Here is a 922746-nt window from a genome sequence, read left to right as displayed (position 1 = left end):
GCGGTGCTGGTGTTGGGCGTGGGGTACATGCTGGTGGCCCGGCGCTGGTTGGCCAATGACGACGGTGATAAAACGCGTGAAACCTGGCAACGCCGTACCTTCCGCGATCTGATCCGTGACTATAAGCTGACCGGTCGTGCCCGCCGCTTGGCACTGCGCAGCGGCTCGCCGCTGGTCGGTCACTCGCTGGACGAGCTGCACCTGCGCGCCCGCTACGGCGCTAACGTGGTGGGGATTGAACGCTGGAAACGTTTCCGGCGGGTGATGGTCAGCGCATCCGGCAGCACCGAGCTGCGCGAAGGGGATGTGCTGCTGCTCGACATGTCGGACAGTCAGGTCGATCTGCGTGAGTTCTGCAGCGAGCAGCAGTTGGAGCCGATGGTCCTGCGCGGCGACTATTTCTCTGAACAGTCACGTAACGTCGGCATGGCGGAAGTGTCGTTGATCCCCGATTCAACTCTGTTGGGCAAAAGCCTGCGCGAGTCTGCCTTCCGCAGCCGCTACGATCTGAACGTGGTTGGTATTCGTCGCAATGGCGAAACCCTGGCAGGCAAGCTGGTGGATGAGCCCCTGGCGTTGGGTGATATTCTGTTGGTGATCGGCGACTGGAAGGCGATCCGCCAGTTGCAGGCGAAAACCCATGATTTTATCGTGCTCAATCTGCCGGCCGAGGTTGATGAAGTGGCACCGGCCATTACCCAGGCACCGCACGCACTGTTCTGCCTGGCGCTGATGGTCGCGATGATGCTGACCGATGAAATCCCCAACCCGATCGCCGCGCTGATTGCCTGTCTGCTGATGGGCAAGTTCCGCTGCATCGACATGGAAAGCGCCTATAAGTCGATTCACTGGCCGAGCATTATTTTGATTGTCGGTATGATGCCGTTTGCCCAGGCGCTGCAAAAAACCGGCGGGGTCGATTTGATCGTGCGTGGTTTAATGGACGTGGCGGGGGATGCCGGACCGCGGGTGATGCTGGTGTGCCTGTTTGCCCTCTGCGCCACTATCGGCCTGTTTATCTCCAACACCGCCACCGCGGTGCTGATGGCGCCGATCGCCATTGCGGCCGCGCGTGAAATGGGCGTTTCGCCTTACCCCTTTGCGATGATTATCGCCATCGCCGCTTCGGCCGCATTTATGACGCCGGTTTCTTCACCGGTAAACACGCTGGTGCTGGGGCCGGGAAACTATAAGTTCGGTGATTTTATCCGCATGGGCGTGCCGTTCACGCTGTTGGTGATGGTGGTTAGCGTGATTATCGTGCCCTGGCTGTATGCATTCTAATAAACGGCGCAGCGTGCTGCGCCATGAGAATTACAGGGAGGAGTCCAGGCTGATTTCATCCAGCGACAGGCTGAAGCTGGGGATAAACACGTTCATGAAATAATCCATCTCCGGGCTGCTACGCTGCTGCAGGGTTTTTTCCAGTCGTGCTTTCGCCAGCTTGAATTCGTTATTGCCGGCAGACAACTCTTCCAGACATTTCAGGTAGGCGCACAGCGCATCGGCCTGTTTCACCACCAACTTTTCGTCTTCGGTGTAATAGTGTTCGTCGAGGATCGAGCGGAAATCGTTGCGTAATTCCGCCGGGATCATATCCAGCAGCTTCTGCTGGGCGATCTTTTCGATCTTCTTATACTCGTGGGCGATCTGCGGATTGTAGTATTTGATCGGCGTTGGCATGTCGCCGGTGATCACTTCGCTGGCATCGTGGTACATCGCCAGCAGGGCGACGCGATCGGCGCTCAGGTTGCCATTGAATTTTCGGTTTTTGATCACCGCCAGGGCGTGGGCAACAAATGCCACCTGCAGGCTGTGTTCGGAAACGTTCTCGGTGCGAACATTGCGCATCAGCGGCCAGCGGTTAATCAGTTTCAAACGGGACAGATGGGCAAAAAAGTGGCTCTGGCTCATGGTGCTCTCTTTTACAACGGCAAGTGAGGGTTCCATTGTGAGCAGTGGCAGCAGGTTATGCAAATATCCTTCATGCTTCACGCTGCCTCTTTGTTGGCTGCCTTCGCTCACCCCGGTCACATAGCTATCTATGCTCCCGGGGATGTGCTCAGTTGCCGCCTTGATGCAACGCGAAGCATTTCGGTTATTACGAGAGCGTGCTTAATTTTTACTGACGGTAGCCTTCCAGGAAGCGGCCCAGTTTGCCCACTGCCATTTCCAGTTCATCCACCCGTGGCAGAGTCACGATGCGCACGTGGTCCGGATACGGCCAGTTGAACGCGCTACCCTGTACCAGCAGCACTTTTTCCTGCAGCAACAGGTCCAGCACCAATTTCTGGTCATCGCGAATATTAAAGCGTTTAGCGTCGATGCGCGGGAACATATACAGCGCCCCCTGAGGTTTCACGCAGGAAACGCCCGGGATTTGGTTCAACAGTTCCCAAGTCCGGTTGCGTTGTTCATACAGACGCCCGCCCGGTTGAATAAATTCGTTGATGCTCTGGTAGCCACCCAGTGCGGTTTGGATTGCGTGCTGCATCGGCACGTTGGCACACAGTCGCATGGACGCCAGCATTTCCAGCCCTTCGATATATCCCTTGGCGTGCTTCTTCGGCCCGTTCAACACCATCCAGCCCTGGCGGAAACCCGCCACGCGGTAGGTTTTTGACAGTCCGTTAAAGGTCACGGTCAGCAGGTCCGGCGCCAGCGCAGCGATCGAATGGTGCTCGGCTTCGTCATACAGAATTTTGTCGTAGATTTCATCGGAGAAGATGATCAGGTTGTGCTGACGGGCGATCTCAACAATCTGCTCCAGCAGTGCCTTGCTGTAGACCGCACCGGTCGGGTTGTTTGGGTTGATGATCACGATGCCACGGGTGCGTGGGGTGATCTTGCTGATGATGTCGTCCAGATCCGGGAACCAGCCGGCTTCTTCATCACACAGGTAATGCACGGCTTTGCCGCCGGACAGCGAAACAGCCGCGGTCCACAGCGGGTAATCCGGTGCCGGTACCAGCATTTCGTCGCCGCTGTTGAGCAGCGCCTGCATGGATTGCACAATCAGCTCGGAAACCCCATTACCGATGTAGATATCCTCAACGGTCACGTCACGTATGTTGCGCGCCTGATAGTGCTGCATGATCGCTTTACGCGCCGAGAAGAGCCCTTTGGAATCGGAATAGCCTTGCGCCGTGGGCAGATTGCGGATCACGTCGACCAGGATTTCATCAGGGGCGTCAAAACCAAACGGGGCAGGGTTGCCGATGTTCAGTTTGAGGACTTTATGGCCTTCTTCTTCAAGACGTTTAGCTTCTTTGAGCACCGGGCCGCGAATGTCATAACAGACGTTGTCCAGTTTGCTGGATTTCTCAATGGGGGACATAGAAAGTTGAGCCTTTTGCTGGGATAGGGGCGTTCCTACCGTGGAACACCGCAACCTGCTCAATGTACTCCTGGCGCAGATGCTTTTGAAGGGTTGTGCACGCCTTTGGTGCAAACGAAGGGCTCAACGGGGGATTTCAGGGATGATGAACAATGCCAAAGTGGTTTGTTGGTATTTAATTCCAGTATTTGTTGTCTTATTGGTTTTTTATTCTGTGGTGATGAGACCAGGTAGAGATAATGGCCCCATGTTATTGATGCAATGCTGACAGAACCGTACTCACTGTTAAGCCACATCGGGGATTTAGCGGAGATAAACTGTAAAGAAATGATAATGCCAGAGTAGTCTGATAGTCGCTTGTCCAGGCTCACTCCAAACTGAATCATAAGAAAATTCACATTAGCGCTATTTTAGTTTCTCTGTTAAGCCGCGTTTAAGTAGTTATTCCTTAGTTATTCACGGGGTAAATGTTACTGATTGAATTTATTAAAATCATTAAAAAATGTACCGGCTGTTACAAGAGGATCGTCTTACTCTTTTACGTATGAGAATACGCTGAGGCCAGTCTGGCTGCGGAGGTTGTGCAGCACAATTGGTGTGGTAATCCCGCTATCTGAATGAGTAAAATATTTTGTTCGGTAAAAATGAAACACTTGCACCACTTATAACGTCAGACGTTGTATAAGCATTCTCGATAGATCACATTTTAAAAGGCGATAGAGGTAACGAAATAAAAGTAATTTTTTTGCCCTCCACTAATGAGTGGGGTACTGTCATGTCTGGCATCGTCCCTTTTAAACGATGTCTTAGAAACACACCAGGGTAGTTTGTAAATTAGAATTTAAAAAGTGAAGAAAACACTATGACAACTGCAAATCGTCCGATACTCAATCTCGACCTCGATCTGCTAAGAACCTTTGTAGCTGTTGCTGATTTGAATACTTTTGCGGCGGCGGCAGTCGCCGTTTGTCGTACTCAATCAGCCGTCAGCCAACAAATGCAGCGGTTAGAGCAACTGGTTGGCAAAGAGTTGTTTGCCCGTCACGGGCGCAATAAATTACTGACTGAACACGGTATTCAGCTTCTCGGCTACGCCAGAAAAATTCTGCGCTTTAACGACGAAGCCTGTACCTCTCTGATGTACAACAATATTAAAGGTGTTCTGACTATTGGCGCTTCTGATGATACCGCCGATACCATCCTGCCTTTCCTGCTTAACCGCGTCACTTCTGTGTATCCAAAACTGGCGATTGATGTGCGGGTGAAACCCAGCTCGTTCATGATCGAGATGTTGGAAAACGGTGAAGTTGATCTGGCGATTACCACGATGGCTACCGAAGATCGCCCGCACATTGTGCTGCGTACTTCGCCAACCCTGTGGTATTGCGCGGCGGATTACCATTTTCAGGCCGGTGAACCGATCCCGTTGGTGGTGATGGACGAACCCAGTCCGTTCCGCGCGATGGCGATTCAACACCTGGATGACGCCGGGATCCCATGGCGCATTGCCTATGTGGCCTCGACGCTGTCTGCCGTTCGTGCAGCCTGCAAGGCTGGGTTAGGCATCACCGTTCGGCCAATTGAAATGATGAGCCCGGACCTGCGGGTGCTCGGCGCAGCGGAAGGCTTGCCGACGCTGCCGGACACGCAATACAGCTTGTGCAAGGACCTGCAGTGCGGCAACGAGCTGGCGATGGCCATTTTCAGTGCCATGCAGAACGGTAACGACAACTACAGCTTCAATGGACCGAGTGCCTCGTTGCAGGATGACACCTGCCTGGTTGACGATGAGGAATAACGCCAAAACGCGTTAAATCCGGTCATAAAACCTCTGCTTCGGCGGAGGTTTTTTTTGCTCTGAATTCAGTGAAAATTTAATTTATGAGGGGTTCGTTTTATTTTCATAGCGAAGTGGTTATTTGTTTGGCTAAAGCGTTGCCGATGAGAACGGTTATCAGACGAAGAAATAGCCTTTCGGTTATTTTTTGAACGAATAATTATAAAGGTAAAGGCCTGGAATCAATATGGTTATTTTGGTAGTTTGTGCCGGGATTATTTGACCGGCGTAATTGACAAAATTTATTAAAGGGCCACACTTTTTTTGAGGGTTTATGCTAAAAACGTGTCCTGGATCAAAAAAATACCCCTAGGTAGTGAGTGGAAGAACAGGAGATTCCTGAGACAATGGTATAGTAAAACTGAAATGAGCATGTTGGTTTATATCTATCTGTTTCTACACGTCAATTAACTGACACGATTTAGCCTAAGCCAGGCGCATCAAATGTTAATTAAATGATATGTATGTAAACTAGTGTGTAGATACTTTTGTCAAAGTTGACAAAAGGTTATAGAAAGGAGTAAAAAGCCCACAGTAAAACGCTGGCTAACTTGCTGTAATAGCAGTTTGTTTGTGTGGTTTATTTATCCTTCCCTTAAATCGATGTGGTGCACTAACTGCCAGAAACAAGAGCAGAGCGATCGACGCCACTTTTGATGAGTAAGCATAGAGTATGTCAACAACCACTGAAGTTATCGCTCATCACTGGGCGTTCGCCGTATTTTTTGTCGTGGCAATCGGGCTTTGCTGTTTAATGCTTATGGGTGCGTTCTTCCTGGGTGGGAGAGCCCGTGCGCGCGCCAAACATACCCCGTTTGAATCAGGCATCGACTCGGTCGGTACGGCGCGCATGCGTCTGTCCGCCAAGTTCTACCTGGTCGCCATGTTCTTCGTTATTTTCGATGTTGAAGCCTTGTACCTGTACGCCTGGTCGGTCTCCATACGTGAGAGCGGGTGGGTAGGCTTTATCGAAGCCGCCATTTTCATTTTGGTGTTATTGGCTGGGCTGGTTTATCTGGTGCGTATTGGCGCATTGGATTGGACTCCGGTGCGCTCCCGGCGCCAGAGCAAGCCAGGCACAATCAAAAACGCCACTAACAGTCATCCGCAGTAGTCGGTTAAAAACGAGGCATTAAGATGGACTATACGCTCACCCGCATAGACCCGAACGGTGAGAACGACCGTTACCCCCTGCAAAAACAGGAGATCGTTGCCGATCCCCTGGACCAACAGGTTCACCGCACGGTTTACATGGGTAAACTCGAACATGCATTGCATGACATGGTGAACTGGGGGCGTAAAAACTCTATTTGGCCGTATAACTTCGGCCTTTCGTGCTGTTACGTGGAGATGGTGACGTCGTTTACCGCCGTTCACGACGTGGCGCGTTTTGGTGCTGAAGTTCTGCGTGCATCACCGCGTCAGGCTGACCTGATGGTGGTGGCCGGTACCTGCTTTACCAAGATGGCCCCGGTTATTCAACGTCTGTACGAACAGATGCTGGAACCAAAATGGGTGATCTCCATGGGTGCCTGTGCCAACTCCGGCGGCATGTACGATATCTATTCCGTGGTACAGGGCGTGGACAAGTTCCTGCCGGTCGACGTGTACATTCCTGGCTGTCCACCGCGCCCGGAAGCTTACATGCAGGCACTGATGCTGTTGCAGGAATCTATTGGCAAAGAACGCCGCCCTCTGTCCTGGGTTGTCGGCGATCAGGGTGTTTACCGCGCCAACATGCAGTCTGAAAGAGAGCGTAAACACGGCGAGCGTATCGCGGTGACCAACCTTCGGACGCCTGACGAGATTTAAGACGTTCATTTAACGTCCATCTTAGTGCGCTATTGGTTAACACAGCGAAAAGTGAACTTGCGGCGAAATAACCCTTCAGTGTGGTGAAAAAAATTATGACAGATTCAACGACGCACGACGCATTGCCGGCCTGGCAAACCAGAGATCACCTTGACGATCCGGTGATTGGCGAACTGCGCAACCGTTTTGGGCCGGAAGCCTTTACTGTTCAGCCTACCCGTACCGGAATACCCGTGGTATGGGTCAAAGCCGATCAGTTACTGGAAGTAATGACGTTTTTGAGAAAGCAGCCGAAGCCTTATGTCATGCTGTTCGATCTGCATGGCATGGACGAGCGTCTTCGTACCCACCGCGACGGCCTGCCTGCTGCGGATTTTTCTGTTTTCTATCATCTGATTTCTATCGAACGCAACCGCGACATCATGCTGAAAGTGGCGCTGTCTGAAAAAGACCTGCACGTGCCCACAGCGACCAAGGTATTCCCTAATGCCAACTGGTATGAGCGTGAAACCTGGGAAATGTTCGGTATTACCTTCGACGGCCACCCGCACCTGACGCGCATCATGATGCCGCAAACCTGGGAAGGCCACCCGTTGCGTAAAGATTACCCGGCGCGTGCCACCGAATTCGATCCCTTTGTGTTGACCAAACAGAAAGAAGATCTGGAAATGGAAGCGCTGACTTTCAAACCGGAAGACTGGGGCATGAAGCGCGGCACCGAGAACGAGGACTTCATGTTCCTTAACCTCGGCCCGAACCACCCGTCTGCGCACGGTGCATTCCGTATCATTCTGCAGTTGGATGGCGAAGATATTGTCGACTGCGTACCGGATATCGGTTACCACCACCGTGGCGCCGAGAAGATGGGCGAGCGTCAGTCCTGGCACAGCTACATTCCGTACACCGACCGTATCGAGTACCTCGGCGGCTGCGTGAACGAAATGCCTTACGTGCTGGCAGTTGAGAAACTGGCAGGCATCAAGGTGCCGGATCGCGTTGATACCATCCGCGTGATGCTGTCCGAACTGTTCCGTATCAACAGCCACCTGCTGTACATCAGTACCTTCATTCAGGACGTCGGCGCCATGACCCCGGTGTTCTTCGCCTTTACCGACCGTCAGAAAATCTACGATCTGGTTGAAGCGATCACCGGTTTCCGTATGCACCCGGCCTGGTTCCGTATTGGCGGTGTTGCACACGACCTGCCGCGCGGATGGGATCGTCTGCTGCGCGAGTTCCTTGAGTGGATGCCAAAACGTCTGGATTCTTACGTCAAGGCCGCACTGAAGAACAGCATCCTGAAGGGCCGTTCCGTTGGCGTGGCATCCTACAATGCGAAAGAAGCGTTGGAGTGGGGCGTCACTGGCGCGGGTCTGCGTGCCACCGGTATCGAGTTCGATGTGCGCAAATGGCGTCCGTATTCCGGCTATGAGAATTTCGATTTCGAAGTTCCGGTCGGTGACGGTAACAGCGACTGCTACACCCGTGTGATGCTGAAGGTGGAAGAGTTGCGCCAGAGCCTGCGCATTCTCGAACAGTGCCTGAACAACATGCCGGAAGGCCCGTTCAAGGCCGATCACCCGCTGACCACGCCGCCGCCGAAAGAGCGCACGCTGCAGCACATTGAAACGCTGATCACCCACTTCCTGCAGGTTTCCTGGGGCCCGGTGATGCCAGCCAACGAATCATTCCAGATGATTGAAGCCACTAAAGGGATCAACAGCTACTACCTGACCAGCGACGGCAGCACCATGAGCTACCGCACCCGGGTACGTACGCCAAGCTTTGCGCACCTGCAGCAAATCCCAGCGGTAATCCGTGGCAGCCTGGTCTCCGACCTGATCGTCTATCTGGGTAGTATCGATTTTGTAATGTCAGATGTGGACCGCTAACTATGCATGATCAAAAAGACAATCACGCGAATAACCCCGCGCTTGAACCTATCAATGCGGCCGCTCCTCAGAGCGGCGTTGATGCATTTGAGCTGAGTGCGGAAGAACGTGATGCGATCGAGCACGAAAAGCACCATTACGAGGACCCACGCGCCGCCTCTATCGAAGCACTGAAAATTGTGCAGAAGCAGCGTGGCTGGGTTCCGGATGGGGCGATTTATGCCATCGCGGAGCTGCTGGGCATTCCTGCCAGTGACGTAGAAGGCGTGGCCACGTTCTACAGCCAGATTTTCCGTCAGCCAGTAGGACGTCACGTGATCCGTTATTGTGACAGCGTTGTTTGTCACATCACCGGTTACCAGGGCATTCAGGCCGCCATTGAGAAGAAGCTGAGCATCAAACCGGGTCAAACCACCTTTGATGGCCGTTTCACTCTGCTGCCAACCTGCTGCCTGGGCAACTGCGATAAAGGGCCGACCATGATGATTGATGAGGACACTCACAGTCAGCTGAAGCCTGAAGATATCGAGACGCTACTGGAGCAGTATCAATGATTAAAGACATTGTGCGCACTCCCGAAATGCACCCGCTGACCTGGCGGCTGCGCGATGACAAACAGCCGGTCTGGCTGGATGAATACCGCAGCAAGAACGGCTATGCCGGTGCCGAAAAGGCCATCAAGGGCATGGCTCCGGACGAGATCGTCACCCTGGTGAAAGACGCCGGGTTGAAAGGTCGCGGCGGTGCGGGCTTCTCCACCGGTTTGAAGTGGAGCCTGATGCCGAAAGACGAATCCATGAACATCCGTTACCTGCTGTGTAACGCCGATGAAATGGAGCCGGGCACCTATAAAGACCGCTTGCTGATGGAGCAACTGCCGCACCTGTTGGTGGAAGGCATGCTGATCTCGGCGTTCGCGCTGAAGGCCTATCGCGGCTACATCTTCCTGCGTGGTGAGTACATCGAAGCTGCGGTGCATTTGCGCCGGGCGATCGCTGAAGCCACCGAAGCCGGTTATTTGGGCAAGAACATCATGGGCAGCGGCTTCGACTTCGAGCTGATTGTTCATACCGGCGCCGGTCGCTACATCTGTGGCGAAGAAACCGCACTGATCAACTCGCTGGAAGGCCGTCGTGCCAACCCGCGTTCCAAGCCACCTTTCCCGGCGTCCTCCGGTGTCTGGGGCAAACCGACCTGCGTCAATAACGTAGAAACCCTGTGCAACGTTCCGGCGATCCTTGAAAGCGGCGTTGACTGGTACAAGGGGATCTCCGCCGGCAAGAGTAACGACGCCGGTACCAAACTGATGGGCTTCTCCGGCCGGGTGAAAAACCCAGGCGTTTGGGAGCTGCCGTTTGGCACCACCGCACGTGAAATTCTGGAAGATTACGCCGGTGGCATGCGTGACGGTCTGCGTTTCAAAGCCTGGCAGCCAGGCGGCGCGGGCACCGACTTCCTGACCGCCGATCACCTCGATCTGCCGATGGACTTCGAGAGCATCGGTAAAGCCGGCAGCCGTCTCGGTACCGCGCTGGCGATGGCCGTAGACCACGAGATTGGCATGGTTCCGCTGGTGCGTAACCTGGAAGAATTTTTCTCTCGCGAGTCCTGCGGCTGGTGTACGCCATGCCGTGACGGTCTGCCGTGGAGCGTGAAGATCCTGCGTGCGCTGGAGAATGGCGAAGGGCAGCCGGGGGATATCGAAACCCTTGAGCAGCTGTGCCGTTCTCTCGGCCCGGGCAAAACCTTCTGCGCCCATGCGCCAGGTGCCGTAGAGCCACTGCAAAGCGCGATTAAATATTTCCGTGAAGAGTTCGAAGCGGGCATTGCCGTGAAGCACTTCAGTAACGCGCATGCGATTGGCGGTATTCAGCCGAACAATCTGCTGAAGCAACGCTGGTAAGCCGACTCGCCCCGACGACACGGCCAGAATTTTTGATTAACGCCTGCCGCAAGGCAGGCCACTTGGAAGCATGCTGACTATGGCTACGATTCATGTAGACGGCAAAGAATACGACGTAGATGGGGCCGACAACCTGCTGCAGGCTTGTCTCTCCCTCGGGCTCGATATTCCTTACTTTTGCTGGCATCCGGCGCTGGGAAGCGTCGGCGCTTGCCGCCAATGTGCGGTAAAGCAATACCAAAACGCGGAAGATACGCGTGGCCGTTTGGTGATGTCTTGTATGACACCGGCATCCGATGGAACCTTTATTTCCATCGACGATGGCGAAGCCAAACAGTTCCGTGAAAGCGTGGTTGAGTGGTTGATGACCAACCACCCGCACGACTGTCCGGTATGTGAAGAAGGCGGTAACTGTCACCTGCAGGATATGACAGTAATGACCGGCCACAGCTTCCGTAAATACCGCTTCAGTAAGCGTACTCACAACAACCAGGAGCTGGGGCCGTTTATCTCGCATGAGATGAACCGCTGTATCGCCTGTTACCGTTGTGTGCGCTACTACAAGGATTATGCGGACGGCACCGACTTCGGTGTGTACGGCGCGCACGATAACGTCTACTTCGGTCGTACCGAGAGCGGCACGCTGGAAAGCGAGTTCTCCGGCAACCTGGTGGAAGTGTGCCCGACCGGCGTGTTCACCGATAAAACCCACTCCGAGCGCTATAACCGTAAGTGGGACATGCAGTTTGCGCCAAGCATCTGCCAGCAGTGCAGCATCGGCTGTAACACCAGCCCAGGCGAACGCTATGGTGAACTGCGTCGTATCGAAAACCGTTATAACGGCAGCGTGAACCACTACTTCCTGTGTGACCGCGGCCGCTTCGGTTATGGCTACGTGAACCAGAAAGATCGTCCGCGTCAGCCACAACAACTGCGTGGCAACGACTGGATCACCCTGAACGCCGAGCAGGCGATGCAGGGCGCTGCGGATATTCTGCGTCAGGCGAAGAAAACCATCGGCATTGGCTCACCACGCGCCAGTCTGGAAAGTAACTTCGCACTGCGTGATTTGGTGGGTGCCGAGAACTTCTACACCGGTATCTCGCAGGCCGAGCAGGGCCGTCTGGACCTGATGCTGAACGTGCTGCAAAACAGCGGTGTTCACACCCCTGCGCTGCGCGAAATCGAAGGTTACGACGCGGTGCTGGTGCTGGGTGAAGATTTGACCCAGACCGGCGCACGTATTGCCCTGTCGGTACGTCAGGCGGTGAAGGGCAAGGCTCGCGCCATGGCTGCGGCCCAACGCGTTGCCGACTGGCAGATTGCTGCGGTGCAGAACATCGGCCAGCACGCCAAACACCCGCTGTTCGTTACCAACGTGGATAACACCCGTCTGGACGACATCGCGGCATGGAACTACCGTGCACCGGTGGATGAGCAGGCGCGTTTCGGCTTCGCTATCGCTCATGCGCTGGATAACGCGGCACCGGCGGTCAACGATTTGGCTGACGGCCTGAACAAGAAAGTCGACATCATCGTGCAGGCGCTGACCGACGCGCGTAAACCGCTGATCGTTACCGGCAGCAACGCCGGCAGCGAAGCCATCATCGAAGCGGCGGCCAACATCGCCAAGGCGCTGAAGGATCGCGGTTCTGACGTCGGCATCACCTTTGTCGCCAGCGCTGCCAACAGCATCGGTTTGTCGATGATCGGCGGCGGTTCGCTCGATCAGGCACTGACCCTGCTGGAAAGCGGCGAAGCCGACACGGCCATCGTGATGGAAAACGATCTCTACCGGCATGCGCCGGCGGCGAAAGTGGACGCTGCGCTGGCCAAGGTCAGCAACCTGATCGTGGTCGATCACCAGCGTACCGCCATCATGGACAAGGCTAACCTGATCCTGTCGGCGGCCAGCTTCGCCGAAAGCGACGGTACTCTGGTCAACCAGGAAGGCCGCGCACAGCGTTTCTTCCAGGTTTACGATCCGGCGTACTACGACGACGCGAAGAAAGACGTTTACACCGTGATGCTGGAAAGCTGGCGTTGGATGCACTCGCTGCATTCCACCTATACCAGCCGCCACGTGGACTGGACTCAGCTCGACCATGTGATCGAAGCCTGTGTCACCGCGTTGCCGCAGTTGCAGGGTATTGTCGACGCCGCACCGGACGCGAGTTTCCGTATCCGCGGCCAGAAACTGGCACGTTCTCCGATCCGCTCCAGTGGCCGTACGGCGATGCGCGCCAATATCAGCGTGCACGAACCGCGTCAGCCGCAGGATAAAGACACCATGTTCGCCTTCTCAATGGAAGGGAACAACAGCCCGTTTGCCGATCGTCAGCAGATCCCGTTCGCCTGGGCACCAGGTTGGAACTCACCGCAAGCCTGGAACAAATTCCAGGCCGAAGTGGGTGGCAAGCTGCGTCATGGCGATCCGGGCGTGCGCTTGATCGAAGCGGGGGAGGGCAAGCTGGGTTACTTCACCAACGTGCCTGCCGCCTTTGGTCAACAGCAAGGCTGGCGTGTCGCGCCGTATTACCACCTGTTCGGCAGTGATGAAATGTCACAGCGTTCCGGGGTGATTCAGCAGCGCATGCCGGATGCCTATGTGATGGTCAACCCGACCGACGCTGCTGCGCTTGGCGTCAATGCCGGTGCGCTGGTGGAGTTCAGCTGTGCGGGCCAGACCTTGCGTCTGCCGGTGCGTCTGAGTGAAACCCTGACCCAGGGCCAGGTGGGCTTACCGCTCGGCTTGCCAGGGATCTCGCCGGTACTGGTGGGTGCAACGGTTGAAAATCTGCGGGAGGCAACACGATGAGCTGGTTTACCCCTGAGGTGATCGACATTCTGATCTCCATTCTTAAAGCGGTAGTGATCCTGCTGGTCGTAGTCACCTGTGGGGCATTCATGAGCTTCGGCGAACGCCGTTTGCTCGGCTTGTTCCAGAACCGTTATGGACCGAACCGTGTCGGCTGGGGTGGCTCACTGCAGCTGGTCGCCGACATGATCAAAATGTTCTTCAAGGAAGACTGGGTACCGAAATTCTCCGACCGGGTGATCTTTACCCTGGCGCCGATGATCGCCTTTACTTCCCTGTTGCTGGCATTTGCCATCGTCCCGGTCAGTCCGACCTGGGCGGTGTCCGACCTCAACATCGGTATTTTGTTCTTCCTGATGATGGCCGGCCTGGCGGTTTACGCCGTGCTGTTTGCCGGCTGGTCGAGCAACAACAAATACTCGCTGTTGGGGGCGATGCGTGCTTCTGCGCAAACCCTGAGCTACGAAGTGTTCATCGGCCTGTCGTTGATGGGTGTGGTGGCGCAGGCGGACTCCTTCAACATGCAGGCGATTGTTGAATCTCAGGCGCACATGTGGAACGTCATCCCGCAATTCTTTGGTTTCATTACCTTTGCGATTGCCGGCGTGGCGGTGTGTCACCGTCACCCGTTTGACCAACCGGAAGCCGAGCAGGAACTGGCTGACGGTTACCACATTGAATATTCCGGCATGAAGTTCGGTCTGTTCTTCGTGGGTGAATACATAGGTATCGTCACCGTTTCTGCCCTGATTGTGACGTTGTTCTTCGGTGGCTGGCAGGGTCCTTTCCTACCGCCATTCATCTGGTTCGCGCTGAAAACGGCTTTCTTCATGATGATGTTCATTCTGATTCGTGCTGCTCTGCCACGCCCGCGCTATGACCAGGTGATGTCCTTCGGCTGGAAAGTCTGTCTGCCGTTGACGCTACTGAACCTGCTGGCGACTGCCGCAGTCATTTTGTACAACGCTCAATAAGGGGTGAATAAACCATGACATTGAAAGAGTTATTGGTTGGTTTCGGCACCCAGGTGCGCAGTATTTGGATGATAGGCCTGCACGCCTTCGCCAAACGCGAAACCCAGATGTATCCGGAAGAACCGGTTTACCTGCCGCCGCGCTACCGTGGCCGCATCGTGCTGACGCGCGATCCGGACGGCGAAGAGCGCTGTGTGGCTTGTAACCTGTGTGCGGTTGCCTGCCCGGTGGGCTGTATCTCGCTGCAAAAAGCAGAACAGAAAGACGGCCGTTGGTACCCGGAGTTCTTCCGCATCAACTTCTCGCGCTGCATTTTCTGCGGCCTGTGCGAAGAAGCTTGCCCAACTACCGCGATCCAGCTGACGCCGGATTTCGAAATGGGTGAGTTCAAGCGTCAGGATCTGGTGTACGAAAAAGAAGATCTGTTGATCTCGGGGCCGGGTAAATATCCGGAATATAACTTCTACCGGATGGCCGGTATGGCGATTGACGGCAAAGCCAAGGGCGAAGCCGAAAACGAAGCCAAACCGATCGACGTCAAAGGTCTGTTGCCTTAAGGAGCCAGCAAGCATGGAAATTGCCTTTTATCTGGCAGGTTTTATTGCGGTGATCTCGACAATTCGCGTGATCTCGCATACCAATCCTGTGCATGCGTTGCTGTATCTGATCGTTTCGTTACTGGCGATCTCTGCAGTCTTTTTCTCACTCGGCGCGTACTTCGCCGCGGCATTGGAAATCATCGTCTACGCCGGCGCCATCATGGTGTTGTTCGTGTTCGTGGTGATGATGCTGAACCTCGGCAACGCGGTGCAGCAGCAAGAGCGCGATTGGCTGAAGCCGTCGGTGTGGATCGGCCCTGGCATCTTGTCGCTGGCGCTGTTGGCGGTGCTGATTGTCGCTATCCGCAGCGTGTCCGATCAGGGTATCAGCGGTGAGATGGTTGACGCTAAAGCGGTGGGGATCAGCCTGTTTGGTCCTTACGTTCTGGCGGTTGAGCTGGCTTCAATGCTGCTGTTGGCAGGTCTGGTTGTTGCCTTCCACATTGGCCGTGAGCACAAACCGGGTGAGGTGTTGAGCAACGCCCCGGCCAGTAGCGAAATGGCGAGAAGAAAATCGGAGGAGCAAGCATGATCCCTCTTCAACATGGCCTGATCCTGGCGGCGATCCTGTTCGTCCTGGGTCTGACCGGGTTGCTGGTCCGTCGCAATCTGCTGTTTATGCTGATCAGTCTGGAAGTGATGATCAACGCCGCAGCATTGGCGTTTATCGTTGCGGGCAGCTACTGGGGCCAACCGGACGGGCAGGTGATGTATATCCTGGCGATCAGCCTGGCAGCCGCCGAGGCCAGTATTGGTCTGGCATTGCTGCTGCAGCTTTACCGTCGTCGTCATACCCTGAATATTGATACTGTCAGTGAGATGCGCGGATGAACCTATTATATTTAACTATTCTGCTACCGCTGATCGGGTTCCTGCTGTTGGCCTTTTCCCGTGGCCGCTGGTCTGAGAACACCTCGGCAACCGTCGGCGTAGGCTCTATCGGCCTGGCTGCTCTGGTCACGGTCTATGTGGGGATGGATTTCTTCGCCCAGAAAGCCACTGGCGTGCAGCTGTTTGAGCAAAGCCTGTGGAACTGGATGAGCGTCGGTAACTTCAACATTGGCGTGACTCTGACGCTGGATGGCCTGTCGTTGACCATGCTGTCAGTGGTGACCGGCGTGGGCTTCTTCATCCACATGTTCGCTTCCTGGTACATGCGCGGTGAAGAGGGCTACTCACGCTTCTTCGCTTACACCAACCTGTTTATCGCCAGCATGGTGATATTGGTACTGGCAGACAACCTGTTGCTGCTGTACCTGGGTTGGGAAGGCGTGGGCCTGTGCAGCTATCTGTTGATCGGCTTCTATTACAAGGATCCGGCCAACGGTGCGGCAGCGATGAAAGCCTTCATCGTAACTCGCGTTGGTGATGTGTTCCTGGCGTTTGCGCTGTTCATTCTCTACAACGAGCTGGGCACGCTGAACATCCGCGAACTGATGATCCTGGCACCGCAAAAACTGGCGATCGGCGATACCGCGATCACCTGGGCTACCCTGATGTTGCTGGGTGGTGCGGTCGGTAAATCGGCGCAGTTGCCGTTGCAGACCTGGCTGGCAGATGCGATGGCGGGTCCAACCCCGGTTTCCGCACTGATCCATGCGGCGACCATGGTGACCGCGGGCGTTTATCTGATTGCCCGTACTCACGGCCTGTTCCTGATGGCGCCGGAAGTGTTGCATCTGGTGGGGATTATCGGGGCGGTGACCCTGGTGCTGGCCGGCTTTGCTGCGCTGGTGCAGACCGATATCAAACGCGTACTTGCCTACTCCACCATGAGCCAGATTGGCTACATGTTCCTGGCGTTGGGCGTGCAGGCGTGGGATGCGGCTATCTTCCACCTGATGACCCATGCGTTCTTCAAGGCGCTGCTGTTCCTGTCCTCCGGTTCGGTGATCCTGGCCTGCCATCACGAGCAGAACATCTTCAAGATGGGTGGCTTGCGCAAGAGCATTCCACTGGTTTACGTCTGCTTCCTGGTGGGTGGCGCTGCGCTGTCGGCCTTGCCGCTGATCACCGCAGGCTTCTTCAGTAAGGATGAGATCCTGGCCGGTGCGATGGCTAACGGTCACATCAACCTGATGATTGCCGGTCTGATCGGTGCGTTCATGACCTCGCTGTACACCTTCCGTATGATTTTCATCGTGTTCCATGGCGAAGAGAAAATCAAAGCGCATGCCGGTAAAGGCATCACTCACCACCTGCCGCTGTTGGTTCTGCTGGTGCTGTCCACCTTCGTTGGCGCGATGATCGTTCCGCCACTGCAGGGCGTACTGCCAGACACCACCGAGCTGGCGCACGGTAGCGTACTGCAACTGGAGATCACCTCCGGCGTAGTGGCTATTGTCGGCATCCTGTTGGCGGCGGCACTGTGGCTGGGCAAACGTAGCCTGGTGACCCGCATTGCCAAGAGCGCACCGGGACGTTTCTTCTCGACCTGGTGGTTCCATGCCTGGGGCTTCGACTGGCTGTACGACAAAGTGTTCGTCAAGCCGTACCTGGGTATTGCGAAGTTGCTGCAGCGTGATCCGCTGAACTCGATGATGAATCTGCCGGCCATCTTCTCCCGCTGGGGGAACCGAGGTCTGACAGTGAGCGAGAACGGTCAGGTGCGTTGGTATATAGCGTCTATGGGTGTGGGTGCAGTGGTCGTATTGGCTCTGTTGATTCTGGTTTAATTGAATAATTTAAACAGACGCATTTTTCGGGCGTAGCGCCCTGCAGGGCAGGCGCTACGTACAAAGTTTGAAATTATTCGTATAAGGGACACAAAACGCCATGCTATTACCTTGGCTAATTCTTATCCCCTTTATTGGCGGTCTGCTGTGCTGGCAGTTTGAGCGCTTCGGTACTAAGGTGCCGCGCTGGATTGCGTTGATCGCAATGGGGCTGACATTGGCGCTTTCTCTGTATCTGTGGATGCAGGGTGGCTACACATTGACTACGCCGAAAGGCATTCCGCAGTGGCAGTCTGAATTCCTGCTGCCGTGGATCCCACGCTTTGGCATTTCCATCCACCTGGCGCTGGATGGCCTGTCACTGCTGATGGTGGTGCTGACCGGCCTGCTGGGCGTGCTGGCGATCCTCTGTTCCTGGCGTGAAATCCAGAAATACCAGGGCTTCTTCCACCTGAACCTGCTGTGGATCCTGGGTGGGGTAATCGGCGTGTTCCTCGCCATCGACATGTTCCTGTTCTTCTTCTTCTGGGAAATGATGTTGGTGCCGATGTACTTCCTGATTGCGCTCTGGGGTCACAAGGCGTCGGACGGGAAAACCCGCATCACTGCGGCCACCAAGTTCTTCATCTATACCCAGGCCAGCGGTCTGGTGATGCTGATTGCGATTATGGGCCTGGTGTTCGTGCACTATAACGCGACCGGCGTGTGGACCTTCGATTACGAAGACCTGCTGCAGACGCCAATGTCGCACAACGTGCAATACCTGTTGATGCTGGGCTTCTTCATTGCCTTCGCGGTGAAAATGCCGGTGGTACCGCTGCACGGCTGGTTGCCTGATGCGCATAGCCAGGCCCCTACCGCAGGTTCTGTGGACTTGGCGGGGATCTTGCTGAAGACCGCGGCCTACGGCATGTTGCGTTTCAGCCTGCCGCTGTTCCCGGAAGCGTCGCACGAGTTTGCACCTATCGCCATGTGGCTGGGTGTGATCGGTATCTTCTACGGCGCCTGGATGGCGTTTGCGCAGACCGACATCAAGCGTCTGATTGCTTACACCTCGGTTTCCCATATGGGCTTCGTGCTGATCGCCATCTACACCGGCAGCCAACTGGCTTACCAGGGCGCGGTGATCCAGATGATTGCGCACGGCCTGTCTGCGGCCGGTATGTTCATCATCTGTGGCCAGCTGTACGAACGTCTGCATACCCGTGACATGCGTGAAATGGGCGGCCTGTGGGGACGTATCAAATACATCCCTGCGCTGTCGCTGTTCTTCGCAGTGGCGACGCTGGGGATGCCGGGTACCGGTAACTTCGTCGGTGAATTCATGATCCTGTTCGGCAGCTACCAGGTTGTGCCGGTGATCACCGTGATTTCTACCTTCGGTCTGGTGTTTGCTTCGGTTTACTCGTTGATCATGATGCAGCGCGCCTATTACGGCAAAGCCAAATCTGACCAACCGTTGCCGGGCATGACCGCGCGTGAGCTGTTTATCGTTCTGTTGCTGGTGGTATTGCTGGTTCTGCTCGGGGTTTACCCGCAGCCGATTCTGGATACTTCCAATGCGGCGATGAGCAACGTGCAACACTGGTTTGGTTCGTCAGTTTCAGCAATTTCAACAACAAGGCCGTAATTCGCCATGACAATAACTCCTCAACAACTGATCGCATTGTTACCACTGTTGATCGTCGGATTGACGGTGGTGGTTGTGATGCTAGGCATTGCGTGGCGACGCGACCACTTTATCAACGCCACCCTGACCGTGATCGGTCTCAACCTGGCGCTGCTTTCACTGTACTTTGTTGGCCAGGTAGGCCCAATGGACGTCACCCCGCTGATGCGGGTAGACGGCTACTCGATGTTCTATACCGGGCTGGTGATACTGGCGAGTCTGGCGACCTGTACCTTTGCCTATCCTTGGCTGGTCGGTTACCCGGACAACCGCGAAGAGTTCTATCTGCTGGTGCTGATTGCGACCATGGGTGGCATTCTGCTGGCGAGCGCCAACCATCTGGCGTCGCTGTTCCTCGGTATTGAACTGATCTCGCTGCCGCTGTTTGGCCTGGTGGGCTATGCCTACCGCCAGAAGCGTCCGCTGGAAGCGGCTATCAAGTACATGTTGCTGTCTGCTGCCGCGTCGTCATTCCTGCTGTTCGGTATGGCGCTGCTGTATGCGGAGTCCGGTGACCTGTCACTGGCCGGCCTGGGCAAAAGCATGCAAGAAAACATGATGCACCAGCCGCTGATCCTGGCGGGTATGGGCATGATGATTGTTGGTCTGGGCTTCAAGCTGTCGTTGGTACCCTTCCAACTGTGGACGCCGGATGTGTATCAGGGTGCGCCTGCGCCGGTTTCAACCTTCCTGGCGACCGCCAGCAAGATTGCGATCTTTGCCGTAGTGATGCGTTTGTTCCTGTATGCACCGGCTGCCGACAACGAAGCGCTGCGCATGGTGCTGTCAATCATTGCCGTCTGCTCAATTTTGTTCGGCAACCTGATGGCCATCAGCCAGACCAACATCAAGCGTCTGCTGGGTTACTCGTCGATCGCCCACCTGGGTTATCTGCTGGTGGCGTTGATTGCGGTGCAAACCCATCAGCTGTCGCTGGAAACTGCCGGGGTTTACCTGGCCGGTTACCTGTTCAGCAGCCTGGGCGCGTTCGGCGTGGTCAGCCTGATGTCCAGCCCGTACCGTGGCCCGGACGCCGACTCACTGTTCTCCTACCGTGGTCTGTTCTGGCATAAGCCAATTCTGTCCGCGGTCATGACGGTGATGATGCTGTCACTGGCCGGTATCCCGATGACCCTGGGCTTTATCGGTAAGTTCTTTGTTATCGCGATGGGCGTCAGTGCTCACCTGTGGTGGTTGACCGGCGCAGTGGTGCTGGGCAGCGCCATCGGTTTGTACTACTACCTGCGTGTAACCGTCAGCCTGTTCCTCAGTGCGCCGGAAGCGCTGCAGCGCGATACCCCGAACAACTGGGCGTTGACCGCAGGCGGTGTGGTAGTGCTGATCTCCGCCGCGTTGGTGCTGCTGTTGGGTGTTTATCCACAGCCACTGATTACGCTGGTGCAGATGGCACAGCCGATGTTCTGATTGGCAGCAAGGCAGTAAAAAAGGGCGCCATTTGGCGCCCTTTTTTTGAGTTTGATGAAGATGAAATCGTCATTGAAGCCGAGATACCCGGGCCTAGCGCACCGAGGGGCGCTCCGGCGGGCAAGCCGCTACGACCCCTTCGGCACGCTCTCCCTAATAACGGGCTTTGTCAGCAGTCTGAGGTCGCTTCGGCAACCTTTTTTTATGAGGCGGGAGATCAGCCGGGATTGTTTTGAAACGAGGCTTCCAGTGCCTGCACGACGGCACGTACCCGCGCGGCACGCTGCAGATCGGGATGCAGCACCAGCCAGATATCGACCCAGTCTTTATTCTCCGGGAAGATGCGCACCAGATCCGGGTCTTTATCCGCCAGGAAGGAGGACAGCAGCCCAATCCCCAAGCCGTTACGGGTCGCCGAGCGTAGCAGTAACTGTGAATTACACTGCAGAACCACGTTGGGATCGATCAGCGCTTCGCCACAAAAGTCGTTCCAGTGACGGGGTACCAGTTCACGCGGGAACATCAGCAGATCGTGACCGCGCAGATGGTCACCCTTGGTCGGCAGGCCGTGTTTGTCGAGGTAGTCCTGCGTCGCGTACAAGCCCATTTCGATGGTCGCCATGCGTTTGATAATCAACTCATCGGATTCGGGCCGTGCGCCGCGGATCGCCAGATCTGCCCCACGGTAGGAAATATCAGAGATATTCACCGCCGTCAGCATAGTGACGGTGATTAGCGGGTGTTGCTCCCGCAGTGCTTTCAGCGCCGGGATGACAAAGGCCTCGGCCATGGTATCGGTGGTGGCGATGCGCACATTGCCGCACAGGCTGTCGTCGCCGCTGGTGGCTTTACGGCCAATCGCCTGCACGGCGTTTTCCATATTCATGACGTCCGCCAGCATTTCCTCGCCCAGGGGGCTGAGGGAAAATGATTTCGGCGTGCGGATAAACAGCTTGGAGCCGAGGCTCTCTTCAAAAGCGGTAATGCGCCGTCCGACGGTGGCCTGGTCGACGTGTAGTTCATTGGCGGCCTTTCGTAAAGTGCCGCAGCGTGCTACTGCCAGGAAGAAGCGTGCGTCATCCCAATTCATCATGCCATTTCCTTTGTACAGGCTTATCGGCCTTGTCGATGTTCATTCTTGCGCAACCGTACTGGCTCTGGTTTAGGCTGCAAATGGAGCCCACGTATCATAATTATTTATTATGTTTCAGGATATGAATAAATGCATCAACGTGAAGCAGTTTTGCATCTTTATTTTTACCCGACAATCTTTATGCTTATCAACGTTTATGCTGTGATCTGGCGCACATTTCGTGCCAGTGTTACCCTAAACGCATAAACAGATGCGTATGAGAGCCTGTCTCTGTTGGCTAACAGCCTGGTGGGATCGACTCTGAATCAGGTTGGCCTACCACGACTGGACATTAAAAATGGAGTCTCACGCAGAGAAGTTATACACCCCCGTTGCACTGGCAACTGCGGACGGTGTCAGGGTTATTGCAACGCCCGGCGCGAAAGCGGCAGAGCAAAGTAACGCTGATGTGATTATCCAGAGTCTTGAAGCACGCGGCATTCAGCACATCTTCCTGGTACCCGGCAAGCTGGTGTACCCACTGATTAAATCCATTGAACATTCAGCCATTACCGGCATCGTCGGTGCTCATGAAACCGCCTGCGGTTTTATGGCCGATGGCTACGCCCGTGCTAATCGCAAATTTGGCGTCTGCCTGGGTATCTCCGGCCCCGGCACCATGAATTTCCTGCCGGCAATGGCCGCGGCACAGGCCGATAAAATCCCGGTGCTGTATCTGGCCGGCGGGATCGCCACTTATCATGAAGCGCAGGGCGCTTTCCAGGACGGCAGCAATAGCGGCATCGATGAGCTGACTATCGTCAAACCGCTGCTTTCCGCCGCCATAGAAGTGAAAAATAACCTTACGTTGCAGCACGAGCTGCGGCGCAGTTTGTCCTGCCTGAACACCCAGCGTAAAGGCCGTGCTTATTTAAGCGTGCCGGTTGATATGCAAAAGAAAGGGGTGGCCGGCAATTATGAAGCCAGCCCGCAGCGTACGCCGCAGTGCCGCGAAGCAGCGATCGACCAGCAGGCGCTGGAGCAGGTCGTGGACGATTATCTGCTGCGCGGGCTGAACGTTGCCTGCCTGGTGGGAAACCGCATGAATAACCCGCTGGATGCCGCACTGTTGTTGCGCCTGGCGGAGAAATACCGTTTGCCGGTCGCCACTACGCTGTCCGGCAAGGGCGCTTTTCCCGAAGGACACGAACTGGCGCTGGGGCTGTATGGCTTCGCCGGTCACACCCGGGCGGTGGAAACCATCAATGGCGACGAAGTCGATGTGCTGCTGGTGCTGGGCTGCGATCTCAGCCAGCGCGACAGCCTGAACTGGAACCCGCGGCTGCATGGCACCAAAACGCTGGTGGTAATTGATGAAGATTTTGACAAGGTCAGTTCGCATTATCAGCCGGACATGCAGATTTTCTCCAGCCTGACCGGCACGCTGCACCACCTGTTGGATGCAGTCAGCGATGAAGATGCGCATTTGGTCGGTATCAAAAGCTTGCGCAATGGCTGGCTCGAACAGGTGCGTTCACTGCCGCTGGAGCAACAAAGGCCCGATTTACAGGCGCGTCTTGCCCTGGGTGAAGCCAATATGTACCCCGGCGATGCCATCAAACGCATTCGCAGCCGCATGAATCAGGACACTAACGTGGTGGTCGACTCCGGTGCGCACCGGATCTTTATGGCACATCATTGGCTGGCCAGCGGGCGTGGTGATTATCATACCTCAAGTTCCCTGGCACCGATGGGTTGGGCGATTTGTGCCGGTATCGGCATCAAGCTGGCGGCGCCGCACCGTGATTGTGTGGTGGTCACCGGCGACGGTTGTATGCTGATGCACGGCATGGAGATCCAGACTGCGGCTCGTTATCAGGTCAAAATGATCTTTGTGGTGATGAATAACTGCGCCCATGGTGCGATGCACATAGATACCTTGCAGAACCGTGGTGTCTCGGCGGACTATACGGCGCTGCCGAATCACGACTGGAAGGCCTTCGCCAACAGTCTGGGGGTTTCTTCTGCCAAAGCAGCCACGCTGGAAGAACTGGATGAGGCGTTAGCCGCTGCGGCTGAGCACGAAGGACCGTTCCTGATAGAAGTGTTGGTAGGTAATCATGTGGCGCCTAATCGATACTATGCCGAGAGCATCGTAGAATACGAGCAGCGTATCAAAGGCTTGTAAGGACGTAGCCCACAAACTGCGGGAGCCGTCATTATTGCTTTTGTATCACGCCATTCTATTTTGTTCACAGTAGTCATGGAGCGATAACAATGTATAAACTGGCACTTCTGGCATTAATGATGACATTTCAGGGCTATGCCCAGGCCGCTGACGATCACGGCGAAGGCATTACCAAAGAAACCCTGCTGAAAACCGAGACCTCGTGGGAAGGTTCGCCGTACCAGCATTATCCGGCCGGCGCCCCGCAAATCACCATGTTGAAGGTCACGGTGGAGCCGAACAAGGTGCTCGCCTGGCATACCCATCCGTGCATTAGCGCGGTGTATATGACCGGTGGCAGCGTCTCACTGACGGTAAAGAAAACCGGCGTGAAGCACACCTTTAAGCAGGGCGACTCCTTTACCGACACGGTAGATATCGTGCATCAGGGCGTTTCCGGCGATAAAGGTGCCGAGATGCTGGTATTCTTTGCTTGCGCCGATAACAAGCCCTTGACGGTGAAAGCCGCCGAATAATATCCCCGGCATCTTTCAAGCTACAGCGTTGTCGATTGCGTTACCTGTAGGGGGCGAATACATTCGCCCCGTTTTATTTTATTGCCCATTGGGGGCGGTATACCGAGGGAATCATGGTTGCTTTGTGGATGGTTGTCGCCAGCGGGTTCTTTGCGCTGATGGGGGCCAGCATCAAACTGGCTTCGGCCAAAGTCGGCTTTTTCGACATCATTTTTTACCGCTCGGTGATTAACGTGCTGATCGTCGCTGCGTTAATTCAGGTTAAAAACCTCGGCTTTCGCACCCGGCACCTGGGTCTGCATATGAAGCGCGCCGCCATCGGTAATGTGGCGATGTACTGCGGTTTCTATTCGCTGATCCACCTGCCGATCGCCACCGCCACCACGCTGGGCTACACCAACCCGATTTTCCAGTCGGCGATCGCCTTTGTGACGTCGAAAGGGCAGTTGACCGGCAAGCTGCTGTTCTCGGTGCTGCTGGGCTTTATCGGCATTGTGGTCCTGCTGCGCCCTGATACGCCGAACGGTGAGTATGCCGCTACGCTGATTGGCCTGTTGTCTGGCTTGTTGACCGCGCTGGCCTATTTTAACGTCGGCAAACTGGTACGCAGCGGTGAACCGGAACTGCGGGTGGTATTTTACTTCTCGCTGGTGGGCACCCTGGTGGGTGGCGTGATGACGACGGTTGTGGGCTTCACCACGCTGGATAGCGCCATGATGCTGTGCGTTGGTGCCATCGGCGTTTTTGGCAGCCTGGGGCAGATCACCATGACCCGTGCCTATGGCAGCGGCAACGCGGTGATCGTCAGTATTCTGTCCTACAGCACCATCATTTTCTCCACGCTGCTCGGCTATCTGCTGTTTGGCGAGACGCTGTCTTATATTGCCGCGGGTGGTATGGCGCTGATTATACTTTCCGGCGCGCTGGCTATTTTAAAACGCGCGCCGGCGAAGGTCGCCAAGGCCGAAGCGGTGTAGTTTTGCATGCAACAGAATGCATTAATGAATCACTATGATGCATTCTTGGCTATTTTGACGGTTATACCCGAAAGGTATGATGAACGCGTCTCCTGATGAGTTTGGTTTTCAGGGTTTAGTGTTTATCCAGATTATTTCGGGAGAGAAGAATGTCTGAAGGTGTGGCTGTTGATGAAGCGGCTAAAGCGAATTCGGGCACGTCGCATTTTGCCATCCTGCTGTTTTTAGCCCTGGCCTTAATGTCTGCATTGCTCAACAGCAGTGCGCCGACGCCGCTTTATCCGCTTTATCAACATGAGTTGGCGTTAAGCTCGGTCAGCCTGACGGTCATTTATGGTGCCTATGCCGCCGGTGTGCTGATCTCGCTGTTCGGCGTGGGCAACATGGCCGGTAAGGTGAAAGACCTGCGCAGCATGATAGTACCGGCTTTGCTGGTGGTGCTGGCCGGGGCCTTGTTGTTCTCGATGGCCGATTCGTTTTTGATGATGTTTATGGCACGTTTGCTGGCCGGGATCGGCACCGGGGCGTTGACCGGAGCGGCCAACATTGCATTGGTGCGTTTTGGGCCGAAAGACGGCGGGAAAAATGCGGCGCTGATTGCCACGCTGTCATTCACCACCGGCCTGGCACTGGGACCGATTTTCAGCGGTGTGGCGCTGCAAACCGGGTTCCATACCACCTCGCTGCCGTTCATTATCATTATGGCGGTGGCCGCCGTGGCCGCGCTGGGCGTGATGCTGAAATGGCCGGTTGAAGCCGTTGCCGTGCCGTTAAGCGGGGCGCAGGGGAGTGATGCCGCAGCAGAGAAAAGTTCGTTGGCTGACGGCCTGCGCGCTACCGGCGGCAAGTTCTACCTGTGTGCCGGCGCACTGTTTATCTGTTGGGCGGTGGCCGCCAGTATTCTGGCGATCGGTCCGAGCGTGTCGGAAAAGCTGTTGGGTATGCATAGCCGCGGCGTTTACGGCTATGTGATTGCGGTTTACCTGGTGATTGCCGGTATCAGCCAGATCCTGAGTCGCCGCGTTAATGCGCGCCACTCGCTGATGTTTGGTTGTCTGGCGCAGGCGTTGTCGGTGGTGGTGTTTGCCGAAGCCATTCAGATCAACTCGTTGGGTCTGGCCAGTGCCGGCATGGTGATTGCCGGTTATGCCTACGGGGCTATTTTTGTCGGCAGTGCCACGCTGGTGAACCTGATTTCACCGAAGGCCAGCCATGCCAGACTGATTTCACTGTTTTACGTTATTGCTTATATCGCCAACTGGGTCCCGATCCTGTTGGGGGTAGTGATCGACCATGCCAGCCTGCATCTGGCGGTCAATCTGTTATTTATGGTCAGTGCCGTGGTGTGCTTAATTTTGAGCTTCATGGTGACCCGTGCGGGCTTCCCGCGCTGAGATACCCGTCGTCTTCCAAGCTGGATGTCTGATTGACTGAAAGTTGAAGTTGGTAGGGTATAAGTCTCTAGTCGCTGCGCAATGTGGCGATCCGATTTCCCTGGTGTTGTTGTGTGTCATTTCCAGCGTGCTTGCCACGCTGGTTTTTTTTGTGACAAATTCCACAACTCTGTAATTACCATGTTTCTCATTACATGTTTTATGTGAATTTCATCACATAATATTGCCGATTTTCGAGTAAACTGCGCGCTTTCTCTGCTGCGGGTCGGTTTATGAACGTTATTTTTGCCATTGCTGTGACGACCGGGATCCTGTCCGGCGTGTGGGGCTGGGTGGCGGTTAGCCTGGGGCTGATCAGCTGGGCCGGTTTCCTGGGCTGTACGGCCTATTTTGCTTGCCCACAGGGCGGGCTGAAAGGGTTGTTGATCAGCACGCTAACCTGTTGCAGCGGGATCTTTTGGGCGATGGTGATCATTCACGGCAGCGAATTGGCGCCCGCCTGGAGCATGCTCGGCTACCTGTTAACCGGTGCGGTGGCCTTCCTGATGTGCATTCAGGCCAGGCAGCAGTGGTTGGGGTTTGTACCCGGCACCTTTATTGGCGCCTGCGCCACCTTCGCCGGTGGCGGTGACTGGCCGCTGGTCACCCTGTCCTTGCTGGTGGGGTTGGTATTCGGCTACGCGATGAAAAACAGCGGCCTGTGGCTGGCGGCGCGCAAAGATAAACCTAAACAGACAACGGCTGTTACCGAGCATGTTAACCGCTGATTTAAATGGTGCCGCCGAGTGAAATGCGGTAGTGCAGGTCAACGCGCTCAATGCAGGGCACCCCTTTGATGCGTTTCAGCAAAATCTCTGTAGCGACCTTGCCCATATCAAATCTTGGGGTGATCACGCTGGCGATCCCCGGCGTGGTAGCCTTACCGATATCCAGACCGTGAAAACCTGACAGGGCGATATCCTGCGGGACCTTCAGCCCGAGCCGCAGACACGCCTGCAATACGCCCACCGCCAGATCGTCATTGGTGCACAAGATAGCATCCAAATCGGGGTAGAGCTGTCGCGCCATCGCCAGCATGTCGGAGCCGACCGAGACCGATGACACCCGATGCGGCGTGATTTGCCGCGGCATCAACCCCTGCTTCTCCATCGCCCGGCAATAGCCCTGGAAACGTTTGGTGTCGCGTGCGTCGGACATGGCGCCAAAGTAAACCACCTGACGTTTACCGCTGACGAGCAGCGCTTCGGTCATGTCAAAACCCGCCTGATAGTTATCGAACCCCACGGCGATCCGTCCTTCAGGTCCTTCAAGATCCATGACCTGCGCCACCGGGATTTTTGCCGCCGCCAGATATTTTTCCGCCCGCAGAGTGTGCTCTGAATCGGTGAGGATCAACCCGGCGATCGGGTAGGCCAGCAGCTGGATAATGTGCTCTTCTTCCCGCTGACGACTGTAGTCATAGTTCACCACCAGGGTTTGATAGCCGTGCTCCAGCGTGATGGATTCGATACCGGCCAGCAGATCGGCAAAAATCTGGTTGTTGAAGGAGGGGATCAACACGCCAATACGCGGTTTTTGAGTTGAGCGCGCCTCATCGCTGTCGGTGAAGTTAACTTCTTTCATCACCTGGGCAATTTTCGCGGCGGTTTCGGCCGCCACCTTTTCCGGCGTACGCAGATAGCGGCTGACGGTCATTTTGGTCACACCGGCGAGCAGTGCAATGTCCTGCAGCGTGACGCGTTGGTTCTTCATTCAGGGGCCTTAACAGGGTGGAGCGGAAAGATGGCTAATTCTGCCATGTTAACAAATCGATCTGGTGATAACAATCGACGCCGTAAAGTATAAACTTCATGTTTTTCAATTAAATATGGTAATTCCCTGCCCCGGGTGAATGCGCGGCTTCACGTTAAAGGTAACAGCTTTTAGTAACACTGTTTTAAGTGATCTTTATCACGTTTTTACCGACGACGATCCGCTGAGATAGGCGTCAGTCCTATCCAAATGCTATTGCCGGGGAACGTTATGAACACCTTATTTTCACTGGATAACAAAAAAATACTGATTACCGGCGCTTCTCGAGGCATTGGTTTTCTGCTGGCTCGTGGGCTGGCGCAGTATGGCGCCCATATTCTGGTCAATGCCACCACTCAGGAAAACGCCCAGCGTGCGGTTGAAACACTGCGCCGTGAAGGGTTCCGCGCCGATGCGGCGGCTTTCGACGTCACCGACTCACAGGCTATTCATGCCGCGATAGAAAAAATCGAGGCGGAAAGCGGCGGGATTGATGTGTTGATCAACAACGCCGGTATTCAGCGCCGTCATCCGTTTACCGAATTTCCGGAAAAAGACTGGGACGACATTATCGCCGTCAACCAGAAGGCGGTATTTATGGTGTCACAAGCCGTAGCGCGCCATATGGTGCAGCGCCAAAGCGGCAAAATTATCAATATCGGCTCGATGCAGAGCGAACTGGGCCGCGACACCATCACGCCGTATGCCGCCTCCAAAGGTGCGGTAAAAATGTTGACGCGTGGCATGTGCGTGGAGCTGGCACGCTACAACATTCAGGTCAATGGTATCGCACCGGGCTATTTCAAAACCGAGATGACCCAGGCGCTGGCGGATAACCCGGAGTTTACCGCCTGGTTGACCAAGCGTACCCCGGCCGCCCGCTGGGGCGATCCGCAGGAGCTGATCGGTGCGGCGGTGTTCCTGTCGTCCAAAGCCTCGGATTTTGTTAATGGTCATCTGCTGTTTGTCGATGGCGGCATGTCCGCTGCGGTCTAGCCGCCTGCTCAAGGGAAAATCATGATGAAAATTCAAACCCAATCCTGCGTGGTAAACGGCAAATATGACGTGGCGGTGGTGGAGCAGGAAGTGGATTATCAGGGGATCGGTACGCTGGTGAAAATCACCCGTGGCGGCATCTGCGGTTCCGACCTGCATTATTACCAGGAAGGCAAAGTCGGCAGTTTTCAGGTGCGGCAGCCGATGGTGCTCGGCCATGAGGTGATCGGTGAAGTGGTGGCCAGTGATACCGCGCGGCTGCCAGTGGGGCAGAAGGTGGCGTTAAACCCCAGTAAACCCTGTGGACAGTGCAAGTATTGCCTGGCGAGTCAGCAAAACCAATGTACCCAAATGCGTTTCTTCGGCAGCGCGATGTATTTCCCGCATGTTGACGGCGCCTTTACTCAGTACAAGGTGGTCGATAGCGCCCAGTGCATTGCCTTCGATGCCGATCGCGATGAAAAGGTGATGGTGTTTGCCGAACCCCTGGCGGTGGTGATCCACGCGGCGAAACAGCCGGGTGAGGTTAAAGGGAAAAGGGTGTTTGTTTCCGGCGTTGGCCCGATTGGCTGCTTGTTGGTAGCGGCACTGAAGGCGCTGGGCGCCGACGAAATTGTCTGTGCCGATCTCAGCCCGCGTTGCCTGGATATTGCCCAGAAAATGGGGGCGACCCGTTGTCTGCATGCCGACAATGACGATTTTAGCCCCTACCAGCAGGAAAAGGGGGCCTTTGATATCGCTTTTGAAGTTTCCGGCCACCCACTGTCGTTGCAGCGTTGTCTGGAAGTCACCCGTGCCAAAGGTACGGTAGTGCAGGTAGGCATGGGCGGCAGTTTCCCTGACTTCCCACTGATGTTGCTGATCGCCAAGGAGTTGACTCTGCTGGGATCGTTTCGTTTTGTTGAAGAGTTTGATTTGGCGGTGGCCTGGTTGGCCGAGGGGACCGTCAATCCGTTGCCGCTACTGTCTGCCGAGTTTGATAATCAGCAACTGGCACAGGCGTTGACCTTTGCCGGTGACAAGAGTCAGGCGGCCAAGGTACAGCTGGTGTTCTGATTTTAGCCGATAGTCTGATGGCGAAGAGCGGTGATCCTTGTCTATAGTTAAGGGCCGTTTCATTTTTTATCACGGAGAACTTAACATGGCGAGAAATACGGATGCGGATCAAACCACGCTCGATGACGATCTGAGAATGCTGAGCGACACGCTGGAAGAAGTGTTGAAGTACTCCGGCGATCGTGCCGATCAGGCCTATATTGACATCAAGGCTCATGCCGAAGAGGCGTTGAGCGAGGTCAAATCACGGCTGGCTGACTCTACCGAGTCCTACTATGCACGGGCCAAGGATGCGGTTTGCCGCACCGACGGTTACGTGCGTGAAAACCCATGGCACAGCGTGGGCATCGGCGCGACGGTCGGTCTGGTACTGGGCTTGCTGCTGGCGCGTAAATAACGCCTGTCAGAAGGTGGGCGCGGCAACCGCCGCGCCCTGACATTTACTGCCCCAGCGTGACCTCCACCTGATGGACTTTCCCATCGTCCAGCAGTGTGATCACGGCCTCCGGCTGTTTTTCACCGTCGACAGTCACCTGCGCATCTCCCTGTCCCTGGCGGACAATCAACTGATACTCGCTGCCTCCTTCCCGATAGTTAACCGTCACCTGCGGCCAGTCGGCTGGCAGACGGGTGTTGACGGTCAGCCGATCGCCATGGCGTTTCAGCCCCAGCAGAGACTCGAGGATCAGCCGGTACATCCAGCCGGCCGAACCGGTATACCAACTCCAGCCGCCACGGCCAACATGCGGTGCCACCGCGTAAATATCGGCGGTGACCACGTAAGGTTCGACCTTGTAGCGCTCGGCGGCGGTGCTGTCCAGGCTATGGTTGATCGGGTTGATCAGCGCCATCAATTCCCAGGCGCGTTCAATATTGCCCATCTCGGCGAAGGCCATCACCGCCCATACGGCGCCATGGGTATACTGACCGCCATTTTCCCGCACGCCGGGCAGATAGCCGCGAATATAGCCAGGATTAGGGCCATTGCCGTCAAACGGCGGCGTCAGCAATTTGATCAGACCGGCCTGATCGTCGACCAGATGTTTGTCCAGTGACTGCATGGCCTGCAGGCTGCGCGGCTGATCGCCGGCCCCGGACAGCACTGACCAGCTCTGGGCGATGGCATCGATACGGCACTCGGCCGACTGATGAGATCCCAGCGGTTCCCCACTGTCAAAATAGCCCCGGCGATACCATTCGCCGTCCCAGGCGTGGTCGCGCAGATTATCGCGCAGGGTGGCGGCCTGTTGACGACACTGCGTGGCCAGGTCGGCGTCGTTACGGCGTTGTGCCAGTTCACCGTAGCGCTGCAGAATATGGAACAGGAAGAAACCGAGCCACACGCTCTCACCGCGGCCCTCCAGGCCCACCATATTCATGCCATCGTTCCAGTCACCGGCGCCCATCAGCGGCAGACCGTGTTCACCGAAGGTCAAGCCGTGTTTCAACGCTCGCACGCCGTGCTGGTACAGGGTTTCCTGCGTTGCACTCAGGGCCGGCTGTTCGTAGGAAGATTCCTCGCCCGGCGCCAGCTTGCGTGCCTCCAGATAACCTACCTGTTCGTCCAGAATGCTTTGATCGTCGGTGGCGTCCAGATAGTGACAAATCGCCAGCGGTAGCCACAGATAGTCATCTGAACAGCGCGTGCGCACCCCATTACCCTGTGGCGGGTGCCACCAGTGCTGCACGTCGCCTTCGACAAACTGACGTGAGGCGCACAGCAGGATCTGTTCTCGCAGGCGCTCAGGGGCGGCGTGGGTCAATGCCAGCGTATCCTGAAGCTGATCGCGGAAGCCAAAGGCACCGCCGGATTGGTAGTAACCGCTGCGCGCCTGAATTCGGCAGGACAGGGTCTGGTACAGCAGCCAGCCGTTGGCCAGCAGATCGACGGCCGGCTGCGGCGTGCCGATCTGCACCTTGTTGAGAATGCCGTCCCAATGCGCGGCGACCTGCTGCAGTTCATCTTGCAGGCTGTCTTCCCGCAGGTAATTTTGCAGCAGCGCCTGGGCCTCATCGGCGTTTTGCCCCAAGCCGAGGGCGAATACAAAGCTGCGCTGATCGCCGTCGATCAGACTGATGGCCGACTGCACGGCGCCACAGGGATCCATGGCTGCGCCGACCTTGCCAGACAGCCGCCGCAGCTTCAGCACCGCCGGATTGGTTAGCGAACCATTGCGGCCAATGAATTCACGCCGATCGCCGCTGATCGAACAGTGCACACCGGTCACGCCAAAGAAAGCCGTGCGTTCCGATCCGCTGCTGCCGTAGTGGTTGGTGGCCAGGATCCCGCAGCCGCTCTCGAGCGTTGCCGCCTGGGTGACGATGTGCATGGCGGATTTTTGCCGCAGATCGCCGAGGATAAACTCCACATAGCCCGTGGCAGACAGCTTGCGCGTGCGCCCGGAAGTGTTGGTCAGCGTCAGCAGGAACAGTTTGACCGGTGCCTCTTTGGCCACCAGCACGGTGAGCTGGCTGTCGATACCGTTTTCGCGGTGATCAAACACGCTGTAGCCAAAACCGTGGCGGGTCAGATAGTGACCGCGGCCGCGGGCGGGCAACGGTGTGGGCGACCAGAAATGCCCATTCTCTTCATCACGCAGATAGAAGGCTTCCCCGCTGCGGTCACAGATCGGATCGTTATCCCACGGCGTCAGGCGGTATTCATGGGCGTTTTCGTACCAGGTGTATGCCTGACCACTTTCCGAGATCACCGAGCCGAACATCGGGTTGGCGATCACGTTTGACCAGGGCGCGGGGGTGATCTTGCTTTCATTCATCGCAATCACATATTCACGGCCATCCTCCGAGAAGCCGCCGAGACCGTTATAGAACTGCAGTGCGTCAATGGCGGGCAACTGCGGTGAATGCAGGTTGCGCGGCAGATTGTCCACCGTGGCCAGTTTCGACGAGGCGGTCACTGGCGACAGCGGTTGCTGCAGAATTTGCGGCAGTTGCAGGCGTTGATTGAGCTGTTCGGTCAGTCCACCGCGTCGATCGTCGAGATAAATCCGCGCCACGCTGAGCAGCAGGCGGTGATCATCCGGTGACATATGTTCGCTGGTGCGCACGAAGATGCCGCCGGGCTTGTCGGTCTGGGTAGATTCCATCCCGGCGGCGATCAGGCTCATGATCTGATTTTGCAGCTCCTGGCGGTAGCCGCCGACGTCTTCGTTGAGGATCACCAGATCCACCTGCAGCCCTTTCAGACGCCAGTAGTTGTGCGCCTGGATCAGCTGCTGCACCAGCTCGATATTTTCACCGTCGGTGACGGTCAGCAGCACAATAGGCAGATCGCCGGAGATCGAATGTCCCCACAGCCCTGACTGGCCACGGCGGTTTTGGATAATCTCGTTGCTGGCAGCGCGCATTTCCTGCGCCGGGAACACCACCGCGCTGGCCAGGCGATTGAACAGGTTGGCGTCTTCCTCGTTGGCATTCAATTGGCGCAGTACCACCTGGCTGTGTGACCAGGCCAGTTCAAACACGCGGTCCGCCAGATGACGGTCGCGGTATTTTTCCAGCATCGCCAGGCTGCTGACTCGGTCTTCACAGACGCCATAGAAAATATCCAGCGTCAGCGGCACGTTCGGTTCCAACACCACGCGCTGGCGAATAGCGATGATCGGGTCAATCACCGGACCGGCGCTGTTGCTCAGCGGCGTATTTTGATACAGCGCCTGGGGGTTGGCCGGGGTACGGCCACGGCCGATAAATTTGGCACGGTCGGTTTCAAACGACGTTTGGCTGCTGCGGCCCTGTACCGTCATCATATGCAGCAACCACGGGCATTTCTCTTGCGGTTCGCGTGGGCGGCGGTGGCACAAAATAGCGTCCTGATCCGCCAGCAGCTCGGTTTGTACAAACAGGTTGCTGAAGGCCGGGTGAGCCAGATCGTTGCCGGCCGGCGCCAGCACCACTTCCGCATAGCTGGTGACTTCGATAGTCCGCGGCTGTTTACCACGGTTGATCAGCGTCACCCGGCGTAGCTCGATATCATCCTCCGGTGACACCACGATCTGCGTTTTGACCGACAACGCGCCCTGCTGGCGCTGGAACTCGGCGCCGGCATCGTTGAATACGGCGCTGTACCCCTTGGCAGCACCGCCGATCGGCTGCCAGGTATTACTCCATACCTCGCCGGTTTGCGGATCGCGCAGGTAGCAGAAAGCGCCCCAGTTATCGCAGGTGGCATCTTCACGCCAGCGGGTCAGCGCCAGGTTCTGCCAGCGGCTGTAGCTGCCACCCGCCTGGGTCAGCATCAGGTGATAATTGACGTTGGACAGCAACTGCACTTCCGGGATCGGCGAGTCCACCCGGTTGAATTCGCGTGCGGCGAAACTGGCCGGGGTAATGGTGCCCTCATGGGTTTCGAAGTGGCGGCGGGTGCTGTACAGCTCAACCGCATCCGGCACCCGTTCCTGCAGCAGCAGGCGTGTCGACTGGAATGCCGGATAGTCTGCAAAGCGCGCCACCATCGGCGCATCCAGCAGCAGGTGCGACAGGGCCAGGAAGCTCATGCCCTGATGGTGCGCCATATAAGAACGGATAATTACGTACAACTGACCGCGGCTGAGGCGGGCAGTGGTGTAATCCAGCGCCTCGTAGAAACCATAGCGGCCTTTGGCGCCGTTTTGTTCCAACGTGACCAGGTTATTGCAGGCGGCGTGCGGATCAACAATCAACGCCATCAGCGTGGCGTAAGGTGCGACCACCATATCGTCACCCAGCCCGCGTCTCAGGCCCAGTCCGGGCACGCCAAAGGCATGATACTGGTAGTTCTGATCGGCATCGAAGCCAAAGTAGCCGGATTCGGAAATGCCCCAGGGCACGCCGCGTTCCTTGCCCCAGGCAATCTGCCGTTCCACCGCCGCCCGGCACATTTGCACCAGCAGCGAATCAGGGTAGGCGGGCATCACCAACTGCGGCATCAGGTATTCAAACATCGAACCGCTCCACGACATCAGCGCCGGTTCACGGTCGATCACGGTGAACAAGCGGCCAAGCGCAAACCAACTGCGTTGCGGTACCTGGTTAGTGGCGATAGCGACGTAGTTGGTCAGGCGGATCTCCGATGCCAGCAGATCGTATTTACTGCTGTCCATGCGGTTTTGATCGCAGTTAAAGCCGACGGTCAGTAAATGGGTCGATTCGTCATACAGGAAGTGGAAGTCCATCTGCGCCATTTTTTCCAGCCGCTGCTGCAGGCTGTACAACTGGGTCAGTCGTTCCTGCGCCAGGGCGCTGGCTGCCTCGAGTTGGCTTTGCTGCTCCGGCGACAGCTTCAAGGTTCCCGGTGGGTTAGCCAGCCAGTGCAGGCTGGGCACCTGTTCCAGTTCTGACAGACCGTCGCTCAGCCAGTCGCACCACTGCGCCCATTCCGCACAGAGCTCATTGAGCTGTTGATGCAGTGCACCGGCCCAGCGTTGGGTTTCCTCATCGTGATTCAGTGCCGGCTCTTGCAGCCCGTTGCTGTAATTGCGCATGGCATTCAGCTCCGCCAGCAGGGCGGCGGGGTGGCTGTGGTGCGCTCGCTCCCAGTGATTACGCAGCTTCGACAGGTTTTTCGGCGCAGCGTCGCCCCAATGTTGCTCCAGCAGTTGCAAACTGTCGCCCAGCCCGGCCAGCATCTGTTGCGGGTCAATGACCGGTTGGTGAGCCAGGGCCGGCAAGCCGGCGCTGAGGGTCAACAGGTGACCGGCCAGGTTGCCGCTGTCGACGCTGGAGATATAACGCGGGGTCAGAGGCTCCAGCGTGCGAGTGTCGTACCAGTTGTACAGGTGGCCGCGATAGTGTTCCATGCGGTCGAGGGTATTGAGCGTCAGCTCGATACGCCGCAGTGCCTCACTGAGCGTCAGATAACCAAAGTCATAGGCAGTGAGGTTCGCCAGCAGCGACAGCCCGATATTGGTCGGTGAAGTGCGGTGCGCGACGACCGGTTCGGGTATTTCCTGATAGTTATCCGGCGGCAGCCAGTTTTCCTGTTGATTGACGAAGGTATTGAAGAAGTCCCAGGTCTGGCGGCTGGTATGGCGCAGGAAGCGCCGCTGTTCATCGTTAATGGCGGTTTTACTGCGCTGGGGTTCGTGGCTGAGATAGCACAGCAGCAACGGCGCCAGCATCCACAGGGCGGCCAGCGGCAGAGTGATAAACAGCGCCATCGGGTTATGCATCAGGGTGAAGAACAGCAGCACCAGGCCGGTCACCGGATTGATCCACATCGCGCGGTAGAAGTTTTTCAGCGTGACCTGCTGGCGGGCTTTGGATTGATCGTAACTGGTCCACTCCTGCAGGTTGCGTTGAGTGATCAGCAATCGCCAGAGGGTGACGGCAATCGCTTTCAGGCTGTACAGCGTTTCATGCGGCAGCGTGGCCAGCCGTAATCCAACCTGCGACAGTCGGCGCAGTGAGCCTTTCAGCGCCAACAACAGGTGCTGCAGGAACGGCCTGCGAGGCGGTTTGTGCACGATGTCCTGCACCAGCGCCAACAGGGTCGGCAGCAGCAGAATAATGGCGAACACCGCCAGCCAGTAACGGGTATTCGGCAGCCAGACGAAGCCGCAAAACAACAGCAATAGCAGGCTGGGTGCCGTCAGGCTGCGACGCAGGTTATCGAACAGCTTCCAGCGCGACAGGGTGCTCAGCGGGTTGGCGGTACGGCTGCCGTCTGCGGTTTTCACCCGTGGCAGTAGCCAGTTGAGCAGTTGCCAGTCACCGCGGATCCAGCGCGAACGCCGCGCCACGTCTACCAGATAATTACTGGGATACTGTTCATACAGCAGCACGTCACTCAGCAGGCCGGAGCGGGCATAACACCCCTCTAGCAGGTCGTGGCTCAGCACCAGATTCGGCGGACAGGTTCCCTTCAGACTGTGTGAGAACACGTCTACGTCGTAAATCCCCTTACCGATAAACGAGCCTTCGCCAAACAAATCCTGATAGATATCCGAGGCCATCAGCGTATAGGGATCGTTACCCGGCGTACTGCTGCACAGCGCGGCATAACGGCCCTGACCATAGCTTGGGATCTCCTCGGCCATGCGTGGCTGCAGGATGGCATAACCTTCCACCACCCGTTGCTGACGCGCGTCATACTGGGGCTGATTGAGTGGATGGGCCATGGCGGCAATCAATTGGTGGGCGCTTTCGCGCGGCAAGACGGTATCGCTGTCCAGGGTGATGACGTATTTGACGTTTTTCAGCACTTCCAGCCCGTCGCCAATCTGGGTGCAGAAGGCGTTGCCACGGTTGCGCAGCCAGTCGTTCAGCGCATTCAGTTTGCCGCGTTTACGCTCCAGTCCCATCCACACGCCCTGTTTTTCGTTCCATTCACGGTTGCGGTGAAACAGGAAAAAATGGCTGGGTCCTTCACAAGGATAGCGCCCGTTCAACGCCTCCATCTGTTGGCTGGCATAGGCCAGCAGTTCGGCATCGTCCGCGTGCTGTTGTTGCGGGGCATCGTTGAAGTCGGTAAGCAGGGCAAAGTGCAGATGTTTCATCGCGTTGCCCAGATAACAGACTTCAAGAGCATTGATCAGCTTATCGACGTCGCTTTTACTGTCAATCAGCGTCGGTATCACCACCAGGCTACGGAACTCGGCCGGAATGCCGCAGGAGAAATCGAGCCTCGGCAGCGGTTGTGGGGTACGGCTGCGGGTAGTGACCTCGCTGAGCAGGTTGAGCACGAATTGGCTGATGACGATCGCCATGGGGAAAAACAACAGCGCCAGCCCCCAGCTGATGCCGGTGCTGTAAGCGTGGCGCAGCAGCTCGGCGCAGCAGGCGGTGGTGATCAGACTCAGGCTGCCGAGCCAGGAAAGCAGCGGCGCCTGACTCAACGCATGGCGCAGGCGGGTAATACGGCCGAGGCGCACATCAAGTTGTTGCTCCAGCTCCGGGCGACCATCATCAATCAGGTAATAGCCGATGTGGTTGCAACGTGGATCGCTGGAGGGAATTTCAGCCGCAATGCGTGCCATATTCAGCACATGCTGGGCGACCTGCACCTCATTGTGCGGGCAATGCCGCGCCAGCATTTCAATCACGTGGCGGTAGTTGTCGCGGGTGGTGAAGTGCATCAACGGGTAAACCCCGGCCGGATCCTGGCGCAGAGTTTGTTCCACCTGGCTCATGGTTTCGACAAATTCAGCCCAGTCCATTTCGCTCAGTTGGCGCAGCCCGGAAATACTGTTGCTAACCGACAGCTGGCTGACCGCCAATTGCTGGTTAAAGCGGTGGATCAATTCGTCGGAGGTCAGGCCGACTTCCGCCAGGCGCTGCTCCACCCAAGTGAGCGGCAACGCCAGCATGGTGCCGTGACCCTGCAGGCGGCGAACCAGCTCGGCGACGAAGGCACTGGTGCGCGGGGGATTGGATCGCGCCATGTCGGCAATCACCACGATCAGATTGGCCGGATCGTTTTCCGCCGATTCCAGCATTTTAGTCACCCAGCTGTCGGCCAGATTGCGCTCCTGCTGCGCCTGGGCCACCTCAACGCTGACGCGCCGCAGGTTTTCGATCAACGCCAGGCGCAGCATGCCAGGCAGCGCCCAAAGTTCCCCCAATGTCAGATTGGCTTCTTTTTGATAGGCGGCGATATAGCGCGTGAGGCTCTCGGCATCCCAGCGGCCGTCGCCGTGTGCAATGGCTTCCGAAGCGACGTCATAGATGCGTGGACAGTTATGCGGTGCACTTAATTGCGGCAGGCCGCGCCCGAAGGTTTTCGGCAGATGATGGCGCACGACGCGGATTTGTTCTTCGATCAGATAGTAGTTATCCAGCAGCCATTCGCCGGCGGGGGTCATGCTGGCTTTCTTGCCATTGCTGAGTTGATGGCAGCTTTCCGCCAGGATGCGCTCGTTATCATCCAGTCGTTTCAGCAAGTAGTAGGGAGTCTTACGCGTCGCCAGCTTGTGGGAGCGCGCCAGACGTTGGCCATAGCGCTCCATTTGATCGACAGAAAACAGCTCGGCCTTGATCGTTCCGCCGCTAGGCTCGGGTTCGCCCTTGCTGCGCCGGGCGGGTAAAGATTTTACTTTCGGTGTTCTGCGTTGTTTTTTTAACCAATTTATTAGTATTTCTTTCACACAAAAGCTCCTTACATCTGACCCAAAGGGCAGCCGGTGAAACCGCTGGGAGATCGTGAATATCCTGTTTTTAGCGCCGGGCAGATTTGGCGTGGGTTCGCAGCAGGCAGGAACATGCCTTCTCAGTATAGCTGCATAATGGCATGTTGGCCGTTTTTTGAACTAATTGTTTAATTTTAATAAACAATTAAAGGCCGCTGACGTTGATCCCCAACGCTATTTTTCCGCCGTCCTGCCTTGATTTGCCGTATAATTCCTTACATTAAGCTTGGTTATTGAGGTGGTCGTGGAACAACTTTCGGGATTGCTGAGGCGGTTACGCCAGCAGCTTGAACAACCTTTTTCAGCTGTGGGTGGTTTCCGGCAGCTTTCACTTCCCGTACCGGCACCGTTAGCCGACCATTTGCTGGAGTGGCTGGCGGCGCAAGCGGCATTCCCGCAATTTTATTGGCGTCATCGCGATGGGCATGAGGAGGCGGCAGTCTGCGGCGCAGTGTGTCAGTTTAGCCAGCCACGGCAGGCACAGGCATTTCTCAGGGAGCATGAGGGAGCGCGGGTATGGGGGCTGAATGCTTTTGACGGTGTGGCCCATTTATTTTTGCCACGGCTGGAAATTCTGAGCCGTGACGGTGAAACACAATTAACTCTGAATCTGTTTTCTGCCAGCTCGCTGCGTGAAGATGCGGCGTTAGCCGGCCACGGGCTGGAGCAGCTCTCGTTGGCAAGGCCCATCACGCCATTAAAGGCGCAGGTGACCCAGGTGCAGCATCAACCGGATTTTGCCGGGTGGGAAATCATGCTGCACGACGCACTGCAAGCGATAGGTCGGCAACGGATGGAGAAGGTGGTGTTAGCGCGCAGTACGTTACTGACGCTGGATTGCCCGCTGTCTGCACCGGCGATGATGGACGCCAGCCGCCGGGTGAACCACCGCTGCTACCACTTTATGCTGCGCTTTGATGCAGATTGCGCCTTTCTCGGCTCCAGTCCGGAAAGGCTGTATCTGCGCAACGGTCGCCATCTGCAGACGGAGGCGCTGGCGGGCACCGTGGCCAATCACCCCGATCGACAGCAGGCTCAGACGCTGGCGCAGTGGTTATTGCAGGATGGCAAAAACCAGCATGAGAATCTGCTGGTGGTGGATGACATCTGCCAACGTCTGCAAGGGGGAGCCGATGCGGTGGATGTGTTGCCGCCGGAGGTGGTGCGCTTGCGTAAGGTGCAGCATCTGCGGCGTCGCATTGAAGGCCGGCTCAACCAGGGTGACGATGCCGATTGCCTGCAGCGCTTGCAGCCCACGGCGGCGGTTGCCGGGCTCCCACGCCAGGCGGCCCGCGAGTTTATCCTGCAACACGAACCTTTCGACCGTGGCTGGTACGCCGGATCTGCCGGTTACCTGTCTTCTTCCCGCAGTGAGTTTTGTGTGTCCCTGCGCTGCGCGCAGCTCGATGACCAGGGATTGTGGCTGTATGCCGGTGCGGGCATCGTGGCCGGCTCTGACGCCGCCGCAGAGTGGCAGGAAATTGAAAACAAGGCCGCCGGGTTGCTGAGCTTGCTGCAACCCTAAGCCTGGCCTGAATTTCCCTGCTGTTGTTCTGGATTCATTGAGAGAATGGCGCGGTGAGTGTAAACTGTTTGTGATTTTTATGTTTATTTTTTGTTCAAAATCAATTGATTGTCTATCATAAAGTCACCGGGATATACGGCGTTTTTGCGCTGGCGCAAAAGTCGTAAAGATAACTACTCATATAATGCAGAACATCATTTTTGGCACACCGCCGATTGGCGGGGCCAGCGGACGATTCTGTTAACCGACTTGTGAGCGAATTATGTCGACAAGTGTTTTTAATCGCCGGTGGGCGGCGTTGCTGTTGGAAGCGCTGGCCCGCCATGGAGTGCGACATGTCTGTATCGCTCCGGGGTCACGCTCTACACCGTTGACGCTGGCGGCGGCGGCTAACAAGTCTTTTATCTGCCATACCCATTTTGATGAACGCGGGCTGGGCCATTTGGCGCTTGGCCTGGCGAAGGCGTCGCGGGAGCCGGTGGCGGTGATCGTCACTTCCGGTACTGCGGCAGCCAACCTTTACCCTTCCCTGATCGAAGCCGGGCTGACCGGTGAACGGCTGGTGTTTCTCACCGCCGATCGGCCACCTGAACTGATCAACTGCGGCGCCAACCAGGCGATCCGCCAAAATGGTCTGTATGCCAGCCACCCGGCGCTGAGTATTGACCTGCCGCGCCCGACGACCGACATTCCTGCCCGTTGGCTGGTGTCCACCGTCGACAGCGCGATGGCACGCCTGCAGCACGGCGCTTTGCACATTAATTGCCCGTTTGCCGAACCGCTGTACGGCGGTGATGAGCAACAGTATGCCGACTGGTCGGCGACGCTCGGCGACTGGTGGCAAGGCAGCCAGCCCTGGCTGCGGGAAATGGATCCCCACCAGGTGCTCAAGCAGCCGGACTGGTTCTTCTGGCGGCAAAAGCGTGGCGTGGTAGTGGCGGGGCGCATGAGCGCGGAAGAGGGCGAGCAACTGGCCCAATGGGCCGAACTGCTCGGTTGGCTGCTGATTGGCGACGTGCTGTCTCAGACTGGGCAGCCGCTGCCCTGCGCCGATTTATGGCTGGCTCAGCCGCAGGCGCAAAAGCTGCTGGATGATGCGCAGTTGGTGGTGCAGTTCGGCAGCAGCCTGACTGGCAAACGCCTGTTGCAGTGGCAGGAGCAGTGTCGTCCGCAAGAGTATTGGCTGATCGACGATTTACCGGGGCGGCTCGATCCGGCGCAGCATCGTGGACGTCGCATTCGTGCCAGCGTGGCGCAGTGGCTTGAACTGCACCCGGCGCAGCGGCGTTCTCCCTGGGCCGATGAGTTGACTCGGTTGGCGGACAACGCGCTGGATACCGTCGCCGGCCATTTGGTTAACCGCTTTGGTGAGGCACAGTTAGCCCACCGACTGCCGGAGTTACTGCCGGTAAACGGCCAACTGTTCCTCGGCAATAGCCTGATCGTGCGGCTGATCGATGCGCTGACCCGCTTGCCGGCCGGTTACCCGGTATTCAGCAATCGCGGGGCCAGCGGTATCGACGGCCTGATCTCCACGGCGGCTGGCGTACAGCGGGCAACCGCCAAACCGACGCTGGCAGTAGTGGGGGATCTCTCTGCGTTGTATGACCTGAACGCGCTGGCGCTGCTGCGCCAATGTTCTGCGCCGACGGTGCTGATCGTGGTGAATAACAACGGCGGCCAGATTTTCTCACTGTTGCCGACGCCGGAAGAAGATCGGCAGCGGTTTTACTGCATGCCGCAGGACGTAGAATTCAGCCATGCGGCGGCGATGTTCCAGCTGGCTTACGCCTGCCCGGAAAACTGGGGGCAACTGCTGCAGGCGGTGGAACAGGGCTGGCGCCATAGCGGTGCCACGCTGATTGAGCTGCAGGTGCCGCCGAGTGATGGTGCGCAGACGCTGCAGCATCTGGTGCAACAGATGGCGGAGCAATGATGCTGGCAACCAAAGTATTGCAACAGGGCGAGGCCGATCGCCCATGGCTGATCTGGCTGCACGGCCTGTTGGGCAATAATAATGAATGGCGAGTGATCGCTTCACGCTGTCCGGAATGGCCGTCGCTGGCGATCGACTTGCCCGGCCACGGGGATTCCGTTGCGGTAGTCTGCACCAGCTTTGACGATATCAGCGCGCAGATCAGCGCCACTCTGCAAATGCACGGCATCGAACGCTATTGGCTGGTGGGCTATTCGCTGGGCGGACGTATCGCCATGTATCACGCCTGCCACGGTGAAACCCGTGGCTTGCAGGGTGTCATTATTGAAGGGGGGAACCCAGGGCTGGCCGATGTCGCGCAGCGCGAGCAGCGGTTGGCGCATGATGCCGCCTGGGCCGAACGTTTTCGCCGTGAGCCACTCGCCGAGGTGCTGGCAGACTGGTATCAACAGCCGGTGTTCGCCAATCTCAGTGCGGTGCACCGTGAGGCGCTGATCGACGCCCGCTCTGACAATGCCGGCGCGGCCGTGGCAGACATGCTGGAAGCCACTTCGCTGGGCAGACAGCCCGCTCTGGCGCCACTGCTGCAACAACTGCCGGTCCCGCTGGTGGTGCTGTGTGGTGGTGACGATCACAAATTTCAACAGCTGGCGCGCGATGCCGGGCTGCCGTTACGCATCGTGCCGCAGGCCGGGCATAACTCGCACCTGGCCAATCCGCAAGATTTCGCCGCCGAGCTGCGCACTTTTCTCGTTAACCCTGGTTAAAGGAACAGAACATGCTCTATCCGAATGAAGAACAACTGTACGCCGCCATCGACTGGCAGGATTGCTCCGGTGATTTCGAAGATATCCTGTATCACAAGTCCAGCGACGGCATTGCCAAAATCACCATCAACCGTCCGCAGGTGCGCAATGCGTTCCGGCCGCATACGGTAAAAGAGATGATCGAAGCGTTGTCCAATGCCCGTTATGACGACGGGATCGGCACCATTATCCTTACCGGTGCCGGCGACAAGGCATTTTGCTCCGGTGGCGATCAGAAAGTACGCGGCGACTACGGCGGCTATCAGGACGACAGCGGTGTACATCATCTGAACGTGCTCGACTTCCAGCGTCAAATCCGCACCTGCCCGAAACCGATTGTGGCGATGGTCGCCGGCTATTCGATCGGCGGTGGCCACGTGTTGCATATGATGTGTGACCTGACCATTGCGGCGGACAACGCCATTTTCGGCCAGACCGGCCCGAAAGTCGGTTCTTTCGACGGCGGTTGGGGCGCTTCTTACATGGCGCGTATCGTCGGCCAGAAGAAAGCCCGCGAGATCTGGTTCCTGTGCCGTCAATATGACGCAGCCGCAGCACTGGACATGGGCCTGGTCAATACCGTGGTGCCACTGGCGGAGCTGGAAAAAGAAACCGTGCGCTGGTGCCGTGAAATGCTGCAGAACAGCCCGATGGCGCTGCGCTGCCTGAAAGCGGCCCTGAACGCCGACTGCGACGGTCAGGCCGGTCTGCAGGAATTGGCGGGTAACGCCACCATGCTGTTCTACATGACTGACGAAGGCCAGGAAGGGCGCAACGCGTTTAACGAAAAGCGCCAGCCTGACTTCAGCAAATTCAAGCGTAATCCGTAATGAACACGGCTAGACGTAACGCGGCCGTTTACCGTTACAGCCTGCTGATGGACGCTGGCGTAGTGCTGCGCAACCAGCGGCTGAAAACCCGCGATGGCTTGCTGATCCATCTGCAGCAGGGTGAACAGGAGGGCTGGGGTGAGATCGCGCCACTGCCGGAGTTCAGTCAGGAAACGCTGGCGCAGGCCGAACAGGCCGCACTGAGCTGGCTACAAAGCTGGCAAGGCGGGGCATTACCGGCAGAAAGCCCGTTAGCTTCGGTGGCGTTCGGCATCAGCTGTGCATTGGCCGAGCTGGAGCAGCGGCTGCCGCTGCAGGCCGATTACCGCAAGGCGCCGCTGTGTACCGGTGACCCCGATGAGCTGTTCGAAGTATTGACCGCCTTGCCGGGGGAAAAGGTCGCCAAGGTGAAGGTCGGGCTGTATGAAGCGGTGCGCGACGGCATGATCGTCAACGTGCTGTTGGAAGCACTGCCGGATCTCCGACTGCGGCTGGACGCCAACCGCAGCTGGACGCGGGCCAAGGCCGATGGTTTCGCTAAATACGTCAACCCGGCGCTGCGTGACCGCATTGCTTTCCTTGAAGAACCTTGTAAAACCCGTGATGAATCGCGGGATTTCGCTCAGGCGACCGGCATTGCCATTGCCTGGGACGAAAGCGTGCGCGAGGCCGATTTTGTGGTGCAGGCGGAACCGGGCGTGGCAGCGATAGTGATTAAGCCGACGTTGGTCGGTAGCCTGACCCGTTGTCGCGCGTTGGTGGAGCAGGCCCATGCGGTGGGGTTGACGGCGGTGATCAGTTCCAGCATTGAATCCAGCCTGGGGCTGACGCAGTTGGCGCGCATCGCGCACTGGCTGACACCGGCCACCGTGCCTGGACTCGACACGTTGGATCTGATGCAGGCACAACTGCTGCGGCGCTGGCCGGACAGCAAGCTGCCGCTACTGGATCAGCAAGCGCTGGAGTGTTTATGGCGCAGTTAAATGACTGGCCATGGCGATATTGGGCGCAACGGCGTCCGCAGGCGACGGCACTGATTGTCGGTCATCAGCCGGTGAGCTGGCTGGTGTTACGGCGTCAGGTGGATAAGCTGGCGGCGGATTTTCAGTACCAGGGGGTCGAGCTCGGTTGCGGCGTTGCGCTGTGTGGCAAGAACAGTTATCCGCTGTTGTTGGCCTATCTGGCGCTGTTGCAGTGTGGTGCACGACTGCTGCCGCTGAATCCGGCGCTGCCTGCTACCCTGCTGGCGACGCTGTTGCCCGAGCTGGATATCGATTTTGCCTTCAGCCCAGACGCGTTGCCGACCTTGCCGGCCAGCGTTATCCGCTTAAATCCTCCTTCTACCGAACCCCGTTGGCTGAATCCGCCGCGCTGGGATCCCCAACGGTTGGCCACGCTGACCCTGACCTCCGGCTCCAGCGGCAGACCGAAAGCGGCCGCACACAGTTTTGCCGGGCATCTCGCCAGCGCCGAAGGCGTGTTGCAGCTGATGGAGTTTCAACCTCGGGATCGTTGGCTGCTGTCGTTACCCTTGTTTCACGTGTCCGGGCAGGGCATTGTCTGGCGCTGGCTGAAGGCGGGTGCCACGCTGGTGGTGCGCGATATGCACCCGCTGGCGGATGCTTTGGCGGGCTGTACCCATGCCTCGCTGGTGCCGACTCAGCTTTGGCGTCTGCTGGCGCAACCGCTGGCAGGGCTGACGCTGAAAAAAGTGCTGCTGGGGGGCGCGATGATCCCGGTTGCGCTGACCGAACAGGCGGAGGCCGCGGGTATCCGCTGCTGGTGCGGTTATGGGCTGACCGAACTGGCTTCCACTGTGTGTGCCAAGCGCGCCGATGCACGGCCGGGTGTCGGCCTGCCGTTGGCCGGTCGGGAAATTAAGCTGGTGGATGAAGAAGTGTGGATCCGTGCGCAGAGTCTGGCGTTGGGATACTGGCGGCAGGGTGCGTTGCAGCCGCTCGTTGATCCGCAAGGCTGGTTCCATACCCGCGATCGCGGCGTTTTGGAGCAGGGTGAGCTGCGGATTATCGGTCGGCTGGACAACCTGTTTTTCAGCGGTGGAGAAGGCATTCAGCCGGAGGATATTGAGCGTGTGTTGGCAGCTCATCCGCAGATTTTACAAGTGGTAGTGGTTCCGGTGAACGATGCCGAGTTTGGTCAACGCCCGGTGGCGGTTATCGACAGTGAGCAGCCTCTTTCGCTGGAAGAACTGCTGGCCTGGTCGCAAGATCGGCTGGTGAACTTCCAGCGACCAATGGCGCTGTTGCCGATGCCAAATGCGTTGAAAGCCGGCGGTATCAAGATCTCGCGCCGTCAGTTGCAGCAATGGGTGGCGGAGCAGATCTCCATCGAATAGGCAGCATGGATCGAAACGTTATTTTCTGGCAGTGAGATAAAAAGGGAAAGCGGGGCCGACTGTTTCTGGCACCGCTTTTTTTCGGCCAAAACCGTCGCTCAGCGGTCGTGTTGCGCAGCGCTTTCCATCGGTGTGCAGGGTTCTGTCGCCGGATTTTTCGTCAGGACAATCAGCAACAGCACCATCGAATTCAGGGCAATCACGATCTTCCAGGCCAACCAGAAATCCAGTCGGTCGGCTATCAGGCTCAATCCCAGACTTAACACCGTGGACAGGCAAATGAACAGCACTTCGTTGAAGGCGAGGATGCGTGCCAGTTCTTTGCTTTCTGCCTGGGTCATGATCAGTGTGTTTCTTCTCACCCGAATATGGGAATGACAGAAGGCGATCACAAAAAGACAGATATAAACGGCGGGGAGACTTTTGAAAAACAAGGGTAAAAGCAGTCCGATAATAAAACCGCTGCCGAAAATAACATACACGGATTTTAAGGTTGGCACCCAAGATTGTGTATTTAGCATACTGCCTATAATGGCACCCAGCCCATAGGGGACGACGAGAATAGCATATGCGCTGACGGGGGCCCCTATATGAGTAAATAGAGCCGGATATAATGCGTTCAAGAACACGACGCAAATGTAGGGGAATAATGAGAGCAGTTCAATAATTCGTTTTTTGTCACCGAGGAAAAATACATAGCCATTATGGTACATCGTCAGTTTTTTAGGTTCTGGTGTTGTTGACGCATCCACCTCATTGATAATGTCTCGGGGGATATAGCGGTTGATAACTAATGAAAGAGAGAAACAGATCAGGGCAATCAAACAAACGTTTTGAATGGATTTATCCTGCAAGATCAAAAATGCAATTCCGCCGGAAAGAAAAGTTATCCCTTGCCTGACCATTTCCAACAACCTGTTGGCGTGGTACAGCTTATGTTCAGGCAAGACCTTTTTCATGTAGGTGGAACGGATCACTTGGTCAGATGCACGTATCAGCGTAAACACCGCTGTGGATAACAAAATGACGATAAATGAAAGTAATGAGTCGTGCGTGGCTGGATTTATTATCAAAAAAACCAGCGCATTGAAGGCCCCCGCGACGTAAATAATATTGAGCATTTTTTTACATGTTGTTTTGTCTGTCAGGTGACCGATGTAGGGCAGGGCAAAAAAGGTGATGATATACCCTGACGACAGAACGACAGAAACCAGCAAGCTGGAATTGAACGTGCTCTCTATAAACCAGGCAATGGCAGTGAAGAATACTGCCATCGAAACGCCGGATGTGAATGCGGAGAGCAGAATGGGAAACATATCTTATATACCAAAGTAGTCGACTCGTTGACGAGGGATGTAGTTGCCTTCTTTTGAATAATACTCTTCTATTTCAAGACACTGAAGATCAATGGCATGTTTTATGTCATGTATGGCATTCAAAATGAAAGAGGTTTTTTCCAGGTCCCCGAGGCTAACCAGATGGCTATGTTCGTCGAGCAGGCGTGAATGGCCCAATTCGTAGTCGATTTGTGAATGTTGGAAGAATGGCTCAAGGGTACCTGGTTCAAGGTCATAGTGCTGCGTGATGTCCTCAATGGCTTTTGTGACTTCTGCCTGGTCAAAGTCATGAGACTCGATGACCTTGGCAATAAGGAATACGGTACTGGGGTGGGTTCTGAACAACGCGCTTATCATGCTGATTAAATTAAGCGTTGAGACCAAAGGAACCGAGCTTTCCACTTCGGCCTGTTTCATTCCCAGTTTCAGTAATGTCGACAATATAAAAGATTCATGCCCTGTTTCTTGCTGTTTGTATTCTGTTAAAACCATTTTTAGCTCGGGATTGTCTGTGTTATCAATCGCAGCGTTAATGATGGATGGGAAGGCCTTTATATAATGGTAAGTTTCCATGAAAAAACCGATAAGGACGTTTCGGTTGGTGTCGCCATACAGAAATTTATTAAATAAATGCGTTTCTTCGACCTGCTCCGCCCACATCTCACAGGCTTGGATAGCTTTGCCAAGAAAATCTTCATTAGCCGATTTTGTCTCGTTCCTAACCATGCCTATTTCGTTAAGAGAAGCGACCATCTCCTCGATACGCTGAATGGGGATATCTGTTTTACTTGAAATTTCAGCTACGGTGTTATGACCGGTGCAATAGCTGCGTATTTTATAAAAATCCCGGGCATCTTCCTTTTCCACTTCGTAAAGCCCTGCGGTAAAACGCAGATAGTATTCGTCATCTTCATTAGTGGTCCACAGGTTGTGAACGAATTTCGGAGAAGTCTGGTAGTTTTTATCCATGGCATTTTCCTTTTATTCTGAAGGCAGGGCCGGTGCTTATGACTGGCCCTGCTTATTATGATCACCGGTTAGCCGCAGGTTGCGCCGCCCAGCTTCTTCGTGGATTTTTTGCTGATTTTTTTCAGTTTCATCACATTGATCCTTTTGTAGGGTTGGTATGCCTGACATCAGGCACCAGCATATTTCTCAGAAGTCAGTCGGAAGGGCAAAGGGAATGTGTTTTTTTGTACGAATCATTAGATGTTTATCACAATTCAACTAACGAGGTTACTTTTCGTACTTTTTAGCCTTGCGTAATTGCATGCCGATATCTATGCGCAGAGAGGTGGGAAGAACAATGAATCCCGCACCATACCTGGGTTTTTCCGCTGTTCTCAAGTGTTTATGGTGTTTGGTTTGGCCAGGTGCTCGTTTTCGGCGCAGGGTAGATGGTTATAAAATACATTCAGAATGGTAATGGATGTCATTTGATGTAAAAGGTTTCAAAATCGGACGCCGAGTCTGATTTCAACGCCTTTATTTTCCGGTAAAAAAAGCACCGACGAGATAATCAATCGGTGCTTTATACCTATAGCGGCTTTCCCATTCAGCGAGCTTGCGTGCATGGTATTAGCCGCAGGGGCAGTTTGTCTTCAGGACAGGTTTATTTCAGACCCAAAGCCTTGGCCACGCCGGCACCGTAATTCGGGTGCACTTTGCTAAACAGATCAACCTGACGGCGCTGAATTTGTTCCGGCACCTGCGACAGCTCACCGGCGATGCGGGTGAACATGCGCTGATGCTCTTCGGCACTCAACAGGTTGAACAGCGCGCGTGGCTGGCTGTAGTAATCATCGTCTTCACGGTGATTCCAGTGGTCGGCTGCGCCTTCGATGCTCAACGGCGGTTCGCTAAAGTCCGGTTGCTCCTGGAACAGACCGAAGCTGTTCGGCTCGTAGGTTGCTCCGTTGCCGCTGTTGCCATCCACGCGCATTGCACCGTCACGGTGATAGTTGTGGAATGGGCATTTTGGACTGTTAACCGGGATTTGATGGTGGTTTACGCCCAGACGGTAACGCTGTGCATCTCCGTAAGAGAACAGGCGCCCCTGCAGCATTTTATCCGGAGAGAAACTGACGCCAGGGACCACGTTGGCTGGGTTCACCGCCATCTGTTCAACTTCGGAGAAGTAGTTTTCCGGGTTGCGATGCAGTTCGAAGAAACCCACGTCGATCAATGGGTAATCACCGTGTGGCCATACCTTGGTCAGGTCGAACGGGTTGTATGGAGTTTGGGAGGCTTCGTGTTCTGGCATAATCTGGATTTGCAGTTTCCAACGCGGGAAATCACCCCGTTCGATGGCCTCATACAGATCGCGCTGTGAGCTTTCACGATCCTTGGCGATGATCGCTTCCGCTTCATCGTCCATCAGGTTCTCAATGCCCTGCTCGCAACGGAAGTGGAATTTCACCCAGAAGCGCTCGTTGTTGGCGTTGATAAAGCTGAAGGTATGGCTACCGAAGCCGTGCATATGACGGTAGGATTTCGGAATGCCACGGTCGCTGAAGTCAATGGTCAACTGGTGCAGGCTTTCCGGTGACAGCGAGAAGAAATCCCACTTGTAGGTTGGATTACGCAGATTGGTGCGTGGATCGCGTTTGACCACGTGGTTAAGATCCGGGAATTTCAGTGGATCGCGCAGATAGAATACCGGTGTATCGTTACCTACCAGATCCCAGTTGCCTTCCTCGGTGTAAAACTTCATGGCGAAGCCACGAATGTCACGCTCGGCATCTGCGGCACCACGCTCACCGGCGACGGTGGAGAAGCGGATGAACATGTCAGTTTGCTTGCCGATTTCAGAAAAGATTTTTGCGCGGGTGTACTGGCTAATATCGTGAGTCACGGTGAAAGTGCCGTAGGCGCCGGAGCCTTTGGCGTGCATACGGCGCTCGGGGATCACTTCACGATCGAAATGGGCCAGTTTTTCCAGGAACCACACGTCCTGTAACAGCATCGGGCCGCGTTTGCCTGCGGTGATCACGTTATTATTATCGACAACCGGGGCGCCGGCTGCGGTAGTCAGTCCTTTCTTGCTCATCACTTGCTCCTTAAACTTAGTGCAATCGAGTGAAAACTCGGGCGAATTAAGCGTTCATCATCATAATTCAGCAGGGAATGGTTACCCTGACTTGGGTCAATGCCACTACTAGTTGTAGCCCTATTGAACGCTCGCGGCAAATAGGTCTGAGTTATCGTTGCCATTGCCTCGGGGGAGATGCGCTTTGCTTGCAAAACTTTACATTTGTTTGATTAATTAAGGATTTATCCCTTAAGGACTGGTTGTGCTTTGGTATAGACTTGTGACGGTATTATTACGGGTTAACTCATATCATTCGCAATGGATGAAGCAGCAAGAGGGATAGATGATGAAAAAGACTTTGGTGGCCTGCGCAGCAAGCATGCTGTTCGTGACCGGTGCGGCGAGCGCTCTCAGCCTGTCGGGTGAAGCCGGGCAGCACTACACCAACCTTGGCTTTGGCCAAGACACCGGGACCACCGGGTTGGGGCTAACTGGCAACTGGGCGCGTAGCGATCATAACGGCAACGTTGGCAGTCTCGGGTTGAATTTTGGCCTGCCGCTTGGGCCGCTGACCGCCACTGTGGGCGGCAAGGCACTGTATCTGAGTCCGAAAGACGGCGATAACGGTGGCGCATTGGCATTGGGCGGCGGCCTGGACTGGGCTATCAGCCGTTACTTCAGCCTGCATGGCGAAGGCTATTTTGCTCCGGATTCACTGACCAGCGGTGTGAAGGCGTATAACGAAGCCAGCGGCGGCCTGCGCTGGAATATATTCCGTCCGCTCAGCGTAGATGTAGGTTATCGCTACATTAAGATGGAAGGGAAAGACGGGCATCGTGACAACACCCTGGCCGATGGCCCCTATGTGGGTGTCGGTCTGAGCTTCTGATACCAACAACAAAGGGGCCAATCGGCCCCTTTGTTTTATTGACCAATCTATTACCCTACTGCAGGCAGGATGCCGCTGGCGATGCCCAACTGAATGGCAATCACCGTTATCCCGCAGACAAACACCAATGCCAATGCCGGTGTGCCACCCCAGACGCGGTATTTTGCCTGATGCTGCTGACGGGTTTTCCACACCAGTAGTGACGGTAATAACAGCGCCAGCACCGCCAGCGCGATGGCAGCAAAGCCCAGAGCCAACACAAAGCCACGTGGATAGAACAGGGCGAAAGCCAACGGCGGCAAGAAGGTAATGGCCCCGGTCTGCAGACGACCCCGCACGTTATCCTGGCGCTTAAACAGGTCAGCCAGGAAATCAAACAGCCCGAGCGCTACGCCGAGGAATGAAGTGGCCAGCGCCAGATCGGCAAACAGATGCACCGCCAGTTCGACGTGTGGGGATGCCACGACGTCACGTACTGCCTGCAACAGGCCGTTCAGACCGGCTTGCTGCGCCAAAATGCCCACGAAAGTGGTGGAGCTGATGCTGCCGAGCGTCGCCAACTGCCAGAAGATATAGGCCACCAGCGGAATGGCACTGCCGATAATGAATACCCAGCGCAGCTTGCGGATATTGCCGCCCATGTAGTTAACAATGCTGGGCACGCTGCCGTGGAAGCCAAACGAAGTGAAGATCACCGGGATGGCCGACAGCGCCAGTCCCTGTTCCAGCGGCAGGGTCATCAGGTTGGTTTGATGGATATTGGGTAACATCAGGCCCAGCATGACGATCAGGAACACCACTTTGGCACTGAACAGGATACGGTTAAACAAGTCGACCGAATGGGTGCCGATGCAGACGACGCCGCCTGCTACCAGAGTAAACAACAACACGCCGAGCGTGGTGGGGAAATCCTGTGAGGTCCATTGACTGATACTGGCCGCCAGCAATTCGCCGGCGCCGCTGATATAAGCGGCGGTCAGGGCATACATCAGGAACATCATGCTGAAACTGGTAAGCCATTGGCCCCCGCCGCCAAGGTAGCGTTTTGCCAGCGTGCCGAGGCCGGTACCGGCCTGCTCATGCTGATAAACCTCAACCAGCAGCAGCGCGGTATAACACATCAACAACCACAGTCCGACCAACAGACCCAGCGTGACGCCAAAGCCGACACCGGCAGCCGCCAGTGGCATCGCCAACATCCCTGCGCCAATGGTGGTTCCTGCCACGATAAAAACACTGCCAAGCGTGCGATTTTTCACGTTTTTCTCTACCAGCCAAAGATTTTGTAAAATTATAGGTAACCCATGCTATGTGCGGCAGGATAGTGGATGGATTATTTTGTGTCAAACAGGCGTTACGGAGGATGTTAACTTATATTTACACCTGATGGGCCGCGTGATATCGCAAAAAAGTGCCTTCGACAGAAATTATCCGCTGATGCTTAGTGAAAACTTATTTACGGGCTTCTATAGTGGAATGATCAGAAAATGTGGGAGAGATCAATGTTAAGGGTGGAGATGCTCAGCACCGGTGATGAGGTGCTGCATGGGCAAATTATAGATACCAACGCCGCCTGGCTGGCAGACTATCTGTTCCAGCAGGGTATGCCGATGAGCGGGCGCGAAACGGTGGGGGACAGTCTCTCCTCTTTGATCGAAACATTACAGGAGCGCAGTCACATCGCCGATGTGCTGATCGTTAACGGGGGCCTGGGGCCGACCAGTGACGATCTCAGCGCGCTGGCGGCGGCCACCGCTTGTGGCGTTGAGCTGGTTGAACATGCTGAATGGATGGCGCGTATTGAGGCTTATTTTGCCGAGCGTGGGCGGCCGATGGCGGCTTCAAACCGTAAACAGGCGCTGATCCCGGCTAACGCCGAGATGCTCGATAACCCGGTCGGTACCGCCTGTGGCTTCGCCTTGAAGCTGAACCGATGCACGATGTTTTTCACCCCTGGTGTGCCTTCTGAATTCAAAGTGATGGTCGAGCAGCAAATCGTACCGCGTCTGCGTGAGCGCTTTACCTTACCGGCACCCCCGCTGTGCCTGCGTTTAACCACCTTTGGCACCTCGGAGAGCGATCTGGCCGCCGCGCTGGATGGCATGCCGCTGCCGGCAGACGTGGTAATGGGCTACCGCTCTTCCAGCCCGATCATTGAACTGAAGTTAACCGGCCCGGTGACCCAGCGAGCAGCGATGGAGCAGGCATGGGAACGAGTGCGTCAGGTGGCGGGGGATAACACCCTGTTTGAGGGGACTGTTGGCCTGCCGGCAGTATTGACGCAACGCTTGAATCAGCAGGGGTTGAAGTTGGCGTTGAGCGAACAGTTTAGCGCCGGCTTGATCAATCTGCAGTTACAGAGCGAGGGCGCGCCGCTGGCCGGTGGTGAGCTGCTGCCGGCGCACTGTGTGGAAACGCTGGAAACCACGTTGGTCCGCGCTCGTTCGCTGGCAGAACTGACCGGGGCACAGCTGGCGCTGGCGGTCAGTGCCATGAGCGGCGACCAGGTGAGCGTGGTGTTGCATACGCCAAAAGGCGGTATCGGGCAGACAGTGCGTTACCAGGCATCGCGTCATGGTTTGCGTCTGCGGCAGGAGTCGGTGGCAATGTTAGCGCTGGACATGTTGCGGCGCTGGCTAAACGGCGGGCCAGTGTGCGGGAAAAACGGCTGGTTGGAAATCGTCGAGATTATTGAGTAGAGAATGCTTGATGGCAGTGATATATCCCTTATTAATCATAATATTATAAGGGGTTATCGAGTTTGGAATAGGCTGCTACAATCGCTGCGGGTGCTTGAGACTGTTCGTCTTGGGCATTGTGTGGCAAGGCGGATAGAAGAAAGCCCCAAACTGACTCTCAATCAGATTGGGGCTGCCCTAACGCCTAGACACCGTTATGGTAGCCCCTTCACAGCAAGGAGGCAAGCCATGTATAAAAAGCATGCGCTATACGCGTTAACTGTTGTATGTATTACGGTTTTGGTATTTATCTGGATGATTAAAGATCGCTTTTGCGGATTGGAAATCTACCAGAAAGATATCACTATCCTGATGACGTTAACCTGTATGTGAAGCGGTAATCATAGGGCGGGGGAAACCCCGCCTTCTGGTCTCCAGGCGCGGTTTCCGGCACCCAACTTTTTACAGTTCCAGTTCGATATCGGTCAGTGGCATACAGCAACAAGGCAGGATCTCGCCGTCGTTGATAAACGCCAGCGGCTGCTGGTGATAAACCACTTCGCCTTTTACCAGCTTCAGGCGGCAGGCGCCGCAATAGCCGGAACGGCACTGGTATTCCACTTCAACGTCGTGCAATTCCAGCACGTCGAGCAGGCAGCCTTCACTTTTTGGGCAGGATAGCTGCGTACCTGTGGCACGCAGCGTCACGATTGATGATGCCATCGCTTAGAGTTCGAAGTCGCTCAGGTCGTCGGCATGCACTTCCGAGTCGATCTGGCCGACCAGGTAGGAGCTGACTTCCACTTCCTGCGGGGCAACCTGCACGTTATCAGACACTAACCAGGCGTTGATCCATGGGATCGGGTTAGAGCGGGTTGCGAACGGCAGGCCAAGACCGACCGCCTGCATGCGGATGTTGGTGATGTATTCCACATACTGGCACAGGATGTCTTTGTTCAGGCCGATCATCGAGCCGTCACGGAACAGGTATTCTGCCCACTCTTTTTCTTGCTCGGCCGCCAGCACGAACAGGTCATAGCATTGCTGCTGACACTCAACGGCAATTTCCGCCATCTCTGGGTCATCTGCGCCGGAGCGCATCAGGTTCAGCATATGCTGGGTACCGGTCAGGTGCAGCGCTTCGTCACGGGCGATCAGCTTGATGATTTTGGCATTGCCTTCCATCAATTCACGTTCCGCGAAGGCAAACGAACAGGCGAAGCTGACGTAGAAGCGGATGGCTTCCAGTGCGTTAACGCTCATCAGGCACAGATAGAGCTGTTTCTTCAGTGCGCGCAGGGTCACGGTCACTGTTTTACCGTTGACCTGATGCGTACCTTCACCCAGCAGATGATAGTAACCCGTCATTGCGATCAGATCGTCGTAGTAGCCGGAGATATCTTTCGCGCGCTTGAGGATCTCTTCGTTGGTGACGATGTCATCAAACACCACCGCCGGATCGTTAACGATGTTACGGATGATGTGGGTGTAAGAACGCGAGTGAATCGTCTCGGAGAAGGACCAGGTTTCTATCCAGGTTTCCAGCTCCGGGATCGAGATCAGCGGCAGCAGGGCGACGTTCGGGCTACGGCCCTGGATCGAATCCAGCAGCGTTTGATATTTCAGGTTGCTGATGAAAATGTGTTTTTCATGTTCCGGCAGCGCCTGATAGTCGATACGGTCGCGTGAAACGTCCACTTCTTCCGGACGCCAGAAGAAGGACAGTTGCTTCTCAATCAGTTTTTCGAAAATTTCATGTTTTTGCTGATCGAAACGCGCAACGTTAACCGACTGACCGAAAAACATCGGCTCCAGCAACTGGTTATTTTTGTTCTGAGAAAATGTGGTGTAAGCCATAAGCCTGAATCCATCGTAACGTGGCTAAATGAAGGGGCCGGAAGAGTTCCGGCCCGCTGTGTCAAACTTTAGATCTTGCAGGCGCCGCTTTCGCAGTCATCATCGCCGCCTTTGGCCGGCAACAAATCTTCCTGAATATCATCGGCACCGTCGCGGGTGTTCTGATAGTACAGCGTCTTGACACCGAACTTGTAGGTGGTGAGCAGGTCTTTCAACAGCTGCTTCATTGGCACCTTGCCGCCCGGGAAACGGGTTGGGTCATAGTTGGTGTTGGCCGAGATCGACTGGTCGATAAACTTCTGCATCAGACCGACCAGTTGCAGATAGCCGTCGTTGTTCGGCATTTCCCACAGCAGTTCGTAGTCGTTTTTCAGACGCTCATATTCTGGTACCACCTGGCGCAGAATACCGTCTTTAGACGCTTTGATACTGATGTGACCGCGTGGCGGCTCAATGCCGTTAGTGGCGTTGGAAATCTGCGAAGAGGTTTCCGAAGGCATCAGCGCCGACAGGGTAGAGTTGCGCAGACCGGTTTCCTTGATCTCTTTACGCAGGCTTTCCCAGTCGTAGTGCAGTGGCTCCTGGCAGATGACATCCAGATCTTTCTTGTAGGTGTCGATCGGCAGGATGCCCTGTGAATACGTGGTTTCATTGAACCATGGGCAGGCGCCTTGTTCCTGAGCCAGACGGTTCGAGGCCTTCAGCAGGTAGTACTGGATGGCTTCGAAAGTCTTGTGGGTCAGCGCGTTAGCGCTGCCGTCGGAGTAGCGTACGCCGTTCTTCGCCAGGTAGTAAGCGTAGTTGATCACGCCGATACCCAGGGTGCGACGACCCATAGCGCCACGGTGAGCGGCTTTGATTGGGTAGTCCTGGTAATCCAGCAGGGCATCCAGAGCACGTACTGCCAGGGTAGCCAGCTCTTCCAGATCGTCCAGGCTTTCGATGGCGCCCAGGTTAAAGGCGGACAGCGTACACAGGGCGATTTCGCCGTTTTCGTCGTTGACGTCATCCAGCGGCTTGGTCGGCAGGGCGATTTCCAGGCACAGGTTGGACTGGCGTACCGGCGCGATCTGCGGATCAAACGGGCTGTGGGTGTTGCAGTGGTCAACGTTCTGGATGTAGATACGGCCGGTAGAAGCGCGTTCCTGCATCATCAGTGAGAACAGTTCAACCGCTTTCACTCGTTTCTGGCGGATGCTGCTGTCTTGTTCGTACTGGGTGTACAGACGTTCGAATTCGTCCTGATTGGCGAAGAACGCGTCATACAGCCCCGGCACGTCAGACGGGCTGAACAGAGTGATGTCCTGGCCCTTGATCAGGCGCTGGTACATCAGGCGGTTCAACTGCACGCCGTAATCCATGTGGCGCACGCGGTTGCCTTCAACGCCACGGTTGTTCTTCAGCACCAACAGGCTTTCAACTTCCAGATGCCACATCGGGTAGAACAGCGTAGCTGCACCACCACGCACACCGCCCTGAGAACAGGACTTCACTGCGGTCTGGAAATGTTTGTAGAACGGGATACAGCCGGTATGGAAGGCTTCACCACCGCGGATCGGGCTGCCCAGCGCACGAATGCGGCCGGCATTGATACCGATACCGGCGCGTTGCGAAACGTATTTCACAATGGCGCTGGAAGTGGCGTTGATGGAATCCAGGCTGTCGCCGCACTCGATCAGCACGCAAGAGCTGAACTGGCGGGTTGGGGTGCGCACGCCGGACATGATTGGCGTAGGCAGTGAAATCTTGAAGGTGGAGATCGCGTCGTAGAAACGTTTAACGTAGTCCAGACGGGTATCACGCGGATAGTTGGAGAACAGGCACGCGGCCACCAGGATATACAGGAACTGTGCGCTCTCGTAGATCTCGCCGCTAACGCGGTTCTGCACCAGATACTTCCCTTCCAGCTGCTTAACGGCTGCGTAGGAGAAGTTCATATCACGCCAGTGATCGATAAAGGAGTCCATCTGCTCGAACTCTTCAGTGCTGTAGTCTTCCAGCAGATGCTTATCGTACTTGCCCATCTCTACCATGCGCGTTACGTGAGCGAGCAGCTTCGGTGGCTCGAATTGGTCGTAAGCTTTTTTACGCAGGTGGAAGATGGCCAGGCGTGCTGCCAGATACTGATAGTCCGGCGCGTCGCGCGAGATCAGGTCGGCTGCCGCTTTGATAATGGTTTCATGAATATCAGCAGTTTTGATGCCGTCATAAAACTGAATATGAGAACGCAACTCTACTTGAGAAACCGAGACGTTGTTTAACCCTTCCGCGGCCCAGTCGATGACACGGTGGATTTTGTCGAGGTTGATGCGCTCTTTACGGCCATCGCGTTTAGTTACAAGCAGACTTTGGTTCATGTGGTGTTTTACCTGTCCGTATGGTGCCCCTAAGCAGAAGTGTAGTAGCTCTGCTCAGTATGTAAACACTATATATAGGGGTTGTATGTCGGTGAGGTAACAAGATAGTGAGAAAACAGGGCGTTTGCAAGTGAACAAAAGTGGCCTAATTTGTGGATAACTTGGGGGTGAAATGTGACTTGTCTTTCGCAGTGCGCGCTGTGACTGGCGCGACAAGCTTGTCAATAAGCGGGATAAGAATTTCCTTAGAATCAGAAAAACGTGATCGTTTGCCGCTTTATTAAACGTTAGAAAAAAACGGCATATTGATCTGATTTAATATTCTTAAAAACTGTTTACAACGGTGATTTTGATCGAAAGCGGAAAAATCAGGTATTTATCTTAATGTTATCGGCGCACCGGAACAGACAAGCCAGTCCCGGCGCGCTTTGGAAGGCTCAGCCTTCGTGCTGAGTATGTACCATATAGTTCACATCAACGTTGCGGCCAAGCTTGAAATGGTCGGTGATTGGGTTGTAATGCAGGCCAATCATATGCTTTTCGCGCAACGGCGTGCCGTCAACCCAGCCGATCAACTCAGAAGGGCGGATGAACTTCTTATGGTCATGGGTGCCCTGTGGCACCATCTTCAGAATATATTCCGCACCGACCACCGCCATCAGCCAGGCTTTGGTGTTGCGGTTAATGGTGGAGAAAAACACGTGGCCACCCGGTTTGACCAGGTGAGCGCAGGCGCGTACCACCGAAGCCGGATCGGGAACGTGCTCCAGCATTTCCATGCAGGTCACTACGTCATAGCGTTGTGGGTTGGCCTGCGCATGGCTCTCCACCGTTTCCTGTATGTAGTTTACATTCACGCCGCTTTCCAGTGCGTGCAGCCGGGCAACCTGCAGCGGCTCGGCGCCCATGTCCAGCCCGGTGACCTGTGCGCCTTCTCGCGCCATGCTTTCCGCCAAAATGCCGCCGCCGCAGCCCACGTCGAGGACGGTTTTGTCAAAAATGCCGCCGGCGCGCTGCAGGATGTAGTTCAGACGCAGCGGGTTGATACGGTGCAGAGGCTTGAATTCACCTTCCAAATCCCACCAGCGTGAGGCCACGGCCTCGAACTTGGCGATTTCATGATGGTCTACGTTTTGCGCTTGGCTGGATGATTCTGCATTCATGGGCGTATTTGGCTCCTGGTTCTCGTTGCGCGGATTATACATGTTCCGGCGCAGCACCGTCTGCGTCGATGCATTTTTACTGCACATATATGCATAATTTAAGTTAAACAGCGGCGGTTATTTTCCCGTAAAGCGTGCTTTGTGATATAGTTTTACACCTTTGCCACTATGGCAGCGGGCAGATGAATCATTAGTAGAGGGATAGCAGCTCCATGAGCGACCTTGCCAGAGAAATCACACCGGTAAACATCGAAGACGAGTTGAAAAACTCGTATCTGGACTACGCGATGTCCGTAATTGTCGGACGTGCGCTGCCAGATGTTCGTGATGGACTGAAGCCGGTGCACCGTCGCGTTTTGTTCGCGATGAGTGTATTGGGTAACGACTGGAATAAACCATACAAAAAATCGGCCCGTGTCGTCGGGGACGTAATCGGTAAATATCACCCACACGGTGACAGCGCGGTTTACGACACCATCGTGCGTATGGCTCAACCGTTTTCGCTGCGCTATATGCTGGTGGACGGTCAGGGTAACTTCGGTTCTGTCGATGGCGACTCCGCCGCGGCGATGCGTTATACCGAAGTGCGCATGTCCAAAATTGCTCACGAACTGCTGGCGGATCTGGAAAAAGAAACCGTCGACTTTGTGCCTAACTATGATGGCACCGAGCAGATCCCAGCCGTCATGCCAACCAAGATCCCGAACCTGCTGGTTAACGGCTCGTCGGGCATCGCCGTGGGCATGGCCACCAACATTCCGCCGCATAACCTGTCAGAGGTTGTCAACGGCTGCCTGGCTTATATCGATGATGAAAACATCAGCATCGAAGGCCTGATGGAGCACATCCCGGGGCCGGACTTCCCGACTGCGGCGATCATCAACGGCCGCCGCGGCATCGAAGAAGCCTACCGCACCGGGCGCGGCAAAATCTATTTGCGCGCACGCGCCGAAGTAGAAGCCGATGCCAAAACCGGTCGCGAGACCATCATTGTTCACGAGATCCCGTATCAGGTGAACAAGGCGCGTCTGATTGAGAAGATCGCCGAACTGGTCAAAGAAAAACGCGTGGAAGGTATCAGCGCGCTGCGTGATGAGTCCGACAAAGACGGCATGCGTATCGTGGTTGAAATCAAGCGCGACGCGGTCGGTGAAGTGGTACTGAACAATCTGTACTCGCTGACGCAACTGCAGGTCACCTTCGGTATCAACATGGTGGCATTGCATCAGGGTCAGCCAAAACTGCTGAACCTGAAAGACATTCTGAAGGCGTTTGTCCGCCACCGCCGCGAAGTGGTGACTCGTCGTACCATCTTCGAACTGCGTAAAGCCCGCGATCGTGCCCATATCCTGGAAGCGTTGGCTATCGCCCTGGCGAACATCGATCCGATCATCGAAATGATCCGCCGTGCGCCAACCCCTGCGGAAGCGAAAGCCGCCCTGGTGGCTCAGGCGTGGGATCTGGGTAATGTGGCCTCCATGCTGGAACGCGCTGGTGATAATGCCGCTCGTCCTGAGTGGCTGGAACCGGAGTTCGGCATCCGTGACGGTAAATACCATCTGACCGAGCAGCAAGCTCAGGCGATTCTGGATCTGCGTCTGCAGAAACTGACCGGCCTGGAGCATGAAAAGCTGCTGGACGAATATAAAGAGCTGCTGACGGCGATTGCCGAGCTGATCTTTATTCTGGAAAACCCAGACCGTCTGATGGAAGTGATCCGCGAAGAGCTGGTGGCAGTCAAAGAACTGTACAACGACGGCCGCCGCACCGAGATCACCGCCAATACTTCAGATATTAATATCGAAGACCTGATCAACCAGGAAGACGTGGTCGTTACGCTGTCGCACCAGGGCTATGTGAAGTATCAGCCTCTGACTGACTATGAAGCGCAACGCCGCGGCGGTAAAGGCAAGTCGGCAGCACGTATTAAAGAAGAAGACTTTATCGATCGTCTGTTGGTGGCTAACACCCACGATACGATCCTGTGCTTCTCCAGCCGTGGCCGCCTGTACTGGATGAAGGTGTACCAACTGCCTGAAGCCAGCCGTGGCGCGCGTGGTCGTCCAATCGTCAACTTGTTGCCGCTGGAAGCCAATGAGCGTATCACCGCTATTCTGCCAGTGCGTGAGTATGAAGAAGGGCGTCACGTGTTTATGGCTACCGCCAGCGGCACCGTGAAGAAAACCGCGTTGACCGATTTCAGCCGCCCACGCAGCGCCGGCATCATCGCCGTTAACCTCAATGAGGGTGACGAGCTGATTGGTGTTGACCTGACCGACGGCAGCAATGAAGTCATGCTGTTCTCCGCCAACGGTAAAGTGGTGCGCTTCCCGGAAACGCAGGTGCGTTCAATGGGCCGTACTGCTACCGGCGTGCGCGGTATCAATCTGGGTGAAGGCGACAGCGTTATTTCCCTGATTGTGCCACGTGGTGAAGGCGATATTCTGACCGTCACCCAGAACGGCTACGGTAAACGTACTGCGGTTACCGAGTATCCGACCAAGTCACGCGCCACCCAAGGGGTTATCTCCATTAAGGTGAGCGAGCGTAATGGTCAGGTAGTGGGTGCGGTTCAGGTGGATACCACCGATCAGATCATGATGATCACCGATGCCGGTACGCTGGTGCGTACCCGCGTATCGGAAGTCAGCGTGGTCGGGCGTAATACCCAGGGTGTTACGCTGATCCGTACTGCGGAAGACGAGAACGTCGTCGGTCTGCAGCGCGTTGCCGAACCGGTGGAAGATGAAGAGCTGGACAGCCTCGAACCGGGTGCGGAAGTAGCAGAAGAAGACGCTGCACCGCTGGACGAAGGCGATGATGATTCTGAAGCGTCAGATGACGTGGAAGATGACAACGCCTAAGTGGTAGGGGCTGGCTTGCCGCCCCTGTCGCACTGAGGTTAAAAGGGCCTGGCAGCGATGCTAGGCCCTTTTTCAGTTATATGGTTTAATTGCCGGACCCAAGTCAGAGATCCCGGCTCTGATATGAACGCGCTGGTCGCCACTCACTTTTGTATGGTATCCGATTGAAATATTTAGCTTCTTTTCGCACCACGTTAAAGATATCCCGCTATTTGTTCCGGGTGCTGGCGATAATGCTGTGGTCGTTGGGGGCGTTGCTCACCACCTTCTATATCCTGAATATCCTGCACCAGAAAGAGTCTGACATTCGACAGGACTACAATCTGAATTTCGATCAGGCGCAGGGCTATATCCGCCATTCGGCCGATATAATGCGTGATATCAAATATATGGCGGAAAACCGCCTCAACGGCTCAGTCAGTAGCCTGGACATGTTCAGCGGTATTTTCCCCGGCAAGAACACTCCACTGGAGTTTGTACCACTGTATTCAGAGTCCAACTGTTCACTTAATACCACTTATCGCAGCTCGCTCAATTCACTGAGCGGACTGATTCAGTATTGGAAAGAGAATTTCGTTGCGGCCTACGATCTCAACCGGGTGTTTTTCATCGACGGTGACACTTTATGCATGGCGGAGTTTGGTGGCAGCAGCAGCGGTGTGGCCAACCGAGCCGACGCGCTGAAAACCCTGCATGAGCGCATCCTCAAATACCGTAATGCCAAGAACCAGGACAAAGACAATAATCTGTACTGGATCAGCCCAAGCCAGCAGCGGCCGGATGTCGGTTATCTGTATGTGCTGACGCCTATCTATATTGGTAACAAGCTTGAGGCGCTGCTGGGTATTGAGCAGACCATTCGTCTGGAAGACTTTGTCACCGCAGGCAGCTTGCCGACCGGTGTAACCCTGCTGGATGAGAATAACCAACCGATATTGCGGCTGGTGGATGGCGAGCGCGATGCGCAGGCCCCCGGCAGCTATCCGGACGATCCGGCTTACTTTGGCTATGTAGATAACTACCGCGACCTGATCATGAAGAAGGCGCTGCCGCCGTCATCGCTCAGTATTGTTTATGCCGTGCCGGTGCAGACGGTGGTTGAACGCTTCAGGATGTTAATCCTCAATGCAGTACTGCTGAATCTGCTGTCCGCCATCGTGCTGTTCAGCCTGGCCTGGCTGTTTGAGCGAAAAATGTTCCTGCCGGCGGAAGACAACGCTTTCCGGCTGGAGGAGCATGAGCAGTTCAACCGTAAGATTGTCGCCTCGGCACCTGTGGGCATTTGTATTCTGCGCATCAGTGACGGTACCAACATTCTGAGTAATGAGCTGGCACACAACTATATCAACCTGCTGACTCACGAAGACCGTGACCGCATTACACGCATCATCTGCGAACAGCAGGTGAATTTTGTCGATGTGATGACCAGTAATAACAATAATCTGCAAATCAGCTTTGTTCATTCCCGTTACCGCAACGAGGATGTGGCGATCTGCGTGCTGGTGGACGTTAGCGCACGTGTGAAAATGGAAGAGTCGCTACAGGAGATGGCGGCGGCGGCAGAGCAGGCCAGTCAATCCAAATCGATGTTCCTGGCGACCGTCAGCCACGAGTTGCGTACGCCGCTGTACGGCATCATCGGCAACCTCGATTTATTGCAGACCAAGGCGTTGCCGCAGGGCGTTGATCGACTGGTCAATGCGATGAACAACTCGTCCGGGCTGTTGTTGAAGATCATCAGCGACATCCTGGACTTCTCGAAAATTGAATCCGAGCAGTTGAAGATTGAACCGCGTGAGTTCTCCTGCCTGGAGGTGATCACCCACATCGCCGGCAACTATTTGCCGCTGGTGGTGAAGAAACGGTTGGGGTTGTACTGTTTTATCGAGCAGAACGTGCCGGAGCGCATTTCCGGCGATCCGGTGCGTTTGCAGCAGGTACTGTCGAACTTGTTGAACAACGCGATTAAGTTTACCGATACTGGCTGCATCATTCTGCAAGTCTGTACGCGTGGTAGCTATCTGGAATTCAGCGTTCGCGATACCGGGGTCGGCATTCCGGAGAAAGAAATCACCCGTCTGTTCGATCCGTTCTTCCAGGTCGGTAGTGGTGTGCAACGCCATTTCCAGGGCACCGGGCTGGGGTTGGCGATTTGCGAAAAGCTGATCAACATGATGGATGGCGACATTGCCGTTGAATCCGAGCCGGGATTAGGCAGTCTGTTCACCATTCGCATTCCGCTGTTTAACGCCCAGTTCCCGATCCCGCAGCCCAGCGATACCTGGCAAGGTAAAACTCTGTGGCTGGATATCCGCAACCAGCGGTTGGAAAGTTACCTGATGGAGATCCTTGGTGGTTATGGAGCTACGGTACTGCGTCACCAGGGGCAGGATACCGCCGCAGGGGATGTGATGCTCAGCGATCACCCACTGATGGTCAACACGCCACTGCTGGCACAGATCCAGTTCACTACCGAGCATATTGGCCCGTCGCAGGAAACCCGGCCGGGCTATTGGATGCACAGTACCTCGACGCCGCGTGAAACCCTGACGCTGCTCAACCGTTTGTTTGGTACCCGTGATGAAAGCGGCAATAGCCTGATGCAATTGCCGGTACCGGCCAAGGCCAGCAGGGTAGACAACGGGGATATTCATTTGCTGGTGGTGGATGACCACCCGATTAACCGCCGGTTGCTGTCCGACCAGCTTGGCTCACTGGGCTATCAGGTGGTGACCGCCAATGATGGGGTAGATGCACTCGACGTACTGAATCGCAATACTGTCGATATCGTGCTGACCGACGTCAACATGCCCAACATGGATGGCTATCTTTTGACCCAGCGTTTGCGCCAGTTGCACTTTACCGCTCCGGTGATCGGCGTGACGGCGAATGCCCTGGCGGAGCAGAAGCAGCGCTGTATTGAGGCGGGGATGGATAACTGCCTGTCGAAACCGGTGACGCTGGAAACGCTGGAGCAGACTTTGGGGTATTACAGCCAGCAGGTGCGTCGTACGCGGGCTGAGTCAGAAGACGTCTGAAAGCAAAAGGGCGCAGCAAAATGCCGCGCCCTCTGTTAACTACCGGGATTTTAGTCTTTGTCCAGCGGTGCCATGCTGACAGAGGAGAGGTAGTTGAGCAGCGCAATATCGTTCTCAACACCCAACTTCATCATCGCCGATTTCTTTTGGCTACTGATGGTTTTGATGCTGCGATTGAGTTTCTTGGCGATCTCGGTCACCAGGAAACCTTCGGCGAACAGGCGCAGTACTTCGCTCTCTTTCGGTGACAGACGCTTATCACCGTAACCGCTGGCGCTGATCCTCTCCAACAGTTTGGAGACGCTTTCCGGCGTGAACTTCTTGCCTTTCTGCAATGCGGCCAGCGCTTTCGGCAGGTCGGTCGGCGCACCCTGTTTCAGCACGATGCCTTCGATATCCAGATCCAGCACGGCGCTAAGAATAGCCGGGTTGTTGTTCATGGTCAGAACGATGATCGACAACTGCGGATAATGGCGTTTGATGTATTTGATCAGCGTAATGCCGTCGCCATACTTATCACCCGGCATCGAAAGGTCGGTGATCAGGACGTTCGCGTCCAGTTTGGACAGATTGTTGATCAGTGCTGTTGAGTCTTCAAACTCCCCAACGACATTCACCCATTCAATTTGCTCAAGTGACTTCCGGATGCCAAACAGTACGATAGGATGGTCATCAGCAATAATTACGTTCAGGTTATTCATGTTGTTGGCTACCTTGCTGCAGCAGTCTACTGACGAAAAAATCAATCTGACTGATGTTATTCTCGATCTTGAGCGCATCACCGTCTGCGATGTGCTGTTCTAACGATTCACACAGTTGCTTGCCGGGAAGCAGATTTAACATGGCAAACACGCCTTTCAGGCGGTGTGCTGTCTGTGACAGAGCATTGAAATCACTGCTGCCCGCCTCAGTATACAGTTTTTTGACATCGTCGGGTACTGTATCAATAAATAGGCCATAGTAATCACTTGATTTCAATTGTTTTTCATAGAGTTGGATGTCATCGGCGGTCAGTGAAAGCGCGCTTTCCTGCTGTTCCAACGCGGCCATTTGCTGCTCAATCAGCATCAGCACGGCGTCTATCATCGCACCACTCAGGTTATAGTTTACCCGAATATACCGTTTTTCAAGCTGCTGCCATCCGGCTTCATCGCTGGTCAGCAACAGGGTGTAATCGTCTGCTCTTTGCGGGTTATCGGTCAGCAATACGTCGTAGTCGCGATTAATCTGGCGTTCGTCGGCAACGATGCAGCTTGCACCGTAGGCGTGCAACAGATGGGTGACGATGCCACGCACTTCTTCAGAAGTGATGTCCAACAATGCGGTCACACCGTCGAGCAGCTTTTCCTGCGCTTCCGTCTCTTTTTTCTCCATTTCCATCGGCACGCGGATGGTGTAGCGGGTGCCGATATCAATCTTGCTGCGGATATCCAACTGGCCATTGAGCTTTTTGCACAGTTGATTACACAGGAAGAAGGTGAGGCCGGAGCCGTGATTAAAACGATCCACCAGCGTCTGGCTAAGGAACGGATAGTTCAGGTTGCTGATCTCTTCGTTGGAAATGCCCGATCCGGTGTCATTGATATGGAACACCAGGCGATCGGGATGCTCGGGCTCATGATCGATCACCAGCGAAATCTTGCCGCAGGCGGTAGTGATAATGGCGTAATGCACCAGCAGTGAGATCACCTTGCGCAGTGCATTGGCATCCCCGATATATTGCTGTTCGACATCAAGATGGAAATGATTGAACAACGACAGACCTTTTTGATTGATGGATGGCAGGGCTTCCTGCAGTAATTCATCTATCAGGGCCGATGGGCTAAAGGGGTGACGCGAAGGCTGCCAGTCCTGGGTTTCCAGCCGGGTGAGCAGGGTGATGTTTTCAATCAGCCCCAGCACCGTCGACGATTGTACCGTCAGTTGCTTCAATAGCGCTTGTTGCTGTTCTTCATCCGCTTGCGTACGCAGGCGATCGGCCAGATCGTGCATCTGGCGCACCGGCTGGTTCAGCTCAATGCCCAGGTTATGCAGCATCAGTTTGCGTGCCTGGACATTTTTATCGTACTCGCGCTGCGCCTGCTGCAACCGCTTGTTAACCATCACTTCCTTGTCCTGATCGTTGAGCAGGAACAGGTAGGTTTCCGGCGACAGTTGGCTGCGGAAAATGCGGATCTCATACACTTCATTGTTGACCGTAGCCTGAATAACGCCGTGATGCTGTTCGGCCATATGGGCGATTTTTTGCAGGCTTAAATGTGGCAACAGGTGTTGGGCGATCTTGTTACTGGCGATCACCGTATTGCTGGCGAAGTTGTACACCAGCAGGCCGGAAGGCAGGCTGGCGATGATTTCCTGATTCAGTGCGCGTTCGGCTTCAAGTTCAACCGCCATATTCTCGCTCGGGCGGATATATTGGCGACGGATAAAGTAAATACCCACCAACGACAGCGCCAACAGCAACAGATTGATGGCGATCAGCCAGATATTGTTCCGCAGCAGGTCGATCGCCAGGCTGATAGCGGAGACGCGGTAAACCACTTTCAGCGGCGAATTAGGCAGGGGAGCGCTGAACTCCACCCAACTGCCGCTCATCGCTATGCCGGTGCTGGTCGCCGTATCCAACGGCAAGGTTCCGTCATCCATGCTGCTATCGTCAGGCAACAGCATGAAGTTGGCGCGCGCCATATTGATGGGGATGATGTCGTTAATCGGCAGGTCGAAGGCGATCACCGTGGCCAAATGACCCGGCTGGTTAAAAGTGGTGCGGATTGAAAACGAATAGGTGTTCTGGAAGCGTTGTTTGCGCAACGCGGAAAAACTTTCACGCTCGTCGAGCATATTGGCTTGTTGCAGCATTTCGGCCCGACGATCCTCTGCCGAGGTTGTCAGATAGCTTTCCTTGAAGCGTGAGGCCAGTTCTTTCAGCGGCTGGGTGGTGATCAGACTCAGGCTGTTATCTTGCCCGTTAAGGTAATACATGGCGTAATTTTCAGTCTTGGCCCCCCAACGGGTGTCCAGATAGTCTGAAATATTGGCGATCATCGCCAGAGTGCTTTCTTCATGACTGCCAAAAATAACCGCGTCGGTCTTTTTATGCGGCTTCTCCAGGTAATAAACGTCCGGGCGCAGCCGGGTTTCCTGCAGGCTGGGATCGACATTCAATGACGGCGCATTACCGAATTTGTCGTAGATCTGATAAGTGATGTAGCGGTAGTTGTCGATACGCTTTTGCAGGCCGTTGGCGATGCTGTTCAGCGCATATTTCTTTTCTGCCAGCCAGGCGTTGGTGTAGTTGTAGCCATACAAGCCGATGGCTATCGTCAGCAGTACGGAAAATAACAGGAAGCAGCGGGTAATATTGCTTGAGCTGATGGTCAGTTGTTTATTTTGCATAGTTGACTGCGCATTCCTGAATCAACGGGTTATGGCCCGGGCACTGGCGGTGACTGCCAGGAGTAATACTGCAACGCAGGCAAAGGCCGCCGTCAGGCTGGAGAACTGGGCGATAAAGCCGATCAGTGCTGGTCCGGCGAGAATGCCGGCATAGCCCACGGTGGTCACTGAGGCGATAGCCAGATTGGCCGGCATATCATGTTGGTTGCCCGCCGCACTGAACAGGATTGGCACCACGTTGGAAGCCCCCAGGCCCACCAGCATAAACCCAATCAGTGAAACCATGGCGTTGTTGAACACAATGGCCAGGCTCAGGCCAATGGCCGCACACAGGCTACCCAGCAGCAATACCTTATATCTGCCCAGCCGGTTCACTACCCAATCGCCGTTCAACCTGCCGATAGTCATGGTGATGGAGAACAACGCATAGCCTAATCCTGCCTGGCTATGGTCAACCCCACGCAGGGTGGTGAGGAACAGGGCGCTCCAGTCGAGCATCGAGCCTTCCGCCAGGAACATAATGAAGCACAGGATACCGATAAACATCACCCAGCCACGAGGCAGCACGAACATCGGCCCGCCTTCTTCACCGCCGCTTTCGCGCAATAAATTGCGACTGGCCAGCATCAGCAGCGCGGCAATGGTCAATACGGTGACCCAGGTTGCCAGCAAGGGTGACAGTCCCAGCCACAGCATCAGGCTGACGCCGCCGGCACCGGCGATACCGCCGACGCTGAAGAAACCATGGAAACCGGACATCATTGCCTTGCCGCTGGCGCGCTCGACTACCACCGCCTGCACATTCATTGCCACGTCGATCATGCCGATCGCCGCACCAAACAGCAGCAGGGCCAACGCCATACCGGTGGTGGTGTTCATCAGAACCAGCAGGGGTAAATCAATACACAGCGCCAGGCCAGCGAGCAGGATCACCGGTCGACAGCCCAACCTGCCGGTCAGGAAGCCGGTTAACGGCATCGCTAACATCGAACCTGCGCCAATGCACAACAGCAGCAGACCCAGCGAGCCATCGTCTATGCCGATACGTGCTTTGGCAAACGGCACCAAGGGTGCCCAGGCGGCCATACCAAAGCCGGCGACAAAGAAAGCCAACCGAGTTGCAATCTGGGCCGGGACGCCGGGTTTTTGCTGTTCATTACACAAGGTGGATGTCATGTGGGCATCAGGATCTATTGTGGAAATGCGGGCTGAAAGTTATGGAGTGTTTTTATCACAATCCGCGATCCGGGTCGAAAGGATTCGCGCTGTCATCGGCCTTTGCGCCTGCTCGTCGCTCCAGCCACAAGGCAATGACTTGCACAATGTACCGCTTTTGTTGCTCATCCAGCGCTTGCCCCTGGGGAATGTCATGCCACTTGGCCAGACAGCCCCGGCAACAGGTGGCGGTGGCATGCTGAGCGACAAATACCGGATGGCCACGCATCGGGGTTTGCTTACCGTCATTTTTCGGGAAAGGGGCCGCCAGCCGTTGCTCGATAAAATCTCGTGCGTGGCTGAGGATCAGCGGCAACCCTTTGGTATCAAAGTAAAGTTGGTCTTTGGGGTTCAGGCGGAACCTGGCGCGGAAAGGGGAGCTTTGCAGCCGACGCCATAACGCTTCGGGTTGAAATAGCATGGGTCATCTCTTCGGGATATTTTGCACAGGCTATCAAAATAGGCAGGATGAGCCAATGTTGCTTCCCCAAACCGAATGCCGACTTAAGCTGAAGGTGTTTTAGCAATAAAACGCTCTCCTAATTAATGCGATTAATTCATAGCCTAAATCAGGCTAATAAATTAGCGATTAGTGCGAAAGTTAATTAGGGGGATAATATCTATAGGTGATTATTTTTTGGCAAAAAGTGCGGATAAAGATGAAATGTGAAGAAAATGTAAAATAATAAAAAACCGGCCAGAAGCCGGTCGAAATGTACAAAAATTATCTTACAGATAATGAAGGTAATAATGAAAATAATGATGATAGCGGGATTATTATAACGTCAGAGATATGAGATGTTTTTGGCACAATGTGCTTATCAGTGGTGAGTTTTGTATATCAGTCTGTTTTTTCTTAAAGTTTTGTATAACTAACTGATTTTATATCTATAAATGTATTTTTTGGCATTGTGTGCCTTATTTTGTTTGTCTGTAATGTTTTGTGGAAGTTCGCGCAAATTTACATTTGGAAACCTTTATTAATCACAATGAAACACTATCGGATACTTGGTATCATTTTCTTTCTGGATTAATATAACCCTTGTTACCAGAATGGTAATGCACAGTCGTGCTAATAATGCTCAAAAGGGCAGTGGCCATAGTTCGACATAATTAACGAGGATAATAACGATGAAACTTCGAGTACTTTCACTGATAGTACCCGCTCTGCTGGTTGCAGGCACTGCAGGCGCGGCGGAAATCTACAACAAAGACGGTAATAAACTGGATTTGTTCGGTAAAATCGATGGTCTTCACTATTTCTCCGACGATAAAGGCTCCGATGGCGACCAGTCTTATATGCGTTTTGGCCTGCGTGGCGAAACACAAATCAGCGACCAACTGACCGGTTATGGTGAGTGGGAATATCAGGCAAACCTCAACCGCGCAGAAAGTGAAGACAACAATAACTTCACCCGTGTTGGCTTTGCCGGTCTGAAATTCGGCGATTACGGCTCATTGGATTACGGCCGTAACTACGGCGTGCTGTACGACATCGGCGCCTGGACCGACGTACTGCCAGAGTTCGGTGGCGATACCTACGGTGCGGACAACTTCATGTTCCAGCGTACCAATGGCGTGCTGACTTACCGTAACTCAGACTTCTTTGGTCTGGTTGACGGTCTGAACTTTGCTCTGCAATACCAGGGTAAAAACGACAGCGCTACCGAATCCAACAATGGTCGTGACGTGTTGGCACAGAACGGTGACGGTTATGGTATGTCCGCGTCTTACGATCTGGGCTACGGCATCAGCGCTGCAGCGGCGTACTTCTCTTCCGACCGCACCAACGATCAAAATGGCAATAACAACCCTGGCATTCTGGGCCGTGGTGACAAGGCTGAGGCCTACAGCGGCGGTCTGAAATATGATGCCAATAACGTCTACCTGGCAGCGATGTATACCCAGTCTTACAACGCAACCCGCTTCGGTAGCAGCAACAGCAGCACTTACGGTTACGCTAATAAAGCGCAGAACGTTGAAATTGTTGCTCAGTACCAGTTCGACTTCGGTCTGCGCCCATCCGTGGCTTACCTGCAGTCTAAAGGCAAAGACATCGATCGCGGTTACGGCGATCAGGATCTGATGAAGTATGTTGATGTGGGCGCGACTTACTACTTCAACAAAAATATGTCTACCTACGTTGATTACAAAATCAACCTGATGGACGAAAACGACTTCACCAAATCTGCCGGTATCAACACCGACGACGTGGTTGCCGTGGGCCTGGTTTACCAGTTCTAAGCAACAGAGTGTGGATATGATCACGCGGCCTTCGGGCCGCGTTTTTTTTGCCTGCGGTTTGGCACAAATTGGAATTTTAGCGGCACGGATTGCTATTTCGATGTGCCGGGGTTTACCTAAACTTCTGCCATATAGATAAGTCAGGGGGCTAATATGGAACTCAAGATAGATCGAGTGGTTGAAACGGTGCTGTACGTCAAAGATATCGAGCGTGCCGCGGTTTTCTATCAGCAGGTATTAAAGCTTTCAGCGATGGTGGCCAACGAGCGTTTTCGCGCCTATGACGTGGGCCAACAAAGCGTGCTGCTGTTGTTCATTGAAGGCGACTCGGTGAAAGGCGCGCATTACCCGGAAGGGTACATCCCTCCACATGACGGCAGTGGGCCACTGCATATTGGCCTGGCAGTAGCGAAAGAACAATTACCGCAATGGGAACAACACCTGACGGCACATGGCGTAGCGATAGAAGGGCGCATGAGTTGGGAACAGGGTGGAGAGAGTATTTATTTCCGCGATCCCGATGATCATCTGCTGGAGCTGGTCACACCGGGGATCTGGGCTAATTACTGATGGTTCCAGGCGGTGGCCAAGGCGTTCAGCATTTCGTTCAGGAGCAGTAGTGCGTTCTGTGCCTGCTGCTCAATTTGCACCTTGACGATCGCTCCGTCGATCAACATCGCCAGCATCTCTGCCTGTTGTTCCTGTTCAGGACCGGCGGGCAGGTAGCGGGCAAGCACTTCTGCCATCTGCGCCTTATGTCGGCGGGCTATGATTAGGCTTTCCGGTAGCATGTCCGCCAGTTCCACCGCTGTATTGATAAACGCGCAACCACGGTAGTGGGGATCGCTGAACCACTCTTCGAGACAAGGCACCAACGCGAGCATCACATCTCCTGACCGCGCGACATGCTGCTCCAGCGACAGACTGAACCAGCTCAGCCACTGATCGTGACGGTAGGCCAGAAACGCTTCAATCAGTTCATTTTTACTGGGGAAGTGACGATAAAACGTCACCTTGGCCACGCCTGACTCGCTGATGATGCGATCGATACCGGTCGCGCGTACCCCATCGCGGTAAAACAAATCATGGGCAGTCAGCAGGATACGCTGACGCGGCGGCAGAGCGCTGGGAGTAGCAGGCATCGAAATATCTCCTGAAATATTGGCTTGAATGATTGTAGACAACTCTGTCTACATGCGCTAGCTTAATCGTGTAGACAAACCTGTCTACTTGATTATAACCCGCAGAGGTGAGCTATGAGCATTAAACCCCCGCTACCGCCGTTTACCCGTGAATCGGCCATCGAGAAAGTCCGTCTGGCGGAAGATGCCTGGAACAGCCGCGATCCTGAACGAGTCTCACAGGTCTATTCTGTGGATACTCACTGGCGTAACCGGGCGGAGTTTGTTGATGGCCGTGAGGCCGTCTGCGCGTTCTTACAGCGTAAGTGGGCAAAAGAGCTGGAGTATCGGCTGATTAAGGAGCTCTGGGCGTTTGATGGGGCGCGTATCGCGGTGCGTTTTGCCTACGAATGGCGTGATGACTCCGGCAACTGGTACCGTAGTTTTGGCAACGAGAATTGGGAGTTTAATCCGGACGGTCAGATGATTAATCGACACGCCTGCATCAACGATATGCCAATCCGCGAACAGGATCGTCGGTTCCACTGGCCGCTTGGCCGTCGTCCGGATGAGATTGCGGCACTGAGCGAATTCGGTTTCTGACCGGCGTTACTGATAATAGGGCCGCAGTTGTGTATGAAGCGTGGAGATAAGCCGTTTTTTCCACTCCAATTCCCCCTGTCTATAGTGCGAAAACAGATGACCAATAGCCAGATTGTCCAGAATAGGCAGGGTGAACAGCCCTTGTTTATCCGGCTGCGCGCTGAACCATGGCTGCGGAACTACCGCCATCAGCTGAGCTGCTCGCAGCACCGGCGGTAGCTGGGCATAGTCAGCGCAGCTGAGTTGGATCCTGCGCTGCAACCCCTGGCGCTCCAACTGGCGATCCAGTTCATTTTCCGCCTGAGGCCAGGGATGACAGTAATAGTGTGCGTAGTCTGCCAATTCGCTGAAGGCCAGCCCACTCTTGTGCTGCAACACAGGCTGCAAAGGCGGCCCAAATACCGCCACCAGCCGGGTGCTGCCAATGAGTTCATAACACAGTGCGCTGGTGCGCTGTTGATGATCGCCGACTGCGATCACCATATCGATACTGCCTTCCAACAGTTCATTGCGCCATGAGCGTCGCTCAAAGTTTTGGCAGCGGATATCCGCGTTGACGAGAGTGCTTTTCTGCGCCAACAGTGGCAGTAAAATTGGATGCAGCGCCGGTGGTGCAACCAGGGTGAAGTTCCGTGGCACATCCTGCACATGACCGAACAATTCGCCGTCCAGTGAAGAGAACAGCGGCGCCAGTTTTTCTTTAAGTGACAGGGCAAAAAGTGTAGGTACCTGGCGATGTCCCTCGCGGCGAAATAAAGGTTCATCCAGCACTTCACGCAGGCGAGCCAACGCATGGCTGACGGCTGAGGTGCTGATGCCCAACTTGTCCGCCGTTTTCTGACTGGATCCGGTACAGGTCAACAGATAGAGCACTTTCAGCAGGTTCATGTCCATTTGCAGGATATTCATTAATGGCCTTTTGAATTGAATACCTTTCAATATTGGTCTGAGTATACTTCAGCCCCATTTACCCCGATAGAAGTGGATCATGAAAAAGAATGTTGGCTATCTGACGGCCATGACTCTTGCCTTGTGTTTCAGCGCTCAGGCGCAGCTTAACCCAGCCCAACCCTTGTCCAGTGCGCCACCGTATTCATTGTTTGAGCAATGGGCGCAGCCGGTGGCACCCTTCCAGATGTTTCCACATGTTTATTATGTCGGTACCCGCAACCTTTCGTCGGTGTTGCTGAGTACGCCAGAAGGTTTGATTCTGATCGATGCTGCGTTGGATGCCAGCGCTCCGACGATAAGAGCACACATTGAGGCTTTGGGTTTCAACATTAAGGATCTGCGCTATATCATTAATAGCCATGCGCGTCTCGATCAGGCGGGTGGTATCGCGCGAATGAAGGCCTGGAGCGGAGCAAAAGTGGTCGCCAGCGCTGCCAATGCAAAGCAGTTGGCACTGGGGGGCAAACAGGATTTCGCGCTGGGAGATGCGTTGAGCTTCCCACCGGTGAAGGCCGATATTATCGTCGGAGAGGGGGACAGCGTTACCCTGGGAGGTCTGAGATTAACGGCATTGATGACGCCGGGCCATTTACCGGGAGCGACCTCATGGCTGACCACTCTGCATCAGGGCGGGCGAAGTTACCGGCTGGTTTATGCCGACAGCCTGGCTACGCCGGATTATTACCTGATCAATAACAAAAACTATCCCAGCCTGGTAGCGGATATCCGCGGCAGTTTCCTCAGCCTCGCGCAGCAGCAAGCAGATATTTTTATTGCCAATAAGGGAACGCGCTTCGATCTGGAAAATAAAATGTTACGACTGCAAGCGGGTGATCTGGACGCGTTTGTCGATCGTCAGGGGTTGCAGCAATACGTACAACAGTCACAACAGACATTTGAGGCGCAGTTAAAACAGCAACAAAATAAAATGTGAATTACGTTGGCCTGTCCACCGTGGACTGGTGAGGATATTGGCGCGAACCGCACCTATCGACAAAGTGAAATTTGTAGAAAAGCCTTCTCTCTTCTAGACTTAGAGGACAATAAACGTACTCTAAGAGGACAAACCATGACGAATAAGCTGGTTTTAGCCATTTGCACTGCAGCGACTTTCACCCTTCTCGCCGGTTGTACGGCTTATGACAGGGCCGCCAGTTACGTAGCGGAACCCGTGGTCAGTGACGTAAAAGTGGGAATGACCAAACAGCAGGTACGGGCGATTGCCGGACCACCGTCTACCACAGCTACCCTGGTTCATGCGCAGGGTACCTGCGACACCTATGCGGTGGCGCCACGTGACGGGAAAGTTCAAACCTATTTTGTCAGCTATAGCGACACCGGTCATGTGATGAACAAAGGTTATCAGACTTGTTCAGACTACGACTCACAACCTAAATAACCCCGTATTACTGTTCAATCCAGCCCCGCTTTAGCGGGGTTTTTCATTTTTTAACCGCTAGTGGCATGAAGTTTAACCAAACGCACTTTTTCCTGCATTTTTTATCATGAAACGATAGACATTTCATAACGGTAGCGCTAATATCTGCGCCCATTGGAAGGATGGCCGAGTGGTTTAAGGCAACGGTCTTGAAAACCGTCGAGTGTAACAGCTCCCAGAGTTCGAATCTCTGTCCTTCCGCCAAATTTAGCCGGCTTAGCTCAGTAGGTAGAGCAACTGACTTGTAATCAGTAGGTCACCAGTTCGACTCCGGTAGCCGGCACCATATAAGTTGTACAGACGTTTAACCCCGTCTACGAACCCCAGTAATCGTAATGATTGCTGGGGTTTTTCGTTTTCCGCCCGCGCCGACCGGGTCTTAAAAGGGCATTGTCAGGCGCAAGATGTTAATCTGCATAAATTGCAACCGGAGGTAGTTATGGGCAGCGGCTTCGAAGATTCAAAAGCCTTGTATATCGGCATATGTACGGTGATAGGCGATGCGGTTCTAGTGTTAATTAATGAAGAGCGCGCCACGGAAAAGGCCGATATCATTGATGTGTTAAAAATGGCGATCACCAGGGATGGCAGGGATGTCAGTCTGGATGAGGCACGAATATTGGCCGTCGAATGGCTGGAGCGATAAGCGCCAAAAGCCGTTGTTACTTGACCTGTTGGATATAGAAAAACCTGCCGAAAAGCAGGTTTTCTAAGTTTGTTGGTATGAGCTGACTCTGCAAACCTTTCGCAAGTCTAAATGTGAAGAGGAGCAGAGGTTTTCACGAAAACTGACAGTTTGTTGAAAGACAGTTAGCCATGAATGAGATATAACCGGATAGCAAAAAGATAAGGAGCTTTGGATGCGAAGGGTGTTATTTCTTTTGGTTATTTTGACCCTGTCAGGGTGTTCGGGCTCTTTGGGCTCCATATTGGGCGTGATCCCGCAGAGTTCCGACGTTTGCCCTCAGGGGAAAAACTCGATCACGGGTGAATGCCGAGTTTAAGAGATAAAAAAACCAACCGCAACGGGTTGGTTTTAATGGCGTTTATTTTAAGTATGATAGGGTTTGAACCTCCCATTCCCCACGTCGCTGTGTGTCATTTGGCTCTGTGGATCGATCCCCTGATTGTCGAGTAGGTGCGCTGTTAACTCGTGGACTTCGTGAAACGTTGGGTGTTCTTCTATGGTCAGATTTCCACGGCACCCCAGTTTATCCCTAAGATCTGAGAATGAATGGCTCGGATAAGTCTGGCACCTCCTGGGTGAGGGGGCGATTTCGTTGAGCGTTCGACACTCCTTTTTGGGGGGCGCTGTACTACATAGGGACTGGCGACATTGCCATAAATCATACCTTTTATACAGGTAGGTTTTTACTAGTAAGTACTTCAGCTCTTAATGAAATAAAAGCATCTAACACTTCAGGTACTGTCAGGTTAGAGACGTCCTCGTTTGGCGCTTCGAGTACGCGCGCCGGCACCTTCCACGGACTCCAGAAGAAGGCATCACTATTGCCGAATAGGGCAACAACTGGGCGTTCGACACCAGCAGCTACGTGTAGTGCACCACCATCGCTTGTTATAATTTGATCACAAAGTGACATTCCCGCCATAAGATCACGAACACTTTTCGTTTCAAACGGGAGTAATGGAAAGTCTTTACATTGCCTTACTATATATTTAGCTTTGTCATCGTCGCCAGGATGCGTGGGATTATCACTTGCACCTGGAGACCAAAATAATATAATTTTACACGGCTCTCTCTCTGATAAACTATGCGCAAGTGCAATAAATTTTTCAGCAGGCCAGCGCTGCTTTTCCTTTCTTGAGCTTATCTGTAAGCCATAAATGGGTACTCCAGTTCCTTCACCCAATTTAGCTTCTGCCTTTATAATTTCAGATTTTTTCAAGTAGAGTTCAAGTTTGCCTGGAGCCTCATCATACCCTAGTGGTTTGGCTAATTGACTTAGCTCTTCAACTATATGTCTATGTCCATGCGTATATGGCACCTTATCGGTGACAGCATTGGGAGCATCTTCGCCTATTGCAATAATGCGTTTTGCACGAGATAGCCTGGCCCATTGCAAAGGGCGCTTATCCCAGTTACCGGCCACAATGGCAACATCGTAGCGCTCGCGCCAAATATTAAAAGAAGTCTTTACGCGCAGTAATATTGCGAAAACTTTAGCTTTAAGTGATTTTTCATGGTGTAGTTTCGTATAAAGATAAATTTTATTGAGATGCGGATTTTCGTCTATCACCTGACTGTTATACGTATTTACTAAAATATCAATTTTATGGTCTCTGCCTAGCAGAGCAATAAGGGGTGTCGTAAGAATTAAGTCACCAATGTTTTCACGTCTAATAATTAGTATTTTCATCACATCCCTATATATTTAATACTACGGCATATTGATTGTATGTTTTTTAAAAGGCGGATGCTAACTATTTCATATTAAGCTAATCAAGTTATCCTTACATAGGTTATGTAATCCATGACCCTTGGTGTCTCTATAGGCTACGAGGATAAACTGCAAAAAAAGGTTCAGATGGACGTTGCTACGGGGCAGGTTTTAATCGGGCATTTCACCATTATTTTACCATGGTAAAACTGCAGGTATAAAAAAACCAACCTCAATGGGTTGGTTTTTATGGGTATTTTTTGGTCGGCATGAGAGGATTTGAACCTCCGACCCCCGACACCCCATGACGGTGCGCTACCAAGCTGCGCTACATGCCGATGCTATAGAAAATTATACTACCCTTTCCCAATCTCAAATCAAGAGTACGCCAACTGACTGATTGTATTTTAAGCAATTAGTTGGCGATAAAACGTTTCACATCGGTCAACACCTGCAGCAGCAGAGCGAGCTGTGGCTTCTCGTCTTTGATCTCTTTGTCGTTCTTGTCATACGCACGGTAGTTACCGCTGCTGTCCAGCACCAGGGTTTGCGTTGGCGTGGTGATCACCAACAGACTGTTATCACCGGTAGCGACCCAGTTGTTTCTGCGCTGGGCGGTAAACAGGTCTTCACCCTGTGAATAGTCATTAGGGCTGGTTTTCACGTGCAGCAAACGCTGCATCAGCGTGCGCATCACGTCGTTATGACCGGTCAGTTTATTGATGGTCTGCGCCGGGGTTCCCGGCCAATGGATAACCAACGGCACCTGCAACTGTTGCTGGTTAAAACTGGTACCTGCGCCCCAGTAGCCTTTGCCGGAGTCATTAAATTCCACACCGTGTTCAGCGGTAATCACCACCACGGTTTTATCCAGAACACCACGCTCTTTCAGCGTGCTAAGCACCTGAGCAATTTGCGCATCCACATCCTGCGCACCTGCGCGGTAGCGCTGAATAAAGTCGGCCGGGGCCAGCGTTTTCCCATTGGCAGCCGATTCAGCGCCACGGAAATTAATATAAGAGAACCATGGGCGGTTACTGTTTTGGTCGGCCAGCCAACGTTGCCATTGTTGCGTGGTCGCCGTGTCATTTTGCTGTATTGGCGCCGGCAGCGTGAAGTCGGTCAACAGCGCCTGGCGATAAAGGCTGGCGTTAAAGCCGTCTGACGAGAACAAACCAAACTGATAGCCTTGGGCGCTGAGTGCACTGACCAGAGCAGAAGGTTTGCGCGCGGCAAGAATGCTGTCCAGATAGGTCGGTGAAATACCGTAGAACAGGCCAAACAAGCCGGTATCTGCATGATTGCCGGAACTGTAGTGATCGCTGAAACGGACATTTTCCTGCGCGAAGCGGGTCAGGGCAGGCATATCCTGTTTCATATCCTGCTCACGTACGCCGTCCACCACGATCATCAGCAGGTTATAGCCACTACCTTTGTCGCTGTAGCTCAGATCGTTCAGCGGATATTCCACCGCAACGGCTTCCGGATTCCCTTGCTGCACCAGTCGGCGTTCATATTCCTGCGAATCAAGCAGGCCATGTTTCTCAAGGAATTTACGCGCGGTCATTGGGTATGACAGCGGCAGGTTGGCCCGTTGCATGGTGATCGGGCGGTAGAAATTGGCGTCGGCCCAGATATAAATCAGGTGCGAGGCGAAAAAGGCGCTGATAAACAGCGCGGCCAGCGGTTTACCGAACCTTTGACGGTTCAGACTGCGCAGCTTTTGCCAGCTCCAGGTGCCAAACAGCATCTCCACCAGGAAGATAACCGGCACGCAGATAAACATCAGCTGCCAGTCGCGCGCCAGCTCACTTTGATCCGGGTTGACCACCAGTTCCCACACCACCGGATTAAGGTGAAGGTGGAAGTGGGTGAACACTTCGCTGTCTACCAGCAACAGTGTCAGTCCCGCAGTGGCCAGCGCGGCAGAAATAAATCGCAGCAGCCGCTGCGACATCACCACAAAGGTGAGCGGGAAGATCACCAGCAGATAGCCGGCGAAAACGATAAAGCTGAAATGCCCCAGTAAGCTGACCAGGGCATAAACCCGGCCCAACAAGGAAGAGGGCCAGTCGGTGACAAACAGGTAGCGGCTGCCCAGCCCGAGGGCAAGCAGGATATTGAATAAGGCGAACCAGTGCCCCCAGCTAATCATCTGGGAGACTTTTTCACGATAACGCTGACGGTTTGTCACCATAATTAATTATTAATGCGCTTTATCTTCACGAATAGAAGCTTGCAGAGCTTCTGCAAACGATCTTGCCAATGTTTTCCGCTGCGCGGGAGCAACACTGGTGTTGATCAGATTAGTTACCATGTTACCCAGCACCATCAGAGAGAGATCGGTGGGAGTATGGTGTTTTTCCAGAACATTAACCAGCTCAGAGAGCAGCTGTTCAACGTGTTCGTCACTGTAACGGGATGATTGTGGCATAAAAATTGCGCTCAACGCCTGACAAAGTCCCATATCTTACCGTATAGGACAGTGATTTTCCGCTCTTTTATCTATTCCCTTTGTCTTTCAAACCCTAGCGTCGCGGGTTGTGCGAGCGGCCCCCGTCTCTGGCTCGGGTTGGCTACCGGCCCGCTGCCTGAATTCCATGGGATATTCCAGCTATTTATGGCCTGTATGGGTGCCGGAAATTTATCGATGGCTGGTGATGTGATCGCTGCTTAAAAGTTGCAGCACGGTAGCCTTCAGTGTTTGAATACGCGCCTAAAGAACAGGAGGATTTACCATGAGTCTGGATATCGACCAGATCGCTCTGCACCAGTTGGTCAAACGCGACGAACAAACGCTGGACGTGGTGCTGCGCGATTCTCTGCTGCCAACCAATGCGGCGGTGGAAGAGATGATGGAAGAGCTGCATCGTGTCTACAGTGCCAAGAGCAAGGCTTACGGCCTGTTCAATGAAGGCAGTGAACTGGCGGACGCGTTGCGTACCTGCCGCAAGGAAGATAAGGACTTTTTGGCCTTCAGCCGTGCGGCGACCGGTCGCCTGCGCGATGAGTTGGCCAAGTATCCGTTTGCCGAAGGTGGTGTGGTGCTGTTTGGCCAATACCGTTACCTGGCGGTGGAGTATTTACTGATTGCGGTTCTGAACAGCCGCAACAGTTCGCGCGTTAACGAAGAGCTGGATATCAATACCACTCATTATCTGGACATCAACCACGCCGATATCGTGGCGCGCATCGATCTGACCGAGTGGGAAACCAATCCGGAGTCGACCCGTTACCTGACCTTCCTGAAAGGGCGAGTGGGTCGCAAGGTGTCCGATTTCTTCATGGACTTCCTGGCGGCGGCCGAAGGGCTGGACACCAAGGCGCAGAACCGGGGCTTGCTGCAGGCGGTTGACGATTATTGTGCCGATGCACAGCTGGACAAAAATGAGCGTCAGTCGGTACGTCAGCAGGTTTACAGCTACTGCAATGAACAGCTGCAGGCTGGCGAAGAGATTGAGCTGCAGGAATTGTCGAAAGAGATTGCACCGGTGGGCGAGAAAGATTTTCTGCAGTTCTCCAGCGAGCAGGGTTATCAACTGGAAGACAGCTTCCCGGCCGATCGCGGTACGCTGCGTCAGTTGACCAAGTTTGCCGGCAGCGGTGGCGGTATCAGCATGAACTTTGATGCCATGCTGTTGGGGGAGCGAATTTTCTGGGATGCGGCTACCGATACGCTAACCATCAGAGGCACGCCACCGAACCTGCGCGATCAGCTACAACGCCGCCAGAATAGCGGTAATAAGTAATTTCGCCGGATCGCAGACAATAAAAAACGCCGCAATTGCGGCGTTTTCTACTTCGGCGTCCCGAAAGGTTCGATTTCGTTGCGATTAAACGCGACGGAAGTCGATGTGAGCCAGTTTCGGCTTGAACGGGTGACGCTGTACAGCCTGAACTTTCACTTTGGTTTCTTTACCGTCGATAACCAGAGTTACTGCTTCGCTGTAGAATTCTGGTTTGATTTCCATGTTCTTAACAGAATCATGGTCCAGTTCGATGGAAACTGGAGCTTCTTCGCCACCGTAAACGATAGCTGGGAATTTGTTGGCAATACGCAGGCGGCGGCTCGCACCCTTACCCTGGTCTTTACGTACTTCTACATTGATAGTGAACATTGTTTTTTCTCTAAAAAGAAAATTTACCCTGCTACAGGCGACCCAGTAGCAAGTTCGATTTACCCGTCGTCTTCCAGGCCACAGCTTGAAATTCATAGGGTATAACCTGCTTTAGCACCGGGCGAACCCAGGCAAAGCGGGCGGCAGTTTAACGGAAAGCCGTCCGCAGGGCAATGGAAACCTACCCGATTTGCAGGCTGACAGGATCAATACAGCTCATTGGCTCGGCGGAAGCGGCCTTGATAATCGAACACTTTTTCCCGTACCTGCCAGAATTGTCCGCGCTTGCGTGCCACCACAAAATCCGGATGGCGCAGCAGCGTTTGCTGGGCCAACACGTCGGCGGCGGTTTGCCAGGCAAACGGCACCCCGGGTGCACGCTGATGCGGGCGCAGGAACAGCATTTCGAAGGCTTTGCGCTGCGCCGGCGTTTGCAGTCGAAAACGTTCGCTGGTGCTGGTGCCGTCTTCGTCGAAATAGGTGGCTTTCAGCCACTCGCCTTTATCATCGCGGCCAGTTTGCAGCTCCATACCGCCACAACGCAGTACCAGAGCGTCTTTCAGTTTCAGTGCGGCCTTCAGCATATCGTCAGGGTCGACCAGCACTTCCTGACATTGGTGGCAGCGACGGGCGGCAATATCATTTTCCGCGCCGCAGTGCGGGCAAATTTTGAAGCGGAAACGGTAGTCGCATTGCTCGCGATGGCCTTCATCGTCCTCCAGCCAGCCCTGACAACGGCGACCGTAGTGTTCGATGATATCGCCGCTCTCGGTGCACTTGCCCCAGAACAAATTGGCGAAGCCGCAGCCGGGGCAGAACACCTGTACCGGCTGGCTGTCGCTGTGTGGCTTGCTGACCCCGACCTCGGGCGTAAACAGGTCGTGCGGGTTACCGGCGTAGTCGAGGATCAGACAATCCTCTTTGCCGGGGGCCAGCCGCAGCCCACGGCCGACGATTTGCTGATACAGGCTGACGGATTCGGTTGGCCGCAGAATGGCGATCAGATCGACATGCGGCGCATCAAAACCGGTGGTCAACACCGCCACGTTGACCAGGTAACGCAATTGCTGTTGTTTGAATGCCTCAATCAGCGCATCGCGCTCGGCTGCGGGCGTTTCGGCGCTGACCAGCGCGGCTTCACCGGAAGGCAGCAGGCCATGGATCTCACGCGCATGTTCAACGGTGGAGGCGAAAATCATCACCCCCTTACGCGTTTCGGCATATTCGACGATTTGGCTGATGATATGCGGTGTAATACGATTTTGCTGTTTCAGCTCACGGTTCAGGTCCACTTCACTGAACAGGCCGTTGCTTCTGGCCTCCAGTCGGCTGAAATCATACTGTACTATCGGCATATCCAGCCGTTCCGGTGGCACCAGATAACCGTTTTTGATCATATAGCGCAATGGCAGTTCATAAATGCAGTCGCGAAACAGGCTATTGGCATCACCGCGGGTAAAGCCGTGATAGTGATACTGATAAATCCAGCCTTTGCCCAGCCGATAGGGCGTGGCGGTCAGGCCCAGCAGCCGCAGCTGTGGATTGGTTTTTTGCAGATGCTGAATAATCTGTTGGTACTGGCTGTCGTCATCGTCACTGATGCGGTGGCATTCGTCGATAATCAACAGGGAAAAAGCCCCGTCAAACAGCGGCAGATTGCGTGCTACGGACTGCACGCTACCGAACACCACCTTGCCTGCGCTGTCTTTCTGCTGCAGTCCAGCGGCAAATATATCGGCTTCCAGTCCGTAGGCGCGGTATTTGGCATGGTTCTGCGCCACCAGTTCTTTCACATGGGCCAGTACCAATACCCGGCCGCGCGCACGTTTCGCCAGTTCGGCGATCACCAGGCTTTTTCCGGCTCCGGTCGGCAGTACGATCAGCGCCGGTTGCGGGTGCTGACGGAAATGTTTGATGGTGGCTTCGACCGCTTCCAGTTGGTAAGGGCGTAGAGTAAAGGCCATAAATTAACGCCGTGGGTTGAGAAGGGCCGTCGGGAACAGGTTTTGTAACCTCTGATCCCACCAAAACAGTGACATTTTACTCCCATGACGGCTAAAAAATTTCTATTATTATGCCTTCTGAGCACTCGCGGTGCGAGAAGCATGGAAATTACCTCTGTCAGGGGGCCGTTTCCATCGCTATACTTGTGTGACAGTAATCGCTGTATCCCCCTCTTCGAACCTGCTCTGTTGCACCTGGTGCAACGGCGGGTGTCATATTTTAGCAATACGATCAATGCGATCATAACAACGACAGGCAAAGCAGATTCAATGCGACTGGACAAGTTTTTATCTCAGCAGTTAGGTGTTAGCCGTGCGCTGGTAGCGCGCGAACTTCGGGCAAAACGCGTCACCGTGGACGGTGAAGTGGTGAAGAGCGGGGCACTGAAACTGACTCCGGAGCAGGAGGTGGCGTTCGACGGCAACCCGCTGCAGCGCCAAAATGGCCCGCGCTATTTTATGCTCAACAAACCGCAGGGTTACGTTTGCTCCACGGACGATCCCGATCATCCGACGGTGCTGTATTTCCTCGATGAGCCGGTGGCCTACAAGCTGCACGCTGCCGGTCGCCTGGATATCGATACTACCGGTCTGGTGTTGATGACCGACGACGGCCAATGGTCGCACCGTATCACCTCACCGAAACATCACTGTGAGAAAACCTATCTGGTGACGCTGGAGCATCCGCTGGCGGAAGATACCGCACAGCAATTTGCCGAAGGCGTGCAGTTGCATAACGAAAAAGATCTGACCCGGCCTGCGCAACTGGAACAAATTGAAGACAAGCTGGTGCGTCTGACCATCAGTGAAGGGCGTTATCACCAGGTGAAACGCATGTTTGCAGCGGTCGGCAACCGGGTTCTCGAGCTGCATCGTGAACGTATCGGCGCCATCGTGATGGATGAGGATCTGGCAGAGGGCGAATACCGTCCGCTGACCGAAGAAGAAATCGCCAGCGTCGGTGCTCCGCACCTGCAAGATTAATTCAATACTAGATTACGGCTGATGAAGGAGTCGTCGAACGTGTTACAGAACCGGTCATCTCACCTCGGTTTGATTTTTATTCTGGGCCTGCTGTCCATGCTGATGCCGCTGGCTATCGACATGTACCTGCCCAGTATGCCGGTGATTGCCAAACAGTTCGGCGTCGGGGCGGGCAGCGTACAGATGACGCTCAGCGCCTATATGCTCGGCTTTGCCCTAGGGCAGTTGTTCTACGGGCCAATGTCGGACAGTATTGGCCGCAAGCCGGTGATCCTGTGGGGAACGCTGATCTTCGCGATTGCCGGTGGTGCCTGCGCCATGGCGCAGTCGATCGATCAACTGATCAACCTGCGTTTCCTGCATGGGCTGTCGGCGGCGGCGGCCAGCGTAGTGATTAACGCCCTGATGCGCGATATGTTCACCAAGGACGAGTTCTCGCGCATGATGTCGTTTGTCATCCTGGTGATGACCATTGCGCCGTTACTGGCGCCGATGATCGGTGGCGCGCTGTTGTTGTGGTTCAGTTGGCATGCGATTTTCTGGACCATGGGGGCCGCGGCGCTGATCGGTTCGTTGCTGGTGGCGTTCTTTATTAAAGAGACGCTGCCCAAAGAGCGGCGGCAAAAATTCCATCTGCGTACCACGCTGGGTAACTTCGCCTCATTGTTCCGCCATAAGCGCGTGCTGAGCTACATGCTGGCCAGCGCCTTCTCCTTTGCCGGTATGTTCTCGTTCCTCAGTGCCGGCCCGTTCGTGTATATCGAACTGAATCATGTTTCACCGCAGCACTTTGGCTACTATTTTGCGCTGAATATTGTCTTCCTGTTCCTGACGACGCTGGTCAACAGCCGCAATGTCCGGCGGCTGGGCGCGATCAAGATGTTCCGTTTGGGGCTGTTTGTTCAGTTGGCCATGGGGCTGTGGTTGCTGGCGGTGAGCGCTATTGGCCTGGGGTTCTGGGCATTGGTGATTGGCGTGGCGGTGTATCTGGGCTGTATTGCCATGATTTCATCTAACGCCATGGCGGTGATCCTGGACGATTTTCCGCATATGGCGGGCACGGCGTCTTCACTGGCCGGTACCTTGCGTTTCAGTATCGGTGCATTGGTGGGGGCGATACTGGCAATGGCACCCGGCAAGAGTGCCTGGCCGATGGTCTCCTCGATGGCGCTGTGCAGCATCGTTGCGGTGCTGTTCTATCTGTATGCCAGCCGGCCGCGGCATAAAGCGTCGCCTGATACCCCGTAGTTTCTCCTTTCTGACTCAGGCTCAATCTGGTGTTGGGCCTGAGTGAAATCAGCCTTCTGTCACTCCCTTCTGAAATTCAGGCGCAATAAAAAATTCGTTGCTAAATATAAGCGCGCTAAGCGATGGTTTGTCGTGCTGCCTGTGTGCTTTTTGTTAAAAAAAATGCTCTGCCTGCGCCGGGCTGCAACCGGTCTTTCCCCGATAGGTTTGACCTGGAAACGTTGCGCAATTTAACTTAGTGATAATGATAATCAATGAGTTAACGCGTTATCACTGGCTGTTGAACAACCTTAAATGTTTCCTCAATGTAAAATTATGCGGAGCAATAAGTAACCGTATTGCAAGAAAAAAGAGTTGAGATCGCGGCGGGAAAGGGTTACATATAACGAAAAAATGCGAGCTGAGTCGCAAAATGCCGTGAAATGACCCCCAATGGGAGTCACTAAAACAGCAGGACATCGGCAAGCGCAGGGAACTAGTTAACCGCTTGTGACATATTTTACATTTAAATAACATTCATGAGCGGCAGAGTCAGGCGTCAACGGCTATAACTTAGTTACCCTGTCAGGTAAAAAGTGTTTCATTTTTCAAACTAGGGATTTCATGTGGAAAGTATCCAACTTTCGGTAGTTCATCGCTTGCCGCAAAGTTATCGTTGGCTATCAGGTTTTACCGGCGTCAAGGTTGAACCGATTCCGCTCAGCGGAATAGACGAAGATAACAACCTGATGGGGCTGAAACTGCTCAGCCATGAGGGCGCGGACGCCTGGCAGGTGATGCAGCAGCTTAAGCTGTCTTTGCAGGAGATTCAGGTCGACTGCGCCATCGTAGAGTGGGAAGGGGAACCTTGCCTGTTTGTGCATCGCGGCGATGAAAGCGCCACCATGTGCCGGTTAAAAAACGTAGGTGCCGCCATTGCCGAGCAGATGAGTGCTCAATACCCTTTCTAGCTCCCGTCGCTAATCCGCCAGCTGTAACAGCTGCTGCGTATAAGCGGCGGTCGGTGAGTTAAAGATCGTCTGGCAGTCGCCTTGCTCCACCACTTCCCCCTGTCGTAACACAATCACCTGATGGCACAGTGAACGCACCACCTGTAGGTCGTGGCTGATAAACAGATAGGCCAGCCGGTGGCGTTGTTGCAGCGATTTCAGCAACGTCAGGATTTGCGCCTGTACTGATTTATCCAGCGATGAGGTCGGCTCATCGAGGATCAACAACTGCGGTTGTAAAATCAGCGCCCGTGCGATGGCGATGCGTTGGCGTTGGCCGCCGGAAAACTCGGTGGGGTAACGGTAGCGCAGGGCGGGATCCAATCCTACCTCCTGCAATGTTTCAATCACCCGCTGCTCTCGTTGTGCGGCGCTCAGTTTCTGGTGCACTTCCAGCCCTTCGGCGATGATTTGCAGCACATTCAGCCGTGGATTCAGCGCGGAGAAAGGATCCTGGAACACAATCTGCATCTGGCTGCGGTACGGCAACATTTGCTTCATGCTGAACTGGTGCAACGGCTGGCCTTTAAACCACATTGAGCCGTTGGCATTAAGCAAACGCAGTAACGCCAACCCGGTGGTGCTCTTACCCGATCCTGACTCGCCCACCAGCCCGACGCTTTCCCCGGCCTTCAGTTCAAAGCTCAAATCTTTCAGCGCATAATGTTGGTCCACCGTGCGGCGCAGTAAACCACGCCTGATCGGGAAACTGACCTGGAGGTTTTCCACTTTCAGTAACGGGGTGGCATCCGCCGGCAGCGGCAGCGGGTCACCCAGGTTCTCTGCCGCCAGTAATTGTTGGGTATAGGGGTGTTGTGGCTGGCTAAACAGGCGGGCTCGGTTGTTTTGCTCAACGCATTGACCCTGGCGCATGACCGCCACGTTGTCCGCCAGACGGCGCACAATATTCAGGTTATGGGTGATAAACAGCAGTCCCATGCCCATTTCTTGCTTCAACTCTTTCAGCAACAACAGAATTTGCGCCTGAATGGTCACATCGAGCGCAGTGGTGGGCTCATCGGCAATCAGCAGCTTAGGCTGGGTTAACACCGCCATGGCGATCATCACCCGCTGGCGCTCGCCGCCGGAAAGTTGATGCGGGTAGTCTTTCAGGCGGCCTTTGGCGTTACGGATACCAACCCGATCCAGACATTGAATTATCTCACCGCGTGCAACATCGCGCCGCATACCGCGATGCAGCACCAACACTTCCGCCAGCTGTTTCTCAATGCTGTGCAATGGATTGAGCGACACCATCGGCTCCTGGAAAATCATCGAAATCTGGTTGCCGCGCACCTTGCGTAGTTCGGCCTCCGGGGCGTGCAGCAACGAATGGCCGTTGAACTGGATATCACCGCCGGTATAGACCACCGGTGGCGAAGGCAGCAGGCGCAGCACCGACAGCGCGGTGACGCTTTTGCCCGAGCCGGACTCCCCGACCAGTGCCAGCGTTTCTGCCTTTTCTATCTGTAGCGAAATGCCGTTGACCACCTGATTCAGTTGGTCACCCTGGCGGAAAGCGACGCCGAGATCCTGAATTGAAAGCAAAGGAGTGCTAGCCATATCAATGCGCCTTGCTGGGGTCAAAAGCGTCGCGTACCGCTTCGCCAATAAAAATGAGTAAAGACAGCAACACGGCCAACACCAGGAACGCGGTGATGCCGAGCCACGGCGCCTGCAGGTTGTTTTTACCCTGCAGCAACAGCTCCCCGAGCGACGGAGAACCGATCGGCAGGCCAAAGCCCAGGAAGTCGAGTGAGGTCAGGGTGGTGATGGAGCCGCACAGAATAAACGGCAAAAAGGTCAGCATCGCCACCATCGCATTGGGCAGCATATGCCGGTACATAATGACCCGGTCCTGCACCCCCATGGCGCGCGCGGCGCGGATGTAGTCATAGTTACGGGTGCGCAGAAACTCGGCGCGTACCACGCCCACCAGGCTCATCCAGCCAAACAAAATGGTGATACCAAGCAGCCACCAGAAATTGGGTTGTACGATGCTCGACAGCATAATAATCAAAAACAGCGTCGGCATGCCTGACCACACTTCAATCAAGCGCTGGCCCCACAGATCCACGCGGCCGCCGTAGTAACCTTGTATCGCACCGACACAGACGCCAATCACGCTGGAAAACAGCGTCAATGCCAGCCCGAACAGCATCGAAATACGAAAGCCATACAGCACGCGGGCCAGTACGTCGCTGCCGTTACCGTCGGTACCTAACAGATTTTTGCGCGAAGGGGCTGAGGGGAAGGGCACCTCGGTGGCGAAGTTGATGGTGTCGTAACTGAAGCGAATCGGTGGCCAAACTGCCCAGCCGTGGCTATCGATCTGTTTTTTGACGAACGGATCCTGGAAGTCGGTGACGGTATTGAGCTCACCGCCGAAGGTGGTTTCGCTGTAGTCGATAATGAACGGCAGGTACAAGCGACCCTCGTAGCGCACCAGCAGCGGCCTGTCATTGGCGATCAGATTGGCTCCCAGGCTGAGGATAAACAGCACCAGAAAAATCCACAGCGACCAATAGCCACGGCGGTTGCTGCGAAAGCGAGCCCAGCGTGCCTGATTGATCGGGCTTAAGCGGCTCATTGGCGGGCCTCGAAATCAATGCGAGGATCGACCAGGGTATAGGTGATATCGCTGAGGATATTCAACAGCAGGCCAATCAGGGTGAAGATATACAGCGTGCCGAACATCACCGGGTAATCGCGCTGGAGGGTCGCGTCATAGCCCAGCAGCCCCAGACCGTTAAGCGAGAACATCACTTCGATCAGCAATGAGCCGGTGAAAAACATGCTGACAAAGGTCGCCGGGAAACCGGCGATCACCAACAGCATGGCGTTGCGGAACACGTGGCGGTAAAGGATCTTGCTCTCGTCCAGCCCTTTGGCGCGCGCGGTGACCACGTATTGTTTGCGGATCTCATCAAGGAATGAGTTTTTGGTCAGCATGGTCAGGGTAGCGAAGCCGCCAATCACCGTTGCCAACACCGGCAGCGTGATATGCCACAGGTAATCGGTGATCTTGCCATACCACGGCAGGGTATCGAAATTGCTGGAAACCAGACCGCGCAGCGGGAACCAGTCAAGGTAGCTGCCACCGGCGAACAGCACGATCATCAGAATAGCGAACAGGAAGGCCGGGATGGCATAGCCGATGATAATCAGGGTGCTGCTCCAGGTATCGAAGGCGCTGCCGTTATGCACCGCTTTGCGGATCCCCAGCGGGATCGACACCAGATAGATAATCAGCGTGCTCCACAGCCCCAGGGTGATCGACACCGGCAGGCTATGGCCAACCAACTGCATTACGGATGCACCACGAAACAGGCTGTCACCGAAGTCGAGGCGCATGTAATTCCACAGCATGGTGAAATAGCGTTCGTGCAGCGGTTTGTCGAAGCCATAGCGTTTGGTGATCTCAGCGATCACTTCCGGATCCAGCCCGCGTGAGCCGCGGTATTGGCCATCCGTCGCACTGCCGACACCGATATGCGCATGTCCCAAACCTTCACCGGCACCGCCGCCACCAAAGCCGCTGCTCTGGCCCATTTCGATAGTGGCAATCGCCTGATCGACCGGGCCGCCGGGGGCGATCTGCACGATAAAAAAGTTAATGGTGATGATCGCCCACAGGGTGGGAATGATCAGCAACAGCCTGCGAATCAAATAAGCCGTCATCGCTGACCCCTTACTGTTGTTGAGCCGGCAAACGCGCCGCCTTGTTGACGTCAAACCACCAGTTATCGAAACCAATCACGTAGGCCGGGCGGATCGACGGCGTGGAGAATTTGTCCCAGTAGGCATAGCGGTCGTGGTTGGAATACCACATTGGCAGCATATACCGGTTCCAGGTCAATACCCGATCCAGCGCGCGGCCCAGCGGCAGCAAGGCTTTCTCGTCGCCCTGATGCGCGGCGATCTGTCTGACCAGGCTATCGACTGCAGGATCGCTGACGCCCGATCGGTTATAGCTGGAATTAATGTATTCGGAATCCCAGAGTATTTTCAGATCGGGGCTAGGGAATGGCACCGCCATATAAACCGTCGGCATCATATCGAAATCACCGTCGCGCATGCGCTTGGTGAATTGGGATATGTCGATTTCACGGATCTGCATATCGATGCCCAGTCGTTTCAGGTTGTGCTGGAATGGCAATACGTACTGGAAATTGCTGCCACTCAGCAACAATAATTCAAAGCTAAACGGCTGACCGGTTTTGCTGTTGACCAACTGTTGGTTTTTCACTTCCCAGCCGGCCTGTTTCAGCAACTGAGTGGCTTTTAACAGATTTTGGCGATCGTTGCCGCTGCCATCAGAGGAAGGGGGTTGATAGATACTGGTAAACACCTCTGCCGGCACCTTGCCCTTCAGCGGTCCCAGTAGCGCCAGTTCGGCCGCATCCGGATAGCCGCTGGCGGCATACTGAGTATTCTGGAAGTAGCTGTTGGTGCGCTGATAGGCGTTGTAATACAGCGCCTTATTCATCCAGTCGAAGTCAAAGGCCAGCGTGAGCGCTTCCCGCACCCGAGGGTCGGCGAACAGAGGGCGTCTCATATTGAAGGCCATCCAGCGGGTGTTCTGCGCCGACTGGTTGGTTTCGTCCTGCTTGATGATGTAATTGCGGGCGAAATTGCCGCCCTGATACTGGGTCGCCCAACTTTTTGGCGAACCTTCGATGCGGAAGTCATAGGCACCGGCCTTGAAGGCCTCCAGCGCAACTTTGTCATCCAGATAATAGTCGTAGCGGATACTGTCGAAGTTAAAGCGGCCGCGGTTGACCGGCAGATTGGCGGCCCAGTAATCGCGAACGCGCTGATAGGTAATGTATTGACCGAGCCGGTAACTGGCGACCTTATAAGGACCGCTGCTGAGTGGCGGGGTGTTCAGCGGCTCGCTCAGTTTGTGATCTTTCCAGAAGCTCTGCGGCAAAATAGGCAGGCCGAACAACCCCAACAACTTATCTTTATCCGGCTGCGGGAATTCAATACGCACCGTCAGACGTGAGATAGCCTTGACCGTAACGCCTTTATACAGCACGCGAAACTGCGGTACGCCTTCGGTCATAAATTTGTTAAAGGTGAAGGCGACATCGGCAGCGGTGATCGGTGAGCCATCGTGGAAGCGGGCGCGGGCGTTAATATCCAGCTCCACCCAGCGCATATCGGCCGGGAAGCGAGCAGATTCGGCAATCAGTGGGTAGTAGCTGCCGATCTCATCGTCTGAGGTGGTAAACAGGGTGTCATACAGCGCGTCGGTTCGCTCGCCGGGTACGCCACGTTGCGCATAGCGGTTAAAGTTATCATAGGTGCCAATCGCCGCCAGTCGTACGTCACCGCCTTTCGGTGCCGCCGGGTTGACGTAGTCATAATGGCTGAAGTCGGAGGCATATTTCGGCTCACCGAGCTGGGCGAAAGCATAGCTTTCATTGAGGGTTTCGGCCTGCAGGCCAAAACTCAGTGCTGAGAGCACCAGGGCAGCAAAAACGCGCACGGACATCTTGACGGTAAGCTCCTGCTGTAAAGTCGATGAAATCTGGGGCAGCATAACATTTTCTGCCGTGCCTAAGGGTAAAGAAGTTAAAAAATTCAGTCCTTTAGCACCTGATGGTCCATGACCGTATGGGCGTTACAGAAGGCCACGAAGTTATCGATGCTCAGCGGCTTGCTAAAGTAATACCCCTGCATAAAGTTAACGTCCTGTTCCTTCAGGAAGTGCAGCTGTTCGGCGGTTTCCACCCCTTCGGCCACGGTTTGCATTTTCAGTTTCTTGGCCAGGGAAATCACCGCGTCCAGCACCGGGGCAGTGACCGTATCCCGACCGATGGAGTTGACGAAGCCGCGGTCTATTTTCAGATAGTCCATGCTAAAGCGTTCCAGATAAATCAACGCACTGTGGCCGGTGCCAAAATCATCGATGGCGATTTCAATGCCTTGTTGATGCAGCCAGTCGAACTCGGTCAACGCGTTGCCTTCCTCCACCATGCCACGCTCGGTAATTTCAAACACCAGTGTGAAGTAGTCCCCCGGCAATTGCGCCAGCAGTTCGTACACGTCGTGGTGGAAAGAGGGGGCATTGAGGTGGGAAGGGGAGATGTTCAGGCCGAGCTTGGCCCCCTGCGGCAATGCCGTCGCCAGCTTGGGCGCGTCTTCGGCAATCAGGCGGAACAGGTGTCGTGTCAGCGGTACAATCAGCCCTTCGTTCTCGGCATAGGGAATGAAAAGGTCCGGCGGAATACGTCCTTCGATGGGGTGCTGCCAGCGGATCAGTGCTTCCAGCCCGCCGATGGTGCCGGAACGGGTATGAAACACCGGCTGATATTCGATAAAGAACTCGTTGCGTTTGATTCCGCGCATCATTGCCCGCTCCGGGCTTTGGCGCAGCAACAGCATGTAGTAGCACAGCACGCCGATCATCAAAGACAGCACCAGGCTGCCCAGCAGCGTCAGGCGGATGTCGTTGGGCGTCAGTTTTTGGTTATAAAACAGAATGGTCATCGGCGTGCCGGCGATGGAGATGCGATCGGCCTTTTCGTCCGGCAACTGGTTCAGCGGCATCAGGTTTGGACTGAAACTGGTCAGGGCGCGATCGCCCAGAATAATGGCAACGCCATGGGACCGAACGGTGCTGGTGCCGAACATCTGTTGGGGCATCAGGCCAATATCCAGGGTGGCCAGTATGCCGGTGTCTTCTTTACCTGGCTGACGCAACCAAACGGCAACCGCCGGTTTTCCAGGGACCAGTGGGGTACCCTGCTGCAGTTTGAGATCCAGCCGTTGCTGTTGGTCAATTTCCGGGTAGATGTTTTTTAACGCCAGCATCATGTTACCGGTAGCGGAAGAGCAATAGGCAAAGCCGTTTTTCACTAACATAAAGGTGCGCACACCGGAATGGAAGGCTGCCTGGTAGGTAAGTTCTGGCTGGCTGGTTGCGCAGGGGCGTTCGGTTAACGGCATCAATTGGTGCATGACTGCCGTGAGGCTGTTAAAGGTCTCGAGGGTGAGTTTCTGCGTCCGTTGTTCTAGCGCACGTTGATATTCTGTGCGCTGGTGGCTAATCAAAGAAAGCGTAATAGCCATAAACAGGATAAAAAATACCAGAGCCACGATACCGCTTTTAGCCAGGCTGCGTCGTCTGTGCGAGACGTGGCGTGCAAATGCCCTTTTCAAGCCCATAAACCTGCCCCCTGAGCACGGCGTATCAATTTGTTTTTGTTATAGAGTGACTGTCTAATATATCGCAATGACGGTGTTGCAGCCATTATTCATCGTTTATCCCACGGTGATAATAGTTTAAACCCTGCATTATCGCTGTTATTCCCATTTGACGATAATAGGTGAGTTTTTCATCGTTGGCGTCGTTTCCCAGCAATAATCTTGCGAAATATAAACGGGGATGTCGAAAACATCGCAAATAGATAATGGGGGGGCTTAGTGGGGGGAACTCCGCGCAAAAAAAACGCTGCCCGTAGGCAGCGTTCTATCGCTCGTTTGGTCTTCAGGACAATCAGGTTTTGCTCCGTCAGCTGCTGGTAAGCACCCGGCGGGCTTCGCGATAACGTTTATTCCAATAGTTATCGCTCAGTTTCGAAATCATCACGCCGCTGCTGGTAGAGGCATGAACGAATTGATCGTTACCTAAATAGATGCCGACATGGCGTCCGGTAGAGCCGGCGCGGAACAGCACCAGATCGCCAGGACGCAGTTTGGTGCGCAAGATTTTCTTGCCCATGTCTTCCTGTTCATAGGTAGAACGAGGTAAGTCCATGCCAAACTGTTCACGGAAAGTACGCTGTACAAACGCTGAGCAATCAATGCCGCGCTTGGTTTCACCGCCTAAACGGTAGCGAACGCCTTTCCAGTCTGCATACTGATCCATAATTTTTGACTTAACGTCAACGTTACGGACCATTGCTTCGAATTCATCCTGAGAGGCTTGCAGTAAAAGACCATCTTTGTCATTAACTGCACGCATCTCAGTTTGTGCGTTATTCAAGTTCGAAGTGTGTGTCGTGCTGCACGCGGAGAGCATTACCGCTGCGGCAATTGCAGGTACTACCCGCAAAAAATATCTCAGAAACGGTTGAGATTTGACCATTGTTATTGTTTTCCCTTGAAGTCCTTAACGACGTCAGTCGCTACCTGAAAAATGCCAAACGGAACGAGACTAATCTGCACCTGCTTTATCGACAATCAGATACCGCCGAAAACGTGCTGGAACGCACACTTTTAGTGGATTTGATGCTGAGTCGAGTTAAACCAGGCACAAACGCATCCGAGATTACCGTAACGAATTGGGGATTGCGAGCCTTTTTCCGCCCTTTTATATATGAATTTGTGATGTAACATAATGTAAATCATCATATAAAAAACGCTGATTGTCCGTTGTGTTGATTTTGCGTGAAATTAGGTGACAGAAGCGTTAACGCGGTGATGTGGAAATAAACAGGAAGCGGCGGGGAAATTATCAGGAGGCTGGCGGCCTCCTGCGGGTCATAACGGTGGGTTATGGTTGTGTTGGGCGGTGCTTACCGGGCAGCATACGATTCAGGCGCAGGATCAACACATCGCTGAGTGGGGTCATCAGGCACCAACTGGCCCCCACCAACACCACCGACAGCGAACCGACGGCGATATCCGTAAACCAGTGAGCGCCAATCATTACGCGTGGTAATGAAAACACCACCGTGATCAGCAGCGCGACGGCAAAGGCGCGGCGGTTAAAGTAGCGCAGCATAAAGCAGGAGAAAATCATCAGCATCATGCCGTGGTCGCCAGGGAAGCTGTCGCTGGAGGCATCTTTGGTGGGAATGCCGGTCAGTTCACTGACGCGATTAACATTATCAAAACTCAGCGACGGGCTGGGGTGCTTGACCGGTAACAGATGACCCAGTTGATTCAACACCACGGCGGTCAGCAGCATAACAACGCCGGTGACCAGCAAACGGCGACGGCCGGCGGCATCCTGTTGCAGATAAAAGCACAGGTACAGCAACCCCATGGCAATCAGCGAAATTACATCAAACGCACGGTTATTGGTAATGGCCACCAAATGCAGAAAAGCGGGGTCGGTCGCCAGATGACGATTAAAAAAGAAGAAAATCGACGAGTCCAGGGTAAACCAATAGCCGTGGTTGGCTGGCAGGAACCAGGACAAAAACAGCGCAATGCCCAGTATATTGAAGAAAATGATGAAGGGTAAATTGCGGCGAGTCATGGCATAACCTGTTGTAAGTCTAAAATGAAAAGGGTGCTAACGGTAAAGATCTCAACTTAAACGAATGTTAAACAGTTTGGATTGCAGCGCGTTCCAGTCCGCATTCTCGTTGTGAATCAGTTCAATTCGGCTGTCCAGTGGTGCGACCGGGCGCGTTTCGATACTGAGATCCTGTCCCTGACGGTTGATCAAAAGGGTGCCTTCAGCAATACGCACTACGCCTTTGGCCCGTTCGACCGGTGCCAGCCGTATCCACTCCATGATACCAACGGTATCGAACACGGTATCGGCATCAAAGATCCAGCCGCAGCTGGTAAATCCCTGGCCCTGATTGAGCGCTCTTCGCCAGCGTGAGTTTTCCGGCAGTCGCAATGCAGCCAAGCCCTGCGTTTTACTGTGGCTATGATGATGCTGCGCATCCGGTAATTCTGTGCGATTCGTGCGAGGAAGGTCGAGCAGGGCGACATCCGCCTGACCCTGTTGGATGTGATAAAGCGGTCGCTGCCGGGGATCCTGTTCCGCCCACTGCTGCAGGGCCAGCAGATCTTGTGGCTGATAAGTGTCGCTCTTGCTGGCCAGAATAATGTCGGCGGCCGCCAGTTGATCGCGGAAGTTTTCGTTTTCGCGGTAACGCGGTTCGCTGAGCTGGCGTGCGTCCAACAGGCACAGGGTCGCTTGCAAGTCGATCCAACCGGCATAGCTGTCCTGCGTCAGCAACGACAAGATCTGTTTGGGATGCCCCAGGCCGGTGGGTTCGATCAACAGTCGGTCGGGTTTACTCTGTTGCAGCAGCATATTCAGCCCGACCTGCATTGGCAGTCCGTTGACGCAGCACATGCAACCGCCAGGGATCTCTTTGAGTACCGCGCCGCTGTCTGCCAGCAGTGCGCCATCGATGCCAATTTCACCGAACTCATTCACCAGCACCGCCCAGCGTTCATGCTCTGGCTTGTTAGCCAGCAAATGACGGATGGTGGTGGTTTTACCGCTGCCAAGGAAACCGGTGATCAGGTTAGTTTTAGTCATGGATTATTCCTGATGTAATAGTAGTGGTTGATCAATAAATAAGCAGTGCAACTCTGTCTGAGCGAATGAGGTTGCTTTACCAGCGCCAGATCACAAATTTGGCAGGTTAAGATGCGATATTTAACCGGCTAAATCCACGATAAATTGTCGGAAAATTCTTAGGTAAAACCATGGATTAGCCATGGATACCGTTTGTTATTAGCTTGTTTTTTCTTTGTTAATTGCCCGATTACCCCACAAATAATTCCTCTGACCTTGCGATTATTCTTAAGAAGATCCTCTATGGTTAAATTGGCTTAACAAAAAATGAGGTTGCCATGAATGTCTTCCGGTTATTTTTGATCGCAGGAATATTGTTTTCATGGACGGCAGCAAGTCATGCAGGAACCACTGGCGGGGTTATTCGTTTTGTCGGTTCTATTGTGGAAAGTCCCTGCACGGTGAACATCGCCGATTCAACGGCCAAGACACAATGTTACCGCAATGGGCAGCACTATCAAGGCCAACAGACACTGTCTAAATTTGATGCTACGCGCAAAGAGCTTCCACTGAATTTAGGGTCGACCGAGATGAAGTGGGTGGATCAGCAGAAAAACCTTGCAGTAATGACGGTAGTTTATCGTTAAGTCGTTCGGCCATGACGGACAGTTTATCCGGCATGGCCATTTCCCCGTCGCCTTTCAAGTTACAGCGTTATTACCTGCACTCGCTCACCCCAGTTACTTACTCAAGTAAGCGCCTGGGGATGAGCGAGCTTGGCGCCTGGCTGTAATTTGAAATTCATAGGGGATATATTTTATCTTTTACGTCATTGCCAGCGCTACGCCAGTTGAGTCGACACCCAGTTTTGTACCGTTTGTCGCGCTCCACGATCGCGCAGTGACAGATAGGCGCGCGTAACCGCCGCTACAAACTCCTCATTAACCGCCAACTGCTCACCAAAAACCGCCTTCAACCCCAGCAGGGCTTTTACTCGCTGTTCATCGTCCGGCGTTGCCGCCACCGTCTGCTGCAGCGTTGCCAGCAGCGGATCGCGAATATCGATAGCCTGTCCGGCGTCATCCACGCCGCCGACATAGCGCATCCAGGCTGCCACGCCCAGTGCCAGACCGGCGTAGCTGCCGCCATGTTGCAGATGCCAACGGACCGAGTCCAGCATGCGCTGCGGTAATTTCTGCGTCCCGTCCATGGCGATTTGCCAGGTACGGTGTTGCAGCGCCGGATTGCTGTAGCGTTCGATCAGTTGCGCGGCATAAGCGGCCAGGTCGATGCCGCTGACGCTGAGCGTCGGTGCCTGTTCGGCCAGCATCAGGTGGAGCGCGGCATGGCGATAAGACTCATCGGCCATACAGTCGTTGATATATTGATATCCCCCCAGATACCCGAGATAGGCCAGGAAAGAATGGCTGCCGTTCAGCATGCGCAACTTCATCTGTTCAAAAGGCAGCACGTCATTCACCAACTGTGCACCAGCCCGTTCCCAGGCCGGACGACCCGCGACAAAATTATCCTCTACCACCCATTGAATAAAGGGTTCGCAGGCGATGGCACATTCATCACGCACACCGCCCAGTGCGACGGCCACTTCATCCAGCGTTTCCGGTGTGGCGGCCGGAACAATGCGGTCGACCATGGTGCTGGGGAAGCTGACCTGCTGGGCTATCCAGTCGGCCAGCGCCCCGTCGCGGGCCTGTGCCAAACCGATGATGGCGTTACGCAGCACATGGCCGTTCTCCGGAATGTTATCGCAAGAGAGCAGGGTAAAGGCGGGCAGACCACGCTCCAGGCGCAGACGCAGTGCTTCGACCAAAATACCGGGTACGGTGGTGGGTTGGCCGGGATTCGCCAGATCGGCGCGGATCCCTTGGTGTTGCAGATCCAGTTTTCCGCTGCCTGGTTCGATGCAGTAGCCTTTTTCGGTGATGGTCATTGAGACGATCGCTACCTGAGGCTCTGCCAGTTTTTCCAGTACCGCATCGATCCCTTCCAGTTTGCGGTGCACGCTTTCATGTACAGCACCGATCACGATCGCCTGATTACCCGCCGCACCTTTCTCCAGCACGCTATAAAGATGGTCTTGCTGACGCAGCGTCTGGAACAGAGGATCGCCACCAAACAGGCTGATCTCACAAATCCCCCAGTCACCTCCCTGGCGGTTCAATACCCGGTCGGTCAGCAAAGCCTGATGGGCGCGGTGAAAAGCGCCAAACCCAATGTGCACCATACGGCTTTGCAGCGCGCTGCGGTCATAGTGGGGTTGCAGGACGGCGTCGGGAAGCGGTGAGTTGGCGATAGTCTTCATGCATGGCTCCTAAGCTGAATGAAAGGTACTGGCCGTTAACTTTCCAAAAGTTATCAGACCAGTTTTGCGAGCAAAAAACGGCACGGCGTTTACCCTTTTTCGCACGGGGTCTCTGCCGCCAGTGTAAGGCCGTATGGGCGCTAATAACATTGCTCAGCTCAAAATAAGCCAGAACCGTGAAGTGGATCAACCAATCAGGGTTTCGCTTTTGACAGTCAGGTGCGAAAGAGTAAGGTGAAAGATAACTGATATCTAATTCAATTTGGTATAACAAGATTGCCAAAACTGTGCGATCTTTATCCCCTCCATAATACTGGGCGATTCTTACAAGGATAAAAAATGGAACAAACATGGCGTTGGTATGGGCCGAACGATCCTGTCTCTCTTGACGATGTGCGCCAGGCGGGTGCTACCGGCGTGGTTACTGCATTGCACCATATCCCGAATGGCGAAGTGTGGCCGATCGAAGAGATCAAGGCCCGCCAGGCGCTATTGGCAGAAAAGGGGTTGGTGTGGTCGGTAGTGGAAAGCATTCCGGTGCATGAGGAAATCAAAACCCACAGCGGCAATTATCAGCAGCATATCGCCCATTATCAGCAATCGCTGCGTAACCTCGCGGCCTGCGGCATCGACACCGTGTGCTACAACTTTATGCCAATCCTCGACTGGACGCGTACCGATCTGGAGTATTTGCTTCCGGACGGATCAAAAGCGTTACGTTTCGATCAGATTGCCTTTGCGGCTTTTGATTTGCATATTCTGCAACGCGCGGGGGCAGAGCAAGATTACACGCAGGAAGAGCGGCAGCAGGCCGCCGAGCGTTTTGCTGCCATGAGCGCTGCAGAGGTTGCCAAATTGACCGGCAACATCATTGCCGGGCTGCCGGGGGCGGAAGAGGGCTATACGCTCGACCAGTTCCGTGCCCGTCTGGCCGAGTACGATGCCATCGACAAGGCGCAACTGCGTGAAAATATGGCGGTGTTCCTGCGCGCCATTGTGCCGGTAGCGGAGGAAGTTGGTGTGCGGCTGGCGGTGCATCCGGACGATCCACCGCGGCCGATCCTGGGCCTGCCTCGCATTGTCTCGACCATCGAGGATATGCAGTGGTTCAAGCAGACGGTCGACAGCCTTCATAACGGCTTTACTATGTGTACCGGTTCCTATGGGGTGCGTGCGGATAACGATCTGGTGCGGATGATTGAAACCTTCGGCGATCGGATCCATTTCACCCACCTGCGCGCCACCTGCCGTGAAGAAAACCCGAAAAGTTTCCATGAGGGCGCGCATCTGCAAGGCGACGTTGACATGGTGGCGGTGATTGAGGCGATCCTCTGCGAGGAGCAGCGGCGTCATCAGGCGGGCGATACCCGGCCGATACCGATGCGTCCCGATCATGGGCATCAGATGCTGGATGATTTGAAGAAAAAAACCAACCCGGGCTACTCGGCGATTGGTCGTTTGAAAGGGCTGGCAGAGCTGCGCGGGGTTGAACTGGCGCTCAAACGCCGCTTCTTCCCTGAATTGCCATCGTAAATATTTTCAGACGACGGGCAGTGTCAAATATTAGGGAGAGCGTGCCGAAGGGGTCGTAGCAGCTTTAGCTGCCGGAGCGCCCCTCGGTGCGCTAGGCCCGGGTATCTAGGACTAACGAACCACTTTGTTATAAAACACAGGGGCCATAATCGGCCCCTGAATTTCAACTAGTCAGCACGGCTCATATAGCGGCGTTCGGCAATATGAATGCGGATTTTGTCACCAGGGCTAAGATATTCCGGCACCTGAATGGTCAGGCCGGTCGCCATGGTGGCCGGCTTGTTGCGGGCACTGGCGGAGGCACCTTTGATGCCCGGCGCGGTGTCGACAATTTCCATATCCACGGTCTGTGGCAGTTCCAGCGCCAGCACCTGGCCGTCCAGTGTCAGCACCTGCATGCCCGGCAGACCGGCTTCAGGGATGAACAGCAGTTCGTCTTCGATCTGGTCTTTCTTGAAAATGTAAGGGGTGTAATCCTCATCATCCATAAACACGTATTCTTCACCGTCGATGTAAGAGAAGTTCACCTTACGGCGGGACAGGCTAATGGTGTCCAGAATATCGTCGCCCTTGAAGCGCTCTTCTACCTTCAGCCCGGTACGGACGTCAGAGAAGCGCATTTTGTACAAGGTGCTGGCACCACGTGCGCTTGGGCTCTGCACATCGATGTCTTTTACCAGCAGCAGTTTGCCGTTGTAGCTGATCGCCATGCCACGCTTAATTTCGTTAGCCTTTGCCATATAAAATAACCTGCAATAAAGAGTTTTTGGGAAGTTGCGACAAGTTACTCGCGCCGATGATTTCAGGCAAGCAGATCGAGCAAAAACAGGGGCAGAAAAGGGATGGCGGGCGCCATCCCCTGGGGTATTACTTGAAGACCGGCAACAGACCGAGCAATGCCAGCACGTGTGCGACGGCGTTGATCACCCCGAACAGAATGATAAACAGGATCATACCCCGGCCGCCGGGTGCGCGATACTGCGCTTCGGCAAAGCGACGACGACTGGCGCGTGCCATCATTGCCGGCACGATCACCGCCCAAACGGTGGCCGCCAGCCCGGCGAAACCGATGGCATACAGGAAGCCGTTCGGGAACAGCAGGGCGGCGATGGTCGGCGGTGCAAAGGTCACCAGCGCGGTCTTACTGCGCCCGGCGGTGTCATCGCTGAATTTGAAAAAGTCTGCCAGATAATCGAACAGGCCCAGCGAGACCCCGAGGAACGAACTGGCCAGTGCCATATAAGAGAAGGCGCTCAGGAGCTGGCCAACGGTCTGGCTGCTGGACACGTTGCCCATCTGCTTAAGCAGGCTGCCGATGTTGCCGCCTTCGGCAATCACCTGGCGAAAGGCGTCACGGGCGATGTTGCCCTGAATCACATACTGCCACAGGATGTAGATCGCCAGCGCCAGCAACGTGCCGTACACCAGGCTGCGCACCACGGCCCTGCTGTCTTTGTGGTAATACTTCACCAGTCCCGGCACGTTGCCGTGATAGCCGAATGAAGTCAGCAGATAAGGCAGTGCCGCCAGGGCATAAGGCAGATAGCTGGCCTGGTCGTCACCGCGGTTGAACAGCACCGCCGGTTGTACATGAGTGAACATATCGCCCACCGACATCACAAAGGTGATCACCATACCGCCAATCAGGATAGTGCTCAGACGATCGACGGCACGGGTGGACAGCCAGACGATAAACGCCACCACGATGGCAAACACCAGCCCGGCAGTGGTTTGCCCAACGCCAACAATACCCTCCAGCGTGTGGGCGATGATCGAGCCACCGGCGGAAATATAAGCGTAGGTCAGGATATACAGTACAAAGGCGATGGAAATGCCATTAATGGCGTTCCAGCCTTTACCCAGCAGATCCTTGACGATGGTGTGGAAACTGGCCCCGCTTGGGTAATGCATTGCGGCTTCGAGGATCATCAGCCCAGAGATCAGCATGCAGGCCCAGGTATAAATCAATAGCGCGACCGAGCCGCTGAACCACACGCCAGAAGTGACAATAGGGATGGAGAACATGCCGGCGCCGACGGCGGTGCCTGCAATGATCATCGCGCCGCCAAGGACCGAAGGGCGGGAAAGCTTCTGGATGGTGTCCGCGGACATTTTTTGCTCCTGAGTGGCCGGGTTGGCCGTGAGTTCTTTTGTACTAGCTCAATGGTACAGGTGCGGTTGGCGCATGTAAAGCCGTGAATGCGCTTGTTTCATGCATTAATCGGTGTGAATGGGGCGATTTGCGGCGTGTTTTTGCCCGACATGAGTGCAACCCATTAGCGGTGAAATGGGGGCGATGTAAAGATTGTTGGGCAAACCCGGATTATGCTGGCGGCGGATGAGCGCTACTGATATTGTCGCGCTTCAATTCCGCCAGCCCACCGGGAGACTTGCTGATGGACTGTCGTGCCGACTGTGGCGCCTGTTGTATTGCGCCTTCAATATCCAGCCCGATCCCCGGCATGCCCAATGGCAAGCCCGCCAATACCCGCTGTATTCATCTGAGCGAGCAACTGCGTTGCGGTCTGTTCCATTCACCGCTGCGGCCCAGGGTCTGCGGCAGCCTGCAGGCCAGCCGCGAAATGTGCCACGACCACCGTGACGACGCGTTGATTTATCTGATCAAACTGGAAGCGGATACCGCGCCCTAAGCGTCTTTGAGTTTCCACAGGCACAGCACTGCGCCGACAACCATCGCCAGCGCGGAATAAAACACCGCGTGATAGCTCCAGACCTCCGCCACCACACCGGCGATGGAACCGGCAAAAATCCAGCCGACACGCGTCGTATTGGTAAACAGGGTGGTGGCCGCGCCGGCCTGTCCAGGCATCAAATCCTGAAAATAAAGCATGCCAATCCCCGCCAGCACGCCGATAAACGCCGCATTAAGCAGTTGCAGGGCGATCAGTGGCCAGGTGCCGGTGATAAACAATAACCCGAAGTAAAAAAGCAGGCCTGCCACCACCGCCCAACGCATTAAAAAGCGTTTGCCGAAACGTTTCGCCACCATGCCGGCAATCAGCATAGTCGGTATTTCCAGCCCGGCCGCCGTGCCCATCAAGATCCCGGCCAGCCTTTCCGGCAGTTGCAGCTCATGCACCATATACAGCGGCATATTGATCAGATACATGCTGTTGGCGGTCCACATAAAGGTGCAGGCCATAAACAGCAGCAGCGTATCACGACGGTTCTGTCGTGGTGCTTCCAGCGTGGTACTGGCGGCCACCGGCATTTTGCGCATCGACGGCAGCATTTTCCACACCAGCACGCCACACAGGATAAACGCCGCGGCGGCGGCCAGGTACATCACCTTAAAACCGAATCCCAGTGCCAGCGCGAAGGCGATAGGCGGCCCGATCACCCAGGCAAGGGAAACCTGCGCCCGCAGGATCGAACTGAACATGACTGCTTCGCGACCGGTGCGATCGGCGTGCTCGCGCGCCAGGGCGAACATCTGTGGGTTAGCGGTAGAGCCGAAACTGGTCAGCACCACACCAACGGCCAACAACAGGTAATAATTGCGGTTCCAGGCGAACAGCACACAACCCAATGCGCCCAACATGCAGCAGAGGAAAATCAGCGTCTTGCGGTCACCCTTTTGATCTGAGCGGCGGGCGAGAAACTGGCTGACCAAAATGCCGATCACCGCGCTGCCGGTGAAAAACAGCCCAACCATGGAGGGGCGCACATTGACTTGCGTCGCCAGGAACAGGCTCAGCGTGGGGGTCTGTAGCGCCCCGGCAATGCCAGTGAGGAACGCCACCACTAAAAAGGCCAGCGATGTGAGGTCGGGCGAGCGTCGCGTTACCGCAGTTGAAGTAGGCATAGAGGTCAGGAAATAGCCGAAAATGAGGGGTTCGCGCGCATCATACGCCCATTTATTTTAAATAAAAAGAAAGAAACAGAAACCGGTTTCACCCTGCTTAATAGGGAAATTATTTCCCTGCGCAGGGACAAAAAAAGGGGCGATATTATCATCGCCCCTGATGCTTTTGGATCTGCCGTTACGCGCCGGCCGGCACGTCGTGCGCAGTGTTTTTCAACACTTCACCCTGATACTTCTCGATCTGCAACTGGGCCATCTGCCCACAGTTCCCCTGAGCCAGGCTGGAGGAGCCGACGTCGAAGGTCAGGCAGTTGACGTTGCCGTTTTTGCACAACGAGCCCGGCTGTGACGGATCGGCCGGATCGAACCAGGCCCCTTCGCTGATACGAACCACACCAGGGCGTACGTCTTCACTGACTACCGCGCCCACCAGGATCTGGCCGCGATCGTTAAAAGCACGGACCAGATCACCGCTGGCGATGCCGCGTGACTTGGCGTCTTCCGGATGGATCACAATCGCTTCCCGATCGGCTACCGCATACTTTTTACGCAGCGGCGTGTTGTCGAGCTGCGAATGCAGGCGGTTGATCGGGTGCGCGGTGTTCAGCGACAGCGGATATTTAACCGCTTCCGGCCCACGATACCATTCATGCGGCGGCATCCAGGTCGGAATACCCGGGCAGTCCAGGTATTTCATTTTGGCGATAGCGTCGGAATGGATCTCGATTTTGCCGGACGGCGTCCCCAAAGGATTGAGCAGCGGGTTTTCGCGGTAGTCGGCGAAACGCACCCATTGGGTGTTGGCCTCGGGCACCGGGAAGCGCACATAGTTATTGGATGCCCAGAACATGTCGAACGGCGGCAGGGCCACCCGGGCACCGCGCGCCTGGGTTTTCATGTCATCGTACATGCCTTTCAACCACTGAGTTTCATCTTTGCCTTCGGTAAAGGCATCCTGCACACCCAGTTTGGCCGCCATCGCCGCGAAGATATCGAAATCGCTGCGCGACTCGTGCTGTGGCTCCACGCACTGATGCATTGGGAACACGTACAGTTGCGAGTAGTCGCCGCCCATTTCCAGATCGTTGCGTTCATAGCTGGTAGTGGCCGGTAACACGATATCGGCGTGTTTGGCGGTAGCGGTCCAGTAAGGTTCGTTCACCACGATGGTGTCCGGCCGCTGCCAGGCCTTGACCAGATTGTTGGTGTCCTGGTGCTGGTGGAAGGTGTTACCCCCGGCCACATACACCATTTTAACCTCGGGATAGGTGACCTGCGCGCCATTGAAGTTAATGGTCTTGCCTGGGTTGGACAGGCATTCGGCGATACGTGCCACCGGGATCGGTGCCGGTGAGTTTTTCGGCGCATTACCGGCAGAAATACCGGAAACAATGCCGCCTTTCGCCGTCGGACTGCCGCCGGAAGAGTAGTGATAGCTGAAGCCAAAGCCGCCGCCCGGCAGGCCAATTTGGCCGAGCATCGCCGCGACGGTGACCAACAACCAGTGCTGCTGTTCACCATGATGCTGGCGCTGAATGCCCCAACCGCCCATGATCATGGTGCGATTTTTCGCCATATCGCGCGCCAGTTGGCGCAATACATCGGCATCGACGCCGCAAACGTCGGCGGCCCATTCGGCGGTTTTCGGCGTGCCATCGGTTTCACCCAGCAAGTAAGCCTGGAATTTGTCGAAGCCGGCGGTGTAGGTTTTCAGGAAGTCCGGGTTATGCAGCTTTTCGGTCAGCAGCGTGTGGGCGATGCCGATCAACATGGCGCCATCGGTATAAGGACGTGGGGCGATCCACTGCGCATCGATAAATTTGGCGCTGTCGTTGTGTACCGGATCGATGCTGATAACGCGGGTGCCTTTCTTCTTCAGCGCTTCAAAGCCCGTCTGGCCGTAGTGGTCCGGCACGTTCCAACTGTTTTTCAACGTGATCATCGGGTTACAACCCCACAACACCACCAGTTGGCTGTTTTCAATCACGTTTGGCCAGGCGGTTTGCTGTTCGTAAACCTCCATGGAGCCGACCACGTGTGACATGATCACCTGCGCGGCGCCGGTAGAGTAGTCACCGGCATAACCGAGGAAGCCACCGGTCAGGTTCATCAGGCGTTGCAGCAGCGTGCGGCTGTTGTGCAGCATGCCGACGCTCTTCCAGCCATAGGAACCGGCATAGATTGACTGCGGGCCGTGATCTTTTTGCAGACGGGTGATTTCACCGCAGACCAGTTCAATCGCCTTGTCCCAGCTGACGCGCACCCATTCGTCGCGGCCGCGCAGTTCGGTATGGCTACCCGGGCCACCTTCCAGCCAGCTTTTACGCACCATCGGATACTTGATGCGGTTTTCAGCATGCACCTGGTAGGGTGCCATGGTGATCAGTTCGTTCGGGTAAGGATCGTCTTTGACCGGCTGCACGCCAATCATTTTGCCGTCCTGCACTATGGCTTCAAACGCACCCCAGTGCGCACCGGTCAGAATGCCTTTCTGCGCCTGACGCAATGCTACAAATTGCGGCAGCGCCTGGCTGATGGCCTGCGCCAGCGCCGACTTGGGCCACAGGCCTGCCAGCAACGGGGCGGCGGCCAGCGCGGTGGCGCCGGTCAGGAAGCGGCGGCGGCTCATTTTTAACGCTTGTTGTTGATATTTGCTCATTTCGCTTCTCCCTTAAAGCTTGGCTGGTGCGGCTGGCTGCATGTCACTGGCGTGTTTCTGCACGTATTGTGTCAGAACGCGCAGTTGTTCCTGCGTCAGCGAGGTGCGTGGAGCCATACCTTTAATCACGCCGATCCACTGGTTGGCGTTGAAGCGATCGAGGGCGGTCAGACCGTGGCAACCTGTGCAGTTGGCCGACATCATATCCGCGGTGTAGCGCCAGATTTTTTGCTGATCGTCGATCAATTGTTTACGCGGTAGCCAGACTTGCAGGGAAACCTGATGCCACACCAGCCCGGTGTCGCTATCGGTCATGGTGGTGCCGGTTTTCAGCAGTTTGCGGGCGTCTTCACCCAGCAATACGCTGAGGATACGCTTGCCCTGCGCGGCGTAGAACACTTCACTGACGCCGTCTTGCTGCCAGCCGGTGACGCTGGCCAGCACCTTGTCGCCTTCCTGCGTCACCACCTGAACTTCGGTGGATGGCATCAGGTTGCCGGCATTGTGGCTGTCGTCCGGTTTCAGGAAGAAGGGTTCAGTGGCAATGGTGTACAGCGTAGTGGCGGTCGGTGAGGTTTCGGCTGCGGCCTTCGCCAGTTCGGCGGCACCGGCCTGAGCTGCACCGCTCATGTCTGGCAGGATATGCGCCACCCCTTTATGGCAATCGATACAGGTTTCACCCTGTTTGATGGCCACCGGATGCTGGATACGCGCTTCAGGCCGCTGGGCGGTGATGTCCATGGCGTCAAAGCTGTGGCATGAGCGGCAGGTGGCGGAATCGCTTTCTTTCAACGTTTTCCATACCGACTGTGCCATCGCCAGCTTATGCGCCTCGTATTTCTCTGGTGTATCGATGGTGCCCACCATCTCGCCATAAATGTCTTTTACCGCGCGGATCTTGGTCCACAGGTAATCAAGCGGTTCGTGCGGAACGTGGCAGTCGGCGCATTCAGCGCGAATACCCTTGGTATTTTGGAAGTGAATGCTGCCCTGATATTCGGCCAGCGGTTGTTGCATGGTATGACAGGACACACAGAAGGCGGTGTCGCTGGTTTTGTGGAATACCGTGGCGGTACCCGCCAATAATGCTGCTCCGAGGATAATCCCCAGCAGCAAAAGCCACAGCCATCCCCAGCGGTGCTTTTTTATCAAGCCAGTGAATTTATTGGTCATATTGAACCCGCTTATAATTATGAAATACCAAGGAAAACCTTGCCAAAAAAATGGCCGGCCGAGTGCCGACACACCTGAAGAAGTATAGGTATAATTAGCAATGACATCTAATACTATAGGGTTATTTTTAGCAGGAAAAAGGTCATTCGAGGGATTTTCCAGCGTTATATTCTGGGTTATATAACGCATTTTTTATGAGGTTTTATCAGTCTATGAGCAAGATCACGGACAGAGTGGAAAAATCATGATTGAAAACAGCTACTTTGTGGGCAGGTAGTTCTGGCCCGTCAGCCAAAGATGAATGGCATTGCGGCTGGCTTCGAAATGGGGCTCCGGTAACTTGTTCGGCGAGCACCAGCGCCACTCGGCACATTTTTCCGGCTCTTTCAGTTCGGGATCACCACCGGGATGCTGGGTCAGCAAACATACGGACAGGGTATGTTTTCCCTCGGCGCGCCAGGTTTGCAGATTATTGCTGATGCCGATAAAAGTGGGCGGGGCGATGATCAGCCCGGTTTCTTCGGCAATCTCACGTTGTGCACATTGTTCAATGGTTTCACCAGCATCCAGGTGCCCTCCGGGGATCGACCAAAAGGGCGCGTGTTGGCCGCAGCGTTTCCCCAGCAATATTTCCCCTTGGGCATTTACGATGATTACCCCTACGCCAGCCACTACAGTCATGCTTTTCTCCGTCAGCAAAGTTTCAGCACAGTATGTCATTTTACCCTCGTGACAGGTAACCCTTCAGGAAAAGTGTGCGTAAGGTCAAAAATCTAGCACATCAATATTGAGAAAACTTGCTTTCGGTCAGTGCTACTTACACACTCCTTGAAACGTTTCAGCGTTATGGGCGCGATGATTCCGTACCGATAACGCTCCTTTTTCCCAATGAAGCTGAAACGATTCAATTCAGCAGGAGAGGAGAATCATGTTCCAGTTGTCACAGCAAGATATTCACCTGGGCGCGGCTGCCGGCAGCAAGCAGGAAGCCATCCAACAGGTTGCCGCCGCACTGACCGAGGCCGGCTGCGTCAGTGCCGCCTACGTGGACGGCATGCTGCAGCGCGAGCTGCAAACCCCCACTTACCTGGGTAACGGCATCGCCATCCCGCATGGCACCACCGATACCCGCGATCTGGTGCTGAACACCGGCGTGCAGGTATTTCAGTTTCCACAGGGCATTGAGTGGGGCGAAGGCCAAACCGCCTTTGTGGTGATTGGCATTGCCGCCCGTTCCGACGAACACCTGGCGCTGTTGCGCCAGCTGACACACGTACTGAGCGACGACAGCGTGGCCGAACAGTTGGCGAAAACCACCTCGGCTGAAGAGCTGCGCAGCCTGTTGATGGGCGAAAAGCTGACGGCGGAATTCCAGTTTGACGCTTCCCTGATTGCGCTCGATGTGGCCGCTGACAGCCTGATGACGCTGCAGGCGCTGAATGCCGGTCGTTTGCAGAAGATCGGTGCGGTCAACGCCCAGTTCGTCAGCGACGTCATTACCCGCAAGCCGCTGAATCTGGGGCAGGGCATTTGGCTGAGTGACAGCACCGAAGGCAATCTGACCAGCGCAGCCACCCTGAGCCGCCCGGTGCAGGCGTTTGACGAAGACGGCGAGAAAGTTGCGCTGCTGTTGACGCTGTCGGTGGCTGACCAACAACCGCTGGCGGTGCTGAACTACCTGAGTGACCTGCTGTTGGCGAATAAAGCTGAACGCTTGCTGAACGCCGATGCCGTCACCGTGTTGGCATTGCTGACCAGTGAGGTCGAAGAAGAAAATACCACCCTGAGTGCCGAATACGTGATCCGTAACGAACACGGTCTGCATGCCCGTCCGGGCACGGCACTGGTTAACGTCATCAAGCAGTTCAGCAGTGAAATTACCGTCACTAACCTGGATGGCAGTGGCAAACCGGCCAACGGACGCAGCCTGATGAAGGTCGTGGCGTTGGGCGTGAAGAAAGGACATCACCTGCGCTTTACCGCCAAAGGTGAAGATGCTGAAACGGCGCTGAAGGCGATCGGAACGGCAATTAACGAAGGACTGGGCGAGGGCGCAGCATGAGCAGAAGAGTAGCAACAATTACCCTGAATCCGGCTTACGATCTGGTGGGCTTTTGCCCGGAGATCGAGCGCGGTGAAGTGAATCTGGTTAAAACTGCCGGCCTGCACGCCGCCGGAAAAGGCATTAACGTCGCCAAGGTGCTGAAAGACTTGGGCATTGATGTGACAGTCGGCGGCTTCCTCGGCAAAGACAACCAGGACGGCTTCCAACTGCTGTTCAGCGATCTGGGCATTGCCAACCGCTTCCAGGTGGTGCCGGGCCGTACCCGCATTAACGTCAAATTGACGGAAAAAGACGGCGAAGTGACCGATTTCAACTTCTCCGGCTTTGAGGTCACCGGCCAGGATTGGGAACGTTTCGTGACCGACTCCCTGAGCTGGCTCGGTCAGTTTGACATGGTGGCCGTGAGCGGCAGTCTGCCGGCCGGGGTTGATCCCGATGCCTTTACCGACTGGATGGTTCGTCTGCGCGCCCAGTGCCCATGCATTATTTTCGACAGCAGCCGTGAAGCCCTGGTTGCCGGCCTGAAAGCCGCGCCGTGGCTGGTGAAACCGAACCGCCGTGAGCTGGAAATCTGGGCCGGTCGCCCGTTGCCACAGCTGGCAGACGTGGTTGAGGCCGCCCATGCGCTGCGCGATCAGGGCATTGCCCACGTAGTGATTTCTCTCGGCGCAGAAGGCGCGCTGTGGGTCAACGCTTCCGGCGCCTGGATCGCCAAACCCCCGGCCTGCGAAGTGGTCAGCACCGTCGGTGCCGGTGACTCGATGGTGGGTGGGCTGATCTATGGCCTGCTGATGCGTGAATCCAGTGAACATACTTTGCGTTTGGCCACCGCCGTGGCTGCACTGGCCGTCAGCCAGAGCAACGTTGGCGTGACCGACCGTCCACAGTTGGCCGCGATGATGGCGCGTGTCGATCTGAAACCTTTTAATCAATAGCAGGAGGCAGAATGAAAACACTGCTGATGATAGACAGTTCGCTGGGGCAGGCGCGTGGTCACCTGGCGAAACGTATGCTCGGTGCTGCTGCAGCAAAAACCGGCCTGACGCTGGTTGAGTCGCTGGCTGAGGCTGAACTGGTGGTGGTCGCAGGGCAATCTGCGCCTGCTGACGCCGCGCTGAACGGCAAACGGGTTTATGTGGGTGATGTGGAACACGCGGTGCGTGAACCTGAAGCCTTCCTGACGCAGGCTATCGCCGAGGCAAAAGCCTGGCAGGCACCGGCAGCGGCTGAGCCGGTCAAAGCGGCCGGTCAAAAACGCATTGTGGCGATCACCGCTTGCCCAACCGGCGTGGCGCATACCTTTATGGCGGCAGAGGCCATTGAGAGCGAAGCCAAAAAACGCGGCTGGTGGGTGAAGGTTGAAACCCGTGGTTCTGTAGGCGCAGGCAATACCATTACGCCAGAAGAAGTGGCGGCGGCCGATCTGGTGATTGTGGCGGCTGACATCGAAGTGGATCTGGAGAAATTTGCCGGCAAGCCGATGTACCGTACTTCGACCGGTTTGGCGCTGAAGAAAACCGCGCAGGAACTGGACAAGGCACAGGCCGAAGCCGAGATTTTCCTGCCGCAGAAAAGCGGTACTCCGGCCGCAGCCGGCAAGAAGAAAGAGAGTGCCGGGCCATATCGCCACCTGCTGACCGGCGTGTCCTACATGCTGCCGATGGTGGTGGCGGGCGGTCTGTGTATCGCACTGTCGTTCGTGTTCGGTATCAAGGCATTTGAAGTTAAAGGCACGCTGGCGGCTGCGCTGATGCAAATCGGCGGGGGATCGGCCTTTGCGCTGATGGTGCCGGTACTGGCCGGTTTTATCGCGTTCTCGATTGCTGACCGTCCGGGCCTGACGCCAGGGTTGATCGGCGGCATGCTGGCCGTGAGCACCGAAGCCGGTTTCCTCGGCGGTATCATTGCCGGTTTCCTGGCGGGTTATGTCGCCAGATTTATCAGCACCAAACTGCGTTTGCCGCAGAGTATGGAAGCGCTGAAGCCGATCCTGATCATTCCGCTGGTGGCCAGCCTGATCGTCGGTTTGATCATGATTTTCATCGTCGGTACGCCGGTGGCGAAAATCATGGAAGGCCTGACCCATTGGCTGCAGTCCCTGGGTACCGCTAACGCAGTGCTGCTGGGGGCGATCCTCGGTGCCATGATGTGTACCGATATGGGCGGCCCGGTCAACAAGGCGGCCTATGCCTTTGGCGTGGCGTTGCTGAGTTCTTCGGTGTATGCGCCGATGGCGGCGATTATGGCTGCCGGTATGGTGCCACCGCTGGCGATGGGGTTGGCTACGCTGCTGGCGCGTCGCAAGTTCGACAAGTCACAGCAGGAAGGGGGCAAAGCTGCGCTGGTGTTAGGCCTGTGCTTTATCTCTGAAGGGGCGATCCCGTTTGCTGCCCGTGACCCGATGCGCGTGTTGCCTTGCTGCATCGCCGGTGGTGCATTGACCGGTGCGCTGTCCATGGCGTTTGGTGCCAAGCTGATGGCACCACACGGCGGGCTGTTTGTGCTGTTGATCCCTGGTGCTATCACCCCAGTGTTGCTGTATCTGGTGGCGATTATCGCCGGTACGCTGTTGGCGGGGGTGTCTTACGCGGTGCTGAAACGTGCTGACGTCCCGGCGGCTAGCGTGGCTTAACCTTTACGCGGGCAATAAAAACCACCTCAAGGGACCCTATGGGTCCCTTGTCTATTCCTGCATCTTAAGATTGTTTTAATGGTCTCGCGTGACTACAATGTGACTACAAATGTAGGGGGTAATGATGGAAACTTATGTACGTGCTCGCATCGACACTGATCTTAAAGATGCCGCAACCGCTGTTTTGAAAGATTGCGGACTGACGGTCAGTGCAGCCTTTAGAATATTTCTGAGTGAAGTCGTTGCAACCAAGGCTATGCCAATAGAAATAAAGGCCCATACGCCTAACGCACGCCTTCGTGCGGCCATTGAAGAAGCTGATGCTCTAGCGGCAGGAAAGCCGGACCACTTTAATAGTGTTGAATCCATGATGGAGAGCCTAAAAGTTGGTAAAAAAACCACTATCGAAAGCCAAGACCAAGGCGAAAGCAGCGAGGGCGGCGCGTCCAGCGGGGATTAGGCCGCGAAAATTGGACTACACATCCCGTTTTGACAAAGATTGGGCCCGCTACGATAAAGCCGGCCGACATGACATGTCACTCATCCAAACCGTCAGTGCCCTATTGGTCGCGCGGCAAATGATACCAGCAGAATATCTTGATCATCCCTTGACGGGAGAGTGGTCCGATAACAGGGAAATGCACCTGGGAGGGGATTTTCTACTGGTCTATAAAATTTATGAGGAGAAGGATCTCATCATGCTGGTAGCTTTGGGCACGCATGCTGAATTATTCAAATGAACCACTCCGTTAGCAGGACGCGCTAGAGTCACCCCCACTCAGTCATCCTATTGCTCACCGGGGAGGGTGACCCACACACAACTACTGCTGAGCTTTCAGCCAGGCGATCTCTTCCGCCCAGATATCCGGGTTCACCGTTTCCAGGATCAGCGGGATATTGTCGAAACGCGCGTCGCGCATGATATAGCTGAACACCGTTTTACCGATGTTTCCCTCACCCAGGCTGTGGTGCCGATCGACGCGGCTGTTGAATGCGCTCTTGGCGTCATTCAGGTGCATACCGCGCAGATAGTTGAAGCCCACCACCTCACCCAGCTCTTTAAAGGTCTGTTCGCAGGTTTCCTCGGTACGCAGGTCGTAACCGGCGGCAAAGGCGTGGCAGGTATCGATACAGACGCCGACGCGGCTTTTATCTTCCACGCCGTCGATGATCGCTGCCAAATGTTCAAACTTAAAGCCCAGATTACTGCCCTGACCGGCGGTGTTTTCGATCACTGCCGTCACGCCGGTGGTTTTATCCAGCACCAGGTTGATGGATTCGGCGATACGCGCCAGGCATTTGTCTTCGTCAATTTGCAGCAGATGGCTGCCAGGGTGGAAGTTCAGCAGCGTCAGCCCCAGTTGCTCGCAGCGTTGCATTTCATCAAGAAAGGCTTCACGGGATTTTTCCAATGCCTCGGTCACCGGGTGGCCGAGATTAATCAGGTAGCTGTCGTGCGGCAGGATCTGCCCAGGGCCGTAACCGTATTGCGCACAGGCGCTTTTAAACTTATCAATCACGTCAGCAGGCAGCGGGGCGGCCTTCCATTGACGCTGATTTTTAGTGAACAGGGCGAATGCGGTCGCCTCTAATTCGTGCGCGCGGATCACTGCTTGATCCACGCCGCCTGACGCGCTGACATGTGCACCGACAAACTTCATTTTCATTCTCCTGTGTAATCGGCGTCATTATGGCATTGATAGCGGAAGGATTGAATGGCTGGAAAAGTTCAGGCCCGCGATGGCGGGCCTGAGGTCGGAAAACAACGGCGGAGATAATCAGAGGAAATGTTGCACCAGCAGGTTAATCACAGTACCGCCAACAATCAGCCAGATGAACAACAGGGTGGCCAGCAGAATCGGTTTGATCCCTGCCTGACGCACTGCGCTGATGTGGGTGGTTAGCCCCAGCGCCGCCATCGCCATCGCCAGCATCCAGGTATCGGCGGTAATCAGGTGTTTCACCAGTGTCGCCGGGATCAGGTCGAATGAGTTCAGCCCGGCTACGGCGATAAACAGCACGGCGAACCAGGGAATGGTGATGGCGGATTTTTCTGCCTTCTCCCCAGTGTTTTCGGTGCTACGGCTGCGGCTGATAAACCCGGAGAGCACGACCAGGAAGGGTGCCAGCATCATCACGCGGATCATTTTGGAGATCACCGCGGCATTTTCGGCATCCGGCCCGATGGCATGCCCGGCGGCGACGACCTGTGCCACTTCGTGGATGGTCGAACCGGTAAAGATACCGAAAGTTTCCTGATTAAACGGCAGCCACTGGAATTGCTCATTCAGATGGTACAGCCATGGGTAGGCGAAGATCGCCAGTGTGCCGAACACCACCACGGTGCTGACTGCGACGGCCACTTTATTGGCATCGGCTTTCAATACCGGCTCGGTCGCCATGACCGCGGCCGCACCGCAGATGCTGCTGCCGGCACCGATCAGCATGGTGGTGTGACTGTCGAGGCCAAACACCCTTTTGCCCAACCAGCAGGCCAGCAGGAAAGTGGTGGTTAGCGTCAAGGCATCAATGATGATGCCGGTAGTGCCCACGTCGGCAATTTGCTGGAACGTCAGACGGAAGCCGTAAAGGATAATACCGAGACGCAGCAGGCGCTGTTTGGCAAATTGAACGCCGCCATGGCAGCTTGGTTGCAACCAGGGATACAGCGTATTGCCCACCACAATGCCGAGTAAAATCGCCAGCGTCAGCGCCCCTAATCCCAATCCGGCTACCCAGGGAATATCACCGACCCATACCGCCAACGCGGTGATGGCACCGGTCAACAACAGCCCGGGGACCAGGTGAGGTATACCGAACAGGGGGAATTGTCGGGTTGGGAAATTGTGTGTGGTATTGGTCGCCATAAGTCAGCCCTTTTATTCAAAATCTTGAGCACAGACTACGTTCTGGCAGCATAAAAGAGAAATTGATTATATGGTTATAACCTATCTGAATAAGTGGTTAGTCGACCTGGCTGGCTTTCATGCTGATTTCTGCAAACGTGGTACCATTAATGTTATTCACCCTGTGCGTTGTTGCCGGTCAGCAGCGCAGATTTTGCATTAATTTCAGTGACTTTTTTCGATGTCACCTTTGATCAATACCGAGACGCTATGCATATCACCTTACGTCAATTGGAAGTTTTTACCGAAGTGCTTAAAAGCGGTTCGACCACGCAGGCCTCGGTGGTTCTGGCGTTATCACAATCGGCGGTCAGCGCAGCGCTGGCCGATCTGGAAGGGCAGTTGGGCGTGCAGTTATTCGATCGCGTGGGGAAGCGTCTGGTCATTAATGAGCACGGCCGGTTGCTGTATCCGAAGGCCCTGGCGCTTCTGGAGCAGGCGGGCGAGATTGAACAGCTGTTCCGCCATGACGGCGGTGCGTTGCGCATCGGTGCCAGCAGCACCATCGGCAACTATATGCTGCCGGAGATGATCGCCCATTATCGGCATGATTTCCCCGCTTCACCGTTGGAATTGAACGTCGGCAACAGCCAGGACGTGATTGGCGCGGTTGCGGACTTCCGGGTCGATCTGGGGTTGATTGAAGGCCCTTGCCATATGCCGGAACTGATCACTCTGCCGTGGCTGGAAGATGAGTTGGTGGTGTTTGCCGCGCCGGACAACCCGCTGGCCGGGCAGCCGCTGACTCTGGAGATGCTGGCTACCGCTCCCTGGATCCTGCGTGAAGGCGGCTCGGGTACGCGCGAGGTGCTGCATCACCTGCTGCTGGCGCACTTGCCGCACTTCCAGTTGGTGATGGAACTGGGCAACTCGGAAGCGATCAAGCACGCGGTACGCCACGGCATGGGGATCAGCTGTCTGTCGCGGCGGGTGATCGGCGAACAGTTGGACAGCGGGGTGCTGGTGGCACTGAATGTGCCGTTGCCGCCTCTGATGCGGACCCTTTATCTGATCCATCACCGGCAAAAGCATCTCTCCAACGCGCTGCAGCGTTTCCTCGGCTACTGCGGGTTTCAGCCCCAATGACGTCTCTGTCAGGAGAAACAAAGCATAAAAATCTGCTCCCTGTCACATTAATGACAGTAAGTAAGGTATTGTGGCCCGTTGCTAATAATTAGCCCTGAATTATGAAGCTATCTTATATCAGTGCAATGTTACTAGTTCGCCGGTGGGTATTTGTTACAATCCGCCCTCATTTTTTTTGACCAGCAGATAGGGTAAGAATGGCTCAGCAGGATATAAAAACATCGGGGCAACCAGCACCCGGATTGCGCCGCGAGCTGAAAGCTCGGCACTTAACCATGATTGCTATTGGTGGCTCTATTGGCACCGGTCTGTTTGTCGCCTCTGGCGCTACGGTTTCTCAGGCCGGTCCGGGCGGGGCACTGCTGTCCTACGCGCTGATCGGGTTGATGGTTTACTTCCTGATGACCAGTCTGGGCGAATTGGCAGCTTTTATGCCGGTCTCCGGCTCGTTCTCTACCTACGGTGCCAAATACGTAGAAGAAGGCTTTGGTTTCGCGCTGGGCTGGAACTATTGGTACAACTGGGCGGTGACCATCGCCGTTGACCTGGTGGCTTCACAGCTGGTGATGACCTACTGGTTCCCGGACGCGCCAGGCTGGATCTGGAGCGCACTGTTCCTTTGCCTGATGTTCCTGTTGAACTACATTTCGGTTAAAGGTTTCGGTGAAGCGGAATACTGGTTCTCGCTGATCAAAGTGACCACCGTCATTATCTTTATCGGTATCGGTGTGCTGATGATCTTCGGCATCCTCAAAGGGGGGGAGCACGCAGGCTGGCAGAACTGGACCATAGGCGACGCGCCGTTTGCCGGAGGGTTCTCGGCAATGATAGGCGTGGCGATGATAGTGGGCTTCTCGTTCCAGGGCACCGAGCTTATCGGTATCGCGGCCGGTGAGTCGGAAAACCCGGGCAAAAACATCCCGCGCGCGGTGCGTCAGGTGTTCTGGCGTATCCTGCTGTTCTATATCTTTGCCATCCTGATTATCAGCTTGATCATTCCTTATACCGATCCGAGCCTGCTGCGTAACGATGTGAAAGACATCAGCGTCAGCCCGTTCACGCTGGTGTTCCAGCACGCCGGTCTGCTGTCGGCGGCGGCGGTGATGAATGCGGTGATCCTGACGGCAGTATTGTCCGCCGGTAACTCCGGGATGTACGCTTCCACCCGCATGCTGTTTACTCTGGCATCGGAAGGTAAAGCGCCACGTATCTTTGCCAAACTGTCGAAGGGCGGGGTGCCACGCAACGCGTTGTACGCCACTACCGTGGTGGCGGGTCTGTGCTTCCTGAGCTCGATGTTCGGCAACCAGTCGGTTTATCTGTGGCTGCTGAATACTTCAGGCATGACCGGCTTTATCGCCTGGTTAGGGATTGCCATCAGCCATTACCGTTTCCGTCGTGGCTATATGATCCAGGGGCGCGATCTCAACGATCTGCCGTACCGTTCCGGCTTCTTCCCGCTGGGGCCGATCTTTGCCTTTGTCCTGTGCCTGGTTATCACGCTGGGACAGAACTATCAGGCGTTCCTGCAAGACCGGATCGACTGGTACGGTGTGACGGCCACCTATATCGGTCTGCCGCTGTTCCTGATTATCTGGTTCGGCTACAAGCTGACGCGCGGCACCCGTGTCGTGAAGTACAGCGAAATGGAATTCCCGAAAATGGACGTGAACTAACTCCGATCTTTAGCCTGTGAATTTCAAGCTGCAGCCGATCGCCTGGCTGCAGCTTGAAACGCCGTGCTACTCCTTTCTGTTGACCACCAGCGCTTGCTGCGCCGCCGCCATCAGGCTTTCAACCGTTTGATAATCCTGCGTTAACGCCAGTACACCGCTATTCAACTGCAGCGTCACCTCACCGAATGCACCAAAGTCGTATGGCACCTCCAACGGGGGAACGATACGCGCCAAAAACTCCCCTTCGGAACCGTAAGGCAGGCCGTGCACCAGGATCAGAAACTGACCACCGCTATAGCGACAGACAAAATCACTGGGGCGAACCAGCATTTTCAGGCGCTCGCCAATGGTGCGTAACACATCATCGCCGATCAGCACGCCGTGGCTTTGGTACAGCGCTGCCAGTGGGGTGAATTCGATCATAAACAGATGAGAAAGTGGGTGGATGGTGGGCGAGGGGCTACAAATTTCCTGCATCACCGCTTCGCCGCCAGCCCGGTTGAGGAAGCCGGTCAAATGATCGCGCTGGGCCGCTTGCTGTTTTTCTGCGGTCAGCGTGACCTGCTGTGCCACCTGACGATGGTAAAACGCGATCAATCCATGGGCCAGCAGCAACCACAGCGGAATGATATCCGCCAGTAAAAACAGATTTTGCACGCGTGACAACGGCGCGGCCAGCAGATAGGGCAGCGTCAGCAGCATCACCTCCAGCAAGGCAAAGCGCGGTGCGGCGGCGTGGCGCTGTATCAGCCAGAACGCCAGCGCGGTAATCAACAGGCCGGCGAACAGGATCAGAACCATGCGACCAGACAGCATCGCCAGCAGGGCAATGGCTCCCACCAGGGCGCACCAGAGCAGCACCGTTACCAGCATGGCGGTTGGCCTGCGGGGGGGACTGACGCGCGCCAGCCACCAGCGCACGCCGGTCAGCAGGACCAGCAACACCAGCAGTGCTGCGCCAATGGTCATATGGCTCAGCCAGGCATAAGCCAACAGCAGCAGCGCCACCCCGGCGGCATTCAGCCAGGGGGTGACTGGCGAAGGCACCAGGGTCAGCCGCATCTGGCGTTGGAATTGGGCGTCATCAGCCTGCTGCGGGCTTTGTACCAGCCAGTGCAGCAAGGCGGGCTTTTTAGGCGTTAAGGTTTGGGTTCGACTTCTCAATGCAGCCTCTTTCATCGGGGCCCTGCCAACAGGCCAAAATATCCGGTCTGGCGCGGTGAGCACGCCATTTACCGGTCTGGTTTTGGATTCTATGTGGTTTCGTTGCAATTTGTCACAGCCGGACGGAGTGAGGTGAAACTTTCGGATTTATTAACCTTGTCCGCTAACCACGGCTTGTCAGACCTGTTTGGTTAATCACCTTATAAAATAAAGCGTTACATATTCACATGGCGGGTAATAGCTATTGATATGATTGATAAGTATTATCGTTTGCTTTATTGTTACCGGCTGCTTATCAGGTTCAAGCGGCCGTCTGGCACACCGCTATGGTCATCGTCGTAACAGGTATCCGAAATAATGAGCGTATCCACCGATCCTCTGTCTGACGCCAAGGGGCAACCCGACGTCAACGTTATGGGGCGTTATCACCATATTCTCCGCCACCGTTTATTGATGATGGGGGTGTTGGCATTGGCGATTTTGGGGTCGCTGCTGCTGGATTTTACCCTGGGGCCCTCAGGTCTTTCGTTGTCCTCGCTGTGGCAAACGCTGATTGATCCTGCGACGGCCGATGCCGGAACGCGGGTGATCGTCTGGGATATCCGCCTGCCCTATGCCTTGATGGCGGTGGTGGTGGGCTTTGCGCTTGGCCTGGCCGGTGCCGAAATGCAGACCATCCTGAATAACCCGCTGGCCAGCCCCTTTACCCTGGGGGTGTCTTCTGCTGCGGCTTTCGGCGCGGCGCTGGCCATCGTGTTGGGGATTGGCGTACCGGGCATTCCCGACCAGTGGTTTATTTCCGCCAATGCGTTTGTTTTCGCCCTGTTCGCCGCGCTGATGCTGGACGGTATTACGCGCTGGACGCGGGTTGCCACCTCCGGGGTGGTGCTGTTTGGCATTGCGCTGGTGTTCACCTTTAACGCGCTGGTTTCCATGATGCAGTTTATTGCCAGCGAAGACACGCTGCAGGGACTGGTGTTCTGGACCATGGGCAGCCTGGCGCGCGCCTCATGGGACAAGCTGGGTATCCTGCTCGGAGTATTCGCCGTGCTGCTGCCGTTGTCGATGATGAGCTCATGGAAACTGACCGCGCTGCGTCTGGGTGAAGATCGGGCGGTGAGCTTTGGTATCGACGTGCGTCGTCTGCGTCTGACTACCTTGCTGCGTATCAGTATTCTTTCCGCATTAGCGGTGGCGTTTGTCGGGCCTATCGGTTTTATCGGCCTGGTGGCGCCGCATATCGCCCGAATGATTTTCGGTGAAGATCACCGTTTCTATCTGCCGGCCAGTGCGCTGATTGGTGCGCTGGTGTTGTCGATGGCTTCCGTAGTGTCGAAAAACCTGATCCCGGGGATCATCATCCCGGTGGGTATCGTCACCTCGCTGGTGGGCGTGCCGTTCTTCCTGAGTATTATTCTGCGTCATCGGGGGAATGTATGAGTCAGGGATTACGCATTGAGCATTTTTCTGCCGGTTATCCGAAGCGTCAGGTGATCAGCAATCTGGCGGTCCCGATGTTATCTCGCGGTCAAATCACCGTGCTGTTGGGGCCGAACGGCAGTGGAAAGTCGACGCTGCTGCGTTCATTGGCGGGGTTAAACCCGGCGCAGGGGCAACTGTGGCTGGATGATACCGATTTAATGCAGATGCCTTTTGCCCGCCGGGCTGAAAAGGTGGTGTATCTGCCGCAATCGTTGCCTGCCGGGGTGCATCTGCACGTGCTGGAGTCGATCATTGTGGCGCAACGCGCTTCAGGCGGCCGCAGCAACGCCGGCAGCGAGGCCGAGGTGATGGCGCTGCTCGAGCAGCTTGGCATCGCCCATTTGGCGCTGAGCTATCTTGATCAGCTCTCCGGTGGGCAGAAACAGTTGGTCGGGTTGGCACAGTCGCTGATCCGCCAGCCCTCGCTGTTGTTGCTGGATGAGCCGCTGAGCGCGCTCGATCTCAACTACCAGTTCCACGTGATGGATCTGGTGCGTAAAGAGACGCGTAAACGCAATATCATCACGGTGGTAGTGGTGCATGACATCAATATTGCCCTGCGTCATGGTGACCACGTACTGATGCTGCAGAATGGCGAATTGATTGCCGACGGTGCGCCGGAAGAGGTGATTACGCCGCAGAGTCTGGCACGGGTGTATGGCGTACGCGGGCGGATTGAGCGTTGTTCGCAAGGGACACCGCAGGTGTTGATCGACGGCCTGGTGAACCAGCCGGTGGTTTGATATCAGGAAGGCCCGGTGATCGCCGGGCCTTTTACTATTACTTCTTGTTCAGCGCGTCGGCGACGCGTTCGACGATATGCTGACTGGTGATAATACCGCCAGACAGATAGACCTCAGCCGCCGGTAAATAAACCACCTGACCTTTCTTCACCGCCACGGTGTTTTTCAGTGCGGTAGTGGTGAGTATCTTCTGCGGAGCAACCGCATTCGGACGGCCGGTTGCCGCATCGCGATCGATGATAAACAGCCAGTCCGGGTTCAGTTTAGCCACCTGCTCAGGCGACAGCTTGTTGCCGCGAACATCGGGGTTTTCGCTCTGTAACGCCGAAGGGAATCCGAGCGCATCGTAGGTAAAGCTGAAACGGCTCTTAGGCGCATAAACGCTGATTTTCCCGCCAGAGAACAACACCACCAGGCCACGCCCGGCTTTTGCCACTTGCGGTTTGACCGCTGCAATTTCAGCGTCCAGTTTGTCGACCGCGGCCTGTGCCTGCGGCTGTTTATCGAACAACTCACCCAACTGCAGCGTCCGTTGCTTCAGGCTGCCCAGTTGATCTTGCGGATCAATCGCCATATTCAACGTTGGCGCGATACCACTCAGTTCGCTATAGGCCTTGGAAGAGCGACCGGCGATCAGGATAAGATCCGGTTTGGCTGCGCGCAGCGTGGCCATGTCCGGTTCAAACAGGGTACCGGCGTTGAGGTATTTGGCATCCTGATACTGCTTCAGGCTATCCGGCAGCATGGTGCGGTTGCCCGGCAGTGCCAGCGGCTCGACGCCCAGCAGTTGCAGGGTTTCCAGCGAAGCGTAGTCCAGCACCACCACGCGTTGCGGGTGTTTTTTCACTTCTGTGTTGCCGCTAAGATGTTGAAAGTTGACCGTTGCCGGGGCCGCAGTGTGGGGCTGACTGTTGCAGCCTGCCAGCGCCATACAGGCCAGCAGGGCGATAACCATGGGGGAACGACGTAATGTCATTAAGGCTTCCTCGGGTGGGAGAGTGACAAAAAGGGCGCGCAGTTTGAAGTGCGCGCCCGGTGTGGCATCAGAAGTTGTAAGTCATGCCGACGGTGTAGCGGCGACCATCCAGTACGGTGTTGTAGTGATCGTAATCCACGGTTTTGTCGAGGATGTTGTAGACCCCACCGGTAACCTGCAGGTTTTTATTGGCCTTATAGCTCAGACCGGCGTCGACAAAGGTGTAAGACGGCGTGCTCTTGGCCATTGAGGTACGGCTTAAATAATCTGAAGTCTTGCTGCGGAAGTTCACGCGTGACCACAGGCTGACGTCTTGTGTGGCCTGCCAATCCAGCACGCTGTTAACCATATGTTTCGGCATCTGGTTCAGCGGCTTGCCCTGGAAATCTCCGCTTTTCTGTTCGGACGAGGTATAGGTGTAGTTGGTGGTCCACTCCCAGTCCTTGGTGATTTCCCAGCCGAAGGTGGCCTCTACGCCGCGCATATTGGCTTTATCAACGTTAGTGCGGTCACTGATAAAGTAGTAAGGCGTATTGCCGATCATGCATTGTGCGTCGCCATCACCGCTGTCACAGCGACGGACTTCGGTGATCTTGTCTTTGAAGTCGGTGTTGAACAGGGTTACGCCGGCGTTCAGGCCCTGTTGGTTATCCCACATCACGCCGATCTCTTCGCTCAGGCTTTTCTCTGGCTGCAGATCCGGGTTGCCGATAATGATTGAGGTGCGCCCACCACCGGTGATTTGCCCCCAGTTGGCAGAGGATTGGCGCAGGTCTGGTGACCGGTAGCCGGCGGAAACGCCGCCTTTCAGGGTAAATTGCTCGGTCAGGTGCCAGACGCCGTACATGCGCGGTGTCCAGTGGTTGCCGTAGTTCTGGTCCTGATCCATACGGATGCCGCTGGTCAGGCTGAAGTCGTTGGTCATCGCCCATTCGTCTTCGGCAAACAGCGCCCAGCTCCAACGGGTCAGCTTATTCAAGTCATCTGCCGCTGCCAACTGATTGCCTTCGTCACTCAATTTTTCGTAACGGTATTGACCACCCAGGCTCAGCATATGGGCGCCGAGATCAAACTGGGTTTGGGTATTGAGGATGGTGTTATACATCTTCATGTTGCGGCCCGGGTTATTGTTTTCTTCGTGCTGAATGTAACTGGTGGTGTTGCCGAAGTCGTAATAACCGTTATGCGTTAGTGCATAGTTGGTGCGGGCGTAAAGGCTGTCACTGGCGGTGTTTGACGTACATTTGTTATTGCGGCAGTTTTCGGCCGCCATGGATTGACCCGGCGTGCTGTTACGGTCCTGCAGCGAGCGGCCAACTTCAAAATCGAATTCGTTTTTATCATCCGGTGTCAGGCTAAACACCGCGGTGCCGCTGCGCATGCGCTGTTCGTTAAAACCGTTGAGGATTTGGTCCTCGGCACGACGCGACAGCAGACCGTTGACCCGCAGGCCCAACAGGCCTTCAATCAGCGGGCCGGAGGCGTAGGCGTTGGTCTGGAAAATATCGCCGGAGTCACTGCGTTCCTGGAAGGTGGCGTCGCCGTGCAGAGAGCCTTTCCATTCGGTTCTGGAGGTCTTGCGGGTGATCACGTTGATCACGCCGCCCATGGCGTCGGAACCATACAGCGATGACATAGGGCCACGTACTACTTCGATGCGTTCGATGGCTTCCAGCGGTGGCAACCAACCCTGTTCGATGCCGGAGTTATCGCTGTTCGGGCGAGTGCCACGCGTGTCCACGCGTTTGCCATCTACCAGAATCAGGGTGTATTTGGAGGACATGCCGCGGATGCTGATATCGCTGCTGCTGGCCCCGCCGGTGACTACCACGCCCGGCACGTCTTTTAATGCGTCGGTGACGTCGCGATAGGCTTTGTCTTCAATCTGCTGGCGTGGGATCACCGAGATAGAGGCTGCGGAATCCTGGATCCGTTGCTGGAAACCGGAGGCGGTCACCACCATGGTGTCCTGTGCATCATCTTGTGGTGCGGCGAACACGCCGGCGCTGCCGAGTGAGGCAATAATCAGTGCGGTAAGCTGGTTATAACGTGGCTTTTCCATGAGGCAAACCTTTCCTGGTCTGATGTAAATCGACAAAGTGTCGTTTTAACGATTTGAATAATAAGTAGAAGCGACCTCCATCGTAGTGGAGATCGTCATTCCGTCAGTATTTCGTCAGGCCATTGTAAGGATTTCAAATAAAATGTAAACGCAAATGATAATTCGTATCATTTGTATACTTATAAAAGGAAAGGGGATATGACGAAGAAATTGATGAATGGCAGGAAAAAACCGGCGCAGCAGGGCGTGCGCCGGGGAGATCAGCGTTTCTGGATGTAGGTGATAGCCAGCGCCAGGGCCAGCACCAGGCCTTTGATAATGTCCATCGCGTAGTAGGGGACGGAGAGCATCACCAGGCCGTTTTGCAGCACGCCGAGGATCACCGCGCCGACCAGCGTGCCAAGCGCGTTAGGTTTGCCGGAGCCGGCCAACGAAAAACCAATGTAGGCGGCGGCAACCGCATCCATCAGATAACCGCTGCCGGCATTCACCTGCGAAGAACCAATACGTGACGCCAGCAGTATGCCGCCAAGCGAGGCCAGCAGGGCAGAAATGACATAAGCCGCAACCCTGTAACGTACGGTGCGGATACCCGAAAGGCGTGCCGCCTCCGGGTTACCGCCGATGGCATACATACGACGGCCATGCTTGGTCAGCGACAGGAACAGCTGCACCACAACAGTGACTGCCAGCATAATCAGCACGATCACCGGTACCTGGCCCAGTGACGAGAAGATCTCCGGGATCAGGCCTTCCGCTATATCGCCGTTCGGCAGCAGCATATTTTGGGTGATGGATCCGCCGTAGCTGTAGGTCATCGCCACGCCCTGGATCACAAACAGGCTGGCCAGCGTCGCCAGCATATCGGGGATTTTCAGCACCACGATCAGGAAAGCGTTAAACAGCCCGACCAGCGTGCAAATCAGCAATGTCAGTACAATCGCGCCGGTGGTCCCGAAGCCGTACCAAACAAACAGCGAAACCACCAGGGCGTTAGCCAGCGAGGCGGTGGAACCGACGGAAAGGTCGAAACCGCCGACCGACAGCGAAATGGAGACCCCGATGGCGATCACCGTGACGATGGCAATTGAGCGTAAAATATTGATGATGTTATTGGGATCGAGGAAGTTGTCCGACGCGAGTCCGAACAGGGCGATCAGCGCGACAACGGTGAGTAACATCCCCCATTTGTAGAGAAACTCAAACAGCTGATGGCGCCAGGGTTGCGCATTCTGCAGGGATAATTCTTTACTCACGCTGGGGTTCCTCCGGTGGAATACAGTAATAGGGTTTCTTCATCAATCTCGGCGGCGTTAAGCTCCGCCACTACTCGGCCATCCCACAGCACGCAGATGCGATCGCATAAACCGACCAGTTCGGAGAACTCGCCGGAAGCATAGATAATGCCTTTACCGTCGCGTGCCAGGCCGTCGATCAGGGTGAACAGCTCCTGTTTGGCCTTGATATCCACGCCCTTGGTCGGCTCATCGAAAATCAGTACTTTGGCGTCGCCGCGTAACCATTTGCCAATGGCGACTTTTTGCTGGTTGCCGCCCGACAGCCTGGCCAGCCGCTGTTGCGGGCCAGAGGCACGGATATTCAGGCGCTGCATGATATCCCGCGCCCAGCGCAGTTCCTGACGGCGGCTGAACAGGCTCCAGCGTGAGAAGCTTTCGTCGGCGCTGACGCTCAGGTTCATCGGGATGGCTTCATCAATAAAAATGCCTTCTTTGCGCCGTTCTTCCGGCACCAGCGCCAGCCCTTGTTCAACGCTGAGGTGCGGCGCACGCGGGGCCCAGGGCTTGCCCAGCAGTTCGCCCCGTTCAACCCGGGCTGCTGAGGCACCAAACAGCGCCTTGCACAGCTCGGTTTTGCCTGCACCGGCCAGCCCGGCAATACCGAGGATTTCCCCCTGATGCAGCCTTAGCGTGACGTCACGCAACTTGTGGCGATCGTTCAGACCTTCCACCTGCAACAGTGGACGGGCACCGTGCGGTGGGCGCGGCGGCGGGAAGATGTCGTCCAACTGATGGCCGAGCATTTTTTCGACAATCTGTTCGCCGCTCAGCCCCTGCATGGCGTCTTCGCTGACGTGGCGGCCATCGCGCAGTACCGTCAGGCGGTCGCAGATTTCGCTCAGCTCATGAATGCGGTGGGAAATAAACACCACGCCGATGCCTTCGGACTTAAGACGGCGCACCACGCGGAACAGACGTTCACTTTCAGCGCGATCAAGCGGGGCGGTGGGTTCATCGAGCACCAGGAAGCGGCAACGGTGGGACAGCGCACGGGCCAGCAGCACCTGCTGTTTTTCCGCCAATGTGCAGTCCGCCAATCGTTGACGAAGGTTAATGGTCAAATCCAGCTGGGTCAGTAACTGTGCCGCCTGGCGATACAGTTGCGCCCAGTTCAGCAGATGGCCCGGCTGGTTCAGCCAGTCGAGCATGATATTTTCCGCCACCGACAGCGTGGGGATCAGCGCCACATCCACTTCCTGCTGCACCACGTGGATCCCGTGCTGACGCGCCTGCAGCGGCGAATGAATATCCACTTTTTGGCCGTCGATAAAGATCTCACCACGGTAATGGTTGTGCGCGCCGGAAAGTATTGCCATCAGCGTGGATTTTCCTGCGCCATTAGCGCCGACCAGCGCATGGGTAGAGCCGCCCTGCAGGGTGAAGTCAACGTTTTGCAGGGCGTTGAAGCCGGCAAAGGCGATCGAGATATTGCGCATCTCGAGGCGTGAGGGCGTAGGGATTGGCATAGTGTGATTAAAAGACGTTTAGGTGTTTAGATGGCTAAAGTAAGTCTTTTGTAACACAGATTGCGATTTCCGCAACAAACTAAATGGCATAACTGAGATCAAAAAAATCTGGTCGGGCAGGCACTAGAACCCCAGCCGGTCACGCAACGCATAGTAGGCCGCGCCGAGGGCGGTGAAGGGGACGCGCAACTGGCGGCCACCCAAAAAAGGCAGGTGCGGCAATTTGGCGAAGGCGTCAAAGCGTTCGGCATCGCCGCGCAGCACTTCGGCGATCAGCTTGCCCGCCAAATGCGTGCTGGTCACGCCATGACCGCTGTCGCCCTGCATGTAATAGACGTTATTCTCCAGCCGACCAAACTGCGGCATGCGTGACAGCGTCAGCAGGAAGTTGCCACTCCAGCGGTAATCAATCCGCACCCGTTTCAGTTGCGGGAAAGTCTTCAATAGCTTGGGCAGGATTAACGCGTCGATATCGGCAGGGTCGCGGGCGCCATACACCACGCCACCGCCATACAGCAGGCGGTTGTCGGCGGTCAGGCGAAAGTAATCCAGCAGGTAATTGCAGTCTTCGACACAGAAATTATTGGGCAGCAGCGACAGCGCCATGTCACTGGACAATCGCTCGGTGGCGAGAATTTGTGAGCCGCAGGGCATGCTTAAGCGGCTAAGGCGGGGTTCGAGTTGCTCACCGAGGTAGGCGTTGCCGGCAATAATCACAAAGTTGGCGCTGACCAACCCCTGGGCAGTGTGCACCCTGACCGTTTCACCGTAGTCAATGCGCGTGGCGGCAGATTGTTCGAACAGTCGCCCGCCGTGACGGCGTACCGCCTCGACTTCACCCAGCGCCAGATTGAGTGGATGCAGATGGCCGCCGTTGCGATCCAACAGCCCGCCGACGTAACGCTCGCTGGCAATCTCACGGCGAATAGCCTGCTGATCCAGCCATTCCAATTGGTGATTGCCATAGCGCTGCCAGCGGACCTGTTGCTGCTGCAGCTCATGACGTTGTTTTGGATTCAGAGCGGCGAAGATGCCGCCGGGACGGTAGTCGCAGGCGATGGCGTATTGATCGATGCGCCGGCGGATAATCTCCGCCCCTTCGAACATCATGCTGCCCAGCATCGCTGCGGTATCCGCGCCATAGCGCGCTTCGATCACATCGATATCACGACTGTAGGAGTTGACTACCTGACCCCCGTTGCGACCGCTGGCGCCCCAGCCGATGCGGGCGGCTTCCAGCAGTACCACATCGTAACCGGCCTCAACCAAATGCAACGCCGACGACAGGCCGGTAAAGCCGCCGCCAATAATGCAGACGTCGCAGCGGACCGGCCCGTTCAGCGCCGGACAGGGCGCGAACGGGTTGGCGGTAGCGGCATAATAACTGGCGACATGTTCCTGCATAACGCCTCCGCCCCTAGGGGTCAGAAGGTGGTGGGGGTATGTGCGCTGACGATGCGGCAGACGCGCGCCGAGGTATTGCTGAAACTGTGGGGAATGCCGGTGTTAATCGCATAGCTCTGGCCGGCGCTCAGGCAGTGGGTCTGGCCGTTGATGGTCAGCATGATCTCGCCTTCCAGCAGGGTGCCAATCTCCTCGCCCTGGTGCTTGATCTTCTCTCCGGTGGTGGTGCCGGGTTGATAGGTTTCCAGCATCATTGCCAGATTGCGCGTTGGGTTGCCGTTGTGCACCAGCTTCATCGACACGCCCTGGCTGCCGATCTCGATCAGATCTTCGGCCTCGATCACCACTTTGGGTTCATTGGCGGTCTCAGGCTCGGCAAAGAATGCCGACAGCGACAGCCCGTAAACCTTCAGCAACTTTTGCAGCGTACTGATGGCCGGACTGACCTTGTCCTGCTCGATAGTGCTGATTGCGCTGTGGGTTAACCCGGACAGTTCGGCGACCCGGCGCTGCGACAAACCCAATTGCAGACGGATCTGTGACAGGCGCTTGCCTGGTGCCAAGCTGACTTCGCTCATAGCGGTACTTCCTTCTGGTAGGGACGACAGGCAGAAATGAATATCGGTGTCAGGTGCCTGTCTGAGTGAGTTCGACACAGCATGATATCGGTAGTTGTGACCGATATGGAAAATATATTGCCCATGACCACCCCCATTCTGGCGGACGAAATTCTGTACACAAAAAGGCAGTTAACGCCTTTTCGGTCAATATTTTATCAATTTAGCAGTCGGTGGCGAATAATCAAACAGGATTGTAACATTTGCAAACCATTTGTGTTAAGGCTATGTTTCATATTATGGATGTTATTTTGAGCGCCCATTCTGGCGCAGTCTACAGAGAAATCAGACCATGTGTTGAACCTATCGGCAGGCGAACGCAAGCGCGTTCTCAGAGCATAATGGCGGGTGATGTATGCAAACCAATATCGCAGCAGTTGAAAATTTTGCACAGCATAATGAAGAGAGGCGAAGTAGCGCGTTCCAACGTGAGGTTGCTCACTATTTGGAACGCCATCCCTCAACGCAGTATATCGATATCCTTCTCACTGACCTGAATGGTTCCTTCCGCGGTAAACGTATTCCCGTCTCCGGACTGAAAAAATTGGAAAAAGGCTGTTACTTCCCCGCCTCGGTATTCGCTATGGATATTTTGGGCAACGTGGTGGAAGAGGCAGGCCTGGGCCAGGAACTGGGTGAGCCGGACCGCGTTTGTCTGCCGGTGCTCGGTTCGCTGACGCCGTCAGCGGCGGACCCGGATAATATCGGTCAGGTATTGCTGACCATGCTGGATGAAGATGGCACTCCCTTTGACGTTGAACCCCGTAATGTCCTGAATCGAGTGTGGCAGGCGTTGCGCCAGCGCGGCATGTTCCCGGTGGTAGCGGTAGAGTTGGAGTTCTATCTCATTGATCGACAGCGAGACTCAGAGGGGTATTTGCAGCCACCCTGTGCGCCCGGTACCCAGGAGCGCAATATGCAGAGCCAGGTTTACTCGCTGGATAACCTGAATCATTTCGCCGAGGTGTTAAACGACATCGACAGCCTGGCGCAGATGCAGGGCTTGCCGGCGGACGGCGCAGTAGCGGAGGCCTCACCCGGCCAGTTCGAGGTGAACCTGAAGCATACCGATAACGTGCTGCTGGCCTGTGACCATGCGCTGGGGCTGAAACGTCTGGTGCGAATGGTGGCGGAAAACCATCACTTGCACGCCACCTTTATGGCTAAACCTTATGAAGAATACGCCGGTAGCGGCATGCACGTGCATATCAGCATGCTCGACGGCAACGGTAACAACCTGTTCGCGCAAGCGGACGGCGAAGACTCGACGTTGCTGCATCGTGCGCTGGCCGGGATGATCACCTTAATGCCGGCCTCCATGGCGCTGCTGGCACCCAATATTAACGCCTTCCGTCGTTTTCAGCCGGGCATGTATGTGCCTACCCAGGCATCCTGGGGACACAACAACCGCACCGTTGCGCTGCGTATTCCCTGCGGCGAGCAGGAGAATCATCGGGTGGAATACCGCGTTGCGGGCGCCGATGCCAATCCTTATCTGGTGGTGGCGGCGATACTGTCAGGTATTCTTTACGGGCTGGACAACGAACTGCCATTACCTGAGCCGGTGACCGGCAACGGGCTGGAGCAGGAAGGGCTGCCGTTCCCGATCCGCCAAAGCGATGCGCTGTATGAATTTGAGCATCAGCACGAACTGACGCAGTATCTCGGCGAACGTTTCGCGCATGTTTATCACGCCTGCAAAATGGATGAACTGATGCAGTTCGAGCGGCTGGTGACGGAAACCGAGATCGACTGGATGTTGAAAAATGCCTGAGGGGGCGTAAACTGAGCGTCATTAAGTTGATCGGTGAAAGTGAAGATAGCGGATTAATTCACCCGTAAGGGCGCTTTTCCGAACGATCGCGAAAAGAATTTGTTTAACAGGCCTTCCTGATCTTGTCATCAGGAGGGTTTCTGGTGCAAAATATCCCTAATGCAGATAGCCGACGTTTTAACGCGTCGGTTATTTTTTTTGCATTTGTGTTCTACAAACTGTGCGTTTCATACACCAAGCGAGGCCGGACACCGATCCGGATAGATAAATAGTTTCGTGCGCGATCAAATAAAACTTTATGGTCGTGACTCATGAGGATAAGAAAGATGGGGCAATTTTTCACTTTAGCACCGGTGCCCGCCGGTTTCCGCTGCGGTCGCAGCGATTATGGAGCAGCCAAGGCCGCCTTGACTCGTTATCCAGCTTCCAATCCCCTTCTTTTTGAATTCAGTCGCAAGTTGCGAAGTTTCCCCGCAACCTTAAGTCTTGGCGTGTCTACGCTCCGCAAGGCTGAAGGTAAGGGGGGGCTGCGTCATGTCCGATAACATCATCAGCGCCGCTCCGGCTCAACGCGCACAGCTGCGTAAAACCCTGACTTTAGTTCCGGTAGTGATGATGGGGCTGGCTTATCTGCAGCCAATGACCATCTTCGATACCTTTGGCATCGTATCCGGCCTGACCGATGGCCACGTCGCCACTGCGTACGCCTTTGCTCTGCTGGCGGTACTGTTTACCGCACTGAGCTACGGCAAACTGGTACGGAAATTCCCGTCCGCCGGTTCTGCCTATACCTATGCCCAGAAGGCCATCAGCCCGCACGTCGGCTTTATGGTGGGCTGGTCCTCACTGCTGGACTACCTGTTCATGCCGATGATCAACATTCTGTTGGCCAAAATTTACCTGGAAGCCATCTTCCCGGGTGTGCCTTCGTGGATCTTCGTGGCGGCACTGGTCGCGCTGATGACAGTGTTCAACCTGCGCGGCATCAAGCTGGTGGCGAACCTGAACTCCATTATCGTGGTGGTGCAGGTAGCGATCATGATCGTGTTCCTGTTCCTGGTGGTGAATGGCATTTCGCATGGTGAAGGTGCCGGTACGCTGATCAGCAGCCGTCCGTTCTGGTCTGAAGGTGCGCATGTGGTGCCGATGATTACCGGTGCGACCATTCTGTGCTTCTCGTTCCTCGGTTTTGATGGCATCAGTTCGCTGTCTGAAGAAACCAAAGACGCGGAGAACGTGATCCCGAAAGCCATCTTCCTGACGGCGTTGATCGGCGGCGTTATCTTTATCGTGGTGTCTTACTTTGTACAGTTGTACTTCCCGGACATTTCACGCTTTAAAGATCCTGACGCGTCTCAGCCGGAAATCATGCTGTACGTGGCCGGCAAGTTCTTCCAGTCGGTGATCCTGGTGTTCTCTTGTGTGACCGTACTGGCTTCCGGCATGGCATCGCACGCCGGTGTTTCGCGCCTGATGTATGTGATGGGTCGTGACGGCGTATTCCCGGAGCGTTTCTTCGGTTATGTGCACCCGAAATGGCGTACCCCGGCACTGAACGTGCTGTTGGTTGGCGTGATTGCGTTGTCTGCGGTGTCGTTTGATCTGGTGACGGCAACGGCGTTGATTAACTTCGGTGCGCTGGTGGCGTTCACCTTCGTGAACCTGTCGGTGATCTCGCAGTTCTATATTCGCGACAAGCTGAACCGTACCGTTAAAGACACCTTTAACTACCTGATCCTGCCAATTATGGGCGCGCTGACCGTGGGTGCACTGTGGCTGAATCTGGAAGCCAGCTCAATGACGCTGGGCCTGGTGTGGGCGGCAATTGGCCTGATTTACCTGGCCTTTGTGACCCGCAGCTTCCGCCTGCCGGTACCACAGGCTAGCGAAGACCTGGCCTAAGTCTTAACAGGTATGTGCATTAAAAAGGGCGCCTCGGCGCCCTTGATTGATGGCAAACACCCGAAAAACGTGGTTTTCGGATGTTTGGGGTAAATCGTAAGACAGAATTCTTTGTTTTTATTAGTAATAAATCTATTACTTTAGTCACCGGGAACTTTGTCAGCAGTTTTAGGGCGCTTCGGCGCCCTTTGTTGTTTTTGTCAGCCGACCAATTCTTTGCCGTACTCAAACAGCGCTTTCAATAGCGCGGTCTTTTCCTGATCGCCTTCATGCAGGTTATACAGCGACTCCAGTTGCAGGACATAGCTCTGCACCCGTTCGGCGCTCAGGGCTTCCTGACGATGCTGTAACCAGCGGCGTTGTTCGGCGTCATCCAGCGTATTGGGGTAGTTGCGGGCACGGAAACGGAACAGCAACTCCTTCATGCGGCTATCGCTGAAGGTCAGATCCAGCGCCGGCAGGTTCTGCGGTTTGGTCTGCTGAATAATCTTCATCGCCGCCTTGTCGGCATCGCTGAAGAAACCGTCGTACAGCCGCGCATCGACATCATCAGACCCCTTGAAAGGCTCGGCTTCGGCGAACAGCGCGACGACTTTTTCACGCACTTGCGGATGCTGGCGCAACAACTGCAGGTTTTGCAGGCAGGCCTGACGATCGATACCCAGCCGCTCGGCGTTTTCCGGCAGCAGGGTTTTGGCCGGTGCCAGCACCGGACATTTATTGATATGCACCAGTTTGATTGGGACTGGCGACTGTCCGGGGGCCAGATCGTCGCGGCGGGTATACAGCCGTTCACGCAGCTCGTCGGCGCTCAGCGTCAGCAGCGGCGTCATATCGCCGGCCAGATCGCACATGATCACCGCGTTCTTGTTATCCGGGTGCCAGGACAGCGGCGAGACCCAACTGGTGTTGCCGCGTGCGGCCCCGAACATGCCTGAAACGTGCACCAGAGGTGTCATTTCTGCAATGTCGATCAGGGCGTTCAGCTTATGCTTGTTGCGGTGCTGCAGCAGGAAATCAAACAGCCGTGGCTGCGCCTGTTTAACCAGTTTGGCCATGGCGATGGTGGCGTAGACGTCCGACATGGCGTCATGGGCATGCTCATGTTCGATGCCGTTGGCGCGAGTCAGGTGCTCCAGACGGAAGCTGGGGAAGCCGTCTTCGTTCTCCGGCCAGACGATGCCGTCCGGGCGCAGTGCATAACAGGCTCGCATAACGTCGAGTAAATCCCAGCGTGAGTTGCCGTTCTGCCAGCTGTAGGCATAAGGATCATAGAAGCTGCGGTAGAAAATATTGCGGCTGACTTCGTCATCGAAGCGGATATTGTTGTAACCCAGAATACAGGTGCCGGGCACGCTGAACGCCTGGTGGATCTGACGCGCAAAGTCGGCTTCGTTGACGCCTTTGGCCAGCGCCAGTTGCGGCGTGATACCAGTGATCATCACCGCTTCAGGATCGGGAAGGTAGTCATCGGCCGGGGTGCAGTAGATGACCAACGGCTCTTCGATAATATTGAAATCCGCATCGGTACGCACACCGGCAAACTGCGCCGGGCGGTCCAGCGATGGGCTAATACCGAAGGTTTCGTAGTCGTGAATGTAGAATGTGGCCGGTGCCTTGCTGCTCAAAATCGCATCTCTCACGTGGCGTAGGGAATATGCCTCTATTGTAACGGCGAGATGTACGAGTCGTTAGTGTTAATCACCGAAATGCGCGGCATTACGCACTGCGGTAGTAGTTCAGGCGCAGATGAAAGTAGGGCCGTAGCTCATCGGGTACCTGTTGTTCGGCGTTGGCGGCGTCATTGACGGTAATGCCATAGCGTTCGTTATAAATGACGCTGAGGGCCAGTAAATCGACTTCAACTTTTTCACGTTCTGCTTGCGGTAAGCTATCCAGCTTTCGACCCATATTATTCTCCCTGTGAATCATAGGGCATCATAGGATCCTTGGCCGCGCTTGTCCCTACCCCATTCTGGGGGGAGTCTCAAGAAGTCGGCGACTTTGCCTGGAGAGCGTGGCTTGGCGCGGCAGTACCATGATTATGCTGAACATATCGGGCGGCAAAATCCTGCTGGCTTTGCAGATTAGCGCGCTCGAAGGCCTCATGGGCCGAGAAAACACTGCCGATCACCGCCAGCCAGAAAACGCTGCACAGGACCAGGATGCCCAGCCAGACTTTTTGGTTATAGCTCATAAATACTCCTGATGAGTAAAGGTAATAACATTCACCAGGGAATTAAATCAGAGTTAATATCAATGCAATGTCAACGGACCGGTTTATTTCGGTTTGTTTTTTATTAATGTGTTACCAAATACCGCTGCGATGTTTCAAGATATTCCTTAAGATAATATTAAGAAAAGATAAATAGGTGCCACTGAGTTTTATTTAATATCCGTTTAATTACTTCCCCCTACAATCAGCAGCATTCAATACCAATGTGGACACCTATTATGAAAACTCTGCTGTTGACCGGCGCTACCGGCTTCCTCGGTGGTGCAGTGCTCGAGAAATTATTGAAAGAAAATCAGGCGATTAACTATCTTCTGTTGGTGCGAGCTGACAATGCACAGCAGGGGCTGGAACGTATTCGCCAGAATATGGAAAAGTTTAATATTGATGCCGATTTATTCTCGAAGATCACGATAGAAAATATATTGTTGGGCGACTTAAGTGAGCCAGCTGACTTTTTAGCGGACACACGAATTAACAATGTAACGCACGTTATCAATTGTGCCGCCGTTGCGTCATTTGGCAATAACCCACTTATTTGGAAGGTTAATGTTGAGGGCACACTGGCCTTTGCCAAAAGAATGGCGCAGGTCTCTGGATTAAAACGTTTCCTGCACGTGGGCACCGCCATGTCTTGTGCGCCGGAACCGGGTTCACTGGTAGCGGAAAGCGGCGAGTTTGAAGCAACCGCCGAGCATCTGGTGGAATACACCCGTTCCAAATCGACTATCGAACAGCTGATGCGTCAGCACTGCCCGCAGCTGCCACTGGTGATTGCCCGTCCATCGATTGTGGTGGGGCATACTCGCCTGGGCTGTCAGCCTTCCAGCAGCATTTTCTGGGTGTTCAGCATGGCGCTGATGCTGCGTAAGTTTATGTGTTCGCTGCAGGATAATATCGACGTGATCCCGGTCGACTACTGTGCCGATGCGATGGTGATGCTGCTAAACAGCGAAACGCTGGAGAATGACGTTTATCATATCTCCGCCGGTGAAGAGAGCAGCGTCAGCTTTGCAGATATTGACCGTGCGATTGCCGCCGCGCTGGAAAAACCGCCGCTAGGCGATCATTACGCGCAGGTCAGTTACGAAGCGCTGTTGAAAATGCGCAAACAGCTGAAGGATATTTTCGGGCCTTGTAACGAGCGACTGATGCTGAAGGCGATGCGCCTGTATGGATCTTTCGCCATGCTTAACGTGCGTTTCAGCAATGACAAAATCCTTAAGCTGGGCATGCCGAAGCCGCCGCGCTTTACCGACTATATCGACTGTTGCGTGCAGTCCACCCAGGGATTATCGATCCAGCAGCAGATGGTGGTCGATTTTAAATAACAGCAAGGCGCCAACCCACGGCGCCCGGCTGATTACCAGGACGACGACGACCAGAAAACGCGGCCCAGCACCACCAGTTGGTCTTTGCGCTGCGGATAACTCAGGTGTTCGTCCTGGTATTCTTCCCGGTTCAGGGAGCGAATAGTGACACCGCCGTCGGGCTGTTCGATCAACACTTTTACCCGCAGCAGATTACCGTGCCGAATGGCGTAGGTTTTGCCTTCGCGAATGCGGATGTCATCGGTATTAATCCCCACCACATCGCCGTCTTGCAGACGCGGTTCCATGCTGGAGCCGGAAATGCGGATGATGCGCGCGGCATTCACCGCCACCCCCATCTTGTGCAGATAGTAGCGACGGAAGATCAGCGAAAACTCTTCACGATCGACGATTTCATAACAGCCGTCGCCGGCAGAAAAATTGATATCCAGCAGCGGGATTTCCACAAACTCTTCCTTGTCCTGTTCGGTGTCTTCCCATACCACCGGCTTCAGGCGGGCTGGTTGAAAGTCCGACTCTGCCGCCACGTTATCAAACGGGCGCACCAACTCTTTTTCATGGAAAACGTCAAACCAGCCCTTGGGCAGATTCAGTTTAGCCTCGATCCGTCTGGCGAGATTATCACCCAGGTTACGGGAGGACTTTTCACCGCTGATTTGGCTCAGCGTAGGCGAAGAGGACTCAACCAGCACCGCAAATTCGTTCTGGTTAACACCCTGGCGGGCGTAGCTGGCCATCAGCTCGCGCAAATTATTGCGTCTTATTTCTTTGGTTTCCATTGTCGGATGATCGCACTCTTTAGCAAAAAGGTAAATATTGCTTTCACTAAATATTTCTTGCTTTAACTTTAGCAATTAGCTAAACATTAACGGGTGGACAAGGTCCACGAAGGCATTGTAGGGTCGCTGCATGGTGCGACCGCTTGAGCGGGAAGGATCCTGCAATGACTGTGGTACGCAAGTTTAACTAACAAGGAATCTACTATGTTCAGTATGGATTACAACAGCTACCGCTCGGTAGCCAGCTTTGGTCACCGGGTGCGCTTTCTGGTGCTGCATTACACGGCGCAAAACTTCGCCGATTCCGTGCAGTCACTGACCGGCAAGTCGGTCAGCGCCCATTACCTGGTGCCGGATCCGCAAGATCAAAGCTATCAGGCGGCCGGTTTCAGCGGCGTGCGCATTTTTAATCTGGTTGATGAAGTGGAACGGGCCTGGCATGCCGGTGCCAGTCAGTGGGGCACTCGCAATAATCTCAACGATACGTCGATTGGCATCGAGATCGTCAATCTGGCCAGCGGCGATGGCGAAGACATTACCTTCCCGCCGTTTAATCCGCAGCAGATCGCGGCGGTCAGCCAACTGGCACAGAACATCCTGCAGCGCTATCCGGATATCACGCCGGTCAACGTAGTAGCGCATTCCGATATTGCCCCGGGCCGCAAGAGCGATCCCGGCCCGCAGTTCCCCTGGCATCAGCTGTATCTGGCCGGTATCGGCGCCTGGTATGACGAAGCCGTGCAGCAGCGTCACCAGCATGAGTATCAGTGCCATGGTGTACCGGCGCAGCCAGATTTGCTGGCGCTGTTTGCTAAATACGGTTACGACACCTCGGCAGCGACCGATGCCGAAGGCTATCGTCAACTGGTGCGCGCCTTCCAGCTGCATTTCCGTCAACGGCAGTACGACGGGGTGATGGATGTGGAAACCGCCGCCATTTTACGCGCGCTGGTGGATAAATATGCCGCTTAACGCCTGACTGCGGATAGGGGACGCCTTATCTGCCTTTTCTCTGCCTGCCTTCCTCCGCTAAACTAATGTTCTTTCTCGCCATCGATAACGGGATGCATTGTGCGCCTCGACAGAAAAATATCGTCGTTTGAACATCTGACTTATCGCCATTACCGCATTGTGCACGGCGTGCGCATTGGGCTGGCATTTATCCTGACCTTCCTGCTGATCCGCCTGCTTGAAGTGCCGGAAGGCACCTGGCCGCTGATTACCCTGGTGGTGGTGATGGGGCCGATCTCGTTCTGGGGCAACGTGTTGCAAAGGGCGTTGCAGCGTATCGCCGGCACGGTGTTTGGTGCCGCCTCGGGTCTGATCGCGCTGTATCTTGAGCTGTATTCACTCCCCTTAATGCTGGCGTGGTGCGGGGTGGTGATGTTTTTCTGCGGCTACCTGACGCTCGGTAAACGGCCCTATATGGCGCTGTTGGTGGGTATTACGCTGGCGGTGGTCTGTGGCGCGGGGGCCGGTGATATGCACACCGCGCTGTGGCGCAGCGGCGACGTGATATTTGGCTCACTGCTGGCGCTGTTGTTCACCAGCATTTACCCACAGCGCGCCTACATCTTGTGGCGCATGCAGATGGCGGATTGCCTGCAAAGTGCGGGCAAGATCTACGGCGCTTATCTGTCCCCGAACATGATCGAACGGCCGCGCCTGGAGCCACAGCTGAAAGATTTGCTGAATCAGGTGGTTAAATTACGTGGCCTGATTGTCCCCAGCAGCAAAGAAACCCATATTCCCAAAGCGGTGTTTGAAGCAGTGCAAACGCTGAGCCGCAATCTGGTGTGTACGCTGGAGCTGTTGGCCGATGCCTACTGGGCCTCGCGCGAAACCCACTTTATTATGCTGAATGCCAAAACCCTGCGCAGTGCGCAACTGCTGACGCTACGCTCGCTGGAAGCGCTGGCAGAGACAATGCATAACGGCCCGCAGGCACAGCAGGCTGTGGTGGCGGGGGAGCTGAGTGAAGTCGCCGCCGAGCTGAAAACCCTGATGCAGGAGGCCAGCGTCAACCTGCACGGCGAAGCACCGATCTACGGCTATGTCTGGCTGAGCATGGAGCTGACGCAGCAGTTGGAAGAACTGGGTGACTTGCTCAAGGTGTGTACCGCCGGCGAGCGCGAATAGGGGGCCAGATCATGAAGCAGGCGCTTCGGGTTTTTGTCGCGGCGCTAAAGTGAGTAAGATAGGGCGATGAGTGTTGTGTCTGAGCGCCACAAACCTGTATCTTGGTCTCATTGTGGCCGTAAGCAAATGAATCTGTGTATTACTAAAGCAAGGGTATGAAGATGGATAATGCAAATAAGCCGAGTTTCCAGGACGTTCTGGAGTTTGTGCGTATGTTCCGACGTAAAAATAAGCTGCAGCGTGAAATTGTCGACAACGAGAAGAAAGTCCGCGACAACCAGAAGCGTGTGCTGTTGCTCGATAACCTGAGTGAGTACATCAAGCCGGGCATGAGCATTGAAGATGTTCAGGGTATCATTGCCAACATGCGCAGCGACTATGAAGATCGCGTTGATGACTACATCATCAAAAATGCCGATCTGTCTAAAGAACGTCGCGAACTGTCCAAAAAGCTGAAGGCTATGGGCGAAGTGAAGTAACCGTTTTTATTGGGCCAGGCACTCGCCTGGCCCTTTTAATCAGTCCCTCAGTTATTCCCCTTTACCGTACATATCAAAATCGAAGTATTTATCGTTCACCTTCTTATAGGTGCCGTTGGCGATAATGGCTTTCAGCGCCGCGTTGAAGGCATCAAGTAATGTACTGTCCTCTTTACGCACGCCAATACCATCGCCAATGCCAAAATATTTGCTGTCGTTCAGTTCCGCACCGGTAAAGGCGAAGTCCTTGCCGCCGGGCGTTTTGAAGAATTCGCTGGCGCTGACGCTGGCCAGCAGCGAAGCATCCAACCGGCCGTTGGCCAGATCCTCATTCACTTCCTGTTGGCTCTGATAGGCAACGACGTTGACACCGGCCGGACGCCACAGTGCGTTCGCATAAGCTTCCTGGCTGGAGCCTTGCTGCACGCCAATCGACTTGCCTTTTAACGCAGCCGCCGTGGGCTGCAGATCGCTGCCTTTGCGTGCCACCAGCCGCGCCGGGGCGTTAGACACCTTGCTCGAGAAGGCGATCTGCTTTTCGCGCTGCGGCGTAATGGTCATTGAGGAGGCGATAGCGTCAAACTTTTTTGCCTGCAACCCCGGGATCATCCCGTCCCAACTGCTCTCGACCCACACGCATTTTGCCTGCATTTCATCGCACAGCGCCTGAGCGATATCCACACCGAACCCGGTCAGGGCTCCTTGCGCAGTTTTGTATTCCAGCGGCGGGAAGGTGGGATCGATGCCCAACTTAATCACCTTGCCGCTAAACTCACCGCCAAGGGCCGAAAAACTTAACGCTAACGGCAACAATAAAACCAAACCCATCGTTTTTTTCATGTCATTTTCCTTAGCGGAGTGGATTAAATAATGCATTAAGCCAGGAAGCGTTCAACCAGCTTGACCCAATAAGTGGCGCCCATCGGCAAACACTCGTCGTTAAAATCGTAACCGGCGTTATGCAGCGAATTCCCGGGCGTGCTTTCCCCGTTGCCAATCGAGATATAACTGCCGGGGCATTTCTCCAGCATAAAAGCGAAGTCTTCACTGGCGGTAATCGGGCGCAGGTTGGCGATAACCCGGCTTTCACCGGCCCATTCCAGCGCGACCGAACGTGCCAACTCAGTTTCCGCCGCGTGGTTTACCAACACTGGATAACCCTGTTGGTAATCAATCTCTGCCCGGGCACCAAAACTGACGGCCTGTGCTTCCACCAGTGCCGTAATACGGTCTTCCAGCCGTTGACGGACATCGGCATTCAGCGCGCGCACGCTCAGCGTCATGGTGGCGGTCGAGGGGATGACATTGCTTGCAAGACCGGCCTGGATCGCGCCCACGGTCACAATCGCCGTTTCCTGCGGATCGATATTTCTGGATACGATGGTCTGCAGGCTCATCACGATGGCGGCGCAGGCCACCACCGGATCAACGGTATGCTGCGGCACCGCGCCGTGGCCGCCGTGGCCATGCAGAACGATGTTGACGGTATCGGCCGAGCACATGAAAGGACCGCTGGCAAAGCCCAGTTGGCCGACCGGGAAGCCGGGCACGTTATGCATAGCGAAAACGGCATCGCAGGGAAAGCGTTCGAACAACCCGCCTTCCATCATCACTCGGGCACCGCCGCCGCCTTCTTCCGCCGGTTGAAAAATCAGGTGCAAAGTACCGGTAAAGTCAGACCGCTGCGCCAGATAACGCGCCGCCGCCAGCAGCATGGTGGTGTGGCCATCATGACCGCAGGCGTGCATCACGCCGCTGTGGGTGCTGGCATAGGGCAATTCGCTGGTTTCTTCAATCGGCAACGCGTCCATATCGGCGCGCAAGCCAAGTGATTTCCCCACGCCGCGTTGTAGCGTGGCGACAACCCCGGTTTGTCCTATATGGCGCGTGACCTGATAACCCCATTCGGACAGCAGTTTTGCCACCAAATCGCTGGTGGCGAATTCGTTAAATCCCAATTCGGGATGAGCATGAATATGGCGACGAATGGCGACCATTTCGTGCTGAGCAGCGGCTATTTCAGGTAAAACCAGCGAATGAGTCATCAGGGTTTCCAACGGGAGTATTCGGTTCCCGATGCGTTCAATAACCGGGAACAAGGTACTTCGGAGACTAACAAACAACCTTTTGCCCGGGGAGCCGTCGTTCGGTTATGCTGACAACCTTTGATTGTCAGGGGGCGTGATGAAACTACATCAATTACAGGCCTTGGTCGCCAGTGCCGACGGTGGCAGCATCCGCGCCGCCGCACGACAACTGGGGCTTTCACAGGCGGCGGTCACGCGCGCCCTGCGCGAGCTGGAACAGCAGCAAGAATTGCCATTACTGATCCGCACCCCGGCTGGACTGGGCTTTACGCCTTACGGGAAAACGCTGCTGGCGCACGCCCGGTTGGTGCTGAACCAACTGGAACAGGCCAGCAATGAAATGGCAGGCCTGCGCGGGTTGGCGCAAGAGCAGGTGAAGGTGGCTATCACGCCCTGGCTGATGCTGACGGTGTTACCGACGGCGGTGGTGGCCTTTCGCAAAAAGATGCCCAGCGTGAAACTGGAGCTGTTTGAAAGCCTGATGGCCAACGCACAATCCCAACTGCGAGAGGGCACGATGGATTTCGCCATCACGCCGCTTCCGGCCTCGATGGCACCGCAGGAATTTCATTGCGAGCCGTTGCTGGATTATGAAACAGCGGTGATGGTGCGGCACGGGCATCCGTTGGGCCAAAGCACCTCAATCCACCAGTTGCTTGAGCAGGACTGGGTGCTGAATTACACCCCAGACAATTATGACGAATTAATCCATCAACTGTTCAGCCGACACGGCGCTCAACTCGATCCGAACCGCATTATTCATGCGCATTCCCTTGGTATGCTGCAGGCAATGGTGGAGTCGGCAGACATGTGCACCTGGTGCCCGGCACCGTTGCTCGGATTACCGCAGTTTGCCGGACGGCTGCAACCGCTGGCGCTACAGGAAGGCTGTGACCTGGCGCGGCTGAATATCGTCACCCGGCGCAACAGCATTCTTAGCACCGCCGCCCATGCGTTGATTGATAACCTGATCCGCACCCTGCGCCAGCATGCCCGCTCCGCGCGGCTCGAGGATCGACTGATTTATGATCGGGTGAGGTTGTTGATTTAGGGGAGGGTAGTTTGGAGTTGTTGGGGTTGGGGGCATTTTGGTTATTCTGGGGACGTCCTGACCGTTGGTTTTGTGCCAAAAGCGGACATTCGGACATTCGACCGTTTAGAAATTAGGTTAACTGGTTTACTTCGTAAACTGCTCAATGGCATTTGCAAGCACTTTGGCCTACCCCGACTATTTGCGGATCGGGCCTGATTCGTGAGTAACAATTACGGCGATAATCACTTGATCGATAATCGTGTCGAATGACCGTTCCTCGATTTTGCAAATCATCGCATAATCTTAGTTCTTCGAAGCAAACCGGCCAATGCCAAGGTATCACGATGAATAAAGCTGTTACTGCAGCCGAACTTTTCCGGCAGATTAGAGAGTCTGAGGGGGCGGGTTACCTCGACCGTACCCATCAACGAAGTTTCTCGTTCAATGTTTTCCAAATGAATGCGTTGGAACTTATTGAGGCAGTTGAAAGAGTCAAGGACCCTGACCAGGGCATACTCTTGATGATGGAGAAGAACCGTGAGGCTGGACTCCAGGCTCATCGCGAACTCAACCGCCATGTTCACAACTTCGTTTCATCCTCCTTGACCCTTGTGGAGCATACACGGGTATTCATGAGGAAGCATTACACGGGTACTAAACTTTTCGAGACCTACGAAATGCAAGTGATCGCGACTTTCGCTAAATCACCTGTAGCTCAATTTGTCCAAGGCCTTCGCAACTACATGCTTCATAAAGGGCTGCCAAATTCCAGAATGTTTATGAAATTCAATACTAATCCAGGCGCAGCGGATGGTTCCGGTACGATGGAAACTGGTGTGCAATATGACACTGCTTCACTTTTGGATTGGAAAGACTGGAAACCTGTAGCTCGCATCTACCTCGAGCAGGCCGGAGAACATCTAGATGTTCATGAATTTACAGTAGAGTATCTAACGCTCGTCAACCAATTCCATGAGTGGTTGGACGCTACCCTCGCAATGCACCATCATTCAGACCTCCAAGAACTCAACAAGCTTCAAGTTCAACTCGAGGATATTAACCTAACAAAAGAACCAATTGCGCCAACAAAGCCGTCTGACTCTCTCACTATCGAACCGTTTAGATTTATGCCAGTTCATGCTGCTGAACTTGATCAGATTTCCCTTGAACTTATGGGGAAGATTCAAGAGCTTCATTTCAAGCAGACAACTCAGGAATTTCCGTCTGAAATGCCAGTAACTCCCATTACGGATAGAGAGCTGATTGGGCCCATTACATTTTGGGGGCAGGAAATGAACGGAGGCGCAGCTCTCATGTTCCTTCAATATGATGGCAAGCCATATGGATTTGTGGAGGAGGATTACAAATTCTTAGATAGCTTAATAGATGCTGTTATGAAAGCAACTTGGGCTCGTATTAGTTTAAGCCGTAAGTTTGTTGAAACAGCTTTCTTTGATTGGGTAAGACAACAATTTCCGGCTACCCAGTCCTCATTCTCAGAGGGCTTGGGCGATGCGGCTCGAGAAAAGGTCACGAATGTTGAAGTCTGGGCCCCAATCGCTAACATGGAAGTCGAAAAGGGATTCGACTTTGGCCCGATTCGCATCGAATCGATCACCGCTGCTGCAATAGATAGTTTACGCAGCAGAGCACCATTATCCCAGTCAGGACAAGAGCAGGAGGTTGGTCAATACTTCGAAAAGTTCAGGAAGGATTTTCAAGGGTATGCTGTAGCAATTGTGTCCATTGAAGCCGAGGCAAAATTTGCTGTAGAACGAGCTTTTCAGATTGCCCAAGATGCTGTGGGGCTGCTGACCTTCTTCTCTCCAGCGGCCCCTAGATCATACCTTTTCAGCCCGGTAGCTCTCGCAGGTACAGAGTATATTCCGACATCGAAACTAATTGTAATGCATGAAGGTGGCTATAGTCACAATGAATGCATTTTGCCGAAGCAGATGGGATATTGGCGTCTATCCGCACAGCAAATTTCGGCACTCAATACCGATCTGTTGGAAGCCGCAGGATCACTCGTACTGTCAGAGGGGTTGAGCGAATTCGCCTTAGCAGTACGAACAAGCATCCTAGTCTACAGTAAAGGGGCAACTTTATTAGCACCGAAGGAGCGCTTGCGGAGTTGCTTATCTGCTCTTGAATCTATTTTACTCAGACATGACATGGAACCACGAGCGCATAGTATCGCTAATCGGATGAGCATCATACTGTCCCACAAAGGAGTTGATGGTGAAGAAATTAAGAAGACCATCCAGCAAATCTACTGGTTGCTGGAGCAGCCACAACTGACAGAGCAGGGACATAGAGAAAGCGAATTGATCGCGACATTCACAACCTATGCTTACAATGTTCTACACATGGCACTTGGTAACGTCCAAACCTTCCGTTCGAAAGTTCAGTTTGTGATCGAAGTTGATAGGATGGGTATATCTCGTCAGTAGTTTCCCATACTGGTGTAACTATCCTACTGTTGTAGTCAATTAAAACTGGCCACCACTTTAAAGCTTTTCCAGTACCGGTTTACCGATTCGTTTGGCGGTAGTCCGTCGTTAATTTGTTCGTTCTGAGAGTTCTGTATTACTCGACAATGTAGTCGGTGATAGTATTAGAGGCTGGATCGCCATGGGTTTAACAGAGACCTTAAGACCATTCATGGACTGGCTACTCATTGTCAGGAAAATTCAGTTCGAACATTACAAAACTGCTGTCAACTTCCGCCTCTCGCTCCTAACAGACGGAGCAGTCCTTCCACCTGACCTCCTCGTACCACAAGCGGTCATTCAAAGGTTCTGAAAAAACGCTAATGTCGTGGCTAGATTAAATTGAATTTTTCACGGTGGCATAAATATTGACTATATTATTTGTTTGTAACATAGTGAATAAAAATATCCAGTTTGACTAATCATCATACAACGATGTATTAGTCCTCAGGAGGAAACATGAAAGAAGATTGGCCAGTATGTGGGAGAACTGTATTTTTGTCTGGTGGCCCGATTGCTACCATTGAACCACAAAGTGATGTGGTTGCGATTTGGCCAAAAACCAAAGACGGAAAAATTGTGGAAATTAAAATTGATACTTATGGAAATCTACTCTCTACACTTAGCAAATATAACTTAACAATTATTGGCGTTGAATTCACTACTCATTATAGTGAGTATATAGGTGAATCGCCAAAAGAATTCCGAGGTTATACCTCCCAAGGTAAAGGATGGCCTAATTGGGAGGCATTTCAACAGTGGAGTGGTATAGCTCTGTCATCATTCCATAATAAAAATGGATTCAGCTATGATCTGTCAAATAGAATAGCATTTCAACTTAAGGCCATTAATAATCGACTGAAAAGCTTAGCTTTGTCATATCAAAATCAGCTCAATGCATTGGTTCTGAAAGATAGTTTTAAATGTGGTCAGCGTTTTCAAGACGGATATACAGACATGGTATATCAAGAGTTTCACTCTTTTTTATTTGATGCGGGAATTCTTCGAGACAATTTATGTGAATATGTATATAATTTTTCTAATAACGGTTCTCGTAAAAAAGATGGGGAAGAGATCACAACTGCAGGTGGTCTATTAAAGAAGGTATTGAGTAAATTGAATAATCATACAAATCTGGAATGTTACTTAAAAGATGAAATGAATAAAGGGGGCTGGTTATTTGAATTGGGACATTATCGAGACTTAGTTATGCATTCTGCACCAATAAATATAGCCAGCCACCGCTTATATGCAATTCATGAGCCAATTTCCATGCCAGATAATAAAGTTCTTCTTTCAGTCCGTTTTCCCTTACCTGCAAATCCTGACAAGCTTTATAGTGAGCGTTGCAAGAAGGATGATTTTAATAAATATATAGAACAGTTTGAAGAGTTATCTCGAATCTCTAAAGAAGATCGAGGGGAATATGATTGTTTAGAATATGCACTTAAAGTGTTTGGGTTACTTTCTAAGTTATCTCTAGAAGTAGCAAAAGAGTCGCCATTTAGAACGATGCAGCAAATATATATTCGAACAGATGGCGGAACAATCTCTAGGTGTGAGTACGTAAAGTAATTTCCGCTTCTCGCAAAGCGGACCCAGTGCACTTGCTGATGCTCTGCGTGCAAGAAGCTGATCGTAGTAATAGCGGATGTAAACGTCGGTAGAATAATTACAGAGAAACATTTTCTAACGCCGCTACATCCAGTAAGGTCACTAGTACTCGAATGAAACCCCTGCCATAGCTTTTAAGAACCGGCAAAGGTCATGCCCTGCATCATCAATCGTATGAAAAGCAACGGAGTCTACACATCCGGATTCACGTTCATTAAGACAGGTAATGAATGGCGGTGTAGGATCTTGTCCTGTAAGACTTCTGAATCTGACAGCATTAACACGCCAACGATACATTGCCCTATAACGTTGCACACCCCTGATACCGGTGCGGGTATTTTTCGTCGCTTTAACAGAAATTAGCTAATGAGTTACCTATTACGTGAGATTGTGGGGATAATTGCATATTTCTGAAACAACCGATCAGAACAATTCATAGCAGGCTGTTGAATGGCCGAAAGAATCGCTACTACTTTGTAGCCGTAATTGATGACCACAGGCACGTCCGCTTTTCGCTCGTAGCCGATATAGTTCCACTTGGAGGGCGAGACGGAGCTGTGGAGGACATCAAAACATCAATATATTGTTATAAGAAAGGAATAGCACAGTCTATTAAAACTGGGCGAAAAGCCGATGAACTGTAAGTCAGGCTTCCAGACTCCGCTCTTCTATAACACTTGGCCATAGTACCAACGTTCGCCTGTAAACCATTCATCAGGATCGTCACCGCCATAGTATTTAAGCGAGATCCCCAGTTCCTGTATATTCTCTGGCAGAGTTAATCCCCATTCTTCAGCAAGGCTACGCCCCTTAATGACTGATGAAGCTCCATTTTCAGAAGTGCTCTCGCATATGAACCCCTGATAGTACTCTTCAGAATGGTAAAGACAGACTTCGCTGGTAAACATATCCGGGAGGCAGATAACAGAAGTAATTCGCGGGCTGTAACCCGAATCAGCTGTTGCAAGTATTAAATTAGAACATGCGTCAATTAACGCTTGCGCGCAGGCTGCCTTGGTTTTCTGGGTACTGTGTTTTCCTTCAACAAGATTGACATCTACAGGAATTTTGTAGTTCCAGTAGCGCTGGTCTTCTGGAAAATCTACGCGGATTGGATCATGGAAGGTTTCCGCCCAACGGTTAAGCGCTTTCAAGCGGCGGGGGATGTTTCTTATTTTAGTACGGTAATCTCTGTTTAGACGTCTACTCATATATTTTAAGCTTCCCTATCTGTTCAAACAGTCCTGACTAAAATCATAATTTAGAACTGTGCTGTCCCTCATTGATAGCTTAAATATTACCAGTAATGACATCGTTGTCACTTGGCAACCGTCACAGATTGGAACGCTGACATGTCCACCCCTGGCTCCTAACCACCAAAACAAAAGCAAAAAGCCCGCTCAGGTTTCCCTGAGCGGGCTTCTCTAATATGGCTCCTCTGACTGGACTCGAACCAGTGACATACGGATTAACAGTCCGCCGTTCTACCGACTGAACTACAGAGGAATCGTTTGAACGGGGCGAATAATAGCGGGGTGGTGCGGGTTTGTCAAAGCACTAAACTGTGAGAAAAGTGCGTTTGCTGATGGAATGAGCATGTTGCGTTGTTTTTCGGCACTCATCCTGTTTATCCCTGTTGTTTAACACCACAAAATCCCCGGCTTCAGGGTTGCACCTGCCATTGCACGTTTCTGGTGCGAAGGGGGAGAGGGTTGTTGGCGAACTGCAGAATAATTTTGCGGAGTGTTTGCCACCTGATCCCCCCCACAGCGCCTCCTGACGGCAGTGAGCCCCCTCGTTTTGCCTCTGATATGTAGGATGAATGAACAGAAAATATGTATTGGCCGTCACAATGGCTGGATTTTTGCTTAGCTAAATTCGGGTAATGCGACTGCGCTCTCGCGCAAATTATTTTCCCCGTCTACACATAAAGTGACTGGTCCACGCCCCTGGGCGTTTCGCTATACCCGTCATACTTGAAGCCGTATCGGTGTTGGTTGCGAACACCCACCCCAGTCACTTACTTGAGTAAGCATCCTGGGGATGGATGTTCTTGCCGCATTGATACAGCTCCAATTATTTAGGGTCTAAAAACAGTGCTGAGGAATACAACAATGTCATCGAAATTAATTAAAAGTCCGCTCGCTGCTCTGCTTATCGGTTGTTTAGGTTCAGCTTTTTATGCTCAGGCCGATATCGTTATCGGCGTCGCCGGGCCGTTCTCTGGGCCGAATGCGACCTATGGCGATCAGTACTGGCGTGGTGCCTCGCAGGCGGCAGCGGATATCAACGCCGCCGGTGGGATTAAAGGGGAAAAAATCAAACTGGTGCAGGGGGATGACGCCTGCGAACCCAAACAGGCGGTCTCGGTCGCCAACCGGTTAGTGGATCAGGACAAGGTCTCGGCGGTGGTCGGGCACTTCTGCTCCTCCTCCACCATGCCGGCCTCCGAGGTGTATGACGAAGCCGGGATTATCGCCATCACTCCCGGCTCCACCAACCCGCAAATTACCGAACGCGGCATGACCAACATGTTCCGCATGTGCGGCCGCGATGATCAGCAAGGGGTGATCGCCACCAACTACATGCTCAATACCCTGAAAGCCAAACGCATCGCGGTGATCCACGACAAAGACACCTACGGGCAGGGGCTGGCAGATGCCGCCAGGGCAGAGATGAACAAGCGTGGCGTGAAGGAAGTGCTGTATGAAGGGCTGTCACGCGGTGAAAAAGACTTTAACGCGCTGGTGACCAAGATCGCCTCGGTCAAACCTGACGTGGTCTATTTCGGTGGCTGTCATCCAGAAGCCGGGCCATTGGTGCGTCAGATGCGTGAGCAGGGCGTGACCGCCAAGTTCTTCTCCGGCGACTGCATCGTGACCGAAGAGCTGGTGACCGCTGCCGGTGGGCCGCAGTACACCAACGGCGTGCTGATGACCTTCGGCAACGATCCGCGCCAAATTCCGGAAGGTAAAGCGGTGATCGCCAAGTTCCGCGCCAGCGGTTTTGAGCCGGAAGGCTACACCCTCTACTCCTACGCTTCGATTCAGGCGATCGCCGCAGCCTTCAGCGCTACCGGCGGCAAAGACAGCGCCAAGGCCAGCGAATGGCTGAAATCGCATGATGTGGATACCGTGATGGGCAAAAAGGCCTGGGACAAGAAAGGCGACCTGAAGGTATCGGATTACGTGGTCTATCAATGGGACGATAAAGGAAAATATCACCAACTCTAATCCATCTTCGGCGTCTTTCAAGCTGGCTGCAACTTGAAATCCATTGAGGATTAACCCATAAGCGGATCCGCGTGTTCGGCGGGTCCGCGCCGATACTTCCCTTGGGCCGCGTCTGCACTAGCTTGCGGTCCCACCAGGCGAGACTGCTCATTATGGATGTTTTCTTTCTGCAACAGATGATCAACGGCCTGACGCTCGGCGCGGTTTACGGCCTGATCGCCATCGGCTACACCATGGTTTACGGCATTATCGGCATGATTAACTTCGCCCACGGCGAGGTGTACATGATCTCCGCCTACCTGTGCGCTATCGGGTTGGCGCTGCTGTCGTTCTTCGGCCTGCAATCCTTCCCGTTGCTGATCCTCGGTACGCTGGTGTTCACCATCGTGGTCACCGGCGTGTATGGCTGGGTGATCGAACGTATCGCCTACAAACCCTTGCGTAACTCCACGCGTCTGGCACCGCTGATCTCCGCCATCGGCATGTCGCTTATTTTGCAAAACTACGCGCAAATCAGCCAGGGGCCTCGCCAGCAAGGGATCCCGACGTTGCTGGATGGCGTGTTCCGCCTCAACTTTGACGGCGGGGTGATCCAAATCACCTACACCAAGGTGTTTATCCTGGTCGCCTCACTGCTGGGCATGGCCATCCTCACCTACATCATTCAGCGCACCCGTCTGGGGCGCATCTGCCGCGCCACCCAGCAGGACCGCAAGATGGCGTCCATTCTGGGCATCAACACCGACCGGGTGATCTCCCTGGTGTTCGTGATTGGTGCCGCGATGGCCGGGCTGGCAGGGGTGTTGATCACCATGAACTACGGCACCTTTGATTTCTACGTCGGCTTTATCATCGGTATCAAGGCCTTTACCGCTGCGGTGCTGGGGGGCATTGGTTCGCTACCCGGCGCGATGTTGGGCGGGCTGCTGTTGGGTGTAGCGGAGGCGCAGTTTGCCGGCATGGTGAACTCGGATTACAAAGACGTATTCTCCTTCGGTTTGCTGGTGGTGATCCTGATTTTCCGTCCTCAGGGCCTGCTCGGTCGGCCAATGGTCGCTAAGGTTTGAGGGGAAAACTATGTCGCAATCTGTAGCTCACCCAGGGCTGAACGTTAAACGCAGCCTGCTGGATGCGGTGCTGGCCGGGTTGATCGCCCTGATCGTCTTCGGGCCGATCGTCGGTATCGTCCTTAACGGATACAGTTTTAACTTTGAACCGCGCCGCCTGGCGTGGATTATCGCCGCGGTGATGGCCGGGCGGTTGTTGCTGAGCCTGTTCCTGCAAACCGCGCCGGGGCGCAAACTGTTGACGCGTTTTGACGGCGGCAATGACGGGGTATATGTCCGGCCGATAGGGGCCAAAACCAGCCTGCGTTGGATTATTCCGTTAATGGCGGTGATCGCGCTGCTGTTTCCGTTTGTCGCCACCAAATATCTGCTGACGGTAGCGATACTGGGGCTGATTTACGTGTTGCTTGGGCTGGGGCTGAACATTGTTGTCGGGCTGGCCGGGCTGCTGGATCTCGGTTATGTGGCGTTCTACGCCATTGGCGCTTATGGCCTGGCGCTGGGTTACCAGTATCTCGGGCTGGGGTTCTGGGCGATGTTGCCGCTGGGCGCGCTGATGGCGGCGCTGGCCGGTGCGCTGCTGGGGTTCCCGGTATTACGCATGCACGGCGACTATCTGGCGATCGTCACGCTGGGGTTCGGCGAGATTATCCGCCTGGTGCTGAACAACTGGATGTCACTGACCGGCGGTCCCAACGGGGTCTCGGTGCCTGCGCCGACGATTTTTGGCCTGGAGTTTGGCCGACGGGCCAAGGACGGTGGGGTGCCGATCCACGAGTTTCTCGGTATCGCCTACAACCCCAACCTGAAGTTTATCTTTATCTATGCGGTGCTGTTTCTGGTGGTGCTGTTGGTGTTGTACATCAAGCACCGGCTGACGCGCATGCCAATCGGCCGCGCCTGGGAGGCCTTGCGCGAGGATGAAATCGCCTGTCGCTCACTCGGGCTGAACCACGTTCTGGTGAAGCTGTCGGCCTTTATGATGGGCGCGTCCACCGCCGGGCTGGCCGGGGTGTTTTTCGCCACTTATCAGGGTTTTGTTAACCCCACCTCGTTCACCTTCTTTGAGTCGGCGCTGATCCTGGCGATAGTGGTACTGGGCGGCATGGGCTCGACCATCGGCGTGGTGCTGGCGGCGTTTGTACTCACGGTGGCCCCGGAGCTGTTGCGCAGCTTCGCCGAGTACCGCGTGCTGTTGTTCGGCGTGCTGATGGTGGCGATGATGATCTGGCGGCCGCGCGGCCTGGTGCGCATCAGTCGAACCAGTTTTGCGACCCGCAAGGGGGTGGAGCCATGAGCGACGCTATCCTGCAGGTTGAGCATCTGATGATGCATTTTGGCGGCATCAAGGCGCTGAACGACGTCAATCTGGCGGTAGAACGCGGTTCCATCACCGCACTGATCGGCCCCAACGGGGCCGGTAAAACCACGGTATTCAACTGCCTGACCGGTTTTTATCGTGCTACCGGCGGCGCGATCCTGCTCAACACCCACAAGCGGCCGACCGACGTGATCCAGGTGCTGGGGCAGAAATTCCACGCCGGTGACTGGGTTAACCCGAAACGGCTGGGCTCGCGTGTTTACTACAAAATGTTTGGCGGCACCCACCTGGTCAACCGCGCCGGGCTGGCACGCACCTTCCAGAACATCCGCCTGTTCCGCGAAATGTCGGTGGTGGAGAATCTGCTGGTGGCGCAGCACATGCTAAGCAACCGCAACCTGATCGCCGGCGTGCTCAATACCCCGGCCTACCGCCGGGCGGAAAGTCAGGCACTGGATCGCGCCTTTTACTGGCTGGAAGTGGTGGAACTGGTGGATTGCGCCAACCGGCTGGCGGGGGAGATGTCCTACGGCCAGCAGCGGCGGCTGGAGATCGCCCGGGCGATGTGCACCACGCCGGAGATGATCTGCCTCGACGAACCCGCCGCCGGGCTGAACCCGGTGGAAACGGCAACGCTGAGCCGCATTATCCGTTTTCTGCGTCAGCATCACGGCATCACGGTACTGCTGATAGAACACGATATGGGCATGGTGATGGAGATCTCCGATCGGGTGATTGTGCTCGATCACGGCGATGTGATCGCCGAAGGCACACCGAAAGAAATTCAGCATAACGATACGGTGATCGCCGCTTACCTTGGCGCGGATGAAGAGGAGCTGGCGGGATGAGCAATGTGATGTTGGAGTTTCGCAACGTAGACGTGTTTTACGGCCCGATCCAGGCGTTGCAGCAGGTTTCGCTACAGGTAAATGAAGGGGAGACGGTGGCGCTGATTGGTGCCAACGGCGCGGGCAAGTCGACGCTGCTGATGTCGATCTTCGGCCAGCCGCGCATCAGCGGTGGGCAGATCCTGTTTCGCGGCGAGGACATCAGCCAGCGTTCCACCCATTACGTTGCCAGCAGCGGCATCGCCCAGGCACCTGAAGGGCGGCGCATTTTCCCGGACATGAGCGTGGAGGAAAACCTGCTGATGGGCACCATTACCATCGGCAATCGCTACGTGGATGAGGACTTATTGCGCATGTTCGAGCTGTTCCCACGCCTGAAGGAGCGGCGTAACCAGCGGGCGATGACCATGTCCGGCGGTGAGCAGCAGATGCTGGCGATTGCCCGGGCGCTGATGAGTCGGCCCAAGCTGCTGTTGCTGGACGAACCGAGCCTGGGGCTGGCGCCGATCATCGTTAAACAGATCTTCAGCATTTTGCGGGAGCTGACCCGTGGCGGCATGACGTTGTTTCTGGTGGAGCAGAATGCCAACCACGCGCTCAAACTGTCCGATCGCGGCTATGTGATGGTCAACGGCCAAATCCGCCTGACCGGCAGCGGTGCGGAGCTGTTGAACGATCAGGAGGTGAGGAAAGCCTATCTGGGCGGTGCCTAGAACTGGCGCTGGATCCAGCGCACGTTCAGCCGTACCAGTGCAACGATGCCGTTGGATAACATCCGCAGCCCGGTGGGTAAATCGCGGCGGCGGATATCCAGCAGCAGCACGGTGCGCACCTGGTCGCTGTCGTTCCACACCTCATGTTCGAAGGTATCGTCCCACAGCATAAATTCCCCCTCATTGAGCCGGTATTCTTGCCCGTCGACTTTCAACACGGCGGCGGGCAGACCGTCGGCGCGTTTGGGCATCGCCAGCACCAGATAACCGCGCAGAATGCCCCGGAACGGGCCACGGTGCGCCGGCACCTGCTTGCCGGGCGCAAGGAAGGACAATGAGGCTGAAAGCACATCCGGAGAGGAAGCGATCAGGCTGGCCAATAACGGGCAGCGGGCAAGGTTACGGGGAATCGGCTGACCATAGGCCTGCATAATAAACATGCGCCAGTCACGCGCATCATTGGCGGAGATCGACGCCTGTTCGCTCATGATCTCGTGAAATCGAGGGATATTGCGCAGATCCTGCGCCAGGGTCAGTGCCTCGTCACGGATCTGCGGCCACTGGGCGGTAAAACGTTGTGCGTCGGGGAACAGACGCGCGCTGTCGAGCACCGGCGCACCGCTGATGCGGCGATCGTAAATGCGGCGTAATGCCAATACCGACCAATCATAGAGAGCTGACATATGACCTCAATAAGCCTGACCCGAGTTCTCGCCGTCTGTTGATATCATTATTGTTTAATATGCGACTGCCGGACGATTAATTCACCGTTATACAAGCGTTGACCACCCGGCTCAAAAGCCTGCGTCAGGCAATGAATACCATCGGCAATCAGCGACTGCATCGGTTGACGATAGGTGGTCAGCTGATAACTGGGGGAGGCAGCCAGCTCAATGTCATCAAACCCCACCACGGCAATCGGCGCACAGCCCGGCGTGGCGCGTATGGCGTCGATAACGCCTACCGCCAGAATATCGTTTTCACAAAAAATCGCTTCAACCCGTTGTTCCGCCGGGGTGGCGGCCAGGTAGGCCGAGAAAGCCTCCATGCCGCAAAGGCGTTGATAATGCGGGGCCTGCAGCAGCACGCTGACATCGCGTTGTTTTTCCGCCAGTGCGGCACGGAAACCGTCGAGACGGCGTAACCGGGTGGATTCACTCACCGGGCCCGCCAGATAGCCCATGCGCTGATAGTTCTGCGTCAGCAATAGTTCGCCAATTTCGTGCCCGGCCTGATAGCCGTTGGTGGCCAACACCTGGATATACGGGCTGTCGCTATAGCGATACAGCACCACCAGTGGAATATGGTGAATATCCTGTGCCAGCGTAATCAACCGATCGTTAAGCAGGGTACCGAGAAACAGCAGGCCATCTACCTGCATTTGATCGGCCAACGTCAGCACCGATTCATAGTCGTTTTCCGAGGTGATATTCAGCAGCAGAGCCATATAACCCCGGCTTTGCAACTGCCGGGTGACCTCGTCCAGCAGCGTAAAAATATGCGGATTCTTCAGTTCGTCCGCCACCAGTCCGATGATGCGGGTGCTCTTTTTCGACAGGCTGCGCGCCAGCAGATTAGGGCGGTAACCCAATTCACGCGCTGCGGTCTGAACGCGCAGCAGTGCATGGGGCGAGATCGACGCGCCATCGGTAAAAGCACGCGATACCGTCCATTTAGACACGCCGGCGCGGGCAGCCACATCACTGGCCGTCGCCTTGCGTGTAGAGGGCGCGGGGGGAGCGCCGGGTTTCTTCGCCATCATCTTTGCTCGTGATGAAAAAACGGTATGGGTTCAACAGATTAGCACAGCCTTGTCGGATGCGGGAGTTGCTGCCGCCTGCGGTGGGATCCACCGAGCAAACAGGGCATATTGTTCCCTCTCCCAAAGGAGAGGGGGCACCTACAGAGCAGTGTATTCATCACTTTGCTTGGGTGACTGGTATTAAGACACCTTCGATCGTTTTATCAGCAAATTGTGATCCTGAGCGGCAGATTTATCATGGCGCATTTGACTTATTTTTGACCATCTCCAATAGTCCATCGCAAGTGGCATTTGTTTCGCGGTCAAGTTGTCACTCAATTTTGCACCCGGGTGCATTTAAAATTTGCACCCGGGTGCAATACGACGAAAGCAGCGCAATCTTAGGCTTCGGGAGCAACTATGTTGAATGGTGAAAGAAAAACGGCACGTCCTCTGCGTTGGGCGATGGTCGGCGGCGGGCGCTTGGGGCAGGTGGGTTACAAGCACCGCTGCGGCGCATTGCGGGATAACACTGCTTTTGCGCTGGTGGCCGGGGCGTTTGATATTGTCCCGGAGCGTGGCCGCGAGTTCGGCGTCAATCTGGGGGTCGATGCCGAGCGTTGCTATGCGGATTACCGCACGCTGTTTGCTCAAGAGATTCAGCGAGAGGACGGTATTGAAGTGGTGTCCGTGGCCACGCCAAACGGTACCCATTACGAAATTACCCGCGCGGCGCTGCTGGCCGGGCTGCACGTGATTTGTGAGAAACCGCTGTTTTTTACCCGCCAGGAGGCTTATGAAATCAAGGCGCTGGCGGCAGAAAAAAACCGCATTGTCGGCGTGACCTACGGTTTCTCCGGCCATCCGTTGCTGTTGCAGATGCGCGCGATGATCGCCAACGGGCAGATCGGTGAAGTGCGCATGGTGGATCTGCAATACACCCACGGTTTTAATGCCACCGACGAAGTCGATCGCCTTAGCGAAGCGCAGAAATGGCGCATTGACCCCAAGATTTCCGGGCCCAGCTTTGTACTGGGGGATATTTCCACCCACACCTATTACCTGTCGCAACTGGTGATGCCGCAGATGCAGATCAGCGAACTGTTGTGCGATCGGCAGAGCTTTATTCCCTCGCGTGCCCCGCTGGAAGACAACGCGTTGGTGATGATGCGCTATGCCAACGGCGCGGTAGGGCGGATGTGGGCCTCGTCGGTCAATGCCGGCGCCATGAGCAGCCAGCGCATCCGTATCGTCGGCTCGAAAGCCAGCCTGGAATGGAGCGATATCAACCCCAGCGAGCTGCGTTACGAGGTACAGGGGCAACCGAACCAGACGCTGTATCGCGGCATGCCCTATCTGGACGAAACCTGTAACGCCTGGGAACGGCTGGGGGCGCTGCATACCGAGGGGCTGACCGAGTCCTGGGCCAACATCTACCTGAAATTCGCCCTGGCTATTGATGCCACAAACCGGGGCGATCGACAGGCGCTGGCGCAGCTGGTGTATCCGGACATCGATGCCGGGATCGACGGGGTGCGCTGGATTGAAAACTGCGTGCGTTCAGCCGATCAGGGTGCGCGCTGGGTGGCCTTTGAATAACCTTTTTGTTTGCGGAGATATGACATGAAGCTTTCCTTCTGTACCGACAGTTTGGGCCACCTGCCGTTTGAAGCCATGCTGGATCGGTTGGGCGAACTGGGGGTGTTTGGCGTGGAGATGACCACCGGCGGCTGGTCTTCGGCACCGCATCTGGACACCGTTGCGCTGTTGCAGGACGCCGGCAAGCGCCGTCGGTTGCTGGCGGCACTGGAGAGCCGCGGCATGAAGATTGCCGCGCTGAACGTTTCCGGTAATCCATTGGAGCCGGGAGTGTTGGGCGAAAAGCACCGCCACGATACCGATAACACGCTGGCGCTGGCTGCCAGTCTGGGGGTAAAAAAAATCGTCATGATGAGCGGATTACCCCCTGCGGCCCCCGGCGACAGCATCCCTAACTGGATCACCTATACCGTCAGTTGGCCGCCGACGCTGAAGAACTGCCTGGACTACCAGTGGAACGAAGTGGCGATCCCGTATTGGCAGCGGCTGGTGGATAAGGCGCAGGCGTTCGGCATCGAAAAGTTCGCGCTGGAAAACTTCAGTTCGATGCTGGTGTGGAACCCGGACACGCTGTTCAGGCTGCGTGACGCGGTCGGGCCGATGGTCGGGCTGAACCTTGATCCCAGCCACCTGATTTGGATGGGGGCCGATCCGATAGCAGTAGCGCGCCGCCTCGGGGACGCTATCCATCACGTGCATGGCAAGGATGTGCGGTTGGAAAGGGGAATAGTGGCGGTTAATGGACTGCTGGAAACCCGACCGGTGGAGCAGGTGGCGGAGCGTGCCTGGAATTATGTGGCGGTCGGCTGCGGCCAGGATTTACAGTGGTGGAAGGAGTTTTTCTCGGTGGTACGCATGATGGGCTATAACGACTGGGTATCGCTGGAAATGGAGGATCTGACCATGTCAGTCGATGCCGGTATCAATACTTCGGTGGAGGCATTACAGCGCTGTATCAGTCAGTAAACGGCATCCGCTTGCATCGATGGCCTGTCAGGGGACAGGCCATTAAACGGCAAAAGACTGTCGAAAAAAACAGCCCAATAAAAGTGTGACGCATATCGCATTTACCACACCGATTGGTTAAAATATCGCTACTTCCTGCACCTGCCCGGATCCCGTTTAACATGGAACAAACCCAGGTCTCTCGCTCAACCGCCTGGTTGCGCGTGGTCATTCTTGCCGTGTCGGCCTTTATCTTCAATACCACCGAATTTATTCCGGTGGGGTTGCTGAGTGATATTGCCCAAAGCTTCTCGATGCAGACCGAGCAGGTGGGGTTGATCATCACCATTTATGCCTGGATCGTCGCCGCCAGTTCGCTGGTGTGCATGTTGCTGACCAGCCGGATTGAGCGGCGAAAACTGCTGATCGGGGTATTTATCCTGTTTATCGCCAGCCATGTGCTGACCGCCGTGGCGTGGAATTTCACCACGCTGGTTATCTCGCGTGCCGGTGTGGCGCTGGCCCATGCGGTATTCTGGTCGATCACCGCCTCGCTGGCGATCCGGGTCGCCCCGGCGGGCAAGAAGGCGCAGGCATTGAGCCTGTTGGCGGGGGGAACCGCGTTGGCGATGGTACTCGGCTTGCCGCTGGGCCGAATCGTGGGCCAAATCCTCGGTTGGCGCATGACCTTTATCGGCATCGCCGTCTGCGCTACGTTGGCGTTGGTGCTGCTGTGGCGCTTGCTGCCGGTGCTGAAAAGCGAACATTCCGGCTCCCTGGCCAGCGTGCCTATGCTGTTCAAGCGCCCGGCGCTGGTCAGCCTGTATATGCTGACCATTATTGTGGTGACGGCGAATTTCACCGCCTACAGCTATATCGAACCCTTTATTCAGACCGTGGCCGGGCTGTCGGAAAACTTCACCACCCTGATGCTGTTGCTGTTTGGTGCCGCCGGTATCATCGGCAGCCTGTTGTTCAGTCGCTTCAGCGAACGTTTCCCGTCGGGCTTTTTCATCGGCGCTATCGCCTTATTGATGCTGAGTCTGCTGCTGCTGTTACCGGCCTCCGGCGATGAAAATCACCTGACGGTGTTGTTTGCGGTATGGGGCATGGCGATCATGGCGATTGGCTTGTCGATGCAGGCCAAGGTATTGAATCTGGCGCCGGACGCGACCGACGTGGCGATGTCGATCTATTCCGGGTTGTACAACTTCGGCATCGGCGCTGGTGCACTGCTGGGCAATCAGGTCAGCCAGTATCTGGGCATGGGTAACATCGGCTTTGTCGGCGCCCCGCTGGCGTTGATCGCCCTTGGCTGGTGCCTGCTGAATTTTTACCGCAGCGAACGCCTGCAACAGCACCACAGCCGCTAACTCCCTTCGTCCTGATAGCAAGCCGCGGCTTGCTATCAGGCACCGGCCCACAGGCTAAATTTTCTCTCAGCAAAACAGATTGCTGCAGTTTTTTATGCTTAATTATTTTTCGTAGCCTGCTAATTAAATATTTAACTCCGACACCGAGCCTATAGCATAGAAAATTATTGATTATGTTATGGCGGGGTTAATGGTGAGTGATTCTTTGGTTGCAGGAAGCGAGGCGGTGGCCCGGTCACCGATCCATGAACGGGATTTGTCGGCAAGAATTGACGCACTGCCCACCTCTGCCGGTCTGTGGCGGTTTATCGCTTTGCTGGCGTTGGGCGGTTTTTTTGAGCTTTATGACCTGTTTCAGACCGGTTATATCAGCACCGGTTTAATCGCCGAGGGGATATTCCATACCGGGGCGCAAGGCGTGTTCGGCGTCTCTGACCAGGCGGCGTTTGCCTCCGCAACTTTCCTTGGCCTGTTTATCGGTGCCAGCCTGCTTAGCCCTTATGCCGATCGTTTTGGCCGCCGCACCACCTTTATGTTTGCTCTGGCCTGGTATGGCGTGTTTTCGCTGTGCCTGGCTTTTCAGCATCAGGCAGAGTGGGTGATCTTCCTGCGTTTTCTGGTCGGCGTTGGGCTGGGGATTGAGTTGGTAACCATTGATACCTATCTGACCGAGTGGGTGCCTGCGCATCTCCGTACCCGGGCTTTCGCCTTTTCCTTTTTCATTCAGTTTCTTTCCGTGCCGACGGTGGCGCTGATGTCGTGGTGGCTGGTGCCGCAGACCATTTTGGGCCTGAGTGGCTGGCGTTATGTGGTGATCGCCGGTGCCGTGGCTTCACTGGTGATTTGGTTGGTGCGTAAAGGCTTGCCGGAATCCCCGCGTTGGCTGGCACAACAGCGACGTTATCCGGAGGTCCGGCAGGTGATGCTGGCAATGGAACGCCGCTGCGGTGTCACTCACAGCACGGAGTTCCCGCTGCGCGACGCCGGGCTACAGAGCGAAGCACCAACGCAGGGCAGCTTTAAAGATATCTGGTCGCCGCGTTACCGGGGCCGTACCCTGATGCTGGTGGTGATGAATTTCTTCCAGGCGATCGGTTTCTTTGGTTTTGGCAACTGGTTACCGGCCTTGCTGGCTGGAAAGGGCGCTTCGGTCACCCACAGCCTGCTGTACGCCTTCTTTATTACCCTGGCTTATCCGTTGGGGTCGCTGTTGTGTAGCCGCTATGCCGACAAGATGGAAAACAAATGGCAGATCGTCCTTTCCTGTCTGGTCACGGTGATTTTCGGCTCATTGTTTGCCATGCAGAATAATCCCCTGTGGCTGATTCTGTGCGGGTTCTTCATCACCTGGTCCAATGCCTGGCTGACCTACAGTTACCATTCCTACCAGTCAGAAGTGTTCCCGACTTACATCCGTGCCCGCGCGGTCGGATTCTGTTATTCATTCAGCCGACTGTCGACGGTATTCAGCAGCCTGATTATCGGCATGATCCTGCAATACGGCGGCTCGGTGGGGGTGATTGCATTTATCGTTGCCAGCATGCTGATTGTGATGGTGGTGATCGGGGTGTTTGGCCCCAAAACCCGTGGTATTGACCTGGAAAATATCTGACGCAAGCACCCGGCGTTGTGCCCTGAAGCCAGGCCGGGATCTTCAGCAAAAAAACTCGCGATCATCCGAAAATAATTCCGTTATCACCGTTTCCCCTCCTGCCTTACTGTTAACCCGGAAGACCTACCTCTACCACCACCGGGAGTTAACCTATGAGCACTCTGACCACCCAAGATGGCACCCGTATTTTCTATAAAGACTGGGGCCGCGGGCAGCCGATTCTGTTTTCTCACGGTTGGCCGCTATCCGCGGATGCCTGGGATAATCAAATGCTGTTCTTCGGCCAAAGCGGTTACCGCGTTATCGCGCACGATCGCCGCAGTCATGGCCGCTCCGACCAAACCTGGGACGGCAATACCATGGACCGCTATGCGGACGATTTGGCGGAGTTGATTGAAGCGCTGGATCTGCGGGATCTGATCCTGGTGGGGCACTCCACCGGGGGCGGCGAAGTGGCGCACTATATTGGCCGTCACGGCAGCGCACGGGTGGCGAAGGTGGTGCTGGTGGGCGCGGTGCCGCCGTTGATGCTGCAAAGCCCGGCTAATCCTGAAGGGTTGCCGATGTCGGCATTCGACGGTATCCGCAGCGGAACGGCAGAAAATCGTTCCCAATTCTTCAAGGATCTGGCGGTGCCTTTCTACGGCTATAACCGCCACGGCGTGAAGGCCAATACCGGGCTGACGGACAGTTTCTGGCTGATGGGCATGCAGGGTGGAGTGAAGGGGTTGTATGACTGCGTGCGTGAGTTTTCCGAGGTCGATTACACCGCGGATCTGCTGGCCATCGACAAGCCGACGCTGATTGTGCACGGCGACGACGACCAGATTGTGCCGATCGCCGCATCCGCGTTGAAAGCCGCTAAGCTTATTCGGCAGGTTGAATTGAAAGTCTATCCGGGCGCTTCGCACGGGCTGGCGCAAACAGACCCTGAACAGTTTAATGCCGATCTGCTGGCGTTTATCCAGTCTTGACCCCTGTCCCCCGGACGGGGGGCTTTGTCTGTGAACCGGAGTCGACCATGAGCACTGCCGCTTTTATCTGCTCGCTGGCTGTTGCTGGTGGCGTTGTACGATCTAAAGGAGCAAAAGATGGCCGAACCGGCTGAGAATAAGGCAGCACCCGGCGGTTTCGCGCCGCTGAAAATCCCGGTATTCGCGGTGTTGTGGGGGGCCACGGTGCTGGGCAACGTCGGCAGCTTTATGCGTGATGTCGCCAGTTCCTGGCTGGTGACGGATTTGTCCTCTAACCCGTCGGCGGTGGCACTGATGCAGACCGCCGCCACGCTGCCGGTGTTCCTGTTGGCGATCCCCGCAGGGGTGTTGTCAGACATTCTCGATCGTCGCCGCTTTCTTATTTTTGTCCAGATCCTGCTGGCCAGCGTCAGCGGCACTTTATTACTGCTGTCGCAAAGCGGTGCGCTGACCGTTGAGTATTTGCTGGCGCTGACCTTTATCGGCGGCATCGGCGGGGCGCTGATGGGGCCGACCTGGCAATCCATTGTGCCGGAGCTGGTACCGCGCGCCGATCTCAGAAATGCGGTGGCGCTGAACTCGTTGGGGATCAATATCGCCCGAGCCATCGGCCCGGCGGCCGGGGGGTTGCTGCTGGCGAGCTTTGGTGCCGGTGCGGCCTACGGTGCCGACGTACTGAGTTATGTGTTCGTGGTTGCCGCCTTGCTGTGGTGGCGCAGGCCGAAGGTGGAGGACAACGGGCTTTCCGAACATTTCTTTGGCGCTTTCCGTGCCGGTATTCGCTATGCCCGTGCCAGCCGTGAGCTGCACGTGGTGCTATTGCGGGCGGCGGTGTTCTTTGTGTTCTCCAGTTCGGTCTGGGCGCTGTTGCCCCTCGTTGCGCGGCAGATGCTGGGTGGCACCGCCGGTTTCTACGGCATCCTGCTGGGTGCGGTGGGGGCCGGTGCAATAATCGGCGCGGTGTTATTACCCCGGCTGCGTCAGCGGTTGAACGCCGATGGCCTGGTGCTGGTGGCTGCGGTGATCACCGCCGTGGTGATGGCGTTGCTGTCGTTGGCGCCGCCGCAGTGGCTGGCAGTCTTGCTGCTGTTGGCTCTGGGTGGCGGTTGGATTATCGCACTGACCTCCCTGAACGGCGCAGCGCAGGGCGTGTTGCCAAACTGGGTGCGCGGACGCGGGCTGGCGATTTATCTGATGGTGTTTAATGGCGCGATGGCTGCCGGGAGCCTGCTGTGGGGGTTGATTGCCCAGGAGATTGGTGTGGCCGCCACGCTATTGGCGGGCGGTGTGGGTCTATTGGTGATTTCGCTGGTGTTCCACCGTATTCGCCTGCCTGAGGGCGAGGCCGATCTGCAGCCGTCCAACCATTGGCCGGAGCCCTTGCTCAATACCCCGGTTGAAAACGATCGCGGGCCGGTGATGATCCAGGTGGAGTACCGGGTGCGACCGGAAGATCGTCCGCAGTTTCTGCGCACGCTGCAACGGCTCTCGCGGGTACGCCGCCGTGATGGTGCCTATGCCTGGGGGCTGACCGAACATACCGCCGATCCGCAGTGCGTGATGGAGTGGTTTATGGTGGAGTCCTGGGCCGAACACCTGCGCCAGCACCAGCGGGTCTCGCATGCCGATGCCGACCTGCAGCAGGAGGCGCTGCAGTTCCATATCGGCCCGGAGAAACCGGTGGTACACCACTTCCTGTCGCTTGACCTGCGGCACCTGGAGCGGCAAGTGACCGGAGAGTAAAAATAAAAAGCCCGCCTAAGTTGTCTTAAGCGGGCTGCGTTACTGCTGTTCTGACTTAGGCCAGGTCGAAACGATCGAGGTTCATCACCTTATTCCAGGCGGCGACAAAGTCGTGGACAAAACTCGCCTGGGCGTCTGAGCTGCCATAGACTTCCGCCAGCGCACGCAGTTGGGAATGTGAGCCGAAGATCAGATCGGCGCGGGTCGCCGTCCACTTGAGCGCGCCGGTTTGGCTGTCGCGGCCTTCGAACACACCGTCCTCGTCTGCCGCTTTCCAGGTCGTGGCCCCATCAAGCAGATTGACGAAGAAGTCATTGCTCAGTGCCTGCGGCCGTTGGGTCAGCACGCCATGCTGGCTCTGACCGACGTTGGCGTTTAACACCCGCAACCCGCCTACCAGCACCGTCATTTCCGGCGCCGTCAGCGTCAGCAGCTGCGCTTTGTCGACCAGCAAGGCTTCGGCCGGAATGCTGAACTGGCGCTTCAGGTAGTTACGGAAACCATCGGCAACCGGCTCCATCGCTTCGAAGGAGTCGATGTCGGTTTGTTCCTGCGTAGCATCCATGCGGCCCGGCGCGAAGGGCACGCTCACCGGATGCCCGGCGTTGATTGCTGCCTGTTCGACGGCTGCGGCACCGGCCAGCACGATCACATCCGCCAGCGAGACGCGTTTGTTGCCCGACTGCGCACTGTTGAACGCCTGCTGGATCCCTTCCAGCTTGGCCAGCGTTTGCGCCAGTTGAGCCGGTTGGTTGATTGCCCAGTCTTTCTGTGGTGCCAGACGAATGCGCGCACCGTTGGCACCGCCGCGTTTGTCGGAGCCGCGGAAGGTGGAGGCTGAAGCCCAGGCGGTGGACACCAGCACCGAGAGCGGCAGGCCGGAGGCCAGGATACGGGTTTTGAGATCGGCGATATCCTGATCGTTAATCAACTGATGATCGATGGCCGGGATCGGATCCTGCCAAATCAGCTCTTCGGCCGGCACTTCCGGGCCGAGATAGCGGGCGCGTGGCCCCATATCGCGGTGGGTCAGCTTGTACCAGGCGCGGGCGAAAGCGTCGGCGAGCTGGTCAGGATGTTCATAGAAGCGACGAGAGATCTGCTCGTATGCCGGGTCAAAGCGCAGCGACAGATCGGTGGTTAACATGGTTGGGCGCTGTTTTTTCGCCGGATCGAACGCATCGGGAATGGTCTCGCCCACGTCTTTGGCTACCCACTGGTGAGCGCCAGCCGGGCTCTGCGTCAGTTCCCACTCGTATTCGAACAGGTGCTTGAAGAAGTCGTGGTTCCACTGGGTCGGGGTGGTGGTCCAGGTTACTTCCAGGCCGCTGGTGATGGCGTCCTTACCTTTACCGGTGCCGAAGCTGCTCTGCCAACCGAGGCCCTGCAATTCGAGGCCAGCAGTTTCCGGATCGTCACCAACATGTGAGGCCGGGCCTGCGCCGTGGGTTTTGCCGAAGGTGTGGCCACCGGCGATCAGCGCTACGGTTTCTTCATCGTTCATCGCCATCCGCGCGAAGGTCTCACGGATGTCACGGGCTGCAGCGACCGGATCCGGGTTGCCGTCCGGGCCTTCCGGGTTAACGTAGATCAGGCCCATTTGAACCGCCGCCAGCGGATCTTCTAGGTCACGATCGCCCGAATAGCGACTGTTCTGACCGCCGCTCAGCTCCAGCCAGATTTTTTCCGATCCCCAATAGACGTCATCCGGCTCCCAGGTATCGGCACGGCCACCGGCATAGCCGAAGGTTTTAAAGCCCATGGATTCGAGCGCGACGTTACCGGTCAGGACAATCAGGTCAGCCCAGGAAATTTTGCGGCCGTATTTCTGTTTGATTGGCCACAGCAGACGACGGGCCTTATCGAGGCTGACGTTATCGGGCCAGCTGTTGAGCGGGGCAAAACGTTGCTGGCCTTCACCTGCGCCGCCACGGCCATCGCCGATGCGGTAGGTACCGGCGCTGTGCCAGGCCATACGGATAAACAGGCCGCCATAGTGGCCAAAGTCTGCCGGCCACCATTCCTGTGAGTCGGTCATCAGGGCGTGCAGATCCTGTTTAACGGCGGCCAGATCGAGGCTGTTAAAGGCTTTGGCATAATCGAAATCGGAGTCCATCGGGTCGGAAAGGGAGGAGTGCTGGTGCAGCGGTTTCAGGCTAAGTTGGTTGGGCCACCAGTCCTGATTCGAAGGGCCGCGGCGTGGAGTGTTCGGCTTGCCGCCGCCCGAAAATGGGCATTTGCTTTCAGTTGTCATGATGCGCTCTCTGCTTCTGTAGGTTCGCTCGCCAGGCCCTGTCTGCCTGTACCTGGGGAGCCGTTAACTTGACATCGCGGGCTAATGCTCGCGTCGGGTGTTGCGCTAATGGTTTATCTAATCAACTGATTTTCAATAATAAGATATGAGTTTTTCGCCAACCGCGGATGAGGCTCGCACTGACACTCATGACTAAGCTTAGTCAGTGGAAGCCGATAGATAAAATAGGAATGGTTGAATGTTGTAATAGTCTGTGGCTATTGAGTTAGGGTCGATTGATAGGAGGTTGCCGACTGGTTCGCCTTTGTCAGCAAACTCACTGCCGTGATCAGACTAAATACTCCTGATGACTCTTTTTTGCCGTTCTCTGCGTCTCTTTTATGTAGTCAATAAAAGCGCGTAATGGGCCAGACATATATTGGCGATTAGGGTAGTAGAGTTGCAGGCAGGGGCGTTCGGGGAGCCAGTCGTCCAGGACCTGGACCAGCCTGCCGCTTGTCAGATGTTCTTTCACCTGTTCGTAATACAGATAACCCAGCCCAGCTCCGCCCAGAACAGCCTCGAGCGCTGAATCCATATCGTCCAGCATGATATTGCCGATTGGTGCCACTTCAAGTTTTTCCGAAGCGTTTTCAAATTCCCAGAGATACGGGCGGCCACTCGGGAAACGAAAAACAACGCTTTGGTGATTAACCAGCTCGCACGGATGCGTCGGTGCGGGATGATGCCTGAGATAATCCGCTGTGGCGGCTACCACCAGTTTGATTTTCGGCCCAATGGGGACGGTAATCATGTCTTTTTCGACTTTGTTATTCAGGCGGATCCCGGCATCAAACTCCTGTTGGACAATATCCACCAGTTTGTCATCGGTGGTGATCTCAACTTTTATGTCCGGATATTTGCGGCTAAACCCTGTTATGGTCGGCAGCAGAAAGAGACGCGAGGCCAGGCGTGAAGTATTGATTTTCAGGGTGCCCATCGGGGCATCGCGAAAGCAGTTCATCTCGTCGAGTATGGTATTGAACTCATCAAAGACCGGGCGTAGTCGTGCAAAAAGGGTTAGCCCCGCCTCGGTGAGTGCCACGCTGCGAGTGGTGCGATTAAATAGTCGGACTTTTAATCTCTGCTCCAGCTGTTTGACGGAATGACTCATGGCGGAGGGGGATAGTCCCAATTCATCACCCGCCGCCCGAAAGCTTTTGTAGCGTGCGACGGCAATAAACGAAGCAAAGTCTGAAAAGTTCGGCTGCATTAGTGAATTTCCCTCAATAACCCATCTCAAATACTACGTTTTACAGAACTATCGTGCAGCCGTAAAGTAATGATTCCTCCACGGAATGTTAAGGTAATTTCATGAAATTAAATAATATTTACTTTATCTGGGCTCACCCTCGGTCCAATTCTTTAACCGCGCAGGTGGTGAAAGAGATGCAGAGCGAGGCGGTGCGTCATGGCTACAACGTTTCCAGCCTTGATCTCTATCGCAGCGATTTTGACCCGATACTCAGGGTGGAGGATGAGCCGGACTGGGATAATCCGCAAAAAATCTATTCGGAGGAAGTACATCGACTTTTCGATGAGCTGGGGGACAAGGACACATTGGTTCTGGTGTTCCCGGTTTGGTGGTACTCCTTCCCGGCAATACTCAAGGGTTACCTGGAACGCGTCTGGAACTATGGTCTGGCCTACGGCGACGAAAATAGACTGAAGGATAAAAAAATTCGCTGGCTGGCTTTGGTGGGTGGTTCTCAGTCAGGATTCATTAAGTACGGTTGGGAAAAGAACATGACCGATTACATTAATGGCGGCATGGCATATCTGGGCGTGGAGGATGCAAGGATCGATTTTCTCTATAACACCATCGGAGTAGAGGAGGGGATTACCGACGGCGAGGCCCATTACCATAAACTGTTCGCCGAGGCGCGTGAGGTTATAAGTTCTCTGAGAGAAACCAGTGAAGCATAAGCAGTAACGCCTGGCTAAAATACAAAAAGCAGACTTCCGGGGAAGTCTGCTTTTCTAATTTGGCGAGCTTATTTAGCTGCGAGTTCTCTACGGATGATTTCCGCGCCTGCGCTTAAAGCATTGAGCTTACCGGTGGCTACCTGACGAGCCAAGGGGGCCATGCCACAGTTGGTCGAAGGATAGAGCTTGTCGGCATCAACAAACTGCAGCGCCTTGCGTAACGTATTGGCGACTTCCTCTGGAGTCTCTATGGTGTTGGTTGCCACGTCAATGGCGCCTACCATCACTTTTTTACCGCGGATCAGTTCAAGCAAGTCCATTGGAACATGCGAGTTATGGCATTCCAGTGAGATGATATCGATATTAGAGGTCTGCAGTTTGGGAAAAGCTTCTTCATATTGACGCCATTCTGACCCCAGAGTCTTTTTCCAATCGGTATTGGCTTTGATGCCATACCCGTAGCAGATATGCACCGCCGTTTCACATTTAAGCCCTTCAATGGCTCGTTCTAAAGCGGCGATGCCCCAATCATTCACTTCATCAAAAAAGACATTAAATGCGGGTTCATCAAACTGGATAATATCGACGCCGGCCGCCTCTAACTCTCGGGCTTCCTGGTTGAGAATTTTAGCGAATTCCCAGGCCAGTTTTTCGCGGCTTTTATAGTGGCTATCGTAAAGCGTATCTATCATGGTCATCGGGCCTGGCAGGGCCCATTTAATCGGCTGCTTGGTGAGCTGACGTAAAAATCGGGCGTCTTCAACAAACACCGGTTTTTGACGAGTCACTGCACCGACGACCGTTGGTACACTGGCATCATAGCGATTACGAATTCTAACCGTCTGCCGTTTTTCAAAATCAACGCCGCTCAGGTGCTCAATAAAGGTAGTGACAAAGTGTTGGCGCGTTTGTTCGCCATCACTGACAATATCAATGCCTGCTCGGAGTTGATCTTCCAGGGACAAGCGCAAGGCATCCTGTTTACCCTCAATCAGTTCCTCATCCTGCAATTTCCAGGGGGACCAAAGTGTCTCAGGTTGTGCCAGCCAGGAAGGCTTGGGTAAGCTGCCGGCAGTCGAAGTTGGTAATAATATTTTCATAATGGATGACCTTTTATTTTTGGTTAATCAAAGCGCGCAGTGAGCAGACCATTGCTCAAAAATAGTCTTATAGGGTTTGATAAAGTGTTCTTCAGTAAATTTCCCCTGCTCAATAGCCAACTGGCTACGCTCTTCACGGTCATAAACAATTTTTGTTAATGAATGATCCTGGTGATTCAGGGCCGGCTGATAGTATTGTCCGGCTGCAGAGTTTGCATTGTAAATCTCAGGGCGATAAATCTTTTGGAAAGTCTCCATCGTGCTGATGGTGCTGATAAGTTCAAGATCGGTGTAATCACTGAGTAAATCACCAGAAAAATAAAAGGCCAAAGGCGCAACACTATTTTTCGGCATAAAATAGCGAACCTGCAAGCCCATTTTGCTGAAGTATTGTTCAGTCAAAGAGGAATCGTTTTGCTGGTATTCAATGCCCAATACAGGATGCTCATTTCCAGTCCGATAATAGGTGTCTTTACTGGATACGCTTAAACATATAACCGGTAATTTGTTAAAGTTATCTTTGTACTCATTTGAGTTGACGAAATATTTAAATATATTCCCGTGCAAGTTACCAAAGTCATCTGGAATGCTAAATTCGGGTTGGTTATTATTGTGTTCTGACAGCAACACACTAAAGTCATAATCCCGCACGTAAGAAGAGAAGTTATTTCCTACAATGCCCTCAGTGCGCTTGTTGGTTTTCTTGTCAATAATGTTGGTTTTCAATATTTCAATCACTGGGAAGCTATTGCCCTTGTCTTTAATATTCATCTCAACAGAAATGATTTCAAGTTCGACAGCATAGCGATCGCCTTTGGGGTTATCCCAATGCGCCAGGGTATTGAAACGGTTGTCAATCATCACCAGAGTGTTGCGCAAGTTCTCCTGGCGGTTCTTCCCTCTGGCCAAATTGGCAAAGTTGGTGGTAATACGCGTATTTTCTGAAGGGTTATAGTTTTCATCGAAACTACTGCTCTTAACCGTAAATGTAAAATTTTTATTCATCGCGTTCTTGCCCCCTGAGTTCTGGTATGAAAACTGAATCTAACTTTTTTGATTCTCAAGAAACTACTGGGTTTCTCATTCGTCAGTCTTCATGTTGTCAATAAGTTAACATTGCATAATTTATGCCAGAGCCATTGGATGAGTGAAAGCGACTTAATTTCATTACCACATGAGCCATATTCATGATCTGGGGTGCGGAGGGGGGGAGGTGCCGATAGTGGGGGCAGTGACGGGTCAAAAAGCTTCGAGAAACGCCCCCTACAAACGCCTTTGATGTTTATCGCTTCAACCCGGCCCCTCGCTTCCTGCCGCCAGCAAAGGAACCAGGATGTCGCTAATAGGGGTAGGAATACCTTGTGAATGGCCATAACGCTGCACGACGCCGTTGCGTATTTCCCATTCCAGCGGGCGATTGGTCTGGCGATCGGCGAGAATGGAGGTACCCAAGTCCGCAGGCGCACGATGAAAACCGTCAACGATCTCCTGGGGAACGTTATCGCTAAGTACCGCACCTTCGGCACGTGCGACAGCCAGACATTCATGCAGATAAGCCAGTGCCAGTTTCGTGATATCCCCGCGTGAGAACATTCCCGCACGGCGGTTTGCAAGAACCATCAGGCCCGCGACCGCATTCTGCAATAGTTTGCGCCAGGCGATCGAGAGGAAATCGGATGACAGCTCAACGCTGCAGCGGGTACCGCTGAGCGCATCAACGATCCGTTTTACCTGTGGCACATCCGGGAGTGTCAAACGCGGTTTAGCCCGCAGGCGGACAGAGGAGTCTGGTTCGCGCTGTGCCGGGAACCATACGACTGAAGGCAGTACCGTTGCTCCATTAACATAGGGTTCCAACAGAGTTTTCTGTTCGACACCGTTTTGCAGCGCACACACGACAGTGTTTTCATCGCATAACGCGGCAAGCCAATTGGCGCTCTCAGCCACCTGGGTCGTTTTTACCGCCACAAAGACCAGATCGAAGGGGTGAGTATTGGTCGGTGGCTTGCTCAATACCGGACCAGGAACCACCACTTCCCCTTCATCGTGACGCAGAATTAATTGTGGGTGCGCGGTGCGTCCGCAAAGCAGTGGCGTGCGGCCAACTTCATGCAGTGCAGCAGCGATAGTGGTACCAATCGCACCGGGACCAATCAGAGCAATAGTAGGGGAGTCAGGCATTTCAAGTCCTCCAGTGATCGTCAATCCATCAACAGCGTGCCGGTAACACTCACCGTGCGCGCCAGTATTTTGCTCAACGTGTGTATTTCACCGAGAAACAGATAACCCAGGACTGCGGCAAACAGCAAGCTGATTTCGTGTCGCACCGATACGGCACTTGATCGCCTCTGGTAGCCCACAGGAGAGCCTCACAGAGTCGTTGCTTTGGGATGTGTTGAAAATAGAGGGAAAAAATTGCTTAAAGCCAGGATACGAGCATGTTTTTGCCTGGCATGCGCGATATCTGGAAAAGCAAAAAGCCCGCTCAGGTTTCCCTGAGCGGGCCTCTCTGATATGGCTCCCTGACTGGGATCGCCGTTGCCAGTATCTGGCTAATAAGTAAGCTAAAGCTGAGTTCCCTTTCTGTCAAGCCCTCCAGAATGACCACCAAAAGTTGCTTGTTACTTAAAGCGGGTTTAAACACTTCGCTTCATGTATTAATCGTTCTACGCTGTTCTCTGCAAAGGAAGGGGAGCCAGAACGAGCATCAAAAAGTCGGCTCAAAGCGAGATTGTATTCAAAGAGCTTTAACAATCTGCTCTGTGCCAGGAGCGGGGTGCAGGTCAGGAGCAAAGCTGACAGTCAGGCAGATTTTGAGATTACGCGAGGGACCAAGTTAATCAGTCCTGCCATCGCAACACTAAATTATAGTCAAGAAACGCTTTAGGTTGCCGAAATATACATTTAGAGTTATTCCTGAAAATAAACAAAATGGATTGATCCGTATGAAGAAACTCTTACTTCTTGTTCCGCTGGTGTTTACTGCGCCGGTACAGGCTTCTGAAGTCACGGTAGGTCAGGTTTGCAAGGCTGCTTCTGCTGCGATGTTTGGCCGTGACCATAAGATCATGCAGTTGGATAAAGTCGAATCAGGTATTGCCTACGTACATTATATCCGACAAAACGATGGCACCCGTTGGGCAATCAAGTGCAAACTTATAGGTGATCAAGTTATGTGGGCATCTGACAATCCTGACAGTACCGGTCGCTGGCGGGATGATCCTGCAGATAGTACGGTCAAATATGCTATTGATGGTAAAAAAATCATTATTACCGAGCTCTACAGCGACGGTTCCAGTACCACTAACTCTTATCCATTGAAGCAACTAAAGTGACTATGACCTGCTCTCCGTTGATTAAGACACCTCAATGTTAGTCATGTAGTTGTTGGCGTTGCGAACTTCCGCTCCTCGCTCGTAGCAGCCATACACCAAAACAAAAGCAAAAAGCCCGCTCAGGTTTCCCTGAGCGGGCTTCTCTAATATGGCTCCTCTGACTGGACTCGAACCAGTGACATACGGATTAACAGTCCGCCGTTCTACCGACTGAACTACAGAGGAATCGTTTGAACGGCCGGAATCATAACGGGGTGTTGGCAGCATGTCAAAGGTGGATTACGCATTCTGTGACTGTTTGCTTACAGAATGCGCAACCCGTTGAGCTTTTGGCAGATTTATCCTGGTTCCGTGCGTTTTAGACGCAGTTGATAGTGGTAATGGCTATGGCTGAGCAGGTAGTCCTGATTAACGCTCGGGCTCCAGGAGTCGTCGCCACCCACTCCCATATGGAAGCCGTCCAGGTTGAGCCAGGTACCGGCTTCCGGTTGCAGCAGGTGCTGGTGGCTGCAATCCATCAACTGGCGCAGGCCGTAGCGGCTGAGCGAGAAGTGGAACAGCCCGTCGATGTGCCAGTCACCGTACTGCAGGCTGCGGGTCTCACAGCGCAGACCATTCTCGCCGGGGAAGATGTACGGCGTGTGCAGCTCTTCCAGGGGGAGTTGCCAGCGTCCGAATTGCGCGGCAAGGCGACGGTCAGGGTAGTTCTCATGCGGGCCCAGGCCCAACCATTGTGCCTGTGGATGAATTTCTGCCAGTTGGCAGCTCAGACCGATACGTGCCGGTGGCGGCAGGCTGGCGGCGATGTCTACATCAACGCTGATACTGACCGCGCCCTGGTTGTCGAACAGCCACTGTTTACGGCTGCGTAGCAGCGTTTGCCCATCGGCCCCGAACAGGTGTTCACTTACCACACGCACGCCATCGCTTAGCAAGTCGGCCTGTAACTGCGTGCAGCGTGCTTCCAGCCGGTACATGCCCGCCAGCTTCCAGCGCTCGACCCAGGCGTTGGGATCGATGCGTTCGACTTCACTGATGCCGATGTCGTTATCCAGCGGTGCGCGGATAAAATTATCACGCAGTGGCGTCAGCATCTGAGGGTGTTCGTGGTGCCACCACTGGGCTAAACAGCCGTCGTCGCGCGTAAACTGCCAGCGTTGATTACCATGGATGATGTCGATCCTTTGGTCATCTTGGCTTAGCTGTGGGGGCGAGCCTGCCGTTGGTGGCGGCGCCAGATGCAGCGTGCGGGGCACCAGCCATTGATCCCAGGCGCAGCGATGGTTGGCCTCGGACCAGTCAGTGGCCTGCGGTTGAACCACTTCGACATTCAGCCACAGTTCGCCGGGTTGATGGAGCATCGGCAAGCGCTCGAGCAGTTGGACGCTGGCGCTACCCTGTGGTTTCAGGGTGAGATCGACGCTGCCGCTGGCGCGCTCAATACCATCCAGCTCCAGCCGCCAGTTCAGGCGTTCGTTGTCGGTAGCGCGGAACAGATACTCGCTGCTGACGGTCAGCGTCAGCGTGTCGGCATCGAAGGTAAACTGGAAAAACTGCTGTGCACGCTGCGCTTCAAACAGCGCGGGATGCGGAGTGCGATCGGGGAATACCAGCCCATTAAGGCAGAATTGCCGATCGTTCGGTGTGTCGCCAAAGTCGCCACCGTAAGCCCAGTGTTCGTCGCCGTTCTCATCACGGCGGGTCAGTGCCTGATCGACCCAGTCCCAGACGAAGCCACCCTGCAGGCGCGGATGCTGACGGAAGGCCTGCCAGTAGCGGTCAAAGCCACCGAAGCTGTTGCCCATCGCGTGGGCGTATTCACACAGGATCAGCGGGCGATGTTCATCCGGCAGGCCGATCCATTTTTTGACTGACCACTTGGGCACGGCAGGGAATGGCTGATCCTGATCCACTCGCGCATACATCGGGCAGATAATATCGGTAGCGGCGCTGTTGGCACCGCCGCCTTCGTATTGCACCGGGCGAGTGGGATCCTGACTTTTCACCCAGCGATACAGCGCGTCGTGGTTGCAGCCGTGACCAGACTCGTTACCCAGCGACCAGATAATAATGCAGGGATGGTTGCGATCGCGCTGCACCATGCGGGTTACGCGTTCGCTCATTGCCGGCAACCACAGCGGATCGTCAGACAACCGGTTCATCGGCTGCATGCCGTGGGTTTCAATATTGGCTTCATCCACCACATACAGCCCGTAGCGATCGCATAGCCGGTACCACAATGGATGGTTTGGGTAGTGCGAGCAGCGCACCGCGTTGAAGTTGTGCTGCTTCATCAGCAGGATGTCATGGCGCATTGTGGCTTCGTCCATCACCTGGCCGTGCTGCGGATGATGTTCGTGACGGTTAGTGCCGCGGATCAGCAGCGGCTGGCCGTTAAGCTTCAACAGCCCATGGCTGATTTCCACCTGACGGAAGCCAACGTCATAGGCTTCCACCTCAATAATTTCCCCTTCCGGCGACAGCAGGGCCAGCGTTGCGCGGTACAACGTGGGCGTTTCCGCGCTCCACAGTGCTGGTTGCTCCACCGGCAGGCGCAGGGTGGTGCGATCCTCATAGGCACCGCGTTCGTCGATAATCTCGCTGCCGAACGCCTGGTTTTTTTCCCCCACCAACTGCCCATCATGCCATAGCTGCAACTGTACCCGGTGCTGGGCGGCCCGGTTGATGTGTACTTCTGCCACCAGTTCGCCACGGCGGAAACTGTCATACAGCGGGGTGGTAATGCGGATATCGCTCAGGTGCGTGGTGGGTTTATGCAGCAGGCTGACGTCGCGGAAAATACCGCTCATGCGCCACATATCCTGATCTTCCAGATAGCTGCCATCGCACCAGCGCAGCACCATCACCGCCAACCGGTTTTCACCGGCCTGCAACCATGGGCTGAGATCAAACTCGGCAGGCAGGCGGCTGTCCTGTGAATAACCGACCCAGTGGCCGTTGCACCACAGATAAAACGCCGAGTTAACGCCGTCAAAGATAATGCGCGTCTGGCCTTCAGCCAGCCAGGCGGGATCGACAGTAAACTGTCGCGAATAGCAGCCGGTCGGGTTCTGTTCCGGCACCCGCGGCGGATCGACCGGGATCGGGTAGCGGACGTTGGTGTAGATTGGCGCGTCATAACCGGCAAGTTGCCAGTTAGACGGCACCGCCAGGGTATCGGCGTCGGCCAGGTCCTGCTGCAACCAACCGTCGGGGACCGCCTGCGGGCTGCCGAAATAGCTGAACTGCCAGTCGCCGTTCAGAAGTTGCCGACTACCGCTGCTCTCATCGTCACGCGCAGCATTCAGGCTGCGCCAGCTCGAGAAAGGCGGATGTGCAGCCAGCCGTTGATAATGGGTACAGGCCGGATTTTGCCAGTCCCGGCGGGCGAGAAGGTCTTTCAGGGAAGGAAGGGGCAGGCTACTCATCAGCGATCGTCCTGTCGGCGGATTATAGAGGCATCATGCCGAATAAGATGCTGAGGATAGTGATAAAAGTAAAGCGGTTACATTCAAGCTTGCAGGGGCGATCAAATAACCGCTTATTCTGGCAGGTTGGGGCGGTAAATCCGCTGCGGGCGGCCCACTTTGCCGTAAATGATTTCTGCACGCAGCTGCTGGGCGGCGGTGCAAAACTCCAGATAACGGCGTGCGGTGGTGCGGCTTAGCCCCATTTTTTGCGCAACGCTTTCAGCGGTGTGGCTGGCCGAAGGCAGTTCAAACAAGGCACGGATTTTCACCAGTGTCAGTTCATCGATGCCTGCCGGCAAGCTCGCCTGCTGTTCACCGCGTGCGTAGGTGTTGAACATCTGATCAATGCGGTGCTGACTAAGCCGCGCTTTGTCTTTCAACGCCTGCCGCCGCTGGCTAAAGCGCAGCAGCGTGTGGGACAGACGATCGTAGGCCAGCGGTTTGATCAGGTAATCGAAGACCCCATAACGCAGCGCTTCGGCCACGGTATCCATATCGCTGGCGGCGGTGATAAACACGATGCCACCGGCATAACCGCTCAGGGTCAGTTCACGCAGCAGCTCAATGCCCTGACCGTCGGGCAGGAAGTTGTCCAGCAGGATCAGATCCGGTTTGAAGCGCTCGCTCATCATGCGCGCCTGCGCCAGGTTGCCGGCCAACCAGATTTGCCGGCAACCGCCGTTCTGCCGGATAAATTCCGCATGCATCTCCGCCAGCGGTGTTTCATCTTCGACAATCAGTATGTTCAACCATTCCATAGGGCATTTTCCAGTTGCAATGAATATGCTACGTAAATGTAATTTAATTGCGCCATCAATTAAAGATTATCTCAATAATAAACACCATAAAAATAATTAAGTAAATAAAGAACATTAAATAACTTATTAACCGGGAGGGGTTTGTGAAATAGGTCAATAATTCGCTACTTTTTTCTGCCTACTATTGTTTTATTAAATGTGCCTGATGGTTTTAACGGTTTTATCTTTATGGTTTTTAAGGTTTTAATTATTCCTAAAGATGTTAATTGATGTTTATTTTCTGTTTAATTTGTTATTTATTAGTTAACCCAGAGAGTGTGCCATGTTGGGCGATGCCGTATTTGACCGAGTGAAAAGATCAGATCATAAAAATATAGCGCAGATTAATGCCTTTCTGCGGAGTAACGACCTGAATATTGATACTACGGTTGAAATATTTATTACCGTGACGCAAAACGATGAATTGGTCGCCTGCGGCGGCATTGCAGACAATATTATCAAATGCGTCGCTATCAGCCCACAAATGCGTGGCGAAGGGTTGGCACTGCGGCTGGCGACCGAACTGGTCAATCTGGCTTATGAACGCCACCACACCCAGCTATTTATCTACACCAAAATCCAAAATGAAGCGTTGTTCCGCCAGTGCGGTTTTTATCCGATAGCCCAGGTACCGGGCATTGTGGTGCTGATGGAAAACAGCCCGTGCCGCCTGAAGCGCTATGCCGCCCAGTTGGCGGGCCAGCGACAGCCGGGCCACACCATTGGCAGCATCGTGATGAATGCCAACCCCTTTACCCGCGGTCACCAATATCTGGTGCGCCAGGCGGCAGAAAAGTGCGACTGGCTGCACCTGTTTTTGGTCAAGGAAAACACCTCGCGTTTCAGCTATGAAGACCGGCGGCGGCTGGTACTGGCGGGCACCACGGATATCCCTAACCTGACGGTGCATGAAGGTTCGCAATACGTCATTTCCCGCGCCACTTTCCCTTGTTACTTCATTAAAGATCAGGGTATTGCCGACGACTGTTACACCGAAATCGATCTCAAGATCTTTCGTCAGTATCTGGCCCCCGCGCTGGGCATCACCCATCGTTTTGTCGGCAACGAGCCGTTCTGCGCGGTCACCGCGAAATACAACCGCGATATGCGTTACTGGCTGGAAACCCCGGCGTTACCCAGCCCGCCGATCGCGCTGGTAGAAATTGAGCGTTTGCAATATCAGGGCACGGCGATCTCGGCCTCCTGGGTACGCAAGCTGTTGGCGGCAGGCGATTTTCACGCCGCCGCGCCGCTGGTACCGCCAGACACCCTGTATTACCTGCAAGATTTGCAAACGCAGCGCCGGGCCAAACCGGCAGTCACCCCCTTTGAATCCGCACAATCAGGTGAAAGATGAAAATTATCCGAGAAGCAATGGCCGGCACGCTGGAGTCCAGCGATGTCATGGTGCGCATCGCGCCCGCTGAGGGGCCGGAACACGATCTGCTGATCGCCAGCAGCGTGGAAAAACAGTTCGGCGAAGCCATCCGCCAGACGCTGCTGCAGGTGCTGCAACACTACCAGGTGGAGCCGGTGCAGGTGATGGTGGACGACAAAGGCGCGCTCGACTGCGTACTACGGGCCCGGCTGGAAACCGCGCTGATGCGTGCCAGCGACAATGGCCAACTGCCATGGGGAGCGCCTAATGAAAACGCTGAATAAACACCGCCTGCGCCGCAGCATGCTGTTCGTGCCCGGCGCCAATGCGGCGATGGTGAGCAATGCCTTTATCTATCAGGCCGATGCGCTGATGTTTGATCTGGAAGACTCGGTGATCCTGCGCGAAAAAGACGCGGCGCGGCGGCTGGTCTATCACGCGTTGCAACATCCGCTGTATCAGGAAGTGGAAACCATTGTGCGGGTTAACGCGCTGGATTCCGCTTACGGCCTGGCAGATTTGCAGGCGGTAGTGCGTGGTGGGGCCGACATTGTGCGCCTGCCGAAAACTGACAGCGCGCAGGACGTGGTGGATATGGATCGCGAAATTGCCGCCATCGAAGCCGACTGCGGCCGCCCGGTCGGTAGCACCGGCCTGCTGGCGGCGATTGAGTCGGCGGCGGGCATCACTCAGGCGGTGGCTATCGCCCATGCTTCGCCACGGTTGATCGGTATTGCACTGGGGGCGGAAGACTATGTGCGCAACCTGCGTACCGAACGTTCCCCCGAGGGCATCGAGCTGCTGTTTGCGCGCTGCTCACTGTTGCAGGCGGCGCGGGCCGCCGGCATTCAGGCGTTCGATACGGTCTATTCCGACGCCAATAACGAAGTCGGTTTCCTGCAGGAAGCGGCGCTGATCAAACAGCTCGGTTTCGACGGCAAATCCCTGATTAACCCCCGGCAGATCGAACTGCTGCACAACCTGTATGCGCCAACCGCCAAAGAGGTGACCCATGCCCAGCGGGTGGTGGATGCCGCCGCAGCGGCGGAGCAGGAAGGGCGCGGCGTGGTGTCGCTCAACGGCAAGATGGTCGACAGCCCGGTGATTGAGCGCGCACGGCTGGTGTTGCAGCGCGCAGCGCTTTCCGGCATCCGCGAAGCCTCGGTTCAGCATGGAGAGGAAGCATAATGAAACGTCAACAACGACTGATGACCCTGAACAACCTGGCGGATTTGCGCTGCTATCAGGACTCTTCCAAGGCTAACCAGCAGGCGCGTAAACCCCGCGATATCAAACGCTGCGACACGCTGGAACAGGCGGTGCGCCGCAGCGGATTGCAGGACGGCATGACCATTTCTTTCCACCATGCGTTTCGCGGCGGCGATCTGGCGCTGAATCAGGTGATGGAAACGCTGGCGGCGATGGGGTTCCGCAACCTGACGCTGGCCTCCAGCTCGCTGAGCGAATGCCATGCGCCGTTGGTTGGCCATATTCGCAACGGGGTGGTAAGCCGGATTTATACCTCCGGTGTGCGCGGCCCGCTGGCGGACGCCATCTCACGCGGCCTGCTGGCCGAACCGGTGCAGATCCACTCCCACGGTGGTCGGGTCAACCTGATCGAATCCGGTGAACTGGCGATTGACGTCGCCTTCCTTGGGGTACCGGCCTGTGATGAATTCGGCAATGCCAACGGCTACAGCGGCGAAGCCTGCTGCGGCTCGCTGGGTTACGCCAAAGTGGATGCCGACGCGGCGGGCACCGTGGTGTTGCTGACCGAGGCGATTGTGCCTTATCCGCATCATCCGGCCAGCCTGGCACAGGATCGGGTGGATCTGATCGTTCAACTGGCACGGGTGGGCGACGCCGACAAGATTGGTGCCGACGCCACGCGTATGACCTCCAACCCGCGTGAACTGCTGATTGCCCGTCGGGCCGCCGAAGTGATCGCCGGTTCCGGCTACTTTACCGAAGGTTTCTCGCTGCAGACCGGCACCGGCGGCGCCTCACTGGCGGTGACGCGTTTTCTGGAAGACAAGATGCGCGCACGCGGTATTCGCGCCGGTTTCGCACTCGGTGGCATCACTTCGACCATGGTGGATTTGCATGAAAAAGGGCTGATCACCCGGCTGCTGGACGTGCAAAGTTTTGACCGCGCGGCGGCGATGTCGCTGGCGCGCAACCCTAACCACATTGAGATCAGCGCCAACCAGTACGCCAATTTCAGTTCGAAGGGTGCCTCGGTCGATAGGCTTGACGTGGTGGTGCTGAGCGCGTTGGAAATCGACACCGGATTCAACGTTAACGTGCTGACCGGCTCCGACGGCCTGCTGCGCGGTGCCTCTGGCGGCCACTGTGATACCGCTGCGGCCGCGCGGCTGGCGATCATCGTGGCACCGCTGGTGCGTGGGCGCATCCCAACGCTGGTCGAGCAAGTGACCACCTGTGTCACGCCCGGCTCCAGCATCGACATTCTGGTTACCGATCATGGTATTGCCGTTAACCCGGCGCGGCCAGAGTTGGCGCAGCGGCTGAAAGAGGCCGGTTTGCCGGTGGTCGGCATCGACTGGCTGCGCCAGCGGGCGCTGCTGCTGACCGGTGAACCGGAGCCGATCGTCTTTACCGACAAGGTAGTGGCGGTCGTGCGCTATCGCGACGGTTCGGTGATCGACGTGGTGCATCAGGTGGCGGAGTAATCCTATGGCTAGCGTCCTTCCTGAACTGGCCGCCAACCGCGCAGTCAGCCTGCCGGAACTGCTCACCAGCCGCGAATGTCGTCAGGCCCGCCAGCAGGCGTGGTTGGCGCAGCATCAGTCTACCTTGCTGGTGCTGACGCTGGTGGTGCCCGGTGGGGTAAAAGACAGCGCGCTGACGCGCAATATCTTCAACCTGGGTTGGCAGGCGCTGCAACAGCTGTGGGGCGAGCAGGGCTGGCACTGCCTGCAGGCCGAAACGCTGGCGCTGTCCACCGGCTGCGAAGGTTTTGTGGCGCTACAGGCCGATGCCCAGCGGGTGAAAGACTGCGCCATGCAGTTGGAAGTGCAGCAGCCGATTGGCCGACTGTGGGATATCGACGTGCTGGACTCACAGGGGCGCATTTTGTCGCGCCGCGATCTGGGGCTGGCGGAACGTCGCTGTCTGCTGTGCAGCCAACCGGCCAAACTCTGCGCCCGTCAACGGCAGCACAGCAGTGAACAGCTGCTGCAGGAAATGGAAAGGATGCTCAATGATGCACTCGCTACCCGCTGATCCCGTCCGTTATGCCCGCCAAACGCAAGTCGGGGACTTCGCCCATGCCGCCTACCGGGCGCTGCTGGTGGAAGTGAATCTGACCCCCAAACCGGGCCTGGTGGATCGTCATAACAACGGCGCACACCGGGATATGAACCTCGGTCATTTTTACCGCAGCGCCCGTGCCATTGGCATCTGGCTGCCGCGCTTTATCCGCCAGGGCCGTGACGATGCTTTCCGCCCGGCAGCCGAGCAGTTATTGCGGCTGCGCCCGTTGGGGCTGGCCTGCGAAAACCACATGTTCCAGGCCACGGGCGGCGTCAACACCCACAAAGGCAGCGTGTTTTCACTCGGTCTGCTGTGTGCCGCCTTCGGCCGTTGTGATCAGCAGCAACGCCATATCGACGCCAAAACCTTGTGCGCCGAAGTGGCGACGATGTGTGACGGGCTGGTGGCGCGCGAGCTGCAACAGCACAACGCGCTACAGACTGCCGGTCAGCGGCTGTTTGCCGGGCATGGCCTGAGTGGCGCGCGCGGCGAGGCCGAATCCGGCTTCGAACGGGTGATTAACGGCGCTTTGCCGCTGTACCGACAACGGCTGAACGCCGGTTGTGATGAACAGACCGCGCTGATGGACAGCCTGCTGTGGCTGATGGCCCACAACGATGACACCAACGTCGCTTCGCGCGGCGGCATCGATGGCCTGCACTGGCTTCAGCAGCGTGCCGCCGGGCTGTTGGCTCAAGGTGGCGCACAGGGCGAGCAGGGCATACAGCGCCTGCGGCAGTTTGACGCCGACTGCATCATGCGCAACCTCAGCCCCGGCGGCAGCGCCGACCTGTTAATCGTTACCTGGCTACTGGCGCAGTTACCGAACTAAAAACAATATCCCGTCTCTGGAGAAACTTATGTCCGAAACCAAGGAAAAAATCTGGAAAGCGCTGACGCCGTTGCTGGTGCTGGCTATCCTGTTATGGATACCCACGCCGGACGGCATGCCGCCGCAGGCCTGGCGTTACTTTGCCATTTTTGTGGCGATGATTGTCGGCATGATCCTGGAGCCGATCCCGGCGACGGCGATCAGCTTTATCGCCGTGACCCTCAGCGTGCTGAGTGCCAACTGGGTGCTGTTTGGTGCGCAGGAGCTGGCAGAACCGGGCTTTAAGGCCGGTAAAGAGGCATTGAAATGGGGGCTGGCGGGGTTCTCCAGCACCACCGTCTGGCTGGTGTTCGGGGCATTCATCTTCGCGCTCGGCTACGAAGCGACCGGGCTGGGGCGACGTATTGCGTTGTTCCTGGTGAAGTTTATGGGTAAGCGTACCCTGACGCTCGGCTATGCGGTGGTGATCATCGACATTCTGCTGGCGCCCTTTACCCCGTCCAATACCGCCCGTACCGGCGGTACCGTGTTCCCGGTGGTGAAAAATCTGCCGCCGCTGTTTGACTCTTTCCCCAATGATCCCTCGTCGCGCCGTATCGGCGGCTACCTGATGTGGATGATGGTGGTGGGGACCAGCATCAGCTCCTCGATGTTCGTCACCGGTGCCGCGCCGAACGTGCTGGGGATCGAGTTCGTCAGCAAGATTGCCGGGGTGCACATCAGTTGGATGCAGTGGTTCCTGGCCTTCCTGCCGGTCGGGCTGCTGCTGTTGATTATCGCGCCGTTGATCTCCTATTACCTGTACAAACCGGGCGTGACCCACAGCAGCGAAGTGGCGACCTGGGCCAATACCGCGCTGGCCGAAATGGGCAAGCTGACGCGCAAGGAATACACGCTGATTGGCCTGGTGCTGCTCAGCCTGTGCCTGTGGGTGTTTGGCGGTAAGCTGTTGGATGCCACCACGGTTTGCCTGCTGGCGGTATCCTTGATGTTGGCGCTGCACGTGGTGTCGTGGAAGGAGATCACCAAATATTCCAGCGCCTGGAATACGCTGGTTAATCTGGCGACGCTGGTAGTGATGGCCAACGGCCTGACCCGCTCCGGCTTTATCGACTGGTTCGCCCAGACCATGAGCACCCACCTGGACGGTTTTTCACCGAATATGACGGTGGTGGCGCTGGTGCTGGTGTTCTACTTTGCCCACTACCTGTTCGCCAGCCTGTCGGCACACACGGCCACCATGCTGCCGGTGATCCTGGCGGTGGGTAAAGGGCTGCCGGGGGTGCCGATGGAGCAACTGTCGATGCTGCTGGTGCTGTCGATCGGCATCATGGGCGTGCTGACGCCGTACGCTACCGGCCCTGGGGTGATCATCTACGGCTGCGGCTATGTGAAGTCGAAAGATTACTGGCGCATGGGCGGTATTCTCGGCGTGGTGTATATCGCCGCGCTGCTGTTGATCGGCTGGCCAATCATGCGTTTGTGGCTGTAGTTTTTTGAGTTAACGGCGGTCATCTGCGGATGGCCGCTGGGCAGACCTTTCCTTGTGATACTCATCACACACTTTCCCCGTTAACCTCTCCATCATAGCGAAGCAAAAGCTAACACATTAAAAATAATCATTTTCCTGGAGCCTCTGCGGATGAAAAGAAAAGCCTTATTGCTGTGCTTGCCGTTATTAATGACCGGGACTGCCCTGGCGGAAACCAACGACTATCAATTGGATCAGGTGCTGGTGATGAGTCGCCATAACCTGCGTGCGCCACTGGCCAATAACGGCAGCGTGCTGGCACAGTCCACACCTAAAGCCTGGCCGGCCTGGGACACGCCGGGTGGCCTGTTGACTACCAAGGGCGGGGTGCTGGAAGTGTATATGGGCCACTATTTCAATGCGTGGCTGAAGCAAACCGGAGTACTGCCGCAGGAAGGCTGCCCAACGGCCGGCAGCGTTTACGTTTATGCCAACAGCCTGCAGCGCACGGTAGCGACCGCGCAGTTCTTTACCAACGGCGCGTTCCCTGGCTGTGATATCAGCGTGCATCACCAGGACAAAATGGGGGAGATGGATCCGACCTTCAACCCGATCATCACCGACAACAGCGACGCTTTCAATCAACAGGCGCTGGGGGCGATGAACAAGGAACTGGCCTCGCTGAAGCTGGATGCGGCCTATAAACAACTCGCGAAAATCATCGATTATAAAGATTCCAGCAGCTGTAAAACCGACAAGCACTGCGATCTGACCAAAGAGGCCAGCAAAATGAGTGCGGTACCGGGCAAAGAGCCGGGTGTCGCGGGTCCGCTGCGGGTGGGCAACTCGCTGGTGGATGCCTTCATGCTGCAATATTACGAAGGCTTCCCGATGAAGGACGTGGCCTGGGGCAAAATCACCACGCCGCAGCAGTGGAAACAGTTGGCGCAGTTGAAAGACGGCTATCAGGATTCGTTGTTCACCTCGCCGGTGGTAGCGCAGAACGTGGCCAAGCCGCTGCTGACCTACATCAACGGCGCACTGATTGGTGAACGCAAACCGGACTCACCGAAAGTGACGGTGCTGGTGGGCCACGATTCCAACATCGCTTCTCTGCTGTCGGCGATGGAGTTCCAACCGTACCAACTGCCGCATCAATATGAGAAAACGCCGATTGGCGGCAAGCTGGTGTTCCAGCGCTGGCACGACAAGAAAAACGATCGCGACCTGCTGAAGATTGAGTATGTGTATCAATCCACCGACCAGTTGCGTAATGCCAGCCCGCTGACGCTGAAAACCCCGCCACAGCGCGTAACGTTGGCGCTGAAAGGTTGCCCGGTAGATAAACAGGGTTACTGCGCCTGGAGCGACTTCGAAAAAACCATGAAAGGCATTCTGTAATCTTGCCGTTCCTCTCCCTCAATGGCGGGGGAGAGGAATAATCATTGTTGCCCATGGATTCGGCGTCTAAAATTAGCGCCTACACACCCAACATGGACGACAAGTGTTCTCTTCTTTTATCCCCAGAATTGAATGGCTGAACCTGGATGATTACCCGGGGCAGATCGCGCGTTGCCACTTTTCTTTGGCCCATTATCAGGACAGCTGTTTTGACGAAATCGGCATGACACTGCCCGATCATCTGGCGCGGGCGGTGCCAAAGCGGCGGGCGGAGTATCTGGCCGGACGTTACCTGGCACGAGAGTTACTGGCGTCGCTGGGGTTTGCCGACTTCACCTTATTACCTGGCGAGGACCGTGCGCCACAGTGGCCGCCGGGCATTGCCGGTGCGCTCAGTCATAATGCGGATACTGCGCTTTGCGCCGTACATCGGGAAACGGGGTTGGGTGGCGTGGGGCTGGACGTTGAAACGCTGATCCCTGCCGCACGGGCGGAGGAGTTGTGGCGCGCTATCGTCAGCGAGGCGGAGTGTGAGCAACTGCGCGCACAGCCACAGGCATTTAACCCACTGTTGACGCTGGTGTTCTCCGCCAAAGAAAGCTTGTTCAAGGCCTTGTACCCACAGGTGCGCAGCTATTTTGATTTTCTTGATGCGCACCTGGTGGCACTTGATCCGCAACAACAGACCTTTGAATTGGAATTGCTCAAACAGCTCACGCCGCATTGCCATGCCGGCCGACGTTTTAGCGGGCGCTACTGGCATGAAAGTGACGACGTCACTACATTTATTTGTTTGTAATCAATGTAATAAATGCGTTGCACTGTCACGTAGTTGATTTTATCCGTTGCCGACGCAATAGATGACCAGCACCTTCTGACACCAACAACAGCACTGCCAGCCAAATTGGAATATAGGTCAGCCATTCCTCCCGGCCGATGCTCTCGCCGAGCAACAGCGCCACGATCACCAGCAGCACCGGCTCCACGTAGCTCAGTAAACCGAACAGGCTGAACGGCAACAGGCGACTGGCCAGGATATAACACACCAGCGCAGCGGCGCTGATCACCCCCAACAGCGGAATTTGCCAATACAGCGTCGGGCTGACGCTCAGCGCGGCCAGCGGCCCGTTCCCCCCGAAGGCAAACCAGGCGGCGACCGGCAGCATCAGCGTCAGTTCACACCACAATCCGCCGAGATTATCGGTGCCGAAACGTCGGCGCAGAATAAAGTAAACCGGATAGCCCAGCGCCACCACCAGCGTGGTCCAGGAGACGCCGCCCACCTGATACAGTTCATTGCCAACGCCGATGATCGCGCAGGCAACCGCCAATTTTTGCAGCAAAGAAAGCCTGTCGCGGAAGATCAAACGACCCGCCAGCACCATGGTCAGTGGCAACAGGAAATAGCCGAGTGATACTTCCAGCGCTTTACCGTGCAAGGGTGCCCACAGGAACAACCAGAGTTGAACCCCCAGCAGCGCCGAACTCAGCGGCAGAAACAGCAGGCGGCGCGGCCGTTGTTTTATCCAACACAGCGTTTCGCTGACTTTGCGCCAGTCGGCGGAAATCACCATAAACAGGGTCAAAAATGGCACGGTCAGTAGCGTGCGCCAGCCAAACACTTGCTCGCCGTCGAGCGGGGTCAGGGTGGAGGTGTAGTAATACATCACGCCGAACAATATCGAGGCGATGACGGAAAGGGCTATTCCTTTAATCACGGACTGTCCTGAAAAGTGATTGATTTTATTGCCGTCTACTCTAGTGAAGTTTGGTGCCGACAACAATGTCGCGCATCACACTGGACAATCGGCGTCGGCAGGTTAAAATAAATACTGTGTATTAATACAGATGTTTTGTGATGACCCTCGATCTTTTTGAAGACGCCGTACCGCCGCCGTGGCGGGAGCAGATTGCCCCAGGGGCGGTGGTGATGCACGGTTTTGTGCGCGATCACGGCCCGGAGTTGCTGGCCGCGGTGAATGGGGTGATCGCCCAGGTGCCCTGGCGGCACATGACCACGCCGGGTGGCCACGTGATGTCGGTGGCGATGAGTTGGTGTGGCAATGGCTGGAGCAGTGACAGCCGGGGCTACCGTTACTCCGAACGCGACTCGCGCAGTGGCAAACACTGGCCGCCGATCCCGGCGATTCTGATGGCGCTGGCGGATGAAGCGGCGCAGCAAGCGGGCTTTGCCCCTTTCGTGCCGGACTCCTGCCTGATGAACCGTTACGATCCGGGCAGCAAGCTGTCGTTGCATCAGGATAAAGACGAGCATGATTTCGGCTCGCCGATCGTTTCGGTCTCACTGGGGTTACCGGCGGTGTTCCAGTTCGGTGGCATGCAGCGCAGTGACCGCGCCCAACGCATTCCGCTGGCACACGGTGACGTGGTGGTGTGGGGTGGCCCGTCGCGGCTGTGCTTCCACGGTATTATGCCGATCAAAGAGGGCTACCATTCGCTCGTGGGCCCACATCGGATCAATATCACCCTACGCAAGGCGCTTTAGCTGTGGCTCTTTCGCCAGACAGGCGACCAGATAGTCGATAAACACCCGCAGTTTGGGCGGCAGATGCTGGTTAGGGCCATACAGCAGCCACAGGCCGCCGTGATAACTGCTGAGAAAGTCCCATTCCGGCAGCACCTGCACCACTTCACCGCTGTCCAGCGCCTGCCGGGCCGTAAAATACGGCAGGCTGCCAATGCCAATGTGCTGTTTCAGCGCATCCAGCCGCACGCCAGTGTGGTTGGCGGCATAGCGCCCGTGCACATTCACCGTGACCGTTTTACCGGCGCGACGGAATTTCCAACGGGCGTCGTTGGGCGTTTCTCCCAGATAAATACAGCTATGCTGAGTTAAATCCTGCGGATGCTGCGGCGTGCCGTGCTGTGCCAGATAACCGGGGGTGGCGCACAGCAGGTGTTCGATGGTCATCAGCTGGCGGCCGATCAAGCCGGGAGAAGGGCGTTCGGTAATGCGCAGCGCCAGATCGACCCTATCGTCAATCAAATCCATATAGCGGTCTTCCAACCGCAGGCGAACATCTACCTTGGGATAACGGCGTAGAAACTCTGGCATATGCGGGTGCAACACAAAGCGGCCGACGGCTTTGGGCACGCTGACGCTGACCAGCCCCTCCGGTTCTACCGCTCCCCGGCCGCTGAACGCCATCACCGAGTGCGCGGCGTCCAGCATGCTGCGACAGCGCAGAAACACCTCTTCACCTTGTTCACTCATGCGCAGCTTGCGGGTGGTACGGTGCAGCAGTTGCAACGCCAACGCCTGTTCGAGTTTGGCCACGCTACGGCTGGCGGCAGAAGGGGAAGTGCCCAGCCGACGGGCAGCGGCGGAAAAACTGCCGCTTTCCACCACCTGAACAAACACGGCCATTTCGGCCAGCAGTGAATGAGAGATATTTGTGCTCACAGCGCAAAGGTCCATTGTAAAGTTGACGGATTATGCTTTGATTATGGCATGAATATAATGGGGCCACTAACCAGGAGAAAAACCATGACCGAACGACTCTATTTTTACAGCGACGATTTACAGGCTGAAGCGCAGGTGCTGGCCTGTACCCCGGTTGAAGACGGCGGATACGCGATAACACTGAACGCCACGCTGTTTCATCCTCAGGGCGGCGGACAACCGGCAGATGGCGGCAGGCTGGGTGCTATTCCGGTGCAGCGTGTGGCACAACAGGGGGATCAGGTGCTGCATTTTACCGCCGACCCCGTGCCTCTTGGCCCGGTCAGCGTGCAGGTTGAGGGCGAGCAGCGTCGGTTACATACCCGCTGGCACTCCGCCGGGCATCTGATTGGCTGGCTGGGTGAAACGCGCGGCTGGCAACCGGTCAAGGCGCATCACTGGCCGGGTGAAGGGCGCATTACCTTTGCACCGGGTGCAGAACCCCAAACCCTGGATCAGGATTTTCTGGACGCGGAGTTGGCGCGGCTGATCGCGGCGGATTTACCGCGCAGGCAGGTAGAGGTCGAGGGTATGCGTCAGGTGGGGTTCGGCGAGCTGCCTGCCTATGGCTGCGGCGGCACCCATGTCCTCTCACTGGGTGAGTTGGGGGCGGTAAATATCACCGCGCTCAAGATGAAAAAAGGGCAGTTGATCGTGCAGTATGAGCTGGGCTGAGTGCTTTCAGCCCGGCTCGGCAGGGGATCAGAATTTGATCTGCACCTTGGAAGACAATGTTTTGTCACCGGCTGCGATCAGTGCGTTTTCGATGGCTTCCGGTGGATATTCACCGCTGAGCAGTGGCAGTGGATCGATACGGCCGTCCTGTAGCCATTTAACGGCGGTGGCAAATTCGTCGACAAAACGGAATGAACCTACCCAACGGATTTCCTTCACCAGCATCGGCATAACCGGATAGTCAACGTTAGAGGCTCCCATGCCCACCTGCACCACGGTACCGGCAGGGCGGGCCAGCGTCACGGTGGATGCGATGGCCGCCGGGCTGCCGGAGGCCTCAAACACCACGTCGAAATAGCCTTTATTGCTCTGATAAACAGTAGCGCTGCCTTCCTCCAGCGGGTTAAAGGTGTTGGTCGCGCCCATTTGTCGCGCCAGCTCCAGGCAGCGTTCACTGACGTCGGAAGCCACCAGTTCGGCGGCACCGGCACTGCGGGCGGCGGCCAGGATCAAACAGCCAATAGGGCCGGCACCGATCACCAGCACACGTTTGCCCACTAGCGTGCCCGCGACATTGACGGCATGAATGGCAACCGCCAGCGGTTCGGCAAAGGCCATGATCTGTGGGGATACGTCATCGCGATAGGGAATGCATTGTTGTTCTGTGGCTACCACGTATTCGGAAAATCCGCCGTCAACGTGCGGATTAAACTGCGCACTGCCCATAAAACGCATAGTGGCGCAGAGGTTCTGTTTGCCTGCCAGGCAGTATTCGCAATGATTACAGGGTTGTGACGGATTGATGGCCACCTTCTGTCCCACCCGAAATGCCGAACCGACCGGCACCTGGCTAAGGGTGCCGACGAATTCATGCCCGACGACTATCGGGTGTTTGAGGATCGACATGCCGGCACGGCCGTGCTGGTAATAATGGATATCCGAGCCACAGATACCGCCGCGTTCGACCTTCACCAGTACGTCATTCTCATCGTATTCCAGCTCGCGTTGCTCAACGCGCACATCTTTTTCACCGTAGGCGAAGCAGGCTTTACAGCTTAGGATCCGTTTGCTCATTATTTTGCCTCAAGTTTGTGGAGATCCGCGTTGGAGCGCGGTGCTAAAGGTTGATCGGATTTCGGGGGTACGATCACTTCAATCTTGCCGACCAGGAAGGTGTAGGCCAACAGACCCATCAGGGCTACGGCGGCGATATACCACATTGCATAGTGGAAGTTATTGGTGCGTTGCAGAATGACGCCAATGACTATTGGACTGATGATGCCGGAAAGGTTGCCGCAGATATTCAGGCAGCCGCCCATAGTGCCGATAAAATTACGTGGGATCACATCGCTCCAGACCACCCAACCCAGATTGGAAAAGGCGTTGGCGAAAAAGGCGATGGACAAGATGGCGATGGCGATCACCGGTTGATCTTCGAAAAAATTGACCAGGCAGATAATCATGGTCAGACACAGGCCGGACATCACCGGCAGTTTGCGGGCAAAGGTGCGGGATTTGCCCTTTTTCAGCAGCAAATCACTCAGCGTACCGCCACACAGTACGCCTGCCATCGCCATCAGATAGGGGAATGAAGCACCCAGCCCGGCTTTGGCGATCGGTAAGTGCAGACCTTTCTCCAGGTAAACAATAAACCAGGTCAGGAAGAAATAGAGTGTGGATGAGCAAGCGAACTGGGCGATGAACAGGCCCCAGACGGTGCGATTCTTCAGGAAAAAGGCGATATCGCGCCAGCGCACTTTTTCACTGACGCAGGCCTGGTTTTTTGAACCATAGCCACCGCCTTCACGAATGTAATCCAACTCCTGTTGGTTGGTTTTACTGCTGTGTTGCGGATCGCGATATTTAACTAACCAGTAAATGCCAAACAGGATGCCAACGCCGCCGGACAGGTAGAATGACATCTCCCAACCGTAATCCGCCACCACAAAGGACAACGCCGGGGTTAACAGTGCCAGCCCGATATATTGTGCGCTGGAATAAATCGCCGTGGCGCGTGCCCGCTCGTGGTCGGGGAACCAACTGGCGATGATCTTGGTGTTGGAGGGGAAGGAGGGGGCTTCGGCAATACCAATCAGCGCCCGACAGGCCAGCAGCATTAAGAATGATGCTGTTGCAGTGGCGAACAAATGATGCGAGGCGAAGCCCATCAGGAAAGTAAAGACGCTCCACAGAATAATGGCGCTGCCGTAAAGTATCCGTGAGCCAATGCGATCCAGTACGTAACCAACCGGGATCTGGCTGGCGGCGTAGAACCAGGTAAACATGGAAAACAGTAAACCCAGTTGGGTGGCGCTGAGATCGAACTCAGACTGAATTTTACTGCCGGCGACGGACAGGTTGGCCCGGTCCATATAATTTATAGCCGTCACAATAAACAACAGCGACAGAATAAAGAATCGCGATTTTGTTGCTTTCATAGTGTTGTCCTGGTCAGGGTGTTTATTTTTATAAATTTTGGCTACAGAGATGCCCCCGTAACAGTCATATGCCACGGGTAAGTAAACAGATTTAAAGCGGGTCAGGGTTACAGTACGGCCAACCAACCGCCATCGACGTAAATAATTTGTCCATTCACGTAGTTGGAAGCATTGGACGCGAGGTACACGGCGGTGCCGATCAGCTCTTCTGGTTTACCCCAGCGTTTAGAGGGATTGCTGGCTTTCACCCAGGCATCGAACTCGGGGTTATCAACCAGCGCGGCATTCATATCGGTCAATATATAACCCGGACCGATGGCGTTGGACTGAATATTAAACTCGGCCCACTCGGCGGCCATTGAACAGGTGAGCATCTTGATGCCACCTTTGGCGGCGGTATAAGGCGCAACCGTGGCGCGGGCGGCTTGGCTGGTCAGCGAACCGATGTTAATGATTTTCCCCCCTTTACCGCGGGCGATCATCCGCCTGGCGGCGGCTCGACCAACGATAAATGCGCTGGTCAGGTTGGTATCGAGCACCCGCTGCCACTGTTCCAACTCCAGGTTGAGCAGGGGGCTACGGTACTGAATACCGGCATTGTTGATCACAATATCAACCTCAACCCGTTCCTCGTCGAGCTGATTGAATACCGCCTCTATGGCTTGTTCATCGGTAACGTCAAAGGCGAAACCGCGCGCCTGCAGACCTTGAGATTGCAGTCGCTCGACCGCGGCCTGTACCGTTGCAGGTTGCGTACCGTTTAAAATGACGCTGGCTCCGGCCGCAGCCAACCCCTCAGCGTAGGAAAAACCTAATCCGCGAGAAGAACCGGTGACCAGCGCCGTTTTCCCCGTTAAATCGAACAGAGCAGACATATCAACCTCTTACTGTTGGTTATAGGATCCTGATTCGGCATGTACCGCTATTGGCATCGTGTTAAGCTTAGTGCTGCTCAACATGTATGACATCATTCATATAAACGTTGCGTTAAGCCTTGGCAGAAATCAATTCTGTTAAATGGTTTTTGAAGCGCGGATCACAAAAGAAAAATTCAACATTAAATAATTGTAATGTAAAACAATTGGTTGAGTTTGTTTTCATGACGCGGCGCACATAATTTTTGAACGACGCTTTAGCCCATGCACTATCGATGATATAAATCTAACCACACCTTGTAGGACAACTGATGAGTTAGCGGCAAAGGAGTTTACAGTGGGTAATCTAAGAATCACCGGCGTGAAAACTATTCTCACCGCGCCAGGCGGTATCGATCTGGCTGTAGTGAAGGTCGAGACGAACCAACCGGGCCTATATGGCCTGGGGTGCGCGACCTTCACTCAACGCATTCATGCGGTGAAAACGGCCATCGACGACTATATGGCACCGTTTCTAATCGGTAAGGATCCATCGCGCATCGAGGATATCTGGCAGTCTGCCTGCGTAAGCGGCTACTGGCGCAGCGGTCCGATCATGAACAATGCCCTGTCCGGTGTGGACATGGCGCTGTGGGACATCAAAGGGAAAGTCGCCGGTCTGCCCGTTTATGAACTCTTGGGCGGCCAATGCCGCGACGGTATTCCGCTGTATTGCCACACCGACGGTAGCGATGAGTTTGAGGTAGAGGACAACATCCGCGCACGTATGGAGGAGGGCTATCAATACGTGCGTTGCCAGATGGGGATGTACGGTGGGGCGGGCACGGACGATCTGAAATTGATCGCCACCCAATTGGCTCGGGCAAAAAACATTCAGCCTAAACGTTCCCCGCGCGGCAATACACCGGGCATTTATTTTGATCCCGATGCCTATGTGAGAAGCGTGCCACGTCTGTTCGAACACTTGCGTAATAAGCTGGGCTTCGGCATTGAGTTTATTCATGATGTACATGAGCGTGTTACGCCGATCGCCGCCGTTCAACTGGCCAAAACGCTGGAGCCATACCAATTGTTTTATCTCGAAGATCCGGTGGCGCCGGAAAATATAGACTGGTTGAAAATGCTGCGTCAGCAATCCTCCACGCCGATTTCAATGGGGGAGTTGTTCACCAACATCAATGACTGGAAGCCACTGATTACTAATAACCTGATCGATTATATCCGTTGTCACGTCAGCACCATTGGCGGTATTACCCCGGCGAAAAAATTGGCGACGCTGAGTGAAATCCATGGTGTGCGTACCGCGTGGCACGGGCCGGGCGACATTTCTCCAGTCGGCGTCGCCGCCAACCTGCACCTGGATATGAGCGTGACCAATTTTGGTATTCAGGAATACACGCCGATGAATGACGCCTTGCGTGAAGTGTTTAGCGGCTGTCCGGAAATTGAGCGGGGTTATGCCTACCTGAGCGTTCGCCCAGGGTTAGGTATAGATATCGATGAGCAAAAAGCGGCGCAGTACCCGTGTATCGGCGGTATCCCGTCCTGGACTCTGGCACGTACGCCGGACGGCACGGCGTCACGGCCTTAACCTCACCTGTGGACGCATTCAATTGCGCCCTTTGAAAGTGCATCACTCGGTGTCCGGTGTGGCCTGTTTGAGTTTTTCGATGGCGGTGACGTTGTCCGCCATCGCCTCGTTGAGTACTGCAACGGCGGTAGAAGAGTCGCGGTTTTTAATCGCCATAAACACCTTGATGTGTGCCTCGACGCTTTCCAAAGAAATCCCCAATGCCCGGTTCAGTTCTTCCAGGTAGTAGTAATAGGTGTCTTTGATTGAGTTCATCACGTTGTAGAACACCTTGTTCTGTGACGCTTTGGCTATGGCCAGGTGAAACTCAAAATCGGCCTGAGAGTACTTTTTGTAATCGTCTTTGTTGATCAGCATGCGGTTCAGGGCTTGTTCCAGCGCGGTAATGTCCTCGGGCGTGGCGTTTAATACCGCCAGCTCCATACATTTGAACTCCACCGTTTGGCGGAACACCATCATGTCGTGAAACTCTTCACGGCTGAGGTGCATGATCGGTTGCTGTTCATTGAACAGGCTCTGTGGATTGAGGTGTTGGGCGACAAAACTGCCTTTGCCCTGATGGGTCACCACGATGCCCAGATCGCGCAGACGCTGCACCGCGCTGCGAATGCTGACCCGGCTGACGTTGAAAGAGGTGGTCAGTTCCGCTTCTGAGGGGAGTTTGCTGCCAGGCGGCCAACTGCCGTCCAACAGTTTTTCCTTTATTTGCTCATAGACCGCGTTGACCACGTTGTGTTTTTGGATTGATTGAAGACTCATGATATCCATCGCATAAGTTGTCCTACAACATGCCTGTGGTATAGCACGCCATGCCGCAGGTGTGAAGCTGTTCGCCACATTTTTGCGTGGCTGACACCAGGTCGGGAGAATAAATTTATTTTGTGATCGTCATTTCAATTCGAAGCACTGGCCATTGAATACGACCGAAATGTGATTCATTTTTAATCTTGAGTGATGTCATACAAGTTAAGGTATGACATCAGATGTTTTAAAGGGGCACCAACAAGCGCGGTCATTAGGTATAAACCGGCATCCATTAAAATTCCTGGGGAAAACGAATATGAGCATCAATTTACCCACCAAGCTGGCACCGATCCGCTGGCGAAAGCTTATTCCGCTGGCTTTCATTACCTATAGCCTGGCCTACCTGGATCGTGCCAATTACGGATTTGGAGCGGCCGCAGGGCTGGCGCACGATCTCAATATTACGCCGGGTATGTCTTCACTCTTGGGGGCGCTATTTTTCCTCGGTTATTTCTTTTTCCAAGTGCCGGGAGGAATTTACGCCGAGAAACGCAGTGCCAAGGGGCTGATTTTTTGGAGCCTGGTGTTGTGGGGCATTTTGGCCACCGCTACCGGTTTGGTCAGCAATGTGGCAATGTTGGCGGCGATCCGCTTCCTGCTTGGGGTGGCGGAAAGCGTCGTGATGCCGGCGATGCTGGTGTTCCTCAGCCATTGGTTTACCAAGCAGGAACGCTCGAAAGCCAATACTTTCCTGTTTCTTGGCAACCCGATTACCGTGCTGTGGATGTCGATACTGTCCGGTTATCTGGTGGACGCCTTTGGCTGGCGTGGCATGTTTATCATTGAAGGGGTGCCGGCCATTATCTGGGCGGCAATCTGGTGGGTGATCTTTGTCGATCGGCCAAAAGATGCCACCTGGCTCAGTGAGCAGGAGAAAGCTGCTCTTGAGGCCGCCCTCGCCGCTGAACAGACCGGTATGCAACCGATTAAAAATTACGGCGAGGCCTTTCGGTCACGCAAGGTATTGGCACTGTCGTTTATTCATTTCTTCTGGAATATCGGTATGTACGGTTTCATTATGTGGCTGCCGTCGATCTTGAAAACCGCTTCCGGCATGGGGATTGTCGCTACCGGCTGGTTGTCTGCTGCACCTTATTTGTTGGCGGTGCCGCTGATGCTTGGTGCATCCTATTTCTCTGATAAGTATCAACAGCGCAAGCTGGTGGTGCTGTTGTTTCTGGGATTGGGGGCGGTTTGCTTCTGCGCGTCTTTCACACTGGGTGCTAACCATTTTTGGTTGTCCTACGTCTTGCTGGTGATTGCCGGCGGAGCTATGTATACGCCTTATGGCCCGTTCTTTGCGGCGATCCCGGAGCTATTGCCACGCAACGTGATGGCGGGGGCGATGGCATTTATCGTGAGTTTTGGCGCACTGGGGTCATTTGTGGGGGCCTGGATTGTCGGCTATCTCAACGGTATTACGCAGGGGCCGCAGGCTTCCTATATCTTTATGGGCACTTCGCTGGTCATCGCGGTGGTACTGACGGCACTGACCCGTTTCTCTAACACACCACAACGAGTTGTGACCCCTGGCGTCGCAGCCTGCCGATAAGCTATGCCGGACAGGTTATTTTGCCGGTCCGGCCTGCCGCAGCATGGTGCAGAAAGCACACTGGCATCCGGCCTGCGGCAAGGCGGCGCAGGTGCCGACATTGACCGTTTGCGCATCCAGCGCATGAAAGCCGTAGAACCTATTCTCGATATTATTTTCCGCTGCGCGCGTCTGTTCAGGCTGGGGTTCTGGCACCCTGGATTGAAACGCGGCGGCGCGTCCGGCCAACAGGCCAAGGAACAACAGCGAGAGCTGAATTTTCATTTTGGTCTTCCTGATTTAATTTCTGATACGTTATAACAAAACATCCTTTCTGCCAACCACCGATGCCTTGTGCATTTTCCGCCATTGGTTAGCGAAATTAGTTCGTTCAACTCCCCGCTGATTTGGTTTGTTATCTAACCCATAACATTCCGAAATAAAGAAGGCGTGGCATACGATGTTTAATTTCTCTTTCAATAGATTAACCCGCGGGATAACGGTGGCATTGGGCCTGGCGGCGGTGATGAACCCGGCGCTGGCCTCGGTGCAGGGCGGCACGCTGGTCTACCTGGAACAGCAGGCGCACACCAACCTTTATCCGCCTTCCGGCGGCTTCTATCCCAATGGCGGCATCCTCAATCAAATCACTGACAAACTGACCTACCAGAACCCGCAAACGCTGGAGATTGAGCCGTGGATCGCCGAATCCTGGAACAGCAACGCTGACAAAACCGAATACACCTTCAAGCTGCGGCCGGGTGTGACCTTCTCCGACGGCACTCCGCTGGATGCTAACGCGGTGGCAAAAAACTTCGATACCTATGGCCTGGGCAATAAAGAGAAACGCCTGCCGGTGTCTGAAGTCATCAATAACTACGACCACAGCGAAGTGATCGACCCGTTAACCGTCAAATTTTACTTCAAGCATTCGTCGCCAGGTTTCCTGCAGGGTACCGCCACGATTGGCTCGGGATTGGTTTCGCTCAGCACCCTGAACCGCAACTATGACCAACTCGGCGATGCGCACCATATCATCGGATCCGGCCCGTTTGTGGTCAGCGCCGAGACGCTGGGGCGTGAGGTCAGTCTTAGCGTTCGCAAAGATTACCACTGGGGGCCGGCCAGGCTGGCTCAACAAGGGCGCGCCAATCTGGACGCGATCAAGGTAATTGTTACCGGTGAGGACAGTGTGCGCATTGGTGCGTTGCAAGCCGGGCAGGCGGACTTTATTCGCCAGATCCAGGCCTACGACGAGAAGCAGACTCAGGATCAGGGGTTCACAATCTACGCGGCCCCAACGCGTGGCGTTAATGACAGCATCGCCTTCCGACCGGATAACCCGCTGGTAAGCGATCTGCGCGTGCGTCAGGCGCTACTGCATGCCACCGACAGCAAGCAGATCGTCGATACGCTGTTCTCGGTTAACTACCCACAGGCCAAATCGGTGATTGCCTCTTCCGCCGCCGGTTTTGTCGACTTGTCCGCCAAGCTGAAGTTCGATCCGCAACTGGCCAACCGCCTGTTGGATGAGGCGGGCTGGAAAAAGGGCAGCGACGGCCTGCGTGAGAAAGACGGTAAAAAACTGCTGCTGAATGTCTACGAATCGCTGCCGCAACCGCAGAACAAGGCGGTGCTGCAACTGGTTTCGCAGCAGTGGGGCAAGGTCGGTGCGCGCTTGAATATTCTGGCCGGTGACGCCGGCAGCCGGGTAGCAGATAACCTCGACCCGCAGAAAACCCCGGCGGCGGTGGTGGAGGTGGGGCGGGCCGATCCGGACGTGATTAAAAGCCAGTTCTACCCGACCAACCGCGATGCGCTGTTGCAGCAAGGTGGCTCCGGTAAAAACAGTCAGTTCAGCGACGACAAGCTGAACACGCTACTGCTGGGCATTGCCTCTGAGGTGGATGCGCAAAAACGCCTGCAGATTGCCGGCGAGGCACAAAATTACCTGCTCGATCAGGCCTATGTGATCCCATTCTTTGAGGAGCCGCAGGTGTTTGCCGGCGCGCCTTATCTGAAAGGGGTGAGTTTCGAAGCCGTGGGTCGCCCGAGTTTCTACGGCGCCTGGTTAGAGAAACATTAAGGAGATCATGATGAGCCGATATCTGGCGCGGCGTATCGCACAGGCGCTACTGGTGCTGTGGGCGACCTTTAGCCTGTCGTTTCTCCTGCTGCAGGTGCTGCCGGGTGATGCGATCCTGATTAAGTTCCAGAATCCGGACATGGGACTCAGTCCGGCGCAGATCGCCGATATGCGTGCCGCCTATGGTGCCGATGTGTCGCTGTGGCAGCAGTATCTGCATGCGCTGGGTAACGTGCTGCGGGGGGATCTGGGCTACTCCATTCAGGCCGGGGTACCGGTCACCGAACTGTTGGCCACCAACCTGCCCGCTACGCTGCAACTGGCGGTGCTGGGCTTTACGCTGGCGCTGCTGTTGGCGCTGGCGATTGCCTTTATCTCCAATCTGACCGGTTTTGGCTGGCTGAGATCGGCGCTGCAATCGCTGCCGTCACTGTTCGTTTCGGTGCCAACCTTCTGGCTGGGTATTGTGTTGATTCAGGTGTTTTCGTTCCAACTCAAGCTGATCCCGGTGATCAATCCGGGTGAGTGGCAAGGGCTTATCCTGCCGATTGTGACCCTGGCGGTGCCGATCTCCGCCCCGCTGGCGCAGATCCTGATCCGCAGCATTGACCAGGTGCAGACCCAGCCGTTTGTCGCCGTGGCACGCGCCAAAGGTGCCAGCCGTAGCGGGGTGCTGTGGCGGCATGTGGCGCGCAACGCCATGCTGCCGGCGCTGACCATCGCCGGCATTCTGCTTGGCGAACTGATTGCCGGTGCGCTGATCACCGAAACCGTGTTTGGCCGCAGCGGGCTGGGACAACTGACCCTGCAGGCGGTGCTGAATCAGGACGTGGCGGTACTGCAGGCGATTGTGGTGATCTCCGCCGCCGCTTTCGTCACCCTCAATCTGCTGGTGGATCTGCTGTTCCCGCTGTTGGATCCACGACTGAAAACCCACACAGGAGTCGCCGTATGAGCAGTATCTCCTATGAAAAAGCGGTCGTACCGGAGCGAGATCTGGGCGGCCTGGAAAGTGAAGGAACCTTACCGACCAGCCGTCCACGCCGTCGTCGCGTGCCGTTGACCTTGCTGCTGGCCTGGGCGGTGATCGCCATTGCGGTGCTGTGGGCGCTGGCGCCCCAGTTATTCACTGCCTACAGCGGCACCGAAGGTATCGCCGGTGCGCAGCGGCTGGCGCCGGGCGGCGAACACTGGCTGGGCACCGATCAACTGGGGCGTGACCTGTATGCGCGCATTGTCTATGGTGCTTCGCAGACGCTGTCCGCAGCGCTGGTGGCAGTCGCGTTGGGTTTATTGTTGGGCACCGCGCTGGGGCTGATTGCCGGTGCGGTCGGGGGCATCGCGGACGAAGCGGTGATGCGTTTTGTCGACGTCTTGCTGTCTATTCCCGGCCTGCTGCTGTCGCTGAGCATCATTATTTTACTGGGGTTTGGTACGGTTAACGCCGCCATCGCCGTCGGGATTACTTCGGTCGCCAACTTTGCCCGCCTGGCGCGCGCAGAAGTAGTGCGGGTGCGGCACAGTGATTACGTTGAAGCGGCCTATGGCAGCGGTGGTACCTTCTGGGCGGTGCTGTGGCGGCACATCCTGCCGAACTCGCTGACTTCGGTGATCGCCTTCTCGGCATTGCAGTTTGGCAGCGCTATTTTGGCGATCGCCACCCTGAGCTTCCTGGGTTATGGCACCCCGCCACCGACGCCGGAGTGGGGGCTACTGATCGCCGAAGGGCGCAACTACATTTCCACCGCCTGGTGGCTGACGACCTTCCCAGGGCTGGCGGTGGTGGCGGTGGTGCTGGCGGCCAATCGCATCAGCCGTGCATTGGGGAGAACGCAGCCATGAGTATTCAGACGGCATTACAACGGGCGGCGGCCACGCCGGTGCTGGAGCTGGAGCAGGTGTCGATTGCCTATCAGGGCGCAACCGGCAGCCAGCGGGTGGTGCATCAGGTGTCGTTCGCCATTCAGCCGGGGGAAGTGGTGGCGTTGGTCGGCGAGTCCGGTTCGGGCAAAACCACTACCGCGCAGGCAATCATTGGCCTGCTGACGGAAAATGGCCGTCTGGAGCAGGGCGCTATCCGTCTCAACGGCACCGATATCAGCCATTGGTCGTCACGACGTCTGGATGCGGTGCGGGGCGCACAAATCAGTCTGATCCCACAGGATCCGTCCAGCTCGCTCAACCCGGTGAAAACGATCGGCGAACAGGTAGCGGAAATCCTCAATATTCACCGTCGCCTGCCGCGCAAACAGGTGCAGCAGCGGGTGGTGGCGTTACTGACCCGGGTTGGTCTGACCCACCCGGAGCTGCGGGCGCGTCAGTATCCGCATGAACTTTCCGGCGGCATGAAACAGCGGGTGTTGATCGCCATCGCTATCGCGCTGCAACCGGCGCTGATTATCGCCGATGAGCCAACCAGCGCGCTGGATGTCACGGTGCAAAAGCGCATTCTCGATCTGATCGACGAACTGCGGCAGGAGTTTGGTACCGCGGTGCTGCTGGTGACTCACGATCTGGCGGTGGCGGCGGAGCGTGCCGACCGGCTGCTGGTGTTTCGCCATGGTCGGGTTCAGGAGCAGGGTGTGACCGCCGAAGTGCTGCGTGCCCCCACCAGCGATTATACCCGCCGACTGTTTGCCGACGTGCCATCGCTGACCCGTGCGGCGCTGTCGCAACCCAGCAACAGTACGCAAGAGCTGGCGATCCAGGTTAATGGGTTGGTGAAAGATTTCCGCCTGGCCGGTGTGGGGGGCAAAACTTACCGTGCGTTGGATCAGGTGTCGTTTAGCGTGCCGCGTGGCACCACCCATGCGCTGGTAGGGGAATCCGGCTCCGGCAAAACCACGCTGGCACGCTGCCTGCTCGGTTTTCAACGGCCGGACGCCGGGCAAATCATTATCGACGGCGTTGACTTCACCCAGTTGAAGGGCGAAGCGCTGCGGCAGTTCCGTCGCCGCGTTCAGTTGGTGTACCAGAACCCGTTCGGCTCGCTCGATCCGTCGCAGACGCTGTATCAGGTGATTGAAGAGCCGTTGCTGAACTTTGAACCGCTGGGCAAAGCCGAGCGTTATCGACGGGTACGAGAATTGTTTGAACGGGTGGCGCTGCCGGACGAGTTGCTGAGCCGCAAGCCGCGCGAACTGTCTGGTGGCCAACGCCAACGGGTGGCGATTGCCCGGGCGCTGGTGTTGCAGCCACGGGTACTGGTGCTGGACGAAGCGACCTCGGCATTGGATGTCACGGTACAGGCGCAGATCCTGCGGCTGTTGCAGGATTTGCAGCAGGAACTGGGGCTGACCTATTTGTTTATCTCACACGATCTGGCCAGGGTACGGCAGATTTCACACAGCGTTTCGGTGTTGCACCGAGGGGTACAGGTGGACAGTGGCGCGACCGGTGAGCTGTTCGCCATGCCGGGCAGTGATTACACCCGTCAGTTGATTGAGGCCATTCCCGGCCGTCAGTTTTATGCCGAACAGCCCAAGATTAAGGATGCGATTAATGAGCAGTAAAAGACTGGGTTTTTTCACCCGCCTGCTGGATCAGGGCAGTGCACAACAGCGTTACCGGCTGGCAACCGAGCAAATCGTGCATGCCGAACGGGTCGGCTTTGATAGCGCCTGGGTGGCGCAGCACCATTTTCATGAGGATGAGGGCGGCTTGCCTTCTCCCCTGGTGTTCCTGGCTCAGGTGGCGGCACGAACTTGCCATATCCGGCTGGGCACCGGGGTGATCACGCTGCCGATGGAGTCAGCCATTCGGGTGGCGGAGGATACCGCGGTGCTGGATCTGCTGTCTGACGGCAGGCTGGAGGTGGGGATTGCCGCCGGTGGCACGCCGTCATCGTTCAGCGCCTTCGGTTTTGATGCTCAGCAGCGCCACGCGGTGTTTGCTGACAACTTCAACACGCTGCTGCGCGCCTGGCGTGGTGAGGCCTTGGGCGGTGAGGATAACCGTTTGTACCCGGCCGCGCCGCAGTTGGCGGAGCGGGTTTGGCAGGCGACCTTTTCGGTGGAAGGTGGTGAACGCGCCGGACGTGCCGGTGACGGCTTAATGCTGTCGCGTACCCAACCGCGCTCGGCGGATGCGCCGGATTTGCCGCTGGACGAATTGCAGAACCCGATTATCGACGCCTATCTGGCGGCGCTGCCGCCCGGCATCGCACCGCGCATTATGGGGTCGCGCACCGCTCTGGTGACCGATAATAGCCAACAGGCGCGGGACTTTGCCGCGCAAGGGTTGGGCCGTGGGCTCGAACGCCTGCGCGCCAGTGGCCATCGGCCGACGGATGAATCGCTCGATGGGCTGATCCGGGCCTTTGACGTGCATCTCGGTACCCCGGATCAGGTGATCGCCTCGTTGCAGAAAGACAGCGCGCTGGCGCGGGTCACCGACCTGGCGTTCCAGGTGCATTCCATTGATCCACCGCACGCCCACATTCTGCGTTCTATTGAGTTGATCGCCCGCCACGTTGCCCCGGAACTGGGCTGGCAACGTCGCACTCCCGCTTCCATCTCCCACGAACATCACGCTGAGGAAAAGGTATGACTGCAACATTGAATAATGACGACCTGCTGGCCGTGCTGGCAGAGATCGCACCCGGTTCCGCATTGGCACAGGCCAGAGTGACACGGCAGGCGGCGACAGACGCGATTCAGGCCAGCTACCTTGCGCTGTTTGCTCCCGCCGATGCCGGCGATTTTCCTGTAGCGCAGCGGTTGCAAGTCGCCCAGCGCATCAGCGAATGGCATGCGGATAGATCACTGGCGGCCCATTATTATGCGGCGTTGCTGCAACAACAGGGCGGCGCAGAGGATAGCCCGCGTTTGCAGGCGGCGCTGGATCATGCCGAACGGTTGGCGTTCAAACCCGCCAGCGCCGATGCCCAGCATTTGCAGGCATTGCAGCAGGCCGGTTGGTCACTGGACGCTATCGTCACCCTGTCGCAACTGATCGCGTTTGTCAGTTTCCAAAGCCGTCTGTTAACTGGCTATCGGCTGCTTGGCGGTCAGCCGGTTGAGGAGGGCAGCAGCGGCTCACCGGTCAGAGCCGGCAGTTGGCGCACCGAGTCCGTCACCCTGAGTGGCCGCCATGCGCCGCCGGTGTTTACCCGTCAGGAACTGGGTTGGGAGCCGTGGATCGCCGCCAAGCCGCTGGCGGAGTTTGATGCATCGGGTCAGGCGCTGTTGACGCGCTTCGGGCATAGCGACTCGGATTATTTCCGCCTGCTGGCACGTAACCATCCGGTGCTGGAGCAGCGAACGCTGGCGGATCGGGCCATTTTCTATACGCAAGGCGGGCTGGAACGTAAGGATCGCGAACTGGCGGCCACGGTGGCCAGCAAGGTGAATGGCTGCATCTATTGCGCTTCGGTGCATGCGCGCAAGGCGGCACAGTTGTCCAAACAGACGGATGAGGTGCAGCGTCTGCTGGAGGTGGCTCCAGGGGGCGTGTTGAGTGAGGGGCAAGGGGAGCCGTGGCGGGCACAGATAGATTTTGCTGCGGCGTTATCCGCCACGCCGCCGCAGGTTAACGCCGAACATCTGGCAGTGCTGCGCGAGCAGGGGCTGGATGAGCTGGCGCTGCTGGATCTGGTGCAGTCGACGGCGTTCTTTGCCTGGGCAAACCGGCTGATGCTGACTTTGGGTGAACCCTTCGACGATTAATAAGTCTTCCGCCAATAACCGCCGTGTAAAACGGGGCGAAAGTTTTCGCCCCTATGCAATTCAAGATAATAATTACCTTTTAAGGCAGGTTTTTAACGTTATTAACAAATAGACATATCTCTTGTCGTTAATATAACGAATAACTCAAATTGCATAAATTGCTCGCCGTCATGAATGCTCCGATACTCATCCCATCAATGGATTTAATTTAGATCAGACAAACCTTTGTTGGCGTGGATGCATTTTTGATGGGAAATTGGCTCGATGGGAAGTTTTTTTAAGCAGATATACCGTTATTCACATTCCCGCCCTTATCGGCATAATGAAAACCTCTGGCCTTACGTGAAAATTGAACGTGCGGAGAGTGGCGAGATTGTCGAGTTTCATTATAAAAGCCAGATGATTCCTATAGTGAAACTTTCAGCGTTAAAAAACCGCTTTCAGGGGCCGATATTGCTGACGGCCACCGGGCCATCGGTGAGTTCTGTTTGCTTTAGCGATATTCCTGAAATGCCGGCCGTCGGGGTCAATGGGGCCTATTTCTTAAGCCAACAGGTGAGCTTTCGTTTTTACGTCATTGTCGATATGGGATTTATTGATCAACGGCCGGATATTATAGAAGTCATTGTTCTGACAGAGGATTTAATCCTGTTTACGACGGTCCACGGCGTGGCGAAAATCATTGACCGTTTCACGCTGGCAGGCGTGAAGTGCCAGTTTGCCGTCATCGAAGATGCGGCTTTCAAAATTTACAGCCCAAAAATAAATCCTCCGGCATTGTGGGAACATTACCGCCATGACAGTAACGTCTATTTCTCTGCTGTCTGTAAATCCATCGCTTTTAGTCATGATATTCGGCATGGAATTTTTGATGCCGGCACGGTGGTTTATTGGGTGTTTCAGATCATCGCCTTCCTGGGGTTTAAACAGCTCTTTATTGTCGGGCTGGATATGAACAATTTCCATTTGCCACGCTTCTATGAAACGCCAGAAAACAAACTGCCGACATTTTTACCCGAAAAGGTCGAGGATATGATCATCCCGGCTTTTAGCCATGCCGCTGAAAGAATGAAAATCAACAATATCGCCGTAAAGAATTTTTCATTGGCGAGCGCCATAGATACCCGTATTTTTGAAAAGGTTGATTGCAGTGATTTTTTCAAAAAAAACTGATGTAACCACAGCGATCGCTGTTTACGTCTTCCTGGTGTTCTGCTTCTTTAGCGCCATTTTTTGCGGCCATACCCGGGTGAATAATCTATTCCATATCTCGGCATTTTTTTTCCTGCTGACGCTGCTCACCCGGCCGGAATTTCGTCAGACCTGGTTTGGCAGACGTGCTGCGGTCACCGGAATAGCCTTGGCGGCGTATTTTCTGGCGTACTACTCCGCCAGTAATTTCTGGGGAGGCACGCCGGGAGATGCGCTGTCTGCCCTGACGCATAGCGCTTATATCCTGATTTATTTGGGTCTGTTGGTCAGCGTGCTGGATAGCCCCCGGCGCAATCTCTTGCTCTGCTGCGTGATCGCCGGTATCTCGTTGTTATGCCTGTATCTGGCATGGAGTGATTACCAAGAAATTTATACCCTCAGAGAAACCTCTGACGCCAATCCCGGCCCGCGTAATGTGATCGATCTTGCCGGTTATGCCGCTTTGGGCATTATTTTAAGCCTGATGGTTTTTCGTGATACCCAACAAAAAAAGGTCCTGCTGACGATCCCACTACTTTTTGCCTTTATGGTACTGACACAAAGCCGTGGGCCTCTGATTGCCTTAGTGGCGGCGCTGGTGTTAACCACGCATTACCGGGCGCTGAATAAAAAATTGGCGATGTTGATTATGGCAATGATCATATTTACCGCAGGCATGGTGCTATGGTCGTCCATCGGGGAAATGCTGATTACGCGCTTTGCCGAGTTGTATCAGCAGAGCTTCGTGCGGATGAGCATTTGGCGGCACAGCCTGGCGTTGATAGAACAGGCGCCGTTTTTCGGCTATGGATTTGATAAAGAACTGACTTTTACCAATTATACCGGCGAGTTTATTCATACCACTCACAGCCTGTATCTGGGGGCGTTGCTCAAAGGCGGGTTGGTTGGTTTTTGTTTGTTCGCTGGGTTACTGGCGTTTGGCGCGCAGCTTGCCGCGCGTCACCTCAGGGCCGGGCGGCGGCTGGAGGCGGCTTTATACCTGTTTATGCTGATCTTCTACTGCTCGCAGGGCATGTTTGTCATCGCCAACCCGGCCGAGTTCTGGTACCTGTTCTGGTTCCCATTGGCGATGGTTTTTGCCCAGCCGACCCAAAGGGTTCGTTAGTCAGCCTGCGAGCGCGTGAATGCCAGCGCGCTCGTCACTTTTTCAAACACCTCATTTTCGGTGATGATGCTGAGCGGTTGGCGGCGTTGAGCCGTGGTGAGCTTTTGCGCATCCACCGATACGTTCATCACCTGATGCAGTTCGCTATTTTGATAGGGGCCGGTGTGCTGCGGATTGGCCGTGACAAACAGGCTGATGGTCGGTGTTTTCAGGGCGATGGCCAGATGTAATGGGCCGGTATCGCCGGTTACCAGCACCTGCATGTTTGACATTACCGCCAGCAGTTGCGGCAGGGTGGTTTTGCCAATATGGCTGACCACGCGTCGCTGTTCGTCCGCCGTTAGCCCCGCCATAAATTCCTTTTCGATAGCCAGCTCTTTCGGGGAGCCGATTAATTCGATTTGGTGGTGTGGCGACTGTGCCAGCAACAGTTTCGCCAGGCGAATAAACTGGCCGACGGGCCAGCAGCGCAGCGTTTCAGAGGCGCCCATTTGAAAACCGATTGGGATTTTATCCGCGGTTTTATTAACCGGCGAAAATTCAACGGGAATAAACATCTCGGTGTTGTCGGTTTTACACCCCAGTTGCGCCACCAGATCCAGCTTGCGCTGAATTAAATGCCCGCCGGTACTCTGGCTTACGCCGCTCAGCCAGGTTTCCATGCCGGTGGCTTTATTGCCGTAGACGTCTTTGAAAAGATACTGGCAACCGGCCGTGATGGCGACAATCACATCGTAGGGGGATTTGGAGTGCAGGATGACGGCCAGTTGCGGCTTATGCTTACGCAACTGGTGAATGATACTGAGCATGTCTTTGGCTTTATGATCCCAATAAATAACAGCATTAAAGTAACGGCTGGTCGCGACCAACTGTTTATTCTTATGGCTGGAAATCAGGGTGATATTCGCCATGGGGTAACGTTCACGCACCGCGCGAATGGCCGGCGTGTTAAACATCAGGTCACCGAGGGCGGTGGTGGAAAAAATAACGATGCGTTCAAAAGTCAGCTCCGGTGTAAAACTGGCCTTTTCTTTGAAGTTGCCGCCCAACCGGGTGTACACCTGCAGACAGGCGTTGGCCGCCGTTATTTTCCACTGTTTTGACATCTTGTTTCGCTTCGAGTTAATGAGTGCGCCAGTCTGGCATCTGCATCATATGATGTTTGTCCTGGTGGGCCAATGGTCGGCAATAGTTTGCTACATATGCTTGCGTAACCTTGATAAAGGGGCAGCAGACCGCCCCTGTGTTGAGTCAATCTTGCCAAACCTGTGTGCTGCGCGGCGTATCCATCCGGTAATCCGAATAGTGGCGAGTGAAAATCTCGCGCCCCAAGTCGCGGGCGGCCTGTAGTGGATTGCGCGGATCGCGGCTGACTTCGCCCCGGTTGTTGCCCGCCCCCTGGACCATCCCGATGAATTCGCAATGCGAGTAGCGGCTGAATTCCTGAATTTGATGCACGATCCCCATTGCCCCGCCGGGGTAAGTTTCTTCCGAGGCCACCGTCAGCCCGATGCGTTTGCCGCTCATACGCTGATGCACCTGTTCCGCATCCGGATAGGCGTTGGAGTAATAGCTGAAAGAGCGGTCGAAAAAGGCTTTGGTTTGTGCCGACATGCCGTACCAGTAAAGCGGGGTGCAAAATACCACCCCATCCGCCGGCAAAAAGTGATCCAGAAACAGTTCGCCATAGCGATCGGCAGGCGGCTCGGCATGGCGCCCATCCACCAGAAAACCACTGATGTAGTCATCGAGAAAATGCAGGCTGGCTTCGGTCCCGGCTTCGGCGGCACCCGCCATGACGGCTTGTGCCAGGGTGGCACTGTTGCCGTCGCGGCGTGGGCTGCCCACCAGGACGATAAGGCGTTTGGGTTGTTGAGATGAGTTCATGTCACTCTCCGTTTGCTGAGTAGGGGAATACGGTTGTCAATTTACGTTGAGTGCAGCGCAAGCGACAAATGACGGTTACTCTGTCAGGATGAGATAAATTCATCTGTATGGGTCTTGTTCATGTTTGCCTCGCTTCCCGTAACTGCATTGCGAACTTTCGAATCCGCTGCCCGTCTGTGCAGTTTCAAACAGGCGGCGCAGGAGCTGGCGGTTACGCCGACGGCGGTATCACATCAGATCAAGGCGCTTGAGCAGCGGTTGGGTTTTGCCTTGTTCGAACGGCTGCCGCGTGGCGTTAGATTGACGCAGAAGGGCGAGCGTTTGTTTGCAGGGGTTCACACTGCGCTGCTTGATGTCGCCACCACGCTGGATGCTTTGCGACCGGTGCCCAGCGCCGGATCATTGAGTGTTTCTGTCACCCATTCTTTTGCGGCCTTATGGCTGGTGCCGCGCCTGGGACGTTTTTATCAGGCCTATCCGCATTATCTGGTACGGCTGGAGGCCTGCGGCGAGGTGATTGATCTGCAACAGGACGCCAGCGTGGACATTGCCATTCGCTACAGCAGCGCAAGCTACCCGCAACTGCATCAGGCGGCGCGGCTGGAGGAGAGCTTTGGTGTCTACGGTGCCCCGGATTTGTGTGCAATGGAGCAACCCGCGCCCACGCTGATCACCGTTCATTGGCATGACTCCACCCTGTATGAAACCGGCTGGCGTGAGTGGTGCCAGGCTGCGGGAGTCGACTGGTGGCAGCAGCATGCCGCATTGCGGGCTTATGACGAAGAGCATTACGCGCTGCAGGCGGCAGTAGCCGGGCAGGGGCTGGTGCTGGCCAGCTCGGTAATGGTGTCCGAGCTGGTGCGTAACGGTTTGCTGGCATCTTATCGACCGGACATTTGCGTGCCGGGTGCGGCTTATACTGCGCTGTGCGTGCCTGGCCGCGAACGGCACCCGCCGGTGCGGGCGTTTCTGGACTGGCTGCAACAGGAGGTTCGGCGCTGAGTCAGGGCACAAAATAAAAGTTTTTCTGGCGTGAGACATGGGAATATCAGATAACTTTGTTATCCATTCCCATGAGAGAGATGTCCATGAGCCAGCCAAGAGTTTCTGATTACCCGATTGATGCGCAGTTTATTGAACGTTGGTCGCCGCGCGCGCTGGCCAATGATGCTATCGACGATGAGACCCTGCTGAGCTTCTTTGAAGCGGCGCGTTGGTCACCTTCGGCCTATAACATTCAGCCATGGCGTTTTGCCTACAGCAAACACGGCTCGGCCAGTTGGGACAGCTATCTGGATTTCCTGATTGAGTTCAACCGCGGTTGGGCGCAGCACGCTTCGGCGCTGGTGGTGGTGATCTCCAAAACCACCAGTCTGAACGGTGAGAAGGAAGTCAGTAACCCGAGTCATGCCTTTGATGCCGGTGCCGCCTGGGCCAACCTGGCGCTGCAGGCGCATCTGAAAGGTTGGTTGACCCACTGCATGGGCGGTGTTCACCATGACAAAATCAAGGCTGCGTTGAACCTGCCGGACAACTATCAGGTGCACGGCATGGTGGCGATCGGCAAAGCGGGCGACAAATCCCTGCTGCCGGAGTTCTTGCAGCAAAAAGAGATCCCTTCAGGGCGCTTACCTCTGGAGCAGACGGTGGTAGAAGGGCTGAACTTTACCCTGTAATTATCCTGGTCTAAATGTTCATCCGCCCGCAGGGTTTTCGCTCTGCGGGTTTTTTTATGCGCTCAGGTAACCAGGTAAAACTTTGTGAGTATGTCCATGCACGTAATGATCGTTATATAATATTTTATATATCGATTAATGATAGAGGAGGTGCCATGAACAATCACTTCGGTAAGGGGCTGATGGCCGGTTTAGCCACGCAGGACGTCAGGCCTGCTTCGGAGCTTACCCGGTTCTGCTGTGACTACAAACGTGGCTTTGTACTGGGTTATGCTCACCATTTGGCCCAAAGCCTGGGTGATGAAAACCAGGCGGCATTCGAAGCCGGGTTGCTGTGTCGGGCGTACAGTCTCAATGGGGAAGTGATGAGCGAATTCTTTTCTGGCGGTGCCAATCGCCTGGCCGAAAAGTTCTTCTGCGCAGGATATAACCGCGATCGACAAAACTAGGCGCTGCCATCATATGGCCTGACGGGCTCAGGCCTTATTCATCACCACCACCAGATAAATGCAGGTTTCGGCGCTCTCATTTTTGAACACGCAGTCCGTGGGAGGCCCGAGTTCCAGGCAATCGCCCTCGGCCATTTCATGGCGGGTTTCACCCTCCTGAAATACCAGCGAGCCGGACAACACCCAGATTAATTGCCGCATAAAGGCATAGGCCGAAGCCGGCATGGGGATGGCGGCACCGGCGGGCAGTTCAATGCGCACCAGATCAAGCGGGATGTCTGACTGCGGTGACACATGGCGACGTACATAGCCGCTGTCGGGATCGACCCACAGCGGTTGGTCCTGGCGGCGCATCAACCGACCTTCCTGCGTTTCCGCCCGGGCGATCAGTTTGGACATGCTCAGGCCAAACGCGCCGGAAAGCCTGCCCAGCAACATCGCCGTTGGGCTGCTGTCACCACGTTCGATTTTGTGCACCATCGCCCGCGAAACGCCAGCCCGTTCCGCCAGATCGGACAACGACCAATGGCGTGCTTCACGTTCGATGCGGATCCTCGCACCGATGCGCTGATTTAGGTTGTCTAATTTATTATTCATATCGTAGTATGATAGTAGACGGTCAACCAAGAGGTCAACATGCTTATCCGTAACGCGACTATAACCGATAGCGCAGGCATTGCTGCTATCTATAACGACGCGGTGCTTAATACCACCGCGATCTGGAATGAACTTAGTGTCGACGAGGCAAACCGTGCCGCGTGGATGGCGGAGCGGCAAGCGGCAGGCTATCCGGTGCTGGTGGCGAGCAATGAGGCAGGCGAGGTGATGGGTTACGCCTCGTTTGGCGATTGGCGGGCATGGGACGGTTACCGTCACACGGTGGAGCATTCGGTTTATGTTCGGCAAGACAGCCGTGGCGGCGGGGTGGGGAAAACGCTGCTGATTGCGCTGATTGAACACGCCAGGGCGATGGGCAAACACGTGATGGTGGCGGGCATTGAGTCCGGCAACCAGGCTTCTGTACAGCTGCATATCAATCTGGGTTTCGAAATGGTCGGTCGGATGAGTGAAGTGGGGGCCAAGTTCGGCAAATGGCTGGATTTGACCTTCCTGCAGTTAAAACTAGACGACAGCAACGCACCGCCAGCCCGCCAATGACGTTGCAAAGAACGGAACCTCTATGAATATCATGCTATTGCTGCTGGTGGCGGCCGGGGTCAGCCTGGTTATCCAGAATCTGTTGATGGTGCGTATCACCGAAAGCGTTTCGACGGTGCTGATTACGTTGGTGATCAACTCCAGCGTTGGTCTGGTGTTGCTGATGGGGCTGCTGTTCGCCAAAAATGGTGTCAGCGCCCTGGCAGAGGTAACGGGCACCCTCCGGCCGTGGATGTTATTGCCCGGCCTGCTGGGTTCGTTCTTTGTCTTCTCCGGCATTCTGGGGTACCAGAAACTGGGGGCGGCAACCACCATTGCGGTACTGGTAGCCAGCCAACTGGTGGCGGGCTTGATGGCCGATATTTACAAGGCCGGCCCGGAGGCACTGCGCGAAAATCTGCCGGCACTGCTGGGCGGTATATTGTTGGTGATTGGCGCTTTTCTGGTGGCCAGAAGAAGTTTTTGAGCGCTAAAAAGCCCGCTCAGGTTTCTCTGAACGGGCTGGTCTGCATTTTAATCGATCAGAATGACAGGGTCATGCCGGCGTAGTAAGCGCGACCGGGCTCGTTATAGGTCGATGCCCCTTCGTTTTCACGATATAGCTGTTTATCAAACAAATTACTGATGCCCGCATTCAGGCGCAGATTCTTGGCCAGATCATAATTCACGCCAATGGCTGCTACCGAGTAAGCTCCGACTTCATTGGTCGCCAGCGAGCCCACTTCATTGCGGATTTCGGCATACTCACGCGGTTTTTGCCGGCCGTAAAAAGTCCAGGTGAGGTTGGTGGAAAGCTTATCGGTTACCTGATAATCCAGCATGGTATTGACGGTGTATTTAGGGATCACCGAAAGCGGGTTACCGGTGTCCTTGTTCTCTGATGTGACCATGTAAGTGGCATTGGTGCGCCAGCTAAACCGGTCTTTGACCACCGGGATCACCAGGCTGCCTTCAAGACCTTCTACCACCGCTTTACCGCCGTTTTCCCAGCGCAAAATGTTGTAGCCGTTAGAGGCATAGCCCATCAGATCGGTGCCTGAGACGATCTTGTTTTTATAATCGTTACGGAAATAAGTGATGCCGGCGTTGAACCCCTCATAGGCAAACTCCAGACCGATCTCTTTGTTAATGCTGACCTCAGGATCCAAATCGTTGTTACCCATCAGGTAGCAGCTTCCCAAGGAAATATTGTTCGGGCAGCCGTTACCCCGGGTGGAGAGCAGATAACCTTCGCTGGATTGGTACAGGTTGGGGGCTTTAAACACCCGTGCTATCCCGGCTTTCAGTTTGAAATAGTCACCCAGTTCCTGCGAAGCATTCAGGCTCGGGCTCCAGTTACTGCCGAATTTACTGTGATAATCAAAACGCAGGCCAGGGATCAACAGCGCTCCCGGTACGGCCTCGATATTATCTTCAAAATAGAGGGCACTTAGGTCGGCGCTGTTTTTGGCGCTGCGATTGCTGGGATCGCCGGAGATATCACCAATGGTGATGCCGCTGGCGTCGGTGACCTGCATCGAAGCCGGGTCGTTGAGCTGTTCGCGGTTCCACTCTGCGCCGAGCGTCATGGTTTGTTCCAACCACAGATCTAGCGGCAGTGTCACCTCACCTGTGGTTCTGACATTTTGCAGTCGGCTGGTGTTGTATTGGTCGCTATTAATCATCCCTTCAACACGCCCGGTAGAGCCTTCCTGAAGGCGGGTATTATTGGTTTTTTCGTAGTAGACGCCGACGCGTGACTGGCCCCAGTCCCAGATACCGTTATGGGTAACACCATAAGTCTGGCGATAGAGGCGGTTGGTTTCCTGTCCGTAAAGTGATGACACCAGGTCATTCGGGCTGAGGTTACCGTTGCTGTACTGGGTATCGCCGGCATAGATATTGCCCTGACGGCTGTAACCCAACTCAAAGTCGACGATTTGCGTGGGGGTCATTTTCCAGGAGAACAGGGCGTTGATATCTTTATTACGCACCCCTTCGTTGCCTGCGGCATAGGAGCCGTTTTGTGCCGTGTTGATATCAGCGGCATCGGCGTCGGTCTTATTGAAATTTCCGTACAGCCGCATGGTGAGCGCATCACCGGCCAGCGGGCCGCTGAGGCTAAAGTTAGTGCGTTTGGTCGCCCCTTCTTTGTCATTTTCAGGCTGGTTGGTAAACAGCGATAAGCTGCCGTGCCAGTCTTTGGTAGGGCGCTTGGTGATGATATTTATCACGCCGCCCGCCGCACCTGAGCCATAACGCGCCGCGGCAGGGCCACGCAGAACTTCAATGCGCTCAACCATTTCTGCCGGTACCCAGTTGGTATCGCCCCGGGTATCTCTCTCGCCGCGCCAGCTGTAACGAACTGAGTTGCGTGAGGTCGTGGGCACGCCGTCGATCAGGATCAGCGTATTCTCAGGTCCCATGCCACGAATATCGATCTGACGGTTGTTGCCGCGGCTGCCGCTGGCACTGTTGCCGGTCAGATTCACGCCGGGCATTTTGCGAATGATGTCAGATAGATCGTTGACCGGCGGATCCTTGGCGATATCCTCGGCGGTTATGATGGATACGCCAGGCTGTTGTTTTAATTGTTCTTCTGCCGGTGCCAAAACGACCATTTCTTCACTTTCACCCGCCAGGTCATCGGCGGCATAGCCGTTTGCGCTAATTAACCCTGCCAACAGGATCGCGCCCGGTCTCAATTTGAAAAATTGTGTGTAAGTCATGCATCTTGTCCCTGAAAGTGTGTGCAAATGTTTTTGAATGATTATGGTAACGATAATCATTTACATTCACTGTAAGGAAAGTGCAAATTCACAATATCTCCACATTTTTACGTCATGTGGGTAAGGCATTAATGTGATTGATAATATTAAGTTTCAACTGGGACTGGGGGCGATAGTGACCCGGATATGGCACTCAGGTGAGTGGACTACTTAGGAAAACGCGGCGGCGACATTGCGTAATTCCGGCAATATGCCTAAGTTTTTTTCCTGCACCAGGTCCTGGTAAATTTTAAGGATCACCGCTTTTACCACATCAGAACTTCGAGTCAGGCTCTGCTGTTCCATTATGCTGTTTAATTCTTCCAGCTGCTTTTTACTGACTTTCATCGACAGGCGTTTCGACGATTTGGCCTTCGCCAGTTCACTGCCCAACAGCGTTTTCAGTTCTTGCTGCTGATAGCGGCCGGTGGTTAGCGCATGGAGATAGTAAAGGATCAGTATCTTATGAAAATCTTCGTCCAGCGAAGCATCTATTTTCTGCGTGGCAACGTTGAGAATATCGAGATAGTGCGCCGGAACTCTGACTTCCAGCGCTGACTTTGTTTGTTCAAACTCGCTTTTAACACGTGGCGTAGACTGGGCGGGAATACTGACTACCGCATCACACTGGTTGCAGACGGCAGCCAGAATGTTCTTTACCGTGCCGCGACGATCGCTGAACTCCACATCGCGTAAACGATAAGTCGCCATTGATTTTCCGCAGTGCTGACACAGAACGGTGCGCGTATCGCCTTCTTTGACAATTCTCATTGTGAGCCCCTTGCTGAAGACAGCATATAGCGAGTTGTTTTACGTCCCTGAACCCCATACCACCTCCTTATTTTGTACGCTGCTCATCGTACAGTCAAGCTGTCTGAAGAATTTCATGATAGACAAGTCTATTGGGGGAGGTGGCTGGGAAGCCAAGTGATATGGGGGGAGGGCCGGGGCAAAAGATGAAAAGGCGAGATGTCTCGCAGACTAATGTAACGGGCTTGGGTTTTCAGATGGAGCTCAAGCGTCCAGACGGGTAATAGCCTACGCAACTAACGGCATTCGCCAGGCGGCCCTGCTTCACAGGGCCCGCCTTATGACAGCCCTAAACCAATTCGGCCAAGGATGCTGGGTTAAATCCACTCAACGCGGTGAAGTCGCCATTCTCCACCTTGGTTACCCAATCTTGATCACTCAGCAGGGCACGGCCAACGGCGATCAGATCAAACTCTTCACGCTCCATGCGCTCAATGAGTCGATCCAGGCTCGCTGGCGCCGATCCTTTTCCGGAGAAAGCATGAGTAACATCATTATCCAGACCAACCGAACCCACGCTTATTGTCGCAGCCCCGGTTACTTTTTTCGCCCAACCCGCGCAGTTAAGGCCGTTTTCGCCGTCAATCTCCGGGAACTCAGGCTCCCAGAAGCGACGTTGCGAACAGTGCAGCACATCAACACCCGCCTCAACCAAGGGTAATAACCAGTCTTCCATAACAGCGGGTGTTTCGGCAATGCGTACCCCGTAGTCCTGCTGTTTCCATTGGCTTACGCGCATGATGATAGGGAATTCAGGGCCGACCGCATGACGAACGGCCGTCACGATCTCACTGGCAAAGCGTGAACGCTCCCTGATCGTTGGTCCACCGTAGCGATCGGTGCGCAGATTGGTCCCAGACCAAAAGAACTGATCGACCAGATATCCATGGGCACCATGGATTTCGACCGTGTCGAATCCCAAACGCTTGGCATCTGCCGCCGCTTTTGCGAACGCTGAGACGGTATCAGCGATATCCTCTTCACTCATCGCAACGCCGCGTGGATCTCCGGGTGCATCAAAGCCGGAGGGACTCTCGACCGGTGCATCAGGTTCCCAGCCGTTGATGTAACGTGCTGCACCGGTATGCCAGATCTGCGGTGCCATGCGACCCCCCGCATGGTGAACGGCATCAATGATGTTTTTCCAACCTGCCAGTGCCGCTTGCCCATGGAAAAAAGGAATGCCGGAATCGTTACGTGACGCAGGGCGATCAACGACGGTGCCCTCTGACAGGATCAGACCGACTCCCCCTTCGGCCCGGCGCTGGTAGTAGGCAGCATTATTTTCACCAGGGATACCGTCCGGTGCAAAAAGCCGCGTCATGGGGGCCATCACGATCCGGTTTTTAAGCTGAAGAGAACGGACGGAAAAAGGACTGAATAAAATACTGGATTTATTTTGTGACATACAAATCGACTCCATTGCGTTAGGAGTCCTATTAGGTATATTTTATATACCTGCTGTCAATTAGGCACCTTGAGTAGCCCAGGTATACCAAAGGAAACCTCGTATGCTGACTTTACACCCACAATGCTTTTCGGCGGATTGCCCCAGTCGGGCATTGTTTGATCAAATTGCAGACAAGTGGTCAATGATGGTTTTGGTCGCGCTTGATGACGAACCTCAGCGTTTTAACGCCCTCAGGCGCCGACTCGAGGGCGTGACTCAGAAAGCCCTGACGCAATGTCTGCGGCGGCTGGAACGCAATGGTCTGGTATTGCGACAGGTTATCTCGTTCTCGCCTGTGGCGGTGCAATACGAAATCACGCAACTGGGTCGGACCTTGCTGCAACCGTTTCGTGCACTACACCTGTGGACGCTCGATAAATTGCCTGAAGTCGAAGCTGCCAGATTGCAGTTTGATCAGGCTGCTGAGGTGAAATGAGAAGAGGGGGGAGTCTGCCCGTCGTGGGGCTGTTTCCAAAGCGATCTGACAGTTTTCTCAGTGCCAGAAGCGGACGTTTTGGGTTGAGACGTCGTGAAGATATGGTTGTATACGCACATCTGGATACGGCTCCTCTTAGAGGATTAAGTGCGACAAAAGACTAACTACCTGATGAGTCGCAGTCCTCTCGCAACGACATTGTTGAACTCTTCACAATGGGCATGCTCCGGTTCTGTACAGCGGGCAGCATGCTTCAACCCCTTGCTTAAAAGTTGCAACCTACGAATTGTGCCGTCAATTTCCTTGGCACGATGATAAAGAAGCTCACGGTCGATTACTGTCCGACCTTCCGTATTGAACATCACTGCCATTTCACCCAGAGTAAATCCGGCAGCCTGCCCCAGTACTATCAGCTGCAGTTTATTCAGCACACTTTTGTGATACTGCCTTCTCAGGCCGTTACGGCCAACAGGTTTGATTAGTCCTTTCGTCTCGTAAAACCGTAACGTTGATGGCAGAACGCCGGAAAGATTAGCCACTTCTCTTATATCCAGTTCTTCCATCATTGACTTAAACCTGACTTTAAGTTGCACACTGGTGGCCAGCTTAACATTTTCTAAAAATAAGGACGAAAAAATTGGATATGGTTACTGTTTTTCAAGCGGTCATTACAGGTATCTATGCAACACTAGTTATGGATTTATGGTCACTCTTCCAGAAGCACATCATTAACGTACCACCTTTGAATTATGCACTGGTTGGGCGCTGGGTTTTATGGATGCCCAGAGGAAAACTCCGACATAAAACGATAGTTTCAACATCATCTGTGCGTAAAGAATTTTTAGTTGGGTGGGTGTTTCATTATTTGACCGGGATACTGTTTGCCTTTATACCCTTTGTCCTGGAGGGGCCAACCTGGATCAGTGAACCTTCTTTCACGACGGCTCTGCTTGCAGGACTGTTAACTTTAGTTGCGCCCTTCCTGATCCTGCAGCCCGCCTTTGGTTTTGGCATAGCTGCTTCCCGTACGCCCCGCCCATGGTTGGCTCGGCTGTTGAGTGTGCTAACACATCTGGCGTATGGGTTAGGACTTTATATCGCAGTTCTTGTTATAAAATCTTGAAGGTAAAGCTGTTGAGACAGACCCTGCAATTGGCGTTCTTGTGTTAGTTATGTATTACGGAATGTTTTTCGCCACTCTCTGGGGCTGACACCGAATTTTTCCCGAAACTGCAGCCTGAACGTTGCAGCAGACTGAAAGCCCGCTTTCTCAGCGACCTGTTCTACAGGAAGATCCAGGTTCTCCAGCAACTCCTGACTCTTATGCAACCGTGCTGCTGTAATCCACTCAACGACGGACATACCGGTCGCTTTCGTGAAATGTCGCGTCAGCGTCCTGCGGCTCATTGAGGCGTATTCGGCCAGAGAATTAATATCGTGCGGCTCCTGAAGGTTCTGTAGCAGGTAATCAAGCACTATGTTAATTCTACAGTCGGCGGTCTTTTGCGTGACGTGATGATTAATATACTGCGCCTGACCACCTTCACGGTGGGGAGGCGTGACCATCCTGCGGGCAATGCTATTAGCCGCCAGACTGCCAAAATGTTGACGAATAATATACAGACAGCAATCCATCGCCGCAGCCGTTCCCGCCGATGTAGTCAGTCCATTGTCATCAACATAGAGTTCATTAAGATTTAAATGAACGGATGGAAACAGCTGCCGAAAATCATCCTCATATTCCCAGTGAGTTGCTGCCATATGCCCATCCAGCAAGCCTGCATAAGCCAATACGAAAGTGCCCAAGCACAATCCCACTATCTGGACTCCCGCTTCGCGGGCTTTGACCAGAGCGTCAAGCAGAGGGCGGGATGGTCGTTTCCGCACATCTCCCCAGAAGGGCACAATGACGATATCAACCTGCGTTAGCACCTCCAGACCATGATCGGCCTGTATTGCCGTTCCTTCCTCAGACCAGACAGTGGTTTACAGCTTCCATGTGGGTGGCAACAATTTGGGCTTCAGGCAATACAAAGTGTGCCTTCAAAATATCCTCTTTACCAAAGATGATTGAGCCATAGCCCAGAACATGAGCCCAACCGGTATTCATAATCAACACACCCGGCATATATTTGCGCATGTTTTGTTCAATGGCCTTCACCCAGATAGAGTCACCAACAAGATATAAGGTTTTTTCTGCTGGATGACGGAACACAACGCCACTGGCATCGCCAAGAATTTCGGCCATCTGCGGGTTGGCATAGGCTTCATCTGAACCGTGCTGGCATGCTGTCTTAATCAGTTCAATATCTTCAAAGCGGCTGGTTTCGCTAAGAATAACCAGATTAGTAAAACCCTGAGCACACAGCTGTGCTTTATCGTTCTCATTCTGGACGTAAATCAACTTATCTTTCGGCACAATATCTGCAGCGGCCAGATCCCAGTGATCCGGGTGCGTATGGGTAATTATAATTGCATCCACATCAAGCAGTGAGCTTATATCCAGAGGCAATTCCACCATAGGATTACGAATTTCTGAGCGAGCCGTTCCCTCAAAACCATCCCATGCATCTTTATCAGAAAGCATGGGATCGATAAGGAACTTCTTACCTGCATATTCGAGGATCTGGGTCGCATTACGGATCTGAGTAATTTTCATTTTGTGTTCTCCCGAACGCTATTTAACTTGGTAAGAGCCACGGCAACCATGGCCCGATAACAAATTGTAGTGATTATCGGGCAACCCTACTATGTCCTAAAGGCCAAGTTTCGTGCATATCGGGTCAAGATACTGCCAGTGAGGTCAGCAGCATAAGCCAAATCTTTTATGTCCGCTGTTCGCTCATCACAGACCAGTAGGTCACTTCTGTTTGACCACTTTGTGCCAGCCGTGGACGTAGCTGACATCAATGGTGAGCAGGCCAATTAGAAAAGATATGGTAGATTTAAAAGCTAAAAATAAATCAGGGGTAGCTGATGTTTCACATTTCAGAAGTTGATAAGGGCGACCTTGAGTTAGGGTGCCTAATCGGTGAGCTTGATGCCTTTCAGAGCGAACTTTATCCCGCAGAAAGTAATCACTGCCTCAACCTTTCAACGGTCAGCAATGAACAGCTCCGGTGTGTCATCGCACGCGATGAGAAGGGTACTCCTGCAGGATGTGGAGCCTTGGTCTTTCAGGGCGAGGGTTCAGCTGAGATTAAGCGGGTTTACATTCGCCCGGAATTTCGGGGCCTGAAGCTTGGAGAGCAGATTGTTAGCGCAATTGAGAGTATTGCTTCAGTAAACAGCTACCGCCTTTTGCGTCTTGAAACAGGGGTTTACCAGCAACCTGCCATAGCACTGTATCGCAGATGCGGGTATGAGATTTGTGAGGCCTTTCCCCCTTATGCTGCAGACCCATTAAGTGTCTTTATGTGCAAAGAAATATAAACTAAATCCCTCTGCGCCTTGCTAAAGAGTTCTGCATGCTGACCGGAATAAATCACATCACCCTTGCAGTGAGTAACGTAGCAAACAGTCTGAATTTTTATGTTGAGACGCTTGGGTTCACACCTAAAGCCAAATGGGCTCATGGAGCTTATCTTTCGCTGGGTGAGCTCTGGCTGTGTCTTTCAGTGGATAAAGTCTCTGTTGGTGATGACTACACGCATTATGCATTCAGTATTCCTACCGAAGAATTCGATGTGTTTGTTGAACGGTTGAGAGCGTCTGGTGTTACAGAATGGAAAACTAACAAGAGCGAGGGAAAGTCCGTCTACTTTTTAGACCCCGATGGCCACAGGCTTGAGATCCATGATGGAGACCTTGAGAGCCGCATCCGTGCTTGCCGCACTCAGCCATATGAAGGAATGGAGTTCTTCTGAATGTTCATCAATGTCTGTTTATAAGTGCTCTCGATTAGGTTCGCGCTGACGTGCCAAGCGGCTCCAACGAACGAAGAGGGGGGCAGCTATTCATACGAAGGAAATAAGATGTTTTTGCCAGATGCAAGCTATACAAAAAACCTATATCAATCGTCATTTCAAGCATGAGTCGTCAGCTGTTTGTTTCTCTGGATGGGCCCAAAGGAGCCGGTAAAACCACACTGTTGGAGGCCATGACGAAAGTACTAAGGGCAGACAACAAGAAGGTGGTCCGACTTTGCGAGAAAAAAAGCGATCCCTACAGGGGGGAAACAATGGCCCTCGTTAACCAGCTCGCCAGAAATCCCACCCTGGATTTGGAATTGGAGGTTTGTGAGCGCCTTGCAGATAGCCGTGCCTGGATTTCCCAGCAAGTGCTGACTAAACAGCCACCGGACAGTATTATCTTGATGGATCGTTGGTACCCGTCGGACGCCGCGTTTCGCCGGATGGTGCCATTTGCAGAGATTTTACAGCTTAACATGGAACGAAACGTGCGAACGCCAGATCTGCATGTCGGGGTGGTTACTGCGCCTGATATTTCATGGGCGAGGGCTGCGGCCCGATCGCGTGGGCTAAGTAGTACGGTGATTTATAAGCTGGAAGAACAAGTCGCTTGTACCAAGGCGTTCGAGCGAGAAATTGCCAATCACGGCTGGGTTTTATGCCGTAATGAAGGAACCATCGAAGACGCAACGATGCAGGTGATCACTGAGATCTACAGAGTGCTTGGATGCCCATAGGCACCGGTTTTGCGGGCAGAGTTTGACCTGCCATAGCCTGTGGCTGAATTCCAGAATCCGGTTTAATCGGATGAAATCCGCTGTCTGCCACAAAAGGCAGCGCTTCCAACGGGTTCTGACTCAAAGGGTGCCCCTGCTCTTGCTTAAGGCAGTTAATTTGACATCTTTGCTAATCTGGATCCTCATATTATCTACAGAATCTTTAATCGACATGCAGAATGCCTTTATTTTTCAGAAAGACCGGCACAATAGGGATTGACTCCTTCCCGGTTGTCATTGCTGCCGTTTGTTCTATATACTCCTGAAAGTGCGGCGTCTCTCTGTGCCGTTGATAATCAACCGCACTGGCGTAAATTTCATAGAAGTACCAGCGGTTTTCATTATTTACCTCGATTGCGGCATACATGGCCAGCACACCATTTTCAAGCCTCAATGACTCAGCCATTTCCGTCAAGACGATTTTTTTGAACGCTTGCTGGTACTCGGGTTTTACATCGACAATCACCAGGTTATTTATCGTTGTTGCGTTTTGTACGATTCTCTTATCGCCGATAAATTGTGGTATGACATCAATTTTTCGTTTATGGCTTATAATTTCAGGAGCATGATAAATAAATTCCTTGTACTGCTCTGAATTTAAATGTTGATTGTGCTCTGATTTGTTTTTATATATTTCAATCATATATGCATGGCTGAGATCATCCTTGCGTTTGAGTGAGTACATTGCCAGTGTGCCGCTTTCATTCGCAACAGATTTGGAAATATTGTTTCTGGCTATTTCATCATATTGTTGGTCTTTCCCTGTTTTGATGCCAAGTTCAAAAATGTTCATAACGGTTTTATCCAGTAAGATCGAACTGTTTGCAAATGCGGGGCTACCTATCATCAGACAGAGTGTCATGGTTACGATGTTTTTCATAAAATACCTTTTTCTATTATTTTGTTATAGAGTAATCGGTTGTTGATTACATCTTCAGACGCTCAATAAGCTGGCGCTGATATTGAGGTAACTTATCGCTACTGGCTCCCTGGAAGACAAGCGGAGGGAGGTAAGTCATACCGGCATGGAGGGCGCTGGCTTTCATAGGCAGGAAGACATCGGCAAGCGTAACACCAATTCTACCTTCATTTCCGTAAGTTGATGCTCCTCCAGAGGCAGTGCTGATAGCTTTGCAGACCGGTACCGTAAACATAAAAAATAACGTAATGAATTTTGCAAACTTGCCTGGTTCAATCCAGTTCATTCCCTTCTCCTTTAACTTTCTGGGTGAAATAAACGACTCGAACTGGTGATATTTCTATGGTTTATCTCATTCATGCTCAGGTAAACCTTCAACGATATAGGTACGAGAATTCCCTGAACGATGACGTATTGGTATGAGGTTCTGATACTCTGGAGAGTTGTACCAATCCTGAGCGCGTTTCAAACTGTCAAATTTAATAATTACCAGCCTTCCTTGTGCGCCAAACCCTTCCTTAATGTCAGGCTCGCCTCCACGAACGATAAAACGTCCACCGTAGGGACTGAAAGTAGATTCAACCTGAGCACTATAGGGCTTGATCGCTTCTCGATCGGTAGACTGAAATTCTGCAACATAGTAGGCAGGTGTCACTGCCAGCGCAGATGAAATCCCGCTAAATACTACAAGGCAAGCCAGTATCATTTTTTTCACTATATATCCTCCTGCCTTATTACGAAATGCCATTAAGGCACTTTTACCCAGTTGCATATATTGCATCGTATTTCCACCCCTTAAATATGTCCAGACAGAAGGCATACTCGCTAAGCATTGCAATGTTTTCCCCTCACCGAGTGATAATTAATAATCGGCACCGCTCCTTTACAGGGCCAGTTTTAATTCCCGGGACGATTTTTTCAAAAGCGCTATCAATCTGGATGCATGTTCCTTGGCCATTATTCTTTGTTGCGCTATTTTATTTTCATCCCTGTCTGCGTAACTAATGCCACAGGTATACACAGGTTTTTGCAAATCCAGACTGCAAAGTTTGGCGGTGGTTTTAAACTGGGTAAGGTAATCATCAACGTCATGGTCAAATAATCCATTCGATGAATAGAGAGACTGTGGTGCACCGGTAGTAAATGAAAGAATAAGTTTTTTACCGCCAAGTTTGGCCGTTGAACCGTGTGCGAATCCGTGAACAAAAACCTCATCCAGCCATAGCTTCATTATTCCTGGAAGTGAATACCAGGAGAAGGGGAATTGCCAGACGATCACGTCAGCTTTCAGCAGGCTCTCCTGCTCTTCGTTAACATTAATTTTGTAGTCAGGATAGAGCCAGTCCAGACGGCGAATTTCAGCCTCTGGTAGCGCCGAGGCAACCTCGTTGAGGATAGTTGCGTTACCAATTGACTCGCTCAGATTTGGATGACCGGAAATAATTAGAATATTTTTCATTTTTAATTAATTAAGGTTAAGTGTTTAACAGGTGTCCAGTATAGAGCGGCCGTATTTTGTTTTTTAGGGTATTAATAGCTCAATGACTTTTAGCTAAAAGCTAATAATTAACCCTGATGGCGCAATGCTCGTGCAGGGCCGTTTTCATCAAGATCTTAATCCGAGCAATTGCTCAGCATTGCGGAAGGCTATCGCTTCTTTATCCTCTTCTGAAACGGGCAAACTTTGGATAAATGCCTTCACGCCATCCAGCGTCTGGTAGGGATAATCGACAGAGAAAAGGATCCGCTCGGCCCCCATCAACGCATGGATAAATTGAAAATAGGGCAACGTCAGCATGCCGGATGGCGTCACATAAACCTGTTCTTGAAAGGTCTGGGTAATGGTGCGTCGTAATCCCGTAGCGGCCTGTGGGATGCTGTCATCCAAACGCTGTAACCAGAATGGCAGCATCTCTCCCCAGTGACCGCTGATGACCTGCAGATTTGGATATTTATCAAAAGCGCCAGACAGGATTAACCGAAGCAGGTGAATGCCCGCTTCGTGATGCCAGCCCCAGCCAAACATCGATAGCCTGGCGGTGACTTCATCACTGAAGCCGCAGTAATAAGCCTGTTGCACACTGCTAACGGGAAGTCCGGGGTGAAGATAAAGCGGGACGCCCAGAGTGTTGAAGCGGGCCAGCAGTCCGTCGAAATCCGGATGGTCGAGAAAATTGTCTGATGGCCTGCCATTCAGTAGAGCGCCTTTAAAGCCTAACGTTTTAACCGCTCGTTCAAGTTCTTTCTCTGCCGCATCGGGCTGAGTCCATGGAAGTGTGGCGAATGCAGCAAAGCGGTCTGGATGTTCGTTAACCGCAGTAGCGAGACGATCGTTAGCCACGCGGTTTAAATCTACCACCTCAGCGGCTGGAGCCAGGTGCGGAAATCCTCCCACCGAAAGAACCTGCATGGTGATACCGGCCTTGTCCATATCGTCCAGCCGCCCACTGCCGATGTCTGTGCCTTTAATGTTAATCCGATCATTTTGTTCAATTTGGGGTCGACTTCGGTCCAGATGATTGCCATCAGTAACCGTCTTTCCCCAGTCGCTCAGAAAGGGAGCCTGTGCAAGTGCTGCGGGCATGGATGCCATACCCAGCGCTTTATCCAGAGTATGTTCTTCAAGGCAAATAATTTTCATCGCTTGCTCCTGTTCACGGCTTATTTGGACGGCGTAAAGCCGACAGGTAAAGGTGCAACCTGACGACCTTCTCCGAGCCGCTCGCTAGACCATAGGTTTTTCCCATGCCCCGCGTGTATCCACACCTGCTTCTTGAGCAAGGCGTTCCAGCGTTACCATTTCCTCAGCGTTAAGCTGAATTTCCACTGCGCCGGCAGCGTCCAGGACATGATGAACCTTGGTCGCACCTATGATCGGCAGGGTGCCCTTGGCTATTGCCCATGCGATGGCAACTTGTGCCACGCTGGCGTTTCTGGCATTCCCCATCGTCTTCATCGCCGTCGTTAATTTTTCCAACTGCGGTAAAACGTTGTTATAAGTTTCAGCACGCCCGCTGCCAGCGGGCATAGGATTTTGCGAGTTATAACGACCACTCAGCGCACCTTGCTCCAGCACCATATAGGCAAAAAAGGTGATATTGTTTTTGTGGCAATAGTCGAGGATCCCGGCATCTTCCGAGGTTCGGTAGAGCAGGCTGTAGTGATTTTGAACGGCACTCACAGAGAAACCGGCCGGTTTCAAGATCGCATTTGCACGCTTTATTTGCTCCAGGCTGTGATTGGATACCCCAACCTGTTTAACCCTGCCGTTCTGCAAAAGCGGAATAAGATCTGGCGTCCATTTTTCCACGTCGGAAGGATTATGGATCCAGTAGATATCAATTTCTTCCACACCCAGACGGCCGAGACTTTCCTCAAGCATGTCACTTACGGGCATAGCTGACTGCTTGTCGGCTATTTGTGGCGTAAACTTAGTCGATAAGATTATCTCTTCACGCGGATACTGGCTGATTAACTTACCCAACGCTGTTTCGGAACTTCCCATTCCGTAGACGGCGGCGGTATCCCACAGATAAAGCCCTTTATCCATGGCATTGCTGAAGACCTGTTCCATCTGCTGGTCGGAAAGGTGGTTTCCGAATACGGTATCTCCACCCGCAAATCCCACTCCCCAGGACCAGGTTCCTAAGGCTATTTTGGGTAATTTTTTCATTATATCCTCCTGAAAAAAGGGCCGGAGGAAGCACTCACCGGCCGGCCAGAATGAGGTTTAACCCGCGATGACAAAATGTAGTGTCCGCCGTCAAACTACCTGGCGCAGCGCGTTTACCAGCGCTATGCCAACGCCGTGTGCTGAAGTTGGGTTCTGACCGGTGATCAAACGGCCATCTGTCACCACGTTTTCAGACCAGTTGGGCGCTTCATGATGAAGTGCACCATGTTCTCGCAGGGCGGTTTCCAACAAAAAGGGAACCACAGTTGTTCCCTGAACTTCGTCTTCCTCTTTATTAGTGAAGGCAGCCAGATTTTTGCCGTTCACGAGGTATGCACCGTTGCTGAGTTTTGCGTCAACCAGCGCTGCAGGGCCATGGCATACCGCTGACACGATCCCACGGTTTTCGTACACTTCCCGGATGATGCGTTGTGCATCCAGGTTATCTCGGAAGTCCCACATAGTGCCGTGCCCGCCAGCAAAGAAGACGGCGGAATAATCGACACCGTTCAGCTCAGATAATGGCGGCGTGGTGGCGAGGCGATGCTGGAAATCAGTCTCGTTCCAGAACCAGGCATTAACGGGATCGCTGAGATCGAAACCGTCAACCGGCGGCTGGCCCCCGCGAACGCTGGCGATGACTGTTTCTAACCCAGCCTCCTCAAGTACCTTCAGAGGGTGGGTGAGTTCGGCCATATAGAAGCCAGTGGGGACACCTGAGGCTCCTTTGATAGGATGGCTGGTGACGACGCACAGTACGGGTTTATGATCTGATTTCATTTAATTGTTTCCTCTGAATGACTCTTGAACTCTTCAGCAAAGAGGTTTTCCCAGTTGGTAAATGAATCTAGAGGAATACACTCAAAGGCAAGCAGCCCGGCTTTTGCCAGCGGGAAGTCAGCCATCACCGTGCGGGCAGTTTCAACAGAGTCACACTCTAGAAAAATCGCTACGCCCGGTCGATCCTGACGAAAATAGATATCCCGAATAACGCCGGATTTATATAAACCCCAGGCATGTAATGCTTCTGAATTTAGATGGGGAGCGTATTTTTCCAGCGTGGCGTCGGAAGTGGGAATATCCAGACACAAAATTCGCATTTCAGTCTCCTGTATTTCACTACTCGTTGGGAACAGACAAGAAGTATAAGCACGAGATTTAGATAAGATTAGGTCATCCTTGACTCAAGGATTTTTAGCCTGTAGTTAATAATCAACAGGCCATTGCTTAAGGATGATGTAATGAATAACGTGATTTACAACCAGCTACGCATCTTTCAGAGCATTGCCCGCGAAGGCAGTATCACTGCTGCCGCCAGAAAGCTCGAGATTACTCCTCCCTCCGTCAGCAAGGCGCTTAAGCAGCTTGAGCAACATATCGGTCACCCGCTTTTTGTGCGTACAACACGGCGTATTGAACTGACGGATGCCGGGCAACAGCTGTTGGAACAGACTACAGCGGCGGTGGACTCGCTTGAAAAATCGCTGGAAAATATCCGCGATCAGAGCCAGGAGCCATCAGGCCTGGTCAGAATTACGCTTTCTCGTTTTGCTTACCTGCTTATACTCAAACCGGTTATGGCGGCCTTTTGTCAGCAATTTCCAGGCGTTCAACTTGAAATTTCTGTCTACGACGGCACAGTTAAAATTATTGATGACCGTTTCGATCTGGGGATCCGCTTTGGCGATATTCTGGAGGGCGGCGTGGTGGCCCGCCAGTTGATGAAGCCGTTTCGGGAAGGGTTGTATGCGTCATCGTCCTATCTTAAGGAATTCGGTACCCCAACGATGCCCGCCGAGCTCTATCAGCACAACCTTATCGGTTATCGATTCATCACCAATAACCGCATTCTTCCACTGATTCTGGATCACAATGGGGAACAGCTGACTGTTGAAATGCCTGGCCAGTTAATTAGCAACGATATTGACGTTATGGCCGATGGAATACGTAGCGGACTGGGTATCGGAAGATTGTTTGAACCCATTCACAGCTTACAGCCGGATAAAGAGCAATTTATTCCCGTGATGGATAAATACTGGAAAACATACCCACCCGTTTATCTCTACTATCCTAAAAACGCGGGCAAGACTAAAAGAGTGAAGACATTGATTGATTTTCTAATCAAAAGAACCGCAGCTTAAAATGAAGATCGCTCACGAAAGTTTCAAACGTGAGCGACGATTTTTCGCTCAGCTTTTATCAAACTGACTATCTGTAAAGGGGTCTGCTCGCTCTCCCATAATGTCTATGCGTGCAAGTCCCGCATTGAATTCGCGAAGTTCATTACTGGTAAAAACGACATGAGCCGCACCTGCATTTTCTATAAGGTGTGGATATTGCGTAGTCCCTGGAATCGGCACTATCCACGGTCTTTGCGCCAGCGTCCATGCCAGAGCGAGTTGTGCGCTGGTCGTGTTTTTTTGCGTCGCCCAATCCTGAACATACTGCAAGAGAGGGCGATTAAAGACCATTGCCTCCGGGGTAAAACGAGGTAGATTATGGCGACGATCGGTTTTATCAAAACGCTGACGGGAATTAACTGCTCCGGCAAAGTAACTCCGTCCTACCGGACAGTAGGGGACGAAACCTATACCCAGCTCTTCAAGTACCGGAAAGATTTTGGTTTCAGATTCACGCCACCACATGGCGTATTCACTCTGAACTGCTGTAAGAGGGAGAACCGCGTGGGCCCGACGTATGGTGCTTGCACTTGCCTCAGAGAGGCCCCAATGTAAAACTTTCCCCTCTTTGATGAGTGCCATGACCGTTTCGGCGACCTCTTCAACGGGTATTTTGGGATCAGGCCGATGCTGATACAGCAAATCGATACGGTCTGTTTTTAAGCGTTTCAAAGACCCTTCCACGGCCCGACGCAGGTGACCTGGTTCGCTATTAAGAGCGGTTGGATGATTTTCCTCAACGCCAAATCCAAATTTTGTGGCAATGACAACGTTGTCGCGTATGGATTTCAGCGCCTCACCTGCATATTCCTCGCTAAGGTAGGGGCCATACACTTCCGCCGTATCAAAAAAGGTCACACCATTGTCTGCCGCAGCCCGTATTAGTGACACCATGGCTTGGCGGTCTCGCGGGCCCCCGCCGTAATATCCCACCATCGGCAGGCATCCCATTCCAATCGACGACACTTCCAGGGAACCGAGTTTTCGCCGGGGCAGCCGCCGTTCGGAATGGATATCTTGCTGTCCGACAGAATTCAAAGACGGTGAAGCTTGGGCAAACGCTCGATTGATAGTCGACATTGATACTATTGCCATACCCGTCATAAGTCCTGTTCCAATAAACTTACGACGGCTTAAGGAATGTAGATTTTCTGTGGATGTTTTATTTTCAGAATTATTTGGCATTGAGCTTTTCCCCATTCTTAAGTATCTCTATTAATTCGCGTCAAACGAGTCCTGCCTTTTGCTAATACACGCCTACCATGCATAGGCTTCGGGAGCCTCACCTCCGGGCCCGGGCCAGATTTTATCAATACAGCGCAAGGTATCTTCGGAGAGAGTAATTTCAACAGCACGTAAAGCCAGGGTAAGTTGTTCCCGTGTCCTTGGGCCGATAAGAGGCGCGGTAACTGAAGGATTGTGCAGCAGCCAGGCTAAAGCCACATCTGCCGGCTTTTCACCCAAGTCCAGGCAAAGTGTTTCCCATTTCTGCAATGCTTCAAAATGGTGAGTGATATTATTCTTCATTTCTGGCGTGGCTCGACGCCCGGTTCTGGCCTTTTCTAGCACTCCACCCAGCAAACCACCACTCAATGGGCTCCATGGGATAAGACCCATACCGTAATGGCGTAGAGCAGGAATCACTTCCAGTTCAATCGCGCGCTGGGCGAGATTGTAAATACTCTGCTCAGATGACAGTCCCAGCAGATGGCGTGACGCTGAAGCGGACTGAGCGCAGGCGATATGCCACCCGGCAAAGTTACTGCTACCTACGTAAGTAATTTTTCCTTCGCGGATCAGCTGTTCCATCGCCTGCCATATCTCATCCCACGGTGTCGCTCTGTCTACGTGATGCATTTGATAGATATCAATGTGATCGGTTTTGAGACGTTTCAGACTCGCGTCACAGGCGCGACGAATATGATATGCCGATAAATACTTATCATTCGGCCCGGTTGCCATTGGTTGATAAACTTTGGAAGCGAGTACAATTTTGTCTCTGTTGCCGCTTCTGGACAGCCACCGACCAATGATCTCTTCCGATAAGCCGTTTCCCGAAGTAATGTCAGGAGACTGCGGGCAACCATATACATCCGCCGTATCTATAAAATTGATGCCAGCATCTAATGCAGCATCCATAATGTTATGACTTGTTTTTTCATCGGTCATGTCACCGAAATTCATGGTGCCGAGACAAAGTCGACTGACCTTTAAGCCTGTGCGGCCAAGATGGGTGTATTGCATGTCATTATCCTGTTTACAGATGAGAAGTTCAGTCAGAATTAAAAATTGAAAAGATAATGTTTGCCTTCCGTGGCAGCGGCTTAATTTGAGCGGGTTATAGAAAGGGTTGGCTGCTCCCCGGGCAGCGGCGGCACAATGCCATCAACAGGATGTGGCATGTAGAGCGCTTCGAGTGCCACTATTTCGTCAAATGAAAGCGTAAAATCGAGCGCGTCAATTGCTGTTGCAAGATGCTCCGCTTTTGTCGCGCCAACGATAGGTGCCGTTACCGTCGATTTTGAAAGCAGCCATGCCAAGGCAACATGAGCGCGCGGTACGTTCCGTTCGGCCGCGATGCGCGCGACGACTTCGACAACCTTACGATCCAGTTCAGCGGTGTTTTGATACATTTTGAGCGCATACGCATCATTCTGCGTTCGCGGGGTGGTTTCGCTCCAGTCACGTGTCAACCTGCCGCGCGCCATTGGACTCCATGGGATCACACCAACACCCTGATCTTCACACAAGGGGAGCATTTCCCGCTCTTCTTCCCGATACAGGAGGTTGTATTGCGGTTGCATGGAGATAAATTTCGTCCAGCCGTTACGGTCAGCGATGTGCTGCATTTTAGCGAAGCGCCAGGCTTCCATTGATGAAGCACCCAGATAGCGAACCTTTCCTGCTTTCACCAAATCATGCAGTGTCTCCATGGTTTCTTCCACTGGGGTGCCAGGGTCGAAGCGATGAATCTGATAAAGATCCACATAATCCATACCTAACCGGTTCAGGCTATCGTCGATGGACTGAAGCAGAGCTTTACGGGAAAGAAAGCCGGTGTTTGGTGAGTTTCTCCATGGGAAAAATGCTTTCGTAGCAACGACAATCTCGTCACGGCGGGCCATCTCTCTCAATGCCGTACCCACAATTTCTTCTGAGCTACCGCCGGAGTAAATATTGGCTGTGTCAAAAAAATTTATACCGGCTTCAAGTGCCTGGCGAATCAGAGGCCGCGAAACCTTTTCATCCAGAGACCAGGGTTGAGGAAGACGCTCTGGTTCACCATAACTCATGCAACCGAGGCAAAGTCGTGACACTTTCAACCCACTTCGGCCAAGATTCACATATTGCATATTCCTCTCCTTACAACCTGGCTGTAGGTCGCGAACCTAAAAAATGAAAGCGCTATCAGCCCAATGATTTATTAGAGGTAAGGTTAAGGCAGCGGTAGCGACTGAACCAGTAGCCGCCGTCGAATGGAGCAGTGAGCTTTTTACATAAATGGGTCTAATCCGCTAAAGACCCAGGGGTTTTAACTCTTTCACCAGGTCAATTAACAAACGAAGACCGGTAGGAAGCTGATGTCGGCTGGAATAATAGATATGAAATCCTGGCCCGAGAGAGGCCCATTCAGTAAGAACCAGGCGCAATCGCTCTTCTTTAAGGTATTGAGAGATGAGAGGTTCAGGGCAATACATCAGACCCAATCCGCCGAGTACAGCCACTAAACCCGTTTCAGCTTGGTCGATGGTAAGCAGAGGTGGAACTTTTATCGTAATTTCTTCCTCTCCTCGCTCAAATTCCCACTGGTAGATTCTGTTATCGCCGAGCCGGTTGCTGATACAACGATGATTCATTAAGTCGTTAGGATGTTGAGGTGTTCCAAATCGGTTGAGATAACCCGGAGATGCGGCCACAACCCAACGAATATCGGCTGAAAGACGTTGTGCGATCATATCTTCCGGTACAGTCCCACCATAACGAATTCCTGCATCGAACCGTTCTTCAGTGACATCAACAATACGATTAGTCGCTGCGATATCCAGCTCAATATTGGGATAACGTTCAAAAAAAACAGGCAGGACGGGCCCAAGTAATAACGTCGCGGCTTCGACTGCAACATTGAGCCTTATCCTTCCTGCTGGAGCATCGCGATAAAAGTTTAATTGTTCCAGTGCAGAGTCAATAGTTTCTAATGGCAAACATATTGTGGTGGCAAGACTTTCCCCAGCAGCCGTCAGGGTAACGCTTTTGGTTGTCCGGTTCAGAAGCCGGACACCCAATCGTGCCTCAAATCCCTTCAGGGCGTGGCTCAGCGTGGAAGCACTAACGCCAAGCTCAATAGCCGCTTTGGTAAAACTGTGATGTCGTGCAATGGCCAAAAAATAGATCAGGTCTGCCATGTCGGCACGATTTAAATTCATACAGCCTCTGGGTCTAAAGAGAGATACGCAAGATTTTTTATGATGGCTCCTCCAGGGACTGCATGCAATCACGATATTAACTTCTACCACTCGATAATAAATATCGATGTTGTTCATCCCCTATATCATTACAGCCTGTAATGAGACACTGAGCGCCAGCCCATGGAATATTAGAAACGGTACAAGATCCTGATGATTACGTTGTCTCAGCTTCGCGCTCTTGGTGGTCTTCCAGCAAAAACCAAAAGCAAAAAGCCCGCTCAGGTTTCCCTGAGCGGGCTTCTCTAATTTGGCTCCTCTGACTGGACTCGAACCAGTGACATACGGATTAACAGTCCGCCGTTCTACCGACTGAACTACAGAGGAATCGTTTGAACGGGGCGAATAATAACGGGGTGGCCTGGGCTTGTAAAGCCTGAAAACGCCTTGTCGTTTCGTTTGCTGCAAGATTATTCAACCTGCTGCTTTTTATGGCTTTTATTGCTGCACTGCTGCGCAGTGGTTCAGCTCCTGCCACTGGGTCGCGTCAGCATGCCTTATGCTGGTGCAAGCTTGGGCTATTCTCGCAGGTTGTGGAGAGCGCCATTAAATCGGCCACTATCATTTTTTCTTATTTTTCCGTCGATTAGTTCAGGCTTTCTCTTATTCCGTCGCTCTGGCCCGGATCTTGCTGCTGTTTAGCGATACGCAGTTAAGTGGCACGACGGAGGCAATATGAATTTCAGACGTCTTAAGTATTTCGTGAAAATCGTCGATATCGGTAGCCTGACGCAGGCAGCAGAAGTGTTGCATATCGCTCAACCGGCGCTCAGCCAACAATTGGCCACGCTGGAAGGCGAGCTGAAACAGCAATTGTTGATCCGCACCAAGCGCGGCGTAATGCCAACCGAGGCCGGTAATATTCTATATGCCCATGCCCAGACTATTCTGCGCCAGTGCGAACAGGCGCAAAGCGCGGTCAATAGCGCCGGGCAGGCAATGAGCGGCCATGTGTCGGTCGGGTTGGCGCCGGGGAGCCTGGCGTCGCAGTTGGCTTTGCCGCTGTTGCAGGCGGTGCGCGATCAGCATCCGGGGATTTTGCTCAGCCTGAATGAAAACATCGGTTCGACGCTGGCCGGGCAGGTCGCCAACCAGAATTTGGATATGGCGGTGATCTACGGCGCTAAAATGCCTGCTGGTTTGCAGGCCACGGCGTTAATGCGGGAAGATCTTTATCTGGTGGCGACGCGTGCGGTACCGAATCCCGGCAACAGCGTTGAACTGCTGGACGTTGCGCGACTGAATCTGTTCCTGCCGCGTGAGGGGGACGTAGTACGTAGCCAGGTAGATGAAGCCATGGCGGTGCGTAAGCTGGCCGCTAACGTGATTGGTGAAATTGAATCCCCCGGCACGTTGAGTGCGGCCATCGCCAGCGGCCTGGGCGCCACTATTTTGCCAGAGTCGGTGGCCCGCGCGATGATTGGCCCGGCCAAGGCATGGATGGCGCGGATCAATGTTCCGTCATTGAGCGTGCCGCTTTCGCTGTGCATTTCCGGCCAGCAATCCCTGTCGGCCCCGGCGCTGGTGGTGAAAGAGATCCTGCTGTCGATCGCCGCCAGCCGCAGTCAGGAAAAACGCGTGCTGGCGCTGGTGCAGTAAATCAGGACAGACTTTCCCGCTTAATCTTGCCGATGGCGGGGATGACCTGTACTGGCCCGGAAGTCGGGGGGCCAGGATTTTCTTCGGGAAGTGACAGTGCCAGTGAGAAACCGAAGGTATTGACGCCATCGACGCTGCGGACGAATGCTTCGCCATGGTGCATTAACGCGATAGCACGAACGATGGACAACCCCAGACCGTGGTGCATATCGCTGCGCACGCGCGAAGAATCAACGCGATAGAAGCGTTCAAATAACCGCGTCAGATGCTCCGGGGCGATGGCCTCTCCCTGATTGGCAACCGCCACCACGGCAAACCCGCGTTGTTCTTGTAAACGTACCGACACCGCGCTGCCTGTCGCCGCATGCCGCGCGCTGTTTTCCAACAGATTGGCCAGCGCACGATGAAACAGCCGCCGATCGACCTGCGCCCGTACCTCCCCGGAAATCTCAATAACCAAATCCTTTTCCATAAACGAGGGTTCGACATATTCGGCGGTTTTCAGTGACTCCTCGCGCAGTGACACCTCACTCAATTGGGTGGCGTATTGGCCCGCCTGCGCGTGAGATAAAAACAGCATGTCGTTGACGATAGAAGTCATGCGATCCAGTTCTTCCAGGTTCGATTGCAGCAGTTCCTCCAGTTCATGCACGCCACGTTCCCGCGCCAATCCCAACTGAGTTTGGCCGATCAAATTGGTGAGCGGAGTGCGTAATTCATGCGCCACGTCGGCGTTAAAGCTCTCCAGTTGCCGCCACGCGATTTCTTGCCTTGCCAGCACGCCATTGAAGGATTCTGCCAGATTGCGCAATTCGGCGGGCAACGCGGCGCTGTCCAGCCGTTGGCCGCTGGTGCCGGGCACCAGACTGTGTGCTTGTTCACTGAGATTAAGCACCGGGCGCATGCCGATGCGTGAGATGGCGTAACCCAGCATGGCCGCCAGCCCAATCCCCAGCAGTGAAATGACCACCAGCGCCCGGGTAAACTCGTTCAAGGTGCCCATGTAGGGGGTGGAATCAATGGCCACCACATAGCGTACTTCAGGGCGATCCCCCAACGGCGGCAGGGTAGCGATCAACATATACAGCGGACAGCCGCCCTGCGGATCCGGCGCGGTAGCGAAACCGTCCGGCAGTTTTGACCAGTGGGTGCCTGCCGGTGGGGGGCCGCCGATACGGTAGCGAGGATCGTTACTGATCACCCAGTATTTCACCTGGTTGCCTTCGCTGTTGGACAGAGTATTGAGCTTTTGCTGCACCATCGGCCAATCGCGCGCGGTGCCTTTGGCTTCGATAAATGGCGAGATCAGCGAATGGCGAAAATGCAGTTCGTTGTGCATCTGGTTTTGCAGTGAGGCCAGCAGCGAGCTGCGCAGAAACAGTGCCAGCACCAGCATGAGCAGCGCCATAGTCAGCGCAAACATTAAGGCCATGCGGCTGGAAATAGAAACTTTCATTAAGGGGTGATCCGTGGGGCATCATGGCGCAGCGGGCGATTTTCCAACACATAGCCCATGCCGCGCACCGTGTGCAGTAGCTTTTGCGGATAAGGGGCGTCAATTTTGGCGCGCAGCCGCTTAATCGCCACTTCAACCACGTTGGCATCGCTGTCGAAATTCATGTCCCACACCTGTTCGGCGATCATCATTTTGGAGAGGATCTCCCCTTGATGGCGGGCCAGCAGGCTGAGCAGGGCGAATTCTTTGGCAGTCAGATCGATGCGGTCTCCGTCGCGAGTCACCCTACGCGCCAGCAAATCCACATGCAGATCGTCGATCTGTAATTGGGTCACATCAATGCCGTCGCTGGTACGGCGACGCAACAGCGCCTGAATGCGGGCGACCAGTTCGATCAGCGAGAAGGGCTTGGGCAGATAATCATCCGCTCCGTGGCGCAGGCCCTTGACGCGTTCGTCTACCGAACCGCGAGCAGACAGCATCAGCACCGGCGTTTGTTTGCTGGCTCGCAGGCCTTCCAGCACCGCGTAACCGTCCTTGCCCGGCAGCATTACGTCCAGGATCACCGCGTCATAATCCTGCTGCACCGCCAGGTGCAAGCCTTCAATCCCGTCCCCAGCGACGTCCAGGGTATAGCCCAGTTCGCTTAGCGCGCGGTTAACGTAGGACGAAGTCTTTTCCTCGTCCTCAACCAACAGTAATCGCATGGCCACTCCCGTCATGGTTGCCTGGGGTTTAATTAATCATGAAACCTGCAGCCATACCACAAGGCATCACGTTCTGTGATGAGTTTATGACAGCCATAGGGTCGTCAAGCTGACGGCTGGCTGACATTTCTGTCAGTTAAGGACGCGGCTGGGGGAAAAACCGGTTAACTGACATGAATGTTATCTGGCGGTCACGTTGAGGTCAGTTCCCCGCTCGTACAGTAACCTTTGGCTGCCGGGTGGTGTGCCGCAAAACTCCAGACCCAATACGCAAAAGGAAACGCATTCATGAGCCTCAAAATCGCCTCTCTTGCTGTCGGCGTGGTGGTCATCGCGACCTCGCTTTCCCTGTGGTTGGTGGTGGCTGCCAGGGAGGCACCGCCTGCGGCCCCTCCGCCGCCGCCGCGAGTCGGGGTGGTGACGCTGAAAAGCGAACCGATCGCATTGACCAGCGAACTGCCGGGCCGTATCGCGGCTTTCCGCAATGCCGAGGTGCGGCCGCAGGTGGGGGGGATTGTGCAAAAACGCCTGTTTACCGAAGGGGAAGAGGTCAAGGCGCAGCAGCCGCTTTACCAGATTGACGCCGCACTGTTTCAGGCGGAATACAATCGCAGCAATGCTGCGCTGGCACGGGTACGGGCGCAGTTGCGTACCGCCGAATTATTGATCCAACGTTATCGCCCCCTCGCGAATAGCCGCGCCATCAGCCGTCAGGTATATGACGACGCGGTAGCCGCTCATCAACAGGCGGTGGCAGATGTACAGGCGGCTGAGGCACAGTTGGAAACGGCGCGCATCAATTTGGTTTATACCCGGGTATTGTCGCCCATCGACGGCATTATTGGGCGTTCGTTGGTCACCGAAGGGGCTCTGGTGACGGCGCAGCAGGCCGCGGCGGTGGCGGCAGTACAGCAGATCGACCCGATTTATGTGGATGTTACCCAGTCCAGCGCCCAGTTGCTGCGGCTGAGAAGTGCGCTGGACAGTGGTGCAGTCGCCCAGGCCGAGGGCCCGCAGTCCGCTGCGGTCAGCCTGACGCTGGAAGATGGCTCACGCTACGCCCACAGCGGCAAACTGCAATTCTCAGAGATTACGGTAGACCGCTCCACTGGATCGGTAGTCCTGCGGGCGGTGTTTCCCAACCCGGAGCGCAAGCTACTGCCGGGCATGTTTGTGCGGGCGCGGCTAATCGAGGGTATGGCGGCACAGGGAGGGGTGCTGGTGCCACAACGCGGGATTACCCGCAACCCGCGTGGTGAGGCAACCGCGCTGGTGGTGAATGCCGCAGACAAGGTTGAACTGCGTGAGCTGACCACCGAACGGGCGTTGGGGGACAGTTGGCTGGTTTCGGCCGGACTGTCGCCGGGCGAGCGGGTGATTGTTGAGGGCGTGCAATTGGTTCGGCCCGGGGTGCAGGTGAATGCGGTGGAATGGGAACCGGCCACCACAACGGCGCAACGAGACAGCACGCGCAAGGAGCCGGCTCATGGCTAAATTCTTTATCGATCGGCCGGTGTTCGCCTGGGTGCTGGCGATCATCATGATGTTGTGTGGCCTGTTGTCGATTGCCAATTTGCCGGTGGCCCAGTACCCGAGTATCGCGCCGCCCACCGTCAGCATTCAGGTCAGTTACCCCGGCGCGTCGGCGAAGACGGTGCAGGATACGGTGGTGCAGGTGATCGAACAGCAAATGAACGGTCTCGATAACCTGCAATATATTTCCTCTGAAAGTAATTCCGACGGCAGCATGAGCATAGCGCTGACCTTTGCCCAAGGCACCGACGCCGATACCGCTCAGGTTCAGGTGCAAAACAAGCTGGCGCTGGCGCAACCGCTGTTGCCGCTGGAGGTACAACAGCAGGGGATCCGCGTCACCAAGTCTACCGCCAACTTTATGATGGTGCTGGCGTTTGTCTCAACGGACGGCAGTATGACCCGTCAGGATCTGGCGGATTACGTCGCCTCCTATGTGCAGGACCCGATCAGCCGGACCAATGGCGTGGGGGATTTCCAACTGTTTGGCGCGCCTTATGCGATGCGCATTTGGCTGGATCCCGCAGCCCTGGTGAACTACAGCCTTACGGTCACCGACGTCAGCAACGCAATCCAGGAGCAGAATGTTGAGGTTTCATCCGGCCAATTGGGCGGACAACCGGCGCTGCCCGGGCAGGAACTTAATGCCACCGTGATTGGGCCTTCACGTTTACAAACGCCGGAAGAGTTTGGCCAAATCCTGCTGAAAACCGATCCGGACGGTTCGCGGGTGCGTTTGGCCGACGTGGCGCGCATCGAACTGGGGGCGCAGAACTATTCCATCGACAGTTATTACAACGGCGACGCCGCGGTGGGGCTGGGGGTTCGGTTGGCAACCGGTGCCAATGCGTTGGAAACCGCCCAGGCGGTGCGCGCCACGCTGGCGGAGTTGAAACCCTTCTTCCCGCCGGGGATGGAGGCCGTCGATGCCTATGACACCATTCCCTTTATCAGCCTGTCGATCGAAAACGTGGTGCGCACGCTGATAGAGGCAGTGGTGCTGGTGTTTGCGGTGATGTACCTGTTCCTGCAGAACTTCCGGGCCACGCTGATCCCGACGCTGGCGGTACCGGTGGTGCTGCTGGGTACCTTCGGCGTACTGGCGGCTTTCGGGTATTCAATCAATACCCTGACCATGTTCGGCATGGTGCTGGCGATCGGCCTGCTGGTCGATGACGCCATTGTGGTGGTGGAAAACGTCGAGCGATTGATGCATGAGGAGGGATTGTCGCCGAAGCAGGCGACCCGAAAATCGATGAGCCAGATCACTGGCGCACTGGTGGGGATTGCCATGGTGCTGTCGGCGGTGTTTGTGCCAATGGCGTTTTTTGGCGGTTCAACGGGCGTGATCTACCGTCAATTCTCGATAACCATTGTCTCTTCTATGGTGCTGTCGGTGATCGTGGCGGTGGTATTTACCCCTGCGCTGTGCGCCACGCTGCTCAAACCGGTTAAACCGGCGGATCACGCAGCGAGAAAAGGTTTTTTCGGTTGGTTCAACCGCCGCGTTGAGTGGGCCAATCACAGCTATGCGGCTTCAGTGATGCGTGGGTTAAGTCGCCCACGTCGGTTGATGCTGATTTATCTGGTGATTGCTATCGCCACCGGCTGGCTGTTTACCCGCATCCCCACCTCGTTCCTGCCCCAGGAGGATCAGGGCGTGCTGTTTGCTCAGGTGCAGGCGCCGGCCGGTGCCAGCGCGGAACGTACACAAACCATGCTACGTGGTGCCTCCGACTACCTGTTAGAGATGGAGAAGGACAGTGTGCGATCGGTGTTTGCCATCTCTGGTTTTAACTTTGGGGGGCGCGGACAGAACGTCGGCACACTGTTTATTCGCCTGCACGACTGGGATCAGCGACCGGACGCATCGCAGAAGGCCGAAGCGGTTGCGGCCCGTTTGAATGCCATGTTCGCGCGCGACTTCCGCGATACCCGCACCTTTGTGGTTTCACCGCCGGCAGTGCGTGAATTGGGCAATGTAGCGGGCTTTAACTTTCAACTGATGGATCGCGGCGGCATTGGGCATCAGCGGTTGCTGGCAGCGCGCGATAGCTTCCTGACGGCTGCCCGACAAAGCCCGGTGCTGAACAACGTTCGCGCCAACGGTCTGGAGGATGCGCCACAGTATGAACTGTTGATCGACCGGGAAAAGGCGCGGGCACTCAGCGTACCGATCTCTGAGGTTAACCGTACCTTGTCACTGGCCTGGGGGTCGGGCTATGTGAATGACTTTATCGATCGTGGCCGGGTGAAAAGGGTTTACGTACAGGGCGATGCTTCGTCACGCATGCTGCCACAGGACCTGGAACAGTGGTTTGTGCGTAACGACAACGGCGATATGGTGCCGTTCTCCGCCTTTGCCAGCGCCGAATGGACCTATGGCGCGCAGAAACTCAATCGTTATAACGGTGCACCGTCGTTTAACCTGCAGGGTGAACCGGCGGCGGGGTTTAGCTCTGGTGACGCCATGGCGGAAATGGAACGGATTGCCGCCACGATGCCACCTGGCGTGGGCTACGACTGGACCGGGTTATCGTTTGAAGAGCGGCTTTCCGGCGCACAGGCCCCGGCGTTGTATGCCATTTCGCTGTTGGTAGTGTTCCTGTGTCTGGCGGCGCTGTATGAAAGCTGGAGCATCCCCAGTGCGGTGATGCTGGTGGTGCCGCTTGGGGTGATCGGTGCCGTGGCGGCCACGCTGTTACGGGGCCTGGCCAACGACGTGTATTTCCAGGTGGGCTTACTGACCACCGTTGGGCTGGCGGCCAAAAATGCCATTCTGATCGTGGAGTTCGCCAAGGCGCATTTTGAGGCTGGGGCCAGCCCGGAGCAGGCAGCGGTACAGGCCGCCAGGCAACGGTTACGACCGATCCTGATGACTTCGCTGGCATTTATCCTTGGTGTGGTACCACTGGTGATTGCCAGTGGTGCCGGCTCGGGCAGCCAGAATGCCATTGGCACCGGGGTGATTGGCGGCATGCTGACCAGCACCTTCCTGGCGATCTTCTTCGTGCCGGCGTTCTTCGTCATCATGCTGCGGTTGTTCCGGGTGAAACGTGCTAGTGAACGACGTCAGCAAGAGGAAGAAGCCGAACTCAGCGCCCCGGCACCGGGAGAGCCGTCATGATGAAATCTGTGGGCATGATGCTGGCAGCCGCCACTTTGGCGGGGTGTTCGCTAACGCCAGAGTACCAACGGCCCACCGCGCCGGTTGCATCACAGTATCCAGCCTATGGCACGGTGCAAACCGCAAGTGCGGTGACTGCGGATAGCGGTTGGCGTGAGTTTTACCGCGATCCGTTGCTGCAAACTCTGCTCGCACAGGCATTGGCCAATAATCGCGATTTGCGTATTGCGGCGCTGAACGTGGAGGCCGTTCGCGCTCGTTATCGTATTCAACGGGCAGATTCTCTGCCCACACTGGCGGCACAGGGGGATGCTGCGGTGCAGCGCACGCCGGGCGATCTGGCCGCTGGGGGGCAATCCGCTATCGGTCGCAGCTATCAGGTTGGCGGGGTCATGGCATGGGAACTGGATCTGTTTGGTCGTCTGCGCAGCCTTAATCAGCAGGCGCTGGAATTGTATCTGGCGCAGGATGAAACGCGGACGGCGGCACAACTGGCCTTGATCGCCGAAACCGCCAACGCGTATCTGGCGTTGCGTGCCGATAGCGAACTCCTGGCGCTGGCGCAGGAGACGCTGAACTCACAGCAGGCGGCCTATGAGCTGGTAGATCAAAGCTTCCGGCTCGGCGTGGCGACCGAACTGGATCACAGTCAGGCAGAGATCGGGGTGCGAACGGCGCAGCGCGATTTGGCACGATATCGGCGGCAGGTCCGACAGGACAATAATGCCCTGACGTTATTGGTCGGGCAGCCTTTGGCGCCAAACGTTTCCGCGCAGTTGGTACAGGTAAACAGCTTGCCAGACGGCCTGTTGCCTGAGGCGATCCCGGCGGGTTTACCGGCAGAGTTACTGACCCGGCGCCCCGATATTCGTGCGGCGGAGCATCAACTGCGCGCTGCCAATGCCAATATTGGCGCGGCACGAGCGGCATTCTTTCCGGCTATCAGCCTGACCGGTTTCGGCGGCACGGCCAGCGCGGGTCTGGACGGGTTATTCTCCGCCGGTTCCGGTGCCTGGAGTTTTACGCCGCAAATCTCACTGCCGATCTTCTCTGGAGGAGCTTTACGTGCCGGGCTGGACCTGAGCGAGGTGCAAAAGCGTATTGAAGTCGCGCGTTATGAGCAGGTGATACAGCAAGGATTCCGTGAAACGGCGGATGCTCTGGCCGGTCGCGACACGCTGGATGAGCAGATCCTGGCACAGACGCAGTTGGTGGCGGCAAACCAGCGTGCTTACAGCCTGTCGCAGCAGCGTTTTCAACAGGGCGTAGATAACTACCTTAACGTGCTGGATTCCCAACGCTCGTTGTATGCGGCGCAACAGGTATTGGTAGAGACGCGTTTGGCGCGGTTGACCAATCTGGTCGATCTTTACCGTGCGCTGGGTGGCGGCTGGCGGGAGTAACGGTCACTGGGGCTTCAGGCGCGATTTACACCGGCCTGAAGCGGTAACAGATTAACTGAGCTGGTAACGACTGTCTGGCTGCGCGGCGGCCGGCAAGTCTGTTTCATCATTCATTTCACGCAGGTTGATCTCAATCGTATTGCACATGGCATTGAGCGGCAGATCGTTGGCTGCAGTACCAAAAGGATCTTCCAGTTCTTCCGCCAGCGAGTCCAGTGAGATGAAGGTATAGGAGATAAATACCGATACCAGCGGCGTCATATAGTGCAGATCCGGCACCAGCGCGAAGGGCAGCAGGGTGCAGAACAGATAAACCGTACGGTGAACGATCAGGCTGTAGGCGAAGGGGATCGGCGTATTGGCGATGCGTTCGCAGCCGCCGAGGATCTCCGACAGTCGGTTTAGATTCTGATCGATGCTATGAAACAGCACGTCCGACAACTGGGCCGATTGCCGCTTCTCACCCAACCATTGACCCATCATCAGTAGCAGCCGGTTACAGGGTGACGCGCTGCTTTCAATCGCCCGCAGGTCGGCATTAGGTAGCAGGCGCTGTAGGTCTGCGCTGATATCAGTGCCACGCAGCTGATGTTTCAGGCAGTAGCTAAACGCCATCAGCAGGGCGGCAAACTCATGTGTCGCCTGGTCCTGCTGCGGCAGCAGGCTTTTAATCTGGCGCAGCAGCGAACGCTGGACGATCAACAGGCTGCCCCACAGCAACCGCGCCTCGGTGAAGCGCGCATAACTGACGCTGTTACGAAAGCCGAGAAAGATAGCGATCGCCACGCCCAACAAGCTGAAGGGGGCCAGGGTCAGCTTGACGCCCAGGTGTTCGTACCATTGGAAACAGAGCACCGCGACCAGCGACATTGCCACGTTAAGGCTGAGGCGGAACAAAATTTTGGAGAGCACCGAGCCGTGCCAGACGAAAAGCCGTCTGAACCAGTGTTGCTGAGGTCTGACAATCATAGGTGTGGGGCTGACTGGGGAATAGAAGCCGCAGTTGTAACAGATTTGCGGCCCGTTCATCAACGGTCTGAGCGCTAAAAGTTAAAAGTCTCCCAGCAGACGGAATGCTGTCCCGTTAATTTCCGGGAGGCGAAAAGTAAGCTACATCCGTGCCGATCTCAGTCTCCATCCGTCATAACCCTCAGATTTTTATTTCGTTTACATTACATTTTCTGATGGTGCTTAAGCTAAGGTAATAGCGTGGGCGCGGGATGCTCCCGGCGAGCGGGGGAAGGCGACCATGGGTCAGACTGTCTGCTCGGCATCAACATAGGAGAAGATAAATCTGTTTAGTAAAGTGAGGCTATGGTGAAGCAACGTAAATATTTAACCCGCAATGAGATTGAAAAAATCTTACGCGCCACGGCACAGGGGCGTCATCCGCAACGGGATGCCTGTCTGTTAAAAATGTGTTTTATTCACGGGTTTCGGGTCAGTGAATTGGTTCGTCTGACATTGTCGGACATTAATCTGGAGGCCGGCATCGTTTATGTCAGGCGGTTGAAAAACGGGTTTTCCACTACCCATCCCTTAACACCGGAGGAGTTGCCTTATTTGCATGCCTGGCTGGCACACAGATTTACGCTGGACGACCGCTCTGCGCCCTGGCTATTTTTGTCGCAAAAGGGCGGTCCGCTTTGTCGGCAGGCGGTGTACAGCTTGCTCAAGCGACTCGGCCGATTGGCCGGCGTGGATGTGACCGCTCATCCGCATATGTTGCGCCATGCCTGCGGGTTTGCGCTGGCCGATTTGGGGGCGGATACACGCCTGATTCAGGATTATCTTGGCCACCGTAATATCAACCATACGGTGCTCTATACCGCCAGCAATTCGCAGCGTTTCAATGAAATTTGGACACGAAATGGGGCGAGAAACTTAAGGGCAAGAGTCAAAGCGGAATAATCGGAATTGGTTATTAATCAGTAGGTTAATTCAATAAAAATGTGTCATTTTGTATCAAAGTGTCGCCATATTAAGAATGCCCCCCCATTTTGTCAAGCCTTGTCAGTGGATTGTTGTATCACATTGATAAACAAAGATTATTTTTTCAACCTCCTCGTGTGTGTCATCTCCGTAGCTTATTTTCTACCACCTAATTTCTGCTTGAGTAACGCTTAGAACTCTTCTTTGGGTATATTTCTAGAGTTATATTCTTTTTGGTTTGCTTTTTTAAGAATAAAAATCAAATTAATTATTAATTTACAGTCATTAAAACTTAATGTGTCACTTTGATACAAAATGGAACATTGCCTGGATGGCGTGGCCGTTTTTTATCGGGGTGAATTTGGTGGCGGCGGAGGGATGCCCGTCTGCCGGAATTTATCACCAACTTTATTCCCGGTTCGTTGGGAACCGGAATCGAAAATCACGTCTTTTAAGGGATTACAAAGCATGAACATGAACAAAAATCTGATTGCGGCAGTACTGGCTACCATGGCGATGGGCTCAATGGTTTCCACGGCTAATGCGGCCAACCAGGGCAGCGGCTCCGTGACCTTTACTGGGTCAATCATCAACGCACCATGCTCGATTGCGCCGGACTCCGTTGACCAAACCGTCAATCTGGGCAGTGTGGCCAACAAGGCACTGAAGGACGGCGGCAAATCCAGCCCACAATCTTTCAACATCAAGCTGCAGGACTGCGACATTACCGGTCTGACCAATAACACCGTCACCGCCACCCCGTCTAAAATCAATGCCAACAATCTGGGCCTGACTGGCACCGCCAGCGGCGCGGCCATTGTGCTGACCCAGGGCGGCACCGACATTAAACTCGGTGAGCCTACCACCGCCACTAAAGTGGGTGACGGCAATAATACTCTGACGTTTGCCGCCTTCTTGCAGGGTGAATCCACTACCACCGCCGCCAGTGGGGGGACTCCAGCCAAAACCACCTATTCCCCGATTGTCCCGGGTGATTTCAAGTCTGTTGCCAACTTCACGCTGGCCTATCAGTAAGCCTCGCACGGGCGCTATTGCGCCCGTCCCTTTCTGTCGCCAGCCCGATTGAAGTGAGGTTGCCTCATGTTCCGCTTTAGGTCTTCATGCTTCACGCCTTGCCTGTGGGCTATTTGCGGGTTTTCCGTTGCGGCCTCTGCCCATCAGGGGCAGGGGTTAGTCAATATGCAGGGCTCGATTGTTGACGTGCCCTGTGCCATTGCCGTCAGCAGCCGTGACCAGAGCATCGATCTGGCGGTGCTGCCGGTCGGTCAAATCATGCGCGACGGCCAGGGGCCGGTCAGCCCCTTCAGCATTCAACTGGTCAACTGTTCGTTACAACAGATGCGCCCCGGCCGTGCCGACTGGACGCAATTCCGCGTGACCTTTGCCGGTGAGGTGACCGACAGCGCCTTATTCGGCATATCCGGTCATAGCCAGGGTGTGGGGATACAAATTACCGATGCCGCCGGCAACGTGGCGCAATCTGGCGTGCCAATGCCGCCCGGCGCACTGGTACCTGGGGATACGCGACTGGACTACAGCCTGCGGCTGGTGGGTACGCATCAGATACTGCGCGCGGGGGCTTATCGCACCACGGTGCGGTTCAAAATGGATTATTACTGATGAAGGAACATGCCGTGTTGTTGCTTTCCCCACGGGCAAAATGGATATTGCGCCCCCTGGCGGTGTGGATGGGTCTGATGTTGGGCCATGCCGGGCAGGTGCTGGCAGCCGACAGCATTGAATTCAACACCGACGTACTGGACGTCAAAGACAGAACCGCCATTGATCTGAGTGAGTTTTCACGCGTTGGTTACATGATGCCGGGCAAGTATGCGCTGGTGTTACGGGTCAACAAACAGGAACTGCCGGAGCAGCAGATCACCTTTTTGGCCCCCCCGGACGATGCCAAGGGCAGCGTCCCCTGCCTGACACCGGCCATGGTGGATCAACTGGGGCTGAAAGCCTCGGTGCAGCGCAATCTGGCCTGGTGGAACCAGGGGCAATGTCTGGCGCTCGACTCGTTGAAGGGCATGCAGACGAGGGCCGACCTGGGGTCCGGTTCGCTGTATCTGAATGTGCCACAGGCCTACCTGGAGTACACCGACGAGAACTGGGATCCGCCGTCGCGCTGGGATCAGGGTATCGCTGGCATGCTGTTTGACTATAACGTCAACGCGCAAACTGTCCGCCAAAGCCAGGGGCAAAACAATCAGTCGCTGAGCGGCAATGGCACCACCGGGGCCAATCTTGGGGCCTGGCGCTTTCGTGCCGACTGGCAGGCGCAGTATGACCATACCACCGGCCAGAACAGCAGCTCACAGCAGCGCTGGGACTGGAGCCGTTATTACCTGTACCGCGCGATTGCGGCGCTGCGCGCCAAGCTGACGTTCGGTGAGGACTACCTCAACTCCAGCATTTTCGACAGCTTCCGCTACACCGGCGCCAGCTTGGTTTCGGACGACAACATGTTGCCACCCAACCTGCGCGGCTATGCGCCGGAAGTGACCGGGGTGGCGAAAACCAACGCCAAGGTGACGGTCAGCCAGCAAGGACGAGTGCTGTATGAAACTCAGGTACCGGCGGGGCCGTTTCGCATTCAGGATTTGAACTCCGCCACCATGGGCAAACTGGATGTACGCATTCAGGAACAGGACGGCAGCGAACGCACTTTTCAGGTGGACACGGCGGACGTGCCTTACCTGACGCGCCCGGGTCTGGTGCGTTACAAGATGATGGCCGGCAAACCGTCCAATCTCCGGCACAACAGCGAAGGCCAGGTGTTCAGCGGCGGCGAATTCTCCTGGGGGGTCAGCAACGGCTGGTCACTGTTCGGCGGTGGGCTGCTTTCCGCCGGCTATAAAGCGCTGGCATTGGGGGTAGGTCGTGATCTGCTGGCCTTTGGTGCGTTATCGCTGGACGCCACGCAGTCACGCGCCGAGTTGCCGGGCAAGGGGACGCCGTCCGGCACCTCCTGGCGACTGAACTACTCCAAGCGTTTTGACGAGTATGACAGCCAGGTGACCTTCGCCGGCTACCGCTTCTCCGAACGCAATTATATGAGCATGTCGCAATACCTGGACGCGCGTTACCACGGCGGCAATTACAGCAACAGCAAGCAGATGTATACCGTCTCGCTGAACAAGCAGTTCCGAACGCTGGGGCTGAGTGCATTCCTGACTGCCAGCCATCAAACCTATTGGGATAGACCTGCCAACAACAACTATAACCTGTCGCTGTCGCGCTATTTCGACATTGGCTCGTTCAAGAACATCAGCCTGAGCCTGTCGGCCTACCGCACGGTGTTCAACAACAGCCACGACGACGGGGTTTACCTGGGGGTCAGCGTGCCCTGGGGCAGAACCGGGACCATGAGCTACAACAACCAGACCACACGGGCCGGCAGCACCAATACCCTCGGCTATTACGATCGCATCGACGACAACAATACCTACCGCCTGACTGGCGGCGTGGGTAACGGTGGGCGCGGTACGGCCAGTGGCTACTTCACCCATGACGGCGATCTTGCTGAAGTGACCGCCAATGCCAGTTATCAGGGTAGCCAGTACAGCTCGCTCGGTTTGTCCTTGCAAGGCGGTGCGACAGTGACGCCAAAAGGGGCCGCATTGCACCGGGTCAATACGCTAGGGGGCACCCGTATGATGGTCGACACCGCCGGTGTTAGCGGTGTACCGGTACAGGGATACGGTGGTACCTCGAACACCAACATGTTTGGCAAGGCGGTGGTCAGCGACATCAACAGTTATTACCGCAACAGCGTGTCGGTGGACGTCAACAAGCTGCCGGATAACGTCGACGCCAACCAGTCGGTGGTGCAAGGCACCCTGACCGAAGGGGCGATCGGCTACCGCAAGTTCAGCGTAGTCGCAGGGGAGAAAGCCATGGCGGTGATCAAACTGGCCGACGGCAGCGCGCCGCCGTTTGGCGCCATCGTGGTCAATGACCACCTCTATCAGACCGGCATCGTCAATGACGAAGGCAGCGTATGGCTGACCGGGCTGAATCCGGGGGAAGGGATGGACGTGCGTTGGAACGGCCAGACCCAGTGTCGGGTGCATTTACCCAGCCCACTGCCGGCATCGGCCCTGTTACTGCCGTGCCAGACGGTGTCAGGCACGGCGGCGCCTAAGGCCGCAGAGACACCCGCTCTGACGCCGGTTGAATCATAACCCGACCCCTGAAAGCCAATAATAGTGAGTGAAAGAGATGAAATTAAAGACTTCCCTGGCGGTAACTGCCGTCTTATTGACCGGTGTATTGAGCATGCAGCAGGCGGTTGCCGCCATCGCGTTGGATCGTACCCGCGTCATCTTTAACGGTGACCAGAAATCCATCAGCCTGAGCATCAGTAATCAGAACAAGGAATTACCCTATCTGGCACAGGGCTGGATAGAGAATGCCGAAGGCAACAAAGTGACCTCGCCATTAATAGTGTTGCCACCACTGCAGCGCGTCGAACCGGGGGCGAAAAGCCAGGTAAAAATTCAGGCCAGCCCGGAGGTGGCAAGCCTGCCGCAGGATCGGGAGAGCCTGTTTTACTTCAACCTGCGCGAAATTCCACCCAAGAGCAGCAAGCCGAACACTCTGCAGATCGCGTTGCAGACGCGCATCAAACTGTTTTACCGCCCGGCGACGCTGGTGACGCGAGATGCCAAGGCCTGGCAGGAAAAGCTGACGTTGACGCGGGTGGGGGATCAGTATCAGGTCAACAACCCGACGCCGTACTTCATCACGCTGGCGAGTGCCTCGGCCAGCCTGGGTGGCAAAGACATCCCGGGCGTTAACCCGGTGATGATCGCCCCCAAGGCTAACGTGATGTTGGGCGGATCGGCGGCAGCGCTGGGGTCTGCCCCGGTGCTGACCTACATCAACGACTACGGCGGCCGCCCGAAGCTGGTATTTGGCTGTAACGGTGCCACCTGCAGCGTGCGCAGCAGCAAGGCCGGCTAAGCGCGGCACGGAATGCGGCAATCAACAAGGAGAAGTGTATGAACAGGATTGATCGAACCCCGCCCGCCTGGGTTGCCGCGCTGGTGTTGATGAGCACGGCGATATCGGCACAGGCCGCGCCGGACAACTGGGGGGTAGAGGGTGCTCACGGTGAGTTACATATCAGCGGTGCGCTGGCGGCCGGGGCCTGCCGACTGGATATGACGTCGTTGTTTCAGCAGGTGGAGATGGGGGTGATCCCGACCGCGACCCTGCTGCGCCCGGGCGACCAGGGCGAGCCGGTGGCAGTGCAATTGCAACTGCGGGACTGCCTGCCGGTCGGCGGGCGGCAGCGCGATGACCGCATCGGCAGCCTGACCTGGGACAGTATTCAGCCGGTGGTGTCGGTGTCTTTTGCCGCTCGCATGGACGATGACAACCCGGACCTGGTGCAGGCACGCGGTGCGTCGGGGCTGGGCCTGCGGCTGCTGGACAGCCAAAAGCGCGATGTGCGGCTGGGGTCACGCGGCGCCCCGCAATTTCTGACGCCGTATAACGACCAGTTGACCTATTACGTGGTACCTGAGCGTACCCGGGCGGCGTTGGCACCGGGGGCGTTTCGCGCCAGCGTCGATTTTCGGCTGAACTATGACTGAGGGGCAAATGATGCAAAACACCCTTAGGCGGCGGGGCCCGCAGACAATGCAGGTGTTGGCGTTGGCGTCATTACTGCTGTCCGGAACTGCGCTGGCCAAAATGGATGATTCGACGGTGAATGTGAAGATCAGTGGCACGGTAGTGGCAAAAGGCAGTTGCACCTTTATTGGCACCCGGCCTATCGCAGTCGAGTTTGGCGATGTGTTTATCAAAGACATCAAGGACGGCGCCTACAAACAAAGCCTGCCCTACACCCTGGATTGCCATGGCGATCCGGAAGGTAAAAGCATCCAAATGAAGCTGACGGGCACTGCCGCGGACTTTGACGGCACGCTGCTGAAAACCGATGCCAAGGGCCTGGGGCTTCGCCTACAGAAAGATGGCAAAACCCTGACGTTGAACCAATGGATCGATATTGATCCCGCTGCACCGCCGAAGTTTGATGCGGTATTAGTGAAAGGGAAGGATGCCAGCTTTCAAAATGGTCAGGCGTTCAACGGGGCAGCGACCTTAATTGTCGGTTTTAACTGAGGGCAGTGAGATGAACCAACACAGAGGGCTGTCGGCGGTGATGCTGATGATGGCGCTGAGCTTTCAGACAGCCGCCGCTCCAACTGGCGACCAGATCGACGTGACCTTCCACGGGGTGTTGAAACAGCGCCCTTGTCACATCAATGGCGATCGGGATATCGAGGTGCATTTTGGCAACGTGGGTGTCAACAAGGTGGATGGCAGTCGCTATCTGCAAAAGGTGAGTTACAGCCTGAGCTGTGACGATCCGGACGACAGCGCCGCAATGACCCTGGTGGTTAAAGGTATAGCAACCAGTTTTGATCAGGCGGCGGTGAGCACCAGCGCCAATGGTTTGGGGATCCGTATTTTGCAGGATGGCAAACCCTTTACCCTCAACAGCCGGATGAAGATTGATGATAAAAGTCCACCCAAGCTGGAGGTGGTACCGGTCAAGGATCCCAGCGTCACGCTGGTTGAAAGCCCGTTTACGGCCACCGCAACCCTGCTGGCGGAGTATGAATGATGCAACGACAACACAGAACTCACCCGCTGTCGGCGCTGTTGTTGACGCTGTTAATGGCGGCGGGCGTGCAGGCGGCAACCACCGATAACCTGCGCTTTGATGGCACTTTGGTAGCCGACCCGTGCGAGCTGGACCCGAAAACCACCGATATCTCGCTGGATTTTGGCACGGTGATCGACAAGTACCTGTACCTCAACACCCGCACCCACAGCAAGCCGATCACCATCCGGCTATTGGGCTGTGATTTGTCGCTGGGCAAGACGGTGTCGCTGACCTTCAAGGGCACCGAGTCGCTGGTATTGCCGGGCTTGCTGGCGGTGAACACCGGGGGGGCGGGCGGTATTGCCATCGGCATGGAGCTGGCGGACGGCACGCCGCTGCCGATCAATAAGGCCACGCCGTTAATGGCGTTAACCCAAGACACCACCACGCTAACGCTGATGAACTATGTGCAGGGTGAGCCCACGGCGATAAAGGACCACAAGATTGTGACCGGGGACTTTACTGCGGTAGCCACCTTTGCGCTGGATTACCCGTGATGGCGGAGTTTGGGTGTTCGGAACGAGCGGGTCCGATAACAATAATGAGTATCACTACTGGGTGGCTAGTTTTTGGGTTCTAAGGGGCCCCACAGACAGTGCCGCCGGATAAGGATAAATGATGGGGATACAAAATATAAGTCTCATTGCATCGATACGTATAGGTGCATTGTTGGTTGGGATTATGGGGATGTGTTACGGCAATCTGGCCTGGGGTTTTTGGGGCCCTGTCAGGTGTGCCAGTTCGGGTTCGGCGACATGGTGCGTAGATCAGAATGGCCCCAATGGCCCCTTTTGGCGGCGAACTGATGGAAAAGCTGGTCCGCTGGGGATGAGTTTTACAACTGCGAGCGCTACGCCCCCTGTGGGGTATACCCCAGCAGGTGTAACCACGATAAATGGGGTATTTCGTGGATGCCAAGGCAAGCAATCCACAACGGCATTTTGTCCCAACGGAGAGGAGGGGGTTGGGATCGCATCGATTGGTGCCGCCATAAAGTGTACTGCCGGGGAACCATGGAGCGATTGTATTTCACGGTCGACATCTGGTCAGCCGATATTTGACGTGGCATTCCTGCCAGGAATGCAATCTGTTTGTCTGGTCTATAAGGATCAACTGGGGAGGCTATGGGCATTGACATACTCGGATGGTTCTAAGTGTGGAACCGGGAAAACCGTGCCGACCACCCCAGATAACTGCACGGTAACTACGACCGACAACTGGAATATCCCCTTTGGCAGCGTGGAGCGTAGCGAAATTCCCACCACTGGCGGAACCGAACAAATCAAAGCACTGACCCTGGCCTGCACCGGTACTAGCGCCCATGACTTCAACGTCAAATTAAATATGACTGCGACCTCTTGGTCGACGTCGCAGTTGGCCACCAGCAACCCCGACCTGGGGGTACAGGTCACCGTGGGCGGAACCGCGGCCAAGCTGGGGGAGTCGTTCGCCATGAAGGTCACAGGGTCGGGCAGCACAACCCTCGGCTTCTCGGTGCTGCGTAACCCGGCGAGCAAAGCGTTGGATATCGCCACCGGTGACTTTAGCGCCTCGGGAACGTTGGTGGTGTCCGAGCTATAACCCGCGTCAAAGCCAGAATGACTCGCCGCAGGCCAGACCTGCGGCGAACAGGGAAGCCGTTAATCATGGAGCAAGATCATGGAGTTCAGCTATCGACCCACCGTCGTTGACGGTTCGGCACCCGATGCCATTACGCAGGTGGTGATTTATTCGCGCGACTGTTTTTGGCAGCAGGGGTTGCAGGCACTGAGCCTGCCGTTGCTGCCCGCTGATGCACCACCGGTCGTGGTTTCTACGCTGGCGGGAGTGGTACACGCGGTTAAACAGAGCAAGTTGCCGGTGCTGGTGATTTACGCCTATTCGTATGGCGTAGCTTCATTACAGGGGGCGCTGTCGATCCTTAAACAGGTGGCCGATCTGTCACCGTTTTGCCGACAAGTGGTAATGACCGATGAGCTGCAGCCGCTGTTTGCGGCGATGACTCAGCGCATCCCCAGCCTGACGGTGCTGGACGCACATATGGCGCGCGAGCTTTTGCGGCAGGTGCTGTCATCGCTGCTGGAGCCTTCGCTAGCGAGGGCGGTTTATCTGCCGCCGTTACCCAAAGCCGATATTGATCTTAGCTTTCGTCAGCGGGGGGTATTGCGCCTGTTGCGCCAGGGCGTGAAGCAGCAGGACATCGCCCGGCGGCTGCAAATCCATGAAAAAACGGTCAGCGGCCACAAGGTGGATGTCTTTAAGCGCCTGCATATCCGTGGCGGGCGGGAAATGATGTTGCTGTTTTCGTTGATGGATGAGTTTTTCCGCCTGACCCTGGTCGGGTACCCGTTACCGTCATGTTGTTTACCGCCGCCAGTGCATAGTGTCGCTTATTTCGATGCTGGGTGGCAAAAAGCAGAACGTTAATTATCGAGAATTTACAAGGGCTTTAACCAGAATATGAATGCTTACTTTAGGTCCGGCGCCTTGCGTCGCAGTGTGATGATGGGAATGGTCGGCAGTTTTCTTCTTCTTGGCGGTTGTACCACCTCGCCGGAGTCACGACTGCGCCCGCAGGACGCACCCAACATAGCGGCGGTACCGATGAAAGTCACCGCGACTGCCACTAACCCCAATGCCACACCGGAAGCGCCACCGGTCATGGAGAAAGACAGCAAGGTCACGCAGTGCAATAACGAACTGGCCGCGCTGAAAACGGTTAATGCGGCGCAGTATGCTCGTTATCGCAGCGAAATGGACCATCTGGTGGCCAGCGGTCGGCGCTATATGGAGGTCAAAACGGGTATCAGTAACGACATCAACGACATCATGACGCCACGTTACCAATACGGTATGGCCAGACTGTGTTGGGGAATTCGTAATGCGTTGTCGCAATCGCTGATGGCGCAGGCGGATATCCCGCAGGGGCGTGGGCAATGATCAAGACGTGGTCAGTAACGGCCTGCACCTTGTTGGCGGTTCCGCTGTGCTTCGCCGGTACGGCGACGGCGGCTTACACCCCACCGGAACCCCTGTCTTCGGTCGATGCGCTGGTGCGTCCGCAGCAGGATAACGGCTATGGGCTGGGCGCGTTGATTGAGTCACAACAAAAAGGGCGAGGTGAAAAGGAGCGGGGTACAGCACCGGTGTCAGTTTCAGCCGCCGCGGCGGCTGCGCGCCAGGCGCAGTCCGCCCGCCGCCAGAGCAGCGCGTTGCAGGCGGAAATTGCCGGTCTCAAGGAGCAACTGGCGGCAGGCAGCCGGGATGATCAGCAGTTGGCGAGCAGTGAAGCGGCCCGTGCCACGCTGGCCGCCGATAAAACCGCCCTGCAACAGCAGCTAGAGAGCCAATTGGCCAAGGAACGCTCGGTGGCCGGACATCTTGCGACTGCCAGAGAAGCACTCAAAGAACGTGACAGCCAGTTGCGGGTACAACAGCGGCAACTGGAAGCGCTGCAGTCCCAATTGACCCTGCGTGGAGATAACCAAAAACAGCTTACCGCTCGCACGGCCGAGCTGGCGGTGTCGCAATCTGCGCTGGCCGCGTTACGCGCCAAACCTGCCGGGCCGCAGGCCAATCTGACCACCACCAGCGGCAAGCAGGATTATGTGGTGGGGCAAAGCATTGCCGCCAACCTGCGTGAGCGATTGCAGAGTTACACCAGTGCCGGTTTGACGTTGGATCAACAGGGTGTGCTGGCCGGTATCAGCGACGGCCTGAAGGGCAGTATGCAGATGAAAAAAGCGGATATGGATGCCGTTTATCTCCAGTTCGCGACCCGGTTGCAGCAGCAGGTGAGCAAGCAGGTCAGTGACGGTGAGGCGCTGATCGCCAAGAAAAGCCGGGGACGCACGCCGGTGAAACAGGTGGATGGCATTACCTATTTTGTGGTGAAAAAGGGCAAGACGATTACCGATCCGGATGCGCCGGTAATGCTGTCGTTGACCGAAGCCATCGCCGATGGGCGCACGGTCAGTCAGTTACCGCAGTTGGTATTAACGGTCACTGATGAAATGCCGGCGGTGGTGCGCGAAGCCCTGCCATTGCTCGGTGAGGGGAGTGAAGTACAAGCCTATGCGCTAGCCAAATCGGTCTATGGCTCGCTGCCGTTGCCGCGTGGGGTAGAGGCGTTCACCGTGCTGAGTTACGATCTGAAAGGATTAACCCCGCCACGTCCGGCCAAGAAATGACCGGCAGTTGCAGCGGGGCTACCCGTCAGCGGAAAGGTGGCTCGTTAAAGGTACGCAGCTTGCGGGAGTGCAAACGATCGCCTTCTGCACGCAGCAGATCGATCGCGCAGATACCGATCTGCAGGTGCTCCGAGATTGCGCCTTCATAGAAGCGGTTGGCCTGGCCGGGCAGTTTGATTTCGCCGTGCAGCGGCTTGTCGGACACGCACAGCAACGTGCCGTAAGGCACCCGGAACCGATAACCCTGAGCGGCGATGGTGGCACTTTCCATGTCTACCGCCACGGCGCGGCTGAGGTTAAAGCGCAGTGCCGAAGCCGAGTAACGCAGCTCCCAGTTGCGGTCGTCGGTGGTGACCACGGTGCCGGTACGCAGGCGTTGTTTGACCTCTTCGCCCGGCATGCCGCTGACCATTTTGGTGGCGTCATACAGCGCGCGCTGTACTTCGGCAATGCTGGGGATTGGGATGTCCGGTGGCAGTACCGAATCCAGCACGTGATCGTCGCGCAGGTAGGCGTGGGCCAGCACATAGTCGCCAATCGACTGGCTTTCACGCAGGCCGCCACAGTGGCCAATCATCAGCCAGGCGCTGGGGCGCAATACCGCCAGATGGTCGCAGATGGTTTTGGCGTTAGACGGACCGACACCGATATTGATCAGGGTAATGCCCTGGCCGGTACGGGAAATCAGGTGGTAGGCCGGCATCTGGTGATTCTTCCAGGCCAGATCGGACACGGCCTGGTCCGGCGCGGTGGTTTCCGGCGTGATATAGATGCCACCGGCGCTGGACAACGCAATATAAGGGCTGGCCGGATCGGCTATCTCGGCGCAGGCCCAGCGGACAAACTCATCCACGTAGCGGGTGTAGTTGGTGAACAGCACGAACGGCTGGAAATGCTCCACCGGGGTGCCGGTGTAGTGCCGCAACCGCGCCAGTGAAAAATCGGCCCGCAATGCGTCGAAGTGTGAAAGCGGGAAAGTGCTGGTGGCGTTGAACAGACCGTCAGCGGTTTCGTCACCAATTTGCGCCAATTCGGTGGTAGGGAAATGCTGCGCCAGACTGGCACTCATCGAACGATCCAGCATCAGATTGGAACCGTCGATCACGTATGGGAAGGGGATTTCCTGTTGTGATGGCCGCACTTCAATATGTGCATCATATTCCCCCGCCAACAGGGTCAATTGTTCGGTCAGATAGTGCCGAAACAGCTGTGGTCGGGTAATGGTGGTGGTGTAGCAGCCGGTATGGGTGAAGCGGCCGAAGGCGCGGGTCTTGGTCTGACCGGTCGATTTGCCATCCCAACTGACTCGCAGTTCAGGGTAAACAAACAGCCCTGCGGCGCGGGTCTGCGCGTCGGGTAGCCCGCCGTGACTGATAAAATCCCCAACCGCCTGGCGCAGCGCTTCAACCGAGGCTTCATACAGCGCTTCCAGTTGTTCAATCGCCTGAGCGGGGGTGAGGCCGGTGCCGGATAGCTGACTGCTCATACTCTCTCCTGGGTTCTCCCGGCTCTGCGGCGGGAGGCATGCGGATGCCGATATCAATTCACAGCAACAGGTTAGCTGAAGATGGGCGCAAAAGCTTTGCAGAAATAGAACCGGAGGAAAGAAAACGCAGCGTTCAAATCTGCGCCCGGTAGATTTGCTGTTGGGGGCGAATAAATTCGCCCCCAACAAGGAGATGATCAGGAAGCGGGGGCGGTCTGTTCGACCTTCAGCGAGACCAGGCCAATACCCAGTTTTTTTGGTATAAAGCCCCCGCTGGCACCTTCCTGCGGCTCGGTCGGTGCCGGTGGCGTGATGCTGATGTTCTGCGCGCCGCCGGGGTTGTCGAAACGCAGGGTCACGGTGCTGTCCTGCTCAGTGAGCGTCACAAACTGCTCCTGATCCCCAACGCGTACCGAGATCGGCTCACCGACATTTTTGCCGTAAGCGCGTGCGCGCAGCACCAGATCGAAGGCGGATGGCAGTGGGTCAACGTAGTCAATGTTCACCGTCGGAGCCAGATTGGCGTCTGACCAGCGGCCCCAATCCTCGACGCTGGAAACGCCGGTGATGGCCTTCACCTGTTCCGGCATCCCCGGCAGCATAAAGGCGATGGCATCCGCGTGATATTTAACCGCGCTGTCGTCCACTTTCAGCCGCTTGACGGCCTGTTGGTAAGCGGCAACGCTGTCCGCTTCTGGCGCAGTAAAGTTGACCTTGCCGCGATAACTGCCCGCTTTGGCCTGCACAATCTGCGGTGGGGCGGCCAGATTGCCGGAGGCGACGCAGGTTTCGGTGCTTAGCGCCAGCTCCGGTGCCCACACCCGACCGATTTCATAGCACTTGTCGACCCAGACAAATTTTTCACCTGCTCCCAGACCGGCCAGCTGTTTCTTCAGCGGCGTGGACAGGTAGACGTTAAACATTGGCTCAATTTTGTTGTCCGTCACCTTCAGGATAAACGGCACCTTAAAGGTGATGCCAGAGAAGGTAAAACGGCTGCCCTGGTCGTCCAGACTAAAGTTGCTAATGCTGTTCGGGAAGCCCCATTGCTTCACCACCGCCGGTTTCCAGGCGTTGATCTTTTCATCAATATTCAGGAACACGGTGGCCAGCGTTGGGCTGGACAGGCTGCTGCGGCCGAGGCCGATGTAGTTATCGCCGCCCATCACATCCAGCACCGTGGCACCGTTGTCCAGCGTGCTGCGCTTTTCGTTATGCAGCGCGGTCTGCGGGTGGGTGCCATCAATGATAAAGAACAGGTTGCGGCGTTTCTGTTTGGTCAGAATGTCATAGGCGGTGTTGTTCATCGCCAGATGATCTGAGGACACCACGATGACGGTGTTTTTGAAGTAGTCGGACGCTTTGATTTTGTCGATCAGCGCCGCAATGTGCTGCTGGCTGCAGGCCACCGCGCTCAGCGAACGGTTTTCCTTGTTCTGCCAACTGAATGATTTTTTGCTGCAACTGGCGGAGATGAAACCGTCCGGGTGGTGGGTGTCGACGGTCAGTGCAAACAGCGAGAACTTTTTATCCTGTTTCGACAGCTCGACAAACTTGTCGAACACCAGATCCAGCACGGTATCGTCGTACCAGCCCCAGTCATTTTTGTAGCTTGGGTCGCTGACCTGCCCGCGCAATTCCTTGAAGCCGTAGGCATGGTCAAAACCGTGCGATTTCAGGAAGGTGTCCTTACCGGCAAAGGCCAGTTCGGCACCCTGATAGAAGTAGTTGTCGTAACCGGCGGATTTCAGCACGTCACCCAGGCAGACGTTTTCCGGATAAAAGGTGGACACCGCGCTGGAGGCGTTGCCATCAAAGGGGGCAAACAGCGGAATACCGCACTGTGAAGACACCATTCCGGCAATGGTATAGCCGGTGCCCGGCAACTGCTGGGTGTTGCTGAAGTCGATGCTGTTTTCACGGTGCTGATTCAGTTCATCGGCCAGGCCGGGGAAAACATCCTCATCCAGGTAGGTTCTTTCCAGGCTTTCGGCATAGATATACACCAGGTTCGGTGCTTTGCCCTGCACGCTCTTCTTCGGGGCTTTGTAGTAGGTATCAAAGTCGGCGGTGTCACCGCTAATCTGGCTTCTGACCAGCAGGGAAATATCCTGAAAGGCCGGGGTGGTGCCGACGGAAAACAGCGCCAGCAGCACGGCGATCACGCTATATACCACGCTGCTGCTTTTTGCCTTGCGCCGCACCAGGCTCCAGGTCAGCACGGCGAAGATCAGTGCCAATACCGCCAACAGCCCAATAAACGGCAGCAGGTATTTGCCGACGCCGGCGCCCTTCAGACTGCTGGTGAGGGTGTAGAGCACCGCATCGGTAATGCCGTCGCCGGTAAAGTAGTTACTGGCGATCAGCACCACGTTGAGGATCAGGTAGCTGCCCAGCAGCGTCAGCAGAGCGGCCAGCCACCAGCGGTTGGCGGCGGCCCGGGTCCGGTAGATGAGAATTGAGGCTAAGAAAAGTGCAAACGAAATTAATGCTGAAACCATCCACCGTACCCTGTCTGATTAAAAAGAAAATCTTAACTGCCCTGAGAAACGCGGCTGAACCGCGCACAGCGCGAAAGAGGAAGGGTATAGCGCATTGACTGCGACAGGGTCAATGCGTGTTTGCAGCGGCCCGGTGCGGCGGGGGGCGATTGGTCATTTTTGTGACAATACTGTGACACCAGTCACGTCTCCAGGGGGAGCCACGCTTAAATGTTGCTCAGCCGATATTGGGCTATAACATTAATGGGACGCGTTGAAGAGGCGCAGTGACTCATTATTAAGGAGATAACCATGGACCCTATTCCCGCAGCCGTACTTGCTGACTTGGCCCCACAGGGTGTCCTGCGCGCGGCGATCAATCTTGGCAATCCGGTTTTGGCGCAGACGGGGCCGGATGGCGAACCGCAGGGCGTGTCCGTGGTTTTAGCCAGCGCATTGGCGCATGAACTGGGCGTGGCATTGGAGTTGGTGACTTACGACGCGGCGGGCAAGGTTTTCGCCGCGTTGGCAACCTCGGCCTGGGATGTGGCCTTTATGGCTATCGAGCCGGTGCGGGCGGAACAAATCGCTTTCAGTGCGCCTTATGTGATCATTGAAGGCACTTATTTGCTGGCACAGGCGTCACCCTGGCAGCAGGTGGCCGAGTTGGATCGGCCTGAGGTGCGCATCGCGGTGGGCAAGGGCGCGGCCTATGACCTGTATTTGTCGCGCACCTTAAAGCATGCGCAGTTGGTGCGAGCAGAGACCTCCGCCGAGGCGATAACCCTGTTTCTGGAGCAGGGCCTGGATGCCGCAGCAGGTGTACGTCAACCCTTGCTGGCCGCCGCAGCGGCAAATCCGGCTTTCCGGGTGTTGGCCGGGCACTTCACCGCGATCCACCAGGCGATGGCAGTGCCGCGAGAAAAAACAGCCGGGGCGGCCTATGTGCGCGAATTTGTGGAGCGGTGCAAGGCGAACGGACTGGTGCAGCAGGCCCTGCAGCGCAGCGGCCAGGGGGATGTGACCCTGGCCCCCTCTGCCTGAGTCCAGTTAGTGGTAGGGGCGCTGCATGCCGCGCCCTTAGTGCAGCTCCACCGCATACTGCTCTACCGGGGTGATTTTCTTGATCAGCTTATTGTCGAACAGGAATTGTTCGTAGGCCTGATAGCGCGCTTTATCCAGCCTGGCCGGATCGCGGGCGAACAATGGCAGGCTGGCTTGCCAGGCCTGTTTGTTTAGCTCGGTATTCAGTTCCGGGTGGGCCTTGGCGAACGCCAGCCAGCTTTCCTGCGGGTGGGCCTGCAGGTAGTCGTTGCCTTTTTTCAGTGCCACGAGGAATTTTTTGATTTTCGGCTCGGTCACCGCGTCGCGATTGGCGACAATAATCAGCTCGTCGTAAGCCGGAACCCCGTAGTCTTCCACGTTAAACACCACCGGATCCTTGCCCTGCAGCTTGAGTTCCAGCGCTTCAATATTGCGATAACCGCCAATCACCGCATCAACCTGGCCTGCCATCAGGGCGCTGGTCAGTTGGAAATTAACGTTGATCAACTTGCCGTCGTCAGGCTTGAGGTGTTCATGTTTGAACATGGTTGCCAACGTGGCCTGTTCGATACCGCTGACCGAGTAGCCGATTTTTTTGCCCTTAAGACCCGCCGGGGTGGTGATATTTTTATCCAGCGTAATCACGGTATTCAGCGGTGAATTAATCAGGGTGCCTACGCGCACCAGCGGCAGGCCCTGATCGGCGAAGAAATGCAGCTGTGGCTGATAGGTGATCGCCAGATCGGCCTGTTTTGCCGCCACCAGCCGCGGTGGCAGCGCCGGATCGGAAGGCGGCACGATCTTGACGTCCAGCCCTTCGGCCTTGAAGGCACCAATCTGCTCGGCCACCATAATCGGCGCGTGGTCAGGGTTGATATACCAGTCGAGCACCAGCGTCAGTTTTTCAGCGGCAGTGGCTTGCCCGGCCAGCGTGGCGCTAAGCATCAGGCCGCACAGGGTATTTTTAATCATGGTGGATCCCTTATTTTCAGTCATGTTCCGGCGCCCAGTTGATCAGGCGCAGCAGCAGCGCGTCCACCGTCACCCAAAGCAAGACGGTCATCAGCACCAGAATAAACAACGCGGCGAAACAGACGTCGGTCTGCATGCGCGCGTTGGCGTTAAGCATCACGTAACCCAGCCCCTCCGCCGAGCCCACCCATTCGCCGATAATCGCGCCAATCGGGGCGACGGCAGCGGCCATCCGCAGCCCGGAACCAAAGGCCGGCAGTGCCGCCATTAGCCGCACGTGCCGCAGTTGGGCCCAGGGGGCGGCGCGCAGGGTGCGGGCCAGATCGAGATAATCGTTATTGACCCGGCGCAGCCCATCGAAGAAGGCCGAGGTGACCGGGAAGAAGATCACCAGCACCGCCATCACCACCTTGGCGCTCATGCCAAAGCCAAACCACAGCACCAGCAGAGGGGCCAGCGCAAACACCGGTATCGCCTGGCTGGTCAGCACCAGGGGCATCAGCCAGCGTTGTAGCCGTGGGGAATAAATCATGCACAGCGCCAGCACGGCACCGAGTAACACCCCGGCCAGCAGGCCGCAGGCGATCTCGGCGGCGGTGATCAGCGTGTGATAAGCGAGGTAGGCCCGGTCATTCCATAGCGCCTGCGCTACCGCAGAGGGAGACGGCAGCAAAAAGGCGGGAATATCACCCAAAGTGACCAGCCCCCACAGCAGTAACAGGCCGGTAAACACCGTCAGGCTGCGGCGCATCCGTGACAGGCGGCTTTCTACCTGCGGCGTCATCTGGCGGCCCTCACCAGTTGCAGCAGTAACTCGCTCTGGCTTTTCAGCAGTTGAGGATCGTCCGGTGCGCGCGGCGGCAGGCCTTCGATAATATGGCTATCGTCGATACCGGCGGAGTGGCGGGACAGCACCAGCAGGCGATGACTAAGGCGGCAGGCCTCCATCGGGTCATGAGTAATCAGCAACACGGTATGCTGCGCCAGCAGGTCGGCGGCCAGCGTCTGGATCATGGCGCGGGTTATGGTGTCCAGCGCCGAAAAGGGTTCATCCATCAGCACAATCGGCTGGCGTTCATATAGGGTACGGGCGATGGCGGCGCGCTGGCGCATGCCACCGGACAGCGCGGCAGGCAGAGCGTTGCCATAACCGCTCAGCCCCACGCGTTCCAGCAGGTGCTCCGCCCAGGGGCGATCGGCCTTTTCACCGCGTAGCCGCGCGCCGAGGCTAATGTTCTGGTCAATGGTCAGCCACGGATAGAGCAAATCTTTTTGCCCCATGTAGGCGATGCGCCCGGCAATCGGCTGGCCATCGCTGCCGATGACCGTACCGGAGGTGGGTTTCGCCAGCCCGGCAATAATCTTCAACAGGCTGGTTTTCCCCGCACCGCTGGCACCGAGCAGGGCGACAAAGCTGCCGCCTGCGATATCAAAACTAAGCCGGTCGAAAATCACCTGCTGACCAAAGCGCAGGGTTAAATCCCGCACCTGAATACCCGGCCGGCCGCCATCGTGTTGCGCATTGCCTATACTCATTGGGCATTCAGCCCCATTTGCCAGAAGGCGGATTCCAGCCGGGTGGCGGTGGTGAAAATCACCGACAGCTCGGCCAGGCGGCTCTCAGCCCCACGCTGGCGGCCAACGTTTTCCAGCAGGTCGAGTGCGGCCTGCACCCCGGCCAGATAGGCCGGATCGCCATAGTTGCGGATCCACGAGGCATAAGGATTAGCTTCCATCACCGTGGCGGGGTCGTTGAGCAGGCGCAGGCCAATCTCGGCATAGCCGGCGACACAGGGCAGCAGGGCCGCCAGCAGATCCAGAGCATCACCGGCGTGGCCGATATCGAGCACATAGCGGGTGTAGTTGAGGGTTTCCGCTGCCTCGGGTTCGGCGGCAATCTGCGGCTCGCTCAGCCCCCAGTCGGCGCAGTAGGCCAGATGCAAAGGCAGTTCGGCGACAATCGCATTGAGCGAGGCGGTGGCTGCGCGCATCTCCGGCAGGGTGCGCAGCTTGCTGACCAGCAGCGCGTAGGCGCGGGCAAAGTGGATCAGAAACAGATAATCCTGGGTCAGGTAGCGACGGAAAGCGGGTTCCGGCAAGGTACCGGCAGCCAGTTGCTGAATAAAGGGATGAGCGACATAGTCCTGCCAGTGGCTACCGGCCTGTTGGCGTAGCCGTCCGTAAAGACCGTCGTCGAATTGGGGGGTAAACATGGGACCTCCAAAAATTAAGTGGAGATCCGGGCGTGCTGAGGTAAGAACGGGCAATAACTGATGGTGTTATTGCCGACCCGTCCCTTCGCTGGCATGACCCAGATCAGGTTCAAAGGGTTCGGCTTACGCCATCTCAGCCCTTTACAGGACACCCCTCGGAGGAGCCTGTTATACGATATTTACTTTTTGATTACAATGCCCGTGCGGTGGCCATGGGCACCCGGCATTAAGGTTTTTCCTAGCCGAAAACGGTTCGTTTAGTGCGGTCCAATACAATTTTTCTGGCTTGCAGGGGGGCATGTTTGTCACTGTATTCCGGTCATAATTCACTCTAAGGACACTACCCATGAAGAAAATTGGATTTCTCTCTTTTGGTCACTGGACGCCTTCGTCGCAGTCGGGCACCCGCTCGGCTGGCGATGCACTGTTGCAATCCATCGATCTTGCCGTCGCGGCAGAAGAGCTGGGGGCGGACGGGGCCTATTTCCGCGTACACCACTTCGCGCGCCAACTTGGTTCGCCATTTCCGCTGTTGGCCGCCATCGGTGCCAAAACCCAGCGCATTGAGATCGGCACCGGCGTGATCGACATGCGTTATGAAAACCCGCTGTATATGGTGGAAGACGCCGGCGCCGCCGACCTGATTTCAGGCGGGCGCTTGCAGCTTGGCATCAGTCGCGGCTCTCCCGAGCAGGTGATTGATGGCTGGCGTTACTTTGGCTATACCCCGGCCGAAGGCGAGACCGAAGCCGATATGGCGCGCCGCCACACCGAAGTGCTGCTTGATGCGTTGCGTGGCGAAGGGTTCGCCGAACCTAGCCCGCAGCCGATGTTCCCGAATCCACCGGGCTTGCTGCGGGTGGAGCCTTTCTCCGCCGGACTGCGGGATCGCATCTGGTGGGGCGCCAGCTCAGACGCTACGGCCGTTTGGGCGGCGAAGTTGGGGATGAACCTGCAAAGCTCAACGCTGAAAAACGACGAAACCGGCGAACCGTTCCACGTGCAGCAAGCGAAGCAGATCCGCGCGTATCGCGAAGCCTGGAAGGTCGCCGGGCATAAACGGGAACCCCGCGTGTCGGTCAGCCGCAGCATCTTTGCGTTGATGGACCAGCGGGATCGCAACTATTTTGGCAATAGCGGGCAAGACGGCGATCAGGTGGGGTATATCGGCGATCAGACCCGGGCGATATTCGGCCGCAGCTATGCCGCCGAGCCGGAGCTGTTGATCAAACAACTGGCGCAGGACGAAGCAATTGCCGAGGCGGACACCTTGCTGCTGACCGTGCCAAACCAGCTGGGTGTTGATTATAACGCCCATGTGATTGAGTCGATCCTGACCCATATCGCCCCTGCGCTGGACTGGCGCTAATTAGGTCATAGCCAAAAGCCCGCCTGAGGTTTCTGCGGCGGGCTTGACTTATTTTGCTCAATTTGTATTTTAACGACATGCATACATTTCTGATTATCGTCCCTGAAGGGGGCATGTTGTTTGAGTCGGCGGGGATCGCCGACATCCTGATGCAAGCCAACCGCTTGAGGCCTGATGACGCGCCGCTCTACCAGATAGCGATAGTCACTACCCAGTCTCACCGCGTGGTGCATGGGTCCTCCGGCTTGAACCTATTGGCCGACCATCGCCTTTGCGATCTGGATCCAGAACAAGCGCGTGACACCATCATCGTCACCGGCAAAGGGGCGACCGAGGAAGAAAGTGCTTTTGTGGTGGATTGGCTACGTCGTGCCGCACCCAAAGCGCGCCGAATTGCCTCCGTTTGTGGCGGGGCCTTGTTGCTTGCTGAAGCCGGCTTGCTGGATGGCCGTCGTGCCACCACGCACTGGCGGTTGCTGGACACCTTGCAATCTCGTTTCCCCAAAGTGCTGGTCGAAAATGGGCCGATCTATGTGCAGGACGGCAGTGTCTGGACCTCCGGCGGCGTCAGCTCCGGGTTCGATCTGACGCTGGCGCTGGTGGAAGACGATTACGGTTTTACTCAGGCCCGCGAAGTGGCGCAGGACCTGGTGATGTTTTTGCGTCGGCCCGGCGGGCAGGCGCAGTTCAGCCGTTACCCGTTAAATCAGGCTAAAACCCCCGGCCCAATCCGCGATCTCCAGTGCTGGATCCTGGAAAATCTGGCGGAAGATCTTTCCGTCGAGAAACTGGCCGAACGGGTTGCCATGAGCCCACGCAACTTTACCCGCGTGTTCACGCGTGAGGCCGGTATTCCTCCGGCCAAATTTGTCGAAGAAGGGCGTTTGCACAGCGCCCGACAGCGTCTGGAACAGAGCTCGGCAGGCATTGAGCAAATTGCCCTCACCAGCGGTTTCGGCAATAGCCTCAATCTGCGGCGTGTCTTCGAACGGCATTTGCAGCTGACCCCGACAGAGTACCGCGAACGTTTTCATGCACGTACTTTGGCCTAAATTGATCTGTAAACGTCATTTACGACACACATCCCTCAGGCTTAAATTGGCAGCAGAGCCAATAACGAAGGAGTAGATCATGGTCAAAGTAGGCATTAATGGATTCGGCAGGATCGGCAGGAATGTTTTGCGTGCGGCATTAGGTCGCGATGACTTTGAAGTCGTGGCGATTAACGATTTGACCGACAGCAAAACCCTGGCGCACCTGCTCAAATACGATTCGCTTTCGGGCACTCTGGCCGCCCGGGTTGAAGCCGGTGAAAACCAGTTGCTGCTCGATGGTCGTCCGATTCATGTATTCTCCGAAAGAGATCCGGCCGCCATCCCATGGAGCAGCGTGGGTGTCGAGGTGGTGATTGAGGCGACGGGTTTCTTTACCGACAAAGCCAAGGCTGAAGTGCACATCACGAAAGGCGGAGCCAAGCGAGTCATTATCTCGGCACCGGCCAAGGGCGACGACATTACCCTGGTACTGGGCGTTAACCACCAGCAATACGATCCGGCCAAACATTTTGTCGTCAGCAACGGCAGTTGCACCACTAACGGTCTGGCTCCCGCCGCTCAGGTATTGCACCAGGCTTTCGGCATTGAATACGGCCTGATGAATACCACCCATGCCTATACCAACAGTCAGGCATTGCATGACCAACCGGAAAAAGACTTGCGCGGTGCCCGCGCCGCAGCAGAGTCGATTGTGCCTTACTCCAGCGGCGCGGCCAAAGCGCTCGGCAAGGTGATCCCGGAGCTGGAAGGCCGTTTGACCGGTTACTCGCTGCGGGTGCCGGTACCGGTGGTGTCTATCGTTGACCTGACGGTCACGCTGAAACGTGAGGTGACGGTGGAAGAGATCAACGCCGCTTTCCGCCAGGCAGCCGAATCCGGCCCTCTCAAGGATATTCTTGGCTACAGCGATGAGCCGTTGGTGTCGAGCGACTACAGAGGCGATCCACGCTCTTCCGTGATTGATGGGCTTTCCACGCTGGTCATTGGCGGCAAGCTGGTCAAGATCCTGGCCTGGTATGACAACGAGTGGGGCTTCTCTAACCGGCTGGTGGATCTGGCGGTACTGATGGATAAACGCGGGTTGTAGACGAGTAGGGGCGCTGCCATGCTGCCCCCTATAGCATAATCAATGGGTTAAATCGGGTCGAACATGTTCGACCCTTACTGGTTTAGTCCTTAAACAGATTGGCTAGCAGTCTGAATTACAGCTGCGCGATGCGCATTAAATCTTGTTTGGCCCCAGGCGCGACCGCCAGCACCGGCCCGCCGTGCAGCAAATGTTCCCCCTCGGTATTAAACTCATGGGTCCAGCCGCCGGCTTCGTTGACCAGGCAGTATCCCGCCAGACAATCCCAGGCATGCATATAAGGTTCGTAATAACCCACCAATCGTCCTGCGGCCACCCAGGCCAGCATCATGGCGCCGGAGCCGTTACGGAAGAAATTGCCACCGGCCGCGGTGATCTGGGCGGCGATCTCGCCAACGCGTTCCGGTGTCACATAGCTGTTGGCACCAAAGCCGGTGACGTGGTTTTGCATGGTGCGCTGTGGATCCACCTGCAGCGTTTTACCGTTGAGGGTGGCACCCGCGCCGCGCGCCGCGACAAAACACTCCTGCTGGCAGGGGGCGACGATCACCCCGATCACCGGCTCTCCCTGATGGATCACCGCAATCGACACGCACCAGTTCGGCATACCGTTCACAAAGGGACTGGTGCCGTCGATCGGGTCTACCACCCAGGTGTAGCCAGAATCACCAGGCTGCAGGCCAAATTCTTCTCCCAGAAAGCCGTCGTCCGGGAACTGGCGGGCTATCTGCTCGCGGATCAGCAGTTCAACTTCGCGGTCGGCGATCGATACCACATCTTGCGCATCGCGTTTGGTTTCAATCACCAGGCTTTCGCGGCGGTTAAAATAGTCCAGCGCTTTGTCGCCCGCTGCTCGTGCCGCCTGTTCGGCCAGCGTCAAACGCTGGGAAATGGGCTCATTCATCTTTGCTCCTTAAGGTATTGAGGTTCACTGGGCAATCAGCGCCAGTCCCTGAGATTTGAAATCAATGGCCACGCGGGTGGTCGGTGTCAGTTGGCGTTCCATCTGCACATCGACAATAAACAGCGCGCCGAGATCGGTTTTCACTTCATATTCGATATGGTCCCCCAACCAGGCGCTGTGGGTCACTTCACCGTTTAATGCGCCGCTCTGCTCGGGCTGTAAGGTAATAAACTGTGGCCGCACCGAAAGCTGCGCAGCACCGGGACGCGCTTTGGCACCCGGTACACGATACTGACGGCTGCCGAGGGTGATCAGCGCTTCGCCGTTGTCTACCCGCTCAATGTCGCAGGGCAGGATGTTAGCCTCACCCATAAAGTCGGCAATAAACACTGAAGCCGGCGAGTGATATAGCTCCTGAGGCGCACCCTGTTGAGCAATATGCCCTTCTTTCATGACGATAATCTTATCGGAGACCGCCAGCGCCTCTTCCTGATCGTGAGTGACATACACCGCGGTGAAGCCGAGGCGCTGTTGCAAATCGCGGATCTCGGTGCGCACTCGGCGACGCAGCCGTTCGTCAAGGTTGGATAAGGGCTCATCGAGCAGCAACACCTGAGGTTCCAGGACCAGTGCGCGCGACACGGCGATGCGCTGCTGCTGGCCGCCTGACAGTTCGGCGGGCAGGCGTTGGCCCATATTTTCCAGACCCACCAGTTTTAACCCTTCGCGCGCCCGATCCTGCGCCTCTTTACGTGACAGCCCGCTGGCCAGCAGGCCGTACATGACGTTGTCCAGCGCGTTCATATGCGGGAACAGCGCGTAGGACTGGAACACCATGGCGACGTCGCGCTCATTGGCCGGCAGATGGGTGACGTCTTTGCCGCCAATCAGAATACGCCCCGAGGTCGGGTGCTCCAGACCGGCCAGCAGGCGCAGGGTGGTGGTTTTGCCACAGCCCGAAGGGCCGAGCAGCGTCACCAGCGTACCGGGTTCGACGGTGAGCGAAAGGCCGGGCAGGGCGGTGAAGTCGGCAAACTGTTTGGTGACGTTTTCAAACACCACCGAGCCGGAACGAATGGCGGTCATAGGGCATTCTCCTGATGTAAGGCCGCGGGTGGCGTCACCGGCGGAGTGGCAGTGATGGCGCGGCGCAGGCGACGTTCGCCAACCAGCAGCTGGAAGGTGAGGATCACCGCCAGCATCACCACGATAAGCACCGAGGAGTAGGCGATAGCCACGCCGTATTCCCCGTTTTCGACCAGCCCCACGATGTAGGAAGTGGCCATGTTGTATTGAGCGCTGACCAGGAAGATCACCGCACTGATCGAGGTAATGGCCCGCACGAAGGCATACACTAGTGCTGCGCTGATGGCGGGTTTCAGCAGCGGCAGGATCACTTTGCGCAGGGTGCGGAAACTGCTGGCGCGCAGCGTCAGCGAGGCTTCATCCAGGCTGCGATCCAGTTGGCTCATGGCGGCGATCCCACCGCGTACGCCGACCGGCATATTACGGAACACAAAGCAGGCCACCAGGATCAGCGCAGTACCGGTGATTTCCAATGGCGGCAGGTTATAAGCCATGATGTAGCTGACGCCGATCACCGTGCCGGGGATGGCAAAGCTGAGCATCAACATAAACTCAAAGGTCTGACGACCGGCAAACTTCTGCCGCACGATCAGCCAGGCGGTGAGCAGGCCAACGATGGCGGTAAGCGGCGCGGCGATCAGCGCGATCTCCAGGGTGGTCCAGAACGAGTTCCAGGCGACGCCGGTCCAGGCTATCTGGCCGTTGTTCCACTGGAAACCGAAGGCGCGGGCGTAATGCCCCAGCGTCAGGCTGTTATCCAACCCCCATGACTGGACAAAGCCGCCGATCAGGATCATGCCGTAGACCACCAGCGTGAACAGACCCCAGGGGATCACCAACGCGTACACGCCATAACGCAAGCCGCGTGGCAGCCCGCAGTGCGTGCCGGAGTCCCCTTTGCCGGTGACGGTGGCGAAGTTTTTCCCTGCCAGCCACAGGCGCTGCAAAATAAAGGCGCTGAGGGTAAAGCACAGCAGGATAATGGCCAGCACGGCGGCGCGGCTTGGATCGTTCTGCGCCCCGACCACCGAGAAGAAGATCTCGGTCGACAGCACGCCGTGACTGCCCCCCAGCACCATCGGATTACCGAAGTCCGCCATGCTTTCGATAAAGCTGATCAGAAAGGCGTTGGCCAGGCCGGGTGCCATCAGCGGCAGTGAAACATAGCGGAAAGTGCGCCAGCGGTTAGCGCGCAACGTCTGTGAGGCTTCTTCCAGCGAGGGACTCACCCCTTCCACCACGCCAATCAGCACCAGGAAGGCAATCGGGGTGAAGGAGAGCACCTGAGCAATCCAGATGCCGGTCAGGCCGTATAACCAACGGCCGGGCTCGATGCCAAACAGGCTGGCGAGCAGTTCGGTGACCACCCCGGCGCGGCCAAACAGCAGCATCAGCGCCAGGCCAATCACAAACGGCGGCGTGATGATCGGCAGTATGGTCAGCAGGCGCAGCCCTTTTTTGAACGGCAGCGGCGTGCGGGTGGCGGCCAGCGCAAAAGCCAGACCGAGCAGCGTAGAGCCGCTGGCGGTCATCAGTGCCAGGGTCAGGGTGCGCCAGGCGGTACCGCAACTGCCACCCTTCAGGCAGCCGAGGCTCCAGATGGCCGGATCCTGCATATTGGCGATCAGCCCGTCGGGCTTAAACGACCCATCCACATCCTGTACCGATGAGACAAACATGCTCAGCACCGGATAAAGCACGAAGGTGGTCACCAGCGCGACCAGCAGCACAATGGCGGCCACCACAAAGGCATCCCCCTTCAGCACGCCGCGTTCGGCTAGCGCAAAAGAGAGCAGCAGCAAAAAGGTGGTGATCAGCAAAATGGCACCGGCGCCAAAGGCGGGTTGGCCGTCGTTGAGCGCGCCAAACAGCTGTTCGCTCCACTGCCAGTTCCAGCCGCTGTAGCCAATGGCATGGCCTTCAAACAGCAAAAACAGGATGCCGATGACGCTGGCCCCCATCAGCAATTGCGAACGCAGGCGACTCACCGGCAACAGACGAGCCGGTGCGCAAACCAGTAGCATCAGCAGAGCAATCAGCAGCCAGGGCCGTTGAAAGGTGATTACTTGCCACAGCGCAGGCGCGCTTGCCTGATCCTGCCACAGCGTACCGAGCCAGCCAAAGTCGAAGAACCCGGCTTCCTGGCTGTACCAGGGCAGCAATAACACGGCCAGTGCGCCCAGCACGAGGGCCCCGTCAAGGCGGCGGTTTTGAGCATTCATCGTAACCTCGAGAGTTCATATTTCCGTTACCGCGCTTTGTACAGGCGAGGGTTGCCTCGCCCGGTTTATCGCAGAGCGCGTCGCATACGGGAGGAAAAGGGCGTGAATTATTGGGCGCTGGCGCCGATCTCTTTATCCCAGCGGCTGAGCAGTGCCTTGCGTTTTTCTGTCGCGCCGTAGGTTTTAAAGTCGTAATCGATCAGTTTGATGTTCTCGAAGCGTGGCGCATATTCGGAAATCGCCGCGTTGCGATTGGACGGCAACTGGAAGGATTTGGCGTCTTTCATGTGTGACTGGGCATCGGCACTGAGCGCCCAGTCGTACCACACCTTGGCCTGGTTGAGGTTGCGTGCGCCTTTAACGATCGACATCGAGCCAATTTCAAAGCCGGTGCCTTCGCAAGGGGCGACTGCCTTGATCGGGAAGCCATCGACCTGCATCGCGACGGCATCATGCATAAACACGATACCGACGGTGGTTTCACCGCGAGCAGCCGCTTTCACCGGCGCGGAGCCGGATTTGGTGTACTGTGAAATATTGGCGTTGAGCTTTTTCAGGTAGTCGAAGGCCGGCTCTTCACCCATGATTTGCACCAGTGTGGCGAGGGTGTTGTAAGCGGTGCCGGACGAGTTCGGGTTGGCCATCTGGATCTCGCCTTTGTAGGCCGGATCCAGCAGGTCACTCCAGCAGGCCGGAACCTTGAGTTTTTTCTCTGCCAGCAACTTGGTGTTGTACCCCCAGCCCAGCGCCCCAGCGTAGACACCGACGGTGCGGTAGCCGGCACTTTCTGCCTGTTTACGCGCCCAGTCGTGTTGTTGATCAAGCAACGGGGATTTATAGGGCTGGGTTAAGCCTTCGTCGGCGGCCTGCATATGCGGGTCGCCAGTGCCGGCCCACCAAATATCGGTGCGTGGGTTACGGGCTTCGGTACGAATACGTGCATAGGCTTCCCCGGCGGAGAGGCGCACCATACTGACTTTGATATCCGGGTGTTGTTTCTCAAACAGATTGGTCATTTGCTCGCAGACCACGACGTCGGCGGAGCAGATCATATTCAGTTTCCCGGCTGCGTGAGCAGGCAGGGCAGAGAGTGCAGAGCCGGCGGCGATGACCGCCATCAGAGTAACGCGATGCATGGTGTTCTCCTTGGTTGTGTAGGGTGGCGATACGTTGTCGCCTATTCTTTTTGCACGTGTGTGCAAATAACTAGAGGATATAAATTGCGCTGTCAATCGCGCAGTGAAACAATTCAACCTACTCGTCACAAAAATGAAACATTTTGACCGGCAAAAATTTGCACAGCTTTGCAAAATGCGGCAAACTTTTCTCAGAATGCGAAACGGATGGATGTGAAGATGGCGATGGACAAGGCGATGATCAGTGCGAAAGACGTAGCGGAGTTGGCCGGGGTTTCCCGCTCGGCGGTTTCGCGGACTTATACGCCCGGTGCCAGCGTGTCGGCGGCCACCCGCGAAAGGGTGATGCGGGCGGCTGAAGAGCTGGGTTATCACGTGAATCACTTGGCGCGGGGATTGGTGCGTAACCGCAGCGGCATTGTCTGCCTGATCGTTTCGGAACTGGCGACCCCCTATCGGGCCAGCCTGGTCCGCTTGCTGACCCAGCATTTGCAGGATGCGGGCAAGATCGCCATGTTGATTAACACCGATCGCTCTGATGACAGCGTCTCCCAGGCGTTGCAGCAGGCGATCAACTTCCGTGCCGATGCTTCCTTTGTGCTTTCCGGCATGCCGGACAGCGCCATTGCCCGCCTGTGCCATAAACACGGCCAGCGGCTGGTGCTGATCAACCGTAATGACACCTTGCCCGGCTCACTCAGTATCCGGCTGGATAACGAAGAGGCGGCCGGCAGGGTGGTGATGGCGTTTGCCCGAGCGGGCTGCCAACGCATCGCTTTTGCCAACTCATTGGCCGGGACGCCCAGCCTGATGGCGCGTGAACGCGGTTTTCTGCAGGCGGCGGAAGCGGCGGGGCTGCAGGTAAGCGTCGAGCGCTTTGGCACGACGTCGTATGAGAGCGGTCAGATCCTGGCGCACCGGCTGTTGACCCGTCGCGAGCGCCCCGATGCGGTGTTCTGCGTCACGGATTTATTGGCCTGCGGCTTTATGGACGAGGCGCGCCACCGCTTTGGGCTGCGTATTCCAGAAGATCTTTGCGTGGCGGGCTACGACGATATTCCCCAGGCGGCCTGGTCCTCTTACAACCTCACCACCTTTACCCAGCCGGTGGCGTTATTTGCTCAGGATTCGGTTGCCTGGCTGATGGCGGAAGAGAAGAAAGAGGAGAGCATGATGCCGACGTTGGGCCACGAGATGCCGGGTGAAACCCGGCTGTACCATGCCGATTTTGTCTGGCGCGAAACTATACGGAGAGGATGACCCATAGCAAAAGACCCGCCTAAGTTTCCTTAAGCGGGTCTTTCGAATTTGGCTCCTCTGACTGGACTCGAACCAGTGACATACGGATTAACAGTCCGCCGTTCTACCGACTGAACTACAGAGGAATTGTCTGAACGGGGCGCATCATATCCAGCCACCCAGAATGTGTCAACGCTAAAGTTGCCGATTCGGTGCGACTGCTCAGCATATGAGCAATGCGGGTCGGCTTATGGCAATTCTACGCCATCTTCGGCCTGCAACCGCTGCAAGCGTGCCAGCGGATCCTGTTTATAGAAGCGGCAGAAATGCTGGTACAGCAGTGGGAAACGGTTGGCCAGCAGCTCGGGCGCACTGAAAAAATACTCCGACAGTACCGCAAAACATTCGGCCGGATCGGTGGCGGCGTAGGCGTCCATGCTGGCGGCCTCTTCGCCGACCATGTCGATCTCATCCTGCAGGTTTTCCATCGCGGCATGCAGGTCATGTTCCCAGGCAGCGATATCGCGCAGCGGAATCGGTGGGATGCCGGTGGCGCTGCCGCCGTTGCGCATATCCAGCTTGTGCACCGCTTCGTGGATCACCAGGTTAAAGCCGGAGAGATCAAAAGAGTCCTGCACATCCTGCCAGTTAAGCACGATAGGCCCCTGTTCCCAGCTTTGACCGGACTGCACCACCGGCCCGGAGTGAACCAGGCCGAAGTCGTCCTGCCATTCGTCTTCCACCACGAACGGCGTAGGGTAGAGCAGGATCTCATTGAAGCCGTCGAGGCACTCGGCCCCCAGTTCCAGCACCGGCAAAGCGAACAGCAGGGCAATACGTGCCTGCATTTGTGAGGTCAGCACCAGCCCCTGCAAGGGGACAATGCGTTTTAGTTGTAAAATTTGCCCGGCAACGGCAATCAGCCGCTGTTGTTCCTGCTCATCCAGTGGAGAGAGCAGGGGAATAGCCAGCGCGTCTTGCCACTGGGCAAGCGTTTCCGCCTGCGGTTGATGCGTTTTCCACGGCCATTTAATCATCGCATTGCTCGTTAAGTCGTCACTTGAACATTCGGCAGGAGGCTAACCCTGTAAAAATGCCGCAAAAAGGGGCATGATAGCAAGCACTTGAAGGAGAGATGCCGGAGCGGCTGAACGGACCAGTCTCGAAAACTGGAGTAGGGGCAACTCTACCGGGGGTTCAAATCCCCCTCTCTCCGCCATTATTCAAGCACTTAGCTAAAATTCTTTCAACGATCCCCGTCACACATAATTTACTCACGCATAGTCAGACTCATGGTTAGTTTTTTACATAACTCTATTCATTGGTTAAGTATCCATCGAATGGGGTGTCCCTGTCATAGTCTCCTCACCTGTATCATCGATATCGATTATTTATTTTTGTTGTTTGGGCTCCAGGCAAAAATATCTCAGTAGTGGTCGTTTAACACTAATGCGACTATACGGTTGTTCATGTTTTTCGAGTGAATTAAAAAACAACTTAATTGAGAGGATAAATATATGGCTGATACTATTCTTGACTATGTTACGCCAGAAATGTTTGGTGCGGTGGGTGACGGTATTGCAGATGATACTGCTGCCTGGCAAACAGCAGTATCTAAGGAAGTTGACATTCATGCAAACTCACAAGCTAGATATTTAATTACATCGCCCATTAAACTTCCGTACATGAATGGATATCAATTGATCGAGGGCAACAATTGCACATTGATTACACTTGGAAATTATAGTCCTTTTGGTCAGCTTAATGGAAATGGTACGACTCAGGTTGTTACAATAAGAAAGAATTTTCAAAATATTTTTGCTATTGGTGGAGTGAATAAAAATACCGCGTGGGATAATGCGTCCTCTGCGGTTTTTTTGTCATTCTCATATGGGTATGCGAAAAATATAAATGCCATTGGTTTTTGCAATGCATTACGGGCATACGGGCATACATGGGCCGAAAATATCTTTGGCGATGACTTACGTAACGCACTATGGAGCGCTTACGCTCCTGGTTACAATTCGATATCGAATTCTCGCTGTGGCTGGTGTTCTGGGGATGGCATCATCATAAAAGGTGAGCATACATATGTTGATAACATCCATTTTGAATATGCTGGTTGTATCAGTCTGGAGAATGAAGACGGTACGACTGCAAATCGAGGTGTAGTGATCTCTTCTGGAGCAGATCTTAACCCTGCACAATATGTATCTATTAGTAATATAACTTGTCAATATTTTGGTGCTGGTGCTATAAACCTCAATGCAAAAAACCTTTCAATAGGCGGCGTAATGAGTTTTGGCAGTATTTACGAGGAGAACTTTCTTGCGAGTAAGTCTACTTCGGCAATCTGGTTAAGCGTTAGCGACAGTGATATTGGTGATATTAAACTTGGGAATGTATATGCAGGGGTTGGCGTTAACGCTAGAACAAATAATACAAGAATCGGGACCATAGATATAAAATCAAAAATGCCAGTGGCTGGGGCTATTTTGTTAAGTATTACTGATTCGATAGACTCTAAAATTGTAGGGCTTGAGATTGAAGGGGTTATTTTTCATGGTCAAAGTACATTAAATGATGATATCTATCTGAATAGTGAAGGTGTTCGTATTGGCCGAATATTTGTCAATTCATTAGCTAATCAACAGGGCGGGAATTCAGTTAATTTCGCCAAAGCATGCCGGGTTGATAGCCTGTATTTGCAAGCAACGACATCTTCTTCAAAAAATAACATCTGTTATTTTTCTGCACCAGCGTCTGTAGGTACTTTGGAGATAATTCGAGTTTACGGTTCGGCCATAGTTGTCGCTTCTGACATAGTTCCTGATATCGGTAATGTTTACATCAGGAATAAACAAGGTATAGCTGCACCAATAAAAATAATTGGCTCGGGAAATCAAACTCATTATTGGGGAAATGTATATATTCTTGGCGTTTCCATAGCTCGGCCTACGGTGGCGGGAACATTGGTGATGCAAGGATATTCAGGGCCTTCATGGCGACTCAATGATACTGAAATTGCAGGGGCGACGTCTTTTCCTGAAAAAAAATTAACCGTGTTGAATAATTAATCAATAGCTCCGTTCTTTGGTTGGTAACCTGTTTAGAGCGGGGCATATTGAGCACTTATTTTCAGCTCGAGTAGCTACAGCTAACCACTGTTAAGTAGCCAGTACATTGCCGTGGTGCCATAAAACGTTTCCTATAACACCAAATTATCGAGAAAGAAATTATATCTTTGAAATCAAAGGTTCAAGTGATATTTAATAAGCATGCTAATTAGTATGGAAATAAACCGGAGGAAGAAATGTTGGCGCATTTATTTTTACGATAATTTTATTGATATAGGTTTTCTATGCATTGTAAAAAAATAAAATAATCAATTTATTGTGTTAGTAATACTCAATTGAGGTTTAATGTTGCTTATTAAATCGATGAACGAGCGCTAAAGATACCATCAACAATAAAATAGGTGGGGCAAGGGTCGTTAATTGAACGTTGAGAGAAAACAGCAATCCAAGGTTAAGAATTATCTGGTATATGATATACGTAAGCAGCCCAACAATGACACCAATGGCTAACCGGCTACCCAACCCTGGCGCACGGGGAATACTGAAGGTGAATGGGATGGCTAATAAAATCATGGCCAGGACTAAAATTGGGCGGCCCAGTTTTTGCCATAAAGCGATCTGATATTCATTACTGGGTTGCTCCGAATTTTGCAGATAATGAATGTACTGCTTCAGTTGTTTGCTAGAGAAGCTATCAACAGGCATGGTCAGGCCTTTCAGGTTCATCCCGGCAAATAGAGATTGCCAGGGTAAATCATCATAGGTTTGTACGACTTCTTTCTTGTTTTTCCATTGTTTTTGCATGACTTGATGCAAGGTCCACAGTCCGTTATTGGCGGTGGTAGCCTTTTCAGCGTAAACGTAGGATTCAAGGGTGAGGTCGGGTTGGTAGCGAAATATCTCAATCCCGACGGGTTGGTTTTGCTTATCCAGGGATTTTACGGTAACAAATTCATTTCCACTTCTGGCCCACAAGGCATTGCCGGAGTCAGCGCCGTTATTGGTTTTAGCCAGGGCGGTGTCTTTAAGTTCCTGGGCCTGTTGCTGCATCGGTGAGGCTACCCACTCATCGAGAGCGCCTAATGACAGATTGATAAAAAGGCCGGCATAAAGAGTCACCAAAGCAATTCTGAAAATTGAAAAGCCAGCGGTACGCATCGCCGTTAATTCAAGCGTTTTTGACAGTTGTCCAAGTCCAACGATGCCACCCAGCAAGGCGATAAACGGGCCGAGATCAACGAGGCTTCTGGGTAATGTCATTAACACAACTAACAGAGCCTGAGTCCAGTGGTATCCATTGGGAGTGACGTCTTCTAGCTCGTTGATCAGATTAAAGGTGGTAAATAATGGAATTAACAATCCGGCAGCGGCTGCAAATCCGATAAAGAGATTACGGATCAAATAACGACTGAAGATGTTCATCGAAATGGTTTCCGTAGCAGTGAGAAATCACGCGAAATTAGAATTAACAGGCCAATGGACATTAATAGCGGGACTAACCAGACACCTGGAGTAATGGGAAGAGTCCCGTTAGCCACCAACGTACGGCAGATATTCCCACCATAAAAAATAGCGGTAAATAAGAGCGTGAGGGGGAGCAGTGTTGTATAGCGACCCTGGCGAGGTTTTATGCGGCTTAATGGAATCGCCAATAACACCATCAGTAGGGTGCTGATACCACGACTTTCCCGCCATTGTAATTCCGCCCTGTCCGCAGGGACAGTGGAGCGTGATAACGCAGCCAATGATGCTGATTTCCGCTTGACTTCTATGTTTTCAATAAAAGGTTTAAGCGATATCTTTAAATTATTATAATTCTGCATGTTATCATCTGTGCCTTGGCGATCTAACACATAGGCGGTTCCGGATTTTAGCATCACGGAGGGGCTTGAAGGTGAAGGATCTATAACTTCAACCGAATGAGCCCGATATAAACTGGTGTTGTTGGTCGAGCGTGAATAAATCAATGCGTCTGTAAGATGATTTGACGTTGGGTCAATACGAGAGGCGAGGATCATTCTGCCGCTGCCATTAACGTTAAACTTATTCGCCTGCAGATGACTCACGTCCAGCACGGATTGTGACTGTTGTTCCAACTGATAAATATTGGCGTAAGCCCAGGGTCTGCCGTACAGAGAAAGAAGTGTTACTAACAGGGCCAGAGGAATGGCAAGAACCAACACCGCTTTGTATAGCCGCCACGGGCTGGCGCCAGAGGCGTGAATGGCGGTTATTTCAGAATCGCTGTAGAGCTGGCCCAGCGCAACCGCGACGGCAACATAAAGGCCTACTGGTAGAAGCATCTCCAATGCAATCAATATCTTATAACAGACAACATCAAATACGATTTGCAGAGCCAATGTCCCATTGGCAGCTTCTGTGAGATACCGTTGGGCTGAGTAGCTGGCAAACATAAAGATGAGAAAACCCACGATGATCATCACTAATCGGCGGATTTCAACCATGATATAGCGCTCAATCAAAGCCATAAGCTAGTTATATCCCTTAATATCAAACGCATGTTTGCTGAGAAAAGGCCCGCTTCCAGCACGTTTTTCTTCATGATTTATCATCGGCAATCAGCTTTCGCAGCAGGGCGATCACCTGATTAACCTCATCCGGGGTCAGAGCTCCATCTTTTGCCCATTGGACGCGTCCTGCTTTATCCAGTACCACAATTGTTGAACTTTCTTCTGGCAGCTTCCAGGCGTTATGGACCAGCCCATTACTATCGACAATGAATTGTGCCCAGGGATAATGCCTTTTGTTTTTCTCAATTTTACTGCGCACGAAGAAGCCCGAGCCCGGAATTGCATCGTCAGTATTGACGATAGTGGTCGGCTGAAAACGGTCGTTCGGAAAATTTGCTTCCTTGACGGCGGTAATCAGCATCGAGTTTTTCTTCTTGGCAGAGGTGCGGCCGGCGATGCACTGAATGACGCGAACTTTTCCTGTCAGTTCTGAACTACCCCATTTCTTATAGCGAAAATTGTCATTTTCAAGCAGTAACTCTCCGCGATCGGCTATGACTACCGGTGCGACAGGTTCACCCTGAACAAAATTATGCGCTGATGTGACCAGTGGGAACAGCAGCAGCGAAATTGTCAGTAATCTACGTAACGTCATGCAAATAACCATAATGTATAAAAATTTTGGCTGCAGAGGAGGGCGGTAATCTCCCGTTGCGGCTAAACTTGCATAGGATATCGCTCGAGAAGTAACTCCAGACGTTGGCGAATATCGACATCCAGCATCGTTGGCTCATCATAGGATTTCCCCCCGGCCAGTTTATCCGCCACCATCACATCATGCCGATCTCCCATTAACCCATTAATAGCGGCCAAAAATCTGGAAATCTGACGGGCTTCCCGGTTGCTGGGATCTATAGATCTCAGCGTGTCGTAAAATGAGACTTGTTGGCTAATAATTTTCCGCACATCGTGGAACTGCTTTCCAGTGAGCTGTGGATCAGCAATTAGCCTCTGAAGTTCGCGCATTTGCTCCTGGCGATATGCAATAAAATTGCTCTCGGTTTCTAAGTGAATATGACGCAAAGCGTAATTCACCAGCGACCAAATCGGCTTGCTGAGGAGGATCCGGAGAATATTACCGTAGAGTTTAAGGTTCTCTTTATTGCCGTTGCGAAAAGCATCCTGAAAATGCCCAAGAACTACGGTTGTTAAGTGAAAGAGGTGACTGGAGTTATGCTTTTTGCTGTAAAGCCGCTGAGCAAAGCGTAAATGCTTATAACGCGCACGAATATACTTATAGCGCATACGCGTTGCCGCAGATAATTCTACATCTTTAAGAAAATCATTGACTAAGCGTAATAGCTCCTGTCGGGTGAAACCGTCCTGCCAAAACTGCAGACACAAGGCATAATTATCCTGAATGCTCTCATAGGAACATTGCAAGTCAATATGCTGAGGTAAATGAATATCCGCCTCAACGATGTCATCTGTCTCTACCGCAGTAAACAGTAATTGGATCGTTTCTGTTGAGAATTTTTTCCTGTTGCTGCTATTAGTCATTGATTACTCTCTCTGGATACATTGAATCCCAGTAAATAGCGATTACGGTAAGCACTTATAGTCGGAATTAGCGTCAACAAAACGTCTAGACATTGGCCTGCCAAATAAGCGAATGCCGCGCCTTGCACACCAAAGATATGAGACATGACGATTAAGAGCCCAATGTATGAGACTGCGGCGATGGTTTGCACTATCAAGAAAGCCCGCTGTTTACCTGCCATAAACAATAGGGACTCCTGAGGAAATCCCAGCATGGACACGATAATGGCACCCAGCATGATTTGGATTAAATCATAGGCTTGCAAGTACTGGTAACCGAAAACAACTGAAATTAATGGCTTACCAACGACGATCACCAGAAGGGCCACGGCGAAGCCAATACCCCCGGCTAACAATGCCGATCGGAGGCCCAGTAGCCAGGGTTTTGTCGTGCGAGGATCCAGGCGCATGATCTCAGGATAGAAGCTCTTTTCCAGCAACTTGGCCGGGGTGCCTGTGGCATCAAAGAAGGTCATTGCAATTTTGAACAACCCAGCCGCTGCCGGACCCAAAACGACGCCAACTAAAACGGTACTGCACGAGTTACGCGTAGCCCAAATCGTATGTGCAAAATTGGTTGTCCATACGAAATTCCAGGCTCCCTCTATGCGGCGTGCGGTCTTAAATAGCCGTGGTTTCAGCGCATTATGAATATCCCTGCGGCGTAATTCACGCGCGGCAAACCACCAAAACAGGGTTCCTCCGATTAAGTTGGAGGCATACCATGTGATGATAAAACCCGGGAATCCCAGGTCAAAATAATAAGACAGGACACTTCCGATCGCCTGCAAAAAGGGTTTTATAGCCTGCTGAACGGCAATCAGATCGAAGCGGTCAAACGCCCGTAAAATCCCCGTAGGGGTTGACGACGTCATGGACGGGATTAATGTGCAGTAAAGAATGGCGAGCCAAAAACTTTCCTCATCCAAGCCTAAGGCGTGAGAGAGGAAGGGGAGTAATAACATACCGCCAAGCACGGCAATGGTTCCGCTCGCGATATCCAGACCGAATGAAAATGAAATGACGTCACGAAAGCGTTGAATGTTTTGGCGTTCTAATGCGGGAGTGCCAAATTGAACAACGAATTGCCATGTCTGAAACTTGATAAAATCACTGATCGCTTTTGTATAAGCCTGAATGATTACAAGTACACCAAACATTTCGGGCGACATGCCTTTACCGGCACAAGAAAGCGCAAGTAACCCAAGCAATGCACTAGCCACACTGCCGGAGCCTAAATAGGCGGCGTTACGTAAGATGGAGCGAAAAGCACCATCGGAAAACCAATGCTTCATAGTCAAACCAGCCATACTAACCACATGTACCCACTCTGACTTGAGAATGAGTAATATTGTTGGGATCCCGGCATATAAGAGTGATTTCGCTAGCCGAGAGTGGAATGGGTACGCGATGGAAGCATTGAAACTGAAGTTATCGCATTCAGTGCTTTTTCCAGTACTTCATCGTAGGGGGCTTTGGCATCCAACTCGATAATTCTGGAGCCATTATACTGTAGCCGAACCATGGCTGAAATTTTGTCCTTCAGTTCTTCATAACTGTGGTCGGGCTTACGTGAAAAGGCGGTATCGACATCAATATCAAGACGAATGATAAGTTCGGGGCGGCATAAGGCCATCCGCTGATACAGTCGTCGTTCACGAGCCGCTAAACGAGTCATTAGCCAGCCCTTTGCGCGCTCCACACCAATGCCCGGTCCGTCATAGTAAAAACCGGAAATTTCTGCCTGTGGAAAACGATCGCTGATCACCAATACCCCACTCTGTGCCAGACGCTGTACTTTGCGTAAATTGGCCGCGCGCCACAATGAAAAACCGTACATAATCAATGCCGCCCAGAGTGCCGGTGGTTTATTGCTCATGCGCTGAGTCTTGTCAGATTTGGCGGCCAGGCGCCGTTCAAGCCATACGCCAATGAAAGGCAGGCGCTTAATTTTATCGCCATCCTCCCCGGAGATAAGCCCTAAATAACGACGCTGGGTTGTCCGGTATTTTTGCAGATTTTTGACCAAATCGGCGGTAAGCGTGGACTTTCCAGTGCCGTCGCTGCCTACCACCGCAATAAGGCCGGTAATGCATGCAGATGAGGGATCTTTTTGTGTATTTGATTTATTTTTTTGCATTTTTTTCAGCATGAAAAGGTCATCAAAAGACTAAACCTCTGACGTCGTCAGTGAGGTTCGAATTGCACGCAGTGACTCATCGAGAATTTTACTCGCCGGCTCGCGCCCATCTAAATCCAGTATCTTTGCGCCATTAAACGTAAGGTGAGGGATGACGGCAATCTTTTCACGCAGAGCCGAAAGCTTATGATCGGGTTTACGTGAGTACGCGGTTTTTTCATCAATATCGAGACGAATCAATAAGAAAGGTGGATAAGACGCCATCCACTGATACAGCTTTTGCTCATGTTTTCTCAACCTTTGTACCCAACGATTACCGCCAACCGTTTTTGCAAGTTGCGGACCATCGAAACGAAAACCCGCCACTTCCGCTTGTGGGTAACGATCCGTCACCAGCAATTGCCCCTTGCGACTTTTCGCCAACATTCTGCGAAACTTATAAACTCGCCAATATGACAATAAAAAGATCACCAGCGCCGTTACATTGCCAGGAGGTGTTGAAGGGTGCTCATGAACACGATCAGACTTCGCCAGTAAATAACGACCAAAGGGTGCACCAATAATGGGCAAGCCGCTGATCCATTCTCCTATACGTCCCGAAGACTGGCCGAGATAAAGTAATTCCGTCGGCTCTTGCGCTGATAGATGATTGACCAGACTGGCAGCCAAAGTCGATTTTCCTGAACCATCACAGCCCGTTATTGCTATTACGCGCACAGGGGGATGATTAGCAATGGATATTGTCTGTTGACTCACAGTAATGGGTCCAATACAAAGAAACCATTGTATTGTAATCAGTCTTGGGTTCAAGGTATTTATTGTGCTCTATCTCGATAATTATCAAATTTATTTTGCCGGTAATTACATTCCACCATGGCAGTCTTGTTTTTTTGTGCTAATTGTTACCGAGATTTACCTTATGGCTCTTATTGCTAATGGGATATCACAGTGACGGGGACAGGAACGAGTGCTTCAATATTTTCTTAATATTTTGTGTGCAATCTCATTGGATTAAGGATGTTTATTTCTTGTCGGGTTGGTCACGGCTTTAAGCGACTTTTTTCTTGCGAAATGGTACATTTTATCAGGTGTCTTAAAAGCGAGTCTTATTATGAATTCAAAATTACCGCCGCTGATTGCGGTTATTGGCAGTGATGGCTCTGGTAAGTCTACTGTCTGTGAATCTCTTATCGTTCATGTAAAAAAATACGGCCCGGCAGTAAGGGTTCATCTGGGCAAGCAGGCAGGAAATGTCGGACGTGCTGTCTCACAATTCCCACTCATGGGGAGTTTTTTTGGCAAGGCCATTGAACGTAATACAAAAAAAGTCAAATCCACCAAGGCCAGGCTTGGTTTATTGCCGGCACTGGTCATTATCACTTTCGTTTTACGTCGATTGATACGTTTTCGCCGAATGTTGGCTTTTCGTCGGCAAGGGCTCATCGTATTAACCGACCGTTTCCCACAGGTGCAAATCCCTGGCGGATATGATGGCACCGTATTTCCCGTAAATGTAAAAGGCAGCCGCTTTGTCAAGTGGTTGGCGGGACGTGAGCGCGCAGCTTTCCAATGGATGGCAGATCATAAACCGGACTTGGTCATAAAGTTAAATGTTGATATTGATGTCGCTTGTGCGCGTAAGCCCGATCATCAGAAAGAGTCATTGGAAAAAAAGGTTGCCTTGACACCGCTACTCACTTTTGAAGGCGCGGAAATTGCAAATATTGATGCTAATAAGTCGCTTGATGAAGTGTTATCTGACGCTGAAAAAGCCATTGATGAATTTATGGAAGCGCATGGATATCGCTATGCTGTCGAAAATGATTCAGTCGTAACCTACTAATTATCACCGGCCTTTCTGCCAGACAATTAAGAAAGGCCGGTATAATCTGTAATACCAAGAGAAGGGCATCGTCTCTTTGAATATTAACCATGACTCTCTCATGGGCAATATGAAGGCAATTACTTTTTCAGTGCGGCAAAAGCCTGAATGATCGTATCAATCTCTTCTTCACTGTGTGCAGCATTAACGCTGCAACGCAGAAGCGTCATTCCTGACGGCGCTGCCGGTGGTAATACCAGATTGACATAAACACCCTTTGCGATCAGGTCGCGCCAGAAACGCAGGCCATCTTCTTTCGAACCAATCATGACCGGAACGACCGGGCTGATACGCGGGCCCAGCTCATAGCCCAGCTTGGCAAGACCCTGATAAAGCCGATGCGCGTTGCTCCAGAGTTTTTCCCGCAGTTCAGGATGCTGCGCGATCTTTTTCAAAGATGAACGCACCGAAGCGATACTTGATGGTGAAGGTGAGGCGGTAAAAATATAGGGGCGACTGCTGTAGCGCAGCACCTCCATGGCCTTGCTGCCGACGGCAAAGCCACCGATAGAGGCCAGGCTTTTACTGAATGTGCCCAGAACAATATCAACATCTTGCTCAACACCCAGCGCTTCTGCAAGACCGCGTCCGTTAGCCCCCATCACGCCAAATGAGTGAGCTTCGTCTACCAACAGATAACCGCCAAGACGCCGTTTGATGTCGACGATTTCGACCAGCGGAGCAACGTCACCCAGCATGCTGTAAATGCCTTCAACGATTATTATTGCCTCTCGAGCACGCTCGCCGAGGCGCACCATACGGCGCTCCAGATCTTTCGCATCATTGTGGCGGAAACGAATGATTTCAGCGCCGCCCAAGGCACAGGCATCATAAATACTCGCGTGGCTGTCTGCGTCTATCAGCACCACTGAGCCGGGGCCCGCTAGCGTGCTGATTACCCCGAGGTTTGCGGTATACCCAGTGGGAAACACAATGGCGGTAGGGCGGTCAAAGAAAGCAGTCAGTTCTTGCTCTAACATTAAGTGAGCACTGTAGCTGCCATTCGCCATGCGCGAACCCGTTGTACCGGTGCCCTGGGCGGCTAACGCAGCCTGCCCATCGGCAATCGCCTGCGCATCGAAAGTCAGGCCAAGGTAGTTATTTGTCCCTGCCAGGACAATTTTCTGGTTACCAATCCGTCCTTCGGTCGCGGAGTAAATCTCATCAATGCAGGTGCCAAAGGGATTTAGGCCAGAAGTCTGGAATTGCTCACGATCGTTGGCAAGCCGTGAAAATTTATCATACAGGCCCATTCGTTGCCTCCAGGCGAGGGAGTAGTGCGTTCAGCAACTGCTCTGGCGTTCTGACATCAAGTAATATATTGATAGGAATAGAAATATCCAATTCATCTTCTAACATCATCAGCAGATCCAAGACCCTGATGGACTCCAGGCCAAGATCATTGACGAGATCACTATCAGGTTTGATTTCTAATCCGCCTTCGACGAGACCTTGTAAGCAAGTAAGAATATAATCCATTACAGCGTCGCGATTTAGCATAAGAACTTTGGCAAACCTCTAATTAAGATAATTAAAATAGACCTTCACGCAGCGCGCGCTCCAAACTGACCTTGGGAAACCAATTAATACTCTCGGATAAGCGATGATTGCTCGCAGACCAGTCCGGATAGGTTAATTCACGTATTTTGTTGTGCGTCAGCATGGGTTCTTTCTTTGCCAAACGGCTCAACAAAATGCTGATGTCTGCCATGATATTCAGCAGAGGCAGCGGGATCCCCAGTAGCCGCACGGGGCCATTACGCACCGCGGCACCTATTTCCCGTAAGCGCCGCCAGCTATAACCACCGGCTATCCCATCGCATAATTCATAAGTCTGCGCCTGGGGACGTTCGGCTAATAACCATTGACTCACTGCTTCAGCTAAATCGCTCACATGCAGGAAAGTCAGCTTGGCTTCCGGCGAACCCAACCGGGGGAGGACGCCACGTAGCAGCCAGCTAAATATCGGTTTAAGCTCTTTATCACCGGGCCCGTAAACTGCGGTCGGACGAAAAATGCCCAGTGAAATGTCCGTGGCCATGGTCATTAACCGTTGTTCGGCAATATGTTTTGAATTCGCGTACCAAGACAGCTCAGGATGGCGGGCAGCAAGGGAAGATATAAACAAGAAACGCTTACAACTGCCACTTTGTCTCGCCGCCTGCATCAGGTGCAGGCTGCCGCTAACGTTGCAATGGGTAAAGGTTTCTTCGGTCTGCCCACGGACCTGTCCCGCACAGTGAACCACGAATTCCGCGTTACTAACCAACTCGCTGAGAGAGTCCCGATCTTCCAGAGCCCCCTGGATCCAGGTCAGGTTATCGGTCGACGTTTTACCGGTACGCCGGGTTAGGGCCCGCACGGTAAAACCCTGCGAAAGCAGGTTCTGCACGACGTGTTGGCCAATAAAACCCGTGGCGCCAGTAATGGCAACGGTGCCGATCATTGCGCAAAACCTGCCAACTGATGCATCGGCGGACAGATTGATGCGCTTAGCCAACGCTTCTTGGCTTCGGCGCGGGCCGGTTTCCCCGAAGATGTACGAGGAATGCTATGGGGTGGCAGCAGTTCAATATCCACCGCAATGCCGAATTCGCTTTGTATGCGTGCGCTCAGCGTATGGACGATTTGCTCTCGCCGCTCTTCAGCACTGACCCGGCACTGGATTTGCAGAATAATTCTGGCGCCGTCAGCGTGCTCTTCCGTGACGAAGGCAATGGCATCACCTGAGCGGATTTCAGGCTCGGATTCCGCGACATATTCAATATCCTGAGGCCAAATATTCCGGCCCCGAATAATGATCAGATCCTTCTTGCGGCCGGTGACGTAAAGATACCCATCCAGCAAATACCCCAGGTCACCGGTATCCATCCAACCCGTCGCCTGAATTTTTTGCTGCGATGCATCATCACGAAAATATCCATTCATCAGGCTGGGGCCGGAGATAAAAATACGGCCGACCTGCCGCTCTGGCTGGGGGAGCCCGGTTTCATTTCTAATTTCGATACGATGGCCTGGAAGCGCCTTGCCGCAATTGACAAACGTTGATGTGGCACGCGTTTTTTTGCCAGGTGCTACCGCTTTGCCCTCGTATTCCAAAATCTCGCGGTCGACTGCGTTGATTGGTGCGCCAGAGGCTTCGTCATAAAAACTTACCGCAAGGGTATTCTCGGCCAAACCATAACAGGGCATGAGTGCCTTGCTGTCAAAGTTGAGGTGGCTGAAGTGCTCACCAAACTGATTAAGTAACTCTGCCGGAATAGGCTCCGCCCCCACGCCAGCAACCCGCCAACTGGAAAGATCCAACCCGGTCAGCTCTTTGTTGTGGCTGTAACGTAAGCACAAATCGTAACCAAACGGAGGAGCGACGGACACCGTACCGCGATTTTTGGCAATCAGTTTTAACCATTGCATTGGTCGCATTGCAAAATCTTGCGTGCGCAGATAGTCAACCGACAACTGGGTCGCCACGGGGGTGAGCAGGAAACCGACCAACCCCATATCGTGATAGAAGGGCAACCAGGAGACGCAGCGATCGCCTGCACGTAATTTGATGCCGTCATGACTGATAGCACGCAGGTTAGCCATAACGGCACGTTGGGTAATTATGACTCCGCGCGGAAAGCGAGTGCTACCCGATGTATATTGGAGATAGGCAATGTCGTCGGATGACGGCGCTTGCAGTTCAATATCCCGCTCAGGCAATGCGTTAAAATCTGCGTTGCTAAGAATATGTGCCGGTGGTGTATCCAGAGCCGCCGAGCTAATCAACGGCACCCATTCTTCACCGCTGATAATGGCTGCAGGTTTACAGCTATTGATCAGACCCTGAAGCTTGATGGTATAGGACTCACGCTGTCCGACCCCCATAGGAATGGCCAGGGGCACAGCAACCAGGCCGGCATATTGGCAGGCAAAGAACGCCTCGACGAAACCCGCACTGGTTTCCGCGATAAGCGCAACGCGATCGCCTTTGTTGAGATTCAGTGATAACAGACGTCGTGCACCCGCTGCCGCCCGCTGTTTCAGCGTACGATATTCCAGTACGGCCACGAGCTGATTACGACGATCGTAAAAATTCATTCCTGTACTGCCCTGCGCTGCATAATCTAAAGCCTCCACCAACGTGGGGAAATCTGCATAACGCATGGGAAGAGAATGAGTTGAGCTTGTTTCAGACATAGACAAATTAGCCATAGATTAAAATCACCAAAAAGACAAAAGGCTATTGGCGTGAGAGTTAGCGTTTTACAATGAAAATGCTTTGAATATATCTGTTATTCAATCATTTTCTTTCATTCTACAAATAGCGCATGCGATGGTTAATAACCACCATGTCTACTCTGAACTAAAGATGAGAGATTGGTTGTCGATATTCCATGTCTATTTCACGTGAGGATCATGCCCAGCGAACGGTGGATGTACGGGCTGTTATCATTGGCTCCGGATATCATGGCCCTTTGGTCGACAACCTTCATCCAATGCCTGTCTTCGACACATTTTTGGATGGGAATAATCGCCGGTTTATATGATCTGACCTTGCGCATGGTTATCTCCGTACTTAAACATATCATAAACAGTATCCGGAAGACGTCGAAAAGTGAAAGCCTCATTTAGTCGGAAGGATAGAAAGAGCATTTAATGGTAAAATATGACAATGCTTCCCCAGACTAGAATTAGTAAACTAAAAACGGTAAGTTTTTTATCGCCAGAAATAGCACTAAATAATAAAAGGAGTGGTTTCCTTAGCGTTTGCACGTCCCTGTCAGGTAGCTCTTTGGATAAAGAACAGCAACAGCCAGGGTAAACTCTGGCCGGGTAACATCTTTTTTGACTTTAGACATTAATTAAATTTTCTTATCTCTTATAGGAATAAGACATCGTCAATAATGGATCCCCGGTCAGAAAATATCACTGGCGTAATAGTGATTTCATTTGATTATGTTATTAAATTTTAAGGTTATTTATGATTCGCATTGAGACTGTCCTGGATAAGCGTGATCTTAAGGCATTTATCGATTTTCCCTCATCACTCTATCGCAATGATCCTAGCTGGATTACTCCCTTGTATGTAGAGCGTGAAGAGCATCTTTCCAAGAAGAACCCTGGCACTGAACATATAGAATGGCAGGCATGGGTAGCCAAAAAAGAGGGGAAGGTCGTCGGGCGGATAACCGCTCAAATTGATTCCTTACACCGCGAACGCTATGGCGAAGATACCGGCCATTTTGGCATGATCGATGCTATCGATGATCCGGAGGTTTTTAGAGCGTTATTTACCGCAGCGGAAGATTGGTTGAAGTCAAAAGGTGCATTAAAAATCACCGGGCCATTTAGCCTTAATATCAATCAGGAAAGCGGCTTATTGGTTGAAGGTTTTGATACTCCGCCGTCAGCCCTGATGACACACGCCAAACCTTACTATGCCACCAATTTAGAGCGCCAGGGATATACACAAGGCATAGATTTATTGGCTTATTGGATGAAACGAACTGACCTGAATTTCTCGCCTTCATTAACCAAAATGATGGCGCAGGCAGGTAAAAAGGTGACCCTTCTCCGCCTCAATCGCAAACGATTTAACGAGGAAATGCAGGTACTTCGCGAAATTTTTAACTCGGGTTGGCAAGATAACTGGGGCTTTGTCCCCTTTACCGAGCATGAGTTCGCCACCATGGGGGACCAGTTGAAGTTTCTGGTCCCTGACGACATGATTTTTATTGCTGAAGTAGATTCAGTCCCTTGTGCCTTCATTGTGGGGCTGCCCAATATCAATGAGGCTATAGCCGATCTGAACGGGCGTTTATTGCCCTTTGGCTGGGCGAAGCTGTTATGGCGTCTGAAAGTGAGTGGCGTACGTACTGCCAGAGTCCCTCTGATGGGGGTTCGCCAAGAGTATCAATTTAGCCGGATAGGGCCGATTATCGCGTTGTTACTTATTGAGGCGTTACGTGACCCTTTTGCGAAGCGCAATATCGATGCATTAGAGATGTCATGGATCCTGGAGTCCAATAGCGGTATGCGTACGATCCTGGAGCGAATTGGGGCAGTGCCTTACAAGCGCTATCGTTTATACGAAAAGCAACTCTAACTCGTCTGATAGAGGGCACTTAAGGTGCGCTCAAGATGATGCAATACGTGCTGTGGTCAGAGGACATCCATGGCCGAAATTCCTTTTTTGTCGTTTGTGATCCCACATTGCCGGATTAACCCTGTTACCAGGGGGATTGTTTTATTTTATTAATCATTTAACCAATAACTACCGGTGCGTTATTTATTGGTTTTATAAATCACCCTGATTTTTATAAGAGTAAATGCATGTCATTTGAAAAGAAAAAAGGAATAAGACGCTTAACCAGTAGCATAAAAAACTCATTGGACGGTTTTGTTGGTGCCGTTATCACAGAGGACGCTTTTCGTCAGTTACTCATTATTAACTTAATCTTACTGATAGTTACATTTCTTATAGATATTACAAAAATGGAAAGGCTGTTATTGATTTCAAGTTGCTTCCTTTTACTGGTGGTTGAGTTGCTTAACACTGCGATTGAGAGCGTCGTCGATCGCATTTCTCTGGATATACATCCCTTATCGAAGCGAGCCAAGGATTTAGGCGGTGCGGCACAGTTGGTCACGGTTATTATGACAATAGCCCTTTGGCTGGTCGTGTTATTTTGATCACCAATCGCATCGGCGCCGATATTCCCTGCGCAACATGCAAGAATTTGAAAGACCGTACCAACAACGAAAAGTGTTCTTTGCCGTTGATTTGAATTGCTATCCAAGACGCCCGTTATCCGTCGGCTTGCAGTATTTCATCGCTCGCCTAAGCTGATGTTAACCATCTTTTATTTAAGGGTAATCGCTATGCTTAGGGTGTTAGGTACTTCAGTTTTGGGCGCTATGGCCCTGGTCTTTCTCGTGGGTTGCCAGCAAACGGCGCATAAGCCACCAACGGCACTGCAAGCGCAGCTGGATCAGCTTTCTACCCTGTTGGCGGGCAGTCATTTCCTGCGGCAAAACTGTGGTCGTGCGGATATTCCAGATGATGTCAAACTGCAACGCACCGCGATGCGCGTGGCAGAGCATCGCGGCTGGGATACGAAGGCGGCGGGCTATCAGCAGTTGCCGGCACTGGCTCAGGCACGCTACCTGGCCGTGTTGGAGGATCGTCAGTTGCTGACGGACAAATGTGCCGTGATGAACAATCGCACCGCAAACTTTATTGCCGCAGCCAAGTCCGATCAGGAAGACTACATGGAGTAGTCTATGCCTGGCTGAGGTGGGCGCTGCATACAGCTCTGCCCCAGCCATTTTCCTAATCCGCAGCGCATTGGCAAAAAATTCTTTGCAGGATAAGCATCTGTCACTCATTATTTGAAATGTTGTTTCACTTTTATCCCATGAGCCGATCTTGAACTTATATGCTGCCCTGCGTCAGCGTGTGGAAAACACGCCCTGGTACCCCAAACGCAAAAGCTACCGCGTCCTGTTTTGGCGTGAGATCACACCGCTGGCGGTGCCGATTTTTATGGAGAACGCCTGCGTCCTGCTGATGGGGGTGCTGAGTACTTTTCTGGTGAGCTGGATTGGCAAGGAGGCGATGGCCGGAGTGGGGCTGGCAGACAGCTTCAACATGGTGATTATCTCTTTCTTTGCCGCGGTGGATCTGGGTACCACGGTGGTGGTGGCCTTCAGCCTCGGCAAACGGGATCGCAAAAGAGCCCGTTCGGCGGCCCGTCAGTCGCTGGTGTTGATGACGCTGGTGGCTCTGGTGCTGGCTGTGGGCATCCATTTGGCGGGCGAGCAGATTATTAATGTGATTGCCGGTGCCGCCACGCCGGAGGTGAAGGCGCTGGCGCTTTCTTACCTGCAAACCACGGTCTGGAGCTACCCGGCGGCAGCCATTGCACTGATTGGCAGTGGGGCGCTGCGCGGTGCCGGGAATACCAAAATCCCGCTGTTGATCAACGGCGGCATGAATATCCTGAATATCATCATCAGCAGCATCCTGATTTACGGCATGTTGGGCTGGCATGGCCTGGGCTTTGTCGGGGCTGGACTGGGGCTGACCATTTCCCGCTATATCGGTGCGATAGCGATTATTTATGTGCTGATGATCGGCTTTAACCCGGCGTTGCACATCACGCTGAAAAGTTATTTTAGCCCGTTAAAGCTGACGATCCTGTGGGAAGTGCTGGGGATCGGCATTCCCGCCAGCATCGAGTCGGTGTTGTTCAACGGCGGTAAATTGCTGACGCAAATGTTTGTCGCCGGCATGGGCACCAACGTTATCGCCGGCAATTTTATCGCTTTCTCTATTGCCTCCTTGATTAACCTGCCGGGCAACGCCCTGGGGTCGGCGTCGACCATTATTGTCGGCAAACGTCTGGGGAAAGGGCAGATAGCCCAGGCGGAAAGGCAGTTGCGCCATATCTTCTGGTTGGCGACCATTGGCCTGACGGCGCTCGCCTGGGGTACCGCACCGCTGGCTGGGGTATTCGCCTCATTTTATAGCCAGCAAGATGACGTGAAGGAAGTGGTGAAGGTGCTGGTCTGGCTCAACGCCGCCTTTATGCCCATTTGGGCCGCCTCATGGGTGCTGCCCGCCGGTTTGAAAGGCGCGCGTGACGCCCGGTTCGCCATGTGGGTGTCGATGCTGGGTATGTGGGGCTGCCGCGTGGTGGCCGGCTATACGCTGGGTATCCTGCTGGGAATGGGCGTAGTCGGCGTCTGGCTGGGCATGTTTATGGATTGGGCGGTGCGCGGTGCGTTGTTCTACTGGCGAATGGTCAGCGGGCGCTGGCTGTGGAAGTACCCGCGGATAAAATCGAAAGTCGCTGAGGAAAAGGATCGGGTGAAGTGATCATTCCGCGTCCACCGGCGTTAGCGGGCAGTGCTCCTGCCGCCATTTGGCCGGTGAGATACCGTGGACCTGCTTGAAGGCTTTGGAAAAGTGCAGCTGGTTTTCATAACCGACCGAAATTCCCACCACTTTGATCGCCGTCTGGCTGTTGCGTAACAGACTGGTGGCGAGCGTCATGCGGAAGTTAAGCAAATATTCCTTTGGCCCAATACCGTATGCCCCTTTGAACAAGCGGCACAGATAACTGCGGTTGATATTGCAGTAGGCGGCCAGGCGCGCAATGGTCAGCTGTTCGTGGTAGCGGTTTTCAATCAGTTTGACCGCTTTGTGCAGATGCTGCGCCTTGTCACTGGGGTGTTCGTCGCTGCCCTGTAATCTATGGTCGATCAGCGCCGAAAAAAACAGGTAGCTCAGGCCGAGCGTTTTCAGGCGGTGTTCATCGTCATGAGTGACCAGTCGCCGCAGGTAGCGCAGGGCCTGGGGCGTCTCATCCGAGGGGCGGGCGCGATAAATCGGGAACTGGCGACTCAGGTGGCACTCTTCGAAAAGCTTGCCGGCCATCAGCCCGTCGACTTCCAGCCACATGTAATGCCAGGGATCTTTTTTATCGGCGCAATAGGTGGTCACGTCGTGTGGGTGGATCAAAAAACCTTCTCCGGCCACCACCGGAAATGCACCGTATTCGCTGTGCAGCACCCCGGTGCCGCTTATCACATAATGAAATAAATAGTGCTGGCGTACGGCGGGGCCAAAGCTATGCCCTTTGTCACAGTTCTCCTCACCATATTGGTACAGATTCAGCTCAATATTGTCGGTGCGGCTTAGGGTAAAACTCTTGTGCATCAGTTATTGTCCTGGTTTTCTTACCCACTGTAGCAGTGTAGCTGCCGTATAAGGGGTGAGGTGCCACCAAATCCAGACCTGGCTCACAGTTTTTGCGCTGCGTCATTTTTCGCCATAATGAGGTCACATTCATCCATATCTCGCTTCGGCATTGCAGGGTAATTTCAGCCTATCGAAAACCAGTGCAGCGGAGAAATACGATGATTAAAGTAACTTTTATGGGCGCGGGCAGCACCATCTTCGCCAAGAACGTCCTCGGCGATATCATGGCGACCCCGGCATTGAAAGAAGTGGATATCGCGCTGTACGACATAGACAGCGCCCGTCTCAACGAATCTTTCGCCATGCTGAGCAATATCAACCGCAATATTAACGCCGGCAGGGCGAAAATCACCCCTTATCTCGGGGTGGAAAATCGCCGCACGGCATTGAAAAATGCCAATTATGTGGTGAATGCCATCCAGGTCGGCGGTTACGATCCTTGCACCATCACCGATTTCACCATTGCTAAAAAGTACGGCCTGCAACAGACCATTGCCGATACCCTGGGGATAGGCGGGATCTTCCGCGCACTGCGCACCCTGCCGGTGATGTTTGATTTCGCCCGGGATATTGAAGCGGTATGCCCGGATGCCTGGCTGCTGAACTACACCAACCCGATGGCAGCCTTAACCGGCGGTATGCTGCGTCATACCGGCGTGAAAACCGTGGGGTTGTGTCACAGCGTTCAGGTCTGCGCAGAGACGCTGCTGACAAGCGTGGATATGCCTACCGATGACGTGCAGTTCCATATCGCGGGCATCAACCATATGGCCTGGCTGCTGGATGTTCGCCGTCATGGCGAGGATCTGTACCCGGAAATCAAGCGCCGCGCCAACGCGCTGCAGGGCAAGCATGATGATATGGTGCGCCATGAAATCATGAAAACCTTTGGCTATTACGTCACTGAGTCTTCCGAGCATAATGCCGAGTACATGCCTTACTGGATTAAGCGCAATTATCCGGAATTGATTGAGCGCTTTAACATCCCGCTGGATGAGTATCCGCGCCGCTGCATTGAACAGATCGACCAATGGCAACAGCGCAAGCTGGCGCTGACGAATGACGCTACCCTGACGCATACCCGCACGCATGAGTATGCGTCCTATATTATCGAAGCGATGGAAACCGATCGCCCGTACAAGATTGGCGGCAATGTGCTCAATACCGGTTTAATTACCAACTTGCCTGCCGAGGCCTGTGTCGAAGTGCCTTGCCTGGTGGATGGGCAGGGGATCTCGCCATGCTATGTCGGGCATTTACCGGAGCAACTGGCGGCGCTCAACCGCACCAATATCAATACCCAACTGCTGACGATTGAAGCAGCGGTAACCCATAAACGTGAGGCCATATACCACGCGGCGCTGTTGGATCCGCATACGTCTGCCGAGCTTTCGATTGATGATATTCGCAAGCTTTGCGATGAACTGATTGAGGCTCACGGTAACTGGCTTCCCGCCTACCGTTGATCGCTGAACTGACTGTATTACCTCCTCAAAACGCACAAGGCGCGGGGCTTCCTGCGCCGTCATAAATGGGATGGTGAGCCATGTTTTATTTAAGAAACAAGAACTTTTGGATCTTCGGTGCCTTCTGTTTTTTCTATTTCTTTATCATGGGCGCGGTGCTGCCGTTCTTTCCGATTTGGTTGCATGACGTCAACCAGCTCGATCAGCAGCAAACCGGCCTGGTATTCGCCAGCATGGCGCTGTTTGCCCTGGTGTTCCAGCCGATCTTTGGTTTTGTCACCGACAAGTTTGGCCTGAAGAAACACCTGCTGTGGATGATCATTTTCCTGCTGCTGTTTCTGGCGCCGCTGTTTATTTATGTCTTTTCGCCGCTGCTGAAAACCAACTTTGTGCTCGGGGCGCTGCTGTGCGGTATTTATCTGGGGCTGGTGTGCAGCGGGGGTTCGCCGGCGATTGAAGCTTATATCGAGAAGGTGAGCCGCCGCAGCCAATTTGAGTATGGCCGGGCGCGCCTGTTTGGCTGTATTGGCTGGGCGATTTGCGCCTCGATCGTCGGCTATATGTTTACGATTAATAACCAGTTCGCTTTTTGGCTGGCGTCGAGCTTTGCACTGGTACTGGCCGGTCTGCTGTATATGTTCAAACCGGAGCAAAATAACACGCTGGCGGTGGCGGACGGATTAGCGCTTAACCATAAACCCGTCAAGTTGAAAGCGGCGCTGAGCCTGCTGAAAATGCGAAAATTTTGGTGCCTGGTGATGTATATCGTTGGGGTAGCCTGCGTGTACGACGTGTTCGATCAGCAGTTCGCCAACTTCTTCACTTCGTTTTTCAGCGACCGACATGCGGGGACCCAGGCGTTTGGCTATGTGACCACGCTGGGTGAGTTTCTTAACGCTTTTATCATGTTCTTTGCGCCGTTGATCATCAACCGTATTGGCGGCAAGAACGCGCTGCTGATTGCCGGGGTGATTATGTCGGTGCGGATTATCGGTTCTTCGCAGGCAGATTCGGTGACCGCGGTGATCTTCCTCAAAACCCTGCATATGTTTGAAGTGCCGTTCCTGCTGGTGGGCATTTTCAAATACATTACCACCCAGTTTAACGTTAACCTCTCGGCATCAATTTACCTGTGGGGCTTCTGCTTCTTCAAGCAGCTGTCGGCTATCGGCATGTCCTATGCCGCGGGCCTGATGTACGTCAACTACGGCTTCAAAACCTCGTATCTTATCCTCGGTTGCATTGCCTTGCTGTTTACCCTGATCTCGGCCTTCGCGCTGAGCGGCAAGGTTGCGGTGGTAAAACAGGAAGCCGTGCTGCCGGTGGCGGCGAATTAATCAATACAATAGCGTCATGAGGCCGAAGAACAGCAGGGTCAGGGCAATGATAAACCCGGTTTGCAGCGTTTTGCGAACCAGGCGGCCCTGGCCCCAGCGGGTGGTGCTCAGGCGGTTATCGATAGCGAACAGCGCCGGTACCATCAGCAGCAGATAAATCAGCATCAACATGGCGGTCAGGGGTTGTTGGCTCATATGAGATCCTCCGCGCCGGTGTGGATAGCTGGGGTGATAGGGGTTGTTTGCCTGCTGCGCTGTTTGGTCATATGCCTCCGAATAGGGCCGCCCGAAGGCGGCCGCCAGTTTACTGCCTGTGATATAGAGATGATTGTCGGCCACTGCCGGGGCCTACGTGGGTATAATATTGCGAATGATAATCATTATCAATATGTAAGGTGAAATTTATTGTGCGGTTGGTGCGATCAGGCAGGAAAGGATCTGGCGGGTATTTTGTGGAGACAGAGCACGCCGGGTGGCGTGCTCTGTGATAGGACTATCCTCGACGATTATTTCTCATCTGGCAAGGCGTAAGCGACAATATAGTCGCCCAACTTGGTGCCGAATGAGCCATGACCGCCTGCGGAAATTACCACGTACTGCTTACCGTTGACCTCATAGGTCATTGGTGTCGCCTGGCCACCGGCCGGCAACCGCGCTTCCCACAGTTTTTCACCGTTAGTCACGCTGAAGGCACGCAGATAGTTGTCCGCCGTTGCGCCAATGAAGAACACATTCCCGGCAGTAGAGACCGGTCCGCCCAACATCGGCATACCCATTTTGAACGGTAACGGCAACGGAGAGCTGTCGCGCACGGTACCGATGCGTTTTTTCCACACGATGTCGTTGGTTTTCAGATCCACCGCGGAAATATAACCCCAGGCCGGCTGTTTACACGGCAGGCCAAGCGGTGACAGGAACGGGTTCAGGGTCACGCCGAATGGCACACCGTACTGTGGTTGCACACCGGCTTCGGTACCGCTGCCGCCTTTATCGCCGACCGGGGGCTCGATAGGGTTGCCCGGACCGCGTGGGATCAGTTTTGACACAAACGGCAGCGCGATAGGGTTGGCGATAGCCACCTGACGGTCAGTATCGACAGACAGGCCGCCCCATTCGAACATACCGAGGTTACCCGGGAATACCAACGTACCTTGTTCGGAAGGCGGGGTGAAGGTGCCTTCATAACGCAGGCTGTGGAACATCACCCGGCAAACCAGTTGGTCATAAATGGTGGCGCCCCACATATCCGCGCCGGTCAGTTTTTTCTCCGGGCGGAAAGTCAGTTCAGAGAAAGGCTGAGTCGGTGACAGGCGGTCGCCCTTGGCCGGGCCCTGCGGAACCGGTTTTTCAGGCGCCGGTACCACCAGCTCGCCGTTGGTGCGGTTCAGTACGAAGATGTTACCGGTCTTGGTCGGCACATAAATCACCGGCACCTTGTTGCCGCTCTTGTCGGTAATGTCCGCCAGCGTTGGCTGGGCCGGTACGTCCATATCCCACAGGTCATGGTGCACCGTTTGATAGAACCACACCAACTTGCCGGTAGAAGCGTTCAGCGCCAGCAGGCCGCTGGCGTAGCGCTCCATATTCGGTGTGCGATCGCCACCCCAGATATCCGGCGTGGTGACGCCCATTGGCAGGTAAACGATATCCAGCTTGGCATCGTAGGCGGAAGGCGCCCAGGAGTTAGGCGAGTTCGGCGTGAAGTGATGCTCATCCGCCGGGATGGCGTTGGGTTCATCTGCACCCGGATCAAACGCCCACAGCAGTTTGCCACTGTTAACGTCAAAACCGCGGATCACGCCCGAAGGTTCGCGATTGGAGTAGTTGTCGGTCACCGCACCAGCAATGACAATCACCTTGTCGGTGATCACCGGCGGTGAGGTCGGCTCGTAATGGCCCGGGGTGGCATACGGCATATTGCTTTGCAGGTTGAGCTCACCGTTATTGGCGAAGTCGGCGCAAGGCTTGCCGGTCTCTGCATCCAGCGCAAACAGGCGGCCGTCATTCACCGGCAGAATAATGCGGCGTGCGCACTGTGCCGGAGAGGCGTCGGTGGCGGTACCCGCGGCGGCAGGGGTCTCATGATAAGAGACGCCACGGCAGGTGATGTGCTGGAAGGTCGGATTGAACTTCAACTGAGGATCAAACGTCCACTTCTGCTTACCGGTGGCCGCATCCAGCGCGAACAGCTTCTGGTGTGGGGTACACAGATAGAGCGTGTCGCGGATTTTAATCGGGGTCACTTCGTTGGTGATTTCCCCCGGATCGTTGGCGGTTTTCAGATCGCCGGTCTGGAAGGTCCAGGCTTCTTTGAGCTGGCCGACGTTTTTGTCATTGATCTGGCTCAGGGGGGAATAGCGCGTGCCTTCCTGAGTACGGCCATAGGCCGGCCAGTCAGCGTCCGACGCCTGAGGGGTAACCTTGGCCTGTGCCGGTTCAAGGGTGCCGTTGATCTCTTGCGGATCGTTAAACACCGCATAGGCCAGTGCCACCACGGTGACCACCAGTGCCAGGCTCAGTGCGCTGTAGGCCAACTTGCCATGGGCGTTAAGCTTGCGATAGATAAAGGGCAACACCAGCCACAGGCCGAAGAAGAAGGTGACATCCAACCGCGGCGTCAGCGCCCAGAAGTCCGGGCCGACTTCCCACAGCGCCCACACCGTGGTACCGAGTAAAAACACCGCGTACAGCAGCAGTGCGGTCGCACGGCGGCGAACCAGCAGCCAGGCCGTTACTAACAGCACCAGGCCGGCAATGATGTAATACAGTGAACCACCGAGCTTGGCCAGCCAGATGCCGCCTCCCAGCAGATAGAGTCCGCTCAACGCGGCAAACAGCGCCGTGATGATGATGAGCGGCGACAATGATGCTTTATTTTGCATAGTATTATCCTTACCAAAATGAAAAGTCCCCGATTTAGAGATTAAGCCATATCCAAAAAAACACGCGGTTTCTCCCTAAAAATCCATCCCGTGCGTTCGGCAAATCCTCTCCATCGCCAGGGCTAAAAGGCCGTGGCCGCTAAAAGTGGCGAGGTTGGTTTTGGGCTATTGAATAATCTCTGTCATTGGGGCGAAAGCAAAAAAGGACTGAGTCAGACCTGGCTTTCTGCGCCGTTGTTGAGATGATCGCCAACGGGCGAGACAGCTCTGGCTGAAGCGCGGGCAGGTTACTCTAATTGTTATTATTTTATTACGTAGCTTGTGCTGTTTTTTCGATTATTTGTTGGTTTTATGCATGTAACCTAACCGTTCAGGTTTGACGCGGGTAACGCAGTGCCTCAATAAACAGCGCAAAGGCGGTGGTGTGCTGCCTGCGACTGGGATAATAGAGGTAATAGCCAGGGAAATGCGGGCACCATTCGTCGAGCACCTGCACTAAACGGCCGTCGGCCAACTCCTGGGTGACGGCATCTTCCGGGACAAAGGCGATGCCAAAGCCCAGCAGCGCCGCGTCAATGCGTTGGCGCAGGCTGTTAAAGGTTAGTTGCCCCTCGACACGCACCTTGATCTCGCGGCCGTCTTTTTCAAACTCCCAGGCGTAGAGGCCGCCCATGGTCGGTAAGCGCATATTGATGCAGCGATGGTTTTGCAATTCCTGCGGGGTGTCCGGCGTGCCGTTTTGCGCAAAATAGGCGGGGGAGGCGATGGGGATCATGCGCATGTCCGGTGCGATGCGCACGGCAATCATGTCCTTGGCGACCTGTTCACCCAGACGGATCCCGGCATCAAAACGGCCGGCGACAATGTCGGTCAGGGTATTGTCTACCGTGATTTCGACATTGATATCCGGGTAGTCCGCCAGAAATGACTTCAACACCGGCCACAGCACCGAATCGACGGCATGTTCGCCGGCGGTGATGCGGATATTACCCGCCGGTCGCTCGCGCATTTCACTTAAGGCATCCAGCTCATTTTCAATTTCAGCAAAGCGCGGACCGATGCTGTTCAACAGTCTTTCACCGGCCTCGGTAGGCGCCACGCTGCGGGTGGTGCGGGTTAATAAACGCAGTTCCAGCCGCTCTTCCAGCCCCCTGATGGCATGGCTCAGGGCCGATTGGGAAACGCCAAGTTTTGCCGCCGCCCTGGTGAAGCTGCGTTCGCGGGCCACCATCAGAAACGAAATCAAATCGTTAAAGTTTTCTTTTAACATCCCGGCCTCGCCGTGTGGGCTGAATTAATGGCGATATTCTAGTCGCTTGCCACGGCCATAGACAATTAATGAATTCAGCTCATAGCTCCTTGCGCATTTTGCTATCTAGTCGTGATGCGGGCGTGACGCTATCTTTTGTCTAACGTGTCATTTTTATCGGGAGATAGATTAATGAAATACTTTGCAGCAACGGCCCTTTCGTTGTCGATGGCGATATCTGGCAGCGCCGGGGCAGAAACCCCTGAGTCGGAAGAGCGGGTTAAAAGCGTCTCACCGGCATTGGCGAAATTTCAACGCGACACCTTACAGGGCGATCTTTGGCAACGTCCGGCGCTTTCGCCGCGCGACCGTAGCGTGATCACCGTCGCCGCAGTCATCGCCCGCAACCAAACGGCGCTGATGACTGAGCAATTTAACCTGGCATTGGACAACGGCGTAACCGCCGCCGAGCTGTCGGAGATCATCACTCATCTGGCTTTCTATACCGGTTGGGGTAACGCCATGGCGGCGGTGGCGGCAGCGCGAGAGGTTTATCAACAGCGTGGCATCAGCGCTGCCGAATTACCTGTGGCGGATCCTCAACGGTTGCCGCTTGACGAGGTGGCGGAAGGGTTACGGGTCAGTGCGGTGGAAAACGCGGTCGGCAGTGAGCAATTCCCCGGGCTGGTGGCCTATACCACCGACGTGTTGTTTCACGACCTTTGGCTACGGCCGGCACTGGCACCCCGCGATCGCAGTTTGGTCACGGTGAGTGCGCTGGTGGCTAACGGACAAGTGGCGCAAATCACCTTCCATCTCAACAAGGCGATGGACAACGGCCTGACCCAGCAACAGGCGGGCGAGGTGATGGCTCATTTGGCGTTCTATGTCGGTTGGCCCAACGCCATGTCCGCCGTTCCGGTCGCCAAAGAGGTGTTTGCCAAACGTTCCTCTGTCTCCTCCGTCACCCGTTAGGAGTTATCCGGTGAAATTACTCGCAGCCACTACAATTATTCTGTCCATGTTAGCCCCGGCCGCATTGGCCGAAACGGAGAAACAAGTGAAAATTCAACGCAGCGGTTCCCAGCCTTCCCGTCCGGGCCCAGAAGATTATTTTACCGGTAAGGTGCGAATTGATGCGCCTTTTGCCGGCAGCGAACCGGCCCGCGTAGGCGGTGCTACCGTGACTTTTGAGCCCGGCGCCCGTACTGCCTGGCATACCCATCCGCTTGGTCAGACGTTGATCGTCACCCAGGGGCGCGGTTGGATCCAGGTGTGGGGCGATGAGATCCAGGAAATGAACCAGGGTGATATTGTCTGGATCCCGGAGGACGTCAAACACTGGCACGGCGCGACGCCGGACACCGCCATGACTCACATCGCTATCGCCGAGTCACTGAACGGCAGCCCGGTGGACTGGATGGAGCAGGTCAGCGACGCGCAGTACCAAAAGTAGTGCCTGCGGGGCTAGCGGATCACGGCCCGCGCGGTGCGGGCCGTCTGCTGGGGTCGGGCGGTTAGCTCCCGAGGCCGCCGAGGCACAGATACTTAATCTCAAGATAATCTTCGATACCGTACTTCGACCCTTCACGGCCCAACCCGGAGTTTTTAACCCCACCGAACGGGGCAACCTCGGTGGAGATCAACCCTTCATTAATGCCGACGATGCCATATTCCAGCGCTTCGGCGACGCGCATTACCCGGCCAATATCCCGGCTGTAGAAGTACGAGGCCAGGCCAAACGGCGTATCATTTGCCAGCTCAATGGCTTCGGCTTCGCTGTTGAAACGGATCAGCGGCGCTACCGGGCCAAAGGTTTCCTCATGGAATATTTTGGCCTGCCGTGGTACGTCGGTCAGAATGGTTGGCGTGAAGAAGTTATTGCCCAAGGCATGAGGCTTGCCTCCCAGCAGAATTGATGCGCCGCGTTGCACCGCGTCGGCGATATGCTCGCTGACTTTTTCCACCGCGGCCGGGTTAATCAACGGGCCGATAGTCACGCCGTCGTCCATGCCGTTGCCCACTTTCAATTTCTCCACCGCCGCTTTCAGCTTTTCGGCAAAGGCGTCGTAGATGCCGTCCTGCACCAGAAAACGGTTGGTGCACACGCAGGTCTGGCCCGCGTTGCGGTATTTGGAGGCCACGGCACCGATCACCGCGGCGTCCAGATCGGCATCATCAAACACAATAAACGGTGCGTTGCCGCCCAGTTCCATACTGGTCTTTTTGATGGTCGGGGCACACTGCGCCAGCAGTTGCGCACCCACCTCGGTGCTGCCGGTAAACGACAGCTTGCGTACGTCCGGGTTGGCGGTCAGTTCTGCGCCGATGGCCTGGCTCGGGCCGGTAATCACGTTGCAAACACCGGCCGGTAAGCCCGCTCGCTCGGCCAGCACGGCGAGCGCCAATGCTGAGAAAGGCGTCTGGCTGGCGGGGCGGATCACCCCGGTGCAGCCTGCCGCCCAGCCGGGGCCAGCTTTGCGGGTGATCATTGCCGCCGGGAAGTTCCACGGCGTAATGGCAGCAAATACCCCAATCGGTTCTTTCTGCACGATGATGCGCCGACCGGCCTGGGGCTGCGGAATGGTATCGCCGTAGACACGTTTGCCTTCTTCGGCAAACCACTCGATAAAGGACGCCGCGTAGGCAATCTCACCCCGGCTTTCAGCCAGTGGCTTGCCCTGTTCAGCGGTCATGATCAGCGCCAGATCGTCCTGGTTTTCCATCATCAACTCGAACAGGCGGCGCAGTTTGCCGGCGCGCTCTTTGCCGGTCAGTGCACGCCAGGCCGGCTGGGCCTTCTTGGCGGCGGCAATCGCCTGGGCGGTTTCTTTGGCACCCAACGCCGGGACCTGACCGACCAGTTCGCCGGTGGCGGGATTGTGGACTTTGATGCTCTGGTCGCCTTTGATCGGTAGCCATTGCCCGTCGATATAGTTGGCCTCGCGGAACAACGAAGGATCTTTGAGGGTGGCAGAGAAGTGATTGCTCATTGGTTATCTTCCTTTTTCAGAATTCAACACAGGGTGACCTATCCCAAACGGCACCCCTTTACCCTAGCAAACTTTTCCGCCTTCATTTGCCCGATCCGTGGCAACCAATCAATTTGCTGGGATGCGCACCTTCTGTACAAAAAACACCCGCAGTCGGGACGATACTGAAGTCAGCAGGCATATGACCCTTTTCGATGCGATTAAAAGGAGTGTGCAAATGATGAAATCAGTGGACAGACATCTCTATGGCGGCGGTGAAATGGATTTTCTGGCGTCGAGCATTGCGCTGATGGAATGGCAGGGAAGGGAGGTTGATGCCGGCAAAGTGGCCGGCAATATGTCGGAACCGCAAAGCCGCTTGTTCTTTGAACGTCTGAGCTATTTCCGCCAACTTTATCAGGCGGCCACCACGGTGGAACACAGCGTATAAAACCCAATCAACTGACCCCGCCAACGCGGGGTTTTTTATACTGTCCACACGCCAGTGTTCAGCGTTGCCGGGGAGAACTCAAGATTGCGGCCGCGCCACGGCAGGGCCTGTGAAAAGCGCCATGCGCTGTGTATATCGAAGCGCCAGTAGCGTTCCGCACCCGCCACACCTTGGCCCACCTCCGCTTGCCAGAGGATCTGCGTTTCCCCCTGCAGGTGCAAAATACTCCCGTTTTCAAAATCAATAAACAGTAACGCCGCACGCGGTTCCGCCAGCAGGTTACCCAGGGTATTCATATAACGGTTACCGCGAAAATCCGGCATCCACAGGCTGTTTCCCTCCAGATGGATAAACCCCGGTTTTCCGCCCCGGTGCGAAATATCCACGCCGCCTTGCGCCAGCTGGGTATGGGCAGCACTGGCCACGAAACAGGTATCCGCGTTGCGAATCAACGCCTGTGCTGCTGCGTCCAGCGTAGTGAGATGCTCAATCGGTGTGGGGTTGGCGGGGGCCGGGTACAGCTCGCGCCGCTGAATATACTGCGGACAGTTGCCAAAGCTTTGCCTGACGTCGATCTCAATGCGGTTTTTGTCGGTACGCCCGATCACACCGTTGGCACGGTTACGCCGCCGATTGCTGAAGTCCAGCCCCAATACTCCCACCGGCTTGCCGGATTGCAAGGCTGCCTGTGCCGGATCATCGCTACGGCGGGGCGTGCTGATACGCAGGTGTGTGCTGTCCGGCGTGCGCAAAAATCCGGGCGGGCCGCTGAACAGGGTCGCCACCGGCCAACCTTGCTCGTCCAGCGTGGCGACAAACAGGTAAGGCAGTGCCTCGAAAAACTTGCGGTGCTGGTCGGGCATGTTGGGGAAAATGCCGCCGCCCACCTGGTCAAATCCGGCCAGGGTCTGAGCACGTAGTTCATCGGGGTGGAACATCTGCGGGATCATCGGATTTACCTCCCGGTGGGGTACGGCAGCGACGGCATGGCAAAGAAGCCAGGCAGTGCCGCGATGCGCGCCACCCAACGTTGGATTGCCGGGTAGGGTGCCAGCGAAATGCCCCCTTCCGGAGCTACCGCCACATAGCTGTAGCAGGCCAGATCGCCAATGGTGGCCTGTTGCGTTGCCAGAAACGAACGGTCGGTCAGATGTTGCTCCACCTGCGGCAGGAAGCGGGCGCTTATCGCCAGCGCGGCCTGATAATCCTCCGCCACCCCAAACTGGGCGATCAGACGAGCGGAAGCCGGCCCATAGCGGACTTCTCCCGCGGCTCTGGACAACCATGCTTGCACCTGTGCCGCGGCTGCCGGGTCTTCGGGTAACCAATGGCTGTCCGGCGCGTAGCGTTTGACCAGATACAGCAAAATGGCGTTACTGTCGGCCAGCGTCAGCTCGCCATCGACCAGCAACGGGATCTGACCAAAAGGGTTCAGCGCCAGAAAGGCTTCGCTTTGGCGCACCTCGGCAGGCGCTTCGATAAATTCATACGGCAGCTCGAGCATCCGCAACAGCAACGCCACGCGGTGGACGTGGCCGGAAAGCGGGGTACCGTACAGTTTTAGCTTTTGCATGCTCACACTCCTGAAGGATTTTCATTAGCATACTCTTGCGGTCAGTAGGCGAAATCCGGCAATCTGGAAATTGATAATTTCACTTTATGGAACAGTCTATGGATCGGTTGGACGAACTGGAGATTTTTGTGACGGTGATCCAGCACGGCAGTCTGGCCGCCGCCGGTCGCAAACTGCGGCGTTCCGCCCCGGCAGTGACCCGGGCTATCGCCTCGCTGGAGCAGCGTTTTGGTGCCCGACTGGTTGAACGCACCACCCGGAGGTTAGCTCCGACCGAGGCCGGGCTGCGGTTGGCGGAGCGTGCGCACTTGCTGCTGCATGAATATCAGTCGGCGGTGCTGGACACGGCGGATACCCAGCTCAGTGGCCTGCTGCGTATCACCTCGCCGGTGCAGTTCGGGCGTAAGCACGTGGCGCCGGTAGTGATGGCGTTTCTCGATCTCTATCCGCAGATGCAAATTGAAATGGTGCTCAACGATCGCAACCTGGATTTGATTGACGAGGGGCTGGACGTGGCGGTGCGTATCGGTCATTTGCAGGACTCTTCCCGCGTGGCGCGGCGGTTGGGGCAGGTCTCGCGGGTGACGGTCGCCAGCCCGGCCTATCTGGCACTGCGCGGCGAGCCAAAACAACCGGCGCAACTGGCCGATCATGACACCATTGTCGGCACCCAACGGGCGTCGTTGCGCGAATGGCGTTTTGGCCCGCAGGAGAACGGTGACAGGGTAAGGCTGACACCACGCCTGCTGCTTAATGAAGTCGAAACCCAACTGCTGGCGGCGCGAGCGGGTAAGGGCATCGCCCGGTTGTTGTCATATCAGGTGGCAGAGGATTTGGCGGCGGGGACGCTGGTGCGCCTGCTCCCGGCGTTTGAACCTTTGCCAATGCCGGTGCAACTGGTGGCGCAGAACATCCAACGCATGCCGCTAAAGGTAAGGACCTTTTGGGATTATGCCTGGCAAGAATTAAGTCAATTAGCGCAAATTCAGCCGGGAATAAAATAGCCATTAAGGCGCAATAAGTTTCACTGGTTAAACTTATTGCGCTGTAGAAAAGATTTATATTACCCTGCACGCATTGCTGCTGCTCCCTTCTTGACAATATTATTCCCGGTGCTAATAGTTAACGCATATCTTAAATAATAAACGAAGTTTAATATATGAAACTTTTGGCGGGGAGTTACGATAACGGTTCGACGGTGGACAATGAAGATCAGATCCTGACCTCATTCCAAACCCGCAGCCTGGCCGTTTATCAGCAAGTTCGCAGCGAACGCAATATTCCCTATGGCGATTCTCCCCGGGAAGTTTTTGATTGGTTATATTCTGACGGCCAACCCAAAGGCACGTTAATATTTATTCACGGCGGCTATTGGCAATTTTGCAGCAAGGACGATTTTGCCTTTATTGCCGCCGTGCCATTGTCATTGGGTTTTGACGTGGTGCTGCTGGAATATACGTTGGCCCCTCAGGCCAATCTGGACGATATTTGTCGGCAAACCGGCGCGGCGCTGAGTGCCATTCAACAACGGCTTGCGCCAAACAAGTCTGCGCCGGTTTACCTGTGTGGCCATTCTGCCGGTGGGCATCTGGCCAGTTATTGGCAGCATCATGCGGTGGTCGACGCGGTGTTACCGATCAGCGGTATTTTCGAACTGGAGCCCTTGTTAACCAGCTACGTTAACCGGCAATTGCAGTTGACCCCGCAGCAAATAACCCAGTTGAGCCCGGTGCGGAATATCCCTGAACGTATCAAACCGATGACGCTATTTTTCGGTGATGCTGAGCTGCCGGAGCTGATTGGCCAGTCGCAGTATTACTATGCCGTGCTTAAAGCCAAACACCTGCCCGTCAGCCTGGTCGCGGTTGCCGGTGTCAACCATTACAATGTGCTGGATTCGCTGTTCGCCAAAGGCGGAGCGCTGATCCGCCAGTTAACCACTACGGGGAAGTAAACCATGCGCACCATCATTGATACCGGCCTGCCGGAAATTGGCCAACCCTTTTCCTGGGCAACTAAAGGCGGCGGTATGCTATTCACTGCCCATGGCCCGGTCAGACCCGACGGCAGCATTGAAACCGGCGCGCCGGAAAAGCAGATTACCCTGACCTTTGATAATCTGGCCCAGACGTTAAAAGCGGCAAATAGCCACAGCGACAATGTCTTGCAGGTCATTATTTATCTTACCGATGTGAATGACGTTAAATTACTCGATGAAATTTACAAGAAATACTTTAATTATCCTTACCCCAATCGTTCAACGGTGATCGTTGATAAATTGGTAGTGCCTGGAATGAAAATAGAGATTACCGTCAGCGCTACGGCCTAAAACTTTATATAACCAGAACACCCACCTGCAAATTCATTACATAATGAATTAAGGAATCGCTATGTTTAATCACATTGGCCGCTCGGCGGCCGATCCTATTATGTCGTTGATGGAAGCTTATTTACAGGATGAAAATACGCAGAAAGTGAATCTGGGTATTGGTCTTTATTACGATCAACAGGGCCGGATCCCGCTGATGCAGGCGGTTGAGGCGGCCGAGCGGCAGTTGCTCGAGCAGCGTCGCCCGCACGGCTATCCGCCGATCGAAGGGTCGGCACTGTTCGCTCAACAGGTACAGACTTTGTTGTTCGGCGCGGCGGCGTTACCGTCCATTTGCACGGTACAGACCGTTGGCGGTTCCGGTGCCCTGAAGCTGGCCGCCGATTTTATCCATCACTACCTGTCCCGCCGTGACATCTGGGTGTCTGATCCGACCTGGGCCAACCATTGGGCGATCTTTGAGGGCGCCGGGCTGAACGTCCATACCTATCCGTATTTTGATGAGGCCAGCGGCGGTCTGCGGTTTGACGCCATGCTGGATACGCTGGACAGCCTGCCGGAAGGCAGCGTAGTGCTGCTGCACCCTTGCTGTCATAACCCGACCGGTACCGATCTCAGTCAGGCACAGTGGCGTGCCACCCTTGAGGTGGTCCAGCGTCGTCGCCTGCTGCCGTTGTTCGATATCGCCTATCAGGGCTTTGGCGACGGTCTGGACGAGGACTGTTTCGTACTGCGTGAGGCGCTGAAAACCGATGTGGAATTCTTGGTCGCTAATTCGTTTTCGAAAAATGTCGCGCTGTATGGCCAGCGACTGGGCGGGCTTTCGGTACGCGGTGCCACCCCGGAGAGTGCGGCAAACGTCAAGGGGGCGCTGAAAACCTTGATCCGCCGCAGCTACTCCTGCCCGCCGACCCACGGCAGCCAGATTGTGGAAACCCTGTTGGCAGACGCCGGCCTGCGGCAGCAGTGGGAAAGCGAACTGGCCGGCATGCGGCAACGTATCAAACAGATGCGCCAAGTCCTGGCTAACGGGCTGGAAAAGGGCGGTTCGCCGTTGGACTACCGTCGCATTCGCGACCAGAAGGGCATGTTCAGTTACACCGGACTGAACCCACAACAGCTCGAGCGGCTGCGGCAAGATTACGCCATCTATCTGGTGGCCCCCGGCCGCATGTGTCTGCCTGGCCTGAACCAAAATAATGTCGACTACGTTACTGCCGCCATCCTGGATGTCACCCGTACTGCGTGAATAAGGTAGGACCGCCATGAAACAGATGAAAGGTTTTGAAGAGATAGCGCGGCGGCAGGGTGGGTTGAAGAAACAGCTTACCGCCGGGCAGATGACGATGCTGGCAATCGGCGGGGCGATCGGCACCGGGCTGTTTCTCGGCAGTGCCTATGCCATTCAGATGGCTGGTCCCAGCGTACTGTTGAGTTATTTTATCGGCGGCGTGGTGGCGTTGTTGCTGATGGGATGCCTGGCGGAGATGACTTCCGAGCACCCAACGCCGGGCTCTTTCGGCGACTATGCCGAGTTTTACATCAGTCCGCTGTTCGGTTTTCTGGTGCGTTACTCCTACTGGTCCTGCGTAGTATTGGCGGTGGGCACCGAGGTGACCGCCATCGGTATGTATATGCAGTTCTGGTTCCCGACCACGCCGATTTGGCCGTGGGTGCTGCTGTTCTCCGCCGCGGTGATTTTCATCAACGTGATTGGCGTCAAGTCCTTCGGCCAGGTGGAGTATGCGCTGTCGACCATCAAGGTGGTGGCCATCGCGGCCTTTATCGCCATTGGTATCGGTATTCTGCTGTTTTCCGCTAACCCGGCGTACGGTATTCACAACTTTACTGCCAACGGTGGCTTCTTCCCGTTTGGCGTCAAGGGCATGTGGTTCGCGGTGATTGTGTCGATTTTCAGCTACCTGAGCATTGAGATGATCGCGGTGGCCGCCGGTGAAGCTAAAAACCCGGTGATTGCGGTCAAAACCGCCTTCAAGGGCACCATTTTACGGCTGTTTATTTTCTACATGCTGTCGATTGCGCTGATGCTGGCGATCGTTCCCTGGCGGCAGTCCGGTACCGGCGAAAGCCCGTTCCTGATGGCGATGAACGTGATCCACCTGCCCGCCGCCGCCGGTATCTTCAACTTTATCGTGCTGGTGGCCGCGTTGTCGGCGATGAACAGCCAGTTGTATATCACCACCCGCATGATGTTCTCGCTGTCTCGCGCCGGGCAAGCACCGGCTGCGTTGGGGCGGGTCAGTAAACGCGGCATCCCGGTGAGTGCGCTGGCGATGTCGTGTATTGGCATTGTGGTGTCGATCGTACTGAGCCTGGTTTATCCGGAGAAATCCTTTGCCGCGATGATGTCGATCTCGGTGTACGGCGCCTGTTTCACCTGGCTGATGATTTTTGTCACCCACCTGTTTTTCCGCCGTCAGCACCGTCAAACCCACCTGAAATTCCGCATGTGGGGGTTCCCGTACACCACGTTGGCCGGTGCCGGTTTGATGGCGGCATTGTTGATCTCGACGGCGTTCACCGAGTTTTTCAAGATGACGCTGTGGTTTGGCATTCCGTTTACCCTGCTGCTGGTGGCGATCTACTTCTTCTATAGCCGCCATCAGCCGGTACCCGCCGCGATGGAGACTTCGGGGGTAGAGTAAAGTGGTTCGCTAAAAATGTGATTATCTGGCTCTGGCAGCAAACCACTTTAACCGGAGAATAAAGGATCTTTTGCCGATGTAGAGTGGTGTTGCCATGAGCAGTGAAACAGAAAAAAACCAGGTTATCGGCGGTAGCCGTCATTCGACGCAGGGTTGGGTCAACGGCTTTTTGGGTATGTTGATTTTTAGCGGTTCTTTGCCCGCCACGCGCCTGGCAGTGCAGGAGTTTGATCCGCTGTTCCTGACCGCGATGCGGGCGGTGCTGGCAGCCTTATTGGCTCTCTGCGCGTTGGGGTTGATGCGTCAACGCCGGCCACGGCGTCATGACATCGCGCCCCTGGTGTTGGTCGCTATCGGGGTGGTGATCGGCTTTCCTTTGCTGACGGCATTGGCTTTGCAGCGCACCACTTCGGCGCATGCACTGGTGTATATCGGGCTGTTGCCCTTGGCGACCGCCTGTTTTGGCGTGCTGCGCGGGGGAGAACGCCCGAAAATCGCTTTCTGGTTGTTCTCGGTGTTGGGCAGCCTGCTGGTGGGGGCTTTCGCGCTGAGTCAGGGGGCGGGCGCTTCCTGGGCCGGTGACCTGCTGATGGTGGCTGCGGTACTGCTTTGCGGTCTGGGCTACGCGGAAGGCGCAATGCTGACGCGTAAACTCGGTGGCTGGCAGGTGATCTCCTGGGCGCTGGTAGTGGCCTTACCGCTGACGGCCATGGTGGCCATTGGGGCAGCGCCTGCGGATTGGCCGCAGGTCAGCGTCGGGGCCTGGCTTTCTCTGGGCTATATTTCGCTGTTCAGCATGTGGATTGGCTTTATCTTCTGGTATCGCGGTTTGGCGCTGGGCGGCATTGCCGCTGTGGGGCAACTGCAATTGCTGCAGCCCTTTTTTGGTCTGGCGCTGGCCGGGCTGGTGCTGCATGAAACCATCCAACCCTCGATGCTGGCGGTCATGGCCGGGGTGTTGGTCTGCGTGTACGGCGCGAAGCGGTTTTCACGTTAAACCGGGCAAGATAATGCCTGAGACCCCTTCACTTAAACACGATATTAGGGGAAACCGGAGGATGGGGTTCCCGCAGGGACGCCCCACCCCCGGGTCGCCCCGGGTATCTCAATCTCGCCGCTTTACTCTGCCTCGGCTAACGTCACCAGCACCTGATTCAGCCGTTGAGTGGCTTGATGGATTTGCAACTCATCGTAGCCGCCCAGTCCGAGTATCAAGCCGCTTTTCCCGCTGCCGACGGCATACATCGGCGACAGTGCGCTAACCGCCACCCCGGCTTCGGCGGCACGGCGAACGACCTGTTGGTCATCCAGTCCCGCCTTCAACCACAACACCAGATGCATGCCCTGATCGCTGGGGTGCAGGGCGGCCAGCTCGGCAGAAACATGGGCACTGATGGCTTCGGTTAATACCCGCCGTTTTTCCGCATACACGCTGCGCATGCGGCGGATATGGCGATCCAGATGCCCCTGCGCCATAAAACTGGCCAGCACGTGCTGATCGGCGCTGGGTGGGTGGCGATCCATCAGCACTCGCGCACCGCAGAAGGCATCCACCAAGGGTTTGGGCAGGATGGCATAACCCAGGCGCAATGAAGGGAAAAGGATCTTGCTGAAGGTACCCAGATAGACAACTCTGGCCGGATCCAGCCCCTGCAAAGAGGGAAACGGATGGCCGGAGTAACGCATTTCACTGTCGTAATCGTCTTCGACAATCCAGGCCCGCTGCTGCTTGGCCCAGGCCAGTAGTTCGAGCCGGCGCGACATGCTCATCGGCATGCACAGCGGGTATTGGTGAGAAGGGGTGACAAAAACGGCCTTGGCCTGCGGCGCGATCTTGCTGCCTGCCACCACGTCTATCCCTTCGGCATCGACCGGGACTCTGGCCATCAGCCGGTCGCGGAATACGCTATTGAAGATGGCGGTAATACCGTGATAGGCCGGATCTTCCACCCAGGCGGTGTCACCGGCATCCAGCAGGATTTGCGTGGCCAGATACAACCCTTGTTGAGTGCCGGAAGTGATCATCACCTGTTCCGGCGTACAGAGCACCGAACGGGACTTGCGGACATATTCACAGACGGCCTTGCGTAGCGGCAACGCACCCAGCGGCTCGCCATAACCGGCGGGGGCACCGGGCCCGCGCGCGCGGACACGGTTGCCGAGGCGACGCCAGACGTCATCGGGCGCGGTATCATTGATTGGCACCGAGACGGTAAAGGGGACCGGCGGCAGTGGTCGTAACTGGCTGGCAAATTGCGCCAATGCCTGCGCCTGGCTGGAAAGGGTTATGTCACAAATATCAGCGCTGTTGGCCAGTACAGGCGGCTGGCGGTGAAGTGACAGGGCGACACGGGTGCCCGAACCGGGCTGCGCTTCCAGAAAACCTTCCGCCGTCAGTTGTTCGAAGGCGGCCAGCACCGTGCCTCTGGCCAGCCGCAACGCACCCGCCAGCACGCGGGTTGAAGGCAAGGGATCTCCGGGCTTCAGTTCGCCTTTATTGATCGCGGCCCGCAGTGCCTGGGCAAGTTGCAGAATCAACTGCCCCGCTTGGCGATCAAGCTCGCCGATGGCGGGGACTTCCACCGTTTTAGCCGTTCTGGGCATGAATTCCGGTCCAGATAAAAGAAGTTAAACAGGGGTTCACTGTAAACCACTTTGGCTTGAAACGGCGCTTTTTTACCCGGCTTAAAGCTGACTTTTTGGGATCAGGTGGTCGCCAAAACTTAAGCGCTGACGGCCCGGTTCGATTTCGGTCAGTGGAGCCACTTCCCGCAGTGAGGAGCGACAGCGCAGCACCAGGTCATGATATTCACGCGTACCGGCCACTTTCCACGCCAGCTCCTGCTCAGTCAGGTCGCGCAACACCCGCGCAGGGCTACCGATTACCAGCTTGTTGGCTTCAATCACCGCGGCGGCTTTGACGAACGCCATGGCACCCACGATGGTGTTTTCACCGATCTCCGCACCGTCCATGATCACCGCGTTCATACCGACCATGGCATTACGGCGGATGCGGCAACCGTGCAGGATCGCGCCGTGGCCGATATGCCCGTCCTGTTCCACCACGGTGTCCTGTTGCGGAAAGCCGTGCATCACGCAGTTGTCCTGAATATTGGCACCATCGCCGATCACCAGTCGGCCAAAGTCGCCGCGCAGGCTGGCATTGGGGCCGATATACACCCGTTTGCCGACGATCACATCGCCAATCAGCACCGCGGTCGGGTGCACATAGCTGCTGGGGTCTACCACTGGCGTCAGGCCGTCAATCTGATACACGGGCATAGCAAAAGCTCCTAAGGTTGTTTCCCATAATAGTACGTGAGCGCCGCTGGCGGTCATTTGAGCGCGCAGCAAGGCGCGGGTCGTGAGGTTTGGTGGGCCAAATAAGCGGCTCGTAACACAGATGCGCGTTCAAATGGCCCCAGCCCTTCGGGTCGCGCCCCAAAAGCCCGTACTCTGCGTTGTCAGGCTTGAACATAGGCCCACTATGCCCTGCACCCTCCGCCTTGATTACGGGCTTTTGGGTCTGCGACGGTGCCACGCCCTATTGTGGGACACAACCTACAGTGAAGGATCACGCGGCAAGCCGCCAAAGCGTCGGTAGTAACCGGCCGCCGGGGCGGGCAGAGCGCCGATAGTGGTTTCCGCCAGCGTGCTGACATACTCGGTCGCGGCACGGTCCACCCGCTGATAAATATTGATGCACAGGTTGCGGGCGATCTGCCCCTCCCACTGGACAGGCAATAAAGCATCCGGCAGCAGGGGATCTTTCAGCACCACGCGGCGGAAGAAGTGGATCAATAATAGCTTAATCTGGAAACAGCGCTGGGGTGTCAGCAGCGCATCGTCGGTTTCGCGCAGCAGTGTCATTAGCGGGCGGAAAGAGACGATAAACTCATGATAATCGGCGGCCACGTCGCCCAAAGCCCAGCAGTTGGCCACCAGCTGTTGCAGGGTTTGCTCGGAACGGTTGTAAGGGTAGTCGGCGCGAAAGTAGATCACCTGTTCGCTGGCGTTAAGCTCGCCGAGCAGGGCGGTGACGTCGGTTTGTGCATGGGTGGGGGCCGCCATCAGGTTATTGGCGATTTGGCCGAAGCCCAGCCAGCCCAGCTCTTTTTTCAGCCGTGCCCGCTCGCTTTTTTCCGCGCTTTCCAGCAACAGCAGATCCCATTTACCGTCCCAGGCCGGTGGCTCGCTAAGGTAGATTTTCGACTCGGCGTGGCGGAATTGGCGCATGCCCTGATCGGTCACCCGATAGAAGCTGCGGCGGCCGATTTTTTCGACTGCCAGCCAGCCCTCTTTTTGCAGGCGAAATACCGAAGTGCGCACAAAGCGGTCACCAAAACCCAGTGCTTCCAGCAGCGCGCTCAGGCTGCCGAGCCACACCTCGCCGCCGCGATGGCTAAGCGCATCGCCGTAGAGGGAGATAATCAGTGAGGTACCGCTGATCGGCTGCGCGTCTATAGCATGGCGGATAAACTCATCCAGTTTATGTTCCATATTTTTCCATGGGTTAGCCGACGATGAGACACAACATTACCACAAATTATTGTGGCGTCATCCGTGACGCCGGCGGGATCAGCGTGGTCGCAGATCGACCACCCGCTGGGCCTTGCCTTCCGAACGGGGAATATCACCGCAGTTGGCAATGCTGACGTCGGTGCTGACGCCGATAATCGACTTGATATGGTGGCGCAGCTGGTGGCAAATCTCACAGCGCTGCTGGTGACTGAGGCTGAGCGCCGCCTCTTTCAATTCAACGCGTACCGCCAGGGTATCCAGGTGCCCGCTGCGGCTGACCTGCAGCTGGTAGTGCGGTGACAGCTGTTCGAACTGCATGATTTGTTCTTCCACCTGCGATGGGAACACATTGACGCCACGGATGATCAGCATGTCGTCAGAGCGGCCGGTGATTTTCCCCATGCGGCGCATCTGGCGGGCATCGCCGGGCAGCAGACGGGTGAGATCGCGGGTGCGATAACGGATCACCGGCAGCGCCTCTTTGGTCAGGGTGGTGAACACCAGTTCACCGTGCTGGCCGTCCGGCAGGGCAAGGCCGGTCTCCGGGCAGATGATTTCCGGCAGGAAGTGGTCTTCCCAGATGGTCGGGCCGCCACCGCTTTCGGCACATTCCATCGCTACCCCTGGCCCCATCACTTCTGACAGGCCATAAATATCCAGCGCCTTGATGCCCATGCGGCTTTCAATTTCGTGCCGCAGCGCTTCAGTCCAGGGTTCTGCGCCAAATACCCCCAGACGTAATGAGCAGTCACGGGCATCGCCGCCCATTTTGCGTTCCAGTTCGTCGATCAGCGTTAAACAATAGGACGGCGTCACCATGATCACATCGGGTTTGAAATCCAGGATCAGCTGCGCCTGCCTTTCGGTTTGGCCGCCAGACATCGGGATCACCGTCGCCCCGAGTCGTTCCGCGCCATAGTGAGCGCCGAGCCCACCGGTAAACAGGCCATAGCCGTAGGCCACGTGCACCTTGTCTTTGGCGGTGGCACCGGCGGCGCGCAGGCTGCGGGCGACGATATCGGCCCAGTTATCGATATCCCGCTGGGTATAACCGACCACCGTTGGTCGGCCGGTGGTGCCCGACGAAGCGTGAATGCGCACCACCTGTTCCATTGGCACCGCAAAGGTGTCGAACGGGTAGTTATCGCGCAGGTCCTGTTTGGTGGTGTAGGGGAAGCGGGTCAGGTCGCTCAGTTGTTTGAGATCGTCGGGATGCACGCCCGCCTGATCGAACTTGCGTTTGTACATCGGCACATTGTTATAGGCATGGTGCAGCGTCCATTTCAGACGTTCCAGTTGCAGCGCTTCAATCTCATCACGCGAGGCGAACTCAATGGCGTCGAGTGGCTGTGGATTGGTAGTCATCATTATTAGCCTCGGGGTCAAACTCGCTCAATGATCATGGCGATGCCTTGGCCGACGCCGATGCACATGGTGCAAAGCGCGTAGCGGCCGGAACGCCGTTCCAGTTCAAACAGGGCGGCCAGCGCCAGACGTGCACCGCTCATCCCCAACGGATGGCCCAGGGCAATAGCGCCGCCGTTGGGGTTCACCTGCGGGGCGTCATCCGGCAGGCCAAGCTGGCGTAGTACCGCCAGCGCCTGGGCGGCAAACGCCTCATTCAGTTCGATCACGTCCATTTGCGCCAGGTTCAGCCCAGCCAATTCCAGCACCTTGCGGGTGGCCGGCAGCGGCCCGATGCCCATCAAACCGGGTTCGACGCCGCAGGTAGCGGTAGCGACGATGCGCGCACGTGGCGTTAAGCCCTGGCTGACGGCCATCGCCTCCGAGGCGACGATCAGCGCTGCGGCACCGTCGTTCAAGCCGGAAGCGTTACCGGCGGTCACGGTACCGGGTTGGCGGAACGGCGTTTTTAACCCCTGCAATTGTTCCAGCCGGGTATCTGCGCGCGGGTGTTCATCCTGGCTGAACAGCGTCACCGCGCCTTTTTTACCGCTGAGGCTGACCGGCACGATCTCCTGTGCCAGTAAACCCAACTCCTGCGCCCGGGCCGCGCGCTGCTGGCTACGCAACGCGAAGGCGTCCTGATCGGCGCGACTGATATTGAACTGTGCCGCCACGTTTTCGGCGGTTTCCGGCATTGAGTCGGTACCGTACTGCGCCTGCATCAGCGGGTTGATAAAGCGCCAACCCAGGGTGGTGTCATACAGCTGCGCCTGGCGACTGAAGGCCGTGTCGGCCTTACCCATCACCAGCGGCGCGCGGGTCATGGATTCCGCACCACCGGCCAGCACCAACCCGGCTTCCCCGGCCTTGATGCTGCGTGCCGCCATGGCCAGCGCGTCCAATCCTGAACCGCACAGACGGTTGACGGTGGTGCCGGAAACGTTCACCGGCAGGCCCGCCAGCAATGCCGCCATGCGCGCCAGATTACGGTTATCTTCCCCGGCCTGATTGGCGCAGCCGAGGATCACATCATCCACTAACGACCAGTCCACCTGAGGGTGGCGTGCTACCAGGGCACGCAGCGGCAGCGCGGCCAAATCATCGGCCCGCACGTGGGCCAATGCGCCACCGTAACGGCCAATCGGCGTACGGACGCCATCGCAGATAAACGCCTGACTCATGGTTGTTCCCCTAAAATGGCATGGCCGAGGCGATGCGCACGCCCGCGAAACCAGGCGACGGTTTTGCCCAATTGATTGACGATTTCCACGTCGTACAGCCCGGTGGTTTTGCCCTGATGACGGACTTCCGCACTGGCGGTCAGACGATCGCCGGCCAGCGCCGGGCGGATAAACTCGATGTTGCAGCCGGACGCTACCGCCGCCAGCCCCTGGCTGTTGCAGGCATAGGCGAAGGCGGTGTCCGCCAGGCTGAACAGTTGGCCGCCGTGGCAGGTCTGGTGGCCGTTGAGCATCTGCGGGCCGACGGTCATGCTGACCTGGGCGAAACCGGCATCGACCGCATCCACCCGCATACCCATCGCCTGGGCGCAGGTATCCTGCTGGAACATCTGTTCGGCGCAGCGTTGTGCCAGCGCGTGGGGCGTATTGGCGTTCATTGTTGGGCTCCTGAAGAGAGGGATGCGTAATGGCGCAACAGCGGCATTGGGCGGTAGCGGGGCTCGCCGTAGTGGTGTTGCAGATTTTCCAGCGTGGTCAGGATTTGTCGCCAGCCCAGGGCGGCGGCCCATTCCAACGGACCGCGTGGGTAGTTGACGCCGCAGCGCATGGCCTGGTCGGTATCCTCGGCACTGGCGACGCCCTTGTTCACCACGTCGAGCGCTTCATTGGCCAGCATGGCGAGGGTGCGCATCACCAACAGGCCGGGATAGTCCGGCAAGAGGATCACCTTCTTGTCGAGAGATTGCAGCAGGCGAACCACGCTGGCGTTGTGCCGGGCATCGTTTTGCGCCGCGCAGCTGATAGCAACGGTGGTGGCCTGCGAGTAGTTGGCGGACAGATCAAACAGCACCACGGGGGTTCCGGTTTCATCGGCGACTTGGCTGGCTGTTTTACCATTCGTTAACATCAATGTAACTTCATCGATCCGGGCAAAGGCACTGGTCTGGCCAGATTGTTTGATCGACTCCGCATTTCCTGCCAGTAACTCGCGCAGCACGGCCATACCCTGCGGATCCCCATGCAGCGTGACGCTGCGCGCTAATGCCGCCGTGGAAGGAGGCAGCACCGCAGCGACCGGCGTTTGCTGATCGCCATAGCGATAAAACCCCCGGCCGCTTTTGCGACCAAGACGCCCGGCCGCCACCAGTTCCTGCTGCACCAGCGACGGGGTAAAGCGGGGATCCTGGAAGAAAGCCTGAAACACCGATTCGGTCACGGCGTAATTGATGTCCTGACCAATCATATCGGTCAGTTGCAGCGGCCCCATGGCGAAGCCGCCCGCGTCGCGCATCACCGCATCCAGCGTGGCGGCGTCGGCGACCTGTTCTTCCAGTGCGCGCAGGGTTTCGGCGTAAAACGGCCGCGCTACCCGATTGACGATAAACCCCGGCGTGGAGCGGCACAGCACGCTTTGTTTGCCCCATTGCCGGGTTAGCGTTTGCAGCGTGGCGAGGGTTTCGGCACTGGTGTCCAGCCCGCTGACGATCTCTACCAGCTTCATCAGCGGTGCCGGGTTGAAGAAGTGCAGCCCGGCCAGCCGCTGTGGATGCTGCAACGCACCGGCGATCGCGGTTATCGACAGCGACGAGGTGTTGCTGGCAAACAGCGTGGCGGGCGAGCACAGGGCTTCCAGATCGCGGAACAGGCTTTGTTTGATCGCCAGCTTCTCCGCTACCGCCTCTATCACCAGCGCACTGTCGGCCAGCGGGTGTAGCGAATCTACCGGCTGAATGCGTGCCAGCAAGGCTTCGGTGGCCGCGGTATCGGCCTTACCGGCCGCCACCCGTTGACGCAGCCGCTGGGCGAGCACGTTGAGCGCCTGCCGGGCAGCGGAGGCGTCGATATCAAACAGCTGCACGGGATGCCCGGCAGCGGCAGCCACCTGGGCGATGCCGATGCCCATGGTACCGGCACCTATCACCGCGACCCTGGCGTTGAAGTTCGACTGGCTCATGGTTATTTCCCGCTGAAAGAAGGAGGGCGCTTGGCGAAGAAGGCACTAACCCCTTCACGGTAATCGTCGCTGCGGCCGCCGAGACGCTGCAGATCGCGTTCTAAATCGAGCTGCTGATCGAGGGTGTTGCTGGCCGAACTGTAGAGGGCTTTTTTAATCAGCCCCAGCCCGTAAGTCGGTTGGGTCGCCAGATGCTGCGCCAGCGTTTGGCTGGTGGCGGCCAGTTCATCCGCAGGCACCACCTGCCAGATCATCCCCCAGGCCAGCGCCTGTTGTGCGCTGATTTTATCCCCCAGCATCGCCATGCCCATGGCACGGGCATGGCCCGCCAGGCGCGGCAGGAACCAACTGCCACCGGAGTCCGGCACCAGCCCCAGACGGCAGAATGACTGGATAAAGTTGGCATTGTCGGCGGCTATCACGATATCGCAGGCCAGCGCCAGGGCGGCCCCGGCTCCCGCTGCCACGCCGTTGACCGCGCAGACTACCGGCTTCGGCAAGGCGGTCAGGCGGCGGATCAGCGGGTTGTAGAAGCGTTCTACCGACAGGCCCAGATCCGGTGCCTGTTGTTCAACGCTGACGTTGCGATCGTTCAGATCCTGCCCGGCGCAAAACCCGCGTCCGGCACCGGTGATCAGCAGACAGCGCACGCTGTCGTCGCGCTCGGCGAGGGTCAGCGCTTCGCTAAGCTGGCGGTGCATCTCGTCGTTAAAGCTGTTGAGCCGGTCCGGCCGGTTGAGGGTCAGGGTCAGCACCCCGGCTTCCAGATGGGTGAGAATCAATGCGTTATCCATAAATCAGCGCCCCTGATAGTTTGGCGTACGTTTTTCGAAGAAGGCGGCGATGCCTTCACGGCGATCGTCGGTGGCGGCCAGGGTGACAAACTGCTGGCGCTCAATGGCCAGCCCCTGGCTAAGGCCGGTTTCTTCAGCCTGTTTCAATGCCTGTTTGGCGGCGCGTAATGCCAGCGGCGCCTGCAGGCTGATACGTTCGGCAATCTGTTGCGTGCGTTCCAGCGTCAGCGCATCGACACAGACTTCGCTGACCAGGCCGCTTTGTAGTGCACAGGTGGCGTTGATGGCTTCACCGGTCAGAACCATCTGGCTGGCGCGCGATTTGCCGACGCAGCGGATCAGGCGCTGGGTGCCACCGGCCCCCGGCATCAGGCCGAGGGTGATTTCCGGCAGGCCAAAACGGGCGCTTTCACCGCAGATAATGATGTCGCAGGCCAGCGCCAGTTCGCAGCCGGCGCCCAGCGCATAGCCGTTTACCGCCGCCAGCAGCGGTTTGCTGAACTGGGCCAGCCGCTGCCACAGCAGTGGGCGGCGATCCGTCAGCGCGGCAGGCAGATCTTGTTTTTGCAGCTCATGCAGATCGGCACCGGCGGCAAAGAAGCGGGGCGCACCGGCAATCACCACGGCACCCACGCTGACATCGGCATCAGCCTGTTCCAGCCAATAAACCAGCTGTTCCAGGCAGGGAGTATTCAGGGCGTTGCGGGCCTCTGGACGCTGTAACGTCAGGGTCATCACGCGCTGTTGGCGTTGTTGCAGGATCAACGGGGTTTCCATGGTCGGTTCCTATACGTCAAAGTCCAGGACCACGCCGTCGCCGCGTGGCCACGACTGGCAGCTTAAAACGTAACCTGCGGCCAACTGATCCGGCTCCAGGCTGTAGTTGACGGCCATATCCACCTGACCGGCCTTCAATCGGCATTTGCAGGTGGCGCACACGCCGCCTTTGCAGGCGTAGGGCAGATCGGCGCCCTGACGCAGCGCTGCATCCAGAATGCTGTCATCCTGCGCACTCACTTCGATATTCAAGCGGCGGCCGTCCAGCAGAATTTCCACCCGGGTAGCATTGCGGTTGGCGTCATTGACCGGGCGGGCAACCATGCCACTGGTGTTAAAGCGTTCGCTGTGAATGTGCCCGGCAGGTACGCCGGCCTGTTCAAGTACGCTCTGGGCGTCGTCCATCATGCTTTCCGGCCCGCAGATAAAGGCGTGGTCATAGTCACGGTAATCCAGCAGGGTGTCGCCGATCGCCAGCAGGTGCTCACGGTCGATACGGCCGCTGAGCAGCGGGCTGTCGAGGCTCTCCTGGCTGAACATGTACAGTGGCTGAAAGCGTTGCGGGTAGCGGTTCTTCAGATCGCACAGCGCCTCTTTGAACATCACCGAACGGCTGCTGCGGTTGCCGTAAATCAGCGTGAAACTGCTGAGGGGTTCGAGTTGCAGCGTGGCTTTGATGATCGACAGCATCGGCGTAATGCCCGAGCCGGCGGCAATCGCCAGATAGTTACCGCAGTTTTCTGCCTGTGGCTGATAGCCGAAACGTCCCTGCGGCACCATCACCTCCAGTGCGTCACCGACTTTCAGCAGGCGATTAACGAACGAGGAGAAGCGGCCCTGATGAATGGCTTTAACGCCGATCTGCAGCAACCCTTCCTGCGGCGAGCTGCAAATGGAGTAGCAGCGGCGTAGCTCTTCGCCGTCGACCCGCGCCTTCAACGTCAGATGCTGGCCGGGCGTATAGCAATAGTGACTTTTCAGTTCTTCGGGCACCCGCAGAGTGATGGCTACGGCGTCCGGCGTTTCGCGCTCGATGGCGGCGACGTTCAGGCGATGGAAGACCGTCATGGTTTTTCCTAAATGCATTTGAAGTAGTCGAAGGGTTCACGGCAATCGCAGCAGCGGTACAGCGCCTTGCAGGCGGTAGAGCCGAATTCGCTGATTTTCTCGCTGTGGGTGCTGCCGCAACGCGGACAGGGCACCGGGCCGTGCGCCAGCGGTTTGTCACAGGTATGGCCCTGTGGCGGCGCGACGCCGTATTCCCGCAGTCGCTCACGCGCAGCCGCATTCATCCAGTCGGTGGTCCAGGCGGGGCTGAGTTGGATGGTGACTTTCACCGGACTGAAACCGGCCTCGGCCAGCCGTTGTTCGATCGCTTCGAGCAGGAACTCGGTGGCGGGGCAGCCGGAGTAGGTCGGCGTAAAGGTAATATGCCAGCCGTGCCCTTCGGCTTCGACGTCGCGCACCATGCCCAGATCGGTAATCGACAGTACCGGCAGTTCCGGATCGCTAATCTGTTGCAGACAGTGCCAGATTTGCGGGATTTCGGCGGGTTGCAGCCGGGTAACGTTCATCACGGCCTCCTACCAGTTAGCGTTGGGATAGGCGCGTTGCAGAAACTGCATCTCCGCCAGCAGTGGGCCGAGGTGCTCGCTGTGCCGCCCCTGTTTGCCACCGTGACGGAAGGCCTGTTCGGCCGGCAGTTGCAGGTTGGCCTGTCGCAAGGTGTCGCTCACCAGTGCCAGCCACGGCGCTTCAAGCTGGCGCGGATCGGCGGCAATGCCCTGTTCTGCCAGTTGCCGCTCCAGCTCATCGGCGTGAAACAGCTCGGCGGTAAAGCGCCACAGATTGTCCAGCGACTGCTGAATTTTTTGCTGACTGAGCGGGCTGCCGTCACCGAGGCGGATCATCCAACCGCGGCTGAAGCGCAGGTGGTAATGCGCCTCTTTGAGGGACTTGGCGGCAATGGCGGCCAGTTGCGCATCGCGGCTGTGGCTCAGTGCCTGATGCAGTTGCACGTGATAGGCATCCATCAGGAACTGGCGCACCAGCGTGTCGTTGAAACCACCGTTGGGCTGTTCAGCCAACAGCAGGTTGTGAAACTCACGTTCGTCACGGCCGAAGGCCAGGCGATCTTCGCTGTATTGCGGCCCGGCCAATTCGGCGGCATAACCGAGAAAGTTGCGTGCCTGGCCGAGCAGATCCAGGCCAATATTCGCCAGCGCCAGGTCAATCTCCAGCTCCGGCGCGTGGCCGCACCAGGCGCACAGTCGCTGAGCGAGGATCAGTGGCGTATCGCCCTGACGTAAAATATAAGTAATTCGCGGATCGGTAAGGGTCATGGCCGCCTCTACATGTTCTTGATGCCGTCGGGAATGGTGTAGAACGTCGGATGACGGTAGATCTTGTCATCGGACGGATCAAAGAAGGCTTCGCGGTCTTCCGGCTGCGAGGCGATCAGATGGCTGGACTGCACCACCCAGATGGAGCAGCCTTCGTTGCGGCGGGTATAGGCGTCGCGGGCATTCTCCAGCGCCATCTGGTCATCGGCGGCGTGCAGGCTGCCGACGTGACGGTGCGCCAGTCCTTGTTTGCTGCGGATAAACACTTCATACAGCGGCCATTCAACGTGTGTCATCATCGGTTCCTTTTAGGCGGCGGTTGAGGTGTTTTTGGACGCGTGAGCCAGGGCACCTTCGCGGACCCAGGCACCTTCGTCCCAGGCGCGACGTTTGGCCTGCAGCCGCTCGTGGTTGCATTGCCCGCGGCCTTTGATCACCTCGTGCAGTTCACTCCAGTCGATTTCACCGAAGCGGTAGTGGCCGGCGGTTTCGTCCCATGCCAAATCCGCATCCGGGGCCGTCATGCCCAGGGCTTCCAGCTGCGGCACGGTGTTGTCGACAAACTTCTGCCGCAGCTCGTCGTTGCTGTGGCGTTTGATCTTCCACGCCATGCTTTGCGCGCTGTGCGGTGAATCGGTATCGCTTGGGCCGAACATCATCAGCACTGGCCACCAGAAGCGGTTAATCGCGTCCTGCAGCATGGCTTGCTGTTGCTTACTGCCGTTGGCCATCGCCATCACGGCCTCGTAACCCTGACGCTGGTGGAAGCTCTCTTCCTTGCAAATTTTCACCATCGCCCGCGCATAAGGGCCGTAAGAAGCACGGCACAGCGCGACCTGGTTGACGATCGCTGCGCCGTCTACCAGCCAGCCAATCACCCCGATATCCGCCCAGTTGAGCGTCGGGTAATTGAAGATCGAGGAGTATTTCATCTTGCCGTCGAGCATTTTCTGGTAGATGTCCTGGCGCGAGCAGCCCAGGGTTTCGGCGGCACTGTACAGATACAGGCCGTGCCCGGCTTCGTCTTGCACCTTGGCCAGTAACACTGCTTTGCGGCGCAGGGTCGGCGCCCTCGTCAGCCAGTTGGCCTCCGGTAACATGCCAACCACTTCGGAATGGGCATGCTGGCCAATCTGGCGGATCAGGTTTTGGCGGTAGGCCTCCGGCATCCAGTCTTTGGCCTCGATGGAGGTATCCGCCGCAATCTTGTCGTCGAAGTGTTGCTGATATTGCGCGTCAGTTGTCATGCTTGCCTCTTGGTGATTCGTATTTTTCACATTAAACATAAAAATGTGAATCACATTAACTAACCATAAGGCTACAAACTGATAACAAAAAGATCAAACGACATTTATGTGGTTTTGCGATGGCACTCACAGGTGTTTTTGTTATTTGATTGTTATTTATCAGTATTTAAAATTAAAAAGCGGCAGGGAATGACCGGATTAGCGCGCTAAAACCCGCTGGTGTTCTATTTTTGTTAAATTTCATCCAAGAGAAAACTGGACAATACCTGATACGTAATTAATCCTTGTGGTGTAAATTTATGAATTCCGGAGGGGCCATGCAGCAGTTACACAGTTATCTTTCTGGCGGTTGGGTGTTCGGCCAGGGAGCCGCCCGTGAAATCCATCATGCCGTTACCGGCGAAGCGCTGTATCAGGTTTGTTCCGACGGTCTGCCGCTGGCTGCCAGCCTGGCGTATGCGCGTAGCAAGGGTGGCCGGGCGCTGGCACAAATGACCTTCCAGCAGCGCGCGCAAATGATGAAAGCGGTAGCCAAACACCTGTTGGCGCATAAAGAAGCGCTGTATGAGATTTCGTATCAGACCGGCGCGACCCGCAGTGACGGCTGGGTGGATATAGAAGGCGGTATCGCCACGCTGTTTGCCTATGCCGGTCTGGCGGGGCGTGAACTGCCGGACGATACCCTGTGGCCGGAAGATGAACTGATCCCGCTGTCCAAACAGGCGCAGTTCGCCGCCCGGCATGTACTGACTTCACGCCCAGGCGTGGCGCTGCATATCAATGCCTTCAACTTCCCCTGCTGGGGGATGCTGGAAAAGCTGGCTCCGACCTGGCTGGCGGGCATGCCGGCGATCATCAAGCCGGCAACCGCCACCGCGCAGTTAACCCAGGCGATGGTCAGGCTGATTATCGACAGTGGCCTGGTGCCGGAAGGCGCGTTGCAACTGGTGTGCGGTGGCATCGGCGATATGTTTGACCATCTCGATTATCAGGACGCGGTGACCTTTACCGGCTCGGCACAGACCGGTCAGCGGCTACGTGCCCATCCGCGCCTGCTGGAAAAATCCATTGCCTTCACCATGGAGGCCGATTCGCTCAACTGCTGTGTGCTGGGGGAAGACGTTACGCCGCAGATGCCGGAATTTGCGCTGTTTATCAAAGAAGTGTGCCGCGAGATGACTGCCAAGGCCGGGCAAAAATGTACCGCTATCCGGCGGATTATCGTGCCGGCGAAGCGGGTCGCTGAAGTGCAGCAGGCGCTGTTGCAGCGGTTGGCCGGCGTTACGGTGGGTGATCCTAAACTGGAGCAGGTGCGCATGGGGGCGCTGGTCAGCCACGAACAGCGCGATGACGTACAGCAGAAGGTTGATTTCCTGCTGCATAACGGCTGTGAGCCACTGTGTGGTGCAGTGGCGGATAAACTGGCGGTGTTGGGCGAAGAGGCCGCCAGGGGGGCATTTTACCCGGTCACGCTGTTGTACTGCGCCGATCCCTTTACTCATCAGGCGGTGCATGGAACCGAGGCGTTCGGGCCGGTGGCGACCCTGATGCCTTATCAGCATACCGAACAGGCGATTGAACTGGCATTGCTCGGACAGGGCAGCCTGGCAGGGTCTTTGGTGACCGCCGATGAAGCGCTGGCAACGCAGTTTATCCGCGCCACCGCCTGTGCCCACGGCCGCATGCTGATCCTGGATCAACAGGCGGCGGCGGAATCTACCGGCCACGGTTCACCTCTGCCGATGCTGGTGCACGGCGGACCAGGGCGGGCCGGTGGCGGCGAGGAGCTGGGCGGGCTGCGGGCGGTAAAACACTATATGCAACGCACGGCGATCCAGGGCAGTCCGGCGATGCTGGCGGCGATCGGCCGTGAGTGGGTGCGCGGAGCAACGGTGATTGAGGATCCGGTTCATCCGTTCCGCAAATACTTTGAACAACTGCGGCTGGGGGACAGCCTGCTAACCGCACGCCGCACCGTGACCGAAGCCGACATTGTTAACTTTGCCTGCCTGAGCGGCGACCATTTCTATGCCCATATGGATAAGATCGGAGCCGCTGAGTCACTGTTTGGCGAGCGGGTGGCGCACGGCTACTTTGTGGTTTCTGCCGCTGCCGGGCTGTTTGTCGATCCGGGTGTGGGGCCGGTGATCGCCAACTACGGCATGGAAAATCTGCGTTTTATCGAACCGGTGAAAATTGGCGATACCATTCAGGTACGGTTGACCTGCAAGAAGAAAATCCGCAAGCCGCAAAAAAACGCTGAAGATCGTCCGCACGGCGTGGTGGTGTGGGACGTTCAGGTGCTCAACCAGCATCAGCAGGCGGTGGCGTTGTACAGTATTCTGACCCTGGTGGCGCGCCAGCAAGGGGATTTTGAGGCGGCAAGCTGAGAGGGCAACAGCAGGGGGAAACCCTGCTGTTGGAAGCGGATTAAAGCAAGGGTTGCTGCAGCAAGGTTTCCAGCATCTTCAGCGGTGATTGCTGTGGGTTTTTCATGGCGTCGACCGGAGCAGGAAGGTTTGTTCCAGCATAAACTGGCCGGCCATCGCCGCATGCGGGGTTTGATCGGAAAAACAAATCCAACTGCTGCCCGGTGGCAGGTCGAGCGCCAACTGCGAGCTTTGCTGCTGGTAGTTCTGGTCAGCCTTCATCGCATCATGCAGTTGCAGCATCAGGTGATCGTAATGGCTGCGGCGGCGCTTGGTGATACCGACTTTATGTTGCAGCCAGCTGTTCAATGGCGAATAGCGCGGCAGCCGCGGCATAAAGCGTTGTGCCAATTGGGGAAAGGGTTCGCCGATACGCCATTGGCGGTGTTCACCGTGGGGATTGATGTTGGTGAAAATACGCAGGATACGTTCACCCAGGTTGGGGCGCGAAGGGAAAGCGTCGACGTGCAGACGACTGTCGTCTTTACGCCATGAGCTGGTCGCACGCCAGGCCGATACCGGGTGCAGGCGCAGGCTGTTGGCCGGCGTATGCAAGGTTTGCTGATAGTGAGGCAACAGCCCGGCGATCAACTGCCGACTGGCCTGATAATAACGTTCCAGCAGTGCCTGCACCTGTGGCCGTTGCGCGGCTATGGCTACGCCGGATAATTTGTGAGTCTCCGGCCAATAGCTGATGTTTTTACGTTTTATATCTACCAGTGCGGGATCCAATAACGTTATTTCATCGTCTAATAATGGAAAGTTTAACTCGGGCAAAAACAGGATTTTCCCTTGCTCCAGCGCCTCGACGGCGGTGAGGGAAAGGGGAGTGGGAGCACTGTCCCACTGCTGCTGTGGCAAGATCATCAACGCCTGCTCTGGCGTAAGGTTATCCGCGCGCATAATATCTCCTTGCGAATGGGTAATATTTTAATTGTTTTTATTTGAAATGATTTATATCCAGCAGGAATGAATTTGGAATTAAAATAAATGCTATTAATAAGCTGGATGGCGTGATGCTAGCATTATTAAAATGCACCAAAAAGTAAACAGACATTAAACGGCAGGGTAATGGCACGAATGGGTAAAATAGACTGGGCTGAAATCAATTAATTTTCATCGGTAATCAATTAAAGATATAAATTGGTTTTTATGTTTTTAATCAGTGGGTTGGTTTTGTTTTTGTCGATTGCCCGGCGTTTATCCAGGGCCGCCCTGGTCAGAGACGGCCCCGGCAGATTAAGCGGTATAAATACGGTTTTTACCCTGGGCCTTGGCTTGATACAGGGCGCTGTCCGCCTGATTGATAAAGCTCATTGGCGTGTCGTTATACATATGTGGCACCTTGGCATAGATACCTATGCTGATGGTGACGATACCATGCGGGTTGCCCTGATGCGGGATTTTCAAATCGCGCACCGCTTCGATGACGCGCTCGGCGAAAATCAGTGCCCCCTGAACGTCGGTATCCGGCAATATAATGGCCATTTCCTCTCCGCCGTAACGGGCCATAATATCATTACTGCGGCTGGCCATTCCCTTGAGCATTTGCCCGATCTGTTGCAGACACTGGTCACCGGCGACGTGGCCGTAGATGTCGTTATATTGCTTGAAACAGTCGATATCCAACATCAGCAGCGCCACGCTGCGGTAATTGCGAGAAGCGCGCATCAGCTCATTCTTCAAGGCGATATCAAACTGGCGGCGGTTGGCCAGGCCAGTCAGGCCGTCCAGCAATGCCAGCTCCTCCAGCGTCCGATTGATGCTGGTTAGCTGATCGCGAGTGCGCATCAGTTCGGCTTCGGTGCGCACGCTGTGGTTAATTTGACGCATCAGCACCAGCCCCATCGCCAGCAGAATGGCCAGCAGGGTGGCACCGCCGAGGGCAAACACGCTGGAATCATTACGCCAGTCGGATAGCGCATCTTGCTTCGATAACCCGGCGGCGATCACCAGCGGATAGCGGTTGACCCGCGAATAGCCATAAATCCGCTCTACCTTGTCGTAACGGGAGGTGATAGTGGCATTGCCGAATTCGGAGTGCGGCAGAATCTCACGGAACAGCACGCCCTCGGCGATATTCTTGCCGATGGCGTTAAGGGAGTAAGGGCGACGGTAGAGAATGGTGCCGTCAGCCAGTAACAGGTTGAGTGAAGCGTCACTGTTCAGCGCAAAGGTATCGTAGAACTGGCGGAAATAATCGACATACAGCGTGGCCAGTATCACTCCGGCAAAGCTGCCGTCCGGGTTGTTGATACGGCGTGATACCGGAATGATCAAATCGCCGGTAGAGCGGCTGCGTACCACCTTGCCGATATAGATCGCGTTACTGTTGTGATCGAGGTGATATTTAAAATACTCGCGGTCGGCGTTATTGGCGTTTTGTACGAACCGGCCCGATGAGGTGACGATCCAATTGCCACGGGCGTCGTAAACAAACAGGCCATGCAACTGGGGCTGATTGCCCACCTGTGTTTGCATCACTTTCTGCAGTCGCAGCAGGGGGTGTTGAGCCAGGCCGTCAATTTGAATACGTTCGCTCAGGTCAGACAGCGTGCTGTCTGTCTGCATAAAGGTATCGTCGGCATGCTGCGCTAACGCGCGGGCCAGATTGGCGGATTCCAGTTCGGCGCTTTGCAAGTCGCGTTGATAGGCATTCCAAATCTGCCAGGCGTTAAACAGCACCAGCGTGACGGCAACGATGACGACGAACACGCCGGCCTGAAATAATAACGGGGAATTTTTACCGTTGCGTGGCCGTTCGGCATCCTGCGGTTGCTGCTGTGTCATGTCACCCTTGCTGTAAAATATTCAAATCGCGCTAAGAACAATCCTACATCTTATTCGTTAATCACCTGGACCACTACTCCTTAAACGGTGAAAATGAATAAGTTGTTGAGGGCAGAGGAAGAATATATTGGCTCCGATTATATCCTTCGCGCTAAACCGGCCGAGAGAATACAGGGATCGCTTGCATGTCTGACTACATCATTATTACTTTGTTGACGCTGGTGGTTTATTACCCGCTGACCCTGGGAGTGCTGGCGTTAATGATCGCCTTTGCCTGGCGGCAGCGTAAGTCGCCTTATTGGCGTTTGGGATTGGTGCTGTTGACTGCGTTGTTTGTGCTGTTCGCCATGGCGGCCTATGACTGGTATCGCTATAACTGAGGATTGCTGCTGCGATGTTCGCTATTGGTGGCGCACACCGCAGCGGGATGACGGGCTATTCAACGTTAACCATCCAGTTGACGCCAAACTGGTCGGTCAGCATGCCAAAACCTTTGGCCCAGAAGGTGGACTGGTAAGGCATGGTCACCTGGCCGCCCTGCGACAGTTTTTCAAACAGTTCGCGGCCTTGCTCCACGGTCGTCGGGTTGAGTGACAGGGCAAATCCTTTGTGTGATGCGTCGGCGCCATCTTGTGGGCAGCCATCCGAGGCCATCAGCGCCGTTTCACCGATCAGCAACCGGGCATGCATGATGGACTCCGGATTGACATCCTGCGGGTTGCCCTGTTTGGCTTCCTCGGGCATCTCTTTGTAACGCATCATCATTTCAAGCGTCGCACCTAGCTGCTGCACGTAAAAGTTCACCGCCTGTTCACAGTTACCGCTAAAGAACAAATAGGGTTGAATCACCATGACATTGACCTCTGTTATGGCCCGTCTGGGCGTTTAGCGGCCGGCGGGCAGGGAGCAATAGTTTCGATTTGCGACTATTACCGTTGGAAACTTACAAGTGTAGTGCGAATTATGCTGAATGCGCGGCTGTTCGATCACGCTATGGAGATTTATTACCTCCTCAGGCCTATTGGCCGAAAAAGCGGGATGGTTCATCCCGATTTGGACAGATTATCTGAGCGGTCAGGGTTCCTATACTCGTTGCAACCTTCACTAATGGAGTCACTGTAATGAGCAAGCAATCTTTGAATGGAAAAGTGGTGTTGATCGCTGGCGGTGCCAAGAACCTGGGTGGCCTGGTGGCACGCGATCTGGCGGCCAGCGGGGCTGCGGCGGTGGTTGTGCATTACAACAGTGATGCGACCCGGGCGGCAGCGGAGGAAACGCTGAAGGCGGTTAACGCGGCGGGCGCCAAGGCGATCCTGGTGCAGGGCGATCTGACCCAACCGGCTAACGTGGCACACCTGTTTGAGGAAGCGATCAAGGTATTTGGCAAAGTGGATATTGCCGTCAATACCGCCGGTCTGGTGATCAAAAAACCGATTGCCGAGGTGACCGAAGCGGATTACGACAGCAGTTTCGACATCAATTCCAAGGCGGCTTTCTTCTTTATTCAGCAGGCGGGCAAGCATCTGGCCGATAACGGCCGAATTGTGTCGATCGTCAGTTCACTGCTGGCGGCTTATACGCCGTTCTATGCGGTCTATCCAGGGAGCAAGGCACCGGTGGAGCACTTTACCCGTGCGGCATCCAAGGAGTTTGGCGAACGCGGCATCAGCGTGAATGCCATCGGCCCCGGCCCCATGGACACCCCGTTCTTCTACGGTCAGGAAAGCAAAGAGGCCGTGGCGTATCACAGTACAGCCGCTGCGCTGAGCAAGTTCTCGAAAACCGGCCTGACCGACATTGAAGACATCGCGCCGATCGTCAAGTTTTTGGTCACCGACGGCTGGTGGATCACCGGGCAGACGCTGTTTGCCAACGGTGGCTATACTACCCGTTAATATCAATTCTGCTGCGGCCGGTGCCGCAGCCTGTTTAACAGGATGCACTGCCGGTGGATAAAATAGGGAGATTACGGGTGTTTATCCAGGTTGCCGAGGTGGGCAGTTTTATCCGCGCTTCGCAAATTCTGATGATGCCAAAAACCACGGTTTCGGCGGCGATACAGCAACTGGAACACGAAATGGGTGCCCGCCTGTTTCATCGCACCACTCGCCGGGTACAACTGACCAGCGATGGTGAGCTGTTGCTCGAAAAAGCGCGTGACCTGCTGTTAGACGTGCAAACATTGGACACTTTGTTTCATCGGCACAATGGCCCGATCGATGGCCGTTTGACGGTCGATGTCCCCAGCCGTATTGCCCGGCGAATGATTGTACCGGCGTTACCGGACTTTTTTCTGCAGTACCCCGAAATTCAACTGTTTCTCAGCGCCAGCGACCGTTCGATCGATCTGATCCAGGAAGGGATCGACTGCGTGGTGCGTGTCGGTAGTCTCAGCGACAGCAGCCTGGTCAGCCAGCCGCTGGGTCGCCTGAGCATGATCAACTGCGCCAGCCCGGATTATCTGCAACGTTACGGAACGCCTGCACACCCTGATCAGTTGGACGATCATTGGGTCGTGGGCTACGCGCAGCCGACTCTGACAGGGGCGGATAGCTGGCAATGGCAGCAGGATGAACAGTGCGTTGAAAAAACGCTGCGCAGTCGGGTGACGGTAAATAATGCAGAAAATTATATCGGCTGTTGCCTGGCGGGGTTGGGAATGATGCAGATACCGCGTTTTGATGTTCAGCATTACCTGGATAATGGCAGCCTGTGTGAGATCTTGCCGCAGGCCCGGCCGCCCTCGATGAGCATTGCGCTACTTTATCCTCATCGTCGCCAGCGTTCCGCACGTTTAACCGCTTTTGCCGAGTGGTTTAAACAATTGATCAAACCCTTTTGTGAGATCTGACCTTTGACGGCCAATGGGATTTTTATCCAAGCACAGGGGAATTTGTTGTTGGCTTTCAGGTAATTAATCTTCTGTAAAAACAAGACACAATTAAAATCATCAAAAAAGTGACAAAGGGTGTGTAACATTACATCAGCAGTAGGGTGGCAGAGCCATCCCAGACGGCAGCCAGGGCGTAAAGCGTGGCCAGTATCAGCAGAAACGGCGTATTGGTCATGGTCTGTCTCCTGCGGGATGATTCCCTTTGTTATAGCGTGCAGAAATGACAGTGGGATGAATTCGGTCGATTTTTTTACCCTAAAATTCAGACGGACGGAAATGGGTAAACTGCTGATATTTGACTATAGTAACAGTGTGAAGATGCGTGTTTATCAAGATTCACCCCTGTATCGCGCTGCCGGTAATGCTCGGCATAGGGCAATAGAGTTGTGAAAGTATCGTCAGGGTTGGAGCAGGTGCCATCATGGGCCTGGTGATAGGGTTTCTTTTAGGCAAAAAGTAATAGGGAGAGTAAAAATGGGCATCATTTCCTGGATCATTTTTGGGTTAATCGCCGGTATCCTGGCTAAATGGATCATGCCGGGCAAAGACGGCGGTGGCTTTATCGTGACCGTCATCCTGGGCGTCATCGGTGCAGTTGTCGGCGGCTATATCAGTACCTTCTTCGGTATGGGTCGTGTTGATGGCTTCAATCTGGGCAGCTTTGTTGTCGCAGTCATCGGTGCCCTGGTGGTGCTTTTTGTCTACAGAAAGATCAGAAACTAATCAGATACTGATCAACAGGGTCGCTGCGGCGGCCCTTTTTTCGTTAAATCACAAGGGTCGAGCGGCCTGAGCCGACGGCTGGAAGGGGAAGATCATGGGTCTGTTTGATAGCGTATTGGGCAACATTCTGGGCGGCGCCAACGGTAAAGGCATCGATTACGTCGCCATCATGCAATGGGTTGAGCAACAGGGTGGCCTGCAGGCGATCCTGGACAAATTCCGTCAGGGACAATTCGGCGATGTGGTCGGTTCATGGCTGGGTAACGGTGAAAACCAGCAGATCAGCGGCGATCACGTGCAGCAGGCGCTGGGCAGCGATGCCATTAACCAACTGGCCGAAAAGCTGGGTATCGATCCGGCTCAGGCATCCGCCACCATTGCGCAGTTCCTGCCAACGGTCGCTGACGCCGCCTCGCCAAATGGTGAAGTGCAGCAGAACAGTAACGAACTGGGCGATATGGTCGGCAAACTGTTCAAATAAGATTTATGCCCCCGGCACCTTGTCGGGGGCATAATTTAGCGTCACACCCTTAATGTTCCCCAATGCCCCCTGCAAATAATCTACCCAGGCCCGCACTTTGCCGGGTATAAACCGTGCAGCGGGATAAACCGCATGCAGCGCCATCGGCGGATAACGCCAGGCCGGCAAGATGGGGACCAGTGCGCCACTAGCCAATTGTCGACCGATCAGCGGCCGCTGTGCGCCGCCAATACCCAGCCCTGATTCAATCGCCGCCAGCAGTGAAAACGTATTGTTAGCGCGGAATACCGGGCGCAACGCCACCACCTCGGTACCATCAGGGCCGATTAACGTCAGCGTGTCCCCGTCGCTCAGGCCGCTGTAGCGGATATGTGGATGGGCTGCCAGTTCCTTCAGGCTTTGCGGTTCGCCCTGTGCCGCCAGGTAGGCCGGTGAGGCCACCAGAATACGCTGTAACTCTCCCAGCCGCCGCGCCACCATCCCCGGTGAACTCAATTCGCCAAAGCGGATCGCCACATCGATGCCTTCCGCAATCACATCCGCCCGACGATCGTCCAACAACAGTTCGATATTCAGATCTGGATGCTGTTGCTGAAAGGCAATTGCCAGTGGCGTCAGGTGCTGTTGGCCGAACCCCGTTGGTGCATGGATGCGTAACGACCCTTGCAGCCGCAGGTTTTGGCCGTGTAGCGCTTCTTCCGCTTCACCCACCGCCGCCAGAATCGGTTTGACCTGCCGGTAATAGCCCGCGCCGGCGTCGGTCAGCGTCACCGCACGGGTACTACGAAACAGTAACTGCACGCCCAGTTGCTGCTCCAAACCGGCAATCTGCTGGCTGACGGCAGGCTGGGTCAGGCCCAGATCGCGGGCGACGGCCGAGAGGCTGCCCAGTTCCGCGACCCGGACGAAGGTATTCATCGCGCTCAGCTTGTCCATCGCCACTCCATCTATAGATTTATCTTATAAGTGTTAATGGTAAAGGCCCTCTACCGCAAGCTTTGTTAATCAATCAAAGTGAAAGTCTCAAGCGATACGAAACCGGAGACACAACATGCAAAACAATAAACTGGCGCTGGTGGTCGGTGCTAACGGCGTTATTGGCGGCAAGCTGATTGAAGAACTGGAGCAACAAGGTTGGCAGGTGGTGGGTTTGTCCCGGCGCGGAGGCGTTGACCGGCCGCAGGTGCGTTATCTGGCGGTCGACCTGCTGAATGCACAAGCCACACGCGATGCCTTGCGTTCGCTGACCCAGGTCAGCCACATTTTCTACGCCGCCTATCAGGACGCCCCGGACTGGGCGGGGCTGGTGGCGCCTAATCTGGCGATGCTGAGCCATGTGGTGGAAGCGCTGGAACCGGTAGCGCAAGGGTTGGAGCACATCAGCCTGATGCAGGGCTATAAAGTGTATGGCGCTCATTTGGGGCCGTTCAAAACTCCGGCGCGGGAGAGTGATGCCGGGCACATGCCGCCGGAGTTCAACCTGGCGCAGCAAAGCTATCTTGAACAGCGCCAGCAAGGGAAAAACTGGCACTGGAGCGCAATCCGTCCCAGCGTGGTCGGCGGCTTCTCGCTGGGCAACCCGATGAACCTGGCGCTGACCCTGGCGGTTTATGCCTCTATCAGCAAGGCGCTGGGGCTGCCGTTACGTTTTCCCGGCAAACCCGGGGCTTACCACAGCCTGCTGGAAATGACCGACGCCGGGCTGCTGGCGCGCGCTACGCTGTGGGCGGCGACTGAGCCTGCGGCCGCTAATCAGGCGTTTAATATCAATAACGGTGACCTGTTTCGCTGGAGCGAGCTGTGGCCGAAAATTGCCGGTTATTTTGATCTGGAGGTCGCTCCGCCGTTGCCGATGCCGCTGGCGTCGGTGATGGAGGATAAAAATGAGCTGTGGCAGGCCCTGGCGCAACAGCATGAGTTGGTCGAAGCGGATTACCGTGCGGTAGCGAGTTGGCGCTTTGCCGACTTTGTTTTCTCGTGGGATTACGACATGTTTGCCGATGGCAGTAAGGCGCGCCGCTTTGGCTTCCATCAATTTGTCGAAACCGAGGCGATGCTGTTCGCGCTGTTTGACGAATTCCGCCGTCGCAAGATTATTCCTTAAGTCGGCTGGCGGGACGGGCGTTTTTTATGGCAATCTTTGGCTGCCGCCAAACGCGGCAGTCAGGAGGCCGTCACCCCGACAGGCCCGGATCGATGATGAGGAATTAACCGTGACAGGGATTACCGCCATACTGACGCTTTTGCTGGCGCTGGTGACCATTGCGCCACTTTCAAAGCATGCAGCCTGGTGGATCCGGGTGTGGGACTTTCCCCGCCTGCAAATACTGGCGCTTTCGTTATTGGTGTTATTGCTTAACCTGCTGTTTGTGCCGTTGTCACCCTGGGTGTGGGGCATGATGGCGGTAAACCTGGCCTGTGTGGTTTATCAGGCCGCGTGGATTTACCCCTATACCCGGCTGAGCAAACCTCAGGTGCTGGGTTTTACCGGCTATCAGAAGAAGCCGCGCATCCGCATTCTGGTATCCAACGTATTAACGCCCAATCGCCAGGCGGATAAACTGCTGGCACTGGTGGCGACCGAACGACCGGACGTGCTGGTGGCGGTAGAAACCGATGGTTGGTGGGAGCAGCAACTGTCGGCGCTGGAGCAGGACTATCCCCACAGTTTGAAATGTCCGCTGGATAACCTGTACGGCATGCATGTCTATTCACGGCTGAAACTCAGCGATGCGCAAATACAGTATCTGGTGGATGAGCAGATCCCGTCGATGCACATGATGGTGCATTTGCCGCAAGGGCCACAGGTACGTCTGCACTGTGTTCATCCGATGCCGCCGAGCCCGACCGAAAATGAAGAATCGGAAGACCGCGACGCCGAACTGGTGATGGTGGGGAAAAGCGTGGCCAAATCGGAGGTTCCGGTGATTGTGACCGGCGATCTGAATGATGTGGCCTGGTCGACCACCACCCGGCTGTTTTTGAAAGTCAGCGGCCTGTTGGATCCGCGTCGCGGGCGCGGCATGTTCAGCACCTTTCATGCCGGCTACCCGTTCCTGCGTTGGCCACTGGATCACGTGTTTCACAGCGATGACTTTGTTCTCGGTTCGCTGCGTCGTTTAACCCACGTAGGTTCGGATCACTTCCCGATAATGGTGGAGTTGGTCTATTCACCAAGGCAGGGGGCACAGCAGGAAAGCCTGGAGAAAGACCGCGAAGACGAAGCGCTGGCGCAGGAGAAACTGGCCAATACCGACTCATCTCCGGAAGACGTGCACACGCCAGGTACCTGAAACCATAACCCCGCAGTGCAGGCTGCGGGGTATTCGGGTTTAGACAGTCAGCATGATTTTGCCAATATGCTGGCTGGACTCCATCAATGCATGGGCTTCGGCCGCCTGTTCCAGCGGGAAGGTTTTGAAGATCTGGGGTTTTAACGTTCCGCGTTCCAGCAGCGGCCAAACCTTCTGCAGCAAATCAGCGGCAATTTGCGCCTTATCTTCCACGCTACGCGCGCGCAGGGTGGAGCCGGTGTGGGTCAGGCGTTTGATCAGCAGCGGCATCAGGTTCAATTCCTTCACCACGCCGTTCTGGGTGCCGATTTGCACAATGCGGCCGTCCATCGCTGCCGCCTGATAGTTCTTCGCCACGTAGTCACCGGCAATCAGATCGACAATCACGTCGGCGCCCTTGCCGTTAGTGGCGCGTTGGGTCTGCTCAACAAAATCTTCGTTGCGGTAGTTAATCGACACATCGGCACCCAATGCCAGGCTGGCCTGGCGTTTTTCTTCGGAGCCGACGGTGGTGATCACCCGGGCGCAGAAGGCTTTCGCCAGCAGGGTTGCCACGGTGCCAATGCCGGAGGTGCCGCCGTGGATCAACACGGTTTCACCGGCCTTCAGATGCCCGCGTTGGAACACATTGACCCAGACGGTAAAGAAGGTTTCCGGGATCGCCGCCGCTTCAATCAGGCTAAAGCCCTCGGGGACCGGCAGTGCGTTGCTTTCATGGACCTTGCAGTATTCTGCATAACCGCCGCCGGCAATCAGGGCACACACCTTGTCGCCGATGGCATAATTTTGCACGCCTACGCCGGTGGCGACCACCACACCGGCGATCTCCAGACCAGGAATATCCGATGCGCCGGGTGGTGGCGCGTACTGACCCCGGCGTTGCAGCACGTCAGGACGGTTAACGCCGGCAGCGGCAACTTTCACCAGAATTTCTCCCTGTTGCAGGGTCGGCAGTGGCCTTTGGCTACTAACCAGAACCTCGGGTTCGCCAGGCTGGCTGATTTCGATGACTTTCATGGTGCTGGGCAGCGCTGGGTTGGCTGACATGGTGGTTCTCCTCAGTTGGCGTTCAGGCGCAGTAACCAGTGTAGGTAACCGCCTGCTGTAATTCATAATTTATCTTACAGAAATGCTGAGGGGAGAATGTGGATCATTGGGCGGTTTCAATACGGGAAAGTGGGGCGCCGCCGCAGGGGCGGCATGGGATTAATCGTTGGGCGGGATGCGAAAACCTTTTAGCGAGACGATAAAATGTTCTTTCCCTTTGGAGATTTTGGCACCGCGATCACACCACAGGCTGGCAAGCTGGAAAAAGTCATCGCTGTCGATGTCATAGGCCAGTTCGATTTTCTTAGCCGTGCCGTAGCGGATCAGCTTTTCTGCTTCCTGGTGGTTTGTTGCTCTAATGGTAGTCATAACGAAATCCTTGGTATTGAGCCAGAGCGGATAATCGTCGACCATGATATGGCTGTATTGTGACAATTTTGTGATAAAAAAATGACAGAGCGTGGACTTGTGGCCTGGAGCATAGCGCCGATGCCATGCTCCAGTAACGCTTGCGTTAACGATCGTGTGGACGCAATAGGGTGCTTTTCTTCTGTGATTTAAAGTGCTTATACAACGCGAACCCTGAAATGCCGGCTAATGCGGCCAGCAAAAGTAGATATTCAGTCGCCATCTGACAACCCTCCGATAAAGCATGGCTAAGGAGCGGCTATTTGTGACAGTTATCACGTTATGCCGCAATGAGACCATTCTGTAAGAAGCCAGGTGACTGAAATTCAGAGATAAAAAAAGCGCCTATAGAGAGGCGCATAAAATATTGCAACACAGCTTGTTGTGTTCAGCACCAGGAGGAGTGGTGAACAGGTCGCCATTGTATGAATTGCACGCGGCGGCAGCTATAGGGATAACTCTTAAAGCGCCGCTACCACTGATAACCCATGCTCACGTTGTAATCAGGCTCCTGATCGGTGGAGTAGGGATCTGACTGGCGGCGGCGATCGGTTTTTTTCACCGGGCCAAGATTCGGGCCGTAATTAAGGGATGAATACGGCTTGGCGCGCGGACGGCTGCAGCCGGGATGATCACATTCCATATCAACGCGAAAACCGGTTTTGTCTTCGGTTTCTGACCACACCACCGGCGGCTTGACGGCTTTTTTTTCTGGGCCAAGGGCGGTTTGCGGTGCGGGTGCCGGTTTGATGCTGGGCTCCGGTGCGGTGTAGGACAAGTCCAGCGCCTGGGCTGGGGTGCTCAGTATCAACAGAGCGGTGCAGCAGGACGCTGCCAGCGTATGCCATCTCAGCATGGTCAATCTCCCTTTATAGTTACGCAGCGCAACTATAAATCAGCCAGACGAGAATTACTATCATTTGTGCTTATTCATCGCCGGCGCGGGAGTTGGCGGCGTCAATGTTCAGGTCTACTCTATCAGTAACTTCTCTTTATAAGACATCGAACTATGACCACTGACACTGCGGCGTTGAACCTACGCCAACGCAGCTATCGACTGCTGTTCGACAACCATTCCCGCAGCGGTCGCAGGATGGAGGCTTTTTGGGTCAGCACCGCATTGCTCAGCGTGGTGCTGCTGTTCCTTGAGCCGGGCGGCAGCGCCTTGTACGCTCCGGGCCAGCAAGCCATTTATCTTTTCTTTTGCACCGAGATTATTTTTACCGTTATTTTCACGTGTGAATATTTGCTCCGACTCTGGAGCACGCCACCTGACCAGCACTATGCCCGCAGTTTTTTCGGCGTTGTCGATTTATTGACGGTGTTACCGATGTACATCATCTGGCTGTACCCGCATATGACGGTAGAATTCGTGATGCTACTGCGAGTCGTGCGAATACTGCGGGTATTACGGGTGTTGAAGCTGCTGCGTTACATGAGTGAGATGGGCATGATCTGGCGCAGCATCAAGTTGGCGCGTCATAAGCTGGCGATGTTTTTTGGTTTTGTCGCCGTGGTGCTGTGTGTCTTTGGCGGCCTGATGTATGCGGTTGAGGGCGGGAGTGGGGGCTTTACCAGCCTGGCGGCCTCCGTCTATTGGGCGGTAGTGACACTGACCACCGTGGGATACGGTGATATTGTTCCTCATACCCCGTTGGGGCGGTTATTGACCTCGGTACTGATCCTGTTGGGTTACTCAATCATTGCGGTACCGACCGGCATTCTGACGGCTTATATGTCACAGGAGTTGCAACGCAACCGCGAAAGGCGAAATTGTGAGCAATGTCAACGAGGTGGCCACGAGACGGATTCTGCATTTTGTAAATTTTGCGGCAGCCTGCTCCCTCCGTTAACGGGGAAACACAGCCAGAAATGATTAAAAATCGAGCTAAGTGGTTTAAATCCTGCGCGTTTGGTCCCGTTTCCACCGAGGGGCTTATAAAAAGAGTTGCTATTAAAGTCTCATCGTGAGTTAATGCTTCTCGGCCTGTGGTACAGACCTATTTATGCACGACATTTTGAGTAAAGTAGTTCAAATTTAAAGCGTTATCCTAGATAGCACTTCACTGACGAATTTCCTTTCTAGTGCCTCCATAAGTAACTGATGACCGGCTATTTCTTGCCCATGGTGGCGTAAATTTAATATTGTAGGAATTAACATGTCTAACATGATCAAAGGTCAAGTGAAGTGGTTCAACGAGTCTAAAGGTTTCGGTTTCATCACTCCAGCAGACGGCAGCAAAGATGTGTTCGTACACTTCTCTGCTATCCAGGATCAAGGCTTCAAGACCCTGGCTGAAGGCCAGAACGTACAGTTCTCTATCGAGAACGGTGCTAAAGGTCCGTCAGCGGCTAACGTTACCGCTATCTAATCGGCCTCTCGCTGATTAATAAAAACCCGCCAAGGCGGGTTTTTTTGTGTCTGTCATTCGCCACAGGCAAAAAAAAGCCCGCAAGTCTGCGGGCAAAAGTTCCTTGTTACTTCTTCATTTGCAGGTACTTCTCTGGGGGGGAAGCACCAGGCAACAGACTACCCGTTGCGCGCTTAAGATTCTGCCGACAAAACGTTAAGAAAGTGAAAAAGCCGCATGCCGGATGGCCTGCTACGCTTGTAGGAAGACGCTATGCAGGTGATCAGCGGATTAACTGGTGGTGCACGGTATTTTTCTCACCTCATTGTGTAATACACTGACATCAATGATAAATGATGGGGCAAGGCATGAAAGCTAACGATCTGGTAACGGTAAAAACTGACGGTGAGCAGCGCCGCGAAGGAGTGATCCTGGCGGTGGAAGAGTTTAATGAGGGGATCATGTACCTGGTGTCCTTGCCAGACTATCCAGCCGGTGTCTGGTTCTTTAACGAGATAGACAGCCGTGACGGTACCTTTGTTGAGCTACGGCAGGCGGTACCCAAGTAACCTTGGGGGAAACGGCAATACCTCTCCAGTACATTAATTTAATTCGCAAGGTTTACGGCAGGCAATTATTCCGTAGCGGTAGGAATAATCCATTTTTTACTGCGGGAATACCCGTCGCGGCCGAGAATTTCGTCGCGAGCAGGTATTTAGGTTATTTAAATGTGTGATATCCAGCACTATGGGCTGAACGACATTTAAAACCAACGTTTAGCAGAGTACACGACAAAGCTGTCCATCTAGCGGCTATTGACAAATATCCCACTGGTCAGCGTGTCGGTTAAACGGACAACATGGTAAATAATCTGCTTGTTGTGCGTTTTAATTTTTCTTTTGATATTTCCCTTATGGGAAGAGACTGTTTTCGCTTTAATTTGCATCTGGTCGGATATCTGGATGGTGCCCTGACCCGACATCCACATACGTAACATGTTGGACTCGGTTTGGCTCAGCGTAACGGGTGTCTGATCAAAAGAAGTTTTTTCAGTACGGGGGACTTTTCTCTCCAGATAGTGACTAAGTAATTGATTCATAGTCTCTGGTTTGATTGATTTCGACGAGATGATGACATTTTTACGAACATATAAATAATCGTCAAAATGTACGTTGGTAATAGCCATAAAGATGAAGAATAAAGTGTCAGGGTGCAGCGAAATCACCCCTTTTATACGTTCCGTCGCGTTCGCTTCGTGTATAAAACAGTCTTCATTAATAAATACCAGACTAGGCTTCAACTTGCTGCATTTTTCATGTAGATCGTCGATATCATTAATAGCATTAATCTGGCGTTTTTTTACTCCATGTGTTGTCAGGTAGTCTGTTAAACCTAATCTGGTATAGCTGCATGAATCCATAATGATCGTTGGCATATCTCACCCCCACTTAAATCCGTTTTACCGCGGTAACAAAAAGAAAAAGCCTGAAGCCTAAAAGGCAAAAAAGTACAAAAAAATCACGTATAGGAATGTTCTATCAATAAATACGGCGGTACTCAACGATATTTTCTTTCTAAACTAATTAGCAATGTGAACCTATAAGTTTAGCTTAAGTCAGAATAATCCGCTACCGCAGAGGTTTCGGGGCTGTAACGTCAATTGGTGCTTGAGCCGCGCGCCTGCTGGTATCTTTACCGTCGAATCTGTTCATCATGTCACGAAACGAAATTTTTGATTGCTAGGAAAATTCTTAAAAAAAATTCATGTGTTGTTTTTTTAACATTTTTTAGCCTGTTTCGTCATCAGTTTGAATGTTGAACAGTATGAATTATTTTATTTTTTATAATATTATCATGTATTTATGCTTTATTTGTTTGGTTCTGATAATGATAATTCTTTCATTCCTTATCACTTGTGATAATCAATAATCACATTAAGTTAACATTAATTCGTTTTTTTGTTGCAAAAACCGGTCATATAACAACGAGTTGATGTAACTAATCGTGCTGTACTCACAGATGTGAAAAATGTCAGCGAGTGATTAATTGGTTTTTCTGAACTATTTAGTCACCACGAAAAGTTGTCTACTCTTGGTGGTGATAAAAGGTTTACATTTGCTGGCAGTAAAAAAACAGAGCGGCGTGTCTAAAGGCGCTCTTAACTTTTCCCGTCAGTGTGGTTCTGCAAGGCAGTGCTGCATCGATTCCAACGCCAGGTGAATATCGCTTTCTTGTGTCATCCAATTGACCAGCGCAGCCCGGATCCCCGGTTGCCCGTTATAAAAGGTAGGGGTACAGCGTACCGCGCCGTGTCGATCGAGACGGGCGATAAAGCGATCGCGTGCGGCAACGGCATCTCCCTCAATGTTCTTCAGTGCAAAGCACACCACGTTCAGATTGACCGGTGCCAGCAGGCGGAAACCCTCGCTGGCCGCCAGCGCTGCACCCAGCAATTGCGCCAATTGGACATTGCGCTCAACCATGTCCTGCATGCCACTGCGGCCATAGGCTTTCAGCGCCATCCACAACGGCAGGGCGCGGAAACGCCGCGAGTTTTCCGGCGTCAGGTGGAGATAGTTGTCTGGCCGCAGCGTCGGCGCTTCCAGATAAGCCGAGTGGTTTTGAAAGACCTGCATCTGTAACGCCAGATGACGGCTGAATTGGATCGCGCTGTCGTAGGGCACATTCAACCATTTATGCGCATCGACGGTAATCGAGTCCGCCTGCTCCCAGCCGGTTAACCGGGGAGCATAGCGCGGTGAGCAGGCCGCTACGCCGCCAAAGGCCGCATCAACGTGTAACCAGAACGGGTAGCGTTCGCGCAGCGCCAGCAGGTGCGGCAGGTCGTCGAAGGTTACAGTGTTCACCGTTCCGGCGCTGGCCAGCACCAGGGTGGGAGCGCCGATGTTGGCGGCAAGATGTCTTTCCAACGCGACAGGGTCAATAGCTTCACTATCCGGCAGGCTGTCGATAATTTTCAAGGCGTCACGGCCAATGCCGAGCATGCTGAGCGCCTTTACGCTGCTGGAGTGTGCGTTTGCTGACAGCACCTGTACCGGACCCAATGCCGTCACTCCCTGCTCAGCGACATCAATACCGCGTTGCTGGCCCAGCCACTGGCGACCGATGGCCATGCCGACAAAGTTGGCCATGGTGGCCCCGCTGACAAAACTGCCGTTGAACACCTCCGGCAAACCCAGCAAATTTTTTAGCTGCGTAATGGTTGCCAGTTCGATTGCCGCGGCAACCGTATCGTGACTCAACTGACTGTTTTGGTCGATAGCGCTAACCAGCCAGTCTGCCGCCAATGCGGCCGGGGTTGAGCCGCCGGTAACAAAGCCAAAATAGCGTGGCCCGGCGCTGGCAGAGAGCCCCTCAGAATAGCGCAGCCAGAAATCGTCCAGTGCTGCCAGCGCACCGTCACCCTCATCGGCCAACCTGTCATCACCCGGCTGCAGTTGCTGTGAAGCCAGGGGAGGGCAAACCGGGCGCTGTTGCAATCCGGCAAGAAAGCCCTCGGCCAAATGGCGAGTACGTTCGAGTATCTGTGGAAACTGGTCAAGATCCTGCTGTAAACGTGGGTGCATGGGTGACTCCGGTTATCAAAAGGTAAGGGTGACACCCTAGATCATTTGCTTTGCAACGAAAATCGATGAAAAATACCCCTTTTGGATAGCAGGGCTAACCAATGTTCAATGAACGTATTCCACTGCACATCCTGCCGACCTTTGTGATTGCCGCCCGGTTGGAAAATCTGCGCGCTACCGCCCAGCAGGTGCATCTTACCCATGGCGCCGTCAGCCAGCAGATCCAGCAGTTGGAACAGGCGATCGGCTGTCCGTTGTTTGAACGGCAGGGCCGTGGATTGCGTCTGAATACTGCCGGTCGTGAGCTGTTGGCGGTTGCAGAGCCGGCTCTACAGGCGTTGCAGCAGGGCGTTAACCGGGTCAGGCGAATTGCACAAAGCCAGGCACTGCGCATCAGCGTACTGCCCTCTTTCGCGCATTACTGGTTGATGCCGCGCTTGCCGTCTTTTCACGCGGCCTGCGCCGATATTGCGCTGGATATTGATGCATCGCTGGCGGTGCAGGATTTGGTACGTAAAGGGTTCGACGCGGCCATTCGTCTTGGCAATGGTCAATGGACCGATATGCAGGCACAGCGTATTGCCTCCGGGGAGGTGGTGCCGGTGGCGACTCCGGTGTTGGCTCATCAGTGGCAGGTGGCTTTCAACAGTGGGGCGTCAGATGTGCCGCTGCTGGAACACGATGTTACGCCTTGGCGCAGTTGGTTCCCGGCGCATCAGCAACGAGATAAGGCTAGGCCATTGGCACTGTTCAATGACGCGGGATTATTGATCCGCGCCGCCGAACAGGGGTTTGGCATCGCGTTGGTGAAAAAGCTGTTGGTGAGCGATGCGTTGGCAGAAGGCCGATTGGTGGCACTGGCTCAGCCACGGCATCTGGATCAGGTGGATTTTTATCTGGTTTGGCCGCAGACCGCCGGGTTGACGCCGGCGGTCGAGGCGCTATTACACTGGTTGCAGCGCCAATTGGCCTGAGATCAGCGGCGTAGCCATTCGGGCTGCGAGCTGCCAAGGTGGGCTGCGGGCTGCGCCCAAAGCAGTGCAGTGCCGGTTAACTGCAGTGGTGGGAGCAGGCGCTGTGCTGGGCCCCAGTGGGTCAGTTCGGTTTCCAGGTTTTCATCTGCAGGAGTGACCGCCGCCAGCGGGGTCAACGGATAGTGTTGCGGATAGGGATGATCGGACAACAGTTGTGCCGTTCGTGCCAGAGACAGCCGGGCGCTGTAGCCGGTACCCTGTTGCAGGCGTTGGCGTAGACCGTGCAGAACCGCCGCCGCCATCAGATAGCCGGTGGCATGATCCAGTGCCTGTACCGGCAGCGGCACCGGAATGGCGGCATTTTTCCATGCCATACCCGACTCTGCCAGGCCGCAGCTCATTTGTACCAGGCTGTCGAAACCGCGCCGTCCTCGCCACGGGCCGCTCCAGCCATAGGCGTTCAGGCAAACGTCGATCAATCCCGGCGACAGCGCGCGTCGCTGCTCAGCACCATAACCCAACTTTTCCAGCGCGCCGGCGCGGTAGCCGTGAACGATAACGTCGGCGTTTTTCAGTAAATGTTCAAAGGTGTGGCGATCGTGAGCATTCGCCAGGTTCAAGCGCGCACAGCGCTTGCCGAGGATCACTTCATGTTCGACGCCGGGTTCATCCCAACCGTAAGGATCAATACGTAATACGTCGGCACCCAGCCCGGCAAGAAAACGGGTGGCTACCGGTCCGGCGATAATTCGCGTCAGATCCAGCACGCGGACGCCGTGCAGCGGTCTGGCAGGGGGGAGTGTCCAGCCGGCGGGGGGCGCTTCCGCTTGCTGCAGCTGATGGATCAGTGGCTCCAGCGCAACGCTCTTGCCCTGAATATGTTGCCGCCATGCTTCGACTGAACGCATTTCTGCCGCACAGCCGCCGGCCTCTATGACTGCCTGCTCCAGTTGGCCTTTTTTCCACGTCTGCACCTTTTGCGCCAGTAGGTTTTTATCCTGATGCGGGCCCAGTACCTGTTCTACGGCTTTGCGGTGATGGGGGGCATTGGTATGCAGACGGATCCAGCCGTCACGGGTAGCGTAGTCACCCGCCAGCGCGTCCCAGGCGGCTGGTAATGGCCACCCCAGTGGTCGCAATGTCCAGCCAAACCACAGCGATGCCAATCGACTATCGACAAACACCTGCGGCACACCGCCCTGATTTTGTTGCAGCAGTTGGGCACAGGCCAGCCCGGCAGCACTCCAGCAGGCGGTTGCCAGTTCGGTGACCGGGAATGCGCTGTTCAGAGCGCCTTCACCGCTGATGGTCAACGGGCTCTCAGGGATTGCGCTGTGGCCGAGGCTTTGCCCGATCTCTGCCAGCAGTGTTTGAGTAAGGTTATCCATCATCAACTCCAGGTTGCCGGTCGGGGAGACTGTGTCTAGCCTAGTTCACCCCGACTGGAGTTGCTATGGCGTGATGTTGAGGATGCGACCGTCCGCCAGTTTGGCACGCAGGCTATGGGCAGCTATGCCGTCGAATGCTTGTTGGCCAAAGTTGGCCGTCAGGATTGAGCCATCGCTGAACGTGGTTTGCTGCACCCATCCAGCCTGATCTCGCCAACGGAAATCGGTCAGCGCCTTATCCCATAGAGCCTGATGCAACGGACGGAAGGCGGCATCAGCCTGTTTAATGTGTGGCAAACGTGCCTGAAGAGTAGCGCGGCTGAGATGGAACATCGGTGCGGTGTTGTACAGTTGGCTTAACAGGCTGCGGGTGGTTTTAACGTCGCTGAATTTCAGATTATCGTAATTCCAGTGGTGGCTGCTGATCACCGCGTCGTGAAACACCGCCTGATACATGGGCAGGCGATAACGCGGATCGAACTCCACGGTGCGATAAGGTTCTTTTACCTTGGCCGGGCTGAAGAAGAAGGCTGGCTGGGCGTTGGGCCACCAGGCACCCAGATAATAAGGCGAGGATTTATCCTGATGCATCTGCTTATCACCCCAGCCAAAACCCCAGGTTTCCATGCCATGGGCAAACATGATGTGGCGTGCGGTTACCGCATTGCCATCCTCAGAGCCGAGTGGCAGTTTAAGCGTATTGCTGAACCAGGCCAGACGAGCATTACGGGCCTGTGCCATCTGCGCTGCACCGGTTGGGTGCCCGGGTTGATAGTCGTCGGAGACCATCCCGGTGCCATCAACGTCAAGGAACAGGTTGTTTAGCCCGGCTAACTGCACCAGTTCGCGCATGCGTTGCTGAGAATAAGGCAGCACGCAACCCGGATTCAGGTAGTAGCCCTGCTTGCCGAAACCGGGTTTTTTACTGCCGTCAGCGCGCACGATAGCGCATTCCTCACGCAGCGTCGTCGGCAGTTGGGCCGTCAGCCAGCTGTCATTGACCCCACGTGGAATAGCGGTGTCATAAGAGTCGTAGCTGGCGATCAGATACCCCGATTTTTTGGCACTTTCTACAGCCTGTGGGTGCAGGAACTCGGCGGTCCAGTTGTCGGTACCCAACCACAGACGGGGCAGGCCGGCCTGGTGCAGCGCCTCGACCAGCGGTTTTGCCAACCCCTGACCCCAGCTATCCGCCGGTGCGAGGTAATTGCCAAGCTGTCGCTGTGCCCATTCCCTGACGTGAGTGGCCTGTTGGCGTTGTGCCTGCAGGAAATCGGCATCATCCGGTGTCGCCTTGAGCGGCGTCAGCGCCACCAATGCCTGATTAATCGCGTCAACGAGTGCTTGCTGTTGCCAGGATTCTGGTATTTTTCCTGCCAGTTTTTGCACGGTTTTCTGGCTATCGGCGTCCATTTTTTGCCACAGGACCTCGCCGGTTGGCGATACCAGCCAGGCAAGCAGCCCCGGCCAATTCTTCACGTCGGCCGGTGCCAACAGCTTGTCGCCCCACAGATAAATATGCGTGGCACCAATCAGTTTCTCACCCTCTGGCGCGATACGGATTTTATCGCGCAGGCTGCTGAACTGACCGCTTTGCTGCAAATATTCGCGATAACGGCGAGCCCCGGACAGCGGGGTATCTCCCACGTGCAGCAAGACCTCGAAGGCCTGCTGTTGATTAAAACGGTTGAACTGATGGCTGCTGCGCATAGTGAGGCGATCTTTGGCGCTGGCGAAGCTGACCTGATTACTGAATGGGGTAAGCAATAACCAGCTGTATACCTTGCCCTGTTGTTGTTGGCTCCACAGCGGCAGTTTCAGATCCCAGTTGGTGTCCAGCGGCGTCATCTCTTTTACCAGGTAGTGCTGCCAGACGGTGTTATCTAATGGAATGCGGCTGCCTTCGCCAATCGGTAACAGCAGAGTGGCCGTCTGTGGCGGCAGGGTGAACCAGTCCAGCGTTTGCGCCCGGCTGCTGCTGAAACTCAGGCGTAGATCGCCGCCTTCCAGCCTGGCGGTGATCTGCATGTCACTATTGGGCCATTGCCAGCTTGCCTGGGTGAGCGTGCTCTGCAGACCCGCCACGGCTTGCTTGCTCTGCGCCTGGTTGGCCAGGATGTTATCGGTGGTTACCTGTAACGTGGCAGGATCAATGTTGAAACGGGCTTCTCCCTGCTGTAAAAGCAGGGCCTGAGCAGGGAAACCGGCAAGCAGGGCGAGGCTGAAGGAGAGGCGAAGCGTGTTCATCTAATAGGTTGTCCTTAGGGATGATTGTCCTGCTGAGATTTCATTTTATCGGTAATTAACGGACTGCCCAATGCTAAATATCTATAATCGTGTGCCGCTTCAAATATACGGAATTACTGAGTTTAATTTCCGTTTAATAAATTCGCCTTTACATCATCACCCCACGTCACTATACTCAGCCAAAATTTCAGTGAGGAAACACAATTGGACAGTTTTAGTTGCAGTGATATAAACAAGGCAAGCTGACCAATCCTCTTCTGATTTGTTGCTTGCCGAAAACGGCGGGCAGCACCCCTCTCAAGTTATTCCGAGCTGTGCAAACCCGAATCTTATTGTTGTCCCTGCTGCCTAATGGCATCGGGTGAATTGATTTGGACGCTATTATGGCCATTTTCAGCCACAGCCTATTCCCTCCAGGCACTGATACGCTCAACCGCTGATCTATTATCAGCGCGATTTCGCGTGTGCTAAAAAGCACATGATTTTATCTCCTGCAGTTATTTAAGGGGAAAGTCATGGCTATGACTCCTTTTGTTTTAAATTTATTACTGGCGATGAGCCTGGGCGCAGTTATTGGCGCTGAACGGCAGTGGCGCCAGCGTATGGCCGGCCTGCGAACCAATGCGTTGGTGGCCACCGGTGCGGCGGTGTTTATTCTCAGTTCCATGTCTACCGATCCTTCCAGCGCCGGGCGGGTTGCCGCACAAATTGTCTCCGGTATCGGCTTTTTGGGGGCCGGGGTCATCATGCGTGAAGGGCTGAATATTCGCGGTTTGAATACCGCCGCTACGTTGTGGTGCTCGGCGGCAATTGGCGTGCTGTGCGGCCTGGGTGAGTATTGGAATGCCGTGTTGGCGACGCTGGTGATCCTGTGCGCGAATATCCTGCTGCGTGAAGCGGCGCAGCGCATCAATCTGCAACCCCAGCAACAGGCAACCGATCTGGAGGTCTGCTACCGCATTCAGGTTACCTGCGGCGAGCAGGATGAAATACTGGTACGTACCCTGATATTGCAGGCGCTGAATGGCGTGGCATTAAGATTACAATCCCTGCGCAGTGCAGATATTTCCATTCCGGGCCAACTCGAGGTTTGTGCAGAAATAACGGCAAACCCCTCAGTCCAAAAGGAAATAGAGGGCATTGTCTGCCGCGTCAGTCTGGAAAAGAGCGTTAGCGCGGTACGCTGGCGTATCGCTTCTGAATTACCCGTTTAAGTATTGATTAATATTCACTGTATTCAGTGATAAGGAGGCGTCATGGACGGTGACCCCGAAAGCTTAATGACTCAGCGTATCTGGCGCGTAAATAAAGCGCGTTAATTACGCCAATAAAATAAATTCCACTCTGTGCTTATTCACCTGTTAATCGGGCGGGGTAACCCTGTGCGCAGAGTAAAATAAGAGAATAGCGTTATGACTTATATTAACGAAACCGTACGTCGTCGTGATAAAAAAGCGACGTCTTATGCCATCGCCCAAGAGGCGAAAAACAGCGTTGATCAAACGCTGGCCAATTTAAAATGTAACCGCAATGGCTTAACTCAGGACGATGCGGTCGAACGTCTGGAGCAGTTTGGTGTTAATCAGGTCGCTCATGAGAAAGCGCCACACGCGCTGGTGCAGCTAATCGCTGCATTTAATAACCCGTTTATCTTTGTGCTGATGGTGCTGGCTGCGATCAGTTTCTTTACCGACTACTGGTTGCCCGCTCAGCGTGGTGAAGAAACTGAACTTACCGGCGTGATCATCATACTGGTGATGGTGTCACTCAGTGGGTTACTGCGTTTTTGGCAGGAATACCGTACCAACAAGGCGGCTGAAACGCTGAAATCCATGGTGCGCACCACCGCCACGGTCCTGCGGCGCAGCAGCTACAGCGCGCAGCCGTTGACGCTGGAAGTACCGATCCGCGAGTTGGTGCCGGGCGATATTATTAAGCTCTCTGCCGGCGATATGATACCGGCGGACGTGCGTTTGCTGGCCTCACGTGATTTGTTTATCAGTCAGGCGATCCTCACCGGGGAGGCGATCCCGATCGAGAAATACGATGCAATGGGCAACGTCAGCCAAAAATCGAGCGAGGACGAAGTCTCCAGTGAGCATGCGCTGCTGGAATTGTCGAACATCTGCCTGATGGGCACCAACGTCGCCAGCGGGACGGCCACCGCGGTAGTCGTGGCGACCGGTGGCCACACCTATTTTGGTTCGCTGGCAAAGTCGATTGTCGGTTCCCGTTCGCAAACCGCGTTTGATCGCGGGGTGAACAGCGTCAGTTGGCTGCTGATCCGCTTTATGTTGGTGATGGTGCCCATCGTCTTGCTGATCAACGGGTTTACCAAAGGTGACTGGAGCGAAGCGGCGCTGTTTGCCCTGGCGGTTGCTGTCGGGCTGACGCCAGAGATGCTGCCGATGATCGTCAGTTCTAACCTGGCGAAGGGCGCTATTGCCATGTCACGGCGCAAAGTGGTGGTCAAACGGCTGAATGCCATTCAGAACTTTGGCGCGATGGACGTGCTGTGTACCGATAAAACCGGCACCTTGACTCAGGATCGCATCATCCTCGAACACCATCTGGACGTCAGCGGCGTCAGAGATAATGAGGTATTGCATCTGGCCTGGTTGAACAGCTTCCACCAGAGCGGGATGAAAAACCTGATGGATCAGGCGGTGATCCGCTTTGGGCGCGGCAAGCCGGGTATTGAAGCTTTGGGCCGCTTCAGCAAGGTCGATGAGCTCCCCTTTGATTTTGTACGTCGCCGTCTGTCAATTGTGGTGGCAGATGAAAACAACCAGCAGCGCCTGATTTGCAAAGGGGCGGTGGAGGAAATGCTGGAAATCGCTACCCATATGCGTGAAGGGCAGCAGATTGTCCCGCTGGATCCGGCCCGGCGTGAGGCGCTGCAAGCGCTGGCCGCCCAGTACAATGAGGATGGTTTCCGCGTGTTGGTGTTGGCGACCCGCGAACTGGGGGAACAGAAAAACGCCTTGCCACTGAGCGTAGCCGATGAGCGCGATATGGTGATCCAGGGCGTACTGACGTTCCTCGATCCACCGAAAGAGAGTGCGCAAGAAGCGATAGCTGCCCTGCAGGAAAACGGCGTGGCAGTGAAGGTGTTGACCGGCGATAACCCGGTGATCACCTGCAAAATTTGCCGCGATGTTGGACTGGAGCCCGGCGAGCCGCTTTCCGGCCCGCAAATTGCCGAAATGGACGACGTTACGCTGGCACGTGAAGTGGAACAGCGCACGGTGTTTACCAAACTGACGCCGCTGCAGAAGTCGCGCGTGTTGAAGATGTTGCAGGCGAATGGCCATACCGTTGGTTTCCTCGGCGACGGTATTAACGATGCGCCGGCGCTGCGCGATGCCGACGTGGGTATTTCCGTGGATACCGGTACCGATATCGCCAAGGAGTCGGCGGACATCATTTTGCTGGAAAAAAACCTGATGGTGCTGGAAGAGGGGGTGATCAAGGGACGTGAGACCTTCGGCAATATCATCAAATACCTGAACATGACTGCCAGCTCCAACTTCGGCAACGTGTTTTCGGTGTTGGTCGCCAGCGCATTTATTCCGTTCCTGCCGATGCTGGCGATCCATCTGCTGATCCAGAACCTGATGTACGATATTTCCCAGTTGTCGCTGCCATGGGACAAGATGGACAAAGAGTTCCTGCGTAAACCGCGCAAGTGGGATGCGAAAAACATTGGCCGCTTTATGCTGTGGATTGGGCCGACCTCGTCCATCTTCGATATCACTACCTATGCGTTGATGTGGTTCGTGTTTGCCGCCAACAGCGTAGAGCATCAGGCCTTGTTCCAGTCCGGGTGGTTTATTGAAGGGTTACTGTCGCAAACGCTGGTGGTACATATGTTGCGTACCCAGAAGATCCCGTTCATTCAGAGCACCGCCGCATTGCCGGTTCTGTTGACCACAATATTGGTGATGGCACTGGGTATCTATCTGCCGTTCTCACCGCTTGGCGCTTTGGTTGGGCTGCAGCCGCTGCCGTGGGAATACTTCCCATGGCTGGCCGGCACGTTGGTCAGCTACTGCGTAGTGGCTCAGTTGATGAAGCGTTTCTATATTCGTCGCTTCGGCGAGTGGTTGTAATTATTGCAGAAAAGGGCGAATAGCTTCGCCCCTAGAGTAATTTTTTCACCAGCAGACCGAGCATGATGGTCAGCGTAAAAGAAAACAGCGTACCGAGCAGCACATACTCGGTACGCATTTTGTCATCACTCTGCCGCAAGTCGCCAAAGCGAAAGATCGACTTGGCCGCCAGCAAAAAACCGACCGCGGGTATCTGCCCGATCAGCACGAAAGTCAGGATCAGCGTCCTTTCCAGATAACCTATTTGTTTGCCCGCACGTAACAGTGAATCGTTATCCGCTTTGGCTGAGGGCGGCATCTGTGGCGTCCAGTGCGCCAGTAATTGGCCAATCAGAATGCCCATCGGCATATAAATCAATAAATAAGCCAACAGTACCAGCCCTGATTGCCAGCCGGTGACGGCGGCCGCCAGTGCGCTAAGCAGGCCGTGAGCGTTCGGCGTGAAAGACAGCCACAGCAGAACAATCACCATCAGATGCAGGCCTTGATCGAGCAGAAAACCACTGGCCTGGCTGAGGCGCGTCAATAGAGTGACTTTCAGCAGATCGATCAGCCAGTGGCTGATGGCGATAACCGGCAGGGTGGCTAACACCTGGGAAGCGGACAGACCGTCATGCCACAGGGCAAAACCAGCCACGGCGCAGGCAGCCAGTATGCCGTGCAGCAAGGCGTGTACGAGCAGAAAGCGGGAACCAGCGCGGTGACGGATCTTATCCTCGACCCAACGAGGCGACTGTAGCGGAAAATCGGCAAGCAAGTGGACGATCAGCAACCAGACCAGCAACGGCGCGTAGCTCAAATCCATATCAGGTAATCCTGTTAATCGCGTTAATAAATCGCATGATTTCCTCGTAGGCCGCGCGTTTGAGCGTTGCGGAGACCGTGGAGGCGGCCTTCTGCAATTTTTCCGCCACCTCCTGGCTGGTGGTGGCGAAGATGCGCGCCTGGACGATCTGCGCTTCGGTCTGCGAGAGACGGCTAACCACATGATCTAACATTGGCAACAGATCGCTGACAATGGCATTTGTCTGGTCATTATCATTTTTCAGAGCCAGCCGGCAATTTTTCATCAGGCCGTCCAGCGCCTGACCCGAATTCACAAAGGCGCTGCCATAGCCGGCGGTATCTGCCTGCGCAGTGCCCAGACCTACGGCGATGCGGGCATCCCAGTTTGGCGAGTCCATGGCTTTGAGCGCAATGCGGATATATACCGCCAGCAGCAAACCGGATTGCGGTTCCGCCACGGCCTGAAAGGCATCACCGCGGAAAATCTCGAACGCCTGAATAAGCTTAGCCTGTTGCAGTTGGCCAAGCAGGGCATTTAACTCGCTGATGTAGTGAGTGGTGTCTAACCGACGGGAGTTAACCAAATCGCCGGTGATTACGCTGACTTGTGCTGCCATGCCTTTTTCTGCTCTGAAGCGATGAATTATCCGTAAAGTTCGCATCTAAATACGAATATGTCAATTATTCGTATCTCAATACGAATTTAATGATTATTCGTCTCCAGAGGCGAAATTATCCCAGTAATTTAATGCGCTCATGTATCAGCGTCATCAGGGGTTTTTCCATCCTGGCCAAATAGACACCCAGCAGGATCAGGCCCACGCCGAGTATCTGCAACCCGGCAGACCCATTGCTGTCGCGCAGGCGGTCGATAACGACCCCTGCCAACATCTGGCCACTGATAATCAACAGTGCAGCGCGCAGGGTACCGAGACGCGGCAGCACATAGCTGTTCAGGGCGACAAACAGCGCGCCGATAAGCCCGCCAAGATAGGCTCCCCAGGGAGCCTGGCCAAAGGAGTCACCATTGAAGCCGCCGACCATTGCCAGCAGCAGGCTGAGGAACAGAAAACCGACAATGTGGTTGCAGAGTGAGGCCGAGAAAGCGCCGCGATCCAACGCCAGACGGCCGTTGACCGCGCGGCTGATGCTGATGCAAACGCCATTGAACAATGCGAGGAGTACCAAAGTGATCATGGGGATTATCTCAGGAAGATGAGCAGGGCGCAGCCGGAGAGGATCAGCAGCGTAGCAATAATGTCGTTGGCACTTAGGCGGCGTGTCAGCACGCCAAACCAGCCGCAGCTGTCGGACAACATGCCAAATAAAACCTGGCCGGTGAGCATCAGTGCCAGACTGCCGGAAAGCGCCAGTGGGCTGTTAACGGTGATAGCCGCCAACACCACCGTCAGGGCACCGGGAATGCCGCCAAAATAGGCCCAACGGGGAACCGCGGCCGATGTCGAAGAAGACCCCGGGGCACGGCGACTCAGTAACAGCAAGAGTAGCCAGGCGGTGATTGCACCGACGCCATGGGCGACCCATGAAGCAAGCAGCGGAGAATTATAGCTGGCCAGCACGCTGTTGATGCTGATCATCAGGGCCAGCAATGCGCCGGCGACCAATGCCAGCAGGGGATGGGAAAAATGTTCGCGCATCTTGGTGTCCGTTTTATGTTTAGATGGGCGAACAGGCTATATTGTTTTTGTTTTAAACATAATCCACTAAAATAGAAACTCATTGTTGAGTAAAAGTTGACGATAGATGAATGATAACTTTGCAGCGATCCCGGTGTTTGTGGCAGTAGTGGAATGCGAAAGTTTTTCAGCTGCCGCCCGACGGTTGGGCATTACAAAATCAGCGGTAAGCAAACGAATTTCCCAGTTGGAAAGCTCGCTTGGCGTGCAGTTGTTACAGCGCACGACCCGCAGCCTGAGCCTGACCGAAGCGGGTGAACAGTATTTTGGCTACGCCCGTAATGCCTGTGTGGTGGCGCAAGAGGGGGAAGATGCGGTCACCCGTCTACAGGGACAGCCGCAGGGCAGTCTGCGGATCAGTGTGCCGATGGTGTTTGGCCGTTTGCATGTGGCCCCGTTGATCGCCCATTTTCTGGCGGCTTACCCGGAGGTGGAGATCAATATGATGATGGATGATCAATTGGTCGATTTGGTCGAAGGGGGTTATGACCTGGCGATCCGCATCGGTCGGCTTGCCGATTCAAGCTTGATCGCCCGGCGTATCGCGCCCTGTCACAGCGTATTGTGCGCGGCACCGTCTTATTTGGCGCGCTGTGGAACACCGGCAGATCTGGAACAATTGGCCCAGCATAACTGTTTATTTTACAGCTATTTCCGTGGTGGCAGTGAATGGCAGTTTGAGGGGCCTATGGGCGCGGTGCGTTTTCAGCCGCGGGGGAATTACCAGGTGAATAACAGCGAGGCTTTGCGCGCAGCACTGCTTGGCGGTCTGGGCATTTGCCAGATGCCGACCTTCATTGTCGGGGATGATATTGCGCAGGGGCGGTTGGTTGAAGTGTTGTCGGCATATAGGCTGCCGGAGCATGCCATTTATGCGGTGTACCCGCAGCGAAAATACCTGCCGGCTAAAGTATTGGCCTTCGTCGATTTCCTGCTGGCTCAGCTTGGTGGAGAACGACCTTATTGGGACCTACCGCGTCGGTGATGAAACCCCTCGCCGTTAAGCCGGGAATACGCGGGCCAGATGGCTCGCCACCGGCGAAGCGGGCGGTATTGCGTGCTTCAGAAGCTTTGTACCAACACTTCGCGCGGCTGTTCGCTGCCGTGCTTCAACAAATAGTCGAACGATTTTTCGCTGCTTTTCAACTGCTGCAGAAATTCCTGCGGTGACAGGTCGTGTTTTTTGCCGCTCATATAAGCCAGCGCCAGTTCTTTTGCCTGATAACGTGAGAAGTTGTACATAGTAGCCCTCGATACGGTGGATTTCAGTGCTAACGATTGTAACCAAAGAGCACATAATGAACAGACGCTTTGGCGTATGGAATCGATAGCTAAAACTTAACTCGCCGGTTGCAATAGCTCGTCGCACAGTCGTTGAATTATCTGCTTTTGCGACAGGCCGTTATCCAGCATCTGCCGAATTCGTTCCGAGTCGTTCACCCCGAGCCTGACATGGCGCTCAATCTTGTCCAGCAAGCTTTGTGTTTCCAGATCGTTAGCGTCAGTGCGTAACGCTGCCAGTGTGGTCAGCATATGTGAGGTCAGGCTGCTGCGCTTCAACGTGGTGGAGTCGACGTAGTCGGCGTCAAAACCGTTGCGGTAGGCATTGATTTTGTTGTAGTTGGTAAAGGCGTAATATTCCGGGGCTATTTCAGTGCGGTGCGACAACAAAAAGCCGGCCAGCAGGCGGCAGTAACCTACCAGCAGCACGGCGTGGGAGATATGCAGTGGCGTATCGCAGATACGGATCTCCACAGTTCCCAGTTCCGGCTTGGGTCGGGCATCCCAATAAATATCCTTGATGCTGTCGATCACGCCGGCGGCACTCAGCCGTTCATAATAGACATTGAACTGCTCCCAATTGTAGATCTGCTCCAGACAGCCATAGTTGGGAAAGGAGTTTTGCGCGCTGAAACGCGAACTGGCAAACAGTGTGTCTACCCCCTGGTAGAGCGGAGAAGAGGCGCTGAGGGCAATAAAATGGGGGAAGTAGGGGGTTAAAGCGTGGCACAGATACATGGCTTCATCGCCGTCATTGACCCCGATATGAATATGTTGACCAAACACGCAGGCCAGCTTGGACAGATAGCCGAAGCGGCTGGCTAATTGCTGATAGCGCTGGGCATCGGTAATGACCTGTTTTCTCCAGTCATTGCTCAGATGGCGGCCACCGCCACAAACGTCACAACCGAAGTTTTGTGCACTAAGGCGGATGCTGGCGGTCAGTTCCCGCAGTTCGTCGTGCAACAGGTCAATATTGGTGTGCACCGAGCTGTTCAGTTCCACCATTGATTTGGTCAATTCATGCTTGATGCGTTTATTGTCGCCAAGATCCGTTACCACCTGATCGGCCTTGTCGGTGAGATCGTAGCTTTCAATATCAACCAACTGCAGTTCTATTTCTGTGCCAATGGAGAGTCTTTGCGAGCGTTTGAATGCTAACGGCATAGTTCATCCCTCAGAGAAATAGCGTTGCGGTAATTATAATCCTCCATCGAGACTTTGCTGCTTGCCTGGTTATATTTGATAATTCGAATATGTTTTTTTGACATTCTCTGCAGACGAATTATGATGACGGTCTTGACTCAAGGAGCGCGTGCATGACATCACTGACACCGTTACAACTGTTTAAAAATTTGTCGGAAGAGACTCGTCTGACGCTGGTGCTTCTGTTGCGCCAGGCGGGGGAGCTGTGCGTTTGTGAGTTGTCCGGGGCGTTGGCCGAGTCACAGCCTAAAATTTCCCGCCATCTTGCCATGTTACGTGCAAGCGGCTTGCTGCTTGATCGGCGTGACGGCAAGTGGATCTACTACCGGCTGTCGCCACATATGCCGGCCTGGGCGGCGGCAATTATTGAACAGGCTTACCTTAGTCAACAGCAACAGGTGAACGAGCTGGCGCAACGGGCTGCCGGTAATGGGATTATCTGTCGTTAACGATAAAAAATTTAACCATATATATTCGAAATTTCATATGTGTTTGGCGTGAGCCGCTAAGGAGTTGTGATGGTGCTGGCCGGGGCAATTTTTATCCTGACTCTCATTTTGGTGATCTGGCAACCTAAAGGTCTGGGCATTGGCTGGAGTGCGTCCCTTGGGGCGGTGCTGGCGTTGCTGACCGGGGTAGTTCACATCAATGATATACCACTGGTCTGGCAGATAGTCTGGAATGCTACCGCCACCTTTATTGCCGTGATTGTGATTAGCCTGCTGCTGGATGAGTCCGGTTTTTTTGAGTGGGCGGCGCTGCACATTGCGCGCTGGGGCAAGGGTAAAGGACGCTGGCTGTTCACCTATATTGTGCTGTTAGGGGCTACGGTGGCGGCGTTGTTCGCCAATGACGGCGCGGCGCTGATCCTGACGCCGATTGTGATTGCGATGCTGTTGGCGCTGGGGTTCAGCCCGGGAGCCACCCTGGCATTCGTGATGGCGGCGGGGTTTATTGCCGATACCGCCAGCCTGCCGCTGGTGGTGTCCAACCTGGTAAATATCGTTTCTGCGGATTTCTTCCAACTGGGGTTCACCGAGTATGCGGCGGTGATGGTGCCGGTGAACCTAGCTGCTATCGTCGCCACGCTGGGGGTGCTGCACCTGTTCTTCCGTAAAGATATTCCGCAGAGCTATGACCTGACGTTGCTGCGGCCGCCGCGTGAGGCAATCCGTGACTTACCGACTTTTAAAGCCGGTTGGGGCGTATTGGTATTGCTGCTGGTGGGGTTCTTTGGCCTGGAGCCGCTCGGCGTGCCGGTCAGCCTGGTCGCCGCTGTTGGCGCGTTGATCCTGTTGGTGGTGGCGAAAAGAGGCCAGGCCATCGACACCGGTAAAGTGCTGCGAGGTGCCCCCTGGCAGATCGTGATTTTCTCACTGGGGATGTATCTGGTGGTCTATGGTCTGCGTAATGCGGGGTTAACCGCCATGCTGGCCGGTGTGCTCAACGATCTGGCCGATCGGGGAATATGGGCGGCCACGCTGGGTACCGGTTTCCTGAGTGCATTTCTGTCTTCTATTATGAACAACATGCCGACGGTGCTGGTAGGGGCCTTGTCAATTGACGGCAGCAACGCCGAGGGCGTGATCAAGCAGGCGATGATTTATGCCAATGTGATAGGCAGCGATCTGGGGCCGAAAATTACCCCAATCGGCAGTCTGGCCACATTGTTATGGCTGCACGTGCTGTCACAGAAAAACATTGTCATCACCTGGGGATATTATTTCCGCGTGGGCATCGTGATGACGATCCCGGTGCTGCTGGTCGCGCTGATCGCCCTGGCGTTGCGCCTGTCGCTTTAGGCTTAACTCAAGAGAGAACCGTCATGAGCAACTTCAAGATTTACCACAACCCGGCTTGCGGCACGTCGCGCAATACGTTGGCGCTGATCCGCAACAGCGGGGTGGAGCCGGAGGTGATTTTATATCTGGAGACTCCGCCCAGTCGCGAACAACTGGTCAGGCTGATTGCCGACATGGGGATCTCTGTTCGTGCGTTGCTGCGCAAAAATGTCGGGCCTTACGAAACGCTGGGCCTGGCGGATAGGGGCTGGAGCGACGAGCAACTGATCGACTTTATGCTGCAGCAACCGATTTTGATTAACCGGCCGATAGTGGTGACACCGCTGGGAACCCGGCTGTGTCGCCCATCAGAAGTGGTGCTGGATATTCTGCCGGATGCGCAGCAGGGCCCGTTCAGTAAAGAGGATGGCGAAGCGGTGATTGATGCGCAGGGGCGGCGGATTACGGCGGATTAATCCTTTATGTGTTTTCCCGTCAGGAACTCGACAACGCTGCGGTTGAAGAGCTCCGGGCAGGTAATGTTGGAAATGTGCGAAGCCGGTAGCCGCAACAGTTCGGCTCGCGGCGCGTTGGCGACCAGAAATTCGGCGTCCGCCACCGTCGTCACCGGATCTTGCTCTCCGGCGATCACTCGCATTGGCCGCGTCATGGACGCCACTTCGGCGCGGAGATCGGCCACCGCCAGCGCATCGCAGCAGGCGGCGTAACCCTCGGCGCTGCCGGCCGCCAGCCCGGCGACCAGTGGGGCAACCTGTTCAGGGTGTTGCTGCAAAAAGGCTTCGTTGAACCAGCGCGCTGGAGACGCTGCGGCGATCGGTGTCAGCCCGGAGTTACGAACCTGTTGGGCGCGCTGTTGCCAGCCTTCGGCACTGCCGATGCGCGCGGCGGTATTGGCGACCACCAGCCGCTTGATGCGCTGCGGATGGTAGCGGTTGAGCCACAACCCGGTCAGGCCGCCCATCGAAATACCGCAAAAATGAGCGCTTGGCGCGTCCAGATGGTCGAGCAGGGCAATCACATCCTGGCCCAGATCTTCAAGCCGCAGCGGGGTCGCTGGCAGCGGCGTAGCACCGTGTCCGCGCTGGTTATAGCGCAATAGATGAAAGTGTTCGCTCAGCACCGGCAACTGTGCCAGCCACATGTCGAAGGTGGTACCGAGCGAGTTGGACAGCACCAACAAGGGTGCCCCGGCGCGGCCATCAAGGCGATAATCGATATCCATGTTCTTTCCCCGTTTCACACCCGTTCGATAATCAGCGCAATACCCTGGCCGACGCCAATACACATGGTGCATAAGCCGTAGCGGCCACGCGTTTTCTGCAATTGCCAGGCGGCGTTCATCACCAGCCTGCCACCGGATGCGCCCAGTGGATGACCGAGGGCAATAGCGCCGCCATTGGGATTCACTTGAGCGGCGTCGTCACGCAACCCCAGTTCACGGGTCACCGCCAGCGCCTGTGCCGCAAAGGCTTCGTTAAGCTCGATAACGTCCATTTGGTCGAGGCTCAGTCCGGCAATCTTTAATACCTTGCGTACCGCTTCCGCTGGGGCAAAGCCCATGATTGAGGGTTCGATCCCGGTAACGGCGCTGGCGACAATGCGTGCCATCGGTTGCAGCCCGTGGCGAGTCACCCCGAGTTCGCCGGCCAGCAGCAGTGCGCAAGCCCCGTCGTTCAACCCGGAGGCATTACCGGCCGTTACCGTGCCCTGCGGATCCACTACCGGCTTCAGTTTCGCCAGGGCTTCCAGCGTGGTGGCACGCGGGTGTTCGTCCTGACAGAACCGCAACGGGTCGCCTTTTTTCTGGGCAATGCTGACCTCAATTAGCTGGTCGGCGAAAAAACCGCTTTCCTGCGCGGCGGCGGTGCGCTGCTGGCTGCGCAGGGCAAAGGCGTCCTGATCCTGACGGTTAATACCGAACTTTAGGGCGACGTTTTCGGCGGTTTGCGGCATAGACTCCACACCATACAGCGCTTTCATCTGTGGGTTGATAAACCGCCAGCCCATGGTGGTGTCTTCCAGTTTCATCATTCGACTAAAGGCGCTTTCCGCCTTGCCCATCACGAAGGGTGCCCGAGACATACTCTCGACACCGCCGGCGATCATCAACTCGCTTTCGCCGGTTTTTATCGCCCGGGCCGCCATCGCCACTGCGTCCAGACTGGAGCCGCACAGGCGGTTGAGGGTGCAACCCGGGATCTGCACCGGCAGCCCGGCCAGCAGCAGCGCCATGCGTGCCACGTTGCGGTTGTCTTCCCCGGCCTGGTTGGCGCAGCCGAACAACACGTCGTCCACCGCCGCCCAGTCAAGTTGCGGATGCCGCGCCTGCAGCGCTTTCAGCGGCAGGGCGGCCAGATCGTCGGCGCGGACACTGGCCAGGCTGCCGTTCAGTCGGCCAAAAGGCGTGCGGACGGCATCACAAAGGTAGGCGGGATTCATGCGGCTGTTCTCCGTGTTGAAGGACAAAGGTCAGTTCGACCGGGGTGACTTCCTGTAATTGCTGTGGGGTCAACCCGCCGAATATTTCGCGCACCACCAGGCCCTGTGGGGTGACGTCCATCACCGCCAGATCGCTGTAAATACGATCAATACAGCCGACGCCGGTCAGGGGGTAAGTGCAATGGCGGACAATTTTACATTCGCCTTTTTTGGTCAGGTGTTCGGTCATCACAAACACCTGACGGGCGCCGATTGCCAAATCCATCGCGCCGCCAACCGCCGGGATCGCCCCCGGTGCGCCGGTGCTCCAGTTAGCCAGGTCACCGCGTTCGGAGACCTGATAAGCGCCGAGCACGCAGATATCCAGGTGGCCGCCGCGCATCATGGCAAAGGAGTCGCCGTGGTGGAAAAAGCAGCCGCCTTTTAGCAGGGTCACCGGCTGTTTACCGGCGTTGATCAGTTCGGGATCTTCCTGGCCGGCCGCCGGTGCCGGGCCCATGCCGAGAATGCCGTTCTCGCTGTGCAGGAAGATCTCTTTATCCGCCGGCAGGTAGTTGGCGATCTGGGTTGGAATACCGATACCCAGATTGACGTAGGCACCTTCCGGAATGTCGCGCGCAATGCGCTCGGCCAACTGCTGATGAGTGAGTTTGGTCATAGGTGCGTTCCTTAAGCCGACAGTGGCGCTGAGTGATCGGGCGCGGTCACCAGACGTTGCACGAAGATCCCCGGCGTAATGATATTTTCAGGATCCAGCTCCCCCAGCGGCACCATAAGATTAACCTCGGCAAGGGTGCAGGCGGCCGCCATAGCCATGATCGGCCCGAAGTTACGCCCGGTTTTGTTGTACAACAGGTTGCCCCAGCGATCGCCTTTGTCGGCCTTGATCAGTGCGAAGTCAGCTTTTAGCGGCAGCTCGAACACATAGTGTTTGCCGTCGATCTCGCGAGTCTCTTTGCCTTGCGCCAGTTCGGTGCCGTAGCCGGTTGGGGTGTAAAAACCGCCGAGACCGGAACCGGCGGCCTGGATCCGTGCCGCCAGATTACCCTGCGGGATCAGCTCCAGCTCCAGTTCGCCACGGCGGTACAGATCGTCAAATACCCAGGAGTCCGACTGGCGCGGGAAGGAACAGACGACTTTGCTCACACAACCGGCCTTCAGCAGCGCCGCTAACCCAAAATCCCCGTTGCCCGCGTTGTTGCTGATCAGCGTTAACCCGCGGGGCCGGTGGCGGATCAGGGCGTCCAGCAGGGCATAGGGCTGACCGGCGGGGCCAAAGCCGCCGACCATAATGGTCGCGCCGTCAGGGATATCAGCGACGGCGGCGTCTGCGGATGCCACACTCTTATCGATCATTTGCTCTCCTCGGCACGCTGCGAAGCTGTCAGCGCTGCAGTAATGGGTCTTGAATCAATTTATGGGATGAAAATTCAAGCAGCAAGTGCGAATATCAGCATGTTGTGCGATTATCGAAGCGTTAATCATTTGGCTGTTAATTCTGTGATGCAGATAACTCTATGTGAGTCGGAGGTCAGGATGGGTGATGTATCTGAGTTTGGTGCTGGGGAGTTGCGTCGGCTGCAGGAGATCGGGGATTTAAGCAACGATCAGTATAAGGGCGACCCCAATTTTATGGCGTCGTTGGCCAGAGGACTGGAGGTGCTACAGGCCTTCCAGCCACAGTATTCTCAAATGTCGGTTTCTGAAATCAGCCAAATTACCGGTATTCCGCGTGCAGCAGTGCGTCGCTGCCTGTACACCCTGCGTGCGCTGGGGTTTGTGCATTGCCCTGACGGCCGCCATTACCGGCTGCTGCCGCGAGTGCTGACTATTGGACATGCCTATCTTTCTTCTTCCGAACTGGCGAAAGCGGCGCAGAACTCGCTGGATTATCTCAGTAAGCTGCTGAACGAATCCTGCTCGGTGGCGACGCTGGACGGTGACAACATCCTGTATATCGCCCGCGCCTCGGTGAAGCGCATCATGACGATTGATCTGGGACGCGGCAGTCGTCTGCCGGCCTACGCCACCTCTATGGGGCTGGTGTTGCTCAGTGCGCTGGATGAAGAACAGTTGGACGATTATCTGTCACGGGTGAGTTTCGCACCGCTGACCGAGTTCACCGTGACCAGTGCCGATCAGTTGTGTGAACAGTTGGCTAAAGTGCGGCGGCAAGGGTACGCCATCAACGATCAGCAGTTGGAAATTGGCCTGCGGTCGATTGCGGTGCCGATGCATTCACGCAAGGGCGGTGTGGTGGCGGCGATGAACGTGGGGGTCAATGCTTCGCAGATATCGGCGGCGGAATTGCGCGAGCGGGTGCTGCCACAGCTGCAGCGCACGGCGATGGAGCTGGCGCTGCTGCTGTAGTTATCGTGCAAGAGTTATCGTGCAAAAGTTATCGTGCAAGCCTCAGGTATTACGATCGGCCAGTTCTTCCAGCAAAGTCGCCGAAGGGGCAAAGAACAGGCTACCAGTGACCGCACGGCTGAAATCCAGCAGGCGATCGTAATTGCCGGCCGGTCGACCAATGAACATGTTTTCCAGCATTTGCTCGATCGGTTGGGGAGCGCGCGCGTAACCAATAAAGTAGGTGCCAAACTCGCCCATGCCGGGTTTGCCAAATGGCATGTTGTCGCGCAGGATTTTGACTTCATCGCCATGCTCATCCACCAGCGTGGTCAACGAACTGTGGGATGACGAAGGTTTGACGTCCTCATCCAGTTCAATATTGGATTGCTTGTGGCGGCCAATAATGCCCTCCTGCGTTTCGACGGGCAGGGCATTCCAGCCTTTCATATCATGCAGATATTTCTGCACCAACACGTAACTGCCGCCGGAAAACGCGCCATCTTCATCACCAATCACCGTGTAGTTGACTGCGTCATTTCCCTCCGGGTTTTCGGTGCCGTCGACAAAGCCAATCATCGCGCGCTGGTCGAAGTAACGGAAGCCGTGCACTTCCTCAATCACCGTCACGGCGTCGCCGAGTTTGTTCATTAACTGGGTGGCCAGTTCGAAGCACAGATCCATCTCGTCGGCGCGGATATGCAACAGGATGTCGCCGGGGGTTGAGACAGCCACGCGGTCGCCGGAGCCTATTGCGCCAAAGGGATGAAGTTGTGCCGGACGGGGTTGGCCGAATAACCGATCCCAGGCCATTGAGCCAAATCCGCAGACGCAGGACAAGTTTCCTGCCGGGGCTCTTTTGCCGACGGAACGGATCACACCGCTGATATCAGCGCACCAGCCACGCACCGTTGCGAGCTGTGCAGGGGCGGATGACAAGGTAGCAACCAGGAAAATAGCGTGGCGCGTAACAGGGCTGGAAACAGCTTGTGGTAGGGGGGAATTGATAGTCATAGCATCCAGTGCCGGAGTAAGTCAGAGCTTAAAACTAATCTATTTTAAGGGCTACGCCAACTGATTAACCCCAGTTGGCGTAGGGCATCGTTAAATGCTCAGAGTGTGCAGGTGGGTCATCATCAACTTTCTGCTGTCAGGGCGTTTAATTCTTTCAGTAAGCCGAAGGCCAGTTTCATATGGTCTTCGCTAACGATAAACGCGCGCAACTGTTGTTGCCGATCAAAACCTTTGGCAATCATGCCCTGTTGTTCGGCGACAATGTTCCAGCTCAAATCCTGACGATGGGTTTCCCCTGCCAGGTGCAGCGGCAGGCTGGGGGTTTTCACCTTGACCAGCATGGCCGGCAGCTTCACGCCTTCCTCGGCACCCAGCAGATTTTTCGCCAGGGCCATGGCGCTAAACTGTATCGGCTGGAGGAATGGCAGCAGTTGGCCATCAATCTCTGCGCAATCGCCGAGGGCGTACACATCGATCTGCGAGGTCTGTAAGCGATTATTCACCCGGATGCCGCGATCCACCTGCAGATTAGCCTGGCGCGCCAGCCCAACGTTCGGGCGCAGTCCGACCGACGCGATCGCCGCATCAACCGATAATTGACGTCCATTCCCCAGCGTTGCCTGTATGCCACCGTCTTGTTGTATCAAGGCGCTCAGTTGCTGGTTGAGCAGCACTTCGACACCCATCTGTTGCAGACAATGGTGCAAACGGCTGCTGGCTTCAATCGGCATCAGTGCCGACAGCAGGCTGCCGGATCTGTCCACCAGGGTGACCTGTTTACCGGCCCGGCACATGTCCATCGCCAGTTCACACCCGATCAGGCCGCCGCCCAGGATCAGCACTCGCTGCGCCTGAAGCAGTGTCAATTCGCCGTCGCGATATTCCTGCTGGCTGTTGAGCGTCAGCATCAGTTCATTGCCGGTCACCGGCGGTACGATAGCCGAAGCACCGACCGCCAAAACCAGTTTGTCGTACTGCCAGCTTTGCTCGCCGCTGCACACCCTTTTATGCTGGGTATCAATATCCGTGATCCGCGTGTTTGGGTGCAACGTCAGTTGGAACTGTTCGGCAAAGCTGCCGCAGGTTTGCCGCGTTAAGGCATCTGCAGTTTGATTCTGGCTGATCACATGGCTCAGCTCAGGTTTGTTATATTCATCACAGCTATCGGCGGCAATCAGGCGGATCGGGACCTCGCTATTGAGCCTGCGCAGATTTTTTACCAGCTGTCGGGCGGCAAAGCCGGAGCCAACGATCAGAATGCCAGGGTTCATTTTGCCTCCGAAGCGAGGGGATCGAACACGTCTTTGCCCATTGCGCATTCCGGGCACAGGAAATCATCCGGCACGTCTTGCCAGCAGGTTCCGGGGGCCACATCTTGCATGGGTTCGCCCAACGTTGGATCGTAGATCCACAGGCAGACGCTGCATTGCATGCGCGGCCCGAGATCGGCATCGGCATCGGCGTTGGTATCGGTATCGACATTGGCGCAGGATACTTCAGGTTGTGGTTGTGGTTGTGGTTGTGGCTGTGGTTGTGGTTGTGGTTGTGGCTGAGCGACGGCAGCTGCAGGAACTGGGGCTGCCGTAGTCAAAGGCAAGGAGGTTAAAGCCCATTGACGAGCGATATCCCGGCCATGTTGACGGCAGATTGCCAGCATATCGCCATCGGGACGCCATTTGGCTTTCAATGCCAGCGTGGTTTCAAAACCACAGTCCATCAAACGGGTTTGAATACGGTCTACCGCGCCACCGTTCCAGCCGTAGCTGCCGAAGGCCGAGGCTTTCTTATTGCGAAAACGCAGCCCGGTGATCTCTTCCAACAGCCCGGCAACTTTTGGCATCATCACATTATTCATGGTCGACGAACCCACCAATACGCCTTTGGAACGGAACACGTTAGTCAGGATTTCGTTTTTGTCATGACGCGCCACGTTAAAAATCTTCACCGCCACGCGTGGATCGACTTCGTTGATGCCCTGTGCAATAGCGTCCGCCATCATGCGGGTGTTGTTGGACATGGTGTCGTAAAAAATGGTGATGCGATCTTCCTGATAATCCGCCGCCCACTCTAAATAGCGCTGCACAATTTGCGTCGGATTATCGCGCCATACCACGCCGTGTGAGGTGGCAATCATGTCTACCGGCAGGTTGAAACCGAGGATCTCGTTGATTTTGGGTGTCACCAGCCGGCTGAATGGGGTCAGGATATTGGCGTAGTAACGCTGACATTGTTCAAACAATTCATTTTGATCAACCTCATCATTAAACAGATGCTCATCGCAATAATGCTGGCCAAAGGCGTCATTACTGAACAGCACGGCATCGCCAGTCAGGTAGGTCATCATACTGTCCGGCCAGTGCAGCATCGGCGTTTCAACGAAGATCAGCTGTTTACCATTGCCGATATCCAGGCTGTCACCGGTGTGGACTACGTGGAAGTTCCACTCTGGGTGATGATGGTGACCGTTGATTGAATCAATGCCATTTTCGGTACAGTAGATAGGCGTTCCCGGGATCTGCGCCATCAACTCGGTCAGCGCCCCGGCGTGATCTTCTTCTGCGTGATTGATGATGATGTAATCCAGCGTGTTGAGATCAATTTCCGCTGACAGATTCTGTACAAACTCACGGCTAAACTTATGGTCCACCGTGTCGATCAACACGGTTTTCTCTTCACGGATCAGATAACTGTTATAGCTGCTGCCCTTCAAGGTTTTGTATTCTGTCCCATGAAAATTACGCACTTCCCAGTCACGTTGACCGACCCACTGGATATTATTTTTCACCTGAATTGCCATGCTCATTACCTTATTGTCGTTTACTGGGTTTCGATACTTGTAATGAGCAAACAGCGTGCCAGTTTTTATGTTGTTGTTTTTTATGTAATAATTATTTATTGATGTCATTCTGACATGGGCGTAGCATTGTCCGTATGACAATTAAGTGTCGGAATGACATCATGACCCTCTCTATACAGTCCCTTGCCACCATCGCTATCGAATTACAAAGCGGCCTGACACAAGGCGACCGCTTTCAACGCCTGATCAACAGTTTGCGCCGCCTGCTGCGCTGTGATGCTTCGGCCTTACTGCGCTTTGAAGGGCAGCAGTTCCGCCCATTGGCGATTGACGGTTTGGTTCAGGATGTTCTGGGGCGACGCTTTGCGCTGGATGCCCATCCGCGCCTGGAAGCGATTGCCCGCGCCGGTGACGTGGTGCGTTTCCCCGCGGATAGCGATTTACCGGACCCCTACGATGGTTTGATCCCCGGCCATGACCAACTTAAGGTTCATGCCTGCATTGGACTGCCCTTGTTTGCCGAACAGGATTTAATCGGTGCGTTGACTTTTGACAGTCTGGACCCGCTGCAATTTGATCGCTTCAGCGATGAAGAACTACGGTTAATCAGTGCACTAGCGGCGGGAGCGCTAAACAATGCGTTATTGGTTGAAGCCCTGGAGAGGCAGGCGTTGTCTCCGCTGGCATCGCAAGGGGTAAGCACGCCTAGAGAAAATGATGAGATCATCGGACTTTCGTCGGTTATGCAGCAACTCAAGCAGGAAATCAGCATCGTTGCCGGTTCCGAACTCAACGTTTTGATCACCGGAGAGACCGGGGTAGGTAAAGAGCTGGTGGTGCGGGCGATCCATCAGGGATCGGCGCGGGCTGCCAACCCGCTGGTCTACCTTAACTGCGCCGCTCTGCCGGAAAGCGTGGCGGAAAGCGAACTGTTCGGCCACGTCAAAGGGGCATTTACCGGTGCCATTCAGCACCGCGCCGGCAAATTTGAAATGGCGGACAATGGCACTCTGTTTCTCGATGAGATTGGTGAGCTTTCACTGTCGCTGCAGGCCAAGCTGTTGCGGGTGATCCAATACGGCGATCTCCAGCGAGTGGGGGATGATCGGGTCAAGCGCGTTAATGTACGAATTTTAGCGGCCACTAATCGTAATCTCAAACAGGCGGCGGTTGATGGGGAATTCCGGCTGGATTTATACCATCGGCTGAGCGTGTTTCCGCTGTTCGTGCCACCGTTGCGCGAGCGAGCCAGCGACATTGCCCTGCTGGCGGGGTACTTTTGCGAACGTTGCCGTATCAAGCTGGGTTTGGTGCAGTTAACGCTTTGCGCAGAAGCATTATTCACGCTCGAGCAGTATTCATGGCCGGGGAATATTCGCGAACTGGAACATGTCATCTATCGGGCGGCGATTTTAGCTCGCGCGGAGCAAAACAGCAGCGAGCTACAACTGTTGCCGGCGCATTTCACTATAAAGGCCGGCTCTTTGCCGACCGGGATCAGCGATGAAGCACTGCCAGAGACAGCTATTGAGGCGGATCTCGCGACGATGACGCAACATTTCCAGCGCAGCGTGATTGAGAAAACCTTGGCGCAATGTGAGATGAACTGGGCGGCGACCGCACGTAAATTGAACCTGGACAGCGGTAACTTGCATCGATTGGCCAAACGATTGAATATTAAATAAGTGTGCCTTTGTGATGACATCTATTAATTTATTTATTCAGCATAAAAATAAACTGCCCGCGTATATTCTCATATGTGGGGCGGTTTTATCTATGTTTTTTTGAAAATCACACAGATGATTTTGTATATAAAAACAATAATGGAAAGTGAAAAGAACATGGCAACGATAAGTTTTGATATTTTTTCTGGCGCAGAGTAAAGATAATCAACGCCGATGCCTGCACCCGCTAATAAAATAGAGGATAAAACCATCCCAATTAAAACTGATATTGTCCAGTATGTTCTTTTCATGCTGAAGACTTTGTAAAAATATCGAATAATTTAAAAAATAACGAAATGAAAAAAGAGAAGGTGGCAATGATAATGACTAATTGAGACATACCTGCCGGCGCGGCCAAGCCTGAACCAGGATTAAGCACTCCAGCACCGCTAAGAAAAGGGCTGCTGGAAACTATAGCTAAAAGTATAAGTAACGGCCTAATTTTCTTTGTCATATATAATGCGGCTCTAATATATAGAGCGGTAATAATAAACTACCGCCTATGATTTTTAGTCTAGATACGGCACGAGCCACCAATTGAACCATTACAATTAGAGCTTTTATTTCCGGCATTGCTATTATTATCACCATTAGAACCTTTGTTCGTGAAGCACCCACCAGCAAGTGATCCACCAATAAGTCCTAATCCGAGACCAAGCGGTCCGCCAGCAGCTCCTGCAATCATGCCGCCGATAATGCCAGCACTACAGTTTGTTGTCTCCTGACTCTGTTTCTTATAATAACCAACATTATCAGCCTTGCCACTGGTGTTGCTGGTTCTGCCTCTGTTTCTGGCGCCATTATCTACACGATCGCCGCCATTATTGCCACGGCCACCGGCGATCGAGTCTAACAAGGCTACATCAATTGTTTTCATCATCAACTCCATTTGAATATATAATTTATTGTTATATTCATCTTTGAATGGGACGGTTAGTTTTTAACTCACAACTATTTTTATATCAAGAGTTATTTTATCTGACAGATAAAAAATTTTTAATTAATTAGTAATTGCACTAAATTGTATAATTAAATGATTTTATTAAACATGGTCGATATTAATATTATATTTAAATCCGAGCGGCAACGCCGCCCGGGGGATGATCAGCCAGCTAAATCAAATGGATCATCAAGGGATTTTGCCGGCGGGGTAAACCAGCGAGCGCCGTCTTCAGTGACGTAAAAATGGTCTTCAAGGCGGATACCAAACTCGCCCGGCAGGCACAGCATAGGTTCGATGCTGGCGCACATACCAACATCGAGCTGTTGCTGCTGTTTGCGGATCAGATACGGCGCTTCGTGAATGTCCAACCCGATACCGTGTCCGGTGCGATGTGGCAGGCCCGGTAACTGATAGTCTGGTCCGAAGCCATGAGAAACCAGCACATCGCGCGCCGCGTCATCCACTTTATGGCAGGGTACACCCGGTGCGATAACGGCAAAGGCGGCCGCCTGTGCGTCATGTTCCGCCTGCCAGGCGAAGCGTTGCCGTTCGTTGGGTTCGCCATACACATAGGTACGGGTGATATCGGACAGGTAACCCTTGTAGCGGCAACCGGTATCGAGCAACACGATATCGTTGTTTTGCAGCGGTTTGGGTTGCTTCACGCCATGCGGAAACGCGCTATCGGAGCCGAATAGCGCAATACAGAAATAAGAGCCACTGGTGCCCATTTTACGGTGGGCTTTATCGACGAAGTCGATCAGCTGGTCGGCGGTGATCCCTGGGTGCAAGATACTGGCCGCAGCCTGTTGTACCCGCAAGGTAATGTTATTGGCGGTTTGCATCAGCGCGATTTCCGTCGCCGATTTTCGGCTGCGACAGCCACCGGTGATGGGCAGGGCACTGACCAGTTTATTGTCCCCGGCATACTGTTGCAGACCGAGGAACAGCGCGATCGAAGCGGTTTCGCAAATCGCCACTTTGTGCTGGCGGCCAGCACCAGTCAGCCCGCGAGAAGCCAGCACGCTGAAGAACAGTCGATAGGGGTCTTCTTCCTCATGCCAGCTAAAGATTTCGGCCTCAATCACCTGTGCGTCTTTGAAGGTGCCGATCTCGAACCAGGGGGCGATATAGGCGATTTCACCTTCGGCCGGGATCACTGCGCCGACCATGCGTTCGCTCGGTGACCATGGAGTTCCGGTAAAATACAGCAGGTTGCTGCCCGCATTGACATAGCAGGCGTCAATGCCGTTTTCGCGCATCAGGCGCTGTGCGTGTTGAATACGTTGCCGATACTCTCCGGCGGCGATTGCAGGCGGATTATCCGTTAACGGTTGCAGTTGTTCCAGGGCCTGTTGCGCCGTGCAACCGCCAATGCCTGTAGCCATGTTTTTCTCCTCGCATAATGTTCAATGTCAGGGTCAATGTCCCAGCGCGCCAAACCTTCATCATAAATAAACCGCAGCGACAATACTTGGCTCCAATAGATAAGAAAGATGCCGATTACAGCACAGTTTTACCTTCGGCGATGTTGTGTCCTCGTTTTACCCGACAGATTCTGCTGTAAAAGGCGCTGCGGGCGAACCAAAAATTACATTTACCCCTTAATCTATCTGTAACTGATTCTATTTACTTGATAATGCAATAACGCATCAATGTGATGCAAAAACGCTCTTGTAAATAATGATTAGCGTTGCTAATTGTTAATGCCCATCGTATTAAATAAATTTATAAGGAATTTTTATTTTTACACAGTAGTGAATGAATCATTGTTCATCACGATAATTTCAATGCTAACGATGCATAAATAACCAAGTTTTAAACGGATAATTTTAATTTATTAGCGTGTTATTAGACACTCGCGCCGTCACGCATAAATAAAATTTGAAATTATTTTCTCTATTGCGAAAACCTAACCTGATAAGTGAGGGGATATATTGTTGTTGATATATTCAGTTGCTTGGGCATAAGCGATTTTATTATTGAGAGTACTTTATGGAAACAAATGCCGTTGAGTCTAAATTCAGTTTTGGTTCCTATACCCGATTACTGTCTGGTCCCGGGCATGCCGTGCTTTCTTTGTTTGGGCTATTAGTTCGCTTTCCGGTGGCGATGCGTTCTATAAGTTGCATTATGTTGTTATCGGCTACTACCAATTCGCTGTGGATCGCGGGTACCGTCGCCGGAACCTTAATGATTACCCAGGCTTTGGCCAGCCCGATACTCGGGGGCTTTGCCGACCGATTCAGCCAACGCAAAGTGCTTATTGTTACCTGTTGTTGTCACGTTATGGCCATAGCTTTACTGATTGCCCTGGTCTTTCTTAATGCCCACTTATGGGCAATCATGGCCGCCGCTATGGGTATTGGTTGCTCGTCAGTGCCGGTAGATGGCTTTATTCGCACCCGTTGGGCGGCAATGGTCACCGATGAGGCTCTGCGAACCGCTTATGCTTTAGAAACCGTACTCGATGAGATTATTTTCTTGTTGGGGCCGCTGGTCGCCATTGTTTTAGCCACGGTATTACACCCCGCTGCGGGGTTGGTTTTATGCGCCGTATTCACCTTCAGTGGTTCGATGGCGCTGGTGCTGCATCGGCGTTCAGAACCGGTTGTTGTGCAAAGGGTCGATGAAAAAAACCGCAGAGCCATTAGCATGGCCTGGGTTCGTAGCCTGATGATCTCCTATGCAGCAGTGGGGATATTTCTTGGCTCGATCGATGTGATGATGATCGCCTTTGCCAAAGAGGCAGGTAATCCCACGCTGGCTGGCATGTTGTTGTCTATTTGTGCCGCGGGCAGCCTGGTGGGAGGGCTCTGTTATGGTGCCATGAACTGGTCTATACCGCAGCCACGGCTGCTGTTACTCACCTCTGCCACGCTGTGTGCCGGTACTGTTCCCCTGGTGTTCACCAGTTCCCCGATCGTCATGGGGTTCTCCGCTTTTATTGCCGGTTTATCGGTGGCGCCGTTATTAATCACCTGCAGTAACCTGCTGGAATCGTTAACGCCCAAAGGTTGCCTGTCAGAAGGCTTCTCCTGGCTTTCCAGTGCGGGTTGGCTGGGGTTTTCCCTGGGAGTGTCGGTCGGCGGGCAACTTTCAGATCAAACCGGGGCTGCTCAGGTCGCCTGGATCGCTTTGGCCGCTGGCATGCTCGCCTTATTAGCCAGTCTGTTCAGCCAATCACTACTCAGTAAGAAATCAATACCCAGTCCGATTTAAGCGGGTTCTCTCATTATTATTACCGAGACAGGAAAACGGCCATCGTGAATCAGTTAACCACGGGTATTCCCGTACCACGTATTACCTTTAATGAATTTGTCGCGCTGGGGGTTGAGGCTGTTTTCCGGGCCGACGTTCCTGTGATTATTACCGATCTGCCGCTTGATACCAGCCGTAGCGCTAATGACCTTATTGCTCAACGGTTAGGTGATGACAATGTCACCTTGTTCCGGGAAGCCAGTAATAAGGAAAATACCGAACGATGGCAGACCATGAAGATTCAACTGCGTGGCTTTCTGGAAAATAAAGAATACCAGCAAGACAACAGCACCTGGTATCGCGTGGTTTCCAATATTATGCACCGGCCAGAAGACATCAATACTCTTCTCGGCTTCGATGCATTTTCGCTACTGGCTTCCCGTCGTGGTCTGAACGCGGCCAATTTATGGATAAGTTACCACGGTGTATTTACCCAAAGCCACTTCGATGAACTCGAGAACTTTAATATCGCCCTGCAGGGAAGAAAACGATTCATCCTTTACCCACCCGGCCGACGCGATTATTACCCGCGTTCTATCTTAAAGGGGTTTGGCGACAAATCGCAGGCCTTCGATTTTAACAATATTGACCCACAGCGTTTCCCACGGCTGGCAGCGAAATCCCCGCAGCGTCGCGATTTTATTCTGGAGCCCGGTGAAATGCTGTATTTGCCGCTGGGATGGTGGCACCAGGCCGAGTCGTTAGACGACCTGAATATCAACGTTAATTTTTGGCTGTGGGATCTGAAAATCCTGCGCAGGCCTTATGTTTTGTATTCCGCGCTCTACACGGCCGCCTACCGTAAGTTCAAAGGTATTTATAACTATCAACCCGAACCTGCCAAGAAGGAAGGAATTTGATGACCAGCCGTAAGAAGATCATGCCAACCAACCACTATCGCAACAACGACAAAGCTATCGGTATTGGTAATCCCTTCTGGGATATGTCAGAGCAGAACGGACTCGCAGGGATCGTCGCCGGACTTGAAAACGATCTCCTGTCCACCCCGAGTGGTCATCAATTTGTCAATTTTAGCTGCTGCTCCTACCTGAACCTGGACTCCCATCCCAAGGTGGTAGAAGGGGCCATCGACGCGGTACGTCGCTATGGCGTGCTGGATCATTGCATCGCCCGTAGCCGGGTTCAACTGCCGGTACTGAAGGAGCTGGAGGAATCGCTTGGTGAACTGTTCCAGGCCGATGTTCTCAGTGGCGTGTCGGCCAGCAGCATCAGTGGCGGGCTGCTGCCGCTGATCGCCTCCGGACATTTGGGCAACGGTGCTCGCCCGTTAATGATTTTCGATAAGCACGCTCATGTGTCGTTGGCCGCAGCCAAACCCGCCTGTGCCGATGAAACCGAGGTCGTCACCTGCAATTACCACGATCTGGAGTTCATTAAGGACTGCTGTAAGAAATATGAACGGGTCTGCTACGTGGTTGACGGCAGCGATAGCCTGGGCGGCTATGCGCCGGTTAAAGAGTTGGCCGAACTGCAGGACAAATACGGCCTGATAGTGTTCTACGATGATTCACATTCTATTTCCGCCTATGGCGAACGTGGAGTCGGTTATGTTCGTTCACACAGCCCGGCACTGAATGAGAACACCGTTATGGTGGTCACGCTCAACAAGGCTTTCGGCACCAGCGGGGCGGCCATACTGCTCAACGGCTATTCACAGCCGATGTTGCGCCTGGTCGAACGCTTTGGCGGTGGGCTCAACTATTCGCAAAATCTGAACACGGCGGCCATCGGTGCCAGCCTGGCTTCGGCCGAAATTCACCGCACGGCTGAATTGCCGATGTTGCAGAAGAAGCTGTACGACAACATTGCCCTGTTCGACTCACTGGTTCCGACAGAGCAGAGCGGCAACAGCTACCCGATCCGTCTGGTGCCGATGAGCGATGAAACGGTGATCAGCGAAGGTCGCAAGGTGATAGAGGCCGGTTTTTATGTCTCGCCGGTATTCTTCCCGATCGTTGCGAAAGGCACCGCAGGCCTGCGGGTGATGATGCGTGCCGGGCAAACAGAAGATCAGATTCGCCGTTTGTGCAAGATACTCGCTGAAGTAAGGGCTCCCCAATGACGGATATCACACGCGCTATTCCACGTAGCATTCTGTATACCCCGGCCTTATCACTTAACCGGGTGGTCAAGGCGCTGACTTATGACGCCGATGTTCATCTGATCGATTTGGAAGACTCGGTCCCGGGCCCATTGAAAGCGGAAGGGCGGATCATCTGCCGCACCGCCCTTGATAGTGCCCCTCCGTCGGCGAATATAGCTGTGCGCATAAACGCGCTGGGTACGATTGATGCTTTGCATGATTTGGTGATGCTAAGCACCGGCGTTGCCACGCCGGGTTTTATCGTTATGTCGATGGTCAGGTCACCTGCCGAGGTTATTTTTCTGCGTGAGACTTTTGCCTCAGCGGGCAAGTATCCGGAAATTTACCTGACGATAGAGACGGTTGAAGCCATTACCGATCTCGATGACGTCGCGGCCGTAGCCGATGGCCTGGTTTTTGGCTCTGCGGATTTAGCGGCTACGCTTGGCGTGCCAATCACCTGGTCCGGAATGCTGGCGGCGCGTCAGGCGATGGTTTTGGCCAGTGCCAGACACGGTATTGGTTGTATTGATACCGCCAACTACCGGCTTTCCGAGCCGGAGGTGCTGGCCAGCGAAATTCAGAACATCAAGGACCTGGGTTTCCACGGTAAAGCTACCGTCCACCCCAGCGAACTTGAGCCGATCAATTCAGCATTGCGACCCAATGAGGGCGCGCTATTGGCCGCATCCCGGATCACCGACGCGGTCAAGGCCGCCGCCGGAGGCATTGCCTTACTGGACGGACATATGGTGGGGCCACCTTTTGCGCGTATGGCCCACACCACGTTGCAACTAGGCAAAGCCTGGGCTGAACGTTTCAACCGGGGGAACTCATGACTCTCTCCGTTGCCGTCATCGGGACCGGAGCCATCGGCATGGATCTGGTCAATAAAATTCATCGTTCGCCCTGGCTTCATTGTGGGCTGCTGGCGGGGCGTAACAAGGATTCTGCCGGTCTTGAAATCGCGGCCAAGCTGGGCTGCCCGACCAGTGCCGGAGGGATTGACGCTATTCTGGCCGCACCCAAGCCGTTCGATGTGGTATTTGATGCCACTAATGCGATGTCGCACGTCAAACACTGGGAGCTGCTTCGCCCACTGGGTACGTTGCTGATCGACCTGACCCCCAGCCACTTGGGCAAAATGATAGTTCCTACGGTGACCGGCACCGAAGCGCTGGCCGATCGCAACGTCAGCTTGATCAGCTGTGGCGGGCAGGCGTCGATCCCCATCCTGCATGCCCTTAGCCGGCATTTCCAAATTAACGACATCGAGGTGGTGGCGACCGTCGCCAGCAATATTTTGGGGCGAGCAACGCGTATCAACATCGATGAATATGTAGAGACTACGCAGATTGCGCTCAGCGCTTTCACTGGCGTGGCAAACACCAAGGCGATCCTCAATATAAGCCCGGCAACCCCGCCTGCCATGTTCAGGGTCACTATTTTTGCCGATATCCCCGGCGTGACGGCAGAACAGATAACCCCGGTGGTCACCGCGGCGGCGGCGGCAGTGCGGGAATTTTCGGCGGGTTATCGATTAACGGCGATCAAGGTCACCGAAGGGCGAGTGTCTGTCTCTCTGGAGGTGACCGCCAGCAGTAAGGTGATGCCTGAATACGCGGGTAACCTGGACCTGATCAATTCCGCGGCCATTCTGGTCGCCGAACAGTATGCGCACTCTCGAAATAAAGCGGAGGTGGCCAATGACTATTCTCATTAACGACTCAACCCTGCGCGATGGGCAACATGCAGTAAAACACCAACTTACTGCGGCGCAGTTGCGAAGCTACGCCACCGCGGCAGACAAAACCGGCGTGGCGATTGTTGAAGTCGGCCACGGTAACGGGCTGGGGGCTTCCTCCTATCAGGTGGGCCGCGCGGCACTGAGTGACGAAGCCATGCTGACTACGGTGCGAGAGTCTTTGCAAAACAGCAAGATGGGGGTGTTTATGCTCCCCGGTTGGGGCACCAGCGCTGACCTGTCGAAAGCCCTGGCCTGCGGCACCGATGTGGTGCGTATCGGCACGCATTGTACCGAGGCTACGCTGGCTGAACGTCACCTGGGCTGGCTGCGTGAACAGGGTGCGGAGGCGCATGCGGTGCTGATGATGAGTCATATGGCCACCCCTGCCGAGTTAGCCGAACAGGCTGAGTTATTGGTGGGTTATGGGGCTCAGGCGGTCGGCATCATGGATTCGGCCGGCAGTCTTTTGCCGCAGGATGTCACTGCACGTATTGCTGCGATGCGCATGCAGGTAGAGGTGCCGCTGATTTTCCACGCGCATAACAATTTGGGTATGGCGGTGGCGAACTCGGTGGCGGCCGCCCAGGCGGGGGCCGGCATTATTGATGGTTGTGCTCGCGGGTTTGGTGCGGGGGCGGGTAATACCCAACTGGAAGTGCTGATCCCGGTATTGGAACGCCTGGGGTATAACACCGGCATCGATCTCTATCATTTTCTGGATGCCGCCGATCTTGCCGCCCGGGAGTTAATGGTGGTTCCGCCGATGATTGACTCTTTGGGCATCGTCAGCGGGCTGGCCGGCGTATTTTCCGGCTTCAAAAACCCGGTACTGAATCATGCTGGCAGCGCCGGGGTGGATGCGCGCGACGTGTTCTTCGAACTGGGAAGGCGACAGGTTATTGCCGGCCAGGAAGACCTGATCGTTGAGGTTGTCGCCGAGTTGAAGAGGGCAATCTTGTGACGATGCAAATGATAAACGCTGCCGAAATGGCGGGTGAGGACCGACTTCGGCAGGTGATGGCGACCCTGAGTGAAGTGTTCCAGGACTTACGCAGCGGTAAAGAACAATCTCCGCCGCGCACCTTGCTGAACCACGGTCGTTCTGAAATGTTGATCAGCCCGGCAAGCTGGATGAAGCGCGGCGTTGCCAGTGTCAAAATTACCACCCTCACGCCGGGGAATGCCGAACATGGCCTTCCGTTGATCCACGGGGTGGTGGTGCTGACCGACGTCGATAGTGGCCAGATGCTGGCATTACTTGATGGGGCGAGCTTAACCGCAGTACGAACCGGCGCCGTTGCCGGCTTGGCGACCCAGCTGTGTGCCAATGCAAATGCCGGGGATCTGGCCATTTTGGGCGCAGGGGTACAGGCCCGGGCCGTACTGTTGGCGATGCTTGCCGTCCGCCCGATCCGCAGGGTGCGGATTTTTTCCCGCACGCCGACCAGAACCGAAGAGTTTGCACGGTGGGCACGCTCGGTGATGCAAGCCAGAGTCACTCTGTGCAATAGCGCATTCGAGGCGGTGCAGGGGGCGGAGATTATTTGTACGACCACATCCACCAGCGCTTGTGAGCCGCTGATCGAAGCCGCTTGGATAGCGCCGGGGGCGCATCTGAACATTATTGGTGGAACCCACGAAGAGGCTATTGAGGTTGAGCCCAGCTTGCTGAAGACGGCGTTTGTGGTGGTGGAAACCGCCGCTGCCGCTCAGGAAGACGCAGGAGAAGTGCGCATCGCCCTCACGCAGGGCTACATTCAACCTGAAGATCTAAATGAACTCGGCGCCGTCATTCTTGGCCAGGTTGCGGTAAGAGAAGGGCAGACAACGTTGTTTCGCAGCGTGGGGCTGGCGATTGAAGACACGGCAGCGGCGATTGCACTGTATCCATCCAGGGAGAAAAGGTCATGCTAAGACGAGTTGGCGAAAACGAGTATGTTGAAGAACACGGTGGGGATTACGAGGACTTCGAGCCGGGAATGACCATCAAACACTGGCCGGGGCGCACGTTATCCGAGGCCGACAATACCTGGCTAACCTTGCTGACGATGAACCAGCATCCTTTGCATTTCGATCAGGCCTATGGCGCCCAGGTTGAATATGGCCGCGTATTGGTGAACAGCAGCATTACCCTGGCGTTGGTCAGCGGAATGACCGTACAAGCCCTGTCTGCCAGGGCCGTCGCTAATCTGGGGTGGGAAAAAGTGCGTTTGAAAGATCCGCTTTTTGTCGGTGACACGCTCTATGCCACCAGCAAAATCCTGGCAAAACGCCCTTCAAAATCCCAACCGAATAAAGGCATTATCACGGTAGAAACCCTGGGCATCAAATCCACGGGCGAAACGGTGATCACCTTCGAAAGATCCTTTATGGTTCTGCGCCGGGAGTATATTGCCGCCCAATCTTCATCTGCGCGGGATTAAACAGGGCGACTCATTCCCGTTGATAACCGCAGCGGGGATGAGCAGAAAAAACCTTTGAAATGAATGTGCTGCCACCCAGCCTGAGATCTGCGTGGCAACTCTGGTTGATAGTCCTTCAGGCCTGGGGGTTCTGTACTATGTTTTCTGTTTGCAGCACGCTACACACCGCTTCCGGTCGTGGGCGCAGCGGAGAGAACAGATGAACAAACGGGAAATAGAAAGCGCGATTGTCACCGATTTTTCCAAACGCATGAGCTACGGTGACTACCTGTGCCTGGATCAACTGCTGGACTGCCAACATCCGTTGTCGAACCCACAGCATCATGATGAGATGCTGTTTGTGGTGCAGCACCAGACCTCTGAACTGTGGATGAAATTAATGCTGCACGAGCTGCAGGCGGCGCGGGCACTGGTGCAGCAGGATAAACTCAGCCACTGCTTCAAAATCCTGGCCAGGGTCAAACAGATCCAGCGGCTGCTGTTTGAACAGTGGGCCGTGTTGGAAACCCTGACGCCGTCGGAGTACGTTGAATTCCGCGATGTGCTGGGCAATTCATCGGGTTTTCAATCCCATCAGTACCGCTCAATCGAATTTTTGCTGGGCAACAAGAATGCCGCCATGCTGGCGGTGTTCAGCAACGATGCGGAAAAACACGCTGCGCTGAAGGCGATCCTTGAAGCACCGAGCCTGTACGATGAATATCTGCTTTACCTGTCACGCCACGGCCTGCCTATTCCGCAAGAGTGTATCGAACGTGACTGGACGCAGCCTTACCAGCGTAACCCGAACCTGTTGCCGGCATTTAAAGAGATCTACGATCATCCACAAAAGTATTGGGAAGCCTATGAAATGGCTGAGAAGCTGGTGGATATAGAAGAAAGCTTCCACCTGTGGCGTTTCCGCCATATGAAGACGGTGGAGCGGATTATCGGCTTTAAAACCGGCACCGGCGGCTCCAGCGGCGTCAGTTTCCTGAAAAAAGCGCTCGAGCTGACTTTCTTCCCGGAACTGCTGGATGTGCGCACCGAGATTGGTGCCTAAGCTTTATCCCGTAACAGTGCGAGGGGGTCGTGATGGCGATAAGAATTGAAGATAAAGCGGCAGAAACCGTGGTGGGCTTGCGGGTCGTTGGCCCTTATCCGCAAACCATCCCTCAGGGCTGCCAACGGCTGATGGCCTGGCAGCAGCAACACCAGGTTCCATTAGGGAAATGGTTGGTGCTGTACTGGGACGACCCGGCTGAAGTCGCCCCCGAGCGACTGCGGGCCGACGTGGTGTTTACCGTGGCGGATGATTTCGTATTGCCGACGTCGGCCAGTGAAGGGGTGGTACTGCAAACGCTGCCCGCCGGGCAATATGCGATTTACAACGTTCGTGTCAGCGACGGGGATTTCGAGCGGGTATGGGGCGATTTTTATCAGCGGGAACTGCCGGCCAGCGGTTACCAGCCGGTAGAGGGCGTGTGCTATGAGCACTACCTTAACGACTGTGAGGCAGACGGCTACTTTGACCTGGATATTTACCAGACGGTGAAGAAAGGTTGAGTTTGCGGTGCGGGGAAGGGGAAATGCTGAGGTTTCAGGGAGAGGAAAGGGGCTGAACCCGGCGAATACCGGGTTCAGTTCCCTATATTAGCTGCTAGAAGGTACTGGCGATTTCATACATTAACTTCATATGCGCCTTTGAGATATCCGTCGTGCCCCTATCACTGATTACCGAGACATACTGCTGCTCACTGGTTAACAGGATTTTCGCTTGTAACGGCGCGGATCGTTCATTCAGGGTGGTAAATAACAGAGTTTCAATGCGATCCAGATTTGGATCCGCATTGCCCCTGGCCTGGTCCGTATAACGTCTGCCCATATACAGCTCGGCATTACTGCGGCATTTTTCTTCATCCTTGATTATTTTTATCCGCGTTTCGTTAACGAACTCAATCAGCTTGATCCTCGCCTTGGCCGTTCTTTTGGTTGCTTCCAGCAAGTCTTTATTATCCGTCTGCTGACGCTCAGACAAGGTGTTTCTGAGCATCAACAGGCCGGCACTGACGATACCGGTCGCGCCGATCGTCGTCATGGCATACCGGACATAGATATTGGTCATCAGCGTGTCTGCTGCCTGAGCGGCGGCGATCGCCGCATAGGTAGCCCCTGCGCCCGATAATGCCCCCACGGCACCTACTGCCTTGGCGGCATAATCATAGTTACTCTTTTGCCTGTCGTTATAGACGTTGCCCCCATAACCCCGCAGCGAGGTTTTATATTTTTGGAAGAAACCAGAGCGCTCTTGCAGAGTGGTATTGTTGCCATGATTTAATAGCCCCATTTCCATCACGTCGGTGTCATCTTCTTCACCATTGCGCTGAGCATCACTGCTCTGGCGCAATCGTTCGAAACTGGACATGATTGCCCGTTCGGAGTCATTCTCATACTGGTTGAGCGCTGTATTGTCCAGCTCATTAACAAAGGCGATAATTATCCGCAGCTCGGCAGCATTGTATACCGAGAGATCGTTGAGCAGATTGTCTATCGCCAGCGTTGGGTCTGCCATAGTGCTGCCCTCGTTTAAATCTCTTTATTCTGTTTAATATCCCAACCGGCTTTGGTTTCTGCACCTTTGGTGCCGCTGGCGCTTTGCTCCCAGTAATGCAGGTTGACCTTGGAAGCCTGGAAGCGATATTTAACCAGGATATTGTCGGTGTGCCCAACACCGGTAAAGTCCGCCATACTGACCAGGACATCTTCCAGCACGATCCTGGTATATTCGACCTGGGTACCCCCGGCCTTGCAGATAGAAAGTTCAACTTTGGTTACATGTTTACCGCTGGAGCAAAACTTCAGAATGGCCGGTGTGGATTTATCGATAAGTGCCTGCACCTCCAAATCCTTGAAGTTTACTTTCCCTGTCCCGCCGCCACCGCCTACGGCCATATTGCCAGACTGGGTCGCCCCCCAGTTGAATGACAGAATATCAGTCCAATTTTTGTGATTAGAATCATTAGATTCGCCAGTAACCCCGTCAACCTTCAGAAATGAGTCAATTGCCATTTTGATACCTATATGAAATTGATTAATTTGCATTGGCGAAGCGGATTTATATCCATCAAGGCCAATAAGTGAGGTGATACTTCTGGGCAGTTACAGCATTTGCTAATACGCCCAGAATTAAACTTGAACTAAATATCAATGGTGATTGCAACGGCTATGGGTGGGTATCTCTCCTTTGGTTTTTAGGGTGAGTTTGGTTGTGCAGTGCAGAGAAGTAGCACTACCACAGGTTTTTAAATTTAGGGGTGAGTTAACGAATGCTTTTTATCAAACTATTATTGATTAGATAGAGTGGTTATCTATTTTTATAATGTGCCTTTGTCTATATTTATCAACGCAGGTCGCTTTGGCATATATTGATGCGTGTTAATCCCATCAGCCTGAAAGGATTATATCGGATCTGTATAGGCGGCAGGGGATCTTTACGGTACAGCGTACGACTTCGATCTAAAACCAAAAAGACACTTTGGATTAAAACCCAATCGAAGAGATAGTCCCCGTTAATTCAGTAAGTTATTTTGTTTCTTCTGCAATAACGTTGCCATTCTCCTTCATCACGAAAGCTGCTTCGATAGTTACATACTATGGTTCCGGTTAAATTATGAGGGTCATAGGCAGCGTCAATGTGTCCCCAAGGCCCACTAACGGGCAACTGTATTGAGGTTTCACTTTTAAACCATGCTCGAAGACTTTTGGTAACTTTACCCTCAGGTTTACTTTGTTCTCCCATCATTAATTTCTCCGGAGCAAAACGCCAACTACAAAGTAAAGCATTTTTTGAAAATGGTTCGGAAAAATCAATTATTAAATATATTTTACCTAGTTTTTTATTGCTTGAATTTATTATGGTTCTGTATGAAGTTGTACTGCCATCTGATTTCTCTGGCCACCCTTCAAAAGATACAGGCTTTATCATTAACTCTTCTTTAGTTGTGGTCGGACTTACAGTTATTTTGTTTAGTTCTAACTCACCATTATGGGTATTTATTTGCATCTTAAAGTCCAAGTTCAAAAGGTTTTCCAATCGGTTCAAGTACAGTTTTATAATTCGAGAGAAAATATTGAGTTCCTCCCCCCTTACCGAATCTCGATTGATCCTGTGATAGCGCTTTACCTGTTCCAGCTACTGCTTCTCTTTTAACTCTATATGCTTGTATTTTTGATCTAAAGCCAAATTTTTCATGTGGAAGCACTTGCAAACTCTCCCAGAGTTTCTGTCGACTTCCACCTGCGGCATTTAATGTGGCCTTATCAAAGTAGAAACCTGACTGCCCAGGAGCGCCACCATAAACAATATCACCTTCTTTTAGCATTGTGTTTGACCATGAATCCCGTCCTTTATAGATACCACGCCCTTGCCACTGTCGACCAAAAGCAGCCTGATTATGATCGTTGTCTTTGGTTGGAGCACATCGCGGTTTCCATCCCCAAGGATCCACCCACCCCAAAGGATTCGGCGCATACTGATAAAGGTTTATCCCGCCCGCCAACCCAATCGGGTCGTGCTGGGTAAATCTGCCGATATCCGGGTCGTAATAACGGAACAGATTGTAGTGCAATCCGGTTTCGCGATCCAGGTATTGGCCCTGCAGGCGCAGGTTTTGGGAGTAATCCAGATGCTGCTGATTTTCCTCATACTTTGTTTTGCCCCAGGCGCTGCTGTGGCCTTGCCAGCATAGAGTGCCATCGCGGTCGGTCAGGCTTTCCGGCTCGCCGTTGGGCGCGGTGTGGAAGTAAAACACCTGCGCCTGCGGCCCGCCGTCGATACGTGCCAGCGGCTCGTAACTCCCCTGATCGGCATACACATAGGTGAGCGGCATACCGTCGCGCGTTTCCTGCAGCAATCGGAAGCCTTCCCACAGGAAGGTGGTGGTCTGGCGCTTGCCGGTCGTTTGGCGCAGGTCCTGGCTTTGCAGCCACACCTGTTTCTGCGTGCGTCGCCCGAGCGGATCGTAACGAAACTGCACATGCTGCAAGGGTTCACTACGGTGCAGGCTATAGCGTACCACTTCGCAAAGGCGGTGCTCGGCGTCGTAGCGGTACTGCCAGCGTGAGTTGCCCTTGCGCTTTTCCACCGTGCGGCCAAAGGTGTCGTAACGGTAATCGATGCCTTGATAGTGCATCACGCGGTTATGCCGTTGGCGGAACTGACCTTCATCCAACAGGTTGGAGGCCGGGTCGTAGCGGTAGCGCTCGGTGTCCGGCAAGGTGCCGTCCTGGCTTAGCAGGCGGCCTGCGGCATCGTAGTGATAGCGCTGATAGGCGAACGGGTTGGCGTTCTGTTCTTCGCGCGTCAGGTTGTTCTGATAGTCGTAGAACCACTGCCGCGAGCTGTTGGCCGGGGCAGGGCGTTGGCGGTTATCGTTAAAAATCTCCCTGCGGTCTTTGCGTCCGAGCCGATCATAGTGCAGCCGGCTGGTCAGTCGGCCCTGAGTGCGGCTCAGTTCACGGTGCAGGTTGTCGCGTTCGAATTCGCTAATGGTGACGTCATCCAGCGCCACCTGCAGCAGGTGGCCGCTGCCGTAATACAGCGAGCGCAGGGTGCGGCCGTCGGGCAGGGCAATCTGCGTGCGGTTGCCCATCGGGTCGTAATCATAGTTCAGCGTGCCCTGGGTGCTTTGCTCGCTGAGCACCCGACCCAGCAGGTCATAGCTGAAGCTGACTTCGCTTTCCGCTGTCGGCTGGTAATCCCGCCACACATCGCCGCGATAGAAGGCGGCGTGCAGTAACTGGCCGACCGGGTTGTAGCGATAGCGGGTTTCCCCGTCCGGTGTCTGTTTGTTCGACAGTTGCCCGGCGGCGTCATGGCTGAAGTAGTGTGAAAAAGCGGCCGGCGTATTGGCCGCAAAGGTGCGTTCAATAACCCGGCGGCACTCGTCATAACGATAGCGGGTGCTGATACCGTCCAGCCCGGTCTCTTCCTGCAGCAGATTGGCCGCTGTCCATTGGAAGCCGTAGCTCTCGCCGTTCTCATTGCGCAGGGCGGTCAGCCGACCACGAGTATCGTAGCTGCGCAGCACTTCGCCATCGAGCGGGTTGCGGGTCGCCAGCAGGCGGCCGACGCTGTCGTAACGGTAGTGTGTCAGGCGGCCATCGGCCCCCTGGTAATGCACCAACTGACCCTGTTCGTTCCAGCCTAATCTCTCCTGCCAACCTTCGGCACGTTGCAACTGTGTCAGGCGGCCGGCTTTGTCGTAATGATAGTGGGTGCTCTCACCGGCGGCGTCGGTGACCTCGGTTAACCAGCCTTGTGGCAGGTAGCTGTAGGTGGTCTGTTTGCCGGAGCAATCGCGGGCGCGGATCAACTGGCCGTGTTCATCATAGGCGAAATGGCTGATGCCACCGTTGGCGTCGACCGACTGCACGACCTGGCCGTAGTCATCGCGCAAATAACGCTGGGTGTGACCGAGTGCATCAACGTCGGCTACCAGCGCGTGGCGCTGATCGTAATAAAAATACTGTGCGGCACCGTTTGGCGCTTTGATACTGACCGGCAGCGCACGCTGTGGCAGCCATTGAGTCAGGCGGATGTGGCCGAGCGGGTCTTCTTCTTCGACCAGATTACCGGCCTCGTCATAGCGAAATTGCCAGCCATGACCCAGCGGATCCTGGGTGGCGACCAGCATATCTTCGTCGTTCCACTGGTAACGCCAGATTTCGCCGCGCTCATCGATGTATTCGGTAATTAATTGCTGGGCGTTCCAGCGGTGGCTGTGTTGCAGACCATCGTATTCGGTGACGGTGGTCAGGCCTGCAGCCAGGTCGTAATCAATGGTGCAGCCGCTACCGGCTTCATCGCGGTGTTCCACCACTCGCCAGTCGTCAAACATCGCCCAGCGATACTCGAAATAGGGGCCACCGGCCTGTTGATGACGGGTCAACAGAGACTGGTCGTTATAATGGAACTCACGAGTAATCAGGTCACCGGCGTCAACCACCTGGTGGAGATCGCCGGTGTCGTTATAGCAATAACGTACTCGCGTCTCATCGTTATGGCGCAGTGCCGTAACGCGGTCCGCAAAGCGTTCGTCAGCGTATTCCAGTTGCAGCGTCATGGCGTTGGCACTGTCGCTGATCTGGCTCAGGCGTTGCTGTTCGTCGTAGCTCAACAGCAGCGCATTATCATATTCGTCGCTGAGCGACATTAACCGCAGGCGAGAGGGATCCTGTGGTAGCGGGACAAACAGCCGCCACACGCTGCCGTCGGTATCGGCGATGACCAGTTGGCCTTCTTCACCGCTGCGGAACATCAGCCCTTCACCGGCGCTGAAGCTGGGTTTATTCACCTCGGGCAGAGGGAAGCGCAGTTCGCGGCCAGTTTCATCATGCAGACAACATTCGACGTTGCCTTTACCGTCGTCAGCCAGATCGACCCAGGTTTCAAACGGCGTGCGCCAGCCGTGACCGAACAGGCCCTGATAGCGGTTGCGACTGTTGTAGTTACGCTGCCAGACCAAAGGGAAGCGTGCCGACAGCAGCAGATCGATATCCTCTTCGCCGTTCAGTACCTTGGCACCGGTGGCAGCGTGCACTGGATTAAATGCGGCGTGGATCGCTTCTCCTAACGCATTGGCACCCGCTGCGGCCAGGCCGCCGCCAATCATGCAGGGCAGGTTTTTAACCAACTTGGCTGGGTTGCCTAGCAACAAGGGCAGCACGGTCAGCGCCAGGCCGATACCCGGCAGTTTGCCGCTCTTGATATCCCGTACCACAACCGCGTCACCGCCGATCAGCACGTTCTTTGAAACGTCGGTCGAGACCTTGGCTTCACAGGTTGAACGGTCGTTACTGCGCACGGCCGGTTGACCGTTAATGAATACCTTGCCGGAACCTTCCGCCAGGTATTGCGGGCTGGGGTGCTTGTCGCAGGCGATCTTGTCTTCTTCCAGCGCCTGGCTGGGCAGGCTGGGACCGGCGACGCTGGGCTGCCACAACTGCGAGATGATATTACCGCCAGCGGCCAGCAGCTCAGAACCGTAATCCCAAAAACTTTGTGGCGGTTGCGGCGCGGGCAGGGCCTTGATCTCATCAGCGGTGAGCAACCGACCGGCGGCACGTGCGGCCGGTTTGGCGTTGGTTAAAACGTTGGCAGATCCCGTGAGGATCACACCGGAGACCACGGGAGGAAACAGCCAGTTGGCCACGGTGTCGCAGCCGTTGCTGATATGCTCGCCGACGCCGGTCAGGCTGGCGGTGAAACCGACGATCAGACCGGCACCGACACAGCCGGAAGCCGCCGTCGCCGCAGCCCCCAGCACAGCCACACCCGCCAGTGCCGGGGCTGCCGCTGCCGCTGCGGCCGCAACGGCGGCTGTCGCCAGTGAGTAAACCGCGACCTCGGCAACGGCGCTGGCGATGTCCGCCAGCGGGCTGGTATGGATCAGTTCGTCATCCTTTCTTGCCGCCCAAATATCGCTCATGGTTATCGGTCATCCTGTCCGGTCAATGCCAGCGAGGCTTTCACCTGCTGCCATTCATGGTCATCCTCAGCGGTGAAAGATTTCATTGAGGAATAAGTCACGATCAGCAGCGTCTGGCTTCCCTCGGGTTGGGCCGCTAACTGATGCTGATGGTGGTGGTGTCCGGCGCGAATAAAATTGCTGGTGACCTCGATAGCCCGGATAAGGTGGTTGGGCCCGGCGCTGATGCGCTGGCGTGGCGACTGCTGCAAATCCGTGATCTGCGGCAGCAGCGCCTGCCACTGTTTGTCAAACTCGTCTTCCAGCGTGCTGTCCTGCGGGATCGCGCCACGGGTGATCACCAGCGAAGCGCCGGTCTGCGGGTTTTTGAGGATATTGACGGTGCAGTCCTGCCAAGGGCCGGCGGGCAGGGTGAAATGACCTTCCTGGAAAAGATAATTCATGGGTATTCTCTAAAGATATTGAGGACCGAAAAATTCAGCGGTCAGGATTTTGGGAACAACTGGTCGACGGCACCCTGGATTGCCGTTTTGTGATCCGGCCCTGGGGCGGCAGTGCGCGCGGCACCGCCCGGTTGATTGAGTTGCAGCTTGCCGCCGGTGTTGATCTCGCCGTCGTTTTTGACCGTGATGTTAAAGCTGGTGCCGGTGATGTTGATCTGGCCATTGGCCCGCAGCTCAATGACACTTTCCCCGCATTCCAGCCGCAGTGACTCCCCGGATCCGAGGGTGAAGGCGTCTACCACATTGTCGGCGCGCGTTTTGCCGGTCAGCGACGAAGCGTCGCCTTTAACCCCGGTCGCCTGGTTGAGCACCACCCGTTTCATCTGGTTACCGCCGACCAGGTGAGTATGGTTCTTGTCAATGCTATGGCTCTCGTCGTTCTTTACCTGGGTATCCATATTGCGTTCCGCCTGGATCCACACCTGTTCCGAACCGGCTTTATCTTCGAAGCGCAGGGCGTTGGCGTTGTCAGCGGTGCCGTCCTTGGTGCGGCTCATAAAGCCCATTTGGGTCGCGGCGGCGGGCAGTGCCCAGGGCGGCATGCTGGCGTCGTTATACACGCGACCGGTCACGATCGGGCGGTCCGGGTCACCGTTGATAAAGTCCACCACCACTTCGTCGTTGACGCGTGGGATCTGCACCCCGCCGTAACCCTGTCCGGCCCAGGCACTGGAAACGCGCACCCAGCAGGAGCTGCCATCGTCTTTGGGTCCGAAGCGATCCCAGTGGAATTTCACCTTGATGCGGCCGTATTTGTCGGTCCAGATTGACTCGCCTGCCGGGCCGACCACTTTTGCGGTCTGCGGGCCGTGGGTTTTCGGCCAACTGGCCTGCTGTGCCGGGTGCCAGGGAATATCGGCCGGTAACACGGTGAAATCGATGCGGTGCTCGCTGTGCTGATCGTCGCCGCTGGCGTAGCGGTTTTCCTTCAGGTGATATTTGGCTTGCAGCGTCAGGTATTCCCGGTTGTCGTCCGCATGCGGCGCGTTATACAGCGTGAAGGTGCTGCCGGGGGCGATACCCAGCGCGGTGGCGGTGCCTTCAATCTGCTGATGCTCGGCCTGCCAGGTTTCCTGACGGATACGGGCGTAGAACTCCCCCTGCTGATGCTCGGTGTAGCGGCCCGGCCAGTCGTAAACGTCAATCTGACCCGGCGTCGGTGAAGCGGGGTTCTGACGTGCCTGAAACAGCCAGGCGTTGGGTTTGCGGAAGTCGTAATCATCGAGACTGTAAATGCCCGGCGTCACGTGATCGGACAAGGTCCACTGGCTGATACCTTCTTCGCTGGTACTGCCGCCGGAGGGCGTCAGATGGTAAGGGATCATCTCGTAGCCGGGATAGGGCTGATGATGGTGGGGCGCATCGCCCAGCACCAGGGTGTGCTTGCCCATCTCATGTTTGAAATAGTAATAGATGCCTTCCAGCTCCATCAGTCTGCTGATGAAGTTGAAGCTGCTCTCGTTGTACTGCACGCAGTAGCCCCACAGGCGGTAGTCGCCTGTGAGCTGGTCTTCCAGCTGAACATTATGTTCAGTCAGCAGGGTTTTGACGATCTGCGGTACCGTCTGTTCCTGGAAGATGCGGAAGTTGCGGTCCTTGGTCATCGGCCACAGGTCTGGCTGCACGTGCAGGTTATACACTGCATAACGGGTGCCGCCGATCTCTTCGCTGCCGACGGCGATCGAAGTGATCTTGCCGTTCAGGTAGCGGGGGGTACTGAGAAACCCCTGGGTGGGGATTTCCAGCGTCAGGGGTTGGCCGAGCAAGGCCTTGCGGTCGAGGCGGGCATTTTTGCTCAGCAGCTCGATGCTGAAATCAAAGGGGGTAGAAAGGGCTTCGGTCCCTTCCAGCGAACGGAACAACAATGGCTCCGGGCCCAGTGGCGTATGCGCAATAATGCGGTCCAGCATGAGAACGTCCTCTGTGAATGACGAAATCACCTTCATATCTGTCATTGTGACTGTGTTGGCTGCTCTCCCTCACCCCAGTCACATAGTTGTCTATGCTCCTGGGGATGGGGTCGTTTGCCGCCTGGTCGCACCGCCAGTTATTTTGGGGATTTACAGCGTCAATCTCATGAAAATGGTGTGGCCCGCCGTGGCGGGCTGGAGACGTCGGGGTTAACCGGCGACGGCCGGGTTGACCAGCCAGGTGCCGGCGTTATCGATGCTAAGCTGTTGGCGACGCAACTGGTCGTTATGGCGGATTTCCAACTGATAGCTGCCCGGTGCCAGATTCAGGCTGGCGAAACCGTTATTGCCCGCGCTCACCTGCTGGGGTTTGCCGTCCAGGCTGACCTGTTCGCCGGGTTGCAGTTTGAAATACACCAGCGCCACCGGCTGAGGCACCGGGGCGGTTTGGGCCGCAGGTGGCTGCTCAGGCGACGGATTGGCCGCCGTCTGCGGCGCGCTCTGTTGCGGCACCAAGGGCTGATCCGCCGGTGGATTGTCCGGGGTATTGGCGGCTATCGGCGTTGGGGTACTGTCGCCGCCGCTCAGCCAGGCGATGATGCCAACCACCAGCAGAGCCACTACGCCAGCGCCTGCCATCATTGGACGTGTGAGCTTCATGCTATGTGCGGTGACGGTGCCTGCCGCTGCGGCGCCGGCTGCCGGATTGGTGGCCACCAGCAGGTTTTCCGGGGCGGCGGCCGGGGTGCTGATGATTTCGTTTTCATCGGCAATCGGCAGGTGCAACAGTTCCGCCATCTCGTCGATGGTTTGCGGCCGATCTTCCGGTTTCAATGCCAGCGCATGATCGATAGTGCGCAGCAGCTCCAGTGAATAGCCCGTCGGGCGGCGCTCGGTCAGCGGTTGATAGCTGTCCTCGATGCTGCGCACCACGCTGACCGGCGGCGGTGAACCGACGATCAACGTATGCAGCACGGCACCCAGAGCGTAAATGTCGGTCCAGGGGCCCTGTTCACCGTCGCTGTTCTCGGTGTATTGCTCAATCGGCGCGTAGCCCGGCTTCAGCATGATTTCCGTTTCGTCAGACAGGTTGCCGATCTCTTTGCGCGCCGAACCAAAGTCCAGCAGCACCGGCAGCTGATTTTCCTGGATCTGAATGTTATCCAGTGAAATGTCACGGTGCAGATAACCTTCCTGATGGATGGTGTTGATGGCGCTGAACAGCGGCGGCAGCAGCCTGCGGATCCAGGGCTCGTCGATTTTCTCAGGCTGTTGGGCCTGCAGGTTCTTCAGGGTGGTACCGCTGTAAAACTGGGTGCCCATGTAGGCGGTACCGTTCTCTTCCCAGAAGCGCAGCACGTGCAGCAGCCCTGGGTGTGAGAAACGCGCCAGCAGACGGGCTTCCTGAATAAAGCTGTTTAACCCGGCCTGGAAAGTTTTGCTGAAACGCTCACCGCGCAAGCCGATGCTCAGATCGTCATTGCGCATGGCCAGCGAGGTCGGCATGTACTCTTTGATGGCGATGGTGCGTTCCAGTTGATGATCGTAGGCGCGATAGACGATGCCGAAACCGCCTTCGCCGATAGCTTCCTTGATCTCGAACTCATTAAACCGATAGCCGATCGGCAGGCTGTTTGAATTCGGTTTGATTACCCCGGTTCCCGACATAATGATGACTCTCTGTGAACAATGGCCGCCGTGCCGGCGGCCGCGGCGTTATGCCTGAAATTGACAAATAAATTCGTTTTGCTGTAGCGCGATATGCAGTTGGCGATAGCGCTGATCGTTGGCGCTGCCGGTCAGTAAGGTGTGGCTGATCTGCGGCAGCAGATTGTTGGTCAGAATGGCGTCGACCATACGGCCGCCGGACTCCACTTCGGTACAGCGGCTGACGATTTGCTCGATCACCGCGTCGTCGAAGGTGCAGACGATATCGTGGTTTTCCGCCAGCCGGCGTTGTACCCGTCCCAGTTGCAGCCGCACGATGTTGCCCAGCGTGGCGTCGGTCAGCGGGTAGTAAGGCACCACCAGCAGGCGGCCAAGCAGCGCCGCCGGGAACACCGACAGCAGCGGTTCGCGCAGGGCACCGCTCAGCGCCTCCGGTTCCGGCATCAGATCCGCATCGCTGCACAGTCCGGCGATCAGATCGGTACCGACGTTAGAGGTCAGAATAATGATGGTGTTACGGAAATCGATATGGCGGCCTTCGCCGTCTTCCATCCAGCCTTTATCGAACACCTGGAAGAAGATCTCGTGTACATCCGGATGGGCTTTTTCTATTTCGTCCAGCAGCACCACGCTGTAAGGGCGACGGCGTACCGCTTCGGTCAGCACGCCCCCCTCGCCGTAACCCACATAGCCTGGCGGGGCGCCTTTCAGCGTTGAAACGGTATGCGACTCCTGGAACTCGCTCATGTTGATGGTAATCACGTTCTGCTCGCCGCCGTACAGCGTTTCCGCCAGCGCCAGCGCGGTTTCGGTCTTCCCGACGCCGGAGGGACCTGCCAACAGGAAGACCCCGACCGGCTTGTTCGGATCGTCCAGCCGTGCCCGAGAGGTACGTACCCGGCGGGCGATCAGATCCAACGCATGTCGCTGGCCGATAACCCGTTGGTTGAGCGTATCCGCCAGTTGCAGTACCGCGTCAATCTCATTTTTGACCATGCGACCCAGTGGGATACCTGTCCAGTCGGATACCACTGCGGCTACCACGTTGGCATCGACAGCGGCGAAAATCAGCGGAGCCTCACCCTGCAACTCGCCAAGCTGTTGCTGCAATTGCGCCAACCGGGCGCGCAGTTCTTCGGCAGTGGGGACGGTTGGTGATTCATCTGTTGTGGCCTCGTCAGTTGGCTCAGCCACAGCGTCTTCCCCGTGCAGTTCGGCACGCAGATCGATGATCTGTTGGATCAGCGCCAGCTCATCCTGCCAGCGGGTAGTGAGCTGTTCCAGTTGCTGTTGCAACAGCGCCAACTGAGCTTCGATATCCTGCGGGCGCTGCGGATTGCCGATGCCGACCTTGGTTTCGCGCTGGGCGATCTCCAATTCAATCTGTAATGCTTCAATGCGGTGGCGGCAGTCTTCCACCTGTGCGGGTTCCGCATGTTGACTGACCGCGACGCGTGCACAAGCGGTGTCCAGCAGCGCTACGGCCTTGTCCGGTAACTGGCGGGCCGGAATGTAACGATGCGACAGACGCACGGCGGCGTCGACCGCCTCATCCAGCAGCAGCACGCGGTGGTGTTGCTCCAGCGGGCTGACGGTGCTGCGCAGCATCAACAACGCCTTGTCTTCGCTCGGCTCATGCACCTGCACTACCTGGAAACGGCGGGTCAGCGCCGGGTCTTTCTCAATGTATTTTTTGTATTCCGACCAGGTGGTGGCACCGACGGTGCGCAACTGGCCGCGTGCCAGCGCCGGTTTCAACAGGTTGGCGGCATCACCGGTGCCCTGAGCGCCACCGGCACCGATCAGCGTATGGATTTCGTCGATAAACAAAATGATGGGGGTCGGGCTGGATTGAACTTCATCAATCACCGTCTGCAGACGTTTTTCGAACTCGCCCTTAACCCCGGCTCCGGCCTGCAACATGCCGATATCCAGTAGATAAAGCTGAACATCGCGCAACTGCGGCGGGACGTCACCGGCCACAATACGCAGCGCCAGCCCTTCGACCACAGCGGTTTTGCCGACTCCGGCCTCACCGGTCAGCAGCGGGTTATTCTGGCGGCGACGCATCAGAATATCGACAATCTGGCGGATTTCTTCGTCACGCCCGGTCACCGGGTCGATCTCGCCGTTGCGTGCCCTGGCGGTCAGATCCTGAGCATATTGCGCCAGCACGCTGCCGCCGCTCTGCGCCGCCATCGGGGTAGTCTCGGCCTGGGCGCTCGGCGTCAGGTTGTTTTCTGCCGAGTGGGCGGTGATGGTGGCAAATTGCTCCATCAGCAAATCGGCGTTGATGTGTTCAAACTGTGCGGAGATGGCCTTCAGCAGGTGGCGCAGGCTGTAGGTTTTCAGGATGCCAAGCAGCAGATGGCCGCCGCGGATCTGTGTGGCACCGAACTTCAGCGAACCATAAACCCAGGCACGCTCTACGGCGCTGTCGATATGCTCGGACAGATCGGAAATCGCGCTGGCACCCCGCGGCAGACGGTCCAGCGCCTCGACGATATCGCGCGCCAGTTGCGCCTCATCCAGTGCAAAGTGGCGGATCACCTGTTGCAGGTCCGCATCCGGTGCCTGCATCAGTTGATGCAGCCAGTGCACCAGCTCAACGTAAGGGTTACCGCGCAGCTTGCAAAACGCCGTCGCACTTTCCAGAGAGGTGAATAACAGGCTATCCAGTTTGCCAAATAATACCGAGCGGCTGATTTCAGACATGGTTTTCCTCAGGTCTCAGAGTGGCGGAGCGCTGTATGGCTCCGGCCAGAATAAAGTCAGAACGGGTTTTCCAGCGGTTCGGGGCTGAAGATCAGATCGTCAAGGTCGCGTTGGTGGCGGGCGTCTTCCAACCAACTGCTTAATCCCAGGCGCTGAGTACCGCCGAGTTGGGTGCCGCTGAGCTGATCTTTCGCCAGAATCAGCCGCAGTTCCCAAACAAACTCGATGCCCAGATATTGGCGCACCCAATCACGCAACTGACGGCACAGTTCGGCACCGGGCAGAAAACGCTCATAGTTTTGTTGTGACATTGGCCCCAGTTCGATGCGGAACTTGTGTTGAATATCGCGCACTGCAATGCCAAGGAACGAGGATTCTCCCAGCCGGGGGGCACCGCGACCCGCCTTGAGGCGAGCCTGTTCGCGTGGTTCTACCCGCAGCCAGTGCGGTACGTTTTCCACGATGCGCACCGGTACCTTGAAGTACTGCTGCAAGATTTTGCTTAACCCTTCCGGATCGCGGCTGTGGCGAATCAGATGACCGGCCATAAAATGCTTGGCATGGGCATTGATACTGTCGCGTTGTTGTTGCGCCGGTTGGCCGATGCCAATCAGGCTGGAAAGGTATTGGTCGAAACGCCGGTCATCCTGACGATCCAGCGATACCGTGGGTTGTGCATCGGCCCAGGCGCGGTAAAACAATAGCGTTAGCCGGTGGTGAAACAGGTTGGCAAAGGCCAGCAGGGTGGTGTCCTGATGGTGATGGACCCGTTCACGCACGTATTCGGTCAGGTGCAGCGGCAGCGGCCCATTGGGACCAAACAGGCCAAAGCTGAAAATCGAAACGTCGTGTAACGGACTTTGCGACCGTGGGCTGACCTGTGCCAGCGTCGACGGGGCGAACGACAGCGAAGGTTCTTGCCCCAACCGCAGCATTTCATGGCGTGGCAATGGGGCGCGGCCCAGCAGGTAAGCTTGCCCGCCCTGAGCATCGAGGCGGCGCAGCAACTGAAATAAATCGTGTTTATAAGGCGCATTGCTCAGCCGCAGCCAGAAATCCTCCGGCAGGCGGTGCAAGGCATTAATCTGTGGCGGTGCCGTCAGTTCCGCCCCGGCGAGATGCGGGCTCAAATCAGCGTCCTTTTGCCCATGCGCGCCTGCCAGTGGGCGATCTCGCCGCGTTGTTGGCTGGAAAGCGTCATTTCGGTAAAGGTGTTCATCGCCACCAGTCGGGAGAACAACCGCTCCAGCACGCTGCCCAACAGGTAGGGGCTGCTGCCGGAGAACGACTGCTCGTCAACGGTCAGATCGATGGCGATGCCGCGTGCGAATACGATCGGGCCTGGCTCGGGTACGCGGCGGTAAACCGGGCGCAGGTTACAGTGGCGCACGCCCTGGATCTGCTTGGTGATTGCCGGTTCGCTCAGGTTACCGTACAGCCCGAGCAACTGGCGCAGGCTGGCAGCACCTTGTTCCGGGTCACCGTCCATCATGCTGAGGTAGTTCAGTTGCAGCTGGCTGATCAGCCGCCAGGTGATCATGCCTTCGGCCAGTGCCGGGCGCGGCGGCGTCGGGCCTTTTTTCAGCGACACCTGTTTAATCGGGATCGAGTCCGGCATCACGAAATTGCCCTGATCCTGTTGCAACAGCATTAGCGGCAAATCGCGGCTGGTGCACAGCACGTCGGCGGTGAGGTATTTCAGGTCGCTATGCCAGGGTGACTGCCGTTCATCCACCAGCGAGACGAACACTTCCGAACCGACATAGCCGGTGCGGGTGCCGTAGCGGCGGGCGTGTTCGGACAGCGTGCGCTGTTCGCGGCGCAGTGAAAAGTAAGCGCCATAGTTGCCGTCATCCGCGCTCAGGGTGCTGTAAAACGGTCGAAACTCCTGCTCATAGCGTTTTTCGCTGGCGCTGCCGCCGAGCCGTTGAACAGAGAACACCTCATAATCAAGTGGGCGAATATTATCGACCACCAGATGATATTCATGGCTTTTTTCGCTGACAGTGATGCGTTCGGCGACTTTGGGGAACAGATTAATCACCGGCGTGCAGTGCAGCGCCAAATGACTGACGTCGATCACCCGTTCCAGCGCCGCATCCTGGCGGTCAAGCAACACCAGGATCTCAAACTGCCGCAGCGTTTTTTTGCCTTCACGTACGCTTTGCAACAGCGGGCGTATACCGTTGACGCTGAAGAACTGGAAGCGCGCCGGGAAGGCAAAATATTCCTGTAGCAGGCGATAGCCTTCAAAGTTGCGCAGATCGTTCGGCAGCAGTGCCTGATCGGCGGCAAAGCCTTCCTGGCGTAACCCATCCAGCGCCAGCACTCTCCGCTGCGGTTGTGCTTCCACCGTCTGGCAAATCAGCCCGACGCTGTGCTGCATCAGCAGTTCCAGCAGTTGCTGCGCCTGCAAATCCGGGCCAGCGAGGTAGAACATCAATTGGTCTAACTGCAGGTTGTTCAGCGTGACGCTGTCATAACATTCCAGCCGGATACGCAACGCGCTGACGCAGCCGTTGTGCTGCAACCCCAGGCTGGCCAACGGGATATCAGCCGGAATGCCGCCCAGCTCGACGCTTTTCAGCCGCACAGGCTGCAGCGTGACGTCGTGCGCGGTGGTATAGCTGCAGGTGATGCCGCTCTTTTTCAGCGACTGGCTGTCCATCATGGTACCGCGCGGCACCACAAAGCCGTTGCTGATGTCGCCTTTGTTGCTGTCCGGTTGCAGTTCGGCAATCGCCATCGACGGCGTCGGCGACAGGTAATTGGGGTAGATAATCTCCAGCAGGCGTTGGGAGAAACGTGGAAACTCCGCGTCCATCTTCAGTTGCACGCGCGAAGTGAGAAAGGCGAAGCCCTCCATCAGACGCTCGATATAAGGATCCGCCACGTCGATGCCACGCATGCCGAGGCGGCCCGCCACTTTCGGATACTGCTCGGCGAATTCCGCGCCCATCTCGCGCAGATAGGCCAGCTCGCGGTTGTAATAATCTAAAAGTTTACTGTCCATCGCCTTACCCTATGTCTTTCAGATCGAAGTGGCCGTTTTCCAGATCCACGTCGGTACGGAACAGAAACTCAAGCGGATAGGGCACGCACCACAGGCGGCCCTTGATTTCAATCGATAACACGTTGTGCAGCTCCAGCGAGCCGGTGTCCGAAATGCAGCGCACCTGCAGGCCATCGGGCAGGATGCGTGGTTCGAAATTGAGGATGGACTCGGTCAGCGCCTGCTGAATATCCTGCCATTCGATATCCGACATGCGCTTGCCGGCCAGCGAGGCGATGCCATAGTTCAGGGTGGATCGCCGCACCTGCGGGAAGTCGCCCAAATCGAGACTGGATTCGCTGTTCACGCAGTTAAACAGCCACTGCAGGTCACGCAGCACCCGGCGACGCAGTTCGCTGTGCGAGACCAGATTGCGCACCTGCGCTTCCTGTTTTTTCAGCGGTTGGTCGTCGGTCAGCATGTCGAGCAGCACCGGCTGCATTTTGTCGCGTGACGTCAGGCGCTCGCTGTCCTGACGGGCGCGATAGCCCTGACGGCGCAGATCGCCATCATCATGTTGGGTTGGCCGCTTGCTGTTCATGATTAGGCGCTCGCGTTAAAACTCAGGTGGCGCAGGCTGTGCAGCGGGAACTCATCGTTCTCGCTCAGCCAGGTTTTCAGGCCCAGTCCGGCGTAGTGCGGACCCTCGCCCAGCGCGAGCCACTCGGTGCGTTTACCGAGCAACAGGGCATCGTCGCTGTCTGCGGCCAGCGGATAGCGAGCAGGCAGTTGGCAAACCTGTTCACGACCGTCGTTCAGCCGTACCAGTGCATGGCTCCAGACCAGATCAATGGCGCTTTGCGGTGCCTGGAACTGAATTTCCGCGATATCGGCAAAAGGCAGCCAGTAATAGGTGCCGTTCAATGCCAGTTCGCACACCGGGCCGAGGCGGCCGTCACCGTCGGTCAGCCAGTCAAACGCCACCGGCTGTTGCTGTTCATCCAGGGTCAATTGTCCGGCACTGGCCGGTGCCGCTTCCAGCGCGCTATCGCGCAATGCCTGCGCCTGTTCAGCCTCACCCAAGACATCGTGACGTAACGCCTGGATCATCTGTTGCAGCCAGGGCTGATTTTGTTGCAGTAGCGCGGGGGCTGCCTCACCGGCGAACACCGCCTGGCGCTGCTGTTCCGCATTGATCGATTGCATTAACAGCAAAGTGGTCGGCTGGGCGATCGGCTTCAGAGCCTGCCAGGATTTCAGTTGCGCGTTGGCGCGCTGCCAGTTACCGCTGATGCACAGCAGTTGCACCAGCGCGGCACGCAGATCGGCATCCGCCGGTCGCGCTTTAATTTCACTTTCCACTGCGCCGATAGCCGCGCTGACCGAGCCGCCTTGCAACATGTTTGCTAATGATTTCACGGGGCTTTCCTTAATAATCAGTGAGTGGCGTCGTTAACCGACAGGTAGCTGCCACTGGCAGGATCGACCCGATCGCCGGCCAGCTTTTCCACCAGTTTGAAACTCAGCGGCGTGGCCGGGTGGGTCAGCAGCGGCTGCCAGGCACGTTGCACCTGTTCAATGCGCTGTTTGATTTTGTTGGTGTCTGCGGCTTCTTCACGCGGCATTTCGACGATCACTTCGCCATTAAACGACCAGGCGTGCAGCTGCGGTGCGAAAGGTAGCAGCAGGAAACTGCCCGGAGCCTGCGGGTTGGCGCCGAGCACCAGCCGCTGCACGTTGGCACTGATCACGCTCAAGGGGTGATCGCCGACGTTGATCTTCACCAGCGGGTAGCCCTGGTAGAACGACAGCGCCGGCGAAGCGGTTTTGCCATTTTGCTGCAGTGTCACGCTGCTATTGCCGTTTAACCCGCCGTCCTCACCACAGCGCAGTGCGTCGCCGCTCGGGATGAACAGCGCGCTGCCGTTGGTTTCTTCGTTCCAGTAGGTGCGGAAATGACAGCCCTGCGGCAGGTCAAATTGGGGTACCGGTGCGCTGTCTGCCTGCGGCGAGGTGATTGCCACGGCAGCCGGGATCACCGGCGCTGGGGGAGTCATCGGCTCGACGGCCTGCTGTTTTTGCACCGGCTTCCAGCCCCGTACCTTGCTGGCTTCGCCAGACGCCAGTTTTTCACCGCGCTTGTCGGTCAGCGTCCAGGGCAGTTGGCTGGCCCTGGCGCATTGCTTGGCCAGCAGATTGCCGACGCGGGGCAGGAAGTCATCCAGCACGGCGGGATCTTTGCTCTGCGCCGAAACGATGCGCAGCGGGATGGTTTTGCTGCACCAACTGGCTGGTTGGCTATTTTTGACGTCGTCGATAAACACCTCCAGCTTCTGGCTGGGGGAGTAGACCAAGCGATAATTCGCCGCCTGCGCGGCCGGTATCGCCATCAGGGCGATAAATCCGGGCATCCAGTATTTCATAGGGAACCTTGCTGTAAATGTGTACCTGACTCAGTCGCGGGACAAAAACCGCTCTGCATCCGCCAGCGAATGCAGCAGGGTGGTTTCCTGCGGTGAGCCAATCCAGACGGCGATAGCGCTGTAGTTATCGCTGTTATTATTTTTCTTCCATGCTTGCTCCATCAGGGCAATCCACTCGCTGGGGGAGTTGACCATATGCAGCGATTGTTCCAGTTCCGACTGGGTAAAACTGTGCCAAAAGCCGTCGGTGCACAGCAGAAAGACGTCGCCATCTTCCAGTTGCAACACGTCGCTGTAGGTGGCGTCGCGCTCTTCATTCAGGCCCAGAGCGAAATACAGCAAATTGCTGTTGATGCCGCTGGTCTGGTAGCCGGCGTCCTGCATTTGCTGGATCAGGCTGTGGTCGGTGGTGACCGAATACAAATAACCGCGGCGGAACAGGTACAGACGACTGTCACCGGCGTGCGCCCAATAGGCCAGTTGGTAATCACGATCGATAAACAGGCTGACCAGCGTGGTGCCCATCTTGCTGTACTCATGCGCCTGTCGCTGCTGCTGGTGGATGGCGGCATTGGCACTGGAAATGTGTTGGCGAATGCTCTGGGCGTTCAGGTGCTTTTCACCGTCGAAGTTTTGCAGGATGGTGTCGTGTGCCAGCTTGGCGGCGATGTCCCCGCCGGGAAAACCGGCGATGCCGTCACAAACCACGAAACAGGCTGCGCGGTTGCCGACCACTTCGCCGGTCTGATCCTGATTAGAGGCGCGGCCGCCCTGATTGGAGGTAGAGGCTATAGTGATATTCATTACGCATCCGGTTGGGTCTGTGAGTCTTTATATTGATTCACTTCAACGTCATAGGCGTGCAGGAAGGCTTCGCCGAACAGGGTGTGGAAGTCGTCCTCGATTTCGCCAGAGGTCTGCTGATAGCTTTTTACGAAGTAATCCCACAGGGCCGCCTTGCGGCTGGCGGGCAGCGACAGGCGAGGGGCCGCACCTTCCTTACGCGCTTCTTCTTCGAGACGATCCGGGTTGAACGACTGCAACATGGCGGCGATGATGGCGCGAATACCGGCGATCATGCCTAGCTGGTGTGCCTGCAGGTCGATCAGCGCGTCACGTACCGCCTGTTCTGGCGGCATAAACCCCGGCATTTTGCTGCCGAACATCTGCATCAACACCGTCTTGCCCGAAGGCAGCAGTTTGAATGGGTTATTGGCCTCATCGAGGATCATGGTCATCTCGGCCTTCACGCCACGCTTAAGGATCGAGCGTGAAGACAGCAGAGCGACGGTGCCCTGAGAAAACAGGCTCAGCAACCGACCGGCCTGACGGAGCTGTTGCTCATCAAAGTGCGGCTGTGGCTGTAGATCATCCAGACCGACCCCTTGCAGGAGTGCCGCCAACAGGGGGCCTTCCAACCGTTCGCCGCTAGTTACTGAACCATGTTGAGTGCGTGCGGACTGATAGGCTATCGGATCGATACCCAGGCGGTTGGCCGGACGCGGACGCGGCTGAGCGGTGGTTGGCTGAACCGGGGGGGAATATTGTGGCTCTGGTTGCGGTAGCGGCGTTGGCTGTGCGACCGGCTGCGGCGTGGCTTTGGGTTGAGGTGTTTCCTCGCGAGCTACCATTGCCGGCTGTTGCAACGGTGGCTGGGGTACCTCCGGCTGTGTCAGAGGGACGGCACTGCCCATCAGCAGACCGAGGGGATCGTTGCTGTTTAATGCCTCCGGCGATGCGGGAGTGGAAGAACCGCCAAACAACGCCAACGGATCGAGCTCCTGCTCATTTTTTTTCAGCTCAGCGGGTTTGATCGGCGCAGCTTGGCTGGTGGTCGGACGCTGTTCGGCCAATAGCGCACTCGGGGTGGTATCGGCCAAAATTGGATCGCGTTCGAAGGTGGTGTCGGTGTTGAACAACATAGCCGGATCGGTTTGCTGCGACTGCAGTTGACGTAGTTCGACGCCGCCTGCCAATTGCGCCAGCGGATCGGCCGGGTTCATCTCAGGTTCCGGGGTTTCCAGCAGCGGATGGCTGTCCTGATTAATGACGGGAGCCGGGCGCGGATTTACCGCTGCGGCTGGCGTGAACTCTTCTACCAGGCTGTCCCAGATCTCATTCGGGATGGGGGCAGCCGATTTTTCTTTGGCGACCGGCGTAGTCACTGGCGCGGTGTCGGCGGTTTTCACTGCCGGTTGAGCCTGCGGTGCAGCCGCTTGCTGTAAGGAGGTGACCTGGATCTGGTAATCGTCGATGCCGAGAATGTCCCCATCCTGCAGTTCGACCTGACGGCCACGCTCCAGCGGGATATCGTTCAGCAGCACACGGGTGACGTTACCGCGGTTGGTCACGCGGCATTCGCCGTCAGCAGAAATATGTACGATCGCCTGCAGCCGGGAGATGGCGCGCTCTTCGTCCGGCAGCACCAGGTTGTTGTCCACGCTACGGCCAATGGTGCCGCCGGGCGGCAAAAAGTCGCAGCTACTCTGTGGCGCAACCTGGCCACTTTTATTTTTCACAATAGAAAATCGCATAAGGCATTCCTGCTGATTAGGATGTATTGCAGTTAGTTATTATTTCGGTGTTTGGCTTACCAAAATTAGCGGCTATTTTGGTAAGCCGGTTTATGCTGTGGTTTTTTGCAAATATTTAAAGGTCAATTGGGATTTGAGGTCAGTTATAAAACCTAGTTGTCATCTTTATCTTTGTACTTGCTGATTATTTGTTTTAGTTCTTGGCTATGGTAAAGGTCGATACATTTTGCCATCGTCATCGGTTCGCCAGACATGCTGTCGTATTGACGTGCTAAAAACTGTTTGGCGAGATTACGAACTGCGGTGTGCGCTTCAAGGGAGTAATTACCAAACTCGGTATAACCTCGAGCGGCGGCCGCGGCGTCATTTTTCACCTCTGCAGCTGAATAGCCTTCGGCAATACAGACGCTAAGTGCGTAGTTTTCAAGCTGTGACTTTGGGCTATACATTTGCTTAAACTGAGCAAGCCCTGAAGGGGATGCTATTAAGCTTGTAATTATGAGCAACAATCTCAGCCTTGCCTGCCTATTCATTTTTTTCATATTTTTTGAAAATAATTTTGGCTTCTGCGGATTGAGGAAGTGAGAGGCATTCCATTGTATGGTAGCTCCCCTTAACCGAACCCTGCGAGTGTTTCTGCAAAGTTTGACTAACCAATTCCTCCCCCTTGTCGAAAGCATCAATAGGTAACTTGCTGAACTCCAAATAGGCGCTGGCTGAGCGGAATGCATCTTCACGGGTCTTTTCGGAGTCGGTGGATTTTCCAATGCATCGGCTAACCAACCAGTTATTATATATTGTCTCTTGTGGAAGATTTTCTATTTTAATATTCCCTGCAAGTAAAGATGTTGGTAAAAATAAAAGAATGAAGGCAGCGTGTGAATTTTTCATTTTAATATCCATAGTGAGACAACTTCAGGTACGAATGATCCATTCTCCTTATCAGTATGTTTGAAGACCCCCGGCCGGAACCGGGGGAAACAGATTAAGCTTCGCGGTTTTCCTTGATATTCCAACCTGCGCTGCTTTCTGCGCCTTTGCCGCCTTTATCGCTCTGCTCCCAGTACTGCTGTTTCACTTTCGATGCCTGGAACGAGTAAGTCACGCCCACGGTGTCTTCACCGCCGGCACCGGTGTATTGCACGGCAGTGACCAGTACGTCGTCCAGGGTGATTTTGACGTATTCAACCTGGCTGCCACCGGCTTTACAGACTGACAGTTCAATCTTGGTCAGGTGTTTACCGCTGGAGCAGTGTTTCAGCAGCGCCGGGGTTGATTTGTCGACCAGCGCATTGACATGCAGATCGTTAAAGCAAACCTTACCGGCACCGCCACCACCACCCACGCTCATGTTGCCTGGTTGAGAAGCGCCCCAGGAGAAAGAAGTAATGTCGGTCCAGCCTTTGTGATTTGAATCTTTAGATTCACCGCTGGCACCTTCAACTTTCAGGAACATATCAATAGCCATAGTATCTACTCTTTTTTAGGGATAAATAACATTGCTGCTTTCGAAAAAGCACTTATATGGCAAACAGGAAAGCATGGGGCCGAATAAAATCGTCCATATTTTACCTCTGCCTCGGCGTGAACTACTTCCATAGTTCAGTGAAACTCGAAACGATGATATAAGATTCCCGTTTCGAATAGGTTAACCACAAAGCACGGATGAAATGCTAGACATTAATCTACCCGTTACACTAGAATCACTTCCCATGATTGGCTTTGTGATTTTAAAAAGGTTGAAAATGAAAAAAATTATCGCTGTAGTACTTTTAACCGCCTCGTTCATCATTGGTGTTTATGCACTTATTGATGTCATTCGTTCTGCTTACTATGTTCTGGTATATGAGTCTTTGACCGGAAGTTCTATTGGGGTTATTTTTGGTAAAACACTCTTCTTTATAGTTATGGTTGCTATTTTTTTATTTGCTTGTAAGTTTTACAAAAAAAATTAAATTTTTGATTTTATTTTTTCCGCAATGTAATAAATGGCGATAGATGTGAGGACTAATAGCAGTAACATTCCAGTGTTTATCGCCAAGCTGGAATTTTCACTCTTCCAGTCAAAGACAAGGATGTAGTAGCCTAAGGTTGAAAAAAAAGTCACTGAGGAGATGAAAATTAATATGTATACCAGTGAGTATTTGATGGTTTTTTCAATCACGTGGCACTCCCGCTAAAAAGCGATCAAATATTTGTTTGTCGTAAGCACCGTGCGAGCCTTGATAGTTTATTGCATCAATGAATGGTTTTATATTATCGTCAACCAGAAAGTAAAGTAGATCTAAATCCCCGGCAGCTCTTAGCTCGTTATAGATATTTTGATTTAATTTTCTAAGTTCGTACGATGAATAAATAGAACGTGAAACTGATGCGCCAATACTTAAAACCCCTGTCATGCCAGCGGAAACCAAAAAACGAGGGATGATTTTCGATACAAACAAAGAAATTAATTCATTAACGAAGACCATTTTAAATGCCATATTACCTGATGTACGACCTGCCTTTTTCAACAACAAATCTTTAGATTGTTCTTCTGTTAACCCTGTGAGGTATTTTCTGATCACAATGTTAAGTAAGCGTCGAACATCTTCTGAAGTTAAACCCTTTTTTATCAGTGTGATTAATCGAATTCGGTCCGTTTGATTGCGCCAACGATTGTCTGAGTCAAAAAAATCTCTGGTAAGCATCCATAAATCTTCTGGGATCTCTATAAATCCACTGACGGCACTCTTGGCAAAGATTTCAGCGTTACTTTTCTTCCGTGTATCGAAAATTTTCAGCATGCCATCGGCAATTTCTCTTGGTGAGCTGGTTGCCATCATTGGTCCCTACTATTAACGTTATTAGATTATTGTTATAAAAAATTCAGATCAGTCAGGCCGTGTTTCCACGGCCTGACTTTCAGCACATCAGGATGCGTCGTTCTGCTTCAGTGAAGGCAGCTTCGATACCAGACGCAGGGAGACGGTCAAGCCTTCCAATTGGTAATGTGGGCGCAGGAAGAACTTGGCGCTGTAGTAGCCCGGGTTGTCTTCTATCTCCTCCACCTGCACTTCCGCCGCGGCCAGCGGTTTACGCGACTTGGTTTCCTGCGAGGAGTTGGCCGGGTCGCCATCCACGTAGTTCATGATCCAGTCGTTTAACCAGCGTTCCATATCGTCACGCTCGCGGAAAGAACCGATCTTGTCGCGGACGATGCACTTCAGGTAATGCGCGAAGCGGCAGCAGGCGAACAGGTACGGTAAGCGGGCGGAGAGCTGAGCGTTGGCTGAGGCATCGGCGTCGTAGTATTCCGCCGGCTTCTGCAACGACTGGGCACCGATAAAGGCGGCAAAGTCGGAGTTTTTCCGGTGCACCAGCGGCATGAAGCCGTTCTTGGCCAGTTCGGCCTCGCGGCGATCGCTGATGGCGATTTCGGTTGGGCACTTCATATCCACGCCGCCGTCGTCGCTCGGGAAGGTGTGGCACGGCAGATTCTCTACCGCACCGCCGGATTCCACCCCACGGATCGCAGTACACCAGCCAAACTCTTTGAACGAGCGGTTGATGTTGGCGGCCATGGCATAGGCGGCGTTGGTCCAGGTGTAGTTACCGTGGTTGGCACCGTCGGTTTCTTCCTCGAAGTCGAACTCGTCAACCGGATTGGTACGAATGCCATAGGGCAGGCGCGCCAGGAAGCGTGGCATCACCAGGCCCAGATAGCGGGCATCTTCCGATTCACGCAGGCTGCGCCAGGCGGCGTATTCGGTATTTTGGAAAATCTTGGTCAGATCACGCGGGTTGGACAGCTCCTGCCAGGACTCCATCTTCATCACGCTCGGTGCGGTACCGGCGATGAACGGGCAGTGGGAGGCGGCACTGATTTTCGCCATCTCACCCAACAGCTCTACGTCCTGCGGGCTGTGATCGAAGTAGTAATCTCCCACCAGACAACCGAACGGCTCGCCACCGAACTGGCCGTACTCTTCCTCGTACACCTTCTTGAAGATGGGGCTCTGGTCCCAACCCACGCCTTTATGGCGTTTCAGCGTGCGGCCCAGCTCCTGCTTGGAAATGCTCATAAAGCGGATTTTCAGCATTTCGTCGGTTTCGGAATTATTGACCAGATAGTGCAGGCCGTGCCAGGCACCTTCCAGCTTCTGGAATTCAGCGTGGTGGATAATCTGGTTAACCTGCTGCGACAGCTTTTCGTCGATTTCGGCGATCAGCGCCTGAATGGTGCGGTAGGCGTCAGAGGAGACGGTAACGGTATTTTCCAGCGCCTGCTGCGCCAGGGTTTTTACCGCATTTTCAACCGCTTCCTTGGCCTGATCGGTCTTAGGCCGAAATTCTTTGTTCAGCAGCGCACTGAATTCATCACTGGAGAAGCTTTCGGTGGTCTGCAGCGCTTTTTGTTGCTGAGGCGAGTTGCTCATCAATTAATCCTCACGCTGATTGTTGTCGTCTTCTGCAGCCGGTTTCGGCGCATCGGTCAGGGATTGCAGCAACGCCGGGTTTTGCAAGATCTTCGAGATCAGCTCTTCGGCACCGTTTTTACCGTCCATATAAGACAGCAGGTTGGAAAGCTGAGTACGGGCATCCAGCAGGTTGTCCAGCGCGTCAACCTTGCGGGCAATCGCGGCAGGGGAGAAGTCTTCCATGCTTTCGAAAGTCAGGTCGATGTTCAGCTTGCCTTCGCCGGTCAGGGTGTTGTCGACCTGATAAGCCACGCGCGGTTTTAGCGATTTCATGCGTTCATCGAAGTTATCGATGTCGATCTCCAGGAATTTGCGCTCATCAACGCTCGGTTGCGGATCAACCGATTTCCCCACCAGATCGGCCATTACGCCCATCACGAACGGCAACTGGATTTTGCGCTCTGCGCCATAAATTTCGACATCGTATTCAATCTGTACGCGCGGTGCGCGGTTGCGGGCGATAAATTTCTGCCCGCTGCGGGATTTCGAGTTTGGCATGATTTACTCCATCTTATGGCGATTGGGAACGCGCCTCTTCCGGCTTGGAGAGTCAGGTTCAAATGCAGGTATGACTATCGTTAAGAGAACAAAGGGATCGGCGGCTAGTTGTTCTCCTCGTTATCGGGACGACCGAGAATGGTCTCCAGTTGGTTAAGACCATCGGGCGCCAAATCGCGGATAATTTGCATAAAGTCCAGTGCAATCAGCCGTTGTACCCGGTCGATCATCAGCGGTGCCGGGTGGCTTGGCTCATGAAGACGAAAATAGCTTTTTACCTTGTCCAGCATCAGTTGGGCGTCATCGCGCGACTGAATCTGTGCACTGCGCCAGTTGAGCGTGGCACCCGATGGCGCTGTGGTAGCGTTTGTGGGTTGGGCGGCAACGTCATCTGGCTGTTCGACCATTTCGGTAACCGGAGCGATGCCCTGACCGAACTGAGCGACCAGGGCAAAGATTTTGGTCAGGTTGTGCATTTCCGGCAGGGCGCTTTCCCCCAAATGGCGGATGACCGTCGCGCGGATAGCACCGAGGGTTTCGGTGATGTGCACCACCAACTGCGTTTCCGGGCGGTCCGGTTGCGACAGTTCGTCCTGCAGGCGCGCTCGGCCGCCGGGGAAATTAGGACACTCCAGCTTGCTGCCGTCGAGCAGTGCCCCGGCATCACGCAGTGAGATTTCACCAGCGGCCCCTTTCAGCAGCGGCGCGGCGCGCACGCTGGCGGTCAGCGTGGCTTTATCGCCGAGATCGGCCAGCACGTTGATGCGAAACAACGGGTCGGCCTCGCCGTCGAATTCCAGCAGTGGCAACAATGTGTCCCAGTAACGATCCAACGCCTGGTGGATCAGCATCAGGCCGTCGGCGTAGCCTTGCAATCCGCGCAGCTGCGTCCAGGCGCGGGTCAGACACAGCATCACCCGTAAATCTTTGGTGCGCGTCAGCAACGTGGTCGCGAGTCGCTCCACCTGCACCCAGTCCGGTGCTTCTGCCGGGATAATGGTGCTGCCGAACTGCTGCTCACTCTTACCGGTGGCAGCCTGCTCCATCGCCAGAAAATCGGTGTCGTACTCCAGGTTTTCGCCGCAGGGATTTTCTGCGTCAACCGGGGCTAACAGGGTGTCGATAGCCATAAAATTTCCTTCAACAGGCGAGGTTAATCAAACATCTGCGGATAGTGACCGCCACGACCGGGGCGTGCCCAGCCATTGGGTTCAAACAACAGAGAGAACAGTTGCACGGTAAGGTTGCCGCTATGCACATGGGTATAGAGCGGATGCCCATCGGCCTGATTGGTCCACCAGAAACTGGTGTACTGCGCTGGATCGAAGCAGTCGGCCGCCTGTTGCCAGCCGAGGCCGGGCACGTCCGGATGCTGGAAGCCGATGATCGACAGGATCTCGGAATCTGTCTCAACGGGTGGGCTGGCAAGAACAGGGATCTCCAGCAACGAACGGTCGAGTTGCTCGGCAGAAAAACCATTGCGCACGCCATTCAGTAACCGATGCCCGAGCTGGTTGTACCATTCTGCCGCCATGTTCAATTGCTGCATTCGCCAGTCTTCCTGGCAGAACAGGCGCAGAGCACAGATCGGGTAATGACGTCCCACCCGATCGCGGGCGGGCAGCAGGCAGCCCATTTGGACATACTGGCTGCCGAGCGTGGCCGGAATGACGAAGTTCCATACCGGGGCGTTGCTGAAAGGGTGCCCGTTCGGCCCCGGTGGATTGCGTTGCAGGTTCACCAAACCGTTGTGAAACCAGTGGGCCCAATTGTTGACCACCAGGTCGGGCAGGCGACGCTGCAGGAAGTCACCGGCGGAAGGGATCTTGCCATACCAGCCAATGCTTGTGGTCGGGCTCGGGTCATTGCTCATCATCTTGTCCTTTCGGGGCTACGGGCAGGAGAATGCCGGCAACTGGAACGGATTGCGGATACTGTTGGCCGTGAACTCCAACGTGACGCGGTGGCCATCCAGGTTAAAGGTTGCCTGACGGCCGAGGCTGCTACTGCCGGCGGAGGACTGTGCCGTATCCACCAAACGGTTCAGCGCCCAAGGGCCGCTGGTCACCAGGCTGGCGGTGGAGCCGTTGGCCAGCGCCAGTTGCAGGTGCACCTGATTGGTGTTGCGGGTACCCGGCCAACTGACCACCAGAGGAACCTGCGGACCGTGGCTGTATTTGAACAACTGCCCGTCGATATCCAGCGTCAGGTTGAGGATGTCGTTATCCATCCGCACCGGTCGTACGGTCACGCGGTAAGACGGCGCGGCGGTACCGTTGGCGAAGAAGGCATCACGAATACGTTGCGCCTGCTGGAATGAACGCAGGATGCCTTCGCCACCTGGCAGCGTCTTGCCGTCTACCCCAGGGGTAAAACGCCAGTTGGCGCGGGTGGTATCGACCTTGCCCTGCAGGTTGTCACGGAAGAAGCTGTCCATCAGTCCGCTATTGGGCGCAAACATACGTGCCAGGTCGTCCGGCGTCACTTCCTGCCGTGCCCGGGCGGCCAGAGGGTAGCGTCCGGCGATCGCCTGACGGCAGAAGCTGCCGACTTCGACACTGATGCGTTTCTTGACGTTTTCCATCTCCTTGCGCTGGGTGTCACTGCTGGCACCGATTGCCAGCGACAGCAGCATCTGTTTGAACGGCACCGGCAGACGTCCGGATTCGGCCTGCAGGCGTGAGATGATATCGCTCGGCGGGGCCGACATGCCGCTGTTGGCCGCGCCCTGGACCGCAGTCAGGTAGCTGTATAGCTCATCAACCTGTTTGAGCACGCTGTCGAACGGGATCGCTTTGTTGCCTTCCCCCTGACTTTGCGCCAGTTCCAGTAACGCGGCAAAGTGCGCCATCACCAGTTGTTCCGGCTGGGCAGAGACGTCGCCGTCGGCGTTGGCAGGGCGGTTGGTGAACAGGGCTTCCAGTTGGTGGTTAGCATTCTGGCTCAACCGATCCTCGGTTTTATCCAGCAATGAGCGGGAATCAGCATCGTTTTTCTCATCGCGCAGGGTGACATTCTTGCTGACGTTGACCAGCAGGTTCCGCATTGGCGAAGGGTTGCCGGATAACAAACGTGCGCTGCTGATGCGCTGGCTCAGGCTGCCAATATTGGCCAATTGAATATCACCCAACAGTTCATCCCAGGCGCTGATAAAGTCCTGCATATACAGTTGGCGAATGGTTTTGATCAGATCGGCGTTTTTCTGATCCGGCGTTTTGCTGTTCAGCACCCAAACATCTTCCTGACGCAGGGTATCGGTCACCGGATCAATATTGTCGTTGAAGGTTTTCCAGTAGCCTTGCGAGGTAAACAGGCCCGGTACACCGTCGGTCACCGGCTTGCCGCTTTTGCGCGAAAAAGCCAGTTCGGTCTGCGGGCCGGCCAGGTCAACCAGACTGACCGGTTTGATTTCGGTCTGTTTCAACAGCAGGCGCTTGAGGCGGCCGTACACCCGTTGCGACAGGGGAGCACGGTTCAGCGCGGCCTGTGCTTGCTCGACCAAAGGTTCATCTTTGGCATAAGGCGAAGCCTGGATCTGCACGTCGAGCAGTTGGCTCAGGTGCCACTCAATCTGCTGCAACTGTTTTTGCGTACTGCCCTGCGGCAGGTTGCGCTGCAGGTTGAGCATTACCCAGGCGCGCAGGAATTTACCGTCGTACTGTTTCGGCAGATACAGCATCTGATAGGCCTTCAACGCTTCGTAGCTGAAGTCGGCATCGCCGTGGTTGTCGTTACGCAGCGTAGTGGCGATCTGCTGCGCCACCTGCGGCAGCAGCAACTCCTTTAGTGCTTTCTGATACAGCGAGTCGCTGGCGTCGCTGACCTGATCGCCACGATACAGCCCCATGCGATAAGTGAACGGGGGATCTTCCAGCGAGAAGTTTTGACTATCCGGCAAATGCAGCACGCTGTTGAGGAACGGCAGCAGCGATAACATGTCGCCGTTACCCAACTGCGTCAAACCCAATCCCTGACGTTCCACGCCGGGCACTTTGGCGGCAACTTCGGCCAGATAGGCCTTGTTGTTGCTGTAACTGGTGAACCAGAAAATCGCCAGGATCGCCAGGCAAGCCGCCAGCGCGATATAGCCTGCCCAATGCAGGGCGCGGTTGCGGTATTCCCACCAGCGGTTGCTGCCTGCCAGTCCGGACTCCTGGAAAATTACCGATTCCAGCGTGTCTTTCAGGAAAAAGCTTTGGCCCTTGGTCGCCGGGATGGGCGCGGTCGGGTTCACATTGTCCCAGGCCGGGTTGGCATGCTGTTGGCTGTTTGCGGTCGGCAATTGCAGGTAACGGTTCAGTTCGCCCATCACCCGATCGAAAGGCAGACCTTCCTGGGTGCCGCTGGTGAAGTAAATGCCGCGCGGCGTAAAACGAGTCTCAAAACTGGAGGTGGCAAATACCTGATCCAGATACTGGCTCAGCAACGGACGCAGAGCGGCGAATTCCTGCGGAAACAGATAGGTTTCGGCGCGTTGGCGGGCGTCATGTTCAACCAGCAAAGTCTCAGGCAACGCGGCATCCAGCCGTTGCTGCAGCAAGGTATATTGTTGTTCGAAGGTGGCGTTCAGGTTGAAATCCGGTTGACGCGAAGCCTCATAGGGGAAAGTGAATCCCCAAATTTGGTCGCGCTGCGCCTTATCAAAACCGTTGAAATAGGCCATAAAGCCATTGAGCAGGTCGGTCTTGGTCACCAGTACGTAAACCGGGAAATGGATCCCCAACTGCTCATGCAGTTCAATCAGGCGTTTACGCAGCGCGCTGGCCTGCGCGGCACGGGCATCGCTGCTGTCACTCAACAGATCGGCGATGCTGATGGTCACCATCACGCCGTTGATTGGTTGGCGGGTACGGTATTTTTTCAGCAGGCTGACGAAGCTTTTCCACTCGTCGGCATCTTCTTCTCGCTGGCTTTCCTGTGTGGTATAGCGACCGGCAGTATCAAGCAGCACGGCGTCATTGGTGAACCACCAATCACAGTTGCGTGTTCCTCCGACACCCCGTAGGGCAGATTTGCCGAAGCGATCTGCCAGCGGGAAATGGAGACCGGAGTTGACCAGCGCGGTGGTTTTCCCTGCGCCCGGTGCACCGATGATCACATACCAGGGGAGCTGGTAAAGATATTGACGGCTGAAGTGAGTCATCCAGCGGTGCTTGCTGTTGCCCTGGCCCGGTGCGAAGCGGGCTTTTTTCAGCAATTGCGCCGCTTCATCAAAACGCTGGGCCAGCAGTTCATCCTGTTTGGCTACCGGCTTGCCGTTTTCTGCCGGGATTTCCTCGCTGGCACGCAGGTTGCTCAGCAACCTACGGTTGAGCCAGGCATTGTAGATACGCGGAATAATGCGGCACAGAAACCAGATCAGATAGAGAGCGCCGATGGCTAACTGGCGGTTGAGTTCCGGTTCCAGCGGGCGATAATCGCCGATAGCCACCAACGGGCCGATCATCCAGATGATGAACGCCAGCGCGGTAATACCGGCAAAGCCCCATAACAGGCGACTGGTGATGATGGAGAATAACGTACTGAGCATTACTTTCCGTTTCCTTGCGGCAAGCCGTTGATTTCCGCCTGGGTATTTTCTGGCGCAACCAACAGCGTAATTTCTACCCGACGATTCAGCGCCCGGTTCACTTTGCTATTGTTCGGTGCGACCGGGTTGCTTTCACCACGGCCCTCCGCCTTCACCCGTTGCGGGTTATCGAGGTGTTTCTGCAGCCGGGCGCTGACCGCCTCGGCGCGGGCCAGTGAAAGTTCCCAGTTGGAAGCGAAGCGCGCGCTGCGGATCGGCAGATTATCGCTGTAGCCGGTGACCAGGATCTTGCCGCTGACGCCGTTCATGGCGGCGGCAACGCGGTCAATCACCGGAATATAGTTGCCGCGTACCGTGGTGGCGGCGGAGTCGAACAGGCCGTCACCCTTCAGGATCACCACGCTTTGCTGTGCTTCGTCACGCACCACCACCAGGCCTTCGGCAATTTCTTTACGCAGGAAGCTTTTCAGACTCAGCGTCGGGGGCGCCGCCGGTGCCGGGTTGCTGATGGCAACCTGAGGCAGATTGGTCTGATAAATGGCGGCCAATACCGGGCTGGTACTGTCGCCCAGTCGCCAGTTGAGGGCGATAAACAGCAACGACGCCAGGAAACCGGTCAGCGCCACGCAGGCCCAGAGCGGCACCAGTGGGCGCCACAGCTTTTGCTGCACCGGCAAGTCCAGTGCATTGGGCGACAGCGGTGGGGCATAACCGCCACGCACCGAGCGGATCAGTTGCAGCAGGCGCTGCTTCATGGTCTCCAACTGCGAACGACCGTTCTCCATCACCCGGTAGCGGCCTTCAAACCCCAGCAGCAGGCAAAAGTTAATCAGCTCCAGCAGTTGGATATGTTCGCGCGGACTTTGCGACAGCTTGGCCAGCAGTTGGAAGAATTTTTCTCCACCCCAGGTTTCGTTGTGAAAAGTCACCAGCAATCCGCTGCCGGACCAGACGCTACTGCTGCCCCAGGGGGTCAGCGCGGCGGCTTCATCCAGCGCGGTGCACAGGCAATAACGTGCGCCGATAATCACTTCATACGGCAGGTTGGCGCGCTGCCCGTGGAGTTCAAAGTGACGCACTTTATCAATCAGTTGCTGGCGCAGTTGCGCCGGGTTGGCGTGAGTGGCCGACTGACGGATTTGCGAGATGGCGTTCAGCAACGGGTTGGCGGCCTCTACCAGCGGGTTGCCCGCCGGTGTCATGCTATTTTCCTGAGTCATAAGTTACCGGTCCGTATGGCTGCGAATCGCCCAAAATTCCATATCCAGTCCTGGGAAGTCGCCGGCCAGGTGCAGGGCGAAGGCGCTGGATTTTTCCATCTGTTTCCACAGGTCGCTGCCTTTTTCCAGTTCGAAATAGGTGTAACCCGCGTGATAGGGGATCTGACGTGGCGCGGCTGGCATGGTACGCAGCCCAATGCCCGGCAGTTGCAATTGAACCAGATCACGGATACGCGTGACCGGGGCTATCTTCATCTGCGCCGGGAAGTGGGTCAGCAGCACTTCGGCGGCCACGTCGGCACGTACCGCCAGCACGAAACCGAAGTCGCGCATCATTTTGGTGTCTTGAACGGTGGCGATGTTCAGGCCATGCGAGCGCTCGACCAGGGTCAATTGGATGGCGTTGTCTTCCAGCACCACCGACAGTCCCTGACGCAGTAACAGCATTAACTTGCCAAAACACAGTGCCAGGTTGTCATGGTCATACACCGGTAGTCGGGCTTCCGGCGTGCGCTGTGCCGAGAAGCTGGCGAGTTCGGTGGCGAATTGCAGCCAGTCGGCGAACAGGCGTTCCGGGTGCAGATGATCAAGATGGTAAGCGTGGCTCACCTGGCCGAGATGGCGGTTAATCAGTTGCAGCAGCATGAAGTCGACCATTTCGGAACTTCCGCCGCGTCCCGGTTGCAGCAGGCGCTGGCTCATCTGTTGGCTGCGCTGTTGTAACAGGCCCTGCAAATCGTTGATAAAGTTTTTCAGCACCGGGCTTCCCTGACAGTTCAGCATCGGCGGGATTTGCACCTGATCGAGACGCAGGCTGGCATCGCCGCGTTTTTCCAGCACCCGGGTGACACCTAGTGCCGTCCATTCAGCGTTAAGGTCGCTTTCCAGCATCAGGCGTAGGCGCAATTGACCAAACTGCAGTGCTGCGCTGCCGACCGAGACGGCGTTCAGGTCGTCGACTTCGTTTTCATAGGCCAGATAGCGTGCCAGCGCGTCCGGCGCTTCCTGAAAAATCACGTCTTCGCGGCCCGCGCGATAGGTCGGCAGGGCCAATACGACGTTTTCGCCGGTCTTGTTTTCGGCGATGGTCAGCGGGGCGGGGGCCTGTTGGGCGCCGGAGAAACGAAACGGCGTGCCGTCCGGCATGATGCCGCTGGCAGCGTTGAGGGCAATTTTGCCCTGACGCAGCAGGGTCTGATCCAAATCCAGATTGAGGAAACCCCAAAAACAACCCTGGTGGGCCTGGCCCCAATTGCGCATGTAGCTTTCGAGATAGTTTTCCGCCTGCTGGAAATGGTGAGGGCGTAAAAACATCCCTTCAGTCCAGACTACCTTATGAGCATCTTTCATCATCACACCTTTGGTTACTTCGCTTCAGCACAGCGGTGGGTCAGTCGGGATCTTTCAGGGTACGCAGGCCACTAATGCCTGCGACGATGTGGGCTTCCAGCTCATCCGGCGAGAATTGCCATACTTTGTAAAAATTGGTCTCGGTCGGTTCCGGCAGCGGTAAGGAAATGCGCCAGGCTTTGCCATCGAGGTTTTGATATTCGGCGATGATGCCGATATATCGGGTTTCCAGCGTGCTTTGGCCGCTGAGCTTTTTGCCCATCTGGCCCGGAGTCAGGAAGAATTGGTCACTGTCCAGCAGGCTGGCTCCCAGCACGCTTTTCGCATCGCTCTGCAGGCTAAAGAAGTCGGCCTCCATAAATTCCGCATCAGAGCGCAGCAGCAGCACGCGAATTTTAATCGGTGCAGGACGTTGACCGGCTACGACATTGACCTGGCGGTCGGCGTCAAAGACCAGGCTGTAGCGAGAGGGCACACTCTTGGCAGAGGACATGCAGCCGCTGAGCGTCAGTGCGGCCAATATCAGGATCAATAGCCCGCACCGGCGGGAGGTGATGGATGTGGTTATCATGTTAAGTCTCGTCAACCTGGGGGGAACTACTGAAGGATCCAGGTGGCAGAGCCGGCGCTTTTACAGGCCTTGCTGTCACCGCCGACTTTTACGCAGTCCTGCTGGGCGGTACGGGTACGGCGCGGTAAATCTTTACGCAGCGTCGATTTGTAACGCGTTGCCGGTACACCGGCGTTGGTCTGGATGTACCCCATCAGATCGCCTCCGTCGACTTCGGAGATTGCCAGCCAGTGGTTTTCGACTTCACCCAACGCATAGAAAGCGGCGGCATTGTCCAGGCTGCCGACCGGAGTGCCGTTGTAGCCGGGGCTGCTCATGATGCTGGCGGCGTACAGACTGCGGTATTCCTTGCCTATGGGTTTGAACTGTTGGGGAGCGGTGATGGCGACGCGGTGCTGCAGTTTTACACCGTCCACTTCGCTGCTGATCAGGGCGTTGTTATCGAGTACCGGTGGTGGTGGTGGCGGGGTGGAGCAGCCGGCAAGCGTCAGGGCGGTCAACAGCGTTAAGGTAATCCGTGTTTTCACAATATCCTCTTTGAGCTTTTTATGGGCAGAAATGAAGCGGCTGTGTAATAAAAGCGCCGGCTGGAGGCGCAAGCGACATTATTTTTAGCTGGCAGGTCAGGATGCGTATCAGAGGTGTTTTGCCGGCTGAGGCGAGTAAACCAGCGTAGCCGGCGAACCTTTCAGCCATGGGGCAAAGGTATCCGTCGGGATGCCTTTTTCGTCGTGGGGGGAGTGACGAGCTGATGATTAACCCAGTGGCCGAGCGGTAACACTTTATGGGGCAGTTGCCACAGTTCGGGTTTAGGGTACAGACGCGGGGATACTCCGATGTCGGCCAGCGCCAAAACGGAGACATCCGGATGATGTTTTCCCTGCCCGTGGCAAGGACGATGAACTGCGCTTGGGCGCAATGGTTTTACGGCTTTCATTGTGTGTAAGGCTTCCCGTAGATATCAGCGAACAGCCAGGCCGTATCGCTCAAAAACAATCCCGTTTTTCGGTTTAATAGATATCAGGCTACTTCACAATCTTTGTGCTGCTGGCTGTTTTAACCTGGTTGTTTGATGGTGACGGTCAGGTTTTTTAGGCTCAATAACTCAACTGTAAACTCAAAAAGCCCAGCGAGTGACACTCACCGGAAAGGCGTTTAAACCGCGGTTGACGGCAACCCGAGAGGGATGCGGAATGATAAGATAATTCGCACAATCTCTCGATTGAGACATAGCTACCGCACGAGAATTAACGCAGGATCCCGATGACGTATCTGTCACGAATTGAGACATGGACTGACGAAAAACTTAACAAAGTTTACATATAAACAGACTTTCCGCAGTCTACAATAGCCTTACAAATTTGCAAAATAACCTTCTGGATCAATGTCCAATTCGTTATCTCACTCACAATTTAAATTTAAACCATACAAAACATGTATTTATGCAGTAATTGTTTTTGCGTGGATATTTTTTGGATCATTGGTAATACCATGAAATATTTATGTAACACTTAAGCCAATGTACTTAAATAACGACTATTTTTTAACGCAAATAAAGTGACAGGTCGTTTTATGTACTTACCATTCGCAGGGTAAAGATGATCTCATATATAAATAAAAGGAATGTTATTTAGGAGGATTCCTATTTGGTTGGGCGAAAAGTCGCTCAGGGCGGGGGCGGACGCGGGTCGATTGACCGAATGGTTAATGCTTTAGTAGGGATGAATTAACGGCGAAAAGGATTGAGATTGAGTTGGGGCAGGGTGTCGCATAACCACGCCAAAGCAGGGTCGTGCTTGATCTGTCGTCCGGCAACCATTTCGATCGGAAAGGCCGGTACGGCCAATTCACCCGGTAGCGGCAGAAACTGAATTTTTGAGGGATCGGCAAATTGCCGGGCGGCACTGGATAAATTTATTGTATGAATACTCTATATACAAATAATCTATTTCCAGAATCATACCGCGTTGTTTAGGCTGGGAGCACGCTGATTCAATAACAACATAAGGTGTGACGATGGACAGGGTATTGGTGACCGGCATTGAGCCGTTTGACGGCGACGCGATCAACCCCTCATGGCAGATTGCCCAGGCGCTGGCCGGGGAACAGATAGCCGGTGCGGAAGTTGTGGTGCGCGAATTGGCCTGCGTGTTGGGTTTATCCAACCAGCAACTTATTGCAGCGATCGAAGAGTTACGGCCGCGGGTGGTGATCTGCCTGGGCCTGGCCGGTGGGCGTGGGGAAATCTCTATTGAGCGCGTGGCCGTCAACCTGATCGACGCCCGTATTCCCGATAACGCCGGTAAACAACCGATAGACGTACCCGTGGTGAAAGGCGGTCCGGTGGGTTACTTCTCTACGCTGCCGGTGAAGGCGATCGTGCATCACTTGCGTCAGTCAGGCATTCCGGCCGCGGTATCGCATACGGCGGGCACCTACAACTGCAACCAGCTTTTTTATGGACTGAGTCATCATATCGCCAGCCATAATCTGGCAATCAAAGGTGGGTTTATCCACATTCCGTACAGCCATGAGCTGGCGGTCAATCATCCGGGCAAACCGAGCATGGCGTTAGCGACGATGATTGAGGCGGTGCGAAGTATTGTGCATACCAGTTTGACGGTCGGGGAGGATTTAACGATTTCCGGCGGGGCGCTGCATTGAGTTAATAACAGGGCGCAGTTCACAATGACTGCGCCCTGAAACATTACTCGTCGCTAACGCGGATCACCAGTTTGCCGAAGTTCTTGCCTTGCAGCAGGCCGATGAACGCCTGTGGCGCATTTTCCAGCCCGTCGACCAGATCTTCGCGGAATTTGATTTTTCCCTGACCAACCCATTCGCCCATCTGCTGCAGGAATTCGCCAAAACCTTCTGCATAGTCGTCGAAAATAATAAAGCCTTGCATGCGGATGCGCTTGCGCAAGATCAGCCCCTGCAGCATCGGCAGGCGATCCGGGCCGGCAGGCAAGTCGGTGGCGTTGTAATGGGCGATAATGCCGCACACCGGAATACGAGCCTGGGTATTAAGCAGTGGGATCACCGCATCAAACACGGCACCACCGACGTTTTCATAATAAATGTCGATGCCCTGCGGGCAGGCGGCGGCCAGCTGTTCGGCAAAATCAGGCGCCCGGTGATCAACGCAGGCATCAAAGCCCAACTCTTCTACCACATAGCGGCATTTCTCTTTACCGCCGGCCACGCCAACCACGCGGCAACCTTTCAGTTTGGCAACCTGCCCGACGACGGAACCGACGGCACCACTGGCGGCCGCCACCACCAGGGTTTCACCGGGTTTAGGCTGACCGATATCCAGCAGGCCCATATAAGCGGTGAAGCCCGGCATGCCCAAGACGCCGAGCAGGCGGGAAGGGTGTTTTTGATCCGGGCCTAGGTTACGTAAGCCGCTGCCGTCAGACAGCGCATAATCCTGCCAGCCGTCGTAACCCAACACCCAGTCACCGGGTTTGAAGTCAGGATGTTGCGATGTGACAACCCGGGATACCGTGCCGCCAACCATCACTTCGCCGATCTCCACCGGTGGGGCATAAGAAGGAGCATCGCTCATTCTGCCGCGCATGTAAGGATCAAGTGACAGGTAAACGGTGCGTAACAGCAGTTGGCCGGCAGTGGGTTGCGGTATCGTCGTTGTTTCCAGACGGAAATTGTCTGCGGTAGGTTCACCGTGCGGACGTGAGGCTAACAGAAAACGGCGGTTTTGTTGCGTAGACTGGGACATCGTAGACTCCTTAAGCGGACACGGGCCCTAAGTCTAGACAATCCTTGGCAAGGGGAAATGGCCTAATGTGCTCAGCCTCAAAGAGGAATGATCAGCACGTCGATATGGCTGGTATTGATAAAGCGTGCTGCAGAGCAGGAAACCTTGTTCATCATGCTGTCACTGTGATTGCCACAAATCACCAAATCAAAGGTTTGCTGATGGCTGGCATAGTTAAGGCTGTCACCCAACTCGCCGTGGACGATCAACGTATCGGTTATCGGGTAATCGGCCCGCAGGCGTAACTCTTCCATAAACAGCAACGTTTCCTCTTCCATCAACGCACGCAGATCTCCCAACATCGGCCCGGCGAAGTTATTGTACATTTCTGGATTGGCGATCATGCTCAGCAGGGTGATTTTGCCGTTGTAAGGTCGCACGATGGAGACGGCTTTTTCAACCAGACGGTGACTGTCTGCCGCCACGGCGACGGTAACCAAAACGTTTTGATATCCCATCTTCCACTCCTGTTTCCTGTTCTTAGGGGAAAGGGTAGAGCCTGAGGAAACTAATAAATGTGTTTTGTATCACGCGCGTCAATAAATCACAGACTATTGCCGTTATTTAGCAATAAAAGATAAACGGGTACGCGCGTGTAATAAAAAAATTATAGCACTTGTGCCCACAGCGTTTTCGGCACTTTGCCCAAGTCGAACAATTTACCGGCAACCAGTTCGGCGCGGCGGTGATCGGCGGCTCGGTACATGTTGCTGATTTCAATATCATTATCAATGGAATAGTTGAGCTTGTCGTACACTTTTTCCACGCTGTCCAAGCTGGTGCATTTACGGAATGTCATCAGGTAATCCAGGGTATCAGTCATGATTAAAATATAGCCTGTTAAGAGTTGTCGCCGGACGAAGAAACATCACCCTGTCATCATGACAGCAGCAAAAGTGTGATGTGTGACCTGAAAAATTAATTTCAAATAAATAAATTTCGATACGGTAATAAATGGCTGCGCGCAAGTTGATCCTGCGTCGAGAATAATAATATGACCGTGCGTTGTCGGCAATGCCAACCTGCTGATTGGCACCCAAAATAGGGAAAGTCTCAGGTTTGGAAAGTCCAGGTGATCAGATCGGCAGGGCATTGCTTGCGATGAGCGCACATGCAACATGCACTGCCGCGTGATTCTCGAGAGCGGAACACCCGCTGGTGCTTTTTTCAACCAATTAGTGCGAATCGGCGATGAAATGTACCTGCTCGTCCTCAAGATGTGCGAGCAGGCGGTAACTTGAAATCCATCGGGTATAGATGAAACCAAGGTATAAAATAAAACGAAACTACGTTTTAATTTATAAGCGTGACGGGAAATGACACCGAGGTTTATTGGCCAATAAACATTATATGAGATTTAAATGATTTTTCGTCGGGCGATAAAAAATTATTAAAGTTTTAATTAATACTGCCGATAAATCGTCTTGGGATAATTCGCTCAAGAAAAATCCGAAACCAGACGCTTCATTCTCCTTATCGTGAAACATATGGTTACGACTACTGTCTTGTTCACAACTTAAGCGAGACTTTGTTAACCGAAAGCGATCATTAGCTGAAAAATAAAACAACCTATCACTCGAGTTTTAAGTCAAATCCGAAACCCCATAACCTTATAGTTTACATGAGTTACTTTTCAATGCGGATAGTTTATGGCTTATTAAACGGTTATTTATACTGTCTTTATCGGCTACGAGCAGATTTTTGTTCTGTTATTTTAGTTTGGTAATGCTTTTGTTCGAATTGATCTAAAAAAGATATTTTTTTGGCTTATATACATTGTTTTTAAGACGTTTTTTTACTTATGGCTATTTTTTGCCCTAAAACCAGATTGAAAAACAGACGGTAAAGCGGATATTTGGCTTAAATATTTTTTATTTTTGTGATCTAGATCACATTGTATTTAAAATTGCCTCTTACTTACATTGTGTGTGCTAATGGTTCGGGGGTAGAGTTGCGCTGCATTAGGAATAATCTTATTAATTTTGTAAAAATAGTTTCACGGTGATTAAACACTGCTGGAGCAAAATGCTGTACATCCATACACGTTGGTTTACGCACGTATCAAATACTGAATGACGGTCCGAATTTAGTGATGTTGAAAAATTTATAACGGTCGTTATTTAGGGCTTCATTTGCCAACTTAGGGAACAAACCCAGGTCACGGGCGATAAAAATTATCACCCAGCGTATGTTTTTAAACATAGTCTGTCGGGATGGGGAATATGGGTACGTCTGAATTACTTAAGCATATTTATGACATCAATTTGTCATATTTACTTTTAGCACAGCGTCTGATTAATGATGAAAAAGCATCGGCAATGTTCCGTCTGGGTATCGACGAGACCATGGCTGATGCACTCGCTCAACTCACGTTACCGCAAATGGTCAAACTGGCTGAGACCAACCAATTGGTCTGTCAATTCCGTTTTAACGATCACCATACGATTGAACGCCTGACAAAAGAGTCGCGCGTGGACGATCTGCAGCAAATCCATACCGGCATTTTGCTATCAAGCCACTTACTGCAAGAGCTGTCGGCTAAAGACGGTAGTGCGACGAAGAAAAGAGCTTGATGATGGCAGAGAAAAGTATTGTTCAGGAAGCCAAGGACATTCAGCTGGCCATGGAGCTGATCACGTTGGGCGCCCGGTTGCAGATGCTGGAAAGTGAAACTCAGCTCAGCCGTGGGCGGTTGATTAAGTTGTATAAGGAGTTGCGCGGCAGTCCGCCACCCAAAGGGATGTTACCGTTCTCGACCGACTGGTTTATGACCTGGGAACAGAACATCCATTCATCAATGTTTTATAACGCCTATAGCTTCCTGATGAAGAGTGGGCACTGTACGGGCGTTGAAGCGGTGATTAAAGCTTATCGCCTGTATCTGGAGCAGTGTCCGCACGCGCCGGGCGAGCCACCGTTGCTGGCTTTAACCCGGGCCTGGACGCTGGTGCGTTTCGTCGATAGCGGTATGCTGCAGCTTTCTGCCTGCAACTGCTGCGGCGGTACTTTTATCACCCATGCGCACCAGCCGTTGAACAGTTTTGTTTGCAGTTTATGCCAACCCCCATCCCGCGCAGTAAAAAGACGTAAACTTTCGCCGCAACTGGCCGATATTATTCCTCAACTGCTGGACGAGCAGGTTAAACGCGCGATTTGAGCCGGCGGCAGCGCCGGTTTATCCAGACCTAAACCGATTTGTGAAACGCAGGGTTCGGCATGCCGAACCCATCGGCGCAGCCCAGCCTGCTGCGTCGGTGCGTCTCAAGCGCGCGCTTAGCCCACCTTCCATCCACATTGTTAATTTAAGGAATGCGTGTGTTAGTTATTTTGGGTTATCTCGTGGTATTGGGTGCGGTCTTTGGGGGCTACCTGATTGTGGGGGGCCATCTGGGCGCGCTTTATCAGCCGGCAGAATTTTTGATTATCGGCGGCGCGGGTATCGGCGCTTTTATCGTGGGCAACAACGGTAAGGCGATAAAATCCACCCTGCGCGCCATTCCCAAGCTGATGCGCCGTTCAAAATACAGCAAAGATTTATACATGGATCTGATGGCGCTGCTGTATCGGCTGCTGGCCAAGTCCCGCCAGCAGGGCATGCTGTCTCTCGAGTTCGATATTGATAATCCGCAGGAAAGTGAAATTTTCTCTAATTATCCGCGCATTCTTGCCGATAACACCCTCGTAGAGTTTATTACCGATTACTTACGGCTGATGGTGAGCGGCAACATGAATGCGTTTGAGATCGAAGCGTTGATGGACGAAGAGATCGAAACCTTTGAACAGGAAAGCGAGGTGCCGGCAGGCAGCCTGGCGATGGTCGGTGATTCGTTGCCGGCCTTCGGTATTGTTGCGGCGGTGATGGGGGTGGTGCATGCGCTGGCCTCGGCCGATCGCCCGGCGGCCGAGCTGGGGGCGTTGATCGCCAACGCGATGGTCGGTACCTTCCTCGGCATTTTGCTGGCCTACGGTTTTATCTCGCCGTTGGCGACCCTGTTGCGGCAGAAAAGCGCCGAAAACGTCAAAATGATGCAGTGCATCAAGGTCACTTTACTGTCCAGTCTGAACGGCTATGCGCCGCAGATTGCGGTCGAATTCGGCCGTAAAACGCTGTACACCACCGAGCGTCCGTCCTTCGTCGAGCTGGAAGAACATGTGCGTCGGGTGAAAGCGCCGGCACAGCAGGCGACGGAAGAAGAACAGGCATGAAGCAGAATCATCCGGTTATTCTGGTCAGAAAACGCAAGTCGCATCAGGCCAGCCACCACGGCGGCTCCTGGAAGATTGCCTATGCCGACTTTATGACGGCGATGATGGCATTCTTCCTGGTGATGTGGCTGCTGGCGATCGCCAGTCCGCAGGAACTGACGCAAATCGCCGAATACTTCCGTACGCCGCTGAAAGTGGCGCTGACGAACGGCGACAAAAGCAGTTCGGAAAGCAGCCCTATCCCCGGCGGTGGGGATGATCCTACCCAGCAGGACGGACTGGTGAAAAGGCAGATCGATACGCTGGAAAAGCGTGACGAGGAGCTGCGGTTGAACAAATTGCGGGAAAAACTGGATGAGCTGATTGAGTCCGATCCGCGTCTGAAAGCGCTGCGCCCGCATCTGCTGATCAACATGATGGATGAAGGTTTACGCATCCAGATCATCGACAGTCAAAACCGCCCGATGTTTAAAACCGGCAGTGCGCAGGTTGAAAGCTATATGCGAGATATCCTGCGGGCAATCGCTCCGATCCTCAATGACCTGCCGAATAAAATCAGCCTGTCTGGCCATACCGACGATATTCCTTACGCCAGCGGCGAGCGCGGTTACAGCAACTGGGAGCTTTCGGCCGATCGTGCCAATGCTTCACGGCGCGAACTGATCGCCGGTGGTCTGTCGGAAGGAAAAGTGCTGCGGGTGGTGGGCATGGCCGCCACCATGAGTCTGAAACAGCACGGTGCCGACGATGCCATCAACCGTCGCATCACCGTACTGGTGCTGAACAAACAAACCCAGCAGGGCATTGAACACGAAAATGGCGAAAGCAACGCGATGGATGTCGCCCGGCCGGTCGATCTGAAGTCGCTGGCTCCGTCGGCGACGGCCCCGGCCACCCTCATTGCACCGGAGCAGCCGGTGGCTGTCCCTACACCGATTAACAGCGACTCACAGCAGAGGTGATCCCGTGAGCATGGATATTAGTGCGTTTTATCAGACCTTTTTTGATGAAGCAGACGAGTTGCTGGCCGACATGGAGCAACACCTGCTGGAGCTGGATCCGTTGGCTCCGGACATTGAGCCGCTGAACGCCATTTTTCGCGCAGCGCACTCAATCAAGGGCGGTGCGGCCACCTTTGGCTTTTCGGTGCTGCAGGAAACCACCCACCTGCTGGAGAACTTGCTGGACGGTGCACGGCGTCAGGAAATGAGCCTCAGCACCGAGATTATCAACCTGTTTCTGGAAACCAAAGACATTATGCAGGAGCAACTGGACGCCTATAAAACGTCGCAAAAGCCTGACGCCGACAGCTTTGAATACATCTGTCAGGCGCTGCGCCAGCTTGCGTTGGACGCACAGCAGCAGGATGCCTCTGTAGCGCATCCGGTCACGGAACATGCCGCCGCCACGCCTGCGGCGATTGAAGGTGGGATGCGGGTTTGCCTGTGTGGCCTGAAGCCGAACGAAGTGCCGCTGATGCTGGAAGAGCTGGGGAATCTGGGCGAGGTGAAAAACCCGCATCAGACCGAAAGCAGCCTGGAAGTGACGCTGCTGACCTCCGCCAGCGAAGATGACATCAGCGCAGTGCTCTGTTTTGTGCTGGAGCCGGAGCAAATCAGTTTCACCACGCCGCCGCAGGTCGAGACGCCAGTTGTGCCCCCTGAGCCGGCAATGCCGGTTGCTGTAGCACTGCCGGTCGCCAAACCCGCCCCTGTGGTGACCGAAGCGCCGAAGCCGCGGGCCAAGGCCAGTGAATCCACCAGCATCCGCGTAGCGGTAGAGAAAGTGGACCAACTGATCAACCTGGTCGGCGAACTGGTGATCACCCAGTCGATGCTGGCGCAGCGTTCGGGCGACCTGGATCCGGTCAATCACGGTGACCTGCTGAACAGCATGAGTCAGTTGGAGCGCAACGCGCGCGATCTGCAAGAGTCGGTGATGTCGATCCGCATGATGCCGATGGAGTACGTGTTCAGCCGCTTCCCGCGGTTGGTGCGCGATCTGGCCGGCAAGCTGAATAAACAAGTAGAGCTGCAGTTGCAGGGCAGTTCTACCGAACTGGACAAGAGCCTGATCGAACGCATTATCGATCCCTTGACCCACCTGGTGCGCAACAGCCTGGACCACGGCATTGAAGATCCCGACACGCGCATCGCCGCCGGTAAGTCGGCGGTGGGTAATCTGATCCTGTCGGCGGAGCATCAGGGTGGCAATATCTGTATCGAGGTGACCGACGACGGTGCCGGCCTGAACCGTGAGAAGATTCTCGCCAAGGCGGCCTCGCAGGGGCTGCCAGTCAGTGACAGCATGAGCGATGAAGACGTCGGTATGCTGATCTTTGCCCCGGGTTTTTCCACCGCCGAGCAGGTGACCGACGTATCCGGTCGCGGTGTTGGCATGGACGTGGTGAAGCGCAATATTCAGGAGATGGGAGGGCATGTAGAAATCCACTCTCAGGCTGGCAAGGGCACCGCGATCCGCATCCTGCTGCCGTTGACGCTGGCGATCCTCGATGGCATGTCGGTCAAGGTAAACGACGAAGTGTTTATTCTGCCGCTCAACGCCGTGATGGAATCCCTGCAGCCACAGGCCGAAGACCTGCATCCGTTAGCCGGTGGCGAGCGGGTGTTGCAGGTGCGTGGCGAATATCTGCCGCTGGTGGAGCTGTTCCGGGTGTTTGAGGTTGCAGGTGCCAAAACCGACGCCACCCAGGGCATTGTGGTGATCCTGCAAAGCGCCGGCCGTCGCTATGCGTTGCTGGTGGATCAACTGATCGGCCAGCATCAGGTGGTGGTGAAGAATCTGGAAAGCAACTATCGCAAAGTGCCGGGCATTTCCGCGGCCACTATTCTCGGTGACGGCAGCGTGGCGCTGATTGTCGATGTCTCGGCGCTGCAAACGCTGAACCGTGAACAGCGTCAGACCGACGCAGCCGCATAACAATTAATCTATTGATTTGAAGGGTGAATGACATGGCAGGACTGGCAACCGTCAGCAAACTGGCTGGCGAAACGGTAGGGCAAGAATTCCTGATTTTTACCTTGGGCAATGAGGAATATGGCATTGATATCCTCAAGGTGCAGGAGATCCGCGGCTACGATCAGGTTACGCGTATCGCCAATACTCCGGCCTTTATCAAGGGCGTCACCAACCTGCGCGGCGTGATTGTGCCGATTATCGACCTGCGGGTGAAATTCGCTCAGCAGGACGTATCCTACGATGAAAATACCGTGGTGATCGTGCTGAACTTTGGCCAACGGGTGGTGGGTATCGTGGTTGACGGCGTGTCCGACGTACTGTCGCTGACCACCGAGCAGATCCGTCCGGCGCCGGAATTTGCCGTGACGCTGGCGACCGAATACCTGACCGGCCTGGGTTCGCTGGGCGATCGCATGCTGATCCTGGTTGATATCGAAAAATTGCTGAGCAGTGAAGAGATGTCGCTGGTCGACAGTGTGGCCAAAAGCGCCTGATCCGCTACCCGTAGGGGCGCTGCATGCCGCGCCCTGATCTGGAAACCGGACAAACCTAAACCCTACATAAAAATAGTTACCTCCCCGCATAAAGTTCTTCCCAACCGCGCCGATAACTCTGTCAATCAACGTAATCAGGGCCTGTCCGCGCGGGCGTTTAACAAGGGAAAACATGTTTAATCGTATGAAGGTGGTCACCAGCCTGTTACTGGTGCTGGTGTTATTTGGCGCCTTGCAGTTGGTATCAGGCGGGCTGTTCTTCTCCTCACTGAAGAATGACAAAGAAAACTTCACCGTATTGCAGACCATTCGCCAGCAACAATCCGAGCTGAACGAAAGCTGGGTCAACCTGCTGCAGGCCCGCAACACGCTCAACCGTGCCGGTATTCGTCACATGATGGACACCAATAACATTGGCAGCGGTGCCACTGTGGCCGAGCTGCTGGCGCGAGCCAAAAGCAACCTGGTGGTGGCAGAACAACACTACGCCGCCTATGACAAAATCCCTCTCAATGCCCGCCAGGACGCGCAGTCAGCCGAAAAGCTCAAGCAGCAATACGGCATCCTGCACGGCGCTTTAACCGAACTGACCGTATTGCTGGGTGAGGGCAAGATCAACGCCTTCTTTGACCAGCCGACGCAAAGCTATCAGGACGCGTTCGAAGATATCTACAACACCTACCTGGCGCAAAACGACAAGCTTTATCAGAGCGCAGTAGAAGACAGCAACAACTCCTTCAACTTCGCACTCTGGACGCTGGCGGTAGTGTTACTGGTGGTTCTGGCGGTGATCATGTTGGTGTGGAGCGGCATTCACCACATCCTGGTGCGTCCGCTGAACCGCATGATCGAACACATCAAAATGATTGCCGCCGGCGATCTGACCCAGCAGATTGCAGTGAACAGCCGCAATGAAATGGGCGTATTGGCCGCCAGCCTCAAACATATGCAGAACGAACTGATCGACACCGTCAGTGGGGTCCGTCAGGGCGCCGACGCGATCTATAGCGGTGCCTCCGAAATTGCCGCCGGCAATAACGACCTCTCTTCTCGTACCGAACAGCAGGCCGCCTCACTGGAGGAAACCGCTGCCAGCATGGAGCAGTTGACCGCCACGGTGAAACAGAACGCCGAAAATGCCCGCCAGGCCAGCCAGTTGGCGTTGAGCGCCTCCGAAACCGCGCAGAAAGGCGGCAAGGTGGTGGCCAATGTGGTGCAAACCATGCATGACATTGCCGGTAGTTCACAGAAAATTGCCGACATTACCGGCGTGATCGACGGCATTGCTTTCCAGACCAACATCCTGGCATTGAACGCAGCGGTAGAAGCGGCACGCGCCGGTGAACAGGGCCGTGGTTTTGCGGTGGTGGCCGGTGAAGTACGTAATCTGGCCCAGCGCAGTGCGCAGGCGGCGAAGGAAATCAAAGGGCTGATCGAAGATTCCGTCAACCGGGTTGATATGGGCTCGGTACTGGTGGAAAGCGCCGGGGAAACCATGGGCGATATCGTCAATGCGGTTACCCGTGTCACCGACATCATGGGGGAAATTGCCTCGGCGTCCGACGAACAGAGCCGTGGCATCGATCAGGTTGGTCAGGCGGTAGCAGAAATGGACCGCGTCACCCAGCAGAACGCCTCACTGGTGGAAGAGTCTGCTTCTGCAGCGGCGGCGCTGGAAGAGCAGGCCAGCATGCTGACCCAGTCGGTGGCGGTATTCCGTTTAAAAGCGGCAGGCCAGGATGAATTCAAAATGCCCGCCAGCAGCAAGGCAACAGTAACACCGGTACTCAATCATAAAAAAATGAACGCCAGCGATCCGCAGGATAACTGGGAAACGTTCTAACCGGCATTAGGCCTCCTTCCTGTTCGGGGGGAGGCCGATTCCCCGTCGTGAGCTGGCCATCGGCCGGCTGCAAGGAGGTTCACAGTGTTTAACCGAATCCGCGTCTCTACCAGTCTGTTTCTGTTGTTGATGACTTTTTGTGTTATGCAGTTGGCCACCAGCGGCTTGTCGTACACCGCTTTCCGCTCCGATCACCACAATCTGAATTTGATCACCCTCGGCAGCCAGCAGCGCGATGCCCTCAGCCTGAGCTGGGTATCGCTGCTACAGGCGCGTAATACGCTCAATCGCGCCGGTACCCGTGCGGCGCTCAAACTGCCGCAGGATCAGGTCAATGCGCTGATGGGCAATGCGCGCAGTTCACTGCAAAAAGCCGATCTCTATTTCAACCAGTTCCTGGCGGTACCGCGTAACAGTGAACAGGAACAACAGCTGACCGCAACTACCAAGGCCAGCTATGACCGGCTGCGCAATACCCTGCGTGAGCTGATTGGCTTCCTGGAGAATGATAATCTGCAGGCGTTTATGGACCAGCCGACGCAGAAAACCCAGGACCTGTTTGAAGCCGATTTTGTCCAGTATCTGCAACTGGTGAGCGCTAACGTCAGCGACGCCAATACGGCGAATCAGCGCTCCTTCACCCTGTCGGGCTGGCTGGTAGCCGGTGCGGTACTGATGCTGATCGTGGTCACTGGCAGCGCCACCTGGTGGCTGCGTAACATGTTGGTACGGCCGTTGAATATCATGCGCAGTCATTTTGACCGCATTGCCGCCGGCGATCTGGCCACGCCGATCCAGGTGTATGGCCGTAATGAAATCAGCCTATTGTTCGCCAGCCTGCAAGGCATGCAGCAGTCGCTGATCGGCACCGTGGGTGCCGTGCGCGATGGGGCGGAATCGATCCTGATCGGCCTGCAGGAAATATCCGAAGGCAACAACGATCTCTCTTCCCGTACCGAGCAGCAGGCGGCCTCGCTGGAAGAAACGGCTGCCAGCATGGAGCAGTTGACCGCCACGGTGAAACAGAATGCCGATAATGCGCGCCAGGCTTCACAACTGGCACGAGACGCCTCGACCACCGCGGCCAAGGGCGGCGAGCTGGCGGGGGACGTGGTGACTACCATGCACGACATTGCCAATAGTTCGCAGAAGATTGGTGCCATTACCAGCGTAATCGACGGTATTGCCTTCCAGACCAATATTCTGGCGTTGAACGCGGCGGTTGAAGCTGCGCGTGCCGGCGAGCAGGGCCGAGGTTTTGCGGTGGTGGCCGGCGAAGTGCGCAACCTGGCGCAACGCAGCGCGCAGGCGGCGAAAGAAATCAAAGGGTTGATCGACGAGTCGGTCAGTCGAGTCAAGCAAGGTTCGGTGCTGGTGGAAAACTCCGGTGCCACCATGCAGGACATCGTGCGTTCGGTCACCCGGGTAACCGACATCATGGGCGAAATCGCCTCGGCGTCGGATGAACAGAGCCGCGGCATCGAACAGGTGACGCAGGCCGTGACCCAGATGGATCAGGTCACCCAACAGAACGCCGCACTGGTGGAGGAAGCCGCCTCGGCGGCCACCGCACTGGAGGAACAGGCGATCACCCTGGCCGATGCGGTGTCGGTATTCCGCCTGGCGGACGATAACTTCACCGCACCGACTCACCCTCAAGACGCAGTTTCACCCGTGGTAAAGGAAGCCCCAGATTGTCAAACCGCATAAGCAGCCCGTTTTTTCTGAGTGACATGGTATGAAGCCGGCACCGTCGACCCCAAACCGAGACCCTGCGACATTGCTGACGCAGATGGTGCAACGCCTGCCGTTGCTGGACGTGCATTTTCGTCGTATCAGCCAACTGATTTACCAGCGCGCCGGCATCGTGCTGGCGGAGCACAAGCGCGAGATGGTTTACAACCGTCTGGTACGACGCCTGCGGTTGCTGGGCCTGAACGACTTTGGCGATTATCTGGCGCTGTTGGAAAGCGATCCGAACAGCGCCGAATGGCAGGCGTTTATTAACGCATTGACCACCAACCTGACGGCCTTTTTCCGCGAGGCGCATCACTTTCCGATCCTGGCGGAGCATGCTCGCTCACGACCAAACGGCTATTGCGTGTGGAGCACGGCGGCCTCGACCGGGGAAGAACCTTACTCGATCGCTATCACCCTGAGTGAAGTGTTGGGGCAACGCGCCACCGGCTGTCAGGTGTGGGCCAGCGACATCGATACCCAGGTGCTGGAAAAAGCCGAGGCGGGGGTGTATCGCCAGGAAGATCTGCGCACCCTGACGCCGACGCAGATGCAACGCTATTTCCTGCGCGGCACCGGGCCGCATCAGGGGTTGGTGCGGGTGCGGCCGGAACTGGCGGGGCGGGTGAATTTTCAGTCGCTTAACCTGCTGGCGCCGGAATGGGCGCTGCCGGGGCAATTTGACGCCATTTTCTGCCGCAACGTGATGATCTACTTCGATAAGGCGACACAGGAGCGCATCCTGCGGCGCTTCGTGCCCTTGCTTAAACCGGGGGGGCTGATGTTTGCCGGTCACTCCGAGAACTTCAGCCAGATCAGCCGGGATTTCTACTTGCGTGGGCAGACCGTGTATGGCCTGACCAAGGAGAGGTAATGAATAAAATCAGAGTATTGTGCGTCGACGATTCGGCCCTGATGCGCCAGTTGATGACCGAAATTGTCAACAGCCATCCTGATATGGAGATGGTGGCGAGCGCACCGGATCCGCTGGTGGCACGCGATCTGATCAAAAAGTTTAACCCGCAGGTGCTGACGCTGGATGTCGAAATGCCACGTATGGACGGCCTCGACTTCCTGGAAAAACTGATGCGTCTGCGGCCAATGCCGGTGGTGATGGTGTCGTCGCTGACCGGTAAGGGTTCGGAAATTACGCTGCGTGCACTGGAGCTGGGAGCGGTGGATTTTGTCACCAAACCGCAGTTGGGCATTCGCGAAGGCATGCTGGCCTACAGCGAACTGATCGCCGAGAAAATCCGTACGGCGGCCAAGGCGCGGTTACCCCAACGCTCCAACAGCCCGGCCCCGGCGATCCTCAGCCATACGCCGCTGCTGAGCAGTGAAAAGCTGATTGCCATCGGGGCCTCTACCGGTGGTACCGAAGCGATCCGTCAGGTACTGCAACCGTTGCCGGCCACCAGCCCGGCGCTGTTGATTACCCAGCATATGCCCCCGGGCTTTACCCGTTCGTTTGCCGAACGGCTGAACAAGCTGTGCCAAATCACGGTGAAAGAGGCCGAAGACGGTGAGCGCGTGCTGCCGGGTCATGCCTATATCGCACCGGGCGATCGTCACCTGGAACTGTCACGCAGCGGGGCTAACTATCAGGTGAAGCTGCATGACGGCCCACCGGTCAACCGCCATCGGCCGTCGGTGGACGTGCTGTTCCGCTCGGTCGCGCAGTACGCCGGGCGTAATGCGGTGGGGGTGATCCTGACCGGCATGGGCAATGACGGTGCCGCGGGCATGCTGGAAATGCACCGGGCCGGTGCCTATACCCTGGCGCAGAACGAAGCCAGTTGTGTGGTGTTCGGTATGCCGCGCGAGGCGATCGCCACCGGTGGCGTCAATGAAGTGGTGGAGCTGGAACGCATGAGCCAACGGATGCTGGCGCAAATTGCCGGTGGCCAGGCATTACGTATTTGATTTTGAGCTCTTAATTATACCCGTCGCCTTTCAAGCTGCAGCGTTGTTACCTGCACTCGCTCACCCCAGTCACTTACTTAAGTAAGCTCCTGAGGATGAACGAGCTGGGCGCCTAGCTGCAACTCGAAATTCATAGGGTATATAGAGGGGTTATAGCGAACAGCTGCCGTCAGGCTGGCTGTTGTTGTTTGGGATCGTTTAATGGGAGTAAAAATGGCAGACAAGAGCCTTAAGTTTCTGGTGGTGGATGATTTTTCCACCATGCGTCGTATCGTCAGAAACTTGCTGAAAGAGTTGGGATTCAACAACGTAGAAGAAGCCGAAGACGGCGCGGATGCGTTGAACAAACTTCGTGCCGGTGACTTCGACTTCGTGGTTTCCGACTGGAACATGCCGAACATGGATGGCCTGGAGCTGTTGCAGACTATCCGTGCCGACGGCGCGCTGGCGACCATGCCGGTACTGATGGTGACGGCGGAAGCCAAGAAAGAAAACATTATCGCGGCGGCGCAGGCCGGTGCCAGCGGTTACGTGGTGAAACCTTTTACGGCGGCAACGCTGGAAGAAAAGCTCAATAAGATCTTTGAAAAACTGGGCATGTAAGGAGAGGGCGATGAGAGACATTCCAATGCCTGCCAGCGATGCGGCAACCGCGGGGGAGATTATCTCTCGCATTGGCCAACTGACGCGTATGTTGCGTGACAGCATGCGTGAACTGGGGCTTGATCAGGCGATCGCCCAGGCGGCAGAGGCAATCCCGGATGCGCGCGATCGTCTGGATTACGTAGTCACCATGACGGCGCAGGCAGCGGAACGGGCGTTGAACTGTGTGGAGGCCGCGCAACCGCGCCAGGCGGAGCTGGAATCAGAGGCCAGGGCGTTAAAAGGCCGCTGGGACGACTGGTTCGCCGATCCGATCGAACTGGACGATGCGCGCGAACTGGTGACCGACACCCGTCAGTACCTGGAGCAGGTGCCGGAGCATACGGCATTTACCAACGCCCAGTTGCTGGAAATTATGATGGCGCAGGATTTCCAGGATCTGACCGGTCAGGTGATCAAACGCATGATGGACGTGGTGCAGGAGATTGAAAAGCAGCTGCTGATGGTGCTGATGGAAAATATTCCTGAACAGCCGGCGAAAGAGAAAAAGCCGAGTGACAGCCTGCTCAACGGTCCGCAGCTCGACCAGAACGGCGCCGGTGTGATCGCCAATCAGGCACAGGTCGACGACCTGCTCGACAGCCTGGGTTTCTGATGACGGGGGCGCGACATGAGTCGTGCCCCGAACTGCGCAACGACTCGCATAACTCAAGGTATATAGCATTGCTATATACGCTGTGGTGGTTATAATTTAAGCCACACCACAGAGGAGAGTCGCTATGACATTAGGTTCTGTATTTACCAATAACCGCACCCAGGCCGTGCGTTTACCTGCTGAGGTCCGCTTTCCCGATTCCGTTTCAAAAGTCTCGGTACGGGTGGTCGGTAAAGAGCGCATCCTTTCGCCGGTAGAAAATACCTGGGACAGTTTTTTCTGCACAGACAATCACGTCAGCGATGATTTTCTCAGCGAGAGGGCCGACCAGTATCAGTCTGAAAGGGAAGAATTTTGATGTTCAGCCACATGCTGGATACCAACATTGTGATTTACGTGATCAAGCGTCGGCCACTGGAAGTGCTGCAAAGATTTAATCAGCATGCCGGCAAAATGGTGATCTCGTCGGTCACTTATGCCGAGTTGATTCATGGAGTGGAAAAAAGTATGCGGCCTACAGAAAATGCCCGGGTGATTGACGACTTTGTCTCCCGTCTGGAGATACTGGATTACACGGCCAAAGCTGCCGCTCACTACGGTAATATTCGTGCCTGCCTGGAACGGCAGGGTACGCCAATCGGCATCAACGATCTGCATATTGCCGGACATGCTCGCAGTGAAGGATTGGTGCTGGTGACCAATAATCTGCGTGAGTTTGAACGCGTTGACGGCCTGCGTCTGCAAAATTGGCTGTAGCGCCACCTCGCTTCATTGAACCATCCCGCAAATAACCCGCCTTTTTCCTCGCTGTTCCATCAATGAAATCAGCATTTTTTTGGCATGCTGACGGCAATTTTATTCCCTCCCGGCACAGGAAACTCGCTCGTGGCTGAAGACAGCGATCTGGAAAAAAGCGAGGCTCCCACACCCCACAGGGTGGAAAAGGCCCGCGAAGATGGCCAGATCCCGCGTTCGCGCGAGTTGACGTCGGTGTTGATGCTGGTGGCAGGGCTGTCGATCATCTGGCTGGCCGGCGGCAATATGGCGCAACGCTTGGCCATGATGCTGACGCAGGGTCTGAACTTCGATCACAGCATGGTCAGCAACGACAAACAGATGCTGCGCCAATTGGCGACCTTATTGCAGCAGGCGGTTTGGGCGCTGTTGCCGGTTATGGCGGGGTTGACGCTGGTGGCGATCACCGCACCGATGCTGCTTGGTGGCCTGCTGTTGAGCGGCAAATCGCTCAAGTTTGATTTAAAGCGCATGAATCCGCTGTCCGGGTTGAAACGGATATTTTCCAGCCAGGTGCTGGCGGAATTGCTGAAGGGCATCCTGAAAGCGACGCTGGTGGGCTGGGTCACCGGCCTATACCTGTGGCACAACTGGGCAGCGATGCTGCACCTGGTGACGCAACAGCCGCTCGATGCGCTCGGCAATGCACTGCAGATGATCATCTTCTGTGGCTTGCTGGTGGTACTGGCACTGACGCCGATGGTGGCGTTTGACGTGTTTTATCAGCTGTGGAGCCACTTCAAAAAACTGAAAATGACCAAGCAGGACATCCGTGACGAGTTCAAGGATCAGGAGGGCGATCCGCACGTCAAAGGGCGCATCCGTCAGCAGCAGCGCGCCATGTCCCGGCGGCGGATGATGGCAGACGTGCCGAAGGCCGACGTTATCGTGACCAACCCGACGCACTACGCCGTCGCACTGCAGTACAACGACAAAAAAATGAGCGCACCGAAAGTTCTGGCCAAGGGGGCCGGTGAAATTGCGCTGCGTATCCGTGAGCTAGGTATGGAACACCGCATCCCGATGCTGGAAGCGCCGCCGCTGGCGCGCGCGCTGTACCGACACAGCGAGATTGGACAACACATTCCCGCCACCCTGTATGCCGCCGTGGCCGAAGTTCTGGCCTGGGTTTACCAGCTAAGACGCTGGCGGCGTGAAGGGGGGCTGATCCCGAAAAAACCTGAACGTTTACCGGTGCCGGAAGCACTGGATTTTGCTGGAGAAAGTGACACTAATGGCTAATTTGGCCGCCTTGCTTCGTTTGCCGGGCAGTTTTAAAGATACGCAGTGGCAGGTATTGGCCGGGCCGATACTGATCCTGATGATCCTGTCGATGATGGTGCTGCCCTTGCCGGCATTTATCCTCGATCTGTTGTTCACCTTCAATATTGCCTTGTCGATCATGGTGCTGCTGGTAGCCATGTTTACCCAGCGCACGCTGGAATTCGCGGCATTCCCTACCATCTTGCTGTTCTCGACCTTGCTGCGCCTGTCGCTCAACGTAGCTTCGACGCGCATCATCCTGATGGAAGGACACACCGGCTCCGCCGCTGCCGGTCGCGTGGTGGAGGCCTTTGGTCACTTCCTGGTGGGCGGTAACTTTGCCATCGGTATTGTAGTGTTTATCATTTTGGTGCTGATCAACTTTATGGTTATCACCAAGGGGGCTGGGCGTATCGCTGAAGTGGGCGCACGCTTTGTACTCGACGGCATGCCGGGCAAGCAGATGGCGATCGACGCCGATCTCAACGCCGGTCTGATCGGTGAAGAAGAGGCGAAAAAACGCCGTTCCGAAGTGACGCAGGAAGCGGATTTCTACGGTTCGATGGACGGTGCCAGTAAGTTCGTCCGTGGTGATGCGGTGGCCGGCCTGATGATCATGATGTTGAACGTGGTCGGTGGCCTGTTGGTTGGGGTGATCCAGCACGGCATGGAACTGGGCGCAGCGGCGGAAACCTATACCTTGCTGACTATCGGTGACGGCCTGGTGGCGCAGATCCCGGCGTTGGTCATTTCGACTGCCGCCGGTGTTATCGTGACCCGCGTGGCGACCGATCAGGACGTTGGCGAGCAGATGGTTAGCCAACTGTTCAAGAATCCGCGAGTCATGCTGTTGAGTGCCGCAGTACTCGGCCTGCTGGGTATGGTGCCGGGGATGCCGAACCTGGTCTTCCTGCTGTTTACCGCCGGTCTGTTGGCCCTGGCCTGGTGGCTGCGCGGGCGGGAACAGCAAGCGCCAAAAGAACAGGAAGTGCCGATAGCGCAGGATAATCCGCAGGCGGTGGAAGCCAGTTGGTCTGACGTGCAGTTGGAAGATCCCCTGGGGATGGAAGTCGGTTACCGGCTAATCCCGATGGTCGATTTCCAGCAGAACGGTGAGCTGCTCGGCCGTATTCGCGGCATCCGTAAAAAGTTCGCGCAGGAGATGGGTTACCTGCCGCCGGTGGTGCATATCCGCGACAACCTGGAACTGCCGCCGGCCAGCTACCGTATCCTGATGAAAGGGGTAGAGATTGGCAGCGGTGAAGCGCAGCCGGGACGTTGGCTGGCGATCAATCCGGGCAACGCCGTGGGTGAATTGGCAGGAGATAAAACCACCGATCCGGCCTTTGGGCTGGAAGCGGTATGGATCGACAGCGCACTGCGTGAGCAGGCACAGATCCAGGGCTTTACCGTGGTAGAAGCCAGCACCGTGGTGGCGACCCATCTTAATCATCTGATTGGCCAGTTTGCCAGCGAGCTGTTTGGCCGACAGGAAACGCAGCAGTTATTGGATCGTGTCGCGCAAGACATGCCAAAACTGACCGAAGATTTCGTGCCGGGTGTGGTGACGCTGACCACGCTGCATAAGGTATTGCAGAACCTGTTGACGGAGCGGGTTTCGATCCGCGATATGCGCACTATTATCGAGACGTTGGCGGAGCATGCGCCGTCCCAGACCGATCCCTATGAGTTGACCACCGTAGTGCGGGTGGCACTTGGGCGGGCGATCACCCAGCAGTGGTTCCCGGGCAACGGCGAAATCCAGGTGATAGGCCTGGATACCCAGCTGGAACGCTTGCTGTTACAAGCCCTGCAGGGCGGTGGCGGTCTGGAACCGGGGCTGGCGGATCGCTTGCTGGATCAAGCCAAACAGGCATTGCAGCGGCAGGAAATGCTCAGTGCGCCACCGGTACTGCTGGTGAACCACGCGCTACGTGCGTTGCTGGCGCGTTTCTTGCGCCGCGGCCTGCCGCAACTGGTGGTGCTGTCGAATCTGGAAATCAACGACGACCGTCAAATCCGCATGACCGCGACCATTGGGGCCGCATAATGAAATACCGCATGGCGTTAATCTGCCTGTTAGCCCCGCTGAGCTTGCAGGCGGCATCGGGTTCCTGGGTGGCCGACAGCGTCGGTGCTACGCTGGAATACGGTGGGGAACGGGGTGAATCACCCCGGCTGCGTGCGCCAAATGAATTACCGGATGCGAATGCGCGTATCACCAGCGTAAGTTGGCGTTACCGCTTATTGGCTGCCGAACCGGCCGGCATGCAGGTGCAACTCTGTACCCTGACCCGCTGTATTACACTGGGGGGCGGCAGTGGCAGCAGCATTGGGCTGCAAGGCGAACCGGCAAATGCCGAACTGCGTTTTGTTTATTACGTGCAGGCGCGCGGCAGTTTGAATCCGCCGCTGCGGGTGATCAGCAATCAGGTGATTGTTAATTACCAGTAACGGTTAAGCCAGGATCGCCAGACCGTTGCGGTCGACCAACGAAAGCAGCTTCATCGCGGCGGAGTTGGGAACGGCTTCGCCGCGTTCCCATTTTTGCACCGCCTTTTTGCTGACGTTCAGATGCAAGGCAAACACCGGCTGGCTGACGTTCTCGCGCTCGCGCAGGGCGCGGATGTCCGCTGGGGTATATTGTTTGACCGGGCGTAAACACAGCATGTCGAAGGTGCGCATGGTGCCGGCATCGACAAATCCTGCCTGATACAGCTCCTGCACTTCCTGGTGGATCTCAGCAAGGATCTTGCTCATAGGTCAGTCTCCTCAACCTCTTGTCATTAACCAACTGATAAAGCCTGAAAGGGGAATAGTCCAGATAGAGCGCAGCAAGGCGCTTTAACCCGACCAATTCATCACTGGCAATGTTGTCCATTTCATTTTTGGCAAATCCTCTCATGAAAAAAAACCGGTCTTCATCTCGAAAGGCAATAAGTACCCGGTAGCCACCGCGTTTACCGCCACCCGCCCGGGCGACTCGTTTCTTATAAACGCAACTGCCCAAATTGGCATCGTACAGTTGGTTTTGTATTTCTCGCGCAGCTTTGATTACCGTGGCATCGCTAATGCGTTCGTGGGCAGCGAATGCCTGAAATGTTTTGGTGAGGTAAATATCGGTCATTCACACTCCCTGTGAAACTATCCCCTTTACGGGTATAGATCAAGTGGTTTAAAAAACAACACAGGGTGGGGGAATGGGATGGAACAGAACAGATGGAAATACCAGGTATGTGTAGTGTTACGAAAATAAAATCAGAGGGTTAGATAGAATGGCAACGGAAGTGCGAGTTATCTCGCATTGGGAAGCAATGCACCCGGTTGAACGCAGAGCTGACCGGGTGAAGTGCCATTAATTAAACGCCGATTTTTCGTCCGAGCAGGCTGGCGTTGCGCGACTGGCCATCGGGGCCGTACAGCGATTTGTTTTGCTTGCTCAGGATCGCCAGCGCCTGGGCGTTGTGATCGATCTGTTGATTGAGCAGCATACCGTTATGCTGGTTTTTTTCCCGCAGCCGTTGGCTGAGCGACTGCACCCGTTGCCAGGCTTCCGCCAGACGTGGATGTGCAGAGTAGGGTGCCTGTTGCCCTTGTGCACTTTCCAGTTTCAGCCGCTGCTGTTCCAGATAGTTTACCGTGGCCAGCAGCTGGCTTTTTGCGTCGGTGGCACGTTGCAGCGCCACGCCCGGTAATTGGCCTGAGCACAGCAAATGATGCTCTTCCGCCAGCACGGTATCCAACGCTTGCAGCGTTTCCAGCAGCTTATTGATCAGTTGCGCCAGATTTTCCATTACGATAAATCACCTTTCAAAGAGTTCCCTGGTGTTTAACCCGGCGGTTAAACCTTTGGTGTCGGGTTGCCGTTTGACATCCACTGGGCATCGCTTTGCGCGTCTTGCAGCAGGGCATCGGCAATTTTACCGGCATCCATTTTCAGTTCGCCGTTGCGGATCGCCTGTTTGATGGCGTCCACCCGGTTCATATCAATATCCTGCGTCCCTGGCTGCATCAGGCGCGCTTGCGCATCGCTCAACTTAACCTGGGTGCCACTGACGGTGCTTTCCGTCTGGGCGGCCTTGCGTGGCTGAAGTTGATTTTCAGCCGGCGTCTCACGCGGTTGCACCGTTGGAACGGGTTGCAGCCGCTGGGTGCGATCGATACTCATGGTCAATCTCCATCGATGCCGTCGCCGCGCGGGCAATGGCTGATACTATTTGTGGCCCTGGCGGCCAATAAAATACTGCTTATGACTTTATTATCGGCAAGGTTTGATAAACCTTTACCTTTTTATACCCGTCATCTTTCAAGCCGCAGCGTTGTTACCTGCTTACAAGGCCCATCCATGGTCCTTGCCCTTTCAGGGCCGCTGCAAGCAGCGTTCAAATCTGTTCCCGACAGATTTGTCGCTCACCCCAGTTACTGTAGGGGGCGAATAAATTCGCCCCGATTAATGCGGGCGCAGCATGCGGCGCCCCTACAATGCCTGGGGATGAGCGAGCTGGGCGCCTAGCTGCAACTTGAAAGCTATAGGGTATGTAGCATGATGCGAATTGCACCGTCGTCACCGACAATACCGCTAACAATTTGCCCGGAGGCCATGCGTACTCTGACGCTATCTTCGGTGGCGGCGTTGTTCATCGCCTTGCCTGAACCGCTGATGTTAAATCCGTCCCCCTGTGCGCTGACCTGCACCGCCTGACCGGCCTTGATCACCCAGGCACGGCGCAACATGGCGAAGGTCAGCGGCTGGCCGGGGCTGATATTACGCAGGCTGACGGCGCCCAGCGCCTTGCCGGCTTCGGTCAGCGTGCGGGGGGCCAGAGTGTCGAGTCGACCGGTTTTCAGCCTGATGTCCGCCTCTGTCAACTTGCTGCCTGCACTGATACCGCGTGCCGACACCAGGTATTTGCCGATCACCTGAACCTGCGTCTGGATAAAACGCCGCTCCTGACCGCAACGTGCCGAGACGCTGATATTGCCCCAACGGCGGGCATTTGGCGCGAGTGATAGCTGCGGAAATTCGCACTGTGGCCATTGGGCCGCGGGCGTGCGCACCAGCACTTTAACCTGTACCGGACTGCCGCTGAACTGGCTGTTGATGAAGCGATCGATCTGCGCCGTCAGATCCTCGGCCCGTGCGTTCAGGCTGCACAGCAGGGTGACCAACAGCAGTATTTTACCTTTCATCTTCGCTTCCTCAAGAACCATCAGGGTGCGCGTAAGTGTACCCGGACTGCGTTCAGGCTAAGCAGATAAATAGCGACGCATTTTGCCCTTATTCCCGCGATCGGCTGGCGGAAGGGGCGTTTATGCTGTCGGCTCCAAATTCTAACCTCGCGGAGGGAGCATGATCGACAAACTGGACGCTGCTCTGCGCTTTGGTCAAGAGGCGCTGAACCTGCGCGCCCAGCGGCAGGAAATTTTGGCCGCCAACATCGCCAACGCAGACACCCCGGGCTATCAGGCGCGGGACATCGATTTCGCCAGCCAACTGAACAAGGTACTGGAGCAGGGCCGTGTCAGCGGCAGTGGCATTGCGCTGAACATGACGTCGGCCCGCCACATTCCGGCGCAGAACATGCAGCCGCCACAGCTCGACTTGCTGTTCCGCGTTCCGGATCAACCCTCGATGGACGGCAATACGGTGGACATGGATCGCGAACGTACCAACTTCGCCGATAACAGCCTGAAATATCAGACCGATCTGACGCTGATCAACGGTCAGATCAAAGGGATGATGTCAGTGTTACAACAAGGATAAGGCGCATGTCGCTACTGAATATTTTTGATATCTCTGGCTCGGCGCTGTCTGCCCAGTCGCAACGCATGAACGTCAGTGCCAGCAACATGGCCAACGCCGACAGCGTCACCGGCCCGGATGGGCAGCCTTATCGGGCCAAACAGGTGGTGTTTGAAGTTGCCGCGGCCGCCGGGCAGCCCACCGGCGGTGTCCGTGTAGCCCAGGTGGTCGACGACCCGGCCCCGGAGCGTCTGGTTTACCAGCCGGGCAACCCACTGGCGGACGGCAAAGGCTATGTGCGCATGCCGAACGTGGATGTGGTGGGTGAAATGGTCAATACCATTTCCGCTTCCCGCAGCTATCAGGCCAACGTTGAGGTGCTCAACACCACCAAGTCGATGATGATGAAAACCCTGACGCTGGGTCAATAACCGGAGTTTGCCATGGCTATTGCCGCAACTACCAATGAAACGCTGGATAACACCGTCATCGGTGCCAACAGCAAAACCACCAACAGTCAGGATCTGAACAACAACTTCCTGACGCTGCTGGTGGCGCAGTTGAAGAACCAGGATCCGACCAACCCGATGCAGAACAATGAACTGACCAGCCAATTGGCGCAGATCAACACCGTTCAAGGCATCGAGAAACTCAATACCACGCTGGGGTCGATTTCCGGCCAGATCAACAGCAATCAGTCGCTGCAAGCCAGTGCGCTGATCGGCCACGGTGTGATGGTACCCGGCAGCAACATTCTGGCCGGCAGCAAAGACGGCAAGGTCAGTACCACGCCGTTTGGTCTGGAACTGGAGCGTGCGGCCGACTCGGTGACCGTCACCATTACTGACGAGACCGGCAAAGCGGTGCGCACTATCGAACTCGACGGCCTGACCGCCGGTGTGCATTCGTTTAGCTGGGACGGCACGATGACGGACGGTACCGCTGCACCCGACGGTGCCTACAGCTTTACCGTCAACGCCAAGGGCAACGGTGAGCAACTGGTGGCGCGCAGCCTGCATTTTGGCATGGTTAACGGCGTTATCCGCGAAGCGAATGGCGCGAAGCTGGATCTGGGTCTGGCGGGCAGCACCACGCTGGATGAAGTCCGGCAGATACTTTAATTCGATTTTTTATTTCACTCATTCATTGGGCGTTATCGGACGATAGCCTAAACAATATTCGGAGAATGACATGGCCTTTTCTCAGGCAGTAAGCGGCTTGAACGCGGCAGCAACCAACCTGGACGTGATCGGTAACAACATCGCCAACTCCGCCACTTCCGGTTTTAAATCTGGCACCGTTTCTTTTGCCGATATGTTTGCCGGCTCGCAGGTGGGGTTGGGCGTCAAGGTGGCCGGCATTACCCAGAACTTTAAGGGTGGCACCACCACCGGCACCAGCCGTGCGCTGGACGTGGCGATTTCCGGCAACGGTTTCTTCCGTATGCAGGATCAGGACGGTGGTATTTTCTACAGCCGTAATGGCCAGTTCAAACTGGATGAAAACCGCAACCTGACCAACATGCAGGGCCTGCAACTGACCGGTTATCCGGCGGCCGGTACGCCACCGACCATTCAGCAGGGGGCTAACCCGGTGCCGCTGAGTATCCCTGAAGGCATGATGAACGCCAAGGCGTCGACCTCCGGCACCATGGTCGCCAACCTGAAATCCACTCATAAGGTGCCGGACAACAAGACCTTCGATCCGGCCAAGCAGGATTCTTATAACTACGTCAACACCATCACCGCATACGACTCGTTAGGCAACTCGCACAACATCAATGCCTATTTTGTGAAGACCGACGACAACCAGTGGCAGGTCTATACCCAGGATGGCTCTGCTGCACCGGTCGATGCCGGCACCATGACCTTCGATACCAGCGGCAACCTGACCAGCACCACCAGTAAACAAGGTACCGCCGCTGAGTTCAGCATGCTGATCCCGATGTCCGCCAAAGACGGGGCTCCGGCGCAAAACCTGACTCTGAGCTTTGCCAAGAGCATGCAGCAGAGCGTCAGTGCCGACTCGGTCAGCAAGGTATCACAGGATGGCTATGGCGCCGGTGAGTACACCAATTTCCAGATTAACAACGACGGTACGGTGGTGGGCATCTATTCCAACCAGCAGACTCAGGTGCTGGGTCAGATCGTCATGGCTAACTTCTCCAACCCGGAAGGTTTGTCCTCGCAGGGCGATAACGTCTGGCAGGAAACCGGCGCATCGGGTCAGCCACGCGTGGGTATTGCGGGCGGCGGCGGCCTGGGCAAGTTGACCAGCGGCGCGCTGGAAGCGTCCAACGTCGATCTGAGCCAGGAACTGGTGAATATGATTGTCGCCCAACGTAACTACCAGTCGAACGCCCAGACCATCAAAACCCAGGACTCCATTCTGCAGACGCTGGTCAGCCTGCGCTAATAGGATTGATTTATGGATCACGCGATTTATACCGCGATGGGCGCGGCGCGACAGACGCTGGAACAGCAGTCGGTCACCGCCAACAATCTGGCTAACGCCTCGACACCGGGCTTTCGCGCCCAGCTGTCGGCGCTGCGTGCCGTGCCGGTAGACGGACCAAGCCTGCCAACCAGAACGCTGGTTACCGCCTCAACGCCGGGGGCTGACATGAGCCAGGGAGCGCTGAACTACACCGCGCGTCCGCTGGACGTGGCGCTGCAACAGGACGGTTTTCTGGCGGTCAGCCTGCCGGACGGCAGCGAAGGCTATACCCGCAACGGCAACATTCAGATCTCACCCAACGGGCAACTGACGGTGCAGGGCAGGCCGTTGATGGGTGACGGTGGGCCGATTGAGGTACCGCCGTCGGCGGAAATCACTATCGCTGCCGATGGCACCATCTCGGCGCTGAATGCGGGCGATCCGCCAAACAGCATCGCGCAGATCGGCCGGTTGAAACTGGTGAAGGCTGATGCGCGGGAAGTGATGCGCGGTGACGATGGCCTGTTCCGTTTGACGCCGGAAACTCAACAGCAGCGGGGCAATCAGTTGCCCAATGATCCACTGGTGCAGGTGATGCCGGGGGTGCTGGAAGGCAGCAACGTCAAGCCGATGGAAACCATGGTCGACATGATCGCCAACGCCCGTCGCTTTGAAATGCAGATGAAGGTCATCCACAGCGTGGATGAAAATGAACAACGCGCCAACTCGTTGTTATCAATGAGTTAAGCCGCAAGGAAATAACCCATGATCCCATCTTTATGGATTGCTAAAACCGGTCTGGACGCGCAGCAGACCAACATGGACGTGATTGCCAACAACCTGGCCAACGTCAGCACCAACGGTTTCAAACGCCAGCGCGCGGTGTTTGAAGACCTGCTGTACCAGACCATGCGTCAGCCGGGGGCGCAGTCCTCTGAACAGACCACGTTACCTTCCGGTTTGCAGATCGGTACCGGTGTACGTCCGGTGGCGACCGAGCGCCTGCACAGCCAGGGCAATCTGTCGCAGACCAATAACAGCAAAGACATCGCCATCAAGGGGCAGGGCTTTTTCCAGGTGATGATGCCGGACGGCACCCTGGCTTATACCCGCGACGGCTCGTTCCAGCGAGATCAGAACGGTCAACTGGTGACCGCCAGCGGTTTCCAGGTGCAACCGGCGATCACCATTCCGGCCAATGCCCTAAGCATCACCGTAGGCCGTGACGGTATCGTCAGCGCCACCTTACAGGGGCAAACCGCCGCCCAGCAGGTGGGGCAACTGACGCTGACCACCTTTATCAATGACAGCGGCCTGGAAAGCATGGGCGAGAATCTGTATCAGGAAACCGAGAGTTCCGGCGCGCCGAACGAGAGCACGCCAGGCTTAAACGGCGCCGGTCTGCTGTATCAGGGCTACGTGGAAACCTCTAACGTCAACGTGGCGGAAGAGCTGGTGAATATGATCCAGACCCAACGGGCTTATGAGATCAACAGCAAAGCGGTATCGACCTCCGATCAGATGCTGCAAAAGCTGACGCAACTGTAATTGACGGGCGCGGCTGCGCCCGTAACCCTATTTTGTGCAACAAAGGCGATACCCGTGGTAACCACAACTCTGATGGCAAACGTGCCGCCGCAAGGCAAACGCTGGTTGACGGCGATGGTGATGCTGACGCTGGGCGGCTGCGCATATATTCCGCATAAACCTCTGGTGGACGGCACGACCACGGCACAACCGGCTCCGGCGGGCGCTCCGGTGCCGAACGGCTCGATTTTCCAGACGGTACAGCCGATGAACTACGGCTATCAGCCTCTGTTTGAAGACCGACGTCCACGCAATATCGGCGATACCCTGACCATCGCGTTGCAGGAAAACGTCAGCGCCAGCAAAAGCTCCTCCGCCAACGCCAGCCGCAACGGTGCCAGCAAGTTTGGTGTTGCCACCGCGCCGCGCTATCTCGATGGCCTGTTAGGCAATGCGCGCGCGGATATGGAGATGTCCGGCGACAGCACCTTCGGCGGCAAGGGCGGGGCCAACGCCAACAATACCTTCAACGGCACTATTACCGTCACGGTCAATCAGGTGCTGGTTAACGGCAATCTGCACGTGGTGGGCGAAAAACAGATCGCCATCAATCAGGGGACCGAGTTCATCCGTTTCTCTGGGGTGGTCAACCCGCGCACCATCAGCGGCAGTAACTCGGTCGCCTCCACCCAGGTGGCGGACGCGCGTATTGAATATGTCGGCAACGGCTATATCAACGAGGCGCAGACCATGGGTTGGTTACAACGCTTCTTCTTAAATGTTTCACCGTTTTGAATGCCGGCTATTTTACTTGCCATTTTGAGGTTGGGCAGTGCTCGGAACCGTCACGTACTGCGTGTACGCTCCACTTCCTGTGCGCTTCCGCCCCCAAACTGCCTGCGACAATAACGCCTGTTAGCTAGGGTGAATGAGGTCACAATGTTAAACAAAATTCTAATGGCGCTGTTGATTAGCCTAATGAGTCTGCCTGTGGCGGCGGAGCGCATTCGCGATCTGGTCACGGTACAGGGCGTGCGTGATAACGCGCTGATCGGTTACGGGCTGGTGGTGGGGCTGGATGGTTCCGGTGACCAGACCATGCAGACGCCGTTCACCACCCAGAGCCTGAGTAATATGCTGTCGCAACTGGGTATCACCGTACCGCCAGGTACCAATATGCAGTTGAAAAACGTAGCTGCGGTCATGGTCACCGCCAAGCTGCCGCCGTTTTCACGCACCGGGCAAAATATTGACGTGGTGGTGTCCTCAATGGGGAACGCCAAAAGTCTGCGTGGTGGCACCTTGCTGATGACCCCGCTGAAAGGGGTGGATAACCAGGTTTACGCGCTGGCACAGGGCAACGTGCTGGTGGGCGGCGCGGGAGCGTCGGCTGGAGGCAGCAGCGTGCAGGTCAACCAACTGGCGGGGGGGCGCATCAGTAACGGCGCTACCATTGAACGCGAACTGCCAACCACCTTCGGTGCCGGTGGGGTGATTAACCTGCAGTTGAACGATGAAGACTTCACGCTGGCACAGCAGATCAGCGACGCCATCAACCGCCAGCGAGGCGGCGGCACCGCTTCACCGCTGGACGCCCGTACCATTCAGGTGTTGGTGCCGCAAGGCAAGAGTTCGCAGGTGCGCTTCCTGGCGGAGATCCAGAACATTAACGTCAGCGTCGGGCCGATAGACGCCAAGGTGATCATCAATTCCCGTACCGGTTCGGTGGTGATGAACCGAGACGTGATCCTGGATTCCTGCGCGGTGGCACAAGGCAACCTGTCGGTGGTGGTCGATCGGCAAAATACCGTCAGCCAGCCGACGACGCCATTTGGCGGCGGGCAGACCGTGGTGACGCCGAATACCCAGATTTCGGTGCAGCAGCAGGGCGGTTCGTTGCAGAAGGTTAACGCCAGCGCCAATCTGAACAATGTGATCCGCGCGCTTAACGCGTTGGGGGCTACGCCGATCGATCTGATGTCGATCCTGCAGGCGATGCAAAGCGCTGGTTGTCTGCGCGCCAAGCTGGAAATCATTTGATGGCTGGCGATCTGATGGCAATGTCGGGTGCGGCTTACGATGCGCAGGCACTCAACGGGCTGAAGCGTGACGCGGCGAGCGATCCGCAGGGTAACCTGAAACAGGTGGCCCAGCAGGTTGAAGGCATGTTCGTGCAGATGATGCTGAAAAGCATGCGTGCCGCGCTACCGAAGGATGGGGTGTTGAGCAGCGATCAGTCGCGGCTTTATACCTCGATGTACGACCAGCAGATCGCCCAGCAAATGTCGCAGAAGGGACTGGGGCTGGCCGACATGATGGTCAAGCAGATGAGTAATGCCAACGCGGTACCGAGCGAGACCGCGGGCATGTCGCCGATGGCGCTGGACAACGAGGTGCTGCAAACGCTGCCGAATCAGGCGCTGGAGCAGATGATCCGTCGCGCGGTACCGAAAGCACCGGCCACGCCGCCGCTGTCGCTCAATAACGGCAACTTTGTCGCCCGCTTGTCTATCCCGGCACGGGTTGCCAGCCAACAGAGCGGCATACCCCATCAGTTGATTGTGGCACAGGCGGCGCTGGAATCCGGGTGGGGTCAACGCGAGATCCCGACCGCCAACGGCACGCCGAGCTACAACCTGTTCGGCATCAAGGCCGGTGGCAGTTGGAAGGGGCCGGTCACCGAGATCACCACCACCGAGTTTGAGCAGGGGACGGCGAAGAAGATCAAGGCACAGTTCCGGGTGTATGGCTCTTACGTCGAGGCGATGGCCGACTACGTCAAGCTGTTGACCAATAACCCACGCTACGCCGAGGTGGCCAATGCCCGCAGTCCGGAGCAGGCGGCGCATGCACTGCAGCAGGCCGGTTACGCCACCGATCCGCAATATGCCAATAAACTGGTCAATGTGATCCAGCAGATGAAAAACGCCGGCGAGCAGGTGGTTAAAGCCTATACCCATGACCTGAAGGATCTGTTTTAGCCGCTGGGCGCAGCATGCAGCACCCCTACGCAATAGGCCGTATTTAAATGTAGGGGTTCAGCATGCTGAACCCGTTTTTTTCCTCAAGTTTCCCCGCTTTTTGCCGATAACCAAGACAGGCTGAGTGAACCCTCTCAGCAGATTAATTGACTTCTGTGGGCCAGCGGCGCCGCAGCAAAAGGAACTTTTATGTCCAATAGCTTAATCAATACCGCGATGAGCGGGCTGAATGCGGCTCAGGTGGCGCTCAGCACTGTCAGTAACAACATCTCTAACTACAACGTGACCGGCTATAACCGCCAGACGGCGATCCTGGCGCAAAACGGTGGCTTGAGTACCATGAACGGCTTTATCGGTAACGGTGTCACCGTCACCAGCGTTAACCGCGAGTATAACCAGTTCATTACCAACCAATTGCGCAGTGCGCAGGGCAGCGCCGAAGCGCAGGGTGCCTATTACGAGAAAATCTCTCAGATCGATAATCTGTTGGCGAGCAAAACCAATACCTTGTCGACCAACATGCAAGACTTCTTCACCAACCTGCAGAATCTGGTAAGTAACTCTGGCGACGATTCGGCGCGTCAGACGGTGTTAGGCAAGGCCAACGGCCTGGTTAACCAGTTCAACAACACTGACAAATATCTGCGTGATATGGACAGTGGTGTTAACCAGCAGATCGGTGACAGCGCGCAGCAAATCAACAGCTACAGCCAGCAAATTGCCCGTCTGAATGACGAGATTACCCGTCTGCGCGGCAGTGGCGGCGAGCCGAATGCTTTGTTGGATCAGCGCGATCAACTGGTGACTGACCTGAATAAAGTGGTGGGTGTGCAGGTGACCCAGCAGGATGGCGACGCCTATACGGTCTCATTCGCCAACGGCCTGACCTTGGTGCAGGGCAGTACGACCTACCAGGTGTCGGCGGTACCTTCCAGCAGCGATCCTTCCCGCTCAACCCTGGGTTACGACCGCGGCAACGGTGCCAACGAAGTCCCTGAGAGCCAGATCAACAGCGGCAGCCTGAGTGGGGTGTTCAAGTTCCGCAGTGAGACGCTGGACGGCGCTCGCAACCAACTGGGGCAAATTGCGCTGGCGTTGGCAGACAACTTTAACCAGCAGCACCGCGCAGGTTTCGATCTGAACGGTGACGCAGGGACAGACTTCTTCAGTTTCGGCGGCGGTCGCGTGGTGGATAACACCCGTAATACCGGTGACGCCTCGTTGTCGGTCTCTTACACCGATACCAGCAAGGTGAAGGCCAACGACTACCGCGTCGAGTTTGACGGCAGCAACTGGCAGGTGAGCCGCCTGCCGGACAACGTTAAGGTTAACGCCACTGCGGGTACCGATGCTGACGGCAAGCAGACGTTGAGCTTCGACGGTCTGCAGGTCAGCATCGACGGTAACGCCAAGGCCAAAGACAGCTTTACCGTGAAACCGCTCAGCGATGTGGCGGGCAGCCTGAAGGTGGCTATCACCGACACGTCACATATCGCCGCAGCCGGCAAAGATGACAGCGGCCGTGGTGATAACGAAAATGCCAAAAAGTTGATCGATCTGCAAACCCAGAAGCTGGTGGACGGCAAAGCCACCTTCAGCGGTGCCTACGCCGGTATGGTCAGTAGCATCGGCAATCAGACCGCTGCTGCCAAAGTGGCCACCACTTCGCAGAGCAACATCGTCGTACAGCTGACCAACCAGCAGCAGTCGATCTCTGGCGTCAACCTGGACGAAGAGTACGGTGAGCTGTTGCGTTTCCAGCAATATTACATGGCTAACGCGAAGGTGGTTGAAACCGCCAGCTCGCTGTTTGATACCTTGTTGAATATCCGTTGATTTAATTGCTGACCGGCGTCCTGTGGGCGCCGGTCGCTCACCGTGAGGAACCTACAGCATGCGTATGAGCACCAGCATGATGTACCAACAAAACATGTCCGGCATCACCGGCAACCAGTCACTGTTTATGAAGGCCGCTGAGCAGTTGTCGACGGGCAAGCGAGTGATCAATCCTTCCGACGATCCGCTGGCGGCGTCGCAGGCGGTGATGCTGTCGCAGTCGCAGGCTGAGAACAATCAGTATACGCTCGCGCGCACCTTTGCCCGGCAGAGCGTCTCGATGGAGGAAACCGTTTTGAGCGGTGCAACATCGACCATTTCCGATATTAAGGCGCTGATCGTCAACGCGGGTGGCACCAAAAGCGATAACGACCGCGACTCGCTGGCGACCCAACTGCAGGGGCTGAAAGATCAGCTGCTCAATCTGGCTAACAGCACTGATGGTAACGGCCGCTACATGTTCGGCGGCTATGTGAACGACAAGCCGCCGTTTGTCGATGAAGGTGGAACCGTGAGCTATAAAGGCGGTGACAAGGTCGTCGAACAGAAGGTGGACGCCAACCGGACCATGACCATTGGTCATACCGGCAAGGGGGTATTCATGTCGTTGACCAGCAACCCGAAACCCGAGCCGGACGGCAGTGCGCCGGTGGCTAACGTGTTTGAGAGCATCGACATTGCATTGAAAGCGCTGAAAACCCCGCAGCAGGACGCGGACGACGCCACCAAGCAACAGGTGACAGATGCATTGGCCAAGGCTAACCGCGGCATGGACAACTCCTACAACAAGGTGCTCAGTGTGCGTGCTGAATTGGGCAGCCAATTGCAGGAAATGGACCAGTTGGACAGCATCGGCAAAGAGCGCGACATGACCAATCAAGTGCAGATGAGCGCGCTGACAGATGCGGATTTGGCCGAGTCGATCTCTGCTTACTTTATGCAACAGGCCGCGCTGCAGGCGTCATATAAAACCTTCGGTGATATGCAGGGGATGTCGCTGTTCCAGATGAACCGCTGATACCCGTCAATACCCGTCGTCTGTAGGGGGCGAATATATTCGCCCCGTGACTGATGCGGGCGCAGCATGCAGCGCCCCTACAGTGCAGGGTGGGAATGGCAATAACCCATATCCGCTGTGAAGTTATGGCGGATCGCTCTTTGGGTGTGCTTAGAGGACTTTATCGCTGTAAACAGGGGTAGGGAATTCTTGAAACCGGGCGCACTTGTTTGGCACGTCACTCTTTCCCCCACGAAGGTTTGAGTGACGTGCCTTTTTTTCGGCTGAGGCAAAGTGAAACCTGCCGATATCCGCCTGATTCAACGTAGGGAAACGTCTTAATATTCAGGGGTGACGGGGTGAATAATTCCGGAGATTATATTTCGGGATTTATTTATAACATCGTCGTTATTTCTTCTTTTTCACCATAGCCCATTTTTCACCGTTCGGCGAAGGGGATAATGCAATTTGAATTCGGTTGGTTGCCCAGTGCGCCATACCTAAGGCTCTGCGTGCTCTGCGGTTGGTTTTAGCTTTCATTTCTGTGCTCCTGAGAGTAGGATTAATTCCGCAAATAATAAATATAACCGTCCCGCCGGCTGACCCCGGTGAAAGAATATCTTTATCCTTGCGGATAACGGATGGAGTTTTAAATTCACTTCCCTGTGTGTTGCTTTATATTTAAATTCCCTCCTGCATTTAATTTCTACGACTAAATACTGACGGTTTTACTGATGGCTTTTTATTTAACAAGGCCATTCTAAGGTGGGGGATTTATTATTCAAGTCGATAAAATTAATCGAAGCCAAATAGTGTTAATAGGTTTTTTTCAACTTTTTATAGCGAGAAAGGGGTTTTACTGCCCGTTTGTCCGGCGAGGTGCGGCCGTTAAGCCGCATTGATCAGGGTTACGCTAGGGCGTCATGCTGCCGAGGACATCGGCCAACCTGTCGAAGAACTCGCCAAACAGGTGCTCACAAAACGGTGCCAGCATCGGCATCATCATGCCAATGGTCATAATGCCGATGGTCATGGTGACCGGGAAGCCAATGACGAATACCGACAGTTGCGGCGTCATACGGTTGAGCAGACCGAGCGCCATGTTCAGCGTCAGTAACAGGCAAATCAGCGGCAGCGCCAGCATCATGCCGTTGATAAAGATCAGCGAGCCGGCCTGGGTCAATGCCAGAAAACCGTTGCCGTTCAGCGGTTCGGCCTGAATAGGCAGGGTATGGAAGCTGTCTACCAGCAGCGAAATCAACCACAGGTGGCCGTTAAAACTGAGGAACAGCAGCATCGCCAGCAGGTTGAGCAACCGTGCCAGCACCGGGGTGTTTGGCCCACCGCTGGGGTCAAAGAAGGTGGCGAATGACAGGCCCATCTGCATGCCAATCACTTCACCGGCCAGGCGGATTGCCGCGAAGGCAAACTGCATGGTCAGGCCCAGCGCCACGCCGATCAGGATTTGCTGAGCCGCCAGCCACAGGCCGGCAGCGGAGAAAATAGGGACAGAGCTGATGGGCAGACCGGGGGCCACCAGGACAACGATCAGACCGCCCAGGCCAATTTTCACCTTCTTGCTGATCTGCTTTTCGCTGAACACCGGCGCGGTGCTGATCAACGCCAGAATGCGCAGCAGCGGCCAGAAATATTGGCTGAGCCAGACGCCGAACTGGGCGCTGTCAAATGTGAGCATGGTTAACCAATCAGATTTGGCAGGTTAGTGAAAAGCGTGCGCATATAGTCCAGCAGCAGGTTCAGCATCCACGGCCCGGCAATCACGATGGTGGCCACCACCGCCAGAATTTTGGGGATGAACGACAGGGTCATTTCGTTGATCTGGGTGGCGGCCTGCAGCAGGCTGACCACCAGACCGCTGACCAGCGCGGCGAGCAACATCGGGGCCGCCAGCGCCAGCGCCACTTTCATCGCTTCGGTGCCCAGCGCCATGACCGATTCGGGTGTCATCGTGAATCCCTCAGTGGCGGGGTGCCCGCCGCGAATTACCAATAAAAACTAGGAATAGAAACTCTGTGCCAGCGAGCCAAGCAGTAACTGCCAGCCATCGACCAACACAAACAGCATCAGTTTGAACGGCAGTGAGATGGTCGCCGGTGGCACCATCATCATCCCCAGCGCCATCAGCACGCTGGCCACCACCAGATCGATAATCAGGAACGGAATAAATACCGTGAAACCGATTTGGAACGCGGTTTTCAGCTCGCTGGTGACGTAAGCCGGCAGCAAAATGCGCATCGGCACCGCCTCCGGTCCTGCCAGCGGCGGCAGGTTGGCGAGCTTGGCATACAGGGCCAGATCGGTTTCCCGCGTTTGGCGCAGCATAAACTCGCGCAGCGGCTGCGAACCTTTATCCATCGCCACGTCCAGGCTGATTTTATCCTGGCTGAACGGCAGATAGGCGTCCTGATAAACCTTGTCGAACACCGGTGACATGATGAAAAAGGTCAGGAACAGCGCCAGACCCAGCATCACCTGATTGGGCGGCGCGGACGGGGTGCCGAGTGCGTTGCGCAGCAGCCCGAGCACGATGATGATACGAGTGAAACTGGTCATCATCAGCAGCATGGCAGGCAGGAAGCTGAGCGAGGTCAGCAGCACCAGCGTTTGTACCGGCAGCGACCAGCTTTGGCCACCGTTGGCTAACGGCTGGCTGATCAAGCCGGGCAGTTGCGCGAAAGCCGCGGGGCTTATCAGCAGCAGCGCAGCAGCCAGAAGTTGTTTTCCCCTCACCCCGGCCCTCTCCCAACAAGAGAGGGGGAAGGCGGCGGTTTTCTGCCAATCCGAGCCGAGGGGAGTCATCGTCGGGGATGCCGATTGTTGAGTGCGAGTCATGCCGATTTTTCCGGACGTTTCAGAACTTTTTGCATCAGTTGGCGAAAATCCGCCGGCGCGGTGGCCTCGGCTGCTGTGCTGTCCGCCGCAGGGGCGGGCAGGGTATGCAGCGGGGTGATTTGCTGGGCGGTGACACCCAGCACCAGCAAGGTGTTATCCACCTCGATCACCACCACGCGCTCGCGTTGCCCGACCTGGCAGCTGGCACGCAGGTTTAACAGTTTGTTGTTGCGCGCCTGTGGGGCAAACCCCAGTCGGCGGAACAGCCAGCCGGCCAGCAGGATCAGCAGCAGGATGCCACCGAGCGCAGTGCTGACCTGCGTCAGAACCGAACCGGCCGGCAGTGCCGGCGCGGCAGGTTGTAAGGTGCCCTGGCTGGGCGCGGCGGTGCTTGGGTTCATCAGCGGCTCAGGCGACGCATGCGTTCGGAAGGGGTAATGATGTCGGTGATGCGTACACCGAACTTGTCGGCCACCACCACCACTTCGCCCTGGGCAATCAGATAACCGTTGATCATGATATCCAGGGGTTCACCCGCCAGCCCGTCCAGAGCCACGACAGATCCCTGCGACAGGCGCAGCAGCTCCTTGATGGTCATTTTGGTGCGGCCCAGTTCGACGGTCAGTTTGACCGGAATGTCCAGGATCAGATCGATGTCCTGCAGGCTGCCGCTGGCATCCTGCGGTTCCAGCGATTTGAACACCGCGTCGCTGGCAGAGGTTTTTTCGGTAGATTGCTGCTCGTTAAACGCATCAGCCCACAGGTCGTCCACGGATTCCTTTCCTTCGCCAGACGGTTGCTTAGGATCACTCATTTGGGCTGTTCCTCACTCAGAGCATTCAAAATAGGGTTAATCAAATGTTCAACACGCAGGGCGTACTGCCCGTTTAACGTGCCGTATTGGCTGGTCAGAACCGGTACGCCGTCCACGTGGGCGATCAGGCGATCCGGTTTATCAATCGGTAATACATCACCCGGCTGCAGCTTCAGGATTTTTGACAGCCGCATCGGGATATCGACGAAGTTGGCAATCAGCTCCAGTTCAGAATGCTGTACCTGCTTCACCAGCGTTTCGCGCCAGTGGCTGTCTTCCTGCCGTGAGTTTTCCAGCGGCGGGTTGGTCAGCAGTTCGCGCAGCGGTTCGATCATGGCGAACGGGATACAGATGTTGAACTCACCGCTCAACGCACCGATCTCCACCTGGAACGGAGTGGTGACCACAATGTCGTTCGGCGAAGTGGTGATATTGGTGAACTTCACCTGCATTTCAGCGCGCACGTATTCCACGTTGATCTTGTAAATCGCACTCCAGGCGTCGCCATAGGCGTCCAGCGCCAGGCGCAGCATGCGCTTGATCACCCGTTGCTCAGTAGGCGTGAATTCGCGGCCTTCCACTTTGGTCGGAAAGCGACCGTCGCCGCCAAACAGGTTATCGACGGCGATAAACACCAGGCTCGGCGCGAACACGAACAGCGCGGTACCGCGCAGCGGGTTCAGGTGCACCAGGTTGAGATTGGTGGGCACCGGCAGGTTGCGGGCAAATTCGTGATACGGCTGGATCTTGATCGGGCCAACGGTAATGTCCGGACTGCGGCGCAACAGGTTGAACAACCCCATGCGGAACTGCCGGGCAAAACGCTCATTGATGATTTCCAGCGCGTGCAGTCGCTCGCGCACCACGCGGCGCTGGGTGGTCGGATCGTACGGCTTGACCTCGCTCTCGTTACTGGCGACCGCTACGGGTTCATCCCCCGCGCTGTCGCCGTTGAGCAAGGCGTCGATCTCTGCCTGTGAAAGAATGCTGTCGCCCATAGTGATTACCGCAATATGAAGGCGGTGAACAGCACGTCGCTGACCACCTGCTTCGGTTGTCCCTTAACCAGCGGCGGGCTAAGCACGTCCTTAATCTGCGCCACCAGTTGCTGTTTCCCTTGTTCACTGCTCAACTGACCCGCTTCCTGACGGGACAGCAGCATCAGCAGACGGCTGCGCACTTCCGGCAGAAAATCATTCAGTTGGCGGCGAGTATTTTCGTCCGGCAAGCGTAACGTCAGGCCGATATACAACACGCGATCGGGGTTGTTATCCGGCGTCATCAGATTGACGGTAAAGGTGTCCAGCGGCATAAACACCGGCACGGCCGGCGGCTGAGGTTTTTCTGCAGGTTGCGTACCGTTCTGGTGCTGCTTGAGCTGCCACCAGCTGTAGCCGGCGGCGCCGCAAGCGAGCACGGCTATCAACACCAGCAGGATGACCAGAAGGGAGCGTTTTGGTGCTGCCGGTAGGGTATTTTGAGACATAGCTAAATCAAATTCCTGTTGTTATACCCGACGTTCTGAAACCCGGCGGATATATAGCGCGCGCAAAAGCCACACGCATGACATGTAACGGTATTATCGCGCCTATTGCGGCGCACAATAGCCAGAATAGGCGGGGAAAAACGTGCCAGCTTGGGCGTTTGCGGCCACTCAGGCGAAAATATCAACGCCGCTGACGCCGCGGGCCATGGCCTGCAATGCCAGTGGGGCGCTGAGCGCCTCTGTGGCCGGTTCGCTGCCACCGTGGCTTTCGCGATAATTCGACCGGCCCTGTTGCTCGCCACTCTGCTGTTGTGCCTGTTGCCCCTGTGGCATTGACTCACCGCCCACGCTGCTGTGCCCCAGATTGATACCGCTTTCCGCCAGTGCATGGCGCAGTTGCGGCATAGCGGCTTCCACGGCGGCACGCACCTGACCGTGGGCCGAGGCAATGTGCAGCTGTGCCTGGTTGTCATCCAGCTTGAGGGTGATCTGCAACGCCCCCAGTTCCTGCGGATGCAAACGCAGCTCGGCACTTTGCTGGCCGTTGCGATGGAACATCAACACCTGCTGATTCAGCGCCTGCTGCCACTCGGGACTGCCGAGCTGGGCATTCAACTGTGGCGTGGGTGGGGCGGTGACCAGCGAGGCGGCTGGGGTGGCGGCCAGGGTCGGGCTGGATACCGGCGGTGCCACCAGGTGATTGACCGGCGTTTGCGGTTGCGTATCGGTGCCGAATTTCAATGCAGCGACATCCGGCTTGTCATGGGTTGCCGCGGTCTGTTGTGGCGTGTCGGCGCGACTTTCCATGTTGAGCGGATCTTGGCTCACCGTTGTCGGGTTTTTTTGCGTGTCTGCCAGCGGGCTGCCGGAAGCATCCGAAGATCGGCCCAGAGCGGCGCTCAGCACCGCTGCCGGTTGCGTGGCATTCTGCTCGCCTTCAACGGTCAGTTCAGTGGCTCCGGAAGAACCTGGCATCACCGGCGTGACGGCAATGGGCAGCATGGCGAACAGCGCCTGCAACGTGGCGGCGTCGATCTCACCGGCAGGGCGCAGAGCCGTCTCCTCTGGCGGTTGATTTTTCTGCGGTTCTTCGCCGGGAGCGACGGCGGCGGGCTGACCGTTGCTTAACAGCGACGGCGCTAAAAGCTCATCACGTTCGCCGAAGGCGGCCAGTAGCTGGGTGAGCTGGTTGCGGCTCAGCGGCGCTGACTCCTGGTCTGCGCTCAAGGTCATCGGTGACAGCTTGCCCGCAGCCTTATCGGCAGGCAGCACGCGGGCACCGAGCAGTTGTGCAAAGGCGGACGAAAGGGACGACTCATCCAGCGGCAATGATGCGTCCGGCAGTAATCCGCTATCGCCCGCGGGCGACATTGCGGGCAAAACGTTGAGGTTCATTGGTGAGTATTCCTTTGTGCACTGCGTTGAGCGAACTCATCCATCAGCTTTTGATCCCGTTTATTCTCCAACTGCAGCTCCGCGCTTTGGGCTCGGGTATGCAGGGTTTCGAAGGCGTTCAGCCGCTGCTGTTTGTCCTGCCAGTGCTTCATCGCGTGGTCGACCTTTTGTCCCCACTGCGTCAGTTGCTGGCGGTGCTGGGTAATGGCCTGCTCCAGCGTGCCGATAAACTGCTGGTAGTTCTGCCAGTTGGATGACTCCATACCGCCACTCAGTTGATTATTCAGCTTCTGGCGGTACTCATCCTGATAATTGAGCAGCATGGAAAGCTGCTGCTCAGCCGCCTGCTGCGCCTTGCGCACCTGGCCCAACTGCTGCGTCGCCTGTTCCACCGCATCCTGCGCCAAATCGCGCAGGGTAATCAGGGGTGACTGTGGTTTCATCGGATTTGCGCCTTTGGTGACGTTAAACGATCAATTGCTGTAACTGTTGGCAGGCGTCGTCGTAACCGCTGCGCTCGAAAATGCCCTGTTGCAGATAGGCTTCCATCTGCGGGTACAACGCCATCGCCTTGTCCAGCAGTGGATCGCTGCCTGAGACGTAGGCACCGACGCTGATCAAATCGCGGTTGCGTTGATAGCTGGCCAGCATTTGTTTGAAATTGCGTACCCGACGGTAGTGCTCTTCGTCGATCAACGACGTCATGGCGCGGCTGATCGACGCTTCAATGTCGATGGCCGGATAGTGACCGGCCTCCGCCAATCGCCGCGACAGCACCACGTGACCGTCGAGAATGGCACGCGCCGAATCGGCGATCGGATCCTGCTGGTCATCACCCTCGGTCAGCACGGTATAAAAGGCGGTAATCGAACCGCCACCGCTGATGCCGTTGCCCGCGCGTTCCACCAGTGCCGGCAGTTTGGCGAACACCGAAGGCGGGTAACCTTTGGTGGCCGGTGGCTCGCCGATGGCCAGGGCGATCTCACGCTGGGCCATCGCGTAACGGGTCAGTGAATCCATAATCAGCAACACGTGCTGGCCGCGATCGCGGAAGTCCTCGGCGATACGGGTGGCATAGGCCGCCCCCTGCATCCGCAGCAGCGGTGAGACGTCCGCCGGTGCGGCGATCACCACCGAGCGTGCCCGGCCTTCAGGGCCGAGGATGTTTTCGATAAAGTCTTTAACCTCGCGGCCGCGTTCACCGATCAGCCCGACGACGATCACGTCGGCCTGGGTGTAACGTGCCATCATGCCCAGCAGCACGCTTTTACCGACGCCAGAACCGGCGAACAGCCCCATGCGCTGGCCACGACCGACGGTCAGCAGGCCATTGATGGTGCGTACACCGACGTCCAGTACCTGTTCGATCGGTGTACGTTGCAGCGGGTTGAACGGGGCGGTGATCAGCGGCGCACGATAGCCGGTTTCCGGTGCGGGCAGGCCGTCGAGCGGCTTGGCGCTGCCGTCCAGCACCCGGCCCAGTAGTGCCGGGCCAAGCGGCAGCTGTTTGCTGGCGCTCTGTCCTTCCGGCGAGACGCGGGCATAAACCCGGGCGCCGGGCACAATGCCTTCCACTTCTTCCAGCGGCATCAGAAACAGTCGCTGGCCGTTAAAACCGACCACTTCGCTCTCGACTTCCTGCACTTCACCGCCGTCGTGGCGCTCGATCAGGCAGGTGGCACCGATAGGCAGTTGCAGCCCGGTGGCTTCCAGCACCAGCCCGGTTGCGCGCGTCAGGCGGCCGTAGCGACGAACCGTCGGGGCCAGAGTAATACGTTTTTCCAGCGTATCCAGTGAGGTCAGCCAGCGGCCGAGGCGCTGAGTCATTACACCTCTCCCGGCGCTGCCAGACGGCAGAGTTCGTGCCAGCGGGTCGCCAGACTGGCGTCGAGATCGCCCTCATCGGCACTGACCTTACAGCCGCCAGGGTGCAACTGACCGTCCGCCAGCAGCCGCCAGCCGTGCAGGCTTAGCGTGGCACCCAACTGCTGCTCTATCCGATGATAATCATCCGGATGTACGCGCAACTGCGGCTTGCCGCTGAACATCGGCTCCTGTTGGATCAACTGTTGGATCTGCGCCAGCAGCGCGGTGCCATCACACACCGGCGGCTGACCGAGCACCTGTTTGGCGGCGGTCAACGCCAGTTGCATCAGGCGCGAGGCGATCACGCTGTCGAGAGCGTCCAGCGTGTGCTGGAATTCGGTCACCAGCTGCTGCCAGTGGGCGGTCAGCGGTTGCTGCTGTTGCTGCGCCTCCAGCAAGCCCTGTTGGCGGCCTTCCTCCATTCCGGCCTGGAACCCGGCGTCGTAGCCTTTTTGCTGACCGTCGGCATAACCCAGTTGCTGGCCTTGCTGCTCTGCCTGCAGGCGTAACTGGGCCAGTTGCTGTTCCTGAACGACGCTGTCGTCCAGGGGAACGCCGTAAGTTTCCACCACCGGTAACGGCAGGGGTTCGAGCTCCGGTTTGGGGTCGTTCAGGTCATTGAGCGACCAGGGCTGCCAGGGCAGGGTGTTAATGCGATCAGACATAGGTGTCCTCGCCACCGCCGATAATCATTTCGCCGCTCTCTGCCAAACGACGCACCACCAGCAGGATGGCTTTCTGCTCGTTCTCTACCTGCGACATGCGCACTGGGCCACGGTTGGCCAGATCGTCGCGCAGAATATCGGCCGCGCGTTGCGACATGTTCTTGAGGAACTTCTCGCGCAGCGGCTGTTCCGCGCCTTTGAGCGCCACCAGCAAGGATTCGCCTTCCACTTCCTGCAACAGGCGCTGGATGCTGCGGTCGTCGACTTCCACCAGGTTTTCGAACAGGAACATTTCGTCGATGATCTTCTGTGCCAGCTCGCCGTCGTATTCGCGCATGGCGTCGATAACCGCCTCTTCCTGCTGCGTTTTCATCAGGTTGATGATCTCGGCCGCGGTGCGTACCCCGCCCATTTTGCTGCGCTTGAGGTTCTGGCCGTCGAGCAGGTTGTTCAGCACTTCGGTCAGTTCCGCCAACGCCGCCGGCTGCACGCCACCGAAAGTGGCAATACGTAGCATGACGTCGTTGCGCAGGCGTTCGTCGAACAGCGCCAGAATATCTGCCGCCTGGCCACGCTTCAGGTGGACCAGAATGGTGGCGATGATCTGCGGGTGTTCGTCGCGGATCAGATCCGCGGCGCTCATCGGCTCCATAAAGTTGAGCGTTTCCATGCCGGTGGTGGTTTCGCGAGATTCGAGAATATCCTCCAGCAGGCTGGAGGCACGCTCTTCGCCTAACGCCTTGATCAATACCGAACGCAGGTAGTCGCTGGCATTGACGCTCAGTGCTGCGTACTGTTCGGCATCGTCTTCAAACTCGCGCAGTATTTCTTGCAGTTGCTTGTGCGAGACCTGGCTCATGCTGGCCATGGTGCCGCTCAACTGCTGAACTTCACGCGAGGAAAGGTGTTTGAACACCTCGGCAGCGCGATCTTCACCCAGCGTCATCAGCAGGATGGCGCTTTTTTCGGTACCGGTCAGACTCATAATTCGTTACTCATCCATTGGCGGATTACCAGAGCGACCACGCGTGGGTCTTTTTCAGCCAGTTCGCGGATCCGCTGGCTCTGGACTTCTGCACTGACGCGCTGCTGCGATTTGCGGTGCTGCGCCAGCTCCTCATTACTCTGTTTATTGCTGTCGGCCGCTTTGGCCATTGGCGCATTGGCGCTGGCTAGGGCGGCTTTCTGTACCGCCTGACGGTTTTGCAACTGCGGCCGCACCAGTTTGCGCCACAGCAACCAGGCCACCAGCAGGACCAGCAGATAGCGACCGGCATCCAACAGGCGATCGATAAAGCTTTGGCTTTGCCAGAACGGCAGTTCACCACCGGTGACTTCGTTATCGGTAAACGGCGTATTGACCACGTTGAGGGTATCGCCACGGCTGCTGGAGAAGCCCATGGACTCACGTACCAGCGATTCGATCTGCGCCAACTGCTCTTTGCTCATCGGCAGCGGTTTGCCTTCTTTATCGGTGCCGCGATAGTTGACCACTACCGCCACCGACAGCCGCTGTACCGTCCCGGCCTTCTGCTGGGTATGGCGAATGGTGCGATCGACCTCATAGTTGGTGGTTTCATCGCTGCGCGTATTCTGTGGCCCTGACGCCGCACTGCGGGTTGCCGTGGCATTCGGTTTGGCGGTGTCGGCGTTGGTGCCGGCAGCCGGTTTGGCGGTTTCAATCGGCGCGGTAGCCGGTGCGCTAGGCTGGTTGGACAGTGCGCCCGGCACGCCGCCGACCAGCGGCCCGCCAATTTGGTCGCTTTGGCTCAGCTGTCTGGAGCGTACGGCGGCTTTATTGGGCTGTTGGTTCGGCTGGTATTCTTCGTCAGTTTGCTCGCGGGTGGCGAAGTCAATCTGTGCGGTGACCTGCGCACGGACGTTGCCGCTACCGACCATCGGCGCCAGGATTGCTTCGATGCGACGCTGATAGCGATTTTCCACTTCACCGGCGTACTTCAACTGTGCCGCGTTCAGGTCACGCCCGGTGCCGTCAGACTGGGTCAGCAGGCGGCCGGACTGATCGACCACCGTGACGTTGCCCGGCGGTAAACCGGCAACGCTGCTCGAAACCATATAAACGATGGCGTTGATCTGACCGTCATCCAGTGCGCGGCCGGCTTGCAGCGTCAGGGTTACGGAGGCGGAAGGGGATTTTTGTTCGCGGACAAACAGCGAGGGTTTTGGCAGCGCCAGATGCACGCGGGCGTTTTGTACCGGCCCCAGGGATTCGATGGTGCGTGACAGTTCGCCTTCCAGCGCGCGCTGATAGTTGATTTGCTCACTGAACTGGCTGATGCCGAATTTTTCCTGATCCAGCAGTTCGAAACCCACTGCGCCACCTTTCGGCAGACCCAGCTGCGCCAGCCGCAGGCGGGTTTCATGTACTTTATCGGCCGGGATCAGCAGCGCCGCGCCGTTTTCGGCAAAGCGGTAGGGGATGTTCATCTGCGTCAGTTGGGTGACGATAGCACCCCCGTCGCGATCGTTAATGTTGCTGTACAGTACGCGGTAATCTGGGCTTTTTGCCCATAACAGCAGCGCAACCACAATGGCGATGGCGGCGGAAGCGGCGATCAGCAGTGGGATTTTCGGGTTGGCGCGCAGACGGTCCCACAGGGCTTGCAGACCATTATCGCGGTTTTCGGTGGCGGAGATTGAAGCACTCATTTTAGCCAGTGTCCTTCAATGACGCTCAGGATCCGGTGCGGGCCACGGCGTAGCTCCCTGCCAGGCTGATGAACGATGTGGTTAGCGTTGTGTGACAAAACAGACTCCCTGATACACATATAAATATACCCTATGCCTTTCAAGTTGCAGCTAGGCGACCAGCTCGCTCATCCCCAGGCGCTTACTTGAGTAAGTAACTGGGGTGAGCGAGTGCAGTTAACAACGCTGCAACTTGAAAGACGACGGGTATAGCGGCGCTCCCATTTCTGGGCATGCCATTATTTCCCCTTTGGGGCTATTTCGATGGCCCGATAAGCCGGGTTTTTTGCAGTTAATTAGCCGCTTTAGGATAAAAATGCTGTGTTAGGGTGTGCAGCATCAAAGTAGTGCCTGCCGCCACAACGGCAGGTAGCCGCGTTTTTATTGAGGTCACGATGGCAATTCAGGGTATTGAAGGGGTGTTGCAACAGTTGCAAGCCACGGCGATTCAGGCAGGGCAGCTCGGACAAGGCGCTGGTGCGCCAGGCGTCAGTTTTGCCAGCGAACTGAAAGCGGCAATCGGCAAGATCAGCGATACCCAGCAGACCGCACGCAAGCAGGCGCAGGATTTTGAGGTCGGCGTCCCCGGCATCAGCCTGAATGATGTGATGGTCGATCTGCAAAAATCATCGATCTCGCTGCAGATGGGCGTGCAGGTGCGTAATAAGCTGGTTTCCGCTTACCAGGAAGTGATGAACATGGCGGTGTGATAAAGCTGGCCTCAGAGGTGAGGCCATGACGGGTTTCAGGAGAGCAGTTCAACCAGTTTATGACGGGCCGCTGCCAGGCCGCTATCCCGGCCATGCGGTTTCATATCCAGGCCTTCGGCATAGACGAATTGCACCTCGCGGATGCCCATCAAACCCAAAACAGACCTTAGGTAGGGCGTGACTGCATCGGTTTCTTGACCGACATGCACACCCCCGCGAGAACTGATCACCAGGGCTTGCACAGCTTCCACCAGACCGACCGGATAAGTCGCGGTGTAGTTGAATGTCACCCGTGCACGCGCCACCAAATCAAACCAGTTCTTCAAATGGGTTGGTACGTTGTGGTTGTACATCGGCGCACCTATGACCACCAGATCGCTGGCTTTGAGTTCGGCGATTAATTGGTCAGAAAGTGCCACCCCATCGTTGATCCGCTGGCTTGAGATTTCACCGCCGCGCAGCGCGCTGAACAGCTCGGCGTCCAGCACCGGCAGGTTGAGCTCAACCAAATCACGCACCACGATATTGTCCTTCATTCCTCTGACGCTACGCTCGTTCAGGAAGCTGTCGATCAGCATATTGGTGTGGGATTGGTCACCCTTGAAGCTGGATTTGAGTACCAGAATATTGCTCATAATATTTTCCTGATTGGGGTCTGAGTTAAATCCCCTGGCATTACCTTTGCCGCTGGGGCATTCGAGATAACGCATGTTAGCATTGCTGAATATTCACCAGTGGTGATAGTGTTTCACATCATTGATGCCTAAATGGACGCAATAAGGTGAGAGCTGAACTGAGTGGGATCCCGGTATTTGTCGCCGTGGCAGAGGCCGGTAGCTTTGCCAATGCCGCAGAAAAACTGCATCTGACGCGGTCCGCTATCAGTAAAATCATTTCCCGGCTGGAAGAACGGCTTGGAGTGATGCTGTTTCTGCGTACCACGCGCAGCCAGAGCCTGACGGATGAAGGGGTGTTGTTCTACGAGCACTGCCGACAGGCATTAGCCACCATCAACAGCGCGGAAACCCTGCTGGAGAGCGGCAAGGTGCAGGCCAGTGGCCGACTGCGGGTGTCGATGCCGGTACTGTTCGGCCATCTGTGCATTGCGCCAGTGCTGACGGAGCTGGCGCAGCAGCATCCGCAACTGACATTGGAACTGTCATTTAGCGACCGCAGAGTCGATTTGATTGATGAGGGTTTCGATCTGGCCATTCGTATTGGTGCCTTGCCAGACAGTAATAGTCTGGTTGGCCGGCAGTTAGGCCAGCACGGCATGACATTCTGTGCGTCCCCGGCCTACTTGCGGCGCTGTGGTGAGCCGCAAACACTATCAGAGCTCGGCCAGCATCAGGCGGTGGGGTATTTACACGCCGGTACGCTGCAGCAATGGCAGCTCAAAAACGCCGGTGGCAGCCTGCAGGAAATAAAACCGCAGGCAAGAATAATGATGGACGATATGCAGGCCATTACGGATGCTGCCGTGAGTGGCGCCGGTGTGGTTTGGTTGCCTTATTGGCTGGCCCGCGAACACCTTGCCGAAGGCCGTTTGGTAGCAGTGATGCGCGACTACGATAGCGTAGATTTCCCGGTTAACGCAGTCTGGCCCCATGCGGCGTACCAGCCGCTAAAAGTGCGGCTGGCGGTTGATCAATTGCTGGCACAACTGCCCGCCAGATTGGCGCTGATTGCGCCTTAATTTATGGTGGTTGGGGTTTTATCAGTGCGGTTTTGACCACTGACCTGGCACATTGGATGTATTACCCTTAGCGAATTGTACCAATCGCCAGAGCAAGCGGGCAGAAACCTCGCTTCAACTCACATTGCCGTACGGGTTACGGGGTTATAATTGTCGGGATACAGGATGTGTTAATTACCGGACAAGATGATGAGTAGCAAAAGTGAAAGCAGATGGCGGCTATTGAGTATTTTAATTTTGGTGGTGCTGGTCGTACTCATAGGCGTTTTAATTAAACAAAGTTAAAAAAACGGGCCACAGGTTGTGGCCTTGCTGATTTATTTTCCCGCCAGTATCCGCATGGCGTCTTCTTCGTACGTCAGGCCCAGCAGCCAGATACCAAGCAGCAAGACGGCCAGGGAAAACAGCAGTTTTTCGTTGAGCATGGCTTATCCCTCCTGATGGCGTTAACGCTCGCCGATGCTATCTCACCCCGCGGTTTTCCGCTAACCCGACCTGCATAAACCACGATTCCATTGTTCAATGATTTAACTTACGCCCGTGGTCATCAGTCCCGCGCTTCCATCAAGCTGAAATGGTCGGGACGAATGGTGCTGGGTTCCATGGCTCGTTGATGCCCGCGAATGGCGGTGGGGGCAAAGCCGAAGCGTTTGCGAAAGCGTTCGGCGAACCGCGAAGAGCTTTCGTAACCGACGTGCTGGGCGATGGCGGATATTGGCCAGTCAGTGGACTGTAACAATGTCAGTGCACTGTTCATGCGCACGTCGATCATCAGATTACGCAATGAGGTATTTTCCGCCGACAGCTTGCGACGTAACATGACCTCGCTCATCGACAAGGTGTCCGCGACCTCGGCTGCCGTCCAGATGTTGTGTGGATCGGTTGCCAGACAACGTCGCACCCGTTGGGTTAAATTTCTAACCTCGTTATGCACGAAGTTGATATTGAACTGCTTCAACCACAGCAAGATTTCCAGCATTTTGTGGCGAATAATGACAGTAGGGAAACGGTGTTTAAGCGCCAGCGCCAGGCTGGTGGTTTCAAAACTGTGCATGAGGGCGCAGGGCAGGTTGCGTAGTGCCAATACCGGGTCGAAGGCCGTAGGGGCCAGGGTTTCCGCCTGGGTCGGTTGTGCCGCGAACAGTAACGGATCGCAGGTCAGCAACTGGCAACTGAATACCCCTTCCTCTGAGGGCTCGTTAATAATATCCACGGTTTGCCCTCCGTCGATAATCAACAACTCTCCGGTCTGAGCCACGACTTCACGCTGTTGCCAACGTACACGTTTGTGGCCTTGCTGTACCAAATACAGATGGGGTTGTTCAAAATAGACTGAAGGGAATAATAATTCAGTATGCTGAATGATGTGCGCCGAGGCACCAATTCCAGGACAAAGATTAATTGTACGTTCCATCGATATTCATTTCGCAGCCATTATCTGAGAATATCTTTACGCTTTGATTGGCGTTGGAGCAACATTTTTCCATGCGTTGTGAAACACAACGACGTGTTTTATCTATCAAAAATCAATTTCCTGCTGAACAGAAAACGTCCGTGTCGGCGTAATATTTATCCGTCTCGTAGGGGCGTTGCATGCTGCGCCCGTGTTAGTCGGGGCAATATATTCGCCCTACGGGCCCAGAGTGATCAATATGTTGAATGTATATAATTCAAATGCCATGGATTAATATCCTGACTTAACCGGAGAATAATAGTGCATGCTGCTATTTATTCCGCCATTACCATTATTGTTAAGGGTTTATCTGATTTGCGGCTCTCCCAACAGCAGGGCGCGGTCGTGAAACTGGCCATAGGTGTTGTTAACCACGTTCTGTCGCGTTGACTGGCCGATCAATTCTTTCAATTGGTCCATGCGTTGTTGCAGCAGACGTTTGAGCTCGGTTTCATTGTCCAGGATCTGTTGCAGCTTATTGCGCAACAACTCCTGCAGCGCCATGGACGGGCCGGCCTGACCGGTGAAGGCGGCGGTACTTTCCACCGCCGTCACGTAAGCCAGCTCCAATTCGATCAGATCCTCCCATCTTTCGGTTTGCGCCAGGGCGATCATCTGGCTGCTCAGACTATATATTTGTTGATACGCGGCTAGCAGTTGCTGTTGACGTTCCATTATACGGCGTCCTGAGAGGGGTGATAATTGGGGCCAATCTGGCGCCAGGCATCGGCAATATTTTCCAGCAGTTTGACCACTTCGTCGATCGCCGCTTCGTCATTATGCAGGTTGGCCTGCATCAGGCGGCGCTTCATATAGTCATACAGCGCCGCCAGATTATCGGCCATTTCGCCGCCCTGCTGGGGATCGAGACCGCTTTTCAGGCCGTTATCGATAATATTGATGGCCTTTGACAGTGCCAGCCCCTTGCCGGCGATATCCCCCTGTTTCATCAGAATGCGTGCGCGTAACAGGGCGCTAAGCGCCCCGTCGAAAAGCATCACGATTAACTGATGCGGGCTGGCGCTCATTACGCCGCTTTCCAGACTGACCTGGGCGTAGGCTTGAGTTCCGCTTCGGTTATACATGCGATTTATTACCTGGTTAAAAAGTTCTATTTGAACTGTTGGGTTAAATAATTACCTGTACTGCCCAACTTTGACATCATGGTATCCAGTTGAACGAATTGTTGTTTATAGCGATCTATGGTGTTTTGAATGCTGGCCGTCACCGTGGTGATTTTACTGTTGAGGCGATCGAGGCTGGTATTAATGCTTTTGGTCGAGTTCTCAATGATGCCGCCGGCCTTGATGTAGTTCTGGATCTCGTTATGGATCTCGGTGGCCATGCCGGTGTCTTTGCCGTTGCCAGAGAAGAAGTTGGTGACCTGGTCTGGTTTCTCTTCAATGGCTTTGTTCAGCTTGGTGCTGTCGATCTCCAGCTTGTTGGTTTTGGTGTTGGTGGTGATACCCAGATTGCCGAGACCCTTCAGTTCTGGGTTGTCTTGTGCGGCGCTGAGTGCGCTTTTGATCGACGACTGAATGCCACGCAGGGTGTTATCGCCCAACAGCGCGCCATTTTTGGCATTCTGCGCTTCACCGGTCTTGACCGGAGTAAATTTGCTTAGCGAGTTAAAGGTGTCCAGCAGCGAGTTATAGTTGTCGACCCACTCTTTGATCTTATCGGCGGTGCCGGTTTTATCGGTACTGATCACCAGGTTTTGTGGTGCATCAGTTTTGGTGGTGGTTTTCAGGTCGATAGTGACGCCCTGTAACGCATCGGCAATCGAGTTGGTGCTGCGTTTAATTGGCGTGCCGTTAACCTCGATCTCGGCATCCTGACCGGCCACGGTTTGCTTCATCGCACCGCTTTTGGCCTTGTAGTCATAGTTGAGGATAGCCCCCAGCTTATCGTCATTATTGACCTGCACCGAGACGGTATTTTTCGCCCCGGTGGTAGTGGAACTGATCGCCAGTTGATAGTCGTTGTCGCCTACGCGCATGATGCTGGCGTTGACGCCGGCCTTGGCGTTGTTAATCGCATCGCGCATTTCCACCAATGAGGTTTGGTCGTCGCTCAGTGGGATCTTCACGTCTTTTTGTGGATCGCCAGCGGTAATGGTGATTGAACGGTCGCTGCTGCCTGGCGTGCCCAACGTTTCTGTCTGATTGGCAATAGGGGTTTGGGTGGTCAGCGTTTGCGGCTGAGCCAGCGCGATCACCTTAACGATGTAGTTACCTGCCACCGCCTTGTCGGTCGTGGTGATAGCGAACTGATCGTGTTTGCTGGCGGTGGTATTGTTGAAGAACGCCGGTTTCGCCAGCTCTTTGCTCAGGTTATCGAACTTTTCCAGTGAGCCTTTCAGGGTGCCGTAGGCGGTCAGTTGGGCGTTATAACTGGTTTGCTGGGTGGTGTACGGCGTCAGACGCTGCTGTTCCGCTTTGCTTAGCTTGTCCAGCAAGCCGTTGAGGTCGAGTCCTGAGCCGATGCCTAATGAACTGATCGATGCCATTGGTAATTCTCCTTAATCATGACTTTATTCGCTTTACGCGTTTATCGGCCCAGCGGAGAAAAAGTTTACCGAAAAATTAAAAAAGTGATGACGCAATAGAAGAGGGAAAAACCGCGTTATTTCTGCCATTGCGGTGAAAAGAAAAAAAAACAAAAAATTTCTAAAGGTTGCAGGGGGAGGGCCGATACCTGATGGGACGGTGGTTGACGCCGTGGGCAAAGCAGCCCGAACCTTTTAACCACATTGCGAAGATCGCAACTGATTCGTAAGGAAAGTATACAATGGCACAAGTAATTAATACCAACAGCCTGTCGCTGATGGCGCAGAACAACCTGAACAAATCTCAGTCTTCTTTGGGTACTGCGATCGAGCGTCTGTCTTCTGGTCTGCGTATCAACAGCGCCAAGGACGATGCCGCGGGTCAGGCCATCTCTAACCGCTTCACCGCTAACATCAAGGGCCTGACTCAGGCTTCTCGTAACGCTAACGACGGTATCTCTCTGGCGCAGACCACTGAAGGCGCACTGAACGAAGTTAACGACAACTTGCAAAACATCCGTCGTCTGACCGTACAGTCTCAGAACGGTTCTAACTCTTCCAGCGACCTGCAGTCCATCCAGGACGAAATCAGCGAGCGCATGTCAGAAATTAACCGTATCTCTGAACAAACCGATTTCAACGGCGTGAAAGTACTGAGCGGCGACCAGAAACTGACCATCCAGGTGGGCGCTAACGACAACGAAACCATCCAGATTGATCTGAAAAACATCAATTCTAAAACTCTGGGCCTGGATAAGTTCAGTGTGGCAGACGGTGTTGATACAGCTAAAGTCGGCGCAGCGGTTACTACCATTGCGACAGGCAAAGACCTGACCATCACTAACACGACCAATAAGCAGGCTAACGGTGCTGCACCGGCCAGCTATCTCAAAGATAATACTACTGGCGACGTTTATGCAGTAGGCACCGACGGTAAAAACTACAAGGCCACCGTTGACAAAACCTCTGGTGACATCACTGCGATCGCGGGGACTGAAACCACCGGTTTGACCGACACCGCTGCTACCACCACCGTTAAAGAAGAAGTTACTGCAACCGGCGACACTACTGGTTTGAAATCTTATGACGGCGGCAAATCTTACCTGATTCAGGAAGGTACTGGCGCAGCGGCTAAATACTTCAAAGCCACTGCAGATAGCGCAGGTAAAGTCACCAAAGGCGCAGAGATGAGCTCTGAACCTAAAACTGCCGACCCACTGGCAACTCTGGACAAAGCATTGTCACAGGTTGACGGTCTGCGTTCTTCTCTGGGTGCGGTACAGAACCGTTTCGATTCTGTTATCAACAACCTGAACAGCACTGTGAACAACCTGTCTGCTTCCCAGTCCCGTATTCAGGATGCTGACTACGCGACCGAAGTGTCCAACATGAGCCGTGCCAACATCCTGCAACAGGCTGGCACCTCTGTTCTGGCACAGGCTAACCAGTCTACTCAGAACGTGTTGTCCCTGCTGCGTTAATCGACTCTCCCCGATTAACCTGTCGCAAAAAGAACCCCGCTTCGGCGGGGTTTTTTTTATGGTCGCGCGCTGTGCAGGTATTGCATGGCGCAAATAAGGCCTGTTTTGTACGACTGTTCAGCCGATTGGCATTTTGCCCCCTACGGATAATAGCGCTGACTCTCTTATCCGCAGGTTTTAGACATAGTGAGCGATTTGTATACCGCCGAAGGCGTGATGGACAAAAATTCTCTTTGGTTGCGCTACGTTCCGTTAGTGCGCCACGAGGCGTTGCGCCTGCAGGTCAGGTTACCCGCCAGCGTGGAGCTTGACGATCTGCTGCAGGCCGGGGGGATAGGGCTGTTGAACGCCGTCGAGCGTTACGACGCCCTGCAGGGAACTGCCTTTACCACCTATGCGGTGCAACGCATCCGTGGCGCCATGCTCGATGAGCTGCGCAGCCGCGACTGGGTGCCACGCAGTGTGCGTCGCCATGCGCGTGAAGTGGCACAGGCGATGCGCCAGTTGGAACAACAGCTAGGCCGCCCGGCCAGCGAAGTGGAAGTGGCGCAGACGCTAAACCTGTCACTGGATGAGTACCGTCAAATTCTGTTGGACACCAATAACAGCCATCTTTTCTCCTATGACGAATGGCGGGAAGAGCATGGTGAAAGCGCGGAGCCGCTGCTGGAAGGGCACGAAGAGGCCAATCCGTTACATCATCTGCTGGAGGGCAATCTGCGCCAACGGGTGATAGACGCCATTGAGGCATTGCCGGAACGCGAAAAAATGGTGCTGACGCTGTATTACCAAGAAGAGTTGAATCTGAAAGAGATCGGCGCCGTGCTGGACGTGGGGGAATCGCGTGTCAGCCAACTGCATAGCCAGGCGATCAAACGTCTGCGTGCCCGTCTGGCGAACGAGAACTGACATGTATTCAACTCTGATCCTTCAACTCGATCACCCTTGCGATAACCGGACTGCCTAATGCCAGCAATACTGTTGAAAAAGCGGCCGCTGAGCCGTTATTTGAAAGATTACAAACACAGCCAGACTCATTGTTCCCAGTGCGGCAAGATATTGGATCGCATGGCGCTGGTGTTTCGTGGCAAGATCATCAACAAAGACGCCATTGCGCGTATGGACCAGCCGATCGACGATCACGTCTGGCTGAATGTACAGAACGAGCTGACCGCGCTGTGCCGCTTTTGTAGTGAAATTTCCTGCAACAGCCATCCGAGCTATTTCGACATTATGGCCTTCAAGCAGTATCTGTTTGAACAAACCGAAATGAGCCACAGCACCATCCGTGAATACGTGGTGCGCCTGCGTCGTCTGGATGAAATGCTGGTGGAGCGCAACTATCCGGCCGACAAGTTCGCCAGCAATGCCAGCCATCAACGCATCATTGAAGAGTTGCCTTCTGCGGCGCACAACAATTACCGCATTGCCCTGCGTAAATACGACCAGTATCTCGCCTGGCAAAAAAGCTACTGATCCGCTCTCCCCGGCGCGCCAGCCGGGGTTTTCGTCTTCCCCCCATAACTAATAAATAGTGATTATTAGGTTCACATCTGCTAAATCTATCCTTTAGCTGTTGATACCTTATTCCCTGGGGGAAGTTGTGAATCTGCAACAAAAATTGGCGCAGTTCCCGCGCCTCGATTTAGTCGGCTCTGCCACACCGCTCGAAAAACTGTCTCGCCTCTCAGACTACCTTGGCCGTGAAATTTATATCAAACGTGACGACGTCACGCCGATGGCGATGGGCGGTAATAAACTGAGAAAGCTGGAGTTTCTGGCTGCTGAAGCCCTGCGTCAGGGGGCCGATACGCTGGTCACTGCCGGGGCAATCCAATCCAATCATGTGCGCCAAACGGCGGCGGTGGCGGCCAAACTGGGCCTGCACTGCGTAGCATTGCTGGAAAACCCAATCGACACCCAGGAAGAGAATTACCTGACCAACGGTAACCGTCTGCTGCTTGGGCTGTTCAACGCGCAGGTGGAGATGTGTGAAGCACTGCATGACCCACAGCAGCAGTTGGCCGATTTGGCTACCCGTCTCGAGGCACAGGGTTTCCGGCCTTATGTGGTGCCGGTCGGCGGCTCTAACGCATTGGGTGCGCTGGGTTACATACAGTGTGCGCTGGAAATTGCCGAGCAGAGTCGCCTCAGCAATGTCGCGTTTAGCTCCGTGGTGGTGGCGTCTGGTAGCGCCGGTACCCATGCCGGGCTGGCGGTCGGTCTGCAGCAACTGCTGCCAGAGACTGAGCTGATCGGTGTGACCGTTTCACGCAAAGTCATTGACCAACTGCCCAAGGTGGAACTGATCCAAAAAGCGCTGGCCTGTTCGTTGGACATCGATGAACTGGCGTCCATCACCCTGTGGGATGATTATTTTGCGCCGCAGTACGGCATGCCGAATGAAGAAGGGCTGGCGGCCATACAGCTGCTGGCGCAGCAGGAAGGGGTGTTGCTGGATCCGGTGTATAGCGGCAAGGCGATGGCGGGTTTAATTGATGGTATAGCCCAGCAACGTTTCCGTGATGACGGCCCGATTTTGTTTATCCATACCGGCGGTGCACCGGCGCTCTTCGCCTACCATCCGCAGGTGTGAGCCGAGTTTGTTATTCCATTTTGAACTATATTTATAAGGTTATATTCCTTCAAGCAGGCGGTCACACTGTTAAAGTGCTGATATCAAAAAAGATAAACAACAGATGGGGTGTTTATGATGTTTTCTAAAGTTCGTCGTCAACTGCTGCTGGGTGTGATGGGCGTTGCGCTGACGGCGGGGTTGAGCACGCAAACCTATGCCGCCGATAACCTGCTGGAGCAGGTGAAGCATCACGGTACTCTGGTTGTTGGGCTGGAAGGCACTTACCCGCCGTTCAGCTTCCAGGGTGAAGACGGCAAGCTGACGGGTTTTGAAGTGGACTTCGCCAACGCGCTGGCGCAGCATCTTGGCGTGAAAGCCAAACTGAACCCGACCAAGTGGGACGGCATGTTGGCCTCGCTGGATTCAAAACGCATCGACGTGGTGATCAACCAGGTGACCATTTCCCCGGAGCGTCAGAAGAAATATGATTTCTCCACGCCTTACACCGTCTCCGGTATTCAGGCGCTGGTGAAGAAGGGCAATGAAGGCACCATCACCAAGCCGGAAGATCTGAAAGGCAAGAAAGTCGGCGTCGGCCTGGGCACCAACTACGAACAGTGGCTGCGTGACAATGTGCAGGGCGTTGACGTGCGCACCTATGATGATGACCCGACCAAATACCAGGATCTGCGCGTAGGCCGTATCAATGCCATTCTGGTTGACCGTTTGGCGGCGTTGGATCTGGTGAAGAAAACCGGCGATACGCTGGCGGTAGCCGGCCCGGCGTTCTCTCGTCAGGAGTCTGGCGTAGCGGTGCGTAAAAACAACCCGGAACTGCTGGCTGCGATCAACCAGGCGATTGCCGAAATGCAAAAAGACGGCTCGCTGGCGAAGATCTCTGACAAATGGTTTGGCGCGGACGTAACTAAATAATGCACGAAAGTATCCAACTGGCGCTGGATTCAGCGCCATTTTTATTGAGGGGCGCGATACTCACTCTCCAGCTCAGTCTGGGGGGCATGGCGCTCGGTTTATTGCTCGGTTTTCTGCTGGCGCTGATGCGCCTTTCGCCGTTATGGCCACTGTCGTGGTTGTCGCGCTTCTACGTGTCGTTGTTCCGTGGCACGCCGCTGATTGCCCAGCTGTTCATGATTTACTACGGTTTGCCGCAGTTCGGTATCGAGTTTGATCCCTTCCCGGCGGCGCTGATTGGCCTGTCGCTGAATACGGCAGCCTATACCTCGGAAACCCTGCGTGCGGCGATTTCGTCGATCGAAAAAGGACAGTGGGAAGCCGCGGCCAGCATCGGCATGACTCGTTGGCAGACGCTGCGTCGGGTGATCCTGCCGCAGGCAGCGCGTACTGCATTACCTCCGTTGGGCAACAGCTTTATCGGCCTGGTGAAAGACACCTCGCTGGCGGCGACCATTCAGGTACCGGAGCTGTTCCGTCAGGCACAGTTGATTACCTCGCGTACGCTGGAAGTGTTCACCATGTATCTGGCGGCCTCGCTGATTTACTGGGTGATGGCGACTTTGCTTTCTGCGCTGCAAAATCGTCTGGAAGCGCACGTCAACCGCCAGGATCAGGAGTAACGCATGAGTGCCATTGAAGTGAAACAGCTGACCAAGCAGTTCAAAGGTCAAACGGTGCTGCATGGGATCGACCTGGAGGTCAGTGCGGGTGAAGTGGTGGCGATTATCGGGCCCAGCGGCTCGGGTAAAACCACCTTGCTGCGCTGTATCAACCTGCTGGAGGTGCCGGATTCCGGTACGATCCGCGTTGGTGATATTCAGATCGACAGTTCCAAACCGCTGAGCAAACAGAAAAATCAGGTGCGTGCGTTGCGCCAGCAAGTGGGCTTTGTGTTCCAGAGCTTCAATCTGTTCCCGCACCGTTCGGTGCTGGAGAATATTATTGAGGGGCCGGTCATCGTTAAAGGCGAGTCGAAAGCCAGCGCAGAACAGCGTGCGCGGACATTGTTGGCGAAGGTAGGGTTGAACGGCAAAGAGTCGGCTTATCCACGCCGTCTTTCCGGTGGGCAACAGCAGCGGGTGGCGATAGCCCGCGCACTGGCGATGCAACCGGAAGTGATCCTGTTCGATGAACCGACTTCTGCACTCGATCCAGAACTGGTGGGCGAAGTGCTCAACACCATCCGTTCGCTGGCGGAAGAAAAGCGCACCATGGTGATCGTGACGCACGAAATGAGCTTTGCCCGTGACGTAGCCGACCGCGCCATTTTCATGGATCACGGCCGTATCGTTGAGCAGGGTCCGGCGAAAGAGCTGTTCGCCAATCCTCAACACCAGCGCACCCAGCAATTCCTCGATAAATTCCTGAATCAGTAACCTGTAGAGGCCGAACATGTTCGGCCTTTAAATTAATAATCCTCGGCTTTATCTGTCCCCCATTGTGCAGGATTATTCGCAATGTATTCCCGTGTTAACGCCAATTCTCTTTCATTTCGGATGACTCTTTCCCAGTAACCACGCTGCCATGTAGGGTGTTGCAATTGGCGTGTCACTGCCGCTTTGTAACTGCGAATAATTATTGGAATGGCCACCCCTTTTCCTTCGCGAATATGCAGCAGCGCATGTATATGGTTCGGCATCAAGACAAAATGGTCTAACTGAACGTGGGTAAAATGCTGAGAGATTTCCAACCAGCATTGTTTTGCGATGATCCCATGGGCGTTCAGCAGCATGATCGAATCGTCTATTTTACCGAAAAGACACTGTCGCTGATGCGTGCAAATCGTCACAAAATAGATACCGATAGAGGCATAGTTATAATGGCGCAAGCGAAGGGTTTTTCGCGATTGGAAATGTGTCATTTATCCTCCTGAATTTCGGATACTTAATCAGAATTTGGCTGGATAAAACATATCTGAGGAGCGGTTATGCGAGGTGTTTTGCAGGAAACCGCTGTCATGTGCAGGGCGCAGCATGCAGCGCCCCTACAGGTTCGCAGAGTCCGTTGTAGGGGCCGAACATGTTCGGCCCATCGGCTGTTGGCCAAGAAAAAAGGGCACAGCCATTACGCTGCGCCCTTGGGCTGATTAACTGAGGTCGTTAACCAATCGTCATCAGGCTGGCGTTACCGCCGGCGGCGGCGGTGTTGACACTCAGCGAGCGTTCGATCAGCAGGCGCTCCAACAGGATATTGGTTTCGCCGTGGGCAAAGCCTTGTACTGAAACGATCGCGCCGCTGCGCTGGGCGATTTGCTCGCACAGAGTACGTAACTGATCGGCATCGCCGTGGTAAATGGCGGCGTCAAACTCCACCTTGTCCTGCTGCCAGTCTTTGCTGAGGCTGATGCTGGCCTGAACCGCCGCCGGCAGGCGACGATACAGGGCGCGTTGCAGCTCGGCTTCCGGCCACAGCACGCTGCTGCCCACCGCCAGTACCGCAGCCAACTGAGTCAGGGCATCGGCTTCGTTATCGGCCAGGCACAGTACGCGCTCACGCGGCAGCAGGGCATAGGTATTACGCTCGCCGGTTGGGCCTGGCAGAGGGCGCAGGGTGCCGCCCTGACCCAGCTCGGCGTAGCGTTGTGCCAGCGTCACCAGCTCTGCCTGTTTTTCGGCAATCGCCCACTGCTCCAGCGCCTGATGGGCTTTGAGCAGCTGTGGGCGCGCGGTGGCTTCCAGCGGGCGTTCATCGTCCTGACGACTCAGGGTGCGCAGCACTGCGTCATCCGGACGGTTAGCCAGCAAGCGGTACAGGTACAGCGGGCCACCGGCTTTCGGACCGGTGCCGGACAGGCCTTCGCCGCCAAACGGCTGCACGCCGACCACGGCACCTACCATGTTGCGGTTCACGTACAGGTTACCCACCTTGGCACGTTCGGTGACGCGGGCGATGGTCTCATCGATACGGGTGTGAATACCCAGCGTCAGACCGTAACCGGCGGCGTTGATCTGATCGACCAATGACTCCAGATTGGAGCGCTGGAAGCGCACCACGTGCAGTACCGGGCCGAAGATCTCTTTTTGCAGCTCGTCGAAGCTGTCCAGTTCAATCAGCGTTGGCTTGATAAAGGTCCCGCGTGACCACTCTTTCTCATCCTGTGCATTGCCTTTCGCCGCCTGATAGACCTTGCGGCCCTTGGCACGCATTGCTTGGATATGGCGTTCGATACCGGTCTTGGCTTCGGCGTCGATCACCGGCCCGATGTCGGTAGACAGGCGTTCCGGGTTACCCATGCGGCACTCGGCCATCGCACCGCGCAGCATTTGCAGCGTATGGTCCGCCACGTCTTCCTGAATGCACAGGATACGCAGGGCAGAACAACGTTGACCGGCGCTGTCGAAGGCGGAGGCGACCACGTCGGTTACCACCTGTTCGGTCAGGGCGGAAGAATCGACGATCATCGCGTTCAGGCCCCCGGTTTCGGCGATCAGCGGCGTTGGGCGACCTTGCGGATCCAAACGACCGGCGATGCTGCGTTGCAAAATACCGGCAACGTCGGTGGAGCCGGTAAACATCACGCCACGGACGCGGGCGTCATTGACCAGCACCGAGCCGACGCTTTCACCCTGGCCTGGCAGCAGTTGCAGCACGCCCTGGGGAATACCGGCCTCCAGCAGAATGCGTACTGCCTGTGCGGCGATCAGCGGAGTTTGCTCGGCCGGTTTAGCCAACACGCTGTTGCCTGCCGCCAGCGCCGCGGCAATCTGGCCGGTGAAGATCGCCAGTGGGAAGTTCCACGGGCTGATACAAACTACCGGGCCCAGCGGGCGGTGGCTGTCATTGGCGAAGTCATCGCGCACCTGACCGGCGTAGTAATGCAGGAAATCGACCGCCTCACGGACTTCGGAGATGGCGTTGTTAAAGGTTTTACCCGCTTCACGTACCAGGATGCCCAACAGGCTCTGCAGTTGGCCTTCCATCAGTTCTGCGGCGCGTTCAAGAATGGCGGCGCGCTCCGACGGTGGAGTGGCGAACCAGATTGGGCCGGCAGCGGCAGCGGCGTCGAGCGCCCGGCTGACTTCCCCTTCGGTGGCTTCACGCACGTAACCGACGATATCGCCCGGTTCGGCAGGGTTAATCACCGGTTGTTCCACGCCCTGATCCAGCTCGGCGTCGATAATCGGCTCGGCACGCCATGGCTGAGTAGCGCTGCTCAGCAATGCGCTGGACAGAGAAGCCAGACGCTGTTCGTTGGACAAGTCCAGACCGCTGGAGTTGGTGCGTTTCTCGCCATACAGCTCGCGCGGCAGCGGAATACGCGGATGCGGCAGACCAATTTGCCCTTCGCTGGCGGCCATAGCTTCAACTGCGGTGACCGGATCGGCCACCAGTTCGTCGAGCGGCAGGGTGGCGTCGGCAATGCGGTTAACGAACGAGGTGTTGGCGCCGTTTTCCAGCAGGCGGCGCACCAGGTATGCCAGCAGCGTTTCATGGGTACCGACCGGGGCATAAATGCGGCAAGGGCGGTTTAATTTGCCGTCGGCCACTTTACCCACCACCTGCTCATATAGCGGTTCGCCCATGCCGTGCAGGCATTGGAACTCATACTGACCTGGGTAGTAGTTGTTGCCTGCCATATGGTAAATCGCGCTCAGGGTGTGGGCGTTATGGGTGGCGAACTGCGGATAAATCAGATTGGGTACCGCCAGCAGTTTGCGGGCGCAGGCCAGGTAGGAGACGTCGGTGTAAACCTTGCGGGTGTAAACCGGATAGCCTTCCAGCCCGTCCATTTGGGCACGTTTGATCTCGCTGTCCCAGTAAGCACCTTTCACCAGACGGATCATCAGGCGACGGCGGCTGCGTTGCGCCATATCGATCACGGCGTCGATGGCGAACGGACAACGTTTCTGATAGGCCTGGATCACGAAGCCAATGCCGTTCCAGCCGGCCAGCTGTGGCTCAAAACACAGTTTCTCCAGCAGATCGAGTGAGATCTCCAGGCGGTCGGCTTCTTCGGCGTCGATATTGATGCCGATATCATATTGACGCGCTTGCAGGGTCAATGACAGCAGGCGTGGGTAAAGCTCTTCCATGACGCGTTCGTACTGTGCACGGCTGTAGCGCGGGTGCAGGGCGGAGAGCTTGATCGAAATACCCGGGCCTTCATAGATGCCGCGACCGTTAGACGCTTTGCCGATCGCGTGAATGGCCTGCTGGTAGGACACCAGATAGGCCTGAGCGTCGGCTTCGGTCAGGGCGGCTTCACCCAGCATGTCGTAAGAGTAGCGGAAGCCTTTGTCTTCCAGCTTGCGGGCATTGGCCAGCGCTTCGGCGATGGTTTCGCCGGTGACGAACTGTTCGCCCATCAGGCGCATCGCCATGTCCACGCCTTTACGGATCAGCGGTTCACCGCTCTTGCCGATAATGCGGTTCAGCGAGCGCGACAGGTTGGCTTCGTTATGGGTTGAAACCAGCTTGCCGGTGAACAGCAGGCCCCAGGTGGCGGCGTTCACGAACATCGATGGGCTGCGGCCGAGGTGGGAATGCCAGTTGCCATTGCTGATTTTGTCGCGGATCAGCGCGTCACGGGTTGGTTTGTCCGGAATACGCAGCAGGGCTTCCGCCAGGCACATCAGCGCCACGCCTTCCTGTGAGGAGAGTGAGAATTCCTGCAGCAGACCTTGCACCATACCGGCGCGGCCGTTTGCACTTTTTTGGTTACGCAGCTTCTCGGCGATGTTGTAAGCCATCTTATGGGTGGCTTTGGCAAGATCGGCCGGTAAGCGTGCCTGTTCGAGCATCATCGGAACCGCTTCGGTCTCAGGACGACGATAGGCTGCGGTGATGGCGGCGCGGTTAACCGACTGCGGCAGGATTTGTTCAGCAAATTCAAGGAATGGCTGGTGGGACTCTTCCTGCACTTGCGGCATAATGTCGTCCGCTTCGGTCTGGCCGGCAGCGGCAACAGCAGGAATTTCAGGCAGTTCGGAACCGTTCTCGAGACGCTCGAGATAATTGAAAATGGCCTGTTTGATCAGCCAGTGCGGCGTGCGATCGATACTTTGTGCTGCGCTTTTAATGCGATCGCGAGTTGCCTCGTCGAGCTTTACGCCCATGGTGGTAGTGCCCATGCCAATCCAACTCCTGTGTTTAAGAACCTATACACAAACTGCGGGCCAGAGAGGCTGCGGGGATAGGTTCGTGCGTTGAGTGCTGTGATGAATGCAGACAATATCCAGCATGTTGCAACTTTGTGCAACCGTGTTAAATCAGGCTGATGAGCGAAGTGTGAGTTCCATCGATTTTTTAACATCAATAACCGGCATGCTTCTTGCTCAGCCTCTGGGCAGGGAGGGATGAAGACGGAGTTTAAGTACGTTGTCCCCAGTGATATCAGGGGTAACATCAGAATTATATTAGGTGCAACTCCGCTTGGGGGTGAAAGGTGTAACCCTGAGAGCGGTTAAATGTGACGCAGGGTAAACTTTGTGTAACTTTGTTGTTAAATATCTTGTTGGATAATGAAAGGGTCATCTAGGATAGCCGTCGGCCAGACAATTGCGGGCGGAAACTATTTTCACCTGCGGGGTACCTGCAATTTCGCCACGTTCCGGCGGATGGGCAAGCAGTAACTATCGCAATACAGCGCGAAATAATAATGAGAGTGGAGAATTTCATGACAATGAGCACACCAATGCTGGTGACCTTCCTGGTGTATATCTTCGGGATGGTGTTAATCGGCTTACTTGCCTACCGGGCAACCAATAACTTTGACGACTACATTCTGGGCGGCCGTAGCCTGGGCAGCGTGGTGACCGCGCTCTCTGCCGGCGCATCGGATATGAGCGGCTGGTTGCTGATGGGCCTGCCGGGCGCCATCTTCCTGTCCGGCATCTCCGAAAGCTGGATTGCCATTGGCTTGACGATCGGCGCTTACCTTAACTGGAAGCTGGTGGCGGGGCGGCTGCGCGTGCATACCGAAGCCAACAATAATGCCCTGACACTGCCGGATTACTTCACCAGCCGCTTTGAAGACAAAAGCAAGCTGCTGCGGGTGATTTCTGCCATCGTTATTCTGGTGTTCTTCACTATCTATTGTGCTTCCGGCATCGTGGCCGGTGCGCGTCTGTTCGAAAGTACCTTTGGGATGAGCTACGAAACCGCGCTGTGGGCCGGTGCCGCCGCTACTATCCTCTATACCTTTATCGGTGGATTCCTGGCGGTGAGCTGGACCGATACCGTGCAGGCCAGTCTGATGATTTTCGCGCTGATCCTGACGCCGGTAATGGTGATTATGGCCGTGGGTGGCATTGACACCTCGATGCTGGTGATTGAGGCGAAGAACCCGGCCAATATCGATATGCTGAAAGGCCTGAACTTTGTGGCGATCCTCTCACTGCTGGGTTGGGGGTTGGGCTACTTCGGTCAGCCACACATTCTGGCGCGCTTTATGGCGGCGGACTCTCACCGCACCATTCGCAGCGCACGTCGCATCAGCATGACCTGGATGATCCTGTGTCTGGCGGGGACCATTGCCGTCGGTTTCTTCGGTATTGCCTACTTCTCCAACAACCCGGATCAGGCGGGCAATGTGTCGCAGAACGGTGAACGCGTGTTTATCGAGCTGGCGATGATTCTGTTCAACCCTTGGGTTGCGGGCATTCTGCTGTCAGCCATTTTGGCAGCGGTAATGAGTACCCTGAGCTGCCAGCTGTTGGTGTGTTCAAGCGCGATTACCGAAGACTTGTACAAAGCCTTCCTGCGTAAAGGCGCCAGCCAGCGTGAGCTGGTGTGGGTTGGCCGCTTCATGGTGCTGCTGGTGGCGCTGATCGCCATCGCGCTGGCGGCAAACCCGGAAAACCGCGTGCTGGGTCTGGTGAGCTACGCCTGGGCCGGCTTCGGTGCGGCCTTTGGTCCGGTGGTGTTGATCTCGGTAATGTGGTCACGCATGACGCGTAACGGCGCATTGGCTGGCATGCTGGTCGGGGCGGTGACGGTGATCGTCTGGAAACACTTTGCCTGGCTGGATCTGTATGAAATCATCCCGGGCTTCCTGTTTGCTTGTATCGCCATCGTGACGGTGAGCCTGATGGGTCGTCAGCCTTCGGCGACTATCACCGAACGTTTTGATCAGGCAGAAGCCGAGTTCAAAACCGTTTAATCCTCGCGCAGCACGAGTCTCAAAGGGCGCTTAATGCGCCCTTTGTCATTTTTCATTCCGCTGTTTTCTGTCATCTGCCTGAAACACCTGGCGACATTTGATTAGAAAAAATCACCCTTGCGGCCCTTGTATTTCTTCCAGCCAGAATGATAATCACTATCGTTGTGTTTTACTTTTCTTTACATTGGCGTTGCCGTCTTTTCCGGCGTGCGGACGCTTCGCAGCAGATGCCTTTTTAGGGGTTATTATTTATGTTTGTTCCCTTCCTTATCATGTTCCGTGAGGGGCTGGAGGCGGCGTTGATCGTCAGCCTGATCGCCAGCTACCTGAAACGCACCCAGCGGGGTCAATGGCTAGGCGTGGTATGGATAGGGGTGATTGTTGCCGCTGCCCTGTGCCTGGCGCTCGGCATTTTCATCAATGAAACCACCGGTGAATTCCCGCAGAAACAGCAAGAGCTATTCGAAGGCATTGTTGCGGTGGTGGCGGTACTGATCCTCACCTATATGGTGTTCTGGATGCGTAAGGTGTCCAAGTCGGTCAAGGTACATCTGGAAGGCGCTATCGATAACGCGCTCAACTCCGGCAAAGGCCAGGGCTGGGCACTGGTGGCGATGGTGTTTTTTGCCGTGGCGCGTGAAGGGCTGGAGTCGGTGTTTTTCCTGCTGGCCGCCTTCCAGCAAGATGTGGGTATTGAAGCCCCGATCGGTGCAGTGCTCGGTCTGGTGGCCGCCATCGTGCTGGGTATGGCTATCTATTGGGGCGGCGTGAAGCTGCACCTGGCCAAATTCTTCAAATGGACCAGCCTGTTTATTCTGTTCGTTGCCGCCGGTCTGGCTGCCGGGGCGATCCGCGCCTTCCACGAGGCCGGACTGTGGAACCATTTCCAGGATATCGCGTTCGATCTCAGTAACCATCTGTCGACCCATTCGCTGTTTGGCACTCTGCTCGAAGGCATCTTCGGCTACCAGGAAACGCCAACGGTGAGCGAAGTGGCGGTCTATTTCCTGTATCTGATCCCGGCGCTGATTTTCTTTTTCCTGCCGCAGCGTGCGGAACCGGCAGCGGTTTCGGCGCAACGTAAAATCAATCATTAATTTTAATAGGGAATCTTGTATGTCGACTCCATTATTCCGCCGCAAGGCGTTGCACGCAGCATTACTGGCACTCCCGGCGTTCGCGCTGAGCATCAATGCCCAGGCGGCGGATGTGCCGCAGGTGAAGATTACCGTTAACGACAAGCAGTGTGAGCCGATGCAGCTGACGGTACCGGCCGGTAAAACCCAGTTTGTGGTGCACAATACCAGCCAGAAAAACGTTGAATGGGAAATCCTCAAAGGGGTGATGGTGGTAGAAGAGCGCGAGAACATCGCGCCGGGCTTCACCCAGAAGATGACCGCCAATCTGGAAGCGGGTGAATACGACATGACCTGCGGGCTGCTCAGCAATCCGAAAGGCAAGCTGACCGTAACTGCGGCTGCGGGCGCCGCCACCGACGGCAAACCGAACGCGATGGATTTGGTTGGGCCGATTGCCGAATACAAGGTTTACGTTACCAAAGAAGTGGAAGGGCTGGTCAAGCAGACCAAGCTGTTCACCGACGCGATCAAAGCCGGCAACGTGGAACAGGCGCGCAAACTCTATGCGCCGACACGTCAGCACTACGAGCGTATTGAGCCAATCGCCGAACTGTTCTCCGATCTGGACGGCAGCATCGACGCCCGTGAAGACGATTACGAGAAGAAAGCGGAAGATCCGAAGTTCACCGGTTTCCACCGTCTGGAGAAAGCGCTGTTTGCCGATAACACCACCAAAGACATGAGCAAATACGCCGATCAACTGTACAACGACACCGTCGAGCTGCAAAAACGCGTCACTGACCTGACCTTCCCGCCAAACAAAGTGGTGGGCGGGGCGGCCGGTTTGATCGAAGAAGTGGCGGCGAGCAAAATCAGCGGTGAAGAAGACCGTTATAGCCGCACCGATCTGTGGGACTTCCAGGCTAACGTCGACGGCGCGCAGAAAATCGTTAACCTGCTGCGTCCGCTGCTGGTGAAGGCCAACAAGCCGTTGCTGGACAAGATCGATGCCAACTTTAAAACCGTTGATACCATTCTGGCGAAGTACAAGACCAAAGATGGCTATGAGTCTTACGAGAAGCTGACCGATGCCGATCGCAATGCCATGAAAGGGCCAATCACCACCCTGGCGGAAGACTTGTCACAACTGCGTGGCGTTCTGGGTCTGGATTGAGGCAAAGCATAATGAGTAACAAGATCGGCCCGGCAAACGGGCCGCATCCACAGCCGCAGGACGCGGCATCACCGTCGCGCCGTCGTTTGCTGCAAGGATTGGGGCTGGGCGTGCTGGCGTTGGGCGGCAGCCGTCTGACTCAGGCGGCAGATAAAGTGGCAGAACCGCTGGCGGTGCCGCAGGATGAACGGTGGCAGAAGCAGCCGTTTTATGGCGCGCATCAGGCCGGGATCCTCACCCCACAGCAGGCTGCGATGATGCTGGTGGCGTTTGACGTGCTGGCCAGCAACAAGCAGGATTTGGAGCGGCTGTTCCGGTTGCTGACCACCCGCATTGCCTTCCTGACGACCGGCGGCAGGGCACCGGAGGTGGATCCCAAGCTGCCACCGCTCGATTCGGGCATTATGGGGCCGGAGATTTATCCGGATAACCTGACCATCACCGTGTCGGTCGGCACCTCGTTGTTTGACGAACGCTTCGGGTTACAGGCACAAAAACCACTGCGTCTGCAAAAAATGACGCGCTTCCCTAACGACTCGCTGGACGCCAGCCTGTGCCACGGGGATTTGGTATTGCAGATTTGCGCCAATACCAATGAAACGGTGATCCACGCGCTGCGCGACATTATCAAGCATTCGCCGGATCTGCTCAGCGTGCGCTGGAAGCGGGAAGGGTTTATTTCTGCCCACGCCGCACGTAGCAAAGGCAAAGAAACACCGATCAACCTGCTGGGCTTTAAAGACGGCACCGCCAACCCGAAAACCAGCGATAAACCGCTGATGGATCAGGTGGTGTGGGTGGCGGATAACGCCGGAGAACCCGCATGGGCGGTGGGCGGCAGCTATCAGGCTGCACGTATTATCCGCTTTCACGTGGAGTTCTGGGATCGCACGCCGTTACAGGAACAGCAAACCATCTTCGGTCGCGACAAGCACAGCGGTGCGCCGCTTGGCATGAAGCATGAGCATGACGAGCCGGACTACGCGCAAGATCCCGAAGGCAAGCTGATCCCGATGGATGCGCATATTCGCCTGGCAAACCCGCGCACGCCGAAAACTCAGAGCAATTTGCTGTTGCGGCGGGGTTACAGCTATTCGATTGGCGTGTCCAATTCCGGTCAACTGGAAATGGGGTTGCTGTTTGTCTGTTATCAGGCCGATTTGGAGAAAGGCTTCCTGACGGTGCAAAAACGTCTGAACGGCGAGGCGCTGGAAGAGTACGTCAAGCCGATCGGCGGTGGTTACTTCTTTGCGTTGCCGGGGGTAAAAGACGCTAACGATTACCTGGGCAGTGGCCTGTTGAAAGCCTAAGTCACCTCTTACAAGGCGGGGTTTCCCCGCCTCATTTTTCTGATCTCTGCCGTGCACCGCCGTTTATTGAAATCAACCCTGTCCTTGCGCAATTGGGGGAACGGGCTTTAATTAGGTAACTATTTTCATTTTTTGTTAAAAGCATTAACATGTCGGCCATAACGTTCCAAATGGTTCATACCTTCCGATCCCTTTAACGGCATTCTCCAGATGAAAAGCACTCATAAAAACCGGTTGGCAGTTTCGGCGCTGGTTATTCCAGCCCTACTGCCTGTTTCTGCCAGCTTTGCGCAGGACAAGGACAGCGAACAGACCATGGTGGTCACCGCCAAGCGCAGCGGTCTTTCTGAACTTTCAACCCCGGCTGCCGTCAGCGTGGTCACGGGTGATCAAATCCGTGAGGCACGACCGCAGATCAATCTGTCGGAAAGCCTGGGTAGCGTGCCGGGTCTGCAAATTCAGAACCGACAGAACTATGCGCAGGATTTACAGTTGTCGGTGCGTGGTTTTGGTGCCCGTTCTATGTATGGCGTACGCGGCGTGCGTATTTATGTCGACGGTATTCCTGCCACCATGCCGGACGGCCAGGGGCAGACCTCGAATATCGACCTTAACTCGGTCGAGAAGGTGGAAGTACTGCGCGGACCGTTTTCCGCCCTTTACGGGAATGCCTCCGGCGGCATGGTGAATGTGGAAACCGAAACCGGCCAACAGCCGACTCGTCTGGAGGCCAGCTCGTATTTCGGCAGCTACGGCACCTGGCGCTATGGTGTTAAAGCCTCCGGGGCGACCGGCGACGGCACCCAAGCCGGCGATGTTAACTACACGATTTCCGGTACCCGTTTCACCACCCAGGGGTTCCGCGATCACAGCGGCGCGCAGAAAAACCTCGGTAATGCCAAGCTGGGCGTGCGCATCGACGATGTCAGCACGCTGACGCTGTTGTTCAACAGTGTTGATATCGACGCCAATGATCCAGGTGGCCTGACTTCTGCCGAATGGCACGATAATCCGCGCCAGGCACCACGAGCCGATCAGTACAACACGCGCAAAACCACGTCACAGACCCAGGCCGGGCTGCATTATGAGCGCCAGATGGGTGCCAATGATGACCTGAGCATCATGATGTACGCCGGTGAGCGCGAAACCACCCAGTACCAGTCGATCCCGGTCGCGGTGCAGCAGCGCAGTGCGCAGCATCCGGGCGGGGTGATTGACCTGACGCGCCATTATCAGGGAATTGATACTCGCTGGACGCACCGTGGTGAGCTGGGCGTGCCTTACACCCTGACCGGCGGGTTGGATTATGAAACCATGACCGAGCAGCGTAAAGGGTATGAAAACTTTACTCAGGTCAACGGTGTAACCGAGCTTGGCACCGAGGGGGCGCTGCGCCGTAATGAACGCAACCTGATGTGGAACCTCGACCCTTATCTGCAAACTTCGTGGCAGTTAACCCAGCAACTGACGCTGGATGTCGGTATGCGTTACAGCACCGTCAATTTTGACTCCAACGATCACTACATCACCGGCGCCAATGGCGATGACAGCGGTAACGCCAGTTATCATAAGTGGTTACCGGCCGGTTCCCTTAACTATGCGGTGATGAGCGGCTGGAACCTGTATCTTTCCGCCGGCCGTGGCTTTGAGACCCCGACCATTAATGAACTGTCCTACCGTTCCGGCAATCAGTCCGGGCTCAACTTCGGCCTGAATCCTTCGACCAGCGATACGGTAGAATTTGGCAGTAAAACCCGTATTGGCAATGGGTTGCTGACCGCCGCAGTGTTCCAGACCGACACCAGCAACGAAATTGTGGTTGATGAAAGCAGCAACGGACGCAGTAGCTACAAAAACGCTGGGCAGACCCGCAGACGTGGGCTTGAGTTGGCGCTGGATCAGCAGTTCGCTTATGACTGGCGGGTACAGTTAGCCTGGACGTTGCTGGATGCGCGTTACCGCGACGATGTTTGTGGTGATAGCCAGTGTTCGGCGGCCAACAGGGTACCGAGTGGCAACCGGATGCCGGGCATTGCGCGTAATATGGGTTATGCCTCGTTGGCCTGGTCACCGCCGGAAGGGTGGTATGCCGGTGCCGAGGTACGCTATATGAGCGATATCGAGGTTAATGACGCCAATAGCGAACAGGCTCCGGCTTATACCACCGTCGGCTTAAATACCGGCTACCGTTATCCGCTGGGCAACTGGATGCTTAACGTTTTTGGCCGGGTAGATAACCTGTTTGACCGTCAATATGTCGGTTCGGTGATCGTCAATGAAGGCAATGGCCGTTACTACGAACCGGCACCGGGTAGAAACTGGGGCGGCGGATTGAGCGTTTCTTATACCTTCGAGTAACCGCCGGATGAGTTTATCGGCGTGATCACTCAGCAACAGGGCGGGAGCTATCCCGCCTTTTTTATTAATAAATTTCTGCTGACGGGGCGGTTATGAAGTGTGCGAAATTTAATCAGGAAACTAAAATGTCATTTGCGGATTATAATCATAACTATTTGATAATTATCAATATAAAAAATTTATTGAATGACGTAATCAGCGTGATATAGTGTTCTGGCCGCGGCTAAAAACAAAAAAGATTAAATTTTTTTACATTTTAGCAACGCGCGAGGTTTGAATGTCATTATACTGTAATCATCTGGCGGTAGTTTTCACAAGGTGCACAGCTCGAAGCTGTAAATAACACTGCGGGGATCGCTAATGGTAAAGTCCTTGGTTGGGCTAGAAAGAACAAATAACAGACCTTTCCTGATTTCTCGTTGTAACGAGGGTTCTCTCTCCGACTCTCTTTTCCTGGCCACTCCGCACTCTCGTCATTCCAAATTCTTGTCACTTTTTACTCTAGGTTTAATTACGCAATCGCGTTCTCCCGTGAAAAATCGGTGTGCTAACACGCCCGCCGCGTATTCACTTTTACTCTTGGCTATTGTTGGCTCAAAAGGGAGCCAAAACCTAATCTGTGTGTGAAACATAATCGCGCGGTCCAGACCGCCGCGGTAGGTGAAACAAACTGTAAGGTGCCACTATGAGACAAAAAGCAGTGATCAAAGCACGTCGTGAAGCGAAACGCGTTATTCGTCGTGACGCTCGTAGTCATCGCCAGCTTGAAGAAGAGTCCGTTACCTCGCTGGTACAAATGGGTGGTGTTGAGTCTATTGGCATGGCGCGAGACAAGCGCGATAGCTCTACCATCGAGGCTAGAACCGAAGCTCAGGGTCATTACTTAATCGCCATAGATAAGAAGCAGTTGATTTTTGCCACCGGTGAAGCCGGCTGCGGCAAAACTTTCATCAGCGCTGCGAAAGCGGCAGAAGCCCTTATACATAAAGAAGTGGATCGGATTATTGTTACTCGCCCGGTTCTTCAGGCGGATGAAGACCTCGGTTTCTTACCTGGGGATATTTCTGAGAAGTTCGCCCCTTATTTCCGTCCGGTGTATGACATTCTGGTGCGCCGCTTGGGATCGTCCTTTATGCAATACTGCCTGCGTCCGGAAATCGGCAAGGTAGAGATCGCGCCTTTCGCCTACATGCGCGGGCGTACCTTCGAAAATGCGGTAGTTATCCTGGATGAAGCCCAGAACGTGACCGCCAGCCAGATGAAGATGTTCCTGACCCGTTTGGGTGAGAACGTAACGGTAATCGTTAATGGTGACGTAACCCAATGCGATTTGCCGCGCGGTGTGAAGTCCGGCCTCAGCGATGCGATGGAACGCTTCGAGGAGGATGAAATGATCGGCATCATCCGCTTTGATAAACAAGACTGCGTCCGCTCCGCCCTGTGCCAGCGTACGCTCAACGCCTACAGTTAAAACCTGCCCGCTAACCTAAGGCCGCCTCGGCGGCCTTTTTCTTGTCTTGAATATCAGTGTTGTCTATATAAAACAGAGGGTTAATCTGCACCATAGGCAACTACAACCACCAGAAAACCATCTATGTGTGGACGCGTTGTGGACGCTAGACATTGATTTTCCCTCCCAGCGGATTATAAGAAATTGCATCCTGTAGGAAGTCAGGTGCAAAGTGAGCGTAGTTCATTGTTTGTTCAATTCTCGCATGACCAAGTATTCGCTGGAGCGTGATGATATTGCCCCCGTTCATCATGAAATGAGTTGCGAATGTATGGCGTAACGAATGGGATGCTTGTCCGTGGGGGAGGTTAGGTTTAGTCGCCTTCAATATTTCTCGGAAAGCACTGTAAGACGCTTGCGGAAACAGTATTCCTGACGGCTGAGACAAGATTTCGTCAGAGACCTCTTGAGAAATAGGAACGCTGCGCCTTTTACCGTTTTTTGTTTGAACAAACGTCACGCGGTTGTGAATGACATGCTCTGCTTTGAGCTTGATAGCTTCTCCCCAACGCGCGCCAGTGCTAAGGCATAAAACGGCAACCCGGCGGTTATCGCCATCCAGAGCTTGTAGCAATGCACTTATCTCATCGCGGGCAAGATAAGTCATTTCTGTATTGGCTTCTTTGAGTTTCCCACTACCACGAATCGGATGCTCACCACAGTAAAGCCCCGAGTCGATAAGGTCGGTAAACATGCCGCTTATCGCTGTCATTTCGCGATTAATACTGGATGCTTTAATGCCTTCGGCTAGCCGCGCCGACCGATAAGCTGTAATGCGAGATTTATCAATCTGAAATGCGGCTGGGCTGTTCATCATTCGCGTAATACGCTCCAGTTTTTTTAGGTAGGACTGCCCGTGGTCGTTGTTCTTGCCATGGTAGCTCCACCACAGTTTAACCAGCTCAGATAATGACCTTTTATCCGTTGGTTTAGAGAGCCATTCTTTGTCGTGATAGCTGACAGTTATGTACTTCTCAAAAGCTTGTGCTTCATGTTTCCTATCAAATTTCCGACGGATGCGCTTTCCGTTGCGCCCGTTCGGCCTAATGTCCACTTCATATCGACCATCTTCGAGCTTCTTAATCGCCATCGCGAAGCCCTCTGAGGAAGTTTTTACTTTCAGGTACGCAACAAGCCCTTACCCCAAAAGTGTTAAATAAATAACTTAGGTGAATGGTTAGCCAATCTTTTGGCCTGAGTGCTGCGAGGTTGTTGCCTCTTGCCCAAAGTGTGCGAGTGCCGGTGCTATTTGACCGGATTCTGGGGAGATTCGATCACTCATAAACCACAGCGTGTATTTTTCGAACCGTGGGTGGCTTAGGATTTTCATAGCTGCATCTAACCCCATCCCTTTTGACCTCGTTTCATAACTAGATAGTGAACTATAAGGAACACCAGTTAACTCACTGAATTCTTTCCTATTAAGCCGCTCAGACTCTCTAATCAACTTTAACTTCTCTGCTATGTCTATTGACATGGGACTCCCTTTGCATGATTATTTGCAAATCGTAGTAATTAAATGTCTTTGGTAGTAATTAAAGCCCTATAGGTAACTATAAACCCCTATAGGCAACTGATTACTACAATCGGAGAGGTTACCAGATGGAAAAGCAAGTAGTAAGGCTTTCTGATGCATTGCCGTATCAAGAATTTGCCAAAGTCATTGGCAAAAGCCCGGAGGCAGTGAAAGGGATGATTGATAAGGGCAAATTGCCAACGGTTGAAATGCGCAACCCCGAGACTCCTACAGCACGCGCGGAGCATTGGGTTTACCTACCGGCGTGGAATGCGGGAATGAAATTAGCCTATGAGCGCCGTCCAAAAGAAATTCGTGATGGGTGGCTTTTATGGTTAGGGCTTGGCGAACCATCGTCTTGATATCAGTGAAAGGGGGATAAAAACATGCAACAACCCATCTCAATCGCTCCAATGCTCTGGAATCATCAGACCGGCCGCGCGCTTGATATCACTATCACCCATGGCAAGGGCCGGAAAGGTATCGTCATTCGTACCCGCCGGGCTACCCGTTGGATCTCCTCCATCAAATCAACAATGCGGGGTTTTTCAAAATGACAGCTATCACCGCCGGTATTGTTCGTAACCAGCCCGCCGGGCTGCGTGCTTTAGTTGGGGAACGCCTCGCAGTTCCTCGCTGGAAAAGCACCTGTAATTTTTACAATCAGATGATGGAGCGTGAGCGCCTGACGGTTTGTTTTCACGCGGACTTAAAACAGCGCCACGCTGTTATGCGTCTGGAGGAAATGAGTGACTGCGAACGTGAGCGCGTTGTTTGCGCCATTGATGAGCTTCGCAGTGCCTTCGCTACCTATCGTAAACACGGCATTAGTAAATCTGGTTTTATTGGCAGACTGACTATCAGCCAAAGGCGCACTTTATTTCTGCATGCTGGGTTAACTGAGGCTGAATACAATCAGCCGTACTGGCGCATTGATGATGAGTCTTGCACATGGCGCGAGGCTTTATTTAGAGCGTTGCGTGAGCTATTTAATTTATTTGACCATGCGCCAACTATATTGACCTCGGTTAAACCCGAAGCATATTTCCATTAATTAATCAGTTCTAATTTTAAAGGCGCTTTATTGCGTCGGGCATTCTTTTATCTGGAGTTCTCTATGCACATGTATAAAACCGTGGGCCAAGAAATGCGAAATAAGGCTGATGCGGACTCACGTAATTTTATGTTGAACAACGCACGCGTTGAGGCAAAGGCTGATGCCGCTGTTAGCTTCTCATCTCACCTTGACCGTCTCGCAACGCATGCCGCCGTCAATCAACTGTCTAGCGTTGAGATTATCGAACTACTGCGGCAAGAGTCGGATAAATTTGACCATGAAGGCCGTGCGCATAAGCAGGGGGTTAATCATGGCTGAGTATCATTGTGTGGAAGTAAATAACGTGTTCGCCATCATGAAAATGGAAGCGGGCGGTTTAATTCTGGCCGAAGTGAAAATGGATAAAGAGACAAAAGAAAAATACTATCCAACCAGAGCTATTTACTCAAGTGAGTTAAAGCTGATTGCTGACCTTATTAATTTATCAGTGAAGCGGGGCGTTTTTCTTAAAACAATTACCAGCATTAGCGAAGTGATGAAGGAATCGCACCGCATTGCTGAATTAGGTCAGCAGGCACTCATTCATCTGAATAACGAATCGGAGCTATAACGATGCCGGATTTAATGGATCTGGTGCAACAGCGCCAGCAGGAGACGCTCACCGCGCAAATTAATGCGGCACGCATTAAAGGCGGAGTGTCTGCGTCAATTTGTGAAGAGTGTGACCAAGCTATCCCGGCCGCGCGTCGTGCAGCTTTTCCCGGTGTGACTCGTTGCGTGGCATGCCAAACCATCCACGAACTACAAACTAAACATTTCAGGGGGTAATCATGCTGCGCATTCCTATCGGTAAGGATTGGGTCGTCACCAGCGATGTCCATCAGTTCATTTTAAACCAGAAGAAACTGGTTAAAACCGGCAGCAAGAAGGGCGAGGTGTGGCTCGACGCAGTTGGTTATTACCCGACGGTCACGCAGTTGGTTTCCGGGTTGGTGCATCACCACGTTCGCGACTCAACCGTCACCAGCATTGCCAGTTTGGCCGCTGAGATTGAGCGTATCGGCAAGCTTTGCCAAGACGCATTTTCCACTCACTACGCGGCAGAAAAAAAATGACAACTAAGCAGCAATTTTTGATGGCCGTGACATCACCTTTTTCATGGGGCGCTTATGCCGCCGGTGTTTTTTTATCAATCCTAAAAGTCATGGGTTTTGTTCCCCATGGCTCATGGCTGCAGGTCACGTCTCCGGTGTGGGGTGTCCCGCTGATTCTGTTTGCAATGGTGGTGTCGTTCGAGTGGCAGGCTAACCGGAAGCAGAAATGAACAACGCCAGCGAACAAAGAGAGGCAAGGGGGCGTATAGCCCCCTCACCGCCGCCATCATTCGCTACAACTTCCGGCGAACCGTTCATCGGGGTTCATTCATGGAACGCCCCAAAAGCCGCCATCGGCAAAGAAAGACCGCTTACCCGTGAGCAACACGCTCAGGGGCAAGCTGTTTTGCGTAATATCCAATCCTTGCCGCATTTCCTCAGCCTTATTTTTCTGGGCCGCCATACCTATTTGCTGAAAGAGCAGGGGATCCACGCCGCTAATAAATGGCTGGTGCTCCAGTTTCAGCGTCGCATCTGGCCGCGTATCGAAATCGTTAACGAAAAGAACTCGATGAACATTAACGCATCGCCGTGCTTTATGGCGGAGGTGGACAACTATGCGAGCCTGCCGGGCATGGATGACAAGGAATTGCGACGCTTTGCTGACCGCGTTGCTGGTCAATTGCTGCAAAATTATGACCGCTATTGCGAGGAGTTTATCGCTGAAAATAACGGGGATAATTCACAGCTAATCAGCAACGGTGTTCAGGCTGAATTCTATGGCCGCATCGCGCGTATGGCACGGGCGTTTAACATTACTCCGATGCACTGGCGCAAATACCTCAAAGGTAGGCTGGACGCTACATCAGCGGTTGCCAGCCTGTCACGTCTGGTTAACTCCGAGTGGTGGGAACGCCAGTTGAAGGCCCAGCGCACGCGCTGGCGTGAGGCGTTGCTTATTGCTGCCGGTGAAGTGAACCTCAAAAAACACCCTTACGCGAGTAAGCAGGCTATCCGTGAGGTGCAGGCCCGGCGGCTTGCTAATATGGACTATCTGAAAGGGTGCGAGCTGGAGAATGTTGCTACCGGTGAGCGTATCGACCTAATTGATAAGGTTATGGCCAGCATATCTAACCCGGAAATCCGCCGCATGGAGCTGATGAGCACCATCGCAGGAATAGAGAAGTTTGCGGCCAGCGAGAAGCATGTCGGCATGTTTATCACCATCACCACTCCATCGAAATACCACCCGACCCGCGTCGTCGGCAAAGAAGGGGCTGAAAAAGTCCAGTTTAACCACAACTGGGATTTAGAGGCTTTTTCACCGAAAGACGGTCAGCGTTATCTCGTATACATCTGGAGCAAGATGCGCACCGCGTTTAAAGACAACGATTTGAGCGTTTACGGTATGCGCGTCGTTGAGCCACATCATGACGGTACACCGCACTGGCATATGATGCTTTTTTGCCAGTGCAAGCAGCGTCAGGACGTCATCGATATCATGCGACGCTATGCCTTGAAAGAGGACGGCGACGAACGCGGTGCGGCAAAGAACCGGTTTGAAGCCAAGCACATGAACAAGGGCGGCGCGGCGGGGTATATCGCAAAATACATCGCCAAAAATATCGACGGTTATGCGCTCGACGGCCAGATTGACCACGACACCGGCAAGCCGTTGCGCGATATGGCTGCGGCGGTGACATCCTGGGCGTCAACGTGGAGAATCCCGCAGTTTCAGCCTATTGGCGTTCCCACCATGGGCGCTTACCGTGAGTGCCGGGCCGCTTGCCTTCGTGGCGTTAGCCTGTCCGATTCCTTTGATGAGCGAGTCGAGGCAGTGCGTGCGGCGGCTGATGCTGGAGACTTTGCCGCCTACATGGCCGGGCAGGGTGGCGCAAACGTCCCGCGTGATGTGCAGACTGTTCGCGTTGCGCGCAAGGTGGCTGATGAGCCGAACGTGTATGACGAAGAAGTGCAAAAGGTTGTCGGCATTTTTGCCCCACACCTTGGCGCAGGCCATATCCACGAAACCCGCTCAACAGAATGGCGTATTGTTCGTAAGGCTGTTGACGTTGACGTTAATCCTTTGGCTTTAAAAAGCGCCTCCGGCGCGCCTCGGAGTCCTGTCAATAACTGTGGGGAGGTTCAGCAAGAACCTGATCCAGATATGCAGGTAGCAACGCCTGAGTTTGTCACGGCGGTGATGAATTTGATTGAGGGCGGGGATGTTAGCTGGAATGACGCCGACGTTGCCAAGACGATGAGAGACGCTGCAAGGGGGCAATCACCGAAGGGCAACCACCAAGAAATCGCCCGGAACCGTAGGAAATCGCGAAATGATGCGCCATCGGCACGTTTAACACCGGCAGAACGGGCAAGGATTCCGCAAATACGGTTTGAACTGGCGCAGCAGGGCATTATCGCAACTTATTGGGAGCTGAGAGTGTTGGCGCGTGGAGCAATGGTATGCTTTTCCGATAAGAGGTTTTTATATCCAGCCATTGATTTATGGCCGGTGTTTTGAATGCACCTTTGGCTCAAAAAGTCTATAATACTTAATGTAAATTCCAAACTGAACTAGTAGGTATAACATGGAGTTGTTGCATACGTTAGGGTCGGTAGTGAAAATCGTAATTATGCCTACCGATGGGGAACAGAGTTTTTTTCAGGGTTTTGATAACGGGGTTGTTAAAAATCCAGAGGTGGCGGAGCTTATTTTTTTACTCAGCAAGACCCCTAAGGATATAAAAGAAATATTCATTCGTCCAGAGGGGGAAGATGAAGGTGAAGAGTTACTTGTGGGGCAAAATACAATGGTTCTCGTTTCCAGAGAATATGTAGAAAAAGTCAGTTTGTTTTTTCACGCTCCTTTTTGTTTGATTTTTTGTATTCCTCAAGATTTTTCTTTTGTTAAATCATTGTCAAAGAAATTCACTATCCCACCTATAATATGTAGTAGTATAAAGGGTGCTGATATTCTCCCGTCTGCAGTGAATAGTATTTACGCATTTGATAGCCTTCTTTACTCAAAATTAAAAGTGCTAGAAAATAAACTAAAAAATAATGGTGGTGGAAAGAAAATCACCCCTAAGCTTAAAAGAAGGGGTGCTATATTCAAAGGGAGCCCTTGGAGTGGGACGCTAAACAACACTACCAAGCCTAATGAGTTACTTATCGAGTCTATGGGTTTTATGCTTTCGCGCGAGAAAGAACTTAAAAAAGGTAGTAGCAGGAGAGAATTCATAAATTGTATTATAAATAGCGTTGTTGCGTATGAGGACTGTTTAAGGGAGTTGGGTACGGCCCCGTCATCTGAAGTGATAGTTTATGCGCCAGGTATGTTTTCGTTCTTTCATAATAAAGAAAGTTCATTATTTGAATTTATTGAAAGGGATTTGAGTAATGATGAGAAAAAGTTCTTAATTAATGGTGTGTTAAGAAATCCAGATTATTCAGGGTATATAATAAAACCTGAAAATGAAAATAATAGCATTAAAAATATCATGAATAATCCCAAGGTTAATTTTTTTATTCGGATGAGGCGTGCGGAGTTGCGTCTTACCGCAGCAGCCATTTCATTATTCAGCATTAATAAAAACTCGCCTGCAATAAGATTGCCAAATGAAATTAATCACTTTGGCCATCACCTTAAAAAGCTTGAGCAACTAGCTTGCTTACATGGAATAGATGACCCTAGGTTTATAAAAAAAGGTAAAGCGTTTAACACACTAATAAAAAGAGTTATCGGCGGGAAGTTGAGAGATTTCATTAATGATGGCTATAATGATATTACTTTTGTTTGCGATATCCCTTTGGATTGGATTAGATTTGGCAAAATACCAATTATGTTAAGTCATGACATATCAAGAATTAATGCAACTCCGGGCAATTTTTTATTGCAGAATGCATCTACGTTTTTAAAGGTTGTTATTAAAAGTTCCGAAATGAGGAAATTTTTAATAATACGTTCATTTGAACCAGATGATCACTTAAAGTTTCACTTGGAGATGGCGATAGAAACTTTCAAGAAAAACATGCCAGATCTTGAGTGTTTAATTGTTGATGTCAAGACAAAAGACGAGTTTATTGATGCCTTGAATCAATATGATGGTTATATACTTATAATAGATTGTCATGGGAGTCATGGGGGGGACAAAGAAAATGGATGGCTAGTCATTGGTGAGGAAAAGGTGGATACATGGCAATTAAAGAAAGTAGCACGTGTGCCACCAATTGTAATCCTCAGTGCTTGTTTAACATCAGCCGTTAGTGGTTCCCATGCTTCGGTAGCAAATGGTTTTTTAGTTAGTGGCGCGCTAAGTGTAATTGGAACATTGTTACCTGTAAATGCATTTGATTCTGCGGTTTTTGTAAGTAGATTAATTTATCGTTTTTACCAATTCCCATTAGCAATACCTCATGAGTACACTCATATTAATATGCGGTTTTTCCTTTCGTTATTTCTTAGAATGTCATATGTCACCGATATATTTCGAGGGTTTGAAAAAACAGGAAGATTAGAGGCGGATTCTTGGTATCAAAAAAATATAGAAATAAACACGTCGATAAATATGCTTAATCCCAATTGGTTTGAATATCTCGTAGAGGGTATTTCAGAAATGACATCACTTTCAAACTCGGAGGTCTATAATATTATAGAGACTGATTTTTTCATGACTGAGACTATGTGTTATAGTCAGATTGGTTTTCCGGACTCAATAGAAATAAGTCTTAGGGATTGATTGCTCTTATTTTTTTAATTTAGTTTTTTGCCACGGTTAATTGTTTCTGTGGCTTTTTTTAATGACGGTATTGTTTTGTATTATTGTCGTGGTTGCACATGTTAAGTGTTCGTTTTTAATTGATTGTTTTGTTACAACCTGCGGTGATGATCGTTTTTTTATATTTCTTTGTCTTCTGAGTTGGTTGTAATTCCCATTTCCTAAACGGTGCTTGTTAGAGGATTAAAAGAAAAATGAACTTTTATTGATAGCAGAGATAGACAATGTTGATATAACTCTTACAGACAAGTCTCTTTATAGTTGCTGTTATTTTTTATTGTTGGCTTGATAAAAAACACTAAATTTATTATTTTGTCAGGGCATTGAATTGCGATGGTAAAATTGAAAAATTTGGTCGGTGTCTCTGACACAACAAAAACCATACTATGGATAAGGGACCGGCTCGCTCGTAAAAACCTGCATTTTGCATTTCAATCAATCTTATGAAAAATCATCTCAGTCATCACTGAGAAATGAGAGCTATATGATGTATGTTTTCTAATAAAGGACAAATCACCGAAGCTTACATACGCTGCATCATATTGCATGTGAATCTCTCTATTTGTTTGGGTAATGGTGGGCAGAACTGACACGGCTTGGATGACCTATTGCAACTGCATTAAAACCGACCCATGAAGCGGGCAGGCGTGGCGGGGATAGCATTGCGCGCAGGCACGTATTTAATTATCAGAATTGACGGCGTCAGCGCGTCGTGATGGTGTTGGGGTTCTTTGGTTTGATTCGTGGTGCGTGCAGTGGCGCGGGCTGTGGTGGGCGTCAGAGGGCGTTTGCGGGTGGGTGTGAAAAGGCCGCCAATCAGGCGGCCGGTTTATCATTCGTCATCGTTGTCGAGGGTGTATTTTTTAAAGCGGATGACCTCCTCGCCGATCCAATCATTCACCTCAGTGATGCGCTGCTGTAGCGGCGTCAGCTCGTTGCGGACGAACACCCTTGCGGCCTTCTCCACGTCACCCACTGACCCGACGTTCTCCGGTTTACCACCCATCAGTTGATAGGGGATGCGGTGGGCGTCCAGCAGGTCGGCGGCGCTGACTTTTTTGATGTTGAAGAAATCGTCCTTTGTCGCTACCTCACTGAGCGGCACTATCTTGATGCCGTCGGGCTTTCCGTTCGGCGCGTAGAAAAACAGGTTTTTAAAATTCCCCATGCCTTTCGAGTCGCTCATCGCATCGCGCAGCGCTTCCACGTCGGTATTGTTCTGCGCAGCGTCCGTCACGTACATGATATAGCCTGCGTGTGCGCCGTTCTGGTAATACTTGCGGCGGAACAAAGTGGCGGACTCGTTTAGCCAGGCTGAATTGAGCGCCGACAGGTATTCCGGCATCCCATACAGCTCTTGGTTGATATCCGGCTCCAGCAGGTGGAAAACGCTGTTAGCGGCGAACGGGTGCGGCTCAACGAACGATTGCACAAACCAATACACGCCGGGTTCAACACCGCGCCGGGTGTATTTGGCCGGGGAGGTCTCCAGCTTCAACAGCTTGCCGCTCACGCTCTGGCGCTTCTCTAAAAAAGCGTTGCCGAACACCAAATAATCCAGCACAAACCGGCTGAAATCTTGCTGTGATAGCAGGGGGTGCGTGATGTAGGTGCTCGCTAAAATGTTGCGCTTTACATAAATCGGCGAGCTGTGGTGAACGGCGGCGCGCAGGCTTTTCGCCAGCCCGGAAAAGCTGATAGGCGGTTCAATCCACTTGCCGTTACCCACGCACTCGGTGTAGTCCAGAATCTCGCGGCGATCCAGAACGGCCGACGGCTCGCCAAAGGTAAACGCCTGCATTTTCTGGTCAGGTTCTTTGACGGTTAGATTCTCTTTTGCCTTGTTGCGATTACGTTTGCTCATCGGTTGAACTCCAGAATAGATTTAGAGGGCTGGCCGTTGGCGGCGGTCAGGGGTTCATTTAGCAGAGCGTGCATGGTGGCCCACGCAACGTCGGCGTGACTGGCTTCCTCGCTGCGGCTCGCCTCGTAGGTCATGCCTCGGCCGCTGGCGGTCATGGTTTTGCGGATGGCCATAAACGATTTTGTGATGTCGGTATAGGCGGTGTCGTACTCCAGCCGGCCGCTGCCGATAGTGTCTTTTGCCTTCAACACCATGGCGGTCTTCACCTCGGCGCTGTAGCGGATTTCGCGGGCGGCCGGGTAGAAGGCGCGCACCAACTGGAAAACACCTTGCCCGATGCCGGTGGCGTCGATGCCGATATATTCCACGTTATATTTTCCGGTCAGTTTGCGGATGGATTCGGCCTGCGTGGCAAAGTCCATGCCTTTCCACTGGTGGCGCTCCAGTATGCGGAACTTACCGCCCGTCACCATCGGCGGGGCCAGCACCACGCAACCGGCGCTGTCACCGGAGTGCGCCGGGTCATAGCCGACCCACACCGGCCGGTCACCGAATGGCCGGTCAGCGTAAGGGTTAACGTCCGTCCATTCGACCAGACTGTCGACCATGCAGCCCTGCAACTCCTCAAACGGGAACACTGACGCGCTATCGTCGACAAACTCACACATGAACAGGTTGCGGAAATCCTCGGCGCTGTTCTCGCGCTTCAACACGTCGAGGTCAAACAGGTTACAGCCACCGCGCAAGGCGTCCTCGATGGTGACGATTTGCCGCCATTGACCGTCATCGCACAGTTTCCCGGCAGCTAAGGTGCGGTGGCTGATATCGATCTCGACGTGTTCGCTGGTGCTTTTGCGGCCCTTGTTAAACAGCTCGCCAGACCAAAACGGAAACGCGCCATGTGCCAGCGTTGATGGGGTGGAAAAGTAGGTCGACCGGAGGTGCTTTTGCGAGGCCATGCCGGAGGCGACTTTGCGCAGCTTCTGGAAGTTGGGGATCCAAAAAATCTCATCGACCAGCAGGTCGCCGTTATGGCTCTGCGCGGTGTTGGAATTGGTGCCGAGAAAAATCAGTTTCGCGCCGTTGTTGCCGAGCACAATCGGGTCACCGGTCAACTCAACGTCAACCCGCCGGGCAAACTGAATAATGTACTCGCGGAACACATACGCCTGCGTTTTGCTGGCCGACAGGAATATTTGGTTATGGCCGGTTTTAAGCGCGTGCAGCAGTGACTCGCGGGAAAAATAGAAGGTCGCCCCAATCTGGCGCGATTTCAGAATATCACGGATGCGGTGCGCCAGTCCGGCCTTGTGCCAGCCGAGCTGATAATCGAAAGACTCGTCATAAAAAATCTCCTCCAGCTTCGCAATGGCCTCGTCACTGAAATAGTTCTTTGTCGGCTTTTTGCGCTCACCTTTGTTGCGGTTGGCAACGTTGGGATTGAGGTCCGCCTCATTGTCGGAATTCATGTAGCGGCTGACGCGCGCGAGGCGCTCAATCTGGCGGCCTAACAGGTCAATTTCTTTGTAGTCGCTGCCCTCTTTTTTCGTCTTGAGAACGAGCTGCACCATTCGCGCCTCAATGCTGGATTCGACGCGGGAAATCGGCGCGATATCGTCCCATTTTTCCCGCTGTTTCCAGCTCTGCACCGTGGGCGCTTTCTGCTTCAACATCTCTGCGATTTGCTTCACTGAGAAACCTTGCCAGTACAGCAACGCAGCCTGTCGGCGCGGGTCGCTGAGTAACGAGGTGTCGGTCTGGATTTGCATGATATGCCCTCATGTGGATGACGAGGGCAAGGCTACGCAAGCCACGACGGCCGCGCGCTAATGTGCTGTTGTCTGGGGGATAGTCCGTCGGCAGTCGCTGGCCGTGAGGGTGGTCAGTCGGGAAACTAGCTCCGACCTTAACCACTCAGGACAATGGCTCATGGCAAAGAAAGTATCGAAATGGTTCCGCATCGGTGTCGAGGGCGACACCTGTGACGGCCGCGTGATTGACGGTAACGATATTCAGGATATGGCGGACAGTTTTGACCCGCGAGTTTATGGCTGTCGTATCAATCTGGAGCATTTTAAAGGCTTGCTTCCTAACGGCGATTTTAAACGCCTTGGCGACGTGGTCGAAGTGAAGTCCGAGAAGATTGATGATGATTCCATCCTCAACGGCAAGTTGGCGCTGTTCGGCAAAATGTCCCCGACCGATGAGCTGGTCGGCATGGTCAAGGCCAGCCAAAAAGTTTACACCTCGATGGAAATCCGCCCGAATTTTGCCAACACCGGCAAATGCTACCTCGTCGGTCTGGCGGTCACTGATGACCCGGCCAGCCTCGGCACCGAATACCTCGAATTCTGTTCCCGCGCCAAGACTAACCCGCTGGCCGGTAAAAAAGCCGAGCCGGGTGATGTGTTTTCGGTGGCGACTGAGGTGCTGCTGGAGTTTGAGGAACTGCCTGACAGTCTGCTGACCAACCTGACCGACCGTGTAAAAGGCATGTTCAGCCGCAAACAAGTCAGCGATGACGCGCGATTCAGTGATGTGCATGACGCGGTCACTGTTATCGCCGAGCAGGTGCAAACCAACGGCGACAGTACCGAAACACGCTTCGCGCAGCTTGAGCAGGAAATTGCGGGGCTGAAAGGTGAGGTAACAGCCGGTCAGGAGCAGCTTTCCGAGCTTCAGACCACCCTCGATACCACCGAGAACCTGAGCCAGCAGCGACGCCCGAAAGCCTCCGGCGGCAACGGTGAAGACAGCCTGTTGACCAACTGCTGATACCAGCCAGGGCGGGGCGCGTTGCGCGCCGCTGTGAAGTAACCCGAATTCATCGAATCAGGATAATGCAATGAAGACAAAGACCCGCTTTCAATTTAACGCCTATCTGAAACAAGTTGCCAAGCTAAACGGCATCACGGACGTCGGCGATGTCGGCAAAAAATTCAGCGTAGAGCCGTCAGTGACGCAATCGCTGATGAATATCGTACAGGAGTCCTCTGAGTTCCTGACCCGCATCAACATGACCCCGGTTGCCGAGCTGAAGGGCGAGAAGGTCGGCGTGGGTGTTAACGGTTCGATTGCCAGCACCACCGATACCGACGGCGGCAAAGAGCGTCAGACCGCGGATTTCACCTCGCTGGAGTCCAATAAATACGAGTGCCAGCAGGTGAACTTTGATTTCCATCTGCGCTATAACCAGCTTGATTTGTGGGTGCGCTATCAGGATTTCCAGTTACGTATCCGCAACGCCATCGCCAAGCGTCAGGCACTGGATTTCATCATGGCCGGGTTCAACGGCACCAGCCGCGCGGCGACCTCTGACCGTGCAAAAAATCCGATGCTGCAAGATGTGGCTGAGGGCTGGCTGGAAAAATACCGCAAAGAAGCCCCATCCCGCGTGATGAGCAAAATCACCGGCGAAGATGGTGCGGTAATTTCGGCGGTCATTCGCATTGGCGAGGGCGGCGATTATGCCAACCTCGACGCGGTGGTGATGGATGCGACCAACAACCTGATTGCGCCATGGCATCAGGAGTCGCCTGACCTTGTGGTGATTTGTGGCCGTAAATTGTTGGCCGACAAATACTTCCCGCTGGTTAATCAAGCGCAACCCAACACCGAGGCGCTGGCCGCCGACGTGATTGTCAGTCAGAAGCGCATCGGTAACCTGCCTGCCGTGCGCGTGCCGTTCTTCCCGGCTAACGCCATCTTTATCACCACGCTCGCCAATCTGTCGATTTACATCATGGATGACAGTCACCGTCGTCACATTGAAGAAAACGCCAAGCGTGACCGCGTCGAGAACTACGAGTCGATGAAAATTGACTATGTGGTCGAAGACTATCCGGCCGGTTGCCTGATTGAAAACATCGAGCTGCTGCCCGCACCGACTGAAAAATCGGCCGCGCTGGTATCTAACGTGATCCAGCAGTCATCCGGTGCGGATATCACTGCATTGGCTGACGCTATCGTGCTGGCGGTCAGCAAGGGGGCGGCTGCGCAACCTGCGCCAACCGGTGAAGACACTCAAGAAACCAAAGGCGAAGAGTAACCATGACGAGTCCCGCACAGCGTCACATGATGCGGGTCTCGGCCGTGGAGGCCGCGCAGCGGGTAGATAACCCGCTGCGCCATGCCACCGCCTACGAGCAAATGCTCGTTAAGCTGGCCGCAGACCGCACCAAGCTGAAACTTATCCATTCTGTTGAGAGAAAGGCCGACCACAAGCGCGCCATGTTGCCGTTATACGCGCCATGGGTGGCGGGTGTATTAGCCGAAGGTCGGGGTGCGCAGGATGACATTCTGATGACGGTCATGCAGTGGAAGCTCGACGCCGATGACATTCCCGGTGCGCTGGAAATTGCGCCCTATGCCCTGAAATACCGTCTCAAGGTGCCGAACAACAAACGGCCGGTCGCGTATCTGTTTGCCGAAGAGGTAGCGCTGTCGGCAGAACGCAGCCGCAAGGCGGGAAGCCCCGCCAACATTGATGACCTGCGCGTCGCCATTGAGATGACCGCCGCCGAGGATATGCCTGACATGGTCAAGGCCAAGCTCTACAAGGTGGCCGGTCTTATGTTGAGCGACAGCGGTGACCCTGCGCAGGCGCTGGAGTACCTCGCCCGCGCAATGCAGCTCGACAGCAATGCCGGGGTGAAAAAAGAGATCCAAAAATGCGAGAGCGCCCTCAAGCCGAAGCCTGCGCCCGTCACCAAGAGAACAACCACGCGCACGCGTAAGGCTGCCGCCACTCCGGCCAAACGCGGGCGACCACGAAAGGCGGTAAAAACCGCCGGTTAACAGAACGCACCCCGTGCCGGGCGGCACGATGGCCGCGAGTGTCTTTTGACTTATCAACGCCATCGTCCACCGCCCACCCATTTTGAGGTTGTCATGACGACAGTGATTATGCGTAACCCGGTCGAACCGCAGGCCGAGCCGACGGCCATTATCCCGCAGCCGGATGCGCCAGAGCCGGTGATTAAAAACACGTTCTTTTTCCCGGACGTTGACCCGAAGCGCATCCGCGAATTGATGCGGCTGGAGTACACGGTCACGCCTGAGCGCCTGCGCTTTGCCATTCGCAGCGGTATCGCGGAGGCGAATGCGGAGCTGTATCTCTATCGTGAGAAGCAAATCGCGGCCGGGTTCAAGACGCTGGCCGAGGTTCCTGCCGATGAAATCGACGGCGAAAGCGAGAAGTGTTTTCACTACCTGAGCGCGGTCTGTGCCATGACCACGGCAACGCTGTACGAACGTTACCGGGGCGCAGATGCCAGCGCCAAGGGGGACAAAAAAGCCGACAGCGTTGAGGTGTCCATTGATGAGCACTGGCGGGATATGCGCTGGTCAATCGCCCGGTTGCAGGGCAAGCCGCGCTGCATTGTCGGGCAAATCTGATGAACGTCATCGCGCTTCAAGGGGACACGCTCGACGCGCTGTGTTATCGCGCCTACGGCCGCACCGAGGGCGTGGTCGAGGCTGTGCTGCTGGCTAATCCGGGGCTGGCTGAGCTGGGTGTCATCTTGCCGCATGGCACGGTGGTCACGCTGCCAGTGATTGACACGGCTCCGGCATCCGAAACCGTTCAGCTATGGGATTAACCATGGAGAAAGTTACCTCGTTTATTGCCTACGCCGTTGCGGTGCTGCTGGCGTGGGCTGGGAAGTATTCCGCGCAGGATATCGCGCTGATTGTTGGCGCGGTGGTCGGCGTCGGCACTTTTTTTACTAACTGGTATTACCGCCGCAAAAGCTATTTGCTGCTGAAAAATGTCGGCATCCCCCGGGAGGTTTTCGATGAAATCAATCGTTAAGCGGTGCAGCGTCGCCGTCGTGCTGGCGCTGGCGGCCCTGTTGCCGGACTTTACCCGGCTGCATACGTCGATGGCGGGCCTTGAGCTGATTGCCAATCTGGAAGGGTGCCGCCTGAGTCCGTATCAATGCAGTGCGGGCGTCTGGACAAGTGGCATCGGTCACACGGCCGGGGTTAACCCCGGGCGACCCATTACCGAGCGGGAAGCGGCGGTCAATCTGGTGGCTGACGTCATGCGGGTCGAGAAACGCCTCGCGCAGTGCATGCCGGTGACCATGCCGCAACCGGTCTATGACGCCGTGGTCAGCTTTGCGTTTAACGTCGGTACCGGCGCGGCCTGTTCGTCGACGTTGGCGCATTTCATCAATAAAAAACAGTGGTCCGCCGCATGTAATCAGCTTCCCCGTTGGGTGTTTGTCAATGGCGTCAGGTCTGCCGGGCTGGAGAACCGCCGGGGGCGGGAAGTGGCGTTATGCATGACGGGGGCATTATGAGTCGCAGTAGCAAACTTTTTCTGGCGCTGGTGTTGCTGGCGGTCATTGCCTTGATGAAATGGCAGGTTCTTACCCTCGGGGATCGACTGGATGCCGCGAAGCTGGAAAACGTCAGGGTAGTGGCGGCGCTAGCCGAAAGCCGCACGGCTATAGCTGCGCTACAGGACAGCGCCTTGAGCAATGAGCGAGAGCAGGTCATTTTACGCCAGCGCATCGCTGCCGCTGACCAGTTGGCAAGTCGCCGAAACCACACAATTACGAGGTTGCTCAATGAAAATGACGTTCTGCGCCGCTGGTATCAGTCTGCTTTGCCTGATGATGTTATCGGGCTGCACACCCGTCCCGACTTTGCCACCCCCGACGATTATTTACGCTGGTTGTCCGAAGGTCAGCAGTTGCCCGCTGCCCGGCAGCAGCCCGAAAACCAACGGTGATTTAAGCGCGGATATTTTCAATCTTGAGCGTGCGCTGGTGAGCTGCGCGCTACAGGTAGAGACCGTGAAAAAATGTCAGGAGGAACACGATGTTAAAACCGAAAAGTTTGCGCAAAGCGCTCTATGACGCAGTGCCGAAACTCAAGGCGAACCCGTATATGCTGCGTATTTTTATCGATAGTGGTGTCATCGGTGCAACGCTGGCCGCGTCCCTGTCCTTTGAAAATCGCTACATGCTCAACGTCATGGTCACCGATTACCCGGATGATATTGATTTTCTGCTGGTGCCAATTGGAGCATGGTTGCGGGAGAATCAGCCCGATATCATGACCACGGATGAGGGCAAGAAAAAAGGCTTTACCTACGAGGTCGATATCAACAGCGACGACAGCATTGATGTCAGTATCTACCTGAAACTGACCGAGCGCACGCTGGTGAAAGAGGTTGACCGGGCGCTGCACGTCTCACACGCGCCGGAGCCACCCTTACCGATACCGGTGGAAAGGCCGATGCAGCTTTATGTTAACGGTGACTTGGTGAGTAAATGGGATGAATGAGTTAAAGCCCTTTGATGACAAGCTCGCCGGGCTGATTGCGGGGCTGTCTGCCTCCAGTCGCCGACAGATGGCCGCCGAGATTGCGAAGCGTCTGCGCACCAGTCAGCAGGGCCGAATTAAACGCCAACAGACACCGGACGGTGCGCCCTATGCTGACCGTAAACGTCAGCCGATCCGCAGCAAAAAGGGGCGGGTTAAGCGACAGATGTTCGCCAAGCTGCGCACCAATCGCTACATGAAGGCCAAAGGGTCGGCTGATGAGGCGCTGGTCGAGTTTGTGGGGCGTGTACAGCGCATGGCGCGCGTGCATCAGGAGGGGTTATATGATCACGCAAGTCGTTTTTCGAGGTTGGTAAAGTATGAAAAACGTGCGCTTTTGGGCTGGGAGCCAGCCGAGGTTGAAGCGATTGGTAATATTATCATTAATTATCTTGACTCTTAATTTTTCAATATTACAATCTGTTTCAGAGGTGGCATTCGCCTCTTGTGCTCTTTAGATATGTCAATTTCAATCAGGAACCGAAGCCTAGGCGATCCGAAAGGATCATGACCGGTCATGCGGGGGTATCGTGCGATTTCGTGGAAGATGTGTTCCGCGCATCAATTCGTTGCACATACAATCGACAGTTGTCTGGCGAAAAGGTTAGGAGTTATTCAAGTCGATTATTTTATCCTGATGTAGATCCTTGGTCTGGCCGTACATGTGTACGATTAAACTAGGAAATACGAAAATGTTTACATTCAAACTAAAATTGACTATCAACAAAACTAAGAGCTTGGTGCAAAATCTTCGAGAGAGGAATTGTACGACAGAGCAAATTGACTTGAATTCACGCAGCAGAGTAACTACGTTTGTGGGACTCGCTCCGTGGGCTAGTTTAGTAGTGGTATGTATTGAACTGCTATTGAAACTTAGCTAACTCCTAACCACTTTTCCGCTCTAATACATTTGGAAAGGTTATGGACAAACCTAATTACCCACATTTTCCCATCGCTTCTATAGATGCATTGGCCCGTTGTTTGGGAGTAGCATCAACTAAGCTGTTATCAATTTCTAAAGATATAGATAATTCATATTCTGAATTTATTATAGAATCCAAAGGAAAAGATCGCACAGTATATGAACCAAAGTTCGAGTTAAAGAGAATTCAAAAAAGAATAAACAAAAGAATATTCGAGAAGGTTAAATATCCGACATATCTACATGGGGGAATTAGAGACTCTGATAATAAGCGTGATTATGTAGAAAACGCGCGAGTGCATTCAGCTAGTGGTTGTAAGACTATTATTGGTCTCGATGTGAGGAATTTTTATGACAATATAAAGTCGGATAAAGTCACTCCAATATTTAAGTTGTTATTTAAATTTCCAAATGATGTGTCTGAGCTTTTGACTAATCTAACCACATATAGAGGTAAGGTTCCTCAAGGAGCATGTACCTCATCATACATAGCCAACCTTGTTTTCTTTAACTCAGAATACACAGTTGTATCGAGACTTAGAAGTCTAGGTATTAGTTATACACGGCTATTAGATGATGTAACTTTATCCTCACCAAAGGAGCTATCGGCGGAGCGCATTAGTGAGTGTATCCGAAGCGTGGTTGCTCTATTCAAAAAACATGGCTTAGAACACAATAAAAAGAAAACAAGAGTTGAGAATAAAAAAATTAATGTTCAATCCTTTATTGTTACTGGCCTTTGGGTTGGACATAAAGTACCTAAAGTAACAAGGCATGAGCGCAGATATATCAGAGCTATGGTTCATGCTTGTGAACGTTTATACTTGGCTGGGAATTCAACTGATGAGTATCATGAGATTTGGAACAAAACATCAGGGCTGGTTGCAAAATTAAATAGGTTGGAACAGTCAAATCATAAAGGCCTTAGGGAACGGTTAAATAATGTTTTGCCAGTGTATGATGATTCCGCTAGACGGAAAATAATACTGGATTGTAAAAGTTTGTTGAGGTTGAATCCGGCAGGATTGAATTATGGTCAGTTGACCAGGCTGAATTTGGTTTATTCTAAGTTAGGGATTCTGTCTAGAAACTATCTTTTTGAATCCAGGTTGTGGCGCCGACGATTAAGTGCGCACTTTAAGAATAAACCAAAGAAAAGTGAGGTGTGGTAGATGTCGTCTCAAACAGAAGTTCATGATGGTGTTGTGAAGGCCTTCAATTCTTTTAAGGGATTCGGGTTTATCACTAGAGATAAAGGTAAGGATGTGTTCTTTTTTTATGAGGAAATAGTTGGAGAGGATAGGTTCTTAAATATTGGTGATAGGGTTAGGTTTACCATTGAGAAAAAATCCAAAGGCCCTAGAGCCTATAACATTGAAAAGCTATCATCAGAGTGATTTGTTCTGGAGAATTAGTGTGTTGTTTAACACATTAATTCCCCCAGTATGTTTAAAGTGTGTTCACCATTGTAATGGTGATTTAGGCATCTATTCATCTTAATCTGAGCATATCTAAAAAACTACGCTTGTTGTTTCACCCTCTAACTAATTGCATTTGTTTGTAGACTGATAATGTATCGGTCATCCTTCCTTCCATGAACACACTCGAATCGATTTCAGAACTTACTCGCGCAGTGCGCAACCTCATCCGTATTGGTGTCATCGTTGACGTTGACACCGGGAGAGCACGTTGTCGTGTTCAACTTGGAGGTAATACCTCGGACTGGTTGCAATGGCTGACCTGCCGCGCCGGTGGTGCCCGCACATGGTGGGCGCCGTCCATTGGCGAACAGGTATTGTTGTTGGCGTTGGGCGGCGAACTCGATACTGCTTTTGTGCTGCCGGGTATTTATTCCGACGACTTTCCGGCCCCGTCGGCGTCGGCCGAAGCCTATCACGTCAGCTTTCCCGATGGTGCGGTCATTGAGTACGAGCCACAAACCGGCGCGTTGAGTGTTTCCGGCATTGTCACCGCCGACGTGAGCGCCTCGACGTCCGTCAAGGTGACCGCCCCCACGGTGACTGTTAATGCTAGCGAAAAAATCAACCTCAACGCCCCCGTCGTGGAATGCAGTAATCAGTTAGTGACCGGCACCATTCAGATTAAAGAGGGTGGCGAGATGACCGGCGACCTGAGCCATACCGGCGGCAGCATCACATCAAATGGCGTTGTCGTGCATACCCACACCCACGGCGGCGTTCAGACCGGCGGCGGCAAAACGGATAAACCCTCATGACAGTGCGCTACACCGGCATGAGCCGGGAAACCGGCCGAACCCTGACAGACAGCGAACATATCAGCCAGAGCGTGCGCGATATCCTCATTACGCCTGTCGGCTCGCGGGTGATGCGCCGTGAGTATGGCTCGCTGTTGTCGGCCCTGATTGACCAGCCACAAAATCCAGCGGTCAACGGGCAAGTGATGGCCGCCTGTTACATGGCCATTCTCAAATGGGAGCCGCGTATCAGGCTGTCGTCGATCACCTTTGAGAAAACCTTCAGCGGTCAGATGTTCGTTGATATTACCGGCGTGCGCCAAGACACCACCGGCGGCACATTTTCGTTAACCGTTCCATTGAGCTGACACCATGCCGACTATTGATTTAAGCCAGCTTCCCGCGCCGAACGTGGTTGAACCGCTGGACTATGAAACCCTGCTTGCTGAGCGCAAGGCAACGCTGATTTCTCTTTATCCGGCAGACCAGCAGGAAGCCATTGCCCGCACTTTAGCTCTGGAGTCCGAGCCTATCGTCAAGTTGCTGCAGGAAAACGCCTATCGAGAGGTGTTACTACGCCAGCGCGTAAATGAGGCGGCGCAGGCGGTCATGCTGGGGTATGCCGCAGGCAGTGACCTCGACCAGCTCGGCGGCAATTATAACGTTGCCCGACTGGTGATTACCCCGGCCGACGACAGCATATTGCCCCCTGTGACCGCCGTCATGGAAAGTGACAGCGATTTCCGTGTGCGGATCCAGCAGGCCTTTGAAGGGCTGAGCGTGGCCGGGTCGGTCGGCGCGTATCAATTCCATGGTCGCAGTGCTGACGGCCGCGTCGCCGACGTGTCTGTCACCAGCCCAACACCGGCGAGCGTCACGGTGTCGGTGTTGTCCCGTGAGGGTGACGGCACGGCCAGCCCGGAGCTGATTGCGATTGTTGCGGCGGCACTCAATGCCGAGGATGTGCGGCCGGTGGCTGACCGGGTGACCGTACAGTCGGCGACGATTGTTCCCTATGTGATTGAGGCTGTGCTCTACCTGTTTCCGGGGCCGGAGGCCGAGCCTGTTCGACAAGCATCGGAGCAAAAGCTCAAGGCCTATATCAGCACGCAGCATCGCCTCGGTCGGGATATCCGCCTGTCGGCCATCTATGCCGCGCTGCATGTGGAAGGGGTGCAGCGGGTGGATCTAAAGAGCCCGGCGGGCGATATCGTTTTAGACGAGACGCAGGCATCAAGCTGTTCACGCTACCAACTGACTGTTGGGGGATCCGATGAGTGATGGTCGCCTGCTGCCGGTCGGCGCGTCACCGTTAGAAGTGGCAGCAGCCACGGCCTGCGCTGAGTTTGCACGGGTGCCGGTACCGCTGCGACAGCTCTGGAACCCTCAAGCCTGCCCGCTCAACCTGTTGCCGTATCTGGCATGGGCATTTTCTGTCGACCGATGGGATGAGCGCTGGCCGGAGGCGACAAAACGCAGCGTTGTCGAGAGCGCGCATTTTGTTCATCGACATAAAGGCACCATCAGCGCACTGCGTCGCGTCGTTGAGCCGCTGGGTTATCTGATTGAGGTGCGCGAGTGGTGGCAGCTTAACGAGACCCCCGGCACGTTTCGGTTGGTTGTCGGCGTACTGGAAACCGGCATCACCGATGAAATGTATCGGGAGCTGGAGCGCATGATAGCCGACGCTAAACCAGCGAGCCGCCACCTTATCGGCCTTGCGATTAGCCTGTCCAGTGTTGGTGCTGGCTATGTGGGCGCAGCCAGTTACAGCGGCGATGCACTGACCGTTTATCCCTATTTACCCGAAACAATTTCTGTCGGCGGTACCGGTTACACCGGCGCGGCAATTCATCTTATTGACAACCTGAGAGTAAACGCATGACAGCAAAATTCTTTGCCATTCTGACCAATCAGGGCGCGGCGAAACTGGCGAATGCGGCCGCACTTGGCACCCGAGTTGATATGACGCATATTGCCGTCGGGGACGGTGGCGGCGTCCTGCCGACGCCTGACGCGGCGCAAGCGACCCTTAAGGGGGAAAAGCGTCGCGCGGCCATCAATATGCTGACCATTGACCCCGGCAACGACAGTCAGATTATCGCCGAGCAAATCATCCCGGAAAATGAGGGAGGTTGGTGGATCCGAGAGATTGGTCTGTTTTCTGCTGACGGCACGCTGATTGCGGTCGCTAACTGCCCGGAAACCTACAAGCCGCAGTTACAGGAAGGCAGCGGCCGCACGCAAACCATTCGCATGGTGCTGATTGTCTCCAGCACCGAGGCAGTGACGCTTAAGATTGACCCGTCCGTCGTGCTGGCAACGCGGCAGTATGTTGATGAACAAATCGGCCAGCATGCAAAATCGCGCAATCACCCCGACGCCACTTTAACGGAAAAGGGCTTTGTGCAACTCAATAGCGCCACTGACAGCAATAGTGAGGTGCGGGCAGCAACCCCTAAAGCGGTGAAGGCGGCGAATGATAATGCGAACACCCGATTATCAACGGCCAATAACCTGAGCGAGATCCGCGTCGCCGGGCGCAATGCACAATTGGTCGCACAGGAAAATATTGGGCTTGCTGAATACGGTATTTCCCCGGCGGTTAAGGCAACAACGGGGACGGATTTAAATACTGTCCTGACGCGGGGTGATAGCGTTGTGACTGCTCCGCTTAATGGGCCCATGAGTGGTGATACCGGGACTATTTTCTTGCAGGTGAGGACATGGCAATCGGGAACGGGTGTTACAGGTTACCGTACGGTTCAAGAGGCTAGCGGTTACGGTCAATCAGGTAGCACGGGCGGCAGGGTTTGGCGGCGCACGTGGACGGGCAGCGTCTGGAGCAATTGGATTGAGTTTTATTCTGAATCACGCAAGCCCACCGCTGATGATGTTGGGGCAATTACGCGCAGCGATGCACCTGTAGGTATTCCGCAACCCTGGCCGCTTGCCACTGCGCCGACAGGCTGGTTGAAATGCAACGGGGCCGCATTCGATAAAGCCAAATACCCATTATTGGCACAAACCTACTCAAATGGCCGCCTGCCTGACCTGCGCGGTGAATTCCTGCGGGGCTGGGATGATGGCCGAGGGGTAGACAGCAGTCGTGCCGTTTTGTCCGCTCAAGCTGACGCCGTGCAGAAATTTACCGGTAAAACCAATGGCATTCAGCACTTTATCCCCGGATTGTCGACCGAGGGGATTATCGCACAGGGGCAGGCCGTTGCCAGCACAAGTGGCCTGACAGAAACATCAGGCGGCACCGGAAATGGCGTGTTTAGGGTTGAAATTGATGCATCGCGACAAATCCGCACGGCAGCAGAAACCCGCCCACGCAACATCGCATTTAACTACATCGTGAGAGCCGCATAATGAGCAAATACAGTACTGCACTACCTACCGCAACTCTGAGTGATACAGGTCTGGCCGTGGGGGCGGGTTGGCTGACGGTTTACAGCATTGAGCCGGTACAGCGTGAGTATCAGCAAGCCGTATTGGAATATCTACCGGAGGGTGTCGGCCTGCCTGCGTTGAGTTTCGTGGATAAACCGACACTGCCTAATAAAGCCGGATTGGCGCTGGTGCGAAGCGTTGACGGGACTGCGTGGGAGACACTGCCTGATTACCGTGGGCAGACGGCTTACAGTACGATTACCGGCGAACCGCAGACTGTGGCTGTCATCGGTGATTTTCCGCACGATGTGACGCTGGAAGTGCCAGCAACGCCGTTTGATAAGTGGAACGGTAAAAAATGGGTAACGGATACCCGTGAGCAACAGCAAGCGGCAGTTGATGCGGCGCAGCAGGAGCTGATGTTACGTCAGCAAACGGCGGAGAGCGCAATCGCGCCACTGGAGACGGCCATTAGACTGAAGATGGCAACGGAGGCAGAAAAAGCGGCGCTTACCGCGTGGGAAACCTACAGCGTACTGTTGAATCGTGTGGATACGACAACCGCGCCTGATGTGGCGTGGCCGCAGTCGCCGGACGCCTAAAAAAATAGCCCGTAACGCATGTTACGGGCTGTTCTCTGTTGCGCGGTCTTTCCCTGATGTTGCCGCGTCTTGCCCAGTGACAGTAACCCACCTGATTAAAATCTGTCCAATTGGTTGTGTAGATCAATGCGTCTGGATTGATCGGCCAAATCGATCGTAGTGTCTTCTCATCCCCTCATGTTTCTTCGCTCCGTTGTCTGGTGGGTCATCCATCGGCCATTGCGTGCGCCTGCGCAAGCCCGGCGGCAAGCTAGGCACACCACCAACAACCGGAGTCACAATATGGGTGATTATCACCACGGCGTGCGCGTCGTTGAAATCAATGACGGTACGCGCATCATTTCCACCGTATCGACGGCTATTGTCGGCATGGTCTGCACCGGCAAAGATGCCGACCCGAAGGTTTTCCCACTCAACACCCCGGTATTGATTACCGATGTGATTGCCGCCGCCGGTAAGGCGGGAAAATCCGGCACGCTGGCGAATGCCTTGGCCGCCATCGGCGACCAGTGCAAGCCGGTGACGATTGTCGTCCGTGTCGAAGAGGGTAAAGACGCGGCGGAAACCACGTCGAACATCATCGGTGGTGCGGATGAAAATGGCCGCTATACCGGCATGAAAGCCTTGCTCACCGCGCAGGCGGTCACCGGCGTGAAACCTCGCATTCTTGGCGTGCCGGGGCTGGATACGCTGGAAGTGGCGACGGCGCTGGCGGGTATTTGCCAGCAGTTACGCGCGTTCGGTTATATCAGTGCGTATGGCTGCAAAACCATTTCCGAGGCCATCACCTACCGCGACAATTTCAGCCAGCGCGAGCTGATGCTCATCTGGCCGGATTTCCTCGCATGGGATACCACTGGCAACGTGAGCGCCACGGCCTATGCCACCGCTCGCGCGCTGGGCCTGCGCGCCAAAATCGACACGGAAACCGGCTGGCATAAAACCCTGTCTAACGTCGGCGTCAATGGCGTGACCGGCATTTCCGCCAGCGTGTTCTGGGACCTGCAAGCGCCCGGCACCGATGCCGACCTGCTCAATGAGGCTGGAGTCACGACGCTGGTGCGTAAAGACGGTTTCCGCTTCTGGGGTAACCGCACTTGTTCTGATGACCCGCTGTTCTTGTTCGAAAACTACACCCGCACCGCGCAAGTGCTGGCTGACACCATGGCCGAAGCGCACCTGTGGGCGGTGGATAAGCCGGTCACTGCGACGCTCATCCGCGACATTGTCGACGGCATCAAGGCCAAATTCCGCGAGCTGAAATCGAACGGTTACATCATCGATGCCGATTGCTGGTATGACGAATCGGCCAACGACAAAGAGACCCTCAAGGCCGGGAAACTGTATATCGATTATGACTATACCCCGGTTCCCCCACTGGAAGACCTGACCCTGCGCCAGCGTATCACCGATAAGTATCTGGTGAGTCTGGCCGCTGGCGTCAACAGCTAAGAGGACACGTTAAACCATGGCACTCCCGCGCAAACTGAAGTACCTCAACCTGTTTAACGACGGCCTGAGCTATATGGGCGTGGTCAGCTCTGTGACCCTGCCGAAACTGACCCGCAAGCTTGAAAACTATCGCGGCGGCGGCATGAACGGTGCGGCCCCGGTGGATATGGGGCTGGACGATGACGCGTTGAGCGTGGAATGGACTGTCGGCGGTTTCCCGGACGACCAGCTCTGGGAACAGTACGCCGCCGCCAGCGCGGCATCGGTACCGCTGCGCTTCTGTGGCTCCTACCAGCGCGATGACACTGGCGACATGGTGGCAGTGGAAATCGTGATGCGTGGACGTCACAAAGAGTTTGATTTTGGCGACCAGAAACAGGGCGAGGATACCGAGACAAAAATCTCGACCCAATGCACTTATTTCAAACTGACCGTCGACGGAAAAGAGCGCATCGAAGTTGACACCGTCAACATGATTGAGCGCGTGAACGGCGTCGACATGCTGGAACAGCACCGCCGCAACATCGGGCTGTAATTACCGGGCGGTCAGCGACGCTGGCCGCCATTCCTCCTGACTTATTTAATTTGAGAGCACACCATGAAAAACGACAACACCATCACCGCTACCGAAAACCCAAACGTCGTGAAACTGGATACGCCGGTCAAACGCGGTGAGACCCTTATCGATACGGTCACGCTGGTTAAGCCTAATGCGGGCACCCTGCGCGGCGTGGGTCTGGCCTCGCTGGCAAACTCTGAGGTTGATGCGCTGATTAAGGTGCTGCCGCGCATGACTTACCCGGCATTGACAGAGAGCGAAGTCACGGCGCTGGAGTTGCCTGACCTTGTGGCATTGGCCGGGAAGGTTATCGGTTTTTTGGCACCGAGTTCGGCACTCTAGATTTCCCGGCTGGTTTGTCGGTTGATGACCTGATGGCAGATATCGCGACGGTTTTCCACTGGCCGCCGTCAGAGCTTTACCCGATGACACCGCAAGAACTCCTCAACTGGCGCGACAAAGCGCTACAACGAAGCGGACAACCGAATGAGTAACAACGTCAAGTTGCAGGTGCTACTCAAAGCCGTTGACCAAGCGACCCGCCCGTTTAAAAGCATCCAGACAGCGAGTAAATCGCTGTCTGCCGAAATCCGCGACACCCGGCAGAACCTGAAAGAATTGAACGCGCAGGCCGGGCGCGTCGAAGGATTCCGCAAATCGAGCGCGCAGCTTGCCGTCACCGGTCAGGCGCTGGCAAAGGCTAAGCAGGAAGCCGCCGCGCTGGCGGTGCAGTTCAAAAACACCGAGAAGCCGACCCGAGCACAGGCGCAATTGATGGACGCGGCCAAGCGCTCGGCCGCCGAGCTGCAACTCAAATACAACGGGTTGCGCCAGTCGGTACAGCGTCAGCGCCAAGAGCTGGCGCGGGCTGGGATTAATACCCGCACCCTGGCCGTCGACGAACGCCGCCTGAAATCATCCCTCACTGAAACCACTACCCAGCTTCACCGGCAGCGTGAGGCGTTATCTCGCGTCAGCCAGCAACAGGCCAAGCTCAGCGCGGTACGCAAGCGCTATCAGGCCGGGAAGCAATTGGCGGGCAGCGTGGCCGGAGCGGGGGCGGCCGGTGTTGGCGCGGCGACAGTCGGCGGTTTTGCAGCAAAAAAACTCCTGACGCCGGGGTATGATTTTGCGCAAAAAAACTCTGAGTTGCAGGCTGTGCTCGGCGTCGCAAAAGATTCGGCTGATATGGTGGCGCTCCGCACGCAGGCGCGACAGCTTGGTGATAACACGGCCGCATCTGCCGATGACGCCGCCGGGGCGCAAATCATCATTGCCAAAGCGGGCGGCGACAAAGACGCCATCACCGCTGCAACGCCGGTTACGCTCAATATGGCACTGGCGAACCGTAAAACCATGGAGGAAAACGCCGCCCTGTTGATGGGGATGAAATCCGCTTTCCAGCTCTCTAACGACAAGGTCGCCCACATTGGCGATGTATTGTCGATGACGATGAATAAAACGGCGGCTGATTTTCAGGGACTCAGCGACGCGCTGACCTATGTTGCACCGGTGGCAAAGAATGCCGGAGTGAGCATTGAGCAAGCCGCCGCCATGGTTGGTGCGCTACATGATGCGAAAATCACCGGTTCAATGGCCGGTACGGGCGGTAGTGCGGTTGTCAGCCGCTTACAGGCTCCGACGGGTAAATCGCGGGATGCGCTAAACGAGCTGGGGGTAAAAACCTCCGACAGCAAAGGCAATACACGCCCAATCTTCACCATCCTGAAAGAAATGCAGGCCAGCTTCGAGAAAAACAAACTCGGCACCAGTCAGAAAGCTGAGTATGTAAAAACCATTTTCGGCGAGGAGGCCATGAAGTCCGCCTCGGTGTTAATGGACACAGCAATCTCGGGCAAGCTGGACACGCTGACAGCGACGTTTAAAGCCGCCGACGGCAAGACGGGGGAGTTGGTCAAAATCATGCAGGACAATCTCGGCGGGGACTTGAAAGAGCTTCAATCCTCCTTCGAGGCTGTCGGGATTGATTTGTTTGACCAACTGGAAACACCTTTCCGGGAGCTGACGACGAAGGCGACAAAGTTCCTGCTGAAAATTGACCTTTGGATCAAGAACAACAAAGAGCTGTCCGGGACAATGGGAAAAATTGCCCTTGGTGGCCTTGCCATTGTCGGCATTCTGGGGGCAATTGGTTTGGCATCGTGGCCGGTCATCATGGGGATTAACAGTATCGTTGCGATTGCTGGCGTGATGGGGACGATATTTAGCGCCGTGGGTGGCGCAATCATGACGGCGCTTGGCGCACTGACGTGGCCGATAGTCGCGATTGGCTTGGCTATTGTGGCCGGGGTGCTGTTGATTCGCAAATATTGGCAACCTATCAGCGCTTTTTTCAGCGGTGTAATTCAGGGTGTTATGGAGGCGTTTGCGCCGGTTGGTGAGCTGTTCAAACCCTTAAAGCCGGTTTTTGACTGGCTCGGCGATAAGCTAAAGGCGGTCTGGCAGTGGTTCAAGGACTTAATCAAGCCGGTGGAGTCCACCAAAGAGACCCTCGATAGTTGTAAAAACGCGGGGCTGGCTTTTGGCCGGGGGCTGGCTGACGTGCTCGGCCTGCCGCTTAGGGCGTTCAACAAACTGCGGCAGGGCATTGATTGGGTGTTGAAAAAGCTGGGGGTCATCAACTCCGAATCCAGCGACCTCGACAAAAAAGCGAAAAAGGCCAATGACTACGCCAACGGTGCGAACGGGCGCGGATATTCCCCATCGGGCGGCCTGCTGACGGGCGGCTATGCGCCGGTTACGGCCGGGGGTGGCAAGTCCTTTGTCGATAACAGCGTCAACAACTTCCACGTCGGCAGCCAACACCCCGGCGGCACCAGTGCAGCAGAAACCAAGCGGATGTTGCTGGAAGTGGTGGAAGAACGGGAGCGTAAACGCCGTGCGGCGCAGCGCTCAAACATGGCGACGGATTAAGGAGGGTGTGCTGATGATGTTAATTCTCGGGCTGTTTGTATTCCAGTTGCAGACGGTGCCCTATCAAACGCTGGCGCGCTCGGTGGATTATCGCTGGCCGTCAAACAGCCGTGTCGGCCAGCGGCCGGCTCTGCAATTTCTCGGCGTCAATGAGGAGAAAATCACGCTATCCGGCGTCCTGCTGCCGGAAATAACTGGCGGTAAAATCTCTATGCAACTGCTTGATGCCATGGCCGTCGAGGGTAAAGCGTGGCCGCTGCTGGAAGGCACTGGCACCATTTACGGTATGTTTGTTGTGAACGGCGTCAGTGAAACCCGCACGGAGTTTTTCTCCACCGGCAGCGCCCGGCGCATAGAGTTCACGCTCACGCTCACTCGCGTGGATGAGTCCTTTACGGCGATGTACGGTGATTTACAGGCGCAGGCGGAGGGGATGCTCGGTCAAATGAGCGAATGGACAGCCAAGGCCGGGAACATGGCGGGAGGGCTGCTCCAATGATTACCGGGATGACACTGGATGCCGGTGCGACAATGGCCCCGGCGTTTATGCTCAAGATGGGCGAGAAGGATATCACCCATAATGTCAGTGACCGCCTGCTCTCGCTGACACTGTCGGACAATCGCGGATTTGACGCCGACCAGCTCGATATTGAGCTGGATGACGCCGACGGGCAGGTCATTATGCCTAACCGGGGTGCAGTGCTGGCGCTCCACCTCGGCTGGCAAGGTGCGCCACTGTTCAATAAGGGCAATTTTACCGTTGACGAGATAGAGCACCGGGGCGCGCCAGACACGCTAACGATCCGCGCCCGTTCTGCTGATTTTCGCGGTTCGCTCAATGCCCGCCGGGAGGAGTCCTATCACGACACCACACTCAGCGCAGTGATTAGCAAGATTGCCGAGAGGAACAAGCTGACGGTCAGCGTCGCGAAAGGATTGGCCGAGATTAAAGTCCCGCACATCGACCAGTCGCAGGAGTCTGACGCCAAGTTCCTGACGCGCCTAGCCACCCGTAACGGTGCAGAGGTCTCGATAAAAGCCGGGAAGCTGTTATTTATCCGGGCCGGGAATGGCGTGACGGCCAGCGGCAAGCCTATCCCGCAGATGACGATTGAACGCCGCGACGGTGACGGGCATCAGTTTGCTATTGCAGACCGAGCGGCCTATACGGGCGTTACGGCCAAGTGGTTGCATACCAAAGACCCTAAGCCGCAAAAACAGCAGGTGAAACTCAAGCGCAAACCGAAACCGCAGCACTTGCGTGCGCTGCAACACCCAAAGGCAAAACCGGTGGCGGCTAAGAAGGCAGCGAGCAAACCGAAAGAGGCGCGGGAAGGCGAATACATGACCGGCGAGGCCGACAATGTGTTTGCTATCACCACGGTTTACGCCAGCAAGGCGCAGGCGACGCGTGCCGCACTGGCAAAATGGGATAAGTTGCAACGCGGTGTTGCGGAGTTTTCTATCAATCTTGCCATGGGGCGAGCGGATTTATTCCCTGAAACGCCGCTAGCGGTGAGAGGATTTAAGCGCGTCATAGACGAGCAGGCGTGGACAATCACTAAGGTGACCCATTCACTCAGCAATAGCGGCTATACGACGGCGTTAGAGCTTGAGGTTAGGCTTTCGGACGTGGAGTATGAGGAGGAAAACAAACAAGACTGAATGGTTAATAATTGATTGATATTAAAGGAAAAAAGACTAAAATCACTTTATCAATGTTGAATGGTGGAAGTGATAAATTATGTTTCATTGCAATATCTGCGGAACTGCTGCACATGCTCGTTCAAGTCGTTATCTCAGCGAGAACACAAAGGAGCGTTATCACCAGTGTCAGAACATCAATTGCAGTCATACATTTGTCACCATGGAAACCATTGAACGCACCATTGTGAAACCCGGCCATGTGGTGCCGGTGATGCCTCACCCGACCCATTACGGCCAGCAAAGCATGTTGATGTAACAGAAGCGAAAAACCCCGGATTTCCGGGGTTTCTTTTTTAAGATTAGATGTGAGTTTTTCGAGGCGGATAATCTATCCCGCCATTAGGTGGGCAACAGCGTCTAAGTCGGTTAATCCCTAACCTCCAGCCAGCAAAAAAACCAAATCTTTTTATCGATATGAGCGTGTATTTTGAACAGGACGGATAGTATCTGCATCTATCCCGTATTTTTCTCGGTGCTAACTTTCGATAGGCAAGTATCATTCTGATACTCAACCAAGTAAGCATTCTTAAACTTCTTTTCTAAATGTGATGACGTAGTAGTTAACTACACCTAACTTATTGCTACCAAAACAGCCCGGTTTTTCTTCAATGCCGATGGTGTCGACTCGTTGGAACTCCCATCCTTCCTGAGCGAACTCGTTTACAACGTTCTCTAGGTATTGAGCAGCGATGCCATTTTTATTGTCTTTGGCTTTTACCGAGATATTCGGCGGTATTTGAACCATTTTGTATTGGTACATTTTCAACGTCCCTATATGTTAAATTCTTCTTATGTTACATCGGATATCAATAGGAAGTGAAGGGATGAGGCTGTGAAAGAGGCAGAAGAAAAAACCCCGGAAATCCGGGGCTGTTTTCGAAGTGTGGTCAATGCGTGGACATACTTAGAAATAAATCCTTTTATTTCAATCGACTATGCTACCTTTGCTAGGCCGCCTCGGCGGCCTTTTTCTTGTCTTGAATATGGGTTGCCCCGTCATCTCAAAACCAAGGATATTGGCTCATCACGCCAGAGTAAAACAGCATTCGGCCACCCAGCGAGGCGGAGAGCAGCGCCAGCATCAGCACACTGGCGACTCCTGCCGACAACACCGGTCGGCGATAAAGATAGGTCGCCAGTCCGGTGGCGATAATCAGCCCGGCAAAAATCAGCCAACTCATCCAGCCTGAGCCAAAGATGGCGATGGCACTGGCCAACATTTTGCCTTGTTCACTGAAACCTGCGCTGTACCCCAGGATCACCGCCAACATCAGTGCCACCGCCAGCAAAATGCCTCCCGGCAGCTGGGTGGGGAGCTGTCGCTGATGCTTATCCAGCGCCGCATTGAAAACGCTGATCCTTAAGCCAAGAGTGGTAAACCCCAACAGCAGCGCTGTGGCAATAAAACTGAGATGGGTGATGGGCGAGTGCCACAGCGGGTGGCTGCTCATCTGGTAATAAACCTGCGCTGAAACCAGAATGGCCGCCAGCCCGGCGACTGAGGCCAGCAGGCTAACGCCGCGGATCAAAGCCTGGCTACGATTAAAGCGAAACAGGATGGCTGCCCAGCTAAATACCACCGCATTGAGCAGAAAGAAGGCGACGACTTCCCGGCTTAGCCAGGAATGACCGATCCCCAGAATGGCGCGATAGGCCCCGGTTGGTGAACCCAAATGCAATAGCGACAGCAGCGAGCCGATAATATTGACCGCCAAAATAGCCACCGCCATTTTGCGCAGAGCATTAAAGCGTTTTTCTTCCGTCAGCCATCTTGGTTGGGCGACGATTAATACTGTGATGGCCACAATTGCGCCCACCGCCCACTGACAAAATACGGTAAAAAAGACTAAAGGGAGCTCATATTCAGACATGGCCTCTATTCCTTATCCCCGGCGGGAATAATCACGATATTGGGGTGGCTGATTTGGTGGCTTGGCAGTGAGTAGCGGGTTTCGATACGGGTTAAGTCAGCCCGGTATTTCTGCCGCAGCAGATCAATATCACCAAACTGCAGTACCCCGGCCGGACAGGACTCGACACAGCGTGGTTGCAATCCTTCATCCAGTCGCTCAGCACACAGATTGCACTTACTGGTTTTCCCTTCGACCGGATCAAAAACCGGCGCATTATAAGGACAAGCCATAATGCACATCCGGCAACCAATACATTTGTCGTGATCCTGCACCACGATGCCGTCCGGGCGTTTACTGTAGGTATCTGCCGGGCACACTTTCATGCACTGCGGATCGTCACAGTGATTACAGGACATCGAGATAAACGCCATCGCGTTCGGATCGTCAAAGCTAAATTCCCTGACCTGACGCCAGAGCACGCCCGCCGGGGTCGCATTTTCGGATTTACAGGCCATCGAGCAGGTTTTGCAGCCGTAACAGCCGCGCATATCCACTAAAAATCCATATTGTCTGACCATGATTATGCCTCCGCCCTAACGTCAACCAGGGTGCTGTTACAACAATGGCCAGAGCCCAGGACTTCGGCATGATCGTTAGTTACGTGGCTGCTGCTGCCCCCTTGCTGTTCCCACCAGCCATTGTCCAGGCACACCACGCCGCGTTTGATTTGGCGGGTTACTACCGCCAATGCCCGGTGTTCTCCCCGATGATTGAAAGCAATGGCCCATGCGCCATTGTGGATATTGCGACTGGCGGCATCTTCCGGATGGATCATGATATTAGGCTGATTACGCTGAACTTCGAGGATCCATTCATTCATCCCGTGGCTGGAGTGAATACTCCGGGCCAGCTTGCGCTGCACGGCCATTAATGGGTATTTTCTTGCCAGCTCCGGCGACCCTTTCGGCGACTCTTTAACCTGCATATAGGTCACAATCGGTGGGAAGTCTTTCTTCTGCCAGGCTTCAATAAAGAAGTGGGCTTTTTTAGTGGGTGTGCGGAAGATACCGTCCCTGAACGGGATCCACGGCACCTCCGCCGGTTTGATCGGCCCGTGGCGCAGTTGTTCAATGGTGATGCCGGTACCGGCCAGACAGTTTTCGATATAGTGTTCAATCGGTTGATTAAACACTTCGCCAAAGCCGAAACGTTCGGCCAGCCGGGCAAAAATCCAGTAATCCGGTTTGGCCTCACCGACTGGCTCCACCGCTTTTTCCATCAGTTGGACATAGTGGCTGCGGACGCCGGCCATCAGGCTGAGATCTTCAAAAATGGTGGTCACCGGCAACACCAGGTCTGCATACAGGGCGGTGGAACTCATCAGATTATCGGCCACCACCACAAACGGCACTTTCTTCAGGGCCTTTTTCACCATATTGGTGTTAGGCAGTTGGGTGAGGGCGCCCAGAGTCATAATCCACCAGAAGTTAATCGGGTGAGGACGATCGTTGACGATCCATTCTCCGGTTTTAGAAACCGGTATCGGTGGGATTTTTTGCACGTCAGGTGCGGGTGGTACCGGCGGATTGAACTTCATCATCTGTTTTGCTCCGCCCGCATCGCAGACACCCCCACCGGCTTTGCCCATATTGCCGGTCAACAGCGCCAGATAGAACTGACTGGCGGCCACATAGGTGCCAAACTCGGTACGCTGAGCGCCGGACATATTCTGTACGATCATCGAAGGTTTGTTGCTGGCATACTCTCGCGCCAACCGCAGCAGGGTGGCTGCCGGAACATCGGTTTCTGCCGCTACTTTCTCCGTGTTCCAGGGGGCGGCCTCCTGGCGGATCAGTTCAAACACCGTGGTATAACCGGCATCTGCAGGCAGTTCTGCCTGTGTCAGTGCCGCAACAATGGCGGGTGTATCATGGAGAACCAGCTTTTGGCTTAGGTTGTCGTAGACCAGATAGCTTTCTTTATCCTGCGGATCTTCCCTAAGCTGTTGTTGCTCGGCATCCACCAGATAAACCGCTCCGGTGTGTTGGCGCAGGAAGTCAGCATCATAGCGCTGCTCATCCATAATGATTTTTATCATCCCCAGTGCCAACGCGGTGTCGGTGCCAGGAATAATCGGGATCCATTCATCGGCTTTGGCCGCCGTTTCGTTAAATCTCGGGTCGATCACCACCAGGCGCGCCCCCTGTTTTTGCGCCTTAATATATTCTTTAAAATAGGCTTGCATGGTCACGGCCGGATTATTGCCCCAGCACAGGATGTATCGGCTGTCGGCAAGCGTGTCGCGCATATCCGCGTAGCGCAGGCCAAGCATCGGGATCATGGCAGCGGTCACGGCAGAGCAACACAAGGAGCCGGTGCGTTTGGTGGCGCCGCCGAGGTAATCAAAGAAGCTCTTGGCCATATCATTTTTAATGGAATCCATGTTGCCGGCATGGGTCGAAATCAACAGGCCTTTATTTCCGTGGCTGGCAAGGGTGTTGCGGATATTTAGCTCAATCAGGTCCAGCGCCTCATCCCAGGATATCGGTTTGAATTTCCCTTCGCCTTTTTCTCCGACCCGAAGCAAGGGTGTTTTAACCCGCAGTGGGTGATACACCCATTTGGTCCGACTTATTCCGCGCAGGCAGCACTTGACGTTAAAATCTTTGCTGGCTTCTATTTTCTTCAGCTCACCCTGATAGACATAAGCCGTTAAATTGCAGTGTAAACACTCCATGGCACAGGTTGATCTAAAGGTTTGATAGTCGGTTAGTTTAAGCCGCACTCGGGGCAAGGGTTTACCCTTGTCCAGCGCCATGGAAAAAACGCAGGGTGAGATGCTGGCCAACCCAATGACCCCCAGCCCTTTTAACAAGGTTCTGCGATTCATTCTGATTTCTGATATATTTTTCATGATATTTCCCGCACGTATTATTTGTTTTTATTATTGTTCGCGTTTTTGCCATTTAATTTAAATAACACTCTGAGTTAATCATGGGTAAATTATGGCGTACTGATCGAAATCAAATTATTAATTTATTGCTTTACCGTAACTTACTCGTGCCGTTAATAGAAGAAACCAAAAAGTAATTGTCGATTATTGCTTTTAGCGGGTTGCTCAGCCTCGACTGGTCGGAGTCCAATCCTCGCTCGTTTAGCTTTTGTGTAAACTATTGTGGTTTTTTGTATAGATTTTCGTTGAGTTAGCGTTAATGATTAGTGGGGTTCCAGCAGGGCGTAGCGGTGCATCCGCCAAAAGGGAATATCTGGGGAGTATGCCGGAGTGGCGTACTGGGCATTGGGATCTTCAAAGCGGTTCAATCATGAAATATATTATTTTATTGCTATTTATTTTGTGCGTTGTGTATGTCCATTACCGTGGCAGGGTGCGTTACACCTTCTGGCGGCAGCTTTCTGATCACTCGACCTTTACCGCGCCACTGAACGTTTTTATGTATCTGTTCTCACGCGTGCCGACCACGCCTTATTTGCAACCGGAGCAATTCCCCGAGTTGAAGGTACTGCGGGATAATTGGCAAACTATCCGTGATGAAGGGCAGCAGTTGATGGCGATCCAGCAAATTAAAGCCTCGGATCAGTTTAACGATGCCGGGTTCAATTCGTTCTTCAAAACCGGCTGGAAACGTTTTTATTTAAAATGGTATGAAGACAGCCACCCGTCGGCGATGAGTCTGTGTCCGCAGACTACCGCGCTGTTGCGCAGCCTGCCTTCAGTCAAGGCGGCGATGTTTGCCGAACTGCCGGACGGCAGCCGCCTGCCACGCCACCGCGATCCTTACGCCGGTTCGCTGCGTTATCACCTGGGGCTGATTACCCCGAATGACGACCGCTGTTTTATTGAAGTGGACGGCGAGCGCTACAGTTGGCGCGATGGCGAAGGGGTAATGTTTGATGAGACCTATCTGCATTTTGCCGAAAACCAGAGCGGGCAGAACCGGCTGATTCTGTTCTGTGACATTGAACGGCCGATGCGTTTCCGCTGGGCACAGGGTATCAACCACTGGCTGGGACGTAATTTGATGAGTGCGGCCACTGCACCCAATGAAGAGGGTGATCGTACCGGGGGGGTTAACAAGCTGTTCAAGTATATTTATGCGGTGCGCAAAGTGGGGAAACGGCTGAAGGCGTGGAACCGTACCGGGTATTACATCATTAAATGGATTTTGTTTGGCGGTATCGCGGCGGGCATTTTTTTCGCGGTATAAGCTTTTGCGCTATGTATAAAGACGAAGGGCGCCACGGGGCGCCCTTCGGGTAATCAGGCAAAGATGGTCATCATATAGGCGGCGAACAGCGCCAGGTGCGCCGTACCGTTCAGCACGTTGGTCCTGCCGGTGGAGAACGAAAGCTGGCACAGCAACAACACCGTCAGCATCACCACGATATGCGGCGTCTGCAAACCGAAGATCAACGTCTGACCGGTCAGCGTGGCGATGACGGTGACCGCCGGTACCGTCAGGGAAATGGTCGCCAGCACCGAACCGAAAAACAGGTTCATGGCGCGCTGTACCTGATTATTCAATACCGCTCGCAGTGCCCCCAGACCTTCAGGCGACAGGATCAGCAGGGCGACCAGGAAACCGGTAAATTGCGCCGGGGCATTTACCTTGGTCAACAAACCTTCCAGCGGATTGGCGTTGAACTTGGTCACCGCGATCACTGCAATCAGATGTACCACCAACCAACCGGCATGCCAGGCACTGCTGTGCGAGGAAGGCTTGCCATGGTGCGGGTCGCCATCGTCATCTTCGTGCTCGTAGACGAACAGGCTCTGGTGGGTTTTGGTCTGGATCACCAGGAACACGCCGTACATGGCGGCAGAAATCACCGAAACCAGCAGCGCCTGACCGGTAGTGAAGTTACCGCCCGGCAGCGCACTCGGGAACACCAACACAATCACCGCCAACGGGAAAATCGCCATCAGATACTGTTTTATACCGCCGAGGTTAACGTACTGGGTGGCGAATTTACGTCCGCCAAGCAGCAGTGCAACACCCACCAACCCGGCGCTGACAATCATAATGATCGAGTAAAGGGTATCGCGCATCAACGCCGGAGCGGCATCACCGGTGGCCATCAATGCGGAGATCAGGCTGACTTCCAGGATCACCACCGACAGGCTGAGGATCAGCGAGCCATAGGGTTCACCCAGGCGGTGAGCCAAGACGTCGGCGTGGCGTACTACGCTGAACGCACTGCTGAGAATACCGATCAGGGCAACGATGTTAATACCGACGATCAACGGAAAGTTGCTGGTATTGCCCCACAAATTCAGCACCACCAGGGCGGCAATGGGCAGCAGCAGGGAATACTCGGTGTGGCGGGATTTGGATCGGCCAGGATCGTTTTGCGACTTCATTTCGATGGTACTCCTTCTCAAACAGCGTGGTCCCGTCTTCGCTGACTGCCGTTAAAGGCAACTCTGCGCATCCAGAATGCATTTTTATTTTATAATAATAGGATACACCCAGTGGCTCGTGCCGGGGAATGATGTGATGTTGTTTTACTTGCAAAAGCAAATGCTTGCAATATGTGACTAGGTTAACAAAAAAACCGCACGGGATGCGGTTTTCTTTACTTACTTTTACGCAGTGAGATTTGTTTTCTTCATTAACGGCATATAAATTGCAGTTTGCGAATCTATTCCTTGGTTAATAAAGGGAAAAATTCCTATCAGTCATCAATATTATCCATAATTTCATGCCGCTTATTATGGTAACCCTCTTCATTTAGCCCCTCACGCCAGTAAGGCACGGCATAAAGGCGATTACGCTCACATTGACGATCGCGGCGCAGGTAGCGGCGCAGTTCTACCACCAGACGATCTTCACCGGCCAGCCAGTACTGGGTCTCGGCCTGCGGCTGCGGCAATGCACAAAACTGCGTGACCAGCTCTGCCGTTTTCTCGGTGCCGCCAATAATCCAGCTCAGTTCAAAACCCGCAGGTTTTTTCAGGTCGATCACATCGGCTGCACTATCAACCCGGATAAAGGCATGACCTTCGCTGCGTGCCGGTAGTGTTTCCAGCAACGCCGCCAAAGCGGGTAAAGAAGAAGGATCGCCGGCCAGGCAGTAGAAGTCAGCCTCTGGCAGCATAGGTTTCGGGCCACCGGGATTGCTGATGCCAATTTTATCGCCGGCTTTCGCCGCGCGAGCAAAGTCAACCGCCGGGCCGCTGTGGTCATGAATGGCGAATTCAATGTCGACTTCCGCCAGTTCCGGACGTACCGCACGGATGGAGTAGGTGCGAACAATGGGGCGTACCGCATCGGCTGCCCAGCGTGGGCCATTTTCGGTCAGCGTCGGCAGATCCGGCTGTGTCTGGCCTGCCAGCGGCAGGAAAACCTTAATGTGCGCGGCAGCAGCATTTGCCGGGTAATAGCGCAGGTCCGGCGCGGTGAAGGTGATACGACGCAGGTGCGGGGTAATATCGCGAATGGCACTGACTGCAATCAGGTAGGGTGCGCGTGAGCGTGGGGCTTCGGTAGTCACGGGGTTCTCCTTATGTTCGTTTGGCGCTGAGTATATCACGCCATTTGATAATGAGAATTGTTTGCTGATCGTGGCAGACGTGCCCGGTCACCGCGACGAAGCAGGATGGCGATCGCTTAATGCTTAACTGAGGTATTTTACCCTTCGATATTATTGCTGCTGAGTACAAATACTTTTTCACTTTAAACATCGTCTGAAACTTGATTGCTCCCCGAGAAAAGAATAAGGTCATTATTATCGCGGAAAGGGTTATAGAATTAATAAAATTCCGTACTCAATAATAAAGTTGAACAGTGGCTAGGGAGTAGGAGCGATCTTATTCCCGGGAGGTTGTTAAGGTGTTAACGCGAGATTTTCTGCAAAATGCGGATTGCAAAACAGCATTCGGCACCATTGAGGAGTCGCTGTTACTGACATCAGAGCAGCGTGCGGCCTCACTGGATTGTACTTTATCCCGTCGGCCGGATAACAGCCCGGTGTGGGTTTTCGGCTACGGGTCACTGATGTGGAACCCGGTATTTGAATCTGAAGAGGTGCGACCGGCCACGTTGCAGGGCTGGCACCGCGCTTTCTGTTTGCGGCTGACCGCCGGGCGCGGCACCTTGCATCAGCCTGGGCGTATGTTAGCGCTGAAAGAGGGCGGAAGTACCACCGGGCTGGCGTTCCGCCTGCCGGAAGCCAAGCTGCGCGAAGAGCTGGAACTGCTGTGGAAACGTGAGATGCTGACCGGCTGTTATTTGCCGACCTGGTGCGATCTCACCCTGGCCGATGGCCAAGTGGTGACCGCGTTGGTGTTTGTGATGAACCCGCAGCATCCGCTGTTTGAAGAAGATACCAGCCACCAGGTGATCGCACCCTTGATCGCCAGTGCCAGTGGGCCACTGGGTACCAACGCTCAGTACCTGTTCTCACTGGATACCGAGCTGAGAAACCAGGGTATGAAGGACGACTGCATTGGCGATTTGGTGTGCTATGTGCAGCAGTGGTTGCAGCAGAATACCTCCGGTCCTGTCGGTGGAGAGGCAACGGCCTGATCCCCGCACTGCGTTTTAATGAGGCTCAGCATGCTGAGCCTTTTTTCGTTTCATATATCTAATACCTATATTTAATAACTTTATTCTGGATGAGTATTTAATCCACAATTTACAAGTGGTTATTTATCTCATTAATATTAAAGGAATTGGTTATTTTAAGACTAAGAAACAGTTAATTCACAGCGGTGAAAAATTCACTTAGCATGAAAATGCATAACTAAAGGTTATTTCTTATTTGTCCCCTCACGCCAGACTCCGTATCACTGTGTTAACAATATTGTTCGACCGGGGGGAGTGGATGAACTTTCAACAATTAAAAATTATTCGGGAATCGGCGCGCTGCAACTACAACCTGACCGAGGTGGCCAACACTTTATTTACCTCGCAGTCGGGTGTCAGTCGTCATATTCGGGAACTGGAAGAAGAGCTGGGCATTGAGATATTTATCCGCCGCGGCAAGCGTTTATTAGGCATGACCGAGCCGGGCAAAGAGCTACTGGTGGTGGCGGAACGCATCCTGAATGATGCCAATAATATCCGCCGCCTGGCGGACGTATTCAGCAGCAACGACGCCGGTCAGTTGCATATCGCCACTACCCATACCCAGGCACGCTACAGCCTGCCAGGGGTGATTAAAGAGTTTCGCGCGTTGTATCCGCGGGTGAGGGTGGTACTGAATCAGGGCAGCCCCGAAGAAATCGTCGGCATGCTGGCTTCCGGTGAGGCCGATATCGGCATTGCCAGTGAGCGGTTGATGAGCGACGAGTCTCTGGCGGCGTTTCCTTATTACCGTTGGCACCACACCATACTGGTGCCGGAAGGGCATGAGTTGACCCGTCAGCCGCAGGTAACGCTGGAAATGCTCAGTACTTTGCCCCTGATTACCTACCGGCAGGGCATTACCGGCCGGTCACGGCTGGATAGCGCTTTCAAAGCTGCCGGGTTAACGCCGGATATTGCCTTAAGTGCGCAGGATTCTGACGTGATTAAAACCTATGTTGAGCTGGGATTGGGGGTGGGCGTGCTGGCGGATATGTCCTACGAGAAGGAACGCGACCACGGGTTGGTTAGCCTTAACGCCGAACACCTGTTCGAACCCAATACCGTGTGGTTAGGTTTGAAACGCAGTCAGTTACAACGTAACTATGCATGGCGATTTATCCAGCTCTGTAACCCAACGCTGTCGCTGACCGAAATCAAAGACAAAGTGTTCTCCTCACAGCTGGATACGGTGATCGATTACCAGATTTAATCGGAGGGAAGGTGGCTGGCAAGCAGGCCGGGCATGGTGCCCGGCGATAGGGAAAGTTAAAGCTGTTTTCTCAACAGTTTTCTAACCATACGGCGTTTGCTTTTTTGCACTGGGCCTATGAGTTCTAATATGGGGACTTCTTCAGGAGGCGGTGGATTCGCCATTTGCCAGCGAAGATGTTGCTGCAAAATTTCGATCATGATTTCTTTTTCTTCTTGAATAGTTAGCGTTGGGTCGTTCAGGTCCCTGTCCTTCATGTTGCTCTCCTTTTTGAACGTTATTTGTACACACCATATCACGCAAGGACTTAACGCTGAATTTTTTTAAAGCGGCTTAGGTATTTTCTCAATGAGATGAATTCCGTTGTGCAGTTCATAGTGCCGGGTATCACGGTGAATGAAGCTTGACGGGTATAAAGCTCGAGCAGGCGATTGTTGAGAACGTTACTGATCAGTATGTCGGGAAGCGTTGTAGATATCAGCCCTTGCCCACGCAGATTCACGCCATAAAAATAGAGGGTGTGCAGGCAGTGTTGCAGCATTTTGCCGCTTAGCGGATGTTTATCTGCACGTCTGGTAAAACTCTCCAGTGCGGCCAGTTCGATGACGTTTTCCACTTTGTGGTAGTAGCACAGGCAAAAGCCGACACGAGTCAACGGCGCAGCAATCCACCTGAAAACAAAAGCAAAGCTTCCTGTTTCGAGCGCTGTACTGTCATAAAATTTCAACAGTGAGCGCCAGTTGAGCGCATGACCATTTTTTCTGCCTTTTTGCCAGCGACGATCTTGTTCGGCCAATCGGCTAATGAAGAGCCCTGATTGGGCCAGCACGATGTTCATATCTTCAATGGTTTGTTGCACCGCCCGATTATGTGAGTTTTGACCGCCGTCCGCTGGCGTGCTTGTTTCCATTTGATAGCTCCCTGTAGCAATTAGCCGCAGACTAATTGCTGGCAAGGAAGGGTACAAAACGTTGTTTTCCCCATTGCGCAGCGCCACGCAAAAGAAGTCATTGGTGCTCAGGGTTACCCCAGCAACTGCGCACCCACACGCAAAAGTCCGTCTGCTTAATAATCAAAATCTCAGCTATAGACATAAAAAGAATATCTATAGTTATTTAAGTACCTTCGCCTGCCGATGGCTCTCACATACACTCGCGAAATTACTATAAATTCCATCCGCTTGGAGAGTTTTTGATGAAAGCGTTCGTTCCCTCTTTGGTATTTTTGGCCGTGGCGGCCAGTTTCAACGCGCAGGCGGCAACCCCGGCCAATACTTTGGTGATTGCCCAATCCATCGATGACGTGGTCAGCTTTGATCCGGCCCAGGGCTTTGAATTAACCACGGTGCAGTCATTCAACAGCCTGTACCAACGCCTGATCCAGTCAGATCCAAAAAATCCGATCGAACTTAAACCCACGTTGGCCAGTGAATGGCAGGCGGGCAGTGATAACCGCAGCCTGACTTTTACTCTGCGGCCAGACGCCAAATTCTCCAGCGGCAATCCACTGCGCCCGGAAGACGTGATCTTCTCGTTGTCGCGGGTGGTGAAGCTGAATCTTGAGCCGTCGTTTATCCTCACCCAACTGGGCTGGAACGCAAAAAATGTCGACCAATACCTGAGCAAGGTGGATGACCAGCGGGTCAAAATCAGCTGGAGCGAAAACGTCAGCCCGGCGTTTGTGCTTAGCCTGCTTTCGGCCCCGGTGTCCTCCATTGTCGATGCCAAAGAAGCATTGGCGCATCAGCAGGGTGATGACTTTGGCCACCAGTGGCTGAACAGCCATTCCGCCGGTAGCGGCCCGTATAAAATCCGCACCTATGTGCCGCATGAAGTGGTAGTGCTTGACGCCAACCCCGGTTCGCCAGAGGGTGCGCCAACGCTGAAAACTATCCTGATCAAAAACGTGCCGGATCCGGCCGCCCGCCGTCTGCTGATCGAGCAGGGCGACGCCGACATTGCGCGCAACCTTGGGGCAGACCAGATGGCCGCGCTGAAAGGCAAGCCGGGCGTCAAGCCGCTGGCCATTCCGTACGCCTCACTCTATTTCCTGCAGTTCAACGCCAAGGCGTCCCCGGCGCTGGGTAACCCGGCCTTCTGGGAAGCGGCGCGCTGGCTGTTCGACTATAAAGGCATTGCCGATGACCTGCTGAAAGGCCAGTTCCAGAACCATCAGGCATTCCTGCCAGAGGGTTACCTGGGGGCACTGAAAGACAAGCCTTACAGCTTTAACCCGGCCAAGGCTAAAGAAATTTTGGCCAAGGCCGGTCTGAAAGACGTCAGCTTTAAGCTGGAGGTCAACAACCAGCCGCCATACCTGGACATCGCACAGGCATTGCAGGCCAGCTTTGCTCAGGGCGGGGTGAAGGTGGATCTGGTGCCGGGCCTCAGTGCGCAGGTCTCCACCAAGGTCAAATCTCTCAACTATGATGCGGTCCTGACCTCCTGGGGGCCGGACTATTTTGACCCGAACACCAACGCCGCTGCCTTCGCCTATAACCCGGAAGACGGCAGTAAAACGCTGGCCTGGCGTGCCAACTGGCAGATACCGGCATTGAACAAACTGACGCTGGCGGCCACGGCGGAAAATGACACCGCCAAACGGGTTGCGGATTACCAACAGTTGCAGCAAGCCGTCCAGAAAAGCTCGCCGTTTGTGATTGGTCTGCAGGCGCGCAGCCTGATTGCGGTACGCGACAACCTGAAAGGCTACGAGCAGGGCATCAACCCTGACATGGTGTTCTACAGCAAGGTCAGCAAGTAATGATCAGTCGTACCTCTTCCGCCGGGTTAGCCCGGCGCAGTTGGCGCTGGGGCCGCAGGCTGTTTACCGGCCTGCTGTCATTGGCGCTGACGCTGCTTGGGCTGCTGTTATTCACCTTTATGCTCTCGCATCTGGCACCGATCGATCCCACGCTGCAGATAGCCGGCGATCACGCCAGCGAAGCCACCTATGCCCAGGTACGCCACGATCTGGGGTTGGATCAGCCCTTGCCGGTGCAGTTCTGGCATTATCTGGTGCATCTGGCGCAAGGGGATATGGGTATCTCGCGGATTACCTCGCAGCCGGTGATGAGCGATCTGCTGCGCACCTTCCCGGCCACGGTGGAGCTGGCGACCTGCGCGATTATTCTCGGAGCGGTCGGCGGCATTACCCTGGCGTTTCTGGCGGTGATCAAACCGGGTGGCTGGTTGGATAATGCGGCGCGTCTGCTGTCGCTGATCGGCTATTCGGTACCGATCTTCTGGCTCAGCCTATTGGGGCTGCTGCTGTTTTACGCCACGCTGCATTGGTCGGCGGGGCCGGGGCGGCTGGATGATATCTATCTGTACAGCATGGAACCGCGCAGCGGATTTATCCTGATCGACAGTTGGCTGTCCGGCGATCGTGAGATGTTCTACAACGCCATCAGCCACCTGTGGTTGCCGGTGGTGGCACTGGCGCTGCTGTCGATGGCGGGTATCACCCGCTTGCTGCGTGCGGCGATGCTGGAAGAGTGCAATAAAGAGTACGTTACCCTGGCGCGTTCCAAAGGGGCCAGCCGCACGCGTATTCTGGTGCGTCACGTATTCCCCAACGTGTTGGGCACGTTGATCACCGTACTGTCGCTGTCCTACGCCAGCCTGCTGGAGGGCGCGGTGCTGACTGAAACGGTGTTCGCCTGGCCGGGGGTGGGACGTTATCTGACCACCGGACTGTTTGCCGCCGATACGCCGGCCATTCTCGGCGCCACCTTGCTGATTGGCACCTGTTTTGTGGTGCTTAACGCGCTGGCCGATGCGCTGACCTATTTAGTGGACCCGCGAACCCGATGAGCCAATATCTTTCTGAACATGAACCCCAGAGCGAACCGGCTGCCGTTTATCGCCCACGCGGTAGGCTGACCACGCTGACGATTGGCGCGACGCTGGTGGCGATCCTGATCCTGACGGCGCTGCTGGCCCCGTGGCTGGCGCCTTTCGATCCCAATCTGCAGCATATCGAGTTGCGCCTGCTGCCGCCTGCTTCCGGCCATTGGCTGGGCACCGACGGCTTTGGCCGCGATCTGCTGTCACGGGTGATTTACGGCGCTCGCCCAACGCTGATCCTGGTGTCATTGATCTTGCTGCTGACCATCCCGATTGGCCTGCTGGTGGGCATTAGCGCCGGTTATCTCGGTGGCTGGGTCGAGCGTATTCTGATGCGCGTGACCGATATTTTTCTGTCGTTGCCCAGCCTGGTGATCGCACTGGCGTTTGTTGCGGTGCTGGGGCCGGGGTTGATGAACGGCGCGTTGGCGCTGGCGTTAACCAGTTGGCCTTCTTTTGCCCGACAGGCGCGGGCAGAAACCCTGGCGTTGCGCCGCAGTGACTATCTGGCCGCAGCGCGCATGCAAGGCATTGGTGGCTTGCGGCTGATGGCCGGGCATATTTTGCCGCTGTGCCTGCCCAGTGCCGTGGTGCGTGCCGCGCTGAGCCTCGGTGGCATCATCCTGTCCGCCGCCGGTTTGGGCTTTCTCGGCATGGGCGTGGCACCACCGACCGCCGAATGGGGCTCCATGGTGGCCGAGGGCAGCAAAGTGATATTTGACCAGTGGTGGGTCGCCGCAGTACCGGGTGGGGCGATCCTGTTCGCCAGCCTGGCCTTTAACCTGCTGGGCGATGGCCTGCGCGATAAAATGGATCCTCGTCATGGGCATTGATAACAATTTATTGACCGTCGAACGGCTGTCGGTGGTATTGCCGGGTTCCCAGCCGCTGGTCAAAGACATTTCCTTCAGCATGGGGCAGGAACGGTTGGCGCTGGTGGGTGAGTCCGGCTCCGGTAAATCCTTGACCGCGCGTGCCTTGATGGGTTTGCTGCCACCGCCGTTACAGTTGCAGGCGCAGCGTTTAACGCTGGGTGACGACGATCTGGCACGGCTGAATGAACGCCAGTGGAACCGCCTGCGCGGCAACAAAGTGGCGATGGTGATGCAGGATCCCAAGCATGCGCTGAACCCGACCCAGCCGATTGGCCGTCAGGTGGAAGAGCCGCTGTTGCTGCACACCCGCCTGGGCCGGGCAGAACGGCGGGAGAAGGTGCTGGATATGCTGGCGGCGGTAGGGCTGCCCGATCCGCAATCGCTGCGCCAACGTTACCCGCACCAGTTGTCTGGCGGCATGGGGCAACGGGTGATGCTGGCGATTGCGCTGATTAACGACCCGCAATTGTTGATTGCCGACGAACCCACGTCCGCGCTGGATCACCAGATGCGCGATCAGGTCCTGCAACTGATCGAAAATTTGGTTGAACAACGCAATATGGGCCTGATTTTGATCAGCCACGACCTGCAGCAGGTGGCGCACTATTGTGAGCGGGTGCTGGTGATGTACAAAGGCGAACTGCTGGATCAGTTGCCCGCCGATCGCCTGGCCTCTGCCACCCATCCTTACACCCGCACGCTGTGGTCGTGTCGGCCAAGCCGAGAGACCCGGGGTAAACCCTTGCCGGTGTTGGATCGTGCGCTGCTGGAGTCACTGAAATGAGCCTGATTACTCTGGACAATCTCAGCGTCAGCCATCGGCAGGGCTATGACGTGCGCACCGTAGTGCATGAGGTTAATCTGCATATCGAACCGGGTGAATGTTTCGGGCTGGTCGGCCCTTCCGGCTGCGGTAAATCCTCGCTGCTGTGGGTGTTGGCCGGGCTGAATGAAAGCTGGAGCGGCGGTTTCAACCTGCTGGGCCGCGATCTGCAGCCGGGGCGTCCGTTCACCGGCACGCTGCGACGTGAGGTGCAGATGGTATTTCAGGATCCCTATGCCTCGCTGCACCCCAAACACCGGTTGTTGCGCACCCTGGCGGAGCCGCTGAAATTACTGAAAGAGAGCGGAATCGAGCAAAAAATCAGCGCCGGTTTTCGTCAGGTGGGGTTGGATCCGCGCTTGTTGGATCGTTACCCGCACCAGCTTTCCGGCGGCCAGCGTCAGCGGGTGGCGATAGTACGAGCACTGCTGTTAAAACCCAAACTGCTGTTGCTGGACGAACCCACCTCGGCGCTGGACATGTCGGTGCAGGCGGAGATCCTCAACCTGCTCAACGAGCTGAAACAGGCGGGTGACCTGACAATGATCCTGGTCAGCCACGACGCTGATGTGATCGACCACATGTGCGATCGCTCGGTAGCGATGGCGCACGGCCGTTTGGTGAACTGAAAATTGCCCGCCGCTAACCCGGTGGGTATATTCATCTGCGTAATAAATAAAGCAATTTTTAGTCGTTCTTCTGCTAAGCCGCTGCCTCTACACTCGAAAAATAACGCATCCGCGTGATCCTGGAGAGTGCATCGATGAAACGGCTAATCCCCACCTTATTGTTCAGCGCCCTGGCGGCGAGCTTTGGCACGCAGGCGGCCACCCCGAAAGACACGCTGGTGGTGGTCAGTTCGCTGGAAGGTATCATCAGTCTGGATCCGGCCGAAAGCTTTGAAACCGTCAGCTCGGCCAACCTGGTCAACCTGTATCAGCGGTTACTGACGCCGGATCGCAGCACGCCGGAAAAACTGGCTCCAGAGCTGGCCAGCGGCTGGCAGGCGGGGGCGGATGGTCGCAGCCTGATTTTTACCCTGAAGGCTGACCAGCGCTTTGCTTCCGGCAATCCGGTACGGCCGGAAGATGTGATCTTCTCGCTGGTGCGGGCGGTGAAACTGAACAAGGCGCCGTCGTTTATTCTTGGTGAGTTCGGCTGGACGCCAGAAAACGTCGAGGGCCAATTGAAAAAGCTGGGGGACAACCAGCTGCAGTTAAGCTGGTCGGCCAATATCGGCAGTGGGCTGGCATTGCGGCTGTTGACCGCGCCGGTCGCCTCGATCGTCGATGAAAAGCTGCTGACTGAGCACAGTCAACAGGGGGATTTCGGTAACGCCTGGCTGCGTTCTAATTCCGCCGGTGCCGGGCCTTATCGCGTCAGCAACTATGTCCCGCATGAGGCGCTGCTGTTCAGTCGTAACGACTATGCCCAACCGCAGGCGAAGTTGAAAACGGTGCTGCTGAAGAACGTCAGCGATGCCGGAACCCGACGCCTGTTGCTGCTGAAAGGGGACGCCGACGTGGCTTACGATTTGGGTGCTGATCAGTTCAATTCGCTGCGTAAAGAGCCGGGTGTCAGGATAGAGCAGCAGGACTCGTCCAAAGTTTATTACCTCGGTTTCAACACCGGGAGCAAGCAGGTCCCTGCGTTGAGTAACCCGGCATTGTGGCAGGCGGCGCGCTGGCTGGTGGACTACCAATCCATTGCCGACAACCTGCTGAAGGGCCAGTACCGCGTCCATCAGGCGTTTCTGCCGCTGGGGCTGGACGGGGCGATCGACAACCAACCGTTCAAGCTCGACGTGGCCAGGGCCAAACAGATTTTGCATGACGCCGGTATTGCCGAAGGCACGCGCATTGATCTGATCGTCATCAACCAGCCGCCGTATACCGATATCGCCCAGGCGCTGCAGGCCAGCTTTGCCAAGGCCGGTTTGCAACTGGATATTCATCCGGTGGTAGAAAGCGACCTGTGGGGCAAGATGCGCAGCCGCGATTTCCAGGCCATTTTCACCTATTGGGGAGCGGACTATCTGGATCCGAACACCAACGCCAGCGCCTTTGCCTACAATGTGCCCGACGGGCCGAAAACCCTGGCCTGGCGCACCCAGTGGACTATCCCGGCGCTGAGTGCGGAAACCCGCGCAGCGGCGGCGGAAGGTGACGGGGCAAAGCGCGCCGCGCACTACGCCAGCTTACAGCGCGAATTGCAGACCAGCTCTCCCTACGTCGTGGCATTGCAGGGACAAACGCTGGTGGCACTGCGTGACAACGTTAAAGACGCCAAGGTGGATATCGCCAACAGCATGCTGTATCTGGATCGCGTGAGTAAGTAACCCAGCACGGCACGGCTTTTGCAGGATCGGTTTATTTAGCCCACCGGGGATCCTGTCATGAGCCGTAACCACACTTTCCCGCCCAGTGCCGGCGATTTTTTGCTGGCCTCCAAACGTTGTGAAATCACCGTATTGCAGCAACTGTTGCAGATGGGGCAGTTGGTTGGCCGGGTCAGCCAACTGATCCACGTGCTCCAGCGGGAACGCGGTACCGTCAATATTTACCTGTGTTCACAGGGAGCGTTGTTTGGCGAGCGGTTGGCCGGGCGGGCGCAGGAAGTGGAGCAGGCTGAGCTGGCGGTGCAGCGGCAGTTGATGCAGTTGGATGACAGCACTGCGCCCCTGGCCAGCGCCAGTCGTCTGTTCAGCCGCATTGCCGGCGCGCTGCATCATCTTACCGTCTTGCCTGAATTGCGCCGCCAGGTGCAGCAAAGGCAAGTTCTGCAGCCTGCGGCCATGGGCACCTTTAATGACATCATTCACAGCCTGCTGGCGCTGGTATTTGAAGCGGCGGATGCCTGTGCAGAACCCATCACGGCACGTGCGTTGATCGCCATGTTCAGCTTTATGCAGGGCAAGGAGCTGGCCGGGCAGGAACGGGCAATCGGTTCGGCCGGTTTTGCCGCCATGCGTTTTGGCGAACCGGCACACCAACAGTTACTGATGCTGATCGAAGGGCAGGAGCGTTGCTTTGCCACCTTCAGCGAGTTTGCCGATGAAGCTTCTCTGGCCCAGTGGCGGCACATGCAGCAGCAGGATGACCGCGAGTTTGAACGCCTGCGGCGTATTGCCTGTACCCAATTGCAACTGAATGATAAAGCCGACACCAGCCTGCGCTGGTTCGAGATCACCAGTGCGCGTATCGATCTGATGAAACATATTGAAGACCGGCTGGAGGAGGCACTGATGACCAGTTGCCGCCACAGTCTGGCGCAGGCCCAGCGCGCGCTGGCGGTGGACTGCGTCGATTACGCGCCGCAGCCGATGCAAGAAAGTTACGCGGTTTTCGTGGCGGCACCCTTGGGGGATGCATCGGCGCTGGCGGGGGACGGTATCCATCCGCGGTTGGGCCGCTCGATGCTGGAGTTGATTCAGCAGCAGTCGCAACGGCTACAGGTGTTATCGGAGGAACTGGCGACGGCGCGGGCAACGCTGAATGAACGCAAGCAGATTGAACGCGCCAAAGGCCTGCTGATCCAGCATCGCGGCTTGACCGAGGAGGCGGCCCATCGTTTGCTGCTGAAGATGGCGATGAACCAGAACCAGCGTCTGATTGATATCGCCAACGCCATGCTGGCGGTCGCGGATATTCTGCCACCCAGCGGTAATACTCCCTAAGGGGTATATGCACACCGTCAGTGCAGTTACTGCCTTGCGATCGTGCAAAAGGGACGAATACATTTGCCCTGAATCATGCGGGCGCAGCATGCAGCGCCCCTACGGCCCGTATAACTATGAATGGGGGTATGTGAAGTTATAGAATTGGCACGTAGGTTGCATTACTAAAACGTAACCTGGCCAATGGCGGTCGGTTGCCAACAAGATTTTGGATAAAGGCGTCCTTTCAGCATGTTCACCCCAACGGTGGAATGTGCTGATGGGACGCCTTTTTTATTTTATCGCCTGATTGAAGGACTTGCCGATGACGCACACCAAACTCCCCGGGCTTAGCCTGACGCGCCGCCGCTTTTTGGCCGGTAGCGCGGCGCTGGGCGGCAGCATGATGTTGCCCGGCCTGATGAACGCCGCCTGGGCGGCAGGCTCTGACGCACCGGAGAAAAAAGAGATCCGCGTGGGCTTTATTCCACTTACCGACTGCGCTTCGGTGGTAATGGCGGCGGTGAAACAGTTCGATCAGAAGTACGGCATCAAAATTATCCCCAGCAAGGAGGCCAGTTGGGCGGCGGTGCGCGACAAGCTGTTGTCCGGGGAACTGGATGCGGCCCATGTGCTGTACGGCATGGTGTATGGCCTGCAGCTGGGTGTTGCCGGGCCGCAGCAGGATATGGCGGTGTTGATGACACTCAACAACAACGGCCAGGCGATCACGCTCTCCAACCAGTTAAAACAGGCCGGTGTCACCGATGCGGCCAGCTTGAAAAAAACCGTCGATGCCAGCGCCAAAGGCACTTACACCTTCGCCCAAACCTTCCCGACCGGTACCCACGCCATGTGGCTGTACTACTGGCTGGCCAACGCCGGTATTCACCCGTTTGACGACGTGCGCAACGTAGTGGTGCCGCCGCCGCAGATGGTGATGAACATGAAAATCGGCAACATGAGCGGTTTTTGCGTGGGTGAGCCGTGGAACCAACGTGCGATTGCCGAGGATATTGGTTTTACCGCCGTCACCAGCCAGGAAATTTGGCCCGATCACCCGGAAAAGGTGCTGGGCACCACCGGAAACTGGGTCGCGGCCAACCCCAACAGCGCCCGTGCGCTGACCGCTGCGGTACTGGACGCCGCGCGCTGGATCGACAGTTCGGACGCCAACCGCCAGGAAACCGCCCAGGTGGTGGCGGGGCGCGCCTATATCAATACCAAACCAGAGATCATCACCGGCCGCATGCTCGGCCAGTACCAGGACGGTCTGGGCAAGTCATGGCAGGACGCGCATGCGATGCGCTTTTTCCACGATGGCGAAGTGAGCTACCCCTACCTGTCCGATGGCATGTGGTTCCTGACCCAGCATCGCCGCTGGGGCCTGTTGAACGCCGAACCGGACTACCTGGCCGTCGCGAAGAAAATCAACCGAACCGAAATCTATAAGCAGGCGGCCAGCGCGGTAGGCGGAGTGGATTTGCCTACCGGCGATATGCGCACCAGCACGCTGTTGGACGGCAAACGCTGGGACGGCAGTAATCCGGCGGAATACGCCAACAGTTTCTCTTTAAAGCGCTGAGGTAACCGATGAAAAATCTCGCTGAACGGATCGATATTCCTGCGTCACCCGGTGTAGAAGTCAGTGCGGAAATCGTGCCGCTAAAGCGCCCGCACAAGCTGCAGCCGCAGCGCAAACCTCGTTGGGGCTTGCTGCTGCAACAGGGCTTCCGCCGGGGCGTGCCCGCGGTGCTGGGGCTGGTGCTGACCCTGGTGGTCTGGCAGATAGCGGCGCTTAACAGCAAGGGGTTCCCAACGCCATGGGCGACCTGGCAGGCGGCGCTGGTGCTGTTTGCCGACCCGTTTTATTCCGCCGGGCCGAACGATCAGGGCATTGGCTGGAACGTACTGGCCTCGCTGCAGCGCGTGGCGACCGGTTTTGGCCTGGCGGCGCTGGTCGGCATCCCGGCCGGTTTCCTGCTGGGGCGCTTTGCGTTTCTGGCCAACATGCTCAACCCGATCATTTCTTTGCTGCGCCCGGTCAGCCCGCTGGCCTGGCTGCCGATTGGCCTGCTGCTGTTCCAGCGTGCGGAACCGGCGTCAACCTGGACCATTTTCATCTGTTCAATCTGGCCGATGATCCTTAACACCGCCGAGGGCGTCACGCGTATTCCGCAGGATTACCTCAACGTGGCGCGGGTGCTCAAGCTGTCGGAGTGGACAGTGATGCGCAAGATCCTGTTTCCGGCGGTGCTGCCCTACGTACTGACCGGCGTGCGCCTGTCGATCGGCATCGCCTGGCTGGTGATCGTCGCGGCGGAAATGCTGACCGGCGGCGTCGGCATCGGTTTTTGGATCTGGAATGAGTGGAACAACCTCAACGTCGAAAACATCATTATCGCCATCATCGTGATCGGCGTGGTCGGGCTGCTGCTCGAGCAGGGACTGATGTTACTGGCAAACCGTTTTAGCTATCAGAACCGCTAAGGAGCGCGCCATGAAACCGATTATTCAGGTCCAGAACGTCAGCCAGCGCTTTGCCACCCCGCAGGGGGAGTTTATCGCGCTGGATCGGGTGAGCTTTGATATTCAGGCCGGGGAAACCCTCAGCCTGATCGGCCACTCCGGCTGCGGCAAATCAACGCTGCTGAATTTGATCGCCGGGCTCACGCTGCCCAGCGACGGTGTGTTGCTGTGCGACAACCGGCAAATCACCGGGCCGGGCCCGGAGCGCGGCGTGGTGTTCCAGAACCATTCACTGCTGCCGTGGCTGACCACTTACGAGAATGTGGCGCTGGCGGTGCATCAGGTTTTCCGCCACGAGATGACGCGCAGCGAAATGCGCGACTGGATCGAACATAACCTGGCGCTGGTGCACATGAGCCATGCGCTCGACAAACGGCCACATGAAATCTCCGGCGGCATGAAACAACGGGTTGGTATCGCTCGCGCATTGGCGATGAAACCCAAAGTTCTACTGATGGATGAACCCTTCGGCGCTCTGGACGCGCTGACCCGCGCACATCTGCAGGATGCGGTGATGGAAATCCAGCAGCGGCTGCACACCACCATAGTGCTGATTACCCACGACGTCGACGAAGCGGTGCTGCTGTCCGATCGGGTGCTGATGATGACCAACGGCCCGTCGGCCACCGTCGGTGAAATTCTGCCGGTGGCGCTGCCGCGTCCGCGTTCACGAGTGGCGCTGGCGGATGATCCGGAATATCACCATTACCGTCGGCAGGTGCTGAAGTTCCTGTATGAGAAGCACGCGAAAGCGGCATGAGAGCCGGATGATGGACAAACCCAAACTGGTGGTGATTGGTAACGGCATGGCCGGTATGCGGCTGGTAGAAACCCTGTGTCGGCTGGCGCCAGAGCGCTATGCCATCACGGTGATTGGCGAAGAGCCGCGCGGCAACTACAACCGTATTCTGCTGTCGCCGGTACTGGCGGGGGACAAAGCGTTCAGCGATACCCTGCTGCACGACTATGACTGGTATCGGCAGCAGGGGGTGCAGCTGCTGGCCGGGGAACCGGCGCTGGCGGTGGACAGGCAACAAAAGCGGGTGATCACCGCGCGGCATCAACTGCCTTATGACCTGCTGGTATTTGCCACCGGTTCGCGCCCGCTGCGACCCGTACTGCCGGGTGGGGGATTGGACGGCATTTATGGCTTTCGCACCCTGGACGATGTTGAAGCGATGCTCGGCCGCTGCCGGCCAGCCCAACCGGCGCTGGTGGTGGGCGGTGGTGTCCTGGGGATTGAGGCGGCGGCGGCACTGGCGCAGCGCGGTATGAACGTCACCGTGGTGCACCGGGGCGAGCATTTGATGGAACGGCAGTTGGACGCTCGAGCAGGGCGGATGTTGCAGCAGAACCTGTTGCAGCGCGGTATCGAATGCCGGTTGAACTGCGAAGTCAGCCGCTTTCAGGGAACCGAACGGGTCAGCGCGGTCACCCTGAGTCACGGCGAGTTATTGGCCTGTGAACTGGCAGTGATCGCCATCGGAGTGCGGCCCGAAATTAGCCTGGCGCAGGCCGCCGGACTGGTCTGCGAGCGCGGCATTATGATCGACGACCGCATGCAAACGGACGATCCGGCAGTGTTCGCCATCGGTGAGTGTGCTCAGTTTGGTGAGACCACGGTGGGTCTGGTGGCACCCTGCTGGCAACAGGCCGGACTGTTGGCGCAGCGGCTGAGCGGGGAACCGGTGGCGGGTTACCGGCCAGCGCCGTTGCATACCCGCCTGAAGGTCAGTGGCGTTGAAGTATTCAGCGCCGGCGAAATGGTTGCCGACGGACAAACCGAGATCCATCACGCCGAAGATCCTCAGGCACAGCACTACCGCCGCCTGCTGGTGCGCGACGGCAAATTACAGGGCGTGGTGCTGTATGGCGACGCTCAGGACAGCCCTTTTTATCTGCAGCAGCTTGGCCTGCCGGTTTCACAGCCGGATACCTTGCTGTTTGGCAGTAGCGAACCCGGGACGCCAGCGGCGTCTGATGAGAGGAATTCTGATATGCACAAGCCCGTTTTGTTGGTCGCCGGTCACGGCATGGTCGGTCATCACTTGTTGGAACAACTGGTCGCCCGCGAACTGCACTTGCAGTATCACATTGTGGTGTTTGGCGAAGAGCCGGTGGCGGCCTACGACCGGGTGCATCTGTCCGAGTTTTTCTCCGGCCGCAGTGCGGATTCGCTGTCGATGGTAGAGGCGGGCTTTTTCGACCGTAGCGGCATAGAGCTGCGGTTGGGGCAGGCGGTGTGCGCTATCGATCGCCAGCGCAAATGTGTGATCGATGCCGAGGGGCGAGAAACGGCCTATGACCAACTGGTGCTGGCGACCGGCTCTTATCCGTTTGTACCGCCGATCCCGGGTAACGATCGCCCGGGCTGTCTGGTTTACCGCACGCTCGACGATCTGGCCGCGATAGCCGATTGCGCCAAAACCGCCCGCGTCGGGGTGGTGGTCGGTGGTGGCCTGCTGGGGCTGGAGGCCGCCAATGCCTTGCGTCAGCTTGGGCTGAACACCCATGTCGTGGAATTTGCGCCACGGCTGATGGGGGTGCAACTGGACGACGGTGGCGCGACCATGCTGCACAAAAAAATCGAGGCGCTCGGTGTCAGCGTGCATACCGGTAAGCAAACTCAGGCGATTACCGAGGGTTCGTTACACCGTCACTGCATGAATTTTGCCGATGGTGAGCTTCTTGAGGCTGATTTAATTCTGTTTTCTGCCGGTATCCGCCCACGAGACCAGCTTGCCCGCGAGGCCGAACTTGAGGTGGGGGCACGCGGTGGCATTGTGATCGACAGCCAGTGTCGCACCAGCGATGAGGCGATTTATGCCATTGGCGAGTGCGCCTTGTGGAACGGACAAATCTTCGGGCTGGTGGCTCCCGGCTACCAGATGGCGCGTACCCTGGCCGATCGGCTGGCCGGCAAGGAAACGGTGTTTTGTGGTGCAGACATGAGCACCAAACTCAAACTGTTGGGCGTGGAAGTGGCTTCGCTGGGTGATGCTCATGGCCATACCCCCGACAGCCAAAGTTACAGCTGGGTCGACGGCCCGGCACAGGTGTATAAAAAGCTGGTGATCGACGCCGAAGGCAAGCGGTTACTGGGCGCGGTACTGGTGGGTGACAGCGCTGAATACAGCACGCTGCAGCAGATGATGCTCAACGATATGCCGCTGCCCGCGATGCCGGAGAGTCTGATTTTACCTGCGACGGCCGGGTCAGCACCGAAAGCCTTGGGGGTCTCGGCCTTGCCGGCCACGGCGCAGATCTGCTCCTGTCATAACGTCAGCAAAGGGGATATCAGCGCCGCAGTGGAACAAGGCTGCGGCGATTTGGCAGCGGTCAAGGCCTGCACCAAAGCGGGCACCGGCTGTGGCGGCTGCGCGGCATTGGTCAAACAGCTGATGGAGTACGAACTGCAGCAACGCGGTGTGGTAGTGAAAAAAGACGTTTGCGAGCATTTCGCCTATTCACGTCAGGAGCTGTATCACCTGGTACGTGTCGGCAACATCCGCACCTTTGACGAACTGCTGTCTCGACACGGTCATGGGCGTGGCTGTGAGGTGTGCAAACCGCTGGCGGGGTCGATCCTGGCTTCGTGCTGGAACGAATACCTGCTCAAACCGCAGCACCTGCCGCTGCAAGACACCAACGATCGCTTTTTCGCCAATATCCAGAAAGACGGTACCTATTCAGTGGTCCCGCGGGTACCGGCCGGTGAAATCACCCCGGCTGGACTGATCGCCATTGGCCAAATTGCCCAACGCTATCAGCTCTACACCAAGATTACCGGTGGTCAGCGGATTGACCTGTTTGGCGCCCGGCTGGAGCAATTGCCGGAGATTTGGCAGCAATTGGTCGACGCCGGATTTGAAACCGGGCATGCCTACGGCAAGTCGCTGCGCACGGTGAAATCTTGCGTCGGCTCCAGTTGGTGCCGCTATGGTGTGCAGGACTCTACCGCTCTGGCTATCGAACTGGAGCACCGTTACAAGGGGCTGCGTTCACCGCACAAAATCAAGATGGCAGTCTCCGGTTGCACGCGAGAGTGCGCAGAGGCGCAGAGCAAAGACGTTGGGGTGATCGCCACCGAGAAAGGCTGGAACCTCTATCTGTGCGGTAACGGCGGCATGAAACCGCGCCATGCGGACCTGTTTGCCAGCGATCTCGATACCGCCACGCTGATCCGCACGGTCGATCGCTTCCTGATGTTCTACATCCGCACCGCCGATCGCCTGCAGCGCACCAGCACCTGGATGGACAACCTGGAAGGTGGGCTGGACTACCTGCGTGAAGTGGTTTTGCAAGACAGTCTGGGCATCGGCGTCGAATTGGACGCAGAGATGGCAAGGGTAGTCAGCCACTACCAATGTGAATGGCAGACCACGCTCGCCAGCCCGGATCGCCTGAAACTGTTCCGTCCGTTTGTTAACAGCGAACAGCCGGATGAGGCGATCGTCTGGCAGGCGGAACGCGGACAACGCCGCCCGGCGATGGGTGTGGAGCGGGGCCAGGTGATCGAGGTACAACCGGCGAAGGCTGTCGGGGAACAGTGGCTGGATGTCTGTGCGCTGGCGGAGATCCCGGCCAACGTCGGCATGGCTGCCCGGCTGGGGCAGCGGCAAATTGCGCTGTTCCATCTGCCGGACAGCGGCGTTTATGCGTTGGCTAACCAGGAACCGGACAGCGACGCCAACGTGCTGGCGCGTGGGTTGCTGGGGGACGTAGCGGGCGAACCCGTGGTGATTTCCCCGTTGTACAAGCAGCGTTTCCGCCTGAGTGACGGTATCTGTGTGGATAATGCAGAGCGTGCTGTCACCGTCTGGCCGGTGCGGGTCGAGGAAGGCCGAGTGTGGGTGCGCAGTACACCGCTGGCGGTGCAGGCTGAACTGCCGGAAACGGCGGAAGTGACGTCATGACCGCCACGCATTGCACCACCTGCCCGTATTGCGGCGTGGGCTGTGGCGTAGCCATTGAGCAGCAGAGTAATGGCGAACTGACGGTCAGCGGCGATGTAGCGCACCCGGCCAACCAGGGGCGACTGTGCGTCAAAGGCAGCGCACTGGGTGAAACACTGGATCTGACCGGCCGCTTATTGCAGCCGCAGGTCGATGGCCAGCCGGTCGCCTGGGATCAGGCACTCGGCCAGGTGGCGCAGCGTTTTAATCAGATTATTGAACAACATGGCCCGCAGGCAGTGGCGTTTTATGCCTCCGGCCAACTGCTGACCGAAGACTATTATGCGGCTAACAAACTGATGAAGGGATTTATCGGTGCGGCCAATATCGACACCAACTCGCGGCTGTGTATGGCGTCGGCGGTGGTTGGCTACAAGCGGGCATTCGGCGGCGATGTGGTGCCTTGCTGTTATGAAGATATCGAACAGGCGGATCTGGTGATACTGACCGGGTCCAACACCGCCTGGGCGCATCCGGTGGTCTATCAACGGCTGGTGAAAGCCCGTCAGCAGCGCCCGCAGATGCGGGTGGTAGTGATCGACCCGCGTGAGACGGCAACCTGCGATATTGCCGATTTGCATCTGCCGCTGCGGCCCGGCAGTGACGCGGCGTTGTTTACCGGTGGGCTGCACTGGCTGGCCGAACAGCAAGGGCTGGATACCGCCTTTTTGCAACAGCATGCCAGCGGCGCAGAGGCCACGTTGGCCGCAGCGGCAGAGTGGACGCCGCAGAGGGTGGCGGAGTTTTGCGGGCTGCCGCTGAGTGCGGTGCTGATGTTTTTCCAGCTGCTGACCGCGTCCCACAACTGGGTCACGCTCTATTCGATGGGCATTAACCAGTCGGCCAGCGGTGCGGATAAATGCAATGCGATTATCAATCTGCACCTGGCGGGGGGACGTATTGGTCGGGCAGGCAGCGGCCCGTTTTCGATTACCGGCCAACCCAATGCCATGGGCGGGCGGGAGGTCGGTGGGCTAGCCAATCAACTGGCGGCGCATATGGGGTTCAACCCCGAGGATATCGACCGGGTTCAGCGTTTTTGGCAATCGCCGCGCATCGCCAGGCAACCAGGGCTGAATGCGGTGGATCTGTTCCAGGCGATCGCCGCCGGGCAGGTAAAAGCGGTGTGGATTATGGGCACTAACCCGGTGGTCTCGCTGCCGGATGCCGATACGGTGCGCCAGGCGCTAAAACAGTGCCCGCTGGTGGTGTTGTCCGAAGTGATGGCCATGACCGATACCGCCGAACTGGCGCATATTCGCCTGCCGGCGTTGGCCTGGGGGGAGAAGCAGGGCAGCGTGACCAACTCCGAGCGCTGTATTTCGCGCCAGCGCGCCTTTCTGCCGGCACCGGGGCAAGCCCGCGCCGATTGGTGGATCCTCAGTCAGGTTGCGCAACGTATGGGTCATGGTGCGGCGTTTGATTACCAACATCCTTCGGAAATTTTCAGCGAACACGCGGCCCTGTCCGGATTTGAAAATAACGGAACGCGCGCGTTCGACATCGGCCAACTGGCGGGTCTGAATAGACAGCAATGGTTGCAGATGGCCCCGGTGCAGTGGCCGGTGAATGCGCGGCATCCTGCGGGGTGTCGGCGCATGTTTGCCGATGGGCGTTTTTTCCATCCTGATGGCAAGGCGCGACTACTGCCGGTGACGCCACGCCTGCCGCAGAATGCGGTTTCGCCACGTTATCCACTGGTGCTGAACACCGGTCGTATCCGCGATCAGTGGCACACCATGACGCGCACCGGCAAAGCGGCACGGTTGATGCGTCATTTGAGCGAACCTTTTTGCGAAATACACCCGCAGGATGCTGCCGAACTGGGGATCGTCGACAGCAGTCTGGTACGACTCAGTTCGCCCCACGGCTGGATGCTGGCACGCGCACAGTGCAACCCGGGGCAACGGCGCGGCAGTGTGTTCGTACCGATGCACTGGAACGGTCAATTTACCGCTCAGGGCCGGGTAGACAGCCTGATCCCGCCGGTGGTGGATGCCGACTCCGGCCAGCCGGAAAGCAAACATGCGCCGGTACGGGTCAGCCATTGGCCGGTGAGCTGGCAGGCGGAGATTTTTATCCGTGCCGACGTCGCCGCCCCCGGGGGAATTTACTGGAGCCGGGTCGCGCAGGACGGCCTGACTCACTACATTATGGCCGGGCAGCGGCCGGTTGAAGACTGGCAGGCCTGGCTACAGCGGCATTTCTCGCTGGAGGGCATGACGCTGCAAACGGCACAGTTGGCCCAGCGCGGTCTGCACCTGATTGGCTGGCGACAGGGCGAGGTGCAACTGGCGTTTTATGTTCGCCAGCAGGCCCCGCAGCTGGATCGCCCGGCGATCCTCAGCGCCTTTGAGCTGGCCCCCAGCGGTGGGCCACAACGGCTGGCGCTGCTGGCAGGGCGCGGTGCGTCGGGGCAGTTAGCGGCAGGCACCACGATTTGCAGTTGTTTCGGCGTAGGCGAGAACCGCATCATTGCGGCCATCCAGCAGGGTTGCCACAGCGCAGAGGCATTGGGTGCCCGTCTGCAATGCGGCACCAACTGCGGTTCCTGCCTGCCGGAGCTAAAAAAACTGATTCAACAGCATGCATCCCAACGGGTGGCCTAGCAGAGGTGGTGAGATGAGCGCGATTGAGAAACTGATGTTGGCCGGCGATCATCGCCAGCCGGTACGCAACGGTGAAGTGTGGCTGGTGGGCGCCGGGCCGGGGGATGCGGAGTTGCTGACGTTAAAGGCATTACGGGTGATCCGCCAGGCGGACGTGGTGGTGTTCGATCGTCTGGTTTCCCCGGCGGTAATGGCCTTGCTGCCGCAGGAGGCGCTGCGCATCGACGTAGGTAAGTCCATGGGCTGCCACACTCTGTCGCAAAAGCAGATCGATCACCTGCTGGTCGAATTAGCCCTGTCCGGTAATCGAGTGGTACGCCTGAAGGGGGGAGATCCGTTTATTTTTGGTCGCGGCGGGGAGGAGATGGTTGAATTGCAGCGCCATGGCGTGGTCTGTCATGTGGTTCCGGGGATCACTGCCGCCAGCGGTTGTGCGGCGGCGAGTGGTATCCCGCTGACCCACCGCGATTACGCTCAATCGGTGCGTTTTGTCACCGGCCATTGCCGTAACGGTGAGGTGAGTCTGGACTGGCACGGCCTGGTTACTGCGGGTCAGACACTGGTGTTTTATATGGGACTGACATTAAGTGAAACCATCGCCGCGCAACTGATGCGCCATGGCATGGCGGCACAGACGCCGTTGGCCATTATTGAACGCGGTACATTGCCTCAGCAGCGGGTATTGACCGGTACCCTGTCAGAATTACCGACGTTAATTGCCCGTCAGCGGCCGGTTTCACCCAGCCTGCTGGTGATTGGTGAGGTGGTCAGCCTGTACCGCGCGCCGGCTATTGTCGCCGAGATGCCGACAGAGGCGTTGACCGCCTGAGTCGCTATTGGCCGAAGCGACCGATAATGCCCGCACCGCCCTTGGCATGGCCCTGTAATTTCTCCAATAGCTGTTCACGGGTAAGCCCCGGGCCGAGCGCATGCGGCGGCAGATCGGTGGCGATCAACACAAAGGTATAGTGGTGCTGCCCTGAACCCGCCGGTGGGCAGGGGCCATGATAAACCGCGGTACCCGGTGAGTTTTTTCCACCGATAAAGCCTTTGCCCTGGGTGAGATCGCCCTCGGCGAAGCCGCTGGCGCTGGCAGGAATGCCATAGGCCACCAGATGACTGACTCCCAGACCTGCGCGGCCTTCGGGATCGGACAGCAGCAGGGCGAAGCTTTTGGTGTCTGCCGGTGGGTTGGCCCAGCTTAGCGGTGGCGAAACGTTATTGCCGGTGCAACTGGCGTTGCCCGGTGTGGCTCCGGCATATTTCTGTGCCAGCGTGCCGCCATCCTGAAATGCCGATGAGCTGAGGGTAAAGGTGCCGGCGGCCTGTGCCGCGAAAGACAGCGAACCGGTAGCCAAAGCCGCGCTAAGCGCGAGTGCAGATAAACCACGACCGACCATACAACCTCCTGTGTTTGATTAAACCCATCATAGTAGCGCCGGGGGCGGCTCGCCATAACAGCTATGCCAACAGCCGGCTATAACAGCGGTAAACGGCTAGCTGTCAGGGTGAAATTAGATGAAATAGCGTGATTTCTTCGCTGAAGGGTGAAATGCCAATATCGGCCGCCATCAACAGAACCAGCCAGCCGGAAAGCGCCAGATAAAGGCCAAACGGCAGCGTATCCTGCCTGCCGGACTTGCGCAGTAAACAGGCGATTGCCGTTGTGCACAGTCCGACTGCCGCGGCACCGGTGACCAACACGGGCAGAGCGGCCCAACCGGTCCAGGCACCCAGTGCCGCCAACAGCTTAAAGTCGCCCTGACCTATACCGTCCGTTTTCCGTTTATAGCGATAGGCCGCATTGAGTAACCAAAGCGACAGATAACCGACGCTGGCCCCGGTCACGGCGTCGGTCAGTGAAGTAAAACAACCCTGCTGATTGACCCATAGCCCGGCCCAGAGCAGCGGCTGCGTCAGGCGATCCGGCAGTAACTGGTGTTGCCGGTCGATGAGCGCCAGCGCCAACAATATCGCCGCCACTGGCAGCAACAGCAACCGTTGTAGCAGTGGGATAGTGAAAGGCAGGGCCGCCAATCCGGCACCAACGGCAATCAACATGACTGTACGTGCCCCCGGCGGCGGGTGTTGTGACAGACTTTGCGGCAGGGAATTCATCAGCCGCAGGGCGATCGCTGCCGGCAGTAACATAGCCGGGATAAACAGGCCGCGATACCAGAGGTCGAGTGGGAGGTTATCGAACACATTGCGTCCTTGCCGAGCTGAAATTAGCGTTCAAAATAGCGGCAAAACGGGTTTCATGGGGAACCCATAACTCACCGATTATCGATATTGCGCAGGGGGCCGCAAAGCGTTGTTTCATGCCAGATGAAATACACTGAAATTGCGAATTGCTACGGATAATCAATTAATTAGTTTTCTTATGAATGCTAATTTGCGGTTTTTTTCGGCAAAATTTGCGATGAAATTAAGTGAATTTTTGCTATTCAGGGGCGGGGATTTCAGCGTGCTCTTGGTCGCCACATCATCGACTGAAATAATTGGGTCCCATGTGACGTTGTCACTTTATCAAATGAGGTTTATCTGATTGTTTCTGATGAGGAACCCACTAGACTTTAGGGTTCATGATGCAGTTTGGCCGTCGGGCGCCCGTTAGGGTGAAATACCGGGTAGCAGACTGTGCAAAGTTTGGGTTGTCTGCCGTCTGGAGTGATGGCAGCAAAAAAGGTTTATTTGCCAACCCTCTGGATGAAGGGGCGGCGACGGTGTAATGACAGACGTTATCGATAAAGCGCGTTACCGATTGAAAAAGGTCGTTGATTTGTTCTTCTCACCCGCCGGCTGTTTACCGGCGATGGGGTTGGCGTGGCTGGTTGGCGCGTTGCCCGCCTATGCCGAATCTCCACCCGCACCCGAATCTGTGGCTCATCAACCGGGCGACACGCTGCCCGAACTGGGCGGCAGCGCGTCGAACGATGCCGAGCGTGAGAAAGAGTGGGCCACCATGGCTAAACAGTTAGGTGAACGCAACCTGAATAACGTCTCGGGTCAGCAGGTGCGCACCCGGGCCGAGAGCTATGCGGTGGGGCAAGCCGGCAACGTGTTGCAACAGCAGGCGCAGGAGCTGCTTTCGCCACTGGGTAACGCCAAACTGTCGCTGGTGATGTCCGACCAAGGGGATTTTAGCGGCAGCAGCGGCCAGTTATTCAGCCCGCTGCATGATGTTAACGGTTTGCTGACCTACAGCCAACTCGGTCTGTTGCAACAAACCAATGGCTCGCTGGGCAATTTTGGCCTCGGGCAGCGCTGGGTCGCCGGTGATTGGTTGCTGGGGTATAACACCGTGCTCGACAGCGACTTTGAACGCCATCACCAACGTGCCAGCCTGGGTGCCGAAGCCTGGGGGGATTTCCTGCGTTTTTCCGCCAACTATTACTATCCGTTATCGGCTTTGGCGCAACAGGCCGATAACGCTCAATTCCTCAGCCGACCGGCGAACGGTTATGACATCACCACTCAGGGCTACCTGCCGTTTTACCGCCAGATTGGCGGCTCGCTCAGCTATGAACAGTACTGGGGGGAAAACGTCGATCTGTTTGGCTCCGGCAAAAAGCAAAATGACCCGCGTGCGATGCAACTGGGGGTGAATTACACCCCGGTACCGCTGGTGACGGTGAAAGCGCTGCACAAGATGGGGGAAGGCGGAGTCAGTCAGGATCAGGTCGAGCTGGCGTTAAGTTATCGGCTTGGTGTGCCGCTGGTGAAGCAGATATCGCCGGAGTATGTCGCTCAGGCCAAGTCGCTGCGCGGCAGCCGCTATGACAACATCGAACGGAAAAATGTGCCGGTGATGGCGTTCAAACAGCGTAAAACGCTGCAAGTGTTCCTGGCCACGCCACCCTGGCGCCTGCAACCCGGGGAAACCTTGCCGTTGGTGCTGGAGATTAAAACCACCAACAAAATCACCCGTGTCAGTTGGCAGGGCGATACCCAGGCGCTGAGCCTGACGCCGTCGCAAAACAGCAACGATCCACACGGCTGGAGCCTGATTGTGCCGCAGTGGGATAACTCGCCGGACGCTGCCAACAGCTACCGTCTGTCGGTGACGCTGGAAGATGACAAGCAGCAACTGGTGACCTCTAACTGGATCCAGCTGCAGGTGACGCCGCCGCTGACCGCGTCTTCCAGCATTGATCCTGGGTTGCCACCGGCAAAAACACTGCAAACACCGCCCATCCCGGCTGAAACCGGGCCGTTGAACGGGGCGGATTAACCGTTCTTCCCTTGCAGCACCCAGACGGCGGCCTCAACGCGGGATTTCAGCTTCATTTTTTTCAACAGGTGTTTGACGTGCACCTTGACGGTGCTTTCGGTGATGGTCAGCTTGCGGGCGATCATCTTGTTGGGCAGGCCTTGAGCGATCAGCTTGAGAATATCGCGCTCACGCGGTGTGAGCTGTTGGATATCGCGTTCGGCGCTGGGGCGGTTCTCACGCAGGCTGGCGGCCAGGATCGGCGTCAGGGCCTCGGTTAACACCATCTGCCCGGCCGCTGCCTGATGCAGTGCCTTCAGCAGCTCCTCGGGCTCCATATCTTTCAGCAGATAACCATCGGCACCGCGTTTTAGCGCGCTGACGACATCATCTTCATGGTTCGACACGCTAAACACCACGATACGTCCGGAAAGGGCGGTCTGGCGCAGGCGATCCAGTGTTTCCAGCCCGTTGATGCCAGGCATGTTCAGATCGAGCAGGATCAGATCAGGATCGTGTTCTTCGGCCAACGCGACCCCCTGTTCGCCGTTACCGGCTTCAGCAATCACCTGCAGGCGTGGGTCCATGCCGATAAGCTGTTTTACGCCATTGCGCAGCATCGGGTGGTCGTCAATCAGTAAAATAGTGGCGGCAGTTTCGGTGGTCATGGTTTCTCCCATTAGTCGATGGCGTGGCTGTCCGGTTTAAATACCACCCGGACTTCAGTGCCGCCGCCGCTACGGGGCAAAATTTCGCAGCGGCCGTGCAGGCTTTTGGCGCGATCGCGCATAATGATCAGGCCGTAGTGATCGGGACGATCGGTCTCTTCCGGCAACCCGCAGCCGTTATCGCAGACGCTCAGGGTGACCTCGCCACGTTGATTGACCACCTGAATGCTCACCTGGTTGGCCTGAGCATGTTTGTTGATGTTGCTTAACGCCTCACGGGCGATCTGCAACAGGTGGATGGCCTGATAAGCGGGGACCGTACGCGGCGTTAACTGGTAGTCTAGGTTGATGGTGATCCCGAGCCGTTGGCTAAACTCCTGCACCGTCGATTGTAGCGCCGCCAGTAGCCCCGGTTCCGTCAACCGCAGGCGGAAGGTGGTCAACAGCTCCCGTAACTGGCGGTAGGCAATGTTCAGCTCTTCACGCATCTGTTGCACCAGCGCCAGGTTGGCGGGCGACAGCTCGGCACCCTGCATTTGCAGGCAACTGGTTTGCATTTTCAGGCACGACAGTGACTGAGCGATGGAGTCATGCAGCTCGCGCGCTATCGCTGCCCGTTCCTCCATCAACATCAACTGTTGTTGATGATCGACCTGGCGTTCAATCGCCAGCACGCTGGTCAACTGTTCGACCAGGGTACTCATCAGTTGTTGATGATCGTCATTCAGCGGCTGCTGTGGCGCATGTTGCGCGACGATCACCCCGTAATCTCCCAGCTTGTCGCTCAGACTCCAGCTCAAAGAAGGGTGATCGGCCTGTTGTTGGCCCTCGTCGTTCAGGCAGGCGCTGCACACCGGATTATTGCAATACTCCGGCCGCAGCGGCTGGTTGCCGCTCAGTTGCACAAACTGCTCCTGACTGTTGTTTTCGTACAGGCGCACCTGGATGGCACGCAGCGGCGTCAGGGTTTGCAACTGATTGAGTATTGGCGTCAGGCGGCTGCACAAAGGTTCATTGGCATGCAACTGACGACTGGCGCGATATAAAAAGCTCAGCACCTGATTCTTTTGCTGCAGGTCGGCGGTTTTTTCCGCCACCCGTTGCTCCAGCCCGCTGTACATGGCGGCAAGTTCGTCGGACATGGTGTTTAATGCGCCGCCGAGCGAGGCCATTTCATCCTGATGCCCACGTTGGGCAAAACGGCGACTGAAATCGCCGCGGCCCGCCGACAGTGCCATCGCCACCAATTGCCGCCAGGGGTGCAGCAGGCGCCGGCGCAGATAACAGATGGTGCCCACCAACAACAGCAGCGTCAGTGCGATAAACACCCCCTGCACCAGTGTTACCGTCAGCAGTCGGCGTTCCGTATGGTGGTCGATATCGGAGACCAGGGTATCCAACTGGGAAACAAAATGTGCCACCTGCGGCGCGGCGTCAGCCGGTTGCTGGGCTTCGCGCAACCTTGGCAACAAAGTCGATTGCCAGTAGCGGTACAGTGCCTGAAATTGTTCGGTCAGTTGCTCTTGCGTCACCGAGTGTTGCAGATCAGGGCTGTTGGCATCCTGATCCAACTCGCGGATCAATGCTTCGCTGTGGGCATCCAACGGCACCTGCGCCAGCAGGCGGTAACTTTGCATCCGCAGCGAACCGGCTTTGTTGATGGCATGCGCGTTGCCCTGAATGCTTTGTGACATCCAGGCGGAAATGCTCATGCCGGCCACGCCAAGAATGCCCAACAGCAACATCAATACGGCCACCTGATTAACGATGGAAAGCGGAGCCAACAGGCGTTTCATAAATTTGGGATCCCCGGCGCAGAGCAAGACAACGGCGGGTAACCAGAGGACAAAAGCAGGTGGCACCAGCCGGTGTGGCAACAATTCAGCGCCATTTTTTATCATACCGGGGCATAACCCCATACCTCTAACGAAGTACCCCCTAGTTTCCACGTAGCGATGTTAGCGAGTTGCTGAGGCATGGCGTGTTTTTCAATCGATTGATTTATTTTGCTTTTATAAGAATCCTCGGGTTACTCACAAAGGGATGGCGAGCCTTTTTCGGCCGTTGGCTACCTGCATCCGGGTTGATTTACATCAACTTTGCCATGGGGTGCGCCGCCTAGGGTGGGCGGAGTTATCATCCTGTGTCTGAGGTTTTTATGTCGCAATCTGCAACGTCATTATCAAAACAAACAGGCGCGGTTATTCAGGACTGGCAACCTGAGGATGCCGCATTCTGGCAACAGCGTGGCCAACGCATTGCCAACCGCAACCTGTGGATTTCCATTCCTTGTCTGTTATTGGCTTTCTGCGTCTGGATGTTATTTAGCGCGGTCGCGGTCAATTTGAATAAGGTTGGCTTCAATTTCACCACCGATCAGCTGTTCCTGCTTACTGCATTACCTTCCGTTTCTGGCGCTATCCTGCGCGTGCCTTATTCCTTTGTGATCCCGCTGTTCGGCGGCCGTCGCTGGACTGCCATCAGTACCTGCTTTCTGTTGGTACCCTGTCTGTGGTTGGGGTTTGCGGTACAAGACGCCACTACCCCTTATAGCGTGTTTGTGATTATCTCCCTGCTGTGTGGCTTCGCCGGTGCCAACTTTGCTTCCAGCATGGCCAATATCAGCTTCTTCTTTCCGAAGGCCAGGCAGGGCGGCGCGCTGGGTTTGAATGGCGGTTTGGGCAACCTGGGGGTTAGCGTGATGCAGTTGGTGGCTCCGCTGGCCATCTCTGTCGCTATCTTTGGTGCCTTTGGTGGCACCGCTCAGACACAGGCGGATGGCAGCTCACTGTGGCTGGAGAACGCCGCATGGATCTGGGTGCCGTTCCTGTTGGTCGGTACGTTTGCGGCCTGGTTTGGCATGAACGATCTGGCGGCTTCCAAAGCGTCGCTGCGTCAGCAACTGCCGGTACTCAAACGCGGTCACCTGTGGGTGCTAAGCCTGCTGTATCTCGCCACCTTTGGTTCCTTTATCGGTTTTTCCGCCGGTTTCGCCATGTTGTCTAAAACCCAGTTCCCGGACGTGGTGATCCTGCATTATGCCTTCTTCGGCCCGTTCCTTGGCGCTCTGGCACGGCCGGTCGGCGGCGCACTGTCCGATCGCTTCGGTGGTATTCGTGTCACGCTGATTAACTTTGTGCTGATGGCGGTGTTCGCTGCCTTGCTGTTCCTGACGTTACCGGGGGCGGGGCATGCAGGGTCGTTTATTGCGTTTTATAGCGTCTTTATGCTGCTGTTCCTCACTGCCGGGTTAGGCAGCGGTTCTACCTTCCAGATGATTGCCGTGATCTTTCGTAAAATCACCGTTGACCGGGTTAAGGCCAGCGGGGGCAGTGACGAAAGCGCTCAGCGCGAAGCGGTGACCGACTCTGCGGCAGCCCTGGGCTTTATCTCGGCAATTGGTGCTGCTGGCGGCTTCTTTATTCCGAAAGCCTTTGGCACCTCTCTGGCCTTGACCGGCTCACCGGCGGGAGCGATGAAAATCTTCCTGGTGTTCTACGTGCTGTGTGTGGTGGTCACCTGGGTAGTTTATGGCCGCAAGAAACAGTAAAACCTTCGAGTAGCACCGGTTCCTCCCCAACAGGGGAGGGACTCATTCCCCTTTGTCCCCGATGAAATTTTACTCCCCCAGTGAAATTCCCACCTCTTTAGGTAATATTCTTATTATCGCGTACTGTTTTTCCCTTTGTTTATAGGTATCTCTCTCAAACCGTGAGTTTTCACTGTTGATGACTGGCTTTTTTTCTGTGCGTTATTTTTTCATTATCCAGTTGAATTCCTTACGAAAATAAAGCACTGTGTATGACGTATGGTGCGGTAATGAATTTTGGTTTTTTTTTGTTATTAGAGATTCATCTCATCAGGACGGCAATAGGCCTTTGTATTTGGTGCTATATTTTAACCGGGTGTTCTGCGAAGGATTAAATCAGATAACTCTCATTCTGTTTTTGCAGGCTTTTTGTAGGCTATCTGGCAATCGGATTAGACGGAAAAACAGAGGGTGTCCTTGGTGGTGAGTATGAAATTTCACAATTTCACTTAAATAACAATATTATAACATATTTGTATTTTGTGTTTTAAAACAGCAATTTGGCTGTATTTTATTGCCGGTAAACATGATAAGAAACCATGATGCCAACAGGGAAATAGAGACATTCAAAGAATCAGAACCTCCATTTGAGAGGTAATGTAAAAAATGAAATCAGCGAATTTTTATAAAAGTTAATATCTATTGAATGCAACCTGTTGAGTTTACATTTAATTTCTTGAACATTTTTTCATATTTCTATACAAAGTGTGCAGGACAGGCACGCTAAGGAAATTAAAAGTGAATCTTGATAAAAGAATAAAGATTAGGAATCTAGATGTTCTGACACCGTCCAGGGAAAAGTTTCGTCTACGTTGGAAGGAGTATCAGATACTTTCACTTCTTGTCGCCAGATCACCTGAACTGGTTAGTCGTACGGAAATTATAGAAAACATATGGAAAGGAACCTATTGTTCAGATTCAACGATAAATCAAACAATTAAATCAATTCGCCAAAAAATCGGTGATACGGAGCATACACTTATCAGAACTATTCCTCGCCTGGGTTATAAGGTTGAGAATAAGGCTGTTTTTCACTTTATTTCTGAAGAAGATGAATACGTCGCTGACGAAATATGGAATGCTGAAGAGGATGCTAATAAAGATATTCAAGCGGAACTTTCTGAAAATGACAATAAAGATGATGAAATTCTTACTGAAGAAATAGAGCAACCCGAGAGGGATATGGCTCCAGTTACTCCGTCTGTCACGTCAGGAACGCTTAAAAATACGTCAATAAGAAAAAAAATTCCGATGCCGGCAGGTTTTTTCTCAGTTCCTGCCGTCAGAGTTGTAAAATATCTGTCGGTATTCGTGTCTTTGCTGATAATTTCACATTTCTCATATGTGCTGGGGAATCAAACTCGCCCACCCATTATCAATGATATTCAAAACAATACCCGCGTGGTACTTACCCTGACGCTGAACAACTCCCGGAGCAATGGGCCACAAACCTTGCTTTGTCTGTATCAGGGTGAAAGCCTGGACCAAGCGACCATAGAGTGTGTCGATCCCAAACAGGGAAAGTTGAAACAGCCAGTGAAATACGAAACTTCAGATGCGCAGGGAACGGGTAAGATTAATCTTATACTGCCGAATAAAACCATGGAATATCAGGTTGCTTACGATGTTAAAAATTAGCACAAGATAATATTTCACCTTTATCGATAATTTTACATTCGGCCAATATTTTTATTTCATTATTTGTTATTTGAAAGCTCGGTCTGTTTTGTCCAGTCTGGTTTCCATGTTCTAACGCCAATTAGCGTCCTGCCTCAATGGTGCGGTAGGGAATAATGGGTAACCGGGTTGAGTGACAAATTATGGATAAGCGTAAAGTAGCTATCATCGGGGGTTCCGGCTTTATCGGGACGCGTTTGGTTAAACGTCTGAGTGCGCGTAACGACCTGGTGTTGACCATCGTGGATAAAAAGCCAAGTGAGCATTTTCCTGAGCTTTATCAATTTGGCGATGTAACCCAGCCCGAGACCCTGCGGCAGTCACTGGCGGATTGTGACGCCGTGATTAATCTTGCGGCCGAGCATCAGGATAATGTCGATCCTGTCTCACTGTATTATCAGGTTAATGTTGAAGGCGCGCGCAATGTTTGCATGACGGCCTCGGCATTGAATATCAAGCAAATCATCTTTACCTCATCGGTGGCGGTCTACGGTTTCGTGACCCAGGAAACCGGTGAAGAAGGGCTTTTCGAACCCTTTAACCATTACGGCAAATCCAAGCTGGAGGCCGAGTATGTCTACGAAGCCTGGCGCAAAGCCGAGGGCAGCAACAAATTAACCATCATCCGCCCGACGGTAGTGTTTGGTGAAAATAATCGTGGCAACGTCTATAACCTGTTCCGGCAAATCGCCAGCGGTCGTTTTGTGATGATTGGCAGCGGCAATAATATGAAGTCCATGGCTTACGTGGAAAATATTGCCGCCAGACTGGAGCATGCGCTGGATCAGCAGGCAACTTATCAGGTCAGTAATTATGTTGATAAACCTGACTTCACCATGAATCAACTGGTCGATGTTATTTCTTCTTCATTAGGAAAAAGTAATAAGACTATTCGCATTCCCTATTTATTTGGTCTCTGTGGCGCAACGGCATTGGATTTGGTGAGTAAAATAAGTCGCCGTAAATTCCCTATTAGCCGCGTACGGGTGCAAAAATTCTGCGCCAGAACACAATTTAAAAGCAATGTACAAAGTGATTTCGTGGCGCCGATTGAACTTGATTCGGCAATCGAAAGAACAATTAAACACGAGTTTTCCTAGAGATAACTTTCTCTAAGATCAGGGTTGTTTATTTTTCACCGCTGACAAGCGGATAAATCTGTATTTAACAGGATTAACTCATGCTGACTTATATCCTGGCACTGTCAATTTTATTTCTGTTAATAGCGCATTGGGAGCTGTAACTCAAGGGCGGTAGCGTGCTTATTCGCTGGAGGGATCATGTTATATCAACTGAGTGTGATATTTATTTTGGCGCTGATGCTGGTGGTTATTGCCCGGCGTGCTGCGTTAGCGGTGGGATTAGTGGATAAACCCAATGCGCGTAAGCGTCATCAGGGACACGTTCCGCTGGTCGGCGGCATTGCCATTTACCTGATCATGACGCTGGTGACCTTCTGGCAACCGGACTGGCTGCCGCACAGCACTACCTATTTGTTGTGCGTCACGGCGTTGGTGATGCTGGGAGTGCTGGATGACCGTTTTGATCTGCCGGTGGCGCCGCGCGTCATTGTGCAGGGAGGGATTGCGCTGGCGATGATGCTGGCAGCAGGGATGCAACTTACTTCCTTCGGGCATCTGTGGGGTCACCAGGAGTTACTGCTGGGTTATGCCGCCTTGCTGATTACGCCGCTGGCGGTATGGGGGGCGATCAACGCCTATAACATGGTTGACGGCATCGACGGCCAGCTCGGCGCGCTGTCCTGTGTCACCTTTATGGCATTGGCCATCCTGTTCGGTCTGGCCGGGCATGACGCGCAGGCGTTGTGGTGTCTGAGCCTGATAGCGGCTCTGGCGGCGTATCTGTTGTTTAACCTCAGCGTGTTCGGTGCGCGTAACAAGATTTTCATGGGTGATGCTGGCAGCATGGTTATTGGCTTCAGTGTGCTGTGGTTGTTGATTGTCGCTACTCAGGGAGACGACGCAATAATACGACCGGTGACCGCACTGTGGTTAATCGCCATCCCGCTGATGGATATGGTGACAGTGATGGTACGGCGTTTGTTGCGTCGCCAGAGCCCGTTCAAGGCCGGGCGCGATCACCTGCATCACATTCTGATGCGTCGTGGCCTCAATGCACGCCAGGCGCTGGCCATGAGCTGCATGTTGGCGGTCACTTTGGCCTGCGTGGGCATCTGTAGCGAAGTGTTGCAGTTGCCGGACCACCTGATGCTGTTGGCTTTCGTATTTTGCTTCTTCGGTTATTTTGCCCTGCTGCACGAACCTCGTCAGGCAAGGATCTTTACCGATAACCCTACCGCCGATCGTTAATCCTCCAACGGGCCGCAACGGCGGCCCGTTTTCTCACGGTACCGTTATGAACCTTCATTTGCCTCATTTGATGCCACTGGTGCTGTCCAGCGTTTTGCTTAGTGGTTGCACTGCCTTTCCGGGTTCACACCTGCCGACCCATGGCAAAGAGACAGTGACTCAACCGGACGAAGACTTTGATTTGAATAAACAGGTCCAGGTGTACCGCGTTACGCCGATGCTGCTGCAAAAAATGCGTCGGGTTGAGCCGGTAGCGCGACCAAACCTGGCACTGGACCAGCGTCTGCAAAGCTATCAGTACCGCATCGGTGTCGGCGATGTGCTTAACGTCACCGTCTGGGATCATCCCGAACTGACCACGCCGGCCGGACAATACCGCAGCGCCAGCGACACCGGCAACTGGGTACATGCCGACGGCTCAATCTTCTATCCGTATATCGGTCGGGTGAAGGTGGTGGGAAAAACCGTCAGCGAAGTGCGTAACCAGATTGCCGGTCGACTGGCCACCTATGTGGAAAGCCCGCAGGTGGATGTCAGCATTGCCGCCTTCCGCTCGCAAAAAGTCTATGTGACCGGTGAAGTGAAAACTTCAGGACAGCAGGCGGTGACCAACGTGCCGCTGACCATTCTTGATGCGGTCAATGCCGCCGGCGGCCTGACGGACAACGCCGACTGGCGCAACGTGGTGTTGACGCATCAGGGTAAAGAGCAGCCGATTTCCCTGCAGGCACTGATGCAACGTGGCGATATCAGCCAAAACCACCTGCTGGAGCCGGGCGACATCCTGTATGTGCCGCGCAACGACGAACTGAAAGTGTTCGTTATGGGTGAGGTCGGCAAGCAGTCGACGCTGAAAATGGATCGCAGCGGGATGACATTGACCGAGGCGTTGGGCAGCTCCGAAGGGATCAGCCAAACGGTCGCCGACGCGACCGGCGTGTTCGTGATCCGCCCGAACGGGGGCAAACAGCCACAGCGGCTGGCGTCGCTCTACCAGTTCGACCTGTCTGATGCTTCCGCGTTGGCGATGGGCACCGAATTCCAGTTGGAACCTTACGATGTGGTGTACGTCACTGCGGCGCCGATCGCGCGCTGGAACCGTTTGATCAGCCAGTTGGCACCGACCATTTCCAGCTTTAACGACCTCAGCGAGGCCACGTTGCGGGTACGTAACTGGTAAACCCGTAACGGTGACTAAAGGAAAACCGATGATGAAGAACAATGCATTGCCGATTGTGATGGCTGAGCAGGACGACAAACTGGAGTGGGAGCGACTGATTGGCCCGCTGTGGGACAACCGCTGGCGCATTCTGCTGGTGACCGGCGTGGCCGGCATTCTCGGCTGCGCTTATGCGTTGATGGCAACGCCAATCTATCAGGCTACCGCACTGGTGCAGGTGGAAAAACAGCTTTCGGGTGACTCGTTGCTGCGTGAAACGCTGGACAGTTCGATTGGCGGATCCATCGGGCAAAACTCGGCGACCCAGGACGAGGTTTCGCTGGCAAAATCGCGCTACGTGATTGGCAAAACCGTTGACGACCTTGGCCTGACGGTGCGAATCAGCCCGGAATACTTCCCGCTGTTCGGCAAGGGCATTGCTCGCCTGAGCGGCGAAACGCCCCCGGTACTGAATATCTCCGGCATGAAGGTCCCGGCCATCATGCAGGGCCAGGAATTGACCCTGACGGCGGAAGATCAACAGCGCTATAGCCTGAGCCATGACGGTAAAACCCTGTTCAGTGGCAGCGTTGGGCAGGTAGTGCAGCAGGGCGGCTGGGCAATCAATGTGACCGCGCTCGAAGCCTTGCCGGGGACCACCTTCAGCGTGGTTAACGTGCCACGTCAGAAAGCGGTGGACGATCTGCGCAACATGCTGGATGTCGCCCCCGGTGGCAAGGAAAGCGGCATCATGACCTTCAGCCTGGCGGGGGAGGATCCGCAGCGTGCGGAGGCGGTGCTTAAGAGCATCACCGATAACTACCTGCAGCAAAACGTGGATCGCAAAACCGAGGAAGCACAGCGCATGCTGGCTTTCCTGCACGAACAGTTGCCGCGTACCCAGAGTTCGCTTAATAACGCCGAGAATCAGCTTAACCAGTTCCGTCAGCAGAACGATTCGGTGGATTTGTCACTGGAAGCCAAATCGGTGCTGGACACTCAGGTGCAGTTGGAAGGCCAGTTGAATGAGCTGACCTTCAAAGAGGCGGAAATCTCCAAGCTTTATACCCGCGTACATCCGGCCTACCGGGCACTGTTGGAAAAGCGCGCCACGCTGGAAGCGGAAAAGGCGCGGTTGGGCAAGCAGGTACAGAGCTTGCCAAAAACCCAGCAGGAAATTCTGCGTTTGACCCGGGACGTGCAGGTGGATCAGCAGGTCTACATGCAACTGATGAACAAGCAGCAGGAATTAAGCATCAGCAAGGCCGGCACGGTGGGCAACATCCGTATTATCGATGAGGCGGAAACCGGTCTGCGCCCCGTTCAGCCGCAAAAAATGATGATCGTTTTCTTCGCTCTGTTGATGGGCGGTGTGCTGTCAGCCTCGGTGGTGGTGTTGCGTGCCGCGCTTCACCGTGGCATCAGTGACACCGATACGCTGGAAAAGCGCGGCATCAGCGTGTATGCCACGGTGCCGTTATCCCCCTGGCAGCAAAAGCGTAATCGTACTCAGCAGCAATTGTTGACCAAAAGCAGCAGCGGCAAACTGCCGATCCTGGCGCAAGAGGAACCGGAGGACTTGTCGGTTGAGGCGATCCGCAGTCTGCGCACCAGTTTGCACTTCGCCATGATGGAGGCCAAAAACAACATTCTGATGGTCTCCGGCGCCAGTCCCGCCAGCGGTAAAAGCTTTACCAGCACCAACCTGGCGGTGGTGATCGCCCAGGCCGGTCAGCGGGTGTTGTTGATCGACGCCGACATGCGCAAAGGCTTTTTGCACCGCTGGTTGAACAACAGCGCCAAGGGCGGTCTTTCAGACATGCTGTCGGGGTTGATCGCCCCAGACCAGGCGGTGAAGAAAACTGATATCGCCAATCTGGACTTCGTGCCACGCGGTCAGGTACCACCGAATCCGTCTGAACTGCTGATGCACCAGCGCTTTGCCGACTTCCTGCGTTGGGCGGGGCAGAACTATGATCTGGTGCTGATCGACACGCCGCCGGTGCTGGCGGTGACCGACGCCGCCATCGTGGGCCATCATGCCGGGACCGCACTGATGGTGGTGCGCTTTGAGGTCAATACCGTCAGGCAGATTGAGACCAGTATCCGCCGCTTCGAGCAGAACGGGGTGACCATTAAAGGGGTGATCCTCAACGGCATGGTGAAGAAAACCGCCACCGATGCCGGGTACTACGCCTTTGCTTACCCCAGCCATCAGGAAAAGGTCCAGTAGCCGCATGAAAGCGATGCTGATGAACTCCCTGTGGTTGATGTTGGAACGGGTATCGCTGAGCCTGTCAGGCATTTTCGTTTCGGTGTACGTGGCGCGTTACCTGGGACCGGCGCAATACGGGCTGATTAACTACCTGCTGTCGGTGATCGCCATTGCCGTACCGCTGGTGCAATTGGGGGCCGATGCGGTGTTGTTTAACCGCGTCGCCCGGCGACGGCACAGCGGTATCCGGCTGATGCTGGCCTCAATGCGCCTGCGCCGACAGTTGTTTGCGCTGATCGCCGTACCGCTGATGGCCTGGGCGCTGCTGACGCAGGATCGCACCAGCCAGATCATGATGGCGTTGATGCTGATCAGCGCTTATTTCTCGGTGCAGGACGTTTATAAAATCTATTACGACGCCCTGCTGAAATCGAAGTTGAACACGCTGATCAACAATCTGGCGCTGTTATTGTCGATCGTGGTTCGGCTGGCGCTGGTGCATGCCAGGTTGCCGCTGGAGTGGTTTGCCGTGCCTTATGTGTTGAGCAGCCTGATCCCCTACGCGGTGCGTTGGGTGCTGTTTCGCCGAGAGCGCAGTGGGCTGCGGCCGATCAGCGGGCGACATCAACGACGCTACGGGCGTTACCTGCTAAAGGTAGGGCTGCCGTTGGCGGTCTCCGGACTGTCGATTGTCATCTATACCCGTATCGATCAGATCATGATCGGCAACTATCTGGGCGAGCACAGCGTTGGGCTGTACAGCGCCGCCATCACCCTGAGTCAGGGGTGGATCTTTGTGCCGATCGCGCTGATTACCTCGATGATGCCGGGGGTGGCAAATGCCCGCACCCAGGTCGAGCAGGAAGGGCGCATTCAGTTGTTGTATCTGGTGGTGCTGCTGCTTTCGATGCCGGTCATTTTGCTGCTGTCGTTGTTCCCCGGGCCGATAGTGGCGCTGATGTTTGGTGACAGCTACCGTGAAACCGCCACTATTCTGGCGCTGTGTTCGGTGACTTCTTTGTTTTCGGTGATGGGTACCGTGTCCTATCGGGCGATTGTGCTGTTTGGCGGTTATCGGTTTATCGCGATAAAAATGCCGCTGGCCGCCCTGGCCAACGTTCTGATGAATCTGCTGTTGATACCGCGTTACGGCATCGCGGGCGCTGCGATTTCCACCCTGATCACCGAGTTTATTTCATTCTTTGTACTTAATGGTTTCTTCAGGAGAGGACAAATTACCCGGTTGCAGGTCACCTGTTACCGTTGTTTACCTCAATTAATAGGGAAGGTGCGAGAACTTTATGCTAAATAATCTGGTGAAGGGTTTTTACCGTAATATACCCGACGCATTATATCATCAGTTAAAATACGCCTTGTTTTTTCACAAGGTGCCGCACCTGGCCAAGCCGGTGGGGTATAGCGAAAAACTGATGCGCAGAAAAGTCTATCCTCTGGCAATGTACACTCAGTTATCCGATAAATATCAGGTTAGAGAGTACATCAAGAATTTGTGGGGGGAAGAGTACCTGATTGAACTTTATGCCCAGGGTAATGAATTAACTGAGGAGATGTATGAGGCACTGCCTGATGCATTTGTTATTAAGGCCAATCACGGCAGCGGTTATAACAAACTGGTGTTTGATAAAAGCCAGACCAGCTTCAATGAATTGAGAGTGCTGACCAACAGCTGGCTGCGACAGAATTTTTATCAGGTCTACCGCGAGCGTCATTATAAGGATATTCCACCCTGTGTGATGGTGGAAAAAATGCTGCTGGAAGATGGCAAAACACCCAATGATATCAAGATCCACTGTTTTAACCGCGGTGGTGAAGTGCGGTTTTTCATCCAGATCGATTACCAGCGCTTTATCGATCACCGTCGTGACTTTTTTGATGCCGACTGGAACCGCACCGAGATCCGCCTGGGGGTGCCCAACAGCGAAGTGCCGATGGACAAACCCTGCCGGTTGGAGCAAATGCTGGCGCTGTCGCATCAGGTTGCGGAGCAATTTTCCTATGTTCGTGTCGATTTTTATCAGGTGCAGCAACGTATCTATTTTGGCGAGCTGACATTCACCCCGGGGGCCGGCCTGCAAAGGTTGATGCCAGAAACCATTGAACAGGAGTGGGGAGGTTATTTCCAGGAGTAGTTGAATAACCGGTAGGCTGCGCGAATTTTAACCGCGTCAGGACGGGGGGTAATAACCGGACAAGGAAATTCTGGGATAACAAACTATTCCGTTGGCAATAACGTTGTTATGCCAAATGATAATATATTGTTGAGGTAATAAATGGACTTATCGATTGTCATGCCCGTTTTTAATAACTCAGCCAGTTTGGCCGCCACGCTAGTCCGGATGACCAATGCCTGCTCCGGCTTTGATTATGAAATTATCGTGGTTGATAATGCTTCCGATAAACCAGAGCTGGATAATATGCGCAGCTTATTGGCCGCCAATCGTCGGGCGCGCCTGCATGAAAATAAAATACGTACTAATACTGCGGTTTCCTGTAATACCGGTTTTCGGCTGGCGCGTGCGGAAGTGGTTTTCTTTCTTGAACCGGAAGACTCCTTCAGTACCAACTATATTATCCGCCGTCTGAAACGCCATCAGGATACCCGGCTGGACATTATTTTTGGTAATTACGCCACGGTGAGTGACAAAAACATTCGCAGTTACCGATTCGATTATAAGGAAGGGGCGGCAGGGGCCGACTTTTTATTCCTCGATATGGGCGATATTCGCACCTCCACCATCAGCCTGCGTAAAAAAGAGGACCGACGGTTTTTATTCCCGGAATTCCTCTACAAGTACCAGGACTGGGGGTTTTTAGTCAATGCCACCAATCTGGGGGCCAGGGTGGCCTTTGACGAAGGGCACGGGGTATTCATTCGCTGCGGTGATGCTGACACGGATCGCTGCCGGATGAACATCGACGCCAGCGAACAGTTTATTGATGCCTACCTGCACACCAGCGGCCGCTATATCAGCGGATTTGCCTGCAAACACCTGCTGGCCTCGCTGTACAGCGAGAACCTGCAGGCCTTCAACTATTACTCGTCGCGCACCGAACACCATGCCCTGAGCAGCAAGTTCAGGGCGATCAAACTGTACGGCGACTGCCTGGCCAGACTGGGGCTATTTCCATTGGGGGGGCGTCTGTTGCGCACCGCCCGTGAGGGATTTCGGAGATGACATGCAGCAACGAAAAGTAGCGATTGTGATTGAGAACATCGCCGAAAAGGGCGGTACCGAGCGGGTCGCCAGCAGCCTGGCCAATGCGCTGTCCACGCGTCTGGGCCATCAGGTGGATCTGGTGTCGATCAGCGGTGACCGGGCGTTTTACCCGCTGGATCCCGCGGTGACCCTGCGCTTTATGCCCGGCAGAACGCTGCTGTGGCCCTGGCGCCTGGCGTGGTTTCTGCGGCGTGGTCGCTATGACGTGATCGTCACCGTTTCGATGGGAAAACTCTCGTCGCTGATGGTGCCGTACCTGCGTTTACTCTGTCCGCGCAGCCGCCTGTTGCTGAGTGAACACGTCAGCTTCCATCAATACGCCTGGCCGATGAAATGGCTGAAGGTGCTGGTTTATCGGTTGGGGGACCGTACGGTGCTGCTGACCAGGAAAGATCTGGCCACCATCAGCCGCTGGGTACCGGAACGTAAATGTCGGGTGATCGAGAACGTTTCCCCGTTCCCGGTGCAAGCACCGCAGCCGACGTTGCAACAGCCGGTGGCGCTGGCGGTCGGTCGGCTGTGTCATCAGAAAGGTTTTGATCGTCTGATTGCCGCCTGGCAACGGGTGGCGCAGCAAACGACGGGCTGGCAACTGCATATCGTCGGTGACGGCCCGGACCGCGCGACGTTACAGCAGCAGATTGACGCCGCCGGGCTGGGTGAACAGGTGAAGTTGCTGCCGGCAACGGCAGACATTGCCAGCCACTACCGTCAGGCAGCGATGCTGTTGATGACTTCGCGTTACGAAGGGCTGCCGATGGTATTGATTGAAGCCATGAGCTTCGGCCTGCCGCTGGTGGCGTTCGACTGTCAGACCGGGCCCGCTGAATTGATCGATGACGCGGGTAATGGCTATCTGGTGGCGGAGGGCGATATCGAGGCCTTCAGCCGACGCACGCTGGCGCTGATCGAGGACGGCGAGTTGCGTCAGCGCTTCTCTCTGCACTCGCTGGAACGGGCACAGCAGTTCATCCCTGAGCGTATTTATCCCCAATGGCAACAGCTTATCGCTGGAGGTTAAGATGGAAAAAGTTTCAGTTATCATGCCGGCTTACAACGCCGCGGGCTTTATCAAACAGTCGATCCTCGGGGTGCTGAACCAGACCTATCAGGATTATCACCTGTACGTGATCGACGACGCTTCCACCGATCAGACCGCCGAGGTGGTGAAGCCTTTTATCCACGATCGCCTGACCTACATTCGCAACAATACCAACCAGGGGGTGGCCGAAACCCGCAATATCGCGATTGAAGCGGCACGCGGCGATTATATTGCGTTCTGCGACAGCGATGATGTCTGGCACCCGAACAAGCTGGCGCGCCAGGTTGGCATCCTGAAGACTTCCCGTTATGACGTGGTGTGCTCGCATTATTACACCTTCGAAGATGACCCGGCGCGGGTGAAAAACTACCGGGGTTCCGGCGAGATCATCGCATACCAGGACATGCTGAAAAGTAACTGGATCGGCAACCTGACCGGCATGTACAACCAGCGCCAGATCGGCAAGGTGTATCAAAGCAAGGTCGGGCACGAGGACTATGTGATGTGGCTGTCGGTGCTGGAAAAAGCGCGTAACCACCTGGCGTATTGCATTCCCGAACCGCTGGCCTTCTACCGCCTTTCTGCACAGTCGTTATCCGGCAATAAAATCCAGGCGGCCGACTGGCAATGGCAGATTTATCGCCGTCATCTCGGGCTCTCCTACCAGAAGTCCTGTTATCTGTTCTTCTCTTATCTGTACAACGCGGTGATGAAACGCCAATGAAACTCAGCAAGCTAAGCACGGCCTGCCTGCTGGTGGGCTCCGGGCTGGCCAATGCCGCCCCCTGCAGCAATAACCTGCTGCAGGATCCCGGTTTCGAGCAGGGCGGCGCGGACTGGTCACTGGCTTCCGCGCAGGTGGTGGCCGGTGGTCATGGCGGCCAGAGCAGCCTGTTCTATCAAAATCACAACCCCGCCAACTACCACAACATGCTGCAGACGCTGGCGGTTAAACCCGGTCAGCAACTGGCTTTTGGCAGCTGGGTGCGCGGTGAGAACCTGAAGGGCAAGGGGGATAATCAGGGCGCCGGGGTATTTATCGAAAGCTATGACGATCAGGGGCGTTTTTTGGCCGGTAGCTATCCGCAGGGCCTGCTGGGCACCAGCGGCTGGCAGCCGGTCACCGGGGATTTTCGGGTGCCGCCACGGGCGGTGAAGGTGGTGCTGGGTGTTTATCTGCGCCAGGGCACCACCGGCAGCGCCTGGTTTGATGACGTCTACGCCTGTCAGCAGCCGGTAGCGCCGGAGTTATACCAGATGCGCAGTGCCAACGGCGCGGCATCGAGCCTGATCGAAGTGGTGGATCCGCAACAGGTGCAGGTGGACAGCACGCTGGTCGACGACAAAAACACCGCCGTGAAGCACGACAGCCGCTGTTACCGTATTAGTGGCAAACAGCAGGTGGAGTTCCCGTTGCCGGCCGATTTGGCTGCCGGGGAGTATCGCCTGCAGCAGCAGGTGACGGATGTGGCCTCACAGCGCAGCCAGCGAAGCGAAATGCCGATCAGTGTCGGTCGTGCGCAGCCTAAAGTGGCGCTGGATGCCCAGGGCTATACCCTGAAACAGGGCAAGCGCTTCTTCCCGCTGGGTATTTACATGTACGGTGAAATGGCGACGGATGAGCATCTGGCGCGCATCCGCGATGCCGGTTTTAACACGCTGCTCAATTACAACTACGGCACCGGCCGCGATCCCGATAACTATTTCCGCAAAACCCAGCAGTACGGTTTGCAGGTGATTTTCTCGCTCAAGGACATGTATGCCGGTACCCGGTTCGCGCCGGAAACCAAAATGAGCTATCCGCAACTGACGGCGAGCTATGTGGAAAGGTTCAAACACCAGCCGAACCTGCTGGCCTGGTATATCAACGACGAACTGGGGCCGGAATACGTGCCGCAGATCGAGCAAAAGCATTTGCAGGTAAAACGCCTGGATCCGGATCACCTGACGTTCCAGGTGCTGGACAAGACCGGCACGCTCAACGCCTATTTCAACAGTTCGGACGTGCTGGCCAGCGATCCTTACCCGGTTGGCCGAGACGCCGACCTGACGCGCACCCTGGAGTACAGCCGCATCACCAGTCAGGTGGCGCGGCAGGTCAAAGGGGCCTGGTTGGTGATGCAGATTATGGATCACGCCGCTTATGCGCCGGGTCGCAAGCCACGCCAACCGACGGAGGCGGAGATCCGCAATCAGGCCTGGCTGGGGCTGATTGGCGGGGCCAAAGGCATTCTGTTTTATTCCTATACCGACTTGTTCTACAAGCGCCAACGCGGTGGTTTTAGCCAGCAGGAGTTCGATGCTATCTGGCAGGGGGTGGCCAGCGTGGCGCAGCAGATTGTCAGCTTTAGCCCTTACCTGCTTTCCGGCGAAAGCACCTTGTTACAGGGCAACAATACCGCCATCCCGGCCAGGCTGTTTATCAATGGCGAGCAGGGCCTGGTGCTGATCGCCAACCCTTACTACCGGCCCATGTCGGCGCGCTTTGACTTGCCGGCGGGCTGGCAGGCGCAAGGCCAGCGGCAGATCGAGGCTGAATTGCCGTCGATGGGCAGCCGGGCGGTCAGGGTGCAACTTCAAAAAGAAAACCAAGGATAACCGATCATGAATACCACTCTGAGCCTGATTATTCCGGTGTATAAGGTCGAGGCTTATATTGAGGCCTGCCTGTGCTCAGTGCTGCAGCAGCTGCCGGACTGGGCGGAAGTGATCATCGTGGATGACGGCAGCCCGGATGGTGCCATTGCACTTGCCGAAGAGGTGCTGTGTCGTTACCCGCAACACAAACGGCGGGTCAGTATTCTGCGGCAGAAAAACCAGGGGCTGAGCGAAGCGCGTAACAGTGGCATTGTCCATGCGGAAGGGCGCTATATCGGTTTTCTCGATTCCGATGACGTGCTGCTGGCAGGGTATTTCAGCATTTTAGGCCGCCTGCTGGCAGATAACCCGCAGGCAGACATAGTGGCGTTCAATGCCCAGCGCTTCTCGACGATCAACAACGGCAAGATCCAGTCGGACGGCACTATGGCTATCGTGCCCGGCAATGCCGCGCCGCAGCAGCGTGATGCTCATATGGCGCTGCTGGCGGACAGCTTCAACCGCAGCATGTGGTTCGCCTGGGCGCGTATTTACCGCAAAACGCTGTTCGATCAGGCACGCTTCCCGGCGGGACGCAATTTCGAAGACATTCAGCTGATTCCGCAACTCTATCTGAAAGCGCAACGTATCGTGGTTTGCGACACGCCGCTGGTGGGCTACCGCGCCAACCCGAATGGCATCACGCGTGCACCCAAACGACGCGATCTGGATGATCTGGATTATGCGCTCGACGGTGCCGACAGTGGACGCCGCCAGGGGATGGGGCATGGGCTTTACTCGGTGCTGTTCGTCACCACGCTGAAGGCACGTTTGCTGGTGGGACTGGACTTTTTCGGGCTGCGTGACGCGCTGCGCGAAACCCGTGAACTGAAACGCCGCTACTCCGGCCTGCGGGCGGAAGAGCGTAAAATGCTGAGCCGCAAGAACCGACTGTTCTACCGCAGCCCGCTGGCTTATTACCTGATGGCCCGGCTGTATAACCTGCGCGGATAGCGGCGCACCTATGTTAATTGGGGCAAATCTATATATGAGTATTACCGTCAGCGTCATCATACCCACCTATGGCCGCAGTGAACTGCTGGCACGCGCCATCGACAGCGTGCTGGCGCAAACCCATCGCCCGCTGGAGATTATCGTGGTGGATGACAACCCGCAGGGCGATGCACAACGCCTGGCGACCCGCCAACGCCTGGCCGGCTATATCGAACGGGGGCAGGTTATCTATTATCCGCGTCGGCATAACGGCGGTGGCGCGCAGGCGCGTAACAGCGGGATCCTGCGCTCACGCGGCGAGTACATTGCCTTTCTGGATGATGACGACTACTACCATCCGCAGAAAATCGCCCGCCAGTTGGCGTTTATGCAGCAGGGGGATTACGACGTCAGCCTGTGCGATATGGATATCCTGAAGGACGGCCAGATCAGCGCCGAGCATTATTACCGGGCGCGTTGCGAGGGGCTGGAAGACTTTATGCTGGCCGGTGTGGCCTACACGCCGATGATTATGCTGCGACGCAGCATGGCGATAGCGGTGCGTGGTTTCTTCAATACCCCACGCTACCAGGACCATATCTTCCTGTACCGGCTGTTGGCGGCCGGGGCGAAGGTGGGCACGCTGCATGAACGGCTGGCGGTGCACAACGACCACGACGGTGAACGCATCACTTCCAGCCCGAAAGGCATTATTGGCTATCGCAATAAAATGCAGTTCGAGCAGCGATTGATGCCGCAGATCTCAGGCCGGGCGCGCAACATCATGCGGCTGCGCCATACCTGCATTAACTCGCGCATCATTACCGACGGCAAGAACCGCCTGGCCGGGGTGGTGTACGGGTTGAAGGGCATTGTTTATGTCAATAGTGGCCTGATGGCCGGCGTATACATGAAAAATATCATCCGCAATGTGTTCTTCCGTGGCGTGCCGTTCTGACGTTTCAGCAATACAGATAAGAGAACAACCCTTTCCAGAGGATGATTATGCGCTTTGAACGTTCTACGCTGATCGGCAGCGTGCTGCTGCTGACGGTACCGCTGTTCGCCTTGCTGCACAGTATTGCCACGCTGCGGGCGGGAAAGAAAAACACGGTGGCCTATCTGCTGATTGCGCTGTGTTTTTTCTTCTTCTTTATCAAGATCCCGCCGCTGGCGGATCTCTATCGCCACTTTGCCAATTACGATGCCATTAACTCGGCCACCAGCCTGGGTGATGTCATTCAGGGCAAGGTGGACGTGGTGCTGTACGCCAACTTTTATATTTTCAAAACGCTGGGTATCCCGTTCTTCGTCATCCCGGGGCTGTACGTCGCGCTGTCGGTTTACTGTTACCTGAGCGCGTTGAATATTGTCATGCTGCACTCCGGCAAGGTGTTTTCAGCCCGGCAGTTTGTGTTGCTGCATCTGGCGGTGCTGTTTTTGATCAACCCGTTTATCATCGGCATGGGCTTGCGTTTTGGTTTCTCGATGGCGGTGATGACGCTGGCGATAGTGCTGTTTTGCCATAAGCAAAATCGGCCGCTCGCCGCCGGTCTGATGCTGTTTGCCATGCTGACCCACTTTTCCAGCATGTTGCTGGTCGGGGTATTTCTGTGCAGCCGGGTGATGCGCCTGAACCGCCTGCTGACGGTGGTGTTTAGCGCCATTGCGTTGCTGACCGCCAAGTTCGCGCTGCCGTTTATCGTTTCCCATATTACGATTTCCGGCATCAACAGTTATTCCGACGTCTATACCTCCGGCATGTATGCCAGCGATTACCTGACCTCCGGCAATGCCAACGGGATGATTAACTTCCTGATTGTGCTGTTTCCGGCGCTGTTTCTCGGTGTTTTCATGCTGGCTCACCCAATGCGCAACCAGACGGGGGACATCAAAAATACCGCGGCCTGGCTGGTGGTGTTTGTTTTCCTGTGTTCCAGCTCGTTACAGGCGGCCAGCCGCTATGCCAGCGTGGCGTCGGTCTTTCTGCTGTTTTATTACGTGGCTCATCAGAGCTCGTTTATCCGCGGCAGGTTTAACTACTTCTTCCTGTGCTTCATGCTGATGGCTACCGGCTATAACCTGATCGAGAACATTTATGTCCCGCGCCGACCGATCATGCTGGGGCAAATGTGGCAGTCATTTTATAAAACGCCGTTGCTGAACCTGTTCTACGGCGAACAGGAATATGAGCAGTATCTGCGTGTGATTAATCGCGACAGCGGCGAGTGGATCGGCCATGAGATGGATCTCGGCTAATGCGTCTTTCCCACCAATAACAGCAACATTGCCGTCAAGGATGCGGGCACCCGCCCGCATCCTACCCCCAAATACCCCGACTGACCCCGCAGCATATCCCCTCGAACATCTGACTCATCATTTCTATAATATTTTCAATTCATTAAACCCAATACTTGCCATGATACTTTAGGGGTAGTCACGCCGCTGCCGCCGTTCTTCTCCCTCCGTTCTCTTGATCGCAATCAATTTGCCACCGCAACCGCATTAGTAGGCTGGCGGCAGATTGAGCAATGTCACTTCATATAACAATGAAAGCCTTCAGGAGAACTCCGGATGAGCAAGTTTCTAGACCGATTCCGCTATTTTAAGCAGTTGGCGGAACCCTTTTCTGGCGAACATGGCCAGACGCTGAACACCAACCGCGACTGGGAAGACGGCTACCGCAGCCGTTGGCAGCACGACAAGATTGTGCGATCCACCCATGGGGTGAACTGCACCGGCTCCTGTAGCTGGAAGATTTATGTGAAAAACGGCCTGGTGACCTGGGAAACCCAGCAAACCGACTACCCGCGTACCCGCCCAGACCTACCCAATCATGAACCACGCGGCTGTCCACGCGGCGCCAGCTACTCCTGGTATCTGTACAGCGCCAACCGCCTGAAATACCCGCTGATGCGTAAACGCCTGATCAAACTGTGGCGTGAGGCCAAAGCGCTGCACAGCGATCCGGTCGATGCCTGGGGCTCGATCGTCAGCGATGCGGAAAAATCCAAAAGCTACAAGGTCGCACGCGGACGCGGTGGTTTTGTCCGCTCCAGCTGGCAGGAAGTGAACGAACTGATCGCCGCTTCTAACGTCTATACCGCCAAAACCTTCGGCCCCGACCGCATCATCGGCTTCTCACCGATCCCGGCGATGTCGATGGTGTCCTACGCCGCCGGGGCTCGCTATCTGTCGCTGATTGGCGGCACCTGCCTGAGCTTCTACGACTGGTATTGCGACTTGCCACCGGCCTCGCCAATGACCTGGGGCGAGCAGACCGACGTGCCGGAATCGGCCGACTGGTACAACTCTTCCTACATTATCGCCTGGGGCTCCAACGTGCCGCAGACGCGTACCCCGGACGCCCACTTCTTCACCGAAGTCCGCTACAAAGGCACCAAAACCGTGGCGGTAACGCCGGACTACGCCGAAGTCGCCAAACTCTGTGACCAATGGCTGAACCCAAAACAGGGCACCGACAGCGCCATGGCGTTGGCGATGGGCCACGTGATGCTCAAAGAGTTCCACCTGGATCGTGAGGTGGGGTACTTCCGCGACTACGTGCGTCGTTACACCGATATGCCGATGCTGGTGCTGCTGGAGCCGCGCGAAGAGGGGCATTACGCCGCCGGACGCCTGCTGCGTGCCGCCGATCTGGTCGATAGCCTGGGGCAGGAAAATAACCCCGAGTGGAAAACCGTCGCCATTGATCAACGCAGCGGCGAACTGGTGGCCCCACAGGGGTCGATCGGTTTCCGTTGGGGCGAGCAGGGCAAATGGAACCTGGAACAGCGCGCCGGTGAAGATCAGCAGGAAGTCGAGTTGCAACTCAGCCTGCTGGGCGCACACGACGAGGTGGCCGAAGTGGGCTTCCCTTACTTTGGCGGCATCAAAAGCGGCGGTGCCGAGAGCGAACACTTCAACAGCGTGGCGCTGGACGAGATCCTGCTGCACAAGCTGCCGGTAAAACGCCTGCGTCTGGCAGACGGCAGCGAAGCGCTGGTGACCAGCGTTTACGATTTGACCCTGGCTAACTACGGCCTCGAACGTGGTCTGGATGACGTCAACTGCGCCACCGATTACGACGACGTCAAAGCCTATACTCCGGCCTGGGCCGAGCAGATCACCGGCGTGTCGCGCCACAACATTATCCGCATTGCCCGTGAGTTTGCCGACAATGCCGAGAAAACCCATGGCCGTTCGATGATTATCGTCGGTGCCGGTGTCAACCACTGGTATCACATGGACATGACCTACCGCGGCCTGATCAATATGCTGATCTTCTGCGGCTGCGTCGGCCAGAGCGGTGGTGGCTGGGCGCACTACGTCGGCCAGGAAAAGCTGCGCCCGCAGACCGGTTGGCTGCCGCTGGCGTTTGGCCTCGACTGGCAGCGTCCGCCGCGCCATATGAACAGCACCTCGTTCTTCTACAACCACTCCAGCCAGTGGCGCTATGAAACCGTCGGCACCGAAGAGCTGCTGTCGCCATTGGCGGACAAAACCCGCTTTGGCGGCAGCCTGATCGACCTTAACGTGCGCGCCGAACGCATGGGCTGGCTGCCGTCAGCTCCCCAGTTGGGTACCAACCCGCTGCATTTGGCGGCACAGGCGAAAGCCGCCGGTCAGTCGCCGCTGGACTTCACCGTTGAAGGGCTGAAAAAAGGCACCCTGAACTTCGCCGCCGAACAGCCGGACAACCCGCAGAACTTCCCGCGCAATCTGTTCGTCTGGCGCTCCAACCTGCTGGGGTCATCCGGCAAGGGCCACGAGTACATGCTCAAATACCTGCTGGGTACCGAAAACGGCATTCAGGGCAAGGATCTGGGCCAACAGGGCGGTGCCAAACCTGAGGAAGTGGAATGGCTGGATAACGGCGGTGAAGGCAAGCTGGATCTGGTGGTGACGCTTGATTTCCGCATGTCCAGCACCTGTCTTTATTCCGACATCGTGCTGCCGACCGCCACCTGGTACGAAAAAGACGACATGAATACCTCGGATATGCATCCGTTTATTCACCCGCTGTCGGCGGCGGTTGATCCGGCCTGGGACTCGAAAAGCGACTGGGAGATCTACAAGGGCATCGCCAAAGCCTTCTCCGAAGTTTGCGTCGGGCATCTGGGCCAGGAGACCGACGTGGTGACGCTGCCGATCCAGCATGATTCGGCCGCCGAGCTGGCACAGCCTTACGGCGTCAAAGACTGGAAAAAAGGCGAGTGCGATCTGATCCCCGGTAAAACCGCGCCGCACATCATGGTGGTAGAACGTGATTATCCAGCCACCTATGAGCGTTTCACTTCGCTGGGGCCGCTGCTGGATAAGCTGGGCAACGGCGGCAAAGGCATCAGCTGGAACACCCAGACCGAAGTCGACTTCCTGAAAAAACTCAACTACGTCAAGACGGAAGGCCCGGCCGCCGGTCGACCGAAGATTGAAACCGCCATCGATGCCGCCGAGGTGATCCTGGCGCTGGCACCGGAAACCAACGGACAGGTTGCGGTCAAGGCATGGGACGCGCTGGGCAAGATGACCGGTCGCGATCACCGCCATCTGGCGCTGAACAAGGAAGACGAAAAAATCCGCTTCCGTGATATTCAGGCCCAGCCGCGCAAAATCATTTCCAGCCCAACCTGGTCAGGGTTGGAAGACGAACATGTGTCGTATAACGCCTGCTATACCAACGTCCATGAGCTGATCCCATGGCGCACCATCAGCGGCCGCCAGCAGCTGTATCAGGATCATGAGTGGATGCGTGCCTTTGGCGAGAGCCTGCTGGTGTACCGTCCACCGATCGACACCCGGGCCGCGCAGCCGTTGCTGAACCAGAAGCCGAACGGCAATAAAGAGAAGGCACTGAACTTCCTGACGCCGCACCAGAAGTGGGGTATTCACTCCACCTACAGTGACAACCTGCTGATGCTGACCCTGTCGCGCGGCGGGCCGATCGTCTGGATGAGTGAGGACGACGCCAAAGACTTAGGGATTGAGGACAACGACTGGATCGAAGCCTTTAACGCCAACGGCGCGCTCACTGCGCGGGCGGTGGTTAGCCAGCGTATTCCGGCCGGCATGACCATGATGTACCACGCGCAGGAACGCATCGTGAATATTCCCGGCTCGGAAATCACCAGCCAGCGCGGCGGCATCCATAACTCGGTGACCCGCGTCTGCCCGAAACCGACCCATATGATCGGCGGTTACGCCCAACTGGCTTACGGTTTCAACTATTACGGCACTGTCGGCTCCAACCGCGACGAGTTTGTGGTGGTGCGCAAGATGAACCGCATCGACTGGTTAGACGGTGAAGGTAACGACGACTCGCAGGGCAGCCAGCAGGAGAAAGCAAAATGAAAATTCGTTCACAAGTCGGCATGGTGCTGAACCTGGACAAATGTATCGGTTGCCACACCTGTTCGGTGACCTGCAAGAACGTCTGGACCAGCCGCGAAGGCATGGAGTACGCCTGGTTCAACAACGTGGAAAGCAAGCCCGGCGTCGGTTATCCGCACGCCTGGGAAGATCAGGAAAAGTGGAAGGGCGGTTGGATCCGTAAAATCAACGGCAAGCTGGAGCCACGCATGGGCGGCCGTGTCGGCCTGCTGTCGAAGATTTTCGCCAACCCGGACGTCCCGGCGCTGGACGACTACTACGAGCCGTTCGACTACGACTATCAGAACCTGCATACCGCGCCGCAGGGCAAGCATCAGCCGATCGCCCGGCCGCGCTCGCTGATCACCGGCCAGCGCATGAAGAAGATTGAAAATGGTCCGAACTGGGAAGAGATCCTCGGCGGTGAATTCTCCAAGCGCTCGAAGGATAAAAACTTCGACAATATGCAAAAGGAGATGTACGGCCAGTTCGAAAACACCTTCATGATGTACCTGCCGCGCCTGTGCGAACACTGCCTCAACCCGGCCTGCGTCGCGACCTGCCCGAGCGGGGCTATCTACAAGCGTGGCGAAGACGGCATTGTGCTGATCGATCAGGATAAATGCCGCGGCTGGCGCATGTGCCTGACCGGCTGCCCGTACAAGAAAATCTATTTCAACTGGAAGAGCGGCAAGTCCGAGAAATGCATCTTCTGCTACCCGCGCATCGAATCCGGCCAGCCAACGGTGTGTTCGGAAACCTGCGTCGGCCGTATCCGCTATCTTGGCGTGCTGCTGTATGACGCCGACCGTATCGAGCAGGCGGCGGCGGTCGAAAACGACAAAGATCTGTACCAGAGCCAACTGGATATTTTCCTCGACCCGCATGACCCGGCGGTGATTGCCCAGGCGTTGGCGGATGGCATCCCACAAGGGGTGATCGAATCTGCCCAGCAGTCGCCGGTATACAAAATGGCGATGGACTGGAAGTTGGCACTGCCGCTGCACCCGGAATACCGCACGCTGCCGATGGTGTGGTACGTGCCGCCGCTGTCACCGATTCAATCCGCCGCCGATGCCGGTGAGCTGGCGCACAGCGGCGTACTGCCGGACGTGGAGAGCCTGCGTATTCCGGTGCAATACCTGGCCAACCTGTTGACCGCCGGTGATACCGCCCCGGTGCTGTTGGCGCTCAAGCGCATGCTGGCGATGCGTCATTACAAACGGGCAGAAACCGTTGACGGCGTGCTGGACACCAGCGCACTGGAACAGGTGGGGCTGAGCGAAGCACAGGCGCAGGAGATGTACCGCTATCTGGCGATCGCCAACTATGAAGACCGCTTTGTGATCCCGTCCAGCCACCGTGAACTGGCGCGTGAGGCCTTCCCGGAAAGCAAAGGCTGCGGCTTCAGCTTCGGCGATGGTTGCCACGGCAGCGACGGCAAATTCAACCTGTTCAACAGCCGCCGCATTGACGCCATTGATGTGACGAAAAAAACGCCTCGTCAGGAGGACGCCTCATGATCAGCCTGAAAGTGATTGCCCGCCTGCTGGACTACCCGGAGCAGGCATTGTTTGACCACCAACAGGCGTTGGTGGAAGCGCTGGAACCGGCCAGTGAACTGGATTTGCACCACAGCGCGCAGCTGATCCTGTTTATTCGCCGTTTTTGCGCCCGCCCGTTGCTGGATGTGCAGGCCGAATACTGCGAGCTGTTCGACCGTGGCCGCGCCACTTCGCTGTTGCTGTTTGAACATGTGCACGGTGAATCACGCGATCGCGGTCAGGCGATGGTCGATTTGATGGCGCAATACCGCGAAGCCGGGCTGGAGATCGACAGCCGCGAACTGCCGGACTTCCTGCCGTTGTACCTGGAGTATCTCGCCAGCCGCAGCAAGGAACAGGCCGCCGGAGGGCTGCAGGATATCGCGCCGATCCTGGCACTGCTGGGTGCACGGCTACAGCAGCGGGAAAGCCCGTATGCGGTGCTGTTTGATCTGCTGCTGGCGCTGTCCGGTAGCGAAGTTCAGGCACAGGCGCTGGAGTCCCAGGTAGCAAAAGAAGCCCGCGATGACACGCCGCAGGCGCTGGACGCGGTATGGGAAGAGGAACAGGTTAAGTTTTTGGGCGAGCAGGGCTGCGCTTCGGCGCAGCAGGCGGCGCACCAACGGCGCTTTGCTGGCGCGGTGGCACCGCAATACCTGGACCTGACGGATGCGCTAACCGGAACCAAAGGACGCTAATCATGCAATTTTTAAATCAGTTCTTTTTCGATATCTACCCCTATCTGGCGGGCGCGATTTTCCTGATCGGCAGTTGGCTGCGCTACGATTACGGGCAATATACCTGGCGCGCCGGATCCAGCCAGATGCTGGATAAAAAGGGCATGCGGTTGGCTTCCAACCTGTTCCATATCGGCATTTTGGGCATCTTTGCCGGGCACTTCCTCGGCATGCTGACGCCGCACTGGATGTACGAGTCTTTCCTGCCGGTTGATGTGAAACAGAAGCTGGCGATGATCGCCGGGGGGGCCTGCGGTGTAATGACCTTGATCGGCGGTGCGCTGTTGCTGAAACGCCGTCTGACCAACCCACGGGTGCGGGCGACCAGCAGCTTTGCCGATATCATGATCCTGACCTTGCTGGTGGTGCAGGTGTGCCTCGGTCTGCTGACCATTCCGTTCTCCGCCCAACATATGGACGGCAGCGAGATGATGAAGCTGGTGGGTTGGGCACAGGCAGTGGTGACCTTCCATACTGGCGCATCTGAGCATCTGGTGGGCGTTGCGCCGATCTTTAAACTGCATATGGTGCTGGGCATGACGTTGTTCGTGCTGTTCCCATTCTGCCGCCTGGTGCATATCTGGAGTGTGCCGGTGGAATACCTGACCCGCCGCTACCAACTGGTGCGTAACCGCCGCTGAGGGTATTTCTTCTCGCTTTAAAGCCCATTCGGCGGACTCTTTTCCGCCAATGGGCTTTTTATTGATTATGTTTGGCACACCCTGCAATGGTCAGAGTCGGTCAGGGGTTTTGCCTTTCTTGGTTTTTTATCCCGCAATAGCGGGCTCAGACCATCCTGACCAGTCAGCCATCAAGGCCCGTGCCTGCTGGGGTTCCAATGCAAATAACCCTACTTCACTCTTTAACCCCAATTTTTGCATTAACTGGCATTTCTGATAACTGATAGTTTTCACGCTGCGGCGCTGTTGGTGGGCAATGTCGGTCACACAGTGGCCTTTGAGCAGGGCGTTTAGTACCTGTTGTTCGCGGGGGGCCAGTAGCTGACGGCGGGCGGCGATCTCGGCTGGCAGCGGTGGGCCGAGCAGCGCCCCCAGGGCATACAACATGGCATTGCTGGTCAGCGCCAGTCGGGCCATTGCCCGTTGCTTGTGACTGCTGATGGTCCGGATATCACGGTGCAGTTTCCAGGCAATGGCGGTCAACTCCTGGCCGCTAAGCAGGGCCTGCATGATAATGTGTTCAGTCGGTGTCAGCCGGGCGGCCAGTTGGGGTGGCAGGAGGGGCAAACGTGTTGGTTCCTGGTCTCGGGTGTTGGTCGCAGTGTGGTTCGGTAATAACATGGTCATCTCTCCCTGACAGGGTTTTAATGCCTCTTTTCTGGATAGGGGCGAAGTCTGCGTTTCAATGCTCGTAAGGCCTTGCACCGCTAGTAGGTCAGTCGTTTTGTTCAATCCAGTAGGGTGAACGTCAACCCGCTCTCGTTTTGTGTTCGCCTAATGACGCGGGTGTCCTGTTCGCTCAGCAGCGGCGTCAGCGTGAGTTGCAGGCTCAGGGTGCGTCCGGTGCGCGGCTGGCCGGGTTCACCGGCGGTCAGTTCGCTGTCCGGCCCCAGCGTGACCGGTAACGTCACGGCCGTGGCCTCATGATGACCCGCTCGGCTCAGTGCCAGCCCAACCGGCTGTCCGTCCAACTGAGCGGCGGTCACCCGGACCTGCAATTCACCCCGGTCGCCGTAGCGCAACTGTCCATTGGGGCCCGTTTCGCCCTGCAACTTCAGGCGCAGTACCTGGCTGTACGGGCAAGCGGCCGTCACCGTCAGGGCCCGGTCACCCGGGGATAACAGCGTCGTCCCCGGCATAGTTCGTAACTGCCAACGGGTTTGCATGCCATAGTCAAACTGCGTGGTACTGGCCGACAGGCTGCAACGGGTGTCGGGTGGCGGCAGGCTTTCCGCCCCGGCCATCCAGATAATCAGGCTCAGCAGCAGCCCCGAAAGTACAACGATCCGTTTCATCTTCCTCTCCATGTTCAGCGGCAGACCGCTGCGGCGGTTTCATAAAGCCCGGTGTTATCCGGCTGTTCCGGCAGAGCCAGCCGGAGCGAACACAAGGGTCGCCCGGCATTTTGTACATCCAGTGATTTGCCCGGTTCGGCGTCCGGCAAGAAGGCTGCGCCGTCATTGCCGACTACGGTGACAAAGTTGCCGGCGCTGTCGAACAGCGCTGCCCCGTGCGGCAGGAATTTTCCTTGCGCATCGCGCAGGCTGATCAGTACCCGCCGGGTGCGCACCACCTCAAAGTCCATTCGGCCTACTGCGCCGCGAGCCAGTTCGCTGTCTTGCCAGGCGTTACCGATATCCAGGCTTTTCGGCAGGCTGCGGGTATCCACCTGCACGGTGGCGCGTTGGTAACCACTGAGTGATGGCAGCACCGCATACCCCCGGCTGTCCGTCCAGGTTGGGCCTGCCGGTGTGTCCAGCCGGATACCGGCCTCGCGGCCGACCCGGGCGATGCCGAAGGTATCGCCAATGCGGTAGGGCGAAAGCGTGACACCGCCGCCGTGCGCCACTACGCCGCCGGAGGCGCGGGCGCTCCAACTGGAGTAATCGTTCGAGTCACGGGTCAGGCTGCCGCTAAATTGGCTAACGCGGGTGACCCAGTCCAGTGAGCCGGTGCCGCTGGAACGCTGACTGCCGGAGTCATGATCGGCAGACAAACTCCAACCCCAGTCCTGATGGCTGCGATCGCTGTAGCGCAGCCCGCTGCGGGTGCTTTTATCCGTGTGGGTGACCGAGGCGCTGAGGCTGCGGCTACCGAAAGGGATGCTGAGGGTCAGGTAGGCGCGGTCTTCGGTCTTGCCATCCAGCGAACGGGTATTACGCTCCAGGCTAAGGCCGAGATAGGCCTGGGCTATCTGGCGGCTCCAACCGGCGCGCAGGTAGCGGCTGCGGGCACCGTCAAAGGTGTTACTTTGTGCCCAGCCGATGGACAGGTTACCGACATAAGGCGCAGCCCAACTGAGGTTGGCACCATATTGGCTGCGGGTACGGCCTTGCGTGTCCTGTTCGCTGCTTTGCAACGCATCGCTCAGTTCCTGATAATCGAGGGTTTGCTGCGTGGTGTTGAGACCGGCGCTGATTCTTTCCGTAAGCTGTCGGCTGAGTGAGGCGGAGAGCGATGCGCCGGTCTTGGCATGGCGATTATCCTGCGCCACCTTGCCCTGCAGCGACAGTTGGGTGGCGTCAAACACCTGGCTGTCCAGCGCCACACCGCCAGCCCGATAGGGGGACGAGGCCAACACACCGGCATTGAGACTGGTGTGCGGCGTCAGTTGCCAGCCGTTGGCTGCGGTACCCAACCAGGGGGCTTCGCTGCTGCCCTGTTGGTCCATTTTCCCAACGCCAAAGGACCAGCCCGGGACTATGGCATTGCCGCTCAGCAGGAAGGCGCTGGCCGGTACGCTGAACTGGCGTTGCCCACCGTCACTGCCGGTCAGGTTCACGGCCAGATCGGTGCTGGTATTGAGCAGGGAAAACCCCTGCAGGCGAAACGGCCCGGCGGGCACGGTGGTGCGGTAGAGCAGCACCCCGGACTGGCGTACCTCGACTACCGACTGGCTGTCGGCGATGCTTTCCACCAAGCCTGCGCCACCGCGACCTTGGGTGAGTGCGGTCTCCGGAACTAGCTGGGCACCCAGTACCTGTCCGGTGCCGAACAGTGAGTTGGCCAGGCTGATTTGTCCGGTCTGGAACACTTTTTTGATGCCGACGAAGCTGCGCTGGGCATAGGCGGCCTGATGCTGCAGGGTTTGTGTGCCGTTAAACCGCGACAGGGTTTGGCGGCTGCGTACTATCCAGTCACCGGCGTTAAATCCGGCTTCGCTGTCCAGTTGGCTAAAGTTGACCCCGGCGCTGTTGCCGGCGGTACCCATGTATTGGGCATCGTAGTTGAACAAACCGGCGACGCCGCCGTGTTGCCAGTTACCGTTGTCGCTGCCGGGGGCGACGACCGCCTGCGGCGGCACCACCAGATCAACCCGGCGCTCACCGGGATCCAGCTGCAGTTCGGTCTGTGGCCAGGCGCTGCGCAGATCAAAGCAGGTCTCTTTGCCGGTAAAACCCGGCGGAGACGCCAGACCGGCCAGCTTTTGAAAGTCGGCATCGGCACAGAGTTGGCCATCGTTATCAAAGTGGGCGCTGATCCGGCCGCGGCCGCTGCCATTGACCGTCAGCATCACCGGATTATCCCCGGGTAAAAAGCGTGGCCCCTGACGAAAGGTGTCGGCGACGGCGGTATCAATATTGCGGGACTGCAGCATTTGCGAGTCAAACAGGGTTTCTTCGGCATGGGGCGCTATTCCGGTCGCCCAGGCGAGAGGAGCCAGTAAATGCAGAGCTACGCCAGAAAAAAGGCGCAGGGCCACCGCCGGATAACGGTGCGAGGAAAGGGGCTGCATTGAATAACCTTTTTCAACATGGCACACCGCGTGGGCCGCCATAGTGAAGGATATGCGGCCGGTATAACGCCGGCCGCCAGAACTTACAGGTAAACCAATTCGAGGGTGGCCAAACCATCCAGCTTGGTTGGTTTGGTCATGTCGAGTGCGGAGGCCTTGTTGATATAGGCCTGAACCGACAAGGTGCCAGCTAGAGCCTTGAGGGCGACTGGCACCAGGGTGCCGCTGGTCGCCCAGGAGGTGAGTGTCAGTTGATCGGTACTGGTGGTCAGGGATGACTTGGCTGCACCCTTGGCCCAGGTGGTGACTGATGCATCCGCAGATTTGTAGATGGAGTCAACGGCGGTACCATCTGCCGTTGGTGTACCCAGTGCTATGCCGTAACCGCCAATTTTGGCGCTGCCAGCCAGACCCAGCCCATAGGCCGCATCGCCGGTGGTTAAGGTGACTCCGGTCGGTGTTTTACCGGCACCTGATAGTGGGTTTTCGGTGGAGCCCGCGAGGGTATTAGTACGGCCATTCACCACTTTCACTGCTACCTTGGCATTACCGTCACAGGTAATGGTAAAATTCAAAGTTTTTTCATCCAGCACGGTATAGTCGTCTTGTTTTAAGGTGTCGGCCTTTATGTCACCGTAATCGATGCTGCCACCGCCACTCAGAGCTGGTGTACAGGCCACCGGTGAAATAGTACCGATCACCTTGAGTTCTACGCTGTCAACGGCGAAGGCGGATGAAGCGGAGAACAGGGTGGTTGCCGCCAACGAGGCGGCCAGCAGTGTTTTTTTCATGAGCATTATTCCTTGATGCTTGTGCTTCTGCACATTGAGTCCATTAACCCTTGCGAGGGTTTCCTTTTTTGTTTGATCGCTCTGCGCCATCTGGCGGCAGTTTTGGCGAGTCAAACTGTTTTTTAATGCACCAGCAGCGCATCATAATGGTCGACGCTAAACCCCCAGGTGGTGGCGGGACTGATACGTACCTGTGTGTCGCTGCTCGGTGCCTTATTGCCGTTTTGCTTCAGGGTCAGCGTCTGACCCGGCAGTACGTAGCTATTCGGCAGCATCCAGATGCTATTGCCCGGTAGAGTCTGCACACCCTGACTGAGACGTACCACGTAAGCCGAGGGATTACTGACCGTCAGTACTTTGCCCACCAACTGCCAGACCAGGTGTTTCCACGGCGCCTCATCGCGCGCCAACTCTGCAGGGCGGATAATTACCGGCAGATTTTGGCGCACCGTCATACGTACCTCGCTTCGATCCTTTTGCTGTGGCGGTACCCCTTCGAAGGTGACGCGCTTAAGACGCTCGGTCTTCAGCAATTTCTTACTTGTCAGCAGAAAACGTACGCTCTGGCGCTTGCCGGGTTCAACTCGAGCGGCGGGGGGTGTGACCGTTAGCAGGGTTTCGGTATCCTCGGGGATATTCTCAAGCTGGGTCAGCAACAGGACTGGGTAGGGATCGGTGTTCTGAACGTTGATGCTACCTTCACCGTTAGCGGCCTCCACGATCACCACCGGACTGTCCGGTACCATGCCGCTGGCCAAGGTGCTTACTGGTGTCAGGCACAATGTCAGGATCCCGGCACATAGAACAGGTGAGTGAATAAAAGCAAGGTAAGTCATAGTTCATCCTTGTTATAGCGACGGAAGTGCACATCTCGTCCGTCAATTTTTGGCAGAGAAAATAGTCTCGTACGCTTTTGAAAAAGAGACAGAAAGTTATAGGTAGATCAGCTCAAGCGTAGTCTGGCCGTCAAGCTTGATCGGTTTGCTGATGTCCATTCCTGAGGTTTTATTGATATATGCCTGAACTTCCAGCTTGCCCCCCAGAGTTTTGAATTCTATCGGTGGAAACTCAGTGCCTTTGACTGCCCAACTCTGTTGGAGAACCACGTGACCGTAATAAACATCACCGTATATTGCTTTAAACCAGGTTTTTCCATAGTTACTGCTTGCAATGATGTCAACAGCAGTACCATCAGCGGTGAAACTGCCATGCTTAAATCTTGCGATGTAACCACCGATTTTTTTAGTTCCGTCCATACCCAGGCCTACAGCGCCATTAGTCGACAGAGGTTTACCAAACAGATTTACTGGAGGAGTTCCCCCTCCGCCAGACCCTTCAGGAGCTCCGGCCAGACTATTACGACGGCCATTGATCGCCTTAAGTGCCACTTTAGCTTTGTTGTCACAAACTATGGAAAAGTCCAGTGATTTAATGTCTAGTATGGTGTAAGCGTCGCTTTTCAGAGTGTTGGTTTTGATCGTGCCATAGTCGATGATGCCTCCACTGCTCAACGTAGGAGTACAGGCTTTCGGTAAGAGAGTTCCGCCTACTTTTAGGTCTACACTGTCTGCAGAATAGGCGGAAAATACGGAGAACAGAGTGATGGTCGCCAGGGTGGTGGCGAGAAGTGTTTTCTTCATGTGCATAATTCCTTGATGCGTGTGCTTCTGCACTGATATCCCATTAACCCATTGATAGGGCTGTCCTTTTTAAATTCAACCGTTATGTTTCCCTTCAAGAAAAAGGCAACATTTTGAGTCAAAATGTCACATTAAGTGAGTCGTGTTGTTAGCTGGGTAACAAAGTGTTTTTAATGGTGTAAAACACCATGGATGGTGTTTTTACGGAGTAAATGGTTGGGTTTTATTTTTTATTTAGAATGATTAAAGAATGCAATAGGCTGTTTTTGACTGAAATCTTATGCAAGTGATGAGTTTGATAGGCTGCGAACAATAGTTTAATTAATTGATAATTATGCTATTTATAAAAAAAATAAAATAACCATTCTCCAGATATTGACTTTTAATCAGGACATTCTTAAGTTATGTGTCAGTTTGACTCAAAAGGTAACATTTTCTTCTGCTTTTTCCTCCTTCCACAGATGTTTAAATCGTCCTGAATTGGCTGCGGTATACAGCACGGTATGCTGAATATTCCGGTGCCCCAAATAGTCCTGAATCACTCGCGTATCGGCCCCGTTATCGGCCAGGGCATAGCCACAGGCATGGCGCAGCATATGTGGGTGCGCAGCCACCGCCAGCCCGGCCTGTTTGCCGTAGGCCTGCAACATGCGATAGATGCGCTGGCGCGACAGTCGGTAGCCCTTTTGCGACAGAAACAACCACTCTTCATCCTCCAGATTGCGACACGACTGACGCTTTTCCAGCCAGCGGGTCAGCAGCTGCTTTTCGGTTGTTTCCAGCGGATGAATAGTAGAAAGGCCATTTTTCAGCCGGTTCATGTAAACACAACCGCTTTCCATATCCAGATCGGCCAGGCGCAGGCCGTTAAGTTCACTAACGCGGCAACCGTGAATAAAGCCCATCCAGATCAGGCAGCAGTCGCGCTCGGGGGCGCGGCCGGCAGCGGCCTGTTGCAGTAGTCGGGTGACTTCGGTGCGGGTCAGGTGCTTGCGGTGAGCGTGGGATTTTTGCATTGCTTATCCTCAAAAAAGACAATGGCCGGCAACAAGCCGACCATGGGCGCAGTCCGTCAATCATTGACGATGCACAGGGAGTATAGTGCAGGTTTGGTGAAGAAGAGCGGCAGTCTGTGGGCAGGATAATCTGATCTCCTGTAGCGGTTGTCTGCGATACCTTTACTTTTCATGTCCGGCAGCAGCAACAGGGTATTTAATTCACACAACCTGCTGAATTTGCGAAGCGTTACGCAGTTCGCTAATTGAACAATCCTTACCGCTAAAGTAAGCTTTACCCCACTAACAGACAGCCACAGGAGGTGGGATATGCGTAGTTTACCGATTCGTTTATCAAATGAAATTGATGATAATCTGAACGATATTGCCAAGCGGCATGGAATGAAGAAAACGGATGTGATCCGCTTGGCTTTTGCGTTAATTAGCATTGCCGACAGGCAATGGGTGAAACAAGACGGCTCTTCTCTTGGCATCGTACGGGAGAACGGTGAGGTGCTGGAGGCGGTAGGTCAGGTGGTGGGGGTTTTCCCATGAGCATCCAAAACAATAGCCACGCCAAATAACTCCCGCCGATTTGCCCATTCTTGCTTCCTTGCCGTAAACTTGCTATCTCAGTAGGGTTACATTTATTCGTCGGCGGCTGCCGGCAGTTTGCAGTGCATAAAAACAATCAATAGCCCCTGTTTGCGGGCACTTTGGGATTTAAAACCGGGGATGACTCGCCGCTGCCTGCTGGGGTGCGCCGGGAGATCGCTTTATGGATATTCAGGTTAGTTAACAATAATAATGACAACACAATCTTGTTCTCCCGCGTTACTGCCTCTGAAAGTCATCGCTACGGGGGCCGCGTTGCCACCTAACCGTGTCGACTCCTCCACACTGGACAGCCTGCTGCGCAAGCCGCCTGGCTACGTCGAAAAACGTTCCGGCATCAGTTACCGTTTTCACGCTGCGGATGATGCCAGCCAGGCCGAACTGGCGGTCGCCGCACTGCAGGATGCTATAACCCGTGGCCGCCTCGAGGCACAATCAATCGATCTGCTGATTTCCGCGTCAGCGATCTCAGTGCAGGCGCTGCCTTGCACCGCTGCACACATTCTTAAAGTGGCCGGTCTGGCACCGGGCACCGCCGGTTTTGACATCAACAGCAGCTGCGTCAGCTTTATCTCCGCCATGCAGGTGGCCGCCGGGCTGTTGAATGCCGGTACCTACCGGCGTATTGCCATTGTCTCTGCCGATTTGGCTTCACGCGGGATTGACTGGGATCACGAAGAGTCCTCGCTGATTTTTGGCGACGGTGCGGCCTGTGCCATCGTCGAGCGTGGCGACGGCACCAGCGGTATTTTGGCGAGTCTGGTAGAAACCTATCCTGAAGGCAGTGAGCTGTGCGAGATCCGCGCCGGTGGTACGCGGCGCAACCCGCGCGCCGGTATGAATAACAGCGATTTTCTGTTCCATATGCAGGGCAAAAAATTGTTCCGTCAGGCGTCGGCGTTGATCGAAGACTACCTTGACCGTTTGTTGGCGGCCAGCGGCCTGACGTTAGCGCAGATCGCCACGGTGGTGCCGCATCAGGCGAGCCACCTGTCGCTCGAACATATGCGCAAGCGGCTGCACGTTTCTGCCGAGGTTTTGGTGGATATCTATCGTTATCACGGCAATCAGGTGGCGGCCTCTATCCCCACGGCACTGCACGCTGCGGTCACCAGCGGGCGTTTTAATCCCGGCAAACCGGTGATGCTGATCGGCACCGCCGCCGGGCTGTCGCTGGCCGGTATGGTGCTGCTGCCATGAGGGTGCTGGTCACCGGAGCCACCAGTGGGCTGGGGCGTAACGCGGCGCAGTGGCTGCTGGAGATAGGCCATCAGGTTCATGCCACCGGGCGTGACAGCCGTGCCGGGCAGGAACTGCGTCGGTTGGGGGCTGAGTTCACCCAGCTAGACCTGACTCAGGCGACGGAGGAACAGTGTCGTCAATTGATGGCCGGTTGCGATTGGGTCTGGCACTGTGCGGCAAAATCTTCACCCTGGGGCAGCAAGCGCGAGTTTTATCAGGCCAACGTGGCCGCGACAGAAAAGCTGGTGCAGGCGGCGGGGCACTGTGGCATCCGGCGTTTTATTCATATCTCCACGCCGGCGATCTATTTTGATTTTCAGCCGCACCAGAATATCGATGAAGAGTATCGCGCCCGGCGTTTCGCCAATCATTACGCCGCCAGCAAATATGCCGCGGAGCAACGGCTGCAGGCGCTGGTGCCGCGCTACCCGCAAACTACCTATATTATTCTGCGCCCCAGAGGGTTATTCGGTCCGCACGACCGGGTGATTGTGCCGCGGCTGCTGCAACAGCTGGATCGCGATCGCGGGGTGCTACGGTTGCCCGGCGGTGGTAAAGCGCTGCTGGATCTGACCTTCGTGCTGAACGTGGTACATGCGATGGACCTGGCCAGCCGTCAGCAGCCACTACCTTCCGGTGCGGCTTATAACATCACCAATCATCAACCACAGTGGCTGGCGGATATGCTGGATGCACTGCTGCACCGGCAGTTGGGGTTGCGCTACCGGCTGCAGGCCGTGCCATACCCCTTATTGCAGGTGCTGGCCGGGGGGCTGGAGCTGCTGGCCCATTTCACCGGCAAAGAACCCCTGCTGACGCGCTACAGTGTGGCAGCGGTGTATTTCGATATGACCTTGAGCCAAACCCGAGCCGTGGAGCAACTGGGCTACCGGCCACGTTATTCGATGGAAGAGGGGATCCGCATTACCGGAGAGTGGCTTAAACGACAGGGAGATGTGCCCCATGGCTAAAGTTACCGCTTTTGAAGTGGGGTACTGCACCCATATAGGTTGCATGGCGCTACGGGGCGCAGGTTTCCGGGTGTGCAAATTCCCGGCTCGGGCCTATTTACTGGAAGTGGGGGATCGCCGTTGGCTGTGGGATACCGGCTATGCGCAGTATTTCCAGCAGCAGACACAGTCCGGCATTTTCCGCATTTACCGGCAAATGACGCCGGTGTATTTCGATCCCCGAGAGTCGCTGAATCAACAGTTACGTGCCGCCGGTTACGCCGCTAATGACATACAGGCGCTGATTGTTTCGCACTTTCACGCCGACCATATTGCCGGGCTGCGCGATTTCAAACATCTCGATTTTATCTGCTCGGGCGAAGGCTGGCGGCAAACCCGGCCATTGCGTGGTTTCGCGGCGTTAAAATGCGCTTTTATCCCCGGACTGATCCCTGAAAATTTTGAGAGTGGCCTGCAGTTTATCGAGGGTTTCCCAGAAGTAAGCTTGCCCGCGTTGCTGGCACCTTTCGAGCGTGGCTATGCGCTGCCGGGCAGTGAAGGGCAGATCCTGCTGGTCGATCTGCCGGGGCATGCGGCGGGTCATATTGGCGCCTTTATTCTTACCGATGACGGTTGGACGCTATTGGCCAGCGACGCGGCCTGGTCGCCGCTCAGTTATCAGCAGTTGCGCGGCCCTTCACGGTTGGCCAATCTGGTGATGGACGATTCCAACGCCTATTACCACACGCTGGAACGGTTGAATCAGCTATGGGAGAGCGGCAACGCGAATATTCTGCTGTGTCATGAGGGGGATTTATGATCCCGCTGATGACGCTGTGGCATTACTTCCGTGCCCGGCGCTTAACCTTTGACGATCGTCAGTCGCTGGAGGCTTACCAGGCCAAAAGGCTAAAGCGTTTTGCTCGTCGCGTGCTGACCAAAAGCCCTTATTTCAGCCGCTTCAACCGGCAAGCCATCGCCACCTGGCCGCAGATGGACAAGGCGCTGATGATGGAACAATTCGACCAAATGAACACCGCCGGGTTGCAGCGCGATCAATTGCTGGCCTGCGCGCGACGCAGCGAGCAACAGCGGGATTTCAGTCCGAAAATCGGCAAATACAGTGTGGGTCTGTCATCGGGTACTTCCGGCCAGCGCGGTATTTTTGTCGTCAGTCCGCATGAGCAAAGCGTTTGGGCCGGTGGCATGCTGGCGAAAATGTTGCCGGAGGGGCTGTTTGCCGGTGAACGCGTGGCGCTGTTTCTACGGGCGGACAATAACCTGTATCACAGCGTCAACAACCGCTGGCTGAGCCTGGAGTTTTACGATCTCTTTGCCCCCTTTGCCGTACAGCTCTCGCAGCTGGAACAACAGGCACCGACGATTATCGTCGCACCGGCGCAGGTGCTGCGTGCATTGGCGCTGGCGGTGTTGGCTAAACAGATTCGGCTCGAGGTCAAAAAAGTGATTTCAGTGGCCGAGGTATTGGAAGAGCAAGACCGGCAACTGCTGGCGCAGGTGTTTTCGACGGTGGGTGAGGTGTATCAGGCTACCGAAGGGTTCCTGGCCGCCACCTGTGCGCACGGCACCCTGCACCTGAACGAAGAGTTTTTGCATATTGAACCTCAGTGGATTGATGAGCAACGCTTCACGCCATTGATCACCGACTTTACCCGCAGCACCCAGCCGATCGTCCGCTACCGACTGGACGACGTGCTGGTCAGGCAGACGGAGCCTTGCCCTTGTGGGCAGCCGTCGATGGCGATTGCGCGCATAGAAGGAAGGCGCGACGACCAACTGATGTTGCCGGATGCCTTTGGCCAGCCGCAGGTGGTGTTTGCCGATCTGTGTAGCCGGGCGATCGCCAATGCGCTGCCGCTGACCAGCGACTACCGCCTGGTGCAGTCCGGGGAACGGCAGTTGCAACTGATGGCCGATTGCAGTGAAGCAGAACTGACGCACTGTCAGGCGCAGCTGTCAGCCTTGTTTGAACGTCAGGGTATTGCCAGCGCTGACCTGGAGTGGCAACTGCGGGTGCAGGCGGTGATGCCGCAGTTTGATCGCAAGAGAAGGCGGATTATTCGGCAGGTGGCGCCATGATGAAAACGCTGGCGTACCGGCTGTGGCAAATGCTGTTGGGCTGGGGATTCGTTGGGGTGATTTATAGCAGCAGCGATCGCCTGCAGGGCGTGGGCACGCTGCTCCCTCCTTCGGCGATTGACCGTTGGATCCCGTTCAGTCCGACGGCCATTTGGCTGTACCTGTCTTTCTTTATCATTATCCCGCTCGGTTATCTGCTGGCACCGATGCCACGGGTGAAATGGTTGCGTACCGCGATGCAACTGACGGCTCTGGGTGCCGGGGCGGTCTATCTGTGGTGGCCGACCACTATGGCTTATCCGCAAGACAGCGGGGTCGGTGTGAGTTCAAAACTGCTGGCGGCGCTGACCCAGGTGGATTCGTTGCAAAACTGCCTGCCGTCGCTACATATGGCGTTGACGGTGCTGGCGGTATGGGCACTGAGCGATCGACAGCGTAAAGTGAGAACCGCGCTGTTGATGCTGTGGGCGCTGGCGATCGCCTTTTCCATTCTGCAGCTGCGCCGCCATCTGCTGGTCGATCTGGCCAGTGGGGCATTGCTGGCGTTTTTGGCCGGCTGGCTGGCGCAGCGCATAGAAAATTGGCGGCGTGACGCCGTCACAGGAGAGATAGGTTGAGCGAACTGGCGATGCCCATCGTGTTCATGCTGTTTGTCGTCATTGGTGAGGCCCTGGTGCTGCAGTATGCGCAGCGGCGACAGGTCAACTGGCACGATCTGGTGTTCAATCTGAACTCTGGCCATATCATGCTGTGGCTGTTCCGCGGGCTGGAGATCACCTGCTACGGCTATGTGGCGGCGCATCTCAGCCTGGATTTGCTGAGCGACTGGCCGCCGGTGCTGATGTGGCTGTTTGCCCTGCTGGCGTGGGACTTCGGCTTTTATTGGCTGCATCGCTTGCACCACTATCTGCGCGTGCTATGGGCGGTGCATGTGGTGCACCATCAGGGCGAGCATTTCAATTTATCGCTGGGGGTGCGCAATTCCTGGTATTCGTCGCTGACCTCGATCCCGTTCTTTCTTCTGTTGGCACTGCTGGGCGTGCCGCTGTCGGTGTTTGTCACGGTCTCGATCCTGCATTACAGCATCCAATTGTTTAACCATAATGCGTTGACCCCCAAACTCGGCTGGCTGGAACACATTCTGGTTACGCCGGCGCATCACCGGGTGCATCACGTTAAAGACATGGCCTATTCGAACAAGAACTTCGGCGGCAGCTTTATTTTTTGGGACAAGCTGTTCGGTACTTTTTGCCCGAGCCTGCCGCAAACGCCGTTTGTGTATGGCGTCAGCGGCGATAAGCCGTCCGCCAATCCGTTTTGGGCCAGCAATCTGCCATTCCTGCGCTATTTCCGTCTGCGCTGGCGGCCCAGGGCGAGCAGTGGGGGGTTCCGCTACTCGGCGCTTAGCGTGTTCAGCGGTGCGATGCTGCTGTTTACCCTGGTGATTGGCTATGTTTACCAGTACGGCTATGGCTACAGCGATATCAGCTGGCCGCAAATGGCGCTGCTGGTGTTACTGGCGCTGGGGTCGATGGCACTGGGCGGCATGACCGAAGGGCATCGTTGGGCGATTGTCGTCTGGTTGTTGATAACGCTGAGCCTCCCGCTGTTGTTTATTGGTTATCTGGGCTGGCCGCAGCTTTACTGGCAGGTTGCGATGGGCATAACCGCCTTGCACGGCGTTTGTGCGGCATTGGGCTGGGGCCGGACGAGCGCGGCTGCAGCGGTGGAGGAACCCTATGGCTGACTCACTGGCTCCACTGACGTTTCCCGCCGACGGCGAACAGGCATTTCATCGCGATCTCAAGCGGGCGGCTCATGCCTATTTGGCCGAGGATCATCGTTATGCCGACGGCTGGCGGTTAGCCAAGGCGGCGCTGCTGCTGATACTGTGCGTGGGTTTTTATGTGCTGGGCCTGATGCAGCATCAGCCGTGGGCGTTTTTCGGCTGCTATTTCCTGTTTGTTATGATGGGGATGTTGCTCAACGTGAATGTGAATCACGATGCCTCGCATAATGCTTTTCTGCGCGCCCCCTGGGCCAACCGCTTGGCGGGGCGGCTGGTGACGCTGCCGTTGGGGGTGGATCCGGATTATTGGCGGGTGCGGCATGTGGAATATCACCACGTTTATGCCAACGTCGAGCACTACGATCTGGATACCGAAGAGAACGGTTTCTTCCGCCAGACGCCGTTTCAGCGCTGGCGTAAACATATGCGCTATCAGCACCTGTACTGGCCGTTGATCGCTGCACTCTCCTTGCCCTACATCGCCTGGATATTTGACTGGTCGGATCGTTTGGGTAAAACCCCGCTGCATGAAAAGAATATTTTACCGGGTCATCGCGGTTGGGCGATGTTTATCCTGTGCAAAATCGGTCATTTGGTGCTGGTACTGGCTCTGCCGCTGGTACTGTGCCAGCAGAACGGTATCGGCTGGCAGTGGGTGCTGCTGGCCTACACCGTCAGCCAGATGTGCGCCTCGTTGTTGGTGGTGTTCTTGCTGCTGGGCACCCATTGGGCGCAGGCCGAGTTTTACGCTGTGCCGGAAGGCGGGAGTATGCCACACGGTTGGTATCGGCATAATTTCGCGACCGCTTGTGACTGGCAGACCTCCCCACGCGGGTTACAGCACCTGACCGGCGGGTTGAATTATCACCTGACTCACCATCTGTTTCCCGGCTGGAATCATCGCCATTATCCGGCGTTGGCCGCCATAGTGGCGCAGTTGGCGGCGCAGCACGGCATGGAATACCGCTGTATCGGCTACCGCGAGCTGCTGGCACAGCAACAGCAATTCTTACGCCGGATGGGCCAGCCATGAAGCCATTGCGCCCATTGGCCTTCAAGCCGGATGACAGCGGGCTGCATCGTGCGTTGATGCAGGCCGCACAGGGCTATCTGGCCGACAATCGCGACCATCGTTTTGCCGACGGCGGCATGCTGGCGAAGGTGCTGCTCTTGTTGGCGCTGTGTGCGCTCTGTTACGGACTGAGTCTGCAACAACAGAGTTTTTTGGCATTCTTTACCTGCTACTTCGGTTTCATTTTTATCGGTATGTTTCTTACGGTGAATGTGGTGCACGACGCGTCGCACAACGCCTTTTTCAGGCAGCCCTGGGCCAATCGCTGGCTGAATTGCCTGGTGAGTATTCCGCTAGGATTAGATCCCGATTGCTGGCGGGTACGGCACGTTATTTTTCACCACGCGCACAACAACATTGAGCATTACGATCCCGATATCGACGCCAATGGCGTGCTGCGGCAAACGCCGTTTCAGCGTTGGCGGCCCTTTATGCGCGCGCAGCGCTTTTATTGGCCGCTGGTGGCGGCGATGACCTTTCCGTATTACATCTGGCTGTTCGACTGGTTGGATCGGGCGGGGCGGACCCGGGTCAGGGCGAGGATGGCGCAGCAGGGTGTGCGTGGCTGGAGTGTTTTTCTGGCGGGCAAAGCGGCACACCTGATCCTGACGCTGGCGATCCCGTGCTATCTGTTGCCTCCGGCGATTGGCGTGGGGCAAATCCTGCTGGTTTACCTGCTGAGCCAGATGCTGTCTTCACTGTTGTTTGTGATGTTGATTATCGGCACTCACTGGGCCAAGGCGCAATTTTATCAGGCACCGGAACAGGGGCCGTTAGCGCACGGCTGGTATCACCATGTGTTCGCCACTACCTTTGACTGGTTCCCCCGGCCGCGTTGGCTGGGCTATTGGTTGGGTGGCGCTAATCTGCACCTGACGCACCATTTATTCCCGCACTGGAGTCATCGGCATTACCCGGCGTTGAGCCGCATTATTGCTGAAGTGGCACCGCGCTTTGGTATCGACTATCGGGTGCTGGAACTGGGGGAGTTGCTGCGTCTGCAACAGCGCTTTCTCAGTGCGATGGGGCGTAAACCGCTGTAGTTATTATGGGTGTAATATTTGCAATTTATTGAATTTGCGAAGCGTTACGCAGTTCACTAATTGAACGAAATGCAGGCTTCACGTAGACTCTATCCCACTGAAAGAGAGTAATAGGCGGCGAGCTAAATGTTGTTTTCCGATTCATTTATCTAATGAATCGATAACAGCTTGCTGAGGTTATATCCTGTACAGGTACGTGATAATCGTTTTTTGAAATGTTAATCTCTGTCATAAGCACATAGACATGCGTGGATAGAGGTTGCTATGAAAGAAATTACTTTTACCCGACTCCGAGCCGATTTATCTCAGATATTAGATGAAATTCGTGACGGTGAGACTTTTATTGTTACTCAACGAGGAAAGGAATCTGTAATGCTGGGTCAGAATAATAACAAATCATCAACTTCGAAAACCAATGCGTTGGATAACGAAATTTTAAAGGCGATGGTCCGTAATGCTGTATCGGCTATCAATGCTAATAAGGTTACGCCGTCCATTGTATCGCAAGAGGTCGAAGCGCTTGGAAGAATGATAAAACTTCAGGGAATGCTCGATAAAACCACGATTGATGCCCTTCAACAACAAACTGCGTCGGCGGAAAAGCCAAGCGCTTCTAACCAAGTTTCTGTCAAAGAGGCTGTCGAAGAAGTGAGAAAACGCCATGCCAAAACCATAAGGAATTTGGAGGGTAAGTGATGGAGAAACTTATCTTTCTTTCTACTCAAGAGGTAGTTGATATTCAGCGCACAACCCTACCTCAGGGAGCCGTAGTAGATATTGATAAGCTTGAAGGTGCCCTGGGCCGGGTTACCAATCATCATCACTTTCACTTATGTGATGATGTATTTGAACTGGCCGCAGTATATTTAATTTCGATAGCAAAATCGCATGCATTTGCTGATGCTAATAAGCAAACCGCTTTTATATCATGTGCGACATTCATGCTGGTTAATGGGCAGGTTTTGAGAGAGTCATTTTTTCTCGTCAAGTTAACGGTAATGGTTACGGAAGACAAGGTGGATGTTAATCAGGTTGCATTTTTACTGCGTCTTCTTAGTGATTATTATTATAAGTCTATTTTCGGCAGCGTTGATGATTTACCGGAAGAGGAAAGAGAACGTTTGTTATATAACTTAACGGTATTTACCATCACTGCCGATGATATTGAAACAGCAGAGCTTATAGCTGTGGCAAACCGCCTGATGAATGACACTGAACTGGATGAAATGGCACACCAAATCGTTGCTGGTTACCGTAACCCGGTTTAAAACTGCTCGCATATTGTTGCCCAAATAACCACCCAGGTCAGGTGGCATTTGGGCGTGTATTTTTAGTGCGATCTCATGCCCGCGGCGTTCATCAGCAGACGAAACAGCGAGGCGACGGCGAACAGCCCCAGCACGCTGGCACTCCAGATCACCACCAGCCAGCCGACGCGTTTCCACCAGGGTGCCGGTGCGGGTGCGGTTTTATCCTGCATAGTTTGCTCCCTCATCAGTGATAGCCATGTTCATGGCTGACCTTGCCGCGGAACACGTAGTAGCTCCAGAAGGTATAAACCAAAATAATTGGAATGATAAACAGCGCGCCCACCAGCATAAAGCCGAGGCTTTGCGGCGGCGCGGCGGCTTGCCACAGGGTGATAGACGGCGGGATCAACAGGGGCCAGATACTGATGCCCAAACCACTCAGGCCGAGGAACACCAGCAGCAGGGTGAGCAGGAACGGTGAGTAGTGCGCCGCATTTTTCACCCCATGCTGAATGCCCCAGGCGCTGAGCAGCACCAGGATCGGCACCGGCAACAGCACAAACAGATTCGGCAGTGAGAACCAGCGGGTGGCGATCTCCGGGTGAGCAATCGGCGTCCAGATACTGACCACGGCTAATACCAGCAGCAGGGTAGCCAACAGTGGCGTCGCCAGCCGGTACATGCGGGCCTGCAGGTCACCGGCGGTTTTCATCACCAGCCAGGTGCAGCCGAGTAACGCATAGGTCACCACCAGCCCCAGCCCGCAAAACAGCGCAAACGGCGTCAGCCAGTCGAGGGCGCCACCGGCATAGGTGCGGCCGTTGACCGGGAAACCCTTGATGATGGCACCCACTACCACGCCCTGACTGAAGGTGGCGAAGAGGGAGCCCCAGATAAACGCCTTGTCCCAAATGTGGCGTTTTTCCGCCGTGGCCTTAAAGCGGAACTCAAAGGCCACGCCGCGGAAGATCAACCCAAACAGCATCAGCGTCAACGGAATAGCCAGCGCGTCGAGGATCACCGCGTAAGCCAGCGGGAAGGCGCCAAACAGCGCCGCACCGCCCAGCACCAGCCAGGTTTCATTGCCGTCCCAGACCGGGGCGACGGTGTTCATCATCACATCACGGTCACCGCTGTCCTTAACCCAAGGGAACAGGATGCCGATACCCAAATCAAAGCCGTCCATTACCACGTACATCATGGTGCTGAAGACGATGATCACAAACCAAATCAACGGAAGATCAATGCCCATGCTCAGCTCCTGTCATCCAGAGTTTCTTTCACCGCAGACAGCGGACGCGCCGGTCGGCCTTCGGTGTCATCTTCGTGGCCTTCATGTTGCTGCGGCCCTTTGCGGATCAACCGCATCATGTAGGAATAGCCCACGCCGAACACCGAACAGTAGACGATGATAAACGCCAGCAGGCTGATGCTCATGTGCAGGTCACCGTGTGCGGAGACCGCATCCTTGGTGCGCAGCAGGCCATACACCACCCACGGCTGACGGCCAATTTCGGTAGTGAACCAGCCCGCCAGCAGGGCCAGCAACCCGGAAGGGCCCATCCACAGGATGAAGTAAAGGAAGGGGCGGGACTGATAAAGCCCGCCGCGCCAACGCAGCCACAGGCTCCAGACCCCGGCGAGGATCATCAACATACCCAGTGCCACCATAATGCGGAACGACCAGAACACCACGGTGGAGTTAGGGCGGTCCTCAGGCGGGAAGGATTTCAGCGCCGGTACCTGCTCGGTCAGGCTGTGGGTCAGGATCAGGCTGCCCAGGTAGGGCACCTCCAGCTTGAAGCGGGTTTCTTCGCGTTGCATATCCGGCCAGCCGAACAGGATCAGCGGGGTGGCTTCACCCGGTGCGTTTTCCCAGTGACCTTCGATGGCGGCAATTTTTGCCGGCTGATATTTCAGCGTATTCAGGCCGTGGGCATCGCCGATCATCGCCTGTATCGGCGCGACAATCAGCGCCATCCACATCGCCATCGACAGCATTTTGCGCATCGCCGGAGTATCGCGCCCGCGCAACAGGTGCCAGGCGGCGGAGGCACTGACAAAGAATGCCGAAGACAGGAAGGCGGCAGTGGACATATGCAACAGCCGGTACGGGAATGACGGGTTGAAAATCACTTTCAGCCAGTCGACCGGCACCACCTGGCCGTTAATGATTTCGTGGCCCTGCGGCGTTTGCATCCAGCTGTTGGACGCCAGGATCCAGAAGGTGGAAATCAGCGTACCCAGCGCCACCATGCAGGTAGCGAAGAAGTGCAGGCCAGGGCCGACGCGGTTCCAGCCGAACAGCATCACTCCCAGAAAACCGGCTTCCAGGAAGAAGGCGGTCAGCACTTCATAGGTCAGTAACGGGCCGGTGATACTGCCGGCAAACTCGGAGAAGAAGCTCCAGTTGGTGCCGAACTGATAGGCCATCACCAGGCCGGAAACCACGCCCATGCCGAAGTTGACGGCGAAAATTTTTGACCAGAAATGATAAAGATCGCGGTAAGTTTCGTTACGGGTTTTCAGCCACAACCCTTCCAGCACCGCCAGGTAACTGGCCAGGCCGATGGTTATCGCCGGAAAAATGATATGGAAAGAAACGGTGAAGGCGAACTGTATTCTGGCAAGTTCCAGTGCATCAAGACCCAGCATGGCGCCTCCTTGGGTTGTACATAAAATGGCCTCTTCAGTATAGCGGTAATTTTTCTCTCGAAAGCTTGGCGCCAAGTTAAGCACGGAGTACATTAACTATAATAGTGACAGTTATTTCACTTTTTCATATAACAGTTAGGGCCTATGACCAGATACGAGCAGCTTGCACAACAGATTCGTGAACAGATCCAAAACCGGGTATGGCGGGCGGGGGACAAGTTGCCGTCGCTGCGTGAAAGCGGCAAACGCGCCGGGCTGAGCCTGATGACGGTGGTGCAGTCGTATCAATTGCTGGAGAGTCAGGGCTGGATCGTCGCGCGGCCGCAGTCCGGTTATTACGTGGCGGCACGCCCGCAGCCGTTGCCGCAGCCGGTACACGGCGAGAAGCTGTTACTGAGCGAGCAGGTGGATATCAACACCTTTATTTTTGATGTGCTGCAGGCATGCCAGGATCCGGAGATTGTGCCTTTTGGTTCGGCGTTTCCCGACGCCACCTTGTTTGCCCAACCGAAGCTGGCGCGGGCGCTGAGCAGCGTGGCACGCAAGTTTACGCCGCACAGCTCACTGGCCAACCTGCCGCCCGGCAATGAAGCGCTGCGCCGCCATATTGCCCAGCGTTATGCCCTGAGCGGCATGCAGGTGGCGCCGGACGAAATCGTGATTACCGCCGGGGCGATGGAGTCTCTGAGCCTCAGCCTGCAGGCGGTGACCCAGCCGGGGGACTACGTGGCGATCGAGTCACCGGCGTTTTATGGCGCATTGCAGGCACTGGAGCGGCTGCGCTTGAAGGCGGTGGCGATTGCCACGCATCCGCAGGACGGTATCGATCTGGGCGCACTGGAGCAGGCGCTGGAGCAATACCCGATCAAAGCCTGTTGGCTGATGACCCACTTCCAGAACCCGTTGGGGGCCAGCCTGTCGGACGACAACAAGCAGCGGCTGGTGAACTTACTGCGAGAGCGGCAGATTTCTCTGATTGAGGACGACGTTTACGGCGAGCTGTATTTCAGCGCCGAGCGGCCGCAGCCGGCCAAGGCGTGGGACAGCGAAGGGCAGATCCTGCACTGTTCGTCATTCTCCAAATGCCTGGCACCGGGCTTCCGTGTCGGTTGGGTGGCGGCGGGGCGCTACGCGCAGCAGATCCAGCGGTTGCAGCTGATGAGCACCGTATCGACCAGCGTACCCACCCAGTTGGCGATTGCCGACTATCTGCTGCACGGCGGCTACGATACCCACCTGCGGCGTTTGCGTCGCTTGCTGGCGCAGCGCCAAAGCATGATGCGTCAGGCGATCGCCCACCATTTTCCGCCTACCGTTAAAGTCAGCCAGCCCGACGGCGGCTATTTCCTGTGGCTGGAGCTGGATCCCGCGCTGTCGTCGATGGAGCTGTATCAGCGTGCGCTGGCATTGGGCGTGAGTATCGCGCCGGGCCGGATGTTCACCACCGGCGACCATTTCAACCACTGCTTCCGCCTGAACGCCTCTTTTGACTGGAGCGACAAACACGAGGCGGCGATCAAAACCTTAGCTAAACTTATCCGGCAGCTCGAACCGACAGGCTGAGTCATGCGGCTTGGCCGGGTATCGCAATAGAAAAATTCATAATGCTTTTTTCGGCAATGTAATGCCGGTTTCGTTGTTAGACAGCCCTCCGGCTGCCCATTACTCTTCGATAAATTTTGTCACATTTTATCAACGGGTAGACAAGGGGCAGTGGGTGAGCAAAATAAAAAATAATATAAACAGACTGTTGCAAAAACGACTGGTGCCGTTGGCACTGGCCAGTGCGATAGGCCTTTCATTCAGTGTTCAGGCGGAAACGCTGGCGGAAGGGATCACTCCGGCGAGCGATGCCAGTTTGGTGCCGGCGGCAGCCAAGCTGCGCAAAGACACCGTAGTGGCCGGTATCCTCGAGCCGCAGGGCAATTTTAACCCTTATCTGTTTACCAACGGTTGGGACGAAAACGTCACCGACGTGATCTTTACCCGGTTGATTGGCCTGGACAGTGAAGGCAAACCGATAGCGCGCCTGGCGGAGTCCTGGCAGGTCAGCGCGGATAATTTGGTCTATACCATCAAGCTGCGTCCTAATCTGGTCTACAGCGACGGTTCGCCCATCAAGGCGGAAGACATCGCCTTTACCCTGACGCTGCTGCATGACCCCGCCTATGACGGTGACACCGACATTGCCCCAACGCATATTCAGGGTGGGGCGGAATACAAAAATGGCACTGCCCCCGCGATCAGTGGGTTGAAGGTGATTGACGATCGTACCCTTCAGATCACCACCACCCAGCCGGGCGCCACCACCCTGTTATTGATTGGCGGGCCGGTGCTGTCGAAAGCCTATTACGGCAAGGATTACCAACGCGGCAAGCTGGAGAGCGTGCGGGCGCTGAACGGCAAGCCGTTGGGCAACGGCCCTTATATTTACGACAAATACATACCGGGGCAGGAGATCCGTTTTCACGCCAACCCGAACTTCTACCTCGGCCCGCCGGCGGTGGCCCGCTTTATTTACCGCGTGACCAACCCGACCACCAACTTCCAGCTGTTTCAGACCGGTGAAACCGATTACGACGCCTTTACCTCCAAGCCGGACGATATCGAGCAGTTGAAGCTGTTGGGCTTCGCCAATATCAACCTGTACAGCTCCAGCGACTACAGCCGGGTGGATTTCAACTTTAAGCGCCCGGCATTGCAGGATGCGCGCGTACGTCAGGCGTTGATCTACGGGCTGGATCGCCAAAAACTGATCACCGTGGTGTATCAGGGATACGGCACGGTGGCGAATCAACCCATCTCTCCCGTTTCCTGGGCCTATGATCCGCAAGGCATCAATCCTTACGCTTATGACGTCAACAAGGCGAAGCAATTGCTCGATCAGGCCGGCTGGAAACCGGGTGCCGACGGCATTCGCCAAAAAGACGGTAAAAAACTGGAATTGACGCTGCTGGTGACAAAAAAGCTGCTGAATGACGCCCTGGTGCCGATCGCCAAAGACAACTACCGGCAGATCGGCGTGCTGTTAAAGCCGCAGGTGTTGGATTTCAACGCGTTGCTGGCACAGCGCAAGGCAGGAAATTATGACCTGGCGTCGCTCAGCACCAGCGGGCTGAATGACCCGCATGATGGGGTGCGCGACTTCATCAGCCAGGTGAGTGAGACCGGCTATAACAATCCGCAGGCGGACAAGCTGATTAGCCAGGCTAACGCCACGCTGGATATCGGGCAGCGCAAGCCTCTGTACCACCAGCTGTATCAGGTGCTGGCCGAAGATCCGCCGGTGATCCTGCTGGGCAACCGTAAAGTGCTCAGTGCCAGCAGTGCCCGCGTCACCGGCTTTAAGCCGGATGTCTACAATGGCCTGACCGGCAGCCTGCCGGACGTCAAACTGGCCCAGTAACGGCAAGGCACCGCCGCGCTCCCCCGTGCGGCGGTGATGGAAAACACCATGAGAAATTTTATCCTGCGCCGCCTGCTGCAAACCCTGCCGATGCTGCTGCTGGCGTCACTGCTGATTTTCTTTATCTTCGCGCTGACTCCCGGCGACTTTATTGACGGCAACATCAACCTGACGCCACAACGTGCCGCCGAGCTGCGGGCGCTGTATGGGCTGGACCAGCCGCTGCTGATCCGCTATTGGCACTGGCTCGGCCAGTTGCTGCAAGGCAACCTCGGCTTTTCGCTGCAGTACCAAATCCCGGTCAGCACCTTGTTGAATCAGTATATTTGGAACTCGTTCCTACTGGCCTCGGTTGCCCTGGTGTTGTACTGGGGCATTGCGCTGGCGGTGGGCGTGGCTTCGGCGATGAAACCCTATTCGCTGTTCGATCATCTGGTCACCGTGGCGGTGTTCGGCGCCATGTCATTTCCGACCTTTTTCCTTTGCCTGCTGCTGATCAAATGGTTCGCCGTCGATCTGCACTGGTTGCCCGCGGGCGGCATGTTGCGTACCGGCAGCGAAGCGACCGGGCTGGCCTGGGTAGCGGAAGTGGCGGCACACCTGCTGTTGCCGGTGCTGGCGCTGGTGATGCTGCAGGCCGGCACCCTGACACGCTATTTCCGCGCCAGCATGCTGGACGTGATCCGCATGGACTATATCCGCACCGCACGCGCCAAAGGCCTGAAAGAAAAAACGGTGATCGTCAAACACGCGCTGCGCAATGCGCTGTTGCCGATTATCACGCTGCTGGGCTTTGAATTACCGGCACTGTTTTCCGGCGCGTTGATCACCGAAAAAATCTTCAACTGGCCTGGGGCGGGGCACATCCACATTGACTCGCTGGCCGCACGTGACTATCCGGTGCTGATGGGCTTCACGCTGTTTCTGGCGGTGCTGACTATTTTGGGCAATCTGCTGGCGGACATTCTGTACGCCTATGCCGACCCACGAATTCGTTTGAGGTGAACATGCTGGCAACGCTGTTTTTTGGTCGCCGTCGCCGCTGGCGGCAGGCGCAACTTCCGGCGCTGGCGCAACTGTCGCCGCCCCCGACCGCTCAGGCCTGGCAACGGCTGCGGCGTCACCGGTTGGCGATGCTCTCGCTGCTGTTGCTGCTGGTATTGGCGGTGCTGTGCCTCTTTGGGCCGATGCTGTCGCCCTGGCAGGACGATGCCGGGGATGCGTTGAACATCAATCAGGCCCCCAATGCGGCGCACTGGCTCGGCACGGATTTTCTTGGCCGCGATATTTACACCCGCCTGCTGCTGGCGGGGCGCATCTCGCTGACCATCGGCCTGGTGTCGATGCTGCTGTCCGTCACGCTCGGTTACCTGCTGGGGGCGCTGTCCGGCTATTTGGGCGGCATGGTGGACAAGCTGATCATGCGCTTTGCCGATCTGTTGATGACCATCCCCAGCCTGCCGCTGCTGATCATTATGGGGGCGATGCTGTCCGAGCTGGACGTCTCGCCGGATTACCGCATCTATATGGTGATGATTATGCTCAGCCTGCTGGGCTGGCCGTCGCTGGCGCGGCTGGTGCGGGGGCAGATCCTGTCGCTGCGTGAGCGTGATTTCATGCTGGCAACCGAAGTGTTGGGGCTGTCCACCCGGCGGCGCCTGTTCGGCCATCTGCTGCCGAACACCATTCCGATCCTGGTGGTGGTGGCCACCATGGGCGTTGCCAATGCCATCCTCAGTGAGTCGGCACTCAGCTATCTGGGGCTGGGCGTGGTGCCGCCAACGCCGTCGTGGGGCAACATGATGGATGCCGCCAACAGCCTGATCGACTTTCAGCGTCGTCCCTGGCTGTGGATGCCGCCGGGCCTGGCGATTTTTATCACCGTGGTGGCGATCAATATTCTGGGTGACGGTCTGCGGGACGCGCTCGATCCGAAAATGAACGGAGTAAAACCATGAGCCGACCCCTGCTGGCTTTTAATCAACTGTCGGTGGCCTTCAATGGTGAGCAGGGTCGGGTGCAGGCGGTGCAGCAACTGAGTTTTGAACTGCATGCCGGACAGACGCTGGGAGTGGTCGGTGAGTCCGGCTGCGGTAAAAGCGTCACCGCCATGGCGCTGATGGGGCTATTGCCGCAGCCGCTGGCGCAAATTGACGGCGGCGAAATCCACTTCGACGGTCAGGATTTACTGAAGCTGCGGCCGCAGCAGATGGCCGATCTGCGTGGCAACCGGCTGGCGATGATTTTTCAGGAGCCGATGAGTGCCCTGAACCCGGTGCTGACCATCGGCGAACAGCTGGTAGAGCCGTTGATCCGCCATCGTGGGACTTCGCCGAAGGTAGCATGGCGTGAGGCGACGGCGCTGATTACCGAGGTTGGGTTGGCGCGGGCGGAACAGTTGATGACCAGCTACCCGCACCAGCTTTCCGGCGGCATGTTACAGCGCATTATGATTGCCATGGCCATCAGCTGTCGCCCGGCGCTGTTGATTGCCGATGAGCCGACCACCGCGCTGGACGTCACCGTGCAGGCGCAGATCCTGACGCTGCTGCGTGAGCAGACCCGTAAAAATAACATGGCGATGATGTTGATCACCCATGACCTTGGCGTGATTGCTCAGATGGCCGACCGGCTGGTGGTGATGTACGCCGGGCGGATAGTCGAGCAGGGGGGGACGCGTGAGGTACTGGCTAACCCCCAGCACCCTTACACTCAGGGGCTGATGGCTTCGCGGCCGGTGGCCGGGCAGCGGCGGCGCAGGCTGTATTCGATCCCCGGTCAGGTGCCGGATCTGGCCAAGCTGCCGGACCATTGTGCGTTTGCCGATCGTTGTGCTCAGGCCAGTGCGCGCTGCCGCGACGGCATTCCGCCGTTGTATGGCACATTGCAGCGTCAGTCGGCCTGTTTTCTGAATGCGGGAGGGCGTATTCATGTCGGCTGAGTGGCTGGTGGAAGTCAAAGGCTTGAAGAAGCATTTTCCGCTGCGGGAAGGCCTGTTCGGCCGGACCACCGGGCAATTGCGGGCGGTAGATGACGTCAGTTTCGGTATTCGAAAAGGCACGATTTTCGGCCTGGTGGGCGAGTCCGGCAGTGGGAAAACCACCGTTGGCCGCACGCTGCTGGGGCTGCATGATAAAACCGCCGGTGAGGTGTTGTTCAACGGCCAGGCGCTGGATGCGCTCAGCCCGCGTCGGCTGCGTGAGATGCGCCCGAAGATGCAATTGGTGTTTCAGGATCCCTACAGCTCACTGAACCCGAGGATGCGTATTGGCGATACGATTGGTGAAGCCCTGTTACAACACGGGCTGGCGCAGAAAAACGAGCTGCGTGACCGGGTGATCGACACCATGGAGATCTGCGGACTGTCGGCCCAGCATTATGGGCGTTTTCCGCATGAGTTTTCTGGTGGCCAGCGCCAGCGTATCGGAATTGCGCGCGCGCTGATCCTGCAGCCGGAATTTATCGTCGCCGACGAGCCGATTTCGGCGCTCGACGTCTCGATTCAGGCGCAGATCATCAACCTGTTTTCCGATCTTCAGGAGCAGCAGGGGGTGACCTTTCTGTTTATTTCGCACGATCTCGGGGTGGTGGAGCACCTGTGTCAGGACGTGGCGGTGATGTATCTCGGCCAGATTGTCGAGAGCGCAGACCGCGACAGCCTGTTTCGCCAACCGCGCCATCCTTATACCCAGGCGTTGCTGGCAGCGGTGCCCAGTCTGGATCCGCAACGCCAACCGCAGGCGATGGCGCGGGGTGAACTGCCTAACCCGGCGCAACCGCCGCAGGGTTGTCGTTTTCATCCCCGTTGTCCGCAGGCCACCGCACAGTGCCGGGAGCAGGCTCCGGCGTTACGTACGGTGGCTGCGGGGCATCGGGTGGCCTGCCATTATGCCGATTAACCTAGGCCAGATAATGCTTGAGCGCCCGTCCGGCCTGATGGATGGCGGAATGCACCGCCGGCACATGGGCAATGGGGTTCAGCAGGCCATAATCGTGGATCAGGCCGTTATAGCGGGTGGACGTGACTTCGACCCCGGCGGCATTCAGCAGCCGGGCATAGGCCTCGCCTTCGTCGCGCAGCACGTCCAGCTCGGCGGTTTGTACCAGGGCCGGTGGCAGGCCTTTTAACTGTTCCAGCGTGGCATTGAGCGGTGAGGCGTAGATCTCTTTGCGCTGGGCTTTATCGGTGGTGTAGTTGTCCCAGAACCACTTCATCATGTTACGGGTCAGGAAGTGGCCTTCGGCGAACTGGTGATAAGAGTCGGTATCAAAACTGGCGTGTGTCACCGGCCACAGCAGGATCTGGGTGCGCAGGGCCGGGGTGCCTTTCTCTTTGGCCATCAGGCTGACCACCGCCGCCATATTGCCGCCGACGCTGTTGCCGACTACCGCCAGCCGGGAGCCGTCGACGTTGATTTTCTCGCCGTATTCCGCCACCCACTCGGTGGCGGCATAGGCCTGATTGATGGCGGTGGGGTAATGGGCTTCCGGTGATGGGGTGTAGTTAACGAACACCGCCGCCGCGCCGGAACTGTAAACCAGATCGCGCACCAGCCGTTCATGGGTAGGGAAATCTCCCAGCACCCAACCGCCGCCGTGGAAGAACATAAATACCGGCAGTGCTTCCTTGACCTTGGCCGGCCGCACGATGTGCAGCAGGATGTCCTGCCCCTCGACATGAATGGTTTTCTCGCTGATTTCGACCTCGTGCAGCGGCACTTCGACGCTACGCTGCGCGCCTTCCAGCACCTTACGCGCCTCTTTCGGTTTCATCTGTTCCATCGGCTTGCCGCCCCCGGCATTCAACGCATCCAGAAAAGTACGGATATCGTGCTGAGCGGCGGGTTGGGTTGGGTCTACAGTTTTCTTGGACATCATGGCTCCTCATGCGCTTTTCGGTCGAGATCACAGTGTAGTTGAATGGCGCACGTTTGCTGGCCCTGTAGCACGTTGAGAAAAAGCGTGCCAAGCCACGCTTTTTGCCGCCTGAGTTTGACTTTTCAGCGAGGCGAAGATACTTTTTAAACACCAATGGAACACGTGTTCCATTGGCACTGAACACCGGAAATCCCGGTGCCTCTCTTTGGGCGCTCAACGCCGTGCGGGAAAAAAAATCCTATGATTGTGATTGCAAACTCTGAAGGACATCCGGGGATCGGTCTGTCGGCCGAACGGCTGCAGCAGGGGCACAATGGCCTGCGCGCCATCGTTGACGGCATCAAGCTGGTGGAGCTGGATCCGAGCGTGCGCACCGTGGGTTATGGCGGCTGGCCCAACGTCCTGGGCGAGATGGAGCTGGATGCCTCGGTGATGGACGGCGACAGCTTGCGCACCGGTGCGGTAGGGGCATTGCAAGGGTACCTGCATCCGGTGGAGGTGGCTTACCGGGTGATGGAAGATCTTAACCACGAGATCCTGGTCGGTGCCGGGGCGGCACGTTTTGCTGCCGAAATTGGCGCACTGGCGGGCGACAACCTGATTGCCGACTCCAAACGCGTGTGGTGGGAAAAGCTGGAGCAGGCGATGAGTGCGGAACAGCGCCGCGACTGGCCGAATATTCCGCTGGCCGGCTTGTCGAACAACGCCACCGATCCCGAGCGAGTGCGCGATACCACGGTGTTCTTGGCGCAGGATGGCGGGGGTACCCTGAGTGCGGCCACCTCTACCTCGGGTTGGGCATGGAAATACCCGGGCCGTTTGGGGGACAGTCCAATCATCGGCAGCGGCTCTTATGCCGACAGCCGCTATGGGGCCTGCGCCTGTACCCACACCGGGGAAATGACCATCCGTTGCGGTACCAGCCGTGCCGTGGTGTTGTACATGAAGATGGGCATGACGCTGGATCAGGCGGTGTATGAAGCGATAGAGGATTTGAACTACCTGAAGGACGGTTACACCGAGGGGGTGACTATCCATGCCGTCGATAAACACGGCAACCACAAGGTGGTGAGCCTCAACTGCCCCGGTCCGATCCAATATTGGCTGTGGCAAAGCGGCATGGCGGCACCGGAATTACGCGATGCCGAGATCATTACCACCCGCTGAAAAGCGGGGTTAACAGGAGGCGCGAACCACCAGTTCGGTGGGGATGGTCACCTGCTGCGGTGCGGCCTGCGGGCTGCTGCTGCGTAATTCTATCAGTTGCACAATGGCGGCGATCATCGCGCTGATATCCCGCCGCACCGAGGTCAGTTGATAGCTCGGCCAGGCGGCCATCGGGATATCGTCAAAGCCGTAGACCGCGACGTCCTGCGGGATCCGCAATGACGTATGCAAACGAATATAATCCATCACCCCCATTGCCATGGAATCTGCGGTGCAGAAGATCGCCTGTGGGGCCGGCTGTGCCGCCAGCAGCTGCGGTGCCAGCGTGAAACCACTCTGGTAGCTGTAATCTCCGCTGAGCTGGGCCACGATCTGCAACTGTTGTTGTGCCGCCTGAGCTAAGAAGGTCTGCTGGCGTAGCTGTTCCCCTTTGGCGCTGCTGCGCCCGCCAAGCACCGCCACCCGCCGCTGACCCTTTTGCGCCATCAGCGCCGCCAGTTGTTGCAGGCTGGGGGCCTCGTCGGCGTTGAGCGCATCGCACAGGGCGTCACCCGCCAGGCCGTTGAGCATAATTGGTGTGGCAATGCGGAACAGATCCTTCGCGGCGCGGGCGCTGATGTTGTCGGCGAACACCACGGCAGAATCCACGTGATAGGAAATGGTTTGTTTCAGGTAGCCGGCCGGATCTGCGATGCCTTCCAGCCGGATCATCACCGCCTGTCGGTTGCTGTTTTGCAACTGCTCCACCAAACGGTCGAAAAACTCCAGATCGGACAGGTCATGAAAGTGGTTAACCACCACCGCGACAAAGCCGGTTTTTCCGGTGTGCAGGCTCTGGGCGATGGCGTCCGGCGCGTAGCCCAGTTGGCTGGCGACACGCATCACCAGTTCACGGTTCTTCTGCGATACCCGGCCCTGATTGGAAAAGGCGCGGGAAACCACGGTGCGTGACACACCGGCAACGCGGGCGACATCGTGAGAGGTGACTTTTTTAATCGGCATGGGGCGAATACTCAACGGAAAACAGGGCGCTGCGGTAGGGTCGCGCAGCGGTGATAGGGTCTCACAGAACGCCGGTCGGTAACACCGTTTCCCCGCATGCCGCCAACCGTTCGCCCGTTTGCGGATCAAAAAAGTGCAACGCGGTGGTATCCAGCGTCACCGCCAGTGGTTGCCCTTGCGAGTGCTGCAATTGAGTATGCTGTTTCACGATGTACTGTGCGCCGTTGTCACCCTGCACGAACAGATTGCTCTCCGCACCCAGATTTTCGCTGTACACCAGCGTTCCGCTGAGATGCGGCTCCGCCAGCGGCGCGCTGATGCTACAGGCCTCCGGACGGCAGCCCAGCGTCAGCCAGGCACCGTGCAGAGGGCTCAGCGCCGGGAAGTCGGCCGCCGCCAGCGGCAACACCAATCCCGAATCGCCCTGCAGCACAATCTGCTCGCCCTGAACCTGGACCTGCACCTCAAACAGGTTCATCTGCGGTGAACCGATAAACTCGGCGACAAAACGATTAACCGGCCGGTGATAAAGATCCAGCGGCGTGCCGATTTGCTGCACTTTGCCCTGGTTCATGATCACTACTTTGTCCGCCATGGTCATCGCCTCCACCTGATCGTGGGTGACGTAGATGATGGTGGCGCCGATCGCCTTGTGCAACGCCGACAGCTCCTGGCGCATGCGGTTGCGCAGTTTGGCATCGAGGTTGGACAGCGGCTCATCGAACAGGAACACCTTGGGTCGCCGGACAATCGCCCGACCGAGCGCCACCCGCTGGCGTTGGCCACCGGACAACTGACCGGGTTTAACCTGCAGGAACTCGCTCAGGTGCAGCATTTCGGCGACCGCGGCAATCTGGCTGGCGATCTCCGCCTTGGCCATCCCTTTGATTTTTAGCGATAGCGCCATGTTCTCGTACACCGTCATGTGCGGGTACAGTGCATAGCTCTGGAACACCATAGCGATATCACGGTATTTGGGCAGCACCTCGTTCATGCGTTCGCCGTCAATCCTCAATTCGCCGGAGGACAGGGTTTCCAGCCCGGCGATCATGCGCAGGGTGGTGGATTTGCCGCAGCCCGATGGGCCGAGCAGCACCACAAACTCGCCTTTCTCCACCTGCAGATTCACATTGCTGGCGGCCTGATAGCCGTTGTCATAACGTTTGTTGATATCAAGCAATTCTACGTAGGCCATCAGTGCTCCGTTTCGGCAAGCAGGGAACTCAGCCGTGCCAGTAACAGCACGCCGAATGAGGATGCGCCGTTGGCGTACAGCTTGCGGTGCGGCATATCGGTCGACATGGCGGCGATGTCCAGGTGTGCCCAGCGTTGGCCCGGTTGCACGAACTCGCTGATAAAGGTCGCCGCCACGCACGGGCTGCCGTGCGGATCTTCGCCACCGTGGCGGTAGTCGGCAAATTCAGACTTCAGCACGCCGCGATACCAGCCGCCGTGCGGCATCGGCCAGACCGGTTCTGCGCTGACCTTGCCCGCCTGGCTGACCTGCGCCAGAAAAGCCTCGTCGTTACCCATCATGGCGGCATATTCCTTGCCCAGCGCTACGCCGGCACCGCCGGTCAGGGTGGCGATATCCAGCAGATAATCCGGCTGGAAGCGTTGCTGGGCATAGCTGATCGCGTCGGCCAGCACCATGCGACCTTCGGCGTCGGTCGAAATGATCTCTACCGATTTGCCGTTGTGCATGGTGACGACGTCACCGGGGCGCTGGGCGCGTGAGGAGGGCATATTTTCCACCAGTCCGCACAGGCTAATGACGCGGATTGGTAATTGCAACGCGTCGATGATTCGCATCGCGCCCACCACCGCCGCCGCGCCGCCCATATCGAACTTCATGGTGCTCATGCGAGCCGCGCCTTTAATACTGATGCCGCCGCTGTCGAAGGTGACGCCTTTGCCGACCAGCGCCAGCGTGTGGCGGGCGTTGGCCGGATGGTGATCGAGGATCAGCAACTGCGATGCACGGGCGCTGCCCTGGCCCACCCCGAGCAGGCCGCCAAAGCCCAGTGCTGCCATTTGTTCATCCCCCAGCACTTCCTGGCGCAGGTGGCTGAACGGCAGTTGGGCTACCGCTTCCACAAAGCTTTCCGGGTAGAGAATATTGGCCGGTTTGTTCATCAGCTCGCGGCCAATGATCACCCCCTCGGCATGCAGATTAGCCCAGTCGCACAGCGCCTGGGTGGTCGCATCCTGGCTGTTCAGCGGCTGGGTGGGGTCGGTGAGCTTCGCACTGTCGTGATGCTGATAACGATAAGCCCCCAGGCGCAGGCCGAACAGCAGCCAGCGCCAGCTCTCGGCTTCTGCCGGCAGCTCTGGCGTTAGCGTCAGGCGTAGCTGCTGCAAGCCGAAATCTTTTTGCCCGGCGGCGATAATGGCCCCGGCGTCCTGCAATGCGGCGGGCGTCAGCGGCGTGCCGATATTGAGAGCAAAACGACTGTCGCCCAGCGGATAAAGCGTGCCGACCACTGCCCGTTGCAGACCGGCATTTTGCAAGGTGGCAGGCAGTGCGTCCTCTGCGGTGGCAAACAGGATCACTTGCTGGCGCTCAGCGGTGCTGTGAGCGCGGTAAATATCGATTGATTGCATAAGTTACCCTTTGACCGCCCCACGGGTGAGGCTCTCCATCATTTGTTTGGAAGAGAAGATAAAGGCGATCAGCAGCGGCACGATCGCCAGGAAGCTGCCGGTCATCACCAGGTTCCACGGCGTGGCGGTGGCACCGCTCAGGCTACGCAGCACCAACTGTAGAATTTGTTTGTCCGGTGACTGTAACGCCACCAGCGGCAGCATAAAGTTGTTCCAGGTATCGACCACCACCACGATCGCCACCGTCAGCAGCGCCGGGCGCATCAGCGGCAGGCCGATACGCAGGAAGATCTGCAGTTCGTTCAGGCCATCCATACGCGCGCTGTCGAGGATTTCGCTGGGCAGCGAGGAGCTGACGTACTGGCGCACCAGGAAAATACCGAAGATGTTGACCCCGGCCGGTAGCCAGACGGCGGCGAACTGATCCAGCAGGCCGACGCTTTTGATCACGAAGAAATAGGGCACCAGGTTGACCACGCTGGGCACCATCATGGTCAGCATCAGGGTGGTGAACAGCACCTTCTTGCCCTTGAACTGATAAACGCTGAAGGCGTAACCCGCGGCGGCGGACACCAGTACGCTGGTCAGGGTGGCCATGGCGGTGACATACAGGGTATTGATCAGCGAGCGGGTGAAGGGGACCTGTTGTTCCAGCCCTCGGTAGTTTTCCAGCAGGTGGCTGCCAAAGCGCAGCGACATGCCCATGATGCTGCGGGTGTCCTGCGTTGCCAGCAAGGCCGACCAGTAGAACGGGAACAGTGACAGCGAAGCAAACAGCGAGACCAGCAGGTAGATCAACAGCTTGCCGGTGTCAAAACGGCGTCCGTTAGCGTTCATCTTTTAATCCCCCGCGGTTGCCAAAGCCCCAAAATACCAGTGCGCTGACCACGGCTATCAACAGGAACAGGATCCAGGAGATTGCCGAAGCGGTGCCCATATCCAGATAGGACCAGCCGGTTTTATACACGTACATCGACACCGTCAGGCCGCTGTTGTCGACGCCGCCGGTCCCTTGCGTCAGGATCATCGGTTCATTGAACAGCTGCATATTGCCGATCAACGTCATCAGCGTGGCGAAGAAGATAAAGGGGGCCAACAGCGGCAGGGCGATATAGCGGAATTTCTGCCAACGGCCGGCACCATCCAGTTCAATCGCTTCGTACAGGTCCGGTGAGATCGACGCCAGGCCAGTCATGTAGATCACCGTATTGATACCGGTAAACTTCCAGGTCACCTGATTGGCGATGGTGAAGCGGATCCAGTCACTGTCAAAGAAGTTGATCGGCAAGGCTGCCGCCAGCGCGCCAAGGTGCAGCCGGGTCGCCAGCCCGCTGAGCAGTTCGTTGACCATGCCGACCGGGGAGAACAGGTTGAACACTATCAGGCTGACGGCGACGGAAGAGGTGATGTAGGGCAGGAAGATCGCCGCCTTCAAAAAGCGTCGGCCCCGCACGATGATGTGCAGCAATGAGTAGGCCAGAGTGATGGCGAACAGGTGCTGGCACAGACCGGACACCAGCGTAATTTTGATGGTGTTGACCAGCGACACCCAGAAGGCATCGTCGGTGAAGGCATAGTAAAAGTTATCCAGCCCGACAAACTTCATCGAACTGAGGCCTTTTACCGGGTTCCACGACTGAAATGACAGAAACGCCGAGAAGAAGATCGGGAAGGCGTTGAACACCGCGAACAGCAGCATAAACGGCAGCAGCAGCAGGTAGGCGGTGCGGTGATCGTGCAGCAGCCCTTTGAAAAATCGCTTACGCATAGACTCCCCGAACCGACGGAAACATAAAGTCGGCGGCCGACTGACCGCCGTATCTGATGATTACAAAGCACGCATCCGACGTTCCAGCAGCTTGTTGGCATCGCGCAGGGTGCTGTCGATGTCCTGATGCTGCACCAGGATTTTCTTCGCCGCTTCGTTAAGGATTTCGTTGGCGATGTTGTCCTCCGGCGATGAGGCGACCGGTTTCAGATCCGGCACCAGGCTGGCGTAGTAGCGCATCGAATGCTGACCGCCGAGAATGCTGCTCGGGGTGTCAAAGTAGGGCGCGTTATACACGTCGAGACGGGCTGGCAGGGTACCGGCGGTTTTCGCGGCGTCGATCACCACGTCACGCTGCATAAAGTACTGAATGAACTGCCAGGCTGCCGGAGCGTTTTTGCTCTGCTTCGGGATCACCAGCGTGGTGCCGCCGGCATTGACCTTGATATTGCCCGGTACGCCAGTGACGCGCCACAGCCCGGCTTTGGCACCGTCCGGATCCAGCTCCTGCTCAATCCGGCCTTCGTCCCACGGGCCGTCGATATCCGCGAACAGTTTCCCCTGACGGTACAGCTTGATGTATTCCTGCGAGTTGGTAGAGCCGTCGAGCGAGGCAGCCAGTCCTTTGTCATACAGCGTTTTGATCACCGTCATCAGCTGTTTGATTTGCGGGGAGTCGAGATTGGGTTTGCCGTCTTTGGTGTACACCGGCTTGCCCGGTTCACTGTTCATGCCCACCACCAACGGGTTGATCAGGCTGGTGGCGGCCGGGAGCAGGTAAGCGCCTTGCTCTTTTTTCAGTTTTTCCCCAAAGGCAATAAAGCTGTCCCAGCTTTTGGTGATGTCTTCAATCTTCACGCCCGCCTTCTGCACCATGTCGTTACGGTAGATCATGATCACCGGGCCGGTGTCATAAGGCACGCCATAGATATTGCCGTCGTTGCCCTTCGCCAGGCTGATCATCGAGGGATCAAACTGCCAACCCTGGCTATCGATACTGAACGGTGGGGCGCTCAGGTTGTTCAGCCCGCCGGAGTTGGCAAAGCTGCCCAGCTTGATGGTGCTGACGCTGAAGATATCGGCGGCTCCCTGGCCAACGGCCAGTGCGGTGGTCAGCTTTTGGTGGCAGTCGGCGAAGCCGCATTTGATCGACTGCACCTGGATGTCCGGATGCGCCGCCTCAAAGTCTTTAATCACCTTGTTGATGTAATCATTCGGCAAATAGTTGGCGAAGGTGATGCGGGTGTTGGCGCTGGCAGAAACCGGCAGGCCCAACAGCACGGCCAGTGCGGCCCCGGTAATCCTCTGGTTAGTACGCAAGCAGAAATGAGCCATGATAACCCCGATGCTGTGCAGTCGATGTGGTGTGTGTTTTTTCATCATGGAACACGTGTTCCATTGAAATTAACCTATTATCGCGCCCTCAGACTGTCAACAATTTGTTCGGTAAGTTAACAAATATGAGATCTGGCGCGGAGGTTGCCCACGGAGGCGCCCGATTCGGGGCGGCTGTTTGTCGCGCAGAGCCTGAATTGACGCGGCTTTGCCCGTATGTGGTGCATTCTCTGCACCGATGTGGGGCAAAAGTGTGATCGGACGCAAATCAGGCCAAATTATTTTTGCGAGCGCGATCAGAATTATTGAAGTTTTTTGTAATTGAATAGGATTTCGCAGCCAACGATGATTTTTAGCCTTATTTTTTCAATTATTCATTACCAATGCATATTTATTGAATAAGTATGCATTGTAAGCCGTTGTTTTAGCGTAAAAAAACGCAAAAATCGCCGAAAATCCCAGTTTGGCACGATAGCTGCTCTACACTCTTTATCAAACGGCATGTATTTTAACTGCTCGTTAACATTTATTCCCCGTTCCAGGACCCGATACCCGGCATAAATAGCGAAAAACGCGTTTGATGTAACAGATTTGTTTCTGAATAGGCGGTGAAAGGCAGAGTTATCACCGGTCGAAAAGTGGCAGCGACGGCGTGGTTTTTGTTGTTTTGTGGCGGGACATCCGGGCAGGAGCGGCCCTTACAGTCAAAATTCAGTCTTTGCTGAAGTTATGAGGTCATTATGGAACAGCCAATCGCAGTTACCCGCCAGTCTTTCGACGACTGGATGGTCCCGGTTTACGCCCCCGCTGATTTTATTCTGGTACGGGGAGAAGGCTCGCAGGTCTGGGATCAACAGGGTAAGTCGTACATCGATTTCGCCGGCGGTATCGCGGTCAACGCGTTGGGCCATGCTCACCCGGTGGTGACGGCGGCGCTGGTGGAGCAGGCGGGCAAACTGTGGCATCTGGGCAATGGCTACACCAATGAGCCGGTACTGCGTTTGGCAAAGCAGCTGATTGACGCCACCTTTGCCGACAAAGTGTTTTTCTGTAACTCCGGGGCGGAAGCCAACGAAGCGGCACTGAAGCTGGCACGCAAACGCGCGCTGGACAAGGGCAACAGCAGCAAGAACCAGATTGTGGCGTTCAACAACGCCTTCCACGGTCGCACGCTGTTTACCGTTTCTGCCGGCGGCCAGCCGAAGTATTCCAAAGATTTTGCCCCGCTGCCGGGCGGCATCACCCACACGCCGTTCAACGATCTGGCGGCCGCCGCCGAAGTGATCAACGACCAGACCTGTGCGGTGATCGTCGAGCCGATTCAGGGCGAAGGTGGCGTATTGCCGGCCGATCCCGCTTTCCTGCAGGGCCTGCGTGAGCTGTGCGATCGTCACGATGCGGTACTGATTTTCGATGAAGTACAAACCGGCATGGGCCGTACCGGCGAGCTGTATGCCTATACGCAATACGGCGTAGTCCCGGACGTGCTGACCACCGCGAAAGCGCTGGGTTGTGGCTTCCCTATCGGCGCCATGCTGACCACTGACGAACTGGCCAAGACCCTGGGCGTCGGCACTCACGGCACCACCTACGGCGGTAACCCGCTGGCGACGGCGGTGGCAGGTGCGGTGTTCTCGATCATCAATACGCCGGAAGTGCTGGAAGGGGTTAAACAGCGTCACCAGTGGTTCCTCGACGGTTTGAACAAGATTAACCAGCAGTACCCGATTTTCTCTGAGATCCGCGGTGGCGGCCTGTTGATTGGCTGCCAACTGACCCAGGATTATGCCGGCAAGGCAAAACAGATCACCCAACTGGCCAATGAAGAGGGCGTGATTGCCCTGATCGCCGGGCCGGATGTGGTGCGCTTCACCCCTTCACTGATTATTCCTGAGCAGGATGTGAAAGAGGGGCTGGCGCGATTCGCGCGAGCCGTGGCGCGGATTTGCAGCTAACACAGGGGTTGCGCCTTCACCGGCGCAGCCTGATTAAGAAGAGGTTCGCATTATGATGATTATTCGCCCTATAGAGCGTCGCGATTTGGCTGATTTATTGACGCTGGCCGGTAAGTCCGGCATCGGTCTCACTTCCCTGCCGCAAGATGAAGATACCTTGTCGGCACGCATTGAGCGGGCGTTAAAAACCTGGCAAGGCGAACTTCCGCAAAGTGACCAGTGTTATCTGTTTGTTCTGGAAGACAGCGAGCGCCAGCAGGTGGTCGGGGTGTGTGCCATTGAAGTGGCCGTGGGGCTCACTGAACCCTGGTACAGCTTCCGCGTTGGCACCCAGGTGCATGCGTCCAAACAGTTGAATGTGTATAAATCGGTGCCGACGCTGTTCCTCAGCAACGATCACACCGGCCATTCCGAACTCTGTACGCTGTTCCTCGATCCGGACTACCGCCACGGCGAAAACGGCAAGCTGCTGTCGAAGGTGCGTTTCCTGTTTATCGCCGCTTTCCGTGAGCGTTTCTCCGCCCGGCTGATTGCCGAAATGCGCGGTTTCTCCGATGAGAACGGCCGTTCGCCGTTCTGGGAGAGCGTAGGCAACCATTTCTTCTCCATCGAGTTCGCCAAGGCGGACTACCTGAGCGGCACCGGCCAGAAGGCGTTTATCGCTGAACTGATGCCGAAACACCCGCTGTATGTCGATTTCCTGGCCGAAGACGCGCAAAAAGTGATTGGCGAAGTGCATCCGCAGACGGTACCGGCGCGCCGGGTATTGGAGTCGGAAGGCCTGCGTTATCAGGGCTATGTCGATATCTTCGACGGCGGCCCGACGCTGGAAGCGGAAATCGACCAGATCCGTGCGGTCAAACAAAGCCGCCTGGTGAAAGTGGTACTGGATGAAACGCCGATGCGCGCCGATGCGCCGGTTCATCTGGTGGCTAACGATCATTATCAAAATTACCGCGCACTGCTGGTCAATGCCGATCTGTATGACGACCGTCTGCATATCAATGCGGCCACCGCTGCGGCGCTGGGCGTTGAGCAAGGCAGCCCGGTGCGGGTTATCCCCCTTATTGCACAGGAGAAAGCGTAATGTCCCATCCTGCACTGTTTATTAATGGCACCTGGCAGCAGGGCCATGGCGCTGAATTCAGCAAAACCGATCCGGTCGACAATCAGCCGCTGTGGCAGGCTAACGCCGCCGACGGCAGTGATGTCGCCGCCGCCTGTGAAGCGGCTCGTGCTGCTTTCCCTGCCTGGGCGCGCACGCCGTTTGAACAACGTGAGCAATTGGTGAAGCGTTTTGCCGCGCTGTTGGAAGAGCACAAGGCGCATTTGGCAGCGACCATCAGCCGTGAAACCAGCAAACCCCGTTGGGAGACGCTGACCGAAGTTCAGGCGATGATCGGCAAAGTGGCGATTTCCCTGCAGGCTTATCAGGCGCGTACCGGCGTAAGCCAGACCGCGATGGCGGATGGCGCTTCGGTGCTGCGTCACCGGCCGCACGGCGTACTGGCGGTGTTTGGGCCTTATAACTTCCCCGGTCATTTGCCTAATGGGCATATCGTACCGGCGCTGTTGGCGGGTAACACGGTGGTGTTTAAGCCGAGTGAGCTGACGCCGCAAACCGCCGAGGAAACCCTGAAGCTGTGGCAGCAGGCCGGTTTGCCTGCCGGGGTGATCAATATGGTGCAGGGCGGACGTGAAACCGGCGAGGCGCTGGCCGCCAGTACCGATATCGACGGCCTGCTGTTTACCGGCAGTGCCGGCACCGGCTATCACCTGCATCGTCAGTTGGCGGGGCAGCCTGAGAAGATCCTGGCGCTGGAAATGGGTGGCAACAACGCACTGATTGTCGATCAGATTGAAGACTGCGATGCGGTGGTCAACCTGGCGATCCAGTCGGCCTTTATTTCCGCCGGTCAGCGCTGTACCTGTTCGCGCCGTATTCTGGTGAAACGCGGCAGCGAGGGCGATGCCTTTATTGAGCGTTTGGTGCAGGTGGCGAGCGCCTTGCGCATTGGCCGCTGGGATGCCGAACCTCAGCCATTTATGGGCGGGGTGATCTCTTCGGCGGCGGCAGAAAAAATGCTGGCGGCGCAACATCACCTGCTGTCTCTGGGCGGCAAAGCCTTGCTGACCATGCAACGTCTGGAGAGCGGCAGCGCGTTGCTCAGCCCGGGCATTATTGACGTGACCGGCGTGCAGAATGTGCCGGACGAGGAATACTTTGGCCCGCTGACCACCATCATTCGCTATAACGATTTTGATGAAGCGGTGCGTATCGCCAACCAGACGCGCTATGGCCTGTCGGTCGGGCTGGTTTCGCCGCAGCGTGAGCGTTTTGATCACCTGCTGTTGGAGGCGCGTGCCGGTATCGTCAACTGGAACAAACCTTTGACCGGGGCTTCCAGTGCGGCACCGTTCGGCGGTGTGGGGGCCTCTGGCAACCATCGCCCAAGTGCCTACTACGCAGCGGATTACTGCGCCTGGCCAATGGCATCGCTGGAGAGCGAAAGCCTGACGCTGCCGGCCAGTCTGTCGCCGGGACTGTCATTTAATTAAGTTTTACCCGTCGCCTTTCAAGCCGCAGCGTTATTACTGTAGGGGTGCAGCATGCAGCGCCCCTACAATATCAGGAGAACAGCATGTCAGGATATGAAGTCAATTTCGATGGTCTGGTGGGCCTGACGCATCACTACGCCGGATTGTCATTTGGGAATGAGGCCTCGACCCAGCACCAGAATAGCGTGTCGAACCCGAAACTGGCGGCCAAGCAGGGGCTGCTGAAGATGAAGGCGCTGGCAGACCTCGGCTTCCAGCAGGGAGTATTGCCACCGCAGGAACGCCCGCACGTGCCGATGCTGCGCAAATTGGGTTTCAGCGGCAGCGATGAAAGTGTTTTGGCACAGGCGATGCAGCAGTCGCCACGTCTGCTGTCTGCGCTCAGTTCGGCCTCTTGCATGTGGACCGCCAATGCGGCCACGGTGTCACCTTCGGCGGACAGCGCTGATGGCAAGGTGCATTTCACCGCCGCCAATCTGAACAATAAATTCCATCGCGCGATTGAGGCCGAGACGACTTCCGGCGTACTGCGAGCGATGTTTAACGATCCCCGCCATTTCGCCCATCATGAGGCCTTGCCGCAGGTGGCGCTGTTCGGTGACGAAGGTGCGGCTAATCACAACCGACTGGGCGGCGACTACGGCAAACGCAGCGTGCAGATGTTTGTTTACGGCCGTCAGGAGTTTGGGGGTGAAATTGCCCCAACGCGTTATCCGGCACGTCAGACGCGTGAGGCCGGGGAGGCGATTGCCCGTCTGCATCAGTTGGACGAGCAGCATACGGTGTTTGTGCAGCAGAACCCGGAGGTGATCGATCAGGGCGTGTTCCATAACGACGTGATTGCCGTCAGCAACCAGAACGTGCTGTTCCATCATCAGCAGGCTTTTTATCGCCAGCAGCAGGCGTTGGATGAAGTGCGTCGCAAGATGGCGACGCTGGACACCGAACTGGTGGTGATTGAAGTGCCGACGACGCGGGTGTCCGTGGCGGATGCGGTGGCAACCTATCTGTTCAACAGCCAGATCCTGACCAAACCCAACGGCAAAATGATGATCGTGGTGCCGGAAGAGTCGCGTCAGCACAGCGGCGTCTGGAGCTATCTGAGCGAGATGGTGTCCGGCGGCGGGCCAATCGATGAAATCAAGGTGTTTGACCTGCGTGAAAGCATGCGTAATGGCGGCGGGCCGGCCTGTTTGCGGCTGCGTGTGGCGTTGAATGAGCAAGAGCTGCGGGCGGTTAATCCGCGCGTGATGATGAACGATAGCCTGTTCGTCACGCTGAATGAATGGGTCGATCGTTATTACCGCGATCGTCTGACGCAAAATGATTTGGCCGATCCGCAACTGCTGCGCGAAGGGCGTGATGCGCTGGATGCCCTGACGACCATCCTCGGGCTGGGCTCGGTTTATCCTTTCCAACAATAGGCGGAGCCACCATGTTTGATTTGTTGGCCCTGACGCTGACGGGGCAGGTCCCGGTTGAGCAACAGGGCGAGAACGCGAATTTGCACTGGCACTGGCTGGGGGAAGGCCTGCTGGAGATCACCCCACGGCAGGATTACCGCCAGGCGGTAGTGCTGTCAGCGGGTATCCACGGTAATGAAACTGCCCCCATTGAGCTGCTGAATCAGTTGGTCAATGATCTGCTCAGCGGTAGCCGAACCTTAGCGGTTAGGCTGCTGGTGGTGCTGGGCAACCCGGCGGCGATGCGTGCCGGTAAGCGTTATTTGCACAGTGATATGAACCGGATGTTTGGCGGCCGTTATCGTGATTTTGACCACAGTGGTGAAACCGCGCGGGCACAGCAACTGGAGCAGGCGATCGCGGAGTTTTTCGCCGATGAGGACGCTGCCCGTTTCCATTATGATCTGCATACGGCGATACGTGATTCACGCCTGCCGCGCTTTGGTATTTTGCCTTTCCAGACGCGGCCTTACAGTGCCGAGATGCTGGCCTTGCTGGATGCCGCCGATCTGGATGCCCTGGTGATCCACAGCGCGCCGGGTGGCACTTTCAGCCATTTCTCCAGTGAGCATGCCGGCGCTGCCAGCTGCACGCTGGAACTGGGCAAGGCGAGGCCGTTTGGCAGCAACGATCTGCAGCAGTTTGCCGCCATTAACCGTGCGTTACAGACGGCGGTGAGTGATGAGCCTTTACCGCAACGAGCGGCGGATACCTTGCGGCTATTCCGCGTTGAGCGCTCGCTGATCAAGCGTAGTGAAGACTTCAGGCTGCATCTCAGTGATGATACTGCCAACTTTACCGAGCTGAAGCAGGGCACGCTGTTGTGTGAGCAACCGGGAGAAGAGTACCGGGTACAGCATGCCAGTGAGTGGATATTGTTCCCTAACCCTGGCGTTGCACTTGGGTTGCGTGCCGGTATGGTACTGATCGAAGCGCCACGCAGCACGCTGTATTGAACCGTTCTTCCTAAATACGTTTTTATACTTGCCGTGTTTGAGGTTGTAGTGATGTTGGCTGCAACCTTAAATAACGGCGGTATATCATGCTACCCCTTCCGCTTATTTCCCCTTCTTTATATTCCGCTGTTCAATGTTTTTTATTTTTTACCTTTCATCTTCGCCAAACCTCTTTTTGATGGTTTGACTTCGATTAATTATTCGAAGCGGTAAAAGCTTGGCTTAAAACACGGGTAAATGTCCTAAATGACCAGCGCGACTTTACTCAGATAAAAATGTGAAATAAGTAACGTTATTAATAACCATGCTAAGTTTCATGATATTTATGAAACGAATGGAAAGCATACAAAAAGAAACTAAATTGCACCAAATTAGTGCATTGCACCAATGTGGTTATAACTTATGTGCCAAAATATAATGAAAATCAATGGTTTGATTGGTTGTGGTGTTGTAATATTTAGTTACAAATAAACATGCTTTATCCACGGTGTTTTATGAACTTTTTTATTTGAAGTTACGATTCATGATGCTAATGTCACATGGCTCCTTTATTAGGGGCGCTCATAAAACGCTAAATGATAAAGATCACAGCCCAAACCATAAATTGGGCGTGATGGGCAGGAATTAAAAATTATAATATCTAGGAAAATAAATGATGAAACGCAGTGTATTAGCCTTAGCTATTGCCCTCGGGGCAATGACCTCCTTTGCCAACGCGGCTGAAATTTATAATAAAGATGGCAATAAACTCGACCTGTATGGTCGTGTAGCGGCCAAACATGTTTTCAGCGATGATAAATCCGAAGACGGCGACAAGACTTATGTCCGTTTCGGTTTTAAAGGCGAAACGCAAATCAATGACCAACTGACCGGTTATGGCCAGTGGGAATACAACGTTCAGGCCAACCACGACGAAGCGCAGGGTACCGCGGGCACTAAAACCCGTCTGGGCTTTGCCGGCCTGAAATTCGCCGACTACGGTTCATTCGATTACGGCCGTAACTACGGCGTTGTGTACGACCCGGAATCCTATACCGACATGCTGCCGGAATTCGGCGGTGACTCCTATAGCTACACCGACAACTACATGACCGCACGTTCCAACGGCCTGGCAACTTACCGTAACCGTGATTTCTTTGGCCTGGTTGAAGGTCTGAGTGTTGCGTTGCAGTACCAGGGTAAAAACGACGGTGATGGCCGTGGCGTGACCAAACAAAACGGTGACGGTTACGGTATGTCCCTGGATTATCAGGACATCGGTGGTTCTGGTATTGGCGTAGCGGCGGCGTTCTCTGACTCCAACCGCACCAGTGCACAAAAAGAATTGGCTTACGGCAAAGGCGACAGCGCAACAGCCTGGACCACGGCAATCAAGTATGACGCCAACCAGGTTTACCTGGCAGCCATGTATGCCGATACACGTAACATGACGCCAATCAGCGGCAATGGCGTGTCTGGCTTCGCCAACAAAACGCAGAACTTCGAAATGGTGGCTCAGTACCAGTTTGAGAACGGTCTGCGTCCTTCTCTGGCCTACGTGCAGTCCAAAGGCAAGGATATCGAAGGGATTGGTGATGTCGATCTGGTGAAATACGTGGAAGTGGGTGCGACTTACTACTTCAACAAAAACATGTACACCTATGTTGACTACAAAATCAACCAGTTGAACGACGATAACAAGTTGAAACTGAGCACCGACGATATCGTGGCAGTGAACTTGACCTACCGTTTCTAAGTTTCAACGCTATTACCTTCTTCCTGTGTCGGGAACCAAAAGGTAATCAGGCAGAGCGCGAGCTCTGCCTTTTCTATTATTGGGGCCGCTATCCTTTCGGGGCTTGCCCCATCACCTCAATCGCCGAGCGCAAGGTGGCAAAGCGCTGCTGATTGGTCTCATGCTCAATCTCGTTAACCAAATGGGCCAGAATATTATTGCCAGAAATTTTTTTATTGAGATTGATCAGTTGGATCACTGCGCCGCCGACCACCAGGCTGACGTCGCGTAACAGGGTTTCATAATGTTCGTTTGAGAGGGTAGATACGGGCATCACGCCGTCTCCATATCGTTCGGGTGAAGCAATTTAGCAAACTGGCGGCATAAAGCATTGTAGGCAGACCTGTTTTCCGGTGAATTCAGAAATTCCTCAGAGGAAAGTAGCGGAAAACTTGTTCGATAGTTTACATCGGCGCATATTCGTTGGCCGGCAACCAGAAGCCGTCGATAAAATCCTCAAACGGAAAACAACCGGCATGGCGCAGGTTCTGTTCCTTCATGCTGATCAGACACTGGCGTTCATCGCGCAGTACGTCAACCACGATATCGGCACAGCCGCCATCCAGATAACAGACAAACATCACCAAGGCGTACATTGCGTCTCATGTCCTTCACCCAATCCTTCCATACCCCTATTGTAGGTAAAGTCGGCGATTGTTTCATGCCGGGCAGGTGCAACTGGACAGTTTGGCAACTAAATGTGGCACTTTCGGATTACTCTAACCGCTTAAAACCGCAGGGCCAATTGAATATCCCTCTTGCAGTGCTAAGCTTAACAAGCCTTAAGTCAACGCAACATTGTAACCATCGAAAGGAGTGAATATGGGTTTGTTTAACTTCGTCAAAGAAGCGGGCGAAAAGCTGTGGGACACAGTGACCGGCAATGCGACTGCCGAAGATCAAAGCGCCAAACTGAAGGACCACCTCAATAAGACCGGTCTGCCGGGTATTGATAAGGTTGATGTGCAGGTGGTTGACGGTAAAGCCGTGGTGACTGGTGACGCAGTCAGCCAGGAACTGAAAGAGAAGATCCTGGTGGCCGTAGGGAACGTCGCCGGCATCAGCGGTGTGGAAGACAAGGTGACGGTTGAACAAGCCGCCGCAGAAAGTCGTTTCTATACCGTGAAGAAGGGCGATACCCTGAGCGCCGTTTCGAAAGAAGTGTATGGTAATGCCAATCTGTACAACAAGATTTTCGAAGCGAACAAGCCAATGTTGTCCAGCCCGGACAAAATCTACCCGGGGCAGGTACTGCGTATTCCACAGTAACCGCGACACATTCTGCCTGGCCGGATCTCTGGTCGGGCTTTTTTATGCCATTTGCTATAAGTTGGTCTAATTATTTTATTGTTTTAATAAGTGTTGAGAATGCTTCCTGTTCTTCGCCGTATCTGTCAGGGGGGAATATTGACCCTGGCGAGGAAAGTTGATAGCGTCTTGCCACTCTTGAGGTCTGAGCGGCATTGGGCGCGGAATCTGACAAACCTGCAATGGCGGGCTTTTTATCAATCACCCCTCACAAAAACGTTAACGCGTGATGAGTTAAGATAGATTCTGTGAAACAACAACGTAATACCTCACAAGATAAAAACTACCGTGAAACTTTGGGAGACGCGCAATTTGCTGTCATTGTGCTGGCGATAGCGTCCTGCTCCCTGATCATCTTTACGCTGTCAGTCACGCTGTGGCTGACATGACGTCTTTCAATGCAGGGGATAAAATGGAGCACAATCTCCACGATGAAACCAAGCTGCTGGCTGTTATCGGCTTACTGGTTTCCGTGTTGTTAGTGGTATCAATACTCTTTGGTGTGACTTACTTCTCCGATCTGAAGCATGCTCGCGATGAAGTCGATATCAAAGGCTGCTACATCAAGGCATCTTAGCGCTCAGACCACCCAGGTTACGTTCTGGCCGCCGGCTCATGGTAAGCTGGCGTCCGGTTACTCACTCACCTGTGTGACGTTCTGGAGGCGTTTTATCATGAGCAATTCCCGCCCAACTCATTCTTCATCTTCCCGTGATTGTCCTGTGGTTGACGGCATCCGTCAGATCCAACGCATTGCCGTACGCAACGCCGAAGTCGGCGGCATTGAGATCAATCGTGCCTTGCCTACCCGTGAACGCCGTACCGTGGGGGCCTGGTGCTTTCTCGACCATGCCGGTCCGTCGGTATTCAGTGGCTCCTCGCAGGGGATGGACGTCGGGCCGCATCCGCATATCGGCCTGCAAACCTTTACCTGGATGATTGAAGGTGAAGTGCTACACCGTGACAGCCTGGGCAGTGAACAGGTGATACGTCCCGGCCAGGTCAATCTGATGACTGCAGGGCAGGGTATCGCGCATACCGAACAGTCAACGGGCGAACAGCGGCGTTTACACGCCGCGCAATTGTGGATCGCGTTACCTGCCGAACATGCCAATATGGCACCACGCTTCGATCATTATCCTGATTTGCCGTGCTGGCAACGCGACGGGGTCAGGCACACTTTGTTGGTGGGCGAGTTTGAACAATATCGTTCCCCGGTGTTCACTCTTTCGCCTTTAATCGCCATTGATTTGGAATGGCAGGCCGATGGCTATTTGCAATTACCTCTGCGAGAGGACTTTGAAATAGGATTTTTGCCCCTTATTGGTGCATTTGAGGTTAATGATGAAAAATTTTCACCTGATGAGTTTGCCTATTTAGGTAAAAATCTTAACCGTATCGAGTTACATGCCAGGAAGGGCAGCCGTGCATTATTAATCGGCGGACTCCCTTTAAACGAAGAGATTCTCATTTGGTGGAACTTTGTCGGTCACAACAAGCAGGAGATTACTCAGGCGCAACGTGACTGGGAACAGGGGAATACACGTTTTCCCGAAGTTAGCGGCTATTATGGTCAACGTATGACCGCGCCACGCCTGCCCTGGAGCGATGTTTGATATCATCAGGCTATAACAAACTAATGGTTTTATTCATTTCGCTCTATTAACGTTAAATTAATGTGATCGAAATTCCATGTTTGGGCGTAAATATAGTTTATCTGGTAAATAGTGATCTGGCGCAAATAAAAGGTCGGAGCAGTGGATTAAGATAAATCTCAAGAAGTGATGTTGTCCACCGCTAGTCAGAAGCCTGTGAGGTCATTATGAGCCAAGTACTCTATCGTGCAAGATTATCCCATGTTGTTATTGCAACGGCGGCGTTTTGGATCACCATCGCAGCCATGTTGGTTGTCGCACTAAACTAACTCTGAATGATTATGCAATAAACCCGCTACGGCGGGTTTTTTTATGCCGGATTATTCGCAATATTCTGAGTGCGGTTATACTGGTTAAACCTAATCCCAGGTTAACCCCGTAAAATAAAATGATAATTCTTTCTAATATAATCGTGTTGTTAATTGCCGCGATCCATTTGTATATCCTGATCCTGGAAATGTTCCTTTGGCAGAAACCTACTGGCAGGCGAGTGTTTGCTACCACCGCAGAATTTGCTGCGGCAACGCGGGTGCTGGCAGCCAATCAGGGGCTGTATAACGGTTTTCTGGCGGCAGGACTGGCCTGGGGTGTCTGGCGCAACGATCCGACGGCGCAGCTGTTCTTCCTCGGCTGTGTGCTGGTGGCGGGCGTGTTTGGCGGGCTGACGGCCAGCCGTAAAATCCTCAGGGTGCAGGCGCTGCCCGCGTTAGTGGGGCTGGTGGTGGTCCTTTGGGCGCACTAGCCCGCCGTTGACGGCGGCGGGAAAGCGGTCAGGCGGTCTTCTGATGAATGACGTGCAGCGGCGGGGCGATGTGCAAATCCACGCTTAAATCCTGACGAAAATCATAAGGCGTGATATCGAACCGCTTTCTGAACATATAAGTGAAATGTGACTGTGAGCCAAAACCAAAATCGAGGGCGATGTCGAAAATAGAAGCGTCACTGCTACGCAACTGGTAAACCGCGCCGGCCAGTCTGCGCTCACGGATGTATTTGCCCAGCGAAATCCCGGTCGCTTCTTTGAACAGCTTCTGCATGTGCCACAGAGAGTAGCCGGAGTATTCGGCCAGCTCTTCGAGATGGATCACTCTTCCAAGGTGAGTTTCGACCCATTTACTGAGGGCGCAGACTAATGAGAGGTGATGTTCTTGTATCATCAGTGCGTCTGTGTGAGATCTACATAGCGCTGAAGTATACACAACTTGCCGCCACGGACAAAAAAGCCACCGACACCGAGGCGAAATTATTCGGAAAAACCATCGTCAGGTGGCTTGTCAGCCGGAAGGGAAAACGGCTAATCTGAGATTGGCCGCTACTGCCGATAGTAAAGTGGGTCAGATCGCAACACATAACAACTCAAGCAGATCCAGCCGTGACAATTCAGCGTTGATGGGGTGATCGCATGTTAATGACAGTGATTATTACTCTGGTTGTAATTGTAGGTGTAGCCGCTTTTATGGTGACACCGGTGATGAGAATGAATAATGCGGAAGGTGTGGGAGGTGAAGAGCCGTGATATCAGGGCAGAATATGACCCCCAATGGGGTTTGACAGACTACCGAAAAAGCCTGGGCACAGAGTGACCCGGGCTTTTTATTGCTGAGCATTAGCCGATTAAACGTTTTTCCGTTCCACGGTTTCTTCACCCCAGTACAGTTGGTCGGCGCTGGTTTTGGCAAAGGCCATTTGCAACGCTTCGTCACTGCCTTCTTCCCAGATTTTTTGTGCCAGAACCTCATCGTTTTTTGCCAGTTCAAAAATAGCCTCGGCGATCTCCACCGAAGTTTCACGCACGGTAGCCCAGGATTTCACATTGTGGTTTGCCATAACTTTCTCCTGTTGGGTTGTGGCTGAGGGTTGCGCCGAAAAGCGTGCCGCTCAAGGCTCAAGTATAGGTCAATTCAACCGGGCGTTTTGGCAGCCAATGCGCAACATCGTTGAAAATTCAGCGGCAAACGACCAGGAGGCGGTAAAGCCTCAGGCGGCATGCTATTCTGTGCGGCGTCTGAATTAAGAAGGAAAGGAATTATGTCCGACATGCTGAGCAACGATCAGGAATTGGCTTCCGACCTGGTGGCCTGCCAATTGGTGATCAAACAAATCCTGGACGTTATCGACGTTATCGCCCCCACCGAGGTGCGGGACAAGATGGCAAGCCAGTTGAAGAGCATCGATTTTACCACTCACCCAGCCGGTGCCGATCCCGTGACCCGGCGGGCGATTGAAAAAGCAATTGCATTGATTGAGATGAAGTTTACCCGCAGCTAATGGGGAAACCGCCGCTGAGCGACGGTTCTGAGCGGTGGTGATTAATCCACCACCGTTTCGACTTTCTTGAACAACGGGCAATCGGCCACGCCAATCACGCCGTTATCACCATGCAGATACTGGGCGATCACCAGGTTGCGTGCCGTCATGTACTTACACTGCAATCCCAGCCCACCGACGTTTTTATTGCTGCCGACCAACACGCCATAGCCCGAGAACAAAAACACCCCATACACTACTGCCAGCAGCACTGCCCATTTCACCAACTTACCCATTGTGACTCCTTGTTATTTATCGTCGTTGCGATATAGCCACGCTCCGGAGAAGGGGGCAATGGTAACAATCTGAAAAGTAGCCCTCAAGCCGGTTTCTAAACGACAGGTTAAACTTCGTTTAAGTTGGCTGTGATAGCATGCCCAACAAATTATCAAGATAACAATGAGGCTGCTAAATTTGTTACGGAAAAAAATCCTCGTGATAATGGCGTTCCTCGCTGCCTGCCTGTTCTTTTATCTGCTGGCGCTGGATAGCTATTGCGATGAGGGGGGCACATTCGCGTTGGGAGTTTGTTCCGTTACCCGCTTGATTCCCTGGTGAGATGCGAGGCAGTGCGTAACAATTTTCTATCAAGATGTTCGAGCCGGGGCCCGGAGTGCTAAGATGTCCGCCTGTTTTTAGCAGTAGATAGGGTTGTCCATGTACGATTTAGGTTTTGGTCCGAATAGCCTGGTGTCGCTGGTTGTCGCCGTGCTGGCACTGCTGGTGGGATTGTGGATCTGGTTCCTGGTGAATCGCGCCAGTGTGCGTGCCAATGAGCAGATCCGCCTGCTGCAGGAAATTGCCGAGCAGCAGCGTCAGCAAACTGCATTATTGAAAAGCCTGGCGCATAGCGCGCGCGGCGATAGCGTGACGGACGATGACGATCTCAGCCCGACGCTGGATTTCAAAGGTTTTATCCCCGAGCGTTAATCAAGATGCCTGTCGGGTGGCGTTGCCACCCGCATCGCGCCGAAAAACATTAGTGTAGATAATATAAAAACCCATCCCATTGTCATAAATCTGTCGTATTAGCATCGTAATGTAGCGCCAACTCTACGAAAGATGGATAAAGCCGATGATTAAATGGTATGAAGAAAGCGACGCCGAGGTGAACCGCAGCATTGCGTTGATCACCGGAGAAAACCCGGATAAATGGTATCCTTACGGCGGTGTGAAAGGTAAAGATTATTGCAAGAATCCCTCCGATGCCTGGCCGATTATCTGCGCCAATAAAATCAGTCTGAATGCCGATGCTCAAAGCGACAGTACTCAGTGGCAAGCGCGCATGAGCACTCAGCTTGGCGAGTGGCAGGCGGACTGCAGCAGCCCCCTGCGTGCAGCGATGATCTGTTTCCTGCTGAGCCAGCAAACTAACGAAATGGTTCGTTGAAACACCAGAATTACTGATGACTTTCCCTTTTTATGACAACAGAACTTGTCTCTGGCGGAGCCTGTTTATGAAGCGCATTATTAAAGGTGATAAAAACTTGTCTCATCTGGTGGTTGCCCATGCGGCAATCGATCGTCATGCCGAAAGCTTTGGTCAGCGCCGACAGGGCTGGCCGTCAACCTATCTGATAAAATATCAAAACGATCGCGTGGCAGTAGAGGTGGTAACACGTCGCCAGTCCTACGTCGCAACGCTGATGATTGGCGCGCGCAATCTGACCAAGTTGTGCGGCCTGTCCGGTTAAAAACTCACCCCTTCTACGGTTATTCCCAGTATAAAATAGCGCCCTGGCCATCGTTGCCGGGGCGCTACTCCTTGATGCTCACGGGGTTAAGTGTTAAAAAGCCGCCCGCAGATACATTTATTGATTGGCGAAATCTTGCGCAAAAGCGGCAGGATCCCACGCCATATGAGGATAAGATGGGCGGTCAGCAGCAGGATACCCCGCTAAAACGCGGTTTAAAAAACAGACACATACAACTCATCGCCCTGGGCGGCGCCATCGGTACCGGCCTGTTTCTCGGCATTGCGCAGACCATTAAAATGGCCGGTCCCTCGGTGCTGCTGGGTTATGCCATTGGCGGTTTTATCGCTTTTCTGATCATGCGTCAGTTGGGGGAGATGGTGGTTGAAGAGCCGGTCGCCGGGTCGTTTAGCCACTTTGCCTATAAATATTGGGGTGATTTCGCCGGTTTTCTTTCCGGTTGGAACTACTGGGCGATGTTCATTTTGGTCGGCATGGCCGAATTGACCGCGGTCGGTATTTATATTCAGTATTGGTGGCCGGACATCCCGACCTGGGTTTCCGCCGCAGTATTCTTTGTCCTGATCAATCTGATCAACCTGGTTAATGTGCGGCTGTACGGCGAAACCGAGTTCTGGTTTGCCATCATCAAGGTGGTAGCGATTGTCGGCATGATCGTCTTCGGCGCCTGGCTATTGGCCAGCGGCAACGGCGGTCCGCAAGCCAGTATCGGCAACCTGTGGGAGCAGGGCGGCTTTATGCCACACGGCATTGAAGGGCTGGTGATGGCGATGGCGGTGATCATGTTCTCATTCGGTGGGCTGGAGATGGTGGGCATTACGGCCGCTGAAGCGGCCGATCCACGCCGCAGTATCCCCAAGGCCACCAACCAGGTGGTGTACCGCATTCTGATTTTTTACATCGGCTCGCTGACGGTACTGCTTTCGCTCTATCCGTGGGACAAAGTGGTCGAAGGCGGTAGCCCGTTCGTGATGATTTTCCATGCGCTGAACAGCAATCTGGTGGCAACCCTGCTCAATGTGGTGGTGCTCACTGCGGCGCTGTCGGTCTACAACAGTGGGGTCTATGCCAACAGCCGTATGCTGTTCGGGCTGGCGACGCAGGGGAATGCGCCCAAGGCGTTGACCCGGGTGAACAAGCGCGGTGTCCCGGTATTGTCGATCGCGCTGTCGGCGCTGGTGACCTCGGTCGGCGTGCTGATCAACTATGTGATGCCGGGGAAGGCCTTTGAGTTGCTGATGGCGTTGGTGGTCTCTACCCTGGTGATTAACTGGGTGATGATTTGTCTGGCGCATCTGCGGTTCCGCGCGGCGAAAAACCGTCAGGGCGTGATCCCAATCTTCAAGGCGTTGTGGTACCCGTTTGGCAACTACCTGTGCCTGGTGTTCCTCAGCCTGATTCTGGTGATCATGTATTTCAGCGAGGGGATCCGTATCTCGGTATTGCTGATGCCGGTGTGGATCTTGCTGTTGTGGACAGGCTTTATGCTGACGCGCCGCAAAGGCGCTAAAGTTCGGCGGTAATCTATAACGGAGGCGCTGTCTGCGCCTCCGGTTCATCCTTTAGCTGCGAGGCATAAAGGCATTGCCTGGGGCGGCGCGGCCTAATCCCAACAGCTTCCTGCACAGCAGGAACAGGGTGGTGATGACATCGATAGCGACCACGCTCAGCATCAGCATTCCCAGCATGAAGAAACTCACCAGCGCGCCAACCAACAGCACCAGTGGTGCCGGTACGCGCACCCGACGCAGTTTCATCGCGGCATACATTTTCCAATACTGCATCTGTGCCAGCATCGCGCTACGGATACGGCCCAGTCGAACACGTGATTTGCGTGATGTAGAACGGCTCATAACTTCTCCTTTTCTGAATGTCCTAATAAGTAAATCACAAGGATCTTAAGAGATGCTTAACAGGCTCTAGTCGGCCCTGGCATTCTTACAGGAACTGTGACAACACAATACCCGAAAAGGTCCCCCTGAGGTGAGCACGGTTCACAAAGCGTGCGGATCGCGTATCTTGTTATGCTGTCGAACCTGCCCGTGCAGGGTGTCCGCAATGGTCGGGAGAGCAACTTGAAGATAACCAATCGTTACTATGATGCCGGCAAAGCGCACCATACCCCGCAGGGGTTTCGCAATCCGGAGCCTTCGCAACGTCAGGCGGGGGATTTAAAACGCTGGCAGGATGAGCGCAAACAGCTGGGGTTGCCCAAACCGCCGCAGATGGGCTATCCGCAGTTTACCCAGCGCTGGTGGCAACGTGCCGATCTTAGCGGCAGCGATAACAGTATCTGGTGGCTGGGGCATGCCTCGATGCTGCTGCGTCTCGATGGCCGTTATATCCTGATTGACCCGGTACTGTCGGAACGCGCATCGCCGTTCAGTTTTTATGGCCCGAAGCGCAAGACACCGCCGCCGTTGACGGTTCAACAGTTGCCGACGGTGGACATAGTATTAATTTCACACAATCATTATGACCATCTCGATCGACGCACCGTTCGGCAACTGGCGCGGCGATTTCCGCAGGCGACCTTTATTGTGCCGCTGGGGCTGAAGAATTGGTTCCGACGTTACCGCCTGCAGCGGGTAGAAGAGCTGGACTGGTGGGATAGCCTGCAGTTGGGGGATTTGACGTTTCACTGCACACCGGCGCGTCACTGGAGCATGCGCACCCTGTGGGACCGCAATCGCTCTCTCTGGTGCGGTTGGGTGATCCATCATCCGGCGCTACGCTTCTATTTTTCCGGAGACAGCGGCTATTCGGATAGTCTGGCAGACATTGGCACCCGTTTAGGGCCGTTTGACGTGGCGGCGTTGCCGATTGGTGCTTATGCACCACGCTGGTTCATGCAGGAACAGCATATGGATCCGCAGCAGTCGGTGACGCTGTATCAACAATTAAATGCGCCGCGGGTGATTCCGATCCATTGGGGGGTTTTTGAGTTGGCCGACGAGTCGTTGGATGAACCGCCGCAGCAATTAAATCTTGCTCTGAGTGCAGCGGGAATAGAGCAGCACCGGTTTCGGCCAATCAAAATTGGTGAGCGCATCGCGCTTGAGGCTAACTCTTAAGCGTTAATCCTGGGCCTGCAGGACGGACGCGAAGGTTGCCACCGCCTGCAGGCCAGCGCCGATGCGGGCTGTGGCCATTCCGTAGTGCGGGGCCCGGTTATCCCATGCCTGAGGTTACGCGTTGGCCTGAATAGATACCACGTGGAGAAAAAGAGAAAATAAATACGCCCGGTAGACATTCTTATTGACCGAGTAAATACCTGCGCGTTTTTTAAGATTTAATTTCGCTATAGATTCCCACACTCTTCAAGGTTATTGCCGTTATTTAACCCCCGTAATAAGTAATGTATTTCACTGCTGCTGCACGACAAGAGTGCGTAAATTCTGATTTTGCATGCTTATGCACCCTAAAGTGGCACGCTATTTGATTTTTGTTATGAGATCCCGGTTGCACAAATTGTGGCCACCCTGATTGAGAGCAATAATGAGCCTGGGTATTATTTCGTTGCCGGGGGCAGGGAAGTCGCGGACGGAAGGCGGTGCCAGCGTCGGGCCATCCAGATGGCAACCCGATGGTCGGATCATCCGATATCAAATGTGCCCGTTCATCGATATTCAAAAGTTGTATAAGAAATTCCATAAAGATTCAAATTTTTTAACGTTCTAAGCGTCTGCCTGGGGTTATATGTTGCAACATACATTGGTCAATCGGATGAAAGAATTGTTAAAATTCAGTCAGGGTGCGGAGTGTAGCGAGGTATCACTGTTAAGCAGAAAATAGCTAAGGCTTCAACATCTTTTAGTCTATTTAAGCTTATGTTGCTCTCGACCGTTTCAAATATGTGCGACAGCTCCACCAGTGATTAAAAATGGCTTGCCATCGAATACAGAGTATGTGATAACGCATCTGGGTAAAACGAGGTACAGTTCTGTATATGTGTGGCATTTTCAGTAAAGAAGTTCTGAGTAAAAACGTTAGCGTTGAATACCGCTTCTCTGCCGATCCTTATCTTAGTGCCTCAAGCAGTAACGACTCTAGTTTGTCTATGTAACGCCTCCGGGCGGTTTAAACAATCCAAAGGAAATACTCAAGATGGCAAAGATTAAAGGTCAAGTTAAGTGGTTCAACGAATCTAAAGGTTTCGGTTTCATCACTCCAGCTGACGGCAGCAAAGACGTGTTCGTACACTTCTCTGCAATCCAGGGTAACGGCTTCAAAACCCTGGCTGAAGGCCAGAACGTTGAGTTCGAAATCCAAGATGGCCAGAAAGGCCCATCTGCAGTAAACGTTACTGCAATCTAATCAGCGTCAGCTGTACAAAAAACCCGCCTTAGTGCGGGTTTTTTCGTTTCTGTTATCTACCGGTAATAATAATCCCCGCGTACTGATTTCGCCCGGTAATACCCGGATGCGTAGGGTCTTGCTCGCGCCGGTGACTGTTGCGACGGTAGCTGGTGTATTTAAAACGCTGTGGCTGGTGCGGGTCGGTATTGGGGGTGCAGATGGTGCAGCTTCCGGCATGGTCAACGGCGGAAAACCCCAGTTCGCGGAGTTTGGATTCGGCGATGGCGGCCAGATCCAGGTGGCGATAATGGGGACTGATTAAGGCCGCGGGCAGGGGTAACTGTTGCTTGAACCTTGCGACCAGTTCCTCGTTGACCTCGTAACAGCAGGGGCCGGCCGCAGGGCCAATGGAAGCCACCCAATTAGCGGTTGAGTCATCACGGCTGATACGCGCCGCCAGTTGCTCCAGAATGCCGTCCAGCAGGCCACGCCAGCCGGCATGCACGGCAGCAATGGCAGAACCGTCGTTACGGCTGAAAATCACCGGCAGACAGTCTGCCGTTAACACGCTGAGCAAAATACCGGGCTGGGTGGTATAGAAGCCATCGGCTTCACCGCACAGTTGCGTTGTCTGCGTAACGTCAACAATACGAGTGCCATGCACCTGTTTCTTCTCCGGCAGGGTGACGCGGTAGGGCAGCAGGTGGCCGGGCAGCAGCGCACTTTTGTTGCCGAAACCGTGCTGAATGGCCGGTATGGCGTTGAGCAGTAGGGAATAATCGGTCATATAAGGTTTTTGCCTGCGTCAGAAAACTTAACGTCAGTGTAGCCAGTTTTTTTCCCGCTTGGCTAGGCCCTGGCGGGATGTACCTTGCATCACACCAGCGCCTTCTTTAGACTAGCCGCGCCGTATCTCTCTGGAATCCAAGCCATGTCTTATCAGTGCCCTCTGTGTCATCAACCGCTTCATTTATCTCATCTGCAATGGCGTTGCGACGCCAACCATCAGTTTGACTGCGCCAAAGAAGGCTATGTCAATCTGCTGCCAGTACAGCACAAGCGTTCAAAGCAGCCCGGAGATAGTGTGGAAATGATGCAGGCGCGGCGCGCTTTCCTGGATGCGGGTTTCTATCAGCCCTTGCAACAGCGGGTGGCCGAGCTGTTGGATCAGGCGTTGGCGACCGATGCACAGGCGTTACTGGATATTGGCTGTGGTGAAGGCTACTACACGGCAGAGGTGGCCGCCCGATTGGCACAGCAGCGGAATATTACGGTGTATGGCCTGGATGTTGCCAAGGTGGCAATTCGCTATGCCGCCAAGCGTTATCCGGCAGCGTCATTCTGTGTGGCGTCGAGCCACCGCCTGCCGTTTGCCGACGGCTCTCTGGACGCGATACTGCGTATTTATGCGCCTTGCAAAGCTGAAGAGCTGGCTCGGGTGGTGAAACCCGGTGGTGTAGTGGTCACGGTATCGCCCGGCCCACGTCACCTGTACCAATTGAAAGAACAGGTCTATCAGCAGGTGCAACTGCATGTCGAACAGGATGAGCAGTTCGCCGGTTTTGACTGTGAACGCGTTGAGTCGTTAGCCTACCCGATGACGTTACCGGGTGAGCAGGCGGCCAACCTGCTGCAGATGACGCCGTTTGCCTGGCGGGCCTCTCCAGAGGTACAGCAGCACCTGATTGGCTGCGAGGCCTTCGCCTGCGAAACCGATTTTGTCATCGCGCTGTACCGCCGTCAGCCTGATTAAGCCTGAATCACGGGCCACAAATAAAAAAACCTGCCATTGGCAGGTTTTTCTTTGCGTTCAGCAGGATCAGGCGAGATAACCCAAATGCTCCAGCAGGATATTGAAGCCGATACCGATCAGCACCACGCCGCCGAGGATCTCCGCACGTTTGCCTAGCAATGGCCCGATAAAGCGGCCAATCATCATGCCCAGGGTGGCCATAATCATGGTGGCACAGCCGATAGCCATGGCAGTGTGCACGATATTCACCTGCAGGAAGGCGAGACCGACACCGATGGCCATGGCGTCGAGGCTGGTAGCAATGGCGGTGGCGACCAACAGCCAGAACCCGTGACGCTTCACTTTTTCCACTTCGTCCGGCCGGTTTCTGACGCCTTCGACGATCATGCGCATACCGAGGATAAACAGCAGTGAGAAGGCGACCCAGTGATCCCATTCCATAATGTATTGGCTGGCGAACAAGCCGATGCCCCAACCGATAATCGGCGTAATGGCTTCGACCACCCCGAAGATGAGTCCGGTGCGTAGCGCTTCACGAAAACGAGGTTGATGCAGGCTGGCACCTTTGCCGATCGATGCGGCGAACGCATCCATAGACATGCCAAAAGCGAGAATGAGTGTAGCTGACAAGTTCATGTTAAGTAACCTCGGCCGGGCGGCTCCATATACACGTAACCCACCCCCAACCATACGACGGAGTTACGTGTCTATGGTCTCGCCAACCTTACCTGGCTGCCCGCACCACGTTTTAATGGATAAAACGAGTATGTTGATACGGGCGTTTCTGGCGTTTTATTGTCCAGAAACCGGCTACTCCCCAATGACGGCGCAACCATACCATATTAATTCCGTTACCAACAACCCTTATTCCCGATGGACATTTGTTTGGAGTTGATAATTGTTTTCATTAATGGAATGTACAAGAATGAATATAATGTAGGCGAGTGCAACAATATTGCGTAAATAATCATCAGGTAGCCTCGTGCGCTGGCGAATAATTATCCACATACAGCGCAGGGTGAGGCGGCGGGAGAGTTAAGGTTATTTCTTACTCACTGATTTTCTACAAAAAAGTGATAAATCTTTTCCAGATCGTCTAATTGAGTGACCTGAATCAGCAAGCGACGCTGCTCCAGATCTATCACCAGGATGCCATCCTCGGATAAATTCATGGCTTTAATCCGGTTATATTCAATAAAGGCGTTGGCATAAAAGAAACCCTGGGCTTTAAACAACATCTTGGGCCAACGGATATAAGAAATATAAATGGCGATCAGTGCTAAAGAAATAAGCAGATAGGTGGTTATTAACGCACCCTGAGTGGTGACATTTCGATAGAGCAGAATGGCGATCAGGCCGATAAAAATCAGGCCATCAATCCGATTACGGCGTTTTAACTGCACCTTGAGCAAGGTTTTGCCTTTCAGCAGGTTCATACCGAACTCGTCGTAAATCGCATACACCAGCATCAGCGCGGTGAAAATCAGTAATACGCCATCGGTCAGCGACATCTTTCAACTCCAGAAATAAAAAAACCGGGGGGTTCCCCCCGGCGATTAAAACGCTTACAGACCCAGCAGACCTATCCAGTAACCGAAGATACCGATGGCAAAGAAGCCAATGATGATCCACAGCGCATTCACTTTTCTGCGCAGTAGCCACATACAGCCGAAGGTCAGCAGCAGCGGCACCAGACCCGGCATCAACTGGTCGAGGATGGTTTGCACCGTGGTCACTGTGGTATGCCCGGTCTGGTCGGTGATCTTCGACACCACCAGCGGGATATTCACGTGCGTCCACTTGTTAACCAATGCCCCCATGACAAACAGGCCGAGAATGGACGCTCCTTCCGTCAGTTTTTGCAGGAAGCCGCCGCCCATATCATTAACGATATCCACCCCTTTGCGGTAACCGTAGGCCACGCCGTAATAGCGGGTCATCAGGCGCACCAGGTTGAACAGAACGAAGAACAAGAGCGGACCCAGCAGGCTGCCACTCATGGCAATACCGGCGCCGAGTGCGGCGAATACCGGCCGTACGGTACCCCAGAAAATCGGGTCGCCGACGCCGGCCAGTGGCCCCATCAAACCGACCTTGATACCGTTGATAGCCGCATCGTCGATCGGTGCCCCGTTAGCGCGCTGTTCTTCCATCGCCATGGTAACGCCAAGTACCGGCGCCGCCACGTAAGGGTGGGTGTTAAAGAACTCCAGATGGCGTTTGATCGCCTGTTTGCGGTCGTCGTTATTTTCCGGGTACAGGCGACGGATCACCGGCACCATTGAGAAGCAAAAACCCAGCGCCTGCATACGTTCGAAGTTCCATGAACCCTGGAACAGATTCGAGCGCATAAACACACCGCGAATATCGGCTGGCGTGAGTTTCTTTTGAGCTGTTGTATCAACCATTTCTCTCACCTATTCCTAGTCGAGTTCGTTATCGAGGTCGTTGGCATTAGCCGGACCAGCCTGGACTACCTGAGACTTGTTGTATTTCGGGCTGAGCTGGATATAAAGCACCGCCATCACCACGCCGATCACGCCGAGGGCGACCAGGTTAAAGTTGGTGAAGGCAGCGGTAACGAAACCGAGGTAGAAGAATGGCATCAGGTAGCCGGCACGCATCATGTTGATCACCATGGCGTAACCAACCACCACGATCATCCCACCGGCGATGTTAAGGCCGCTGGTGACGACTTCCGGGATCGAGTTAAGCAGCGCGTGAACGCCTGAGGTGCCCACCGAAACCGCAACGATAACCGCCGGGATGGCGATACGCATTGCCTGCAGCAGCAGGGCGGAGATATGCAACCAGGTAATGGCGCGTAAACTGCCGCGCTCCGCCGCGCTGTCTGCCGCATGCTGGAAGGCCACGGTCAGGGTACGCACGATGATGGTCAGCACTTGCCCAGCGGCTGCCAGCGGTATGGCCAGGGCGATACCGGCCCCGACGCTTTGCCCACCGGCAATAACCAGAATGGTGGAAATGATTGACGCCAACGCCGCATCTGGCGCTACCGCCGCACCGATGTTCATCCAGCCCAGTGCGATCATCTCCAGCGTACCGCCGATGATGATACCGCTTTTCATGTCACCGAGAATAAAACCGATCAGGGTACAGGCGACCAGCGGACGGTGAAACTGAAACTCGTCGAGGACAGAACCCATCCCGGCGATACAGGCAACGATAAATATCAGTACAATCTGAAGAGTGGTAATCTCCATTGCACTTCTCCTATGACCAAAGATCTCTGAGTAAAATAATTATTGGCTATCCCCTTCATACTTGAAGCTGCATCTTTGTTGGCTGCATCCACTCACCCCAGTCACATAGTTCGCTATGCTCCTGGTGATTCGCAGACTTGCCGCCGCGATGCCACTCCAATTATCTTGGGAGATGTCGCCATTAATTGAGTTTGTTAATCAGGTCCATCATTTTTAACCGACTGTCGGACGAGACTTTACGAACTTCCAATTCAATACCGCGCTCGTTTAATTTCTTAAACGCTTCGATATCTTTTTCATCAACCGAAACGGCGTTGTTCACCTGGGTTTTGCCCTGACGGAACGCCATACCACCGATATTTACCGACTTGATATCCACACCGGCTTCCACCAAACGCCAGACGTCGGTCGGGTTGGTGAACAGAAACATCACGCGATCGCCGGCGTATTTCGGGTTGTTCCAGACGCGGATGGCTTTCGCCACGTCAACCACATGTGCGGTGACGCCCGGCGGGGCAACCTGAGTCAGTAAGGTCTTGCGAACGTGATCGGCGGCAACTTCGTCACTGATCACGATGATGCGAGTGACGTCGGTTTCCTTGGTCCAGCGGGTCGCAACCTGACCGTGAATCAAACGGTCATCGATGCGGGCCAGGCCGATTTTCATATGGTCATTAGGGCCCAGCGGTGCCAGAGGCGCAGCGGGTTTTGCGGCAGGAGCACTCTGTGGTGCCGCGGGCTTAACACTCTCTTCGGCTGGTTTTTTCAGCGCTTTCACGCCCTCACGGCCGGTTTCCAACGCCAGCGCGACCAGATCGTCGAAGCCAGGGTTGTCATCTCGTGCCATGAACGTTTCCACCAACATCGGAATGTTAACCCCGGTGACGACCTCATAGTTTTCTTTATCGACGGCAATGCGGCTGGCCGCATTGAACGGGCTGCCGCCCCAGGTATCGACCAGGAACAGGACGCCACCGCTGGTGTCGAGCTCACTGATTTTTCCGTTGTATTTCTCGATTAACGTTTCGGCATTTTCACCGGGGACGAAATCTATAAAAGCGACGTTGTCCTGTTCGCCCAATAGCATTTCCGTCGTTTTCAGCAATTGTTCTGCTGCGGTCCCGTGTGTGCCGATGATAATAGCTATTGCCACTCGCTACCTCCTCATTGAACTTCATGCACGGATTGTGTCGTTGTTTAGTTCATTTCCTTGCTGGCAGTCACCTGCGTGGTTCAGATACATTATGGTAGAAATTTGGAAACCCGCCGTTAACATTTCCCGCGCAGTTTCAAACGCCTGTGCGCAATGAACCCCATCAGCGCCATTTATTTTAGTGAGTGAAAAAATAAATTTTGTGACGTTGCTCTGTTATTGAACGCTCGGATAAGTCCTAACCCGGTGTTTGCGGAATTAAACACCAGAGCTGTTACAAGACGATGCAGAAGGTAAAAAAGCTTCTTTGCCGGCAAAAAAATTCCTGCTAGAGTATTTCTTCTTTCATATTTAGGAGTGAAGGGCCTCAGCCCACCCTATGGACTGTCACCGAAGTTACTGTTTTTCAAGGTTCCACCCGCCACCTGCTGGCGTTGTACAAGTCACACGGCCGTTCGGCCATCCCCCGGTACTGCAATCCCGATATCTTGCTGTTTCTGTCCGCGCCCTTGCTGCGTCGGCATTGTCACGTCTGAGCACCGCTCGGCCATCCCGTCTTTTTTTCGGAGTCTGATATGGAATTTTTAATGGACCCCTCAATTTGGGCTGGGTTACTGACACTGGTGGTATTGGAAATTGTACTGGGTATCGACAACCTGGTGTTTATCGCCATTCTGGCCGATAAGCTGCCGCCGAAGCAGCGTGATAAAGCGCGCATCCTCGGCCTGTCGCTGGCGCTGTTTATGCGTCTGGGCCTGTTGTCGGTTATTTCCTGGATGGTGACGCTGACCACACCGCTGTTTAGCGTTGGGGAGTTCAGCTTCTCCGGTCGCGACCTGATCCTGCTGTTCGGCGGGGTGTTCCTGTTGTTCAAGGCCACCATGGAACTGCACGAACGGTTGGAAGGGCAAACGCACCAGGATGGCGCCAACCGCGGCTATGCCAAGTTCTGGGCGGTGGTGGTGCAGATTGTGATCCTTGACGCCGTGTTCTCACTCGACGCGGTGATCACCGCTGTGGGCATGGTGAACGACCTGCCGGTCATGATGACCGCCGTTGTCATCGCCATGGTGGTGATGCTGGTGGCTTCAAAACCGCTGACTAACTTCGTGAATGCACATCCTACTATTGTGGTGCTGTGTCTGAGCTTCCTGCTGATGATCGGCCTGAGCCTGATCGCCGAAGGTTTTGGCTTGCATATTCCTAAAGGTTACCTGTACGCCGCGATTGGTTTCTCAATCCTGATTGAGCTGTTTAACCAAATCGCCCGCCGCAACTTTATCAAGCATCAGGCTCATCGCCCGATGCGTGAACGCACCGCAGAGGCGATCATGCGCCTGATGGGGCAACAGCGGGCACAGCAGACGGACGAAACGGCACCGCAGCCGGTGGATGAAACCTTCGCCGAAGAAGAACGTTATATGATCAGCGGCGTGTTAACGCTGGCCTCACGTTCACTGCGTAGCGTGATGACGCCACGCACCGAGATTTCATGGGTGGATTGCGATCGTTCCCGTGAAGAGGTGCGTGAGCAACTGCTGGATACGCCGCACAGCCTGTTCCCGGTTTGCCGTGACTCGCTGGATGAAATTATCGGTGTGGTTCGTGCCAAGGATCTGCTGGTGGCGGTAGAACGGGGTGATGATATTGCCGAGTTTGCCGCGCGCACGCCACCGATTGTGGTGCCGGACACCATGGACGTGATTAACCTGCTGGCGGTATTGCGCCGTGCCAAGGGGCGTCTGGTGGTGGTGACCAACGAGTTTGGCGTAGTGCAGGGGCTGGTCACGCCACTAGATGTGCTGGAGGCGATTGCCGGTGAATTCCCGGACGAGGATGAAACGCCCGATATCGTGGTGGAAGATGCCGGCTGGCTGGTGAAGGGCGGAGCCGATCTGCACTCACTGGAACAGGCGCTGAACTGCGAGGATCTGGTCAGTCCGACGGCGGATTTCGCCACCCTGGCGGGGTTCCTGCTGTCCCACTACGGTCAGATGCCGGCGGTGGGCGAAACGGTAGAACTTAACCGACTGCGTTTCGAAGTCGTTGCCGTGTCCGAGTACCGCATTGAGTTGGTGCGTATTACCAAGGTGGAGCCTCTCGACGAGGAACACCAGTAACACCGGGGCCGGGGGCATCACGCCTCCGGCTTGCTTTCTTGTTCCTTCTGCCGTTCCTCCCGCTGATTCACCGTCCGCAATCTTGATTCGTACTGCTGTAACCACAGCGGGAATACATTGATCGGCATCGGCTTGGCAAAATAGAAGCCCTGCAGCGCGTTCACCTCGCGTGAGCGAAGATAATCCGCCTGCTCGGCGGTTTCCACGCCCTCGGCCACCAGCCTTAATTTCAGGCGTTGCGCCAGCGTGATAATGGTATCGGTGACGGTAGCGTTAATCGCATCGGTGCCGATAGCCGCGGTAAAGCCACGGTCGATCTTCAATACGTCTGGGCTGAGTTTCTTCAGATAGCTGAGTGAACTGTGTCCGGTGCCAAAATCGTCGATCGCCAACATGATACCCATTTCCTTCAGCGTTTTGATTTGCTCATACTGAATTTCCGACAGGGCGGTGCGCTCGGTCAACTCCAGCATCAGCGAAGGCATGGGATGGGCCGGCAGCCACAGGCGGCGGATGTCATCGATAATGGTCACTCCGTTGAAATGCTCAGCCGCGACGTTAATGCTGATATAAAAAGACGGGCGTGGCGGGAATAACTGCAGGTTTTCCACCACGGTGGTCATCAGGTAACGGGTCAGGGCGATGATTAAGCCATGCTGCTCCGCCAGCGGAATAAAAACGTCGGGGGAGATCCAGCCCTGGCGTTTGTTCTTCCAGCGCAGCAGCATCTCAACCCCGACGCAGCGGCCGGTTTCAGCATTGATGATTGGCTGACAGTAAACGCGGAATTCGCGATGGGAAATGGCGTGACCAATATGGTACGACAGGCTCATGCGGTTTGCCGTTAGCAGATACACCACATAGGCCGCTAGCAGGCTGATCAACAACGACAATGGGATATGGCGTGGTAGCGCCGCCAACGCCAGCATACTGGCCTGAGGGCCGAACAGCGAAATAGAGAACGGATACTGAGTGGATTTTGCGGTAAAGCGCAGGTTGGTTGTCAGGGTATTGCTACGCAAAATTTCCCGGCGGCCATATTCCAGGCTGTAGTCGCCGACGTTCAGCACCACCCGCTGTGCATAGGGTTCCTGGGGTTCCAGCAGGAAGTTTGCCAACAACTCAATATTGAAGACGTGTAACACGCCGTTGCTGCGGTTATCTGCCTCGGTTGGGGTCCACATAATCAGGGTTGGCACGCCTTTGGCGACCGAGAGTGAAGGGCGCAGCGCCAACGTCGCGCCATCGTTTGCTATTGCGGGCAAAATAGCGGCTAAAACATAGGTACGGGTACCAAACAGGCTGGAACAGTAAATAATGCCGTCTTTGACCAATAGCATGGCCCGTAAAGCCTGATTTTGTGCGGCGCGAAAACGTAACGTCGGCATCGCGATTTCACAGGATTGACTCAACATCGGCATACTGCGTTTGGCTTGCAGCTTGGCTGGCGTCAGCAAATCATTAATCTTGGCGACGGTACGGGTGGCAAGCACCTGTCGGCTTTGTTCAATGGAGCCAAGCTCCTGATAATAACGGGTATACAGTGACAGCAGTAGAATAGCCAACCCGACCGCCCCGGCCAGTAGCCAACGGTAATAGCGGTATTTGGTCACGGCAAGTTGGGTCATCAACATCGCTCAATCCTTGTTCGGTAAGCCAGCCCAGAACCACCGTCAGGCCAAACAGCCCTGCATGATCCTCGGCTAATTCTAGCCTGTCGTTATACAAGAGTGATGGTAACCCAGTAAATTATTTAAATTTAGTGAAACAGAGGGCTAAATTGCAGGTTAACCGCAGGATAGACGGAATATTCTTCGTGGGCTTGGTGTGACGCTGTCACTAAAGTGACGTTAATGATTTGATTAATCAGGGTCATAGCAAGAAAAACCCCGCCATTAAGGCGGGGTTAGAGGGTCAGTCACATTGCACTTTGATCGCCAACCCACCGCGAGAGGTTTCGCGATATTTGGCGTTCATGTCTTTGCCGGTTTCGTACATGGTTTCGATCACCTTATCCAGAGACACGCGTGGCTCACTGGTGCGACGCAAGGCCATACGCGCCGAGTTGATCGCTTTCACGGAAGCAATGGCATTACGTTCGATACAAGGCACCTGAACCTGGCCGGCAACCGGGTCACAGGTCAGCCCCAGGTTGTGCTCCATGCCGATCTCTGCCGCGATGCAAACTTGCTCCGGACTCCCGCCCAGCAGTTCGGCCAGGCCGGCTGCAGCCATTGAGCAAGCTACACCCACTTCCCCCTGACAGCCCACTTCGGCGCCGGAGATAGAGGCATTCATCTTGTACAACGCACCGACTGCGCCCGCCGCCATAAAGTAACGGATGTAGATATCCGGGCTGACGGATTCGATAAAGTGGTCGTAGTAAGCCAACACGGCCGGAACGATACCACAGGCACCGTTAGTGGGTGCGGTAACCACACGGCCACCGGCGGCGTTCTCTTCGTTGACCGCCAGCGCGAACATATTGACCCAGTCAATCACGTTCATTGGGTCGCTGGACAGCTTGTCGGAAGACACCAGCAGGCGGCGCAGCGCAGAAGCACGGCGTGGTACACGCAGTGGCCCCGGCAGCACACCTTCGGTATTCAGGCCACGATCGATACAGGCGCGCATGGTCTGCCAGATATTACCGAAGTAGGTCTCGATATCCTGCTTGCTGTGCAGCGCCAGTTCGTTCTGCATCACCAGACCGGAAAAGGACAGCCCGGTATCACGGCAGTGGGCGAGAATATCACGAGCAAAACTGAACGGATAAGGAACGCTCAACTCGTGCGCGTCGGCCTTGCCGAAGTTCTCTTCGTCGACGATAAAACCGCCGCCGAGCGAGTAGTAGGTCTTGCTGTAAACTTGCTTGTCCCCAGCGAAGGCGTGGATCTGCATGCCGTTCTCATGCAGCGGCAAATTGTCGCTGCGGAAAACCATGCCACCATCACGTGGGAAATCAACCTCATGCAGGCCGTTGGCCAGCATCAGGCGTTGACGTTGTTCTACATCGCGAATAAAGCCCGGGATGCTATCGATATCAACGGTATCTGGCATATTGCCCGCCAGGCCGAGGATGATAGCGATATCGGTATGGTGACCTTTACCGGTCAATGAGAGTGAGCCGTAAACATCTACGGCAACACGCGTGATAGAAGGCATCAGGCCTTGATTTACCAGATCGTCGACAAACTGTTTGCCGGCTTTCATCGGTCCAACCGTATGAGAGCTGGACGGGCCGATGCCGATCTTAAACATGTCGAAAACGCTAATCACGCTAAAACTCCTTAGAGGCATATTGTTATGGCTGCGGCGGTTAAAAACCGAGCAGGGAACAGCGATATTGTAAAAGGGCCACGCGGGTTTGGCTGCCTTTTTCGCATGAAATAAAATAATCCTTGGTGTTAGTTTTGTTGCTGATTGCCTCAGGCATTCGGCCGGCCGTGGAACCTCCGTTGCCTAAACTCGGTTAATGGCAATCGCGCCAGCTTCCACTGCTGAACGCGGCCGGCTTAAACCTTGCTTCAATAGTGGTTTATTCCGGACGACGGTATTTTACAGGTATTTCGTAAGGTTGAAGAGAGGGTTTACAGTTTTTTTAAAACTCTGATAGACAGGAAGGTAGTTGAAAAAACAAACCAATGAAGTGATGACGATCGCTTTACCCACGCCAGTGGTACAGGTAACCGTTTGGCTTGTGATGGGGGTCACATTATTGGCGCTAAATGCTGACCTGCTGCGCCAGTCTTCGAATGATGGCGGCAGTCAAACCCCAGACAAATTGGCTCTGATACCAGGACAAATAAATGCGGTGCGAATGGCCGGCACGCTGAATATCCAGCGGGTAATAGCGCGAAAGTGTCAGCGCTTCGTGCAGCGGCATTTCAAACACGTCGGCCACTTCGTCTTCATTGGCGAAAAATTGCACATCGGGTGAGATCAAGCCGACCACCGGGGTCACCTGAAAACCGGTGCTGCTGTCGAGCGGGGCCAGTTGACCCAGAATGGTCACTGCCTGCGGGGGGATAGCCACTTCCTCCTGAGCTTCGCGCAGGGCGGTGATAATCGCCGAGCCGTCTTCAGCGTCGGTTTTACCGCCCGGAAACGCCACCTGGCCCGGGTGTTTGCGCAGCGAATCGGCACGGCGCGTCAGTAACAGTGTGGGTTCGGGGCGACAGATAATCGGGATCAGCACCGCGGCCGGGCGAATGTTATGTGAGATCTGCGCTGCCTGTGGCAGTTGCAGTTGAAAGCGGCTGATAAAGGCTGCCAGCGAGGCCGGATAAGTCGGTGGATTCACGAAGCGATAAACTCCCCCAGTTGCGGCAGGATGCGGCCGACTTTATCAAAGGTTTCCTGGTATTCCGCCTGTTCCTGGCTGTCGGCAACGATACCGCCACCGGCGGAACAATAAATACGGCCGTTTTCGGTGATCAGGGTGCGGATAGTGATGTTGGTGTCCATGGTGCCGCAGGCGCTGATATATCCGATGCTGCCGCAGTAGGCATTACGTCGCTGGGGTTCCAGTTCTTCAATAATTTCCATCGCTCGCACCTTGGGCGCACCGGTGATGGACCCCCCAGGGAAACAGGCGCGCAGCAGTTCGGTCGCCGGAGTGTGCTGCGGCAGGGTGGCGGTAATGGTGCTGACCAGATGATGTACCGCCGGGAAAGGTTCGACCACGAACAGTTCGGGAACCTGCACGCTGCCCGGTTCGGCGACGCGGCCGATATCATTGCGCAGCAGGTCGACAATCATCAGATTCTCCGCACGGTCTTTGGCGGAATTCGCCAACCGTTGCGCCTGCTGTGCATCCTGTTCAGCATCGGCCAACCGCGGCAGGGTGCCTTTGATGGGCCGGGTTTGGATCTGTTGATTCTCCAGCCACAGAAAACGCTCGGGTGAAACGCTGAGCACGGCGTTGTCCGGCAGGCGCAGGAAGGCGGAGAAGGGTGCGCGGTTGCTGGCGCTCAATTGCTGAAAGGCTTGCCATTCATCGCCCTGATAGTCGGCAGAAAAACGTTGCGCCAGATTGATTTGATAACAATCCCCGCTGCGCAGGTAATGCTGAATACGCTGGAATTTATCACCATACTGCTGCCGCGTCATGTTGGCCTGCCAGGGGCTGGTCAAGGAAAATGCTGACCGGGGCGCGGGCTGTTGACTGTGGAGCCACTGCCAGCGCTGCTCTACATCAGCATGGCTGAGCAGGGTTAGCCTTTGTTGGTGGTGATCGGCTATCAACGCCCAGTCATAAATGCCGACTGCCATGTCCGGCAAGGCGATATCCGCCAGTGCCCGCTGCGGCAGTTTCTCTACCCGGCGGCCTAAATCGTAACCGAACAGCCCGAGGGCCCCGCCCTGGAACGGTAGGTTGGTATCCGCATCCGGCTGCAGGTTCTGTTGTTCCAACTGCTGTTGTAACAGGCTGAAAGGATCTTCCGGCGACTGCCAGCAGGCTTCACCACGGCGGATCTCGGTTGAGGGGCCGCGCGTGGTCAGAGTGGCACAGGGCGCCGCGACCAGAATATCAAACCGGTTATGCGAGTGTTCGGCAAAACCGGAATGCAGCAACATCGCCCAAGGCTGTGAAGCCAGCGGGGCAAACAGCTCCAGCAGGGCGGTGCGGGTGTAGGGCAAAGACTTGATATTCGGTGCGGTTGCGCTCATGGGCCTCAATAAACCTGACTGACGGGGCGGCTGTTTCTGTAGGCTATTCTGCCATATTCAACCGGTTGGCGCATGCTCTGGCTGCACGCTACACAGCACACTTCATATAAACCGCGAGTAAACAATTTTGCAAATGAAGCATTTTTTGCGACTTTGGCTATAATCCAATATGTTAAAAACTACATCAATGAATGGCTAAGATAATTCTTGATTTCGATGATTTGAATTTCAAACACTAAACTTCACTATTAGTTTCATTCAGTTATTGTTTTTGCTTGTTATCAGTCATCTGTGAGAGCACAGAGCTTAAAATATAAATGGTAACAAGACGCATTTGTGCCTGCGACTTTGTCGGTTGGCCTGTGCCTTATTTAATTTAATTGCACCCTGATATTTTTTAAAAATAGAAATATTCATTCGTTACCTTTGCGAAGAGCTGCCTATGCCCCTAATGCTGAGTGTCATTGTCCCGTTGCACAACGTGGGTAAATTGTTTGAGCCGTTTCTGGCATCGCTGCTGGCACAAGATGAGCAGCGGCTGGAGGTGATCATTGTTAATGATGGTTCTACCGACGGCTCTGGAGATATCGCTCACCGCTATGCAAAGCAACACCCACATATTACCGTCATCGACCAGCTTAATGCCGGCGTGTCCAATGCGCGTAATGCCGGGTTAGCGATCGCCAGGGGTAAATATGTGGCGTTCCCCGATGCCGATGATTTATTGGCGCCTGAAATGTATTCAACGCTGGTAGAATTGGCCGAGCAAAATCAATTGGATGTTATGCAGTGTAACGGTGAACGTTATTTCACCGACGCAGATGAACTGCAGCCGATTATTCCGCTAAAACGATTGGGCGACACCGGCGTTATTAGCGGCGTCCAATGGCTGGAACGCGCACTAAAATCAAGAAAGTTTATTCATGTGGTTTGGCTGGCGGTGTATCGCCTTGATTTTATTAAGCAGCACCGGTTGTATTTCGAACCGGGTTTGCATCATCAGGATATTCCCTGGACGACAGAGGTGATGTTTAATGCGCAGCGGGTGAAATACCTCAGCAAAGCGCTGTATCGCCAGCGGGTGCACGATCAATCGATCAGTAATCGCCGCCGCACGGGTAAGGCAAACGTAGAGTATCAGCGTCATTACATGAAAATCGTGGCCATGCTGGTGGCGCTTAACCAGCGCTATGCCGACAAAATCGACATTCGCCCGGCTTTCCACTGGCAGATCACCCGCGAGGCATTGGGCATTTGCCACAGCATTCGCCGTGAACCTGAACTGGCGGCGCAGTGCCAGATCACCGATGAGTTCTATCAAAATGGCATCGATCGGGCGATGGTTGACAACGCACGCGGGCTCAAACAGGATTGGCACGTCATTCTCTGGCTGCACCGTCTGAAGCAGTGGCGGCACGGCGACTCACGTTCACTGCAGGCTACTGAATAACAGGCGTAGGGTTCTGCCGGTTAAAGGCGTATACTCAGCCTCCATTTTGCCGGAGAGAAACACATGCTTGCAGGTATGCCGTCACTGAGCCATCTAGAGCAGCAGGAAGCTGCGGACCGTATCCATCTGTTGATGGAACAAGGCATGAGCAGTGGTGAAGCCATCGCGCGCGTCGCGCAGGAAATCCGCGAAAAACATCAGGGTGACCAGGTTAGCGTCATGTTTGATGATGAAGACGACGAAGAAGAGTATCAGGAACGGCCGGACGACCAGGCTGACGATGACTCGGAAGAAGACGAAAACTATTGATGTTGCTGGGGCCGGCAAGCCGGCCCCAAAGCGTTAACCTTCAATTACCACCGCCGCCGCGGCCAATTTGGCCGACTCCACCGCCAGCTCTACATTTTCTGCCGTAGCCAGCGCGACGCCCATCCGACGTTGACCGTTAATTTCCGGCTTGCCGAACAGACGCAGTTGATTGTGGCCGACAAACGCGCGATCCAGACCGCTGAAACGCAGATCACTGCTGGTCAGCTGTGGCAGGATCACCGCAGAGGCTGAAGGGCCGAACTGGCGAATGGCACCAATCGGCAGACCGAGGAAAGCGCGAACGTGCAGCGCGAATTCTGACAGGTCTTGTGAAATCAGAGTCACCATGCCGGTATCATGTGGACGCGGTGAAACTTCGCTGAAGATCACCTCATCGCCACAGACAAACAGCTCAACGCCAAACAGGCCAAAACCCCCCAGCGCCTTCACCACATTTTCTGCAATCGCCTGCGCGCGGCTCAGCGCCAGTTCGCTCATCTGCTGTGGCTGCCATGACTCGCGGTAATCGCCATCTTCCTGACGATGGCCGATCGGTGCGCAGAAATGCACACCGTCGACCGCACTGATGGTCAACAGGGTGATTTCAAAATCGAACTTCACCAGACCTTCGACAATCACCCGGCCACCGCCGGCGCGCCCTCCCTGTTGGGCATAATCCCAGGCGGCTTGCAGCTGTTCCGGGTTGCGGATCAGGCTTTGGCCTTTGCCGGAGGAGCTCATCACCGGCTTGATAATGCACGGGTAGCCGATTTCATCGACTGCCTGCCGAAACGCAGGTTCGCCGTCGGCAAAGCGGTAACTGGAGGTCGGCAAGCCGAGGGTTTCTGCGGCCAGACGACGGATGCCTTCGCGGTTCATGGTCAGACGGGTTGCTTCGGCACAGGGGACTACGTGGTGTCCTTGTTGTTCCAACTCGACCAGCATGCTGGTGGCGATAGCCTCGATCTCCGGCACGATGTAATCAGGACGTTCCTGCTCAATCACGGCTTTCAGCGCGTTGCCGTCCAGCATGTTAATCACGTGACTGCGATGTGCCACGTGCATGGCGGGGGCGTCGGCGTAGCGATCGACGGCAATCACTTCGAGCCCCAAACGCTGGCATTCGATAGCAACTTCTTTACCCAGCTCGCCGGAGCCGAGCAACATAACGCGGGTGGCGGACGGGCGCAGGGCGGTTCCAATAGTTAACATAGTCTGGTACCTGGATCTGTGGCGTGTAACGCGGTCTGATAATGGCCTCGCAGTATATACGAAAACGTTTGCGTGTGCAGCCGGGGGCTATTGTGCTGTCGGTGAGAGGGAGAAAAGGCGCGGGGAGCGGCTTTTTTTATGCGTGAAATCCGTAATCCAGCCTATCTCTGTTATCATCTGCGGCTGATTCGGTGCTGCCGTGGGCGCGCCGCCATTCCATTTGCCATATAAGAGTTATCGCCGTGAGCACAGTATCTTTTTCTTCCCTGCCGCTGCCAGCCGAACAGTTGGCCAACCTCAACGAACTGGGGTATGCCGAAATGACACCGGTGCAGGCCGCCGCACTGCCCGCCATCCTGAATGGGCAGGACGTACGTGCCAAAGCAAAAACCGGCAGCGGTAAAACGGCGGCGTTCGGCATCGGTTTGCTGGACAAAATTAACGTCGCCCAGGTGGCCGCGCAAGCGCTGATCCTGTGTCCGACGCGTGAGCTGGCTGACCAGGTGAGCAAAGAACTGCGCCGTCTGGCACGCTTCACCCAGAACATCAAGATTTTGACCCTGTGCGGCGGCCAGCCTATGGGGCCACAGCTCGATTCGTTGGTGCATGCCCCCCATATCGTGGTGGGAACGCCGGGGCGCATTCAGGAACACCTGCGCAAGAAAACGCTGGTACTGGATGAACTGAAAGTGCTGGTGTTGGACGAAGCCGACCGCATGTTGGACATGGGGTTCGCCGATGACATCGATGACGTGATCAGCTATACACCGCCACAGCGTCAAACGCTGTTGTTCTCGGCAACCTATCCGAGCGGGATTGAACGCATCAGCGCCCGTGTGCAGCGTAGCCCGTTAAATGTGGAAGTGGACGACGGTGAAGAACAAACCACCATCGAACAACGCTTCTATGAAACCACCCGCGATCAGCGTCCTGCGGTGCTGGTGTCGGCAATCCGTCATTACCAGCCTTCTTCCTGCGTGGTGTTCTGTAACACCAAGCGTGACTGTCAGAGCGTGTATGAAGCGCTGGAAGCTCGCGGCATTAACGTGCTGGCGCTGCATGGCGATCTGGAACAGCGCGATCGTGACCAGGTGCTGGTGCGCTTTGCCAACCGCAGTTGCCGGGTGTTGGTGGCGACCGATGTCGCTGCGCGCGGTCTGGATATCAAAGAGCTGGAGCTGGTCGTCAACTATGAGCTGGCATTTGATCCGGAAATCCACGTGCACCGTATCGGTCGTACCGGCCGTGCTGGTTTGAGTGGCAAGGCGATCAGTCTGTGTACGCCGCAAGAAATGACGCGTGCGCATGCGATTGAAGAATATTTGCAGATCAAGGTTAAGTGGGCACCGGTATCTGAGCTGAGCGGCGCGGGTAATACCACGCTGGAAGCCGAAATGGTCACCCTGTGCATCGACGGTGGGCGTAAGGCCAAGATCCGTCCAGGCGACATTCTTGGCGCATTGACCGGCGATGCCGGGCTGACGGCGGCAGAAGTCGGCAAGATCGACATGTTCCCGGTGCATGCCTACGTAGCGATCCGCAAGGAAAGCGCGCGCAAGGCACTGCAACAGCTTCAGCAGGGCAAAATCAAGGGTAAGAACTGCAAGGTGCGGTTGTTGAAATAAGTCGCGTCAGGGGTGCGCTTGCATCCCTGCGTAATATCACTTTTTACTGTATAAAAATACAGTATTCTAACCTTTGAGGAATGCACACATGGCAGTTGAAGTTAAATATGTGGTGGTGAGAAACGGTGAGGAAAAGATGACTTTCGCAACCAAGAAAGAAGCCGACGCTTACGACAAAATGCTGGATCTGGCGGATAGCCTCGGTGAATGGCTGCAGCAGTCACCTCTGACCCTGGATGATGAGCAGCGTGAAGGGCTGAGCTTCTTCCTGGCGGAGAATAAAGACGTGCTGGGGCAAATTCTGCGCGGCGCTGCACCGGCGGAAGCACCGAAGAAACCCGCCAAAGTGAAAACGGAAAAACCTGTCGCTACCACTAAAGAGGGATCTGCGTCAGAAAAGCAGGCAGCATAATGACTTATGTTGCGGCAATGTGATGAAAAAGGATCTAGAATGAGCCGTGAAATAACTTTCTTCAGCCGCTTTGAGAAAGATATTTTGGCCGGGCGCAAAACCATTACCATTCGGGATGCCAGTGAATCCCACTTTCAACCCGGTGAGGTTTTACGCGTTAGCCGCAATGAAGACGACGTATTTTTCTGCCAGATTGAAGTGCTGTCAGTCACACCGGTGCGCCTGGAGGCGTTAACCGAACTGCATGCCCGGCAGGAGAACATGTCACTCAGCGAACTGAAGCAGGTGATCAAGGAAATCTATCCGGGGCTGGATGAGCTGTTTGTCATCACCTTCGCCAAACGCTGATCTGTCGCCAGGCCAGTTGTGAGCCAAGGGCCAATGCCTGCGGATAGCGTTAATCACAACTGGAGGGAATATGAAAACAACGGGACTGAGTTTGGCCGTAGCGCTGTTGGCTATGGCGGGTTTAACCACCACGGTGCAGGCGCAGGAGCAACGTAGCGCCAAAGTGGCGCAATGCCAGGGGTTGCAACCGGCTGATGTTGCCGCTCAGGTGAAACGCGATTTTCTGCAAAACCGTATCACGCGTTGGGAATCAGATAAAAAGCTGCTTGGCACGGCCACCCCGATAGCCTGGATTAGCCCGGAAGCCATTACCGGTAAGGACGCCGTTTGGCAGGTTCCCTTGACGGTCCGCGGTACCAAACAGGATAAAACCTATAACGTGATCCTGGACTGTAACGCCGGTAAGATTACCTACAGCGAACCACAGTAATCACATGATTTTTAGGCGGTGCTGCGCATAGCTTGCCCAATTGAAAAGACTCAGCCCGCCTTATCAGCGGGCTTTTTGTTTTAAACTGCGGCTCTTAGTCGGTAAACGGGATCACCAACTCACCCGGTTTCACTTCCAGACCTTTAGCCAGTTTCTTCGCCATCGCTTCGGTTTTACTGTTATCCGGGTTCAGCACGTAGGCCGGTTTTTGGTCGAAGTAGGATTTCAGCGACTGATTCAGGTAAGGCGTCAGCGCTTTCATCACCGTCTGCATCTTCTCCGGTTGCACGCTATAGTCGGTCAATTCCATGTCCTTCAGGAATACCGCGCCTTGCTCACGGTCATAGACCGGCTGTGCCTTCAGCGTCAGCTTCAGGTCCGCAGTCTGTGGGCCGAGGATCGAGGTGATATTCACTTTCGCATCGCCGGAAAGGGTGACCTTGCCCGGTTCACTGCGGCCAATTTGGCTCTGCAATTGCGTCAGCACGATATTGGCGTCCAGCAATCCCGGCACGCCGATCTGCTTCTGGTAATCGTTATGCTTTTGCAGGTAGTCGTTGACCTCCTGCTCGCTGAGTGTGTACTGGGTCAGTTGGTTACAACCGACCATTGCGCCAACAAACGCCAGGGCTGCCACACCCATCAGAATCTTCTTCATTTTTGCCTCATAAATACTAACTGTGTAGCTAATTGATTTTTCATTATAAAGGGTAACCGACGGCTAAAGAAATCCTGCTCACCGACGGATAACACAGATAGTGCGCGTGAAACCCGCCATGACCTATCGGATAACGCTGAAACTGTTTAGCGGCGTAACCGCAGTACCAACAGCAATACGCCACCCAGACAAGCCAGCGCACCCAGCGCCGGAAACAGCGGAATGCCCCATAACCGCACCGAAGATTGCATCAGGTAGGGGGCCAGGCCGAGCGTGAAGGCGGCGGTGACAATAGCAATGGCCAACGTGACGGCGGCCCGCTCCAGCGCCTTGCTTAACTGATCGAGGTTCTTGAGGTTGATATCGGCGCTGATTTGCCCGCGTTTAAGGCGGCGCATGAGCAGGCGGATAGTTTGCGGAAGTTCTTCACCTGCGTCCAGTGCTTCACCGCCCAGCGCCAACATACGCCGACGCACCGCTTCAGGGGTGTAACGCTGTAGCATGACCTGTTGCAGCATCGGTTTCAGGGTAGCGATGATATCGAAGTTGGGATCCAGTCGGTGCAATACGCCATCTGCGGTGATTAACGCCTTGAATAGCAAGACCAGATCCGGCGGCAGCGCTAGCTGATGTTCACGCGCCATCACCAGAAGATCGGTCAACGCCTTGCCCAGTGTCAAGGTAGCGGAGGCCTGCTTGTCGAGAAAGTTTTGTGCCGCCAGTTCCAGATCCAGCAGATCCAAAGGATCGCTATCCGACCAGGCGATCAGGGTATTGACGATGCCGCCGGATTCTCGTTCAGCGATGGACTGCAGCAACAGCAGCAACTGATTACGCCGCCGTTCGGAAAGCTGGCCCACCATGCCGAAATCGATAAAGCCGACGCGATTATCTGCCAACGCCATCACGTTACCTGGGTGTGGGTCGGCGTGATAAAGACGGTGTTCCAGCACCATTTTCATAAAGGCCTGGGCGCCGCGCTGGGCGAGAAGCGGGCCATCAAAGCCGGCGGTGGCCAATTGCTGTGGGTTTTCCGGCGCGATACCGGGCAGAAACTCCTGCACCAGCAGACGTTTTGACGACCATTGCCAGTAGATTTTCGGTATCACTACGTCGGGCTGTTGGGAAAATTGCTGGGCCACCCGTTCACAGTTATTGCCTTCGTGCGTCAGGTCCAGCTCGTGATTAAGCGCCGTCGCCAGCGCTCGTACCATCTGCCGTGGGCGATAGCGGGCCAGCGCCGGACTTTGCTGCTCCACGGTTTCCGCCAGATAGGCCAGCAGGCGCAAATCGGCGTGAATGGTTTTCGCCAGACCGGGGCGTAATACTTTGATCACCACCGCTTCACCGCTGTGCAGTCGGGCACGGTATATCTGTGCCATCGAGGCGGCGGCCAGTGGGGTTTCGTCAAACTCGGCAAACAGGCTGTGTGGCGAGGCACCTAAATCTGCGGTGATCTGCGGTGCCAATTCGCTCCAGGACAGGGTAGACGCCTGGCTGTGCAGGCGATCCAGTTCGTCGGTCCAACTGGAGTCCAGCAGGTCGGAGCGGGTCGCCAGGATCTGGCCGAATTTGACAAAGGTCGGCCCCAGCGCTTCCAGCGCGGCGCGCAGGCGTTGCGGCAAGGTTTGACTATCTTGCGACTCACTGCCGCCTTCACCGCCGCTTAGCAAGGTGCCCAGGCCCAGCAGGCGGATCACATCCTGCAATCCGTAGCGGATTAGCACTGCGGAGATTTCTTTCAGCCGTGCCCGATCGCGGGCGGTGACCAGCACCATTTTCAACATTTGCGCGCTATATCCTTATTGCGAGGAGATCACTGTTCCATATCGAACAGCAGCGGGATATCACCGCGCTGCGCCATACGGTTACGATAGCTTTCAACGTTATCCGGCAGTGTCAGTCCGGCAACAATCGACAGCGAACGCAGCAGGGGGAACAGGTGAATATCGTCCTCCGACAGGCTGCCATTGACGGCTTCAGGGGAAACAATCAGCCCGGAAAGCGTTTGAAGATCGGCCTCCAGTTGGGCAATCAGATCGGCGCTGTCGGCCAGGTGCGTGGAAAAGTCACCGATCGAGGCTTGTTTCTTGTCGGTAAAATACTGACGGGCGCTGTCGGTGGCGAACTCTTCAAAGTCGGCGTTGGCGAAGCGCGGCAGCAGTAAATTGAGGCTGTAGCTCCCAACGTGTTGCAGCCAGTCGGCGATTGCCGGGTTGGTTTTACCGGTCAGCAGCGGCTTGCCGTCGAGGTTATCGATGTAATGCACGATATCCATGCTTTCCGGCAGATAGCTGCCGTCGTCTTTTTGCAAAATGGGCGCCATTTTCTTGCCAATCATGCTGACCGGTGTCGCCTCATCATCGTTGAGCAGGGTGACCAGGCGGACGGGCAGGTTTTTCAGGCCAAAAATCATGCGGGCTTTAACGCAGAATGGGCAATGATCGTAGATAAACAGTTTCATGCTTGCTCCGGTTGTCAGGTTTTAACAGCAATAGTTATCACAGCATACTGAGGCTGTCGCGAAGAGTTCTTGCTGGAAGGTGCGTTATCGTTGTATTACCCGCGCATCTGCGCGGGACTAAAGCAGGGGTTATTTTTTGGTTGGTACGGAATTGATCACTTCTATCAGGTGCATACGCGCCTCTTCCAGATCGATTTTATCCCGCTCGTTGGTGGCGTTAACGATCTGCAACTGTTTGATGATGTCACTCTTCAGGTCGGCATTCCCTGCGATGATATGGGCCAGCGCTTTTTCTACCAACGTTGAGCGTGCGTAGAGCATCCGCAGGTTCAGTACCATGTGTTCCAGCAGCTGCGGTAATTTTGATTCATCAGTCATCGCCAACTTCTCCTGTTTATGTTTTTACTATCAGGATAGCAGCTATGGGAAATTCGGCTGATTTTCTGGCAACTTAGAGAAAAACCTTAGCCTCCGGGAGCAATTGCCGGTGCGCTACTGCGCGGATTGAACTGCCAATAAAGTGCGAACAGGGTAATAAAGCCCACGATACCGAGCAGGATCCACGGCAGTTCCGGCATGTTCATCGCATGGCCGGTGTCGTACATCCAACCGCCGCCGGTATAACCCAATGCGCCGCCCAATGCCAGCCCCAGGCGACTGAATCCCATATAACTGCCGCGTGCGCGTGGATCGGCCAGCGAGGCGCTGAGGGTTTCACGCGCCGGTTCGGCGATGATCGAGCCGAGATAGAAACAGCAAATCAGGGTGAAGACGCTCTGCAGGCTGGTCGCCAGCCCGACCGGCATCAGGCTGAGGGTCATCAGCAGCAGGCCCGCCATTAACCGCTGTTCCAGCCGGAAACGTTTTTCGCTCCAGCGTGCCAACGGGTAGAGCAATGACAGCGACAGCGCGGCCTCAATGGCATACATCCATTTTACCGCCGCGGGTGAACCGGCGATTTCATTAACCACGATCGGCAGCATCAGCATCACCTGTACCGACAGCATGTAGTAGCCGGTAAGGGTCAATACGTAGGTCAGGAAACGCCGATCGCGCAAGACGCGCATCATGCCTTCTTTCATTGGGGTACGAACGGTAGAAATACGGTAGGCCGGCAGCAGCCACGCGTTCCAGCCTGCCGCCAGCACGAAAATACCCGCACCGACCCAACAGACAAAGTGGAAATCATATTGCAGCAGCCAACTGCCGATCAGAGCGCCAATCACCGCGCCGGCACTGTCCTGCATCATCAACAGAGAATAGAAACGGCCGCGCTCGTGTGGACGGGTGAGCTTAATCACCAGGGCGGTGCGAGGTGGGTCAAACAGCGTGCCGCCGAGGGCAGAAAGGGCACAGGAGAACCACAGTAGCCAGGGTTGATCGGCCATTGCCATGGTGGCGAAACCGGCGGCACGCATCAGCATACCGGTGACAATCATCGGTTTAGCGCCGAATCGATCGGCTATCGCCCCGCCGAAGATGCCCAATCCTTGCTGGATCAATTGTCGCAAACCCAGTGCGGCACCGACCACCACGGCCGCCCAGCCAAGCTGATCGACAAAGCGAATCGAAATAAGCGGGAAAACCACAAAAAAGCCTAAAACCACTAACAGGTTATCGAGTAATAAAAAATATTTACCCAAGCTCCGAGCTTGCGATACCAGAGACATGCTTCACCACGAGCAATTAAAGGGGGGGGGGAGGAGTGCGACTGCTCTAGTTTGTACCCAATCCCGGGTTGCCGATAGGGGCGAGGTAGATAATATTTTTTTATCGTCAATATGTTGGCTGAACAGCAAAACAGCACGAAAATAGCCGTAAAATGACTAATCGCTTATTTACTGAGCGGCCGGAGTTTTACCTGCGGGGCAGGCTGCGGTTATATTAAATGAGGGTAAGTGCGGTTCTGCGCCGGTGTTTGAGAAATAATGGCTCAGGATAGGTTCGTCGCAGGATGAATATCCGGACGTGCGCCCAATAAATACTTCTTATCGAACCGTTCTGACCGCGGGGGAAATGATGTTTGGCTATCGCTCTGCATCACCAAAAGTACGCCTCACCACCGACCGACTGGTTGTCCGTTTAGTCCATGAACGCGATGCCTACCGGCTGGCCGAATACTATGCCGAAAACCGAGCCTTCCTCAAACCCTGGGAGCCGGTACGGGATGAAAGCCATTGTTATCCTTCCGGCTGGCAGGCGCGGCTGGGGATGATCACCGAAATGCAAAAGCAGGGCAGCGCCTACTACTTTATCCTGCTCGATCCGGAAGAACATGAAGTGCAGGGCGTGGCCAACTTCAGCAACGTGCTGCGCGGTTCGTTCCATGCCTGTTTCCTCGGCTATTCGCTGGCCGAAAAATGGCAGGGGCAAGGGCTGATGTATGAAGCGCTGCAGTCCGCTATCCGTTATATGGTGCGTCAGCAGCGAATGCACCGCATTATGGCCAACTATATGCCGCACAATCAGCGCAGCGGCGCATTGCTGACCCGCCTGGGATTTGAACGTGAAGGTTATGCCAAGGACTATCTGCTGATCGACGGGCAGTGGCAGGATCACGTACTGACGGCATTAACCAATAAAGAATGGCTACCGCCACGCTAAGGCCAAATAATGAAATATGAATTAAACGCTAAAGAAGCCAGGGTGATTGGCTGCCTGTTGGAAAAGCAGGTCACCACGCCGGACCAGTATCCCCTTTCCCTCAATGGCATTCAGCTTGCCTGCAACCAGAAAACCAACCGCGAGCCGGTGATGGAACTGACGGAAAGCGAAGTTCAGCAGATCCTCGACCTGCTGCTGAAGAAACATTTTCTGCGCACCTTGAGCGGCTTCGGCAATCGGGTGGTCAAGTATGAGCACCGCTTCTGCAATTCGGAGTTTGGTCAGCTAAAGCTGTCTGCTGCCGAGTTGGCAGTGATTGCCACCTTGCTGCTGCGTGGCGCGCAAACGCCCGGTGAACTGCGCACCCGTACCAATCGCATGCATGAATTTAATGACGTTACCGAAGTGGAGCAGGTGCTGGCGAACCTGAGTGCTCGTGAGGATGGGCCCTTTGTGGTGCGGTTGGCGCGGGAGCCGGGTAAGCGCGAAAGCCGATTTATGCATCTGTTCAGTGGCCAAATTGACGAGGCACCGGCAGAAGCACTCCCGGCCAATGACGCCGAATTGAACGAGCGAGTGAGCGCACTGGAAAACGAAGTGGCGCAGCTCAAGCAACAACTGCAGGCGCTATTGGCCCGGGGGACGGATGAGTAAATTACGCATTGGTGTGGTTGGGCTGGGTGGTATTGCGCAAAAAGCCTATTTGCCGATCCTCAGCCAGGCGGCGGACTGGACGCTGGTCGGCGGATTTTCGCCTAATCAGCAAAAGGCGCAGCCGGTTTGTGACAGCTATCGCATGACCTGTTTTTCGCGGCTGGACAGCCTGGCACAGCAGTGTGATGCGGTATTCGTGCACAGCAGCACCGCCAGTCATTTTCAGGTGATCGAGGAGTTGCTACGTTTGGGCGTCCACGTTTATGTCGACAAGCCGCTGGCGGAGACGGTAGAGCAGGGCGAACAGTTGATCGCGCTGGCGGAAAAGCAGGGCAAAACGCTGATGGTGGGGTTTAACCGTCGTTTTGCGCCACTGTATCGTCAGTTAAAGCAACAGATGCAGCAACCGGCGTCGATTCGCATGGACAAACATCGCGCCGACAGCGTCGGGCCAAACGGCCTGCGTTTTACCCTGCTGGATGATTATCTGCACGTGGTGGATACCGCGCTGTGGCTGGGTGGTGATGCGGGGAAATTGCTCAGCGGTAGCCTGCGTGCTACGGATGCCGGTGAGTTGATCTATGCCGAGCATCATTTTGCGTGCGGTGAAACGCTGGTCACCACCAGTATGCATCGCCGGGCCGGCAGTCAGCGTGAAAGCGTGCAGGCGGTAACCGATGGTGCGGTCTATCAGTTGAACGATATGCGCCAGTGGTTGCGGGAAGACTCACAAGGCGTACTGGAGCAACCGGCGCCAGGCTGGCAAACCACGTTGGCACAGCGCGGCTTTGACGGCGCGATCCGCCATTTCATTGCTGCTGTCAGCAATCAGACGGTGCCGGAAACCGCCAGCGAGCAGGCAATTTCCGCCCAAAGGGTGATTGAAAAACTGCTGCGTGATGCCGGTTTATAAGGTAACCCCATGTAACATATGGCAGTAGCTATTCTGCCGTGGACGGGTAAACTTAGCCGATAGTTTTACTGACGCCTGCTGATGCAGGCGTCGACATTTACAGGGCACATCAGAAAAACCACATGAACCTACTAAAATCATTGGCCGCCGTCAGCTCTATGACGATGTTTTCGCGGGTGCTGGGCTTTGCCCGTGACGCGATCGTGGCGCGGGTATTTGGCGCCGGTATGGCAACAGATGCCTTCTTCGTGGCGTTCAAGCTGCCCAATCTGCTGCGGCGTATTTTTGCCGAGGGGGCATTTTCGCAGGCGTTTGTGCCGATCCTGGCCGAATATAAAAACCAGCAGGGTGAAGAGGCGACGCGGACCTTTATCTCCTATGTATCCGGGCTGTTGACGCTGATATTGGCGCTGGTGACGGTGTTGGGCATGTTGGCCGCGCCCTGGGTTATCTACATTACGGCTCCGGGCTTTGCCGATTCGCCGGACAAGTTTGCCCTGACGTCGTCGCTGTTGCGCGTCACCTTTCCCTATATTTTGTTGATATCGCTGGCCTCGCTGGTCGGCTCGATCCTCAATACCTGGAACCGTTTTTCGATCCCGGCGTTTGCGCCGACGTTGTTGAACGTCAGCATGATCGGTTTTGCGCTGTTTGCCGCCCCTTACTTCAATCCACCGGTGATGGCGCTGGCCTGGGCGGTGGTGGTTGGTGGGGTACTGCAACTGGGTTACCAGCTTCCGCACCTGAAGAAGATCGGCATGTTGGTGCTGCCGCGCATCAAACTTGGCGATGCCGGCGTATGGCGCGTGATGCGTCAGATGGGACCGGCGATTTTTGGCGTTTCGGTTAGCCAGATTTCACTGATTATCAATACCATTTTCGCCTCGTTCCTGGTTTCAGGTTCGGTTTCCTGGATGTACTATGCCGACCGTTTGATGGAGTTTCCTTCCGGCGTGCTGGGCGTGGCACTGGGGACTATTCTGTTGCCGTCACTGGCGAAAAGTTTCTCCAGTGGTAACCACGACGAGTATTCACGCCTGATGGATTGGGGCCTGCGCCTGTGCTTCCTGCTGGCGCTGCCGAGTGCGATTGCTCTGGGTATTTTGGCCAAGCCGCTGACCGTTTCGCTGTTCCAGTATGGCAAATTCAGCGCCTTTGACGCTGCCATGACTCAGCGTGCGCTGGTGGCCTATTCGGTCGGGCTGATGGGGCTGATCGTGGTCAAGGTGTTGGCACCCGGGTTCTATTCGCGCCAGGACATTAAAACGCCGGTTAAAATTGCCATTATCACGTTGATTTTGACTCAGGTGATGAACCTGATGTTTATCGGGCCGTTGAAACATGCCGGGCTGTCGCTGTCGATCGGTCTCGGGGCCTGTATTAACGCCTCGCTGCTGTACTGGCAGTTGCGTAAGCAGAAGATTTTCCACCCACAACCGGGTTGGGCGATGTTCCTGACCAAGCTGGTGATCGCGGTGATTGTGATGTCGGTAGTGCTGGTGGGTGTGATGTGGCTGATGCCGGCCTGGGATCAGGGCAATATGCTGGAGCGTTTGCTGCGTCTGGCGTTGGTGGTGGTCACCGGCGTGGTAGCTTACTTTGGCGTGTTGGGCGGTTTGGGCTTCCGCCCTCGCGACTTTGCCCGTCGGGTGGCATAAACGGATATCCCTGTCACCAATACAGTAAAAAGGGTCGCCTCTCGGCGACCCTTTTTCGTATTCAGCCTTGATGGCTTACATACGTTCGACGGTTTCGATACCCAGCGTATCCAGACCCGCTTTCAGCGTTTTGGCGGTCAGCAGCGCCAGCTTCAGGCGGCTCTGACGTGCTTCTTCACTGTCCGCATTCAGGATCTGGCAGTGTTCGTAGAAGCCGGAGAACAGGCCCGCGAGGTCGTACAGGTAGCTACACATCACGTGCGGAGTGCCTTCGCGCGCCACGGTGGTGATCACTTCTTCAAACTGCAGCAGACGGGTCGCCAGAGTGATTTCACGCTCTTCGGTCATTACCAACGGCAGGGTCAGATTGCTTTCGTCAATCCCTGCGCGCTTAAATACGGAGGCCACGCGGGTATAGGCATACTGCATATAAGGTGCGGTATTGCCCTCAAACGCCAGCATGTTGTCCCAATCGAAGATGTAATCGGTAGTACGGCTTTTTGACAGGTCGGCGTATTTAACCGCACCGATACCCACGGCATTGGCCAGGCTTTGCATTTCTTCCGCCGGCATGTCCGGGTTTTTCTCGGCAATCAGTTTACCGGCGCGATCCACAGCTTCATCCAGCAGATCGGACAGTTTCACCGTACCGCCTGAGCGGGTTTTGAACGGCTTGCCGTCTTTACCCAGCATCATGCCGAACATGTGGTGTTCCAGCGACAGGCTGTCCGGGATGTAGCCGGCTTTGCGCACGATGGTCCAGGCCTGCATCAGGTGTTGGTGCTGACGCGAATCGATGTAATACAGCACGCGATCGGCGCCCAGCGTTTCATAACGGTATTTGGCACAGGCGATATCGGTGGTGGTGTACAGGTAGCCGCCATCCTTTTTCTGGATGATGACGCCCATTGGATCGCCGTCTTTGTTCTTGTATTCGTCGAGGAAGACCACGGTAGCGCCTTCGCTTTCCACCGCCAGGCCTTTAGCCTTGAGATCGGCAACGATGCCTGGCAGCATCGCGTTGTACAGGCTTTCACCCATCACGTCGTCTTCGGTCAGGGTGACGTTCAGACGGTTATAGGTCAGTTGATTTTGCGCCATGGTGATGTCGACCAGCTTGCGCCACATCTTCAGGCAATATTGATCGCCGCCTTGCAGCTTCACCACATAGGCGCGAGCGCGTTCGGCAAAATCGGCGTTTTCATCGTAGTGCTTCTTCGCTTCACGATAGAACTGTTCCAGATCGGACAAGTCCATATTGCTGGCGTTTTCATTCTGCATTTTTTCCAGATAGGCGATCAACATGCCGAACTGGGTACCCCAGTCGCCGACGTGGTTGGCGCGGATCACTTTATGGCCCAGGAACTCCTGGGTACGTGCGGCGGCGTCACCGATGATGGTGGAACGCAGGTGGCCGACGTGCATTTCTTTCGCCACGTTAGGGGCAGAGTAGTCAATAACGATGGTTTGTTGTTTAACCGGGGCAATATCCAGTTTGGGGGCGCTCAGCACGCGATCGGCTTGCTGCGCGACCCATGAACTGTTCAGGAAGATATTGATAAAGCCGGGACCGGCGATTTCTACTTTGCTGGCGACGTCGCCGAGATCAAGCAGTTGCACCACTTTTTCCGCCAACTGGCGCGGTGGCATGCCAAGTTTCTTGGCAACGGACATCACGCCATTGGCCTGATAGTCGCCAAACTGCGCTTTTGCGGACTGACGGACCTGGGCTTCGCAATCGGCGGGTGCGCCTGCGGCAATCAGCGCCTGGCTGACTTTATCTGAAAGAAGAACCTGAATATTCACCGGGTTACCTTAATGACGAACGAGGGGCCGTGTGCCATGCCCCTGCGGGATTCAAAGGTGGTTTTCTGGCTGCGCGTCAAGACGGCGGCCCACCACAAAACAGCCTGTAATTGTAACCGATCTGATGGGTTACGTCAGCAGTTGACGCGGGGGGATTAGGTGAAAGTCGGGGTTCATAAATGCCCGCCGGCTATGAGTGAAAAATGCAGATGGCAATGTGGGGTGCATACGAGAAAAGACATGAATGGGATAAAATGGAATCAGCGAGGTTAGTGTTTTTTCTTTCGACGGCCAGCGTCCAGCGTGTTATTGCGACGCGATTTAAAGTGGCGATATATCGCATAGGCAGCAATGACTACCAATAGCAAAGAAACTATTAAAAGGAACATAAGTGATTATCTCTAACTCAATTTTCACTAAAGTAGCTCAATTGATATTTTCAAGCAATTACGTCGCTTCTGTTTAGGAAGATTCTCAGGTGTGGTGATTAATAAAGTGATGTAAAAACAGTCTGTTGGTATTTTTGTTTGAGTCTGGCTCCATTTTTCTCGTTAGGAGGTTAACTATTTCTTAAGCTTTTGTAAGTAACGGATGGCGTGAATTGACTTACTTAATAAGTTAGTAATACCTTCAACATGCCAGTCATAAGAAAAAGCTATAAACTTATGCTGCAACTATTTTCATGAATTAAAAACCAGGAAAGGCTAAGCCAAAGTGTAATAAAAGCCGAGGAAATTATTCTTTTGTGCTTTTTATGACAAATGAATGGCAGATTTAATCTGGCGTGGAAATTTGAACCAGGAAATGGCCACTTTCCCCATCAGCCGAGTGGATAGCTACGCCTCAGGCGTGTAAATTACCCCCCCTGAAAACCGCTTTCCGTAGTTGCGAGGATCCTATGACCACCTTCCCGGCGATTGCCGAACTGAATGACTTAGCGCTGGACCTGCCACGCTTTGAACTGGCGTTGAGCCGGTTTGCCGAAAAACTACACTTGGATTTGTCCCAGTTTACGGCCGATCATATTTCGGTACGTTGTCACCAAAACACCACGGCCGATCGCTGGCGGCAGGGGTTGCAGCAGTGTGGCTCACTGTTGTCAGAGTCGATGATTAATGGTCGTCCGATTTGTTTGTTTGATCTCCAACAGCCGCTTGAGGTTGGACCCTGGCTGATTGACTGCGTGGAGCTGCCTTATCCCGGCGATAAACGTTATCCGCATGAGGGTTGGGAACATGTGGAACTGGTGCTGAGCGGCGAACCGGCCACCTTGTATGCGCGGGCATTGAGTCATTTGCCTGATGAGGCGCTGCTGGCACCCGGGATTAAATTGAAACAGAGCTCTCCGCAGGGCGAGGGCGAACGTTTGCCGAACCCAACCCTGGCGATCACCGACGGTACGGTGACCATTAAATTTCATCCTTATTCGATCCGGGACATTGTCGCCAGCGAACAAGCCTAATTTGGCATCAGCGCCTGGGTTGCCAGCGTCATGCGATCCAGCGCCTGGAGCAACAACTCGCGCCGACAACCGAAATTTAAGCGGACAAAGCGTCGGTTGCCAAAATCCAGCCCCGGACTTAAACCGACTCCGGCCTGCTCAAAGAAGGCGTGTGGGTTATCGACCGCCAGTTGGCTGCAGTCGATCCAGGCCAGATAGGTCGCTTCGATGGGCTGTAGCAACAGACCGGGCATGGCATTAATACGTTCGGTCACCAAATCACGGTTGGCGCGCAGATATATCAACAGCGCGTCCAGCCAGGCTTGTCCATGCTGGTAGGCGGCCTGTGCGGCAACCAGTGCCAGCACGTCGACCTCCGGCACGATGCCACTGCGCGCACGAACCAGCTTTTGCCGTAACTCTGGGTTGGGAATAATCGCCATCGAGGCGCCCAGCCCGGCAATGTTGAAGGTTTTCGACGGCGACATCAGCGTGATGCTGCGCTGGGCAGCGTCTTCATTCAAGGTAGCAAAGGGGATGTGTTCGCAGCCAGGTTCAAGCAACAGGTCGCAATGAATTTCATCCGAACAGACCATCAACCCATGGGCCTGGGCAAACGCTAGCTGCTGCAATAGCTCCTGTTTGCGGTAGACGGTTCCACCCGGGTTTTGCGGATTGCACAACAACAGTAATTTCTCTTTGCCATTGAGCTGACCGGCGATGGCATTGAAGTCCAACAGCCAGCGACGGTGGTGCAGGGTTAAGGGCACCGACAGCTGTGAGCGACCTGCGAATTTTGCCGCCTTGCGAAACGGGGGGTAAATCGGTGACGGAGCCAGGGTGCCTTCACCTTCGGCGGTAAAAGCGCGCACGCTTAAATTAAGACCGCAAACCATTCCAGGCAGGAAAATCAGCCATTCGGGGTTGATACGCCAGCCGTAGCGCTCTAGCATGCGGCGGGTAAAAACCTCGATGAGTTCAGGGGAGGGATGACTGTAGCCGAATACTGCATGCGCTACGCGCTGCTGTAATGCGTCGATGATAGCCGGCGGTGACGGGAAATCGGTATCGGCGACCCAGAGTGGAATGATGTCGCGGTCACGATATTTATCCCACTTAACGCTGTCACTGTGACTACGGTCTACCCATTGATCAAAATTGAATGCCATAGTTACTACCCTGTATAGGTTTATACCTTTGTATCAGCCTACGAGATAAATGGAAAAATTAACAATTGCCGTCGCAGGTTAGCCGTCATCTGGGGGTGACAATGATTAAACTGGAAGTTTGCTGCTATAGCGTCGATTGCGCGCTGACGGCTGAGCGGGCAGGTGCCGATCGCATAGAATTGTGTGCCAGCCCGAGTGAGGGCGGTTTGACACCCAGCTACGGCTCATTACGCCTGGCGCGCGACAGAGTCAGCGTGCCGGTGCATCCTATCATTCGCCCACGTGGCGGAGATTTTTGCTACGGTGCGGTGGATTTCGACGTAATCAAGCATGATATTGCACAGATCCGCGATATGGGTTTTGCCGGTGTGGTGGTTGGCATGCTGGATGAAGAAGGGCATATCGATCTGCCTCGCATGCGCGAAGTGATGCGGTTGAGTGGCAATATGGCGGTGACTTTTCATCGTGCTTTTGACATGTGCCAGAACCCGATGGTCGCGCTCGATCAACTGACTCAGTTGGGTGTCGCGCGGATACTGACCTCCGGCCAACAGCAAAACGCAGAACTGGGTTTACCCTTGCTACGTGACCTGCTGCAGGCCAGTGAGGGGCCGATGATTATGGCGGGTGCCGGTGTGCGGCTGAGCAATCTGCATAAGTTTGTTGATATCGGCATTCAGGAACTGCACAGCTCATCCGGTCATGCGGTGCCTTCGACCATGCGCTATCGTAAAGCCGGTGTGACCATGTGTTCAGACAGTGAGTTTGATGAGTTTAGTCATTATTGCGTGGATGGTGAAATGGTTGAGGCGATGAAAAACTCGCTGGCGCTGGTTGATCCGCTGGCGCAAAGCGCCTAGCCAAACCCTTTACTGACTGACAACATCATCCCCGTTGAATGCAAATCCAGCGGGGATGATTGTTTTGTGCCTTAAGGCTTCCGGGCCACCAGCACGGCACGCAGCGGGGCGGGGTAACCTTCGATGGTTTTGCCAGGGTCGTTAGGGTCGAGGAACTCGGCCAGTGACTCACTGGTCATCCAATCGGTGCGGCGCTGTTCTTCGGTGCTGGTCACACACATGTCGGCAATCTTCACGTCGACGAACCCGCACTTCTCCAGCCAGCATTTCAGCGCTTCGGCTGACGGAATAAAGTAGACGTTACGCATTTGCGCATAGCGGTCGCCTGGCACCAGGACCTGATTACGGTCGCCTTCTATCACCAGGGTTTCCAATACCAATTCGCCTTCGTTAACCAACTGGTTTTTCAACTGGTACAGATGATCCAGCGGCGAGCGACGGTGATACAGCACGCCCATCGAAAATACCGTATCGAAGGCAGCCAGTTCAGGCAGTTGTTCAATGCCGAGTGGCAACAGGTGAGCGCGCTGATCGCCGCCCAGCAGTTTACGCACCGCTTCGAACTGACACAGGAACAGCTGCATCGGGTCGATGCCCACCGCCAACTGCGCACCCGCGCCAAGCATGCGCCACAGGTGATAGCCGCTGCCGCAGCCGACATCGAGAATAGTACGACCGGCCAGCGGTGAAATGTGTGGTAAAACGCGATCCCATTTCCAGTCGGAATGCCATTCAGTGTCGATATCGATGCCATACAAAGAGAACGGCCCTTTACGCCACGGCATCATGGTGCGCAGCATTTTTTCGATACCTTCCAACTGGCCCGGTGACAGCGGTGGGTCCATTTCGGTACGCACGCCGTCCAACAGGTCGAGGCGGGTCGGCGTCAGCGCCGGCAGGTGTTCAACCGAGTTAAACCACTGTTTGAACTTGCCGTGCAGCGATTCTCGCTGCCAGGCGCTGAGCTGCGCGGGCAGAGTATCCAGCCAGTGGCTGAGGTTGCTTTTCGCGATGCGCTGATAAAAATCACCGAACTCAATCATGCTGCAGCTCCTGATTTCAGGGCGATCAGTGAACCGAAGTTAAAACACTGGAACCAAACTTCCGCATGTTCAAAACCGGCCTGTTTCAGACGGGTCTTGTGGGCGGCAACGGAGTCGGTCAGCATGACGTTTTCCAGCATGCTGCGCTTTTGGCTGATTTCCAGTTCGCTGTAGCCGTTGGCGCGTTTGAAATCGTGATGCATGTTGAACAGCAACTCACCGACATCGGTATCTTCAAAGCTGAATTTCTCCGACAACACCAGCGCGCCACCCGGACGCAGCCCGCGGTAAACCTGTTCCAGCAGGCGCAGGCGATCGGCCGGCTCGAGGAATTGCAGGGTGAAGTTAAGCACCACCATGGAGGCGTTTTCGATGTTGATATCGAGGATATCGGCCTCGATCACTTCTACCGGGGTGTCGGCGCGGAAGGCGTCAATATGGCGGCGGCAGCGTTCCACCATCGCCGGGGAATTGTCTACGGCAATGATGTTGCACCCGGCCACCTTGATATTCCTTCGCATCGACAGCGTTGCTGCGCCCAGTGAACATCCGAGGTCATAGACCTGGCTGTCGGGCTGAACGAAACGTTCGGCCAGCATGCCAATCATCGAAATGATATTGGAATAGCCGGGAACGGAACGCTGGATCATGTCAGGGAACACTTCAGCGACGCGTTCGTCGAAGGTCCAGTCGCCCAGTTTGGCGATTGGGGCAGAAAAAAGAGTATCGCGGTTTGGCATGGCGGCAAATCAGTTCAGAATTCGAAGGCGCATATGCTAACAGAAAATGGCAAGAAAGAGCAGCGGAAGCAGGCGGCGTAACCGCCTGAGGTCGTGCGGGGATCAATGAAGGCTGAAAATAATATCCCACGGCAGATAGAAAATATTGGCCAGCACCATTAACACCAACGAAAGGTAGGTGGCAGTCATGCCGGAACGACGCCAGCGGACTTCACGATTGCGTAAACCGTAATAATGCACCAGACGGCCGGCCATCAACATCAGGCCACAAATATGGATCATCCACACTTCAGCGCCGTTCATCTCCATGATCACCAGCAAAACGGCGGCGATAGGAATGTATTCTACGGCATTGCCGTGAACGCGGATGGCGGTTTGTAGCTCGTAAAAGCCGCCGTCTCCGTAAGCGACACGGTATTGCATCCTTAGCCTAACCACGTCATAAGATAGTTTGATCAACAACAGTGCGCCGAGCACGACATAAAGCGCGCTTACCATTTTTAACTCCATTCCCTAACCAAAACTGGCAGCCAGCATCATAGCCGCCATTGCATTCACTGTCGCGAGGAAAAATCTGATGTTATTGGTCAGATTAATAGGTCAAAACAGTGCATCCTGCTCGGGCCAGTCTGGCGGGGGCGGTAAATTCGGAATAGCCTGGCGCAGTTGCTGCCAAATTTTCTGTGCCTGCTGGGGGGAATCGCCGTTATCTGGCGTATGGATAAACAGGAAAGGCTGATGCTGTGATTGCCAGGCAGGCAGTTTTTGTTGCCAGGCATCAAACCAGCGCAGGTTATCTTGCAACACATCGCCACCGATAAAACGCACCAGCGGATTGTTGGCGGTGACCAGCGCATGCACCGGCAGTTTGGGTTTTTTCTGCTGAGCATCACGAACTGCTGCACTGTTGGGGGCGGCGTGATGCACCGGGCGACTGTCGAGGATCACCCGATTGATGCCGCGCTGATGCAACCCCTGATTTAACAACCGCTCCTCTTCACCTTTGGCGAAAAACGACGGGTGACGAACTTCCACCCCGTAGGTGAACTCTTTCGGCAAGGCATCAAAGAATTGCCACATTGCCGGTAATTCCGCCGGGCCAAACGCGGCAGGCAGTTGCAGCCAAAGCTGGCCGATGCGCTGATGCACCGGGCTCAGACAGTGGTAGAACGCCTGTAGATCGGCATCACAGTTGCGTAGTGCGGCCTTATGGCTGATGGTGGCGGGGAATTTGAAACAGAAGCGAAAATCATCAGTGGTCATGTCGCGCCAGCGCTGAACGATCTCCAGTTTAGGTAACGCGTAGAAGGTGGTATTGCCTTCCACGCAGTTAAAGTAGCGGCTGTAATCCGCCAGATCGCGCAGCCCGATACGGTTCCAGGCCGGGTGTTGCCACTGTGGGAGTCCGATATACATCAAGCTGGCATCTTCCTTAATTTTCCCTGTCAGTCAAACGCGGGCGCAGTATGCCGCGCCCTTACAACTTAACGTTACTTGCTGAGGGCGGCAAGAATTTCGCGGGTGCTGCGAACGCGCGCCAGACGCGGGAAGATGTTGTCGAAAGCGAACTGGTGCATTTCAGCGTTAGGTGCGCTGCACAGGTCTTCGGCGATCACCAACTCGTAGCCGTGCTCCCAGGCAGCGCGGGCGGTTGATTCCACGCCAATGTTGGTGGCAATCCCCCCCAGCACGACGGATTTAATGCCGCGACGACGCAGTTGCAGATCAAGGTCGGTACCGTAAAATGCGCCCCATTGGCGTTTGGTCACCAGAATGTCGCCGTCGTTAACCGCCAGCGATTCAGGGAATTCCCACCAGTTGGCAGGCAACTCACCGGCTGGGGAAGGTTGATCCACCGGTTGTTTCAGCGCTTCGGCAAAGGTCTCTGACCAACCGACGCGCACCAGGATCACCGGTGCGCCCAGTGAGCGAAAGTGTGCCGCCAGTTGCGCTCCGTTGGCCACCACGCTCTCGGCGCTGTGAGGCCCGCCGGCGTAAGGCAGAATACCCTTTTGCAAATCAATCAATACCAAAGCTGTGGTTTGAGCATCAAGTTTTAACATGGGAAGATCTCGTTACGGGGTGGATGAAATACGCGCAACTGAAGTGACGCGCCAAACAAGCGTGGATTCAGGCTACGTGAAAAAAGCGTCACGGGTTAATGAGAAATTTGTTAAGCAATGTGTTATTTCGGACAAAAACAGGTCATTTAGTGCTGCAACAAAGCTGTGTTCGCACTTATCTGGCGCATGAATTTCCTTTATAATGATCGCCTTTTTTCAACACACTTTACTCCAACGACCTATGCCGATTTATGAATATGCATGTGGTGCTTGCAGCCTTCGATTAGAGAAACTGCAAAAATTTTCCGATGCGCCGCTGACAGATTGTCCGGCGTGTGGGCAGCCCGCGTTAACCAAGCTGATTTCTTCCACCGGTTTCCAGTTAAAGGGCACCGGTTGGTATGCATCAGACGCCAAACCGGGTAATAAATAGAGTTCATCAGAAAACAGCCGTGTGGCAGGTGCCAAAAGCCCGCGCGGCATCGGCTTAAGCCAAAAGGATAGCGTATGCGTACTGAATATTGCGGGCAGTTGAATCTGTCTCACGTGGGCCAGGAAGTCACTTTGTGTGGTTGGGTCAACCGTCGTCGCGATCTGGGCGGCCTGATCTTTATTGATATGCGCGACCGCGAAGGCATCGTGCAGGTGTTCTTCGATCCGGACCAAAAGGTTGCGTTCGATAAGGCATACGACCTGCGCAATGAATTCTGCATCCAGATCGTCGGCACCGTGCGTGCCCGTCCGGACAGCCAGATCAATAAAGATATGGCGACCGGCGAAGTGGAAGTGTTCGCCCATGCTCTGGAGATCATCAACCGCTCCGAGCCATTGCCGCTGGACTCTAACCAGGTCAACAGCGAAGAAGCGCGCCTGAAATATCGCTACCTGGATCTGCGTCGCCCTGAAATGGCCGACCGTCTGAAAACCCGCGCCAAGATCACCAGCTTCGTGCGCCGCTTTATGGATAGCCATGGCTTCCTCGACATCGAAACGCCGATGCTGACCAAAGCCACGCCTGAAGGCGCTCGTGACTACCTGGTACCGAGCCGCGTACATAAAGGCAAATTCTACGCGTTGCCGCAGTCACCACAGCTGTTCAAGCAGTTGCTGATGATGTCCGGTTTCGACCGTTACTATCAGGTCGTCAAATGCTTCCGCGACGAAGATTTGCGTGCCGACCGTCAGCCTGAATTTACCCAGATCGACGTGGAAACCTCCTTCATGACTGCCGAACAGGTGCGTGAAGTAATGGAGAAACTGGCGCGTGAACTGTGGCTGGACGTGAAGAAGGTAGATCTGGGCGATTTCCCGATCATGACCTTCGAAGAAGCCATGCGCCGTTACGGCTCCGACAAACCCGACCTGCGTAACCCGCTGGAACTGGTTGACGTTGCCGATCTGGTGAAAGACGTCGAGTTTAAAGTGTTCTCCGGCCCGGCTAACGATGCCAAAGGCCGCGTTGCCGCGATCTGCGTTCCGGGCGGCGCACAGCTGACCCGTAAGCTGATCGACGAGTACGGTGCTTTCGTTAATATCTATGGCGCTAAAGGCCTGGCATGGCTGAAGGTCAATGACCGCGCCGCCGGCATGGAAGGCGTACAGAGCCCGATCGCCAAATTCCTCAGCGCGGAAGTGCTGGAAGCGATCCTGGCGCGCACCAACGCGCAGTCTGGCGACATTCTGTTCTTCGGTGCCGACAGCTTCAAGATTGTGACCGATGCGATGGGCGCGCTGCGTCTGAAGCTGGGTCGTGACTTGCAACTGACCAAACTCGACAGCTGGGCACCGCTGTGGGTGATCGACTTCCCGATGTTCGAAGAAGACGGCGAAGGCGGTCTGGCGGCGATGCACCATCCGTTTACCGCACCGCGCGACATGAGCCCGGAAGAGCTGAAAACTGCGCCAACCACCGCCATTGCCAACGCTTATGACATGGTCATCAACGGTTACGAAGTGGGTGGCGGTTCGGTGCGTATTCACCGCAGCGAAATGCAGCAAACGGTGTTCAGCATCCTTGGGATTAACGAACACGAACAGCGCGAGAAGTTTGGCTTCCTGTTGGACGCCTTGAAGTACGGTACACCACCACACGCCGGCCTGGCTTTCGGCCTGGACCGTCTGGTGATGCTGCTGACCGGTACCGACAACATTCGTGACGTCATCGCCTTCCCGAAAACCACCGCTGCGGCTTGTCTGATGACCGAAGCGCCGAGCTTCGCCAACCCGGCGTCGTTGCAGGAGTTGGGGATTTGTGTGGTGAAGAAAGCCTCTGAACAAGAGAGCGAGTGATGAACTACAAGCGACCCGAGTCAATTCTGGTAGTGATTTATGCCATCTCCAGTGGCCGGGTGCTGATGTTACAGCGGCGCGATGATACTGAATTCTGGCAGTCGGTGACCGGCAGCCTGGAGGAGGATGAGTCGCCGCCGCATGCCGCACGGCGTGAGGTCATGGAAGAAGTCGGCATCGATATCGAAGCAGAGAATCTGCCGTTGTTCGATTGCCAGCGCTGTGTGGAGTTTGAACTCTTTGTCCATTTGCGACATCGCTATGCCCCGGGAACCACGCGCAATAAAGAGCACTGGTTCTGTCTGGCTTTGCCTGAAGAGCGCGATCCGGTGATTACCGAGCATCACGCCTACCAGTGGCTTGAGGCGGCACAAGCCGTGAAGTTGACCAAGTCCTGGAGCAATCAGCAGGCGATTGAAGAGTTTGTGATTAATTCAGTCCAGTAATTTTTTTCGGAGATTTTTTATGGCAGGTCATAGTAAGTGGGCCAACACAAAGCACCGTAAAGCAGCGCAGGATTCCAAGCGCGGTAAAATTTTCACCAAAATTATTCGCGAGCTGGTGACTGCCGCGAAACTGGGCGGTGGCGACCCGGGGGCTAACCCGCGTCTGCGTGCGGCGATCGACAAAGCGCTGTCCAACAACATGACGCGTGACACCCTGAACCGTGCCATTGCGCGCGGCGTGGGTGGCGATGATGATTCCAACATGGAAACCATCATCTATGAAGGCTACGGTCCAGGCGGCACTGCCGTGATGATCGAATGCCTGAGTGACAACCGTAACCGTACCGTGGCCGAAGTGCGTCATGCCTTCACCAAGTGCGGCGGTAACCTCGGCACCGACGGCTCCGTGGCTTACCTGTTCACCAAGAAGGGCGTAATCACTTACGCACCGGGCCTGGATGAAGACGTGGTGATGGAAGCGGCACTGGAAGCCGGTGCTGAAGATATCGTCAGCTACGACGACGGTGTGATCGACGTATTCACCGGCTGGGAAAACCTCGGCGAAGTGAAAGACGCGCTGACCGCAGCCGGTTTTACCGCCGACTCGGCAGAAGTTTCCATGATCCCATCGACCAAGGCCGATATGGATGAGGAAACCGCGCCTAAGCTGTTGCGCCTGATCGACATGCTGGAAGACTGTGACGATGTGCAGGAGGTTTACCACAACGGTGAGATCTCCGACGAAGTTGCAGCGACGCTGTAATCGGGTTGAAGTACGGCGCTGCTTTGTGGCAGCGCCTGGCGAAGTTAATGCTTAACGCAAGGTGGGTGTAGGGATGACGATCATTCTCGGTATCGATCCCGGATCGCGCGTCACCGGTTATGGCCTTATTCGCCAGCAGGGCCGCCAGTTGACCTATATTGCCAGCGGCTGTATCCGCACCGTGGTGGATGATATGCCGACGCGTTTGAAGCTGATTTATGCGGGCGTTAGCGAAATCATCACCCAGTTTAAACCGGACTTTTTCGCCATCGAACAGGTGTTTATGGCGAAGAACCCGGATTCGGCGCTCAAGCTTGGGCAGGCGCGCGGCGTGGCGATTGTCGCTGCCGTGAACCAGGATCTGGAAGTGTTTGAATATGCGGCTCGCCAGGTGAAGCAAACGGTGGTCGGTACCGGCGCGGCGGAAAAAGCGCAGGTGCAGCATATGGTGCGCTCCTTGCTTAAACTGTCGGCCAATCCCCAGGCTGACGCCGCCGATGCGTTGGCCATCGCCATCACCCACTGCCATCTCAGCCAAAACGTGCTGCGGATGAGCGAAGGGCGATTGAGCCTGGCGCGGGGACGTTTAAAGTAGGGTTTAATCAGTGATCACTTGGGCTGGATATTCATCCAGCCTTTTTTATGTTATAAGCTTTACCAGCACGGCATGGCAGCAGGTCATGCTCATGAATTCTGCAGGAGGGTAAATGATAGGTCGTCTCAGAGGAAATATTCTGGAAAAGCAGCCACCACTGGTATTACTGGAGGCAAACGGCGTGGGCTATGAAGTGCATATGCCGATGACCTGCTTTTATGAGCTGCCGGAACTGGGGCAAGAGGCTATCGTGTTTACCCAATTTGTGGTGCGCGAAGATGCACAACTGCTGTACGGCTTTAATGATAAACAAGAGCGTGCGTTGTTCCGCGAGTTGATCAAAGTCAACGGCGTAGGGCCAAAGCTGGCGCTGGCTATTTTGTCCGGCATGTCAGCGCAACAGTTTGTCAGTGCGGTAGAGCGTGAAGAGATCACCACGCTGGTGAAATTGCCTGGGGTTGGCAAGAAAACCGCTGAGCGTCTGGTGGTGGAAATGAAAGACCGCTTCAAAGGGCTTAATGGCGATCTGTTCAACAACAGCAGTGAAATCACGCTCCCCACCGCAGCACAAGCTGCCGAAATGGATGCGGAAGCCGAAGCGGCCTCTGCGCTGGTGGCCCTGGGCTACAAACCGCAAGAAGCCAGCCGCATGGTCAGCAAAATCGCCAAACCGGGCGCCGATTGCGAAACCCTGATCCGTGACGCGTTACGCGCCGCGCTGTAAGCGTCAATAAGGGGTAGATAATGATTGAAGCCGATCGCCTGATTTCTGCCGAACCGATCAATGAAGAAGAATTTCTTGATCGCGCCATTCGGCCGAAGCTGCTGACAGAATACGTTGGTCAGCCGCATGTCCGCGAGCAGATGGAAATCTTTATTCAGGCGGCCAAGCAGCGTGGCGACGCGCTGGACCATTTACTGATCTTCGGTCCACCAGGGTTGGGTAAAACCACGCTGGCCAACATCGTTGCCAATGAAATGGGCGTTAACCTGCGCACCACTTCCGGGCCGGTATTGGAAAAGGCGGGCGATCTGGCCGCGATGCTGACCAACCTCGAACCTCACGACGTTTTGTTTATCGATGAAATCCACCGTCTCTCTCCGGTAGTAGAAGAAGTGCTGTATCCGGCGATGGAAGATTATCAGCTGGATATCATGATCGGCGAAGGCCCGGCCGCACGCTCGATCAAACTCGATTTGCCGCCGTTCACGCTGGTGGGCGCCACCACCCGCGCCGGCTCACTGACCTCGCCACTGCGTGACCGCTTTGGCATTGTGCAGCGTCTGGAGTTTTATCAGGTCGCCGATTTGCAGCATATCGTTTCACGCAGCGCCAATTGCCTGGGACTGGATCTGTCGGAAGAGGGGGCCCATCAAGTGGCTCGCCGCGCACGTGGGACTCCGCGTATTGCCAACCGCTTACTGCGTCGGGTGCGTGACTTTGCCGAAGTCCGTGCCAATGGGGTGATCAATGGTGAAGTGGCGATGCAGGCGCTGGATATGCTGAACGTTGATGCCGAAGGTTTCGACTACATGGACCGCAAGCTGCTACTGGCGATTATCGACAAGTTCACTGGCGGGCCGGTGGGTCTGGATAACCTGGCAGCCGCGATAGGCGAGGAGCGGGAAACTATCGAGGACGTTATCGAACCCTTCCTGATCCAGCAAGGCTTTATCCAACGCACGCCGCGCGGACGCATGGCTACCAATCATGCCTATAAACACTTTGGCATGGTGCGCGAAGAGTAAGTATTGGATAACCGTCAGCATCAAAAAAGGGCCGCGTTGCGGCCCTTTGTACATCTATAGCCCTCTGAAATCAGGCTTGCTGCTTTTTGGATAAGCTCAAAACAAACAGCACTGCGGCGCTTAAGACTACTGATGGGCCAGCCGGGGTATCGTAGAAGGCCGAGAAGGTTAACCCACCGGTTACGGCCAGCACGCCCACCAACACCGCATATCTCGCCATTTGTTCCGGCGTACGGGCGAAGCGTCGTGCGGTCGCTGCCGGAATAATCAGCAGTGAAGTGATGATCAGCGCACCGACGAATTTCATCGCCAGGCCAATGGTCAGGGCGGTCACCAGCATCAACACGGTACGCGCGCGCACCAGATTAACGCCGTCAACGTGTGCCAGCTCAGGGCTGACGGTCATCGACAGCAGATTACGCCACTGCCACCACAGGATCAGCAGCACGACTGTGACCCCAATGCCAATCATCCAGATATCGGTGAGGGTGACCGACAGCAAATCACCAAACAGATAGGCCATCAGATCGACCCGCACGTTGGACATCAGCGCGACTACGACCAGCCCCAATGAAAGTGCGCTGTGCGCCATAATGCCGAGCAGAGTATCAACGGAAAGCTGCGGGCGACGCTCCAGCCACACCAACACCAGCGCCAGGACCAGCGTTACGGCAATCACCGCATAGAAGGGGTTCACGTCCAGCAGCAGGCCGAACGCCACGCCTAACAATGAAGCGTGCGCCAGGGTATCGCCGAAATAGGACATACGACGCCAGACCACAAATGAGCCGAGCGGACCGGCGGCACAGGCCAACAACACGCCGGCCAGCCAGCCGGGTAATAACAGTTCGATCATGCCTCACGGCCCCCGGTATTCTTCAACACAATTCGTCCTTGCAGGTCGTGACGGTGATTATGGTGGTGACGATAGACCGCCAGCTGTTCCGCACCGCGGTTACCGAACATGGCGATAAATTCAGGATGCATCGAGACCACTTCCGGTGCGCCGGAACAGCAGATGTGTTGGTTGAGGCACAGCACTTCATCGGTTTTCGCCATCACCAGGTGCAGGTCATGGGACACCATCAATACCGCACAGCCCAACTCTTTACGCAGTTGGTCGATCAGATCGTACAGCGCCAGTTGGCCGTTGACGTCTACCCCCTGGGTGGGCTCATCCAGCACCAGCAGTTGTGGCTTGTTCAGCAGCGCACGGGCCAGCAATACGCGCTGGTTTTCACCGCCGGAGAGTTTTTGCATGGGTTGATCGAGCAGGTGGGCCGCTTGCACGCGTTTCAACGCAGGCAGAATATCGGCCTTTTTGACGCCGGGCTTCAGGCGCATAAAGCGGCTGACGGTAAGCGGCAGGGTAGCGTCGAGGTGCAGTTTTTGCGGCACGTAACCAATGCGCAGGCCAGGCTCACGCACCAGTGTTCCTTCGGTGGGCGCAACCAGGCCCAGCACCACTCGCACCAGCGTGGATTTGCCCGCGCCATTAGGGCCGAGCAACGTCAGAATACGGCCCGGCTGAAGGCTGAGCGAAATATTCGACAGCACCTTGCGGCTACCAAAGGAGACGGAGATATTTTTTAGCGTTGTCAGTGTGGACATCTCATGATTACATTTTGCAGAACTAACCGAATGTTATAATATCACGCCTCGCTGATGAAAACGACGGGATAACTGAGAATGGCACAGAAAAATAAATGGCTGCAGCGCACGCTGCTGGCAACCGCATTGATGATGGCCGGGCCCCTGAGCAGCGCTTCTGCGGCGGTGGTGACCTCGATTCGCCCGGTCGGTTTTATCGCTGCGGCAATAGCCGACGGCGTGACGCCGACCGAGGTGCTGTTGCCGGAGGGTGCATCACCACACGATTTCGCGCTGCGGCCTTCCGATATCCAGCGTCTGCGCGCCGCCGATCTGGTGGTGTGGGTGGGGCCGGATATGGAGGCTTTTCTGACCAAACCCTTAACCTCAGTGTCGGCTAACCGCCAACTTGCCATCAGCGAATTGAGTGGGGTGAAACCTCTGCTGATGAAGGGTGAAGACGACGAACACGACCATGAGCACGACCATGATCATGCAGCCGATGCGCATAATCATGCCGATCATGCCGGGGACGATGGACACCATCACGGCGAGTATAACATGCACGTTTGGCTGTCTCCGGAGGTGGCAAAAGTGACCGCGATCGCGATTCACGACAGGTTATTGGAACTTATGCCACAAAATAAGGACAAATTAGACGCAAACCTGCGCCAGTTCGAGAATCTGCTGACGCAAACTGACAAAAATGTTGGTAACATGCTTAAGCCTGTGCAAGGTAGGGGATATTTTGTTTTTCATGATGCTTACGGCTATTTTGAGAAACATTTCGGGTTGAGCCCATTGGGCCATTTCACCGTTAATCCCGAAATCCAGCCTGGAGCACAGCGCTTACACCAAATTCGAACACAGTTGGTTGAGCAGAAAGCAGTCTGCGTTTTTGCTGAGCCACAATTCAGGCCAGCCGTAATCAATGCGGTTGCCAAGGGGACCAAAGTGCGTTCTGGAACGCTGGACCCGCTGGGCACCGGCATCGCACTGGGGAAAGACAGCTACGGGAACTTCCTGACTCAGCTGTCAAACCAGTACGTGAGCTGCCTGAAGTAAAGATTATGAGGATAAAATCGAGTGCAGCAGATAGTCAAAACTATCGCTCTGGCGTATAACAACCTGCCACGGCCCCATCGCGTCATGCTGGGGTCGCTGACAGTGGTTACATTGGCCGTTGCCGTCTGGCGGCCTTTTGTTTATCACCCAGAACATAACCCCATCGTTAAGAGTATTGAATTAGAATCCAGTCAGTTACGGTCCTTGCTGCCCGAAGCCAGTGAGCCGATCGATCTCGACCAAGCCACCCCCGATGATGACATCCCACAGGATGAGCTGGACCAGAAGGTCGCCGGTGAGGATGGAGTGCATGAATATGTGGTTTCCACTGGCGATACCCTGGGCAGTATCCTGACCCAATATGGTATCGATATGTCGGACGTCACGCTGCTGGCATCGCAAAACCGCGATCTGCGTAATCTGAAAATCGGCCAGCAGCTGTCATGGACAGTGAATGATGCCGGCGATCTGCAGCGTTTGACCTGGGAAGTCTCCCGGCGTGAGACCCGCACCTACGATCGTACTGGCAACAACTTCAAAGAAACCCAGGAATCTCAGCAGGGCGAATGGCGCAACAACGTGATCAGCGGCCGTTTGAACGGCAGCTTTGTCAGCAGCGCCAGCAGTGCCGGCCTGAGCCGAGCAGAAATCAATTCGGTGATCAAAGCGCTGCAGTGGCAGTTGGATTTCCGCAAACTGCGCAAGGGCGATCAATTCTCGGTATTAATGTCCCGCGAACACTTTGACGGCAAGAGTGCTCAGAGCCAGTTACTGGGTGTGCGCATGCGTACCGGCGGCAAGGACTACTATGCTATCCGTGCCGAGGACGGTAAATTCTACGATCGTCAGGGTTCCGGTCTGGCGAAAGGCTTTATGCGTTTCCCAACCATGAAGCAGTTCCGCATTTCTTCCAACTTCAACCCGCGTCGGGTTAATCCGGTCACCGGGCGCATTGCTCCGCACAAAGGTGTCGATTTTGCGATGCCGGTTGGTACCCCGGTGCTGGCCGTGGGTGACGGTGAAGTGTTAATCGCCAAGCGTAGCGGCGCTGCCGGTAACTACGTAGCGATCCGTCATGGTCGCCAATACACCACGCGTTATATGCACTTGAAAAAGCTGTTGGTCAAGCCAGGGCAGAAGGTGAAACGTGGTGACCGTATCGCGTTGTCCGGCAACACCGGCCGCTCAACCGGCCCGCATCTGCACTTTGAAATGTGGACCAACCAACAGGCGGTGAACCCGTTGACGGCGAAACTGCCACGCTCTGAAGGGCTGAGCGGTAAAGATCGCAGTGATTATCTGGCGCAGGTGAAGGAAGTCACTCCGCAACTGCAGTTGGATTAATCCCTTTGTTCGGGCGCGTTACTGCGCCAGTGATTCCATCGGCCTGATTTCGGGCCGATGTTGTTTTATATTGGTGCTTCGCCGTGGTTAATTGCAAAATCGACCTTTGCAATTATGATTAGCCGAACCGCTAAGTTAAGAGCTTGTGCATGCAAAACGAAAAAAAATCGAACTCAGAGTTCATTCCACAATTTCAAAAAGCCTTTTACCACCCACGCTACTGGGGCGTTTGGCTGGGAACCGGGCTGATGGCCGGCATTTCATTGGTGCCTGCTCGCCTGCGCGATCCGGTGCTTGGTGCGGTTGGCAAGCTGGCCGGCAAAGTGGCCAAAGGTGCCCGACGCCGCGCGCGTATCAACCTGCTGTACTGCCTGCCGGAAGTGCCGGAAAACGAGCGTGAGCACATCATTGATGAGATGTTCGCCACCGCGCCGCAATCGATGATCCTGATGGCCGAACTGGCCTGCACCAAACCGGAGAAAGTGCTCAAGCGGGTTCGCTGGCATGGTGAAGAGGTGCTGGATAAAATCCGTGAAGAAGGCCGTAACGTGATTTTCCTGGTGCCGCATGGTTGGGCGGTGGATGTTCCGGCGATGCTGATGGCGGCTCGCGGTCAGCCGATGGCGGCGATGTTCCACAACCAGAGCAATCCGTTAGTCGATTATCTGTGGAATACGGTGCGCCGTAAATTTGGTGGCCGGATGCATGCGCGCAATGACGGCATCAAACCGTTTATCAGTTCGGTGCGTCAGGGTTACTGGGGTTATTATCTGCCCGACCAGGATCACGGTGCTGAACACAGTGAATTCGTCGATTTCTTCGCCACCTATAAGGCGACGCTGCCGGCGGTTGGACGCCTGATGAAAGTTTGCCGCGCGGCCATTGTGCCATTGTTCCCGGTGTATGATGGCAAGACCAGCATGCTGGATGTTTATATTCGCCCGCCGATGGATGATTTGGCTACGGCCGATGACCACACTATTGCGCGTCGGATGAATGAAGAGGTGGAGAATCTGGTGGGGCCGAACCCGGAGCAGTACACCTGGATCCTTAAGCTGTTGAAAACGCGTAAAGAAGGTGAGATAGAACCTTATTCGCGTGATGATTTATACCGCTAAGCGAGGTTTTGCTTGGGGTTAAGGGCCAGTCATCTCAGGGTGTCTGGCCTTTTGTTTTAGCTGCGCTTAGATATGTACCATGCAACCTTGAGCCATCAGCGGCTCCAGTACGGCGGGTATCTGGGCAAAGTTGTTCCAACGCAGGTCCAACCGTCGCAGGTTCGTCAATGCCGTCATGCTGTCCGGTAGGTTGCTCAGGTGGTTAGCGCGCAGGTCAAGCGTGCTCAGGGCCGTTAGCTGGCCAAAATCCTCCGGTAACTGCTGTAGCTGATTAGTTCGCAGGTTGAGGTGAGTCAGGCTGGGCAAGTGGCAAAATGCAGCCGGTAGCCGGTTGATGGCATTGTTTTCCAGATCCAGCACGGCCAGCTCAGCCAACAGGGCAATTTCATCGGGTAGCGTGGTCAGGCGGTTTTTCATCAGGTGCAGTTCCCGCAGTGCGGTCAACTGCCCGACAGTGGTTGGCAAACTGACAAGTTGATTATTGTACAACCGCAATTCTTGCAGGGCACCGAGTTGAACAATGGCCGCTGGCAGTTCACTGAGCTGATTATCCGTCACGTTCAGATAGCGCAGCTTGTGTAACCGGCCCAGCTCGACAGGCAGGTCACAAAAGGCGTTGTCGCTCAGATAAAGATAGGTCAGCTCACGCAGTTCGCCGATGCTTGCCGGTACGCTGCTGGCCTTATTGTGGCCGCAATCCAGCATTGCCAGCCCTCGCAGTTGGCCTATTTCGACCGGAAGTTCACTAAGCTGGTTGCAGGAGATATTCAATACCTGCAGATCGGTATGCTGCAGGATTTGCATCGGGAACTGGCGAAGTCGATTGTCGTACAGACTGATTTTCAGCAGCGAGTTACCCCGCAGGCTTCCCTCTGCCAAATTCTCCAGCCCCAGGCCGTCGAGATCCAGCGCTTGTTCAGTGTGGTTTTGCTGTGGGTGTTGATGAAGCATCGATGGCTCTCCATTTGCCGTAGTGGCGACTGGAAATGAGTTTAACAGGGGGGAAGGGCGGAGCGGGAAAAAATGCCGGCCGAGGTACGGCCGGCAGCAGTCTGGGTTACTCGACGCGCAGGATACGGCTGGTGTTGGTGGTCCCTACGGTTTCCATCACGTCGCCCTGGGTGACGATCACCAGATCGCCGGATACCAGGAAGCCTTTGTCGCGCAAGCGGTTAACCGCGTCATTGGCCGCGATGACGCCGTCTTCGTGGCTGTCGAAGTACACCGGCGTAACGCCACGGTACAGCGCGGTCAGGTTCAGCGTGTGCTCATGACGTGACATGGCGAAGATAGGCAGGCCGGAGCTGATACGTGACATCATCAGCGCTGTGCGGCCGGACTCGGTCATGGCGATCAGGGCAGTCACGCCTTTCAGATGGTTAGCCGCGTACATTGAAGACATGGCGATAGCTTCTTCAATGTTGTCGAACTGCACGTCCAGACGGTGTTTGGAGACGTTGATGCTTGGGATCTTCTCAGCGCCCAGACAAACGCGTGCCATCGCCGCCACGGTTTCTGCCGGGTATTGGCCTGCCGCAGTTTCAGCAGACAGCATCACGGCGTCAGTCCCATCCAGCACGGCGTTCGCCACGTCCATAACTTCGGCGCGGGTCGGCATTGGGTTAGTGATCATCGACTCCATCATCTGGGTCGCGGTAATCACGGCGCGGTTCAGCGTACGGGCGCGACGGATCAGTTTTTTCTGGATGCCGACCAGCTCCGGATCGCCGATTTCGACGCCCAAATCGCCACGGGCTACCATCACTACGTCGGAGGCCAGGATGATGTCATCCATCGCTTCGTCGCTGCAGACGGCTTCGGCACGTTCCACCTTGGACACGATCTTGGCGTTACAGCCTGCATCGCGGGCCAGACGGCGGGCGTAGTTCAGGTCTTCGCCGGTACGCGGGAAGGAAACTGCCAGGTAGTCAACGCCGATTTTTGCCGCAGTGACAATATCGGCCTTGTCTTTCTCGGTCAGGGCTTCAGCGGACAGGCCGCCACCCAGCTTGTTGATGCCTTTGTTGTTGGACAGCGGGCCGCCAACGGTCACTTCGGTAAACACTTTCATGCCCTGAACTTCGAGCACCTTCAGCTGTACGCGGCCGTCATCCAGCAGCAGTACGTCGCCTGGCACCACGTCGGCAGGCAGGCCTTTATAGTCGATACCGACTTTTTCTTTATCGCCTTCGCCCTTGGACATATTGGCATCAAGCAGGAATTTATCACCGATGTTAAGGAAGATTTTGCCTTCCTTAAAGGTGGAAACACGAATTTTCGGCCCTTGCAGGTCACCCAGAATAGCGACGTGACGTCCCAACTTGGCAGCAATTTCGCGCACTTTGTCAGCGCGGATCTGGTGGTCTTCTGCGGTGCCGTGGGAAAAGTTAAGCCGAACTACGTTAGCGCCGGCGGCAATGATCTTTTCCAGATTATTGTCGCGGTCAGTAGCCGGACCCAAGGTGGTAACAATTTTGGTTCTTCTGAGCCGTCTGGACATGTATTACTCCGTTGACTGGTGAAGCAAATTATTGGTGTTGCGATAACGTCGGATAACGAAACCAGGAGTGAAATGTAATTTTACTACACTGATGTTTCACTCGGGTTACCCGCATGAGCGTTTTAACAGGGTACTGCCTCTAATGCCGCCGTTCAGACTGTTTTGAACGACAGTTTTTTTCACATCGGTTACGAGTCGAAATTGTTGGGGATGACTACCCCCTTATCAAAGCGCGATTCTTTCAACGCTTCCTTGACCCGCTTCAAGTTATCTCTGAATTTGGCCCCTCTGCGCAAGGTAAATCCGGTGGCCAGAACGTCGATGAGCGTTAATTGCGCAATTCGTGACACCATCGGCATATAAACGTCGGTATCTTCCGGAACATCGAGCAACAATGCCAGGGTTGCTTCGTGCGCCAGAGGGGTGTCGCGTGAGGTGATGGCAATGACCGTGGCGTCATTTTCACGCGCCAGCTGTGCCATCTCCACCAGGTTTTTGGTACGGCCGGTGTGAGAGATTAACACCACCACATCTCCCTCGCTGGAGTTCATGCATCCCATGCGTTGCATGACGATGTCATCGAAATAGACCACCGGAATATTGAAGCGGAAAAATTTGTTCATGGCGTCGTGAGCGACGGCCGCCGAGGCGCCTAAACCGAAGAAAGAGATTTTTTTTGCCTGGGTGAGCAGGTCAACCGCACGATTGATTGCTGCAATATCCAAATTTGCCTTTACTGTATCCAGACTGGCCATTACAGATTCGAAAATTTTACCGGTATAGGAAGCAACGCTGTCATCTTCCTCCACGTTACGGTTTACGTACGGGGTGCCATTGGCCAGGCTTTGGGCAAGATGCAGTTTGAAATCGGGAAAACCCTTGGTATCGAGACGGCGACAAAAGCGGTTGACGGTGGGTTCGCTAACGTCCGCCATGCGGGCCAGCGTCGCGATACTGGAGTGAATGGCGGTCTGCGGGGAGGCCAGGATCACCTCAGCGACTTTCCGTTCAGATTTGCTCAATAGCTCCAGATGGCTCTGGATTTTTTCCAGCGTATTCATATAACGAGAGTCCACTCATAGGGTATGTCGATTTCAATCAAAGGAGAAATCAATGCCGGTTTAGTGAAAATATACTACGTGCTGGTAACCGTTGGCAGTGTCGACAGAGGGTATGCAGAGTTTTTTCATCAGAACATGACCTGTGTCTAACTTTCATAATGGTAAAAGGGCGTCAAAAAAGACAGAAAATTACAGTTTTTAGTTTGGTCAGCGGTATTTACCACCGACAGCGCTTAACACTGCAATTTCTGGGGCTTTTTTTCTGCTTTTGATCCGGGTTTACTGGCCGTAGTTAAAGAGAGTACATTAGTAATGTAAGAAAATTACAAATATCCTGCAACGAGGAGATGAACATGGCGGTAACCTCTACAGCCCAGGCGTGTGACCTGGTTATTTTCGGCGCGAAAGGCGATTTGGCGCGTCGTAAGCTGTTGCCTTCCCTGTACCAGTTAGAGAAAGCCGGTCATATCCACCCGGATACCCGTATTATCGGCGTCGGTCGTGCCGAGTGGGATAAAGAAGCCTACACCAAGGTGGTCAAGGAAGCGCTTGGCACCTTTATGAAAGAAAAACTGGATGACGAACTTTGGGCCACGCTGAGTGCGCGCCTGGATTTCTGCAACCTGGATGTGAACGACAGCAAGAACTTTGCCAAACTGGGCAAAATGCTGGACCAGAAACATCGCACCACCATTAACTACTTTGCCATGCCGCCAAGCACCTTCGGCGCGATCTGCAAAGGCTTGGGTGAAGCCAAGCTGAACCACGATCCGGCGCGCGTAGTGATGGAAAAACCGCTCGGTACCGATCTGGCGTCTTCCCGCGTGATTAACGATCAGGTTGCGGAATACTTCAACGAGACCCAGGTTTACCGTATTGACCATTATCTCGGTAAAGAGACGGTGTTGAACCTGTTGGCGCTGCGTTTTGCCAACTCACTGTTCGCCTCCAACTGGGACAACCGCACCATCGACTCCGTGCAGATCACCGTGGCGGAAGAGGTGGGGATTGAAGGGCGCTGGGGCTACTTTGACCAGGCCGGCCAGATGCGCGACATGATCCAGAACCACCTGCTGCAAATTCTGACCATGATCGCCATGTCACCACCGGCGGACTTGAGCACTGACCGCATTCGTGATGAGAAAGTGAAGGTTCTGCGCTCACTGCGTCGCATCAATCAGACCAATGTGCGTGAAACCACGGTGCGTGGCCAGTACACCGCCGGCTTCGTACAGGGCAAAAAGGTACCGGGCTACCTGGAAGAGGAAGGGGCGAACAAAAGCAGCAATACCGAAACCTTCGTCTCCATCCGTGTCGATATCGACAACTGGCAGTGGGCCGGCGTGCCGTTCTACCTGCGTACCGGTAAGCGTCTGCCGACCAAATGTTCTGAAGTGGTGGTCTACTTCAAGAACCCGCCGTTGAACCTGTTCAGCGATTCTTACCAGCAGTTGCCGCAGAACAAATTGACCATTCGTCTGCAACCGGATGAAGGCATCGAGATCCAGGTGTTGAACAAGGTCCCGGGGCTGGATCACAAGCACCGCCTGCAAACCACCAAGCTGGATCTGAGTTTCTCAGAGACCTTCAACCAGGAGCACGTGGCTGATGCCTACGAGCGCCTGTTGCTGGAGACCATGCGTGGCATCCAGGCGCTGTTTGTGCGCCGGGATGAAGTGGAAGAAGCCTGGAAGTGGGTGGACTCCATCATGGACGCGTGGAAAGCGGATAACGAAGCGCCGAAGCCGTATCAGTCCGGCACCTGGGGCCCGGTTGCCTCGGTGGCGATGATCACCCGCGATGGCCGTTCCTGGAACGAGTTCGAATAATGACCCGGCCGGCAGATTATCTGCCGGCATTTTTTTGCCTGCAGTGCCGGGGCACCACATCACTTGGGGTACGGCCGGACGCCCGCGTTTAGATGCGGAGCCCTGTGGCAGGGGCGTGCCATTGATAACCCGTAAGTAATGGAGAAGTAACGATGAAAAACTGGAAAACCAGCGCAGAACAGATCCTGACCGCAGGCCCGGTAGTTCCGGTGATTGTAATTAACAAGCTGGAACATGCGGTGCCGTTGGCCAGGGCGCTGGTAGCCGGTGGCGTGCGCGTATTGGAAGTCACCTTGCGCACCGCCTGTGCCATAGACGCGATCCGCGCTATCGCCACTGAGGTGCCGGAGGCGATTATCGGTGCCGGTACGGTGCTTAACCCGCAGCAGTTGCAGGCGGTGACCGAAGCCGGTGCGCAATTCGCCATCAGCCCAGGCCTGACAGAGTCGCTGCTGAAAGCGGCTACCGCCGGTACCATTCCATTGATTCCGGGCATCAGCACCGTTTCAGAGCTGATGCTGGGCATGGATCATGGCCTGCGGGAGTTCAAGTTCTTCCCGGCGGAAGCCAACGGCGGTGTGAAGGCACTACAGGCGATCGGCGGCCCATTCCCGCAGGTGCGTTTCTGCCCGACCGGCGGTATTACGCCGAACAATTACCGTGATTACCTGGCGCTGAAAAGCGTGCTGTGTATCGGTGGATCCTGGTTGGTGCCAGCCGATGCGCTGGAAAATGGTGACTACGCCCGCATCACTGAACTGGCGCGAACCGCAGTTAACGGCGCCACGGCGTAACCCGCGCCGGGCCTGGGATCGCCGATTATTGGGTCGGTCCAACTTAAACGAAGGCTCAACGACTTGTTGGGTCTTTTTTTATTTTTAAATTAGTTAACTTTCTTATTTTTAAACTGTTTTTTTATCGTTTTTGCGAAAACAGCGGTTTGCTTTATAATTATTGCTATGGTACAACTATCTCAGTTAAAAATTTTACTTGATGAGGATATTGGGCAAATCGCACTCCGTGTAACAAGATTATGTGCGGCTGAGAATAGAGAATACTTATGATGACAACTAATGGAATTACCCTCAGAACCTCTACTTGCCAGCTTTTCCTGTCTGCCATCCTTGCCAGTGAGCATCACTGGTGCAGCGAGCTATAGCGTCTTTCTCCCTTAACCGGTGCTGGTGACAGGCTCAGTCCTCCGTCATTCCGCGTAGCCGGGCAAACATTTTTATTACGTTTGGGTCAGTTTATCCCCAGGGATCTCTGCGTCGTCAGCGCCTCGTTGCGCCTGTCTGACGAGATAAATCGGGATAAATATGCCTTAGCGTGCGTTATTCGCCGTTTGGGAGAGAAATCATGATTTATTGGATCTTTTTAGGTTTGGCCATTGTGACCGAAATTATCGGTACCCTGTCAATGAAATACGCCAGCGTCAGCGGCGGCATGACCGGCCATATTGTGATGTATGTGATGATCACCGCGTCGTATGTGATGCTGTCGTTGGCAGTTAAACGCGTTGCTCTGGGGGTCGCTTATGCCCTGTGGGAAGGTATCGGTATCCTGTTTATTACCCTGTTCAGCGTGATGTGGTTTGATGAGCCGATCTCGGCGTTGAAAGTGTTGGGTCTGGTCACCCTGATTGCCGGTATCATGCTGGTCAAATCCGGTACCCGCAAGCCACGCAAACAGGCCACTCCGCGAGGTGACAACCATGCAACAGCTTGAGTTGTACCACATCGCGTTTCTGGGGCTGGCGATCGTGCTGGAGATTATTGCCAACATTTTCCTGAAAATGTCGGACGGCTTCCGCAAGGTTTGGTTGGGTCTGTTGTCTTTGTTGTCGGTGCTGGGGGCATTCAGTGCGCTGGCGCAGGCAGTGAAGGGGATTGATCTGTCGGTTGCCTATGCATTGTGGGGCGGTTTCGGTATTGCCGCGACCATCGCAGCCGGCTGGATCCTGTTCGGTCAACGGCTGAATGCCAAAGGCTGGATCGGTCTGGTGCTGTTACTGGCGGGAATGGTGATCATCAAACTGGCTTAATCAGCAGCCGGTGACACCCAATAAAACCGCAGGCGTTATCGTCTGCGGTTTTTTTACTTTACAGCGCGGCAATAATTTTGATTTCAACCTTGTACTTCGGGTTCATCAGTTTGGCTTGGACAGTGCAACGTACTGGGGCGCTACCGGCAACCACCCAGGCATCCCAGGCCGCATTCATTGCAGCAAAGTCGGCACCGTCGGCCAGAAAAATAGTGGCGTCCAGCACCCGGCTTTTATCGGAGCCCACACGGGCCAGGATCACATCAATCGCCGCCAGCGCGTTAGCGGTCTGCGCAGTGGCGTCATCATCCAGATTTTCCGGCACGCTGGTGTAATAAACCGTGTCGTTGTGAACCACGGCTTCTGACCAACGCTGGTCCGGATCAATTCGTTCGATATTCATTCAGTTATCTCCATATCATCATCACCTTAAGGGTATCACAGCCCCCGGTAGAAATGCTTGATGATAAAGTCGGTGGTAGCCGCGCGGCAGGATTGGCATAATCAACGCTGAATTACACCGGCAGAGAGATAGCGTGACAGACGATTTCGCAACAGACGGCGCCCTGGCGCAGGCAATCAAGGGTTTCAAACCGCGTGAAGCACAGCGGCAGATGGCAGAGGCGGTTACCGAAGCCATTAACTTCAAGCAGGAGTTGGTGGTCGAAGCGGGCACCGGCACCGGTAAAACCTTCGCCTACCTGGCACCGGCACTGCGGGCCGATCGCAAAGTGATTATCTCCACCGGTTCAAAAGCGCTGCAGGATCAGCTTTATGCACGCGATCTGCCCACCGTCGCCAAAGCGCTGAAGTACAAAGGCAAGATGGCGTTGTTGAAGGGGCGATCCAACTATCTGTGTCTGGAACGTCTTGAACAGCAGTCGATGGCCGGTGGTGAGCTGGCAGGACAGGCGCTGATCGATCTGGTCCATCTGCGCAAATGGTCATCAATGACCAAAGAGGGTGACATCAGTAGCTGCAGCGACGTGGCGGAAGACAGCTTCGTCTGGCCGCTGGTGACCAGCACCAACGATAACTGTCTGGGCAGCGACTGTCCTCTGTATAAAGATTGCTTTGTGGTCAAGGCGCGTCGCCGGGCCATGGATGCCGACGTGGTGGTGGTAAACCACCATTTGTTCCTGGCAGACATGGTGGTGAAAGAGGGCGGCTTTGCCGAACTGATCCCCGAGGCCGATGTGATGATCTTCGATGAAGCGCATCAGATCCCGGATATCGCCAGCCAGTATTTCGGCAAACAACTGACCAGCCGCCAACTGCTGGATCTGGCCAAAGACATTTCCATTGCCTACCGTACCGAAGTGCGTGACGCGGCTCAGTTACAAAAAAGCGCTGACCGCCTCAGCCAAAGCACGCAGGACTTCCGCCTGATGCTGGGGGAGCCGGGGTTTCGCGGCAACCTGCGTGAGGTATTAAGCCAACCCAATGTGCAACGTGCCTTACTGCTGCTCGATGACGCGTTGGAGCTGTGCTACGACGTGGTCAAACTGTCTCTGGGCCGTTCGGCTCTGCTGGACGCCGCCTTCGAGCGTGCCACGCTGTATCGCGCGCGTCTCAAACGTTTGAAAGAAGTCAATGAACCGGGCTTTAGCTACTGGTATGAGTGCAACTCACGCCATTTTGTCCTGGCGCTGACACCTCTGACGGTAGCCGATCGTTTCCGTGAACTGTTGGACGAGAAACCGGGCAGTTGGATCTTCACCTCGGCAACCCTGTCGGTTAATGAACAAATGGGGCACTTTACCGAGCGCCTTGGCCTGAACAAGGCGAAAACCTTGCTGCTGGCCAGCCCGTTCGACTACGCCAAACAGGCATTGCTGTGTGTACCGCGCTTTTTGCCGTCACCGAATCAGCCGGGTGGTGCTCGGCAACTGGCGCGTATGCTGCGCCCGCTGATTGAGGCCAATAACGGCCGCTGTTTCTTCCTTTGTACCTCACACCAGATGATGCGCGAACTGGCGGAAGAGTTCCGTGCGACCATGACCTTGCCGGTCCTGCTGCAGGGGGAAACCAGTAAGGGCCAACTGTTGGCGCAGTTCGTTGAGTCCGGTAACGCGTTGCTGGTGGCGACCAGCAGCTTCTGGGAAGGGGTGGACGTGCGCGGCGATGCTTTGTCGTGCGTGATCATCGACAAACTGCCGTTTACCTCGCCTGAAGATCCGCTGTTGAAAGCGAGGATTGAAGATTGTCGGTTACGCGGTGGCGATCCGTTTAACGACGTGCAACTGCCGGATGCGGTCATCACCCTGAAACAGGGCGTTGGGCGTCTGATCCGCGATACCGACGATCGCGGCGTACTGGTGATCTGCGATAACCGCTTGGTGATGCGGCCGTATGGCGAAGTGTTCCTCAACAGCCTGCCGCCGACGCCACGCACCCGTGATATCGCCCAGGCGATTGCCTTCTTGCAGGCAGAGCGCTAGCGGATAGGCGTGACCTCAGGGCTGTGCTACAATGCGCGCCCTGTATGAAAAACCCTGTTTTTTTCCCGCCTGAGGTTGGCATGTCCACGCGAATTTTAGCGATCGATACAGCGACGGAAGCCTGTTCCGTTGCTATCTGGAATCAAGGCGAAATCCACGCCCTGTTTGAACTGTGCCCACGTGAGCATACGCAACGCATTTTACCGATGGTGCAGCAAGTGCTGGCGGAATCCGGTATCACCCTTAATCAGCTCGATGCTCTGGCCTTCGGCCGTGGGCCCGGCAGCTTTACCGGCGTGCGCATTGGTATTGGTATCGCGCAGGGCCTGGCGCTGGGTGCCGGCTTGCCGTTGCTGGGTATCTCTACGTTGCAGACTATGGCGCAAGGCGCCTGGCGCGTCACCGGGGCTGATCGGGTGCTGGCGGCGATAGATGCGCGCATGGGTGAGGTTTACTGGGGCCAGTTTGAGCGTCAGCAAGACGGACATTGGCTGGAAAGCGAAGGCGAAGCGGTACTTTCGCCACCGCAAGCGTTGGAACGAGCGCAAGGCCTGCAAGGGCATTGGGCGCATGTGGGTACCGGTTGGCAAACCTACCCGGATCTGGTCAGCGGTTCCTCGTTAAGCCTGGGTGATGGTCAAATGCTGCTGCCGCAGGCGGAAGATATGCTGCCGTTGGCGTTGCATGCCTGGCAACAGGGGTTGGCGGTCGCGGTTGAAAATGCCGAACCAACCTACCTGCGTAATGAGGTCACCTGGAAAAAATTGCCGGGGCGTGAATAGCGCAACCTATTGTGCTTTGGTAGCAATCGGGATATGAATGAACTGCAACTTGCTCTGTGAATTGATGTCAAAGTTACAGCTATTTCAGGAGATTGCGACGATGTTAACCCGCACTGTAAATAAAAAAATGTCGCTGCTGGCCATTGCCGGTGGCGCGCTGGTGCTGTCGGGCTGCGTAACCGTACCCGACGCCATTAAAGGCAGCACGGAAACACCGGTGCAGCAGTTATCCTCGGTGCAGAATGCACCGAACCTGTTTGTTGGGGCCGAGGCCCGCTTTGGCGGTACCGTGGTGAATGTTGCCAATGAGCAGGGGCGCACGGTGTTGGAAATCGCCGCTGTGCCGCTCGACTCCGGTGCCCGGCCTATTTTGGGCGAACCGTCGCGGGGGCGTTTATTAGCCTCGGTTAATGGTTTCCTGGAGCCGGTGGATTTCAAAGGTCAGTTGGTTACCGTGGTCGGACCGATCACCGGCGTGAGAGACGGCAAGATTGGCATGACGCCGTACAAGTTTGTCACCATGAATGCTACCGGCTATAAACGCTGGCACCTCACCCAACAGGTGATGATGCCGCCGGCCCCGATGGGGCCATGGGGTTGGCGTGGCGGTACCTGGGGCCCAGGTTGGGGCGTGGGTTATGGCTGGTACAATCCAGGCCCGGCACAGGTGCAAACCATCGTTACCGAGTAGTGTTAGTTAGGCATTCACTATTTTATTAGGGCGGCTCCGGCCGCCTTTTTCTTTTGGCGCAGGGAAACGGCGCCAATTAGTGACGTACATCGCAACCTGAATATTGTTTAAAACTCAAACTGGTCTGCTGAGTTAAAATATTGTTATGGTTTGGCTGCATATTTAGGGGCTGCGATGACAATGAATAATGATTTCAGGAGTAATACCTTGGATAAGGTCTGGTTAAAACGTTACCCGGCGGATGTTCCGGCAGAGATCGACGCCGATCGTTATTCATCTTTGGTCGAAATGTTTGAAAATGCGGTTCAGCGTTATGCGGATCAACCGGCTTTCATGAACATGGGCGAAGTGATGACTTACCGCAAGTTGGAAGAGCGCAGTCGGGCTTTTGCCGCTTACCTGCAAAACGAGTTGGGCCTGCAGAAGGGCGATCGTGTTGCGCTGATGATGCCGAATCTGTTGCAGTATCCGATCGCACTGTTTGGCATTTTGCGAGCCGGTATGGTGGTGGTTAACGTTAATCCGCTGTATACGCCGCGAGAGCTGGAGCACCAACTGAACGACAGCGGTGCCAGCGCTATCGTGATTGTCTCCAACTTTGCCCACACGCTGGAAAAAGTGGTGTTCAACACCCAGGTAAAACACGTGATCCTGACGCGCATGGGCGATCAGCTCTCCGCCGCCAAAGGCACCTTGGTTAACTTTGTGGTGAAATATATTAAGCGGTTGGTGCCGAAATACCATCTGCCGGCAGCGATTTCTTTCCGCAGCGCACTGCAGCGCGGACGTCGGCAGCAGTACGTTAAACCCGATATCATCAATTCCGACCTGGCGTTCCTGCAATATACCGGTGGCACCACCGGCGTGGCGAAAGGCGCGATGCTGACGCACCGTAACATGCAGGCCAACGTGGCGCAGGCCAAAGCCGCCTACGAGCCGCTGTTCCGCGATGGTCAGGAGCTGATTGTCACCGCATTGCCGCTCTACCACATCTTTGCATTAACGGTGAACTGCCTGCTGTTTATTGAATTAGGCGGCCGTAATCTGTTGATCACCAACCCGCGTGATATTCCAGGGCTGGTGAAAGAGCTGGGGCGCTATCCGTTCACCGCGATAAGTGGGGTGAATACCTTGTTTAATGCGTTGCTGAATAATGCCGACTTCCATCAACTCGACTTCTCGACGTTGCGTTTCTCGGTCGGTGGCGGTATGTCGGTGCAGAAAGCGGTGGCGGACAAGTGGGAGCAAACCACCGGAAAGCACCTTTTGGAAGGCTATGGACTGACCGAATGCGCACCCTTGGTCACCTGCAACCCGCACGACTTGACGCACTACAGCGGCAGTATCGGTCTGCCGGTTTCATCCACTGACATACGACTGGTGGATGATAACGGCAATGATGTGCCGGTCGGCGAGCCGGGGGAACTGTGGGTTAAAGGACCGCAAGTTATGTTAGGCTACTGGCAGCGGCCGGATGCCACCGATGAAGTAATGAAAGATGGCTGGCTCGCGACCGGCGATATCGTTACAGTGGACGAGATGGGCTTTGTACGCGTCGTTGATCGTAAGAAAGATATGATCCTGGTTTCCGGGTTTAACGTATACCCGAACGAGATCGAAGACGTGGTCAGTCAACATCCGAAAGTGCTGGAATGTGCGGCGATCGGCGTACCGAGTGACGTATCCGGTGAAGCGGTGAAGATCTGCGTGGTGAAGAAAGACGCCTCGCTGACCAAAGAAGAGCTGTTGACCCATTGCCGTCGGCAGCTCACCGGGTATAAAGTGCCTAAAATTGTTGAGTTTCGCGATGAATTGCCGAAGTCTAACGTCGGTAAAATTTTGCGACGAGAACTGCGTGATGAGCAGAAAAAACCTGTGGCGGCCGATGCCGCCTAGGCTATCATCCACGCCTTACAGATCAACAACGCCGGTGAATGCCGGCGTTGTTGTGTTTGAATCATGAAAGCGACCAAGAGAATGACGTTTTGAACTATCAGTTGATCACTACCGATGCCGGATTGCAGCAGGTCTGCGAGCAGGCGAAAAAGCATGCCCAGATTGCGCTGGACACCGAATTTGTCAGAACGCGCACTTACTATCCGCAGTTAGGCCTGATTCAGTTATACGACGGTGAACAACTCTCCCTGATTGACCCCTTACCAATCAAGCAGTGGCAACCGTTTATTGAGCTGCTGAGCAACACACAGATAGTGAAGTTCCTGCACGCCGGCAGTGAGGATCTGGAAGTGTTCCTCAACGCCTTCAAAACCATGCCGACGCCACTGGTCGATACCCAAATCCTGGCGGCCTTTACCGGTCGACCTATGTCCTGTGGCTTTGCCACCCTGGTCGCGGAGTATATGCAGGTGGAGCTGGATAAAAGCGAAGCCCGTACCGACTGGTTGGCGCGTCCATTAACGGAAAAACAGTGTGTCTACGCCGCTGCCGACGTGTTCTATCTGCTGCCAATGGCCAAACGGCTGGTGCAGGAGACGGAAGAGGCCGGTTGGACCGCGGCCGCCAGCAATGAATGCCTGCTGTTGTGCCAACGCCGTAGCGAGACGCTGGCGCCAGAATTGGTCTACCGTGAAATCACCAACGCCTGGCAACTGCGTCCGCGCCAGTTGGGCTGCTTGCAGAAGCTGGCGGAATGGCGACTGCGCCAGGCGCGTGAGCGTGACCTGGCGGTGAACTTTGTGGTGCGTGAAGAGAATCTCTGGCAGGTAGCGCGTCATATGCCGACCTCGCTGGGAGAGTTGGACTCGCTGGGGTTGAGCGGCCCGGAAATCCGTTATCACGGCAAAACGTTGGTGGCGCTGGTGGCAGAAGCCAGTGAGCTGGATGAATCGGCATTGCCGGAGCCGTTACCGAACCTGATCGACCAGCCGGGTTATAAGAAAGTGTTCAAGGAAATCAAAGCGGCGATCGTCATTGTCAGCGAGCAAAGCGGCTTAAGCAGCGAATTGCTGGCCTCGCGTCGGCAGATTAATCAGTTGCTGAATTGGCATTGGAAATTGAAAGCGGGCGACAACTTGCCAGAATTAGTCAGCGGTTGGCGCGGTGATTTATTAGCGACGCCGCTTCAGGATATTTTGAAGGATTATTAATCGGGTTGCGAGAAAGTCGGGGCAGGGTAAGGAAACACTGCTCTGAATATTGATTAAAAATAATTTAAGTAAACACACTTACCGCCAGCATTTACTTTAAACAACCGTGACGCAAGATTAATTGAGATTATTCCCAAAGGGTAAAAATGATTATTGGGTCTTTTTCATCTCAATAACTGGGTATGCATACAGTTACCCCCTGTAGAAAATATACAGGGGGTAATTAATGCGTCACGCTCATTTAGTTACTTCTTCCGATTCCGGTAATGTCACGTTGAGTTCAAGTACCGAAATATCATCCCCTTTCTGCTCAAACTGCACGTGCAGCATTTCAGGGTCGATTTGAATGTATTTGCAAATTACCGCCAGAATATCACGTTTCAAATCAGGCAGATACGGGGGTTCACTGTCCCCCCGACGACGCTCCGCGACGATAATCTGCAGCCGTTCCTTGGCTATATTGGCTGTCTGCTTTTTGCGGGACAGAAAGAAGTCTAGTAATGCCATGGTTTATCCCCCAAAAAGGCGTTTCAGGAAACCCTTCTTCTCTTCTTCAATGAAGCGGAAGGGGCGTTCTTCCCCTAACAAGCGGCTAACGGTATCGTCATAGGCCTTGCCGGCATCGGATTCAGCATCAAGGATCACGGGTTCACCCTGGTTGGAGGCCCGCAGTACGGACTGATCTTCCGGGATAACGCCGACCAGTGGAATGCGCAGAATTTCCAGCACGTCTTCCATACTCAGCATGTCGCCACGGCTAACGCGGCCCGGGTTATAGCGAGTCAGCAGCAGGTGTTCCTTGATCGCCGATTCGCCTCGCTCAGCACGACGGGATTTGGACGACAAAATGCCCAGGATACGGTCAGAGTCACGTACTGAGGAGACTTCAGGGTTGGTGGTGATGATGGCTTCATCAGCGAAGTACAGGGCCATCAGCGCGCCGGTTTCAATACCTGCCGGAGAGTCACAGACCACAAAGTCAAAATTCATCTCACCCAAATCGTTGAGGATCTTTTCAACGCCTTCGCGGGTCAGCGCATCTTTATCGCGCGTTTGCGAAGCAGGCAAGATAAACAGGTTATCGGTACGCTTGTCTTTGATTAACGCTTGATTCAGCGTGGCATCACCCTGAATAACGTTGACGAAATCGTAAACAACCCGGCGTTCACAGCCCATGATCAGGTCAAGATTACGCAGACCGATATCGAAATCGATTACCACGGTTTTCTTACCTTTTTGGGCTAAGCCGGTAGCGATGGCCGCGCTTGAAGTGGTCTTGCCAACGCCCCCTTTACCCGATGTAACAACAATAATGCGTGCCATGAAATGGATTCCTTGTCAAAAGGGCTTAATTTAAAGGTTGTATGGTTAAAGCGTTATCCAACAGGCTGAGTCGTACTGCCTGCCCGACATAGTCGGACGGGATTTGGTCGCTCAACCAGTACTGCCCTGCGATAGAGACTAGCTCAGCACCCAGGTGCGTGCAAAAAATCTGGCACTGGGTATCACCTGAAGCACCGGCCAGCGCACGACCGCGCATCATGCCGTAAACGTGAATATTGCCATCGGCAATTAATTCGGCGCCGGCGCTGACACTGCTGGTCACTATCAGATCGCTGTTGCGGGCATAAATTTGTTGGCCGGAACGGACAGGGGCACTAATGATGCGCGTCTTGGCGGGGGCGTTGGGATCCACCACCGGGGCTGGCGCGGGCGCCGCTTCCGGGGCGGCCATCTTTTGGCCTTTACCTTCGTTCAGCAACGGTAACCCGGCACGGGCTATCGCGCGTTTTTGCCGCTCATCTCTGCAACCGCTGATACCCACAACGCGCAGCCCTGCTGCCGCGACAGCCTGTTGAAGTTCTTTCCAGTTTGCATCGCCGTTCAGCGTTGCAACGTTGATAACAACAGGGGCGTTTTTCAAAAAAGCGGGCGCTTGCTCGACTTTTTCCAGTAACGCCTGACGTATTACCTCGGGTTCCGAATTATACAAATGAACAACCGATAGGGTAAAACTGCTGCCTTTTAGCTCAATTGGCGATTGTGACATCTATCCTGACTCAGTCTCAGCAACTTTAAATCCCCGGAATACCAATCGGGGTGCGATATTCCGAAGTACTATAAGCATGTTATAGTCAGAGTTATATCCAGGCAAGACGCTGCCCCAATTAAATAGAGTTAAAAACATGCTTTGTGTGATCTATAGAAGCCCTAAACGCGATCAAACTTATCTTTATGTCGAAAAAAAAGACGATTTCTCCCGAGTGCCGGAAGATCTGATGAAAAGTTTCGGTTTGCCACAATTGGCGATGGTGCTTTCTCTTGAAGGAAGGGAAAAATTAGCCACGGCAGATATTGAGAAAGTGAAAGAGGCCCTGAAGGACGAAGGGTTTTATCTGCAGGTACCACCGCCGTTGGAAAATTTATTAAACCAGCATCTGTCTGACGACAAAAAATAACCGTCGTTGGCGTGCAGGGGCTACGCTGGATCAGTAACCCCAAACCGACAAAGGAGCTGCGTGATGAGAGGATCAGCGAAGACAACGACAGTGGTTCTGCTGATGCTGAGTGCCGGTCCGCAGGTGATGGCGCAGACTGTTTCACCGGGTGCCACTGCTGCGCCGGTGCAGAGTACGTTGGCTGAAACCGGCCGCGATCCCACGCAGTTCCCGGCCTATGTTGAGCAACTGAAACGTCATGCGTTGGCGCAGGGCATTAGTCCGGCTATCGTCGACAGTGCTTTTGCCAACGTGCATTTTGTTGATCGGGTGATCAAGGCGGACCGCAATCAGCCGGAAAAGAAAATAACGCTGGATGATTACCTTAAACGCGTATTGCCAGCGGCCAAGATCGCACAGGGCCGTTCCCTCTATCGACAATATCAGCCGCAGTTGACGCGTATTACTGCTCGCTACGGTGTTCCAGGGCGCTATGTGGTAGCGCTGTGGGGGATGGAAAGCGCCTTCGGCAAGATCCAGGGCCGCGAAGATGTCATATCTGCGCTTGCTACCCTGGCGTTTGAAGGGCGTCGTGAGGCTTTTTTCAGTCAACAATTGATGGCAGCGCTGCGTATCCTCGAACAAGGGCATGTCAGCCGCGAACAGCTAAAAGGCTCCTGGGCCGGGGCAATGGGCCAGTGCCAGTTTATGCCGACGTCGTTCCTGAGCTACGCGGCGGATGGTGACGGCGATGGCCGTATTGATATTTGGAATAACGTTGACGATGTGTTTGCCTCCGCAGCCCATTATCTGTCGAGTGAAGGCTGGCAACCGGGGGTTGGCTGGGGCAGGGAAGTTAAACTGCCCGCCGGTTTCAGCAGCGAGAGTCTGGGACTGAAAGATCGCCAGGCGCACAGCGTCAATGAATGGCAAAAGCGTGGCATACGTCGTGCGGATGGTTCAGCCTTACCGCATTCTACCCTGCGCAGTTGGGTTATTACGCCGGATGATATGCAGGGGCGTGCGTTCATGGTTTATGACAATTTTCGCACTATCATGCACTGGAATCGCTCTTACTATTTTGCCATCGCTGTGGGTATGATGGCTGACGGTATCGGGCAATAAAATAGGGTCACGGTACCTCCACCAATGCGTGGGATAACGGGCTTAGCATGCTAAGCCCCTACATGATTGTAGGGAGAAGCGGTATGTATCAACATAGAGACTGGCAGGGTTCATTACTTGATTTTCCGGTGAATAAGGTGGTCTGCGTCGGCAGTAACTACGCCGACCATATTAAGGAAATGGGCAGTGCAACCTCGGCAGAGCCGGTCGTATTTATCAAGCCTGAAACGGCGCTGTGCGATATCCGCCAGCCGGTGGCGATCCCAAAAGAGTTCGGGTCGGTTCATCATGAAGTGGAACTGGCGGTGCTGATCGGCACGCCGTTAAAACAAGCGAATGAAGATCGCGTGGCGCGTGCCATCGCCGGATACGGTGTTGCGCTTGATCTGACGCTGCGTGAACTGCAGGCGGGCTTTAAGAAGGCGGGGCAGCCCTGGGAGAAAGCCAAGGGTTTCGACGGATCCTGCCCAATATCCGGTTTTATTCCAGTGGCAGAGTTTGGCGATCCGCAAAATGCCGAGCTGTCCCTGACGGTAAATGACCAGGTACGTCAGCAGGGCAATACTCGCGATATGATCACTCCGATCCTGCCGTTGATCAGCTATATGAGCCGTTTCTTCACGCTGCGTGCAGGCGACATTATTCTTACCGGGACCCCACAAGGTGTTGGCCCGATGAGTTCCGGCGACATGCTGAAAATTACCCTCAATGGTAAATCGTTAACCACCCGCGTGATTTAAAGCCTGGGTTTGACGCATAAAAAAAGGCCCGCAGGGGCCTTTTGTCTTTTTCGGTAGTCATCGGGTAATAGTCTTATTTACGGCCCAACAAGAAACCGAAAACGATCCCGACCGCCGCAGCGATAGCCACGCCGGCAAGCGGGTTGGATTCAACCTGGGTCCGCACCGTATCAGCCGCATCGCGAGCTGCATAGCTGGCCTGAGAGGCATACTTGCGGGCTGCGCCTTTAACCTGGTGATCCGGCGAGTCCGTTGCTTTACCAAAGGCTTCCTCAACGGCGCCGGCAGCTTCATTAACCTTGTCTTCTGCTTTTCCAAACATACTTGGCTCCTTATCTCGGTTCTAAAGGCGAACATTAAACATAGCAGGAATATGCCGTGCCTGGCGGCAAATCGTGCGTTATAAGATGAATCTTACCGGTGAATTGAAGTATCGGTTGGCGATAATCTGGGGATAAAACGAAAAGGTGATAGACCTGTGATTTGTACGTATAATTAAGCGATAAACGCGCTATTTCTCCCCGCAGGAAGCAAAGCACAAGCGGTGGATAGTCACGGCGCGGAATGTTGAATGATGTTGTTTTAAATAGCATTTTTTTTAAGCGATTGTTTTGTTATCGCTATGATTATATTGTGTTTTCAGTCTTTCCATTTGGCTGGGATATCTATATAGTGCACCCTCAAAACCTGTACGCAGGTTATCTATTCATTTACCTATACCGGACGCGAACATGTCACAAACCCCTTTTTGGCAACAAAAAACGCTGGCTGAAATGTCAGAACAAGAGTGGGAATCGCTGTGCGACGGTTGTGGGCAATGCTGTCTGAATAAGCTGATCGACGAAGATACCGACGAGATTTATTTCACCAACGTAGCCTGTGACCAGCTGAATATTAAATCGTGCCAGTGCCGCAACTATGAACGTCGCTTTGAGTTGGAAGAAGATTGTATCAAGTTGACGCGCGAGAACCTCACGACGTTTGACTGGTTGCCCCCGACCTGTGCATATCGCCTGATTGGCGAAGGCAAACCGCTGTTCCCCTGGCACCCGCTGGTTAGCGGCTCCAAGGCGGCGATGCACGGTGAACGTATTACGGTGCGCCACATTGCGGTACGCGAAAGCGAAGTGGTGGACTGGCAGGATCACATCATGAACAAACCAAGCTGGGCGAGATAAAGAAAAAAGCCCCTGCAAAGAAGAGGGGCAAGACACACAACAACACCAGGGAAATCGTTACTATTAACTTGCGGATACTATAAGGATTTTTTGGCATAACTTCATCAAAATATTGATGCAATAATGCATCACTATGATGAGTTTTTTTGTATAAAGCGAGTAGAGGAGGAAATGAGTCTTTCCACTGTATTACGATTTACGGTCGATAAAGTGAGGTTGTACTCCTGCGAATAAGGCTTTTTACCCCTCCAACTTAATGTTATGTAAATTACGCACCAAATCCCATCCGAATGCTTCTTTTTATACAGAAGGTTAGGTAGTTTGACCGCTCTCACGCTAAGTTCCGAGAGTACAATAATGAAAATGATACGTCTGTTTGCCGTGGCTGGGGCGCTGATAGTGCTCGTTTATTACCTTACACACACTTAATGTCGCTATATCTCTGCATAGTATCCGCAATTCAATAAAAAACGGCGCCCTGAGGCGCCGTTTTTTATTCGCTCAGGCTTAACGACCAAACAGGTCACGGCGGCGCGGGCGGACAAATTGTGCGATCAACACGATGATGGCGAACATCAAATAAGCCGTGAAGATACCCACCAACCACTGCGGCATTTCCAGCGTCAGGAATTCCCATTGGCGCACGGAACAGTCACCGGATGCGTGGAACACCGCCGGCAGCCATTTATCCAGCGGCAGCCAGGACGGGAAGCTGACGAAGAAATCGCAGGTATTGAATGGCGAAGGATGCAGTTGGATCATGGTGTGTTTCCATGCCAGCTGCAGGCCTTCCCAGGCGCTGTAAATCCACAGCAGAATCGCGACATAGCGCAGTGGCGTTTTCGGCGCGATGGCACCGAGCAACGAGGCGCCCAGAATGCCAAACAGCGCGCAGCGTTCATAAATGCACATTACACAGGGTTGCAGCAGCATTACGTGCTGAAAGTAGAGAGCAACTAATTCCAGCACCAGCGCAGTCAGGGCCATCAACAGCCAAGCACCGCGCCCCTGCGAGCAGCGGTTAAAGAATTGCAACATATATTTATTCTTCCATGCAGTAAGCAATTGAACTGGCAGTGTAAACCAATTCAACTCTGCTGCCAGCTACCTGAGCCTGATTCAGCACAAAAATAGTCGCTGGCAGCGGGGCGGGTTAACCGGGTTAATGTGCAACGGCTTCAATCGCTGGCAGTGTCAGCCAATGCCACTCCGTTAACAGGTCAGTCATCGGTGCCAGAGTAAACTGTACGCACAGCAGACCGACCAGCGTTAATACCACAGTATAGGGTAAAGCCATCCACACCATTCGCCCGTAAGACAAACGCACCAGCGGTGCCAGCGCGGAGGTCAGCAGGAACAAGAAGGCTGCCTGACCATTCGGGGTAGCAACTGACGGCAGATTGGTTCCGGTGTTAATGGCGACCGCCAGCATTTCGAACTGCTTCAGGGAGATTGCACCGTTTTCAAATGCGGCACGTGCCTCATTGATATAGACCGTGCCGACAAACACGTTGTCAGATACCGAAGACAGCAGGCCATTAAACAGATAAAACAGCGCCAGTTGTGAAGAGGGTTCTGCCTGCAGAACAAACCGGATAATCGGCGTGAACAGGTGTTGCTCAATAATTACCGCCACCACGGTGAAAAATACCGTCAGCAGGGCAGTAAAGGGCAGCGCTTCCTGGAATGCCTTGCCGATGGCGTGCTCATCGGTTACGCCGCACAAAGAAGTGGCCAGGATGATCACCGACAGGCCAATCAGGCCTACTTCCGCCAGATGAAAGGCCAGCGCTACCACTAACCAAATGCCGATCAGCGCCTGAATCACCAATCTGACCTGTTCTTGTTTACTGCGTCCTGCGGTGGCCTGACGGTCAAACTCGGTCAGCACCTCACGGACACGTTCCGGCAGTTTTGCCCCGTAGCCAAAGATACCGAAGCGTTCAAGCAGCAGGCAAACCAACAGGCCGCAGACAAACACCGGCAGGGTAACCGGTGCCATACGCAGGAAGAAGTCGACAAATCCCCAGTCGGCACTTTTGGCGATAATCAGGTTCTGCGGTTCGCCCACCATGGTCATTACGCCGCCCAGTGCGGTACCGACCCCGGCGTGCATCAACAGGCTGCGCAGGAAGGCGCGGAACTGTTCGAGCGTCTGTTTGTGATCGTCACTGACCAGTGTGCTGTCGTCACCGACGTCAGTATTGCCGTCAGAACGGTTTGAAGCCACGTTGTGGTAGATCGAATAAAATCCGGTTGCGACGCTGATCACCACTGCAACCACCGTCAGCGCATCGAGGAAAGCTGACAACAGCGCCGCGGCAAAGCAGAATGCCAAAGAAAGCAGCATTTTTGAGCGAATGTTGAGCAGTAGCTTGGTGAACACGAACAGCAGCAACTGCTTCATAAAGTAGATGCCGGCTACCATAAAGATCAGTAACAGCAGCACTTCCAGATTATGGGCAATTTCTTCGCCCACCCGATCGGGGCTGGTCATGCCAATCAGTACCGACTCAATGGCCAGCAGGCCACCCGGCAGCAGGGGGTAGCATTTCAGCGCCATCGCCAGGGTAAAGATAAATTCGACCACAAACAGCCAACCGGCAATGAACGGATCGACCAGGAAGAAAACCAGTGGATTGATCACCAGGAAAATGAGAATGGCCAGTTTGTACCAGTCAGGTGATTGCCCGAGGAAGTTTTTTACCAAGGCACTGCGTAAGGTTGTTTCCATTATGAATTACACGTCCTGAAAATAAGTTGTCTCATACTAGCCTAACAATGCCGCCGGGGCAGATGCAATACGGGCTTGCTTTACGACGAGAAATTTCTCTATGCGGTGTTTTTGCAGGTTTTTTGCCACTTTATGCACAGTTTCGTTCAATGTTTTTCGCTCCCGCTAGGTCATGCAATAGCGATCTGGTATGATCAGCCGACTACTATTACTGATTATCGTCGCTACGGAACGTCAAACACATGGTCATAAAGGCGCAGAGTCCTGCCGGTTTCGCGGAAGAATACATTATCGAGAGTATCTGGAATAATCGCTTCCCTCCTGGCACTATTTTGCCCGCGGAGCGTGAGCTTTCAGAACTGATTGGTGTTACGCGCACCACGTTACGTGAGGTTTTACAACGCCTGGCCCGTGATGGCTGGCTAACCATTCAGCATGGCAAACCGACCAAAGTAAATAATTTCTGGGAAACTTCCGGCCTCAATATCCTTGAGACGGTGGCACGCCTCGATCATCAGAGCGTCCCACAATTGATCGACAACCTGTTGTCGGTTCGTACCAATATTGCGGCGATCTTTATTCGCGCAGCGGTGCGTAACCATCCTGAAGCCGCTCTGGAAGTGTTGGCGAAAGCCACCCAGGTGGAAGATCAGACGGACGCCTTCAACCTGTTGGACTACGAAATTTTCCGTGGTCTGGCGTTTGCCTCCGGCAACCCGATTTACGGTCTGATCTTCAACGGTCTGAAAGGCTTGTATACCCGCGTTGGCCGCTACTACTTCTCAAACCCTGAATCCCGCAAGCTGGCGCTGACTTTCTATAGCAAGCTGTCAACGCTGTGCCATGAGAAGTCGTACGATCAGGTAATGGATTGCGTGCGTAACTACGGTAAAGATAGCGGTGCCATCTGGCAGAGCATGCAAGGCACTATGCCAAGCGATCTGACCGAAGCCCGCCGCTAACACTATTACCCGCATTAAGCAAAAGGGGCGCCAATGGCGCCCCTTTGTTATGGTCTGATCTTACAGCGGTGCCGGTCGCGGTGGGCAACGTTCCAGCAGCTCAACGCTGCCATCTTCGTTCAGTTGCTCCAGAATAATGTCGAAACCCCACAGGCGGTGCAGGTGTTTCATCACTTCACGCCGGCTCTTGTCCAATGGCGCACGATCCTGCGGGATATAGCGCAACGTCAACGAGCGATCCCCGCGTAAATCCACATTCCAGATCTGAATATTCGGCTCATGGTCACTCAGGTTATATTGCGCCGACAGCTCTTCACGGATCGCCCGATAACCGGCTTCATCATGGATCGCTGCAATTTCCAGGTAATTATTGCGATCGTCATCCAGCACGGTGAATAGCCGGAAATCACGCATGATTTTCGGTGACAGGAACTGGCTGATAAAGCTTTCATCCTTGAAGTCGCGCATGGCGAAGTGCAGTGTTTCCAGCCAGTCTTTACCGGCAATATCCGGGAACCAGTAACGATCTTCTTCGGTTGGCGACTGACAGATACGCTTGATGTCCTGGAACATGGCAAAGCCCAGAGCGTACGGATTAATGCCGTTGTAATAAGGGCTGTTATAAGGCGGTTGATACACCACGTTGGTATGGCTGTGCAAAAACTCCAGCATAAAACGTTCGGTTACCCGGCCCTCGTCGTACAGATGATTAAGGATGGTGTAGTGCCAGAATGTGGCCCAGCCTTCGTTCATCACCTGCGTTTGTTTTTGCGGATAAAAATACTGGCTCACTTTGCGCACAATACGCAAAACTTCACGCTGCCAGGGCTCCAGCAGCGGCGCATTCTTTTCCATAAAGTAGAGGATGTTTTCCTGTGGTTCGCTTGGATAGCGGCGCGCCTGTTCTGGTGCTTCTTCACGTTCAACCCGTGGCAGGGTCTTCCACAGTGTGTTCACCTGGCTTTGCAGGTACTCCTCACGGCTTTTCTGGCGTGCTTTTTCTTCGACCAGTGAAATTTTCTGTGGTCGTTTGTAGCGATCTACGCCGTAGTTCATCAACGCATGACAAGAGTCGAGCAGCTTCTCCACTTCTTCAACGCCGTAGCGCTCTTCGCACTGGCTGATGTAGTGGCGGGCGAACAGCAGGTAATCGACGATCGAACTGGCGTCGGTCCAACTGCGGAACAGGTAGTTATTTTTGAAGAAGGAGTTGTGCCCGTAGCAGGCATGCGCCATCACCAAGGCCTGCATGGTGATGGTGTTTTCTTCCATCAGGTAGGCGATGCAGGGATTGGAGTTGATCACGATCTCATAGGCCAGGCCCTGCTGCCCATGTTTATAGCGCTGCTCGGTCTCAATGAATTTTTTACCGAATGACCAGTGGGTGTAGTTAATCGGCATGCCGACGCTGGAATAAGCGTCCATCATCTGCTCTGAGGTAATGACCTCGATCTGATGCGGGTAGGTATCAAGCCTGTAATGTTTGGCTACGCGATCGATGTGCTCCAGATACACCTGCAGCAACTCGAACGTCCAGTCCGGTCCATCGCTCAGACGTTTATCTTCCTTGACCTTATCATGTGTTGAAGTAGTCATCAGCGCACCCTCGTTATTACGGACCTTGCTCGAACGGCAGACCCTGTATCAATCATAGTTCAAGTAATAATAAACCGTTTTAAATCAGTGAAATAAAAACGACAGGTCACAATAAGTCGAAATTCAGTCAAAATCAGTTATACATCAACCCAGTGATTACCGCGATCATCTTGATATTTTGCCGTCATTTCTGCGGACTTATGGCCGAGCAAACGCTGAGCAAAATTCCCCTCGTTCTCTTTCGAGTATAGTCTTGCCGAAAGGCTGCGCAACTCATGAAATGATGGTGGTTGTTCCCAGTCCAGGCCTGAATCTTTGCGAGATTTAGTGAACCCCATCGAGATCGTGCTGGGGGATAGGGCACTGCGCAGGTGGCTGGCCAGCACGTTTTCGCAATCCCCATATGCTGCTTTACAGCAAGCCAGAACGTCCTCAAGTTTTAAGTCTGAGGCTTCAAGTTCGAGGCTGACAGGGATCGCTAACGCGTTGCCCAGTGATCAGTGCCAAGTCCATGTTGAAACCAACCCATGGTGCTTGTTTGTTGGCTGCTTCGCGGATCTCAGTATCACGCCTGTCATGAAGGCGGTGATCGAGCTGGGTTATCTGGATATAAAACCGTCCATCGTCCGCATCAAGAATTGCATCATCACAACCGAGTCGGGGCCGCTGTTCGGCTTCGATATCGACAACGAATTTATCTCAGGCTTCGATAAGGGTGCCAGGGGAACACTGCTGGGAGCATCACATGGCTAAGGACGAGTTTTAACCTTTGGCACGGCGGCGAATGCCAACGTTTACCCAACGCTGACTTTCAGGCATTGCCGGCACGCGTGGATGGCTTCAGTTCGGGCGTGGCGAAATCCGAAGAACTTAACACCGTATGGTAAGAATGGATTCACCCCCTTTGATCGGTTAGGTAATGACCCCGTAGCATTAAACAACTTTATGCGGTTTTCTATCGGTGTTTAATTAAATTAGCGCATGTAGATCATGCGCTTTTCATCCGATCCCTTAATTGAAGGACTTTAACTTCAAATAGGTCATAAACAAGTTTAGAAATGAGAATTGTCATGACTAGAAACAATAGCCAAATGGATATACATCCGATTAGTGACGTTGGCTTAGATATGTAATGATTTATAAAGTACAGAACAGGAAGGTTTGTAAGGTATGCGGCATAAGACCACCTGGCCATTCTTGATGTCACAAATTTTACCATTGGATTGACTTCTATATGATAGAAAACGGTTATTAAGCAAGCGAATCCAATGTTTGCGACATCAAATAAAAATATCTTTAGTAATGCGCTGTTGTCCATAAATGCATCTGGCTTTGCAGCTATATATATTGCTACCGGTACAAGTGAAATACCAAGTTTCGAAAATATGTTTATTTTTTTTGATAAAAACAACCATGAAAAAATAACGCCAATCATTAAAGAGTCAAGTCTGTATAAAGATGTGGAGCGTATCTCATTAAATGTCATTGATGTGTTAATTGCTGCGTTAATTCTAAATGCAAGCGACATCGCAATAATAAGCGTAATGGATAATATAATACTGTTTCTTTTGTTTGTTTTTGCAAATAAAAAAACAGATATAATAATAGGGAAGGAAAAATAAAAAACCTCCTCTACTGCGAGGCTCCATGCTTCACCAAAAAATGAAGGATGAGGAATCGTTAAGCTCTGAGTAAATGTAGAGAAAGCAAGCAAGTTAGGTTGTGCATCTGGCCTGATATTGTCAATGAGAAGCAGGTTCAATATTAGAAATAGGATGTAACTTGGGTATGTTCTCATCCAACGGCGAAACCAAAACGAAGGAATCCAGCCAAACGCAGTGTCAGATTTTTCGATCTTATCGAATATTATCCTTCCGATGAGGAAGCCAGATAAAACGAAAAATAACTCCACACCTAAAAATCCGCCGAATTTTAAATATTGAGATGAAGGCAATGCCGGCAGTTAAAATACTCTGCCATGAGAAAGTATCACCATAATGATTGCGAGTGACCTGCATAAATCAAGCCATGGGTTTAACTTTTTTTCCATAATTTATCAATCTCATACCAATTCTATACATTCATATCAATGCTCAAGATTCTAACATAGCACAATAAAAATAATTAATTCTATTAAACCAATCTGGAGAATATTCTATGTCATCTGAAGGATTGCCAGTTGATGGCGTCGTCGGTACTGAAATTGTGCTGGGCACCCGCAGCACGCAACAAGCAACAGACGAAGCCAGGGGCAGCCTGTCGGCGGATAGCGCAGCCCAATCAGCTGACACATCGTTTAAATACAGTCGTGAAGCCAAAACAGCGGTATCTGATGCAGAAGTTTATGCAAAACAGGCAAAAGATGCTTCACAAAATGCTCAGAATATCGCTGATGCCAATACCTATAACTCACAGAGGACAATCGGCTCGCATGGCGGGTTTCGGTTCGGGCGTGGCGAAATCCGAAGAACTTAACACCGTATGGCGCCAGGGTTCGACGATGGCCGCCGTGGTAGGACAGTTTATCGCAGACAAAACCGGATAGGATGTGCTGGACGACGGAGATCTGACCGGGTTGCTGGATAAATTTGAGGTCGCGATGGGTGGATGCCTGATTGGAGTTCAGCGTTTCACGGCCTCCGGAACTTGCACGCCAACACCTGGAATTTGATACGTGATTGTAGAGTCTGTGGGTGGCGGCGGTGGTGGGGCTTTTGCTGGGCCAACTGCACAAGGTAGAGATGGTGGCCGAGGATCTGCAGGTATAGTTATTATTTACGAATATTCCTAGAGTGTTGCTGGGTGGGGGGGCTCCCCCCCACAACCTAATTCATGCTGCTGAACGCATGGTGATTGATTTCAATTTCCCATACTTTCTGAAGGGAACCTCTATGATTCTATAGTTGATTTCACTAAATGTAACTGTTAGCACCAAAAACAACGAAACGTAAAGTAGCTCCATGCCTAAACTGAAGTTAGTGTTTTCATTAAAGAAAATACTCTTGACTACACTTATCATTACAACATGGGTGAGGTATATAGAATAAGAACGGGAACCGATATAGTCACAAGTATTTCGTATTGACATGTTTGATGAAAAAATATTCATATTTAGACTTGCGATAAGAACAAATATACCGGAGATTAATGCGGTTAATCCTACGGAAAAGAAAATAATGGGTTTTGGGCTTGTAAATATTGCCAGCAAAACAGTCAGTGTAATAAATATAACAACAGGGTGTTTTACTTTTCCATTTAGCGATTTTATTTCTTTGCTGTTAATTGTTTTACTATTTAAAATGGCTATGATAACACCAAGTGCAATTGCATCAGTTCTTAGTGCCCACATGAATGGAGTGGATGCATTTAGAGTTCTTGGTAAGAAAAACTGCTCAAGAAAAACAGCAGCGAAGAAGTAAATTAATTTCCGTGGTATTAAAAATGCTATCACCGGGAGCAGGAAGTAAAATTGATTTTCTAAAGATAGGCTCCAGTAAATCCCAAGATTACCACAGGCGCCAAGCGGCCTGCATTCTGAAAAATAAAAATCAGAGGTTTGTGTTACAGCAGCAAAAGCGGACTTATATAAAACCTCAATAGGAAGGAATGCTCCATTTCCGCCCCAGAGCATTGATAGAGCGACAGAAATGGAAATCCAAAGAAATGCAGATGGAATGAGCCTCCAGAACCGTCTCACCCAAAATGGGAGAGAAAAGTTTAAGAATGAGGAAATGGTTCTATCCGTGGGGATCTGTTCGAGAATCGACTTTGTGATAATGAACCCAGAAATACAGAAAAACAAATCAACGCCGCTACCGAATCTTGATATGTCTAGTAGTTTCCAGTAGGTCGATACTGGTGATAGCAAGGCTGCAATGTGAGCCAATATAACAAATACAATAGCCAGTGTTCTGAGAACTTCAATGTCATGATTTTTGTTGTCATTCATGTAATTTATAACGCCTGCATCAATAATTTTAAATATATTGCATATTTTATGCACATACGCACAAACCAATTACCTATCAACAGAAATATTGGAAAGTCATCCATGTTATCTGAAGGATTACCAGTTGATGGCGTCGTCGGCACTGGAATTGTGCTGGGCACCCGCAGCACGCAATAAGCAACGGACTAACCCAAGGGCAGCCTGTCGGCGGATAGTGCAGCCCAATCAGGGATACTACTGTCGTCAGGTGAAGACTGCAGCAGCAAAGGTATCTAACGATGCAGATCGCGCAGAAGCTACCTCTGATAACGTCCAGAATATCGCGGCTACCACTTACAAGCGTATGAAAATGGTTAAGCGGGCAGGTGGTGCACTGACAACACATGACATTGCTGACAGCGGTATCCCAATGAGCAATGACAGGACACTGTATGTGGCGGATGGGTGCATACTTTCTGATACATCGGTATTGGTTTGCTGTTGGTCAGGTGAGTTTACAGCGAGTTTTTCTGCTGAAGCAGGTTCTTATGTCTGCGAAACGTTATCTTAGATAAACGCGGTTTTTGTAGTTTTATATTCTGCATTGATGGCGCTGTTTCATTTTTATATTCTGTTAAATCCTTGTTGCGTACCTTGGCTTTTCTTGTCGATAGCAATGATATCATTGACATCATATTGGCCGCTGTTTCGCTCTAAAACTGGCCTTTCACAACATCTTATCGCTATTTATAGGTAGCTATTGCAAAAGACCCGGCCATGAACGATAAATTAATTGTGAATGTTGTCACGTTTAATGACGAAGATGTTGGACGGATTTTTCCACTGAGTTAATTTCCTGTGAGCAGAAGATTATGCTTTGTGATGCCTTGAGCTGGAGTCAGCGATGCGAGTGGTAATTTTAGGTAGTGGGGTGGTAGGGGTTGCCAGCGCCTGGTATTTGGCGAAAGCGGGCCATGAGGTGACGGTGATCGATCGTCAACCCGGTCCGGCGATGGAAACCAGCGCGGCGAATGCCGGACAGATCTCTCCGGGTTATGCGGCTCCCTGGGCTGCGCCTGGCGTCCCGCTGAAGGCGGTTAAATGGATGTTCCAACGCCATGCGCCGCTGGCGGTTCGTCTGGATGGCAGCAGCTTCCAGTTGAGCTGGATGTGGCAGATGTTGAAAAACTGCAATACCGAACACTACATGACCAATAAAGGGCGGATGGTGCGGTTGGCGGAATACAGCCGTGACTGTATCAAGGCGTTGCGTCAGGAAACCGGTATTCAGTACGAAGGCCGACAGGGCGGTACGCTGCAACTGTTCCGTACCCAGCAACAGTTTGAAAGTGCGGCCAAAGATATCGCGGTATTGGAAGATGCCGGTGTGCCTTACAAACTGCTGGAAGCCAGTCAGTTGGCTAGCGTTGAACCTGCGCTGGCGCAGGTGGCGCATAAGCTGACCGGCGGGCTGCAACTGCCTAACGACGAAACTGGCGATTGCCAGCTCTTTACCCAGCAACTGGCCAAACTGGCACAGCAGGCGGGCGTTACTTTCCTGTATAACCGCAGCGTTGATCGCCTGCTGGTGGAAGGGGACAAGATCAGTGGTGTGCAATGCGGCGGGGAAATCTTCAAAGCTGACAGCTACGTGGTGGCCTTTGGCTCTTATTCCACCGCGCTGTTGCGCGATCTGGTGTCGATCCCTGTCTATCCGTTGAAAGGCTACTCGTTAACCATTCCAATCACCGATGAGTCTGCGGCACCGTTCTCAACCGTGCTGGATGAAACCTATAAAATTGCCATTACCCGTTTCGACCAACGTATTCGCGTCGGTGGCATGGCGGAAATTGTTGGTTTTAATACTCAGCTGGAGCAAAAGCGGCGAGAGACACTGGAGATGGTAGTACGCGATCTTTACCCTAACGGTGGACGGGTGGAGGACGCGACCTTCTGGACCGGTTTACGCCCGATGACACCGGACGGTACGCCGATTGTCGGCAAGACCTCGCTGAAAAATCTGTTCCTGAATACCGGACACGGCACTTTGGGCTGGACCATGGCTTGTGGCTCTGGACAACTGCTATCCGATTTGATTTCCGGTGTCACCCCGGCCATTCCTTCAGACGACCTGGGGGTGGCGCGCTACAGCGCCGGATTTCGTAGCCTCTACACCGGCCCCTTGAACGATGTGCATCCCGCGCGTTAAACATCCTGATTTATCATGTTATTGTCACGGGCGTTGGCCCGTGACTGTATTCGCCGGCCCGTAGGAGTGCCCATGCCTCGCCCGATTTCCGCCACGTTGCACCTTGGCGCCTTTGAAAATAACCTGCAGGTGGTTCGTCGTTTTGCCCCTAACGCCAAAGTCTGGTCGGTGGTCAAGGCCAACGCGTATGGCCACGGTATTAAACACGTCTGGCGCAGTCTGGCGCAGACCGATGGTTTTGCCTTGCTGGATCTCGCCGAAGCCATTTTACTGCGCGAGTCCGGCTGGCAAGGACCGATTTTGCTGTTGGAAGGGTTTTTCAAACCGCAGGATATTGCCCTGCTGGATCACTATCGTTTAACGACGTCGGTACACAGTGATTGGCAACTGGCGGCGATCGCCGAAGCCAAACTCTCTGCACCGCTGAATGTTTACCTTAAAGTGAACAGTGGGATGAACCGTCTGGGTTTTGCGCCGGAACGTTTGCACTCTGTGTGGATGAAAGCTCAGACGATCGGCAATATTGCCAGCCTGACGCTGATGAGTCATTTCGCCACCGCTGACGGCCCACAGGGCGTTGAGGCGCAAATGGCCACCATTGAACAGGCTGCAGCGGGCATCACTTTGCCACGCTGTCTGGCCAACTCGGCCGCCACGCTGTGGCACCCGGAAACGCATGGTAGTTGGGTACGGCCGGGTATCGTGCTTTACGGGGCTTCACCGAGCGGCCAATCGCGCGATATTGCCGGTAGCGGTCTGCAGCCGACCATGACGCTGAGTAGCGAAATTATTGGTATTCAAACACTGAAGCCCGGCGACCAGGTTGGTTATGGCTGGCGTTACCGCGCCGAGGGTGCGCAGCGTATCGGTGTGGTGGCCTGTGGTTATGCCGACGGTTATCCTCGCCATGCCCAGACCGGTACGCCAGTCTGGGTGGAGGGTGTGCTGACGAGAACGCTAGGCACGGTTTCGATGGATATGCTGGTGGTTGATCTGACACCTTGCCCAGACGTGGGTATTGGGGCGGAAGTGGAGCTGTGGGGGCGACGCCTGCCGGTTGACGATGTTGCTGCCGCGGCAGGCACGCTGGGTTATGAATTACTGACGGCCCTGGCCGCCAGAGTGCCGGTCATCACCGAGGCATAAGCCTCAGGCAATTTTCTTCAACTGACCTTTTATTTGCTTGCTGCGCTGCCGTGCGTGCAGTGCCAGCAGGCAACCCACCAGCATCACCAGCGCCAACGACAGCTTGGGTTGCAACGGCAGTGCCATCGCCAATAAGCCCAGGCCTGCACCGCCGGCCATCTGCACAAAACCGACCAACGCAGAGGCCACCCCGGCCTCATTGGAATACGGCTCCAGCGCGTAGCTGGTTGCCGGCCCCATCACAAAGGCCAGCCCGGCACAGGCGCAGGCCACCGGCAACATATAGGCCAGCCAATGGGTTTGTGCCGTGCCGGAAAGCAAGGCCACGCCTAGCAGCAATCCGATACAACCGACACCCATCAAAATTCCGCCGGTCGCCAGGCAGACCGGACGTCCGACCTTGTGAATAATACGGTTGGCGAAAAAGCTCACCAGCATGATCCAAAAGCCGTTGGCACCAAACACCAGCGAGAATTGCAACGGCGTCAGCCCGGCGGTGCCCATTAACACGTTGGGTGCCAGTGAGACGTAGGTTAACGCCATGCCCATGGCGCCGGAGTTGACCACGGCAAAGGACAGGAAGCGGCGATCGCGGGCGATGCGGGCATATTGTCGTACCGGCAACCCTTTGACGCGCACCGTATCCGCCGGGCGAGTTTCCGGTAGACGCAGGGCGATCAGTACCAGCACGGCCAGGGCATAACACACCAGGAACCAGAACGGCGCACGCCAGCCAAAGGCTTCTGCCAGCAGTCCGCCGAGCAGCGGTGCCAGTGCAGGAATAATATTCAAGGTGCCGTTGAGAAAACCAAAGGCGCGGGCCGCATCGTCACCGTTCATCCGATCGCGCACGCCGCTGAATGCCACCACTGCGGTACAACAGACGGCCACGCCCTGCAGCAGGCGAGAAGCCACAAACATCATTGGCGTGGTGGCCAGCGCCGCCATGGCTGCACCAATCATGTAGATCACAATACCGGCCAGAGCCACCGGCTTACGGCCGTAGTTATCCACCAGCGGGCCGGCGATAACCTGCCCAAGGCCCAGCACCAGGATGAACAGGGAAATGGTGGACTGGATCAGCGCTTCACTGCTGTTAAGGCCAAGAGCGATAGCGGGAATGGTCGGCAGATAGAGATCGATACCCAGCGGGCCGAGCAGCACCAGGCTAAGAAGCAGAAACAGAAATTTTTGCATAACAAAAACAGCACATCCAAGTGACAAAGAGGGCTAGAGTAGAGATTCTGGCGCTAAATGGAAAGAGGCAAAGCATAAGCCTGCCAAGGGGATGCCAGTCTTGTTCGATTCAGGGGGCAGAGGCTTTGCGATAGTAAAGTGCCGATACCGTGTCTGCCACATAGCGTGCCTGATGTTTGGCGTCATCCAATGCCCGATGAGGCGTTCCTTCGAACGCCCGTTCTTTCTTCGGGTTAAAGCCCAGCATTTCGGCCAGGGTGATCACCGTGCGCACATCCTGCGTATCCCAAAATTTCCATGGGCAAGGCATTTCCAGTTGCTGGAAGGCATGCTCGAGGATTGTACAATCGAACTCCTTGCCATTACCCCAGACTTTGACCTGGTCGGTGCTGTTCATATGAATAAACCGACTCAGGTTGGTCAGCGTGCGTTTAAGACTCTCTGTGCCACCGAAAGCCAGCTTGCGTGCTTCGTCTGATTGTTTCGCCCACCAGGCAACGGTGTCCAGGCTGATGGTTCTGCCAGGCTGATCTTTTTGGCTGCTGACGGCGTTTTCAAACTCCGCTCCGAGCTGACCGGTTTTGGGATCGAAAAACACGGCGGCGACCACCAGGATCACCGCGCTGGGTTTTATATCCAGCGTTTCAATATCTAACATCAGGTGGTGCATGGGGTCTCCCGGCGGGTTGAGGTATCGCATAATGTTACTACAAACCGGGCGAGGATGCGCCGTCAGCCCCGACGGTTACCGGCAGTATTTGCCAGCGTTACTGCGAGCACTGCCAGTAATATCAGTGCGATCGCCGGTGCCAGGACTCCCCAGGGCGCCCGTTCGAGATAAGGCATGCCTTCCGCCAGCACCAGTCCCCATTCTGCGCTGGGCGGCTGCGGCCCAAGACCAAGGAAACCCAGCGCCGCCAGCGCCAGCGCAATGCCCGGCAGACGCAGCATGGCGTGGCGCAACAGGGGAGCCCAGAGCGCCGGCAGCAGGTAATGAGTCAACGTGCGCAGTCGGCCGACGCCCAATACCGGCAACATACGGATATAGGGTTGCGTGCGGGCTTCCGACAGCAACGAAGCACAATGGGCGGCCAGCGGCGCCCAACTGACCAACATCACCGCGCAGGCGGCTCCGTAGGCTGAAGGGCCACTAATGGCGACCACTAACAGGCCGGCGACGATTGGCGGTGTAGCGTTGGCCAGCTCTATTACCCCACACATCAACCGTGGCATCAGCCCGAACAGTATCCCGAGGAATAGCGACGCGAAACTTACCGCCAGTGCCAGCAGACTGGTATTCAGTGCACCGTAAGCGACGCGTGCCAGAATATCGCGGCCGGTGGCGTCTGCGCCGAAGGGCAGATCCAGGCTGGGCGGTTGCAGGCGGATATGTAGCGATGAGAGCGGATCGCGGATGATGCCGCTCAGCACCAGCAGACATAACAATAGCGCGGCACCGGCGGCGAAAAGATAGCTGATCTTGGTGCTGTGCTGTGGCGGTGCCGAATTGGGTAAGCTTGCCGCTACCCGGCCCAGCAACAAATAATGTGCGCCCTGTGCCAGAAACCCGGAGCCGAAGGCGATCAACAACAAGATCATAATGCCGCATTGCAGTGCCGGCAGGTCTTGTGCGATGGCAGCGCCCAATGTTGCTCTGCCCAGGCCGGGAATGGCGAACACTTTCTCGACGGCAATGGCTCCGCCGGTAAGCCCCACCAGCACCAACCCGATTTGCGGCAACAGGGCGGGTAGTGTGCGACGTAACACCGCCAGCAGACGCTGCCACCGGGAGATGCCGGCCAGACTCCAGGTGATCAGCCAGCGTTCGCTGAAGGTGGCGGCCAGGCCGTCATTGAACAGTAGCGCCAGCAGACCCCCGGCAGGCAGGCCTAACGCCAGCGCCGGCAGTACGACATGCCGCAGGCTTTGCCAGCCGTAGGGTGGAAACCAGTTTAGCCAGACGGCACCGACAATAAGCAATAGCGCCGCCAGCAAAAACTCGGGCAGGGCAGTCAGCGTCACCGCCAGAACCCCGGCAGGACGGCGAGGGTCACCCTGTATGCCGCGCCACAGCGTGGGCAGCGCCAGCATCAATGCCACCAGCAAGGCTATTGCCAACGCGTAGCCCATCAATGTCAGAGAAACCCCGGTCGCCTGTAACATCCCTTCCAGTACCGGACTGCCGGAGATCCAGGAATTCCCTGCATCGCCGTGCAGCAGCCGGTTAAACCAGCGGCCAAGCAATATCAGCGGCCCGTCATCCAGGCCAAAGCGTTGCCGAATGGCGTTCAGGGCTTCTGGCGTAGCTTCCTGTTCCGCAGAGCGGGCTCGCAGCAGGCTGAGCGCCGGATCGCGACCGGACAGCCAGGGCATCAGGCCGACCAGCGTTATCATTGCCAGCAGGGCAAACAGGCGTGAGGCCAATGGTAATAGCCGCTGTGCCAGTGTCATCAGGGCTGTCCGCTGGCGATCAGGCTGCGTGGTGTCACCAGCAGACGTTCACGTGGGTCGCGTTCGGCGTTCTTCATGGTTGCGGCCTCCCCCTGGATCACTCGCTCATGCAATAAGGGGATCGCCGCATGGGTCGCCAGAATACGATTTTCTGCTGCGATGATCGCCTGACGCCGTGAAGCACCGGCCGGGATCGCGGCGGCGTGGGTCAGGGCTTCGTCTACCTGCGGGTCGCACAGTTGGGCGATATTGAACGAACCCTGACAGGCGAAATCGCTGTACATGTAGGCCAGCGGATCGCCGGAGTCCAGCACCGTGGCGCGTGACAGAATAAACGCGTCGAATTTGCCCGCCAGCGCATCGGCTTCAATATGTGCATATTCCCGCACTTCCTGTTTCACCACAAAACCGGCGGCGCTGAGCTGTTGCGCCAGATAAACCGCGACCTCCGGCAACTCGGCGCGATCGCTGAAGGTGGCCAGGGTGATGGTTTTTCCTGTTACCGCAGTGGCTGGCAACAAGGGTTGTGGCTGTCGCAAGGGGGCGGCCCAGGGCAGCGCCGGACCCAGTAGCCCGCTGGCGACATCGGCACGGCCCTCGTAGACGTTATCCACCAGGGGTTGGCGCTGAATGGCCGCCGCTGCCGCAGCACGCACCGCCGGATCGCGGAAGACCCCGACCCGGGTGTTCAGATACAGCGTGTTGGTGCGTGGCATCGGCACTTCATGGATCAGTTCTGCTGCAATCAAGGGCAGCTGTGATACGGGCAGCGCTTCAACCAAATCGGCACTGCCGGTGCGTAGCGCGGCGGCGCGGGCGGCGCTGTCCGGCACAAAGCTGACGTCGATGCCTGGCGCTGCGGCTTTTTCGCCCCAGTAGCCGTCAAAACGGTTTAGCCGTGCGCTGCTGGTTCCGTTGATTTCCGTCAGCACAAAGGCACCGGTCCCGGCCTGCAAGGGATTAACCACGCCGTTGGCAGCGTAAGCCCGCTCGGCGAGGATGGCCAATTGTGGGCTGGACAGCCGTTGCGGCAGCAAAGGATCGGGCACCGCAGTAGAGATAAGCAGGGTGTGATCACCTTCTGTGCTGACGGATAATTCAACGCCGTCAAGGATGCGAGGTTTTGGTGCGGCGTTCATTGCCGCCGAAAGTGAACGTACGACACTCTGCGCCGTCATAACGCTACCGTCATGGAAGCTGACTCCCGGGCGCAACACAAAGCGCCAGCGGTGTTGATCGATTTGCTGCCATTCGGTGGCCAATGCCGGTTCAGCATCGCCGTTGGCGTTCAGCACGACTAACGTTTCAGCATTGCTCCAGCGAGAAAGTTTAAACGCGTCATCGCTCAGTGGCGTGAGCCCGGAACGAGGCGGCTGCAGCATGGCCAGCCGGATGCGCCGTTCTTCATTGGTGCTTTCTTTCGGTTGTACAGGGTCAAAGCAGCCGCCAAGCAGCAAACTGCCGGCAAGCAGGCAGCCGGTGGGGCCAATAAAGCGTGGGTTCAACATGAAGTATTCCTCAGAATATCAGGGCTGGAAAAGGGTGGGCAGCGATGGGATTGCGGCGATCAGATCGCGGGTAGCGGCATGCCGTGGACTGTTCAGCAGCTCAGCGGTTGGGCGATCTTCCACGATGGCACCGCACTCCATCACCAATGTGCGTTGGCATAAAGCGGCGACCAGCGAAATATCATGGGAGACAAGCAGCATGCCCATATTTTGCTGACGAGCAATCTGATCGAGCAGGTTGATGATCTGCTGACGCAGCGGCAGGTCCAAACCGCTGACCGGTTCATCGGCGATTAAAAAACGAGGTTGCAGCGCAATAGCCCGCGCCAGCGCCACCCGTTGTGCCTGCCCGCCGGAAAGCTGCCCTGGGCGCAGGTAAAGCAGACGCTCCTCCAGCTCAACCTGTCGCAATGCCCGTTCGGCGGTGATACCCAAATCCTGAGAAGGAGCAAGTTGCCGCAGAGGGGCGATAATCAGTTCGGCCACCGTGTGACGAGGGTTGAGTGAAGCATGGGCATCTTGCGGCACGTACTGCACCCATCGCCGGTACCAACGCAAGCGGTGCGCTGGGGCTGGGCGGACTGCGGCACCCTGGCAATGAATATGACCGGCGTCCGCTGCCTCCAGAGCCAGCAACAGTTTAAGCAGGGTGGATTTACCGGCACCCGAGCAGCCCACCAACCCGACGCGGTCCTCCGCGTACAGATTCAGGTCGGTGGGTTTCAGCCCGCCGGACTGCGCTGAATACTGCCGACAGACTTGTTGCAGGCTGATAAAGGGCAGCATCCTGCTGACTGACATGCCATTCATCCCGTTAACCTGCCAGACTTAACGGTGATGCCTGGTCGAAGGTTGGGCACTGTGCCGTGGCAACCAACTGCTGGGTATAGGGATGAACAGGGTGATGCAGTAACTGTTCGAACGTCCCCTGCTCGGCAATTTCGCCCGCCACCAGGACAATGGCTCGCTGACACAGGTTGGCGGCGACGGTGAGATCGTGGGTAATAAACAGCAATGCCGGGGCGTGGGGGCGTTCGGTGTAACGCTTCAGGATAGCGATCAGTTGATGTTGACTGACCATATCCAGTGCGGTGGTGGGTTCATCTGCGATCAGCAGGCTTTTCTCACCCACCAATGCCAGTGCCGCGCAGACCCGCTGGCACTGGCCACCTGACAGTTGGCCGGGATAGCGGGCCATTATGAGCTCTGGCGGCAAGCCTAATGCGGCCAGCAGCTCGGCGGCACAGCGTTGCGCCTGTTGTGTTTTCATCTTGCTCTGGCCGCGTAACGCCAGGATTAACTGCTGGCCCACGCGGGTCAGGGGATTGAGACTGCTGAAGGGATCCTGGAAAATAGCCGCCAACGCAGGTCGTTTGCGCAGTTGCAAACGTTGACCGCTGATTTCTTGACCCTGAACTCGGATTGAGCCACTGACTTGTGCGTTGTTGGGCAGTGTTCCCAAAATGGCCGCGGCAGTTAGGGATTTGCCCGAGCCCGATGCGCCAAGCAGACACACTCGTTCGCCGGGATACAGAGTGAAATTCAGGTTGTGAATTTTGACCTCACCGTCAAGCGACAGCGTCAGGTGTTCTACGGCGAGTAACGGTGGGGTTTGGCTTTCCATTGATGCATCTATGTAAAATGTTTTGATATGTAATAACATAACATTCACGTAACTGAGATGACCAGCGGATTTATGAAATACTTAGAAATAGTTTAAAACGGGGTAAGCAAGGTATGATGCTCAGGGTTCTGTTGTCAGGTTGGTCTAATCGGTGAGAACGCTTATCTTCATTTTGTGCATGGCTGGGTATCTGGTGGTACTAGGCTACCTTGGTATTTTTGTCACTGATAAGATCTGTGAGAAATCCAATAACTACACCAAGGTGTGCCGTCTGGTCGATATCTCGGAGCCGCATATCCCAAAGTAAATGCCGGCCGTCAGCCCAGATAATCGGTGGTGATCAAAGGTGTCAGTAAGCCGGACAATGCGGCCAGGGTTGTCCACTGTCGCCATCCTAAGCGCGCCAACCAATCCTGGCGCAGCGGTGGGGTAGCCAGTTGGCCTACGGCCACCGTACCGGTAAGCAACAGCGTCAGAAAAATAAATACCAGCCCACGACTCCACGCATTGAACTCGATATGCAGTACATTGGCGTAATACAACCTCATCAAAATGTAATAGGCCAGCATCAGCCAGGCGAAATGCGTGCGTTTTTTCAGCACATGATAAAGGATAAACGCGATGAAAACGCTGTGGCACACGGAGATCAGTGGCGCTTCAATCGGGCGTCTGACACAACCGTTATACACCGCCAAATAGATATTAAAGATCAACTGTGCATAGATGGTATATATATACCAGCCATAGGTGATTTTGAGTTTTTTTGGCGTGGGCGGGGTTGGGCAATAGTCCGGTATCATTGGAGCCTCCTGAGCTGACTAGCGTTATAACATCCAAAATCTAAATGAAATTTAAACGCCAAACAGGCTTTATTTTACCCTAAACCTGGAACTAATCAGCACTTGTCAGGTCTGTTTAAACCGCAATGTTCAGGGTGTTTTTAAATTGATTTGTGATGGTAATTCACTGATATGAAAGATTATAAAAACGATCGCGCCGCAGTGTATCTGCTGATAATCACCCTGGGACTCTATTTTTTCCTACCGCCGGTGCTGGTGGCTATCGTTTTCAACTGGTTAAATCTAAACCCTTTTAGCATTATTCGCTTTTGGCATTTTAATCCGTTCGGCGCTGCCCGTGGTATTCCCCTCTATCAAACTTTTATATACACATTAAGTTTGTGGGTTATAGCGAATATTCTGCTGGCGCTCATTCTGCTGGGAGCGGGGCGTCTCTACACCTGGTTCGTCAGAAAGTCTCGGTGAACACCACCGGCTACTGCCGAAAGGGGTAGATGGAAAGCGCCTTATGAAGGATAATGATAGTCGTTATCATTTTTAAGCACCAGTAAAGGTTAAAGGGTTGTCTCCTTATGCGCTGCCTGTACTGGCAATAAATTGCTCACATTGCTTCCAGTTTGTATGCCAGCCTAGCGCTGGCATTTTTTTGTTATTGATTTTCAGATCAATACTTCACATTCAGCCCGGTCCTTTCCCTGCGGCAAGTTACTTTGCCCGCTCATAAAAAGTTTGCTCATACTTGAAATTCCTTATCGATAAAGATAATAATTATCATTAATATTTCCTTTTCTTTACATGCGCAATACCGATAGTTCCTTCGCCCCTTCGTCAGCCAGCGTTGCTGACGGGGCCCCTGTCGGGTGCGGTTTAATGATACTTACCAGGGATTACCGGCATGCCAATGTTTTTTTCTGTCAAACGGTCGCGTGTTTTATGCGCGTTCGCGATGTTTCTGCCACTGACCTCGTTAGCTGAAGATACCCTGGTGGTCACCGCCAAACCCGCCGATACGGCTGAGGCTGCGACCCAGGGTTATCAGGCCACGACCAGTCAGGGAGCCACTAAAACCGACCAGCCGCTGATCCTGACGGCGCAGTCCGTTTCGGTGGTTACACGCCAACAGATGACCGATCAGAACACCCAGACGGTGAATGATGCACTGAAATATACCCCGGGTGTTTTCACCAATTTCTCCGGCGGTGCGACGCGCTATGACACCATTGCATTGCGCGGTTTCCATGGCGGAGATGTTAATAACACCTTCCTAGATGGCTTGCGTCTGTTAAGCGATGGCGGCACCTATAATGCCTTGCAGGTTGATCCCTGGTTCCTGGAGCGTATCGACGTCATCAAGGGGCCGTCTTCGGTGATGTATGGGCAAAGCATTCCGGGTGGGCTGGTGGCCTTGACCTCCAGGCGGCCGCAGTTTGCCACGCAAGGGCAGGTTAACCTCTCGGCGGGCAATAACGACACCAAAGGCGCGGCTTTTGATGTGACCGGCCCACTGTCGGACCAGTGGGCTTATCGTTTGACCGGGATGACGCGCAGCAGCGACACCATGTATGACCATCAGCGCGAAGAGCGCTATGCCATTTCGCCGTCATTGCTGTGGCAACCGGATGAAAATACCTCACTGTTGCTGAAAGCTTATTTGCAAAAGGATCCGTCCGGCGGTTATCACAGTGCAGTTCCGGCAGATGGCAGCCTCTATTCCAGCTCAGGCGACAAGCTGGGGCGCGGATTCTTTGACGGCGAGAGTAGCCGTAACGTGTTCAAACGCTGGGAGCAGATCTACAGCTATGCCTTCTCGCACAGCTTCAATGACGTTTGGTCATTCCGACAAAATGCCAGCTATACCCATTCCAACGTTGAATTGCAGCAGGTGTATCAGATTGGCTGGGATCAGGACCATCAGTTGCTGAACCGCTATTACAGCGGCTCGGCGACCTCACTGGATGCTTTCGCCGTCGACAACCAACTGGAAGCTGACTTTGCCACCGGACCGCTGGAGCACCAGGTGATGCTGGGTCTGGATTACCAGCGCTTTCGTAATAACCTGTGGGACGAGTCTGCCGGAGCTTCTGAGCTGAATCCTTATACCGGCGTGTCCGGTGGTGCGGGGTTGACCAATCTGACGCATACCGACTCCAGACGTCACTATCAGCAGACCGGCGTGTATCTGCAGGACGAAATCAGTCTGCAGAACTGGTATCTGAATCTGTCTGGCCGCTTTGACCGTATAGAGTCAAAAAATACGGTGCTTAATACCGGCACCAGCGATGAACGCCGCGACGATAACTTTAGCGGCCGCGCCTCGTTGCTGTACCGCTTTGACAGCGGTTTCTCACCTTACGCCAGTTACAGCACGGCAGTGACGCCAGAGGCGCTGTCCGATCAGAACGGTCATATGCTCAAGCCGAGTACCAGTGAGCAATACGAAGTGGGCTTGAAATACCAGCCACCGGGCAGTTCATCAATCTACAGCGTGGCGCTGTATGACCTGACACAGAATGATGTAGCCAACCGTGTGGTGCAGCAAAGTTATTATCTGCCCGCCGGCAAGGTACATTCTCAGGGAATTGAACTTGAGGCTCGCAGCAAGATCACCGAACGTTTCGATCTGATTGCAGGCTATACCTACAACAAGGTGAAGTTCAAAGATGCGATTGACGGCAACAACGGTAATACGCCGTATCTGGCCCCGGACCAAATGGCCACACTGTGGGGTAAATATGCCGCTGCCTACGGCGTAGATGTTGGCGCTGGGGTACGTTATATCGGCAAGCAATGGGCGGATAATGAAAATACGTTACGCATTCCTTCCGTGACGCTGCTGGATGCTTCGGTACGGATGAATCTGGACAGCGTAAATCCGTCGTTGAAAGGTGCTTATGTGCAGTTAAACGTGAACAACCTGACCGACCGGAAATATGTCGCGGCCTGTTATGGTACCGGTTATTGCTATTGGGGGGCGGAACGCTCCGTGGTGGCGACGGTGGGGTACGATTTCTAAGGGAAGGCTGACGACTGCCCCGTCGTTCTTTGGCGGGGCGGTTTCTACAGCGTTAGAACAAAGAGAACATCAACACTACCGGCAGGCTCAAAGGCCAGGTCAGACCAATCGTTAACGCACTGATAAAACGAATCTTGATGGTATCCCGGCTGACCAGGTAGGTAAAAATCATAGAAACCAACAGGCCAATTAAATAAAAGTATTGTGTTGCAACCCACAGCGACGACATGAAACCAATCCCAGTTGTATTTTTAAGCTGTAAATTTTAAGGGCTCAATTCCACATAATCAATGCTTATTAATTCTTTCTTTTATTCGCTCTGTAAAACCACAATATCTGTAGATATATCCGGCTTAAAAGGTTCTATAAGAATTTTCGATGAGAGCGTCATTTGAAAATGTTAAGGGTATGTAATATATTGGAGGCTTATAAAGCAAAATGAGGCGTTATTATGAGCTTTTGGAGAATCGTTTTTACCATCATCCTGCCCCCTTTGGGTGTACTGCTGGATAAAGGGATTGGCGGCGCGTTCATCCTCAACATTATTCTGACCTTGCTGGGTTACTTCCCCGGCCTGATCCATGCGTTCTGGATCCAGACCAAACAGTAGCGCATAGGGTGATATCACCAGCTTGCTGGTTTTCCCTCAGCTCAATGCTGCCGACCCTGGCGTGGAGACATGCCGGGGTTTTTTAATCTCTGAAGGGCCTAATGAATATTGAGGCCATAGACAAACAGCCATGAAAAAAGCATCGCCAACAGGCCTGCGATAAAAAGAATAGAGATCATTTCCTTCACGTAAAATTCCCTTTTGATTTTGTTTGAATGACTTCTCATTGTTTTTTCATGGAATTTTAGATCGTAATAGGTATAAATCCTAGTCTTAATGTGATGGCGTGGCTGATTCGTGGCCACATGCCGACGGAGATCTGGGAAATCACTCGGGCCGAATGGAACGCCAGAAGGGATGTGGCCGCGGGTTAACTATTCGTAGCTATTGCTGAAAACCACGGATGTGAACTATATACAACAGGGCATATAAGGCGTTTTGGGCTTGATGCAGATGGCGCTGGAAGGATAGCAGTGCTGTGTGAACGGGTCTGGCGTAACGCCTCCACGTGGTAAAAGAGGGAATCTGTCATGAAGGTAAAACCTACTGTAGTCCTGGTCCATGGATTTTGGGGCGGTGCAGCGCACTGGAGTAAAGTCATTACCGAACTGTCACATAAAGGATATCACTCGATTCATGCCGTAGAGATGCCGCTGACATCGTTGGCCGATGACGCAGAGCGCACGCGCAAGATGGTGGCACAGCAGGAAGGGCCTGTTCTTCTGGTCGGCCATTCTTATGGCGGCGCGGTGATCAGCGAAATGGGCAATCAACCCAATGTGGTCGGGCTGGTGTTTATCGCCGCCTTTGCGCCGGATGCCGGCGAAAGCCCTGGTGCTATCACTCAGCAACATCCACCGATCGCAGCGGCGAACCTGGCGCCGGACAGCGATGGCTATTTATGGATTAAAGCCGATAAATTTCACGAAAGCTTCTGTCAGGATCTTCCCGCCGATGCGGCACTGGTGATGGCGGTAACGCAGAAGGCACCGCTGGCCAGCACCTTCGGCAATGAAATCACTGAGCCTGCGTGGAAGCACAAACCTTCCTGGTATCAAATTTCCAGCAATGACCGGATGATTGCGCCTGAAAATCAACAGCATATGTCGGCGCGATTGAAGGCTAAGAAAGTGATCACTCTGAATGCCAGCCATGCCTCGCTCGCTTCACACCCACAGGAAATAGCCACTTTTATTGATGATGCGGCTAACGCTTCGTAAACGCCCATCGTTCAGACCCCGCAACTGCGGGGTTTTTTTATGCCCTGAGATGGGCGGCTAAAATTATTTTTCCTGCGCTGCATCCAAAAGCATCTCCTCGTACGTATATCCGAATGTGAGGCAAAACTTCACCTATCTTACTTTCGAGGAATTGGTCATGAAAAAGCTCATTACTGGCGTTTTATGTGCATCGGTCCTGTTTAGCGGCGCGTCAGCCGCTGCCATGATGTCTGATCAAGTCATGGTCGGCGGGGCAGCCATGTATCCAAGTAAAAATATCGTCGAGAACGCTGTTAACTCCAAAGATCACTCTACTCTGGTGGCAGCAGTCAAGGCTGCAGGGTTGGTAGATACCCTACAAGGCAAGGGACCCTTTACCGTTTTTGCACCAACTAATGCGGCCTTCGCCAAATTGCCCGCGGGCACCGTCGATAATTTATTGAAACCGGAAAATAAGGCGTTGTTGACCAGTGTGCTGACTTATCACGTCGTGGCGGGCAGATATGATATGAAGCAATTGGAAAAGAAAATCCACGAGGGTAAAGGGGCTGCTGAATTGAAAACGGTGAACGGACAACCTCTGTGGATCATGAGCAACGGGCCACACAATATTCAGCTTAAAGATGGAAAGGGCAATATTGCTAATATAAGCACCTATGATGTGTTCCAAAAAAATGGGGTGATTGATGTTATTGATACCGTCCTGATGCCTAAATAAATTAGGGCTATACTTGGTGCGGATGGCCTGAATAACGGTCATCCGCAACCCGAATCAGGATGGGACATGATAGTACCTTTACCGGAACATGATGTGGCGATGATGAAGGCTATAGGCCGTGGCGACCGTCAGGCCTTTGAACAGCTGTATCGTCAGATGTCACCGCGTTTGTATGCCGTTGCTTTGCGCATACTACGACGACAATCCTGGGCTGAAGAAGTGTTGCATGAGAGCTTTATCAGCGTGTGGAATCGGGCTGCCAGCTATGACCCGCAGCTCAGTTCCCCTCTGACCTGGCTGACGCACATTGTGCGCAATCGTGCCATCGACTGGTTACGCGGTACGGGTGGCAGGGCGGCAGAACGTGAGGAGGAGTTCGAAGATATTGACGGCGCCAGTCTCACCGAGCCCGTCGAGGAGCTGCAGCGTTCGCAGGAGGGGCAAAAGCTGACGGCGTGTTTAGAACATTTGCCCATCGATCAACGGCAAAGCATTGTGCTGGCTTACTATCAGGGTATGTCGCACGGTGAGGTTTCTGTCTATCTTCAACAGCCGCTTGGCACAGTTAAAAGCTGGATCCGCCGAGCACTCGATCATCTAAAAGACTGCGTGGGATTATGAAAAACCGGGGGGAGTATGACTCAGCCCTGGCCGCGGAGTATGCACTAGGTACGCTGCGTGGCCCGGCGAGATTCAGACTGGAGCAGCGGATCCGTCATGAACCGGAACTGGCCGCCCTGGTGGCACAATGGCAGCGATTATTGGCTCCACTCGACGATGGGTTGGTACCCATAATGCCACCGGAGCGAGTGTGGAAGAAAATTCAACTTAGCCTGCCACCGGTAGTGGGCCAACGTCGGTGGCGCTGGGATTATCTCGCCTGGGCTCTCGCCGCCGGTTTAGCCGCTGTGGTGTTGGTACCACGTTTTATCGAACCTCCGTCGGAGTTTATTCCTGCCGTGGTACTGAATGGCAGCCAGACCGGCAGCGGACAGTGGATTGTGGGGCTGGATAAAAAGACACGACATCTGCAGTTAACACCGGTCAATGCGCCGCCTATCGCCGTAGCTAACAGCCTGCAACTGTGGGCGATCCCTGCCGGGGAAAAACCGATTTCGCTGGGCATCGTGGCGGCACAACGGGTGACGCGACTCGCACTGGATCCGGTTCAGTTGTCCAGGGGGATGACCATCGCCATTAGCCTGGAACCGGCCGGCGGCTCGCTAACCGGGCAACCGACGGGGCCGGTACTGTACAGCGGGCTGCTCGCCTCATTGTAATGGCAATGGTGTTAAACCGGCCTGCGATGTTCGGCCGCATGCATTGCCAGATAAGTTTTGAGATTCTCGTCGCTCACCCCTAAGGTTGCTAAAATCTCGGCCATAAAGCTGACCGGAGCGCTACCGGGGGCGGTGATCACGCGCCGATCGGCTACGGCGTAAGGCACATCCTGATAGTACGCAGCCCCACGATAATTGAGTTGCGACAGGTTTTCCGCCGAATTGGAGGTATGACGGAGGTTATCCAGCACACCCGCTTGCGCCAATACGCGGGTTCCATCGCAAATGCCGGCGACAACGATGTTCTTCTCATAGGCCTGTGCAACCAGCCCGGTGATATTGGGGGCCTGTTCTGTCTGCCATGCGGTGCCGCCACAAACGATCAACAGGTCGATTTCATCCAGTTGGATGGCCTCGATCGCCAACTGCGGTGTCACCAGCATGCCGCCGGAGGAGATGACAGGGGTCCCCTTGGGTGAGGCAAAACGGGTGTCGAAGCCATAATAGCCACGGCAGGTGGAGTTGATCAGCGCGGTTTCCCAGTCGGAGAAATTCTCGGTAAGAATGGTGATAACTCGTGTCATTGGCGCGTATTTCCCTGTGCATTTGGTCATGGCGCGTGGAGGTTTTCTCCCGCAGGAATACCCAGTCTAACGGCGACCACTGCCAGTTTCTGTCAGTAGGGTTCGCGATTTAGCATTCTGTTCAGTGAAAAGGTTGAGACCAAAAAAATCCCGCACAGCGGCGGGATTAAGGGATGATATCGAAAGCTGGATGCTGTTGTGATTCTACGGTGTTGTGTGCCATCCATATGACGACAGTAGCGCACCTGAATTTCAGCGACAAGACGATAATCTATAATGCCGCATGTATCAGAATATCCTCATAAAAAATCAGAAGTCTTTGCTCAGAGGTTAATTCTGGCTGGTGTTGGAGCCAGCTGGATGAAGTGGTCATGTGATAAAGGTTATTGAACCACTTCCTTGTGGGGAGGCGTCCTATCGTCGGTTCCGCTTGGTGTTGAAAGTAGTTCCCCTTCTTTGTCGCAAATACATGACAAAGGAAAATACAACAACTGCAATCAAAACGACGATGATGGCGATGGTCAGTAATTCCATGGCACTCACCTGAGATGGCAATTTGGCCCCCCATTAAATAGGATTTTTCCTAACTTGCGCAATGGGCATTGGGTCCGTGATAGGTAATTAGGAATTACCTTAGCTATCGACGGTATCACCGGACTGGTTGAAAAAACCATGAAATGAACAACAACTTAGCTTTATACCTCAGGGGTAAAACGGGGAGGATGTTGAGTTTGTAATGAGGGGGATTATATAAAACCTGAAGTAAATCTCTCCAGTGGAGTTTTTCATTATTCTTCTAAAAGAAAACGGCCGATTAATCTGATTAACCGGCCGTGATTAATAGTACGAGTTATGCTGTTTGCTTATGAAAAAGCTCGCGGAATACCGGGTAGATATCGTCCGGTTCGCGGATATGCTGCATGGCAAAGTTTTCGAATTTTGCCTGTAAATCTTCGTACTCACGCCACAACGTTTGGTGGGCGCGGCGAGTAATTTCAATGTAGCTGTAATAACGCACCATCGGCAGCAGCTTCTTCGCCAGCAGTTCGTGACACAGCGGGGAGTCATCGGCCCAGTTGTCGCCATCCGACGCCTGTGCGGCATAGATATTCCACTGTGCCGGGTCATAACGCTCTTCAACCACTTCATTCATCAGCTTCAGCGCGCTGGAAACAATGGTGCCGCCAGTCTCCTGCGAGTAGAAGAACTCCTGTTCATCCACTTCCTTCGCCTGGGTATGGTGACGGATGTACACCACATCGACGTTTTTATAGGTTCTGCTCAGGAACAGGTAGAGCAGAATATAGAAACGTTTAGCCATGTCTTTGGTCGCCTGATCCATCGAGCCGGAAACGTCCATCAGGCAGAACATCACCGCCTGGCTGGAAGGTTCGGGCCGACGCTCATAGTTCTTGTAACGTAAATCAAAGGTGTCGATAAAGGGCACTCTTTCGATTTTTTTGCGCAACTCGGCAATTTCCTTACGCAGCCGCTCCTCTTCCAGCAGTTGCACCGGTTCGGTGTTTTCCATCTGGGTGAGTTCATCTTCCAACTCATGTAAGGCGCGCCGTTTCCCGGCGGTCATGGCGGTACGTCGCGCCAGTGAATTCTGCAACGAACGTACCACGCTGATATTGGCCGGCACGCCGTTGGCGGTGTAGCCGGCCCTATGGGTTTTGTACTCGGTGAGTTGCTTATACTGGTTCTTTTTCAGGTTTGGCAGCGCCAAATCTTCAAACAATAGGTCAAGATACTCGTCCTTGGAGATCTGGAAGACAAACTCGTCCTCGCCTTCACCATCCTGACTGGCGTTACCCTGGCCGCTGCCACCGCCGCCGCCACCCTGTGGGCGTTCGACGCGGTCATTCTGGACAAAATGGTCATTACCTGGATGAACGCGGTGGCGTGTGCCACCGCGACCCTGATGAAACATCGGTTCGTTGATATCGCCAGAGGGGATCGAGACTGACTCCCCGCTGTCTACGTCGGTGACCGAACGCTTGTTGATGGCTTCGGCAATCGACTGTTTGATTTGCGACTTGTAACGACGCAAGAAGCGCTGGCGGTTCACCATGCTCTTGTTTTTGCCATTAAGCCGTCGGTCAATAAAATACGCCATACTTCCCCCAAACGACGTTGCCAACTTTCTACGCCATCTCCATGACGCTAATTCTCATTAGACGTTATGAAGACTTTCTGACCCGCAGATACCATTCACACAGCAGGCGAACCTGTTTGCGGGTATAGCCTTTCTCCATCATGCGGTCGACGAAGTCGTCGTGTTTCTTCTGCTCATCCGTTGAGGTTTTAGCGTTAAACGAAATCACCGGCAGTAATTCTTCGGTGTTCGAGAACATTTTCTTCTCGATCACGGTACGCAGCTTCTCATAGCTGGTCCAGTTAGGGTTGCGGCCACTATTATTAGCGCGGGCGCGCAGCACGAAGTTGACTATTTCGTTACGGAAATCTTTCGGATTGCTGATGCCGGCAGGCTTCTCGATTTTCTCCAGTTCGGCGTTCAGGGCCTCGCGATCGAACAGCTGACCGGTATCCGGATCACGGTACTCTTGATCCTGGATCCAGAAGTCTGCATAGGTCACGTAGCGGTCAAAAATGTTCTGACCGTATTCCGAGTAAGACTCCAGGTAAGCCGTTTGGATCTCTTTGCCAATAAACTCGGCGTATTTCGGGATCAGGTAGCCTTTCAGGTGTTCCAGGTATTTCTCTGCCTGATCCTGTGGGAATTGCTCGCGTTCGATCTGCTGTTCCAGCACGTAGAACAGGTGGACCGGGTTAGCGGCGACCTCTGCGTGATCGAAGTTAAACACCCGTGACAGAATTTTAAACGCAAAACGGGTGGACAGGCCGTTCATGCCTTCATCGACCCCGGCATAGTCGCGATATTCCTGATACGACTTGGCTTTAGGATCGGTGTCCTTCAGGCTTTCACCGTCATAGACGCGCATTTTCGAGTAAATGCTCGAGTTTTCCGGTTCTTTCATGCGAGAGAGCACGGTAAAGCGTGCCAGCGTTTCCAGCGTACCCGGGGCACATGGCGCATGGGTCAGTTCACTGTGATCGAGCAGTTTGTCGTAGATTTTGATCTCTTCCGACACCCGCAGGCAGTAAGGCACCTTGACGATGTAAACACGGTCGAGGAAAGCCTCGTTGTTTTTGTTGTTACGGAAGGTCACCCATTCGGATTCGTTGGAGTGAGCCAGAATAATACCGCTGAACGGCAGGGCGGAGATCCCTTCGGTCCCGTTGTAGTTACCTTCCTGGGTGGCGGTCAGCAGAGGATGCAGCACCTTGATCGGCGCTTTGAACATCTCCACGAACTCCATGATCCCCTGGTTGGCGCGGCACAGGGCACCAGAATAGCCGTAGGCATCCGGATCGTTCTGCGCGTGATTCTCCAGCTTACGGATATCGACCTTACCGACCAGCGCCGAGATATCCTGATTGTTCTCATCGCCCGGTTCGGTTTTGGCGATGGCAATCTGTTCCAGAATGGAAGGGCGCACTTTTACCACTTTGAATTTGGTGATGTCGCCGCCAAACTCATGCAGGCGTTTGGCTGCCCACGGCGACATGATGGTGCCGAGGTAGCGATTCGGGATGTTATATTCTTTCTCCAGAATATTGGCATCCTCCTGCGGGTTGAACAGGCACAGCGGGTGGTCATTAACCGGGCTGCGTTCACCGTTGGCGCTCAGGGTGTAAATCGGCACCAGTTGCATCAGCGCTTTCAGGCGTTCCGCCAGCGATGATTTACCGCCGCCCACCGGGCCCAACAGATAAAGGATTTGTTTTTTCTCTTCGAGCCCCTGAGCGGCGTGTTTCAGGTAAGAGACTATCTGCTCGATAGCTTCCTCCATGCCGTAGAACTCTTCGAATGCCGGATAGCGTGCGATCACGCGGTTGGAGAACAGGCGAGACATGCGCGATTCGAGCGCAGTGTCGACCATTACTGGTTCACCGATAGCCATCAGCAGACGTTCGGCCGCATTGGCATAAGCACTGCGATCTTGCCGGCAAATGGTAAGAAAGTCCTGCAGTGTGAACTCTTCGTCCTTGGCAGCTTCGTAGCGCTGGCGATAGTGGTCAAATATGTTCATGGCGATGCCCGTCCTTTCGTTATTAGCACAGGTAAAGGGAGCTGGTGCTGGTCTTTTGGCTCCCGAAAGAAGAAGTTATCCCTGAGTACAGCAACCCGTATGCCAACTTGGTGCGCTTATTATCGCGAGTTGCGCTGTATTGCCACTGGCTCAGGATTTATTCACCTTCTGATTTAAGCTTAGTTTGCATACCAGAAAATTTCCTGCTTGGTAAAAGGCTTTTTTTAAGTCATATCAATGACTCAGTTATTACAGGGATAGCCAAATGCCTTGTCTGGCGCGGCTTGCGGCAAAAAACGTCATGGTTCTGCCATGATTAATTCATATTTCCGATCTAAGTTATTCGATCTTGGTCGTTTTCTATTGTAAAGATTCAGCGCGCAACGGAATTCTCACATAAACTAAGCACGCTATTAACTCTGTTATTTATGGAAAAAGAACCAGTGAAGATTTTTAAACTTAAAACGCTAGCAATTATCGCTTCCGCAATGGTTTGTGCGCAAAGTGCTCAGGCAGGAACTTGGTCACTCGGTGCTTCAGCGCTGGTTAGCCCGGATCCGTATCGTGGCTATCAAGACCGCGTATATCCGGTACCCGTCATTAACTATGAAGGTGACGACTTCTACTTCCGTACGCTGACCGCCGGTTATTACCTGTGGAAAGATCAGCAAAATCAATTGAGCCTGATGGGCTACTTCTCCCCGTTGGGCTATCGCCCAGGTGACAGTGACGACGACCGCATGAAGCAGTTGGACAAGCGTCGTGGCACCCTGATGGCCGGTCTGGCCTATTCGCATTTTGCCGAGTGGGGCATTCTGCGCACCACCTTTACCGGCGATACGCTGAACTACAGTAACGGTATGGTGGCGGACTTTGCCTACCTGTATAAATTTGAGCTGGGCGATTTCACACTGGTTCCGGGGGCAGGCGTCTCGTGGAGCAGCAAAAACCAGAACAAATACTACTTTGGCGTGAGTGAAAATGAATCTCGCCGCAGCGGCCTGGACAGCTACACGCCAGGTGATAGCTGGGCGCCGTACGCTGAGCTGAGTGCCAACTATAAGATCAACAAGGACTGGGATGCCTTCTTTGTTGGGCGCTACATCAGTTTGTCCAGCGAAGTGAAAGACAGTCCTATGGTGGATAAATCTTACACCGGGCTGTTGATGACGGGTGTGAAATACAGCTTCTAATCGAGGCTCGCACAATTATAGTGCGATGAATGCATCATAAAGGGGCGTTAGCGCCCCTTTTGCACATCTGTAGTGCAGTGGTTGGGTGGCAGGCTTCACCTCCCATAACGGGCTCAGGCGTTGTTACGGACCCGGAAGGTCACGGCCAACCGAGCCGGTTGTTCACCTGCAGCAACCAGCGGTTTACTGATGCGACCGGTTTCTACACAAACCATGGTTTTATAACCGTCGTTGGGCATATCTGCCATGCTGCAAGACAGCTCTACGCCCGGGTTCCAGGCAATCACATCACTCATGTGATGGTGATGAACCTCAATGGTGCGTTGTAGCGACGCATCCTTGATCAGGCTGAATGCGTCCGGCTGGGTATAAACCCGGTCAGTCTGGCCGACGAAGGTCACGTCACCCACCTGGCTGGCTTGTGCGCCAGCGGCCACTTTATCAATGTAAGGCTCGCCGAGGCCGGCCACTTTGACCTGGGCAATATCACCAATCTGGAAGTAGGTGTGCAGGGCGGCGGTCGCCTGGTAGTCGCCGTGAGATTCCAGCTCTATTTCACATTCCTCACCCAGTTTGAAACGGGCAATCAGCGTAAAGGCATGTGGCCACAGGCTGCGGGTTTGCTCATTGTCTTTCAGCGTAAAGGTCAGAATAACGCCGTTATCGTCTTCATCGTGCGCCGTCAGGCTCCAGGCTTGGTTGCGGGCAAAACCGTGCGAAGGTTTTGCCACTGGGCCAAACCAGGGCCAGCAAATCGGCACGCCACCACGGATGGCATTGCCTGTTTTAAATGGGGTGTTGTTGCTCAGCCAAATAACCGGTTTTTCACCGGCAGGTTGCCAGGCCAACAGGTGTGCGCCTTGCAGCGAGATGGCTGCGCGTACTTTAGGATGGGAAACCACCACCACCGGCAGCTCATCAAGCTGGCGTTGACTGATATAAGGTGTAATTTGTTCGGTAACGGGTAGGGTGAAAATTTTTTCGTTCATCGGGTTGCCTTTTGTTCGCCGTAAAAACAAAAAAAGGGCGACAAAAATGTCGCCCTCATCATCAGCTTAACATCAATCCATTATTTGGAGATGTGAGCGATCAGATCCAGAACCTTGTTGGAATAACCAGTTTCGTTGTCGTACCAGGCAACCAGTTTCACGAAGCTGTCGCTCAGTGCGATACCGGCTTTGGCATCGAATACGGAAGTCAGAGTTTCGCCGTTGAAATCGGTAGAAACCACTTCGTCTTCGGTGTAGCCCAGCACGCCTTTCAGCTCGCCTTCAGAAGCGGCTTTGATAGCAGCACAGATTTCTTTGTAAGAAGCTGGTTTTGCCAGACGAGCAGTCAGGTCAACCACAGACACGTTCGGAGTTGGAACGCGGAACGCCATACCGGTCAGTTTGCCGTTCAGTTCTGGGATAACTTTACCTACTGCTTTAGCAGCGCCGGTAGAAGAAGGGATGATGTTCTGGGATGCGCCGCGGCCGCCGCGCCAGTCTTTGTGAGACGGGCCATCAACAGTTTTCTGAGTAGCGGTAGTTGCATGCACAGTGGTCATCAGCGCTTCAACGATACCGAAGTTGTCGTTGATAACTTTAGCCAGTGGTGCCAGGCAGTTGGTGGTACAAGAAGCGTTAGAAACGATTTCCTGACCAGCGTAAGATTTGTGGTTCACGCCCATAACGAACATAGGGGTGTCATCTTTGGATGGGCCAGTCAGAACAACTTTCTTAGCGCCTGCAGCGATGTGTTTACGTGCAGTTTCGTCAGTCAGGAACAGGCCAGTTGCTTCAGCAACGACGTCAACGTTGACTTCGTTCCACTTCAGGTTAGCCGGATCTCTTTCTGAGGTACAACGGATGGTTTTGCCGTTAACAACCAGGTGGCCGTCTTTAACTTCTACTGTGCCGTTGAAGCGGCCGTGAGTAGAGTCATATTTCAGCATGTAAGCCATGTACTCTGCGTCTAACAGGTCGTTGATTGCAACGATCTCGATGTCAGAACGTTCTTGAGCAGCACGAAAAACAATGCGACCGATACGGCCAAAACCGTTGATACCTACTTTGATAGTCATATATTCCACCAGCTATTTGTTAGTGAATAAAAGGTTGCCTGTAAAATTACAAAAACCTTACCAAGCGTCAAGCGGAATCGTGTCAATTCTTGCTGCAAATCAAACCTGGAAGCCGGGTTTGAGTGCTTATTGCACATTCCGTTTGCGTTCGGCCTCATCCGTTATATGGGGTCAAACCGCTAAGTATAAAGTCAGCCTGTTTAAGATATGTGATCGGTGTCACATATTGTCATGGCGTGACCTTTATGGGCTACAGTTTAGGCCAAAAAGCGCTGCAGTGTTGTTAATTTTTTGTTATTATTACTCATTGTTTTCGTTGACATTATCCACATTCAGAGAAACGCACAAATGGCTAAAGAGACAACCCCTGACCATCCGGCCACGGAACTGAATGAAATCCAACGTTATGTCACTCAGGAACGTGGTACCGAGGCGCCGTATTCCGGCAAACTGCTGCACAACAAACGCGAGGGCGTGTACCATTGCCTGTGCTGCAACCATCCGCTGTTCTACTCCGACAGCAAGTATGACTCCGGCTGCGGCTGGCCGAGCTTCTATCAGCCGGTCTCCGACGATGCTATTCGTTATCTTGATGATAATACGCATAATATGCATCGCGTTGAGATCCGCTGTGGCCATTGTGACGCACACCTGGGGCATGTTTTCCCCGATGGCCCGCAGCCAACCGGCGAGCGTTTTTGCGTTAACTCGGCGTCGCTGAGCTTTACCGACGGTGAGAACGGCGACAAAACGGCCGGCTGACGGATTATTCAGTGAGAAAAATCGATTCAGCTAATTATTCTTCCACGAGTGAGGACATGCTCTGATGGACGTAAAAGATCTGATTGCCGCCATGACGCCGGAAATCTATCAGCGACTGGTGCTGGCCGTTGAGTTGGGCAAGTGGCCGGACGGTGTAGTGCTAACGCCGGAACAGAAAGAAAATAGCCTGCAGGCAGTGATGTTGTGGCAGTCATTGCACAATGCTGACCCGCAGCATATGAGTATCGGCACCGACGGCCAGATTGTGATGAAGAGCAAGCAGGAACTGAAACAGCAGTTCATTGCTGAACCGCTGGTCAAGTTAAAGCCGCAGTAAATCTGACAGCAGGGCGATGCTCGCATCGCCCGCTGATTTATCGTTTCCCGCCGTTAATTCCCAGTGACTCCGCCAGTTGATGTGCCAAGCGGTTATTGTCGTCTGCGCCATATTCCCAGAACATCGCACCGCCCAACCCTTTGCTTTTGATGTAGTCAGCCTTGAGTTCCACCGAACGCGGGTTCTCATATGAAATGGCAAACAGCGGCTTGCCCTCAGCGGATTTCATCGTCAGGTAGGGGACCTGTGCATCACTGTCCCAATGGGCGGTGAAGCGCCGTTGCGGATCGTTCAGCAGTTTGCTGACGATATCGTTGTATTTGAAGTAGCTGTCCTTGGTCAGATCCAGCCCCATCTCCTTGAACACGGCGGTTTCGCGTGCGGTGAAGTAGGGCTGGGTGACCGGGTTTTTGGCCGCGTCCGGTTTATCCCAGTCAACGCCCGCTTCGGTTGCCCGTTTTGGCACCCGGCCATAGAAACCAATGCCCAGATTCAACTGGGCCGGCTTCAACCCGGCCGCCAGATAGTTTTCCACCACAAAATTGGCGCTGTAACGATCGGCGGCGGCGACGGTCGGCCACTGTTTGGAGTCATACAGGTTGGAGTTGAAGTATTGGGTGCCGTACGCCATGTCGTAGGTCATCAGGTTGATGTAATCGAGGTAGGGCGCAATGCCTTTAACATCGACCCATTCCTGCGGGCTTTTCACATTGGCGCCGACGGCGATAGTCAGCAACTTGCCTTTATCCAGGGCTTTATGCAGCTCTGCCAGCAACAGCGTGAAGTTGGCGCGATCCGCCGGTTGGCTTTCGACCAGTCCCCAGGCGCCGTTAACCGGGTATTCCCAGTCGAGATCGATGCCGTCCAGATGATATTGCTTAATTACCTGCTGCACCGAACGGATAAACACCGCCCGGCTTTCCGGTGTGGCGGCCGCACCGGAGAACCCACGTGCACCCCAGCCGCCGACGGACAGCAGCACTTTCAGTTCCGGGTTCTGTTTACGCAATACCGGCAGCAATTGCAGGTCAGCCATGACCTTGGGCGACAGATAGATTTGGTGCAGGCGAGCCGGATCTTTTAGCGCCGGGTTGGTTTCCTGTTTCTCGTCGTTGTAAATCAGGCCGAAAGAGTAATTGAGATGGGTAATCTGAGTGACGTCCAGCTTGTTGATATCGCCGCCAGGGCCGGCGGTAACGTCACCGCCGCCGTTGAAATAACCGACGGACAGGTAAGAAGCGGCGTGGGCCATGCCGGCACCGGCCATACCAAGCTGCACCGCTACCAGTAAAGGCAGCAGTTTACGGGTTAATACCATGTAATCTCCTTTGGTCGACAAGGCCGACCGAAACCGCCTGAGGCGGTAATCTAAAGCCGGGCTCAATGGGCCCCGGATGCGTATAACTTACTGATGCCAATGCATCAGCGGTCATAACAGCAAAAGCGACGCAGACGAACAAGATGTAATCACAGGAGAATGGTTGGAATGTGAGCGATGTCGAGGTTTGGACCGAGGGAAGGGTAATGGGCGCAACCCGCGCCCAGGGATATCAGCGAGCGATAAATTGTGACAGGGTAACGAGGTGTGCACCGGCCTGCTGCATCGCCTGGAAAGCTTGCTGGCTGTCGCCGGGCTGTAAATCAACGCCGCGACAGCCATCGGTGATCACAGTGGTCTGATACCCCAGCGCCAGCGCATCCAGCACGCTGAACTTTACGCAGTAGTCGGTTGCCAACCCCATAATCGCCAGATGGCTAACCTGCTGCGCTTTCAGCCAGGTGTCCAATTCGGTTTGTGAGCGGTGACCGTTGTCGAAGAAGGCGCTGTAGCTGTCGATATCCGTATTTTGCCCTTTACGGAACACCGCGATAATGTCCCGCTGGTGCAATTGTGGATGAAACTCAGCGCCCTGGCTTTCCTGTACGCAGTGCACCGGCCACCACACCTGAGGTAAGCCTTCGAGTTCACCCAGGGTACCGACCTGCGCGTTGGCGTTTACCGCAAAGCTACGGTGATTGGCGGGGTGCCAATCCTGGCAAGCGACCACCGGCTCACCGCGCGCGGTGCAGGCCGCTATCGCCTGATTGGCTGCGGTAATCACGGCATCACCGCCGGTTACCGCCAGTGCGCCGCCGGGGCAAAAGTCGTTTTGCAAATCGATAAGCAACAGGGCAGTTTTCATCGTCACTCCGTGGTGTGGAAGGTTAACCGCTGATACTCAGCTCACCGCGCAGATCTTGCTGCATCTGGCTACGGATTTGTTCCGGCGTCAGCGGTTGGCTCAGCAGGTAATGCAGCTTGGTCAATGCGGCTTCGACCGTCATATCAAACCCGCTGATGACGCCGGCATGGGCCAGCGCATTCCCGGTGGCATAACCTTCCATATTGACCCGCCCGGAGATGCACTGCGTCAGGTTGACCACCACAATGCCGCGTTCAGAGGCATCACGCAATTCATCCACCAGCTCCGCTTTTTGTGGCGCGTTGCCCACACCGTAAGAGCGCAGGATCAAGGCTTTCACCGGCTGCAGCAGGAAGTTGCGCACGACCGCGCCAGAAATCCCTGGATAAATCGTCACTACACCGATCGGTTGTGGCGTAATGTCATGCACTTTGAGTTCGCCGTTGCAGGCCGGGCTGTCGATACCGTTCTGGCGGCGAATATGAATCCCGGCTTCCAGCAACGGCGGCAGATTAGGGGAAGCAAAGGCGTCAAAACCGTCAGCATGCGCCTTGGTGGTGCGGTTGCCACGGAACAGCTTGTTGTTGAAGAACAGGCTGACCTCATTTACTGGATGGTTGGCCGCCAGATAAAGCGCGTTCAGCAGGTTGGTCTGGCCATCGGAGCGCAGTTCCGCCAGCGGAATTTGCGAACCGGTGACAATCACCGGTTTGGCCAGGTTTTCCAGCATGAATGACAGCGCCGAGGCGGTGAACGCCATGGTGTCGGTACCGTGCAGGATCACAAAGCCGTCATAGCGGTCGTAATTCAGTTTGATATCGTCGGCGATATGCTGCCAGTCTTCCGGCGTCATGTCGGAGGAGTCGATCAACGGCGCATATTCATGAATGGTGAAGTCCGGCATTTCCGGCCGGTGGAATTCAGGCATCAAGGCCAGTTGACGCTGCAGGTGACCGGAGACCGGAATGTAGCCGTGCTCAGAGCGCTGCATGCCGATGGTCCCGCCGGTGTAGGCGACGTAAATCGATTTCTTTTGCATAGTGATTGTTTTAACAGAAATAAGATGGGCTGAATTATAGGGGGATAAGCGCAGAAAAAAAGCCCGGCGGGTGCCGGGCTGAGGATTAATTTGTTAGCGGACTTCTCCGCAGGTCAAACAAATGGCGTAGCGGTTTTGCGGATCGTTCAGGTTATTGAACAAACCCGGCTGCTCTTTGACCGCCATGGCCACCGACGCCAGCGGCGCAGGCAGCATGGACTGGATGGCTGCAGGTAGCATGGCGTGAATTGACACACCAAACTGGCTGAGCACCATGTCGGTCAGGCTTGGGGTATCAACAAACCAGTTAAGCTGCCACTGTTTCAACTGCGCCAGCTCGGCGGCTTTCTTCACCGCGTCGTCGAAGTCACCCAACTGATCGACCAACCCATTGGTCTTGGCATCGCTGCCCAACCACACGTGGCCCTGAGCAATCTGATCAACCTGCTGCGGTGTCATTTTGCGCGACTTGGCGACCAGGTCGATAAAGTTCTGGTAACCTTTTTCGATGTTCAACTGCATCATCTGCGAGAACTCTGGCGGCAGCGCCTTGGTGACGGCCAGATCTGCCAGCGGTGAGGTTGCCACACCGTCGGTATGCACGCCAATGCTGTCCAGCGTCTGCTCGTAGGTATTGATCACCCCGAAGATGCCGATGGAGCCGGTGAGGGTGCTCGGGCTGGCGATGATGTAGTCCGCTGGCGTAGAGACCCAATAGCCCCCCGAGGCAGCCATGCCGCCCATGGATACCACCACAGGTTTGCCGGCGGCACGTACCGCAGCCAACTCGGAGCGGATCACTTCAGAGGCACTGACGCTGCCCCCTGGGCTGTTGACCCGGAAAATCACCGCCTTGATGGCCGGATCCAGTCGCGCCTGACGCAGTTCTGCCGCGGTGGTATCGCCACCCACGGTGCCTGGCGTTTGCGGACCGTCCATGATCGCGCCGTTAGCGAAGATCACGGCGATTTTGCCGCCCTGATCCGGCGTCGGTTTCGGCTGGTAGTCGTAGATGCTGGTCGCGTTGAAATCATTCGCCTGCTTGTCCCAACCGAAAGTCTTGATCAGTTGGTTCTCGATCACGGTGCGCGACGCCAGTTCATCGACCAGTTTGTTATCCAGCGCATACTTCGCGGTATCACCACCGGCTGCCTGCATACCGCTAAGCACCCCTGCAGCACCCGGGAACAGTTGCTGTGCGGTGATCTGACGGTTGGCCGCCACGGTATCCAGATAGTTCTGCCACAACCCGCCAATCCAGCGGCTGTCGGCTTCACGGGCGGCCGGTGACATATCGTCACGGATCAAAGGTTCCACTGCGGATTTATACGTCCCGACGCGGAAGATGTTGGTGGTGACCTTGAGTTTTTCCAACAGCGACTTGTAGTAAAGGTTGTTGGTGGCAAAACCGTGCAGATCGACCGCGCCCTGCGGTGACAGGTAAACCTTGTTGGCGTAGCTGGCCAGATAATATTGCGTCTGGTTATAGCTGTCGCCGATGGCAAAGATCGGCTTGCCGCTGTCACGGAATTCACGCAGCGCTTTACCGATGTATTGCAGTGAAGGCTGGTCGGCACCGGCGAAGTCATTTAACTGCAATACCATGCCGGTAATGTTTTTGTCGTCTTTGGCCTTGCGGATGCTGTCAACCACGTCAAACAGGGAGTTTTCCTGCAGGCGATTGCTGGAAGCGCCCAGCAGTTCACGGCCCCATTGGCGTACCTTGTTGTTCATCGACGGCTGGTCAACTACCACGCCGCTCAGATCCACCAGCAACGCGCCGCGGGTAGGGACGGCAGGGGTGGTGGCACTCTGGAATGAAAGATAAATACCGACCCCAACCAGGATCAGCAACACCAGGAACAAATTAAGGATCAGTTCCCTGATAAAGTTCAGCAGACGCCATGTCCACCTGAAAACGCCGGCAATGATTTGCCACAATGTGCGCATGTGCTCTCCAGCAAGAGTCGAGAATGTTCCGCTATCCTAATGAGCGGCCGAGGAAATGTCAGCTTTAAATCGCGGGTCACAGAGGCTAATGCCGAGGCTGTCACTCACCGTTTAGCTATGTTAACGTGATCGTAATGAAAATTGTTATCAGGAGTTTATGATGGATGCACTGGATCTTTTACTGAATCGCCGCTCTGCGTCACGCCTTGCGGCTCCTGCGCCTACGGATGAGGCGCGTCAGAATATCATCAATGCGGGCCTGCGGGCGCCCGATCATGGCGCGTTGCAGCCATGGCGTTTTGTGATGATTGAAAACCAGGGTCTGGAGCGTTTTAGCCAATTGTTACAAGCTGCTGCGAAGCAGGACGAGATGGACGAAGCCGCGATAGAAAAGGCGACAAAAGCGCCATTCCGTGCCCCGTTGATCATCACCGTAGTGGCGCACTGCACCGAAGAAACCAAGGTCCCTCGCTGGGAGCAGGTGGTTTCTGCCGGCTGTGCGGTACAGGCGATGCAGATGGCCGCACTGGCGCAGGGCTTCAATGGCATCTGGCGCACCGGTGCCTGGACCGAGCATCCTCTGGTTCGTGAAGCCTTTGGTTGCCGCGAGCAGGACGAAATTGTCGGCTTCCTGTATTTGGGCACCCCGCAGCTAAAAGCGTCTACTAAAGTGATTGCCCCAGACAGCACGCCTTTCGTCAGCTATTTCTGATCCCTGTCGCGGCGACGGAAAAATGCGCTAAATCCCGCCATTCTGTGTTGTTTCTGAGCAGGCTGTTCGGTTATCGACAGCCCGCTCTTACCATTCCCCTCGGCAAGCGCTACCCTATGCTATCTTGAATGCCGTTAACCGAAGGGAGTGGTATATGACATCGCCAGCGATCCGTTTAACCCAGTACAGCCATGGCGCCGGCTGCGGTTGTAAAATCTCACCGAAAGTTCTCGAAACTATTCTGCACAGCGAGCGGGAGAAGTTTGTCGATCCCCGCTTGCTGGTGGGCAATGAAACCCGTGACGATGCGGCGGTGTATGACATCGGCAACGGCGTTGGCATCATCAGCACCACCGACTTCTTTATGCCGATTGTTGATAACCCATTCGATTTCGGCCGCATCGCCGCCACCAACGCCATCAGCGACGTCTATGCCATGGGCGGTAAACCGATCATGGCGATTGCGATCCTCGGCTGGCCAATTGCCAAGCTGGCACCGGAAGTGGCGCAACAGGTGATCGACGGCGGGCGCTATGCCTGCCAGCAGGCAGGTATCGCCCTGGCGGGAGGCCATTCTATCGATGCGCCAGAGCCTATTTTTGGCCTGGCGGTGACTGGCATCGTCAATACCGAGCGGGTGAAGAAAAACAGCGCGGCGCAGGCCGGATCCAAATTGTACCTGACCAAGCCGTTGGGCATTGGCGTATTAACCACCGCCGAAAAGAAAAGCAAACTGTTGCCAGAGCATGAAGGCCTGGCGACCGAAGTGATGTGCCAACTGAATAAACCGGGCACGGATTTTGCCGAAGTCGAAGGCGTGACGGCGATGACCGATGTCACCGGCTTCGGCCTGCTGGGCCACCTGAGCGAGGTTTGCCAGGGCTCAGGGCTACAGGCGACGGTATGGTTTGATCAGGTCCCTAAACTGCCTGACATCGAGCGTTATATTGCCGAAGGCTGCGTACCCGGCGGTACCGGGCGCAACTTTGAAAGTTACGGCCATCTGGTTGGTGAAATGACCGACCTGCAGCGCCAATTGCTGTGCGATCCGCAGACCTCCGGCGGCTTGCTGCTGGCAGTGCTGCCTGAAGCGGAGCAGCAGGTGCAGGCGATTGCCGAGCGCCACGGCATTCAACTCCAGGCTATCGGTGAACTGCATGCGGCCGTGCCGTCCAAACCCCTGATCGAGGTTGTCTAGTGTCAGCCTCGAGGGAACGGGAAGACACCCAGGACTACCGCCGTATTTTTTTGCAGGATATCCCGCTGATTGACGTGCGCGCACCGGTTGAGTTTCAGCAGGGTGCGTTCGCCAATGCGCTGAATCTGCCGCTAATGAATGACGATGAACGGCAGGCCGTCGGCACCTGTTACAAACAGCAGGGGCAGCAGGCGGCGATTGCGCTGGGTCATAGCCTGGTTAATGGCAGGCTGCGCGAGCAACGCACGGCGGCCTGGCTGGCGCAATGTGCCCAATGGCCGCAAGGCTATATTTATTGTTTCCGCGGCGGTTTGCGTTCACAGCTGGTGCAGCAGTGGCTGCGTGAGGCTGGCGTGACCTACCCGCGCATCACCGGCGGCTACAAGGCACTGCGTAATTTCCTGCTCACCACGCTGGAGCAGAGCGCCGAACTGCCGATGGTGTTGATCGGCGGCAATACTGGCAGTGGTAAAACTCTGCTGGTCAATGAACTGGCCGATGGCATCGATCTGGAAGGTGCTGCACACCACCGCGGTTCATCTTTTGGCCGAACGCTGGTGGATCAAAGCGCTCAGATAGATTTTGAGAATCGTCTGGCTGTGTTATTGCTGAAAAAACAGCATGGTGGCTGCCGCCGTTGGGTGCTGGAAGACGAAGGGCGCATTATCGGCAGCAACAACCTGCCGTTAGCGATCTTCAACCGCATGCAACTGGCACCGGTAGCGGTGATAGACGATCCCTTTGAGGTGCGTCTGGCCCGGCTACAGCAAGAATATATCGATCGGATGCGTATTGAGTTTGAACAGGCTTATGGCGTGCAGCTTGGTTGGCAGAAGTACGATGAGTATCTGCATCACGGCCTGTTTGCCATTCGCCGCCGCCTGGGGCTTGAACGTTTCCAACAGCTGACGCAACGCCTGGAATGGGCACTGCAGTGCCAGCAGGCCAGTGGAAATAGTGACGAGCATCAGGCGTGGCTGGTGCCGTTGTTGCAGCACTACTACGATCCGATGTATCACTACCAATTGGAAAAAAAATCCCAGCGGATTGTGTTCCGCGGGAATTATGCTGAAGTAAGAGAATTCCTGATGACGTACAGCCAGAATAACGGTGAATAATGCGACTGTTTATTGCCGAAAAACCGAGTTTGGCGCGCGCCATTGCCGACGTCCTTCCCAAGCCGCATCGTCGCGGCGACGGATTTATCGCCTGCGGTAACAATGATGTGGTGACCTGGTGTGTGGGCCACTTATTAGAACAGGCGCAGCCGGATGCCTACGACAGCCGTTATGCGCGCTGGTCGCTGGCGGATCTGCCGATCATCCCTGAAAAGTGGCAGTTGCAGCCGCGTCCGTCGGTCAGCAAGCAGCTTAATGCCATCAAAAAGCTGCTGCACGAGGCCGATGAAGTGGTGCATGCCGGTGACCCGGATCGCGAAGGCCAATTGCTGGTGGACGAGGTGTTGGATTACCTGGCGTTGTCGCCGGAAAAACGCCACAGCGTCCGCCGTTGTCTGATCAACGATCTCAACCCGCAGGCGGTAGAACGCGCCATTGAACGGCTGCGTGATAATCGCGACTTTATCCCCTTGTGTGTCTCTGCTCTGGCGCGCTCCCGCGCAGACTGGTTGTATGGCATCAACATGACCCGCGCTTACACCATTTTGGGACGCAATGCCGGGTATGACGGTGTGTTGTCGGTGGGGCGGGTACAGACGCCGGTGCTGGGGTTGGTGGTACGGCGTGACGAGGATATTGAAAACTTCGTTTCGAAGGACTTCTTCGAAGTTAAAGCACACATCGTGACGCCCAAAGACGAACGCTTTGTCGCTCTGTGGCAACCCAGTGACTCCTGTGAGCCTTATCAGGATGAAGAAGGGCGCCTGCTGCACCGGTCGTTGGCAGAACACGTGCTCAAACGTATCGAGGGCCAGCCGGCGCTGGTCACGTCTTATAATGATAAACGGGAATCAGATACCGCCCCCTTGCCGTTTTCACTGTCGACTTTGCAGATTGAGGCTTCCAAACGCTTCAACCTGAGCGCGCAGCAGGTACTGGACGTCTGCCAGCGGCTGTATGAAACCCATAAATTGATTACCTATCCGCGTTCTGACTGTCGTTACCTGCCGGAAGAGCACTTTGCCGGGCGTCATTCGGTGTTGAACGCCATCAGTGTTCATCAGCCGGATCTTTATCCGCAGCCGGTGATCGACAGCGATCGTCGTAACCGCTGCTGGGACGACAAAAAGGTCGATGCCCACCACGCCATTATCCCGACCGCCCGCGCTAGTAAGGTCAGTCTCAGCCAGGACGAACTGAACGTTTACGGTTTGGTTGCGCGACAATACCTGATGCAATTCTGCCCGGATGCCATGTTCCGCAAGTGCGTGATTGAGCTGGATATCGCCGGGGGCAAGTTTATCGCCAAGGCGCGTTTTCTGGCGGAAGCCGGGTGGCGAACGCTGTTGGGCAGTAAAGAGCGCGATGAGGAAAACGAAGGTTCTCCGTTGCCGGTGGTGGCGAAAGATGACGAGCTATTGTGTGAGCGCGGAGAGGTGGTTGAGCGTCAGACACAACCGCCGCGGCCGTTCACCGATGCCAGCCTGCTTTCCGCCATGACCGGGATTGCGCGTTTTGTTCAGGATAAAGCGCTAAAGAAAATCCTGCGAGCGACCGATGGTTTAGGGACCGAGGCTACGCGCGCAGGGATCATAGAATTGCTGTTCAAGCGGGCGTTTTTGTATAAAAAAGGGCGTTACATTCACTCCAGTGAAACCGGTCGGGCGTTGATCCATTCGCTGCCGGATATTGCCGCCCGTCCTGATATGACCGCCAACTGGGAAGCCACGTTGACGCAAATCAGTGAAAAATCCTGTCGCTATCAGGACTTTATGCAACCTCTGGTAGGCACTTTGCAGGAGCTGATTTATCAGGCCAAGCAGAGCCGGGCGAGTATGGCGTTTCGCGGGTTGCCGCCGTCACCTTCTACCGGGGCGAAAAAACGCAAGAAAAGCGCCGGTAAGGCGCGGGAGAAGAGCGAATGAATTATGGCTTACTGATGCTGGCCAGCGGCGCATTGCTGTTTTGTTCCACGGCGATGGCCAATCGTGGTGACGTGGATGTGGTGGTGCCAGTGTCGCCGGAAATCTGGGGTACGGCAAAAAATGCTGCCACTCAGCCAACGGCACAACCTTGCGTTCGCTGCTGTATCTATCAGGATCAAAACTATTCTGAAGGGGCGGTGCTCAAGGTGGAAGGGGAAGCGTTGCAGTGCGTACGCGACCCCAACGTGGTGGGGACTAACCCGTTGATCTGGATGCGTCTGAAGAAGTGACGCTGTAACTCAGACCTTCGCCCGCTGTGTGGCGATATAGGCAGTTAATAGCGGTACGTCCGCCGGGGCCAGGGGATAGTCAAACGCCTGCTCCGGCGCTAACCAAACAAAGTCCGAATGGCAGCGGTTTTGTAATTCACCGCTGAAGGTTGTCACCCGCCAGGCATGCAAGCGAATAATGCGTTCGCTTTGCTGCCACTGATTGCTGGCGACATAACTCCCCACACTGGCGACAATTCCTAACTCTTCGTCCAGTTCACGCGCCAGCGCCTGAGGTTGGCTCTCGCCTGCCTCGACCTTACCGCCGGGAAACTCCCACAGCCCAGCCTGATCGCTGCCGGCATCACGTTGTGCCAGAAGAATTTTGCCATTTTTTTCAATGATGGCGGCGACGACATCGATAATTTTCATGCGTACCACATAGCAAAACCCCGGCGGTGGCCGGGGTTGGATAAATTATAGTGAGAACTCTGCCCAGACCGGGGCGTGATCCGAAGGTTTTTCCATCCCGCGGATCTGATAATCGATGCCAGTCGCGGTGCAGCGTGCGGCCAATGGCGTGCTGGCTAACAGCAGGTCGATACGCAGGCCCCGGTTTTCATCGAACCCACGTGAACGGTAGTCGAACCACGAGAATTCATCGTTACGTTCCGGGTTCGCATGGCGATAGGTATCTACCAGGCCCCAGTTCATCAGGCGGTCCATCCATTCGCGCTCTTCCGGCAGGAAGGAGCACTTACCGGTACGCAGCCAGCGCTTGCGGCTTTCTTCACCGATACCGATGTCGTAATCGCTTGGGCTGATATTTACGTCACCCATCACCAGTACCGGTGAGTCCACCGACATTTGCTGCTCCAGGTAGTTTTGCAAATCCTGGTAGAAGCGCGTCTTGGCTGGGAATTTGATCGGATGGTCACGGCTTTCACCCTGTGGGAAATAGCCGTTGATTACCGTCAGTGTCCCTTGGGGGGTCGCCAGATCGGCCATGATGATGCGGCGCTGTGCGTCTTCATCATCGGTCGGGAAACCACGGCGTACGGCAAGCGGTTTTTCTTTGGTTAGCAGTGCCACGCCATAGTGGCCTTTTTGGCCATGGTAGAACACGTGATAACCGTGCTGACTGACTTCTTCCAGCGGGAACATGTCATCGTGAACTTTCGTTTCCTGCAGGCCGATGACGTCGGGCTGATGCTGTTCAATGATGGCGGCCAGCTGGTGCGGACGCGCACGCAGTCCATTGATATTAAAAGAGACAAACTTCATGAGCGGTGCCGTTTTTACAAGAAAAATGTGTTGAGATAGTAGCAGAGTTTGGCCAGAAATGTAACGCAGGCCAGCGGCAACGGCCGCCGGCGGCAAGCCAAATTATTTTGCCCAGCGGTCGTAATTCTTCGGCTGATAGTCGTCGAATTGTTGCAGCAAGGTTTGCGCTGAATCGCTGATATGCATGGTACCGAGGTAGTCATGGCGCATAAAGCCCTGATCGGCCACGTGCTGCAGGAAACTGTTTAACGGGCGATAAAAACCGTTCACGTCCAGCAGGCCAACCGGTTTGCTGTGATAGCCGATCTGACCCCAGGTCCAGATTTCAAACAGTTCTTCCAGCGTACCTATACCACCAGGCAGGGCAATGAATCCGTCTGCCAACGCCGCCATGCGCGCCTTACGGGTATGCATGTCCGGGACCACTTCCAGCTCCGTCAGACCCCGGTGTGCGGTTTCTGCTTCGACCAGGCGCTCAGGAATGATGCCCACGGCCTCACCACCGGCGGCAAGCACCGCATCCGCGACAATGCCCATTAACCCTTTCTTACCGCCGCCATAGATGAGGCGTCGGCCCTGAGTGGCCAGCGTCTGACCCAATTGCCGCGCATTCTCGGCATAAGCAGGATTAACGCCTTCGCTGGCGCCACAAAAAACGCAGATATTGTTACGCATGCACTTTCTTCCTTACTGCATTAAAGAAGTCAGTGGTATAGCGAATTGTTGGCCGGAGTTCAAGTTGAGGATGCGCTAAAAGGTTAGGGGAATTGATAAATGGGAGATCTGAGAGATAAAGAGGATTTGGTGTTTGATTGGGTTATTGGGGGCGTACAAGGATGGTGGTGGGGGAAGGATTATTCGTCGCTATGCGATTCACCCTTCGGGCCGCGCTGAAGCGCGTTGTCTCATTGCATGAGACTCGAACCTTGTCGAAGCTTCTCATCCCTCCCGGTAAGGAGTGATGTGGTACTTTCAGGTTTGATTTAATACTGGGGGATATACAAGGATGGTGGTGGGGGAAGGATTCGAACCTTCGAAGTCTGTGACGGCAGATTTACAGTCTGCTCCCTTTGGCCGCTCGGGAACCCCACCATGGTATTCATGGTTTTACTTATTATTTAACAGGAGATCGGCTAGATTCCTGTGGCGCTTCTTCTGAAGGATTACCGCGCTGAAGCGCGTTGTCTCGCTGCGCTCGGCTCGAACCTTGTCGAAGCTTCTCATCCTCCCCCTCCGTGTTTTATGCAGCTTCAGCTTTCGCTGTGCTCTCATCAACAGAGAGAAGATGGTGGTGGGGGAAGGATTCGAACCTTCGAAGTCTGTGACGGCAGATTTACAGTCTGCTCCCTTTGGCCGCTCGGGAACCCCACCACTGGCCTTGCTTGCGAAACATCTGTCTCGGTAAGCGGGGCGCATCATATCAAATGAAACGGGCGTGTAAAGTATTGAAATGCAGAAAATGAATCGTTTGCCGGTTTTTTACTCGTGGCGGTGCATCCCTGAACGAAAGGCACCGCTTTATTGAGCAATTACAGAATAACCGTCCGGTTGCCGTAAACAAATACCCGCTGCGCCAGCACATGGTACAGCGCGCGGCTGAGTGCATTCTTTTCAACGTCACGTCCGGCACGCATCATATCGTCAGCAGAATAGGTGTGATCGACATGGATCACGTCCTGCATGATGATTGGGCCTTCATCCAAATTGTCGTTAACGTAGTGGGCGGTAGCGCCGATGATTTTCACGCCGCGTTCGTAAGCCTGATGATAAGGTCGGGCACCGATAAACGCCGGTAGGAACGAGTGATGGATGTTGATCACCTGATTCGGGTAGTGCTGGACGAATGCCGGCGTCAACACCCGCATATACTTGGCCAGTACCACATAGTCCGGCTGATACTGATCAATCTGGGCCATCATTTTCTGATCGTGCTGGTCGCGCGTCAGGCCTTCATGGCTGACCAGGTGGAACGGAATATCGAAACGCTCTACCAGCGTTTGCAAGGTGTCGTGGTTACCGATAACCGCAGCGATTTCTACATCCAGACCACCGTAGGCGCTTTTCATCAACAGGTCGCCCAGGCAGTGTGCCTCTTTAGTAACCAGGACGACAATACGACGACGGCCAGAGTTATGCAGTTCACGAACCGAACCCACCGGCAGCGCGCTGTCGAGATCTGCCAGTAGTGTGGTGTCGTTGAAAATGCCTTCCAGTTCGGTACGCATAAAGAAACGGCCGGTGCGGTGATCAACAAACTCGTTGTTTTGAATAATGTTGAGTTCATGCTTGTAACAAATATTGGTGATCTTGGCGATCAGACCTTTGGCATCCGGACAAATGGTGCGCAAAACTTTTCTTTGTACATTTTGGTGTGGCATGGGAGTGAGGATCCTGTCTGATACTGAACGTCCTGTCTTCGCAGGCGAGAGTTTTTATCATCTTTGTTTTCAAGCTGTGCCCGATTAGCCACGCCTGAAATCTATGGTGCCTGTGACTGTCGGCTAACGCCCACAGCACTTTTTATATTTTTTCCCTGATCCGCAGGGGCAAATGGCGTTTCTGCCAGGCTGGGGTTTGGTTCCGTCAATATAATACCAGCGTTGGTCAAGCAGAAGGAAGCGCGAACGCTCGTGCATCGCTTTGTGCTCGCCGGTACTGCCGTCGACGAAGCGAGCGATGAACTCGACAAAACCTTCTCCGGTTTCATATCCCTGTTTTTCTTCCACCACCGTCAGGCCGATCCACTCGGTATTCTCGAAGCTATCGACGATCCCATTGCGCCATTCAGCGGCATGACAGTCCGGATGCCAGGTGGCTACCAGATAATCCACATTGTGTTTTACGTAAGCGCTAAAACGCGAACGCATTAATTTACCGGGGGTCGACGGCGTTTGGGTGCCGTTGATGTAGGGCTCGCAGCATGCGCTATACTCCAGGCCGCTGCCGCAGGGGCATAATTCGGGCAAGGTGACTCCTAAAATGGCCGGAACGAAATGAACGGGCCGATGCCGAAACAAATTTAGAGCATATGTTACCTAACAATATTCGGCTGTGACAATCTAGGCTGACAGCTCGGGCGTAACATTCACCGAAAAAGGACGGAAACGATGCGGAAAATTAAGATCGGATTGGCATTGGGCGCGGGTTCGGCCAAAGGGTGGGCACATATCGGGGTGATCAACGCGCTAAAGAAATTGGGTGTTGAAGTCGATATAGTAGCTGGCTGCTCGGTGGGTGCCTTGGTGGGGGCTGCCTTTGCCAGCCACCGTCTGCCGGCGATGGAAACCTGGGTGCGTTCATTCAGCTATTGGGATGTGATCCGTCTGATGGACCTGTCCTGGCAACGCGGCGGGCTGTTGCGTGGGGAACGGGTGTTCAATGCGGTAGGGCAGTTGTTAAAGATTGATGATATCGCTGAATGTTCACTGAAGTTTGGCGCGGTGGCGACTAATCTGAGCACCGGACGGGAACTGTGGTTAACGGAAGGGGATATTCATCAGGCGGTGCGTGCGTCGTGCAGTATGCCTGGTCTGTTGGCGCCGGTATGGTTTGACGGCTATTGGCTGGTGGATGGTGCGGTGGTGAATCCGGTGCCTATCTCATTGACCCGGGCTTTGGGGGCAGACATCGTTATTGCCGTTGACTTGCAACATGATGCCCATCTGATGCAGCAGGATCTGTTCTCGGTACGCACTCCTGATATGGAGACACCAAAAGATCTCCCTGCCCGAAACTGGCGAGGGCGACTGAGGGAACGTATCAGCAAAATGACCACCAGAAAGCCGAATTTCACGCCGACGGCGATGGAGATCATGGGGACCTCGATCCAGGTGCTGGAAAATCGGCTGAAACGCAATCGCATGGCCGGCGATCCGCCGGATGTGCTGATCCAACCCTATTGTCCACAGATCTCGACGTTAGACTTCCATCGTGCCGACGAGGCGATTGAAGCGGGTAGACTGGCGGTTGAAAAACAGCTGGATATGCTGTTGCCATTGATAAAAAACAAATAATTTACGGTTCTTAACGGTATGCTCTGCGCTGGTGAAAATTTCAGGCAGGCATAAACGGTCTTTTTGAGCCACTATTACACTATGGAAAGGGAAGAGGCTCGGCTGATGGCATTACCACTGACTCACAAGCGCATTTTGGTCGTTGAGGACGAACTGGTTTTTCGTTCCGTGCTTGTTGGCTATTTGAAATCGTTGGGGGCGGAAACCAGTGAAGCGGCCAACGGTTTGCAGGCATTGAGTTTGGTGGATGATGTTCATCCCGATTTAATCCTGTGCGATCTGGCGATGCCGGAAATGGATGGGATCGAGTTTGTCGAACATCTGCGCCTGCAAGGCGTACAAACCCCGGTATTGGTGATCTCGGCGACCGACAAAATGGCGGATATCGCCAAAATGTTGCGGTTAGGCGTCCAGGACGTGTTGTTAAAACCGGTGACCGATCTCAATCGCCTGCGTGAAGCGGTGCTGGGCTGTCTGTATCCCAATATGTTTACCTCACCGGCTATCGAAGAAGTGGAACTGTTCCAGGACTGGGATGCACTGAGTAAAAATCCCTCCGAAGCGGTGAAGTTACTCAAACAGTTACAGCCTCCGGTGCAGCAGACCATCGCTCATTGCCGGATTAATTACCGGCAATTAACCACCGGCGAGAACCCGGGGTTGGTGCTGGATATTGCAGCGTTATCGGATAAGGATCTGGCGTTCTATTGTCTGGATGTGACCCGCGCAGGGGATAATGGCGTATTGGCGGCATTACTCCTGCGGGCTTTATTTAATGGATTACTGCAGGATCATTTAGCTAATCAGCGCCATCGGTTGCCGCAAATGACCGCATTGTTAAAGCAAGTTAATCAATTATTACGTCAGGGCAAACTGGAAGGGCAATTCCCGTTGTTGGTCGGTTATTATCACGCCGAATATAAAAACCTGATTTTGGTCTCCGCAGGCCTGCATGCCAATGTAAATACCGGCGATAATCAAATTCAACTGAGCAACGGCGTGCCGCTTGGGACGCTGGGTGCGACCTACATGAATCAAATCAGCCAGCACTGTGCTGCCTGGCAGTGCCAGGTTTGGGGCTCTGGCGGCCGGCTGCGCTTGATGCTCAGCGCCGAATAAACCACCGTGATTAAAACAGCATGTAAAATTTAGATATTTGACGTGCTTATTTTTACCTCAGTTAACCCATTGGGTAATTGTCCTAAAGTTTTTCTATTTGTGCTGCGGCTAATGCCAGTCAGTCATAAACTGGTATACTCCGGAGGTTTTTTGTATGGCGGATGAAGCTCATAAACCGAGCGCTATTAAGAGAGGAAATAATGCCTGCTGTAAATCGTAAAGTCAGAAAGGCTGTGATCCCGGTTGCAGGCTTGGGAACACGGATGTTACCGGCGACAAAAGCCATTCCAAAAGAAATGCTGCCGCTGGTTGACAAGCCCTTGATCCAATACGTTGTCAATGAATGTATTGCAGCAGGGATTAACGAGATTGTGTTGGTAACCCATTCCTCCAAGAATTCGATCGAAAACCATTTCGATACCAGTTTTGAACTGGAAGCGATGCTGGAAAAACGTGTTAAGCGTCAGTTGCTGGATGAAGTTCAGTCTATCTGTCCAAAGGGCGTTACGGTGATGCAGGTACGTCAAGGGGTAGCTAAAGGGTTGGGACACGCGATTATGTGTGCTTACCCGCTGGTGGGTGATGAGCCGGTGGCCGTGATTTTGCCGGATGTGATCCTCGATGAGTACAGCTCCGATCTGAAAAAAGATAATTTGCACGAAATGCTGCAGCGCTATGAACAAACCGGTATCAGCCAGATTATGGTCGAGCCCGTGCCACATAAAGATGTTGGCAACTACGGCGTGGCCGATTGCAAAGGGTATGATCTGCAGCCGGGCGAAAGTGCCCCGATGGTCAGCGTAGTCGAGAAACCTTCGCCGGATGAAGCGCCATCTAATCTGGCCATTGTTGGCCGCTATGTGCTCTCCGCCGATATCTGGCCGCTGCTGTCGAAAACCCCTCCGGGTGCCGGTGGTGAAATCCAGCTTACCGACAGCATTGAAATGCTGATGCAGCAAGAGACAGTAGAGGCTTATCACCTGAAAGGGATCAGCCATGACTGCGGCAATAAGCTCGGTTATATGCAGGCGTTTGTCGAATATGGCATGCGACATGCCGGGCTGGGCCAAGAGTTTACTCAGTGGTTGAAACAGTTACTGGCCGCTGATAAGAAATAATTTATTTATCTTTCGTCTTAATTTGAAAAACTAGGATTTTCCCATGAAAGTAACAGTTTTTGGTATTGGCTATGTTGGCCTGGTGCAGGCTGCGGTTCTGGCTGAAGTCGGTCACGACGTTATGTGTATCGATATAGACGAGCATAAAGTCGAAAACCTGAAGAAAGGGAACATCCCTATTTTTGAGCCTGGTCTGACGCCGTTGGTGCAACAAAACTATGAAGCCGGTCGTTTGCATTTCACCACCGATGCAAAAGCCGGGGTCGCGCATGGCACCATTCAATTCATCGCCGTGGGCACACCACCGGACGAAGATGGCTCTGCCGATTTGAAATATGTGACTGCCGTGGCTCGTACCATCGCAGAACATATGACCGATCGCAAAGTGGTGATTGATAAATCTACCGTGCCGGTCGGCACCGCAGATAAAGTCCGTCAGGTTATGGAAGAAACGCTGCAGAAACGCGGTAGCAAGGTTGCTTTCGATGTGGTTTCCAACCCGGAATTCCTGAAAGAAGGCGCTGCGGTAGCAGACTGCATGCGTCCTGAGCGCATCGTCATCGGTACCGATAACAAAGATGTGATCGAGCCTATTCGCGAGCTGTATGAGCCGTTCAATCGCAACCACGATCGTATGATCATGATGGACATCCGTAGTGCTGAACTGACCAAGTATGCTGCCAACTGCATGCTGGCGACCAAAATCAGCTTTATGAATGAAATGTCTAATCTGGCCGAAATGCTTGGCGCAGACATTGAGAAAGTGCGTCAGGGTATCGGTTCTGATTCCCGTATCGGCTATCACTTTATCTATCCAGGCTGCGGCTATGGCGGCTCCTGCTTCCCGAAAGACGTTCAGGCCCTGATCCGCACCGCGGAGCATATTGGCTACCAGCCAAAACTGTTGCAGGCGGTAGAGCAGGTTAACTATCAGCAGAAATATAAGCTGACCAAATTTATCAAGCATCACTTTGGTGAAGATCTGAAGGGCAAAACCTTTGCGTTGTGGGGACTGGCCTTCAAACCTAATACCGACGACATGCGTGAAGCCTCCAGCCGTGTGCTGATGGAGCAGCTGTGGGAAGCGGGTGCTACCGTGCAGGCGTACGACCCTGAAGCGATGAACGAAGTACAGCGCATCTATGGCCAGCGTGACGATCTGAAGCTGGTAGGTACCAAAGAAGCGGCCCTGCAGGGGGCTGACGCGTTGGTTATCTGTACCGAATGGCAGAATTTCCGCGCGCCTGATTTCGACGTGATTAAAGGTTCGTTAAAGCAGCCGGTGATCTTTGATGGCCGCAACTTGTTTGACCCTGAGCGTCTGGAAAGCCGCGGCTTTACCTATTATGCCATTGGTCGCGGTGCGTCCATTCAGCCGGTTATTTAAGGGACAAATATGAAATTCCTGGTTACAGGCGCGGCAGGGTTTATTGGTTATTACACCGCTGAGCGTCTGTTGGCCGCTGGGCATCAGGTTGTCGGTATCGACAACCTGAATGATTATTACGATGTGGGTCTGAAAATGGCTCGCCTTGATCTGCTGGCGGATAAACCCGATTTCCAGTTTATTAAGCTGGATTTGGCCGATCGTGAGGGCATGGCGCAGCTGTTTGCCGAGCACCAGTTCCAGCGGGTGATTCATCTTGGGGCTCAAGCCGGGGTGCGTTATTCATTGGAAAACCCGCTGGCCTATGCTGACTCGAATCTCATCGGGCATTTAAACGTGCTGGAAGGGTGTCGACACAATAAAGTCGAGCATCTGTTATATGCCTCTTCCAGTTCGGTATATGGGCTGAATCGTAAGCTGCCTTTTGCGACTGAAGATTCTGTTGATCATCCGATATCATTGTATGCGGCTACCAAAAAAGCCAATGAGCTGATGTCACACAGTTACTCTCACTTATATAGTCTTCCCACCACCGGTTTGCGTTTCTTTACCGTATATGGTCCGTGGGGGCGCCCGGATATGGCGCTGTTTAAATTTACCAAGGCCATATTGGCGGGCGAGAGCATCGATGTATATAACCACGGGGAGATGCACCGTGACTTTACCTACATCGACGATATCGCGGAGTCTATTGTGCGGTTGCAGGCGGTTATTCCTCAGGCCAATGCTGCCTGGACAGTTGAGCAGGGATCGCCAGCGACCAGTTCTGCGCCGTACCATGTCTATAATATCGGCAACAGCAGTCCGGTGAAGCTGATGGAATATATCAGTGCACTGGAACAGGCGTTGGGGATTGAGGCTCGTAAGAATATGCTGCCGATGCAGCCTGGTGACGTGTTAGATACCAGTGCTGATACTGCGGAGCTTTATCGTGTTATTGGCTTCAAGCCTGAAACCAGCGTTGAAGAAGGCGTGAAACGCTTTGTTGAATGGTATAAGTCATTTTATAAAGCTCAGTAATTGAGCAGTACGTAAATGCTATAAGGGGCCTTGGCCCCTTTTTTTATGCTTAGACAAAGTCAGGTCAGTTCGGTAAGTCAGGAGACAAAAACCAATGGGGAGAGGGGGCTGCCATAGGATAATTACCTAAAGCTTAACTTATGTTCTAACCAGCCAGGAAATAAGCATAACAAAAAGGCTCCCAAGGGAGCCTTTTTAACGTGCATCGAAATGCTATTACAGCAGGAAATCGTCCAGAGATTTACCTTGCTCTTCGATAGCTTTCTTAATCACTGCTGGAGTACGGCCCTGGCCAGTCCAGGTTTTCAGTTCGCCGTTTTCATCTTTATATTGGTATTTAGCCGGACGTGCTGCACGTTTAGCTTTACCAGCGGCTTTAGTAGCAGCCATAGTTTGCAGCAGTTCGTTAGGATCAATACCGTCAGCAATCAGCATTTCACGATATTGCTGCAGTTTACGGGTGCGTTCTTCAACTTCTGCTTGAGCCTGGCTGTCTTCTTCGCGACGTTCGTTCACAACAACTTCCAGTTTTTCAAGCATTTCTTCCAGCGTTTCCAGGCTACATTCTCTTGCCTGTGCGCGTAGAGTACGGATGTTGTTCAAAATCTTTAATGCTTCGCTCATTGTCCTAGTCTCAAATTATATTGGTGGGGGGCGTCTGGATAATAATAGAGTGCTCTTTTCTTTTCTGCAATAGACAAATTGAAAGGAACGCTCAAATTTACCTTTTAAAACACCTAACCGGAACACTACGGGTAATATAGGTGGGGGCGATAAGTATTACAACCTCCATTTTTAAGTCAAATTTTCAACAGTAGGGTATGTTTACTATGCCTGAAAGGCATTCATGGCTAAGTTATAATTGTGTTTTATATCAATATTACGCTGAATTCTGTGGGTTAAATCACGCGCCTAAGTATGCCAACACTGTAAACAATGGGGGTATACGAGTAAAGATAACGTCAAGAACTGTACCCTTAGCTGTTTTATGTCATTAAATACTCTGGTGTCGCACCGGTAGGCGTTAATAGATTCAATTTCTCTGTGTCTCGGGGGACGGGGCAGACCTGTTTTGCTATAACCATTAATGCCTGATGCTAATCATTAGCAGTAATTAAATGTGATGACAGACGGCAATTATCCTGTAAATAGATGTAAAGGCATGGCACGTACAGAACGGAATGTTTCACTTGAAAGTTTGGTATTCGTTTTGTCGGGATGTTGATTAACCCGGAGGCGTGAGCAGGCCGACAGGTTATGGTACACTTTACGCCTGAATCAACGTTTGAATATTTCTTATACCATTGGAGTTGCGGGCCCATGGCTCAACTTTATTTTTATTACTCTGCAATGAACGCAGGGAAATCTACCGCGTTGTTGCAATCTTCATATAATTATCAAGAACGTGGTATGCGTACACTGGTGTTTACCGCCGAAATAGATCACCGTTTTGGCGTGGGCAAGGTGAGCTCGCGGATTGGCCTGTCATCTCAGGCACAGCTCTATAATAATGAGTCGATGCTCTACGCGATGATTGCACAGGAACATCAACAGCAACCGATACACTGCGTGTTGTTGGATGAAAGCCAGTTCCTGACGAAGCAGCAGGTTGAGCAATTATGCGATGTCGTCGACCAACTGGATATTCCGGTTTTGTGTTACGGCTTGCGTACCGACTTCCTGGGTGAACTGTTCATTGGCAGCCAATACTTGCTGGCCTGGGCGGACAAACTGGTAGAGTTGAAAACTATCTGCCATTGTGGACGTAAGGCCAATATGGTGTTACGGCTGGATGAGAGCGGGCAGGCGATGCATGCCGGTGAGCAGGTAGTGATTGGCGGTAACGAGAGCTATGTCTCCGTTTGTCGCAAGCATTACAAGGAAGCCATACAGGCACTGGAGTAAGGTTTAAACACGACAGCGAGCCCTGTGGCACGTTTAAACGCTATTGTGCAACCTGGTAGATTGAGCTGAACCTTCCGCATAAAAAAAACCGCCTTTCGGCGGTTTTTTTATTGGCTCAATGAACCGTTACTTTTTGGTCTTTTTTTCTGTTTTGGCCGCAACAGGGGCTACCAAAACTTCTTCATCTTCTGCTTCACTAAACTTACGGCCGTAGAAGGTATCCAGCATAATTTGCTTCAGTTCTGCAATCAGCGGATAACGCGGGTTGGCGCCGGTACATTGGTCGTCAAAGGCGTCTTCAGACAGCTTGTCAACTTTCGCCAGGAAATCGGCTTCCGTCACACCGGCTTCACGGATTGATGCCGGGATGCCCAGTTCGGCTTTGATCTCGTCCAGCCAGGTCAGCAACTTCTCGATTTTCTGAGCGGTACGGTCGCCTGGAGCGCCCAAACCGAGGTGGTCAGCGATTTCAGCATACCGACGACGAGCCTGCGGGCGGTCGTACTGGCTGAATGCCGTTTGCTTGGTTGGGTTGTCGTTCGCGTTATAGCGAATAACGTTGGAGATCAGCATGGCGTTGGCCAGACCGTGTGGGATGTGGAACTCAGAGCCCAGTTTGTGGGCCATTGAGTGGCAAACCCCCAGGAAGGCGTTGGCGAATGCGATACCGGCGATGGTTGCGGCATTGTGCACGCGCTCACGGGCTACCGGGTTCTTGGCACCTTCTTTGTAGCTGGCTGGCAGATACTCTTTCAGCAGTTTCAACGCTTGCAGCGCCTGACCATCAGAGTATTCGTTCGCCAGTACTGAAACGTAAGCTTCCAGCGCATGAGTCACCGCATCCAGGCCGCCGAAGGCGCACAGGGATTTTGGCATGTTCATCACCAGGTTGGCGTCAACGATCGCCATATCCGGTGTCAGCGCATAATCCGCCAGTGGGTATTTCTGGCCGGTTACGTCGTCGGTCACTACCGCAAACGGTGTTACTTCTGAACCAGTACCAGAGGTGGTGGTCACGGCAATCATTTTTGCTTTGACGCCCATTTTCGGGAACTTGTAGATACGTTTACGGATATCCATAAAGCGCAGCGCCAGGTCTTCGAAATGAGTTTCAGGATGTTCGTACAGCACCCACATGATCTTCGCAGCATCCATCGGTGAACCCCCACCCAGCGCGATGATCACGTCTGGTTTGAAGGAGTTCATCTGCTCAGCGCCTTTACGCACGATGGACAGCGTTGGGTCCGCTTCAACTTCAAAGAAGACTTCTGTTTCAATGCCGTGAGACTTCAGAACGGAGGTGATCTGGTCTGCATAACCGTTATTGAACAGGTAGCGGTCGGTCACAATGAAGGCGCGTTTTGCCCCGTCGGTCGCTACTTCTTCCAGCGCGATAGGCAGTGAGCCACGGCGGAAGTAGATTGATTTCGGAAGTTTATGCCACAACATGTTTTCTGCTCGCTTCGCTACAGTTTTCTTGTTGATCAGGTGTTTTGGACCGACGTTTTCAGAGATGGAGTTACCACCCCAGGAACCGCAGCCCAGCGTCAGTGACGGAGCGAGTTTAAAGTTGTAAAGGTCACCGATGCCCCCCTGAGAAGCCGGGGTGTTGATCAGGATACGCGCGGTTTTCATCTTGTCGCCGAAGAAGGCAACGCGTTCCGGCTGGTTATCCTGGTCGGTGTACAGACAAGAGGTGTGACCGATACCGCCCATGGCGACCAGTTTTTCCGCTTTGCTGACGGCGTCGGCAAAGTCTTTGGCGCGATACATAGCCAGCGTAGGCGACAGTTTTTCGTGAGCGAAAGGCTCAGTTTCATCAACCAGTTTCACTTCACCGATCAGCACTTTGGTGCTTGCCGGCACTTTGATGCCAGCCATCTCAGCGATTTTCGGTGCAGACTGGCCAACGATAGCCGCATTCAGGCCGCCGTTTTTCAGGATAATGTCCTGAACGGCTTTCAGCTCTTTCCCCTGCAGCATGTAGCCGCCGTGGGTAGCGAAACGTTCGCGTACTGCATCATAGATTGAATCAACCACGATGACTGACTGCTCAGAGGCACAAATTACGCCGTTGTCGAAGGTTTTGGACATCAAGATTGAAGCGACAACGCGTTTGATGTCTGCGGTTTCGTCAACCACCACAGGGGTGTTACCTGCACCAACGCCGATAGCCGGTTTGCCGGAGCTGTAGGCGGCTTTCACCATGCCTGGACCGCCGGTCGCGAGGATCAGGTTGATGTCAGGGTGGTGCATCAGTTGGTTAGACAGTTCAACGGTAGGTTGGTCGATCCAGCCGACGATGTCTTTTGGCGCACCGGCGGCAATCGCGGCTTGCAGCACGATATCCGCTGCCTTGTTGGTGGCGTTTTTCGCACGAGGGTGCGGAGAGAAGATAATGCCGTTACGGGTTTTCAGGCTGATTAAGGCTTTGAAAATGGCCGTGGAAGTCGGGTTGGTGGTAGGTACGATACCGCAAATCAGGCCAATAGGCTCTGCAATGGTGATGGTACCGAAAGTATGGTCTTCGGCCAGAATGCCGCAGGTTTTTTCATCTTTATAGGCGTTGTAGATAAACTCTGATGCGAAGTGGTTCTTGATCACTTTATCTTCAACGATACCCATCCCGGATTCTTCAACGGCCAATTTGGCCAGAGGAATACGGGCATCGGCAGCGGCGAGGGCAGCAGCGCGGAAAATTTTATCAACTTGCTCTTGAGTGAAGTTGGCATATTCGCGCTGGGCTTTTTTGACACGTGCAACTAGCTCGTTCAGTTCAGCGACATTTGTTACAGCCATAATGCTCTCCTGATAATGTTAAACTCTTTCAGTAAATCAGCCGTGCGAGCAAGTAGTATAGACAGATCGGGGGAAAATGCTGCTTTAAAAACAAGGGCTTTCCGCCATTTTTTGTCACATGTCGCTGATTTGCTTAAAGAGCTTTACCCGATGCTTCAGCAGGAGAAGACAGCGGGCCGAACAGAGATGCCACTTTTTCCTTAACCTGTTCTACTCCCTGACTACGACTAAGAGCTTAACTACTCTTGGTTAGTGATTTTGTGATTTAAATCATAAAAACCGCAAGCTGACACCATTCAGCTATGGTTGTTGAGAATGATTCTTGATAACTGCCATGTCAGACACTTTTCTCAACATAAAAAATCATAAACCGTACATTGCTTTAACAATGGAGAATTATCTTATCGGTATGGGTATAAATAGATATAAATCCCGCCCATGACCAATGGATTACCCGTGGCAATTCTATTACATTAGCGCGCGAAGGCATTGTCACTTTTAGCGTTACTAAAGCGGAGTCATTTGTGGGCCCATCTCTGTTGGATTTTTCCGGCTTCATTAAATTTTTTGTCGGCCTGTTTGCACTGGTGAACCCGGTGGGTATTTTGCCGGTGTTTATCAGCATGACCAGCTACCAGGCGGCGGCCGGGCGCAATAAAACTAACCTGACCGCCAACCTGTCGGTCGCCATTATCCTGTGGACCTCGCTGTTTTTGGGGGAGGGGATTTTGCGCATGTTCGGCATCTCTATTGACTCGTTCCGTATTGCCGGCGGCATCCTGGTGGTCAGTATTGCCATGTCGATGATCAGCGGCAAGCTGGGCGAGGACAAACAGAACAAACAGGAAAAATCAGAGAGCGCGATCCGTGAGAGCATCGGCGTGGTGCCGTTGGCATTGCCGCTGATGGCTGGACCGGGCGCCATCAGTTCCACCATAGTCTGGAGTTCTCGCTACCACAGCTGGCAGAACCTGCTGGGGTTTACCCTGGCCATCGCGTTGTTTGCCTTTTGTTGTTGGTTGTTGTTCCGTGCTGCGCCTCTGCTGGTGCGTCTATTGGGGCAAACCGGCATTAACGTCATCACCCGTATCATGGGGTTGTTGCTGATGGCATTGGGTATCGAGTTTATCGTGACGGGTATAAAGGCCATATTCCCCGGCTTGCTGTAATCCGGCGAATGAGTCGCGAATAGGATGATTCGCGGCTCAAATTAATTTTAAAAAATAAAAACTATTATTGGCTCGCATTAATATAGTGCTTAATGTGAATGAATTTTATTCACTTGCACCATAATGTGGCATAAATCTTAATCTGTTGCTCAATAAAAGCTCTAAGCGCTATTTTTACCCCTTATCCCCCTCGGTTATTGCCCTTTATTACCTTCTGAACATCAAATTCGCTGTTAATTTAATCACATCATTCTGTAGGGCTTGTCTCGCTTTCATCCAGGTGTTATTAGTGATTAACCGCACATAAGCAGGTGTTTGTTCTTTGAACTGCGCCTTTGTTAACTGAATGTTTCTTTATCTGGTGTGTGGGTTCGCTGCGTACGGCTCTGACGGTTATTTTTTTAATTTTAATCATTAAAATCATTGGTTTAAATTATTTTTATGTACCCCCTTCACCAGTGGGTCAGAACCTTCTTGGAGCAATAAAAGAGAATTGCTTAACATTTCTGTAAAAATTATTGGCTATGGAAATTGCCTTCTGCTAATTTCCGAGCAACTTTCTACGCGTAATTAATGGTATCGCGTCGCCAAAGTGGGAATGATTTTTGCTGGTGTCTGTTTATTTAGAATTCTTATAAATACTTCACGAATATCGATAAGCATTGCTTGTTGGTGAAAAGGAGCCTCGACCATGCAGCAAACCTTAAAGCGCACTCCATTGGCCATGTTCATTGCCGGTTTGCTGAGTCTCAGCACCGTTTATTCTGCTCAGGCGGCTGATGTTCCTGCCGGGGTGCAATTAGCCCAACAGCAGAAGATTGTCATTAACAACGGTTCAGAAGTGGCTTCATTGGATCCGCATAAGGTCGAAGGCATACCGGAAAGCAATATCATTCTGAACCTGCTGGAGGGGTTGGTCAGTACCGACGCCAATGGGCACGTGGTGCCGGCCGCGGCGACAAATTGGGAAAATCAGGATTTTAAGACCTGGACTTTCCACCTGCGGCCCGACGCGGTATGGAGTGATGGCTCACCGGTCACCGCACAGGATTTTGTCTACAGTTGGCAGCGCCTGGCCGATCCGAAAATCGGCTCACCTTACGCCAGCTATCTGCAGTACGCCAAAATTGAAAATACCGACGCGATCCTGACCGGCAAGCAAAGTCCGCAGACCCTCGGCGTTAAAGCCATTGATGATAAAACGCTGCAGGTCTCCCTGAGCGAGCCAGTGCCGTATTTTATTAGCATGCTGAGCCACACCTCGCTGAAACCGGTAAAACGTTCGGTGGTTGAGAAGTTTGGCGACAAATGGACGCTGCCTGCGAACTATGTCGGCAATGGGGCCTATCGCTTGAAAGATTGGGTGGTGAATGAGCGTATTGTGCTTGAACGCAGCCCAACCTACTGGAATAACAAGAAAACGGTAATCGATCAGGCAACGTTCTTGCCGATTTCTTCAGAGGTCAGTGACGTCAACCGCTTCCGCAGCGGTGAAATTGATATCACTAACAGCGCCATCCCGCCGAACCTGTTCGCGAAGATGAAGAGCGAAATCCCTGAGCAATTGCACGTTAACCCTTATCTGTGCACTTTTTATTACGAGATCAACAACCAGCGCGCACCATTTACCGATGCCCGGGTGCGCGCTGCAGTAAAACTGACGTTGGACCGCGACATTATCGCCAACAAGATCATGGGCCAGGGACAGATCCCGGCCTACAGCTTTACCCCGACCTTTACTGAAGGCGCCAAGTTCACGGCGCCGGAATGGGCAGGATGGAGCCAGGAACAGCGCAATACCGAGGCGAAGAAATTGTTGGCCGAGGCAGGTTTCAGCGCGGCTAAACCGCTTAAATTCACGCTGCTGTACAACACCTCCGATCAAAATAAACAGCAGGCGATCGCAGCGGCGTCAATGTGGAAGAAAAACCTCGGTGCGGATGTCACGCTGCGCAATCAGGAGTGGAAAACCTCACTTGAAAGCCGCCATCAGGGGCAGTACGACGTGGCTCGGGCCACCTGGTGTGGTGATTATAATGAGCCAAGTGCCTTCCTGAACCTGCTGATCTCCAATAGCAGCATCAACACCATTTTTTACAAGAGCCCGGCGTTTGACGCCCTGATGGCCAGCACGCTGAAGGCGCCGGATGAAGCTGCCCGCGCTGCTCTTTATCAGCAGGCGGAGACGCAGTTGGACAAAGACTCAGCGTTGGTCCCGGTGTATTACCGCATTAGCGCGCGTCTGATCAGACCGTCAGTGGGCGGCTTTACCGGTAAAGATCCGCTGGATTACACCGATGTGAAAAATCTATACATCATCAAGCAGTAACGAGGGGTATTACGTCACGCCAACAACGGTGAGTAATACAGGGAAGACCGCCTGCCGTATTCGTTCATCGGTAGCCGGTATAACAAGGTCCGCTCACGGGCAACGCAGGCTCCACGACGAGCCTGTGATAATAAAAACTGGAGTATACACATGACCAACATCACGAAAAAAACCATCCTTGCGGCCGGCATCATTGCCGCGCTGGGCATCACAGCAACCGGAAGTGCTTTTGCGGCTGACGTGCCGGCGGGCGTGCAACTGGCGGACAAGCAAGAAATCGTTAAAAACAACGGTTCGGAAGTGCAGTCCCTGGATCCGCACAAGATCGAAGGCGTGCCGGAAAATAACGTTACCCGCGATCTGATGGAAGGCCTGGCCAACAATGGTCCGGATGGGGCTATCGTTCCCGGCGTGGCGGAAAGCTGGGATAACAAAGATTTTAAAGTGTGGACCTTCCATCTGCGTAAAGACGCAAAATGGTCGAATGGCAAGCCGGTAACGGCGCAAGATTTCGTTTATAGCTGGCAGCGCGTGGTGGATCCAAAAACGGCATCCCCTTACGCCAGCTATCTGCAATACGCTCATGTAGAAAACGTCGATGACGTTATCGCTGGCAAGAAAGACAAATCCACCCTGGGCGTGAAAGCAATCGACGATCACACCTTCCAGGTTACCCTGACCGAGCCGGTGCCTTACCTGGTTGAAATGACGCCGCACTATGCGATGAAGCCAGTGTTTAAAGATGCGGTCGAGAAGTTTGGCGAGAAGTGGACCCTGCCGGCGAACTACGTCAGCAACGGTGCTTATAAGCTGAAAGACTGGGTGGTTAACGAACGTATCGTGCTGGAACGTAACCCGGAATATTGGGATAACGCAAAAACCATCATTAATAAAGTGACGTTCCTGCCAATTGCGTCGGAAGTGACCGACGTAAACCGCTACCGCACAGGCGAAATCGACATGACCTATAACAACATGCCGATTGAACTGTTCCAGAAATTGAAAAAAGAGATCCCGAAAGAAGTTCATGTTGATCCTTACCTGTGTACCTATTACTACGAGATCAACAACCAGAAAGCGCCATTTACCGATCAGCGCGTACGTGAAGCGCTGAAACTGGGTCTGGATCGCGACATCATCACCAATAAAGTGAAAAACCAGGGTGATCTGCCAGCCTACAGCTTCACACCTCCTTACACCGATGGCGCCAAACTGACGCCACCAGAGTGGTTCGGCTGGACGCAGGAAAAGCGCAACGAAGTAGCGAAAAAACTGCTGGCTGATGCGGGTTATGGCCCAGGCAAACCACTGACATTCTCACTGTTGTACAACACTTCCGACCTGCACAAAAAACTGGCTATCGCTGCGGCCTCCATCTGGAAGAAAAATCTGGGTGTGGACGTGAAGCTGGTGAATCAGGAGTGGAAAACCTTCCTGGACACCCGCCATCAGGGGACCTATGACGTAGCGCGCGCCGGCTGGTGTGCCGACTATAACGAACCAAGCTCGTTCCTGAACATGATGCTGTCTGACAGCAGCAGTAACACCCCGCACTATAAGAGCGCGGAGTTCGATAAGTTGATGGCGAATGTGCTGACGGCGAAAACCAAAGAAGAACGTGCAGAGCTGTATCAGAAAGCCGAAGTGCAGCTGGATAAAGACTCTGCCATCGTTCCGGTTTATTACTATGTGAATGCCCGTCTGGTGAAACCTTATGTTGGGGGTTACACCGGTAAAGACCCACTTGATAACGTGTACGACAAAAACCTGTACATCATCAAGCATTGATAAGGTAAGTGCCGGCGGTGTGAACCGCCGGCCCATGTTGAGAATAATAAGCCGTTATCAGGCTGCAGCACAGGGTTAGGGCAATGCTTAAATTTATATTTCGTCGCTTGTTAGAAGCGATCCCGACACTATTTATCCTTATTACCATCTCATTCTTTATGATGCGTTTGGCTCCTGGCAGCCCATTTACCGGCGAGCGTGCATTGCCGCCGGAAGTGATGGCCAACATCGAAGCCAAATATCATTTGAACGATCCGATCTGGAAGCAGTACGGCCATTATCTGGTGCAACTGTCGAAAGGCGATTTTGGGCCGTCATTCAAATACAAAGATTACTCGGTAAACGATCTGGTGGCTGCTTCATTCCCGGTCTCCGCCAAACTTGGCCTTGCCGCATTTTTGTTGGCGGTCGTCCTGGGGGTTAGTGCTGGGGTGGTTGCTGCACTGAATCAAAATACCAAATGGGATTATACGGTGATGGGCTTTGCCATGACCGGGGTGGTGATCCCCAGTTTCGTGGTGGCGCCGTTACTGGTGTTGATTTTCGCCATCACGCTGAAATGGTTGCCGGGTGGCGGTTGGAACGGAGGGGCGCCGAAATACATCATCCTGCCGATGGTGGCGTTATCACTGGCCTATATTGCCAGTATCGCCCGTATCACGCGTGGATCGATGATTGAAGTGCTGCACTCAAACTTTATCCGCACAGCCCGCGCCAAAGGCTTACCGATGCGTCGCATTATTTTCCGCCATGCGCTCAAGCCTGCGTTATTACCGGTGCTTTCTTATATGGGCCCGGCGTTTGTCGGCATTATCACTGGTTCCATGGTGATCGAAACCATTTATGGTCTGCCGGGTATCGGCCAGCTGTTTGTTAACGGCGCGCTGAACCGTGACTATTCCTTGGTATTGAGCCTGACCATTCTGGTGGGTGGCCTGACTATTTTGTTTAACGCGATCGTCGACGTGCTGTACGCCGTTATCGATCCAAAAATTCGTTATTAAGCTGGAGCACGCAAATGATGTTGACGAAAAAGAACAGCGAGGCTCTGGAGAACTTCAGCGAAAAGCTCGAAGTGGAAGGGCGCAGCCTGTGGCAGGATGCCCGTCGCCGCTTTGTGCATAACCGTGCGGCAGTCAGCAGTCTGTTTGTGCTGGTGCTGATTACCCTGTTTGTGATTGTGGCACCCTGGCTGTCACAGTTTGCCTATGACGATACCGATTGGGCGATGATGTCGGCCGCGCCGAGCCTTGACGCGGGCCATTACTTTGGCACCGACTCCTCCGGTCGTGACTTGCTGGTGCGCGTGGCGATTGGCGGACGTATCTCGCTGATGGTTGGCGTATCAGCCGCGCTGGTTGCGGTGATTGTCGGGACGCTGTATGGCGCGATGTCCGGTTACCTGGGCGGTAAAACCGACTCGGTAATGATGCGCCTGTTGGAAATCCTCAACTCCTTCCCGTTCATGTTCTTCGTTATCTTGCTGGTCACCTTCTTCGGGCAAAACATCCTGTTGATCTTTGTGGCGATCGGCATGGTGTCCTGGCTGGATATGGCGCGTATTGTGCGCGGACAGACCCTGAGCCTGAAGCGTAAGGAATTTATCGAAGCGGCGTTGGTGTGCGGGGTGTCGAGCCGCAATATCGTGCTGCGCCATATCGTGCCGAACGTGCTCGGTGTGGTGGTGGTATACGCTTCATTGCTGGTGCCGAGCATGATCCTGTTCGAATCCTTCCTCAGCTTCCTGGGGCTGGGTACTCAGGAACCGTTAAGCAGCTGGGGTGCATTGCTGAGCGATGGCGCCAACTCGATGGAAGTTTCACCGTGGTTGCTGCTGTTCCCAGCGGGTTTCCTGGTTGTCACTCTGTTTTGTTTCAACTTTATCGGCGATGGCCTGCGTGACGCCCTCGACCCGAAAGATCGTTAAGGAGTGCAATCATGAGCACCATTGAAAATCCGCAGTTGCAAACCAGCACCGCCGCCAAATCGCCGCTGTTGCTGGATGTAAAAGACCTGCGCGTGACCTTCGGCACCCCGGACGGTGACGTGACGGCAGTGAACGATCTGAACTTTGACCTGCGCGCCGGCGAAACGCTGGGTATCGTGGGGGAATCAGGTTCTGGTAAATCCCAGACCGCCTTTGCGCTGATGGGGCTGTTGGCCAGCAATGGTCGCATTGGCGGCTCGGCTAAATTTAACGGCCGTGAAATCCTCAACCTGCCGGAAAAACAGCTCAACAAGCTGCGGGCGGAAGAGATTTCGATGATCTTCCAGGACCCGATGACCTCACTCAACCCCTATATGCGCGTTGGTGAGCAGTTGATGGAAGTGCTGATGCAGCACAAGAACATGGGTAAAAGTGCAGCCTTTGAAGAATCGGTGCGCATGCTTGATGCGGTTAAAATGCCTGAAGCGCGTAAGCGCATGCGCATGTATCCGCATGAGTTTTCCGGCGGTATGCGCCAGCGCGTGATGATTGCCATGGCGTTGCTGTGCCGGCCGAAGCTGTTGATCGCCGATGAACCTACCACCGCACTGGATGTGACGGTTCAGGCGCAGATCATGACGCTGCTGAACGAGCTTAAGCGCGAGTTCAACACCGCCATCATTATGATCACCCACGACCTGGGCGTGGTGGCCGGCATCTGTAACAAGGTGCTGGTAATGTACGCCGGACGCACCATGGAATATGGCAGTGCACGCGATGTGTTCTATCGTCCTAGCCACCCTTACTCGATTGGTTTGCTGAATGCGGTACCCCGTTTGGACGCCGAAGGTGAGGCGCTGATGACTATTCCTGGCAACCCACCGAATCTGCTACGCCTGCCGAAAGGCTGCCCGTTCCAGCCGCGTTGTTCTTACGCGATGCCGCAATGTGCAAGCGCTCCGCCGTTGGAGCAGTTTGGCGAAGGGCGTCTACGTGCCTGCTTTAAACCGGTGGAGGCGTTGGTATGAGTACGGTAACCGACAAGAAAGTCCTGCTCGAAGTGGCTGATTTGAAAGTGCACTTCGACATTCATGATGACAAACAGTGGTTCTGGCAGCCGCCGAAAACCCTGAAGGCCGTTGACGGTGTGACGTTGCGCCTGTTCGAAGGGGAAACTCTGGGCGTGGTGGGCGAGTCGGGCTGTGGTAAATCGACCTTTGCCCGCGCCATTATCGGTCTGGTGAAAGCGACCAGCGGGCGCGTTGCCTGGCTGGGTAAAGATTTGCTCGGTATGAGCGACGTTGACTGGCGCAAAACCCGCAGCGATATTCAGATGATCTTCCAGGATCCGCTGGCCTCACTGAACCCGCGCATGACCATCGGGGAAATCATCGCCGAACCACTGCGCACCTATTACCCAAAAATGCCGCGTCAGGAAGTGAAAGACAAGGTTAAAGCGATGATGCTGAAGGTTGGCCTGTTGCCAAACCTGATCAACCGCTATCCGCATGAGTTTTCCGGTGGTCAGTGTCAGCGTATCGGTATCGCCCGCGCTCTGATCCTGGAGCCAAAACTGGTGATTTGTGATGAACCGGTCTCGGCGCTGGACGTGTCGATCCAGGCACAGGTGGTGAACCTGCTGCAGCAACTGCAGCGTGAAATGGGGCTGTCGCTGATCTTTATCGCTCATGACCTGGCGGTAGTAAAACACATCTCTGACCGCGTGCTGGTGATGTATCTGGGCCATGCGGTGGAACTGGGCACCTATGACGAGGTGTATCACAACCCGCAGCACCCTTATACCAAAGCTCTGATGTCGGCGGTGCCGGTTCCGGATCCGGACAAGGAGAAGGATAAAAAGATCCAGTTGCTGGAAGGGGAACTGCCTTCACCGATCAACCCGCCATCTGGCTGCGTGTTCCGCACTCGCTGTCCCATCGCCGGGCCGGAATGCGCCAAGACCCGACCGTTGCTGGAAGGCAGCTTCCGTCATGCGGTTTCTTGTCTGAAGGTCGATCCGCTGTAACCGGTGTTTTCCGCCAACAAAAAACCCGCCAAAATTGGCGGGTTTTTTTATGCCTGATAGCCGCTTACTCTTTCCACAGAATGTGGCAAAGCTTGTGGTCTTTCTCTCGGCACAGCAGCACGCGGGCAAACACGTCATTGATCGGTTCGCCATCGCTGTCCGCCAGGCCAATCACCACTTCGGCGAAGAAGTCCGGGTTCAGGTCAAAATCCACATGCTCCGACCAGTCTTCCGCCGGGTCATACAGTTCGGCGCCACCGCGTTCCTCAAACTGCAGGTTGAACAGCAGAATATCCGCCGGATCCAGATTGTCGCCGGCCAACTCCAAAAAGATGTCGTAAGCCTGTTCCAGCGTTTCGTCTTCAGTAAGGCGGTTATTCAAATCCATAATTAAATCCCGATAACAAATGATTCCTCATTATACCCTATGAATTTCAAGTTGCAGCTAGGCGACCAGATCATTCATCCTCAGATTGGTGGGGCGCTGCATGCTGCGCCCGTGTTAATCGGGGCGAATTTGTTCGCCCCCTACGGAAAGGGTATAAAGCATGCCCGCTACGGCATTTATAGCAGCGGGCTGAAAAAGTAGAACAGGCGCTCAACAATACGGTGCCAGAACGGCCGTTTCTGCCACTCTTTGGCATTCAGCAACTGCGAGCGGGCTATATAGTCATCCTGCACGCAGGCCAGATCGCTGCCGAAACCGTCATCGTCGATCACCAGTGTGATTTCGAAATTCAGCCACAGGCTGCGCATGTCCAGATTCACTGTGCCAACCAGGCTGAGCTGGCCATCGACCAGTACGCTCTTGGTATGCAGCAGGCCGTCTTCAAACTGGTAGATATTGACGCCTGCTTCCAGCAGTTCGGAGAAGAAAGAGCGACTGGCCCAGCGTACCATCGTGGAGTCGTTGTCGCGTGGCACAATAATGCTGACTTCAACCCCGCGCAGTGCGGCGGTGCAGATCGCATGCAGCAAATCGTCACTTGGCACGAAGTAGGGGGTGGTCATGATCAACTGTTCACGTGCTGAGTAAACCGCGGTCAGCAGCGCCTGGTGGATCATTTCTTCCGGGAAGCCGGGACCGGAGGCGATAACCTGGATAGTGTGACCGCTTTCCTGTTCGAACGGCATGATATTGACGTCCGGCGGCGGTGGCAGGATCCGTTTACCGGTTTCAATCTCCCAGTCACAGGCATAAACGATACCCATGGTACTGGCGACCGGGCCCTCCATACGTGCCATCAGATCGATCCACTGACCGACACCGGCGTCCTGTTTGAAATAGCGTGGATCGACCATATTCATACTGCCGGTGTAGGCAATATAGTTGTCAATCAGTACCACTTTACGGTGTTGACGCAAATCCATCCGACGCAGGAATACGCGGAACAGGTTGACCTTGAGTGATTCCACCACCTCGATGCCGGCATTACGCATCATGCCGGGATAGGGGCTGCGGAAGAACTGCAGGCTGCCGGCAGAGTCCAGCATCAGGCGACAATGTACACCGCGGCGCGCAGCGGCCATCAGGGATTCGGCCACCTGATCCACCAATCCGCCGGGCTGCCAGATGTAAAACACCATCTCAATATTATGGCGCGCCAGCTCAATATCACGGATTAGCGCTTTTAGCGTTGCGTCGGTGGTGGTGAGTAACTGAAGTTGGTTGCCCTTGACGCCATCAATACCCTGGCGACGATTGCACAGTTGGAACAGGGGTCTGGCGACCTCGCTGTAATCGGTGGCGAAGATGCGCTGGCTCTCTTTTAATTCGCTCAGCCAGCGTGCGGTGGAAGGCCACATCGCCTTGGCGCGTTCGGCGCGGCGTTTGCCCAGATGCAATTCACCAAAGGATAAATAAGCCACAATACCGAACAGCGGCAGAATATAGATAACCAGTAACCAGGCCATAGCGGAAGGTACAGCGCGGCGTTTCATCAGAATACGCAGTGTCACACCGGCGATAAGCAGCCAGTAACCAAAGACCATGAGCCAACTGATTACGGTATAAAATGTTGTCATAAAGGCGAAAAATCCCGTTCGCAAACCACCAACGATGAGTGTACGCACAGAACGCTAAAGGGGAAACCTTTTCTCGGCGCTTATGTTGCAAAAATATGATTGGCTTAAGGCACTTGCTGTAAACAAAAAATACATTTTTCGCCGGTTGTCGCGTCGCCCAGTCGGATTAAAATACGGCGAACTGAGGCTTGGATCGCTCAGCGAAAGGGCTATAATGCCCGCCGTAGGTTTTTGACGGATGAGTGACAAAACGATGAGACGCAGTAGAAACGAGGTGGGCCGCTGGCGGATGCTAAGACAGAGTCAGCGCCGCAGGCATCGCTGGTTGGAACGCCAGTCTTGCAGCAATCGGCATATTATTCGGGTGCGACGTCGCCTGGATGACCAACACCGACGTTCATTGCTGTTTGTGGTGGCCTACGAGTGGTAAAGCAAAAACAGTCCCTGAGGGGACTGTTTTGTTAACTGCGGCTGGGTTTATTTCCCCAGATAGGCGTTAAGCATCCAAACCTGCTTTTCCTGCTCTTTGATGTAGTCGCTCATCAGTGAGGCCGTCCCTTCATCACCCGCATCGGCGGCCAGTGTCAACAGGTCGCGCTGCTGTTGCAGCAGCACCGAATAACCGTGCAGCAACCCACCCAGCGTGCCTTTATCGTCGGTGACGTTGGTGTCTTCCTTGATGTCGGAAGTTTTCAGATAATCGCTGAAGGCATGACGCGGCTGCGAACCCAGGGTCAGAATACGTTCCGCCAACTCATCAACCTTGGTCAGCAGATCGTTATAGGTTTCTTCAAATTTGACGTGCAGCTCAAAGAAGTGCGGGCCGGAAATGTTCCAGTGGTAACCGCGCACGTTCATATACAGCACCTGATAATTCGCCAGCAGCGCATTCAACGCTTCCGATAGTTTTGCCGATTGTTTACTGTCCAGGCCGATATGGTTTTTAGCTGCTTTCTTCGTCGTTGCCATAATAATCTTCTCCTGATTATTTGATTCGATGATTTACACAATATCCATAACAAACACAGTAACCGGATTTATCGCAGGGTTAAAGACGATCAAAAGCATCAATGCAATCGTTGAAACCAATAACGATAAATCCGACAAGCAAATTGCCAATTCAGTTTAAGCAGAATGCGTTAACAACAAAAGCGGCTTCTTATCATTCCTTGCGCAAGGCCATTTTTGCCACACCGGCACCCAGCACCATCAGTAATGCCGCCGTGATCAGCACCACGATAAATGCGCGGTCGAAAGCCAGGCGGGCCAGTTGCTTCAGCTGTTGGGCCTGATCGGCGGCCAGAGTTGAGGCCAACCGCAAGGCCTCATCGATACTGTCGTAAGCGACTTCACTCACCGGCAGACTGCCAGGCAGCGCCAGACTGTGGCTATAGATAGCGGTCATCAACCCACCCAGCAAGGTGATGCCCAGAACGCCACCCAGTTCATAGGACACATCTTCGATCGACGCCGCCATACCGGATTTTTCTTCCGGAGCATTGAGCATGATGGCGGTCGACGCGGCGGTAATTACTCCCCCAAGACCAAAACCGGCGATAAACAGGCAAACCAACTGCAGCACCAGGCTACTCTGATAAAGCAGCGCCAGGCCGCCAATACCCAAGCCGGTCAGGAGCAACCCACCAAATATCATGCTGCGCTCGCCGTAGCGTGGCAGCATTAATCCGGCCAGCGGACCGGCTAATGCCGATGCCACGGGGATCGGCAGAATGAACAGTGCCGCTTGTAACGGGCTAAGTTCAAGCACCAACTGCAGACGTTGAGTCAGCACCAGCTCCACACCGACCAGGGCTATCATCGATATCAGAGCCACGCCGACGCCGCCGGCAAACAGCCGATTCTGGAACAGCGAGAAGTCGATCATTGGATAACGCGCCTGACGCTGGCGGCGGACAAACAGCCAGAGCGAGAAAATACCGATGGCAGCAGACACCGTCAACGCAGTGAAGGAGGGCGTCGCCTTGCTCAGTTCCTTCAGCGCATAGATGCAGCCCACCAGCCCGGCCATGATCTGCACCGAACCGATGATATCGTAAGGGCGTTTATTTTCTCCGCCGCAGTGCGGTATCAACCGCCATGCCAGCGGTAACACCACCATAACGACTGGCACGTTGATCAAGAACACCGACCCCCACCAGAAATATTCCAGCAGGACCCCGCCAACCACCGGGCCAATAGCGGCACCACCAGAGGCGACTGCAGCCCAAATACCAATCGCCAGGGCGCGTTCGCGTTCGTCGGTAAAAACGTGGCGGACAATGGACAGCGTGGCCGGCATCATCATTGCTGCACCGACAGCGAGGAATACGCGAGCGGCGATCAACCATTCGGCTGAAGGAGAAAAGGCCGCACACAGGGAGGCGACGGCAAACACGGGCAGCCCGGCAATAAACAGCCTTTTATGACCAATGCGATCGCTCAACATGCCTGCACCGGGCAGCAAACCGGCAACCACTAACGGGTAGGCATTCACGATCCATAATTTTTGTGACGCACTGGCATCCAGCGCTAACGTCAGGCGTGGCAATGCGGTGTACAGCACGGTCATGTCGATGATGATCAAAAATAGCGCGCTGGAAATCATTGCCAGGATCAACCAGCGGTTGTTTACGTGCATAATATTATTCCAAAAAAAGCGAGCGACGCGGATGCGTTGCCATAAAGTCACTACCCGAACCTGTCGGGTGGTATACTGGCGTTAATATATATCCATACGTATGTATTGAAAAGAGAGTTTCTCAATGGGACGTCAACGCAGCATCGATCGTGACAAGGTTCTGGATACGGCTGAAGATATTGTCGCCACGCAGGGTGCCGCCGGGCTGACCATTGATTCCGTTGCCAAGGCGATGGGGATTTCCAAGGGCGGGGTGCAATACTGCTTTGGCAGCAAAGACGCGTTAATTGATGCGATGTTCGATCGTTGGGGTAAGGCCTATGACCGGGTGTTTGATGCCATTGCCGGGGACAATCCCTCCGCCACCACTACCGTACAAGCACATATGCAGGCGACCCGAAGTTCGGATCAGGCATCCAGCGCCAAGGCGGCGGGGCTGATGGCGACCCTGATCCAAACGCCAGAGCATTTGGACAGTACGCGCGAGTGGTACCGCAGCCGGATCGCCGGTCTGGACTTAACCAGCGAAGAGGGCAAACGCGCTCGATTGGCTTTTCTGGCCACAGAAGGGGCATTTATGCTGCGTTTCTTTGGCCTGATGGAGATTGACCAGCCAGAGTGGGACGCCATGTTTACAGATATGCAGGCGTTGATTTTGGCGAAAAAATAGCTCACCTATCACAGCGATAGATGGCGGACCGACAGGTGAAGAGAGTAAGTTTATCGAACAAGATATTCCCTCGAAGAACCCTTTAGCCAGCCACTCCGTGCTGGCTTTTTTTTGTATGAAAAAGCCGCGGTCATCTGCGGCTGCTGTTAACATTGTGCTCTTTAGACCTGACGCATATAAACGTCCGTAATTCGCAGGTCGAAGTTGCTTTTCATTTTAGTGGTATCCACCAGTAAGAAAGCATGCGTTGCCCAATCTGGAGCCCGTTCAAATGATGGTGGCTGGGTGACATAGCCCTGCATTTGTCCAGGAATGACCACGGTTTTCAATTCGGATTCTAATCCGCTGAAATTAAAGGTGTATGAGTGGCCGGTTTGTTGCATTAGTATTTTGGGCTCAACATCCTGCTGAGCACCAAATTCGCTCAGTTTTGCCCAAACAATTTTAACCTGGCAGCTTTGACCATCGCCTGCGAATGTATTGGCTCGGAGGTGATGAATGACACCGCCGTAGCCTTTCAGTTTTATGGTCCCTAACACGGCCTGAAATACACCGTCTCCGGCGCTTACATTACGCCCCAGGGAGACAAAGTTGGCCTGTCGGATCATGCTGAAATTGGTACTGGCTGCAGTACCCCAGCCGTAACGTGATTTGCGCACGGTATTAACGCCTCCTGGCGGTAATACCCAAACTTCCTCGGTCCATTTCTCATTTCCGGCACCGCTGGTATAGGTTGAGCCATCGAGCCAGTTGTCCTGCACCGTTGCATCGGTACGTACTTGCGACAACAAATAAGGCCAGGCGATCGGCAGTTGCGTATCATGCAATGATACTGAACCGTTACCATCAATCCAGCCGCTGACGTTTGCATCGCCACCTTGCTGCATCTGACCAATATTGACTTTTTCAAACACGACTCGTGCCAGGTTGCCAAAGTAGAAAGGGTTACAGGTAGTCGGATAGGTCGATGGGCTGCCACCAGCTTTAAAGGTGAATATGCCGCCAATAAAGTTAACTTTACAGCGTTTATCATCTGGGATGTTGACGATGTAATTTTGGGGGCCGTAACCCTCAAAGTGGCAATCGCGGAAAGTGTGTTGACCGCCTTCGATATGAATATATTTCCCCAGCCTGTCTGCCGACGTTTGCGGCCCATTTTTCCCGTAGATATAGTCGAAGGAACAATTGAAGAAGTAGCTGTATCCTCCCTGCAGGTTCACGCCGCAGTTACTTTGGGCAAAGACACAGCTGTGGAAATTCATCTCTTCACCGGAGTCTGAGGTATTGTTTGGGAAGAAATAGCAGGTGTCGCAATGGTTGAAAGTGAAACCGTACATGCGCAGGAAATAGAAATTAGTGGTACCTGTTATGCCGCAGGAGAACCCCTCGATGCCACCGCCGGTGAACGTCAGCGAGTTACGTGGGTAGCTGCCTGAAAGCGATGTAGAGAATGCCATTCCATCAATAAACGAGTCAGCGCCAGGGCCGATCATTCGCAGATTTTTAGCACTAAGATTACCTTGGGCATAACCGGCATTATTTTTCCAGTCGATGGCAGCCTTGTGAAGTTCTGCAGTGCCAGGTGTCATTACTGTGAAATCCAGTAAGGCACCGGAAAAATCATAATCGACGGTTTTGGTATCAAAGGTTAGTTTTGTAATACATTTGAAACGACCATTTCCAAAAATCAGATTGCCGTTTTTCAATACACGTGCACCGCTGGTGGTTGCCTGCGAACTGGCGTAATCATGAGCTTTTTGGATTGCATCGGTATCATCAGCAATACCATCGCCTTTAGCACCGTACATATAGGGTGAAACTGTACCCGCTACTTCTAATACGCGCAGCCACACCCACGACGTATTAGGGCGAATAAACATGCCGCCGTCGTCTGCCGACGTCGATTGCGCTTTTGCGACAAAAACACCACCTCCAGTGGGTTGAAGATTACTGGTGCTCCAGTCGGCATTATAGGCGGTTACGGTGATCAGCTCACCGGCAGCGGTAGGAATAGTCGTTCTTAATGTTGCGATATCAGGGCAGGTGTTCATTATTTAGATCCTCATAGTTTTCAATGGCTGTATGTATGCACAGTTATTTTAGTCTATGAGTACGTCGGCTAATTCACCACAGCATGTGGTTGTGCCATTGAACGCTAAACATGGCGACAGTCGCATGATGGGCAACTTATATCGGCAAACACCCCGCGGCAGTAGAACCAGCGGGGTACCATTAGACTACAACACTTGCTTGAAGGGTTTGACCGTCACCTCGGCATAAACACCGGCGGCGACGTAAGGATCCTGTTCGGCCCAGGCTTGGGCGTCGGCCAGTGAGGCGAATTCCGCAATCACCGTAGAACCGCTGAAACCGGCACTGCCCGGATCGTTGCTGTCGATGGCTGGATTGGGGCCGGCAACTATCAGGCGACCTGCGTCACGCAGTGCCTGCAGGCGAGCCAGGTGTGCGGGGCGTACTGACAGGCGGTTTTCCAAAGAGTTGGGCACGTCTTGCGCGTAGATCAGATAAAGCATGTTTCACCTTTAAAATCATTGCTATAGAAGGGTAAATTTAAAGTAGCGCAAAAGGAGATACAAGGGAATGCCCGCCCGCTGGAATTTAACTGTGGCTGGCGCTTATGCCTTGAAGCGACTAGCTTTTATTCGTATAGTGCGGCCGCGCGGTTTAATGAGACAAGGATTGAGAGGTGAGGAAATGACGGAACTGGTTAGAGATAAACTCGACTTGCCTGAGGGCAAAAGCAAACTGCTGTTGCACTCTTGCTGTGCGCCCTGTTCCGGCGAGGTGATGGAAGCCATTCAAGCCTCCGGCATCGAATACGCCATTTTCTTCTATAACCCGAATATCCATCCGCAAAAGGAATACCTGCTGCGCAAGGACGAGAATATCCGCTTTGCCGAGCAGCACGGGGTACCGATCATCGACGCCGATTATGATACCGATAACTGGTTCGCTCGTGCCAAAGGCATGGAGCATGAACCTGAGCGCGGTATCCGTTGCACCATGTGTTTCGACATGCGTTTTGAACGCACCGCACTCTACGCGCATGAAAACGGCTACGACACTATCTCCAGCTCGCTGGGTATCTCTCGCTGGAAGAATATGCAGCAAATCACCGACTGTGGGGTGCGCGCGGCGGAAAAGTACCCCGATCTGGAGTATTGGGATTACAACTGGCGTAAAAAGGGCGGTTCGTCGCGGATGATCGACATCAGCAAACGTGAGCGTTTTTATCAGCAAGAGTACTGCGGCTGCGTTTATTCGCTACGTGACAGCAACCTGCATCGTAAAGCGCAGGGCCGACCGCTGATCAAACTGGGCGTACTGTATTACGGCGATGAAGAATAACGCTGCATGGGCCAAAGATAACCCGCTACGGCGGGTTTTTTCGTTTTTGACCCGGGTGAATCAGGTTAATGAAGCGTGTAAAAGCCTCAGTTAAAAGGCAAATGAAAGGTTAATATCCTCATGAGTTTACAGGTTTTAGCAATGAATAATGACGATTAGAGCGATAGTTTGCCATTCGTTATTGAATATGATTGCTATTTGCATTTAAACTTGGCGAACCAGAGGAAACAGAATCATTATGCCGCTAAAAAAGATGTTCCTTAATCGCCGTTTGTCCGTGCCAATTGTCCTGTCCGTTGGCTTACATAGCGCCCTGGTGGCGAGTCTGCTCTATGCTTCTGTCAAGGAGGTGATGGAGTTGCCGAAACCTGAGGATGCGCCGATCAGCGTCATGATGGTCAATACCGCCGCGATGGCAGAGCCGCCACCGCCTGCACCGGCCGAGCCTGAGCCAGAGCCACAGGTGGAGCCTGAACCCGAGCCGGAGCCGGAACCGCTCCCAGAGCCTCCGCCGAAGGCGATACTGAAGCCTGAGCCGGTAAAACCCAAGCCGAAGCCAAAACCGAAGCCGAAGGTCGAGAAAACGGTTAAGCGTGAGCCGCAGAAAACCGAGCCGCGTGAGCCGTCGCCGTTTGAAAATAACCAGCCGGCCAAGCCTGTCGATAGGGCTCCGGTGAAGCAGGCGCCATCCGCGCCGGTTGCGGGCAATTCGCGTGATGTGACGCCGAGAGCGATCAGCCGTGCTGACCCGATTTATCCGCCGCGCGCCAGAGCCTTGCAAATTGAAGGCAATGTGCGGGTGCAGTTTGATGTAGATAGTGATGGCCGTTTGAGTAACGTGCGTATCCTGTATGCGGAGCCACGCAATATGTTTGAGCGTGAAGTGAAACAGGCGATGCGTAAGTGGCGTTATGAAGCCAAGGAAGCGAAGAATATCACCATGAGTATCCGCTTTAAAATTAACGGCACCACGGAAATGAACTGACACTGAGAGTGATTTTGATAAAGAAAAGGGTCGCCCTGTGGCGACCCTTTTTACTGCCTGCATTCCGGCTTATTCTTCGAAACCCACACGGAAGTTCATCTTACCGTCGGGCAGGGCGCGTGAATTACCTTCGTCGTCTACGGCAACATAGGTAAACACCGCTTCGGTCGCACGGTAGCGCTGGCCGATAGGGGCAGAAGACACTTTCTTGACCCACACTTCGATATTGATGGTGATCGAGCTGCGTCCGGTGCGGATGCAGTGTGCGTAGCAACATACCACGTCACCTACCGCGACCGGTTTCAGGAAGGTCATGCCATCCACTCGCACGGTCACGACACGGCCTTCGGCAATTTCTTTCGCCTGAATAGCGCCACCGATGTCCATCTGCGACATCAGCCACCCGCCAAAAATATCGCCGTTGGCATTGGTATCTGCCGGCATCGCCAGCGTTCGCAGCACCATTTCGCCACTGGGTAAAGGTCGTTGTTGAGTCATAGCTGTCTGCTTATCAAGGAAGGGATTTCACTATACTGCCCGTAGCAAACGCCACGGGCATTAACAATTTTGTAACTATTTTTTCTGTTCTTCCGGCATGTGCCGATAGATATAAACGCCGCTGAGCAGGGTATATACCAACGTCAGCGCGGTCAGGCCGAACACTTTGAAGTTAACCCAAACGCTCTGAGGCAGCCAGAAAGCGACGTAGATATTCGCCAGGCCACAGACCAGGAAGAAGACGGCCCAGGCCAGGTTGAGAGTGTTCCAGACTTTATCCGGCAGCGTCAGCTCTTTGCCCAGCATGCGTTGTACCAGCGGCTTTTTGAGCACCAGTTGGCTGATCAGCAGTGCCAGCGCAAACAGGCAGTAGATGATCGTCACTTTCCATTTGATAAACAAATCGTTATGGAACACCAGCGTCAGGGTGCCAAACACCAGTACCATCAGGAAGGTGATCAGCGTCATCTTCTCGATTTTGCGGTATTTAAACCAGGTGAACACCAGCGCCAGGGCGGTAGCAACAATTAGCGCACCAGAGGCGACGTAGATATCGTAGAGCTTATAAAATGCAAAAAAGACAATTAACGGGAGGAAATCAAGAAACTGCTTCATAAATCAATCCATCATCTGTTCATCGGCCGACTATACCGGATTTGGCGGGCTCTGTGTACCGCTGGCAAGCGCTGATTATCGGCGTTTGGCCGCCGGATTTCCGCCATGAAAGCAGGAATTTGCATAAACTTACGATTGAGGTCGCGAGTTCGCGGCGGGCAGATTGCCAGTACGGCATTGGCATCGCATGATACACACAATAATAGCCGGATAATTTATAACGGAAAACAGTTTATGCAGTGGAAATCTCTCCAGGCGCTGACGCCTGGTTTGACGCATTTATTAGGGTATCAACGCAGTTGGCTGAAACCGGACATCCGCGCCGGGCTTTCCGTGGCCGCCGTGGCCTTGCCGGTAGCGATTGCCTACGCCGAACTGGCGGGAGTCAGCCCGATAGTAGGGTTATATTCCTGTATTTTACCGATGGTAGCCTACGCGTTTTTTGGCTCCTCACGCCAACTGATTGTGGGGCCGGATGCGGCGACCTGTGCGGTAATTGCCGCCGTTGTGACCCCATTGGCGGCAGGCAATATGGAACGCCACTGGCAGTTGACCATTATGATGACCGCGATGATGGGCGCCTGGTGCCTGTTGGCCAGCCGCTTCAAGCTGGGTGCGCTGGCGGACCTGCTCTCCAGGCCGATTCTCAGTGGGCTGCTGAACGGCGTGGCGATCACCATTATCGTCGATCAAATTGGCAAGGTATTCGGTTTTGGCGTGCATCCGGCGCAGTTGATCGAACGTATCTACGCGCTGCCGGGCAACCTGATGCACAGCGATTGGCTGACCATGTCGGTGTCGTTACTGACGCTGGTTACGCTGATTGGGTTTAAAAAATGGCGGCCCAACTGGCCGGCGCCGTTATTTGCCATCGTCCTGGTGACCTTTATGACCTGGGCTGGTGGACTGCAGCAGCATGGTGTGGTGACGGTGGGCGGCTTTAGCGATGTATTACCCATCGTGCAGTGGCCGGATTTTCAACCGGGTTTACTGCGTGACATGGTGATCCCGGCGCTCAACCTGGCGGTGGTGAGTTTTGTCAGCATGATGCTGACTGCCCGTAGTTTTGCGGCGAAGAACGGTTATGAGGTGAACGCTGACGCTGAATTCCGCGCGCTCGGGTTGGTGAATATCGTCTCGGCGCTGTCACAGGGGTTTGCCATCAGCGGGGCGGATTCACGTACCGCGGTCAATGATGCCAACGGCGGCAAGAGCCAACTGGTGTCGATCATTGCGGCTGCGGTGATTGCTTTCGTGTTGTTGTTCCTGATGGCGCCGTTGCAGTTTATTCCGGTCGCGGGGTTGGGCGTGGTGCTGATGTACGCCGCCTGGTCGTTGCTGGATATTCGCGGTATCTGGATCATGCGGCGTCGTAATGCTCAGGCTTTCCGACTGGCGATGTTTACCTTCCTCTGCGTGCTGCTGGTGGGGGTGATCAGCGGCATTGGCCTGGCGGTCTTACTGGGCCTGATGCAGTTCCTGCGCACGGTGTTCCGCCCGACAGAACAACTGCTGGGTGTTAATGACGAAGGCATGATCCACTCAATGGGCAACAATAACGGCATTAAAGCGGTGCCCGGCGTGATGATGTATCGTTTCAATTCGCCGCTGACCTATTTCAACGTGGCGTACTTCAAGCGGCGGATCCTCAACCTGGTCGACAGCACGCCGTTCCAGCCGCGGTGGGTAGTGGTGGATGCGGTTGCCAGCTTTACCCATGCCGATATCAGCGTATTGGCTGCCATCGACGAATTGAAACGGGATTTGTTACAGCGTAACGTGAAGCTGGTACTGGCAGGGCGTCGAACCGAGCTGACGCGCTGGTTCCGTATCAATCGGTTAGGGCGCGACCGGGAATTGATCCTGGTGCCGGATCTGTACCTGGCGCTGAAGCTGATTCAAAGTAAGGAACAGGCGGAACCGCCAGTGGCTCAGTAAGCAAAAGGGCACGCCGAAGCATGCCCTTTACATTTCTGCTGCAAAATTAGCTGCGCAGCAGCATATACAGACGGAACAGGTAAACCAGCAACAGGGCGGAAACCAGGTTGCTCAACGCAGTCAATACCACGCTGGCGACGTTCGGGGTCAGCACCGAAAGGTGACTCACCATAAACAGCACCAACAGCTTGGCTGCCAGCCACAGCATCATCGCCGGAACAATCACACGCGCATTGGCGAAAGCCAACTTGCAGCTCAGCTTAATCGAGGCAAACACGCCTTTCTTGTCGGTAGCGGTGATCACCGGTGCCAGCGAGAAAGCGATCGCCATGATCACGCCAGGTACCACAAACAGCGTCAGGCCCAGTTGAATCAACAGCGTGCAGATGAACAGCAGCAACAGCAAACGCGGTAACTCTGGCGCGGAAGCACCGATAGCGCGCAGTGCGCTGATGCGCTGCCCCTGGGAAACCAGGCGAATCAATGTCAGCATCCCGCCAACCAGCAACACGTTGCCCACTAATGCGGAAAAGGTGGCGGCGGCTGAAACCTTCAATAACACCATCTGTTGCTCAGGCGTCATTTGTTGAATGATTTCCTGGATCCCCATACCGGCGGATGCAGCAAAGTCACCTTCCGTTGCGCTCAGGATCTTCAACTGTTCGACATCAGGGCTGAAAGCCTGATTGAGCAGTACAGAAATGAACGCGGTCAACAGCGCCAGCATCAGGATACTGGTCAGTTGGTTACGGAAAAAATTAAAACTGTCACGGTACAACGTGTTGGCCGTGATAGGCATGCAGACTCCTTGGCATCGAGAAACAGAGATAAATCAAAATCAGTGGGCGATTGTACCCTGTTCCAGGCCGCTGTGGCACCCCGTGAAGTGCACTGCGACGATTTCTTCGGCGATCGCCGTTATTGCTATCTACTCGTTATCCTTCAAGCCGCAGCGTTTAACCTAATTCCCGCTAGATTTGTCACCCTCGTGCCGGTTGAAGAATGAAAATATTTGTCCCGTTTATGCTACGACCTCATAACTAAACATGTAGATAATTTGCAACAAAAGTGTTTTTTGATTCAGATCAATTCTTGATTTATTAGCCCCTTAGGTAACCTTGTTTTTAGTAGGATTTAAAATTTTTACACATAAGATGTGATCTCGATGGGATCATAAATACCCGTAAGTAGGTATATTCCCCCTGGATGATAACCACACAAATGGAATGGATAATGAAAAAGACAACTCTGGTGGTATTGGCGGCGATGATGGCCCCTATGTTGGCAAGTGCACATCAGGCAGGGGATTTTCTTTTCCGCGCTGGCGCAGCAACGGTGCGGCCAAATGCCGGATCGGATGACGTGCTGGGGCAAGGCTCATTCAGTGCCGACAATAATACCCAGCTTGGTCTGACCTTCGGCTATATGGTCACGGACAATATTGGCGTCGAACTGCTGGCCGCAACGCCGTTTCGCCATAAAGTGGGGCTGAATGGCAAGGCGGTGAACGGTGATATCGCCACGGTGCGCGATCTGCCGCCAAGCCTGATGGCGCAATACTACTTTGGCGATAAGCAGGACAAACTGCGTCCGTACCTGGGGCTGGGGGTTAACTACACCACCTTCTTCGATGAAAAATTCAACGACAACGGTAAAAGCGCCGGGCTGAGCAACCTGAGTTTGAAAGACTCCTGGGGCGTGGCCGCGCAGGCGGGCCTGGATTACAACCTGGATGAGCACTGGATGCTGAACATGTCAGTGTGGTGGATGAACATCGAAACCAAAACTCGCTTTGACGACGCGGATGGTAATCATCACAGCATCGATACGCGTTTGGATCCGTGGGTGTTTATGTTCGGGGCAGGGTATCGCTTCTGACAGGGGTGAAACAGGGAGGCGCATACAGCGCCTCCGTTTTATTTTTACTACTTGATATTCATTACGTTCTCAACGGATTTCACACCCGCTACGCCACGAGTCACCTGCACCGCACGGTTGGCATCGGCGCTTGAGCTGACGAAACCGCTCAGTTGCACACGACCTTTAAAGGTCTCGACGCTGATTTCGGTAGATTTGATGGTTTTATCCGCCAGCAGCGCTGACTTCACCTTGGTCGTCACTACCGTATCGTCAATATAACCGCCAGTCCCTTCAGATTTCGCTGTTGGCGCGCAGGCACTCACTGCGAATGCCACAACGGCTGCCATGCATAAGACCGAAAGGGTTTTAAATAGCTTCATAAATTACTCTCCATGCAATGTTATTGTTGAAACTACATTTGGGTTTTCATCTAAAAACGTAGCGCATTCCCCCCAAATAAAGAAATGCCCGACGCGCAAGATTCATTGTGAGACAAGAATGGGGTTTGTTCAAATCCAAGCGGTAAAAAATTAGCACAACCTTGAAGGGAAACAATATGTTAACAACGGGCACAGATCCTCTGCACCCGTTATTGGGGAATTACGCCCGGGTTGCGGCCTTCATTTCACTGACAAAGGTCGCCAGTCGGGTCAGCATTTCGGCCGGTTGCGCTTGGTTTTGCTCGATAATCTTGACGATCGCCGAGCCGGATATCGCCCCGGCAGCCCCGGCCTGCAGTGCATCACGCACCTGAGCCGGCTCGGAAATGCCAAACCCTTGCAGCGGTGGGGCTGCATGGTATTCACGCAGTTTGTTCACCAGGTGATGCAGTGGCAATTGCGCGCGACTTTCGGTCCCGGTTACGCCAGCGCGTGACAACAGGTAGGTGTATCCCCTGCCGTGTGAGGAGATTTCACGCAACAAATCATCGTCGGCATTTGGCGGGCAGATAAAGATCGGCGCGATGCCATGGCGGATAGCGGCGGCCCGGAAGGGCGCAGACTCTTCATACGGCACGTCGGCAATCAACACCGAATCAACGCCCACTTCGGCGCAACGTTGGTAAAACGCATCGATGCCTTTATGGAACACCAGGTTGGCGTACATCAGCAAGCCAATGGGGATGCCAGGGTGCTTCTGACGGATGGCGGCCAGCATTTCAAAACACTGGGTTGGCGTGACGCCAGAGGCGAATGCACGCAGCGCCGCACTTTGGATGGTTGGGCCGTCAGCCAGTGGATCGGAGAACGGGATACCCAATTCCAGCGCGTCGGCACCGGCTTCAACCAAAGTATCGATGATTTGCAATGACAATGTCGGGTTTGGATCGCCGAGGGTCACGAACGGGACGAAGGCGCCTTCCTTGTTGCTTGCCAGGCGGTCGAACAGTTGCTGGTAACGTTCCATCAGATTTCTCCCCGTGCTTTCAGAATGTCGTGAACGGTAAATATGTCTTTGTCGCCGCGGCCAGACAGGTTAACCACCAGGATCTGTTCCTTTTGCGGTGTTTCACGGATCATTTTCAGCGCGTGTGCCAGGGCATGGGAAGACTCCAGCGCCGGGATAATCCCTTCGCTACGCGACAGCGCTTTGAAGGCGTCCAACGCCTCGTCATCGGTAATCGACACATATTCTGCGCGACCAATGCTGTTCAGATAGGCGTGCTGCGGCCCAACGGAAGGGAAGTCGAGCCCGGCCGAAATGGAATAGGACTCTTCAATCTGGCCTTCGGAAGTCTGCATCATCGGCGCTTTCATGCCGAAATAGATGCCCACGTGGCCGTGCTTCAAGGGGGCGCCGTGCTGACCGGTTTCAATACCCAGACCGGCGGGTTCAACGCCGATCAGACCCACGCTGGCATCATCGATAAAGTCAGCGAACATGCCGATGGCGTTGGAGCCACCACCGACACAGGCCAGTACCGCATCCGGCAGGCGGCCTTCGCGTTCCAACATCTGCGCTTTGGTTTCCTCACCGATCATGCGCTGGAATTCACGTACGATGGTTGGATACGGATGTGGGCCTGCTGCGGTACCCAACATATAGTGGGCGGTTTCGTAGCTGCCGGACCAGTCGCGCAGTGCTTCGTTACAGGCGTCTTTCAGGGTAGAAGAACCGCTGTGCACCGGGATCACTTCCGCCCCCATCAGACGCATGCGGAAGACGTTCGGTGACTGGCGTTCAATATCTTTGGCACCCATATAGATGCGACACTTCAGGCCGAGCAAGGCACAGGCCAGGGCCGAGGCAACGCCATGCTGACCGGCACCGGTTTCGGCGATGATTTCGGTTTTGCCCATGCGTTTGGCCAACAGTGCCTGACCCAACACCTGGTTGGTTTTGTGTGCGCCGCCGTGCAGCAAGTCTTCACGTTTCAGGTACAGCTTGGTTTTGGTACCGGCAGTGAGGTTTCTGCACAGCGTCAGCGCCGTTGGGCGACCGGCGTAGTTTTTCAGCAGGTCGATAAATTCAGCCTGGAACTCCGGGTCGCGCTGTGCGCTGACAAAGGCTTCTTCCAGTTGTTTTAAGGCCGGCATCAGAATCTGTGGCACATATTGGCCACCAAATTCGCCGAAGTAGGGGTTAAGCAGCGTCATTATAGTTCCCGTTATTATCCGTTAATGATCTTCAGTAAGCGCGCAGGGTCTGGAACACCGCCGCCAGACGGGCAGGATCCTTAATGCCGGGCTGGCTCTCAACGCCGGAGTTAAAGTCCAGACCGGCGCAGCCGAGCTTGGCCGCGTCAACACAGTTGTCTGCACCCAGGCCACCGGCCAGCATCACGTTTTCCAGGTTTTCACCCTGGAGTACCGACCAGTCGAAACGTTGCCCGGTGCCGCCCGCGCCGTTATCCAGCAGGTAGCGGTCAACGTGCTGCAAATCGCGCTTTGGCAAATGGTCTTTCACGCTCAGCGCCTTCCAAATCTGACAGTCAATCGGCAGTTCGGCGCGCAGGGCGGTGATATAGGTTTGGTCTTCCGCACCGTGCAGTTGCACTGCTTTCAGGCCCAGACGTGCGACAGTCTGTACTACCGTTTCTACCTGTGCGTCACAGAACACGCCGACGTATTTCAGCGGAGCGCCGGAAATGACTTCACGGGCACGGGTGATATCGACATAGCGCGGGGAGCGCCCGACAAAAATCAGCCCACCGTAGACGGCACCGGCCTGATAGGCCGCGGCGGCGTCTTGCGGACGGGTCAGCCCACAAACTTTATTGTCGCCGAGCATCACCCGGCGCACGGCGGCGCGCAGGTCGGGTTCCGACATCAATGCACTGCCAATCAGAAAACCGTTGGCAAAGTGGCTCAGTTCGCGGATCTGGCCGTAGTTGTTGATGCCGGACTCGCTGATCACCGTCACACCGTGTGGCACGCGTGGCGCCAACTGACGAGTGCGATCCAGATCGATGCTCAGATCGCGCAGATCGCGGTTATTGATGCCCACCACGCGCGCTTCCAGAGCAATGGCCCGTTGCAGCTCTTCTTCACTGATCACTTCGGTCAGCACGCCCATGTTCAGGCTGTGCGCCACTGCGGCTAACTGACGGTATTGATCGTCATTAAGCACCGACAGCATCAGCAGGATGGCATCGGCCTGATAGAAACGAGCCAGGTAGATCTGGTACGGATCGATAATAAAATCTTTGCACAGTACCGGCTGTGTCACCGTCTTGCTGACCAGCGGCAGAAAATCGAAGCTGCCCTGGAAGTATTTTTCATCGGTCAGCACCGAGATCGCCGAGGCGAAATCCTTGTAGACCTCAGCGATTTCCACCGGATCAAAGTTTTCGCGGATCAACCCTTTGGAAGGGGATGCCTTTTTACATTCAAGAATAAACGCCGTTCTGGCTCCCTCTAACGCGTGGTAAAAACCGCGTTCACTCGGGACGATTTCATTCTGAAAACTGGCCAGTGGCTGTTGTTGCTGTCGTGCTGCGACCCATTGCGCTTTGTCACGAACAATCTTGTTGAGCACGGTTTCCTGCATCATTTATCCTCTTGCTGCCAGTGCGGTGACGCGCTCGTAAGCTTGCCCGCTGTGAATCATGTCCAGTGCCTGCTGCGCGTTTTGGCGCAGGTCTTCATGCCCGAATAACTTCAGCAGCAGCGCCACGTTAGCGGCTACCGCAGCGGCGTGTGCCGGGTCACCTTTACCTTGTAACAACCTTGCCAGAATGTCACGATTTTCTTCCGGTGAGCCGCCCAGCAGGGCTTCCAGCGGGTAGCTTTGCAGCCCGAAGGACTGTGGCGTCAACTGATAGCTTTCAATTTCACCGTTGTTCAATTCGGCCACATGAGTAGTCGCATGGATAGCCACTTCATCCATTCCGCCGCCGTGCACCACCGCTGCCCGTTGATAACCCAGCACGCGCAGGGTTTCGGCAATTGGCAGCACCAGTTCCGGGCTGTAAACGCCGATCAGCGCCAGCGGTGGACGTGCCGGGTTGATCAACGGACCGAGCACGTTGAACACCGTACGGGTTTTCAGTTGCTGGCGTACCGGCATCGCATGGCGGAAACCGGTGTGATATTGCGGGGCGAACAGGAAGCACACGCCCAGTTCGTCCAGTGCCTTACGCGCTTCTTCTGCCGGCAAATCCAGGCGAATGCCAAACGCCGCCAGCAGATCAGAGGAGCCGGACCGGCTGGAAACGCTGCGGTTGCCGTGTTTGGCCACTTTGGCGCCGCATGCCGCTGCCACAAAGGCACTGGCGGTGGAAATATTAATGCTGTTGGTGCCGTCGCCACCGGTGCCGACGATGTCGGCAAACGGGTAATCCGGGCGTGGGAACGGCAGGGCGTCGGCCAGCAGCGCTTTGGCCGCTCCGGCGATCTCCTCCGGGCGTTCGCCGCGAATTTTCATGCTGATCAGTGCCGCTGCCAATTGGCTTGGTTCCAGCTCACCGCGCACGATGGCGCTGAATAACTGCTGACTTTCCTGTTGGTTCATCGACTCTGAGCGGTACAGTTTTTCAAGAATAGTTTGCATCGTCGTATCCCTCGTTATTTCGCCAGCGCCCAGGCCAGTGTCTGCTCAAGCAAACGCGCGCCGTGGGTGGTCAGGATCGATTCCGGATGGAACTGGAAACCGCATACGCGATGCTGGTCATGACGTACTGCCATCACCATCTCGCCAAACTGGGCGTTGACGGTGAGCTCGGCCGGGATATTGCTGCCGACCAGTGAGTGATAGCGTGCCACCGGCAGTGGGTTCACCATCCCGGCAAACATCCCTTCGCCGTCGTGGCTGATGGCCGAGGCCTTGCCGTGCAAGATCTCACCGGCCTGACCAACGTGGCCGCCGTAGGCTTCGACAATCGCCTGATGACCCAGACAGATGCCGATAATCGGCAACTGGCCGCGCAGGCGTTGTAACAGTTCCGGCATGCAACCGGCTTCGGACGGGGTACCCGGACCCGGTGACAGCATCAGAACCGGCTGTTCCAACTGCTGCAGGCGTTCGATAATCACTTCGGCAGAAATCTGGTTACGGTAAATCACCACCTGATGACCGCTGGCACGCAACTGGTCGACCAGGTTATAGGTAAAGGAATCAACGTTATCGAGCAGTAAGATATCGGCCATCAGAACACCTCCTTGGCCTGGTGCGCGCTGGCAATGGCACGCAGCACGGCTCGTGCCTTATTACGGGTCTCATCGGCTTCCGCCTGAGGAACAGAATCCAGCACCACGCCGGCGCCGGCTTGCACGGTTGCAATGCCGTCTTCAACATACGCGGAGCGGATGACAATACAGGTATCCAAATCGCCGGTGGCAGTGAAATAACCGACTGCACCGCCGTAGCTGCCGCGACGCGTGCCTTCAGAGGCGGCAATTAACTGCATGGCGCGTACTTTTGGCGCACCGCTCAGGGTGCCCATGTTCATGCAAGCCTGGTAGGCGTGCAGCACGTCGAGGTCGGCGCGCAGGGTGCCAATCACCCGGGAAACCAGGTGCATCACGAATGAGTAGCGGTCCACTTTGGTCAGGTCGGCCACATAGCGGCTACCGGCCTGACAGATGCGCGCCAGATCGTTACGCGCCAGATCGACCAGCATCAGGTGTTCGGCCAGTTCTTTGTGATCGGTGCGCATTTCCAGCTCGATACGGCTGTCGAGATCCAGATCCAGCGAACCATCGGCGCGACGCCCGCGAGGACGGGTACCGGCAATCGGGTAGATCTCGATTTGGCGGTTGCCGGCATCGTATTTCAGCGCGCTTTCCGGCGAAGCCCCGAACAGGGTGAATTCATCATCCTGCATATAGAACATATACGGGCTTGGGTTGTTGTCCTTCAGCGTTTGATAAGCGGCCAGCGGGGCCGGGCACGGCAGTGAGAAACGGCGCGATGGTACCACCTGGAAGATTTCGCCCTGACGGATGGCCTGTTGCAATTCGCTGACGACCGTACCGTATTCTTCATCGGTCTGGTTGCAGCTCAGCTGCATGTCTTCCAGTTTCTGGTGGGGGATTGGCTGCGGCGTCTGTTTCAATTGAACCTGCAGCTGTTCCAGACGCTGTTGCAGACGTTGCTCTTCCGCCGTGTCGGCAGTGAAAACGCTGGCCTGCAGACGGGCCACGCCGCGCTGGTGATCCAGCACCAGCAGGGTTTCCGCCAGATAGAAACAGAAGTCCGGGCAGCGCTGATCCTGTCGCAGTTCCGGCAGGTCTTCAAAACCGGCGACCAGATCGTAGGCAAACAGGCCGCCAAGCATCACCGCTTCACGTTCGTCAGCCGGGGAGTCAACCAGCGTCAGCAGGGTGCGCAGTGCATCAAACACCGACAGCGAACGCAGGCGGGCATCTTCATCCTGAATGGCATCAATCACCGGGAAGGTCAGTTCACGCCCATCAGGACGTACCTGGATCTGGACTTCGGCCGGCAGGGCTTCGTCCAGCAACGGCAGCATCGCCGCGCCGTTGGCGGTCAGCGCCTGCAGCGTCACGGTGCGGCCCAGAGCGGTGATGCGCAGGGCACTGTCGATCACCAACAGGCTTTGCAGGTTTTGCTTGCTGTTGATTTCAGCCGACTCCAGCAGCAGGGTGGCCGGACGAGCGCCGCACAACTGGTGGAAAATGGTGGTCGGATCGCCCCGGTAACTGGCCTCCGCCTTCAGTAATTTGAGTTGTGGTTTGATGTTCATCATTGGTGGTTCCAGTTAAAATTTATCCATAAAAAAGCCCGCGTTACCAGCGGGCTTAGGGAATCTGCAGTGTCAGATGACAGGTATGCGTGATTACTCCGCCCGAGAAAGGGAGTGACGCCACCAACGAAGAAGAGAAGTTTGCTTATTCATTTCTATGCTCTCTTGTTTATCATCCAACCAGGGAACTGCCCTGAACTTGTGTACTAGTTAACTGGTTCGTGGGAATAAAGTCAACCCTCTTTTCGCACAATGTTTTAGCGGCAAGCGTGAATTATTTTCATCAGCGGGAAGGGGCCTCGGACCAGAATAGATTTCCGTCCGCCGGGCGATCGCGGGTATGATAGAAGACCAAGCCATTGCCGGATATTCCTTTTGACAGACAGCAGCCCCCAACCTTCCGCATTTACTCTCTACGACCTCCACAGCCATACCACCGCCTCTGACGGCTATTTGACGCCAGCGCAGCTGGTGCAGCGGGCGGTTGAAATGCGGGTGGGCGTACTGGCGATTACCGACCACGACACCACCGCGGGCCTGGCCGCAGCGGCGGCAACCATTGCTGAATTATCGCTGCCGTTGCAGTTGGTTAACGGGGTAGAGATCTCCACGCTGTGGGAAAACCACGAGATCCATATCGTGGGGCTGGGGATAGAGACCACGCACCCGGCGATGGTGCAGCTGTTGGCCGAACAGACCGAGCGCCGTCACCTGCGCGCCCATGAAATAGGCGTGCGACTGGCCAAGGCGCGTATTGAAGGTGCTTTTGAAGGCGCACAAAAATTGGCAGACGGCGGGGCGGTGACCCGTGGCCACTTTGCCCGTTATCTGGTGCAGATCGGCATGGCCGATAATATGGCTCAGGTGTTCAAGAAATACCTGGCCAAAGGCAAAACCGGCTACGTTCCGCCACAGTGGTGTACAATAGAACAAGCCATTGATGTGATTCATCAATCTGGCGGCCAGGCGGTGATAGCACACCCGGGCCGTTACGACCTGACGGCCAAATGGCTGAAGCGGTTGCTGGCGCACTTTGCGGAACATGGCGGTGATGCCATGGAAGTTGCGCAGTGTCAGCAGGCGCCGCATGAGCGTTCGCAATTGGCGAAGTATGCGCAGGAATATCAATTATTGGCGTCGCAGGGCTCTGATTTCCATCAGCCCTGCTCGTGGATCGAACTGGGCCGTAAACTGTGGTTACCCGGCGGTGTTGAACCCGTGTGGCGTGACTGGTCGCAGCCACAACTGGCCAAAGTCGATTGATTTAACGTGGGCGATGCCGCCCGCGTGCATCATTTTTAGGAGCAAGTCATGAGTCAGCTTTTTTATATTCATCCAGACAATCCCCAACCGCGACTGATCAATCAGGCGGTGGATGTGCTGCGTAAGGGCGGTGTGATCGTTTATCCCACCGATTCCGGTTACGCGCTGGGCTGCAAGCTGGAAGAAAAGTCGGCGATGGAACGTATCTGTCGCATTCGTCAATTGGACGGCAATCATAACTTTACGCTGATGTGTCGCGATCTGTCTGAGTTATCGACTTACGCTTATGTCGACAATACCGCGTTCCGACTGATCAAAAACAACACTCCCGGTAACTACACCTTCATTCTGAAAGCGACCAAGGAAGTTCCGCGCCGCCTGATGAATGACAAACGTAAAACCATAGGCTTGCGCGTGCCGTCGAACCCGATTGCGCTGGCGTTACTGGAAGTATTAAACGAACCGATGATGTCGACTACGTTGATGCTGCCAGGCAATGATTTTGCCGAATCCGATCCGGAAGAAATCAGCGAACACCTGGGTAAACAGGTGGATCTGGTGATCCACGGTGGCTTCCTGGGGCAGCAACCGACCACGGTGGTTGACCTGACCGAGTCTGCACCGGAAGTGCTGCGCGAAGGGGCGGGTGACCCAACGCCTTTCCGTTGATTCATCGCGGTAGTTTTTGCTCATTATTCTGAAAAGTGGCCGAAACGGCGTCATTTAGGGTTAAAGCCGCTATTCTACAATATCAAAAATAGATAATAGGCAGGATGCATAGCGATGATTAAGCGGGTTTCTCTTTTAGCGGCCATATTGTTTTCCTCTGCGGCCAGTGCAGGTTTTTATTCCGGCAGCGCCTTGCTGTCTGAGACCAGCGGCTATGTGAAAAATAAAAATGGTGCAGCCACCGTTGCCGAAGCGCTCGATGGCGGGATGTTTATGGGCTATGTGGCCGGGGTATTTGATACCTTTTCGATGCAGGGCAACCGCAATATTTGCCCGGATGCCGGTATGAGCGTGGGCATGGCCTCGGATGCGGTCATGCAATATTTAAATGAACACCCGGAACAGCTGCACTATTCAGCGCCTTCGGTGATTATGCTGGCGTTAACCGCCGCTTACCCCTGTGAACGGCATTAAAACAGTCCGTTTCGTGCGTATTTTTTCATTAGGTGCGAAGCCTGTTTGTTAGCATCATTTCCCATAGATGAGATCGATAAACGCTGTCATTTTACCACTAGCGCATAAGCCCCTAAGTGATTTAGGGCAATGACGTTTAGGAGACAAAATGACAGCGTTTCGCCATGGCACTCTTTCCCTCGATTATCAAGATTCCGGCTCAGGTCCACTGACGTTGCTCTTGCTGCCCGGCTGGTGTGAGCCGAAAACCGTTTTTGCCCCTTTTACCGCACTGGCGGAGCAACAATACCGGGTGATCAGTCTCGACTGGCGTGGCCACGGGCTGTCCGCCGGCGGTGTCGATCTTGCTCTGGGTGCTGAGGATTTGCTGGCGGATTTGCGCCAACTGTTACTTGAACTGCGGGTGGAGCGGTTTGCGACGTTGTCGGTGGCACACGCCAGTTGGATTGCGGTGGCGTTGGCCGAGAGCTTGCCACAGCAGACGCAAGCCATGGTCTTTCTCGATTGGATCATGACTCAGCCTGAACCGGCATTTTTCGATTCGGTGCAACAAATGCAGCGGCCAGAAAAATGGCTGGCGGCACGTGATGAATTGTTTAGTTTCTGGCAGGGGGGAATTGAGCAACCACGGGTTAAACATCATCTGACTGTCGAAATGGCGCAGGAAGATTTTCGCGTTTGGCAGGCGGCTGGCGTAGCGATTGAACAAGCCTATCTGCAGTACCGTTCGCCACTTCACCGGCTGAGTCAATTAAGCTCCCCTCCGGTTTGTCGGCATATTTACTCGCTGGATCGTGATGACGATTACCTGCGGCACCAACAGGGGTTTGCCGTTGACCATCCGTTCTTCTCGGTTGCGCGGCTGGAAGATGCCCGCACTCATCTTGGTATTCTCGAACAGCCGGAGGTGGTATATCGGGAGGTTGTCAATTTCCTCGGTCATTAAATAACAGCAGTTGTTTATTTAACGGGCCTGCGCCCGTTTTCCCCCGTGTGCTGAAGCCATCAATAGCTTTCGATAATCGACCCGACAATAAAGTGGGTTTCAACCCTATTGAAAGCCTGTATAATGCGCGGTTCGATCTATGTAAACGTATTGTTACTGCCGTGGCGCTCGACGCCGCGGTGGTCATCCCCCCGACGCCTGTGAAGGCGACACTAGAGGTTGCTCAATGAGCGAGAAGTTACAGAAAGTTTTAGCGCGCGCCGGCCATGGCTCGCGTCGTGAAATCGAAACCATTATTGAAGCCGGTCGCGTCAGCGTCGACGGTAAAGTCGCCAAACTGGGTGATCGCGTTGAAGTAACCGCTTCAATGAAAATCCGTTTGGATGGCCACGTGGTCTCGGTTAAAGAATCCGAAGAAGCGGTTTGCCGCGTACTGGCGTATTACAAGCCGGAAGGCGAACTCTGCACCCGTAGCGATCCTGAAGGCCGTCCGACGGTATTTGATCGCCTGCCTAAACTGCGTGGCTCACGCTGGGTGGCAGTAGGGCGTCTGGACGTCAATACCTCAGGCTTGCTGCTGTTCACCACTGATGGTGAACTGGCGAACCGCCTGATGCACCCAAGCCGTGAAGTTGAGCGTGAATATGCGGTGCGTGTATTTGGTCAGATTGATGACGAAAAAATCAAGCAACTGAGCAAGGGCGTTCAGCTGGAAGACGGCCCGGCCGCTTTCCGCACCATCAGTTTCCAGGGTGGCGAAGGCATTAACCAGTGGTACAACGTCACTTTGACCGAAGGGCGTAACCGCGAAGTTCGTCGTCTTTGGGAAGCGGTTGGCGTGCAGGTGAGTCGCCTGATCCGTGTGCGTTACGGCGATATCGATCTGCCGAAAGGCTTGCCGCGTGGCGGTTGGACCGAGCTGGACTTGCCGGCAATTAACTATCTGCGCGAACTGGTTGAGTTAAAACCGGAAACCGTTAGCAAGATGCCGATTGAGCGTGAACGTCGCCGCGTGAAAGCCAATCAGATCCGTCGTGCCGTCAAGCGCCATACCCAGGTGGCCGGCAGCGGACGTCGCAGTGCGGCAGGCAGCAAGCCTGGCAAGCCCGCCAAGCGTAGCTAATCATTACGCCGCAACCCTCTCCGGGCTGCGGCGTTTTCTTTGCGTTACCAGTCAATTCCCTGCTGTGCCTTGATACCCGCGTCAAACGCGTGTTTCACCGGTCGCATCTCCGTGACCGTATCCGCCAGCTCCAACAGATCTCTATGGCATCCTCGCCCGGTGATAATCACCGTCTGGTGTGCAGGGCGTTGTCGTAGCGCCTCCAGCAGCTCATCCAGCTCAAGGTACCCGTAGCTGACCATGTAGGTCAGTTCGTCCAGTAGCACCAGATCCAGGCTGCTGTCGGCCAGCATACGCTTGCCGTGTTGCCATACGGCCTGACAAGCGGCGGTATCGCTGGCTTTATCCTGGGTTTCCCAGGTAAAACCGGTGGCCATCACCTGAAACTCAACGCCGTGCTGCTGCAGCAGATTCTTTTCGCCGTTCGGCCACTCTCCCTTGATGAACTGAATGACGGCGGCTTTCATCCCGTGGCCGACAGCGCGAGTCAGAGTGCCAAATGCTGCGGTAGTCTTGCCCTTGCCGTTACCGGTGAAAACCAGCAGTAAACCCCGTGCATCCTGAGCCGCAGCGATGCGGGCATCGACCTGTTCTTTCAGGCGCTGCTGGCGTTGTTGGTGACGATCTTCAGCCATGATAAAGCCCCTTTTATTCGGCGGCGCCGGGTTTACGGTTTGGCTGGGCATCGAAGCTCATGCCGGTTTTACGGCGGCTGTCATCGCCCATCAGATAGAGGTAAAGCGGCATAATATCAGCCGGGGTTTTTAGCTTGCTTTTGTCTTCGTGCGGGAAGGCTGATGCGCGCATTTGGGTGCGTGTTCCACCAGGATTGATGCAATTTACCCGAAGATGGCGACTTTTGTATTCATCGGCCAACACCTGCATCATGCCCTCGGTGGCGAACTTGGACACCGCATAGGCACCCCAGTTGGCACGTCCGGTACGGCCGACGCTGGAACTGGTAAAGACCAGCGATCCGGCGTTGGATTTCAGCAGCAATGGCAGCAGCGCCTGAGTGAGCATAAAGGTCGCGTTGACGTTCACCTGCATCACCTCATTCCACATTGCCATCGACAGCCCGGCCATGGGAGCGATATCACCCAGCAGACCGGCGTTATGCAGCACGCCGTCGAGGCGTGGGACATGAGTTGCTAATTCTTGGGCCACCTGTTGGCACTGCTCCTGGGTGGTATGCAGCAGATCCAGCGTGATGATGTAGGTTGGCGCACTGCTGAGTTTTGCGATCTCGGCTTGTACCGCCTGCAACTTGCTTTCGGTACGCCCCAACAGCACCAGCTGTGCGCCAAATTTGGCGTAAGTGAGTGCCGCTTCGCGACCGATGCCGTCACCGGCGCCGGTGACCAAAATGATACGTTTTTCCAGCAGATCTTGTTTAGGTTGGTAATGCACAATAATTCCTCGCGCCTTGGTGGCTGGTCTCCCGCTTGCATCGGGGAGGGGTGTGGATTGAGGGGCCATGACAGGAGCTAAGGCTCGACCGCATGCAGGGCCCCGCAGCGAATTTGGATCATCATGTTGATGAATAATCCGTGTTATATGCCTTAAATGGATCGTATTTTCAATGATTAGGCAGCAGAATCGGCATTCTTTTGTAACAAAAAGGGAACAGCAGCGGCTTGGTTAAGCTCAAATGTGCCCACATAGTAAAAAGGTATCACAAGGATTTTTTATTTAGCCGCGACAGCCACTGCGTCGGTTGGCTAGAATGAATGAGATCATACTAACAACCTGTTAATAAAGGCGGAATCTGTGGAGTTTATATCTGTTTATGGCCTGTTTTTGGCCAAAGTCGCGACGGTAGTGATTGCTATCGCCGCGCTGGCGTTGCTGGCGGTCAGCCTGGGGCAACGCAAGAACCGCCAGAAAGGGGAACTGCAGCTGACTGACCTCGGCGAACAATATCGCGACATGCAGCGTGATATGCGGCTGGCGCGCATGGGCGATGCGGAACAAAAGGCCTGGAGCAAACAGTTTAAAAAGCAGACCAAGGCCGACGATAAACTGAAGAAACAGCGTGCCAAAGCCGGCGCGGTTGAAGCCACCAAACCTTGCCTGTACGTGCTCGATTTCAAAGGCAGCATGGATGCCCATGAAGTGACTTCACTGCGTGAGGAAATTTCGGCGGTATTGGCAGTAGCGACGCCGCAGGATGAAGTGTTGCTGCGCTTGGAAAGCCCTGGTGGGGTGGTGCACGGCTACGGCCTGGCGTCATCGCAACTGGCACGTTTGCGTACCGGCGGTATTCGCCTGACGGTAGCGGTCGATAAAGTGGCGGCCAGCGGCGGTTATATGATGGCCTGCGTGGCGGATCGTATCGTTGCAGCGCCTTTTGCCATCATCGGTTCCATCGGCGTCGTGGCGCAAATCCCTAACTTCCACCGTTTGCTGAAAAAGAATGATATTGATGTAGAGCTGCATACCGCCGGTGAGTTCAAACGCACGCTGACATTGTTTGGCGAAAATACCGAGCAGGGGCGTGAGAAATTCCGTGAAGATTTGAACGACACCCACGAGCTGTTTAAACAGTTTGTTCATCAACAGCGTCCATCGCTGGATATCGATAGCGTGGCGACCGGTGAGCATTGGTTCGGCACTCAGGCGAAAGACAAAGGGCTGATTGATGCCATTGGCACCAGTGATGATTTGTTGATTGCTGAAATGGAAAACCACGAGGTGGTCGGGGTGCGCTATGCACGCCGTAAACGCATGATGGACCGTTTTACCGGCAGTGCGGCGGAAAGCGTCGATCGTCTGCTGTTACGCTGGTGGCAACGGGGTGAAAAGCCACTGCTTTAAACCGAATGTTTAAACATCAAGGGGGCCATGGCCCCCTTTTTTAATGCTTAATCGACCAAATGGTATTTATCAGAAAACACGTGAGCCAAGTGTTTAAACATATTAAATACTGCGGTAGTTTTTATCGTTGGCAATCCATCCGGATCCAAAAAGAATTCACCGCGGAAAACTAAAACGCTGCCTTTTTGTTCAACATCAGTGGCAACCATACCATGCAGATATTCATCATGCTGGCGAATAAGTTTATTTGCTTCTTCCAGCAGGGCTTCGCGAGCAATAGGTGAGGTATCAGTGCGCATTTATTACACTCCAATGAAAAATTCTGCACATATTCTAACGCCAGTTCGCATTTATCCGCAAACAGACTAAGGTTTATTTGCCGTCTGGATGGCTAGCACTATCTGCCGATTGGCGAAATCTGCCTTTCCGTGCTAATTAGGTTGCGTGACGCTTTTTATCAGGTACAGTGTGGGATTTTGCGGCGTCGGGTGGAAGGTTTTGTTTACGCCATGAATGAGTTTCACACTGCCGTACTTCTGGGGCATGAGTGAATAGTAGGCAGGATCAACAACTTGCGTTCAGGTTGAGCAGTTAAACAGCCGATAGAAAAAAACATGTTGATCTCTTGCCAGACTGCCGCAATATAAAAAAGAGATATGAATCGCTGCGGCACGGCGAGATAAAAGACTTCTTTTTAGAAGAAATAAAATTAGGTAAAGGTAAATATGGGTAAAGCTCTCGTAATAGTTGAGTCCCCGGCAAAAGCCAAAACTATTAATAAATATTTAGGTAATGACTACGTGGTGAAGTCCAGCGTCGGTCATATCCGTGATTTGCCGACCAGTGGCTCAGCCAGCAAAAAGAGCGCTGACTCAACCGAAGACAAAGCCAAGAAGAAAGTTAAAAAAGATCCGACGACGGCGCTGGTAAATCGCATGGGCGTCGATCCTTACCATGGCTGGAAAGCGCAATACGAAATCCTGCCGGGTAAAGAAAAAGTTGTCGCCGAGTTAAAGTCGTTAGCGGAAAACGCCGACCACATTTATCTCGCAACCGACCTTGACCGCGAAGGGGAAGCCATTGCCTGGCACCTGCGGGAAGTTATCGGGGGTGACGACAAACGCTTTAGCCGCGTGGTGTTTAACGAAATTACCAAGAACGCGATCCAAAATGCGTTCAAACAGCCCGGTGAACTGAATATCGATCGTGTTAACGCTCAGCAGGCGCGTCGCTTTATGGACCGCGTGGTGGGTTACATGGTTTCGCCGCTGCTGTGGAAAAAAATTGCCCGTGGCCTGTCCGCCGGGCGAGTGCAATCCGTTGCGGTTCGACTGGTGGTGGAGCGTGAGCGCGACATCAAAGCCTTCGTGCCGGAAGAGTACTGGGAGTTGCATGCCGATCTGTTGGCGAAGGGTGATACCGCGCTGCAGATGGAAGTGACACATGCCCACGACAAACCGTTCAAACCGGTTAACCGTGAGCAGACCCACGCAGCGCTCAAACTGCTGGAGAAAGCCCGTTATACGGTGCTGGATCGCGAAGACAAGCCGACCAGCAGCAAGCCGGGTGCGCCTTACATCACTTCCACCTTGCAGCAGGCGGCCAGTACCCGTCTGAGCTTTGGCGTGAAGAAAACCATGATGATGGCCCAGCGGCTGTATGAAGCGGGTCACATCACCTATATGCGTACCGACTCCACCAACCTGAGCCAGGATGCGCTCGAGATGGTGCGTGGCTACATCGGTGACAACTTCGGCGACAAGTACCTGCCGAAAGCCCCGAATCAGTACAGCAGCAAAGAAAACTCGCAGGAAGCACACGAAGCTATCCGTCCGTCGGATGTGAACGTGCTGGCCGAGCAGTTGAAAGATATGGAAGCGGATGCGCAAAAACTGTATCAGCTGATTTGGCGCCAGTTTGTCGCCTGTCAGATGACACCGGCGCAGTACGACTCCACCACGCTGTCGGTGAAAGCCGCTGATTACCAGTTGCGCGCCAAAGGCCGTACGCTGCGTTTCGATGGCTGGACCAAAGTGATGCCTGCTCTGCGCAAGGGTGATGAAGACCGCACCTTGCCATACGTTGAAGTAGGCAGCGATCTGGAACTGCAGAAGCTGATCCCAAGCCAACACTTCACCAAGCCGCCTGCGCGTTACAGCGAAGCGTCATTGGTAAAAGAGTTGGAAAAACGCGGTATTGGCCGTCCATCGACCTACGCTTCGATCATCTCGACCATTCAGGATCGTGGCTATGTGCGGGTCGAAAGCCGCCGTTTCTACGCCGAGAAAATGGGTGAGATCGTTACCGACCGTCTGGAAGAAAATTTCCGCGAGCTGATGAACTATGACTTCACCGCACGCATGGAAAACGGCCTGGACCAGGTAGCGAACAACCAGGCAGAGTGGAAAGCGGTGCTGGATGAGTTCTTTGCCGAGTTCAGCGAACAGCTGGAAACGGCGGAGAAAGAGCCAGAAGAAGGCGGCATGCGCCCGAATCAGATGGTGATGACCAGCATCGATTGCCCAACCTGCGGACGCAAGATGGGTATCCGTACTGCCAGTACCGGCGTGTTCCTGGGTTGCTCCGGCTATGCGTTGCCGCCGAAGGAACGTTGTAAAACCACCATTAACCTGGTGCCGGAAACGGAAGTGCTGAACATTCTCGAAGGGGATGACGCGGAAACCAACGCGTTGCGTGCCCGCCGTCGTTGCCAGAAGTGCGGCACGGCGATGGACAGCTACCTGATCGATAATCAACGCAAGCTGCACGTGTGTGGTAATAACCCGGCGTGTGACGGCTATGAGATCGAAGAGGGCGAGTTCCGCCTGAAAGGGTATGACGGTCCTGTGGTTGAGTGCGATAAGTGTGGTTCTGAAATGCACCTGAAAATGGGGCGCTTCGGCAAGTACATGGGTTGCACCAACGAGACCTGTAAAAATACCCGCAAGATCCTGCGTAATGGTGATGTTGCACCACCGAAGGAAGATCCGGTTCCATTGCCGGAACTGCCATGCGAAAAGTCGGACGCTTACTTTGTTCTGCGTGACGGCGCTGCCGGTGTGTTCCTGGCGGCTAATACCTTCCCTAAATCGCGCGAGACCCGCGCGCCGTTGGTGGAAGAACTGGCCCGCTTCAAGGATCGTCTGCCTGAAAAACTGCGCTATCTGGCGGATGCGCCGGTGGCCGATGCGGAAGGCAACAAAACCATGGTGCGTTTCAGCCGTAAAACCAAACAGCAGTATGTCTCTTCAGAGAAGGACGGCAAAGCCACCGGCTGGTCCGCTTTCTACGTAGATGGCAAATGGGTTGAAGGCAAAAAGTAAATTTGCAGCCTGAATGCAACATAAAAAACCAGCCCATGTGGCTGGTTTTTTTATTGGCGAAAGGGGGCGAACGGATCTATCCTTTGCTGCTTTTTCCCTCCTGGGGCCAGAGTTTCACCTTGATAGCAATGCAAAATAATCGTTACCACAGTGTGACGTGGATCTATACTTGAAGCTGTAGCGTGTTATAGTGGTTATATAAAAAGTTTTTTTATGATTAAAGCTTATTAACAGCGGCGGTTTCTTCAGCGTCTGGGTGAAACACGGTGTTTATGGCTTGTTACTTTTCAGCATACCGGGGCGACACCGATATACCTGGCTGCGGCTCAACGCAGTGTTTAACCTAGGATGGTATAAGATATGAAATTGCAGCAGCTTCGTTACATCGTGGAAGTGGTTAACCACAACCTGAATGTCTCCTCGACGGCAGAAGGGCTTTACACCTCACAACCCGGTATCAGCAAGCAGGTGCGGATGCTGGAAGATGAACTGGGTATCCAGATTTTCGCCCGAAGCGGTAAACACCTGACTCAGGTGACGCCGGCAGGTTTGGAAATTATCCGTATTGCGCGTGAAGTTCTGTCCAAAGTGGATGCCATCAAAGCCGTCGCCGGCGAGCATACCTACCCGGATAAAGGTTCACTGTATGTGGCCACCACCCATACCCAGGCGCGTTATGCTTTGCCTAACGTGATTAAAGGTTTTATTGAACGTTATCCGCGTGTCTCGCTGCACATGCATCAAGGGTCGCCGACGCAAATCGCTGAGGCCGTATCCAAAGGTACCGCAGACTTTGCCATTGCCACCGAAGCACTGCATCTCTACGACGATTTAATCATGCTGCCTTGCTATCACTGGAATCGTGCGGTGGTAGTGAAGCCCGATCACCCCTTGGCCGGTAAAAGCCACATCACCATTGAAGAGTTGGCGGCTTACCCGATCGTTACCTATACCTTTGGCTTCACCGGCCGTTCCGAACTGGATACCGCGTTTAACCGCGCCGGCCTGACGCCACGCATCGTCTTCACTGCGACCGATGCTGACGTGATTAAAACTTACGTACGTCTGGGGCTTGGGGTAGGTGTGATTGCCAGCATGGCCGTGGATCCGGTACAGGATCCAGACCTGGTGACGGTGGATGCACGCGATATCTTCACCTACAGCACCACCAAAATCGGTTTCCGTCGCAGCACTTTCCTGCGCAGTTACATGTACGATTTCATCCAGCGTTTCGCGCCACACCTGACGCGTGACGTGGTCGACAGTGCCGTTGCGTTGCGTTCCAACGAAGAGATCGAAGCGATGTTCAAGGACATTTTGCTACCAGAGAAGTAAGCCGTTAGATTAATGGCTGATAGCAGGATGGCGGACCAATATAACCCGCATGATCCCTCGTCATATAGGCCGCCCTGTGAATAGCCAGGGCGGCCTGCATATCAAACTTCCGCCCCCAGCGCGGCTAATTGCGCCACTTTCAATCCTGAGCCGTTAGCCCCACTAAACGTACACATCCATCCAGGTGACTGGTTTGCTAGCGACTCGCGTTTCAGAATTAGCGTGCCTTTTTGAATGATGCCGCTGATTTCGGCATAGCTGTTATCAACATAAATAATGGCCGGAGAGGTTTTGCCGATGCTGATATTATTTCCCGTGGCCGCAATGGATTCTTGCCCTATCACCACGTTATGCACTGCGCTGCAGTTGGCACCCGGCAGCGTGAGATCGCCAAATATATGACACCCGGCAACGCTGACTCGCTGCGCCGTCGCTCCAGCGATAAGGCTACCGGTAATCTGGCTATTGCTAATCTTGAGGCCGCCGGCAGACCCCAAAGGTGCGCCTGCTGCTGCTGCGACCGTGACATCACCATTAATTCTGCTGTTGGTAACCAGGGTTGATCCTGACATCACCACCGTTCTTAGGTAGTTCAGTACACTGTTGCTAATCTGATAATCCCCCTGAATATTACCTGATATGTATAGGCCATTGCAGATGGTGTTATCGAGTTTGATGCGACCATTACCAACAGTCGTCGTATCGTAAGGATAAATATCACCTGAAAGGCGGTTACAACCGTTGATTACCATTTGAGCGTATGGGCCATACGAAACCGCTCGTGTGAAATTGCTAATACCGCATTCGGTTAGCCACACTTCCCCCCCGACCTTGATAAAAGTCCCCAGGGGCCAATGACCTTCGGCCAGACTGCCGCCAGGGCGTTCAGCATGGATCCGCGTAAAGTGCATTTGAATGCCGCCACGAACCTCAACGAATGGCGTAACATTGTTCAGTTCGAAAGAACCGTCAAAAAAGCGATTAAAATTGCTTTGGTCGCCAGGGCGGGTGCTCATGATCAGTAGCGGTGGGTAAGCGGTCGCATCCGGATTAGCGATATCTTCAAGGTTGGTGTAGCTGTAACCGTCTTTCATTCGACCAGAGGCAAAGACGGAAACACGATTGAAGTTGTTATCGAAGGCATTGTCGAGATACAACGCTGAACCTCGGAAATTTTGTATAGCGACATCCTCCCACAGGGTGGCCGTGGTGCGGCAATAAACGCCGTGGCAATATGCCCGGCCTTTTTCGTCTTGGGTGGGGTCAACAATACTGGTGCCAATCCCTTGCACCATCAGGCTGCGTAGAGTGAGTTGCTGGAATCCGAAGTTTTCGCCCCAACAATGAATTGCGCCATAGTTGCCGTAGCCGGCGCTGCGCGGAATATTAAAATCGAGTACGGTACCCGAAGCGCCATGTCCGCCTTGTCCTTCCAAAAACCAGTCTTTGCTGTAATCCAGCACTATCGGTTTTTTAAAGTTTAATGTTCCACGCGGAAACACGATTTTGGCTACGTTCCCATTCATAGTCGAAGCATGGCTGAGTAATGCATCCATTGCATTGTCCCAGTTATTATTGGTGGTCTTAAACCAGGCAAGTTGCAGCGTATTGCCGTCTCTAACCAGGCGCCAGCGTTTGCCAGCAGTGGTGACGACTACTAATGTGCCGTCATCAGGCGTGTTGTCACCTGCTTTGTAAACATAAAAAAGTACGCGATCGCCAGTGCCGCGTAACAGAATTACCTGCCCCTCTGATTCTGGTTCTGTAACCCTTAATGCCTCCACGTTGGCAAGGGTGTTGATCTTGGTATCGGCCATATTTTTCTTCCCAGGTAGTGAGATATCGATATGCAAGACAGGGTATCCCCATGGTTGCACCGGTTGCATGACTTTGCCTGGAAAGAGTATCTCCGGAGGAACGGCGTGACATTTTGTACACGTCCTGTCAGGACTCACTAAACACTCACAGTTAACTTGTTGAGCTAACACCAGATCTTTAAGTTGATTGCTTCTGCCTATCGTTATGATCAAAACGTGTTGTTATCAAAACGTTACATCATCTTTGTGTTATCTTTAAATAAGACCTCAGTGATTACCCTGTTTTAGACATAATAAGAAATGGAGGAGCTATGTCGTCCGATCTTCGTGAAACAAGTATGGATAAGCTGGTTGCGCTCAATAGCGAGTATCGCTATTACAGTTTGCCACTGGCAGCGAGACAGTTGGGTGATATCGACCGGCTGCCAAAATCAATGAAAGTGCTGTTGGAAAACCTGCTGCGCCATGTGGATGGTGACACTGTGCAGGTTGAGGATCTGAAAGCTATCGTTGGCTGGTTGCAGACCGGCCATGCCGACCGTGAGATTGCCTACCGCCCGGCCCGCGTACTGATGCAGGATTTTACCGGCGTGCCCGCGGTGGTGGATTTAGCCGCGATGCGTGAAGCGGTACAGCGATTAGGTGGCAATGTCGACCAGGTCAACCCGCTGTCGCCGGTCGACTTGGTGATTGACCACTCGGTCACCGTTGATGAGTTCGGCGATGACGAAGCGTTTGAAGAAAACGTGCGCATCGAAATGGAGCGTAACCACGAGCGCTATACCTTCCTGCGCTGGGGGCAGAAAGCCTTCAACCGTTTCCGCGTAGTGCCGCCGGGCACCGGTATCTGTCACCAGGTTAACCTGGAATATCTTGGTCAAACGGTATGGCACACCGACGAAAGCGGTCAGCGTATTGCCTACCCGGATACCTTGGTGGGTACCGACTCCCACACCACCATGATCAACGGCCTGGGTATTCTTGGCTGGGGCGTGGGCGGTATCGAGGCCGAGGCGGCGATGCTGGGCCAGCCGGTGTCGATGCTGATCCCGGACGTGGTGGGCTTTAAACTCACCGGTAAGCTCAGCGAAGGCATTACCGCCACCGACCTGGTGTTGACCGTCACCCAGATGCTGCGTAAGCACGGGGTGGTGGGCAAGTTTGTCGAGTTCTACGGTGACGGCCTGGCCGATTTGCCGCTGGCCGACCGAGCGACCATTGCCAACATGTCGCCAGAATTTGGTGCGACCTGTGGCTTCTTCCCGGTGGACGACGTGACGCTGGGCTATATGAAGCTGAGTGGCCGCAGCGATGAACAAATCGCATTGGTGGAAGCCTACGCCAAAGTGCAGGGCATGTGGCGTAACCCTGGTGATGAGCCGGTGTTTACCAGTACCCTGGCGTTGGATATGTCGACGGTGGTTGCCAGCCTCGCCGGGCCGAAACGCCCGCAGGACCGTGTGGCACTGCCCGACGTTCCTAAAGCGTTCAATGCCGCAACCGAACTGGAAATCGGCAACCAGCAACGTAAATCTGAATTCAAACCTTTCACTTTGAATGGGCAGCAACACGAGCTGCATAACGGCGCTGTGGTTATCGCGGCCATTACCTCCTGTACCAATACCTCCAACCCCAGCGTGATGATGGCAGCCGGTCTACTGGCGAAAAATGCGGTGAATAAAGGGCTGAAAACCAAACCCTGGGTGAAAACCTCGTTGGCGCCGGGTTCCAAAGTGGTGACCGACTATTTCGACAGCGCCAAGCTGACCGCCTACCTGGAAGAGCTCGGCTTTAATCTGGTGGGTTATGGCTGTACCACCTGTATTGGTAACTCCGGGCCATTGCCCGATCCTATCGAGCAGGCGATTAAAGAGGGCGACTTGACCGTGGGGGCGGTGTTGTCCGGTAACCGCAACTTTGAAGGCCGTATCCATCCGCTGGTGAAAACCAACTGGCTGGCCTCGCCGCCGCTGGTGGTGGCCTATGCGCTGGCCGGCAGCATGAAGGTTGACCTGTCCAAAGACCCACTGGGCGAAGGCCGTGACGGCAAGCCGGTTTATCTGAAGGATATCTGGCCAAGCAGCCAGGACATTGCCCAGGCGGTGGAAGAAGTTCGCACCGAGATGTTCCACAAGGAATACGGTGCGGTGTTTGACGGTGACGCCAACTGGCAGTCGATTCAGGTTGCCGGTTCGGCCACCTATCCGTGGCAGGAAGATTCCACCTATATCCGCCATCCGCCGTTCTTCAGTACCATGAAAGTGCAGCCGGATCCGGTGCAAGACATCAAGGATGCCCGCATTCTGGCGATCCTGGCCGACTCGGTGACTACCGACCATATCTCGCCAGCGGGGAATATCAAACGTGAAAGCCCGGCGGGGCGCTATCTGAGCGATCATGGCGTTGCGGCACTGGACTTTAACTCCTATGGCTCACGCCGTGGTAACCATGAAGTGATGATGCGCGGCACCTTTGCCAATATCCGCATCCGCAACGAAATGGTGCCGGGGGTTGAAGGGGGTTATACCCGCCATATTCCGTCACAGAATCAGCTGTCGATCTACGATGCCGCGATGCAGTATCAGCAGGAACAGGTACCGCTGGCGGTGATTGCCGGTAAAGAATACGGTTCCGGCTCCAGCCGTGACTGGGCGGCGAAGGGGCCGCGTCTGCTGGGGGTACGAGTGGTGATTGCCGAGTCCTTTGAGCGTATTCACCGTTCTAACCTGATTGGCATGGGCATTCTGCCGTTAGAGTTCCCGGCGGGCGTGACACGCAAAACGCTGGGGCTGAGTGGTGATGAGCAGATTAGCGTCAGCGGATTACAAACGCTGAAACCGGGGCAGAATGTGCCGGTGCTGATCACTTATGCCGATGGGCGTAAAGAAGTGGTCAATACCCGTTGCCGTATCGATACCGGCAATGAGCTGACCTACTATGAAAATGACGGCATCCTGCACTATGTGATCAGGAAAATGCTGTAATAAAAAGGGCGCCTGTCATGGCGCCCTGATTTTCCCCTGGGGGAAATTACTCTTGGTCCAGTAAATGGCCCATTTTCGCGGCCTTGGTCGCCAGGTAACGTTCGTTCTTCGGGTTACGCCCAACGATCAACGGCACTCGCTCGCTAATGTTAATACCGGCTTCCGTCAGGATCTCAACCTTTTTCGGGTTATTGGTCAACAAACGCACCGCATCCACGCCCAGCAGTTTGAACATGTCTGCACACAGGGTGAAATCTCGTTCATCAGCGGCGAAGCCCAACTGGTGGTTGGCTTCTACCGTGTCAGCCCCCTTGTCCTGCAGCGCATAAGCGCGGATCTTATTCAACAAACCGATATTACGACCTTCCTGGCGGTGGTAGAGCAGAATACCGCGACCTTCTTCTGCGATATGCTCCAGTGCCGCTTCCAACTGAAAACCGCAGTCACAGCGCAGGCTGAATAATGCATCACCGGTCAGACACTCAGAATGAACCCGTGAGAGTACCGGCGTCGCGCCAGAAATATCACCGAACACCAGCGCCAGATGATCGTGCCCGGTAGCCAGTTCTTCGAATCCTACCATCAGGAAATCGCCCCAAGGTGTTGGCAATTTGGCCTCTGCCACCCGTTTAAGCTGCATGTTGCTCTCCACAAATACATCCGATTCAATCATGGTTGCGCATCCTACGTCCGGCACAGTGAACTGACCAGTATTAAAATGCGCAACGACGATCGGCATTTCATTAATTATCGACTATTTTGCCATAACTTCTTGCCCTGAGGTGCTCAGCAAATCGGCATCCGGTGTTTTCAGCCAAGTATTATTGAATTAGGTTATATATCTGTTTAATTTTTAGAGTGTTATCAATATTACAAGATTGTTACACTGCCAATGGGTTTATGCAAAGGACGATAGGAATGTTTGAGATAGCAAAACGCACGGCAGCAGGCGCGATAGTGCTGTTGCTGATGCCGCTGGCAGCGTGGCTTTCCGGTTGGCAATGGCAGCCGGGTGGCGATGGCCGACTATTGAAAGGTCTGTATTGGTTGACCGAAACGGTCACTTCGCCCTGGGGGATTATCACCAGCATCATTCTCGGTGCCTGGTTCCTGTGGTGCCTGCGCTTTCGCATCCGGCCGGCGATAGGTCTGTTGGTGCTGCTCAGCGCATCGATTCTGATTGGTCAGGGGGTGAAGTCTTTTATCAAGGATCGGGTACAGGAGCCGCGGCCATTTGTGTTGTGGCTGGAGTCTGCCCATCAGATTGACGAAAAGTACTTTTACTCACTCAAGCGTAAAGAACGGGGTGCGTTGGTTAAAGAACAACTGCAAGATCAACCTCTGGTACCGGTATGGTTGCGTGAGCACTGGCAGTTTGAGACTGGTTTCGCATTCCCTTCCGGCCATACCATGTTTGCCGCCAGTTGGGCGCTGCTGGGCGTTGGGCTGTTGTGGCCACGTCGGCACTATAAGACCGTGGCGGTATTGATGCTGTGGGCAACGGGCGTCATGGGCAGTCGTTTGCTGCTGGGCATGCATTGGCCGCGCGATCTGGTGGTGGCGACGTTGATCAGTTGGTTGCTGGTGACAATAGCCTGTTGGTTGGCACAACGCTGGTTTGGCCCTTTGACTCCGCCGCCGCAAGAACAGCAGGAAATTGCAGAAAGAAGTTCTACCCATAAACATTAGGTGACGATGTCACTTATCGCGGCGCCGATACGGCGCCGCATTAACCCCTTACATTTCCCTTCGTTGTAATTCTTATTCATGCCCCCATATCCTTATTAATCTATTATTTTGAGAAGCTTTCTCATTAATTTGTTCGGGAGCGTCGTTTACTGTCGAATATGCCAGCAGATATGTGGTTTTATCGTGCCGCAGGGTTTCCCTGCCACGATGGGAAATGCTAACTTAAAGGTTAGGGACGCCACGTATAGGCATAGTTCATCCGATTAACTCGGCATCGCGGGAAAGAATGTGAAATATTTGCTGATTTTTTTGTTGGTTCTGGTGATTTTCGTGATTTCAGTCACGTTGGGCGCGCATAACGACCAGGTCGTGAGTTTTAATTACCTGGTTGCGCAGGGCGACTATCGCGTATCGACCCTATTGGCGGCATTGTTTGGCGCCGGTTTTGTTCTCGGCTGGGTCATTTGTGGCCTGTTTTATCTGCGTACCCGCATTTCGCTGGGTCGGGCTGAGCGAAAAATAAAAAGGCTGGAACTGCAGCTTGAACAACCTGCTGAATCGGCAGCTCCATCCGTTGTCAGCAAGGAATAATCTTCTATGTTAGAGCTGCTGTTTCTGTTGTTGCCCGTGGCTGCCGCGTACGGCTGGTACATGGGGCGCAGAAGTGCTCAACAGGATAAACAACAGGAAGCCAACCGTCTGTCACGCGAGTATGTGGCCGGGGTTAACTTCCTGCTCTCCAACCAGCAGGATAAAGCGGTTGATCTGTTCCTGGATATGTTGAAAGAGGACAGCAACACCGTTGAGGCCCACCTGACGCTGGGCAACCTGTTCCGTTCGCGCGGCGAAGTAGACCGTGCAATCCGCATTCACCAGGCGCTGATGGAAAGCGCTTCTCTGACCTTCGAACAACGCCTGCTGGCGGTGCAACAGCTGGGGCGCGATTATATGGCCGCCGGCATGTACGATCGCGCGGAAGATATGTTCGGCCAGTTAATCGGTGAAGAAGATTTCCGCATTTCCGCGTTACAGCAACTGTTGGTGATCCATCAGGCCACCAGCGATTGGCAAAAAGCCATTGATGTGGCGGAAAAATTGGTCAAATTGGGCAAAGATAAACAGCGTATCGAGATCGCCCATTTCTACTGCGAACTGGCATTGCAGGCGATGGGCAGTGACGATCTCGATAAGGCAATGGGCCTGCTGAAACGAGCGGCCTCGGCCGATAAGCAGTGTGCCCGGGTGTCGATCATGGTAGGGCGCATTTATATGGCTCAGGGGGAATACGCCAAGGCGGTAGAGTCGCTCAAGCGGGTGCTGAATCAGGATAAAGAACTGGTTAGCGAAACCTTGCCGATGCTGCATGAGTGTTATCCACATCTGGATCAGCAGCAGGATTGGTCGGACTTCCTCAAACGTTGTGTGGAAGAAAATACCGGCGCTACCGCTGAACTGATGCTGGCGGAAATAATTGAGCAGCAAGAAGGGCGCGATGTGGTGCAGGTGTATATCAACCGCCAATTACAGCGCCACCCGACGATGCGGGTATTTTATCACCTGATGGATTATCACCTGGCAGATGCGGAAGACGGCCGTGCGAAAGAGAGTTTGCTGTTGCTGCGTGATATGGTTGGCGAACAAATACGTACCAAGCCGCGCTATCGCTGCCATAAATGCGGTTTTACCGCGCACTCTCTTTATTGGCATTGCCCGTCGTGCCGAGCCTGGTCATCGGTTAAACCGATCCGCGGGCTGGATGGACAATAACGCACAGTAATACACAATAAAAAACGGGGCTAAATTAGCCCCGTTTTTTTATGAGAATAGCGCTTTATTTTTTCTTGCCGGCTTTGACGCCACCTTTCAGCAACTGACGCAGCTTCTTCAATTCTTTCTGGTTCAGCGGTTGCTCAATCTCTTCTTCAATACCCTGGTTGTCGATGTCACCATGGTGTAACTCCGCCGATTTCTTAGCGGCTTTTTCCGCCTTAGCCGGGAAGTCGAAGCTATGTTCAAGACGTTGGCAAACCTCAGCGCTCAGAGAAAGTTGGTTATCGGCGGCAATGGCACGAATTTTTTCTTTGAGTTCCAGAGGGATTTTAATCGTTAGTGTAGATATCTCGCTCATTTTGAAGCCTTTCTGCGGGAGGATTGCCTTCAAGCTAAGCCAGTCGTGGGTGAGTGTCTAGTGTGTAATAAAAATTTAATATTTATGTAACATTGTGACGGGGGAATAATGAACGATATGGCGGGGGGGATTGAGGTAGAGCCCGGCGTGCCGGGCCCCATACCGAAAGCACTTATTTGTAGATGACTGCGGTGCCGCTCAGCATGTTATTACCACCGGCTGAGATAATGCGGTAGCTGCTGGCGCCCTGGGCTTCAGCTTTGGCGGCCAGTTTGCTTTCCAGGCTGCTTAGGGTAGTAGCATGGCCTGCGGAGACGACACCGGAGGCGGTCAGGCTGGTGGCCTGCTGCAGATCAACCGGCTCAGCGGCGAAGGTAGCGAAAGAGGTCATGGCAATAGCGGCAGCGGCTGCAAAATATTTGATGCTTTTCATAGGAAACTCCAGTCTGTTTATTTAGGTTGGAAGCCGTTTGCTTCCGATGTGTTGAATAATAAAGCATCCACGCAGATTTAAAATCTGATAATGCTGAGCTTGTTATTCAAATTATTTGATTGATAATTTACGCATCTTTACGGCGCTTTACGCAGTCTGGGCTAATGGCATTCGGGTTATATTGACGCTTGATGACGAACCAGGGGCTAACATTACTTAACCGCAGCGCGCGCTGCGGCTGGGATTTCTGTCGACTGGCATGTAGAATGCGGCGGTCAGTTTGGCGGGTTGTTACCTGGTTATGTCCATTTTACAGAAGGTAGAAGAAATGAAGTCTGAAAATAACATTAATAACAATGACTTAAAATCATCGCCAATCATCGTTGCGCTGGATTACGCGGACAAAGGTGCCGCGCTGGCATTTGCCGATCGTATCGATCCGCAGGACTGTCGGTTAAAAGTGGGCAAGGAAATGTTCACCCTGTTTGGACCGCAACTGGTGCGTGATTTGCACGACCGCGGTTTCGACGTATTCCTGGATTTGAAATTCCACGATATTCCTAACACTACCGCCCGTGCGGTAGCGGCAGCGGCTGAACTGGGCGTATGGATGGTTAACGTTCACGCCAGCGGCGGTGCGCGTATGATGACCGCCGCCAAAGAGGCATTGCTGGCCTATGGCGCGCAGGCGCCGTTGTTGATCGCCGTGACCGTGCTGACCAGCATGGAAGCGGAAGATCTGCAGGCTATCGGTATCGACCTCTCTCCGGCCGAACAGGCGGAACGGCTGGCGCGCCTGACTCGCGATTGCGGGCTGGACGGCGTAGTCTGTTCTGCGCATGAGGCCGAGCGCCTGAAAGCGGCCTGTGGCCAACAGTTCCAGTTGGTGACGCCGGGTATCCGCCCTGAAGGCAGCGACGCAGGCGATCAGCGTCGCATCATGACGCCGGTGCAGGCTCAGGCGGTGGGCGTTGACTACATGGTGATTGGGCGTCCGATCACCCAATCCGCTGACCCTGCCGCCACGCTGAGCGCCATTCGCGCCTCACTGGCCTGAGGAGATGACCATGAAGGACGATAACAGCCGCTTGGTCTATTCCACCGACAGCGGTCGCATCAAACAGGAAGAGGTTAAGCCACAGCGCGACAAGGGTGACGGCATCGTGCGCATTCAGCGTCAGACCAGTGGGCGTAAGGGGAAGGGCGTTTGCCTGATCTCGGGCGTTGATCTGGATGATGCGGCACTGGAAAAACTGGCGGCCGAGTTGAAGAAGAAGTGTAGCTGCGGTGGTTCGCTCAAGGATGGCGTGATTGAGATCCAGGGCGATAAGCGCGATTTACTAAAACAGCTGCTGGAAGCCAAAGGAATGAAGGTCAAGCTGGCGGGCGGTTGATCGCCTGGGTGAATTGCCATGCCGCGGTGCAATGCTGCGGCATGGCATAGGGTGATGCTGCCGGGCGTTAACCCGTGAATGGCAATGAGCCATTGACTGAAGGTAAAACAGACCTGAAATAATCTTTATTATGGTTAATACGTCAAAGCGCAAACGCTTTTGCCAGCCTGTCGGCAGAGGTATCCAGATAGTGGCCGATCAGGTTATTTGCCTACCTGATGACCAATGATGCCCCCAACGGCGGCCCCGCCGAGCGTACCCAGTGCGCTACCATCGGTCAACACTGCGCCGCCTACAGCCCCTGCGCCGGCACCAATAGCGGTGTTACGGTCACGTTTGGACATGTTGGAACAAGCGCTGAGTGAAAACGCCAGTGTAAGCGCCAAAGCAGCGGTGGCGAAACGTTTATTGATAATCATCATAATGACTTCTCCTTAGCATTGGCTTATGGGAGTGCCCTATAAGTATAGGCATGAACCCTAAATTCGGCCTGCTATTAGCTCCCAAAGCGTATCGATATAAAAAATGGCATTTTTTGTTAAAGGCAGAACAATTGAAAAGCCTGAAGCGCTCTCTCTGCCAATATCCACTATAAGCCTCTGTCTGACGATAAACAGGTAAATAGTCTTAAAGTCCATTTCTCCGCCTTTTACAGGCAATTGTCTCACCTCACACAGTTCTCGGTTTCCAGCAGAAGGCTACGCGGTCTTTAGCGATTTACGCCATACCCTCTAACAGCCGGTCTGCCGACAATATTCCCAACAGGTTTAACCGGGACAGACACATGCTTAACGAACTCAAACAGCAGGTATTAGAGGCCAACCTGGCCCTGCCACGGCATCATCTGGTGACTTTTACCTGGGGTAACGTCAGCGCCGTCGATCGCCGCGAAGGGCTGATGGTGATCAAGCCTTCGGGGGTGGAATACGAGGTGATGACCCGTGATGACATGGTGGTGGTGGAGCTGGAAAGCGGCAAGGTCGTGGAGGGAGGTAAAAAACCGTCATCGGACAGTGATACCCACCGCGTACTTTACCTTGAGTTTGGCGCCGCCGGGGGCATTGTTCATACCCATTCACGCCATGCCACTATCTGGGCGCAGGCGGGGTTGGATATTCCTGCCTGGGGCACCACCCACGCCGATTATTTTTATGGTGATATCCCCTGTACCCGACAGATGCGGAATGAGGAAATTAACGGCCGCTATGAATGGGAAACCGGCAGGGTGATTGTCGAAACCTTTGCTGAACGCCAGTTGGATCCTGCCGCGGTCCCTGCGGTATTGGTGCATTCGCACGGTCCTTTTACCTGGGGGAAGGATGCGGAAAACGCGGTGCATAATGCGGTGGTGTTGGAAGAGATTGCCTATATGGGGATTTTTTCAAACCAACTGACGCCGGGGTTGGCGAATATGCAGCAAACGCTGCTGGATAAACATTACCTGCGTAAGCACGGTAAAAATGCCTATTACGGCCAGTGATCTTCAGAACGGCCGCCAATCGACGGCCGTTCATATTCTTGCCTGACGCCTAGTCGTTCACTATATCCAACTGTATTCCCTGGCGTTTCAACTGGTGTTGATATTCCAGTGACAGCCGCGAATCGGTGATTACCCGATGCACTTTTCCCTGCTGAGTCAGCGGATTGGGCTGGATTTGACCAAATTTGGATGAGTCTGTCAGGACAATATTTTCCACGCCCTTCGCCAGCACGGCATTAACCACGTCGGCGCGCATCATATCGCGGCCGGTGAAGCCGGTGTCCGCATGGTAGCCGTCAATGCCGATAAACGCCTTGCTGAAATGAACCTGCTGAATGCACTGGCGCGTTAAGGGGCCGACCACGGTTTCACTCTTTTTCTGATACATGCCCCCCAGCACGATCACCTCGCAGTCGGTCTCTTTCAGCAGGTTGGCGATGTAGTGGCTGACGGTGATCAACGTGATGCGCTTGCGCTCGGCAATGTAGCGAGCCAGCAACGCGTTGGCGCTACCACTTTCGATAAAGATGGTTTCATCGTCGTTAACCAGCGAAGCGGCATACTGCGCCAGCTTTTGCTTGAGGGTGAAGTTGGACATCATGCGCGCATCGACGTCGTCACTTTCCAGCGCCAGCGCGGAGCCGTGTACCCGCTTCAGATAGCTGCGTTTCTCCAGCAGGTTCAAATCCTGGCGGATTGTCACCTCTGAAACGCCGGTGGCGGCAGCCAAATCGCTGACGCTGATGCGCCGGCGGTCGTTAACCAATTGCAATATTGTCTGTTGTCTTGAATTCATATCAACCTGATGTGCGGCCACCAAGGTGCGGCCGCTAATATTTATTGTTTAAATAGTATGTTCTGTTCGCGTAATAATATCATCCTGCGCGTCAGGGGATAATGCGGTAAAGAAAGCGGAATATCCAGCAACGCGAACCACTAAATCACGATATTGGTCAGGATGTTGCTTCGCTTTCAGCAGGGTTTCCCGCGACACGATGTTGTACTGCACATGCCAGCCTTGGTAGGCCTCAAAGAAGGTACGCAACATCAACATCAGCTTTTCGCGATCGGCCGGGTTCTCCAGCGTGGTCGGGTTCAGCTTCTGGTTCAGCAGTACGCCACCGAGGATCGACGCGGTAGGCAACTTGGACAGCGAGTTGAACACGGCGGTAGGCCCCAGGTGATCGGTCCCGGAAGCCGGACTGGCACCTTCCGCCAGTGGCGTATGTGCTTTGCGGCCGTCCGGCGTTGCCAGGGTGGCGGCCCCAAAGGGGACGTTAGCCGAAATGGACGAGGTACCGGCGTAGTAAGTGCCGCCGATCGGGCCACGACCAAAACGGGTGTTGTGGTACTGCCTGAGTTCATCAATGTAGGTCTGATAAGCCCGCACCAGCAGTTGGTCAACTTCATCCACGTCGTTGCCGTATTTTGGCGCGGCGTTGAGCAGCCGCTGGCGTAACTGCTCGCCGCTCAGCCCGTCAAAGTCATTGGCCAGCGCAGCCGCTAACTGCTGCTGACCGATCACCCCCTGTTCGAACACCAATTTGCGGACTGCCGCCAGGCTGTTGCCCAGGTTGGCGATACCGACCTGCAGGCCCGAAACCCAGTCGTATTTTGCCCCACCTTGCTTAATGCTTTTACCGCGCTCGATACAGTCGTCCACCAGTGCTGAGCACAGAATGTCGTGCGCATTTTCTTCCAGCACGCTATCGACCACGCACTCAATTTCAATCGACTTACGGGTGTAATAGCGGATCTGGCTGTCCCAGGCCGCCAACACCTGGTCGAAATGACTGAAGTTGCCCTGTGACAGCGCCAGGTCCTGCGGCAGGAAGATCTGGCCGGAAGTGGCATCGCGCCCCTGTTCCAACGCGGCGAGCAGCACGCGGGCAAAGTTGATAAAGCTCATACCGGTGCAGCGGTAGCCCCACTTGCCCCCCACAGCGGTCTCGATGCAGCCGATTGCCGCATAGTCATAAGCATCCTGCGGTTCCACCCCCAGCTTGATAAACTCGGGAATGACGATTTCGTCGTTGTTGAAGGCCGGCATGCCAAACCCGCAGCGGATCACCTGCACACAGGCGTCGAGAAAATCGCTGCTCATCCCGGCGTGGTAGCGCACGCTGAGGTTGGGTTGGGTAGAGCGCAGGCGACCACAAGATTCCAAAATGGTATAGGACAGGGGGTTAACCGCATCGCACGGCTTGCCGTCGAGCAGTTGCTGCCCACCGATAGTCACGTTCTGATACAGCGGGCTGCCTGCCGAGGCTTTGGAGTGTGAGCCGGAACGGATCTTGTTGATCTCCAGCAGTTTCAGCCAGCAGCTGTGCAGCATTTCAATCGCGCGTTCGCGCGGCAAAGTCTGCTCCAGCTCGACATCACGGCGATACCAGGGATAGAGATATTGGTTGAGACGGCCAAAGGACACTGAATGCCCATTGGATTCAATTTGTAGCGTCAACTGAATGAAGTAACACAGTTGCAGAGCCTGCCAAAAAGTCTGTGGCGGACGGTGGGCGATCAGCTCGCAGTTTTCTGCGATGGCCAGCAACTCCTTACTGCGCCAGTGACGGCTTTCCGCCTGGGCCATGCTGCGGGCCAACCGGGCAAAGCGCAGGACATGTTCGCTCAGTGCTTCCAGCGTCAGGTCGATGGCCTTCAGGAATTGCTCCTGCTGCAGCTCTTGCCAGTCGGTGAGCCGAATGCGGCTGCGGCGCTCATCCACTTTGTCACGCAGCCCGTCGAGGCCTTTTTCCAGCAGCAGTGGGAAATTCACCGCCAGGTGCGCATCCCCCGAGGTCATATTACCTTCGGCCTTGATGATGCCGGTGGCCAGCAGGGCTTTTTGTTCATCGGTGAACATGCCGTAGCAGCGGTCCTGTACCGTTTGACCTCGCCACCATGGGCATATCCGGTGCAGAACTACCTTGTTCTCCTCGCTGACGGAGAAACCGGCACCCGGACGGTCGGCCAACTGGTCTATCTCATCTTCGATCCAACCGACGGTATATTCCGGGAAGATCGGCGCGGCGCGTAATTCGCTGGCCTGGTTGCCGATAATCAGCTCATCGTTGTCAATGCGCAGCGTGCGTTTGGCCAGATGGTTGGCCAACGCCAGTGCCCGGCGCACCGGCAAGGGTTTGTCCAGATGCTGCTGATAGGCCTCGGTATAATGCTGTGCGCGTTCGGTGCAAACCGGCGGTTTGACGATATGGATCAGTGCGTTCTTGTGGGCCAGGGTACGTGCGGTCAGGGTGGTCAGGTCCAGCGTGGTCATGATGTTATCCTCGCAAAATGGCGGTCAGCCCTTTGGCTTCGGCGTACTGCTCGGCATAGGCCAGCAATTCGGGCGCATCCAGTGGGGTACGGGCAGCGTGATAAGGTTCGCCAAGCAGATGATATTTATTGATGCCCAGCGTGTGATACGGCAGGAAATGGATCTCTTTGGCACCGGCTTCATCGGCAGCGAAATCGACAATCGCGCGGACAGAGTGGCGATCGGCGTTAAACCCTGGGATCAGCGGGACGCGTACGGTAGTTGGGGTGCCCTGGGCGGCCAGTCGGCGGAAGTTATCCATCACCCGTTTGGCGGATCCGCCGGTCCACTGTTTGAAACGTCGTTCATCGACGTGTTTCAAATCTGCCAGCATCAGGTCAAGCCAGGGCAGTGAAGGGGTGATGTGCGACCACGGGGTATGCAGGCAGGACTCTACCGCGGTATGAATACCGGCTTCACGACCGCGACGCAGCAGCTCTGCCGCCACGCTCGGTTGCATAAAGGGTTCACCGCCGGACAGCGTCAGGCCCCCACCGCTACGTAAATAAAAGGGCCGGTCGCGCAGTACCTCGGCCATGATATCGTCGATATTGACTGCGTTACCGCACAGGCTGAGTGCGCAGGTTGGGCAACGGGCGGCCAATGCGGCATAATCTTCGTGGCTGAGCAAATCGCGTTGGATCACCAGCTTGTCGTCTGTGCGTCGGATTGCCGGCGAGTGGTCGTCTCCACACAGCGTGCAGCCGCTCAGACACAGGCGAGGGTCGAACAGCAGATCGGCCTGTCGCGCGCGGCTTTCCGGGTTCTGGCACCAGAGGCAGCCGAGTGAGCAGCCCTTCAGGAACACCACGCTGCGAATGCCGGGGCCATCATGGGTGGAATAGCGCTGCAGATTGAAGATCACGAGTCACCTGTCATTCAGTTGCTTTACTGATGTCATTAAAGTTGTTTCGAATGAAAGTTGATTTGATTTCGATCAAATATAAACGCATTGCATGTCCTACTATGATGAGAGTTTGAATTCGCCCACAGAAGATTCAGGAGTCCGTAATGGAGCTTTATCTCGATACCGCTGATGTGAACGCAGTAAAACGCCTGGCGCGCATCCTGCCGTTGCACGGTGTGACCACCAATCCAAGCATTGTTGCCAAAGAAGGAAAGCCCATTTGGGAGGTGTTACCGGCGCTGCGTGATGCGCTGGGGGGCACCGGCAAGCTGTTTGCTCAGGTGATGGCCAACGATGCCGAGCGCATGGTGGCCGAAGCGGCGTTGCTTCATCAGCGGGTGCCGGGGCTGGTGGTGAAGGTGCCGGCGACCGCAGAAGGGCTGGCCGCGATTAAAAAACTGAAGGCGATGTCGATCCCTACTTTGGGGACGGCGGTCTATGGCGCGGGTCAGGGGTTGTTGGCGGCGCTGGCCGGGGCGGAGTACGTAGCGCCTTACGTTAACCGTTTGGACGCGCAGGGCGGCGATGGCATCGAAATGGTGCATGAATTGCAGCAGTTGCTGACGCTGCATGCGCCGGGAGCCCGGGTGTTGGCCGCCAGTTTTAAAACGCCGCGTCAGGCGTTGGCATGCTTGCTGGCGGGCTGTCAGGCCATCACCTTGCCGGTCGACGTGGCTGAGCAGTTCCTTGCAGCCCCGGCGGTTCAGGCGGCGGTAGAAAAGTTCGAGCAGGATTGGCAGGGGGCGTTTGGGACTAACTTGCTGAACTGAAAAGTCGTCTTTTAGCCTGAGATACTCGGGCCTAGCGCACCGAGGGGCAATTATGGGACACATCCTTGTGTCCCACCCTGCGGGCCGACTGGAAGTCGTTCCAACTTGCTCCCAGCAAGTTGGTCGGCAGCTAAAGCTGCTACGACCCCTTCGGCACGCTCTCCCTAATAACGGACTTTTAAGTTGTCTGAGGGCGCGGAAGCGCCCTGGTTATCACCAGTCGGAGTTAGCCATTCTCACGCAGGACGATCGGCGACTCTTTCACCGTTGGCTGGCTGGCGTTCAGCGCACGACGGATCACAAAGAAGGCGGAGACCAGCATGGTGACCGCCACCAGCATAAAGAAAGCACAGAGCGCGGCGTTAATCTGGTTGCTGAAAACGATGGTTTCCATATCCTTCAATGTTTTGGCAGGGGCGATCAACGTACCTTGCTCAATACCGTTAGAGAATTTCTTCGCCTGCGCCAGGAAGCCGATACTCGGTTTCTCATGGAAGATTTTCTGCCAGCCGGCGGTCATTGAGGTAATAAACAACCAGACGGTCGGCAGGATGGTCACCCAGGCATAGCGCTGTTTTTTCATTTTGAACAGCACCACGGTACCGAGGATCAGCGCCATCGACGCCAGCATCTGGTTGCCGATACCAAACAGCGGCCACAGGGTGTTGATACCGCCGAGCGGATCGACCACCCCCTGATACACAAAGAAGCCCCAACCGGCGACGGCTACCGTGGTGCCCGCCAGATTACCGAACCACGAACGGTTATTGGCCAGCCTTGGGATCGCCACGCCGACCAAATCCTGCACCATAAAGCGACAGGCGCGGGTCCCGGCATCGACGGCGGTCAGAATAAACAGGGCTTCAAACAGAATGGCGAAGTGGTACCAGAACGCCATCATCGCACGGCTGTTGAACACCTCGGTAATGATGTGCGCCATACCCACCGCAAAGGTTGGTGCGCCACCGGCACGTGACAGAATCGAATGCTCCCCGACGTCTTTGGCAATCATCGTCAGGGTTTCCGGGGTGATCATAAAGCCCCAACCGTTGATCACCTGCGAGGCATTCTCCACCGTGGTGCCGATCAGCGCCGCCGGTGAGTTCATGGCGAAGTAAACGCCCGGATCGATGACCGAGGCGCAGATCAGGGCCATGATCGCCACGAAGGATTCCATCAGCATGGCACCGTAGCCGATAAAGCGGATATGGCTTTCACGTTCCACCAGCTTCGGCGTAGTGCCACTGGATACCAGTGCATGGAAGCCCGAAATCGAGCCGCAGGCGATGGTGATAAACAGGAACGGGAACAGCGAACCGGCGAATACCGGGCCACTGCCGTCGATAAAGCGCGATACCGCCGGCATTTTCATCTCTGGCATGGCGAAGACGATACCGACCGCCAGCCCGATAATGACGCCAATCTTCATAAAGGTGGACAGATAGTCACGCGGCGCCAGTAGCAGCCATACCGGCAGCACCGAGGCAACGAAGCCATAGACCACCAGCACCCAGGTCAGCGTGGTGCCGTGCAGCGTGAAGAAGGGGCCCCAGTAGGGATCTTGCGCCACATTGCCGCCATAAATGATCGCCAGCAGCATCAGGGCGAAGCCCACCACCGAGATTTCAGCGATTTTACCTGGACGGATGAAACGCATATACACGCCCATAAACAGCGCGATAGGAATGGTGGCGGCGATGGTGAACAATCCCCATGGGCTGTCGGCCAGGGCTTTTACCACCACCAGTGCCAGCGCGGAAAGAATGATAATCATCACCCCCAGTGCGCCCAGCATGGTGATCACCCCGGCAAAGGCCCCCAGTTCCTGCTTGGCCATTTCACCCAACGAGCGACCGTCGCGGCGGGTGGAAATGAACAGGATCAGGAAGTCCTGCACCGCACCGGCCAGCATCACCCCGACCAGGATCCAGATGGTGCCGGGCAGAAAGCCCATTTGCGCCGCCAGGATCGGGCCAACCAGCGGCCCGGCTCCGGCGATAGCGGCAAAGTGGTGACCAAACAGCACCCACTTGTTGGTAGGAACATAATCCAGCCCGTCATTGCGACGCTCCGCCGGCGTCATGCGGCGATCGTCGAGCTCAAATACTTTTTTGGCGATGAACAGGCTATAGAAGCGGTAAGCGATGCTGTAGCAGGCAATCGCCGCCACCACCAGCCAAACCGCGTTGACATGTTCGCCACGGCTAAGGGCCAGCATGGCGAAGGCAAATGCGCCCACCAACGCCACCACCAGCCAGATGATCCCGGACTTGACGTTCTTCATCTTCAACGACTCCTTGGTGTGCAGAAATAAAGAAAGCGATGTTGTTATGGATAATGGATACCCATTAAAAGTAGGAGTTTTGCGCGTGAAGAACAGCAGGTCGGATGAGAAATGTGATGCTGGTTAAGTAATGGCGTAAAAACAATGTGATGAGATTGTTGCGGTCATCAGCAGGCGAAAAAAAACACCGGAGGTTGACCCGTCCGGTGTTTGTCTGACGTGAGATGACTCTCGCGGGGTTAGGCCGCCGGTCTGGCGATCACGCTGCGGGTTTCCATACGCACTTCGGCGATGGTGACCTGCAGGCTGTCGCCCTGACGATAGACGACTTCGCCTTTGATCTGCACCGTGCCGGTATCCTGGCTGCAGACCATTTCATCACGTACCGCGTGAATAAACGGCGCCGGGATAAAGGCTACAGCACCGTTGTCCAGCAGGCGCACACGCAGGCCGCCGCGGGTGACGTCGATGATTTCCGCATTGAAGCGCTCATCGGTGCCGGCTTTATCTTTCAGGTAGCGAGCGTACAGCCAGTCACCCACGTCGCGCTCCGCCATGCGGTTCAGACGACGGCGTTCGGCCAACTGGACGGTCACTTCATCCTGCGGCTTCTCAGCGGACTGCCCGGTAATAATGGCTTTCAGCAGGCGGTGGTTAACCATATCGCCGTATTTACGGATCGGTGAAGTCCAGGTGGCATAGGCTTCCAGCCCCAGGCCGAAATGCGGGCCCGGTGTGGTGCTGATCTCGGCATAGGTCTGGGAACGACGGATGCGGCTGTCGAGGAACTGGGTCGGCTGTGAATCCAGGTGACGACGCAGTTCACAGAACCCGTCCAGCGTCAGCAGTTTCTCGGCTTCGGCTTCTACGCCGTTAGCCTGCAGCACGGTAACCGCCTGCTCGACCAGCAGCGGATCGAAACCGGTATGCACGTTGTAAATGCCGAAGCCCAGACGGTCGCGCAGCACGATAGCGGCGCAAACGTTAGAAGCAATCATGCACTCTTCAACGATGCGGTTGGCGCTGCGGCGCTGCTCGGTGACGATCTCCAGCACTTCGCCTTTTTCGCCCAGCACAAAGCGGTAGTCAGGGCGATCCTTGAACACCAGAGCGTGCTGGTGGCGCCAGGCGTTACGCACATCGCACACGCGCTTGAGCAGGGTGATTTGCTGCGCAATGTCGTCACTCGGCGGTTGCCAGCCGGCAATGCCTTCCAGCCAGTCGGACACTTCGTCATAAACCAGTTTGGCTTTTGACTCGATCTCGGCGGCGAAGAAGTGAATGTCGTTAGCCAATGCGCCGTCGGCACCGACGGTCACGCGGCAGGCCAGCACCGGACGGCGTTGGTTCGGGCGCAGTGAACACAGGTTTTCTGACAGGTCACGGGGCAACATCGGGATGTTGAAGCCCGGCAGGTAGTTGGTGAAGGCGCGCTTGCGGGCGATTTCATCCAATGGGCTACCTTGCTCGACGTAAGCGGTCGGATCGGCAATGGCGATGGTCAACTGCAGTGAGCCGTCACCGTTGTCCTGCACGAACAGCGCATCGTCCATGTCTTCGGTGCTGGCACTGTCGATGGTGACAAAGTTCAGCGCAGTCAGATCTTCACGCGGCAGCGAAGCGTCCGGCTCGCGGGTAGCGATCATTTCCGGGGCTTCTTTTTCCAGATTGTGACGGGCCAGAGTTACCCACCACGGTGCCAGGTGATCTTCACCTTCGGTAATGAAATGGGTCAGATCGGCGTTAAAACCACGATCGCCCTTCAGCGGGTGGCGGCACATCTGGGCAACTGCCCAGTCACCAGCCTGGAAGTTATGCTTCAGATCACGCGCTGGACGACATGGGATCGCGTCTTTCAGCAAAGGATGATCGGGCACGATGGACAAGCGGTCATCGCGCTTTTGCACACGGCCGACAAAGCGCGACAGAAATGGCTCGATCAGGGTTTCCGGCTCGGCGATTTCGCGTTCTTTCTCGGTGTGCAGGGTCGCGCTCACCCGATCGCCGTGCATGACTTTCTTCATGTACGGTGGCGGAATGAAATAACTTTTTTGACCGTCTACTTCAAGAAAGCCAAAGCCTTTCTCAGTCCCTTTTACTACGCCTTCAACGCGCGGGGTCTGAGAGTGAAGTTGCTGTTTAAGCTGCGCCAGCAGCGGGTTATCTTGAAACATATCGTCCAGTGAATGGGTTGTGAGTGGCAAGATTTGCGGCTGACAGTTTTACGCGAATCACCTGCTGCGAGCAAGCCTAACGTCACGGTTTTACCGCGTTAGCGCGTGATTTTAGGGAATATCCAGCAGTCAAAAGTCATCGGAGAGAAAACCGGCACAGACAGCGATCGATATATTAGCGCGCCCGGCGTAAACCGGGCGCTGCGGGTCAGGCGATACGCCGTGTCGGTTGCGCGACACAACGGCGGATCTCTACCGGTATCGACTTGGAGGTCGGCGTGCCGGTGCCGTCACCAAAACTGGCCAGCGGCACCAGCGGGTTGGTTTCGGGGTAATAGGCCGCCAGATTGCCGCGCGGGATATCGTAGCTCACCAGTTTGAAACCGCTCACCTTGCGAGTGATGCCGTCATTCCACAGGGTTTCGATCTCCACCAGTTCGCCGTCCTGCATACCCAGAGCCGCCAGATCTTCCGGGTGAATAAACAGTACTTCTCGCTGGCCATAGACGCCGCGATAGCGGTCATCCAGCCCGTAGATGGTGGTGTTGTACTGATCGTGCGAGCGCAAGGTCTGCAGCGTGAAGGGGGCCTGGCGACCGTCCAACTGCGGGAACAGGCTGTCCGGTAACGGGGCTGCGCCAAATTCCGCTTTGCCGCTGGGTGTCGCGAAGCGCAGTTCAGCGGCGGCGTTACCCAGATAGAAACCACCCGGTTGATCACAACGACGGTTGAAATCCTCGAAGCCGGGAATGGTGGCGGCGATGTGATTACGGATCAACGAATAGTCATCTGCCAATTCCAGCCAGTCGAGCTGTTGGTTGCCCAGTACCGCATCGGCAATACCGCAGACAATGGCGGTTTCCGAGCGCTGGGTATCCGCCAGGGGTTTTCCGACGCCTTCAGATGCATGCACCATGCTGAACGAGTCTTCCACCGTGATGTACTGCGGGCCGCTGGCCTGCAGATCCTGTTCGGTTCGGCCGAGGGTCGGCAGGATCAGGGCGTCCTTGCCGGTAACCAGATGGCTGCGGTTAAGTTTGGTACTGATATGTACCGTCAGGTCACAGCAGCGCAGGGCGCGGGCGGTGCGTTCGGTGTCCGGTGCGGCAGCGGCCAGATTGCCACCCAGCGCCAGCAATACCTTCACTTCGCCACGCAGCATCGCTTCAATCGCCTCTACCGTGTTATGGCCCGGCTCACGTCGCGGCGAGAAGTTAAAATGCTGTTCCAGGCTGTCGAGCAGCGCCTTGGGTGACTTCTCATCAATACCCATGGTGCGGTTGCCTTGCACATTACTGTGGCCGCGAACCGGGCACAGGCCGGCGCCCGGCTTACCCAACTGGCCGAACAGCAGTTGCAGGTTGGTGATCTCACGCACCGTCGGTACTGAGTGTTTATGCTGGGTGATGCCCATCGCCCAGGTACAGATTACGCGCTCAGCCCCCTGATAAATGGCCGCTGCCTGGCGCAACTGCGCTTCACTGAGACCGGACTGCTGGGTGATTTGCTCCCAGGCGGTGGCATCTACCTGCGCCAGATAGCTTTCCACGCCGACGCTGTATTGCTCAATAAAGGCCAGGTCAAACAGACCAGCTTCACCGGCCGCCAGACGCTGACGATGGCCTTCCAGCAGCGCTTTCACCATGCCGCGTACCGCTGCCATATCCCCGCCGAGGTTGGGTTGGAAATAGGCCGAACTGATCGGTGACGACTTGGGGGTCAGCATTTGAATCGGACTTTGCGGATCGGCAAAGCGCTCAAGGCCGCGCTCGCGCAGGGTATTAAAGCTGACGATACGTGCGCCACGACTGGCCGCATTTTTCAAACTGTGCAACATGCGTGGGTGGTTGGTGCCGGGGTTCTGACCAAACACGAAGATGGCGTCGGCCTTTTCAAAGTCATCCATACGGATGGTGCCTTTACCCACACCGATGCTTTGTTTCAGGCCGACACCGCTGGCCTCATGACACATGTTGGAACAGTCGGGGAAATTACTGGTGCCGAGCATACGGCCAAACAGTTGATACAGATAGGACGCTTCGTTGCTGGCGCGTCCCGAGGTATACAGCTCGATTTGGTTGGGGTTGTCCATCTGGTGGATATGCTGGGCGATCAACGCCAGCGCGTCTGGCCAATCGATCGGCTGATAATGGTCAGTCTCGGCGTTATAGCGCATCGGGTGGGTGAGGCGGCCCTGATATTCCAGGAAGTAATCACTTTGCTGCTGCAGGGTGCTGACGCTGTGGGCGGCAAAAAATTCCGGTTCCACCGCATTACGGGTGGCTTCCCAACTGACCGCCTTGGCGCCGTTTTCACAGAAACTGAAAGTGCTGTGATTATCATCGCCCCAGGCACAGCCTGGGCAGTCGAAGCCGCGGGCTTTATTCACGCGCATCAGGTTACGCAGGTTTTTCAGCGTCTGTTTGCTGTCGAGCACATAGCGGGTGGTGGCTTCGAGAGAACCCCAGCCGCCCGCCGCGCCGGTATAGGGCTTTATTGACGGTTTGAATTTCATATTGGTCTTCGCAGGTGGTTGTAGCTAAAAAGTGAACGCTTTTTTAAGCGTTTTCAGTATTTATGTCACAAGTTTAGGAGGGGGCGGCGACAGCGTCTAATCGAATCGGGCTATGGCGGCATAGAGCCGGTTTATCGCGCCGTCGGCCGCAGCATACAAATCGTTGCATAATGACATCTGCTGAAAAAGAGTAATGATTCCGCTTTCCTCACAATTAATGCAGTCTATGCCACGGATTATATTGGTATTTTATTTTGCCCACAGGGCCTGAGGAACAGCGATTGAAGCGTTCAGTATTGGTGGTTATCACCGGGGTTTTGCTGCCGTTGGCGGTACAGGCGGCAGATGCACCCCAGAGTTTTCCCCTTAATACCCCGCCGGCGATAGACGCCGCCTCTTACGTATTAATGGATTACACCACCGGCCAGGTGCTGGCGCAGGCCAATGCAGATCAGCGTCGCAATCCGGCCAGCCTGACCAAACTGATGACCGGGTTGGTGATCGACCATGCGCTCGATCAGCACAAGATTGGCCTGGATGACGTAGTGACAGTGGGTAAAGATGCCTGGGCGCAGGGCAACCCAGTGTTCAAGGGTTCATCGTTGATGTTCCTGAAGCCAGGTGACAGGGTCACGGTTCGCGATCTCAGCCGTGGCATTATCATCGATTCCGGTAACGACGCCTGTGTCGCCATGGCGGATTACGTGGCAGGGAGTCAGGCTGCCTTCGTCAAGCTGATGAATGAAAAGAGCGCCCAGTTGGGTCTGCAAAATACCCATTTTGAAACCGTCCACGGCCTGGATGCGCCGGGGCAATTCACCACGGCGGGCGATCTGGCGGTGATTGCACGTGCCATCATCATGAGTGAGCCGGCGGAATACCATATGTACAGCGAGAAATCGCTGACCTGGAACGGCATCACCCAGCAGAACCGCAATGGGCTGTTGTGGGACAAAAACCTGCGGGTGGACGGCCTGAAAACCGGGCATACCGAATCGGCCGGTTTTAACATTATTGCCTCTGCCACCGAAGGTGACCGCCGGCTGATTGCGGTGGTGATGGGTGGAAAAAGCTCGAAAGGCCGTGAAGAACAGGCGCGTAAACTGCTGACCTGGGGCCTGCGTGATTTCGCCACCGTGCATCTGTTCAATGCCGGGCAAAGTCTGGGTCAGGAAAAAGTGTGGTACGGCGACCGCCATGAAGTCGCGGTAGGCAGTGTGCAGGATCAATACTTCAGCCTGCCGAAAAGCGAGGCGGCCAAATTGAAGGCGCAATATGTGATCAATGCGCCGCGTCTTGATGCGCCGTTGGCACAGGGGCAAGCGATCGGTGAAATTCGTATCAGCGATAACGGCAAGGTACTGAAAACCTTACCGCTGGTGGCGTTGCAGCCGGTCAATCAGGGCGGAATGTTCTCGCGCCTGATGGACTATGTGAAGCTGAAAATCTGACCCTCCGGGCGCAGGGCGCTGCGCCCGAAATCCTGCGGCGATGATATACTCAGGCCAGTCATGACTTATTGAGCCGTTTTATGGATATTAAGCAACTGATCTACCTGTGTAATCTCGAACGTGAGCGCCACTTTGGTCGGGCGGCCGAGGCCAGCTTCGTCAGCCAGCCGACGTTATCCATGCGGCTGAAAAACCTGGAAAAAGAGTTGGGCGTTTCGTTGATCAACCGCGGTAACAATTTCGAAGGCTTTACCGCCGAAGGCGAGCGGGTGCTGTCGTGGGCGCGTGAGATTGTCTCGGTTTATCAGGGACTGAAGCTGGAGGTGGAGTCGCTTAAGCACGGCCTTAACGGCACGCTGCGCATCGGCGCCGTTCCTCAGTGCAGCATTTCACTGGCGCAAATGTTAAAGGCGGTCAGTGAGCGTTTTCCTCAGTTGGATTACCGGGTGTCGGTACTGAGCGCCGATCAGTTACTTGAGGCGCTGACGGCACATACCGTGGATATTGGCATCGGATTTTTTGAGTTTTCCACGCTGCAGGAACTGCATTTCCAGTCGCAACCGCTGGCGGATGCCGGTGTTGAGCTGGTGTTCAACCCCGAGCATTTCCCCGAATTGGCAGGGGATGCGCCACTGACGCTGGAGGAAGTAGCCGCATTGCCGCTGTGTTTGGCGGAACCGACGCGTTACTTCCGCCGCTACCTTGATCAAAACTTCCGTGAAGCCGGTTTGACGCTGCATGTGCGCATGGAAACTACCTCAATATTCCAATTGCTGCAGGGCATTTTTGTTGGACTGGGATGCGGGGTGTTTCCGCACGGTAACCTGTTGCCGACCATGATGCCAGAGCTGCAACGCCGACCGATCGCTATCGCGGCAATGTCGCGCCATGCCGCCGTGGTGGCCGCCGAGCCGGGGCGTGCATCACCATTGGCGCAGCACTTCTTTGATGCCGCGCGCGGTTGGCTATTGCGGTAACTTATTCCGCCTGGCTTTCGCTGAGGCGCTGTGTGTCCCCCAGGGTTTGGCGTAAACGGTTCTCCCAGGCATAAAGCGCCCCGGTGAGGATCACGTCCAGCGCCTGCGCCTGATTCAGCCCACTGTTAAACAATGGCTGCACGCTGCGTGGCGTGAATTTTTCCGGCGTGCGGGTCAGGTCTGCAACCACCCGGATCACCGCCTGAGAAACCGAATTATCGGTACTCTCCAGCCCGTGATGAACATTGTCGAACAGGGCACTGACCAATAAGTCATCTTCAATATCCTGTGCGACGGTGGATGCGCAGTAGCGGCTGCCGTTAATGCGGGAAACCGCCAGCGTCGCCAGCGCTTTCAATCGAGCCGATAGGCCATAACCCTCGGCGTTGATGCTGTTAAACACGCCATTGCGCTCACGCAGTGCCGGAGCATCATGAGCCAGCAACAGATAATAAGACTCACTGCGGGCATCGGGATGGCTCTGATCGAGCACGTCGAGCTGTTCAGCGCGGGCCTCTTCCAGCACCACCGACGGCAGTCGTGATTGCCAGGCCAGTTCTTCCTGCGTGAATTCCACACCTTTTGCATCCTCTATGTTCGGAAAACCGGGCACCACACCGGTGGGCCGCCCGGCTAAGGCCGCGACACCGGCGACCACCCGTGCCTGATAGCTGACAAACCCGATAATTTGTGAAAACGCCACGATATCTGCCGGGCTTAACCCGACATCGCTGAGCTGCTGTAAGGCTTTAGGGCAAATCAAGGTCGGCTGACTGGCGAGTTGGCGGGCATATTGGGTGATTTGGGCCAGGCGGATATTGCTTTCACGCGAGGCATCGGGGCTGTACAGCGGGGCGAGGCGGGCCGCGTAGTGACTACAAAGAGACTGAACCCCGGTCACCTGAGCGACGGTCAGTGCGGTGCTGAGACGGTCATAAGGTGACAATGTCACAAGGCGGGTTAATTCGATCTGGTCCGGGAACAGCACGTGATAACTGGCAAGCGAGGCGTTAAACACCCCGCCGCGGGCAGTCAATGCGCTGTTCAACGCTTCGTCGGCAAAGGCTCCCAACCCCAGCAGGAAGCGATCGCGGATGCCGGCGGCCTGTGGCTCCAGCGGTTGGTCACCCCGGACGCTGCTTTGGGTTTCGTGATACCACTGGGCATTATGTTGTCGACGTAGTAGTTCCATAGGGGAGGATCCTTAATCAAGAGCAACAGCCACCGATGCGTAAGGCAGCGGCGGCAAGATAAAAAGGCAACATGCCCGTAGAGGGGCACGAAATGACAGGATCAGCGCTGACCATCGCAACACAGTGCGTGGCCATAAACAGAGAAACCTGCGGCTAAAGCGAGCAAGAACTGCGTGAGTCGGCGATTACGGGGGCTGGTCATCAGTGCGATATCCTGTCGTTTAATAAGCTCAACGTAGGGGATATCCTCACCGATTCGATTGGCGAGATAAAATAATGTTAAGTGCTAATCAATAACTGAATGGAATAAAATATAATGAGATATAACAAAATTGTAATTTGTATTTGAGGATTTTGGCTAAGCGCCATGCCGGGTAGATCAACAAGTCTGTCCGGCATGGCTTAAGCGGACGTCACCCTCTCCAGAGGGAGAGGGTCGGGGTGAGGGGCTCATGCATCTCAGGACCGAAGGATCAGAATCTGCCGCCATCGCGCCGCCAGGCGTCTGCGGTCAGGGCTTCGCCGAAGTGGCTGGCGATCAGCCGTTTGGTCAGTTCATGCAGCGGGGAAGCCAACACTTCGGCGGTGCTACCGCGTTCGACGATTTCCCCTTCGTGCATCACCATCACCTGATCGCTGATGTGTTTCATCATCCCCAGATGCTGAGTTACATAGATATAGGAGATGCCGTGTTTCTCCTGCAGCTCCAGCATCAGGTTGATGATCTGCGAGCGCATCGACATATCCAGCGAGGCCAGCGCCTCATCGGCAACGATCACCTTGGGCTGCAGGATTAGCGCTCGGGCCAGCGCCACTCGCTGTTTCTGACCGGAAGCCAACATGTGCGGGTAATAATTGGCGTGGTCCGGCAGCATCCCCACCTGGCGCAGCGTCTGGTTGATATGCTGTTCGCGCTCGGGGGCGGCCATTTCGGTATTCAGCCGCAGCGGGGCATCCAGCAGTTGGCCGATACGCTGACGCGGATTGAGCGAAGTGCTCGGATCCTGAAATATCATGCGGATGCGCTGGCTACGATAGCGATAATCGCCATAGTCGAGCCGATGGTCATCAATCAACAGTTCGCCGGATGAGGGTTCCACCATGCCGGACAGCATCTTGGCCAGCGTCGACTTTCCGGAACCGTTCTCGCCGATGATGGCCAGTGTTTGCCGCTCACGCAGCGTAAAGCTGACCGATTTCACCGCTTCTACGTGTTGACGGCGAAACAGCCCGGTGCGGTAGCGGTAGGTCTTGCTCAGATTGCGCACTTCCAACAGCGTTTCCATGTTATTGCTCCTCCATGTTCAACGGGAAGTGGCAGGCGAACAGGTGGTTTTTCACCGGGCGCAGGCGTGGTGTTTCAATACATTTTTTCTGTGCATAGGGGCAGCGTGGTCCCAGGCGGCAACCGATCGGCAAATGTTCCAGTGAGGGTATAGCCCCCGGCAGAGTATTGAGCCGGCTTTTATGCGGCAGTGCGCGGCCGAAGTCCGGCATTGAGCGGATCAGTGCCTGGGTGTAAGGATGGTGCGGTGCGGCCAGCAGGTCTTCACACTGGGCACTTTCCACCGTCTGGCCGCAGTACAGCACGTTGACCCGATCCGCCCATTTGCTCATCATTTGCAAATCGTGGCTGATCAGCAAAATGGTGGTGTTGTTGTTTTGGTTCAGGCGTGCCAGCAGGCGGAAAATCTGTGCCTGGGTGGTCGGCTCCATGGCATTGGTCGGCTCATCGGCAATCAACAGGCGCGGCTGATTGGCCAGGGCGATGGCGATCATCACTTTCTGGCACTCACCGTCGGTCAGCTCATAAGGGAAGCTGCCCATAATGTCTTTATGATCCTTGATGCCCACCCGGTGCAGCAACTCAATGGCGCGGCGTTTGCGCCAGTTAAAACGCTGCCACCAACGGCCTTTGTAGGTCCAACCCGGGATCGCCTGCGCCAGCTGACGGCCGATGCTTTCGGAGGGATCCAGACAGGACTGTGGCTCCTGGAAAATCATCGAGACGTTATGCCCGACCAGTTTGCGTCGTTCACGCGGGGTTAACTGCAGCAGATCGATATCGTCAAAGCGGAAGCGGTCCGCGGTAACGCGCCAGTTGTCTTTGGTGACGCCGCAGATAGCCTTGGCGATCAAACTCTTGCCGGAGCCGGATTCCCCTACAAGGCCGCGTACTTCACCTTCGCTCAGCGTCATGCTGACGCGGTCAACCGCCTTGACCGGCCCTTCGGCGGTCATAAATTCAATCGTCAGGTTGCGGATATCAAGTAATGGCATTATTCCACCCCCGTATTGATTGCGCGGCGCATACCGTCGCCCAACAGGTTAACCAGCAGCACGCTGATCAGGATCGCGGCACCGGGCAGCATGACCGTCCAGGGGGCGACATACACCAGCTCCAGCGAATCGCCGAGCATGGCTCCCCATTCCGGAGAGGGTAACTGTGCGCCGAGGTCAAGGAAGCCGAGGGCGGCAATATCCAGGATCGCCATCGACAGCGCGCGGGTAAATTCAGTCACCAGCACCGCCACAATATTTGGCATCACGGCGTACCACAAAATTTGCAGCGTAGAGGCACCGTCCAGACGCACCGCGACAACATACTCTTTTTCCAATTCGTCGTGCACTGCGCTGTAGATGGTGCGCACCATGCGTGGCAACAATGCCAGCCAGACGGCCAGCATGGCGTGTTCGAGCTTGGGCCCGAGGAACGCCACCACCACAATCGCCAGCAGCAGCGAAGGGATAGAAAGCAGGGTGTCGAGAATATGATTGAGCACCGCAGAACGAAAACCGCGGGTCACGCCGGCGAATACCCCGAGGATCACCCCGACAATGGCGGCCGCCACCGTGACCAGCAGTGCGGCACCGTAGGTGGAAGCCGTACCGGCCAGCAGACGGCTGAGAATATCGCGGCCCAGGTCGTCAGTGCCGAGGAAGAAGGAAACGTTGCCGTAACGCGACCAGGAAGGCGGCAACAGTTGATAGCCCAGGAACTGTTGGTCTAGCGCATAAGGCGCCAGCAGGCTGCCGAACAGGGAAAGCAGCAGCAGCGCTATCACGCCGTAGAAGCCAATCATCGCCAGCGCATCACCGTAAAAAATCCGCCAGGTGTAGAGCAGCGGACTCGGCATTTTCTTTTCGCGGTATACGTTATCTAAGGGCATACCATTCCTTATGTTTCAGTGGGTTGGTGGCAGCGCCCAAAATATCGGCCAGCACGTTAATGGTGATTACCAGCGTGCCGACCACCATCACACCGGCGGAGATCGCCGCATAATCCTGCTGGCGGATGGCGTTAATCATCCAGCGCCCCAGGCCCGGCCAACTGAACACCACTTCGGTGATCATCGCCAGCGTCAGCATGGTAGAGAACTGTAGCCCCAGCTTGGGCACGATCGGCGGCAACGCATTATGCAATACGTGGCGGCGGATAATGGTGAAACGGGATAACCCACGGGTCGCGGCGGCCTTAATGTAATTCTGATTGAGCACGTCGTCGGTGCTGATGCGCATCAGACGCACCACCTCGGTGGTCGGTGCTACCGCCAGTGCGGCGATCGGTAAAATCATGTGGCGCAATGCACTGCCGATCATTTCGCTGCGATAGGGTGAATCAGATAACCAGGCGTCAATCAGGGCGAAACCGGTGATCGGCTTCACCTGATACAACAAATCGAAACGGCCGGAAACCGGCAGCCAACCGAGGTGCAGTGAGAAAAACAGCATCAGCAGCAGCGCCAGCCAGAATACCGGCATTGAAAAACCGAGCAGCGCAAAGGTGCTGATGGCCGTATCTTGCCATTTACCGCGCATCACGCCGGCAATAATGCCCAGCGGAATGCCGATAAACAGCGCCAGGGTGAAAGCGAGAATGCACAGTTCCATGGTTGCCGGGAACACTTCAGCCAACTGTTGACTGATAGCCTGACCGTTAATGCTGGAGACGCCAAAATCCCAGTGCAACAGACTGACAAAGTAAAACTGGTAGGCGTCCAGCAGGGCGGCACCGTTCAGCGGCGCGTGCGGTGTGAAATAGCTCAGGCTAAAGCTGACCAGCGTCAGGAAGAACAGGGTAATCAGCAGCAGCAAGAAACGACGTAAGGTAAAGATAATCACTTTTTCGGCCCCTCCGCAGATTCACGGAACACGCCGGCAAATGACGCATTGCCGAACGGGCTCAGTACCAGTCCTTTGATGTCGTAACGATAGGCCTGCAGGCGTAATGAAGACGCCAGCGGCAACACCGGCAGTTGTTGTTCGAGAATTTTCTGCGCCTTCTGATAGTTTTCGATTCGCTGAGCCAACTGCTGTGACAGCAGGGCATTTTGCAGCACTTCGTCGAACCCCGGGTCACACCAGTGAGCATAGTTGGTTTGCGAGCGGATTGCCGCGCAGCTCAGTAATGGACGGAAGAAACTGTCAGGGTCGTTACTGTCGGTGGCCCACCCGGTCAGGGTCAGATCGTGATTCATCTCCATCAGCCGTGCTTCCTGGAAACGGCCTTCGACCGGCACGATGGTGACTTTAATTCCTACCTGGGCCAAATCGGCTTGGATCAGCTCGGCGGTTTTCAACGGACTGGGGTTGTAGGATTGCGACGCGGTAGGTACCCACAGACGAAGGTTCAGTGACTCAATGCCGGCCTGTTTCAGCATTTCGCGTGATTTGGCCGGATCAAACTCGGTGACGTGCGCATCATTGTCGTACGCCCAGGAGGCGCGCGGCAAAATGGAGGCGGCCGTTTCTGCGGTGCCGTAGTAAATCGACTGCATCAGACGCTGGTTGTTGATCGCCAGCGAAATCGCCTGACGGACTTTCAAATCGTTGAGCGGTGGTTTACGGGTGTTGAAGGCCAGATAGGCGATATTCATCCCAGGACGCAACGTCAGGCGCAGGCGCGGGTCATCACGCAGGATCGAAAGCTGGCTGGCGGCCGGGTAGGCCAGCACATCACACTCGCCGGTCAGCAGCTTGGATAACCGACCGGTGCCACCGGCACCCAGGTCGATCACCACCTGTGGCATGCGCGGTTTGCCTTTCCAGTACACGTCGTTGCGCGCCAGGCGAATATATTGCCCCGAGCGGTATTCATTCAGCAGGAAGGGGCCGGTGCCGACCGGTTCACGGTCGATCATCTCCTGGCGGCCTTCACGGGTCAGGTCATCGGCGTATTCCGCCGACAGCACCGGCGCATAATGGGTCGCGATATGCCATAAGAAAGAGGCGTCCGGCGCTTGCAGGCGGATCTCAACCGTGTAGTCGTCGAGCTTTTTCACGCTTTGCACCGAGTCGCCAAACTGCAGGCTGTCGAAGTACGGATACTCGCCGCCGTTGACGTCATGATAAGGGTGCTTTTGGTTAAATACGCGCTCGAAGCTGAATACCACGTCATCGGCGTTCAGTTTACGGGTTGGTGTGAACCAGGCGGTGCTCTGAAAAGGCACGTCCTTGCGTAAATGGAAGCGGTAGGTTGCGCCGTTATCCAGCACTTCCCAACTTTGCGCCAGCTCAGGGATCAGGCGGTAGGTATAGGGGTCGACATCCAGCAGGCGGTCGTACAGCTGTGCAGCCAGGGTATCGACTGTCAGGCCGCTGCTGGCCATCTGCGGGTTAAAGGTGTTCAGTATGCCGCTGACACAGTAGACAAAGCCGCTCTGGCGGATGTCCGGCAACGGGGGAGCCGCTGTGGGCGCAGGAGGTGTTGAGGCCAGGGCGGTGCCCGCCAGGCAACTCAACGACAAAATCCAAAGGGGTAAACCACGCATAGAGGCTTCATGGGTTAATAAGCAATAGCATTAGTGTATCGCACTCTGGCGAACAGCCCAATCCATTGAGCAAAATGGCTGAGTTTTCTGCTACTTGATTGAACAATTCCCCCGTATTGGCAAAAAAGTTACAATTGATATGTTATAACATAACAAAATCATGTTACCGTTCTCTGGCAATGTACTGATAATCGCAAGGGGATGTATGAACATGGTTGCACTTCCACCACGCCAACCGCTGCCGGATGCGCAGGCCTGGCAGGGCGCAATGAGCGAGGTTGGGCTCGATTGGGTAGGGATGCAAGGGATCGCTCTGCCGCTGGAATTGGCAGGCAAGCCGCTGATGGCAAAGGTCAATGCCGGGATCAATCTGCGAGCCAGTCGCCAGGGTGCGCGCGGGATACATATGTCGCGCCTCTACCTGGCGTTGGATGAATTAACCCAGGGCGAACTGACGCCGCAGCGTATTAGCGATCAACTGCAGGCCTTTCTGGCGTCGCAGCCGGAGAACAGCGACCGCGCCAACCTCAGTATCAGCGGCGAACTGCTGTTGTCGCGCCCGGCGTTGTTGTCGCCACAGCGTGGCTGGAAAGCTTATCCACTGAAAATTGACGCCATGCTGACCAGCGAACTGACCCTGTCCCTGACGGTTGGTGTGCCTTATTCCTCCACCTGTCCGAGTTCGGCGGCGCTTAGCCGTCAACTGGCGCAGCAGCAATTTCAGTTTGATTTCGAACAGTCACCCGAGAAAGTCGATCAACAGCAGGTGATTGACTGGCTGGGCGAACAGGGTATGCCTGCCACGCCGCACAGCCAACGCAGTTGGGCCTGGGTGACGGTCACGCTGAATGAGGACGAAGTCGCCTTGCCGGTGGTCAATTTAATCGATCGCATCGAGCATGCGTTGGGCACACCGCTACAGACGTTGGTGAAACGTCAGGACGAGCAGGCATTTGCCCTGGCTAACGGCCAGAACCTGATGTTTTGTGAGGATGCCGCACGCCGCCTGTATCGGATGTTACGCAGTCAGTGCAATCAGCGCGCGTTTTCGTTGCGGGTGGAGCATCAGGAAAGCCTGCACGCCCACAATGCCGTGGCGGAATTGAGCTGGCAGGAACCGGGAAATGCTGCGTAAAAACCCCAGTGGCCACCTGCCTCAGGTCTCGCCGAAAGCCTATATCGATCCCACCGCCATTATCTGTGGCCGGGTGATTGTCGAAGACTTTGTCTACGTTGGGCCGTACGCGGTGATCCGCGCGGATGAACTGAATTCAGCCGGGGACTTGGAGCCGATCATTATCGGTTCCCACTCCAATATTCAGGACGGCGTGGTGATCCACTCGAAAAGCGGTGCGGCGGTCACCATCGGGCGCTTCAGCTCTATCGCCCATCGCGCCATCGTCCATGGCCCGTGTCGCATTGAAGATCGGGTGTTTATCGGCTTCAACAGCGTGCTGTTCAATTGTCATATCGGTTCCGGCTGTGTGGTGCGCTACAACGCGGTGGTGGACGGTGTGACGCTGCCGGAAAACCTGTATATCCCGTCAACCGAACGCGTCGGCGCTGACAGCGATCTGTCGCTTTACGCGCAGGTCGATCGCGGCGCGCTGCAATTTTCTGAAGAGGTGGCCGCCACCAACATCGAACTGGTGCGCGGCTACCAGGCATTACGCAATGAGTTTTGAGTGAGGACTGCCATGAATCCATTACCCGTAACCGTGCTTTCCGGCTTTCTCGGCGCCGGTAAAACCACGGTGCTGAACCATATTTTGAATAATCGCCAGGGCATGCGCGTGGCGGTGATCGTCAACGACATGAGCGAAGTCAACATTGACGCCGCGCTGGTCGAGAACGAAGTCCAGCTCGATCGCCAACAGGAAAAGCTGGTGGAGATGAGTAATGGCTGCATTTGCTGCACGCTGCGTGAAGATCTGCTGATCTCGGTACGCGAACTGGCGCAGGCCGGCCGGTTTGATTATCTGCTGATCGAGTCCAGCGGCATCTCCGAACCCTTACCGGTAGCGGAGACCTTCACTTTTGAGGACGAGCAGGGGGAAAGCCTATCGCACTTCGCCCGCCTGGATACCCTGGTCACGGTAGTGGACGGGGTTAACTTTATCCAGCAGTACCAGCAGGCGCAGTCGCTGCAGGACGCGGGGCAAAGCCTGGGCGAGGATGATTTACGCAGCGTGGCCGATCTGTTGATCGAGCAGATTGAGTTCTGCGACGTGATGCTGGTGAGTAAAACCGACTTGCTGACTGCGGAACAGCAGGGCGAAGTGATGGCGCTGCTCGCCAGCCTGAATCCGGATGCCAATATTATCGCCATCTCCCCCGGTAAATTGCCACTGGAGGCGGTGTTGAACACCGGCAGCTTCAGCTTTGACAAAGCGCAGCAGGCACCGGGTTGGCTGAAAGAGCTGCGTGGCGAGCACCTGCCGGAAACGGAAAACTACGGCATCAGCAGTTTTGTCTATCAGGCGCGGCGACCCTTTGCACCGGATAAATTCTATCGGGTGATCAATGGCGACTGGGGCGGTGGCAAGCTGCTGCGATCCAAAGGCTTCTATTGGTTGGCAACTCGTCCGCGTCAGGCTGGCCAGTGGAGCCAGGCCGGTGGCATCGCCCACTATGGGCTGGCGGGGACTTTCTGGCGTGCCATTGCGCAAGATAACTGGCCGCAGGATGAAGAGACTCAGGCGCAGATTAGGGAAAAATGGGTCGAGCCTTTTGGTGATATGCGTCAGGAACTGGTGTTTATCGGTCAAAATCTGCAGCAGGCCGAAATAACGCGTTTGCTGGATGCCTGCCTGCTGAACGACGAGGAAATGGCCGCGGGGGTGGACTATTGGCATGAGATGGCCGATCCCTTCCCTGAGTGGTAATTGCACAATGACAGTGTGGTAATGAGAAAAATTCTCAACAAAGTGCTTTACAGGTGATACTGAGAACTATTATCATCACCTGGCAGTTCACGGAAGGCCACAGCTTGTGGCTCTGCTGTGAAAGGCACGACATTGCTCACATTGCTTCCAGTGTTTTTTAAGCCAGCTCGGGTGCTGGCTTTTTTTTTGCCTGTTATTCTTCTTCTACCTCGCCATTTTGCAACAATGCGTGCTTTTTCAGCATGCCGCGCAACTGGTGATAGGTCAGCCCCAGCAGCTCCGCCGCCTTACGCTGATTAAATCTTCCCTGTTGCAGCGCCGCTTCAATCAGCGATTTTTCCTGCGCCAACTGCCAGGTTTTCAAATCCAGCGGCAGTGTGGGACGTTCATCACCCGTCTCGCGTTGGGTGGGCAATGGCAGGGTTTCCCGTTGGGCGAACGGATTGATGATGATTTCATCCAACGCGCTGTCACTGGTACCGTGCCGATATACCGAACGTTCCACCACGTTTTTCAGTTCACGCACGTTGCCCGGCCAGTGATAACCGAGAAGGGTGTCTCTGGCGCGTTCGGTAAAGCCGGGGAACAGCGACAGCGACAGCTCGCGGCACATCTGAATCGCAAAGTGTTCGGCCAGTAACATGATGTCTTGCTGCCGCTGGCGCAGCGGCGGCAACTGCACCACGTCGAATGCCAGACGGTCGAGCAAGTCGGCGCGGAATTTACCCGCCGCCGCCAGTGCAGGCAGGTCGTCATTGGTAGCGCACACCAGCCGGACATCAACCTGCAGCGGCTGGCTACCGCCAACGCGTTCCAGGTGACCGTATTCAATTACCCGCAGCAGTTTTTCCTGTACCAGCATTGGGGCGGTGGCCAGCTCATCGAGAAACAAAGTGCCGCCGTCGGCACGTTCAAAGCGACCAAGATGACGTTTCTGTGCGCCGGTAAAGGCACCGGCCTCGTGGCCGAACAGTTCGGAGTCCAGCAGGTTTTCATTCAGCGCTGCGCAGTTAAGCGAGATAAACGGCCCCTGCCAACGGTTGGAAAGGTAATGCAAACGGTGGGCAATCAGTTCTTTACCGGTACCGCGCTCGCCGATCACCAACACCGGTTTGTTCAACTTTGCCAGTTGCGAGACTTGCTCCAATACTTCGACAAAGGCATTTGCTTCGCCCAGCAGGTTTTCTAACTGTTCGCTCATGATGAAATTCGCCAATGTTTGGTGAAAATAATCACTCTACAGTAAGTCCGCAGAGAGTCAAAAACAAATAATTGTTGTTATTCAATGAAATAAAAGTTGGCACGAGTTTTGATTAAGTCTTAGGGAAATCTGTATGACCTAACGCGGCGCTTCAGACGCCATCAGAACCAAGAGGAAGTGAATTATGGGTATTTTTTCTCGTTTTGCCGACATCGTGAACGCCAACATCAATACGTTGCTGGATAAGGCGGAAGATCCACAAAAGCTGGTCCGTTTGATGATCCAGGAGATGGAAGACACGTTGGTTGAAGTGCGTTCTACCTCAGCGCGTGCGCTGGCGGAGAAAAAACAGTTGCTGCGCCGCATTGAGCAGGGTGAAAACCAGCTTAGCGATTGGCAGGACAAAGCCGAACTGGCGCTGCGCAAAGAGAAAGAAGATCTGGCCCGTGCGGCCCTGATCGAAAAACAAAAAGTGGCCGACCTGATCTCTACGTTGACCCATGAAGTGTCTACCGTAGAAGAAACGCTGGCGCGCATGAAAAGCGAAATCGGCGAGCTGGAAAGCAAGCTGACCGAAACCCGCGCTCGCCAGCAGGCGCTGACATTACGTCACCAGGCGGCATCATCTTCTCGCGACGTGCGCCGTCAGCTCGACAGCGGCAAACTGGATGAGGCGATGGCACGTTTCGAGCAGTTCGAACGCCGCATCGACCATATGGAAGCCGAGGCGGAAAGCGTCATCATCGGTAAAAAGAAGTCTCTGGATCAAGAATTTGCCGAGCTGAAAGCCGACGATGCCATCAGTGAGCAGCTGGCGGCGCTGAAAGCGAAAATGAACCGCTCTGAGTAAGGCGACAGCGGCCACGGTGATGTGGCCGCTCACCAAGACGCATTAAGAAGGAAAAGAAATGAGTGCTCTATTACTTGCCATTCCGTTGACAATCTTTGTGTTGTTTGTCGCACCGATCTGGCTTTGGCTGCATTACAGCAATCGGCAACAAAACGGCATTCAACTGAGCCATCAGGAAATGCAGCGTCTGGCGCAGTTGGCGGAAGATGCCAAGCGCATGCGTGAACGCATTCAGGCGCTGGAAGAGATCCTTGATGCAGAACACCCGAACTGGAGACAGTCTTGATGAACAACACTCTGGGCAGTAAAAAGCTTTATCGCGTCCCTGAAGAAGGCATGCTGAAGGGCGTCTGCGCCGGTCTGGCCCATTATTTTGACGTGCCGGTGCGCCTGATCCGAGTGATTGTGGTGCTGTCGATGTTCTTCGGACTGTTCTTCTTCACCCTGATCGCCTATTTCGCCCTGGTGTTCGTGCTGGATGAAGCGCCAGCCAGCCGTTTTGACGGCGAACAGCAAAAAACACCGCGCCAGTTGCTCGACCAATTAGAGTACGAGCTGGGCAGTGGCGAACAGCAACTGCGGCAGGTTGAGCGTTATGTCACGTCGGATACCTTCGGCGTACAGAGTCGTTTCCGCAAGTTATAACCCCGCCTTGAGTGCAATGGCCTGCGCGTGGCGCAGGTCAGGCATTGCAGCTGACATCATCCTTTTGAACAAAATTGTGCCGGAGGGCATTGATAATGAAAAAAACCTATGCCGTAAACACCGTTAAATCCGGTGGATTTAAACAAGGAGCCGGTACAATGTTGAAGACATTGTCTAAAGTCATCATCATAGCGTTACTGAATTACGGCCCGGCAGGGGCGGCCGGTTGGCTGCTGCGTACCGTGGGTCGCAAACCGATTCGCTTTGTCCTGGCGCTGGTGCTGGAACCGCTGTTCCGCAAAGGCCTGAACAAGGTATTTGGGCGTTATGCCAAGGAGAACAATGAAACGACTGCAAAATGAGTTAACGTCGCTGGTCAACCGCGGGATGGATCGTCACCTGCGCCTGGCGGTGACCGGCCTGAGCCGCAGCGGTAAAACCGCTTTTATCACCGCTTTCGTCAATCAATTGCTGCACGTTCACAGCGGTGCGCGTATGCCGCTGTTCTCGCCGGTGCGTGAAGAACGTCTGCTGGGCGTGAAGCGCATTCCGCAACGCGATCTCGGCATTCAGCGTTTTACCTATGATGAGGGGCTGGCACAGCTTTATGGCACTCCGCCGAGCTGGCCAACCCCGACGCGTGGCGTCAGCGAAATTCGCCTGGCGTTGCGCTACCGTTCCAACGACTCACTGCTGCGTCACTTCAAAGACACTTCAACGCTGTATCTGGAGATTGTCGATTACCCTGGTGAATGGTTGTTGGACTTGCCGATGCTGGAACAGGACTATCTGGCCTGGTCGCGGCAAATGGCCGGTCTGCTGCAGGGCGATCGCGCCGAGTGGGCCAAGCCCTGGCTGGAGCTGTGTAAAAGCTGCGATCCGCTGGCCCCGGCCGATGAAAACAAGCTGGCGGCCATCGCCCAGGCCTATACCGATTACCTGCTGCGTTGCAAAAGTGAAGGGCTGCATTTTATTCAGCCGGGCCGCTTCGTGCTGCCGGGCGATCTGGCCGGTGCACCGGCATTACAGTTCTTCCCCTGGCCCAATGTCGACAGTCTCGGTGAATCCAGGCTGGCGCAGGCGGATAAACACAGCAATATCGGCATGCTGCGTGCGCGGTTCAACTATTACTGCCAGACCATCGTCAAAAACTTTTATAAAGAGCATTTCGTCCGCTTCGATCGTCAGATTGTGCTGGTGGATTGCCTGCAGCCGCTTAACAGTGGCCCGCAAGCGTTCAACGACATGCGGCTGGCGCTGACCCAACTGATGCAGAGTTTCCACTACGGTAAGCGCACGCTGTTCCGTCGGTTATTTTCGCCGACCATCGATAAACTGATGTTCGCCGCCACCAAGGCGGATCATATCACTGCCGATCAGCACGCCAATCTGGTGTCGTTGCTGCAACAACTGGTGCAGGAAGCGTGGCAGAACGCAGCGTTTGAGGGCATCAGCATGGACTGCGTCGGGCTGGCCTCGGTGCAGGCTACCGAAAGTGGCATTGTCGACCATCAGGGGCAGCGCATCCCGGCGTTGAAAGGCAACCGTCTGAACGACGGAGCGCCGCTGACCGTGTTCCCCGGCGAAGTGCCGGCGCGCTTACCGGGGCCGACGTTCTGGCAAAACCAGGGCTTCCATTTTGATCAGTTTCGCCCCCGCGCGATGAGTGTGGATAGCCCATTGCCGCATATCCGTCTGGATGCGGTGATGGAGTTTTTACTGGGAGATAAATTGCGATGAGCGAGCCGATAAAACCGCGTATCGATTTCGAACAGCCGCTGCAGCCACCGCAGGAGCCGGTGTTACGCGCCAATGTGGCCTTCGATGAACAGCAGGCGGAAAGTTTTTTCCCGGCGGCACCGGAACTGGAGCAGGAAGAGGAAGAAGGGCGCGCCGAAGGCATTATCAACGCGGCGCTGAAACCCAAACGCAGCCTGTGGCGCAAAATGGTCACCGCCGGGCTGACGTTGTTCGGCGTCAGTGTGGTGGCGCAGGGCGTGCAATGGGTACATACCGCCTGGGTGCAACAGGATTGGATTGCTATGGGCGGCGGTGTCGCGGGCGGTTTGATTGTCTTTGCCGGGGTGGGTTCGGTGGTGACCGAATGGCGTCGGCTGTATCGCTTGCGTCAACGGGCAGAAGAGCGAGATGTGGCACGCGAGCTGTTACACAGCCACGGATTGGGCAAAGGGCGTGAGTTTTGCGAGAAGCTGGCGCGCCAGGCCGGCCTCGATCAGGGACACCCGGCATTGCAACGCTGGCAGGCTTCGCTGCATGAAACTCAAAACGACCGTGAGGTCGTGGCGCTGTACGCCAAGCTGGTGCAGCCGGTATTGGATAATCAGGCGCGGCGTGAAATCAGCCGTTCAGCCGCAGAATCCACGTTAATGATCGCCGTCAGCCCGCTGGCGGTGGTGGATATGGCGTTTATCGCCTGGCGTAATATTCGGCTGATCAACCGCATCGCGGCGCTGTATGGTATCGAACTGGGTTACTTCAGCCGTTTGCGGTTGTTCCGCCTGGTGCTGCTGAATATTGCCTTTGCCGGTGCGTCCGAACTGGTACGCGAAGTGGGAATGGACTGGATGTCACAAGACCTGGCCGCCAGACTGTCCGCCCGAGCGGCGCAGGGTATTGGTGCCGGTTTGCTGACCGCCAGACTGGGTATCAAGGCGATGGAGCTGTGTCGTCCGCTGCCCTGGCTGGAGGGGGAAAAACCGAAGCTGGGTGATTTCCGCAGCCAACTGATTGGCCAACTGAAAGACACCCTGAAAAAGAGCGATAACAAAACCAAATAATCTGTCAGCGGCGCTCACCCAGGCGCCGCTGTTCATTCTTGCAGCAATCATTCCCCGCTAACACCAATACGTAACCCTCACTTGACGAAAGACGATCGCCCTGTAAATACATTATATTTATCTGCAATTTTATTGGTGGTTGTGATAACTCTCTACAGATAAGCTAAAATGACGCCGATGGTGTCATTCACTTGCGTTTAAAATCATCAACAACAGCGATAAATCAGAGTTCTGTCAACTTTTGCTGACAGATTGCTTCTACCGCTCGGGGTGAGAGAGTATCATCGTCATCAGTCATCCCCGCACCTGCAGAGATAAGGCCAATACTGATGCGTTTGGAAGTTTTTTGCGAAGACCGGCTCGGTCTGACTCGAGAGTTACTCGATCTTTTGGTATTGCGCAGCATAGATTTACGTGGCATCGAAATCGATCCTATCGGCCGCATTTACCTCAATTTTTCCCAGTTGGATTTTGACACCTTCCGCGCGCTGATGGTCGAGATCCGTCGCATTGCCGGCGTGACCGATGTACGCACCGTGAATTTCATGCCATCTGAACGCGAACACCGCGCACTGCGCGCGCTGTTGGAGTCGATGCCGGAACCGGTGTTCTCGATCGATATGAAGGGCAAAGTCGAACTGGCCAACCCGGCGGCGCAGGCGCTGTTCGGGTTCAGCGAAGACAAAATCCGTAACCAGACCGCCACCGCATTAATTGGCGGCTACAACTTCAACCGCTGGCTCGAGAGCGAGCAGACGACGCCGCAATCTGAACGGGTGGTGATCCGCAGTCAGGACTTCCTGATGGATATCACGCCAATCTACCTGGAAGATGAAAACCAGCAGAATGCCACCGTAGGCGCGGTAGTGATGCTGAAATCCACGGCCCGTATGGGACGCCAGTTACAGAATCTGTCGGTGAACGACGATACCGAGTTTGATCATATCGTTGCCGCCAGCCCGAAAATGCGCCATGTGCTGGAGCAGGCACGCAAGTTGGCAATGCTGGATGCGCCGCTGTTGATTGTCGGCGACACCGGTACCGGCAAAGATATTCTGGCCCGGGCCTGCCATTTGCGCAGCCCGCGTGGCAAGCAGCCGTTCCTGGCGCTGAACTGTGCCGCATTGCCGGATGACGTAGCGGAAAGTGAGCTGTTTGGCCATGCGCCTGGCGCCTATCCGAATGCGCTGGAAGGCAAGAAGGGCTTCTTCGAGCAGGCTCACGGTGGCTCGGTGCTGCTGGATGAGATCGGCGAGATGTCGCCGCGCATGCAGACCAAACTGCTGCGCTTTATTAACGATGGTACCTTCCGTCGTGTGGGTGAAGAACACGAAGTGCACGTGGACGTCCGGGTGATTTGCGCGACGCAGAAAAACCTGACCGAACTGGTACAGCGTGGTGAGTTCCGTGAGGATCTTTACTATCGCCTTAACGTGCTGACCATCACTATTCCGCCGCTGCGTGAGCGTCCGCAGGACATCATGCCGTTGACCGAGTTGTTTGTGGCGCGTTTTGCCGATGAGCAGGGTGTCGCGCGGCCGAAGTTGGCGAACGATCTGGGCAGTTTCCTCAGCAAATACGGCTGGCCGGGCAACGTGCGACAGTTGAAGAACGCGATTTACCGCGCGCTGACGCAAACTGAAGGGTTCGAACTGCGCCCGCAGGACATCGTACTGCCGGAGTTTGAAGTTGAAATGTCACTCGGCGATGAGGTTATGGATGGATCGCTTGACGATATCAGCAAGCGATTCGAACGCTCGGTGCTGACACGGCTGTACCGTACTTACCCAAGTACGCGAAAACTGGCGAAACGCCTGGGGGTTTCACATACCGCGATTGCCAATAAGTTGCGCGAATATGGCCTTAGCAGCCGTAAGCCTACCGGTGAAAACGAAGAATAAAAAAACGGGCGCCATAAGCGCCCGTTTCTACAGTTAACTCTCAGAGGCCGGCATTCGTCGGCCTCTTGGTATTACTTCAGGGCAGCCAGCGCCGCATCGTAGTTCGGCTCGTGGGTGATTTCATCCACCAGTTCGCTGTACAGCACGTTGTCCTGGCCATCCAGCACCACAACCGCACGCGCAGTCAGACCCGTTAGTGGGCCATCGGTGATCTCAACGCCGTAAGCCTGTTTGAATTCAGCACCACGCAGGGTGGACAGGGTTACCACGTTTTCCAGGCCTTCTGCACCGCAGAAGCGTGACTGTGCGAACGGCAGGTCAGCCGAGATGCACAGCACTACGGTGTTATCCAGGCCGCTGGCCAGTTGGTTGAATGTACGTACTGAGGTCGCGCAAACGCCGGTATCAATACTTGGGAAAATGTTCAGAACTTTGCGTTGACCGGCGAAGCTGCTCAGCGCTACGTCTGACAGGTCTTTGGCAACCAGCGAGAAGGCTTTGGCTTGTTCGCCAGCCTGGGGCAGGTGGCCTGCAACGCTAACCGGGTTGCCTTTAAAATGTACTGTCTGAGTCATTAGCTTGATTCCTTTTACAAGTGTTTATACAAAGGGCATGAGCCTAATAAAATGGCCTTTCGGCCGCCTTTAACATTAGGTTCACACCCTGGCATCAGTTTATGTCAACAATTGTGGGTTGGATATATATAGTTTGCTAAATAGTTGTATATATTAGAGTGTGTCCAAAAAATCACCCGCGTATTCGTCCGATATTATGCGTAATTTCCGCTCAGGAGCCGTTATGAGAAGCATGCGTTTTTATCCAGAAGCCTGGCCATTACATACAGCTTTTGTTATTGCCCGCGGCAGCCGTACCGAAGCCAAAGTGGTGGTGGTCGAAATTGAGCAACAGGGCGTACGGGGGGTCGGTGAATGCACGCCTTATCCGCGTTACGGTGAAAGTGAGGCTTCGGTGATGGAATTGCTGGCGGAAGTGGCAACGGTTGTCGAACAGGGTGTGACGCGTGAGCAACTGCAGCAGCTAATGCCGGCTGGTGCTGCTCGTAACGCCGTGGATTCCGCGTTGTGGGATTTGGAGTGTCAACTGAGTGGCCAGAGCCGTTGGCAGTGCAGCGGTGTTGCAGAACCGGAACGTATTTTGATGGCGCAAACGGTCAGCATCGGTTCGCCGGAAGCCATGGCTTTCGCCGCGCGTGAACTTGAACAGCAAGGGGCGCGGTTGCTGAAAATCAAACTGGACAATCATCTGATCAGTGAACGGCTGGTGGCGATCCGCGCGGCGGTGCCGGATACCACGTTAATTGTCGATGCCAATGAGTCCTGGCAGGCGGAAGGGCTGGCGGCTCGCTGCCAACTGTTGGCCGATCTGGGCGTGGCGATGCTGGAACAACCGCTGCCGGCGACGGATGACAGTGCACTGGAAAACTTTATCCACCCATTACCCATTTGCGCAGATGAAAGCTGCCATACCCGCGATGATTTTCCCAAGCTGGCCGGCCGCTATCAGATGGTCAATATCAAGCTGGATAAAACCGGCGGCCTGACGGAAGGACTGGCGCTGGCTGAGGCGGCGCGGGAACAGGGCTTCGCTATCATGCTTGGCTGCATGCTTTGCACTTCGCGGGCGATCAATGCCGCATTGCCGCTGGCACCGGGCGCGCGATTTGTCGATTTGGACGGCCCGACCTGGTTGGCGAATGACGTTGAACCGGGTCTGGCGTTTGAATGTGGGGCGATTAATCTCGCCCCGTAACCGGTTTAACCCGGGTAAGTCAGTAACTCTACCATGGCGTCCAGGTAGTTTTCGCTGGCGGCATCGGCCGAGATAGGGGGGAATTCCGCAGTAATGCAGGGCAGTGACAAATCAGCGCACCAACTGCCGAATGATCCCGGCGTTTCGTAACCGACGCTGGTGACCAGCGGCAAGGCAAATTTATGCGAAAGCCAAACGCCGAGCTGGGAACTGGCTGGGTCTTCAATACAGGCCAATGGCTCGTGGAACGACACCACCCAGTGCGGTTTCAACCGGTGGATCAAATGGCATAGCGCCTGGGTTTCCGGTTCGGAGCCGGGGCGACCGCCGGTCGAGAGTTTAACATCCCGAGCCTCCGCCGCGCTGTTCCAACGGTAAACCGTATCGCCGGAGCGCCAGTTGGCCGCCGGGAAGTTACGGTTCAGATCGACCCCGTTGGCATTGGCGCGCAGCCCGAGCTGGCAGCCGTCGGGATTGACCGCCAGTACTACATGGTGGCGCAACTGGTTTGGTGCGATGCTGCGCAATGCGCAGGACAGGGTAACGATAGCGGCGCTCTCATCACCGTGGGTGCCGGCAATAATCAGTCCGGTTTCCGGGCCACTGACGGCCGCCGGAAAATAAAGTAGCGGTGCGCCCAATAGTGAACTGCCGTAATTCTCTCCTGCAACGGCCAATTGGCCACGGTCACTGCGCGGTCGATGCTGGATCATGATGGTTCCCTGATTGAAAGGTCGAGAGTGATTATCATTTTATTCAGTGTATTACGCTTTCGCTTAACTTTCCCAGAGCAATTTCTCACCTGATAACAAAATTAATTGTCCTAAATTCTTGAACAGTGAGTCCGATTATTGATGGCTGGCAGACGATCTCCGGTTCGCTACACTGGCTCTATCGTGAACAAATAATTGGAGCTCATCATGAAAGCCATTGCAGTCAAACAGCTCGGTGCTACGCCAGAACAGGTAGAGATCGCCAAACCTTCGCTACAACCCGGACAGATACTGGTCAAAATGGCCGCTGCCGGGCTAAATCCGGTTGACTGGCGGATAGCCGACGGCATGTTGGAAGGAAAATTGCCGCATGTTTTTCCTTTGGTGATCGGCACTGACGGTGCTGGCGTGATTGAGGCCGTTGCTGATGATGTCACCGGATTCAGCGTCAATGAGCGGGTGGCCGGTAAGTTTATGTTCGGCATTGTTGGTGCCGGCAGTTACGCCGAGTATGCGGCGATTGATCAACATGCCGTGTTGGCAAGGGTGCCCGATGAGGTGAGTTTGACCAAGGCGGCGGCCATGCCGATTGCCGCCGGTACCGCGCTAAAACTGGTTGAAAAGCTGCAACTGACCACGGGCGCGACGTTGCTGGTGGTGGGGGCGACCGGGGGGGTTGGGCGTTTCGTTATTCAACTGGCCAAACGTCAGGGGCTGAAGGTGATCGCTACCGGCGGGGCTGATGCCGAGTCCGCATTGCGTGAGCTGGGGGCTGAGAAGGTGATTGATCATCACCGGGCACCCGTGCTGCAGCAGGTGCAGCAACAATATCCGCAGGGCATTGATGGCATGATCGATCTGGTCAGCAATGCCGAGGCTTTCAGCGCGTTGCTGGTCATCCTGCGCAAGGGCGGTGTGGCGCTGAGCACCATTTGGTCGGCAGTTCCGGAGCAGATGCAGCAACAGGGCCTGCGCGGCGGCAACCTTGAGGCCCAGATCAGCGCGGATGAGCTGGAGCAACTGTTGCAGAGCGTAGCGCGCGGAGAATTGCAGGTGCCGGTGGAACGCCTGGTATCGATTAAACAGGCACCGGAAATGCTGGCGCAAAGTAAGGCTGGCGGCTCACGCGGCAAAACCGTGCTGAATATTGATTGGTGAAGCTAATAAAACCACGCCAGCTATTTTGTTCGCTGTTGTTATACTATCGGCAAAGCTAACCCAATTACCCAACAGGGGATTTAACATGCCAGTAGCCAGAATAGTTGCCAGCTATAGCGAAAATGATCAGGATACCATCACGCTGCTGTGCGGTGTGGACGAGGAAAACCAGATCCGTCAGGGTGAATGGTTTGGCGTGGTGAAGAACGACGACGGGCGTGGCGATGAGTCCAACTATCCGTTTACCTTGCACGTCGACTACCAGAAAAACAGCTTCTATCTCGACTATGGTTTTGACGATGCCGAGTCACGTCAGATGCAGAAAACCGATATCCATGCCAAGCCGTTGGCCGAGAAAGGTTTCTTCACCATTTTTGATGAAGAAGAGGGTGAGGAATTCAGCTACCGCATCAATAGCATTCACCTTTACGACTAATCACGTTCGTTAAGCGAGAAATGCCCGTACCGACATCGTCGTGCGGGCATTTTTTATTGCCTGGCCCCCAGTTTTTACATCTTGTCCGCCTGGAACTCTAGGTGAGACTAATCTTGTGCTATAAGATAAAAAATTCAGATGGTTAACGGGGATGAATCAGAATGACGAGAAAAAAAATTCAACAGGGTTTTCGTTTGGCGCTGTGTGCCGTGGCGATCGGCGCAGGGTTAAGCAGCGCTATGGCGGCGCAGGTTCCCCCAGGTACCACTCTGGCGGAAAAGCAGGAAATTGTTCGCCATATCAAAGATGAACCGGCCTCACTCGATCCGATCAAAGCGGTAGGCTTGCCGGAAGCGCAATTGGCACGCGATCTGTTTGAAGGGCTGGTGAATCAGGATGCTAACGGCAAGGTGATCCCTGGCGTGGCCACCCGCTGGCAAACCACCGATAACCAAACCTATATTTTCACGCTGCGTAAAGATGCGCGCTGGTCTAACGGTGACCCTGTCACGGCGAAAGACTTTGTTTATAGCTGGCAACGGCTGGTTGAGCCGAAAAATCTGTCTCCTTTCGCCTGGTTTGCCCAACTGGCTGGCATTCAAAATGCGGATGAGATCGTTACCGGCAAACTGCCCGCCGATAAGCTGGGCGTCACGGCGCTGGATGATTACACCTTTAAAGTGCAGTTGAACAAACCGGTACCGTATTTTGTCAGCCTGACCGCCAACTTCAGCCTGTTCCCGGTCAACAAGGCAGTGGTGGAGAAATTTGGCAATGACTGGACCAAGGTCGGCAATCTGGTCGGTAATGGCGCGTTTAAACTGCAGGAACGGGTGGTCAACGAAAAGCTGGTGCTGACGCCAAACGAGCACTATTGGGACCATGCGCATACGGTGCTGACCAAGGTGACCTTTGTGCCGATCAACCAGGAATCCAACGCCACCAAACGTTATCTGGCCGGCGATATCGATATCACCGAGTCCTTCCCGAAGAATATGTACCAAAAGCTGTTGAAAGACATTCCGGACCAGGTCTATACCCCAGATCAACTCGGGACCTATTATTATGCCTTCAACACCCAACGCGCGCCGACTAACGATGTTCGGGTACGTAAGGCATTGTCTTACGCTATTGATCGCAAAATTATCGCCGAGAAAGTGTTGGGCACCGGTGAAAAACCGGCTTACCACTTCACACCAGACGTCACCGCCGGGTTTAAGCCGGAGGTGAGCCTGTTGCAGCAACAGCCGCAGGCGGAACTGGACGCGCAGGCTAAGGCGTTGATGCAGGCGGCCGGCTATGGCCCGAACAATCCGCTGAAGTTGACGCTGCTGTATAACACTTCGGAAAGTCACCAGAAAATCGCCATTGCCGTGGCTTCAATGTGGAAGAAAACGCTCGGTATCGACGTCAAACTGCAAAACCAGGAATGGAAAACCTACATCGATAGCCGTAACACCGGTAATTTCGACGTGGTACGCGCCTCCTGGGTCGGCGATTACAATGAGGCCTCGACCTTCCTGTCGCTGTTGAGCTCAACCCACAGTGGTAACATCGCCAAATTCAAAAGTGCGGATTACGATAAGCTGCTGGCGCTGGCCAGTCATGAAACCAATCCGGCAGCGCTGACCACGGATTACAATAAGCTGGAGCAGATCATCGCCGATCAGGCACCAATCGCACCGATTTATCAGTATACCAATGGCCGATTGATCAAACCCTGGGTGAAAGGCTACCCGATCACCAATCCGGAAGACGTGGCTTACAGTCAGACGATGTATATTTTGAAACACTGACAGGTTGCGGTATCCCCATGAGTTTTCATCAAGCCCCGCTAATTGCGGGGTTTGTTATTTTTGTGGCAGAGGAATGGCGTAATTTATGGAGTGGCAAACAAGGCAGCACGCGCCGTCGTTGAAGGAAATACACAGCTTACGTCGTGTGCGCAGCCGGGAACAATCAGCAAATCACGTTTGGCGTGCGGAGCAATAAAGCGTCGGTCGTAAGCGGCATAGGCCAGGCCACGTTGCAGTCGATAGGGGCCCTGAGACTGCGCCGCGCAGGACTTATCGAGTATTTTGTAGAGGGTACCGGGTGAATTCCCGCTGTCTTTCTCGCCTTCAATATAGGTGATATCTGCTGCAGCGTAACGCTGCTGCACCGATGCACGATTTTGATCGAGAAAGGCCGGAATGGCCTCAAGGCCGTATTTCCAACGATTGACCTTCGGACAGGCGTCACTGTTAACTTTCACCCAATCAAAGCTGCAGCTCCCCTGTTGCTGGCAATCACGCCAATCGGCGGGGTGGGCATTTTTTATCGGCTGCGGCCGGTGGCTATCAAAATAGAGCCAACTGCCGGGGTCGGCTATGACGTAACGCACCTTCACGCCAGGAGGTGGATGGGCAAAGCCGACATAGTGCTGTACAAATTGCGCCCCGGCGGAGAAACCGGCGACGGTGACCGTCTGTAGCTTTGGCCATTTTACTTTCAATTCGACAATCAGCCGATCAACAGCGGCAAATGAGGTGGTATTACCCTGGTGGTCCAAACCACCTTCTATCCAGGAACTGCAACTCCAGAGAGCGTCACCTGGCTGCGCTGAAGGAACGCCAGGCGAATGGCAACGTGTGGCCTGCGCATCGCTAACCGGAAACAGCGGGGCGACCAACAGCGTGCCGTCGGTTCTGGCGGCAAGTTGAGCAGCTTTCAGCGCCGCAGCCAGGGTTTTCCCGGCGTCTCTGGGATGTCCGTGCAGCACGATTAACGCGTTGTGTGGTGTGGGACCATGGGATTTCGCTATGAAGTAAGGCAAGCTGCCTGCCGACTTACCCAATTTGACCTGATATGTATCAGCGATAGTGTTGAGTGAGTTATTTGCGGCCAACAGCGGATGAAACGACGCCGGAGCAAATGCCAAAACGGAGGCTAACAAGAATGTCGAGGTGGATTTCATCGGGTGTCCGGCCGTGCATTGTGCGTTATTTATCCATGTTAGCGTATAAGGCCGTTCCAGGTGCAGCATTCGCACGGCTTCATCTTTGATCCGCCTACCATTAACGCTAGACTCTGGAATAACTGAAAAGCAGAGGGGATGAGGAATGGAAGTCATTGAGGGGCGCGAGTTACAGGTTCCTGACGCAGTGTATGCCTACCAGCTCGATGGCAAGGGGGGCGTAACATCGATTGATTACGATGATAAAGTCACCTGTGACGAGCCTTGCTGGCTGCATCTCGATTATGCACACCCCGCCAGCGCCGAATGGCTGACCACCACGCCGCTGCTACCTGATGCGGTAAGAGAGGCGCTATCCGGGGAGAGCTCACGGCCGCGTGTCAGTAAAGTGGGTGAGGGAACCATGATCACGCTGCGCAGCATTAACTTTAATGCCAACTCGCGACCGGATCAGTTGGTGACTATCCGCGTTTACATGACCGATAAGCTGATTGTTTCCACCCGTCATCGCAAGGTGTATTCCATCGACCAGGTGGTGAACGATCTGCAAACTGGCAGCGGGCCGACCAACAGCGGTAACTGGCTGGTGGAAATATCGGATGCACTGACCGACCACGCCAGTGAGTTTATCGAGGATCTGCACGACAAAATCATCGATCTGGAAGATTCGCTGCTGGAACAACAGGTTCCTGAGCGTGGGCAGTTGGCACTGATCCGTAAACAACTGATCGTACTGCGTCGCTATATGGCACCGCAGCGTGACGTATTCTCTCGGCTGGCCAGCGATCGCTTGCCCTGGATGAATGATGACGACCGTCGCCGTATGCAGGACATTGCCGATCGGTTGGGGCGCGGGTTGGACGATCTGGATGGCAGCATTGCGCGCACCGCGATCCTTTCTGACGAAATCACTACCGTGATGGCTGATGCCATGAACCGTCGTACCTACACCATGTCGCTATTGGCGATGGTGTTTTTGCCTACCACCTTTTTGACCGGGTTATTCGGTGTTAACCTGGGCGGCATTCCCGGCGGTGGCAATCCTTTCGGTTTTGCTGCGTTTTGCCTGACGCTGACCGGATTGGTGTTCGGTCTGGGCTGGTGGCTGAAGCGGCGCCGCTGGTTGTAGCCAAAAAGCGCCGATAACCCGGTTAACATTGAGCGATATCAACTTTTGCTGGGGGGAAATGGGGCATGATCTATCTCGCAGGTGAATGCAACGTCAAGCGATGGGCGTTGCGCTCCATAATTGTCTTACTTTCTTATATTTAGAATTACTGCATAGCACATTGATTCATACGATGCCGGTTTAATCACCGGCATTTTTTTGTCTGCAATTTACCCCGTCAGGCTGCACTTTCATCCCAGAAACTGGCTTCGATCTTATGTCCGTCCAGGTCACGAACAAAGCAGCCATAATAGGCTTCACCATAGTGCGGCCGTGAGCCGGGGGCCCCTTCATCTGTCGCGCCGGCCTCCAGCGCATGGCGGTAGAAATCATCAACCTGTTGTTTACTGGTGGCGAAAAACCCCACGTGCAGACCATTGCCGTTCGTGGCCGGTTTACCGTCGATCGGCACTTGCAGCCAGAATTCCGGATAATCGCGCCCATAGCCAATGGCACCAGGGTGTTCCAACACCCGTCGACAGCCTAGTGCGGCGAGAGTGCGATCGTAAAAATCGGCTGCGGCGTCAAAATTATTGCTGCCGAGAGAAACGTGAGACAAGCAGGGAGTGATGTTCATCGGTAATCTCCAGGGTGACTGTATAAAAACACAGTATAGGATAAAAACGGCACTGTCCGATGAATTCTGCTGAAATTGCGAGCGGGATCGACAACTGATGAAGGGAAAGAGCCGCCCGCGGAGAACGGGCGGCAAAACGGCTTATTTGATTTCGAGAACGTCTAAACGGACCGGGACGGCTTCATCCGCGTCTTCCGGTTGCCAGCCGATCGGCTGCATCGGGAGATCTTCACGGTCAAAGGCCAGATCGCCACCGTCAACCACTTCGCTACCGTGGTGGATCCCTTTAAAATCAAACAGGTTGTAGTCACTCAGGTGCGAAGGCACCACGTTTTGCATTGCGCTGAACATGGTTTCCAGGCGGCCCGGATAACGTTTATCCCAGTCACGCAGCATGTCACCAATCACCTGGCGCTGCAGGTTGGGCTGCGAACCGCACAGGTTGCACGGGATAATCGGGAAGCCTTTAGCGACCGAGAAACGCTCGATGTCTTTTTCACGGCAATAAGCCAGCGGGCGAATCACCACGTGTTTACCATCGTCACTCATCAGTTTAGGTGGCATGCCTTTCAGTTTGCCGCCGTAGAACATATTGAGGAACAGCGTCTGCAGAATGTCGTCACGGTGGTGGCCCAGGGCAATCTTGGTGGCTCCCAGCTCGGTAGCGGTGCGGTAAAGAATGCCGCGGCGCAGGCGTGAACACAGTGAGCAGGTGGTTTTGCCTTCCGGGATCTTGTCCTTGACGATGCTGTAGGTGTTTTCCTCAACAATCTTGTATTCCACACCGAGGCTTTCCAGATAGGCCGGCAGGATATGCTCGGGGAAACCAGGCTGTTTCTGATCGAGGTTGACCGCAATCAGTGAGAAATTGACCGGTGCGCTCTGCTGCAGGTTGCGCAGGATCTCCAGCATGGTGTAGCTGTCTTTGCCGCCGGACAGGCACACCATGATACGGTCGCCTTCTTCAATCATGTTGAAATCGGCAATCGCCTGGCCCACGTTACGACGCAGGCGCTTTTGCAATTTGTTCAGGTTGTACTGCTCTTTTTGACTAACTGTTTGTTGTTCTGACATTTAAATCGTGCTCGTTCTCAATTGGGGGCACTATGGGCATGAAGTTTTAGGCAGCGAGTTTAGCATTCTATAGGCTGATTGGGTCATTATTCCTTTATTTCATGACCGCAAAGACGCCTTGCCGACCTCAGTACACGCGAGCATGCGGTAAATCGCTGACCCGCGTGGTGTATGCGGGGGAGAGAAATTCACGTTTCATCGACCAGGTCTGCTGATTGCCTTGTCCGGCAAACCAGACTCCAGCGCGCCCGGACTGATTGATCTGATCCAAGGCTGCCATCAAGCGTTCACTGTTGGGGCGCGGCTGATACTCGTCGAACAGGTTCAACTGAGCGACGCCTTGCGAATAGAAGTCCTGCAGCATAACGCCGGCTTTTAGATAGCGATGGCCGGGCTGCCAAATCTTGTCAAGGCATCGAATCGCGGCGGCGATGATGTCGCGGGTATCTTGCGTCGGCGTACTGAGTCTGATGCTCGCGGTGTTGCCGTAATATTTTTCGTTGGTTGAGAAGGGGCTGGTTTTAACCCATGCATTGATATTCCGGCAATATTGGTGCTCTTCGCGCAGTTTTTCTGCTGCGCGTGAGGCGTGCATGCAGATAGCCTGATGCATATCATTGTACTCAGTGACGCGATCGCCGAATGACCTGCTGCAAATGATCTGCTGTTTGGTTGGGGCAAATTCTTCAAGTGACAAGCAGGGTTCACCACGCAGTTCACGCACCGTGCGTTCAACCACCACGCTGAAATGCTTGCGGATCATTGTGGTGCTTGCATCTGCCAGCTGCAGTGCGGTTTCGATCCCCATATTCCGCAGTTCTTTGGTGAGACGCCGTCCGATACCCCAGACTTCTTCTGCCTGCACCAAGGCCATCAATTTTCGCTGCCGTTCCAGGCTGGAAAGGTCAACCACGCCGCGGGTTTGCTCCCATTTTTTTGCCGCGAAGTTCGCCAGTTTTGCCAGGGTTTTGGTCTGGGCAATACCCACGCCTATGGTAAGCCCGGTATCACGCAGCACTTTGGTCCGTACCTGGTGCCCGAATGCTGCCAAATCGACGCAGTTTTGTACCCCGTCAAGGTCAAGAAAACTTTCGTCGATATAAAGGAAAGATGACCGATTATGGACATTAAATATCTTTATTAAAATTAGTTAGCTACCTTCACACTCAAATGTCCATAGGAAAATACATTTTTCACTCTGCTTAACTTAGATATGCCCATACCCTAAACGATTATCAAAACCATTCGGTTTAGGGCCGACTATGGTCGCTCCGCTGCTTTTAGCCAATCGGCTATGCCTTTAACTCCCATTGAAAGTAGAATGTCTTGTAATGCCACAACGCGCTGTAGCATCGCACCACAATCAGATTCCTCACGTTCTTCTGCTTCCACAAAAAGGCGGGTCATCAGTTGAGTGAGATTCTTCTTATGATCATACATATGTTGTTTACTTTGGTTCACATAGTTCAAATAAACTTCGGCTGCTATCAGAGCTTGCTCTGGGTCGTGTTGTGAAACCGCATTGAGCCATTCATGAAATCCGAAAGGACGCATTTTTTTATTCTCATCACCGTTATCATTTTTAAATAAAGAAAAATAGTTGCTAATCAATTCTATCGGAACAGAAATTTCCTTGCCGTTATCGTGAAAAATACGAATTTCTTGTTCTGCAACTTTCGGAGCATGTTTGCTACCTGCATTTAAACCGGTATTAATACCGGCGCAACACTGCTCTCTGTGTCGTTGAATATTTTCATAGTTTGACCAGACGGTAGCTGCACCATGCCAGGCATCTGTGTTATCCAATGCACTCAGGTCATTTAGAAATTCGTTAAAGTGGATATGTCGAGTCATGGCATCTAAAGCAGAAATGCGCCCCCATGTTTCCATGTCTTTGTCACATACAGCCAGTAGCCTAAAGTTAAGATAAACATGGATACAGGCACGATCCAAATGCCTGTTTCCGTAATTGGTCAAACTTTTTATCCTTATTCTGTCGGGATGGCAGAAAAGTGTGGCAACACATTCTCAATTAATTCCTGAAGTACTTCTTTACCCGGACGACGACTGGGTTTCAGATTGAGCGTAATGTGCGAGACCCCTGCCGCTTCCTGCTCTTTCCAGAATTCCATCAGCGTATTCGTTCCCGCACGCATAAAGATATTGTTAAACATACGCAGCGGCTCGTTGGGGTTTTCGCTCAGTTCAAGGAAGTTAGCGTAGCCAAATGGCCGCCATGTTTCGCCATCTCCGGCTTCCTGTAGTTCCCGAATGATGTTTGCAGAGTTACGGGGATCAACACCATGCCAGATCCATGCGTCAGAATGATTGGCAATCCACGACATGTCCTGACGTGCCCGTCCAATGGTCAGCATCGGTAGGCGGGGTGATACCAGTTTCGGTACCATATCGATATTGCCGGAAAACGTACCGTAATGTTTTGTCTCTCTCTTCGGGTAAGAATTCTCTGTCAACAGGCGAATGATGTCCCATGACTCTCTGAAGCGCTCGGCGCGATTGTCAAAATCATAGCCAAAGGCAGGGTACTCGACGGGGCGATCGCCACTCGACATGCCCAGCAACAACCTGCCACCTGATAATCTGTCCACCGAGGCCGCCTGCTTGGCGGTCAGTACCGGATTGCGCAAAGGGGAAACAATACCTGCCGTACCCAGCGCAATATTTTTGGTCGCAGCTGCCAGATAGCCCAAATCGACCATCGTGTCATATTGCTGGCCAGCGTCACCAAAGTTGGGATCGTAGAAAGGCACATCCCGCAGCCATAACGCAGAGATACCTCCCTTATCAGCCATCTGCGCCAGCTCCAGATGATCATCCATGTCAGGAATTGGCCCGTCCGGATAGCCTTTGAAGGGAGCAATCAGACCAAATGTCAGTTTTCCCTGCTGAAAGACGCGGTTAAAAGCTTTATGCCCGGCCAGATGTGCAGGAAGTTTAAGCGTAGTCATGAATATTATCCTCGTTCAAGTTGAGTGCAATTGCACCGTGAGAAATCATCTGTGGAGGATAAAAGAAAAAATGGGGAATGGGCTTCCCGTATTGCGGGACGCAAACTGCCAGATAATTACCTCCTGCAAAGACCAGCTGTAAACCCGTCATGATAGTGTCTAGCCGCCCTCTGTCAGGTGCCGCAGTATAGGGGCAATGCTGTTCCTTAATACGGGAAGCACATTCCCGAAATATTCCATTAATCTCCTGACCTGTCCATTTTCACTACTTCAACATGTTATGCCCGGCATTCAGTGACCAGGCAACAGGAGACTTTATATGTCTGTTCAGGCTCACGCGATTGCACCAGTAATGAGCTCGCATCGCACCTACAGCCGGGTGTTTACACCAGGCAAACTGACGTTCGGCTTTATTATGCCGCTTGAAACCTATCCGAATTCACCGTTTCCTACGCTTATCGATCATCAGCGACTGGCAAAAGCGGCAGATGACGCCGGTTTTTCCGCCATGTGGATGCGTGATGTGCCTTTCTACGATCCCAATTTTGGTGATACCGGACAGATGCTCGACCCGTTGGTTTATCTTGGATTCCTTGCGGCACATACTCGTAATATTGCGCTGGGCACGGCTGGCATCGTTTTGCCACTCCGCGAACCGGTGATTCTGGCAAAGCAGGCAGCCTCTGTGGATGTGCTGACAAGTGGCAGATTGATCCTTGGTTTATCCAGCGGTGACAGGGCTGTTGAATATCCGGCGTTTGGCGCTGATTTTGCCAACCGCGCTGAACGTTTCCGCGAGGCGACCGGCTTGCTGAAAACCCTGACGCAGGAGTCATTCCCCCTCGTGGACACACGTTACTACGGCAACCTCAGCGGCAACATTGATCTGGTACCGAAACTTCATTCCCGCAGGCTGCCGATGATTGTGGTGGGGCGCGCAAGGCAGGATTTGAGCTGGATTGCACAGAACACGGACGGCTGGATGGGACATCTGAGTGATTTCTCACGCCTGCATCTGCTGCTGGATGAGTGGCGCCGCGCGGGTGAAGGTCTTGGCTTTAAACCCTATGCCTATGGTTCCTTCTTTGATTTAGCAGAAAACCCTGATGCACCGCTGCGTTTCATTGGCAACCGCTTTACCGCTGGGCGTAATGCTCTGATAAACCTCTGGACGCAACAACAGGAGCAGGGTGTTAACCATGTTGCTCTGAACCTCAAGCCATCCCGTCGCCCGGCAGAAGAGATCATGCAGGAACTTGCTGAATTCGTGCTGCCACAATTCCGCAATCAATAAGGAAAGCAAAATGACACAGACATTCGTTCGCGAACAATTCATCGGGCAACTGGACCGGCTGATTCGCCTCTGGTCGGGGGCTAAAGATATTTCAGCTGAAGCTCTTTTTACGCCGGGCATGACTTTTTCCAGCAGCGCCAGAGGCGAATTGCACGGTGCAGATAAGGTTGCCGCCCTGTTAAAGGATGACTTAAAAGATCTGGATGAGTCCAGTTTGGTTCTCAGTAACCTGATTGTGCGCGCTGATGAGAACAATGCCGTTGCCGGGGCTTACTTGCTGGGCAATGTCAGTGATTTTTCGCAGGCCGGCAAGGAAAAATCGGCGATGTTTGGTGGTGTGATTCTGGTCGAATATGATCGTACCGGTGAAGCACTACGCATCAGTGATGTGAAAATTCAGATTAACTGGCTCAAAGGTTCGCAGACGCTGCTCACTCACTGGCAACTGCCCACGGAAAAAAACTGGCAACCTGGGGATGCCCCAGCCGTTATCGTCAGTGAACTGGATTCACCATGGCGACGGGTTCCTGTATCCATGTTGCCTGGTGATGAAGATACGTTCATTGCTGAGGCCTGGTATCGCTATGCCTGGGGCCTTGACCTGGCAGATTATGCTCAGTTTGCGGAATGTTTCAGTGAAGATGTCGGTGCTGAGCTGACACCTATGGGTACCATGCAGGGGCGTCGCGTGCTGGCGGGTACGCTTAAAGCATTCAGAATGCCCTGGCCGTGGATCCAGCATTATGGGGATCCACTGCAAATCAATCTTAATGCTGATGGCGAAACTGCTTCGATGATCCTGGGCCGGATCATTCCCGGACAGACAGAGCTGGAAGGAGAGAGGATTTATGGCGCGCATTATCGCATTGAGCTAATTAAAAAGGCACAGGGCCACTGGCAGATGTCATGGATGGGCTACCATCCTGGCTGGATAACGGCCCAATACGAGCAGAGTTCCCGCTGAAATGATGCCACAATGGGCGAAGCCCATTGTGGCATCCGCTTTTAGGTTTACCCTCCATTTTGGATTTTTTACGCCTGATGCAGTCCAACGATTCGGGAATCTCTTTCCCATTTAAAGGTCCTGGCTTTCCCGTGGAATAAATAAATCCTTTTTTTTCAGCTTATTATGAATTTTTGATCAAAACTGCGTTTATCTGATTTCTTGAAGCAATGCGGCCTCCCTCCTAAGCTTTGCCATCTCATGAATGGATGATCGCATCCACACAGTTTTTCCTGGCTGTGATAACAGATGGAGTTTCAATGAAACTGGCAACCCTTTTTGAACCACTCACTATTGGCCCGATAACTGTACCTAACCGGGTATTTATGGCTCCCCTTACTCGCGTCAGAAGCCGTGAGCCTGGCGATGTGCCGACGGAGTTAATGCGCGAATATTACTGCCAGAGAGCCTCAGCCGGGCTGATTATCACCGAAGCGACGCAGGTTTCCTTCCAGGCTAAAGGCTATTCCGGGACACCGGGACTTCATTCCAAACCACAAATTGCTGCGTGGAAACAAATCAACCAGGGTATCCACGAGGCTGGCGGTCATAGCTGTGTTCAGCTCTGGCATACCGGTCGAATCTCTCACTCCTCACTCCAGCCGGGCAATGAAGCGCCGGTTGCGCCCTCTGCCATCAGTGCAGAGAGCCGCACATCTCTGCGCGATCAGGAAGGTAATGTCATTCGCGTGCCAACCACAACGCCAAGGGCGCTGACCAAAGCTGAGATCCAGCAAATCGTCACTGATTTTCGTCAGGCCGCAGTCAACGCGCAGCAGGCCGGTTTTGATCTGGCGGAGATCCACGCGGCACACGGCTATCTTCTCCACCAGTTTTTGTCCGATAAGGCTAACCAGCGTAATGACGAATATGGCGGGAGCGTAGAGAATCGCGCCCGCTTCGTGCTTGAAATTGTGGACGCGATGGTATCAGCGTGGTCAGCGGACAGGATTGGTATCCGCATTTACCCACTTGGGGCATTTAACGGTGTGGATAATGCGGACGGTCAGGAGCATGAGGAGGCCGCGCTCTATCTGATCCGTGAGCTGGAAAAAAGGAAACTGGCTTACCTGCATATTTCTGAGCCTGACTGGGCCGGCGGGAAACCGCTCAGCCTCAGCTTCCGTGAGGCTATTCGAGCAGCATGGACGGGCGTTATTATCGCCGCAGGCGCTTACACCGCGGAAAAAGCGGTGAATCTCATCGATTCACGCCTGATTGATGCTGTTGCTTTTGGTCGTAAATTTATTGCTAATCCAGACCTGCCTGAGCGGTTGCAGCAGGGAGCTGAGCTGAACGAGCCGAAACCAGAAAGCTTCTATGCCAATGGTGCTGAGGGATATACCGATTATCCGGTGCTGGGAAAATAGGTTAAAACGGCATGCGTAAAACAGGCCAGCTTTTGGGGCTGGCCTGTTTATTAATGAACGGCTGCGTTCTTCGCTGAATTACTGGTGTAGATGAAGTAAAGCGCAAACACCAGACAGACTACGGCTAATACCCGGCACAGTGAGAAATCTATCGCATGGTTACCCAGCCAGCCAAAGGTATCAATCATGATACTCATTGCGACCTGGCCCGTGATGACAGCAACAGTCGCCACAGCGGAACCAATGCGCTGTACCGAAAACGCCATGATTGCGACGTAAGGCACGCCAAACATTGCACCGATAAGCTGCCATTTAGGCACGTCCATCAGCGTGACCGCCTGCCTCGGTTCGAAAAAGTAAATCAGCACCGCTGTGACCAGAGCACCTATGGAAAAGGTCAAAAATGCGCTGCGAAATGTTCCTACCGCGCTACCAAGCTGGCTGTTCACTGCGGCCTGAATACTCAACAAAGCACCAGCAACTACAGATAAAAGCACCATTAACAGGATCATGCGTTTCCTCCGGCAATCAGAACAAGAGCAATAATAATAAATACCAACGCGATAATTCTTCGGGCATCAATGCGACGACGTGTATTGCCGAACCAGCCAAAATGGTCAATAACCAGACTTTTGAAAATCTGTCCGGCCAGAATGCCAATCATGGTCATCGCCAGTCCAATAATCGGCGAGGCAATGGTCAGGATCACAACATAACCAGGGCCGAGGATGCCGCCTGTTAAGTGCCAGCCTGGCTGGGCAAAAAATGACGGGGCATTCCGCGGGCTGAAAAACAGAACCAGCATGAAAGCAAGCGCTGCGCCAAAACCGAAGATGCTGAATGTTGCCCACAGGTGTCCGACTTCGCCACCGAGAGGCCCTAACAATCCGCCCTCAATTGACAGTCCCATACCGCCCAATACAACGAGTAAAATCAATAGTATCTGCATAGTCACTACATGTTATTTAAAAAGGACGTGCATAGTATGCGAGCCAGTGGTTTTAAAAAACGATATAATTCAGAAAACACTATTCCATAATGCGACGAAATGAATTCACATAACTTTATTAATTTCCGCGCCCTCCGCCTGTTTATTGCCGTCTTTGATTTGCAGAGTTTCTCTCTGGTCGCCCGGCGGGAGGATGTTTCACCTTCGCTGGTGACACGTACGATTAATCAGCTGGAAGATGCGTTGGGTCAGCAGCTGTTTTATCGCAATACCCGTGCTGTCGTGCCGACTGAGGCAGGTCAGCTGTTTGTGGATCATGCCCGCGCGATAGTGGAGCAGATTGCGGGGGCGCAGGCCGAACTGCAGGAAAAAGAAAGTGAGCCCTCCGGGCTGGTACGCATCAACGCACCGGTGGTGTTTGGACACCGGCATATTGCCCCCTGGATGGCGGAACTGTATGCGCGATATCCACGTCTGCGGGTTGAACTGACTCAAACGGACAGCTATATCGATCCGCACCGGGAAGGCACGGATATTATCTTTCGGATCGGCGTGCTGGCAGATTCAACTTTTCAGGCGCGAATCTTCGGCCCCCAGGTGCATTCGCTGCTCGCGTCACCGGCTTATGTTGAGCAGTACGGGTTGCCAGAAACGCCTGAGGAGCTGGTTAATCATCGCAGTCTTGTGTTCAATGGTCCTCAGGGCCTTAACCGCTGGTTTTTTCGTCGTGGCAACGGCAGCTGGCGAAACTATCCCTTAACGCCGGCATTCATATCGAACAATGCCGACACGTTGATGGCCGCAGCACTGAATGGAATGGGCATGGTGCTGTTCCCCGACTGGCTGAGCGGTGAATATGTTAAAAGCGGGCGATTAATGCCCCTGCTGGAAGGCTATGAATCCTCGACCACACTTGAACAGCAGCAGATAGCGGCCATCTGGCCGAACTCGCGCCGCCCTCCGCTGAAAGTACGCGCAATCATTGACTTCTTTGTCGAGAAATTTGACTCGCCTTTGTACTGGCGCAGTTAATCAGGTTTACTTTCAGAATACGTCCTGTTCCCAGGGAATGCGGTCCTGCCAGGACTCAACCAGCAGATCGATAAACCCCCGGATGCGGGGAGAAAGGTGGCGTTTGCTGGGATACATAATGCGGATGGGTTCCGGTGTTTCCCTGAAGTCTTCCAGTAAGGGTACCAGCATACCCTGATGCAGGTCCTGCCAGACCATATAGTGGGGGAGATGGATGATACCGAACCCCGCCAGGGCTGATTCACGTATAGCTTCAGAACTGTCGATGTTCATTCTGCCCGGCCCTTCAAAGAGCCATGTGCCATCGGACGTTTCAAAACGCCACGTCCTGCGGCGGTCAGCACTCAGAAAGAAGATGGTGTCATGTTCAGTTAATGCCTGAGGCGTCTCCGGTACCCCGTGACGTGCCAGGTAAGCTGGCGACGCACAGGTCACCATCTTCTGGGTTGCAATGGTGCGTGTCAGGATCCGTGAGTCATCTTTCGGCTCACCAATGCGTATGGCTATATCGAAACCCTCTTCGATCAAATCAACATAGCGGTCGTTAAACACGATATCAGCCCGCAGTTCCGGCCATTTTTGCAGAAAAGCTTCCAGGACAGGTAACACATGGCGCTGGCCAAACGACAGGGGTGCTGTCAGCTTGAGCGTCCCGGTAGGCCTGACGCGACGCTGCGCCATCATTCCATCCACTTCTTCGAGATCTTCAAGTATTTGCCTGCAGCGCTCGTACATCACCCGGCCTTCATCGGTGAGACTGAGGCGCCGGGTCGTCCTGTTCAGCAAACGCACCCCCAGCCGCTCTTCAAGACGCACAATACTTTTGCCTACCGCAGAGCGAGTCAGTCCCAGCGATCCTGCGGCCTGGGTATAACTGCCCGCTTTCACTGCCGCAACAAACGCGGCGATGTCTCCGATACGATTAAATTCCATGTCTTTCTCCAGCCCTGTCCGGGGGCGAAACGGGCACTTGGATCGGGAATCTCATTCCCGAATAGATGTTTTATGATGGCATCTGAATTCACAGATGCCAATTGGCGCGACTGAGTATTTCTTCTTGTCGCCCCGAATAACTGGTCAAAACAGGAATGAGAAAAGATGAAACTAAATATCGCAGGACTGACGGGAAACTTTGATCGGTTCTCTAAAACCTCTGCACTGGTGAACGCTATCGTGCATCAGGCGACTGACAAATATGACCTTGAACCGGCATTTTATACCCTGTCCGACTTTGGTGACGCGCTTCCGCTTGCACAGCTGCCTGCTCAGCTGGATGAGCAAGCCAGAACAATCATTCAGAACATCATCGAGGCGGACGTATTGGTGGTTGGCGTGCCGACTTATCAGGCGAGTTACCCGGGGATGTTTAAACACCTTTTTGACATGATTGATCCGCATGCGCTGGCGGGGAAACCCGTGATTTTAGCTGCAACGGGCGGAACAGAACGCCATGCGCTGATGATTGAGCATCAGCTGCGCCCCCTGTTTCACTACTTCCGGGCTGCAACCGTGCCAACCGCAATCTATGCCTCAAGGAGTGAGTTTGATCAGCTGCAATTATCGGGTTCAGGGCTGATTCAGCGCATACACCGCGCCACAGATGAGCTGCAGTGTCTCATAACGTCACGCCCTGCTTACAGCAGTCAGACACAGAACTTCTTATCGGTTGCCGGATTAGCGTGACTGAAAAATATGCACCCCATGCGCAGGGCGTTGCTGCCGCTCTGAATATCGCGGGCTTCAACTCCGGTCTCGCGCTGGGTTCTGTGCTGGGCGGATTGACCATCACACACGTCAGTATCGTGTACACCGGTATCAGCGGTGCGGCGGTTTCACTGCTCGGTCTGCTGCTGGTTGCGCCAATCAGACGCGGTAACAGCAGTACTCATAATCAGGCTCAAAGCGTGGGCCAGTAAAAGGAGATAGTATGCTTACCCGTGAAAATATGCTTAATGGAGCCTTTGTCAGGGCACATGAAACACTGCTCCCGGCACATATGCGCTGGGATGCCGAAAGAATACGGGCATCAATGTACTCTACTCTGAAGGAGCGCCCGACGGGCGCTCCTGTCTGGGTTTTTGCCTACGGGTCACTGATGTGGAACCCCGCACTGGCGATAGAAGAAATGCAACGGGCCCGGCTGAAAGGCTGGCAGCGAAGTTTCTGCATCCGGTTGATTTCCGGCCGGGCCACCCCTGAGGTACCCGGCCGGATGTTATCGCTGGACGAGGGGGGAATAACTGAAGGTATGGCGTTTAGGTTGCCGGAGTCGACCCTCATTCATGAGCTGGAAATACTCTGGACGCGCGAGATGATAACCGGTCTTTACCATCCGGTCTGGGCCGACGTTTCGCTCGGAAACGGTGAAGAGGTCCGGGCACTGGTTTTTGTCTCAGACAGGCTGCATCCTCACTATGAGCAGGATAACCGTACAGCCACCGTGGCAGCGCACATCGGATCCGCCCGCGGAGACATTGGTACCAATGCTGAATATGTATCGAAACTTCAGGCCACGCTGGGTGCATGGGGAATAGAGGATGATTATGTGCGTGAACTGGCCCTGGCTTTACAGGGGGGACCCTGTCAGGACAAACGTCTTCTGCTGGGCACTCAGCTATGAGTCATCTTATCCATCTGCGAACGTTTCTTGAGGCTTATCGCTCTGGTTCCTTTTCAAGGGCACCAGAGCTGCTGGGCATCACGCAACCTGCAGCGTCACAGCATATCCAGTCTCTTGAGGTATTCGTTGGCAAACGTTTGTTCATCAGGCAGGCCAGAGGCGTGACGCCTACCGAGGCTGCGGATGTGCTTGCCCGATCCGTTTCTCCTTAAGAAAAGCTTTCCTCTTTCCGGTCTGGTTCCCGTCGTGACAGCGCTATTAAGTCAACGTCCTGATCTTCAAAATGCCCTAAAACGCCACGACAGATGACACCCACCGCACCGGCAACGATGGCGGTCTTTCTCATGTTGTATCCCTCTACAGTAATGTTGATTTAGCGAACCTGTAGTGTTGTGGCTTACAGTATGATCGTCAAAGATCTCACGGTACGTTCTGCGATAAAACATGGTCCGAACCCTGTTATACCGCCACTCACATGGCCGGTATTAAATAATTTACAGGGGGTATTACAAAGGGGCTAACGTCTTCAGAAAGAGACTTTCTTTTTCCCGCATCATCCCCGACGGAACCTGCCGGGGATGATGAAAGCCGGGCCGCTGTGGCTGTATTCAGGCGGTATAAACGTTCAAAATCGTTTTATGAAGCCCGGGGGCGTATAATGCTGGTTTTCAACTCAGAAACGATGCGCTAAATGTTTAAGCTTGATAAGACCGACCGGGCGATTCTGCGGGAACTGCAGAAGGATGGGCGAATGCCTAATAATCTGCTGGCTGAAAAAGTCAACCTTTCACCATCTCCGTGCCTGAGGAGGGTAAAAGCTCTGGAGGATGCCGGTATTATCGATCGTTACGTTGCCGTACTCAGTCCTCAGGCTGTGGGTATGAACCTGACGGTCTTTGTCAGGGTCTGGCTGACAGGTCAGGACGCAGACACCACCGACCATTTCTCCCAAGAGGCCAGTCTGTTACCTGAGGTGATGGAATGCCATCTCATGGTTGGCGATTGTGATTTTCTGCTGCGCGTGATGACGACCGATCTGGCCGCCTATCGACAGTTCCAGACGCGGTATTTGACGCGCATCAAAGGGGTTAAAAGCGTTAAAACAGAATTGCCAATGCAGACCATCAAACAAACCACCGAAATACCACTGAGTTGAATTAAGCGGGCATTTTTCTGCCCGGCTTTTTACTCATCGCTGTACAGCTGGATCCGGTAAACCCCCTGCAGACCAGGCGTTCCACATCGCAAAAACAGGCCGTTGCGCTTCTTCACAAGCTCAGGCGGGATCAGGGGCTGGTTGCATATCTCCCGTATCGCCTGCGGAGTCAGCCGGTTTACTTTATCAACGTAACGTACCTGAACCAGTGCATCGGGATAACTTCCCCCGGCACGCCAGACCAGAAGTTCAAGCACAGCAAAGACCCCCAGCGCTGCTGCTGCAAGGCAGGGATATAGCACTGGGCCGGTCGCTTTCACGGCATACCTGGCTTTTCGCAAGATCGGCGCTCCTGACAGGCTGTCGTTTGTACCGGGCCTTTGACCCTGTCCAGCCCAGCGGCCAGCACCATGATGCTCAGCACTGGCAGTATCCAGGCAAGTCCCTGATCATGCAGCGGCAGCTGACGGGCCAGGATGAACGGCTTCAGAGTGATACCGGATGCTTCGAGCGCATCAGCCAGTCCGAAAAGAAAGGCAATCAGCGCCGCCGGCCTCACAACACGAGGTGCAGACTGAAACCATCCGCGAATAAAGTAGGTCAGGATAAGTACCACAAATACCGGATAAACTGCGGTCAGGATCGGAACCGAAACTGTGATCAGGTGCGTCAGCCCCAGATTGGAAACCAGCATTGCAAATGCGGCAAAAAACCAGGCATATGTCCGGTAACTGATACGCGTAATACTGCTGAAGTAGCCCGCACAGGCGCAGGTCAGGCCGATGGCCGTGACCATGCAGGCAATTGTGATCAGCACACCAAGGAAAATGTTACCTGCCGTGCCGTAACTAAAATGCACGTAGGCACCCAGTACCTGAGCACCGTTAGTGGCGTTCTCAATCAGGCCGGTACTGCCGGTACCCAGTCGAAACAAGCTGAGATACACCAGGGCAAGCCCCGCACCAGCAATCAGACCAGAAAGCACCGCATAGCGTGTAACCAGCCGTACTGAAGTGACACCCCGCGACTGTATGGCGCCAACGATCACCAGCCCGAAAACCAGCGCGGCCAGCGTATCCATCGTCAGATAACCATTCGTCAGTCCCTCCGAGAAGGCCGCGGTTGCATAAGCTGATACCGGCTGCTGTGGCTTTCCGGCGGGCAAAATTATGGCCGTTATCGCCAGAATTAGCAGTGCGATAATTTTAACGGGGGAAAGTACTTTCCCTACTGTGTCAAGTAGCCGGCCCGGGTACAGAGAAACCAGTATGACAATGGCGAAATAAGCGATGCTCCACAGCGGCAACCAGCGCTCGCTTTCAGTGAAGGGCTGTATCGCCAGCTCGTAAGACACCGAGGCCGTTCGCGGCGTGGCAAATAGTGGCCCGATACAGAGGTAGCAAATGATCGTCAGCAGCATACCGCAGTGTCGTCCCACTGGCTGTGTGATATGTGCCAGTGAGCCACCGGCTTTAGCCATTGCCATTGCGGTTACAACCGGGAGCCCCACGCCGGTCAGCAGAAAGCCTGCCGCCGCAGCCCAGACAGATGTACCCGCCTGAAGGCCAATGAAAGGAGGGAAGATAATGTTGCCCGCCCCGACGAACAGGGCAAAATTCATAAGGCCAAGTATAAAAATATCTCTGATGCGAAAGGTTTTCATTTACTGAGTCTTTGTGGTGTTAAAAAATGCACCTGTTCAAAGCAGGTGACGTAATAAAGCCGTAGCAACCACGCTGATTATCACCACGGGCAGGAGCGTTAATCGCATCGCTGCAAGCAGTGATATTGCAAGCGCCAACTGGTCAGCCAGATTTGCGGTTACGAAATGAGGGGCAATCACGGTAATCAATACACAGCCGGGGGCCGCTTCCATAACCGCCTCTGTCCGGGAGCTGAGCTTTCGGTTTTTTAGAACGAGGTAGCCGGCAATGCGCGTGAAATAAGTCGTCACGGCCATAAGAAGAATGGTCAGAAGAGTGAGGCTCATGAGACTTTCCGGTTCATCAGACAAATAGCTGCAATGCCGGTGATGGCACCCACAGGCACATATGCAGCGCCGGGCACGAGGCGATAGGTCACCCCTGCACAGATGAGGCTGACCAGCCAGGGCAGCGCTGAGCGATAGCCTTTCCACATCCCCTTCAGCAGTACGAAAAACACGGCAGGAAAAGCCATATCAAATCCCCACCGAGTGATATCCCCCAGAACCGGTCCCAGCAACACGCCCATCCCGGTTGAAAACACCCACGTCAGCCAAAGCGAGAGGGCTGTCCCCGTGTAAAAGCCCAGATGAAAAGCCGGGGCATGACCTCTCTCCCGCCGGACTCTGGCATCGGCGAGTGCCATTGCCCAGCTTTCATCACACATAAAAAAAAGCGCCAGCAGGGCCTTTCCCGGAGGAAGGTGAGATAAGCAGGGCGCAAAGGATGCCCCCATCAGCAGATGCCGGCTATTGACGAGCAGGCTTACCAGCACGATGGTCAGGACCTGCGGTGGAGAGGTCCAGAGTGCGAGAGCAGCAAACTCTGAACCTCCACCAAAGTTAAGCCCGGTCATGAGCATCAAACTCTGAACGTCAAAGCCTTTCTGAGCAGCCTGCGCCCCGAGGAGAAGGCCAAATGGCAGAAAGCCGAGGACAACCGGCAAGGCTGCAAGAGTGCCCCGCCAGGCTTCGGCAGAAAAAGAAGATGGATACAAAATCCGTGATTCAGTGGTGGACATAAGCGGTCTCCGTTAAGGCCGCTTATTTTATGGCTTTTAATCCGGTAGAAGATTGCAATTAAATTTAATTAATGATGTTTTTTGAAATAAAGTTGCTAATTAATGTCATATGTTGACATTAAATTGCTCACATTGCAGGGGGCTGTTATGTGTCTGCATTTGTGTTTTTATTATATACGGATACGCCTTGTGGCGTTCATTAGGGGCCCGCTTGGAAAACGGAAAATATCCTTCGGTAAGCCTTTTTTATGCAGGTCTGGCATGCAGCTTTGAGCGTAATATAGACTTTCATACCCTGAAATTTTCAGGGTATGAACTTACTGGTTACGAATATTGAGCGAGAATCATGCGATGATCATCACTTTTCTTTCGAGCCAGTAAGTGCTCCATGTTCGCGCGTGACGACATCAATATCAGTAACCGCAATCCCCAACGTATCGAGTAATGGTGCAATATCAGCATCCCAGTTCAATGGCTGGCACTTTAATTCACAGTCCCAATGTCGTTCTGACCTGCTCCCCGTTGATTAGTACACCCCGATGTTAGTAATGTCTTCATAAGCCACATGAGGACATCCCCATGAAGAAGCGTTTTTCCGACCAACAGATCATCAGTATTCTCCGCGAGGCCGAAGCCGGGATTTCGGCCCGTGAACTCTGCCGCAAGCACGCCATTTCCGACGCCACGTTTTACACCTGGCGTAAAAAGTATGGCGGTATGGAGGTGCCCGAGGTTAAGCGCCTGAAGTCGCTTGAGGAAGAGAACGCGCGACTCAAGAAGCTGCTGGCCGAAGCTATGCTGGATAAGGAGGCGCTTCAGGTGGCCCTGGGCCGAAAGTTCTGACGACAGACCAGAAGCGGGAAGCCGTGGTGTTGATATGTGATGCGACCGGTCTGTCGCAACGTCGTGCCTGCAGACTCACAGGGTTGTCCCTGTCGACCTGCCGCTACGAAGCGCAGCGTCCGGCGTCGAATGCGTATTTATCCGGAAGTATCACCGAACTGGCACTGGAGCGCAGGCGTTTTGGCTATCGTCGCATCTGGCAGCTGCTGCGCCGTGAAGGGCTTCATGTTAATCACAAGCGCGTGTACCGGCTTTATCATTTCAGTGGCCTTGGCGTAAAACGCAAACGACGTCGCAAAGGGCTGGCGACAGAACGTCTGCCACTGCTCCGACCTGCGGCGCCCAATCTGACCTGGTCGATGGATTTCGTCATGGACGCGCTGGCCACCGGTCGCAGGATCAAGTACCTGACCTGCGTGGATGACTTCACGAAGGAGTGCCTGACGGTCACTGTTGCCTTTGGAATTTCAGGCGTACAGGTCACGCGTATTCTGGACAGCATTGTGCTGTTTCGCGGCTATCCGGCTACGATAAGAACCGAGCAGGGCCCGGAATTTACCTGCCGCGCTAGACCAATGGGCCTTTGAGCATGAGCCCGGCAAGCCGACACAGAACGGATTTATTGAGAGTTTTAATGGACGCTTTCGCGATGAATGCCTGAATGAATACTGGTTCAATGATATCAATCATGCCAGGAAAACTATCAGTGAATGGCGTCAGGATTATAACGAATGTCGCCCGCATTCCACGCTGAATTATCAGACGCCGTCAGAATTTGCGGCGGACTGGATAAAGGGTAATTCTGAGAGAGAAGGATCCGACATTACTAACTGAGCCTTGTATCTAATCCTGGGGCAGGCCAATGCCTAGCGGCAGGACTACAACGAGTTCAGGCCCCATTCATTACTGAATTATCAGACGCTTTCAAAGTTTGCTGCAAGGTGGTGAAACGGCAAGTTTGGACGTAAACAAACCGGCATTACTAACTGACGTTAATATATAATTCTGGGGGCAGGCCACAGCAGCTATCCTCTCAATAATACCGTCAATGTACAGATAGAACTCGATAAGTGGAACATCCCAACCTACTACTTATTAAATAATCATATTCATCTACAGAAATCACTATGAAATCAAGCGTGATTTAATTGATTAACGGTACGTTCACCAACCAGAGTAGGCTACCTCGATTACTACAAGTCGGAGGTTTAATCATATTCATGACACATTTAAGCTTTACACTCGAATAATGTCTAAAGTATATTAATCAGAATGAAATCTTGATAGAATAATGAAAGGTTTCCTTTCAGAAACATATGCTCGCTCAAGGGGTTCTATGTCTCATCAACACAAACGTTGTCCTTTTGTCTCGCTTTCCCGGCGTAACCGTCGAAAAAAAGCAATAAAAATCAAAAACCTAATTTATAAGGAAAGACATCGTTGCGGGGGGGTATTCTATGACGAAAGTGACTTTACTCAGTTTGACGAAGAACCCGAACGTGTTTGGGGCTGGAGTGATATCTACTTCTCTGGGTTAGATCCCGCAGTTTTCTGGAACACAGAAATCATTACCGCGCAGGTAGCACTCGAAGATATAGTTCACTCACGTGCATTTGATGAAGCCTATATACTCCTCAATGAACAACAGCGCGAGTGTGAACTAAAAATAGAGACTTACCCTAACCATGATAATAAAGGAAAGATCGTAAGTCATACACTAATCAATAAAAAAGAATATGAGTACACTATTTTTGATGGGTTAACATTCGATAAATATGTTAAAAAACGCGAACATGAAATTGCTCGTGATACCCCCCCTATTATTTACCCTTGTTATCGATACCTTCCCCACTACGTTTATGGATTAGGATTAAGAATGATTGTCGATGTACCCTCACTCAACCGGAAGATAATTGAAGATACAATTATTGATTTTCGATTACGTGGTGAGCGTGAATGGTACTCACCTAAACCAGTATTGTTCGCTACCCCTGGGATGTAATATTTGGGTGAATTACCACGGATTTAACAGACACCTCAGAGTCATTTTGGACAATCCCCCTGGTAGACGATCCTGCCCTATAGTTTGGACTACCAGCACCACCGTTATGCAAATTCGTAGGGTGGTGATCAGAAAGGTAGAACACAACGAAGTACCTCGAAAGGGAAAACATTATTAGGTAACAGATCAATTATCACAGACAAGTTGTCCGTTGTGAATTAAGTATTGAATTCCGTGCGCCTTAGGCTTACTACTTGATATCTATTTGTTTAATCGGCTGGTCTGGAAAAGGAAATGGCTATGCTATTGTTGGACGAAATCATCGTGTGGATAAGCGGACTCCGGCCTTGGCAGCAGGAAGCTCTGCGCCGAATATTTGCCCAGCCCGAACTCATCCAAGATGATATCGAAACCATTCTACACATGGTTCGTGAGCAAGAACAGGAAGGTGCGACTCCAGGAGGCATTCGACCATTCACGCTGGATGATGTAGCAGGCGCCAGTAGAGGCAAGACTGTGCAGTTGTTGGGTGTTTCAGGGCTGGATCAAGTAAACGGCTTCCCGTCCGGTCGTGGCTTTGACCTCGCACCGGAAGGCATGACCATTCTCTTTGGTCATAACGGGGCCGGCAAGTCCGGTTACGCCCGAGTCTTCAAGAATGCCTGCAAAGCCCGGCATCGAATGGAGGTCCTGCCCAATGCTTTTGCGGCAACTCCAGTCCAGTCGCCATCAGCAGACTTCACAATTCTAGTGGACGGCATTCCGGAAACCACTCGCTGGGTCCAAAACGGGCCGGCCCATCCGCATTTGAGTTCAGTATCGGTCTATGACGTGGCATGTGCTAACGACTACATCGACGCGGAAGGAACGCCAACATTTCAGCCCTACGGACTAACTCACCTGACACGCTTAGTCTTACTTCAGCGTGATTTACAGGCCCGGATTGGGGCTGAACGCAATACCTTGATTTTGGATACTCAACAATTCGAATCGCTGAAGGGTAATACCGAAGTCGGCCACTATATCTCCAATTTAGGGAGGGATTCAGACCGCACTGTGCTTACTCGATTGGGGACAATTAGTGAAGAGGAACTTCGGCGGCTGGAGTTTCTGAAGCGGACATTACTGGAGAGCGATCCTGCGCCGCAGGCTCTGGCTTTGGAACGACTGGCGGCACGCCTGGATCAAGCGCAACGCCGGGTTGAGGCAATCCAGTACTGGGTGAATGACTATGCTATAGCACGGGTAAAGGAACTGATCACTGCGGAGAAAACTGCGAACCTCGCTATGCAGCTGGCACAAGAACGTCTTAGAGGTCGAGACGTCATAGAACCATTGGTAATGCCTTCGCACATCACCACTCTGCTAGAGGGCACAGGAGCTGAACTCTGGCAAGCGATGTACCGAACTGCTGAAGCCTTCTCCCGGCAGGCAGCATACCCTGAACATTCCTTTCCGCATCTGGAGCCGGATGCTTACTGCGTACTATGCCAACAACCCTATTCAACGGATGCCTCTGAGCGTATGTGGCGTTTCGCAGCATTTGTCGCCGACAGCGCTACGGCAGATGCGCAAACCGCTGCCCTTGCACGCAGGGAGGCTCTAGAGAAAGTGCAGGCTATCGATTTGAACGTTCTTGATGCGCCGACGCTAGCTGACGTGGCGGAACGCCTGCCTGATTTACATTCTGCCATTACCGCAGCGGTATCAGTCTGGACCGCTCGGCACACTTGGGCCCGTGAAACACTAGAAACTGGAAACTGTTCCTCAGAGTCTGTACCGCTTCCTATCGAAGCGAACCTTGATAACCTCTTTACTACCAAAGCTACTTCGCTGCGAGTCGACGCCAATACCCTACGGACATCTGCCGATCCCGCGATACGCTTGACGCTGACCCAAGAACTCGCAGAGCTGGAAGCACGGCAACGTCTTACTAGCCAGTTGCACACGGTGGAGCGCTTCATTCAGGACAGTCAGGTCCATGCCACATTGAGCCGCTGCCATTCCGCCCTCAACCCAGCGGCCGTATCACGCAAACTGACGACCTTAGCAGCGACGCATGTAACCGAGACTTTGGCTGCTTCCATGAATACTGAGTTGAAAGCCTTGGGCTATAAGCGACGGGTGCAACCCGACCTAAGTGGACGCACGGAACTGGGGGTGACCAAGGTCACACTGCGCTTACAAGACATCACGGCAAAAGCTTCCAGGGTGATGTCCGAGGGAGAGCAGCGCACTTTGGGGATGGCCATGTTCCTCGCCGAACTCGAATCCTTGTCACACACCTCGACCGCTATTTTTGACGATCCATCCACCTCGCTGGACCACATATATCGTCGAGCTATCGCTCGGCGTTTGGTGACGCTGGCTGAGACCCGCCAGGTACTGATATTTACCCATGATGCAGTGTTCCTGACCGAACTTGCCATGGCGCTTCAGCGCGCTGAATGCTCGGCCAATTATAAAACCATCGGCTGGGACGAGTCGCCGGGACTGGTGAGCGAGGGGCTGACATGGGCGACGATGGACACCAAAACCCGTCTTGCTGATCTAGAAAACCGTGCGAAAGCGCTGAACGTTCCAACCGGCAGCGACCCAGGTGATGAACTTGAGCGACAAATTGCATCAGGGTACTCAAGCCTAAGAGGTACTGTCGAACGTGCCATCCGCGAGGTCTTTCTAAACAATACGGTCCAGCCGTTTAGTGATGTAGTGAGCGTAGAAGCATTTGGCGCTGTCATTGGCCATCCGGTAGATGAGTGGGAGAAGTTGCTGGTAGTGTATGCTCGGGCCTGCGAGGCCACCGAGGCTCACGACACTCCTAGTGAGCGACAATTACCACTTCCCGCACGCGAGGAGTTGCTCGACGATATCGCTCTGGTCCTAGAATTAATCAGGAATGCAGCTAAACGCAGAACCGCCTACGAGAATCTACGACGGGAGCGAACCGCACAGCGTAAGAAGCTCTTTGGTGGCTAGCCGACTTTTTACGAGTTTAGTTTGATGAAACGTAACGACCACAGCAGGTGGGGCATGGTAAAGGTGATGTGTTGCCAGTCGGGGAGGATGTGCTGCTGTTCGGCGCTCCACTGCTCGGTGGCTTTGAGGCCACAACTGCTGCAGGCTTTGGACTTGCAGGTCTGGCAGAAGAATCGGGCGTGGGTGCAGTTTGGCGAGGCGCAACAGTAGCGGCGAACGCCCATGGCACAGGTGCCGCAGGCGAGCATGCGCTCGACGGTGAGTTTGGTCCAGTCGCTGAGCGTATCGCCATGTTTATCCAGGTACTGACTCCAGCCATCATCATGCTGAAACAGCAACTTTGCCGGTCGGGGAATATACATGGCGCAGAGTCTACAGGGTGGCAAAAGGAAGGAAAAGGGCGCGGATGCAAGCCGGCTCACGCCAGCGGCGTGCTAATTTATGCGTGTGTGTCAACGCGACGGTGGAGGATATGCTACCGATCGAGCCTACCGAACATCAGCCGGCGCCGATGTTGATGTGCGGCAGAGACTTAAAGACGGTTGAGGCTGCAAAGCAGCCGTGCTCGCACCGCAGGTGCGCTACGTTCTAAGCACACCCGTTTTGGTTCCACACACTTTTTGAGATTTCCGGCTCTTCAGCCATCAGCCGGTATTCTTTCGGTGTCAGGTTATTCAGGGATTCATGAGGTCGCTCACAGTTGTATTCATTCAGCCAGCGACCTGTTATCTCCCACGCTTCATTCAGTGTTCTGAACAGATCAAAATCCAATATTTCTGTACGGTAAGTCCGGTTAAACCGCTCGATGAACGCGTTCTGTGTCGGCTTGCCCGGCTTAATAAATTCCAGCAACATACCGTGTTCTTCGGCCCATTGCGCCAGAGCCAGTGATATCAGTTCTGGCCCGTTATGCCCGCTTCGCGGCAGACATCCTTGACGGAGCGTCCGGTTTCGACGGACTTCAGAACGGCAATGTTCTGGTGCTCAGTGAATCGGGCTTTCCGCATAGTGATCTCCTCAAAAGACATATTCAGTATGTCGGAAAATCGCTAAAAGTGAATGGTTCGTTTCGCAGGGATACTTACACTCTGAGTCGAGCACCGGCCTAAGAAGCTAATGCACTACTGTTGTATGCCTCAGTCTAGATGGTGGTATTCTCGGTAGGCATAGTAGGGACAACTCAGAGCACGAATGGCAGACATGCAGACATGCAGACATGCAGACCAATATGCTTGTGAATTCTTTCGAGCATTGTGCGTTTTTCGACTCAAAGTCTTTTGTAGCCTTGAGGGGCAATGGACAAAACATTCGAATCTGGCAGTTGCCTTTCTAACTCGGCAATACGGTCATACAGTTCAAGAATAGTAGCGTCAGCTTCACTTAGCAGGCTGGCAAGGTGGTCCCGCTGCTGCTCGATTGCCTCAATTCGCTCCCGAAACCCACGATTCTTTTTGCGGGCTAATAAGCTGACCTGACGCACGGATAGTGGGAGTTTCTCTGCATGCGATTCTACATAGGTTTGGATTTCGGCAATGAGTAGGGGGAAGCGTGTTTTCTTCAATGCGGAGGGATCTCTGTCTGCCTCTTTAGCCACATTGTTCTGACTGACAGGTGTCCCCTTAGGCAGTCGTTCGGGTTTGTTGCTTTTTAGGCGCTCGAACGCGGCACGGTACTGCTCACCAGCCCCTATACGCTTGGCCGAATCAGTAGGATCATGTTTTCCGAATGACATGGCGATAGTTCTCCACACTACGTTTCTGGGCTTCCAATGCAGTTCTCAGCGGGCTGTCTACATTGGCAGCGGCCAATCTCTCGTCCAGCACGGCTTCCAATGCTTCGACTTCGTCGAGTTGCCCGGAGTCATACAGCACGTCCGCACACGGTTTTGGTTCTGTAGAAGAGTCACCTCCACCACAGCGGGCTATGTTGTCGATACCACCATAGGGGCAAAGAGTTCGACTGGTGCAGATGCCTAGCAAAATGGGCCGATAAGCCACGATACCCTTCTTGGCCAGATTGATCACTTTCTTGGCCTCTGCGGCCGAAATTAATCGGACAATATCGGCTTTCCGTTTCTCTCCGTGGGGGCTGATGAACCGGTTGCTCGTCAATTGTTGCAGTTGCCGACCTAACGTCTCGTACATGGTGAGAACATAGTAACCATGAGCTTTTTCTTCCATTCGTACCCGTGAATGGTTTTGCCCATAATAGAGGCTCATCGCTCTGGCGACATGCTTCAGTTGAAACTGCAATGAGGCGTTACTGACCAAACCTGATGCCTGCATATTGACTGCGCCCGTTCGCCGCAGCTGGTGCCAGGCCAACGGCCAGATTTTACCCACCCTGTACTCGTCGGCCAATGTTGGTGTCACCAATCGCGCCAATTCAAAATCTTCTGACGTAATGCGCAATTGTTCGGGATCGAACAGTTTGTCAAATGATCGGACTACGTTGGAATAGCTCGGAATCGACGGGCGAAGTGTGCGGTTAATCGTGGTAAATTTCGTTCCCCAAGGCTCAAGTTTGTAATCACACAAATAGCGGCTGGACGAGTCTGTTGACTCATACTCCACTCCAGGGGGAAAGCCACATTCTGCGCGGAGGTCTGCGATCCTGCGCATAGCCTCAACAGCCACGCTGACAGACGGAGAGGTTACCCATAATGCTTCAGCATCTGACATTGTTTTGGTTGTTCGCCCGCGCAATACATGGATATCGCCAAATTGCGGGTCGCGTTCAATGTGCAAACAATCAGTACGCAGGTTCCATGCCTCTTCGACTCGCATGAGACTGAAATTCAGTAGATAGCTCAGCCCTGCGCGACTCACGAGGTTCAGGTAGCGGCTTAATGTTTGAATTCTAACTTCATTGACATTCACGCCCAGCCAGCGATTAAATAGACCTACTATGCCAAACCGATGCGCGGTATCGATAAAAGGGCCGTAGTACTTTTGTCCGGTCAACATTCCATTTGTTCCATCCGATGGCCACTGAAAGGGATAGAACGATTGTGGTCTGGTTTGTCCCTGGAGATTGGCGGCGTTATGCCTATAGGCAGCCAGACAGAAACGGAAGCACCCCTCGATTTGGTCTCGATGTGCCAAAAAATCATCCAGGCATTCGTGCAGGCGTGTAACCTGATAATGCCAAATGCGGGGAGGGATATAGGGAGTTTGGCGTTTTTGGTGGTCGGGTACGCCCGCTGCAAGGTGTGCCAGCCCTGCACGATCCAACAAGGTAAAACCCAGTACATCCCGCCGCTCATACAGCTCGTGTAGCAAAGCTAAAAGCTCTTCTGCCCGAGAAGCCTGTAGTATGTTCGGGAGACGATCCGCCACGCGCGGAAACTGACTCAGCTCGGATGCCAAGATGCCTTTTTGAGAACACAAAACGAATAGTTTACGTATCTGATCGAAGCGGGTTTTTAGGCCTCGGTATCCACGGGCACAATTGGGGCCGTACAGCCACCAACCGATAACGATCCGTAGTAAATCGGCGTTGGCAGGATCAATCGCGGCGACATATTTCTTTGTTGGGCCATCGCCGAAATTAAGAGTAACTGGTTTTCCCGCCCACGGGTCAAGCCGCCAAATCGCATCTCCCCAACGACTCACCACCCGACCAGCGGCGTCAAGAATGACCGGCCAATCAGGTTGGGGGGGCCAGCACGGCGGACGATAATTCAGTGCGTCAGGCACGGCTAGGGATGAGTCGATTCCGAGGCAAAGTTCGGAAAGAATATTTTTCGTCATTATGATTTTTGTCGCAGCTCTGCCAATCGGATGAAGCCATCCCAGGCCGGGTGGTAACTCCCCTCACGTATACGTGCTCTCGCCTCTTCGACCCAAAGCCTGCGAATCTCGCTACTTTCTTCGAAAAAACGCAGTTTGGCCGTCAGCCGATCAATAACCAACAGGGCCGGATGTTCTGCCGTCAGATGCTGACCTAAAGTGGGTGGTCGGTAGCGTGCCAACTCAAGTGATTTGAGATGGCGCAAGCTATCGAGAGACCACACATGATCTTCACTTTCTATATCCCGGTGCTGGGTGCAAAACAAGCAACCGGCAGCATTTATGCAGTCGGGGTTCGGAGCATTCTTCGGCATCGTAACCACTGATTCAGGCGCGACCGATACACACCTACCTGGCGCAGGAGGTGAAAGGGACGGATCGGTCTGCTGATGGAAGCGCGTAATCTCCATCATAGCGGTCTGCGGATGGGGATCGGCATATACGCGTACCAGCGTTTCCATTGTGTGTTGAGCCAACTCCGCAACTTGATGTGGGTTCCGAGACTCTCGAAGCAGCCAATTGATACGTATCCCTCGCAGTTTTCGCGGTCTCACAATCGGCATCCGAAGCTCGCGGCAGATGCGCATAACATTCGTGAACTGCGTTGCCTCTTCCTGAATTCGCCCCCCGCAGCGTATAAGTGGAAAGAGCAGACCATCCGGCTCATCGGGAAACCATGCAAAACGCCATTCGAGATAGCGCTTGAACCACTCTCGATAGCCGGCAAAGATCTCGAACAGCACTTCTCCTTCACGTCGATTTTTGTAAGTACGTACCTGGTAGCCGCCCGAGTGGCTGGTGTAATGAAATTGTTCGACCCGTAAAGTATGGGCTTGTTGTAGGTTCAGTCCGGTTTGAGCAATGAACATCAGCAACTCACTCTCGATGCGTAAGTTAACAAGGGGGGAACGGGTTCGCAGTGTTCGATCCTCTTCCCTGGCAACACGCGCTGATCGCAACGCTTCGACTTGTGCCGGTGCTTGAGGTTTGGTAAGCCGCGCCGCTATTTTATCCGGGCAGGGCAGTCCAGACCATAGCTTCAGTACTTGACCTGTACGCAATCGGATGCAGACCGGTAATGCCCCTACCGTTGCCGCCAGGGTCAGAGCATTGCATACGTCAGCCAGGACATGCCCGAATGCGAAAGTATTTTGCAGATCCTGCTTGTCTGCTTTGCTCGTATGCACCTTACCTTTACCACGCGGCTTGCGAATACGCGTACTCTTGCTCAGACTCGCCTGGCGATCCAACACTCGGTCAAGCATCGTCGCCGTGAGCCTAGAGAGATCGTATAGAGTCCCTTCACTGAGGCTGCGCTCAATTCGATAACGGTGCAGCAAATGCTCGGTCCAACGGATGAAGGTATCGGCTACCGTTTCGAGATTGAGGTTACCGCCTTCTAAATCGCACCAGGCAAAGAAATTCCGCAACACACCTATCTTATTCTGCGCCGAGAAGCGGCTTCCGCCGCCAGCAAGATCGCCAGCTACATGTTCATGTAACCGTGTCACCAGTTCGATACGTTCTGTCAAGGGAGCACCGAGGTCACCTTGGACGATCAGACGAGCCACATACTTTACCTTTGCCGCTGCACCTCCGCGAAACAGTAGAGGCCGAAGGTCCCAGGGAGTTTCAGTGATTCCATACTCAAGCATCGGGAAAGTGAGATCGATATTGGAACTACCCATTCTGCCGTCCCTCCAAGCTGATTCCGCTAAATGCCACCATAAATCGATGAGAGAGGGCTTGTTTGAGCGGCAGTGCTTGCACAAACCGAATGTACCTGAAGGTGGTGGCCTCAGAGTTAGGGGCATGGAGAAGCGCATCGCTGACGATTGCAATTGCGAGTGCAGCATCGGCACAAGTGGAGAGAGCCAAACGCGCCAACTCAGTACCGAAGGTACAACGCGACTGATGGAAGCGAAACCTGCGGAGCATCTGTAATCCTGCCTTGACTCCCCGATTTCGAAAGCTCGACATCTCGACATTCACCGCTGATGACTGATCGGTGCCACGTCTACCGTAGGCGTTTCCAAAGCGGGTCAAGAATAGTAGATTACGATTCTCGGGCGAGGCTTTCATCGTTCGCTCCATTCGCCGCCAGCCCCTGGCGTATTCCAGCAACTTATCGCACAAGGCTTCAGGTATCCAAATCTGGCCGGTCACGCCGAACTTCGTATGTACTGTCGGAGCTGCGCCCGGACCCACTGCAAGTCGTAGCAACCCTTCAGCAGAGGGGTCGGGGACGGCATGCTCAAGAGTCTGAACCTTGAGATCACATATGCTGCCGAGCCGCATCCCGGTAAAAAAACCAAGAGCCAACATAAGATAGAGCTCAGGCGTGGCGTTTTCGGCAGCGAAATCCAAGATGGCATCACGATCCGTCGCCGATACAGGCAACAGCCCATCCTCTAAGGTCTGACCAAGTCGTTTGCGATTCGGAATGCTGAGGTCGGTTGCGGTTCCGTTTATCGTTCGTTCAAACCCCACTTGGTCAAAGAATTTGACGACGTAGGGCTTCTTGCGCCACAGGGGGACATGTGGCGCAAGAAGCTCTCTGCTCCTCACCCACCGGTAGAACATGATGCAATTGCGCATATACTCAGACGCAGTGGAGGGGCTGATCTGACCCGCATTACGCATCTTGATCAACGCTCCGCGGTATAGCACTAGACAACGGTCGGCTTTTCGGGCAGGAAACTCCAACCAATGCAACCCACGCGACTCAAGGAACTCGGCATAATTCAAAAGTCCATTCATGTTGCTGACAACAGTCTTCAGAGAAGTTTCACCAGTCGTTGATCGCTCCACAGCCCACAGGTTTGCCTCTCTCCATGGAGTACACCCCGCCCAGAAAATCTGAGGTAAGCCTTCGATAGGTGGCCGACTATTACTGACCGAATAAGTTACGCCACTTTCTTTACGTTCGAGATTGTGGGGCACGAAATGAATGTGCTCTAGTGTCGCCATATCAGCCCCTTAAGACCTTTACAAATGTCCATAGATCGGACTTCATTGCTTGGGTGACCACACTATACAACTTACTCTTATCTATGGAGTAAATTTCGACTCGTGGTGCCATCTCTTCGAACACGGCCATCACTCGCATCGACATATCGGCATACAGCTCGTAATTGCTGCTGAATGCGATACCGCCGGCACGCTCAAAATCGCGCTTTATTTTGAAATAGGGCGCGCCGGTTTTCAGGCCCAGAGCCTTTGCCTCTTTGCTTCGCGCTACCACACAGCCGTCATTGTTAGACAGAACAACCACCGGTCGACCACGCAGATCCGGACGCCACAGCGTTTCGCAACTCGCATAGAAGCTGTTTACATCGGCCAGGGCGTACATTATTTCAGCCTGGTGATGGTTGATACCACCACGCCGACGATGCTCGGATCATCGCCGCCATCCCGCAGCGGTATCGGCCGGAAGTTCGGATTCATTGGTTCAAGCTGTTTGACAGGACGCAGGCAGAGACGTTTAACCGTAAACTCGCCTGCGATGCTGGCGATCACGATATCGCCGTGACAGGCGCCAATGCTTCGGTCGACAACCAACAGGGATCCGTCGGTGATCCCGGCTTCGCTCATGCTTTCCCCAGAGGCGATCAAAAAGTAGGTCGCCGACGGATGGCTTATGCAGTATTCGTTGAGGTCGATCCGCGCGTGTATATAGTCTTGCGCAGGATTCCCAAATGCACTCATTCTAGCCATATATTGTCAATCCTGGAGAAAATACAGCTGCTTTTGATTGACCACAGTAGTGCTGCTCGAAGCCTTATACATGATTTACTGCCCTATTAATTGACTGTGTTTATATACAGTATTATAGGTGTGGGGAATGAATCAAGACGGTTTTTAGACGGCGCTCCGAATGTTTTGAATTTTGGGGAATTTAGTTCACAGCGGCTTGCATGGTCTAATCTTCTGCAAACGGTGCCCAGGCTTCCGGCTGAATGCTACAGCTTTGCATCCACGGTGCCAGAGCAGACGTTATGTCGGTTCTGAAACAAAGCTTTTCATGGTGACGTCCTCATCCCGTTGATGAAGACGTCACTAACATTACGGTCTGTCAACCTGCGGAGGTTGATGTTGGAATTCGGGCAATGACCTTAATTTCAAAATCGAATCCCGCAAGCCAGGTAACGCCAACGGCTGTCCAGTTCGGGTAAGGGGGCTGCGGGAAAATGGACTGTTTCACCTGCATGATCGTCGGAAACTGATTTTCCGGGTCAGTATGAAAGGTGGTGACATCAATCAGGTCGTCAAACGTACAACCCGCTGCTGCAAGAGTCGCTGCCAGGTTATCAAACGCAAGTTGCACCTGCGCGGCAAAATCCGGCTCCGGCGTACCGTCGGCGCGGCTGCCAACCTGACCGGAAACGAACAACATATCGCCAGAACGGATCGCGGCGGAATAACCGTGCTCTTCGTAGAGAGCATGGCGATTAGCAGGAAAAACAGGTTCACGCTGGATCATGGAATTTCCTTTCTTGAGTCAATGTGTGATGCGGGATGCGCGGTATGCAAAATTGATTTAATATACGCAGCGTATGTTGAATTAATCACACATACGCCGCGTATGTCAAATGACATTCGTTACGTCTGTCAAAAAGGAGATCGTATGGCCGCCAAACGCCGCGCCGAAACAATGGAAGAGAACCGCGCCAAATTGATTACGGCAGCGCGGAAATCCTTTGCCGAAAGGGGTTTTGCTGCCGTATCAATGGATGAATTAACCGCCAGCGTTGGCCTGACACGCGGGGCGCTATACCACAACTTTGGTGATAAAAAGGGGCTGCTTGCCGCTGTTGTTGCTCAAGTAGATGGTGAAATGGCACAACGAGCCAAAGCCGCCGCCGCGAATGCCGGTGACGACTGGGAAAGGCTGCTGGCTGAAGGGATTGCCTACATTAAGATGGCGCTGGACACAGAAGTAAGGCGCATCGTTCTGCTTGATGGTCCGGCTTTCCTTGGGGATCCGGCACAATGGCCCAGCCAGAATAGTTGCCTCGAATCCACCCGCCAGACTGTCATAAAGTTGATCGAACGCGGCGTACTTAAATCGGTTGACGCGGATGCCGCTGCACATCTGTTAAACAGTGCCGCGCTGAATTCCGCACTTTGGATTGCTGCGAGCGACGATCCGCAACGGGCGCTGCCAAAAATTATTGAAGTGTTTACTCAACTGGCAAGCGGCTTACGGAATAGTTCCAATAAACTGCGATGAGACGTTTATATGGTGCAGTGAGCCAAGACCTTATAGTTCATGCGCGTAATTGCATTTGATTTGACCGTCAGCCAGAAGTGGAAGTTACGAACAGTTAAGTATGTTAATCAAGCGTGAGCAGGTCATCTATACAGCTTCTTCGGGGTAAGTTCGGGGAAGCTTTATGTTTTTGGGCAGCCCGTGACTTGCGGGTAATTGCGACATACCAGATTGAGTTTGTTTTTCGGCTCGAAACCTTTATCCAGCATGCATCGCTGAACATTAGCGGCTTTGAGCAGCGTCGGCACGTAAGGCACCGAGCCCAAAGGTTGCGGATAACCGCATTGATACATCACCGCCAGTGCTTGTTTATCGTTTTCAACTTCATGAGAAAAATGCAGCGAGGCCCCCACTAGTAGCGCGCCGGTGGCGAATGTCGGTCAGTCTTTAAGGGTTGCCGTTGTCCAATATGCGGCTATCATCTTTTCTTTAAGCCCTCGCTACCCTTGAAAGGATTGTCTGCCGCTATGCCCGTGAATTTCGATCTCAACGATCTTTATGCTTTCCGAGCCCTGGTTGAATACGGTAATTTTCGGCTCGCCGCGGAGTCCATTTGCCTTTCGCAGTCGGCATTGAGCCGCAGGATAGAGAAGCTGGAATCCGCGCTGGGTATCAAGTTGTTCGACAGAACGACCCGGCGCGTCACGTTGACACTCTATGGGCAGACTTTCGCTGAGCGTTCAGATCAGCTCCTGGCGAATGTTGAGTTGGTATTAGCGGATATCAATAAGGTCAGCCAGGACCGCGTAGGGCTGGTCACCGTCGCTACGGTGCCCTCGGCGGCCTACTATTTCATGCCCGATGTGATTCGCCGTTTCCAGGCCCGCTATCCACGGGTACGCGTTAAGCTTATCGACAGCAGCGCGGGTAATGTTATTGAAGCGGTTGCCAGTGGTCAGGCTGACTTTGGCATCTGTTTTGCGAGAAACCTGCAATCCAATATCGAATTTCTGCCGTTGGTGGAGGATGTCTACGTGGCTGCCTGCAGGCGCGATCATCCCATCGCCAGTAAAAAAAACCTGACCTGGCGCGAGTTTTATCAGCAGGATTATGTGGGGCTGGATAAGACCTCAGGTAACCGCAATCTGTTGGATAAGATGCTGGAACACATCATTCCTGAGCGCCCCAGTCTCTGCGAAACCCGCCATGTGACGACCATGCTGGGCATGGTTGAAGCGGGAGTCGGCATTGCCGCCGTGCCCGCTATGTCGATGCCGACGTCAGAGCATTCAGTGCTGACCCACTTGCCGCTGACTGACCCGGTGGTGAAGCGCACGGTTGGCCTGATCAGGCGCAGTGGGCGCATGCAGTCCTACGTTGCCGCCGAGTTGGAAAAGTTAATCACTGAACAGTATCACGCTGTTTAACCGGCAATTCAGCCTTAACGGATCTCATTCCAGTGGCGCGAATGGTGTTTTTCGCCTCGGCGGAAGACAGAAAGTCCAGTAGCGCTTTGCCTTCCTGGCGATGTTCTGCTTTAGCAGTGACCGCGCCGGCAAAACGAGTAATGTACTGTACATTTTCAGGCAGTTCGCCAATAAAGGTTACGCCCGGCACGGGAAGCAGTTCGCTCACCTGCTGGAAACCTACAGCATATTTCCCTTTCGCCACCTCGGATGCCACCGGAATGCGCTCAATCATATGCGCCTTCTCTTTCATCTGGTCCTCAATACCCAGTTTTTTGAACAGTTGGCTGCTGACATAGCGGCCGCTGGCACTGTCCGAATAAGCGATAGATTTGGCCTGCAGTAGGGTATTGCGCAGGTCCGCCTCCTTTTTGATATTGGGTTTGGGGTCACCTTGTTTGACCACCATACCAATCGAGGAGTCGGCTAACTCCATTCGCGAACCCGGCTGCAGCCAATTATCCTTTTCCAGACTTTTCAGCGCATCACCTACCATAATCACCACATCCGCGTTTTCTCCGCGCGCCAGGCGTGCCGGGATCGCCTGAGGGGTCTTACCCATAGAGGGACCGGATACCAAAATGATAGTGTCGCCGCTCTTTGCTTCAAATTGTGGCGCCAGTTTTTCCAGCGCGGCTTTGAACCCGCCTGAAATCATGACGGTCACTTCTTTGGCCGAGACTCCCGTGCTGACAGACGAAATCACCAGCGCAGCGAGGAGTGAACGATAAATTTTTTGCATGACGTAATCCCTGATTTAACGTGCGGTTTGTAGTGATAACGGGCTGCGACGGTACAGATAAAGCGTCGCCAGTAATGCACATATTGCAGCAAAGCTCATCCAGTAACCGGGTGAGGCCTTATCGCCGGTGTACTCAATCAGTGCGGTAGAAATAACCGGCGTAAATCCGCCAAAAACAGCGGTTGCCAGACTGTAGGCCAACGAGAAACCGGCAACCCGGACCTCTATCGGCATGATCTCCGTTAACGCCGGGATCATGGCACCGTTGTAAAGGCCGTAGAGGAAGGACAGCCACAACAGCACCGCCAGCATCATGGAAAAGCTGGGGGCTTCAGCAAGCAGGCTAAGCGCCGGATACGCAGTGACCAGGGCCAGCAACGCCATGGTAACCAGGACAGGCTTACGGCCAAAACGGTCCGACAGGGCGCCGCCTACCGGTAGCCAGAGGAAATTGGATATCGCAACCAGCAAGGTCACCAGCAGGCTGTCTGATGCGCTGAGCATCAGCACTTTTTTGCCGAAGGTCGGTGCATATACAGTGATCAGATAAAACGCGGTGGTGGTCATGGCGACCATCAACATGCCGGCGATAACCACCTGCCAGTTTGCTAAAAGGGTTTTAAACACGTCGCGCATCGCCAGGTGGTTGCGGCGGGCGGTGAACTCTTCGGTCTCTTCCAGTTTGCGACGCAGGAAAAAGATGAAAGGAACAATCAGGCAGCCGAACAGGAAAGGCAGACGCCAGCCCCATTCGCGAATGGCGCTTTCTTCCATGACGGCATTCAGTGCGAAGCCCATGGCAGCCGCCACCATAATGGCCACTTGCTGGCTGCCAGATTGCCAACTGGTGTAAAAACCTTTACGGCCCGGCGTGGCAATCTCAGCCAGGTACACGGAAACGCCGCCCAGCTCAGCACCCGCTGAGAAGCCTTGTAATAAACGACCACCCAGCACCAACAACGGTGCCCAGAGCCCGATGGCTTGATAAGAGGGGATGAGGACAATCAGGAAAGTACCCGCGGCCATGATCGACAGGGTCACAATCAGCCCTTTACGTCTGCCGACTTTATCAATGTACGCACCCAGCACGATTGCACCGATAGGACGCATCAAAAAACCCGCGCCAAAGACCGCAAAGGTCATCATCAGCGAGGCAAATTCACTGCTGGCCGGAAAGAATGTATGGGCGATGTAGGTGGCATAAAATCCGAACAGGAAAAAATCAAATTGCTCCAAAAAGTTGCCAGAGGTCACACGCAGTATCGCGCTGGTTCTTGCCCTAATCGTCATGGGTGCGTTAGAGGAATGCATCTTTATCTCCAGTTTGTCATTGACGCTTTTACCGCGTCTGTTGCTGCAGACTGGAGCAGGAAAATGAAGTAAATAAGCGCAATAAACTCATGGGCCGATGCGTTTGGCGCATGAATCCCGGTTAACAATTGGTTGCGACAGGCTGTAACGGGCCATTAACAAGATTGCCTTGTGCAACCTTGTTCGTTACAGGCTAAAAACTTCATGCGCGTTTTGTGACAAGGTTCATATAAGGCGAAGGGGCACAAAATGCCGAAATGGGGACAGTCCAGAAGGTCGGAAAACAACTCAAAAACCTCGTCATCTGGATAGGTCACTGCGACATGATAGTTTTCACCAGCGAATCAACCTGGCCCCTCGCTGCCCGCCGCCAGTAGCGGTACCAGGATATCGCTAATCGGGGTAGGAATACCTTGTGAGTGGCCATAGCGCTGCACGACGCCGTTGCGTATTTCCCATTCCAGCGGGCGGTTAGCCTGGCGGTCGGCAAGAATGGAGGTACCTAAGTCCGCAGGCGCACGATGAAAACCGTCAACGATCTCTTGCGGAACGTTATCGTTAAGTACCGCACCTTCGGCGCGTGCGACAGTCAGGCATTCATGCAGATAAGCCAGTGCCAGCTTCGTGATATCCCCGCGTGAGAACATCCCCGCACGGCGGTTTGCAAGAACCATCAGACCCGCGACCGCGTTCTGCAATAGTTTATGCCAGGCGACCGAAAGGAAATCGGATGACAGCTCAACAGTGCAGCGGGTACCGCTGAGTGCATCAGCGACCCGTTTTGCCTGCGGTACATCCGGCAGTGTCAAACGCGGTTTGGCCCGCAGGTAGACAGAATAGTCTGACTCCCGCTGCGCCGGGAACCATACGACCGAAGGTAGTACCGTTGCTCTGTTAACATAGGGTTCCAACAGTGTTTTCTGTTCGACGCCGTTTTGCAGCGCACACACGACGGTGTTTTCATCACATAACGCGGCAAGCCAGCCGGCGCTCTCAACCACCTGGGTAGTTTTCACCGCAACAAAGACCAGATCGAACGGACGGGGCCGGGTTGGTGGCTTGCTCAACACAGGACCTGGAACCACCACTTCACCCTCATCGTGACGTAGAATTAATTGCGGGTGTGCGGTGCGCCCGCAAAGCAGCGGTGTGCGGCCAACTTCGTGCAGTGCAGCGGCGATAGTCGTCCCAATCGCACCGGGACCAATCAGAGCAATAGTAGGGGGGAGGTTACGCATCATCCTGTTCCTGTTAATGAGCTAATGTTCATAACACGATATGCCAGCGTCTTTGCAAAAGATACGTCAGCAGAGAGATAAGTAAAGCAACCCAACAAGTGATGTTCGCGCCATATTGTATTGAGGTAGTTAGTTTAAAAAATGTATGTCTCTGAGAAATTAATTTCACGCTAACCATAACTTTGGTTAATTAATGTATAAATGAGGTTATATCGAAATTGTTTTTTATTATAGCGAATTAATGGTTGTTTAATGCGTGTGTCGAGCAAAAGCTAACACGATTCAGCTTTGTGTGTCGCTCATGTCTATTTTTGCAGTAAATATCACTTTGTTTTTCCTCTGTCCTTTACCTGTGACCTGTTAGAGAACATAATTTAAAAAATGCCGAATAGAGCAGGTGAGTTCTTTATCACTAAATGATAGTTAAATTAACGTACATTTCTAAACACCGTGGAGAATATTGGATTGACTATGATTTCATAAGTGAAATATTTGGAGAGTAATGTAATGTCTCGTCATGGATTGAATACCGCTATAGCAATTTTTCTAACCACATCATTATCAGCCTCTTGTCAGCAAGCTTTCGGCACAACACAATCTTTGCCCCATAAGGAAGTCGTTCAACAGTCGGATGCTATCCCTGCATGGTGGAAGGAGGCTGTTTTTTATCAGGTATATCCACGATCCTTCAAAGACACTAATGGTGATGGGATCGGTGATATTAACGGCATCATAGAAAAATTAGACTATCTAAAAACCTTGGGTATTGATGCTATCTGGATCAACCCGCATTATGATTCTCCGAACACGGATAATGGTTACGATATACGTGATTTTCGAAAAATCATGAAAGAATATGGCACGATGGAAGATTTCGACCGTCTGATTGCTGAAATGAAAAAACGTAATATGCGTTTAATGATTGATGTTGTCATCAATCATACAAGCGATCAAAATGAATGGTTTGTTCAGAGTAAAAGCAGTAAGAGTAACCCTTATCGCAATTATTACTTCTGGAAAGATGCCAAAGAAGGTCAGGCACCTAATAATTATCCTTCTTTTTTTGGCGGTTCAGCATGGCAAAAAGATGAAAAAACCAATCAATACTACCTTCACTATTTTGCCAAACAACAGCCGGATCTAAACTGGGATAATCCCAAAGTTCGCCAAGACCTGTACGCTATGTTGCGCTTTTGGTTAGACAAAGGTGTTTCTGGCATGCGCTTTGATACGGTGGCCACCTATTCGAAAATCCCGGATTTTCCGAATCTTACCCAGCAGCAGTTGACGAATTTTGCTGAGGAATACACCCAGGGCCCTAATATTCATCGTTATATCAACGAAATGAATCGAGAGGTCTTATCCCATTACGACGTGGCGACAGCCGGTGAGATCTTTGGTGTGCCCTTGGACCAATCAATTAAGTTTTTCGACTACCGTCGTAATGAACTGGACATGGCCTTTACCTTTGACCTTGTCAGGCTCGATCGGTATGTTGATGAAAGGTGGCGTCGCAAGGACTGGAGCTTGTCACAATTTCGCCAAACTATCGATAAAGTTGACCACACGGCGGGAGAGTATGGCTGGAATGCCTTCTTCCTGGATAACCACGACAATCCACGCGCGGTATCACACTTCGGCGACGATCGCCCACAATGGCGAGAACACTCAGCTAAGGCGCTTGCAACCCTAATGTTGACTCAGCGAGCCACGCCCTTCATTTACCAGGGTTCAGAGTTGGGTATGACCAATTATCCCTTTAAAACCATTGATGAGTTTGATGATATTGAAGTCAAAGGTTTTTGGCACGACTACGTTGAGAATGGCAAGGTTAAAGCCGATGAGTTCTTGCAAAATGTACGCCTGACCAGCAGAGATAACAGTCGGACACCATTCCAATGGGATACCAGCAAAAATGCGGGATTTACCACAGGAAAACCCTGGTTCAAGGTCAATCCAAACTACGAAGAGATCAATGCTGCCAGTCAAATTAAGAGTCCTGCTTCGGTATTTAACTATTACCGCCAGTTGATCAAAATTCGTCATGATACTCCTGCACTAACCTATGGTGCTTACACCGATCTGGATCCCAAAAATAATACTGTCTATGCCTATACCAGAACCCTCGGTACGGAAAAGTATCTTGTCGTCGTGAATTTCAAACAGCAAAGGGTAAACTACAAATTACCTGAAAATATGTTTATTAACACCACGATTATAGAAAGTGATGCCAGGCATGCTGCGAAAAAAAATGACACGACACTTAATTTAAACCCATGGCAGGCTGGGATTTATAAACTCAATTAGCCAGCGGAACAGGAAGGGTACCATTTATAAGAGTACCCTTTTTTTACAACATCGTTAATCGATACGCGTTTCATCATTGTGTCCTAAGAGAGATATAGTGAGGAGAGAAGGTGCAGGCAAGTTTCTTTAACCTTGCCATGAATACGGCGCTTGAGTCAGCGTCGGTCAGCGGTGCTGCAACCGTCGATGAAACAGGGCTCTACTTAAAAATGTGTCTTGAGGGATTCGGGTTGGCGCAGCTTGCTGAGAGAGTGGTATCAGGGCACCTGTAGTAAGGTCGTCTGATCGAAGTTCTGTCGGACTGGCAGCCCGCGGCCGTGCCGGTTAGCTTACTCGCGTTATCTCTTGCCAGCCGTGCGCGCATTGGCTGACGGGATAGCTGAATTCATCAGCGAATGCCGGCCTGAAAACCCTTAGAAGGTCAACGTTCACCTGGTATTGATGTGTATTTCATGCGTTTTTCCATAGGTTAAGCAGTAAAAATTTATCGCATAAAAAATGATTTTCATTATCATTGCGTTTTCGAAACCAAGTTCCGTCGGCTAAAGAGTAGTGTTAAATGAAAAAGGTCATTTGTGCGTTAGGGCTGGTGCTCGCTTCGGTCAGTTCTGCTTGGGCCACCACGTATCCTCTAACGATTGAGAATTGTGGATATAAAGAGACGTTTACCAAAGCCCCCGCGCACGTCGTCGCGCTGGGACAAAATACCGTTGAAATTATGTTGTTGTTAGGACTGCAGGATAAGATGGTCGCCAGTGCGTTTTGGCCGACCAAAGTTCTTCCGCAACTCGCTGAACAGAATAAAAAAATCAAAACGCTGACGGTAGAAATACCGACGCTTGAATCTATCCTCGCTCAAAATCCTGATTTTGTTCCTGCACAACTCCCTTTGCTTCTCGGTCCCGAAAGTAAAGTTGCGAAGCGTGAAGATCTCGCGTCCGTTGGCGTGAATAGCTATATGTCTCCGGGTATGTGCGCAACCAAAAAAGATATTGGCGATATGTACGGTAGCCGTCAAAAACTCTGGGACATGACATTCCTTTATCAGGAAATTGATGATTTTTCCAAAATATTCAACGTTGAGGAGCGTGGCCAGGCCTTAATTGCCGATTTTAAAAAACGCGAAGCAGACCTTCGACAGGAGTTCAGTAAAAGCAAAAAAGATCTTTCGTTTGTTTTCTGGTTCTCCAGTTCTTCTCCCTCCTCTGACGCCTATGTCGGCGGCAAGAACAGCGCTTCAGGTTTTATCGCGAATGTCTTGGGTGGCCATAACGCCATCACCTCAGAGACAGAGTGGCCCACCGTCGGTTGGGAGAGCATCATCGCCGCGGATCCCGACGTGATTGTTGTTTCAAGCCTTGATCGAAATCGCTGGGCGCTCGATAACGCCGAAGAGAAGATTAAATTCCTCAAAACCGATCCCGCAGTGAGTCAATTAGAGGCGGTGAAAAAAGGTCATATCGTGGTGATGGACGGTCAGGCGATGAACCCAACTATTCGCACAATCTATGGAGCTGAAGAAATTGGTGAACAACTCAGAAACTTGGGACTGAATAAATGACCGTTGTGGCACAACCGATCAAACAGACGTTTTTGCTAGGCGTATCGGGTGTTTTTTCTGTGGCGTTGTTATTCCTGGTGATCGCGATTGGTGTCAGCGTGGGTGAGCTTTCTATCCCACTGCGAAGTGTGTTCTATGCCATAAGCAATAAACTTGGACTGACAGAGGTGCCCCTTAGCCGTATTTACGAAAGTGTGATTTGGGACTTTCGTCTGAGCCGTGCGCTTGTTGCGGCCTGCAGTGGTGCGGGGTTGGCGATCTGTGGTGTAGTGCTGCAAAGTCTGCTGAAGAATGCGCTGGCAGAACCTTACGTACTTGGCGTTTCTGCTGGCGCTTCAACTGGCGCGGTCTCAGTCGTGGTATTGGGTATCGGAACCGGTGCGGTGTCACTCTCAGCCGGGGCATTTGCGGGGGCATTTGCTGCCTTTGTTTTTGTCGCCTTCTTGACTAATGGTGCGCGCGGCGGCAGTGAACGCACCATTCTGGCAGGGGTTGCTGCGTCTCAGCTCTTTAACGCCATTACGGCTTACACCATCAGCACATCTGCCAGCGCGCAACAGGCGCGTGATGTGATGTTTTGGTTATTGGGCAGTTTCAGCGGTGTGAGATGGCCTGAGTTTCAACTTGTCCTGGTCGTTGTGCTGATAGGGCTTGCAGTGTGCCTTTACTATTCTCGCGCACTGGATGCCTTTACTTTTGGCGATGATGCGGCTGCCTCTCTGGGCATCGCTGTCCCCTGGGTTCGCCTGATCCTGTTCACTACCACTGCGTTGATCACTGCCACTATCGTCAGCATGGCTGGCTCTATCGGCTTTGTGGGTTTGGTTGTTCCGCATGTCATGCGCTTCTTCTTTGGGCCGTTGCACCGCAGGTTACTTATCGCCAGTGCGTTGGCTGGGGCCATTTTGATGGTGCTCGCCGATGTGGCTTCGCGCTTATTGATCGCTCCGCAAAGTCTTCCGGTTGGCGTAGTTACCGCGTTCGTTGGCGTACCCTTCTTTGCCGTTATTATCTATCGTTCAAGGAATAAGTGATGAGTATTGCTGCTGAAAATATCATCTGGAAGGTAGGTAATAAAACCATCGTAAACAACGTCTCACTGAGCGTTTCGACTGGAGAAACAGTCGGACTCATTGGCCCTAACGGCTGCGGTAAGTCATCACTACTGCGGGTTCTTGCAGGATTACGGCGCCCCCTTTCGGGGACTGTCACGCTGGATGGGCAAAACATTGCCCGGATTGCAAAAAAACAGTTGGCACGCCGGGTGGCATTTGTAGAGCAGCACGGTATGACGGAGGCAAATATGCGCGTTGTCGACGTGGTCAAACTGGGGCGCATTCCCCATCACTCTCCGTTTTCCAACTGGAGTACGCAAGATGACGATGCAGTCACTGCCGCACTCCAGCGCGTAGATATGCTTGGCAAAAGTGGACAGGGGTGGCAGAGTTTATCTGGTGGCGAACGCCAGCGTGTTCACATTGCACGAGCTATCGCACAATCGCCGACGGAGATCCTGCTTGATGAGCCGACCAACCATTTGGATATCCATCATCAGATACAACTGATGAAACTCGTCAGCGAACTGCCAGTGAGCAGCATTGTGGCTATTCATGACATCAACCACGCCTCCATGTTCTGTGACGCGTTAATTGTGATGCAAGAAGGGCAGGTCGTCGCTTCTGGTAGCCCGCAGCAGATCCTCACCGAGTCATTGCTTTGGGATGTGTTCAGGGTAGAGACAAAAATTGAAATTTCTCCCTTCCACGGGAAAAAACATATCCACTATATCGCTTAAAACCAGCTAATGAGCACGCTATTACCTATTATGCGGTCAGTCACAGGCTGAGTGAGAGGAAAGCAAACCGGGCGGGCCAGGCGACTATGGCGCAGGTGTTTATATCGGGTTAGCTTACGAAAATAAGCGAATTTCTTTATCAGAGATAGACAACTTTTTAAACCCGGTCTGGCGAGTGCGCCATCTGGAAAAGCAAAAAGCCCGCTCAGGGTTCCCTGAGCGGGCTTCTCTAATTTGGCTCCTCTGACTGGGATCGCTTTCTCCAGCAATTTGCTGATAAATAAGTTAAAAATGGATAGCTAGAACGAGCATCAAATGTCGGCTCGAAGCGAGATTCTGTCCAAAAACCTCGAACAGTCGGCTCTGTGCCAAAGCGGGCGCTGCTAAGATCGCGTTGCGTTAAAACTTAGGGGACAGGTCAAGAGTGTTTACGCCCGGAAACGTTTTTTTCTGTCTGGAAAGGTAAAAATGGTCAGGATGACCGCAGTCACCGCTGATCATAATGGGGAACCTGTTTGATGATATGCACCTGCTTGCGAGCCGCCTTTTTGCTTTGTCTGATGCCGTTGGCTGCCAATGCTGCGGAGTGCTGTATTTTCTTGCAGCAGCCGCAGTTGTTACAGGTAAAAGCGCATCTCCAGGGGGATGCTAACTATCAAAGCCTGATGCGCGATGCCGATAGCCTGCTGCCAAAACCCTTACTCAGCGTCACCGATAAGGGCCTGACGCCACCCAGCGGCGACAAGCACGACTATCTGAGTCTGGGGGCCTATTGGTGGCCGGATAGCCGTCAACCAAATGGGCTGCCCTGGGTTCGCCATGACGGGAAAGTGAATCCGGCCAGTAAGAATGAGCAAAGTGACGGCGTGCGTTTGGCCGAATTCACCCAGCGAGTACAGACTCTGGCGTTGGCGGGTTATTTCTCCGGTCAGCGGCGCTACAGCGATCGGGCCATTGCGCTGGTTCGTACCTGGTTTATTAACCCGCAAACGCGGATGAACCCAAATCTCAACTACGCCCAGGGTATTCCGGGGCGCGACAGTGGCCGTGGTAACGGTATTCTGGATGGGCGCTATTTTGCCACTCGTGTTGTCGACAGCCTGTTATTGCTGCAGCAAACACCGGGCTGGACGGCGCATGATGAAAGCCAGATGCGGCAATGGTTTGGCCGTTATCTCGATGAGTTGTTGCATGGTCCAGCCGGCAAGCAGGAGGCTGCCGCGAAGAATAATCATGGCAGTTGGTATGCACTACAGGTAGCAGGCATTGCCGTCTGGCTAGGGCGCGATGAGGTCGTGCGCGACATGGCGATACTGATGCAGCAAAAGCTGGACTTGCAGCTTGCTGCCAATGGCTCGCAGCCGCAGGAGTTGCTGCGCACCCGGTCGTTCCACTACAGCTACTTTAACTTGCAGGCGCTGGTACTGATGGCCGGTTTGGCGCAGCGTCAGGGGATTGATCTCTGGCACTACCAAACGGAACAAGGCAGTTCATTGTTGGCAGCGCTGGATTTTATGGCGCCCTATGTTGATGCGGCGCATCCATGGCCTTATCCGAGTCTGGATCGGGTTGGGGTTCGCATTGTCCCGTTACTGATCCAAACCGACAGCATGCTGAAAACCACGCATTATCAGGCGGTGATTGAAAAGGCGCAATTTGATGCGGCGCAATGGCAGGGGAAGGCGAGCTATGTACGAGGGGCGGTAAAAGAGGCGCAGCGGCAAAGCTGGCTGGAAGCGGGGCGCGAACCGGTCGCGCCCCGATGAGTTACTCGGCGGAGGTTTTTTCCCCTTTACCGGCCAGCAGGCTGAGGAAGTCGTACTTCTCCTTCAGCTCTTTCTCTGCGGCCTGATACAGCGCGCTGGCAACTTCCGGCTGCTGTGAGTTCAGGCGACGGAAGCGCTGTTCTTTCAGCAGCGTTTCGGTCAGGTTGCTGTTTGGCGGTCGGGAGTCCAACGCCAATGCCGGTTTGCCTTCATCAGCGCGGCGCGGATCGAAGCGGTACAACGGCCAGAAACCAGTAGCGGTCAACTGCTTCATCTGGTCGTGGCTGAGCGCCAGATCGTAACCGTGTTCTTCACAGGGGCTGTAGGCGATAATCAGCGACGGGCCCGGATAGGCCTCGGCTTCCTGGATCGCTTTCACCGTCTGATTGAGCTGCGCGCCCAGCGAGATCTGCGCCACATACACATGGCCGTACATCATCATGCTGACGCCCAGATCCTTACGCGCCTTGCGCTTGCCGTGCTCACCGAACTTGGTGACTGCACCCAGCGGAGTGGCTTTCGACTGTTGGCCACCGGTGTTGGAGTAGCATTGGGTATCCAGTACCAGCACGTTGACGTTCTCGGTCAGGCTGAGGACGTGATCCAACCCACCAAACCCGATGTCGTAAGCCCAGCCGTCACCCCCAATCAGCCAGATGGATTTATCCACCAGATAATCGGCGTCGGTCGCCAGTTGGCGAGCGTCGTTACCTTCGATCTGCGCCAGCAGGCTGCGCAGTTCCGCGATCTGTTTGCGGCGAGGTTCCGGCGCGATCTCCTCCATCTGCAGAGCATTAACCAGCTGTGCCGGCAACTGCGGTGCCAGGGTATTCAGCAGGCGTAATACGCGGCTGCGGTGCTGGTCGACCGTCAGGCGGAAGCCCAGGCCGAATTCGGCGTTGTCCTCAAACAGCGAGTTGGCCCAGGCCGGTCCACGCCCTTCGGCATTGGTGGTGTAAGGCGTGGTGGGCAGGTTACCGCCGTAAATGGATGAGCAGCCAGTGGCGTTGGCAATCAGCAACCGGTCGCCATAAAGCTGGGTCAGCAGCTTGATGTACGGCGTTTCGCCGCAGCCGGAGCAGGCACCGGAGTATTCGAATAACGGTGAGATCAACTGCGAGGTACGAATGTCGATCCGCTCGATCTGTGCCGGATCAATCTCCGGCAGTTGCAGGAAGAAGTCGTAGTGTTCCTTTTCCACTGCCAGATGCTCCAGCCGTGGTGCCATGTTGATCGCCTTGATGTCCGGGTTCTGGCGGTCTTTCGCCGGGCATACCTCAACGCACAGGTTGCAGCCGGTACAGTCTTCCGGCGCTACCTGCAGGACGTATTTCTGGCCGCGCATATCTCGCGCCTTCACATCCAGCGACTGCAGCGAGGCAGGGGCGTGCTCCATGGCCTCCGGCTGCACCACTTTGGCGCGAATGGCGGAGTGCGGGCAGGCGGCAACGCAGTGGTTGCACTGGGTGCACAGGTCCGGCTGCCAGATTGGGATTGCTTCGGCGATATTGCGTTTCTCCCACTGGGTGGTGCCCACCGGCCAGGTGCCGTCCGGCGGGAAGGCCGATACCGGCAGTGCATCACCCAGTCCGGCCAGCATCGCGGCAGTGACGGTTTTGACAAAGTCGGGTGCGGCATCGGAAACCACCGGCGGCCGCATTGGGCTGCTGTCGTTAACCGGCTGCAGTGGGATCTCAATCAGCGCCTCTAGCGTGGCGGCCAGCGCCTGCCAGTTGCGCTCGACGATATCCTGGCCTTTGCTGCTGTAACTGCGGGCAATGGCGTCCTGCAACTGTTGCAACGCTACATCGCCCGGCAGAATTTGGGTCAGGTGGAAAAACGCCATCTGCATCACGGTATTGATGCGCGCACCGAGCCGACATTCACGCGCCAGTTTTGCGGCGTTGATGATATAAAAACGCGCCTGACGTTGTAGCAGCACGGCCTGCACTTCTTGTGGCAGTCGCGACCACGCCTCTTCGGCACCGTACGGCGTGTTGAGCAGGAAAATACCGCCGGGTTTCAGGCGTTCTGCCATCTGGTAGGTATCGATAAACTGCAACTGATGGCAGCCGACAAAATCGGCACGGCTGACCAGATAGGCCGAGTTAATCGGCTGCTCGCTGACGCGCAGATGCGACACCGTCAGGCCACCGGCCTTTTTCGAGTCGTAGACAAAATAGCCCTGAGCGTACAGCGGCGTACTGTTGCCGATGATTTTGATGTTGTTCTTGGTGGCGGAAACCGAACCGTCGCTGCCCAGGCCGTAGAACAACGCTTCCAGCGAGGCGCGCTGCGGCAGGGTTTCTTCGCTGAGCGGCAGAGAAAGGCCGGTCACATCGTCAAAAATACCGACGGTAAAGCGCGGGCGCGGTTTGTCCAGCGTCAGTTCGTTAAACACTGCCAGCGCACAGTCTGGCCCGAACTCTTTCGAGGACAGCCCATAGCGACCACCGATCACCATCGGCATGCTGGTGCGCTCGCCACGGCTGAAGGCTTCGGCCAGTGCGGTCATCACGTCCAGATACAAGGGTTCGGCCAGCGCTCCCGGCTCTTTGGTGCGGTCCAGCACGGCGATTTTCTTGGCGCTCTCCGGCAGCATGCTGAGCAGGTATTGTGCGGAGAATGGCCGGAACAGTCGCACTTTCAGTACGCCGACTTTCTCACCGCGGGTTAGCAGGGCATCGATCGCTTCTTCGCAGGTACCGATAGCGGAACCCATCAGGATCACCACGCGCTCGGCCTGCGGATGACCGTAATATTCGAAAGGCTGATAGGCCCGGCCGGTGATCTGGGCAAATTTGTCCATCGCATCAATCACGTGCCGGCTGGCCGCGTCGTACCAGGGATTGGTCGCTTCACGTGACTGGAAATAGGTGTCCGGGTTGGCGGAGGTGCCGCGCACCACCGGATGGTCTGGCGACAGCGCGCGGCTGCGGTGCGCATCAATCGCCTCCTGCGGCAGCATCTGGCGCAGGGTATCGTCGCTCAGCGGTACGATTTTGTTGATTTCATGCGAGGTGCGGAAACCATCAAAAAAGTGAATGAACGGCAGGCGACTGTTGAGGCTCGCCGTTTGAGAAATCAATGCAAAGTCCTGCGCTTCCTGCACGTTACTGGCGCACAGCATGGCACAACCGGTCTGGCGTACCGCCATCACATCGGAATGATCGCCGAAAATCGACAGCGCATGGGTGGCGATGGTGCGTGCGGCAACGTGCAGGACAAACGGCGTCAGTTCACCGGCCAGTTTGTACAGCGTCGGGATCATCAGCAGCAGGCCCTGCGATGAGGTAAACGAGGTCGACAACGCGCCGGTCTGCAACGCACCGTGCACTGTGGCAATCGCTCCGCCTTCCGACTGCATTTCTACCACTCGCGGTACGTCTCCCCAGATGTTTTGACGTCCGTCGCCGGACCAGGCATCTGCCTGTTCTGCCATGGTCGAACTGGGAGTGATCGGGTAGATGGCAATCACTTCGCTGGCGCGATAGGCGACGGAAGCGACTGCATTATTACCATCTGTAGTAATCATTCGACTTTACCTTTCATTGCTCAAAAAGCTGCAAAAGTCACCTCTCGCAGTAATTAACAAAGTCTAGCAGAGGGATATATTGGCCCTTTATCGCGTTTGTGTGGCGGAGCAAAAATCGACAAAAATTGCTGTAAGCTGATATTTCCTGAATTAAAACTGCGCGATGACGAAGAATTGTTGCGGTTGTTTAACGACAATTTATTTCCGGCACGTCATACTGTTGAACAGGTGAACTTAGAGAAGAAAAAACGATGAGCGGATTTATGTATTTGACCATGGCGATTGTGGCGGAAGTCATCGCCACCACCATGCTGAAAGCCTCTGAAGGCTTTACCCGTCTGTGGCCGTCACTGGTGGTGGTGGTCGGTTACGCGGTTGCTTTTTGGGGACTGTCGATGGTGGTGAAAACCATGCCATTGGGCATTGTCTATGCAATCTGGTCGGGAATGGGGATTGTTCTGGTATCGATAGCGGCGGTATTTGTTTATCAGCAAAAGCTGGATCTGCCGGCGGTGTTTGGCATGGGGTTAATTATTGCCGGTGTACTGGTGATTAATTTACTGTCGAAAACGGCAGCGCACTAATTGTTATTTTAAGCTAAAGATAGCCAGCGTGACATTCAGTGACGCTGGCTGAAGGTCTCAGTAATAATAACTGAAAATAATGAATTACTTATATCAACCCAGTAACAAAACAGGCGCTGTTTTGTTACTGTTGTTTGACCATTCCCAGTCCGTCTTACTGCCCCCCAATCTCTCCGTCAAACCGGCACAGCTCCCTTCGCTCAGACCGCTCTGTGGCTGTCCAGGCACGCGGGTGACCCCTCAGGGAACCCTAATAAAGATCACAGTGCTCAAATAAACGCCAAATAATTGCAGGAATATATTTTCATTATTTATATATCAGGCTAGATTAAACAGGTTTGCATCAAAGATAACAAAACGCGTCCGCATAAAGTGATGCGAGTTATCAGCAATGGCGATTTTACACAGCGTAGTTCCGGGTTCAGGAGTGGAATAATGACGACATCAAAATGGTTGCTGGCCAGCGCCGTACTGCTTTTGGCCGCATGCAGCAGCAAGAATGAAGAGCCAGTGCAGCAGGGCAACAGCGCCAGAATCAATACCTTACAGACCAGCGCGAACTGCGCCAGCGTGGGCGGCACCACAACCGTGGCCCACAATTTAAACGGTGAGGCTGTAAGAATGTGCCAGATGCCGAACGGCAAGCAGTGTGAAGAATGGACACTGGGTCAGGGAGCCTGCTCAACCGCCGGGTAAGCAGAAAGGAACACCAGGCCGTCAGGCCTGGTGAACAGGGATCACTGCACCCAGTCTCGCTGGGTATAGACCAGGACGTGGCCGCTGCCGCTCAGCGTTAACTGTTGAGCGCTGAGGGCGACTGTTGCCCCTTTAGCCAGTACGTCGCCAATCACCCAGTCCCACTGGTTGAGTTGCGGATCAGAACAGGCCATGCGGGTAGAAGCCAGCCCCGGCACCGTCAACACGCCATCCTGCAATTGGCCGCTACCGAAGAAGCGGTTACACATGGCACCGGAAATATGCATTTTCTCACCGAACTCAAGGTTGGGTCCGTTACCGGGACGCGACTTCACCGCCACGCCGTCGACGCTTTTCAGCGCAAAATTATGATGCAACAGGTCACTTTCTGTCACCGTTTTACCGTTCTGGCTCATTCCGCACCCCGCTAACAGCAGCGCCGTTAACGCCACTGAGATGGACTTCTTCATATTTTCTTCCTTGTTAAAATCATCAGGCATTGAGCTGATTAGGGCAGTTCTCACCGCGATCCAATTGATTAATGTTTTTCAACGTGGTTTCCGAGATGCTGGTCAGCGCCTCTTCGGTCAGGAAAGCCTGATGACCGGTAAACAACACGTTATGGCAGGCTGACAGGCGACGGAAGATATCGTCCTGGATCACGTCATTGGATTTGTCTTCGAAGAACAGATCGCGCTCATTCTCATACACGTCCATCCCCAGAGCGCCGATTTTCTGCTGCTTCAGGGCGTCAATGGCCGCCGAGGAGTCAATCAGAGCGCCGCGGCTGGTGTTGATGATCATCACACCGTTTTTCATCACCGCAAAAGCGTCGCTGTCCAGCAGGTGGTGGTTCTCCGGCGTCAGCGGGCAGTGCAGGGTGATCACGTCAGACTGCGCATACAGCGTTTTCAGATCGACATATTCGGCGCCCAGCTCCAGTGCTTGCTCGCTTGGGTACGGATCATAAGCCAATAGCTTCATGCCGAACCCTTTCAGGATCCGCATGGTGGCGATACCAATTTTACCGGTGCCAATCACCCCGGCGGTGCGGTTATGCATGTTGAAGCCGATCAGCCCCTCGAGCGAAAAATTGGCATCGCGGGTGCGTTGATAGGCGCGGTGAATACGGCGGTTAAGGCACATCATCATACCCACGGCGTGTTCAGCAACCGCTTCCGGCGAGTAGGCCGGCACGCGGACGACCTTGATGCCCAATTCTTTAGCGGCGTCCAAATCCACATTATTGAAGCCGGCGCAGCGCAGGGCCAGTATTTCGACGCCCAATGCCGCCAGCTCTTCAAGGACTTCACGGCTGCCGTCGTCATTGACGAAGATGCAGATCGCTTTGCAACCGGCGGCGTTTTTGGCGGTTTTTTTACTGAGCAGGAAGTCGAAGAACTCCAGCTCGTAGCCAAACTGCTGATTCACCAGTTCGAGATATTTACGGTCATATTGTTTAGTGCTGTATATCGCCAGTTTCATCGTGGTTTCT

General features: G+C 54.9%; 849 protein-coding genes, 10 tRNA genes, 1 other RNA gene, 12 pseudogenes, 2 riboswitches and 1 other annotated feature (1 of these 875 running past the window's edge). Of the genes and pseudogenes, 469 read left to right on the top strand and 403 right to left on the bottom strand.

From position 1 onward, the window contains the following. Positions 1 to 1284, top strand: the 3' portion of a protein-coding gene (locus tag NHG65_RS18200) for an SLC13 family permease (protein WP_261463913.1). It extends 549 nt beyond the left edge of the window; the window shows 1284 of its 1833 coding nt (coding positions 550-1833); its start codon lies off the left edge, out of view; its stop codon occupies positions 1282 to 1284. Between the two features lie 30 nt (positions 1285 to 1314). Here NHG65_RS18200 and yfbR read toward each other — a convergent pair whose 3' ends face one another. Together yfbR and NHG65_RS18190 are read right to left on the bottom strand one after the other, a co-directional pair. After that, positions 1315 to 1914, bottom strand: coding sequence for a 5'-deoxynucleotidase (gene yfbR / locus NHG65_RS18195; protein ID WP_037421003.1), 600 nt, complete (start codon positions 1912 to 1914; stop codon positions 1315 to 1317). A gap of 208 nt (positions 1915 to 2122) precedes the next feature. Next, entirely contained in the window at positions 2123 to 3337 is a 1215-nt protein-coding gene (locus NHG65_RS18190) for a pyridoxal phosphate-dependent aminotransferase (protein ID WP_499182517.1), read from the bottom strand. An 862-nt stretch (positions 3338 to 4199) separates the two neighbouring features. Between NHG65_RS18190 and lrhA the strand changes: the two genes are divergently transcribed. The 14 genes from lrhA (at position 4200) to nuoN (ending at position 20941) form a co-directional block, all read left to right on the top strand. Further along, positions 4200 to 5135, top strand: a complete 936-nt coding sequence (gene lrhA / locus NHG65_RS18185; RefSeq protein WP_413480757.1) for a transcriptional regulator LrhA — start codon at positions 4200 to 4202, stop codon at positions 5133 to 5135. A gap of 712 nt (positions 5136 to 5847) precedes the next feature. Further along, entirely contained in the window at positions 5848 to 6288 is a 441-nt protein-coding gene (locus NHG65_RS18180; RefSeq protein WP_012146022.1) for an NADH-quinone oxidoreductase subunit A, read from the top strand. Between the two features lie 23 nt (positions 6289 to 6311). Next, positions 6312 to 6986 (top strand): NuoB/complex I 20 kDa subunit family protein, encoded by a 675-nt coding sequence (locus NHG65_RS18175; protein ID WP_004947278.1) that lies wholly within the window; start codon positions 6312 to 6314, stop codon positions 6984 to 6986. Positions 6987 to 7081: 95 nt separating this feature from the next. After that, on the top strand, positions 7082 to 8878 hold the full coding sequence (gene nuoC / locus NHG65_RS18170; RefSeq protein WP_099061608.1) for an NADH-quinone oxidoreductase subunit C/D: 1797 nt from the start codon (positions 7082 to 7084) through the stop codon (positions 8876 to 8878). A 2-nt stretch (positions 8879 to 8880) separates the two neighbouring features. Beyond that, complete coding sequence (nuoE, locus tag NHG65_RS18165) at positions 8881 to 9432, top strand: NADH-quinone oxidoreductase subunit NuoE (protein WP_099061607.1); 552 nt, start codon at positions 8881 to 8883, stop codon at positions 9430 to 9432. After that, positions 9429 to 10781, top strand: coding sequence for an NADH-quinone oxidoreductase subunit NuoF (nuoF, locus tag NHG65_RS18160; RefSeq protein WP_099061606.1), 1353 nt, complete (start codon positions 9429 to 9431; stop codon positions 10779 to 10781). Before nuoE ends, nuoF begins: the two co-directional genes overlap by 4 nt. Before the next feature lie 79 nt (positions 10782 to 10860). Continuing rightward, positions 10861 to 13599: an NADH-quinone oxidoreductase subunit NuoG gene (gene nuoG, locus NHG65_RS18155; RefSeq protein ID WP_499182516.1), complete on the top strand. Its 2739-nt coding sequence runs from the start codon at positions 10861 to 10863 to the stop codon at positions 13597 to 13599. Beyond that, a complete protein-coding gene (nuoH, locus tag NHG65_RS18150; RefSeq protein ID WP_085117774.1) occupies positions 13596 to 14573 on the top strand; it encodes an NADH-quinone oxidoreductase subunit NuoH in 978 nt (325 codons plus the stop codon). Before nuoG ends, nuoH begins: the two co-directional genes overlap by 4 nt. A gap of 14 nt (positions 14574 to 14587) precedes the next feature. Then, a complete protein-coding gene (gene nuoI / locus NHG65_RS18145; protein ID WP_004947256.1) occupies positions 14588 to 15130 on the top strand; it encodes an NADH-quinone oxidoreductase subunit NuoI in 543 nt (180 codons plus the stop codon). 13 nt (positions 15131 to 15143) lie between these two features. Next, entirely contained in the window at positions 15144 to 15704 is a 561-nt protein-coding gene (nuoJ, locus tag NHG65_RS18140; protein ID WP_085117771.1) for an NADH-quinone oxidoreductase subunit J, read from the top strand. Next, positions 15701 to 16003, top strand: coding sequence for an NADH-quinone oxidoreductase subunit NuoK (gene nuoK / locus NHG65_RS18135; protein WP_012146014.1), 303 nt, complete (start codon positions 15701 to 15703; stop codon positions 16001 to 16003). Before nuoJ ends, nuoK begins: the two co-directional genes overlap by 4 nt. Beyond that, complete coding sequence (gene nuoL / locus NHG65_RS18130) at positions 16000 to 17847, top strand: NADH-quinone oxidoreductase subunit L (protein WP_099061605.1); 1848 nt, start codon at positions 16000 to 16002, stop codon at positions 17845 to 17847. The genes nuoK and nuoL overlap by 4 nt, the downstream gene beginning before the upstream one ends. 100 nt (positions 17848 to 17947) lie before the next feature. Continuing rightward, positions 17948 to 19477, top strand: a complete 1530-nt coding sequence (gene nuoM, locus NHG65_RS18125) for an NADH-quinone oxidoreductase subunit M (RefSeq protein WP_099061604.1) — start codon at positions 17948 to 17950, stop codon at positions 19475 to 19477. 6 nt (positions 19478 to 19483) lie between these two features. Next, positions 19484 to 20941 (top strand): NADH-quinone oxidoreductase subunit NuoN, encoded by a 1458-nt coding sequence (gene nuoN, locus NHG65_RS18120; RefSeq protein ID WP_112348849.1) that lies wholly within the window; start codon positions 19484 to 19486, stop codon positions 20939 to 20941. A gap of 217 nt (positions 20942 to 21158) precedes the next feature. Here nuoN and NHG65_RS18115 read toward each other — a convergent pair whose 3' ends face one another. Then, on the bottom strand, positions 21159 to 22034 hold the full coding sequence (locus NHG65_RS18115) for a LysR family transcriptional regulator (protein ID WP_099061602.1): 876 nt from the start codon (positions 22032 to 22034) through the stop codon (positions 21159 to 21161). A gap of 337 nt (positions 22035 to 22371) precedes the next feature. On the opposite strand from NHG65_RS18115, the gene NHG65_RS18110 reads away from it, so the two are divergent. The 5 genes from NHG65_RS18110 (at position 22372) to NHG65_RS18090 (ending at position 27854) form a co-directional block, all read left to right on the top strand. Next, positions 22372 to 24201, top strand: a complete 1830-nt coding sequence (locus NHG65_RS18110) for a thiamine pyrophosphate-binding protein (protein ID WP_499182515.1) — start codon at positions 22372 to 22374, stop codon at positions 24199 to 24201. Positions 24202 to 24290: 89 nt separating this feature from the next. Further along, positions 24291 to 24716, top strand: coding sequence for a cupin domain-containing protein (locus tag NHG65_RS18105; RefSeq protein WP_499182514.1), 426 nt, complete (start codon positions 24291 to 24293; stop codon positions 24714 to 24716). A 113-nt stretch (positions 24717 to 24829) separates the two neighbouring features. Next, positions 24830 to 25693 carry a DMT family transporter gene (locus NHG65_RS18100; RefSeq protein ID WP_499182513.1) on the top strand — a complete coding sequence of 288 codons (864 nt, stop codon included), beginning with the start codon at positions 24830 to 24832 and terminating at the stop codon, positions 25691 to 25693. A gap of 149 nt (positions 25694 to 25842) precedes the next feature. After that, entirely contained in the window at positions 25843 to 27087 is a 1245-nt protein-coding gene (locus NHG65_RS18095) for an MFS transporter (protein ID WP_099061598.1), read from the top strand. 272 nt (positions 27088 to 27359) lie between these two features. Further along, positions 27360 to 27854, top strand: a complete 495-nt coding sequence (locus NHG65_RS18090; protein ID WP_099061597.1) for a DUF1097 domain-containing protein — start codon at positions 27360 to 27362, stop codon at positions 27852 to 27854. 1 nt (position 27855) lies between these two features. On the opposite strand, the gene NHG65_RS18085 is transcribed toward NHG65_RS18090, so the two are convergent. Then, a complete protein-coding gene (locus tag NHG65_RS18085) occupies positions 27856 to 28839 on the bottom strand; it encodes a LacI family DNA-binding transcriptional regulator (protein WP_499182512.1) in 984 nt (327 codons plus the stop codon). A 270-nt stretch (positions 28840 to 29109) separates the two neighbouring features. On the opposite strand from NHG65_RS18085, the gene idnO reads away from it, so the two are divergent. The 3 genes from idnO (at position 29110) to elaB (ending at position 31327) form a co-directional block, all read left to right on the top strand. Then, positions 29110 to 29874 (top strand): gluconate 5-dehydrogenase, encoded by a 765-nt coding sequence (gene idnO, locus NHG65_RS18080; RefSeq protein WP_085117744.1) that lies wholly within the window; start codon positions 29110 to 29112, stop codon positions 29872 to 29874. Positions 29875 to 29898: 24 nt separating this feature from the next. After that, positions 29899 to 30930, top strand: a complete 1032-nt coding sequence (gene idnD, locus NHG65_RS18075; protein ID WP_499183493.1) for an L-idonate 5-dehydrogenase — start codon at positions 29899 to 29901, stop codon at positions 30928 to 30930. An 85-nt stretch (positions 30931 to 31015) separates the two neighbouring features. Then, positions 31016 to 31327 (top strand): stress response protein ElaB, encoded by a 312-nt coding sequence (elaB, locus tag NHG65_RS18070; RefSeq protein WP_112348855.1) that lies wholly within the window; start codon positions 31016 to 31018, stop codon positions 31325 to 31327. A gap of 43 nt (positions 31328 to 31370) precedes the next feature. Here elaB and NHG65_RS18065 read toward each other — a convergent pair whose 3' ends face one another. After that, positions 31371 to 40013, bottom strand: a complete 8643-nt coding sequence (locus NHG65_RS18065; protein WP_499182511.1) for a glycoside hydrolase family 94 protein — start codon at positions 40011 to 40013, stop codon at positions 31371 to 31373. A 286-nt stretch (positions 40014 to 40299) separates the two neighbouring features. Here NHG65_RS18065 and menF point away from each other — a divergent pair, with 286 nt between their 5' ends. From menF to menE, 6 genes are all read left to right on the top strand, one after another. Beyond that, positions 40300 to 41580, top strand: a complete 1281-nt coding sequence (gene menF / locus NHG65_RS18060; protein ID WP_207978846.1) for an isochorismate synthase MenF — start codon at positions 40300 to 40302, stop codon at positions 41578 to 41580. A 262-nt stretch (positions 41581 to 41842) separates the two neighbouring features. Continuing rightward, positions 41843 to 43516: a 2-succinyl-5-enolpyruvyl-6-hydroxy-3-cyclohexene-1-carboxylic-acid synthase gene (gene menD / locus NHG65_RS18055; RefSeq protein WP_499182510.1), complete on the top strand. Its 1674-nt coding sequence runs from the start codon at positions 41843 to 41845 to the stop codon at positions 43514 to 43516. Then, entirely contained in the window at positions 43513 to 44283 is a 771-nt protein-coding gene (menH, locus tag NHG65_RS18050) for a 2-succinyl-6-hydroxy-2,4-cyclohexadiene-1-carboxylate synthase (protein WP_499182509.1), read from the top strand. Before menD ends, menH begins: the two co-directional genes overlap by 4 nt. Positions 44284 to 44294: 11 nt before the next feature. Next, positions 44295 to 45152, top strand: coding sequence for a 1,4-dihydroxy-2-naphthoyl-CoA synthase (menB, locus tag NHG65_RS18045; RefSeq protein WP_085117730.1), 858 nt, complete (start codon positions 44295 to 44297; stop codon positions 45150 to 45152). Next, the gene (gene menC, locus NHG65_RS18040; RefSeq protein WP_499182508.1) at positions 45152 to 46135 is read left to right on the top strand and encodes an o-succinylbenzoate synthase; all 984 of its coding nucleotides are present in this window, start codon (positions 45152 to 45154) and stop codon (positions 46133 to 46135) included. The genes menB and menC overlap by 1 nt, the downstream gene beginning before the upstream one ends. Then, positions 46123 to 47508 (top strand): o-succinylbenzoate--CoA ligase, encoded by a 1386-nt coding sequence (menE, locus tag NHG65_RS18035; RefSeq protein ID WP_499182507.1) that lies wholly within the window; start codon positions 46123 to 46125, stop codon positions 47506 to 47508. Before menC ends, menE begins: the two co-directional genes overlap by 13 nt. A gap of 98 nt (positions 47509 to 47606) precedes the next feature. Here menE and NHG65_RS18030 read toward each other — a convergent pair whose 3' ends face one another. The 3 genes from NHG65_RS18030 to katA form a co-directional block, all read right to left on the bottom strand. Further along, positions 47607 to 48824, bottom strand: coding sequence for an MFS transporter (locus NHG65_RS18030; RefSeq protein ID WP_499182506.1), 1218 nt, complete (start codon positions 48822 to 48824; stop codon positions 47607 to 47609). A 3-nt stretch (positions 48825 to 48827) separates the two neighbouring features. Beyond that, entirely contained in the window at positions 48828 to 49814 is a 987-nt protein-coding gene (locus NHG65_RS18025) for an iron-containing redox enzyme family protein (RefSeq protein WP_112348863.1), read from the bottom strand. Positions 49815 to 50457: 643 nt separating this feature from the next. Next, the gene (gene katA, locus NHG65_RS18020; RefSeq protein WP_099061585.1) at positions 50458 to 51894 is read right to left on the bottom strand and encodes a catalase KatA; all 1437 of its coding nucleotides are present in this window, start codon (positions 51892 to 51894) and stop codon (positions 50458 to 50460) included. A gap of 328 nt (positions 51895 to 52222) precedes the next feature. Here katA and NHG65_RS18015 point away from each other — a divergent pair, with 328 nt between their 5' ends. Further along, positions 52223 to 52765 carry a YfaZ family outer membrane protein gene (locus NHG65_RS18015; RefSeq protein WP_099061584.1) on the top strand — a complete coding sequence of 181 codons (543 nt, stop codon included), beginning with the start codon at positions 52223 to 52225 and terminating at the stop codon, positions 52763 to 52765. Positions 52766 to 52815: 50 nt separating this feature from the next. Here NHG65_RS18015 and tyrP read toward each other — a convergent pair whose 3' ends face one another. After that, entirely contained in the window at positions 52816 to 54024 is a 1209-nt protein-coding gene (gene tyrP, locus NHG65_RS18010; RefSeq protein WP_207978840.1) for a tyrosine transporter TyrP, read from the bottom strand. A gap of 243 nt (positions 54025 to 54267) precedes the next feature. On the opposite strand from tyrP, the gene NHG65_RS18005 reads away from it, so the two are divergent. Together NHG65_RS18005 and NHG65_RS18000 are read left to right on the top strand one after the other, a co-directional pair. Further along, complete coding sequence (locus tag NHG65_RS18005; protein WP_499182505.1) at positions 54268 to 55464, top strand: nicotinamide mononucleotide deamidase-related protein YfaY; 1197 nt, start codon at positions 54268 to 54270, stop codon at positions 55462 to 55464. 3 nt (positions 55465 to 55467) lie between these two features. Beyond that, on the top strand, positions 55468 to 55836 hold the full coding sequence (locus tag NHG65_RS18000; protein ID WP_314733126.1) for a Hok/Gef family protein: 369 nt from the start codon (positions 55468 to 55470) through the stop codon (positions 55834 to 55836). A 69-nt stretch (positions 55837 to 55905) separates the two neighbouring features. Here NHG65_RS18000 and yfaE read toward each other — a convergent pair whose 3' ends face one another. From yfaE to ubiG, 4 genes are all read right to left on the bottom strand, one after another. Then, positions 55906 to 56166 carry a class I ribonucleotide reductase maintenance protein YfaE gene (gene yfaE, locus NHG65_RS17995; protein ID WP_085117715.1) on the bottom strand — a complete coding sequence of 87 codons (261 nt, stop codon included), beginning with the start codon at positions 56164 to 56166 and terminating at the stop codon, positions 55906 to 55908. A 3-nt stretch (positions 56167 to 56169) separates the two neighbouring features. Next, positions 56170 to 57300, bottom strand: a complete 1131-nt coding sequence (nrdB, locus tag NHG65_RS17990) for a class Ia ribonucleoside-diphosphate reductase subunit beta (protein ID WP_085117713.1) — start codon at positions 57298 to 57300, stop codon at positions 56170 to 56172. A 68-nt stretch (positions 57301 to 57368) separates the two neighbouring features. Continuing rightward, positions 57369 to 59657 carry a class 1a ribonucleoside-diphosphate reductase subunit alpha gene (gene nrdA / locus NHG65_RS17985; RefSeq protein WP_099061578.1) on the bottom strand — a complete coding sequence of 763 codons (2289 nt, stop codon included), beginning with the start codon at positions 59655 to 59657 and terminating at the stop codon, positions 57369 to 57371. A gap of 437 nt (positions 59658 to 60094) precedes the next feature. After that, a complete protein-coding gene (ubiG, locus tag NHG65_RS17980) occupies positions 60095 to 60820 on the bottom strand; it encodes a bifunctional 2-polyprenyl-6-hydroxyphenol methylase/3-demethylubiquinol 3-O-methyltransferase UbiG (protein WP_099061577.1) in 726 nt (241 codons plus the stop codon). Positions 60821 to 61032: 212 nt separating this feature from the next. Between ubiG and gyrA the strand changes: the two genes are divergently transcribed. Both gyrA and rcsC read left to right on the top strand, forming a co-directional pair. Continuing rightward, the gene (gyrA, locus tag NHG65_RS17975) at positions 61033 to 63684 is read left to right on the top strand and encodes a DNA topoisomerase (ATP-hydrolyzing) subunit A (protein WP_207978835.1); all 2652 of its coding nucleotides are present in this window, start codon (positions 61033 to 61035) and stop codon (positions 63682 to 63684) included. 164 nt (positions 63685 to 63848) lie between these two features. Then, positions 63849 to 66722 carry a two-component system sensor histidine kinase RcsC gene (gene rcsC, locus NHG65_RS17970; RefSeq protein WP_219016672.1) on the top strand — a complete coding sequence of 958 codons (2874 nt, stop codon included), beginning with the start codon at positions 63849 to 63851 and terminating at the stop codon, positions 66720 to 66722. A 50-nt stretch (positions 66723 to 66772) separates the two neighbouring features. Here the strand turns inward: rcsC and rcsB are convergent, their stop codons facing one another. Genes rcsB through NHG65_RS17950 form a run of 4 tightly spaced genes read right to left on the bottom strand, consistent with a single transcriptional unit; the run spans position 66773 to position 71754 of the window. Then, the gene (gene rcsB, locus NHG65_RS17965) at positions 66773 to 67423 is read right to left on the bottom strand and encodes a response regulator transcription factor RcsB (RefSeq protein WP_037420903.1); all 651 of its coding nucleotides are present in this window, start codon (positions 67421 to 67423) and stop codon (positions 66773 to 66775) included. Continuing rightward, positions 67416 to 70118, bottom strand: coding sequence for a phosphotransferase RcsD (rcsD, locus tag NHG65_RS17960; RefSeq protein WP_413477912.1), 2703 nt, complete (start codon positions 70116 to 70118; stop codon positions 67416 to 67418). The genes rcsB and rcsD overlap by 8 nt, the downstream gene beginning before the upstream one ends. Before the next feature lie 21 nt (positions 70119 to 70139). Continuing rightward, positions 70140 to 71294 (bottom strand): MFS transporter, encoded by a 1155-nt coding sequence (locus NHG65_RS17955; RefSeq protein ID WP_099061573.1) that lies wholly within the window; start codon positions 71292 to 71294, stop codon positions 70140 to 70142. 55 nt (positions 71295 to 71349) lie between these two features. Continuing rightward, positions 71350 to 71754, bottom strand: a complete 405-nt coding sequence (locus NHG65_RS17950) for a DUF4186 domain-containing protein (protein WP_099061572.1) — start codon at positions 71752 to 71754, stop codon at positions 71350 to 71352. Positions 71755 to 72464: 710 nt separating this feature from the next. Here NHG65_RS17950 and NHG65_RS17945 point away from each other — a divergent pair. Then, the gene (locus tag NHG65_RS17945) at positions 72465 to 73577 is read left to right on the top strand and encodes a porin OmpC (protein ID WP_099061571.1); all 1113 of its coding nucleotides are present in this window, start codon (positions 72465 to 72467) and stop codon (positions 73575 to 73577) included. A 153-nt stretch (positions 73578 to 73730) separates the two neighbouring features. Then, on the top strand, positions 73731 to 74147 hold the full coding sequence (locus NHG65_RS17940) for a VOC family protein (protein WP_099061570.1): 417 nt from the start codon (positions 73731 to 73733) through the stop codon (positions 74145 to 74147). Here NHG65_RS17940 and NHG65_RS17935 read toward each other — a convergent pair. Then, positions 74141 to 74719, bottom strand: coding sequence for a TetR/AcrR family transcriptional regulator (locus NHG65_RS17935; protein WP_099061569.1), 579 nt, complete (start codon positions 74717 to 74719; stop codon positions 74141 to 74143). The two genes, NHG65_RS17940 and NHG65_RS17935, sit on opposite strands and share 7 nt — an antisense overlap. 114 nt (positions 74720 to 74833) lie before the next feature. On the opposite strand from NHG65_RS17935, the gene NHG65_RS17930 reads away from it, so the two are divergent. Next, positions 74834 to 75301, top strand: a complete 468-nt coding sequence (locus NHG65_RS17930; protein ID WP_099061568.1) for a nuclear transport factor 2 family protein — start codon at positions 74834 to 74836, stop codon at positions 75299 to 75301. 6 nt (positions 75302 to 75307) lie between these two features. On the opposite strand, the gene NHG65_RS17925 is transcribed toward NHG65_RS17930, so the two are convergent. Continuing rightward, entirely contained in the window at positions 75308 to 76210 is a 903-nt protein-coding gene (locus NHG65_RS17925; RefSeq protein ID WP_499182504.1) for a LysR family transcriptional regulator, read from the bottom strand. A gap of 79 nt (positions 76211 to 76289) precedes the next feature. Here NHG65_RS17925 and blaSPR point away from each other — a divergent pair, with 79 nt between their 5' ends. From blaSPR to NHG65_RS17900, 5 genes are all read left to right on the top strand, one after another. After that, on the top strand, positions 76290 to 77186 hold the full coding sequence (blaSPR, locus tag NHG65_RS17920) for an SPR family subclass B3 metallo-beta-lactamase (RefSeq protein WP_099061566.1): 897 nt from the start codon (positions 76290 to 76292) through the stop codon (positions 77184 to 77186). Between the two features lie 135 nt (positions 77187 to 77321). Further along, entirely contained in the window at positions 77322 to 77651 is a 330-nt protein-coding gene (osmE, locus tag NHG65_RS17915) for an osmotically-inducible lipoprotein OsmE (protein ID WP_085117690.1), read from the top strand. Positions 77652 to 77806: 155 nt separating this feature from the next. Continuing rightward, positions 77807 to 77894 (top strand) — tRNA-Ser (locus tag NHG65_RS17910). Positions 77895 to 77900: 6 nt separating this feature from the next. After that, positions 77901 to 77976: transfer RNA gene (locus NHG65_RS17905), tRNA-Thr, on the top strand. Positions 77977 to 78129: 153 nt separating this feature from the next. Continuing rightward, a complete protein-coding gene (locus NHG65_RS17900) occupies positions 78130 to 78336 on the top strand; it encodes a DUF2767 family protein (protein ID WP_112348874.1) in 207 nt (68 codons plus the stop codon). Positions 78337 to 79045: 709 nt separating this feature from the next. On the opposite strand, the gene NHG65_RS17895 is transcribed toward NHG65_RS17900, so the two are convergent. From NHG65_RS17895 to NHG65_RS17880, 4 genes are all read right to left on the bottom strand, one after another. Further along, positions 79046 to 80068, bottom strand: a complete 1023-nt coding sequence (locus NHG65_RS17895) for a glycosyltransferase family 9 protein (RefSeq protein WP_099063706.1) — start codon at positions 80066 to 80068, stop codon at positions 79046 to 79048. A gap of 282 nt (positions 80069 to 80350) precedes the next feature. After that, positions 80351 to 80427: transfer RNA gene (locus NHG65_RS17890), tRNA-Pro, on the bottom strand. Positions 80428 to 80504: 77 nt separating this feature from the next. After that, the gene (gene yejM / locus NHG65_RS17885) at positions 80505 to 82286 is read right to left on the bottom strand and encodes an LPS biosynthesis-modulating metalloenzyme YejM (protein WP_099063707.1); all 1782 of its coding nucleotides are present in this window, start codon (positions 82284 to 82286) and stop codon (positions 80505 to 80507) included. 9 nt (positions 82287 to 82295) lie between these two features. Next, complete coding sequence (locus NHG65_RS17880; RefSeq protein ID WP_006317912.1) at positions 82296 to 82523, bottom strand: YejL family protein; 228 nt, start codon at positions 82521 to 82523, stop codon at positions 82296 to 82298. Positions 82524 to 82827: 304 nt separating this feature from the next. Between NHG65_RS17880 and yejK the strand changes: the two genes are divergently transcribed. Further along, entirely contained in the window at positions 82828 to 83838 is a 1011-nt protein-coding gene (gene yejK / locus NHG65_RS17875) for a nucleoid-associated protein YejK (protein WP_012145971.1), read from the top strand. Positions 83839 to 83922: 84 nt separating this feature from the next. Here the strand turns inward: yejK and rplY are convergent, their stop codons facing one another. Both rplY and radD read right to left on the bottom strand, forming a co-directional pair. Then, a complete protein-coding gene (gene rplY / locus NHG65_RS17870; protein WP_085117681.1) occupies positions 83923 to 84207 on the bottom strand; it encodes a 50S ribosomal protein L25 in 285 nt (94 codons plus the stop codon). A 206-nt stretch (positions 84208 to 84413) separates the two neighbouring features. Next, positions 84414 to 86171 carry a DNA repair helicase RadD gene (gene radD / locus NHG65_RS17865; RefSeq protein ID WP_112348877.1) on the bottom strand — a complete coding sequence of 586 codons (1758 nt, stop codon included), beginning with the start codon at positions 86169 to 86171 and terminating at the stop codon, positions 84414 to 84416. A gap of 309 nt (positions 86172 to 86480) precedes the next feature. Here radD and rsuA point away from each other — a divergent pair, with 309 nt between their 5' ends. The 3 genes from rsuA (at position 86481) to NHG65_RS17850 (ending at position 89392) form a co-directional block, all read left to right on the top strand. Beyond that, positions 86481 to 87194: a 16S rRNA pseudouridine(516) synthase RsuA gene (gene rsuA / locus NHG65_RS17860; protein ID WP_099063710.1), complete on the top strand. Its 714-nt coding sequence runs from the start codon at positions 86481 to 86483 to the stop codon at positions 87192 to 87194. Positions 87195 to 87233: 39 nt separating this feature from the next. Continuing rightward, positions 87234 to 88442, top strand: coding sequence for a Bcr/CflA family multidrug efflux MFS transporter (locus tag NHG65_RS17855; protein ID WP_099063711.1), 1209 nt, complete (start codon positions 87234 to 87236; stop codon positions 88440 to 88442). Positions 88443 to 89047: 605 nt separating this feature from the next. After that, positions 89048 to 89392, top strand: coding sequence for a YejG family protein (locus tag NHG65_RS17850; protein WP_085117672.1), 345 nt, complete (start codon positions 89048 to 89050; stop codon positions 89390 to 89392). A gap of 9 nt (positions 89393 to 89401) precedes the next feature. Here the strand turns inward: NHG65_RS17850 and yejF are convergent, their stop codons facing one another. The 8 genes from yejF to NHG65_RS17810 form a co-directional block, all read right to left on the bottom strand. Further along, complete coding sequence (gene yejF, locus NHG65_RS17845) at positions 89402 to 90994, bottom strand: microcin C ABC transporter ATP-binding protein YejF (protein ID WP_112348880.1); 1593 nt, start codon at positions 90992 to 90994, stop codon at positions 89402 to 89404. A gap of 1 nt (position 90995) precedes the next feature. Beyond that, on the bottom strand, positions 90996 to 92021 hold the full coding sequence (locus NHG65_RS17840) for an ABC transporter permease (protein ID WP_099063713.1): 1026 nt from the start codon (positions 92019 to 92021) through the stop codon (positions 90996 to 90998). Then, entirely contained in the window at positions 92018 to 93112 is a 1095-nt protein-coding gene (locus NHG65_RS17835; RefSeq protein ID WP_099063714.1) for a microcin C ABC transporter permease YejB, read from the bottom strand. The genes NHG65_RS17840 and NHG65_RS17835 overlap by 4 nt, the downstream gene beginning before the upstream one ends. A gap of 10 nt (positions 93113 to 93122) precedes the next feature. Beyond that, the gene (locus NHG65_RS17830; protein ID WP_099063776.1) at positions 93123 to 94931 is read right to left on the bottom strand and encodes an extracellular solute-binding protein; all 1809 of its coding nucleotides are present in this window, start codon (positions 94929 to 94931) and stop codon (positions 93123 to 93125) included. An 89-nt stretch (positions 94932 to 95020) separates the two neighbouring features. Beyond that, on the bottom strand, positions 95021 to 96607 hold the full coding sequence (gene pdeN / locus NHG65_RS17825; protein ID WP_261416724.1) for a cyclic di-3',5'-guanosine monophosphate phosphodiesterase PdeN: 1587 nt from the start codon (positions 96605 to 96607) through the stop codon (positions 95021 to 95023). A 346-nt stretch (positions 96608 to 96953) separates the two neighbouring features. Then, the gene (mepS, locus tag NHG65_RS17820) at positions 96954 to 97529 is read right to left on the bottom strand and encodes a bifunctional murein DD-endopeptidase/murein LD-carboxypeptidase (protein WP_012145960.1); all 576 of its coding nucleotides are present in this window, start codon (positions 97527 to 97529) and stop codon (positions 96954 to 96956) included. 408 nt (positions 97530 to 97937) lie between these two features. Beyond that, the gene (locus tag NHG65_RS17815) at positions 97938 to 98648 is read right to left on the bottom strand and encodes a phosphatase PAP2 family protein (RefSeq protein ID WP_099063717.1); all 711 of its coding nucleotides are present in this window, start codon (positions 98646 to 98648) and stop codon (positions 97938 to 97940) included. 51 nt (positions 98649 to 98699) lie between these two features. Further along, positions 98700 to 99674, bottom strand: a complete 975-nt coding sequence (locus NHG65_RS17810) for a CobW family GTP-binding protein (RefSeq protein WP_129936525.1) — start codon at positions 99672 to 99674, stop codon at positions 98700 to 98702. A 317-nt stretch (positions 99675 to 99991) separates the two neighbouring features. Between NHG65_RS17810 and NHG65_RS17805 the strand changes: the two genes are divergently transcribed. Beyond that, positions 99992 to 100300: a YmdA family protein gene (locus NHG65_RS17805; RefSeq protein WP_219016658.1), complete on the top strand. Its 309-nt coding sequence runs from the start codon at positions 99992 to 99994 to the stop codon at positions 100298 to 100300. Positions 100301 to 100494: 194 nt separating this feature from the next. On the opposite strand, the gene NHG65_RS17800 is transcribed toward NHG65_RS17805, so the two are convergent. Then, positions 100495 to 101976, bottom strand: coding sequence for a mannitol dehydrogenase family protein (locus NHG65_RS17800; protein WP_099063720.1), 1482 nt, complete (start codon positions 101974 to 101976; stop codon positions 100495 to 100497). A 339-nt stretch (positions 101977 to 102315) separates the two neighbouring features. Between NHG65_RS17800 and uxuA the strand changes: the two genes are divergently transcribed. Then, the gene (gene uxuA, locus NHG65_RS17795; protein ID WP_219016656.1) at positions 102316 to 103509 is read left to right on the top strand and encodes a mannonate dehydratase; all 1194 of its coding nucleotides are present in this window, start codon (positions 102316 to 102318) and stop codon (positions 103507 to 103509) included. 167 nt (positions 103510 to 103676) lie between these two features. Here the strand turns inward: uxuA and yeiP are convergent, their stop codons facing one another. Together yeiP and mtr are read right to left on the bottom strand one after the other, a co-directional pair. Beyond that, a complete protein-coding gene (gene yeiP / locus NHG65_RS17790) occupies positions 103677 to 104249 on the bottom strand; it encodes an elongation factor P-like protein YeiP (protein ID WP_085117648.1) in 573 nt (190 codons plus the stop codon). Positions 104250 to 104376: 127 nt separating this feature from the next. Continuing rightward, positions 104377 to 105621, bottom strand: a complete 1245-nt coding sequence (gene mtr / locus NHG65_RS17785; RefSeq protein ID WP_207978808.1) for a tryptophan permease — start codon at positions 105619 to 105621, stop codon at positions 104377 to 104379. Positions 105622 to 105905: 284 nt separating this feature from the next. On the opposite strand from mtr, the gene NHG65_RS17780 reads away from it, so the two are divergent. Further along, complete coding sequence (locus NHG65_RS17780; protein WP_099063723.1) at positions 105906 to 106160, top strand: YkgJ family cysteine cluster protein; 255 nt, start codon at positions 105906 to 105908, stop codon at positions 106158 to 106160. Here NHG65_RS17780 and NHG65_RS17775 read toward each other — a convergent pair. The 4 genes from NHG65_RS17775 to NHG65_RS17760 form a co-directional block, all read right to left on the bottom strand. Continuing rightward, positions 106157 to 107335, bottom strand: a complete 1179-nt coding sequence (locus tag NHG65_RS17775; RefSeq protein ID WP_219016655.1) for a sugar efflux transporter — start codon at positions 107333 to 107335, stop codon at positions 106157 to 106159. The genes NHG65_RS17780 and NHG65_RS17775 overlap by 4 nt on opposite strands. 178 nt (positions 107336 to 107513) lie before the next feature. After that, entirely contained in the window at positions 107514 to 109994 is a 2481-nt protein-coding gene (gene torA, locus NHG65_RS17770) for a trimethylamine-N-oxide reductase TorA (protein ID WP_207978806.1), read from the bottom strand. Positions 109995 to 110006: 12 nt separating this feature from the next. After that, positions 110007 to 111167 (bottom strand): NapC/NirT family cytochrome c, encoded by a 1161-nt coding sequence (locus tag NHG65_RS17765; protein WP_499182503.1) that lies wholly within the window; start codon positions 111165 to 111167, stop codon positions 110007 to 110009. A gap of 258 nt (positions 111168 to 111425) precedes the next feature. Further along, positions 111426 to 111848: a nucleotide triphosphate diphosphatase NUDT15 gene (locus NHG65_RS17760; protein ID WP_283603633.1), complete on the bottom strand. Its 423-nt coding sequence runs from the start codon at positions 111846 to 111848 to the stop codon at positions 111426 to 111428. Between the two features lie 247 nt (positions 111849 to 112095). On the opposite strand from NHG65_RS17760, the gene fruB reads away from it, so the two are divergent. The 5 genes from fruB to NHG65_RS17735 all read left to right on the top strand — a co-directional run bounded on the left by fruB (position 112096) and on the right by NHG65_RS17735 (position 116604). Beyond that, on the top strand, positions 112096 to 113229 hold the full coding sequence (gene fruB, locus NHG65_RS17755) for a fused PTS fructose transporter subunit IIA/HPr protein (protein ID WP_499182502.1): 1134 nt from the start codon (positions 112096 to 112098) through the stop codon (positions 113227 to 113229). Beyond that, the gene (gene fruK, locus NHG65_RS17750) at positions 113226 to 114167 is read left to right on the top strand and encodes a 1-phosphofructokinase (protein ID WP_099063729.1); all 942 of its coding nucleotides are present in this window, start codon (positions 113226 to 113228) and stop codon (positions 114165 to 114167) included. The genes fruB and fruK overlap by 4 nt, the downstream gene beginning before the upstream one ends. Positions 114168 to 114178: 11 nt before the next feature. Beyond that, positions 114179 to 115864, top strand: coding sequence for a PTS fructose transporter subunit IIBC (gene fruA / locus NHG65_RS17745; protein ID WP_413477894.1), 1686 nt, complete (start codon positions 114179 to 114181; stop codon positions 115862 to 115864). A gap of 121 nt (positions 115865 to 115985) precedes the next feature. Next, complete coding sequence (locus tag NHG65_RS17740) at positions 115986 to 116324, top strand: type II toxin-antitoxin system RelB/DinJ family antitoxin (protein ID WP_207978800.1); 339 nt, start codon at positions 115986 to 115988, stop codon at positions 116322 to 116324. Further along, positions 116251 to 116604 carry a type II toxin-antitoxin system YafQ family toxin gene (locus NHG65_RS17735; RefSeq protein WP_207978799.1) on the top strand — a complete coding sequence of 118 codons (354 nt, stop codon included), beginning with the start codon at positions 116251 to 116253 and terminating at the stop codon, positions 116602 to 116604. The genes NHG65_RS17740 and NHG65_RS17735 overlap by 74 nt, the downstream gene beginning before the upstream one ends. An 81-nt stretch (positions 116605 to 116685) precedes the next feature. On the opposite strand, the gene nfo is transcribed toward NHG65_RS17735, so the two are convergent. Both nfo and NHG65_RS17725 read right to left on the bottom strand, forming a co-directional pair. Further along, complete coding sequence (nfo, locus tag NHG65_RS17730) at positions 116686 to 117525, bottom strand: deoxyribonuclease IV (protein ID WP_112348895.1); 840 nt, start codon at positions 117523 to 117525, stop codon at positions 116686 to 116688. A 117-nt stretch (positions 117526 to 117642) separates the two neighbouring features. Continuing rightward, positions 117643 to 118731, bottom strand: coding sequence for a YeiH family putative sulfate export transporter (locus tag NHG65_RS17725; RefSeq protein WP_207978797.1), 1089 nt, complete (start codon positions 118729 to 118731; stop codon positions 117643 to 117645). A 249-nt stretch (positions 118732 to 118980) separates the two neighbouring features. Here NHG65_RS17725 and yieE point away from each other — a divergent pair, with 249 nt between their 5' ends. After that, positions 118981 to 119856, top strand: coding sequence for a DNA-binding transcriptional regulator YeiE (yieE, locus tag NHG65_RS17720; RefSeq protein ID WP_261416717.1), 876 nt, complete (start codon positions 118981 to 118983; stop codon positions 119854 to 119856). Between the two features lie 197 nt (positions 119857 to 120053). Next, positions 120054 to 121532 carry an amino acid permease gene (locus tag NHG65_RS17715; RefSeq protein WP_085117630.1) on the top strand — a complete coding sequence of 493 codons (1479 nt, stop codon included), beginning with the start codon at positions 120054 to 120056 and terminating at the stop codon, positions 121530 to 121532. Between the two features lie 66 nt (positions 121533 to 121598). Here the strand turns inward: NHG65_RS17715 and NHG65_RS17710 are convergent, their stop codons facing one another. Then, positions 121599 to 122696, bottom strand: coding sequence for a GGDEF domain-containing protein (locus NHG65_RS17710; protein ID WP_283603629.1), 1098 nt, complete (start codon positions 122694 to 122696; stop codon positions 121599 to 121601). 357 nt (positions 122697 to 123053) lie between these two features. Here NHG65_RS17710 and NHG65_RS17705 point away from each other — a divergent pair, with 357 nt between their 5' ends. Further along, the gene (locus NHG65_RS17705; RefSeq protein ID WP_099063734.1) at positions 123054 to 124136 is read left to right on the top strand and encodes a FecCD family ABC transporter permease; all 1083 of its coding nucleotides are present in this window, start codon (positions 123054 to 123056) and stop codon (positions 124134 to 124136) included. Beyond that, positions 124133 to 124921, top strand: coding sequence for an ABC transporter ATP-binding protein (locus tag NHG65_RS17700; protein ID WP_099063735.1), 789 nt, complete (start codon positions 124133 to 124135; stop codon positions 124919 to 124921). The genes NHG65_RS17705 and NHG65_RS17700 overlap by 4 nt, the downstream gene beginning before the upstream one ends. 37 nt (positions 124922 to 124958) lie before the next feature. Here the strand turns inward: NHG65_RS17700 and NHG65_RS17695 are convergent, their stop codons facing one another. From NHG65_RS17695 to puuR, 6 genes are all read right to left on the bottom strand, one after another. Then, positions 124959 to 125897, bottom strand: coding sequence for a siderophore ABC transporter substrate-binding protein (locus NHG65_RS17695; protein WP_099063736.1), 939 nt, complete (start codon positions 125895 to 125897; stop codon positions 124959 to 124961). Positions 125898 to 125964: 67 nt separating this feature from the next. After that, the gene (locus NHG65_RS17690) at positions 125965 to 127959 is read right to left on the bottom strand and encodes a ligand-gated channel protein (RefSeq protein WP_499182501.1); all 1995 of its coding nucleotides are present in this window, start codon (positions 127957 to 127959) and stop codon (positions 125965 to 125967) included. A 260-nt stretch (positions 127960 to 128219) separates the two neighbouring features. Then, positions 128220 to 129215, bottom strand: coding sequence for an ABC transporter permease (locus NHG65_RS17685; protein WP_261416711.1), 996 nt, complete (start codon positions 129213 to 129215; stop codon positions 128220 to 128222). Then, the gene (locus NHG65_RS17680) at positions 129212 to 130723 is read right to left on the bottom strand and encodes a sugar ABC transporter ATP-binding protein (protein WP_499182500.1); all 1512 of its coding nucleotides are present in this window, start codon (positions 130721 to 130723) and stop codon (positions 129212 to 129214) included. Before NHG65_RS17680 ends, NHG65_RS17685 begins: the two co-directional genes overlap by 4 nt. Before the next feature lie 123 nt (positions 130724 to 130846). Continuing rightward, complete coding sequence (locus NHG65_RS17675) at positions 130847 to 132127, bottom strand: NAD(P)/FAD-dependent oxidoreductase (RefSeq protein ID WP_499182499.1); 1281 nt, start codon at positions 132125 to 132127, stop codon at positions 130847 to 130849. Positions 132128 to 132147: 20 nt separating this feature from the next. Beyond that, complete coding sequence (gene puuR / locus NHG65_RS17670; RefSeq protein WP_099063741.1) at positions 132148 to 132705, bottom strand: HTH-type transcriptional regulator PuuR; 558 nt, start codon at positions 132703 to 132705, stop codon at positions 132148 to 132150. Positions 132706 to 133099: 394 nt separating this feature from the next. Between puuR and NHG65_RS17665 the strand changes: the two genes are divergently transcribed. Then, positions 133100 to 134518 (top strand): glutamine synthetase family protein, encoded by a 1419-nt coding sequence (locus tag NHG65_RS17665; RefSeq protein ID WP_099063742.1) that lies wholly within the window; start codon positions 133100 to 133102, stop codon positions 134516 to 134518. Between the two features lie 534 nt (positions 134519 to 135052). Continuing rightward, on the top strand, positions 135053 to 136420 hold the full coding sequence (locus NHG65_RS17660) for an APC family permease (RefSeq protein ID WP_099063743.1): 1368 nt from the start codon (positions 135053 to 135055) through the stop codon (positions 136418 to 136420). Between the two features lie 200 nt (positions 136421 to 136620). Here the strand turns inward: NHG65_RS17660 and sbcB are convergent, their stop codons facing one another. The 3 genes from sbcB to NHG65_RS17645 all read right to left on the bottom strand — a co-directional run bounded on the left by sbcB (position 136621) and on the right by NHG65_RS17645 (position 138617). Continuing rightward, positions 136621 to 138048, bottom strand: a complete 1428-nt coding sequence (sbcB, locus tag NHG65_RS17655; protein ID WP_499182498.1) for an exodeoxyribonuclease I — start codon at positions 138046 to 138048, stop codon at positions 136621 to 136623. A 91-nt stretch (positions 138049 to 138139) separates the two neighbouring features. Continuing rightward, the gene (locus NHG65_RS17650) at positions 138140 to 138331 is read right to left on the bottom strand and encodes a DNA polymerase III subunit theta (protein ID WP_099063745.1); all 192 of its coding nucleotides are present in this window, start codon (positions 138329 to 138331) and stop codon (positions 138140 to 138142) included. A gap of 76 nt (positions 138332 to 138407) precedes the next feature. Beyond that, complete coding sequence (locus NHG65_RS17645; protein ID WP_099063746.1) at positions 138408 to 138617, bottom strand: hypothetical protein; 210 nt, start codon at positions 138615 to 138617, stop codon at positions 138408 to 138410. Between the two features lie 257 nt (positions 138618 to 138874). Here NHG65_RS17645 and NHG65_RS17640 point away from each other — a divergent pair, with 257 nt between their 5' ends. Beyond that, a complete protein-coding gene (locus NHG65_RS17640; protein ID WP_499182497.1) occupies positions 138875 to 139984 on the top strand; it encodes an SDR family oxidoreductase in 1110 nt (369 codons plus the stop codon). Between the two features lie 32 nt (positions 139985 to 140016). Here NHG65_RS17640 and NHG65_RS17635 read toward each other — a convergent pair whose 3' ends face one another. Then, on the bottom strand, positions 140017 to 140763 hold the full coding sequence (locus tag NHG65_RS17635; protein ID WP_099063748.1) for a S24 family peptidase: 747 nt from the start codon (positions 140761 to 140763) through the stop codon (positions 140017 to 140019). Positions 140764 to 140967: 204 nt separating this feature from the next. On the opposite strand from NHG65_RS17635, the gene NHG65_RS17630 reads away from it, so the two are divergent. The 3 genes from NHG65_RS17630 (at position 140968) to tmaR (ending at position 143381) form a co-directional block, all read left to right on the top strand. Next, complete coding sequence (locus NHG65_RS17630) at positions 140968 to 141735, top strand: N-acetylmuramoyl-L-alanine amidase (RefSeq protein ID WP_219016642.1); 768 nt, start codon at positions 140968 to 140970, stop codon at positions 141733 to 141735. Positions 141736 to 141834: 99 nt separating this feature from the next. Beyond that, positions 141835 to 142902, top strand: a complete 1068-nt coding sequence (locus NHG65_RS17625; RefSeq protein WP_207978788.1) for an FUSC family protein — start codon at positions 141835 to 141837, stop codon at positions 142900 to 142902. A 161-nt stretch (positions 142903 to 143063) separates the two neighbouring features. Then, positions 143064 to 143381, top strand: a complete 318-nt coding sequence (gene tmaR / locus NHG65_RS17620) for a PTS system regulator TmaR (protein WP_020827737.1) — start codon at positions 143064 to 143066, stop codon at positions 143379 to 143381. A 51-nt stretch (positions 143382 to 143432) separates the two neighbouring features. On the opposite strand, the gene NHG65_RS17615 is transcribed toward tmaR, so the two are convergent. Then, a complete protein-coding gene (locus tag NHG65_RS17615; protein ID WP_499182496.1) occupies positions 143433 to 144221 on the bottom strand; it encodes an ABC transporter substrate-binding protein in 789 nt (262 codons plus the stop codon). Between the two features lie 35 nt (positions 144222 to 144256). Beyond that, positions 144257 to 145426 (bottom strand): M20 aminoacylase family protein, encoded by a 1170-nt coding sequence (locus NHG65_RS17610; protein WP_499182495.1) that lies wholly within the window; start codon positions 145424 to 145426, stop codon positions 144257 to 144259. Between the two features lie 139 nt (positions 145427 to 145565). Between NHG65_RS17610 and NHG65_RS17605 the strand changes: the two genes are divergently transcribed. The 3 genes from NHG65_RS17605 (at position 145566) to NHG65_RS17595 (ending at position 150568) form a co-directional block, all read left to right on the top strand. Next, positions 145566 to 146519: a LysR family transcriptional regulator gene (locus tag NHG65_RS17605; RefSeq protein ID WP_499182494.1), complete on the top strand. Its 954-nt coding sequence runs from the start codon at positions 145566 to 145568 to the stop codon at positions 146517 to 146519. Positions 146520 to 146845: 326 nt separating this feature from the next. Beyond that, complete coding sequence (locus NHG65_RS17600; RefSeq protein WP_499182493.1) at positions 146846 to 148954, top strand: hypothetical protein; 2109 nt, start codon at positions 146846 to 146848, stop codon at positions 148952 to 148954. Between the two features lie 498 nt (positions 148955 to 149452). Further along, positions 149453 to 150568, top strand: a complete 1116-nt coding sequence (locus NHG65_RS17595) for a hypothetical protein (RefSeq protein WP_499182492.1) — start codon at positions 149453 to 149455, stop codon at positions 150566 to 150568. Between the two features lie 707 nt (positions 150569 to 151275). On the opposite strand, the gene NHG65_RS17590 is transcribed toward NHG65_RS17595, so the two are convergent. Both NHG65_RS17590 and NHG65_RS17585 read right to left on the bottom strand, forming a co-directional pair. Further along, positions 151276 to 151818 carry a DUF3916 domain-containing protein gene (locus NHG65_RS17590; RefSeq protein ID WP_499182491.1) on the bottom strand — a complete coding sequence of 181 codons (543 nt, stop codon included), beginning with the start codon at positions 151816 to 151818 and terminating at the stop codon, positions 151276 to 151278. 219 nt (positions 151819 to 152037) lie between these two features. Further along, a tRNA-Asn gene (locus NHG65_RS17585) sits at positions 152038 to 152113 on the bottom strand. A 608-nt stretch (positions 152114 to 152721) separates the two neighbouring features. Here NHG65_RS17585 and NHG65_RS17580 point away from each other — a divergent pair. The 5 genes from NHG65_RS17580 (at position 152722) to NHG65_RS17560 (ending at position 157789) form a co-directional block, all read left to right on the top strand. Continuing rightward, a complete protein-coding gene (locus NHG65_RS17580; protein WP_099063757.1) occupies positions 152722 to 153840 on the top strand; it encodes a branched-chain amino acid ABC transporter substrate-binding protein in 1119 nt (372 codons plus the stop codon). 152 nt (positions 153841 to 153992) lie between these two features. Next, positions 153993 to 154907, top strand: a complete 915-nt coding sequence (locus tag NHG65_RS17575; protein WP_099063758.1) for an ABC transporter permease subunit — start codon at positions 153993 to 153995, stop codon at positions 154905 to 154907. 10 nt (positions 154908 to 154917) lie between these two features. Then, positions 154918 to 156204, top strand: a complete 1287-nt coding sequence (livM, locus tag NHG65_RS17570) for a high-affinity branched-chain amino acid ABC transporter permease LivM (protein WP_085117589.1) — start codon at positions 154918 to 154920, stop codon at positions 156202 to 156204. Further along, a complete protein-coding gene (locus NHG65_RS17565; protein ID WP_085117588.1) occupies positions 156201 to 157076 on the top strand; it encodes an ABC transporter ATP-binding protein in 876 nt (291 codons plus the stop codon). The genes livM and NHG65_RS17565 overlap by 4 nt, the downstream gene beginning before the upstream one ends. Then, the gene (locus NHG65_RS17560) at positions 157073 to 157789 is read left to right on the top strand and encodes an ABC transporter ATP-binding protein (protein ID WP_099063760.1); all 717 of its coding nucleotides are present in this window, start codon (positions 157073 to 157075) and stop codon (positions 157787 to 157789) included. The genes NHG65_RS17565 and NHG65_RS17560 overlap by 4 nt, the downstream gene beginning before the upstream one ends. Here the strand turns inward: NHG65_RS17560 and NHG65_RS17555 are convergent. Together NHG65_RS17555 and NHG65_RS17550 are read right to left on the bottom strand one after the other, a co-directional pair. Further along, entirely contained in the window at positions 157786 to 158472 is a 687-nt protein-coding gene (locus NHG65_RS17555; RefSeq protein ID WP_219016274.1) for an aspartyl/asparaginyl beta-hydroxylase domain-containing protein, read from the bottom strand. The genes NHG65_RS17560 and NHG65_RS17555 overlap by 4 nt on opposite strands. A 47-nt stretch (positions 158473 to 158519) precedes the next feature. Further along, complete coding sequence (locus NHG65_RS17550) at positions 158520 to 159551, bottom strand: LacI family DNA-binding transcriptional regulator (RefSeq protein WP_099063762.1); 1032 nt, start codon at positions 159549 to 159551, stop codon at positions 158520 to 158522. A 399-nt stretch (positions 159552 to 159950) separates the two neighbouring features. On the opposite strand from NHG65_RS17550, the gene NHG65_RS17545 reads away from it, so the two are divergent. From NHG65_RS17545 to NHG65_RS17520, 6 genes are all read left to right on the top strand, one after another. Then, positions 159951 to 161129: a Gfo/Idh/MocA family protein gene (locus NHG65_RS17545; protein WP_207978160.1), complete on the top strand. Its 1179-nt coding sequence runs from the start codon at positions 159951 to 159953 to the stop codon at positions 161127 to 161129. 24 nt (positions 161130 to 161153) lie between these two features. Continuing rightward, the gene (locus tag NHG65_RS17540; RefSeq protein WP_099063764.1) at positions 161154 to 162095 is read left to right on the top strand and encodes a sugar phosphate isomerase/epimerase family protein; all 942 of its coding nucleotides are present in this window, start codon (positions 161154 to 161156) and stop codon (positions 162093 to 162095) included. Between the two features lie 161 nt (positions 162096 to 162256). Then, on the top strand, positions 162257 to 163447 hold the full coding sequence (locus NHG65_RS17535; protein WP_413480841.1) for a sugar transporter: 1191 nt from the start codon (positions 162257 to 162259) through the stop codon (positions 163445 to 163447). Between the two features lie 193 nt (positions 163448 to 163640). Next, complete coding sequence (locus tag NHG65_RS17530) at positions 163641 to 165059, top strand: MFS transporter (protein ID WP_283604381.1); 1419 nt, start codon at positions 163641 to 163643, stop codon at positions 165057 to 165059. Between the two features lie 152 nt (positions 165060 to 165211). Next, entirely contained in the window at positions 165212 to 166033 is an 822-nt protein-coding gene (locus NHG65_RS17525; protein ID WP_499182490.1) for an alpha/beta fold hydrolase, read from the top strand. 117 nt (positions 166034 to 166150) lie between these two features. After that, positions 166151 to 167776, top strand: a complete 1626-nt coding sequence (locus tag NHG65_RS17520; RefSeq protein WP_413479312.1) for an MFS transporter — start codon at positions 166151 to 166153, stop codon at positions 167774 to 167776. Positions 167777 to 167831: 55 nt separating this feature from the next. On the opposite strand, the gene katG is transcribed toward NHG65_RS17520, so the two are convergent. Next, on the bottom strand, positions 167832 to 170030 hold the full coding sequence (katG, locus tag NHG65_RS17515; RefSeq protein WP_499182489.1) for a catalase/peroxidase HPI: 2199 nt from the start codon (positions 170028 to 170030) through the stop codon (positions 167832 to 167834). A 328-nt stretch (positions 170031 to 170358) separates the two neighbouring features. Then, positions 170359 to 171282, bottom strand: a complete 924-nt coding sequence (locus NHG65_RS17510) for a LysR family transcriptional regulator (RefSeq protein ID WP_099063769.1) — start codon at positions 171280 to 171282, stop codon at positions 170359 to 170361. 101 nt (positions 171283 to 171383) lie between these two features. On the opposite strand from NHG65_RS17510, the gene NHG65_RS17505 reads away from it, so the two are divergent. After that, positions 171384 to 171995, top strand: a complete 612-nt coding sequence (locus tag NHG65_RS17505; RefSeq protein ID WP_099063770.1) for an NAD(P)H oxidoreductase — start codon at positions 171384 to 171386, stop codon at positions 171993 to 171995. Between the two features lie 68 nt (positions 171996 to 172063). On the opposite strand, the gene NHG65_RS17500 is transcribed toward NHG65_RS17505, so the two are convergent. The 4 genes from NHG65_RS17500 to NHG65_RS17485 all read right to left on the bottom strand — a co-directional run bounded on the left by NHG65_RS17500 (position 172064) and on the right by NHG65_RS17485 (position 175422). After that, positions 172064 to 173095, bottom strand: a complete 1032-nt coding sequence (locus tag NHG65_RS17500) for a methionine synthase (RefSeq protein ID WP_099063771.1) — start codon at positions 173093 to 173095, stop codon at positions 172064 to 172066. A 27-nt stretch (positions 173096 to 173122) separates the two neighbouring features. After that, on the bottom strand, positions 173123 to 174100 hold the full coding sequence (locus tag NHG65_RS17495) for a DUF1852 domain-containing protein (protein WP_085117571.1): 978 nt from the start codon (positions 174098 to 174100) through the stop codon (positions 173123 to 173125). Positions 174101 to 174385: 285 nt separating this feature from the next. Next, complete coding sequence (locus tag NHG65_RS17490) at positions 174386 to 175276, bottom strand: oxidoreductase (protein WP_099063772.1); 891 nt, start codon at positions 175274 to 175276, stop codon at positions 174386 to 174388. Between the two features lie 20 nt (positions 175277 to 175296). Continuing rightward, positions 175297 to 175422, bottom strand: coding sequence for a hypothetical protein (locus tag NHG65_RS17485; protein WP_255409001.1), 126 nt, complete (start codon positions 175420 to 175422; stop codon positions 175297 to 175299). A gap of 618 nt (positions 175423 to 176040) precedes the next feature. On the opposite strand from NHG65_RS17485, the gene NHG65_RS17480 reads away from it, so the two are divergent. Beyond that, on the top strand, positions 176041 to 176430 hold the full coding sequence (locus NHG65_RS17480; RefSeq protein ID WP_099063773.1) for a hypothetical protein: 390 nt from the start codon (positions 176041 to 176043) through the stop codon (positions 176428 to 176430). 149 nt (positions 176431 to 176579) lie between these two features. Here NHG65_RS17480 and NHG65_RS17475 read toward each other — a convergent pair. The 3 genes from NHG65_RS17475 to dpiA all read right to left on the bottom strand — a co-directional run bounded on the left by NHG65_RS17475 (position 176580) and on the right by dpiA (position 180658). Beyond that, positions 176580 to 176655, bottom strand: a tRNA-Asn gene (locus NHG65_RS17475). Positions 176656 to 176768: 113 nt separating this feature from the next. Continuing rightward, positions 176769 to 179858, bottom strand: coding sequence for a beta-galactosidase (locus NHG65_RS17470; RefSeq protein WP_499182488.1), 3090 nt, complete (start codon positions 179856 to 179858; stop codon positions 176769 to 176771). A gap of 113 nt (positions 179859 to 179971) precedes the next feature. Beyond that, on the bottom strand, positions 179972 to 180658 hold the full coding sequence (dpiA, locus tag NHG65_RS17465; protein WP_099064588.1) for a two-component response regulator DpiA: 687 nt from the start codon (positions 180656 to 180658) through the stop codon (positions 179972 to 179974). 322 nt (positions 180659 to 180980) lie between these two features. Here dpiA and citC point away from each other — a divergent pair, with 322 nt between their 5' ends. From citC to NHG65_RS17420, 9 genes are all read left to right on the top strand, one after another. Then, positions 180981 to 182054 carry a [citrate (pro-3S)-lyase] ligase gene (gene citC, locus NHG65_RS17460; protein ID WP_099064587.1) on the top strand — a complete coding sequence of 358 codons (1074 nt, stop codon included), beginning with the start codon at positions 180981 to 180983 and terminating at the stop codon, positions 182052 to 182054. Beyond that, the gene (gene citD / locus NHG65_RS17455; protein WP_099064586.1) at positions 182051 to 182359 is read left to right on the top strand and encodes a citrate lyase acyl carrier protein; all 309 of its coding nucleotides are present in this window, start codon (positions 182051 to 182053) and stop codon (positions 182357 to 182359) included. The genes citC and citD overlap by 4 nt, the downstream gene beginning before the upstream one ends. Then, a complete protein-coding gene (citE, locus tag NHG65_RS17450) occupies positions 182343 to 183263 on the top strand; it encodes a citrate (pro-3S)-lyase subunit beta (RefSeq protein WP_207978185.1) in 921 nt (306 codons plus the stop codon). Before citD ends, citE begins: the two co-directional genes overlap by 17 nt. Continuing rightward, the gene (gene citF, locus NHG65_RS17445) at positions 183263 to 184768 is read left to right on the top strand and encodes a citrate lyase subunit alpha (RefSeq protein WP_099064585.1); all 1506 of its coding nucleotides are present in this window, start codon (positions 183263 to 183265) and stop codon (positions 184766 to 184768) included. The genes citE and citF overlap by 1 nt, the downstream gene beginning before the upstream one ends. 4 nt (positions 184769 to 184772) lie before the next feature. After that, the gene (gene citX / locus NHG65_RS17440) at positions 184773 to 185321 is read left to right on the top strand and encodes a citrate lyase holo-[acyl-carrier protein] synthase (protein ID WP_129936483.1); all 549 of its coding nucleotides are present in this window, start codon (positions 184773 to 184775) and stop codon (positions 185319 to 185321) included. Then, positions 185299 to 186183 (top strand): triphosphoribosyl-dephospho-CoA synthase CitG, encoded by an 885-nt coding sequence (citG, locus tag NHG65_RS17435; RefSeq protein ID WP_404830583.1) that lies wholly within the window; start codon positions 185299 to 185301, stop codon positions 186181 to 186183. The genes citX and citG overlap by 23 nt, the downstream gene beginning before the upstream one ends. Positions 186184 to 186211: 28 nt before the next feature. Beyond that, positions 186212 to 187675 carry an anion permease gene (locus NHG65_RS17430; RefSeq protein ID WP_099064582.1) on the top strand — a complete coding sequence of 488 codons (1464 nt, stop codon included), beginning with the start codon at positions 186212 to 186214 and terminating at the stop codon, positions 187673 to 187675. A 150-nt stretch (positions 187676 to 187825) separates the two neighbouring features. Further along, positions 187826 to 189055 carry a bifunctional glucose-1-phosphatase/inositol phosphatase gene (gene agp, locus NHG65_RS17425; protein WP_099064581.1) on the top strand — a complete coding sequence of 410 codons (1230 nt, stop codon included), beginning with the start codon at positions 187826 to 187828 and terminating at the stop codon, positions 189053 to 189055. Between the two features lie 103 nt (positions 189056 to 189158). Then, on the top strand, positions 189159 to 189854 hold the full coding sequence (locus tag NHG65_RS17420; RefSeq protein WP_099064580.1) for a 4'-phosphopantetheinyl transferase family protein: 696 nt from the start codon (positions 189159 to 189161) through the stop codon (positions 189852 to 189854). A 25-nt stretch (positions 189855 to 189879) separates the two neighbouring features. Here NHG65_RS17420 and rarD read toward each other — a convergent pair whose 3' ends face one another. Continuing rightward, a complete protein-coding gene (gene rarD / locus NHG65_RS17415) occupies positions 189880 to 190773 on the bottom strand; it encodes an EamA family transporter RarD (RefSeq protein WP_207978189.1) in 894 nt (297 codons plus the stop codon). A 140-nt stretch (positions 190774 to 190913) separates the two neighbouring features. Between rarD and alkB the strand changes: the two genes are divergently transcribed. Further along, positions 190914 to 191561: a DNA oxidative demethylase AlkB gene (gene alkB / locus NHG65_RS17410; protein ID WP_207978190.1), complete on the top strand. Its 648-nt coding sequence runs from the start codon at positions 190914 to 190916 to the stop codon at positions 191559 to 191561. Here the strand turns inward: alkB and NHG65_RS17405 are convergent. After that, positions 191544 to 192479 carry a LysR family transcriptional regulator gene (locus NHG65_RS17405; RefSeq protein ID WP_207978191.1) on the bottom strand — a complete coding sequence of 312 codons (936 nt, stop codon included), beginning with the start codon at positions 192477 to 192479 and terminating at the stop codon, positions 191544 to 191546. The two genes, alkB and NHG65_RS17405, sit on opposite strands and share 18 nt — an antisense overlap. Positions 192480 to 192563: 84 nt before the next feature. Between NHG65_RS17405 and NHG65_RS17400 the strand changes: the two genes are divergently transcribed. Continuing rightward, the gene (locus NHG65_RS17400; protein WP_207978192.1) at positions 192564 to 193193 is read left to right on the top strand and encodes an alanyl-tRNA editing protein; all 630 of its coding nucleotides are present in this window, start codon (positions 192564 to 192566) and stop codon (positions 193191 to 193193) included. A gap of 27 nt (positions 193194 to 193220) precedes the next feature. Here the strand turns inward: NHG65_RS17400 and idnD (NHG65_RS17395) are convergent, their stop codons facing one another. The 3 genes from idnD (NHG65_RS17395) to NHG65_RS17385 all read right to left on the bottom strand — a co-directional run bounded on the left by idnD (NHG65_RS17395) (position 193221) and on the right by NHG65_RS17385 (position 196506). Further along, positions 193221 to 194267 carry an L-idonate 5-dehydrogenase gene (gene idnD, locus NHG65_RS17395; protein ID WP_207978193.1) on the bottom strand — a complete coding sequence of 349 codons (1047 nt, stop codon included), beginning with the start codon at positions 194265 to 194267 and terminating at the stop codon, positions 193221 to 193223. Further along, the gene (locus tag NHG65_RS17390) at positions 194267 to 195631 is read right to left on the bottom strand and encodes an MFS transporter (RefSeq protein ID WP_207978195.1); all 1365 of its coding nucleotides are present in this window, start codon (positions 195629 to 195631) and stop codon (positions 194267 to 194269) included. Before NHG65_RS17390 ends, idnD (NHG65_RS17395) begins: the two co-directional genes overlap by 1 nt. 107 nt (positions 195632 to 195738) lie before the next feature. Continuing rightward, a complete protein-coding gene (locus NHG65_RS17385) occupies positions 195739 to 196506 on the bottom strand; it encodes an SDR family oxidoreductase (RefSeq protein WP_099064573.1) in 768 nt (255 codons plus the stop codon). A 337-nt stretch (positions 196507 to 196843) separates the two neighbouring features. On the opposite strand from NHG65_RS17385, the gene NHG65_RS17380 reads away from it, so the two are divergent. Further along, on the top strand, positions 196844 to 198097 hold the full coding sequence (locus NHG65_RS17380; RefSeq protein WP_099064572.1) for an enolase C-terminal domain-like protein: 1254 nt from the start codon (positions 196844 to 196846) through the stop codon (positions 198095 to 198097). A 42-nt stretch (positions 198098 to 198139) separates the two neighbouring features. On the opposite strand, the gene NHG65_RS17375 is transcribed toward NHG65_RS17380, so the two are convergent. Further along, complete coding sequence (locus NHG65_RS17375) at positions 198140 to 198856, bottom strand: FadR/GntR family transcriptional regulator (RefSeq protein ID WP_099064599.1); 717 nt, start codon at positions 198854 to 198856, stop codon at positions 198140 to 198142. A gap of 301 nt (positions 198857 to 199157) precedes the next feature. Between NHG65_RS17375 and NHG65_RS17370 the strand changes: the two genes are divergently transcribed. Next, complete coding sequence (locus NHG65_RS17370; RefSeq protein WP_499182487.1) at positions 199158 to 200453, top strand: MFS transporter; 1296 nt, start codon at positions 199158 to 199160, stop codon at positions 200451 to 200453. 15 nt (positions 200454 to 200468) lie between these two features. On the opposite strand, the gene NHG65_RS17365 is transcribed toward NHG65_RS17370, so the two are convergent. Then, a complete protein-coding gene (locus NHG65_RS17365) occupies positions 200469 to 200717 on the bottom strand; it encodes a hypothetical protein (RefSeq protein WP_085117542.1) in 249 nt (82 codons plus the stop codon). A 241-nt stretch (positions 200718 to 200958) separates the two neighbouring features. On the opposite strand from NHG65_RS17365, the gene NHG65_RS17360 reads away from it, so the two are divergent. The 8 genes from NHG65_RS17360 (at position 200959) to NHG65_RS17325 (ending at position 210501) form a co-directional block, all read left to right on the top strand. Then, positions 200959 to 202518, top strand: coding sequence for a TIGR04028 family ABC transporter substrate-binding protein (locus NHG65_RS17360; RefSeq protein WP_232519119.1), 1560 nt, complete (start codon positions 200959 to 200961; stop codon positions 202516 to 202518). Between the two features lie 10 nt (positions 202519 to 202528). Next, positions 202529 to 203473 (top strand): ABC transporter permease, encoded by a 945-nt coding sequence (locus NHG65_RS17355; RefSeq protein ID WP_099064569.1) that lies wholly within the window; start codon positions 202529 to 202531, stop codon positions 203471 to 203473. Beyond that, on the top strand, positions 203470 to 204360 hold the full coding sequence (locus NHG65_RS17350; protein WP_085117539.1) for an ABC transporter permease: 891 nt from the start codon (positions 203470 to 203472) through the stop codon (positions 204358 to 204360). The genes NHG65_RS17355 and NHG65_RS17350 overlap by 4 nt, the downstream gene beginning before the upstream one ends. Next, positions 204357 to 206030, top strand: a complete 1674-nt coding sequence (locus NHG65_RS17345) for a dipeptide ABC transporter ATP-binding protein (protein ID WP_499182486.1) — start codon at positions 204357 to 204359, stop codon at positions 206028 to 206030. The genes NHG65_RS17350 and NHG65_RS17345 overlap by 4 nt, the downstream gene beginning before the upstream one ends. Continuing rightward, a complete protein-coding gene (locus NHG65_RS17340; RefSeq protein WP_499182485.1) occupies positions 206020 to 207066 on the top strand; it encodes a putative FMN-dependent luciferase-like monooxygenase in 1047 nt (348 codons plus the stop codon). Before NHG65_RS17345 ends, NHG65_RS17340 begins: the two co-directional genes overlap by 11 nt. Beyond that, complete coding sequence (locus NHG65_RS17335; protein ID WP_499182484.1) at positions 207063 to 208184, top strand: alkylhydroperoxidase domain protein; 1122 nt, start codon at positions 207063 to 207065, stop codon at positions 208182 to 208184. Before NHG65_RS17340 ends, NHG65_RS17335 begins: the two co-directional genes overlap by 4 nt. Before the next feature lie 264 nt (positions 208185 to 208448). Next, positions 208449 to 209357 carry a sugar glycosyltransferase gene (locus tag NHG65_RS17330; protein WP_499182483.1) on the top strand — a complete coding sequence of 303 codons (909 nt, stop codon included), beginning with the start codon at positions 208449 to 208451 and terminating at the stop codon, positions 209355 to 209357. Further along, positions 209335 to 210501, top strand: a complete 1167-nt coding sequence (locus NHG65_RS17325) for an O-antigen ligase family protein (RefSeq protein ID WP_499182482.1) — start codon at positions 209335 to 209337, stop codon at positions 210499 to 210501. Before NHG65_RS17330 ends, NHG65_RS17325 begins: the two co-directional genes overlap by 23 nt. Here the strand turns inward: NHG65_RS17325 and NHG65_RS17320 are convergent. Continuing rightward, complete coding sequence (locus tag NHG65_RS17320) at positions 210498 to 211607, bottom strand: glycosyltransferase family 9 protein (RefSeq protein WP_499182481.1); 1110 nt, start codon at positions 211605 to 211607, stop codon at positions 210498 to 210500. The two genes, NHG65_RS17325 and NHG65_RS17320, sit on opposite strands and share 4 nt — an antisense overlap. A gap of 145 nt (positions 211608 to 211752) precedes the next feature. Further along, a complete protein-coding gene (locus NHG65_RS17315) occupies positions 211753 to 212388 on the bottom strand; it encodes a flavodoxin family protein (protein ID WP_099064562.1) in 636 nt (211 codons plus the stop codon). Between the two features lie 120 nt (positions 212389 to 212508). On the opposite strand from NHG65_RS17315, the gene NHG65_RS17310 reads away from it, so the two are divergent. From NHG65_RS17310 to NHG65_RS17300, 3 genes are all read left to right on the top strand, one after another. Beyond that, entirely contained in the window at positions 212509 to 213390 is an 882-nt protein-coding gene (locus tag NHG65_RS17310; protein WP_499182480.1) for a LysR substrate-binding domain-containing protein, read from the top strand. Between the two features lie 86 nt (positions 213391 to 213476). Then, entirely contained in the window at positions 213477 to 214064 is a 588-nt protein-coding gene (locus NHG65_RS17305) for a nitroreductase family protein (RefSeq protein ID WP_085117532.1), read from the top strand. 155 nt (positions 214065 to 214219) lie between these two features. Beyond that, positions 214220 to 214513, top strand: a complete 294-nt coding sequence (locus NHG65_RS17300; RefSeq protein ID WP_207978215.1) for a DUF2623 family protein — start codon at positions 214220 to 214222, stop codon at positions 214511 to 214513. Positions 214514 to 214540: 27 nt separating this feature from the next. On the opposite strand, the gene NHG65_RS17295 is transcribed toward NHG65_RS17300, so the two are convergent. Then, positions 214541 to 215110: a helix-turn-helix domain-containing protein gene (locus tag NHG65_RS17295; protein ID WP_085117530.1), complete on the bottom strand. Its 570-nt coding sequence runs from the start codon at positions 215108 to 215110 to the stop codon at positions 214541 to 214543. Between the two features lie 39 nt (positions 215111 to 215149). Between NHG65_RS17295 and NHG65_RS17290 the strand changes: the two genes are divergently transcribed. Together NHG65_RS17290 and NHG65_RS17285 are read left to right on the top strand one after the other, a co-directional pair. Further along, complete coding sequence (locus NHG65_RS17290) at positions 215150 to 215671, top strand: GNAT family N-acetyltransferase (protein ID WP_207978216.1); 522 nt, start codon at positions 215150 to 215152, stop codon at positions 215669 to 215671. A gap of 22 nt (positions 215672 to 215693) precedes the next feature. Next, positions 215694 to 216137 (top strand): DMT family transporter, encoded by a 444-nt coding sequence (locus NHG65_RS17285; RefSeq protein ID WP_099064557.1) that lies wholly within the window; start codon positions 215694 to 215696, stop codon positions 216135 to 216137. Between the two features lie 55 nt (positions 216138 to 216192). Here the strand turns inward: NHG65_RS17285 and NHG65_RS17280 are convergent, their stop codons facing one another. The 3 genes from NHG65_RS17280 to NHG65_RS17270 form a co-directional block, all read right to left on the bottom strand. Next, positions 216193 to 218379 (bottom strand): TonB-dependent siderophore receptor, encoded by a 2187-nt coding sequence (locus NHG65_RS17280; RefSeq protein ID WP_099064556.1) that lies wholly within the window; start codon positions 218377 to 218379, stop codon positions 216193 to 216195. Positions 218380 to 218589: 210 nt separating this feature from the next. Then, complete coding sequence (locus tag NHG65_RS17275) at positions 218590 to 219189, bottom strand: hypothetical protein (RefSeq protein ID WP_099064555.1); 600 nt, start codon at positions 219187 to 219189, stop codon at positions 218590 to 218592. 328 nt (positions 219190 to 219517) lie between these two features. Further along, positions 219518 to 220636 carry an NADH:flavin oxidoreductase gene (locus tag NHG65_RS17270; protein ID WP_413503055.1) on the bottom strand — a complete coding sequence of 373 codons (1119 nt, stop codon included), beginning with the start codon at positions 220634 to 220636 and terminating at the stop codon, positions 219518 to 219520. A 103-nt stretch (positions 220637 to 220739) separates the two neighbouring features. On the opposite strand from NHG65_RS17270, the gene NHG65_RS17265 reads away from it, so the two are divergent. Beyond that, positions 220740 to 221114: a winged helix-turn-helix transcriptional regulator gene (locus NHG65_RS17265; RefSeq protein WP_099064553.1), complete on the top strand. Its 375-nt coding sequence runs from the start codon at positions 220740 to 220742 to the stop codon at positions 221112 to 221114. Positions 221115 to 221278: 164 nt separating this feature from the next. Here the strand turns inward: NHG65_RS17265 and NHG65_RS17260 are convergent, their stop codons facing one another. Then, entirely contained in the window at positions 221279 to 221677 is a 399-nt protein-coding gene (locus tag NHG65_RS17260; RefSeq protein ID WP_499183492.1) for a MerR family transcriptional regulator, read from the bottom strand. 80 nt (positions 221678 to 221757) lie between these two features. Between NHG65_RS17260 and NHG65_RS17255 the strand changes: the two genes are divergently transcribed. Continuing rightward, complete coding sequence (locus tag NHG65_RS17255; protein WP_499183491.1) at positions 221758 to 222237, top strand: DUF2938 family protein; 480 nt, start codon at positions 221758 to 221760, stop codon at positions 222235 to 222237. A 47-nt stretch (positions 222238 to 222284) separates the two neighbouring features. Here the strand turns inward: NHG65_RS17255 and NHG65_RS17250 are convergent. Both NHG65_RS17250 and NHG65_RS17245 read right to left on the bottom strand, forming a co-directional pair. Continuing rightward, positions 222285 to 223088 (bottom strand): annotated as a pseudogene (locus NHG65_RS17250) (GlxA family transcriptional regulator); the annotation flags it as partial. Beyond that, complete coding sequence (locus NHG65_RS17245) at positions 223084 to 223773, bottom strand: MBL fold metallo-hydrolase (protein ID WP_499182479.1); 690 nt, start codon at positions 223771 to 223773, stop codon at positions 223084 to 223086. The pseudogene NHG65_RS17250 and the gene NHG65_RS17245, both read right to left, overlap by 5 nt. 317 nt (positions 223774 to 224090) lie before the next feature. Between NHG65_RS17245 and NHG65_RS17240 the strand changes: the two genes are divergently transcribed. From NHG65_RS17240 to NHG65_RS17230, 3 genes are all read left to right on the top strand, one after another. Next, positions 224091 to 224546, top strand: coding sequence for a GNAT family N-acetyltransferase (locus tag NHG65_RS17240; protein WP_099064551.1), 456 nt, complete (start codon positions 224091 to 224093; stop codon positions 224544 to 224546). 35 nt (positions 224547 to 224581) lie between these two features. Next, on the top strand, positions 224582 to 224980 hold the full coding sequence (gene fos, locus NHG65_RS17235; protein WP_099064550.1) for a fosfomycin resistance glutathione transferase: 399 nt from the start codon (positions 224582 to 224584) through the stop codon (positions 224978 to 224980). A gap of 164 nt (positions 224981 to 225144) precedes the next feature. Continuing rightward, positions 225145 to 225762, top strand: a complete 618-nt coding sequence (locus NHG65_RS17230) for a dTMP kinase (RefSeq protein ID WP_099064549.1) — start codon at positions 225145 to 225147, stop codon at positions 225760 to 225762. A gap of 202 nt (positions 225763 to 225964) precedes the next feature. On the opposite strand, the gene NHG65_RS17225 is transcribed toward NHG65_RS17230, so the two are convergent. The 8 genes and pseudogenes from NHG65_RS17225 to NHG65_RS17190 all read right to left on the bottom strand — a co-directional run bounded on the left by NHG65_RS17225 (position 225965) and on the right by NHG65_RS17190 (position 231493). Then, positions 225965 to 226681, bottom strand: coding sequence for an antibiotic biosynthesis monooxygenase (locus NHG65_RS17225; RefSeq protein WP_099064548.1), 717 nt, complete (start codon positions 226679 to 226681; stop codon positions 225965 to 225967). Positions 226682 to 226727: 46 nt separating this feature from the next. After that, a pseudogene (locus NHG65_RS17220) lies at positions 226728 to 226928 on the bottom strand (NAD(P)H-dependent oxidoreductase); the annotation flags it as partial. A 144-nt stretch (positions 226929 to 227072) separates the two neighbouring features. After that, entirely contained in the window at positions 227073 to 227501 is a 429-nt protein-coding gene (locus NHG65_RS17215) for a DUF1330 domain-containing protein (protein WP_232519117.1), read from the bottom strand. Positions 227502 to 227603: 102 nt separating this feature from the next. After that, a complete protein-coding gene (locus NHG65_RS17210) occupies positions 227604 to 228179 on the bottom strand; it encodes an NAD(P)H-dependent oxidoreductase (RefSeq protein ID WP_413503229.1) in 576 nt (191 codons plus the stop codon). A gap of 147 nt (positions 228180 to 228326) precedes the next feature. Beyond that, a complete protein-coding gene (locus NHG65_RS17205; protein WP_413503228.1) occupies positions 228327 to 229361 on the bottom strand; it encodes an amidohydrolase family protein in 1035 nt (344 codons plus the stop codon). 84 nt (positions 229362 to 229445) lie between these two features. Continuing rightward, positions 229446 to 230393 (bottom strand): aldo/keto reductase, encoded by a 948-nt coding sequence (locus NHG65_RS17200; protein WP_499182478.1) that lies wholly within the window; start codon positions 230391 to 230393, stop codon positions 229446 to 229448. Between the two features lie 90 nt (positions 230394 to 230483). Further along, positions 230484 to 231173 (bottom strand): type 1 glutamine amidotransferase domain-containing protein, encoded by a 690-nt coding sequence (locus tag NHG65_RS17195; RefSeq protein WP_499182477.1) that lies wholly within the window; start codon positions 231171 to 231173, stop codon positions 230484 to 230486. Beyond that, the gene (locus NHG65_RS17190) at positions 231170 to 231493 is read right to left on the bottom strand and encodes a superoxide dismutase (RefSeq protein WP_219016244.1); all 324 of its coding nucleotides are present in this window, start codon (positions 231491 to 231493) and stop codon (positions 231170 to 231172) included. The genes NHG65_RS17195 and NHG65_RS17190 overlap by 4 nt, the downstream gene beginning before the upstream one ends. 141 nt (positions 231494 to 231634) lie before the next feature. Here NHG65_RS17190 and NHG65_RS17185 point away from each other — a divergent pair, with 141 nt between their 5' ends. Continuing rightward, entirely contained in the window at positions 231635 to 232534 is a 900-nt protein-coding gene (locus tag NHG65_RS17185) for a LysR family transcriptional regulator (RefSeq protein WP_499182476.1), read from the top strand. Between the two features lie 48 nt (positions 232535 to 232582). On the opposite strand, the gene NHG65_RS17180 is transcribed toward NHG65_RS17185, so the two are convergent. From NHG65_RS17180 to NHG65_RS17160, 5 genes are all read right to left on the bottom strand, one after another. Continuing rightward, positions 232583 to 233569 carry an aldo/keto reductase gene (locus NHG65_RS17180; RefSeq protein ID WP_261427524.1) on the bottom strand — a complete coding sequence of 329 codons (987 nt, stop codon included), beginning with the start codon at positions 233567 to 233569 and terminating at the stop codon, positions 232583 to 232585. Between the two features lie 261 nt (positions 233570 to 233830). Beyond that, positions 233831 to 234817, bottom strand: coding sequence for an aldo/keto reductase (locus tag NHG65_RS17175; RefSeq protein ID WP_099064539.1), 987 nt, complete (start codon positions 234815 to 234817; stop codon positions 233831 to 233833). Between the two features lie 80 nt (positions 234818 to 234897). Continuing rightward, positions 234898 to 235926, bottom strand: a complete 1029-nt coding sequence (locus tag NHG65_RS17170) for an aldo/keto reductase (RefSeq protein ID WP_099064538.1) — start codon at positions 235924 to 235926, stop codon at positions 234898 to 234900. 162 nt (positions 235927 to 236088) lie between these two features. Then, on the bottom strand, positions 236089 to 236997 hold the full coding sequence (locus tag NHG65_RS17165) for a LysR family transcriptional regulator (protein ID WP_099064537.1): 909 nt from the start codon (positions 236995 to 236997) through the stop codon (positions 236089 to 236091). Between the two features lie 290 nt (positions 236998 to 237287). Then, positions 237288 to 237363: transfer RNA gene (locus NHG65_RS17160), tRNA-Asn, on the bottom strand. A 348-nt stretch (positions 237364 to 237711) separates the two neighbouring features. Between NHG65_RS17160 and nac the strand changes: the two genes are divergently transcribed. Beyond that, positions 237712 to 238635, top strand: coding sequence for a nitrogen assimilation transcriptional regulator NAC (nac, locus tag NHG65_RS17155; protein WP_099064536.1), 924 nt, complete (start codon positions 237712 to 237714; stop codon positions 238633 to 238635). A 1-nt stretch (position 238636) separates the two neighbouring features. Here the strand turns inward: nac and NHG65_RS17150 are convergent, their stop codons facing one another. Both NHG65_RS17150 and NHG65_RS17145 read right to left on the bottom strand, forming a co-directional pair. Then, on the bottom strand, positions 238637 to 240091 hold the full coding sequence (locus NHG65_RS17150) for a heavy metal sensor histidine kinase (RefSeq protein ID WP_261426253.1): 1455 nt from the start codon (positions 240089 to 240091) through the stop codon (positions 238637 to 238639). Then, complete coding sequence (locus NHG65_RS17145; RefSeq protein WP_099064535.1) at positions 240091 to 240798, bottom strand: heavy metal response regulator transcription factor; 708 nt, start codon at positions 240796 to 240798, stop codon at positions 240091 to 240093. The genes NHG65_RS17150 and NHG65_RS17145 overlap by 1 nt, the downstream gene beginning before the upstream one ends. Before the next feature lie 288 nt (positions 240799 to 241086). On the opposite strand from NHG65_RS17145, the gene NHG65_RS17140 reads away from it, so the two are divergent. The 3 genes from NHG65_RS17140 to NHG65_RS17130 are packed head-to-tail and all read left to right on the top strand — an operon-like array spanning position 241087 to position 246861. Further along, entirely contained in the window at positions 241087 to 242292 is a 1206-nt protein-coding gene (locus NHG65_RS17140) for an efflux RND transporter periplasmic adaptor subunit (protein ID WP_413501821.1), read from the top strand. Further along, positions 242285 to 245458 carry an efflux RND transporter permease subunit gene (locus NHG65_RS17135; protein ID WP_283603573.1) on the top strand — a complete coding sequence of 1058 codons (3174 nt, stop codon included), beginning with the start codon at positions 242285 to 242287 and terminating at the stop codon, positions 245456 to 245458. Before NHG65_RS17140 ends, NHG65_RS17135 begins: the two co-directional genes overlap by 8 nt. Continuing rightward, complete coding sequence (locus tag NHG65_RS17130; protein ID WP_499182475.1) at positions 245455 to 246861, top strand: efflux transporter outer membrane subunit; 1407 nt, start codon at positions 245455 to 245457, stop codon at positions 246859 to 246861. Before NHG65_RS17135 ends, NHG65_RS17130 begins: the two co-directional genes overlap by 4 nt. 51 nt (positions 246862 to 246912) lie before the next feature. Here NHG65_RS17130 and NHG65_RS17125 read toward each other — a convergent pair whose 3' ends face one another. Beyond that, the gene (locus NHG65_RS17125) at positions 246913 to 247830 is read right to left on the bottom strand and encodes a bestrophin family protein (protein ID WP_283603572.1); all 918 of its coding nucleotides are present in this window, start codon (positions 247828 to 247830) and stop codon (positions 246913 to 246915) included. A gap of 348 nt (positions 247831 to 248178) precedes the next feature. Here NHG65_RS17125 and NHG65_RS17120 point away from each other — a divergent pair, with 348 nt between their 5' ends. The 13 genes from NHG65_RS17120 (at position 248179) to NHG65_RS17060 (ending at position 259686) form a co-directional block, all read left to right on the top strand. After that, positions 248179 to 248772: a tyrosine-type DNA invertase gene (locus NHG65_RS17120; protein ID WP_099064819.1), complete on the top strand. Its 594-nt coding sequence runs from the start codon at positions 248179 to 248181 to the stop codon at positions 248770 to 248772. A gap of 489 nt (positions 248773 to 249261) precedes the next feature. Further along, positions 249262 to 249828: a fimbrial protein gene (locus NHG65_RS17115; RefSeq protein ID WP_499182474.1), complete on the top strand. Its 567-nt coding sequence runs from the start codon at positions 249262 to 249264 to the stop codon at positions 249826 to 249828. A 165-nt stretch (positions 249829 to 249993) separates the two neighbouring features. Next, positions 249994 to 250434, top strand: a complete 441-nt coding sequence (locus NHG65_RS17110; protein WP_249265816.1) for a fimbrial protein — start codon at positions 249994 to 249996, stop codon at positions 250432 to 250434. After that, the gene (locus NHG65_RS17105) at positions 250434 to 253001 is read left to right on the top strand and encodes an outer membrane usher protein (protein WP_499182473.1); all 2568 of its coding nucleotides are present in this window, start codon (positions 250434 to 250436) and stop codon (positions 252999 to 253001) included. Before NHG65_RS17110 ends, NHG65_RS17105 begins: the two co-directional genes overlap by 1 nt. Before the next feature lie 37 nt (positions 253002 to 253038). Then, a complete protein-coding gene (locus tag NHG65_RS17100) occupies positions 253039 to 253782 on the top strand; it encodes a fimbria/pilus periplasmic chaperone (protein ID WP_099064803.1) in 744 nt (247 codons plus the stop codon). Between the two features lie 38 nt (positions 253783 to 253820). Beyond that, entirely contained in the window at positions 253821 to 254417 is a 597-nt protein-coding gene (locus NHG65_RS17095; protein WP_499182472.1) for a fimbrial protein, read from the top strand. Between the two features lie 61 nt (positions 254418 to 254478). Beyond that, positions 254479 to 254949, top strand: a complete 471-nt coding sequence (locus NHG65_RS17090; RefSeq protein ID WP_499182471.1) for a fimbrial protein — start codon at positions 254479 to 254481, stop codon at positions 254947 to 254949. A gap of 10 nt (positions 254950 to 254959) precedes the next feature. After that, positions 254960 to 255454 carry a fimbrial protein gene (locus NHG65_RS17085; RefSeq protein ID WP_499182470.1) on the top strand — a complete coding sequence of 165 codons (495 nt, stop codon included), beginning with the start codon at positions 254960 to 254962 and terminating at the stop codon, positions 255452 to 255454. Next, on the top strand, positions 255451 to 255993 hold the full coding sequence (locus NHG65_RS17080) for a fimbrial protein (RefSeq protein ID WP_499182469.1): 543 nt from the start codon (positions 255451 to 255453) through the stop codon (positions 255991 to 255993). Before NHG65_RS17085 ends, NHG65_RS17080 begins: the two co-directional genes overlap by 4 nt. Before the next feature lie 676 nt (positions 255994 to 256669). Then, a complete protein-coding gene (locus NHG65_RS17075; protein ID WP_499182468.1) occupies positions 256670 to 257077 on the top strand; it encodes a fimbrial protein in 408 nt (135 codons plus the stop codon). Positions 257078 to 257155: 78 nt separating this feature from the next. Further along, a complete protein-coding gene (locus tag NHG65_RS17070; RefSeq protein ID WP_499182467.1) occupies positions 257156 to 257923 on the top strand; it encodes a helix-turn-helix transcriptional regulator in 768 nt (255 codons plus the stop codon). Between the two features lie 33 nt (positions 257924 to 257956). Continuing rightward, positions 257957 to 258436, top strand: a complete 480-nt coding sequence (locus tag NHG65_RS17065; RefSeq protein ID WP_157765467.1) for a YuaE family lipoprotein — start codon at positions 257957 to 257959, stop codon at positions 258434 to 258436. Then, positions 258433 to 259686: an FKBP-type peptidyl-prolyl cis-trans isomerase N-terminal domain-containing protein gene (locus NHG65_RS17060; RefSeq protein ID WP_499182466.1), complete on the top strand. Its 1254-nt coding sequence runs from the start codon at positions 258433 to 258435 to the stop codon at positions 259684 to 259686. The genes NHG65_RS17065 and NHG65_RS17060 overlap by 4 nt, the downstream gene beginning before the upstream one ends. A gap of 25 nt (positions 259687 to 259711) precedes the next feature. On the opposite strand, the gene NHG65_RS17055 is transcribed toward NHG65_RS17060, so the two are convergent. Further along, the gene (locus NHG65_RS17055; RefSeq protein ID WP_499182465.1) at positions 259712 to 261172 is read right to left on the bottom strand and encodes an AMP nucleosidase; all 1461 of its coding nucleotides are present in this window, start codon (positions 261170 to 261172) and stop codon (positions 259712 to 259714) included. 197 nt (positions 261173 to 261369) lie between these two features. Then, entirely contained in the window at positions 261370 to 263673 is a 2304-nt protein-coding gene (gene opgB, locus NHG65_RS17050; RefSeq protein ID WP_499182464.1) for a phosphatidylglycerol--membrane-oligosaccharide glycerophosphotransferase, read from the bottom strand. 291 nt (positions 263674 to 263964) lie between these two features. Between opgB and NHG65_RS17045 the strand changes: the two genes are divergently transcribed. Then, the gene (locus NHG65_RS17045; RefSeq protein ID WP_413501817.1) at positions 263965 to 264696 is read left to right on the top strand and encodes a transporter substrate-binding domain-containing protein; all 732 of its coding nucleotides are present in this window, start codon (positions 263965 to 263967) and stop codon (positions 264694 to 264696) included. Positions 264697 to 264732: 36 nt separating this feature from the next. Here NHG65_RS17045 and NHG65_RS17040 read toward each other — a convergent pair whose 3' ends face one another. The 4 genes from NHG65_RS17040 to NHG65_RS17025 are packed head-to-tail and all read right to left on the bottom strand — an operon-like array spanning position 264733 to position 267881. Then, positions 264733 to 265668 carry an ABC transporter substrate-binding protein gene (locus NHG65_RS17040; protein ID WP_413477831.1) on the bottom strand — a complete coding sequence of 312 codons (936 nt, stop codon included), beginning with the start codon at positions 265666 to 265668 and terminating at the stop codon, positions 264733 to 264735. A gap of 16 nt (positions 265669 to 265684) precedes the next feature. Next, the gene (locus NHG65_RS17035) at positions 265685 to 266452 is read right to left on the bottom strand and encodes an ABC transporter permease (RefSeq protein WP_499182463.1); all 768 of its coding nucleotides are present in this window, start codon (positions 266450 to 266452) and stop codon (positions 265685 to 265687) included. Then, the gene (locus NHG65_RS17030; protein WP_499182462.1) at positions 266449 to 267204 is read right to left on the bottom strand and encodes an ABC transporter ATP-binding protein; all 756 of its coding nucleotides are present in this window, start codon (positions 267202 to 267204) and stop codon (positions 266449 to 266451) included. The genes NHG65_RS17035 and NHG65_RS17030 overlap by 4 nt, the downstream gene beginning before the upstream one ends. Continuing rightward, positions 267201 to 267881 carry a TenA family protein gene (locus tag NHG65_RS17025; RefSeq protein ID WP_207978266.1) on the bottom strand — a complete coding sequence of 227 codons (681 nt, stop codon included), beginning with the start codon at positions 267879 to 267881 and terminating at the stop codon, positions 267201 to 267203. The genes NHG65_RS17030 and NHG65_RS17025 overlap by 4 nt, the downstream gene beginning before the upstream one ends. A gap of 63 nt (positions 267882 to 267944) precedes the next feature. Next, positions 267945 to 268047: riboswitch (TPP riboswitch) on the bottom strand. Between the two features lie 180 nt (positions 268048 to 268227). Here NHG65_RS17025 and NHG65_RS17020 point away from each other — a divergent pair. The 3 genes from NHG65_RS17020 to gap all read left to right on the top strand — a co-directional run bounded on the left by NHG65_RS17020 (position 268228) and on the right by gap (position 271392). After that, the gene (locus NHG65_RS17020; protein WP_099064790.1) at positions 268228 to 269250 is read left to right on the top strand and encodes an LLM class flavin-dependent oxidoreductase; all 1023 of its coding nucleotides are present in this window, start codon (positions 268228 to 268230) and stop codon (positions 269248 to 269250) included. A 77-nt stretch (positions 269251 to 269327) separates the two neighbouring features. Beyond that, entirely contained in the window at positions 269328 to 270302 is a 975-nt protein-coding gene (locus NHG65_RS17015; protein ID WP_129936836.1) for a GlxA family transcriptional regulator, read from the top strand. Between the two features lie 79 nt (positions 270303 to 270381). After that, positions 270382 to 271392 carry a type I glyceraldehyde-3-phosphate dehydrogenase gene (gene gap / locus NHG65_RS17010; RefSeq protein WP_489844375.1) on the top strand — a complete coding sequence of 337 codons (1011 nt, stop codon included), beginning with the start codon at positions 270382 to 270384 and terminating at the stop codon, positions 271390 to 271392. Positions 271393 to 271507: 115 nt separating this feature from the next. Here the strand turns inward: gap and NHG65_RS17005 are convergent, their stop codons facing one another. The 4 genes from NHG65_RS17005 to NHG65_RS16990 form a co-directional block, all read right to left on the bottom strand. Then, positions 271508 to 272296, bottom strand: a complete 789-nt coding sequence (locus NHG65_RS17005; RefSeq protein WP_499182461.1) for an inositol monophosphatase family protein — start codon at positions 272294 to 272296, stop codon at positions 271508 to 271510. Positions 272297 to 272320: 24 nt separating this feature from the next. Beyond that, positions 272321 to 273382 carry an ABC transporter ATP-binding protein gene (locus tag NHG65_RS17000; RefSeq protein WP_219016628.1) on the bottom strand — a complete coding sequence of 354 codons (1062 nt, stop codon included), beginning with the start codon at positions 273380 to 273382 and terminating at the stop codon, positions 272321 to 272323. Next, positions 273379 to 275604 carry an ABC transporter permease gene (locus tag NHG65_RS16995; RefSeq protein WP_499182460.1) on the bottom strand — a complete coding sequence of 742 codons (2226 nt, stop codon included), beginning with the start codon at positions 275602 to 275604 and terminating at the stop codon, positions 273379 to 273381. The genes NHG65_RS17000 and NHG65_RS16995 overlap by 4 nt, the downstream gene beginning before the upstream one ends. 107 nt (positions 275605 to 275711) lie before the next feature. Further along, positions 275712 to 276740: an ABC transporter substrate-binding protein gene (locus tag NHG65_RS16990; protein ID WP_413481032.1), complete on the bottom strand. Its 1029-nt coding sequence runs from the start codon at positions 276738 to 276740 to the stop codon at positions 275712 to 275714. 207 nt (positions 276741 to 276947) lie between these two features. Here NHG65_RS16990 and NHG65_RS16985 point away from each other — a divergent pair, with 207 nt between their 5' ends. Beyond that, entirely contained in the window at positions 276948 to 278000 is a 1053-nt protein-coding gene (locus tag NHG65_RS16985; RefSeq protein ID WP_499182459.1) for a LacI family DNA-binding transcriptional regulator, read from the top strand. Positions 278001 to 278049: 49 nt separating this feature from the next. Here NHG65_RS16985 and NHG65_RS16980 read toward each other — a convergent pair. Further along, a tRNA-Asn gene (locus NHG65_RS16980) sits at positions 278050 to 278125 on the bottom strand. A 102-nt stretch (positions 278126 to 278227) separates the two neighbouring features. Then, a complete protein-coding gene (gene mtfA, locus NHG65_RS16975; protein ID WP_207978270.1) occupies positions 278228 to 279016 on the bottom strand; it encodes a DgsA anti-repressor MtfA in 789 nt (262 codons plus the stop codon). Positions 279017 to 279108: 92 nt separating this feature from the next. Between mtfA and NHG65_RS16970 the strand changes: the two genes are divergently transcribed. After that, positions 279109 to 279198, top strand: a tRNA-Ser gene (locus tag NHG65_RS16970). 298 nt (positions 279199 to 279496) lie between these two features. Beyond that, positions 279497 to 281056: a hypothetical protein gene (locus NHG65_RS16965; RefSeq protein ID WP_499182458.1), complete on the top strand. Its 1560-nt coding sequence runs from the start codon at positions 279497 to 279499 to the stop codon at positions 281054 to 281056. A gap of 342 nt (positions 281057 to 281398) precedes the next feature. On the opposite strand, the gene lptG is transcribed toward NHG65_RS16965, so the two are convergent. The 7 genes from lptG to NHG65_RS16930 form a co-directional block, all read right to left on the bottom strand. Further along, complete coding sequence (lptG, locus tag NHG65_RS16960; protein WP_499182457.1) at positions 281399 to 282478, bottom strand: LPS export ABC transporter permease LptG; 1080 nt, start codon at positions 282476 to 282478, stop codon at positions 281399 to 281401. Continuing rightward, positions 282475 to 283545: an LPS export ABC transporter permease LptF gene (gene lptF, locus NHG65_RS16955; protein ID WP_499182456.1), complete on the bottom strand. Its 1071-nt coding sequence runs from the start codon at positions 283543 to 283545 to the stop codon at positions 282475 to 282477. The genes lptG and lptF overlap by 4 nt, the downstream gene beginning before the upstream one ends. 70 nt (positions 283546 to 283615) lie before the next feature. Beyond that, positions 283616 to 284182, bottom strand: coding sequence for a YtfJ family protein (locus tag NHG65_RS16950; RefSeq protein ID WP_207978276.1), 567 nt, complete (start codon positions 284180 to 284182; stop codon positions 283616 to 283618). A 62-nt stretch (positions 284183 to 284244) separates the two neighbouring features. Beyond that, the gene (locus NHG65_RS16945) at positions 284245 to 285087 is read right to left on the bottom strand and encodes a hypothetical protein (protein WP_099064778.1); all 843 of its coding nucleotides are present in this window, start codon (positions 285085 to 285087) and stop codon (positions 284245 to 284247) included. Further along, positions 285084 to 286421 carry a lipopolysaccharide biosynthesis protein gene (locus NHG65_RS16940; RefSeq protein ID WP_499183490.1) on the bottom strand — a complete coding sequence of 446 codons (1338 nt, stop codon included), beginning with the start codon at positions 286419 to 286421 and terminating at the stop codon, positions 285084 to 285086. Before NHG65_RS16940 ends, NHG65_RS16945 begins: the two co-directional genes overlap by 4 nt. An 89-nt stretch (positions 286422 to 286510) precedes the next feature. Further along, positions 286511 to 287266, bottom strand: coding sequence for a nucleoside/nucleotide kinase family protein (locus NHG65_RS16935; RefSeq protein ID WP_099064816.1), 756 nt, complete (start codon positions 287264 to 287266; stop codon positions 286511 to 286513). Positions 287267 to 287296: 30 nt separating this feature from the next. Beyond that, positions 287297 to 288022 carry a nucleoside/nucleotide kinase family protein gene (locus tag NHG65_RS16930; protein ID WP_112349511.1) on the bottom strand — a complete coding sequence of 242 codons (726 nt, stop codon included), beginning with the start codon at positions 288020 to 288022 and terminating at the stop codon, positions 287297 to 287299. A gap of 355 nt (positions 288023 to 288377) precedes the next feature. On the opposite strand from NHG65_RS16930, the gene NHG65_RS16925 reads away from it, so the two are divergent. Next, a complete protein-coding gene (locus tag NHG65_RS16925) occupies positions 288378 to 289109 on the top strand; it encodes a dTMP kinase (RefSeq protein ID WP_413477806.1) in 732 nt (243 codons plus the stop codon). 119 nt (positions 289110 to 289228) lie between these two features. Here NHG65_RS16925 and spt read toward each other — a convergent pair whose 3' ends face one another. From spt to NHG65_RS16905, 4 genes are read right to left on the bottom strand one after another with little or no spacing between them, the layout of a single operon-like run. Continuing rightward, positions 289229 to 290401, bottom strand: coding sequence for a serine palmitoyltransferase (spt, locus tag NHG65_RS16920; RefSeq protein ID WP_219016621.1), 1173 nt, complete (start codon positions 290399 to 290401; stop codon positions 289229 to 289231). Next, entirely contained in the window at positions 290388 to 290648 is a 261-nt protein-coding gene (locus NHG65_RS16915; RefSeq protein ID WP_099064773.1) for an acyl carrier protein, read from the bottom strand. The genes spt and NHG65_RS16915 overlap by 14 nt, the downstream gene beginning before the upstream one ends. 31 nt (positions 290649 to 290679) lie before the next feature. After that, positions 290680 to 291594 carry an NAD-dependent epimerase/dehydratase family protein gene (locus NHG65_RS16910; protein WP_219016619.1) on the bottom strand — a complete coding sequence of 305 codons (915 nt, stop codon included), beginning with the start codon at positions 291592 to 291594 and terminating at the stop codon, positions 290680 to 290682. After that, a complete protein-coding gene (locus NHG65_RS16905; protein WP_198404487.1) occupies positions 291591 to 293330 on the bottom strand; it encodes a fatty acyl-AMP ligase in 1740 nt (579 codons plus the stop codon). The genes NHG65_RS16910 and NHG65_RS16905 overlap by 4 nt, the downstream gene beginning before the upstream one ends. A gap of 784 nt (positions 293331 to 294114) precedes the next feature. On the opposite strand from NHG65_RS16905, the gene NHG65_RS16900 reads away from it, so the two are divergent. From NHG65_RS16900 to NHG65_RS16885, 4 genes are all read left to right on the top strand, one after another. Then, positions 294115 to 295239 (top strand): N-acetyltransferase, encoded by a 1125-nt coding sequence (locus NHG65_RS16900; protein ID WP_499182455.1) that lies wholly within the window; start codon positions 294115 to 294117, stop codon positions 295237 to 295239. A gap of 227 nt (positions 295240 to 295466) precedes the next feature. After that, the gene (locus tag NHG65_RS16895; protein WP_499182454.1) at positions 295467 to 295826 is read left to right on the top strand and encodes a diacylglycerol kinase; all 360 of its coding nucleotides are present in this window, start codon (positions 295467 to 295469) and stop codon (positions 295824 to 295826) included. A 189-nt stretch (positions 295827 to 296015) separates the two neighbouring features. After that, complete coding sequence (gspS, locus tag NHG65_RS16890) at positions 296016 to 296414, top strand: type II secretion system pilot lipoprotein GspS (protein WP_099064768.1); 399 nt, start codon at positions 296016 to 296018, stop codon at positions 296412 to 296414. A 148-nt stretch (positions 296415 to 296562) separates the two neighbouring features. Beyond that, complete coding sequence (locus tag NHG65_RS16885; RefSeq protein ID WP_219016618.1) at positions 296563 to 298014, top strand: EmmdR/YeeO family multidrug/toxin efflux MATE transporter; 1452 nt, start codon at positions 296563 to 296565, stop codon at positions 298012 to 298014. Here the strand turns inward: NHG65_RS16885 and NHG65_RS16880 are convergent, their stop codons facing one another. Continuing rightward, a complete protein-coding gene (locus NHG65_RS16880) occupies positions 298015 to 298857 on the bottom strand; it encodes an AraC family transcriptional regulator (RefSeq protein ID WP_499182453.1) in 843 nt (280 codons plus the stop codon). It abuts the gene before it with no gap. A gap of 200 nt (positions 298858 to 299057) precedes the next feature. On the opposite strand from NHG65_RS16880, the gene NHG65_RS16875 reads away from it, so the two are divergent. Further along, positions 299058 to 300365, top strand: coding sequence for an alpha-glucosidase/alpha-galactosidase (locus NHG65_RS16875; RefSeq protein WP_499182452.1), 1308 nt, complete (start codon positions 299058 to 299060; stop codon positions 300363 to 300365). An 80-nt stretch (positions 300366 to 300445) separates the two neighbouring features. Continuing rightward, positions 300446 to 301702: an MFS transporter gene (locus NHG65_RS16870; protein WP_151415425.1), complete on the top strand. Its 1257-nt coding sequence runs from the start codon at positions 300446 to 300448 to the stop codon at positions 301700 to 301702. Here the strand turns inward: NHG65_RS16870 and NHG65_RS16865 are convergent, their stop codons facing one another. The 3 genes from NHG65_RS16865 to NHG65_RS16855 all read right to left on the bottom strand — a co-directional run bounded on the left by NHG65_RS16865 (position 301703) and on the right by NHG65_RS16855 (position 305854). Beyond that, positions 301703 to 301897 carry a hypothetical protein gene (locus NHG65_RS16865; protein ID WP_099064764.1) on the bottom strand — a complete coding sequence of 65 codons (195 nt, stop codon included), beginning with the start codon at positions 301895 to 301897 and terminating at the stop codon, positions 301703 to 301705. A 311-nt stretch (positions 301898 to 302208) separates the two neighbouring features. Beyond that, the gene (locus NHG65_RS16860; protein WP_099064763.1) at positions 302209 to 304584 is read right to left on the bottom strand and encodes a glucose/quinate/shikimate family membrane-bound PQQ-dependent dehydrogenase; all 2376 of its coding nucleotides are present in this window, start codon (positions 304582 to 304584) and stop codon (positions 302209 to 302211) included. A gap of 370 nt (positions 304585 to 304954) precedes the next feature. Beyond that, positions 304955 to 305854 carry a LysR family transcriptional regulator gene (locus tag NHG65_RS16855; RefSeq protein WP_499182451.1) on the bottom strand — a complete coding sequence of 300 codons (900 nt, stop codon included), beginning with the start codon at positions 305852 to 305854 and terminating at the stop codon, positions 304955 to 304957. Between the two features lie 171 nt (positions 305855 to 306025). Here NHG65_RS16855 and NHG65_RS16850 point away from each other — a divergent pair, with 171 nt between their 5' ends. Together NHG65_RS16850 and NHG65_RS16845 are read left to right on the top strand one after the other, a co-directional pair. Then, on the top strand, positions 306026 to 306808 hold the full coding sequence (locus tag NHG65_RS16850) for a carboxymuconolactone decarboxylase family protein (RefSeq protein WP_219016615.1): 783 nt from the start codon (positions 306026 to 306028) through the stop codon (positions 306806 to 306808). An 85-nt stretch (positions 306809 to 306893) separates the two neighbouring features. Further along, a complete protein-coding gene (locus NHG65_RS16845; protein ID WP_085117480.1) occupies positions 306894 to 307289 on the top strand; it encodes a (R)-mandelonitrile lyase in 396 nt (131 codons plus the stop codon). A 61-nt stretch (positions 307290 to 307350) separates the two neighbouring features. Here NHG65_RS16845 and gabD read toward each other — a convergent pair whose 3' ends face one another. Then, entirely contained in the window at positions 307351 to 308826 is a 1476-nt protein-coding gene (gene gabD, locus NHG65_RS16840) for an NADP-dependent succinate-semialdehyde dehydrogenase (RefSeq protein ID WP_219016614.1), read from the bottom strand. Positions 308827 to 309043: 217 nt separating this feature from the next. Here gabD and NHG65_RS16835 point away from each other — a divergent pair, with 217 nt between their 5' ends. Further along, a complete protein-coding gene (locus NHG65_RS16835) occupies positions 309044 to 309256 on the top strand; it encodes a glycogen synthesis protein (RefSeq protein WP_112349528.1) in 213 nt (70 codons plus the stop codon). A gap of 35 nt (positions 309257 to 309291) precedes the next feature. Here the strand turns inward: NHG65_RS16835 and NHG65_RS16830 are convergent, their stop codons facing one another. Then, positions 309292 to 310206 carry a pyridoxamine 5'-phosphate oxidase family protein gene (locus tag NHG65_RS16830; protein ID WP_219016613.1) on the bottom strand — a complete coding sequence of 305 codons (915 nt, stop codon included), beginning with the start codon at positions 310204 to 310206 and terminating at the stop codon, positions 309292 to 309294. Between the two features lie 5 nt (positions 310207 to 310211). After that, positions 310212 to 310829, bottom strand: coding sequence for a glutathione S-transferase family protein (locus NHG65_RS16825; RefSeq protein ID WP_499182450.1), 618 nt, complete (start codon positions 310827 to 310829; stop codon positions 310212 to 310214). A 98-nt stretch (positions 310830 to 310927) separates the two neighbouring features. Between NHG65_RS16825 and NHG65_RS16820 the strand changes: the two genes are divergently transcribed. The 6 genes from NHG65_RS16820 to NHG65_RS16795 all read left to right on the top strand — a co-directional run bounded on the left by NHG65_RS16820 (position 310928) and on the right by NHG65_RS16795 (position 316821). Beyond that, entirely contained in the window at positions 310928 to 311833 is a 906-nt protein-coding gene (locus NHG65_RS16820) for a LysR family transcriptional regulator (RefSeq protein WP_099064757.1), read from the top strand. A gap of 155 nt (positions 311834 to 311988) precedes the next feature. Continuing rightward, positions 311989 to 312783, top strand: a complete 795-nt coding sequence (locus NHG65_RS16815; RefSeq protein ID WP_499182449.1) for an alpha/beta hydrolase — start codon at positions 311989 to 311991, stop codon at positions 312781 to 312783. A 3-nt stretch (positions 312784 to 312786) separates the two neighbouring features. After that, entirely contained in the window at positions 312787 to 313158 is a 372-nt protein-coding gene (locus NHG65_RS16810) for a RidA family protein (RefSeq protein ID WP_085117432.1), read from the top strand. A gap of 61 nt (positions 313159 to 313219) precedes the next feature. After that, positions 313220 to 314407: an amino acid aminotransferase gene (locus NHG65_RS16805; RefSeq protein WP_275880984.1), complete on the top strand. Its 1188-nt coding sequence runs from the start codon at positions 313220 to 313222 to the stop codon at positions 314405 to 314407. A 16-nt stretch (positions 314408 to 314423) separates the two neighbouring features. Continuing rightward, a complete protein-coding gene (locus NHG65_RS16800) occupies positions 314424 to 315824 on the top strand; it encodes an amino acid permease (RefSeq protein ID WP_489844377.1) in 1401 nt (466 codons plus the stop codon). Between the two features lie 94 nt (positions 315825 to 315918). After that, a complete protein-coding gene (locus tag NHG65_RS16795; protein ID WP_499182448.1) occupies positions 315919 to 316821 on the top strand; it encodes a DMT family transporter in 903 nt (300 codons plus the stop codon). Between the two features lie 122 nt (positions 316822 to 316943). Here the strand turns inward: NHG65_RS16795 and pdxR are convergent, their stop codons facing one another. The 14 genes from pdxR to paaA all read right to left on the bottom strand — a co-directional run bounded on the left by pdxR (position 316944) and on the right by paaA (position 330047). Next, complete coding sequence (gene pdxR, locus NHG65_RS16790; RefSeq protein WP_499182447.1) at positions 316944 to 318428, bottom strand: MocR-like pyridoxine biosynthesis transcription factor PdxR; 1485 nt, start codon at positions 318426 to 318428, stop codon at positions 316944 to 316946. An 81-nt stretch (positions 318429 to 318509) separates the two neighbouring features. Continuing rightward, positions 318510 to 319106 (bottom strand): phenylacetic acid degradation protein PaaY, encoded by a 597-nt coding sequence (paaY, locus tag NHG65_RS16785; protein WP_085117428.1) that lies wholly within the window; start codon positions 319104 to 319106, stop codon positions 318510 to 318512. A gap of 279 nt (positions 319107 to 319385) precedes the next feature. Beyond that, positions 319386 to 320324, bottom strand: coding sequence for a phenylacetic acid degradation operon negative regulatory protein PaaX (gene paaX, locus NHG65_RS16780; protein ID WP_129936802.1), 939 nt, complete (start codon positions 320322 to 320324; stop codon positions 319386 to 319388). Positions 320325 to 320402: 78 nt separating this feature from the next. Further along, the gene (paaK, locus tag NHG65_RS16775; RefSeq protein WP_404830588.1) at positions 320403 to 321710 is read right to left on the bottom strand and encodes a phenylacetate--CoA ligase PaaK; all 1308 of its coding nucleotides are present in this window, start codon (positions 321708 to 321710) and stop codon (positions 320403 to 320405) included. Between the two features lie 17 nt (positions 321711 to 321727). After that, on the bottom strand, positions 321728 to 322933 hold the full coding sequence (gene pcaF, locus NHG65_RS16770; protein ID WP_207978313.1) for a 3-oxoadipyl-CoA thiolase: 1206 nt from the start codon (positions 322931 to 322933) through the stop codon (positions 321728 to 321730). Further along, positions 322930 to 323370 (bottom strand): hydroxyphenylacetyl-CoA thioesterase PaaI, encoded by a 441-nt coding sequence (gene paaI / locus NHG65_RS16765; RefSeq protein WP_085117423.1) that lies wholly within the window; start codon positions 323368 to 323370, stop codon positions 322930 to 322932. Before paaI ends, pcaF (NHG65_RS16770) begins: the two co-directional genes overlap by 4 nt. Beyond that, positions 323367 to 324887 carry a 3-hydroxyacyl-CoA dehydrogenase gene (locus NHG65_RS16760; RefSeq protein ID WP_207978315.1) on the bottom strand — a complete coding sequence of 507 codons (1521 nt, stop codon included), beginning with the start codon at positions 324885 to 324887 and terminating at the stop codon, positions 323367 to 323369. Before NHG65_RS16760 ends, paaI begins: the two co-directional genes overlap by 4 nt. A gap of 2 nt (positions 324888 to 324889) precedes the next feature. Beyond that, entirely contained in the window at positions 324890 to 325681 is a 792-nt protein-coding gene (gene paaG, locus NHG65_RS16755) for a 2-(1,2-epoxy-1,2-dihydrophenyl)acetyl-CoA isomerase PaaG (RefSeq protein ID WP_099064746.1), read from the bottom strand. A 3-nt stretch (positions 325682 to 325684) separates the two neighbouring features. Further along, positions 325685 to 326458, bottom strand: a complete 774-nt coding sequence (gene paaF / locus NHG65_RS16750; RefSeq protein ID WP_085117420.1) for a 2,3-dehydroadipyl-CoA hydratase PaaF — start codon at positions 326456 to 326458, stop codon at positions 325685 to 325687. A gap of 9 nt (positions 326459 to 326467) precedes the next feature. Beyond that, positions 326468 to 327526: a 1,2-phenylacetyl-CoA epoxidase subunit PaaE gene (gene paaE / locus NHG65_RS16745; protein ID WP_207978317.1), complete on the bottom strand. Its 1059-nt coding sequence runs from the start codon at positions 327524 to 327526 to the stop codon at positions 326468 to 326470. An 8-nt stretch (positions 327527 to 327534) separates the two neighbouring features. Beyond that, positions 327535 to 328032: a 1,2-phenylacetyl-CoA epoxidase subunit PaaD gene (gene paaD, locus NHG65_RS16740; RefSeq protein ID WP_489844383.1), complete on the bottom strand. Its 498-nt coding sequence runs from the start codon at positions 328030 to 328032 to the stop codon at positions 327535 to 327537. Positions 328033 to 328041: 9 nt separating this feature from the next. Further along, the gene (paaC, locus tag NHG65_RS16735) at positions 328042 to 328800 is read right to left on the bottom strand and encodes a 1,2-phenylacetyl-CoA epoxidase subunit PaaC (RefSeq protein ID WP_499182446.1); all 759 of its coding nucleotides are present in this window, start codon (positions 328798 to 328800) and stop codon (positions 328042 to 328044) included. An 8-nt stretch (positions 328801 to 328808) separates the two neighbouring features. Next, positions 328809 to 329096: a 1,2-phenylacetyl-CoA epoxidase subunit PaaB gene (gene paaB / locus NHG65_RS16730; RefSeq protein WP_017893307.1), complete on the bottom strand. Its 288-nt coding sequence runs from the start codon at positions 329094 to 329096 to the stop codon at positions 328809 to 328811. Positions 329097 to 329108: 12 nt separating this feature from the next. After that, complete coding sequence (gene paaA, locus NHG65_RS16725; protein ID WP_314733045.1) at positions 329109 to 330047, bottom strand: 1,2-phenylacetyl-CoA epoxidase subunit PaaA; 939 nt, start codon at positions 330045 to 330047, stop codon at positions 329109 to 329111. A gap of 317 nt (positions 330048 to 330364) precedes the next feature. Here paaA and paaZ point away from each other — a divergent pair, with 317 nt between their 5' ends. Then, positions 330365 to 332437, top strand: coding sequence for a phenylacetic acid degradation bifunctional protein PaaZ (gene paaZ / locus NHG65_RS16720; protein WP_499182445.1), 2073 nt, complete (start codon positions 330365 to 330367; stop codon positions 332435 to 332437). 40 nt (positions 332438 to 332477) lie between these two features. Here the strand turns inward: paaZ and kdoO are convergent. Both kdoO and NHG65_RS16710 read right to left on the bottom strand, forming a co-directional pair. Continuing rightward, a pseudogene (kdoO, locus tag NHG65_RS16715) lies at positions 332478 to 333379 on the bottom strand (Kdo hydroxylase KdoO). Between the two features lie 336 nt (positions 333380 to 333715). Then, the gene (locus NHG65_RS16710; RefSeq protein WP_099064739.1) at positions 333716 to 335266 is read right to left on the bottom strand and encodes a sensor domain-containing diguanylate cyclase; all 1551 of its coding nucleotides are present in this window, start codon (positions 335264 to 335266) and stop codon (positions 333716 to 333718) included. Positions 335267 to 335451: 185 nt separating this feature from the next. Between NHG65_RS16710 and NHG65_RS16705 the strand changes: the two genes are divergently transcribed. Next, positions 335452 to 335646: a hypothetical protein gene (locus NHG65_RS16705; RefSeq protein WP_099064738.1), complete on the top strand. Its 195-nt coding sequence runs from the start codon at positions 335452 to 335454 to the stop codon at positions 335644 to 335646. Between the two features lie 55 nt (positions 335647 to 335701). On the opposite strand, the gene NHG65_RS16700 is transcribed toward NHG65_RS16705, so the two are convergent. Further along, entirely contained in the window at positions 335702 to 336118 is a 417-nt protein-coding gene (locus NHG65_RS16700; protein WP_099064737.1) for a VOC family protein, read from the bottom strand. A 269-nt stretch (positions 336119 to 336387) separates the two neighbouring features. Between NHG65_RS16700 and NHG65_RS16695 the strand changes: the two genes are divergently transcribed. The 4 genes from NHG65_RS16695 to NHG65_RS16680 all read left to right on the top strand — a co-directional run bounded on the left by NHG65_RS16695 (position 336388) and on the right by NHG65_RS16680 (position 339363). Then, positions 336388 to 337161, top strand: coding sequence for an SDR family oxidoreductase (locus tag NHG65_RS16695; protein ID WP_499182444.1), 774 nt, complete (start codon positions 336388 to 336390; stop codon positions 337159 to 337161). 53 nt (positions 337162 to 337214) lie between these two features. Continuing rightward, entirely contained in the window at positions 337215 to 338117 is a 903-nt protein-coding gene (locus NHG65_RS16690; protein ID WP_099064735.1) for a LysR family transcriptional regulator, read from the top strand. Positions 338118 to 338633: 516 nt separating this feature from the next. Beyond that, complete coding sequence (locus NHG65_RS16685) at positions 338634 to 338882, top strand: GlsB/YeaQ/YmgE family stress response membrane protein (protein WP_099064734.1); 249 nt, start codon at positions 338634 to 338636, stop codon at positions 338880 to 338882. 94 nt (positions 338883 to 338976) lie between these two features. After that, entirely contained in the window at positions 338977 to 339363 is a 387-nt protein-coding gene (locus tag NHG65_RS16680) for a YidB family protein (protein WP_099064733.1), read from the top strand. A 3-nt stretch (positions 339364 to 339366) separates the two neighbouring features. Here NHG65_RS16680 and NHG65_RS16675 read toward each other — a convergent pair whose 3' ends face one another. Further along, positions 339367 to 340299 carry a LysR family transcriptional regulator gene (locus NHG65_RS16675; protein WP_499182443.1) on the bottom strand — a complete coding sequence of 311 codons (933 nt, stop codon included), beginning with the start codon at positions 340297 to 340299 and terminating at the stop codon, positions 339367 to 339369. A 115-nt stretch (positions 340300 to 340414) separates the two neighbouring features. Here NHG65_RS16675 and NHG65_RS16670 point away from each other — a divergent pair, with 115 nt between their 5' ends. Both NHG65_RS16670 and NHG65_RS16665 read left to right on the top strand, forming a co-directional pair. Next, complete coding sequence (locus NHG65_RS16670; RefSeq protein WP_261426291.1) at positions 340415 to 341467, top strand: SDR family oxidoreductase; 1053 nt, start codon at positions 340415 to 340417, stop codon at positions 341465 to 341467. 109 nt (positions 341468 to 341576) lie between these two features. Then, on the top strand, positions 341577 to 342656 hold the full coding sequence (locus NHG65_RS16665; protein WP_499182442.1) for an endonuclease/exonuclease/phosphatase family protein: 1080 nt from the start codon (positions 341577 to 341579) through the stop codon (positions 342654 to 342656). 39 nt (positions 342657 to 342695) lie between these two features. Here the strand turns inward: NHG65_RS16665 and NHG65_RS16660 are convergent, their stop codons facing one another. From NHG65_RS16660 to NHG65_RS16650, 3 genes are all read right to left on the bottom strand, one after another. Beyond that, positions 342696 to 343703 carry an NAD(P)H-quinone oxidoreductase gene (locus NHG65_RS16660; RefSeq protein WP_112349552.1) on the bottom strand — a complete coding sequence of 336 codons (1008 nt, stop codon included), beginning with the start codon at positions 343701 to 343703 and terminating at the stop codon, positions 342696 to 342698. A gap of 159 nt (positions 343704 to 343862) precedes the next feature. After that, positions 343863 to 344072 carry a hypothetical protein gene (locus tag NHG65_RS16655; protein ID WP_012145776.1) on the bottom strand — a complete coding sequence of 70 codons (210 nt, stop codon included), beginning with the start codon at positions 344070 to 344072 and terminating at the stop codon, positions 343863 to 343865. 511 nt (positions 344073 to 344583) lie between these two features. Then, positions 344584 to 344967: a hypothetical protein gene (locus NHG65_RS16650; RefSeq protein WP_207978343.1), complete on the bottom strand. Its 384-nt coding sequence runs from the start codon at positions 344965 to 344967 to the stop codon at positions 344584 to 344586. A 153-nt stretch (positions 344968 to 345120) separates the two neighbouring features. Between NHG65_RS16650 and NHG65_RS16645 the strand changes: the two genes are divergently transcribed. The 3 genes from NHG65_RS16645 to dsrB all read left to right on the top strand — a co-directional run bounded on the left by NHG65_RS16645 (position 345121) and on the right by dsrB (position 347031). Continuing rightward, positions 345121 to 345987 carry an ion transporter gene (locus tag NHG65_RS16645; protein WP_207978344.1) on the top strand — a complete coding sequence of 289 codons (867 nt, stop codon included), beginning with the start codon at positions 345121 to 345123 and terminating at the stop codon, positions 345985 to 345987. A gap of 283 nt (positions 345988 to 346270) precedes the next feature. Further along, positions 346271 to 346483, top strand: a complete 213-nt coding sequence (cspE, locus tag NHG65_RS16640) for a transcription antiterminator/RNA stability regulator CspE (protein ID WP_004946278.1) — start codon at positions 346271 to 346273, stop codon at positions 346481 to 346483. A gap of 347 nt (positions 346484 to 346830) precedes the next feature. Beyond that, entirely contained in the window at positions 346831 to 347031 is a 201-nt protein-coding gene (dsrB, locus tag NHG65_RS16635; protein ID WP_085117402.1) for a protein DsrB, read from the top strand. 236 nt (positions 347032 to 347267) lie between these two features. Here dsrB and rcsA read toward each other — a convergent pair whose 3' ends face one another. Further along, positions 347268 to 347897, bottom strand: coding sequence for a transcriptional regulator RcsA (gene rcsA, locus NHG65_RS16630; protein WP_099064726.1), 630 nt, complete (start codon positions 347895 to 347897; stop codon positions 347268 to 347270). Between the two features lie 736 nt (positions 347898 to 348633). Beyond that, entirely contained in the window at positions 348634 to 350049 is a 1416-nt protein-coding gene (locus tag NHG65_RS16625; protein WP_099064725.1) for a pyridoxal phosphate-dependent decarboxylase family protein, read from the bottom strand. 101 nt (positions 350050 to 350150) lie between these two features. Here NHG65_RS16625 and NHG65_RS16620 point away from each other — a divergent pair, with 101 nt between their 5' ends. After that, positions 350151 to 351023 carry a LysR substrate-binding domain-containing protein gene (locus NHG65_RS16620; RefSeq protein WP_261416583.1) on the top strand — a complete coding sequence of 291 codons (873 nt, stop codon included), beginning with the start codon at positions 350151 to 350153 and terminating at the stop codon, positions 351021 to 351023. Positions 351024 to 351025: 2 nt separating this feature from the next. On the opposite strand, the gene NHG65_RS16615 is transcribed toward NHG65_RS16620, so the two are convergent. After that, positions 351026 to 352411 carry a CoA transferase gene (locus NHG65_RS16615; RefSeq protein WP_499183489.1) on the bottom strand — a complete coding sequence of 462 codons (1386 nt, stop codon included), beginning with the start codon at positions 352409 to 352411 and terminating at the stop codon, positions 351026 to 351028. Positions 352412 to 352474: 63 nt separating this feature from the next. Beyond that, the gene (locus tag NHG65_RS16610) at positions 352475 to 354658 is read right to left on the bottom strand and encodes a glycoside hydrolase (RefSeq protein ID WP_261416582.1); all 2184 of its coding nucleotides are present in this window, start codon (positions 354656 to 354658) and stop codon (positions 352475 to 352477) included. Positions 354659 to 355173: 515 nt separating this feature from the next. Here NHG65_RS16610 and NHG65_RS16605 point away from each other — a divergent pair. Both NHG65_RS16605 and mgtA read left to right on the top strand, forming a co-directional pair. Further along, complete coding sequence (locus NHG65_RS16605) at positions 355174 to 355872, top strand: MgtC family protein (RefSeq protein ID WP_099064721.1); 699 nt, start codon at positions 355174 to 355176, stop codon at positions 355870 to 355872. A 198-nt stretch (positions 355873 to 356070) separates the two neighbouring features. After that, positions 356071 to 358770: a magnesium-translocating P-type ATPase gene (mgtA, locus tag NHG65_RS16600; RefSeq protein ID WP_099064720.1), complete on the top strand. Its 2700-nt coding sequence runs from the start codon at positions 356071 to 356073 to the stop codon at positions 358768 to 358770. Positions 358771 to 358801: 31 nt separating this feature from the next. Here the strand turns inward: mgtA and NHG65_RS16595 are convergent, their stop codons facing one another. The 4 genes from NHG65_RS16595 to NHG65_RS16580 all read right to left on the bottom strand — a co-directional run bounded on the left by NHG65_RS16595 (position 358802) and on the right by NHG65_RS16580 (position 361214). Next, positions 358802 to 359575, bottom strand: a complete 774-nt coding sequence (locus tag NHG65_RS16595) for a DUF3307 domain-containing protein (RefSeq protein ID WP_499182441.1) — start codon at positions 359573 to 359575, stop codon at positions 358802 to 358804. 1 nt (position 359576) lies between these two features. Next, complete coding sequence (locus tag NHG65_RS16590; RefSeq protein WP_261416579.1) at positions 359577 to 360173, bottom strand: SatD family protein; 597 nt, start codon at positions 360171 to 360173, stop codon at positions 359577 to 359579. A gap of 115 nt (positions 360174 to 360288) precedes the next feature. After that, complete coding sequence (locus NHG65_RS16585) at positions 360289 to 360753, bottom strand: DMT family transporter (protein ID WP_085117394.1); 465 nt, start codon at positions 360751 to 360753, stop codon at positions 360289 to 360291. A gap of 5 nt (positions 360754 to 360758) precedes the next feature. Beyond that, positions 360759 to 361214, bottom strand: coding sequence for a DMT family transporter (locus NHG65_RS16580; protein WP_099064717.1), 456 nt, complete (start codon positions 361212 to 361214; stop codon positions 360759 to 360761). A 106-nt stretch (positions 361215 to 361320) separates the two neighbouring features. On the opposite strand from NHG65_RS16580, the gene NHG65_RS16575 reads away from it, so the two are divergent. Beyond that, positions 361321 to 362238, top strand: a complete 918-nt coding sequence (locus NHG65_RS16575; protein ID WP_099064716.1) for a LysR family transcriptional regulator — start codon at positions 361321 to 361323, stop codon at positions 362236 to 362238. Between the two features lie 77 nt (positions 362239 to 362315). On the opposite strand, the gene NHG65_RS16570 is transcribed toward NHG65_RS16575, so the two are convergent. Both NHG65_RS16570 and NHG65_RS16565 read right to left on the bottom strand, forming a co-directional pair. After that, positions 362316 to 362495, bottom strand: coding sequence for a hypothetical protein (locus tag NHG65_RS16570; protein WP_012145763.1), 180 nt, complete (start codon positions 362493 to 362495; stop codon positions 362316 to 362318). Between the two features lie 96 nt (positions 362496 to 362591). After that, a complete protein-coding gene (locus tag NHG65_RS16565) occupies positions 362592 to 363701 on the bottom strand; it encodes a YbdK family carboxylate-amine ligase (protein ID WP_219016580.1) in 1110 nt (369 codons plus the stop codon). Positions 363702 to 363853: 152 nt separating this feature from the next. Here NHG65_RS16565 and NHG65_RS16560 point away from each other — a divergent pair, with 152 nt between their 5' ends. The 3 genes from NHG65_RS16560 to arsC all read left to right on the top strand — a co-directional run bounded on the left by NHG65_RS16560 (position 363854) and on the right by arsC (position 365997). After that, positions 363854 to 364189: a metalloregulator ArsR/SmtB family transcription factor gene (locus NHG65_RS16560; protein ID WP_207978352.1), complete on the top strand. Its 336-nt coding sequence runs from the start codon at positions 363854 to 363856 to the stop codon at positions 364187 to 364189. A gap of 69 nt (positions 364190 to 364258) precedes the next feature. Continuing rightward, positions 364259 to 365542, top strand: a complete 1284-nt coding sequence (locus NHG65_RS16555; RefSeq protein ID WP_413480950.1) for an arsenic transporter — start codon at positions 364259 to 364261, stop codon at positions 365540 to 365542. A gap of 23 nt (positions 365543 to 365565) precedes the next feature. Further along, positions 365566 to 365997, top strand: a complete 432-nt coding sequence (gene arsC / locus NHG65_RS16550) for a glutaredoxin-dependent arsenate reductase (RefSeq protein WP_219016577.1) — start codon at positions 365566 to 365568, stop codon at positions 365995 to 365997. On the opposite strand, the gene pcaD is transcribed toward arsC, so the two are convergent. Genes pcaD through NHG65_RS16530 form a run of 4 tightly spaced genes read right to left on the bottom strand, consistent with a single transcriptional unit; the run spans position 365994 to position 369337 of the window. After that, the gene (gene pcaD, locus NHG65_RS16545; protein WP_413501744.1) at positions 365994 to 366764 is read right to left on the bottom strand and encodes a 3-oxoadipate enol-lactonase; all 771 of its coding nucleotides are present in this window, start codon (positions 366762 to 366764) and stop codon (positions 365994 to 365996) included. The genes arsC and pcaD overlap by 4 nt on opposite strands. A gap of 14 nt (positions 366765 to 366778) precedes the next feature. Then, positions 366779 to 367981, bottom strand: coding sequence for a 3-oxoadipyl-CoA thiolase (gene pcaF / locus NHG65_RS16540; RefSeq protein ID WP_499182440.1), 1203 nt, complete (start codon positions 367979 to 367981; stop codon positions 366779 to 366781). Then, positions 367959 to 368639, bottom strand: coding sequence for a 3-oxoacid CoA-transferase subunit B (locus NHG65_RS16535; protein WP_085117387.1), 681 nt, complete (start codon positions 368637 to 368639; stop codon positions 367959 to 367961). The genes pcaF (NHG65_RS16540) and NHG65_RS16535 overlap by 23 nt, the downstream gene beginning before the upstream one ends. An 11-nt stretch (positions 368640 to 368650) precedes the next feature. Beyond that, on the bottom strand, positions 368651 to 369337 hold the full coding sequence (locus tag NHG65_RS16530) for a 3-oxoacid CoA-transferase subunit A (RefSeq protein WP_207978361.1): 687 nt from the start codon (positions 369335 to 369337) through the stop codon (positions 368651 to 368653). 180 nt (positions 369338 to 369517) lie between these two features. Between NHG65_RS16530 and NHG65_RS16525 the strand changes: the two genes are divergently transcribed. Further along, a complete protein-coding gene (locus NHG65_RS16525; protein WP_499182439.1) occupies positions 369518 to 370351 on the top strand; it encodes an IclR family transcriptional regulator domain-containing protein in 834 nt (277 codons plus the stop codon). Positions 370352 to 370393: 42 nt separating this feature from the next. Here the strand turns inward: NHG65_RS16525 and NHG65_RS16520 are convergent, their stop codons facing one another. The 3 genes from NHG65_RS16520 to norV form a co-directional block, all read right to left on the bottom strand. Next, entirely contained in the window at positions 370394 to 371344 is a 951-nt protein-coding gene (locus tag NHG65_RS16520; RefSeq protein ID WP_499182438.1) for a Dyp-type peroxidase, read from the bottom strand. Positions 371345 to 371466: 122 nt separating this feature from the next. Then, the gene (gene norW / locus NHG65_RS16515; RefSeq protein WP_283603505.1) at positions 371467 to 372615 is read right to left on the bottom strand and encodes an NADH:flavorubredoxin reductase NorW; all 1149 of its coding nucleotides are present in this window, start codon (positions 372613 to 372615) and stop codon (positions 371467 to 371469) included. After that, entirely contained in the window at positions 372612 to 374141 is a 1530-nt protein-coding gene (norV, locus tag NHG65_RS16510; protein WP_499182437.1) for an anaerobic nitric oxide reductase flavorubredoxin, read from the bottom strand. The genes norW and norV overlap by 4 nt, the downstream gene beginning before the upstream one ends. A gap of 161 nt (positions 374142 to 374302) precedes the next feature. Here norV and norR point away from each other — a divergent pair, with 161 nt between their 5' ends. After that, the gene (gene norR, locus NHG65_RS16505; RefSeq protein ID WP_499182436.1) at positions 374303 to 375826 is read left to right on the top strand and encodes a nitric oxide reductase transcriptional regulator NorR; all 1524 of its coding nucleotides are present in this window, start codon (positions 374303 to 374305) and stop codon (positions 375824 to 375826) included. Positions 375827 to 375915: 89 nt separating this feature from the next. Here norR and NHG65_RS16500 read toward each other — a convergent pair whose 3' ends face one another. The 3 genes from NHG65_RS16500 to NHG65_RS16490 form a co-directional block, all read right to left on the bottom strand. Then, on the bottom strand, positions 375916 to 376116 hold the full coding sequence (locus NHG65_RS16500) for a hypothetical protein (protein WP_261416570.1): 201 nt from the start codon (positions 376114 to 376116) through the stop codon (positions 375916 to 375918). Between the two features lie 263 nt (positions 376117 to 376379). After that, a complete protein-coding gene (locus NHG65_RS16495) occupies positions 376380 to 376745 on the bottom strand; it encodes a hypothetical protein (protein ID WP_499182435.1) in 366 nt (121 codons plus the stop codon). 224 nt (positions 376746 to 376969) lie between these two features. Beyond that, positions 376970 to 378196: a M24 family metallopeptidase gene (locus NHG65_RS16490; RefSeq protein WP_499182434.1), complete on the bottom strand. Its 1227-nt coding sequence runs from the start codon at positions 378194 to 378196 to the stop codon at positions 376970 to 376972. Between the two features lie 607 nt (positions 378197 to 378803). Between NHG65_RS16490 and NHG65_RS16485 the strand changes: the two genes are divergently transcribed. The 10 genes from NHG65_RS16485 to sbmC all read left to right on the top strand — a co-directional run bounded on the left by NHG65_RS16485 (position 378804) and on the right by sbmC (position 387888). Then, the gene (locus NHG65_RS16485) at positions 378804 to 380030 is read left to right on the top strand and encodes an MFS transporter (RefSeq protein WP_499182433.1); all 1227 of its coding nucleotides are present in this window, start codon (positions 378804 to 378806) and stop codon (positions 380028 to 380030) included. A gap of 44 nt (positions 380031 to 380074) precedes the next feature. Beyond that, the gene (locus NHG65_RS16480; RefSeq protein WP_198404485.1) at positions 380075 to 380929 is read left to right on the top strand and encodes a cupin-like domain-containing protein; all 855 of its coding nucleotides are present in this window, start codon (positions 380075 to 380077) and stop codon (positions 380927 to 380929) included. Next, positions 380929 to 382152: an 8-amino-7-oxononanoate synthase family protein gene (locus tag NHG65_RS16475; protein ID WP_413501738.1), complete on the top strand. Its 1224-nt coding sequence runs from the start codon at positions 380929 to 380931 to the stop codon at positions 382150 to 382152. Before NHG65_RS16480 ends, NHG65_RS16475 begins: the two co-directional genes overlap by 1 nt. Next, entirely contained in the window at positions 382149 to 383012 is an 864-nt protein-coding gene (locus tag NHG65_RS16470; protein WP_261416565.1) for an HpcH/HpaI aldolase/citrate lyase family protein, read from the top strand. Before NHG65_RS16475 ends, NHG65_RS16470 begins: the two co-directional genes overlap by 4 nt. Then, entirely contained in the window at positions 383009 to 383896 is an 888-nt protein-coding gene (locus NHG65_RS16465) for an acetaldehyde dehydrogenase (acetylating) (RefSeq protein WP_499182432.1), read from the top strand. Before NHG65_RS16470 ends, NHG65_RS16465 begins: the two co-directional genes overlap by 4 nt. Continuing rightward, the gene (gene dmpG, locus NHG65_RS16460; RefSeq protein WP_112349585.1) at positions 383880 to 384881 is read left to right on the top strand and encodes a 4-hydroxy-2-oxovalerate aldolase; all 1002 of its coding nucleotides are present in this window, start codon (positions 383880 to 383882) and stop codon (positions 384879 to 384881) included. Before NHG65_RS16465 ends, dmpG begins: the two co-directional genes overlap by 17 nt. Before the next feature lie 2 nt (positions 384882 to 384883). Continuing rightward, a complete protein-coding gene (locus tag NHG65_RS16455; RefSeq protein WP_499182431.1) occupies positions 384884 to 385834 on the top strand; it encodes an ornithine cyclodeaminase family protein in 951 nt (316 codons plus the stop codon). Next, positions 385828 to 386343, top strand: a complete 516-nt coding sequence (locus NHG65_RS16450; RefSeq protein ID WP_099064692.1) for a MaoC family dehydratase — start codon at positions 385828 to 385830, stop codon at positions 386341 to 386343. The genes NHG65_RS16455 and NHG65_RS16450 overlap by 7 nt, the downstream gene beginning before the upstream one ends. Before the next feature lie 199 nt (positions 386344 to 386542). Then, positions 386543 to 387385 carry a tryptophan 2,3-dioxygenase gene (gene kynA, locus NHG65_RS16445; RefSeq protein WP_099064691.1) on the top strand — a complete coding sequence of 281 codons (843 nt, stop codon included), beginning with the start codon at positions 386543 to 386545 and terminating at the stop codon, positions 387383 to 387385. A gap of 32 nt (positions 387386 to 387417) precedes the next feature. Beyond that, positions 387418 to 387888, top strand: a complete 471-nt coding sequence (gene sbmC / locus NHG65_RS16440; protein WP_283603494.1) for a DNA gyrase inhibitor SbmC — start codon at positions 387418 to 387420, stop codon at positions 387886 to 387888. A 94-nt stretch (positions 387889 to 387982) separates the two neighbouring features. On the opposite strand, the gene NHG65_RS16435 is transcribed toward sbmC, so the two are convergent. The 18 genes from NHG65_RS16435 to NHG65_RS16350 form a co-directional block, all read right to left on the bottom strand. Beyond that, on the bottom strand, positions 387983 to 388894 hold the full coding sequence (locus NHG65_RS16435) for a hypothetical protein (protein ID WP_499182430.1): 912 nt from the start codon (positions 388892 to 388894) through the stop codon (positions 387983 to 387985). Between the two features lie 14 nt (positions 388895 to 388908). Continuing rightward, positions 388909 to 389391 carry an Hcp family type VI secretion system effector gene (locus NHG65_RS16430; protein ID WP_012145741.1) on the bottom strand — a complete coding sequence of 161 codons (483 nt, stop codon included), beginning with the start codon at positions 389389 to 389391 and terminating at the stop codon, positions 388909 to 388911. Positions 389392 to 389896: 505 nt separating this feature from the next. Beyond that, complete coding sequence (locus NHG65_RS16425) at positions 389897 to 390385, bottom strand: hypothetical protein (protein ID WP_157765464.1); 489 nt, start codon at positions 390383 to 390385, stop codon at positions 389897 to 389899. 1 nt (position 390386) lies between these two features. After that, a complete protein-coding gene (locus tag NHG65_RS16420) occupies positions 390387 to 394811 on the bottom strand; it encodes an RHS repeat-associated core domain-containing protein (RefSeq protein ID WP_499182429.1) in 4425 nt (1474 codons plus the stop codon). 2 nt (positions 394812 to 394813) lie between these two features. Then, a complete protein-coding gene (locus NHG65_RS16415; RefSeq protein ID WP_099064686.1) occupies positions 394814 to 395254 on the bottom strand; it encodes a DcrB-related protein in 441 nt (146 codons plus the stop codon). Positions 395255 to 395295: 41 nt separating this feature from the next. Next, positions 395296 to 397224: a type VI secretion system Vgr family protein gene (locus NHG65_RS16410; protein WP_099064685.1), complete on the bottom strand. Its 1929-nt coding sequence runs from the start codon at positions 397222 to 397224 to the stop codon at positions 395296 to 395298. A 210-nt stretch (positions 397225 to 397434) separates the two neighbouring features. Then, complete coding sequence (locus NHG65_RS16405; RefSeq protein ID WP_499182428.1) at positions 397435 to 398892, bottom strand: serine/threonine protein kinase; 1458 nt, start codon at positions 398890 to 398892, stop codon at positions 397435 to 397437. A 48-nt stretch (positions 398893 to 398940) separates the two neighbouring features. Further along, a complete protein-coding gene (gene tssH, locus NHG65_RS16400; RefSeq protein ID WP_499182427.1) occupies positions 398941 to 401607 on the bottom strand; it encodes a type VI secretion system ATPase TssH in 2667 nt (888 codons plus the stop codon). Between the two features lie 56 nt (positions 401608 to 401663). Next, positions 401664 to 402737: a type VI secretion system baseplate subunit TssG gene (gene tssG / locus NHG65_RS16395; RefSeq protein ID WP_499182426.1), complete on the bottom strand. Its 1074-nt coding sequence runs from the start codon at positions 402735 to 402737 to the stop codon at positions 401664 to 401666. Continuing rightward, entirely contained in the window at positions 402734 to 404620 is a 1887-nt protein-coding gene (tssF, locus tag NHG65_RS16390) for a type VI secretion system baseplate subunit TssF (RefSeq protein WP_099064681.1), read from the bottom strand. The genes tssG and tssF overlap by 4 nt, the downstream gene beginning before the upstream one ends. Before the next feature lie 4 nt (positions 404621 to 404624). Then, positions 404625 to 405200, bottom strand: coding sequence for a type VI secretion system baseplate subunit TssE (locus tag NHG65_RS16385; protein WP_099064680.1), 576 nt, complete (start codon positions 405198 to 405200; stop codon positions 404625 to 404627). 2 nt (positions 405201 to 405202) lie between these two features. Further along, a complete protein-coding gene (locus NHG65_RS16380; RefSeq protein WP_499182425.1) occupies positions 405203 to 406018 on the bottom strand; it encodes a type VI secretion system accessory protein TagJ in 816 nt (271 codons plus the stop codon). A 17-nt stretch (positions 406019 to 406035) separates the two neighbouring features. Continuing rightward, positions 406036 to 407022: a type VI secretion system-associated protein gene (locus tag NHG65_RS16375; protein WP_499182424.1), complete on the bottom strand. Its 987-nt coding sequence runs from the start codon at positions 407020 to 407022 to the stop codon at positions 406036 to 406038. 30 nt (positions 407023 to 407052) lie between these two features. After that, positions 407053 to 407826: a PP2C family protein-serine/threonine phosphatase gene (locus NHG65_RS16370; protein WP_099064677.1), complete on the bottom strand. Its 774-nt coding sequence runs from the start codon at positions 407824 to 407826 to the stop codon at positions 407053 to 407055. Next, positions 407826 to 409556 (bottom strand): type VI secretion system-associated FHA domain protein TagH, encoded by a 1731-nt coding sequence (gene tagH / locus NHG65_RS16365; RefSeq protein ID WP_099064676.1) that lies wholly within the window; start codon positions 409554 to 409556, stop codon positions 407826 to 407828. The genes NHG65_RS16370 and tagH overlap by 1 nt, the downstream gene beginning before the upstream one ends. A gap of 152 nt (positions 409557 to 409708) precedes the next feature. Further along, positions 409709 to 410098, bottom strand: coding sequence for a T6SS amidase immunity protein Tai4 family protein (locus NHG65_RS16360; protein WP_499182423.1), 390 nt, complete (start codon positions 410096 to 410098; stop codon positions 409709 to 409711). After that, on the bottom strand, positions 410082 to 410447 hold the full coding sequence (locus NHG65_RS16355) for a T6SS amidase immunity protein Tai4 family protein (protein WP_099064812.1): 366 nt from the start codon (positions 410445 to 410447) through the stop codon (positions 410082 to 410084). Before NHG65_RS16355 ends, NHG65_RS16360 begins: the two co-directional genes overlap by 17 nt. A 94-nt stretch (positions 410448 to 410541) precedes the next feature. Continuing rightward, positions 410542 to 411024, bottom strand: coding sequence for an Hcp family type VI secretion system effector (locus NHG65_RS16350; protein ID WP_012145727.1), 483 nt, complete (start codon positions 411022 to 411024; stop codon positions 410542 to 410544). Between the two features lie 202 nt (positions 411025 to 411226). Here NHG65_RS16350 and NHG65_RS16345 point away from each other — a divergent pair, with 202 nt between their 5' ends. Continuing rightward, entirely contained in the window at positions 411227 to 411511 is a 285-nt protein-coding gene (locus tag NHG65_RS16345) for a hypothetical protein (RefSeq protein WP_099064674.1), read from the top strand. Between the two features lie 201 nt (positions 411512 to 411712). On the opposite strand, the gene NHG65_RS16340 is transcribed toward NHG65_RS16345, so the two are convergent. The 10 genes from NHG65_RS16340 to tagV all read right to left on the bottom strand — a co-directional run bounded on the left by NHG65_RS16340 (position 411713) and on the right by tagV (position 423712). Next, the gene (locus NHG65_RS16340; RefSeq protein ID WP_232519122.1) at positions 411713 to 412381 is read right to left on the bottom strand and encodes an Ssp6 family T6SS pore-forming effector; all 669 of its coding nucleotides are present in this window, start codon (positions 412379 to 412381) and stop codon (positions 411713 to 411715) included. A gap of 87 nt (positions 412382 to 412468) precedes the next feature. Continuing rightward, on the bottom strand, positions 412469 to 413974 hold the full coding sequence (gene tssC, locus NHG65_RS16335; protein ID WP_499182422.1) for a type VI secretion system contractile sheath large subunit: 1506 nt from the start codon (positions 413972 to 413974) through the stop codon (positions 412469 to 412471). A gap of 3 nt (positions 413975 to 413977) precedes the next feature. After that, complete coding sequence (tssB, locus tag NHG65_RS16330; protein WP_099064671.1) at positions 413978 to 414514, bottom strand: type VI secretion system contractile sheath small subunit; 537 nt, start codon at positions 414512 to 414514, stop codon at positions 413978 to 413980. A 104-nt stretch (positions 414515 to 414618) separates the two neighbouring features. Further along, on the bottom strand, positions 414619 to 415644 hold the full coding sequence (gene tssA / locus NHG65_RS16325) for a type VI secretion system protein TssA (RefSeq protein ID WP_499182421.1): 1026 nt from the start codon (positions 415642 to 415644) through the stop codon (positions 414619 to 414621). 23 nt (positions 415645 to 415667) lie between these two features. After that, positions 415668 to 416387 carry a type VI secretion system-associated protein TagF gene (gene tagF / locus NHG65_RS16320; protein ID WP_112349606.1) on the bottom strand — a complete coding sequence of 240 codons (720 nt, stop codon included), beginning with the start codon at positions 416385 to 416387 and terminating at the stop codon, positions 415668 to 415670. Positions 416388 to 416405: 18 nt separating this feature from the next. Continuing rightward, the gene (gene tssM / locus NHG65_RS16315; protein ID WP_413477685.1) at positions 416406 to 420044 is read right to left on the bottom strand and encodes a type VI secretion system membrane subunit TssM; all 3639 of its coding nucleotides are present in this window, start codon (positions 420042 to 420044) and stop codon (positions 416406 to 416408) included. Further along, a complete protein-coding gene (locus NHG65_RS16310; protein ID WP_413477819.1) occupies positions 420044 to 421246 on the bottom strand; it encodes a DotU family type VI secretion system protein in 1203 nt (400 codons plus the stop codon). The genes tssM and NHG65_RS16310 overlap by 1 nt, the downstream gene beginning before the upstream one ends. Positions 421247 to 421267: 21 nt before the next feature. After that, positions 421268 to 422614 carry a type VI secretion system baseplate subunit TssK gene (gene tssK / locus NHG65_RS16305; RefSeq protein ID WP_099064666.1) on the bottom strand — a complete coding sequence of 449 codons (1347 nt, stop codon included), beginning with the start codon at positions 422612 to 422614 and terminating at the stop codon, positions 421268 to 421270. A gap of 40 nt (positions 422615 to 422654) precedes the next feature. Then, complete coding sequence (gene tssJ / locus NHG65_RS16300) at positions 422655 to 423185, bottom strand: type VI secretion system lipoprotein TssJ (protein WP_413501729.1); 531 nt, start codon at positions 423183 to 423185, stop codon at positions 422655 to 422657. Between the two features lie 26 nt (positions 423186 to 423211). Continuing rightward, the gene (gene tagV, locus NHG65_RS16295; RefSeq protein ID WP_207978431.1) at positions 423212 to 423712 is read right to left on the bottom strand and encodes a type VI secretion system accessory protein TagV; all 501 of its coding nucleotides are present in this window, start codon (positions 423710 to 423712) and stop codon (positions 423212 to 423214) included. A gap of 1489 nt (positions 423713 to 425201) precedes the next feature. On the opposite strand from tagV, the gene pcp reads away from it, so the two are divergent. Beyond that, positions 425202 to 425849 carry a pyroglutamyl-peptidase I gene (gene pcp, locus NHG65_RS16290; RefSeq protein WP_490654487.1) on the top strand — a complete coding sequence of 216 codons (648 nt, stop codon included), beginning with the start codon at positions 425202 to 425204 and terminating at the stop codon, positions 425847 to 425849. Between the two features lie 43 nt (positions 425850 to 425892). On the opposite strand, the gene curA is transcribed toward pcp, so the two are convergent. The 3 genes from curA to ydgT all read right to left on the bottom strand — a co-directional run bounded on the left by curA (position 425893) and on the right by ydgT (position 427789). Further along, positions 425893 to 426927, bottom strand: a complete 1035-nt coding sequence (curA, locus tag NHG65_RS16285; RefSeq protein WP_099064663.1) for an NADPH-dependent curcumin/dihydrocurcumin reductase — start codon at positions 426925 to 426927, stop codon at positions 425893 to 425895. A gap of 77 nt (positions 426928 to 427004) precedes the next feature. Beyond that, positions 427005 to 427424, bottom strand: a complete 420-nt coding sequence (gene uspC / locus NHG65_RS16280) for a universal stress protein UspC (RefSeq protein ID WP_499182420.1) — start codon at positions 427422 to 427424, stop codon at positions 427005 to 427007. A 149-nt stretch (positions 427425 to 427573) separates the two neighbouring features. Continuing rightward, positions 427574 to 427789, bottom strand: a complete 216-nt coding sequence (gene ydgT, locus NHG65_RS16275) for a transcription modulator YdgT (RefSeq protein WP_012145712.1) — start codon at positions 427787 to 427789, stop codon at positions 427574 to 427576. 1399 nt (positions 427790 to 429188) lie between these two features. Between ydgT and flhD the strand changes: the two genes are divergently transcribed. The 17 genes from flhD (at position 429189) to NHG65_RS16190 (ending at position 445918) form a co-directional block, all read left to right on the top strand. Beyond that, entirely contained in the window at positions 429189 to 429539 is a 351-nt protein-coding gene (gene flhD / locus NHG65_RS16270; RefSeq protein ID WP_017893242.1) for a flagellar transcriptional regulator FlhD, read from the top strand. Beyond that, positions 429539 to 430123 (top strand): flagellar transcriptional regulator FlhC, encoded by a 585-nt coding sequence (gene flhC, locus NHG65_RS16265; protein WP_157765463.1) that lies wholly within the window; start codon positions 429539 to 429541, stop codon positions 430121 to 430123. The genes flhD and flhC overlap by 1 nt, the downstream gene beginning before the upstream one ends. A gap of 158 nt (positions 430124 to 430281) precedes the next feature. After that, entirely contained in the window at positions 430282 to 431172 is an 891-nt protein-coding gene (motA, locus tag NHG65_RS16260) for a flagellar motor stator protein MotA (protein ID WP_037418923.1), read from the top strand. Further along, positions 431169 to 432134 carry a flagellar motor protein MotB gene (gene motB, locus NHG65_RS16255; RefSeq protein ID WP_219016536.1) on the top strand — a complete coding sequence of 322 codons (966 nt, stop codon included), beginning with the start codon at positions 431169 to 431171 and terminating at the stop codon, positions 432132 to 432134. The genes motA and motB overlap by 4 nt, the downstream gene beginning before the upstream one ends. Before the next feature lie 4 nt (positions 432135 to 432138). Further along, positions 432139 to 434112, top strand: coding sequence for a chemotaxis protein CheA (cheA, locus tag NHG65_RS16250; RefSeq protein ID WP_099064660.1), 1974 nt, complete (start codon positions 432139 to 432141; stop codon positions 434110 to 434112). A gap of 32 nt (positions 434113 to 434144) precedes the next feature. Then, on the top strand, positions 434145 to 434645 hold the full coding sequence (cheW, locus tag NHG65_RS16245; RefSeq protein ID WP_012145706.1) for a chemotaxis protein CheW: 501 nt from the start codon (positions 434145 to 434147) through the stop codon (positions 434643 to 434645). Positions 434646 to 434817: 172 nt separating this feature from the next. Beyond that, positions 434818 to 436488: a methyl-accepting chemotaxis protein gene (locus tag NHG65_RS16240; RefSeq protein WP_099064659.1), complete on the top strand. Its 1671-nt coding sequence runs from the start codon at positions 434818 to 434820 to the stop codon at positions 436486 to 436488. Between the two features lie 84 nt (positions 436489 to 436572). Further along, entirely contained in the window at positions 436573 to 438198 is a 1626-nt protein-coding gene (locus NHG65_RS16235) for a methyl-accepting chemotaxis protein (RefSeq protein ID WP_219016534.1), read from the top strand. 28 nt (positions 438199 to 438226) lie between these two features. Further along, positions 438227 to 439099, top strand: a complete 873-nt coding sequence (cheR, locus tag NHG65_RS16230; protein WP_026142427.1) for a protein-glutamate O-methyltransferase CheR — start codon at positions 438227 to 438229, stop codon at positions 439097 to 439099. Next, positions 439099 to 440148 (top strand): protein-glutamate methylesterase/protein-glutamine glutaminase, encoded by a 1050-nt coding sequence (locus NHG65_RS16225; protein WP_099064657.1) that lies wholly within the window; start codon positions 439099 to 439101, stop codon positions 440146 to 440148. The genes cheR and NHG65_RS16225 overlap by 1 nt, the downstream gene beginning before the upstream one ends. Before the next feature lie 213 nt (positions 440149 to 440361). Next, positions 440362 to 440751 carry a chemotaxis response regulator CheY gene (cheY, locus tag NHG65_RS16220; RefSeq protein ID WP_099064656.1) on the top strand — a complete coding sequence of 130 codons (390 nt, stop codon included), beginning with the start codon at positions 440362 to 440364 and terminating at the stop codon, positions 440749 to 440751. A 10-nt stretch (positions 440752 to 440761) separates the two neighbouring features. Further along, positions 440762 to 441406: a protein phosphatase CheZ gene (gene cheZ, locus NHG65_RS16215; protein WP_099064655.1), complete on the top strand. Its 645-nt coding sequence runs from the start codon at positions 440762 to 440764 to the stop codon at positions 441404 to 441406. Positions 441407 to 441530: 124 nt separating this feature from the next. Then, complete coding sequence (gene vapB, locus NHG65_RS16210; RefSeq protein WP_085117342.1) at positions 441531 to 441764, top strand: type II toxin-antitoxin system VapB family antitoxin; 234 nt, start codon at positions 441531 to 441533, stop codon at positions 441762 to 441764. Continuing rightward, the gene (gene vapC, locus NHG65_RS16205) at positions 441764 to 442162 is read left to right on the top strand and encodes a type II toxin-antitoxin system tRNA(fMet)-specific endonuclease VapC (protein WP_099064654.1); all 399 of its coding nucleotides are present in this window, start codon (positions 441764 to 441766) and stop codon (positions 442160 to 442162) included. Before vapB ends, vapC begins: the two co-directional genes overlap by 1 nt. A gap of 129 nt (positions 442163 to 442291) precedes the next feature. Beyond that, positions 442292 to 443443, top strand: a complete 1152-nt coding sequence (flhB, locus tag NHG65_RS16200; protein WP_099064653.1) for a flagellar biosynthesis protein FlhB — start codon at positions 442292 to 442294, stop codon at positions 443441 to 443443. After that, complete coding sequence (flhA, locus tag NHG65_RS16195) at positions 443436 to 445514, top strand: flagellar biosynthesis protein FlhA (protein ID WP_207978453.1); 2079 nt, start codon at positions 443436 to 443438, stop codon at positions 445512 to 445514. The genes flhB and flhA overlap by 8 nt, the downstream gene beginning before the upstream one ends. Then, entirely contained in the window at positions 445514 to 445918 is a 405-nt protein-coding gene (locus NHG65_RS16190) for a flagellar protein FlhE (RefSeq protein WP_099064651.1), read from the top strand. Before flhA ends, NHG65_RS16190 begins: the two co-directional genes overlap by 1 nt. A gap of 3 nt (positions 445919 to 445921) precedes the next feature. Here the strand turns inward: NHG65_RS16190 and NHG65_RS16185 are convergent, their stop codons facing one another. From NHG65_RS16185 to flgA, 5 genes are all read right to left on the bottom strand, one after another. Then, positions 445922 to 446224, bottom strand: a complete 303-nt coding sequence (locus tag NHG65_RS16185) for a helix-turn-helix domain-containing protein (protein ID WP_006321467.1) — start codon at positions 446222 to 446224, stop codon at positions 445922 to 445924. Next, a complete protein-coding gene (locus tag NHG65_RS16180; protein WP_099064650.1) occupies positions 446205 to 446591 on the bottom strand; it encodes a type II toxin-antitoxin system RelE/ParE family toxin in 387 nt (128 codons plus the stop codon). The genes NHG65_RS16185 and NHG65_RS16180 overlap by 20 nt, the downstream gene beginning before the upstream one ends. A gap of 232 nt (positions 446592 to 446823) precedes the next feature. Then, positions 446824 to 447258 (bottom strand): flagella synthesis protein FlgN, encoded by a 435-nt coding sequence (locus NHG65_RS16175; RefSeq protein WP_099064649.1) that lies wholly within the window; start codon positions 447256 to 447258, stop codon positions 446824 to 446826. A 47-nt stretch (positions 447259 to 447305) separates the two neighbouring features. Beyond that, on the bottom strand, positions 447306 to 447632 hold the full coding sequence (flgM, locus tag NHG65_RS16170) for a flagellar biosynthesis anti-sigma factor FlgM (protein WP_099064648.1): 327 nt from the start codon (positions 447630 to 447632) through the stop codon (positions 447306 to 447308). Between the two features lie 359 nt (positions 447633 to 447991). Further along, positions 447992 to 448654, bottom strand: a complete 663-nt coding sequence (gene flgA / locus NHG65_RS16165; RefSeq protein ID WP_099064647.1) for a flagellar basal body P-ring formation chaperone FlgA — start codon at positions 448652 to 448654, stop codon at positions 447992 to 447994. Between the two features lie 160 nt (positions 448655 to 448814). On the opposite strand from flgA, the gene flgB reads away from it, so the two are divergent. From flgB to flgL, 11 genes are all read left to right on the top strand, one after another. Then, complete coding sequence (gene flgB / locus NHG65_RS16160; protein WP_037418980.1) at positions 448815 to 449228, top strand: flagellar basal body rod protein FlgB; 414 nt, start codon at positions 448815 to 448817, stop codon at positions 449226 to 449228. 5 nt (positions 449229 to 449233) lie between these two features. Next, positions 449234 to 449638, top strand: a complete 405-nt coding sequence (gene flgC, locus NHG65_RS16155; RefSeq protein ID WP_020827521.1) for a flagellar basal body rod protein FlgC — start codon at positions 449234 to 449236, stop codon at positions 449636 to 449638. A gap of 12 nt (positions 449639 to 449650) precedes the next feature. Further along, complete coding sequence (flgD, locus tag NHG65_RS16150) at positions 449651 to 450328, top strand: flagellar hook assembly protein FlgD (RefSeq protein ID WP_099064646.1); 678 nt, start codon at positions 449651 to 449653, stop codon at positions 450326 to 450328. A gap of 70 nt (positions 450329 to 450398) precedes the next feature. Next, complete coding sequence (gene flgE / locus NHG65_RS16145; RefSeq protein WP_099064645.1) at positions 450399 to 451622, top strand: flagellar hook protein FlgE; 1224 nt, start codon at positions 450399 to 450401, stop codon at positions 451620 to 451622. A 12-nt stretch (positions 451623 to 451634) separates the two neighbouring features. Beyond that, the gene (locus tag NHG65_RS16140; RefSeq protein WP_207978462.1) at positions 451635 to 452390 is read left to right on the top strand and encodes a flagellar basal body rod protein FlgF; all 756 of its coding nucleotides are present in this window, start codon (positions 451635 to 451637) and stop codon (positions 452388 to 452390) included. Between the two features lie 18 nt (positions 452391 to 452408). Further along, positions 452409 to 453191: a flagellar basal-body rod protein FlgG gene (flgG, locus tag NHG65_RS16135; RefSeq protein WP_020827517.1), complete on the top strand. Its 783-nt coding sequence runs from the start codon at positions 452409 to 452411 to the stop codon at positions 453189 to 453191. A gap of 72 nt (positions 453192 to 453263) precedes the next feature. Then, positions 453264 to 453965 carry a flagellar basal body L-ring protein FlgH gene (gene flgH / locus NHG65_RS16130; protein ID WP_099064643.1) on the top strand — a complete coding sequence of 234 codons (702 nt, stop codon included), beginning with the start codon at positions 453264 to 453266 and terminating at the stop codon, positions 453963 to 453965. A 144-nt stretch (positions 453966 to 454109) separates the two neighbouring features. Continuing rightward, a complete protein-coding gene (locus tag NHG65_RS16125; protein WP_499182419.1) occupies positions 454110 to 455210 on the top strand; it encodes a flagellar basal body P-ring protein FlgI in 1101 nt (366 codons plus the stop codon). After that, positions 455210 to 456151 (top strand): flagellar assembly peptidoglycan hydrolase FlgJ, encoded by a 942-nt coding sequence (gene flgJ / locus NHG65_RS16120; protein WP_413477666.1) that lies wholly within the window; start codon positions 455210 to 455212, stop codon positions 456149 to 456151. The genes NHG65_RS16125 and flgJ overlap by 1 nt, the downstream gene beginning before the upstream one ends. Positions 456152 to 456340: 189 nt before the next feature. Further along, positions 456341 to 457987: a flagellar hook-associated protein FlgK gene (gene flgK / locus NHG65_RS16115; protein WP_207978464.1), complete on the top strand. Its 1647-nt coding sequence runs from the start codon at positions 456341 to 456343 to the stop codon at positions 457985 to 457987. A gap of 58 nt (positions 457988 to 458045) precedes the next feature. Continuing rightward, positions 458046 to 459005: a flagellar hook-associated protein FlgL gene (gene flgL, locus NHG65_RS16110; RefSeq protein WP_099064639.1), complete on the top strand. Its 960-nt coding sequence runs from the start codon at positions 458046 to 458048 to the stop codon at positions 459003 to 459005. Positions 459006 to 459392: 387 nt separating this feature from the next. Here flgL and sra read toward each other — a convergent pair whose 3' ends face one another. From sra to fliF, 14 genes are all read right to left on the bottom strand, one after another. Continuing rightward, positions 459393 to 459524 carry a stationary-phase-induced ribosome-associated protein gene (gene sra / locus NHG65_RS16105; protein ID WP_099064638.1) on the bottom strand — a complete coding sequence of 44 codons (132 nt, stop codon included), beginning with the start codon at positions 459522 to 459524 and terminating at the stop codon, positions 459393 to 459395. Positions 459525 to 459897: 373 nt separating this feature from the next. Continuing rightward, complete coding sequence (fliR, locus tag NHG65_RS16100) at positions 459898 to 460680, bottom strand: flagellar biosynthetic protein FliR (RefSeq protein WP_099064637.1); 783 nt, start codon at positions 460678 to 460680, stop codon at positions 459898 to 459900. Positions 460681 to 460682: 2 nt separating this feature from the next. Continuing rightward, complete coding sequence (gene fliQ / locus NHG65_RS16095; RefSeq protein WP_037419012.1) at positions 460683 to 460952, bottom strand: flagellar biosynthesis protein FliQ; 270 nt, start codon at positions 460950 to 460952, stop codon at positions 460683 to 460685. Positions 460953 to 461000: 48 nt separating this feature from the next. Further along, positions 461001 to 461837 carry a flagellar type III secretion system pore protein FliP gene (fliP, locus tag NHG65_RS16090; protein WP_232519121.1) on the bottom strand — a complete coding sequence of 279 codons (837 nt, stop codon included), beginning with the start codon at positions 461835 to 461837 and terminating at the stop codon, positions 461001 to 461003. Beyond that, complete coding sequence (gene fliO / locus NHG65_RS16085) at positions 461834 to 462238, bottom strand: flagellar biosynthetic protein FliO (RefSeq protein ID WP_099064636.1); 405 nt, start codon at positions 462236 to 462238, stop codon at positions 461834 to 461836. Before fliO ends, fliP begins: the two co-directional genes overlap by 4 nt. Beyond that, positions 462238 to 462651, bottom strand: coding sequence for a flagellar motor switch protein FliN (gene fliN / locus NHG65_RS16080; protein ID WP_085117280.1), 414 nt, complete (start codon positions 462649 to 462651; stop codon positions 462238 to 462240). Before fliN ends, fliO begins: the two co-directional genes overlap by 1 nt. Beyond that, positions 462648 to 463649: a flagellar motor switch protein FliM gene (gene fliM / locus NHG65_RS16075; protein WP_085117279.1), complete on the bottom strand. Its 1002-nt coding sequence runs from the start codon at positions 463647 to 463649 to the stop codon at positions 462648 to 462650. The genes fliN and fliM overlap by 4 nt, the downstream gene beginning before the upstream one ends. Positions 463650 to 463654: 5 nt before the next feature. Continuing rightward, positions 463655 to 464137 carry a flagellar basal body-associated protein FliL gene (gene fliL, locus NHG65_RS16070; RefSeq protein WP_099064635.1) on the bottom strand — a complete coding sequence of 161 codons (483 nt, stop codon included), beginning with the start codon at positions 464135 to 464137 and terminating at the stop codon, positions 463655 to 463657. Between the two features lie 168 nt (positions 464138 to 464305). After that, complete coding sequence (locus tag NHG65_RS16065; protein WP_499182418.1) at positions 464306 to 465532, bottom strand: flagellar hook-length control protein FliK; 1227 nt, start codon at positions 465530 to 465532, stop codon at positions 464306 to 464308. Beyond that, positions 465529 to 465975: a flagellar export protein FliJ gene (gene fliJ, locus NHG65_RS16060; protein ID WP_099064633.1), complete on the bottom strand. Its 447-nt coding sequence runs from the start codon at positions 465973 to 465975 to the stop codon at positions 465529 to 465531. Before fliJ ends, NHG65_RS16065 begins: the two co-directional genes overlap by 4 nt. Positions 465976 to 465997: 22 nt before the next feature. Continuing rightward, positions 465998 to 467359, bottom strand: coding sequence for a flagellar protein export ATPase FliI (gene fliI / locus NHG65_RS16055; RefSeq protein WP_099064632.1), 1362 nt, complete (start codon positions 467357 to 467359; stop codon positions 465998 to 466000). Continuing rightward, complete coding sequence (gene fliH, locus NHG65_RS16050; protein ID WP_413501722.1) at positions 467359 to 468063, bottom strand: flagellar assembly protein FliH; 705 nt, start codon at positions 468061 to 468063, stop codon at positions 467359 to 467361. Before fliH ends, fliI begins: the two co-directional genes overlap by 1 nt. Further along, positions 468056 to 469048 (bottom strand): flagellar motor switch protein FliG, encoded by a 993-nt coding sequence (fliG, locus tag NHG65_RS16045; protein WP_099064630.1) that lies wholly within the window; start codon positions 469046 to 469048, stop codon positions 468056 to 468058. Before fliG ends, fliH begins: the two co-directional genes overlap by 8 nt. Continuing rightward, positions 469045 to 470733, bottom strand: a complete 1689-nt coding sequence (fliF, locus tag NHG65_RS16040) for a flagellar basal-body MS-ring/collar protein FliF (RefSeq protein WP_499182417.1) — start codon at positions 470731 to 470733, stop codon at positions 469045 to 469047. Before fliF ends, fliG begins: the two co-directional genes overlap by 4 nt. Before the next feature lie 434 nt (positions 470734 to 471167). Between fliF and fliE the strand changes: the two genes are divergently transcribed. After that, positions 471168 to 471482 (top strand): flagellar hook-basal body complex protein FliE, encoded by a 315-nt coding sequence (gene fliE, locus NHG65_RS16035; protein WP_129936672.1) that lies wholly within the window; start codon positions 471168 to 471170, stop codon positions 471480 to 471482. Positions 471483 to 471517: 35 nt separating this feature from the next. On the opposite strand, the gene NHG65_RS16030 is transcribed toward fliE, so the two are convergent. Continuing rightward, positions 471518 to 472117, bottom strand: coding sequence for an NAD(P)H-dependent oxidoreductase (locus NHG65_RS16030; protein ID WP_499182416.1), 600 nt, complete (start codon positions 472115 to 472117; stop codon positions 471518 to 471520). A gap of 146 nt (positions 472118 to 472263) precedes the next feature. On the opposite strand from NHG65_RS16030, the gene NHG65_RS16025 reads away from it, so the two are divergent. Continuing rightward, complete coding sequence (locus tag NHG65_RS16025; protein WP_499182415.1) at positions 472264 to 473178, top strand: LysR family transcriptional regulator; 915 nt, start codon at positions 472264 to 472266, stop codon at positions 473176 to 473178. 547 nt (positions 473179 to 473725) lie between these two features. On the opposite strand, the gene NHG65_RS16020 is transcribed toward NHG65_RS16025, so the two are convergent. The 4 genes from NHG65_RS16020 to fliD form a co-directional block, all read right to left on the bottom strand. Then, positions 473726 to 474592, bottom strand: a complete 867-nt coding sequence (locus NHG65_RS16020; protein WP_099064625.1) for a helix-turn-helix transcriptional regulator — start codon at positions 474590 to 474592, stop codon at positions 473726 to 473728. A gap of 345 nt (positions 474593 to 474937) precedes the next feature. Beyond that, a complete protein-coding gene (gene fliT / locus NHG65_RS16015; RefSeq protein ID WP_099064624.1) occupies positions 474938 to 475306 on the bottom strand; it encodes a flagella biosynthesis regulatory protein FliT in 369 nt (122 codons plus the stop codon). Further along, positions 475306 to 475716 (bottom strand): flagellar export chaperone FliS, encoded by a 411-nt coding sequence (gene fliS / locus NHG65_RS16010; RefSeq protein WP_085117266.1) that lies wholly within the window; start codon positions 475714 to 475716, stop codon positions 475306 to 475308. The genes fliT and fliS overlap by 1 nt, the downstream gene beginning before the upstream one ends. A 26-nt stretch (positions 475717 to 475742) precedes the next feature. After that, positions 475743 to 477140, bottom strand: a complete 1398-nt coding sequence (fliD, locus tag NHG65_RS16005) for a flagellar filament capping protein FliD (RefSeq protein ID WP_099064623.1) — start codon at positions 477138 to 477140, stop codon at positions 475743 to 475745. Between the two features lie 281 nt (positions 477141 to 477421). On the opposite strand from fliD, the gene NHG65_RS16000 reads away from it, so the two are divergent. From NHG65_RS16000 to tcyN, 7 genes are all read left to right on the top strand, one after another. Next, entirely contained in the window at positions 477422 to 478660 is a 1239-nt protein-coding gene (locus NHG65_RS16000) for a FliC/FljB family flagellin (protein WP_099064622.1), read from the top strand. Positions 478661 to 478846: 186 nt separating this feature from the next. Then, positions 478847 to 479569, top strand: coding sequence for an RNA polymerase sigma factor FliA (locus NHG65_RS15995; RefSeq protein ID WP_099064621.1), 723 nt, complete (start codon positions 478847 to 478849; stop codon positions 479567 to 479569). A 57-nt stretch (positions 479570 to 479626) separates the two neighbouring features. After that, the gene (gene fliZ / locus NHG65_RS15990) at positions 479627 to 480136 is read left to right on the top strand and encodes a flagella biosynthesis regulatory protein FliZ (RefSeq protein WP_099064620.1); all 510 of its coding nucleotides are present in this window, start codon (positions 479627 to 479629) and stop codon (positions 480134 to 480136) included. A gap of 127 nt (positions 480137 to 480263) precedes the next feature. Continuing rightward, positions 480264 to 481256 (top strand): D-cysteine desulfhydrase, encoded by a 993-nt coding sequence (locus NHG65_RS15985; RefSeq protein ID WP_207978472.1) that lies wholly within the window; start codon positions 480264 to 480266, stop codon positions 481254 to 481256. A gap of 114 nt (positions 481257 to 481370) precedes the next feature. Beyond that, complete coding sequence (tcyJ, locus tag NHG65_RS15980) at positions 481371 to 482171, top strand: cystine ABC transporter substrate-binding protein (protein ID WP_099064618.1); 801 nt, start codon at positions 481371 to 481373, stop codon at positions 482169 to 482171. Then, positions 482171 to 482833, top strand: a complete 663-nt coding sequence (gene tcyL, locus NHG65_RS15975; protein ID WP_037419074.1) for a cystine ABC transporter permease — start codon at positions 482171 to 482173, stop codon at positions 482831 to 482833. Before tcyJ ends, tcyL begins: the two co-directional genes overlap by 1 nt. A 3-nt stretch (positions 482834 to 482836) precedes the next feature. Further along, positions 482837 to 483589 (top strand): L-cystine ABC transporter ATP-binding protein TcyN, encoded by a 753-nt coding sequence (tcyN, locus tag NHG65_RS15970; protein ID WP_099064617.1) that lies wholly within the window; start codon positions 482837 to 482839, stop codon positions 483587 to 483589. A 32-nt stretch (positions 483590 to 483621) separates the two neighbouring features. Here tcyN and NHG65_RS15965 read toward each other — a convergent pair whose 3' ends face one another. Both NHG65_RS15965 and putA read right to left on the bottom strand, forming a co-directional pair. Then, complete coding sequence (locus NHG65_RS15965; RefSeq protein WP_207978473.1) at positions 483622 to 484074, bottom strand: transposase; 453 nt, start codon at positions 484072 to 484074, stop codon at positions 483622 to 483624. Between the two features lie 238 nt (positions 484075 to 484312). Next, a complete protein-coding gene (gene putA, locus NHG65_RS15960) occupies positions 484313 to 488284 on the bottom strand; it encodes a trifunctional transcriptional regulator/proline dehydrogenase/L-glutamate gamma-semialdehyde dehydrogenase (RefSeq protein ID WP_219016512.1) in 3972 nt (1323 codons plus the stop codon). Between the two features lie 545 nt (positions 488285 to 488829). Between putA and putP the strand changes: the two genes are divergently transcribed. The 6 genes from putP (at position 488830) to phoH (ending at position 497706) form a co-directional block, all read left to right on the top strand. Further along, the gene (putP, locus tag NHG65_RS15955; RefSeq protein WP_261416536.1) at positions 488830 to 490314 is read left to right on the top strand and encodes a sodium/proline symporter PutP; all 1485 of its coding nucleotides are present in this window, start codon (positions 488830 to 488832) and stop codon (positions 490312 to 490314) included. Positions 490315 to 490565: 251 nt separating this feature from the next. Next, the gene (gene efeU / locus NHG65_RS15950) at positions 490566 to 491411 is read left to right on the top strand and encodes an iron uptake transporter permease EfeU (protein ID WP_261284872.1); all 846 of its coding nucleotides are present in this window, start codon (positions 490566 to 490568) and stop codon (positions 491409 to 491411) included. Positions 491412 to 491430: 19 nt separating this feature from the next. Beyond that, positions 491431 to 492567 (top strand): iron uptake system protein EfeO, encoded by a 1137-nt coding sequence (efeO, locus tag NHG65_RS15945; RefSeq protein ID WP_499182414.1) that lies wholly within the window; start codon positions 491431 to 491433, stop codon positions 492565 to 492567. Positions 492568 to 492578: 11 nt separating this feature from the next. Beyond that, a complete protein-coding gene (gene efeB, locus NHG65_RS15940; protein ID WP_499182413.1) occupies positions 492579 to 493877 on the top strand; it encodes an iron uptake transporter deferrochelatase/peroxidase subunit in 1299 nt (432 codons plus the stop codon). 210 nt (positions 493878 to 494087) lie between these two features. Further along, positions 494088 to 496235, top strand: a complete 2148-nt coding sequence (gene pqqU, locus NHG65_RS15935; RefSeq protein ID WP_499182412.1) for a TonB-dependent receptor PqqU — start codon at positions 494088 to 494090, stop codon at positions 496233 to 496235. 685 nt (positions 496236 to 496920) lie between these two features. Then, a complete protein-coding gene (gene phoH / locus NHG65_RS15930) occupies positions 496921 to 497706 on the top strand; it encodes a phosphate starvation-inducible protein PhoH (RefSeq protein WP_085117328.1) in 786 nt (261 codons plus the stop codon). A gap of 63 nt (positions 497707 to 497769) precedes the next feature. On the opposite strand, the pseudogene NHG65_RS15925 reads toward phoH, so the two are convergent. Both NHG65_RS15925 and NHG65_RS15920 read right to left on the bottom strand, forming a co-directional pair. Beyond that, positions 497770 to 498835, bottom strand: a pseudogene (locus tag NHG65_RS15925) (phage integrase). A gap of 87 nt (positions 498836 to 498922) precedes the next feature. Next, the gene (locus NHG65_RS15920) at positions 498923 to 499222 is read right to left on the bottom strand and encodes a helix-turn-helix domain-containing protein (protein WP_499182411.1); all 300 of its coding nucleotides are present in this window, start codon (positions 499220 to 499222) and stop codon (positions 498923 to 498925) included. Positions 499223 to 499347: 125 nt separating this feature from the next. On the opposite strand from NHG65_RS15920, the gene NHG65_RS15915 reads away from it, so the two are divergent. From NHG65_RS15915 to NHG65_RS15870, 10 genes are all read left to right on the top strand, one after another. Continuing rightward, positions 499348 to 499623, top strand: a complete 276-nt coding sequence (locus NHG65_RS15915) for a Cox family DNA-binding protein (RefSeq protein ID WP_261434583.1) — start codon at positions 499348 to 499350, stop codon at positions 499621 to 499623. A 24-nt stretch (positions 499624 to 499647) separates the two neighbouring features. Next, positions 499648 to 499818, top strand: coding sequence for a hypothetical protein (locus tag NHG65_RS15910; RefSeq protein WP_499182410.1), 171 nt, complete (start codon positions 499648 to 499650; stop codon positions 499816 to 499818). Then, complete coding sequence (gene repB / locus NHG65_RS15905; RefSeq protein WP_499182409.1) at positions 499815 to 500315, top strand: phage replication protein B; 501 nt, start codon at positions 499815 to 499817, stop codon at positions 500313 to 500315. The genes NHG65_RS15910 and repB overlap by 4 nt, the downstream gene beginning before the upstream one ends. Positions 500316 to 500384: 69 nt before the next feature. Beyond that, positions 500385 to 500636 carry a DUF2732 family protein gene (locus NHG65_RS15900; protein WP_499183488.1) on the top strand — a complete coding sequence of 84 codons (252 nt, stop codon included), beginning with the start codon at positions 500385 to 500387 and terminating at the stop codon, positions 500634 to 500636. After that, on the top strand, positions 500629 to 500928 hold the full coding sequence (locus NHG65_RS15895) for a DUF5405 family protein (protein WP_499182408.1): 300 nt from the start codon (positions 500629 to 500631) through the stop codon (positions 500926 to 500928). Before NHG65_RS15900 ends, NHG65_RS15895 begins: the two co-directional genes overlap by 8 nt. A 2-nt stretch (positions 500929 to 500930) precedes the next feature. Continuing rightward, positions 500931 to 501146 carry a TraR/DksA C4-type zinc finger protein gene (locus NHG65_RS15890; RefSeq protein ID WP_499182407.1) on the top strand — a complete coding sequence of 72 codons (216 nt, stop codon included), beginning with the start codon at positions 500931 to 500933 and terminating at the stop codon, positions 501144 to 501146. A gap of 2 nt (positions 501147 to 501148) precedes the next feature. After that, complete coding sequence (locus NHG65_RS15885) at positions 501149 to 501433, top strand: DUF5405 family protein (RefSeq protein WP_499182406.1); 285 nt, start codon at positions 501149 to 501151, stop codon at positions 501431 to 501433. Next, positions 501430 to 501642: a hypothetical protein gene (locus tag NHG65_RS15880; RefSeq protein ID WP_499182405.1), complete on the top strand. Its 213-nt coding sequence runs from the start codon at positions 501430 to 501432 to the stop codon at positions 501640 to 501642. The genes NHG65_RS15885 and NHG65_RS15880 overlap by 4 nt, the downstream gene beginning before the upstream one ends. Further along, on the top strand, positions 501639 to 503936 hold the full coding sequence (locus NHG65_RS15875) for a replication endonuclease (RefSeq protein ID WP_499182404.1): 2298 nt from the start codon (positions 501639 to 501641) through the stop codon (positions 503934 to 503936). Before NHG65_RS15880 ends, NHG65_RS15875 begins: the two co-directional genes overlap by 4 nt. A gap of 97 nt (positions 503937 to 504033) precedes the next feature. After that, positions 504034 to 506154, top strand: a complete 2121-nt coding sequence (locus NHG65_RS15870) for a CHAT domain-containing protein (RefSeq protein ID WP_499182403.1) — start codon at positions 504034 to 504036, stop codon at positions 506152 to 506154. Between the two features lie 871 nt (positions 506155 to 507025). Here NHG65_RS15870 and NHG65_RS15865 read toward each other — a convergent pair. Together NHG65_RS15865 and NHG65_RS15860 are read right to left on the bottom strand one after the other, a co-directional pair. Further along, on the bottom strand, positions 507026 to 508057 hold the full coding sequence (locus tag NHG65_RS15865; protein ID WP_499182402.1) for a phage portal protein: 1032 nt from the start codon (positions 508055 to 508057) through the stop codon (positions 507026 to 507028). Further along, positions 508054 to 509826, bottom strand: a complete 1773-nt coding sequence (locus tag NHG65_RS15860) for a terminase ATPase subunit family protein (RefSeq protein ID WP_499182401.1) — start codon at positions 509824 to 509826, stop codon at positions 508054 to 508056. Before NHG65_RS15860 ends, NHG65_RS15865 begins: the two co-directional genes overlap by 4 nt. Positions 509827 to 509986: 160 nt before the next feature. Here NHG65_RS15860 and NHG65_RS15855 point away from each other — a divergent pair, with 160 nt between their 5' ends. The 27 genes from NHG65_RS15855 to NHG65_RS15725 all read left to right on the top strand — a co-directional run bounded on the left by NHG65_RS15855 (position 509987) and on the right by NHG65_RS15725 (position 529435). After that, positions 509987 to 510832 (top strand): GPO family capsid scaffolding protein, encoded by an 846-nt coding sequence (locus tag NHG65_RS15855; protein ID WP_499182400.1) that lies wholly within the window; start codon positions 509987 to 509989, stop codon positions 510830 to 510832. A 70-nt stretch (positions 510833 to 510902) separates the two neighbouring features. Next, positions 510903 to 512105 (top strand): phage major capsid protein, P2 family, encoded by a 1203-nt coding sequence (locus NHG65_RS15850; protein ID WP_499182399.1) that lies wholly within the window; start codon positions 510903 to 510905, stop codon positions 512103 to 512105. Between the two features lie 2 nt (positions 512106 to 512107). Further along, positions 512108 to 512854 (top strand): phage terminase small subunit, encoded by a 747-nt coding sequence (gpM, locus tag NHG65_RS15845; RefSeq protein WP_499182398.1) that lies wholly within the window; start codon positions 512108 to 512110, stop codon positions 512852 to 512854. A 93-nt stretch (positions 512855 to 512947) separates the two neighbouring features. Continuing rightward, a complete protein-coding gene (locus NHG65_RS15840; protein WP_499182397.1) occupies positions 512948 to 513454 on the top strand; it encodes a head completion/stabilization protein in 507 nt (168 codons plus the stop codon). Beyond that, positions 513454 to 513657 (top strand): tail protein X, encoded by a 204-nt coding sequence (locus NHG65_RS15835; RefSeq protein ID WP_099061768.1) that lies wholly within the window; start codon positions 513454 to 513456, stop codon positions 513655 to 513657. The genes NHG65_RS15840 and NHG65_RS15835 overlap by 1 nt, the downstream gene beginning before the upstream one ends. Positions 513658 to 513659: 2 nt before the next feature. Beyond that, entirely contained in the window at positions 513660 to 513869 is a 210-nt protein-coding gene (locus NHG65_RS15830) for an HP1 family phage holin (protein ID WP_099061767.1), read from the top strand. Then, a complete protein-coding gene (locus tag NHG65_RS15825) occupies positions 513853 to 514362 on the top strand; it encodes a lysozyme (protein ID WP_499182396.1) in 510 nt (169 codons plus the stop codon). The genes NHG65_RS15830 and NHG65_RS15825 overlap by 17 nt, the downstream gene beginning before the upstream one ends. Continuing rightward, positions 514359 to 514796: an Rz-like lysis system protein LysB gene (lysB, locus tag NHG65_RS15820; RefSeq protein ID WP_499182395.1), complete on the top strand. Its 438-nt coding sequence runs from the start codon at positions 514359 to 514361 to the stop codon at positions 514794 to 514796. The genes NHG65_RS15825 and lysB overlap by 4 nt, the downstream gene beginning before the upstream one ends. Continuing rightward, positions 514678 to 514923, top strand: coding sequence for an Rz1-like lysis system protein LysC (gene lysC / locus NHG65_RS15815; RefSeq protein WP_499182394.1), 246 nt, complete (start codon positions 514678 to 514680; stop codon positions 514921 to 514923). Before lysB ends, lysC begins: the two co-directional genes overlap by 119 nt. Further along, positions 514886 to 515353, top strand: a complete 468-nt coding sequence (locus NHG65_RS15810; RefSeq protein WP_499182393.1) for a phage tail protein — start codon at positions 514886 to 514888, stop codon at positions 515351 to 515353. The genes lysC and NHG65_RS15810 overlap by 38 nt, the downstream gene beginning before the upstream one ends. Continuing rightward, the gene (locus tag NHG65_RS15805) at positions 515346 to 515795 is read left to right on the top strand and encodes a phage virion morphogenesis protein (protein WP_499182392.1); all 450 of its coding nucleotides are present in this window, start codon (positions 515346 to 515348) and stop codon (positions 515793 to 515795) included. The genes NHG65_RS15810 and NHG65_RS15805 overlap by 8 nt, the downstream gene beginning before the upstream one ends. Before the next feature lie 518 nt (positions 515796 to 516313). Further along, positions 516314 to 517486, top strand: a complete 1173-nt coding sequence (locus tag NHG65_RS15800; RefSeq protein ID WP_499182391.1) for a reverse transcriptase family protein — start codon at positions 516314 to 516316, stop codon at positions 517484 to 517486. Continuing rightward, the gene (locus tag NHG65_RS15795) at positions 517487 to 517711 is read left to right on the top strand and encodes a retron Se72 family effector protein (RefSeq protein WP_499182390.1); all 225 of its coding nucleotides are present in this window, start codon (positions 517487 to 517489) and stop codon (positions 517709 to 517711) included. A gap of 197 nt (positions 517712 to 517908) precedes the next feature. Continuing rightward, complete coding sequence (locus tag NHG65_RS15790) at positions 517909 to 518550, top strand: phage baseplate assembly protein V (protein WP_499182389.1); 642 nt, start codon at positions 517909 to 517911, stop codon at positions 518548 to 518550. After that, a complete protein-coding gene (locus NHG65_RS15785; RefSeq protein ID WP_499182388.1) occupies positions 518547 to 518897 on the top strand; it encodes a GPW/gp25 family protein in 351 nt (116 codons plus the stop codon). Before NHG65_RS15790 ends, NHG65_RS15785 begins: the two co-directional genes overlap by 4 nt. A 4-nt stretch (positions 518898 to 518901) precedes the next feature. Continuing rightward, positions 518902 to 519810, top strand: a complete 909-nt coding sequence (locus NHG65_RS15780) for a baseplate assembly protein (protein ID WP_499182387.1) — start codon at positions 518902 to 518904, stop codon at positions 519808 to 519810. Further along, positions 519803 to 520414, top strand: coding sequence for a phage tail protein I (locus NHG65_RS15775; protein ID WP_499182386.1), 612 nt, complete (start codon positions 519803 to 519805; stop codon positions 520412 to 520414). The genes NHG65_RS15780 and NHG65_RS15775 overlap by 8 nt, the downstream gene beginning before the upstream one ends. Beyond that, complete coding sequence (locus NHG65_RS15770) at positions 520411 to 521904, top strand: phage tail-collar fiber domain-containing protein (protein ID WP_499182385.1); 1494 nt, start codon at positions 520411 to 520413, stop codon at positions 521902 to 521904. The genes NHG65_RS15775 and NHG65_RS15770 overlap by 4 nt, the downstream gene beginning before the upstream one ends. Further along, a complete protein-coding gene (locus NHG65_RS15765) occupies positions 521904 to 522527 on the top strand; it encodes a tail fiber assembly protein (protein ID WP_499182384.1) in 624 nt (207 codons plus the stop codon). The genes NHG65_RS15770 and NHG65_RS15765 overlap by 1 nt, the downstream gene beginning before the upstream one ends. Before the next feature lie 282 nt (positions 522528 to 522809). Beyond that, the gene (locus NHG65_RS15760; protein WP_499182383.1) at positions 522810 to 523979 is read left to right on the top strand and encodes a phage tail sheath protein; all 1170 of its coding nucleotides are present in this window, start codon (positions 522810 to 522812) and stop codon (positions 523977 to 523979) included. A gap of 16 nt (positions 523980 to 523995) precedes the next feature. Next, positions 523996 to 524514, top strand: coding sequence for a phage major tail tube protein (locus NHG65_RS15755; protein WP_499182382.1), 519 nt, complete (start codon positions 523996 to 523998; stop codon positions 524512 to 524514). 63 nt (positions 524515 to 524577) lie between these two features. Next, on the top strand, positions 524578 to 524880 hold the full coding sequence (locus NHG65_RS15750) for a phage tail assembly protein (RefSeq protein ID WP_499182381.1): 303 nt from the start codon (positions 524578 to 524580) through the stop codon (positions 524878 to 524880). 32 nt (positions 524881 to 524912) lie between these two features. Then, on the top strand, positions 524913 to 525032 hold the full coding sequence (locus NHG65_RS15745) for a GpE family phage tail protein (protein ID WP_499182380.1): 120 nt from the start codon (positions 524913 to 524915) through the stop codon (positions 525030 to 525032). After that, positions 525025 to 527472: a phage tail tape measure protein gene (locus tag NHG65_RS15740; RefSeq protein WP_499182379.1), complete on the top strand. Its 2448-nt coding sequence runs from the start codon at positions 525025 to 525027 to the stop codon at positions 527470 to 527472. The genes NHG65_RS15745 and NHG65_RS15740 overlap by 8 nt, the downstream gene beginning before the upstream one ends. A gap of 13 nt (positions 527473 to 527485) precedes the next feature. Further along, positions 527486 to 527971: a phage tail protein gene (locus NHG65_RS15735; RefSeq protein WP_499182378.1), complete on the top strand. Its 486-nt coding sequence runs from the start codon at positions 527486 to 527488 to the stop codon at positions 527969 to 527971. Further along, on the top strand, positions 527968 to 529137 hold the full coding sequence (locus NHG65_RS15730; RefSeq protein ID WP_499182377.1) for a phage late control D family protein: 1170 nt from the start codon (positions 527968 to 527970) through the stop codon (positions 529135 to 529137). Before NHG65_RS15735 ends, NHG65_RS15730 begins: the two co-directional genes overlap by 4 nt. A gap of 79 nt (positions 529138 to 529216) precedes the next feature. Then, a complete protein-coding gene (locus NHG65_RS15725) occupies positions 529217 to 529435 on the top strand; it encodes a DNA-binding transcriptional regulator (protein WP_499182376.1) in 219 nt (72 codons plus the stop codon). Between the two features lie 43 nt (positions 529436 to 529478). On the opposite strand, the gene yidD is transcribed toward NHG65_RS15725, so the two are convergent. The 5 genes from yidD to NHG65_RS15700 all read right to left on the bottom strand — a co-directional run bounded on the left by yidD (position 529479) and on the right by NHG65_RS15700 (position 533946). Further along, a complete protein-coding gene (yidD, locus tag NHG65_RS15720) occupies positions 529479 to 529679 on the bottom strand; it encodes a membrane protein insertion efficiency factor YidD (RefSeq protein WP_499183487.1) in 201 nt (66 codons plus the stop codon). Between the two features lie 26 nt (positions 529680 to 529705). Next, complete coding sequence (locus NHG65_RS15715; protein WP_499182375.1) at positions 529706 to 529939, bottom strand: DUF4177 domain-containing protein; 234 nt, start codon at positions 529937 to 529939, stop codon at positions 529706 to 529708. Positions 529940 to 530180: 241 nt separating this feature from the next. Continuing rightward, positions 530181 to 531050 (bottom strand): dimethyl sulfoxide reductase anchor subunit family protein, encoded by an 870-nt coding sequence (locus NHG65_RS15710; RefSeq protein WP_499182374.1) that lies wholly within the window; start codon positions 531048 to 531050, stop codon positions 530181 to 530183. A 5-nt stretch (positions 531051 to 531055) separates the two neighbouring features. Continuing rightward, positions 531056 to 531610, bottom strand: coding sequence for a 4Fe-4S dicluster domain-containing protein (locus tag NHG65_RS15705; RefSeq protein WP_198404469.1), 555 nt, complete (start codon positions 531608 to 531610; stop codon positions 531056 to 531058). A gap of 2 nt (positions 531611 to 531612) precedes the next feature. Then, positions 531613 to 533946 carry a molybdopterin-containing oxidoreductase family protein gene (locus tag NHG65_RS15700; protein ID WP_099064386.1) on the bottom strand — a complete coding sequence of 778 codons (2334 nt, stop codon included), beginning with the start codon at positions 533944 to 533946 and terminating at the stop codon, positions 531613 to 531615. A gap of 409 nt (positions 533947 to 534355) precedes the next feature. Here NHG65_RS15700 and lpxO point away from each other — a divergent pair, with 409 nt between their 5' ends. Beyond that, on the top strand, positions 534356 to 535258 hold the full coding sequence (gene lpxO, locus NHG65_RS15695) for a lipid A hydroxylase LpxO (protein WP_085117324.1): 903 nt from the start codon (positions 534356 to 534358) through the stop codon (positions 535256 to 535258). A gap of 53 nt (positions 535259 to 535311) precedes the next feature. On the opposite strand, the gene chaA is transcribed toward lpxO, so the two are convergent. After that, entirely contained in the window at positions 535312 to 536412 is a 1101-nt protein-coding gene (gene chaA / locus NHG65_RS15690) for a sodium-potassium/proton antiporter ChaA (RefSeq protein WP_099064384.1), read from the bottom strand. Positions 536413 to 536726: 314 nt separating this feature from the next. Further along, positions 536727 to 537545, bottom strand: coding sequence for a siderophore-interacting protein (locus NHG65_RS15685; protein ID WP_207978982.1), 819 nt, complete (start codon positions 537543 to 537545; stop codon positions 536727 to 536729). 338 nt (positions 537546 to 537883) lie between these two features. Here NHG65_RS15685 and NHG65_RS15680 point away from each other — a divergent pair, with 338 nt between their 5' ends. Next, the gene (locus tag NHG65_RS15680) at positions 537884 to 538579 is read left to right on the top strand and encodes a gamma-glutamylcyclotransferase (protein WP_207978984.1); all 696 of its coding nucleotides are present in this window, start codon (positions 537884 to 537886) and stop codon (positions 538577 to 538579) included. 298 nt (positions 538580 to 538877) lie between these two features. After that, positions 538878 to 539831 (top strand): HTH-type transcriptional regulator Cbl, encoded by a 954-nt coding sequence (gene cbl, locus NHG65_RS15675; RefSeq protein ID WP_012145640.1) that lies wholly within the window; start codon positions 538878 to 538880, stop codon positions 539829 to 539831. Positions 539832 to 539887: 56 nt separating this feature from the next. On the opposite strand, the gene NHG65_RS15670 is transcribed toward cbl, so the two are convergent. Together NHG65_RS15670 and NHG65_RS15665 are read right to left on the bottom strand one after the other, a co-directional pair. After that, positions 539888 to 540088, bottom strand: a complete 201-nt coding sequence (locus NHG65_RS15670; protein WP_099064380.1) for a hypothetical protein — start codon at positions 540086 to 540088, stop codon at positions 539888 to 539890. 50 nt (positions 540089 to 540138) lie between these two features. Beyond that, on the bottom strand, positions 540139 to 540741 hold the full coding sequence (locus tag NHG65_RS15665; RefSeq protein ID WP_499182373.1) for a hypothetical protein: 603 nt from the start codon (positions 540739 to 540741) through the stop codon (positions 540139 to 540141). A 284-nt stretch (positions 540742 to 541025) separates the two neighbouring features. On the opposite strand from NHG65_RS15665, the gene NHG65_RS15660 reads away from it, so the two are divergent. From NHG65_RS15660 to cobA, 13 genes are all read left to right on the top strand, one after another. Then, positions 541026 to 542594 carry an ABC transporter substrate-binding protein gene (locus NHG65_RS15660; protein ID WP_099064378.1) on the top strand — a complete coding sequence of 523 codons (1569 nt, stop codon included), beginning with the start codon at positions 541026 to 541028 and terminating at the stop codon, positions 542592 to 542594. Continuing rightward, entirely contained in the window at positions 542594 to 543646 is a 1053-nt protein-coding gene (locus NHG65_RS15655; protein WP_499182372.1) for an ABC transporter permease, read from the top strand. Before NHG65_RS15660 ends, NHG65_RS15655 begins: the two co-directional genes overlap by 1 nt. After that, a complete protein-coding gene (locus tag NHG65_RS15650) occupies positions 543643 to 544512 on the top strand; it encodes an ABC transporter permease (protein ID WP_112349663.1) in 870 nt (289 codons plus the stop codon). The genes NHG65_RS15655 and NHG65_RS15650 overlap by 4 nt, the downstream gene beginning before the upstream one ends. Beyond that, positions 544502 to 545338: an ABC transporter ATP-binding protein gene (locus NHG65_RS15645; protein ID WP_413477631.1), complete on the top strand. Its 837-nt coding sequence runs from the start codon at positions 544502 to 544504 to the stop codon at positions 545336 to 545338. The genes NHG65_RS15650 and NHG65_RS15645 overlap by 11 nt, the downstream gene beginning before the upstream one ends. Further along, entirely contained in the window at positions 545335 to 546006 is a 672-nt protein-coding gene (locus tag NHG65_RS15640; protein WP_099064374.1) for an ABC transporter ATP-binding protein, read from the top strand. The genes NHG65_RS15645 and NHG65_RS15640 overlap by 4 nt, the downstream gene beginning before the upstream one ends. 134 nt (positions 546007 to 546140) lie before the next feature. Beyond that, the gene (locus NHG65_RS15635; protein ID WP_499182371.1) at positions 546141 to 547715 is read left to right on the top strand and encodes an ABC transporter substrate-binding protein; all 1575 of its coding nucleotides are present in this window, start codon (positions 546141 to 546143) and stop codon (positions 547713 to 547715) included. A 57-nt stretch (positions 547716 to 547772) separates the two neighbouring features. Continuing rightward, the gene (locus tag NHG65_RS15630; protein ID WP_499182370.1) at positions 547773 to 549053 is read left to right on the top strand and encodes a nitrate- and nitrite sensing domain-containing protein; all 1281 of its coding nucleotides are present in this window, start codon (positions 547773 to 547775) and stop codon (positions 549051 to 549053) included. A 304-nt stretch (positions 549054 to 549357) separates the two neighbouring features. Then, positions 549358 to 550617 (top strand): CmpA/NrtA family ABC transporter substrate-binding protein, encoded by a 1260-nt coding sequence (locus NHG65_RS15625; protein ID WP_261426373.1) that lies wholly within the window; start codon positions 549358 to 549360, stop codon positions 550615 to 550617. An 8-nt stretch (positions 550618 to 550625) separates the two neighbouring features. Next, positions 550626 to 551522: a nitrate ABC transporter permease gene (gene ntrB, locus NHG65_RS15620; RefSeq protein WP_499182369.1), complete on the top strand. Its 897-nt coding sequence runs from the start codon at positions 550626 to 550628 to the stop codon at positions 551520 to 551522. A gap of 10 nt (positions 551523 to 551532) precedes the next feature. Further along, complete coding sequence (locus tag NHG65_RS15615) at positions 551533 to 552321, top strand: ABC transporter ATP-binding protein (RefSeq protein WP_085117310.1); 789 nt, start codon at positions 551533 to 551535, stop codon at positions 552319 to 552321. Positions 552322 to 552331: 10 nt separating this feature from the next. Further along, complete coding sequence (gene nirB, locus NHG65_RS15610; RefSeq protein ID WP_499183486.1) at positions 552332 to 556477, top strand: nitrite reductase large subunit NirB; 4146 nt, start codon at positions 552332 to 552334, stop codon at positions 556475 to 556477. After that, on the top strand, positions 556474 to 559125 hold the full coding sequence (locus NHG65_RS15605) for a nitrate reductase (protein ID WP_499182368.1): 2652 nt from the start codon (positions 556474 to 556476) through the stop codon (positions 559123 to 559125). The genes nirB and NHG65_RS15605 overlap by 4 nt, the downstream gene beginning before the upstream one ends. 13 nt (positions 559126 to 559138) lie before the next feature. Then, positions 559139 to 559954 carry a uroporphyrinogen-III C-methyltransferase gene (cobA, locus tag NHG65_RS15600; protein ID WP_099064368.1) on the top strand — a complete coding sequence of 272 codons (816 nt, stop codon included), beginning with the start codon at positions 559139 to 559141 and terminating at the stop codon, positions 559952 to 559954. A gap of 4 nt (positions 559955 to 559958) precedes the next feature. Here cobA and NHG65_RS15595 read toward each other — a convergent pair whose 3' ends face one another. Then, complete coding sequence (locus tag NHG65_RS15595) at positions 559959 to 560525, bottom strand: YbhB/YbcL family Raf kinase inhibitor-like protein (protein ID WP_112349673.1); 567 nt, start codon at positions 560523 to 560525, stop codon at positions 559959 to 559961. 103 nt (positions 560526 to 560628) lie between these two features. Then, the gene (locus NHG65_RS15590; protein WP_261416520.1) at positions 560629 to 561330 is read right to left on the bottom strand and encodes a prepilin peptidase; all 702 of its coding nucleotides are present in this window, start codon (positions 561328 to 561330) and stop codon (positions 560629 to 560631) included. Between the two features lie 526 nt (positions 561331 to 561856). On the opposite strand from NHG65_RS15590, the gene NHG65_RS15585 reads away from it, so the two are divergent. Then, a complete protein-coding gene (locus tag NHG65_RS15585; protein ID WP_499182367.1) occupies positions 561857 to 563359 on the top strand; it encodes a YchO/YchP family invasin in 1503 nt (500 codons plus the stop codon). Here the strand turns inward: NHG65_RS15585 and narL are convergent. Further along, positions 563356 to 564006, bottom strand: a complete 651-nt coding sequence (gene narL / locus NHG65_RS15580) for a two-component system response regulator NarL (RefSeq protein ID WP_499182366.1) — start codon at positions 564004 to 564006, stop codon at positions 563356 to 563358. The two genes, NHG65_RS15585 and narL, sit on opposite strands and share 4 nt — an antisense overlap. A gap of 11 nt (positions 564007 to 564017) precedes the next feature. Then, a complete protein-coding gene (gene narX / locus NHG65_RS15575; protein WP_499182365.1) occupies positions 564018 to 565802 on the bottom strand; it encodes a nitrate/nitrite two-component system sensor histidine kinase NarX in 1785 nt (594 codons plus the stop codon). Between the two features lie 362 nt (positions 565803 to 566164). On the opposite strand from narX, the gene NHG65_RS15570 reads away from it, so the two are divergent. The 19 genes from NHG65_RS15570 (at position 566165) to narI (ending at position 592118) form a co-directional block, all read left to right on the top strand. Beyond that, positions 566165 to 567556: a NarK family nitrate/nitrite MFS transporter gene (locus NHG65_RS15570; protein ID WP_499182364.1), complete on the top strand. Its 1392-nt coding sequence runs from the start codon at positions 566165 to 566167 to the stop codon at positions 567554 to 567556. Positions 567557 to 568333: 777 nt separating this feature from the next. After that, entirely contained in the window at positions 568334 to 569233 is a 900-nt protein-coding gene (locus NHG65_RS15565) for a transcriptional regulator (RefSeq protein WP_099064362.1), read from the top strand. A gap of 182 nt (positions 569234 to 569415) precedes the next feature. Then, positions 569416 to 570372 (top strand): NAD-dependent epimerase/dehydratase family protein, encoded by a 957-nt coding sequence (locus NHG65_RS15560; protein ID WP_207979003.1) that lies wholly within the window; start codon positions 569416 to 569418, stop codon positions 570370 to 570372. Between the two features lie 180 nt (positions 570373 to 570552). Beyond that, positions 570553 to 571602, top strand: coding sequence for a UDP-N-acetylglucosamine--undecaprenyl-phosphate N-acetylglucosaminephosphotransferase (gene wecA, locus NHG65_RS15555; protein ID WP_207979004.1), 1050 nt, complete (start codon positions 570553 to 570555; stop codon positions 571600 to 571602). A 46-nt stretch (positions 571603 to 571648) separates the two neighbouring features. Next, positions 571649 to 572782 carry a polysaccharide export protein gene (locus NHG65_RS15550; protein WP_099064359.1) on the top strand — a complete coding sequence of 378 codons (1134 nt, stop codon included), beginning with the start codon at positions 571649 to 571651 and terminating at the stop codon, positions 572780 to 572782. Between the two features lie 28 nt (positions 572783 to 572810). After that, positions 572811 to 574994, top strand: a complete 2184-nt coding sequence (locus NHG65_RS15545) for a polysaccharide biosynthesis tyrosine autokinase (protein WP_499182363.1) — start codon at positions 572811 to 572813, stop codon at positions 574992 to 574994. Positions 574995 to 574998: 4 nt separating this feature from the next. Next, the gene (locus NHG65_RS15540) at positions 574999 to 576288 is read left to right on the top strand and encodes a flippase (RefSeq protein ID WP_283603439.1); all 1290 of its coding nucleotides are present in this window, start codon (positions 574999 to 575001) and stop codon (positions 576286 to 576288) included. Continuing rightward, entirely contained in the window at positions 576278 to 577126 is an 849-nt protein-coding gene (locus tag NHG65_RS15535; RefSeq protein ID WP_099064356.1) for an ATP-grasp fold amidoligase family protein, read from the top strand. Before NHG65_RS15540 ends, NHG65_RS15535 begins: the two co-directional genes overlap by 11 nt. Before the next feature lie 141 nt (positions 577127 to 577267). After that, the gene (locus tag NHG65_RS15530) at positions 577268 to 578173 is read left to right on the top strand and encodes a glycosyltransferase family 2 protein (protein WP_099064355.1); all 906 of its coding nucleotides are present in this window, start codon (positions 577268 to 577270) and stop codon (positions 578171 to 578173) included. A gap of 1 nt (position 578174) precedes the next feature. Continuing rightward, the gene (locus tag NHG65_RS15525; protein WP_283603438.1) at positions 578175 to 579236 is read left to right on the top strand and encodes a glycosyltransferase family 4 protein; all 1062 of its coding nucleotides are present in this window, start codon (positions 578175 to 578177) and stop codon (positions 579234 to 579236) included. Between the two features lies 1 nt (position 579237). Further along, positions 579238 to 579981: a glycosyltransferase family 2 protein gene (locus NHG65_RS15520; protein WP_099064353.1), complete on the top strand. Its 744-nt coding sequence runs from the start codon at positions 579238 to 579240 to the stop codon at positions 579979 to 579981. Next, entirely contained in the window at positions 579978 to 581855 is a 1878-nt protein-coding gene (locus tag NHG65_RS15515) for a carbohydrate binding domain-containing protein (RefSeq protein ID WP_499182362.1), read from the top strand. The genes NHG65_RS15520 and NHG65_RS15515 overlap by 4 nt, the downstream gene beginning before the upstream one ends. Positions 581856 to 581861: 6 nt before the next feature. After that, positions 581862 to 582848: a glycosyltransferase family 2 protein gene (locus NHG65_RS15510; RefSeq protein WP_283603436.1), complete on the top strand. Its 987-nt coding sequence runs from the start codon at positions 581862 to 581864 to the stop codon at positions 582846 to 582848. A 34-nt stretch (positions 582849 to 582882) separates the two neighbouring features. Further along, positions 582883 to 583785 (top strand): glycosyltransferase family 2 protein, encoded by a 903-nt coding sequence (locus tag NHG65_RS15505; protein ID WP_414072693.1) that lies wholly within the window; start codon positions 582883 to 582885, stop codon positions 583783 to 583785. 47 nt (positions 583786 to 583832) lie between these two features. Continuing rightward, positions 583833 to 585086, top strand: coding sequence for an EpsG family protein (locus NHG65_RS15500; protein ID WP_261416513.1), 1254 nt, complete (start codon positions 583833 to 583835; stop codon positions 585084 to 585086). 315 nt (positions 585087 to 585401) lie between these two features. Next, the gene (locus NHG65_RS15495; protein ID WP_099064348.1) at positions 585402 to 589178 is read left to right on the top strand and encodes a nitrate reductase subunit alpha; all 3777 of its coding nucleotides are present in this window, start codon (positions 585402 to 585404) and stop codon (positions 589176 to 589178) included. Next, a complete protein-coding gene (gene narH, locus NHG65_RS15490; RefSeq protein ID WP_085117243.1) occupies positions 589175 to 590719 on the top strand; it encodes a nitrate reductase subunit beta in 1545 nt (514 codons plus the stop codon). The genes NHG65_RS15495 and narH overlap by 4 nt, the downstream gene beginning before the upstream one ends. Then, the gene (gene narJ / locus NHG65_RS15485) at positions 590716 to 591438 is read left to right on the top strand and encodes a nitrate reductase molybdenum cofactor assembly chaperone (protein WP_099064347.1); all 723 of its coding nucleotides are present in this window, start codon (positions 590716 to 590718) and stop codon (positions 591436 to 591438) included. Before narH ends, narJ begins: the two co-directional genes overlap by 4 nt. Before the next feature lie 2 nt (positions 591439 to 591440). Beyond that, positions 591441 to 592118: a respiratory nitrate reductase subunit gamma gene (gene narI, locus NHG65_RS15480; protein WP_099064346.1), complete on the top strand. Its 678-nt coding sequence runs from the start codon at positions 591441 to 591443 to the stop codon at positions 592116 to 592118. A gap of 126 nt (positions 592119 to 592244) precedes the next feature. Here the strand turns inward: narI and NHG65_RS15475 are convergent, their stop codons facing one another. The 7 genes from NHG65_RS15475 to NHG65_RS15445 all read right to left on the bottom strand — a co-directional run bounded on the left by NHG65_RS15475 (position 592245) and on the right by NHG65_RS15445 (position 599340). Then, positions 592245 to 592778 carry a LuxR C-terminal-related transcriptional regulator gene (locus tag NHG65_RS15475; protein ID WP_413477592.1) on the bottom strand — a complete coding sequence of 178 codons (534 nt, stop codon included), beginning with the start codon at positions 592776 to 592778 and terminating at the stop codon, positions 592245 to 592247. Between the two features lie 107 nt (positions 592779 to 592885). Continuing rightward, positions 592886 to 593452, bottom strand: a complete 567-nt coding sequence (locus NHG65_RS15470) for a DUF1120 domain-containing protein (protein WP_099064344.1) — start codon at positions 593450 to 593452, stop codon at positions 592886 to 592888. Between the two features lie 14 nt (positions 593453 to 593466). After that, positions 593467 to 595893: a fimbria/pilus outer membrane usher protein gene (locus NHG65_RS15465; RefSeq protein ID WP_499182361.1), complete on the bottom strand. Its 2427-nt coding sequence runs from the start codon at positions 595891 to 595893 to the stop codon at positions 593467 to 593469. 83 nt (positions 595894 to 595976) lie between these two features. After that, the gene (locus tag NHG65_RS15460; protein ID WP_099064343.1) at positions 595977 to 596684 is read right to left on the bottom strand and encodes a DUF1120 domain-containing protein; all 708 of its coding nucleotides are present in this window, start codon (positions 596682 to 596684) and stop codon (positions 595977 to 595979) included. 122 nt (positions 596685 to 596806) lie between these two features. Beyond that, a complete protein-coding gene (locus tag NHG65_RS15455; RefSeq protein WP_099064342.1) occupies positions 596807 to 597520 on the bottom strand; it encodes a fimbria/pilus chaperone family protein in 714 nt (237 codons plus the stop codon). Positions 597521 to 597616: 96 nt separating this feature from the next. Next, the gene (locus tag NHG65_RS15450) at positions 597617 to 598324 is read right to left on the bottom strand and encodes a DUF1120 domain-containing protein (RefSeq protein WP_099064341.1); all 708 of its coding nucleotides are present in this window, start codon (positions 598322 to 598324) and stop codon (positions 597617 to 597619) included. A gap of 419 nt (positions 598325 to 598743) precedes the next feature. Further along, positions 598744 to 599340 (bottom strand): tyrosine-type DNA invertase, encoded by a 597-nt coding sequence (locus tag NHG65_RS15445; protein WP_099064340.1) that lies wholly within the window; start codon positions 599338 to 599340, stop codon positions 598744 to 598746. Between the two features lie 309 nt (positions 599341 to 599649). Between NHG65_RS15445 and NHG65_RS15440 the strand changes: the two genes are divergently transcribed. The 11 genes from NHG65_RS15440 (at position 599650) to NHG65_RS15390 (ending at position 609398) form a co-directional block, all read left to right on the top strand. Beyond that, a complete protein-coding gene (locus NHG65_RS15440) occupies positions 599650 to 599874 on the top strand; it encodes a ribbon-helix-helix domain-containing protein (RefSeq protein ID WP_099064339.1) in 225 nt (74 codons plus the stop codon). A 252-nt stretch (positions 599875 to 600126) separates the two neighbouring features. Next, complete coding sequence (locus NHG65_RS15435) at positions 600127 to 601134, top strand: 3-oxoacyl-[acyl-carrier-protein] synthase III C-terminal domain-containing protein (protein WP_207979026.1); 1008 nt, start codon at positions 600127 to 600129, stop codon at positions 601132 to 601134. Beyond that, a complete protein-coding gene (locus NHG65_RS15430) occupies positions 601131 to 602147 on the top strand; it encodes an NAD-dependent epimerase/dehydratase family protein (protein ID WP_207979028.1) in 1017 nt (338 codons plus the stop codon). The genes NHG65_RS15435 and NHG65_RS15430 overlap by 4 nt, the downstream gene beginning before the upstream one ends. Beyond that, positions 602140 to 602946, top strand: a complete 807-nt coding sequence (locus NHG65_RS15425; RefSeq protein WP_499182360.1) for an MBL fold metallo-hydrolase — start codon at positions 602140 to 602142, stop codon at positions 602944 to 602946. The genes NHG65_RS15430 and NHG65_RS15425 overlap by 8 nt, the downstream gene beginning before the upstream one ends. After that, positions 602943 to 604226 carry a F390 synthetase-related protein gene (locus tag NHG65_RS15420; RefSeq protein WP_207979032.1) on the top strand — a complete coding sequence of 428 codons (1284 nt, stop codon included), beginning with the start codon at positions 602943 to 602945 and terminating at the stop codon, positions 604224 to 604226. Before NHG65_RS15425 ends, NHG65_RS15420 begins: the two co-directional genes overlap by 4 nt. Next, the gene (locus tag NHG65_RS15415) at positions 604226 to 604843 is read left to right on the top strand and encodes a phosphatase PAP2 family protein (RefSeq protein WP_198404472.1); all 618 of its coding nucleotides are present in this window, start codon (positions 604226 to 604228) and stop codon (positions 604841 to 604843) included. Before NHG65_RS15420 ends, NHG65_RS15415 begins: the two co-directional genes overlap by 1 nt. Continuing rightward, the gene (locus NHG65_RS15410) at positions 604840 to 605973 is read left to right on the top strand and encodes a sterol desaturase family protein (RefSeq protein ID WP_099064333.1); all 1134 of its coding nucleotides are present in this window, start codon (positions 604840 to 604842) and stop codon (positions 605971 to 605973) included. Before NHG65_RS15415 ends, NHG65_RS15410 begins: the two co-directional genes overlap by 4 nt. Next, positions 605966 to 607048 (top strand): fatty acid desaturase family protein, encoded by a 1083-nt coding sequence (locus NHG65_RS15405; protein WP_099064332.1) that lies wholly within the window; start codon positions 605966 to 605968, stop codon positions 607046 to 607048. The genes NHG65_RS15410 and NHG65_RS15405 overlap by 8 nt, the downstream gene beginning before the upstream one ends. Then, a complete protein-coding gene (locus tag NHG65_RS15400; RefSeq protein ID WP_413477579.1) occupies positions 607045 to 608130 on the top strand; it encodes a fatty acid desaturase family protein in 1086 nt (361 codons plus the stop codon). Before NHG65_RS15405 ends, NHG65_RS15400 begins: the two co-directional genes overlap by 4 nt. Positions 608131 to 608394: 264 nt before the next feature. Beyond that, positions 608395 to 608826 (top strand): type II toxin-antitoxin system Phd/YefM family antitoxin, encoded by a 432-nt coding sequence (locus NHG65_RS15395; protein ID WP_261426406.1) that lies wholly within the window; start codon positions 608395 to 608397, stop codon positions 608824 to 608826. Further along, positions 608826 to 609398, top strand: a complete 573-nt coding sequence (locus NHG65_RS15390; protein ID WP_499182359.1) for a type II toxin-antitoxin system death-on-curing family toxin — start codon at positions 608826 to 608828, stop codon at positions 609396 to 609398. Before NHG65_RS15395 ends, NHG65_RS15390 begins: the two co-directional genes overlap by 1 nt. A gap of 62 nt (positions 609399 to 609460) precedes the next feature. Here the strand turns inward: NHG65_RS15390 and NHG65_RS15385 are convergent, their stop codons facing one another. The 3 genes from NHG65_RS15385 to NHG65_RS15375 are packed head-to-tail and all read right to left on the bottom strand — an operon-like array spanning position 609461 to position 612035. Next, positions 609461 to 609610 carry a DUF2474 domain-containing protein gene (locus NHG65_RS15385; RefSeq protein ID WP_085117222.1) on the bottom strand — a complete coding sequence of 50 codons (150 nt, stop codon included), beginning with the start codon at positions 609608 to 609610 and terminating at the stop codon, positions 609461 to 609463. A 14-nt stretch (positions 609611 to 609624) separates the two neighbouring features. Next, the gene (gene cydB / locus NHG65_RS15380; protein ID WP_129934341.1) at positions 609625 to 610632 is read right to left on the bottom strand and encodes a cytochrome d ubiquinol oxidase subunit II; all 1008 of its coding nucleotides are present in this window, start codon (positions 610630 to 610632) and stop codon (positions 609625 to 609627) included. 2 nt (positions 610633 to 610634) lie between these two features. After that, positions 610635 to 612035, bottom strand: a complete 1401-nt coding sequence (locus tag NHG65_RS15375; RefSeq protein ID WP_085117220.1) for a cytochrome ubiquinol oxidase subunit I — start codon at positions 612033 to 612035, stop codon at positions 610635 to 610637. Between the two features lie 144 nt (positions 612036 to 612179). Between NHG65_RS15375 and NHG65_RS15370 the strand changes: the two genes are divergently transcribed. The 6 genes from NHG65_RS15370 to NHG65_RS15345 all read left to right on the top strand — a co-directional run bounded on the left by NHG65_RS15370 (position 612180) and on the right by NHG65_RS15345 (position 619340). Beyond that, positions 612180 to 613598, top strand: coding sequence for an aminotransferase-like domain-containing protein (locus NHG65_RS15370; RefSeq protein WP_099064327.1), 1419 nt, complete (start codon positions 612180 to 612182; stop codon positions 613596 to 613598). A 154-nt stretch (positions 613599 to 613752) separates the two neighbouring features. Further along, on the top strand, positions 613753 to 615441 hold the full coding sequence (locus tag NHG65_RS15365; protein WP_499182358.1) for an ABC transporter substrate-binding protein: 1689 nt from the start codon (positions 613753 to 613755) through the stop codon (positions 615439 to 615441). Between the two features lie 48 nt (positions 615442 to 615489). Continuing rightward, positions 615490 to 616446: an ABC transporter permease gene (locus tag NHG65_RS15360; RefSeq protein ID WP_017893140.1), complete on the top strand. Its 957-nt coding sequence runs from the start codon at positions 615490 to 615492 to the stop codon at positions 616444 to 616446. 2 nt (positions 616447 to 616448) lie between these two features. After that, on the top strand, positions 616449 to 617399 hold the full coding sequence (gene opp4C / locus NHG65_RS15355; RefSeq protein WP_219016479.1) for an oligopeptide ABC transporter permease: 951 nt from the start codon (positions 616449 to 616451) through the stop codon (positions 617397 to 617399). After that, positions 617396 to 618382, top strand: coding sequence for an ABC transporter ATP-binding protein (locus tag NHG65_RS15350; protein WP_499182357.1), 987 nt, complete (start codon positions 617396 to 617398; stop codon positions 618380 to 618382). The genes opp4C and NHG65_RS15350 overlap by 4 nt, the downstream gene beginning before the upstream one ends. Beyond that, positions 618372 to 619340, top strand: coding sequence for an ABC transporter ATP-binding protein (locus NHG65_RS15345; RefSeq protein ID WP_499182356.1), 969 nt, complete (start codon positions 618372 to 618374; stop codon positions 619338 to 619340). The genes NHG65_RS15350 and NHG65_RS15345 overlap by 11 nt, the downstream gene beginning before the upstream one ends. A 1-nt stretch (position 619341) precedes the next feature. On the opposite strand, the gene NHG65_RS15340 is transcribed toward NHG65_RS15345, so the two are convergent. Beyond that, positions 619342 to 620316: an alpha/beta hydrolase gene (locus NHG65_RS15340; protein WP_099064322.1), complete on the bottom strand. Its 975-nt coding sequence runs from the start codon at positions 620314 to 620316 to the stop codon at positions 619342 to 619344. Between the two features lie 243 nt (positions 620317 to 620559). On the opposite strand from NHG65_RS15340, the gene NHG65_RS15335 reads away from it, so the two are divergent. After that, positions 620560 to 621486: a glycosylasparaginase gene (locus NHG65_RS15335; protein ID WP_207979054.1), complete on the top strand. Its 927-nt coding sequence runs from the start codon at positions 620560 to 620562 to the stop codon at positions 621484 to 621486. A 9-nt stretch (positions 621487 to 621495) separates the two neighbouring features. Here NHG65_RS15335 and NHG65_RS15330 read toward each other — a convergent pair whose 3' ends face one another. The 6 genes from NHG65_RS15330 to NHG65_RS15305 all read right to left on the bottom strand — a co-directional run bounded on the left by NHG65_RS15330 (position 621496) and on the right by NHG65_RS15305 (position 628243). Beyond that, positions 621496 to 622488: a LacI family DNA-binding transcriptional regulator gene (locus tag NHG65_RS15330; RefSeq protein WP_232519111.1), complete on the bottom strand. Its 993-nt coding sequence runs from the start codon at positions 622486 to 622488 to the stop codon at positions 621496 to 621498. Positions 622489 to 622549: 61 nt separating this feature from the next. After that, complete coding sequence (locus NHG65_RS15325; RefSeq protein ID WP_099064320.1) at positions 622550 to 623683, bottom strand: ABC transporter ATP-binding protein; 1134 nt, start codon at positions 623681 to 623683, stop codon at positions 622550 to 622552. After that, complete coding sequence (locus NHG65_RS15320) at positions 623683 to 625092, bottom strand: leucyl aminopeptidase family protein (protein ID WP_499182355.1); 1410 nt, start codon at positions 625090 to 625092, stop codon at positions 623683 to 623685. The genes NHG65_RS15325 and NHG65_RS15320 overlap by 1 nt, the downstream gene beginning before the upstream one ends. Before the next feature lie 3 nt (positions 625093 to 625095). Beyond that, positions 625096 to 625929: a carbohydrate ABC transporter permease gene (locus tag NHG65_RS15315; protein WP_499182354.1), complete on the bottom strand. Its 834-nt coding sequence runs from the start codon at positions 625927 to 625929 to the stop codon at positions 625096 to 625098. Further along, positions 625919 to 626860: a carbohydrate ABC transporter permease gene (locus NHG65_RS15310; RefSeq protein WP_099064317.1), complete on the bottom strand. Its 942-nt coding sequence runs from the start codon at positions 626858 to 626860 to the stop codon at positions 625919 to 625921. The genes NHG65_RS15315 and NHG65_RS15310 overlap by 11 nt, the downstream gene beginning before the upstream one ends. 60 nt (positions 626861 to 626920) lie before the next feature. Then, positions 626921 to 628243, bottom strand: a complete 1323-nt coding sequence (locus NHG65_RS15305) for an ABC transporter substrate-binding protein (RefSeq protein WP_283603412.1) — start codon at positions 628241 to 628243, stop codon at positions 626921 to 626923. A gap of 692 nt (positions 628244 to 628935) precedes the next feature. Between NHG65_RS15305 and NHG65_RS15300 the strand changes: the two genes are divergently transcribed. From NHG65_RS15300 to NHG65_RS15275, 6 genes are all read left to right on the top strand, one after another. Then, entirely contained in the window at positions 628936 to 630150 is a 1215-nt protein-coding gene (locus tag NHG65_RS15300; RefSeq protein ID WP_207979064.1) for an aspartate aminotransferase family protein, read from the top strand. A gap of 52 nt (positions 630151 to 630202) precedes the next feature. Beyond that, positions 630203 to 631237, top strand: a complete 1035-nt coding sequence (gene astA, locus NHG65_RS15295; RefSeq protein ID WP_099064315.1) for an arginine N-succinyltransferase — start codon at positions 630203 to 630205, stop codon at positions 631235 to 631237. Continuing rightward, positions 631237 to 632709 (top strand): succinylglutamate-semialdehyde dehydrogenase, encoded by a 1473-nt coding sequence (gene astD / locus NHG65_RS15290; protein WP_099064314.1) that lies wholly within the window; start codon positions 631237 to 631239, stop codon positions 632707 to 632709. The genes astA and astD overlap by 1 nt, the downstream gene beginning before the upstream one ends. 83 nt (positions 632710 to 632792) lie before the next feature. Beyond that, positions 632793 to 634133: an N-succinylarginine dihydrolase gene (astB, locus tag NHG65_RS15285; protein WP_499182353.1), complete on the top strand. Its 1341-nt coding sequence runs from the start codon at positions 632793 to 632795 to the stop codon at positions 634131 to 634133. A gap of 11 nt (positions 634134 to 634144) precedes the next feature. Beyond that, the gene (gene astE, locus NHG65_RS15280; protein ID WP_499182352.1) at positions 634145 to 635128 is read left to right on the top strand and encodes a succinylglutamate desuccinylase; all 984 of its coding nucleotides are present in this window, start codon (positions 634145 to 634147) and stop codon (positions 635126 to 635128) included. Positions 635129 to 635780: 652 nt separating this feature from the next. Next, positions 635781 to 636863, top strand: coding sequence for a porin (locus tag NHG65_RS15275; RefSeq protein WP_099064311.1), 1083 nt, complete (start codon positions 635781 to 635783; stop codon positions 636861 to 636863). 88 nt (positions 636864 to 636951) lie between these two features. On the opposite strand, the gene NHG65_RS15270 is transcribed toward NHG65_RS15275, so the two are convergent. Next, positions 636952 to 637176 carry a biofilm development regulator YmgB/AriR family protein gene (locus NHG65_RS15270; RefSeq protein WP_099064310.1) on the bottom strand — a complete coding sequence of 75 codons (225 nt, stop codon included), beginning with the start codon at positions 637174 to 637176 and terminating at the stop codon, positions 636952 to 636954. A 130-nt stretch (positions 637177 to 637306) separates the two neighbouring features. After that, on the bottom strand, positions 637307 to 637498 hold the full coding sequence (locus NHG65_RS15265; protein WP_012145560.1) for a YdfD/YebW family protein: 192 nt from the start codon (positions 637496 to 637498) through the stop codon (positions 637307 to 637309). 226 nt (positions 637499 to 637724) lie between these two features. On the opposite strand from NHG65_RS15265, the gene lysM reads away from it, so the two are divergent. From lysM to NHG65_RS15240, 5 genes are all read left to right on the top strand, one after another. Then, positions 637725 to 638171, top strand: a complete 447-nt coding sequence (lysM, locus tag NHG65_RS15260) for a peptidoglycan-binding protein LysM (RefSeq protein WP_112349719.1) — start codon at positions 637725 to 637727, stop codon at positions 638169 to 638171. Between the two features lie 287 nt (positions 638172 to 638458). Further along, on the top strand, positions 638459 to 638599 hold the full coding sequence (locus tag NHG65_RS15255) for a hypothetical protein (protein ID WP_165366775.1): 141 nt from the start codon (positions 638459 to 638461) through the stop codon (positions 638597 to 638599). 23 nt (positions 638600 to 638622) lie between these two features. Continuing rightward, complete coding sequence (locus tag NHG65_RS15250; protein WP_020827317.1) at positions 638623 to 638787, top strand: hypothetical protein; 165 nt, start codon at positions 638623 to 638625, stop codon at positions 638785 to 638787. A gap of 97 nt (positions 638788 to 638884) precedes the next feature. Beyond that, positions 638885 to 639826, top strand: coding sequence for a pirin family protein (locus tag NHG65_RS15245; RefSeq protein WP_261426418.1), 942 nt, complete (start codon positions 638885 to 638887; stop codon positions 639824 to 639826). 427 nt (positions 639827 to 640253) lie between these two features. Beyond that, a complete protein-coding gene (locus tag NHG65_RS15240) occupies positions 640254 to 640607 on the top strand; it encodes a DUF1304 domain-containing protein (protein ID WP_413481850.1) in 354 nt (117 codons plus the stop codon). Positions 640608 to 640635: 28 nt separating this feature from the next. Here the strand turns inward: NHG65_RS15240 and NHG65_RS15235 are convergent, their stop codons facing one another. Then, positions 640636 to 641022: a helix-turn-helix domain-containing protein gene (locus NHG65_RS15235; RefSeq protein ID WP_012145556.1), complete on the bottom strand. Its 387-nt coding sequence runs from the start codon at positions 641020 to 641022 to the stop codon at positions 640636 to 640638. A gap of 457 nt (positions 641023 to 641479) precedes the next feature. Then, complete coding sequence (locus NHG65_RS15230; protein ID WP_012145555.1) at positions 641480 to 641692, bottom strand: YccJ family protein; 213 nt, start codon at positions 641690 to 641692, stop codon at positions 641480 to 641482. A gap of 201 nt (positions 641693 to 641893) precedes the next feature. Between NHG65_RS15230 and NHG65_RS15225 the strand changes: the two genes are divergently transcribed. Continuing rightward, on the top strand, positions 641894 to 642133 hold the full coding sequence (locus NHG65_RS15225; protein WP_085117202.1) for a DUF2766 family protein: 240 nt from the start codon (positions 641894 to 641896) through the stop codon (positions 642131 to 642133). Positions 642134 to 642174: 41 nt separating this feature from the next. On the opposite strand, the gene NHG65_RS15220 is transcribed toward NHG65_RS15225, so the two are convergent. Continuing rightward, complete coding sequence (locus tag NHG65_RS15220) at positions 642175 to 642408, bottom strand: YobH family protein (protein WP_099064306.1); 234 nt, start codon at positions 642406 to 642408, stop codon at positions 642175 to 642177. Between the two features lie 178 nt (positions 642409 to 642586). Between NHG65_RS15220 and mgrB the strand changes: the two genes are divergently transcribed. From mgrB to NHG65_RS15195, 5 genes are all read left to right on the top strand, one after another. Next, positions 642587 to 642730: a PhoP/PhoQ regulatory lipoprotein MgrB gene (gene mgrB, locus NHG65_RS15215; protein WP_099064404.1), complete on the top strand. Its 144-nt coding sequence runs from the start codon at positions 642587 to 642589 to the stop codon at positions 642728 to 642730. Positions 642731 to 642829: 99 nt separating this feature from the next. Continuing rightward, positions 642830 to 643102, top strand: coding sequence for a YebO family protein (locus NHG65_RS15210; protein ID WP_099064305.1), 273 nt, complete (start codon positions 642830 to 642832; stop codon positions 643100 to 643102). 145 nt (positions 643103 to 643247) lie between these two features. Further along, positions 643248 to 643562: a phage protein NinX family protein gene (locus NHG65_RS15205; RefSeq protein WP_099064304.1), complete on the top strand. Its 315-nt coding sequence runs from the start codon at positions 643248 to 643250 to the stop codon at positions 643560 to 643562. Positions 643563 to 643629: 67 nt separating this feature from the next. After that, positions 643630 to 643866 carry a DUF4060 family protein gene (locus tag NHG65_RS15200; protein WP_012145549.1) on the top strand — a complete coding sequence of 79 codons (237 nt, stop codon included), beginning with the start codon at positions 643630 to 643632 and terminating at the stop codon, positions 643864 to 643866. Positions 643867 to 644042: 176 nt separating this feature from the next. Continuing rightward, entirely contained in the window at positions 644043 to 645410 is a 1368-nt protein-coding gene (locus tag NHG65_RS15195; protein WP_099064303.1) for an amino acid permease, read from the top strand. 39 nt (positions 645411 to 645449) lie between these two features. Here NHG65_RS15195 and NHG65_RS15190 read toward each other — a convergent pair whose 3' ends face one another. Then, on the bottom strand, positions 645450 to 645740 hold the full coding sequence (locus NHG65_RS15190) for a hypothetical protein (protein ID WP_207979074.1): 291 nt from the start codon (positions 645738 to 645740) through the stop codon (positions 645450 to 645452). Positions 645741 to 645962: 222 nt separating this feature from the next. Here NHG65_RS15190 and NHG65_RS15185 point away from each other — a divergent pair, with 222 nt between their 5' ends. From NHG65_RS15185 to cspE (NHG65_RS15175), 3 genes are all read left to right on the top strand, one after another. Next, complete coding sequence (locus NHG65_RS15185; RefSeq protein WP_099064403.1) at positions 645963 to 646961, top strand: MBL fold metallo-hydrolase; 999 nt, start codon at positions 645963 to 645965, stop codon at positions 646959 to 646961. Between the two features lie 875 nt (positions 646962 to 647836). Next, complete coding sequence (locus NHG65_RS15180; protein ID WP_071593021.1) at positions 647837 to 647953, top strand: DUF2627 domain-containing protein; 117 nt, start codon at positions 647837 to 647839, stop codon at positions 647951 to 647953. Between the two features lie 41 nt (positions 647954 to 647994). Continuing rightward, complete coding sequence (gene cspE / locus NHG65_RS15175) at positions 647995 to 648204, top strand: transcription antiterminator/RNA stability regulator CspE (protein ID WP_002221949.1); 210 nt, start codon at positions 647995 to 647997, stop codon at positions 648202 to 648204. Positions 648205 to 648256: 52 nt separating this feature from the next. Here cspE (NHG65_RS15175) and pgeF read toward each other — a convergent pair whose 3' ends face one another. Further along, positions 648257 to 648973, bottom strand: coding sequence for a peptidoglycan editing factor PgeF (pgeF, locus tag NHG65_RS15170; protein ID WP_413481847.1), 717 nt, complete (start codon positions 648971 to 648973; stop codon positions 648257 to 648259). 144 nt (positions 648974 to 649117) lie between these two features. Between pgeF and rlmA the strand changes: the two genes are divergently transcribed. Further along, complete coding sequence (gene rlmA, locus NHG65_RS15165) at positions 649118 to 649939, top strand: 23S rRNA (guanine(745)-N(1))-methyltransferase (RefSeq protein ID WP_207979078.1); 822 nt, start codon at positions 649118 to 649120, stop codon at positions 649937 to 649939. Between the two features lie 66 nt (positions 649940 to 650005). Here the strand turns inward: rlmA and mntP are convergent, their stop codons facing one another. The 5 genes from mntP to manX all read right to left on the bottom strand — a co-directional run bounded on the left by mntP (position 650006) and on the right by manX (position 654316). Then, the gene (gene mntP, locus NHG65_RS15160) at positions 650006 to 650575 is read right to left on the bottom strand and encodes a manganese efflux pump MntP (protein WP_085117194.1); all 570 of its coding nucleotides are present in this window, start codon (positions 650573 to 650575) and stop codon (positions 650006 to 650008) included. A gap of 11 nt (positions 650576 to 650586) precedes the next feature. Continuing rightward, a riboswitch (yybP-ykoY riboswitch) is annotated at positions 650587 to 650770 on the bottom strand. Between the two features lie 221 nt (positions 650771 to 650991). Then, positions 650992 to 651450 (bottom strand): DUF986 family protein, encoded by a 459-nt coding sequence (locus NHG65_RS15155; protein WP_085117193.1) that lies wholly within the window; start codon positions 651448 to 651450, stop codon positions 650992 to 650994. Between the two features lie 54 nt (positions 651451 to 651504). Then, the gene (locus tag NHG65_RS15150) at positions 651505 to 652347 is read right to left on the bottom strand and encodes a PTS mannose transporter subunit IID (protein ID WP_085117192.1); all 843 of its coding nucleotides are present in this window, start codon (positions 652345 to 652347) and stop codon (positions 651505 to 651507) included. A gap of 15 nt (positions 652348 to 652362) precedes the next feature. Further along, complete coding sequence (locus NHG65_RS15145) at positions 652363 to 653163, bottom strand: PTS mannose/fructose/sorbose transporter subunit IIC (RefSeq protein ID WP_085117191.1); 801 nt, start codon at positions 653161 to 653163, stop codon at positions 652363 to 652365. A 181-nt stretch (positions 653164 to 653344) separates the two neighbouring features. Continuing rightward, a complete protein-coding gene (gene manX, locus NHG65_RS15140) occupies positions 653345 to 654316 on the bottom strand; it encodes a PTS mannose transporter subunit IIAB (RefSeq protein WP_499182351.1) in 972 nt (323 codons plus the stop codon). 575 nt (positions 654317 to 654891) lie between these two features. On the opposite strand from manX, the gene NHG65_RS15135 reads away from it, so the two are divergent. Continuing rightward, positions 654892 to 656436 carry a TerC family protein gene (locus NHG65_RS15135; protein ID WP_112349727.1) on the top strand — a complete coding sequence of 515 codons (1545 nt, stop codon included), beginning with the start codon at positions 654892 to 654894 and terminating at the stop codon, positions 656434 to 656436. Between the two features lie 17 nt (positions 656437 to 656453). Here NHG65_RS15135 and NHG65_RS15130 read toward each other — a convergent pair whose 3' ends face one another. The 4 genes from NHG65_RS15130 to pabB form a co-directional block, all read right to left on the bottom strand. Then, positions 656454 to 658070, bottom strand: a complete 1617-nt coding sequence (locus NHG65_RS15130) for an EAL domain-containing protein (protein ID WP_413502801.1) — start codon at positions 658068 to 658070, stop codon at positions 656454 to 656456. A gap of 280 nt (positions 658071 to 658350) precedes the next feature. After that, positions 658351 to 659715: an L-serine ammonia-lyase gene (gene sdaA / locus NHG65_RS15125; RefSeq protein WP_099064296.1), complete on the bottom strand. Its 1365-nt coding sequence runs from the start codon at positions 659713 to 659715 to the stop codon at positions 658351 to 658353. A gap of 445 nt (positions 659716 to 660160) precedes the next feature. After that, complete coding sequence (locus NHG65_RS15120) at positions 660161 to 660739, bottom strand: CoA pyrophosphatase (protein WP_099064295.1); 579 nt, start codon at positions 660737 to 660739, stop codon at positions 660161 to 660163. Beyond that, positions 660736 to 662109 (bottom strand): aminodeoxychorismate synthase component 1, encoded by a 1374-nt coding sequence (gene pabB, locus NHG65_RS15115; protein ID WP_413502802.1) that lies wholly within the window; start codon positions 662107 to 662109, stop codon positions 660736 to 660738. Before pabB ends, NHG65_RS15120 begins: the two co-directional genes overlap by 4 nt. Positions 662110 to 662551: 442 nt before the next feature. On the opposite strand from pabB, the gene NHG65_RS15110 reads away from it, so the two are divergent. After that, positions 662552 to 663559, top strand: coding sequence for a glycosyltransferase (locus NHG65_RS15110; protein ID WP_099064293.1), 1008 nt, complete (start codon positions 662552 to 662554; stop codon positions 663557 to 663559). Between the two features lie 63 nt (positions 663560 to 663622). After that, complete coding sequence (locus NHG65_RS15105) at positions 663623 to 663868, top strand: YoaH family protein (protein ID WP_085117181.1); 246 nt, start codon at positions 663623 to 663625, stop codon at positions 663866 to 663868. A 33-nt stretch (positions 663869 to 663901) separates the two neighbouring features. Here NHG65_RS15105 and purT read toward each other — a convergent pair whose 3' ends face one another. Then, positions 663902 to 665080 carry a formate-dependent phosphoribosylglycinamide formyltransferase gene (gene purT / locus NHG65_RS15100; protein ID WP_413477533.1) on the bottom strand — a complete coding sequence of 393 codons (1179 nt, stop codon included), beginning with the start codon at positions 665078 to 665080 and terminating at the stop codon, positions 663902 to 663904. Between the two features lie 242 nt (positions 665081 to 665322). On the opposite strand from purT, the gene dbpA reads away from it, so the two are divergent. From dbpA to yebF, 4 genes are all read left to right on the top strand, one after another. Beyond that, entirely contained in the window at positions 665323 to 666705 is a 1383-nt protein-coding gene (gene dbpA / locus NHG65_RS15095; RefSeq protein WP_099064291.1) for an ATP-dependent RNA helicase DbpA, read from the top strand. 88 nt (positions 666706 to 666793) lie between these two features. Then, positions 666794 to 667117: a YebG family protein gene (locus tag NHG65_RS15090; RefSeq protein WP_099064290.1), complete on the top strand. Its 324-nt coding sequence runs from the start codon at positions 666794 to 666796 to the stop codon at positions 667115 to 667117. A 39-nt stretch (positions 667118 to 667156) separates the two neighbouring features. Beyond that, entirely contained in the window at positions 667157 to 667465 is a 309-nt protein-coding gene (yqfB, locus tag NHG65_RS15085) for a N(4)-acetylcytidine aminohydrolase (protein ID WP_499182350.1), read from the top strand. Positions 667466 to 667535: 70 nt separating this feature from the next. After that, positions 667536 to 667895 carry a protein YebF gene (gene yebF / locus NHG65_RS15080; RefSeq protein ID WP_099064288.1) on the top strand — a complete coding sequence of 120 codons (360 nt, stop codon included), beginning with the start codon at positions 667536 to 667538 and terminating at the stop codon, positions 667893 to 667895. Positions 667896 to 667989: 94 nt separating this feature from the next. Here the strand turns inward: yebF and NHG65_RS15075 are convergent, their stop codons facing one another. From NHG65_RS15075 to mdtH, 5 genes are all read right to left on the bottom strand, one after another. Beyond that, complete coding sequence (locus NHG65_RS15075) at positions 667990 to 668553, bottom strand: lipoprotein (protein WP_099064287.1); 564 nt, start codon at positions 668551 to 668553, stop codon at positions 667990 to 667992. 146 nt (positions 668554 to 668699) lie between these two features. After that, positions 668700 to 670340 carry an ABC1 kinase family protein gene (locus tag NHG65_RS15070; RefSeq protein ID WP_499182349.1) on the bottom strand — a complete coding sequence of 547 codons (1641 nt, stop codon included), beginning with the start codon at positions 670338 to 670340 and terminating at the stop codon, positions 668700 to 668702. A 29-nt stretch (positions 670341 to 670369) separates the two neighbouring features. After that, a complete protein-coding gene (gene grxB, locus NHG65_RS15065; protein ID WP_207979094.1) occupies positions 670370 to 671017 on the bottom strand; it encodes a glutaredoxin 2 in 648 nt (215 codons plus the stop codon). Positions 671018 to 671146: 129 nt separating this feature from the next. Beyond that, entirely contained in the window at positions 671147 to 671395 is a 249-nt protein-coding gene (locus NHG65_RS15060; protein WP_085117173.1) for a hypothetical protein, read from the bottom strand. A gap of 86 nt (positions 671396 to 671481) precedes the next feature. After that, positions 671482 to 672687: a multidrug efflux MFS transporter MdtH gene (gene mdtH, locus NHG65_RS15055; RefSeq protein ID WP_099064284.1), complete on the bottom strand. Its 1206-nt coding sequence runs from the start codon at positions 672685 to 672687 to the stop codon at positions 671482 to 671484. Positions 672688 to 673036: 349 nt separating this feature from the next. On the opposite strand from mdtH, the gene rimJ reads away from it, so the two are divergent. The 4 genes from rimJ to murJ all read left to right on the top strand — a co-directional run bounded on the left by rimJ (position 673037) and on the right by murJ (position 676846). Next, positions 673037 to 673621, top strand: a complete 585-nt coding sequence (rimJ, locus tag NHG65_RS15050; RefSeq protein ID WP_085117187.1) for a ribosomal protein S5-alanine N-acetyltransferase — start codon at positions 673037 to 673039, stop codon at positions 673619 to 673621. Positions 673622 to 673630: 9 nt separating this feature from the next. Further along, entirely contained in the window at positions 673631 to 674275 is a 645-nt protein-coding gene (locus tag NHG65_RS15045) for a YceH family protein (RefSeq protein ID WP_099064283.1), read from the top strand. Continuing rightward, positions 674268 to 675188, top strand: coding sequence for a Gfo/Idh/MocA family protein (locus NHG65_RS15040; RefSeq protein WP_499182348.1), 921 nt, complete (start codon positions 674268 to 674270; stop codon positions 675186 to 675188). The genes NHG65_RS15045 and NHG65_RS15040 overlap by 8 nt, the downstream gene beginning before the upstream one ends. Positions 675189 to 675310: 122 nt before the next feature. Next, positions 675311 to 676846, top strand: a complete 1536-nt coding sequence (gene murJ / locus NHG65_RS15035; protein ID WP_099064281.1) for a murein biosynthesis integral membrane protein MurJ — start codon at positions 675311 to 675313, stop codon at positions 676844 to 676846. A 75-nt stretch (positions 676847 to 676921) separates the two neighbouring features. On the opposite strand, the gene argS is transcribed toward murJ, so the two are convergent. Further along, on the bottom strand, positions 676922 to 678652 hold the full coding sequence (gene argS / locus NHG65_RS15030; RefSeq protein ID WP_499182347.1) for an arginine--tRNA ligase: 1731 nt from the start codon (positions 678650 to 678652) through the stop codon (positions 676922 to 676924). 898 nt (positions 678653 to 679550) lie between these two features. Between argS and NHG65_RS15025 the strand changes: the two genes are divergently transcribed. Beyond that, complete coding sequence (locus NHG65_RS15025; protein ID WP_099064279.1) at positions 679551 to 680114, top strand: VOC family protein; 564 nt, start codon at positions 679551 to 679553, stop codon at positions 680112 to 680114. Here the strand turns inward: NHG65_RS15025 and NHG65_RS15020 are convergent. After that, positions 680111 to 681262, bottom strand: a complete 1152-nt coding sequence (locus NHG65_RS15020; RefSeq protein WP_499182346.1) for a MalY/PatB family protein — start codon at positions 681260 to 681262, stop codon at positions 680111 to 680113. The genes NHG65_RS15025 and NHG65_RS15020 overlap by 4 nt on opposite strands. Before the next feature lie 101 nt (positions 681263 to 681363). On the opposite strand from NHG65_RS15020, the gene cutC reads away from it, so the two are divergent. Next, positions 681364 to 682122: a copper homeostasis protein CutC gene (cutC, locus tag NHG65_RS15015; RefSeq protein WP_099064277.1), complete on the top strand. Its 759-nt coding sequence runs from the start codon at positions 681364 to 681366 to the stop codon at positions 682120 to 682122. Between the two features lie 71 nt (positions 682123 to 682193). Here the strand turns inward: cutC and cmoB are convergent, their stop codons facing one another. The 5 genes from cmoB to NHG65_RS14990 form a co-directional block, all read right to left on the bottom strand. After that, positions 682194 to 683165 carry a tRNA 5-methoxyuridine(34)/uridine 5-oxyacetic acid(34) synthase CmoB gene (gene cmoB / locus NHG65_RS15010; protein ID WP_099064276.1) on the bottom strand — a complete coding sequence of 324 codons (972 nt, stop codon included), beginning with the start codon at positions 683163 to 683165 and terminating at the stop codon, positions 682194 to 682196. After that, complete coding sequence (cmoA, locus tag NHG65_RS15005) at positions 683162 to 683905, bottom strand: carboxy-S-adenosyl-L-methionine synthase CmoA (protein ID WP_099064275.1); 744 nt, start codon at positions 683903 to 683905, stop codon at positions 683162 to 683164. The genes cmoB and cmoA overlap by 4 nt, the downstream gene beginning before the upstream one ends. Positions 683906 to 684007: 102 nt before the next feature. Further along, a complete protein-coding gene (locus tag NHG65_RS15000; protein ID WP_099064274.1) occupies positions 684008 to 684403 on the bottom strand; it encodes an MAPEG family protein in 396 nt (131 codons plus the stop codon). A gap of 102 nt (positions 684404 to 684505) precedes the next feature. Next, positions 684506 to 685321: a DUF72 domain-containing protein gene (locus tag NHG65_RS14995; protein ID WP_176979423.1), complete on the bottom strand. Its 816-nt coding sequence runs from the start codon at positions 685319 to 685321 to the stop codon at positions 684506 to 684508. 74 nt (positions 685322 to 685395) lie between these two features. Then, positions 685396 to 685968: a hydrolase gene (locus tag NHG65_RS14990; protein ID WP_207979111.1), complete on the bottom strand. Its 573-nt coding sequence runs from the start codon at positions 685966 to 685968 to the stop codon at positions 685396 to 685398. 202 nt (positions 685969 to 686170) lie between these two features. Between NHG65_RS14990 and NHG65_RS14985 the strand changes: the two genes are divergently transcribed. The 7 genes from NHG65_RS14985 (at position 686171) to ruvB (ending at position 691810) form a co-directional block, all read left to right on the top strand. Further along, positions 686171 to 686401, top strand: a complete 231-nt coding sequence (locus NHG65_RS14985) for an FmdB family zinc ribbon protein (protein ID WP_332871787.1) — start codon at positions 686171 to 686173, stop codon at positions 686399 to 686401. Between the two features lie 74 nt (positions 686402 to 686475). Further along, positions 686476 to 688257: an aspartate--tRNA ligase gene (aspS, locus tag NHG65_RS14980; RefSeq protein WP_099064271.1), complete on the top strand. Its 1782-nt coding sequence runs from the start codon at positions 686476 to 686478 to the stop codon at positions 688255 to 688257. Continuing rightward, positions 688257 to 688703: a dihydroneopterin triphosphate diphosphatase gene (gene nudB / locus NHG65_RS14975; RefSeq protein ID WP_099064270.1), complete on the top strand. Its 447-nt coding sequence runs from the start codon at positions 688257 to 688259 to the stop codon at positions 688701 to 688703. The genes aspS and nudB overlap by 1 nt, the downstream gene beginning before the upstream one ends. 19 nt (positions 688704 to 688722) lie before the next feature. Then, positions 688723 to 689466: a YebC/PmpR family DNA-binding transcriptional regulator gene (locus NHG65_RS14970; RefSeq protein ID WP_099064269.1), complete on the top strand. Its 744-nt coding sequence runs from the start codon at positions 688723 to 688725 to the stop codon at positions 689464 to 689466. Positions 689467 to 689539: 73 nt separating this feature from the next. Continuing rightward, the gene (gene ruvC / locus NHG65_RS14965; protein ID WP_085117154.1) at positions 689540 to 690061 is read left to right on the top strand and encodes a crossover junction endodeoxyribonuclease RuvC; all 522 of its coding nucleotides are present in this window, start codon (positions 689540 to 689542) and stop codon (positions 690059 to 690061) included. 112 nt (positions 690062 to 690173) lie between these two features. Further along, the gene (gene ruvA / locus NHG65_RS14960; protein WP_099064268.1) at positions 690174 to 690785 is read left to right on the top strand and encodes a Holliday junction branch migration protein RuvA; all 612 of its coding nucleotides are present in this window, start codon (positions 690174 to 690176) and stop codon (positions 690783 to 690785) included. A 20-nt stretch (positions 690786 to 690805) separates the two neighbouring features. Beyond that, the gene (ruvB, locus tag NHG65_RS14955) at positions 690806 to 691810 is read left to right on the top strand and encodes a Holliday junction branch migration DNA helicase RuvB (RefSeq protein ID WP_099064267.1); all 1005 of its coding nucleotides are present in this window, start codon (positions 690806 to 690808) and stop codon (positions 691808 to 691810) included. Positions 691811 to 691880: 70 nt separating this feature from the next. On the opposite strand, the gene znuB is transcribed toward ruvB, so the two are convergent. Continuing rightward, positions 691881 to 692666, bottom strand: a complete 786-nt coding sequence (gene znuB, locus NHG65_RS14950) for a zinc ABC transporter permease subunit ZnuB (RefSeq protein WP_207979113.1) — start codon at positions 692664 to 692666, stop codon at positions 691881 to 691883. Then, a complete protein-coding gene (gene znuC, locus NHG65_RS14945; RefSeq protein ID WP_112348397.1) occupies positions 692663 to 693421 on the bottom strand; it encodes a zinc ABC transporter ATP-binding protein ZnuC in 759 nt (252 codons plus the stop codon). The genes znuB and znuC overlap by 4 nt, the downstream gene beginning before the upstream one ends. A gap of 78 nt (positions 693422 to 693499) precedes the next feature. On the opposite strand from znuC, the gene znuA reads away from it, so the two are divergent. From znuA to lpxM, 3 genes are all read left to right on the top strand, one after another. Beyond that, positions 693500 to 694465 carry a zinc ABC transporter substrate-binding protein ZnuA gene (znuA, locus tag NHG65_RS14940; RefSeq protein ID WP_207979115.1) on the top strand — a complete coding sequence of 322 codons (966 nt, stop codon included), beginning with the start codon at positions 693500 to 693502 and terminating at the stop codon, positions 694463 to 694465. A 21-nt stretch (positions 694466 to 694486) separates the two neighbouring features. Beyond that, positions 694487 to 695809: a murein DD-endopeptidase MepM gene (gene mepM / locus NHG65_RS14935; RefSeq protein WP_099064263.1), complete on the top strand. Its 1323-nt coding sequence runs from the start codon at positions 694487 to 694489 to the stop codon at positions 695807 to 695809. Between the two features lie 149 nt (positions 695810 to 695958). After that, positions 695959 to 696927 (top strand): lauroyl-Kdo(2)-lipid IV(A) myristoyltransferase, encoded by a 969-nt coding sequence (gene lpxM, locus NHG65_RS14930; RefSeq protein WP_012145495.1) that lies wholly within the window; start codon positions 695959 to 695961, stop codon positions 696925 to 696927. A 66-nt stretch (positions 696928 to 696993) separates the two neighbouring features. On the opposite strand, the gene NHG65_RS14925 is transcribed toward lpxM, so the two are convergent. The 3 genes from NHG65_RS14925 to NHG65_RS14915 form a co-directional block, all read right to left on the bottom strand. Further along, positions 696994 to 697878, bottom strand: coding sequence for a leucine-rich repeat domain-containing protein (locus tag NHG65_RS14925; RefSeq protein ID WP_207979117.1), 885 nt, complete (start codon positions 697876 to 697878; stop codon positions 696994 to 696996). 106 nt (positions 697879 to 697984) lie between these two features. Then, the gene (gene pyk / locus NHG65_RS14920) at positions 697985 to 699427 is read right to left on the bottom strand and encodes a pyruvate kinase (RefSeq protein WP_085117145.1); all 1443 of its coding nucleotides are present in this window, start codon (positions 699425 to 699427) and stop codon (positions 697985 to 697987) included. Positions 699428 to 699615: 188 nt separating this feature from the next. Then, on the bottom strand, positions 699616 to 700488 hold the full coding sequence (locus NHG65_RS14915) for a MurR/RpiR family transcriptional regulator (protein WP_037419984.1): 873 nt from the start codon (positions 700486 to 700488) through the stop codon (positions 699616 to 699618). Between the two features lie 353 nt (positions 700489 to 700841). Here NHG65_RS14915 and zwf point away from each other — a divergent pair, with 353 nt between their 5' ends. The 4 genes from zwf to mdtI all read left to right on the top strand — a co-directional run bounded on the left by zwf (position 700842) and on the right by mdtI (position 704361). Further along, positions 700842 to 702317: a glucose-6-phosphate dehydrogenase gene (gene zwf / locus NHG65_RS14910; RefSeq protein WP_085117144.1), complete on the top strand. Its 1476-nt coding sequence runs from the start codon at positions 700842 to 700844 to the stop codon at positions 702315 to 702317. Positions 702318 to 702469: 152 nt separating this feature from the next. Beyond that, positions 702470 to 703111 carry a bifunctional 4-hydroxy-2-oxoglutarate aldolase/2-dehydro-3-deoxy-phosphogluconate aldolase gene (locus tag NHG65_RS14905; protein ID WP_112348401.1) on the top strand — a complete coding sequence of 214 codons (642 nt, stop codon included), beginning with the start codon at positions 702470 to 702472 and terminating at the stop codon, positions 703109 to 703111. Between the two features lie 565 nt (positions 703112 to 703676). Further along, a complete protein-coding gene (gene mdtJ / locus NHG65_RS14900; protein ID WP_176979420.1) occupies positions 703677 to 704045 on the top strand; it encodes a multidrug/spermidine efflux SMR transporter subunit MdtJ in 369 nt (122 codons plus the stop codon). Continuing rightward, a complete protein-coding gene (mdtI, locus tag NHG65_RS14895) occupies positions 704032 to 704361 on the top strand; it encodes a multidrug/spermidine efflux SMR transporter subunit MdtI (RefSeq protein ID WP_012145489.1) in 330 nt (109 codons plus the stop codon). Before mdtJ ends, mdtI begins: the two co-directional genes overlap by 14 nt. Positions 704362 to 704419: 58 nt before the next feature. Here the strand turns inward: mdtI and NHG65_RS14890 are convergent, their stop codons facing one another. Continuing rightward, positions 704420 to 704764 carry a RidA family protein gene (locus NHG65_RS14890; protein ID WP_044551823.1) on the bottom strand — a complete coding sequence of 115 codons (345 nt, stop codon included), beginning with the start codon at positions 704762 to 704764 and terminating at the stop codon, positions 704420 to 704422. A gap of 133 nt (positions 704765 to 704897) precedes the next feature. Here NHG65_RS14890 and yoaA point away from each other — a divergent pair, with 133 nt between their 5' ends. The 5 genes from yoaA to rnd all read left to right on the top strand — a co-directional run bounded on the left by yoaA (position 704898) and on the right by rnd (position 711382). Continuing rightward, positions 704898 to 706802 carry a DNA repair helicase YoaA gene (gene yoaA, locus NHG65_RS14885; protein ID WP_085117141.1) on the top strand — a complete coding sequence of 635 codons (1905 nt, stop codon included), beginning with the start codon at positions 704898 to 704900 and terminating at the stop codon, positions 706800 to 706802. 80 nt (positions 706803 to 706882) lie between these two features. Beyond that, on the top strand, positions 706883 to 707584 hold the full coding sequence (gene tsaB, locus NHG65_RS14880; RefSeq protein ID WP_207979121.1) for a tRNA (adenosine(37)-N6)-threonylcarbamoyltransferase complex dimerization subunit type 1 TsaB: 702 nt from the start codon (positions 706883 to 706885) through the stop codon (positions 707582 to 707584). Positions 707585 to 707684: 100 nt separating this feature from the next. Then, positions 707685 to 708275, top strand: coding sequence for a Slp family lipoprotein (locus NHG65_RS14875; RefSeq protein ID WP_099064259.1), 591 nt, complete (start codon positions 707685 to 707687; stop codon positions 708273 to 708275). 207 nt (positions 708276 to 708482) lie between these two features. Beyond that, the gene (fadD, locus tag NHG65_RS14870) at positions 708483 to 710171 is read left to right on the top strand and encodes a long-chain-fatty-acid--CoA ligase FadD (RefSeq protein WP_099064258.1); all 1689 of its coding nucleotides are present in this window, start codon (positions 708483 to 708485) and stop codon (positions 710169 to 710171) included. A gap of 89 nt (positions 710172 to 710260) precedes the next feature. Then, positions 710261 to 711382 (top strand): ribonuclease D, encoded by a 1122-nt coding sequence (gene rnd / locus NHG65_RS14865; protein ID WP_499183485.1) that lies wholly within the window; start codon positions 710261 to 710263, stop codon positions 711380 to 711382. A 237-nt stretch (positions 711383 to 711619) separates the two neighbouring features. Here rnd and minE read toward each other — a convergent pair whose 3' ends face one another. Genes minE through minC form a run of 3 tightly spaced genes read right to left on the bottom strand, consistent with a single transcriptional unit; the run spans position 711620 to position 713432 of the window. Next, positions 711620 to 711889: a cell division topological specificity factor MinE gene (minE, locus tag NHG65_RS14860; protein WP_012145482.1), complete on the bottom strand. Its 270-nt coding sequence runs from the start codon at positions 711887 to 711889 to the stop codon at positions 711620 to 711622. 3 nt (positions 711890 to 711892) lie between these two features. Then, positions 711893 to 712705, bottom strand: a complete 813-nt coding sequence (gene minD / locus NHG65_RS14855; RefSeq protein ID WP_012145481.1) for a septum site-determining protein MinD — start codon at positions 712703 to 712705, stop codon at positions 711893 to 711895. A gap of 25 nt (positions 712706 to 712730) precedes the next feature. Further along, complete coding sequence (gene minC, locus NHG65_RS14850; RefSeq protein ID WP_099064257.1) at positions 712731 to 713432, bottom strand: septum site-determining protein MinC; 702 nt, start codon at positions 713430 to 713432, stop codon at positions 712731 to 712733. 136 nt (positions 713433 to 713568) lie between these two features. On the opposite strand from minC, the gene NHG65_RS14845 reads away from it, so the two are divergent. The 3 genes from NHG65_RS14845 to NHG65_RS14835 all read left to right on the top strand — a co-directional run bounded on the left by NHG65_RS14845 (position 713569) and on the right by NHG65_RS14835 (position 715685). Then, positions 713569 to 713841, top strand: a complete 273-nt coding sequence (locus NHG65_RS14845; RefSeq protein WP_219016428.1) for a YcgL domain-containing protein — start codon at positions 713569 to 713571, stop codon at positions 713839 to 713841. A 126-nt stretch (positions 713842 to 713967) separates the two neighbouring features. Then, positions 713968 to 714945, top strand: coding sequence for a lytic murein transglycosylase (locus NHG65_RS14840; RefSeq protein WP_499183484.1), 978 nt, complete (start codon positions 713968 to 713970; stop codon positions 714943 to 714945). An 83-nt stretch (positions 714946 to 715028) separates the two neighbouring features. Then, positions 715029 to 715685 (top strand): fumarylacetoacetate hydrolase family protein, encoded by a 657-nt coding sequence (locus tag NHG65_RS14835; protein ID WP_012145477.1) that lies wholly within the window; start codon positions 715029 to 715031, stop codon positions 715683 to 715685. A 73-nt stretch (positions 715686 to 715758) separates the two neighbouring features. On the opposite strand, the gene NHG65_RS14830 is transcribed toward NHG65_RS14835, so the two are convergent. Further along, on the bottom strand, positions 715759 to 716007 hold the full coding sequence (locus tag NHG65_RS14830) for a CsbD family protein (RefSeq protein ID WP_012145476.1): 249 nt from the start codon (positions 716005 to 716007) through the stop codon (positions 715759 to 715761). Between the two features lie 409 nt (positions 716008 to 716416). Between NHG65_RS14830 and ycgN the strand changes: the two genes are divergently transcribed. Then, positions 716417 to 716863 (top strand): cysteine cluster protein YcgN, encoded by a 447-nt coding sequence (ycgN, locus tag NHG65_RS14825; RefSeq protein ID WP_207979123.1) that lies wholly within the window; start codon positions 716417 to 716419, stop codon positions 716861 to 716863. A gap of 507 nt (positions 716864 to 717370) precedes the next feature. Here the strand turns inward: ycgN and dsbB are convergent. Together dsbB and nhaB are read right to left on the bottom strand one after the other, a co-directional pair. After that, positions 717371 to 717901, bottom strand: a complete 531-nt coding sequence (dsbB, locus tag NHG65_RS14820; protein ID WP_085117123.1) for a disulfide bond formation protein DsbB — start codon at positions 717899 to 717901, stop codon at positions 717371 to 717373. A gap of 124 nt (positions 717902 to 718025) precedes the next feature. Beyond that, a complete protein-coding gene (gene nhaB, locus NHG65_RS14815; RefSeq protein ID WP_099064254.1) occupies positions 718026 to 719597 on the bottom strand; it encodes a sodium/proton antiporter NhaB in 1572 nt (523 codons plus the stop codon). Positions 719598 to 719839: 242 nt separating this feature from the next. Between nhaB and fadR the strand changes: the two genes are divergently transcribed. Continuing rightward, on the top strand, positions 719840 to 720559 hold the full coding sequence (gene fadR / locus NHG65_RS14810) for a fatty acid metabolism transcriptional regulator FadR (protein ID WP_099064253.1): 720 nt from the start codon (positions 719840 to 719842) through the stop codon (positions 720557 to 720559). Between the two features lie 60 nt (positions 720560 to 720619). Here fadR and NHG65_RS14805 read toward each other — a convergent pair whose 3' ends face one another. Together NHG65_RS14805 and NHG65_RS14800 are read right to left on the bottom strand one after the other, a co-directional pair. Next, complete coding sequence (locus NHG65_RS14805) at positions 720620 to 722155, bottom strand: SpoVR family protein (RefSeq protein WP_099064252.1); 1536 nt, start codon at positions 722153 to 722155, stop codon at positions 720620 to 720622. A 137-nt stretch (positions 722156 to 722292) separates the two neighbouring features. After that, a complete protein-coding gene (locus NHG65_RS14800) occupies positions 722293 to 722541 on the bottom strand; it encodes a tyrosine-type recombinase/integrase (RefSeq protein ID WP_232519110.1) in 249 nt (82 codons plus the stop codon). Between NHG65_RS14800 and NHG65_RS14795 the strand changes: the two genes are divergently transcribed. Further along, positions 722483 to 722908 (top strand): hypothetical protein, encoded by a 426-nt coding sequence (locus tag NHG65_RS14795; protein ID WP_232519114.1) that lies wholly within the window; start codon positions 722483 to 722485, stop codon positions 722906 to 722908. The genes NHG65_RS14800 and NHG65_RS14795 overlap by 59 nt on opposite strands. A 235-nt stretch (positions 722909 to 723143) precedes the next feature. On the opposite strand, the gene NHG65_RS14790 is transcribed toward NHG65_RS14795, so the two are convergent. Next, entirely contained in the window at positions 723144 to 724067 is a 924-nt protein-coding gene (locus NHG65_RS14790; protein WP_499182345.1) for an acyltransferase family protein, read from the bottom strand. A 245-nt stretch (positions 724068 to 724312) separates the two neighbouring features. Between NHG65_RS14790 and NHG65_RS14785 the strand changes: the two genes are divergently transcribed. Beyond that, positions 724313 to 724630 carry a hypothetical protein gene (locus NHG65_RS14785; RefSeq protein WP_499182344.1) on the top strand — a complete coding sequence of 106 codons (318 nt, stop codon included), beginning with the start codon at positions 724313 to 724315 and terminating at the stop codon, positions 724628 to 724630. A gap of 355 nt (positions 724631 to 724985) precedes the next feature. Here the strand turns inward: NHG65_RS14785 and NHG65_RS14780 are convergent, their stop codons facing one another. Then, the gene (locus tag NHG65_RS14780) at positions 724986 to 726104 is read right to left on the bottom strand and encodes an acyltransferase family protein (protein WP_499182343.1); all 1119 of its coding nucleotides are present in this window, start codon (positions 726102 to 726104) and stop codon (positions 724986 to 724988) included. 883 nt (positions 726105 to 726987) lie between these two features. On the opposite strand from NHG65_RS14780, the gene NHG65_RS14775 reads away from it, so the two are divergent. Continuing rightward, entirely contained in the window at positions 726988 to 728292 is a 1305-nt protein-coding gene (locus NHG65_RS14775) for a D-amino acid dehydrogenase (protein WP_099064247.1), read from the top strand. Positions 728293 to 728364: 72 nt separating this feature from the next. Next, positions 728365 to 729438, top strand: coding sequence for a catabolic alanine racemase DadX (gene dadX, locus NHG65_RS14770; RefSeq protein WP_499182342.1), 1074 nt, complete (start codon positions 728365 to 728367; stop codon positions 729436 to 729438). Between the two features lie 3 nt (positions 729439 to 729441). Here the strand turns inward: dadX and NHG65_RS14765 are convergent, their stop codons facing one another. The 7 genes from NHG65_RS14765 to NHG65_RS14735 form a co-directional block, all read right to left on the bottom strand. Then, positions 729442 to 730635, bottom strand: a complete 1194-nt coding sequence (locus NHG65_RS14765; protein WP_499182341.1) for a multidrug effflux MFS transporter — start codon at positions 730633 to 730635, stop codon at positions 729442 to 729444. Positions 730636 to 730744: 109 nt separating this feature from the next. After that, the gene (locus NHG65_RS14760) at positions 730745 to 731305 is read right to left on the bottom strand and encodes a 3'-5' exonuclease (RefSeq protein WP_499182340.1); all 561 of its coding nucleotides are present in this window, start codon (positions 731303 to 731305) and stop codon (positions 730745 to 730747) included. Between the two features lie 62 nt (positions 731306 to 731367). Beyond that, positions 731368 to 733086, bottom strand: coding sequence for an ABC transporter permease subunit (locus NHG65_RS14755; RefSeq protein WP_499182339.1), 1719 nt, complete (start codon positions 733084 to 733086; stop codon positions 731368 to 731370). Continuing rightward, positions 733086 to 734594 (bottom strand): ABC transporter substrate-binding protein, encoded by a 1509-nt coding sequence (locus NHG65_RS14750; RefSeq protein WP_499182338.1) that lies wholly within the window; start codon positions 734592 to 734594, stop codon positions 733086 to 733088. The genes NHG65_RS14755 and NHG65_RS14750 overlap by 1 nt, the downstream gene beginning before the upstream one ends. Before the next feature lie 18 nt (positions 734595 to 734612). Further along, a complete protein-coding gene (locus NHG65_RS14745; protein ID WP_499182337.1) occupies positions 734613 to 735395 on the bottom strand; it encodes an ABC transporter ATP-binding protein in 783 nt (260 codons plus the stop codon). Between the two features lie 13 nt (positions 735396 to 735408). Further along, entirely contained in the window at positions 735409 to 736218 is an 810-nt protein-coding gene (locus tag NHG65_RS14740) for an ATP-binding cassette domain-containing protein (RefSeq protein ID WP_413481602.1), read from the bottom strand. A gap of 317 nt (positions 736219 to 736535) precedes the next feature. Then, the gene (locus NHG65_RS14735; RefSeq protein ID WP_099064239.1) at positions 736536 to 737018 is read right to left on the bottom strand and encodes a hypothetical protein; all 483 of its coding nucleotides are present in this window, start codon (positions 737016 to 737018) and stop codon (positions 736536 to 736538) included. 171 nt (positions 737019 to 737189) lie between these two features. Between NHG65_RS14735 and NHG65_RS14730 the strand changes: the two genes are divergently transcribed. Both NHG65_RS14730 and NHG65_RS14725 read left to right on the top strand, forming a co-directional pair. Then, on the top strand, positions 737190 to 737483 hold the full coding sequence (locus NHG65_RS14730; RefSeq protein WP_099064238.1) for a hypothetical protein: 294 nt from the start codon (positions 737190 to 737192) through the stop codon (positions 737481 to 737483). Positions 737484 to 737913: 430 nt separating this feature from the next. Beyond that, a complete protein-coding gene (locus NHG65_RS14725) occupies positions 737914 to 740031 on the top strand; it encodes a TonB-dependent siderophore receptor (RefSeq protein ID WP_499182336.1) in 2118 nt (705 codons plus the stop codon). Positions 740032 to 740083: 52 nt separating this feature from the next. Here the strand turns inward: NHG65_RS14725 and NHG65_RS14720 are convergent, their stop codons facing one another. Continuing rightward, the gene (locus NHG65_RS14720; RefSeq protein WP_012145459.1) at positions 740084 to 740260 is read right to left on the bottom strand and encodes a GhoT/OrtT family toxin; all 177 of its coding nucleotides are present in this window, start codon (positions 740258 to 740260) and stop codon (positions 740084 to 740086) included. Positions 740261 to 740482: 222 nt separating this feature from the next. Between NHG65_RS14720 and NHG65_RS14715 the strand changes: the two genes are divergently transcribed. From NHG65_RS14715 to NHG65_RS14695, 5 genes are all read left to right on the top strand, one after another. Beyond that, positions 740483 to 740641 (top strand): YqaE/Pmp3 family membrane protein, encoded by a 159-nt coding sequence (locus NHG65_RS14715; protein ID WP_006322621.1) that lies wholly within the window; start codon positions 740483 to 740485, stop codon positions 740639 to 740641. Positions 740642 to 741171: 530 nt separating this feature from the next. Continuing rightward, positions 741172 to 741861, top strand: a complete 690-nt coding sequence (locus NHG65_RS14710) for an alpha/beta hydrolase (protein WP_099064236.1) — start codon at positions 741172 to 741174, stop codon at positions 741859 to 741861. Positions 741862 to 742018: 157 nt separating this feature from the next. Further along, positions 742019 to 742579, top strand: a complete 561-nt coding sequence (locus NHG65_RS14705) for a fasciclin domain-containing protein (protein WP_099064235.1) — start codon at positions 742019 to 742021, stop codon at positions 742577 to 742579. Between the two features lie 66 nt (positions 742580 to 742645). After that, positions 742646 to 743200, top strand: coding sequence for an RNA polymerase sigma factor (locus tag NHG65_RS14700; protein ID WP_499182335.1), 555 nt, complete (start codon positions 742646 to 742648; stop codon positions 743198 to 743200). Further along, positions 743197 to 743859, top strand: coding sequence for an anti-sigma factor (locus NHG65_RS14695; protein WP_499182334.1), 663 nt, complete (start codon positions 743197 to 743199; stop codon positions 743857 to 743859). Before NHG65_RS14700 ends, NHG65_RS14695 begins: the two co-directional genes overlap by 4 nt. A gap of 11 nt (positions 743860 to 743870) precedes the next feature. Here NHG65_RS14695 and NHG65_RS14690 read toward each other — a convergent pair whose 3' ends face one another. The 3 genes from NHG65_RS14690 to yeaG form a co-directional block, all read right to left on the bottom strand. Continuing rightward, positions 743871 to 744443: a type 1 glutamine amidotransferase family protein gene (locus NHG65_RS14690; protein ID WP_099064232.1), complete on the bottom strand. Its 573-nt coding sequence runs from the start codon at positions 744441 to 744443 to the stop codon at positions 743871 to 743873. Positions 744444 to 745293: 850 nt separating this feature from the next. Continuing rightward, positions 745294 to 746562 (bottom strand): YeaH/YhbH family protein, encoded by a 1269-nt coding sequence (locus NHG65_RS14685; RefSeq protein WP_283603367.1) that lies wholly within the window; start codon positions 746560 to 746562, stop codon positions 745294 to 745296. A gap of 64 nt (positions 746563 to 746626) precedes the next feature. Further along, positions 746627 to 748561 (bottom strand): protein kinase YeaG, encoded by a 1935-nt coding sequence (gene yeaG, locus NHG65_RS14680; protein ID WP_099064230.1) that lies wholly within the window; start codon positions 748559 to 748561, stop codon positions 746627 to 746629. A gap of 428 nt (positions 748562 to 748989) precedes the next feature. On the opposite strand from yeaG, the gene NHG65_RS14675 reads away from it, so the two are divergent. Continuing rightward, entirely contained in the window at positions 748990 to 749754 is a 765-nt protein-coding gene (locus NHG65_RS14675; RefSeq protein ID WP_275880970.1) for a MipA/OmpV family protein, read from the top strand. Between the two features lie 113 nt (positions 749755 to 749867). Here NHG65_RS14675 and NHG65_RS14670 read toward each other — a convergent pair whose 3' ends face one another. Then, complete coding sequence (locus NHG65_RS14670; protein WP_499182333.1) at positions 749868 to 750743, bottom strand: D-hexose-6-phosphate mutarotase; 876 nt, start codon at positions 750741 to 750743, stop codon at positions 749868 to 749870. Positions 750744 to 750823: 80 nt separating this feature from the next. Beyond that, positions 750824 to 751819 carry a glyceraldehyde-3-phosphate dehydrogenase gene (gene gapA / locus NHG65_RS14665; RefSeq protein ID WP_085117105.1) on the bottom strand — a complete coding sequence of 332 codons (996 nt, stop codon included), beginning with the start codon at positions 751817 to 751819 and terminating at the stop codon, positions 750824 to 750826. A 348-nt stretch (positions 751820 to 752167) separates the two neighbouring features. Between gapA and msrB the strand changes: the two genes are divergently transcribed. Together msrB and NHG65_RS14655 are read left to right on the top strand one after the other, a co-directional pair. Further along, on the top strand, positions 752168 to 752581 hold the full coding sequence (gene msrB / locus NHG65_RS14660) for a peptide-methionine (R)-S-oxide reductase MsrB (protein WP_099064226.1): 414 nt from the start codon (positions 752168 to 752170) through the stop codon (positions 752579 to 752581). Positions 752582 to 752645: 64 nt separating this feature from the next. Further along, positions 752646 to 752918: a YeaC family protein gene (locus NHG65_RS14655; RefSeq protein WP_499182332.1), complete on the top strand. Its 273-nt coding sequence runs from the start codon at positions 752646 to 752648 to the stop codon at positions 752916 to 752918. A gap of 37 nt (positions 752919 to 752955) precedes the next feature. On the opposite strand, the gene chiD is transcribed toward NHG65_RS14655, so the two are convergent. The 4 genes from chiD to sppA all read right to left on the bottom strand — a co-directional run bounded on the left by chiD (position 752956) and on the right by sppA (position 758090). Next, positions 752956 to 754236: a chitinase ChiD gene (chiD, locus tag NHG65_RS14650; protein ID WP_207979157.1), complete on the bottom strand. Its 1281-nt coding sequence runs from the start codon at positions 754234 to 754236 to the stop codon at positions 752956 to 752958. Between the two features lie 232 nt (positions 754237 to 754468). After that, complete coding sequence (gene pncA, locus NHG65_RS14645; RefSeq protein WP_099064224.1) at positions 754469 to 755101, bottom strand: bifunctional nicotinamidase/pyrazinamidase; 633 nt, start codon at positions 755099 to 755101, stop codon at positions 754469 to 754471. Positions 755102 to 755123: 22 nt separating this feature from the next. Next, positions 755124 to 756140 (bottom strand): asparaginase, encoded by a 1017-nt coding sequence (gene ansA, locus NHG65_RS14640; RefSeq protein WP_037419689.1) that lies wholly within the window; start codon positions 756138 to 756140, stop codon positions 755124 to 755126. A gap of 93 nt (positions 756141 to 756233) precedes the next feature. After that, complete coding sequence (gene sppA / locus NHG65_RS14635) at positions 756234 to 758090, bottom strand: signal peptide peptidase SppA (RefSeq protein WP_012145447.1); 1857 nt, start codon at positions 758088 to 758090, stop codon at positions 756234 to 756236. A 160-nt stretch (positions 758091 to 758250) separates the two neighbouring features. Here sppA and NHG65_RS14630 point away from each other — a divergent pair, with 160 nt between their 5' ends. The 5 genes from NHG65_RS14630 (at position 758251) to NHG65_RS14610 (ending at position 763333) form a co-directional block, all read left to right on the top strand. Continuing rightward, complete coding sequence (locus tag NHG65_RS14630; protein ID WP_085117099.1) at positions 758251 to 758802, top strand: NAD(P)H nitroreductase; 552 nt, start codon at positions 758251 to 758253, stop codon at positions 758800 to 758802. A gap of 154 nt (positions 758803 to 758956) precedes the next feature. Continuing rightward, on the top strand, positions 758957 to 760000 hold the full coding sequence (gene selD / locus NHG65_RS14625) for a selenide, water dikinase SelD (RefSeq protein ID WP_099064223.1): 1044 nt from the start codon (positions 758957 to 758959) through the stop codon (positions 759998 to 760000). Further along, entirely contained in the window at positions 760000 to 761118 is a 1119-nt protein-coding gene (gene mnmH, locus NHG65_RS14620) for a tRNA 2-selenouridine(34) synthase MnmH (RefSeq protein ID WP_099064222.1), read from the top strand. Before selD ends, mnmH begins: the two co-directional genes overlap by 1 nt. Continuing rightward, positions 761118 to 763043 (top strand): DNA topoisomerase III, encoded by a 1926-nt coding sequence (locus NHG65_RS14615; protein ID WP_261426454.1) that lies wholly within the window; start codon positions 761118 to 761120, stop codon positions 763041 to 763043. The genes mnmH and NHG65_RS14615 overlap by 1 nt, the downstream gene beginning before the upstream one ends. Then, complete coding sequence (locus NHG65_RS14610) at positions 763040 to 763333, top strand: DUF1496 domain-containing protein (protein ID WP_099064220.1); 294 nt, start codon at positions 763040 to 763042, stop codon at positions 763331 to 763333. Before NHG65_RS14615 ends, NHG65_RS14610 begins: the two co-directional genes overlap by 4 nt. A 9-nt stretch (positions 763334 to 763342) precedes the next feature. Here NHG65_RS14610 and NHG65_RS14605 read toward each other — a convergent pair whose 3' ends face one another. The 8 genes from NHG65_RS14605 to NHG65_RS14570 form a co-directional block, all read right to left on the bottom strand. After that, positions 763343 to 763744: a pyrimidine (deoxy)nucleoside triphosphate diphosphatase gene (locus tag NHG65_RS14605; RefSeq protein WP_099064219.1), complete on the bottom strand. Its 402-nt coding sequence runs from the start codon at positions 763742 to 763744 to the stop codon at positions 763343 to 763345. A 45-nt stretch (positions 763745 to 763789) separates the two neighbouring features. Next, the gene (gene xthA / locus NHG65_RS14600) at positions 763790 to 764596 is read right to left on the bottom strand and encodes an exodeoxyribonuclease III (RefSeq protein ID WP_085117093.1); all 807 of its coding nucleotides are present in this window, start codon (positions 764594 to 764596) and stop codon (positions 763790 to 763792) included. 102 nt (positions 764597 to 764698) lie between these two features. Beyond that, a complete protein-coding gene (locus NHG65_RS14595) occupies positions 764699 to 765271 on the bottom strand; it encodes an LOG family protein (RefSeq protein ID WP_085117092.1) in 573 nt (190 codons plus the stop codon). A gap of 162 nt (positions 765272 to 765433) precedes the next feature. Continuing rightward, positions 765434 to 765560, bottom strand: a non-coding RNA gene (locus tag NHG65_RS14590) — RtT sRNA. A gap of 43 nt (positions 765561 to 765603) precedes the next feature. After that, positions 765604 to 765688 (bottom strand) — tRNA-Tyr (locus NHG65_RS14585). A 194-nt stretch (positions 765689 to 765882) separates the two neighbouring features. Continuing rightward, positions 765883 to 765967: transfer RNA gene (locus NHG65_RS14580), tRNA-Tyr, on the bottom strand. 158 nt (positions 765968 to 766125) lie between these two features. After that, positions 766126 to 766974, bottom strand: a complete 849-nt coding sequence (purU, locus tag NHG65_RS14575) for a formyltetrahydrofolate deformylase (protein ID WP_085117091.1) — start codon at positions 766972 to 766974, stop codon at positions 766126 to 766128. 123 nt (positions 766975 to 767097) lie between these two features. Then, complete coding sequence (locus tag NHG65_RS14570) at positions 767098 to 767562, bottom strand: YchJ family protein (RefSeq protein ID WP_499182331.1); 465 nt, start codon at positions 767560 to 767562, stop codon at positions 767098 to 767100. 141 nt (positions 767563 to 767703) lie between these two features. Here NHG65_RS14570 and rssA point away from each other — a divergent pair, with 141 nt between their 5' ends. The 5 genes from rssA (at position 767704) to NHG65_RS14545 (ending at position 773253) form a co-directional block, all read left to right on the top strand. Then, a complete protein-coding gene (gene rssA / locus NHG65_RS14565) occupies positions 767704 to 768609 on the top strand; it encodes a patatin-like phospholipase RssA (protein ID WP_099064217.1) in 906 nt (301 codons plus the stop codon). 105 nt (positions 768610 to 768714) lie between these two features. Beyond that, entirely contained in the window at positions 768715 to 769728 is a 1014-nt protein-coding gene (gene rssB, locus NHG65_RS14560) for a two-component system response regulator RssB (protein WP_099064398.1), read from the top strand. A 200-nt stretch (positions 769729 to 769928) separates the two neighbouring features. Next, a complete protein-coding gene (galU, locus tag NHG65_RS14555) occupies positions 769929 to 770846 on the top strand; it encodes a UTP--glucose-1-phosphate uridylyltransferase GalU (protein WP_099064216.1) in 918 nt (305 codons plus the stop codon). 43 nt (positions 770847 to 770889) lie between these two features. Beyond that, positions 770890 to 772233, top strand: coding sequence for a UDP-glucose dehydrogenase family protein (locus NHG65_RS14550; RefSeq protein WP_099064215.1), 1344 nt, complete (start codon positions 770890 to 770892; stop codon positions 772231 to 772233). Positions 772234 to 772242: 9 nt separating this feature from the next. Further along, a complete protein-coding gene (locus NHG65_RS14545) occupies positions 772243 to 773253 on the top strand; it encodes an NAD-dependent epimerase (RefSeq protein WP_499182330.1) in 1011 nt (336 codons plus the stop codon). Positions 773254 to 773469: 216 nt separating this feature from the next. On the opposite strand, the gene hns is transcribed toward NHG65_RS14545, so the two are convergent. Then, on the bottom strand, positions 773470 to 773877 hold the full coding sequence (gene hns / locus NHG65_RS14540) for a histone-like nucleoid-structuring protein H-NS (RefSeq protein WP_006321188.1): 408 nt from the start codon (positions 773875 to 773877) through the stop codon (positions 773470 to 773472). Positions 773878 to 774573: 696 nt separating this feature from the next. On the opposite strand from hns, the gene NHG65_RS14535 reads away from it, so the two are divergent. Then, positions 774574 to 775158 carry a thymidine kinase gene (locus NHG65_RS14535; protein WP_085117085.1) on the top strand — a complete coding sequence of 195 codons (585 nt, stop codon included), beginning with the start codon at positions 774574 to 774576 and terminating at the stop codon, positions 775156 to 775158. Positions 775159 to 775284: 126 nt separating this feature from the next. Here NHG65_RS14535 and adhE read toward each other — a convergent pair whose 3' ends face one another. Next, positions 775285 to 777957 (bottom strand): bifunctional acetaldehyde-CoA/alcohol dehydrogenase, encoded by a 2673-nt coding sequence (gene adhE / locus NHG65_RS14530; RefSeq protein WP_099062835.1) that lies wholly within the window; start codon positions 777955 to 777957, stop codon positions 775285 to 775287. A 524-nt stretch (positions 777958 to 778481) separates the two neighbouring features. On the opposite strand from adhE, the gene NHG65_RS14525 reads away from it, so the two are divergent. The 7 genes from NHG65_RS14525 (at position 778482) to oppF (ending at position 787196) form a co-directional block, all read left to right on the top strand. After that, positions 778482 to 779126, top strand: a complete 645-nt coding sequence (locus tag NHG65_RS14525; protein WP_085117083.1) for a YchE family NAAT transporter — start codon at positions 778482 to 778484, stop codon at positions 779124 to 779126. A 691-nt stretch (positions 779127 to 779817) separates the two neighbouring features. After that, positions 779818 to 781455, top strand: coding sequence for an ABC transporter substrate-binding protein (locus NHG65_RS14520; protein ID WP_099062837.1), 1638 nt, complete (start codon positions 779818 to 779820; stop codon positions 781453 to 781455). Between the two features lie 150 nt (positions 781456 to 781605). Beyond that, on the top strand, positions 781606 to 783243 hold the full coding sequence (gene oppA, locus NHG65_RS14515) for an oligopeptide ABC transporter substrate-binding protein OppA (protein ID WP_112348480.1): 1638 nt from the start codon (positions 781606 to 781608) through the stop codon (positions 783241 to 783243). An 83-nt stretch (positions 783244 to 783326) separates the two neighbouring features. Next, positions 783327 to 784247, top strand: a complete 921-nt coding sequence (gene oppB / locus NHG65_RS14510) for an oligopeptide ABC transporter permease OppB (protein ID WP_085117080.1) — start codon at positions 783327 to 783329, stop codon at positions 784245 to 784247. Positions 784248 to 784261: 14 nt separating this feature from the next. Further along, a complete protein-coding gene (oppC, locus tag NHG65_RS14505) occupies positions 784262 to 785170 on the top strand; it encodes an oligopeptide ABC transporter permease OppC (protein ID WP_099062839.1) in 909 nt (302 codons plus the stop codon). Positions 785171 to 785181: 11 nt separating this feature from the next. After that, entirely contained in the window at positions 785182 to 786198 is a 1017-nt protein-coding gene (locus tag NHG65_RS14500) for an ABC transporter ATP-binding protein (protein WP_099062840.1), read from the top strand. Further along, positions 786195 to 787196, top strand: coding sequence for a murein tripeptide/oligopeptide ABC transporter ATP binding protein OppF (gene oppF, locus NHG65_RS14495; protein ID WP_099062841.1), 1002 nt, complete (start codon positions 786195 to 786197; stop codon positions 787194 to 787196). The genes NHG65_RS14500 and oppF overlap by 4 nt, the downstream gene beginning before the upstream one ends. 64 nt (positions 787197 to 787260) lie before the next feature. Here the strand turns inward: oppF and NHG65_RS14490 are convergent, their stop codons facing one another. Together NHG65_RS14490 and cls are read right to left on the bottom strand one after the other, a co-directional pair. Beyond that, positions 787261 to 787584, bottom strand: a complete 324-nt coding sequence (locus tag NHG65_RS14490) for an HI1450 family dsDNA-mimic protein (protein ID WP_004945300.1) — start codon at positions 787582 to 787584, stop codon at positions 787261 to 787263. 176 nt (positions 787585 to 787760) lie between these two features. Beyond that, positions 787761 to 789221, bottom strand: a complete 1461-nt coding sequence (gene cls, locus NHG65_RS14485; RefSeq protein WP_085117076.1) for a cardiolipin synthase — start codon at positions 789219 to 789221, stop codon at positions 787761 to 787763. 253 nt (positions 789222 to 789474) lie between these two features. On the opposite strand from cls, the gene NHG65_RS14480 reads away from it, so the two are divergent. Next, complete coding sequence (locus NHG65_RS14480; protein WP_071593055.1) at positions 789475 to 789651, top strand: YciY family protein; 177 nt, start codon at positions 789475 to 789477, stop codon at positions 789649 to 789651. Between the two features lie 47 nt (positions 789652 to 789698). Here NHG65_RS14480 and NHG65_RS14475 read toward each other — a convergent pair whose 3' ends face one another. Together NHG65_RS14475 and NHG65_RS14470 are read right to left on the bottom strand one after the other, a co-directional pair. Further along, positions 789699 to 790190: a Dps family protein gene (locus tag NHG65_RS14475; protein WP_085117075.1), complete on the bottom strand. Its 492-nt coding sequence runs from the start codon at positions 790188 to 790190 to the stop codon at positions 789699 to 789701. A 193-nt stretch (positions 790191 to 790383) separates the two neighbouring features. Continuing rightward, complete coding sequence (locus tag NHG65_RS14470; RefSeq protein ID WP_099062842.1) at positions 790384 to 791859, bottom strand: MFS transporter; 1476 nt, start codon at positions 791857 to 791859, stop codon at positions 790384 to 790386. 124 nt (positions 791860 to 791983) lie between these two features. Between NHG65_RS14470 and NHG65_RS14465 the strand changes: the two genes are divergently transcribed. Beyond that, positions 791984 to 792529, top strand: a complete 546-nt coding sequence (locus tag NHG65_RS14465; RefSeq protein ID WP_261417482.1) for a TetR/AcrR family transcriptional regulator — start codon at positions 791984 to 791986, stop codon at positions 792527 to 792529. Positions 792530 to 792690: 161 nt separating this feature from the next. Here NHG65_RS14465 and NHG65_RS14460 read toward each other — a convergent pair whose 3' ends face one another. Then, positions 792691 to 794580 (bottom strand): putative phage tail protein, encoded by a 1890-nt coding sequence (locus NHG65_RS14460; protein WP_499182329.1) that lies wholly within the window; start codon positions 794578 to 794580, stop codon positions 792691 to 792693. A gap of 186 nt (positions 794581 to 794766) precedes the next feature. Continuing rightward, positions 794767 to 795063 (bottom strand): YciI family protein, encoded by a 297-nt coding sequence (locus NHG65_RS14455; protein WP_099062845.1) that lies wholly within the window; start codon positions 795061 to 795063, stop codon positions 794767 to 794769. Positions 795064 to 795244: 181 nt separating this feature from the next. Between NHG65_RS14455 and NHG65_RS14450 the strand changes: the two genes are divergently transcribed. Together NHG65_RS14450 and tonB are read left to right on the top strand one after the other, a co-directional pair. Then, positions 795245 to 795898, top strand: a complete 654-nt coding sequence (locus NHG65_RS14450; protein ID WP_099062846.1) for an epoxyqueuosine reductase QueH — start codon at positions 795245 to 795247, stop codon at positions 795896 to 795898. Between the two features lie 238 nt (positions 795899 to 796136). Further along, entirely contained in the window at positions 796137 to 796883 is a 747-nt protein-coding gene (tonB, locus tag NHG65_RS14445; RefSeq protein WP_176979403.1) for a TonB system transport protein TonB, read from the top strand. 69 nt (positions 796884 to 796952) lie between these two features. Here the strand turns inward: tonB and yciA are convergent, their stop codons facing one another. Both yciA and NHG65_RS14435 read right to left on the bottom strand, forming a co-directional pair. Next, positions 796953 to 797381 carry an acyl-CoA thioester hydrolase YciA gene (gene yciA, locus NHG65_RS14440; RefSeq protein ID WP_012145405.1) on the bottom strand — a complete coding sequence of 143 codons (429 nt, stop codon included), beginning with the start codon at positions 797379 to 797381 and terminating at the stop codon, positions 796953 to 796955. A 75-nt stretch (positions 797382 to 797456) separates the two neighbouring features. Beyond that, complete coding sequence (locus NHG65_RS14435) at positions 797457 to 797996, bottom strand: septation protein A (RefSeq protein WP_085117069.1); 540 nt, start codon at positions 797994 to 797996, stop codon at positions 797457 to 797459. 234 nt (positions 797997 to 798230) lie between these two features. On the opposite strand from NHG65_RS14435, the gene NHG65_RS14430 reads away from it, so the two are divergent. Then, on the top strand, positions 798231 to 799934 hold the full coding sequence (locus tag NHG65_RS14430; protein ID WP_499182328.1) for a SulP family inorganic anion transporter: 1704 nt from the start codon (positions 798231 to 798233) through the stop codon (positions 799932 to 799934). Positions 799935 to 799980: 46 nt separating this feature from the next. Here NHG65_RS14430 and NHG65_RS14425 read toward each other — a convergent pair whose 3' ends face one another. Beyond that, positions 799981 to 800733 (bottom strand): YciC family protein, encoded by a 753-nt coding sequence (locus NHG65_RS14425; protein ID WP_099062850.1) that lies wholly within the window; start codon positions 800731 to 800733, stop codon positions 799981 to 799983. A gap of 434 nt (positions 800734 to 801167) precedes the next feature. Here NHG65_RS14425 and ompW point away from each other — a divergent pair, with 434 nt between their 5' ends. Next, positions 801168 to 801812, top strand: a complete 645-nt coding sequence (gene ompW, locus NHG65_RS14420; RefSeq protein ID WP_099062851.1) for an outer membrane protein OmpW — start codon at positions 801168 to 801170, stop codon at positions 801810 to 801812. A 47-nt stretch (positions 801813 to 801859) separates the two neighbouring features. On the opposite strand, the gene NHG65_RS14415 is transcribed toward ompW, so the two are convergent. The 6 genes and pseudogenes from NHG65_RS14415 to NHG65_RS14390 form a co-directional block, all read right to left on the bottom strand. Further along, positions 801860 to 802174: a BON domain-containing protein gene (locus NHG65_RS14415; protein ID WP_012145400.1), complete on the bottom strand. Its 315-nt coding sequence runs from the start codon at positions 802172 to 802174 to the stop codon at positions 801860 to 801862. A 220-nt stretch (positions 802175 to 802394) separates the two neighbouring features. Then, positions 802395 to 803201 carry a tryptophan synthase subunit alpha gene (gene trpA, locus NHG65_RS14410; protein ID WP_129934501.1) on the bottom strand — a complete coding sequence of 269 codons (807 nt, stop codon included), beginning with the start codon at positions 803199 to 803201 and terminating at the stop codon, positions 802395 to 802397. Next, positions 803201 to 804391: a tryptophan synthase subunit beta gene (trpB, locus tag NHG65_RS14405; RefSeq protein WP_099062853.1), complete on the bottom strand. Its 1191-nt coding sequence runs from the start codon at positions 804389 to 804391 to the stop codon at positions 803201 to 803203. The genes trpA and trpB overlap by 1 nt, the downstream gene beginning before the upstream one ends. Before the next feature lie 31 nt (positions 804392 to 804422). Continuing rightward, on the bottom strand, positions 804423 to 805784 hold the full coding sequence (gene trpCF, locus NHG65_RS14400) for a bifunctional indole-3-glycerol-phosphate synthase TrpC/phosphoribosylanthranilate isomerase TrpF (protein WP_198404420.1): 1362 nt from the start codon (positions 805782 to 805784) through the stop codon (positions 804423 to 804425). 3 nt (positions 805785 to 805787) lie between these two features. Then, positions 805788 to 807382 (bottom strand): annotated as a pseudogene (gene trpD, locus NHG65_RS14395) (bifunctional anthranilate synthase glutamate amidotransferase component TrpG/anthranilate phosphoribosyltransferase TrpD). Then, positions 807382 to 808944 (bottom strand): anthranilate synthase component 1, encoded by a 1563-nt coding sequence (locus NHG65_RS14390; protein ID WP_413477079.1) that lies wholly within the window; start codon positions 808942 to 808944, stop codon positions 807382 to 807384. Before NHG65_RS14390 ends, trpD begins: the two are co-directional and overlap by 1 nt. Positions 808945 to 808969: 25 nt before the next feature. After that, positions 808970 to 809073: a sequence feature (Trp leader region), on the bottom strand. A gap of 243 nt (positions 809074 to 809316) precedes the next feature. On the opposite strand from NHG65_RS14390, the gene rnm reads away from it, so the two are divergent. The 5 genes from rnm (at position 809317) to rluB (ending at position 813416) form a co-directional block, all read left to right on the top strand. Further along, positions 809317 to 810204: an RNase RNM gene (rnm, locus tag NHG65_RS14385; protein ID WP_099062858.1), complete on the top strand. Its 888-nt coding sequence runs from the start codon at positions 809317 to 809319 to the stop codon at positions 810202 to 810204. Positions 810205 to 810252: 48 nt separating this feature from the next. After that, positions 810253 to 810873, top strand: a complete 621-nt coding sequence (locus tag NHG65_RS14380) for an L-threonylcarbamoyladenylate synthase (RefSeq protein WP_112348464.1) — start codon at positions 810253 to 810255, stop codon at positions 810871 to 810873. Positions 810874 to 810987: 114 nt separating this feature from the next. Further along, positions 810988 to 811347, top strand: coding sequence for a Rap1a/Tai family immunity protein (locus tag NHG65_RS14375; protein ID WP_099062860.1), 360 nt, complete (start codon positions 810988 to 810990; stop codon positions 811345 to 811347). A 148-nt stretch (positions 811348 to 811495) separates the two neighbouring features. Beyond that, complete coding sequence (locus NHG65_RS14370) at positions 811496 to 812293, top strand: alpha/beta fold hydrolase (RefSeq protein ID WP_413477077.1); 798 nt, start codon at positions 811496 to 811498, stop codon at positions 812291 to 812293. Positions 812294 to 812519: 226 nt separating this feature from the next. Then, positions 812520 to 813416: a 23S rRNA pseudouridine(2605) synthase RluB gene (gene rluB, locus NHG65_RS14365; RefSeq protein ID WP_085117041.1), complete on the top strand. Its 897-nt coding sequence runs from the start codon at positions 812520 to 812522 to the stop codon at positions 813414 to 813416. Between the two features lie 44 nt (positions 813417 to 813460). On the opposite strand, the gene cobO is transcribed toward rluB, so the two are convergent. Both cobO and NHG65_RS14355 read right to left on the bottom strand, forming a co-directional pair. Continuing rightward, positions 813461 to 814051 (bottom strand): cob(I)yrinic acid a,c-diamide adenosyltransferase, encoded by a 591-nt coding sequence (gene cobO, locus NHG65_RS14360; RefSeq protein ID WP_099062862.1) that lies wholly within the window; start codon positions 814049 to 814051, stop codon positions 813461 to 813463. Between the two features lie 13 nt (positions 814052 to 814064). Continuing rightward, positions 814065 to 814826 carry a YciK family oxidoreductase gene (locus tag NHG65_RS14355; RefSeq protein ID WP_099062863.1) on the bottom strand — a complete coding sequence of 254 codons (762 nt, stop codon included), beginning with the start codon at positions 814824 to 814826 and terminating at the stop codon, positions 814065 to 814067. Between the two features lie 360 nt (positions 814827 to 815186). Here NHG65_RS14355 and sohB point away from each other — a divergent pair, with 360 nt between their 5' ends. Next, complete coding sequence (gene sohB, locus NHG65_RS14350) at positions 815187 to 816233, top strand: protease SohB (protein ID WP_207976526.1); 1047 nt, start codon at positions 815187 to 815189, stop codon at positions 816231 to 816233. A 47-nt stretch (positions 816234 to 816280) separates the two neighbouring features. Here sohB and NHG65_RS14345 read toward each other — a convergent pair whose 3' ends face one another. Next, positions 816281 to 816532: a YciN family protein gene (locus tag NHG65_RS14345; RefSeq protein WP_099062865.1), complete on the bottom strand. Its 252-nt coding sequence runs from the start codon at positions 816530 to 816532 to the stop codon at positions 816281 to 816283. Between the two features lie 426 nt (positions 816533 to 816958). On the opposite strand from NHG65_RS14345, the gene topA reads away from it, so the two are divergent. Together topA and cysB are read left to right on the top strand one after the other, a co-directional pair. After that, positions 816959 to 819556 carry a type I DNA topoisomerase gene (gene topA, locus NHG65_RS14340; protein WP_099062866.1) on the top strand — a complete coding sequence of 866 codons (2598 nt, stop codon included), beginning with the start codon at positions 816959 to 816961 and terminating at the stop codon, positions 819554 to 819556. A 360-nt stretch (positions 819557 to 819916) separates the two neighbouring features. After that, positions 819917 to 820891 carry an HTH-type transcriptional regulator CysB gene (gene cysB / locus NHG65_RS14335; protein ID WP_085117036.1) on the top strand — a complete coding sequence of 325 codons (975 nt, stop codon included), beginning with the start codon at positions 819917 to 819919 and terminating at the stop codon, positions 820889 to 820891. 101 nt (positions 820892 to 820992) lie between these two features. On the opposite strand, the gene NHG65_RS14330 is transcribed toward cysB, so the two are convergent. Then, the gene (locus NHG65_RS14330; RefSeq protein ID WP_157765437.1) at positions 820993 to 822777 is read right to left on the bottom strand and encodes a putative phage tail protein; all 1785 of its coding nucleotides are present in this window, start codon (positions 822775 to 822777) and stop codon (positions 820993 to 820995) included. Between the two features lie 242 nt (positions 822778 to 823019). Between NHG65_RS14330 and acnA the strand changes: the two genes are divergently transcribed. Then, entirely contained in the window at positions 823020 to 825692 is a 2673-nt protein-coding gene (gene acnA / locus NHG65_RS14325) for an aconitate hydratase AcnA (RefSeq protein WP_099062868.1), read from the top strand. A 46-nt stretch (positions 825693 to 825738) separates the two neighbouring features. Here the strand turns inward: acnA and ribA are convergent, their stop codons facing one another. Then, positions 825739 to 826332 carry a GTP cyclohydrolase II gene (gene ribA / locus NHG65_RS14320; RefSeq protein WP_085117134.1) on the bottom strand — a complete coding sequence of 198 codons (594 nt, stop codon included), beginning with the start codon at positions 826330 to 826332 and terminating at the stop codon, positions 825739 to 825741. A 278-nt stretch (positions 826333 to 826610) separates the two neighbouring features. Between ribA and pgpB the strand changes: the two genes are divergently transcribed. The 3 genes from pgpB (at position 826611) to lapB (ending at position 829148) form a co-directional block, all read left to right on the top strand. Beyond that, positions 826611 to 827381: a phosphatidylglycerophosphatase B gene (gene pgpB / locus NHG65_RS14315; protein WP_099062869.1), complete on the top strand. Its 771-nt coding sequence runs from the start codon at positions 826611 to 826613 to the stop codon at positions 827379 to 827381. Between the two features lie 288 nt (positions 827382 to 827669). Continuing rightward, positions 827670 to 827972, top strand: coding sequence for a LapA family protein (locus tag NHG65_RS14310; protein WP_085117032.1), 303 nt, complete (start codon positions 827670 to 827672; stop codon positions 827970 to 827972). 6 nt (positions 827973 to 827978) lie between these two features. Continuing rightward, positions 827979 to 829148 (top strand): lipopolysaccharide assembly protein LapB, encoded by a 1170-nt coding sequence (lapB, locus tag NHG65_RS14305; RefSeq protein ID WP_099062870.1) that lies wholly within the window; start codon positions 827979 to 827981, stop codon positions 829146 to 829148. A gap of 64 nt (positions 829149 to 829212) precedes the next feature. On the opposite strand, the gene NHG65_RS14300 is transcribed toward lapB, so the two are convergent. Beyond that, on the bottom strand, positions 829213 to 829509 hold the full coding sequence (locus tag NHG65_RS14300) for an Arc family DNA-binding protein (RefSeq protein ID WP_099062871.1): 297 nt from the start codon (positions 829507 to 829509) through the stop codon (positions 829213 to 829215). A gap of 172 nt (positions 829510 to 829681) precedes the next feature. Continuing rightward, on the bottom strand, positions 829682 to 829942 hold the full coding sequence (gene bhsA / locus NHG65_RS14295) for a multiple stress resistance protein BhsA (protein WP_085117030.1): 261 nt from the start codon (positions 829940 to 829942) through the stop codon (positions 829682 to 829684). A 328-nt stretch (positions 829943 to 830270) separates the two neighbouring features. Between bhsA and pyrF the strand changes: the two genes are divergently transcribed. Then, positions 830271 to 830999 carry an orotidine-5'-phosphate decarboxylase gene (gene pyrF, locus NHG65_RS14290; RefSeq protein WP_099062872.1) on the top strand — a complete coding sequence of 243 codons (729 nt, stop codon included), beginning with the start codon at positions 830271 to 830273 and terminating at the stop codon, positions 830997 to 830999. A 10-nt stretch (positions 831000 to 831009) separates the two neighbouring features. Further along, a complete protein-coding gene (gene yciH / locus NHG65_RS14285; RefSeq protein WP_499182327.1) occupies positions 831010 to 831336 on the top strand; it encodes a stress response translation initiation inhibitor YciH in 327 nt (108 codons plus the stop codon). 203 nt (positions 831337 to 831539) lie between these two features. Here yciH and osmB read toward each other — a convergent pair whose 3' ends face one another. Further along, entirely contained in the window at positions 831540 to 831758 is a 219-nt protein-coding gene (gene osmB / locus NHG65_RS14280) for an osmotically-inducible lipoprotein OsmB (protein ID WP_004945176.1), read from the bottom strand. 362 nt (positions 831759 to 832120) lie between these two features. Between osmB and araD the strand changes: the two genes are divergently transcribed. Further along, on the top strand, positions 832121 to 832816 hold the full coding sequence (araD, locus tag NHG65_RS14275; protein WP_099062874.1) for an L-ribulose-5-phosphate 4-epimerase: 696 nt from the start codon (positions 832121 to 832123) through the stop codon (positions 832814 to 832816). A 49-nt stretch (positions 832817 to 832865) separates the two neighbouring features. On the opposite strand, the gene NHG65_RS14270 is transcribed toward araD, so the two are convergent. The 3 genes from NHG65_RS14270 to NHG65_RS14260 are packed head-to-tail and all read right to left on the bottom strand — an operon-like array spanning position 832866 to position 836997. Beyond that, entirely contained in the window at positions 832866 to 833612 is a 747-nt protein-coding gene (locus NHG65_RS14270) for a DeoR/GlpR family DNA-binding transcription regulator (protein WP_099062875.1), read from the bottom strand. Positions 833613 to 833660: 48 nt separating this feature from the next. Beyond that, positions 833661 to 836093: a formate C-acetyltransferase/glycerol dehydratase family glycyl radical enzyme gene (locus NHG65_RS14265; RefSeq protein ID WP_499182326.1), complete on the bottom strand. Its 2433-nt coding sequence runs from the start codon at positions 836091 to 836093 to the stop codon at positions 833661 to 833663. Between the two features lie 4 nt (positions 836094 to 836097). After that, on the bottom strand, positions 836098 to 836997 hold the full coding sequence (locus NHG65_RS14260; RefSeq protein ID WP_099062877.1) for a glycyl-radical enzyme activating protein: 900 nt from the start codon (positions 836995 to 836997) through the stop codon (positions 836098 to 836100). 146 nt (positions 836998 to 837143) lie between these two features. On the opposite strand from NHG65_RS14260, the gene fsa reads away from it, so the two are divergent. Continuing rightward, on the top strand, positions 837144 to 837809 hold the full coding sequence (gene fsa, locus NHG65_RS14255) for a fructose-6-phosphate aldolase (protein WP_085117024.1): 666 nt from the start codon (positions 837144 to 837146) through the stop codon (positions 837807 to 837809). A gap of 226 nt (positions 837810 to 838035) precedes the next feature. Here the strand turns inward: fsa and NHG65_RS14250 are convergent, their stop codons facing one another. The 3 genes from NHG65_RS14250 to NHG65_RS14240 form a co-directional block, all read right to left on the bottom strand. Next, positions 838036 to 840093 carry a carbon starvation CstA family protein gene (locus tag NHG65_RS14250; protein WP_099062878.1) on the bottom strand — a complete coding sequence of 686 codons (2058 nt, stop codon included), beginning with the start codon at positions 840091 to 840093 and terminating at the stop codon, positions 838036 to 838038. A 239-nt stretch (positions 840094 to 840332) separates the two neighbouring features. Further along, the gene (locus NHG65_RS14245; RefSeq protein WP_099062879.1) at positions 840333 to 842267 is read right to left on the bottom strand and encodes an exoribonuclease II; all 1935 of its coding nucleotides are present in this window, start codon (positions 842265 to 842267) and stop codon (positions 840333 to 840335) included. Between the two features lie 208 nt (positions 842268 to 842475). Beyond that, on the bottom strand, positions 842476 to 844782 hold the full coding sequence (locus tag NHG65_RS14240; RefSeq protein WP_099062880.1) for an FdhF/YdeP family oxidoreductase: 2307 nt from the start codon (positions 844780 to 844782) through the stop codon (positions 842476 to 842478). Between the two features lie 281 nt (positions 844783 to 845063). On the opposite strand from NHG65_RS14240, the gene dacD reads away from it, so the two are divergent. Both dacD and NHG65_RS14230 read left to right on the top strand, forming a co-directional pair. After that, positions 845064 to 846233 carry a serine-type D-Ala-D-Ala carboxypeptidase DacD gene (gene dacD / locus NHG65_RS14235; protein ID WP_099062881.1) on the top strand — a complete coding sequence of 390 codons (1170 nt, stop codon included), beginning with the start codon at positions 845064 to 845066 and terminating at the stop codon, positions 846231 to 846233. Positions 846234 to 846313: 80 nt separating this feature from the next. Then, on the top strand, positions 846314 to 847210 hold the full coding sequence (locus NHG65_RS14230; protein WP_207976546.1) for a LysR family transcriptional regulator: 897 nt from the start codon (positions 846314 to 846316) through the stop codon (positions 847208 to 847210). A gap of 1 nt (position 847211) precedes the next feature. On the opposite strand, the gene NHG65_RS14225 is transcribed toward NHG65_RS14230, so the two are convergent. The 6 genes from NHG65_RS14225 to sapA all read right to left on the bottom strand — a co-directional run bounded on the left by NHG65_RS14225 (position 847212) and on the right by sapA (position 854174). Further along, positions 847212 to 848402, bottom strand: coding sequence for a CMD domain-containing protein (locus NHG65_RS14225; protein WP_207976548.1), 1191 nt, complete (start codon positions 848400 to 848402; stop codon positions 847212 to 847214). A gap of 474 nt (positions 848403 to 848876) precedes the next feature. Then, positions 848877 to 849689, bottom strand: a complete 813-nt coding sequence (sapF, locus tag NHG65_RS14220) for a putrescine export ABC transporter ATP-binding protein SapF (protein ID WP_012145361.1) — start codon at positions 849687 to 849689, stop codon at positions 848877 to 848879. A gap of 1 nt (position 849690) precedes the next feature. Beyond that, a complete protein-coding gene (gene sapD, locus NHG65_RS14215) occupies positions 849691 to 850683 on the bottom strand; it encodes a putrescine export ABC transporter ATP-binding protein SapD (protein ID WP_012145360.1) in 993 nt (330 codons plus the stop codon). After that, entirely contained in the window at positions 850683 to 851573 is an 891-nt protein-coding gene (gene sapC / locus NHG65_RS14210; RefSeq protein WP_099062885.1) for a putrescine export ABC transporter permease SapC, read from the bottom strand. Before sapC ends, sapD begins: the two co-directional genes overlap by 1 nt. After that, a complete protein-coding gene (gene sapB / locus NHG65_RS14205; protein ID WP_099062886.1) occupies positions 851560 to 852525 on the bottom strand; it encodes a putrescine export ABC transporter permease SapB in 966 nt (321 codons plus the stop codon). Before sapB ends, sapC begins: the two co-directional genes overlap by 14 nt. After that, positions 852522 to 854174 carry an ABC transporter substrate-binding protein SapA gene (gene sapA / locus NHG65_RS14200; protein WP_129934523.1) on the bottom strand — a complete coding sequence of 551 codons (1653 nt, stop codon included), beginning with the start codon at positions 854172 to 854174 and terminating at the stop codon, positions 852522 to 852524. Before sapA ends, sapB begins: the two co-directional genes overlap by 4 nt. Positions 854175 to 854379: 205 nt before the next feature. On the opposite strand from sapA, the gene folE2 reads away from it, so the two are divergent. The 3 genes from folE2 to zigA are packed head-to-tail and all read left to right on the top strand — an operon-like array spanning position 854380 to position 857059. Then, the gene (gene folE2, locus NHG65_RS14195; protein WP_207976550.1) at positions 854380 to 855309 is read left to right on the top strand and encodes a GTP cyclohydrolase FolE2; all 930 of its coding nucleotides are present in this window, start codon (positions 854380 to 854382) and stop codon (positions 855307 to 855309) included. Next, complete coding sequence (locus NHG65_RS14190; protein WP_207976552.1) at positions 855299 to 855859, top strand: LbetaH domain-containing protein; 561 nt, start codon at positions 855299 to 855301, stop codon at positions 855857 to 855859. The genes folE2 and NHG65_RS14190 overlap by 11 nt, the downstream gene beginning before the upstream one ends. Before the next feature lie 12 nt (positions 855860 to 855871). Then, positions 855872 to 857059: a zinc metallochaperone GTPase ZigA gene (gene zigA / locus NHG65_RS14185; protein ID WP_219016376.1), complete on the top strand. Its 1188-nt coding sequence runs from the start codon at positions 855872 to 855874 to the stop codon at positions 857057 to 857059. Positions 857060 to 857252: 193 nt separating this feature from the next. On the opposite strand, the gene pspF is transcribed toward zigA, so the two are convergent. Beyond that, complete coding sequence (pspF, locus tag NHG65_RS14180; RefSeq protein ID WP_099062890.1) at positions 857253 to 858260, bottom strand: phage shock protein operon transcriptional activator; 1008 nt, start codon at positions 858258 to 858260, stop codon at positions 857253 to 857255. A 184-nt stretch (positions 858261 to 858444) separates the two neighbouring features. Here pspF and pspA point away from each other — a divergent pair, with 184 nt between their 5' ends. The 7 genes from pspA (at position 858445) to tyrR (ending at position 864454) form a co-directional block, all read left to right on the top strand. Beyond that, positions 858445 to 859110 carry a phage shock protein PspA gene (pspA, locus tag NHG65_RS14175; protein ID WP_207976558.1) on the top strand — a complete coding sequence of 222 codons (666 nt, stop codon included), beginning with the start codon at positions 858445 to 858447 and terminating at the stop codon, positions 859108 to 859110. A 58-nt stretch (positions 859111 to 859168) separates the two neighbouring features. Beyond that, positions 859169 to 859396 (top strand): envelope stress response membrane protein PspB, encoded by a 228-nt coding sequence (pspB, locus tag NHG65_RS14170; protein ID WP_012145351.1) that lies wholly within the window; start codon positions 859169 to 859171, stop codon positions 859394 to 859396. Further along, the gene (gene pspC / locus NHG65_RS14165) at positions 859396 to 859755 is read left to right on the top strand and encodes an envelope stress response membrane protein PspC (RefSeq protein WP_099062891.1); all 360 of its coding nucleotides are present in this window, start codon (positions 859396 to 859398) and stop codon (positions 859753 to 859755) included. Before pspB ends, pspC begins: the two co-directional genes overlap by 1 nt. A gap of 95 nt (positions 859756 to 859850) precedes the next feature. Further along, positions 859851 to 860117, top strand: coding sequence for a phage shock protein PspD (pspD, locus tag NHG65_RS14160; protein WP_207976560.1), 267 nt, complete (start codon positions 859851 to 859853; stop codon positions 860115 to 860117). Continuing rightward, on the top strand, positions 860098 to 861495 hold the full coding sequence (locus tag NHG65_RS14155; protein WP_207976562.1) for a YcjX family GTP-binding protein: 1398 nt from the start codon (positions 860098 to 860100) through the stop codon (positions 861493 to 861495). Before pspD ends, NHG65_RS14155 begins: the two co-directional genes overlap by 20 nt. Further along, positions 861492 to 862553: a YcjF family protein gene (locus tag NHG65_RS14150; RefSeq protein ID WP_207976564.1), complete on the top strand. Its 1062-nt coding sequence runs from the start codon at positions 861492 to 861494 to the stop codon at positions 862551 to 862553. The genes NHG65_RS14155 and NHG65_RS14150 overlap by 4 nt, the downstream gene beginning before the upstream one ends. A 329-nt stretch (positions 862554 to 862882) precedes the next feature. Then, the gene (tyrR, locus tag NHG65_RS14145; protein WP_099062895.1) at positions 862883 to 864454 is read left to right on the top strand and encodes a transcriptional regulator TyrR; all 1572 of its coding nucleotides are present in this window, start codon (positions 862883 to 862885) and stop codon (positions 864452 to 864454) included. 71 nt (positions 864455 to 864525) lie between these two features. Here tyrR and tpx read toward each other — a convergent pair whose 3' ends face one another. Continuing rightward, on the bottom strand, positions 864526 to 865029 hold the full coding sequence (gene tpx, locus NHG65_RS14140) for a thiol peroxidase (RefSeq protein ID WP_099062896.1): 504 nt from the start codon (positions 865027 to 865029) through the stop codon (positions 864526 to 864528). 223 nt (positions 865030 to 865252) lie between these two features. On the opposite strand from tpx, the gene ycjG reads away from it, so the two are divergent. Continuing rightward, on the top strand, positions 865253 to 866224 hold the full coding sequence (gene ycjG / locus NHG65_RS14135) for an L-Ala-D/L-Glu epimerase (protein WP_499182325.1): 972 nt from the start codon (positions 865253 to 865255) through the stop codon (positions 866222 to 866224). Between the two features lie 5 nt (positions 866225 to 866229). On the opposite strand, the gene mpaA is transcribed toward ycjG, so the two are convergent. Continuing rightward, the gene (mpaA, locus tag NHG65_RS14130; RefSeq protein WP_099062898.1) at positions 866230 to 866937 is read right to left on the bottom strand and encodes a murein tripeptide amidase MpaA; all 708 of its coding nucleotides are present in this window, start codon (positions 866935 to 866937) and stop codon (positions 866230 to 866232) included. 207 nt (positions 866938 to 867144) lie between these two features. On the opposite strand from mpaA, the gene NHG65_RS14125 reads away from it, so the two are divergent. The 3 genes from NHG65_RS14125 to NHG65_RS14115 all read left to right on the top strand — a co-directional run bounded on the left by NHG65_RS14125 (position 867145) and on the right by NHG65_RS14115 (position 870327). Then, positions 867145 to 868095 carry an NADP-dependent oxidoreductase gene (locus NHG65_RS14125; protein ID WP_499182324.1) on the top strand — a complete coding sequence of 317 codons (951 nt, stop codon included), beginning with the start codon at positions 867145 to 867147 and terminating at the stop codon, positions 868093 to 868095. An 85-nt stretch (positions 868096 to 868180) separates the two neighbouring features. After that, positions 868181 to 868531, top strand: coding sequence for a hypothetical protein (locus NHG65_RS14120; protein WP_099062900.1), 351 nt, complete (start codon positions 868181 to 868183; stop codon positions 868529 to 868531). Positions 868532 to 868692: 161 nt separating this feature from the next. Beyond that, on the top strand, positions 868693 to 870327 hold the full coding sequence (locus NHG65_RS14115; RefSeq protein ID WP_099062901.1) for a peptide ABC transporter substrate-binding protein: 1635 nt from the start codon (positions 868693 to 868695) through the stop codon (positions 870325 to 870327). Between the two features lie 83 nt (positions 870328 to 870410). On the opposite strand, the gene NHG65_RS14110 is transcribed toward NHG65_RS14115, so the two are convergent. Continuing rightward, positions 870411 to 871487 (bottom strand): hypothetical protein, encoded by a 1077-nt coding sequence (locus NHG65_RS14110; protein WP_499182323.1) that lies wholly within the window; start codon positions 871485 to 871487, stop codon positions 870411 to 870413. A gap of 145 nt (positions 871488 to 871632) precedes the next feature. Here NHG65_RS14110 and zntB point away from each other — a divergent pair, with 145 nt between their 5' ends. Next, entirely contained in the window at positions 871633 to 872616 is a 984-nt protein-coding gene (gene zntB / locus NHG65_RS14105; RefSeq protein ID WP_207976574.1) for a zinc transporter ZntB, read from the top strand. 217 nt (positions 872617 to 872833) lie between these two features. Here the strand turns inward: zntB and NHG65_RS14100 are convergent, their stop codons facing one another. The 5 genes and pseudogenes from NHG65_RS14100 to NHG65_RS14080 all read right to left on the bottom strand — a co-directional run bounded on the left by NHG65_RS14100 (position 872834) and on the right by NHG65_RS14080 (position 877275). Further along, positions 872834 to 873232 carry a VOC family protein gene (locus NHG65_RS14100; RefSeq protein WP_099062904.1) on the bottom strand — a complete coding sequence of 133 codons (399 nt, stop codon included), beginning with the start codon at positions 873230 to 873232 and terminating at the stop codon, positions 872834 to 872836. Positions 873233 to 873373: 141 nt separating this feature from the next. Next, on the bottom strand, positions 873374 to 874306 hold the full coding sequence (gene ttcA / locus NHG65_RS14095) for a tRNA 2-thiocytidine(32) synthetase TtcA (RefSeq protein ID WP_099062905.1): 933 nt from the start codon (positions 874304 to 874306) through the stop codon (positions 873374 to 873376). Between the two features lie 127 nt (positions 874307 to 874433). Beyond that, positions 874434 to 875408 (bottom strand): annotated as a pseudogene (umuC, locus tag NHG65_RS14090) (translesion error-prone DNA polymerase V subunit UmuC); the annotation flags it as partial. 158 nt (positions 875409 to 875566) lie between these two features. Continuing rightward, positions 875567 to 876283 (bottom strand): hypothetical protein, encoded by a 717-nt coding sequence (locus NHG65_RS14085; protein ID WP_499182322.1) that lies wholly within the window; start codon positions 876281 to 876283, stop codon positions 875567 to 875569. Positions 876284 to 876294: 11 nt separating this feature from the next. Beyond that, positions 876295 to 877275, bottom strand: coding sequence for an LLM class oxidoreductase (locus NHG65_RS14080; RefSeq protein WP_261424052.1), 981 nt, complete (start codon positions 877273 to 877275; stop codon positions 876295 to 876297). A 319-nt stretch (positions 877276 to 877594) separates the two neighbouring features. Here NHG65_RS14080 and NHG65_RS14075 point away from each other — a divergent pair, with 319 nt between their 5' ends. The 3 genes from NHG65_RS14075 to NHG65_RS14065 all read left to right on the top strand — a co-directional run bounded on the left by NHG65_RS14075 (position 877595) and on the right by NHG65_RS14065 (position 880942). After that, complete coding sequence (locus NHG65_RS14075; RefSeq protein WP_499182321.1) at positions 877595 to 878569, top strand: LLM class oxidoreductase; 975 nt, start codon at positions 877595 to 877597, stop codon at positions 878567 to 878569. 10 nt (positions 878570 to 878579) lie between these two features. After that, positions 878580 to 879533: a nuclear transport factor 2 family protein gene (locus NHG65_RS14070; RefSeq protein ID WP_261424050.1), complete on the top strand. Its 954-nt coding sequence runs from the start codon at positions 878580 to 878582 to the stop codon at positions 879531 to 879533. 299 nt (positions 879534 to 879832) lie between these two features. Then, positions 879833 to 880942 (top strand): alkene reductase, encoded by a 1110-nt coding sequence (locus NHG65_RS14065; protein ID WP_261424049.1) that lies wholly within the window; start codon positions 879833 to 879835, stop codon positions 880940 to 880942. A gap of 50 nt (positions 880943 to 880992) precedes the next feature. Here NHG65_RS14065 and NHG65_RS14060 read toward each other — a convergent pair whose 3' ends face one another. Then, the gene (locus tag NHG65_RS14060) at positions 880993 to 881454 is read right to left on the bottom strand and encodes a DMT family transporter (protein ID WP_261424048.1); all 462 of its coding nucleotides are present in this window, start codon (positions 881452 to 881454) and stop codon (positions 880993 to 880995) included. Then, complete coding sequence (locus NHG65_RS14055; protein ID WP_261424047.1) at positions 881451 to 881891, bottom strand: DMT family transporter; 441 nt, start codon at positions 881889 to 881891, stop codon at positions 881451 to 881453. Before NHG65_RS14055 ends, NHG65_RS14060 begins: the two co-directional genes overlap by 4 nt. Before the next feature lie 99 nt (positions 881892 to 881990). Between NHG65_RS14055 and NHG65_RS14050 the strand changes: the two genes are divergently transcribed. Continuing rightward, positions 881991 to 882923 (top strand): LysR family transcriptional regulator, encoded by a 933-nt coding sequence (locus NHG65_RS14050; protein ID WP_261424046.1) that lies wholly within the window; start codon positions 881991 to 881993, stop codon positions 882921 to 882923. Between the two features lie 12 nt (positions 882924 to 882935). Here the strand turns inward: NHG65_RS14050 and NHG65_RS14045 are convergent, their stop codons facing one another. Next, complete coding sequence (locus tag NHG65_RS14045; protein ID WP_261424045.1) at positions 882936 to 883856, bottom strand: LysR family transcriptional regulator; 921 nt, start codon at positions 883854 to 883856, stop codon at positions 882936 to 882938. A gap of 165 nt (positions 883857 to 884021) precedes the next feature. Between NHG65_RS14045 and NHG65_RS14040 the strand changes: the two genes are divergently transcribed. The 4 genes from NHG65_RS14040 to NHG65_RS14025 are packed head-to-tail and all read left to right on the top strand — an operon-like array spanning position 884022 to position 885755. Beyond that, positions 884022 to 884606 carry an NAD(P)H-dependent oxidoreductase gene (locus NHG65_RS14040; protein ID WP_261424044.1) on the top strand — a complete coding sequence of 195 codons (585 nt, stop codon included), beginning with the start codon at positions 884022 to 884024 and terminating at the stop codon, positions 884604 to 884606. After that, entirely contained in the window at positions 884603 to 884839 is a 237-nt protein-coding gene (locus tag NHG65_RS14035) for a hypothetical protein (protein ID WP_261424043.1), read from the top strand. Before NHG65_RS14040 ends, NHG65_RS14035 begins: the two co-directional genes overlap by 4 nt. 11 nt (positions 884840 to 884850) lie before the next feature. After that, positions 884851 to 885543, top strand: a complete 693-nt coding sequence (locus NHG65_RS14030) for a gamma-glutamylcyclotransferase (RefSeq protein WP_261424042.1) — start codon at positions 884851 to 884853, stop codon at positions 885541 to 885543. Continuing rightward, entirely contained in the window at positions 885540 to 885755 is a 216-nt protein-coding gene (locus NHG65_RS14025) for a helix-turn-helix domain-containing protein (protein ID WP_261424041.1), read from the top strand. The genes NHG65_RS14030 and NHG65_RS14025 overlap by 4 nt, the downstream gene beginning before the upstream one ends. Here the strand turns inward: NHG65_RS14025 and NHG65_RS14020 are convergent. Next, positions 885752 to 885889, bottom strand: coding sequence for a hypothetical protein (locus NHG65_RS14020; RefSeq protein ID WP_499182320.1), 138 nt, complete (start codon positions 885887 to 885889; stop codon positions 885752 to 885754). The two genes, NHG65_RS14025 and NHG65_RS14020, sit on opposite strands and share 4 nt — an antisense overlap. 345 nt (positions 885890 to 886234) lie before the next feature. Between NHG65_RS14020 and NHG65_RS14015 the strand changes: the two genes are divergently transcribed. Continuing rightward, the gene (locus tag NHG65_RS14015; RefSeq protein WP_261424040.1) at positions 886235 to 886699 is read left to right on the top strand and encodes an Lrp/AsnC family transcriptional regulator; all 465 of its coding nucleotides are present in this window, start codon (positions 886235 to 886237) and stop codon (positions 886697 to 886699) included. Positions 886700 to 886728: 29 nt separating this feature from the next. Here NHG65_RS14015 and NHG65_RS14010 read toward each other — a convergent pair whose 3' ends face one another. Genes NHG65_RS14010 through NHG65_RS13995 form a run of 4 tightly spaced genes read right to left on the bottom strand, consistent with a single transcriptional unit; the run spans position 886729 to position 889423 of the window. Continuing rightward, entirely contained in the window at positions 886729 to 887019 is a 291-nt protein-coding gene (locus NHG65_RS14010) for a hypothetical protein (RefSeq protein WP_261424039.1), read from the bottom strand. Then, positions 887016 to 888362 (bottom strand): branched-chain amino acid transport system II carrier protein, encoded by a 1347-nt coding sequence (gene brnQ / locus NHG65_RS14005; protein ID WP_261424038.1) that lies wholly within the window; start codon positions 888360 to 888362, stop codon positions 887016 to 887018. The genes NHG65_RS14010 and brnQ overlap by 4 nt, the downstream gene beginning before the upstream one ends. Before the next feature lie 36 nt (positions 888363 to 888398). Continuing rightward, positions 888399 to 888689, bottom strand: a complete 291-nt coding sequence (locus NHG65_RS14000) for an AzlD family protein (RefSeq protein ID WP_261424037.1) — start codon at positions 888687 to 888689, stop codon at positions 888399 to 888401. Further along, on the bottom strand, positions 888686 to 889423 hold the full coding sequence (locus NHG65_RS13995; protein ID WP_261424036.1) for an AzlC family ABC transporter permease: 738 nt from the start codon (positions 889421 to 889423) through the stop codon (positions 888686 to 888688). Before NHG65_RS13995 ends, NHG65_RS14000 begins: the two co-directional genes overlap by 4 nt. Positions 889424 to 890002: 579 nt before the next feature. On the opposite strand from NHG65_RS13995, the pseudogene NHG65_RS13990 reads away from it, so the two are divergent. The 3 genes and pseudogenes from NHG65_RS13990 to NHG65_RS13980 all read left to right on the top strand — a co-directional run bounded on the left by NHG65_RS13990 (position 890003) and on the right by NHG65_RS13980 (position 895247). Then, positions 890003 to 891100: pseudogene (locus NHG65_RS13990) on the top strand (IS3 family transposase). Positions 891101 to 891602: 502 nt separating this feature from the next. Next, positions 891603 to 892268: a hypothetical protein gene (locus NHG65_RS13985; RefSeq protein ID WP_499182319.1), complete on the top strand. Its 666-nt coding sequence runs from the start codon at positions 891603 to 891605 to the stop codon at positions 892266 to 892268. A gap of 300 nt (positions 892269 to 892568) precedes the next feature. Next, a complete protein-coding gene (locus tag NHG65_RS13980) occupies positions 892569 to 895247 on the top strand; it encodes an AAA family ATPase (protein ID WP_499182318.1) in 2679 nt (892 codons plus the stop codon). 38 nt (positions 895248 to 895285) lie between these two features. Here the strand turns inward: NHG65_RS13980 and NHG65_RS13975 are convergent. From NHG65_RS13975 to NHG65_RS13930, 10 genes and pseudogenes are all read right to left on the bottom strand, one after another. Further along, positions 895286 to 895609: pseudogene (locus tag NHG65_RS13975) on the bottom strand (transposase zinc-binding domain-containing protein); the annotation flags it as partial. A gap of 226 nt (positions 895610 to 895835) precedes the next feature. Continuing rightward, positions 895836 to 896156, bottom strand: a pseudogene (locus NHG65_RS13970) (integrase core domain-containing protein); the annotation flags it as partial. Continuing rightward, on the bottom strand, positions 896141 to 896254 hold the full coding sequence (locus tag NHG65_RS13965) for a transposase (RefSeq protein WP_499182317.1): 114 nt from the start codon (positions 896252 to 896254) through the stop codon (positions 896141 to 896143). The pseudogene NHG65_RS13970 and the gene NHG65_RS13965, both read right to left, overlap by 16 nt. 260 nt (positions 896255 to 896514) lie before the next feature. Next, positions 896515 to 896979, bottom strand: a complete 465-nt coding sequence (locus tag NHG65_RS13960) for a hypothetical protein (RefSeq protein WP_261424030.1) — start codon at positions 896977 to 896979, stop codon at positions 896515 to 896517. Then, positions 896960 to 898999: a hypothetical protein gene (locus NHG65_RS13955; protein ID WP_499182316.1), complete on the bottom strand. Its 2040-nt coding sequence runs from the start codon at positions 898997 to 898999 to the stop codon at positions 896960 to 896962. Before NHG65_RS13955 ends, NHG65_RS13960 begins: the two co-directional genes overlap by 20 nt. Further along, positions 898999 to 900726 carry a site-specific integrase gene (locus tag NHG65_RS13950; RefSeq protein WP_261424028.1) on the bottom strand — a complete coding sequence of 576 codons (1728 nt, stop codon included), beginning with the start codon at positions 900724 to 900726 and terminating at the stop codon, positions 898999 to 899001. Before NHG65_RS13950 ends, NHG65_RS13955 begins: the two co-directional genes overlap by 1 nt. Then, positions 900719 to 902008 carry a site-specific integrase gene (locus NHG65_RS13945; RefSeq protein WP_499182315.1) on the bottom strand — a complete coding sequence of 430 codons (1290 nt, stop codon included), beginning with the start codon at positions 902006 to 902008 and terminating at the stop codon, positions 900719 to 900721. Before NHG65_RS13945 ends, NHG65_RS13950 begins: the two co-directional genes overlap by 8 nt. Before the next feature lie 73 nt (positions 902009 to 902081). Next, a pseudogene (locus tag NHG65_RS13940) lies at positions 902082 to 902390 on the bottom strand (Y-family DNA polymerase); the annotation flags it as partial. Next, positions 902390 to 902746: a translesion error-prone DNA polymerase V autoproteolytic subunit gene (umuD, locus tag NHG65_RS13935; RefSeq protein ID WP_499183483.1), complete on the bottom strand. Its 357-nt coding sequence runs from the start codon at positions 902744 to 902746 to the stop codon at positions 902390 to 902392. The gene umuD and the pseudogene NHG65_RS13940, both read right to left, overlap by 1 nt. A gap of 367 nt (positions 902747 to 903113) precedes the next feature. Then, positions 903114 to 903521 (bottom strand): RidA family protein, encoded by a 408-nt coding sequence (locus NHG65_RS13930; RefSeq protein WP_413501840.1) that lies wholly within the window; start codon positions 903519 to 903521, stop codon positions 903114 to 903116. 144 nt (positions 903522 to 903665) lie between these two features. On the opposite strand from NHG65_RS13930, the gene NHG65_RS13925 reads away from it, so the two are divergent. Further along, positions 903666 to 904271 carry a TetR/AcrR family transcriptional regulator gene (locus NHG65_RS13925; RefSeq protein ID WP_099062909.1) on the top strand — a complete coding sequence of 202 codons (606 nt, stop codon included), beginning with the start codon at positions 903666 to 903668 and terminating at the stop codon, positions 904269 to 904271. A 161-nt stretch (positions 904272 to 904432) separates the two neighbouring features. Here the strand turns inward: NHG65_RS13925 and NHG65_RS13920 are convergent. After that, positions 904433 to 904660, bottom strand: a pseudogene (locus NHG65_RS13920) (hypothetical protein); the annotation flags it as partial. 117 nt (positions 904661 to 904777) lie between these two features. On the opposite strand from NHG65_RS13920, the gene psrA reads away from it, so the two are divergent. After that, positions 904778 to 905677 (top strand): L-proline-binding transcription factor PsrA, encoded by a 900-nt coding sequence (gene psrA, locus NHG65_RS13915; protein ID WP_219016368.1) that lies wholly within the window; start codon positions 904778 to 904780, stop codon positions 905675 to 905677. Here the strand turns inward: psrA and NHG65_RS13910 are convergent. The 3 genes from NHG65_RS13910 to NHG65_RS13900 form a co-directional block, all read right to left on the bottom strand. Beyond that, positions 905652 to 906458 (bottom strand): substrate-binding domain-containing protein, encoded by an 807-nt coding sequence (locus NHG65_RS13910; protein WP_499182314.1) that lies wholly within the window; start codon positions 906456 to 906458, stop codon positions 905652 to 905654. The genes psrA and NHG65_RS13910 overlap by 26 nt on opposite strands. Before the next feature lie 15 nt (positions 906459 to 906473). Then, positions 906474 to 907769, bottom strand: coding sequence for an MFS transporter (locus tag NHG65_RS13905; protein WP_099062913.1), 1296 nt, complete (start codon positions 907767 to 907769; stop codon positions 906474 to 906476). Between the two features lie 344 nt (positions 907770 to 908113). After that, positions 908114 to 909007 carry an oxidoreductase gene (locus NHG65_RS13900; RefSeq protein ID WP_499183482.1) on the bottom strand — a complete coding sequence of 298 codons (894 nt, stop codon included), beginning with the start codon at positions 909005 to 909007 and terminating at the stop codon, positions 908114 to 908116. Between the two features lie 507 nt (positions 909008 to 909514). On the opposite strand from NHG65_RS13900, the gene NHG65_RS13895 reads away from it, so the two are divergent. The 6 genes and pseudogenes from NHG65_RS13895 (at position 909515) to NHG65_RS13870 (ending at position 916436) form a co-directional block, all read left to right on the top strand. Next, complete coding sequence (locus NHG65_RS13895; RefSeq protein WP_261426497.1) at positions 909515 to 911314, top strand: glycoside hydrolase family 13 protein; 1800 nt, start codon at positions 909515 to 909517, stop codon at positions 911312 to 911314. Between the two features lie 155 nt (positions 911315 to 911469). After that, positions 911470 to 911731, top strand: a pseudogene (locus tag NHG65_RS13890) (type 2 periplasmic-binding domain-containing protein); the annotation flags it as partial. A gap of 142 nt (positions 911732 to 911873) precedes the next feature. Beyond that, positions 911874 to 912875: a siderophore ABC transporter substrate-binding protein EitA gene (gene eitA / locus NHG65_RS13885; protein WP_261426498.1), complete on the top strand. Its 1002-nt coding sequence runs from the start codon at positions 911874 to 911876 to the stop codon at positions 912873 to 912875. Next, on the top strand, positions 912872 to 913909 hold the full coding sequence (locus NHG65_RS13880) for a FecCD family ABC transporter permease (protein WP_499182313.1): 1038 nt from the start codon (positions 912872 to 912874) through the stop codon (positions 913907 to 913909). The genes eitA and NHG65_RS13880 overlap by 4 nt, the downstream gene beginning before the upstream one ends. Continuing rightward, positions 913909 to 914670 (top strand): siderophore ABC transporter ATP-binding protein EitC, encoded by a 762-nt coding sequence (gene eitC / locus NHG65_RS13875; protein WP_261417415.1) that lies wholly within the window; start codon positions 913909 to 913911, stop codon positions 914668 to 914670. Before NHG65_RS13880 ends, eitC begins: the two co-directional genes overlap by 1 nt. A gap of 518 nt (positions 914671 to 915188) precedes the next feature. Beyond that, a complete protein-coding gene (locus NHG65_RS13870; RefSeq protein WP_499182312.1) occupies positions 915189 to 916436 on the top strand; it encodes an alginate lyase family protein in 1248 nt (415 codons plus the stop codon). Between the two features lies 1 nt (position 916437). On the opposite strand, the gene nifJ is transcribed toward NHG65_RS13870, so the two are convergent. Continuing rightward, a complete protein-coding gene (nifJ, locus tag NHG65_RS13865) occupies positions 916438 to 919971 on the bottom strand; it encodes a pyruvate:ferredoxin (flavodoxin) oxidoreductase (protein ID WP_219016365.1) in 3534 nt (1177 codons plus the stop codon). Between the two features lie 251 nt (positions 919972 to 920222). Between nifJ and NHG65_RS13860 the strand changes: the two genes are divergently transcribed. Continuing rightward, the gene (locus tag NHG65_RS13860; protein ID WP_085116991.1) at positions 920223 to 920555 is read left to right on the top strand and encodes an SMR family transporter; all 333 of its coding nucleotides are present in this window, start codon (positions 920223 to 920225) and stop codon (positions 920553 to 920555) included. A 435-nt stretch (positions 920556 to 920990) separates the two neighbouring features. Next, positions 920991 to 921251, top strand: coding sequence for a DUF333 domain-containing protein (locus NHG65_RS13855; protein ID WP_099062916.1), 261 nt, complete (start codon positions 920991 to 920993; stop codon positions 921249 to 921251). A gap of 41 nt (positions 921252 to 921292) precedes the next feature. Here NHG65_RS13855 and hslJ read toward each other — a convergent pair whose 3' ends face one another. Next, entirely contained in the window at positions 921293 to 921721 is a 429-nt protein-coding gene (hslJ, locus tag NHG65_RS13850; protein ID WP_099062917.1) for a heat shock protein HslJ, read from the bottom strand. A gap of 22 nt (positions 921722 to 921743) precedes the next feature. Beyond that, positions 921744 to 922736, bottom strand: a complete 993-nt coding sequence (locus NHG65_RS13845) for a 2-hydroxyacid dehydrogenase (RefSeq protein ID WP_261426502.1) — start codon at positions 922734 to 922736, stop codon at positions 921744 to 921746. Positions 922737 to 922746 lie beyond the last annotated feature (10 nt).

The organism is Serratia myotis (assembly GCF_027474885.1).
Taxonomy (GTDB): Bacteria; Pseudomonadota; Gammaproteobacteria; order Enterobacterales; family Enterobacteriaceae; genus Serratia; species Serratia proteamaculans.
The sequence above is the reverse complement of the archived record's forward strand: the minus strand, read 5'-3'. Positions and strand labels throughout refer to the sequence as shown.

What these genes read in the sequence shown, in the direction of transcription:
- yfbR (WP_037421003.1), bottom strand. Translation starts at nt 1,914, where the DNA reads ATGAGCCAGAGCCACTTTTTTGCCCATCTGTCCCGTTTGAAACTGATT.
- NHG65_RS18190 (WP_499182517.1), bottom strand. Translation starts at nt 3,337, where the DNA reads ATGTCCCCCATTGAGAAATCCAGCAAACTGGACAACGTCTGTTATGAC.
- lrhA (WP_413480757.1), top strand. Translation starts at nt 4,200, where the DNA reads ATGACAACTGCAAATCGTCCGATACTCAATCTCGACCTCGATCTGCTA.
- NHG65_RS18180 (WP_012146022.1), top strand. Translation starts at nt 5,848, where the DNA reads ATGTCAACAACCACTGAAGTTATCGCTCATCACTGGGCGTTCGCCGTA.
- NHG65_RS18175 (WP_004947278.1), top strand. Translation starts at nt 6,312, where the DNA reads ATGGACTATACGCTCACCCGCATAGACCCGAACGGTGAGAACGACCGT.
- nuoC (WP_099061608.1), top strand. Translation starts at nt 7,082, where the DNA reads ATGACAGATTCAACGACGCACGACGCATTGCCGGCCTGGCAAACCAGA.
- nuoE (WP_099061607.1), top strand. Translation starts at nt 8,881, where the DNA reads ATGCATGATCAAAAAGACAATCACGCGAATAACCCCGCGCTTGAACCT.
- nuoF (WP_099061606.1), top strand. Translation starts at nt 9,429, where the DNA reads ATGATTAAAGACATTGTGCGCACTCCCGAAATGCACCCGCTGACCTGG.
- nuoG (WP_499182516.1), top strand. Translation starts at nt 10,861, where the DNA reads ATGGCTACGATTCATGTAGACGGCAAAGAATACGACGTAGATGGGGCC.
- nuoH (WP_085117774.1), top strand. Translation starts at nt 13,596, where the DNA reads ATGAGCTGGTTTACCCCTGAGGTGATCGACATTCTGATCTCCATTCTT.
- nuoI (WP_004947256.1), top strand. Translation starts at nt 14,588, where the DNA reads ATGACATTGAAAGAGTTATTGGTTGGTTTCGGCACCCAGGTGCGCAGT.
- nuoJ (WP_085117771.1), top strand. Translation starts at nt 15,144, where the DNA reads ATGGAAATTGCCTTTTATCTGGCAGGTTTTATTGCGGTGATCTCGACA.
- nuoK (WP_012146014.1), top strand. Translation starts at nt 15,701, where the DNA reads ATGATCCCTCTTCAACATGGCCTGATCCTGGCGGCGATCCTGTTCGTC.
- nuoL (WP_099061605.1), top strand. Translation starts at nt 16,000, where the DNA reads ATGAACCTATTATATTTAACTATTCTGCTACCGCTGATCGGGTTCCTG.
- nuoM (WP_099061604.1), top strand. Translation starts at nt 17,948, where the DNA reads ATGCTATTACCTTGGCTAATTCTTATCCCCTTTATTGGCGGTCTGCTG.
- nuoN (WP_112348849.1), top strand. Translation starts at nt 19,484, where the DNA reads ATGACAATAACTCCTCAACAACTGATCGCATTGTTACCACTGTTGATC.
- NHG65_RS18115 (WP_099061602.1), bottom strand. Translation starts at nt 22,034, where the DNA reads ATGATGAATTGGGATGACGCACGCTTCTTCCTGGCAGTAGCACGCTGC.
- NHG65_RS18110 (WP_499182515.1), top strand. Translation starts at nt 22,372, where the DNA reads ATGGAGTCTCACGCAGAGAAGTTATACACCCCCGTTGCACTGGCAACT.
- NHG65_RS18105 (WP_499182514.1), top strand. Translation starts at nt 24,291, where the DNA reads ATGTATAAACTGGCACTTCTGGCATTAATGATGACATTTCAGGGCTAT.
- NHG65_RS18100 (WP_499182513.1), top strand. Translation starts at nt 24,830, where the DNA reads ATGGTTGCTTTGTGGATGGTTGTCGCCAGCGGGTTCTTTGCGCTGATG.
- NHG65_RS18095 (WP_099061598.1), top strand. Translation starts at nt 25,843, where the DNA reads ATGTCTGAAGGTGTGGCTGTTGATGAAGCGGCTAAAGCGAATTCGGGC.
- NHG65_RS18090 (WP_099061597.1), top strand. Translation starts at nt 27,360, where the DNA reads ATGAACGTTATTTTTGCCATTGCTGTGACGACCGGGATCCTGTCCGGC.
- NHG65_RS18085 (WP_499182512.1), bottom strand. Translation starts at nt 28,839, where the DNA reads ATGAAGAACCAACGCGTCACGCTGCAGGACATTGCACTGCTCGCCGGT.
- idnO (WP_085117744.1), top strand. Translation starts at nt 29,110, where the DNA reads ATGAACACCTTATTTTCACTGGATAACAAAAAAATACTGATTACCGGC.
- idnD (WP_499183493.1), top strand. Translation starts at nt 29,899, where the DNA reads ATGAAAATTCAAACCCAATCCTGCGTGGTAAACGGCAAATATGACGTG.
- elaB (WP_112348855.1), top strand. Translation starts at nt 31,016, where the DNA reads ATGGCGAGAAATACGGATGCGGATCAAACCACGCTCGATGACGATCTG.
- menD (WP_499182510.1), top strand. Translation starts at nt 41,843, where the DNA reads ATGTCGACAAGTGTTTTTAATCGCCGGTGGGCGGCGTTGCTGTTGGAA.
- menH (WP_499182509.1), top strand. Translation starts at nt 43,513, where the DNA reads ATGATGCTGGCAACCAAAGTATTGCAACAGGGCGAGGCCGATCGCCCA.
- menB (WP_085117730.1), top strand. Translation starts at nt 44,295, where the DNA reads ATGCTCTATCCGAATGAAGAACAACTGTACGCCGCCATCGACTGGCAG.
- menC (WP_499182508.1), top strand. Translation starts at nt 45,152, where the DNA reads ATGAACACGGCTAGACGTAACGCGGCCGTTTACCGTTACAGCCTGCTG.
- menE (WP_499182507.1), top strand. Translation starts at nt 46,123, where the DNA reads ATGGCGCAGTTAAATGACTGGCCATGGCGATATTGGGCGCAACGGCGT.
- NHG65_RS18030 (WP_499182506.1), bottom strand. Translation starts at nt 48,824, where the DNA reads ATGTTTCCCATTCTGCTCTCCGCATTCACATCCGGCGTTTCGATGGCA.
- NHG65_RS18025 (WP_112348863.1), bottom strand. Translation starts at nt 49,814, where the DNA reads ATGGATAAAAACTACCAGACTTCTCCGAAATTCGTTCACAACCTGTGG.
- katA (WP_099061585.1), bottom strand. Translation starts at nt 51,894, where the DNA reads ATGAGCAAGAAAGGACTGACTACCGCAGCCGGCGCCCCGGTTGTCGAT.
- NHG65_RS18015 (WP_099061584.1), top strand. Translation starts at nt 52,223, where the DNA reads ATGAAAAAGACTTTGGTGGCCTGCGCAGCAAGCATGCTGTTCGTGACC.
- NHG65_RS18005 (WP_499182505.1), top strand. Translation starts at nt 54,268, where the DNA reads ATGTTAAGGGTGGAGATGCTCAGCACCGGTGATGAGGTGCTGCATGGG.
- NHG65_RS18000 (WP_314733126.1), top strand. Translation starts at nt 55,468, where the DNA reads ATGCTTGATGGCAGTGATATATCCCTTATTAATCATAATATTATAAGG.
- yfaE (WP_085117715.1), bottom strand. Translation starts at nt 56,166, where the DNA reads ATGGCATCATCAATCGTGACGCTGCGTGCCACAGGTACGCAGCTATCC.
- nrdB (WP_085117713.1), bottom strand. Translation starts at nt 57,300, where the DNA reads ATGGCTTACACCACATTTTCTCAGAACAAAAATAACCAGTTGCTGGAG.
- nrdA (WP_099061578.1), bottom strand. Translation starts at nt 59,657, where the DNA reads ATGAACCAAAGTCTGCTTGTAACTAAACGCGATGGCCGTAAAGAGCGC.
- ubiG (WP_099061577.1), bottom strand. Translation starts at nt 60,820, where the DNA reads ATGAATGCAGAATCATCCAGCCAAGCGCAAAACGTAGACCATCATGAA.
- gyrA (WP_207978835.1), top strand. Translation starts at nt 61,033, where the DNA reads ATGAGCGACCTTGCCAGAGAAATCACACCGGTAAACATCGAAGACGAG.
- rcsB (WP_037420903.1), bottom strand. Translation starts at nt 67,423, where the DNA reads ATGAATAACCTGAACGTAATTATTGCTGATGACCATCCTATCGTACTG.
- rcsD (WP_413477912.1), bottom strand. Translation starts at nt 70,118, where the DNA reads ATGCAAAATAAACAACTGACCATCAGCTCAAGCAATATTACCCGCTGC.
- NHG65_RS17955 (WP_099061573.1), bottom strand. Translation starts at nt 71,294, where the DNA reads ATGACATCCACCTTGTGTAATGAACAGCAAAAACCCGGCGTCCCGGCC.
- NHG65_RS17950 (WP_099061572.1), bottom strand. Translation starts at nt 71,754, where the DNA reads ATGCTATTTCAACCCGAAGCGTTATGGCGTCGGCTGCAAAGCTCCCCT.
- NHG65_RS17945 (WP_099061571.1), top strand. Translation starts at nt 72,465, where the DNA reads ATGAAACTTCGAGTACTTTCACTGATAGTACCCGCTCTGCTGGTTGCA.
- NHG65_RS17940 (WP_099061570.1), top strand. Translation starts at nt 73,731, where the DNA reads ATGGAACTCAAGATAGATCGAGTGGTTGAAACGGTGCTGTACGTCAAA.
- NHG65_RS17935 (WP_099061569.1), bottom strand. Translation starts at nt 74,719, where the DNA reads ATGCCTGCTACTCCCAGCGCTCTGCCGCCGCGTCAGCGTATCCTGCTG.
- NHG65_RS17930 (WP_099061568.1), top strand. Translation starts at nt 74,834, where the DNA reads ATGAGCATTAAACCCCCGCTACCGCCGTTTACCCGTGAATCGGCCATC.
- NHG65_RS17925 (WP_499182504.1), bottom strand. Translation starts at nt 76,210, where the DNA reads ATGAATATCCTGCAAATGGACATGAACCTGCTGAAAGTGCTCTATCTG.
- blaSPR (WP_099061566.1), top strand. Translation starts at nt 76,290, where the DNA reads ATGAAAAAGAATGTTGGCTATCTGACGGCCATGACTCTTGCCTTGTGT.
- osmE (WP_085117690.1), top strand. Translation starts at nt 77,322, where the DNA reads ATGACGAATAAGCTGGTTTTAGCCATTTGCACTGCAGCGACTTTCACC.
- NHG65_RS17900 (WP_112348874.1), top strand. Translation starts at nt 78,130, where the DNA reads ATGGGCAGCGGCTTCGAAGATTCAAAAGCCTTGTATATCGGCATATGT.
- NHG65_RS17895 (WP_099063706.1), bottom strand. Translation starts at nt 80,068, where the DNA reads ATGAAAATACTAATTATTAGACGTGAAAACATTGGTGACTTAATTCTT.
- yejM (WP_099063707.1), bottom strand. Translation starts at nt 82,286, where the DNA reads ATGGTGACAAACCGTCAGCGTTATCGTGAAAAAGTCTCCCAGATGATT.
- NHG65_RS17880 (WP_006317912.1), bottom strand. Translation starts at nt 82,523, where the DNA reads ATGCCACAATCATCCCGTTACAGTGACGAACACGTTGAACAGCTGCTC.
- yejK (WP_012145971.1), top strand. Translation starts at nt 82,828, where the DNA reads ATGAGTCTGGATATCGACCAGATCGCTCTGCACCAGTTGGTCAAACGC.
- rplY (WP_085117681.1), bottom strand. Translation starts at nt 84,207, where the DNA reads ATGTTCACTATCAATGTAGAAGTACGTAAAGACCAGGGTAAGGGTGCG.
- radD (WP_112348877.1), bottom strand. Translation starts at nt 86,171, where the DNA reads ATGGCCTTTACTCTACGCCCTTACCAACTGGAAGCGGTCGAAGCCACC.
- rsuA (WP_099063710.1), top strand. Translation starts at nt 86,481, where the DNA reads ATGCGACTGGACAAGTTTTTATCTCAGCAGTTAGGTGTTAGCCGTGCG.
- yejF (WP_112348880.1), bottom strand. Translation starts at nt 90,994, where the DNA reads ATGGCTAGCACTCCTTTGCTTTCAATTCAGGATCTCGGCGTCGCTTTC.
- NHG65_RS17840 (WP_099063713.1), bottom strand. Translation starts at nt 92,021, where the DNA reads ATGAGCCGCTTAAGCCCGATCAATCAGGCACGCTGGGCTCGCTTTCGC.
- NHG65_RS17835 (WP_099063714.1), bottom strand. Translation starts at nt 93,112, where the DNA reads ATGACGGCTTATTTGATTCGCAGGCTGTTGCTGATCATTCCCACCCTG.
- NHG65_RS17830 (WP_099063776.1), bottom strand. Translation starts at nt 94,931, where the DNA reads ATGTCCGTGCGCGTTTTTGCTGCCCTGGTGCTCTCAGCACTGAGTTTT.
- pdeN (WP_261416724.1), bottom strand. Translation starts at nt 96,607, where the DNA reads ATGGGCTTGAAAAGGGCATTTGCACGCCACGTCTCGCACAGACGACGC.
- mepS (WP_012145960.1), bottom strand. Translation starts at nt 97,529, where the DNA reads ATGGTCAAATCTCAACCGTTTCTGAGATATTTTTTGCGGGTAGTACCT.
- NHG65_RS17815 (WP_099063717.1), bottom strand. Translation starts at nt 98,648, where the DNA reads ATGACTCGCCGCAATTTACCCTTCATCATTTTCTTCAATATACTGGGC.
- NHG65_RS17810 (WP_129936525.1), bottom strand. Translation starts at nt 99,674, where the DNA reads ATGACTAAAACTAACCTGATCACCGGTTTCCTTGGCAGCGGTAAAACC.
- NHG65_RS17805 (WP_219016658.1), top strand. Translation starts at nt 99,992, where the DNA reads ATGAATGTCTTCCGGTTATTTTTGATCGCAGGAATATTGTTTTCATGG.
- NHG65_RS17800 (WP_099063720.1), bottom strand. Translation starts at nt 101,976, where the DNA reads ATGAAGACTATCGCCAACTCACCGCTTCCCGACGCCGTCCTGCAACCC.
- uxuA (WP_219016656.1), top strand. Translation starts at nt 102,316, where the DNA reads ATGGAACAAACATGGCGTTGGTATGGGCCGAACGATCCTGTCTCTCTT.
- yeiP (WP_085117648.1), bottom strand. Translation starts at nt 104,249, where the DNA reads ATGGCAAAGGCTAACGAAATTAAGCGTGGCATGGCGATCAGCTACAAC.
- mtr (WP_207978808.1), bottom strand. Translation starts at nt 105,621, where the DNA reads ATGTCCGCGGACACCATCCAGAAGCTTTCCCGCCCTTCGGTCCTTGGC.
- NHG65_RS17780 (WP_099063723.1), top strand. Translation starts at nt 105,906, where the DNA reads ATGGACTGTCGTGCCGACTGTGGCGCCTGTTGTATTGCGCCTTCAATA.
- NHG65_RS17775 (WP_219016655.1), bottom strand. Translation starts at nt 107,335, where the DNA reads ATGCCTACTTCAACTGCGGTAACGCGACGCTCGCCCGACCTCACATCG.
- torA (WP_207978806.1), bottom strand. Translation starts at nt 109,994, where the DNA reads ATGAGCAAATATCAACAACAAGCGTTAAAAATGAGCCGCCGCCGCTTC.
- NHG65_RS17765 (WP_499182503.1), bottom strand. Translation starts at nt 111,167, where the DNA reads ATGACCAATAAATTCACTGGCTTGATAAAAAAGCACCGCTGGGGATGG.
- NHG65_RS17760 (WP_283603633.1), bottom strand. Translation starts at nt 111,848, where the DNA reads ATGACTGTAGTGGCTGGCGTAGGGGTAATCATCGTAAATGCCCAAGGG.
- fruB (WP_499182502.1), top strand. Translation starts at nt 112,096, where the DNA reads ATGTTCCAGTTGTCACAGCAAGATATTCACCTGGGCGCGGCTGCCGGC.
- fruK (WP_099063729.1), top strand. Translation starts at nt 113,226, where the DNA reads ATGAGCAGAAGAGTAGCAACAATTACCCTGAATCCGGCTTACGATCTG.
- fruA (WP_413477894.1), top strand. Translation starts at nt 114,179, where the DNA reads ATGAAAACACTGCTGATGATAGACAGTTCGCTGGGGCAGGCGCGTGGT.
- NHG65_RS17740 (WP_207978800.1), top strand. Translation starts at nt 115,986, where the DNA reads ATGATGGAAACTTATGTACGTGCTCGCATCGACACTGATCTTAAAGAT.
- nfo (WP_112348895.1), bottom strand. Translation starts at nt 117,525, where the DNA reads ATGAAGTTTGTCGGTGCACATGTCAGCGCGTCAGGCGGCGTGGATCAA.
- NHG65_RS17725 (WP_207978797.1), bottom strand. Translation starts at nt 118,731, where the DNA reads ATGGCGACCAATACCACACACAATTTCCCAACCCGACAATTCCCCCTG.
- yieE (WP_261416717.1), top strand. Translation starts at nt 118,981, where the DNA reads ATGCATATCACCTTACGTCAATTGGAAGTTTTTACCGAAGTGCTTAAA.
- NHG65_RS17715 (WP_085117630.1), top strand. Translation starts at nt 120,054, where the DNA reads ATGGCTCAGCAGGATATAAAAACATCGGGGCAACCAGCACCCGGATTG.
- NHG65_RS17705 (WP_099063734.1), top strand. Translation starts at nt 123,054, where the DNA reads ATGAGCGTATCCACCGATCCTCTGTCTGACGCCAAGGGGCAACCCGAC.
- NHG65_RS17700 (WP_099063735.1), top strand. Translation starts at nt 124,133, where the DNA reads ATGAGTCAGGGATTACGCATTGAGCATTTTTCTGCCGGTTATCCGAAG.
- NHG65_RS17695 (WP_099063736.1), bottom strand. Translation starts at nt 125,897, where the DNA reads ATGACATTACGTCGTTCCCCCATGGTTATCGCCCTGCTGGCCTGTATG.
- NHG65_RS17690 (WP_499182501.1), bottom strand. Translation starts at nt 127,959, where the DNA reads ATGGAAAAGCCACGTTATAACCAGCTTACCGCACTGATTATTGCCTCA.
- NHG65_RS17680 (WP_499182500.1), bottom strand. Translation starts at nt 130,723, where the DNA reads ATGCCAATCCCTACGCCCTCACGCCTCGAGATGCGCAATATCTCGATC.
- NHG65_RS17675 (WP_499182499.1), bottom strand. Translation starts at nt 132,127, where the DNA reads ATGCAGGAACATGTCGCCAGTTATTATGCCGCTACCGCCAACCCGTTC.
- puuR (WP_099063741.1), bottom strand. Translation starts at nt 132,705, where the DNA reads ATGAGCGAAGTCAGCTTGGCACCAGGCAAGCGCCTGTCACAGATCCGT.
- NHG65_RS17665 (WP_099063742.1), top strand. Translation starts at nt 133,100, where the DNA reads ATGCAAACCAATATCGCAGCAGTTGAAAATTTTGCACAGCATAATGAA.
- NHG65_RS17660 (WP_099063743.1), top strand. Translation starts at nt 135,053, where the DNA reads ATGTCCGATAACATCATCAGCGCCGCTCCGGCTCAACGCGCACAGCTG.
- NHG65_RS17650 (WP_099063745.1), bottom strand. Translation starts at nt 138,331, where the DNA reads ATGGGTCGAAAGCTGGATAGCTTACCGCAAGCAGAACGTGAAAAAGTT.
- NHG65_RS17645 (WP_099063746.1), bottom strand. Translation starts at nt 138,617, where the DNA reads ATGAGCTATAACCAAAAAGTCTGGCTGGGCATCCTGGTCCTGTGCAGC.
- NHG65_RS17640 (WP_499182497.1), top strand. Translation starts at nt 138,875, where the DNA reads ATGAAAACTCTGCTGTTGACCGGCGCTACCGGCTTCCTCGGTGGTGCA.
- NHG65_RS17635 (WP_099063748.1), bottom strand. Translation starts at nt 140,763, where the DNA reads ATGGAAACCAAAGAAATAAGACGCAATAATTTGCGCGAGCTGATGGCC.
- NHG65_RS17630 (WP_219016642.1), top strand. Translation starts at nt 140,968, where the DNA reads ATGTTCAGTATGGATTACAACAGCTACCGCTCGGTAGCCAGCTTTGGT.
- tmaR (WP_020827737.1), top strand. Translation starts at nt 143,064, where the DNA reads ATGGATAATGCAAATAAGCCGAGTTTCCAGGACGTTCTGGAGTTTGTG.
- NHG65_RS17615 (WP_499182496.1), bottom strand. Translation starts at nt 144,221, where the DNA reads ATGAAAAAAACGATGGGTTTGGTTTTATTGTTGCCGTTAGCGTTAAGT.
- NHG65_RS17610 (WP_499182495.1), bottom strand. Translation starts at nt 145,426, where the DNA reads ATGACTCATTCGCTGGTTTTACCTGAAATAGCCGCTGCTCAGCACGAA.
- NHG65_RS17605 (WP_499182494.1), top strand. Translation starts at nt 145,566, where the DNA reads ATGAAACTACATCAATTACAGGCCTTGGTCGCCAGTGCCGACGGTGGC.
- NHG65_RS17600 (WP_499182493.1), top strand. Translation starts at nt 146,846, where the DNA reads ATGAATAAAGCTGTTACTGCAGCCGAACTTTTCCGGCAGATTAGAGAG.
- NHG65_RS17595 (WP_499182492.1), top strand. Translation starts at nt 149,453, where the DNA reads ATGAAAGAAGATTGGCCAGTATGTGGGAGAACTGTATTTTTGTCTGGT.
- NHG65_RS17590 (WP_499182491.1), bottom strand. Translation starts at nt 151,818, where the DNA reads ATGAGTAGACGTCTAAACAGAGATTACCGTACTAAAATAAGAAACATC.
- NHG65_RS17580 (WP_099063757.1), top strand. Translation starts at nt 152,722, where the DNA reads ATGTCATCGAAATTAATTAAAAGTCCGCTCGCTGCTCTGCTTATCGGT.
- NHG65_RS17575 (WP_099063758.1), top strand. Translation starts at nt 153,993, where the DNA reads ATGGATGTTTTCTTTCTGCAACAGATGATCAACGGCCTGACGCTCGGC.
- livM (WP_085117589.1), top strand. Translation starts at nt 154,918, where the DNA reads ATGTCGCAATCTGTAGCTCACCCAGGGCTGAACGTTAAACGCAGCCTG.
- NHG65_RS17565 (WP_085117588.1), top strand. Translation starts at nt 156,201, where the DNA reads ATGAGCGACGCTATCCTGCAGGTTGAGCATCTGATGATGCATTTTGGC.
- NHG65_RS17560 (WP_099063760.1), top strand. Translation starts at nt 157,073, where the DNA reads ATGAGCAATGTGATGTTGGAGTTTCGCAACGTAGACGTGTTTTACGGC.
- NHG65_RS17555 (WP_219016274.1), bottom strand. Translation starts at nt 158,472, where the DNA reads ATGTCAGCTCTCTATGATTGGTCGGTATTGGCATTACGCCGCATTTAC.
- NHG65_RS17550 (WP_099063762.1), bottom strand. Translation starts at nt 159,551, where the DNA reads ATGATGGCGAAGAAACCCGGCGCTCCCCCCGCGCCCTCTACACGCAAG.
- NHG65_RS17545 (WP_207978160.1), top strand. Translation starts at nt 159,951, where the DNA reads ATGTTGAATGGTGAAAGAAAAACGGCACGTCCTCTGCGTTGGGCGATG.
- NHG65_RS17540 (WP_099063764.1), top strand. Translation starts at nt 161,154, where the DNA reads ATGAAGCTTTCCTTCTGTACCGACAGTTTGGGCCACCTGCCGTTTGAA.
- NHG65_RS17535 (WP_413480841.1), top strand. Translation starts at nt 162,257, where the DNA reads ATGGAACAAACCCAGGTCTCTCGCTCAACCGCCTGGTTGCGCGTGGTC.
- NHG65_RS17525 (WP_499182490.1), top strand. Translation starts at nt 165,212, where the DNA reads ATGAGCACTCTGACCACCCAAGATGGCACCCGTATTTTCTATAAAGAC.
- NHG65_RS17520 (WP_413479312.1), top strand. Translation starts at nt 166,151, where the DNA reads ATGGCCGAACCGGCTGAGAATAAGGCAGCACCCGGCGGTTTCGCGCCG.
- katG (WP_499182489.1), bottom strand. Translation starts at nt 170,030, where the DNA reads ATGACAACTGAAAGCAAATGCCCATTTTCGGGCGGCGGCAAGCCGAAC.
- NHG65_RS17510 (WP_099063769.1), bottom strand. Translation starts at nt 171,282, where the DNA reads ATGCAGCCGAACTTTTCAGACTTTGCTTCGTTTATTGCCGTCGCACGC.
- NHG65_RS17505 (WP_099063770.1), top strand. Translation starts at nt 171,384, where the DNA reads ATGAAATTAAATAATATTTACTTTATCTGGGCTCACCCTCGGTCCAAT.
- NHG65_RS17500 (WP_099063771.1), bottom strand. Translation starts at nt 173,095, where the DNA reads ATGAAAATATTATTACCAACTTCGACTGCCGGCAGCTTACCCAAGCCT.
- NHG65_RS17495 (WP_085117571.1), bottom strand. Translation starts at nt 174,100, where the DNA reads ATGAATAAAAATTTTACATTTACGGTTAAGAGCAGTAGTTTCGATGAA.
- NHG65_RS17490 (WP_099063772.1), bottom strand. Translation starts at nt 175,276, where the DNA reads ATGCCTGACTCCCCTACTATTGCTCTGATTGGTCCCGGTGCGATTGGT.
- NHG65_RS17480 (WP_099063773.1), top strand. Translation starts at nt 176,041, where the DNA reads ATGAAGAAACTCTTACTTCTTGTTCCGCTGGTGTTTACTGCGCCGGTA.
- NHG65_RS17470 (WP_499182488.1), bottom strand. Translation starts at nt 179,858, where the DNA reads ATGAGTAGCCTGCCCCTTCCTTCCCTGAAAGACCTTCTCGCCCGCCGG.
- dpiA (WP_099064588.1), bottom strand. Translation starts at nt 180,658, where the DNA reads ATGGAATGGTTGAACATACTGATTGTCGAAGATGAAACACCGCTGGCG.
- citC (WP_099064587.1), top strand. Translation starts at nt 180,981, where the DNA reads ATGTTGGGCGATGCCGTATTTGACCGAGTGAAAAGATCAGATCATAAA.
- citD (WP_099064586.1), top strand. Translation starts at nt 182,051, where the DNA reads ATGAAAATTATCCGAGAAGCAATGGCCGGCACGCTGGAGTCCAGCGAT.
- citE (WP_207978185.1), top strand. Translation starts at nt 182,343, where the DNA reads ATGAAAACGCTGAATAAACACCGCCTGCGCCGCAGCATGCTGTTCGTG.
- citF (WP_099064585.1), top strand. Translation starts at nt 183,263, where the DNA reads ATGAAACGTCAACAACGACTGATGACCCTGAACAACCTGGCGGATTTG.
- citX (WP_129936483.1), top strand. Translation starts at nt 184,773, where the DNA reads ATGGCTAGCGTCCTTCCTGAACTGGCCGCCAACCGCGCAGTCAGCCTG.
- citG (WP_404830583.1), top strand. Translation starts at nt 185,299, where the DNA reads ATGATGCACTCGCTACCCGCTGATCCCGTCCGTTATGCCCGCCAAACG.
- NHG65_RS17430 (WP_099064582.1), top strand. Translation starts at nt 186,212, where the DNA reads ATGTCCGAAACCAAGGAAAAAATCTGGAAAGCGCTGACGCCGTTGCTG.
- agp (WP_099064581.1), top strand. Translation starts at nt 187,826, where the DNA reads ATGAAAAGAAAAGCCTTATTGCTGTGCTTGCCGTTATTAATGACCGGG.
- alkB (WP_207978190.1), top strand. Translation starts at nt 190,914, where the DNA reads ATGACCCTCGATCTTTTTGAAGACGCCGTACCGCCGCCGTGGCGGGAG.
- NHG65_RS17400 (WP_207978192.1), top strand. Translation starts at nt 192,564, where the DNA reads ATGACCGAACGACTCTATTTTTACAGCGACGATTTACAGGCTGAAGCG.
- idnD (WP_207978193.1), bottom strand. Translation starts at nt 194,267, where the DNA reads ATGAGCAAACGGATCCTAAGCTGTAAAGCCTGCTTCGCCTACGGTGAA.
- NHG65_RS17390 (WP_207978195.1), bottom strand. Translation starts at nt 195,631, where the DNA reads ATGAAAGCAACAAAATCGCGATTCTTTATTCTGTCGCTGTTGTTTATT.
- NHG65_RS17385 (WP_099064573.1), bottom strand. Translation starts at nt 196,506, where the DNA reads ATGTCTGCTCTGTTCGATTTAACGGGGAAAACGGCGCTGGTCACCGGT.
- NHG65_RS17375 (WP_099064599.1), bottom strand. Translation starts at nt 198,856, where the DNA reads ATGAGTCTTCAATCAATCCAAAAACACAACGTGGTCAACGCGGTCTAT.
- NHG65_RS17370 (WP_499182487.1), top strand. Translation starts at nt 199,158, where the DNA reads ATGAGCATCAATTTACCCACCAAGCTGGCACCGATCCGCTGGCGAAAG.
- NHG65_RS17365 (WP_085117542.1), bottom strand. Translation starts at nt 200,717, where the DNA reads ATGAAAATTCAGCTCTCGCTGTTGTTCCTTGGCCTGTTGGCCGGACGC.
- NHG65_RS17360 (WP_232519119.1), top strand. Translation starts at nt 200,959, where the DNA reads ATGAACCCGGCGCTGGCCTCGGTGCAGGGCGGCACGCTGGTCTACCTG.
- NHG65_RS17355 (WP_099064569.1), top strand. Translation starts at nt 202,529, where the DNA reads ATGAGCCGATATCTGGCGCGGCGTATCGCACAGGCGCTACTGGTGCTG.
- NHG65_RS17350 (WP_085117539.1), top strand. Translation starts at nt 203,470, where the DNA reads ATGAGCAGTATCTCCTATGAAAAAGCGGTCGTACCGGAGCGAGATCTG.
- NHG65_RS17345 (WP_499182486.1), top strand. Translation starts at nt 204,357, where the DNA reads ATGAGTATTCAGACGGCATTACAACGGGCGGCGGCCACGCCGGTGCTG.
- NHG65_RS17340 (WP_499182485.1), top strand. Translation starts at nt 206,020, where the DNA reads ATGAGCAGTAAAAGACTGGGTTTTTTCACCCGCCTGCTGGATCAGGGC.
- NHG65_RS17335 (WP_499182484.1), top strand. Translation starts at nt 207,063, where the DNA reads ATGACTGCAACATTGAATAATGACGACCTGCTGGCCGTGCTGGCAGAG.
- NHG65_RS17330 (WP_499182483.1), top strand. Translation starts at nt 208,449, where the DNA reads ATGGGAAGTTTTTTTAAGCAGATATACCGTTATTCACATTCCCGCCCT.
- NHG65_RS17320 (WP_499182481.1), bottom strand. Translation starts at nt 211,607, where the DNA reads ATGTCAAAACAGTGGAAAATAACGGCGGCCAACGCCTGTCTGCAGGTG.
- NHG65_RS17315 (WP_099064562.1), bottom strand. Translation starts at nt 212,388, where the DNA reads ATGAACTCATCTCAACAACCCAAACGCCTTATCGTCCTGGTGGGCAGC.
- NHG65_RS17310 (WP_499182480.1), top strand. Translation starts at nt 212,509, where the DNA reads ATGTTTGCCTCGCTTCCCGTAACTGCATTGCGAACTTTCGAATCCGCT.
- NHG65_RS17305 (WP_085117532.1), top strand. Translation starts at nt 213,477, where the DNA reads ATGAGCCAGCCAAGAGTTTCTGATTACCCGATTGATGCGCAGTTTATT.
- NHG65_RS17300 (WP_207978215.1), top strand. Translation starts at nt 214,220, where the DNA reads ATGAACAATCACTTCGGTAAGGGGCTGATGGCCGGTTTAGCCACGCAG.
- NHG65_RS17295 (WP_085117530.1), bottom strand. Translation starts at nt 215,110, where the DNA reads ATGAATAATAAATTAGACAACCTAAATCAGCGCATCGGTGCGAGGATC.
- NHG65_RS17290 (WP_207978216.1), top strand. Translation starts at nt 215,150, where the DNA reads ATGCTTATCCGTAACGCGACTATAACCGATAGCGCAGGCATTGCTGCT.
- NHG65_RS17285 (WP_099064557.1), top strand. Translation starts at nt 215,694, where the DNA reads ATGAATATCATGCTATTGCTGCTGGTGGCGGCCGGGGTCAGCCTGGTT.
- NHG65_RS17280 (WP_099064556.1), bottom strand. Translation starts at nt 218,379, where the DNA reads ATGACTTACACACAATTTTTCAAATTGAGACCGGGCGCGATCCTGTTG.
- NHG65_RS17275 (WP_099064555.1), bottom strand. Translation starts at nt 219,189, where the DNA reads ATGAGAATTGTCAAAGAAGGCGATACGCGCACCGTTCTGTGTCAGCAC.
- NHG65_RS17270 (WP_413503055.1), bottom strand. Translation starts at nt 220,636, where the DNA reads ATGTCACAAAATAAATCCAGTATTTTATTCAGTCCTTTTTCCGTCCGT.
- NHG65_RS17265 (WP_099064553.1), top strand. Translation starts at nt 220,740, where the DNA reads ATGCTGACTTTACACCCACAATGCTTTTCGGCGGATTGCCCCAGTCGG.
- NHG65_RS17260 (WP_499183492.1), bottom strand. Translation starts at nt 221,677, where the DNA reads ATGGAAGAACTGGATATAAGAGAAGTGGCTAATCTTTCCGGCGTTCTG.
- NHG65_RS17255 (WP_499183491.1), top strand. Translation starts at nt 221,758, where the DNA reads ATGGTTACTGTTTTTCAAGCGGTCATTACAGGTATCTATGCAACACTA.
- NHG65_RS17245 (WP_499182479.1), bottom strand. Translation starts at nt 223,773, where the DNA reads ATGAAAATTACTCAGATCCGTAATGCGACCCAGATCCTCGAATATGCA.
- NHG65_RS17240 (WP_099064551.1), top strand. Translation starts at nt 224,091, where the DNA reads ATGTTTCACATTTCAGAAGTTGATAAGGGCGACCTTGAGTTAGGGTGC.
- fos (WP_099064550.1), top strand. Translation starts at nt 224,582, where the DNA reads ATGCTGACCGGAATAAATCACATCACCCTTGCAGTGAGTAACGTAGCA.
- NHG65_RS17230 (WP_099064549.1), top strand. Translation starts at nt 225,145, where the DNA reads ATGAGTCGTCAGCTGTTTGTTTCTCTGGATGGGCCCAAAGGAGCCGGT.
- NHG65_RS17225 (WP_099064548.1), bottom strand. Translation starts at nt 226,681, where the DNA reads ATGAAAAACATCGTAACCATGACACTCTGTCTGATGATAGGTAGCCCC.
- NHG65_RS17215 (WP_232519117.1), bottom strand. Translation starts at nt 227,501, where the DNA reads ATGCAATATATGCAACTGGGTAAAAGTGCCTTAATGGCATTTCGTAAT.
- NHG65_RS17210 (WP_413503229.1), bottom strand. Translation starts at nt 228,179, where the DNA reads ATGAAAAATATTCTAATTATTTCCGGTCATCCAAATCTGAGCGAGTCA.
- NHG65_RS17205 (WP_413503228.1), bottom strand. Translation starts at nt 229,361, where the DNA reads ATGAAAATTATTTGCCTTGAAGAACATACTCTGGATAAAGCGCTGGGT.
- NHG65_RS17200 (WP_499182478.1), bottom strand. Translation starts at nt 230,393, where the DNA reads ATGAAAAAATTACCCAAAATAGCCTTAGGAACCTGGTCCTGGGGAGTG.
- NHG65_RS17195 (WP_499182477.1), bottom strand. Translation starts at nt 231,173, where the DNA reads ATGAAATCAGATCATAAACCCGTACTGTGCGTCGTCACCAGCCATCCT.
- NHG65_RS17190 (WP_219016244.1), bottom strand. Translation starts at nt 231,493, where the DNA reads ATGCGAATTTTGTGTCTGGATATTCCCACTTCCGACGCCACGCTGGAA.
- NHG65_RS17185 (WP_499182476.1), top strand. Translation starts at nt 231,635, where the DNA reads ATGAATAACGTGATTTACAACCAGCTACGCATCTTTCAGAGCATTGCC.
- NHG65_RS17175 (WP_099064539.1), bottom strand. Translation starts at nt 234,817, where the DNA reads ATGCAATACACCCATCTTGGCCGCACAGGCTTAAAGGTCAGTCGACTT.
- NHG65_RS17170 (WP_099064538.1), bottom strand. Translation starts at nt 235,926, where the DNA reads ATGCAATATGTGAATCTTGGCCGAAGTGGGTTGAAAGTGTCACGACTT.
- NHG65_RS17165 (WP_099064537.1), bottom strand. Translation starts at nt 236,997, where the DNA reads ATGAATTTAAATCGTGCCGACATGGCAGACCTGATCTATTTTTTGGCC.
- nac (WP_099064536.1), top strand. Translation starts at nt 237,712, where the DNA reads ATGAATTTCAGACGTCTTAAGTATTTCGTGAAAATCGTCGATATCGGT.
- NHG65_RS17150 (WP_261426253.1), bottom strand. Translation starts at nt 240,091, where the DNA reads ATGAAAGTTTCTATTTCCAGCCGCATGGCCTTAATGTTTGCGCTGACT.
- NHG65_RS17145 (WP_099064535.1), bottom strand. Translation starts at nt 240,798, where the DNA reads ATGCGATTACTGTTGGTTGAGGACGAGGAAAAGACTTCGTCCTACGTT.
- NHG65_RS17140 (WP_413501821.1), top strand. Translation starts at nt 241,087, where the DNA reads ATGAGCCTCAAAATCGCCTCTCTTGCTGTCGGCGTGGTGGTCATCGCG.
- NHG65_RS17135 (WP_283603573.1), top strand. Translation starts at nt 242,285, where the DNA reads ATGGCTAAATTCTTTATCGATCGGCCGGTGTTCGCCTGGGTGCTGGCG.
- NHG65_RS17130 (WP_499182475.1), top strand. Translation starts at nt 245,455, where the DNA reads ATGATGAAATCTGTGGGCATGATGCTGGCAGCCGCCACTTTGGCGGGG.
- NHG65_RS17125 (WP_283603572.1), bottom strand. Translation starts at nt 247,830, where the DNA reads ATGATTGTCAGACCTCAGCAACACTGGTTCAGACGGCTTTTCGTCTGG.
- NHG65_RS17115 (WP_499182474.1), top strand. Translation starts at nt 249,262, where the DNA reads ATGAACATGAACAAAAATCTGATTGCGGCAGTACTGGCTACCATGGCG.
- NHG65_RS17110 (WP_249265816.1), top strand. Translation starts at nt 249,994, where the DNA reads ATGCAGGGCTCGATTGTTGACGTGCCCTGTGCCATTGCCGTCAGCAGC.
- NHG65_RS17105 (WP_499182473.1), top strand. Translation starts at nt 250,434, where the DNA reads ATGAAGGAACATGCCGTGTTGTTGCTTTCCCCACGGGCAAAATGGATA.
- NHG65_RS17100 (WP_099064803.1), top strand. Translation starts at nt 253,039, where the DNA reads ATGAAATTAAAGACTTCCCTGGCGGTAACTGCCGTCTTATTGACCGGT.
- NHG65_RS17095 (WP_499182472.1), top strand. Translation starts at nt 253,821, where the DNA reads ATGAACAGGATTGATCGAACCCCGCCCGCCTGGGTTGCCGCGCTGGTG.
- NHG65_RS17085 (WP_499182470.1), top strand. Translation starts at nt 254,960, where the DNA reads ATGAACCAACACAGAGGGCTGTCGGCGGTGATGCTGATGATGGCGCTG.
- NHG65_RS17080 (WP_499182469.1), top strand. Translation starts at nt 255,451, where the DNA reads ATGATGCAACGACAACACAGAACTCACCCGCTGTCGGCGCTGTTGTTG.
- NHG65_RS17070 (WP_499182467.1), top strand. Translation starts at nt 257,156, where the DNA reads ATGGAGTTCAGCTATCGACCCACCGTCGTTGACGGTTCGGCACCCGAT.
- NHG65_RS17065 (WP_157765467.1), top strand. Translation starts at nt 257,957, where the DNA reads ATGAATGCTTACTTTAGGTCCGGCGCCTTGCGTCGCAGTGTGATGATG.
- NHG65_RS17060 (WP_499182466.1), top strand. Translation starts at nt 258,433, where the DNA reads ATGATCAAGACGTGGTCAGTAACGGCCTGCACCTTGTTGGCGGTTCCG.
- NHG65_RS17055 (WP_499182465.1), bottom strand. Translation starts at nt 261,172, where the DNA reads ATGAGCAGTCAGCTATCCGGCACCGGCCTCACCCCCGCTCAGGCGATT.
- opgB (WP_499182464.1), bottom strand. Translation starts at nt 263,673, where the DNA reads ATGGTTTCAGCATTAATTTCGTTTGCACTTTTCTTAGCCTCAATTCTC.
- NHG65_RS17045 (WP_413501817.1), top strand. Translation starts at nt 263,965, where the DNA reads ATGGACCCTATTCCCGCAGCCGTACTTGCTGACTTGGCCCCACAGGGT.
- NHG65_RS17040 (WP_413477831.1), bottom strand. Translation starts at nt 265,668, where the DNA reads ATGATTAAAAATACCCTGTGCGGCCTGATGCTTAGCGCCACGCTGGCC.
- NHG65_RS17035 (WP_499182463.1), bottom strand. Translation starts at nt 266,452, where the DNA reads ATGACGCCGCAGGTAGAAAGCCGCCTGTCACGGATGCGCCGCAGCCTG.
- NHG65_RS17030 (WP_499182462.1), bottom strand. Translation starts at nt 267,204, where the DNA reads ATGAGTATAGGCAATGCGCAACACGATGGCGGCCGGCCGGGTATTCAG.
- NHG65_RS17025 (WP_207978266.1), bottom strand. Translation starts at nt 267,881, where the DNA reads ATGTTTACCCCCCAATTCGACGACGGTCTTTACGGACGGCTACGCCAA.
- NHG65_RS17020 (WP_099064790.1), top strand. Translation starts at nt 268,228, where the DNA reads ATGAAGAAAATTGGATTTCTCTCTTTTGGTCACTGGACGCCTTCGTCG.
- NHG65_RS17015 (WP_129936836.1), top strand. Translation starts at nt 269,328, where the DNA reads ATGCATACATTTCTGATTATCGTCCCTGAAGGGGGCATGTTGTTTGAG.
- gap (WP_489844375.1), top strand. Translation starts at nt 270,382, where the DNA reads ATGGTCAAAGTAGGCATTAATGGATTCGGCAGGATCGGCAGGAATGTT.
- NHG65_RS17005 (WP_499182461.1), bottom strand. Translation starts at nt 272,296, where the DNA reads ATGAATGAGCCCATTTCCCAGCGTTTGACGCTGGCCGAACAGGCGGCA.
- NHG65_RS17000 (WP_219016628.1), bottom strand. Translation starts at nt 273,382, where the DNA reads ATGACCGCCATTCGTTCCGGCTCGGTGGTGTTTGAAAACGTCACCAAA.
- NHG65_RS16995 (WP_499182460.1), bottom strand. Translation starts at nt 275,604, where the DNA reads ATGAATGCTCAAAACCGCCGCCTTGACGGGGCCCTCGTGCTGGGCGCA.
- NHG65_RS16990 (WP_413481032.1), bottom strand. Translation starts at nt 276,740, where the DNA reads ATGCATCGCGTTACTCTGATGGCGGTCATCGCCGCCGGCTCTGCACTC.
- NHG65_RS16985 (WP_499182459.1), top strand. Translation starts at nt 276,948, where the DNA reads ATGGATGTGAAGATGGCGATGGACAAGGCGATGATCAGTGCGAAAGAC.
- mtfA (WP_207978270.1), bottom strand. Translation starts at nt 279,016, where the DNA reads ATGATTAAATGGCCGTGGAAAACGCATCAACCGCAGGCGGAAACGCTT.
- NHG65_RS16965 (WP_499182458.1), top strand. Translation starts at nt 279,497, where the DNA reads ATGGCTGATACTATTCTTGACTATGTTACGCCAGAAATGTTTGGTGCG.
- lptG (WP_499182457.1), bottom strand. Translation starts at nt 282,478, where the DNA reads ATGAACATCTTCAGTCGTTATTTGATCCGTAATCTCTTTATCGGATTT.
- lptF (WP_499182456.1), bottom strand. Translation starts at nt 283,545, where the DNA reads ATGGCTTTGATTGAGCGCTATATCATGGTTGAAATCCGCCGATTAGTG.
- NHG65_RS16950 (WP_207978276.1), bottom strand. Translation starts at nt 284,182, where the DNA reads ATGACGTTACGTAGATTACTGACAATTTCGCTGCTGCTGTTCCCACTG.
- NHG65_RS16945 (WP_099064778.1), bottom strand. Translation starts at nt 285,087, where the DNA reads ATGACTAATAGCAGCAACAGGAAAAAATTCTCAACAGAAACGATCCAA.
- NHG65_RS16940 (WP_499183490.1), bottom strand. Translation starts at nt 286,421, where the DNA reads ATGAAGCATTGGTTTTCCGATGGTGCTTTTCGCTCCATCTTACGTAAC.
- NHG65_RS16935 (WP_099064816.1), bottom strand. Translation starts at nt 287,266, where the DNA reads ATGCAAAAAAATAAATCAAATACACAAAAAGATCCCTCATCTGCATGC.
- NHG65_RS16925 (WP_413477806.1), top strand. Translation starts at nt 288,378, where the DNA reads ATGAATTCAAAATTACCGCCGCTGATTGCGGTTATTGGCAGTGATGGC.
- spt (WP_219016621.1), bottom strand. Translation starts at nt 290,401, where the DNA reads ATGGGCCTGTATGATAAATTTTCACGGCTTGCCAACGATCGTGAGCAA.
- NHG65_RS16915 (WP_099064773.1), bottom strand. Translation starts at nt 290,648, where the DNA reads ATGCTAAATCGCGACGCTGTAATGGATTATATTCTTACTTGCTTACAA.
- NHG65_RS16910 (WP_219016619.1), bottom strand. Translation starts at nt 291,594, where the DNA reads ATGATCGGCACCGTTGCCATTACTGGCGCCACGGGTTTTATTGGCCAA.
- NHG65_RS16905 (WP_198404487.1), bottom strand. Translation starts at nt 293,330, where the DNA reads ATGTCTGAAACAAGCTCAACTCATTCTCTTCCCATGCGTTATGCAGAT.
- NHG65_RS16900 (WP_499182455.1), top strand. Translation starts at nt 294,115, where the DNA reads ATGATTCGCATTGAGACTGTCCTGGATAAGCGTGATCTTAAGGCATTT.
- NHG65_RS16895 (WP_499182454.1), top strand. Translation starts at nt 295,467, where the DNA reads ATGTCATTTGAAAAGAAAAAAGGAATAAGACGCTTAACCAGTAGCATA.
- gspS (WP_099064768.1), top strand. Translation starts at nt 296,016, where the DNA reads ATGCTTAGGGTGTTAGGTACTTCAGTTTTGGGCGCTATGGCCCTGGTC.
- NHG65_RS16880 (WP_499182453.1), bottom strand. Translation starts at nt 298,857, where the DNA reads ATGCACAAGAGTTTTACCCTAAGCCGCACCGACAATATTGAGCTGAAT.
- NHG65_RS16875 (WP_499182452.1), top strand. Translation starts at nt 299,058, where the DNA reads ATGATTAAAGTAACTTTTATGGGCGCGGGCAGCACCATCTTCGCCAAG.
- NHG65_RS16870 (WP_151415425.1), top strand. Translation starts at nt 300,446, where the DNA reads ATGTTTTATTTAAGAAACAAGAACTTTTGGATCTTCGGTGCCTTCTGT.
- NHG65_RS16865 (WP_099064764.1), bottom strand. Translation starts at nt 301,897, where the DNA reads ATGAGCCAACAACCCCTGACCGCCATGTTGATGCTGATTTATCTGCTG.
- NHG65_RS16860 (WP_099064763.1), bottom strand. Translation starts at nt 304,584, where the DNA reads ATGCAAAATAAAGCATCATTGTCGCCGCTCATCATCATCACGGCGCTG.
- NHG65_RS16855 (WP_499182451.1), bottom strand. Translation starts at nt 305,854, where the DNA reads ATGTTAAAAGAAAACTTTAACGATTTGATTTCGTTTCTGATGGTGGCC.
- NHG65_RS16850 (WP_219016615.1), top strand. Translation starts at nt 306,026, where the DNA reads ATGAAATACTTTGCAGCAACGGCCCTTTCGTTGTCGATGGCGATATCT.
- gabD (WP_219016614.1), bottom strand. Translation starts at nt 308,826, where the DNA reads ATGAGCAATCACTTCTCTGCCACCCTCAAAGATCCTTCGTTGTTCCGC.
- NHG65_RS16835 (WP_112349528.1), top strand. Translation starts at nt 309,044, where the DNA reads ATGATGAAATCAGTGGACAGACATCTCTATGGCGGCGGTGAAATGGAT.
- NHG65_RS16830 (WP_219016613.1), bottom strand. Translation starts at nt 310,206, where the DNA reads ATGATCCCGCAGATGTTCCACCCCGATGAACTACGTGCTCAGACCCTG.
- NHG65_RS16825 (WP_499182450.1), bottom strand. Translation starts at nt 310,829, where the DNA reads ATGCAAAAGCTAAAACTGTACGGTACCCCGCTTTCCGGCCACGTCCAC.
- NHG65_RS16820 (WP_099064757.1), top strand. Translation starts at nt 310,928, where the DNA reads ATGGATCGGTTGGACGAACTGGAGATTTTTGTGACGGTGATCCAGCAC.
- NHG65_RS16815 (WP_499182449.1), top strand. Translation starts at nt 311,989, where the DNA reads ATGAAACTTTTGGCGGGGAGTTACGATAACGGTTCGACGGTGGACAAT.
- NHG65_RS16810 (WP_085117432.1), top strand. Translation starts at nt 312,787, where the DNA reads ATGCGCACCATCATTGATACCGGCCTGCCGGAAATTGGCCAACCCTTT.
- NHG65_RS16805 (WP_275880984.1), top strand. Translation starts at nt 313,220, where the DNA reads ATGTTTAATCACATTGGCCGCTCGGCGGCCGATCCTATTATGTCGTTG.
- NHG65_RS16800 (WP_489844377.1), top strand. Translation starts at nt 314,424, where the DNA reads ATGAAACAGATGAAAGGTTTTGAAGAGATAGCGCGGCGGCAGGGTGGG.
- NHG65_RS16795 (WP_499182448.1), top strand. Translation starts at nt 315,919, where the DNA reads ATGAGCAGTGAAACAGAAAAAAACCAGGTTATCGGCGGTAGCCGTCAT.
- pdxR (WP_499182447.1), bottom strand. Translation starts at nt 318,428, where the DNA reads ATGCCCAGAACGGCTAAAACGGTGGAAGTCCCCGCCATCGGCGAGCTT.
- paaY (WP_085117428.1), bottom strand. Translation starts at nt 319,106, where the DNA reads ATGCCCGTGTATCAGATTGACGGCCTGACGCCAGTGGTAGACCCCAGC.
- paaX (WP_129936802.1), bottom strand. Translation starts at nt 320,324, where the DNA reads ATGGAACATAAACTGGATGAGTTTATCCGCCATGCTATAGACGCGCAG.
- paaK (WP_404830588.1), bottom strand. Translation starts at nt 321,710, where the DNA reads ATGACTACCAATCCACAGCCACTCGACGCCATTGAGTTCGCCTCGCGT.
- pcaF (WP_207978313.1), bottom strand. Translation starts at nt 322,933, where the DNA reads ATGAGTCAGGCGTTTATCTGCGATGGCGTCCGTACGCCGATTGGCCGT.
- paaI (WP_085117423.1), bottom strand. Translation starts at nt 323,370, where the DNA reads ATGAACGCCAATACGCCCCACGCGCTGGCACAACGCTGCGCCGAACAG.
- NHG65_RS16760 (WP_207978315.1), bottom strand. Translation starts at nt 324,887, where the DNA reads ATGAGCCAGTCGAACTTCAACGCCAGGGTCGCGGTGATAGGTGCCGGT.
- paaG (WP_099064746.1), bottom strand. Translation starts at nt 325,681, where the DNA reads ATGGATAACGCATTGATTCTCACCCATCTGGAAGCCGGGGTGCTGACC.
- paaF (WP_085117420.1), bottom strand. Translation starts at nt 326,458, where the DNA reads ATGGAAACCCCGTTGATCCTGCAACAACGCCAACAGCGCGTGATGACC.
- paaE (WP_207978317.1), bottom strand. Translation starts at nt 327,526, where the DNA reads ATGACGGTCTTCCATCGCCTGAACGTCGCCGCCATCGAGCGCGAAACG.
- paaD (WP_489844383.1), bottom strand. Translation starts at nt 328,032, where the DNA reads ATGAACGTTACCCGGCTGCAACCCGCCGAAATCCCGCAAATCTGGCAC.
- paaC (WP_499182446.1), bottom strand. Translation starts at nt 328,800, where the DNA reads ATGACCCTTACCGATCCGCGAATTACTTATATTTTACGTCAGGGCGAT.
- paaB (WP_017893307.1), bottom strand. Translation starts at nt 329,096, where the DNA reads ATGACACACGTTGAATGGCCGCTGTATGAAGTGTTTATCCGCAGCAAA.
- paaA (WP_314733045.1), bottom strand. Translation starts at nt 330,047, where the DNA reads ATGACAACTGACGCGCAATATCAGCAACACTTCGACGACAAGATTGCG.
- paaZ (WP_499182445.1), top strand. Translation starts at nt 330,365, where the DNA reads ATGCAGCAGTTACACAGTTATCTTTCTGGCGGTTGGGTGTTCGGCCAG.
- NHG65_RS16710 (WP_099064739.1), bottom strand. Translation starts at nt 335,266, where the DNA reads ATGACACAGCAGCAACCGCAGGATGCCGAACGGCCACGCAACGGTAAA.
- NHG65_RS16705 (WP_099064738.1), top strand. Translation starts at nt 335,452, where the DNA reads ATGTCTGACTACATCATTATTACTTTGTTGACGCTGGTGGTTTATTAC.
- NHG65_RS16700 (WP_099064737.1), bottom strand. Translation starts at nt 336,118, where the DNA reads ATGGTGATTCAACCCTATTTGTTCTTTAGCGGTAACTGTGAACAGGCG.
- NHG65_RS16695 (WP_499182444.1), top strand. Translation starts at nt 336,388, where the DNA reads ATGAGCAAGCAATCTTTGAATGGAAAAGTGGTGTTGATCGCTGGCGGT.
- NHG65_RS16685 (WP_099064734.1), top strand. Translation starts at nt 338,634, where the DNA reads ATGGGCATCATTTCCTGGATCATTTTTGGGTTAATCGCCGGTATCCTG.
- NHG65_RS16680 (WP_099064733.1), top strand. Translation starts at nt 338,977, where the DNA reads ATGGGTCTGTTTGATAGCGTATTGGGCAACATTCTGGGCGGCGCCAAC.
- NHG65_RS16675 (WP_499182443.1), bottom strand. Translation starts at nt 340,299, where the DNA reads ATGGACAAGCTGAGCGCGATGAATACCTTCGTCCGGGTCGCGGAACTG.
- NHG65_RS16670 (WP_261426291.1), top strand. Translation starts at nt 340,415, where the DNA reads ATGCAAAACAATAAACTGGCGCTGGTGGTCGGTGCTAACGGCGTTATT.
- NHG65_RS16660 (WP_112349552.1), bottom strand. Translation starts at nt 343,703, where the DNA reads ATGTCAGCCAACCCAGCGCTGCCCAGCACCATGAAAGTCATCGAAATC.
- NHG65_RS16655 (WP_012145776.1), bottom strand. Translation starts at nt 344,072, where the DNA reads ATGACTACCATTAGAGCAACAAACCACCAGGAAGCAGAAAAGCTGATC.
- NHG65_RS16650 (WP_207978343.1), bottom strand. Translation starts at nt 344,967, where the DNA reads ATGCTGAGATGGCATACGCTGGCAGCGTCCTGCTGCACCGCTCTGTTG.
- NHG65_RS16645 (WP_207978344.1), top strand. Translation starts at nt 345,121, where the DNA reads ATGACCACTGACACTGCGGCGTTGAACCTACGCCAACGCAGCTATCGA.
- cspE (WP_004946278.1), top strand. Translation starts at nt 346,271, where the DNA reads ATGTCTAACATGATCAAAGGTCAAGTGAAGTGGTTCAACGAGTCTAAA.
- dsrB (WP_085117402.1), top strand. Translation starts at nt 346,831, where the DNA reads ATGAAAGCTAACGATCTGGTAACGGTAAAAACTGACGGTGAGCAGCGC.
- rcsA (WP_099064726.1), bottom strand. Translation starts at nt 347,897, where the DNA reads ATGCCAACGATCATTATGGATTCATGCAGCTATACCAGATTAGGTTTA.
- NHG65_RS16625 (WP_099064725.1), bottom strand. Translation starts at nt 350,049, where the DNA reads ATGCACCCACGTTTACAGCAGGATCTTGACCAGTTTCCACAGATACTC.
- NHG65_RS16620 (WP_261416583.1), top strand. Translation starts at nt 350,151, where the DNA reads ATGTTCAATGAACGTATTCCACTGCACATCCTGCCGACCTTTGTGATT.
- NHG65_RS16615 (WP_499183489.1), bottom strand. Translation starts at nt 352,411, where the DNA reads ATGGATAACCTTACTCAAACACTGCTGGCAGAGATCGGGCAAAGCCTC.
- NHG65_RS16610 (WP_261416582.1), bottom strand. Translation starts at nt 354,658, where the DNA reads ATGAACACGCTTCGCCTCTCCTTCAGCCTCGCCCTGCTTGCCGGTTTC.
- NHG65_RS16605 (WP_099064721.1), top strand. Translation starts at nt 355,174, where the DNA reads ATGGCTATGACTCCTTTTGTTTTAAATTTATTACTGGCGATGAGCCTG.
- mgtA (WP_099064720.1), top strand. Translation starts at nt 356,071, where the DNA reads ATGACTTATATTAACGAAACCGTACGTCGTCGTGATAAAAAAGCGACG.
- NHG65_RS16595 (WP_499182441.1), bottom strand. Translation starts at nt 359,575, where the DNA reads ATGGATTTGAGCTACGCGCCGTTGCTGGTCTGGTTGCTGATCGTCCAC.
- NHG65_RS16590 (WP_261416579.1), bottom strand. Translation starts at nt 360,173, where the DNA reads ATGGCAGCACAAGTCAGCGTAATCACCGGCGATTTGGTTAACTCCCGT.
- NHG65_RS16585 (WP_085117394.1), bottom strand. Translation starts at nt 360,753, where the DNA reads ATGATCACTTTGGTACTCCTCGCATTGTTCAATGGCGTTTGCATCAGC.
- NHG65_RS16580 (WP_099064717.1), bottom strand. Translation starts at nt 361,214, where the DNA reads ATGCGCGAACATTTTTCCCATCCCCTGCTGGCATTGGTCGCCGGCGCA.
- NHG65_RS16575 (WP_099064716.1), top strand. Translation starts at nt 361,321, where the DNA reads ATGAATGATAACTTTGCAGCGATCCCGGTGTTTGTGGCAGTAGTGGAA.
- NHG65_RS16570 (WP_012145763.1), bottom strand. Translation starts at nt 362,495, where the DNA reads ATGTACAACTTCTCACGTTATCAGGCAAAAGAACTGGCGCTGGCTTAT.
- NHG65_RS16565 (WP_219016580.1), bottom strand. Translation starts at nt 363,701, where the DNA reads ATGCCGTTAGCATTCAAACGCTCGCAAAGACTCTCCATTGGCACAGAA.
- NHG65_RS16560 (WP_207978352.1), top strand. Translation starts at nt 363,854, where the DNA reads ATGACATCACTGACACCGTTACAACTGTTTAAAAATTTGTCGGAAGAG.
- NHG65_RS16555 (WP_413480950.1), top strand. Translation starts at nt 364,259, where the DNA reads ATGGTGCTGGCCGGGGCAATTTTTATCCTGACTCTCATTTTGGTGATC.
- arsC (WP_219016577.1), top strand. Translation starts at nt 365,566, where the DNA reads ATGAGCAACTTCAAGATTTACCACAACCCGGCTTGCGGCACGTCGCGC.
- pcaD (WP_413501744.1), bottom strand. Translation starts at nt 366,764, where the DNA reads ATGGATATCGATTATCGCCTTGATGGCCGCGCCGGGGCACCCTTGTTG.
- pcaF (WP_499182440.1), bottom strand. Translation starts at nt 367,981, where the DNA reads ATGAATCCCGCCTACCTTTGTGATGCCGTCCGCACGCCTTTTGGCCGA.
- NHG65_RS16535 (WP_085117387.1), bottom strand. Translation starts at nt 368,639, where the DNA reads ATGACCAAACTCACTCATCAGCAGTTGGCCGAGCGCATTGCGCGCGAC.
- NHG65_RS16530 (WP_207978361.1), bottom strand. Translation starts at nt 369,337, where the DNA reads ATGATCGATAAGAGTGTGGCATCCGCAGACGCCGCCGTCGCTGATATC.
- NHG65_RS16525 (WP_499182439.1), top strand. Translation starts at nt 369,518, where the DNA reads ATGGGTGATGTATCTGAGTTTGGTGCTGGGGAGTTGCGTCGGCTGCAG.
- NHG65_RS16520 (WP_499182438.1), bottom strand. Translation starts at nt 371,344, where the DNA reads ATGACTATCAATTCCCCCCTACCACAAGCTGTTTCCAGCCCTGTTACG.
- norW (WP_283603505.1), bottom strand. Translation starts at nt 372,615, where the DNA reads ATGAACCCTGGCATTCTGATCGTTGGCTCCGGCTTTGCCGCCCGACAG.
- norV (WP_499182437.1), bottom strand. Translation starts at nt 374,141, where the DNA reads ATGGCAATTCAGGTGAAAAATAATATCCAGTGGGTCGGTCAACGTGAC.
- norR (WP_499182436.1), top strand. Translation starts at nt 374,303, where the DNA reads ATGACCCTCTCTATACAGTCCCTTGCCACCATCGCTATCGAATTACAA.
- NHG65_RS16500 (WP_261416570.1), bottom strand. Translation starts at nt 376,116, where the DNA reads ATGAAAAGAACATACTGGACAATATCAGTTTTAATTGGGATGGTTTTA.
- NHG65_RS16495 (WP_499182435.1), bottom strand. Translation starts at nt 376,745, where the DNA reads ATGATGAAAACAATTGATGTAGCCTTGTTAGACTCGATCGCCGGTGGC.
- NHG65_RS16490 (WP_499182434.1), bottom strand. Translation starts at nt 378,196, where the DNA reads ATGGCTACAGGCATTGGCGGTTGCACGGCGCAACAGGCCCTGGAACAA.
- NHG65_RS16485 (WP_499182433.1), top strand. Translation starts at nt 378,804, where the DNA reads ATGGAAACAAATGCCGTTGAGTCTAAATTCAGTTTTGGTTCCTATACC.
- NHG65_RS16475 (WP_413501738.1), top strand. Translation starts at nt 380,929, where the DNA reads ATGACCAGCCGTAAGAAGATCATGCCAACCAACCACTATCGCAACAAC.
- NHG65_RS16470 (WP_261416565.1), top strand. Translation starts at nt 382,149, where the DNA reads ATGACGGATATCACACGCGCTATTCCACGTAGCATTCTGTATACCCCG.
- NHG65_RS16465 (WP_499182432.1), top strand. Translation starts at nt 383,009, where the DNA reads ATGACTCTCTCCGTTGCCGTCATCGGGACCGGAGCCATCGGCATGGAT.
- dmpG (WP_112349585.1), top strand. Translation starts at nt 383,880, where the DNA reads ATGACTATTCTCATTAACGACTCAACCCTGCGCGATGGGCAACATGCA.
- NHG65_RS16455 (WP_499182431.1), top strand. Translation starts at nt 384,884, where the DNA reads ATGCAAATGATAAACGCTGCCGAAATGGCGGGTGAGGACCGACTTCGG.
- NHG65_RS16450 (WP_099064692.1), top strand. Translation starts at nt 385,828, where the DNA reads ATGCTAAGACGAGTTGGCGAAAACGAGTATGTTGAAGAACACGGTGGG.
- kynA (WP_099064691.1), top strand. Translation starts at nt 386,543, where the DNA reads ATGAACAAACGGGAAATAGAAAGCGCGATTGTCACCGATTTTTCCAAA.
- sbmC (WP_283603494.1), top strand. Translation starts at nt 387,418, where the DNA reads ATGGCGATAAGAATTGAAGATAAAGCGGCAGAAACCGTGGTGGGCTTG.
- NHG65_RS16435 (WP_499182430.1), bottom strand. Translation starts at nt 388,894, where the DNA reads ATGGCAGACCCAACGCTGGCGATAGACAATCTGCTCAACGATCTCTCG.
- NHG65_RS16430 (WP_012145741.1), bottom strand. Translation starts at nt 389,391, where the DNA reads ATGGCAATTGACTCATTTCTGAAGGTTGACGGGGTTACTGGCGAATCT.
- NHG65_RS16425 (WP_157765464.1), bottom strand. Translation starts at nt 390,385, where the DNA reads ATGCAAATAAATACCCATAATGGTGAGTTAGAACTAAACAAAATAACT.
- NHG65_RS16420 (WP_499182429.1), bottom strand. Translation starts at nt 394,811, where the DNA reads ATGAGCGATATTTGGGCGGCAAGAAAGGATGACGAACTGATCCATACC.
- NHG65_RS16415 (WP_099064686.1), bottom strand. Translation starts at nt 395,254, where the DNA reads ATGAATTATCTTTTCCAGGAAGGTCATTTCACCCTGCCCGCCGGCCCT.
- NHG65_RS16410 (WP_099064685.1), bottom strand. Translation starts at nt 397,224, where the DNA reads ATGCTGGACCGCATTATTGCGCATACGCCACTGGGCCCGGAGCCATTG.
- NHG65_RS16405 (WP_499182428.1), bottom strand. Translation starts at nt 398,892, where the DNA reads ATGTCGGGAACCGGGGTAATCAAACCGAATTCAAACAGCCTGCCGATC.
- tssH (WP_499182427.1), bottom strand. Translation starts at nt 401,607, where the DNA reads ATGTCTGAAATCAGCCGCTCGGTATTATTTGGCAAACTGGATAGCCTG.
- tssF (WP_099064681.1), bottom strand. Translation starts at nt 404,620, where the DNA reads ATGGACAGTAAACTTTTAGATTATTACAACCGCGAGCTGGCCTATCTG.
- NHG65_RS16385 (WP_099064680.1), bottom strand. Translation starts at nt 405,200, where the DNA reads ATGAACAGCAAGCGGCCAACCCAACATGATGATGGCGATCTGCGCCGT.
- NHG65_RS16375 (WP_499182424.1), bottom strand. Translation starts at nt 407,022, where the DNA reads ATGAAATACTGGATGCCCGGATTTATCGCCCTGATGGCGATACCGGCC.
- NHG65_RS16370 (WP_099064677.1), bottom strand. Translation starts at nt 407,826, where the DNA reads ATGAATATCACTATAGCCTCTACCTCCAATCAGGGCGGCCGCGCCTCT.
- tagH (WP_099064676.1), bottom strand. Translation starts at nt 409,556, where the DNA reads ATGCGATTTTCTATTGTGAAAAATAAAAGTGGCCAGGTTGCGCCACAG.
- NHG65_RS16360 (WP_499182423.1), bottom strand. Translation starts at nt 410,098, where the DNA reads ATGAAAAAAATGAATAGGCAGGCAAGGCTGAGATTGTTGCTCATAATT.
- NHG65_RS16355 (WP_099064812.1), bottom strand. Translation starts at nt 410,447, where the DNA reads ATGAAAAATTCACACGCTGCCTTCATTCTTTTATTTTTACCAACATCT.
- NHG65_RS16350 (WP_012145727.1), bottom strand. Translation starts at nt 411,024, where the DNA reads ATGGCTATTGATATGTTCCTGAAAGTTGAAGGTGCCAGCGGTGAATCT.
- NHG65_RS16345 (WP_099064674.1), top strand. Translation starts at nt 411,227, where the DNA reads ATGCTAGACATTAATCTACCCGTTACACTAGAATCACTTCCCATGATT.
- NHG65_RS16340 (WP_232519122.1), bottom strand. Translation starts at nt 412,381, where the DNA reads ATGATGGCAACCAGCTCACCAAGAGAAATTGCCGATGGCATGCTGAAA.
- tssC (WP_499182422.1), bottom strand. Translation starts at nt 413,974, where the DNA reads ATGAGCAACTCGCCTCAGCAACAAAAAGCGCTGCAGACCACCGAAAGC.
- tssB (WP_099064671.1), bottom strand. Translation starts at nt 414,514, where the DNA reads ATGCCAAACTCGAAATCCCGCAGCGGGCAGAAATTTATCGCCCGCAAC.
- tssA (WP_499182421.1), bottom strand. Translation starts at nt 415,644, where the DNA reads ATGGCTATCGACACCCTGTTAGCCCCGGTTGACGCAGAAAATCCCTGC.
- tagF (WP_112349606.1), bottom strand. Translation starts at nt 416,387, where the DNA reads ATGAGCAATGACCCGAGCCCGACCACAAGCATTGGCTGGTATGGCAAG.
- tssM (WP_413477685.1), bottom strand. Translation starts at nt 420,044, where the DNA reads ATGCTCAGTACGTTATTCTCCATCATCACCAGTCGCCTGTTATGGGGC.
- NHG65_RS16310 (WP_413477819.1), bottom strand. Translation starts at nt 421,246, where the DNA reads ATGACACCGGCGGGCAACCCGCTGGTAGAGGCCGCCAACCCGTTGCTG.
- tssK (WP_099064666.1), bottom strand. Translation starts at nt 422,614, where the DNA reads ATGAAAGATGCTCATAAGGTAGTCTGGACTGAAGGGATGTTTTTACGC.
- tssJ (WP_413501729.1), bottom strand. Translation starts at nt 423,185, where the DNA reads ATGATAACCACATCCATCACCTCCCGCCGGTGCGGGCTATTGATCCTG.
- pcp (WP_490654487.1), top strand. Translation starts at nt 425,202, where the DNA reads ATGGACAGGGTATTGGTGACCGGCATTGAGCCGTTTGACGGCGACGCG.
- curA (WP_099064663.1), bottom strand. Translation starts at nt 426,927, where the DNA reads ATGTCCCAGTCTACGCAACAAAACCGCCGTTTTCTGTTAGCCTCACGT.
- uspC (WP_499182420.1), bottom strand. Translation starts at nt 427,424, where the DNA reads ATGGGATATCAAAACGTTTTGGTTACCGTCGCCGTGGCGGCAGACAGT.
- ydgT (WP_012145712.1), bottom strand. Translation starts at nt 427,789, where the DNA reads ATGACTGATACCCTGGATTACCTGATGACATTCCGTAAATGCACCAGC.
- flhD (WP_017893242.1), top strand. Translation starts at nt 429,189, where the DNA reads ATGGGTACGTCTGAATTACTTAAGCATATTTATGACATCAATTTGTCA.
- flhC (WP_157765463.1), top strand. Translation starts at nt 429,539, where the DNA reads ATGATGGCAGAGAAAAGTATTGTTCAGGAAGCCAAGGACATTCAGCTG.
- motB (WP_219016536.1), top strand. Translation starts at nt 431,169, where the DNA reads ATGAAGCAGAATCATCCGGTTATTCTGGTCAGAAAACGCAAGTCGCAT.
- cheW (WP_012145706.1), top strand. Translation starts at nt 434,145, where the DNA reads ATGGCAGGACTGGCAACCGTCAGCAAACTGGCTGGCGAAACGGTAGGG.
- NHG65_RS16240 (WP_099064659.1), top strand. Translation starts at nt 434,818, where the DNA reads ATGTTTAATCGTATGAAGGTGGTCACCAGCCTGTTACTGGTGCTGGTG.
- cheR (WP_026142427.1), top strand. Translation starts at nt 438,227, where the DNA reads ATGAAGCCGGCACCGTCGACCCCAAACCGAGACCCTGCGACATTGCTG.
- NHG65_RS16225 (WP_099064657.1), top strand. Translation starts at nt 439,099, where the DNA reads ATGAATAAAATCAGAGTATTGTGCGTCGACGATTCGGCCCTGATGCGC.
- cheY (WP_099064656.1), top strand. Translation starts at nt 440,362, where the DNA reads ATGGCAGACAAGAGCCTTAAGTTTCTGGTGGTGGATGATTTTTCCACC.
- cheZ (WP_099064655.1), top strand. Translation starts at nt 440,762, where the DNA reads ATGAGAGACATTCCAATGCCTGCCAGCGATGCGGCAACCGCGGGGGAG.
- vapB (WP_085117342.1), top strand. Translation starts at nt 441,531, where the DNA reads ATGACATTAGGTTCTGTATTTACCAATAACCGCACCCAGGCCGTGCGT.
- vapC (WP_099064654.1), top strand. Translation starts at nt 441,764, where the DNA reads ATGTTCAGCCACATGCTGGATACCAACATTGTGATTTACGTGATCAAG.
- flhA (WP_207978453.1), top strand. Translation starts at nt 443,436, where the DNA reads ATGGCTAATTTGGCCGCCTTGCTTCGTTTGCCGGGCAGTTTTAAAGAT.
- NHG65_RS16190 (WP_099064651.1), top strand. Translation starts at nt 445,514, where the DNA reads ATGAAATACCGCATGGCGTTAATCTGCCTGTTAGCCCCGCTGAGCTTG.
- NHG65_RS16185 (WP_006321467.1), bottom strand. Translation starts at nt 446,224, where the DNA reads ATGAGCAAGATCCTTGCTGAGATCCACCAGGAAGTGCAGGAGCTGTAT.
- NHG65_RS16180 (WP_099064650.1), bottom strand. Translation starts at nt 446,591, where the DNA reads ATGACCGATATTTACCTCACCAAAACATTTCAGGCATTCGCTGCCCAC.
- NHG65_RS16175 (WP_099064649.1), bottom strand. Translation starts at nt 447,258, where the DNA reads ATGGAAAATCTGGCGCAACTGATCAATAAGCTGCTGGAAACGCTGCAA.
- flgM (WP_099064648.1), bottom strand. Translation starts at nt 447,632, where the DNA reads ATGAGTATCGATCGCACCCAGCGGCTGCAACCCGTTCCAACGGTGCAA.
- flgA (WP_099064647.1), bottom strand. Translation starts at nt 448,654, where the DNA reads ATGAAAGGTAAAATACTGCTGTTGGTCACCCTGCTGTGCAGCCTGAAC.
- flgB (WP_037418980.1), top strand. Translation starts at nt 448,815, where the DNA reads ATGATCGACAAACTGGACGCTGCTCTGCGCTTTGGTCAAGAGGCGCTG.
- flgC (WP_020827521.1), top strand. Translation starts at nt 449,234, where the DNA reads ATGTCGCTACTGAATATTTTTGATATCTCTGGCTCGGCGCTGTCTGCC.
- flgD (WP_099064646.1), top strand. Translation starts at nt 449,651, where the DNA reads ATGGCTATTGCCGCAACTACCAATGAAACGCTGGATAACACCGTCATC.
- flgE (WP_099064645.1), top strand. Translation starts at nt 450,399, where the DNA reads ATGGCCTTTTCTCAGGCAGTAAGCGGCTTGAACGCGGCAGCAACCAAC.
- NHG65_RS16140 (WP_207978462.1), top strand. Translation starts at nt 451,635, where the DNA reads ATGGATCACGCGATTTATACCGCGATGGGCGCGGCGCGACAGACGCTG.
- flgG (WP_020827517.1), top strand. Translation starts at nt 452,409, where the DNA reads ATGATCCCATCTTTATGGATTGCTAAAACCGGTCTGGACGCGCAGCAG.
- flgH (WP_099064643.1), top strand. Translation starts at nt 453,264, where the DNA reads ATGGCAAACGTGCCGCCGCAAGGCAAACGCTGGTTGACGGCGATGGTG.
- NHG65_RS16125 (WP_499182419.1), top strand. Translation starts at nt 454,110, where the DNA reads ATGTTAAACAAAATTCTAATGGCGCTGTTGATTAGCCTAATGAGTCTG.
- flgJ (WP_413477666.1), top strand. Translation starts at nt 455,210, where the DNA reads ATGGCTGGCGATCTGATGGCAATGTCGGGTGCGGCTTACGATGCGCAG.
- flgK (WP_207978464.1), top strand. Translation starts at nt 456,341, where the DNA reads ATGTCCAATAGCTTAATCAATACCGCGATGAGCGGGCTGAATGCGGCT.
- flgL (WP_099064639.1), top strand. Translation starts at nt 458,046, where the DNA reads ATGCGTATGAGCACCAGCATGATGTACCAACAAAACATGTCCGGCATC.
- sra (WP_099064638.1), bottom strand. Translation starts at nt 459,524, where the DNA reads ATGAAAGCTAAAACCAACCGCAGAGCACGCAGAGCCTTAGGTATGGCG.
- fliR (WP_099064637.1), bottom strand. Translation starts at nt 460,680, where the DNA reads ATGCTCACATTTGACAGCGCCCAGTTCGGCGTCTGGCTCAGCCAATAT.
- fliQ (WP_037419012.1), bottom strand. Translation starts at nt 460,952, where the DNA reads ATGACACCCGAATCGGTCATGGCGCTGGGCACCGAAGCGATGAAAGTG.
- fliP (WP_232519121.1), bottom strand. Translation starts at nt 461,837, where the DNA reads ATGACTCGCACTCAACAATCGGCATCCCCGACGATGACTCCCCTCGGC.
- fliO (WP_099064636.1), bottom strand. Translation starts at nt 462,238, where the DNA reads ATGAACCCAAGCACCGCCGCGCCCAGCCAGGGCACCTTACAACCTGCC.
- fliN (WP_085117280.1), bottom strand. Translation starts at nt 462,651, where the DNA reads ATGAGTGATCCTAAGCAACCGTCTGGCGAAGGAAAGGAATCCGTGGAC.
- fliM (WP_085117279.1), bottom strand. Translation starts at nt 463,649, where the DNA reads ATGGGCGACAGCATTCTTTCACAGGCAGAGATCGACGCCTTGCTCAAC.
- fliL (WP_099064635.1), bottom strand. Translation starts at nt 464,137, where the DNA reads ATGTCTCAAAATACCCTACCGGCAGCACCAAAACGCTCCCTTCTGGTC.
- NHG65_RS16065 (WP_499182418.1), bottom strand. Translation starts at nt 465,532, where the DNA reads ATGAACCTCAACGTTTTGCCCGCAATGTCGCCCGCGGGCGATAGCGGA.
- fliJ (WP_099064633.1), bottom strand. Translation starts at nt 465,975, where the DNA reads ATGAAACCACAGTCACCCCTGATTACCCTGCGCGATTTGGCGCAGGAT.
- fliI (WP_099064632.1), bottom strand. Translation starts at nt 467,359, where the DNA reads ATGACTCAGCGCCTCGGCCGCTGGCTGACCTCACTGGATACGCTGGAA.
- fliH (WP_413501722.1), bottom strand. Translation starts at nt 468,063, where the DNA reads ATGTCTGATCGCATTAACACCCTGCCCTGGCAGCCCTGGTCGCTCAAT.
- fliG (WP_099064630.1), bottom strand. Translation starts at nt 469,048, where the DNA reads ATGAGTCTGACCGGTACCGAAAAAAGCGCCATCCTGCTGATGACGCTG.
- fliF (WP_499182417.1), bottom strand. Translation starts at nt 470,733, where the DNA reads ATGAGTGCTTCAATCTCCGCCACCGAAAACCGCGATAATGGTCTGCAA.
- fliE (WP_129936672.1), top strand. Translation starts at nt 471,168, where the DNA reads ATGGCAATTCAGGGTATTGAAGGGGTGTTGCAACAGTTGCAAGCCACG.
- NHG65_RS16030 (WP_499182416.1), bottom strand. Translation starts at nt 472,117, where the DNA reads ATGAGCAATATTCTGGTACTCAAATCCAGCTTCAAGGGTGACCAATCC.
- NHG65_RS16020 (WP_099064625.1), bottom strand. Translation starts at nt 474,592, where the DNA reads ATGGAACGTACAATTAATCTTTGTCCTGGAATTGGTGCCTCGGCGCAC.
- fliT (WP_099064624.1), bottom strand. Translation starts at nt 475,306, where the DNA reads ATGGAACGTCAACAGCAACTGCTAGCCGCGTATCAACAAATATATAGT.
- fliS (WP_085117266.1), bottom strand. Translation starts at nt 475,716, where the DNA reads ATGTATAACCGAAGCGGAACTCAAGCCTACGCCCAGGTCAGTCTGGAA.
- fliD (WP_099064623.1), bottom strand. Translation starts at nt 477,140, where the DNA reads ATGGCATCGATCAGTTCATTAGGCATCGGCTCAGGACTCGACCTCAAC.
- NHG65_RS16000 (WP_099064622.1), top strand. Translation starts at nt 477,422, where the DNA reads ATGGCACAAGTAATTAATACCAACAGCCTGTCGCTGATGGCGCAGAAC.
- fliZ (WP_099064620.1), top strand. Translation starts at nt 479,627, where the DNA reads ATGCCAGCAATACTGTTGAAAAAGCGGCCGCTGAGCCGTTATTTGAAA.
- tcyJ (WP_099064618.1), top strand. Translation starts at nt 481,371, where the DNA reads ATGATGTTTTCTAAAGTTCGTCGTCAACTGCTGCTGGGTGTGATGGGC.
- tcyL (WP_037419074.1), top strand. Translation starts at nt 482,171, where the DNA reads ATGCACGAAAGTATCCAACTGGCGCTGGATTCAGCGCCATTTTTATTG.
- tcyN (WP_099064617.1), top strand. Translation starts at nt 482,837, where the DNA reads ATGAGTGCCATTGAAGTGAAACAGCTGACCAAGCAGTTCAAAGGTCAA.
- NHG65_RS15965 (WP_207978473.1), bottom strand. Translation starts at nt 484,074, where the DNA reads ATGACACATTTCCAATCGCGAAAAACCCTTCGCTTGCGCCATTATAAC.
- putA (WP_219016512.1), bottom strand. Translation starts at nt 488,284, where the DNA reads ATGGGCACTACCACCATGGGCGTAAAGCTCGACGAGGCAACTCGCGAT.
- putP (WP_261416536.1), top strand. Translation starts at nt 488,830, where the DNA reads ATGACAATGAGCACACCAATGCTGGTGACCTTCCTGGTGTATATCTTC.
- efeU (WP_261284872.1), top strand. Translation starts at nt 490,566, where the DNA reads ATGTTTGTTCCCTTCCTTATCATGTTCCGTGAGGGGCTGGAGGCGGCG.
- efeO (WP_499182414.1), top strand. Translation starts at nt 491,431, where the DNA reads ATGTCGACTCCATTATTCCGCCGCAAGGCGTTGCACGCAGCATTACTG.
- efeB (WP_499182413.1), top strand. Translation starts at nt 492,579, where the DNA reads ATGAGTAACAAGATCGGCCCGGCAAACGGGCCGCATCCACAGCCGCAG.
- pqqU (WP_499182412.1), top strand. Translation starts at nt 494,088, where the DNA reads ATGAAAAGCACTCATAAAAACCGGTTGGCAGTTTCGGCGCTGGTTATT.
- phoH (WP_085117328.1), top strand. Translation starts at nt 496,921, where the DNA reads ATGAGACAAAAAGCAGTGATCAAAGCACGTCGTGAAGCGAAACGCGTT.
- NHG65_RS15920 (WP_499182411.1), bottom strand. Translation starts at nt 499,222, where the DNA reads ATGTCAATAGACATAGCAGAGAAGTTAAAGTTGATTAGAGAGTCTGAG.
- NHG65_RS15915 (WP_261434583.1), top strand. Translation starts at nt 499,348, where the DNA reads ATGGAAAAGCAAGTAGTAAGGCTTTCTGATGCATTGCCGTATCAAGAA.
- NHG65_RS15910 (WP_499182410.1), top strand. Translation starts at nt 499,648, where the DNA reads ATGCAACAACCCATCTCAATCGCTCCAATGCTCTGGAATCATCAGACC.
- repB (WP_499182409.1), top strand. Translation starts at nt 499,815, where the DNA reads ATGACAGCTATCACCGCCGGTATTGTTCGTAACCAGCCCGCCGGGCTG.
- NHG65_RS15900 (WP_499183488.1), top strand. Translation starts at nt 500,385, where the DNA reads ATGTATAAAACCGTGGGCCAAGAAATGCGAAATAAGGCTGATGCGGAC.
- NHG65_RS15895 (WP_499182408.1), top strand. Translation starts at nt 500,629, where the DNA reads ATGGCTGAGTATCATTGTGTGGAAGTAAATAACGTGTTCGCCATCATG.
- NHG65_RS15890 (WP_499182407.1), top strand. Translation starts at nt 500,931, where the DNA reads ATGCCGGATTTAATGGATCTGGTGCAACAGCGCCAGCAGGAGACGCTC.
- NHG65_RS15885 (WP_499182406.1), top strand. Translation starts at nt 501,149, where the DNA reads ATGCTGCGCATTCCTATCGGTAAGGATTGGGTCGTCACCAGCGATGTC.
- NHG65_RS15880 (WP_499182405.1), top strand. Translation starts at nt 501,430, where the DNA reads ATGACAACTAAGCAGCAATTTTTGATGGCCGTGACATCACCTTTTTCA.
- NHG65_RS15875 (WP_499182404.1), top strand. Translation starts at nt 501,639, where the DNA reads ATGAACAACGCCAGCGAACAAAGAGAGGCAAGGGGGCGTATAGCCCCC.
- NHG65_RS15865 (WP_499182402.1), bottom strand. Translation starts at nt 508,057, where the DNA reads ATGAGCAAACGTAATCGCAACAAGGCAAAAGAGAATCTAACCGTCAAA.
- NHG65_RS15860 (WP_499182401.1), bottom strand. Translation starts at nt 509,826, where the DNA reads ATGCAAATCCAGACCGACACCTCGTTACTCAGCGACCCGCGCCGACAG.
- NHG65_RS15855 (WP_499182400.1), top strand. Translation starts at nt 509,987, where the DNA reads ATGGCAAAGAAAGTATCGAAATGGTTCCGCATCGGTGTCGAGGGCGAC.
- NHG65_RS15850 (WP_499182399.1), top strand. Translation starts at nt 510,903, where the DNA reads ATGAAGACAAAGACCCGCTTTCAATTTAACGCCTATCTGAAACAAGTT.
- gpM (WP_499182398.1), top strand. Translation starts at nt 512,108, where the DNA reads ATGACGAGTCCCGCACAGCGTCACATGATGCGGGTCTCGGCCGTGGAG.
- NHG65_RS15840 (WP_499182397.1), top strand. Translation starts at nt 512,948, where the DNA reads ATGACGACAGTGATTATGCGTAACCCGGTCGAACCGCAGGCCGAGCCG.
- NHG65_RS15835 (WP_099061768.1), top strand. Translation starts at nt 513,454, where the DNA reads ATGAACGTCATCGCGCTTCAAGGGGACACGCTCGACGCGCTGTGTTAT.
- NHG65_RS15830 (WP_099061767.1), top strand. Translation starts at nt 513,660, where the DNA reads ATGGAGAAAGTTACCTCGTTTATTGCCTACGCCGTTGCGGTGCTGCTG.
- NHG65_RS15825 (WP_499182396.1), top strand. Translation starts at nt 513,853, where the DNA reads ATGAAATCAATCGTTAAGCGGTGCAGCGTCGCCGTCGTGCTGGCGCTG.
- lysB (WP_499182395.1), top strand. Translation starts at nt 514,359, where the DNA reads ATGAGTCGCAGTAGCAAACTTTTTCTGGCGCTGGTGTTGCTGGCGGTC.
- lysC (WP_499182394.1), top strand. Translation starts at nt 514,678, where the DNA reads ATGATGTTATCGGGCTGCACACCCGTCCCGACTTTGCCACCCCCGACG.
- NHG65_RS15810 (WP_499182393.1), top strand. Translation starts at nt 514,886, where the DNA reads ATGTTAAAACCGAAAAGTTTGCGCAAAGCGCTCTATGACGCAGTGCCG.
- NHG65_RS15805 (WP_499182392.1), top strand. Translation starts at nt 515,346, where the DNA reads ATGAATGAGTTAAAGCCCTTTGATGACAAGCTCGCCGGGCTGATTGCG.
- NHG65_RS15800 (WP_499182391.1), top strand. Translation starts at nt 516,314, where the DNA reads ATGGACAAACCTAATTACCCACATTTTCCCATCGCTTCTATAGATGCA.
- NHG65_RS15795 (WP_499182390.1), top strand. Translation starts at nt 517,487, where the DNA reads ATGTCGTCTCAAACAGAAGTTCATGATGGTGTTGTGAAGGCCTTCAAT.
- NHG65_RS15790 (WP_499182389.1), top strand. Translation starts at nt 517,909, where the DNA reads ATGAACACACTCGAATCGATTTCAGAACTTACTCGCGCAGTGCGCAAC.
- NHG65_RS15785 (WP_499182388.1), top strand. Translation starts at nt 518,547, where the DNA reads ATGACAGTGCGCTACACCGGCATGAGCCGGGAAACCGGCCGAACCCTG.
- NHG65_RS15780 (WP_499182387.1), top strand. Translation starts at nt 518,902, where the DNA reads ATGCCGACTATTGATTTAAGCCAGCTTCCCGCGCCGAACGTGGTTGAA.
- NHG65_RS15775 (WP_499182386.1), top strand. Translation starts at nt 519,803, where the DNA reads ATGAGTGATGGTCGCCTGCTGCCGGTCGGCGCGTCACCGTTAGAAGTG.
- NHG65_RS15770 (WP_499182385.1), top strand. Translation starts at nt 520,411, where the DNA reads ATGACAGCAAAATTCTTTGCCATTCTGACCAATCAGGGCGCGGCGAAA.
- NHG65_RS15765 (WP_499182384.1), top strand. Translation starts at nt 521,904, where the DNA reads ATGAGCAAATACAGTACTGCACTACCTACCGCAACTCTGAGTGATACA.
- NHG65_RS15760 (WP_499182383.1), top strand. Translation starts at nt 522,810, where the DNA reads ATGGGTGATTATCACCACGGCGTGCGCGTCGTTGAAATCAATGACGGT.
- NHG65_RS15755 (WP_499182382.1), top strand. Translation starts at nt 523,996, where the DNA reads ATGGCACTCCCGCGCAAACTGAAGTACCTCAACCTGTTTAACGACGGC.
- NHG65_RS15750 (WP_499182381.1), top strand. Translation starts at nt 524,578, where the DNA reads ATGAAAAACGACAACACCATCACCGCTACCGAAAACCCAAACGTCGTG.
- NHG65_RS15745 (WP_499182380.1), top strand. Translation starts at nt 524,913, where the DNA reads ATGGCAGATATCGCGACGGTTTTCCACTGGCCGCCGTCAGAGCTTTAC.
- NHG65_RS15740 (WP_499182379.1), top strand. Translation starts at nt 525,025, where the DNA reads ATGAGTAACAACGTCAAGTTGCAGGTGCTACTCAAAGCCGTTGACCAA.
- NHG65_RS15735 (WP_499182378.1), top strand. Translation starts at nt 527,486, where the DNA reads ATGATGTTAATTCTCGGGCTGTTTGTATTCCAGTTGCAGACGGTGCCC.
- NHG65_RS15730 (WP_499182377.1), top strand. Translation starts at nt 527,968, where the DNA reads ATGATTACCGGGATGACACTGGATGCCGGTGCGACAATGGCCCCGGCG.
- NHG65_RS15725 (WP_499182376.1), top strand. Translation starts at nt 529,217, where the DNA reads ATGTTTCATTGCAATATCTGCGGAACTGCTGCACATGCTCGTTCAAGT.
- yidD (WP_499183487.1), bottom strand. Translation starts at nt 529,679, where the DNA reads ATGATACTTGCCTATCGAAAGTTAGCACCGAGAAAAATACGGGATAGA.
- NHG65_RS15715 (WP_499182375.1), bottom strand. Translation starts at nt 529,939, where the DNA reads ATGTACCAATACAAAATGGTTCAAATACCGCCGAATATCTCGGTAAAA.
- NHG65_RS15710 (WP_499182374.1), bottom strand. Translation starts at nt 531,050, where the DNA reads ATGTCTGAATATGAGCTCCCTTTAGTCTTTTTTACCGTATTTTGTCAG.
- NHG65_RS15705 (WP_198404469.1), bottom strand. Translation starts at nt 531,610, where the DNA reads ATGGTCAGACAATATGGATTTTTAGTGGATATGCGCGGCTGTTACGGC.
- NHG65_RS15700 (WP_099064386.1), bottom strand. Translation starts at nt 533,946, where the DNA reads ATGAAAAATATATCAGAAATCAGAATGAATCGCAGAACCTTGTTAAAA.
- lpxO (WP_085117324.1), top strand. Translation starts at nt 534,356, where the DNA reads ATGAAATATATTATTTTATTGCTATTTATTTTGTGCGTTGTGTATGTC.
- chaA (WP_099064384.1), bottom strand. Translation starts at nt 536,412, where the DNA reads ATGAAGTCGCAAAACGATCCTGGCCGATCCAAATCCCGCCACACCGAG.
- cbl (WP_012145640.1), top strand. Translation starts at nt 538,878, where the DNA reads ATGAACTTTCAACAATTAAAAATTATTCGGGAATCGGCGCGCTGCAAC.
- NHG65_RS15670 (WP_099064380.1), bottom strand. Translation starts at nt 540,088, where the DNA reads ATGAAGGACAGGGACCTGAACGACCCAACGCTAACTATTCAAGAAGAA.
- NHG65_RS15665 (WP_499182373.1), bottom strand. Translation starts at nt 540,741, where the DNA reads ATGGAAACAAGCACGCCAGCGGACGGCGGTCAAAACTCACATAATCGG.
- NHG65_RS15660 (WP_099064378.1), top strand. Translation starts at nt 541,026, where the DNA reads ATGAAAGCGTTCGTTCCCTCTTTGGTATTTTTGGCCGTGGCGGCCAGT.
- NHG65_RS15655 (WP_499182372.1), top strand. Translation starts at nt 542,594, where the DNA reads ATGATCAGTCGTACCTCTTCCGCCGGGTTAGCCCGGCGCAGTTGGCGC.
- NHG65_RS15650 (WP_112349663.1), top strand. Translation starts at nt 543,643, where the DNA reads ATGAGCCAATATCTTTCTGAACATGAACCCCAGAGCGAACCGGCTGCC.
- NHG65_RS15645 (WP_413477631.1), top strand. Translation starts at nt 544,502, where the DNA reads ATGGGCATTGATAACAATTTATTGACCGTCGAACGGCTGTCGGTGGTA.
- NHG65_RS15640 (WP_099064374.1), top strand. Translation starts at nt 545,335, where the DNA reads ATGAGCCTGATTACTCTGGACAATCTCAGCGTCAGCCATCGGCAGGGC.
- NHG65_RS15635 (WP_499182371.1), top strand. Translation starts at nt 546,141, where the DNA reads ATGAAACGGCTAATCCCCACCTTATTGTTCAGCGCCCTGGCGGCGAGC.
- NHG65_RS15630 (WP_499182370.1), top strand. Translation starts at nt 547,773, where the DNA reads ATGAGCCGTAACCACACTTTCCCGCCCAGTGCCGGCGATTTTTTGCTG.
- NHG65_RS15625 (WP_261426373.1), top strand. Translation starts at nt 549,358, where the DNA reads ATGACGCACACCAAACTCCCCGGGCTTAGCCTGACGCGCCGCCGCTTT.
- ntrB (WP_499182369.1), top strand. Translation starts at nt 550,626, where the DNA reads ATGAAAAATCTCGCTGAACGGATCGATATTCCTGCGTCACCCGGTGTA.
- NHG65_RS15615 (WP_085117310.1), top strand. Translation starts at nt 551,533, where the DNA reads ATGAAACCGATTATTCAGGTCCAGAACGTCAGCCAGCGCTTTGCCACC.
- nirB (WP_499183486.1), top strand. Translation starts at nt 552,332, where the DNA reads ATGGACAAACCCAAACTGGTGGTGATTGGTAACGGCATGGCCGGTATG.
- NHG65_RS15605 (WP_499182368.1), top strand. Translation starts at nt 556,474, where the DNA reads ATGACCGCCACGCATTGCACCACCTGCCCGTATTGCGGCGTGGGCTGT.
- cobA (WP_099064368.1), top strand. Translation starts at nt 559,139, where the DNA reads ATGAGCGCGATTGAGAAACTGATGTTGGCCGGCGATCATCGCCAGCCG.
- NHG65_RS15595 (WP_112349673.1), bottom strand. Translation starts at nt 560,525, where the DNA reads ATGGTCGGTCGTGGTTTATCTGCACTCGCGCTTAGCGCGGCTTTGGCT.
- NHG65_RS15585 (WP_499182367.1), top strand. Translation starts at nt 561,857, where the DNA reads ATGACAGACGTTATCGATAAAGCGCGTTACCGATTGAAAAAGGTCGTT.
- narL (WP_499182366.1), bottom strand. Translation starts at nt 564,006, where the DNA reads ATGACCACCGAAACTGCCGCCACTATTTTACTGATTGACGACCACCCG.
- narX (WP_499182365.1), bottom strand. Translation starts at nt 565,802, where the DNA reads ATGAAACGCCTGTTGGCTCCGCTTTCCATCGTTAATCAGGTGGCCGTA.
- NHG65_RS15570 (WP_499182364.1), top strand. Translation starts at nt 566,165, where the DNA reads ATGTCGCAATCTGCAACGTCATTATCAAAACAAACAGGCGCGGTTATT.
- NHG65_RS15560 (WP_207979003.1), top strand. Translation starts at nt 569,416, where the DNA reads ATGGATAAGCGTAAAGTAGCTATCATCGGGGGTTCCGGCTTTATCGGG.
- wecA (WP_207979004.1), top strand. Translation starts at nt 570,553, where the DNA reads ATGTTATATCAACTGAGTGTGATATTTATTTTGGCGCTGATGCTGGTG.
- NHG65_RS15550 (WP_099064359.1), top strand. Translation starts at nt 571,649, where the DNA reads ATGAACCTTCATTTGCCTCATTTGATGCCACTGGTGCTGTCCAGCGTT.
- NHG65_RS15545 (WP_499182363.1), top strand. Translation starts at nt 572,811, where the DNA reads ATGATGAAGAACAATGCATTGCCGATTGTGATGGCTGAGCAGGACGAC.
- NHG65_RS15540 (WP_283603439.1), top strand. Translation starts at nt 574,999, where the DNA reads ATGAAAGCGATGCTGATGAACTCCCTGTGGTTGATGTTGGAACGGGTA.
- NHG65_RS15535 (WP_099064356.1), top strand. Translation starts at nt 576,278, where the DNA reads ATGCTAAATAATCTGGTGAAGGGTTTTTACCGTAATATACCCGACGCA.
- NHG65_RS15530 (WP_099064355.1), top strand. Translation starts at nt 577,268, where the DNA reads ATGGACTTATCGATTGTCATGCCCGTTTTTAATAACTCAGCCAGTTTG.
- NHG65_RS15525 (WP_283603438.1), top strand. Translation starts at nt 578,175, where the DNA reads ATGCAGCAACGAAAAGTAGCGATTGTGATTGAGAACATCGCCGAAAAG.
- NHG65_RS15520 (WP_099064353.1), top strand. Translation starts at nt 579,238, where the DNA reads ATGGAAAAAGTTTCAGTTATCATGCCGGCTTACAACGCCGCGGGCTTT.
- NHG65_RS15515 (WP_499182362.1), top strand. Translation starts at nt 579,978, where the DNA reads ATGAAACTCAGCAAGCTAAGCACGGCCTGCCTGCTGGTGGGCTCCGGG.
- NHG65_RS15510 (WP_283603436.1), top strand. Translation starts at nt 581,862, where the DNA reads ATGAATACCACTCTGAGCCTGATTATTCCGGTGTATAAGGTCGAGGCT.
- NHG65_RS15505 (WP_414072693.1), top strand. Translation starts at nt 582,883, where the DNA reads ATGAGTATTACCGTCAGCGTCATCATACCCACCTATGGCCGCAGTGAA.
- NHG65_RS15500 (WP_261416513.1), top strand. Translation starts at nt 583,833, where the DNA reads ATGCGCTTTGAACGTTCTACGCTGATCGGCAGCGTGCTGCTGCTGACG.
- NHG65_RS15495 (WP_099064348.1), top strand. Translation starts at nt 585,402, where the DNA reads ATGAGCAAGTTTCTAGACCGATTCCGCTATTTTAAGCAGTTGGCGGAA.
- narH (WP_085117243.1), top strand. Translation starts at nt 589,175, where the DNA reads ATGAAAATTCGTTCACAAGTCGGCATGGTGCTGAACCTGGACAAATGT.
- narJ (WP_099064347.1), top strand. Translation starts at nt 590,716, where the DNA reads ATGATCAGCCTGAAAGTGATTGCCCGCCTGCTGGACTACCCGGAGCAG.
- narI (WP_099064346.1), top strand. Translation starts at nt 591,441, where the DNA reads ATGCAATTTTTAAATCAGTTCTTTTTCGATATCTACCCCTATCTGGCG.
- NHG65_RS15475 (WP_413477592.1), bottom strand. Translation starts at nt 592,778, where the DNA reads ATGTTATTACCGAACCACACTGCGACCAACACCCGAGACCAGGAACCA.
- NHG65_RS15470 (WP_099064344.1), bottom strand. Translation starts at nt 593,452, where the DNA reads ATGAAACGGATCGTTGTACTTTCGGGGCTGCTGCTGAGCCTGATTATC.
- NHG65_RS15465 (WP_499182361.1), bottom strand. Translation starts at nt 595,893, where the DNA reads ATGCAGCCCCTTTCCTCGCACCGTTATCCGGCGGTGGCCCTGCGCCTT.
- NHG65_RS15460 (WP_099064343.1), bottom strand. Translation starts at nt 596,684, where the DNA reads ATGAAAAAAACACTGCTGGCCGCCTCGTTGGCGGCAACCACCCTGTTC.
- NHG65_RS15455 (WP_099064342.1), bottom strand. Translation starts at nt 597,520, where the DNA reads ATGACTTACCTTGCTTTTATTCACTCACCTGTTCTATGTGCCGGGATC.
- NHG65_RS15450 (WP_099064341.1), bottom strand. Translation starts at nt 598,324, where the DNA reads ATGAAGAAAACACTTCTCGCCACCACCCTGGCGACCATCACTCTGTTC.
- NHG65_RS15445 (WP_099064340.1), bottom strand. Translation starts at nt 599,340, where the DNA reads ATGCAAAAATCCCACGCTCACCGCAAGCACCTGACCCGCACCGAAGTC.
- NHG65_RS15440 (WP_099064339.1), top strand. Translation starts at nt 599,650, where the DNA reads ATGCGTAGTTTACCGATTCGTTTATCAAATGAAATTGATGATAATCTG.
- NHG65_RS15435 (WP_207979026.1), top strand. Translation starts at nt 600,127, where the DNA reads ATGACAACACAATCTTGTTCTCCCGCGTTACTGCCTCTGAAAGTCATC.
- NHG65_RS15430 (WP_207979028.1), top strand. Translation starts at nt 601,131, where the DNA reads ATGAGGGTGCTGGTCACCGGAGCCACCAGTGGGCTGGGGCGTAACGCG.
- NHG65_RS15425 (WP_499182360.1), top strand. Translation starts at nt 602,140, where the DNA reads ATGGCTAAAGTTACCGCTTTTGAAGTGGGGTACTGCACCCATATAGGT.
- NHG65_RS15420 (WP_207979032.1), top strand. Translation starts at nt 602,943, where the DNA reads ATGATCCCGCTGATGACGCTGTGGCATTACTTCCGTGCCCGGCGCTTA.
- NHG65_RS15415 (WP_198404472.1), top strand. Translation starts at nt 604,226, where the DNA reads ATGAAAACGCTGGCGTACCGGCTGTGGCAAATGCTGTTGGGCTGGGGA.
- NHG65_RS15405 (WP_099064332.1), top strand. Translation starts at nt 605,966, where the DNA reads ATGGCTGACTCACTGGCTCCACTGACGTTTCCCGCCGACGGCGAACAG.
- NHG65_RS15400 (WP_413477579.1), top strand. Translation starts at nt 607,045, where the DNA reads ATGAAGCCATTGCGCCCATTGGCCTTCAAGCCGGATGACAGCGGGCTG.
- NHG65_RS15395 (WP_261426406.1), top strand. Translation starts at nt 608,395, where the DNA reads ATGAAAGAAATTACTTTTACCCGACTCCGAGCCGATTTATCTCAGATA.
- NHG65_RS15390 (WP_499182359.1), top strand. Translation starts at nt 608,826, where the DNA reads ATGGAGAAACTTATCTTTCTTTCTACTCAAGAGGTAGTTGATATTCAG.
- NHG65_RS15385 (WP_085117222.1), bottom strand. Translation starts at nt 609,610, where the DNA reads ATGCAGGATAAAACCGCACCCGCACCGGCACCCTGGTGGAAACGCGTC.
- cydB (WP_129934341.1), bottom strand. Translation starts at nt 610,632, where the DNA reads ATGGGCATTGATCTTCCGTTGATTTGGTTTGTGATCATCGTCTTCAGC.
- NHG65_RS15375 (WP_085117220.1), bottom strand. Translation starts at nt 612,035, where the DNA reads ATGCTGGGTCTTGATGCACTGGAACTTGCCAGAATACAGTTCGCCTTC.
- NHG65_RS15370 (WP_099064327.1), top strand. Translation starts at nt 612,180, where the DNA reads ATGACCAGATACGAGCAGCTTGCACAACAGATTCGTGAACAGATCCAA.
- NHG65_RS15360 (WP_017893140.1), top strand. Translation starts at nt 615,490, where the DNA reads ATGAGAAATTTTATCCTGCGCCGCCTGCTGCAAACCCTGCCGATGCTG.
- opp4C (WP_219016479.1), top strand. Translation starts at nt 616,449, where the DNA reads ATGCTGGCAACGCTGTTTTTTGGTCGCCGTCGCCGCTGGCGGCAGGCG.
- NHG65_RS15350 (WP_499182357.1), top strand. Translation starts at nt 617,396, where the DNA reads ATGAGCCGACCCCTGCTGGCTTTTAATCAACTGTCGGTGGCCTTCAAT.
- NHG65_RS15345 (WP_499182356.1), top strand. Translation starts at nt 618,372, where the DNA reads ATGTCGGCTGAGTGGCTGGTGGAAGTCAAAGGCTTGAAGAAGCATTTT.
- NHG65_RS15340 (WP_099064322.1), bottom strand. Translation starts at nt 620,316, where the DNA reads ATGTCCAAGAAAACTGTAGACCCAACCCAACCCGCCGCTCAGCACGAT.
- NHG65_RS15335 (WP_207979054.1), top strand. Translation starts at nt 620,560, where the DNA reads ATGATTGTGATTGCAAACTCTGAAGGACATCCGGGGATCGGTCTGTCG.
- NHG65_RS15330 (WP_232519111.1), bottom strand. Translation starts at nt 622,488, where the DNA reads ATGCCGATTAAAAAAGTCACCTCTCACGATGTCGCCCGCGTTGCCGGT.
- NHG65_RS15325 (WP_099064320.1), bottom strand. Translation starts at nt 623,683, where the DNA reads ATGGCCTACGTAGAATTGCTTGATATCAACAAACGTTATGACAACGGC.
- NHG65_RS15320 (WP_499182355.1), bottom strand. Translation starts at nt 625,092, where the DNA reads ATGCAATCAATCGATATTTACCGCGCTCACAGCACCGCTGAGCGCCAG.
- NHG65_RS15315 (WP_499182354.1), bottom strand. Translation starts at nt 625,929, where the DNA reads ATGAACGCTAACGGACGCCGTTTTGACACCGGCAAGCTGTTGATCTAC.
- NHG65_RS15310 (WP_099064317.1), bottom strand. Translation starts at nt 626,860, where the DNA reads ATGCGTAAGCGATTTTTCAAAGGGCTGCTGCACGATCACCGCACCGCC.
- NHG65_RS15305 (WP_283603412.1), bottom strand. Translation starts at nt 628,243, where the DNA reads ATGATGAAAAAACACACACCACATCGACTGCACAGCATCGGGGTTATC.
- NHG65_RS15300 (WP_207979064.1), top strand. Translation starts at nt 628,936, where the DNA reads ATGGAACAGCCAATCGCAGTTACCCGCCAGTCTTTCGACGACTGGATG.
- astA (WP_099064315.1), top strand. Translation starts at nt 630,203, where the DNA reads ATGATGATTATTCGCCCTATAGAGCGTCGCGATTTGGCTGATTTATTG.
- astD (WP_099064314.1), top strand. Translation starts at nt 631,237, where the DNA reads ATGTCCCATCCTGCACTGTTTATTAATGGCACCTGGCAGCAGGGCCAT.
- astB (WP_499182353.1), top strand. Translation starts at nt 632,793, where the DNA reads ATGTCAGGATATGAAGTCAATTTCGATGGTCTGGTGGGCCTGACGCAT.
- astE (WP_499182352.1), top strand. Translation starts at nt 634,145, where the DNA reads ATGTTTGATTTGTTGGCCCTGACGCTGACGGGGCAGGTCCCGGTTGAG.
- NHG65_RS15275 (WP_099064311.1), top strand. Translation starts at nt 635,781, where the DNA reads ATGATGAAACGCAGTGTATTAGCCTTAGCTATTGCCCTCGGGGCAATG.
- NHG65_RS15270 (WP_099064310.1), bottom strand. Translation starts at nt 637,176, where the DNA reads ATGCCCGTATCTACCCTCTCAAACGAACATTATGAAACCCTGTTACGC.
- NHG65_RS15265 (WP_012145560.1), bottom strand. Translation starts at nt 637,498, where the DNA reads ATGTACGCCTTGGTGATGTTTGTCTGTTATCTGGATGGCGGCTGTGCC.
- lysM (WP_112349719.1), top strand. Translation starts at nt 637,725, where the DNA reads ATGGGTTTGTTTAACTTCGTCAAAGAAGCGGGCGAAAAGCTGTGGGAC.
- NHG65_RS15250 (WP_020827317.1), top strand. Translation starts at nt 638,623, where the DNA reads ATGGAGCACAATCTCCACGATGAAACCAAGCTGCTGGCTGTTATCGGC.
- NHG65_RS15245 (WP_261426418.1), top strand. Translation starts at nt 638,885, where the DNA reads ATGAGCAATTCCCGCCCAACTCATTCTTCATCTTCCCGTGATTGTCCT.
- NHG65_RS15240 (WP_413481850.1), top strand. Translation starts at nt 640,254, where the DNA reads ATGATAATTCTTTCTAATATAATCGTGTTGTTAATTGCCGCGATCCAT.
- NHG65_RS15235 (WP_012145556.1), bottom strand. Translation starts at nt 641,022, where the DNA reads ATGATACAAGAACATCACCTCTCATTAGTCTGCGCCCTCAGTAAATGG.
- NHG65_RS15230 (WP_012145555.1), bottom strand. Translation starts at nt 641,692, where the DNA reads ATGGCAAACCACAATGTGAAATCCTGGGCTACCGTGCGTGAAACTTCG.
- NHG65_RS15225 (WP_085117202.1), top strand. Translation starts at nt 641,894, where the DNA reads ATGTCCGACATGCTGAGCAACGATCAGGAATTGGCTTCCGACCTGGTG.
- NHG65_RS15220 (WP_099064306.1), bottom strand. Translation starts at nt 642,408, where the DNA reads ATGGGTAAGTTGGTGAAATGGGCAGTGCTGCTGGCAGTAGTGTATGGG.
- NHG65_RS15210 (WP_099064305.1), top strand. Translation starts at nt 642,830, where the DNA reads ATGTACGATTTAGGTTTTGGTCCGAATAGCCTGGTGTCGCTGGTTGTC.
- NHG65_RS15205 (WP_099064304.1), top strand. Translation starts at nt 643,248, where the DNA reads ATGATTAAATGGTATGAAGAAAGCGACGCCGAGGTGAACCGCAGCATT.
- NHG65_RS15200 (WP_012145549.1), top strand. Translation starts at nt 643,630, where the DNA reads ATGAAGCGCATTATTAAAGGTGATAAAAACTTGTCTCATCTGGTGGTT.
- NHG65_RS15195 (WP_099064303.1), top strand. Translation starts at nt 644,043, where the DNA reads ATGGGCGGTCAGCAGCAGGATACCCCGCTAAAACGCGGTTTAAAAAAC.
- NHG65_RS15190 (WP_207979074.1), bottom strand. Translation starts at nt 645,740, where the DNA reads ATGAGCCGTTCTACATCACGCAAATCACGTGTTCGACTGGGCCGTATC.
- NHG65_RS15180 (WP_071593021.1), top strand. Translation starts at nt 647,837, where the DNA reads ATGTGTGGCATTTTCAGTAAAGAAGTTCTGAGTAAAAACGTTAGCGTT.
- cspE (WP_002221949.1), top strand. Translation starts at nt 647,995, where the DNA reads ATGGCAAAGATTAAAGGTCAAGTTAAGTGGTTCAACGAATCTAAAGGT.
- pgeF (WP_413481847.1), bottom strand. Translation starts at nt 648,973, where the DNA reads ATGACCGATTATTCCCTACTGCTCAACGCCATACCGGCCATTCAGCAC.
- rlmA (WP_207979078.1), top strand. Translation starts at nt 649,118, where the DNA reads ATGTCTTATCAGTGCCCTCTGTGTCATCAACCGCTTCATTTATCTCAT.
- mntP (WP_085117194.1), bottom strand. Translation starts at nt 650,575, where the DNA reads ATGAACTTGTCAGCTACACTCATTCTCGCTTTTGGCATGTCTATGGAT.
- NHG65_RS15155 (WP_085117193.1), bottom strand. Translation starts at nt 651,450, where the DNA reads ATGTCGCTGACCGATGGCGTATTACTGATTTTCACCGCGCTGATGCTG.
- NHG65_RS15150 (WP_085117192.1), bottom strand. Translation starts at nt 652,347, where the DNA reads ATGGTTGATACAACAGCTCAAAAGAAACTCACGCCAGCCGATATTCGC.
- NHG65_RS15145 (WP_085117191.1), bottom strand. Translation starts at nt 653,163, where the DNA reads ATGGAGATTACCACTCTTCAGATTGTACTGATATTTATCGTTGCCTGT.
- NHG65_RS15135 (WP_112349727.1), top strand. Translation starts at nt 654,892, where the DNA reads ATGGAATTTTTAATGGACCCCTCAATTTGGGCTGGGTTACTGACACTG.
- NHG65_RS15130 (WP_413502801.1), bottom strand. Translation starts at nt 658,070, where the DNA reads ATGTTGATGACCCAACTTGCCGTGACCAAATACCGCTATTACCGTTGG.
- pabB (WP_413502802.1), bottom strand. Translation starts at nt 662,109, where the DNA reads ATGAGCGCAACCGCACCGAATATCAAGTCTTTGCCCTACACCCGCACC.
- NHG65_RS15110 (WP_099064293.1), top strand. Translation starts at nt 662,552, where the DNA reads ATGCCCCTAATGCTGAGTGTCATTGTCCCGTTGCACAACGTGGGTAAA.
- NHG65_RS15105 (WP_085117181.1), top strand. Translation starts at nt 663,623, where the DNA reads ATGCTTGCAGGTATGCCGTCACTGAGCCATCTAGAGCAGCAGGAAGCT.
- purT (WP_413477533.1), bottom strand. Translation starts at nt 665,080, where the DNA reads ATGTTAACTATTGGAACCGCCCTGCGCCCGTCCGCCACCCGCGTTATG.
- NHG65_RS15090 (WP_099064290.1), top strand. Translation starts at nt 666,794, where the DNA reads ATGGCAGTTGAAGTTAAATATGTGGTGGTGAGAAACGGTGAGGAAAAG.
- yqfB (WP_499182350.1), top strand. Translation starts at nt 667,157, where the DNA reads ATGAGCCGTGAAATAACTTTCTTCAGCCGCTTTGAGAAAGATATTTTG.
- yebF (WP_099064288.1), top strand. Translation starts at nt 667,536, where the DNA reads ATGAAAACAACGGGACTGAGTTTGGCCGTAGCGCTGTTGGCTATGGCG.
- NHG65_RS15075 (WP_099064287.1), bottom strand. Translation starts at nt 668,553, where the DNA reads ATGAAGAAGATTCTGATGGGTGTGGCAGCCCTGGCGTTTGTTGGCGCA.
- NHG65_RS15070 (WP_499182349.1), bottom strand. Translation starts at nt 670,340, where the DNA reads ATGTTGAAAATGGTGCTGGTCACCGCCCGCGATCGGGCACGGCTGAAA.
- grxB (WP_207979094.1), bottom strand. Translation starts at nt 671,017, where the DNA reads ATGAAACTGTTTATCTACGATCATTGCCCATTCTGCGTTAAAGCCCGC.
- NHG65_RS15060 (WP_085117173.1), bottom strand. Translation starts at nt 671,395, where the DNA reads ATGACTGATGAATCAAAATTACCGCAGCTGCTGGAACACATGGTACTG.
- mdtH (WP_099064284.1), bottom strand. Translation starts at nt 672,687, where the DNA reads ATGTCTCTGGTATCGCAAGCTCGGAGCTTGGGTAAATATTTTTTATTA.
- rimJ (WP_085117187.1), top strand. Translation starts at nt 673,037, where the DNA reads ATGTTTGGCTATCGCTCTGCATCACCAAAAGTACGCCTCACCACCGAC.
- NHG65_RS15045 (WP_099064283.1), top strand. Translation starts at nt 673,631, where the DNA reads ATGAAATATGAATTAAACGCTAAAGAAGCCAGGGTGATTGGCTGCCTG.
- NHG65_RS15040 (WP_499182348.1), top strand. Translation starts at nt 674,268, where the DNA reads ATGAGTAAATTACGCATTGGTGTGGTTGGGCTGGGTGGTATTGCGCAA.
- murJ (WP_099064281.1), top strand. Translation starts at nt 675,311, where the DNA reads ATGAACCTACTAAAATCATTGGCCGCCGTCAGCTCTATGACGATGTTT.
- NHG65_RS15025 (WP_099064279.1), top strand. Translation starts at nt 679,551, where the DNA reads ATGACCACCTTCCCGGCGATTGCCGAACTGAATGACTTAGCGCTGGAC.
- NHG65_RS15020 (WP_499182346.1), bottom strand. Translation starts at nt 681,262, where the DNA reads ATGGCATTCAATTTTGATCAATGGGTAGACCGTAGTCACAGTGACAGC.
- cutC (WP_099064277.1), top strand. Translation starts at nt 681,364, where the DNA reads ATGATTAAACTGGAAGTTTGCTGCTATAGCGTCGATTGCGCGCTGACG.
- cmoB (WP_099064276.1), bottom strand. Translation starts at nt 683,165, where the DNA reads ATGATTGAGTTCGGTGATTTTTATCAGCGCATCGCGAAAAGCAACCTC.
- cmoA (WP_099064275.1), bottom strand. Translation starts at nt 683,905, where the DNA reads ATGCCAAACCGCGATACTCTTTTTTCTGCCCCAATCGCCAAACTGGGC.
- NHG65_RS15000 (WP_099064274.1), bottom strand. Translation starts at nt 684,403, where the DNA reads ATGGTAAGCGCGCTTTATGTCGTGCTCGGCGCACTGTTGTTGATCAAA.
- NHG65_RS14995 (WP_176979423.1), bottom strand. Translation starts at nt 685,321, where the DNA reads ATGTATATCGGACTCCCACAGTGGCAACACCCGGCCTGGAACCGTATC.
- NHG65_RS14990 (WP_207979111.1), bottom strand. Translation starts at nt 685,968, where the DNA reads ATGTTAAAACTTGATGCTCAAACCACAGCTTTGGTATTGATTGATTTG.
- NHG65_RS14985 (WP_332871787.1), top strand. Translation starts at nt 686,171, where the DNA reads ATGATCGCCTTTTTTCAACACACTTTACTCCAACGACCTATGCCGATT.
- aspS (WP_099064271.1), top strand. Translation starts at nt 686,476, where the DNA reads ATGCGTACTGAATATTGCGGGCAGTTGAATCTGTCTCACGTGGGCCAG.
- nudB (WP_099064270.1), top strand. Translation starts at nt 688,257, where the DNA reads ATGAACTACAAGCGACCCGAGTCAATTCTGGTAGTGATTTATGCCATC.
- NHG65_RS14970 (WP_099064269.1), top strand. Translation starts at nt 688,723, where the DNA reads ATGGCAGGTCATAGTAAGTGGGCCAACACAAAGCACCGTAAAGCAGCG.
- ruvC (WP_085117154.1), top strand. Translation starts at nt 689,540, where the DNA reads ATGACGATCATTCTCGGTATCGATCCCGGATCGCGCGTCACCGGTTAT.
- ruvA (WP_099064268.1), top strand. Translation starts at nt 690,174, where the DNA reads ATGATAGGTCGTCTCAGAGGAAATATTCTGGAAAAGCAGCCACCACTG.
- ruvB (WP_099064267.1), top strand. Translation starts at nt 690,806, where the DNA reads ATGATTGAAGCCGATCGCCTGATTTCTGCCGAACCGATCAATGAAGAA.
- znuB (WP_207979113.1), bottom strand. Translation starts at nt 692,666, where the DNA reads ATGATCGAACTGTTATTACCCGGCTGGCTGGCCGGCGTGTTGTTGGCC.
- znuC (WP_112348397.1), bottom strand. Translation starts at nt 693,421, where the DNA reads ATGTCCACACTGACAACGCTAAAAAATATCTCCGTCTCCTTTGGTAGC.
- znuA (WP_207979115.1), top strand. Translation starts at nt 693,500, where the DNA reads ATGGCACAGAAAAATAAATGGCTGCAGCGCACGCTGCTGGCAACCGCA.
- lpxM (WP_012145495.1), top strand. Translation starts at nt 695,959, where the DNA reads ATGCAAAACGAAAAAAAATCGAACTCAGAGTTCATTCCACAATTTCAA.
- NHG65_RS14925 (WP_207979117.1), bottom strand. Translation starts at nt 697,878, where the DNA reads ATGCTTCATCAACACCCACAGCAAAACCACACTGAACAAGCGCTGGAT.
- pyk (WP_085117145.1), bottom strand. Translation starts at nt 699,427, where the DNA reads ATGTCCAGACGGCTCAGAAGAACCAAAATTGTTACCACCTTGGGTCCG.
- NHG65_RS14915 (WP_037419984.1), bottom strand. Translation starts at nt 700,488, where the DNA reads ATGAATACGCTGGAAAAAATCCAGAGCCATCTGGAGCTATTGAGCAAA.
- zwf (WP_085117144.1), top strand. Translation starts at nt 700,842, where the DNA reads ATGGCGGTAACCTCTACAGCCCAGGCGTGTGACCTGGTTATTTTCGGC.
- NHG65_RS14905 (WP_112348401.1), top strand. Translation starts at nt 702,470, where the DNA reads ATGAAAAACTGGAAAACCAGCGCAGAACAGATCCTGACCGCAGGCCCG.
- mdtJ (WP_176979420.1), top strand. Translation starts at nt 703,677, where the DNA reads ATGATTTATTGGATCTTTTTAGGTTTGGCCATTGTGACCGAAATTATC.
- mdtI (WP_012145489.1), top strand. Translation starts at nt 704,032, where the DNA reads ATGCAACAGCTTGAGTTGTACCACATCGCGTTTCTGGGGCTGGCGATC.
- NHG65_RS14890 (WP_044551823.1), bottom strand. Translation starts at nt 704,764, where the DNA reads ATGAATATCGAACGAATTGATCCGGACCAGCGTTGGTCAGAAGCCGTG.
- tsaB (WP_207979121.1), top strand. Translation starts at nt 706,883, where the DNA reads ATGTCCACGCGAATTTTAGCGATCGATACAGCGACGGAAGCCTGTTCC.
- NHG65_RS14875 (WP_099064259.1), top strand. Translation starts at nt 707,685, where the DNA reads ATGTTAACCCGCACTGTAAATAAAAAAATGTCGCTGCTGGCCATTGCC.
- minE (WP_012145482.1), bottom strand. Translation starts at nt 711,889, where the DNA reads ATGGCATTACTAGACTTCTTTCTGTCCCGCAAAAAGCAGACAGCCAAT.
- minD (WP_012145481.1), bottom strand. Translation starts at nt 712,705, where the DNA reads ATGGCACGCATTATTGTTGTTACATCGGGTAAAGGGGGCGTTGGCAAG.
- minC (WP_099064257.1), bottom strand. Translation starts at nt 713,432, where the DNA reads ATGTCACAATCGCCAATTGAGCTAAAAGGCAGCAGTTTTACCCTATCG.
- NHG65_RS14845 (WP_219016428.1), top strand. Translation starts at nt 713,569, where the DNA reads ATGCTTTGTGTGATCTATAGAAGCCCTAAACGCGATCAAACTTATCTT.
- NHG65_RS14840 (WP_499183484.1), top strand. Translation starts at nt 713,968, where the DNA reads ATGGCGCAGACTGTTTCACCGGGTGCCACTGCTGCGCCGGTGCAGAGT.
- NHG65_RS14835 (WP_012145477.1), top strand. Translation starts at nt 715,029, where the DNA reads ATGTATCAACATAGAGACTGGCAGGGTTCATTACTTGATTTTCCGGTG.
- NHG65_RS14830 (WP_012145476.1), bottom strand. Translation starts at nt 716,007, where the DNA reads ATGTTTGGAAAAGCAGAAGACAAGGTTAATGAAGCTGCCGGCGCCGTT.
- ycgN (WP_207979123.1), top strand. Translation starts at nt 716,417, where the DNA reads ATGTCACAAACCCCTTTTTGGCAACAAAAAACGCTGGCTGAAATGTCA.
- dsbB (WP_085117123.1), bottom strand. Translation starts at nt 717,901, where the DNA reads ATGTTGCAATTCTTTAACCGCTGCTCGCAGGGGCGCGGTGCTTGGCTG.
- nhaB (WP_099064254.1), bottom strand. Translation starts at nt 719,597, where the DNA reads ATGGAAACAACCTTACGCAGTGCCTTGGTAAAAAACTTCCTCGGGCAA.
- fadR (WP_099064253.1), top strand. Translation starts at nt 719,840, where the DNA reads ATGGTCATAAAGGCGCAGAGTCCTGCCGGTTTCGCGGAAGAATACATT.
- NHG65_RS14805 (WP_099064252.1), bottom strand. Translation starts at nt 722,155, where the DNA reads ATGACTACTTCAACACATGATAAGGTCAAGGAAGATAAACGTCTGAGC.
- NHG65_RS14785 (WP_499182344.1), top strand. Translation starts at nt 724,313, where the DNA reads ATGTCATCTGAAGGATTGCCAGTTGATGGCGTCGTCGGTACTGAAATT.
- NHG65_RS14780 (WP_499182343.1), bottom strand. Translation starts at nt 726,104, where the DNA reads ATGAATGACAACAAAAATCATGACATTGAAGTTCTCAGAACACTGGCT.
- NHG65_RS14775 (WP_099064247.1), top strand. Translation starts at nt 726,988, where the DNA reads ATGCGAGTGGTAATTTTAGGTAGTGGGGTGGTAGGGGTTGCCAGCGCC.
- dadX (WP_499182342.1), top strand. Translation starts at nt 728,365, where the DNA reads ATGCCTCGCCCGATTTCCGCCACGTTGCACCTTGGCGCCTTTGAAAAT.
- NHG65_RS14765 (WP_499182341.1), bottom strand. Translation starts at nt 730,635, where the DNA reads ATGCAAAAATTTCTGTTTCTGCTTCTTAGCCTGGTGCTGCTCGGCCCG.
- NHG65_RS14760 (WP_499182340.1), bottom strand. Translation starts at nt 731,305, where the DNA reads ATGCACCACCTGATGTTAGATATTGAAACGCTGGATATAAAACCCAGC.
- NHG65_RS14755 (WP_499182339.1), bottom strand. Translation starts at nt 733,086, where the DNA reads ATGACACTGGCACAGCGGCTATTACCATTGGCCTCACGCCTGTTTGCC.
- NHG65_RS14750 (WP_499182338.1), bottom strand. Translation starts at nt 734,594, where the DNA reads ATGTTGAACCCACGCTTTATTGGCCCCACCGGCTGCCTGCTTGCCGGC.
- NHG65_RS14745 (WP_499182337.1), bottom strand. Translation starts at nt 735,395, where the DNA reads ATGTCAGTCAGCAGGATGCTGCCCTTTATCAGCCTGCAACAAGTCTGT.
- NHG65_RS14740 (WP_413481602.1), bottom strand. Translation starts at nt 736,218, where the DNA reads ATGGAAAGCCAAACCCCACCGTTACTCGCCGTAGAACACCTGACGCTG.
- NHG65_RS14735 (WP_099064239.1), bottom strand. Translation starts at nt 737,018, where the DNA reads ATGATACCGGACTATTGCCCAACCCCGCCCACGCCAAAAAAACTCAAA.
- NHG65_RS14730 (WP_099064238.1), top strand. Translation starts at nt 737,190, where the DNA reads ATGAAAGATTATAAAAACGATCGCGCCGCAGTGTATCTGCTGATAATC.
- NHG65_RS14725 (WP_499182336.1), top strand. Translation starts at nt 737,914, where the DNA reads ATGCCAATGTTTTTTTCTGTCAAACGGTCGCGTGTTTTATGCGCGTTC.
- NHG65_RS14720 (WP_012145459.1), bottom strand. Translation starts at nt 740,260, where the DNA reads ATGTCGTCGCTGTGGGTTGCAACACAATACTTTTATTTAATTGGCCTG.
- NHG65_RS14715 (WP_006322621.1), top strand. Translation starts at nt 740,483, where the DNA reads ATGAGCTTTTGGAGAATCGTTTTTACCATCATCCTGCCCCCTTTGGGT.
- NHG65_RS14710 (WP_099064236.1), top strand. Translation starts at nt 741,172, where the DNA reads ATGAAGGTAAAACCTACTGTAGTCCTGGTCCATGGATTTTGGGGCGGT.
- NHG65_RS14705 (WP_099064235.1), top strand. Translation starts at nt 742,019, where the DNA reads ATGAAAAAGCTCATTACTGGCGTTTTATGTGCATCGGTCCTGTTTAGC.
- NHG65_RS14700 (WP_499182335.1), top strand. Translation starts at nt 742,646, where the DNA reads ATGATAGTACCTTTACCGGAACATGATGTGGCGATGATGAAGGCTATA.
- NHG65_RS14695 (WP_499182334.1), top strand. Translation starts at nt 743,197, where the DNA reads ATGAAAAACCGGGGGGAGTATGACTCAGCCCTGGCCGCGGAGTATGCA.
- NHG65_RS14690 (WP_099064232.1), bottom strand. Translation starts at nt 744,443, where the DNA reads ATGACACGAGTTATCACCATTCTTACCGAGAATTTCTCCGACTGGGAA.
- NHG65_RS14685 (WP_283603367.1), bottom strand. Translation starts at nt 746,562, where the DNA reads ATGGCGTATTTTATTGACCGACGGCTTAATGGCAAAAACAAGAGCATG.
- yeaG (WP_099064230.1), bottom strand. Translation starts at nt 748,561, where the DNA reads ATGAACATATTTGACCACTATCGCCAGCGCTACGAAGCTGCCAAGGAC.
- NHG65_RS14675 (WP_275880970.1), top strand. Translation starts at nt 748,990, where the DNA reads ATGGAAAAAGAACCAGTGAAGATTTTTAAACTTAAAACGCTAGCAATT.
- NHG65_RS14670 (WP_499182333.1), bottom strand. Translation starts at nt 750,743, where the DNA reads ATGAACGAAAAAATTTTCACCCTACCCGTTACCGAACAAATTACACCT.
- gapA (WP_085117105.1), bottom strand. Translation starts at nt 751,819, where the DNA reads ATGACTATCAAAGTAGGTATCAACGGTTTTGGCCGTATCGGTCGCATT.
- msrB (WP_099064226.1), top strand. Translation starts at nt 752,168, where the DNA reads ATGGCTAAAGAGACAACCCCTGACCATCCGGCCACGGAACTGAATGAA.
- NHG65_RS14655 (WP_499182332.1), top strand. Translation starts at nt 752,646, where the DNA reads ATGGACGTAAAAGATCTGATTGCCGCCATGACGCCGGAAATCTATCAG.
- chiD (WP_207979157.1), bottom strand. Translation starts at nt 754,236, where the DNA reads ATGGTATTAACCCGTAAACTGCTGCCTTTACTGGTAGCGGTGCAGCTT.
- pncA (WP_099064224.1), bottom strand. Translation starts at nt 755,101, where the DNA reads ATGAAAACTGCCCTGTTGCTTATCGATTTGCAAAACGACTTTTGCCCC.
- ansA (WP_037419689.1), bottom strand. Translation starts at nt 756,140, where the DNA reads ATGCAAAAGAAATCGATTTACGTCGCCTACACCGGCGGGACCATCGGC.
- sppA (WP_012145447.1), bottom strand. Translation starts at nt 758,090, where the DNA reads ATGCGCACATTGTGGCAAATCATTGCCGGCGTTTTCAGGTGGACATGG.
- NHG65_RS14630 (WP_085117099.1), top strand. Translation starts at nt 758,251, where the DNA reads ATGGATGCACTGGATCTTTTACTGAATCGCCGCTCTGCGTCACGCCTT.
- selD (WP_099064223.1), top strand. Translation starts at nt 758,957, where the DNA reads ATGACATCGCCAGCGATCCGTTTAACCCAGTACAGCCATGGCGCCGGC.
- NHG65_RS14615 (WP_261426454.1), top strand. Translation starts at nt 761,118, where the DNA reads ATGCGACTGTTTATTGCCGAAAAACCGAGTTTGGCGCGCGCCATTGCC.
- NHG65_RS14610 (WP_099064220.1), top strand. Translation starts at nt 763,040, where the DNA reads ATGAATTATGGCTTACTGATGCTGGCCAGCGGCGCATTGCTGTTTTGT.
- NHG65_RS14605 (WP_099064219.1), bottom strand. Translation starts at nt 763,744, where the DNA reads ATGAAAATTATCGATGTCGTCGCCGCCATCATTGAAAAAAATGGCAAA.
- xthA (WP_085117093.1), bottom strand. Translation starts at nt 764,596, where the DNA reads ATGAAGTTTGTCTCTTTTAATATCAATGGACTGCGTGCGCGTCCGCAC.
- NHG65_RS14595 (WP_085117092.1), bottom strand. Translation starts at nt 765,271, where the DNA reads ATGCGTAACAATATCTGCGTTTTTTGTGGCGCCAGCGAAGGCGTTAAT.
- purU (WP_085117091.1), bottom strand. Translation starts at nt 766,974, where the DNA reads ATGCCACACCAAAATGTACAAAGAAAAGTTTTGCGCACCATTTGTCCG.
- rssA (WP_099064217.1), top strand. Translation starts at nt 767,704, where the DNA reads ATGCGGAAAATTAAGATCGGATTGGCATTGGGCGCGGGTTCGGCCAAA.
- rssB (WP_099064398.1), top strand. Translation starts at nt 768,715, where the DNA reads ATGGCATTACCACTGACTCACAAGCGCATTTTGGTCGTTGAGGACGAA.
- galU (WP_099064216.1), top strand. Translation starts at nt 769,929, where the DNA reads ATGCCTGCTGTAAATCGTAAAGTCAGAAAGGCTGTGATCCCGGTTGCA.
- NHG65_RS14550 (WP_099064215.1), top strand. Translation starts at nt 770,890, where the DNA reads ATGAAAGTAACAGTTTTTGGTATTGGCTATGTTGGCCTGGTGCAGGCT.
- NHG65_RS14545 (WP_499182330.1), top strand. Translation starts at nt 772,243, where the DNA reads ATGAAATTCCTGGTTACAGGCGCGGCAGGGTTTATTGGTTATTACACC.
- hns (WP_006321188.1), bottom strand. Translation starts at nt 773,877, where the DNA reads ATGAGCGAAGCATTAAAGATTTTGAACAACATCCGTACTCTACGCGCA.
- NHG65_RS14535 (WP_085117085.1), top strand. Translation starts at nt 774,574, where the DNA reads ATGGCTCAACTTTATTTTTATTACTCTGCAATGAACGCAGGGAAATCT.
- adhE (WP_099062835.1), bottom strand. Translation starts at nt 777,957, where the DNA reads ATGGCTGTAACAAATGTCGCTGAACTGAACGAGCTAGTTGCACGTGTC.
- NHG65_RS14520 (WP_099062837.1), top strand. Translation starts at nt 779,818, where the DNA reads ATGCAGCAAACCTTAAAGCGCACTCCATTGGCCATGTTCATTGCCGGT.
- oppA (WP_112348480.1), top strand. Translation starts at nt 781,606, where the DNA reads ATGACCAACATCACGAAAAAAACCATCCTTGCGGCCGGCATCATTGCC.
- oppB (WP_085117080.1), top strand. Translation starts at nt 783,327, where the DNA reads ATGCTTAAATTTATATTTCGTCGCTTGTTAGAAGCGATCCCGACACTA.
- oppC (WP_099062839.1), top strand. Translation starts at nt 784,262, where the DNA reads ATGATGTTGACGAAAAAGAACAGCGAGGCTCTGGAGAACTTCAGCGAA.
- NHG65_RS14500 (WP_099062840.1), top strand. Translation starts at nt 785,182, where the DNA reads ATGAGCACCATTGAAAATCCGCAGTTGCAAACCAGCACCGCCGCCAAA.
- oppF (WP_099062841.1), top strand. Translation starts at nt 786,195, where the DNA reads ATGAGTACGGTAACCGACAAGAAAGTCCTGCTCGAAGTGGCTGATTTG.
- NHG65_RS14490 (WP_004945300.1), bottom strand. Translation starts at nt 787,584, where the DNA reads ATGGATTTGAATAACCGCCTTACTGAAGACGAAACGCTGGAACAGGCT.
- cls (WP_085117076.1), bottom strand. Translation starts at nt 789,221, where the DNA reads ATGACAACATTTTATACCGTAATCAGTTGGCTCATGGTCTTTGGTTAC.
- NHG65_RS14480 (WP_071593055.1), top strand. Translation starts at nt 789,475, where the DNA reads ATGAGACGCAGTAGAAACGAGGTGGGCCGCTGGCGGATGCTAAGACAG.
- NHG65_RS14475 (WP_085117075.1), bottom strand. Translation starts at nt 790,190, where the DNA reads ATGGCAACGACGAAGAAAGCAGCTAAAAACCATATCGGCCTGGACAGT.
- NHG65_RS14470 (WP_099062842.1), bottom strand. Translation starts at nt 791,859, where the DNA reads ATGCACGTAAACAACCGCTGGTTGATCCTGGCAATGATTTCCAGCGCG.
- NHG65_RS14465 (WP_261417482.1), top strand. Translation starts at nt 791,984, where the DNA reads ATGGGACGTCAACGCAGCATCGATCGTGACAAGGTTCTGGATACGGCT.
- NHG65_RS14460 (WP_499182329.1), bottom strand. Translation starts at nt 794,580, where the DNA reads ATGAACACCTGCCCTGATATCGCAACATTAAGAACGACTATTCCTACC.
- NHG65_RS14455 (WP_099062845.1), bottom strand. Translation starts at nt 795,063, where the DNA reads ATGCTTTATCTGATCTACGCGCAAGACGTGCCCAACTCTTTGGAAAAC.
- NHG65_RS14450 (WP_099062846.1), top strand. Translation starts at nt 795,245, where the DNA reads ATGACGGAACTGGTTAGAGATAAACTCGACTTGCCTGAGGGCAAAAGC.
- tonB (WP_176979403.1), top strand. Translation starts at nt 796,137, where the DNA reads ATGCCGCTAAAAAAGATGTTCCTTAATCGCCGTTTGTCCGTGCCAATT.
- yciA (WP_012145405.1), bottom strand. Translation starts at nt 797,381, where the DNA reads ATGACTCAACAACGACCTTTACCCAGTGGCGAAATGGTGCTGCGAACG.
- NHG65_RS14435 (WP_085117069.1), bottom strand. Translation starts at nt 797,996, where the DNA reads ATGAAGCAGTTTCTTGATTTCCTCCCGTTAATTGTCTTTTTTGCATTT.
- NHG65_RS14430 (WP_499182328.1), top strand. Translation starts at nt 798,231, where the DNA reads ATGCAGTGGAAATCTCTCCAGGCGCTGACGCCTGGTTTGACGCATTTA.
- NHG65_RS14425 (WP_099062850.1), bottom strand. Translation starts at nt 800,733, where the DNA reads ATGCCTATCACGGCCAACACGTTGTACCGTGACAGTTTTAATTTTTTC.
- ompW (WP_099062851.1), top strand. Translation starts at nt 801,168, where the DNA reads ATGAAAAAGACAACTCTGGTGGTATTGGCGGCGATGATGGCCCCTATG.
- NHG65_RS14415 (WP_012145400.1), bottom strand. Translation starts at nt 802,174, where the DNA reads ATGAAGCTATTTAAAACCCTTTCGGTCTTATGCATGGCAGCCGTTGTG.
- trpA (WP_129934501.1), bottom strand. Translation starts at nt 803,201, where the DNA reads ATGGAACGTTACCAGCAACTGTTCGACCGCCTGGCAAGCAACAAGGAA.
- trpB (WP_099062853.1), bottom strand. Translation starts at nt 804,391, where the DNA reads ATGACGCTGCTTAACCCCTACTTCGGCGAATTTGGTGGCCAATATGTG.
- trpCF (WP_198404420.1), bottom strand. Translation starts at nt 805,784, where the DNA reads ATGCAGGAAACCGTGCTCAACAAGATTGTTCGTGACAAAGCGCAATGG.
- NHG65_RS14390 (WP_413477079.1), bottom strand. Translation starts at nt 808,944, where the DNA reads ATGATGAACATCAAACCACAACTCAAATTACTGAAGGCGGAGGCCAGT.
- NHG65_RS14380 (WP_112348464.1), top strand. Translation starts at nt 810,253, where the DNA reads ATGAGTCAGCTTTTTTATATTCATCCAGACAATCCCCAACCGCGACTG.
- NHG65_RS14375 (WP_099062860.1), top strand. Translation starts at nt 810,988, where the DNA reads ATGATTAAGCGGGTTTCTCTTTTAGCGGCCATATTGTTTTCCTCTGCG.
- NHG65_RS14370 (WP_413477077.1), top strand. Translation starts at nt 811,496, where the DNA reads ATGACAGCGTTTCGCCATGGCACTCTTTCCCTCGATTATCAAGATTCC.
- rluB (WP_085117041.1), top strand. Translation starts at nt 812,520, where the DNA reads ATGAGCGAGAAGTTACAGAAAGTTTTAGCGCGCGCCGGCCATGGCTCG.
- cobO (WP_099062862.1), bottom strand. Translation starts at nt 814,051, where the DNA reads ATGGCTGAAGATCGTCACCAACAACGCCAGCAGCGCCTGAAAGAACAG.
- NHG65_RS14345 (WP_099062865.1), bottom strand. Translation starts at nt 816,532, where the DNA reads ATGCGCACTGATACCTCACCTATTGCTCGCGAAGCCCTGCTGGAAGAA.
- topA (WP_099062866.1), top strand. Translation starts at nt 816,959, where the DNA reads ATGGGTAAAGCTCTCGTAATAGTTGAGTCCCCGGCAAAAGCCAAAACT.
- cysB (WP_085117036.1), top strand. Translation starts at nt 819,917, where the DNA reads ATGAAATTGCAGCAGCTTCGTTACATCGTGGAAGTGGTTAACCACAAC.
- NHG65_RS14330 (WP_157765437.1), bottom strand. Translation starts at nt 822,777, where the DNA reads ATGCAACCGGTGCAACCATGGGGATACCCTGTCTTGCATATCGATATC.
- acnA (WP_099062868.1), top strand. Translation starts at nt 823,020, where the DNA reads ATGTCGTCCGATCTTCGTGAAACAAGTATGGATAAGCTGGTTGCGCTC.
- ribA (WP_085117134.1), bottom strand. Translation starts at nt 826,332, where the DNA reads ATGCAGCTTAAACGGGTGGCAGAGGCCAAATTGCCAACACCTTGGGGC.
- pgpB (WP_099062869.1), top strand. Translation starts at nt 826,611, where the DNA reads ATGTTTGAGATAGCAAAACGCACGGCAGCAGGCGCGATAGTGCTGTTG.
- lapB (WP_099062870.1), top strand. Translation starts at nt 827,979, where the DNA reads ATGTTAGAGCTGCTGTTTCTGTTGTTGCCCGTGGCTGCCGCGTACGGC.
- NHG65_RS14300 (WP_099062871.1), bottom strand. Translation starts at nt 829,509, where the DNA reads ATGAGCGAGATATCTACACTAACGATTAAAATCCCTCTGGAACTCAAA.
- bhsA (WP_085117030.1), bottom strand. Translation starts at nt 829,942, where the DNA reads ATGAAAAGCATCAAATATTTTGCAGCCGCTGCCGCTATTGCCATGACC.
- pyrF (WP_099062872.1), top strand. Translation starts at nt 830,271, where the DNA reads ATGAAGTCTGAAAATAACATTAATAACAATGACTTAAAATCATCGCCA.
- yciH (WP_499182327.1), top strand. Translation starts at nt 831,010, where the DNA reads ATGAAGGACGATAACAGCCGCTTGGTCTATTCCACCGACAGCGGTCGC.
- osmB (WP_004945176.1), bottom strand. Translation starts at nt 831,758, where the DNA reads ATGATGATTATCAATAAACGTTTCGCCACCGCTGCTTTGGCGCTTACA.
- araD (WP_099062874.1), top strand. Translation starts at nt 832,121, where the DNA reads ATGCTTAACGAACTCAAACAGCAGGTATTAGAGGCCAACCTGGCCCTG.
- NHG65_RS14270 (WP_099062875.1), bottom strand. Translation starts at nt 833,612, where the DNA reads ATGAATTCAAGACAACAGACAATATTGCAATTGGTTAACGACCGCCGG.
- NHG65_RS14265 (WP_499182326.1), bottom strand. Translation starts at nt 836,093, where the DNA reads ATGACCACGCTGGACCTGACCACCCTGACCGCACGTACCCTGGCCCAC.
- fsa (WP_085117024.1), top strand. Translation starts at nt 837,144, where the DNA reads ATGGAGCTTTATCTCGATACCGCTGATGTGAACGCAGTAAAACGCCTG.
- NHG65_RS14250 (WP_099062878.1), bottom strand. Translation starts at nt 840,093, where the DNA reads ATGAAGAACGTCAAGTCCGGGATCATCTGGCTGGTGGTGGCGTTGGTG.
- NHG65_RS14245 (WP_099062879.1), bottom strand. Translation starts at nt 842,267, where the DNA reads ATGTTTCAAGATAACCCGCTGCTGGCGCAGCTTAAACAGCAACTTCAC.
- NHG65_RS14240 (WP_099062880.1), bottom strand. Translation starts at nt 844,782, where the DNA reads ATGAAATTCAAACCGTCAATAAAGCCCTATACCGGCGCGGCGGGCGGC.
- NHG65_RS14230 (WP_207976546.1), top strand. Translation starts at nt 846,314, where the DNA reads ATGGATATTAAGCAACTGATCTACCTGTGTAATCTCGAACGTGAGCGC.
- NHG65_RS14225 (WP_207976548.1), bottom strand. Translation starts at nt 848,402, where the DNA reads ATGGAACTACTACGTCGACAACATAATGCCCAGTGGTATCACGAAACC.
- sapF (WP_012145361.1), bottom strand. Translation starts at nt 849,689, where the DNA reads ATGGAAACGCTGTTGGAAGTGCGCAATCTGAGCAAGACCTACCGCTAC.
- sapD (WP_012145360.1), bottom strand. Translation starts at nt 850,683, where the DNA reads ATGCCATTACTTGATATCCGCAACCTGACGATTGAATTTATGACCGCC.
- sapC (WP_099062885.1), bottom strand. Translation starts at nt 851,573, where the DNA reads ATGCCCTTAGATAACGTATACCGCGAAAAGAAAATGCCGAGTCCGCTG.
- sapA (WP_129934523.1), bottom strand. Translation starts at nt 854,174, where the DNA reads ATGCGTGGTTTACCCCTTTGGATTTTGTCGTTGAGTTGCCTGGCGGGC.
- folE2 (WP_207976550.1), top strand. Translation starts at nt 854,380, where the DNA reads ATGAACATGGTTGCACTTCCACCACGCCAACCGCTGCCGGATGCGCAG.
- NHG65_RS14190 (WP_207976552.1), top strand. Translation starts at nt 855,299, where the DNA reads ATGCTGCGTAAAAACCCCAGTGGCCACCTGCCTCAGGTCTCGCCGAAA.
- zigA (WP_219016376.1), top strand. Translation starts at nt 855,872, where the DNA reads ATGAATCCATTACCCGTAACCGTGCTTTCCGGCTTTCTCGGCGCCGGT.
- pspF (WP_099062890.1), bottom strand. Translation starts at nt 858,260, where the DNA reads ATGAGCGAACAGTTAGAAAACCTGCTGGGCGAAGCAAATGCCTTTGTC.
- pspA (WP_207976558.1), top strand. Translation starts at nt 858,445, where the DNA reads ATGGGTATTTTTTCTCGTTTTGCCGACATCGTGAACGCCAACATCAAT.
- pspB (WP_012145351.1), top strand. Translation starts at nt 859,169, where the DNA reads ATGAGTGCTCTATTACTTGCCATTCCGTTGACAATCTTTGTGTTGTTT.
- pspC (WP_099062891.1), top strand. Translation starts at nt 859,396, where the DNA reads ATGAACAACACTCTGGGCAGTAAAAAGCTTTATCGCGTCCCTGAAGAA.
- pspD (WP_207976560.1), top strand. Translation starts at nt 859,851, where the DNA reads ATGAAAAAAACCTATGCCGTAAACACCGTTAAATCCGGTGGATTTAAA.
- NHG65_RS14155 (WP_207976562.1), top strand. Translation starts at nt 860,098, where the DNA reads ATGAAACGACTGCAAAATGAGTTAACGTCGCTGGTCAACCGCGGGATG.
- NHG65_RS14150 (WP_207976564.1), top strand. Translation starts at nt 861,492, where the DNA reads ATGAGCGAGCCGATAAAACCGCGTATCGATTTCGAACAGCCGCTGCAG.
- tyrR (WP_099062895.1), top strand. Translation starts at nt 862,883, where the DNA reads ATGCGTTTGGAAGTTTTTTGCGAAGACCGGCTCGGTCTGACTCGAGAG.
- tpx (WP_099062896.1), bottom strand. Translation starts at nt 865,029, where the DNA reads ATGACTCAGACAGTACATTTTAAAGGCAACCCGGTTAGCGTTGCAGGC.
- ycjG (WP_499182325.1), top strand. Translation starts at nt 865,253, where the DNA reads ATGAGAAGCATGCGTTTTTATCCAGAAGCCTGGCCATTACATACAGCT.
- mpaA (WP_099062898.1), bottom strand. Translation starts at nt 866,937, where the DNA reads ATGATCCAGCATCGACCGCGCAGTGACCGTGGCCAATTGGCCGTTGCA.
- NHG65_RS14125 (WP_499182324.1), top strand. Translation starts at nt 867,145, where the DNA reads ATGAAAGCCATTGCAGTCAAACAGCTCGGTGCTACGCCAGAACAGGTA.
- NHG65_RS14120 (WP_099062900.1), top strand. Translation starts at nt 868,181, where the DNA reads ATGCCAGTAGCCAGAATAGTTGCCAGCTATAGCGAAAATGATCAGGAT.
- NHG65_RS14115 (WP_099062901.1), top strand. Translation starts at nt 868,693, where the DNA reads ATGACGAGAAAAAAAATTCAACAGGGTTTTCGTTTGGCGCTGTGTGCC.
- NHG65_RS14110 (WP_499182323.1), bottom strand. Translation starts at nt 871,487, where the DNA reads ATGAAATCCACCTCGACATTCTTGTTAGCCTCCGTTTTGGCATTTGCT.
- zntB (WP_207976574.1), top strand. Translation starts at nt 871,633, where the DNA reads ATGGAAGTCATTGAGGGGCGCGAGTTACAGGTTCCTGACGCAGTGTAT.
- NHG65_RS14100 (WP_099062904.1), bottom strand. Translation starts at nt 873,232, where the DNA reads ATGAACATCACTCCCTGCTTGTCTCACGTTTCTCTCGGCAGCAATAAT.
- ttcA (WP_099062905.1), bottom strand. Translation starts at nt 874,306, where the DNA reads ATGTCAGAACAACAAACAGTTAGTCAAAAAGAGCAGTACAACCTGAAC.
- NHG65_RS14080 (WP_261424052.1), bottom strand. Translation starts at nt 877,275, where the DNA reads ATGACTACGCTTAAACTTCCTGCACATCTGGCCGGGCATAAAGCTTTT.
- NHG65_RS14075 (WP_499182321.1), top strand. Translation starts at nt 877,595, where the DNA reads ATGTCTGTTCAGGCTCACGCGATTGCACCAGTAATGAGCTCGCATCGC.
- NHG65_RS14070 (WP_261424050.1), top strand. Translation starts at nt 878,580, where the DNA reads ATGACACAGACATTCGTTCGCGAACAATTCATCGGGCAACTGGACCGG.
- NHG65_RS14065 (WP_261424049.1), top strand. Translation starts at nt 879,833, where the DNA reads ATGAAACTGGCAACCCTTTTTGAACCACTCACTATTGGCCCGATAACT.
- NHG65_RS14060 (WP_261424048.1), bottom strand. Translation starts at nt 881,454, where the DNA reads ATGATCCTGTTAATGGTGCTTTTATCTGTAGTTGCTGGTGCTTTGTTG.
- NHG65_RS14055 (WP_261424047.1), bottom strand. Translation starts at nt 881,891, where the DNA reads ATGCAGATACTATTGATTTTACTCGTTGTATTGGGCGGTATGGGACTG.
- NHG65_RS14050 (WP_261424046.1), top strand. Translation starts at nt 881,991, where the DNA reads ATGAATTCACATAACTTTATTAATTTCCGCGCCCTCCGCCTGTTTATT.
- NHG65_RS14045 (WP_261424045.1), bottom strand. Translation starts at nt 883,856, where the DNA reads ATGGAATTTAATCGTATCGGAGACATCGCCGCGTTTGTTGCGGCAGTG.
- NHG65_RS14040 (WP_261424044.1), top strand. Translation starts at nt 884,022, where the DNA reads ATGAAACTAAATATCGCAGGACTGACGGGAAACTTTGATCGGTTCTCT.
- NHG65_RS14030 (WP_261424042.1), top strand. Translation starts at nt 884,851, where the DNA reads ATGCTTACCCGTGAAAATATGCTTAATGGAGCCTTTGTCAGGGCACAT.
- NHG65_RS14025 (WP_261424041.1), top strand. Translation starts at nt 885,540, where the DNA reads ATGAGTCATCTTATCCATCTGCGAACGTTTCTTGAGGCTTATCGCTCT.
- NHG65_RS14020 (WP_499182320.1), bottom strand. Translation starts at nt 885,889, where the DNA reads ATGAGAAAGACCGCCATCGTTGCCGGTGCGGTGGGTGTCATCTGTCGT.
- NHG65_RS14015 (WP_261424040.1), top strand. Translation starts at nt 886,235, where the DNA reads ATGTTTAAGCTTGATAAGACCGACCGGGCGATTCTGCGGGAACTGCAG.
- brnQ (WP_261424038.1), bottom strand. Translation starts at nt 888,362, where the DNA reads ATGAAAACCTTTCGCATCAGAGATATTTTTATACTTGGCCTTATGAAT.
- NHG65_RS14000 (WP_261424037.1), bottom strand. Translation starts at nt 888,689, where the DNA reads ATGAGCCTCACTCTTCTGACCATTCTTCTTATGGCCGTGACGACTTAT.
- NHG65_RS13995 (WP_261424036.1), bottom strand. Translation starts at nt 889,423, where the DNA reads ATGTCCACCACTGAATCACGGATTTTGTATCCATCTTCTTTTTCTGCC.
- NHG65_RS13985 (WP_499182319.1), top strand. Translation starts at nt 891,603, where the DNA reads ATGTCTCATCAACACAAACGTTGTCCTTTTGTCTCGCTTTCCCGGCGT.
- NHG65_RS13980 (WP_499182318.1), top strand. Translation starts at nt 892,569, where the DNA reads ATGCTATTGTTGGACGAAATCATCGTGTGGATAAGCGGACTCCGGCCT.
- NHG65_RS13965 (WP_499182317.1), bottom strand. Translation starts at nt 896,254, where the DNA reads ATGCGGAAAGCCCGATTCACTGAGCACCAGAACATTGCCGTTCTGAAG.
- NHG65_RS13960 (WP_261424030.1), bottom strand. Translation starts at nt 896,979, where the DNA reads ATGTCATTCGGAAAACATGATCCTACTGATTCGGCCAAGCGTATAGGG.
- NHG65_RS13955 (WP_499182316.1), bottom strand. Translation starts at nt 898,999, where the DNA reads ATGACGAAAAATATTCTTTCCGAACTTTGCCTCGGAATCGACTCATCC.
- NHG65_RS13950 (WP_261424028.1), bottom strand. Translation starts at nt 900,726, where the DNA reads ATGGGTAGTTCCAATATCGATCTCACTTTCCCGATGCTTGAGTATGGA.
- NHG65_RS13945 (WP_499182315.1), bottom strand. Translation starts at nt 902,008, where the DNA reads ATGGCGACACTAGAGCACATTCATTTCGTGCCCCACAATCTCGAACGT.
- umuD (WP_499183483.1), bottom strand. Translation starts at nt 902,746, where the DNA reads ATGAGTGCATTTGGGAATCCTGCGCAAGACTATATACACGCGCGGATC.
- NHG65_RS13930 (WP_413501840.1), bottom strand. Translation starts at nt 903,521, where the DNA reads ATGATCCAGCGTGAACCTGTTTTTCCTGCTAATCGCCATGCTCTCTAC.
- NHG65_RS13925 (WP_099062909.1), top strand. Translation starts at nt 903,666, where the DNA reads ATGGCCGCCAAACGCCGCGCCGAAACAATGGAAGAGAACCGCGCCAAA.
- psrA (WP_219016368.1), top strand. Translation starts at nt 904,778, where the DNA reads ATGCCCGTGAATTTCGATCTCAACGATCTTTATGCTTTCCGAGCCCTG.
- NHG65_RS13910 (WP_499182314.1), bottom strand. Translation starts at nt 906,458, where the DNA reads ATGCAAAAAATTTATCGTTCACTCCTCGCTGCGCTGGTGATTTCGTCT.
- NHG65_RS13905 (WP_099062913.1), bottom strand. Translation starts at nt 907,769, where the DNA reads ATGCATTCCTCTAACGCACCCATGACGATTAGGGCAAGAACCAGCGCG.
- NHG65_RS13900 (WP_499183482.1), bottom strand. Translation starts at nt 909,007, where the DNA reads ATGCGTAACCTCCCCCCTACTATTGCTCTGATTGGTCCCGGTGCGATT.
- NHG65_RS13895 (WP_261426497.1), top strand. Translation starts at nt 909,515, where the DNA reads ATGTCTCGTCATGGATTGAATACCGCTATAGCAATTTTTCTAACCACA.
- eitA (WP_261426498.1), top strand. Translation starts at nt 911,874, where the DNA reads ATGAAAAAGGTCATTTGTGCGTTAGGGCTGGTGCTCGCTTCGGTCAGT.
- NHG65_RS13880 (WP_499182313.1), top strand. Translation starts at nt 912,872, where the DNA reads ATGACCGTTGTGGCACAACCGATCAAACAGACGTTTTTGCTAGGCGTA.
- eitC (WP_261417415.1), top strand. Translation starts at nt 913,909, where the DNA reads ATGAGTATTGCTGCTGAAAATATCATCTGGAAGGTAGGTAATAAAACC.
- NHG65_RS13870 (WP_499182312.1), top strand. Translation starts at nt 915,189, where the DNA reads ATGATATGCACCTGCTTGCGAGCCGCCTTTTTGCTTTGTCTGATGCCG.
- nifJ (WP_219016365.1), bottom strand. Translation starts at nt 919,971, where the DNA reads ATGATTACTACAGATGGTAATAATGCAGTCGCTTCCGTCGCCTATCGC.
- NHG65_RS13860 (WP_085116991.1), top strand. Translation starts at nt 920,223, where the DNA reads ATGAGCGGATTTATGTATTTGACCATGGCGATTGTGGCGGAAGTCATC.
- NHG65_RS13855 (WP_099062916.1), top strand. Translation starts at nt 920,991, where the DNA reads ATGACGACATCAAAATGGTTGCTGGCCAGCGCCGTACTGCTTTTGGCC.
- hslJ (WP_099062917.1), bottom strand. Translation starts at nt 921,721, where the DNA reads ATGAAGAAGTCCATCTCAGTGGCGTTAACGGCGCTGCTGTTAGCGGGG.
- NHG65_RS13845 (WP_261426502.1), bottom strand. Translation starts at nt 922,736, where the DNA reads ATGAAACTGGCGATATACAGCACTAAACAATATGACCGTAAATATCTC.